This window comes from Clostridium formicaceticum (assembly GCF_001854185.1).
In the GTDB taxonomy this organism is placed as follows: Bacteria; Bacillota; Clostridia; order Peptostreptococcales; family Natronincolaceae; genus Andreesenella; species Andreesenella formicacetica.
In genome coordinates, this window is record NZ_CP017603.1 from 1,787,817 (window position 1) to 2,710,562 (window position 922,746).

Consider the following 922,746-nt stretch of genomic DNA (forward strand, 5'->3'; position numbering starts at 1 on the left):
AAAGGAAGAACAGCTTGAAAATGGTGGTTTTCATTCCTGGGGGACGGATAATCCAGAAAGTTGTGCATGGGTGATTAAAGCACTAACTTTATTTGGCATAGATCCTATGGGTCCGGAATGGACAAAACCCAGTGGAGGAAATCCGGTTACATCTATTCTCAGATTTCAACAACCGGATGGTAGTTTTAGCCATGTTTTAAATGAAGAAGATTATTTACCTGTTTACAGCAATGGCATGGCTACCGAACAATCTCTCTATGGATTGGCGGATGCCTATAATAATAAAGCTGCTTATGATATGCTTCATGAAAAATATAAACCTGCAGCTGTAGAGCATGTATTTAAGGATTTTCAACCACTGGATCAAGGATTTGAAGAAGCTTTAGCGCTTGCTTATGATTATATTATGCTGATTGATGCGAAAGGCAATTTTCATCCAACCCAACCAGTAAAGCCAGAGGAATTAGCAAGAGCTTTTTCAAGGATGCAGGTTTTAGGTTATGCTATAGAAGTAGGAGATATTTCTTCCTATAAGAATGAACTATCAGGAAAAGAGTTTGTAGAAATTCTTTCTAAAGCGACAGGCATGGAAAACACTTTAGAAAAGCTACAGGAGGAAGGACTGCTTTATGAGGGTTTTGCTATGGACAAGACGGTAACCAAAGCTGAGGCAGCTATAAGTCTTTATCGTTTGATAAAAAATATCGACCTGATGTAAAATTTCTTATAAAGGGGTGAAACTGGTTGTCAAAAAACAGAAGAAAAATATTATCTTTTCTTATGATATGTATCATTTTATTCTCTTCCCTGGGAATAGGAAATAGCGGTCCTTCATTTGCAGAAGAATTAGGAGATTCTCCAAAGAGGACAGTCATAAAATCAGTTTACGAAAAAGACATACTACAAGAAACAGCTATAATCGCTTTAGAAGAAAATCCTTTGAATATAAGGGATAGACTAGAAACAGCATTACCAGATACGGTGGATTTTGTTCTTCAAGATGCCTATAGTATGGATTGGGTGGTTTCAGGACTTGCAAGGTTAGAGAATTATAGACATAAGATACCTCTTGACTATGTAGAAAGTAGAGTACCCATCGTTCAAAATCTAGCGCAGCAGCAGGATGCAGGAAATAGGAACTTTAAAATAACAGATTTTCAGAGAATGACGCTAGGCATTGTTGCGGCAGGGGGGGGCCCAAGGGATGTTGGAGGTATTGATTTAATAGAAAGAATTTATAACCCGATAAGCAAAACAAACAGTATTGAATATATCACCAGACAGGGGATAAATGCTGTAATTTTTGCATTAATTGCGGTAGATACAAGAGACTATGAAATACCACAGGATGCTATATGGACAAGAGAAAGAATGATTCAAGAAATTTTGTCCAACGAAATCACAGCTGCCAATGGAACCGTAGGCGGGTGGGCATTATATGGAAGCGTGCCTGATCCAGATATCACAGGTATGGCAATGATTGCTCTGGGGCCTTATCGTGACAGCAATCCTCAAGTAAGGGCAGCAGTAGAGCGGGGGGCAAATGTATTATCATCTCTACAAATTGACGAAGGAGAATTTGCAGGAGGCTATCATTCATGGGGAACAGTAAATGTGGAATCCTGTGTTCAGGTGGTGATGGGACTAACTGCCAACAATATTGATCCCTTTTCAGAGAAGTTTGTAAAAAATGGGAAAACCATAGCAGATGCAATTTTAAAGTTTAAAGTAACAGGAGGATTTGCCCATTCCTTTGAAGCTTCACCGGGTTCAACGCCAGGACAAGCAAATGGTATGGCAAGTGAACAGGCTTTATATGGTATAGCACAATTGTTTTATTATATGGATGGAAACCAAGGAAGTATCTTTAGATGGGGAAACGAAACTCCCCCAATAAATAAAACACGATTGGAAGAAAAGTTAGCAGAAGCGAAAGCAATAGAAAAAGACAATTATACAGAAGCAAGTTACGAAAATTTACAAAGGGCTATAGCACAGGCAGAAGCAATTCTGATAAAAGCAGATGTAACACAGGAGGAAGTAAATCAGGAAACACAATTTCTTATAGAAGCAATGAAAACTTTGGTATATTTAGTACATAAGATAACTGCAGTTCCTGACAACGAAGGCAAAATTATCTTTACTGAAGAGGAAATAAAACATGCTTTAGTAGAAATTGTGGTTCCTGAAAATGCTGTGTTTTTACAAGTTTCAATCCCCAAAGACAACGAAAGTACAAAAATTATACTTCATAACAAAGTACTTCCCTTCATGAAAACTGAGAGGAGAGATGAGGCAGGAAATTTAATAAGTTTTACTGTTGAGCAAGGAACCGAAATTACAAACGGAATCTATACCATGGAATTGCTTAAAATAATAAAAAAAGCAGAAATATTAAAAATTGTAGAAGAGGACATAAATCAGCTGTTTCAAGGGACTTCAAAAAAAGTAAAGACTATCAGTGATTATATTGTAATAGGGTCAGCAGAACAAAGTGTAACCCTGGATCAACATGCTTCAATCAGTATTGAAACAAATGATAAAAAGCAGGCAGCTTATAGGGATCATTTGGGGAACATAAGCATCCTTCCTGATGTAGTCAATGAAGAAGAAGGAGAAGCAAAACAGTTAAATGCCTACACCTATTTCAATGAAAGTGCTATGGTAATTAGAAGCAATGATTTATCAAGTTTTGTGCTATTTGATGTTGAAGGAACAACCGATGATAGTACAGATCCAAAGCCACCTACAGAAGAGTATGATAAGATGATTACTGCCAGTATTCGAATAGAAGGCTATGATCAGACCGTTGTACCTATGCGAAGCATAAGTACAAAAGTATTTGACCTCAATGAGTACCTGGGTCCTGCATCAGGAAGCTCCGCTACCCCTTCCAGTGGGTGGGGTAAAGAAAGGTTTCCTAATGGAGCAACAGTAGCCCATGCAACAGTAGAAGCACTAGAGCAGGCAGGTGCCTATTATGATTTTCAAGATTATGGTTGGGCACTCTATATTGCCATGATTAATGGAGATAGAGAATTTGACTATAGATCCACTTCTGGATGGATGTATAGAGTGAATGGAGTTTTACCTAATTTTGGAAGTCAGGAGTATGTTCTATCTGATGGAGATGTTATTGAATGGTATTTTGGTGCCTATGGCTTTGAAACATTATTTACAGCAATGGAGGCAGATAAAATAAGTGCAAAAACCGGAGAAGAAGTCACTGTAACTTTAATAGGAGAAAAAACAGATTTAAGCGGCGGCAGTGGTGTCGGTGCAACGATTAGATCTAAAGTGGCAAATGCACAAATTTATGTGAACGGAGAGCCCTATAAAGAAAATGAAGCAGATGTTTATACGGATTCAGAAGGAAAGGCTACGCTGAAATTTTTAAGCGCCGGTAATTACACAATAAGTGCTGAAAGAACAAATAAAGAGGGATTAAAGGATATTGTGCGCCCTATAGGTGTGGTGGTGAATATTACAGGAGAAACAATAGCTTCAACTATCATAACCATAGAAAACAATAAATATAAAGAAGAATTTGACATAATAGTAAATAGTCAATCAACAGAAGAATCTATACGAAAGGCACTGGAAAGCGCATATGAAAAGCTTTTAGAAGCTGCAAAGGAAATGTGGGCAGATGAAGATGCATTGCAGGTAGCTTCTGAGATAAAAGATGTGTTGAATCTTATGAAGCTTGCGGTTGATAGAATAGCAAAAGAAGAAAGTATAAGCTTTTTTATTGAACTACAAGTGAAGATAATGGAAATTTTAATAGAAAGTTTAGAAAAAGCAACCGAAGAGGAAACCATAGAAAAAATCATCTCTATGGTTGAAGAGGAAGCACTGGATTTGATAAAAAAAGTTATAGAAAAGGCTGATGATTTAGAGAAGACAATACAGCTTTTTGTAAGCATAGCCAATACCTGGAATCAGATCAGGTCCGTTGTTGGAAGCTTAGATAGGGAAGAGACCCATAAAAAAATAATGGAGCTTTCTAGACAAGTGATAAAAGAGTTAACGGTGCTTTATCTTGAAGAAGGAGATATAGAAATAGGTGAAGGAATTTCTAAAAAGAGATTGAATGAAGAACAGATTATGAGTAGAGCTAAACAATTTAAAAATCATCTAGGAGACATCAACAAGGCTATGATGAAAATTGATGCGAAAGATTTCAAAAGAAAAATAATGAATTATCTAGTGATCAACTTGCCGATGGAAGAAGGAGAAGTATCAGAAATAGAAATAAGCAGGCAATTATTGAGAGAAATACAAGAGGAGATCTTTGCTTTAAAGATAGTAGATCAAAAGGCAACGATGGAAATAAAAACAGATGCTTTTGCGGGAGGTAAGGATGCAGATCATGAAATTACAATAAGGATTGTAAAGACAGGGGAGACAATAAAAATAACCAGCAGTGAGGAATTGCAACAACCTATCAAGGTGACGATTCCCTATGATTTAAAAGAAAATAAAGGTGATAACACAGCTGTAATGATCGTTACAGATGACGGGGAAAACATCAATGTAGGCGGTAAATATGATGAAGATCATAAGACGATAACTTTTTTAACAAATAAGGTAGGAAAAATAGATATAGAAGTTGTGAAAAAACAGTTTCAAGATTTAAATGGTTTTGAATGGGCTCAAAAGGATATTGAAAAAATGGCCTCCAAAGGGATGATTAGTGGAAAAAGCAGTACAAGCTTTGATCCATCTGGTAATCTTACCCGAGCAGAATTTGCTGCACTGATGTTTAAAATCTTAAGATATCAAGCAAGTGTTGGTGGCGATGTGGAATTCTCTGACGTTTTGGAAGAGGATTGGTATTATACAACAGTTGTAACAGTAGTTGATCAGGGTTTAATGAGCGGTAAAAGCAAAACAAGTTTTGACCCTAATGGGTATATAACCAATCAAGAACTTGCTGTTGTTCTTTCAAAAATATTATTATCTCATGGTTTTATCCAAGGGAATACAAAAGTATTAGAGGAATTTAAAGATGCAGAAAAAATTGATCAATGGGCAGTAGATGATGTAGGGATTTTAGTAGAAAATAGGATACTTCTTGAAAAAGAAAATTTCAACTCACAAACACCCGTCAACAGAGCAGAAGCGATTTATATGGTCAGTAGATTGTACGATGTAATAATGTACTAGAAAATAAAAAATTTTCTAGTTTGAAGGAATGATGAAATTTCTAAAAGCAAGGATAAGAAGAACATATAAAAAAGCCAAAGTATCTTCAAAAGTTACTTTGGCTTTTTATCGTGTAGGTACTAGAATAAAAGCTAACGAACCTCCTGCCAATGAATTATAGCTTCAGATAGGGGACTTCTTGCTTAGAAAAATTAAAGAAGCATTGAAAAATAGTTTTGATAATAAATAGAAAAACTCATTTTATTTCTTTAAGCCTACCTGTAATTGGTGAACTGCAGGTTCATAGGTAAATCAGCAGCTTTTAAAGCCTGAATCACCGCTTGAAGGTCATCTCTATTTTTACCTGATACGCGAACAACATCCCCCTGTACAGAGGCTTGTACTTTGATTTTTAATCCTTTTATTAATGTAGTAATTTTTTTTGCTTCCTCTTGACTGATTCCTTGCTTGACCTTGATGACCTGCTTCATTCTTCCGCCCAAAGAACTCTCAGGCTTTTGATAATCTAAAGCCTTAAGGGACACATTTCTTTTAGCAAGCTTACTTTGAAAGATATCTACTACGTTTCTAAGTTTAAAGTCATCAGAGGTAACAATAGTAACTTCATCATTATTTTTTTCAACAGTGGTATTGCTGCCTTTAAAGTCAAATCTTTGAGCAATCTCTTTTTCTGTCTGGGTGATGGCATTTGTAACCTCCTGCATATCAACTTCAGAAACAATATCGAAGGAACTATCCTTTGCTGCCATATTTATCACTCCTTTTCAACAACTTTTACCAATATTATAGCCATATTACCATAAAAAAACAAGTAGCGTCTATTTGAAGTCATTGTTTAAAGCGGATTTACTCCAGTAAAAAACAAAAAATCAATGATGTTTCTTATGAAAGTATACATATTGTTTCGGTGAAAAGAAAAAAATATCTAAGAAAAACCAAGGTAAACCATATGAATAGAAATGAGCACTTCTCACAAAATAACCATATAGCAAAAATATAAAGAATGGAGTGATTGTTATAAAAGCTATTATAATGGCGGGGGGAAAAGGAACAAGATTGAAGCCGCTTACTTGTAGTATTCCAAAACCAATGGTTCCTATTTTAAATAAACCTACTATGGAATATACAATTCAACTATTGAGACAATATGAAATCAACGATATAGCTGTTACAATTGCACATCTTCCTACCGTTATAACCGATTATTTTGGTACAGGCGAAAAATGGGGAGTGCAGTTAGAATATTTCACTGAAGATGTTCCTTTGGGGACGGGAGGTAGTGTTAAAAATGCTGAAGGGTTTATTGATGATACCTTCATTGTGCTAAGTGGTGATTCACTCACCGATATCAATATTAAAAAAGCATTGGCTTTTCATGAACAAAAAAAATCTAAGGCAACCCTCATCTTAAAAAATGAGCCTGTGCCAATAGAATATGGTGTTGTTATTACCGATCATGACGGAAAAATTACTAGATTTCTTGAAAAACCCAGTTGGGGAGAGGTTTTTAGCAATACTATTAATACAGGTATGTATATTTTAGAACCCGAGGTCCTGCAGTATTATCAAAAAGGTGATAACTTTGACTTTAGTAAGGATCTTTTTCCAAAACTATTGGCGGATGGTATACCTATGTACGGCTATGTTACTGAAGAATATTGGTCAGACGTAGGGGCTTTACATTCCTATATGCAGACCCATTTTGACATATTAGAGGGTAAAGTGAATATTGAAATAGAGGGACACCAGATAGAAAAAGGAATATGGGTTGGAGAGGGGGTACAACTAAATCATCAAGTAGTCCTAAATCCTCCGGTATATATAGGAAAAAACTGTATTGTTGGGGAAGGTAGTAAATTAGATGCTTATACGGTGTTAGGAGATTATTCTACCATCAGCAAAGAGGTATCCTTAAAACGAAGTATCACTTGGAGCCATGTAAGCATCGGTAAAAATAGCCATTGTAGTGGTGCGGTTATATGCAATAATGTTGAAATAAAAAACCATGCTGAAATCTATGAAAATGCTGTTATCGGAGAAGGTAGTAGTCTAGAAGCAAGGGTGATGATAAAACCTGATATTAAACTTTGGCCCCATAAAAAAATTGATGAAAATACCATTGTTCATCAAAATCTTGTATGGGGCACGAAGGCTTCTAAAACAATTTTTGGCTACAAGGATGTTTCGGGACAGATTAATATTGAAATAAGTCCTGAGTTTGCCTCAAGATTAGGAACGGCCTTTGCTTCCTCTTTGAAAGAAGAAGGCACTATCATCGTAAGCAGTGACTTCTTTCATGCAAGTCATCTTATCAAGAATGCTTTAATAGCAGGGATCAGTTCAACTGGGATAAGTGTGATGGATATAGGAAATATGGTGATGCCTGCAAATCGCTTTGCTGTGAAATATTTTAAAGGCAATGGTGGCATCCATGTAAGAATGGATTATACAGATCACAATTTAGTACACATCGAATTCATAGATAAAAATGGTGCCAATATTCAGCGATCAAGGGAGAGAGAAATAGAGAATTTATTTAATAGAGAAGATTTCAAACGATGTAATGCAGATCAAATTAAATCTGTGATTCGCATAGAGAATTTCAAAGACCTTTATATAAGTGAGGGGATGAAGTTACTTAAAAATATCGCCGCTATTAAAAGAAAACCTCCTACCCTTCTGATAAGCTGTAAATCAGAAGCAGTACAAGGCTTGACATCAGAGTTTTTACGACACATTGGCTGCCAAGTGCAGGAGGATTATAGAATAAAGGAATTTATTGAAGCAAAGGACTATTTAGCTGCTATGAAGCAACAGGTGATAGCAAGAAATATAGATTTAGCGGCAATGATTACTGAAGATGGGGAAAAACTCATTTTAATAGATAAAAAGGGAAGAATTATTCAGCAGGAGAGGTACGATGCTTTGATTGCAATGATGCTGTTGAGAGAAGGCAGTGCAGAAAAGCTTGTTTTGTCCTATACATCTCCTTATATGATTGAAAAAATGGCGAAGGATCATCATGTAGAGGTGGTACGTGTAAAATCTCATCCAGCAAGCATTATGAATGCAATGCTAAATATCCAACAGGATAAAGGATTATCACAATATCTATTAAGTTATAACGCTACCTGGGCAATCGGGATGATTGTTGATTTTCTAGTAACAAAAGACATAAAATTAGAAAACTTAGTAGAGGAAATGCCTGATTTGTACTATATCAAGGAAAGGATACCCTGTGATTGGCAGGATAAGGGAAGGGTAATCCGTCAGCTGGTGGAAGATAACGAAGATCAAAATATTGAGCTGTTTGAAGGCGTAAAAATAAATGATGAGAGGGGATGGGCCCTGATCCTACCAGATAGTGAAAAACCTCTGTTTAATATTTATACAGAGGGGTTTTCTGAGGAATATGCACAGGAGCTTTCCTTATTCTTTCGTGAAAAGGTGAAGGAACTACTGAAAAATCAAGGGCAGTAATGCCTTTGATTTTGTTGAAAATAAAGGAGATGAAATACATATGTTTCTTAATAAACACAATGGAAAAGGTGAAGATCATAAAGTTGTAGATCTAAAGGATATACTATTAACGCCAGAAGAACTAGAAAATCATGCGAAAAAAATTGCAAAAAATCATACTGTATTTCATGAGAGCAGGTCCTTAAAACATTTATTGAAGCGATTAGACCAAAATTTTGAAAGGATTACATTTATCTATAAAAGCTTTAATGAAGCTTTGAAACATAAACAAGACCTATCGCCTGCCTCTGAGTGGCTTCTTGATAACTTTTATAAAGTAGAGGAGCAGGTAAAGGAAGTAAGACAAAATTTATCGGAAGAAAAGTTTTTAAAGCTAGATACCTTAAATACTGGGTTTTTAGAGGGCTATCCAAGGGCCTATGCTATTGCTCTAGAATTGCTTTCCCATACGGAGGGGAAGCTGGAGGAAAGGACATTAATAAGTTTTATTGAATCCTATCAATCACAAAGGGTGTTAAAAATCGCCGAGATTTGGGCGATTTCCCTTATGATTCGATGTGCTTTGATGGAAAATATCAGAAGAATTTCTGAAAAAATATATACCCACCATATAGCATGGAGAAAAGCTGAAGAAGTTGCAGGATTATCAGAAGAGGAAATCTTGGTTGCGGTGAAGGAAAATATTCAGATGGATGAAAGAGTAAATGCTCCTTATGTCGAGCATTTACTAAGGGTGTTAAGAAGAGAAGGCGTGGAGGCGGGAGCAGTCATCACCTATTTAGAAAAGAAGTTAAAGGACTATAACACCTCTGTTAAAAGTTTGATTGAAGAAGAACATAGGGAACAGGCAGCAAAAAAAGTAGCCATAGGAAACTCCATTACCAGTCTAAATATTGTTGCAACCATAGATTGGAATGATATTTTTGAAAGCTTAAGTGTTGTAGAAAAAATTTTAAAGGAAGATGCTGCTGGGGTTTACCGCCAACTTGACTTTGACTCAAGGGATTATTATAGGAATCAGGTTGAAAAAATAGCAAAAAAGTTGAAGGAGCCGGAAACAAGAGTAGCTAGAAAGGCAGTGGAGTGTAGTCATGATGCTGATGAAACCTATGAGGGAGGTAAAAGAAAGCATGTTGGCTTTTATTTATTAGATAAAGGAAGAAAAACTTTATTCGAAAGCTTAGGTCATGCAGCAGTAAAGGATTCCTTTAAAAATAAGGAGCTTTCTACCTACTTACTACCCATAGCATTGATTACAATTTGCATTCTTTTAGGTACCATCCTGTATGGAAGACAATTTACTGCAGGGATAGGTTTAAGTATTTTGATAGGACTTATTGTTCTTATCCCTGCCAGTGATATTGCTGTTACTTTTACAAATTGGCTGTTAACCCATATGTTTCCTCCTACTTTTTTGCCTAGAATTGAATATAGAGAAGGAATCACAAAGGAAAATGCTACCCTTGTGGTGGTACCTACCCTTCTTCCTAATAAGGAAAGAGTAGAAGAGATCATGAAACAGATGGAGGTATTTTATCTTGCCAACAAAGAAAACTATCTTTACTTTGCTTTAGCAGGGGATTACAAAGATAGTGATAGAATGGATTTACCAGAAGATCAAGCAATTATTGATGCTGGTACCAAAGCAGCTGAAAAACTAAACCAAAAATATGGCAAAAATATTTTTTATTTTTTTCATAGGCAAAGACAATTTTGTGAAAAACAAAAAAAATGGATGGGATGGGAAAGAAAAAGAGGTGCTCTTGTTGAACTCAATGAACTGATTAAGGATTCAAAGGAGACTTCCTATAAGTTTATCTCAGGAAATATAGGAAACTTAAAGGACATCAAATATGTGATTACTATTGATGCAGATACCCAGTTACCTATAGACGCAGCAAAAAAACTTATTGGCATCGCCAGTCATCCTTTACATAAGCCCATCATTGATGAGGAAAAAGGCAGGGTTGTAGAAGGCTATGGCCTTGTACAGCCTAGAATAGGTGTTAATATCGAAAGTACAAATACATCTTTTTTTACTAAAATATTTGCAGGGCGGGGAGGAATAGATGTCTATACTGTGGCTAATTCTGATGTTTATCAGGATTTATTCGGAAGGGGAATTTTCACAGGTAAAGGGATTTATCATATTGATGTTTTCCATAAAGTTTTAGGGGAAGCCATCCCAGACCATACGATATTAAGTCATGATCTTTTAGAGGGGAGCTATGTGGGGACAGGTTTGGCTACTGATTTTGAGTTGATTGATAATTACCCATCCAAATATAATGCTTATGCCATGCGATTGCATCGATGGGTGCGGGGAGATTGGCAACTGATACGATGGTTATTTTCTAAGGTGAAAAATCGAAGAGGCGTAATTGTGAAAAACCCTCTTACCGCTTTGGCTAAATGGCAGATTTTAGATAACATGAGGAGAAGTCTTGTGCCGATAGCCTTAGTGCTGCTATTTGTTTTGGGCATGACGCTATTTCCTGGATCCCCAATTTTTTGGATAGGTCTGGGGTTGGTGACGATTGGCTTTCCTTTGGTGCTGAGTCTTTTTGATTATTTAAGGGAGCGACACTATAAAGCCATCAATGAGCGATTAGATGCTGACATCATCGTTGGACTAAGAGCCAGTGGGTACCAAGCTCTGCTAACATTTATCTTTTTGCCTTACCAAGCTTATATGATGGGGGATGCTATTCTTCGCACCCTATATCGTGTTTATATTTCTAAGGAAAACCTACTGGAATGGGTTACAGCGGCTGATGTAGAAAAAAATCTCCAAAAGGATCAGAGAAGTTTTATAAAAAGGATGCAAAGTGCTATCGTTATAGCAGTAATCGTTTTTTTTGCTATTCTATATCGTCAACCTTTGCATTTAATCTATGGGTTTCCTATAGTGATTCTATGGGGGATGGGACCCTGGATTGCTTTTCACATTAGTAAAGAAATAGAAAAAAAGGAAGAAATCCTAGAAGAAAAGGAGATACAGCAGTTGCGTAGGGTTGCAAGAAAAACCTGGGCTTACTACGAAGATTTTGCAGGAGAAGAAAATAATTATCTCCCTCCTGATAATTATCAGGTCTTTCCCCCAAATGAATTGGCCTATAGAACCTCTCCAACCAATATTGGCTTCCTCTTGATGGCTATCTTAGCTGCAAGAGATTTTGGTTATTTATCCACTGGGAAGATGATGGATAGTATTGAAAAAACCATCACTACTGTAGAAAAAATGGATACCTGGCGGGGGCATCTTTATAATTGGTATGATACAAGGACATTAGAAGTTTTAAGACCCTATTATATCTCTACTGTGGATAGTGGAAATTTCATCAGCTACTTAATTACAGTGAAGGAGGGGATAAAGGAATATTTAGAAAAGCCCTTGATCGATAAAAATATGCTGCAGGGTTTAGCGGATACACTTACTTTGATGGAAGATGAAACAACGATAGATCCATCTCTATTGAAGGAATTGCTAAAAAATGAAGAGATGAATTTAAGTGAATTTATAGACAAGATTGAAAATCTCCATCAAACCCAAGAAATAGGAGAATGCGGTTGGAAGCGAAGATTTGATGATATGGTGAATGATTTTAGCAAAGAATTAACCATGTTTTTTCCCTCTAAAGATTTATTAAATAGCAGACGAAGGCTATCAAATTTAGAGAATCTGTCCCTCTTAGGCTTAAAGGAGAACTATGAAAAAATTTTATCGAAAATAAAGAATAAGAAAGAAGATGAAGTTGTAAAAGAATTGATGGAAAAACTGCACTATGTAGACAGAAAAATTAACAAAGCCAATGCTTTAATAGAAAGAATTTCCAGCATGGTGACGGCAGCAGAATTTGTACATTTATATGACTTTAAGCGACATCTGTTCTCTATCGGCTATAATGTTGATGAAGAGAGACTTACCAACGCTTATTATGACTTATTAGCCTCAGAGGTGAGGACAACCAGCTATTTGGCCATAGCTAGAAGAGAAGTACCTAAAAAGCATTGGTTTAAGTTGGGAAGAGCTATGTCTATTATTGAAGGCTATAGAGGTCTGGTATCTTGGACAGGTACTATGTTTGAGTATTTTATGCCCTATTTGGTGATGAAAAACTATGAGAATACCCTGATGGAGGAGAGTTATGCCACTGCTATAAAAGCACAAAAACGCTATTGCCAGCAGAGAAAAGTTCCCTGGGGAATTTCAGAATCTGGTTACTATGCCTTTGATATGGCACTCAATTATCAGTATAAAGCCTTTGGTGTACCGGATTTAGGGTTAAAGCGAGGACTGTCAAAGGATATGGTCATCTCCCCCTACTCTACCTTTTTAGCACTGCCCTTTGCATCTAAGGAGGCGATGAAAAATATCCATGAGCTAACAAAAGAGGGATTAGAAGCAGAATATGGCTTTTATGAAGCGATGGACTATACCCCAAGAAAAGTAGCAGAGAATAAAGTCGGGGAGATTGTAAAAAGCTTTATGGCCCATCATCAAGGGATGATTTTTGCTTCTTTAGATAATTTTCTCAATAAAAATATTATGCAGGCAAGATTTCATCGAGATCCTGTTGTTCGAGCTGGAGAAATCCTATTACAGGAACGCATTCCTCTAAGAATGATTATTACGAAACAGTACAAAGAAGCGGTAGAGCCTTTGAAAAAGGAAGAGGGAAGCTATGAAAGAATGGTGGCAACTTATGGTATGCCAGAGAATGCTTTACCAAAATGCCACCTTCTCTCCAATGGTAGATACGCTGTGATGCTTACCAACATTGGAACAGGCTATAGTAAAATGGAAAAATTACAAATTACCAGATGGCGTGAAGATGCAATCCATGGAAAGGATGGCACACATATTTTTATCCGTCACCTGAACAGCGATAAAATATGGACCACAGCCATGGCACCTATTTCACAGGAACCAGATGCCTATAAGGTAAAATTTCTTCAAGATAAGGTAACATTTCTTCGTACGGATGAAGATATAGATACCTTTACAGAAATCGTTGTGTCCCCAGAGGATGATGTGGAAATTAGGAGAGTGACATTAACGAACCATGGAAATGAAACGGCTAATATAGAGGTTACCAGCTACTTTGAAACAGTAATGACTTATCAGGCAGCGGATGTTGCCCATCCTGCCTTTAGTAATCTTTTTGTTAGAACGGAAGTGTTGTCTGAACATGACACTTTAATCGCTTCTAGAAGACCTAGAGAACATGGACAAGAAACCAAATGGATTTTCCACACCATCACTGTTGATGGAGAAACCATGGGAGGGCTTGAATATGAGAGCAATAGAGGGGCTTTTATTGGCAGAGGTAGAAACGTTAGCAATGCTATTGGACTAAGACAACCTTTGAGCGGCACAGCAGGCATTGTTCTTGATCCTATTATGAGTCTAAGAAAAACCATAAAAGTACCAGCAGGGAAGGCAGTGACTATTTCCTTTAGCACTGGCATCCATGATACAAGAGAGGAAGTTATCAAACTAGCAAAAAAATATCGGGAGCATTCTTCCCAACAACGTTCTTTCCAATTAGCCATTACTAGAAGCCAAGTAGAAGCTAGTTATTCGAACTTAAAACCAGCGGAGATGAGGATTTATCAAGAAATGATTTCCTCCATCCTGTATCTGAATCCTATAAGAAGAAAATATGAAGATATTCTCAAGCGAAATACCAAAGCCCAATCTAGCCTCTGGGCCTATGGTATATCAGGGGATTTGCCGATTGTATTGGTATCGATAAAAAGTACAGAGGATATTGACGTTGTGGGGCAAGTGCTAAAAGCCCATGAATACTGGAGAATGAAGGGATTAAGTGTTGATCTTGTGGTCTTGAATGAAGATGAAAGCAACTACTTGCAGCCTTTACAACAACAAATTCACGATAGGGTTGCTGCAAGTCAAGGAAGGTATTTATTAGATCAGCCAGGAGGCATTTTTATAAGGAGTGCTGACATCATCCCAGAAGAAGACCAAGTCCTTCTCTATACAGTGGCAAGAGTCGTTATCAAGGCGGAAGCTGGTCCGCTGCATACACAGTTAGACAGTATAAAAGAGGAAAGTACAGAAAAAGCAATGAAAATCTTTACCAAAGAAAAACAACAATATTTAAGTAAGGAGGAGGTTTTAGACCTAGACTACTACAATGGCTATGGAGGCTTTAGTAAGGATGGAAGAGAGTATATAATTCGTCTCAAAGAAAACCTCTATACGCCGGCACCATGGATTAATGTTGTGGCCAATAAAAATTTTGGTTTTATTGTTTCTGAAAGAGGTTCTAGTTTTACCTGGGCAGAAAATAGTAGGGAAAATAAACTAACCCCTTGGTCCAATGATCCTGTAACAGATCCTTCGGGAGAAATTGTCTACCTTAGAGATGAGGAGACGGGAGAAGTTTGGTCAATAACGGCTTCTCCTATTAGGGAAAAGGAAAGCTATACCATCTCCCATGGCTTAGGTTATTCCACCTTCCGACATCATAGTCAAGGGATTTTACAGGAATTAACGATGTTTGTTCCGAAGGAAGACGCAATAAAAATCAATTTGATAAAATTAAAGAATAGCAGCAATAGCAATAGAAAGCTGACTTTAACCTATTATTTAAGGCCCGTGATGGGGGTCAGTGATCAAGTTACCCAACAGCACATTATTACAGAAAAAGGTGAAAACATAGATGCAATGTTGATACAAAACCCTTATAATTCTGATTTTCCTGGTAGGATAGCCTTTGCTGCTGCTTCGGAGAAAATAGATTCTTATACCTGTGATCGACAAGAATTTATAGGCTTTGAGGGAAGTTTAATCCATCCGGTTGCCCTTAAGCGGGAAGGCTTATCGAACAAAGCCGGTGCAGGCTATGATCCCTGTGTAGCCCTTCAGATAACAATCAATCTTTTGGCAAATACAGAAAGGGAAATCGTATTTTTATTTGGTCAAAGTGAAAATATTGAAAAAGTTAATCATATGGTTAAACAATATAAAAGTATCAACAATAGCAAGCAGGCCCTTGAGGAAGTAAAAGCCTACTGGTTACAATTGGTGGATACAATTCAGGTAAAAACCCCGGATCTATCTATGAATCTCATGTTAAACCAATGGCTATTGTATCAAACCATATCCTGCAGAATCTGGGCAAGGTCAGCATTTTATCAATCAGGAGGAGCCTATGGCTTTAGAGATCAGCTTCAGGATGCGATGAACATGGTATATCCTCTAGCAGAGGCCACCAGAGAGCAGATTTTACTCCACTGTGCCCATCAATTTGTGGAGGGAGATGTACAACACTGGTGGCATCCTGGGGCAGGTGATAAGGGCATACGAACACGCTTTTCTGATGATTTATTGTGGCTGCCCTTTGCCGTGGTAGAATATCTGCATAATACAGGAGACTACAGTATTTTGGAGGAAGAGGTACAATTTTTAGAAGAAGAACCTTTAAGAGAGCATGAGGATGAAAGATACGGAATTCCAAGAATTTCTGAAGAAAAAGCTCCTGTGTATGAACACTGTATCAGAGCTATTGAAAGAGGATTGCAGTTTGGAGAAAATGGTATACCTTTGATGGGTTCTGGTGATTGGAACGATGGCATGAATACAGTAGGAAACAAAGGAAAAGGTGAAAGCGTGTGGCTAGGCTGGTTTTTATATACCATCTTAAATGGATTTTCTGAAGTATGCAATAAGATGCAGGAGGAAGGAAGAAGTAAAAGATATAAAGATTTTGCCAAACAGATTGCTGAAGCGATAGAAAAAAATGCCTGGGACGGGGCATGGTATATTCGCGCCTTTTATGATGATGGAAGTCCGCTGGGTTCCTCACAAAATAGTGAATGTAAAATTGACTCGTTGGCGCAATCCTGGTCTATCATTTCTGAGGGGGGCAGAGAAGATCGAAGTAAAAGGGCCATGGAGGCTGTAGAACAGTACTTGATTAAACGGAACGAAGGATTAATCCTTCTTTTCACCCCGCCTTTCGATAAAAGTGAACAAAACCCTGGTTATATCAAAGGGTATGTTCCAGGAGTAAGGGAAAATGGCGGGCAATATACCCATGCAGCCACCTGGGTCATCAAAGCCTTTGCTATGGCTGGTGAAGGTGATAAGGCTTGGGAGCTTTTTAATCTCATTAATCCTATCAATCATACTAGAACTCACCTTGAGTGTGCTACTTATAAACTGGAGCCTTATGTCATGGCGGCAGATGTATATGCCGTCAGCCCTCATACAGGAAGAGGTGGATGGAGCTGGTACACAGGTGTTTCAGGATGGATGTATAAGGTGGGGGTAGAATCTATACTAGGTCTAAAAAAGAATGAAGATAAGCTTTTTATCGACCCTTGTATACCAAAGGATTGGCAGCAATATGAGATGCGTTACAGGTATAAAAGCACCTATTATCATATCATCGTAAAAAATCCTAACGCTGCAAATCATCAGGTGAAGAAAATGCAGCTAGATGGAACAGAAGTACAAGAAGGATATATTTCTCTGGTAGACGATCAAAAAACACATGAAGTCCAGGTAATACTATAAGTTAAAATGACCAAGATAGTTATCTTGGTCATTTTCTATGAGCATAGTTTCACAAGAAACAGATTTTATGCGAATTTTTTCTTTTAGGATTAAGACCCTCACCTCTAAGCGTTAGCGTAGGTGGGCTTTTCAAATCAGGTGGAGTTCACTCTACTTATATCTTATAATGCAGTACCATGAAGATATTACCACGGACTTCTCTAACTAATATAAAATGCTCAAACATTCCTTTGAGGGTAGTAATCATTTCGCCTTTTGAAAGCTTTAATTGAATTTCTCTTGGGATTTCATAAACATCTACATTTGCTTTATTCCAGTGCAGGTTTTGCAACTTAGAGGCTTGTATGTCATTAAGCAGTGCGAAGGGTATGGTTGCAAAAATATTGCCGCCAGAAACTTCATGAGCCTGCCAGAATTTATTGTGAAGGTCAAACACACCACTAAATTTTAAATCAGAAGTTCGCATCATAGCGAACCTTTCAAGGTAATCACCATCATAATAATTTTTTGTGGTAACAGGTTTATATAAAAAAACTTCCTCTGCGATTTTTTCAATGTTGATATTAATATGGTTGGTTATTGAGGAACTTTCCTTACGGCTCTTCATAGTTAATAAATATTTTTTGTAAGCTTCAGTTGCCTCTACTAATTCCTCTAATAAGCCTATTTCTGTGTCGGTATATGCATTTTCATCTAAAGTCTTTGCGATACTTTTAATTTTATAAAGTTCACTATGCAAATCAGCCACCATCCCTGACAATAATAAATTCATAATTCTATTATAGTATAGATTTAACAATAAAAAAATAAATTCTATGTCACAAATAAACATATTTTTTCATAATAGGATCATATGCGACATTTTTTCAAAAGAAAAAAGGGAGGGTTCATCATCCTATGAACGCATCCCTAACTTTTAAGAGAATTTTTATTAAATTCGGCTATGATTCAGGGAGAGTAAAAACTCCCCTGAATGAAGTTTCATCTTATCTACGGCGTATCTAATTGATTGAGATAGGCCCTTAAGGCATCAGAAGCAGGTATGGCTTGGGAGATGTATTCCATGTGATGGGCGTAACCTGAAGTGTTTTTAATGTAGAAGCCAACCCAGAGGGTTTCATCTCTTCCTGTTTCCTCTAAGTAGCTGCTGAGATTCAATAACTCTTCTATCACTTGAGGATCCTTTATCTCTACCCTTTTAGTACCTGAGGTTTCTCCTCTTTTTTCTAAAACAATGTAGTCTATATCCTCTGGCAAAAGCATGACACTTTGGTAGATACCTTCATCCTTCAGCCACTGAATGACAGAAGTGTAACTATTTCTAATGGCATAACCTATACGTCTTTCTTTATTATCTGTAATAAGGATTGTTGGAGCACCCTCTTTAGAGAAGGTTAATTCTTCAAAGGTAGATTTTTGTATCTCCCCTTGAAGAAGACCAACCAGTTCTTGTATCTTGACAGAGTCTGCCAGAATAACGGATTGCTTTGGAGAACGATGGTCTACAACCTCCATCAGTTTGATAGCATCGGGATTTTGCACAACAATAGGAAATCTCCTTTGTTTATATTCCACAGATTCATAAATAGGTTTCAGTAAGGAGGCATATTCTTTTTCATTCAATATATACTCTCGCACTAAATGTTTATCATTTTTCAAAGTATAAACGATATATTGAGATCTACCAGATATAGGACGGGGAGATTGTGCCAATGCTTCGTGAAGCTTCATAACATTTTCTATATTTTCCTCCTCCACAAAAAAGTAATTGTTAAAATACAAGGAATCCTCTATATCGGCTTCTTCTTCAAAGCGATTCCAACTATAGATGTAATTATTAAAATAGACTTTTTCAACTTCTTCGATATCTGGTATACGACCTACATAGCCGATAACATCCATTTTAAGTCCTGTAAGCATCAGCAATAACAGAAATGCATAGGCTAAATAGCCTCTATAGGCAGACCAGACTCTAAAGGATTTTTGTAAAAGCATTTCGGCAATGATATAACCCAAAAGAGAGCTAAATAGGTATCCAAAGACAATGGTAGCGAAGGAATCTCCTAAGATACTTGAAAAATAAATTCCTCCCAATAACATGCTGCATACAGTTACACCATATTTGAAGATAGGCTGTATTGGTGTGAAGGCGATGACATCACTTGCTACTTCTATGTTTCTTATTTTATATACACAGTATGCAGCGATGAAAAATACCACCATCAGGACGGTATAGCTTAACAGCAGGTTTGTCGGCAGAAGGCCATCATCTATTCTGTTATTTAATAATGTAAGCATAGGGAGGTGATCTAAGGCAGATTCATAAAGTCTAGTATATGTATAACCATGAAGTAATTGTTCCATATTGTAGCGGTATAACATATAAATCCCTGCCGGCAGCATATGTAGAATATAGGTAAAAGCCATCTGGGCAATGGAGTTTCCTGTAAACATACCTACAAAAACTGCAATACTAAAAAATAAGCTATTGAAAAATAACGTATAGCCGAACCACCGTAAGATATCGATAAAAGAATAATATTCTCCCAAAATGGTGATAGTTTGAAGGATCATCAATATAAAAGCAATGATTACTACAGGAAGTACCATCAGCAGTAAGCCAGCGGTACTATGACTAGCATACAGGGTTTTTCTATTAAAAGGCAAACTATGAATCATGGCAGCTGCGTTGGGTTTTTGCATATATCGGAAAACTAACACAGCTAGTAACACTGGCACCACAAAGGTTAATAAAATTTGAAGACTATTTTGATGGTGAAATAGGTCAAGAGAATTTTTAATTTGATTTCTAACCCATTCATGTTCAACAGCATTTTTTAACATCATTTGTTTTAAGGGCAACATAAAAAATAATAGTAGTCCATATAGGGCGCTTGCCCACCAAAAACGTTTAAAATCACTTAAGAGTAAACCTTTTTTAAATAAGGATGTTTTGGATGTCATAGCCCATTCCTCCTAACTCATAGATAAAAATTTCCTCCAGTGTTAGTGGCAGAACGTCTAGTATAACAGGATTTTCTTTTTTTATAATAGAGAGCAATTGTTCTTTATCTCCCTTTACAATCAATAGTAGGATACTACCACTTTCTGAGCGGTGTAGCACTTGAAGTTCTTCTAAAAATCCATTAGGAACTTCTCCTGAAAAGGCTACCTGTAATTTATGAATATCTGATTTCATATTATCAAGTTCCCTTTCTACCACGATTTTTCCATGATGAAGGATACCTACATGATCACATACGTCTTCTAGTTCCCGTAAATTATGGGAGGAGACTAAAATGGTTGTTTGACGTTCTACTACATCCTGCAGCATAAGATTCCATACTTTTTTACGCATAACAGGATCTAATCCGTCTACAGGTTCGTCTAAAATCATCACTTTAGGCATAATGCATATACCCAGCCAAAAAGCCACCTGCTTTTGCATACCCTTAGATAATTTAGTAATTCTCTTTTTGACATCAATAGGAAATACCTGTTTTAAAGCTATGTAGCGTTCTTGATTCCATGTGGGATAAAGATCCCTGTAAAATCTTGCTGCTTCTTCAATACTATACTGTGAAAAAAAGTATAAGTCATCGGAGATATACACCATAGAAGACTTTATTTTGGGGTTTTCGTAGACAGGTTCCCCCCCTATTGTAACAGTTCCGCTATCTTGTCGATAGATACCGATAAGATGCTTAATTAAGGTGGTTTTTCCAGCCCCATTAGGGCCAAGTAGACCATATACCGATGCTTCCTTTACATGAATATTTAGTTCATCCAAAGCTTTAAACGTACCAAAAGATTTACTTAATTGATTAACTTCAATCATTCAATGGAACCCCCTTCTTTTTTATAAATATTATCGATGTAAAGCATGAGTTGTTTTTTAGATACATTCATATACATGAGCTCTGCAACAATTTTTTCAAGTTCTTTGGTAAGTTCCTCTTGTCGGGCAGGGTTAATGGCGTGTTCTAAAGGAGCAACGAAATTTCCTTTGCCGCGAAGGGAATAAATAAATCCTTCTGTTTCCAAATCCTTATAGGCCTTCTGTATGGTATTAGGATTAATAGTAAGATCTTGAGCCAGTTCACGGACTGAAGGTATTTTTTCATCCGCCTTTAGCACCCCTTGGATAATCAGAAGCTTGAGTTTTTCTTTAATCTGCTCATATAAAGGTCTGCGATCTCTAAAATCTAGCTGAATCATAGGCACCTCCTAACTGTATTAATACACATAATACACTTAATACAGTTATATAATATAGGATAAGGAAATGAATGTCAATATAAATTTAAGAATTAAATTAAAATATAGTTTTTCTTTAGAAGATTAAATAAAAAAGAAGCCTATGGCTAGGCTTCTCTATAAGGCTAAAATTTTAGATCATCATAGTTTTTATTTTTTTTCACTACTTCTTCTAAAGCAGGCCAAACATCTTCTTTTTCAAAATCTTTTCTCCAAGCAGCAAAGCCTGCCAATTGATATTTTTCAATAAGGGAGGCCTTAAGGGCAAGAGATCTTTGGTCCTCTAGCCAAACTTTGTAGGTTTTGTCCTCTTTTTCATATTGACTATAATATTGTCCAGCAGCAGCATCCCACTGTATAGCAGCGTTGTTTTCCTCAAGAATAGAAGTTATAGCATCCATTCCAAAGGCTCTGGAAGAGACTTTGATACTGCCATCCGGTTGTTTTTCCTCCTCCCATAGTCTTGTGTAGAAGGGGAGACCCAATAGAATTTTCTCAGGAGGTATAGACTCTAATGTTGCCTGGACCCCCTTTTCTACCCAGCCGATAGATGCCACAGAACCACTTTTAGGACTGGAACCCCAATGTTCATCGTAGGTCATGACTGCTACGTAGTCTACAATCCCTCCAAGTTTTTCTCGATCATACACCTTTGACCAATTTAAACTGGTAGAAGGTATGGTAACATCGATGGAAACCGTTAAGTTTGATTGATGAAGTTTTTCTGTCAGTTTTCTTACAAACTCAGTAAAAGCATCTTGATCTTCATAATGAATATTTTCAAAATCAATATTAATGCCATCTAAGTGATAAAGAGAGCTGTACAATACCATTTGTCGTATAAAGTTATCCTGTGCGTTTATATCGGACAAAAATTCACTGGTAAGGTTAGGATCAAAATCATTGGTAACTAATCCCCATACCTGATAGCCCTTGTTATGGGCATCTTTTACATAGGATAAAACGCTGTTGCTTTCTACGGTGCCATCGTTTTTTGATAGCTTAAACCAAGTAGGCGATACGATATCCAAGGCAGGAATTTTTTCTTCCTCCCTTCGATCACGGGTAATTTGATAAACATAATCCCACACAAGACCAATTTTGGCTGTCGGATGCGATTTTGTTTCAACAGGAGGATAGACAATAAAATCATCAGGTTCCGTAGGATGAATCACAATGCGATGATTATCGCTAAAATACTGCACCTCAAATCCCATAAGGGGAGCCATTGTCTCTATAGGTAAGTAATAGATATTCTCTACTTTCTTTAATAAGAAATTTAAGAAGATAGGCTTGTCCTTCATAAATTCATCTAATATTGGCTTCTCATAGCTGTAGCGACTTTGGGGAATTTCGAAATAAGCTCTGCTGTTTTCTTTGTCTACTAGGATAGAGGAGGCTATGTGACTTTTTATAAAATCAATGTCTAAATATAGCACATCCTTATCAACAAAGATATTCCCTTCAAATTCTTTATCAGCTATAATAATATTACTGACATTTTGATGTCGGGTATTGTCAGCAAAGCTAAAATTAATGCTGTTGGCAAAAGCAGTAATCTGTCGAAAAATACCAGAGTGATACAAGTAAAAGATTGAACCAAGAGCAATGGACAAACATAGTAGCAGAGATACTATTTTCATCTTTTTTCTTTTTTGTTTTTTTATTGCTGTTCTCAAAATCTAATCCCCCCAAATCCTGTAATGTATCTTTATTATACACGAAGGAAGGGATAGGATAAAGACAATAAAAATTTTTAAATGTTTAAAGAAGCTGCAACCAACAACATACAAGAACATTTAAATCTTGGAGGAGGAGATTATTTTTATGATGCGATAGATTATATAAATGTAAAAAAAATTTTATGATACGAGGGGGACCAGCATGATGTCGAGAAAAATCATTGCCATTTTATTTATCTACATTACACTGACTACAGTACCTATCTATGCAACAAAAGCCGAATCTGAGGCGGAATCTTCTTTACCTTATCATCAGCAGCAATATGAAGAGGCTATGGAGGAAAAGGAAAAAAGTATTCGATTTTTTGATTTGTCTCATGGGGAGGCAGAAAAAATACCTGTTTTACTGTACCATCACCTTTTAATGGAAGAGGAAAATCCTTATGAAAATAACTCAGCTGTTATATCAGTAGAGGCCTTTGAAGAACAAATGGCATACTTACATAAATATGGATTTAACACCATTACCTTAATGGAGTTAGAAAAATTTTTAGCAGGAGAAATGGAAGTACCTAAAAGATCTGTAGTGATTACTTTTGACGATGGGTATTCTAGTAATTACCATTATGCCTATCCTATATTAAAAAAGTATAATTTTGATGCCAGTATTTTTTTAATTACCCACAGTATAAAGGAAGTATCGGAGCCCTTTACTCCAGCTAAAACTACTCCTTTAGGTTGGGATCAAATTGTAGATGGCATGGATATATTTGAATATGCAAACCATACCCATGATTTGCATCGAGAAGACAAAGAAGGACGCTATTATTTATCAATACAACCCTATGAGGTGATTAAAGAGGATTTAGCTTTAAACAAAGCAATCACTAAAAGTGACTATTTCGCTTATCCTTATGGCAAATATAATGAATTAACCTTAGAAATTTTAGAAGAACTAGGCTATAAAATGGCTTTTGGTACAAGGACAGGCTATGTAAAAAGAGGAGACGATTTGATGGACTTAAGACGATTTGGGATTTATCCTACTACAAGTATGTTAAATTTTAGGAAAATTATTCATGGTATTGCCTAGTAGTTGCATGCCAGTTGATTAAATGAATATTGTGGGTAAACTGAAAATACTCTTAACGGGATAGAAAAAATTCCCATTTTGTTAAGAGTATTTTTTCGTTTAATGGGTATAAGAATCAAATAACTACAGTTCTGGGATTTTCTAGCTGTTTTAAACCGAATCTTTCTAACAATATGATTTAGGTACAACAAAATGTTTTACTGATAAAATGAAAAAAATAATAAATTGAAGGAGTTTGCATGATGATGGTCACGTCGCTTGTATAGTACATTTTGATTGGTGTGGAGGGAGGGACTATGGTTAAAAAAAGATTGACTGAAGAAAAAAGCTTAGTAAATACATATAAGTTAATTATCAAGCCTTTAATGATCACTTTAGCAGTTATTTTAGGGGTGAGCAGTGTAACCTTTTATTCCAGTAAAAATTTTTTACTACGCCAAATAAAGCAAGAGGGATTAAATCTTTCCAGACAAGCCACTAGACAAATAACAGATAATTATGCTTCTTTAGAAGTCATTAATGAAATGCTTGAAAATAAAATAGAGATAGCTGCAAAAACTGTAATGAGAAATGAAGATAGACTAAACAGTGAATTTTTAACCCAATTAGCAGAAGAGCTAGATGTAGATGAGCTGCACTGGTTTAGCAAGGAAGGAGAAATTTTGTATTCAACGATTGAAGGATACTTAGGATGGCAGCCTTTTCAAGGACACCCTTTATACGACTTTTTAACAAGTCATGAGATAGTGTTGATGGAAGATATAAGGCCAGATGCAGAGTTTGGGGTCTTTGTTAAATATGGGGCTGTAAGAAATTTAGCCGGAAATTTTGTTCAAGTAGGGATTCTAGCAGATAAGATTCAAGATCTAACAGAAAGATTTAGTTATGAAAAGCTTGTAGAAGAATTAAACCAAGAGGAAAACATTATTTATGCCCTCATGCTAGATACAGATTTACAAACTATTGCCTATAGTGGTAAAGACCCCTTTGGTATTAATACAAGCACTATAGAAAATAAAAAAATGGTATTAGAAGGAAAGACCTATGGCATAGAGCGATATGATTCCCAAGAAGGTATAATGGTTTATCATGTTATTATGCCTGTTAGGATAGGTGAAGAAATCATTGGGGCTGTTGCTTTAGGGTTTTCCATGAAGGAGGTCTATGACGCTATTTATAAAATTTTTATAACCTCTCTTATGATTGTTATGTTGATGTGCATTATATTTTTCTGGGTACAGCATACCAATATCATTAGACCAGTAAAGAAACTAAACAAGAACATCCATCAGATAAATTTGAAAAAGGATATCAGATATCGACTGCCATTAATGAAAGAAGATACATTTTGGGGCTTATCTTGTTCAATTAATAAAATACTAGATGAAATAGCCATCTATTTTGAAAGACTTAAGGAAAATGAGAGAGAATTAAAAGACATGAATGAGGAGATGTCAGCTGCTTTTCAACAATTGACTGCATCAGATGAAGAATTGAGGGCCCAATACAATGAAATACAAAACTATACAGAGAAGCTGGAAAATTTAAAGCAAAAATACGAAATTGCTATTAAGGGTACCAATAGTGCGGTGTGGGAAATAAACCTAGAAGATAAAAAGCTATATCTTTCTCATGAATTTGAAAATATTGTAGATATAGATTTTGAAAATAGAGAAAGTGCTTATGCAGTATTGGAGGAATTAGTGCTTCCAGAAGATAAGGGAACGCTACTGGAGGAGTATAATCGTTATACGAGAGGTGAAAAAGAAGGAATTTATCACCAAGTACGCATAAAAGATAAAATGGGAAAAATAAAGTGGTTATTGATCAGTGGGAAAGGAATTTCAGATGGGGAAGGAAATTTAAAGCTTATCAATGGTATTGTTTTTGATATTACAAAACTAAAAGAGCAAGAGGTGTATATAGAACATCTTGCCAGTCATGACGCTTTAACGGGGCTGCCTAATAGAAGGGCTTTTATGAAAAGGCTTAAAAGAGAAATAGACAATGGAAAACAAGGGGCTGTTATGCTTTTAGATCTCGATAATTTTAAAGAAATTAACGATACATTAGGACATGTGTATGGAGATAAGGTGTTGAAGGAAGTAGCTCTACGGTTTGAAACGCTTGAGGATATAGGGAATGAAAAAATGCTCGTATCAAGGATCGGCGGTGATGAGTTTCTTATCCTTACTAGTGATGAAAAAAAAGCAAGCACGGTTGAGGAATATGTTCAAAAAATATTAGACTTATTTAAAAAATCCTTTATCATTAAAAATGTTGAAATATCTATAAACTTTAGTATGGGTATTACCCGTTATCCTGAGGATAGCAAAAATGCCAATCAATTGATTATGAATGCAGATACAGCAATGTATAGAGTAAAGCATTCTGGAAAAAACAATTATATGTTTTTTGATACTGAGATGCTAAAAAAACTAAAGGAAAAGGTTGAAATAGAAAATGTTTTAAGGGAAGCACTGAAAACAGAAGGGTTCAAGCTCTTGTATCAACCACAAATCCATGTAAAGACAGGGTGGATGATAGGTTGTGAAGCGCTTCTTAGGCTTAAGGATTCACCTATATCTCCAGCCACATTTATACCAGTAGCGGAAGAGACAGGACTAATCATGGAAATAGGAAAATGGATAACGAAAGAGGTCATTTTACAGGTTGCAGCATGGAAGGAAAAAGGCTTGGATTTAAAGCCCATAGCCATTAATTTTTCTGCAAAACAACTAAATGATAAAGAATATCTTGCATTTCTTGAAAAAACTTTAAAAGAGAAGGGTGTAGAACCTCAATATATAGAAATAGAAATAACAGAAAGTATACTATTAGAAAGGACAGAAAGTACGATAGCTTTTTTGAATCAGCTTAAAAATATAGGGGTTAAAATTGCTTTGGATGATTTTGGAACAGGTTATTCTTCTCTTAGTTATTTAACCTTTATACCAGTAGATAAAATAAAACTAGACAAATCCTTAAATGATAAGTTTTTAGAAATAGATAATATGAAGGTCATGAACAGTTTAATTTCTCTCGCCCATAGTTTAGGCCTGGAGGTAATTGCAGAAGGCATAGAAGAAGAGGCGCAATATGTAAGGTTGAAGACTGGAGGCTGTGATTATATTCAAGGTTATCTTTTTAGCAAACCACTGACAATAGAGGAGATAGAAAAAATCTACAACCATAATTTTTTAAAAGATGTAAACAAATCATAAATGTTGCCTTTCCATTGGATAGCTAAAAAATCCCCTCCTCTTTATGCTATAAAAAAGGGGATTTTTTTAAAAAATTTTTAAGATCGAAAAATAGCAGCTAAGTTTTCTACATAGGGTGGATAAATGATACCTTTTTCAGTAATAATGGCTGTGATTAAATTGCAGTCCGTTACATCAAAAGCAGGATTATAGGTTTTTACATCTTTTGGAGCCATGGGCTTAACATACCACTTTGAGGTGACTTCTTCGTCGGGCCTCAACTCAATATGAATGTCTTCACCGGTCTTGCAGTCCATATCAATGGTGGACATAGGTGCACATACATAGAAGGGGATGCCATAATATTTTGCTAGAATAGCTACACCAGATGTACCAATTTTGTTGGCAGCATCACCATTAGCTGCTACTCTGTCGCAGCCTACTAAAACGGCTTGAATTTTTCCTTCCTGCATAACAATGGAGGCCATATTATCACAAATAAGGGTTACATCTACGCCAGCTTCTTTGAGTTCCCATGCTGTGAGCCTTGCTCCTTGAAGTAATGGTCTTGTTTCATCTGCATAAACCTTAAGGTTATAGTTTTCAGCTTCACCTAGATAGATCGGTGCCAGTGCTGTACCATACTTAGAAGTAGCAATGGTACCAGCATTGCAGTGGGTAAGAATCCCCCAATTGGGTTTTAAAAGGGATAGACCGTACTTTCCTATGGCTGCACAGACAGCCTCATCTTCTTGCCTTATTTTTTCGGCTTCATCCTTTAATGCAGTTTTTATCTCTTGTGGGGGTTTACCAACCTCTTTTTTAAACCGGTCTTCCATCCTATTTAATGCCCAAAAAAGATTTACAGCTGTGGGTCTAGAGGATGCTAGGTATTCTTTGATTTTTTTGAAATCTGTATATAAATCTTCATAAGTTTTTGCTGTGGAGGCCTTTGTGCCAAGATAAATTCCAAAAGCGGCAGCGATTCCAATAGCAGGTGCACCCCTTACTTTTAGTTCATAAATAGCCTCCCATAAATCCTTCATCTCTTTAATTTTTAGAAATTTTTTTTCAGCAGGAAGAAGGGTTTGGTCCAAAAGTACCAAAGCATCTTCATCATCTTTTAATATGACTGATTGAACAATAGCAGACTCTATGATATCCCTTTTCTTCATAAGTTTCCCTCCTATTAAGATTTTTCTTTATGTGTTTTTTAGATACTTTATTATCACTAATTACACAGATGGAATATTCATAATTATATCATATCTTTTTTATACAAAATAAAATTAATTAACCTAAGGCAATATCTAAAAACATCATTAAAACAAATCCTATCAAAAGTCCATAAGTTGCATACCTCTCATAGCCATGTTTTTGTGTTTCAGGAATAATTTCGTCACAAATCACGTACAGCATAGCACCAGCAGCAAAAGTGAGGGCATAGGGAAGAATAGGTTGTATTATATGCACCAAACCAACGCCGATCACGCCACCTATGGGTTCTACTAAGCCGGTGGCAAGGGCAATAAAAAAAGCTTTTGTGGTGCTATATTTTTCGCGGATCAACGCCAAAGCAACTGCCAGGCCTTCAGGAATATTTTGCAGACCGATGGCAATAGCAATAGCTAAGCCATTTCCAACGTTGCCGTTACCAAAACCAACTCCTACTGCTAAACCTTCGGGGAAATTATGAAGGGTTATAGCAATGACAAAAAGCCATACCCTTGTTAAATTATTCTTTTCTCCTTTTTTTCCAAGCTTTAAGACATGGCTATGGGGAGCAAAATGATCCATTAAATCCAGAAAGATTCCTCCAGCTAAGATGCCTACAACAGCTATACCGGCCCCGTGAATTCCTTCGCCGGCGTACTCTATAGCAGGAACAATTAAGCTAAAGGATGTTGCTGCTAGCATAACACCTGCAGCAAATCCCAACATGGTATCCAACGTCCTATGGGAGACATTTTTCGTAAAAAAAATTGGTAGCGCTCCTACCCCTGTACATAAGCCTGCAGCCAAGCTGGCAATTAATCCAATATAAATAATATTATACTGTGACAAATAATCAACCAAAAAAGTACACCTCCTATGATCTTTTCTAAAATATACACCTAGAATTATTTTATGAAGAAAGAATAAAATAGGTGACAGCATCTATAGAGACAATCGCCATAAAGATAGCTGGAGAAAAGATATTAACTTAAAAAGAAAAGGAGTAATGGTAATAAAACCTTTTTTAAGTAGCATATATTTCTTATGGAGATGATAACAGCTAAGTATCACCTCCATTATTTTAATAAATAAGAGGTGACCTATGAAAAAGAAATTAAAAGTCGATTATTTAGCGGTGACTTGCAGTATCATGATTGTTTTTATGGGATTATTCATTTATAGAATGGTATTAACTAGACAGATAAATAGTGATAAGGTGGAGTATGGTTCTGAAATAGTATGGAATGGGCCAACGGATCAAAAAATTGTAGCATTAACCTTCGATGATGGTCCACACCCCAGATATACGCCGAAAATTTTAGATCTATTAAAGGAATATGATATCAAGGCCACTTTTTTTGTTTTAGGGAAGCATGTAGAGAGATATCCAGAGACAGTAAAAAGAATGATAGCAGAAGGTCATGAGATCGGAAACCATACTTATAGCCACATCAATGTGAGGGAAAGCTCTAAAGAAAAAATTGAAGAAGAGTTTGAAAAAACTCAAAGGGCTGTATTTTCTCTGACTGGTGTGAAACCTCAGTTTTTTCGACCTCCCTTTGGCTTTTACAATGAGGCTACTGTAGGAATTGCCAGAGAAGCAGGCTGTAAGATTATATTATGGTCAACCCACCAAGATTCTAAGGATTGGAGCAATCCTGGTATATATAAAATTATAGAAACAGTTCTTACGAAAACCCAGAATGGAGATATCATTTTACTACATGATTATGTTGAGGGAGAAAGTCAAACCCTAGAGGCATTAAAAGAAATTTTGCCAGAATTAAAAAACAGGGGATATAGCTTTGTAACCATTTCACAAGTAATAGAGATGAATGCCTTAGAAGATATAAAAAATGACTGAAGTTAAAAATAATCTCCAGTCTTGAATAAGTACCTTATGATACCATCACTGACAGCCAAGGCAATATGTTTTTTATAGGTTTCCTGCTGCAACAGCTTCTTATCCTCAAGATTCGTGATATAGCCTATTTCTACCAATACCCCAGGGGTTTTCGTGGCTCTTAAAACATAGAAATTACCCGGTGCGATTTCTGCTTTCATAGAGGAACTATCTAAAAATTCATCATAAACAATAAAATCAACAGATTTTTTTATTTCTTCAGCAATTTTTTTGCTTTCCTCTGAATTTTTATTATAAAAAATCTTTACACCCCTGGTATTTAAATTTTTTGGCTGAGCATCAACATGAATACTAACAAATAAGCTTCCTCTACTGCCATCAATAATTTGTCTTCTAGCGTCCAAGTCCCTCGCATGTCTTGTAGATTTTAGATTGCTTTTTTCTTCTAAAGAAACATCTTTTTCCCTTGTTACAACTGCAGTGATGTCGTTGCGCTGTAAAATTTTTTGAATTTTTAGCGCTACATCAAGATTAATATCTTTTTCTAACAGCATTAAATGTTTATCGTATGTGCCTCCGTCAATTCCGCCATGACCAGCATCGATAACAACTGTGCTTTGGAGCAGTACATTCTTATTAGAAATAGAAGTAATGGTTTGATGAACAAAGGAGAAGGCTAAGCCCACAATAGCAATAGATAGTGCAAGAAATAGCCATTGAGGAAGAATAATAAAAATGATGGATTTATCTTTTTTGAAATATTTTTTTTTGGCTTTTTTTATAAAGTTTTGGATCATGATTTTCCCTCACTTTTTTATTGAATAAAGCTATCTAATGCTACTTTTGTATTTATCCTTCGATGTATTACTAAGACGCCCACTTCCAGGTGAACAAACTAAGTGACTAACATCAAACTAAGGATTTAGGTTATCTATTTATGTAAGTGGGAGATTAAGCATTATATCCTCGAAATAAATTTGGCTACAATTGAGAGGGAGTAAAAACTCCCACTGAATTAAGTTTCATTATTATATATAGTGAAGGGAATGATGAAATATTCAATAATTATGTGGGATTTTTAAATTAGGTGGAGTAGACGCTCCACCCGATTCCCCGATGTTTTAGCTTACTGTAAGGAGTTCACTGACTTTTTTTAGTCTTATCGAAGTAATTCCTGGATAAGTTAAAGAATTTTGCTACTCTAGCTACGCTGGGTTTCATAATAAAAGCAATAGATCTTATAATAAATTTTTGTGATAGTAATAAGTTAACTTTATCAAGAATAGTTCTGCTACCAGGGGATAAAGTAAATGAAGGACTTATTGTTTTCTTTTGGAAAAACTTAAAGTTCCTGAAAAAACCAGGTAGTTTCAAAAAAATTGTAAAGGGAGTAATTACAATGATTTCTATAATACTGGTCTTGATAAATTTCTTTTTATCTTTTGCTAGCTTTAAATGAACCAATAAGTCCGTTGCAAAAACGCCGCAAATCAACCAATCAATTCTGCTAACTAGTAATTCAGTTGCCTCACTAAAGGGAAAAACTAAGTCCCAAACAGATAAAAACACAATAGTTAAGGACAACAGAATCATAAAAATTTTATATAAATAAATGATAGACTTAAAAGGGGGTTTTTTTCCAAAACGCTCTACCAAAATATATACCTCCAAACTTCCTATTATGAATAGCAAAATTATAACATAGTTAAAGAAAATAGTATACGGATGAAATCATTCTATAGTTATACGCCTTTAACCCTGACAAAGCACGAAAAACATAGCTATAAATACCTTTGTTGCGTTATTGCTAAAAAATAACAAAGCAGTTGTTCTATGAAATTATCTTTGTTATACTAGTTTCTATAGAAATGTCTTATAGAAAGAATAAAACCAATGTATAGAAACCTATGGATTGAGAAATAAAAGAAATAAGATTTTATACATAAATTTAAATGAAATTTTAAGATAGAGGAGGATATAGCATTGAAATTTAATTCAAATCCTGTAAGAGGTACTTTTGATGTTTTGCCGGAAGATATGGAGCTAAGAAATTGGGTTCAGGATACCATTAAAAGAATTTATCGCCAAAGAGGCTATCTGCAGATGGAGACACCCTGCATTGAAAACCTGGAGCTTTTAAATCATAGTGAGGGTGGAGAGAATTTACGCTTGTTATTTAAAATACTAAAACGTGGAGACAAGCTTACCTTTGAAGAGCTATCTGAAAATGCTCTATGTGATTTGGGTTTAAGATTTGATCTAACGCTGCCATTGAGCAGATTTTATGCAAACAATCGTAATGAATTACCTACACCCTTTAAGGCATTCCAGATGGGTTATGTGTGGCGGGCAGAGAGACCACAAAAAGGAAGGTTTCGTCAATTTACACAGTGTGATATTGATATTATTGGTGAAAAAAGCATTTATGCTGAAATAGATTTACTGTTAACCATCCCAAAGGCTTTACATGAACTCGGCTTTAAAAATTTCACTATCAAAATCAATGATCGCCGTCTTCTAAAGGATATTGTTGTAAAGGCTGGATTTGAGGAGGAAGACTTTGATACGATATGTATTACACTGGACAAAATGGACAAGGTAGGTAAAGAGGGAGTAACCCAAGAGTTGCTAGAAAAAGCTTACGAGGAGGTAAAAATTCATAAGCTCTTGGAACTACTAAACACCCATATAGGAGATTTTGATAATGAGCATGCCAGGGAATTACAAAAAGCTGTAGATATTGTTTCAGCATATTATCCTATTGCGTTTGAACCAACTCTAGTACGTGGTATGGGTTATTACACAGGGCCTATTTTTGAAATTGTTAGCGAGGATTTTAAAGGTTCTATCGCCGGTGGAGGACGCTACGACAACTTACTAAGCAAGTTCCAGAAGGATAGCATACCTGCTGTTGGTTTTTCTATTGGTTTTGAAAGGATTATAACGATTTTAAAGGAAAGAAATTTTAAGATTCCTACAAATGAAAAGAAGGTTGCTCTTATGTTTACAGAGGAGCAGCAGTTGAAGGAAGTCATTGATCTTACAGAAAAATTAACCGCAGAAGGAAATGTTGTTACCACCTTTTTTGTGAATAGGAATAAACTGGGTAAGAAAATTAGTCAGTTGGAGGAGCAGGGCTACGAAGTGCAGGTTATAAAATAAGTCAGTGAAGGCACTGCTTATATAAAAAGCTTTACCCTTCGGTGTATTGCTAAGATGTCCACTTGCTAAAATATAGTATATATATAAAGAAAGTAGATTTTAAGTTTATATTAAAATCTACTTTCTTATAATTTTCAAAACTTTTTACACTCTTTAAAGATATGGGTGATTATATAAGCGATTAAGAGGTATATAATTTATAAGGCTAAAGGCTGCTTTTACAGATATGAGCCTGAAAACCAATCTATTATATTTTAGGGGGAATTTTATGAGTATGTTTTGTTATCAATGTCAAGAAACAGCTAAGGGGACAGGCTGTCAGATTAAAGGGGTTTGCGGTAAAAATGAAGAAGTGGCAAAGCTACAGGATTTGTTAATTTATACTTTGAAAGGAATTTCTGAAATCGTTGTAAAAGGTAAATTAGATGTCCAATCTCTTGGTGATATAAACCATGAAGTGCTCAAGAGCCTTTTTATCACGATTACAAATGCCAACTTTGATGAAGAAGCGATTGAAAATCAAATCACCAAAATGATGAAAATTAGGGATGGTCTAAAAAATAAGATTTCTGGAATGACTTTTAGCGAAGCTAGCAATTTTCAAGTTTTTTCTAGAGCGGAAATGCTTAAAAAAGCTTCAGAAGCAGGGGTTTTGTCAATGAAGGATGAAGACATTCGATCTCTAAGAGAACTTATCACCTATGGGATTAAGGGAATGGCAGCTTATACGCATCATGCTTTAAATCTTGAGAAAGAAAATTTAGAAATCTACAAATTTATATATGAAGGACTGGCAGCGACAATAAATGATGATTTAAAAGTCAATGATTTAGTTACATTAACCTTAAAGACAGGAGAACTTGGCGTTACTGCTATGGCACTTTTGGATGAAGCCAACACTTCAAAATATGGAAATCCAGAAGTAACTCAGGTCAATATCGGCGTAAGAAACAATCCAGGAATTCTTATATCAGGCCATGACTTGACGGATTTAGAACAGTTGTTAGAACAAACAAAGGGGACAGGCGTAGACGTTTATACCCACAGTGAAATGCTGCCAGCTCATTACTATCCAGCCTTTAAAAAATATGATCACTTTGTAGGAAACTATGGTAATGCATGGTGGAAGCAAGTAGGAGAATTTGAGTCATTCAATGGACCCATTCTTTTTACCACTAACTGTATCGTACCTCCTAAAAGTGAAGAAGTAAGAAACAGGATATTTACATCAGGTGCTGCAGGCTATCCGGGATGTACCCACATTGAAAAAGACAGCAACGGTAAGAAGGATTTTGGGCCAATTATAGAAATGGCTAAAAATCTTAAGGCTCCAACTGAAATCGAAACCGGCAGTATTGTTGGGGGATTTGCTCATGCACAAGTTATGACCCTTGCAGATAAAGTTGTGGATGCTGTTAAACCAGGTGCTATTAAAAAGTTCTTTGTCATGGCTGGTTGTGATGGAAGAATGAAATCAAGAGAATACTATACAGCGTTTGCCGAAAAGCTTCGAAAAAATACTGTAATCTTAACGGCAGGATGTGCTAAGTACAGATATAATAAACTTCCATTAGGAGATATAGGCGGGATTCCAAGGGTGCTTGATGCTGGACAGTGTAACGATTCTTATTCATTAGCAGTTATTGCCCTTAAGCTAAAAGAAGTTTTTGGTCTTGATGATATAAACCAGCTGCCAGTTGCTTACAATATTGCTTGGTATGAGCAGAAGGCAGTGATTGTACTTTTAGCTCTACTGCATCTAGGTGTTAAGAATATTCACCTTGGACCAACATTACCAGCATTCTTATCTCCAAATGTTGCAAAAGTCTTAGTAGATACCTTTGGCATTGCAGGAATAGATACTGTAGACTCTGATGTAGAGATGTTCATGGCTCAATAAATTAAAGATAGATCATATAAAATAAAGAGAATAGCTAGAGCTATTCTCTTTATTTTATATGATCTATGCTGTTTATTTCAAAGAGTCCAAAATTGCTAATTTCAGGACTATCTTGCGGAAAAAAGCAGGTGTGATGGAATTAATTGACATAAAACTGGTAACAATATAGAATATAAATATAAGTAGCGTTTATATGCAAAATGATGAAACATAGATAAAACTTTAAATATTATGTAAAAGGAGAGGATAGCATGAGTCATATTCATATGCCAGATGGAATTATTTCAGCCCCTTGGTGGGTATCGGGCTATTTTTTAACCTTGATGACCATGCTCTGGATTTTGAAGAGTATGGATAAGGAAGAAGTCAGAAAAAAAATTCCCTTTACCGGTATAGCTGCAGCGATTATGCTGCTGGGCATGTCAGTGCCTTTGGTGATCGTGCCAGTACATTTAAGTCTTGCGGTGTTGACAGGAATTTTGATAGGACCTAAGCTAGGCTTTCTCGCAGTATTTGTTGTGAATATCATATTAGCCTTTTTTGGTCATGGAGGGATAACCATTGTTGGTTTAAATACCTTAATCATTGGCTCGGAAGTATTTATAGGATTTTATTTGTTTAAATACTTTACCCAGAGATTACATAAGGTGATGGGAACAGTGATCGCTACCGTCATAGCTCTGTTGGTTTCTACTACTTTAATGGTAGGGGTAGTGGGCATGACAGCAGGTTTAACAGAAGCCCTGCCCCACCACCATGGAGAAGAGCATCATCAAGAGGAGCACTATGTAGAAGAAGAGTATGATGAGCACCATCATGGAGAACTTCAGGAGGAAGTGACAAAGATAAAATATTTAGTTTTTACAGGATGGCGAGCTGTTTTTCTTATTTTATCAGCAGGCATACTTTTAGAATCATTAGGAACAGCGCTTATCATAAGATACTTCTTAAAGGTTAGACCAGATCTTATTCTGCCGCCACAAGACATAGACATATAAAAGGAAGGTAAACAACATGCATCTAGCTGACATTGATCAAATATCTAATAATGGAGATAGTCTTCTGCATCGAGCAGGAACTGTATCCAAAATTGCTTTAACCTTCTTCTTGTTATCCAGCTTTATCATTTCTAATGATTTTGTGAGATTAGGATGCCTTATGGTCATCCTTTTTCTCCTCTTTATTTTGGGGCGTATCCCTCTCAAACAGGTTATGCACTTAGCAATTTATCCTGCTTTCTTTAGTACTATTTTTGCATTCATAAGTGCGCAGCAGTCATGGAAGTTAGGCGTTATAGTAATCATGAAGGCGGTGGGATCAGCCTTTACGATGCTTTTATTAATTACAACCACGCCTTATATAGATATATTCGCATTCTTATCTTTATTTATGTCGAGCTTATTGGTGGACATCTTTATGTTTACTTATCGCTCTTTTTTCATATTGATTCATAAGATCCAAAATTCAATGAAAAGCATAAGACTAAGGGGTGGCTATAGACCCTTTAATCTATGGATGAACCTTAAAAGTGCTGCAGGTATCTTAGGGGTTTTGGTCATTCATTCCTTTGAAATGAGTGAAAGAATGTATAAAATATATGCTCTTCGAGGATATAAAGGAGGAATTCCTTTGAATACGGAGATATTTCCTCTAAAAGCTATTGATGTTGGTATTATTATTTTTGGTATAGTCATTTTAGTTGGGACGGTGATTCCATGGAAAATATAATAAGGGTGCAGTGTTTAAAACACGTTTATCCTGATAAAACTGAAGTAAATTTATGCGGATTGGACTTTCTTGTAAATCAGGGGGAAAGAGTTGTTATTCTAGGGCCTAATGGGGCAGGTAAAACTACTTTGCTATCCCACATACTAGGATTGCTTTCTCCTGTAGAGGGAAAAGTGGAGGTAATGGGTCTAGCTCCCTATAAGAACTTTAATACCATCAGAAAAAATATAGGTGTTGTATTTCAAAATGTAGATGAACAAATTATCGGTCCTAGGGTTTATGATGATATCGCTTTTACGCCTCGCAATGAAGGTTTATCCAAGGAGGAAACACACAAAAAGGTAATGGCAGTTGCAAAAACATTGAAAATTGAAGAATTATTGAATAAAATCCCTCATTATCTTAGTGGAGGTCAAAAAAAGAAAGTTGCTTTAGCTGGAGCCATGGTGATGATGCCGAAAATACTGATTATGGATGAGCCCTTTGATTCTCTAGATCCAAAATCCAAAGGAGAAATGGTATCTATTATTAATCAGCTTAATAAGAAGCATGGTGTAACGTTGGTGGTTACCACACATGATATCAATGTGGTGCCTGCTTTAGCAGATGCTATTTATATTTTGAAGGACGGAAAGATCCTTGTGAGAGGTACACCTCAAGAAGTTTTTGTACAAGTAGATGTTCTAAAGGAGGCAAATTTAGAGCCTCCAATTCTTTTGGAGCTATTTACTCGCCTCAGAAGAAAAGGATATAATATGAATATACCTAACAACTTAGACGAAGCAGAAGAAGAATTGCTCTCGATGTTAAAGGGTAATGCTAAAATAGTGAACTCTCCCAGCTAAAGTGAGAAAGTCAGGGATTGTACGATTTTTATCTACTTCAAGACCTGCTATAGAAATGGGAGTTTCTGACTCGGTAAAATATTTGGTAAAAAAAAAAGGGGGGGATTTTACGTGGGGGAGAAGATGATTTCCTTAAGGGAAGAATTAAAAGAAAAAACTGCTAGTTTAGGGGCAGATTTATTTGGTATAGCTGACCTTACTGGGGCCCAGTCCTATATGGAGAAAAATTATGATAAAGCCTTTTCGGTTTTTCCTAGGGCAGTTTCCATGGGGATATTTCTACCAGCAAAGATCATAGCGTTACTAGAACAAGGGCCACAGCAAATATATTCCCATTATTACAGTGTAGTAAATAGTAAGCTCGATGAGTTAGGACTATTTGTCTGCAACTTCCTCTATAAAGCTGGTTATGAGGCTATGCCTATACCTGCTTCCCAACAGCTTTTAAAGGATCCATGTAAGAGTGCCTTTTCACATAGGCTTGCTGCATCGTTGGCAGGGTTAGGTTGGATTGGAAAATCCTGTTGCTTAGTAAATGAGAAGGTTGGACCTAGACTGAGGTTGGTTACGGTGTTAACAGATGCACCTTTAGAATGTAATGAACCCGTCAGCAATCGATGCGGAAATTGTACTGCTTGCCAGGATGCCTGCCCACCAAAGGCCATCAAAGGTAAGAAGTTTCATCAGGAAAATCCTTTAAGTGTTATGCTGAATCCAGAAGCGTGTAATGCTTATTTTCAACAGGTGAAGAAAGAACATGGCGTTGGAAATTGCGGAAAATGTCTTGCTGCTTGTCCGTGGGGAAAGGGCAAGCCCTCTTGATGTATATCTATGGTCATGAAATAGATAAAGGAGAAAACGTGTATCCTATAGAGCAAATAAAGTAATCCAAGCTATGAGGTTCACGGTTTGTAAGAATATTGTATACTTTTGCAAATGAAATTGACGCAATAGGAACAATGCAATATAATGAATTTAAATGAAAAGCTAGTAAAAGTCGTAAAGACTTTAAAAAAGTTATAAAGACTACTTACTTGGGGGAGTAGTCTTTATAACTTTTTTGCCCTATCTTAGAAAACGTAGTGCTATAGGAGATAAGAAAGAAGCAATTACAATAGTCGTAACAACCCATATGAAGATTTCTGTTTTTTTACTGACAGAAGAATTTGCCAAACGGTAATGAGAGATCAATAGGGAAATCACAGCGAAAACTTTAAAATAGCTTTGATAAGGTAAAAGAAAGGAGATATAAGATAAACCGATGCCGCTTAACCCGAGCGACATTAATAAAATAGGGGCTGTTCAGCACAAACTAGAAAGAATAGCACTTATAACAGCACCTACACCTAATAATCGATTTTTTACTTCCTTCATTTCAACACCTTCCTTTATAGATATGCCTGTATACCTGAATTTCAATTTAGAGCAGACTCTTCATCTGAGCCCCTGATGTTTCAACTTGCTGAAACAAGTTGACCCCTTAAAGTAAGTATACTGGTAATGTTCTAAATATATCATAAAATATTTATATTTTCAAAAAATATTTTTCATAATAAATACGATAAAAAATCTGATAAAGGATTGACAGATGGTATAAAATAGAATATAATAATGATAATAATTATCATTATCGTTATCGTTTAAGGAAGCGAAGTTATGTGAAGGAGGTAAGCAAATGACAGCTTTATTGATTGGAGCAGATCGACTTGGAAATATTCCAAATACCTTGATGGAGTATGGAATAAGAGATTACATACATTGGACGGGGAGAAAAAAAGGCATGAGAAACTTTGAGATTCCCACAGAAACAGATATGATTATTGTTTTTTATGATTTCATTGAACATAATATCACCAAAATTGTGAAGGAAAAAGCAAAACAAAATAATATTCCCTGCGTTTTCTCTAGAAGAGCATGTAGCGACCTTGTAAAACAATTAAATAATTGCAGTGGATGCAAATTATGTAGTCTGCAAAGTTAAGAAGCAGAAAAAAATTTCCACTTTAATTGAAAATGATAATCATTATATTGAAACGATTTATTTCACAAACATTCGTTTTGTTACATAAAATGCAATAGGATCAAAAATTTTTATCAGAATAAGTGGGGTGATAGGATGGAAACCAACAAAAGCCACTGTTATTGTTTGAATAAAACCAATCAAGATACTTTTATGAAATGGATTGTAGAATTGCTGGCACCAGTATTGCTGGGGGCAAAACCATCAGAAATTATGAGTTTTCCTGAAAATGATAAGATGGGTATAGAGAGAAGAGAAAAAATAAAAAAGGTATTTGATAACAGCTCTAAAGTTTACTATAGGGAGTTTCAGACAGATAAAGGCTGTAAAAAGATATTGTTTTATAATCTTGAAGTACTGGACAGTACACTGAAGGAATTTAAGAACATTAAATTTTTAAAGGAACAGGGCTACCCCTATGAATATAATATAAATACCTATTTGGACTGCTTAATAAAGAAAATGGAAAATGGAGTAATGCCTCATGAAATTGGTGTTTTCTTAGGTTATCCACTAAAAGATGTAATAGGTTTTATAGGCCATCCCTCCTTAAAGTTAACAAAAGTAAAGGGGTGGAGGATTTATGGAGATCCTAGATTATCTGATGAAAAGTATATGAAAATATTAGCTGCAAAGGAAAAAGTTAAAAGACTACTTGAAATAAATCATCCACAGGAAATTATACAGTCTGCTTAAGTTTTAAAGGTCTCTACGAACTATAAAAGTATAGGATGTGCTTATGCTAGAGGTTATTTAAGTAGTAGCAAGAATCAAATAGATAGGTTTATTCTATCTTTTTATCTAAAACAATGAAGACTTGATTACGTCAATTTTCAAATGATAAAGTTTGTTTATATAATATAAGGAGGAGAGATTATCATGAAAAAAGTTACAATTATCTACTGGAGTGCAACAGGAAATACAGAAATGATGGCTGAGGCAATTGCTGAGGGAGCAAAGGCTGATGGGGTAGAAGTAAAACTGACGGAAGTTGGTAAAGCCACGGTAGAGGATGTTTTCAGTGCAGATGTTGTTGCTTTAGGATGCCCTTCAATGGGAGCAGAAGTTCTAGAGGAGACAGAAATGGAACCTTTTGTTGCCTCTTTGGAAAAGCCAGAGATTCAAGGCAAACCTATGGGACTTTTTGGCTCCTATGATTGGGGCGATGGTGAGTGGATGCAAGACTGGGAAGTGAGAATGAAACAATATGGTGCCAATCTTCTAGCGCCAGGATTAATCGTGAATTTAACCCCTGGAGACGAAGAACTGGAAAAATGCAGGGAGTTTGGAAGAAATTTAGTGAAAGAATAATAATAAGTCTTATTTCATGATAGAAAAGGAAACAGAGGAGGAAACAAAAAAGACTATTGAAGTTTTTGCTTCAATAGTCTTTTATCTTTTTTTGAAGAATCTTATTACAATAATCTAAAAATTAACAAAAAAATTGACAAATTTTTCATATAGCGTTAAAATTATATAAAGATAATGAAAATCAATATCATTGAATTTCGACATAGCATTATCAAATTTATAAGAATTAAGAAAAAGAGGTGAGTTGAGTGGGATGCCATGATACCAACGGCAGTTTAGTGTATTCAGCAACAGAAGAGGAATTAAAGATTTTGTTGATGGGAAACCCTAATGTAGGAAAAAGTGTCATTTTTTCTAAATTAACCGGTATGCAGGTGATGACGGCTAATTATGCAGGAACTACTGTTGATTATGCGCAGGGTAAAATAAACCATCAAGGGAAGAAAGGAATTTTGATAGATGTACCAGGAACTTATTCCCTTGAGGCCATGTCTCCTGCTGAGAAGGTTGCAGTGAGGATGCTGAAGGAAGGAGGAGCACAGGTTGTTATTTGTGTATTAGATGCCACCTATTTAGAACGAAGCATTCATTTTGCTTATCAAGTGATGGAATATGAAGTTCCAGTTGTGTTTGTATTAAACCTATTGGACATTGCTGAAACCAAAAGTATTTTCATCGATATTAAGGCTTTGGAGAAGGAATTAAATGCACCAGTTATATCTACAATTGCTACTAGAAACATTGGATTAAAGGAGGTTTTAAATAAAACCTGGGAGATTGCTCATCAAGAAAAAAATATAAAACCTTATAAAGCCCTTACGCCAGAAGAAGGGTGGGAAAAAGCCTGCAGTATTGCTGAAAAAGTGCAGGTAAGCTCGGATAAGGCAGCACCTTCTCTATTGGATAAATTTAGTGATTTATCTTTGAATTTTTTCCCTGGACTTCCAATTGCGGTTCTTGTTTTATTTACTTGTTTAGCGATTGTGGTAGGAGGAGGTAAGGCTTTAAGAGCCCTGATTCTACTGCCTGTTTTAAACAATTGGTATGTTCCTTTTATTTCAACGGTGGTGTCAAGAATACTTCCGGAAGGAATCCTTCTAAATGTGTTAATTGGAGAGTATGGTATGCTAATTAAAGGAATTGAATGGCCCTTTGCTTTGATTTTACCCTATGTAGTATTATTTTATGGAATTTTATCGGTTTTAGAGGATAGTGGATACCTACCACATTTAGGGGTAATTGTAGATGGCTTATTAAGCCGTATCGGTATTCAAGGGAGTAGTATTGTACCCTTTATCATGGGATATGGTTGTGCTATACCAGCTATATTAGGTTCAAGAGCAGCTACCTCTCATAAGGAACGATTAATTATTTCAACCCTTGTAACACTGGCGGTTCCCTGCATTGCGCAAACCGGTGCATTTATTGCTCTTTTAGGAAATCATTCAATGCTGGCTATTGTGTTGGTTTATTTTATTTCCTTTGGCTTTATTCTTTTAGGGGGCGTCCTTTTAAACAAAACCTTAGAAGGAGAAGTAAGTCCCATGCTATTGGAAATACCTAGCTTACTCATGCCAAATGAACAAGCATTATTTAAAAAAATTTGGCTTAGGGTGCGTAGTTTCATGGTGGAGGCAGAACTTCCAATGATCTTAGCTGTAGGATTAGCTGCTGTTATCGTGGAAACAGGTATGCTAAATTCCATTGGCAAACTGGTTCAACCCTTGGTTGTTGGATGGTTGGGGTTGCCTCCTGAAGCTAGTATAGCCTTAATTCTAGGGATCATTAGAAGAGAGTTAGCGGTGCTTCCTTTGCTGGAGTTGAACTTAAGTACATTACAGATGGTGGTTGGTGCCGTGGTAGCTTTGTTTTACCTTCCTTGTCTATCTGTGTTTGGTGTTTTAGTAAAGGAATTTCATTTGAAAGTTGCAATGCTGATTAGTTTTCTCACCATTTTCACGGCAATTTTTGTAGGTGGATTGATTTATCAGAGTGTAAATCTCATACTATCTTTACTTTAAAAATAGGACTGTCAATAAAGGAGTGTACAAATCTATGATGAAAAACTTAAAACTAAGAAATAAAATATTAGTAGTTTTTGTTGTTGTAAGCTTTTTTCCCTTGCTACTGATAGGTTTCCTTTCTTATAAAAATGTCAGCAATCTTAAAGAAATTATATTTAGTATTATAGGATTATTTCCTTTGTATGGAATTGTTAGCGGCTTATATCTGTCAAAAGAAATAACCAATGGCTTAGAAGCTACAACGATACATGCAAAGCTAATTGCCAGTGGAGACTTCAGTATAGATGTGCCAGAGGAGTACTTGAGCATGAAGGATGAAATAGGGGACATGTCTAGAGGGATTGACGCAATGCAACAATCTATGAGAAATATATTTGTAAAAATTGTACAAGCAAGTGAAGAACTAGAGATTTCTTCTGAAGAATTATCAAAGAGCTCTGAGGAAACAAGCCAATTGGTGAATAAAGTGACAACAGCTATTGAAGAAGTTGCTTCTGGATCAGATCATCAATTAGAGAAAACCAAAGAAAGTTCCAGTAATTTAGAAGAGATGGTAAGGGGAATTAAACAGGTAGCTGATACTTCATCAACTGTTCTAGCGTCTTCTAATCGTATGACAGAAAAGGCAGAGGAAGGAAATAGAGCGGTACATAGTGCTATTGAACAAATCAGCAATATTCATGCCAGTACCACTACAACAGCTGAAGCCATTCAAGCCTTGCAAAAGGATTCAGAGAAAATTAGAGATATTCTTCAGATCATATCCAATATATCAGATCAGACCAACCTACTGGCTTTAAATGCTGCTATTGAAGCAGCGAGGGCAGGGGAAGCGGGAAAAGGCTTTGCTGTAGTGGCGGATGAAATAAGGAAACTTTCGGAACAGACATTAAGAGCTACAGAAAAAATCAGTCAATTGGTAGGAAACATTGGTAAAAATACACAAGGAGCTGTTCAATCCATCAACACCAGTAAAGAGCGGGTAGAAATAGGAAAAAATGTAATAGAGGATGTGAATAAAGTGTTTATTGATATTCTAACTTCTGTAAAGGGTGTAACAAAGGAAATAAAAGATTTAGCCAGTGTGTCGGATGAAATGTCTATGGGGGCAAAGGAAGTCAGTAGTTCTGTAAATCAGCTGGAAACCATTGCTAAAGAATTGTCCTATAGCATGCAAAATATAGCTACATCTGCTCAAGATGAATTGAAACATATAAAGGGAATCAAAACTTCTTCAGAAAATCTAGCCCATATGGCAGAAGAGTTACAACAAATTGTACCGAAGTTTAAAGTATAAGCAAGGAGGCCTGGCCACAGCACCCCTTGCAGTGCTAAGAAAAATAAAGAGGAATAGGATATATGTGTAATATATCCTATTCCTCTTATTATTGTACCTTATAGCAGTTTGTATTAATTATTTTGCTGAAGTAATATAATTACAAATTGCTTCTGTAATTGCTTCTGTTGTAGCAGTACCGCCAATATCTTGCGTAGTAGCTTTTCCTTCCTTTATGACAGCAGCTACAGCTTCACGAACAAGGGTTGCGGCGCTGGTTTCTCCAATATAATCCAGCATCATAGCTGCAGATAGGATACAGGCAGTAGGGTTAGCAATGTTTTTACCTGCAATTGTTGGCGCACTGCCGTGAACTGCTTCAAAGATGGCGATATCTTCACCGATATTTGCTCCTGGTACTAAACCTAGTCCACCTACTAGTCCAGCTGCTAAGTCTGAGACAATATCTCCATAAAGGTTGGGTAAAACCAATACATCATAGTTTTCAGGATACATCACTAGTTGCATACACATGTTGTCTACGATTACTTCTTCGTATTCTATTTCTGGATATTTTTCAGCTACTTTTCTGATGGATTCTAAGAATAACCCATCAGATATTTTCATAATATTGGCCTTATGAACAGCTGTGACTTTCTTTCTATTGTATTTTTTAGCATATTCAAAGGCATATTCTCCGATTTTTGTAGAAGCTTTTTCAGTGATTACTTTAATAGCCTCTGCAACCCCGTCTGTCACTAAATGCTCTATACCTTTATATAAATCCTCAGAATTCTCACGAACAATGACTAAATCTACATTTTCAAAGGGGGTTTTAATCCCTGGGATTGTCTTAACAGGTCTTACGTTGGCATAGGTATTGTATTTCTGTCTTAACGTAACATTAATACTTTTAAATCCTGTACCGATAGGTGTGGTGATGGGCCCTTTGAAGGCAATTTTATTTTTAGAGATGCTTTCTAAAAGTGCATCAGGAATAAATTTTCCAGTAGCTTTATAAGCTTCTTCTCCACCGTTGACAATTTCCCAATCGATAGCTACTTTTGTTGCAGCGATAACCTTTTGTACCGCTGATGTTACTTCTAATCCAATACCGTCTCCTGGTATGAGTGTAATTGTGTGCTTCATCTTTTATTCCCCCAAGTTCATCTTAATATAGTTTAAATAGCCTCCAAGTAATAGAATATCTATATCTCGTTGAGATCCTACAAACTTTGCTTTTATTGTGAGGTTTTTGGTTTTATTGTTAATTTCAATGATATCCTTGCTGATTAAAGCTGTTTTTACATCCTTGATTTCTAATTCGTCCATTTCTCCTATAGATGCATAATCATTGGCATCAACAAACTCTAAAGGAATAATGCCGCTGTTGATGAGGTTAGCCTTATGAATTCTAGCAAAGGATTTAGCTAAAATCGCCTTAATGCCTAGATAAAGGGGAACCAAGGCAGCGTGCTCTCTACTGGAACCTTGCCCATAGTTATCGCCACCAATAATAAAACCACCGCCATAAAGTTCACATTTCTCCCATAGCTTTTCATCTAACGCATGGAAGCAAAACTTTGAAAGGTGCGGAATATTAGAACGATAAGGCAATAATTTGGCATTAGAAGGCATAATATCGTCGGTGGTAATATTATCTCCAGTTTTTAATACTACTTTACCTTCTAAACCATCCGTTAAGGCTTCCTTTGTAGGGAAGGGTTTGATATTTGGTCCCATCACTACAGTAGCATCTATGTTTTTCCCTCTGACAAAGTAATTGTCACTGATATCATAAGTAGTAGGTTCTTCTATGATAATATCTTCTCCTAAAGTGACAGGATCTTCAAAATATCCCTTTACAGCAGAGATAGCGGCAGTCTCAGGGCTGACTAAATAAACATCTGCGCTTTTTGTGCCACTTCTACCACAAAAGTTTCTATTAAAGGTTCTTAAAGAAACACTATCTGTCTTAGGAGACTGCCCCATGCCAATACAGGGTCCACAGCTGCATTCCAATATTCTAGCTCCGGCTGCAATAAAGGTGGATAGGGCACCATTGTCCGCCAGCATTTTTAGGATGGTGCTGGAGCCAGGAGAAATACCTAAACTTACATCAGGGTGTACTTTTTTGCCCTTTAAAATAGCTGCTGCCTTCATTAAGTCCTTATAGGAGGAGTTGGTACAGCTACCAATTAAAACTTGATCTATTTTTAATCCCTTCACGGCGTCTACAGCATCTACATTATCAGGACTATGAGGCTTTGCTGTCAAGGTAGGGATGTTAGAAAGATCAATTTCTATGATTTCATCATAAGTAGCATCTTCATCAGCTGCTAGAGGTTTCCAACTCTCTTCTCTACCATTGGCCTTTAAAAATGCTCGGGTAATTTCGTCACTAGGGAAGATAGAAGTGGTTGCTCCCAGCTCTGCTCCCATGTTGGTAATGGTGGCACGATCTGTTAAAGAAAGAGATTTTACACCTTCACCAGAGTATTCGATAACCTTGCCAACGCCGCCCTTTACGGTTAGTTTTTTCAGTACATAGAGAATAACATCTTTAGCAGAAACCCAAGGATTCAGACTTCCTTTCAATTGGATATTGACTACCTTAGGAGCTTTTAAATAATATTTACCGCTGGCCATTCCAGCAGCTACATCTAAGCCTCCTGTACCAATAGCCAGCACCCCCATACCTCCACTGGTGGGGGTGTGACTATCTGAACCAATAAGTGTTTTGCCAGGAACAGAAAAGTTTTCTAAATGCAGCTGATGACAAATACCATTTCCTGGTTTAGAGAAAATAACACCATACTTCTCAGCAACAGTTTTTATAAATTCATGATCATCGGCATTTTCAAAACCAGTTTGCAAAGTATTATGATCAATATAGGCTACAGATAACTCTGTTTTGATTTCCTTGATACCCATAGCCTCTAGTTGAAGGTAGACCATTGTACCTGTAGAATCCTGTGTTAAGGTTTGATCTACTTTGATTGCTATTTCTTCTCCTGGGGTCAACGTTCCAGAAATTAAATGATCTTCTAGTATTTTATAAGTTAAATTTTTTCCCATTGTAATCACCTCGTTAATTTTGTCATCTAAGCTTCTTGCGCTAGTTTATCTTCCCTTACTGTTTCTTCATATAAGCTGAAAAGTTCTTGATCTGTCAACGGTCTCTTGAAAGCAGTGGCTGTATTTCTGACTTTTTCTAATAAACAATAAGCCGTAAAGTCATCTATATGAATGTTTTCTGCCGATAGCTTATGCTTAATCGCAGCAGTACCAGAATGCTTTCCAATAACGATTTTTCTTTCTAAGCCTAGTTCATCGGGGCAGATGATTTCATAAGTCAAAGGATTTTTAAGGGCACCATCAGCGTGGATACCAGACTCATGATAAAATATTTTTTCTCCTACGACGGCCTTCCAAGCAGGAATTTCTCTATTAGAGGCTTTCGCCACATAAGTACATAAATCCTTTAATTTTCCCATGTTGTAATTCGCAACGTCCCCATTGATTCCATGTTTTAAAGCAAGCATTACTTCTTCTAGGGAAGCATTACCCGCTCTCTCTCCTAAACCGTTAACGGTAACGCCTAAATAACTAGCTCCTGCCATAGCTCCAGCAATAGCATTAGCAGTTGCCATACCTAAGTCGTTATGGGTATGCATTTCTATATCAATATCCACTGTTTCCTTAAGGTTTTTGATAATATTGTAGGTGCTAATAGGATTTAAAATTCCTACAGTATCACAAAATCTTACTCTGTCCGCTCCTGCCTCTTTGGCAGCTTTAAAAAAGCTTGTTAGGAAAACTTCATCCGTACGGGAAGCATCTTCGGCATTAACAGATACATACAGGCCGTTTGCCTTTGCAAATTCTGCTGCCTTTACCATTTGTTCTAGCACCTTACTTCTAGTGGAGTGCAGCTTATGTTTAATATGAATATCAGAAGTAGAAATAGATATAGCAACAGCATCAACACCACAGTCGATAGAAGCTTCGATATCTTTAATGACAGCTCTATTCCACCCCATAATACTAGCCTTTAAGTTGCTTTTTACAATTTTTTTGATGACTGACTTTTCTTCTTCTCCCATCACAGGAATTCCGGCCTCTATTTGATCTACACCAATTTCATCTAGCATTTTGGCGATAAATACCTTTTCTTCATTAGCAAATACTACTTCAGCAGTTTGCTCTCCATCTCTTAAGGTTGTATCTAATAATTTAAACTTTTTTTCCATGCAAATAACCCCCTTCAAAATTCCACATGATTAACTTTATATACTATTATATATGCAACTTTTGAAAAATTCAATTACATTTTTCGAAAAAATGAAATTTTTTTTTAAAACATTGCATAATATCTTCTTAATAACCAGATAAATTATGAATAGTGCAGTTAAAATGCAATATGTAAAATTATTATTAGCACAAAACCATTTTGGAATAATATAGAAATTTGCTCGAAGGGTCTAATAAAGCTAAATAACTACATCCCAAGAAAGACGAATATAGCTTTAAAAAAGGATTGGTTTTGTAAAAAAGGGAAAAAATAAAGGGTTTTTTTGATAAGCACTTAATAAAGATAAGACTCATTAAAATGAATTATGCAAGAGATACAAAATCCAATTCACAATTTAATTTATGCCCTTGATTTTTTTGAAAAATCATTGAGAAACCAACAATTTATGGTATAATTTGTATAAAAGGGGGAGGGAAGCTAGTCATGGCAGAAAGACAATACGTTATTTTTAAATTATGTGGTGAAGAATATGGTGTAGCCATCCAGCACGTACAGGAAATCACAGAGTATAAACAAGCTACAAGCGTTCCAAATGTACCTGATTTTATTGAAGGTATTATTAATTTAAGAGGTAATATAACACCAATCGTTAGTTTGAAAAAGAAGTTTAACTTGCAAGAGAAGGAAATAAAGGAAAGCAATAGAATTATTATCATCAACTTAATGGACAAGCAAGTAGGATTTATTGTAGATGATGCTTCGCAGGTATTAACGATGGATGAAAAACAAATAGAAAACCCTCCAGAGCTCTTGACGGGTATTGAGAGACAGTATATTATTGGTATAGGTAAGGTGGATGAAAAAATCATTATCTTATTGGACTTAGAAAAAATATTGACAGAAAAGGAAAAACAGGAAATACAAGCTATGTAACATGATAAAAAAGACACAAGAAAACCTCGGTTGTGTATTTTGGAGGGGTGATTGTGTCTTTGATTTTTGAATTGTAACATACTAGAAAGAAGGATGAAAGGATGAAAATACTTCACACTGCTGATTGGCATATAGGAAAAATCGTAAATAATGTACATATGACGAAGGAGCAAGAATATGTTTTAAACCAATTCGTGGATCTAGTTTCTCGCGAGAAACCAGATGTAGTGATCATTGCGGGAGATATTTATGATAGAAGTGTCCCCCCCGTGGAAGCTGTAGAATTGTTGGACAATGTATTTAATAAAATACTTTTAGAGTGCAAAACGCCTATCATCGCGATAGCGGGAAATCATGATAGTGGAGATCGGGTGGGTTTTGCAAGAAAAATTCTTAGAGATCATGGATTGCATATTGCAGGGAGATTAAAAAAAGAGATCGAAAAATTAACTTTGGAGGATGCGTTTGGGCCGGTAAATTTCTATGTTATTCCCTATGCAGATCCTGCTGAAGTAAGAGAGATTTTTAATCAAGAAGAAATCAAGACCCACGATGAGGCTACAAAGGTGATTATAAAAGAGATCAATAAGACAATAAACCTAAGAGAAAGAAACATTGCTGTTTTTCATGGATTTGTTGTTGGAGGCCAAGCGCCAGAAGAAAGTACCTCAGAAAGACCTTTATCCATTGGAGGGACTGAGTATATTACTTATGAACATTTTAAAAATTTTCATTATACTGCTTTAGGGCATTTGCATGGTCCTCAAAAATCAGGAGAAGAGCACATCCGTTACGCTGGCTCATTACTGAAATATTCTTTCTCGGAGGTAAAGCATAGAAAGGGAGTGAAGCTGGTTGAACTGGGGGAAAAAGGAGAAGTTACGATAACTTTTAAGTCCTTAATACCTCGCAGGGATATGAGGATTATTAAGGGAGAATTAAACAAATTGTTAGATATAGAAGTATATAAGGATACCAATACAGAAGATTATCTCCATGTAATCTTAACTGATGAAGGGGAACTTATAGACCCTATTAATAAACTTAGAAGTGTATATCCCAACATACTATCTATAGAAAGAGAAGTAAAGACCACGAAAAATAGATCATCAAAAACTTCTGCTGGGGCAGGGTATAAAAGTAAAAGTAAACTGACGCTTTTTCAAGATTTTTATGTCAATATTACTGGGAGAAAATTTGAGGAAGAAAAAGAAAAAGTGATGTTGGAAGTGATAAAAGAAGTAGAAAAAATGGAAAAGGGTGAGTGAGATGAGGCCTATTCAACTTACGATGTCAGCCTTTGGCCCTTATGCTGATATTGAAACCATAGATTTTAAGAAATTAAATGATAGAAATATTTTCCTTATAACGGGACCTACAGGCGCTGGAAAAACTACAATATTTGATGGTATTGCTTATGCTATTTATGGTAAAACCAGTGGCTCTGATAGAGATCAAGAGCACATCCGCAGTGACTTCGCCAAAGAGGATATTCTAACCTATGTAGAATTGACCTTTCAACTTCATGGTAAAGAATACTATATAAAACGAATTCCAAAGCAATATAAGAAGAAAACTAGAGGTGAGGGATATACAGAACAAAAATCAGATGCAGAACTAAAGATAATAGGAGAGAATAAAATCTATACAGGGGTTTTGGAGGTAGATCATAAAATAAAAGAAGTTATTGGCCTGACTTATGAGCAGTTTAGACAAATTGTTATGATCCCTCAAGGAGAATTTAGAGAGTTACTGTTGGCGGGAAGTAAAGAAAGACAGGAGATTTTTAGGAAAATTTTTGGTACCAGTGTATTCAAAGAGATTCAGAATCAGCTTTATGAAATGTCCAAAAAGGTCACTTCAGAGATCACTCGGTTAATAGAAGAGAGAAAAACCAATATAAAAAATATATATGTCGGGGAGAATGAAGCGTTAAGTCAAATGATTGTTAGTGAGACAACCAATATGCATGCCTTTGAAGAAGCATTGCAAAATCAAGTGCAACAGGATAAAGAAGAAGAAAAAGTATTAGCAAGAAAAGTGAAAATATTGGAGGAAGTCTGCAATAGACTACGCAAGGATATTAATGAAGCGACAGAGAATAATCAAAAGTTTCAGAAAAAATCGGAGATCGAAGAGGAGAAAAAACAGTTAGAAGAAAAAAAAGAAGAGATTCACCTATACCAGGAGAAGGTAAATAAGAGTAGAAAAACCTTAAGTCTAAAGGGCTTAGAAGATAATTATTTAGGTAATATAGAAAAGACAGAAAGAAAGAAAAAGGAAATAGAAAGTCTACATAAAACGCTGCACGAGGTTGAAGAGGCTTTGAAGGATGCTGAAAAAAAATTATTGGATGAAGAAAATAAACAAGGAGAAAGGCAAGCCTTGATGAATACAACCGTTATCTATAAAGGCTACATAGATAAGGTGAAGAGCTATGAAGATAAAAAGAATCATTATGATGGATTACAAAATACTTTGAAGAAAATGGTTGCAAGTGTTGCCGCTAAAAAGCGTGATGTAGAAACAGTAAAAAATAACATAAAGTCATTGCATCTTCAGTTAGAAGAAGTTAGAAAGGCGTCAAAGACCTCTGTCGTTTTAGTAAGGGATCTAGAAAAAAAAGAGACTTTATATAAAAAATTGAATCAATTCCAACCACTGCTGGAGGAACTAGATACCATCAGAAAACAGTGCAAAGAGCAAATGAAGCAAAAAACTAAAAATCAACAGCAATACCAAGAACAGAAAGTGAAACTTCAGGAAATGCAACAAAACTTTTATAAAGGTTATGCAGGATTCTTGGCTAAGGAATTAAAGAAAGCACATCCTTGTCCTGTATGCGGATCCCAGCATCACCCCAACCCTGCTAAGATGATAGAAAATGTACCTACACAAGAGGTTTTGCAGAAGGAGGAAGAAGTTCTAAGGCTTCTGGATGAGAACTATCGAAAAAGCTATGAAATGTTGGAGCAGTTGATGGCAAAAGGTGCTGCACAAAAACACCGAGTAGATGGCATGAAGATGGAAATACAAGAAATTATTGAGTCAGACATAAGTGGACTTGAAAAGGAAGCTCTGACAAGTTTTATAAAGGACAAGCTAAAGGCATTGGGAGAAGAAATCCTCCTCCTAAGGCAACAGTGCAAGGTTTTAGAGGAGCAGCAGAAAAGAGAAGAAGTCTTAACCCTAGAGTTGGCGCAGAAGAACGAATTATTAGAAGAAGAAGAAAAACAGTTGGAAATCATTAGCGAAAATCATACGAAGCTCTATGGAGAGGTACAAAAGGAAATTAGCATCATTGAAACCATAGAAAAGGAATTACCAGAAGATATTAGAACACATCGAAAACTACAGGATAAGATAGCAGCTGTGGTAAATAAATATGAACTGATGGAAAAGGCATTTCAAGATGCAAAGGAAGGTTTTCAACAGTGTAAGGAGAAAAAGACAAGTTTGTTAAAAGAAAAGTCTATCAAGGAAGATGATCTTAAGGAAATGACGATAGAATGCAGTGAGCTCCAGAAAAAACTTGAAGAAGAAATCATAGCACTAGGTTTTAAGGATCAAGAGGATTATTTTTCTGCTAAACTTACAGAGGGTGAAATAGAAGCGTTGGATAAGAAAATTAAAGAATATAATGAAAGCGTAAAGTCTAATGAAGATCGGTATAGAGAGATTATTGAAGCACTTAAGGGTTCAGAAGTGGTAGACATAAAAGAAATTGAAAATACTCTGAAAGAAAAAGAAGAGGAGAAAAATAATCTAAACACAAAAAGAACTGAAGTTTTCGCTCGAATAAAACATAATGCTGATATCACTAGGAATATTCAAAGGATTAATGATGCTATAGGAAAGCAAGAAAAACACTATAGCGTGATTGGAGACTTGGCAAAGGTTGCAAGGGGAGACAATCGTGAAAAAATTACCTTTGAAAGCTATGTGTTAGCAGCATATTTTGACGATATTATTGAGGCAGCCAACTTAAGGTTGGGGAAAATGACAGGTAATAGGTATGAAATGAGTAGAATAAAAGAAAAAGGCAAGGGCAATGCCCAAAGCGGATTAGAGATAGAAGTTTTTGATAACTATACAGGCAAGGCAAGGCATATCAAATCCCTTTCAGGTGGAGAGAAATTTGAAGCCTCACTTTCCTTAGCACTAGGGTTAGCAGATGTAGTACAGTCCTATGCTGGGGGTATCAGTCTTGAAACGATGTTTATTGATGAAGGGTTTGGAACACTGGACACAAAATCTCTAGATAGTGCGATAGAATGCCTTTTGGAACTCCAAAATTCTGGTCGGTTGGTGGGAATTATTTCCCATGTTCAAGAGTTGAAGGATAGAATCCCTACACGACTGGAGATTGAGCAAGGGGTAGGAGGAAGTAAGACAAGGTTTATTGTGTAAGAGAGGCCGAAAAAATATTTCTATAATTAAATTAAATATTGTTTTTAAAACATAAAGTAGTTGGGTAGATATAAAAACATAATAAATTTAAATTATTAGAAATAAAGAGGAGGCCAAAAAAGATGAAGTTTACAAATTTAGTAGAAGAAATGAAAACAGTAAGAGACTTTAAAAAAGAAGCTGTGGACAAAAGCTTGATTCAAAAAGTTATAGAGGCTGGCAATAGGATAAAGGGTATTGTAGAAGATGCCAAAGTATCTATAATGTTTATTGAGAATGGTAAAGAAGCTTATAAGATGCTGTCTGGAAAAGCAGGGTATTATGGTAAAATGATGGAGGCACCACACTATATGGCGATAGTAACAGAAGCATATCCTTATGCTGTGGAAAATAGCGGATACATCATGGAGTGGATGCGCTTAAAGGCTTGGGAGCTGGGGTTGGGGACTTGTTGGCTGAATGTGGAAGATGGAGAAGATGTCAAAAAGACTTTAGGGATTAAGGAAGCAGGTGTAATTACTTCTTTTATTGCAATAGGTGTTCCTTATACGGGTATTTTTAAAAAGGATACATCTCAAAAACCTAGCAGAATGAGCATTAAGGACTTAGTATACCTTGAAGAATGGGGAAATCCTTGCAGCATTGAGTACTTAGATACCCGTGCTATGACCAATATATTTTATTATACAAAGCTAGCACCATCTTGGGGAAACAAGCAACCATGGCGTTTTATTATAGATAGAGATCGAGTACTACTCATCATGAGCAAAGAACAACAGCAAAGTATGAGAATTGATTCAGGGATTGTGATGCTCTATTTCCAAAAAGCAGCTGAAGAAGAAGGAATTACAGGTAAGTGGGAGTTGGCAGCAGGAGAAGTGATGGAAAGGAAATATAATATTCCACAGGAATATGTGCTAATCGGATATTATGGTATATAGTCGCTAAAATCCACCCTCAATCATAAAAGCAAAGCACTTCTATAGATGTTATAGAGGTGTTTTGCTTTTATAAAAAGTTTTATTTACACATTAAATCTAAATAAAATAACATCTCCATCCTGCACTACATATTCCTTACCCTCTAGTCGAACAAGACCCTTTTCCTTTGCAGCGGTATAGGTACCACAGCTTACAAGGGCGTCGAAGGCAACAACTTCAGCGCGAATGAAACCTCTTTCGAAGTCAGAGTGAATTTTCCCAGCCGCCTGTGGAGCTTTTGTGCCTTTTTTAATAGTCCAAGCCCTTACTTCCTTTGGCCCGGCTGTCAGATAACTGATGAGTCCTAGGAGTGAGTAAGAAGCCTGTACTAAACGGTCAAGGCCAGACTGATTTAGCCCCAATTCTTCTAAGAACATAGCTTTTTCCTCTTCCTCCAACTCTGAAATTTCCGCTTCGATTTTTGCACAGATCACAACAACTTCTGCACCTTCTGTTTTAGCAAACGCTTTTAATTGCTGAACATAAGGATTGTCAGCACCTTCATTAGCCACTTCATTCTCTGCTACATTGGCGATATAAATAATAGGTTTCATAGACAAAAGATTAAAGGTTTTTAAGATTTCTAGCTCTTTTTCATCATATTCTAAGCTACGGGCAGATAAACCTTCTTCAAGCGCGCTATGAATTCTTTTAAGTAAATCTACTTCGGCTAATAAGCTTTTATCTCCTTTAGCTAGTTTTTCAGACTTTTGAAGTCTTTTTTCTACCATTTCAAGGTCTGAGAAAATTAATTCTAAATTGATGGTTTCGATGTCTCTTAGGGGATTAACGCTTCCCTCTACATGGGTAATATTGGAATCTTCAAAGCATCGAACTACTTGAAGAATAGATGCTACCTCACGAATGTGAGAGAGAAATTTATTACCCAAACCTTCTCCCTTACTTGCGCCCCGTACCAATCCTGCAATATCATAAAACTCAATTGCTGCTGGAATTGTCTTTTCAGATTGATATAAATCTGTTAAAAATTTCAGTCTATCATCAGGAACCGCAACTACCCCTACATTAGGCTCTATCGTACAAAAGGGATAGTTAGCAGACTCTGCTCCTGCTTGAGTAATTGCATTAAACAATGTACTTTTTCCAACATTAGGTAGACCCACAATGCCTAGTTTCATGTAAATCTTCCTTTCTATATAAAATTCAAATGTTTATCAGTATAGATGTGCGCCCCTAAATTTTAATATACTAAGGGCTACATTTGTAGCCCACGGTTTTGGGGCGAAACCGTAGACCGTGTATATTAAAATTTAACTTTAGAAGCGCGCATCTATATACACATAGGTAAAATTATACCCTATTGAAGATGCCTTAGCAATATTTAATGCAGCTATAATTTGTTGATCATACTAGCCATATAGCCAGCGCCAAAACCATTATCGATATTGACCACGGCAGTACCACTGGAGCAGCTATTTAACATAGACAGAAGGGCTGCTAAACCGCCGAAATTTGCGCCATAGCCTATGCTAGTAGGCACAGCAATCACTGGTTTGTCAACAAGTCCGCCAACAACACTGGCTAAAGCTCCCTCCATGCCGGCTACAGCAATGACAACCTTAGCTTCCCTAATGATATCTAATTTAGAAAATAACCGATGAATTCCAGCTACACCTACGTCATAAATTCGTTCCACTTTGTTGCCAAAAACTTCTGCGGTCATAGCAGCTTCCTCTGCAATAGGAATATCAGAAGTACCTCCAGTAGCAACCACAATATAACTATCACTTATTTGAATTTTTTTTTGCAAAAGAGTAATGATTTTAGCCATTTTATTATATTCCACCATGGGAAATTTTTCTTTTACAGCTAAATACATTTCTTCAGTGGCTCTTGTACCTAAAATATTGCTGCCTTTATGAAACATCACACCTACAATGTCTACAACCTGTTCAACGGTTTTACCACTGCAGTAAATTACCTCTGGATAACCTTGACGCAACTCTCTATGATGATCTATTTTTGCAAAACCTAAGTCTTGATAGGGTAATTGTTTCAATATGGAAAGAGCTTCTTCCACTGGAAGTTTATTTTCTTTCACATCTAATAATAAATTTTCTATCGTTTTTGCATTCATTTATGATAACACCTCATTTTGACTTCCTGTTCTATAACCCTCTAAATCAACAGTAACATATTGAAAGCCCATGGCTTTAAAATCTACAGAAATTTTCTTCATTTGCTTTTCTTCTAATAAATCCTTTAGTCGATCAGGAGCTACCTCAATCCTTGCCAATTGGTCATGGAGCCGAACTCTTGCTACAGGAAAGCCTAAATCGATTAGGTACTTTTCTGCTTTCTCCACCTTTCTTAAATCCTCCTCTATAATTTTTTGGCCATACTGAATTCTTGTTAAGATACATGCATAAGCAGGTTTGTCCCATGTAGGAAGGCTTAATATTTTAGACATCTGTCGGATTTCATCCTTAGTAAAACCTACTTCTAAAAGAGGACTAACCACATTTAGCTCTTTTAGCGCCTTCATACCTGGACGGTAATCCTTCGTATCATCGAAATTTGTACCATCCGCTACATAAAGAAAGTTGTTTTCTTTAGCAAAATCTAAAATTCCTTGAAAAACCTTTTTCTTACAAAGATAGCACCGGTCGCTGGGATTGTACTGAATCTCATCGGGAATTTCCTTGTGCTCTATAATAACATGAGAAATACCCAGCTGTGTTGTTAATTCTTTGGTCTCTTCGATTTCCCACTGTAGATGAAAGGGCGCTTTGATGGTAAGAGCCATTGCTTGATCTCCTAGGGCCTCCTTAGCTGCCTGTAATAAAAAGGTACTATCCACGCCTCCAGAAAAAGCAATCACAACACTTTCTAAAGACTTTATGTATTCTAGTAGTTTCTTATATTTATCATGTAGCGTCAATTTTATGCCCCCTTAATAAGTAAAATTTTTTTGCAGTTATCTCCTATGTGCAACTTAGTTACTATATAATTTTTCTACCAGCTCATATACCGCTTTTAATGGTATATGATGAGATGCTGCAATTTTCTTGCAGTCTTCATATTCAGCCTTCCATTTTACTACTTTGTTCTTATAAAGGGCTAATTTTATTCTAACAGCGCCATAGGGTGTATCTACCGTGACAATTTCTCTACCCATCATGCTTTTATCCACATCATAACTGCGGGTGCCTAGGGTTGTGGTCTCCTCATATAGGATAGAAATCATCTTATCAACGATTTGAGGACTACACAAAACACTAAGCTTCATAGCTGGTCTGCTTTTTTTCATAGTAATAGGGGTAAGGTAAACATCCATGGCACCTTCAGCTAGGAGTTTCTCCATCACATATTGGTAAAGTTCGGGGTTCATATCGTCAATATTACACTCTATTATTTTTGCTTTTTCTTCCAGATGATCATCTGCTTCTCCTAAAAATACCCGTAGTACATTGGGAATAGCATTGTCTCTGTGGCCTATACCATAACCTACTTTTGTAATAGAGAAATTTTTATTAGAAGTATATTTATCCCCCAATATCTTGGCGATTACAGCTCCTGTAGGGGTAGTCATCTCTTTTTGAATTTCTCCTGAGACAATGGGGATTCCTTTTAAAATTTCTGTGGTAGCTGGCGCTGGAACAGGGAATATGCCATGGGCACAATTTACAAATCCGCCTCCTACCGTGATAGGGGAGAAGATCACCTTATCTACTTTTAAAAGATTGTAGCAAATAGCGGCGCCTACGATATCTACGATAGAATCTACTGCACCTACCTCATGGAAATGCACTTCTTCTATGGGTTTACCGTGGATTTTTGCCTCTGCAACTGCTACATCTCTAAACATCTCTAAACTGAGTTCCTTTACAGTAGGGTGTAAATCACTATGGTGAATAATAGCCTCGATGTCGTGAAGATTTCTATGGTGATGATGATGTTTTTTTTCATGGTGATGTGCATGGTTGTCATGACAGTGGTGCTCATGGTGATGTGCATGATTATGAGAACAAGAGGTTTCGTCATGATGATGGTCTTCAGGCAAATGATGCAACAATTTGACATCTACTTTTGTACCTGTAATTCCTTTTCTTTCATCCCTGGTAACGACCAATTCATACTCATTTAGGTGAAGCTTTTCTAGTTCTCTCCTTAAAATAGCTTCATCTACACCAAGATCAATCATTGCACCTAAATTCATATCTCCGCTGATACCGGAGAAGCAATCGTAGTATAGTATTTTCATAGCATTCCTCCTGAGATTTTAAAAACTAGTTTTTGAAAATATAAGCTTTTTATAGTATTTCCTTATTATACTATAACAAACAAAGATAAAAAAATAGTATAATTTATTTTAAAATCAAAAAAAGCATTTACCAACACTGTTCTTGTTAAGTGTAATGGGGTACATTTAATAGTAGGCAGTTTATAGAATCTTTAATTTTTTAGTAGTGAAAAACTAGATTTTTAAATATTGTTAGTATACTACCAAAAAAATACAATAAACTTTTTAAAATTTCTTGTTGACTTTCAAAAATAAATCCTATATAATCATATCAAAATAATATGAATTGATTGTTAATTCTTATCCAGAGAGGTGGAGGGATAGGCCCGATGAAACCCAGCAACCGGCACAGAAGTGCAAGGTGCTAATTCCTACAGCCAACTGTGGTTTACAGTGGAGCTGAAAGATGAGAGATGGTATAGGCGCGCATGCCCTCTCTTATCGAGAGGGTTTTTTTATTACCTAAGAAAACTGTACGTACAAACAAAACTACAAAGGATAACTCTTATCCAGAGAGGTGGAGGGATAGGCCCGATGAAACCCAGCAACCGGTACACAAGTGCAAGGTGCTAATTCCTACAGCCAACTGTGGTTTACAGTAGAGCTGAGAGATGAGAGAGAGCTAGATACCTAACCTCTCTTGTCGAGAGGTTTTTTTAATTAATACTAATGTTTTTAAAAAAATAATTAAAGAAAAGAGGAGAGTTTATGAAACACAGAGTAAAGGTATTGTTTTTAGTTGTAGCAATTTTAGCAGTGATATTTACAGGATGTCAAAAGGTAGATAGTGCAGAAGTGAGTGAAAAGTTGGTTATCGGTGTAGCTCCAGGGCCCTATGGTGATATGTTTAAAAGAGCGATTCAACCACAGTTAGAAGAAAGAGGTTATGTTGTAGAAGTAAAAGAGTTTAGTGACTATGTACTACCAAATCAGGCACTTGCAAATAAAGAGATTACTGCCAACATGTTTCAGCATGCTGTATACTTAGAAAAATTTTCTCAGGATCATAATTTGGAATTGTCATCAGTAATCAATATTCCTACAGCAGCAGTAGGCTTGTATTCTAATAGAATAAAATCTTTAGATGACTTAGAGGAAGGCAGTGTTGTAACGATTGCTAATGATCCCACCAACTTAGCCCGAGCCTTGAGACTTTTAGAGGCAGCAGGTTTAGTAACCATCAGTGAGAATATGGACCCCACAACTGCCTCTGAAAAAGATATCGTTGAAAACCCAAAGAACTTACAGATTACTCCAGTAGAGGCGGCACAATTACCTAGAACCTTAGAGAGCTCAGATTTAGCTGCCATCAATGGTAACTTTGCAATTGCTGCAGGAATCGACCTTTCCACCGCGATTGTTATGGAAACATTGGAGGAACCTTACAAAAACTTAATTGCTGTAAGAACAGAAGATTTAGATAAAGAATTTGTAAAGGATATGAAAGAAATTGTACAATCAGAAGCCTTCAGAGAGGCCATTAATAATCCAAACGATATATTTAATAGTTTTCAAAAACCTGATTGGTTTGAATAGGGGGAATTGACTTGATCAGTCTTGAGAATATTTCGGTGACATTTAAAGCAGCAAATCAAGTAGTTGGCGCTGTAAGAGAAGCTTCTCTCACGATAGAAAAAGGAGAAATCTTTGGGATTGTTGGTTCTAGTGGAGCAGGTAAAAGTACACTGCTCCGTACCATCAACCTCCTAGAAAAACCAACCTCCGGTGCTGTGGTGATAGATGGGACAGATATTACGGATTTCACAGGGGAAGAGCTTAGAAAAACAAGGTTAAAAATAGGTATGATTTTTCAACATTTCAATTTAATCCGTGGTAAAACAGTGTTTGATAATATTGCCTTTGCTATGAAGGCGGCTGAAAAGTCAAAAGAAGAAATAAAAGATAGAGTAGAGAAGCTTTTGAAGATCGTAGGCTTATCTGATAAAAGAGATGTTTACCCTTCTAAGCTAAGTGGAGGACAAAAACAAAGAGTTGGCATTGCTAGAGCTCTTGCCAATGAACCACAAATTCTTTTATGTGATGAACCTACATCTGCACTGGATTTGGAAACAACAAAGTCTATCCTGCAATTGCTCAAGGAAATCAACAGAAATTTAGGTATTACCATCGTACTTATTACCCATGAGATGGATGTGGTGAAAAATATCTGTGATCGTGTTGCTGTGATGAGAAAGGGTGAAGTGGTGGAGATAGGTAGTGTTTATGATGTGTTTGCCACACCAAAACATGCGTTTACTAAAAAACTGGTGGAACATACCTTTAACTTAGAATTACCACGGGAAATCTTTAAAGCGCTAAAGGGGAAGATCATGAAAATTGTCTACAGAGGCAATTCTGCACTAGAACCTATTCTTTCTCAAGCAGCAAAGAAATTTGATTTAGATTTAAATATTCTCCACGGAAAAATTGAGTATATAGGAAATCAATCTATAGGCGTTTTGGTAGTAGCCTTTAATGGTGCAGCAGGAGATATAGAGCAAGGACTAGATTATATAAGAGAAAATACAGATGTAACGGAGGTGTCCTATGCAAGCTAGTATAGTTACAGAATTGGTATCTAATTTAACAAAAGCAATGGGAGAAACCTTCGAGATGGTGGGAATTTCTCTATTTGCCGCTATTATTCTAGGGGTTCCTCTGGGACTCTTTATCTATATTACTTCTCAAGGATTGTTTTTTGAAAGTAAAACCTTAAACTTCGTTGGAGGAATTCTTGTGAATGTTATTCGGTCAGTGCCTTTTGTCATTCTTCTGGTATTGTTACTACCATTGACGAAGTTAATTACAGGAACCACCATTGGGGCAAAGGCTGCTTCTGTTCCTCTTTCTGTGGCGGCAGTAGCATTTTATGCCCGATTGGTGGAGGCTTCCTTTCGTGAAGTAGATAGGGGTGTCATTGAAGCAGCCATTGCCATAGGGGCAAAACCCTTTATGATTATTCGACATGTGCTGTTGACGGAGGCTTTACCCTCCCTAATCAATGGGGTGACAGTCACCGCCATCAGCCTCATCGGTTACTCTGCCATGGCGGGAATCGTAGGCGGGGGCGGTATAGGAGACCTTGCTATACGATTTGGCTATTATCGTTATGAGACAGATGTTATGTTGGTAACTGTAGTTGTTTTAGTAGTATTGGTGCAGGTTTTACAATTTTTAGGGGATCATTTCTCTAAAATAGTGGACAAAAGATAGCAACAGTGCCGAAGGCTGCAAATGTAGTTTTAGTATATTAAAATTCCCAGGCAATATCTAAATAGAAGACTTTAATAAAGGAGGCAATATAATGGGTTACAGACAATTTTGGAACAAAGAAATCGAAACACTTTCTAGAGAAGAGTTAGAGGCTTATCAAGTAGATCAGCTTTCTCAACATCTACTACTGGCCTATAACCAATCTGCATATTATAAAGAAGCTTTTGATCAGGCTGGGGTAAAACCCTCGGATTTTAAAGAGCTTTCGGATATTAGAAAATTTCCTTTTACCAATAAACAAATAGAGCGGGAACGACAAGGTTTAAAACCTTTTCTAGGGGATATGACGGCAGTAGAGGAGGAGGAGGTTGTGTTTGTTTCTGCCTCCAGTGGCTCTACGGGAGTGCCTACGCTAAGCCCTTTTACCCGTCAGGATTTTGAGGAGTTTCAGGATGTGCAGAGCAGATTGTTTTGGGCAGCAGGCATGCGACCAACTGATAGATACGTTCACGCATTAAACTTTACTTTGTTTGTAGGCGGGCCAGATGTCATTGGGGCACAAAACCTTGGGGCATTGTGTTTATGGGCAGGGGCGATTCCCTCTGATCGTCTGCTATTTATCCTAAAAGAGTTTCAACCTACCATGATTTGGACTACACCCTCCTATGCATGGTATTTAGGAGAAACCGCCCGTAAGCAGGGGATTGACCCTGCCAAAGACCTTGCTATCAAAAGAATTATTGTGGCAGGTGAAGCAGGAGGGTCGATTGATGCTACAAGAACTGCTATTGAAGAATTATGGGGCGCGGAGGTTTATGATTTTTACGGAATCTCAGATATATTTGGTGCATGTGCCGGTGCTTGTGAAGCAAGAGACGGTCTGCACATTGCCGAGGACCATATCTTGGTGGAGGTATTAAATCCCGAAACCTTAGAGCCTGTAGAGGAGGGTGAAAGAGGAGAGTTGGTTTTGACTACCCTGCGTAAGACAGCAAGACCTATGATAAGATTCCGCACAGGAGATATTGTCACCTATACAAAAGAACCTTGTACATGCGGCAGAACCCACGGGAGAGTCAATATTACGGGACGATTAGATGATATGTTTATTGTCTCCGGGGTGAATGTATTTCCTAGTGACGTTGAATTTGTGATAAGAAATATTCCAGAGCTTACTGGGGAATATCGTATTACTGTATTTACAGAGAACTTTACAACCAAGTATAAGGTGGAGGTAGAGAAATTAGCTACTTCAGATATAGATGAAGCAGCTTTGATTGCAAAGGTACAGGACAGCATAAAAACCCGATTGGGTGTTAGACCTAAGGAGGTTGTTCTTTTAAAAGAAGGGGAACTACCAAGAGCTACCCATAAGGCAAAGCGATTAATTGATTTGAGAAATAACTAATAATATAAATTTTCAGGGAGAGGAAGATGTTTATGCCAGAAATAAGTAGTCGATTAGCGGGGTTTACAGAATCAATCATTAGACGTATGACAAGAATTGCCAACCAATACGGTGCGGTGAATTTATCTCAGGGATTTCCTGATTTTGAGCCGCCTGTAGAGATACAAGAAGCTCTGGAGAAAGTGGCCAAGGAAGGACCGCATCAATATGCCGTTACCTGGGGGGCACCAAACTTCAGAGAAGCCTTGGCGAAGAAACAGTCAAAGTATATGGGAATTCCTATTGATCCAAATTCAGAGATCGTCGTTACCTGTGGTAGTACAGAAGCCATGATGGTAGCCATGATGACGGTTTGTAATCCAGGAGATAAGGTGATTGTATTTTCTCCTTTTTATGAGAATTATGGGGCAGATACTATTTTATGCGGTGCAGAGCCTATCTATGTACCACTATATCCTCCAACCTTTCACTTTGATATAGAAGAATTGAGAAGGGCTTTTCAACAAAAACCAAAGGCATTAATTCTTTGTAATCCCTCTAATCCTACCGGGAAAGTATTTACCCTAGAGGAGCTACAGGTGATTGCCCAGTTGGCGGAGGAGTATGATACCTTTGTGATCACGGATGAAGTTTATGAGCATATAGTATTTGAACCCTATAAGCACATTTACTTTGCTTCCCTGCCAGGTATGTTTAAACGTACGATTTCTTGTAGTTCTTTATCTAAGACCTACTCTATCACTGGATGGCGACTGGGTTATGTGATTGCTCCAGCGGAGATTATTGACCCTGCCCGTAAGGTACATGACTTTCTAACAGTGGGGGCTGCAGCACCATTACAGGAGGCAGCTGTTGTAGGTTTGGAGTTTAATGATTTATATTACGAGGAGCTACAGGAAACCTATAGAAAAAAACGTGATCTCTTCCTCAAGGGATTAGATGAAATTGGACTTATTTATACTGTTCCCCAAGGAGCTTATTATGTATTAGTAGATATTTCAGAGTTTGAGGCTCCCAATGATGTAGAATTCTGTGAGTGGCTGGCAAAGGAAGTAGGGGTGGCGGCTGTACCGGGTTCCAGTTTCTTTAGAGAAGATGTGAATCATTTGATACGCTTCCATTTTGCAAAGCAAGAAGAAACTTTAAAAGAGGCATTAAAACGCCTAGCAAAACTTCGTGAAAAAGTGGAGGAGGGAGTTACATGGTAGAAGTGAGATGGCACGGCAGAGGTGGTCAGGGAAGCTTTACTGTATCGAGAATACTAGGGGCTGCAGCAACTTTATATGGAAATAAATATGCATTGGCCTTCCCCTCCTTTGGTCCCGAGAGAAGAGGAGCACCAGTTTTAGCTTTTACGAAAATTGATGAGGAGAAAATCATAGATCGTACTGAGGTAAAATCCTGTGATTATGCTGTTGTATTGGATGAGACCCTTGTAAACAAACAGATTTTAGCAACGATAAAACCCAATGGTAAAGTGATTATCAACACCAACCATCCAGAAAGGTATGCTGATTGGCAAGGGGTGGAAGTAGTAACGATAGACGCTACATCTCTTGCCCTGGAGATATTGGGGAAACCCATTACCAATACAGCTATGTTGGGAGCGCTTTTAGGGGCAACAGAAATCATCTCTTTAGAGGCTGCCATCAAAGGTGTGGAGACAGGGTTACCTGTCAAAATTGTCAATAAAAATGTTGTATTACTAAAGAAAGCCTATGAAGCAGTGAAAGGGGTGTCCTATGAGTAGACCTGTTGTTCGGCCTTATAAGAAACCAGTGCATATTAAAGAGTATCCAAAGGGTACATGTTTTACAGCCGGTTATTTAGTGACAGAAAATGCAGATTGGAGAACAGAAAAACCTGTGATCAATAATCAAAGCTGTAATGGATGTTTCTATTGTTATTTGTGTTGTCCTGAGGGAGTTATCTTTAAAAAAGAAAATAAAGTAGACATTGATTATAAATTTTGTAAAGGTTGTGGCATTTGCGCTAAGGCTTGTAAAGCTAAGGCTATCACAATGATTAGGGAGGAGTAGGGTAATGGAAAAAGTATTTATTTCTGGGAATGAAGCTGTAGCAGTAGGAACGAAATTATCTAGACCTCATGTTATTTCGGCATATCCTATCACTCCACAGACCATCGTAGTAGAGCGTCTTTCTGAGATGGTGGAGGAAGGAAGTATCAAGGCAGAGTTTATGCATGTAGAATCAGAACATTCAGCGTTATCTGCTGCCATGGGGGCTAGTGCTATAGGTGCTAGAACTTTTACAGCCAGTTCTTCTCAGGGACTTTTATATATGGCAGAATGTATGCATTATGCCAGCGGCGGTAGGTTTCCTATTGTCATGATGAACGCCAATCGTTCCTTGGCTTTACCTTGGAGTATCTATGGGGACCAAAGAGATTCGTTATCTCTTTTGGATTCTGGATGGCTGCAGGTCTATGTAGAAGATGCACAGGAAAGTTTAGACATGGTGATACAGTCCTATGCCATTGCGGAGCATCCTGATGTGTTGACCCCTACTATACTGAACTTGGATGGATTTATTCTAACCCACACCTATGAATTAGTGGAGATACCCAAGCAAGAAGAGGTGGATGATTTTTTACCACCCTACAAAACCACCAACAAGTTTGATCTAGATAATCCTACGAATATGTGCTTTAGCTCTTCACCGGCAGATAATATGGCTTTTAAGTATCAACAGCACAAGGCGGCATTAGACGCTGCAAAGGTGATTAAAGAAGTAAATGAAAATTTTGCAAAGCGATTCCATAGGGATTATGGAGGACTGATCCAAGCTTATCGCTGTGAGGATGCGGAGGTTGTCTTAATTGCTCTAGGCAGTGTTTGCGGCACTTGTCGTACTGTGGTGGATGCCTTAAGACAACAAGGACAAAAAGTAGGTTTGCTGAAGATTCGTTTTATGCGTCCTTTCCCAGAGAAGGAAATTCTTGAGGTATTAAAGGATGTAAAGGCGGTAGGGGTAATTGATAAGGATATTTCTTTTGGTTATGAAGGTACTGTCTATACTAATGTTAACTCTGCCTTAGCAAAAGGAGCTCAAGGCATACAGAGCCTAAACTTTATTGCAGGGTTGGGTGGTAGAGATATTTCGAAGGAAGATATTCAAGGGATGTTTGAAAAGCTACAGAAAGCTGTAGGAACAAAGGTAGAGGAACATATACACTTTATTAATCTGGGGGTGGAGATCGATGAGTAGGGAAAAAAACATAAATGCCCGTAGCATTACAGATGAAGAATACTTTTATGGTCATAAGGCTTGCGCAGGTTGTGGAGGAAGTTTAGCAGTTCGACTGGTTTTAAAGGTATTGGGACAGAGAACCTTTACAGTGCTTCCTGCCGGTTGTATGTCGGCGGTAGGATTTAATTATCCTCAGTTATGTTTTACCACCAATGCCATGATTTCCACCTTTGCAGGAACAGCTTCTATGATCTCAGGCGTAGCAGCGGGAGCAAGAGCATTAGGTATTAAGGATTTCCATTCTGTAGGTATTGCTGGAGATGGAGGTACTGCGGATATCGGTATTCAAGCTCTTTCTGGTGCCATAGACCGTAGAGAAAAAATTATTTATATCTGCTATGACAACGAGGCTTACATGAACACAGGGATTCAAAAGAGTGGTTTGACCCCCTATGGTACTCGTACCACCACGACACCAGCAGGAGAAAACATTCGAGGAACCATCACAACCAAGAAAAATATGTTTGAAATTGTCGCTGCCCATGGCATTGACTATGCAGCCACTGCCAGTATCGGTTATATACAGGATTTTTTAAATAAGATTAACAAGGCAAAACAAGTAGATGGCACCTCCTACATCCATGTATACGCTCCTTGTCCTACTGGATGGGGAACTTCCGCTGACTCTGCTATAGAATTAGGCAAAGAAGTAGTAGATTGTGGCTTATGGTATCTAGCAGAATATGAAAACGGGGAATTTCTTCTAAATAAAAATCCTAAGGAGTTTGCATCTGCTGAAGACTATCTAAAAAATCAAGGTCGATTTAAACACTTATTAAAGGAAGATATAGAGAAGATCATCAAAGATCGTGATGGGAAGTGGGAAAAGATTAGAAAAAGTTGGGTAAAATCCTAGATGAAAAATTACAAAAAAGCTTTAACTGCTAAAGTAAGGAAATGAATAAATTCATTTCCTTACTTTGCATGCAATGCTATAGGTATATGTATTTAGGCCTAATACCAGCAACCATGTCGTGTACTGAAAAGTAATTGTAAATATATGTAAATTCATTAAACCATTGCCACACTTCGCAAAATGTAGCGATGGTTTATATTAGGGGGAATGAAAACGATCCGTGTAAAAACTGCAATAGAAAATACTGAGTATGTTAACTTCTTCAATTAGAGGCTAGTATCAGTAAAGCCAGACTTAAAGTTTCTAGTAACAATTGTTTTCATTAGTTCTTTCCTTCCCAATCTTTTTTCAACCTATAAAATGTATTTCTTTTCAAGTTAAGTATTTCCATAGCTTTAGCCCATGTTATTTCTCTGGTCATATATTTGCTATAAACATCTTCCCAATTCTTAGGGAAGTCTATTTTTTTACACCCTTTATATTGCCTTTCGGATTTGGCTAAAGTAATTCCTTCTTTCTGCCTTTCTAAAAGACACTCTCTTTCAAATTCAGCTATGGCTCCTATCGTGGTAAGCATAAACTTTCCAGTAGGCGTTGTAGTATCTAAATATAGCCTAATTTCATGTGATCCTCCATCTCGAATTGTTTATAAGAAAATTATATGAATTTTATTTGTTTGAAATCAAGATATCTTAAAATAGATGTTTAAAAATAACAAAATTAACTTTAAGCAAACAGTATTTTTATATTTTTCCATTTTTTTGTTTAAACTATAGCCCATTTAAATATAATTCCGATGAATTGAATAGGGTGATATTATAAAATATAGAAAATTTTACAAAATATAACTATTTTTTAAAAATTTTACTCCTACACATCCTTTTTCATCAACATTAGCAAAATTCGTCGAAACAAGACAAATTACACCGGTTTACAAATTCCATCCTAAATTCGCTTGGTGTTAATAGACGCTGATAATTTTTTAACAAAAGGAGGATTTGTATGGAATTATATGACTTACTAAAAAAGGCTAAGGACAATGATAAGGATGCGGCCTATGAAATCATAAAAGATTTTGATGGTGCCTTAAAAAAGCTAAGTAAGAGTTTGCACCATGAAGAAGCAGAAACGGATTTAATCATTGAACTTCTGGAACTAATAAAGACCATTGATATGGAAATATTTAAGCATTCAACTCATAAGCAGATTGCTAAATATATACATATGCATTTGAAAAAGAGAACCGTAGATTTGTTTAGAGCACATAAAAATAAGATCAAGGAACACGTGGAAATAAACTACGATCTAATACCAGATGAAACTGTGGGAGGCATTGAGAATGATACTGCAACATCTATATTGATTCAATCCTTAGTGAAGCAGCAAAGAGATATTATTATTTTAGAATTTATACAGGGCTTTTCAGAAAAAGATATCTCTAAAATACTAGGAATCAGTAGACAAGCTGTTAATAGAGCTCTAAATAATCTAAGAAAATTATACCTAGGGGATGGGGGTGAAACAATTGGAAGAAAAGATGATAGAACTAGCCTCCAGCCAAGGTATATGGACCGTACTTACTGTAATTCTTATATTCTATATTCTCAAAAACCAAGAGAAGAGAGATCTTCGCCAGGAAGAAAGGGAGCTTAAGTATCAAAATATCATATCGAATCTAACGGAAAAGTTAAATCTAGTAGAAGAGATTAAAGAAGATGTATTGGAAATCAAAAACTTTGTTTTCAAAAAAGAAGTCTAAAACCTTGAATTTATCACATTTCATATTTGAAGACATAAAAAAATAAAAAAATTTTTTATGTAGGGGGTTTACATTTTCCCCCTAAAATACGCTTGTATATAGTGAGAAGGAAATAACCGGTTAAAAATTCTCAAGATATAAATCTAAGGTGTGTGGTCAGGATGAACATGATAGAAAGAATCTTAACATTTGAAAGCGTTCTTTAAAAAATGAATACGTATTTTATGATCGTCCTTCATCATGCTGCACATCCTAGTGGGACTGTAGATGACATACATAGGTGGCATAAACAGAATGGATGGAGTGGATTTGGCTATCACTTTCTTATTAGATAGCGATCGTAACTTTGATACAAGTGTAGGGCGAAATGAACTGACCAGAAAGTAGAAGTCTAGCAAAATATAAATAAAAAAGAAAAGGAGAGATTCATTATGGGAGGATATAGTTGTACAAGAAAAATTAAAGAAACAATTAAAGGAAAAGAGGCTTATGGAATGGTTACAATTCCTTCTTATTATGCAGGGATTTGCCCCGGTGATTCTGACCCGAATCAGATTCCTAAGAATGTTGTACCTGAAATATTTTTTGGGTTTTATTGCCCAAACGGTATTGATATTGGTATAAGAGTCGCTGGAGGCGGAGGCTGGAGACCTTTTTGTTACGGTAATCCTGGTATTTGCACTGGTAATGATGGTGCGATTTTCTCTACCACTGCAGTAAAACCAGGAACCGTGCTTTATATGAGAGCATGGATTGAAAAAGTAGGAACTTCATATTATGCTAAACTAAATGTTTCAAAAACAGGATATAGTGGAACAGACTTAATGAGCACTCCATTATCCACTAAATTAAGTAACAGTTTCGGTGAAAAGGCTTTATCTTCGGAGTCTGGTTCGGGTTGTGATGTTAATAGAGAAATCGTAATTGCAGCCAATCCCACTAGTTATGAGACCAGTGGGGCATACGAAATAAATGCTAAGTGGGGTGTTTGTGGGGTAGTTTCACCTACTAATCTGACTTATGTTTGGACAGATGCAAATAGTTATGAATTCCCATCTGGGACAAGCGGAAGAACACAAGGGGCTAGCGGAAAGTACGTTCTGCAACTTAGAAAAGACGGTGGAGATTATAGTCCAAGTAGAATTAAGGTTGGTTCTGTTACAAATACAACTAGCGGTGCAACGGAAACAGTAAGTATTGATTTCAGAAGTACTCCTCAGATTTAAATAAAAATAAAAGGGTGAAAACCCTTTTATTTTTATTTAAAGTAAAATAATTATCCACCCGTAGACACTTATACGGTGCAAGTAAGAATATAAATCTTGAGACATAGAAATTAAGGTGGGTTCTATTTTTCGTTTAAGCAACTTTGCAAATGCCTAAAAATATTTTGACTTATATATTTTAACATGAGATTGTATTACTAGGGGGTCACTTTTGTCTGTACAAGGGGGGTCACTTTTAATTGTAAATCATCATTTTGTATCTGTATTGTTTTTGTATCTTGATTCCAAACTATCTTGGCACCTATATTATCTGAAAGAAATCTAACAGGGACAAAAGTTCTTCCATTTATTAATTTTGGGGGAACGTCTAATAAAATTGTTTCTGCTTTCTTTCCGTCATCAAAAATATCTACAGAGGCTTCATTTAATCCAATTTGCAAGCAAATAATTTTTTCGCTATTTTGTAAAGTAATAGATTGATTTGTATTATCCCACTCAACGGCATACCCTAGAGCCTCTGATATAGTTCTAAAAGGAGCTAAGGTTCGTCCATTCTCTATAATTGGCTCTTGATCTAAATACAACCATCTATCATTAATGTAAACGTTAATTTCTCTTTGATCAATTAATGGATTTTTTAAAGTTACTTCTGTATTATTACTTTGTAATATTGCTCTAAAATATCCATTTTTGCTAAAATCCATACTACTATACTTACAAGGAATTACTAAATTGCCTTTCTGATCTATACAACCATACCCGGCAGCACTTTTCACAACAGCAAGTCCTTCATTAAACTCGTAGATTTCGTCATATTTCTCTAAATCTGTAAAAATACTTCCATTCACATCGACTATAGCATGTTTCACAAAATCCGTCAAAAAATTTCCATTTATATCGACTATGGCAATTTTACCACTTTGATCTAGTAAACCATAGCCATTTGTAAAATCACCTACACCATCGTACTTACATTCAAACAATATTTTTCCGTCAAATCTTATATATCCATACTTATAAGAACTTCCTTCTTTCTTCGAAACCATAAATACATTGCTTTGCTCTGAATAACATTGAATGTTATCATACTCAGCAGGTATAACTACTGTCCCGTCTCCTTTAATAGCCCCCCAATAACCATTCTTATTAACTAAAAATACTCCACCTTTTCCAGTGCTTCTTCCATTTACCATGTATATACCATCATAAAAATAATCTGTAACTAAATTTCCTTTAGAGTCAATCAATGCTGATTTTATTGGCAAAGACGGATTATTCGAAGGAACACTAACAATTCCATATCTGCCATTATAAAAATCCACTGTTCCCAATTCTTTTTTAAACTTTAATATTTCTCCCTTAGTGTCAATAGCACTATATTCTCTGCTATTTTCATCTTCGGTATATACTATTCCCACCCCATTATTAAAATTACCTGCACCATCATAAATAAATGGTGTTAATGGATTTCCTTCGTTATCCACATATCCCAGTAATCCATTAGAATTCATTGCAGTACGAAAACCGTCATATGATTTTCCAAGAATTTCATATTGATTTAAGTTATCTGTTGCATAACATAGATTAGTAGAAGTTAATAACAATAACATTGCTAAAATTAATATACTCATGTTTTTTTTCATAAACACTTGCCAGGAAACCACGATCCCTTTAGGGTCGTGGAGGAATGTCCTTGACGTTCCCTAACCTGACGTCCTCCTTTCCCATAGTAAAGTTTTTCTTGTTTCTAACAACGCAATTTTCTTACAATTTAAACTACCCTTGTTTACCTTTGTACCATCTAGTTTTCTGATGTCAAAAAAACCACTACTACGTCTACCAAATACAAAATATTCTTTCCCATGGTATTTTACTTTATCGAACAACCTAAAGCCTTTAACCTCAAATGGTGCTTGGTTAGGATTTTTGATATAGGTAATATCTTTTGAATTTCTGCTACAATTCTAAAATGAGATTGTATTTTATGCTCAATACTAGGTGCTAACCATCCTTTTTTCTTTCTTTTAACGCTATTATTAAACCTTACTTTCCTATACCTTAACCTATTTCTCCTAGTACGCCTGTTTTGTCTTCTAGTAGAAAGTAAGTCTACTATGTCAGTCCTTAATTCAACTTCTGCTGAAAACAGTTCTTCTTTTTCTGTAGTAGAGCACTTATACCTATATGTTTGCTGCCTGCATCTACACCTAAGGCTATTTCTTGTGTATATCCAGAACTACCAAATAGCAACTGGATTGTAAATGGTGTTCTTTTAACTACTTTTGCTTTGCCTTGTTTTAATAGTTTTCTTGCTTTTCTTGGTTTGCATGGCATTAATGGTTTGCCATGTTTGTTAATTACATAGACTAGCATTTAGTCCATCTCCTTTCAGAGTGAGTAGCCATAGACAATGTTATAAAGGCTTGTTAGGTATAGCACACTATTCCTACCCATCAGAATTGTTTAATACTATACGATAGTGCTACAGACTTGGCTAAATATCCGTAGGTATCATGACCCAAATAACGTAGTTCTCGAAGAACTTAGTCTAATCAATAAGAGCTTTTACAAGCTCCGAACCTTTAGGTTCGTGGTTTATTGACATTTACAATCCCTTCCTTTCACTTATTTAGAACAGCCTGCACATTCCATAATATGTAAATTATATCACAATATTCACATTTATAGGTTACATATACATTACATTTTGTATGTCTCTTTTCAACTAATCCCTAAATACCGTTTTACTATAGTTAAGACGAATTTTGGGATTAGTTGAGGTTGTGCAACATGTAAGGTTTTTGTGATAATGAAATTTCATGACACAAAACTACTGTTTTCATATTTTGAGATGTTACAAAAGTATAGCTAGTCTTTTTGAGATAGATTTATGGCTGTTTATTTCATTAGTCGTTGCCGTATACCATTAACATTTCATGAAAATCTGTACTTACTTATTTGTTCGTGTAAATATGCTATAATTATGTGAATATTTGAAAAAGGAGGGGTTTCATTGAAGAGAAACTGGGAACGCACCCCTTAGTATATTAAAATTGATAGGCTTGTATCTTATATATAATGTATATTTTTTTACAAATAGGTCAAAATTCATACAAGTAGATAAAAGCCAATTTGCTTGACTTTTATAGAGAACTAATTATATAATGTATTTTAAAGGTTTACCAAAACCTTTAAAGATGAATATAAACAAATATTTTCATAAATAATTGCTATGAAGAGGACAGTAGTAAAGAGTTAGCGTTTACAGAGAGATAATCATGTGGTGAGAGATTATTACGGAGCTTTTTATGAAAATCACCTTGGAGCAGAGGGCCTGAAACAGTAGTAAGGTCTTCCGTAGACATACGTTATCATGTGTTAGAGTGACAAGGTGAAGGGACACTTACCTTGTAAGAAGGGTGGTACCGCGGTTTATTCGCCCCTAGAGTATTCTAGGGGCTTTTTTATATTTTTGGCGCAATTTTGAATGTAGCTTAGAAAGGATGGGAAAACAATGAAAGGATTTAAATCTTTATCTAATGTTCCTGTAGCTGAAAGAGAAAAGGCTGTAGCTGAATTATGGGATAAAAACGAAATTCTCGATAAAAGTATTACAAATCGTGAGGGAGCAAAGTCTTTTGTGTTTTTTGAAGGACCGCCAACAGCCAATGGTAGACCGGGAATTCATCACGTTATTTCAAGAACATTAAAAGATTCAGTATGTAGATACCATACAATGGTAGGAGAACAAGTAAAGAGAAAGGCTGGGTGGGATACCCATGGTTTGCCGGTAGAAATTGAAGTAGAAAAGCAGTTGAAGCTTTCTAGTAAGGTAGAAATCGAAAACTATGGTATTGCAGCTTTTAATGAAAAATGTAGAGAGTCTGTTTTTTCCTATGAGAAACAGTGGAGGGAAATGACCAGAAGAATGGGTTATTCCATTGACTTAGACAATCCCTATATTACTTTAGACAATAACTATATCGAATCTGTATGGTGGATTTTAGATAAGTTCTTTAAAGAAGGCTATATTTATGAAGGACATAAAATTCTACCTTATTGTCCGAGATGTGGAACAGGTTTGGCTTCTCATGAGGTTTCTCAAGGATATAAAGAAATTAAATCCAATACAGTCATTGTTCCTATGAAAAGAAAAGATGCTGAAGAGTATTTCTTAGTATGGACAACTACCCCTTGGACATTGGCTTCTAACGTAGCTTTAGCAGTGCATCCTGAAGTAACCTATGTAAAGGTAAAGCACAATGATAAGGTATATATTGTAGCAAAAGCTTTGGCTTCTAAGGTCATCGGTGATGAATATGAAGTCATAGAAGAAGTAAAGGGTCAAGATTTAGAATATATAGAGTACGAACAACTGATGCCTTTTGTCAAGCCAGATAAAAAAGCTTTCTTTGTTACTGTAGCTGATTATGTAACAACAGAAGACGGTACTGGAATTGTTCACATTGCACCTGCCTTTGGTGAAGATGACTACCAGGTAGGTAGAAGATATGATCTTCCTGTATTACAGCCCGTAAGTGAAGAAGGAAAATACACCACCACGCCTTGGGAGGGTCAATTTGTTATTGATGCTGATGTTGACATTATCAAATGGCTTCACGGAGAAGGAAAGCTATTTAAAAAGGAAAAGATGGATCATAATTATCCTCACTGCTGGCGTTGTTCAACACCACTGCTTTACTATGGAAAGCCAAGCTGGTACATTGAAATGACCAAGCTAAAGGATCAATTGATCGAAAACAACAATAGTGTCAACTGGTATCCCGATTATGTGGGGGAAAAGCGTTTTGGTAACTGGCTAGAAAACTTGAATGATTGGGCATTATCTAGAAATCGTTATTGGGGAACACCATTAAACATTTGGCGTTGTGAATGTGGCAGCACTACCTCTGTAGGTTCAAGAAAAGAACTAATAGAAAGAGCCATTGAAAATCTTGACGAAACAGTAGAACTTCATAGACCTCATGTAGATGATATCCACTTAAAGTGTCAGGATTGTGGTGGTACGATGACGAGGGTAACGGAAGTAATAGACTGTTGGTTTGACAGCGGAGCCATGCCTTTTGCACAACATCACTATCCTTTTGAAAACAAAGAAAACTTTGATACACTATTCCCAGCAGACTTTATCTGTGAAGGAATCGACCAAACAAGAGGATGGTTCTATTCGTTACTGGCAATTTCTACCTTTGTTATGGGAAGAGCACCTTATAAAAATGTATTGGTAAATGATTTGATCTTAGATAAAAATGGTCAAAAAATGTCAAAATCTAAGGGAAATACGGTAGACCCCTTTGATTTATTTGATAAGTATGGTGCAGATGCTCTAAGATGGTATTTATTGCATGTATCACCGGCTTGGACACCTACACGATTTGACATTGAAGGGTTAAAAGAAGTACAAAGTAAGTTCTTTACTACTATTGAAAATGTATATGCCTTTTTTACTTTGTATGCCAATACAGATGAGATTAATCCTAAGGATTTCTTTATTGCGTATAAAGAACGTCCAGAGTTGGATCGATGGATTTTATCAAAATACAACAGTCTTGTAAAGGAAGTAAGGGCTGATATGGAGGCATATGACCTGACAAAGGCTGTGAGAAAGATTCAGGAGTTTGTGAATGAAGACCTTTCAAATTGGTACATTAGAAGAGCTAGAAGACGTTTCTGGGCTACAGAGCTAACCAATGATAAAAAGGCAGTTTATAATACAACTTTTGAAATTCTTGTAGGAGTGTCTAAGTTAGTGGCACCTTTTGCTCCCTTCTTATCAGATGAAATGCATGAGAAGTTGACAGGAGAGTTATCTGTTCACCTTGCAGACTATCCTGTAGCAGACGCTGCGCTGATCGACAAAGAAGTAGAGGAAAAGATGGACCTGGTAAGGGACTTAGTAGGATTAGGCAGAGCTGCAAGAGCACAGTCTAAGATGAAAGTACGTCAACCGCTGCAAAAAATATTGGTGGATGGTAAGTATGAGACCTTAATTGCTGACCTTGTACCATTAATCCAAGAAGAATTAAATGTCAAGGAAGTTCACTTTGAAAAGAATTTAAAGGATTTTATGGACTTTAGTCTAAAGCCAAACTTTAGAGTAGCAGGGCCTGAATTAGGAAGTAAAATCAAAGCCTTCGGTAAAGCTCTTGGAAATCTAGATGCATCTGTTGTTGTACCGAAATTAGAAGCAGGTGAGAAGGTAGACTTAGAGCTTGAGGGAGAAAATTTTGAGGTTGGTAAGGATTATGTAATGATCAACATTTCTGCGAAGGAAGGTTTTACAGTGGAAATGGAAAATAATCTATTTGTTATTTTAGACACCACCTTAACTCAAGAACTCATTGATGAAGGTTTTGCCCGTGAGTTCGTTTCTAAAGTGCAGCAGATGAGAAAAAATAGCGGCTTCGAAGTAGCGGACAATATCAAAATCTACTTTAATGGAGATGACGAAATCACCAAGGCAGTGGAGCTTTACAAGTCTTATATCATGCAGGAAACCTTAGCAGTAACCATTGACAGTGTTGAAGATAATGACTTAGAAAAACAAAACTTAAATGATCATGATACTGGCATAAAAATTGAAAAGGTAGAAGCTTAAATACACCTTAACATCTCCAGATAATTATTATCTGGAGATGTTTTTATATAATCTTAGAGAGAAATTTCTACACCAATGAAATAAGTATAAATAAAAGTGGGTATGTTAAAAGCAGGAGGTGTATTATAATGAAGAAACTTTTTCTATGGGTGCTGTGTTTATGCATAGGTATAGGCATGATAGGCTGCCAGCCTGAAGAGGAACAAACCCCACCACCACAGCAGCAGGAGGATCCAGTTGAAACCCCTGAGGAGGACCCAAATGTACATAGGGATATTAAGGAAGATCTACGGGATAGAATGCGAATTGTAGAGGAAGATACTGTCCCTTCGGCTGTTAAAGAATGGTTTCAGCAATTTGGCAATGAAGAGGGTGCTTATGTTTATCAACATCCAGATGCTACCTATATAAGAATTAATGCTGGAGAAAGACCTACAGGAGGCTATGGTATCATTGTAGAAGATTATCTAGAAGAAGAGTATCCAAGAGTAATCTTAGTAGATATGATGATGCCGGATGATGAGGATGTGGTTACCCAAGCCATTGCTTATCCTTCTATCACCCTACAAATTGATACAGATATGGTATCTGAATATGAAGTTAGAACAATGGATGGTGAAACCTTTCCTACAGAAAGCAAATTGGTTCATGCCGTACTAGAGCTGCCAGAAGAAGGGGAAGAAATTAATAACCCTGTGGAAATAAGAGGAAGGATTATTGCCTTTGAAGGAAGTTTTATTGTGCGTATCTTGGATGATGAGGATGAATTAATTCATGAAGAACATTTACAAGCGGACGCAGGAGGACCCTATTGGGGAAATTTCAGAGACGAAGTGAGATACCCTGTTACTGACGCAGAAAAAGGAAGGGTAGAGATTGGAGAATACAGCGCCAAAGATGGGGAATATATAATGCGAGAACAGGTGTCTGTAAGATTTAAGAATAATGAAGAGTAAAAAAGATGGCCTCTGTCAAAAGGCCATCTTTTTTTTAAATAAACAATTGCATGTCCGATGCCAAAGCATCCTCTAAGTAAGTTTTTGCATCTACGATTTCTAATTCAGGAATTAACTCTTCCTTTTTTAATCCCATAATTTCTACAGATAGCTTGCAGCCATAAAAACGCACTCCTTTTTTTATAGCACCATTTAAAAAATCTATTAATCGTGGGGCTTTGTCATCCTCCATCATTTCCAGTAACATTTGCTTACCAATCCCACTGAAATTCATTTTAGAGAGGGGAAGTTCTTCGGGCCCTTTAGGCGTCATCATACTAAACATTTTTTCGTAGGTGGTTTTATCCTCTAAGGTCATCTTTTCAGGGTCCCGTAACAAGAATAGCCCCCAAAAAGCAAAAAATAACGTTACTTCAACCTCCATCTCCCGTGCAGCATTAGCGATGATTAACGCTGATAAAGCTTTATCGTATTCTCCACTGAACATGAGCAAATTTATCTTTTTGTTTTCCAAATAAAGCACCTGCCTTTCTATATAATTTCACAAACCCTAAGATCCTCCGACTCCGCTTTGCTCCCCTCAGGATGACAAATTATGGCTTAAGTCAACGCTAATGATATGCTATTTTAGTGTAACCACTTTTCCTTATCAAAAACCTTATCCATAGAAAAAACCATGTAATGAATACCACATGGTTTTAGAAGGATAAATGCCTATACTTGGATAGATAGGCTTTTTTATTTTTTGAAATTTTAGAAAGGAGTTTAATCAATTGATCTATTTCATCGAAGGAATTATACAATCCAAAGCTTATTCGAACAACGCCAGGATGAGGCAGGGAAGGATCTTCTATGCGGTTTTTAATTTCTTCAGCGGATATGTTTAATAATCTTTGAATGTAAGGTTGCGCACAAAAACAACCATTTCTTACAGCAATAGCACCTTCTTGAGCAAGAATAGTGGCTACCATACTATGAGACATATTATGAATATTAAAGGGAATAATGCTAACACGATCTTTGCTATTAAAGGCGTCTCCATAAAAAATAAGATCATCGATATCCTTAAGCCTACTTAAAGCGTACTCCATTAATTTTCTTTCATAAATTTCTATGTCTTCCATTCCTAACTTTTTTAAAGTTTTTATAGCAGTGACTATAGCTAATACCCCCATCACATTAGGTGTTCCGGCTTCTTCCTTTAGGGGAGGATCATTCCACTTTATAGTATCATGTGTCACAATTTCTACTGTACCACCTCCTGAATAATCTGGGGCACCCTTCTCAAAAAACTTCTTGGGGCCAATTAAAACTCCTGTACCAAAAGGAGCATACATTTTATGACCAGAAAAAACAAGAAAATCGATATGTTGAGAATTATCAGGAGATTTCATATTTATTGATGCATGAGGCACTAACTGCGCTCCATCTATTAGAATTTTAGCTCCATAACGATGGGCTAATTCAGCAATCTGATCTATAGGATTGATATAACCTGTTACATTAGAGGCTCCAGTCACCGCTACTAGCTTTACTTTTCCTTTATAATAGAGGAGTTTTGATTCTAAGTCCCCTAGAGATAACTTTCCTTCTTGGTCAATATCAATATAGTCTACTGTATATTTATTCCTCCAGGGCAAGTCGTTAGAATGATGCTCCATAAATGTGGATAAAATAACACCATCTTTATAAGTATCCAGCAGTCTATTGGATAGTTTATTGATAGCTTCTGTGGTATTTTTAAGAAAGATAATTGTGTCATGTTTTAAATCTGCTCCTACAAAATCAGCAATCGTGCTGCGGGCATTTTCGTAGAAGTTAGAAGAAACTTGAGATTTATAACCAGTACCACGATGTACTGAAGCATACCAAGGTGAAAAGTTCATAATTTCCTCCAGCACAGGTAGAAAGGGAGGGGTGGTGGCGGCGTTGTCAAAATTGATAACAGTGGTGTACTTTCCGTTGGGAAGAGATATTTTTGTATCAATGCCGGCGATCAACTTTCTGGCTTCTGCAAAGGGATGTATGTAGCTCATTTTTATCACCCACCTAAATAGTATTCTTCTTAAACATTCTATGCATTAAAGGAAGAAAGGGTGATTACAGAAAATGGATTCAACAAAAACACTTTTTATTGAAAAAATATTGTAAAGAATCTTGCAAAGGATATTAAGATTTTATATAATAGTTCTAATTATTATTTATTAAGGTGGGTTAATAAATATTCAATTATTTAGTATAAAATTAGTAGAAGGAGATGGGAATCTAATGGGTGTAGAAAAGTTTAAGAGAGTATTAGTGGCAAACCGTGGCGAAATTGCTATTAGAATTTTCCGCGCTTGTCATGAACTAGGAATTCGGACAGTAGCCATTTATTCTAATGAAGATCAATGTGCTTTATTTAGAACAAAAGCCGACGAATCTTATTTAATAGGGAAAAATAAAGGGCCGGTGGAAGCCTACTTAAATATTGAAGAAATTATTAGTATCGCACTTAAAAAAGGTGTAGACGCTATCCACCCAGGATATGGATTTTTGTCAGAAAACGCCGAATTTTCTAAAAAGTGCAAAGAAGCAGGTATTGTCTTTATTGGTCCCTCTCATGAAATGATTGAACAATTAGGAGATAAAATTCAATCAAAGCTAGTAGCTAAAAAAGCGGAAGTACCAACGATTCCAGGGGTAGAAAAACCTATTGCTTCTGATGAGGAGGCGAAGGAGTTTGCTGCCTACTGTGGCTATCCGGTAATGATTAAGGCAGCAGCTGGCGGTGGCGGTAGAGGGATGAGAATTGTTACCAAGGAAGAAGAGCTGTTGGATGCTTTCCATAGCGCAAAAAGTGAAGCAAAAAAAGCTTTTGGTAATGATGATATCTTTATTGAGAAATTTCTGGAAAAACCAAAGCATATCGAAGTACAGGTGTTAGGCGATGAATATGGTAATATGGTGCATCTTTTTGAAAGAGATTGTTCTATTCAAAGACGTCATCAAAAAGTAGTTGAATTTACACCAGCGCTAACTTTAACCCTGGAACAAAGGGAAGCGATTTGCAATGATGCTTTAAAAATTGCAAAAGCAGTAAATTATAAAAGTGCTGGAACTGTGGAGTTTCTCGTAGATGTTCATGGGAATCACTATTTTATCGAGATGAACCCGAGAATTCAGGTAGAACATACTGTTACAGAAATGGTAACAGGCATTGATATTGTACAAAGTCAAATATTGATTGCCCAAGGTTATACTTTAGATTCACCAGAAGTAGGGATCGGTAGTCAGGAAATGATTAAACCAAGAGGATATTCTATACAATGTAGGGTAACCTGCGAAGATCCTGCCAATCAATTTGCCCCAGATACAGGAAGAATTGATGTGTATAGAACTGGTTCTGGTTTTGGCGTCCGTTTAGATGGTGGTAATGGGTACACAGGAGCAGAAATCAGTCCTTATTATGATAGCTTATTGGTGAAGGTTACCTCATGGTCTAGAACCTTTGAAGATGCTGTAAGAAAATCTATCCGCTCCATCAGAGAGTTAAAGGTATCTGGGGTAAAGACCAACGCCGACTTTTTAATCAATGTATTAAATCATGAGGCATTTTTAAAGGGAGAATGCGACACTGGATTTATTGCCAATAATCCGAAGCTTTTAGATATCAAGCCTAAGAATGATAAAGAATTAAAACTATTGAGGTATATTGGAGAAAAAGTGGTTAATGAAACAAAGGGTATTAGCAAAGAGTTTGATGTTCCAGTAGTTCCGCAGGTAGAAAGGCCTCAGGATCTAAGGGGAACAAAACAAATTCTAGATGAGCAAGGACCGGAAGGATTAGTAAAATGGATCAAACAGCAACAAAAGCTATTGCTGACAGATACTACTATGAGGGATGCACATCAGTCTTTGATGGCAACAAGAGTAAGAACAAGAGATATGCTGAAAATAGGAAAAGCTACCTCTGTGCTAGCAAAAGATTTATTTTCTTTAGAAATGTGGGGGGGAGCTACCTATGATGTAGCCTATAGATTTTTACATGAATCTCCTTGGATACGCTTAGAAGAGCTTCGTAAACGAATCCCTAATATATTATTCCAAATGCTTTTAAGAGGAAGCAATGGGGTAGGATATAAAAACTATCCTGATAATGTAATTAGAGAATTTATCAAGGAGGCTGCTGCTACAGGTATTGATGTTTTTAGAATCTTTGATTCTTTAAACTGGTTAAAGGGAATGGAAGTAGCTATTGATGAAGTTTTAAAAACTGGCAAAGTGGCAGAGGCTTGTGTATGTTACACTGGTGACATATTAGATACCAGTAAAGACAAATACAGCCTGCAGTACTATGTAAATATGGCAAAAGAGTTAGAAAAGATGGGAGCACATATTTTAGCGATTAAGGATATGTCTGCTTTATTAAAGCCTTATGCAGCTCGAAAATTGATTAAGGCACTAAAAGATGAAATTTCTATTCCTATTCATCTTCATACCCATGATACCAGTGGTAATGGTATTGCTACTGTATTGATGGCAGCAGAAGCAGGTGTAGATATTATAGATACTGCTATTAATAGTATGTCAGGACTTACCAGCCAGCCACCATTAAACTCTGTAGTGGCAGCACTAGAAAATACTGACAGACATACTGGCATGAACGTAGATGATCTGGAAAAAATTTCTCATTATTGGAGTGCGGTACGACCAGTTTATAGCCAATTTGAGTCTGATTTAAAATCCGGGACAGCTGAAATTTATAAATATGAAATCCCTGGCGGTCAGTATTCCAACTTAAAACCACAGGTAGAGAGCTTTGGCTTAGGTCACCGATTTGACGAAGTAAAGGAAATGTATAAAACCGTTAATGAAATGGTAGGAGATATTGTAAAGGTAACACCTTCTTCAAAAATGGTGGGGGATTTAGCGATATTTATGGTACAAAACGATTTAACGCCTAAAAACATCTATGAAAAGGCAAAAGATATGCCTTTCCCTGATTCTGCTGTAGCCTACTTTAAGGGAATGATGGGACAGCCAGCAGGAGGTTTTCCTGAAAAACTACAGAATTTAGTACTAAAGGGAGAGGAAGCTATTACCTGTAGACCCGGAGAGCTATTACCACCAGAGGACTTTGATGCAATTGAAGCCCATCTGAAGGAAAACTATAATATGAAGCCTAATATGAAAAATCTATTGAGTTATGCCCTATATCCTAAGGTATATGAAGACTATCTAAACTATATTTCTGAATATGGAGACTTAAGTAGGATGGGTAGCGACATATTTTTCCATGGTTTAGCAGAGGGAGAAACCAGTGAAATAGAAATTGCAGAAGGAAAGGTATTAATTGTGAAGCTTCAAGATATCGGGAAACTGGATAATACAGGACACCGTTCTGTAGTCTTTGAAGTAAATGGCAATCGTAGAGAAATAAAAGTATTTGACAAAGCCAGCGGTATTACCAATAAACAGCAACTTATTCAGATGGCAGATCCTAATAATAAGTTTGAGGTGGGTGCTAGTATTCCTGGAACAGTTCTGAAGGTACTAGTAAAAGCTGGAGAAGAGGTTAAGGAGAATCAAAGCATTATCTTAGTAGAAGCTATGAAGATGGAGACCAATATTGTTGCTCCTGTAGCAGGTATTGTAGATACCGTTTTTGTAGAAGAATTGCAGCAGGTAAAAGCTGGAGAACTATTGGTGAGAATAAGAGAAGCATAAACTTTAAAAAAATTGCCTAGGAAATAGGCAGTTTTTTTGTGGAAAAAACTAGAAAGGAGCAAAAAAAAATATATAGGAACCCCGTTTCAAAAAAAATTGCCAAAGCATGGATACTGTCGACATTGCTTACCTTACTTCGACAGAAGAAATAAGATATAGTAAACAAAGTATAAGAGAAGACAAGTATAATAAGGATATGGGGTGGAGAGATAGGTGGCTCATGATCTGTTTAAAAAGCGCTATAATACAATGGGTTTTAGAGGTAAAGCTGTTTTAATGTTAGTGGCATTCATACCATTGTTGATTTATTTAATTTTTAATACTATTTCTATTTCTAGGACTTTTTTGCATATGAGAGAAAATGAAGTGAAGGAAGCATTAAGTCATGCAGAAAAGATTTTTGCGTTTAAGGGAGAAGTCTTAGCTACAGTGATAAAACCTTTTGCATCTTGTGAAACTGCCTATGAAAAAATAATAGAAGGTGATAAGCGTTGGTTTCAACAAAATTATGGGTATAACTTATATCAAAAATTTCAAGTGGATTTTGTTATAGTATTAGATAGGGATGGACAAGTCTTTTATCAATATGATTTGTTTTTAGGAAATGATGACCCTTTAGGGCAAACAGATAAAGTGGAGAACTTTACCACTTCTTTATTGAGTACAGATAAAAATAATACTTATGGTTTGCTTAAGCATAGAGAAGGGATATATATTGTAGCAGCGGCTCCCATTAAACCAACAGATAGTGATGTAAAAGCGAAGGATATGTTGATTATGGGAAGAAAGGTTACACCCCAGTTATTAAGATATATTGAAAAAGAGTATGGGTACAAAACCTTTGTTTCTTTTAATGACAAGATTATTACTCCTTATAACCATGCAAAAGCAGAAGAGGAGATGAGAAAAAAAGTTGAAAAATATATCAAAGGTTTTGGTTTAGGAGAAAGCAAGGTCATAGAGAATAACGAAGTGATGGCAAAAACAGTACTTAAAGATATATTCGATAAACCTATAGGAGATTTGATTTTAATCCAATCTTGGGACTTTTATTTAGCTACACTGTCTTTAGTTTATAAAAATGCTTTTAAAGTATTTGTTATATCTATCATTGCTACTATACTATTATCTACCTGGTTGAATAAATTTACTATGAGACCATTGGAGAAGATTAGAAATAGTATTCATGAAATGAGCACGTCTCAAACGTTGAATTATATAGAAATAGAAGGACCTAATGAAATCATAGATTTGGCTCAGGTTTTCAACACAATGGTAGAAAATATACAGAATGAAAAAAGGCTAAATGAAGATTTGCGTGAAAAATTAGAATATGATAATCTGAAGAGTGAGTTTTTGGCGAATGTTTCTCACGAACTGAGAACGCCTTTAAATGTTATTCTAGGCAGTTTACAGCTTTGGGAGCTGGAAAACAAATACAATCAAGAACAAATTAAGAGTAACAAACATCTAAAGGTAATGAAACAAAATTGTTATAGATTATTAAGACTAGCAAATAATTTAATAGATATGACGAAAATTGACTCGGGTTTTCTAGAATTAAGACGAAATAATTATAATATTGTTGCAGTAGTAGAGGATATTACTATGTCGGTATCAGAGTATATAGAAAGCCATCAAATAGACTTGATATTTGATACGGAGATAGAAGAAAAATTTATCTTTTGCGATCCTGATAAAATTGAAAGAATTATTTTAAACCTTTTATCCAATGCTGTTAAATGCACAAAGCCTGGTGGGAAAATAGAAGTAAACTTGAAGGATCAAGGAGGAACAATTTTAGTTTTTGTTAAAGATACCGGGATAGGAATACAAGAAGAAAAACAGAAGGTTATCTTTGAAAGATTTCGGCAGGTGGAAGATCTTCTTACAAGGCAGCATGAGGGCAGTGGTCTAGGCCTAACTTTGACAAAATCTTTGGTGGAGATGCATGAAGGGACAATTACGCTAGAAAGTAAATATGGAGAAGGAACTACATTTATTATAGAACTTCCTGCGAAGGTAGTAAGTGATAGAGAGCAAGTTATATTTAATAAAGAGGATGGATTAGGGCCCAGTCAATTGGAAAGAATTAGCATTGAGTTTTCAGACATCTACTGTAGTTAAAACATTTGTAATTAAAACATTACTAGTAATAAATTCAGTTACAATTCAGTGAGGGTATAATTCCCCTGAATGAAGGCTCATTTTATTTTTGTTCTTATGAAATTGCTAGCATATATGCATTTTACTTGTTTTTAGCGTCAGATAAGTAGTGTTTTCCTTTGACAAAACATGTTATAATATCTTCATAAGCTATATGCTTATAAATTCTAGAAAAAAATAAACTTTTTCTAAAATTTATAAAAAAAGATATTTTTATTAAGAGGAATTTAAGTAATTTTTAGAGAAATAAACAATAATAATATATAAATCGATAGTAATTTGTCAAAAGATAAAATGATGTAAGCATAAGGAGTGAGAAGCTAATGAAATTTAATATAAAGGACGTAGCAAAAAAGGCAGGTGTATCTATTTCGACTGTATCAAGGGTGGTAAACAATAGTAAAGCAGTACGACCTAAAACCCGGGATAAAGTCATGAATGCAATAGAAGAATTGGGCTATAAACCAAATGCTATTGCTAGGAGTCTTAAAGTGAAAAATACTAAAACTATTGGCATTATGATTCCAGACATATCTAACCAGTTCTTTCCAGAAGTGGTTAGAGGGGTAGAAGATGTTGCTAATATGTACGAATATAACATTTTTTTATGCAATACAGACTTAGATCAGGAAAAGGAAATACAGTACTTTGATGTTTTAGAGGAGAAGCAGGTAGACGGTATTATTTTTATGGGGAATATTATTGCAGAAGAGTTGGGAAAGAGATTCAAAACCTGCGATATCCCTATTGTATTAATTGGTACTGACTACGAGGACATTCCTTCTGTTACCATTGATAATATACAGGCCAGTAAAGATGTAGTAAAATATTTGGTGAAAAGGGGTCATGAAAAAATTGCCATGATTACTGGTAAGGCTTATGATTCTGGAAACGGTATGGCTAGAAAAAAAGGATATATAGAGGGATTACAACAAGCTGGCTTAGAATATGATGAGGCTTTTGTGGTTGAGGGTGGATATCGTTTCAAAAGTGGCTACGAAGGAGCAAAAAAGCTATTAAAGCTCAAAAATAGGCCTACAGCTATTTTTGTAGCCAGTGATGAAATGGCCATCGGGGCTATGCGTGCAGCTCTTGAAGAGGATATCGTGATTCCAGATGAATTAGCAATTGTAGGTTTTGATAATATTGATATGGCAGGAAAGGTATACCCTTCTTTATCTACGATAGCACAGCCTATGTATGAGATGGGGGCTATAGGGATGAGGGTGCTAACCAAAATATTGCATGACGAGATATTAGATAACAAGAAAGTCGTGCTAAATTATAGCTTTGTTGAAAGAGAGAGCAGCTAAGTTTTTTAGTAGAGTAAAAAATTCTTTTTTAAAATAAAAGAAAACTTCGAAATAAATGAAAAAATAATTAAAAATGTAGAATAAAAAAAGGTTAATTATGTTGACAATAATAATTAAATTAGATAGTATTAAAATGGTAAGTAAATTAGTATGTTTTAAACATCCAATGAATGATTATGGATGTTTTTTTTAACATAATAACTTTTGATTTCAACCAATTTACTTAATATTTGTTCTTAAAACTGAATAACATAATAACATAATGGTATAAATGATAATATATCCTAAAATTAAATACAGAGGAGGACCATCAATGAGTTCAGAAATAATCAAAAGAGAAGATAATAAGGTAACGCTGAAGGTTGCGGTAGGTGCTGAGAAGTTTGAAGAAGGAATTAACAAAGCCTATAATAAGATGAGATCAAGATTTAATATTCCAGGTTTTAGAAAGGGAAAAGCTCCAAGAAGAATTATTGAGCTAAATTATGGAGCTGAAGTTTTCTATGAGGAAGCTATCAATATTACTTTTCCTGAAGCCTATGATGAAGCTATAGAAGAGCATAAAATTCATCCAGTAGATCGTCCCTCAATAGATGACATTGAAGAAATTGAAAAAGGTAAGGACGTAGTACTTACAGTAAGTGTTGAAGTGATGCCAGAGGTAGTCGTAGAAAATTATAAAGGTATAGAAGTAGAGAAAAAAGAGTATAATGTACAGGAAGAGGATCTTGAGAAAGAAATAGATGCTTTGGTTGAAAAAAATGCTAGAATGGTTACAGTAGAAAATCGTCCTGTTAAGGAAGGTGACATGGTAATCATTGATTATAAAGGCATGATGGATGGCGTGGCTTTTGAAGGAGGAACTGCAGAAAAACAAAACCTGACAATTGGTTCTGGACAATTTATTCAAGGTTTTGAAGAACAACTTATAGGTGCAAATATAGGTGATGAGGTAGAAGTGAAGGTTACTTTTCCAGAGGAATATCACAGTAAAGAGTTGGCAGGAAAAGACGCGGTATTTGAAGTGAAAATCCATGAAATTAAAGAAAAAGAACTTCCTAAAGTAGATGATGAGTTTGCTAAAGATGTATCTGAATTTGATACATTAGAGGAATTAAAAGCGGATACGAAGAAAAAACTAGAAGAACAAGCAAAAAATAGAACAGAGCAGGAATTGAGAAATAGTGTAGTAGAAGCTGTTGTTGAGAAAGTAGAAATTAATCTACCAGGTGCAGTTGTAGTAAGACAAGTTGCTTCTATGCTAAGAGATTTTGAATATTCTTTAAGTTATCAAGGATTAGACCTTGAATACTACTACAATATTACAGGTACAACAGAAGAAGACTTAAAGAATCAAATGAAGGCAGATGCAGAGAAAAGAGTAAAGACACAAGTAGTACTGGACAAAATCAGTCAACTTGAAGGTATTGAGGCTACAGAAGACGAGGTAAATCAAGAAATTGAAAAGATGGCAGAACAATACAAACAAGAAGTTGATAAAGTAAAAGAAAGATTAAGAGAAGAAGACATAGCAAGTATCAAAGATAATATCGTAGTAAGAAAAACTATCGACTTCTTAGTAGAGAATGCTAAAGTAGCATAAAGATAAATTTTGGGAGGAGATAGCTTATGGCATTAGTACCAGTTGTTGTTGAGCAAACAAATCGAGGAGAAAGGTCTTATGATATTTATTCAAGACTTTTAAAAGATAGAATTATTCTATTAAATGATGAAGTAAATGATGTAACAGCAGGATTGATTGTAGCACAATTAATCTTTTTGGAAGCTGAAGATCCAGATAAAGATATTCAATTATATATCAATAGCCCAGGAGGGTCTATTACAGCAGGAATGGCTATATATGATACGATGAACTATATTAAACCAGATGTTTCTACCATCTGTATTGGTATGGCTGCCAGTATGGGAGCTTTTCTACTAACAGCTGGAAAACAAGGCAAAAGATATGCACTACCCAATGCAGAAATTATGATTCATCAACCCCTAGGAGGAACCCGCGGTCAGGCAGAGGACATTCGTATTCATGCGGAAAGAATTCTGAAGACAAGAGATACTATAAATGATATATTAGCGGAAAGAACAGGACAGCCATTAGATCGTATTAAAAAAGATACCGATAGAGACTTCTTTATGTCTGCCTCTGAGGCGAAGGAGTATGGTATTATTGATGAAGTGATTACCGCAAGAAAATAATTGCGGATTAAGCGAGGTGTAAAGATGTCTAGATTTGAGGATAAAAAGCAATTAAAATGCTCCTTTTGTGGTAAGTCTCAGGATCAAGTAAGGAGGCTGATTGCTGGTCCTAATGTATATATTTGTGATGAATGTATAGAGTTATGCCAGGAAATTATACAAGAAGAATTTGACGAAAATCTTGACGTTGACTTAGTGGATTTACCTAAGCCACAAGAGATTAAGGCTATATTAGATCAATACGTCATAGGCCAGGAAAAAGCTAAAAAGGCTTTAGCGGTAGCTGTATATAATCATTACAAAAGAGTCAATATGGATGTTAAAAGCGAAGATGTTGAGCTGCAAAAAAGTAACATTGTTATGTTAGGACCTACAGGTTCCGGAAAGACATTATTAGCTCAAACCTTAGCAAAGCTTTTAAATGTTCCTTTTGCTATTGCAGATGCTACTTCTTTAACAGAAGCTGGATATGTAGGAGAAGATGTAGAAAATATTTTATTAAAACTGATCCAATCAGCTGATTATGATATAGAAAAAGCAGAAAAGGGTATCATCTATATTGATGAAGTAGATAAGATAGCCAAAAAATCAGAAAATCCTTCTATCACCCGTGATGTAAGCGGAGAAGGTGTACAACAGGCTTTATTGAAGATATTAGAGGGAACAGTAGCAAGCGTACCACCTCAAGGGGGAAGAAAACATCCTCATCAAGAATTTATACAAATAGATACAACGAATATTTTATTTATTTGTGGTGGAGCATTTGACGGTATAGATAAAATTATCCAAAAACGTACTGGAAAAAACTCTATGGGGTTTGGTGCAGAGATTGCGAGTAAACAGAAAATTGATATAGGTGCTTTACTACAACAGATTCAACCTGAGGACTTATTAAAGTATGGTCTGATTCCCGAATTCGTAGGTAGATTACCAGTAGTAGTTACCTTAGACCAATTGGATGAAGCTGCTTTAATTCAAATTTTAACAGAGCCTAAAAACGCCTTAGTAAAACAGTATAAGCGATTATTTGAAATCGAAGATGTTAATCTAGATTTTGAAACAGATGCTTTAGAACTTATTGCTAAGAGAGCTATTGAAAGAAAAACTGGTGCTAGAGGACTTCGAGGTATTATGGAAGGTCTTATGATGGATATTATGTATGATATCCCTTCCAGAGATGATATTGATAAAATTGTTATCACAAAGGATACAGTAACGAAGGGTGAAGACCCAACGATTATGTTAAAAAGTCCTAATGCAACAAAGGGAAAAAAGAAACCAAAGGAATCAGCATCCTAAGATAAAAAACTAAGTCATCATGATGACTTAGTTTTTTTTTACAGAGAATAAAAAACAATTCCTAGTACACCTGATAATAGAATAACGCCTATGGGATGTAGTTTAGATTTGTATAAAATCATAAAGACAATCAAAGAAATCACAAAGCTTCGAAAATCAATAATAGAAGTTTGAAAAAGAGCTACGCAGGCGGCGGCAATTAAGCCGATAACGGCAGGACGTATTCCGCCAAAAATTCCTTCAACAAAAGGAGAACCTTTGTACTGAATGATTAGACGAGCCAATATAGTGACAAGAAAAAAAGATACTAAAACAACCCCTAGTGTAGCAAGTACAGCTCCCTTAACGTCAAATAGTCTAAAGCCTATAAAGGTAGCAGTATTAATAGATATAGGCCCAGGGGACATTTCAGAAATAGCAATGATATCTACAAATTCTGTTGATGTAAGCCATCCATGGATATTGACTACCTCCTTTTCAATCAAAGGAAGCATGGCATAGCCACCACCGAAACTAAAAGCACCGATTTTTAAAAAAGTGATAAATAATCTAATGAGTTCCACGCTTTCCCTCCTTTTTTTTATGTAATAGCCCTGCAGCAGCACAAGAAATAATAACGAAAATAGGATGGATTTTCAACAGAACAATACCCATAAAAGAAAATACCATTATTATGATATTAAAGTTCGTTTTAGAAACAGACTTAGATAATTTTAGTGCTGCCATAAGGATTAAAGCTACAATAGCTGGACGGACACCTTGAAAAAACAATTGTATAGTATTGATGTGTTTAATCTTATCATAAAAAATAGCTAATACGATGATGACTGTTAAGGAAGGTAGTACTGTGCCAATCAATGTAAATATTGCTCCTAAAAAACCTTTTACTTTGTAACCCACAAAAACTGCAGTATTTACAGCAATGGGTCCTGGTAAACTTTGAGCAACTGCGATAATATCCAAAAACTCATCTTCTCTAATAAGATTGTGTTTTTCTACAATTTCTTTTTCCATAATGGGGAGCATAGCATAGCCACCGCCAAAGGTAAAGGCACCAATGCGAAAAAAGATAGAAAATAACTGCAAATAATCTTTCATACTAGTGTGCACCTCCATGTAAAAATTTAAAAAGAGTATAATTGAATAAAATATAAAAGGATACTTCTTTTAGTATAACATAAATTAGAAAATTCATTGAAATAAATTACCTATTGTTGCTTATAATAACAGTTTTTCCTAAAGGATAATTACGATTCCTATGTACATACTAAAGCTATAAGATAATGAAAGGAGGTCATCTTTTGTCTAACATCTTTTTTTTAGTGCAGTTCTTTTTTGCCATTGTGATTGGACTTTACTTTTTAGGACTTTTAAAAAATCAGCAAGGTAATAAGTCTGCCATAGAAAAGGAATCAAAAAAAGAAATGGAAAAACTTAGGGAGTTGAGAGAAAGTGCATTAACAGTACCCCTAGCAGAACATACAAGACCTTCTTGTTTTCATGATATTATTGGTCAAGAAGATGGATTAAAAGCACTAAAGGCAGCTTTATGCAGTCCTAATCCCCAACATGTTATTATTTACGGTCCTCCAGGAGTAGGAAAGACAGCAGCTGCTAGAGTGATTTTAGAAGAAGCTAAAAAGACCGAACTGTCACCCTTTAACGAAAAATCTAAGTTTGTGGAAATGGACGCCACTACCTTGCGTTTCGATGATAGAGGAATTGCAGATCCCTTAATGGGCTCAGTTCATGACCCCATATATCAAGGTGCAGGACCATTAGGTCAGGCTGGTATCCCACAGCCAAAACCTGGTGCTGTTACGAAAGCCCATGGAGGGATTTTGTTTTTAGATGAAATTGGAGAGTTACACCCAGTACAAATGAATAAACTTTTAAAGGTTTTAGAGGATAGAAAAGTTCATTTAGAAAGTGCATATTACCATGCTGAGGATGAAAATGTTCCCAAGCATATTCACGAAATTTTTCAAAATGGGCTACCAGCAGACTTTAGATTAGTAGGAGCTACAACAAAGGCTCCCGGAGATTTACCGCCAGCCCTAAGATCTAGGTGTGTAGAAATCTATTTCTGTCCCTTAACGCCAGAACAAATAGGAATCATCGTAAAAAATGCCTGTAAAAAAAGTAAATTTGAAATAGAAGAAAGAGCCATCGAAGAAATAAAAAAATATGCCAACAATGGTAGAGAGGCTGTTAATATTATTCAAATCACAGGAGGTTTGGCCCTCACAGAGGGAAGAAAAAAAATAACCCTTCAAGATATTCAGTGGGTAGTAGAAAGTGGTCATTATAGTCCAAGGCCATCTAAAAAAATAGGAAAAGAGCCTGTAGTAGGATTTGTGAATGGATTAGCTGTGTATGGACCTAATATAGGTATGGTGATAGAAATCGAGGTGTCTGCCATCAAACTACCGACAAAAGGTCAGGGCCGACTCATTGTTACGGGTATCATTGATAGAGAAGAAACAAATGCCCCAGGACGAAGTTTACACAGAAGGAGTACTGCTTCAGATTCTGTAGATAATGTATTGACAGTAATTAAGAAATTTTTCAAAGTAGACCCTAAAGATTATGACATTCATGTAAACTTTCCAGGAGGGATTCCTATAGATGGTCCCTCTGCAGGGATTACCATGGTAACTGCTATCTATTCTGCCATCAGCAATCAGCCGGTAGATAATTATTTAGCTATGACAGGAGAAATATCTATAAGAGGAGCAGTTAAGGCAGTAGGTGGAATTACAACAAAAATAGAAGCAGCTAAAGAAGCAGGATGTACGCGGGTACTTATTCCAAAGGATAATTATCAAGAACGATTTAAGGAATTAAGTATAGAAGTGATTCCTGTAGAGCATATCGAAGAAGTAATTGCCTTTGCTATGAAAGTAAAAGATTTTAGAGAGAAAACATCTTCACCTGCTGAGACAATAGATTTTGCCGCTGCATTAGGCAACAAAGATAAAAAGTAGTCTTAGACTACTTTTTTCACGCTATGTTTGATATAATAGTGGAAATTAGGGTAAAATATTGAAAAAAGTAGCATGAAGATATATAATAATAATCAACTGTGCCATTATAATAAAAGGAGTAGATAATATGGTAGAAAAAGAAACCTCTATTTCAACGCGTACAATTCCTTTGATTCCTTTGAGGGGATTAAACGTCTTCCCATATATGGTGATACACTTCGATGTAGGTAGAGAGCGATCTATTAATGCATTAGAGGAAGCCATGGTAAATGACCAATTAGTTTTTCTAGTTGCTCAGAAGGAAGCTGAAGTTAATGCCCCTACTCTTGAGGACCTCTATGAAGTCGGTACGATTGCAAAAATCAAGCAAATGTTAAAATTACCTGGGGATACCATAAGAGTACTGGTGGAGGGAATTTCTAGAGGAAAGATTGTTGATGTACTACAAGAAACACCGTATTTTCAAGTAGAAATAGAAGAGAAAACCTATAAAAGTGAAATGAAAGTAGATAGTGAGACAGAAGCGTTGATGCGTAGTGTGGTAGACTCCTTTGAGGAGTATGTAGAAGTGAGCAATAAAATTTCTTCAGAAATTCTTATTACCATAGCAGAAATAGAAATGCCTGGAAGACTGGCGGATACCATTGCCTCAAATATTTTTATTAAGCCAGCACAAAAACAAGAAATCCTAGAAGCATTTGACCCTCTTGAAAGACTAGAGACTCTTTATAAGATTTTGCTAGAAGAAATTGAAATCTTAGAGATAGAGAAAAAGATCAATAATCGTGTGAAAAAACAAATTAATAAGGTACAAAAAGAATACTACCTGCGAGAGCAGCTAAAGGCAATACAAAAAGAGCTGGGAGAAGATGAGGGGATTGTAGAGGAAGTAGCTGAATATAAGGAGAAACTTAATAAATTAAAGTTTCCTAAAGATATTCATGAAAAAATTGATAGAGAAATTGATCGACTGTTAAAATTATCACCTGCTTCAGCAGAGACAGGAGTAATTCGCAATTACATAGACTGGGCTTTAAATCTTCCTTGGACAAAGGAAACCAAAGATAAGTTGGAACTCAAGAAGTCAGCTGAAATTTTAGATGAAGACCACTATGGTTTGACAAAAGTAAAGGAAAGAATTTTAGAATATTTAGCGATACGTCAACTGGCAAAATCCATGAAGGGACCTGTTTTATGTTTAGTAGGTCCTCCAGGCGTAGGAAAAACATCTATTGCAAAGTCTATTGCTCGATCTCTTAACAGAAAGTTTGTCAGAATGTCTTTAGGGGGAGTAAGGGATGAAGCAGAAATAAGAGGACATAGAAGAACCTATGTAGGTGCTATTCCTGGTAGAATTATTTCTTCTATTCGTCAAGCAGGAACAAAGAATCCGCTATTTTTATTAGATGAAATTGATAAGCTAGCCAGTGATTTTAGGGGAGACCCTGCATCCGCTCTTTTAGAGGTGTTGGATCCAGAGCAAAATCATGATTTTACAGATCATTTTATGGAGATGCCCTTTAATCTTTCAAAAGTGATGTTTATAACAACTGCAAATACTTTAGATACCATACCAAGACCATTATTGGATCGTATGGAGGTCATTAGAATTGCAGGTTATACAGAGGAAGAAAAGTTAAATATTGCTTCTAGATATTTATTGCCTAAACAAATCAAGGAGCACGGTTTGAAATCAGAAATGCTGAAGGTGTCTGAAAAAGCTTTAAGGGACATTATTAATTATTATACGAGAGAAGCTGGAGTAAGAAATTTAGAAAGACAAATAGCCAATTTATGTCGAAAAGTAGCAAAAAGAGTGGTAGAAGAGAAATTAAAGATGATTCGTATTTCACCTGCTAATCTAGCAAAATATTTAGGGAAGCCAATTTATCGCTATGAAATGGCTAATCAAAAAGACGAGGTGGGAATGGTAAGAGGCTTGGCGTGGACAATGGTAGGTGGAGATACATTATCTATTGAAGTAACACCTATGAAGGGCAATGGTAAATTAGTATTAACAGGCCAATTGGGAGATGTCATGAAGGAATCTGCTAGAGCAGGTATTAGTTATATTCGATCAAGGGAAGAAGCATTGAAGATCGATCCAGAATTTCATAATAATTTGGATATTCATATTCATATTCCTGAAGGAGCTACACCGAAGGATGGCCCTTCTGCCGGTATTACTATGGCTACTGCGGTAATTTCTGCCCTGACAAATACACCAGTCTATAAAGATGTTGCTATGACAGGAGAAATTACCCTAAGAGGTCGGGTGCTGCCAGTAGGAGGTATTAAAGAAAAGGTATTAGCTGCCAATAGAGCAGGTATCAGGAAAGTGTTGTTACCTGTGGAGAACAAAAGAGATTTAGAGGAAATTCCAGAAAATGTAAAGAAAAAAATGGAATTTGTCTTTGTAGATCATATGGATGAAGTACTGGAGCATGCTTTAAAAAGGAGCGTAAAAAATGAAGATTAAAACCTCTGACTTTGTTACCAGTGCGGTGGCTCCCAGTCAGTATCCTGAAGGCTTATTACCGGAAATTGCATTGGTAGGTAGATCTAATGTTGGAAAATCCTCCACCATTAATACCATGTTAGGGAGAAAAAAATTGGCCAGGATAAGTGCTACACCAGGAAAAACACGAACCATCAATTTTTTTATGATTAATCAGGAATTTTACCTAGTAGATTTGCCGGGATATGGTTATGCAAAAGTATCAAAAACAGAAAAAGCATCTTGGGGCAAAACCATGGAGACTTACTTAGCCAATAGACAGAACCTTCAAGAAGTAATTTTGTTAGTAGATATAAGGCATGAGCCTACCAATGATGACAAAATGATGTATGATTGGTTAAAGCACTTTGGTTATGGCAGCATAGTAATTGCCACTAAACTTGATAAAATTTCTAAGTCCCAGCTGCAAAAACATCTTAAAATTATTCGACAAAAACTACAAATGGAGAAGGAAGATCATATTTTGCCGATATCTTCTTTGAAAAAGCAAGGCGTGGAGGAAGTTTGGAATCGTATTGAGACGTTATTTATAGAAAGGCAGTTACCTATTACGATAGAAGAAGCTCCAAAGTAATAAATTACTTTGGAGCTTCTAATTCTCTTGTCCTCACCGCAGTGTAAGTATGTTGTTTTTTATAAACATAATAGCTAGTTATGATGAAGGAAAGAACACCTAATCCTACAATGATTTCAATCATTTTGTTGGGAAAGCTTTTGTTGTTATTAGGCGAATAAATTCTATAGATTGTAGAATCATCAATAAATTCTTCTGATGTTACTTTTAATCTATAGGTGCCAGAGGGTAAGGCGTTAGGGATCGTTAATGACAACCTAGATACATTTTTATCAATTTTTCCTGATACCATGATAGAAGGATTGAAAGAAGATCCATATTGTGTTACAAGTTCTACTGTAATAGGTGTGGCCTCCTTAGCACCAGAAGTATTGATTTTTACCACTAAACGCTGCAAACTATTTGTTATATCAAGGTCATTCAAAACTGTGATGTTTTTAATTTTGATGTTATCTACATCTTCATCAACAGTAATAGCATCGACGGTATCAACAGTTTCTGAAGAAGTTACTTCTGTGTGGTCGGTGTTCCTATAGTCAGGATGCTCCTCCAGACCATCAACAGATTCTGCAGATAAAGAGGGGGCTGTATTATTTTGGGTTTGCGATGAACTATTCAAAGTGTTTGCAGGTTTGAGTTGATGATCCTCTGTTTTCACTGGATTTACGCCTAAGTCTATATCCGGTGAATTCTCTAGAGTATTACTGTCCTCCACTATTGTATTTTCTACATAAGGTGACTCCAAAATGACAGGTTCTTCTAAAGGGATTTTGTTAACAGATTGTTGTTCATATAAATGTAGCGTTGTAGAACCTATCAACTTGCTTAGAGGATTTACATGGCTGAATTCATTGATAATTATAGTAGATAGACTCACCTTATAGAGGGTTAAGGGGTCTATCTCTAAATCAGCATTGTTATCAATAGCTTCTGCTTCCTCCACAAGGATTTCGGGTGCATCTGCCTCCAGGTCATCTGTATTTACGATACTTTCTCCATAGATGATAGGTGTGAATAGTATCATGTAGATTACCATAAGGATAGTGAAAAAAGTTACCGTATAATTTTTCATAGGTTTTTATTCCTACCTCCTTTTCTTTTGTAATAAAGTTATCGTATCACAGATTACAAAAAAAAAATGTAAGTTATTGTAGCATACAACAACTTACATTTTTTAACAAATTTTACTCTTCTGGTTCGAACATATCCTTACCAACCCCACAGATAGGACAAACCCAATCATCAGGAATATCCTCGAAGGCTGTTCCAGCTGCAACACCTGAATCTGGATCTCCTACCTCAGGATCATAAACATAACCACATGGTGTACATACGTATTTTTTCATATTTGTATATCTCCTCTCTTAATGTTTTTCAAAATAATATATTTTATGTATTTACAATAGCATTATACCCGTTTTAAAAAATATTAAACAAAAAAATAAATATAAAATGAGACTTAATTCAAGGGGGCTACGCCACTGAATTTTAACTGAATTTACTTTGAAGATGTAGTGTTTGATCGTCCACTCTAAGAAGCGGGTGTCTTAGCAATACATCAAAGATAAAAATAATCTAGATATTTCCTTAGGGAGAGCGTTGACATCCTGAGAAATTTTATATATAATCATTTATAAATTATAACAAAGTCATTGGATGGATAAAATTTCACTTCATAGATATAATATAGATAAATGCTAAGAAGGAGCATAGTAAAAGGGTGATGTTTTATAGAGAGTAGGATATTGGTGGAAGTCCTATAAACTAACCTTTTGAACCCTCTCCGGAGCTTATGATGATAAAGTCATTACGGTGGTGATCACGTTACGATTGCAGAAAGTGAGCTAGTTCAGCTAATTAGGGTGGTACCGCGGGTAAACTCTCGTCCCTTTCAGGGAATGAGGGTTTTTTTTTATTGTCAAAATACTTTCAAAGGAGTGGTAAGATCATGAATTTCGTTGAACAATGTAAAACATTAAAAAAAGCAGCTCAGGTTTTAGTCAGTATAGATACAAAGTCAAAAAATGAAGCGTTACGACAAGTGGCCATCAGCTTAAATCAACATACAGATTATATTTTACAGGAAAATGCTAAAGACATCGAAAATGCCAAAAAGAATGGGATGAAGGAAAGTCTTATTGACCGTTTGCGGCTAACCAAAGATAGAATACAAGGAATGGTGGACAGTATTGCTACCATCATTGATTTGAAGGATCCAGTATGGAAAAGTAACGATGTATGGACTTTGGAAAATGGTTTAACCATTAGTAAAATGACAGTGCCTATAGGGGTAATTGGTATCATTTATGAATCAAGACCTAATGTAACAGTAGATGCTTTTTCTTTAACTTTGAAGAGTGGAAATTGTATTCTGCTAAGGGGAAGTTCTACTTCTATTCATTCCAATAGAGCATTAGTATATGCTATTAAAGAAGGATTAAAAAACAGTGATGTATCTCAAGAGGTGATCGGGTTTGTTGATGATACAGATCGAGGCATTGTCAAGGAAATGTTAACCTTAAATGAATATATTGACTTAATTATTCCTAGAGGTGGTAAGGATTTAATTGATTTTGTCGTAAAAAATGCTACGGTACCTACGATAGAGACGGGTGTAGGAAATTGCCATATCTTTGTAGACGAAGATACTGACTTAGAAAAAGCTATCGATATTATCGAAAATGCTAAAGTACAGCGTCCAGGGGTTTGTAATGCTTGTGAAACCTTATTGGTGCATGAAAAAGTTGCTGAGGTGTTGTTACCTAAGTTATATGACCGTATAGGAAGCAAGGTAGAAATTCGTGGCTGTGCAGCAGTACAAAAATGGATAGATGTAAAGAAGGCAACGGATGAAGACTGGGCAGAAGAATATTTAGATTATATTTTAGCAGTAAAATTGGTAAAAGATATAGATGAGGCTATTGAACATATTAACCAGTATGGCACGAAACATTCAGAGGCAATTTTGACAGAAAATTTTACTCATGCCAACACCTTCTTAAGACAAGTGGATGCTGCTGCGGTCTACGTCAACGCTTCTACTAGATTTACAGACGGAGGAGAATTTGGTTTTGGAGGAGAAATGGGTATTAGCACCCAGAAAATGCATGCTAGAGGGCCTATGGGATTAAATGAGCTGGTAACAGTAAAGTATACCATTGTGGGTAATGGACAAATTAGAGGATAGAGGGATGAAAAATGATGAAGGAGCTTATCAATAACAGCAAAAAAATTGTTATTAAAATTGGCAGTAATACATTAGCAAATCAAGATGGTACAATATGCAAATCTTTTTTACAAAATCTAAGTAAACAGGTAAGTTGCTTAAAGGAAGAAGGGAAACAAGTTGTCATCGTATCTTCAGGAGCAAGAATTGCTGGTGTAGCAACCTTAGCAAAATGGATGCGAAAAGAAGATATCCATTATAAGCAGGCATTATGTGCTATCGGACAGGTGGAGTTGATGGATGCCTACAGAAGAGTTTTTGAAGAAGAGCATATTCATATTGGACAGATGCTGTTAACAAGAGATGACTTTTTAGATCCACATCGAACGCTAAATATAAGAAATACGCTTTTTACTTTAGTAGATGAGGGTGTAGTTCCTATTATCAATGAAAATGATACTGTAAGTGTGGAAGAAATAAAAATTGGAGATAATGATACCTTAGCGGCTTTGACAACAAACCTTTGGAATGCAGATCTTCTTATTCTTTTTAGTGATATTGACGGTATTTATAATAAGAATCCGAAAACCTATGCAAATGCTGAACTTATAGAGGAAGTCACTGATATTGATGAACTGTTAAAAACCATTGAAATTGGAACAGTAAATGATTTTGGTACAGGGGGGATTGCTACAAAAATAGAAGCTGCTAAGAAGGTAAATACCTATGGGATACCTATGATTCTGGCGAATGGAAAAAAGGAAAATATTTTATTAAGATTATTAGATGGTACGGAAAAAGCAACAGTATTTTTGGTGAATAATTAAAGAGGTGATTCATTTGCAACAAAAAATTGGATTTATTGGCACCGGCAACATGGCGGGAGCGATGATAAAGGGATTAACCAACAAGTTCTCTGAGATTTATAAGCATGTTTATGTTACAGATAAAAACCTAAAAAAAGCTGAAGACATGTGCAAAGAACTTCATATTAACTTATGTGAAAACAATATAGAGATTATAAAAAAGGCTAAAATCTTGATTATAGCAGTAAAGCCTAATGTATATGGAGATGTACTGCAGGAAATAAAAGATGTTATTACCAAGGAACATATTATTGTTTCTATTGCTGCTGGTATATCTATAAAATATATAGAAGGATTCTTTTCACAACCTATAAAAATTATTAGAACAATGCCAAATACCCCTGCTTTTGTAGGAGAGGGTATGACAGCGATAACACCGAATAAAGAAGTGACTGATGAAGAATTAGACACTGTTTTGTCTATATTTGAAAGCATAGGCAAGACAGACGTCATAGATGAAAAGTTAATGGACACGGTGACAGCCATTAGTGGTAGTAGTCCTGCCTATGTCTATTTGTTTATAGAAGCTTTGGCTGATGGGGGGGTGCTTCAAGGTTTATCACGGGAAAAGGCCTATACCTATGCTGCTCAAGCTGTATTGGGGGCTGCCAAGATGGTGCTGGAAACAGGTAAGCATCCAGGAGAACTAAAGGACAATGTCTGTTCTCCTGGAGGAACCACGATAGAGGCGGTATACACACTAGAAAAAAATCATTTTAGAGGAACGATTATAGAGGCTATGGAGGCTTGTACAGAAAAAGCACGGAAAATGGCAAATAATAAATAAAAAAAAGCGCTATAGGCGCTTTTTTTATAGACGATATTCAGTTAGTTCTTCGCAATAATTACATTTATATTGAATTTTGCCATTAGGTACTAAAGTAAACTCTGGCTCAGCATAATCGTCTATACAAGTAATACATCGTGGATTTTTACATTTAAATAAACCTGAAACTTTTTTTGGTATTTCAATCGCCTTTTTCTCTATTGTTCTATCATTTTCAATAATATTAATGGTAATATTAGGGTCGATTAAGCCCAATATGGTTAGATCAATGTCAATATAATCTTGTATTTTGATAATGTCTTTTTTACCCAGCTTCTTGCTGGGCACCTTCATCAACAAAACCACTGGTGTATCGATTTTATCTAAACTAAGTTTTTCAAAGATTTTTAAACCCTTACCAGAGCTGATATGATCAATCACAATACCTTTTTGAATACTGGTTACCTTTAACATGATTCAACCACCCCCAAAAGTAGTGCCATTAAGGCCATTCTTGCATATACCCCTAATTTTGCTTGTTCAAAATATTTACCTCTAGGGTCAATATCAACATCATAACTGATTTCGTTTACTCGTGGCAATGGGTGAAGCACCAAAAGGTCTTCTTTTGCATGTTCTAATTTATCTTTATTTAAAATATAACTATCCTTTAACTTGATATAATCTTCTTCATTAAAGAATCTTTCTCTTTGAATCCTTGTCATGTAAAGAATGTCTATTTCATGCATATGGGTTTCAAGACAGTGGGTTTCTATAATTTCAACATCATGGTTTTGCAAAATATCATTTTTAAGATGATAGGGAATTTTTAACTCAGGAGGAGAAATCAATACAAAGCTTATATTAGGATATCTACTCAAGGTCTTTAAAAGAGAATGAACAGTACGACCAAATAATAGGTCACCACAAAAAGCTACTTTTAGATTTTTGATTTCGCCCTTGTAGTGTTGAATGGTAATAAGATCTGTTAAAGTTTGGGTAGGATGCTGATGTCCGCCATCACCGCCATTGATCATGGGTACAGTAGCATATTGAGAAGCTAATTTAGGCGCACCTTCTCTTGGATGGCGCATTACTAAAATATCTGCATAATCATCTAGGACGCGGATGGTATCTGCGATACTTTCACCTTTTTGTACAGAACTGGTGGCTGCATCAGAAAAACCTAAAACATTACCACCCATTCTCAGCATAGCAGATTCAAAGCTTAAACGGGTGCGGGTACTAGCCTCATAAAATAAAGTACCTAATATTTTTCCTTTGCATATTTCTGCGTATTGCGCTGGATGATGATAAATATTTAATCCTAGATCAATAATTCGTTGAATTTCTTCTAGTGTTAAATCATTAGGGTCAATCAAGTGTCTACCTTGCAAACTCATTTTTATGCCTCCCTGTTTTAAATTTGGGAGTTTTCCACTCCCTTTTTAGTCTCCCCGGACTAAATTAAAGGTATAACATAAATAAAACCCTTGCAGTCAGACTGAAGGGCATACCAAACAAAGCAACCATTTGAAAAACCTGGCAACTTCCCTTTTCAGTCTCACAGGACAGAGTTAAAGGTCTTATTTATTTTCTTAAATATATCATTAAGAAAATTAAAAGTCAATAGATATAGATTCAACATAATAGAAGGAAATAGGTAAATTATGTAGAATACTTCTTCAAGGAAATAATTTATAAGAGGTGTCGATAGATGTACGGATTATCTTTAGAAGAGCTTTACAATTTTTTAGTAGAAGAGGCAGATATGCCTCCTTTTATGGAATATAACGAAAATATTAACTTAGTTCCTGCGTCAAATGTCGAATATAGAGACAAAATTCGTGGTGCCTTAGTGAGTTTGGCCATAGGCGATGTGTATGGCAGTTATTTAGAGGGCCAGCTTTCAAGGGAAGTAGAATATATTAACAATTTTTTAAAGGGCGATCGCTATGCTGTTTCACTAAATATTACGGATGATACAGAGATGACCATTATGTTAGCAGAATCCCTTATTATCCATCAAGGTTTTTACCCAGAAGATATGGCCAACAGATTTGTAAGACAATCCATTACCCAGATGGGTAATACCATTAAAGAGTTTATTTATAATTATCGTGATAGAAAAACCCCCTGGTACAAAAGCGGTGTAGAGTCCGCTGGAAACGGTGCTGTTATGCGCTGCGCTCCTATAGCTTTGATTAACTATGGGGATTTTATCTCTTTGAAAATAATGGCAGGTATTCAATCCGCTATCACCCACATGGACCAAATGGCCATTGCCTCTAGTATTGCCCATGGTACGGCGATTGCTTACTTAATGAACTTACCTCCCTTCAGCTTAAAGGAAAAGGAAGACTTATGTAAGTTTATAGCTACATGCGGGAAAAGTATTAAAGGTATAGAAACAAATGTTTATCGTACTAGGGAGAATAATCAAATTGCTAATTTATATACAAGACTGAATATAGAATTAATGGAGGCGGTTCAAAAAGATTTAGACGTGGATGAGACAAGAGAGCGATGGGGGAGTGGTGCTTATGTGCTGGAATCTCTGCCCTATGGGTTATTGGTCTTTTTAAATAGCCCCAATGACTATGAAAAAATATTGAAACAATGCCTAATGGCAAGAGATACAGATACAGTAGCCAGTTTAGCGCTGACACTAGCAGGTGCTTATTTAGGTTTTAATCATATCCCTAAAGGCTATATTAATAAATTGAAAAACCTTGAAGAAATATTGGCCTTAGCGGATCGCCTATTTGAGTTATCTTTAAAAAACAGAAGCAATAATCCCTATAGGCGAATGAGAGAAAATATTAGTGAATCAAAATCTCAGGATGAAATCGATAAATTGATGTGGAAGGGTATTAAATACAACAAGCAAGAACATTATCAACAATCTGTAAAATACTTTGAAGACTTAATTGTACAGCACCCAGAGGCAAAGAAAAATGAGAGAATAAAGCTTCACATTATTGAAGCTTATGAAGGCTTAGGCACAAAACTTTTAAAAGAAGAGGCCTATGAAGAAGCTTTGAAATATTTTAAAAAAGCATTGGCCTATGACTTAAATCATCCTATCATTTTGTGTGATTTAGCTATTACCTATTTAAACCTAGATGATTTAAATAAGGCAGAAAAATATGCACGACGTTCTGTGGAGATAGCACCAGAGTATGAGATAGGCAGGGAAGTACTTGAGGCAATTACCAGCATTAAAAGAAAGAGTTAAACAACACAATAAAGATAATTAAAAGGTAGAGGAGAACCTATGAAGATTGATTTTATTGTATGTGAAGATAATCCAAAAACCAGAAAAACCATCTGCGATTGGCTAGAAACTTATATTGACCATAAAGACATTAAATTATTAGTGGCTACATCTCAGCCGGAGGAGGTTCTGTCCTTTGTTACAGAAGATGAAGCCACTAAAATTTGTCTTTTAGATATCAATTTAAATGAAAAAATCAATGGTGTAGCATTGGCTGAGAAGATAAGAAATATCAATATAAATACAAAGATTATATTTATCACTGCTTATGCGGAGTGGGCTGTGGAAAGCCTCAACAGAAATATAGAACCTTTTGCTTATCTGACAAAACCCTTAGACAGACAAACCTTTGACTGGCATATGAAGAGACTGCTGAAGAAAATTAAAGAGCTTCAGGATTTGCAGCTGCATCCCAATGTAGGCTTGATAAAGCTAGAAGCCTATGGTAGAACCCACTACAAGAAGGCAGAGGTGATTACCCACATAGAGACCCATCATAAGGAGGGCTATCTTACAGTACATACAATCCAGGGAGAAAAAATAATCCATAGAAGTAGATTAAATGATATGCTGCAGCTGCTTAATAAAATACAGCCCAGTATTTTTGTGCAATGCTATAAGTCTACACTGGTAAATCCTTATTATATCGAGAGTACCGATAAGAAGCAAGGGGAAATTGTACTGAAAAATGGCATACGGCTATTTATGTCCAGAAGCAGAGAAGTACAAGAGGAAATAGATAAAAGGGTGATGGGGGAAAATTCATGATGACGATAGATAACCTTTGCAGTGTTATAGTGATCGCCATGGAAGTTTTAATCTATATGAATTTTTTAAGATTGTTTTTAAAAATAGCTAAGAAACAATACTTAAAACTCTATTTTTTTCTTTTTGTTTCTAGTGTTATCATAGTAACCACCCACAGCAAAATCCAATATTCCCATAACTTAAAAACAGCGATAGTGCTTACAATTCATGGGTTGATGATCATGGCTGTATTAAAGACCACTGTGTTTAAAACAGTTTTTCTGTCATTGATCTATGCAGTTGTGACGTTCTTGGGAAGTGTTTTTGCTATTTTTATTATGCAGAATACATTAGGGACTGCATTAGTAGAGATATTAAATGAACCGAGGCTATTTTTTGCTGCAAATATAGTATCCTTTTCAGTGGTAGGTTTGCTGTTATATATAATAAAATATATTTTGTTATATAGAACCTATGGGAAGATGGTGCAGAGCAAAGCTAAAAACATCATTCTTTATATTTTGACGGTATTTTCCATGCTCTTTATCAATTATTATACCTTCATCTATCATGTAAGTAAAATGAATATATGGGTATCTGTCTTGCATTTTATACTGGTGGCGGTCTATATTATGATTTCTCTAGATTATACTTTTTTGGAAAAGGATTTTTATTATCAGAAAATCCTCTATCAAAATCAACAGGAATATTTGACAAGGACGGAAAATTTGCTCAATGACTATCGGGAATTAAAGCATGGATGGAAGGATTATCTGGCAGGGTTTTCTGGTTTTGTTTATGGGGAAGAGAAGGACTGGGAGGCTTTGGTAGCCTACTATGAATCGGTGGTGGAAAAGACCAAAGACTTAATCAAGGATTCCTTGTCTTGAATTTGAGGATACATTGGCTGCAATGGCTAAAAAATAAAGATCTGCAAGCATACAAATACAAAAAAAGAAAGTGAGAAGGGAAATGGAAAAAGAATTATGATGACAATAGACAATTTTCCCAGTGCGATAGTAATTGCCATGGAAGTTTTAATTTATATTAATGTTTTGAGACTATTTTTAAAAATACCTAAGAATAAATATATAAAATTGTACTTTTTGCTTTTCATTTCTACTGCTATAACAGTAATGATTCACAGCGAAATGCAATATCTTTATAACTTTAAAACAGCTATAGTGCTTACAACCTATGGATTGACTACAACTGCTTTATTAAAAACAACGATTCTTAAAACCATCTTCCTGGTATTTATCTATGCGGTTGTAGCACTATTGGGAAATGTTTTTGCTATTTTTATTATGGTGAGCACCTTAGGGGTCACAATGATAGAGATACAAAATGACACAAAGCTATTTTTTACTGCAAATCTGATATCCTTTGCGACGATTGCATTGTTGTTATATATACTAAAATATATATTATTATATAAAACCTATGGCAAGACAGTACAGGTGAAAAGTAAGAATATTGTGTTATATATTATAACCGTGTTTTCTATGCTGTTTATTAACTTTTATACCTTCCTCTACTATGCAAATGAAATGAATGTTTTGGTTTCTATCGTGCATATTATTCTGGTGATTGCCTATATTACCATCTCCTTAAACTATACCTTCTTAGAAAATGATTTTTACTATCAGAAAATCCTCTATCAAAATCAACAGGAATATTTGACGGTGATAGAAAACCTTCTCAATGGTTATCGGGAGTTGAAGCATGGGTGGAAAAACTATCTGACGGGGTTTTCCGGCTTTATCTACGGAGAAGAGCGGGATTGGGAGGCCTTGGTGGAATATTATGAATCGGTGGTGAAAAAAACCAAGCACTTAACCAAGGATTCTTTAACGGTGATGACCAAAATCAAGGACTATATCCTATTGGGGATGTTTATTGAGAGAATTAATGAAGCGGAGGCAAAAGAAATCAATATCAATATCAATATCAACGGTGAGGAAGTGAAGCTGGGGAAAGATTATGATTTTCAAATGGATTTAAACTTTATGCTGGGAAATTTTCTGGACAATGCCATCAGACATGCTGAAGAGGCAGAGATCCCTATCCTGTGGATTGAGATAGCCTGTGAAGAGGAGTATACCAATTTTGTCATTAAAAATACCTTCAAAAAGGAATCCATGGAGGAAAAACAACGCTTTGACGGGGGGCATGGCTTAAGGCTGGTGACAGAAAAGGTAAAAAAATATCCCTTTATTGTCCACAGCACCATTATTGATGGAGATCTTTTTATTCAAGAATTGATTATAGAAAAACAGTCAATAGGTAGTTTGACGTAAAAGCAACAGGTGTCTACATTAGACACCTGTTGCTTTTATGTTTGAATAGTGTGCTATAGGATTATTCTTCAATCATAGATTCTGGCATTTTAGCCTCCCTCAGTCCCCATGTTCCGCATCCATGTTGAATGGTGAAGATAAAGGCAAAAACACTTAGTAGACTAGCTAATGCAGTAAGTAAATTAGTTTTTTTCATTGGTTTCTCCTCCTTTTAATTGAAATAGCTTATACATCAAGGGAGTGGTAAAAAGGCTCTCCCCCAAAACCGACAGTGTAATCAGTGTCCCATAGGGATTTTTTGCATTGATGAAAGCAGCGATAAATAGCAGTGATGTTATAATCAATAGTTTTTTTCTCAATTTTTTTCTTAAAGTCATACTCCTTAAAGGTCGGGCTTCTGTAGCAGCTGGAGCATAGCGATAGAGAAGCCCTATACTTATGCCCCAAAGCAGCAACAGTACAACAAGGGGGAGGGGATAAAAAACCCCCATTAAGGTAATACCAAACAATACAATAAAACTACCAAATAAACAACCTAAGTCTGTTTTAAGATGCATGCCCCAGGCGTAAGCTCGAACCAAAGCATAGCTAACCTGAACGATTGCAAAGTAAATAATGAAATTGTCTATATAAAAACTTAAAAATACAGCTATAGAAAATAATACAACAAGTTTAGGAAAAGCAATAAAAAACGAAGCAAGTCCATATTCAATCCTGTCTAATTCTTTTTGCTCTTTATCTGGCAAATTTTCTTTTATAAAGGAATAAGTTAAATGCTGTGCTAATTTTTCAGGAAACGCCATAATGATTCACCTTCTAACAAAATATTTTAAAAAACCTCTAAATTCCCTATGACTAAATTTTAAGACAAAATGAATAAAGAGGAAAGGATTTATAGGTGAACTATCAAAAATTATCGGTGTAGCATCAAAACATAACAGTTTACCGAAATATTTTACAGATTACCGAAGTAGTAGTATGGCAGGAAAGAAACTCGTCTATAATGAAAGGAATGAAAGGGTATCAACTACGATGAAGGGTTACTTTGATGATTAGCAGTGTAAAGTATAAGGAGTGGCTTAAAATGGAGGAAAAATTTTTATTAAAGGAAGTAAGGAAAGAAGTAAAGAAAAAGACGGATAACAGATTTGTCATGAATAAAAAAGAAAAGAAACCTTTTTTAAAGGAGGAAAAAACTGAAGAAGACTTTTACAGTAAAAAGAAACGCGTTGCAAACGTAATATTACCCGATATAGAAGGATAGATTGAAAAACCTTAGACGGGGGGTAGTGAGATTGATATTAACAAAAGAAATGCTTGATGACAATAAAAAAATGTTTTTTGACTTACAAAGCAAAGAGAACAAAAGTATTTTGTCCTTCTTAAATACGATGGAAGAATTTGTGATTATTATTGATCCTGATAGCCATGAAATCGTTTTTGCTAACGATTATGCAAAAAAAGAAGTGCTTTTTTTAGAGACTTATCCTTGCTGGGAGACATTAGGCTATGACAAGCCCTGCTGCCAACATAAGGATTGTCTCACTGAAAAATCTTTTGAAATTAAAAAAAGTGACGGAACATGGAAACAGCATAGAATTACAAAAATTACACTCTCTAATAGAACATTTTTAATGGAGTCTATCATAGATATAACAGACAAAAAAGCGAAAGAAAAAGAAAAAAAACTAAAGTATAATCTTTTATCCATGGTGTCGCATGAGCTAAGAACACTGCTAAACATTATTTTATCTACAATACAGTTTCTAGAGGTCTATGACAAAAATTGGAAAAATTCAGAAAACTCAAAGCATACACAACGCATAAAAAAGGCAACAAAGCAAATCAATAAATTGCTGAAAGATATATTATTGGTTGAAAAAGTGGAAGCTGAGCGCGTAAAATTCAATCCAAAACCTATTGATGTTGTTAAACTCACAAAAGCCATCTTAGAGCCGATTCGAGAGAGCATATCTTTATCTTCCAATATTATTTTTATCAGTGAAAAAGAAACTTTTTTTACCAATGCGGATGAATTTCTTCTTAGTACGATTTTGACAAATCTACTAACCAATGCAGTGAAGTACTCTAGAAATAATGAAGATGTAATCATAAAGATTGAATTTGAGGAAGAAAATATCCTTTTTAAAATCATAGATCAAGGGATAGGTATACCAAAAGCAGAACAAAAAAATCTTTTTTGTAGTTTTTATCGTGCTTCCAATGTCGGAGATGTTTCAGGAACGGGATTGGGGTTAACGATTGTACAGGACTTTGTAGATATTCACCAGGGAAGCATTAGCTTTAAAAGTGAGCTAGATAAAGGTACTACCTTTGTAGTAAAAATCCCCATTAGAAAGTAAATAAAAAAAGTTAACTTGAATAAAGTTAGCTTTTTTTTATACTTTGCATAATAGGCAGTTGTAATAAGGCTACAATGATGATACTTAAAATACCATAGGTAATCCAAGGAATAGGAGATGCTACAATACCATAGAGATCTACTAATCTTCCGCTGACAAAACTTCCTAATGCACCCCCAATTCCCGATGCAAAGTTGGCCACAGCAAAATAGGCCCCTAGTAGACTAGGGTCTGCTATTAACTTTGTTACATTGTCAAAGGTAGGCATCATAAACATTTGTCCAAAGATAAATAGGATGGAGAAAATCATTAAAAAGGTAAAGTTGGTAGACCATCCAATCAAAGTAATGGCAAGTCCTAATAAAATTGTTCCTACACTTAGGGAAAGGACAGGGGCATGTTTTTCTAGAAATTTCCTAGAAATGATGGGTTGAATAATAATAACAATAATACTGGTGACTGTCCAAATAACACCTATTTTATTCACATTACCCAGGACTACTTCCCCCCGTAGAGGAAGAAGTAGTCCTAACTGTGTATAGATTGCCCACATTAAAGCAGAGATAAGACTAAAGACAATAAATACCTTATCTTTAAAAATATTTATATAATCCTTCAGGGGGATTGCAGGACAGGGTTGACTTCCGCATCCCACTGGTAAAAAAATCCAGGATATAATGATTAAGCCAGCATAAACGCCTCCTGCTACATAAAAATTAGAATTGGTGGCGAAAAACAATACAAAAATACCTGCTATACTAGTACCTATGTTGGCTGCTACTGCCCTTAAGGAAAAAGCTGTGGTTGCTTCTTCTTGGGAGGCTAGATAAGAGATAGCAGCCTTTGTTGTAGGTATATAGATACCTGTGCCCATACCATTTAACCCAGAAAAGAGGGTTAAGGGGACCACAGAGGTAGATAAGCCTAAGCCAAAGAGGGCGATAAATTGAATAGCATTTCCAATCACCACAGTAAACTTATTTCCTATGCGATCCGAGAGGATACCTGCAATAATGCTGCCTAATTGAATAAATAAGGAACCAGCCCCGATGACTAAACCCACTTCAGAAGGATTTAGTTTTTTTTCTGTTTTTAAGAGAATAGGAAAAATAGGAACAATTAAATAAGCAGCTATATGAATGATTAATATAGAGGACAATAATACCCAAATTTCTTTTTTAAAATTTATATGAGGAGGAATACCAAACATAATAACAACTCCTAGGTTTTATCGTTTAAATCAAGTTATCTATGGATAGCGTCTATACATAGATAAATACATAGGTCTAGTATGAGCAAAAAATAGGTTTTTTAAAAGCATATTAAAAGCTCTTTTAGGAGATGATGATAGTATTAAAAGGAAGATTGAAGGATGTGATGATTTGGTGGAGCTGATGGTAATTGTTACCTGGCTGTTATTTTTGGCAGTCGTTTATTATAACATTTTTGTAATTATACCGGAGGCAGTTATTCTTGGCGTTTATCCCTATGTTTTGGGCATTACTGCTATTTTGGCTATAGGACTACTAATCCTGAGATTTCTAGAAAACCCTTCCTTTATAAGAATTGTCTATGTCGTATTGGGTATAAGTTGTATATTTATTGGGTTTACCTTGATACAAATTTGGAGGAATGCAAATTTGTTGAATCATTATCAAGAAAACAGGAGTCATTATATAGATCACCTTATGCGTATCACTAGAGAAAGAGAGTATGAAAGTACACAACTAGAACCTGAAGAAGAAGGGATAGCGACTTTGATTCAAGCCAATACCGGTATCCCTTTAACCAGCTATAATCGGGCTACATTAATCAGCGAGAGTAAGAAGATTTTTGATGAAATGATAGAAGCAATAGATCAAGCAGAAAAAAGTATACATATAGGTTTTTTTATTGTTAGAGATGATCATATTGGGGGGAAATTTAAAGAGATATTGAAGAAGAAGGCTGAAGATGGTTTAGAGGTACGATTGATTTATGATGGCAAGGGAAGTCATCGGTTAAGCAAGAGGTTTATCACAGACTTAAAAAAGGCTGGGGTAGAAGTTTTTGCCTATGATTCTATAGGGACTTCTATTTTAAAAGGTAAGTTAAATCATAGCAATCATAGAAAAATGGTGATTATTGATGGTAAAGTAGCTTTTACTGGAGGGATAAATTTAGGAGACGAATATTTAGGAAGAGATAAGGCCATAGGTAACTGGGAAGATATTTGCATCAGGGTTGAAGGGGAAGGGGCTCATTGGATTCAAAAAGTATTTCTAGCAGATTGGTATTATGCTACTGAAGAAAAATTGTTGGATGAAGTTTACTTCTCGCCAATACAGGTAGAAGAGGTTTTGCCTATGCAAGTAGTTACTAGTGGTTACGATACCCATTGGAACGAAATCAGCCAGGTGTACTTCTCTATGATTACTGCAGCCAAGGAAAGCGTCTATATTGCTACACCTTATCTTATTCTTAGTGATAGTATGTTGAAGGCGCTTGAAACCACTGCCTTAAGAGGGGTGGAGGTAAACATTGTTTTACCTAAGAAGCCAGACTTTTTTATTGTAGGATGGGCAAATGCTTCTTTTTTTGAAAAGTTGCTAAAGAGCAAGGCAAAGGTTTATCAGTACGATGATGGTTTTTTGCATGCAAAAGCAGTTTTAGTAGATGATAAAATCTTATCTGTAGGATCAGCTAATCTCAATACAAGAAGTTTGCATCTTGATTATGAATTAAATGTAATGATTTATGATGAAATATTGTGTAAGAAAATGAAAGAGGAGTTTAAAATCTATATGCAAAATAGTGTAGAGGTGACACTGGAGGACTATAAAAATCCTCCAATAGCTCAAAGGGTGAAGGAATTAATAGGTCGTCTCATTATCCCTTTGACATAGGGGTATAGTATTTAATCGTTTTGTACATAATATACAGATGTTGAAGGGAGGTATTATATGGCACTAAAAATCGGTATACCAAGAGGCCTTTGGTTTTATGATTACTATCCTCTATGGAAAACCTTTTATGAAGAGTTAGGAGCGGACGTGATTTTATCTAGTCCCACCAATAAAAACACATTGGATGCAGGTGTAAAGAATACCGTAGACGAAGCTTGTCTTCCAGTAAAAATATTTCATGGACATGTACTGGATTTAAAAGATCAGGTAGATTTTATCTTTTTACCAAAATTAATGAGTGCTTATAAAAACGAATACATTTGTCCAAAATTTTGTGGTTTGCCAGAGATGGTTACGCATTCTATCAAAGACTTACCGCCTATTATTGATACAGAAATAAACTTTAATCATTCAAGAAAAAATCTAATGAAGACAGTCTACCGTTTTGGAAGTTATGTTACTCAAAATCCTGTAGCAATTAAACATGCCTATAATAAGGCGATAGATGTGTACCATGATTATAAATCAAAAATCAAGGAAGGTAACTATCCAATCAATGGAGAGTTTTATAGCAACAACCTCAGAAGTGAAAAGACGCCTGTAACCATTGCTGTAATGGGACATTCTTATAATATTTACGATAAGTATGGGTCCATGGGTCTGATTGATAAATTACATGAGCAAGGTATCAAGGTAATAACACCTGAGATGATGGATTATAGCAGGATTAATGAATATGCTGACACCCTTGAGAAAAAAATGTTTTGGAGTTATGGAAGAAAATTATTGGGGACAGCGATGTATTTTGCTGATGTTAAAAATATAGATGGCATTGTTTACTTATCCTCCTTTGGCTGCGGCATTGATTCCATTATCGAGGAATTGGTGGAAAGAAAGACAAGGAAGGATGGAAAGATGCCTTTTTTATTGATTACTATAGATGAGCATACAGGAGAAGCCGGTGTCAATACACGTTTAGAAGCATTTATTGATATGATTGAATGGAGGAAAAGAAATGAAACTAACCTTTCCACACATGGGTAATCAATATGTTGCAGCAAAGATACTGTTAGAGGAATTGGGTTTAGATGTGATCATTCCTCCTCAATGCAGTCAAGAAACCTTAGAGATAGGAACAAAGTATTCTCCAGAGTCTATTTGTTTACCCCTTAAGGTAAATATAGGAAATCTTGTGGAGAGTGCTAAGGCAGGGGCGGATACTGTTGTTTTTTCTGGTAGCTGCGGTCCTTGTAGGTTTGGTTACTATTCTATTTTAGAAAAAGAAATATTGAAGGAATTGGGCTATGAAATGGAGTTCATCTTATTTGATCCTCCGCAAGGAGATTACAAAACCTTTATCAATAGGATTTTTAAATTGGCTCAGACATCGAATCCTTATAAGATTATGAGGGCTTTAAGAAAAGCTGTACAGATATTATATCAAGTAGATGCACTGGATGCAGCAGCCCATTACAAAAGACCTAGGCAGAAAGAAATGGGCAAAGTAGATGCTTATTATGATACATTTCACCAAGACATAAGAAATATTCACGGCTATAAAAAAGTATCACAGTTAATAGAAGGGACAAAACAGTCCATTATGGCAATAGAAGAAGAACCAGATAGGGAAATTTTAAAAATAGGGATCGTGGGAGAAATTTACACCATTATAGAACCTTTTGTAAATTTAAATATTGAAAGAAAATTAGGGGAGATGGGAATAGAAATTGAAAAATCTTTAAAAATAAGCAGTTGGCTTACAGAACATTTATTTTTAAGTCCCCTAAAATTGACCAGTGAAGGTAAAATTCATAAAGCAGCAAAACCCTATTTAAAAACCATGATAGGAGGGCATGCTAGAGAAACCATAGGATATACTGTTGAATATGCCAAAAGAAATTTTGACGGCGTAATACAGATCTATCCTTTAACCTGCATGCCGGAAATTGTTGCACAAAGTATTTTACCCACAGTAGAAAAAGATTACGACATCCCTTATTTATGTCTCATTGTAGATGAAATGACTGGAGAGGCAGGGTATAGCACTAGATTAGAGGCCTTTGTAGATCTTCTAAGACGAAGAAAGGAGAGACAGGAAAGTGGAGAACTGTTACTTAGGTATTGATGTTGGATCAGTTAGTACAAACATTGTATTGATGGATGAAAAAAAAGAAATTCTCGGTAAGGTATACACAAAAACCCAAGGGAAGCCTATAGATGCTATCCAGAGGGGTTTAAAAGAGATAAAGTCTAAAGTAAAAGAAGATATCAAAGTAAAGGGTGTGGGTGCTACCGGCAGTGGTAGGCACTTAGCCTCTATGATTGTAGGAGGAGATATTGTAAAAAACGAGATCACTGCCCACGGAATAGCAGCATTAAACTTTGTAGATGGTGTAAAAACCATTATAGAGATAGGTGGACAGGATTCCAAGATCATTTTGCTAAGAGACGGTATTATTAGCGATTTTGCTATGAATACCGTATGTGCGGCTGGAACCGGTTCTTTCCTGGATCGTCAAGCAGCTAGGATGGGGATTGAGATAGAAAACTTTGGGCAGTTAGCCCTCCAATCTAAAAATCCAGTAAGGATTGCTGGAAGATGTGCTGTTTTTGCGGAGTCTGATATGATTCATAAACAGCAGTTGGGTCACAATCAAGAAGATATTATTAAGGGACTTTGTGATGCATTGGTAAGAAATTTCTTAAACAATCTTGCTAAGGGCAAAGAAGTCATGGGACCAGTTGTTTTTCAAGGTGGCGTAGCTGCTAATGTAGGGATTAAAAAATCCTTCGAGGAGGCTATAGGTTTAGAGGTTTTTGTACCTCCACACCATGAAGTGATGGGAGCCATAGGCTGTTGCTTATTGGCAAAAGAAAATGCCGCAAAAAATCCAAAAACGAATTTCAAGGGTTTCGATATTATTCATTCAGGATACAATGTAAAGGGCATTGAATGTCAGGATTGTTCTAACTTATGTGAAGTGATAGAGATTTTGCGAGATGGTACAGTGATGGCCCGTTGGGGCGATAAATGTGGTAAGTGGAACAATGCATTAAAAAGTGATATAGAGAAATTAGCATAAAAAATATGCAGTATGTTAAGAAGCATAGTTATGATTTTTTATGTAAATATACAGGTGTATTGATTATTATCAATGCACCTGTCTTTAAGGTTTCCTATGATTTTTAAGGGACGATATCAACAAACTTTTTTTGCATATTCCATAAACTACATAGATTCAAAGAATATATCGTATAAAAAATGCTTCTATTGATCTATAAAAATACTGTAGCGATTACAGCGATTACTAAAAGCACGATTGTTGCGCCGCCAAGTAGTTTACCAATAGGATTACCTATATTTATGGTCCAACCTATGCCATAGCGCTTTTCTATCCATAGGCTTGGATCTTGAGGGTTATAATAAAGGGATCCAAGTAACCAATACTTATCGTCGTCTCGATAAATGAGTTTCTCATTAACTTCTTCTTCTAAATTTACTGAAATTTTACTTCCGCTTTGACCTGTAGTAACTGCAATGATCACTAGTGCAGCTAGGGGTGCGAAAACAACTAAAATATTCATAAGATAATAGGTTACACTTGTAACTTTTATTATTTGCAATAGAGTTAACTGAAGATAGGAAAAATGAATATTTATAATTGTTGAGGTAAATATCATAAAACCTATCCATCTTTTATTGGAAACAATATTTTGCTGCTCTGAAGTTTTAGGTTTTGATGGGTTAATTGTGATTTTACTTCTTCCTATTGCCTTCGAGAGGTAATAAAACATCACTAGCATTCCCAACTGTGTAAGGGGCATGCCGAAAACAGATAGAAAGCTTTTACTAGAATACTTTACAATATCACCGTTAAAATTTAGTTTGCTAGGAATTTCATTAGGAAGTTGAGGATACATTATCATAGTAAATATCCACGTAAAAGCAAAGATAAAAACGGGAATCAGGTACCATTTCATAGAAAGCAACTTTTGTGTCTTATTCCTTGAGGTACTTACCATGACCACTTGCTTTTTCTTCATCAACCAGCCTTCTTTTTCCTTTAACTTCTTTGTCTTCAAATGAATGTATATATAGTTAACAGAAAACAAAAGAATAAAAATTAAAATTCCCATATTAAGTAATCTGGTACTTTCATACTTAAAAGCAAAATAGATGATAACAAGTTTACTTATTGCAAAAGATACACTATGGATTATTCTATATTCTTGTTTTAATCTTATAACTTTCTCATCTTTTGCTACCTCTTCAGGTATATTCACGCCAAAAACTAAAGTATTTTTGCTGTAATTAGGCATGAATAAGCCCATCAAAAACAAAGGCAGATATACGGTAAAAAAGTTTAGTAGAAATATAAATAAAAACATATTATTTCCCCCTTTTTCCTATAAAGTTTGAAAACTTATTGTTGATAATTTTTTGAAAGTCCTTGCTTGAAAGTCCTCTAAGATATGCTTCAGCTGCTATGATTTCAAGATTTTCCTCTAAAGTTTCCATATATTCCTCCGTTAATTCAGTCTTGAACTCAGGATTAACCATGACACCACTTTTTCTATGAATCACCACCCAGCCCTCTTGTTTTAATAGGGTATATCCTTTATTTACTGTATGAAAATTTATGCCTATATCTGCTGCCAATTGTCTTACAGAAGGTAAATCTTCACCAGGGGATAATTCTCCAGTGGCTATTCCTTTAATTACTTGATTTTTAATTTGTTGATAAATTGGGATTTCTGATTCAAAGTCAATTTTTAAAAGCATAAGAACCTCCTTGTTATATCTGTTATACATATTATATAACAGATGACAAAAAAGTCAAGTAAGGTTTTATTAATATATTAAGATACTAATCTCTTATCTTTTATTTTTTGAAAAATTAACATAATGAAGAGGAATTTTCATGATAAGTTAGAAGTATATATTGATAAGGCTTTTTTGCAGAGAACTTGGAAGGATCAGCTGTTAATCTTTAGCTTGTGGGGAGCAGTCAGAAAGTAAAAAACAGCAGAAGGTTTTAAAAAGGAGGAGTACTAAATGATTTGTTCGAGATGTCAAGAACTAATCCTAAAGGGAGAGGAAATGGACTACTGGGGGGAGATTTTGTGCGAAGACTGTTATGTTGATGTTATCAGCGTTCCAAAGACTTGTGATGTTGCTGCAGTATACAGTGCTAAATCCGCAAGAAAGCAGGTGGGGCATACAGGTACTGAGGGGCTAACCGATTTGCAGAAAGAAGTATATGAATATGTAAAAGCTAATGATGGTAAAGTTCCTTTTGAGACGCTAATGAAAAAATTTCAATTATCAGATACCGAAATGCGCAGAATATTTGCTCCTATGCGTCATTGCGAATTATTAAAAGGCACTATGATTGATGGGGTTCCATATTGCTTAATTATGGAGGGAGGACCCGGATCTATTGGCATAGAATAATAGAGATATCTTTATTAGCCTTAATCAAGCTGCTGTTATTTATATTATGACAGCAGCTCTCTGCTCTTTTTCTTATCTAAAATATTTCACAGGATAGAACAGGTGCCGTTCTGAAGATATTTTAATTCTCCTCCCACAAAAGTAGCCAATACCGATATGTTTTTAATTTCATCAGGAGGAACCTTAAAAATATCATCAGATAATACAACAAGATCAGCTAGCTTTCCAACCTCTATTGATCCTTTCATCTTCTCATCAAAGGAAGCATAGGCAGCCCCCAGTGTGAAACCATGAATTGCTTCCATTAGACTTAATTTTTGATCGGGAAGCCAGCCGGAATCAGGGTATCCACTTAGGTCTTTTCTAGTAACTGCTGTATATATACCCAATAAAACATTAAATTGATCTACAGGTGAACCTGTAGCAAAAGGACAGTCAGAACCACAGGCCACTGATATGCCTTTGTTATAAATATTTTTCCAGTTATAGCTTGATTTTTCCCGAGTGTTTCCAAGCCTCTGCTCAACCATATGCAAGTCGGAGTCAATAAAGATGGGTTGGATATAGGCAATAATATCTAAGTCTTTACATTTATGCAACAAACCTTCATCTGTAACTTGACAGTGAACAATGCCATGTCTAGGATGATTTCGAGGATTTTGTTTTTGTGCTTTTTCGATGCTTTGTAGAGCCATATACATGGTTTTATCACCTATGCAGTGAACAGCAGTCTGCATATCACCATTATGGGCGGCTATAATTAAGGCATCCAGTTCTTCTTGCATGAAGACAGGTAATCCACTTGTCCAGGGTGCATCAGCATAAGGTTCACGTAAATAAGCAGTTCTTGCACCTAAGGAACCATCTGCCCGTAACTTCAAAGGACCAATTTTATACATAGAGTCTCCATAGCCAGTAGAATAGCCTAACTGTAGAAAGTGTTTCAACTTTTTTAGGGTGGGCAATAGGCACTGTTGGTAAACTCTTAGTGGAAGTTTCTTACTATCTTTTAAATCAGTATAAGCAGAGATGACTTTTTGGAAATTATGACCAGGAAGTGCATCAAAATCATCGGATTGTACGGAAGTAATGCCTTGTTTCACAATACGATTTGATGCTGATAAAATCATCTTCTTTATTTCATCTAGACTAGGTTCTGTTAGTTGGTTATATAATAAATTCATTGCGGTTTCTCTAAATATTCCTAAAGGATTACCTTCTTCATCTAAATCAAAAAAACCGCCTTCTACTTGTAGGGTACTCTTTGAAATACCTGCCAGTTTAAGGGCTTTACTGTTTCCAACCATAATATGACCACAAGCCCTAACAATACAAATGGGATGGTTCTTTGATATTTTGTCTAAATCATATCGAGTAGGAAACTTCTTTGTAGTAAAGTCATCTTGATTCCAGCCTCGTCCAATGATCCACTTGTCTTTTTGGATATACTGATCTTTTATAAATGAAATCATCTTTTCAATGACATCATCAATAGAGGTTAAACCATTTAAATCAACGTGTTGTAAGCTATAGCCATAATTTACAAGATGAATATGACTATCAATAAATCCTGGCAAAAGGGTTCTTCCTTTCAAATCAATGATTTCCGTAGAATTCTTTTTAAAAGAAAGAACGTCTTCTTTACTTCCTACAGTAGTAAATAGACCATCTTTTATGGCCAATGCTTCTGCCTTAGGATATGAAGGGTTCATTGTAATAATGTTACCGTTTATTAAGATTAAATCCATAAATAGCCCTCCTTATGAATGCGGAATTAAGTACAAAGATATATAAAGTTTTTGCTCACGGGCTATAGAATATTCCTACTATAAAAGCGAAAGACAGGTGTATTGATTATTATCAATGTACCTGTCTTTAAGGTTTCCTATGATTTTTAAGGGACGATATCAACAAACTTTATATAACAGATGATAAAAAAGTCAAGTAAGATTTTATTAATATATATTAGTATACTAAAGAATCATTTTGAATCTCTTGACACAGCATAAAAAAAAGAATAATATATGATTATAAATGAATATAGTAAATTATGAAGGTGATGCAATGAGTTTGGTAGAGGTTTTTAAGGCGCTAGGAGATGAGACCAGAGCTAGAATGGTTAATTTACTGCTTATGGGGGAGCTATGTGTTTGTGAAATCGAAGTAATATTAGAGATTACACAGTCCAATGCTTCAAGGCACCTGAATAAATTAAAAAGTGTAGGCATAATCACCTATGAAAAAAAAGCGCAGTGGGTATATTATAAAATACAAGAAACTTTTCTTCATGACCACCCGTTGCTTTGTCAGTTTTTGCAGCAAGCGCTAAAGGAACAATATCCTGAAGATCTTATAAGGTTGTCAACGCATAAAAAAGCTGCCTTAAGCTGTGAAACATTAAATAGAAATAAAGATGAATACCTTAAGAGAATTACATAGTTCATTTAAGTAATAAATAAGAGGAGGATATGATCAATGAAGGTAGAATTTTTTGACCCCCCAATGTGTTGTCCCACAGGAATATGCGGGCCCAGTGTAGATGAAAGATTGGTAAAGGTAAGCGAGAATATTGATAGCTTAAAGAAAAAAGGTATCCAAGTGGAAAGATATATGATTTCTCAGCAACCTTTAAAATTCAGAGAAAATGAAGAAGTATTTAGGTTAGTACAGGAAAAAGGCAAAGAAGCCCTTCCTATTACCGCAGTAAATGGTAAGGTGATAAAATATGGAGACTATCCAACTTTAGAGGAAATAGAACAAGTACTGGGAGCTGAATAAAATGGAAACAAAATTTATATTGTTTTCTGGAAAGGGTGGCGTAGGAAAGACCTCTATGGCATCTACTACAGCCGTATATTATGCGGATCAAGGAAAAAAGACCTTGATTGTAACGACTGATCCTGCTGCCAACCTCTCAGACGTATTTGAACAGGAAATAGGTCATAACATTACTAAAATTAACGGTATAGAAAACCTATATGCAATGGAAATTGATTCAGATAAGGCTACAATGGAATATAAGGAAAGATCTTTAGCACCCATGAGGGAATTATTTGGTGAAGAGCTTATTCAAGTAGCTGAAGAACAATTAAGCGGCCCTTGTACAGAAGAAATGGCGGCCTTTGATAAATTTATTGATTTCATGGATGCGGATGATTACGAAATCGTCATCTTTGATACAGCGCCAACAGGACACACGATTCGTCTTTTAGAATTACCAGTGGATTGGAGTAAGCATATCGAAGAAAGTGCTAAAGGTAGTGGACAAACCTGTATGGGACCTGTAGCTTTAATCCAAGATAGTAAGAAAAAGTATGATGATGCTATAGCAAAATTAAGGGATCTTCATAAAACTGATTTTATTTTTGTGATGCAGCCGGAGCAAACCTCTTTAGAAGAGACGATAAGATCTTCTGAGGACTTACAGGAAATTGGTATTAAAACCACCAGAATCATTATCAATGGCATTCTTCCAAAGGAGGAGGCCATCCATCCCTTCTTTAAAAAGAAATATGAAAGGCAACAGATGTATGTTGAAAAGGCGAGGGAGGTTTTTGAGAATATACCCATACAGACAATGACGTTGTTTGACTCAGAATTAAAGGGAATAGATATGTTTAGGAAAAGTGGCAGTAAATTATTCAAGGGAAGTGGTCACCATGAGTAAATTGCAAAGTAGCATTTATCCAAAGACAGGGGGAAGGAAAAACATTTTTTTCTCTGGCAAGGGTGGGGTAGGAAAAACCTCTATGGCTTGTATTACGGCTGTTGAGACTGCACAAAAAGGCTATAAAACCCTACTAATGACAACAGACCCGGCTTCTCATATCGGAAGCGTATTGGATAAACCAGTTACTGATGAAATTACACAAATTAATGATATAGAAAATTTGTATGCAGTACAAATCGATCAAAAAAAAGCTATAGAGGCTTATAAAAAACGTATACTTCAGGATGCAGAGGGTAAGTTTGATGCCAATACAATTATGGCCATGAAAGAAGAGTTGGATTCTCCTTGTACAGAGGAAATGGCAGCTTTTCAAAAATTCATTGAGTTTGCCAGCCGTGAAGATTTTGAAGTGATTGTATTTGATACGGCACCTACTGGACATACATTAAGATTACTAGAGCTACCTATGGATTGGAGCAAACAGATTCAGTTGAAGGCAGGTATATCTACTGAAATTAGTGAAGAGGATAAAAAACAAAAAGAAAGATTCGATAGGGTTTTTGATCGGATGAAGGATGAAAATATAACGACTTTTTCCTTTGTCATGTATCCCGAAAAAACTCCGATGGTGGAGGCCTATAGAGCTTCTAAGGAATTAGAGGCTTTGGGTATTAAGACGCAGCTGGTGATAGCCAATTTAATCATTCCAGAAGAACAGGCTATTACGCCCTTTTTTCAAAAACGAAGGGATATGCAATTAAAGTACATAAAAGAAATTCAAGAAACCTTCAAGGATGCAGAACTGTTAAAAGTACCTATGTTTGAAGATGAAATTAAAGGCTTAGCTATGTTAAAAACGATAGGAGAAAAAATATTCAATGGAGGATTACAGCATGAGTGATAAAATAAAGCTGGAGGTATCAATCATACAAAGATTTATCTAACTTTCAAAAAAATGATGGAATAGTAAACGCTTTCCAGCAAGCTGAAACATCGAGGAATCAGGTGGAGAGCCTACTCCACCTGATTTAAAAATCCTACCTAAATCAAATGATACTTTTTCATTTTTCTATACATAGTTGATCTGCTGATTTTCAGCATACTAGATGCTTTAGAAACATTTCCCTTCGTTTGTGTCAACGCCTGTATGATTGCGTTACGTTCTGGACTATTTTGCTGAAGATCAATGGGTCTAGGGGAGGGGCTTTCAATCTCTGGGAAAAATTTTTTAAATTCATGCGGCAGATGATCTTCTATAAGTAAATCTTCATTTGAAAGTGCTATCATACTTTCAATACAGTTTTCCAGTTGTCGAATATTTCCTGGCCAAGAGAATGATAGAAAATATTTATATATCTGTGAACTTATGTTGATAGGTGGTTTATTAAATAAATTGCAGTATTTTTTAATAAAAAATGGGACTAAATCCCACAGGTCTTCTAATCGCTCTCTTAAAGGAGGCACATTTATCATAATTACTTTTAACCGATAGTATAGATCAAGGCGGAATGTTTTTTGTTCTACAAGTTTTTCCAAGTTACTGTTTGTGGCTGCAATAATTCTTACGTTTATTTTTCTGCTTGTACTTTCACCAATACGATAGACTTCTTTGTCTTGAATTATTCTAAGGAGGGCAGCTTGAGCACTACGTGACATATCACCAATTTCGTCCAAAAATATGGTTCCATTGTTTGCCTCTTCGAATTTTCCCAACTGACCTCCTCTTTTTGCCCCCGTAAAAGCCCCAGCAGAGTAGCCAAAAAGTTCACTTTCAATGAGGTTGTCTGGTATGGCAGCACAATTCAGCGGTATAAAGGGTCCCTTTGAGTAAGGGCTATTGTCGTGAATAAACCTTGCTACCACTTCTTTTCCTGTACCGCTTTCACCCTCAATAAGTACATTAGAATTTATTAATGCGGCTTTTGAAGCGGTTTTAAATACCTCACTAATTTTCTGGCTTCGACCGCACCATTGATTTTGCTCACTTTTGCTTAAATTTTCTTGTTTCACTATCAAATCAGACTTATTAGATGTGAACCGGCTTTTATTCCAAGGAAGAAAATCTATTAATTGCACATTTTCATCTTCGCAAGTAGTTTTACTTTTCATTTTGGTAATATATTTATCACGGTAAAAGGTGGACTTGGTGGTAGAATGATCAATGGTGTTGGTAGAAGGATGTGATTTCTGTATTAATGCCTGAATTTTTATTTTATTAAAGTAAAAATCACGTTCTAACTCAATCATGCTTAAAATCTGTTCAATCATTGTTGCTCCTTCTTGAACAAGGCTAAACATTTCTATAGAATGGTTAAATATTCGTATGGAGTGAGATCCTGTCTCTTTTACGATATAGAGTAGACCTATAACACTTTTATCTGAACTAAGGATTGGGGAAGCCCAACAACTTAAAAAAGCACCTGGTTTTTTATAATAGTCCTTAAATATTGAATGGGCCCAATAGGTTGTATAACCCATGGGTCTTGCATATTGCTCAAAGCCTAAAATTAATGATGTGGCTTTATGGTTAGGAGATAATTTTTCTTTGAAGTTTTTATTCAAAAAAACAGGTTCACCAAGAATATCTAAAATATAGCCCTCTTTATCACTGATCATAATAATGCAATTCTCATTTTTTACAAGTTGATAAATATAAGGTAAAACATTTTTACTTACTCTTTCAAAAAGTTCATTTTTTTCTAGTTCTAACACTTCTTCTAATACATATTTTGAAGCATTCATCTCTTTGTTTTCTATAAAGCCTTTTAGAAAACCCATAACGATTTTCCTCCTATAGAAATAGTTTAAAATCAAAACATATGAAACACTTTTATTTAATTATGCTACAAGTGTATCAACACTGGCACATTATTCTCATTTTGGTGAGGTTTTTTGTTAGATATATGCATGTTGGATTATGTAGGTTTAAATTTTATTTTATAATAAGATACAGTTGGTGTAAGGAAAAAATTTACATTAGACTACTACTATTTTATCAAAAAAATGTTGAAATCTAAAGACTTTATTTAAATTTTATGAATAGATAAAGAATACACTGTTTTGTATGGATTGATAGAGCTATGCATCATAAAATTGCTTTGTTATGTTAAAAAGAGATTTTATTGGTATGAATTTTGCATTTAATATCAGTTGTGTCAAGAAGAAACAGCAGTAGATTATATGAAAGAAAGGCAGGGAAAAATGTTGGACTTAGTAATGAAACGAACAAAAAGGTATGTATGGATAGGCTTAATGGTATTAGCCTTAGTGAGTGCATTGGTAGGGTGCAATAGTACAGAGCCTGTAAATGTACAGGAAGATTTGGTATCTGTTAAAGTACAGAAGATTACAAGAGGAGATGTCAGAAAGATAGAAACCTATTCTGGAAAAATAAAACCTAAAAATCAAGTAAATGTAATGGCGAAATCTTTTGGTGAAGTAGGGGAAGTTTTTTTTGATGTAGGGGATCAGGTACAACAGGGAGATGTTTTGTTTATGGTGGATAAAAAGAATGCTGAAAATAATATTGCCCATCTAAACCATCAGATAAAATCAGCAGAAATTACCATTGATAATGCTTCTTTAGGATTAGCTATGGCAGAGGGGAGTCGGAAGGAAAATCAAAAAAATCAATCAGAAGATACAATCAATCTTTTGAAAATAGCCTATGATGATGCCAAAAAAAACTACGAGGATATAGGTAAACTCTATGATGCAGGAGCTGTTTCCAAACAACAGTATGATCAGGTGAAATTAATCTATGAACAGACAAAATTAAACTATGAAGCAGGCATGAGAAATCATGAGCTTTTAGTAGGAACAATGTTAAAAGAAGATATCGAAAGCACAAGAAATCAATTGCAACAAGCCATCACTGCCAGAGATGCATTATTGATTCAATTGAAAAATGCAAAAGAAGCGCTGGAGGATTTAACTGTCACCAGTCCCATAAAGGGTGTTGTGGCATCACGAAATGTTGAAAAGGGAGAACTTACAGGTACCACCACACCCTCATTTATCCTTGTAAATATGGATACGGTACTTTTAGATATCCATGTACCAGAAGGTCTTATCAATAAAATACAAGCAGGCAAGGAGATAGAAATACACATTGCAGCAGCAGGGGGTGAAGGATTTAAGGGTAATGTCACCCATATTAGCCCTGTAGCAGATTCCTCAACCTTTACCTATCCTGTCAGCATTGAAATAGAAAATAAAGACGGAAATATCAAGGCAGGCATGTTTGCAGAAGCTGTTATTGCTATAGAAGAAAGTGAAGATGTTGTGATTCTTCCGAGAAAACATTTAAAAATAGATAAGGGACAATATTTTGCTTATATCGTAGAAGAGAATATTGCCAGAATTGTTCCGGTAACGATTGGTATTGATAATGGGGAATATGTAGAGATCAAAGAGGGTTTAAAGGAAGGACAGCAGTTGATTATCAAAGGAAAAGAATACATAGTAGATAATGAAGAAGTAGGAATCGTGGAATAGAAAATCATAATAGAGGGGAGTGAAATTGATGGAGGATAAAAAAAATAGCGATATTCCAGAACTTCTGCAAAAAAGAAACTTTCTGGGAAGATGGTCTGCCTTTTTTATCAATAGACACAGGGTTACTTACTTATTGATTATTATCATTTTTTTTTGGGGAATAACGCAATATTCAGGCTTGCAGAGGGAAGCACAGCCAAAGGTAACAATTCCCTTTGCTATTGTACAAACCACCTATGTAGGAGCATCGCCAGAAGAAGTAGAAGCACTGGTAACAGATCCTATAGAGAAAAAACTTGAAGAACTAACGGATGTTAGAAGAATGACATCAGAGTCAATCTTTGGTCAATCAACGATATTTGTAGAGTTCGATTCAGGCAGTGATATACAGGAAAAGATCAGAGAAACAAGAGAAAAGATTTTAGATATCAGTGATATATTACCAGGGGACGTGGAAACACCAAGGGTAAAAGATATGAAAACAGGAGAGAGCCCGGTATTGGTATTTACCCTGGGGGGAAATCAGGAGATACTGGAAATACAAGAAAGTGCTAAGAAAATAAAAGATCTTATTGAATCAGTGGAGGGTGTTACTGAGGTGGCACTGATCGGGGATATAAAAAGAGAAATAAACGTGATTGCAGATCCACAAAAACTCTCAGTATATGCTATTTCGCTACAGGATATTAAAAATGCCCTGATACAATCCAATGTGAATCTTCCTGGCGGTGATATAAAACTAAATGAAATTCATTATAATGTTCGAACCATAGGAAGGTTTGAAAAGGTAGAAGAGTTAAATCATGTCATCATTAGAGATGAGGGAAATGGGAAAATTTATTTAAAAGATATTGCTACGATTGAGGATGGCTATGAGGACACAAAAAAATTTGTAAGAAAATCTGTAGAATCAGGAGAAAATCCTTCTGTTGAAAATGCGATTGCAATTTCTGTTCATAAAAAGGAGTCTGCTGATGATATTACGGTTAGAAATAATATATTAGAAAAGTTAGAGGCTCATCAAGAAGACTTATATCCTGATGATATGAAATTGGAAATCGTATCTGACAAGGCTCACTATGTGGAAAGTCAACTGGGTTCTGTCACTGATAATGCAAAGTCAGGACTGTTGCTGGTGATTGTAGTGCTATTTCTTTTCATAGGTTTTAAAGAAGCTTTGATTGTAGCCTTTGTTATTCCTCTTTCTATTTTTGCAGCTTTTGGCTTGATGAAGGGATGGGGACTAACTTTAAATGAAATCACGATGTTTTCCCTTGTTTTAGCAGTAGGTATGCTGGTGGACAATGCTATTGTGGTGATGGAAAATATAGATCGTTTGAGATTTAAAGGTTTATCTTCAAAGCTGGCGGCAGAAGCAGGCACCAATCAAGTAGCTCCTGCTATTATGGCATCTACCTTGACAACTTTAGCAGCCTTTTTTCCACTGGCATTAACACCAGGAATTACTGGTGATTATATACGTTCCATGCCACTAACGGTGATCTTTGCTTTGAGTGCCTCCTTCTTTATGGCAGTTACAATATCGCCTTCAATCTGTGCCGGTATGATAAAAAATCATAGGAGTAAGGAAAGAAAATTGGAGAATCCTCAAAAACAGAAATACATGAAAATGATTTCTGTAGTATTTGTTTTTATTCTATCTATGATTGCCTTTAAAGACTGGGGTCAAGAGGGTATAAAACAATACGGAATACTGTCGATAATCATGGCTGTATTATTTGCCTTTGTTATGTTCTTAAAGCAATTCAAGTTTAAAGGCAGTCATGAAGATAGTGTCGTGCTTCATTACTATCAAAAATGTTTAGGATGGATTGTTACATCTACCAAAAGAAAATGGCTGCTTATAGTACTGATCTTTCTACTATTCTTATCAAGTGTAGGTTTAATTCCACTAGGTATACTGAAGGTAGAGATGTTTGGCGATGAAGATATGCCTAGCTTCTATGTAGAAATTAATACGCCACAAGGAAGCAATTTAGAAGATACGCTGGAAATTGTAAAACAAGTGGAAACGCATTTGTTTCGTATAGATGAGATAAAGCATTTTGTATCCTATGTGGGGGATGAAGGTACAGATATGTGGTCCCTTTATACGGTAGAAAACCCTGATGTTCCCAACAAAGGAAGAATCATTGTAGAATTACAAGAAGAAATGGATAGAGAAAGAAGCAGTGTAGAAATTGCAAACGAAATTAGAAATCAAGCAAAAAAGATTCCAGGTGCTGAAATAAAGATAGTTGAATTAGCAATGGGAGCGCCAACTGGTTCGCCTATTCACTTAAGGGTAAAGGGTGAAAATTTAGAGGATTTAGAGAAGACAGCAAAGGATTTTGCTGAAATTTTAAAAGCAATGGAGGGAACCAGAGATGTGGAGACCAGTATAGGTGAAGGTGTACCAGAGCTACAGGTGCGGGTAGACAAGGTAAGAGCATCTATGCTGGGATTAGATAATATGTCTATAGCCCTTTCTATGAGGAATGTAATACATGGTATAGAAGCTACAACCTTTAGGGAAAACCAAGATGAAATAGACGTCATGATTCGAACTTCAAAAGATCGGCTTAGAACTGTTCATGATATAGAAAAAATCTTTTTCTATACCCCTAGAGGAGAAGCTATACCCTTTTTGCAGGTGGCAGAAGTTGTTGAAACGGAAAGTATCATGAATATAACCCATGAAGATAGTAAAAGGAGAGTCGCTGTTTTGGGAGAGATTGATGCTGAAAGAGTAACTGCTGTTGAAATAATCAATAAATTTAAGGAAGAAATCAAAGATTATGCCATGCCAGAGGGGGTTGTTTTAGAACTTGGGGGAGAAATGGAAGAAATGGAGGAATCCTTTGAGAATATGATGAATAACATGATCCTTGCAGCGATCTTGGTATACATTATCTTAGCGATTCAATTTAATTCCTTAACGCAGCCTTTGATTATTTTGTTTGCTGTACCTATGGCATTAATAGGTGTTATGCCGGGGCTGGTGATTACCGGCAATAAGTTTGGTTTTGTAGCCTTTGTAGGTGTGGTGGCGCTGGTGGGCATTGCAGTAAATGACGCGATTGTTTTGGTAGATTATATTAATTATCTTAGAGGTACTGGCCATAACCTAAAGGATGCTATTCTTGAAACAGGAAAAACAAGGTTTTTGCCAGTTTTGGCAACAACCATTACAACAGCAGGAGGTATTTTACCCATTACGTTAAAGGAAGCATTTTACGCGCCTTTAGGGATTGCTTTGATTTGTGGATTGTGTATGTCCACGCTGTTGACTTTGGTGATTGTCCCTACAATGTATTCGATTCTTGAGGAACATAAACAAAAGAGATTAAATAAAAAAATAAAAGAGATAGATAACGTCATTTAAAATAAACAAAACCAACTGTTTAGGATCAATAAAATTCAAAAATTTTTTCAAAAATCAACCTATTTACCTTCTGCTTATCCCTAGGATTTTATTTATCACTAGTGTATAATCAAGTTAATATAGGATTCATCGAAGGATAAAGGCGTATTGAAGGGGGAATTTTTGATGGGGATTTATTTAGATAATGCAGCTACTTCCTTTCCAAAACCACCGCAAGTAGCTAAGGCAATCTATGATTTTATAGAAAATATAGGAGCAACTGCCGGTAGAGGTGCTTATCAAAAAGCACTACAGGCAGATCGAATGATTTATGAAAGCAGAAAAATCGTAGCAAAGTTATTTGGCTATCCTGATGCTAGTCGTGTTGTTTTTACATCTAATGTTACCGAGTCTTTAAATCTTGCTATCAGCGGTATCGTAAAAGAAGGAGATCATATTATCACCAGTAGTTTAGAACATAATGCTGTGTGGCGATGTATAAAAACCTTAGAAAGAGATAGAGGAATCACCATTTCTACAGTTCCCTGTACAGAGGGAGGCTATACCAAACCTGAGGACGTAGAAAATCTAATTCAAGCCAATACCTCTTTAGTTATTTTTAACCATGCTTCTAATGTAATAGGAACCCTGCAGCCTATAAGAGAAATAGGGGCTATTGCAAGAAGGTACAACGTTCCTTTTTTAGTAGATGCTGCTCAAACAGCAGGGATATATCCTATAAACATAGAGCAGGATAACATTGATTTGTTGGCCTTTACAGGGCATAAAAGTCTTTTAGGACCTATGGGTACAGGAGGATTGATTGTTAATTGGGAGGGAAGGATTCTTCCTCTTAAATCTGGGGGTACTGGAGGAGATTCTGCTTATGAATATCAACCAGATTATTTTCCTAATTGCTTAGAGACGGGAACCCCCAATGTTGCTGGAATTATAGGATTAAAGGAGGGCATAAAATTTATTCTAGAAGAAGGCGTAGAGAGGATTTATCAAAAAGAAAAGAAAATCATAGCTTATGCCCTAGATAGATTGCAGGAGATAGAAGGTATTACCATCTATGGTCCAAAGGATGCTGACAAAATTATCGGGGTGATTTCCTTTAATTTAAAAAACATATCACCAGAAGAGGTTGCCTATGGGTTAGATCAAGGATACGGGATTATGGTAAGATCAGGGCTCCACTGTGCGCCTACGGCACATGAGATTATGGGAACAAAAGAAGGTGGTACCGTAAGAATTGGTATAGGCTACTACAATGAAAAAAAAGACATTGATGCACTCATAGAAGCTTTGAAGGAAATCAATTCCTTAAGCTAATGGAAGATTGTAATATGCCCATCTAAAAGCGAAGGTTTTAACCTCGTAAAGTATTTGATAAAAAATCCCCTGGAATTTTCAAAATACTGGAAAAGTATCATTCTTAGGATACTATTGCAGGCTTGAAGATTTTCCAGGGGATTTTTAACAATATAGGTTTGCTTAGATACCTAATTCCTTACGTTTCTTTTCAATATGATCTACATAAATTTGAATAGTTTTTTCAGCGTCTAATTCTACCATAAGCTTACCTAAACCAAGGGTTTCTGTTGTCTCTGTCAGGGTTTTTACCACCACATCACTGCCGGTGACAGAAGGAACTGGTGCTACATGGACTAACCATCCTAAAGCGATGGCTGTACAAGCATCCGCCACAGCTTTTTGTTCTAAATATTCAGGTGCTCCAATAACTAAAGGTAACTTATTGGTATCTACCCCAAGGGCATCTGCCAGCTCCATCGCTGTATGGGTCATTTTGCCGATGTCCACGCAAGCACCATAGGATAATACTGGAGGAATGCCTAATTGCTTGCACACTGCCTTTAAACCTTCGCCTGCTTCGTCAGCAGCGGAAGGATGAGCTAAACCTGTGTATTCCATTACTGCGGAGGTACATCCACCAGAAAGAACCAAGATGTTATTTTCGATTAAACCCTTTGTAATTTTGAAAATGTTGCTGCCACCTTGGCCGTATCTAGCGGTGGTACAGCCAACGATGGTAGCAATACCACGGATATTACCATTGGCAATTTGATCAATCAATGGTTTGAAGCTGCCGCCAAGGGCATCACGGACGGATTCAGTACTAAAGCCCACCATACATTCAGAAGTATAAGGAGGTATATACACCTTTCTATTTTCTCCTTTTCTCTTCTGGAAGGCTTCTAGGGCCATATTCAATACCTTTTCTGCCTGTTCCTGCATCTTCTCTGGTACAAAATCTAAGGTTTCTGTACCCTGTAGCTTAATTACCGGATGGGTACTTACAAGTTTGGTTCCAAAACGTTTAGCATAAACCGGCAGAGTAGGAACGGTGCAATTGTAATCAAACATAAATAAATCTACCACACCAGTAGCCAGCAAGTATTCTTCTGATAACCATTCTCCCTCTTGTCCACCATAGGCTCTCATGCTTTGGGTGCCGCTGTAGTTTAAGAGCTGTTGACCTTCACAAACGTGACCAAATATTTGGATACCATTGGCACCTACTTGTCTAGCTTTTTCCTGCCATTCATCGGTAGAAGCCATTTCTATTGCTACGTGGGCTAATAAAGGCATATGGCCATTGGTAATAATGTTAATCATATCAGGGCTTAAAAGTCCCATGTTTTGTTTTTGTGTAGTAATTTTCTGAGTACCCATTAAGATTTCCTGTAAGATATCTAGTGCAAATAACCCCTGATACTCATTGGCTACCCCTAATCGTACACAATTTAATAGGAAGTCTATAGGGTCAGAAGTAAAGTTGGTCATACACTTGGTTTGAGAATAGGCTACTTCGCTGTAACCTCCCCCAGGGTAAAGTCCAAGATTTTTCCATAATTCTTTGCGTTTTGTAGGAGCAAAAGCTTCTACAAGTTTAGAGGGTTCATGATAAGGACGGTGCATATCGTCCATCACCCACTGACCAAACTGTACTGCTAACTTCTCAACAGGATCATTAGGATTAAAACCTGCCATTTCTGCATATTTCTTTAACTTTTCAGCATCTCTTATTTTTAGACCGCTTTCTGGATGTTCTCCAGCAGCCTTTAAGGTGCGGGCTGCTTGATGCGCATGAAATATATTGGCAGAGGTGCCTATGGTTACATGACGATAAGTGAAATTGCGGGCTACCATGGTGTGGGCATCTACACCACAAACGCCGCGGGGTGCTTTTGGATGTATTCTGCAGGGGCCATTAGCACATAATTGACAGGATAAGCCCTCTACACAAAAACGACATTGGGGCTGTTGTTCTGAAAACCTGTCAAAAACATTGGTCAGAGTAGCATTATGTACGACTTGATACATTTCACGCATAGCTGGATCTACAATAACATTTAAAGGGTAGCCTTCAGGACTTTGATCATCTACTTTGATGTGATCCCTTTGCCATTGATAAACTTCTTCAGGTGTTGGAGATTTTGTTATATTTTCATAGTTAATTTCTACTTTACTATGAATGTCTTCATGATAGGTTGGATCATTGGTACCACTGATGCCAGTAGCATCTGCCTTCAATCCTACCTTGCCTTGCCCAATGGTATTGGTACTGTTTTCTAAATTTTCTTTGTTGTAGTCTGACATGATTTCACCCTCCATTTACAAGTTATTTCAATTACTATTTTTTCAATAAAATGAAAAACTATGTATTGAAAATAGAATCGGTTATAATATAATTAAAGATTTTTAAAAAGTAATAATAATTTTAAATAAAAATTGGGAATAAAGGGGTATAAAGATAAAAATACTATGAAAATAAATTAGGAGGGATAGCGTTGGGATTTTATGAAGAGTTTAGTAAGTATTATGATATCGTTTTTCCTACTGGACAAGCACAGTTGAAATTTATTCAAGAGGCCAGCAAGAATACTGATGATAAAGTACTAGATATTGCTTGCGGCACGGGGAATTACGCCATTGCTTTAGCGGAAAGAGGGTTTCAAGTATCCGCTATTGATTTAGATGAGGCAATGATGAAGACCGTGGAAGAAAAGGCGAGGGCAAAAGGGGTTCAACTGACGACTTATGTGGGAGATATGAGAGAATTAGGTACATATCTTCAGCAAAGAAGTTTTGATTTGGCATTTTGTATAGGAAACTCACTGGTACATCTAACGAAACTAGAAGAAATACAAAATGCTTTACATCAAATGCATAATATATTAGGAAATGAAGGAAAGCTTATATTACAGATTATTAATTATGATAGAATTATGAAATATAGCATAGATGGTCTTCCTACAATAGAAGACAGAGAAGCTGGTGTAAAGTTTGTTAGAAAATATAACTATGATGAAAGTAAACGTCTTATTTACTTTAATACAGAGTTAATTGTTACCAAGAATGGTGAAACAAGAACCTTTACCAATTCAGTTCCTCTTTATCCATTACTGAGCCATCAGCTAATAGCAATGCTTCAAATAGCAGGATTTAAAGATGTAAAGCTATATGGGAATTTTATGGAGGAGAATTATAAAGAGGAAAGTTACGCTACCGTTATCATAGCAGAAAAGTAAAGCTTAAAGGGGGAAAAAAATGAAAAATATTGCAATAGATGCTTTGAAAAAAATACCAGCTTTTTCTCAGTTAGAGGAAAAAAATATTGAAAGCATTAGTAAAATAACTATTGAAAGAAATTTTAAAAAGGGTGCAATTATATTTATGGAAGGAGATGACGGAGAGGCTTTTTATTTTATAAAATCCGGTAAGGTAAAAATTTATAAAACTACACCAGATGGAAGGGAACATATTTTTACCATACTATCAGAGGGGGGAGTCTTTGCTGAGGTGACACTGTTTAATGATATACCTTATCCTGCCTCTGCTGAAATACTGGAGGATGCTGAAATTGGCATGATCAAAAACAAGGATTTGGAGAAATTAATTCGTAACAACGCAGAGATTGCTCTTGAAATAATAAAGGTCTTAAGCAAAAAACTGTTCCATTCTCAGCAGAAGGTAAAGGAGCTGGCGCTTGGAGATACTTACATGAGAATTGCAAGAACTTTATTAACCTTTGCTAAGGAGCATGGCGTAAAAACACCTAATGGGGTTGAAATTAGATTAAATATTTCAAGGCAAGAACTAGCCAATATGATAGGCACTGCTAGAGAAACAGTCAGTCGTGCATTAAGCCAATTTAAAAAGGAGGGATCTGTTGGTATCGAGGGAAGGAAAATTACCATCAAGGATATAGAAAAATTAAAAGGGTGGATTCAGTAGCCTATTGACCTTTTACAAAAAAAGATGTATCATATACTTATACCACCCCTATAGGGAGGGGGTAAGAAAGGGGATATGTATATGAAAAAATCAATTATGTCATGGTCATGGATTTTTATGGTGATGTTTTTTACTTTAGCCATCGTAGATATACGATTTGGTATTTTAGGGCTATTATGTATGGGAACGCCTATTTATTTAGCAGTTCGCGGTGGTGGCAGAGTGCACTGTGCAAAATACTGTCCTAGAGGTTCTATGTTTGGTGTATTTATAGATAAAATAAGTTTCAAGAGAAATCTTCCAAAATCCTTCAAAACCAAAACGGTAAAAAATATTATGCTAATTTGGATGATTGGTATGTTTACGATTTCTCTAATTATGGCGGGAGGAGACTTCACCAAAACAGCCTTTGCTATTGTCAGGATGATGACGGTTTCTACGGTAGTAGGGGTTATGATGGGGGTAATCTTTCAGCCTAGAAGCTGGTGTGTGGTATGCCCTATGGGTTACGCTACTAGTTTGATTCAGGAAGGCCAAAAGAAACATAAGAAAGCAGCGTAGTATGGTTGATTATGAGAAAATAAAAACTCTCTATAATTAAATTTACAGAGATTGAATAGGAAGTGAAAAGTTGGAACAACAACAGATTAGAAAAGATATTTTGAATAGACTGAAGACAATTAAAGGACACATTCAAGGAATTGAAAAGATGATTGAAGAAGAAAAGTCTTGCGAAGATATTTTGCTGCAAATTGCTGCAGTAAAGTCTTCGGTGGAAAAGGTAGGCTCCATTATTATCGAAGGTCATGCTAAAGATTGTTTATTAAAAGAAAATATCACATCAGAAGAAGTGGAAAGAATCTTAAAAACTGTTATGAAATTTGCAAAGTAAAGCCTTATCTTAAAAAAGATAAGGTTTTTTCTGTAATTTTATTCTAAGTTCCTAAATCATAATAAACATATTGACATGAATCTATATATTTATTATGATAAACATATAACATATAGATGAATGCAAGTGTATTAATGCAATCTTTTAAGGAAAAATCCTTATTTTTATGGAGCATTGAAAGCATATCTCTTTTAAAATAAAGGATGAATTAAGTGAGGTGAAAGAGTGAAAGAGTATATAGATGTTTTTAAGGCTTTATCAGATGAAAACCGTTTAAAAATACTAAAAATTCTTACCTGTGGAGAACTATGTGCTTGCGATATACAGGATCATTTAGGGCTAACCCAGCCTACAATTTCCCACCATATGAAGGTGTTGCAACATGCAGATTTGGTGAATATAGATAAAAGGGGAAAATGGATGTTTTATTCTATAAATTCTATAAAAGCACAAGAACTTTGCAGTTTTGTAAAGGAAATCACTACCCATTGCGAAGGAAACCCCTATGGCATTACGCCACGCAAGTGTGATGATTAGAGGGCTGTGTTATAGAAAAAAATCAGCTCCTATAACCAAATACTTCTATAGCCAAATAAATTTTTCACCAAAGGAATTCTTCATATTATTCTTCACCTATAGAAGGTAATAGTTATAGATGGCTGACTTTATATAAATTATTAAAAACGAAGGGGTGTTTATGGATGTCAAAAAATCAAGAAAAGAAAGGCGGGGGCCTAGGTTTTTTTGAAACCTACCTTACTGTATGGGTTGCTCTATGTATTGTTATAGGAGTAGCTATTGGACAATTCTTGCCAATTGTTCCGGAGGTTTTAAGCCAATTTGAATATGCGCAGGTATCCATTCCTGTGGCGATATTGATTTGGTTGATGATTTATCCTATGATGTTAAAGATTGATTTTACCAGTATTGTAGAGGCTACTAAAAAGCCTAAAGGACTTATTGTAACTTGCGTAACCAATTGGTTAATCAAACCTTTTACCATGTATTTAATTGCAGCCTTCTTCTTAAAAGTTGTATTCCAAAATTTGATTCCTGAAGCTTTGGCAAATGATTATTTAGCTGGTGCAGTATTGCTAGGGGCAGCTCCTTGTACTGCTATGGTATTTGTATGGAGTCATTTGACGAAGGGAGATCCTGCCTATACACTGGTACAGGTGGCAGTGAATGATCTTATTCTATTAATTGCCTTCACTCCAATTGTTGCACTATTATTGGGAATTACCAATGTAACTGTACCTTATGATACTTTGCTTTTATCTGTTGTTTTATTTATTGTTATTCCTTTAGCAGGGGGATACTTTTCAAGAAAATACATTGTAAAAAATCACGGTATAGAATACTTTGAAAATGTATTTTTAAAGAAGTTTGATAATGTTACGATTATCGGCTTGTTATTAACGCTGATTATCATTTTTACCTTCCAGGGTGATGTTATCTTAAGGAATCCTTTACACATTTTACTGATTGCAATTCCCCTAACAATTCAAACCTTTTTTATTTTTACGCTGGCTTATGGTTGGGCAAAGGCTTGGAAATTGCCTCATAATGTAGCATCACCTGCTGCGATGATCGGCGCCAGTAACTTCTTTGAACTAGCGGTGGCGGTGGCAATATCTTTATTTGGGTTAGAGTCAGGAGCTACACTGGCAACTGTAGTAGGAGTATTGGTAGAAGTACCGGTTATGCTGGCTTTAGTTAGAATAGCTAATAATACAAGGCATTGGTTCAGCGAAACAAAATTGAGCAGATAGTATCGTTTAAAAAGTCACTGATAACCTTAAGCATATATATTTTAAAAATTAAAGGAGGAATTTTAATGGCTATCATAGAAATAACAGTGATCCCTTTAGGAACAGCTACTACCAGTGTTAGCAAATATGTTGCTGCTTGCCATAAGGTGCTAAAGGAAGAGAAGGATATCAAGTATCAATTAACTCCTATGTCTACAGTATTAGAGGGAGACTTAGATAGAGTGCTGGAAGTGGCAAAAAAGCTTCATCAGGTACCCTTCCAAGAAGGTGCTCAGAGGGTGGCTACTACCATGAAGATTGATGATCGTAGAGATAAAACCAACACCATGGAAGGGAAAATTGCTTCTGTAAAAAGCAAGCTTTAATAGAAGGGAAGTTTTAGTATTCAACAAGAACCCTCCCTATTGTCCACTATTGTCAAAAAAAATCACTGGTTATCAGTGATTTTTTTATGGGCATTTCACAGGTTGATACTTTTTACCAAGCATAGGGATATTTCGATAATAAAATTTGGTAAAAGGTATCAAAATTTTATTAAAAGAAGTTGTAAAACATTGAAATATTTATCGTAGTAAAGTTGGCATAAATTTTGCTAATATATTTTATATAAGGAGGCGAAAGCTTTGGGAAAAGAATTTTATAATAGTATTCAGGATAGTCCTATTGTGGCAGCGGTAAATGCTGTAAAGGACTTAGAGATGGCAATAAAATCTGACTGTGAAATAATTTTTTTACTGACTGGAAATATCTTCAATTTAAGGGATATGGTAGAAAAGATCAAGTGCAATAACAAATTAGTTTATTTACATATAGATTTGCTAGAAGGTTTCTCTAGAGATTTGATTGCGTTAAAATATATTTACGAAAACATGAAACCTGATGGTATTATCACCACCAAGAGTAGTTTGATTAAAAAAGCAAAAGAGATGAACATTTTTGCTATACAGAGGTTGTTTATATTAGATTCTCTATCCTTAGAAACTGGTATAAAATCTATCCAAAATATAAAACCCGATGCTATAGAAATTCTTCCTGGCATTATGCCGAAAATCATCAAGAAAATTAGTGATGAAACAAAGCTTCCTCTTATAGCTGGGGGATTGATTGAAGATAAAGAAGATGTTATTGAGAGCTTAAAGGCTGGAGCTATAGGGGTTTCTTCCAGCAATAAAAAAATTTGGCAGTTATAGGATGGCCATCCATTAACGAATAAAAAAATTTACTTGATTTAGGAAAACGTTACAAAAAGGAGGGAAGTCAATAGATAAGGTTTATGTAGGATATACAGTGGTTGTGATTTTATAAAAAAATTTATGTTGTAAAAATGGGGGGAGAAATTAATGATGAAAAAGAATCTAAAGGGAGAGCTTATATCAGAATTTATAGGAGCTTTTATCCTATTATTCTTTGGATCAGGATCTGTAGCAACGCTAGTATTGAAGGGGGCTGATTACAATCTGTGGGATATTTCTTTGCTTTGGGGACTTGGCGTAACGATGGCAATCTATGTTACAGGAGCAGTATCTGGTACCCATATCAACCCGGCGGTAACGATTGCTTTAGCTGTATTCAAAGGATTTCCATGGAAGAAAGTTGTACCTTATACAATAGCTCAAGTTGCAGGTACTTTTACGGGTGCTGCTATGGTATTTGGCTTATATAGTAGATCTTTTGCAGAATTTGAAGCATCTGCTGGTATAATTAGAGGTAGTATAGATAGTATGACGACAGCAGGAGTATTTTCAACCTATCCTCATTCCTATTTATCAAATATCCATGCCCTCATTGTTGAAATCGTTATTACTGCCATCTTGGTATTAGTTATCTTTGCACTAGGGGATGAAAAAAATATAAATGCACCTAAGGGCAAGTATGCTCCCTTTGCAGCAATTCTAATAGGAATTACTATTGCTATTATAGGAGGTACCTTTGGTTCATTAACAGGATTTGCGATGAACCCTGCAAGAGACTTTGGCCCAAAATTATTTACTTCCTTAGCAGGTTGGGGTAGAATTGGTTTACCAGCGCCGAATAATTATTTTTGGGTACCCATTCTAGGCCCTATTATAGGAGCACTGATAGGCGGTTATTTATATCAGCATGCTGTTAGTAAGTATATCTTAGTACAGAAGGAAATAGAGAAAGTAAAAGAAGTGCAAGAAAAAGCTGCATAAACTAGAGAGATAAAAAATAAGCAGTGAAGATGACAAAGGAGGGTTTATTTTGAAAAAATATATCATGGCGTTAGATCAGGGAACAACCAGCTCTAGAGCTATACTATTTGATCATAATGGAAAAATTATAGGGGTGTCACAAAAGGAATTTACACAATTTTATCCGAAGGCTGGATGGGTAGAGCATGATCCAATGGAAATATGGGGGACGCAAAGTGGTGTAGCGAGAGAGGTTTTGGAGAAAACAGGAATAGACCCTCATGAAATAGCAGCTATCGGTATTACCAATCAAAGAGAGACAACTATTGTATGGGATAAAGCTACAGGAAAACCTATTCATCATGCTATTGTATGGCAATGTAGGAGAACCGCAAACCTATGTGATGAATTAAAGAAAAAAGGCATGGAAGAATATATTAGAAATCATACAGGCCTAGTTGTAGATGCTTATTTTTCGGGAACGAAAATTAAATGGATTTTAGATCATGTAGAAGGGGCTAGAGAAAAAGCCGAAAAAGGCGAACTGTTATTTGGGACTGTTGATACTTGGTTGATATGGAATTTAACCAGGGGCAAAGTACATGTAACAGATTATTCCAATGCTTCTCGAACAATGCTATATAATATAAAAGAGCTGAAGTGGGATGAAAAAATATTAAAGGAATTAAACATTCCTGCATCTATGTTGCCAGAGGTAAAACCCTCCAGCATAGTATATGGTTATACTGATCACCAGACCTTTGGTGGTGCAGATATTCCAATTGCTGGCGCAGCAGGAGATCAGCAGGCAGCACTATTTGGGCAGGCATGTTTTCAACCTGGTATGGCAAAAAACACCTATGGTACAGGATGTTTTATGCTAATGAATACAGGAGAAAAATTTGTTCCCTCCAATAACGGGTTATTGACCACCTTAGCATGGGGGGTAGAGGGGAAAGTAGAATATGCTTTAGAAGGAAGTATATTTGTGGCAGGAGCATCCGTACAGTGGCTAAGGGATGAGTTAAGACTCATCCGAGATGCTGAAGATACTGAGTACCTGGCCACAAAAGTAAAAAATTCTAATGGAGTATATGTAGTACCAGCCTTTACAGGCATGGGTGCTCCCTATTGGGATATGTATGCCAGAGGGACAATTGTTGGGTTAACAAGGGGTGCTAAAGCAGAACATATTATAAGAGCTACATTAGAAGCTATTGCTTACCAAACAAGGGATGTTTTAGAGGCAATGCAGGAGGATTCAGGAATTCAGTTACAAACCTTAAAGGTGGATGGGGGTGCTGTTGGTAACAATTTCTTAATGCAGTTTCAGTCGGATCTATTGGGTGTAGAAGTAGAACGACCAGAAGTAACGGAAACAACAGCCTTGGGAGCAGCTTACCTTGCGGGTTTAGCGGTAGGGTTTTGGAAAGATAAAGAAGAAATTGCCTACAAGTGGAAGGTTAACAATACTTTTTGTCCTTCTATGGGGGAAATGGAAAAAGAAAAAATGTATAAAGGTTGGAAAAGAGCTGTAAATCGTGCTTTAAAGTGGGCTTTAGAAGAAGAGGAAGAAGCTGAAATAGAAGGAACAGTATAAAAAGTTATTATAAAATTCAGTAAACTAACTTTACTAGAGATGAAAATCATGATATGATAATGATAAAACAAATAATAAAAAAGGCCGAGAATTGGAGAGCCGTGTAAGTTAACCTATTTAGATGATATAGGTTGATTTTATGCGGCTTTTTTGCGTTTTTTATACGGAAGGAGAGAATAAAATGTATGATATAGCCATTATAGGGGCAGGGGTAATAGGAACATTTATTGCAAGAGAACTATCAAAATACGATTTGAAAATAATACTACTTGAAAAGGAAAATGATGTAGCAAACGGTACAACCAAGGCCAACAGTGCTATCGTGCATGGAGGCTATGATCCTGAACCAGGAACACTAAAGGCAAAGCTGAATGCAAGAGGAAATGCTATGTTTGATGAAGTTTGTAGAGATTTAAGTGTGCCCTTTAAAAGAATCGGTTCTTTGGTGGTAGCTTTTAATGAGGAAGAAATGGCAGTAGTTCATGGTTTATATGAGAGAGGCATTCAAAATGGTATTTCTCACATAGAGGTGATTGATAGGGAGAGACTTTTGGCGATGGAGCCAAATCTTAGGGATGAAGCTGTTGGAGCCCTCTACGCACCAACAGGTGGAATTATAGGACCTTGGGAATTAACAATTGCTTTAGCAGAAAATGCAGCAGAAAACGGGGTAGAAGTAAGCCTGAATAGCGAAGTAACTAGCATAGATAAAACTAAAGAGGGTTATAACATTGTTCTTGAAGATGAAAAAATTCAAGCGAAGCATATTATTAATGCAGCTGGCCTATTTGCTGATAAGATTCATAATATGGTAAGTGCTCCAACCTTTGAGATTATTCCCAATAGAGGACAATACTATCTTTTTGATAAAAGCATAGGAAAATATGCAAAAACTGTGCTGTTTCAATGTCCTACATCTGAGGGTAAGGGAGTTGTGGTCTTACCAACAGTTCATGGAAATCTGTTGGTTGGGCCAACTGCACAGACAGCTAAAACAAAAGAAGATTTACAGACAGATGCAAATGCATTCTCTTTGTTAAGGAAGCATGTAGAAAAAACAATAAAAGACCTACCTTTTCATCAAGTAATTACTGCTTTTGCAGGGCTAAGGGCAAAAACTGCTACAGGGGATTTTATTATTGAAGAATCTAAAGAAGCACCAGGTTTTATCAATGTGGCTGGAATTGACTCTCCAGGTTTATCGGCGGCCCCGGCTATTGCTGAATATGTGGTGGAAATAGTAAAAAGCATCAGGGGTATGCTAGAGAGGAAAAAGGACTTTAACCCTGTAAGGAAACCTTTTAAGCCCTTTATCGAATTATCTGATGAAGAAAAGAGAGAATTCATTTGTAAAGATGCTAGATATGGTAGAGTTATCTGTCGATGTGAAAATATAACGGAGGGAGAAATTGTAGATATTATTCATAGAAAGATAGGTGCCACTACTGTTGATGGCGTAAAGAAAAGGGCAAGAGCTGGAATGGGCAGATGTCAAGGCGGATTTTGTACCCCTAGAGTTATGGAGATCATAGCTAGAGAACTCAAAATCGATATGACAGAAGTTGTTAAGGATAAAAAAACAGCTTATCTATTAACAGGGGTAACAAAAGAAAAAAAGGTTTATGATATTACTGACAAACTGTCAGCCCAGTCTAAAACAACAGAAGCAGGGGGGGAATATTATGCTAAAATATGATATTGTCGTAATTGGTGGAGGCCCTGCGGGGCTGGCAGCGGCAATCGAGGCGAAGAAGAATAATGTAGAGAATATATTAGTGATTGAAAGGGATCGGGAGTTGGGTGGTATATTGCAACAATGTATTCATAATGGCTTTGGTCTACATGTCTTCAAAGAAGAACTGACAGGACCAGAATATGCTGAAAGATTCATTCAGGAGCTTAAAGCAATGGGTATCGAGTATAAACTGGATACAATGGTATTAACCATTGACAAAGATAAATCCTTATCAGCGATGAATACGGTGGATGGGTTGATGAGAATTGAGGCGAAGGCCATTATTATGGCTATGGGGTGTAGAGAGAGAACAAGAGGTGCTATTCAAATTCCTGGTGAAAGACCTGCCGGCATATTTACTGCTGGAACAGCTCAAAGGTTTGTAAATATGGAGGGTTATATGGTAGGGAAAAAGGTGGTTATTTTGGGTTCTGGAGATATAGGATTAATTATGGCAAGAAGGATGACCCTAGAGGGAGCTGAAGTAAAAGCAGTTATTGAGTTAATGCCCTATTCAGGAGGATTAAGTCGTAATATTGTTCAATGTTTAGAAGACTTTGGTATACCTCTTTTACTAAGCCATACAGTAGTTGATATAGCAGGGAAGGATAGATTGAAGGGGATTACTATTGCTAAAGTAGATGAAAACAGGAAAGTTATTGAAGGTACTCAAGAAGCTATAGACTGTGATACATTGTTATTATCAGTAGGCCTAATTCCTGAAAATGAATTGTCAAAAAACATAGGTATAGCTTTAAGTGATGTCACTGGGGGGCCTATTGTAAATGAATCAATGGAGACTTCTGTTGAGGGAATCTTTGCCTGTGGTAATGTTGTTCATGTTCATGATCTGGTAGACTGGGTAACGGAAGAAAGCAGAAGAGCAGGAAAAAGTGCTGCTAAATATGTGAAAAAACAACTAAAGCAGGATGGGAACTGTTTTAGAACCATACCTGCATCAGGCATTCGCTATATTGTGCCTCATCAGGTAAGGGTAGAAAATATTGAAGAATCGCTGGAATTATATATGAGGGTAGATAATGTATACAAAGACGTTAAAATGATTGTTAAAGCTGATGGAATTGAAATAAAAAAAGTGAAAAAAAACCACTTAACACCTGGAGAGATGGAGTCTATCAAGTTGTCACTAAAGGATCTAATAGAAAGAAGAATAAAAGAAATCACGGTGGAGTTGCAAAGGGAGGGAGCATAAGTGGAAATAAAAAATATGACTTGTATAGTTTGTCCTTTTGGCTGTAAATTACAAGTGAGACCTCTGGATGTTGATGGAATGGAATTTGATATAAAAGGAAATAAGTGTCCCAAAGGGTTAGATTATGCGGTGAAAGAATTAAGAAACCCCACAAGAGTTATCACTTCAACTGTAAAAATTAAATATGCCCATTTAAATAGATTGCCGGTAAGAACAAGTGAGGCTATAGCTAAAAACTTGATGTTTAAGTGTATGAAAAAATTAGATTTTGTAGAAGTAAAAAGCCCAGTGAAAGCAGGAGATGTGATTATACGAGATATACTAGGTACAGGCATAAATATTATAGCAACCAGAAGTATGTAAGGAGAATTGAAAAGGGGGGAGAATAAGGATGAAGACAGCAACTGTTACGAATATTCATAAAAATATAAAAAACAAAGGTACATTGCCTATAGACTTTCATTATGAGGATGTATTGGAGTATATGTCGGAGGGTGTTTTAGTTATTGATGCCTCAGGCAAGGTAGTTTATTCAAATTCTGCTTACTCAAAAATATTTGGCATTAACAACATTGCTATTTTAGGAAAAAGTATTTTCTGTGTTAAACACGATGACGCATTAATAAAATCTTTTAAAGAACAAAAGAGTATTGAAGGCAGCATCGTTTTTCCTAATGTAAAAATCTATACCTCCCCTCTATATTTTGATAATAAATACAAAGGCATTATGGCTATCTATAGAGAAGAAAAAACCACGAATGATAAAGAAAAAGTTGTTCAATTGGAAACCTCCAACACAAAAAAGATCGTCTTAAATGACTGTTTTAAAAGAATCATCGCTAAAAGTAATGGTATGAAGAAGGTGTTGTGGACTGCTCAGAAGGCATCCAAGGTTTCCTCAACTGTATTAATTAGAGGCGAAAGCGGTACGGGAAAGGAATTGGTAGCAAAGGCAATTCACGATTCCAGCAGTAGGAAAGACAAACCCTTTATTAAAGTAAATTGTGGTGCTATTCCCTCTAACCTTTTAGAATCAGAACTATTTGGCCATGAGCAGGGGGCTTTTACAGGAGCTATTAAGAGAAAAATAGGAAAGTTTGAACAGGCTGATGGTGGTACCATTTTTTTAGATGAAATAGGAGATATGCCTTTGGAAATGCAGGTGAAGCTGTTACGGGTCATTCAAGAAAAAGAGTTGGAGAGAGTAGGAGGAATAGAAACAATAAGCTGCGATGTGAGAATTCTTTCCGCTACCCATCACAATTTGGAAAGACGGATAGAACAGCAGCAGTTTAGAAAAGATCTATACTATAGATTAAACGTTATTTCTATAAACTTACCACCCTTAAGGGAACGTAGAGAAGATATAACGCTATTGTGCAGTTATTTAACTGATAAAATAAACAAAAAAAACGGTGGTCATATTGTCAAACTATCTAAAGATGTAGAAAAAGCCTTTTATCATTATGACTGGCCTGGCAATGTAAGAGAATTAGAGAATTTAATAGAAGGCTTGGTTGCATTAGCAGAAGAAGAAGTGATTGATTTAGAAGAAATTCCTTCGCATATCTCAAATGTTTATCAAAGAATATATTCTTGTGAGGAAAGTTCATTGATTCATATAACTGAAGAAAATAAAATCCCCACCTTAGAAGAATATGAGAGAGAAATCATAAAAATGGCACTTGAAAGGTTTGGCAGCTTTAACGCTGCGGGTAAAGCATTAGGCGTTACCCATAAGACTATTGCTGCTAAAGCTAGAAAATATAATATCATAGATTAACCTTTGAAGGATATTCGTCCTTCTTTTTTGTATAGATTATCAATAAGTGTATCAAAATAATAGGTAGTAAATATATACGCGAGGTGATGATATGGAAGAAAAGAGGGAGGTTGTTTCCTTTATACAAGAATTAGACCAACGAAAGGGATTTTTTAGTAATATAGGGGAAATTAACAAGTATAATATGACAGCAATTGTAGAACTAATACAGTATAACAATATGAAAGAATATGGAGACCCTTTATATACAAGAGAAGAAATTCGTAGAGGAATAAAAAAATATTTGACAAAATAAAGAAAGACGGGGAAAATATATAAATAGAAGTGTATTATTTTTTTCTATGAAACAACATAATCTACTAAGGAATCCTCATTAGTATCAGTATTTATTGTTTCACTGAAGGACTATTGGGTATTGACAAAGTATAAAGATAATTTTAAGGAGGCGTTAAAATGTCAAAAGAAGTAGTAGTTTTTACAAGTAATACATGACCTCATTGTGGTACAGTGAAGGAGTTTCTTTCACAAAAAGGTGTAAGTTATACAGAACGGAATGTTCAAAACGACCCAGAAGCCAGAAAAGAACTGATGAAGAAGGGTATTATGGCGGTGCCGGTTGTTATGATTGACGGAGAAACTGTCGTAGGTTTCGATCAAAATAAAATTGAAGAGTTGCTGGGTTAGATGAAAAGATAAGGCGAAGATAAAAATCTTCGCCTTTGGTTCTTTTATATACTATACTTTTGTAACTCTTTTCTAAAGTTTTGTGTCAGTGCTTCTAGTAAAGCAATATTTTCTGATAACTCCTTTACCTTTTCAGAATATTGGGTGACGTTGGCGCTCATTTCTTCCGAGGCAGCAGAATTTTCTTCAGAGATGGCTGCAAGGGAATGGATGTTTTGTATCACTTCTGTTAAATGATTGGTTTCTGTGGACATCTCATCAATTAATTTTACAATCACATTAGATACCCCAACAATTTGATGGGTAGAGGCTTGGTTATCAATGGTGACCTTCTCTAAGGTAGTGTTACTGGATTCCAATTGAGTGTATTGGGTTTCAATAGCTTGAACAAAGCCTTCAATTTGTTGAATGAAAAAAATCAAGTTGGCATTGATATCCTTCACGGCACTTTTGGAATTTTCCGCCAGTTTTCGTATTTCTTGAGCAACGACAGTAAATCCTCTTCCTGCTTCTCCTGCGCTGGCGGCTTCAATAGCAGCATTAAGAGCTAGGAGATTGGTTTGGTCTGCAATAGATTCAACGGTAGAGCTAATTTCCATAATTTTTGTAGCTTGTGAGGATAATTCTTTTCCTTGATGGTTGACGGTGGAAAAATTATCCTTTACTTCATTGATCATGGCGGTGACATTTTTTACATCATTAAAGGATAATTCTAAATGTTTTACTGCATCCTCCAGTTGATCTTTTCCTTCTGTTTCTTCTTCTACAATTCTGTTGAGTGTGGTAATATATTGATCTAAGACATTGACAGCTTCCTCTGTTTCTTCAGCTTGATTGGTAGCACTAAGGGCAACTTCATGAACCACCCCAGCAATGGAATCTGACAGGTCCTTCATATTTTCTGCTATGATAGAAAACTCATGAACAAAGTTATTCATGTCATCTGTACCCCCCTTAAGAAAGAGGAAATCCTTCTTTATGGTACTTTTAGCATTGTTAAAAAGATGAAAGGTATCTTCTAAAGAATCCTTGGTCTTCACAACAGTTTTGCTGGAAAAATCGTATTGTCCTATTTTATCTATTTCTTTGGTAAATAAATCCATAGGTTTCATTACGATAGAGGACACAATATAGCTTGTCCCTAAAGTGATCAATGAGATAATGCTATTAGCTAATAAACTGTCTATACCTTGTATTATCATAGAAGAAAAGAAGACGATGATACCAGTGAACAAACTGATTTTTAAAGGGATACTCTTTAAAAAACCTAGTCCTAAAACTTTTGATAAAGTAGCATCCACAATTTTATCTGGGGATTTTTCTAATCGAATATTTACCGTCATATATTTTTTACCATCTTCTGTGATGCCAGATTGGAGGATATCATATTCTAGTTTTTCGTTAAAATAAGCTGCACTACCCTCCAAAAGACCTAAAAAGTAATCAAACAATCCACGTTTTGACTGATAAGTAATTTCAATTTCTTTCTCGCTAATTTCTCTGGCAAGAAGCCGCGGAGGATTAGCGCCTTTAATCATTTTTGTTAGTTGCGCATGGACATCGTCCATCATCATAAGGAAACCTTTTAAACTATATCTTTCGAAGTAAGAAGGAAACCACCTTTGAAAAGCTTTAATGTTCTGTTTTCCTACTTCCCGCCAAATAACATCTACTGATTGATTCGTTTGCTGAGAAATATGTTGAAAGACAGAAAAAATTTCATCATCGGCAATATCCTCCAGTGGCGTAATAATTCGATTGTTTTCCCAGCCCACTGATTTTACTGCATGGCTGACAATATCCTCACCAAAAATACTTCGAAGACTGATTAACCAAGTGGAGACAACAGTACCCTTCATAAATTCACCCCTTTAAAAGTTATGTATAGATAGCATAGGCGTTAAGTTAACGCTAATGATATGAATATTTAAGTATAATAGCAAAAACTATGACTATATTTTAAAATGCGACCTAAGCTTATGTATAAAATAAGAAAAAACAAGTTATTACAATTATATCAAAAAATTACCTTATTAAACAGATAAGGTAAAAAAACAAGAAAATAATACAAAGAAAAATATAAATCTCTTTGGAGAATGTGCTATAATAGCTTTTATAAAGTAAAAGAGTTAGGGTGATATAAATGGGACTTCTGTTGTATCAGTTCTTTAGTTTAATTTTAATTATTGTATTGTTTACAGTACCTATTGTTGTGGCTGTTTTATTGATTAGACATGTGGGTAAGTCAAAGTCTTCTATTGAAGTAGACACAGAAACGTATCTTATTGAAAAGATTATAGATTTAGAAAGACGTATTCAGGAATTAGAAAGTCAACTGTCAACCAACATAGATGAAGAATGATTTGATGAGGAAGTTTTTATGATATAGTAAATATATTTATTCATATTGGATAAAATATACCTATTTATTTTACAAGAGAAAAATTTTTTATATAGAATAGGGAAGGTGAAAATAATGACAGATAAGAAAGAAAAAGTAATTTTTAGTGGAGCACAGCCTACTGGTAGTTTAACCTTAGGCAATTATATTGGTGCTATTCAAAATTGGAAGGCATTAGAAAATGATTATCAATGTGTGTATTCCATCGTAGATTTACATTCATTGACAATACGCCATGATCCAAAGGTTTTTAAAGCCTCTTGCTTATCCTTTTTAGCACAATATTTAGCATGTGGCTTAGATCCTGAAAAAAATATTATCTTTTTTCAATCTCATGTCATACAGCATGCAGAATTAAACTGGATTTTAAATTGTGTTACTTACATGGGTGAACTTAATAGAATGACACAATTTAAGGAAAAATCTGAAAGACATAAGGATAATATTAATGCTGGTCTATTTACTTATCCAGTACTGCAGGCAGCAGATATTTTATTATATCAAACTGATTTAGTGCCTGTAGGGGAAGACCAAAGGCAACATTTAGAATTAGCTAGAGATATTGCTATTCGATTTAATAACGCCTATGGGGAGACTTTTGCATTACCAGAGATACATCTATCAAAAGTAGGCGCTAGAATAATGAGTCTCCAAGAGCCGGAGAAAAAAATGTCAAAGTCAGATGATAATGTAAATGGAACCATCTTTCTACTGGACAGCAATGATGTTATTCTTAAAAAAATGAAAAGAGCTGTTACAGACAATGAAAACAGTGTTACATACCGAGATGAACAACCTGGTATAAAAAACCTTATAACCATTTACTCTAAGTTAGCCAATTGCAGTGTTCAAGAGGTAGAAGAAAAATATGCGGGGAAAGGTTATGGTGTCTTTAAATCAGATGCGGCAGAATTAGTGGTAGAAAGTTTAAAACCTTTTAAAGAAAAGTATGAAGAGTATATGAAGCATCCTGATTATATTACCAATGTTTATAAACAAGGGGCAGCTAGAGCCACTGAAATTGCAGAAAAAACCATGAAGGATGTAAAGGAAAAGATAGGATTAGTATAAAATCATATCAAAGTCTCTATACTAAGTATAGAGGTGATAGAGATGAAGAAAACAAAAAATCCAGTTATTCCTGAAGCTAGGCAAGCCTTAAATTCTTTTAAAGCAGAAGTTGCTAGGGAATTAGGACTTCAAAATAATACCTCTGCAGGGTACGTTGGAGGTAACATGGTCAAAAAAATGGTAGAAGAAGCAGAAAAGTCATTAACTCATTTAGGAAGGTCTTAAGACCTTCCTAAATTTATTGACTATTTCTATAGGAACAGGTATTATTTTAGTAAGAAGGATTATATAGACTTCTATTTAAAAGAACCGGACTTGTGTAATTTTTCAGCTGATTCTGAGGAAGAGATTGAAGGATTGCACAATTCAAGTAAAGGAAGTGAGATATTGAAGAAAAGCAATATTTCTTTTATTTTATTTTTAGCTTTTGCCATATCAGGAATCATTATAGGTATCCATATAGATGCTCTTGGCGATATCCAAAACGAAATTTCTTTGCCCTTTAGTGGTGAAATAGAAGTCCAGGAAGTAGTAGATCTAAGAAAAGCCAATGAGGATATGAAAATAAAAATTAAAGAGTTAAAAGCACAGGTGGAAGAATATGAAGAAGAAAAAGCTACAGAAAATATCGTGCTAAAAAATCTAAGATCTAGAATCAATGAATATAGAATTTTAGCAGGATATGAGGCGTTAGCAGGTCCTGGCATCAAAATCACATTAGAAAGCAATTTGGAAGAAAATATAGCGATGACTGTAGAACAAAAAAAATATCTCATCAACCTAGTAAACGAGTTAAAGGCAGCTGGAGCTGAGGTAATATCTATTAATAATCACAGAGTTGCTTCTAGAAGTGAAGTGACTTTGGCTGGAAATCATATAAATATTAATATGACAGCCATCGCGCCACCGTATGTTATTAGGGCTATAGGAGATGTGGAAGGTTTTCATCGATATGCTAGCTACAGAACTTTGTTATTTGAGCTTATGGAAGGAGACGGTATCAATACTACCATAGAGTTTGAGGAAGATATTAAAGTGCCTGCTCTATCTAAAGAAAAACCGATGGAATTTTATACAATTGTAGAAGAGGCGAATCCACAATAAAAAAACAACAGAATTTATTGAATTCTGTTGTTTTTTTATTGTGGATGTTTTTTGGCCTGTTAGCAAATTACTTTAAGGGTAATTTCAGGCTTAAAAGAATTAATGGTATCTTCTATTGTCAATACTTTTGTCCCCTCTGTCTTATAAGTATTGATTTCCTGGATATTTACTATCGTTAAGCTTAAAGCAATCAAAGCGACTACGAATACTTTTTTCATGACATTCCCTCCTAATTCAGTGAAATAAATCTATATACAAAAATGAATTATGGTTATATTATGTTTTGTATACTTTATTTTTTGCAAAAATACAGAAATTATATAGGAAGTTAAAGGAAAATTTTTCATAAATATACAGAAACCAATAAGCTTTATAGAATGATATTGCTGTATTGTATAATAATAAATACAATAGTTATTCTCTATAAGTACAGAGATGATGGCTGTTTGATAGAATGAGAGGAAGAAAAAATGAAGAGGAAGGAATACGAAAAAAATATTTTTTTAAATGAAATTTACCCATTGAATACTGCAACTGGCAATTTGATGATAGAAATTCATTTAGAACAATATATTTATCTATTTAACGAATGGGATAATGCTTCATTTAAAAGAAGGGACTTAGACCCTGATTTGATTTATTTCTTAGAGGAATGTTCCCAGGAAATACCTTTGAAATATGATATTGAGTTAAATATAAGTATTACAGAAGAAGAAAGAGATTTACAAAAAGAAAAAAATATTATAAAAGGGTTTAGAACGCAATATATCCATTACCTTCGTGTGGAAAGAAGAAATCTGAAAGAATTATCTATGCGGGCGGTGTTGTATGTAGTAACGGCTTTTGCTCTAATATTCACTGCATCTATGCTTGAAAGCACCTTATCTGCACATCCTATATCTACAACTTTGTTAGAGGGATTTTATGTAGGTGGCTGGGTTTTTGCTTGGGAGGCCATATCGAGTTTTTCTTTTCACAGAGGAGGTATCACCAGAAAAATAAAAGAATATCAAAGGTTTTTAAGGGCCCCTATTCAGTTCATCTATAGCAGCAAAGATCAGTGAAATAAAACAAGAAAAATTGGGCATTGTAAAAGCTATAAGACTATTATAAAATTTAAATTTAAGCAATCGAGAGGAGGAGTAGATGGATGAAATACCGACTACCTTGGGGAGAAATTTATACTGACAAAATAGATGAAGCTGATATCATTGTTTTAGGTATTCCTTTTGATAGTGCCGTCAGTAACAGGAAAGGTGCAGCGGAAGCCCCTGATAAGCTAAGGGAACTTTCAAGAATTTTACCTCCTGTTACAGAAGAAGGATTATTGCTAAGAAACTTTAAAGTATATGACCATGAAAATGTAGAAATCACCTTAGATTGGGAAAAATATTTTAAACAGGTGGAAGAGACAGCCTTTTCCCTAATGAAGACAGGAAAAACCTGTTTGTTTATTGGTGGAGACCATGCAGTTACCATACCGTTAGAAACAGCTTTTGCTAAAATACATAAAGAAGAAAAAATAGGAATTATACATTTTGATTCTCATCCAGATATTATTGATACCTATGATGGACATCCCTGGTCTCATGCCTGCACGCAGCGGAGAGCATTGGAAATAAAAAACATAGCGCCAGAAGATTTAACTTTTGTTGGGTTGCGGTCTTACATGGAGGAGGAACTAGCGTATTTCGAGAAACATCCGGAAATTAAGATTATTGGAGCTAGAGAGGTATATCGTAAAGGAATAGATTATGTAATAGAGGTTTTGAAGGAAAAGTACAAGGATTACACAAAATTATACATTACGCTAGATATTGATGTGTTAGATCCAGCCTTTGCTCCAGGAACTGGAACACCAGAGGCAGGAGGTCTTAGCACCCGTGAGCTTATGGAAGTGGTCAGAGAAATCATCTTGACTTTACCTGTAGCAGTGGTAGATGTTGTAGAAGTTGCTCCTCCCTTAGACACCTCAGACATTACCAGCTGGGCGGCGTTAAAGATTATTTATGAAATTTTTGGTGCTGTCTATAAAAAGAAGATGAACAAAGAATAATTTCCAAAAGTGAGAAGCATATTATATACATATTTCTATGAATATGATATAATTGACCTGTTTTGAAATACTTATGAAAACAATAGCAAAGGAGGAAAAAAATTGCCAATTATTTTAAATGAGAAACATTCCACAGGACTGTCTATGAATTGGACAGTAGACAAGGTTTTATATCATCAAAAGTCAGACTTCCAAGAGGTGGCTATACTAGAATTACAGGAATTGGGGAGGGCTTTGGCGTTAGATGGTGCGATTCAAGTAACTGTTAAGGATGAATTTGTTTATAATGAAATGATCACCCACGTACCTTTATTTACCCATCCTAATCCTGAAAAAGTATTAATTATTGGTGGTGGAGATGGTGGTGCGGCTAGAGAAGCTGCAAAGCATCCTAAAGTAAAGCAAGTGGACATGTGTGAGATTGATCCTGTAGTTATTGAAGCTTGTAGAGAATATCTACCTGAAATGAGTGTTTCTTATGATAATCCTAAAGTAAACGTCATTACTAAGGATGGTATTGCTTTCATAAAAAATAATCCTAATACCTATGATGTAATTATTATAGATTCCTCAGATCCAGTAGGACCTGCTGTAGAACTATTCCAGAAGCAGTTTTATACCGATGTCCGTGGGGCATTGAAGGAAGATGGATTATTTGTATGTCAAAGTGAATCCTTATTTTTACATATGCAATTAATCAAAGATGTTTATGCCAGCATAAGCAGTTTATTCCCTATTGCAAGGGTATACACATCTACCAATGCTACCTATCCAGGCTTCTTATGGAGCTATACAATGGGTTCAAAAAGATATGATCCATTAGCAAAAGAAGAACTCGAGCCACAAACTTTCCAAACAAAATACTATAATCATGATTTGTTTAAGGCTTCTTTTGCATTACCTAACTTTTTGAAGGAAGAATTAGGACAAAAATAATTCACAATAAAAAATAGAACTGAGGGCCTCAGTTCTATTTTAATGTAAAAAGAAAACCAATGGTTAGCTATTAATACAGTTAGAAGGTCAGGTTCATATGGTAATTAGTAGCATTCTTGTCGGTTGGGAAATTGCAACAGAATTTGATGCTTTAGACCAAGGACCAATAGGTTTTACAGTACTTATATTTCTAGTGAACTTGCCTCAGCAAGCTGCAAGCAGTTCACTCCGATCGTTCTAATGATATCTTTTAAATTTTCATTTTTTAACTACCGGTTAAGCCATTACATAAGATAAGGATTTTTTTGTGTCATTAGATCTAACTTGAGGGAATGTTTAAAAGTTATGGGGAAACTATAGTAAATTCTTTGACATTTTGATAAAATAGCGGTAAGATAATCGGGTAAAAAGCAGAATGATTAAACAGTATTTTGTTGAATATTTTATACATTGCAATATCGCACGACCTTTTGATAAAATGAATTAGCTATCTGCTGGCTAACTATGGAGGGAAGAGATTCTATGGATTTTCAAGATGTTCGTTGGATGCAAAGATTTAGCAATTATAAGAAAGCATTAAAGCAACTTGAAGAAGCAGTAGAATTAATGGAAAAAAGAGAACTTACAAACCTTGAGAAACAAGGGGTTATACAAGGGTTCGAATACACCCATGAATTGGCTTGGAAGACGATAAAAGATTTTTTTGAAAATCGAGGCAATACAAATATATATGGTTCAAAGGATGCTACAAAAGAAGCCTTTGCCCTGGGCTTAATAGAAAATGGAGAAGTTTGGATGCAGATGATAAAGAGTCGTAATCTCACAAGTCATACATATGATGAAGGTATAGCAGATGAGATTATCCGAATAGTAAAAGATTCATACTTTCAGGCTTTTGAAGGCTTAAGAAAGAAGATGGATCAATTTCAAAGAGAAGAGAGTAGAGAACAGTGAAATATGGTTTAAAAGAAAGTACATTGGAAAGAATTCTAGAGATTTTTTCTAGGTATGATAAAATTGAAAAAGTAGTGCTTTATGGTTCGCGGGCAAAAGGAAACTATAAAAACGGATCAGATATAGACTTAGCTTTGATTGGTAAAAATATAAATCTAGAAGATGTTAATAAGCTGCATTTAGAATTGGATGAGCTATATTTACCTTATGGTTTTGATTTATCCATATTCCAAAAGATAGAAAACACAGACTTAATCAATCATATAGATAGGGTAGGAATTGTAATATATGAAAAGACTTAAAAAAACTTAAACTTCGATGTCAGGGCACTTAAATTGTTGGTCCTTAAAAATTCATGAAAAAACCGATATCTAAGAGATCTGGATAATTATAGAAAATTATATTTTTTGTTAAAATTAAATTAGAGGTTAATTTTAACAAAGGTATTTGAAAGTGTTAATACTAAAAAATATTAAGCTAAAAACCATGAAGGTTGATGTAAGACTAAAGTCTTGAACCTGAGTGGTTTATTTTTTATTATCTTTTATAAAGGCAAACATGGACTTGTAATTTGGTGTCAATCTTCTTAATAGCCACATTACTTCTATATTTGTTTGAGTTACCTTTTCTAGTATTGTAGATGAATTACAGCATGTTATATCAAGATTAACTTAAGTAATTTTTGGACTTTTTACGTAGTTTGCCGTCCCTTTGCTTCGGAGTCATGGGGACGGTTCATCTGGCACGTGTCCCCGTGGCATAGCGGATGTAACATATTTACTACAACTTATATAGCTACATTACTTCTATATTTGTTTGAGTTACTTTTTCTATTATTATAGATGAATTACAGCATGTTATATCAAGATTGACTTAAGTAATTGTTGGATTTTTTACGTAGTTTGCCGTCCCTTTGCTTCTAACGATGACTTGTAGATTTGGATTTTTCAACAACCAGTTATGCCATTTTAACGACCACTTATGCCAGAAGGGTTGTTTAGGTAATAATGTTATGTTATTATTTAGGTAAATTATGGAAAATTATTTTGAAAAATTAAAGGCTTTATAAAAAAGTTCTTAAATAACGCAAAGGAGGTAAGTTTTTATGGATAAGATTTCTCGAGATTCTGCTAAAAGTAGTAACTAAAAAGATATTTATAACAGTCCTTGGAAAGTTTAAACAGATGGTGTTTTAAAGTGCCAAAATCTAAAGTTAAATGAAATATTAATTATGCATGAAATAATATAAAGAAAAAAGGAGGATTATTTATGAGAGTGAAAAAAAGTAGATTAGTGATAAGCGTTACTATGATGCTAGTAATGTCACTTGTCATGGTATATGCTAGCGATGTATATATAATATTTTCAGATGGATGGATTGAAGCTTACGGATATGGGGCTGATTTCTATGCAGATGCAGCGTCAGCTACTAGCGATACTACAGGTGTTAAAGTAAGATATAGAGTTTATAGAGATGGTATAAGAGTTCTAGATTCATCTGTATCAGACACTACTGCACCCTATGAGGCAGTGAAAGAAGGCACAGTTTCAAGCACAAAATACTCAAATAATTGGAAATTAGACGTTACACCCTATGGAAGATATTCGGGTAGTCCTGAGTGGATAGTATTTGGTACTGCGAGTTATACAGATCGCAATTAATGGAAGGAGGAAAACAAAAATGTTAAAAAAACAAAAAAGTATTATTCTTTTTGCTTTGTGCTTTATTTTAATGATAGGAAGTTTAGCTGTGATTAATGCTAATAGTGAGAAGGATGAGAATATAGGGCTTAAAACAGAAATGCTATTAGAACATGCTAGAAATGATATTATGATAAGCTTTGGCTTAGATAAAACATCAGAGACAAGAGAAATATCAGCAGCAGGAGCAAAGTCAGCAAATTATAAAGAAATAAGATTTGACGAGATCGGAGATTGGGGTTGGGAAATTGCAACAGAATTTGATGCTTTAGACCAAGGGCCAATAGGTTCTACAGTACCTATATTTTTAATAAAAGAAGATAGTTCTGAACTTGTAGTACTTTACAAGGAGGCAGATGGAACAAATGTTATGCAGTCCTCTAAAAAAATAAATGAAAAGTGGGAAAGAGAAAAATTAGAGGTGAAGGGAGAACCTATACTAGATATAGATACTATAGAAATTGAATAGCAAAAGCATCAGAAGCTAGAAAAGAGAGTAATCTTGAAGAAGGAGCCTCTCTTTTCATTATGTGTCCAATACGGGCGATGATTTGATGGTGAAGACAATCAATGTTTTAATCAAAAATATTCTTTATTTAACAAAGCTATTAGGTTTTATTCCTATCTTTCTAATGATGTTTTTTGAATTTTCTTTTCCAACTACCACTTATGTCAAAAACATTGTTAAAATAATAACATTATGATGCTTTTAACTTAAATTATAACAATAATAAATATGGAAAAATTAGGAATGAAATCCGAGTTGTTTATAAAATGTACAAGTTGCAATAAAACTTTTACAACTCAGTGTGAGGTAGCGGAGTCATGGGGACGGTTTCGTCTGGCACGTATGTTTTTTTATGTGCCTGAGGAACTGTCCCCGTGGCGTAGCGGGTGCAAGTACTAAGTAAAGGGAACGAGGTGAATAGATGTGAAACTAAATATAGCAATCTGTGATGATAATATTAATCATTTAAACGTGATTGTGGGATATTTGGAAGATTTTAATAAAGACTATGATATTCATCTTATTAAAGCAAGTAGTGGTGAAGAATTATTAGAAAAAATTGAAAATCAATATGTTGATATTGCTTTTCTTGATATAAAAATGCAAGGATTAAATGGAATTCAAGTGGGAAATGAGATAAGGGTCAAGTTTCCTAACACAATTATTGTATTTATCACTGGATTTAAAAATTATGCTTTGGAAGCCTTTGAAATACAAGCGTTTCAATATATAATCAAACCAATCACATCTAAAAAATTCTTTTCTTTAATGGAAAAAATATGTATGCGCTTAAAGGAAAGATCTGCTTATGAAGAAAAAATTAATCTCTTTTCAGTCAAAACCAAACAACAAGTTTTAAGAATTAAATATGATAAAATCTATTATTTTGAAAGACAAGGTAAAAAAATAGTAGTTGCGACTAATAGAGAATCCTTTGAATTTTTAGATGCATTACAAAACATTATGAAGGGTTTAAAAGGAGACACCTTTATACGTTGTCATCATGGCTTTATTGTGAATACTGACAAAATACTCAATATTGAAAATGATTTTATTGTATTTAGGAAAATTAGTAAAAAAATTCCAATAAGTAGAAGATATAAGAGGCAAGTAGCCAATGCTTTATCAAAAAATCCTTTCAAAGATTAGTACATTAAGTAATGTGGTTAATTTTATAACAAATACTATTAATGTATGTCTTTTGTATTATTATTTTATAATTAAAGTATTTTAAGGAAGAAACTATTTTAAAATATACCCCCAAAAGATAAAGAGCATTATAGTTTTGGTCTAAAAAGGATAAAAAGGGCTGTTGAAGAGTACGAGGGTATTTTAAATTTGCGGGATTGTGGAGATGTTTTTAAAGTAAATATGGCGTTACCAGTAAAAGGTGGTGTAAAATATGTTAGCTAAAAAGAGTATAAAAGCTACAACCGTGATTTTTGCTGTTATAACAATAATAGTCTTCGGTTTTATAAAAACAAACACATCTTTAGTACAGATCGGTGATAGGATAGCTTATAACGCATCTAAACAATTAAATGAATCTAAAATAGAATATATTAAAGTTAGCCGTAAGGAGGGTTACAGTGAAGAGTACTATCGTGATATGAAAAACCTCAAAGAAAGGTCCGATATAAAGGATGAAAATGGTAACTTGGTAAACAGAATTCTAGTACTAGAAGAAGGAAAAAGGATTATAAACATCGGAAATGAGAATGGAAAAGTCGAGGTACATACTTGGCTGCTTCCTGATGAAATTGCAAAGGCTAACAAAGAAATTCTTTCAAAATCAATACAAGAGAATATAAAAAATAGTCTAAAAAATCAAAAGTGGACATTAGAGGGCAATATTGAACTTAGCAATGGGAAAAAAGCAAAAAAAATATCTTCATTAATAGATGGCTTTTGTGAAGTGGTATATGTAGATGAAGAGACTGATTTTCCTATAAAGCGAGAAATATATGAAGTGCAGGAAGATGGGGGAAAAAAACTTAAACTTATAGAAGAAAGAGCCGAAGAATATAAAAAAATAGATGATGATTCCAATCAATTGTTTGAATATGAGCAGTATGAATTAGAAGAGATTCCAGCACCAGTGGAAGGTAACGAAGTCGGGAAGGGGTAGCGATGTCTAGGCTAAGTACCTACTATACTTAAGATTTCTTAGAAAGCTGATAATATCGAACCTGTCAAAAGAAAATAATTAAGGGATAAACGGATATAACTGAAGAATAAAGTGAAAATAAGATGAAATTAAAAGCAATATAGGCTATCAACCTGTATTGTTTTTAATTTCATCTTATTCTAAGCAGGACATTAGTAGCATAGAAAAGAAGTAAACAAAAAAACTATAAGTTATTTTAGATAAAAAACTGTAGTGTAAGGATGGAGATAAGGGGTGTGTGAAAAATTGTACTATATTGGCATTTAGGTGAAAGATTACATGAAATGACGGGTCTAAAGGTCTACGTAGAAAATGATGCCACAGTAGCTGCCGTAGGAGAATACACTAAAGGATTCACCAGAATCAAAGAACCGTCCTTGGAATTTTCTTTCCCTGGCCGTATATATTTGGTTATATTATTGGTAAATTTGTCTATAATACACATAAGGTAAATTTATTAAACTAAATATTCAAGGTATAGGGGAAAGTCCTTTAGTCGGGTGCTTTCCTCTATTCTTTTTTATACTCTAAGCCAATACCCCCATTAAAAGCGAAAATTATTCTATATCAAAAACAGTTTTCAAGTCAATTTCAAGGTCTTTGAAAATTGAAATTGTTATCGTATCTTCATCTGAGTATATTTCAGGTCTTCCATATCTGCTGTTTGGCTGTAATAAAAATACACTTACAAGTTTTTGGTCAGGTTCTACAATCCAGTATTCCTTTACCCCAGCTTTTTCATACTTATTAAACTTTATAAGTTTATCGGTTTTGCCTGTAGATGGAGACAATATTTCAACTATCATATCAGGAGAACCTTTGCAACCCCTATCATCAAGCTTAGATCCATCACAAACAATAGTTATATCAGGCTCTACTACATTTTTTATATCATTATCATTCTTTTCAATGTCGAGTCTTACGCAAAATGGTGCAGCAAAAACACGGCATGTTTTACCCTTGAGATAAGTATGAAACTGTGTAGCTAATTCCATTGATATTTCTTGATGTATTCTTGTGGGTGCTGCCTGCATATATGGAACACCGTCAAAAATTTCCCATCTTTCGTTTTCATTCCAGGTTAAGTAATCAGCATATGAATATTTCTGTTCTGGTTTTGGTAATGGCATTTTCAACACTCCCATTCATCACTTTTTATATTTAAGGATTTTAAAGAATCTAATGTGGTTATATTCTTTTTATCAAAACTATAATGCCCATATAAATTTATATGTTCCCAATTTAAAGGAGAAACATATGCTAAAAATTCGTCATTAAGTTCATTTCTTTCCCTCAAATAATCTACTGCCTTGCTTAAATAAACAGTAATACTTACCATCCCTATGGTATTTAGTGTCACAACCAATGCTTCTAAATTACAGCCGTATTGCATAGTGGATGTTATATTTTCAGGAAAGATCCCTGCAATAACTTTATTGTTTTGATTAGAGCATGAAAAAGCTAGCGTCTGATGTAAGATTACTTTGGTATCTACAACAATATCTACTTCGTATCTTTTACCAGCAATACCACAAGATGTACAGTTGCTAAAGTTAGCACATCCGTTGCACTTAGATGGTATATGATTAATTACTTCATCTGTTGTTTGAATAAAATCTGATGTAATATCATAACTCAAATCTGCCACATCCCTTCTAATCAATATACTTTAAGTATAAGGCTTATGGGAGAATAATGCCAGTTGATAACTAAATTTTTATGTGGAAATATGGCTACAAAAATAGCTGAAAAGCTAGATTATCCACAAGTAACATAATTTTTCAGCAGTATGACTGAACATTTACGCTAATTTATCGTAAATGAAACTAAAAACAATACAGGTTATCAATCTGTATTGTTTTTAGTTTTTTGTATAAAGAAGATCAAAAAGCATGATTCTTTTTGCTTTGAGTTTTATATTACACTATTTTTCAATTAAATTATATTTTTTCATTTTTCTGTACATAGTTACCCTGCTTATGCCTAATATATTAGAAGCTTTGGTAACGTTTCCTTTTGTTTGCGCCAATACCTGTGATAGGGTATTGTATTCTGCGTCATTATGCTGGAGGTTGAGAAGTGTGTTTGATTTTTTTTCGATTTCAGGAAAATATTCTTTAAACTCATCAGGAAAGTCATTTTCGGTAAGTAAATTTCCATCACAAAGAGCAATCATACTTTCAATATAGTTTTCTAATTGTCTTATATTTCCTGGCCAGTCATAAGATAAAAAATATTTGTATACCTGCTGGCTTATGTTTACAAATGGTTTATTAAGTAATTTACAATATTTTTCAACAAAGAAAGGGATCAAATCCCATAAATCTTCCAACCTTTCTCTTAAAGGAGGCACTTTTATGGAAATAACATTTAACCTGTAATATAAATCAAGTCTAAACTTTTTTTCTGCTACAAGTTCTTTTAAGTTACTATTGGTTGCTGCAATGATTCTTATGTTTATTTTCCTGTATTTGCTTTCACCAATCCTACAGATCTCTTTATTTTGGAGTATTCTAAGAAGCGTAGTTTGAGCATTGAGAGGCATATCTCCGATTTCATCTAAAAATATCGTTCCATTGTTAGCTTCTTCAAATTTCCCTAGCTGTCCTCCGCGTTTTGCTCCTGTAAAAGCTCCATCGGAATAGCCAAAGAGCTCACTTTCAATAAGATTATTGGGTATGGCGGCACAATTTAATGGAATAAAGGGTCCGTTTGAACAAGAACTTTTATTATGAATAAATCTTGCTACTATTTCTTTACCCGTACCACTTTCACCCTGTATAAGAATATTAGAATTTGTTAAAGCAGCTTTTGTAGCAGTTTTAAACACTTGATGAATTTTTTCACTTCTTCCGCACCATGTTTTTTCCTCACAGATATTTTTGTTTTCTTGTATATTTATTGAGTCTACTTTATTGAATATAAGCCATTTCCTGTTCCAAAGAAGGAAGTCTGTCAGTTGATTATACTCAATTTTAGACAGGTTTTCATTTTTAACAATAAGTTTATTAAGAAGAGAAATATTATCATTAGAATATGTATTAAGCTTGTTGGCAGAATCATGTAATTTCTGTGCTATGGCTTCAAATTTCAATCTATCAAAATAAAAATTACTTTCTAGTTCAATAATTTTTAAAATTTGTTCTATCATTTTTGCACCTTTTTGTGCAATGCTTATTAGGGTTTTGTTAGGTGCTTCTGCAACTCCAGAAATATTCAAGACGCCTGCAAAATTTCCATCTGCATTAAATATTGGTGCAGCCCAACAGTTTAAAAAGTGAACAGGTTTTGCATAATGTTCCCAACCCAATACTGTCAATGGCGTTTGTTCAACGATTATAGTACCTACTGTATTCGTTCCTCTAAATTCCTCACGCCAATTTGCACCGGGAGATAGAGAGATTTTTTGAACTTTATTCATGAAAGGGAGATCTCCAATCATATCTAAAATATAGCCATCTTTGTTACTAATTAAAACAATGTAATTCTTGTTATTTAAGTATTTGTAAATATAGTGCAAAACCTTTTTTCCAACAGTCACCATAATTTCTTCCTTTTCTTGCAATTCTTTTAGTTTATAGGCAGGAAGTATATCGTTGTTAGATACTTTTATGTGATTTACATTATTATGTTTACAGCGTTTCCATGAATTTAGAATAGCGGTAGGAACTTGACTTAAAGTTCTACTATCTTCATTTACCACAAAATCTTTCCAAACATTGCTCATTGCTCATCTTCCCCCTTAAGAAAGTATTTAAAATAAATACATGATATAGCAATAAAAGTAAGTTGAAGTTTTAGCGGTTTGTTATTATGTAGAGATATGTTACGCTTTCTAAGAAATATTACACACTGTAACAAATTTATTACAAAACTTTAGTTTCATTACCATTAAAAAGCAACCTTTTTATGTTCTTATTTAAATACGTATTTAAGATAAGGATAGCAGTGCATAGTATATTTACCCTCATTTTATCAGATTCTTCGTTAAATTCAAATAATAATACTTGATTTTTTTGATGGTTGGCACGTCATTTGCATTATATATTGATGCAGACAAAAGGTTTAAAAAATAAAAGGGGGAAAAATAATGATGAAATTATTTAGAACACCAAAAGACATCGTATTTGGTAGTGGAGCACTGGAATACTTGAAGCAAATTAAGGGAAAAAAAGCTTTTATCGTTTCTGACAAAACCATGGAAGATATAGGCTTTGTCAAGAAAATAGCAGATTATTTAAAGCTTGCAGGGCTTGAAACTCAAGCTTTCTGCGAAGTTACTCCCGATCCTACCCGAGAAATTTCAGAAAAAGGTGCTGCTCAAATGCAAGTATTTTCTCCTGATTGGATCGTGGCTTTGGGAGGAGGATCTTCTATAGATGCAGCAAAAGCAATGTGGGTATTATATGAATATCCTGATATTACATGGGAAACAGTTTTTACTGCTACTCCAGAACTGAGAAAAAAAGCTAAAATGATTGCAATTGCAACGACAAGTGGCACTGGCTCTGAAGCTACCTGTGCAGCGGTTATTACAAATAGCAACGTAGAGCCTCATTTCAAGGAGGTAATTGCAAGTCCAGAAGTTCTACCGGATATTGCCATTGCAGATCCTGATCTTGCAGCTAAAATGCCTCCAAAGGTGACGGCTGCAACTGGTATGGATGTTTTAACACATGCTATAGAGAGCTATACATCAATTGCGGCGACTGTAATAGATAAATCTCTTGCAATGAGTGCCATTAAGATGGTTTTTGAAAGCTTACCGAAGGCTTATGCTGATGGGCGTAATATTGCAGCCAGAGAAGAAATGCATACGGCTTCCTTAATGGCTGGAATGGCTTTTACAAATTCATTTTTGGGTATCGTGCATTCGTTGGCGCACCAACTAGGTTCAGTATTTGGAATACCCCATGGTGCAGCAAATTCACTGATGCTGCCCTATGTTATTAAATTTAACTCAATTGCAGTAAGTGATTTATATGCCGAAATAGCAAAGGCTATCGATATTAGTTTTACAGATAAAAAAGATGCTGTAAATAAACTTGTTGACGCTATTTTTGAGCTTCAAACAGATATAGAGTTAGCTAGTACGATTAAAGAATATGGTATTGATGAAAAACAATTTAATGATACATTAGATGCATTAGCAAAAAATGCCTATAATGATATTTGTGTTTATTGCAATCCTAGAGTTCCAAGTATACAAGATATGAAAAATCTTTATATTGAAGCGTTCTATGGCAATAAGTAGCCTAAGAATGGGAGATCAAGCACTATATCCTTGAAATAAATTCGGTTACAATTCAGGGAGAGTAAAAACTCTTCTGAATTGTAGCCGAATTTTATTCTAAGCAGGACTTTAGTAACATAAAGAAGAAGTAAATAAAAAAACTACAGGTTATTTTAGGTAAAAAATTTTACTGAATAAGGGCAGAGATAAGGGGTGTATGAAAAATTGTATTATATTGGTGTTGATCTAGGAGGAACTTCCATTAAGGTAGGTATCGTATCGGAAAAGGGGGATATCATTGCAAAGACCAGCAGTACTACACCAGTGGAGAAAGGTTTTGAAGGTGTTGCGGCAAAGATCAAGGAATTAATCAACAAGGTTATGGTAGAAAGTAAGATAGATAAGGAAAATATTGCAGCAATAGGAATTGGCATTCCAGGGGCTTGTAGCAAAGAGGGTTTTGTGTATTTTGCCACAAACCTATTTTGGAAAGATGTAGCTTTAGGGGAAAAGTTGCAAGTGCTGACAGGCTTAAAGGTCTATGTAGAAAATGATGCGACAGTAGCGGCGGTGGCGGAGTATATCAAAGGTGTCACCAAGGGAAAGAAGAATTCTATTTTTTTAACACTGGGTACCGGCTTAGGGGGCGGATTTATTATTAATCATGAAATCTACAGTGGAAGCCATGGTATAGGCACAGAGATAGGACATGTGGTGATTGGTGAAAATTTCTATGATTGTAACTGTGGTAATAATGGTTGCTTCGAAACCTTTGTATCTGCTACTGCTATTATAAAATATTGTAAAAAGCTATTAGCAGAGGAAAAGGATAAGGGTTTAATTTATAATCGGATCAATGGAAATTTAGATAATCTCAATGCCAAAATAATCTTTGATTGTGCTAAAGAAGGCGATCATTTAGCCCTAAAGGTTGTAGACAGGATGGTACATTATTTAGCTATTGGATTAGCAAATCTGATCAATCTCTTTGACCCAGATATTATTGCTATTGGTGGCGGGGTTGCTGAGGCAGGAGATGTTTTCCTGAAAAAATTAAAAGCAGAGGTAAAGAAGTATATCTATGTGAAGTGTATGAATGTTACTGAGATTGCATTGGCGACACTAAAAAATGATGCAGGAATGATAGGAAGTGGCATGTATGCCAAACTCAATCTAGAAAAGGAATAAATATAAGAAAGGAAGCAAGGGAAAGGAAGTAAAAAGAAGCAAGGGGACGGTAGGATGCGCTAAAAGTCCAATAATTGGATAAGGCAATCTTGATATTATATGCATAAAACCACCTATACTAGTAGTAAGGAGGAAGAATTTCAAGCAAAGCCAGAGGAGTCAAGAAATGTAACTCATGTGATTGAACTTACTTTGGAAAGCAGTAGCAAAAAAGGACACTTTCTTTTAAGTAGCATCATTGAAAAAACACTTGCATTGTATGATGTGACCCCAATAAGTTAGACTTTATTGCGTAGTAGTTTTTAACTGCTACGCAATTATTTTATGCAGCCAAGAGACTGAGCCTGTATTCTACGAGCCTGTAGAAAATTTTGTGTAAACAGATTAAGTATACTCTTTCTAGACAATAATTGAGGTAATGATAAAATACCAAAATTTTCTAGGAGGAGTATTTTTATGTCGAATATACCAAAGGAAGTATTGAAAAATTACATCAAGGAACAAAATTTTAGTAATCCAAATGAAGTATTAGCAGCCATGAAAGAAATGTTCAGGGATGTATTACAGGAAGCTTTAGAAGCAGAGATGGATGAGCAACTAGGATATGATCGATATGATATGTCCGATAAAGAAACCCCGAATAGACGAAATGGATATTCTAAGAAAACCATAAAATCAGAATTAGGACCTGTTGATCTAAATATACCAAGGGATAGACATGGGGATTATGATCCCAAAATAATACCTAAATATCAAAGGAATGTAACTGGTATAGAAGAAAAAGTAATGGCACTTTATGCTGCAGGCATGACCACTAGAGATATATCAGAGCAAATAAAAAACTTGTATGATGTGGATATTTCAGCTGATATGGTCTCTAACATAACCAACAGAATTTTACTCCTAGTCTCTGAATGGCAAAACAGACCATTAGAAAAGAGATATTCCTTCGTATTCATGGATGCAATACACTACAAAGTAAGAGAAGATAAACAAGTAGTAGTTAAAGCAGCCTACGTGGTGCTGGGTGTAAATATGGATGGAGTAAAAGAAGTCCTTGGTATTTGGATAGGAGCAAATGAGAGTAGCAAGTTCTGGCTCTCAGTCCTTAATGATCTCAAAAATAGAGGAGTACAAGAAGTCTTAATATTCTGTGTAGATGGTTTAAGTGGCTTTAAAGAAGCCATTGGAGCAGTGTATCCTTTTGCCCAAATACAGCGATGTATTATTCACCAGCTTAGGGCGAGTATGCGATATATACCCTACAAAGACAAGAAAGCATTCGTAGCAGATCTAAAGGCTGTTTATACCTCAGTGAATGAAGAAATGGCATTAGAAAATCTACTTCATGCTAAGGAAAAATGGTGCAATAAATACCCGAATGCGATTAAAAGCTGGGAAGATAATTGGGATAATATTTCAACCTTTCTAATGTTTCCAGACTATATAAGGAGGATTATGTACACTACCAATGCCATAGAAAGTCTAAACAGCCAGTTTAGAAAAGTAACTAAAACAAAACTGATATTCCCTACTGATGAAAGTCTTATGAAAATGCTATATCTAGCTACTGAAAGAGTTAGTAAGAAGTGGACTAGGGGCTATGGAGATTGGGATAGGGTACTAAGCCAACTAAATATATTATTCAAAAAAGAGGATGTTGTTTAACTTGGGGACGCTGTCCCCAAACCCCTGAGGTTTAACGCTTTTGTTCCCCCAGGAACGAAGAAAACGGGAAGTCCACTAGACTACCCGTTCCTGTAAAGAATCCTAATAACCCCTCAGGTTGCTCCTCAGCATAGCCCTACCCTGTTATTAGGAAAAACAATGTATATTCTTAGCTTTAAATGGGTAATTTATACAGCAGAACTAATTTGACAAATTACTCATCGACAAAAATCAGCATTTAAATCAAATCTTAAAGTTACTTAAGTTATTGTACTTAGAAAGAGAATACACAAAATTATTTACACTGCCTATTCTTTTCTACAGGACTCATCCATCCTAGTTTTTCTTTAATTCGTTTTTCGTTATAATACTTTATGTATTTATCTATTGTCTCTTTCAGTTCTTCATAGCTATAATAAACCACACCATAATACATCTCTTGTTTCATAATTCCAAAGAAGTTTTCCATTACTGAATTATCATGGCAGTTTCCTTTCCTGGACATACTTTGGAAGATTTTATTTTCTTTCAGTTTGTAACTATAAGCCTTCATCTGGTAAGCCCACCCTTGATCTGAATGAAATGTTCGCCTGTATTTACAATCGCTTGTAATTTTTATGGCTTCATTTAAAGCATTCATTATGTTTTCAGCAGATGGTCGTTGTGAAATACCATAACTAATTATTTCTCTATTGCACATATCCATAAATGGATCTAAATATAGTTTCTTGATGATCATTCGTCCTTTGTCATCTATATCATAATATTTAAATTCAGAGGTATCTGTTGTAATCTTTTGGTGTGGAATATGAGTTTCAAACCTCCTGTGAATTCTATTAGGAGCAACCTTACCCACCTTGCCTTTATAAGAACGGTATTTACGACTTTTTCTGGTAAACGAAGAAACTTGAAGACCAAGCTTCTGAACAATTCGTTGAACACGTTTCTTGTTTACAATGAGTCCCTGTTTTCTTAATTCTCCATAAATCCTACGATAGCCGAAATCTTTGTTTTCTTTTCTAATTTCCAGGATGCTTTGCTCAAGACCCTCATTTGGATTTTCTCTATCAAAGCGTTTTTGCCAGTACATATATGTTGCTTTAGGAAAACCTGTATATGCGAGAATATCTTTTAGTTTGAAGTCTCCTCGGAGGCTGTGGATGATTCTCGCGGTCTTTTCAGAAGAGTTTCCCCCTCTAAACGCAGCCTCCTCAGTTCTTTTAAATAGGCATTCTCTATTCTTAACTTGAGATTTTCATCTTCAAGTTGTTTTAAATACTCTGAATTATTGCTTGTAGTAGTTTCGATATTTGTAGATTTGCTTTCCTTTAGCTTAGACACTTTGGAACGTCGCCCCTTTCGTTTGGGTCGTAGAGCATCAGGACCAGCAATTCTAAAATCATTTACCCACTTAGTAATTAATGGTGGATTGTTTATGCCAACTGATAGAGCCAACTCCTGATAAGAGACCTCTGTTGATAAATATAACTCTACCACATGAAGTTTAAATTCGAAAGTATATGTTTCGTTTTTTCTGGAACGCATTAAGCCTTCATCACCAAACGATTTAAAAGCATTTACCCATTTCATGATATCTCGAGAAGATTTTACACCATACTTATTGGCTAAAAACTGTTTTCCTCCTTCACCATTCATGTATGCATTTACAACTTTTTTCTTAAATTCATAATCATATTTTGCCACAAAAAACCGACCTCCAATTGTTAGATTTTTAGGTCTAACTTTTGGGGGTCGGTTCAGTATGCAGATGTTTTTTGTTTTACAAAAGAAAAAATTACAAAATATATACAAAAAATGTAAAAAATAGAAGGATTTTTCATATTTACATCGAATCTAAAAATAAAGTTTGATAATGATAATTTAAAGTTGTTCTGAGTCCAACGGCCTAAAGTTTACGACAATGGTTTTTGGACCGATAGGGTGAAACTGGAAACGGTTTTGCCTCCCATTGTGGAAAGGAACCTCTCGAAAAAAGTTTTTGCCGGGAATGGTAAGTTACCACATCTCGGTTTTTTTTATTTCAAATTTAAGCTTGGAGGTGAAATAGTGAGTAGTAAGCTTGAAAACTATTAAAATTGAAAGAGGAGGATTATTTATGCAGCTAAAAAAATCTGTAAAAGTTTCATTGTCGCTATTCTTAACGGTTTGTTTTATAGTATCATTAAGCTGCCAGCCTGTAAAAGCTAGTAGCGAACATCTTGATTTAAATGAATTAACTTTAAATTTTCAAGCATCAAAAAATAAAAGTGTCCAAGAAGATGAATTAGAAAGTATAAAAAGGGAAAAGGTTACAGACAGTGTTTATTCAGATTACAGATTCTTGCAAGAAACAGACGACTTTATTACCGACAGATTCATTGTTAAGTATAAAGACAGTAAAGAAAGAAATCAATTTGTTGCTACATTAAAAAATGATATTCAGGAAATAAAGAAGACCAAAAACAAGAACTTTGAAGTCATTACTACGAAAGATAAATTAAAGACAAAAGACTTTTTAGAAATAATAAAAAAGAAAAAAGCTGACTTTTCTATAGAATATATCCAACCTGACTACCAGCTGACTACCGCCTCAGAAGGCACTCTTGAAAGTGAAGAAAATCCAACTTTCACAGAACCGTTGGATCAGATCGATGAAAACCCTCTACAAATACCGGAAGCTGACGGCACATCTCCTATTTTAGATTATCAAGCAGCTAATTACACAAGGACATATGAAATCAACGATCCATACCTTGATCGGCAATGGGGACTTTTTCAAAAACCAAAAACAGAAGTAGAACTACAAAGACTATCTATTAAAACCGGAAGGCCTTTTGAAGAGTTAAGCAATCAATTTGCAGATAATTATCCAGTTCATGCAAATGTTTTTGAAGCATGGAAACAGTCAAAAGGAGAGGAAATTATTGTAGCGGTATTGGATACAGGGATAGATATTACTCATGAAGATCTTGCAGACAACATTTGGATAAATATAGAGGAAACCGCTAGTAGAATGGATGATGACGAAAACGGATACATTGACGATATTTACGGATGGAACTTTAGTGATAATAATAATCAAGTACATAGCAAAGACTTAGCTTTTGATGAATGGCATGGAACTCATATTGCTGGCATTATCGCCGCTGTAGGAGGAAATGAAAATGGCATTGTTGGTGTAGCACCAAAAGCTAAAATTATGCCTCTGAAAGTATTCAAAAACGGCTCAGCATATACTAGTGATATTATTAATGCTATTGAGTATGCTGAAGCAATGGGGGCGAAAATAGTCAACTGCAGCTGGGGATCTACCAAGGAAAATATAGCCTTAAAAGAAGTAATGGAGAAGTCAAATATACTTTTTGTTGTTGCTGCTGGTAACAGTAGTATAGATTTAGATAATACCCCTGTATATCCTGCTTCTTTTCAAATGCCCAACATCATTACTGTAGCATCTATTAACAAGAATGGTCACCTTTCGCCTTTTTCAAATTATGGAAAGAATACCGTTCATGTAACTGCACCAGGGGAAGAAATTTTCAGTACCAAACCCAATAATGATTATGCTGATAGCAGCGGCACATCTATGGCAGCAGCATTTGTTTCTGGAAAAGCGGCACTTATTTATGCTAATAACAACAGCTTAAGTCCCATTGAAGTAAAAGAAACAATCATTCGTTCATCAGATAAAATAACTGGTCTGTATGAAAAAATCATTGGCGGAAATAAAATAAATTGTGGTTATGCGTTATTTGATAATAGGCATCATAATAGCACATTAATAGATATTATAGATATTCAAATGGATGAAGACATAACTTTCCTGCAAGAATCTCAAGGATATAGCTTGTTTGCTACAGACCAGTGGAAAAGAAAAACCAATATGCCTACAGCGAGGACAAACCTGGGAGTTGCAGCTGTAAATGGGAAAATTTATGCTATCGGTGGGCTAGGAGGAATAAACAAGGTTGAAGAATACGATCCAGAGACAGATCGATGGACAACAAAGGCAAATATGCCTACAGGCAGATATGGCTTAGACGTAGCGGTTGTTAATGGAAAGATTTATGCCATTGGTGGCTATAACGGAGGTTATATAAATAAAGTAGAAGAATATAACCCAGTCACTAACACCTGGACGACAAAAGCCAATATGCCTACTGCCAGAAGTCATCTGGGAGTAGCTGTTGTCAATGGTAAAATTTACGCCGTTGGAGGATCGAATAGTAGTGGCTATTTAAATAAAGTTGAAGAATACAACCCAGTCACAAATACATGGACCACTAAAGCTAGTATGCCTACAGCAAGAGATGGAATAGCTCTGGTAGCAGCAAATGAGTCAATTTATGCTGTCGGAGGTTATACTTATACAGGTCCAATTAAGACAGTGGAAGAATTCAATCCTAGAACCAACACATGGGCAACAAAAGCCAGTAAAAAAACAGCTGGAGGAAGTCCGGCAGGAACGGAAGTAAATGGAAAGATATATGTTGCAGGCGGATATTGGAACATAGACAATTCTAATTTAGTTGAAGAGTATGATCCTATTCTAAACAGCTGGGCATGGAAGCCAAGCTTATCACTTCCAAGAGCAGGGCTTGGATTAGCGACAGTAGGAAGCAAGATCTATGCAATGGGAGGAGATATAGATGGTGACCGATTTGGTATAGTAGAAGAACTAGATTTAGGATGGACAACCAAAACAGGCATGCCAACAGCACGGAATGGTCTAGGGGTCGCAGCGGTAAATGGAAAAATTTATGCTATTGGAGGAATGGATGAAAGTAATGGTTATACATTTTTAAACAAAGTAGAGGAATATGACCCTGTAACAGACACATGGACTACAAAAGCAAATATGCCAACGGCTCGGGGATTTTTTGGTATAGGGGTTGTAAATGAAAAAATATATGTTATTGGAGGAAGGAATAGTAGTGGGTATTTAAACATCGTAGAAGAATACAACCCTGCTAACAATAGTTGGACTAGTAAGCCTTCTATGCCGACAAGAAGAAGTTATCTAGCTGCTACTGTAGCAAACAATCGGATTTATGCCATGGGCGGTCAAAATAGCAGTGTCAATTATTTAAATGTAGTTGAAGAGTTCAATCCCCAAACGAATATCTGGACTACGAAAAAGCCCATGCCGACAGGAAGATATGGCCTGGGGGCAGCAGTATCAAATGGAAAAGTCTATGCTATTGGTGGATGTAACGGTGATGCTTTAAATATAGTCCAAGAATATAACCCACTTTCAGATTCTTGGATAAATAGAGCTAATATGCCTACGAGAAGATATTTGTTTGGGATAACTGAAGCCAACGGAAAAATCTATACAATTGGTGGAGATGGTCTTAATTTTGGCGATAACAAAATGGAAGAATATGATCCTTCAACAGATTCATGGACAGGAAAAGCCAATATGCCAACAAAAAGATTTAGCATTAGTGCGGTAACCGTTGATAACAAGATATATGCAATTGGAGGATGTAATGTAGATAATGACTATAATAAAGTCGAAGAATACAGTATTGCAACAAATCCATGGTCTTTTAAAGCCAGCATGCCTACTGGGCGGAGTCATTTAGGTGTTGCAGCAGCAGGTAATCTAATATATGCAATTGGAGGTCATAATCCTTACGATATGAATTATTACAATAAAGTTGAAGTATATGATACTAGAACAAATACCTGGTCAGTGAAAGCCAATATGCCAACTGCACGGGGACATCTTGGCGTTGCTCAGGCAAATGGAAAAATCTATGCTATTGGTGGATACAACAACAGCGGTTATTCTAACAAGGTGGAAGAGTATGATCCTATTACAAATCTATGGACGACCAAAGCCAGTATGCCAACTGCACGAAGGGACTTAGCTGTTATTCGGATAGATGGGAAAATCTATGCTATTGGTGGAAAAAATAGTTCAGGGGATCTTTCTACAGTAGAGGTGTATGATCCTGCAAAAAATTCATGGTCTCAAAAAGCCAGTATGCCAACTGCAAGATCAGCCTTGGGTGTTGAAGCAACAAACAACAAAATCTATGCAATTGGTGGAATGACTAGTAGTAGTCTCAGAAATACAGTTGAAGAATATGATCCTATAAGCGATACATGGAGACCTAGAACAAACATGATAAGACCAAGAGCTTATGCAGGAGCTGCTTCCAACGGGAAAATATATGTTGCAGGAGGTATACACTCTGGAGATATTTATTATGGCGAAGCGGATTCATTTGAAGAGTATGATCCTGTTCAAGATTTATGGATAAAGAAACCTAGCATGCAAATTGCCCGAATTGCACCAGGGGTAGCAATGGTGGACAATAAGATTTATGTTATAGGAGGACAACAAGGAGATAACTATAATTTTCTTGATACAGTGGAATGCTATACCCTTTACCAAAAGAATACTTTTATTAAATATGAATACAATGATTCAAGTCTTCTCAAGTATATAAGGTTTGAATCAGGTGAAGAAATTTATTTTGAGTATGATGATAAGGGGAATTTAATAAGACGTAATAAATACTAAAATTTTGCTAATGTATATAAGTTGCTTGCAAAGGAATAATTAGAACATTTAGATAGAGGGGGATTATTTTGAAAAACAAATATTTAGTGCTGACTTTAATTTTCACATTATTATTTAACACAGTAACTTTTTCTGTTTGCTCTACAAGAAGTTATGCGTTATCAGACAGCATAATTAATCAACATTTAACTAATGGAAAATTACAAGTTTTTTTAAACGAGGAAATAGATGAAAATAGTAATTCCAAAATAAAAAAATTTTTTAATGATATGATAGATGAAACTGTGAATCCATTGTATGAAGACCATAATTTTAGCTTTCCCAGTTTTGTAAATGAAAAAAGCAAACTGAAAATAGGTGTTACGGATACAGTCTACGGTTCATTCCATGAAGAATTTTCAAAACCAACCGTTATTGAAGCAGTTTATGGTATAGATAAAGGAGATATACAAAAATTACTTGATGAGATTGTTTATTTTACTGAAATCACAGAAGAAGAAAAGGCTAAGCTATGTGAAGTATTCAATATTGCAGAAGAAATATTTCTTAATTATGCTGGAAAGGGATATACCATATTTGAAACCATAATAATCCTAGATATTGCATCAAAATACAATTTTACAGAAGCAGAAATCCAAAACCTCTTTGTCCTTCATAACAAAGAGATTAATAAAGTGTATGGAGCGATAGCATTCTATATGCTTATAATTGAATTGGATAAACCTACGATTGAAGAACAAAGTAGTATTAAACATCTTATTTTACACGGATATGAAGGTGAGGTAATTAGACCAGCTTTTATAATAGCCAGCGCTCTAGGTACTAATATAGAATCCTTTATAAAAGAAATAAATAGCAAAAAGCTAGAGGATATGATATCACTATTATCTGAAGATTATACTCAAGAAGAAATAGAAATGCTTAAAAACATATTTCAAATATATGATATTGATGCAGAAAAGTTCTTAAATTACGTACAGAAAAACAATTTAGATTTAGCTCAAGTTTATGAAATTATCAGAAGTTATCTCATTAATAAAAATATTAAAAGTGATATAGAAGAAGATTTGGACAGTTTTGCAACTTTATCAATAGGAGAAACTTCAGAAGAAAGAGATTTCGACAAATATTTTAATAGTCCGTTTGATTTTTCAGTAAATGGTAACGAAAATATTCAAGAAAACACAGGAGCTTTAAAATACGAGAATTCTCTTTTAAGTATCCCTGGTAGAAATGGATTAGATTTAAATTTAATTCTACGTTATAATTCTTCAAAAGCAAGTTTAAATAAAGCAATTTATGAGGAAAAAAGTGAAGATGTCTATGTATATGCTGCTTATGCAAATAAATATGTATATCAGAGTTATGGAGATTGGGGATGTTATTTTTGGAATGGATCAGAATATATTGGTACCTTTAATACTTCTGACGATGCATATTGGGCGATTCGACGAAAAGAGTGGGATACCATGTTCAATGAATCTAAGAAACTCCCTTATTATAGCGGTGGATATGTTGTGCCACATTATGTAAATACAAACTATTACTATGTCAACAACCTACAAAGCAATACTTATTCAGAATTAAGAAATAATGTGGGCGCAGGTTGGAATTTTGGTTTTTCCTCTATTGAGATTGAAAGAAAAGGGGGAGAAACAATTCTCGTAAATGCTGATGATTTTAATGGTACAAAATATCTTCACCTAAGTAATGGAGAAACCTACAAAATTCAAATTACTACTAATAATACTGAAGATTCAAATCTAGAAAACTATAAGCTTAAGGATCTGAAGTTAGAAGAAGATAGTGGAAATTTTAATAATGGACAGAAAAGCTCTGCTTATGTTTTGATACATAAAGATGGGTTAAAAGAGTATTTTGCTGATGATGGAAGACTGCTAGGTATTGTTGACAGATATAATAATACTATCAAATTTCAACATACAATACTTAATAATTATCCTGTAATCACTAAAATCATAGACTCAGTAGGAAGAACCATAAATATTACTTATTCTGCTGATATAGGTGACAGTAGAACGGTAATTATAACAACACCTGATAGCAGTACTGTAGAATTACATTTAGAGAATTTACCAGGACACACAAATAAATATTTTTTAAAGAAAATAATAGATCAAGAGAAGAGAGAAACAGTATTTAATTATGAGATTGTTGAAGGAGACTTTACAATAAACAGTGACACCAGTAAAAGTACAAATTATCTGGCTAGTATGACATCCATAAAATATCCTACGGGTGCAGAAAGTAAATATACATATGAAAATGCAACTGGCAATTATGGGTATCGTGGATATTTTACCTATCGTAGAGTAAAAGAACGTATAAATATAGACAAAGGAAGAAGTTTTGATAAACAGGCCTATACCTACACTGGAAATTATACAGGCTATCCGACTCATCAAGAACCTAATAATTTACCATCGGAATTTACATACACTACAATGATACAAGACGAAAACAATTGTCAGAGGGTATTTACTTTCAATAATAAAGGATTGAAGATATCAGAAGAACTTAAAGAAATTGGAAAAAATACAATTAAGAAAGTAACTAATGAATATAATGCTAACAAACTAAAAATAAAAGAAAATACAATCTCCTATGATCCTTCAGGTACTTCATCTAGTCTTCAAATGAACTGGAATTACAATGACTATGGAGATGTATTAGAATTTTATGATTCAGCTGGAAACAGAAGTAGTTTTACTTATGAAAACAATCATCATCAATTGACAAGTGAAAGTAAAAAAATTAATGATAACTTGCAGCTTAAAAATGAATATCAAGTAGATTCCAGTACAGGAAATGTTCTCTGGAAAAAACAAGTTCATTACGAAAACGGTCAAAATAAATCTATAATGGCTTACTACAATTATGATCAATATGGAAATATCAAGGAAATAAAAACAAGCAACAATGATGGCAGCATGATAATAGAGAATTATGAATACAGTTCTCAGTATGGCAATGCCTACTTAACAAAATACTCAATAAATGTAACAGACTATGCAGGAAACAAGCAAGTTATTGAAGAAAAGTACACTTATGATTTTAGCACAGGTAGAAAGCTTTCAACAACAGATGGAAGAAATAATATCACAAGGAATAGATATGATGCTGTTGGAAGATTGATTGAATTTGTTAATCCAGATAACTCTAAAAAAACAATTAGCTACAATGATAATAACAACACCGTAACACTAACACTTGAAAACAATCATCAGATCAGAAACACCTATGATGGACTCGGAAGACTGACAAAACAAGAAGAACTGAAAAATGGTATTTGGATAACTGTTAAAGAAAATTATTACAACAAACTAGGGCAGCTTGAGCATTTTAAAGATGCAAATAATCATACAACTTATCAGGAATACGATAAGCTCAACAGAATAATTAAAATAACAAATCCAGATGGAGGCTATAAACAGATAAAGTATTTTGATGGACAGAGAATGAAAATAGAGATCAATGAAGATAATGATGAACATATTTTATATTACGATGCACTAGGCAATGTCATAAAAGAAGAAGTAAAGCCAAGGTCAGGTGTCGTCTACACTAAGACATATAGATTTGATTATCTTGGGAATACGGTATATGAAAAAGATCCCAAAGGAAATGAGACAAGGTATGATTATGACGACTTAGGTAGGCTAATACAAGTGACCAATGCAAAAAATGAAAAGACCAAATATGCTTATAACAATCGAGGGCAATTGATAAGAATCATGATGTATGAGTATGATGCAAGTGGTCGTCAAACAAAAGAAATCATATCAACAAAGGAGTATGATGAATTAGGAAGGATTATTAAAGCTACTGATCCACTAGGCAAATATGAAGTAATGCTTTATGATAAGTCTGGCAACATAATAAAGAAGATTGACAAAGAACAACAGGAATCAACATTTGTCTATGACAATATGAATCGAATGACTAGAAAACAGTCCAAGAATGCTGCTGGCATTATAGACATTAATGTTTCATATGATTATAGCAAATATTATTCACAAAATATTATTACAATAGCTGATAAAAGAGGTACAACAACTCTTGAATACTATCCAGACGGAAAATTAAAGCGTGATACTCAACCAAATGGCAAGTATACCCATTATGAGTATGACAGTAATGGAAATAAAAGAAAAGTCACTGATCCATTGGGACTAATGACTGAGTATACCTATGATTCTAATAATAGAATGCATAAAATTATCATAGGAGGCAGCAAAACATTTACTTATGAATATTATAATGATGGAACAATTAAATCCTTAAAATATCCAAATGCAAGTATTAAAACAGAATTTAGTTATGATAAGATGAATAGGTTAACAGCCATTGAAAATACAATTGGATCGACAGGTAAAAGCTTTAACTATGATTATGATGGAAATAGCAATGTTATTTCCATCATTGAGGGCAGTAAAAAAGATGTATATGGATATGATCAATTAAACAGGCTGACGTCTATAAGAAATAGTAATAATGGAGAAATAAACTATGAAAGGATATTTGAGTATGATGCTAGAGGCAATAGAACAAAAGTTGATGGAGATTTAACAAAATTATCCAATTTCATTCCTGGAGAATTTAAATACGACTCGTTGAATCAGCTCACTCAGTTTATAACAAATGGTCATTCTTATAACTACACCTATGATTATAGAGGACTAAGAGTAAAGAAAAACGGACCGCAAGTTTCAACAGAATATTATTACGATAATAACAAAAAGGTCATAGCAGAAGTAGATAGTATTGAAAATGCTTCTATTCACGTCATTTGGGGACACAAGCCGCTGGCTAGAAAAGTTAACAACAACTACTACTATTATATCTACAATGGGCATGGTGATGTAATCTATGTAGTAGATGATGGCGGCAATATCAAAAACAGCTATGAATACGATGAATGGGGGAATATAACTAATCAGCAGGAACAAATAAAGAATCCAATTAAATACTGTGGTGAATATTTTGACGAAGAAAGTGGTCTATATTACCTAAGAGCAAGATATTATGACCCTACCACGGGTAGATTTATTACAAAGGACAGCTACGAAGGAGAGATTACCAACCCCCTTAGTATGAACCAATACATCTATTGTATGAATAACCCCCTTATCTACGAGGACCCTAGTGGACATTTTATTGCTACAATAATTGGAGGCTTGAGTGGAGCTATTATAGGTGGAATTAGTGCAGTATTACAGAAAAAGGATATAGGAACTGGTATCATCTCAGGATTTGCTAGTGGTGCTATTGCAGGAGCAGGAATAGATCTCACTTATGTAACCTTTGGTGCCGCTGCCCCATTAGGTGCATTAATGGTAGGTGGTGCAGCTTTTGGGGGTTTTGGGGGATATGCAGGCAATACAATAGACCAAATAGGAAATAGATGGAAGTGGGGACAAGGTGAGAGTTTATCCACAATCAGTAGAACATTAGATACAAGAAGTATGTGGATTAGTGCTGGGGTAGGTGTGGCAGCAGGTGGCTTATCAGGGACTACCGGATACGGACTAACTCAAATTACAACAAAATATGCTGAAAATTCATTTGCGCTTTCTGCAACGAACTCACTTGTGTATGGGAATAACCAAGGTGTATACAACACTATGAACGGCATTTTCAATTCTTCTATGAGAATTGCAAATTCACAATTGAGAGCAGATACATTTTTTACTACATTTTATAACACAAGCTCTGCTATTGGCGATTACTATATAAATAGATCTTATAATAGTATAAGTAATTACTCTAATAATTATTTTAATAATACCTTTAACAATTATTATCAACCTTACTTTAGAAATCCTTACTCTTATTACTATTACTAAATCTATAGATGTTTGTATGGATTAAAGGAGGGAGAAATTGAAAAAATATAATAGTGTGACACCTGGTACGATAATAGCAGGAGTAGCTTATATGATTTTGACGTTAATTATACTGTTGTCATTTATATTTTTAGTAGGTATGGATATCTTAGCGGTACTAATATTATTACTCTGGTTGTATTGGTGTAGCATCATGATATTTAATGGTTTCTTAAGAAAAATCCACATAGACGATGAAGGGATTAAATCTATTACACCATTTAAGACTATATTCATATCCTGGAGTGATATAGAAGAAATAAATGTTTCAAGAGCCTACATGGGTTTAAGAGGCGGAGCAACCTTTATATATTTCTCTACAAAATATGGTGCTTCTCCTCGGGATAAAGATGCAACAATAATAAGTATGAGATATCGTAAAAGTGTCCTTGATGAGATTAAAAAATACTGGTCAGGTAGAATCAGTGAGCGGCGGATGTAGAACATAACCAAACATAAACAAGGACAAAATATCAGTGAAAAACTGATTTTTTGTCCTTGGGTTTTAGAAATTCTCAAAGAAAAAAGGGGTGTGCTGTGGTAATTTGGTTTTTATAATAATTAAGAACAATTCATTGCGAGGTTATTAAAGGAATAGAAGGAGTGACATAACGACAGTTAGCAAGGATTTTAGGAATTTCACCTAATTTGGTATTTAAAGCATAGAATAGAAAGGAAGCAAAAGAACCTTTCCTTTGATTCTATTTGCTTTTACCTTTTGTAATTCTAAGCTGCATTCACGAAACAGTGTTGGAAAAACCGAGAACTTCTCATATGAATGACTCCTGCTAAATCAGACATGAAAATAAACCCGGAGGTGTAAAATGATAAAAATTAAGAGTGTTAAACATATTGTAATATTCCTATTTATTTTCACCTATATGTCTTGATATAGTTTTGCAGCAACATACGTGTACGATGATGCAAACAGGTTAATAGAAGTAACTTACAATGAATATAAGATAAACTATATCTACGATGATAATGGGAATATGATTAGAACAACTAGTGCTGATTTAGATACAGAAGGACCTACAGCAGACAGCATAACCAACAGCGGAAGTCCAACTACAGGAAGTGCCTTTAAGGTATATGCAAACAACGTAGTAGATGCAGGAAGTGCGATAGATAAAGTTGTATTTCCGACATGGACAGTAAAAAATGGTCAAAATGATTTAATATGGCACGAAGGAACATACCTAGGAAATGGAAAATGGGGAGTAACTATCAATATAGGTGATCATAATAACGAAACAGGAGAATATATAGTTCATATATATGGATATGATAAAGCAGGGAATAACAGAGCTTTAGGAAGTACAAAAGTAGTAGTTCTATAATGAAAGATGGGGAAACTGAGGTATTCTCGGTTTTTCAAGGGAAGCAAAGGGAAGCAAAGGGACGTCAGACCTCGCAAAAATGGATCATTATTCCATAGCACTTTTTATGCTTTTCATACTAAATCAACTAATATTTTCAAGGAATATAGTATATTTGTAAAACCGGAGGCTAACAAATACTTTTTTGCCTGTTATCCTCTTGATTATTTCCTTTACTCCTAATATATTTATTGCTCGTTTCATATTATAGGCTAAAAAAGCAAAAGAAATCTCCGCTTTTACTGACTGTATACCTTTTGTCAGAAAATACGTCATACCTAATCCCCTCTTTATCGTTCCAAAGGGATGTTCTACGATCATTTGCCTTTGTCTATAAAGCTCTTTATTTTCTGCTGTTCTTTGGTCTACCCTATCTAAAAAGTCTTGACCTATAGGCCTCCTTACCCGTCTACCTCTTTTATCCTTTGTACATTTATCCTTAAAGTCACATTTCCCACATACCTCAAAGTTTCGGTATACTATTTCTTTTGTATTTTCATCAATAGGCTTTTGTTTTCTAGAATAAAGTTTTTCTCCTTTAGGACAAATATAAACATTCTCTTCTTTATCATATTGAAATTTGTCTGGATAAAAATCGGCTTCTCCTGCGGAGTTTGGAAAGACTTGTTTTGAAACATAAGCTATGATATCTTTTTCTTCGCATTTTTTCAAGTCCGTTGCATTGTAATAACCTTTATCAGCCAGAGCCTTCAGTTCTTCTACATCAAATATTTCTTTTGCATTGCCAGCCATTTTACTTAACATACCATGATCTGTTGGATTATTTATGACATTACAGTCTACCACTAACTTATGCTTGCTATCCACCACAGTTTGAACATTGTAACATACATCAATACCATTGTTGTTTACTGCCATTAATCTTGATTCAGGATCTGTTGTTGATATTTCTTTTATATCGCTTTTTTCTATTTCTTCTTTATATCCTTCATACTTCTTTTTTCGTTCTTTCAATTCTTTAATCTTTGCTTGAATTTCTTCCTTAGTTGGTTTATGGGTCTTCAATTGATTTTTATCATTTTCTTCCATTTCTTCCATATATTTTTGTATTTTTTCTTCTAGGTACTTGATCTTGCGATTTAAGGTTTTAGTATTAAAATTATTTTTCTTGGAGTTACAGGCCCTAAACTTAGAACCGTCTACAGCTACTACTTCCTTACCGAAAAGATCCCATTCATTTAATAAAGATACGAAGTGTTTAAACATTTGATTTATGGCATTTTTATTGTTTTTTCTAAACTCGCATATGGACCTGTCATCGGGTGTTAATCTTCTTAAGAGCCACATTAGCTCTATATTCGTTTGGGCCTGTTTTTCTAATTTTCTTGATGAAGTAATTTTGTTCATATAGCCATAAAGATACAGTTTCAGCAGGTCTTTGGGATTATATCCAGGTCTCCCTTTCTTTTTGGGCACTGCATTTTTAAATCCTATTTCACCTATATCTAATGTTTCAACGAAAGCATCTATGATCCTTACGGGGTTATCTTCTGTAATGTAGTCATCTATATATTCTGGAAAGGCAATTTTGCTTTTCCTATGAATACCTTCTATATATCTCATAATATCACCATCCTTACTACTATTATAGGCGATTTTATGCATACATTATCAAAATTGCCTTATCCAATTATTGGACTTTTAGCGCAGCCTGCCGTCCCTGTGCTTCTAAAAATCACTTTATTACTTATAAAAGGAATGTTTTGTTTTACAAATGAGAAAATTACAATATTATGAAAATAATAGAAAAAATAGAAGGATTTTACATATTAATATCGAATATAAAATATCGAATCTAAAATAAAGAGGGGAAATTTTTTGTTCAGAACAGAATCAGTTTTAAAATGCGTCCTAAATTGCATTGCACATAAGTAATAAACTTCAAAAATATTAAGGCTATACGAGGCGGATTATTTATGCAGCTAAAAAAATCTGTAAAAATTTTATTATCGCTATTTTTAGCGGACTGAGCTGTATCCATAATTTTATAATAAATAATATAGACAAGATGATAAATAAAATTTACTTCAATAACTAGGAGGAATGCTTAAGAGATATTTATAAGGTAGTATATAGTTTTAGAAATATTAAATTTAGGGAGGAATTAACTTGAAAGGAAAAAAAGTTATTATATTAAATGTACATGCATGTTCATATTAAGTTGGTTGCTGTTATTTTCATTCTTTAATACTTCTATTGTAAAAGCTGTGATATATCCTGGTTCAGGTTCAATAATTGCTACACCAGGACAACGGGATTGGGATAAAACAGACGTTACAGTTAATCTTATCTACCATGGAGATAAAATCGGCCATCTATTAACTCTTCAATATGCATGGAGTAAAAGTGCAGGTGAAGCAATTGAATGGGAACTCCAAACAGAGAGTAACAGTACAAGTGAATCAATTGTATGGCAACCCTATACAGGAGCGGTAACACAGAGCAATGATGGAATTTGGTATTTACACTATAAAGCAGTGAACACATTCAAAGGAGAAATAAAGGGCTATTATGGACCATATAAAATCAATGAAATAACCACCTATCTTTATGAATATAATGAACTAGGACAATTAGTCAAGATTAAACTCCCTACAGGAGAGACTTTGTATTCCTATGAATATGATAATAACGGAAACTTAATAACAAAGACAAAAAACTGAATAAAGTCCTGTATTATTAGTTCTTTAGAGCTTAATAAAATTTATTAATACGATTAAAATAATTGAAAATAAGAAAGCAACAAACGATGGGAAAACACTATTTAGAAGGGGGATTCAACTTGAAAAATAAATATAAACCCATATTAATACTGATATGTATTATAAACCTGTTTCTTTTAACAGCCTTTGGACAAAACATCACAAAAGCTATCGGCAAACAGTCAACTGTAACAGAATCTGTATATAATCAAGAAAAACCTAAATTACCTATAGGAAAAAATCAACACTTAACCGTAACACAATCAGTATATGGGATTCATGAAGAAACCATTCTTCACCTTATCACTACAGTAGACAAGTTCTCTTCCCTAACAGAAGAAGAACAGCTACTGATCCTAACCTATTACCAAGTAGAACAGGAAACCATGATTTTACTAGAAGAAAAAGGCTTCGGACTTCTTGAATCAATAGAAATCGTTGTTCTAGTAAAAGAACTGGATTTTACAATAGAACAAGCAACAAGGCTTATAACTAAATATCCTAAGAATCAAGAGATAGAACTAGTGAAACTGCTACAAGGCTTTAAAACATTTTTTGAAGAAGAACAATCAACAGAAGAAAAATTCCAAAATATAAAAGACCTTTTTACAAAGGGATACGGAGTAGGGGAAATAAGAAATGCCTATATTATGTCAGAAACAGTTGATGCCAATCCAAGTGAACTAGTTGAAGATATTGAAAATAGAAAAAGTGATATAGATAAGAAACTACTTTTTTATACGATAATAGAGGATTGTAACGAAATTGAGATGTATCTAGTAGAGGAAATGCAGCGCTGGTATCCAGTTGACCTTGAAAAACTGGTTGAAAATAAAGAAAAGAAAAACTTAACATGGCAGGAGATTTACGAAAAGTTTGAACAAGAAAAGAAGCAAAGAATAAAACCAGCGGAAACCATCTTATCTAGCACTAACCTGGAAGGCTCACTTAACCCTAATGAAGAAGGAAACCACATCCAAAGCATGATGACTACCTTTTCAACAGATTCACGGGGGCAGCAGTACTATCCAAAGTATATCAATCCAGCATACAATTATAGACAATATAACAACGAATTCATTAATACTTCCACAGGCAGTGTAGAATTTGAAACACAGCTTTTCAAATTACCAGGTAGAAACGGGCTGGATGTAAATATTAACTTAAATTATAATTCCAATACTGCTAGCATTTATGAAATGAATCAGTATATATCCATCTAGACACCTGAATGGCTTCAAAGGATGGGCTATAGACCTGAGCATCCAATCTATTATCAACTACTCAATAAATATGAGGGCTATAGAAATTATGTTTCTTCAGATACATACATAGAAAAACAGTTCAATCTTGGGGTTGGATGGTCACTTAATCTCCCCTCCATAGAACAATACATAACCACAAGGTACCTCCCCCACACAGATGAATATGGAGATATTATTATACATGAAGAATTAATGGACGTTATGCTTTTACACCTAGGAAATGGCAGGGTTTACCGAGCATTTGACTATAGTGAATATAACTTAGGTTATGATTACTACATCCCACGATATCTCTTAAAGGGCTTAGAACTAAGGAAAAACCCTGGAACCTTTTCAAATGGACAATCAAGCTCGACCCATGCGCTAATTTACAAAGATGGAAAAAAAGTGTATTTTAATTCAAGCGGCAAAGCCATTGGAGAAGAAGATAGATATGGAAATAGAATCTATTATTATTATACCAATAACCTTTTAACAAAGATTAAAGATACACTAGATAGAGAAATCAATATTACCTACTATCAAAATGGAGGTGAAAAAAAAGTAACCTTCAAAGGACCAGATAATTTAAATATAGAACTAACTTTTGAATACTTACCTCAGTATACCTTAAACGACGAAAATGAATTTGTCCTAAAGAAAATTAAAGATCAAATGAACAGAGAAACTATATTTGACTATACAATTGCTTCAGGTAAATTCAACTTTTCAACAGATCCTGATTTTCTTTGGTCAGAAAAAACCAATTACTTTGCAAACCTAACCAAGGTGACTTATCCTACAGGAGCCACCAGCAGCTATATTTATGAAAAGAATAGCAACGGCAAAATTGGTTCTGCAAGAACAAAGCTAGAATACTATCGAATTAAAACAAGGGAAGACAAACAAAATGGTCTTACCTACAACCAGGAAACCTATACTTATGAAGGAGATTATACACAGTATGAGGATTACCATACCACAGTGAAAAATACAGAAAACAAAGAAACAAGATACACCTTCAATAGTGAAAATTTAAATACACATCGGACTATAAGAAAAAATAATATCTTGCTAGAAGATGAAAGTTACAGTTACTTCAAAAATACTCTACTAAGCAGCCAAATCACAAAGCTTTACGATGCCGACGGCACATCCCTAACAAAACAGAAAACCTGGCAGTATAATGATCATGGAGACCTGCTGCGGCACACCAACGAAAGAGGACAAATAACCAATTATCAATATGAGAACAAATTCCATCAGCTAACGTCACAAGAGATCCAAATCGACAGTACTAGATGGAGAAAAACAGAATATAATATTAATTCCTCAAACGGAAATGTTAATTGGACTAAGCAGCATAATATAGATAATGGGGTTGATAAGTCAATTACCACCTACTTTACTTATGATCAGTATGGAAACCCTATTACTAAAAAAATCCAAAAACCCGATGGAACTTTTATTGAAGAAAGCTATGAATACAGCTCTATATACCGATCCGGCTATCTAACAAAAAAGACATCTAAATACAAGGACTATCAAGGAAATCAACAAACTGCTGTAGAAAATATGACTTATGACTTTAATACAGGAAGATTGTTGACACTGACAGACGGAAACTTAAACACAACAGCTTTTCAATATGACAATATTGGAAGGGTTACTCAGGTTAGTAATCCCGACAACAGTAAGATCCTAATAGCCTTTGATGACATTCAAAACATAGTTACAGCCACCTTGGAAAATAATCATCAAGTTCGAAATCTTTATGATGGATTAGGCAGACTTATAAAGAAACAGGAGACGAAAAACGGACAGTGGCTGACACTTGAAGAAAATCACTATGATACATTAAGTCGTATAGATTGGACAAAAGATGCCAAAGGGAATATGACAAAATTTGAATACGATCTTTTCAACCGAGTAACAAAAATCATCAATCCTGATATAAGCAAGAAACAGATACAGTACAAAGATAAAGAAAACAAGAGGATAGAGATCAATGAAGAAGGTGCCCAGCATTTATTTCAATACGACAATGTAGGCAATCTGATTATGGAAGAAGTAAAGCCCAATAGCAATACCATATATAGAAACCATTATGAATATGATTTAACAGGTAACCTGAAAAGTCGAAAGGACCCGAAGGGAAATGTAACCAGATTTACTTATGATACCTTAGGTAGGCTTATAAAAGTAACCAACCCTAAGAATGAAGAAGTAAGCTATCAATATGATAACCTTAATAATTTAATTAAGATCTTAGTCCTAGAATATGACAATACAGGACAATTAAATAGACAAATTATCACGCAAAAAGAGTATGATGATCTGGGAAGACTAATAAAAACAATAGATCCTTTAGGAAAGACGGAATATTATACCTATGATAAAGTTGGAAATCTTCTGCAAAAAATAGACAAAATGGGGCAAAAACTTGTCAACACCTATGATAAAAGAAACAGACCTCTAACACAAACATGTTATAAGAAAGATAGTAGTGTAGAAAGTCAAAAAACTTTTAATTACAGCCAACTTTATACACAGAACAAATTAACTGCTACTGACGCAAGAGGAACCACTGTATATGAATATTACCCCAACAGCGCTTTGAAGAAAGAAACACAACCAGACAATAAATATGTTACCTATGAATACGACAATAATGGAAATAGAAGCAAGCTCATTGATCCATATGGACTAACCATTACCTATACCTATGATTCCAGAAATCGATTGGATCTATTAACAATCAATGGCAGCAAGACTTTTGACTATGACTATTACCAAGATGGAATGATTAAGTCTTTAAAATATCCCAATGCCATAGGAAATAGCACCTTTACATACGATGATACAAACAGGTTAACATCCCTATCCAATGCAGCCGGAAGTGGGACAAATCATTACAGCTACCAATATGATGGCAATAGCAATATCCAGTCTGTTACAGCCAATGGTCAAACAAAACTTTATCAATACGATACATTAAATCGGCTGGAAATGGCAGGAACTGACCAAGTAACCCACTATGCATATGATGCCCGAGGGAATAGAACCCAACTAAGCGGTTATGTACCAGAATTTTATTATAATGATCTACAGGGAAATAACAAGCATGATTTTCAATACAATGTACTCAACCAACTGACTCAAATAAAGATTGACGGCACAACTATTTTAGGCACCTATAAATATAATCTGGATGGGCTAAGGGCAGAAAAAACAACATCTCAGGGAACAACCAAATATTATTATGATAATATGGGAAGAACCCTATCCGAAGCAAATAGCAGCAGCAGTGTAACAGCACAGGTTGTCTGGGGCCACAAACCACTTGCCAGAATAATCAATAACCAGTACTATTATTATATCTACAACGGTCATGGGGATGTAGTGCAGGTTATAAATCAAAATGGAGTAGTAGTAAATTCCTATGAATATGACGAGTGGGGTAATATCATCCAAAAACAGGAACAAATCAATAACCCTATAAGATATGCCGGAGAATACTACGATGATGAAAGTGGACTTTATTATCTAAGAGCAAGATACTACGACCCATTTATAGGCAGATTTATTACAAAGGATAGTTATGAGGGACAGCTGACGAATCCCATGAGTATGAATCAGTATGTTTATTGCTTGAATAATCCACTGATATTCATAGATAAAAGCGGGAATGAACCTATATCAATTATATTAGAATATGCACCAGAAGCCTTGGATTCATTACAAAATTTAGTATCTACCTATGGACCTGAACTAGCACAGGGATTACAAGAAGCAGGGAACTGGATTGTTCAGCATGGACCTCAAGTTGTTGAAGGAGTAAAGAATACTGCTAAAAATGTTACAGAAAAGCTTAAAGACTTAGTAGGTAGTGATGGAGGAGGAAGCTCTAATCTAGATCCTAATAAGTTTGATAAGGGGGGGAGTAATTCTAGATTACCAGATAACAGGAGCATAGATAGCAAAGTAACGAAAGAATTGAAAAGAATGGGGCTTGATAAAAAATTTCAAAATGCTATGGACAAAGGCTTAGCTCCAAGAAGAGAAGGAACTTCAGGTATAATTGAATTAACTAAAAATGAAATGATTACTAAAAACGGAATTGAGTATACTTATAAGATCAAAGTACCAACAGCAGGTGGTCATACTAGGGTTTATGGGTACATAAATGATGCTGGTGAGCTAATATTTGATCTATTAATGAAAAAGTAGGTGAGCATGAGTATGATGAGTATGAAAGATATACAAGATGCTTTTAATACAAACTATGGTTTTGATAACTTAAAAGAAAAATCTCGAGAGTATATTAAAAACATAGTGGCTGATAGTGAGAACAATTTTTTAGCAGAAGTTTTCGAAGATTCCTCAAAAAGACATGAGTTAAATAACTTTGTTATTGAATACAGTAAAACATATTTAATAATAAATAAATGCTTAGGAGAAAACCCATCATTTAGGATAGTATTTGATTTTATTAATCCTGATAGTGGTTATTCAGAGTATGCTTATGAGATAGAATACAATATATTAGGCGAATTTTTAGATGAGTTTTTTCTAAAAGTATAGCTATTAATTCTATACGTAATTGTAGAGAATGGACTTTTGATTTAGAAAAAAACATTGTACTTACGTCCAGTAAGGTCGCTAAAGCCTGCTAAAATTCTATTGCATAAAAATTTAACAAACAATTACCGCTATCGAAGTAACTTCTAAGAACCATAAAATATTATAACCTTTTAACGTGTTTAAAGCGCCGTATAACAAGCTTTTTACAGGTTAGTGGGGTAATAATATACTAAGGTAAGCTCTGCACAATATATGAAAAAATAATAAGCCCCATCAAGTCAACTCTATTTCTATGTTTGTATGTATATATAGCTATATAGTATATTTTAAAACTAAGAAGATTTGATTTTGATGGGGCGGTTTTTTACCTTCCTCAAGCATGGTTGAAGTCCTGTGTTCCAGTTACTTTGCAATCACTTCTTTAATTAATGGGAACAGTAAAAGTGTATATACTATATATTTTGCCACCCTTGGTATGGAATATTTTTCATACAGGGGTGGCTTTTTTTTGCGAATTCATTAATGATGCATCCAATAAGTCCTCTAGTATCCGATTTTATGTTAACTGGTTTTAAAAGCGAGGAAAAGTTTAGTATTCTAGTAGGAATAGTCTGATATAATTCTTTAAACTATGACTAAAAAATTTTAGGATAGTTAGCACATAAATACAGCTAAAAAATTCCTGTTTGCAAGCTGTTATATCTTTTTATCTTTAACTTTTTATTACTTCCTAATGCTTTATGCTTTAATCGTTTTAAAAAAATAAATGGTAAAAACTTCTTTAAATATTTTTATTGTTTACTATAGTTTTTGAACCACTTTTTTGTATATAAACCAGAAGGCAATCAATTAGTTCAAATTTGTGGAAAGGAAGTGATGAAATGTATAGCACAGGTTAAATAATTTTAGAAAGATTTTTGTAGCGGAGGTGTCTTGCTTTATAGTGATGAAAAGCTTTAGCAGTTTTTAGTTTTGATGAAAGATGGCCATCTTCATTTTTCTTAATTTTTTTCTTAATTTTTTTCTTAAGTATTTATTATTTGTGTACTAAAGTAAGCATTACCCTATAGCTAAGGATAGCACTAGCTATACATGAAAATAGCATTCCTATATGCAGAACTAAACAGTACGCACATGTAATTTTTTACATGTGACTAGTGTTTACTTGACCAGTATGCATATGTAGTTTTTTACATGTGACCAGTAACTATTAAAACAGTAGGTACATTTGTAAATTATATTAAGGGAGGATTCAAAAATGTCAGAGTGTAAAGAAAATAAAACAAGTTCAAGAAATTGGCAAAAAGCAATGAGACAGATTACGGAGTTAGGGGGGGCAGTGTTCAGCAACAAAGCACTAAGGAAATACTTCAGAGATAACTGCTGCAAAAGTCATACTAACAAAACCTATAGTGATATGGCAGATGTTTATGGACAAATTGTATCTTCAGGCTGCTACTATGAAAGCATCAATAAACTACAAAATGACGGCTCTTTTTATATTAGTTCAAAATGTATTGCTGAGGAAATTAGTCTGCCAGTAAGAAGGGTTAGAGACATCGTAACAATGCTATGTGAACATGAGTTGATAGAGAAAAAGAAAATAACAGGTGAGGCAAATAGGTACAAAGTAAATCCAGAGAAGTTCGAAGAACTTGTAAAGGACGTAAAATTCAAATGTAGAGGCAATGAGATACAAGATGAATAGGAGCAGGTGCACATAATTGTTTACCTTTATAAACGGCTGAAAATGCTATTGTTTTCGGGTATATAAAACCCTCAAATCAACTTTTCAAACGTTGGCATTTTCAGGTCGACCTTTGTAAGCGGTCAATCATATAATATACTTAAAGATCAGGTATAGGTAGGTGAATGATATGCAAACAAAGGCTTTTGGCTATGTCAGGGTAAGCAGTAAAGACCAGAACGTAGATAGACAGGTTAATGAAATGCTGGCTATAAGTATTAATGAACGAGACATATTTATAGACAAACAATCAGGCAAGGATTTTGAAAGACCTATGTATCAAGCCCTTAAAAGCTATTTAAGACAAGGAGACAAGCTCTATATCAAAGCTTTAGACCGCTTCGGCAGAAATAAAGAGCAGATATTAGAGGAATGGAGAAATATCACAAAAGAAATAGGTGCTGACATTATCGTAATGGATATGCCCCTACTAGACACTACCAAATATAAAAATGTCTCCGGCTTAGAAAATCTTATTACAGACATTGTATTACAGCTATTAAGCTACTTTGCAGAAGAAGAAAGGTCACGTATAAAAACAAGACAAGCAGAGGGAATATTGATAGCAAAAAGAAAAGGAGTAAAATTCGGTCGCCCTGCAATAGAATACCCACCAGAATGGGACTATTACTACAGCATATGGAAACAGGGAAAAGCAACAGCAGTAGAAACATTTAGAAAGCTTAATTTGAAAAAAGCCACCTTCTATAAGCTGGTAAAAAAGTACGAAGGTAGGGAGTAATAACAGAAAATATGGCAAAGAAAGATAGTATTTTTTAGAACTTAGATTACCCCACAAGGAGGAAAAATCCATGAAAGTAAGATTATTAACCGTATTTAGTGTAACCGCCAATGATAGTGAAGTACCCCAAATCAGATTACAAGGAAAATGGTTAGAAAAACTGGGGTTTCGGTACGGTAAAAAAATTATTGTAGAAGAAAAAGCAGGTCAGCTATTAATAAAGCTTGTTGCCATAGAAGGAGAGTAAAAAAATACTGATATTGCTAATGTTTAGCACACTATAACCTTTAGAATATTTTAAAATTATTAAATATATATGGACTAATAACCTACATACCATGAGAAGAATGAATTAGCTGTCGCCCCCTTGCAGAGTTTTCTAATAGAGAACTTATTGCTTGAAACTGAGGATGCTGTATTCTTACATTGGTTGTAGAAAGATAGGAGTGAAGTTTTTATGCATAAGAAACAAAATTATATTTATATAGGTGTAGATACACATAAACACAGCCATACAGCAGTTATTATTAATTGCTGGGAAGATATTTTAGAGGAAATAACCTTTGAAGCAAGACCTTCTATTTATCCTGATGTACTAAAAAAAGTAAAAAAGCATTGTAAAGGCTTGACTCCTGTTTTTGGCTTAGAAGATGTTAAAGGCTATGGTCGATCCTTAGCTGTCTACCTATTAGAAAACAAACAAATAGTAAAAGAAGTTAATTCCGCTTTATCTTATGCAGAAAGAAAGAGTGCCCCCACAACACAGAAAAATGATAACTATGATGCATTTTGCGTTGCCAGTGTACTATTAAGAAGATTAGATAGATTACCAGATGCAAACCCCCAAGACATTTATTGGACAATAGGACAGCTTGTAAACAGACGTTCAGCCTTAGTAAAAGCAATGACAAGTCTAGCCAATCAGTTACATGAACAATTAAGCTGTCATTACCCCAGCTACAAGAAATTATTTGCAGTAGTAGATGGAAAAACAGCATTAGAGTTCTGGGAGCAGTACCCAGCTCCATATTTATTAGATAATATTACACCAGAAGATTTAGCAGAATTTCTTAGAAAACATAGTCATAATGCCTGCTCCACCAATAAAGCACAAAAGATACTAGATACAGTAAAAGCAGACGGAGATACAAAGAGAGGTTATCAAGATTCTAGAAATGTAATTGTCAGAAGCATAGTAAGAGATATTAAGTTTAAAAAACAGGAAATACAGGCTATAGAAAAGGAACTAAAGGAAATATTAAAGGTGCTGGACTACAAGCTAGAGAGTATGCCAGGAATAAATACTGTAACAGCCTCCTCATTAATTGCACAAATAGGAGATATTCATAGATTCACCAGTCCCGACAAACTCGCCAGATATGCAGGCATAGCCCCTGTTAAATTTAGTTCAGCAGGAAAAGGTAAGGAACAAAGTAGCAAGCAAGGAGATAGGACATTATTTGGCTTGTTCTACGTTTTAGCATGGCAACATATACAAACAGCAAAAGGAAGTGGAAAACCTAGAAATCCTGTATCCTATGCATATTATCAAAAGAAGCTGAAAGAAGGAAAAACAAAGGTACAGGCATTGGTATGTTTAATGAGAGTATTAGTAGTTGTGATATATGGCATGATGAAGAACAAAACAGAATATAACCCTCCTGCACTTCCAGAAAATATTGCAGTATGATAAAATGGTGTTAATTGTTAACGGTTACCACCACTATTTTTATCCTTATTAGGTTTACACCTAAAGGGGGGGGAGTAATACATTTAAGAATCAAGAATTACTTGATTCGCATTTTGGAAAGCATGGTGCAGAAATACAAAAAGCGTTAGGTGAGAGTTCATACACAACTAGTAATTATTTAAATGATGCAAACTTTATCATTAAAAACGGTACTTATGTACCAGAGCTAAATGGCTATGTAAGATTTATAGATGGACAAAAATATGGATTTGTGGGATTAGACCGTGCTACTGGAGACATTACAACATTCCATATAAAAACAGTTTCAGAATTAATCAAAAAAGCTCCAAGTTTAGGTCTTGGTAAATAGGGAGGTAAGCAATGTTTATTAAATCTGTGAACTGGATTGACGAAGAATCACAAGAGGCAGAAGTAGTAGTATCTGACAATTCTTTTGAATTGCTGTGTTTTTCTCACCCTTTTAGAAATAAACTAGGTGAAGAATTAATTGAACCCATTTATTGCTTTGATGTTTCTAATGTTGTGTTAGCATTTGAACAAATTCCATATGCGAAGAAGAACAAAAATTCTTATGGATACTCAATAAGAGGTTTATTTATAAATAAAGACGATAAAATAGTGCTTATTGGTAACATTAAATTATGTTTAGAAGATGGAAAAATACCAAGTGACATATCTGAAGGGGAATACATTGAGTTTGATGTATCTAGATTAGATGTGTATTGATTTATATTTTTAAGAGTTAGAAAAGTCCGGTTTAATCGGGCTTTTCTGTTGGTGTGCCCAGCATGGCGATAACTTGGCGGTGAGAGTCAATACTCAGAAGCAGACTAGTGGAAATACTGAGGGGGGGAGTAAACCAGCACCAGAAGGAGATACGGTCACATCGAATAAAGGTAATACTTATGATAATAAGCCTTCTGATAATCATTCTACAACAACAGGTAATCCGATGAAGGGTGAGCCGAATTCTTCTGTTGACATATTGGATAAAAATGGAAATGTGGTAAGGCGACGCTGGTTTGGCCCAGATGGAAATCAGATTAGGGATTTAGATTATACTAATCATGGTAATTCTAAAACGCACCCTGAATGGCCACATGAACATGGTCCTAGAATACCTTAGTTTGAGAGGAGTAGCGAGGAAAATGAGCTGGAAAGTAATTGAGTCAAAATCCGACGTTGATTATTTAAATGACATATTTGGTAATTTTCATGACAGTTATTTGAAAGAAATGTGTTTTTCTTCGGGTAGTTATATCCGAGAAGATTTATCTATGTATGAGTGTAATAGTCCAGTAGCAAGATTTTTATTTCAACGACAATGGGAAAACCCTGCGGTTATTGAAATAGAATTTAGAGACGTTATTCAGATAAACATTAAACCAGAAGAAAAAGATCAATTCACAGATATAGTTACTGCTCATCTCTATTTTGATAATAATGTCTTTTTCTGGAGCACAAGAGACTATGAAATTCATGAAGATGGAAAAGATAATCACACATGGATTGCTGCAAAATTTGTACAATGGAGAGTTCGTGATGAGTTTTTAGGAAGTGGTATGGTTTATATGAAAGATTAAACTTTACAAAGGGAAGCAAAGAAGCAAGGGAAAGTAAGCAAGGGGACGGTTCTTTTGTTTCCAATTAATTTATTTGTGTGGTAAAATGTAAACAAAAAGAATGATGGTGATGAATATGCCAAGAGAAGCAAGAGAAAAAAGTGAGACTAGGATATATCATATCATAATAAGAGGTGCTAACAGGCAAGAGATCTTCCATGATGATGAAGATAGAATAAGATTTCTTGAGACATTTGAAAAATATAAGAACAACACCAAAATGAAGGTGCATGGGTGGTGCTTGATGGGCAACCATGCACATCTACTTTTAGAAGAAGGTAGTGAAGAATTATCAGTAACTATGAAGAGAATTGGAGTAAGTTATGTATGGTATTATAATTGGAAATATAAAACCACAGGACATTTATTTCAAGATAGATTTAAAAGTGAGAAAGTAGAGAAAGATGATTATTTATTAACAGTGATAAGATATATACATCAAAATCCTTTTCCTGCATTAAGTTCTTTTAGCTTCCTTAATAATCTAAGGAACATTTAATTTGACTTTTTTGGCCTAATTTAAACTGAAATAAAGTGCCGTATAACAATTAATGTAAGCGCGAGAACTTTCGATTAATAATAATTATGACTGGAGAAAACAAAAAAGTGTTATTCTTTACTGTAGTAAAGATATTTAAATGTATTCCTTTGGGGTATAAAATCCTTCGACTCCGCTTTGATGTATTCAGGGCGACAAATTATGAATTAAATTAACGCTAATGTATAAAGAAAACCAATAGATAAGCTATTGGTTTTCTTTATACATTAAAGGGATAAAAGGGCTACATTCTCGAAGCACCCCCTACAATTTAGGGAGAATAAAAACTCCCCTTGAACTAAGTTTCGTTTTTATGATATCTTTAGAATTTTCTTTTTCAACTACCAGTTATGCCATTTTAACAACCACTTATGCCAAAAGGGTTGTTTGGGTAATAATGTTATGTCTATAATAGTGCATTTTTGCTTCAAAAATTTTACAGTTAAATAAGCAAATAAATTCCTAGGCTATTTTTAGCTCCTCAAAAATTTTTTCAATAGGTTTACCTTGGGTTGCAGCAGAGTAAATCCAAATAACCTGAGATTTTTTCAAATCCTTTTGAGCTAGCTTTAGACCAGTATTAAAGTGAAAGATTTCTTTAGAGTAAAGTTTACAGTAAGTATACGCTAAGAGCATTACTACAAGATACCTATTAATACTTCTTTGGCTTCTAACTTGATAGCTATCTAGTCCTAAGTAATTTTTACAGTCTCTAAAAAACGGCTCAATGACCCATCTATCCGTATATTGAGTTAAAATATCCAAAGGCTTTAAAGATATGTCTAGGGATATAAATGCTTTCAAAGCACCTTCTTTATGAAGGGACTTTTCTGGATAACTTAATGTTATGGACACCTTTTTCATATCATTTAAGTTGCCAATATAGTTGTAAATATAGTATTTTTCACCTTTAACTGTGACGAGGTCAAAGGAATCTTTATCTAAGCCAGCAGCAAACTTATGTAGTTTAGCCCCTAATCTCTCATGACCTTTTGGGTAGATGACTCTGTTGGTTTTAAGTGCTCCAATGTAACTATATCCGACTTTAAGGGATGCTGTAAAAATAGCTTTACAGCTATACCAGCTATCACATAGCACATAGCCTTTGTTAATGGGTTTTGGTAAAGAGGAAATGAAGTCTATAGCAATATCTATTTTGCTCATTTTCTCCTTATCGTAAATTTTTATAGCATAGGGTAAGACTAAACCATCACAGGAAAGCAAAGCTACCACTAATTGATGTCCATATACAGTTTTTCTTTTTAAATGAGAATTATGAAAAGAGCATTTTTCAATAATATTTTTAGCCTTTGACGAGGGCTTAGTTTTTTCAGAAACTGTATCATCAATAATCATGTATACGGGTTTATTTGTTTCCTTTGACTTGCTCCAAATAAGCTCTATAACTGCCAATTTTAAAGAGTTCATTAATAGTTCCTCTTTCCATTTACTCTGAGAAAAAAACCTTGAAATACTAGTTCTATGCTTTGGAGAAGTAAGCATAGCTATATCAGATGTTTTCCCGTTGTATCCTTTTAAAACCATAGCATTCATGGTGTTTTCTAGGTGTTTGAGTTGAGGCTTAGTCAGGTATAAATCAAATTTTAATTTTTTAAAAAAATTGTATATGGATAGCTCATTTGATATAATTGAGTTCTGAAACATTTATGCATATCTCCTTGTTATGTTTTGTGTGAGAACTTAATTATAACAGGATTTTGCATAAATGTTTTTTCATTTTATTCAACTGTAAAATTTTTGAAGCTTTTTTGCACTATCATAGGTTATGTTATAATTTAGGTAAATTATGGAAAATGTTTTTAAAAACTAAGATTTTATAAAAAAGTTCTTAAATAACGCAAAGGAGGAGTTTTTATGAACAAGACTTCTCGAGATTCTCCTAAAAATGGTGACTAAAAAATATTTATAACAGCCCTTGGAAAGTTTAAAAAAGAAGCGAAGGGACGGCAGGTTGCGCTAAAAGTCCAATAATTGGATAAGGCAATTTTGATATTGTATGCATAAAATCGCCTATAATAGTAGTAAGGATGGTGATATTATGAGATATATAGAAGGTATTCATAGGAAAAGCAAAATTGCCTTTCCAGAATATATAGATGACTACATTACAGAAGATAACCCCGTAAGGATCATAGATGCTTTCGTTGAAACATTAGATATAGGTGAAATAGGATTTAAAAATGCAGTGCCCAAAAAGAAAGGGAGACCTGGATATAATCCCAAAGACCTGCTGAAACTGTATCTTTATGGCTATATGAACAAAATTACTTCATCAAGAAAATTAGAAAAACAGGCCCAAACGAATATAGAGTTAATGTGGCTCTTAAGAAGATTAACACCCGATGACAGGTCCATATGCGAGTTTAGAAAAAACAATAAAAATGCTATAAATCAAGTATTTAAACACTTCGTATCTTTATTAAATGAATGGGATCTTTTCGGTAAGGAAGTAGTAGCTGTAGACGGTTCTAAGTTTAGGGCCTGTAACTCCAAGAAAAATAATTTTAATACTAAAACCTTAAATCGTAAGATCAAGTACCTAGAAGAAAAAATACAAAAATATATGGAAGAAATGGAAGAAAATGATAGAAATGAATTGAAGACCCATAAACCAACTAAGGAAGAAATTCAAGCAAGGATTAAAGAATTGAAAGAACGAAAAAAGAAGTATGAAGAATATAAAGAAGAAATAGAAAAAAGCGATATAAAAGAAATATCAACAACAGATCCTGAATCAAGATTAATGGCAGTAAACAACAATGGTATTGATGTATGTTACAATGTTCAAACTGTGGTGGATAGCAAGCATAAGTTAGTAGTAGACTGTGATGTCATAAATAATCCAACAGATCATGGTATGTTAAGTAAAATGGCTGGCAATGCAAAAGAAATATTTGATGTAGAAGACTGAAGGCTCTGGCTGATAAAAGTTATTACAACGCAACGGACTTGAAAAAATGCGAAGAAAAAGATATCATAGCTTATGTTTCAAAACAAGTCTTTCCAAACTCCACAGGAGAAGTCGACTTTTATCTAGACAAATTTCAATATGATAAAGAAGAGAATGTTTATATTTGTCCTAAAGGAGAAAAACTTTATTCTAGAAGCCAAAAGCCTATTGATGAAAATACAAAAGCAATAGTATACCGAAACTTTAAGGTATGCAATCAGTAAGAGTGGAGATTTCTTTTGTTTTTTTAGCCTATAATATGAAACGAGCAATAAATATATTAGGAGTAAAGGAAATAATCAAGAGGCTAACAAGCAAAAAAGTATTTGTTAGTCTCCGGTTTTACAAATATACTATATTCCTTGAAAATATTAGTTAATTTAGTATGAAAAGCATAAAAAGCGCTATGGAATAATGATCCATTTTTGCGAGGTCTGGTGGCTCTGTGTGTCGCCGGCTGTAAATGATTTTAAATTTTTGTATCTATTTGTCCTCATTCTATCCTTTTAAGACATAAGTGAGATGAAACGATCTTTCTTGACACTTACTATAGCAGATTGAGAATGAGAGAGGGTGATTCCAATGGGCTAGGAAAAATAAAGCAATCATATGATTGCTAATTTCAATACAGCAACGAACAAACTTGAATTACGAAAGATGGAATGAGCATGATTGTAATGTAAGAACTGCAAAAGACAGCATAGGCAGTTAAAGCTTACAAAGGAAAGTGTTTTAGGCGAAACTGGTTTTAACTACTGCATTTCTGCCAGTAAAGCCATGAATCGATTCTTTTTGTTGAATGGTGGATGAGTAATCAGTACCATGAAGTAATCACGATTTTTTAACAATAAAATACTAAAGGAGCTGAAATTACATGAAAAGAAACAATCGTGTTTTGAACGTATTCTTAGCCCTGGTAATGGTGGTATCCCTCACTTCCGGCATGACAATGACCGCATTTGCTGAAGAGGATCAGGCTAGTTCAAACGTAAACACAGAAACCGTAACTCCAAGCACAGATACGCTTTTTAAAGTTGATAAGATTGTTGGTACAAGTGCATCATCAATCGATTCTTTGTTCGACGAAAATCAAATGGCAAGCCGAGAGGTTGGCCCCAGATTATCAAGTGTGACATTAGCATATAAGGATGGAAAACTTGTACTCCGGGGTATCTTAACATATGATAGTGAAGTTATTGACTTAGTGTCGTCTGGCGACCTTTATAAAAACGAAAAAACTGATAATGCGGCAACATATGGAAATTTGATTTTGGGTGACATGAGCGATTTCGACAACATTCACTTTGTCCAATTAAGAATCGACAAAGACAAATCATGCATCCGTATCATCCTGCAAACGAAAGATACTAAAGAGTTAATGCAATTCGAAGCGCCGATTGACAACAGTATATTTGATGCACTATACCACTCGCAAAAAAACAAGTTGAGAGGCACGGCTCTTGAGGAAAAGATAATTGAATTGTATAGTGTAGCCGGTAACTTAATTGACAAGGACTCTTCGACTGGCGAAGATGAGTCGATTTCGCCGGCTGTTTCAACAAGTGGTATTCAGCCTGTAGCGGCATCATACAATGGGTGGACTAAGCTTATTGCTGACCTAAATAAAAATGGTAGTGCCACTCTTGGCAATTATAGCAACATTGATACATCCATGTTTAAAGGTAACGGCTGGAAACACGACAATACATGGGGAAACACACCTTATTCTTTTGTATCGTATAGTAAACCTAACGGTACCGGCGAATACTTAACTCAATTTGCATTGGTAGACATCGTAACACAAAGTTATGCTGGAACTGGTGATAAGTGGAATGCAAGCATGTAAGCCTTATATAACGATGGAATGATCGTCTCATATGACTCGTATTCAGATACACTATCTGTATTGTATTATGGTTTTGGGATCGAATTTAAAAACTATGCTGTTGGTATTAATGGACTGACAGATAAGGCTATTTTTATTGACAGATCTGTCAATAGAGCCTACAAAGCCAGCGGAAGTATAGTTCGTGCGGCAATCTCGGTTTTTGGTCCAGCCGATACGATATATAGTGTTTTCGAGAATTTGTTTCCATACACAGATCAAAGTATAAACAATAAAGTATACTTTGATAGCACATATAATGCACAGTATGAAAGGTATGACGGCAAAATTATCCGAGGCGTTGTGGCAACTACTGAGAATAATTATCTCAGTAGTTCTGGACATTTTATTAATGTTGCTGGTACTATTCGTTACAGCACGAGCACAGGTACAAGCTGGTTTTTTGGATATCAATATGATTGCTACCATAACCTATAAATAGTACATACTAACTGACTTTTTTCTATGCAGTCGGCATCTGAAAACGCCGACTGCGTAGAAGAATATGCAAAATGAACGAGTTCAAGAAAACGGCTTAGAATAGCTATTTTTTTTGAAGTCCAGCGGCGGTTACCGTGAAATAAACCGCAAAGCACGCGGTTTGTTCAGCAGGCTATAAGATGGGTGGGGATTGTTATGAAAAAACGATTACCGTTTATTGCACTTGCAATCATATGCTTTACATCAATATCTATAAATGTTTTATCGGCTGTAAATTGTAATAATGCAAAAAAGTCATTTTTATTCGACACTTACAGTCATTTGGCGAATATTTCAAAGATTTTAGATAATATTGCATATTCTATATCAAATGATGATGTAATGATAAGTTATGACTTATCTACTTTGGAGAGAGTGTGTATTCAACTCGATAACTCAATTCGTGGATTAATTGCGCTTTCTCCATATAATCTAACATCTTATAAATTCGAGGACTTTAATGAAATGATCTCAAGTGCTATAACGGCAAATTATAATTATCCTGAAAAAGTAATAAATGATATTACTCAGCATAAAGAGACAATACAAGAACTGATTGGAAAATTATCTCCCAAAGGAGAACTTGGTGACAATGGATATGGTGATCTCTCATTAACTCCTAATTATTCGTTGAGTATTAAGCAGATTATCAATTCAATCAATGACACATTAGCAAATATGGCCCAAGCTAATTAGGGCTTAATTCAGGGCATGACTCCCCTTCCCCACTTAAGAGACTTTTTCATAATTAGTATTCAGTTGAAAAATGGTTATGGTAATGCCTCTGGTAATAAAGTACTCACTCCCAGCAGTTTGCCTTTTTTGCATAGGGGACATAGGGTTACATCCTTACCTACAAGAATGCAAAGGATATCAATCGTTTTAAGTCCTTCGAATTTGGGTTTGTATAAAGGACTATGAGCAAGCTTTCTACACAATGTAAGCTTTGTTTTTTTATTGCGGCTAACTAATATACCAAAGTATCTAATTTTAACAAATCCCTTTGGAAGGATATGCATTAGAAACCGACGGATGAATTCTACTCCTATTAAAGTTACTGTCTTTGTCTGATTGTTATTTTTGTAGTCTTTAATGACTATAGTAATAGTGTCTTGATCCATGCAAATAATCCTGTTGTTGGATATAGCTATACGATGGGTGTAGCGGCCTAAGTATTGAACCACAGCTAAAGGACTGGAAAAAGTGGGTTTTGTATAGGAGTACCAATCTTGAGAATAGCACTGGTTAAGTAACCATCAGTTCATAATGTCATTGGCAGCTTTGATTGACGCTTAATTCCCATTAATTTATTAGTGACTTGATAGAGAAACCCCGGATTCTTCCGGGGTTATCATTACATGCATCACTACTCTTCTTTTTTCTGATAACATATGCTACTATTTTATTCGCTTAAACGTTAATCCTTCATAAACCCTTATAGGATTGCCACGTTCCAATAATTCGTGTTGAATCCACATAACTTGTTTAGCTAGTATCTGGGCATCTAAATTTTGTTTGCTGATCATCTCACTTAGGCGGTTTAATGCTAGTTTTTTGTTTAAGTGCTGGGTGCGAGCTTCTGTGCAAACAACAGTGAGACCTGTAGGTGTATGAATTGCTCTAGCCCCTGTTTCAACTTTATTAACATTTTGTCCGCCGTTTCCTCCACATCGAAAGGTTTCAAAGCGAACAACCTTATCAGAAAAATCAATTTTCACCTGTTCTTTGAACATACTTACATCAATAAACCAGTTCTTGCGTTTATGCTTTGGTCTAAAAGGGCTTTGGGCAACCCATTTTATAGTACCCTCTAAATCACTAACATCCTCTTCAACGGATAACACTAGGGATTTATAACAATCCACATATTGTCCTTTTACTTCTTGGACTATTTTTATATCTTTCATTTCTTTCATGAGAATTTTTAAAAATTTCCCTACTGCCAACTCACATTCAGCTGGGCCTTTTCCTGAGCTAATTTGCATTAACATTCAATCACCCCTTATAGGTAAGTACTGGCTTAAGTGTTGCGATAACTTTAATTAATCCAAACTCCAAAAGACTATCAATAACAGTGTCAATATTTTTATATGCTTCTGGAGCCTCTTGAAAAAGCAAATCCGTATCGTGACAAACAATGCGGCTTTTCAGCTTTGTTTCTCTTATAGTATCTTTGTTATACTTTTCACGGATGCGAGATTTACACATGCTTCTGTTCCATTTCCTGCCAGCTCCATGAGATAGAGAGTATGCCGATTCCTCTATCTTGTTCGTCGGCCTAACAATATAAGTAAGAGATCCTCTAGAGCCTGGTATAACTACAGCTCCCACTTCTGCTGAAACTGTCCCCTTACGATGAATAAATAAAATGCCTTTTTGCTCTAGAAAATTATGTTTACAGTCAATCACAGCTTTAGCTTGAGGTGCATATCCTAGATAATCAATCAACTTGTTTGCCACTATGCTGCGGTTACGTTCTGCCCATAATAATGCATTTTCATGCTTTGTAATATAATTTCTTGCTTCAATGCTATTAGCCGAATATCCATGAGGATCACTATAATCCATGAGTATGCTCTGTCCATACCCTCTCGAACCACTATGGACTAACAGTAATAAATCATCCTTAGTAATATTAAGTTTTTCAAATTCACTCTTTTCAAAGACTTCCTCTAAAATCTGAAACTCCGCAAAATGGTTACCAGAGCCAATGGTACCTAGATCATATATAGGACTTGGCTCTTCATAGGGGTTAATTGCTTCAATATCAGCCAATTCCGAAATATGGTTAAGCTTTGTTACCCAACGCTCCATTCTAAACTTCTTCTTTTTAATACCTGTATTAAACAAACCCATGCCACAGCCAATATCATTTCCAATGATATATGGGTAAATTATTCCTTCTGTTATTATTGCAACACCAATTGGTGATTTGCCAGCATGTAGATCAGGCAACCCAACAGCTTTAATCACACCACTTAGATCTGCTAATGCATATAATTGTGTTATTGCAATATGTTCTATCCAATTTTTTGTATTTGTTATTAAAACCGTTTTACTCATTTTAGTCTCCTTTTCTTCTAAAAAAGTACATAAAAAGACCGTGGACCAACAACCCACGGATCATCTCACCCTAAAAATGGCAACAAAAAAACACGATAACCAAAATCGTGCCCTCCGAAACATATTAGGCTTATGGTTGTCTCAAAATTAAAAATTCAATTATTCTCCACCTCGAAATTAGTTACCAACATATGAAACACTCCCTTCACCTAATCATACTTATATTTTTACTACTATTTTATGAATTTCTTGAAGATTTGTCAATGAAATTAATTAAATTGTAATTATTATGTAATGTATTCAACTTCCCTCAAAGTATCAAAAGAGGAGCAAGAGAAAAAAGTAAGACTGGGCATCTAATTAAAGAATAAAAAGCAATTAACCATGTACCCTTGGAAAAAGAGCCCTATTCACATGCCTATCACTCCGTGTCTATACACGTTTAAAATAATTTGACTGAATAATTTGAAAAAAGGCATTGAATTTTATACTTTTACATGGTATAATCTTTCACAAGCAAGAAAAGAGGTGGTATAATGACCAAAGGCCAAGCTGAGGCGAAAATAAGCGAGGCTATAAGTAAATTTGAGATAGAATTTATGGGTAGAGGACCAAAGCAAATAAAGACATTGATTATTCAAGATCTAATCATCATTAGGCTCCAGGGCTTCCTAAGTCAATCTGAACATAAATTGGCAGAGAGCAGTCAAGGAGTTGAGCTGATTAAGAAGATGAGAACAACCCTTTTTGAAAGCGGAAGGTGCTATTTAGAAACTCTCATTAGAAAGGTTGTCGACATAAATATTATAAGTGTACACTCCGATGTTAGCACCAAAACTGGTGAAAAAATCATAGTGATAACGCTTGAAGATAACTTAGAAAAAAGATTTTAAAAACATTAAGTATATAAATAGGGAAGACCAAGCGAAGGGTTGAAAAACCAGGCGTAGTGTAATCCAATAATTATTAACTTTTTATAAGCTGATAATTATTGGATTTTTTTGTTGTATTTAATTTATAAATTAACAGCGGGATATGCTGAAAATATCTATGTTTTAACCATAACCTATGGAGTGATCATCGGTGCAGGGGTGGGAAGCGTTTATGGTCCTCCTATGACGGTAGTAGCTAAATGGTTCCCAGAAAAAAAGGTTTCATTGCAGGTTTTGTGCTGATAGGATTTGGTTTATCACCACTTATAACAGCATCAGCTGCAAGTTATTTAATAGAAAACTATGGATTTATGCCATCGTAATAAGAGGATCATATCAAGCACTTTCTAGGTTGTTTGTTTTGATAAAATTAGCATTCCTAGAGCTCAGATAGCTATTAAATACTAGGATAAAAGTGGAAGGAGGTTTCCGAGAAAGTAACAAAATTTTATCTAAGAACCATCTAATTTCAATGGATTTGTATAAAACAATAGGGGGAGTTACTTATGTCTATGAATTTATATCGTGTACAGGCGGGACCAGAAGGCTATCTTCCACCAGCAGCTGCCTGTATGGGGATAGAACTACCGGAAAAAGGAGAGGCCTTGGTAGAAGGAAACGTAGTTTTAGAAGAGGAAGCAATGCAGAAAATAGTTGAAAAAATCTTATCAGCTAAGAATCCTGTTTTTTTTCCTGGCCCCCTTATTTTGTGGGCTTGGAAGGAAGGTGTGATTGAGAAAGCTGAAGCGGTAAAGGAATTAGCAGAATCGGCAGGAGCAAGAATCATCCCGATGCCTGATTACCGTCCTAAATATCCTATGATCGATGCCGAAGTAGAAATTAATCCCAATCACCCCAACTTAACCATTTGGCACAATAAAATAGATCTTTGTGTTTTTGTAGGGGTTCACTGTCATTACGCTAATTTGGCTTTGAAGATCATTCGAGGAGGAACTGATTGCTATACGATTGCCCTATGTGGAGAGATGGGGCATGAGGATGCTATGATTTCACTGCGGGATGTAGATCTCTTAAAAATAAAAAAACTTAATGAAATCATTAAAATAGCTAAGGGGGGACTTAAATGAAGAACCAGAGGGTTGTCGAACCTGAATACCTATTTTTTAATACCGAAAGAAAGAAAAAGTTTATTACTGGCAGCGAGGCTGTTAAAGAAGCTATTAAGAGGGCCAATGTGGATATGGCTGTCTCTTATCCTATCACCCCACAATCAGAAAGTATGCATCTGGTAGGAGATATCTATGCAGAAGGATACCTTAAGGATTATTTCCGCGGCGAAAACGAATTTGCTGTAATGTCGTCAGTCACTGGTGCCGCCATGGGAGGTGTACGGGTTTTTACTGCCACAGGAGGACCAGGCACATTGCGGGCTTTTGAAATGTTTCCAACATGGGCTGGCGCTAGATTACCCGTGGTCTGTGCTTTTCTCACCAGGGGCGTGAATTCTCCCCTCACGATCCAGCCGGATACAATTGAAATGTCCTTCGTGCTAGATACAGGAATGATTATGCTGCATGCTGAAACAGCCCAGGATCTCTATGATATGGTTCTGAAGGCCTTTGTTATTGCTGAGAAAACCGATGTGCATATCCCTGTAGGAGTTTTTGCTGATGGTTTCTTTGTGACGCATACCAGAGACAGTGTAGAGATAGCACCTGAAGATATTAAACTTCCTCCTTATGATACCTACAGTGCACCAGTACCAGTAATGGACATGGAAAACGCCCCCATAAGACAGATGCGTGATCCCTTTGTGATGAAGAGTAACTTTATCAGCTATGCTGCCCATGCCTCTTGGCAGCAGGAAACAATGGCAGCTATGGAAAGGTCTCGAAAATATATTTATAACTATTTAGGTGGGCTTGTGGAAGTTGAAAATCAAGAGGCTGATATTCTTATTGTTACTTCTGGAACCGCTGTTTCCCAGAGTCGAGAAGCCATAGCCATAGCTCGTGAAGAAGGCTTAGATGTTGGCTTGATAAAAATAAAGAGTATCCGACCCTTTCCGACTGAAGAAATAAGACAATTAACACAAAAGGCAAAGGCCGTCATCGTTCCTGAATTTAACCGAATAGGTTGGTTATCTAGAGAAATCAAGTCTGTAGTCACTGATTCTAGTAAGGTACAAGGAGCTCCTAGAGTGTTCGGAGGAATGACTATGCCTATTGAACTAATTCTCGACGAAATTAGGAGGTGTTCACTATGAACAAAAATTTGATCAAGATTTCTCCCTGTTTTGAAGATATCATGCCCCAGGAATATAAGGAACTAGTGGAGCGAGGTCCCTTCGGTGAAAGCGTTGGCGTTTCTGATTTGGGAACTTTTAAAGAATTGATAGAAGAGCATCCACTTTGTGCCGGTTGCGGATTGGCCCTTTCCCTGCGACTCATTCTGGCTTCGCTGCCTAACCCTGAGGATACCATCATAGTAGGTTCTACTGGATGCAGCGCATTAGCATTTTCGCAGGTAGCAGTACACAATATTCATTCGGTATTTGGTAATCAGAATGCTGTAGCTTCTGGCTTAAAACGAGCATTAAAGCTTAGATTTCCTGATAAGATAAAGGATGTAGTTGTCATAGCTGGCGATGGAGCAACAGCTGATATTGGCTTAGATATGGTGATGCATTCCTGGTTCCGTAAAGAAAATATCACGACAATTATGCTGGATAATGAAGCTTATGCTAATACAGGAGGGCAGGAGAGCGGTATGTCTGTAGAAGGAGCTGTTTTAAACATGGCTCCCAAAGGGAAAAACTTTCCTAAAATAGCTTTAACAGAAATTGCTAAAAAGTCTGGTTGTGGCTATGTGGCTACTTGCTCCCCTGCCAAACCTAAACAATTTGAGAAGATGGTACGTCGAGCTATTTTAGCAGCTAGAGAAACGGCTCCTAGTTATATGCAAATTTTTTGTCCTTGTCCTACTAATTACAAGATTAAACCTCATGATGTTTTAGAAACAATTAAAGTTCGAGAAAAGGACGGAACCTATGTTACTAGTGAATTTTTATCGCCAGAGGTAGAGGAATTATTAAAAGGGTTGGAGGGGGAACAAAATAATGAGTAATAAAATTTCTATCAGAATGTCTGGTTTAGGTGGGCAAGGTGTAGTTACTGCTGCCCATATCCTAGGCTCAGCTGCAACCCAAGACGGAAAATATAGTACGGTTAACCCCTTCTTTGGTGCTGAAAAAAGACTGGCCCCAGCCGAAAGTTACGTACGTATATCCTCAAAACAGATTTATGAGAGGGGAGAAATTCTTTCTCCCAATATTATTATGATTTTTCACCCACATGTAATTACTATGGGTAAATCTTATACTATGCCCTTCTTTGATGGTCTACAGTCAGGAGGCAAAGTGCTGATCAATGCAGATACCCCACTGGAATTTAGTCAGGAAGAAGGAGAGAAACTGGCTGAACTAGATGCCCAGATCTTCTTTGTTCCTGCTACACAAATTGCTACGAACATAGGAGGAACTGAGCTTTCCACCAATATGGCTATGCTGGGTGGATTAATGGGCATTGCCGACTTGGTTACCTATGAATCCCTTAATGTATCTATACAAGAGAGATTCGGCGGCGGCAACTTTGTTGCCTCTGGAACTACCGCAGCCCTAGATGACGTATTAAAGAGCAAATATACAAAAACTGCTCAATTGGTAGAAAAAAATATGAAGGTAATGGAAAACGCTGCTGCTGCTGTTAAGCAATACGTCATTAAAAACGGTCTAAGTGCAAAAGGGGGAATATAATAATGTATGTTTCAGCTAAGGTAAGTAAAGAGAAATGCACTGGGTGTAAGCTATGCATATTTGCCTGCCCCGAACCAAATGTCTTTATATATGTTAAAGAAGATAAAAAAGTAAAAGTAAATGAAAGCCGCTGTAAAGGCTGTGGGTTGTGCGTAACTGTATGTCGTAAAGAGGCTTTGGAGATTCGTGCATAAAAAGGTTTAATTTAGAAAACAGCGTGACCCTAGAGGGTCACGCTGTTTTTATGATGCATGGATCATCAGCTTACCATTGCCTGAATTTTAAAGAATTCTTTCTCCAAAGAATAATTAAACTGTGCTAAAATAAAATAAATATATATTTAAAGAGATAATGAAGGTACTTATAAATTACGACGAAACTAAAAAAACAAAAAATGAAGAGGTGAAAGCATGAAGGCAGAAATTATAGCGGTAGGAACAGAGCTGTTATTGGGGGACATTGTAAATACCAATGCCCAATATATAGCAAGACGATTAGCGGACATAGGCATCTTTGTTTACCATCAAACGGTGGTTGGAGATAATCCTGATAGGGTAAAAAAGGCTTATGAAATTGCCTTTAATAGGGCAGATATTGTTATCACAACTGGCGGTTTAGGACCTACAAAAGATGATTTGACAAAGGAAATAGCAGCAGAATATTTTCAAAAAAAACTTCAATTAGATGAAGCTTCCTTAGAAGCCATGAAGGAATACCTTTTAAGGCGCAATCATCCAATTACAGAAGGCAATAAAAAGCAGGCCTATTTTCCAGAGGGAGCGATCATTGTGAAAAATGATAATGGCACTGCTCCTGGGTGTATTATAGAGGAAGATAAAAAAACAATGATTCTTTTACCAGGACCTCCTAGAGAGATGATTCCTATGCTAGAGAGTCAAGTATTGCCTTATTTGAGTCAATATCAAGAAGGTACGTTGGTATCAAAGGTTTTAAGAATTTGTGGTATTGGTGAAAGCGCTATGGAGGAACTGATTGAAGATATTATGGAAAAACAAAGTAATCCTACCATAGCCCCCTATGCAAAAGAGGGAGAAGTGATTTTAAGAATTACAGCCAAAGCGCAAGATGAGGATGAAGCTGAAAAACTGATTTTTCCAGTAGAAGAACAACTGCGCAGCAGGTTGCAAAATTATATTTATGGAGAAGGAGAAGTTTCTCTTGAGGAAGTGGTAGGAAAAATGCTTATTGATCACAAACTAACCATAGCTACTGCAGAATCCTGTAGTGGAGGGTTGTTAGCAGCAAAAATCATCAACTATCCAGGGATATCTTCTGTGTTTATGGAGGGTGTGATTACTTATAGCAATGAAGCCAAGATACAACGTTTGGGGGTAAAACCAGAGACATTACAGACCTATGGTGCTGTCAGCAGAGAAACTGCTGGTGAGATGGCAGCAGGGGTTGCTAAAATGGGAAATACGGACATAGGCATATCTATTACTGGTATTGCTGGACCAACAGGAGGAACAGCAGAAAAACCAGTAGGTTTGATTTATGCAGGATTATCTATCAAAGGCAAATTGCACACCAAAGAATTGTTTTTTAAAGGAGATCGACAAAAATTACGAAACTTTGCTGCTACGCAAACCTTGTGCTGGCTAAGACAGATGTTAATAGAAGAAGGATATGATAGGCAGATAAAATAGGAAAGTAGTGAAGAGTCAGTAAGATGAATAAACTTAGCGCTAGAAGGGTTGCGCAAAACATATGTTCCTATTATAATAATCATAGGCAACGGATAAAGGAGGGAGCGTATGTTAGGAAGAACCCACATAGCCCTAGGTTTAACCACAGCATTATTCACAGCAACCTTTATAGGCATTTCTGCCATTGGAGGTAGTTTGGACACTATGGCATTAGGAATGATTGTTATCGCGGCACTTTTGCCGGATTTAGATATGGGGACTTCTTCGCTGGGAGGAAAGTTTGGTATATTAAAGGCCCATCATATAAAGAAACTCTGGCTATTGGTTTTAATAGTATTAGGGGTTTTCACAGTTGTTTACTTGCAGGAAACACCTATTTTTTACGGTATTTTGTTTGTTCTTTTATTAGGCAGTATATTTGCTAAGGATTTTGCACAAAAAGGATATCATGTATTAAGAAATTTTACACAAGGAATGGTAGGAATAGGCTTTATAGCAGCAGCTTATTTCTATCAGCAGCCTCCTTTAGTGGGAATAGGAATCATTCTTTTGATACTACTTCTTAGTAAACACAGAGGATTGTCTCATTCTATCGTTTTTGTGCTACTGAATTATATCATTGTGAAAAGTATCACTACTTTTTATGATTATAAAGACTATAGCCTATTATTTACCATGAGTATGGCTTCTCACATTGTAGGAGACATGTTTACAAGGGCAGGGGTGATGTTATTTTATCCCTTCAGTCAAAAAAAAATAAAGTTTCCCTTTACGATAAAAACAGGGGGAAAACTAGAAAACCTATTGTTTTTTGCTACTTGTTTGTTAGCTTTTAAACTTATAAAGTCTTTATAGATATGTGACTATAAAATTTAACAAAACACACGTTCATGCGGTTTCGAACATGAAGAATGCTATAGCTTACTCTAAGAAAAAATACGATCCCCTGCAAGCTCGCTTTGCTCAGGACTTAACGTATTTTTTCTTTACTATAAGCTAAGAATCGTCCTTTAACACGATGAAAAATTGTTTTATCTACGTTTATTGTATATAATGAAAGCATATACGATAAATGTAAAACAAAGAAACAGAAGGGAGAATCCTATGTTAAAAACAATATTATTTGACTTAGATGGAACATTACTGCCATTTAAAATGGAGGATTTTATAAAAAAGTATTTTGAAGAATTGGGAAAAAAGTTTCAAAATTATTTTACCTTTAAGGAACTACAAAACCTTCTATGGGAATCAACAGAATACATGATAAGGAATATGGAAGTAGATAAGACCAACGCCGACGCTTTCTTTGAAGACTTCTATAGTAAGACAACCCATTCTCCTGATAGGTTAATGCCTTTATTTGAAGATTTTTATACCAATGATTTTCCTAAGATCAAAGAAGTTACAAAACAAAGTGAGTATATCGTTAAGGCTATCTCTTTGCTAAAAGAAAAAAAATATGAATTAATTGTAGCTACAAATCCATTGTTTCCCAAACAGGCGATATTACATAGAATTGAATGGGCGGGGCTAAATAAAGATGACTTTGCTTTTATTACAAACTTTGAAGAAATGCACTTCTGTAAACCTCATTTGCATTTTTATCAAGAACTTTTAGAAAAAATTAATAGACAGCCACAGGAATGTATGATGGTTGGAAACGATGTGGAAGAAGATATGATAGCAAAAAAATTGGGTTGTATAACTTATCTTATAGAGGATTATAAAATACAGCGATCAGAAAATGCAGATACAATAGACTATAGGGGAAAGTACGAGGATTTCTATGAATTTGTAAAAGCCCTACCGCTTATTAAATAAAATCGGACTCCATTCATGAGTATGTGGAAAAAATCTGCATTTTAGCTTTTGTGGCAGTTATTTAATTTGTTCACCTAGAAGTGGGGGTTTTAGCAACACACCGAAGGATAAATTCTATGAAAAAATAGTATAATAGAGAATAAGACAGCGCGTATAAAGGATGTGAAAGATGTATGGCGGCATGTGGCGGATGTAATAAGAAAAGCAACACACAAAAAAAGAAATGTCCTTTATGTAAAAAGCTCAGCGGCAGTATACATTATATGGCGATAAGACCAGTAGTAAAGGAGGATTTAGAAAAGTTCGTACAAAAAGATAATTATTATATCTGCAATAACGCAGATTGTGATGTGGTATTCTTTAATGAAGGGGAGGACATCATCTTCCTGACTAGAGATATCAATATGGCGGCAAATTTTCAAGAAGTATCAAAAAACCATACCAAATGTAACAAAGGATGTGAAGATTGTAAAGGGGGATGATGGGCTATGAAGGAGAAGGGAATATCAGCGGTGATATTGGCTGGTGGAGGAAGTACTAGAATGGGAAGAAATAAAGCTTTACTACAACTAGGGGAGAAGACCATGATTGAAATAGTCGTAGATACTTTGCGTCCGGTCTTTGATGAAATTATTTTGGTGACAAACCACCCTGAAGAATATTCTAAGTTAAAGGATATACTATTTGTAAAGGATAAGATGATTACCAAGGAAAAAAATTCTTTGGTAGGTATTTATACAGGGTTAGCTATAGCTAAAAATCCTTATACCTTTGTTGTACCCTGCGATATGCCCTTTATCGATCAAGACTTAATTGATTATATGACGAGACAATTAGAGGATGAAGATGTAATAATCCCTTTTGTAGAAGGCCATTATCAGCCGCTGCATGCAATCTATGGAAAACGATGCAAAGATCCTATAAAAAAAATGCTAGAGGCAGAACAATATAAAATCATCAACTTTTTTCACGAGGTTTCCGTAAAAACGATTGATGATGAGACCGTAAAAAAGTTTTCTAAAGACATGAAGTGTTTTTTGAATATCAATACCTATGATGCTTACTTAAAAGTGCGGCAACAGTGGAAATGAAATTATAAATGAGAGGTGAAGAATATGTCAAAGGATCCGATGGAAATTATAGGTCAACAGGGAAAAATCAAAATTGCCCATGATATTCTCATGACAATAGCACGACATACTGCTGAAGAGGTGGAAGGTATTGTATCAATAAAAGGAGGACTTCCGGGAGGCATTATTGAACTTTTCAGTAAGAAGAGCAGCACGAAAAAAGGCGTGAAAATACAAAATCAAGAAGCGCAAGTGGTGATTAATCTCTCGGTTGTGGTAAATTATGGGGCGGTTATTCCTGAAATTGTAAGAAAAGTTCAGGAAAAAGTAAAAAGTTCTGTAGAATCCATGACAGATATTCAAGTCTCCAAGGTAAATGTCTTTGTTCAAGATGTAAATATTCCATGATAGATAGAAGCAATAAAAAAAGATAAAATCAGGTGAAAGATTTACCCGATTTTATCTTTTTTTATTTCAATAAACTAACAATCGTGACGATCATGACGATCATGACGATCATGACGATCATCATAATGATGTTCATAATACATCATTTTATGTTTATAGGCCTCTGCTTTATGCATATAGGCCATGTGCATATGCATATAATACATTTTTTTCATATGTTCGTAATCGTGAGGATGCATAGGCATATCCGGCATCATTGGAGGACATATCGGCATGGGTAGAGGCATAGCCGGCATGTGTCCTGGCATGCCTGGCATAGGCATGGCTGGCATATGTCCGGGTATACCTGGCATAGGCATAGCTGGCATATGTCCTGGCGGCATAGGCATAGTAGGATAAGGCATACAATCATCCGTTGAAGGATAATTCATATTTTCTTTTATTGTTTCCACAAAAAAACCCCCTAGTATATAGATTTGTATGAGTTCTTTACTCCTTTAGTTATAGGATATGACACACTTAGCTTTTGGAAACTTGGCCAAGAAAAAAATGTTGTATAAAATGAATGAATGATAAAAAACCACCTGTTATTGTACAATAACAAGTGGTTTTTTATAAAAAGCCTTTATTTGTTTTTTTCAACGTATTCAACAATATCTCCAATGTTTTTAAAGCCTTCTGCTTCTTCATCGGGAATTTCTACTCCGAATTCATCTTCGATAGCCATAATAATTTCTACTGCATCTAATGAGTCAGCATCTAAATCGTTAATCAGCGAAGTAGCTGGTGTAATAGATTCAACATCACTAACCCCTAATTGTTCTGCAATAATTTCTTTGATTTTTTCAAATAACATAAGATCTCCTGATTTCGTATGTAAGATTACGTCTCAGGATTTCACCTCCTTAAATAGTTATTATTTTTAATGATTTACTATGGAATAAACCAATACCTATATATTATAGGCAAAAGTTTATAATTAGAATACCATAAAAACTAAAATTTGTGTATATTTTGTTTAGTAAAATTCATTGTAAAAATCACTTGCGAAGAGCAGCCATAAGTTAGTTTTTTAAAAAGCCTTAAAAGATAAGTATAGTAAATTTCAATTGATAATAAAATTTACTACAAATCTATAAAAAATATTATAAATTATGGGGTTTACAAATATAATTATAGTGAATATAATGATTGTATAATTTCATTTGATAATTAGGAGGCATGGTTGATGAAGTTAGATTCAAATAATTCTTTTTTTATGAACAAAGTTAATCATATTATATTTATTACGATTATTATGAATGTGTTTTTAGTTTTAATGAAATTGGGGGCTGGATATTTTTCAGGAAGCAAAGCTTTAATTGCAGATGGATTACATTCTGCTTCTGATATCGTTACTTCTATTGGTGTGATTATTGGTATAGCCATAGCAAAAAAACCTAGAGATGATCATCACCAATATGGGCATGAAAAAGTGGAGACGATAGCGGCTTTTCTCTTAGCGATAGCACTAATTTATACTGGTGTAAAAATTGGATTAGGTTCCGCCATGTCCATCCTTCATGAGGATATGACCGTACCAGGAAAATTTGCCATATATGCAGCACTTATTTCAATTTTTGTAAAGGAGTTACAGTACCAAATCACATTTAAAATAGGGAAAAAAGTGAACAGCAGTGCCTTGATGGCAGATGCATGGCATCATCGTTCAGATGCCCTTTCCTCGATAGCAGCATTTATTGGCGTAATGGGGGGGCGTTTAGGGTTTCCCATATTAGACCCTTTAGCGGGTGTGATTGTTTCAATCGTTGTGATGAAGGTAGGTGGTGAAATATTTATAGATTGTTTCCAGCAGTTGATAGATGTATCTATCCAGCTAAAAGAATTAGAAAGTGTAAAACAATCTATATTGAAAGAGAGTAGAGTGCAGTGCATTAATGACATTCGAACGAGGAAGCATGGCTCTAAAGTCTTTGTAGACATAAGGGTTTGTGTGGATGCTACAATGGACATCTATGATGGGCATTGCGTAGCTGAAGAAGTGGAACATATTATTAAAACAGAGGTAAATAATGTAAAAGATGTTATTGTTCATTTAGATCCATTTCCTGATTATGATGAAGAAAAAGAAGTTTTTTAACTTCTTTTTGTTTTTTTGTAGGAATTTGTAGCAATGTATAATGGTATTTGGTATAATAGCACACGGGAAATATGTTAAATTACTATTAAATCCCTGTTAAGAAACTTAACACAAATTTAACACTGATTTAACATTGATTTAATAGGAATAGTATATTATTTTATAATGTGCGTAAAACATAAGGTAAAGAATTTTCTTAACCAAAGAAAAAAAGGGAGGATCTTCATGGAAATCTTATTTGGCGTGTTGGGTGGACTGGGTTTATTCTTATATGGTATGAATGTTATGAGTAATGGCCTACAAAAAGCTGCTGGTGACAAATTAAAATCTATCATTGGCTTGCTGACCACCAACAGAATTATGGCGGTTACAGTGGGGGCGGTTGTTACCGCTATTGTGCAAAGTAGTAGTGCCTCTACTGTTATGGTGGTAGGTTTTGTAAATGCTGGTATGATGAAATTAACTCAGGCAGTGGGGGTAATTATGGGAGCCAATATTGGTACCACCATTACAGCTCAAATTATTACTTTTAAGATTGAAAAATATGCCCCTATCATTGTAGGGATTGCGGTAGCCGTATGGTTGTTTAGTAAGAACAGAAAAGTAAAGCAGCTGGCAGAAGCCTTTATTGGTTTTGGCATCCTCTTTATAGGTATGAAACTTATGGGAGATGCTTTAAGACCTTTAAGAGAATATGAGCCTTTTAGGGAGATGCTAATCAACTTTGGAGAACATCCTTTTTTAGCGATATTAGCAGGTTTTGCTATTACCGTTGCAGTACAGAGCAGTACCGCTTCTACCGGTATTTTGCTGGCTTTAGCTATGGAGGGACTGATTCCTATTAAGTCAGGGTTACCTATATTATTTGGGATCAATATGGGTACGACAATTACTGCTATTCTTTCTAGTATAGGTGCCAGCAACACAGCAAAACGAGCAGCAGCTTTTCACTTTTTATTTAATCTTATAGGTACCCTTATATTCATCTCTTTCCTACAGGGACCAACCTATAGGATTATCACCTATTTAACGCCGAATGATATACCAAGACAAATTGCCAATGCCCATACATTGTTTAATATAACCACTACTTTACTTTTACTTCCTTTCTCAGGCTTACTAGTAAGAGCGGCAAAGAAAATTGTTCCAGGAGAAGAGGAAACTACCCGTGGCATAAAATATATAGATAATCGTATTTTAGAAACCCCTTCAATTGCTACGGCAAGTGCTATTAAAGAAACCCTGCACATGGGAAATGTAGCAAAGGAATCCCTAGAAAATGCCTTGGATGCCTTCGCAAAAAATGACCAGAAGAAGCTTAATGAAACCTTAAGCTTGGAAAAGGTAGTGAATGAACTAGAACGAGAATTATCTGCTTACTTGGTAAAACTATCTAATACCAACATCTCTCAAGATAATCGTGAGACTGTCACCGGCTTATTTAATACCATCAATGATATTGAAAGAGTAGGGGACCATGCAGAAAATATAGCGGAATTAGCACAATATAAAATAGACAATCAGTTGATTTTTTCTGATAAGGCATTAGAAGAATTAGACAAAATTGCTGGATTAGCTTTAAGGGCATATGTCAATTCTTTAACTGCTATGAGAAACCTAGATGCTAGTTTAGCCATGAAGGTAATAGAAAATGAAGGACAAGTAGATTTCATGGAGAAAAACTTAAGAGCAAGTCATATTGAGAGATTAAATAAACAACAGTGTATGCCAACCTCTGGCGTGATTTATCTTGATGTATTAAGTAATTTAGAAAGAATTGCGGATCACTCTTCTAATATTGCTATGGCAGTATTAGATAAAGTAAAGGCACAAAAATAAAAAGCGTATTATTTATAAGGGAAGGAAGTTCAATACATTGAGCTTCCTTCCCTTTATTTATTGTGGAAAATATAGAAAAAATAATAAATTTGAATATTTAGAAGCTTAAGGGATAAAATAAAAATAGTTTAATTGGAAGGGGTTCACTATGGAAAAAGAAGAAAATATACGTTTAATTATTATCGGTGGTGGAGAAGATAAACGCACTGACAAAGAAATATTAAAAAAAGTTGTTGCTTTATCTGGTGGGGATCAAGCAAACATAGCAGTGATAACAACAGCTACCAACTATCCACTAGAGGTGGGAGAAGAATATAAAAGAATTTTTTATGACTTAGGTGTCAATAAAGTCGATACCATTAATATAGCCAGTAGAAAAGAAGCAAATCAAAGACAAGTCATTCGAAGTCTACAGAACACAAACTGTATTTTTTTTGTGGGTGGAGATCAATTAAGGATTTCTAGCATATTAGGAGGCACAGAGTTTCACAGCTTTATAAAGAGCAGATTAGAAGAAGGCTTAATTGTAGCTGGTACCAGTGCAGGGGCTTCGATGATGAGCGAGGTTATGGTGGTGGAGGGAGATGAAGAGGATGCTCCGAGAAAATGTACTGTGAAAATGGCTCCAGGCATGGGGTTTCTAAAAGGGGTTATTATAGATCAACACTTTAATCAGCGTGGAAGAATAGGAAGGTTACTGGGAGCAGTGGCCCAAAATCCCTATGCTCTTGGTATAGGAATCGATGAAGATACAGCCATCATCATTAATGATAAAAACGAATTAAAGGTAATAGGCTCAGGGGTGATCACCATTGTAGATGGAAAAAATATCAACTACACTAATATCTCTGAGCAGTATCCAGACGAACCTTTAGCCATTACAAATGTAAATGTTCATATTCTACCTACAAGGTATAAATATAGTTTAGTAAATAGAAGTGCTATTGTCTACGAACCGCAGACAAAGGAAGAGGAGGACAATAAATGAAGTTGTTGAGGACTAAGGTATATTATGGAAGAAATATCTACGCCCATTTTCCTGTGATCAGAGTAGATATAGACCTAAAAAATTATGTAAATATACCTACATGTGATATAGAAGGATTTAATGAAGGTCTTTTGGCTGTTTTACCTGGTTTAAAAGAACATAAATGTAGTATTGGTACCACTGGAGGATTTGTGAAAAGACTAAACCGAGGTACTTATTTAGCCCATGTTATGGAGCACATGACACTAGAAATTCAAAATCTATTGGGTTATGATCTGAAGTTTGGAAAAGCAAGATATCTAGAGAACGATTCTGTTTACTATATTGTTTTTTCCTATGAAAATCCAACTGCTGGCGAAGAAGCAGCCCTATTAGCTTTTGATATCATACAGTCTCTTTTGCACAAAAAAAGCATCAATTTTGAAAAGAGGTTGCAGCAAATCAAACAAAAAATTACTTCAAATACATTAGGACCTAGTACCGCTTCTATTGTAGAAGAAGCTAAAAAAAGAAATATACCTGTTATGAGAATTGGAGGAGAAAGTTTAATACAATTAGGTTATGGAAAATATGCTAAAAAGATTCAAGCAACCATCACAGAAAATACTAACTGTATAGCGGTTGATATTGCCTGCGATAAAGAACTTACCAAGAATATATTGCGTACCTATGGTATTCCGGTGCCAGATGGAGGGGTTGTGGAGAGTTATGAAGCCTCTAAAAGTATTATAAAGGAAATTGGCTTTCCTGTGGTTGTAAAGCCTTATAATGGCAACCAAGGCAAAGGCGTATCTTTGAATCTCAACTCCATGAAGGAAGTAAAAAAAGCTTTTAGTATAGCTAAAAAATATAGCAATAAAGTGTTAATAGAAAAGTATATCTTAGGAAGACATTATCGTGCAACGGTGGTAGGAGAAAAGGTAATCGCAGTTTCAGAACGGATTGCAGCCCATGTTATAGGCAATGGTATCAATACCATTAAAGAGTTAATTGAGATAGAAAACCTAAACCCATTAAGAGGAGAAGGACATGAAAAGCCATTAACAAAAATTACAATAGATGATGTTATGTTGTTACTACTAAAAAAAACAGGTAAAACTTTAGAGGAAATTCCTCAAAAAGGAGAAATCATCTACTTAAGAGAAAACGACAATTTGAGTACTGGAGGCATTGCTATAGATGTCACAGAAAACATTCATCCTGATAATGTTAAGCTAGCTATCAATGCCACTAGAGCTATCGGCTTAGATGTAGCCGGCATAGATATAACTGTTAAAGATATAGGTGCACCTATAGTAGAAGAGGGAGGAGCCGTTATTGAAGTCAATGCTTGTCCCGGCATAAGAATGCACCATTATCCATCTCAAGGCAAAAGTAGGAATGTAGCAAAGTCAATCCTAGATACTTTGTTTCCAGAAAAACAACCTTGTGCTATACCTATTGTGTCTGTAACTGGAACCAATGGTAAAACCACCACCACTAGAATGTTGGCGAAGATTTTTAAAGAAAGTGGCTTATTGGTGGGTATGACCAGCACTGGCGGGGTTTTTGTGCAGGAGAAACAAATCATCCAAGGAGATACAACTGGACCTAAAAGTGCTCAAGCAGTACTGATGGATAAAAGAGTAGAGTTGGCAGTTTTAGAAACTGCAAGAGGTGGTATTGTAAATAAGGGTCTTGGCTATGATTTAGCAGATATTGGTGTTATCACAAATATAGGTGATGATCATCTAGGGATAGATGGTATCAACACACTAGAAGAAATGGCTGATGTCAAGTCCCTCGTTGTAGAAGCTGTAAAAAAGGATGGTTATGCAGTATTAAATGCTGAAGATAACTATACAAATAGAGTGCTTGAAAGAGTAAAATGTAATATTATTTATTTTGCGAAAGATCCGTCAAATGAATGCCTTCAAACCCATATGAAAAATGGAGGAAAGGCAGTCTATTTAAAGGATAAGACAATCTATATTTTTGATGGGAAAAAAGAAATGGAAGTAATTGAGGTTGAAAAGATTCCTGCCACTTTTGGAGGTGTGTTAGAACACAATATAGAGAATGGTATGGCAGCTATAGCAGCAGCACATGCTTATAATATAGATATAAAAATTATCAATGTCGCTTTAAGTCAGTTTTATACAGATACGATTAATAATCCTGGTAGATTTAATGTATTTGATGTAAAGAATTTTAAAGTAATTATTGATTATGGTCATAATATAGATGGGTACAATAAAGTATTAGAGGCATTAAACAAAATAAAATCAACACGTTTAATAGGCGTAGTGGGTGTACCGGGAGATAGGACGGATATAAACATCTTAAAGGTAGGGGAAGTTTCAGGAAAATACTTTGATTATGCTTATATTAAAGAAGATAAAAACTTGAGAGGAAGAAAAGCTGGAGAAGTAGCGGGACTCTTGAAAAAAGGTTGTAATCTCGGAGGCCTTAATGAATATAGTATGGAAATTGAACTATGTGAAATCAAGGCCTTAGAAAAGGCAATGGAAAAGGCAGAAGCGGGAGATATGATCGTGGTGTTTTATGAAGAGTATGCGCCACTGGTGGAAGCCATTGAGCGGTTTGAAAATAAAATTGATACAATGAATCCAGCAGTTTCAGACTTAAAGATTGTAAAAGTCGGCCCCTAAACCTAGGGGCTTTACTTTTGTTTTTTAAAATACCAATATGGAATTCTATTTGTAATTATAGATAATATTGTATATTATAGAAGTAAAATCTATATAAATAATACTAAGTATGCTACAGTCCTAAACGAAGTAACGTGATAAAATAGTAAGATTAAAAGCTAGTTTTCAGTGTATATATCTATATATAAATCATCAGAGAGAAGGGATAACAATGAAAAGTATTGCTGCTTTTTTTGATGTAGACGGCACCCTCTATAGAGATTCTTTAATGGTAGAACATTTTAAGCGATTGATTCGATATGAAATTATTGATCCTTCCATTTGGCACAATGTAGCCAAGAAAACCTTTCATGACTGGGATAAACGACAGGGAAATTATGAAGATTATCTTTTAGAGGTAGCAGAAATTTATCTAAATTCCATGAAGGGACAAAATAGGCACCACATAGAGTTTATAACAAATCAGGTCATTAATACAAAGGGGGACCGCGTATACTGTTTTACAAGGGATCGAATTGTATGGCATAAGGAACAGGGACATAAAGTGATTTTTATTTCTGGCAGCCCTGACTATTTGGTAGAAAAGATGGCAGAAAAATATGATATTACTGATTATAGGGGAACACGCTATGAAGTGGATGAAAATCATCGTTTTACAGGAGAAATCATACAAATGTGGGACTCCGAGAATAAGCATAGTGCCATCTTGGAATTTGTTGATAAATACGATATTGACTTAAAGAAAAGCTATTCTTACGGAGATACAAATGGAGATTTTTCCATGTTAAAATTGGTGGGAAATCCTATAGCCATTAATCCAGCGAAAGAATTATTATTGAGAATTAAAGAAGATAAAGAATTAAGGGAAAAAATTACAATAATTATTGAGAGAAAAGATGTAATTTACAAATTAAATGCGGATGTAGAATTGCTTTAGATAAAAGAAAAGCCGTAGAGGAGAATTGTTTTCCTGCTACGGTTTTATAAATTGCTTAATTAGCTAATGTAAAAGATGTGTCTAATAATTCTATTTCATTACTTATACCAGAGGTAGTATAGACTTTTTTATCTTTCGTGACTAAGATTCCCTCCACATCAGGAAGGGTTTCTAAAGTTTCTAATCCTTCTTCCAGTCCCATAATGAAGATAGCAGTAGACCATACATCACCTTCTATAGAGGTATTAGATATAATAGTGACACTGGTTAATTCATTATCAGTGGGATAGCCAGTTTCAGGATCAAGGATGTGATGGTATCGTTGATTGGTTTCTTCGTCAATGAAATATCTTTGATAATCGCCAGAGGTTACAATAGAACGGTTGGCTAATTCAATTTTTATAATTACATTGGTTGCACCTAGCTCTGGGTTTTGTACCCCCATTTTCCAAAGGGTACCATCCGGCTTTGGTCCAAGGACATAAATGTCTCCCCCTAGATTTACAAAACCACTTTCGACCCCAGCTTCTTTTAAAACCCTGACAGCTTCATCTACAGCATAGCCTTTGGCAATGCCCCCTAAATCTATAGTCATACCCGAATCCTTAATAAAAACTTGTCCATTATTAATTTCTAACTGTTGCAGATCAATATGTGCTTTTGCTAATTGGATTTCTTCTTCCGAAGGGGGCTTCGTAGTAGGGGCGACAGCAGATTCTATACTAATGCCCCATAAGTCAATTAATCGACCAAGACCTATATTAAAAGCGCCTTCAGTCATTTGATAATACTCTAGTCCCTCCTGAATAACCCCCAGCGTTTCTTGAGAAATTTCAACAGGTTCAATGCCTGCTTTCTTATTAATACGATCTACATCGCTGCCTTCGATAGCAACGCTCATCTTATTTTCTATTTCGTGAATACGTTGGTAAGCCATTGTCAATGTTTCATTACCCTTTTTTGTAGAGGTACTATAGGCTTGAATTTGGCCGAAGGTACCTAAAACAAACTGGTTTTCTCTTACCAACTCTGGGGTTCTTTCTTTGCAGGAAGTGAGGAACAAAGACAAAATCAACAGTATCAGTAACAACTTAAATTTATTTATAGAAAACTTAGTGATGGAAAACACCTCCCTTATGGTATCAATATATTATAACAATTGAATTTTTAAAAGTAAAGGGTATAGAACTAGGAAAGTACTTATAGGTATGTCGTTATAAGTTTTGTAAATAAAAAACGTGTCGTAAAATGTTGTAATAATAAGAAAATAATGGTAATATTATAATGTTAGTATTATTATGAAAATTTTATAAATTTTTTATTTATCTTCCGACCTGTATTTGCTACGGCAGAGGCTATGCGGTGCAGGCGTCAGGGTATGATTGGAAACGATTATGCCTTCCAGTGTGAAAAGGAAGCGATAAGTGTGATAAAAGTAGACACTGCTTCTTTGTTTTGAAGCAGTGCTTTTTTTATCCACAAAACATAAGTTGATTTTAAAAATGATAGGGGGAATGCTATGGGGTTTTACTGAGATGTAAAAAGGACTAAGAAAATTTAGAAAGGGAAAAGGAGGTTGGAGGGATTGCAGTTTTTTTTAAAACCCTACAGAAAAAAATTTGCGTCATTGCTGGCTGTATTTTTAATGGTTTGCGTCATGTTCTTATCCTATCAACAGGAGATGGCTGCTTTTGCAGAGCAGAAAGATGGATTTATGGTGAGCATAGATAATGCATTAGAAGATGCAATGGAGGGATCACCTGTTGAGGGTAGCATCAGTAGCAAAAGTGTCCAAACAGTTGTTTATGAAACAAACCAAGGTATAGAAACTATAGATATTTCTGAAGAACAGCAGAATATAGCTATACCCACGATAAATAGTGAAGCAGATTATGTACCGGGTCAGTTGATCGTCAAGTATAAACCCGGTATGAAAAGTGTACAAGCAGCTGTTTATGAAGTAAAAGGAACCGTGATGAAATCCTTCACATCGGATGTGCAGCTGATTCAAGTTCCTACAACAGAAGATGTATTGCAGACAGCGGAAAGACTAACGGAAAATCCTGCTGTGGAATATGCAGAGCCCAACTACATTGTACGGGCCTTTGATGTTGCGGGTGAAGGTGGTGTAAATGATACTTACTTTTCACAACAATGGGGCTTAGGGGCCATTCATGTAGCGGATGCCTGGACCGAAATCAGTGACAGTGGCTCTGTAACTGTAGCGGTAATTGATACCGGTGTAGATAGGGAACATCCTGATTTAAAAGGTAGGGTGTTGAAGGGACGTAATTTTATTGCGCAAAATAGCAGTGGAAAACTATATAACAGTGAAGATGCTACGGATGATCATGGACATGGTACCCATGTATCAGGAATTATAGCTGCTGTTACCAACAATCAATTAGGTATAGCGGGGGTTGCGGGCCCAGGAAATGTACAAATACTTCCAGTCAAAATGCTTAATGATTCTGGTAGCGGCACATCCTTTGATTTAGCACAAGCCATTCGGTATGCAGGTGATCAAGGAGCAAAAATTATCAATCTTAGCTTAGGGTCTAGCTATCCAGCAAGCATAGAACGGGATGCTATTGCTTATGTTCAGGACTTAGGCTGCTTAGTGATCGCTGCTGCTGGAAATGAGAGCAGTCGCGTGGAATATACTTATCCTGCCTCTTATCCAGGGGTGATATCTGTAGCAGCTGTAGATAGCATGAAGGAAGCCGCTTGGTTTTCTAATTATGGCGCTGCATTAGATGTAGCGGCTCCTGGTGTAGATATTTTAAGTACGGTGCCTACTTGGCTAGGTGAACAAAATAAGAAAAAGGGTGAAGTAGTGTATGGTGATCTCCAAAACGGCTACTATCAAGCATGGAGTGGTACATCTATGGCAGCACCTCATGTGGCAGGAGTAGCTGCTCTTTATAAGTTACTTTATCCAGAAGCCAGTTCCTTGGAAATATCCGAGATGTTGGCAGCTACAGCAGAGGATATTGGGGAAATTGGTCGTGATATAAAAACAGGTTTTGGTTTGGTAGATGCTAAGGCTATGTTGAGCAGAGAACGTGAAGTACGCTCTCTAGCATTTATAAATCCAAAAGAAGGAGCACAGGTCTATGGAAATGTAAACATTAGTTTCCAACTTGGTATGCCCAGTGAGACGATAGCGGTGGATCTCTTTCTTGATGAAGTAACGGAAGACAATAAGTTGACAACCATTGCTTGTACTGGAGATAAAATGGGTTATTCCTGGAGCTGGGATACCCGCAAAGGACCTATGGGTGAGGAATTAGCTGATGGAGAGTATAGAATTTTGGGTATAGCGCGGGATGTAGATGGACAACCGGTGGGCAGCCCCAGCGAGGTTTCATTAAAGGTCATTGTGAAAAATCAAATTACCAATGGTTTAGGGTTAGAAATTAAAGCACCAGATGGTCAACCTGCCACCAGTGCCCAAGCTTATGTTTTTACAAAAGGAAGTGAAGGGGACGGAGGCTATACACTTTTAGGTCGTTACTATGCCAATGATAACGGCTACATACGTACACCACAGTATCATCAAGTAGAAGGTGGTTATGATGTTTTTGTTTTAGGAGAGTTCCAGCAGGAAGAAGCTATAGAAACCTTTTTATACCACCGTCATTATGATGCCCCTGGATCCTATATGATTGATGCTTCTAAGGCAGTGAAAACCACATTGAAAATGCAGGGACAAATGGGGGATTTGAAGGACCCGTTATTTTGTATTGTACCCTTAGACGTTATGGAAAATCATATCGGCGTGATAGGTCCGCTAAAGGGTGAAACATATACAGGAATATACTTAGATCAAGGGGAGTATAACTTTTATGGTTACTGGAACCCTGAAAACACTAAGATGTATACCGTCAATCACCAAGAAGAAGCTACTTATTTCCTTACGAAGCGACAAATCATCAATGATAGGACAGAAAGTATTACAATTACAACAGAAAATGCTGGGAAAATTTTAGCATTGCCTTATGACAATCAGGATCAGACGATACTTTATTTAAAAAATAACCATGCAGGAGAGGTTTGGGGAATTCCCTTTATAGAACGTTCTTTAACAGGCAATGTATTGATCGTAACAGCAGATCAATATGAGTTAAAGGCCTATGTTGAGAAAAAAGATGGAGAGAATATTTGGGGATACTATTTGAAGAAAGAAGATTTGGTAACGATTCCATCGGATTTAAATCAACCAGTGGAGGTTGCCTTTGGTGGCAGTTTGCATATTGCTAAGTTTGAACCTCAAGGTGGAGGAAGCTTAAGCAAAGGTGATACTTTAAGGACTGTAAATCAATTTGCAGATGCAGCAGGTAACAGCCTCACACAAATTTATGGACCTTCCTCTTACTCCTTAGTGGATAGTGCATCCTTGTTTATGCTACAACAGCAAGAAACAGGAGAAGAAGAGGTTTATAGCTGCCAGCAGGAAGATGGTTTTCAGAAGATAGAAGTTCAAAACAGTAGATATATTTATCCTACTTTCTCTGTTTATGATCATGATATGAAATTACTTTATGAATATGCAACCTGGTCTTATTTTACAGAGAGCCGCTGGAATTCCGCTAAGGATTATCCCGGTGAATTGCCACCTCAGGCGGGTACCTATAGGGCAAAGTTGTCGCTGAGAACAGGACCTCTAGCTGAAGATGGAGATATAACAGAGGAATTTTTCGACTTTGAATTGACTGTTCCAGGTGGACAGGAAACCGTGGATATTGTCGTCAAAGATCGCAATGGCAATCTTCCTGCAGCATATGCCAGAGTAGATATTTATAAATGGGGTGCAACAGAAGGCGGGTGGCAAATGGTACAATCCTATACTGCCGATAATAATGGGGTGGTACGTCTTTCACAGCATATGGATTTGAATCCAGAAGGCAAGAATTTTGTTGTTGTTAGGACCCAGCGATCCTGTACCTTTAAGGATTTTACAAATTTAGGTGAATTAAACAACCTTAGTTTCTCAGATACGGAAATGGTGGATTTACGTATCTATGATAAGGATGGCAATAAACAGGTAGAATCTGTAAAAATACCAATTTATCATATGGATACACTTGTGACGGAGGTTTCATTGCGTATCGATCAGTACAATTCTCATGTATATCTAAAAGCTGGTGTATATCCCTATATTTATACACAGTTTAACAAAGGGATGAGTGCTTATCTTATAGGGGAAAAAGATTTTGTTGTGAAAAATACTTCAATAGCAGATCCTTTAACACTTGTATTTGATGGTGGTAATACAGCCCATGTGCAGGCTGCAGCTACAGCGGAATTTACAGCACCAGTGATTAAGCTGGCGTTGACAAAAGGAGCACAGTTTGCGCTGCCAGAGGTAAATACCCAATATTTTAGCCAGCTTTACCTTACACCAGATGAATATGTGACGGATATCCAAATAAAGTGTATTTCTTCGGAGAAGCTATATGATTTTAGTGTAGGTACGGAGAATCATGTTCATTTAGAATCAGGGGAGAAATACCAATGGAAATTTGGAGAGCCAGCGACCATTGCTCTTGTCCTTGATAAAAATGATCTCGTTGAAAATGAACACTTAACAGGCAAAATTTATATGAAAGATGTGCAGGGTAACAGAATCAAAACAATTACCAAAGAAGCTACTGCCATCACACCTACTTTGCGGATTTATCAACAGCAGGATGATGGAGAAGAAATGCTTCTTAAAGAAAGCAGTCTTGAAACAGACTGGTGTTCATTAGATATTTCTTTGCCAGAGAATATAGCCTATGGTACTTATCGGGTGGAACTAAGCTATGATACGCTGCTAAAGACGCCTGAAGAAACCGGCTATTTATTCACTGTTAACTCCAAGAGCACTGGTACAAAATCCCCTTGCTATCAGTTAAATCCCATAGTGAATGCTGCTTATATAATAGGGACTACAGTAGATGGCATTCCCATGATGACAGTGAAGGAGGGGGTTGCAGGTCTTACACACTTTACTGTAGATATTACTGCTATTAAAGAGCATGAGGGAGAGGAGACACTGGTATTTGTGCATTTAAGAGAGGGTGTACAGATAGGAATAAACAGCATTTCTGCAGATTTTGATAAAAGGTCTGTGGAACAGTGGGGTTTTGATGTCCTTGCTGGAGATGTGGTGAAGGTTTATATGGTAGATCATTTAAGTAGTAGACTTGATGTAAATCCTATTATTCTTCACTAGGTTTTATGTGTAATAAGAGATAGAATCTCGATGTACAAGTTATACTTTTAGGCAGGAAAAGAGATATAAAGAGAAAAGTATAGGCTAAAAACTTGAAATAAGGGGGACGAAAGAAGATGAAACGCAGATTTTCTGGTTTGCTAATTCTGTGTTTGATTGTGCTGACACTCTATGGAGCATTACCATCTTGGGCACAGGATATGAAGCAGGAAGTTGTTTTAAATGATCTTCAAATGGAAGAAAAAATTCCAGAAGAGATAAAGGAGCAAATGGGGAGCTTACAAATGCCTTTCATCAAAAATGAAGGGCAGGTGAAGGACGAAAAGGTTCAATTTTATGCAGAAACATTTGCTGGCTTAGTGATGGTGAAGGAGGAAGGCATTGTCTATCTACTACCATCAGAAGAAGATAAAAAACCTCAGCTACTTGTAGAGAAGTTTGTTGATGGTGAATCCAAGATAATTGAAGGCCAGGATGAAGCTGTTACAAGAGTTAATTATTTTAAAGGGCAAGATCCAGACCAGTGGCAACAGAATTTGTCAACCTACAATCGTGTCAGTCTAGGAGAAGTATATGATAATATCGAGGTAAATTTAAAGGCCTATGGTGACAATGTGGAAAAGATTTTTATTGTAGCACCGGGGGCAGACCCCACACAAATTGCCATACAGCTTGATGGGGCAAAAAAGATAGCTGTTGATGAAGATGGGCAATTGGTCATCCAAACCCCTGGTGGTGCACTGGCGATGACTGCTCCCATAGCCTATCAGGAAAAAGAAGGACAACAGATAGATATATCTGTATCCTACTGGGTAGAGGACAACCAGTATGGCTTTCGTTTAGGAAAATATGATGTTACGAAGGAGCTCATTATTGATCCTATGCTGGCTTCTAGTCTTTTGGGAGGAAAAGATAAGGATTATTTAACCAGTATGGCGGTTGATGCCATGGGAAATGTTTATATAACGGGCTATACTTATTCAATGGATATGTTGCAAAATGCCAGTAGACCCTATACAGGAGGAAATTACTTTGAATGGGACCCATGGACATATATGCCACCAGACCCCAGTGATGTGGTGAATCCCCAAGATATCTTTGTTGCCAAGTTAGATGGAAATTTACAAAGTTTATTAGCTGCTACTTTTATCGGTGGAAGTGAAAGTGATGTAGCTGAGACGATGATGTTAGGGCCAGATGGTGCAGTTTATATTGCAGGAAGAACTTACTCGTCTGGTATTAGAACCTATAGAGATTATTTAGATTATGAGGACTTCGAGTATGATCCCTGGGAATGGTATGACGATGAAATTGTATTTGAGCTTAAACCACCTACAGCTTTTCCTACTACCAGTGGTACTTACCAAGAAAGGTTCCCAGGAACAAGTGAAACAACCACATATATTGACTCAAGACAAAATAGTTTTTTTATCACACGATTAAATAGTAATCTTAATCACATTGAAGCATCTACCTTTATTGGGAGGGGAACAAGCGGTACACAAGGGATTTATGGCATTGCATTTGATGGCGGTGGAAATATCTTTGTTACGGGAACAACCAATTCAGATGCATACCCTACAACTTCTGGAGCTTATGATACTACCTTTAATGATGATGGTGCGAATGCCTTTGTTTCTAAATTGAACAAAGACTTAACGACTTTACAAGCTTCTACCTTCTTAGGAGGTGGCGGTGGTTTATATAATGGTACTGCTTTAAGATTAGATGGTACAGAGGCAAAGGACATTGTGGTAGATACAGCAGGAAGCGTCTATATCACTGGTTCCACTACGGATAAAAACTTTCCTATTATAGGGGGATATCAAAGTCAATTTAACAATGGAAGAAGTGATACATCAAAGGACGCTTTTGTGGCTAAATTAAGCAACAACCTTCAGAACCTGCAGGCGTCTACCTATCTGGGAGGGCAAAGTTATGATGTAGGCGTTGCTTTAGCTGTGGATGCAGGGGGCAGGATATTTGTTACTGGACAAACAATGTCACAGGATTTTCCTGTTTCTCAAGATGCCTATCAAGACACAATTATTGGCCAGTATCATGACATATTTGTGACGAAATTAGATCAAAACCTCAACCAAATGTTAGCGTCAACATTACTGGGGGGTAGCATGAGGGAAGATGTTTATGCTATTGCTTTGGATACAGATAATGTTTATGTGGTAGGCTCCACATCATCATCGAACTATCCTACTACCGATGGTTCACAGGATGGTATGGGTGAAAACATCTTGATTAGTAAGTTAGACAAAGAGTTAAGAAATCTTCGAGCTTCAACCCTCATCGGTGGGGCAGGATTGTATGATAGTGGCAATGATACGGGAAAAGGCATCGTGGTGCAAAATGGTAAGGTTTATATTGCTGGACAAACCTCTTCCCGTAACTATCCAGTGACAGAAGGTGCTTATATTCGTTTGCCTCAGACCAGTAGAATGGGGGACACAGATGTTTTTGTTACTATATTAAAGGATACTTTAACACATGCCCGTGTTACTGAGGTGACAACGAATCTTTTTAATCAAACCTTTGGCATAGGTGAAGAGATCCCTATCAAAATTAAATTTAATGCAAATGTCTATGTTCAAGGAGAAGGTAAACCAGAACTAAAGCTTAATGCTGGCGATGAGGCTGTAGCCACCTACATCAGCGGCTCAGGAAGTAACACCTTGGAGTTCTTGTATACAGTACAGGCAGGAGATCAAGCAGAAGTATTAAACTATGTTGCTACAGATTCTCTGCAGCTGGAGGATTGTTTCCTCGAGGATGCCGGTGGAGATCTTATAGAAGCAGTTCTTCCAGATCCTAATTCTCGAGAAGCTTTAGCTTCTAGAAGCATAAAGATCAATACAGTTGCTCCTAGCATAGTAAAGGTTACTTCTCCTAAAGCAGATGGTACCTATGGTGCAGATAATGAGATTCCGATTGAAATTATCTTTAGCGAAGCTGTAAAAGTTACAGGCGTACCTGAGTTAATACTCAATACAGAACCTGAGAGGGTGGCTACTTATACAAGTGGCTCAGGCACCAGTACACTAACTTTTACTTATTTAGTTCAAGAAGAAGATAGTGTAGAAAACTTGAATTATAAAGCAACAGATTCTCTGCAGTTAGAAGAAGGAAGTATCACTGATTTAATGAACAATGCAGCTAATTTGACACTTCCAGATCCTCTTTCAGAGGAATCTTTAGGTGGTAATAAAAGTATTATGATCGACAATTATGCTCCTCGTGCTACAGTGGTAACATCTTCATTAGAGGATGGAAGCTATGGTGTGGGAGGGGTGATTCCTATTCAAATCACCTTTAGCGAAGCTGTAAATGTTGCGGGAACCCCTCGATTGGCTTTGAATACAGTACCACAGCGTTATGCCAATTATAGTAGTGGTTCTGGAACAACGGTGTTGACCTTTGAATATACGATTCAAAGTGGTGATAATACCATCATCGCCGAAAATAACCCTCAGAAAATAGCATTGAACTACAAGACAGTAGAAGATTTGATTTTGAACTATGGCACGGAAATAGGTACAATCACTGGCGTTGATAAAGACAATCATGTTATTTTAACGCTGCCAAAGCCTGATAGTGCTGCTGCATTAGCCGGTAGCAAAAGTATTATCGTCGATAACAAGGCACCACAATACAAAAGCTTGACCACAGATGAAAAAACATATACCACCTATGGTGCTGGTACAACCCTTCACATCAATATAACCTTTGATGAAGCGGTTTATGTGACAGGAACACCTTTCCTAGAACTGAATACAACCCCAGACCGCAGTGCAGTTTATGCATCTGGTAGTGGTACAGATACCTTGAAGTTTATCTATACCATTCAAGAGGGTGACGCAGCAGCAGGTGAGCTAGATTACCTTACTACAGATTCATTAAAGCTAGGGGTAGAAGGCAGTATTAAAGATGCTGTAGGACATGATGCTGATTTAAGACTTCCCTGGAGTAGTAGCTTGATATCTGGCGGAGACTTAAAAAGAAGATATATAAAAATAGATGCTATAGTACCTACTTGGGGTGAAGACAGCTGGTTGGAAGCAACCAACATCGGAGAGACCAGCCTCACATTAAACTGGAGTAAAACAGCAAGTGACAATATTAAGGTTGAAGCCTATAATCTTTACCAAGATACTAACTTGATCGCTACGATAAAAGGTACTGCATTTACCAGCCCTGCCACTACTTATAATGTAATGGATTTAACACCGGCAAAAGAATATACCTTCCATGTGGAGGCTGTAGATGCGGCAGGAAATGAAAGCAGCAATGGTCCTAGTACTGTTGCGGTCACAGATGGAGGGACATCGGGAGAAGACAAGGAAGCACCAATTTGGGTAGACAACAGTGGATTGACCGTTTCTGAAGTAGGTGTACGCAGTTTAACTTTACACTGGGATAAAGAGGATGTAACCGATAATGTGATGGTAACTGGATTTAATATTTACCAGGATGACCAACAGATACCGGTAGCCACAGTCGATTCCAACACAACGAGTTATAAAGTTATGGGCTTAAAGTCATATACAGAATATACTTTCCGTGTGGAAGCCATAGATGCGGCAGGAAATGAGAGTACTAACGGTCCACGTATAACACGGAAGACAGAGATTCCTGATCTGACTGTTAGAGGAGGCAAGGTAAAAACAGAGCAAGAGTATTTGCTGGCAGATTTATTGAAATTGGATATTGATGAAAACTTTCCATCTCAATCTGTATCAGCGCCTATTCTATGGCAAAAATATTCTACAGTAAATGATTTTGGCACCAGCAGACGCTATGCTGCTGAAGGGGTAAGAATATCTTATTTACTTGAAGCGGCAGGGGTTGAACCAGGTTATGGTAAGGTAACTTTCTATTCCACGGATGCTAGTCCATTATCATTGACAGAAGAACAGATTAACGCAGAAAAATATTATTTTCCTGCCTCAGGAGAAGCTATATTAGTAGAACCGATGCTGGCTTATCTATCTACAGATACATCAGGTGCAGTGGAGCCAAACTTTGCCAATATGATGCCCCATACATTGCGTTTGTTCTTCGGACAGAATAATGCTGGGGAAGTTCTAAACAGTTATTATAAGAAAAATATTTACCTTATCGTTGTTGGTGACGCAGAAGGAACAACAGAAGATGATGAGGCGCCAACTTGGCCTACAGGCAGCAAACTGACAGCTTCTAATATCACTGATACCAGTGTAGACTTGAGCTGGACACTTGCAGAAGATAATGTAGAGGTAACAGATTACAAGATATTCAAAGGCGCTGAATTAATGACAACTGTCACAGGTTCAGTGTATGCCTATAATGTAACTGGCCTAACTGCAGGCACTGATTATACCTTTAAGGTAGAAGCAGGGGATGCGGCAGGTAACTGGAGTAGTGATGGCCCTAGTATTTCAGTAAAAACAGCAGCAGCACCTCCAACAGCAGACAAAGAAGTACCAACTTGGCCTTCAGGCAACTTAACTGCTTCTAATGTAACACAAACTGGATTGACATTAACTTGGAGTGGAGCACAGGATAATGTAGGGGTGACAAATTACAAAATATTTAAAGGTGCTGAATTAATGGCAACTGTCACAGGTTCAGTATATGTCTATGATTTAACCGGTTTAACTGCAGGCACTGACTATACCTTTAAGGTAGAAGCAGGGGATGCGGCAGGTAACTGGAGCAGTGATGGTCCTAGTGTTACTGTTACCACAGTTCCTACAACTTCTAATGTTACTCTAGTCTTAAGTACAGATAGTGCGGTTGTAGGAGAAAACGTAACCGCCTCTGGCACAGCTGATCCAGATATCTGGATCACCATAAAAATAATTGACGCTGCTGAAAACATTCTCTATTTTGATGCAGTAAAATCCGACGCTAATGGAAACTACAGTAATACCTTTAAGGTACCCATTACTATACCGGGAAGATTGACAGTTGTGGCAGGTTATGGAAGCAATGTCGCCAATGCAAGCTTAATGATAAGGGAAACAACACCATCCGACCATGAAGCACCAACTTGGCCTTCAGGCAATTTAACCGTTTCTAATGTGACACAAACTGGATTGACATTAACTTGGAATGGCGCACAGGATAATGTAGACATAACAAATTACAGGATATTCAAAGATGCTGAATTAATTGCAACTGTTACAGGCTCAGTATACGCTTATAATGTAACTGGTTTAACAGCAGGCACAGATTATACCTTTAAGGTAGAAGCAGGGGATGCGGCAGGTAACTGGAGTAGTGATGGCCCTAGTATTTCAGTAAAAACAGCAGCAGCACCTCCAACAGCAGACAAAGAAGCACCGACTTGGCCTTTAGGCAACTTAACTGCTTCTAATGTAACACAAACTGGATTGACATTAACCTGGAATGCTGCAAATGATAATATAGATGTGATTGCTTATAAAATATATCAAAACGGTTCTTTTATAGCTACAGTAGATGGTATCACTACTACATACACCGTCAGTGGGCTTAGCAGTGGTACAAACTATACCTTTAAAGTAGAAGCAGGGGATGCAGCCGGCAATTGGAGTACCGATGGCCCTAGCGTTACTGTAAAAACAACAACTGCTTCCAGTGGTGGCAGTGGTGGAGGTGGCGGCGGTTCTAGCACGCCTAAAGAACCTATCTCCACATCTACTTCTACAAACACAGAAGTATCCGTAAATCCTGCCAAGGGAGCTACAATAAATTTAACAGAAAACATTCATATTGTGATACCTGCAAATGCTTTAAAGGAAACGAATCCTGTTAGCGTTAGCATCAAGAAGGTAGAAATACCTCCAAAGGCTTCTAGCGATGCTACATTAATCAGTGATGTATATGAGTTTACAGTGGGAGGCAAAAAATCCTATATTTTTGCCAGCAATGTGAAGATAACATTGACATTTGATCCAAGTGCTATAGGAACTGATGAAGAACCAGCTATGTTCTATTATGATGAAGCTCAACAAAAATGGATCAATATAGGTGGAGAGGTATCGGAGTCCACAATCACTGCAGAAGTAGACCATTTTACTAAGTTTGCTGTATTTGCAGTAGAAAAAGAAGGTAGCTTAGCGGTAGTAGCACCTCAGTTAGAGACACTAAAAGATATCACTGGACACTGGGGAGAGGATAATATCAAAAAGTTAGTTGATTTACAAGTAATCAACGGTTATCCAGATGGTAGCTTTAAACCTGATGGTACTATCACTAGGGCAGAATTTGCTACCATGTTGGTGAAAGCGTTTGAATTTGATAGTAATGATGAAAAAGTATTTAAAGATACAGCTAACCATTGGGCAAAAGACTATGTATCTAAAGCAGCCACATTTGGTATTGTCAGTGGTTATGATGCTGACAGTTTTGGGCCGGACGACTTGATTACCCGTGAGCAAATGACGGTAATGATTGTTAAGGCAGCTAAACTGGCCGTAGTAAAAGAAGAAAGTACTTTTGCAGACGAGAGAAATATTTCTCAGTGGGCGAAGGAGGCTGTTACTACAGCTGTAAAGCATGACATTATGAAGGGATATCCTGATCATACTGTCAAACCTCAAGGCAGTGCTACTAGAGCTGAAGCTGTTACAGTTATTATCAAGGCTCTAAAGTTGTAAAGTAATTGATTGTATGCATGAAGAGGAAGAAGACAAAATAATATCAAAGTCAACTGATTTTAGAAAGCGGATATCCTAAAAGTAAAAACATAATACATGTAAACTTAATCGTTTTAAAAAAGAACTTAGAACTCCTTCACTTTGTTGAAGGAGTTCTTTTATCTAAATAAAAGAATTATAAGATCTTTATAAACAATAAAATTTATCTTATAGTAAAAAATATTTACAAATAATATATAAAAAATAACATTGCAAATCGTTTTCGTTTGTTATATAATTAACTTGTAAAGACGAATGTCACATTTTAAAGGACAAATATCCTACATAAAAGGGGGAAAATTTTATGAAAAAAGTATTAATATTTCTGTTAGCTATGCTAATGGTAGTAAGTTTAATTGGATGTTCAAGTCAGACAGCTGCAGATCCAGACCCAGTTGAGGATCCAGTAGTAGGGGAAGGAACAACAAATAAGTATAATGATGGTACGTATGAAGCTTATGATGATGCTGCTGCAAAGAGCTTCTACAAGGCAGTTGTTACAGTAAAAGATGATAAAATTGTAGATTTAGATTTAATTGGTTTTAGAAACACAGGAGAGTTAAAGGATGCAGATTATCCATATGCGCCTTTTCATGAAGCACAAGCAACTTTAACAGAAGCGTTTTTAGCGGCGAATGGAACAGAAGGTGTAGAGATTGTTACTGGTGCCACAGGATCTTCTGAAGGTTGGGCAATTGCAATCAATAGAGCATTAGAAAAAGCTTTAGTTGAGCCTGTAAGTGATGCAGCTTACTTTGACGGTACTTTCCAAGGCGTTACTGAATTAGGTGAAAGAGGACGTAAAATGACTCGTGTAACTATTGAAAATGATAAAATTGTAGATGTTGTAGTAGAAGAAACAAGATTTGTAGATGGTGCAGAAGTTTTAAAAGATGAAGAGTATGAGTATGAAGCATTCCATCAAGCTGCAGAAGAAATGCCAGCTAGATTTATAGAAGCAAATGGTACTGATGTTGAAATCTTTACAGGAGCTACAAGCTCAAGTACTGGATGGATCGAAGCAGTTGAAGATGCTTTAGCAAAAGCAAAAAGATAATAACAAAAAAACTCCTAATTTCCAAATTAGGAGTTTTTTTGTGAAAGAAAAAGTTAAAGATATTACTGGTTTACCTAAAAATAGTCTTTTGAATAGACAAAGGATTTATGGCCGGTCTTTAGATGGTTTTTTACCTCTACAAGAAGATTAAAGCCGTGCTTTCTATAGACATTTCTTCCGGCTAGGTTTTCTTGATCGATAACGATAAAAGCTCTCCTTAAAGGGTAGTTTAGTTTTTTATAATAATTTTCAATATCCTCTACGCAATATTTTAACATAAGACTGCCGTAACCTTTTCCACGATTTTTTTCACTATGTATGAACATTTGGAAAATTTCTACTAAGCCTGAAGAAATCCCTTCTTTGATGGACCATGTGATAGCGCCAATTGTTTCATGATCATTATAAAACATTAAGCTTCTGTGGACCTCGATGCAAGCTATTGCATACTTTTCTGCTAATTCCTGAACATCACCATAGTGCTTTAAATAATTATCTACAAAATATTGCTGATCATTCTTAGAAGCGACGCGGCACTTCATTATACATCTTCCTTCCAATTAATTTTCTAATCCTATTCTATACTAGTTTTTAAAAATTTTATAGTATCTATTACAACATAAATTTACCGCTATTGTCAACTTCATAAAGGAATTACGTATTATAGAGTAAGGAGGTATGTGTATGAGAATAGCTAGTAGATATTTAAGATTGTTAGATCCTTATATGGAAGGCCCAGATGTGATGCATGTACAAGAAAGATTAACTACACTAGGTTTTTATGAAGGGGTCGTAGATGGAATTTATGATGATGAGGTTTTTGAAGCTGTCAGAAGCTTTCAAACTGACTATGGATTAAACCCTGACGGCATAGTGGGACCAGATACATGGAATGCAATAGGGCTAGATCCTGCAGTGCAGTTTCCAGTGCCACCGGAGGGGTACAGAATAGAGGTGGACCTGGAAAGAAAAATCCTGACGCTAAAACAGTTTAGTGAAATCATTAATACTTATCCAGTGGCAGTAGGAAAACCTTCTACTCCTACACCTACAGGTGATTGGCAGATTATTCAAAAAACTAGAAATCCTGGGGGCCCATTTGGTACCCGTTGGATGCGCATCAATGTTCCCTGGGGTGGGTATGGTATCCACGGTACAGATGCACCGGAATCCATAGGTACCGCTGCTAGTCATGGGTGTATAAGGATGTTTAATGAAGACGTCAATGCCCTTTATGATATTGTTCCTTTAGGTACACCTGTAAAAATAACAGGAGAAGTGTTTTCAGGTAGAGTGCTGGAGATTGGTGTAGAGCCAGGGCCTGATGTGTTTGAAGTAAAGGCTATTTTAACAGAATTAGGCTACTATAGAGACGAAATAGACGGCATCTACGATGAAGCAGCAGCAGAGGCAGTAAGAAGTTTTCAAAGAGATTTCAATATCATAGCAGATGGTATTGTAGGGGTAGATACCTATAATGAACTTCAACTGGCAAGAGATCAATATTTGGAGGATAGAGAACCATAGAATAGGTGCATTTATCCTTGGATGTATTGCTAAGATCCCCACTTTTGCAAGTGGGAGATCAAGCACTACATCCTCTGAATCGTAGCCGAATTTTATAGATAAAAGTTTTTATCTTCAGGGTTGAGACCTCTACTTCTAAGCATTAGCGTAGGTGGGGCTTTATAATCAGGTGGGGTAGACTCCCCATCTGATTCCCCAATGTTTCAGCTTGTTGAAACAAGTTCACTCAGGGAATCTTCATCAAGATTTTTCACGATATTCAGGGCGACCCAACTAAAAGGTACTTGATGATCTTAATTCCATAGAAGAATTATTGTAAAAATATAATGAAATTAGCGACAGAATATTGTATATTGGATAGAAAAAGATGTATAATGAGAAACTAAGAGGGAGTTACAATTTATAGTATAAATGAATTGTTTTCTCCCCAAAACTGTATTTTCAACCAAAATAGCAGCAAGCATGCTGCTATTACTATATATTACAATCAGAGGCAAAGAACAGCGTCATAGGCATGTTTGGAAAAATTTTCAATATTAGCAATTCAGTGAAGAAATAGAGCTGACCCTGTGGCGTAGTAATAAATAGATGATGTGGGAGGTAAAATTTTTGGAAAAATCACACTTAAAGAAAATGTTGAGGGAAAAGGTTTTGATGTTTGATGGAGCTATGGGAACAATGTTGCAGAAAATGGGGCTAAAGACCAGTCAATGTCCTGAGATATACAACTTAGAAAATAAAGAAGTTATTAAAAGTATACATAAAGGCTATATAGAAGCTGGATGCGATATTATTCAGACCAATACCTTTGGGGGTAATAGAATCAAACTTTCTCAATATGGTTTTGGTGATAAAGTAGAAGAAATTAATAGACAAGCCGTTGCTCTTGCTAAAGAAACAGCTAAAGAGGGAAATTTGGTGGCAGGAGATATTGGTCCCATAGGAAAACTACTATATCCTTTAGGGGAATTGACCTTTGAAGAGGCATATGAAATATTCTTTCAGCAGGCGAAGGCTTTAATAGAAGCAGGGGCAGACTTAATCAATATTGAAACCATGTCAGACATAAAAGAAGCCAAGGCGGCGGTTATGGCGGTAAAGGACATAGCAGATATTCCTATTGTTTGTTCTATGACCTTTCAAGAGAATATGCGAACTTTAACAGGCTCTGACCCTAAAACAGTTGTTACTGTCTTAGAGGCTCTAGGCGTAGATGTGATAGGTGCCAACTGTGGCTTTGGCCCGGATATGATGATAAAAATACTTAAAGAAATGTGTGACGTAAGCGATCGCCCATTGATTGTTCAACCTAATGCTGGGTTACCTAAATTGGTAGAAGGAACGTCTATTTATGACTTGTCTCCAGAAAAAATGGCCAACTATGTAGAGGATTTAGTTTTATCTGGTGCGAATATTGTTGGAGGATGCTGTGGTACCACTCCGGAACACTTGAAGCTTATGGTGGAGGCTGCAAGCTCTATAAAACCCTTACAAAAGAAAAAAATATCCTTTTCTAAATTAGCCAGTAGGACGACAACCTTCCTTATAGGAGAAGAATTTCCTACTGCTGTTATAGGAGGATATATTAACCCTACAGGGAAGAAACAGTTAATGAAGGCGATTAGAGAAGGAAATACATCAGTGCTTTGTGAAGAAGCTGTAAAGCAAGTAAATGCAGGAGCACATATTATAGATGTTAATCTAGGCTTGAGTGCAGAAGAAGAAAAAAATTTCATAACAAGGGCGCTTACATCAATACAGCGGGTGATTCATCAGCCTCTTTCCATAGATACTGTAAACTATGATGCTATGGAGGAGGGGCTAAAGGTTTATGATGGAAAACCCTTGCTGAATTCTACTAATGGGGAAGATGAGACTTTACAAAGAGTAATAAAGTTAGCTAAAAAATATGGTGCTGCAGTAGTAGGCTTAACATTGGAGGATAAGGGGATTCCTGAAAAGGCCGAAGATCGGTTTAAAATAGCTGAAAAAATTGTAACAACAGCTGTTAATGAAGGTATAAGAAGAGAAGATATATATATTGATACCTTAGTATTAACAGCAGGAGCACAACAATCTTTAGCTATGGAATGTTTAAAGGCCATAAGGCTTGTAAAAAAAGAATTAGGTGTAAAGACTTTGTTAGGTGTTGAAAATATTTCCCATGGTCTGCCGAATAGAAGGCACTTGAACGACACTTTTTTAGCTATGGCGCTAGAGGCAGGATTGGATATTCCTATCCTTAACCCTTACCATTCGAGTAATTGGCCGATTATTAGAAGTTCTGATGTTTTAATGAATAAAGATAAAAATGCTCAGTTTTTTATTCAATGGGCTGATAAAGTACCAGAAGCGAAGTCAGTGGCAAAAACTGAAGAAGCTAAAAGGGTAGATGAAGTAACGCAACTTATAGAAATTATTTTAGAAGGAGATCAAGAAACTGTCATTCCTCAAGTGGAAGTCCTTTTAACGAATAGCATCAGCCCAGAAGAAATCATAAACCGTTGTGTTACACCAGCCTTGGAAGAAGCGGGAGAAAACTATGAGAAACAGATTTACTTTTTACCGCAGCTGTTGATGGCAGCGGAAACAGCTCAAAAGGTTTTTCAGCACCTAAAGCCTTTATTGCAGCAAAAGGAAGTGGATCATATAGGCACCTTCGTTATTGCTACTGTAAAGGGAGATATCCATGATATAGGGAAGAACATTGTTTCTATTATGCTTCAAAATCACGGATATCGTGTGATTGATTTGGGCAAAGATGTTGAGGCTGAAGTGATTATCGAGACTGCTATAAAAGAGAAGGCAGATATTATAGGTCTAAGTGCTTTGATGACTACAACAATGCAGGAAATGAAAAGTGTTATGGAAATATTGAAGGCAAGAAATTTATCCATACCTGTCATGGTGGGAGGAGCAGTTGTAACGCAGCACTATGCAGAAATGATTGATGCACATTATGCAGAAGATGCTATTCAAGCAGTTCGTTTGGCAAGAAAGTTAACTAAAACTTTAAGTTAAAATACTGGGAATTAGGTGGGAGATCAAGCACTACATCCTCGAATTTTATAAAAAGGTGATAAAAGATAGTGTACTTCTAAAAGTAGAAGTACACTATCTTTGTATTTAAAGAATTATGACGAAAAGTTTTTACATATAAAGGGGAAATTTTTCCTTTTAATTTAAAATATAGAAGGATTTTCCTAAAAACAAGTGGAATAATATAAGAAGATATCAAATTGGTAACGTTTTATTTTATAATCAACATGCTCTTTACGAGAAAGCGAGGGTATCGGTAGTGGAGTATAAGCTATGGCATGATTTTACGCAAAAAGGTATTTTATCCTTAGAAGTTGAGGAAAATATTTCCAGGAGTTGGAAAACTTCAAGAATTTATAATGTTCCATGTGAAGCACTTTACAAAGAACAGGAACTGAGTGCTTTCTTACTGGAAAAATTACTTCATCGACATAAGCAGCATTTAACATTTACAAAAGAATACCTTAATGGAATTGCTCAAGGCTTCAGGGAAAATATTCAGAAAGCAGATTATGGTATATTTTTACTCAACAATGAAGGATATTTGCTTCAAACGATAAACAATTTTTCTGACAAAGAGGAAAAACTATTGGGATTAAGTGTGGGGGTAAATTGGGGAGTAAACATGAAGGGTACAACAGCCATAGGACTTACACTGGAACATAATAGACATGAGGTTGTAAAAAACTATCAACACTATCAACAGAGATATCATCCCTACATAACAGAGGCTATACCAATAAAAAATCCTCAAGGAGATATGATCTATATATTAGGACTATTAAGTTCTACACTTCAACATAGTAAATTGTTGAGTACTTTAGGTAGAATGACAGTAAGGGCAATAGAGAATGAAATGGTTGCTATAAGATATAAAAGTGAAGTAAAAGAGTTAACAGAGAAGGTTAGAAAACAAAATAAGCGATATGAAACCCAGACAAATTTATTAAACTACATATTGGATAATACCAGAGAAATGATTTTTATCATGAATGAAGAAGGAAAATATATTCTATTAAATAAAGCTTCTTGGAAATTTATGAAGGAAAATCAGGTGTATAACTTAAGAGATATTTATGAAAAGCTACAAGTATATAATTTAGAGGGAAAAAGAATGACAAAGGAAGAGGATACCAGCCTGTCGATTTTTACAGGAAAACCAATATATACGTGTAAAACCATGATAAGAAACCTTAAGGGAGAAGAAGCTTATTATCATATTCACGCAATACCTTATTGTGATGATCTTGACAGAAAACTGGCTATTGGCATTGTAGAAGATATTACCGATTATGTTAAGTTGCAGGAAGTGAAGAATAGTTTTAAAAGTAAGGCAGAACAGCTGGAGATGATTATCAATACTATTTCTGATGGGGTGGCTATTTTAAGTCCTGAAGGGGAGTATATTATGATGAACCCTGCATGTCTTAAAATACTGCCTTGTTTAGGGCGGAGTAAGAAAGGTCATTATAAGATTTATGATGAAGTAGTTGAAGAAAAAGCATGTAGCATCATAGATAAAAAATCTTTTGGAGTGGTACCTTGTTTAAAGATAAAAAAACAGAATGATGATAAGGTTTATACTGAAATGGCCAAAGAAAAGATATGCAATATTAGCATGATAGATAAAAAAGGTAATGTTATTGGGGTAGAAGACTATCCCCTATTAAAGGTACTGAAGGGTAAAAAGATAAAAAATCAAGTTTTTATTATAAATAGAAATAGAAAGATCACATACATCCAATTAAGTGGCAGCCCTGTATTTGATGTAGATGGTAAGGTGGCATATGCTGTAATTAGTGTAAATGATATTACAAAAATAAAAAAACAAGAGATGAAGATAAAGCAACAAAAAGAGTTTATCAACAATGTTATGAATGCGGTTGGAGCACCCATGGCAGTTATTACTTATCCCGATTATGTTCACAAGTATTTAAATCATGTTTATTTAGAAATTATCTCTAGGATTGCAGGCAAAAATCTAACCTATGAAGATATAATAGGCAAGACGATCTATGAAATTTTACCTCCAGCATATTCTCGATTTATGAAGCACAGGAAAGAAACGCTAATAAGTGAAGAAATAACAGAAAGAGCAAAGATGCTCTCTGTTAAAACACCTCAGGGGGATGGACAGTATTATCAAGTGGTATATACGATGCTCCCTAATGGAGGAGATGGACAAAAACAAATGGTGGTAGTGGGAATGGACGTAACACCGCAGGTAAAATTGCAAAAAGAAACAGAAAGATTAACAAAATCTAGAGAAGAATATTTTGCAACAATTTCTCATGAACTTCGTTCTCCTATTACCATCATACATTCTGTTGTACAAATGCTGAAAAGCGAGTATTATACAAGGCATCTTACAGATGGAACAAAAAGACTTGTGTCTAAAGTAGAAAAAAATACCCTTCGTTTACTGAGACTTGTTAACAACTTTTTAGATATTACTAGAGCAGAAGCGGGATTTATGAAACTAACCCTTACCAACACCAATTTAGTAACCTATACTGACTTTATCGTAGAATCTATTTTGCCCATAGGAGAGAAGAAAAATATTGAAATTGATTTTTCTTATGATTGTAGCACAGCTACGATTGCTTTAGATGTGGAAAAGTACGAACGGATTTTATTGAACTTATTATCTAATGCCTTTAAATTTACAGAAAGCAATGGCAAAATTCAAGTATATATTCAAGAAGATGAGGAGTATATGAAAGTGGGGGTAAAGGACAGTGGGATAGGAATAGCACAAGAGGAAGTAGATAAGATTTTTAACCGTTTTTATATTGCAGAGCATATCAATAAGGGAGAGCATCGGGGAACGGGCATTGGACTTTCTTTGGTAAAAAAACTTATGGAATTTATGGGGGGAAAAATAGAGGTTTATAGCCAAAAAGGCAACGGTAGTGAATTTATTTTGTTTTTTCCCAAGAAGCTAGAAGCCAATAGCCTGAATACAAAAATAGATAAACAGCAGTTAACAGAAAATGCTTACCTAGAACTAGAAAATATTCCCTAGCTTCTAAAAACGTCAAGGTAAAAAAGAGAATCTCTTTTGCAGAGATTCTCTTTTTTATAATAATTAGATATTAGACATATTAGGAATAGACTTTGGTTGAAAATCAGCGTAACTTTCGATACCGTGTTCTTCGATATCTAGGCCTTTTAATTCTTCCTCTGCTGGTACACGAAGTCCAATTGTCTTTTGTATTACCTTAAATAGAAGGAATGTAGTTGAACAAGTCCATAGAGCTACTGCTGCTACGCCAGTCAATTGGGTTAATAATAGGCTTATACCGCCTCCGTAAAATAAACCACCTTCTACAGCAAATAATCCTACAGCAATGGTTCCAATAGAACCACAAACGCCATGAACACCCACAGCTCCAACAGGGTCATCAATTTTTAATACTTTATCTACAAATTCAACCCCATAGACAATCGCTACACCAGCAATGATACCAATGGCAACAGCACCCATAGGGCTAACAACATCAGTACCGGCAGTGATTCCCACTAGACCTGCTAAAGACCCATTGAGCGTCATACTAACATCAGGTTTTCCATAACGAACCCAAGTGATTAGCATAGCTACAATTGTAGATGTCGCTGCAGCTAAATTGGTAGTAATAAAAATATGAGATATACCGTTGTAGTCCATGCCAGATAAACTAGAACCAGGATTGAAACCAAACCATCCTAACCATAGAATAAAGACACCTAAAGCTCCTAAAGTTAAACTATGACCGGGAATAGCTTGTGGTTGACCTTTACTATTATATTTGCCAATTCGAGGGCCAATTACCCAAGCCCCTACTAAAGCTGACCAACCGCCAACAGAGTGAACAACAGTAGATCCTGCGAAATCCATAAAACCTAATTCACTTAACCAGCCACCGCCCCAAATCCAATGACCTACCACAGGATAAACAATCAAGCTTATAAAGAAACTATAAACTAAATAGGAGCTAAACTTTGTTCTTTCTGCCATTGCCCCTGATACAATGGTTGCAGCAGTAGCACAAAAAACTGTTTGGAAAATCAAAAAAGCTTCTTTGGGAATGGTTAACTCCAAATGACCTATATTCATCGTAGAAAAAAAGCTAATTTCTCCGATAAAACCACCATGACTTAAGCCAAACATAATACTAAAACCAACACACCAATAAACGAGAGAACCTATACAAAAGTCCATAAGATTTTTCATAATAATATTTCCTGCATTTTTTGCTCTCGTAAAACCTGTCTCTACCATAGCAAAACCAGCTTGCATAAAAAACACTAGAGCAGAGGCAACTAACACCCATATCGTATCTATAGCAAAAATAAATTCATTATTCATATCTAATCAACCCCTTTGTCGTGATAATTTAATTGAATATTGCGAAAAATCTAAAAATGTTGTTTTACAATGCCTGATCTGCTTCTTCGCCTGTTCGAATACGTACTACTTTGTCGACAGGTAAAACAAAAATCTTACCATCTCCAATGTCACCAGTACTACAAACCTTTTTTGCCGACTCAATGACTAAATCTGCTAGCGCTTCACCAGCAACCACTTCAACTTTTACTTTAGGTAATAAGTCCACGCTATACTCTGTACCTCTATAAAATTCTGTTTTTCCTTTCTGCAAGCCAAATCCTAATACCTGTGTTACTGTCATACCTGAAATTCCGATATTGTTTAAAGCCTGTTTTAGTTCCTCAAATTTGCTTTGACGTGTAATGATCTCGATTTTTACAATTTTACTCATTCACTTCACCTCCCTATGAATTGTAGCAATAAAAAAAGCGCCCGCTACAAAAGAAATAGATTTTTATTGCCTTTGTAGAGGACGCCCTTGCCCCTAAAAAATATTAATTTGTTTATAATAATACATTATACAATATATTTTGAAAATAGCAATACTTTTTTCAAAAAAATTTTCAAAATTTTTAAAAAATATTAATTTCCTAGCATGATGCTGATATCTAAAAGCTCTCTTTGCAACTCCAGTAGTTTGTTTTTTAGCTGATCATAATCCTTTTTTAGCACATCATCATCAATAAAACGATTTGTTTTTGCCACAAGACTTTCAAATTGATCATAGACCAGTTGAAGTTCTTTCTTAATATTTTCTCTTCTTTGAATAGGTTCTAATATTTCTCCTGAATAGGTTTTTAATACATCATCTTCTATTTGGAAGCTATAACCCACATTGGGAATGGTGGTGGGAATAGCATACTTATTTTTGATTTTTTGGGAAAGGGCTGCTGAAGCCTCTTCCTCACCATGTATAAGGAAAATCCTTTTAGGTTTCTTTTTAAAAGCGCCAAGCCAGTTTAATAAATCGGCCTGATCTCCATGACCGGAAAACCCTTCTATACTATGAATTTCTGCTAAAACAGCGATTTCTTCTCCCAGTAGTTTTACTTTTTTCACGCCATCCTTTAGAATTCTTCCAAGTGTACCACTAGCTTGATAACCAACAAAAACAACACTATTTTTTTTCTTCCATAGATGATGTTTTAAATGATGGCGGACCCTACCAGCAGTACACATGCCACTGGCGGAAATAATCACTTTAGGATAATTGGCATCATTTAGTCGCATAGATTCATTGTGATCCCGCACAAAGTAAAGGTTATCAAAGTCTAAGGGATTATCACCACTTAATATTAATTTTTTTGCTTCCTCATCGAAACAATAGGCATTTTTTTTGAAAATTTCTGTAGCAGAAGTAGCCATGGGGCTATCAATATAAATAGGTACCCTGAGGAAGGTCTCTAAATCATTGGTATATTCATAGTATTTATTTAATTCATAGATAAGCTCCTGTGTTCTACCTACAGCAAAAGAAGGAATAATTACAGTGCCCCCCCGTAATACTGTAGTGTTAATGATATCCATAAGTTTTTCCATGCGCTTGTCGATATTCTCATGGAGACGATTACCATAGGTAGATTCTAAAATAAGATAATCCGCACTTTCGATGAAGTCAGGGTCACGAATCAAAGGTTTATTTTTCATACCAATATCTCCTGAATAAACAATTTTTACAGTATCATGCTTTTCAGTGATCCACAGTTCTATAATAGAGGAGCCTAAAATGTGACCAGCATCTTGAAATCGTACGGTAATACTGTCATTTAGCGTAATTTTTTGATGATAGAGTGCTGCTTCGAAATAACGAAGACTATTAGAGGCATCTTCTGCTGTATATAATGCTTCGACAGGAGGTTTTCCGGCTCGTTTTGCTTTTCTATTTTCCCATTCTACATCAGATTCTTGAATATGACCACTGTCTACCAGCATAATTTCTGCTAGGTCTTTTGTAGCTTTTGTACAAACAATTTTTCCACGGAAACCTTCTTTCACTAATTTGGGAATCCTGCCACTATGATCAATGTGAGCATGACTTAACAAAAGATAATCAATTTCAGCTGGATTAAATTGAAAGTTTTCATAATTTAATGCCTCCAAATCTTTTGTACCTTGAAATAAGCCACAATCCAACAAAATTTTATATTTTCCTGTAGAAATTAAAATATTGGAGCCTGTAACTACTTTAGCAGCACCTAAGAACTGTATTTCCATAAAAATCCTCCCCCAGTCAATTTTTTTAGTTTTAAAGTATATACCCAATTTTATAATATATTCTCAAATATTCTTGCGTAATGAAATGTATCCTCCAAGTAAATTCAGCTACAATTTAGTGAGGGTAAAAATTCCCTCTAGATAAACAAACTAAGCGACTGCCACAAAAGTTAAAATGCAAGCTTTTAGCCATCTACTTATGAATTAAGTCTCATTTTATTGATGAAATATGTGATAATATTTATTGAGGGTACTCATTTCTTGTTATTATGCTATAATTAGAGAAAAATATAGTAATATATCAAATAAGAAAAATATAAGATAGTTAAGTGAAGAAAAATATTTACTATAAAATGAAATAATGGTGGTGAATAAATGATTTCAAATATGGATTTAATTTTTAGGCTGCTTTTAGCTACGGTTTTAGGAGGATTTATAGGTTTTGAGAGAGAAGTAAACAATAGACCAGCAGGTTTCCGAACCCATATCCTTGTAACAGTAGGATCTTGTCTAATCATGGTACTATCTATTTATGCCTTTATGGGATTTGGACCTGAAGGCAGAGGTGGAGAACCAGCTAGATTAGCAGCGCAAGTAGTAAGTGGCATAGGATTTCTAGGTGCTGGAACAATTATGCGAGAGGGTACAAACGTAAGGGGACTTACTACCGCCGCCAGCATCTGGATCAGTGGAGGCATTGGATTAGCTGTGGGGACAGGGTTTTACTTAGGAGCCGTCGTAACAACTGCCATAGCTTTGTTCTCTTTAAGTAGTTTGAGAATTTTAGAAAGACGAATAGCTCAGATGAAACGATACTCGGAGGTGAAGATCAAAGGAATTGGGCGCCCAGGGTTTATAGGAGAAATTGGTACAGTTTTTGGGAGATTTCACATTAGTATAAAAAACATTGTGATAGAAAATGAATTTGTTCAAGAGGATCAGGACTATCAGGATTATGAATACAACATTCAACTTACTTTTTTTATCAAAATACCTGCAAAGTTAAATCGTATGGAGTTGTATTGTCACTTAAAACAAGTTCAGGGCATAGAAAGTGTTGTATGGGATAATATTCAGGTGATTTTTAATAATAAAATTCTATGAGATTATTTCACAAAAGAGGGGGATTGCCTGGAATGGAGAAGATATATTTATCGGAAATTGAGAATGGAACGCCTATAGCGTATGATTTGTGTAATGACAAAGGAACTGTTCTTGTAAAAAAGGGGACACAGATAACAGAAGCATTAAAAAAAAAGCTTCAAAAAAATAATATCATTTTTTTAATGAAAGATACTTCTCCTTTTGATAATTTAGAGAATAGTATGGAGCATTTAGATGAAACTGTTATAAACCAGATACAAGAAACGAAGAAAGTATATAAGCAGACCTTTGCTCAGTTAAGTAGAGAGTTTGAAACTTTTAAAAGCAGCGATAGACTAGATAAAAAAATGGTTGCAGATATTGCTAAAAACTTAGTGGTGAGTATATCAAATAATCAACAGGTTTATATGAGTATTCAAGGTATTAGGAATAAGGATGTTTATACCTATCTACACTCTATAGATGTATCTATTTTTATGATATTATTCGGAAAAAGTTTGCAGCTAGAAGCTTCAGAAATGGTAGATGCCGCCATAGCTGGAATGTTGCACGATATAGGAAAAATGAAAATTCCAGATCGTATTTTATTAAAACCAAAAAAATTATTACCTGAAGAAATGGAAATCATGAAGAAACATACGATTTATGGCTATGACATTCTAAAAAACCATCTAGGTTATAGTGAAATCATTGCTAGAGTAGCGAAGGAGCATCATGAAAGAATGGATAAAGGGGGATATCCTAATGCAGTGGGATGGGAGAAGTTGCATTTGTTTTCAAAAATGGTGGCAATATGTGATATCTATGATGCAATAACAGCACAAAGAATTTATAAAAAACCAATGTTACCTCATAAAGCTATTGAATATTTAATGACAGTTGCAGGAATACATTTGGAGCGGGAATTGGTCAGGAAATTTATCTATAACATAGCCGTTTATCCGTTGGGAACAAAAGTTTTATTAAATACAGGAGAAAAAGGGATCGTGATTAATATCAATAAAGGCTTTCCATTGCGTCCAATGGTTAAAACTACCGATACCAATAAAATTAGGAATTTACTAATAGAGTTAACCGTATTTATTAAAGAAGTATTAGAGTAAACCGATTTCAACAAAGGAAAATATAAGGGCATCAACGGCTACCCCATCTGATTGAAAAGCCCACCTAACTCATGCTAGAGGTGGAGTTTTATACCCTAAAATTATGACAAAAACTTCACAGCTTAAGAGATAAAAGTTAAACGATAATAAAATATATAAAGCATAATAAGGTTGGGATATAAATGAGTCTTGGAAAAGCATTGATAATACATACAAAGAAAGATAATCGTTGTGATATAAAAAAAATACTAAGAAGACATGGACATGAAGTGATAGAAGAAGAAATAAGTTCTAATACCATCCTACAGGTGTTAAATCTTATGCCACATATCATACTTATTGATATGGATGGCGAGGAAAGTGTATATTTAGAGCTGTGTCAAAGGTTAAAAAAAGAAGAAAGAAGCTGTCACATTCCTCTTATTGCTGTTTGGGGAGAAGAGGATTCAAGCAAAAAATTTCAATGGATTGAATTTGGTATTGATGATTATATACAAAAACCTTTTGATGAAAGAGAACTTATGTTAAGGGTAAAAAATAGCTTAAAGTTAGCAAAACTACAACAAAATTACAGCAAGACGAAAAAGGCATTAAAAGAAAGTTTAATCACCATAAACAAGCAAAAAATTGAGTTGGAAAACAATCTAAATATGGCCTCAAAAATTCAGGAAGCCCTTATTCCAAAGTCTCTTGGCAACATCCCGAACTGTTCTTTTTTCTGGCAGTTTCAGCCTTCCGGCAAGGTAGGAGGAGATATATTTGATGTCTTTATGTTGGATGAAGATCATATGGGATTATATGCTATAGATGTAATGGGGCATGGTGTAGCTTCCTCTATGTTGGCGGTAGCTTTATCAGAATTTCTTATTTTAGATGTAGATAGGGGATCGCCTTTAAAGAAAAAAATTAGCCGATCTCCTTACTATGAAATTATTTCACCCCTGGAGGTTATAAACTATTTGAACAAAAGATTCCCTTTTACCAAATACAACCATTACTTTACAATTTTCTACATGGTTTTAAATGTAAAAACCGGGGTATTAAAATATGTTAGGGCAGCCCATCCCTCTCCTATTTTAATTAGGGATAATGGTGATATCATGGAATTAGATGGATATGGGACACCAGTAGGATTTGAGTTTACAGAGGGTTATGAAGAAAAAACTGTTTACCTAGAGTCAGGAGATCATTTAATTATCTATACAGATGGATTATTGGAACTGAAAACAGAAACTGGAACTGCATTAGAATATGATGGCCTGGTGGAATATTTAGAAAAAGAGATACAATCTAGTTACCACAATCATTACTTAACCTATAACTTAAATAAATTAGCAAAAACGCAAGAAAAATTAAAGGACGATTTATCTGTGTTAGAGATGAAATGGGTAAAATTTCTATAAATATTTGAAGGGAAGGTAAGGAAGAATGTTAGAAAAAAAGATAACAATAAAAAATGAAACAGGATTAAGTCCTCGTGCTGCTAGTTTTCTAGTAAGAGAAGCTACAAAGTTTAAGGCTGAAAGCTATATTATAAAAAACGGTAATGAATATAACTGCAAGAGTATTATGAATATCATGAGTATGTTGGTACGACAGGATGAGGAAATCCTGCTAAAAGTAGAAGGTTCTGATGAAGAAAAAGCATTTGATGCTTTAGTTGATTTAATAGAAAACTTGAAAGAACAGTAAGACTGTCTACGATACCAATGAAATATTCGTTCAACATGAGAAAGTAGGAAAGGGAAGTGTAGAAATGAAGGAAACAGTACAATCCGTAGATAGGGCGCTATCTATTTTAGAAGTATTATCGGATTATGAAGAAGGCGTAGGAATTACAGAAATCAGTTCAAAAATAGACCTCCATAAAAGTACTGTCCATAGACTTTTAGTAACTTTGATTTGTAAAGGATATGTAGAGCAAAATCCAAGTACAAATAAATATAAATTAACACTGAAGCTTTTGGAATTAGGCAATAAACTAATAGATAAAATGGATATTTTGTCTGTAGCAAAACCTTATTTGCAGCAGTTAACGGAGATTACCAACGAAGTTGTACATTTAGTTGTAAGGGAAGGTATAGAAATCGTCTATATAGATAAAGTAGAATCAGATAATAAGATAAGGATGCACTCTCGTATAGGAAGCAGAAGTCCCATGTACTGCACATCTGTAGGAAAAGCAATGATGGCCTATCTACCGGAGGAAGAAGTGGAAAAAATTTGGGAGGCTAGTGAAATTAAAAAGTTTACACAATATACGATTACAGAGCTGCAGGAAATGAAGGAAACTTTGAAGAAGGTGCGAGAAGTAGGCTATGCTTTAGATGAAGAAGAAAATGAACTGGGTATTCGGTGCATTGGTAGTCCTATTTTTAATCATAATGGAGAAGTATGTGGTGCTATAAGTGTATCAGGGCCTACGATGCGGGTAACAAAGGAAACGATAGAAAACTTTAAAAATTATATATTGGAATATAGCAGTAAAATTTCTAAAGAACTGGGTTACAAAGTATCAATGTAGCCCAGTTTCTTTTAATCATGAAAAAAGATACTGCTTTAGTAAAATTTTAGGATTTCTATATAAAAAAAAGGAAGAATGAAATAAAAGAAGATAATCCATAATAAATAAGAGAAATGGCAGTTCATGTGTTTTGATAGCATAAGATGAATTTCGTATAATGAAACTATAGTTTGCATTATGAAACATGATAAAGCGTAAGGAGGGTAATAGATGATACCTAAAATAGAAACATTAAACAGGATTACAGAGGCAGGTATTGTTGCTGTTGTTAGAGCAGAAACCGGTGAAATAGCAGAGAAAATTGCTAAGGCTTGTATAGAAGGAGGTATTCCTGCTATAGAAGTTACTTTCACTGTGCCATCAGCAGAAAAGGTAATAGCAGCCTTGAAGGAAAAGTTTACAAAAGATGAATTGATCGTAGGTGCAGGGACAGTATTAGATAGTGAGACCGCTAGAGTTGCTATCTTGGCTGGAGCGGAGTATATCGTTAGCCCGGCTTTTGATCTAGAAACAGCAAAACTTTGCAATCGCTATCAAGTACCCTATATGCCAGGTTGTATGACCATTACAGAGATTATCAAGGCTATGGAGGCAGGAGCTGATGTAATTAAGGTGTTCCCTGGAAGTGTATACGGTCCTAGCGTAATTAAAGCAATCAAAGGGCCACTACCACAGTCAGTGTTGATGCCTACTGGTGGCGTAAGTTTAGACAATGTAGCTGAATGGATCAAAAATGGTTGTGTAGCAGTAGGCGTAGGTGGAGAGTTGACAGGTGGCGCTAAAACTGGAGATTTTCAACAAATCACTGAGGTTGCTAAACAATTTGTAGAAAAAATAAAAGAAGCTAGAGGAAAATAGGAGGAATCATGATGAAAAAAGTAGTGACGCTTGGAGAAATCATGTTAAGACTATCTACCCCAGGCTATGAAAGATTTGTACAATCTGATAGTTTTGATGTAAATTATGGCGGTGGAGAAGCAAATGTTTGTGTATCTTTAGCGAATTATGGTTTAGATGCTAAATTTGTAACAAAAGTACCTAAGCATGAAATCGGACAAAGTGCTATCAATGCATTGAGAAGATATGGTGTGGATACCAGCTATATTGCAAGAGGTGGAGATCGACTGGGCATTTATTTCTTAGAAACTGGTGCTTCTCAAAGACCTTCTAAGGTAATCTATGACCGAGCACATGCTGCTATAGCTGAAGCGGATGTATCTGATTTTAATTGGAAAGAAATTTTTAATGGTGTAGATTGGTTCCACTTTACAGGTATAACACCTGCTTTAAGTGATAAGGCTGCTGCAATTACATTAGAAGCTTGCAAGGCAGCGAAAGAAATGGGCGTAACTGTTTCTGTTGACTTAAACTTTAGAAAAAAACTCTGGACACCGGCAAAAGCAAATGAAGTAATGTCTGGTTTAATGCAATATGTTGATGTATGTATTGGTAACGAAGAAGATGCAGAAATGGTATTTGGTATAAAAGCTGCCCATACAGATATTACAAAGGGCGAGATTAATCATACAGCTTATGAAGAAGTGGCAAAACAGTTAATCGAAAGATTTGGTTTTAAATATGTTGCTTCTACCTTAAGAGAGAGTTATTCTGCTTCTGATAATGGTTGGTCTGCATTATTATATGATGGCGAAAAATCTTACTTATCTAGAAAATACGATGTAAGAATTGTAGATAGAGTTGGAGGAGGAGACTCCTTTGCAAGTGGGTTAATCTATGGATTAATTACAGAAATGCCATTGCAAGAAGCATTGGAATTTGCGGTTGCTGCATCCGCATTAAAACATACAATTCCTGGAGATTTCAACCTGGTTGCTAAAGATGAAGTAGAAACATTAGCAAAAGGTGATGCATCAGGAAGGGTTCAAAGATAGTATGGAAATTGTAACCTTTGGAGAATCCATGGTTCTATTTAACCCTGATACGACTGGACCTTTAAGATATGTACATCATTTCAATAAGTCTATAGCAGGAGCAGAGTCTAATGTGGCTATTGCCCTTGCTAGACTTGGTCATGATGTAGGATGGTTTTCTAAGATAGGCGATGATGAGTTTGGAAGATATATAAAAGCCATCATTCGTGGTGAAGGTGTAGATGTTTCTAGAGTTGTTACTGATCCCCATAACAATACAGGACTGCTCTTTAAAGAGAGATTTGCTCATGTTAACCCGAATGTCTATTATTATAGAAAAAACTCAGCTGCCAGTAATATAACGGTAGAAGACTTGGACTTCGACTATATTAAATCCTCTAAAATTCTGCATGTTACAGGTATTACCTTGGCATTATCCCCAAGTGCTAGGGAAACAGTTTTTAAAGCAGTAGAATTTGCTAAGGCGAATAATGTGTTGGTGTCCTTTGATCCAAATATTCGATTAAAGTTATGGCGTATAGAAGAGGCCAGACCTACTCTACTAGAAGTGGCAAAAAAAGCAGACATCCTTTTTCCAGGACAAGATGAAGGAAAGTTACTGTTAGGGACAGAAGATCCTAAAGAAATTGCCAAAGGATTTTTAGGGATGGGCTGCAAAATTGTAGCTGTCAAACTAGGAAAAGAAGGCTGCTATATTGCAAAAAAAGAAGAAGATGAATTTGTTACAGGCTATATTGTTGAAAAACCTGAAGATACCGTAGGGGCAGGAGATGGTTTTGCTGCCGGCTTTTTATCAGGCATATTACAGAATTTTAGCTTAAGGGAATGTGGACAATTAGCCAATGCTGTGGGTGCCATGGCAACCCTGGTTAGAGGGGATATGGAAGGATTTCCAACGCTTCAGCAGGTACAGAGATTTATGGGCACCGAAGAACATATAGATAGGTAAAAAAACTAAAACAAATAAACCCAAAACAAATAAACCCTATATTTACCCTCCCCTTTTAAATATAGAGGAAGCACAACAGCTTATTTACAATACTTGTAAATAAGCTGTTGTAGTATGTATATTCATTAAAAAACAAAAAAAGGAGAAGGATACTATGTTAACATTAGAGCATGTTGGAATTTGTGCAGAGAATACAGAAGCTTTGAAGGATTGGTATATCGAGCTATTTGGTTTTAAGATCGTTTATGATAACAAAAAAGAAAGACCCACTTACTTTTTATTGATGGAAGATAAAAGTATGTTAGAGATTTATCCAGCAGACCATACTACTGAAGCAGCAAGCAATAAAAATCAAGGAATTAGACATTTATCTTTTGGAACAGATAACATAGAGAAGGAATATGAAAATCTTCTAAAGCACAATGTAGAAATTATTGAAGAGCTAAAAGTAAGCCCAAAGGGAATTAAGACAGCGTTTTTTAAAGATATTGAAGGAAACATCATCCACTTTATTCAAAGACCTGAAAGTCTATACTAATATAGATAAATCTATTTTGCCAAAGAATCAATTTGATTACTTTGGCAAAAAATATATTATCATTGTTAACGTGTGCATAATATGTTATTATAGTATTAAGATAATATTATAAATATTTAGGAAAACATGTGCTAAGTATTACCTCAGTTTGTTTGACTAGAATTTTACTGTTTTAGCTTTTATCAATTATAGAGATATATACTTAGAAATTTCAATATACAAAAGTTTGAGTTAAAATCTTTTACTATACTTTTTAATTAAAAGTAAAACCATAGGTGGTGTATAGTAGCATTCAAATTTAAAAGTATATATCTATAAACAGCGAAGAGGAGGAAAATATTATGCAATTAAACAAAACAACTTATAAGGAGTACAAAGAATATCCAGAAAAAATACTACAATTCGGAGAGGGAAACTTTTTAAGAGCCTTTGTTGACTGGAAGATTGACAAAATGAACAAGGAAGCAAATTTTAATAGTGGTGTAGTGGTTGTTCAACCGATAGACAAAGGCTTGGTGGATATGCTCAATGCACAGGATGGGCTGTATACCCTATATTTAAATGGAATAAAAGAAGAAAAAGTGGTAAGTGAGCACACAGTAGTTAACTGTATCACTAGGGGAATCAATACCTACACGAATTATGATGAATATCTAAAAGTAGGGGAAAATCCAGACCTAAGATTTGTGATTTCCAATACTACAGAAGCAGGAATTGCTTTTGATGAAGGGGATCAGTTACAGGATACGCCACAAAAAAGTTTTCCTGGTAAATTAACGGCATTGCTTTATCATAGGTATAAAACCTTTGATGGCGATAAAAATAAAGGGCTTATTTTTATTCCATGTGAATTAATTGATAGAAACGGCGATAAGCTGAAAGAAACGATACTAAGATTGATTGAACTTTGGAAGCTGGAAGAAGGGTTTAAGCAGTGGATTGAAGAGGCAAATACCTTTTGTAACAGTTTGGTAGATAGAATTGTACCAGGTTATCCTAGAGAAAGAATACAGGAAATTTACCAAGAGTTAGGTTATGAAGATCAGTTAGTAGTAGAAGCAGAACATTTTCATCTTTGGGTTATCGAAGGACCTGCTTGGGTACAAAAAGAGTTTCCAGCAAATGAAATAGGACTAAATGTATTATTTGTTGAGGATATGACCCCCTATAGAACGAGAAAAGTAAGAATATTAAATGGTGCCCATACAAGTATGGTGCCAGTGGCGTATCTATATGGTATAGATACAGTAAAAGAGTCGGTAGAAGATGAGGTTGTTGGAAGGTTTGTAAAAGAAACAATCTTTCAAGAAATTATTCCAACCCTTGATTTACCTAAAGAAGAATTAGAGAGCTTTGCTGATGCAGTATTAGATCGTTTTAGAAATCCTTTTATTAAACATGAATTAATAAGCATAGCCCTAAATTCGATGTCAAAATTTGAAACAAGAGTACTTCTCTCCATTTTAGAATACAAAGCTAGAAAAGAAATTTTACCACAAAAGTTAATCTTCTCATTAGCAGCATTGATTGTCTTCTATAAAGGAGAGAGAGATGGGCAAGCTATTCCTTTAGCTGATGATGCAGATATTTTAAACCAATCCAGGGAACTTTGGAAGGGTTATGACGGTTCAGAAGGTTATTTGGAGCATATTGTAACCACAATTTTAGCCAATGAAAAAATTTGGAAAAAGGATTTAAATCAGGTAGAGGGTTTAACAAAATTAGTAACCAAGTATGCATTTGCAATCGAGAAGCAAGGAATGAAGGCGGCTCTACAAGAGGTGATGAAATAACATGAAACGGTTTATTAAAATCAATGTTATAGATAATGTGATGGTTGCTTTAACAGACTTAGTGAAGGGTGAGAGGATCTCTGTTGGAGATTTGGAAATTCAGTTAAAAGAAGATATAAAAAGAGGACATAAAGTTGCTATAAAAGATATACAAGAAGGAGAAAATATCTTTAAATATGGTGCGCCAATAGGGCATGCTACTAGGGCAATTGCAACTGGAGAATGGATTCATTCCCACAATGTGAAAACCAACTTATCTGGAGTTAGTGAATATGCGTTTCATCAGGCATTAAATGAAATCATAAAAGAAAATAGAGATTTAACTTTTGATGGTTATATTAGAAAAAATGGCGATGTAGGAATTCGAAACGAGCTATGGATTGTACCTACCGTTGGCTGTGTTAATGGTATCGCTGAAATGATGATTAAAAAGTTTAAAGAGGAAGTAGATGTTGAAGGTATAGATGTCATTGAAGTCTTTAAGCATAATTATGGATGTTCTCAATTAGGAGACGACCATGAGAATACTAGAACCATACTATCCAATGTTGTGAAGCATCCCAATGCTGGTGGGGTCTTAGTATTAGGGTTAGGTTGTGAGAACAATTATGTGTCTGCCTTTAAAGAAACTTTAGGAGACTATGATGAAGAAAGAGTAAAATTTCTTATTACCCAAGAAATTTCTGATGAAGTGCAAGAGGGAGTAAAACTGCTGAAGGAACTTTATGATGGTATAAAAAAGGACAGAAGAGAAGCCGTTTCTATTTCTGAATTGAAAATTGGCTTGAAATGTGGAGGATCTGATGGATTATCGGGGATTACAGCTAATCCATTGGTGGGGGTTTTCTCTGATTTTCTAATTTCTCAGGGAGGAACAACCATATTGACAGAGGTACCAGAAATGTTTGGGGCAGAAACCATACTGATGAATCGTGCAGAAAGTGAAGAGGTCTTCAATAAAACGGTGAAGCTTGTAAATGATTTTAAACAATATTTCATAGAGCATAAACAACCTATTTATGAAAATCCTTCTCCAGGCAATAAGGAGGGTGGTATTACAACGCTTGAAGAAAAGTCCCTTGGATGTACACAAAAAGGTGGTAAAGCTACTGTGGTAGATGTTCTTAAATATGGTGAAATTCTAAAGAAAAAGGGACTAAACCTGCTAAATGCCCCGGGAAATGACTTAGTGGCAGCAACAGCTTTAGCTTCATCTGGATGTCAGATGGTGTTGTTTACAACCGGTAGAGGAACCCCTTTTGGAAGCTTTGTTCCAACCATGAAGATTTCTACCAATACTGCACTCTATCAGTTAAAGCCCCATTGGATTGATTTCAATGCAGGAACATTGGTGGAGGATGAAACCATGGAGGAAGTACTGGAAAGATTTATCCAATATATTATTGAAGTAGCCAGTGGAAAATTAGTGAATAATGAGAAAAATGATTTTAGGGAAATTGCTATTTTTAAGACAGGGGTTACGCTATAGTTATACCCGATATTAAAGATTAGATTTGCAGCCCTTGGCTATGTCTTTTAGCCAAGGGTAAAACCCTAAAGGTTAGCGTTGGTTATTTATGCAAGTTATATAAAAAAATATAAGAAAAATAAGGTGATGAAAAATGAAAAAGTTTATGGATGAAAATTTTTTATTAAACAATTCAGTGGCAGAGGAATTGTATCACAATTATGCTAAAGAAATGCCTATTTATGATTACCATTGTCACTTAAGCCCAGAAGAGATTTATCATAATAAGAGCTATAAGAATATCACAGAAGTTTGGCTAGGTGGAGATCACTATAAATGGAGGGCAATGAGAAGTAATGGTATTGAAGAAAAATATATTACAGGGGATGCTGATGATTTTGAAAAGTTTATGGCTTGGGCAAAAACAGTTTCTATATGTATTGGCAACCCCCTGTACCATTGGACGCATTTAGAACTTCAAAGATATTTTGGCATTTATGATGTATTAAATGAATCTACAGCTGAAGTTATATGGAATAAATGTAATGAACTTTTAGCAAAAGAAGATTTTACTGCAAAAGAATTGATAAAAAGATCAAATGTAAAAGTGGTATGCACAACAGATGATCCAACCGATAGTTTAGAATATCATATAAAAATAAAAGAAGATAAAGACTTTCATGTGAAGGTACTTCCAACCTTTAGACCTGACAAGGCATTAAACATAGAAAAAGAAGGTTTTTTCGACTGGCTAGAAAATCTTATGACGATATCTAATATAAAAGTGGAAAGCTATACTTCTTATTTAGAGGCATTAAATAATAGGGTTGATCATTTCCACAAGGTTGGCTGTAGGGTATCTGATCACGCATTAGATAGAGTATTTTATGCCGAGACAAACCTCCAAGAAGTGGAAACTATCTTTAGAAAGGTTTTAGCAAAGGAAAGTTTAACCTTAGAAGAAATACATAAGTTTAAAACCTATACTTTACAGCACTTTGCTAAAAAATACAATGAGCATGGGTGGGCAATGCAGCTTCACATTGGAGCATTAAGAAACAATAATACAAGAATGTTCCATAGATTAGGACCAGACACAGGTTATGATTCTATCAATGATGAAACAATTGCTATCCCTCTATCAAGATTTTTAGATGGTCTTTCCAAAGAAGATGAACTTCCAAAAACAATATTATATTGTTTGAATCCTAATGATAATTATATTTTAGCAACCATGATTGGAAATTTCCAGGGGGGAGGAATCGCTGGGAAAATTCAATTTGGCTCTGGATGGTGGTTTAATGACCAAAAAGAGGGTATGCTTAGTCAAATGACTGCATTAGCAAACCTAGGATTATTAAGTAGATTTGTTGGTATGCTTACGGATTCAAGAAGTTTTCTATCTTATCCAAGACATGAGTATTTTAGAAGGATTCTATGTAACCTAATAGGACAATGGGTAGAAGAAGGAGAGTTTCCTTATGATATGGAGAACTTAGGATCAATTGTTAAAGATATTTGTTATAATAATGCAAAAAAATATTTTGATATTGTATTAGAAGATTAATTTTAAAATGCTCTTTTTAGAGGGAAAAAATAATAGGAAAAAATCTTGTCCTAAAGGGCAAGTTTTTTTCTATAAAAGTATAGAAAAAAGTGTATATATCATTATATAGCCCAATTATATTGAGAGAATGAGAGGATATTGCATGAGACAATTAAGATTGAGAAATAAAAAGTCTATTAAAACAAGAGTGATAAGTATTTTTTTGCTCATCAATTTCATCATGTTAATGTCCTTTTTGATATCCTTTTCTATGCAAAATACAATAACAAAAGAATATGATAGAACAATGAAAATCAATATACAATTAAGTCAACTAGCTATAGAAATAAATAAAAGCATGAATTCCTTCGATCAGTATATAAAAAATAGAGATTCGGAAGACCTTCAGCATCATTACACTTCAGTAGAGAAGATAGGAAATATATTGAAGACCATAGAAACTGAAGTAAGGAGAGACAAGGACAGCGGTATCTTTTTTAGAAACCTAGAAAATATGTTTGATTATCAAAAACAATTAACAGATACGATTCTTGTTGATGGAGGTTTAAATGTTTATAGTTATCGTAAGTTTAATGAACTCAGGACTTTATCAGCATACATGAATAATCATGCTCAAATGCTAATTACTTCTTATTTAGACTATACGAATCAGCATTATTCAAATACTTTGCAGAGTTATAAGGAAACAGAAAGAAGTATTGCTGTTACGATTCTATTTTTTAGTTTTATTAGCTTTGTTTTTGCCATATTTCTATCAAATAATACACTAGAAATGATTACTGCTTTGGCAGCATCTGCTGAACAATTGGCAAAGGGCAACTGGGAAGTAGAAGATATTAAAGAAAATGCGTATCAAGAATTTAGCATGATGGCTCAAGCCTTTAATCACATGAAAAATAATATAAAATATTTTGTAGAAGAACTTAGAAGGAAAAGTGAGGTAGAAATTAATTTAAACAAAGAAAAACTGATTAGCTTGGAAAAGGATAAGCTACTGAAGGAATCTCAGTTAATGACACTGCAAAATCAAATGGATCCGCACTTTTTATTTAACACGCTAAATATTATTGCTAGGATAGCTATGTTTGAAGGAGGAAATAATACAGTAAGATTAATACAAGCTACAGCAAAAATATTAAGATATAACTTAAGCAATAAAAACAAATTGGTGAAGCTAGAAGAAGAAATTAGCACGCTAAAAGCTTATATTTTTATACAAGAAACTAGATTTCAGGACCAAATAACTTTTGAACTACAGATTAAGGGAAATATAGATGATGTAGAGATACTTCCCATGACACTTCAACCGATTGTAGAAAATGCAATTATTCATGGTTTACAGGATCAAGAGGAGGGCAAGATAGAGATATTGATTCTAAGGGAAAAAAACTATGTAAAGGTGCAAATAAAGGACAATGGCAGAGGGATCTCGGAGGAGAAGCTAAAACATATTTTTAAAGAAAATAGTGAAAAAAATAAAAAAGGACACACTACCGGATTGGGTTTATCGAATGTAAAGAAAAGACTAGAACTGCACTTTGGTATGGAAAACTTAATTTTTATTGATAGTCAGGTAGATCAAGGAACTAGCATAGACATTTTTATTCCTTTAAAGGATGGTGAACCCCATGCTACAACTGATGATTATTGAAGATGAAGCAATAGAAAGAAAGGCCTTGAAATTTCTCATTGATAAATATTATAAGAATAAAATTTGTGTTTGTGGAGAAGCCAGTAATGGTAGCCAGGCAATAGAAAAAGCTGTAGCATTACATCCTGACATTATTATAGCTGACATAAGAATGCCAGGAACCAATGGTTTAGAGGCTTGCCAATTAATAAAAAAACGTTTGCCTCATACAGAAATTGTCGTTTTGACAGCTTATGATGATTTTCCCTATGCTAAAAAAGCTATTCATATAGGTGTTCATGATTATTTATTGAAGCCTGTTTCTGATGAAGAATTTTGTAATGCCATGGATAAAGTACTAGAAAAGATCAATAACTTGAAAAAAAACATAGAAAAAGAGAAAACCCTCAGAAAACAAATGAATGAATTTATGCCTTTATTGGAAAAAGAAATGATCTTGAAACTCATTTTAGGAGAAGATTTATTACAAAGCCAATTAGAAGAATATAAAAATGTTTTTAATATAAAAAGCAACACATTTGTCTGCATTACTTTTCTCAGCAGTGAAGAAGATGAAGGTGAAGAAAAAATCCTTAAAACGATAAAAAACAAACTTAAGTTTGTAAGTAGAGAGACCTTAGGAAGTATTTATTTGAAAAATATGGTTTTTTTATTATTTCACCGTGAACTTGATAGATTAATAAATAATAAAGATCTGATAGCCTCTATAAAGGAAATTCGCTATCAAGTGGAAGAAAAATTCCACACAAAGTTGTATTTTGGTATAGGGGGGATTTGCCGGGAAGCTTCACAACTATATCATTCCTATAGGGCAGCAAAGTCTGCTATGGAAAAACAAGTACAGAAATTACAACATGATAAAAATCAAGAGTTGCATAAGGATCTTCTTAATGCTGTTTATGAAAAGGAAATGATTGTTTTTGAAAAACTTCTTAATGAAGATTTAACAGGAGCTACGAGAGCTTTTGAAGATATATTAAGTTATGTATTAAGGGATAGGGAAAATCACCAGCATTTATCCATTGAGAAGTATATGCAACAATTTTGTTTGGTGATTAATCGGAATATTATTCAATTTTTCGGTAATGCACTGATTACTTCGAGAATACAAAAGATGGAGGAAGAAGTACAAACTTTAAAGGAAACAAGAGAAATAAAAGAGTACATGGAGAATCTATTTAAAGAAGTGGTTTTTGCCATAGCTCAGTACAAGAAGGATAGTAACATACGAGCTATAGAATCAGTGAAGGCGTATGTCCGTGAAAATTATAAAAATGATATTTCTTTGAACGATGTGGCAGATTATATTGCTTTGAGTCCATATTATCTAAGTAGACTTTTCAAGAAAGTGGAAGGTGAAAACTTTAAAGATTATTTAATAAAAATAAGAATGGAAAAAGCAAAGCAATTGTTAAGAGAAGAAAAAAAATCTATCAAAGAAACGGCATTGGAGGTAGGATATTATGACCCCAATTATTTCAGCAGAGCCTTTAAAAAGTACGCAGGTGTACCGGCTACAGAGTATACAAAACTATAATTTTATAAGCTCTTTCTAGGGCTTTATTTTTTTTAAAAGTGTAAGAAATAGGTAGAAAATAATGCATAGGACAATAAATGTAAGGTAAAGACAAATTAGTCCATGGAAAAACGTTTTCCATAATAGTACACTTTATATAAAGAAAAAAACGATTATATCATAAAGTTAAGGAGGAGTAAAAAATGAGAAAAAGAAAATTAGCCACAATGCTTATGTGTACAGTTCTAGTCATTGGATTGTTATCAGGATGTACATCGAATAATCAAAGTAACACAGGAAATTCAACTGACAATGCTGGAGGACAAGCAGGCAGCACAGATCAAATTGTTTTAAGATTAGCTGATACCCACAATGAGGGTTATGTAACAGTAAGAGCTGACAGAGAATTTGCTAGACTGGTAGAAGAAAAGACAAATGGTAGAGTAAAGGTTGAAGTATATCCAGGCGCACAATTAGGAGATGAAAAAGCTACTATTGAACAAGCGCAATTTGGCGCTATAGACTTTGTGCGTACAAGTATTTCACCATTAAGTGAATTTAATAAAGATTTAGGGATACTTATGCTTCCTTACCTATATAGAGATGTAGACCATATGTTTAGTGTGCTGGATGGTGAGATAGGAGAAAACTTCCTTGCGTCTTTACAGGAAAACAATCTTCTTGGTTTAACTTGGTTTGATGGAGGAGCAAGGAACTTTTATAATACAAAACAAGAAATAAAAACAGTGGATGACTTAAAAGGAATGAAAATCAGGGTACAAGAAAGTAAGTTAATGATGGACTTAGTGACTGCTCTAGGCGCAATACCTACCCCAATGCCATTTGGTGATGTATATAGTGGATTACAAACTGGTGTTATTGATGGTGCAGAAAACAACTGGCCAAGTTACTTTTCAACAAGTCACTATGAGGTTGCTAAGTATTATACAGTAGATGAGCATACAAGAGCACCTGAGGTGATTTTAATAAGCAAAATGACTTTTGATAAATTATCCTCTGAAGATCAAGAAGCTATCAAAGAAGCTGCTAAGGAAGCCTCCTTATTCCAGAGAGAAGAATGGGCTAAAGAAGAAGCAGCGGCAGAAGCAGAAGTAGTTGCTAAAGGTAGTGTTATTACAAGGTTAGAAAGTAATCAAGAATTCCAAGATGCTGTACAATCAATTTATGCAGAATTTGGTGCAGGCTACGAAGAGTTGATTCAAAGAATTATAGACACAAAATAGTATTTATAAGCAGACCTAGAGGGTGAAGAATAAGAGAAAGGTGTATTCTTCACCTTTTATAAAGGAGATGAAGAAAAATGAAGGCTATCAAAAAGATATTAAACTTATCTAGTAAAGTTTTAGAATATGTGGGAATAACTTTTTTGGTGGCGATGACTTTGATTGTATCCTATCAAGTATTTTCCCGACAGCTTTTAAACACCTCACCGCCATGGGTGGAGGAAGTTTCTCTTATTCTTATGGTATGGTTTGGGTTTATAGGAATTGCCCTAGGGGTGAAGAAGGGAATTCATCTTAGTATAGAATACTTTGTAAGTTTATTGCCACCATCACTACAAAAAAATATTATAAAAATAGATCAACTATTTGTTTGTGGTTTTGGACTTTTTTGTGCTGTTTATGGTACAAGGCTTGTAAAGGCTACAGGAGGTTCCACCTTGCCAGCTACACAGTGGCCGGCCTCCATTAGTTATATGATGGTACCGGTTTGTGGTGTGATGATGATCTGCTATTCACTGGCGCAACTATTTGGAATAGAAGAAGATACTGATGAAACAACGATGAAAGAGGAGGTAGAACTATGATAAATGCACCTGCTATAACGCTATTACTGGTATCATTTTTAGTCTTATTAATTATAAAAGTTCCTATTGCCTTCTCATTAGGATTATCAACGATGGCTACAGCTTTGTATCTAGGAATACCTCCTATGGTGATAGGACAACAGATGGTAAAAGGATTGAATTCTTTTTCTCTAATAGCGATCCCCTTCTTTATTATTGCTGGAGAAATTATGGGTGAAGGTGGGATATCAGAGCGGTTAATTAAGTTTTCAAATGTTATTATTGGGAGGCTGCGGGGAGGATTGGCCATGGTAAATGTTTTGGCCAGCATGTTTTTTGGTGGGATATCTGGATCTTCTGTTGCAGATACCTCTTCTATTGGTGCCATCCTGATTCCTATGATGGAGAAACAAGGATATGACAAAGATTATTCTGTAAATGTAACGATTACCTCCTCTACGCAAGGGGTTATTATTCCCCCTAGCCATAATGTTATTATTTATTCATTAGCGGCAGGAGGTCTTTCAGTAGGCAGGCTGTTCTTAGGAGGTTTTCTTCCTGGGGTATTATTAGGAATAGCATTGATGGTGCTAAGTTATATTATCGCCGTTAAAAGAAACTACCCAAAGGGAGAAAAGTTTTCCTTCAAAGAAGGTTTAAAGATTACGTTGGAAAGTATCCTCGGACTATTAACAGCTGTTATTGTTATTGGTGGGGTTACAACAGGTATATTCACAGCTACTGAGTCAGCAGCGATAGCAGCGGTATACGCCTTTATTATAACCTTTTTTGTTTATAAAGATATTCCTATAAAAAGAATGGTAAAAATTTTAAACAATTCTTTAAAAACATTGGCGATGGTTTTAGCAGTTATTGCCACCTCCAGTGCCTTTGGCTACATGATGGCTTACCTAAGAATCCCATCATTGGTAACAGAAACATTAATATCTATTTCTGATAATAAATACGTTATTCTTTTAATTGTAAATATGATTTTATTAGCATTAGGTATGATTATGGATATGGCGCCGCTGATTCTAATTACTACACCAATTTTGCTGCCTGTAGTAACAAGCGTAGGTATGGATCCTGTACAATTTGGTATTGTAATGATGCTAAACCTGGGTATCGGGCTAATAACACCACCAGTAGGCTCTACGTTGTTTGTAGGTTGTTCCATTGCAGGTTGTAAGATTGAAGATGTGCTTAAATCCTTGATGCCTTTTTATGCCGTTATGTTTATTATGCTGTTACTTTTAACCTTTGTGCCACAATTAACTTTATTTATACCAAATCTTATCATGGGACAATAATAACTGAATAGTTTGAAGAAGAGGATTCTTTAAATGAAATACTCCCTTTATGGTAGACAAACAATATAAACTGTTACCATGAAGGGAGTATTTCTTATGATCTTAAAAGAGATAGCACTTTTCATATCTTAAAAAACAAACTATAATAAAATAAAAAAACTTGTAACAATGAAAACTTGCGAAAAAAATTTAAATTGACTTAAAAAATTTTACAAAATTGTTATAAAGTATTGTTAACGTGTGCGTGATATGGTATTATAAATGTATTGAGGTGATGAAATGGGTGTCACAATAAAAGATATAGCAAAACTTGCTAATGTGTCTCACACAACTGTGTCGAGAGCCTTGAATAATAGTACATTAATTAATTCAGAAACAAAAGAAAAAATTAAAAAATTAGCTATGGAGTTAAACTATATCCCAAACTATAGCGCTAAAAGTTTGGTATTGCACAAGTCGTATCATATTGGTTTGTTTTTCTCCACAATAGATAAAGATCGAGGAACTTCTTCTAGCTTTTTCTATGAGGTGGTAAGAGGTGTAAATAGTATTATAAAAGATCAGTACAATTTAGTTGTTAAAGGCATAAGTGATTATAAAAGTTTGAGTTTGATTGATACAAATAATTTTGATGGTATTATATTAATGAGTCAAAGTGCTGAAGATGGTGCTTTTATTTACCATGTATTGGATAAGAAAATTCCGCTTGTTGTATTAAACAGGGAAATAGAGCATAGGGGACTGATTAACATTTTGTCTGATGACAAAAAAGGTGCCTATAATGCAACAAAGTATTTGGTAAAGTGTGGACATGAAAAAATTGCAATTATTGAAGGAAAAGCAGGGTTTAAATCTGCTCAAGAAAGAAAAGAAGGATTTTTGGATGCTTTAATTGATCATAACGTTCCTGTAAATAAAAATTATATGATCAAGGGGAATTACGACTTTGAAAGTGGTTATGAAGGTATGAAGCAATTATTAGAAAATGAAAACAAGCCCACCGCTGTATTTTGTTCTAATGATGATATGGCCATAGGTGCAATGAAGGCTATATTTGAAAACAAGATGAAAATACCAGAGGATATTTCCATTGTTGGATTTGATAATAACACTTTTACACCATTTTTAACGCCAGCTTTAACAACTGTAAAAAGGCCTATCATGGAAATTAGTCAAGATGGTGCTAAAAAACTTATAAGTTTAATTGAAAAAGAGGAAGTTGAAAAAGAAAGAGTCTACGTTAATACTGAATTAATTATTAGAGATTCTGTAAAAAACTTAAAGTAGGTTTATTCTTCAGTGTATTGTTAAAACTTCCACTGCTAATTGAAATTTTTTTAAAAAACGACGCACACGTTAACACATAGCTTTATGGAAAGTCAATATTACTTTAACTAGGGATGCATTAAAAAAACAGCTTTTCCATAGGAATTCTTAGGAAGTAGGCAAAACAAAAGGTTGACATAATGTAAAAACCTACTACAATCTAACCTATGAAAACGTTGCATATCGATAGATCATTTGTTATGATTGAAAATTTTTAAATAAACTTATGAATTATTTATCCTTCGGTGTATTGCTAAGATTCCCGCTTCTAGGTGAAGAAACTAAGTGTGAGGTCAAGCACTACATCCTCGAAGTAAATTCTAAGTCTCATTTTATAAAACAGAATTTGCTACAAAAAGTTGTTGTGATCAAATGTAGAGGAAGGAGAGAGGATATGGCTGAGGTAGTATTAAAAAAGGTTGAAAAAGTATATCCTAATGGGTTTAAGGCGGTGCATGGCATTGATTTACACATCAAAGATGGAGAGTTCATGGTTTTTGTAGGTCCTTCTGGATGTGCTAAGTCTACTACCCTTAGGATGGTTGCTGGGCTTGAAGAGATTACTGGTGGGGAAATATGGATTGGAGATAAGTGTGTAAATGAACTTCCTCCGAAGGATAGAGGTATTGCTATGGTGTTTCAAAACTATGCTTTATATCCACATATGACTGTCTATGATAACATGGCTTTTGGTTTGAAACTACAAAAAACGCCAAAAGATGAGATAGACAGAAGAGTAAGAGATGCTGCTGAAAAATTAGAAATAACAGACCTCTTAGATAGAAAGCCAAAGGAAATGTCAGGTGGACAAAGACAGAGGGTTGCGGTTGGACGAGCCATTGTTAGGGATCCAGATGTATTTTTATTCGATGAGCCTTTATCCAATCTAGATGCTAAATTAAGGGTTTCTATGAGGGTGAGGATTTCTCAACTGCATCAACAGTTAAAAAAGGAAGGTAAAAACCCAACAACCATTTATGTAACCCATGACCAGGTAGAAGCTATGACAATGGGTGATAGAATATGCGTTTTAAACTATGGAAAGATTATGCAGGTAGATACACCGATTAATCTTTACGCAAAACCTGCGAATAAATTCGTAGCTGGATTTATAGGAGCTCCTGCTATGAATATTCATGAAGCGGAATTAATCATGGATAAAGATAAGATTGCTGTTAAAGTAGCAGGACTAGTTCTCCACCTGCCTGAAGCTAAAGCACAAAAAGTAAAAAGATATGTTGGGAAAAAAGTATGGTTTGGTATAAGACCAGAACATATTAAATCTAGTGAAACGAATCCAAATAAAGAAGAATATGTAACAGGAAAAATCACTGTAGTAGAACAATTGGGTAATGAAGAATTTGTTTACTTTCATGTAAGCGGAACTGAATATATTTCAAGACTAGACCCTATGAAGGTTCAAGGGGTAGCTAGAGAGAAAAAATATGATTTTTGGTTTGACTTAGATAAATGTCATCTATTTGATTTTGAAAGTGAGGAAAACATTTCCTTATAAAAAAGCTTCGAAAATGGGAGGTTGTCATGAAAATAGTAGAGTTTATTGATTTCCATATAAATCATTTTAAAAAGTATAAAGAAAAATGGAATTATGAAGATGGATGTGTTTTGAAGGGTGCTCTAGATTTATATCATAGTACAGGAGAAAAAAAATATCTAGATTTTGTTCAAAGGTATTTAACAGAGACAATCACAGAGGATGGTAAAATAGCAGTTTACGAAATGGAAGAATTTAATATCGACAATATCAATTCTGGTAAGGTGTTATTTGACTTCTACGAGATTACAAAAGAAGAGAAATATAGGAAGGCTATAGAGGTTCTTTACCAGCAATTAGAAAATCATCCAAGGACCCAAGAGGGCAGCTTCTGGCATAAAAAGATTTATCCAAATCAAGTATGGTTAGATGGTTTATATATGGCGATGCCTTTTTATGCTAAATATGAAAAGCTTTTCAACGCTTCAAAAGGTTTTGGAGATATCTATCAGCAATTTATGACTGTAGAAAGAAGAATAAAGGACGCTGAAACAGGACTTTACTACCATGGGTATGATGAGAGCAGGAAAGAAAGATGGAGTAACCCTGATACCGGTTTATCACTGCACTTTTGGGGACGCGCTATGGGATGGTTTGTGATGGCATTAGTGGACACCCTAGAAATAATTGAAGCAGATTTTTCTAATGCTGAAGAAATAAAAAAGATTTTTGTAGAAACAATAGATGCTCTTTTGAAGTACCAAGACAAGGCGTCATCTATGTGGTACCAAGTAGTTGATCAAGGCACTAGAGAAGGCAATTATTTAGAAACATCAGGAACACTTATGATTGCCTACGGTATTTTGAAGGGTGTTAGATTAGGATATCTTCCAGAAAACTACAGGACCTTTGGGCAAAAAGCATTTGATGGAACGGTAGAAAAATATCTAGATACAGAAAACCAGCAATTGAAGGGAATTTGCGGTGTAGCTGGTCTGGGAAATGTTCCTTATAGAGATGGAAGTTATGAATATTATATCAGTGAAGCAATCACGCCTAATGATTATAAGGGTTTAGGTGCTTTCTTAATGGCCTATAGCGAAACGCTGGCATACAATAAAGATAATGACAATTCTGCAGACGTTAGCAAATAGGTAGGCACTATACCTTTTAAAAGCATAAAACACCTATAATTTCAAATATAGGAAATAAATTGCTCGAAACGCACACGTTAACAAAACTAATGGTTTCTAATGTGCAATAAAGTTTGCCGTTAAATAAAGATATAACAAGGGAGGATGTAAAATGAAAAAAATATCAAAGGTTCTAGCGATCATGCTTGTATTATCCATGTTTCTTACAGCATGTGCTGGTAGTACTGGTAGCTCAAGCAATGATTCAGGAGATATCATACTAAGATTTTCTTGGTGGGGTGGAGATGAAAGACACGAAAAAACATTAGAAGCAATAGCTTTATTTGAAGAGCAAAATCCAGGAATCAAAATTGAACCAGAGTATTCAGGTTGGCAGGGACATTTAGAGAAAATTACTACTCAAATTGTTGGAAATACTGCAGCAGATATCATGCAAATCAACTGGAACTGGATTTACTCCTTCTCTAGAGATGGAAACGGTTTCTATGATCTAAGCACTTTAGATGCCATTGATCTTAGCAATTATGAAGACTTTTTATTAGAACAAACAACAGTAGATGGTAAAGTAAATGCACTTCCTGTAGGAATTGGAGGAAAAGTATTCTACTACAACCAAACCACTTACGATAAAGCAGGTGTTGAGATTCCTCAAACCTTTGAAGATTTATTTGTAGCAGCACCGATATTTAAAGAAAAACTTGGTAACGATTACTATCCAATCGATTTAGATCAATATGGTGCCTTCTTAATGGTACTTTACTATCTAGAACAAAAAACAGGAAAACCTTTCATTGTTGACAATGAAGTTGCTTATACACAAGCAGAGTTAGAAGATGGCTATAACTTCTATATGGAAATGGTTGACAAGGGTGTAACACCTTCAATGCAAGTAAGAGCAGGGGCTGGTGATGTTGCTGTAGACCAAACACCTAGCTGGATTCAAGGTAAATACGGTGGAACTTATGAGTGGGATAGTGCAGTAAATAAATTCTTAGCAGCACTAGAAGGAGATCAAACGATGGTTACTGGTGAGTTTTTAAATGATATTGGACCTCACCAATCTGCTTTAAATAAGGTTTCAATGACTTTTGCTATCAATAAGAATACAAAATACCCAGAGGCAGCTGCAAAGTTCTTAAACTTCTTAGTATCAGATCCAGAAGCAACAAGAATCCTGGGAACTTCAAGAGGTATCCCAGCCAATAAAGCAGCAGAAGAAGTACTTCTAGAAGAAGGATTACTTTCAGGTCTTAATTATGAAGGAAATGTAAAAGTACAAGAATTTGCTGGTAAAGGTATTAGCCCATACTTTGAAGCAGATGAGCTTAACAGTTTCTTTAGAGCTGTTGTAGAAGAATTAGGATTTGGAATCATTGATGCATCAACAGCAGCAGCGAAAACCATTAGTGAAACAAATAGATTATTAGCAGAATTAGCACAATAGACTTGAGGGGGCTTGCCCCCTCAAACTATAATTGAAGGAGGCAATTATGAAGCTATTAAAAAAGTATGAAGGATTATTATATATATTGCCATGGATGATAGGAATTATAGTATTTACCGCGTTTCCTTTTATTACTTCACTTGTATTAAGTTTTACAAACTATAACCTTATATCTTCCCCACAATTTGTTGGGTTTGAAAATTATATAAGAATGTTTCAAAATGATGATTTTTGGAAGGCTTTATGGATTACCTTTAGGTATGTTTTTGTAACAGTACCTTTAAAATTAGCCTTTGCATTGTTTATTGCTTACATTTTGAATTTTAAGCTTAAGGGAGTAAACTTTTTTAGAACAGCTTACTATCTGCCTTCTATCCTTGGGGGAAGTGTAGCCATCGCTGTATTGTGGCGATTTATTTTTGCAGATACAGGATTGATTAATATTTTCATGGGTTTTGTGGGTTTAGATCCTATCAGTTGGTTAGGGGATCCTAGGTATGCTCTTTTTACTTTGAGCCTTTTAAGGGTGTGGCAGTTTGGATCTCCAATGGTTATCTTCTTAGCAGCATTGAAAAACATACCAGAGTCTTTATATGAGGCAGCAAAAATTGATGGAGCAAGTAAAGTAAGTATGTTTTTCAAAATCACTCTTCCGATGATAACACCTGTTGTGTTTTTTAACTTTATTATGCAGCTAATTCAAGCATTCCAGGAGTTTAATGCTCCTTATATTATCACCGGTGGAGGACCACTAAAATCTACCTATCTACTTCCGCTTATGATTTACGATAACTCTTTTAAGTATTTTAGAATGGGTTACGGAAGTGCTATGTCATGGTTCTTGTTTATCGTTATTATGATATTTACTGCAATTGCCTTCAGATCCGAAAAGTATTGGGTACACTACTCTGATGGAGGGGATGAATAATGGGAGCAAAAACAATTGTTAGAGAAGAAGAACTCATTAAAAAAGATGAGGCCCGTAGAATTAGAAGAAAAAGAAAAGAGCAAATGGGAAAAGTCCTTAGATATACTGTGCTTTGTATTGTAGGTTTGTTCATGCTATATCCGCTGATTTGGTTAGTAGGAGCTTCTTTTAAAACCAATGCAGAAATATTTACTTCTATTGGATTTTTACCAAGTGAATTTGATTTTTCAGGTTATGCTAGAGGTTGGAATACGTCTACTCAGTATACTTTCGCAACTTATTTTGCAAATACATTTAAAATCGTCATACCCAAAATGATTTTAACTGTAATATCAACGGTATTAACTGCCTATGGCTTTGCAAGATTTAAGATACCAGGAAAAAAATATCTGTTTTCAATTTTAATAGCAACGCTTTTACTGCCAAATGTAGTTTTAAGAATCCCTCAATACCTTATGTTTAGAGAGTTTAACTGGTTAAATAGCTATAAACCTTTGGTAGTACCAGCTGCCTTTGCGGTGGATGCTTTCTTTGTATTCATGTTGATTCAGTTTATTCGAGGGTTACCGAAGGATTTAGAGGAGGCGGCAGTAATTGATGGTTGTAACTCATTCCAAGTACTGATTTATGTACTAATACCAATGTTAAAGCCAGCGATTATTTCTGTAGCACTGTTCCAGTTCATGTGGACAATGAATGACTTCCTAGGACCATTGATTTATCTTTCAAGTGTAGAAAAATATCCGGTCTCTATTGCTCTGAAGATGTCTATGGATGCCAGTGCTTTAGTGCAGTGGAATCAGATTATTGCTATGTCAGTAATTGCATTACTTCCTTCATTGATTGTATTCTTCCTTGCGCAAAAACACTTTGTGGATGGTATATCTACTTCTGGTTTAAAAGGGTAAAAATTAGGAATACTATAATGAGATTGCTACAAGAAAAAATTCTGTTTACAGCAGTGTGTATTGAGGAGGCAATATGAAGTTTGAAATTATATCAATCACAGCACGGACAATTACCATAGAAATAGTAAATAAAGAATGCGTTTTTTCAAAAAATGAATTTGAAATTTATATCAATGGAGACTTAAAAACCTTATCCAATAGAAATGTTACAACGTTATTGGGATTAGAACCCAATAAAGAGTATGAAATTTATTTGAAGGATACTAAAACCCTTGAAAATAGTAATATTAAGCTTTTCAAAACCTTAAATGAATATGTAACCTTAAATGTAAGAGATTTTGGTGCATCGGGGACAGGGGACCAGTACGATACTGCTGCATTGCAGGCAGCAATTATGGTTTGTCCCTCTAATGGAAGAGTGGTGGTGCCAGAAGGAATTTATCTAACTGCACCACTTTTTTTGAAAAGCAATATTACTTTGGAAATTCAAAGAGGGGCTGTGCTTTTAGGAAGTGATATTAGAGAAGACTATCCTATCTTACCGGGACTAACAAAGACCACCGATGAGAGAGATGAGTTTTATCTAGGATCATGGGAGGGAGATCCTTTCGATTGTTTTGCCAGTTTAATTACTGGCATAGGTGTAAATAATGTAAAAATTATCGGGGAAGGTATTCTTGATGGCAATGCATCCTTTGATAATTGGTGGAAGGATGCTAAAAAGAAAAGAACCGCCTGGAGGCCTCGAACAATATTTTTCAAGGATTGCAAAGATATTTTAGTAGAGGGGATCACTGTTCAAAATTCTCCTTCATGGACGATTCACCCAATGTTCTCGGAAAACTTAAGTTTTATTAACTTAAAGGTCATCAACCCTAAAGACTCTCCAAATACAGACGGCATTAACCCTGAATCTTGTAAAGATGTAAGATTAGTAGGTGTTGATTTTTCTGTAGGCGATGACTGCATTGCCATCAAGTCTGGAAAATTATATATGGGAAAAAGGTTGAAAACTTCTTCAGAAAATATCGTCATTAGAAACTGTCATATGAAGTTTGGTCATGGTGGTATTGTCATTGGCAGTGAAATGGCAGGAGGTGTAAAAAACATCTATGCCATTCGATGCATCTTTGAAGAAACCGACCGGGGTATTAGAATTAAGACCCGAAGAGGAAGAGGGGAAGACGGTGTAATAAATGGCATCAATGCAGAAAATATTATCATGAAAAAAGTATTGACACCTTTTGTTATCAATTGCTTTTATTTCTGTGATCCCGATGGGAAAACAGAATATGTATGGAGTAAAGAAAAACTTCCGGTTGATGAAAGAACACCTTCTGTAAGAAATATCTATCTGAAGAATATTATTTGCGAAGATTGTGAGGTTGCAGCAGGCTTTATTTATGGACTACCTGAAAGAAAGATAGAAAACATTTTCTTAGAAAATATAAAGATTAGTTTTTTAGAAGATGCTAGGCCAGGATATCCTGCGATGATGAGCTTTTTGGAAGAACAGGTACGGGCAGGATTTTTTATTGGCAATGCTAGGAATGTTCAGATCAAGAATTTAACAACTGAAAATGTGATAGGAGAATCTTTTGTTCTATCTGAAGTAGAAAATTTATTTCATAATCAATAGGAGGGCGTTATCTTCTATTGATTATGAAAATCTATTGTACTTTATAGCTTAATGAAAAATATATAAAAAAATAGGAGGAAGAATAATGTTAGAAGTAAGATATGCTTCAAGTAATAAAGACGCTAAGGGTTATGATACACAAAGACTGAGAGAAGAGTTTCATATTGGAGGTCTTTTTCAAAGGGATGAAATAAAACTGGTTTATTCTCATATTGATAGAATTATTGCTGGTTCTGTAGCTCCTGTGGAAAAAGAACTAAAGCTAGAGGCAGGAAAAGAAATTGGTGCAGAATATTTCTTAGAAAGAAGAGAATTAGGGATTATTAATATAGGTGAAAAAGGGATTGTCATCCTTGATGGAGAAGAATTTGAACTTGACAAAAGAGATGGACTTTATGTAGGGATGGGCATCAAAGATGTGGTGTTTAAGTCAGTGGATAAAGAAAATCCTGCTAAATTTTACATAAACTCAGCACCAGCCCATACTTCTTATCCAACAGTGAAAATTAATATTAAAGATGCTAATCCAGTAAATTTGGGTTCTGAAAAAGAGTTGAATAAAAGAACGATTTATCAATATGTACACCCAAATGTATGTAAATCCTGTCAATTGTTAATGGGAATGACTTTGTTAGAGGAAGGGTCTGTATGGAATACAATGCCTGCCCACACCCATGACAGAAGAATGGAAGTATACTTTTATTTTGATATGGATGAAGACGCAATGGTTTTCCACATGATGGGAGAACCTAAAGAGACAAGACATATTATTATGAGAAATGAAGAAGCGGTGATTTCTCCATCATGGTCTATTCATTCAGGGGTAGGAACGAAAAAATATACCTTTATTTGGGGAATGGTTGGGGAAAATCAAACATTTACTGATATGGATCACATTGATAACAAAGATTTGTTATAAGTTCGTAGAACAATTAGCTTTATAGGAGGGATGACTATGGATTATCTATTAGAAAACTTTGGTTTATCTGGTAAAGTAGCTATGGTAACTGGAGGGAACAGTGGCATAGGATGGGCAATTGCTCAAGGGTTAGCAAAGGCGGGGGCAGATCTTTTTCTTTATACACATTCAGCGAGAAATATTGAAGAGGTTACAAAGGAAATCGAAGCTATCGGTAGAAAAGTAAAGTTTGCCCATGGCGATCTTGATAGAGAAGATGATGCCATGGCAGCGGTTGAAAAGTGCATAGAAGCCTATGGGAAAATTGATATTTTAGTAAATAATGCAGGCATGATTCATAGAGCCCCTTTACTAGAAGGTGACAATGAGGGATGGAAGAAGGTTATTGACTTAAATCTTAGTGCTGTATATTATTTATCTAAAGTAGCAGGAAGACATATGACCCAGCAGGGAAGTGGCAAAATTATCAATATTGCATCGATGTTATCCTTCCAAGGTGGAAAATTTGTACCTTCCTACACTGCTTCAAAGCACGGTGTAGCAGGACTGACCAAAGCATTTGCCAATGAATTAGCTGAAAGCAATGTACAAATTAATGCAATAGCACCGGGCTATATTGAAACTGCTAATACAGCACCAATTAGAGCTGATGAAAAAAGAAATGCTGAGATTTTAGGAAGAATCCCTGCAGGTAGATGGGGAAAAACAGAGGATTTAGCAGCAGCAGCGGTGTTTTTAGCTTCAAAAGCCTCTGACTACATGAATGGCCATGTTTTATGCGTAGATGGTGGATGGCTGGTAAGATAGCATAAAAATTGATACAAAAAACAAAGCAACTTATTTTGGAAAAATCTACAGGATAAGTTGCTTTGTTTTTGTATTAATGTACATTTTTTCAAGAACTTTACTTTTAAATATGCATGTGTTTTCAAAATAATTGATTTGTATAATGCTTAAAGTGGGATACGGAAATTAGATTTTTTATAAAAAAAGTCTTTTAAAAGATAATTTAATATGCTATATTAAATTATTAAATAAGGTTTTAGAAAGGATATAAACAATTGAGTACTATAAGTGATGAAATCTATACAAATATAAAAAACCAAATCATAGAGGGAAAATTAAAACCAGGTGATAAACTTCCTACTGAAAATGAAATGTGTAGGATATGGAGTACCAGTAGAGTATCGGTAAGAGAGGCAATGGAAAGGTTAGTAGCTTTAGGTATTCTGAAAAAGGTACAAGGAGGGGGAACCTATGTAAATGAACCTGATTCATCTATTTTTCTGGATCCTCTTTTACCTTTTGTGATATTTCGAGAAGAAAAGATTGTAGATATTCTTAAATTTAGAAGTATCATCGAAATTGGTAGTGCTAAACTTTGCGCTAAAAATAGAGATGAAGAAAATTTGAAGAATTTAAGAAAATATCTTGATAGCATGGAGGAAAATACAGATTCTAAGAGTAAGTTTGTTGAAGCTGATCTGGAATTTCATATGGAAATTGCACGAGGTAGTAAGAATCCTATTAATGTAAAAATTAATGAGATGTTGCGTCATGTTATGAGGAAACATCAGATAACTTTGAACAATATCTTAGGTGTATCCACCAGTATTAAGGAACATAAAAGTATTTATATAGCAATTGAGGAACAAAATAGTGAGCTTGCTGAACATTTTATCGAAAAACATATTTTAAGAGCAATTGATGATATAGGAAGGCTGGACTGCTAAAGTTTTATCAATAATATATAGAAATTAAGAGTGGTTTGCTATGAATATAGTTGCAAACCACTTTTTTATTTTTTAATATTTGTATTACAAATATTAAAGAGTGTTGAAAACAATAATAACAAATTAACGAAAAAACAATGAATATCCGCTATAAAAATCTGTTGACATAAAAAAAAGCATGCCTTATAATAAAAACAACAAATATTTGTATTACAAATTTTGAAAATCAATTTATTTTCATACTAATCTATGCATAGAATGCGTAGTATCGATTATACAACTTTTAGTAGAATTCTATTTTCATCACAAAACAAAACGAAGAAAACGTTAACCATTTTGTTGAATCTAAAAAAACCAACAATATACAAAGGGGGAGTTTCGAAATGAAAGCAGCTAAAGTAATTTCGCCAAGAAACTTAGAAATATGTGATGTGCCCGTTCCTAAAATTACAAATGAAAATGAAGTTTTAATAAGAGTTAAGGCTGCTGGAATATGTGGCTCAGACATTCATATTTATCACGGAACCTCTCCGGTAGCAACCTATCCAAGGGTTATAGGGCATGAGGTTGTAGGGGAAGTGGTAGAAGTTGGAACAAAAGTAACAAAAGTCTGTGTAGAGGATCATGTTATTATGGATCCTGTAGTTGGATGTGGAGAGTGTTACCCATGCTCTATTGGAAGACCAAATGTATGCTCTTACCTGAAGGTACGAGGTGTCCATGTAGATGGAGGATACCAGGAATATATTGTATTACCTGAAAGTGGCGTTCATAAGATTTCAAAGGAGTTGAGTTGGGAAGAGGCTATTCTTATTGAGCCTTTTACGATTGCAGCTCAAATTGCTTCCCGTGGAGAAATCACTAAAAGAGATACTGTGTTTATCATGGGAGCAGGTCCTGCTGGACTTTGTGCAGCACAGGTTATAAAAAGAATAGGTGCAAAATGTATTATTTCGGATTTGGTTGATGCTAGGCTTGAACTGGCGCAAAAAATGGGCGTAGATATGACAATTAATCCGTCTAAACAAGATGTGGATAAAGTTATCATGGATGAAACCAATGGCTTAGGGGTACCTGTTATTATCGATGCTGTATGTATTCCACAAACCTTTGAACAAGCAGTAAAACTTGCAGCCTCAGCTGGAAGAGTCATTCTTCTAGGCTTTACAGACACACCGTCTCAAATAGCTCAACTAGAAATAACAAAAAAGGAATTAGATGTAAAGGGGTCGAGACTTCACAGTAATAAGTTTCCAGAAGTAATTGAGTGGTTCAATAAAAAAGAAATCGATCCTAAAATACTTATATCCAATGTCTATAATTTCTCAGACATTATGAAGGCGATTGAGCAAGTAGAGAATAATCCTATTGAGACCTACAAAGTTATTTTGAAATTTGATTAATATTTATTATAAATAGAAAATCCAAATATATAGCAGATAAAAACATAATGTATAGAAAAAATTAAAAGCTGTTAACAGACTGAATAAATTTTTCTCTGGATAATCATTACAATGTTAACAACAGAATGGAGGTTAAAATGGGTGTTGTAAGTGAATTGTTGAAGGATGTTAAACTACCTAAAATGGTAAAAATAAGACAAGTTTTTCCTAGAGAAAAAATTGAGAATATACCGGAAGTTTTAAAATCTGAACTTTTAAAAGAGCAAATTAAAAGCAGCATAAAGCCTGGTATGCAAATTGCTATAACTGGAGGTAGTAGAGGGGTTGCGAATATCGCTCTTATCTTGAAGGAGATAGCTGCATTTGTAAAAGAACAGGGAGCGCATCCCTTTATCATACCAGCTATGGGAAGTCACGGTGGTGCTACTGCTGAAGGACAGGTAGAGGTTCTTGAAAGTTTTGGCATTACAGAAGAATTTTGTGGTTGTCCTATTAAAGCGACTATGGAAACGAAGCAAATAGGATTTACCGATGAAACACAATTTCCACAGCAATATCCAGTATTTATTGATAAATATGCTGCAGAAGCAGATGGAATTATTGTTGTAAATCGTATTAAGACACATCCTGCTTTCCGTGGTACCTATGAATCTGGTTTAATGAAAATGATGACCATCGGTCTTGGTAAGCAAAAAGGAGCAGAAACTTGCCACGAAGTGGGAGTCAAACACTTAGCTGCATTGGTACCGCTTTTTGGAAATGCCATTTTAAAAAATTCAAATATTCTCTTTGGTGTAGGTATGATAGAAAATCCTTTTGACGAAACATGTAAAATTATTGCTTTAACAAAGGAAGAAATACCTGAAAAAGAACCAGCTCTATTATTAGAGTCTAAAGCTTTAATGCCCAAAATATTGATAGAGGAAACCGATATATTAATTGTTGATAAAATCGGTAAGAACTTCTCTGGTGATGGTATGGATCCTAATATTACAGGAAAATTTCCTACGCCTTATGCTTCTGGTGGTATTAAATCGCAACGCGTTGTTTTGCTGGACTTAAGTGATGAGACTCATGGCAATGCTAATGGACTAGGGATGGCACATATGGTTACACGTCGACTTTTTGAAAAGGCAGACTTAGAAAAAACTTATCCGAACTCTTTGACAGCTAAAATTGTAGAAAATATCAAAATACCAATGATATTAGAAAATGATAAAGAAGCGATTAAAGCGGCTATCAAAACATGTGTAGAGATTGACAAGGATGCTCCAGCAATTATTCGAATCCCAAATTCCTTGCACATAGAATATATCCATATTTCTGAATCTTTATTAGAAAAAGCAAAGACTATACCAGGTATTGAAATCCTTGAAGAACCAAAAGAATTTCTATTTGATGAAAACGGTAACTTGTGGTAGTCACAAATAACCACTTGAGTTTAAGGTAGTTCTATGGTTAAATAGACAGACGAATATAAGAGAAAAGGGGGAATCGGAATGAGTGTTAATGTAATTTGGCTTACAGTCGCACTACTTCTAACAGTAATATTGATAGTATTCATGCTCAAAACAGATTTTGCTGGAAAACTACAATTGTTTTCTCTGGTAGGCTGGATTACCTTTTTATGTTATTATATGGCTATAGGATTGCCTCGATGGACGCTACATCTTTATGCTTTAATTTGTGTATCAACTGCAATGTTGTATCGACTTAAATATATAAGAAAAAGAAAATTGGTAAGCAAGACAGCAAAACAATTATAAATTATTAAAAATTTTTAATATCTGAAGAAGTTTTGTTATTTGTGGTTTGAAAATTTAGCGTACAAAATGAGTATTAAAATAAGCATTTAAGCTTTTAATTTAAAAAAATCAATGAAAAAATGAGGAGGTATTTAAAATGAAAAAAAAGATTACGATTTTATTATCCATTTTATTGCTTATGAGTTTAACGCTTGCAGCTTGTAGTTCTAGTCCGGCAGGGACATCTGCTGGAGGTTCCGTTGAGTTTAATGTAGGTCATTCAGCTTCTGAGACTAGTCCTGTTGGACAAGGGTTAGTTAAATTTAAAGAACTTGTTGAAGAAAAAACCGATGGGCGTTATCAAATACAGATTTTCCATAACGGACAACTTGGAGCTGAACGTGACTTGGTTGAAGGTGCTCAACTTGGGTCAATTGATATGGCAATTGCTAATCAAGGGCCAATGACGAACTTTGCACCAAGCCTTGCTGCGGTAGACTTGCCATATCTAATCAGAAGCTATGAGCACGCGGATAATATATTCTTAGGGGAAATAGGTAAGGCTTTTATGGAAGAAATAGATGCTGCTGGACTTAAGACACTTGGATTTTGGGAATCAGGCTTCCGTAACTTAACAAACAGCAAACAGCCAGTTAATAGCGTTGCAGATGTAAAGGGACTTAAAATCAGAACTATGGAAAATCAGGCACATCAAGGACTATGGAGAGCATTAGGTGCTGACCCTGTTCCAATGTCATGGGGTGAGGCGTATACTGGAATGCAGCAAGGAGCTCTTGATGGACAAGAGAACCCATTATCTGTAATATTACAAATGAATGTAGCTGAAGTTAATAAGCATCTTGCCATGACTGAACACGTATACGCATCTGTTGTATTCATCATGAGCCCTAATGCATGGAACAGTTTATCAGCAGAAGATCAAGCGATATTTGGAGAAGCGGCTTATGAAGCTGGGCTATACCAACGTCAAGTACAACGTGATATGAATAATTCTGCCTTAGAAGAACTTGAAAAACTAGGTATGCAGGTTACCTATCCAGACAAGCAAGAATTTATCGATGCTTCAGAGAACTTCAAAAGAGAGTTTGGTCAAAGATATGAGGATATTATTAATAAAATCAATGAACTTGAAGACTAAAACTTGATAGGAAAGAAAAAGAAATAGCCAAAAGGGTAAAAAGCTTCCACTTACAACGAATGTTTAGAAGTGGAAGCTTATACTTAAAGAGAAAATCTAGATAAAGATACAAACATGTTAGCGAGATTTCTAAGAAATGGGTGAAAAAGATGAAAAAAAATGCATTGCTTGGGTTTTATGAAAAGATTCAAAATGGGATACACACACTCATAACGATAATCTTAGGACTGATGATGGTTGTTATTCTATTGCAAACAGTGACAAGGTATGTTTTCTTCTACAGTCTGCCGTGGTCAGAGGAACTTTCAAGATACTTATTTGTATGGATGATTATGCTTGGGATTAATATAGGAATACGGGATGACATGCAGGTTAGAATTGATATTATAGATAAAGTATTCAAAGGTCGAGGAAAAATAGTTCTAGCTGTTTTCCAACAGCTTGTGTCGTTAATCGTTAGTGCGGTGTTCTTCTATAGTTCCTTTAACTTTATAGCCATAGGTGCAAGGCAGCTTAGTCCTGCTATGCAAATTCCAATGAGATATATTTATTTATGTCTTCCAGTTGGTCTTGGAATCGCCATGTTAGAAATATTGAGAAAACTTGTTTCTGCTGCAAAAGGTGAACTAGATGAGGTATAAAGCCCTGCGTTGTAGCAGAAGGCAGGAGAAGTATATAAAATTATATTTTGATGATGGAGGTGCTATATACTAATGGGTACTGCAGAAACCGTATTAATTGTTACGTTGCTTATTACAATGCTTGCTGGTGTACCAATCACATGGTCACTTGGATTGGCTAGTATGCTATCCATTGCTGTGAATAGTAGATTGCCAATCACAGTTATTTCGCAACGTCTCTTTACAGGAAGTGATTCATTTTCAATGTTAGCTATTCCGGCCTTTATCCTTGCTGGCGATATTATGTCAAAGGGTGGTCTGTCTAAACGGCTTGTTAACTTTGCAAATTCGCTGGTGGGATGGATTGCTGGAGGTGTGTCATTGGTATCGCTTGTAGCTTGTACCTTCTTTGCAGCTATTTCGGGTTCATCCGTTGCTACAACAGCCGCAATTGGTGGGTTGATGTATCCAGAAATGGTAGATAGAGGTTATCCGAAAGATTATTCCTCTGCAGTTCAGGCTATAGGAGGAACCTTAGGTATCGTTATTCCACCCAGTATTGTTTTGGTTATTTATGGAAACATAACAGGTGTATCAGTAGCTGATTTATTGATGGCCGGAATTATTCCAGGTATTATTTGTGGTATAGCCTTATGTGTAATGGCTTACTTTATTGCAAAAAAACAAAATTTTCCAAAAGAGGCAAAGTTCGTTCCAAAGAATTTAGCTGTTACCTTTAAGGATGCTATATGGGCATTGATCATGCCAGTTATTATTTTAGGAGGTATTTATTCTGGGGTTTTTACACCTACAGAATCCGCAGCAGTAGCTGTATTTTACGGTATTATAGTATGCGTTTTTATTTACAAGGAGTTAACCTTTAAAGATTTATGGCCAATTATGAAGGAAACCGCAAAATCCAGTGCTAATTTGATGATGTTGGTGGTTACAGCACAGTTGTTTGGTTGGTTGATAACCTACTATAAAATACCTATTTATGTAACTGAGGTATTTATGACGGTTGCAAGTAATAAGTATATATTTTTAATTCTTGTAAATTTACTGCTTATTATAGCGGGTATGTTTATGGAGGTAGGTGCAACAAATCTTATTCTAGCACCGATTTTAGCACCGATTGCTGTTGCTTTTGGCGTAGATCCTGTACAGTTTGGGATGGTATTTGTATTTCTTCTAGCTATGGGTCAGGCAACCCCACCTTTTGGTACCACGATGTTTGTAGCTTCTGGTATAAGTAAAGAACCGGTGAGTCGTGTAGCAAAGCAAATTCTACCTTTCACTGCAGTTCAAATCGCTTGCGCATTGTTGTTCTCCTTTGTACCAATTCTTTCTACACTTTTACCTTCGCTTCTTAACAAATAATAGGATTTATTATAGGCATACGTCTTTAAACTTAAATTTTAATATCTAGGGCCTATGGTTTCGCTAGTTAAAAAACCGTAACCCTTAGCATATTAAAATTCATAGGTGCATGTCTATCGTAAGTAGACAAGCAAAGGTAAGAAAATACCGCATGTATTAAACTTTACAGGTAAAGGTTTTGTATGTTTAAAAATTTGCGGATTTATAAAGTTGAATTTTCATACGATTTTCCGACAAAACAATTTGTTTATGTTAGTAAAATATATTAATTTGAAAGTGGTGAAATAAATTATGAAAATGACATTAAGATGGTTCGGCAGCAAACATGATAGTATAACTTTAAAACAAATTAGACAAATACCAGGCTGTGTAGGTGTAATAACAACGCTTTATGATACGAAGCCTGGAGAAGTTTGGCCTCCTGAAGCAATAAGAGCTATGAAGGAAGAAATAGAGGCAGCGGGACTTGAACTTAGTGGTATTGAAAGTGTTAATATCCATGATGATATTAAAATTGGCCTACCAACAAGAGACAAGTATATCAACAACTATATCCAAACCCTTGAAAATTTAGGTAAGGAAGGAATCGACCTTGTATGCTATAACTTCATGCCTGTATTTGACTGGACAAGATCTGATCTTGCTAAGGTAAGACCTGATGGCGCGACAGTTCTTTCCTATGATCAAGCCTTGATTGATCAAATTGATCCAGCTAAGATGTTTGATCAGATGGAGTCCAGTTCCAATGGTTTTGCGTTGCCAGGATGGGAACCAGAAAGACTTGCAAGGGTTAAGGAACTGTTTGAAATGTATGAAGATGTGAATGAAGAAAAGTTATTTGAAAATCTTGTATATTTTTTAAAGGCAATTATGCCTACTTGCCAAAAATATGGCATTAAGATGGCGATTCATCAAGATGATCCAGCTTGGCCTGTATTTGGATTACCGAGAATCGTTAATAACAAAGAAAGTATCCAAAGGATTCTTGATGCGGTTCCTGTTATGAATAACGGATTAACATTATGTACGGGATCTCTCGGTTCTAACCCTGACAATGATATTCCAGATATGATAAGAAGTTTCAAGGGGAGAGTTCATTTCGGTCATGTTAGAAATGTGATCCATCTTGCTCCTGGTAAATTTGACGAAGCAGCTCACCTTTCTTCCGACGGTTCATTGGATATGTATGAAATCATGAAAGCCTTTTATGAAATTGGCATGGAAGGGCCTATAAGACCAGACCATGGAAGAGCGATTTGGGATGAAGTTTCAATGCCTGGCTATGGACTGTATGATAGGGCTTTAGGAGCAACTTATTTAAATGGTATTTGGGAAGCTCTTGAGAAATCATCTAAATAAGTTAGGGAAGGATGATGAAGATGAAGTTGAATATAAATAGCTTAAAAAATACGAAGGTTTGGGAAGATAAAGGATATAGACTTCCTAAGTTCAACTATGAAGAGGTAAAAGCAAATACAATGAAAAATCCCAACTGGATTCATTTTGGTGCTGGAAACATCTTTAAGGCATTTTTAGCGAATGTACAGCAAAATATTTTAGATGCAGGAAAAAGTGACAGAGGAATTGTTGTTGCAGAGGGTTTTGATTATGAAATTATCGAGAAAATGAACAAACCTCATGATGATTTAACGCTTCTTGTTACGCTAAAGTCAAATGGGAGCATCGAAAAAACTGTAGTTTCAAGCATAGTAGAGTCACTTATAGTAGATGCGGAAAACGAAGGAAATTGGAATAGACTGAAAGAGATTTTTGCAAATCCAAGTTTGCAAATGGTGAGTTTCACAATAACTGAAAAGGGATACAGCTTAAAAGATGCTAAAGGTGAAGTTCTTCCTGCGGTTTCAGAAGATTTTAAAAGAGGGCCGAAGGCACCAGTTAGTTATATAGGAAAAGTAGCATCTCTTGTATATGAGAGATATATAAACGGGAAAACACCTCTTGCTCTTGTAAGTATGGACAATTGCTCTCATAATGGTACGAAACTTCATAATGCAGTTAGGGCTTTTGCAAAGGCTTGGGTAACAAATGGACTGGTAGCGGATGGATTTGAAAAATATGTGAATGATCCTAATTTTATTTCCTTCCCATGGTCCATGATTGATAAAATAACCCCTAGACCTGATGCAAGCGTAAAAGAAATGCTAAAAAGTGATGGGTTTGAAGATATTGAAGATGTTATTACAGCAAAGAATACTTATGTAGCTCCTTTTGTAAATGCAGAAGAGCCTGAGTATCTTGTGATTGAGGACGTTTTTCCAAATGGAAGACCGAATCTTGAAGAGGGTGGCGTGATTTTTTCACAGAGAGAGACGGTTGATAAAGTGGAAAAGATGAAGGTGTGTACTTGTCTTAATCCACTACATACCGCCCTTGCTATATACGGCTGTCTTTTAGATTATACTTTAATTTCCAAAGAAATGGAGGACCCTGAACTTAAAGCATTGGTGGAGAAAATTGGCTATGTAGAAGGTTTGCCTGTAGTTGTAAACCCTGGAATCATTGATCCAAAAGAATTTATTGATGAAGTGCTTAATGTAAGGTTCCCAAATCCATTTATGCCTGATGCTCCTCAAAGGATTGCCACAGATACTTCTCAAAAACTTGGAATAAGATTTGGAGAGACCATCAAAGCCTATATGGAAAGAGAAAATCTTAATGTGAAAGATTTAAAATATATTCCTCTAGTTTTAGCAGGATGGTGCAGATATCTCATGGGAATTGATGATAAGGGAAATAAAATGCAGTTAAGTCCTGATCCAATGTTGGAAGAATTAACGCCTTATGTTTCAGAGATTAAGCTTGGCGATCAAGGACCTTTTACTGAAAATTTAAAACTGATTTTATCAAATGCATCGATTTTTGGTGTAGATCTATATGAGATTGGGTTAGGTAAAATCATAGAAGACTATTTTGGTGAATTAGTAGCATCTGAAGGTGCAGTAAGAGAAACATTGAAGAAGTATTTGGGTTAAATGATTAAAATAAACATAGGTAAACAAGTTCACCTAAAAGTAGGATGCTAAAATCTTAAAAAATGTGTTTGGAAGAAATAAAAAGTTTTTTTACGTAAGCGATGAATGATGTGTCATATCGATAGTCATTTATCGCTTTTTTATTTTTTACTTCCTGGGACACCCTATATTCTATAAAATATAAGTTAAATAAAATGGCAGAAAAGGTATGACAAGTAAACGCTAAAATATATAGAAAACTATAGAAAAAGAATATTGTATACAACTTATAATACAAGTTGAAGATTCAAAAAAATAAAAAAATACCTAAAAACCTTAAAATTCAAGGGTTGTAAAGGGAAATATCATAAAAAAAGTACAAAAAAAGTTATTGACAAGGGTAAAGGTCTTATATATAATCAAATTAAATTATATGTTGTCTGACAAGTGATGGAGGAAGTGAAGAAGTTGGAAAAGAAAAAAGTAAATACCAGCGAAATCGTTTACAGAGCTATTGAAGAAAAGCTATTTAATAAAGAATGGACCAGCGGCATGAAAATCGCCTCAGAGAACCAACTCTCTCAAGAATTAGGGGTTAGTAGAATGTCTGTACGGGAAGCAATTGAAAAAATGGTGGCTCTAAATGTTCTCACCAAGAGACAAGGGGAAGGAACCTTTGTCAATGAATTATCGCCTTCCATTTATCTAAACAGTCTTGTGCCAATGCTTCTTCTTGATAAGGATAACTTATTAGATGTATTGGAGTTTAGAGAAGTGATAGAAGCAGACAGTGCTAGATTTTGTGCAGAAAGATGTGACGATAGCACGATTAAAATATTGGAAGAATGTTACCAAGTTATGTATGACAACAATGATACATCCGAAGCTTTTGCAAACGCTGACTACCAGTTTCATATGGAGATTGCAAAAGCCAGCAAAAACTCTTTAATTATAAAAGTAAATAGTATTTTAACCGATATTTGGAAGTTTCAGCAAAATGAAATTAATCGATATCTAGGTCCGGAACGAGGTGTAAAAGAGCATAAAAAAATATTGGATGCTATTAAAGAAAGAGATCCTGAGCTAGCTGCACTTTTTATGAAACGTCACGTAGCAAGAACGAAAAACGACATCTTAAGTATTAAAGAGAAAGAAAAAAAATAAAGACATTAAATATATTATTTAAGAGGTGAGGATATGAAAAGTGTAACAGTGAAGTTTCCAAACTATGCCATTCAGGAAAACGTTCTATTTTCAGTAGGAAATGTATTAAAAGATTACGGAAAGCGTGTATTGGTGGTAGGAGGAAAAACAGCATTACAAAAAACCACAGAGCAGTTAAGGAAATCCTTTGCAAATAGCAATATACATGTTATCGATTTCCTGTGGTATGGTGGGGAATGTACCTTTCATAACATTGACAGTATTGCTGAAAGGGCAAAGGCAGAAAAAGCAGATATGATTGTGGGCGTAGGTGGAGGAAAAGCAATTGATACAGCAAAAGGTGCTGCAGAAAAAGCAGGCCTTTTATCCTTCACCATACCAACGATTGCTGCAACTTGTGCTGCCACCACGCCTTTATCGATTGTATATACAGAGAAAGGTGACTTTGAAGCTTTGTTTCATCTAAGCCAACCGCCAGTACATATTTTTATGGATAGTGGGGTAATTGCAGATGCCCCTGCTAAGTATCTATGGGCCGGTATTGGGGATACAATAGCAAAATATTATGAAGTAGGTATTACTACAAGAGGGAAAACCTTGTCCCATAGTGCAATGATGGGAAAAGAAATCAGTATTATGTGTGTAGAACCATTGATTCAGTATGGAAAAAAAGCATTGTTGGATAGTGAAAATAAAGTAGCATCCTATGAACTAGAACAAATTATTCTAAATAATATTATCAGCACAGGAATTGTAGCCATGCTGGTGGGGGATGAGAATAATGGTGCTATTGCCCATGGTTTGTTTTATGGACTCACCTTATTAGAGGAGATAGAAAAACATCATCTTCATGGAGAGGTTGTGGCTTATGGAGTTTTAGTGTTGTTGGCAGTAGATCATCAGGAAGAGGAATTAGATAAGCTGATTTCCTTCTATAAAGAAGTAAAATTACCTACCTCTTTAGGAGATATTGATGTGAAAAATGATAGAAACTATCTAGAGGCTGTCTTGGAAAAGGCGATAGATGCTCCTGACATGAAAAAAACGCCTTATCCAGTAAGCAAAGATATGTTGTTTGAGGCCATACAAAGATTAGAAGGAAAAAAAGCTTAAAGGTTCAGTATGAATGATTCTTTATACTATAGCGCTAAAAATAGTATAAAGTCATTATAAAACAAACAAATAAGGGGGAAAATTTCATGAAAAAAATGAAAAAGTTAGTTGTAGTGATGCTGGTCTTATCATTGATAGTAGCCATGGTAGGATGCAGCAGTGCTCCATCAAATGGTGAGCAAGGAGAAGCTGGCAGTGTAGAACAAGAAAAGTATGTCATCCGCGCAGGAATTGGTCTTAACGATCAGCATCCACAGTACAAGGGCTTAGAAATATTTAAAGAGTACATTGAAAGAGAAAGTGATGGAAGAGTTGAAGTTCAATTATTCCACAGTAGTCAATTAGGGGACGATATTCAAATGATGGAGGCATTACAGCTAGGAAGCCAAGAAGTTACATGTCCTTCCTCTGCACCTATTACTTCTATCGATAAAAGATTTATGATCTTCGATCTACCATTCTTATTCCCAACAGAAGAAGTAGCTTCAGATTTTGTTGATGGACCTCTTGGACAAGAATTATTAGATGGATTAGAAGAACATGGATTAGTAGGTTTAGCTTATTGGGAAAATGGATACCGTCATTTAACCAATAACGTAAGAGAAGTAAAAACACCTGAAGATATGAAGGGCTTGAAAATTAGAACAATGGAAAATCAAGTACATTTAGACTTCTTTAGAGCGCTAGGTGCAAACCCAACACCAATGCCTTTTGGTGAATTATTTACAGCAATGCAGCAAGGTGTTGTAGATGGACAAGAGAATCCAGTACCAACAATTTATCTACAAAATTATCCTGAAGTACAAAAATATACAACATTAACAGGTCATGTTTATAGTCCCTTCGTATTATTGATGAGTAAAGTATTCTGGGATGGTCTTCCAGCAGATTTACAAGAGATTGTACAAGAAGCTGCCTTCATAGCTAGAGACGAAGAAAGAAGAATCAGCCGTGAGTACACAGAAGAATTAGCTGATGGATTAAGGGAAGCAGGAATGACTGTAACAGAATTGACACCAGAACAACAACAAATGTTCCAAGAAGCTACAAGTTCTACTGTTGAAAAGTTTAAAAATGAAATTGGAGCAGATTATGTAGAGCAAGTATTAGCAGAAATTGAACGTTTATCAAATAGATAATCTAAAGAATCACGGTGATATAGGCGCAACAACTGTATAGAAAACTAAAAAGGAGTTTAAATAAATTATTTAAGCTCCTTTTTCATAGAAAAAAAAGGACAATTCCCTAGGGAAATCATAAAAATGATTGTTTAAAGTACAAAGGAGGCAAAGAGTAATGGAAATATTAAAGCATATTCCAAAGGGCTTATCGACAGTGAATAGATACATCAGTTATTTGTTTAAAATAATGATTGCCCTAGGACTAACTGTAATGGTGGGGATCGTTTTTTACTCTGTCATTAGTCGTAACTATCTCAACGCATCTATTGCATGGTCAGAGGAATTATCTAGAATTATGTTTGTTTGGATGGTTTTTAATGGTGCAGTTTTAGGTTTATATTATAAAGAACATTTAGGATTAGATATTGTTATTAATAAGTTGAAGCCTCATCAACAACTGATCTTTGAAATTGTTTCATGGATTTTAATTATATTTGTAACCAGAGCCATGATTTTAGGGGGGCACAGAATTGTAGCCACCATCAAAAATGCTCGAACACCTGCGTTGGGTTTGCCAACCTACATCAAATATCTACCGGTAGTGGTGGCAGGATATGCCATGATTTTAATTGCTATAGAAAACTTATTTAACAGTATCATCGGGTTAATAGAGCATTTTACTAAGAAAAAAGTAGGGGAGGAATAAACAATGGATATGCTCATTATCTTTTTAGCAGCACTTTTTGGTTTTTTATTGATTGGTGTTCCTGTGGCTTTTTGTTTAGGCTTAGCAGCATTGGTCATGATGGGAATCCAAAATTTTGGCTATGATATTTTGGTGCAAAAAATGGTAGGTGGTATAGACAGTTTTCCTCTACTGGCGGTGCCTTTTTTCATGCTTGCCGGAGAGATTATGAACTCTGGTGGCATTGCAAAACGAATTATTAATTTATCAAATTCTTTAGTGGGTCACATAACAGGTGGTCTAGGATTAGTAAACATTGTAGCCAGCATGTTTTTTGGAGGTATTTCTGGTTCTTCTGTAGCGGATACAGCTGCTATCGGTGGTCTTTTGATTCCAGCTATGAAGGAAGACGGTTATGATGCAGATTTTTCTGCTGCTGTAACAGCTTCTTCAGCTACGATGGGCATTGTTATTCCTCCTAGCATTCCTATGATTTTATTTGGTCTAATTGGCGGCACCTCTGTAGTAAGAATGTTTTTGGGGGGAATTATTCCTGGTATTTTGATAGGGTTTTCTCTATTGGCTTTGACCTATATCATATCAAAAAAGAGAAACTATCCTAAAGGGGATAAATTCTCCATTACAAGAGTATTTAAAGCGTTAAAAGAGTCGATTTGGGCAGTTTTTTTGCCAGTAATTATTATAGGTGGTATCATTTCTGGATACTTTACCCCTACTGAAGCGGCTGTTGTATCGGTAGTATATGCACTTATTGTTTCTCTTTTTATCTACAAGGAGATGTGTATCAAAGATCTGCCGAGGATTTTAATTGATACGGGAAAAACAACTGGGATTGTTATGTTGGTAGCAGGAACAGCCATGGTGGTTGCTTGGTTATTAACGGTTGTAAGAATACCACAAAGTATTGCCGCCACAATTCTATCTATTTCAGACAATCCATTGATTGTGCTATTGATTATCAACTTCTTCTTGCTTTTGGTAGGAAGTGTTATGGACTTAACACCGGCCTTATTGATTTTAACACCAGTTTTACTGCCGGTAGCTACTGCGGTAGGCATCGATCCAGTATTCTTTGGCGTAATGATGGTTATTAACCTAGGAATCGGATTAGTAACACCACCAGTAGGTACGATATTATATATTTCCTGTGGTATTGCTAAGATTTCATTAGAAAGGATTACGAAGGCGATGCTTCCTTTTCTAGCAACACAAGTAGCGATTTTATTACTGATTATCCTATTCCCTCAGTTGGTTTTATGGATACCAAATGCACTAAGGTAATAGGCTGATTTTGAAAAATACCGATGCATAGAAGTGTTTAATCTATGTGATAGGAGGATTATAGATGCTAAAAAGTCAGAAGATGAGAAGTATTGCAGTAGAAATGGATGCCCTCAAAATGGGAATGGGTTGGACTGCTGATGACTTGGAAAAGCCACAGGTTTTTCTTCAAAGCACTTGGGGAGACAGCCATCCAGGGAGCGTCCATTTAAATAAGTTGATTTTTGCTGCAGAGAAAAAGTTAAATTTATTGGGGGCAAAGGCTGCGAAATATACAACAACAGATATTTGTGACGGCATTGCTCAAGGTCACGATGGCATGAATTATTCATTGCTTTCGAGAGAAGTGATCGCTAATATGATCGAAGTACAGGCTACTGCCACCCCTTTTGACGGAGGACTATTTATATGTAGTTGTGATAAAGGGGTACCTGCCCACTTAAAGGCAGTGGCACGTATTAATATGCCTTCAATCGTTGTACCTGGTGGGGTAATGAAGGCAGGCCCGAACATGCTGACACTAGAGCAAATAGGAACCTATAGCGCTTTATTGAAACGGGGAGAAATCACAGAAGAGGATTTCAAAGAAAAGCAGCATACAGCTTGTCCCACCTGTGGTGCATGTGCCTTCATGGGAACCGCTGCCACGATGCAAGTAATGGCTGAAGCATTAGGTTTGGCTTTACCTGGTAGTGCTTTGATGCCGGCTACAGTGGAAGAAATGCAGGAAGTTGCTAAGGAGGCAGCTGCCCAGTTACTGGAGATTATAAAGCAGGATATAAAACCATCTGATATTTTAACCACCAAAGCCTTTGAGAATGCTATCATGGTGCATGCAGCTATTGCTGGATCTACAAATACCCTGCTTCATCTGCCAACAGTAGCGCATGAGGTAAATATGGATTTGGATCCAATGTTATTTGATGCTATTCATAGAAAAATTCCTTATCTAGTGAATATTCGTCCCAGTGGTACTTTCCCAGCGGAATATTTCTGGTATGCGGGAGGATTACCTGCAGTGATGGAGGAAATTAAAGAATTTTTACACTTAGATGTGATGACGATAACAGGCAAAACATTAGGAGAAAATCTACAGAATTTAAGGAAAAGCGGCTTCTTTGAAAGAAGTGAAAAGTACTTAGAGGGTCTCGGTTTAAAAAGGCAAGAGATTATTAGATCTATAGATAATCCAATCCAAAAAGAGGGTGCTGTGGCAGTATTAAAAGGAAACTTAGCCCCTGAAGGAGCAGTAGTAAAGCATTCAGCCGTAGCAAAGGAAATGCTAGAGGCGACATTGATTGCTAGGCCCTTTGATTGCGAGGAGAAGGCCTTTGAAGCGGTGGTAAACAAGACGATTAAACCTGGTGATGCAGTTTTTATTCGATATGAAGGGCCTAAGGGTTCTGGCATGCCAGAAATGTTTTATACTACGGAAGCTATTGCATCAGATCCTGAGTTGGTTTCTTCTGTTGCCTTGATCACCGATGGTAGATATTCTGGCGCTACCAGAGGGCCTGCTATTGGACATGTTTCTCCAGAAGCTGTTGAAGGAGGACCTATAGCATTTGTGGAGGAGGGGGATTTAATAAAAATTGATATTCCTAATAGAGTATTAGAAATTGTTGGGGTGCAGGGAGAAGAAAAAAGCAAAGAAGAGATAAAAGCAATACTGGCTGAAAGAAAAAAACATTGGAAAAAGCCAATGATGAAGAAAAAAACCGGAATATTAGGAATTTATAGTAAGTTAGCTGTTTCTCCAATGAAGGGAGCATATATGGAATAACCGATGAGTAGTTTAACTTGTATGACTACTCTCTATATAGATTAAGGAGGATTTATAATGAAGATAACAAAGTTTGAGTTGTTTCAAGTCCCACCAAGATGGCTGTTTCTAAAAATAGAAACAGATGAAGGGATCATCGGTTGGGGTGAGCCTGTTGTAGAAGGTAGAGCCCATACAGTAAAGGCTGCGGTGGAGGAACTAAGTGAGTACCTTATAGGTAAGGACCCTCTAAAAATAGAGGACCATTGGCAGGTTTTATATAGAGCCGGTTTTTATAGAGGCGGTCCTATCTTGATGAGTGCCATCTCTGGTATTGATCAAGCCCTATGGGATATAAAAGGAAAATTTTATAATGCCCCTGTTTACGATTTGCTGGGAGGCGCTTGTAGGGATAAGATTAAAGTTTATTCTTGGATCGGTGGAGATCGACCTAGCGATGTGGCTCAAGCTGCTCTTGAAAAAAAACAGCAAGGTTTTACTGCTATTAAAATGAATGGCACGGAAGAACTCCAGTATATTGATTCTTACGATAAAATAGATGCCGTTGTGGAGAGAGTGGCTGCCATTAGAAAAGTAGTAGGTAAAAATTTTGGTATTGGTGTAGATTTTCATGGGAGGGTTCATAAACCGATGGCAAAGGTATTGGCTAAGGCATTAGAGCCTTATCAACTGATGTTTATTGAAGAGCCAGTACTATCGGAAAACCTGGAGGCATTAAAAGAAATAGCCATGCATACTTCTACCCCTATCGCTACTGGAGAGAGGATGTTTAGTCGTTGGGACTTTAAACATATCTTATCCGAAGGGTATGTAGATATTATACAGCCGGATCTTTCTCATGCAGGTGGTATTACGGAATGTAGAAAAATAGCTACAATGGCAGAGGCCTATGATGTTGCTTTAGCGCCCCATTGTCCATTAGGGCCTATCGCCTTAGCTTCATGTCTTCAAGTAGATGCCTGCAGTTATAATGCTTTTATTCAAGAACAGAGTTTAGGTATTCATTATAATCAAGGAAATGATATACTAGACTACTTGAAGGATAAAACTGTATTTAAATATGAGAAGGGTTATGTAGAGATGCCAAAGGGGCCGGGGTTAGGTATAGAAATTGATGAAGCAAAGGTGAGGCAAGCAGCTAAGGAAGGCCATAACTGGAAAAATCCTGTTTGGAGACACGAAGACGGCAGTGTTGCCGAGTGGTAATCCAATCAAGTTACTAGGAGGAGGAATATGGGTAATTTAATACAACAAAAACTAACCCAAGGGCAGTCTGTAGTGGGACCCTTTATGAAGCTGCCAAGTACAGCGGTGGTGGAAATCATGGGACTAGCTGGTTTTGACTATATTATAATCGATTGTGAGCATGGACCTTTAAATATTCTTCAGGCGGAGGAAATGGTTAGAGCTGCCGAGCTGACGGGCATATCATCAGTGATCAGGGTTGCTGATAAAGATCCAGTGATGATCTCAAGAGCTTTAGATATAGGGGCAACAGCTGTACAGGTTCCTCAAATATGCTGCAAAAAGGATGCAGAGGATGTAGTAAAGGCGGCAAAGTTTGCCCCCTTAGGAGAAAGAGGGGTTTGTCGATATGTAAGGGCAGCAAAATATACCGCTATAGATAAACAAGAATACTTTAAAAAGGCAAATAAAGAGACAATGGTAATTATTCATATTGAGGGGGAAGAAGGGGTAAATAATATCGATGAAATTTTAAGTGTAGAAGGCATCGATGTTATCTTTTTGGGACCCTACGATTTATCACAATCTCTAGGGGTGCCAGGTGAAGTAGAAAATCTTAAAGTAATTGAAAAAATGAAGGAAGTAGCTAAAAAGGCCAAGGAAAAAAATGTAGCTGTGGGAACTTTTGTTGATCATGCAGATGCGGCGGCTAAATGGATGGCATTAGGGGTTCAGTATATCTCTTATTCTGTAGATGTAGGTATTCTTTATGAAAAGTGCAGAGAGGTAGTAAAGCAGATTAAGATAGAATAAAACAGTAAAAAACCTAACTTATGTTAGGTTTTTTTATTTATTAAAAAAAAATAATAAAGACTAATAAATTTTTGTATTGATGATTATCCTTTACAGGTGTATAATTCTTGTATGTTAAATACTTTTAATAAAAAGGAGATGCATGATTAATCGTGAAAGCTCATGATTTTAAGAAGTACCTTACAAAAAGCGTTATGAATTTAGAAGTGATTTTAGCACTAGGTTTAACAATTGGTATTGTTATTGGCTTGGTAGATATCGTGAAGTATATAGCCTATATAATGCACACGGATATTGGTCATACTTACGAAGTCTTTAAAAAGTTTCTTGGTTTTACACTACTGTTGGTGGTAGGTATAGAACTGGTACTCATGTTATTATCCCATTCTACAAGCGCTATTCTAGAACTGATTTTATTTGCTATCGCAAGAAAAATGTTAATCTATAGTGAAACGATGTTGGATTTAGTCTTAGGAACAGTTGCTATAGCAGGGGTATTTGCGATACGAAAGTACTTGATGACAAACAAACAATTTGTGAATGAAGAAGGACGAGTGATTTCAGCTGGTGAATACATTCATGATATTAACTTTGATACAGGCCTTCGTATACCTGAAAACAAAGGAAATACCATCGGTGGCTTAGTATGCAACCTATCGGAGGAAAGCGCAACACCGGTTGAAGAGGGAGCAGAATATGAAACCGGCAATATTAAAATAAAGATTGTAAAGATGAAGGATGGCCTAATAGAAAAAGTGCTATTAAAAGAAACCAAGAAGGACAAGGAAGACAAGGAATTAGAAAAACATCGAGGATAAAACCAGCAAGGACTTAGTTTACTAAGTCCTTTTTCAATTGCAGATAAGATGATACAATATAGATATCTATCTTTAGATAAGCTATTTTGTATTTCAGGCTAGAGTAATTTATAGAGAAAAAGGCAACGATATATACAGAGTATCCTGTAAAGATTTTTTAAAGTGCAGCAGCACTAAAGGGTGCCTTTGGAAGACATATACATAAAAATGCATAAATATAGAAAGCATCGCTAAGCTTAAACGTTAACATACAGGGTCTATGGTTTTGTTTTTGAAAAAACAGCTAAGTACGATAAATGTAGTCTCTAGTATATATGGATTTATAGATAAGTATCTATATATAGATGTGCGCCCTTAACTTTAGAAGCGTGCATCTATATTGATGGGGCTGGTGAAATTTTTATTTACAAATTCACCCCTATAATGTATACTAAAATTTAAATATTGTTTTTAGAATTCGCTACGGAACGAACTAAAGTACAAATTCTATCAAAAATATTCGACTAAAAGGAGGAGATATGATGATGCAGAAGAAAGTAGAAGAACTACTAGAACAAACAATCATTTATTCATTACCTAGCTGGACACATAATAAAGAAGTTCTAACAAAGGTTTTAGAGGCTCATCCTAATATTCAGTTTGTATCTGTGGTGGCAGTAGACCTGGGAGGAAATGATACTGATGAAAAAATTCCCGTTTCTTTGTTCTTAGAAGATATGGAAGAGTTTTTGAGTGTAGGTGTTCAAACAGATGGTTCCAGTGTTATGCTTCAAGGAATTGCTACCCTAAATAATGCTAAAGTTGATTTGATTCCTGACCTGGATGTAAATTGGTTTGTAGATTACAACTACGATCACTTATATGAAGGTAATGGGCTGCCTATTGGTACTTTAAGAATACCAGCATTTTTAGAACATGATGATAAGCGAGTAGATTCTAGATCTGTGTTAAAGAGAACTGCAGACTATTTTACCCTACAAATACAGGAACTCTTAAAGAAACATCCTCATTTATTGGAGGAGTTAAATATTGCTTCCTATGATGAAGTAGCGGAGGTGGTTTTAACCACAGCGACAGAGTTAGAGTTTTGGGTAAAAACCCCTGAAGACTATGCAGATGAAGAAAAGCTTTCTACTTCTCAAATGCTAAAGGAACAGTACTGGAAAAGAACTAAAGGGAGTGTAAGAACAGCTTTGGAAGAAACCATTATGTTGATGGACAAGTATGGTTTTGCACCAGAGATGGGTCATAAAGAAGTAGGCGGGATTACAGCAAAGATCGGTGTTACTGGAAAATTAAATCACGTTATGGAACAGCTAGAGATAGATTGGAAGTATAGTACAGCGCTGCAATGTGCTGACAATGAGCTTTTTATTAGAGAATTGATTGAGGAAATATTTGAAAATCATGGTTTAGAAGTAACCTTTTTAGCCAAGCCTATCGAAGGGGTGGCGGGAAGTGGCAAACATACCCATATGGGAGCAGGATTGAAACTGAAGAATGGTAAATATATTAACTTATTTGCACCTAAAAATATGCAGCATAGTTATGTTAACACAGTAGGCTGGGGAGCCTTAATGGGATTATTAAAAAATTATGAAGTAGTGAACCCATTTGTAACCTCTACCAATGATGCTTTCAACCGATTAAAGCCTGGCTTTGAAGCACCTGTATGTATTGTAGGTTCTGTAGGACATACCCCAGAGGTACCATCTAGAAATCGTACGGTATTAGTAGGTTTGGTAAGAGATATCAATAACCCTCTGGCTACGCGATTTGAATTAAGAGCACCTAATCCAACAACCAATGCATACTTATGTATAGCAGCTTCCTATCAAGTGATGTTAGATGGGATTCGGGCTGCGGTAGAAAGTAAAATGGATGATAAACAGTTAGAAGCAGAGTTTTCTAAAAAGGCTGGAGAGGAAAAGTTGTATTTAGAAAAGGATAGAGCTTATCGTAGCGAAGAAGATGTTTTTGAAGATTTTACAGAGGAAGAAAGAAATCACTTGTTTGCTAAGCCACCAGCTACTGTATGGGAAAACCTAAAGGGGCTTGAAAATTATCCAGATAAAAAGAAAGTGTTGTTTTATGGAGAAGTATTTAGCGAAGCTATTGTTAATTCCTATAAAATATCTATGTTAGACCAATGGGTGAAGGAGTTAACAGGAAGAATTATTGTTGATAATATGGCTTTAGTAAGAAATTGTAAAAAACTTCATGGTGCTGATAATGTTACCGATCTAGATGTGGTAAATTGGGAGAAGATGAATGCTATTAGAAATTACCTGATGAAGGACAGTCTAGAAAAAAAATCCCTGTTTACTCAAATTAGAGAGGCAGTTGAAGCTAAAGATTTTGATCTGGTATCAACATTGCAGTTGGAGATGATGGAAAAAGTCAGCTGTCTAAAACAACTATATGTTATCTATAGAAGAAATCTTTTAGAAGAAGTAAATGGATATCACGAGCAGTACAGAATATAATAAAAAAGTCTTGTCTTAGGACAAGACTTTTTTATTACTAAAAACACTGTTTTTCAATGTTCTTTTAGGGTATAATGAAAATAATATCCAAATTTATGTAATTTAACTATATAAAGGAGTGAATAATATGAACTTAAAAAATGCACAAAAGAAAGTAAAAGAGTTAAGATTACTTCTAGATCCTAAAGCAGCAGCTAAGGCAAAAAAAGAAGAAAGAAAAAGAGTGATGAAAAAGGGGCTGGCATTGGGGACATTTTTTGGAGGACTAGCTGGCATATTCTTGGCACCAGATAGTGGAGAAAATACTAGAAGAAAGACCAAGGAAGAACTAGAAAAAATAAAGGAAAACCTGCAGACCAATATTACAGAAGGAAAAGAAAAGCTAGGAGTGAACTTTGAGGAGGGCAAAGAAAAAATCGTTGAACTTTATGAAGATAAAAAAGAAGTAATTAGTCAAACATTTTCCACATTGAAGGAAAAAATAAAACCTCATATTGAACCTAATATAGTGGAGGAAGAAGAACTAGACATAGAGGAAGAAGATGAGCTAGCAAAAGAAGAAGCATAATAGCTATAGAGAAAATACAAAAACAAGGTGGGAAGTAAAATGGATTCAGCCATTACGATTACTTTAGGGCAGCTATTTAACTTTTTGTTTGCTTTACTGGGCATTGCATTATTTGTTATTCTTTTTGTTTTGCTTTATAAGGTGTATGAAACCCTAAAGCAAGTAAAAGAAATTTTAACAAAAAACGAAGAAAATATTGAAGAAACCTTAGAACGGATACCAAAGGTTCTGTATCATATAGAAGAAATCAGTGGTGTTGTGAACGAAGAGGTAAAGAATGTTCAGGGAGTTGTGAGAAACATAGAAGAAACAGTGGAGTATACAGCTTCTGCAGCACAAGGTATTCATGAAGATATATTAGAGCCCATTCGAGATATTTTTCATATTATCTCTTTTATAGCAGAAATATTTCCTAAAAAAAAGAAAAAAAGCTGGTTTAAATAACAGCATGAAAACGTAGGTCAAAAATGACTTGCGTTTTTTTCGAAAAAATCTAAAAAACGATTGAATATTTATAAAAAGTTATGTATAATTAATGAAATGAATAAATATTCCTTGATTATTATAAATATAATTATATAAATACAAAGATAAGAGGGTGACAGTATGATTAAGGTTGGAATTTTAGGGGCAACTGGATACGTTGGAGCTGAATTGACTAGGTTGCTTTCACAACATTCAGAGGTAGAGGTCATGTTTCTAGATTCTAGAAGCTATGCTTCTATGGCCTATAGTAAGGTTTATAGTAATTTCAAGAATATCGTAGAAGACCAGTGTACTTCTGTCAATTTAGAAGAGGATTTAGAGAATATAGATGTATTATTTTGTGCATTACCTCACGGATTGAGTCAAAAAGCAGTAAAAAAAATTATGGAGAAGGGAAAAAAGGTTGTAGATCTTTCAGCAGATTTTCGAATAAAAAGCGTTGCAACCTATGAAAAGTGGTACGGGGTAGAACATGAAGCAGTAGAGGCGCTGGAAAAAGCGGTATACGGATTAAGTGAAGTATATGGTCATGAAATTGCTGAAGCCGATTTGGTGGCAAACCCAGGATGTTATCCTACCAGTGTTTTACTTCCTTTATATCCTCTGCTAAAGGAAAAAATAATTTCTCCAGATGCTGTCATCATCGACGCAAAGTCTGGTGTTTCAGGAGCAGGTCGGACGCCTGGAGATGGGAATCTGTTTGCACAATGCAACGAAAACTTAAAGGCTTATGGTATAGGTACCCATCGTCATACTCCTGAAATAGAACAAGAGTTATCTATAGCGGCGGGTGAAGAGATTACAGTACAATTTACACCTCATCTGATTCCTATGACCAGGGGAATTTTAAGTACGATTTATGCACCAAATAAAAAGGCAGTGAACCAACAAGAAATAAAAGAGGTCTACAAAGCTTATTATCATCACCAGCCTTTTATAAGGTTACTAGAGGATAATGAATATCCTCAAACAAAAGGTGTTTATGCTTCTAACTATTGTGATATTGGTTTGAAAATAGATCCTAGAACCAATAATATCATTATTGTAAGCGCAATAGATAATTTAGTAAAAGGAGCTGCCGGGCAAGCGGTTCAAAATATGAATCTCATGTTTGGATTACCGCAGGAAAAAGGATTGCAACAGCCGCCTATATGGCCATAAGAGAAATGGAGGAGATGACAGTGAAAAAATTTGAAGTATTCAATGGAGATATTACTTCACCGAAGGGCTTTCAAGCTAGTGGAGTGCATATAGGGATTAAGAAGAAAAAAAAGGATATGACACTAATTGCTAGTGATGTTTTAGCAGAAGCAGCAGGTGTTTTTACCACCAATAAAGTTTGTGCAGCACCAGTATTGGTTTCAAAGGAAAATATAAAATCGGGAAAAATACAAGCAATTATTGTAAACAGCGGTAATGCCAACGCTTGTACCGGGGAAGAAGGCTATCAAAATGCCTTGAAAATCACAAAGGTTACAGCAGAAGCACTGCATATAGACCCTGCGGATGTTGTAGTCGCTTCTACTGGAATTATTGGTGTTCCTTTGCCAATGGATATAGTAGTATCAGGGATTAAGAAGGCAGCAAAAGCTTTAAGTCCTAAGGGAGGAGAAGCAGCGGCAGAGGCAATCCTTACTACGGATACGATAGAAAAGAAGATCGCAGTAGAGGTGGAAATAGACAGTAAAAAAGTGACAATAGGTGGTATTGCTAAGGGCTCAGGCATGATTCATCCTAATATGGCGACCATGCTATCCTTTATAACCACAGATGCAAAAATAAAAGGAGACTTTTTACAACAGCTTCTGAAAACAACATCAGACAAGACCTATAATATGATTACAGTAGATGGTGATACCAGCACAAATGATATGGTTTGTGTCATGGCTAATGGGATGGCAAACAATGAAGCATTAAGTCAGGAGCATCCTGAGGTAGAAAAGTTTATAGAAGCTTTTCATTATGTAAATGAGTACTTAGCAAAAAAGATTGTGCAGGATGGAGAAGGTGCTACAAAGTTTATAGAAGTGGAAGTTATTAACAGTAGATCCTTTAAGGAAGCTCAGACAGTGGCAAAGAGCATTTTAAGCTCCAACCTAGTAAAAACCGCTTTCTTCGGTGAAGATGGTAACTGGGGAAGAATTTTATGCAGTATAGGTTACTCAGGTGTAGAATTTGAAGTAGATGAGATAGAGGTTTTCCTAGGGAATAAAGAAAAAATGATAAAAATTGTAGAAAACGGACAAGGAACCGGCTTTAGTGAAGAAGCAATGGAAAAGCTTTTAAAGAGCAAAAAGTTAAAAATTATGGTTGATCTAAAAACAGGAAAAGAAAATGCAAAGGGCTGGGGCTGTGATTTATCCTACGACTATGTAAAGATCAACGGAGCTTATAGAACTTAGGGGGAAAAGGAAATGAAGTTATCGCCATGTCAGAAAGCAGATATTTTAATAGAGAGCTTACCATATATTAAAGCCTTTCATAATCAAACAGTTGTTATAAAATACGGTGGCAATGCCATGATTAACAATGAATTAAAACAAACAGTAATAAAGGATATAGTACTAATGAAATATGTAGGTATGAATCCGGTAGTTGTTCACGGGGGCGGTCCTGAAATTACTGAGATGATGCAAAAACTTGGAAAAGAACCTCAGTTTATAGAGGGTCTTAGGGTAACAGACCAAGAGACGATGGATATTACGGAAATGATCCTATTAGGAAAGATTAATCGCCAGATTGTCTCTTTAATTAATGGTCATGGTGTAAAGGCCATAGGTATCAGTGGAAAAGATGGAAACATGATTTTATCTAAACAAAAAGATCCTAAACTAGGTTTGGTGGGAGAAATAGAAGAAATTGATACCAGTTTAATACACACAATAACAGATAATGGTTACGTCCCTGTAATTTCCCCGATAGGCTGTGGAAGTCAAGGAGAAACCTATAATATTAATGCTGATGAGGTGGCGGGGAGGTTAGCAGCGGCCCTAGGGGCAAAAAAGCTAATACTAATTACGGATGTAAAAGGGGTAATGAGAGATCAGAATGATTCCTCCTCCATCATATCCCATATCAAAACAAAGGAAATAAGAAGATACATTGAAAGTGAAATTATAAGCGGCGGCATGATACCAAAGGTGCAATGTTGTTTTGATGCAGTAACCCATGGTGTAGAAAGAGCACATATCATCGATGGAAGAAAACCTCATTCTATTTTATTGGAGATATTTACAAACGAGGGAATTGGAACGATGATTACAAACTAAAGGGAGGAATAATGATGATAGAAACAATTGTTCAAGAGGGAAATCAATATATAATGAATACCTATAAGCGTGTACCAGTAGCCTTTGTGGAGGGAAAGGATTGTTATTTAACAGATACACAAGGACAAAAATATTTAGATATGATCGGTGGACTAGGCGCCTGCGGCCTAGGCCACAACCACCCTGTAGTGACAAAGGCAATTCAGAAACAGGCAGAAAAACTGATCCATGTATCGAATATTTACTGGATTGAGGAACAAGTAGAACTAGCAAAGCTTCTAGTAGAAAATTCCTTTGGCGATAAGGCATTTTTCTGCAACAGTGGTGCAGAGGCCAATGAAGCTGCTATTAAACTAGCTAGAAAATATGCCTATAAGAAATATGGAGAAAATAGAAACGAGATTATCGCCATGACATCTTCTTTTCATGGAAGAACCCTTGGAACATTAAGTGTTACCCATAATAAAAAATACCAAGAGGGTTATGGACCGATACCAACGGGTTTTAAATTTGCAAACTTTAACGATATAAATTCTCTGAAAAGTATGATTAATGAAAATACTTGTGGCGTTATCATGGAACCTATTCAGGGTGAGGGTGGTGTTACTGCTGCTGAGATGGCTTTTATCAAGGAAGTAAAGGCATTATGCCAGGAAAAAGACATTGTATTAATCTTTGATGAAGTGCAGTGTGGCATAGCAAGAACCGGAAAATTATTTGCCCATGAAAACTATGGGGTTGAACCGGACATTATGACTTTAGCAAAAGCTTTAGGCAGCGGTGTTCCTATTGGAGCAATCATAGCAAAGGATAAGCTGGCAGAAGCCTTTAGCCCAGGAGATCATGGTACTACTTTTGGAGGAAATCCTTTGGCCAGTGCAGTTGCTTTAGCAACCATGAAGTTCATGATAGAAGAAAAACTTTGGGAAAAGGTAGAAGCTAAAGGAAAGTATTTTGCTGAAAAACTAGAGGAATTTGTAGCAAAATACCCTTGGGCAAAGAAAGTAAAAGGTAAGGGCCTTATGGTAGGATTAGAATTAGAAATAGAAGGGGCGCCTATTGTAGAGAAGGCTTTTAAAGAAGGGCTTTTAATGAACTGTACTGCCGGCAAGGTTTTACGTTTCCTTCCGCCGCTTATTGTAGGAGAGCAGGAGATTCAAAAAACTGTAGATATATTAGGTAAGATTTTCCATGAAGTGGGGGAAGAGCAATGAAAGGATATTTGGTCTTAGAAGACGGCATGGTATTTGAAGGTGAAGTTTTCGGAAGTACTCAAGAAGAAACAGGAGAAGTGGTTTTTAATACTTCGATGGCGGGCTACCAAGAAATTTTCACTGATAATTCCTACAATGGACAAATACTGGTGATGACTTATCCTATGATTGGCAATTATGGCATCAATAGTGAAGATATAGAGTCAAGCAAGCCGACCATCAAAGGCCTGGTTGTTAGAGAATTGTGTAAAAACCCTAGCAATTGGAAGAGTGAGAATTGCCTAGATGACTACTTAAAATACCATAATATTATGGGCATTGAAGGGGTAGATACACGAAAATTAGTAAAGCATTTAAGGGAAAAAGGGACGATGAAGGGGATTATTACAATAAGTTTAGATCATGAGCAAGAGCTAATAGAAAAGATGCAGGAAGTGGATATTACAACTAAGAATTATACGATAGATGTATCCACTGAAAAGCCCTATGTGTTGGCGGGTAAAGGTCCTAAAATAGCTTTATTGGATTTTGGTGTAAAACTAAATATTCTTAGAATCTTAAAGTCCTATGACTGCCATATTACTGTATTGCCTTATCAAACAAAGGCAGAGGAGATTATGAAACTAGGAGCAGATGGTATCTTTTTATCTAATGGCCCGGGAAATCCTCAAACTTTGATGCCGGTAGTAGAGAATATTAAAAAGCTTCTTCACCATAAGCCGATATTTGGTATATGTATGGGACATCAGCTGCTATCACTGGCTTTTGGAGCAGACACGTATAAATTAAAATACGGTCATAGGGGAGGTAATCATCCTGTTAAGGATTTGATGACGAATAAGGTTTATATCACTTCTCAAAACCATGGCTATGTTGTAGATGAAAAAACTGTGAATCAAAAAGAATTAATCATTACCCATAGAAATCTAAATGATGGTACGGTAGAGGGCATTCAGCATAAATACTTGCCAGTATTCAGTGTGCAATATCACCCTGAGGCTTCACCAGGGCCTATGGAATCTAAATATTTATTTCAACAGTTTGTATACAATGTCCAACATAGCAAGAAAGCAGTATAGGAGGGTTGACGATGACAAAGCACAAGAACATTAGCAAGGTAATGGTGATTGGATCTGGCCCTATCATTATTGGGCAGGCAGCAGAATTTGATTATGCCGGAACACAGGCTTGTAAGTCTTTGAAGGAAGAGGGCATAGAGGTTGTATTGGTCAATAGTAATCCAGCCACCATCATGACAGATGAGAATATAGCGGATATCGTCTATATAGAGCCTCTAAATGTAAAGGCATTAGAACGAATCATCGATCAAGAAAGACCGGATGGCATACTGCCTACACTGGGGGGACAGACGGGGCTTAATCTAGCGGTGGAGCTTTATGAGCAAGGTGTGCTTTATAAGTATAATGTCAAGCTCTTAGGCACCTCCATAGAAGCCATAAGAAGAGCAGAGGATAGACAACTCTTTAAGGAGACCATGGAGAAACTAGGGCAGCCCATTCCTGCCAGCACGATTGCTAAAACCATTGAAGAAGTTTTGGCCTTTGGTGAAGCAGTGGGCTATCCACTGATTATTCGACCTGCTTATACATTGGGAGGAACCGGCGGAGGTATAGCAAATAATCGTGAGGAGTTATTGGAAATTGGCACAAAGGGATTACGCCTTAGTCTGGTAGGGCAAGTCTTGATTGAAAGAAGTGTCGCCAACTGGAAGGAAATTGAGTATGAGGTTATCCGAGATAAAAATGATAATTGTATCACTGTTTGTAATATGGAAAACTTTGATCCAGTGGGCATTCATACAGGGGACAGTATTGTAGTGGCACCATCCCAAACCTTAAGAAACGAAGAATATCAGCTGCTTAGAACTGCATCAATAGATATTATAAGAGAGCTGAAGATTGAAGGAGGCTGTAATATTCAATTTGCTCTAAATCCAGACAGCACAGAATATGTGGTAATTGAAGTAAATCCAAGGGTAAGCCGATCCAGTGCTTTAGCTTCAAAGGCAACAGGCTATGCTATCGCTAAAATTGCTGCTAAGATTGCTGTTGGTCTAACTTTAGATGAAATCAAGAATCCTGTAACAGGGAAAACCACAGCATGTTTCGAACCAGCACTAGACTATGTAGTAGTAAAAATTCCCCAATGGCCTTTTGACAAGTTTCATACCGCTAACCGCCAGCTGGGTACCCAAATGAAGGCTACCGGAGAGGTAATGGCTATCGATAGAACTTTTGAAGCGGCTCTTTTAAAAGCAATTCGTAGCTTAGAGGGTAGTTACAAAAAACTGTTTTATCTAGGCATTGAGGAATTATTAGCGCCAAATTCTAGCAGAAAAGATTTTACAGAAAAACTTCGAATTCCCAATGATCAAAGGCTATTTACCATCTTTCATGCCTTTAGAAACGGGTATACTGTAGAAGAAATTCATGTACTAACAAAAATTGATGTATGGTTTCTGACAAAAATACAAAATATTATAACCATGGAAAAAACATTAAAACAAGCAGGTATGCAGAATGAGATGATAAAAAAGGCAAAACAAATGGGTATGAGTGATGCGCATATTGCAAAAGTGTTGGAAACAACAGAAGAAGCTGTTATGCAGTACCGAAAAGGGAAAGGCCTGATCCCAGTATATAAACTGGTAGATACTTGTGCAGGAGAATTTGAGTCCTCAACCCCCTATTATTATTCTACTTATGAAGAAGAATGTGAAGCGATAATAAATGATAAAAAGAAGGTCATGGTACTAGGATCTGGGCCAATTAGAATTGGGCAAGGCATTGAATTTGACTACTGCTGTGTACATGGCGCTTGGGCTTTGAGGGATTTAGGGTTGGAAACCATCATTGTCAATAATAATCCTGAAACGGTTAGTACAGATTTTGATACATCGGATAAGCTATATTTTGAGCCATTGACGACAGAAGATATCCTGCACATAGCAGAAAAAGAAGGTATAGAAGGGGTGGTTGTGCAGTTTGGCGGTCAGACGGCTATCAATTTAGTAGAACCTTTATATAAAAGAGGAATAAAAATTATCGGCACCAATCCAGAAGCGATAGATATAGCAGAGGATCGTGAAAAGTTCTCTCGTCTTTTGCAGCAGTTAAATATTCCACAGGCCAAGGGTTATACAGCTAAGAACTTAGAAGCGGCATTAAGCATTGGTGAAGATTTAGGGTTTCCTCTTATGGTTAGACCTTCTTATGTCATCGGAGGCCAATCAATGAAAATTGTTAGAAACCAAGAAGAGTTGATAAACTATGTTACTATGATCAAGGGCATAGAAAAGGAGCTTGCAATTTTTATTGATCAGTATATCGAAGGCAAGGAAGTAGAAATTGATGGTATTAGTGATGGTGAGGAGATCTTTATCCCTGCTATTATGGAGCATATAGAGAAGGCAGGGGTACATTCAGGAGACAGTATGAGTGTATATCCAGCACAAAATTTAAGTGATAAAGTAATCAAAGATATCGTAGATTATACGATGGCTATTGCTAAAGCTTTAAAGGTGAAGGGATTAATCAACATTCAGTATGTAGTCAAAGACGAGAAAGTATTGGTATTAGAAGCCAATCCAAGGGCCTCTAGAACGATACCTATTGTATCCAAAGTAACCAAAGTTCCTATGGTGGCCCTTGCTGTTGGAACGATGATGGGAAAAACCTTAAAGGAATTGGGCTACAGTTCCGGCGTAGGAGAAAATCCTCCCTATGTTGTGGTAAAGGCACCAGTGTTTTGTTTAGAAAAATTAGCCGATGTAGATATATCTTTAGGACCAGAAATGAAATCTACTGGTGAAGTTATGGGAATAGGTAAAACCTATGAAGAAGCCATACTAAAAGCTTTTGAAGCAACTGGAATGAACCTTGCTATGGAGGGAAATGTATTACTATCTGTAGCAGACCGTGATAAAGAAGCATCCTTACCTTTAGTAGGAAAACTGGCAGCAATGGGTTTTGGTATCTTTGCTACAGAAAAAACTGCAGTCTTCTATCAAGAAAATAAGATTCCAGTACTCAAAGTTTTGAAATCTTATGAGGAAATGATGCAATCCTTTAAATCAGGTGAAATTGTGATGACGATTAATACGCCTACAGAAGGAACGGATATGGAGGGAGAGGGTTTTAAACTAAGAAGAAGATCCATAGAACATAATCTTCCTTCCTTTACTTCTTTAGATACTGCACAACAGTTTGTTGATGCTTTGGCATATTATAAGAAATATTTGTACAATGTTATAAGAATTGCTTAGTGAACTCGTACAGCTAAAGCTGAACATCGGGGAATCCGATGGAGACTCTATTCCACCTGATTCAAAGCCCACTTATATAAGTGGGGGTCTTAACGCAGTAAAGTATTTGATAATAAGATAAAAAAGTTATCCATATTGTTAATCATAGTGAATCCTTTTTTAGGGATGCTTCCTTGGGATTGGATTGAATAATTAAGAGAAGAGATGAAAAAAGAGCACTAGTACATAAATTGATACTAGTGTTCTTTTAAAATTTTTTGGAAGCATTATGGCTATTATCACTATAGATATTTCTGAGGATTTTTAGGTTGGTGTTTTAGAAACAGAAGTCGTTTCACATCCTCTAGGATAGAAGCTTTATCGACTTGAATCATTAACCAAAGTGTGCCATTGAAGGGTTTAGCAGCTTTTATCACGCCCAAAACATCAGGCTCAAATTCCTTTGTCATGGCTTCAATTACGGGTAGTAATTCCAATGTTATCACTACTAAAGCAACAAAACCTTCTTTTTCAGGATATAGTGTACAAAGGGATTTACCTAATTTTTTATATTTTATATTCCAACCTGGCTTGCCAGAGCATTTGCTATAGCTTATTCTAGGCGAAGATTTGTAGTTAAGTTGAATAAATGAATTCATATCCTGCCACAAAAGTCTTGCAGACTTATTCATGTAAGCAGATATTTCATCATAGGTGGGGGTGTGCAGGCCATCTAAAATCAAATCCTTTGTCATACTATAAAACATCCTTTCTATATAAGCATACCTTCAACGTACCTTATTGAATGAAGCCATTGATACTAAACTATAAATTTTAGCTGTATGCTTCTTATTTTAATGGAAGCACAATTTTAGTCAGAAGTTCGCTTTCTGCCACATCCATAGGAGAATTATAATAGAATTCATAGGCTGTACCTGTAGGGGTATAGCTATTCTTGCTGATCCACGCCATCATGGCAGTGTAAACTGGTTCCATCTGATGATAGGGGCCTTTATATAAATAAGACACCTGCTTCCCTGCAGGAATTTCGCTAGCTTGGATTTCTCCTTTTCCTGCAAGTGGCTTTGCAACAGAGAAACCCATCTCTACATCCAAATCCTGCATATCCATATTGTAGTACGCAGCAAAGGCAACTTCTTCTGATGGTTTTTCTCCTATTTCATTAAGATACTGAATGATAATACCATAGGCCTTTCCTAGTTCCTGTGGTAGGTTTTCAACAGCGGTTTTAGTCCGCATAGAAAGTACAGGCTGCGCTGGTTTTTCTGCTAATTCAAACTTATAATCCATAAAAGCATCCTCCTTTGTTTTTTTTTAATTCTACCACCCTAAACATGACAGCTGTAGGTCATGTTTAGGAATATTTTTTATGAATTCTCGCTGCTGTTTCGGCAAGGATTTTTCGAATATGAGGAGGGTTTATAACTTCTACAGCTGTTCCAAAGCTTAGCAAAAAACCATAAAGCCATTGATTTTCAGGTAAGCACACCTTTACCATCAACCCATGATCACTATATTCTATCGTTTCTCCATCAAACCATTCTTGGAGAATACTCTTCAAGCTTTCATCAAAAACCAATTCCAGCGCTATGCTATGATCTGGCTGATGCCAATCCCTATCCCAGGGGAGTTCATCTAAGGATATTTCTTTAGGTACAAAAACCCTAGTGGATATTTTTATGTTTTTCATTCTTAAAAGCTTAAAAAGACGAAATGCTTCTCTTTTAAGACACCATCCATACAAATACCATCTCTGTCCTTTGAAAATAAGGGAATAAGGTTCCACCTTACGGTTTGTTTTTATTCCCTTAGCATCAATATAGGTAAAAGTAATTTCGCTGCACTGCTCTATTGCCTGATGGAGAATATAGTTTTTTTGTTTTAATTCTTCGTTATCTCCCCAAGGAGACATATCAATAAAAATTTGGTTTGTTTTATGATTTAAAAGTTTTTGTTGAGAAGCTGACAAGGTATTTTTAAATTTTTCTACCAATACTTCATGCTTTGTACTGGAAAAAGAAGTGGCCAAGCCTTTTAAAGCTGTAACAATAGTAATCATCTCATCACCAGTAAGGATATTTTTATCTAAACGATACCCTTCTGCAATCCCTATGCCACCATTTATACCCTGATAAGTAACAATAGGTATTCCTGCTAGGTTTAATGCGTTTATATCTCTCAGGATTGTTCTAACAGAAACCTCAAACATTTCAGCCAATTCTTTTGCCTGAACTCGTTCTTTTCTAAGCAGTAGGATCAAAATGGCCATGAGCCTGTCGATTTTCAAGTCAATCACCACCATTAAATTTAGATAAGTTAGGATGAACTGCATTTATCCATATTATACCATATTTCTCAAGTAGTTAAAGAAAATATCTTTCTTGTAAAAGCATGCCAAACACCCTCAGCATTCTATAAAAAGGAGAAAGCACCTATTTAAGGTGGAAGAGAATCGTTAACTCAAAATTAATGAAAAAGCAACCAAAAGTTAATGAGGAAATAACCGAAGCTTAATGGGCTAATAACTAAATTCTAACAATGTTTCTTTAAAATGGTAACTGCAAATAAGAAAAAAACATCATCTTTGAGTATTTCATTATTGCATGTATTGGCAGAAAGGAGGGTTGAAGCTTCATTAGTAGTAAGGGAAATTTATAAATATTTTGGGGGTGTAAAACATGTATACAATGAAAAACAAAAAAAGGTCAATTTTTTCAGTGGTTGCCATTTTGCTGGTTTTATCAGTAGTTCTATCTGGTTTCTTACCAACAGATATTTTCTCACAGTCTTTTGCCGAAACAAACAACACTTTTAACGGTGAAGCTCCTAAGTATATATTCTTATTTATTGGTGATGGTATGAGTTTTCCACAGATCAGTGCTGCTGAAATGTATCTAGGGGCACAAAAACATACAGCAACGCCAGAAATCAAAGCCTTAGATTTTACTAATTTTCCCGCTACAGGTGTGGCGGCTACCTATGATAGTGATTCCTTCATTCCAGATTCTGCTTCAACAGGTACCTCCATAGCCTCTGGAATTAAGACTGGAAATGGTATTATCAACATGGACCCGCAAAAGAAAGCAAATGTTGATCCAATCACAAGAGATTTAAAGGATATGGGTTATAAAATTGGTGTTGTATCTAATGTACCTATCAACCATGCTACACCGGCTGTTTTCTATGCGAATCAAGAAAGTAGAAACAACTACTATGAAATTGCTTTACAGTTGGCAGAAAGCGACTTTGATTACTTTGCTGGTGGAGGAATCAATGATGCTGAAGGTAAAAATTCAAAAATAACAAATTCTGAAAATGTTATTGATATAGCTAAGAAAAATGGATTTAAGGTGGTAAGTACAAAGGAAGAAATTTTAGCCCTTAATAATACCTCTGGCAAAGTTCTTGCGACAAGCCCAAGGCTGCAAGATTCCAATGCCATGCCTTATGAAATGGATCGTAAAGCAGGGGAACTTAGTCTTTCTGATTTTGTAAGAAAAGGGATTGATGTATTAGATAACCCAAAGGGTTATTTTATGATGGTGGAGTCTGGAAAAATTGACTGGGCCAATCACGCAAATGATGCTGCTGCTTCTATTCATGATACCATAGAGTTCAATAACGCCATTATGGAGGCCTACAAAGTATATGAAAAGTATCCAAACGATACATTGATTATCGTAACTGGAGATCATGAATGTGGAGGACTAACCATTGGTTTTGCTGGTACTGCCTATGATACCTTCTTTAATAAGCTAGAAAAACAAACAATGTCTTATGTAGAGTTTGACAATATTTTAAGTGAATATAAAAAAGTAACAGCTCCAGAAAAAGAAACTTTAGAAGATATTCTTCCTAAAATCAAAAGTGCTTTTGGATTAATGACTGCAACAGATGAAGATGCTAAAAAAATGCCGGAATTGGTTTTAACTGCAGCAGAAGAAGCTCGCTTAAGAGATGCTCTAAAACGTAGTATGCAAAAGAAAGAGGATAGAGATTTCTCTGATCAAGAAAAAATTCTCTATGGTACCTATGAACCCTTAAGCGTTACATTAACACATATACTAAACAATAAAGCAGGACTGGCATTTACTACTTATTCTCATACAGGCTTACCAGTACCCGTATATGCAGTAGGCGTAGGCCAAGAATTATTTATTGGTTCTTATGATAACACAGATATTTATAAAAAAATGGCTTCTATCATGAATATCCAATAGTGTTGAGGAATCACTTCTACTTAGAAATTCATAGTAAAGAATATAATTTGCGGTAAAGATTTTACATGGTAGAGGTTGGTCTCTGTGCCAACCCTGTCAGGTATGGAAACTTGGCCCTACAGAAAACATGTAACCTATATAAAACAATATATAAATATTGTTTTATATGATGCTGGATAGAGGTCAATCTTTCCTTTAGACCTCTATCTATTCTCTTTTTTAGAAAGGAAGAATATGCTATGGGTAAATTTACCTTAAGTCCCGATACAATTTCTGTTATTATTGTTGTTTGCATCATAGTTGTATTAGTCCTCATACCAACAGGTTTTCCCACAAACCAATATTCAGATAGCGTTAGAGCTGCTGCGTTGGTTGTGGATACAGAGGATGCTGGTTTGTATAGTACAGGGATCATTCGTCAAGGGGATCAGGTATGTAGACTTAAAATTTTGAATGGACCCTTTAAAGGTAAAGAAGTGAAGGGTATCAATCGTATGATGGGTAAGCTGGAGTTTGATAAAATATTTGTTAAAGGAGATAAAGCTTTTGTAGTTATGGATATAGATGGTGATGAGATTCGGTTTGTAAATATAATCGATCATTATCGTATTAACCTTGAAGCCATTCTTTTTGGAGGTTTTGTGATTTTATTAATTGCATATGCTGGCTGGACGGGAGCAAAGGCACTTCTCTCTTTTTTATTAACAATTTTTGTGATTTGGAAAATTTTAGTTACCTCCTTATTAAAGGGATGGCATCCAATACCTGTTTCTTTGGGTGTGGTTATCTTGTTGACATTTATCACAATTTTACTTGTGGGAGGATTGAATCGCAAATCCTTTGTAGCAATTACAGGTTCCCTTACAGGTAGTATACTTACCTGTGTTTTGGCTATAATTTTTGGTGGTAAATTTAAAATTCATGGAGCTATTATGCCTTTTTCAGAAAGCTTACTATATTCAGGCTATGATTATTTAAATTTAACAGATATTTTTATCTCAGCAATTTTTATTGCTTCCTCTGGTGCCTTGATGGATTTGGCTATGGATATTTCTGCTGCTGTCCATGAAATTGTTCAAAATAATCCTAAAATTTCTACCAAAGAAGCCATTAAGTCAGGATTTAACATCGGCAGAGCTGTAATCGGAACCATGACAACAACACTGCTACTGGCCTATTCTGGTGGTTATATAGCCCTTTTAATGGTATTCATGGCACAGGGAACACCAGTAATGAATATTGTTAATCTAAAATATGTTTCTGCTGAAATTCTTCATACCCTTGTGGGAAGCTTAGGCCTAGTAACTGTGGCCCCACTCACTGCATTTATTGCAGGTTTTGTATTTACCCAACCTTCTTTTGTAAAACAGTTTAGTCTACATAAAACAACGCAAAGTACAGCACCAGAATCCCAAGTATAGCTGGGATTCTGGTATTTTTATTTGGCTCCACTCGAACATACGTTTGACAATTCTCACTTCTTAAGATAAAATAAAATTAGAAAATATTTGAAATGTTTCTAGCTCAAACATTCATTGATAATGGAGTGTGGAAAGAAGTGGATTTATTAGAAAAGTTAGAAATTCTAGCGGATGCAGCAAAATATGATGTCTCCTGTTCCTCCAGCGGCAGCAATAGAAAAAATACAGGGAAGGGACTAGGAAACGGACATATGGCTGGAATTTGTCATAGTTGGGCTGATGATGGACGATGTATATCGCTATTGAAGATACTTTTAACCAATGAATGTATCTACAATTGTGCGTATTGTGTTAATAGAAGCAGCAATGATGTTCCAAGAGCCACCTTTACTGCTGAAGAGGTGGCAGAACTTACGGTTAATTTTTATCGAAGAAATTACATAGAAGGCTTGTTCTTATCGGCAGCAGTACACAAAAGTCCTGATTATACGATGGAACTGATGGTAAAGACTGCTAGACTGCTTCGCAAAGAACATCGCTTTTATGGATATATTCATATGAAGGCCATACCTGGGGCAGATATGGCTTTAATCCATGAAGCGGGGCAACTGGTGGATAGAATGAGTGTCAATATAGAACTCCCTTCTAATGAGGGCTTAAAACTACTGGCCCCACAGAAGAAGAAGGAGGCCATCATCAAACCAATGGGGTTTATTTCCTCAAAAATCACTCAAAAAGTGGAGGAAAAGAAGTTTTATAAAAAGGCGGGGTCGTTTGTGCCAGCAGGGCAAAGCACCCAGTTGATTATAGGAGCTACACCGGATGCAGACTTAAATATCTTAAGACTGTCAGAGGGATTATACAATACCTTTGGATTAAAGAGGGTCTATTATTCCGCTTATGTGCCAGTATCCAGTGACCCCAAGCTACCGGTGATTGCTAATCCCCCATTATTACGGGAGCACCGATTATATCAAGCCGACTGGCTTTTACGATTTTATGGATTTACTTCAAAGGAATTGTTGCAGGAGGAGGCGCCCAATTTTGATGTATTTTTAGATCCAAAATGCAATTGGGCTTTGAAAAATCTTCATTTGTTCCCTATGGAAATTAATCGAGCTCCCTATGAAATGCTGCTAAGAATACCTGGTATAGGGGTAAAATCTGCTATGCGTATTGCTGCTGCCAGAAGAATGCATTCTCTTAGCTACGATCATTTAAAGAAAATAGGTGTAGTATTGAAAAGAGCTAAGTATTTTATCACCTGCAATGGAAAGTATCATGGAGCGTTTGACTTCAAGGAAAATCTATTGCGACAAGCACTTATAGGAGATTTACCAAAAAATCTTCAACATACAAAGGAGGAAGGGCAACAATTATCTCTATTTTCTATACTGCCAGAGATAAAGCCTGAGAAAATAGTAACGGAGGTTAACAACAGTTAAGTATAAGTTATAAGAAATTATAAAATTTGTTGTATTTTTACAATACTATATGCGATGATTTTCTTAGAGGTGATGTAATTGAAATATTATACCATACATGAATTTTCAAAACTAATTGGAAGAACTACACAAACACTAAGAAATTGGGATAAGCGTGGGAAATTAAAATCTCACCATACTAGCTCAAATGGATACAGATATTATTCAAATGAACAATTAAAACAAGTTTTAAATATAAGTGATGATAAAAACAGAAAAGTTATAGGTTATTGCAGGGTTTCTTCAAATAAGCAAAAAGATGATTTAGAAAGACAAGTAGAAAACATGCAAACATATCTTATTGCTGGGGGAGAGCCATTTGAAATAATAACTGATATAGGCAGTGGAATGAATGATAATAAAAAAGGATTAAAGCAGTTAGTGCAAAAAATAATTAATAATGAAGTTAGAAAGATTGTAGTGTTATATAAAGACCGACTATTAAGATTTGGATTTGAATTGGTGGAATATATAGCCTACTTAAATAACTGCGAAATAGAAATAATTGATTCTACTGAAAAAACAGAGCAACAAGAACTTATGGAAGATTTGGTTCAGATAATAACTGCATTTAGTTGTAGGTTACAGGGAAAAAGAGCCAATAAGGCAAGAAAAATGGTGAAGGAGTTAATAGAAGAAGATGATTAAAGGAATTAAAGTAATGCTTATCCCAAACAACAAGCAAAATACTAAATTATTTCAATATGCAGGTGCTAGCAGATTTGCTTATAACTGGACATTAGAAAAACAACAACAAAATTATAAAAGTGGTGGCAAATTTATAGATGATGGCGAATTAAGAAAAGAATTTACACAATTAAAGAAGCAGGAAGGCTATGAATGGTTAAATAGCATAAGCAACAATGTGACAAAACAAGCTATTAAAGACGCATGTAATGCCTATAAAAGATTTTTTAAAGGAGAAAGTAAATTTCCTAGATTCAAAAACAAAAAGAAAGCAGCTCTTAAGTTTTATCAAGATGTTGAGAAAATACAATTCAATGGTACGCATGTAAAATTTGAGGGTTTTAGTGCTAGTAAAAAGAAAAATAAACAAAAGTTAAATTGGGTTCGATTAGCTGAACATAACAGGATTCCTTTTGGTGAAAATGTGAAATACGCTAATCCTAGAGTGTCTTTTGATGGCTTGAACTGGTGGATTAGCGTAGGTATTGAAGATGAAGATGAAGTTAAACAACCAGCAAATGAGGGAATAGGGATTGATTTAGGTATCAAAGATTTAGCAATATGTTCAGACATAGATAAACCATACAAAAACATAAACAAGACCTCAAAAGTAAAGAAAATCAAAAAGAAATTGCGTAGATTGCAACGCAAAATATCGAAAAAATATGAAATGAACAAGGAGGGGAGTTGTTATAAGAAAACCTGCAATATTATAAAATTAGAAAATAAACTTAAAAGAGTACATCATCAATTAAAAGGTATTCGTCATAATTACTTGCATCAAACAACTTCTGAAATAGTAAGCAGAGAACCAATGTTTATTGTTTTAGAGGATTTAGCAGTAAGTAACATGATGAAAAATAAACACTTAGCAAAATCTATTCAAGAACAATGTTTTTGTGAATTTTATAGACAGTTAGAGTACAAATCGTTATGGAACAATGTAAAATTCATCCTTGCAGATAGATTTTATCCATCATCTAAAATGTGTTCAGTATGTGGGACTATAGATAAAAATTTAAAACTATCTGATAGGACTTATATATGTGAATGTGGCAATAAGATGGATAGAGACAAAAATGCTAGTGTTAATCTTAAAAAAGTTGGTGAATTAGCAATTTAATCACTTTAAAGATATTGCTAATATGTACTCATACGTTAGTGAGGAATTTAAGCCTTTGGAAAAGCAGAGAACCAAAAGCTTTGCTTTTGAGTGAATCGCTTTGTTGGTTCACCCAGTGTTATATCAAACGAAAGTAGCTTTGGCAAAATCGGACACGATGAACAAGGAAAGAAACGCAAAAGTTTATTTTATAACTTTTTATAAGTTTTCTGTAACGGAATTCTAAGATGCATTATTTTGTTTATGATGGAAGTTTTGAAGGTATGCTGACGGCCATCTACGAGGCTTATTATCGATCTGAAAAACCTGAAAGAATTGTGAGGGAGGATACACTACAAGAGAATCTTTTTGTTTCTTTAATACCTATTGTTACTGATGAAGAAAAGGCAGGAAAGGTTTACAATGCTATTAAAGATAAGATATCTTCTAGGGCTTTAAGAAACGTATTTTATGCTTTTTTATCGGAGGAAGCGGAAACCGCTACAACGGTATATCAGTATTTAAGGTTAGGGTGGAGGATCGGTGCGAGAATAGATGATTGCCATGGGGATGACCGTGTTTTAAGTCTCCATAAGCTAAGCCAGAAGGTCAGCAAGGAAGCCCATCGAATGACAGGACTCTTAAGATTCCAAAAGTTAGAAACAGATATCTATTATGCTGAGATAGAACCGGATCATAACATCACCGCCCTATTAGCACCTCATTTTGCAAGAAGGATGGCGGATCAAAATTGGATCATCCATGATGTTAAGAGGGATTTAGCAGCTCTATACGACAAGGAAAAATGGGTGATGACGGAGGGAAAGCTACAGGGGGAGATCGTTTTAGATGAGGAAGAAATGCAGTATCAGGGTTTATGGAGGAAGTATTTTAAAGCTATAGCCATTAAAAACAGAAAAAATCCTAGACTGCAAAAAGCCTATATGCCAAAGCGTTACTGGAAACACTTAATAGAATTAAAAGAAAAATAAAATTCGGCTACAATTCAGGGAGAGTTTTTACTCCCCCTGAATTGTAGCCGAATTTATTTCAAGATAACATATATTATTTTGAGATAAAAAATTATTGTTTATCGATAAAAATATATTGAATTATGGGAAACAACATGCTATTATAGGATTGTGATGATATTATAGATATATGCACATGGATTTTCATATAGGAAGGACTGCATTTGTAGTACTGAGTTACATCTCTTAGTCAAGCGGTACACCGTAGAGGCTGGAGGTTAAAATGCAGCTATAAAAGTGTATATCTATAAACCAGCGTATAAGGAGGTTAAATCATGGAGTATTATGGAAAAAAATCTTTATCAAGTTTTCTTAAAATAGTATTAGATGTTTTGCTATTAATAGGAATCCTTTTATTTGTATCTATTTCTAAAAATACATTGTTTACAGGTGCATTTAAAGAAGCCACATCAATCATGACTTTCGTCTATGTCCTATTTCTCATTGGCAGTACATCATTGATTGCTATTGTCTACAATTTGAGGAAAATAACAAAGACACTTGTAACCCGAGATCCTTTTGTTTGGGAGAATGTGAAGAGTTTAAAGAATATATGGATAGGAAGCTTCATTATAGCTGTCTGTTACTTTATAAATTTCTTTATTAATCCTAATTACAAAGAGCTTCAGATTATCTACATAGATGCAAAGGGGATTCATACAGATTTTGAGTTTTTTATATTCTTTTTTGCGGGATTGTTTATTTTAGTATTGGAAAAAGTTTTTAAAATGGCGGTTCAATATAAGGAAGAAAACGACTTAACAATATAAGGGTGAATGCTATGGGTATAATTGTAAATTTAGATGTTATGATGGCAAAGAGAAAAATTTCATTGCAGGAACTAGCAGAGAGGGTTGGTATAACAAATGCAAATCTTTCAATATTGAAAAATAATAAGGCAAAGGCCATACGATTTAATACCTTAGAAGCGATATGTAGGGAATTAAATTGTCAGCCGGGAGACATATTGGAATATGTCTCCGATGAAGATTAATTTTGTTTAAAGGAGTAAGGGTGATGGCTAAAAAAGTTCAGGGAATTATTGTGAAAAATGATAAGATTCTAACAGTAGAGGGAATGAATCAAGCTGGTAGGATAGAACACTTTTTTATTTGGGGGGAGGTTAAAGATGGCGAGAGTGAAGCAGAGGCTATGCAAAGGGTTTTGGAGGAACAATTAGACCTAAAGCAGGAGATCACTTTTCAATTTGAAGAAGAAATAGATAAAAGGGTTAAAACATTTTTCGTTGATCTGCAGGGGGAAGAAGTAGACATAGAAAATTCTCTAGAAAAGGTAGATTGTTTTAGAAATTATTTTAAAGCGATGTCTTTAAAATGGATTCAGCTAAATGATATATGGTCTTTTAGAGAACTTGAAACAAACTATATAAAACTGCTACTAAAAGAAGCGATTAAAAAGGAATATCAAGCCCCATGGATAGAGGTGATTAAACAGACTTATTTTAATCATCCAAGGGAGAAAGCATATCTAAAAAAACTGCATGTAGAAAATAAAAGAAATAAGGTTGATGCTGAAGAAAGCATCCGTAATAAAGGAATGATTATGTTGATGGCACTGGGACTAGGTGTTCTATTTGATTATTTCTTTGTAGGTGTTCCTATAGGAATATCAGGATTTATTTTTAATATGATCATCCTTATTGCCTCAGTATATGGAATGCACCATCGTGTTCAGTTAAATAAAAAACTAGGGTTTATCTTTTTAGTACCCACGATTCTTTTATCCTTAAGCTTTAGTATATATAATAATTATGTGCTTAAAAGCATCAATGTAATATTTATTCCTTTTTTAATAGCAAGCTACTTAATAACCATAAGATATGAAAATATAAAAAAAATAGATATCTATTTTGTGGGAAGTGTTTTGAAGAGAGTTTTTGTTAAAGCATACAGTATTCTTCCAAGATTCTTCACTTTTAGTAAAGAGATAAAAAGAGATAGAAAAAAATTAAAGGAAAACCCGACTCAGAAAAATATCATAACAGGACTTTTGATTTCTATACCACTATTGGTGATTATTCTCTTATTATTAACATCTGCTGATATGATGTTTAAATACTATGTTGACAACATCGGCAGTCTGTTCAGGAAACTGAATACCATGCGTATATTAGGACACACTTTTGTGATAATTGCTAGCACACTATATCTATTTGGATTTTTATGGAGCTTTAAATATGATGAAATAGCCTATGAAGGCAAAAATGCAGATTTAATAAAGACTTCATGGGAGCCGGTAACTATAATAACAATCATATTTGTTATCAATATTGCTTATCTACTGTTTACAATCATACAATTTTCCTATTTATATGGAGGAGGATTACATGCTTTACCAGAGGGTTTTTCTTATGCTGAATATGCTAGAAAGGGATTTTTCGAGCTTGTTTTAGTTACGCTTATCAACTTTAGCATATTGTTATTAAGTATAAATCTAACAAAGAAGAGTCATAAAAAGGTAAACACAATAGCTAACTTGTCCTATAGTCTTTTAATTTTATTTACCGTAAATATGGTAGTCTCTGCAAACTACAAAATGTATTTATATGAAAGGGCCTTTGGTTTTACTAGGCTAAGAATATTTGTTCAGGCATTTATGCTTTTAATTGGTACTTTACTGATTATTCTATTGCTGGGAATATGGATCAATAAAATCCCTATCTTTCAATATGCAGTTATCGCTACATTGGTAGTCTATATAGGATTAAATTTTATTAACGTAGATGGACTTATAGCAAAGGGAAATATATTGAGATATCAGGAAACCGGAATAATAGATATGAATTATATGAAACAATTGTCCTATGATGCGATACCACAGATGACAAGACTTCTAGAGGCAAAAGACCCAAATATTAGAAACGCCATGAAAGAACATATACAATATCAAAAAGAAATACTAGATAAAGAGGATGATCGTTGGTATGGACTCAATTATTATAAAAGCAAGTTATTAAACAGTCATTTCTAATCAAATTTTAATCTTTTCCTAAGGATCCTCTAATCTTGATCTTCTATAATAAAGGTAGAAAAAGAATAATGGAGGGATAAAATATGAGTATTGATTTAGAAACCATTGATTTATTAAGAAAAAGGGCAAATGTTAGCTATGAGGAAGCAAAAAAAGCATTAGAGGAAAGTAATAATGATTTAGTGGAAGCTTTGATTTTTTTAGAGAGGGCAAACAAAACGAAACCTGAAAAAAACCACGAAGCGGAAACCATGCTTAAAGGTATCAGTAACTTTGCAAAAAATACGATAAAAAAAGGTAACAATACAAGACTGATTATTTGTAAGGAGGATAACAATATTTTAAACCTGTCTATGACAGTAACAGTAATTGCCAGCGTTATTGCTCCTGTCATTCCGCTGGCGGGTATACCTTTAGCATTTCTTACAAATCATAAAATAAGGATAAAGAAGAAAGATGGAGAAGATATGAAAGTCAATGTGGTTCTTGACAAAGTATCCTCCACTGTAAACGCTATGGTAAATCAGACAACGAAGGAAGCTGTAGAAAAGGAAAAAATTTAGCATATAGCCTACATCTTAGCATGTAGGCTATATTTTATCTTATCAATATCATATATAATGAAGAGAGAAGGGAAAGTAAAAACTCCCCCTAGACAAAGAAACTAAGTCTCATTTTATTTCTTTAAAGAGTAGGTGAAGGCAAATGCAAAAGATATTGATTATTGAAGACGAAGTGAAAATCGCACGTTTTCTTGAGTTAGAATTAAAGCACGAGGGGTATGAGGTGCTGCAAGCCCATGACGGAAGGAAAGGGTTAGAAAAAGCCTTAGAGGAAAAAGTAGATTTAATTTTATTGGATATTATGCTGCCGGGTTTGAATGGCATGGAGGTTTGCCGCAGAATACGCATGACATCAGATGTTCCTGTGATCATGTTAACAGCGAAGGACCAAGTCATGGATAAGGTCATGGGACTTGATTTTGGAGCAGATGATTACATCACAAAACCCTTTGCCATTGAAGAATTATTGGCACGTATTCGGGCTGTGTTAAAAAGAAATAGGATAACTACCGAGTCTTTTGAGCATTTAAAGGCAGGTAAGCTTCAACTGGATAGAGAACAGCATTTAGTTACCTATGATGGTCATATTATTGAACTAACCAAGAGGGAGTTTGACTTGTTGCTTTATCTAATGGAAAATCAAACCATCGTATTAACCAGGGAAAAAATATTACAGAAGGTTTGGGGATATGATTATCTAGGCGATACAAATATCGTAGACGTCTATATACGGTATCTAAGGGGAAAAATCGATGAGAAATATCATAGCAAACTTATTCACACCATAAGAGGGGTGGGATATCTTTTAAAAAATGAATAAACTTCAACGGACTTTAACAATCATAAAGAAAATTTTCTCACTGATTTTTCAAATGATAAAGTTATTGTTTAAAGGAATTGGCTATGGTTTTAAAAGGATTAAAAAATTATTTCACTTTTCAATTACCTTTAAGATCACTGTGGTATATGCCTTTATTTTTTCCTTATTACTTTTCTTTATTAGTGCAAGTGTTTTAGGAATTTCCAGTTATTTTCTAAGACAACAAGCAAACAGGGAATTGGAAAGGCGTCTAGAAAACATTCTGCAAATTTTGGAAAACCAAGGCACTTTTTATGAGAAGGATTTACAGAAGATAGGTGAAAGAGAAGACATCAGTATCATAGTCTTCGATAACAAAGGGAAACAGACATTTTCTACTGGTGAGACTATCATGCTAGAAAATATGGCTTTTTTTTCACGACCCTTGGTGGCAAATGGGTCAGTCATCGTGGCAAATGAAGAATACCTTATAAGGATGATAAAATATTTAAAAACAGAAGATATGTATATGAAGGTCCTATTCATTACGCTTTTTATTATGCAGGGAATTGCTATTCTTATCACCCTTGTTTTTGGTTCCAAGGCTAGCAGAAGAATGCTAAAACCTATTGAAAAAATGACGAAAACAGTAAAGCATATCTCCATCCACCAACTAGATACGAGATTGGATGTTGGTGACTCCCAGGATGAGCTAAAGGATTTAGCAGAAACTTTTAATGAGATGTTGGATCGTATTGAAGCCTCCTATCAGCAGCAAAATCAATTTGTCTCTGACGCTTCTCATGAACTGAGAACCCCTATTTCTGTGCTTCAAGGCTATGCAAATTTGTTAGATAGATGGGGCAAGGAGGATAAGGAGGTACTACAAGAATCTATCGAAGCGATAAAAAGTGAATCGGAAAATATGAAGGATTTGATTGAAAAATTACTATTTTTAGCCAGAACGGACAAAAATCTTCAAGCGTTGGAAAAAGTGGAGTTTCAGATAAAGGCGTTAATTCTTGAGGTAGTGAAGGATGCGAAATTGATTGATGCAAAGCATGCGTTTCAGTTGGATGTAAAGGAAGATTGTGTTTTTTTTGGAGATAGAAAGTCCATCAAGCAGTTACTGAGAATATTAATAGATAACAGTATAAAATTTACGCCAGAGGGAGGAAGGATTTTTATTCGTCAAAGAAGATGGAAAAAATTTATTGTTATCGAGGTGGAGGATACTGGTATAGGTATAGCTAAAGAGGATCTTCCCCACATATTTGAACGATTTTACTGCGGAGATAAGTCTAGAACGAGATCCCATGGAGGGCAGGGCTTAGGTCTATCCATTGCAAAGTGGATTGTAGACAGCCATGATGGAAAAATCCAGGTGAAAAGCAGCCTGGGGGTTGGTACAAAATTTGTGATTATGCTACCCTGTGCAGGGTAGCATAGACCATATTATAGAATATTAGGAAAGAAACTTCTTAAAAAAATGGACGTTTAATAAAGTTTCAAACTATTAAAAAAATATTGCATATATATAGAAAACGTGATAAAATACATTTTAAAAATATTTTAAATATTTTTAAATAAAAAATGTTTTAAGATCTTCTTTGGGAGAAGCTTTCTTAAAAGAGTCTTAATCACTTATGAAAAATAGTTATATATTAATGATTGCAAAATTTTCAAAATATTTTTAAAATAACAATATGGTGTAATTGAAGGTGTAGTATCAGAAGGAGAGGAGAATATAATGAAGGAATATGGATTTCCTATAAAGCAGGGTTTATACGATCCTGCAATGGAAAAAGATAGTTGTGGTGTGGGATTTATTGCTAATGCTAAAGGAAAAAAGAGCAATGATATTTTAGTAAAGGGTTTAGAGATTTTAAAGAAGCTAAAGCACCGGGGGGCAGTAGGAGCAGATCCCAGTACTGGGGATGGAGCAGGCATATTAATACAGATACCCCATGCCTTCTTGAAGAAAGAAACGGATCAATTAGGGATACAGCTGCCTAAACCTGGGGATTATGCAGTAGGTATGGTATTTTTGCCAAGGGAACCCAATGCTAGGCTTTTTTGTGAAGGTCTTTGCGAAAAGATTTTAAGAGAAGAAGGTCAAAAACTTATCGGATGGCGAGAGGTACCCGTTAACGAAAAAGAGTGTGGAGAGTCTGCCAGAGCAACACGTCCTGTGGTAAGTCAGATTATGATTGCCAGGGGGGAACAAACCCTAGAGGTGTTTAAAAGAAAGTTATTAGTTGTCCGTAAATGTATACAGAATACAATAAACGCAATGAAACGACCCTATACGGATGCTTTTTATATTTGTAGTCTTTCACCTGAAACGATTGTGTATAAGGGACAAATTCTAGGATATAAACTAGAGGATTTTTATATTGATTTACAAAGCAAACTAGTAGAAACAGCGATTGCTGTGGTACATGAACGTTATAGTACAAATACTTTTCCTTCCTGGAAACTTGCACATCCCTATAGATATATTGCCCACAATGGCGAGATCAACACGATACGGGGGAATATCAATTGGATGCATGCAAGAGAAGGTGTTATGCGTTCTCAGGTATTTGGAGAAGATTTTAAAAAGATTCTGCCAGTCATTGAAGCTGAAGGCAGTGATTCATCAAGTTTGGATAATACTGTTGAGATGTTTGTTGCCAATGGACACCCTATAGAGCATGTAATGATGATGCTAATACCAGAGGCGTGGCAGAGAGATGCCAAAATGGATAAAGACAAAAGAGGATTTTATGAATATCATGCTAGAATTATGGAATCTTGGGATGGACCAGCAGCCCTTGTTTTTACAGATGGCCATAAAATAGGTGCAACGGTAGATAGAAATGGGTTACGACCTATCCGTTACACCATTACAAAGAATGATTTGGTCATTATGGCTTCAGAAACTGGGGTAATAGAAATAGAAGCTGATAATGTTGTAAAAAAAGGCAGTCTGCAGCCTAGTGAAATGATTGTGATTGATACCAAGAAAAGATGCATTCTTTTAGATGAGGAAATTAAAAGGGAAATATCTACACAAAAGAACTATTGTAAATGGATAGAGAAAAACAAATTAACATTAGAAGATTTCGAACCTTCTAATGAAGTAAGAAAAATGAATAAGGAAGTACTATTACAAAATCAAAAAATATTTGGCTATACGGAAGAGGAGCTTAAAGATGTCATTCGTTCTATGGCTAGAAACAAGGAGGAACCAATAAGTGCTATGGGTGTAGATATGCCTTTAGCAATTTTATCGAAGCGTCCACAGCTTTTATTTAACTATTTTAAACAAAAATTTGCTCAAGTTACGAATCCACCTATTGATCCAATTAGAGAGAAAATGGTGATGTCTCTTCTTCAATATATTGGGCAACATGGACAGTTAATAGACGAAATAGAGGTGGAAAAGAAACAACCTTTCATAGAACTAAAACAACCAATTTTAACAAATGAGGAATTAGAAAAACTGCGCCACGTATATACAGAAGATTTTAAAGCGATTACCTTACCTATGACCTTCCCGATAGACGGTGGAGAACTAGGCTTAAAAACAGCATTAGATAACTTATGTAAAAGAGCTGTTGAAAATATAAAACGGGGATATAATATTTTAATTTTAAGCGATACCAATTTAGATTTATACAATGCACCGATCCCTAGTTTATTGGCACTAGGAGCGGTACATCATCATTTAATACGAGAAAAATTACGGACACAGGCAGATATTATTATTGAGTGTGGCGATGCAAGGGATGTAATGCATATGGCGTTATTAGTAGGTTATGGAGCGAAAGCCATTAATCCTTATTTAGTCTTTGAATCTATACGAGATATGATCAAAAACAAGCAGAGCTTGAAGGATATTGAAGTGGAAGAGGGCTATGAGAATTATCGTTATGCTGTTGCTCAAGGACTGTTAAAAGTTATTTCTAAAATGGGCATCTCAACTTTGCAGAGTTATCATGGTGCACAAATTTTTGAGGTGCTAGGCCTGCATCAAGATGTAGTAGAGGAATACTTTACAGGAACCCCTTCAAAGCTTTCAGGTTTAAATTTAGAGGGGATAGCACAGGAAGTTATCACACGGCATACAGCCGCAAATGATATGTTTCAAACAGGAGATAGAAAGTTGGATGAGGGTGGAGAATTTGTGTGGAGACCTGAAGGGGAATACCATATGTTTACCCCAAAAAGGGTGAAACAATTGCAAATGGCCTGTAAAAATAACAATTATGAGATGTATAAAGAATATGCTGAGAGTATCAACAATAGCAAAGAAGCTACCGCCACTTTAAGAGGACTATTAAAGTTCAAAAAGAGAAAAAGCATAGGCATTGAAGAGGTGGAGCCTATTGAGAGTATTGTAAAGCGTTTTACCACTGGCGCTATATCCTTTGGGTCCATCAGTAAGGAGTGCCATGAAACTTTAGCCATCGCTATGAATGCAATCGGAGCAAAAAGTAATAGTGGTGAGGGAGGAGAAGATGCAAAGCGTTATTTTTCTGACATCAACGGAAATATTAGAAAAAGTGCAGTAAAGCAAATTGCATCTGGAAGATTTGGTGTAACCATAGATTACCTAGTAAACTGCGATGAAATTCAAATTAAAATGGCTCAGGGTGCAAAACCTGGAGAAGGAGGACATCTACCTGGTAATAAAGTGACGGATGAAATTGCCAAAGTACGACATTCCCTTCCAGGCATTGATTTGATTTCTCCGCCACCTCATCATGATATTTACTCAATAGAGGACTTGGCACAGTTAATTTATGACTTAAAAAATGCTAACCCAAAGGCTCGTATTAATATAAAATTAGCGGCTAGTACAGGAATTGGAACTGTTGCGGCAGGAGTAGCTAAAGGACACGGAGAAATCATTACCATCAGCGGGCATGATGGAGGCACAGGAGCAGCACCTATTAGTTCTATGAAATATGTAGGACTTCCTTGGGAATTAGGTCTAGCAGAAACACAGCAAACTTTACTTTTAAATAATCTTAGGAGTCGTGTTAGTCTGCAGGTAGATGGAAAAATGAGTACTGGAAGAGATGTGGTAGTTGCAGTCTTGTTAGGGGCAGAAGAATATGGGTTTTCAACAGCAGCGTTAATTGTAAATGGCTGTATTATGTGTAGGCGTTGTAATCTTAATCAATGCCCTGTAGGTATTGCTACGCAAGAAGAAAAATTAAGAGAGAAATTTAAAGGAAATCCTCAATTTATTATCAACTACTTTACTTTTATTGCGCAGGAAATAAGAGAGATTATGGCAGAGCTAGGCTTTAAAACCATTGATGATATGGTGGGTAGGGTGGACATATTAGAAGCAAAGGAACTTAAAGACAGCAAAATAAAAAATCTAGACCTTGCATCTATTTTGTATAAACCAGAATTACCCTCTAGAATTATTGGAAGATGTACAGTACCTCAAGAGCATAAAATAGAAGATGTGCTGGACCGACAACTTATAAAGATAGCCACACAAGCCTTGGATCATCAGAAAAAGGTACAAAAAAACTTCAAGATTACAAATACAGATCGAACTGTTGGTGCTATGTTAAGTGGTGTTGTTGCGAAGCAATTTGGTGAAAAAGGATTACCAGAAGATACGATACAATATACCTTTAAGGGTTCGGCTGGCCAAAGCTTTGGTGCTTTTTGTGCAAAGGGGTTAACCCTGCGGTTGGAAGGAGATGCAAATGATTATCTTGGCAAAGGATTATCAGGAGGAAAAATCATTGTAACACCGCCTAAAGAAACTACCTTTGATACTAGTGAAAATATCATAGCTGGTAACACACTGCTTTACGGGGCCACATCTGGAGAAGTATATATTAATGGTACTGTTGGCGGACGATTTGCTGTTAGAAATAGTGGTGCTATAGCAGTTGTAGAGGGGATTGGAAATCACGGATGTCAGTACATGACGGGGGGCGTAGTTATTGTATTAGGCAACATTGGAAGGAATTTTGGTGCAGGAATGAGCGGAGGCATTGCCTATATATGGGATCATGATCTTGAGGAAAAAGTAAATCAAGAAATTGTTGATATAGAGCCATTGAAAGCTGTTGAAGATATAGCTTTTGTTAAAAGGATGATAGAGAACCATTTGAATTATACCAATAGCTTTAGAGCAAAAGAAATATTGGATAACTGGGATGCATCTATTGAAAAAATTGTAAAAGTAAGTGCACCTCTGTATAGAAATATTTTAGAAAAAGAAGAGCATACTTTTCTAAAAGCAACCGTAGTATAATTAAAACGAAAAGCTGAAGGCAGCCTTCTTTGTAGTGAATGAAGGCTGCTTTTATGCAAAAAAATGTTTTATATAAAACAGTAGGGGTATATAGATAACCGTAAATAGTATGAAACTTTTTATAGGTATAAATTCTTTTTCCAGGCTTAAAAACTAGCTTGGGGTTGCAAATATAGCTGTTAGCACATTAAAATTCATAGGTATATATCTATAGTGAAAGTGAACTGGTCAGGCTACAGCTGAACATCGGAAAATAAGGTAGAGACGCTTTTTGACTGCTTCAAAGCTCACTTATAAAAGCGGAAGAGGTCTTAACCGGTGAAATATCTGATAAAGTCATAAGTGCTGTGTTAACTCTATTAATCAGAGGTAGGTTTATCTTTGAATAAGACAGCTTAATGTATGCTTTAATGTATGATTGAAGCGTTTTGTTGTAGTAAATTATAGGCTATGGAGGGAAAAGTATGGGAATGGATATTAATTTTGAGAGTCTAGTCAAAGAAATTGCAAAATGTTGCTTAGGGGAAGAACAATGCGGAACCTGCGAAAAAGAAAGCTGTTTAATTGGTTATTGTAAAAGAAGCCTCACAACTTCTTTAAAACAGCAAAGCGAATTTATAGATGGTGGCATGGAGGAAATACCCTATAACGATACAAAAATCTATGATGATGAGATGATTGTAGAGACCATTGGTTTTCTTCTAAATCAGTGTAAGAATTGTAACCTTTATCATGACGAGGAGTGCATTATCAATATCGTAAGAAGTGCTTTAGAAATTATATTACTAGGGGAGGCGCAGGATTATAAGGGAAGTACATTATTTTATCTAGGAGATATTAAAGCTGTTAACGAAGGAGTAGCAGATAGAATTTTTCAGGCTTTTCAGTCTAAAAAAAACGCTTCATAAATTTTTTATATAATTAAAATAAATAACGCGATTTGTGTAATTTTCTTAGCACTACACTGAAGGATAAATTATATTTCTAAGCATATGCTTTTGATACGGTTTGTTTATTGTATACTGTATATTATAAAATATAAAAATATAGGAGGAGAAAACATGGATAAAAAAGATTTAGTAGTGGAAAGTGTAATTGGTGAGACAAAAGGAACAGAGCTAGAAAGAATTGTAAAGCAAAACTTTACCGGTGAAACCAGTGAAGTAGGGATTTATCTTGCTATGGCCAGGTTAGCGCAGCGTCAAGGATATCCTGAAATTGCAGAGGTTTTGAAGACAATTGCTTGGGAAGAAGCAGAACATGCAGCAAGATTTGCTGAATTTAATGGTATGATTCAGGAGGATTTATTTGATAATATCAGACAGATGTTGGAAGGAGAAACCTTTGCTAATGAGGGTAAAAAGCAAGCTGCTGATAAGGCTGCTGCATTAGGATTAGATACAGCAAGAGATTATTTCAATGAGTCTGCAAAGGACGAAGGACGACATGCTAGAATGCTGGAGGGAATTTTAAATCGTTACAATAAATAGATTACCAATGTACTGTGAATAAAAAAGACTTCCTTTGTAAAAAAAGGAGTCTTTTTTATTCTTTGCTAATTAGTTATATGCCGCTTATAAAAATATTTTCACTGTAGATGTTGTGTATTATATAAAGTTATAACTAATTGCTTAATATCTTTTTTATGTCCTCTACGGATAATACTTTACCAGCGGATACTGCTTTTTCATTAAGTACTAGACCTGGCGTTCTCATAACGCCATATCCAAGAATAAGTTCCATATCGGTAACCTTTTCTACACTCGCTTGTAAGCCTAGTTCTTTGACAGCAGCCTTTACGTTTTCCTCTAGCTTTATACAGTTCTTGCATCCTGAACCTAAAATCTTAATAGTCATCGCATCATCCCCTAGATATGAAATATAATAAAAACATTATTATATATTTATAATAAAAATTTATAATTAGTTTGTCAAGGAGTTTTTGGAAAATGCTTTTGTTTAATTTATTATCAAATACTTTACTGGGTTAAGACCCCCACTTCTATAAGTGGGCTTTGAATTAGGTGGAGTAGAGTCGCCATCTGATTCCCCGATGTTCAGCTTTAGCTGGACGAGTTCACTGAATCTTTTGTCAAAATAGTAAAACAGTTGAACAAGTTTAGCACGCTACTTAAAGGGAATAATATAGAAAAAGCTAACGACTTATTGAATTATCCCTTTACCTAGATAGAACTTCTGTGATAGAATAGTAGCAATATACTTATATAAGAGAGAGGGAACATACTATGTCACTAATCGAAAAATTTGAAAAAAAAGGAACTTGGATAACCTATCGACCTGATATTAAGGTTTTGGACTGTACCATTAGAGATGGGGGGCTGATTAATAATTATAAATTTGAAGAAGACTTTGTACGTGCTGTTTATGATACATGTGTAGAAATTGGTGTAGACTACATGGAAATAGGAAAAATTGCATCACCAAAAGTGATGTCTACGGAAGAATTTGGTCCTTGGAACTTTTGTAAAGAGGAAGATATTCGAAAGGTTGTAGGAAATAATGAAACATCACTTAAACTAGCAGTAATGGCAGACATAGGAAGAACCTTTAAAGAAAATATTCGCCCTAAAGAAGATAGTGTGATAGATATGATCCGTGTTGCTGCCTATATACATCAGATACCTGCTGCTATTGAATTGATAGAAGATGCACATAGTAAAGGATATGAGACTACCATCAATTTAATGGCTATTTCTAAAGTGTCAGAAACAGATTTAGATGAAGCCCTCAATATTTTTGCAAACACTAATGTAGATGTAATCTATTTGGTAGACAGTTTTGGTACCTACTATTCAGAACAAATCCATAGATTAGCACGGAAATATTTGAATATAGCTGAACAGGTAGGCAAAAAGGTAGGAATCCATGCCCATAACAATCAGCAATTAGCCTATGCAAATACTATTGAATCTTTGATTATGGGGACAAGCTATCTGGATGCTACAGTGTATGGCTTAGGTAGAGGGGCTGGAAATTGTCCGCTGGAATTATTAATGGGATTTTTAAAAAATCCAAAGTATAACATTGTACCGTTGCTGAAGTTAATCGAAGAATACGTAAAACCCCTTCACTCAGAGATTAACTGGGGATATGATATTCCCTATATGCTTGTAGGCCAATTAAATGAACATCCTAGAACAGCAATAGAGTTTATAAAAAATGATGAAAAAGATTTTGTAAAATTACACAATACTTTATTAGACATGCAGGCTTGAAGAGCATTAAGAGAAAAGTATGATAGAAGGTTATCGATAGGTATTTCTACACTAAAAAGTCCAACAAGAAACACGCCATCTTAGTGTTTCTTGTTGGATTTTTTTAGTATAGGAAAAGGGGTCACTGTCGTCCTTTTAAAAATTTGCTCTCCAACCATACGATTAGTTGGTACATCAAAGCTGTGGCAATAGCTAAGACAATTACCCCTGCCATGACAATGTCTAATCGAAACACTTGACCACCGTAAACAATTAAGTAACCTAATCCAGCCTTAGAAACCAAAAATTCTCCCACGATGACCCCTACCCAAGACATACCAATATTGATTTTCATTGTGTTAATCATGGTAGGAATGCTGGCGGGGAAAATGACCTTTTGCAATATTTGCAGCTTTGTGGCACCAAAGGTCATTAACATTCTAATTTTTTCTTCATCTACTTCTTTAAAGCCATTATAAGTAGCTAAAATTGTTACAACAAGAGAAATAGCTAAGGCAGTTACAATAATCCCTCGCATTCCAGCGCCAGCCCATATGATGATAATAGGTCCTAGAGCAATTTTAGGCAGGGCATTTAAAACCACAAGATAAGGGTCCAATACCTTTGCTATAAAATCTGACCACCAAAGCAAGATAGCAGCAATGGTTCCTAAAATTGTGCCTATAATAAACCCTATAAGGGCTTCAAAAACAGAGATAGCCGTATGTTTAAAAAGAGAACCATCCCGAAGTAAAGTAACAATTAATTTAAAAACCTCCGAAGGTTTACTGGTAAAGAAAGGATCTATCCACTTTAGGGTAGCTGCGATTTCCCATAACAATAAAAAACTTATTAGCACACACACTTGAGATAATTTGATTTTTAACTGATGTCGCTGAAGACTTTTAAGGTATGCTATATGGCTGGAGGAGTGCAAGGTATTTTCAGGAGATTTATTATTTAACATAGATATCTAACTCCTTCCATATTTGATTAAAATAATGTCTAAACTCAGGGGCTTCGCGACATTTTAAAGGTGTACGTTCATTACTGCAGGTTAATTTGATTTCGTGTACATTTTTTATACTAGCAGGCCGGTTGGAAAGTACTAGGACCCTATTAGCCATAGAAATGGCTTCGGCTATGTCATGCGTAACCATAATAGCAGTTTTTTGTTCTCGTTTTAAAATTCCTGCTATATCATCGCTGACTGCTAGACGACTTTGATAATCTAAAGCAGAAAACGGTTCGTCTAACAGGAGCAGCTCTGGTTCAATAGCAAGGGTGCGGATAAGAGCAACCCTTTGACGCATTCCTCCGGACAATTGATTGGGGTAATGGTTTTTGAAGTCTTTTAAACCATAGGTATCTAGTAACCTAGTTACTCTCTCAATGCTTTCTTGATTTACCTTATTCTGTACTTCTAGTCCAATCAATACGTTTTCCATAATCGTGCGCCATTGAAATAAATGATCACCTTGAAACATGTATCCGATACTTCTGTTGGGACCCTCTGTTTGTTGACCATTAATAAAAACTTTCCCGGAACTGGGTTTAACTAATCCTGCAATAATGGATAGTATAGTGGATTTGCCACAGCCGCTAGGCCCTACAATTGTAACAATTTCCCCTCTATGCACGTCAAAAGAAAGGTTTTCTAGAGCTGTTGTTTCTCCATCCAACGTATGATAAGTCTTAGAAATATTTTTTATTTCCACGAATTTCGTCTCTTCCACAACCATCCCCCCTCTGAAAACAAATGATGATAATAAACTATATGTTATATACTATGAAAAAGAGAAAATTATGTTACTAGAGAGGAAACAAACCACTCTTTTCCTTAGTAGGGAGATATTTTACAAAAAATGTTGAAAAAATAGTATATGATAAAAAACGTTGCTATTTTATTTAACCTAAGTCTTTAGCTAATTTTGTAAAGCTTGGACCTTCTTTAGAAAAATACACACTAAGTGGAGTTTATAGGACCGTATGTAAAATTTTTCTTGAAGGAAATAAAATTATTTGATACAATAATTATGATAGAGGAAAATAGATTCACAAAAAAATAAAATACTGAATAATATTTTAGGTGTTTTAGAAGAAGCTTAAATGGGAAAGCGGTGTAAATCCGCTACAGCCCCCGCTACTGTAAGTGAGGATGAAATCGGCAACGGCCACTGAAAAATTTTCGGGAAGGTGTCGAGAGTAAGGTGATTCACAAGTCAGGAGACCAGCCTAAAGAATACAACAACCTTCGGAGGGAAGGAATGTTTGTATTGTTATGATGATAGTGAGAAACTATTTAGTACTTACAAATTCCACTCCTGAGGAGTGGAATTTTTGTGGTTTTAGGCGTTGGTCAGTTTTATATTACTCAGTTGCCAAAAGTGCAAGGGCAGCTGTAAATCATATAAGCTTTAATTTTAATATTCCATTTATGAGGAGGTAGGAAAATGAAAAAAGAGAATGTATTTTCTGCAATGACTTTAGCAGGTCTGTTTACACTTATACCAACACCTGTATTTGCAATGCACATTATGGAGGGGTTTCTTCCTGTAAAGTGGACAGTGATATGGTGGCTTGTGTCTCTTCCCTTTTTAGTGCTAAGCTATAAGAAAATGAAGGAAGTTTTGAATGAAAGATCAGATGGAAAAATGATGCTGGCTCTTTGTGGTGCCTTTATATTTGTATTATCCGCCTTAAAGTTACCATCTGTAACGGGAAGTTCTTCTCATCCAACTGGGGTGGGTTTGGGGGCTATATTGTTTGGTCCCTATGCAATGGTGTTGCTTTCCTTTGTTGTATTGGTATTCCAATCACTTTTGTTGGCACATGGTGGTATCACCACCTTGGGGGCAAATACTTTTTCGATGGGTATTGTAGGCCCTATTGTAGCCTATGGAAGCTATAAATTATTAAAAATGATGAAAGCTCCTGTATGGCTGGCAGTAATGGTGGCGGCTGCACTAGGCAATCTTGCTACCTATATCGTCACAGCATTACAATTAGCCATTGTATATCAAGACCCTGTAGGAGGGTTTTCTGCAGCTTTAATGAAATTTATGGGAATTTTTGCGGTTACACAAATTCCTTTAGCGATTACAGAGGGATTATTAACTGTTGCAATCCTAAATCTTGTTTGGAAGTACAACAAAGAAGGATTACAGGAGCTAGATTTTATGAGGGGAGAGATATAATATGAATAACAATAGAAAAAATCCTTTTCCCAGTATAATAGTAATGCTGCTATTGGTAGGAATATTAGTTGTAACACCTTTATTACTTCATAAAGGCGGAGAATTTGAAGGGGCCGATGATTTAGCTGGAGAAGCGATTGAAGAATTAGCTCCTGAATATGAAGCATGGTTTGAACCTATTTTTGAACCCTCTACGGATGTAATGGAGAAGATATTATTTACTCTTCAAGCAGTCTGTGGAGGCGGAGTCATCCTATATACACTACAAAGCATGAAAAAAACGCCTAAAAGGGAAGGGATTTAATGTATTTCATTGATCATCTTGCTTATAGTAGTTCTTTGCGAAAAGTAGAACCAAATCAAAAATTTATATTTTCTCTAAGCACAATGTTAGTCGTATTATTGGCAAAAAATTATATAGTACCTATTGCTGTTATCCTGTTTATGGGGATAATCATTATGAAAAAAGGGGGAACTTCTGCCCAGAATTTCGTGAAGGCCCTTTTTCTTCCTTTTTTCTTTCTGGTGATGGGGGTTTTGCCTGTTATGCTTCAAGTAGAAATACAGGAAGGCTTTAAAATATATGGTACTTGGAAGGGTTTTTATGATGCGTTGTTTTTGGTCGTAAGAGCTTTGGCTGCAGTCACTTGTTTATACTTTTTTATTTTAACAACCCCGATGGTAGATACATTGCAACTATTAAAAAAGTATAAGTGCCCTATATTAATCAGAGAATTGATGTTTTTGATGTATAGGTTCATTATGCTTCTAACAGAAATAACAACTAAAATCTTTTTTGCACAGAAATCTAGAGGTGGTTATTATAATACTACCAATAGTCGTCAAGCACTATCTCAATTAGTAGCTAGTTTGTTCTTGGGTTTACATCAAAGAAGTAAGGAAAGTTATCAAGGACTAATCGCTAGAGGCTATCAAGGGGAAATAGATCTTCTTATTGTTGAATACGAAAATTCCCCCAAAAACTGGTGCTTTATCATGATAACACAAGTGGTCTTAGTTTTTTTATTAATGATTTAAGAAGGGTGATTTATGGAACAACAATGGATACTTCACTTAAAAGATATAACCTATACCTATCCTGACGGTACACTGGCGCTAGACAAGCTTCATGTAAAAATACCAAAGGGGAAGAAAACGGTATTTTTAGGACCTAATGGTTCAGGAAAATCTACTACTTTTCTCCACATGAACGGTTTGTTAAAACCGCAAAAAGGAGAGATTTATTATGAAGGGCAAAACCTCTCTCACAAAGCGCGTAAAAATCTGTGGAAAAAAGTTGGAATTGTTTTTCAAGATGCTGATACCCAATTATTTTCCACCAACGTATATCAAGAAATATCCTTTGGCCCCAAAAATTTAGGTTTTTCCAATGAAGAAACAAAAAAGAGGGTAGAGGAGGCCATGAAAGCTACCAATGTTTTCAACCTACAGCATAAACCAGTACATTTTTTAAGTGGTGGAGAAAAAAAGAGAGTATCTATTGCTGATATTCTAGCTATGGATACAGAGGTAGTTCTGCTAGATGAACCTACTATGTCCTTAGATCCCAAACATACGGCAGAATTAATGGAGATACTGGAGAAGCTGCACCAAAAAGGTAAAACGCTAGTTCTTTCCACCCATGATGTAAATTTAGCCTATAGTTGGGGAGATTATTTTTATATTATGAAAAAAGAAAGGGTTTTATTAGAGGGGACGCATGAAGATGTATTTAGCCAAAGGGAACTTTTAGAAGAAGCGAATCTAGAGGTGCCATTAATTTTAGAGATTTATCAGCATTTATTAGAGCGGGGAAAAGTCAAAGCTTTACATCCCCCTAGAAATAAAGAGGAATTATTGAAATATTTATAATGTTTTAGAAAAACAGCCCTGTGGTATAGAGGGCTGTTTATATCCTTTTTTCAATGTGATAGTGAATATAATGTTATATAGTATTATTTTTACAATATGTATAGGTTTCAATTTTCTTACTTAGTTCGATATCAAAAATTTGTAGTAACAAGCTGCTTTCTTCACAAATTCTAGCTTGTTTAACTTCGTTTATTTTTCTTTTTAGCTCTTGTATCTCTCTTATTTCTTTTAAGACTTCTTTTTCTAGGTTATTTTGTACTAGACTCAGCACCATTTTAATTCCCCCTCATAACAAATTAAAAAGAAAATATTAAAAAAGCAGTATAGTACTTAAGTACTATGTTTTTACATTATACCTCTTTTTTTGACAAATTTGTACATTTTTTTGAAGATTCTTTTATAATTAAATAAGATATTCCTTTTTCGTTTTTTTAAAAATCTACACTATATCCAATTTTAAAAGTAGGAGCTTTATTGAAGAAAGTAGTGATTCATGATATCATTTTAAATAGTAGCTAGTTTATGGATGGTCAACTTCATAGGCATATAGCTATAATAATTTTAGGAATACAGCTATTGGTTTAAGGAAGATAAAATTATAAATAAGGTAGGTTATATGAATGGGTAGTAGCTATATTCAGGAGTTTGATATTCACGAAATATTTAGTGTTACTGACATGCAAAAAATTCTCATTGGTGCCTCAAAAAAAAACAAAGATGAATTTGTTGTAATTAATATAATGAATGATAAAAGGTTTCTAGGGGAGGAAACGAAAAGACAATTACAATGTTTAGATAATTTGGTTTTCTTTGAGGAACTTGATGAAGCTATTGTTCTTGTTACTAAATTTAATAAAGCATCCTATTTAACAGAGTATATAGAGCAAAATATGCTGAACACACAAGAGCGATTAAGTTTGGCTCATCAATATTTAGAAAAGATAGTTGCTTATGATAATTTCTCAGATGATATTAAAAGAATATTGGTAGAAGAATCCCAAGTCATTGTGAAAGATGGCAGTATCCTGCTTAATGATTTATTAATTGTGGGAAAAAATGTAATAGATAAAGACGATAGTTTTAAGCGGGTAAGTAGGGGTGTAGGAAGTGTGCTTAACACAATTCTTTTCTCAAATATATCTTTGGGTGATAAGAAGCTGAGTGAATTAAATAAATTACTGGAACTGGTAAATAATTTGCAGTATGGTACCCATCAATACACAAGTTTAAATGAAATATTGAAGGCTTACAACCAGTTGTACCCTGATGTAGCTAACCATAATGATGGAAAAACGGAGGAGATTTTACAGGAAGAGCATAAGCAGCTTCGTCATACTACCTTTAAGAAAGCAATTATAGGTATCGTACTGACTGGAGTCATTGCTGCTTTATTGGTGATGGGAATAGGTGGTAGGTTTAAAAATACTGATGGTGTAATCGAAATACAGTATAGCTGGGAGGAGAGTAATGAAGCTACTGTAGCGGATGGAGATCAAGAAAACGATAGGTATGGAAATGAAACTGATAAAACTGCGTCAGAGGGACTTGAAAAGTATGAAATTTCTAATTTAAATCCCGATTTTATCAAAAAAGATAGAAGTATATTTCGAAATGGAGAATATGCATTGAAGTTTATGGGTACTACAGATAACGCATCCAATAGTATTTATTTGAATAATGTTACTACATATAAAAATTCTACGCTTTCTTTATGGGTTAGGACAGATGCTATAGAAGAAATTCCAATGAATTTTAAAGGATATAACCATGACCATCTAGTATGGGAAAATTTTATTTATTATAAACCTAAAGTAGCAGGAACATGGGAAATGATACACTTTGATTTGCCTAATAAGGAAAGCAATAGGATAAAGTTATCTTTATTTAATGCTAATACTACAGTTTGGATTGATGATATAAAAATCAGTTCTTATAAATAAATTTGAAAAACTTCTTGACAGGGCATCATTTTCTTATTATGATATTAATAATTAATAAAAGTAAAACGTTGAGTAAGAGGAGTAGTTGTGCTAGAGAATCACAGAGAGTCGGCGTTGGTGAGAGTTCGGCATTGGAAAGCATAATGAATGGGCTTACGAGTGGGATCTGAAGATTTAGTAGGTGACCCGGGTTTCTCCCGTTATAGAGATAGGATATCGGTGATTGTACCTGTATCTGAAAAAGTGGGTTAGATTTATGACCAATTGAGGTGGCACCGCGATCATTCGTCCTCTATACATTTTATAAAATGTATAGAGGACTTTTAATTTGCAACGATTTCTATAAAATACAAATAATGATGAAAAATAAAAGGAGGAAATTTAAAATGGAAAAGACAAATGGATATTTCGGTGAATTTGGTGGAGCATTTGTTCCTGAAGCACTACAAAATGTTTTAGCAGAGGTAGCAGAAAATTTTTATCAATATATTGAAGATCCAGAATTTCTTCAGGAACTACAATACTATCAAAAACAATATATAGGGAGAGAAAATCCTCTTTATTATGCGGAGGGCCTAACACAAAGGATAGGTGGCGCTAAGATATACTTAAAGCGAGAAGATTTAAACCATACAGGCGCACATAAAATTAATAATGCCATCGGACAGGCATTATTGGCAAAAAAAATGAACAAAAAAAGAATTATTGCAGAGACAGGAGCTGGGCAGCATGGTGTAGCCACAGCTACAGTATGTGCTTTGATGGGATTGGATTGTACCATATATATGGGGGAAATTGACACAAAAAGACAGGAGTTAAATGTTTTTAGAATGGAGATGTTAGGTGCAAAAGTTGTGCCAGTAACCAGTGGTACAGCTACTTTGAAGGATGCTGTTGATGCAGCTTTAGAAGATTTTGTCACTAATGCTGAGGATACTTTCTATTTATTGGGATCAGCGGTAGGCCCTCATCCTTATCCTACTATGGTGCGAGAATTCCAAAGTATTATTGGCATAGAAGCCAGGAGGCAAATACTGGAGGCAGAGGGAAGACTTCCAGATTATTTAGTAGCTTGTGTTGGGGGAGGCAGTAACGCTATAGGTTTATTTCATCCATTTGTAAAGGATGAAGAAGTAAAAATCATTGGTGTAGAGCCTGCCGGTAAAGGGTTAGAGACAGAAGAGCATGCTGCTTCTATTTCAAAAGGAACAGTTGGTGTAATTCACGGATTTAAGTGCTATACATTACAGGATGAAAATGGTGAGCCTCTACCAGTTCACTCTATAGCAGCAGGTTTAGATTATCCAGGTGTTGGCCCTGAACACAGCTATTATAAATCAGTGGGCAGAGGGGAATATGTTGCTGTTACAGATGACGAGGCTTTAGATGCCTTTTTCCTGTTATCTAAGACTGAGGGAATTATTCCAGCTATTGAAAGCGCTCATGCTGTCGCTTATGCAACGAAGCTGGCAAAGGAATTATCATCAGATCAAATTATTATTGTCAACTTATCAGGAAGAGGAGATAAGGATGTTAAGCAGGTAAAAGAAATGATAGAAGACAAATAAGCTTAGCTCATAGATGAAAAAGAAACCTAAATTGAAGTGCCCTCCAAATATTAGGTAGGAATCTAATACTTGGAGGTGCAGCTTATTAACTTTAACGAGCCTGTAGAAAATTTTGTGTAAACAGATTAAGTATACTCTTTCTAGACAATAATTGAGGTAATGATAAAATACCAAAATTTTCTAGGAGGAGTATTTTTATGTCGAATATACCAAAGGAAGTATTGAAAAATTACATCAAGGAACAAAATTTTAGTAATCCAAATGAAGTATTAGCAGCCATGAAAGAAATGTTCAGGGATGTATTACAGGAAGCTTTAGAAGCAGAGATGGATGAGCAACTAGGATATGATCGATATGATATGTCCGATAAAGAAACCCCGAATAGACGAAATGGATATTCTAAGAAAACCATAAAATCAGAATTAGGACCTGTTGATCTAAATATACCAAGGGATAGACATGGGGATTATGATCCCAAAATAATACCTAAATATCAAAGGAATGTAACTGGTATAGAAGAAAAAGTAATGGCACTTTATGCTGCAGGCATGACCACTAGAGATATATCAGAGCAAATAAAAAACTTGTATGATGTGGATATTTCAGCTGATATGGTCTCTAACATAACCAACAGAATTTTACCCCTAGTCTCTGAATGGCAAAACAGACCATTAGAAAAGAGATATTCCTTCGTATTCATGGATGCAATACACTACAAAGTAAGAGAAGATAAACAAGTAGTAGTTAAAGCAGCCTACGTGGTGCTGGGTGTAAATATGGATGGAGTAAAAGAAGTCCTTGGTATTTGGATAGGAGCAAATGAGAGTAGCAAGTTCTGGCTCTCAGTCCTTAATGATCTCAAAAATAGAGGAGTACAAGAAGTCTTAATATTCTGTGTAGATGGTTTAAGTGGCTTTAAAGAAGCCATTGGAGCAGTGTATCCTTTTGCCCAAATACAGCGATGTATTATTCACCAGCTTAGGGCGAGTATGCGATATATACCCTACAAAGACAAGAAAGCATTCGTAGCAGATCTAAAGGCTGTTTATACCTCAGTGAATGAAGAAATGGCATTAGAAAATCTACTTCATGCTAAGGAAAAATGGTGCAATAAATACCCGAATGCGATTAAAAGCTGGGAAGATAATTGGGATAATATTTCAACCTTTCTAATGTTTCCAGACTATATAAGGAGGATTATGTACACTACCAATGCCATAGAAAGTCTAAACAGCCAGTTTAGAAAAGTAACTAAAACAAAACTGATATTCCCTACTGATGAAAGTCTTATGAAAATGCTATATCTAGCTACTGAAAGAGTTAGTAAGAAGTGGACTAGGGGCTATGGAGATTGGGATAGGGTACTAAGCCAACTAAATATATTATTCAAAAAAGAGGATGTTGTTTAACTTGGGGACGCTGTCCCCAAACCCCTGAGGTTTAACGCTTTTGTTCCCCCAGGAACGAAGAAAACGGGAAGTCCACTAGACTACCCGTTCCTGTAAAGAATCCTAATAACCCCTCAGGTTGCTCCTCAGCATAGCCCTACCCTGTTATTAGGAAAAACAATGTATATTCTTAGCTTTAAATGGGTAATTTATACAGCAGAACTAATTTGACAAATTACTCATCGACAAAAATCAGCATTTAAATCAAATCTTAAAGTTACTTAAGTTATTGTACTTAGAAAGAGAATACACAAAATTATTTACACTGCCACTTTAACTCTCGGCTTCAGCCTCCTGAGGCTTTAAATCATCTTCTTCAACATCCACATAGTTTTCTTTTTTCTCTTTAGAAATAAAATCTGCTTGGGGTGTAGTTTGCTTTTTTAATAGATATTCCGGCAATTGAAGTCCTGCACTGTTAAATACATCCTCAAGAGGTGGAAGGGATTGCATCATACCGGATAAAAAATTGGCGGTGGCGGTTTTTCCGCCTTCTTTTCCTCCAGTGTTATCCCACACAGTAACTTTGTCGATGTTGATGCCTTTGATGGCTTCTACTTGAATTTTAATTAGTTCTGGTAGTTTATCGGCAATCATCAACATCACTGCTTTATCTGTATCTCCTCCTGCCGCTTCCACGATTTTACTGAAACCTTCCGCTTGTTTTACAAGCATTTCCTTAGTACCTCTAGCCTCTGCATCCATTTTGGCAAAGATAGCATCAGCTTCGCCTTTAGCTTTTCTTCTAAATTCCTCTGCTTGGGCTTCTGCTTCGATCTCAAGCTTTTGTTTTTCAATCTCTGCACGAACAATAACATCCGCTTCTTTTGTAGCCTTTTCTCTTTTTGCCCTGGCTTTTTCAGCCTCTTCCTCTGCAAAATAAGCCTCTTCTAAGGCTCTTGCAGATTGAATTTTCTCGGCAGCTGTAGCTTTTCTTTCTGCCTCCGCTGCTTTTTCCCTTCTTTCCGCTTCAGAGTTGGCAATGGTAATTTTAGATCGGTTTTCTCCCTCTACAGCAGTAGCATTGGCCTCAGCAACCTGTACTCTCTGATCTCTATGGGCTTTAGCTTCACCAATAGCACCATCTCTATCCTTCTCAGCAACACTCTTTTTAGCATCATTGACAGCCTTTGCAGCCGCCTCTTTACCTAATGCATCGATATAGCCAGACTCATCATTAATATCTGTGACATTTACGTTGATTAGTCTTAAACCAATCTTTTTTAATTCAGTTTCTACATTACTGGATACAGCTTCTAAAAACTTATCTCTATCGGTATTAATTTCTTCGATGTCCATTGTAGCTATAACCAGCCTTAACTGGCCAAATATAATATCTTTGGCCAATTCCTGTATCTCTGCTAACTTTAATCCCAACAATCTTTCTGCTGCATTCTGCATAACCCCTGGTTCTGTAGAAACACCAACGGTAAACCTTGAAGGAACATCTACCCTGATGTTTTGTTTACTAAGGGCTTTTTGAAGGTTGACCTCTATTGATATGGGTGTGAGGTCTAGAAACTCATAATGCTGGATGACGGGCCATATAAAAGCGGCGCCTCCATGAATACACTTGGAAGAATTATTTCCAACTTCTCCTTGACCTACTTTACCGTATACAACTAAAACTTTATCTGATGGACATTTTTTGTATCGAGCAAACAAGGCTGCAACAGTACCAAAAATAATAACAACAATAACAGTTACAAGTATTACACCATAAGGCTGACCCATTTGTTAATCCCCTCCAGTTATTTTTTCAACCAATAAAATTCTATTGCTTAATATATCCTTCACTTGAACGACAGTACCTGTTGGAATAGCATTCTCATCATCTGTCATAGCTTCCAATTCTCTAAAAGCGTCTTGAAAAGTAATATTTACCTTTCCTATACCACTTCTTTTAGCAGGAATACGTATATATACCTGACAAGTAGCTCCTTTAGCATATTCTATTTGCATATTTCCATTATGTGTTAATTTCATTGTGAAGTAAAAAAGAACCGATACGATCAACATCATGATGATGCCTAGTAGCGTAGAGAGTAGTAAAGTAGCAGATGTGCCCATTCCTGCATTTAAAAAAGTAATTCCTGCCCATCCAAAAACAGTAAAAAAGGTGATGAAATTTCTAAGCGTGAATAAATTCAATGATGATTCAAATTCAAAGTCATTATCCAAATCTAACCCTTCTTCAATACCCTCCATCCCATCCCCATCACCTAGACCTAAAAAGGTAGCTATTAACTGTATAATAAATAAGACTGTAAAAGGAATGGCTAGATACCAGTAAATTCGTTCCAAAACAAGTGCTTCTGAAAGCCAAGCTATCAACTGGTTTACCCCCTTTCTTAAATATTTTTTTCCTAACCAACTTCGACATCCTCTACTAAAAACCTTTTTAAATTAACATATTTATTGTAAATTTTTTTAAAAGGATAGAAAATACTACTGTCAAAGCTCAGTATTAGGTAATTTTGAATTATATTTTTATCCTTCGGTGTATTGCTAAGGCTTCCCTGAATTAAGTCTCGCTTTATTTTTATGCAGCGAAACAAGGATAGTTGCTAAATATAAAGAAAAAAGTAGAAACGCCAACAACCAGAAAAGACTGAGTGGTGCATAAGAAGGAATATAAATTTCACAATTTCCCATAATTCTTTGATACTGATGCCATACTTTTAGTTCATAATATTAATGGAAAGGTACTTAAATAAAAAACAAATGGGAAGGAGAATTTTTATGGATTGGAAAAAGAAAATCATACCTGCTACATTAGCTCTAACACTTTTGGTACCAGTAGGGGTGTTTGCCAACAATAGTGCAAATACTGAAGAAAACACAAAGGATAGGGGCAAATTTCCAACAGCTATTACGAAATCAATAGGGCTTGGAGAAGAAGGTTTTGGCAAAAACATAGAGCTTTCAGAGGAAATCAGGGAAAAATGTCAAGAACTTAGGGAAAAGTTTGAAAAGGGGGAAATTACCAAAGAAGCATTGCAAGAAGAAATGAAGGAACTGATGCCAGAAGGATTTCAAATGAAAGTAAGAGGTCTTGGGAATCAAGAGGAGCTTTCAGAAGAAGTAAAGGAAAAGTTGCAAGAGCTTAGAGAAAAATTACAAAGTGGAGAAATTACCAAAGAAGCATTGCAAGAAGAAATGAAGGAACTGATACCAGAAGGATTTCAAATGAAAGTAAGGGGTTTTGGGAATCAAGAGGAGCTTTCAGAAGAAGTAAAGGAAAAGTTGCAAGAGCTTAGAGAAAAATTACAAAGTGGAGAAATTACCAAAGAAGCATTGCAAGAAGAAATGAAGGAACTGATGCCAAAAGAGCTTCAGCTTAGAAGAGAAAAACTTGGCAATGAAGAAGCCAAACAGTTAAAGCTAGAGAGTTTTTCATTATAGAAATTAAATAAGCTAACTATTTAGCTTTCTGCAAACATGAAAATACAGTTCTAAAGACGTGTTAAGGCACGTCTTTTTTGATATACTTAAGAGGAGGAGGTATAGCATATGTCATTTCGAATCTATTTAGTAGAGGATGATCCAAATTTAAACTTGGTTTTAACCTCTTACCTGCAGAAGGAAGGTTGGCAGATTTCTTCCTTTTTGGCAGGGGTGGAAGCAAGGCAGGCTATTCATAATACGCCTGATTTATGGATATTGGATATTATGCTTCCTGATATAGATGGTTATCAACTTATTAGAGAAATTAAGGCAAATAGCTTGCAAACACCTGTTATCTTTATCTCTGCAAGAGATGCTGATATAGATAGAGTGGTTGGTTTAGAATTGGGGAGTGATGATTATCTACCTAAGCCATTTCTTCCCAGAGAGTTAGTAATCCGTACTAGAAGGCTACTGGAGAGAGTATATCATACTAATACTACATTTCAAACAATTCCTCCCTATAGTATATATGAAGCAAGTAGAACGGTTAAGTTACAGGAAACCATCATTGACTTAACCTCTAAGGAATTTGATCTTCTTATTCTTTTTACAAAAAATCAAGGACGCGCTCTTTCAAGAGAGCAAATTCTTATGCATATTTGGGGGGATAACTATTTTGGAAGTGATCGTGTAGTAGATGATCTCGTTAGACGATTAAGAAAAAAGATGTCGTTTTTATCTATAGAGACGATGTATGGTTATGGATATAGGATGGTAAGGTCATGAAAAATCTTCCTTTATCCTTACAAATTTGGTTGGTTTTTGCTGCTATTATGTTAGCTATTTCTATTTTATTAACAGGATTATTTCCTTGGACACTGAGGGACTTTTTTACCAGAGAAATTTATGCAACCATTGAAAGTGGCCAAAATTTGATATTGAATCGCTTTCATAACGAATCTCCTGAAGAAGCCTGGGAAGATAACCTTTTGCCTAGAGAACGACATGCCTTACAAGATATACGTACTGTTAATCACTTTATTATATTAAGTGAAACGCAAGAAATCATTGCCCAAAGGCTTCCTATAGAATTTCTAAATAAGGTAAGATTAGAGGCGAGTCAACAAGTGGAAGATAGTCAACGCTATAGCGGACAAGTTGATGATAGAAAGGTTTTTTATGTGATTAATAAAGGTGAGATGCGGGGCCATGAATTTTTTCTTGTATCTTATATGTGGGATGCTTATCGTGAAGATTTGGTTCAAACTCTTTTTAGAAGATTGCTATTGATTATGAGCTTGGTTTTTTTACTTAGTTGGATACCCTCTCTTTTGCTGGCAAGATACTTGTCGAATCCATTGGTAGCCTTGGAAAAACGTGTTAAAAAGCTTACAAATCGAGACTGGAATGAAACGATTCAGTTGCAACGGAAGGATGAGATTGGCAAATTGGGAGAGTCTATAGAGCAGCTAAGGACCCAATTAGTTCGTCAGGACGAGGCACAACAGTCTTTTTTACAGCATACGTCCCATGAGTTGAAGACACCAGTAATGATTATCCGTAGTTATGTCCAAGCAATTGGAGATGGGATTTACCCTAAAGGAGATCTAACAAACAGCTTACAAGTTATCGAGGAAGAAGCTGAGCGCTTAGAAAAGCGCATATATAGTCTTCTCTATCTGACAAAACTCGACTATTTAGCTACCCACAAACCTTTTTGGGAAACTGTAAACATGCATAACTTAATTATCGATGTGGTAGAAAGATTCCGTTGGAATCAGAGGCAATTAGATTGGTCCCTTGATTTATCGGATATAGAAATTAAGGGGGATATTGAACAATGGTGTGTTGTGCTAGAAAATTTGCTAGATAACCAAATACGGTATGCTCAGCACCAAATTCTTATTTCACTGAAGAAGTCAGAGGAGTCTACGGAAAAGACAGCGCTTCTTCGTATTTGGAATGATGGACCCAATATTGAAGAAGAAACAATAGATATTCTTTTTAATAAATTCCGCAAAGGGAGTAAGGGGGAATTCGGCCTTGGTTTAGCCATTAGTCATCGCATTGTTTCCTTGCATGGTGGAAGAATTTGGGTAAAAAATGAAGAAGAAGGGGTATCCTTTTATCTAGCGTTTCCTTTTGTATAAATATGAAATGGTCGCACCTCAAAATCTTCTGTTTTTAAAAATAAGAAGATTTTGAGATTTTATAAATCTTTAAATTTCTTAACTTTTTCTTCCTCCAAGCTGCAGGTTTTATGAAAATCTCTCCAATTAATGTGACTTCTTCTATGACCTTGCCATTTATAGAGGTCTATATAATCCTTAATGAAGTGAATACAGCCTCCAGTATAGTATCTAGATATAAAAACCAACTCCCCAGCCTCTACATCGGTGCCTATAACTGAAATTCTTATTAAAATACTTTCTTTTTTAAGAAGGGCTGCCTTCAAGTAGCTTAGAAGCTGGCGATTTTTTTCTTCTTGCAAATCAATATCCCAATATAAGAGCTTCTCAAAATAATAATACTCTTGAGATAAATGGAGTTTTCTTTTTCTAACATTATTTTCATAAATAAAGACTTCTAGTACTCTATTGACATTTACTAAAGCTCTACCTTTATTACCCACTCTTACAGATAAATAAAATTTATCCTCATCCTCTTGATATTTTAGATAAACTCTATTGGTAATAATAATATTTTTGGGTCTTTTGACTAAATAAAACAAAAACATACCGGTAAAAATAGAATTGATTAGAACGCCTGAAAACCCTTGAAGTACTGTAAGAAATTTCCCCATTTGATCGACAGCTGTAATATCTCCATAGCCAATAGTTAAGTAGGTAATGCCGCTGAAATAAATAGCATCACTAAAAGGCGATTTTTTGTAATCTGAAGAATGAGTAATCATACCATTTGTATCAATAAGGGAATCATGTTTTATATACAGATAAGCAAAGGACAATATATTTAAAGTAACAATCATTACATAGATGATTAACAGAACAAGCACTCTTTTTAATATATCCATTTTCCTACTCCTCAATTGCAATACAAAGATTATGCTAAGTTTTGAATGAAAACTAGTATTAGAATTCCCAAACCTATAAATTTTATTGCCGCAGGGAAGAACTTCTACAAAAGATTTCATTATAAAATGTAGAAGATTCCATAAAATAAGCATGATAAGCAAAGTATCGTCAAAGATATAAAGGATGTGAGGGTATTTGGATATGCATAATATAGGGCAAGCATTGATACTATTGATACTATTGATTTTATCTGCTTTTTTTTCAACCTCTGAAACAGCATTAATGGCACTAAGTAGAATTAGAGTCCGACATATGGTAGAGGAAAAAGTTAAAGGGGCGGATCTAATCGATAAATATATAGGGGAGCCGAATAAGCTTTTAGGTACAATTTTGGTAGGAAACAACATCGTAAATATAGGTGCTTCTGCCTTGGCAACGGCGCTGGCTATTGATTTTTATGGGGATCAAGGCGTGGTGATTGCTACAATCGTCATGACAATTCTAGTGTTGGTATTTGCAGAAATAACTCCTAAGTCTTTTGCTGCCCAAAATGCTGAAAAAATATCCTTAAAAATCATAAAACCTATAGCTCTTGTTATTGTTTTACTTTATCCTATCGTAACAATATTTACTTTTATTACAAGTGGATTTATGAGAATATTAGGGAGTAATACAAACAAAGTACGTCCCTTCATTACTGAGGATGAACTGAGAACAGTTGTCAATGTTAGTCAAGAGGAAGGTGTTTTAGAAGTCCATGAGAAGGAAATGATTTATAATGTTTTTGAATTTGGCGATCAACAGATCAGAGATGTGATGATTCAAAGAACAGATATTATTGCTATAGACATAGAAGATACTTACGAAGAAATTATTGAAGTCATAAGAACTGAGAAGTATTCTCGGTATCCTATTTATGCAGAAGGAATTGACAACATTGTAGGGATATTAAATGTAAGAGACTTATTTTTTATAGATAATTTACAGGAAAACTTTAATATCAATGAGTACGTCAGAAAGCCTTATTACACCTTTGAGTATAAAAAAATTGCTGATTTGTTTAAAGAAATGAAAAAAAACAAAGTGCATATTGCTATTGTATTGGACGAATACGGAGGAACTGCTGGCATTGTTACCTTAGAGGATTTAATTGAAGAAATTGTTGGCGATATTCAGGATGAGTATGATGAATATGAAAAAGAAATAGAGGTTATTCGGCAAAATGAGTATCGTGTCAAAGGAAATACCAAGATTGAACTGGTGAATGAAATGATTGGTACCAATATAGAATCTGAAGATTTTGACTCAATAGGAGGGTTTATTATAGGTGAATTAGGAAGATTTCCTAAACTAGGAGAAACCATTAATCACAATCATATGAAGTTTGTAGTGGAGGATATCGAAGGAAATAAAATTAAAAAAATAAGGATTTTCACTTGAAAATCCTTAAGTTTATAGTGCTTCCTCTAACCGTTTCATCAGTATGCTTTTTCTTTCTCTAATCATATTCATATAAAATGCCTCTGTTTCTTGTACCACAGATGTAGACAATTGGTTATCTTGAAGCTCAGTTTCCATCTCTTTTAAAAGTTCTTGTAATGTAGCCTTCATAGATTCCTCTAACATATTAGCCGCTTGAAGATATTTCCTAACCACCAGTGCTTGACTTAGTTGACCTTGTGATTTTTCTGCCATATATTCTTCATAGGCTTTTTTATAAAGGCTATTGGCTCTTTCTACTACTAAAGCTTCTAGTTTTTCAAATTTAGTATGATACTTATTTAATATCGTTTCTACTGTAGGAGTTTGTGTTGTTTCGGATTGCAGCGTATCATTATTCTTGCTTTTATCGACCAACGAACCCTGCTCTAAGTCCTTTTTCAGGTCATTTTCTAAAACATTTGATGAGCCACTTTCTGCATGATCTTCTAAAACATAAAAGTCTAAATCTCCAAAATCAAAAAAATTTTCACTAAACTCCTCCTGCAATTGTGATCTTAGTGTATTATCTACACCAAAGAAATAACGATAACCCCAAAAACTAATTCCTGCAAGAATTACTAGGAAAGAAATGAAAAAAATCAATAAATTTTTTTTCATAGAAGTCACTCCTTGTCTAAATACCTAGCAAGCTTCATTTATACTATATCATTATCTTCCATTATATCATTATCTTCCTTAGTTCAATAGTAATTTTTCCTTGCCAAATTATGCAATAATCTTTCTTCAATAGCGTAAGTCCTTCAAGTCATTATCAAAAAAAGAAAACCACCAAAAGGTGGTTTATCCTCGAAATAAGTTGGGCTGCAATTCAGAGGAGTAAAAACTCCCCCTGAATTAAGTCTCGTTTTATCTATAAATACGATTGATTTCAGCTTCATCGAGAGCGCTAGGGGGACCGTCAAAAACAATATTTCCTCCATTCAACCCTATAATTCTCTTGGAAAAAACTTTAGCTAACTCTACTGAATGAAGATTAATGATCATAGTGATTTTTTCCTTTTCGTTAATTTCTTTTAACAATAGCATGACTTCCTTAGCAGTAACAGGATCTAAGCTAGATACTGGTTCATCTCCTAAAATAATTTTAGGCTCTTGAATAAGTGCTCTAGCAATCCCTACCCTCTGTTGCTGGCCGCCGCTTAAAGTTTTTATGGGCCTTTCAACGAAGGAGGATAAGCCGACCTTCTTTAAAGCTTCCTTAGCTTTTAATAAATCTTCTTGAGGAAATTTCTTAAAAAGAATTTGTAAGGGAGATAAATAACCAAATCTACCCACCAACACATTTGTTAACACTTTCATTCTAGGGATAAGATTGTAATGCTGAAAAATCATCGCTAGATTTCGCCTATAAAGTCTTAAAGCTTCTCCCTTTAACTTTGTTATCTCCTGTCCTTCAAAATATATTTTCCCTTCTGTAGGATCGATTAATCTATTGATACAACGAATAAAAGTAGACTTACCAGAACCACTTAGTCCTAATATACTGATAAACTCCCCTTGATGAATGTCAAGGTTTATATTATTTAAAGCAAAGGTTTCTTTTTTATCATAGTGCTTTTTAAGATTTTCGATTATAAGCTGCATATTTATATCACCTTTCTTCTGAGAAGACCACCAACATAATCAATGATGATTACCATAGTCATAATAACGAGACAGTCTACTGCAACTTTATTGTATTGAAACATTTTAAAGTGGATACTTAAAAGTTGGCCTACGCCGCCAGCTCCTACTAAACCCAACACAAGAGATGCCCGAACACTTACTTCTAAACGGTAAAAAGCATTGGATAATATATGGGGGATAACCTGAGGAACAATGCCGTATAATACCATTATCTGTTTTTTAGCTCCTGTTGCTGTTACAGCCTCCTGCGGACCTATATCGGCGGACTCGATAATTTCTGAGAAAAGCTTTCCCATTACCCCTATATTGTGAAGGGCCAAAGCCAGTACCCCTGCAAAAGCTCCAAGGCTTACGGTAGGGACAAAAATCAATGCAAATACGATTTCAGGAATAGAGCGTAAAAAGCTTAAAAAGCTCCTTATCAGGCTATAAATAGTCCAATGAGGTGAAGTATTCTTTGCACCTAAGAAACCAACGGGAACAGCAAAGAGAAATGCTATTGCAGTCCCAATAATAGCTATTTGGATGGTAATAACAGACTCCTTCATAGCCAAAGGTAAAACACTCCAGTCGGGATTAAGAAAGCTGCGATTAATAAAATCTAAGGTATTATTAAAATCTTTAAATAATAGCGGGTTAAATTTCGTACCGTGGGCACTCCAAAGAAACAGCGCAAGAAGGCCTATCCATAGATAGACCTTCTTTGTTTGTGGGGTAGGAGGAAATTTTAGGTTTTTATTACTTTTTACTGTGATTTCCTTTAACATAATATATTACAACCTTCCGTCAGCTTTTGCCGCTTGTCTTACCGGCTCATAGTCTTTATCGTCGGCTAATGCAAATCCACTGGCTCCGAATACATCTAATATTTCTTGATCTTTTACGGTTAAGAAGGCATTTCTTAAAGCTTCTTTTAGAGAATCAGGCGTTCCCTTCTTTACTGCCCACGGATATTGAAATAATGGTTCTGATTGCCATATGATTTTAAATTGTTCGCCATCAATTATACCGTTTTTCTTCATTACTTCAAAGATAGCGCTATCAACAGCCCCTACTTCTACTTTTTTTTCCTGTACTGCTAAAGCAGCTGCATCATGTCCTCCTGTGTAGAAAATTTCTTTAAAGTCTGTATCCATCTGATCTCTAAAAATTCCTTTTTCCTTTAGAGCTAAGGTAGGAATAAGAGAACCTGATGTAGAGTTAACATCCCCAAAAGCAAATTGTAGATTTGCTGCATTCTCTACAACATCTTCTAAGTTATTAAGAGGAGAATCGATATGAGCAATCATATAGGAATAATAATAAGGCTCTCCATTTACTAATAAAGTCATGATGGCTTCTGCTCCACCAGTTTCATTAGCGATAATATAGGTTAAAGGACCAAAATAAGCCATATCCACTTGACCATAATTCATAGCCTCTACTACGCCGTTATAATCAGGGTAAACCTCTATTTCAACTTCTGTCTCCAATTCTGCAGATAAGTGCTCACCTAATTTATCCATAGCTTTCTTCATGTCTCCTTGGTTTTGCGTAGGGATAGCGCCGATAATTATTTTTTCTGGAATAAAATTCTCTGTTTGATTATTAGGATCAATAGGTGCATCACCTTCAGTACTACCACTACAACCTACTAAGGAAAATATAAGTAATCCTGCTAGAATAAGTAAAAATATTTTTTTCATTTTGTGGCTCCTCTCTAAATCGTATTTATTCGTTATAAGATTATTAAATAAATAAGAGATATTTTTACTAGAAATATCTCTTAAATACAAAACTTATTTTATAGAATTATAATGAAAAAAACAACTAAATTATGCTTATATTTCAATGTTTAATGAGAATGCTTAAACCTATAGAAATCTTAAATATGAAATATTATGAGGTATTGAAAGTCATACATTGAATTAAATCATTTTTTTCTTGTGAAGAATATAGATAAGTATGAGTCCAATAATAACGAAAACAAATGTAAAAACTGCCTGTATCCATAATTTCATTTCATTTACCTCCTTGCATCATTCTATGTGATACGTTTCATACTATTAGTATAAATACGAAAACTCAATTTATACTGGGAGGTTTAAATATGAAGGTTGTTGTCGAAATTGTACTACAAACAGTTTTAGCTTTTTTCTCTATACTATTTATTACTCGCATCTTAGGTAGACAACAGGTATCTCAATTAACAATGCAGGAGTATGTCAATGGTATTACCTTTGGCTCTATTGCGGCTACCTTAGCTACCGATATTAATCAGAGAACATGGCATCATTTAATTGGTTTATTTTTGTTTGGTATCTTAACCTTTCTTGTTTCCTATATTAGCGTTAAAAGTATTGCTATAGCTAGGATGATCCAGGGAGAGCCAGTGATTGTTATAAAAGAAGGAAAGATATTAGAGAAAAACTTAGCTAAGTTTCACTATACAGTAGATGATTTAAACCATTTATTGCGAAAAAAAGATATATTTAATATTAATGAAGTAAAGTTTGGTATTCTAGAAAATACAGGAGAAATTAGTGTGATAAAAACAGCACAAAATGAAAATGTCAAGGTGCAGGACTTAGGTATTTTAGGAAAGCAAGAAGAGCTTCTTATAGAAGTGATTGTAACAGGAAATGTGATTTATGAAAATTTAAAGCAGCAAAACTTAACAATGAAATGGCTTATTGACCAGTTAAAGATGCAAGGAATCAAAGACTTAAAGGAGATCGTTTATGCAACGATTGATCAAAACAATCAACTCTACATAGATAGAATAGAAGATCATTTACAGCTAAAATAAAAAAGCACTTATTTGTAAAAAACAAGTGCTCCTTAAACAAGGGCATTTTATTCTTTTATACCTAATTTACTATTTAAGACCCCTTGTTTTTCTAAAGCATATAAATCATCACAGCCTCCAATAAATTCTCCATGAATAAAAATCTGAGGTACAGTGTCCCAACCAGTTTTTGCTTGAATTTCTTTAAATGTTGTTTCATCATGTGTGACATCAATTTCGTTAAAGGCTACATTCTTACTCTGTAAAAGTGCTACAGCTCTTTTGCAATAAGGGCAGTAGTCTTTTGTATAAAGTGTAACATCCATCCTTGTAAACCACCTTTCTTTTTTATATAACTATCTTACCCAATTTATGTAGAAATAAAAAGAAAGCCATTAATGAAGTGCAATGGCTTTCTTTATTAATTACACAAACGCGTGATAGATTGCTTCTACAGACTTTTCAAAATCATCATTTTCAACACCAACGATAATATTAATTTCGCTGGAGCCTTGATCAATCATACGAACATTAATGCCTTCATTTGACAGGGCAGTAAAAAGTTTAGCAGAAATACCAGGGGTGTAGGCCATACCATGACCCACAGTTGCAATAAGCGCCATATTGGGATAAACCTCTATCAAATCAGGGTCACACTGCTGTTGAATTTCGTTTAATAGTTTATCTAATTTATTTTCTAGTTGACAGTCGGTAACCACTACAGACACTGTATCAATACCGCTAGGTAGGTGTTCAAAAGAAATATTATTATTTTCAAATACAGTAAGGAGTTTTCTAACAAAGCCCACTTCTGCATTCATACGGTTTTTTTCTAAAGCAATAACAGTAAAATCTTTTTTCCCTGCGATTCCTGTAATTTCACCGATATGCGTTATAGGATCTGCATAGCTGACAATCATTGTACCGGGACATTCAGGTGCATTCGTGTTTCTAATATTGATAGGAATGCCAGCATCCAATACTGGAAAGATGGTTTCCTCGTGTAAAACCGAAGCCCCCATATAAGAAAGCTCTCTTAATTCACGATAAGTAATCTCTTGAATGGGTTTTGGGTCCCTTACGATGTTAGGATCTGTCATGAGTAATCCTGATACATCTGTCCAGTTTTCATAAACACAGGCATTAACAGCTCTTGCCACCAAGGCTCCAGTGATATCTGAACCACCCCTAGAGAAAATTTTGACTTCTCCATTAGGAAGAGCACCATAAAAACCTGGAATAACAGCTCTTTCAATACTAGATAAATATTCTTGCATCTTTTTTTCTGTTAACTCTAAGTTTAAAGTGTGATCTTTATCGAAAAAAATAACTTCCTTAGCATCAATGAATACATAACCCAGCAGATTCGATAAGATAATACCATTGAGATATTCCCCACGACTAGCTATATAATCTAAAGAAGCACCTTTTTCAATTGTATTTTTTATGTCTATAAGATAAGGCATCAAATCCAACGAAAGGTCTAGATCTTTAACAATTTCTAAGTAACGATCACATATCTTATGGAAAGTATCATCAAAACTTACCTTATGCTGAAGTTGTGTATGACACAAGTAAAGAAGATCTGTGACTTTTGTATCCTCCTTATACCGTTTTCCAGGTGCTGAAGGTATCACATATCTCCTGTGTTCATCACTCTCAATGATACTTTGTACTTTTCGAAATTGGCCAGCATCCGCCAGTGAAGTTCCTCCGAACTTAGCTACTTTTATATCCATATTCTTTACCCCCTTAAAAACTATGAAGTTTTTTAATTTTGAACTTTTGTCGTTCACTGACATTTTATGTCATATTCGTAATATTTTTAAAAGCTATTTTATCATTATAAGCATATGGTGGACAAATGTCAATCATAGAAAGACAAAAATAACATAGAATGGGTGGAAGATCAAGCACTACATCCTGGAATAAAATTGTACGTTAAAAAAGTAGCTCTTAGTATATGAAAATTTAGGGGTGTATGTCTATAAAACGTCTAATGAACTATAGCAAAACATATAATTTACTGTATATAATTTTCTATTAAGGAGGTTGAGAAATTGAAGGAAGTAAAATTTGAAGAAGTAGCCTTGTTTGAGCACCGATTCTGGCTACAGGTGCTAGGAGATCACGCACGATTTATATTTGATAATTTGTCTCCAAAGGAAACGAAGGAAATAGAGCAGGCAAATCGCTTTATTTGTATTTTTGATAAACTATTGGAAGAAGCTAAAAAACCCTTAAAGGATACAGAATTAATGACGCTTACAAATCAAGCCTATCACTATGCCCACGAAATTCGACTGTTTAAGTTAGATTTAATACGTCAACATTTAGTTGGCAACATAGAAATAGGTTTACCCCCTACTTTTATTAATCATATGGTGAATGAAGTAGAAGAATATTTGAGAGTATTGGCCTATCTAATGATAAATCAAATACCTATTTCTACCGCTATTCATAATCATCTTATATGGCTTTTGGATGCGGCTGGTCATGCTGCCGGTATTGCTGGTGATTTAGATATGGTAGAAAAAAGGTTGACGGAACAAAGTCAACTCTTTACCCAACGTTTTGAAGAATTTTACATAAAAGCTGTAGAAATGGCAGGATATATGCGGACTTGCCTTGAGATATTTCCTGCTTTAGATCGATTTAATCTACAGGTAGAAGGAGAAATACAACTATTTAAAGTATTTTTAAGGGAACTAGAGGAGCTGGAATTAAACAATAAACTGTTAGGCACTTTAGCTCCCTTGATGTTGGACCATATGGCTAGAGAGGAATGCTACTACCTTATAAAATTGGCTGAAGTATCTAATGTGAAGATGCCTGACTGCGATCCTACTAAGCCAAGGACAGAAGGATAAAGCCTCTGGGAGGCTTCAAAAATCAATTTCTTTTAGAAACTCCCCTAATAATGTATTATATTCCTGTCGATTGTGCCAATAGGCTTTGACATGACCAGCATTAGGAGCTAAATAAAGTTTTTTAGCTCCTTTTTTTATGTTATACATAGTCACTGTCATGCTACTGGGAATGTAGCTGTCTTCAAGACCGTGAATGAAAAAAATAGGTGTAACCACTTTTTTTAGAGCACTTCTAGGAGAAACATCATAAAAAGAACTTTTTGTTTTTAACTTATAAAAAAAGTTAGCAATTTGTAAAAAAGGAAAAGATGGTAAATGGTATTCTTTTTTTAGGCGATATTTTAAAATATCAAAGAGGGTATCATAGGGACAATCTGCAACATAAAAAGATGCTCTAGCATCAATTTCAGCATGTTGCAATGCTATCGCTGCACCCATAGACTCACCATGAATACCTATTTTACACTGATGATTATGTTTTTGAAAAATCCAATCAGTCCATGCCTTTAAATCATATTTTTCATAAAAACCATAAGTAGTGGTATTTCCTCCGCTTTTTCCATGATTTCTGTGATCGTAGAGTAAGATATTAAAGCCTCTTTTTAAATAAAGATCCATATACTTAACACATCCAAAAAGAGTATAGGTAATGCCGTGGCATAGGATGATGGTGTTTTTAGCTTCTTTTGTGGGAAAATAGAGACCATGAAGGCTATAACCATAGGGAGATTTTATCGTTATTTCTTCCTTATATAAATTCTCAAATAAAGTCTTGTTTATTCTAGCTGCCTCTATCTCTAAGTGATAGGTTTCTTCACGGGAGAGGGTTTTTGGATAGATGACGATATTTGATAAATAAAAACCAATAGCAACAATAAGTAGTAAAAGTATGCTTAAAATAAATAGTAAAAGCATCAATAATAAAACCTCCTTAGTATATTGATAAATATAGATAAGCAACTGCAAAGCTTGACAAAATGCAGACCTTGATGTATTAACCATAGGTCTATAGTTATGCTAGATTTCTATAAATAAAATGTTATAATAAAAAGATAAAAATAACAACTGATAATGATAGATTTCTGTTAGGAGTGAGAGCAATGCCCTATACTTATATACTACAATGCGTTGATGAAACCTTTTATATAGGATGGACTACAGATTTACATAATCGATTGAAGGTTCACAATGAAGGAAAAGGTGCTCGTTATACTAGAGGAAGGCTTCCAGTAAAATTAGTATACTGGGAGCTGCACAGCAACCGTAGCGATGCACAGAAAAGAGAAGTTGACTTGAGACGTCTTAAGCGAAGGGAGAAAGAAGATTTAGTGAAATCTTTTCAACAGGTTAAAACATTGGATTTACCTTAATAGGATAAAATTTTCAAAAAAACTTTTAGGAATTTATTCCCAAAAACCTATAAATATGTTACAATGAAAATACGAACATACGTTTTGTACGTAATTATAGAATTGAAGGGAATAGGTGCATGAATAACAATAAAATTGAGTTAGAGGTATTAAGAAAACAATTAAATGATGCTCTTGCAGAAAATGGCGGAAAGGTTACAAAGGACATTATAAAAACAAGTCAACAATTGGATAGGATAATTGAGACCTATTTATGTAGTCAGAAAGAAAGTGACACGTAAAAACCACTAGGTATCCTTAGAAAAAAATCCTCATTTTGAGGATTTTTTTCTAAGGAACTTTTAGTTTCTATTGTTCACCAGCTGGGGGCGTAAAGGTTCTTTGTGCTAGCTCGGTATCCAACATATAGATGGCATGGCTGTTTTCACCAATTCTTTTAAGTTTATTAATGATAGCAGTCATGGTGGCTTCCTCTTCAACTTGTTCATCAATAAACCAATTTAAAAAGCTAACACAAGCATAATTTTTTTCCTGTACAGCTAAATCCATTAAATGATTAATTCTACTGGTGACAAATTTTTCGTGTTTTAAAGCATCAGTAAATACCTCTTCTAGAGAAGTAAAGTCATTTTTAGGATCTTCGAAACCATAAACTAAAGTACGTCCTCCTAACTCATTGATGAAATTAAAGAACTTCATAGCGTGAAATCTTTCTTCTTCAGCCTGCACAATAAAGAAATTAGCAAATCCATCTAAATCTAGGTCTTTGCAATAGGCCGCCATAGCTAAATAATAGCTGGCTGAAGCAAATTCATATTTTAGCTGTAGATTAAATTCTTTTACTAAGTTTTCTGAAATCATAAATCACCCTCCTAAATTTTAAAAAATTTATTATCCTTAAAAATATTATTTTAAGTGCAACGTTATTTATAATATATACCATTTTTGTCGCAAGGACACTATAAAGGACCTATTTATTATTTACACCAAATTACATAAACTAAACACTAATTTTATTTTTTATTTAGTTTTTTAAATTGTACTTATGCTTAATACATCAGGTGGTATATAAAGATGACGGTTTTTTTCCCAGTTCAAAAAAGATATAATAAGGACAAGAACTTTTAAGGGGGTTAAAATAATGACTTATAAATTATTGGCAACAGACATGGACGGTACCTTACTGATGGATAACAAAGTTTTATCCAAGGAGAATATAGAAGCTTTAAAAAAGGCAAAGGAAATAGGGATAGAAATAGTGATTTGTACTGGAAGGCCCTATGTTACGGTCAAACCCTATTTAGAAAAATTGGGCTTTGATTGCTGGGTTGTTACAAACAATGGAGCTGTAATTAGAAATAAAGAAGGTAAGATTATTTCTGTAATTTATATGAGGTCAGAGGCTTTAGAGGAAACCATTAAGCTATTAGAAGAGGAAACCGTATACTATCATGTATCAGACGAAAAATATACTTTTATAAAAAGTATTAGAGAACGAATCCGATTTATTAAACAATTTATATTACAAACAGAGGTTTCCTATTGGAGGGCAATTTTATTAGCACCATGGATTGTTCTGTGTCGAGGAAACCATAAAAAAGTTGATTTTTCCTCCTTCGTACGCCAGGGTGGTAGAGCTGCCAGTATTTTTATTCTTTCTGAAGAAAAGGAACAGCTTCAAAAAATAAAAAAGAAAATAGAAAAAGTTAGAAATATAGATATCACCAGCTCTGGTTTCAATAATATAGAAGTATTAGATGCAGAAGCTACAAAAGGAAAGGCTTTGGAAAAAATTTCTAATTTAATCAATGTAAAAAAAGAGGAAATCATAGCAGTAGGAGATAACTTGAACGACCTTTCTATGATTCAATATGCTGGTTTAGGCGTAGCGATGAAAAACGGAGAAAAAGAGGTAATAGAAGCTGCAAATTGGGTTACAACAACCAACCAAGAACATGGTATAGCCCATCTAATAGAGTATATTATGGCGCAGGAAAAAGAGGACATAATAGTATCATGATAAAAAAATTTCCTTTCCTACAAACTTTATAGATACAATTATTTAAAACACACCTAAAGTTAGATAATTGTATCTATAAAAAACAAATTGTATCTATAATGATTTTATTGTATAATGATGATAAGGTTATTATGATCATTACTTTTATCTTTATTGTAGGAGGGAAATTGTGGTGGAAGAAAAAGTGTTTGCAGACAAAAAGAAGAAAAACATAGTAAGGGAAAACAGTAAAACCAAGGATTTGGTGCTTACGGGATTATTAGTGGCATTAGTATTTGTAGCAACAAGATTTATCAATATTAGATTACCTATTCAAAGCAACGGAGGCTTAATTCATTTAGGTAATACCATGCTGTTTATGATTGCTATTGTTTTTGGCAGCAAGAAGGCTGCTGTTGCAGGGGCTTTTGGCATGGGACTATTCGATGTTTTGTCAGGATGGGCAGTTTGGGCTCCCTTTACCTTTATTATTAGAGGTGTGATGGGTTACTTAATAGGTACAATTTCTCAAGCAGGTGGGAAAAAAGGGAACAGCTTTACAAGGAACTTAATTGCCATCACTGTGGGTGGAATTTGGATGCTGCTAGGTTACTATATAGCGGAAGTAATCCTTTATGGCAACTGGATTGTACCCTTTGGCTCAATACCAGGAGATATTGTTCAAGTTGTGCTAGGGGCGATGATTGGATTACCAATGGCAGCTGCTTTGAAAAAGTCTAAAGTAGTATAAATTTAACATGGATAGAGAGGATGGAAGAATATGAAGGTGCCTTTGATCATGACACCAGGGCCTACTTACATAAGTGAGAGGGTGAGGAGGGCATTATCTAGAGAAATAACAAATCCTGATTTAGACGCAGCTTTTTATGAATTTTATCAAGAAACCTGTAATCAATTTAAAAAATTGTTGCATACAAAAAATGATGTGCTGATATTAAGTGGGGAAGGGATATTGGGATTAGAAGCCGCATGCGCCTCTCTCATTGAACCAGGGGATAAGGTATTGGTGATAGACAATGGTATTTTTGGTAAGGGATTTGGAGATTTTGCAAGCATGTATGGCGGGGAAGTACAATTTTTTCAATCGGATTATGAGAGCGCTGTGGAGGTTGATAAGTTACAAAAGTTTTTAGAGACAAATCATGACTTTAAGCTAGCAACCTTGGTACATTGTGAGACGCCCTCAGGTATTACAAATCCGATAGATATCATCTGCCCTATGTTGAAAAAGTATGGTATCCTTACTGTGGTGGATGCAGTTTCTTCTATTGGTGGAGAAGTGTTAAATACAGATGCATGGAAGATAGATATCGTGTTAGGGGGATCACAAAAGGTTTTATCAGCACCTCCAGGACTAACTTTTCTAAGTATCAGCGAAGAAGCTTGGAAAACAATATTAAACCGAAAAACTCCTATTATAGGCTATTACTGTAATCTTTCTATTTGGAAAAACTGGTATGAAGATCAATGGTTTCCATATACGCAGCCTATTAGTGATATCTATGCTCTAAGAGCAGCAGTAGATATACTGCTGGAGGATAAAAAGGCATTAGAAAGACATGCAAAAATTGCCCAAGCCCTTAGAAGAAGCTTAATAGAGGCAGGCATACAATTGTATCCCAAAGATGGTTTTTCTAATACTGTGACTACCTTTATGGTGCCAGAGGGGGTGTCATTTCGACGTATTTATGAAGATATGATGAAAGAGCATGGTATTATGATTGCCGGAGCCTTTGATTTTTTAAAGGATAAGGTAATCAGAATCGGTCATATGGGAGAAAATTGTTATGAAGAAAAAATATATAGTACATTAAAGGCACTGGACCAAGTCTTGAAGAGTCACGGCATTTTATTAAAGGGAGAACTACATAAGTTATTTGTAGCGTACGTATAGTTGCTAAATATACTTATGGGATTTTTTGTTGTTCTCACCACTACATTAAACAATTGTACTATACAGTTAATGAATGCACTATTTTTTAAAACCCAGTAGGCTTTTGTATCTTTGTATACTTTGCCTTGACTGGGTTTTCTTGACTTTTTATAATATTTCGGTTATTTTGTATAATAGGACCCAAGAAGAAGAGGAGGGGTTTAGCGGTGGTAAATTTTCGGGATATCTTAGGGGCGAGGGAACGTATTAAGAAGCACATATGGAAAACACCACTGGATTTTTCCATGAATTTAAGCACAAAAGAGAGAAATGTTTTTCTAAAACTAGAGTGTCAACAAAAACTAAAGAGCTTTAAAATAAGAGGTGCTTTAAGCAAACTAACTAGTTTAACAGAGGAAGAAAAGCAAAGGGGCGTTATGACGGTTTCCTCTGGGAACCATGGAGCAGGGATAAGCTATGGCACCAGTTTGTTAAAGGGTATAAAGGCTACAGTATTTGTACCTGCCAACACACCAGAAGCTAAAGTAGAAAAAATTAAATATTATGGTGCAGCGATTCAGCTACAGGGAAAAAATTATGATGAAACCTATAAAATTGCTATGAATTATGCAAAAGAAAGGCAGCTAAACTTTATTGATTCTTCTTCTGATGCAGAGGTGATTGCAGGACAAGGTACAATTGCTATGGAAATTTTAGAGGTAAATCCAAGTATAGATACGATACTTGTCCCCATAGGAGGAGGAGGGATGATTACTGGTATAGGTGTAGCTGCTAAAGCCATCAAGCCTTCTATTAAAGTGATTGGGGTGCAAACCGCTGCTTGTCCTGCTATGGTACAATCCCTAAAACATAAGGTATGTTATACGGAATTTCCTACGGAAAACTCTATATGCGAAGCATTGGTAGGCGGTGTTGGAGAAGTTCCTTATCATATGGCCGGTAAGTGTATTGATGATATTCTCCTAGTAGAGGAAGTGTGGATTAAAAAAGCAGTATTAGATTTACTATATAAAGAAAGAGTGGTGGCGGAACCTTCAGGAGCCATTGGCTATGCTGCCTATATGATGAAACAGCATCTATTTAAAAGTAAAAATACCGCTATTATCATATCAGGTGGAAATTTGAATTTTCAATTAGTAGAAGATGCATTTACAGAGTCTTGGATGAAGGTATTGTAAACTTCAGCAAAGAAAGAATTTTTCAAAAGATGTTGACATAATAAGCAATATACATTATAATTAATAAAAATCGAAAGCACATAAATTTGAAAAAGGCAATGAAGAGAAGAGTAGGTAGAGGAAGTAATGATAGCGAGTTGATGATGGTGGAAGATCAACATGAAGCCTGTATTGAAGAACATCTCTGAGTCCCTAATCGAAATACATTTGTAGAGTAGGCTTAGGCGGAACCAAACCGTTATCTATTGGGCAGTATCGAATTTTTTATTCCGTACTGAGAAGAGAGCTATGCTATTTAGCTAATTAAGGTGGTACCGCGGAGACAATTATGTCCTTCGTCCTTTATATGAGGATGAAGGACTTTTTATTTTGAAAAAATTAATTTTTTAGGGGGGGTTTTTATGAAGGATTTACAGGAGTTATTAATCATACCTAGAGGATATAAGTCTAGTTTAAGTATTCGTGAGACAGCGGTTGCTATTAAAAAAATTAAAGATTATTTTGAAACGAGGTTAGCAGAAGAATTAAACCTGACAAGGGTATCAGCACCTCTATTTGTTCGACCTGAAACTGGTTTAAACGATAATCTAAATGGCGTTGAACGCCCTGTTGCTTTTGATGTAAAGGGTATTGATGGTAAAGCAGTAGAAATTGTTCACTCCTTAGCAAAGTGGAAGCGAATGGCTTTATATAAGTATGATTTTAGTGCAGGAGAAGGTTTATATACTGATATGAATGCTATTCGTCGTGATGAGGATCTAGATAATCTACACTCTGTTTATGTAGATCAGTGGGATTGGGAAAAAATCATTGCTAAAGAAGATAGAAATATTGATATACTGAAGGCGGTTGTGAAAAGTATTTATAGGGTATTTAAGGATACAGAAAAATATTTAGCTACTTGTTACCCAGATTTTGAAACTTTTCTTCCAGAAGAAATTACTTTTATTACAACACAGCAACTAGAAGATATGTATCCAGATTTTACTGCAAAGGAAAGAGAAAATGCTATTGCAAAAGAAAAGGGAGCAGTTTTTATCATGGAAATTGGTGATACTTTAAAGTCAGGCATGAAGCATGACGGACGTTCTCCTGACTATGATGATTGGCATTTAAACGGAGATATTCTATTTTGGTATCCTGTATTAGAAATGGCTTTAGAGTTGTCTTCAATGGGTATTCGTGTGGATGAGGAGGCTTTAGAAAGACAGTTGAAGCTAGCAGGGTGTGAAGAGCGAAAACAATTGAATTATCATCAGTTAATTTTAAATAAAGAGCTTCCCTACACGATTGGTGGAGGCATAGGACAATCAAGAATATGCATGTTTTTCCTAAGAAAAGCACATATTGGAGAAGTACAGGCAGCGATATGGGCTGAAGATATGATAGCAGCTTGCGAAGCTGCAAATATTCATCTATTATAAAATAAAAAAATCTCATTCTTTTGAATGGGATTTTTTTATTTTATAGGAAAAATATCTTAACATATTTTCCTATAAATAAGGGATAATATTAAAGGATAAAGTTAAAAACATTCCAAATAAAAATTAGGAAGGAGAAAATTTAATGGCTCAATTAACACAAATGGAACTGCAGGATTTAAGACATCTTATCAGCAATCACCAAATGATGGTATCAAAACTTAATACATATGCACAACAATGCCAAGATCAACAGGTGAAACAAATGTTTCAGCAGGGAGCACAGTCAGCTCAAAGTAATGCACAAAAATTAATGACATTCCTATAAAAATAATTATTTAAAAGGAGGTATAGTGATGCAAGAAAAAGATATGGTAAATGATATACTAAGCATGACGAAGGCTGGTATGACAGAATATACAAGAGCTATAGGGGAAGCATCTGATCAAGGTTTAAGACAAACTTTACAACAAATGAGAAATGGCGATGAGCAATTTCAATATAGCTTATATCAAATAGCTGAGCAAAAAGGTTATTATCAATCAGCTCAATCAGCAAGTCAGCAGGAGTTACAACAAGTAAAATCACAGTTAACTCAAGGGATGAATAATATGCAGTAAAAAATAGGACCTAGTTTTAGGTCCTATTTCTATAGACAATTGAAAGTCTCTCCTCTTCTTTGTCGCTTGAAAAACGCAGCATCCTTATAAATGTTTGTTTCAATCATCTTAAAGTGCTATTGGTTTTGATTTCTACGTTGTGTTCTTTCACGGATTAACTTATCTAAAATTCTCTTGCGTAGACGTATGCTTTTTGGTGTTACTTCTACTAACTCATCATCTGCAATAAACTCCAATGCCTGTTCAAGAGAAAAAATTACTGGAGGCACAAGTTTAAGAGCATCATCAGCGCCAGAAGATCGAATATTAGTTAACTGCTTTCTTTTACAAACATTTACTGCAATATCCTCTAAACGGGAGCTTTCTCCTACAATCATACCTTCATAAACCTCTGTACCAGGATGAATGAAGATTTTTCCTCTTTCTTGAGCATGATAAATGCCATAAGAAACCGCAGTACCGCTTTCAAAAGCAATAAGAGAACCTCTGGTTCGTACTCGGATATCTCCCCTATGATGATCATAACCATCAAATAAATGATGAAAAGTACCATAACCCTTCGTATCTGTTAAAAACTCTGAACGATAACCAATCAAGCCACGGGCAGGAACTCTAAACTCTAGCTTCATCATGCCTGTTCCTGTTGGAACCATATTTAACATTTCTCCTTTTCTCTGCCCAATTTTTTCAATTACTGCGCTGGCACTTTCTTCAGGTGTTTCTACATAAAGTATTTCCATGGGTTCCATAAGGCCTTCTTCAGTTTTTTTGATGATAACCTGAGGCTTAGAAACAGCAAACTCATAACCTTCTCGACGCATGGTTTCAATAAGAATGGAAAGATGTAGCTCTCCTCTTCCCAATACTTTAAAAGATTCTGCTGATATTTCCTCCATACGCATAGCTACATTCGATAGCATCTCTCTTTCAAGACGGTCTTTAAGATGTCTACTGGTTACAAAGTTTCCTTCACGGCCAGCAAAGGGGCTATCACTCACCATAAAATTCATAGAAATGGTAGGATCGTCGATTTTCATAAAGGGTAGAGGCTCTACTTCATCTACAGAACAAATCGTATCACCAATATTGATATCAGCTATTCCTGATACCGCTACAAGTTCCCCTACAGTTGCAGTTTCAAGCTCTACACGTTTCAACCCCTGGAAGTCATAGAGATTGCTGATCTTAACATTCACAAGGTTTCCATCTGTGGCTGCAAGAACAGCAGTTTGACCTTTGGCAATTTTACCACGGACAATTTTTCCAATACCGATCCTGCCTATATATTTATCATAGTCAATAGAAGAAATCAGCAGCTGAAGACCCTCCTCAGCATCACCTTCGGGACAGGGAATATATTCTAGTATGGCTTCAAATAAAGGCGCTAAATTAACCCCTTTTTCATCTAAAGATACATGGGCATAGCCGTCTCTAGCAGAAGCATAAATAACAGGAAAGTCTAGTTGATCATCATTAGCCCCTAAATCAATAAATAAATCTAAAACTTCGTCAATAACTTCTTCAGCTCTAGCCTCAGGACGATCAATTTTATTAACAACAACGATGGGCGTCAAACCTTCTTTTAAAGCTTTTTGAAGAACAAAACGAGTTTGTGGCATGGGTCCTTCAAAGGCATCCACCAATAATAATACACCATCTACCATTTTCATGATTCGTTCTACTTCTCCACCAAAATCTGCATGTCCAGGGGTATCAATGATGTTAATTTTTACTGAATTATAAGAAACTGCAGTGTTTTTAGATAGAATAGTGATGCCTCTTTCTCTTTCTAAAGAGTTGGAATCCATCACTCTTTCCTCTACGACTTCATTTGACCGAAAAGTACCACTTTGTTTTAACATTTGATCTACCAAAGTTGTTTTTCCATGGTCAACGTGGGCGATTATTGCAACATTTCTAATATCTTGTCTTTGCATGTGTTTTTCTCATCTTCTTTCCTTGAAATTTGTTTATAAACTATAGATGTGCACTTCTAAAGTTAAATTTTAATATACACGGTCTACGGTTTCGCCCCAAAACCGTGGGCTGCAAATGTAGTCCTTAGTATATTAAAATTTAGGGGCGCACATCTATATAGAAAAGTTATCTATATAAATTAAAATAAATAAATTACGTAATCTGTCTGGCGTTATGAAAGGATATTTGATCTTTCCTTTAGAATAAAAAAGTCCTTGAATACCAGTTAAAGAAAGGTTAGGCTTTATTTATCAAATAATTTTGCTGCAATTTATTTATTATATTATACATTATCCATTTTAGGGCTGGACATAAAGCCACAAAGAAAATTTTATCATAAACAACGGGTTCCTACAATTGTTATATGTTAAATACATGATTTTTTTATAACATTTAGGCTTTATCCTTCAATATATTGCTAAGACGTCCATTTCTAGGTGAAGCAACTAAGTGGCGAACACCAAATCAAAGATTTGGGTTATTTACTTATTTATAGCTATACTATGTTTTTTGACAAAATTAACGGTCATTATTACAGTGGATGAAAAAAGTTTTTTCAAGCTAAAACATCATATAGAAAAGATGGTCTATGTTTACTATAATTTACCGTTAAATAAATATCAATCATAAACATGTTTTAAAATTAAACAAATTAAATAAAATGTATTATTTGTAATTTATGTAATATTTTGAAAAATCAAACGATGAATTTTTCGAAATTCTTCATTAAGTCTAAAAAAAAACAAAAAAATTTAAGTGAATATAAAATAAATTCTTGAATTTAAAGAAAAACATGATATAATAGTAACAATTGAAAAAAACGCCGAAAAATTTAAGCTTTTGCAAGAAATAGGAAAACGTTAAAATTTTAACAATCCAATTTTAAGAGATTTACTTCATGTCGTAAATGTTGTAAAATTTGTAGAGGGGTTAGTTTTATTAAAGACAAAAGAGTAGTTATTCTAATCAGATAGAAAGGAGTGTAGGTAAATGGGATGTTGTGGAGGTAGTCAACCTATTGAAACAAGCTTTGAAAATACCCAATTTGACTTTCAAGATCTTCAGTCAATCGTTAAAAAATATAAAGGGGTGGAGGGTAGTTTAATTAGTATACTTCAGGAAGTACAGGAGGTGTACAACTACCTACCAGTGGAGGCGTTAAACTATATTGCCCAGGAAACTGGTATTAAACCTACTAAAATTCATGGCGTAGCTACATTCTATACCCAGTTTCGATTAAAACCGATAGGGAAATACCTGATTATGCTGTGTCAGGGTACTGCCTGTCATGTAAATGGCTCAAAATTAATAGAGCAGGCTATTTGTGAAGAATTAAACATTAAAGAAGGAGAAACAACTGAGGATAATCTATTTACATTAAACAATGTGGCATGTCTTGGCTGTTGTAGTTTATCTCCTGTAATGATGATTAATGGAGAAACTTATGGGAAGCTTACACCTGAAATGACAAAAAACATTTTGAGAGACATCAAGAATAACGCAGAGAAAGGAGCTTAGTGAATGAAAATTATTGTGGGACAAGGGAGCTGTGGTATTGCTGCTGGGGCAAACAAGGTTTATGCAGCAATAGAAGGCGAACTTAAAAAAAGAAATTTAGAAGTACAGCTAACACTAACCGGTTGTATAGGTATGTGTTATTTAGAGCCTATCATTGATGTAATCGATGATGGGGGAAAAAAGACCACCTATGTTATGGTAACACCAGAAATGGTAGAAGAAATTATTGAAGCTGCTACAACGAATAGTACAGTAGAAAAATATAGTATTTCAGAAAATGATCAGCGTATTTTGGAAAAACAGCACAGAATTGCTCTGAGAAACTGCGGGATGATGAATCCGGAAAACATAGATGAGTATATTGATAGAGGTGGTTATAAGGCTGCAGAGGTATGTATTACAAGTAAAACCCCTCAGGAGGTTATTGAAGAAATAAAGATTTCAGGGCTTAGAGGTAGAGGTGGTGCAGGATTCCCCACATGGTTTAAATGGAACGCTGCACAGCAATCACCAGGAAACACGAAGTACATTATTTGTAATGCAGATGAGGGAGATCCTGGTGCATTTATGGATAGAAGTATTCTTGAGGGAGATCCACATAGTGTCATCGAGGGGATGTTAATAGGTGGTTATGCAATAGGAGCTACTGAAGGGGTTATCTATGTAAGAGCTGAGTACCCACTTGCCATCGTACGTCTTAAAAAAGCGATAGAGCAGGCAAGAGAAAGAGGTTATTTAGGTAAAAATCTCTTTGGTGAAAAACGTTTTCAGTTTGATATGAGAATTAAAGCAGGGGCGGGTGCCTTTGTATGCGGTGAAGAAACAGCTTTAATTGCTTCCCTAGAAGGTGAAAGAGGAATGCCAAGATTAAAACCACCCTTCCCTGCGCAAAAAGGTTACTGGCAAAAACCGTCTAATATCAATAATGTAGAAACTTTGGCCAATGTACCTTGGATCTTAGCCAATGGAGGAAAAGCCTTTGCTGCTATGGGAACAGAACAAAGTAAAGGAACAAAGGTTTTTGCTTTAACAGGTAAAATCAATAAAGGTGGCTTAGTAGAGGTACCAATGGGTATTCCCTTAAAGGAAGTTATCTTTGATATAGGTGGAGGGATTGCTAACGATAAAACTTTTAAGGCAGTACAAATGGGAGGACCTTCCGGAGGATGTATTCCTCATTACCTTTTAGATACACCGGTAGATTATGATTCTATCATGAAAACAGGAGCAATCATGGGTTCTGGTGGTATGGTAGTTATGGATGAAACTACCTGTATGGTAGACATGGCACGATTCTTTTTAGACTTTACCCGTAAAGAATCCTGTGGAAAATGTATTCATTGTAGAATTGGAACAAAGAGGATGCTAGAAATACTAACCCGTCTTTGTGAAGGAGAAGGAAAAGACGGAGATATAGAACTTTTAGAGGAGTTAGGTACAAAGATTAAAGAGGGCTCCTTATGTGGATTAGGTCAGACGGCGCCAAATCCTGTTTTAAGTACGATTCAATACTTTAGAGATGAATATGAGAAACACATTTATGATAAAAAGTGTCCTGCGAAGCAATGTTCTAACCTACTGACTTTTACGATATTAGAAAATTGTATTGGATGTGGACTTTGTGCAAGAAACTGTCCTGCTGATGCAATTGTTGGAGAAAGAAAAGAAGTGCATAGTATTCTTCAAGAGAAGTGTGTTAAGTGCGGTAAGTGTGAAGAAGTCTGCAAATTTGGTGCAGTAGAAATACAGTAGCAGGATAGGGGGGAAAATATATGACAAAATTAAGACTTAACATAAATGGAAAAGAAGTGATTGGATACAAAGGTCAAACAGTTTTAGAAATAGCTAAGGCAAATGGAATTGACATTCCTACCCTTTGTCATGATGAAAGAGTAAAGGCCTATGGTTCCTGTGGACTTTGTGTTGTTGAAGTAGCAGGTGTTCCAAAATTACTAAGATCTTGCGCTACTGAAGCTAGTGATGGTATGGTGGTTCAGACCAACACACCAAAAATAAAAGGTTCTAGAAAAATGGCGCTAGAGCTTCTATTATCTGACCATGTAGGGGATTGTCGTCCTCCTTGTGTGACAGCCTGTCCAGCTAAAACCGATTGTCAAGGTTATGTAGGTTTAATCGCCAATGGTCAATATAAGGAAGCAGTAAAATTAATCAAAGAACAATTACCATTACCAGCCAGTGTTGGTAGAGTATGCCCTCATCCTTGTGAGGACGCATGTAGAAGAAAATTGGTGGATGAACCTGTATCGATTATGTGGTTAAAGAGATTTGTAGCAGATATTGATCTTAGAGATGAAGAAGAGTTTATACCAGAAATCAAGCCAGCTACCGGGAAAAGAATTGCTGTAGTAGGAGGCGGTCCTAGTGGTCTTACTGCCGCTTATTATCTAGCTAAGGAAGGACACAAAGTTGTTATTTATGAGGCTATGCCAGAACTAGGGGGGATGTTGCGTTATGGAATCCCTCAATATCGCCTTCCAAAAGAAGTGCTAAACAAAGAAATTGCTATTATTGAAAAAATGGGCGTAAAAATGCTGACAGGTATAAAGATTGGTACTGATGTAAAATTAGACCATCTTAGAGAAACCTTTGATGCAGTATACCTTTCCATAGGCGCATGGCAAAGTACGAAGCTAAACTGTCCTGGAGAAGATTTAGAAGGTGTTATTGGAGGTATTGAATTTTTAACGAAGTTTGCCATCAATGAGCCTATTAAAACAGGAAATAGAATTGCCGTAGTAGGTGGAGGAAATACCGCTATGGATGCTTGTAGAACAGCTATGAGGTTAGGTGCTAAAGAGGTATATGCTATCTACCGTAGAACAAAAGTAGAAATGCCAGCAGAGGATGTAGAGGTAGAAGAAGCAGAAGAAGAAGGCATCACCTTCAAGTTTCTTGTGAATCCAATTGAAATTATTGGAGAAAACGGAAAGGTATCGAAAATAAGGCTTCAAAAGATGCAATTAGGAGAGCCCGATGCAAAGGGCAGAAGAAGACCTGTACCTATTGAAGGGGAAGAAGAAATCATTGAGGTAGATTCTGTTATTGCTTCCATAGGACAGGCAGTAGATATTCAAGGATTTGAAGATGTACAACTGACAAATTGGGGTACCATTTATGCTGATGAAAACAGCTTCCTTACAAACTTACCAGGAGTATTTGCTGGGGGAGATGGAACAAACAATGGACCATCCATAGCCATAGAAGCAATCGCTGACGGTAAAAAGGCTGCAGGCGTAATATGTAGATATTTAGAGGGTGAAATCGTACCTTATAAAGAGCCTTACTATGTAACTAATGAAGGATTAACAGAAGTTGATTTTGAAGATAGAGTGAAAGAGCATAGACCTTTTATGCCACATCTTTCTCCAGAGTTTAGAAAAACAAACTTTGAGGAGATTGTAGCGGGATATACGGAAGAAGATGCTAAGAGAGATGCAAACCGTTGTCTTGAGTGTGGATGTCATGATGTATTTGAATGTAAATTGATTCAATACGCAAACCAATATGAGGTAGCGCCAGACAGAGTAGCTGGTGAAGTACACCATCGACAAGAAGAGGATGACCATCCATTCATCCTAAGAAACCCTGATAAGTGTATTTTATGTGGACTTTGTGCTAGGGTTTGTGATGAAGTGATAGGGGTTTCTGCTATAGGCTTGATGAACAGAGGCTTTGATACCATTGTTGAACCAGCCTTTGAATTGCCTCTAAAGAAAACCGGCTGTATATCCTGTGGCCAGTGTGTCAGTGTATGCCCAACCGGGGCGTTACAGGAGAGATTAAGTATTGAGAAATCTGTGCCAGTTCAAACACAGACTACCCATACAATTTGTTCTCATTGTAGTGTGGGATGTAATATTGACCTTAACATCAAGGGAGATATGTTGGTTAGATCTTTACCAAATAGGGAAAATGATGTTACTGATGGCTTATTGTGTGTGAAGGGTAGATTTGGTTTTGACATTGCACAAAAAGGCAAGCGATTAACAAAGCCACTGATCAGAAAAGAAGGAGAGCTGCAAGAAGTATCTTGGGAAGAGGCCTTTATTTTCACTGCTAAAAAAGCACAGGCACTAACGCTATTACACGGTAGTCATTCTTTAGCACTTTCTGTTTCTGATCGATACACCAATGAAGAAATTTATTTAATTTCTAAGTTTGGAAAAGAAGTATTAAAAACAGATCATTTATTTAGTTTCAATAAAGTCCACGGTGGTATCGAAAATGTACTGGGTTATGATGCTTCTACCAATGCCTTTGATGAACTGCTTTCAACAGAAACCATTTTATTGATAGGTTCAGACATTATGAAAAACCACACAATTGCTGGACTTAAAGTGAAAAAGGCAGTTGAAAATGGAGCAAAGCTAGTTGTAATCAATCCTTTTGAATCTCAGGCAGATGAATGGGCACAGATGAAAGTAAATCCTTCCAACACCCTTGGATTCTTAAAGGAAATCATAAAAGCCTTAATTGAAAAGGGAAGTGTGACAAAAGAGCAACAAGTAGCAGGCTTTGAAGAATTAAAGAAGGATTTAGAAGACATCGTGGTTAGCGAAGCCGCAAGAGAAATAGCAGATGTATATGGAAATGCTAAACAAGCTATGATTGTATTTGAACAAAATCAAATCACGGCAGATGCAGCAAAACTTCTAGCAAATATGGCAGTTGTTTCAGGACACATTGGTAAAGCTAGAAGCGGAATCATTCAGCTTAAACCAAACAGTAATAGCCAAGGCCTTAGTGATATGGGTATTCATAAGAATGCTGCGGAGATTGTAAAAGGTATTGAAGCTAAAGAAATCAAAGGGCTACTGGTATTTGGAGAAGATGTACCTCATGTAGATCTGAAAGAACTGGACTTCTTAATGGTACAGGACACACATCTAACAGAAACCGCTAAAAAAGCGGATGTGGTATTACCAGGAGTAAGTTTTGTAGAATCAAAAGGAACCTTTACAAATTCTGAAAGAAGAATACAAAGATTAAATCAAGGGATTCCTTCCATTGCAGGGTATGAAAACTGGGAGATTATTATTAAATTAGCTAATACCTTAAGCCAAAACCTTGAATACAGTCATCCTAATGAAATTTTACAAGAAATTTCTAAAAATAAAGCAGAGTACTTTGGTATCCATAAAGCATTAGAAAAAACCAGTAGCTTGTGGCCCGTAAATCAAAGTCCTATTCTTTACACTGATGGATTTAACTTTGAAGATAAAAAGGCTAAATTGCAAGTTGTTGGAGATGGATTATTGTTTGAAGAAAGTGTCAATACAAATAATCTCACCAATGCATTTATCGCTTTACTGGAAGAACAAGAAGTTCTTTAAGAATCTAAAAAAAGATGAAGTTTCTTTGAAAAAAACAAACTATTCATACGGAAAACACCATGCTTATATGCATGGTGTTTTTTTATCGAATAGGACATGATAATGACCGAATATGCAAAATGGATTGTTTTGGAAAAAGGAAGATGATACATTTAATTTAAGAAATACAAACCAAATTTAATTCTAAATCATATATATGATTATTAAATAAAGAGAATCAAATGGCACCTAAACTTTTTTGTTCCCATAAACTCCCTTTTCGTTCCCATAAACTCCCATTTTGTTCCATATATATTTAAAAATGGAAATCATCTGATATAATAAGGATGTACTTACTAATACAAGATAGATTTTTAAATTGAAAAAGGCAGAAATTAAAAATTAGATGCAAGGAGATGAGATGTTATAAAACTGAAACAAGTACAAAAAGCATAAAAGGGGTTGATAGAAATATATTTAAAAAAATAAAACAAGTCGAACATCTTGAATTAATTAGCACTTATGTATTTGAATTTTCCAGTGTTGATGAGGTAGATAAAGAAGTAGATGTATTTAACGCTTATGTAGAAGTTGTTTATGCTGAAGCAAATTATTTGAAAAGTCAAAATTAGATTAAATTTCATTCTGGGTTTTTAGTTTAATCTATTATTGGTTATAAATTTAACTCTAAATCATACAAAATAATACAAATGAAAGGGTGATTCTATGCTTGATGTGGGTCCACCAATTTAGATAGGCTTTTGTGTCGCCTAATACTTGCTTAGCATTAGGATGTACAAAAGCCAATAGGAAGAAGATTTACTGATCAAAGTGTAGTATTAATTGTAAGATAATAAATAAGATGAGAAGGTGACGAGAATTGAAAAAATTTAATCTCTTTATAGTAACTTTTCTTATAGCCCTTATTTTTTCAGCAAGTATCACAGCAGTTTTTGCAACTGTGGCAGAAGGGGAAAAAAAGGATTTAACAGTGAATGGTACATCTTATTGGAACCAATCGTACATTCAACTTTGGGGATCTAAAATAGTTGCACGGTCTAAAGTGTCGTTAAAGAGTGGATCTAGCTTGCCTGTAGGTTATTTAGGGGTTTTATCACGAATGTATAAAGACGATGGTGTTCTTAAAACTGCTAATGCAGAGTGGGAATATAATAGTTCTCCTGCTTTCAGTTATGATGTGCCGACTACCTATATTTCTGATTCAGGTACTTATTATAGTTATGGACTAACTAGGATTTTTAACGGAAGTGGTTATACTCAACATACTACGAACAGAAGTCCAAGTTTAAAACTTGATTAAGGATAGGAGGTGTAAATATTCTATGAAAAAATTACAAATTACTATTATAGTTGCTGTTGCTCTCATTATTGGCACTATGGTCGGTTCTTTTAGCATTAATTATGCTATGACTAATAATTTGTTTTATCAAAAGAATTATGATATAAATGAAGAAGGTCAACTTTATTCTGTCCACAATAATGAAATAATAACTGAAGAAAACTTTGATTCTTCCTTAGTTTACAAGGTTAATGAAAATGGGCAGACATACGGATCCTCTCTTTATGCAGTTTCTTTTGAAACCGAGCCTGACTTAATTCTTGCGGAAGGTATTGATGGTACTACAGGGTATGTCTATGCTGCCGACTTATATGGAAAAGCACCAAAAAATCCTCAGGAAGCTATTGCAATGCAAAAAGCAAACACTGATCAAGAGCGGTTTATTCCACTTTACGCATCCGATGGAAAAACAGTAATAGGAGAGTTTAGAATGTCTTCTGTAATAGAAGAAGATATTACTATAACCACAGTAGAAGACGTTAATTTAAATGATACTCCTTAAATACATTTAAATAACATTGTGATGAAGATAATGAATCACCAGTAGTGTACTGCCCTCCAGATGTTAAACAATAAAATCAGTTCAACCACAAATTTTGTGAAACAATAATATTTCCATAAATTTCATTACCATGGTGTTTATTAAATCAAGCAAGTAGCAAGTATGTTGAATTAATTAGCCTTCAATGGTAGAATGTAGTTATTCTATCATTGAAGGTTTTGTTTTGACCAAGATAAGAAGGTATAGCTTTGACGATAAGCAAGATAGATTACAAGTTGTTGGAGATGGATTATTGTTTGAAGAAAGTGTCAATACAAATAATCTCACCAATGCATTTATCGCTTTACTGGAAGAACAAGAAGTTCTTTAAGAATCTAAAAAAAGATGAAGTTTCTTTGAAAAAAACAAACTATTCATACGGAAAACACCATGCTTATATGCATGGTGTTTTTTTCACTTCGTAGTAAATGATACATATTAACTTAGTCCAATTATTTCTAAAATTCTCTTGAAGTGTCATTTTGAACAGTGTTTAAGAATCTTAGACCCCAAAATAATACATTTAAAACTACTCCTACAATTTAGTTTAGTGGCAACTTAAGAAAAGTTTTGAAAATTATTAACCTATTAAAATATTGAATAAGATTATATAATAAACATGTTTACAAATTTAAAGAGCTATGATAGAATATTAACAAAGGCAATCATAGTTCCTCGGAATCATAGTAAAGTATGAAATTTTAGCCGTAGAAGATGAAACACTACATACCGAGGTAATTTTTTATTGAATAGTAAGGAAAACGATGTAAAAGGGGGTGAAAAAATGTTAGCAGTAGATAAAGATACTTTTCAAACAGAAGTGTTAGAGGCGCAAGGGTATGTTCTTGTAGATTATTGGAGTGAGAGCTGCGAACCTTGTAAAGCATTAATGCCGTCTGTGATGGAACTGTCTGAAAAATATAATAATAGTATAAAATTTTGCAAATTAGACACTACTAAAGCGAGAAGGTTAGCGATTAAAGAAAAAGTATTGGGCCTTCCTACAATAGCTGTTTATAAAGATGGTAAAAAAATAGATGAGGTTACAAAAGAAGATGCTACAATAGAAAACATTGAGACGATGATCAAAAAGTATGCATAATACTATTTACATAAGGTGATGCTTCCCCTATAATAATCACACTTTGTAGAACACATAAATCGTAAATATATTATGTATAAACTTAGGTCAAGTAATCAGTGGTGAAATCTGTTGCATAGTATTTTTCCATAAAAAGCATGAATATAATTAAGAAAAGAAAGGATGTTGAAAATGGGTTTTTATGATGGTAAAAAAGTTATCATTGTTGGCGACCGTGATGGTATTCCTGGTCCAGCCATCGAAGAGTGCCTAAAGGGTACAGGCGCAGAAGTAGTATTCTCATCTACTGAATGCTTTGTCTGAACCGCTGCAGGAGCAATGGACTTAGAAAATCAACAAAGAGTAAAGGATTTAACTGAAAAGCACGGTGCAGAAAATATGGTAGTGCTTTTAGGAGCTGCGGAAGCAGAAGCAGCAGGTCTTGCTGCTGAAACTGTAACAGCAGGTGATCCAACCTTTGCGGGTCCATTGGCAGGAGTCCAGTTAGGGCTTAGAGTATTTCATGTAGTTGAGCCACAATTCAAAGACGAAGTAGATGCTGGTGTCTATGATGAGCAAGTTGGTATGATGGAAATGGTATTAAATGTTGATGAAATCATAGAAGAAATGTCGTCTATTAGAGAACAATTTTGTAAATTTAACTAAAAGTCAAAATATAAAACTATAGATGGGTGTATAGATTACACCCATCTATTTGAATATATTCGCTCTAAAAAATACCACGGAGGTGCAAACAAATGTCCTATGCAGTAGTAAAAGGATCATCCTATGTTTTAATGCATACACCAGATATGATTATGCACAATGGAACAACCCAAACAACAGAAAAACAATCTAACCCTAATTCCGAGTACCTACAAAAACTACCTAATCATCTAAGAAGCTATGAAGCGGTAGTAAGCTACCCACCAAACCAAGTATATATTGGAAAACTAAAACCAGAAGAGCTAAGAAATTATGATATGCCATGGTATGACAAGGAAGTAGAAGGGGCAGATCGTTACGGGAAGTTCGGTGAAATTATGCCACAGGCAGAATTTATTGGCTTATTAAAAATCGTAGATGCCTTTGACTTAGTCATGCTAGAAAAAAGCTTTACATCCAAAGTAAAAGAAGAACTAAAAAAACACCCCCTTATGAAGGAAAGCCTAGTAGCGAAGCTAAAAGAAGGGGATGACATAGAAGAAATCAACAAAGCTATTAAAGAATTTCATGCAGAAGCCATCTACCATGACAATGAATTAGTAGGCTGCGTAAAAAGAGCCCATGAAATAGACAGCAACTTAAACGCCCACATTATGTATGAAAACCTAGTAGTAAAGGCATCCGGAGTACTAGCCTTCCTACATCTATTAGACAAAAACAACATCGAAGCAAGTGCAATTGATTATGTCATAGAGTGTTCAGAAGAAGCCTGCGGTGACATGAACCAAAGAGGCGGCGGAAACTTTGCAAAATCCATAGCAGAAATGGCAGAAGCAGTAAACGCTACAGGATCAGATACAAGAGGTTTCTGTGCAGCACCAACACATGCTCTCATCGAAGCAGCAGCCTTAGTAAAGGCAGGCGTATATGAAAATGTCGTGATCGTAGCCGGTGGAGCAACAGCAAAACTAGGCATGAACGGAAAAGACCATGTAAAAAAAGACATGCCGATCCTAGAGGATATCATAGGAGGCTTTGCCGTACTAGTAAGTAAAAACGATGGCATCAACCCAGTTTTAAGAACAGACCTATTAGGAAGACATACGGTAGGCACAGGCTCATCACCACAAGCTGTAATTACCTCATTAATCACAGCACCATTAGATCGTGGGGGCTTAAAAATTACAGATATCGATAAATACTCCGTAGAAATGCAAAACCCAGACGTCACCAAACCAGCAGGAGCAGGGGACGTACCAGAAGCCAACTACAAAATGATTGCAGCTTTAGGAGTAAAACGTGGGGATTTAGACAGAAAAGACGTAGCAACCTTTGGAGAAAAACACGGTATGCCAGGTTGGGCACCAACCCAAGGGCATATTCCAAGCGGTGTACCTTATATCGGTCATGCTAGAGAAGCCTTTTTAAACAAAGAAATCAATCGAGCCATGATCGTAGGAAAAGGCAGCTTATTCCTAGGAAGAATGACCAACCAATTTGACGGTGTTTCCATTGTGATGGAACAAAACAACGGACAAGGTGAGGCGACAGTAGGTATATCAGAAGGCGATGTAAAAAATATGATAGCAGAAGCCATGAGAAACTTTGCCACACACTTATTAGAAGAATAAGGAGTGAATACAATGTCAGAAAACAAAGCAGTAAAACAAATGATCGGCAAAGTATTCAACAACATAGCCGATGCCATAGAAACCGGCGAATTTGGTAAAAAAACAAGAATAGGCCTAACCACCTTAGGCAGCGAGCATGGGGTAGAAAACCTCGTAAAAGCAGCACAAATGGCAGCAAAGTCCTCAGCAGGTTATCAGATAGTTTTAATAGGCCCTAAAGTAGAAAGCGATCTAGTACAATATGAAGCCAATACAGAAGAAGAAGCCCACAAAAAAATGGAAGAACTACTGGACAGTGGAGAAATAGACGGATGCGTTACCATGCACTACAGCTTCCCTATTGGTGTATCTACCGTAGGAAAAGTCATCACTCCTGGTAAAGGAAAAGAAATGTTTATTGCCACCACCACCGGTACATCTTCACCCCATAGAACAGAAGCGATGGTAAAAAATGCCCTTTACGGCATCATAGCAGCCAAAGCCAATGGTATTAAAAATCCAACCGTAGGAATCTTAAACGTAGACGGGGCAAGACAAGTAGAAAAGGCCTTAAAAGAACTAAAAGCTAACGGTTATGCTATCAACCTGACAGAATCTATGCGAAGTGACGGCGGCTGTATCATGAGGGGAAATGACCTTTTGGCAGGAACACCAGACATTATGGTACAGGACACCTTAAGCGGTAACGTATTAATGAAGGTATTCTCTGCCTTTACAACAGGAGGAGATTACGAATCCATCGGTTATGGCTATGGCCCAGGGATAGGAGAAGGACAAGAAAGAACCATCTTGATTTTATCAAGAGCCTCCGGTGTCCCAGTGGTAGCCAATGCCCTTCAATATGCAGCAGAACTAGTAAAGGGTAACCTGAAGGAAGTAGCCAAAGAAGAATTCCAGGCCGCAAAAAAAGCAAACCTGGATGAAATATTAAAGAGCCTAACAAAAGACAACAAAAAAGCAAAAGAAGCTGATGAAGAGATAACAGCACCACCAAAGGAAGTGGTGACAGGCTCTATATCAGGGATTGATATTATGGATCTAGAGGATGCTGTAAAAGCCCTATGGAAAAAGGGTATTTATGCAGAAAGCGGTATGGGTTGTACAGGACCGATCCTGATGGTGAATGAAGCAAAGGTAAAGGATGCACTAATGCTGCTACAGGAAGCAGGATTTGTGGCAGGAGAGAAAAGCGATTGCTAATTCTAACAAAACATCATACTCAGGAGTATGGTGTTTTGCGTTTATTTAATAGGGAAAGTTTCATATCTGATGGGCTTTTTAGAGGAAGAATATAATTAATAAAAAGCATTAAAAAATAAATAGAATTATAGAATAAACATGATTGTAAAATATACTCATTAATGATATAATGATTATAGTTAGTAAATTAACAAAGAAAAACGTTTTCGATGTTATAGCTAGCCGCATAAATATAGAAGTTTTTTTAAACAATATATAATAACCTGAAGGGAGTGTGTAAATTTATGAAATTAGAGATTGGGAATTTTTATGTAAAAGATGTCATCTTTGGTGATCAAACAGCTTATGCTAATGGAACACTAACCATTAATAAGGAAGAGGCATTAGCAGTTGTTAGAGAAGATGAGCATATTACAGAAGCAGATATCATCATTACAAAGCCTGGAGACAAAGTAAGAATCGTACCAGTAAAAGAAGCCATTGAGCCAAGACACAGAGTAGGTGGAGGTCCAGTATTCCCTGGAGTAACAGGGGACTTAATGCAGTCAGGAGATGGAAAAACCCTTGCATTAAAAAATTGTAGTGTATTAGTAGTAGGAAAGCATTGGGGTGGATTCCAAGATGGACTCATTGATATGAGTGGAGAAGGAGCAAAATATACACTTTTTTCTCAATTACAAAACATCTGTCTTGTAGCTGATACTGACGAAGAGTTCGAAAAACGTGAACAGCAGAAGAAAAACCGTGCTTTAAGATGGGCAGGTATGAGATTAGCAGAATATATAGGCAGCTGTGTTGCTGAATTACAACCAGAAGAAGTGGAAACCTATGAATTAGCACCAATCACAAAGCGTTCTGAAGAAGTACAGGCCTTACCAAGTGTTGCATTAGTATTACAACCTCAATCTCAAATGGAGGAAATGGGTTACAATGACTTAGTATATGGATGGGACTGCAACCATATGGTGCCAACCTTTATGCATCCTAATGAAGTATTAGACGGTGCTATGATTTCAGGATCTTTTATGCCTTGTTCTTCAAAATGGTCTACTTATGATTTTCAAAACTATCCAATGATTAAGCGTTTATATCAAGAACATGGAAAAACCATTAACTTCTTAGGTGTGATTATGTCTAACTTAAATGTTGCCCTAGAGCAAAAAGAAAGAGCAGCGCAATTTGTAGCACAAATGGCGAAATCTTTAGGTGCTGATGCAGCAGTTGTGGCAGAAGAAGGTTATGGCAATCCAGATGCAGACTTTATTGCATGTATCGTAGCATTAGAAAATGCAGGAGTTAAGACAATTGGTCTTACAAATGAATGTACTGGTAGAGATGGAGCTTCTCAACCACTAGTAACCTTAGATGAAAAAGCAGATGCTATTGTTTCTTGTGGAAACGTTTCAGAGTTAATAGAGCTTCCTCCAATGGAAACAGTTATTGGTGAACTACAAGCATTAGCTAGAGATGGTTTATCTGGAGGCTGGGCAGACGATGAAATCTTAGGATCATCTGTTAGAGAAGATGGATCAATTATTATGGAAAACAATGCAATGTTCTGTGGAGACCGTGTAGCAGGATGGTCTACAAAAACAATGGTAGAATATTAAGGAGGTGCTAAAGATGAAAAAGAAAGCAATCTTATATTTAAATCAATTCTTTGGACAAATTGGTGGAGAAGAACTAGCGGATCATGCTCCTGAGATAAGGGAAGGATTAGTAGGACCTGCAATGGAACTAGATAAACAATTAGGTGATGTTGCAGAAGTAACCCATACTATCATCTGTGGAGACAACTTTATGGGTTCTAGACAGGAAGAGGCGGTTGAAACCATATTAGGGTTTTTAGCAGACAAGGAATTCGATATATTCTTTTCAGGACCAGCTTTTAGAGCAGGAAGATATGGAAGTGCATGCGGCCACATTTCTAAAGCTGTTAAGGAAAAATTCGGCGTACCAGTAGTTAGCTCTATGAATGATGAGAACCCTGGTGTGGAAATGTTTAAAAAAGAAATGTATATCTTTAAGGGTGGTGCCAGTGCGGCAGCCATGAGAAAAGATGTAAAAGCAATGGCTGATTTTGGTAAGAAGATTTTAACTGGAGAAGAACTTTTATCTGCTGAAGAAGAAGGTTATTATGGCAGAGAAAAAAGACACCAAAAATGGTTAAATCCTGCAGTGCCAGCTACTGAAAGAGTTATAGATATGTTGCTTAAAAAGATTAAGGGAGAAGCTTTCCAAACAGAGCTGCCAATTCCTCCATCTGATTTAGTAGCTATTGCAGAACCTATTAAAGACCTAAAAAATGCTAAAATCGCTTTAGCTACAACCGGTGGTATTGTACCAGTAGAGAACCCTGATAGAATTCAATCAGCTTCTGCTACAAGATGGGGTAAATATGATGTCACTGGTATGGACAGATTAGAAGCAGGGGTATTTAAAACTATCCATGCTGGATTTGACCCTGCAGCAGCAGATGCAGATCCTAATGTAATCGTTCCATTAGATGCATTAAGAGCTTATGAAAAAGAAGGAAAAATTGGTTCTGTTCATAACTATTTCTATACAACCGTTGGAACAGGAACAACCCAAGGGGAAGCAGCAAGAATGGGTAGAGAAATTGTAGAGGATCTTAAGGCAGCTGGCGTGGACGCTGTTATCATGACCTCCACATGAGGTACCTGTACACGTTGCGGTGCAACGATGGTAAAAGAAATTGAAAAAGCAGGTATCACCATTGTACAAATGGCAAATCTAATTCCAGTTGCTAAAACTGTTGGATCTAATAGAATGGTGCCAACCATCTCTATTCCATATCCTTTAGGTCACCCAGAAACAACAAAAGAAGAGCAATGGAAACTACGTTATCATAGAGTAGGGGTTGCTTTAGAATCACTAGAAACCGATATTCAAGAACAAACAGTATTTAAAGTAAAAATCTAAAAAACTATCTAAAAAACTATGTAAAAAACTAAATATATTCTATAACAAAAGGGGCTAAACCATATGCAAGAAATGAAAAAAAATAATAAGGTGTTTCATATCTCGCTGGTGGTTGTGTTTGCTATTGTTTTCTGGGGAATATTTTCCCCAGAAAACTTTGAAAACACAGCAAATGGATTTTATGAGTTTGTTGTTGGAAACTTTAGCTGGATGTACTTGTTATCAATGTTATCATTCGTAGCCTTTGCTGGATTTTTAGCATTCAGTAAGTATGGAAAAATTAAGCTAGGTTCAGATGATTCTGTACCAGAATACAGCAACACCTCATGGTTTGCCATGTTATTTGGAGCAGGTATGGGAATTGGTCTGGTATTCTGGGGTGTGGCGGAGCCATTAAATCACTTTGTCAACCCACCCTTCGGTTTAGAGGGAGGAACAGCTGGAGCAGCAAATTTCGCCATGAAGACTTCCTTCTTACATTGGGGTTTTCATCCATGGGCTAACTATAGTATCTTTGGTCTTGCACTAGCTTATTTTCAATTTAGAAAAAACAAACCGGGTTTAATTAGTAGTGTATTTATTCCACTATTAGGAGAAGAAAGAATCAATGGACCAATAGGGAAAACGATTGATATTTTAGCTATATTTGCAACCATTGCAGGAGTAGCTACGTCACTGGGCTTAGGGACGCTGCAAATTAATGGTGGTTTAAACTTCTTATTCGGCATACCAAATACTACCTTAGTGAATATTATCATTATTGCTGTTGTGACATTTATCTATATATGGACAGCGGTAACAGGAATTGAAAAAGGAATTAAGCTCTTATCAGATATTAATTTAATCGCAGCCATTGCTATATTAGGTCTATCTATTATCGTAGGGCCCACTGTTAAAATGATCAATATATTCCTTAACGGAACAGGGTTGTATCTTACAGATTTTATCCGAGATAGTTTTCGTATCGAAGCCTTCGGAGACAACAGCTGGACTGGAGGCTGGACGGTATTCTATTGGGCTTGGTGGATTGCCTGGGCACCATTTGTAGGGACATTTATAGCCCGTATTTCAAAGGGAAGAAGCATTAGAGAGTTCGTTATAGGTGTAATTGTAGCACCATCCTTAGCTTCCTTTGTATGGTTTGCTACCTTTGGAACCTTAGGCATGAACTTGGGAATGGATGTAGCAACAGAAGCAATACAAACCACAGAGACAGCTCTGTTTCTAGTGATGAGGAATTATCCACTTGGAAGCATTATTTCTTTTGTTGCGGTATTCCTGCTATGTACCTTCTTTATTACATCAGCAAACTCAGCAACCTTTGTATTAGGCATGATGTCTTCTAATGGAGATTTGAATCCAAGTAATTCAAAGAAAATTATTTGGGGATTGGTACAGTCCTTATTAGCGGTATCTTTACTGCTTGCTGGGGGTCTTACGACATTACAGATAGGTTCTATTGCAGCGGCATTCCCCTTTGTGATCGTAATGATTCTTTCTATGGTTTCTTTGATGAAGGCATTGAAAAGTGATGAAAAGTTTGATTAATTAGGTTTTAAAACATAAAATAAGCATCCTGTCTAAAAGACAGGATGCTTATTTTATGGGTCCTTCATAGGCTTCAATTGTTTTCTTAATATACAGCAGCGTTCTATCCACGGCTTCATCAACACTATAGTCTACTTGGTTTTTAAGAACTCTAGTAAACATACCTTGATAAATAACTAAAGTCATTTCATTCACCTCGTCTAAGTACTCATCTTGAAGGAAACCATCTTTAGCACAAGTTTTTAGTAAGGGCAAATTTCTCTCAGGGATATTCTGCTTTAGGAGCATAGGAAGGAGCTCTTCAGGTTGTTCTCCTAGCTCTTCAGGAAAAATATTGTAGTATTCCCTAATGGAATCTTTTAAAGAATCACAAAACTTTTCAAAGAAAATCAATTGATAGATTTTAGGATTACCGTAAGAGTGGGTGCAGAAACATTTCCAAATACGTAGGTACTTATCCAGTGAATCCTCAGCACCCCTAAGATATTCAGGTAACGCAACAGCATATTCCTTTAAATACTTCATAGAAGTAAAAAAAATCAAATGATCTAGATTTTCAAAGTAATTATACATCGTAGCACTATTATACCCTGCTAGATCTGCTACTTTTCTAACCGTAATAGCTTCTATACCTTCCTCTTCTATAATCTTATTGGTTGCTTCAATAAAATAACTCATAATTCGTCTTTTTTGTATTTCTTTTTTATCCATCATTTATCATCTACCCCATATCTTTTAGTCTCTATATAACTTCCCCCTGTAAAACTATTATAACACAAAAAAAGGAAAAGTGTTAAATTTTAAACGTGTATAGAAAAATACAATAGAAAATAGGTTATCAATAAAATTCTATATAGAGGATAGCAAATAAAATAAAAAATAAAGGAATTTAGAAAATTTTGGAGAATATTAAATGCATACTCAACATTATATAAATGAAGGTGAAAAAATAATGAAGACAAAAATAAGAAATTTAATGGAGATGCCCCCGGAAATAAAATACAATTACTTAAAGACTTTGCTTACGATGGCCAATATAGATGAAAAAATAAATTCGTTAGAAGCAGCACAGTTTTATAGGTTTATGGCTAAGGTACAGCTGGGAAAGGAAGAAAGAAAGTTATTTTTAAAACAAATGGATAAGTTAGAGATTGATATGGATTCTTTATGCAAAAGGCTATACAGGGAGCTTAATGAACAAGAGAAAAATATTGTTCGTTTTTCTTTAATAAAAGATTTAATGATAATGATGAAGTGTGATTATTATGAGGCACCAGAAGAAGTAGAACTTTTTAACGAAATCAAGATAATTTTAGGTATAACAGAGGAACATATGGTTTTCTTTATTGAGGAAGATGAAAGAGAAAAAAACTTTTTTAGGGATATCCCTAGTGGTTATTTAAGATATGAAGGTTTAGAGGAAGTTGCTTTAACAACTACTGCAATAGGTGCATCTTTAACTACCTTCTTTTTTAGTGATAGTTTCAAGAAAAGTCGTTATTCACTTAAGAAATCTTCTCATAAAGAAAAGTTCATTTTTGATTTGTTAAGGGCGATGGTAATGGGAGCAACTTCTTATACGTCCTTAAAATGGTTGCTGAAAAGAAGAAAAAACAAAGCTCTAATTTTGGAAAAGCATCTCATTCAGGAATGTGAAAAGCTTCAGGAGCGGACGAAACGTTACTTAACTTTTGATATCCAATATCTTCAAGAGAGTCTTAAGTGGGCGGAGGAAAACTTTATAGAAATGGAGTCTCAAAGAGAGATGATTGACTTACTTAAAAAAAGCCTAGCTGTTCTTAATAATACAAAACCTCAATTACTATAACAATTGGACTCCTACTTGGTTGGAGTCTTTTTATGCATCTTATACAAAGACATACGCCTGTGAATTTTAATGTACTAAGGGCTGCATTTGCAGTCCTTGGCTACGTTTTTTAGCTAAGGCGAAACCGTAGACCGTGTATATTAAAATTTAACTTTAGAAGTGCGCATCTATAAGAAAAGATTTTTATAAAATTCATAGTAATCGGGAGAGGAAAAAAGGTTTTTGTGTGGAATATAACGTATATAAAAAAATTACCTATTCTAACTTACCTCAGCGAAAGCAAAGATGTAAGTGGATTGATGACATAATCTTACTTTTTTAAATGTATATTGTGTATATAGATGTTACTAGGATTGTTTTGATAAAAATTTAACAGCGAAGTAAATCAATAGAAAATGACTGGAGGTAAAAGCTGTGAAAATAGGAATTCCCCAGAGTCTGCTTTATGCTTATTACTATCCTTTTTGGAAGACTTATTTTGAAGAACTAGGTTTAGAAGTGGTGACGACTTCTCCCACGACAAAGGATATTATTGATCAAGGTGTAAAGGCCTCTGTACCAGAAATCTGTGTACCTATCAAGGTATATATTGGGCATGTGTTAATGTTGCTGGAGAAAGAAGTGGATTACATTTTTATACCAAGATTTGTTTCTATAAAAAAGGGTCAATTTTTCTGTCCCAAATTTATGGGACTACCAGATATGATTAGACATTCTATAGAGGGTATAGAAGAAAAGCTCATCATGCCCTCGATTGATACGAAAAATGATAATATAGCCAGTGCTTTTAAGCATAGTATCTTTGGAAATAAGCTTGCTATAAGTCCTACGCAAAATAAACATGCATTAGAAAAGGCAGAAAAAGTATGGATTAATTTTAGGGAATATAGCAAAAAAGGTTATTCTGCTATGGAGGCTTGTGATTTTGTGCTGGAAAAAAGGCATGGAGAACAGGTGAACCTAATAAGCAAAGAGAAAACTGATGTAACAATAGGGTTATTAGGTTATGTATACAACATATATGATCCTTTTATTAGCATGGATATATTAGGGAAGTTGAGAGAAATGGGGGTTAGGGTTAGGACCTTTGAGATGTTAGAGGAGAAGGAGATAGAAGCGCAACTGAAGTCCATGTCAAAAACTCTGTTTTGGACCTTTAGTGATAAACTTTTAGCAGCAGGCTATCATTTCTATAAGGATGAAGAAGTAGATGGATTAATTCATGTAACTGCCTTCGGCTGTGGTCCAGATTCTTTGCTGGGCAAATTATTGGAGCTTGATTCTTCTCTTTATAAAAAGCCCTTTATGACAGTAAGGGTTGATGAACATTCAGGTGAGAATCATCTTCAAACAAGAATAGAAGCTTTTGTAGATATGATCAAACGGAAAAAATTCAAAGTACAAAGAGGTGCGTGAAGATGAAGGTATCTTTTCCCTATATGGGAACAACAGTGGTATATAAAAAACTCTTAGAGCTATTAGGCCACGAAGTAATCATGCCTCCAAAACCCAGTCAAAAAACCATTAATTTAGGCGTAAAATACAGTCCAGAGTTTGCATGTTTCCCTTTAAAGGTTATCATGGGCAGTTACATGGAGGCGATAGAAAAGGGAGCAGAGGTGATTATTACCTCAGGAGGACATGGCCCTTGTAGAGCTGGATTTTATGAAAAGGTACATAGCCGTATTTTGGAAGAAGAAAATTATCCGGTAGAGTTTATTGTGTTTGACTCTATGTTTAGAGACTATAAAATGTTTTTTCGAAATCTTATAAGAGTAAAGGGAAAAAGCTCATGGTATAGACTAAGTCGATCTCTTTTACTGGTCTATGACATGATTAAGAAACTAGATATATTAGAAAAAAAGGTACAACAAATTAGAGCCTATGAATTAAAAAAAGGAGAAACTACTAAAGTATGGGAAAATATTCAACAGCTCTTCGATCAAGCCTATACGAAGAAAGCAATAAAAGAAGCTTTTGAAAAAGGGAAGCTGATGCTGGAAGAAATAAAGCAAGTGCCGGTAAAGGAAGAAAATAAAATAAGAATAGGAATTGTAGGAGAGATTTATGTGGTGATGGAGGCTTCGATTAATATGAAGCTTGAGGAATTATTAGGCTCATTAGGAGCAGAAGTAGAACGTTCTCAATATTTATCCCAATGGATTAATTACAATGCTTTACCTCAATTTATAAATCACACACATGAAACTGAAATTTTAAAAAAGGGAGAACAATATATTCCTATTGCAATAGGAGGACATGCACAACAAACCGTAGGACATATTGTAGACTATAGTGAGAGAGGTTTTGATGGTGTTGTTCATTTGATGCCCTTTGGTTGTTTACCAGAATTAGTTTCACAAAGTATTATTCCTAAAATTACAGCGGAACGAAATATTCCAGTATTAACCCTTTCTATTGATGAACAAACTGGCACAGCCAATAATTTAACAAGAATTGAAGCATTTCTTGATCTAATAAAGGGAAAAAGAAGAAAAAAAATATCATAGGGAGATGAATGGTGTGCAGGAAATATACTTAGGAATAGATGTAGGCTCAGTTAGTACAAATATCGTTGTTATTAATAAAGATTATGAAGTATTATATAGTCAATATGTTCGAACAAATGGACAGCCTTTAGATTCTGTACAGAAGGGAATGGTAGAATTAAGAAAAAGCCTACCTCAAAACATTCAAGTATGTGGTGTTGGAACAACTGGTAGTGGACGGCAGTTGGTAGGGGTAATGCTGGGGGCAGATGTTGTGAAGAACGAAATAACTGCCCATGCTACTGCTACAGCACAAGTAGTGCCTGATGTAAAAACAATTTTTGAAATAGGTGGGCAGGATTCTAAAATTATTATTATAGAAAATCAAATGGTTGTGGATTTTGCTATGAACACGGTTTGTGCAGCTGGAACAGGTTCTTTTTTAGATCATCAGGCAGAAAGACTGGGAATTCCTATAGAGCAGTTTGGCGATATGGCTTTGGCGGCAGAAAGAGATGTAAGAATTGCTGGAAGGTGCACAGTTTTTGCGGAGTCTGATATGATTGCAAAACAACAGTTTGGATTTTCAAAAGCAGAAATTATAAAAGGTCTTTGTGAAGCCTTAGTAAGAAATTATATCAATAATTTAGGCAGAGGTAAGAAGTTAGAACCTCCCTATGTATTCCAAGGGGGAGTAGCAGCAAATAAAGGTATTAAAACAGCCTTTGAAAAAGAAATTGGTCATGAGGTAATTATCCCTAAATACTTTAATATTATGGGGGCCTTAGGATCAGCTATTTTAGCTAAGGAATATATTCAGGAAACAGAAGGACCTAGTAACTTTAGAGGATTTGAAGCAGCAGAATTAGATTTCAAACCTTCTACCTTCGAATGTGGAGATTGTTCAAATCATTGTGAAGTCATTAAAGTAGAATTAGATAGAAAAGTGGTGGCTATGTGGGGAGACCGATGTGGCAAATGGACTAATAGTCTATAATATTATAAAAAAGCCACTTTTGGTGGCCAGGGAAAAAGCGTGATTTTGTTTAGCGTAGGTGGGACTTTCAATCAGGTGGAGTAGGCTCTCCACCTGATTTCCCGATGTTCAGCTTTAGCTGGAGGAGTTCACTGTTTGTTACAAACTGCTAACATAGGCTTCTAAATCCTCTAGTAAAGTGATATATTTTTTTTCAGTATTTACACTATCTAATCTTTCTTTGGCATTCTCAAATAATGTATCTATTTCTTGATGCATAGCATCATCAAAACTCTTTTCAGCAAAAGTAAAGATGGCAGTATCTTCTTTGTCAATATGACGATACAATAAATCCATATAAGCTGTAGCATTGGCTACGATGTCTAATTTTGCTTCTTCAGACTCTTCTTGTGCCTTTTTTAAGGCCTCCTCTAAGTTTTGTACAAATAATCTTCCTAAATCATGTTCTGCCAACATACCATAAATGGGACCTTGTTTGATAGCTGTACCTAATTCTGAGGACATTTTTTCAAACAAAATATCTTCCTCTTTACCATGATGGAATTTATCAGCATAATTTCTGATAAAATCAATAGCATCATAATAACCTTTATAGTAGACTTCTTTTGTATCAAAGGTCTGTAAACATAATTTTCTTATTACCTTTAACATTCTAAGAATATTTTGATGTTCATCCATCAATGTTTTTACTGCCTTCATTGATTTTCCCTCCTCTAAGTATAAGTTGAAACAATATTTATCCTATTGAAATATGAAGTGTTTAAATGTATCTTTAAAGAGATAAAAGACTACTTCTATATTTAGTATAACCATATATCTCTATTAAGACTGTGAGTTGCATCAAAATTTACGAAAATCTTTTGAAAAAAATATTTCTAGGCTATAATATAGGTAGGTATTTTATTTGTGTAGTTTTTTTGTTATTTCCGACACGTCATTAAATAATTATACAACGCAAATTTGTTGTAGAGGTTGATTTAGATTGGAGAAAAAAGATGAAAATAGGTGGATACGCCCATAGTAATGGAATTACTTTTTTTTGTGATGTATTAAAGATCCAAACAATAAAAGTAAAAGAAGAGATCAAATATGAAATTGCTTGGATATTACCCCCCAAGTGGCTAAGAAAATTGGAAGGAAAGTTTTTGTTCACTAGTTTTTTGGTAGTTTATTACCAATGGAGGATAATGAGCAGGAAGTATAAGGGGTTACTGATAGGTTTCTTACTACTTACTATTTTAGAGGAAATTTTCAAAATCCCTGTTTTAGACAAGCTGCCTTACTTATCTATAAATAAATGGCGAATTTATGGTGTTTTAATCCTTTGTCTTTTATGGCATCTTAAAAAAATCATTAGGCTTTTTCAGTACCATGGAGCAGAACATAAGGTGATTAATTGCTATATTAAATATGGTTATGTAAATCATTACTTAGTAAAAAATTCTTCTCGATTTAATAAGAGGTGTGGTTCTAATTTAGTTTTAATTATGATCATATTATACGGTGTTTTATGGATATTTTCTATAGAATCCCTAATAGCTTTTTTTCTACTCTTTTTAGTTTCTATTCAAATACTAAAAAAAGTTGTTTCCAAGAATAGAAGGTGGGATAAGTACATGAACTTATTACAGTGGCTTACAGTTTTAGAACCAAAAGAAGAAGATATTGACTTAGCTATTTACGGTTTTAAAGCTTTACAGCAAGCTTATCATGTCTATTGTAGAGAAGCATCAGCTTGACTTAAATAATATTGAAGGGAGAGGTAGTTACCTCTCCCTTCAATATTATTTAAGTTTATTTTGATTGGTTTTATTTAGTTGTTGATTTAGTTGCTGCTGATTTTTTTGCTGTTGCTGCATGCCCAAAGATTGTTGTAAATATTGAGGCTCTTCACTATTTACAAAATCTACTCTTCCTTGAAGCATTTGAATCGTAGTATCAAGATTTGTTGACAATTGATTGAACATTTGCTGAGCTTGTTGATCCTCTGTATCCATAGAGAAAGTTTTTAAATCAGTTTGTAAACTTTTTGCACTGTTTAAAGCTTGCTGAAGCTTATTAATAGTTGTCATAAGTGTAATACCTCCATATAAGTTTTTTTAGTTTACGAATAAAATATTGTCAAGAGAAAAACTGTTTTGCAAGAAAATTTTCTCTTTCCTTCTTATATTATTAACAAAAGTTCTGCTAACTTGCATTGTAAAAACAGGCAAAAAACCAAAGAACTACAAAAGTTCTTTGGTTTAAAAGTGAATTAAGTCTTATTTTAATACGATACGATGTATAGGCGCCTGTGAAGGATTTCCTCCATCGACAATATAAGTGTAATTAGGATTGGCGTGTTCTATAAATGATTGAATCCAAGTGAAACGCAAATCATACATAATAGATGTATCCATAGATACATGCTCCCAATAGGGTTTATGCAGACAATTGGTTATTTGCCACTGCACTTCCTTCTCCTGTGCATCGAGAATGTTGTTTGCATTATCGCAAGGCATGCCTTCTAATAAGTAATTATTTAGTTCCTTGTATAGAGAAGTTGCGTCGGAGGGTTTTGCTAGTTTAGATACTTCTAAACCAAGCTGTTTACCCTGTTCTCTATAAACATTTTTTATAGTTTTTAAAGCCTCTTTCCCAAATTCATCGGATAAAGCTTTAATCACAGCCGCATGTCGTGTTTCAACAATAGAAATTTGTTTTTGCAACCAACCATGAATATTATCAGTATCAATTAACGCTTCTAAGGGTTTTTGTGGAATAAAGTGACCATATTTTTCTTGCAATGTATTGCTTAACTGATCTATAAATTTTTTGGAATCTTCACCTGACAAAGCTGTTAGGATATTTTTTTCTAGTTCTTCAAATAACACAATTTTTTTAAATAGCCAATGATGAATGGGGCCTAAAAAAGCACTCATAAAATTGCCTCCTTTAAGAATAATAATATTTAGTTGCTATCTATAGCATATCCATATAGGGAAATTTTTAAAATGATCTATGTCACAAGTAAAATAAAATTTTTAAAAATCCTCTAGTAACTATCACATCTTTTTATACATTACATAATATAGAATAAGAACATGATTTATTATAATTATAATATGAAGGAGTGAATAGAATGAGTGAACTTAATCAAAATGATGTATTTAGCAATTTTTTTGGAGGAATTTTTAAAGGGAAATCTAACATATTGATTATACTAGTGCTATGTTTATTGTTAACTCAAAGCAAATGTGGATTTTGGGGAAAATTTGATGAAAACTTAATTTTAGTATTTGTAGTAATCATATGTTTATTTGGTGGATCTTTTAGATTCTAAGGAAGGTTTACAGAACATATTCGAAAATAGGTACTTACATAGTGCCTATTTTTTGATCCAAGTTGTTCCAGTACATTAAAATTTTAGGATGTATGTTATATATTACAATGATTAAAACCTTTTATAATACAGATAATAGTATTGTAGTTATACACTACAAATTACATTCAAGGAAGGAGGAAGACATAATGGCAACTAATAACCAAACAGGTAGAAACCAAATCGTAGTTCCAGAAGCACGTCAAGCGTTAAATCAAATGAAAACAGAAATAGCTAGTGAATTAGGTCTAACAAACTATGAAGCAACTGATAAGGGTAATTTAACAGCTAGACAAAATGGTTATGTTGGTGGATATATGGTTAAAAGATTAATCGAGCAAGCTGAAAGAACAATGAGTGGTAGATAGTAAATTTCATATTTACTGTATAATAGAATAAAAAAACAAAAGCGAAGCAGAAGCTTCGCTTTTGTTTTTTTAAAAAGATAAAAATAAGGTTGAAAAAAAATAAGCCTTAGAGTAAACTAATTATGTAATACAATATGTAAACTTATAGAATTAGGGGGCAAGGCATTCTTGAAACTAGAAAATAAATTAATCAAAAAAATTAATTTTAGCTTAATTATTGTTGTCTTAATGATATGTATTATAGGTATTATTATGATTGCCAGTGCCACCCATAGTTTAGGATATGAGAGATATATTCGAACACAAATATCCTCTGTTGCTATGGGCTTCGTAGCAATTATTATTATTTTATTTGTTGACTATAGTGTATTGGCTAGATTATATATGCCAATATATGTTTTTTCTAACTTATTATTAATGTCAGTATTGTTATTTGGAGCAGGTGCGGATAGTTGGGGAGCGAATAGGTGGATTCGAATAGGAGGCTTTCAATTTCAGCCGTCAGACTTTGCTAAAATTGGTATTATTATTTGTCTTGCTAAGATGATAGATGATCATAAGGATTCCATTTACAAATTATCTACAATAGCAAAAATACTTTTATTTGCAGGTTTGCCGATGGGTTTGATTGCTCGTCAGCCAGATTTGGGGACAACGATGGCTTTTGGTTTCTTTACTTTGGGGATGATTTTTATAGCAGGACTAAAATACAAGCATATTTTTATTACAGCCATAATTGGTATGTTTAGCGTTCCTCTTGCATGGCTTACCTTTTTGAAGCCTTATCAGAAGGATAGAATATTGACCTTTTTAAATCCTGATTTAGACCCTATGGGTAAGGGATATCATGCGATACAATCTAGAATGGCAGTAGGAAATGGTATGATTTTTGGTAAGGGCTTATTTCGTGGTACGCAAAGTCAGTTTGGCTTTCTCCCGGAAAAACATACGGACTTTATTTTTTCTGTACTGGCAGAAGAGTTAGGATTTTTAGGGGTATCGGTGCTAATCATACTATATATCATTATGTTGATAAAATGTGTTAATATAGCAAGAGATGCCAAAGATGACTTTGGTGCATATATTGTTACTGGGGTTACTTTTATGTTGGCATTTCATATTTTTTCTAATATAGGGATGACGATAGGTCTTATGCCGGTTACGGGTAAGCCACTGCCCTTTGTCAGCTATGGTGGAACCTTTATGCTTTCTAATATGATGGCGTTGGGACTGGTATTAAATGTAAATATGCGAAGGGATAAAATTAATTTTTAAACATATATTTTTATATATAATTTAAGGAATAATAGATAAGGAGGTGGTGGAAATGGATTCTATTCCCGATGGGAGTCAGAAACCTTTAGCAAGGAGTAAAAAGACAGAGATTAGAGAAGGGTTTTCCACCACCTTAGGTGCAAAAACTTCTCTAAAATAGGAGAGGTGAAAAAATGCATGAAAAAATTTTAGAATTAATTGAACGAAAAAAGTTTGCTGTACTTAAAGAAGAGTTAAAAGAGATGAGGGCTGTTGATGTAGCAGAAATTTTTGATGAAATAGATAAAAAAAATAGTGTAATTTTGTTCCGTTTATTAACAAAAGATGATGCTGCAGAAATTTTTTCCTATTTATCCACACAGCAGAGGAAAGATATTGTCAGTGCTATTCATGAAACACAGTTGAAAGAAATCATTGAGGAACTATACTTCGACGATATGATTGACTTCTTAGAAGAAATGCCTGCAAACTTTATAAAAAGGATTTTAACTTCTGCTACAGAGGAAGAGAGAAAGTTAATCAATCAGTTTTTAAGGTATCCTGAAAATTCTGCAGGTAGCTTAATGACGATTGAATATGTTGATTTAAAAAAAGAAATGACAGTAAAGGAAGCTTTAGGACATATTAAAAAAACAGGTGTAGATAAGGAAACAATTTATACTTGTTATGTGCTTAATGAAAAAAGAAAGCTAGAGGGAATTGTATCCTTAAGAAAACTAGTGCTTTTAGAAGATGATTTATTGATTGCTGATGTGATGAATGAAGATTTTATTTCTACAAAAACCTTAGACGATCAAGAAGAGATTGCTGTTCTTTTTAAGAAATATGATTTATTAACTTTACCAGTTGTGGATAAAGAAAACAGGCTAGTAGGAATTATAACCATAGATGATATTATGGATGTTATTGATCAGGAAAATACAGAAGACTTTCAAAAAATGGCGGCGATGGAACCCACTGAAGAAGAATATCTAGATGCGGGGGTTTTTTCCTTAGCCCGTAGAAGAATTTTTTGGCTGCTTTTATTAATGGTTTCAGCCACCTTTACAGAAGGAATTATCGGCCGTTTTGAAGATGTATTGCAGGCAGTAGCCATTTTGGCAGCTTCCATTCCAATGTTAATGGATACAGCAGGTAATGCTGGTTCTCAGTCTTCTACCTTAATTATTAGGGGAATGGCCCTAGGAGAAATAGAGCTAGGAGATTATCTCAAGGTCTTTTGGAGAGAATTTCGAGTAAGTTTAGTGGTAGGCGTGTTTTTGGGAACCTTCAATTTTGTAAGGATGTTACTGCTTGTAAAAGCAGGTTTAAATATTGCTATTACTGTATCAAGTACATTGGTATTAACGATTATGATGGCTAAAATTGTTGGAGGAACGCTACCTATATTAGCAAAGAAAATGAAGCTAGACCCTGCTATTATGGCTGGCCCTATGATTACCACGATTGTAGATGCTCTAGCATTGATTGTATACTTTAATATAGCTACGCTATTGTTAGGTTTATAAATACGGTCTTTAGACTGTTGAAAATCTTATATCTTCTTTATAGTTAAAGAAACCAGCACCCTTACGTATTTTTCTATACGCTACGGTGACTGGTTTTTTTGCGTCTTGAATTTAGAAGCCTCTAAGCGGCTTTTATTTTTTTTGGATAATTTAAGATACTTCAGATAAAAATAATAGTACTTTAATGAAAATAGTAAAGGAGGTAAAAAATGAAAAGGAAAATAGTAATTCCTTTATTGCTTACGTTGTCTATTCTATGCATGATTACATTGTTATTTGAAGAAACTTATGCACAAAACTTATACTGGGGTTCGAGTGGAAATGAAGTTACAGAACTACAAAATCGGTTAACAAGGTGGGGATATTATGATGGTCCTATCAGCGGTACCTATGGACCTCAGACCTATGAAGCAGTTCGCTTGTTTCAACAGCGTAATGGATTGGTGGTTGATGGGGTTGTAGGGCCTCAAACAAGGGCGGCGCTTGGTATGCCTACTCAAGCCGCGGCACCCACCACACCAGTCAGTAGGGGTGTATCTAGAAGTGATGATGTACATCTACTAGCTAGAACCATTCATGCAGAATCTAAAGGAGAGCCCTATGAAGGACAGGTAGCCGTAGGAGCAGTTATACTAAATCGCGTGAGAAGTGCTGATTTTCCGAATACACTTGCTGGCGTTGTTTATCAACCCTGCGCTTTTGAGCCGGTAAAACGAGGAACCATTAATGAGGCACCAAATGATTCAGCTTATAGGGCAGCAAGAGATGCCTTAAATGGTTGGGACCCAACAGGAGGGGCATTATACTTTTGGAATCCAGGTACAGCCACTAGCCCATGGATATGGACAAGAACCATTACCTTAAGGATTGGAAGACATGTATTTGGCAATTAAAAAGGAGTGATAGAATGAGAAGATATATACTTCCCAGCATATTGGCAGTAGCTTTAGTAGCCACTGGAATTTGGGGCTATTATCAATATAATGAAAGAAATGATTATCATACATACTTAGATATACAGTTTCAAAGACAGTTTTATGATTTAATAGGCCATGTAGAAAATGCTCAAGTAGACTTAGCAAAGGCTATGGTATCAGGAGGAAGCAAAGATATTGTTAAACACTTAAATGATACTGTTTTTCAATCCTACATGGCGCAAGAAAAACTAACGCAATTGCCTTTGGACCATGGAGCGATTCGTAGAACAGAAAATTTTTTAAATCAACTAGGAGATTATTGTACTGCAATGGTCAACAAAAGCTTAGAGGGGATTATTCTAGATGAAGAAGAAGTAAATACCCTTACAGAACTTCATAGCTATGCCAATTTGTTGTCGCAGCAATTGATAGAATTACAGCAGAATATCGCAGCAGGTGGTATAAACTTTGGCGATTTAAGAAGAGAAGGAAATCGAGATTTAGCTCAATTAAGCGATAGAATGGAAAAATTTCAGTTAATTAATTTTGAAGAAAGAATGCAGGATTATCCAGAACTTATTTATGATGGACCCTTCTCAGAACACTTGAAGGATGTACAGCCTCGTATGAAGGGTGAAACCATTGATGAAAATCAAGCCATACAAGTTGTACAGGAGAGTTTTAGAGAAGAGAGTGTAAGAGATATAGAAGTAACAGGAGAAATTGAAAACACCTCTATTCCAGCTTATTACTTAAGGGGTACGAGAAACGGCAATAATGGTCAAGATGTTTCAGTAGCTGTAAGTAAAACAGGAGGAAAAGTGCTTTGGTACTTAAATCCTAGAGAAATTGGAGAAAGTACCTTAGATAGAGAAGAGGCAATGAAAAGGGCAGAAGAGTTTTTAGTCAATAAAGGCTATGAAAATATGGTAGCTACTTATACTACAAACTATGAAGGTCAAAGTGTTATGAATTTTGCCTACAAGCAGGATGATGTAATTGTTTATACAGATTTAATCAAGGTAAAAGTTGCACTAGATGATGGAGAGATTATAGGCTTAGAAACCGAAGGTTTCCTAATCAATCATCATGAGAGAGACATAGAAGAGCCTGAGATATCAGAGGAAGAAGCAAGGGAAAGACTATCCAGTGGTGTTGAAATAGAAAATACAAGATTAGCCATTATTCCTACTGCTGGAAAAAAAGAAATTTTATGCTATGAATTTAAAGTAAGATTTGGCGAAGATCACTATCTAGTGTATATTGATGCGAATAAAGGTGAACAAAGGCAGGTACTATTAATGATTGAACAAGAGGATGGTACATTAGTCATGTAAAAAGTTTTGCTAGATTGCACTTGAATTTTAAATATAACTTGTGTAAAATAAAATAAATTAATTTAAACTTAAAGTTAAACTTAAAGTTAAACTTTAATAAAATAGTGACTTCAAGTAGAATTCAATTAAGGGGGAAAAAAATGCATTTTATAACTTATGTAAGAGAAGGTATTGAAGAAATAGGATTATTTAGTGAGGATAGAAATAAAGTTATTGCCTTAAGGGATGTTTTAGGAAAAGATATTCCTGCCAATATGATAGACTTTATTAGCTATTGCAATGAGAATATTATAGGAGAAATAAAAGGGAACTTAGAAAACAAAAATAACAAAGAAGAACTTTTTGTAGATGTAAAAGATGTAAAAATTTGTGCGCCAATTCCCTATCCAAGAAGAAATGTAATATGTCTTGGACTGAATTATAAAGACCATGCAGATGAATTAAAGGATAGTATGGCAGCAAAAATACCAGAAGTTCCTGTTTATTTTGGGAAAATGGCTTCTTACATTATTGGTCCAGAGGATGAAGTAAATAGTCATCCTGGTGTTACAGAGGCAATTGACTATGAAGTGGAGTTAGCGGTGATTATAGGCAAAGAAGGTAGTAATATATCTCCCGAAGATGTAGAGGAATATATATTTGGTTATAGCATTTTAAATGACTTTTCTGCAAGAGATTTGCAACAAAAGCATACGCAATGGATAAAAGGCAAGAGCTTAGATACTTTTACAGCTATGGGACCTTGTATTTTACATAAAAGTTTAGCGCCATTGCCTATTGAACTAAATCTTTCCTGCAAGGTAAATGGTGAACTAAGACAGAATTCTAATACACGTAACCTAATATTCGATATTCCTTATATTATTAGTGATTTATCTAAGGGGATGACCTTAAAACCTGGAGATATTATTGCTACAGGAACGCCTGCTGGTGTAGGAATGGGTTTTCAGCCTCCTAAACTTATAAAATCTGGAGATGTTGTAACTTGTAGTATTGAAAAAATAGGGGAATTAACCAATAGATTAAAGTAAAAAGGCGGCCTAGGCCGCTTTTTTTGTGCAATTTAAATTTCAAATAAAATAAAAAAATGACGCCTAATTTGCGTTTTTTTGTTCAAAAAGTTATACTAATATATAAGGTGTATAAAAAATTGTAAAAATCACACTATTATATAATAGAATAAGAGGAGGTTTGAGAATGGACAATGAAAAAAGACAGATTTCTTTGCAAAGAGCAGCTGAACTAAAAAGCAGGATTGATGATTACTTAGAAGAAAGAAAAAAAATTCCTAAGGGATTAGAACTGGCGGATACATTAGAAGCCAGAAAGAAAAAAATACTTCAAGTTTTAGGTGGCAGTGAAGAAGAATGGCAGGATTATCAGTGGCAGTTGAAAAATAGAATTTCTGACGTAGATACTTTAAATAAAATTATCGATTTAACGGAAGAAGAGAGGGAACAAATCCAAGAGGTGGCTACGAAGTTTAGATGGGCTATTTCTCCTTACTATCTAAGCTTGATTAATCCACAGGATAAGTTTGATCCTATCAGATTAATGGCTATTCCTGCTTATAAAGAATTAGAAGATAATTGCAATGAATTTGACCCTATGGGAGAGGAATATACAAACCCTGCAGGTAGTATAACAAGACGATACCCCGATAGATTGATTATTAATGTTACCAATGAGTGTGCAATGTATTGCAGACATTGTCAAAGAAGGAGAAATATTGGAGAAGAGGATATCGGCACGCCTAGATCTGTGATTCAAGAATCCATAGAGTATATAAGAGCAAATGAAGAAATAAGAGATGTTTTGGTAACAGGGGGGGACGCCTTATGCCTTACTGATGAAACCTTAGAATGGATTTTACGCCAGCTAAAGGAAATTCCCCATGTAGAATATATAAGACTAGGCAGTAGAACGATGGTGACCATGCCTCAGAGGGTAACAGATAAGTTTTGTGAAATGATTAAGAAATATCATCCAATTTATATCAATACTCATTTTAATCACCCAATCGAAATTACCCATGAATCAAAAGCAGCTTGCGAAAAATTAGCAAATGCTGGCGTGCCACTTGGTAATCAAGCAGTTTTATTAAATGGTGTAAACAACAATAAATATATCATGAGAGTTCTAAATCATGAGTTATTAAAATGTCGGGTAAGACCCTATTATATTTTTCACGCTAAACATGTAGCAGGAACAACTCATTTCAATACCTCTGTTGATGACGGTCTTGAAATTATGGAGTATCTAAGAGGATACACTTCAGGTATGGCAATTCCCACCTTCATTCTAAATGCCCCTAAGGGCCTAGGAAAAACACCTTTATTCCCAAATTATATGATTTCAAGAGGCAAAGATTATGTAACCATCAGAACCTGGGAAGGTGAAGTCATAGAGTATGAAAATCACCAGACACAAGATATTAGAGAATTACTAGACTAATTGACTAAAGTAATGTAGAGACTACAGTTGCTTTATTTATCATATCGTTTGCAAAAGTGCAAACTAAAAAAATCCTCCATTAGGAGGATTTTTTTAGCAAATAAATAAAAGTAAAACTTTAACATAAGGGAAAAAAGGTAGGAAAGAAGCTAAAAATAACTTAAAGTAAAAGCTTTACTTTAAGTGACCATTATGAGATTTCTGAATAAAAATATATAAAGGAGAATAGAAAGGAGAGGTGATGATTTTGATAGATAAGTTATCGGAAGCCGTTTACCAATCTATGCATCAGATAGGAAAAAAAACATCAGAGATTTTAGAGGTAAATAAGTTAAACTTAAGCGTTAATAAAAGAAAAAGAGAAATTGAGGAACTTTATGAAGAATTGGGAGCATATGTCTATCAATATTTGAGGCAGTATGAGCGCCTGACAAGAGAAGATGTCGATCAGTATGTGAATAAGATAGCATATTTACAAAAAGATATTGAAAGTTTAGAAAAACTGATACTAAGTGTACAAAATATCCAGCATTGTGCAAACTGTAAAGTTGAATTTGATGAAGAAATTTCCTACTGCCCTCTCTGCGGAAGATATATTAAGAAATAGTCAACTTTTAGCTTATTTAAACATTGTATTCATTTCCTGCAAATGTAATCCCTTAGTCTTTTTATCTTATTATCAAATACTTTACTGGGTTAAGACCCCCACTTCTATAAGTGGGCTTTGAATCAGGTGGAGTAGAGTCTCCATCTGATTCCCCGATGTTCAGCTTTAGCTGGACGAGTTCACTTAGTGTGTATCTATGATGTGATACAATTCACTAGATTTTGTGAGAAGTGTCACATATTATTCCCCCAGCCTATAGTAAAATAAACTTAAGAAAAAAAGCAAAGGAGAGGATTAGCATGGCAGTTAGAAAAATTATCGAAATCAATGAAGAAAAATGTGATGGCTGTGGATTATGCGTACCAAATTGTGCTGAAGGTGCGATTCAAATTATAGATGGTAAGGCGAAGTTGGTAAGTGATATTTATTGTGACGGGTTAGGGGCTTGTTTAGGCCATTGTCCACAAGATGCTTTAAAAATCATTGAAAGAGAAGCACCGGATTTTGACGAAGAAGCAGTGGAGGAATTATTGAAGCAACAAGGAAAAAGTTTACCGCAACCACAACCACATCATCATCATCATGGTGGAGGATGTCCTGGAAGTAGAGCAATGAAGTTTGATGAAGAAAATGCTGATGCTGAAGCAGTGGTAAGTAGTGGAGATATTGAAATAAAAATTAAATCACAATTAAAACAGTGGCCAGTACAGCTAAAACTAGTACCGGTAAATGCTCCTTATTTTGAGAATGCAGACTTATTAGTAACAGCTGATTGTGTACCATTTGCCTATCCAAACTATCATTTAGATTTATTAAAAGGAAAAGCAGTAGTAGTAGGCTGTCCTAAACTAGATGACATTGAATTCTACACAGAAAAATTAACACAGATTATTGCATTGAATCATATAAAATCCATCACAGTAGCTTATATGGAGGTTCCTTGTTGTCAGGGAATTGTTAGGGCGGTGGATGTGGCCGTGGCTCAAGCCAACAAAAATATAAAGGTAAATAAAGTTCAAATAGGTCTACAAGGGAAAAAATTATAACATTTTTAAAATCCTACATTTATGTAGGATTTTTTTGACTTTTTGTTATAATAATATTAAGATATGAATTAATTAACATTTTTTAGGAGGTCTTTTGGTGGAAAAAATTAGGTTTGATTATTCAAAGGCATTGGACTATATTGGCAGACATGAATTAGCTTCACTAGAACCCATGATTAATGTTGCACACAAAATGTTACATGAAAAAACTGGTGCAGGAAGTGAATTTGTAGGCTGGGTAGATTTACCTATAACATATGATAAAGAAGAATTTAGTAAGATAAAAGTTGTAGCAAAAAACATTCAGGAAAGTTCTGACGTATTAATTGTGATAGGAATTGGTGGGTCTTATTTAGGTGCTAGAGCTGCAATAGAAATGTTAAACCATAGTTTTCATAATATGTTATCAAAAAATAAAAGAAAAACCCCGGAAATATATTTTGTTGGTCATAATATGAGCAGTAAGTACTTAAAAGACCTATTAGATGTTATTGAAGGGAAAGATGTTGCTTTAAACGTTATTTCTAAGTCTGGTACGACAACAGAACCAGCCATTGCTTTTAGAATACTAAAAGAATATCTAGAAAAAAAGTATGGTAAAGATGCTGCAAAAAATAGAATTTACGCCACGACAGATCAAGAAAAGGGAGCACTAAAAACAATGGCCGATAACGAAGGTTACGAAACCTTTGTTATTCCTGATGATGTAGGAGGTAGATATTCTGTTCTGACAGCAGTAGGTTTATTACCTATCGCAGTTGCTGGAATAGATATTGATGAAATGATGAAGGGGGCTGCAAAAGCTTATAAAGATTTAGAAGAGCCCCTTTTCCTAGGAAATGATTGTTATCAATATGCTGCAGTAAGAAATATTTTGTATAATAAGGGAAAAGATGTAGAGATCCTAGTGAATTACGAGCCAGCACTCTTTTTTATAGGAGAGTGGTGGAAACAATTGTTTGGAGAAAGCGAGGGAAAGGACTATAAAGGTATTTTTCCAGCTGCTGTAAATTTCTCAACAGATTTACATTCTATGGGGCAGTATATTCAGGAAGGTAGAAGGAATATTTTTGAAACAGTTTTATATATTGAAAATACAAAGCAAGAAGTTGTTATTCAGTCACAGGAAAAAGATTTAGATGGATTAAACTACTTAGCAGATAAAACAGTAGAAGATATAAACAAAAGTATTTTTCAGGCCACCTTATTAGCACATAATGATGGTGGCGTGCCTAACCTAATTATCAGTATTCCAGAAATGTCCCCCTACTATTTTGGTTACTTAGTTTATTTCTTTGAAAAGGCCTGTGGTATAAGCGGGTATTTACTAGGCGTAAATCCTTTTAATCAACCAGGCGTGGAGACCTATAAAAAGAATATGTTTGCGCTGCTAGGCAAGGAAGGCTATGAAGAAGAGAGAGAAAAAATGCTACAAAGACTAGAAAAATAAATTTTATTCTTCGCTGTATTGCTAAGACCCTCACTTTCGAAAGTGGGGGATCAAGTACTGTATTCTTGAAATAAATTTGGCTATAGTTCAGGGGGAGCGAAAACTCCCCTGAAGGAAGGCTCATTTTATTCTACATATTTATTGAAAGGAAATGAGGTAGGTGATGACAATCGTGGAATCTAAAGAGGATTTGGCTATAGGTGTGTTTGACTCAGGTGTTGGAGGTATTAGTGTTTTAGCTCAGTTAATTTGTTGCTTGCCGAAAGAAAAGTATGTCTATTATGGTGATTCTAAAAATGCTCCTTATGGCGTAAGGTCTACAGAAGAAGTAAAAGAGCTGTCTTTTCAGGTAGTGAATCAGCTGCTGAAAAAGGGAATTAAGGGTCTCGTAGTTGCCTGTAATACCGCCACCAGTGGAGCCATTGAAGATTTGAGGAGTAAACTAAATATGCCAATTGTGGGGATGGAACCAGCTTTGAAACCCGCTATGGCTTTAAATAAAAGAGGAAAAATTGTTGTAATGGCTACTTCTGTTACGTTAAGGGAAAAAAAATTTAATCGTTTAATCGAAGCGTTACATAATGAAGAGGAGGTTATCAAGCTGCCTTGTCCAGGATTAGTAGAAATCATTGAAAGGACAGGCGGGAAGGGAAAAGAAATTCAGCAATATCTAAAGGAACTTTACGCGCCTCTCAATATGAAAGAAATAGCTGCTATTGTTTTAGGTTGTACACACTATATTTTTATAAAAGAAGAGATCGCTAAGCTTATAGAAGAGCCAATAAGTATTATTGATGGCAATAAGGGAACTGCTAATCAGCTAAAAAGGCTATTGATGGAACATCAGCTGCTAAAGAAAGAGGAGATGAATGACTTTACTGAAGTTGTACTAATGAATTCCAATCATGCCGGTGAAATAAATACTTTAAGCAAGAAATTATTAGAGGAACAATTGAGTTACTTAGGATGGGAAGGCCAGTTAAAATATGGTAATTGGTAGATGCAAATAAAAAAAGTATGCTATAATAGGATATAGAATAACTATAGATATACGTTTTGACACTTGAATTTTAATGTACAATTTTTTCTAGTATATTAAAATTCATAAACGTATATCCATATGTAAAGGTAGGTGAAATAAATGATTTTCGTAATAGCTGAAATGGTGTTGGCACTATTCAATAAACTAGGTGTTATTATTATTTTAGCTTTTATCCTGTCCAAAATAGAAGGATTTAGAAAACTAATCATTAAGAAAAAGATGACCTTTATAGACAAAGTTATTTTATCTATGTTATTTGGATGTATTGGCATTATGGGAACGTATTCAAATATACCTATTCATGGTTCATTTGCTAATTTAACAACGATTGGGGTTGTAGTGGGAGCAATATTAGGGGGGCCAGTGGTAGGTTTATTTGCAGGCTCCATTGCCGCGATGCATCGTTATTTGATTGATATGAATGGATTTACAGCAGTGGCCAGCAGTATTTCTATTATAATAGGGGCGGTTGCAGCGGCTTATGTATATTATTTTATTAAAAATAAATTATCTCATTGGAAAACTGTCTTTATTACTGTTGTTATTACGGAAATTGCTCAAACCCTTCTGCTATTAGCTTTATCACGTCCTTCTTTTGAAGGTTTAGAATTAGCAAAAGTCACTTTATTGCCTATGATGTTTGTTAATGCCTTAGGCATAACTATATTTATAGGAATCATCGAAAATATTTATTCTGAATATGACTGTATAGCTGCGGGACAAGCTCAAAAAGCTTTAAAAATTGCTAATTTAACCCTGCCTTATTTTAGGCAAGGACTAAACTATGATGTAGCGCAAAAAGTTGTAGATATTATCTACGATGCTGTAGATGTGGAAGCAGTAACCATCACTAACTGTAAAGAAATATTGGCCCATAAAGGTATTGGAGAGGACCATCATATAGCTGGACACAGCTTTCAAACCCAAACTACAAGGGAAGTAATAGAAACCGGTAAGTACAAGGTAATCAACACGAAGGAAAGTATTCGATGTAATCAACATTATTGTCAATTGAAGTCTGGGATCGTGGTTCCTTTAAAAGAGCGAGACCGGATTGTAGGCACTTTAAAGCTTTATAAAACAGAGGAAAATAGTATTACTTCTATGGATATAGAGCTAGGACTAGGATTGGCGCAGCTATTTTCTACGCAAATAGAATTGAGCAAATTAGATCATCAAAAGAAGCTTATTACCGAGGCGGAGCTTAAGTCACTACAAGCTCAAATTAATCCTCATTTTTTATTTAACGCAATTAATACAATCGTTTCCTTTATACAGTTTGATACGATAAAGGCCAGACATTTACTCATTTCTTTGGCAAATCTTTTTAGAAAAAGTTTAAGTCACCATCAAGATATGGTGGATATAGAGGTTGAATTAGAACATGTGGCTTCTTATCTAGAAATTGAAAAAGCTAGATTTGGTGATAAATTACAGGTAAAGTATGATTTACAGACCAATATATTTTGCAAACTCCCACCTTTAATTTTACAGCCTATTGTAGAAAATGCTATTTTGCATGGTATTCTTCCTAAAAAACAGGGGGGCTGTATTACCATAAAATCAAAAAAAGATAAGAAGGATATTTTGCTAGAGGTCATTGATGATGGTGTTGGCATAAAACCAGATAAGCTAATGATTCTGTTAAAAGAGGAAAGCTATACAAGATCAGTAGGGTTAAGCAATGTAAATAAGCGTTTAATCAATTTGTATGGGGAAGACCACAAGCTGCAAATTACCAGCAGATTCAACGAAGGAACCTGTGTCTTAATAAGAATCCCCTATATAGAAGAACAACATACTTCTGAAATGGAGGGAGTAGTAGCATGATTTATACAGTGGTTGTTGTAGATGATGAGTTACCTGCTAGACGAAATATTACAAGCTTATTAAACCCATATTCTGATTTTCAGGTTATTGGTGAAGCCTGTGACGGCGAGGATGGCATTCAATTAATAAAGGAAAAAATGCCTGATATTGTTTTTTTAGATATACAGCTACAGGATATGACGGGTTTTGATATTGCTGCTGAACTGATAAATTCGGTAAAAGTACCCAAAATTGTTTTTGCGACTGCCTTTAATCACTATGCAATCGATGCCTTTGAATATGCGGCTATTGATTATTTATTAAAACCAGTGGATGAAGAACGATTTTTTAAAACAATACAAAAGCTTAGAAATGATCTGAAAAATTCAACAGAAATTGCTTTAAAGCAGGTACAGTGTTTGATCGAGCGACATTTGTCGATGGAGGCGAAAAGTCAAAAGATAACTTTGGAAAAAGATGATAAGCTCTATGTTTTATCTTTAAATGATATTATATTTGTTGAAACGGAAGAAAGGAATACAAAGGTAGTAAGTAAAAGGGGGGAGTTTACTACTACTTTTTCCATGGCAGAATGGGAAGATCGTTTAAGTAAGCATGGGTTCTTTAGGCCTCATAGGAGTTTTTTGATTAATCTTGATGAAATTGATCAAGTGGTTTTATGGTTTAACAATAGCTTCCAAGTAAAAATGCGGGGTTCTAGAGATAAAACCATACCTATTAGCAGAAATAAAGTAAAAGAATTTAAAGAATTGGTTGGTCTTGAGGCTTAATTAAAAATTTTTCGCTAAAAAAGTGGATAAAGAAAGTTAGAACTTTCCATACTATTATTGTTGAAAAAATCATAACAAGGAGTGTTAAGGATGATTCATGCAGAAGTTTCTCTATATCCACTTAAAACACAAAATGCAGGAGATGTAATTAATAATTCTATCAACGCATTAAGACAAGAAGGTGTAGCATATAATGTAGGCTCTATGGCTACACATCTTCATGGTAACGAAGAACAAGTGTGGAGCAGTCTAAAAAAGTTATTTGATGAAGCACAACATTCTGGAGAAGTGAGCATGGTAGTCACCATCACCAATGCAGCAGATCATTAAAAAAAGGAATGTGGATATTTTTCCACATTCCTTTTTTATGAGCTTTATAACAGATTGACATAAAAAACAATAAAAGATACAATAGCATCATAGGAAGAAAGAAAGCAGGTGGTGACCATTGTAAGTGTGCTGTTTTTATTTATAGTTTTGGCCGGTATTGTACTAGTTGTCCTATTAGGGGGAGGGGTTGTGGTGACAAAAAATTTCAACTTAAAAAGTCTTTATCTTTATTTAGTATGCCTTGTTACATTAGTTATATTTATTACTGGTACAATTTTTACGATTCATAGAACAGTAGACTTAGTGGTAAAGGATGCCTATTATTATCAAACCCTAGAAGATTTTCAACAAAGGTATTTTGTATATGGCCCTGAAGGTAAAAGAGAAGAGTCACAGCTATCTCAAGAGGAAATCACTCAACGCTATGAAACCTATCTGGAACAAGAAAATACAAGGAGACAAGCACAAAATATAAGAAATCTAGCTTATAGTTTTTCCGCCATGCTGGTAGGTGGAATATTTTGGTTCTATCATTGGCAAAAAATTAAAGAAGATTAAATTCCTTCACATAATGTTACTCCCCACTGGAATATACTTAAAATAAAATGAGGCTTAATTCAGTGGAAGTTTTTACTCCCACTGAATTGTAGCCGAATTTACTTCGAAGATGTATTGCTTGATCTCCTGCTTTAGGAAGCGGGAGATCAAGCAATACACTGAAGGATAAAATATTTCGTTGTAGGGGAGTATATTTATGTCCAATAGCAAATTTATTAAGGGGGCATTCATACTGGGTATAGCAGGATTAACTGCAAAGTTTTTAGGGATATTTTTTAAAATTCCGCTGCAAAGGTTAATTCACGATGAAGGTATGGGGTTATTTGGTTTGCCCTATCCTATTTATACCATGATGTTGTCTGTATCTATCATAGGTTTGCCAGCTGCTGTATCTAAGTTAATATCTGAGAAAATCGCCGTTAAAGATTATGCAGGTGTTAGGAAAGTGTTTCATGTTTCTTTTTTTATGATTTTTTTTATAGGTATTTTTTCATCATGTTTTTTATATTTTGGTGCTCCTTTTATGATCACAATATTAGAATGGCCCCAAGAAACCTATTACGCAATTATAGGGCTATCTCTCGCTCCTTTTTTTGTATCTATTATGTCTTCTTTTAGGGGATATTTCCAAGGTATGCAAATAATGATACCAACAGCTTTATCACAAATTATTGAACAAATTGGCAGGGTAGTGATTGGCGTTGGTTTAGCCTATATGTATATCGATAAAGGAATAGGCTATGCTGCAGGGGCGGCTTCCTTTGGAGCTACAGCAGGGGCATTTTTTGGTGCACTATTGTTATTGTTTTATTATCTAAAAAAAAGAAAAAGCTTAATTAACTATAACCTTCATGCAACGGAAAGCAGCAAAGAGAAAACAATCGTTATTGTTAAACGGCTGGTTTGGTTGGCTATTCCTATCACCATAGGAGCAGTATTAAGTTCTGTTATGGGTTTAATGGACTCCATTATTGTACCAGGAAGGCTGTTACAGGGGGGATACACATCAGAAGGAGCCACTATTCTCTACGGAAGACTAACGGGGAAGGCAGTAACCCTGATGAATGTTCCTTTAACTTTTAGTATGGCAATGGCAGCTAGTTTAGTACCAGCAATTTCTGAAGCCAATAGTAAAAAAAATAGGGTAGAATTAAAGGAAAAGACCGAGACTGGTATTAAAGTTACTTTAATGATTGCTCTACCAGCTACTATTGGTTTGGCTTTGCTGGCGTCTCCTATTATTCATCTGCTTTGGGGAAGGTCAGAAGCTGGTGGAGATATACTGAAGGTACTATCTTTAAATGTTTTATTCATTTCTATAGCACAAACGCTAACAAGTATTTTACAAGGCATGAATAAGGTATTTATTCCTGTAAGAAATTTGTTCATCGGAGTGATTATAAAGGTTATTGTTAGTTATATTCTTTTAGTAGGTCACTTAAATATTATAGGGGCGGTGATTGGTTCTCTTTGTGGCTATGGGACCTTGATGATTTTAAACTATTATGAGATTAAAAAAACTATATCCTTCAAGTTATCCATCAAAGAAGTGATCATTAAGCCACTGCTTTGTACTACCTTCATGGCAATTGTAGTCATCATTGTTTTTGATTATAGCTACTTATTATTTCAAAATGAAGCTATTGCAACTTTGGTAGCTATATTTTGGGGCATAATTTTTTATGGACTTATGATGCTGTTAACAAATACAGTAGGGCCCAATAAAAAAGATTTCTCTTTGAACAAATGATTAAAGTTAACCCTCTATTTGTGAAAATTTGCGAATAGAGGGTTAATTTTTGCACAAACTACTTATAAATACTTGTAATAAAAAATTTTTAAAAGAGGTGATTTTGATGAAGAATAAAATTTTTATTTTATTTATTGTGATTGCTATGGTTATTTTCACAGCTGTAGCTTGTACTCGGGAAGAAGCTCCACCTGCTCCAACTGAGATACCGGAAGAAACACCTGTCCCAGAGGAAACACCACAAGAAACACCAGAGGCAAGAGAAATCGAGTACGAAGATGGTACCTATACGGGAGAGCTAGAAGTCAATGAAAAAGGTTGGACAAGCGTCGTAGAAATTGTTGTAGAGGATGGAAAAATTACAGAAGTAGATTATGATGAGCTTGATGAAGATGGCAATAGAAAGTCAGAGGATGAAGAGTACAACGAAAGATGGGAAGCTGCAGCTGGTATAAGTGCACCAGAAGCTTATCCACAGTTGGAACAATCACTCATAGAAACACAAGATATTGATGCTGTAGATGCGGTATCTGGTGCAACGGCAACAACAAGAGACTTCAAAGACGTAGTACAACAAGCACTGGACCAGCAAAACCAATAAAAGTCATGGAATAAGAGAAAAAACCCATTAACCTTGAGTAAATAATAGGTAAATGGTTTTTTTTCTACTAGGGCTACAATATAGGATTTGAGGAATACTACAATTAAGTATATAATAGAGGAGGCTTATGAATGAGACATAAATATATGATATATACTGAAGAAGGTGTTTTAGAGAATAGTATAACAAGAGATGAAGCTATTGAAAAAGTAAAACAGTATCATGAACAAGGCATAGATGCTTATATCGTATCTCAAACAGAAGGAGAGCGGATGAAGCAAAAGGGAGAAACCTTCTACCCACCTAAGTGGGAGTAAAAGAAAGGGTGTGCTACACACCCTTTCTTGATGCGCAAGTAAAGTACAATAAAAAACACTAAAATTTGTGAGACTACAGATAAAGAAGAATAATGAGGTATTATGTAGAAATCTTGATGAAAAACCTATATTTGTGTCTAGAGGTCTATTGAAAAAAGTAGGCATAATCATGTAATATATACAATATGTAGTATAAGAAGAAAAAATTTAATACAATAGGAGGTAACCATGGGAGTTACAAAAGTTCAAAAAAGAAATAGTGAAATTGTTGATTTTGATTATAATAAAATAAAAAATGCTATTTTTGCAGCTGCGAAATCTGTAGGAGGAAAGGACGAAATGAAGGCCGCTAAATTAACAAAAATGGTGGTTGAAATTTTGAACGAAACCTATAGAGCTAGTATTCCTTCTGTAGAAGATATACAGGACATTGTAGAAAAAGTATTGATTGAGGAAGGACACGCTAAAACTGCTAAAGCATATATATTATATAGAAAAAAACATGAAGAAATACGAGAAGTAAAAAATCTATTTATGGATGCAGAGGAAATGATTGAAGAATATGTAAACCTAGAGGATTGGCGGGTAAATGAAAATGCCAATATGGGTTTTTCTCTACAGGGTTTAAATAATCACATTGTTGAAAGTATTACAACAAAATATTGGTTAAATAAGATCTATCATAAAGAATTAAGGGATGCCCACATTCGAGGAGATTTACATATACATGATTTAGGATTGTTAGCTCCTTATTGCTGTGGATGGGATCTAGAGGCATTTTTAAGAAAAGGCTTTAAAGGAGCTAAAGGAAAAATCGAGTCAAAACCTCCTAAGCACTTTGAATCTGCTTTAGGTCAGTTGGTAAATTTACTATACACGCTTCAAGGAGAGGCGGCTGGAGCCCAAGCAGTTTCCAGTCTTGATACTTACTTAGCTCCATTTATTTATTATGATGGATTAGATTATGAGCAGATTAAAAAAGCCCTACAGAGGTTTGTGTTTAATCTAAATGTACCAACGAGAGTTGGATTTCAAACGCCCTTTACCAATGTAACCTTAGATATAACGCCTCATCCATTATTGAGAAAGCAGCCAGTAATTGTTGGGGGCAAAAATATGGATAAGACTTATGGAGAATTTCAAGAAGAGATGAACTTATTCAATAAGGCTTTCTGTGAAGTAATGATGGAGGGAGATGGAGCAGGCCGAGCTTTTAGTTTTCCAATTCCTACAATAAATATTACAGAAGACTTCCCTTGGGATACTGAAGTAGTGAACTGCATTATGGAAATGACAAGAAAGTTTGGCACCCCTTATTTTGCCAACTTTTTAAATTCTGATTTATCACCAGAGGATGTTCGATCTATGTGTTGTAGATTACGTTTGGACAATAGGGAGCTTAGAAAACGTGGGGGAGGACTTTTTGGTGCGAATCCGCTAACAGGCTCCATCAATGTTGTTACGTTAAACATGGCTAGAATAGGCTATACAGCTGAGACGATGGAAGCCTTTAAAAAGAGAGTAAGAGAGCTGATGGAGTTGGCAAAGGAAATATGCGAGTCCAAGCGACTTGTATTAGAAAAATATATGGATGCTGGATTATACCCTTACTCTAGACACTATTTGCAAGGGGTAAAGGATGCTACTGGTGAATATTTTAAGAATCATTTTTCAACAATAGGCTTGAACGGCATGAATGAAGCTTGTAAGAATCTTTTAGGCCAAGATATTACTACAGAAGAAGGAAATGAATTTGCAGTAGAAATCATGGAATTTATGAACCGTGTTATTCAGATATTTCAAGAAGAAACAGGAAGTCTGTGGAACTTAGAAGCTTCTCCTGCAGAAGGTGCTACCTATAGATTTGCTAGGCTAGATAAAAAGATTTATCCAAAGATTTATACGCAAGGAGAGGAAGAACCTTATTATACAAACTCAACACAATTGCCTGTAGGCTATACAGAAGATATTTTTGAAGCGCTTGAGCTACAAGAAAAACTACAGACCTTATATACTGGTGGAACTGTATTTCATGGGTTTATAGGGGAAGCGATTGAAGATGTAGAAACCTGTAAAACCCTAATTAAAAAAGTAATGGAAAATAGCAGTATTCCCTATATTACCATTACACCTACATTTTCTATATGTGCTGACCATGGCTATTTAACAGGGGAGCAAGTTGAATGCCCAGAATGTGGAAGGGAAACCGAGATTTGGACGAGGGTTGTTGGATTCCACAGGCCAGTACAAGCGTGGAATAAAGGAAAGCAGGAAGAGTATAAGGAGCGTCAAGAATATTCCTGTGAAGCTTCATTAAAGTTGGATACTGAAAAAGAGGTTAAATACTGTGAGGCAGTAATTTCCTAAAAAGCGTGAAAGAGAATATATGTATAAAATAGAAGGAATACTTTATATAGATATATAGATTTTAGTAAAATTTAATAACAATGCATCTTTTGAGCTAGCTAGATAATTTTTTATTAAGCTAGCTCTTTATAATATGTTTGCAAGCATACGAAATCGGTAATATATTTATAGAAGGGGCGTTGATAGAATGCTTACGGATAGCTCTTTAGAAGCGTATAACTTGAATATACAATAAAGGCCACATATAATAAGTAATAAAGCCTTGCAGAAGAAATAATAATTTTATCCTTTTATAATGATCAGAAAATGTGGCCTAAAATAGAACAGGGGGTGTTTAATGGAAGCTTCAGTCAAGAATTTTATTGAAAATTTAGGTTTGTTCGAAGATTTAAGTCAAGAATGTATTGAAATTTTATCATCATCCTCTTTTAAAACGAAGCTTAAAAAAGGTGAAATGCTCTTCTATGAAAAAGATATAGTCAATAATATATATATAGTGCTTAAGGGAAAGCTAACGATATTTAGACATTCTGAAATAGGTCAAAAAAGAGTTATATATATATTGGATAAGGGGCAAATATTAAACGAAGTGATATTAGATAATATTCCAGCATCTGCAAGCTGTGAAGCCTTCGAAGATAGTTGGGTTTTAGGAATTCATAAAGAAGCTTTTCTTAAGACGATGTCTATGGATTTCAGACTTGTTCAAAGAGTGATGAATTCTATGAATAAGAAAATTAGAAGGCTTTATAGACAGCTTAAAAATACGATTCCTATAAAGATTGATAAAAAATTGGCAGCAAAACTTTGGAAATTAAGTAAAGATTATGGTATAGAAATAGAAGAAGGGGTACTAATAGACTTAGATATAAGTGTTACTTATTTAGCAGATATGTTGGGTAGCACTAGGGAAACTGTTTCCAGATGTCTTAAAACTTTAAAGCGAGAGGGATTTATCAAATATAAAAATAAAAGAATCGTGGTAACAGATAGAAAACAATTATCTGTATACTTTAAAGGGCTGTGATGATCATCACGGTCATTTTTCTTTTTTCGTGTTAGTTTATAAACAAAGTATTATAAGGGGGCATATTCGTATGTACGGTCAAGAAATTAACAAAATAGCTTCAGGAGCTGCAAAAAAGAAAGCGTTGTTTCAGGATAGCAAAGGAAAATATTTATTATCCTCCATGTTAGGAGGAATCTATGTAGGATTTGGGATACTTTTAATTTTCACTATTGGAGGTCAGTTGCAAGAAACGAATCCATCGATAATAAAACTTGTCATGGGCGTATCATTTGGTGTGGCATTAAGTTTAGTTCTTTTAGCAGGTTCAGATTTGTTTACAGGAAATACTTTAATTATGACAATAGGCGCACTGGAGAAAAAAGTATCATGGAAAGATAGTTTAAATATATGGTTATTTAGCTTTATTGGTAACTTCTTAGGAAGTATACTTCTCTCTATATTATATGTATATTCCGGCCTCTCTACAGGGAGCATAGGAGAATTTATAATTACTAGTTCTCAAGCTAAAACATCTGCTGCATTTGTAGAACTTTTTATAAGAGGAATACTTTGCAATATGCTAGTCTGTCTAGCAGTCTGGTGTTTCTTTAAATTGAAGGAGGAAACAGCAAAATTAATCATGATATTTTGGTGTTTATTTGCTTTTATTACTATGGGCTTGGAACATAGTGTTGCAAACATGACGCTACTTACTACTGCATTCATGCTACCTCAAGAGGGAACTATTTCTCTAGTAAACCTTTTAAGTAATTTAATTCCTGTAACCTTAGGAAATTTTATAGGAGGTGGGTTTTTAATAGCATGGGTTTATTGGCATATAGCTAGTATAAAAGCAAAAAATAAAGAGGAAATAAAGAATGAGGTTTTTTCTAGAACTGTATTAACTCAAGGCGCGGAAAAATAATGTGTTGGAGATGATATGATGAAAATCTCTTTGAAAATGCTCGTGGGTATAGGATTTGTTACCCTTTTTCTGATACTGAGTACAGTAGGAAGCTATAACAGCTTGGTAGCAAAAACAGAGCTTATGGAAATGACCCTAAACCAAATTGACAATCAACTGGAAAAACGAAAAAGTCTGATTTTTGATTTAGTTGAAATCATAGAAGAGTATACAACACATGAAGAAGAAATCTCAGTGGACCTAGAAGAAATCTCTGAAAAATTAATGAAAGAAGAAACGACTGAGGAGCAGGTGAAAGGGGACACAATTGTCAGCATTGTACTGCCTAGGGTTTGGGCTATTGTCGAGGATTATCCTAACTTAAAAATCAACGAAAATTTTATTCAACTTCAAGAGGAATTAGCAAGTATTGAAAATAGGATTTTAACAACAAAAAGAGCTTATAATGAAGCATCAAGGGAGTATAATATATCGGTTAGACGCTTTCCAACCAATATTTACGCAAGTATCCTTGGTTTTAAAGAAGTAGATTATTTTGGGACAATAGATGAAGTGGGCAATCGTCTTAAAATTAAGGAAAAATTTTGGGATGGGCAGGAATTTACTGCAGAAAACTCTAAAATAGGTGTTTTGCGAGAGAATCTTTTAACAGCAGATATCATTATAGTAGAGGTGGGAAAGCAGCATTCTGTTGCTGAGATTATTGCTTTTATGGTATTAATATTTGTTTTGGTTGTTGTGGTTTTTGCGTTTACTAAACAGGGTTCAAAACAGGCTTCAAAAGAATATGATAGAATGTTCTTTGTAGAATTTTCAACGCAAAAAGAGTCAACAATTACCTTTGATAATATTGCAGGAAATGAAGAAGCGAAGGAAAATGTCATGGAACTAGTAGATTTTTTGAAAACGCCTGAAAAGTATCAACGTTATGGTGCTAGGATACCTAAGGGTGTGATTTTATATGGTCCTCCTGGCACAGGTAAGACTTTGATGGCAAAGGCCTTAGCAAGTGAAGCTGGTGTTGATTTTTTAGCTGTTTCAGGTTCTGACTTTGTGCAGGTTTATGCAGGTCTTGGGGCTGGAAGAATTAGAAATCTTTTTAAAAGTGCTAGAGAAAAGGAAAAGTGTGTTATCTTCATTGATGAGATAGATGCTATAGGAAGAAAACGAGATCGTGGTGGTCTAGGGGGAAGCGATGAATCTGATAGAACTTTGAATGCTTTGCTAACAGAAATGTCGGGCTTTAAAGGAAGTGAAGGGATTATTATTATGGCTGCTACTAACCGATTAGATATTTTAGACGAGGCGCTTCTAAGGCCCGGGCGTTTTGACAGACAAATAGAAGTAGGATTACCGGATTTAAAGGCAAGACAGGATATTCTAAAGCTATATATGCAAAACAGACCTATAGCAAATACGATTAATTTTGAAAGCATTGCACAGCAAACTGTTTACTTTAGTGGAGCAAAGCTGGAGAATTTAGTGAATGAGGCAGCGATTTATGCAGCTAGAGAAAATGCAAGCTTTATCTCAGAAAAGCATATTGATAAGGCTTTTTATGCAGTGATTGCTGGCGAGGAGAAAAAAGATAGAAGTAATATCAAAGACGGAGAACGAAGGATCACAGCCTATCATGAAGCAGGTCATACGATTGCTACAAAATTGTTGTGTCCTGAAAATAAGGTAACAAAGGTAACCATTATACCAAGCACCAAGGGGGCAGGGGGATTTAGCATGAATGTTCCCCCTGACAGCATGTATCATAGGAAAAAAGATATGCTTCACAACATTAAAGTTGCTCTTGCTGGTCGTGTGGTAGAAGAAATTGTCTTTGGAGAAGAAAATATAACTACAGGGGCAAGTAATGATATTCAAAAAGCTACGGAGATATTAGTAGCTATGATAAAGCAATTTGGTATGAACGAAGAAGTAGGTATGATTAATTATGATATTCTGCTGGGACAATCCGGAGGGGTTGACCAAAGGTTAGCAAAGATATGCAATAAAGAAATGAAAAAATTATATGTAGAAACAAAAGGGCTTATAAAAGAAAATATCCATTTGGTGCATGCCATTGCAGGAGCACTGATGGAAAGAGAGACATTGAAGGAGGATGAAATCAATAAGATCATCAATAGTCTTTTGAGGTAGCTTAGGCTACCTTTTTTATTCTGGTGGGTCCAGCAAAGCTGGGTCATTGAGGTAAAGGATAAAAAGAATGCTGAAGGTGATTTAAAATATGCGATAAATATTATCATTCAAGGGCGTTTAACAATTGACAATGGAAGTATATAGGAATATAATATAATTGAGAATAATAATTATTGATTTTTATATTAATGATAATGATTCTTGATATTAATACACATTAAAGGAGGAGCATGCAATGACATTAGATAAAATTGTGAGGGGACAAAAACTAGAAATTGTTAAAATTCCTGATGCAAACATTCGGGCTCAAGCTATACGTTTGGGGATATGTGAGGGAGCAAAGCTAATCTGTTCGGAAAAGTTACCTGCTGGGCCCATCGTTCTTCAAAACAGGATGCAAGAAATTGCTATTGGACGTAATTTAGCTGAGACGATAGAGGTAAGAGCAATATAAGTAATTAAAAGTAATATAATCGGTAGGAGGATAAATATGGATTGTCATGGTGTAGCTTCCGTTATTGAGATTCCAGAAGGAAGTAAGAAAATTGTTTTAGTAGGGAACCCTAATGTAGGGAAATCAGTTTTTTTTAATGCTTTTACAGGAATGTATGTGGATGTATCAAACTTTCCCGGGACAACTGTAGATATTAGTCATGGGAAGTATAAGGATGATGTTGTAATAGATACGCCAGGTGTATACGGAGTATCTTCCTTTAACGACGAGGAACGGGTTGCAAGAGATGTAATTCTTTATGGAGATATAATAGTAAATGTAGTAGATGCGGTGCATCTAGAGAGGGACTTGTTTTTAACGCAACAAATCATTGACATGGGAAAGCCTGTAGTAGTTGCCCTAAATATGATGGATGATGTGAAACGAAATGGTCTGAAAATAGATGTTAAAAAGTTGTCTAAACAGTTAGGAGTAGAGGTTATTTCTACCACTGCTACGAAAGGGGAGGGAATCCAAGAAGTAAAAGAAGCGATTCACCGCGCCAAAAAAGGCAATAGATTACAAGTTGTTGAGGACAATATTCTAAAAGTTTTAGGAGATGTGGATGAAGAGTCTGAAGCTGTTTTATTGTTAGAAGAAGATGAACATATGTTAGAAAGGCATAAACTAGTATTAAAATATCCCTTAAGAGAAAGTATTTACATGGAACGAAGAAGAAGGGTGGATGAAATTGTAAACCAAGTAGTCGCAGAAAGTAATCAAGGAGCCTCCTTTAAGACGAAGCTGGGTAGGTGGATGATTCAACCTTTAACTGGAATTCCAATTCTACTGTTTACTTTATATCTAATGTATCAAGCTATCGGTGTGTTTGTAGCTCAAACTGTGGTAGAGATTACAGAAGAAATCATTATGGGAACCTATTATAATGACTTTATTGTGGGCATTTTCACTAGGTTCGTTGAAGAAGGAAATTTTGTAGGGGATCTGCTCATAGGAGAGTTTGGCTTGTTTACGATGGCTCCGATTTATTTATTGGGTCTTCTACTACCTTTGGTAGTTGGATTTTATTTGTGCTTATCAGTATTAGAGGATTCAGGATATTTGCCTAGAATAGCTACTTTGGTCGACAGATTATTGACCTATTTAGGGTTAAATGGTAGAGCAGTTATACCAATGATATTAGGTTTTGGTTGTGTTACCATGGCTACTATTACCACAAGATTATTAGGTTCTAAAAGGGAACGGTTTATTGCTACAATGTTATTAGGACTGGCTATTCCTTGCTCTGCACAGTTGGGGGTGATTGCAGGTCTCATTGCTCCTTTAGGGTTTAAGTACTTATTAATTTACTTAGTAACGATTTTTACAGTATTTGTATTGACAGGAACTGCTCTGAATAAGGTAATGCCAGGAAAATCTACAGATTTATTAATTGATCTTCCACCTCTTCGGTTGCCTCAATTTAATAATGTATTGCGTAAAACCTATATAAAGACCTTAATGTTTATGAAGGAAGCAGGACCTTTATTTGCTGTTGGTGCAGTGACGATTACAATCATGCAGTATACTGGAATTTTAGAAGGCGTTACAGCTTTCTTTGCGCCTATTACCCAAGGGTTCTTAAAATTACCTCCTCAAGTAGCACAAGCCTTCATCATGGGAATTATAAGAAGGGATTTCGGTGCCGCTGGATTAGATTCTTTAGCTAGTGCTGGTATTTTATCTGGGGCTCAAGTGGTAGTATCTTTGGTGGCGATTACATTATTTGTACCTTGTATTGCAGCAATTATGGTGATTTTTAAAGAAAGAAGCTGGCAAGAGTCTGCTGCTATTTGGATCGGAAGTTTTATATTATCTTTCTTGACAGCAGGCGTACTAGCTCAATTAATTTTATAAAGAAGGTGTGGATATGGCTGTGGTTTGTCCTAAATGCAAGATGACCATAGAAGATTCTAGTTTACAGAGATGTCCAAGGTGTTATACAATTATTGTTCTTCCGGCAAAGTGCGAGGATTGTAAAGGATGCTCTTTGTTAAAATCCTGTAAGAAATAAAAAAACGCTATGCTGATCAAAAATTATCAGCATGGCATTTTTTTATGCTCTTCTAGTAAATAATTGTCGTAGGCATAATAACGGTTTTCTACATTTGTATTATGGGAGGTAAAGAGAGATGATTTAAACGAAGTTTCAAAATTAATATTAATAATGCACACGGACCAGTCGAAATTTTATCCCTTTATTACTCCAGCCTAAATCCCAGGGAACTCTATAGCGATCTGAATTATGAGAGTTTACTAAAGCATAGCCTTTAGAATCTATACCTGTCACAACAGATATATGGGTAACTTTTCCTTTTTTTTCATAAGCTACATAGTCCCCAGGCAAGAGTTTGTGGGAGGCGGCTAGAACTTTTTCGTAGGTACCACTGGCAATGAGCGAGGCTCTTCCGCTGTATAGCATATAATTATTGAAGGCATTCGCATTAATCCAGGCTTTACTTCCTGCGCCTCGCTCATAGTTCCATGTAGAATTTTTTCTAAAATTTCCTCCTTCATAAAGCATTTGGGAAGCAAAGTTAGCACAATCTCCCCCCTGGGGGTTATAGTTCCTGTATTTAGGGTTATATTGAAAGCTATACTCAGGAAGGCTGGCTGCTCCACAGTATTGGTCAGCATAGGCTACTGCTTTTACTCTTCTTTCATTTAGGTCGGATAAATTCTTAGGTTCTCCCGATAAAATTTGCTGTTGGATCTCTTGGCTTTTGAGTTCGTCTAGATCCAAAGAATCAGCAAAAGGATCTGTATACCATTCCCTAGTAATGCACCATCTTTTGTCATCCGGCATTAAGTCTAATACATGATAAGTGCCAAGCCTAAAGGAATTGTATGTTTTAACAGCATCTTCATAGACATACTGATATTCAGTGGAAACCAAAAGGCTTAGGGAAAATCCCTCTTGCTTATTTTTGGCGCTTCTTACGATAACCTGCGAATTAATTTCTTTAAATACTATAGATTGTTTATCTGACCAATTATGTAAATAGTTCATCTTTTTAAGCTCATGTTCATAGGCCCATAAGCCATATCTTACTTCTGTAGCATACAGATTTGCCAACATATCGGTATCTTTTTCTAGTAAAGCTTGGTTTCTAAGATCAAATAGCTGTTGTACTTCTATCGTTAACATTCCTTTTAAATCCTCATCGATGAATGCAGCAGAAGTTTTTGTAGATAGATGCAAAAAATAGATGCCCAATCCGCCAAATGATAAAAAGACCATTGCCAGCAGAAAAACTGTTACTCTCTTGAATCGAATAAAAATAACCATCTTTTCCCCTCCAAAATCTATTCATAGGAGTATATGTATAAAGTTTAAGCCCTATTCCATAAGACGTGCCTATCTGAATAGTTTCTCCGAAGGGGTTTTATATCAGCTATATGTCTACCAATTTTAATGCACTAAAGATGATAAATACAAACTTTGCATGCTGAAATTCACGATTAAAGCCTATATCTATATTACTTTTTACAGACTGCTACCATCAAATAATACTTTTGATCTTCTTTGGGAAGCTCAATTGTTGAATCAATTTGATGATACATGGCTATCTGTTGAAAGGGTTTTAACACTTCTAAAAACTCTTCTTCCGTATACTGAAAAACATGGAAAGGACAACTACAGGGGTGATCTTTACCACGACCAAAAGGTGTAGAAATAATAAGTGTACCATTAGGTTTTAATAGGTTATAGAGATTTTGAACAAAAATTTCATCTCCTTCAAAGTGTTCAATGGTCTCAAAGCTTATAATGGTATCAAAGGTACCATAGATCGTATGAAGGTCCTTATTTAAAGCATTATCTGTATAGTAAGAAGTTTGTGGAAAGGAGTAATGTTGCTTGGCATAGGCAATGGACTCCGTGGAGATATCTATACCAACCAACTTTGTAATTTTATCGTTATCAGTTAATAAAATTTCACTACCATAACCACTGCCACAGGCTATGTCCAATACACGCCCTTTACAAAATTCATTAGCAAATGCATAGCGAGCTATATGTTCAATCACCAATCCGTTTTTAGGATTCATTAATTTAGGTATGATTCTTTCACCAGTATATTCCATAATATTCCTCCTGTTTCTCATTGCTTTTTCAAGTATAGACACTTATATATTATGTTATTATATCAAACAAAAGAAACAAAAGAAATTTACATAGAATTTGATAAAACCCCTTCTACTGTAGGGTTGATGCTACAGCAGAAGGGGTTTGCTATTGACAATATATCTTTGTAACACCTGTGTCATCTACTTGTTCTACACAATGGGAAGATCCATAAGAATGAAATACCGATTGATAGGTTTTAAGACCACCGTCTAAATTTTTAACTTGATAACCATGTTGTTTTAAAATTCTGGCTGCTATATAACCTCTTAGCCCTACTTGGCAGTAAAGATAGATGGTTTTATCTTTGGGAAGCTCAGAGAGGCGATTTCTAAGCTCTCCTAAGGGAATATGAATAGACCCATGAATAAATCCAACTTTACGTTCTGCCTTTTCTCTGATGTCTACCAGTAAGCCATGATTTTTAAGGATATCATCCACGTCATACCACTGGATAGTATCTACTAGGTCTTCCATTAAGTTGCTGGCCACAAACCCCAGCATATTCACTGGATCCTTCGCTGAAGAGAAGGGGGGAGCATAGGATAACTCTAAATTCTTTAAATCTGGAGCTTTAAGTCCTGCCATGATGGCAGTAGCCAGTACATCCATGCGTTTTTCAACTCCCTTATAGCCTACAGCTTGAGCACCAAATATTTGTCCTGTATTTAAATCAAATAACAGCTTCATAGCAATAGGGGAAGCACCAGGGTAATATCCTGCATGAGAGCCTGGATGAATATGAAGAGCCTTATACGCAATACCAAGTTTCTTTAAAACCTTCTCATTACTTCCTGTGGAGGCTACTATTATATCGAATACTTTAGCAACGGCAGTTCCTAGTGTACCTTGATATTTTTCTTTTTTGCCGCAAATGTTATTCGCTACAATTCTACCTTGTTTATTAGCAGGTCCAGCTAGGGGAATAATCGTTGATGTGCCATGAATAAAATCAGCGACTTCTATAGCATCTCCTATGGCGTAGATGTGGGGGTCGGAGGTTTGAAGATACTGGTTCACTTGAATCCCCCCCCTAGTACCTAGTTGCAATCCTGCTGTTTTTGCTAGATGATTTTCAGGAGAAACCCCAATAGAGAAAATGATTAGATCCGTTTTAATTTCTCTACCGCTTTGCAATATAATCTTTTGCCCTTGCTCCTCAAAGGACTTTACCCCGTCCTTTAGGATTAGGTCAACGCCTTGACTGATAATATGACTGTGTAAAATACAAGCCATTTCATAATCAATAGGTCCCATCACTTGATCAGCTGCTTCAATAAGAGTAACGCTTATGCCTTTTTCATGAAGGTTTTCCGCCATCTCCACACCAATAAATCCCCCACCGATAACAACAGCCGATTGAGGTTGTTGTTTTTCAATAAAAGACTTGATTGCATCTGTATCTGGAATATTTCTTAAGGTAAAGAGATTTTTTGCACCTTCTATCCCGGTGATGGGGGGCTTGATTGGATTAGCTCCTGGTGAGAGCACAAGAAAATCATAGGATTCATCATAAGTATCATCGGTTGTTAGGTTTCTTATAGTAACAAATTTTTTATCAGTATCAATCTTTATTACCTCGCTCAGGTTACGAATATCCATATTGAATCTTTTGGACATTCCTGCTACCGTTTGTACCAATAAAGCACTTCTTTCCTCGATAACCCCGCTGATATGATAAGGAAGACCGCAATTTGCAAAGGAAATGTGTTCTCCTCTTTCAATCATAATAATTTCTGCATTTTCATCCAATCTTCTCAACCTTGCAGCAGCAGAAGCACCCCCAGCAACGCCACCCACAATAATCACTTTCTTTTTCATGCTATTGACCCTCCTAATTCTTTTTACACCCCCTCCCATAGGGGGTGTGTATATATCTATATAATACATTTCTTTTTGTCAAAAGTCAATAGGTTTTGGCATGATCACTGTTTCTTTATCTATTAAATAAGCTTCAAAGGAGCTTCATTAATAAGAAAAAGTAATAGCAGGGTATTTATTAGATGACTAATAAAAGGTTATACTTATCTTTTGAAAGAAATGGTTAATAATTATATACCAATATTTTCATATAGTTAACATATTATTGAAGTACCTTTTTTTGAAGGCTGCAGTTAGGAGAAAAAACTGATACAATAAAAGGATGAAAAAAATCAAGGAACAAGAATCAACTATAGATCATCAACTACAAAGTTTAACAAAATGCATACCGTGTGCATTTTGTTAAGTTATAAAATTGGTTATCTGTAATAAAAAATATAAAATAAGTAAGGTGAAAGAATGATGAAAATATTAGGCATGGAAAAATCCTCTTTTATTGATTATCCTAATAAAGTTTCTACTGTATGCTTTACTGCAGGATGTAATTTTAGATGTGGATACTGTCACAATAGCCACATGGTAAAAGAGGAGGGCAAAGAGATTAACCAAGAAGAAATTTTTGCTTTCTTACGAAAAAGAAAAAAATTTATTGATGCAGTGTGTATTTCAGGCGGAGAACCCACCCTGCAAAAAGGATTATATGATTTTATTTTTAAGATAAAACAAGAAGGGTTTTTTATAAAATTAGATACCAATGGCACAAACCCTGATATGCTGGAGCTGTTGTTGAAGAATACGTTATTAGATTATATTGCTATGGATATAAAAGCTCCTTTTGATCGATATGAGTTTGTTGCAGGAAAAAAAGTAGAGATAGAAATGATTAAAAGAAGTGTTGATATTATAAAAAACTCAAATGTAGATTATGAATTTAGAACAACTGTATGTAAGGAGCTGCATAGTAAAGAAGATATTTTAGAAATTGCAGCGTATTTAAAGGGAAGTAGAGCCTACGTTATACAGAATTTTAGGGATGGAGAGACGGTTTTAATAGGAAAAAAACAACTTCATCCACAAGAAACAGAAATTTTGGAAGAAGTTAAAAAAGAAGTAGCGAGTTATTTTGAAAGTTTTAAAATTCGAAAGTAATTTTTTAAAGATTTTTTGTAATAATATATTTATGCATCTATTATTGAGGTGAGCATAGTGACCAACTTTCTAATTATGTCCTATAGTACCATTGCTATTCTTGTGGGTTTTATAGTTTTCAGTTATTTACTATGGAGAATAGTTAAGGAAAAAAGATGATAAAAACAAAAGTATCCACCTAATAAAATTTAGGTGGATACAATGAATTTTTTTACTTGATATTTTTCATTGCTTCCTCAGCAAAATTGGTGACAACAATCTCATCATAGTTTACCTTTGTATTTAATTCTTCAGCTTCCATCATAACATCTTGAAGTCGGTTTAACCCTTCTTCAGTCAGGACTGGGTTAGGTGCCCATGCCCCAATGGAACGATATCTTTCTACTACATTAACCAGAATGTCTAAGTCTGCGTCAACGAAATGGGGTTGTAAAGATTTTGCTACTTCTTCAGCGCTATGATTCTCCACCCATAACATTCCCCTATAAACAGCATTTGTAAATTTTTGGATAATTTCAGGATTTTCTTCTAAATAGCTTTTTTTAGCACAGTAAGCAGTATAAGGGATATAACCACTTTCCGCTCCCACAGAGGCTACAACAAAGCCTTTTCCTTCTTTTTCAATGAGAGATGCAGTAGGTTCAAATAGTGTTGTATAGTCTCCTTCACCACCGGCAAAGGCTCCTGCCATAACACCAAACTGAATATCAGTTCGTACATTTAAATCCACACCTGGCACAAGACCATTGCCCTTAAGTACGTATTCAAGTGTCATATTAGGCATCCCGCCTTTACGACCGCCTAGAAGTTCTTTTCCACGTAGTTCCTCAAAAGTGAAATTTGGATTAGGCTCCCGTGCAACAATAAAGGAACCATCTCTTTGGGTTAATTGAGCAAAATTGACGGCATAATCATCTTTGCCTTGGTTGAATACATAAATAGAAGCCTCCGGACCCATAAAGCCAATTTGTACTTGGTCACTTAGCAGGGATGCCATAACCTTATCAGCACCTTTACCGTCAATCAATTCCACTTCTAGTCCTTCCTCTTCAAAGAAGCCTTCTGTAATGGCGATATATTGGGGAGCATAAAATACAGAATGGGTTACCTCCATGACAGAAATCTTTGTTAATTCTGGTGACTTTGTACTGCTACAACCTGATAGACTCACAGCAGTTATCATAAGAATAATAAGAAATACACTGGTGATTTTTAAATATTTCACTTAAAATCCCTCCATTTATATTTAAAACTACTATCTATACCCAGTATATTCTGTAGGCGTAAAAGTGTGTTACTGTTAACAAAATAAGTATAGGATACCAAAAGTTCACATAAAATTTAGATATAGGGATAATGGAGGGATGAGTATGTCTTTAAATATCAAAATTTGTACTAGTAAAAACAGATATGGATACGTTCGGGGAGAAATTGATCATTTTTATTGGTATGCTCTAGTACATCGTGATGAAGTAGATTTTGGTATTAACCCTGGCAACTTGACAGCAGGTAATGGTAGAGTGTCCAGGTTATGTGTTTATAAAGATATTCCAATGTATAACTATACCAAACGACTCATTTATGCAAATTATAAAAGGGAATGGGAAGTGTTTAATAGCAGTTATGAAGAAATGATAAGAATTTTGGTAGAATATTTGGACAGGAGATATTCTATTAGACTAGTGAAGTAAGTGGAAGAAAGTTTTCGGCGATAAAATCTAGAACAGAGGGCATACATAATGATTGATAATAAAAAAGTCCCTTGACAAATCTGATGAATTGGTTATAATAAAACTGAATTTCTAAATAATTTGTTAGATATTGTTAAATTAAATAGAGAAAATGCTGTGACAAAGAGGAGTAAATAGTTAACTCTAAAGAGAGAAAAACCCTTAGGCTGCAAGGTTTTTTAGAGCGATAATTATTGAAGGTAGCTTTGGAGCTTCTGCATCGAAATCATAGTAGGTGCAGACGGTTGAATACCGTTATACGAAAGAGAGCGTCTATTTTCCTATGGTAAAATAGAAATTAAGGTGGTACCGCGAAAGAAAACCTTCGTCCTTATTTTCAGGATGAAGGCTTTTTTATTTGCTCCACATTGGAGGAATGAGGATGTTTCAGCTGGGTTTGTTTTTATTATTAATAGGAACTGTTTTGGTGTATGCTACAGGTATGATTTGTAAAGTTTTAAAAATTACTACGATAAAAGGCATTTTGTTTGTAAAGGTTGGTGGACTGGTTCTTGCTGCGCTAGGAGCAATTTTATTGTTTTTAGACGAAATTCCTGATAAGCTACAATTTTTACAGATCATCAGATTCTAAGGAGGAAATACAAATGATAAACAATTTACCTAAAAACTACGATCCCAAGGAATTCGAGGATCGCATTTATCAGTATTGGATGGAAAAAGACTATTTTAAAGCACAGGCAAATCCTGAAAAAGATCCCTATTGCATTGTACTGCCGCCACCAAATATTACAGGACAACTGCATTTAGGGCATGCACTAGACCATACCCTTCAAGATGTATTGATTCGATTTAAAAGAATGCAGGGTTTTGAAACCCTATGGCAGCCAGGTACGGATCACGCCAGTATTGCAACAGAAGTAAAGGTAGTAGAAAAAATTAAAGCAGAAGAAGGTTTAACAAAGCAAGAGCTGGGCAGAGAAGAATTTCTTAAAAGAGCATGGCAGTGGAGAGATGAATATGGCAGAGTAATTGTAGAACAAATGAAAAGATTAGGTAACTCTTGTGATTGGTCTAGAGAAAGATTTACTATGGATCAAGGCTGCAGCGATGCTGTCACAGAGGTCTTTATTCAATTATACGAAAAAGGTTTGATTTATCGTGGCAATAGGATTATTAACTGGTGCCCGGAATGTAAAACCTCTCTTTCAGATGCAGAAGTTGAACATGAGGACAAGGAAGGACATTTTTGGCATATCAAGTATCCTATCAAAGATAGCGATGAATTTTTAGAAATTGCCACCACAAGACCAGAAACAATGCTAGGAGATACTGCTATAGCTGTAAATCCAGAAGACGACCGTTATAAGCATTTAATCGGAAAAACTGCCATACTACCATTGGTGAATAGGGAGCTACCTATTATAGCAGATGATTATGTAGATCCTGAATTTGGAACTGGCGCTGTAAAAATCACCCCTGCACATGACCCTAATGATTTTGAGATTGGGTTAAGACATGATCTTCCTCAAATTGTTGTGATGAAGGAAGATGCTACCATCAACGCTAAGGGTGGTAAATACGAGGGAATGGGCAGATATGAAGCAAGAAAGCAGATTGTAAAGGACTTAGAAGATTTAGGTTTGCTTGTCCATGTCAAAGAGAGAAGCCATAGTGTTGGGCAATGCTATCGTTGTGATACTGTGGTGGAGCCCATGACTTCAGACCAATGGTTTGTAAAGATGGGACCTTTAGCAGCACCCGCTATTGAAGCAGTAAAGAATAGCAAAATTAAGTTTATTCCGCAACGTTTTGATAAAATCTATCTCCACTGGTTAGAAAATATTAAAGATTGGTGTATTTCAAGACAATTGTGGTGGGGACATCGTATACCTGCTTATTATTGTGAAGATTGTGGAGAAATGATGGTATCAAAAGAAGTACCAACAAGCTGTAAAAAATGTGAGGGTAGCAGCATAAAACAGGATGAAGATGTACTAGATACATGGTTTAGTTCAGCCCTATGGCCTTTTTCTACCTTGGGATGGCCGGAAAAAACAAAAGAGCTGGAATACTTCTATCCAACAGACGTATTAGTAACTGGCTACGATATTATTTTCTTCTGGGTTGTGCGTATGGCCTTCTCAGGCATTGAATTTATGAAGGAAGTGCCTTTTAAGCATGTATTTGTGCATGGTTTGGTAAGAGATGCTCAGGGAAGAAAAATGAGCAAATCATTGGGAAATGGCGTAGACCCACTGGAGATTATAGATCAGTATGGAGCAGATGCCCTTAGATATACCTTGGTTACCGGTAATTCCCCAGGAAATGACATTCGTTTTCATATGGAAAGATTAGAGGCCAGTAGAAACTTTGCTAATAAACTATGGAATGCTACAAGATTTGTATTGATGAACTTAGATGAAGAAGAAATATCCCTTCAGCAAGTAGAAGATCATTTAAATATAGCAGATCAATGGATTATGTCTCGATTAAATGAAGTTACTAGAGAAGTAACAGAGAACATGGAGAAATTTGAGCTAGGATTGGCCCTGCAAAAAACCTATGATTTTATTTGGAGTGAATATTGTGATTGGTATATTGAGCTAGCAAAAAATAGATTATATGGTGATGAGGCTAATAAAAAGAAGGCTGCACAGTATACCCTTACCTATGTATTAGAAAGTATATTAAAGTTGTTACATCCATTTATGCCTTTTATCACAGAAGAAATATGGCAAAGTATACCTAACTTTAAAGATAGTGTCATTGTAGCCCCTTGGCCAAAATATAAAGAAGAGGCAAAAAATTATCAAGCAGAAGAAAAAATGAATTTAATCATGGAGGCCATTAAAAACATTAGAAACTTAAGGGCAGAGATGAATGTAGTTCCTTCAAGAAAAGCAAAGCTGATGGTGTGGACGTCGAAAGAAGAAGTAAAAACTGTCATTCAAGAGGGAGAACAATACTTTGTAGCATTGGCAGGAATATCAGAAATCCAATTTGTAAGCAACAAAGAAGAAGTTCCTTCCGATGCTGTTTCGACTGTAGTACAGGGGGGAGAACTATTTTTACCTTTAGAAGACTTAATTGATGTTGCAAAAGAAATAGAAAGGCTTCAAAAAGAGAAGACGAAGTTAGAGGGAGAAATCAAAAGGGTTAAGGGGAAACTTTCAAATGAAGGCTTTACTAAAAAAGCCCCTGCCCACTTAATTGAAGAAGAACGGCAAAAAGGAGCAAAGTACGAAGAAATGCTGCATACAGTATTGGAAAGAATAGAAACATTAAGCAAAAAGAAGTAAAGATAAAGCAATAAATGTAAAAGTGAAAGTCCCGCCTACACTAACCTTAGGGGTGGGGCCTTCCTATCCTAAAAATAAAAGCGTGATAAAAATTAGAATAATTATGTTAAAATAATAACTAAGTTGTTGACACCAATGGTTTTTCTGCTATGATGAAATTATGTAGGTTCGCATAAGAAATATACTTTAAAGAATGGAGTGGGGAGATGAATTATCAAGAGGCAATAGAGTATATCCATGGCACGTATAAATTTGGCAGCAAATTAGGATTAGAGAATATCAAGTATCTATTAAATTTATTAGGAAACCCTCAGAAGGAGTTAAAGGTGATTCATGTGGCAGGAACCAATGGCAAAGGTTCAACTTCCTCTTTTATCAATGGTGTCCTAAAGACTTCAGGCTATAAGGTAGGGTTATATACCTCTCCCTACATAGAAGAGTTTACAGAGAGAATGCAAATTAATGGGGAGAAGATTGACAAACAGCGCTTAGCAGAGGTTACTACAATTGTTAAAGCAAAAATAGAGCAGATGCTGTCAGAGGGAAAAAACCATCCTACAGAGTTTGAAGTTGGGACAGCCATTGCATTAGTTTATTTTGCAGAAGAAAAGGTGGATTTTACCATATTAGAAGTAGGTATGGGAGGGCGTCTAGATGCTACAAATATTATAGAAAATCCTCTGCTTTCCATCATAACCCCTATAGACTATGATCATATGGAGCATTTAGGAGATACGCTTGAAAAAATAGCTTTTGAAAAGGCAGGAATTATCAAAGAAAACAATTTTGTTGTTTCTTATCCTCAACGAGAAGAGGCAAAGGAGGTTGTAAAAAAAGTCTCTAGAGAAAAAAATAGCCAACTATTTGTTGTGAATTATGATCATCTTAAAGTACATCGCAGTACCATTGAAGAACAACAGTTTTCTGTAGAAGTATTAGGAAAAAAATATGAAGATGTTATCATCACATTGGCAGGACCACATCAGGTGTATAATTGCTGTACAGCGCTAACAGCGATAGAGGTGTTAAAAAACCATAGAAATATTCTGATTAGCGATGAAGCAATTTATCAAGGATTAAAAACGACGAAATGGATAGGAAGATTAGAGGTATTAGCTAAGAATCCTTTAACCATCATAGATGGTGCCCACAATCTTCAGGGAGCTACAGCTTTAAAGCATAGTGTTGAAACCTTGCTACAAGGAAAAAAAGTTACTTTAGTGGTGGCAATGTTAGGAGATAAAGATGTCCAAGGGGTATTAAGCAATCTAATTCCTCTTATGGATAAAATCGTCGTGACTAAACCAAACAACCCTAGAGCAATGGCAGCAGATGATTTAGCTAAGGAATTAGTCTGTTATGGAAAAGATATGTATATATGTAACACCATTAAAGAGGCAGTAAAAAAAGCCTATGAAGTGACAGAGGCTTCAGATGTCATTCTTTTTGCCGGATCTTTATATATGATCGGGGAAGCTAGAACGATATTAACAAATAAATAATATGAAAAATTCACAAAAGATCTATTGACAATTGAATGAATAATATGATATTATTTATTTAGACACAGGTCAAAAACACTTCCAAAATAAATCATGAAGGTTTATTACACAATCATGAAACCTATGTAAATCAACTAAATTTTGAAATATAAATACGTTAAGAAGACAAGGTCATGAAGGTCTATATTTGGAAGGAACCAAATATTCCTTATGACCTTTTTCATCGTCAGCATATCCCCTTAATTCAACATATTTTTTTTAAAAAAAGTTGTTATCCCCTAATAAAAATAGGATTAAGGGGCTTTTTTTATTTACAAGGAAAGTAATTTTATAATTTCATTGTAAAGGGCCTTAGGATTTCTTTTCCAATTGATACATATGTTTTTTGCCTCTTCTTCTTCTGATAGATTTAGTTTTAGGTCAATAACAGGGGTGTTGTCTTCTGTCATTGTGAGCCTAATAACATACTTTTTTTCTTCTCCAAGTTGGTGATAATCCCCTCGAATCTCTATATTTGCCTGTAGGTTTTCTTTTTGCATATGGATAAAAGTGTTGATTTCCTCTTTTTGATTTTTAGGAATTCGATTAACAAAGTAATTCAGCGTATTTTTTCCTTTATGGGTGATGGAAAATAACTGACTATGATTTTTCTCTTCTTCAGCGATAAAGTCTGCTTCTTTGAGTTCTGATAAAAATTGCTGCAACATAAAGTAATTCATAATATCGTTTTCTAAAATGAACTGAGTAATTTGAGAATTCGTTAAAGAGCCTTCTGCTTGATCTAATATATAAAGTAAAAGCAGTTTTTTTTCTGCCAATTGTTCTGGTGTATTCACAAACATTTCTATTTACCTCCTTAAAAAGTTTCCTAATATTATATTACTGCATTTATCAAAATTTTAAAAGAAGAAATCCAAAGCAAAAAAATATTTTTCAGATGTATGAAGAGAGACTTTTTAGAAGAAAATAGATATATAACAGATATTCACAGGAGGTTATTGCCATGACAGTTGGTTCACAAGTAAAGCAGACTTTGGCTACACTAAAGGGGACACAAGGCACGTTGAGGACTTATTCACTACAGTGCCACCATGAAGAAGAAAAAAAAGTTTATGAAGAAGCGCTAAAGACAAGCAATGAGATTATAAAGGATTTAGAAAATAGACTAAAAACATTAGAGTTTGAAGAATCTCAATTTAAAGGTTATTAGATGGGGTGGATCATATGAGAGATTGGGTGGAAATACTATTAAGATCACTAGGATTATTTTTTTTGACTTTTTTATTTATAAGAATTATGGGAAAACGGCATCCAGGAAAAATGACAGCATTTCAACTTGTAAATTACATAATCATTGCCACAATAGCTGCGCTTACTTCCGCAAAAGTAATTACAAATATCAGATTAGGATTGGTTGCACTGGGGGTTTGGATTGTATTGCCCATCTTACTTGACTTCATGGCGGTAAAGAGCAAAGTAATACATGATTTTATTTATGGTAAGCAAACCATCCTTATAAAAAAGGGAAAAGTCATGGAGGAGAATTTAAAAAAAGCAAAATTGACAGGAGAAGAATTAATAAGAGAGCTGCGAGCAAAAAATGCCTTTAGTTTAGCAGATGTTGAGTTTGCGGTTTTAGAAACAACCGGTGAGGTAAATGTTGTAATGAAGTCTGATAAAAAGCCCATTACTGCTCATGATTTAGAGAGAAAAGTAGCACCACAAACCGAACCACAAACTATTATCTTAGATGGAAACATTTTATATGATGCTCTAAATGAGTTTGGGTTAAATGAGGGTTGGCTTAAAACGCAACTAAAGGGCATGGGTGTAGATTTGACCAATGTATTTATTGGTCAAGTAGATAGTAGTGGTGATTTATATGTAGATTTATTTGATGATATGATTCAATTACCTCAGCCAAGCGTTAAAGAGATGCTGTATGCTGGTATAGAAAAGAGTCAGGCAGATTTTACGAAATATGCTTTAGAAACAAAAGACGAAAAAGCCAAGCAAATGTATAGTGAACATGCAAAAAATTTACAAGAGCTGATGAAAAAATTGCAGCCCTATTTATTACGTTAGAAGGTGATGAAAAGTGTCTAGACAAAAATATAAGAAGTTAACACCTACCCAGCAACAGTACCAGATCTTTGCTAAAGATCGAGAGCCAAAGCGTCCTGCTTTCATAAATTCTATAAAAGCATTTTTTGTGGGTGGGATCATATGCACCATAGGTCAAGCTCTTCAAATGATGTTTATAAAGTATTTTAATTTTACAGAAATTACTGCGGGTAATCCTACAGTAGCCACGTTAATTATTATTTCTGTTTTGTTGACAGGCTTAGGCGTATATGATCATATGGCTCAATGGGCTGGGGCAGGAACAGCAGTACCTGTTACAGGTTTTGCTAACACTGTAACTTCTGCCGCTATTGAACATCGCAGCGAAGGTTTTGTACTGGGTGTAGGCGGAAATATGTTTAAGATTGCAGGGCCAGTTATCACATATGGTGTATTTTCCGCATTTGTAGTGGCTCTGATAAAAATTATTATAAAGGAATTAGGTGGGATATAAATGCTTAAAGGACACCAATCTTGGGTTTTTGAATCAAAACCTTTTATTAAGGCATCAGCCGCCGTGGGAGGTCCCTTTGAAGCACAGGGAGCTATGCCAGAGGATTTTGACACCCTGCATGCTGATATATGGCTGGGGCAGGATAGTTTTGAGAAGGCAGAAAAAAAGTTGCTGGAGGAAGCTTGTCAAAAAGCCATCGATAAGGCAGGGATGAAAAAAGAAGATATTCAGTTTTTTTTAAGTGGCGACTTAATGAATCAAATTATTTCTAGTAGTTTTGCTGCTAGAACCTTAGGTGTGCCTTATTTAGGGGTTTTTGGTGCTTGTTCAAGTTCTATGGAGGGATTAGCTCTTGCCAGCATGATAGTAGATAGTAGATTTGCTAAAAATGCCCTGGCTGCTGCTTCCAGTCATAATGCAGCGGCAGAAAAGCAATTTCGGTATCCAACAGAATACGGTGCGCAAAAACCACCAACTGCCCAATGGACTGTTACAGGAGCAGGAGCTGCAGTTGTAGCATCAGAGGGGGAAGAAGGACCTAGGGTTGTGGCGGCTACTATAGGAAGGGTGATTGATATGGGAATATCCGATCCTTTTAATATGGGGGCAGCTATGGCACCAGCAGCAGTAGATACCATTGAAGCACATTTTAGAGATTTAAACATCGATCCTTCTCACTATGATCTTATTGCTACTGGTGACCTGGGAGCAGTAGGACATCGTATAGCAGGAGATTTACTTATTGAACATGGGATGAAAATACCAAAAGAGATTTTTACTGATTGCGGGTTATTAATTTATAGACAGGAACAACCTATTTTTGCAGGAGGCAGCGGATGTGGCTGTTCTGCTACTGTAACTTACGGACATTTTATGAATCGTATGAGAAAAGGAGAGTTAAGAAAAATTTTGGTTGTTGCTACCGGTGCTTTGATGTCACCTATGTCCTATCAGCAAAAAGAAAGTATTCCTTGTATAGCTCATGCGGTAGCTATTGAAATATAAGGAGGTGAAGTTTTTTGGAAAAGTTTATTTGGGCTTTTGTCGTAGGTGGAGGAATCTGTGTCATAGGACAAATTGCCATGGATGTTTTTAAGCTAACTCCAGCCCATACCATGAGTGGTTTGGTGGTGACAGGAGCTATACTGGGAGGCTTAGGATTGTATGAACCTTTGATAAAATTTGCTGGCGCTGGAGCCACAATACCTATTAGTAGTTTTGGGAACTCTCTTTTTAAGGGTGCCATGATGGAGTATGAAAGAAATGGCATTGTAGGGGTATTGACAGGAATTTTTGAAGTCACCAGTGCCGGAATCTCCGCAGCTATTATTTTTGGATTTATTGCAGCATTAATTTTTAAACCAAAAGGTTGATAGAAGTATATTTATAAATTTTAATATGCAGGAACTATGTTTTTGTATTTCGGGCTAAAAGGCCAGTAGCAGCTTGTAAATGTGGTGCTTGCGATATTAAAACTTCGGTATAAAGAATAAGGCTTATCCTCCATGCCTTCATTAAAATACTGAAGGGAGGTGAAAATGATGACAGTAGGTACACAAATGCAACAAGCAATTGCAGGTATTCAAAGTGCAGCTGCTACAATGAAGACATTTTCTTTAGAAACACAAGACCAAAATGCAAAAAAAGAGTTTCAACAAATAGCACAAGATCTTGAGAATGCGTTACAAACCTTAGAAAATAGAAGAAAATATATTGAAAAGCAAGAACCACAGTTTAAACAACAATAATTTATATAGACCTCACCTTATTTTAGGATTGGTGGGGTTTATTTAAAATAAAAAAGGAAAGACCAAACAAAGTTTGGTCTTTCCTTTTTTATTTTTTTACTATTTTCCACTCATGTTTCTTTCAGCTTGCTCGATTAATCTTTTCACCATATATCCGCCAACATAACCATTTTGTCGAGAAGTTAAATTACCTTTATCTGTTGCTTCATAGTTTGCTAATCCTAATTCACTAGCAATCTCAGTTTTCATCTGATTTAGAGCTTGACGTGCTTCTGGTACAACAATTCTGTTATTATTTCTTGAAGCCATAAATTTCTCCTCCTCATATGATTTTATTTTACAACATCTTTTGATGTTGTATTTATAATTTAACCAATTCTCTTTAGGAATATGTTAGTAGGTTTTTGAAGGGATATATAATTATGGAAGGAATTTTTTTGTGTTTTTAAAAGTTTATTTTGTTATAATGATTGAAAGGAGAGGATAATTTGGATAAGCAACAGCAACTAACAACAATGATTTTCAATCTGGGAGCTGCAAAAGTGGGTTATGGACAACTGGAAGATGTATTACCAGAAGAATTTAAACATCTTATAAGTGGCATTTCTATAGCGATTCGATTGTCAGATCAAGTAATCAGTGATATCGATCCACAAAACGGTCCTACCCACACTTATTTTCATCACTATAGAACGGTAAATGCATTTATCGATCAAATGACCTTCAAAATCACAAATCAACTACAGCAGTGGGGATACTTGGCTATGGCTATTCCTGCTTCTCAATCTATTAATCTTGAGGGTTGGAACTATAGAGGATTATTTCAACATAGGACTGCTGCTACTAAAGCTGGGATAGGATGGATTGGAAAGAACAATTGTCTTGTAACAGAAGAATTTGGTCCTCGTGTTCGTTTAGGTACAGTTTTAACCAATATGGTATTTGATTATAATGAAGCAATAACCATGTCTCAGTGTGGGGAATGCAATCTTTGTGTAAAGCTCTGTCCTGCTAATGCTCTAAAGGGCAAAACTTGGAAGCCAGAAGTATTGCGGGAAGAAATGATGTGTCCTGACACTTGTAGCAATCATATGAAAAATAAGTATAAACACATAGGCAGAGGAGCGGTTTGCGGTATTTGTATAAAAGCATGTAAAAAAGGAAAGCAAATATTGAAGACATAGGGTAGAAGAAACTACCCTATGTCAACTTCCTTTTCATGGGTGTTTTTACATCTTTTCTGAAACCATGATCATGCATGCTTTGCAGCTGTGCTTTTTGAGACTTTGCTTCTCTATGAAAGTGACGTTCTTCATATTTGTAAGTCCTTGCACTATACTCCTGCATATCACCTTTAATATTGGTCCATTGGCTTTTTCTTATTGACATAAAATCACCTCATAGTTAGTTTGAGTTTTTTCTTAAAAATAATGAGGAAAATTATTTTCCAATATATGAAAAAATTGATAAACTATTGACAATGTTATCCAGATTTTATATACTTTAAGTAATAAAGACAATAAATGTATAAGGATATAAAAATATAAGAAAATAGCTGAATAAATTAGTCATGAAGACTTTTTTTGGCCATGAAGGCTAGTGCGTATCTCACTAGTTTTCGTGGCTTTATTTTACTGGATATAAGAAATAAACATAAATTATTTATTTTTTTAAGGAGATGAAAAAAATGGATGAAGCACTATGGAAAAAATGTGTAGAATTTCATGGACATGAGTGTCCAGGACTGGCCATTGGATACAAGGCCAGTGAAGCCGCTATGAAGAAGTTAGGTGTTGATTTTTCTAAGGATGAAGATGTAGTTTGTGTTACAGAGAATGATGCCTGTGGCGTGGATGCTATACAACTGCTTTTAGGCTGCAGCTTTGGCAAGGGAAATTTAATCTATAGAGGAACAGGGAAGCAAGCCTTTAGCTTTTTTAATCGTACCACCAACCAAAGTATCCGTATGGTTTTAAAACCTTTTCAAGAAAAAATGGAACGAGATGAAAGACAAGCCTACTTATTAAATGCACCGATAGAAGAAATCTTTGAATTTAAAATCCCTAATTTTGAACTGCCAGAAAGGGCTAGAATTTTTACAACCATTGTTTGTGAAAGCTGTGGAGAAGGAGCTCCTGAACATAAAATTCGTTTGATGGAAGGGCAGAAGGTTTGCTTAGATTGTTTTAAAGATTATTCTAGAGAATTATAGAATTCGTAAAAGAATCTAATGATACAATTGGAAAACTAAAGTTTTTTTATATCAACCATGAAGGTAAAGAAAAGAATAAAGCATTCTTAGTTTTCCTTCATGGTTTTTATTTTAACTGAAAATGGATAAAAAGGAGCGAACCGTATGGCACAACTAGAATTAAAGGATTGGATAGAAGCTTGGCAGCCTAGTGAGCAAAATGCATCAGCCTGTACTTCCTTTTGGGATAATAGGGCAAAAACCTATAATGAAGGTGTATCTCTTGGAGAGGCAAATCATGTGATGGATTTGTTAAGAAGCAAAGGAATACTACAAAAAAATAATACAGTATTGGATATAGGCTGTGGTCCTGGAAGGTATACCATACCTATGGCAAAGGAATGCAAAGAAGTTTTTGCTATAGATATTTCACAGGAAATGCTGCAGTATGCAAAAGATCATGCTACAGGTGCAGGGTTAAACAATATTATCTATGATCAAAAGAACTGGGAAGATATTCATATAAAGGAATATGGCTGGGAAAAGAAGTTTGATCTTGTTCTGGCATCTATGACACCAGGGGTCTATAATTTTTCTACCTTCAAAAAGATGCTGGAGGTCAGCAAAGGCTATTGTTATTTAAGTGGTTTTATTCAACGCAGTAATCAACTTTGGGACCCATTACAGAAAGAAATCCTAGGAGAAAATAGTAAAAAGAAACAAAAGGAAGATAAGATTTATTATGCCTTTAATATATTATGGAAATTAGGGTATCACCCAGAGATTTTTTATCAGGAAAAAATATGGGAGCAGGAATGGGATTTAGAAGAAATTCAACAATTGTACAGACAAAGATTTGAAATTAATCATCATATTCAGCAGGAGGATATAGAAAAGATAGAAAAATTCCTTGATGTCCATCAAAAAAATGGAAAAGTCATAGAAAAAACAGAAGCTAAAACAGCTGCATTGATTTGGAGGGTTTAAAACTAGGGGGGATTATTTTGAGGACAAGAGATAAAAAAATAAAATTGGGAATTATTTTTATTTGGATAGTAATGTTTTTGGTGACAGCCTGTAGTTCATCCAACTTAAGTGCTGGTGAAGAAAATCAAGAAGTTTCAGTGGAAGTAGAGGAAGAAAAAAGTGATGAAATAGCGTTGATTCGTTTAGAAGGTGGAGATTGGGGTTATCCCTCTCCTTATCTGCACTACTCCAGAGGGCCTGGAGGTTACAAAATGCAATTGGTTTTTGATGGTTTGCTTGAGAGGGATGAGAAGGGACTGATTCCTTGGATTGCTAAGGAATGGGAGGTTTCAGAGGATGGTCTGAACTATATTTTTACAATCCATGAAGGGATTCAATGGCATGATGGTGAGCCCCTCAAACTTGAAGATATTCAATTTTCCTTTGAATATTTAAAAAAACATCCTCCAGTTTGGAATCCAGTTGCAATAGAGGGAAAACCTTTTGTGAAGGATATTGAAGTTTTAGAGGACAATAAAATCAAGTTTACCTTAGCAGAAGAAAATGCAACGATTCTTGAAAAAATAGGTGATGTGCGGATTATTCCAAAGCATATTTGGGAGAATGTAGAGGACCCTGAGAAGTTTGAAGACGAAAAGGCTGTGATAGGATGCGGACCTTATACATTAACAGGCTATAGTAAAGAGCATGGCACCTATGAGTTTACAGCCTTTGAAGACTATTGGGGACCAAAGCAAAGGGTAGAAAAAATTCAATTTGTGCCTGTAAGTGATGGTGTTTTGGCCTTTGAAAATAACGAAATTGATTTAGTTGGTGTAGGTACTGACTTGTTGGATCGTTATCAAAATGATCCTGAATTTAAGGTATCAGAAGCTCCAGGCTTTTGGGGATATCGTTTGCTTTTCAATATGGAGAAAAATCCTATCTTTAAAGAAAAGGAAATACGACAGGCCATTGCTTATGGTATTGATCAGGAGGAGATGGTAGCGAAGGTAGCAAGAGGGGCTGCCATTCCAGGAAGTGCTGGTTATTTACCAGAACATCATATTTGGTACAATCCAAAGGTAAGAAAATATCCCTTTGATGAAGAAAAGGCTAAGGAATTACTAGGAGATAAAAAAGTATCCCTTCAATTGTTAACAGCAAACAGCAATGCAGAAATAAGAATTGCAGAATTGATGAAAATTAGCTTAAATAAAATAGGTATAGAAGTGAATATAGAAAGTGTGGATTCCAAAGCAAGAGATCATGCTGTAACAACTGGTGATTATGAAGTAGTATTGACTGGTCATGGAGGATGGGGCGGCGATGCCGATGGTTTACGGGAAAGATATGCCTCAGAGGTCAGGGTCAGTGGCTCCCCCTCTGCTAATATTATTCGCGGTTATGAAAATCAACAAATTAAAGCATTGGCAGAGGAACAGTTAAGAGAAATGGATACCAACAAGCGAAAAGAAATCATCTTTGCTCTACAGGAGGTTATTGCAGAAGAGATTCCTATGATTCCTATTTATAATACTACTGGTTATAGTGTTTATCGGCCAGCTACCTATGATGGATGGATGTATATGTATGACCATCATAGTCTTGAACACAGCAAATTATCTTATTTAACAAGAAAGTAGATGTTTTTTATGATGCAGGTAAAAACTATAAAATTTAAACAATATATGATTACCTTTCTATGTATTATCACCCTAAATTTTTTTATCCCCAGACTGATGCCTGGGGACCCTTTTACATTTTTATCGGCGGAGGAAGGGCAGGTGAATACAATCTTTTCTTATGAAGAGATTGAAAGGTATAAGGCTTATTATGGTTTAGATCAACCTTTAAGTAGACAATATATCAGCTATATGAGGAATATGTTGAAGGGAGATTTAGGCTATAGTATTTTTTACAAGGAAAAAGTGTTAACCATTATTATGAATCGTATTTTGTGGACTTTATCTTTAGTGATGGTAGCTATTTTTTTAAGTTCCTTAATAGGGATAATCTTGGGTAGTTTATCCGCTTATTTAAAAAATAGTTTTCTCGATAAATCCTTGTATTTTTTCTTTGTTACTTTATCAGAAATTCCTTCTTTTTTAATAGCATTATTGCTCTTATTTTGTTTTTCAGCTCATTTTAAACTTTTTCCCCTATCAGGAGGCATCAGTCATTTTACTGAGTTTTCTACTGTGAGGGAAAAAGCTTATGATATGATTCATCATGCTGTATTACCAATCCTTTCTTTAACCGTCACAAGAACAGGGGTCTTTTACCTGCTAACGCGAAACAGTATGATTTATATCTTAGAGAAGGATTATATACGAACTGCTAAGGGGAAAGGTTTAAAAAAAGCAAGAATTCTTTTTTTGCATGGGTTAAAAAATGCTATACCCCCCGTGATTACTAGAATTTTTTTAAGCTTGGGTTCTATCCTGGGAGGAGCAGTTTTGGTGGAGAATGTATTTAAATATCCTGGAATTGGAAGTCTTATGAGACAAGCGGTGTTTTTTCGGGATTATACTTTGATACAAGGGATATTTTTAGTAATGACAGTACTGGTTTTAACCATGAACTATATAGCGGAAGTTGTTTATAAAAAGCTAGATCCTAGGGTGAATTAAATGAAAAAGATAGTTAAGAAAATAAAATGTTTTTCCTTTATAGGAAAAGTATCTGTAGGCATTATTGTATTTTTTATAGCTTTGGCTATTTTGGGATCATTACTATCTCCTCATCCTTATAATATTCCCTCTGGTGGACCCTTAGAGCCTCCTTCTAAAACCCACTGGATGGGTACGGATGATTTAGGTATAGATCTTTGGGCACAAATTTGCTTTGGTGCTAGGATTAGTTTGATTGTAGGTTTTTCAACAGCTTTTCTTGCGGTGGGTGCAGGTGGACTACTGGGAGTTTTGGCAGGCTACTATGGAGGCAAAGTAGATGGATGGATTATGGGAATAACAGATCTGATGATTGTTATTCCTGAACTACCGATGATGATTGTCTTAGGAGCTTTCTTTGGACCAAGTCTCAGAAATATCATTCTTGTCCTTAGTGTATTTTCTTGGACCACACCTGCTAGAATTGTAAGGTCTAAAATTCTAACGATTAAAGAGGAAAAATATATAAAAATAGCAGAAGGCTATGGGGCAGGATTTTTTTATATAACGATAAAACATTTTTTGCCTCAAATTTTGTCATTAATGACGGTAAGTTTTATTAAGCTAGTCAGTAGAGCTATTGTAGCAGAAGCAGGTCTTGCTTTTTTAGGTCTTGGCGATCCAACTTCTAAAAGTTGGGGATTGATGCTAAACCATGCCATGGCTTTTCGGGGGATTTACTTCACGGATTTTTGGAAATGGTGGGTACTGTTTCCTCTTATTTGTACTATGACAGTGGTATTGGCAGTCTCCTTTATAGGCAAAGAAATAGAAAGAAAAAGGGTGGATGATTATGGAAAAGAAACTACTGCAGGTTGAAGATTTATCTATTTGTTATCGGCAGGGAGGGATTCCTGCTGTAAAAAAGGTTTCGTTTTCTGTTGAACAGGGGAGTACATTAGGGATTATCGGAGAATCTGGCAGTGGTAAGACAACGATAGCGATGGGAATTATGGGACTATTGGAAAAAAACACAGTTATTGAAGGAAAAGTTTATTATAATGAGATAGATCTTCATGCCTTATCAGAAAAAGAAAGAAATAAGTACCGTTGGAAAAACATTTCCATTGTCTATCAAAATCATCTGGATATATTAAATCCTGTCTTAAATATTTATGAACAAATTGCTGAGGGTCTTAGGCAGCATACCGTTTTTATTGAAAAGGAAATAGAAAAAAAGATAAAGGATTTGTGTTTAATGGTGGGCTTGGAGGAGAGATGGTTAACACATTATCCTCATCAGCTTTCCGGGGGTATGCGGCAGAAGGTTTTAATAGTTATGGCACTATGCTGCGATCCAGACTTATTGATTGTAGATGAACCAACAACTGCTTTGGATGCCGCTGCTAGAGAAGAAATCATAGATCTGCTCTATAAGCTACAAAAACAAAAAAAAATTACCATGATCGTCATATCCCATGACATGTATGTGATGAAAAGATTAAGTCATAAAGCTTTGGTAATGTACAGCGGTAAAGTTTTGGAGGAGGGTCTTACAAAGGATATATTAGAAAATCCTATGCATACCTATACAAGAGGATTATTAAATGCTTCATTAGATATCAATCCCTATCAGGATTTATGGGGAATACCAGGAGAGGATGTCAATGATAAGATAGAAGGATGCGTTTTCTATCATAGATGCATACAAAAATCCGACAGCTGTCAATTTACTTCTCCAATCTTAGAATATACTTCTTTAGAAAGAAAAGTAGCTTGCAATCGTGGTGGAATCATCACCCTTCTAGAGGGGAAAAATATCAGCAAAACCTATGTCTATAAAAAGCAAGTTACGGCTGCTTGTAAAAGCTGTCATATTAAAATTCGCTCTGGAGAAATTGTAACTTTGATTGGGCAATCGGGATCTGGAAAAACTACACTAGCTTCCATCCTAAGTGGATTGTTAAAGGGCGATACAGGTGAAATCTATTTTGAAGGAAAGGCTGTAAAAGGAAATAATTTTACAAAAATAACAAATGGTGTACAGATGGTCTTTCAAGACCCATTTTCAGCTACCAATGAAAGTTTTACCATAGAAGAAATTGTCAGAGAACCTTTGGATATTTTAAAGCTAGGCAAAAAGGAAGAAAGGAAAGCAAAGGTAAAAAAAGCTTTAGAGGAAGTACAATTACCTACATCAGAAGAGTTCTTGCAAAGGCAGTGCAGTACCTTAAGCGGAGGACAAAGACAACGCCTGGCTATTGCTCGAAGTTTGATCATGGAGCCTAAACTATTAATTGCTGATGAAATCAGTTCTATGCTAGACCCCTCCACAAAGGCCAATGTACTAAGGCTTCTAAAAGGCTTACAAAATACTAAAGGTTTTGCTATGCTTTACATTACCCATGATTTAATGTTAGCTAGAAAAATTGCCGATGAAGTTTATATTATGTGGCAAGGGGAAATTATTGAAAAAGGCAATGCATTAAAAGTCTTTCATCAGCCTGAAAGTAGTTATGGAAAAATGTTGATTGAAAAAGAATTACATACAAATGTAGCTTTTCTATAAGCTTTTTTAGAACGCTTCTTGAATTATCATACTGAGCATAGGGAAGGATCTTAAATCAATAGGGTGTAATATATTACACCCTATTGATTAAAATCTATACTACAAAAAAATCCTATAGATGCGCGCTTCTAAAGTTAAATTTTAATATACACGGTCTACGGTTTCGCCCCAAAACCGTGGGCTGCAAATGTAGCCTTTAGTATATTAAAATTTAGGGGCGCACATCTATATAGTTTAGAGATAACTAAAAATTATAAAAAGCATCTAACTCTTCTGCACCGATATCAAAATGAATATCATGAGGTGCTAATTTTTCCTTCATCATAAAATCTGGTAAACGGTCATGCTCTTTTGTAAATCCAGCCTGTATATTAAAATCTCTTTCTACCTTTAACGTCCTTTGACCCAGCATAAGCGCATCTTCTACACTTAAGTTCCAGCCAAAGCGAGTGTTTAGCAATTCAACAATCGTTGGCATAGCATCTTCATTGTCTAAGATAGCAAAGGCGATAAACAAGCAAAAACCAGTTGAGTCTATCAAGGTGCTGGCTATTTGTAGATTTCTAGAAAGATCCACCTGCCCCTCGCGTTTTAGAGGATCTACTACGCCTCCTACTTTTAATATATTTGCTGTAATACAATAACCAGCAGTATGGTCAGCTCCCATAGGGGTGGTGGCATAAGTAACACCGATTCCCTTGATGCTCCTTGGATCGTATGCCGGCATATGTTGTCCTTTAACTGCTGCTATTTTTGTGACGCCAAAGGCCTGTCCAGCAAAAACGGAACCCTGACCGATAATTCTTCCCAGTGGACTACCTTTGCCTACTTCTGCCAATGCCTCTAAGGCTTTTTTGCCATCCCCCCAAGGAATGACACCCGCCTCCATGAGGACCCCTAAAGTACCCCCTGCTTCTATGGTATCCAGGCCTAGATCGTTGGCTAACCAGTTTAATTCACCAATGTCATCTAAACTAGAAATTTCACAATGGGCTCCAAAGGCCCAAGCAGTTTCATATTCTATTGGAGAAATGGTTTTTCCTGAAGGTAAAGGATATTCATTGGAGCAGCCTATAACACACCCTGGCATGCACCTGTGGGTAGCTGAACCACCACGTTGTTCTGCTATCTCAGCTAATGTTTCTCCACCAATAGCGTTAGCGTGTTCAAATCTTCCTTTAGCGAAGTTTTTGGTAGGCAATCCCCCTGCTTCATTGATGATGTTCATCAAAATATTGGTTCCATACTTTGTTAAACCTTCTCCTGTTACAGGATGATTTTGCAGCATTGTTGTCAATTTTTTAGCTGCTTTTTTAAAGTTTTCTTCATCGTGGATTTCAGTGGAACGTTTTTTACTTGTTTCAATTACAACTGCTTTCAAACCCTTTGAACCCATGACTGCACCTAATCCACCACGGGCTGCAAAACGACTAGCATTTCCTTCTGCATCAGAAGTAGCAATACCAGCATTTGTCATGAGCATTTCTCCCGCTGGACCGATACAACAGACAGCTGCCTTTTCACCATACTGTTGTCGTAAAATATCTGTGGTTTCGTAACAACCTTTTCCCTTTAGTTCAGGGCTAGCTTGTAATTTTATACCTTCATCATTTACGATTAAAACATGCAGGTCTGCTTCTAAAGGTAGTCCCTCTAGAACGATTGCTCGGATACCTAAATTGGCCATTTTTTGCCCGGCTATTCCTCCAGCATTCGCCTCCTTTATTCCTTTTGTTAAAGGACTTTTGCCGCCGATAGAAAGTCTACCAGAAGAGGGGGCCATTGTTCCTGTTAACAGGCCTGGAGAAAATATCAACTTATTTTCTTCACCTAAGGGATTGCAAGTAGGCCGTACTTCCTCGTAGACAATTTGCGAGGTAAGACCTCTCCCGCCTAAATGGGTAAATCTTTCGTCAAGGTCTTTGACGGTAATTTCTTTTGTTTCCATATTTACACGAATAATTTTATCTGCCATAACTTCACCACCTATTTTTACTTTAATCTATTTTATTTTTTGTAAAGATTAGAAATATATGTATCTTATTCTTTGATAATTTTATTAGATAATTTTACAAAAATTGAAATGAATGGAATGAAAATGATGGTAGAAAAAATATTAAATAGGCTGTGGGCATGGGCAATTTGTCTAGCGGCATTGGCAGGTGCCATGATCTGAGAAATAGCACATAAAATCTCCATAAAAGGGAAGACCATTAAGACGCCTAGAACATTGAAGAGAAGGTGAATAAAGGCAGCTCTTTTTCCTACAGCACTAAGGTGGATGCTAGATAGCAGTGTAGTGACACAAGTGCCTATATTTTGTCCAAGTAAAATAGCAACAGCAGCTGATAAGGGAAGTAGTTTATTAGAAGCTAAAGACTGTAATATAGCCACACCAGTACTGCTACTTTGAAGAATAGCCGTTGTACAAAATCCTATAACTACTCCTAAAGTTGGACGTTTTCCAAATTCCAAGAGAATTTCTTGAAACCTTATAAGGTGTTGGAGGGGGCTAATAGCTTTACTCAGTAAATCCATTCCTATAAAAATTAGACTAAAGCCTAATAAAGTTTCTCCCCAAAAAAGCAAATTTTTATTGGTTTTATGAAAAGAAAGAATTAGACCTATTAATAAAGGCAGAAAAATGTATTTGTTTGGATGAAAAGCAATAAGTTGTGCTGTAACAGTAGTGCCGATATTGGCCCCCATAATGATGGAGGCAGCCTGATGAAGTGTTAGTAGCTGAGCCTCTACTAGTCCCACTACAATAATGGTAGTGCCACTACTAGACTGCAAAAGGGCTGTAGCAATTATACCAACCAAAACCCCTAGAATAGGATGAAATCCTAGGTTTTTTATGGTGTTTTTTAAACGACTGGAGGTAATCTGACGAAGACCCTTCGTTAAAAACCTCATCCCTAACAAGAATAAGCCAAAACCAGTAGAAACACCTGATAAAACCGTAAACAAATAAATCACCTCCAGCTTTGTATACCTTTTTCATAGAGGATAACTTAAATCAATTATTTTCAGAATTCCTCTTAAGTCCTAGTCTCTAAATCAGACTGTAAAAGGGCTGCTAAATGAAAAATAATGGATTTAGTTATTACGAATAATATCTTATTAAAAAGTATATAAAGCTGGCAGGTTTTTAGAAGACAAAATTGTACTTTCTTAGTTAAAAGATTTACTGCACTGCTATAATTTTGCCAATACGTTGGTTTAGTTTGACTGCCAATGGTGTAGCGATAAGCACCTTAAGCAAATCCCCAGGAATAAAGAGTAGAGCACCTACATGAAAGGCTTGTATCAACCCTGTACCGGTAACAATACTTAGCCAAGTTATACCAAATCCATAAATGACAATAATTCCACCTAAAAGATTAGCGGCTGCTAAACGTAACCAATGGGTGCCACTTCCTTTTACTAGTGTAATCACGGCAATAGCAAAGGGATAGCTGATAATATAACCACCAGTAGCACCTACTAAAACATTTATACCAGCTCTGCCGCCAGCAAAAACAGGAGCACCTGCAGCACCTATAAGCATATAAACAATCCCACTTAAAAATCCTTGCTTTGTAGTGAGGATGCTACCCGCCAGCATTACCACTAGTGTTTGTGCTGTAATAGGTACTTCAGAAAAAGGCGTAGGAATAGAAATATAACTGGATATACCAATGAGGGCTGCAAAAAGAGCAGCGTAAGTGAGATCCTTAATTGTAATTTTTTGTTTTAGCATAGAAAGCCTCCTAAAAGATAATTTTTATATTAAGTAATAAATATGAAACTATTATAATAACCTACAGAACAAAAGTCAACTAAAATTTAGTAAATGGTTAACTATAAATGCATAATATTTCAGCATAAATGCATTTATAAAGAATAAACTTTAAATAGAATACTTTATCATAGGGGGATTGGGATGAAGATCTATATTTTAAGGAAAAAATCTATTGCCATCATTTTAGTAGGCATACTCGTTGTATTAGTGGTTATTGGAATGATAACCAGTTTTTGGGGAGGTACAATTGGAGGAATAGCAGCAGTATTTTCCCCTCAAAAAAAGCTGCCCATCTATAGCGTAGAGACGGAAGAAAAAAAGATTGCTATTAGCTTTGATGCTGCTTGGGGGGATGAATTCACCGATGATATTTTAGATACATTAGATAAATATAATGTAAAAACTACCTTCTTTTTGGTTGGCTTCTGGGTAGACAAATATCCAGATATGGTTAAACAAATTCACGAAAGAGGGCATGAAATAGGAAATCATTCTTCTACACATCCACATATGTCTAAGTTGACAAAAGAACAAATTATCAAGGAATTAAAGACGACAGAGGAGAAGATAGAAGCTATTACTGGTGTAAAGTCTACTGTTTTTAGACCTCCTTTTGGAGATTATAACGATTTATTGATTGAAACAGCAAGGGAAATAGGCTATCATACCATTCAATGGGATGTTGACTCTCTAGATTGGAAGGAAATGGGTGTAAATCCTGTGGTAGACAGAGTTACTAGAAATGTAAAAAAAGGCTCGATTGTACTATTTCATAATAACGCTAAATACGTAGCAGAATATCTGCCATTGGTATTGGAAAAACTACAAGAACAGGGTTATACAATTGTTCCTATATCAGAATTAATCATAAAAGATAACTATATGATGGATTCTACTGGCAGACAAAAGAGGGTGAACTAACCACCATTGTCTAATACATAATTTGCTCATCAACTACAAAATATATGACTAGTATAAACAAATGCAGCAGAGGAGATGAGTGAATGATTATTGACAACATTGAGGTGAAGGGCGTTACTTGTGATTCACGAAAAGTAAAAAAAGGATATGCATTTGTAGCTATAAAGGGAGAAACAAAAGATGGGAATGATTTTATTGATAAGGCTATAGAAAAAGGAGCATCTATTATTTTTACTGAAAAAGATCTCAATATACAGGGTGTAATCGTAAAAAAAGTTGAAAATGCAAGAAAAACCCTAGGTGATTTGTGTAACGCTTTTTATGACTATCCTACAGAAAAACTAAAAGTTATTGGGGTAACGGGAACGAATGGCAAAACGACAACAACTCATTTGATCTATCATATGTTAAAAGAACAGGGTATTGCCGCTGGCCTTATAGGCACTTTAGATGTAAGAATTAAAGATAAACAGTATAAAACAAAGTTGACAACGCCAGATGCGGAGGTTACATATGCTTATCTTCATAAAATGGTAAAAGAAAAAGTAGAAGTGGTAGTGATGGAGGTATCTTCCCACGGATTAAAAAATGAACGGGTGCAGGGGATCAAATTTGATATTGCAGTACACACCAATATTGAAAGAGATCACCTGAATTTTCATAAGACGGTGGAGGATTATATTGCATCTAAAAAAAAGTTGTTTGATCAACTACCTCAGGGGAAATTTGCTGTCATTAATTTAGATGATCACAATGCCTTAAAACTTTTAGAGAATAATCGCCATATTCTTGTCGTTACCTATGGATTAAACGCCAAAGCCACCATTACTGCCTCTACCATTGATACAGATTTTAGCACCTCCTTTAACTATTGCCTTCAAAGGGGATTGACTACTTTGTCTGGAATAGAAGTTGAAGCTTTTGAATACCCAATTACTATTAACCTATTAGGAAAACATAATATTTATAATACGCTGGCTGCAGTAACCTGTGGTTTGTTATTGGACATCCCTATAAATCATATGGCTAAGGCCTTAAAGAAAATAACTTTTATACCTAGAAGGATGGAGATTATCTATAGGGGTGAGTATATGGTTATTGACGATTTCTGCCACAACCCTGCCAGCTATGAGACGGTATTTGAAAGCCTACAGGGCATGCAGTATAAAAATTTGCATATTATTAATGCCATTAGAGGAAGCAGAGGATTAGAGATAAATTATGAAATAGCAGAAGTACTGAAGCAATGGTACACGATTTTAAAAGTTAAAAACATGATGATTACCTCCAGTAGTGATTATACGCAATCATTGGATGTAGTGACTAAACTAGAAAGAGATATTTATATAGAAACTTTAAGCAGAGGAAATATTTCTTTTCAGTACGAAGAGAAACTGAGAACCAGTATAAGCAAAGCTCTATGTATGCTAGAAAAAGGTGACATATTGCTGCTATTAGGTGCTCAAGGAATGGAGGAAGGAGCTAAAATTTTTATCAATATGCTTCAGACAAAACACAAATGGGATGAGACAGAGAACTTCAAGTATCAACAAAGGGATATTACACCGAGGCATTAGCAAAGAAAAAATATTGAAAATTTAGATAAAAATATTTTGATATAAGACATAATTCATTCTCCTTTTGAATAATAATGTTTATAGATTCGTCCAAAAATAAACATAAGAATAGAAGGGGGAGTTAGGTTTTATGTCAGAGCATTTAATAAACAGTAACATGGTTACATTAGTGGGTAAAATTTTGGGAGAGAAAGAATTTAGTCATGAAATTTATGGAGAAGGTTTTTATTTATACACAATAGAAATTCCTCGTCTTAGTGACTCCTGCGACTATTTGCCTTTAACTGTTTCAGAAAGACTATTAGTAGATATAGATTTACAAGCAGGAGCTGTAATCAAGGTTGAGGGACAATTAAGGTCTTATAACAAGTTTGTAAGTGGCAATAACAAGTTAATTTTAACAATATTTGCTCGAGATATTGTTATGACAGATAATGAAGAAGAAATAAAAAATCCCAATCAGATCTATTTAGATGGATACATTTGTAAACAACCAATCTATAGGGAAACACCCTTTGGCAGAGAAATCACGGATTTACTTGTAGCTGTCAACAGATCATACAATAAGTCCGATTACATCCCCTGTATTGCTTGGGGAAGAAACGCTAGATTTTCATCTAAATTAGAGGTGGGAGACCGCGTTAGGACTTGGGGACGAATCCAAAGCCGGCAGTATCAAAAAAAATTACAGGACGGAGCAGTTTTAAACAAGGTTGCTTATGAGGTTTCTATCTCCAAAATGGAAAGTGTGGAGGAGGAATAAAGTTTAAAGAAAAAAGAAAAAGAATCATACTTTTCCTGTTAAGCGCCTACGTCAGAGAAAGTATGATTCTTTTTCTAATACTTTTTGATTCAATCATTTTTTAAAAGTAGATATGTATTAAGGGTCAAGTGAAAAATTAACTAGAAGATACAGCAAGAGAATGCATAACTTCTGCAAATTTTTTATCTGATTGACTAATATGATTTGCTAACCATTCCACTACCAATATTTTCAAGTTATCTAGCGTTTCCTCTTCTATTTTTTCTTGTTTTATTTCAGTTGCAAGCTTAAAAAATTCAGTAAGAAAATAAGTATGCTGTTGACTATGACTTTCAAAATCTTCATAGTTCATTTTCACCATTGCACTTTCTTCGTCACGGAAATGTTCTATAACATAATTGCTTAAAAAATCAAAGGTTTCATGAATGGTCTTAGTATCACTGGTGGCATTTAGAGAAAGAATTTCACCAGTTTTTTCAAATATTTTTTTATGCTGTTCATCAACCGTCAAAATACCTGTAGCTAACGTTTCTGTCCACCATAGCATGGATAGCAGCCTCCTTTTTAAAATAAAGTTTAAAATTTCTTTCTATACTACAAATATAGATGTGCGCCCCTAAATTTTAATATACTAAGGGCTACATTTGCAGCCCACGGTTTTGGGGCGAAACCGTAGACCGTGTATATTAAAATTTAACTTTAGAAGCGTGCATCTATATTATACTATAATCATAAAATCATAGAAAGAAAAGAAAGAACTTTAAAAGGATTTAGATAACTTCTGAATCTATTCTCTGGGCTTCGTCTGTGCTATAATAGATTTGGAAGCAAATGCAGTGATCATCAAAAACTGCATAAACATTTCAGCATCAGGACAAGGAAGGATGAAGAAGGATGTTTGTAAACGCTATAAAGACAGGCTGCAAAAAAGGAATAGAAACTACATGGATGCTGGCAAAGGTTATTATACCTGTGTATTTTGTTGTAACCTTTCTACAGCATACACCTGTCATTGAATGGATTGCTCATGTGTTTAAACCGCTTATGTCAATTTTCAACTTATCGGGGGAAGCGGCAGTTGTGTTGGTTTTAGGAAATTTTTTGAATTTATACGCTGCTATTGGTGCTATCAAAGCTATTGCTTTAGAACCCATGGAAATCACTGTTATTGCAGTGATGCTTTCTTTTTCTCATTCACTTTTGATAGAGACAGCTGTTACTAAAAAAATGGGTATAAGTGTTGGAAAAGTCATTGCTATTAGAGTAGGATTAGCAGTGGTTTCTGGAATCATTATAGGAAGGATTGGTATGATACTATGATACAAATTTTAAAAGAAGCTTTTTTAGGCAGTATAAATTCGGTATATTCAATAGCTATTATTGTAATTCCTATTATGGTTGTTTTACAGCTACTACGTGATTATAAAATATTAGATAAGATGATAAAGCCCTTTGAGTTTTTAGCTAATGTTTTCAAAGTTTCTAAGGAATCAGTGCTACCTTTGCTGGTAGGTATTATTTTTGGTCTTTCCTATGGAGCAGGAGTGATTATTCAAACCTCTAAAGAAGGCAATGTCTCCAAAAGGGATCTATTTCTGATTACGGTGTTTTTGGCATCCTGTCACGCTGTTTTTGAAGATACCCTTATTTTTATGGCGGTAGGAGCTAGTGGATGGCTTCTATTGGGAACTAGACTGGTAGCTGCTTTTATACTAACCTTTATTTTATCTAGGCGTATTTCTCTAGAGAATGTGCAAACTTTGGAAGAACTTAAGGCTAGAAGGGTATAAAATACTAAAATCTTAAAAAATCTTAAAGCCCTTGTTTTGAAGGACGCACATGGGAGAAATAGGGAGTAAACCTACATAAGTGATAAACGATTGTAAATCTAATGGATTTAATCTTATGAGAGGGATGTTCACAAGGAATGAGGAGGAATGGAGCAGACATATGGAAATTGCAGCATAAGTAAATATATGGTAAACTCTTACAAAAGGACTGGAACCCTCCAGTCTTTTTTCAATAAAAAATAGGAGTTGGTTTTGTTTTGAGTAATTTAAACAGTGATGATGTCAAACGGATAGTAAGAGAGGAAAATGTGCGCTTCATTAGACTACAATTTACTGATGTTTTTGGCAAACTAAAAAATGTGGCCATCACACCTAATCAATTGGATACTGCATTAAACAATGAAATTATGTTTGATGGTTCCTCTATTGATGGGTTTGTAAGAATAGAGGAGTCGGATATGTATTTAGCGCCAGATCCTTCAACGTTCACCATATTTCCGTGGAAATCAAATGGTTATGGGAAGATAGCGAGAATGATTTGTGATGTCTACAACCCTGATGGAACGCCATTTGAAGGATGCCCTCGTAATGTTTTGAAGAAAAAAATTAACCAATTAAGAGAGTATGGATTCGAATTTTATGTAGGTCCAGAAGTAGAGTTTTTTTTATTTGAAGCTGACGAAAAGGGAAGACCTACCACGGAGGTTCAGGATTATGCTGGATACTTTGACTTAGGTCCTACAGATTTAGGAGAAGAGGCAAGACGAGATATATGCCTGACATTAGAAGAGATGGGCTTTGAAATAGAAGCTTCTCATCACGAAGTAGCCCCAGGACAGCACGAAATTGATTTTAAATATGATGACGCCCTTAAAACTGCTGATAACGTTTCGACATTTAAACTGGTAGTAAAAAGCATTGCAAAAAAACATGGCTTGCATGCTACTTTTATGCCTAAACCAATTACTGGCAAGCATGGAACCTGTATGCATCTTAATCAATCCCTCTATAAAAATGGAGAGAATGCTTTTTATTGTAGTGATGATTCATTAGGCTTAAGTAAAGAAGCTTATTATTATATAGGAGGACTTATAAAGCATGCTAGAGAGTTTGCTGCTATTACCAATGCTACAGTGAATTCATATAAGCGATTTGTACCTGGTTTTGAAGCTCCTACGGACATCGCATGGGCCACTGCTAATCGAAGTCCTCTAATAAGAATTCCAGCAAAGAGGGGAGCAGCTACTAGAGTTGAATTAAGAAACCCAGATCCTACAGCAAATCACTACCTAGCTTTTGCTGCTGTACTTGCTGCAGGTTTTGAAGGAATAAAAAACAAGGTTGAGCCACCCTCTTGCTGTAATGAAAATATTTATGATATTGATAGTAAAGATAAAAAAAGCCGAGGGATACAACAGTTCCCAGAGAGTTTGAAGGAAGCTGTATTAGAGCTGGAAACCAGCCAGCTAATGAAGGAAACCTTAGGTGAACATATACATGCAACTTATATAGAAGCTAAGAAGAAGGAGTGGTTGGAATATAGTCAGGAAGTGCATAATTGGGAGCTCCAAAAGTATTTAGCTGAGTACTAAAAAAAATCAAATTATTTAATTTACTGTGGAATAATTATGTAATATTACATGTATTTTCTTTGAAATTATGTTTTGCTAGTATTTTTAACAATACAAGCAATTATTTACTAACTATATTAAGGAGAATTCTGCAGATAATATATGTGTAAGCTTAGCTTATAAATATATATCTGGAGGGATTTATAATGAATAATTCTACAGGAAAAACTCCTAATTTAAAGAATACAAAAAATATTAGTCAACAAGAAATCCAAAATGCTCGCCAAGAAATGAATGGTATGCAAAGTGGTATGCAAAACGGAACACAAGGAACAACAGGAAATACAATGACCAGCAATATCCCAAATTTAGAGAATTCTACTTCTATTAGTCAACAAGAAGTACAAAATACAAAACAAAAAGCTAATCAAAGTGGGAGTAAAAACGCAAAAAGTAATAAATTAATGTAATAATTAAAAACTTCTGAGGGTTTTAAAACCCTCAGAAGTTTTTAATTATTACATTAAGCTACGTCGGAAGATAGAGCACTAAACTGTGCCTTATATAACCGTGTATAAATACCATTCTTTTCTAATAAGGTTTTGTGGTTTCCTTCCTCCACAATGCCTTCATCAGTTAATACCATAATTCTATTTGCTTCTTTAATCGTAGCTAAACGATGAGCTATAATAAGGGTTGTTCTGTTCTCTGAAAGCTGGTGTAAAGATTCTTGAATGACTTTCTCTGTTTCATTATCTAAAGCAGATGTAGCTTCATCTAGGATAAGGATAGGTGGATTTTTTAGAAAAATCCTAGCGATAGATAACCTTTGTTTTTGGCCTCCAGATAATTTAACGCCTCTTTCACCAATATAGGTATCATATCCTTTTTCTAGATTCATAATGAAGTCATGAGCATTTGCTTTTTTAGCAGCTTCTATAATTTCTTTATCTGTAGCATCGATTTTGCCATAAACAATATTTTCTCTTACTGTACCAGAAAAAAGAAAAACATCCTGTTGAACAATGCCAATATTTTGACGTAGAGATTTTTGTGTTATACTTTGAATATTTTTATCGTCAACTTCAATGACCCCTTCATCGGCTTCATAGAATCTGGGAATGAGGCTGCAAAGGGTTGTTTTACCCCCCCCAGAAGGTCCCACAATAGCCACTGTTTCCCCTGGTTGTACGGTAAAGCTAATATCTTTTAGCACATTAGCCTTATTGTTATAACTAAAGGTTACATGTCTAAAGGCAATTTTTCCTTGAACTTTATTGATATCTTCTGCATTAGGCATATCAACAATTTCAGGTTCTAACTGTAGCGTTTCATAAAAACGATGAAAACCCGCCATGCCTTTTTGATAATTCTCCACTAAAATGGTAAGTTTTCGCATAGGTTGTAAAAACATAGATACATACAATAAAAATCCCATAAGCTGTCCCGTAGTCATAGTTTCTTGATAAATAAACATACCTCCAAAGATTAGTACTACTAAATGAATAAAGTTAGAAAAGAAGGTGATACCAGAAAAAAACTCTGCCATTACTTTGAAGGCAACTTCCTTAGAATCTTTAAAATTTTTATTTCCTACAGCAAATTTTGTTTCTTCATAGACTTCATTCGTAAAAGATTTTACTACCCGAACCCCGGAGATGCTATCTTCTACTTGGGCATTAATATCAGCCAATTTTAATCGCATATTCCTAAAGGCTTGCTGCATCTTTTTATTTTTAACAATTGCAAAGAATAGGACAATTGGAATGATAGAAAAGGTAATGAGTGTTAAATGAACATGGATAGAGATCATAATAAAAAAGGATCCTATCAGTGTCACTGCCGCAATAAAAAGGTCTTCTGGTCCGTGATGAGCCAATTCGGATATTTCATTTAAGTCATTTACCAATCTAGACATAATGTGGCCTGTTTTTGTGTTGTCGAAATAATTAAAAGAAAGTTTATGTAAGTGATGGAATAAGTCCTTACGCATATCCTGTTCCATCCTTACGCCTAGTACATGTCCCCAATAGTCTACGATATATTGTAAAATACTTCTGAGGATATAGAGAGCCAGCATACCAATTCCTATCCACAAAACAGTTTGTAGGTTTCTACTGGGGAAGACATCATCAACCATTTTTCCTACAACAAAAGGAAATACTAAGTCCATCCCTGCCATTATAAAGGCACAGCTAAAGTCCATAAAAAAAAGAGGCAAGTGAGGCCTATAGTATTGGATAAATTTTTTTAACATAATACATCATCCTTTACTTGATATTAAAGTTTTATTCTTGGATGTATTGCTAAGACGCCCACTCCTAGGTGAACAAACTAAGTGACTAACACCAAATCAAAGATTTGAGTTATCTGCTTATGTAAGTGGGAGATCAAGCACTACATCCTCGAAATAAATTCGGTTGTAATTCAGTGGGCGTAAAAACTCCCCTTAAATTAAGTCTTATTTTATCAATGCCTCATAAGGGCTAGATAAGCAATTAAGTATTTGCAAAATCATACTTTATATGGGATCATGAGAATGTATGATAAACTACTTTAACTATTATAACACAATTCTCAGGGTTTGCATCCATCCACTGGCGTATTCTTAATGCTATGGTGTCAAGCTACAGGTAAAGAGGTCTCTTTAAAAAAGGTATAGAGTATCAATTTTTTTGTCTCTCTCATAAAATAGTACCAAAAAGTTAAGATATCTAATAAGAGGGCTTGGTACTTGGAGGGAGTGTAGAGATGAATGAAAATATGGCTGTATGTAAAATAGAAGATTTAATAAATAGGTTTAGAAATGTTCCATTTATCCACAATGGACGTTCTTTAGAGAAGGGTATAGATTGTTTAGGACTTGTGATTCTTGTTTATAGAGAATTTGGAATAAACCTTCCCAGTGATGATGGAATGGTTATAGAAAAGAATTGGTATAAAAAAGATCCAGAGAGACTTATAAGAGGAATAAGGGGATTAGGAGGAATAGATGTTGATATAAATGAGCTACAGCTACTGGACCTAGTCTATTTTGCAATCAATCGTGATGTTATAACGCACACTGGTGTGATGATAAATCGTAAAGAATTTATTCATATACGTCCTATCATAGGATTTTCAAAAGACAATTTAGAAGGGAGATGGAAAAGGCGTTTTAAGGGAGCTATAAGATTAAGACAATAAAAAAATGCAACCCCTAGTTCTTCCTAGAAATCACATTTTCAAACAGATATAATGGAGCTGATGATGGGACTTGAACCCACGAACCTCTTCCTTACCAAGGAAGTGCTCTACCTGCTGAGCTACATCAGCATATATAATTTTAAGAACTTGATTAGAACCACGAATTACATTATATAGGATATTTTCATAAATGTAAAGGGTAATTTATAAATTTTTTTCAAAAAGATAAAAAAAGTTTTCCCCTGATCTAATAAAAAATTTCAAGATATTCTATTAGATCAGGGGAAAACAGAGAGAAGTTTAAAGAAGGTTTTAATTCAAATGAAATATTAACGTGAATATATTTCATCATTTTAAAGAATAATTAAAATATTACAAAAACAAAATGCACATAAAAATACATCATACCTCGGTATGTTAGTGGAATCAAGACTATGTTTAAAGAAAAAACAATGTATATTCTGTTAGATTTAAATTTATGAATTGTATATTATATACAATTCATAAATTTAAAATTTCAATTATTGTCAATGAATTAACGAAAATTAGTAGTAAAATTGCAAAACCTATGCTATAATCATTACAAGAAGTAAAAATTTTTTAATAAAGAATAGTAAATTTTAAGGTAGAAGGGGGGGATTCTGGCTTAAAGTGAATGTAAAGATGCTATGAAACCATCGATCCAGTAGTTTGAAACCTGTAGAGATTGGTACCCTTTACATACTTTGTGTAGTTTAAAAAGCCAGAGGATAAAAATGATAAGACAATTAATAAGAAGTAATAAAGAGCTAAAGAAAGAAAAAAAGAAAATGATGTATTTTATTGTAGAAGATAGGAAAACAGGTGCTATTTGGACAGATACAAGATGCTTCAATGAGATGATGTCTATGTATAATCCTGCTGGATGGACCTATGAAGACGTAAAGGGAGTCAACGGTCTGATTCTATTTGAAACGATATCGAAGTCAGAATTTAATGTAAAATTACAAGAATTAACGAAGTGCCCTCTTGGATGTAATGTTAAAAGAAATGTTAAAAATGCTTTGGAAATGGTTGCTAAGGCAAAAAATAAAACTCTTATGGACATAGCAACGGAAGCTCTAGAAGAATACATAGAAAAAAATCAGCAATAACATATAAAAACAACGACGCTCTATCTAAATAAAAGTTAAAGTTTGTTTTTTAAAAAATCTATAAAAGCAAATGCTACTTCGATTGAAATTTTAAGTAGCATTTGCTTTTTAGTATAGGTTATACTTAAAGGTATAAGAGGATAAAGATATTTTGTTATTTCTTTTGGCATACTAGTTTATAGAAATTTTTATCCTTCGCTGTATTGCTAAGGCGACCGTTTCTAGCTGAAGAAGCTAAGTGACTGGCACCAGATCAAAGATTTGGGTTATCTACTTATGCAAGTGGGAGATCAAGCACTACATCCTGGAAGTAAATTCGACTACAATTCAGTAGGGGTAAAAACTCCTCCTGAATTATGCCTTATTTTATTTAGGAGATGGAGAATATATTTATGGGTAAATATGAATACGTAATTTTATTTTTTATTTATGGTTTAGCTTTTTTCTCGATGGGTATATCTGCTCTTCAGCAAAAAGAGATGAAGATCAGCAATTTTCAGTTACTAAAATCAATTAGATATTTAGGGATTTTCGGAGTAACTCATGGTATCACTGAGTGGGTGATTATGCTAAGGATTATTGGAATTTATGCTGAATTTGATTTTAGACTATTTCTCATACAGATATCTTTAAATACACTTTCTTTTGCATTTTTACTAATTTTTGGAATGAGGCTGCTTAAGGGTACAAATCAGCTAACAAAAACCAGTTATATACCGATGGTCTTATTTTTGATATGGACCGCTGCGGTTGTCTACTCTATGTACTTGCATGATGATTATAAGTTTTGGTTTCCTTTCTATAGTGCCTTAGGCAGATATTTCTTAGGATTCCCTGCCACATTGATTACTGCCTTCGCTCTTTTGAAAGAGTCTAAAACAATGAATTCATTAAAATTAAAAAAGATAGCTTTAAACTATAAAGGAATGGCTTTTTGTTTTATTATTTATGGTGTTTTAGCGGGAATATTAGTAGGAGAAAAAAATTTTTTTCCAGCGAATGTTATTAATAAAGAGCTGTTCTACAGAATTTTTGGATTTCCTGTTGAATTAGGTAGAGGCATTACAGCTGTGATCGTCACCCTTTTATTTATACAAGCAATTGATATTTTTAGATGGGAGGCGAATGAAAAGATCATACAACTCACTAAAATGCAACTTATTAATAATGAAAGAAGAAAACTAGCTAGGGAGATACATGATGGTATTATACAAAATCTTTTTGCTACAGGTCTTCAGGTAGAAAACTTACTGGAAATAGAAAGTAATCTAGAACATGAAAAAAAATTAGTAGAAATCAAATCTAACCTTAATGATACGATCGATCAAATTCGTAATTTTATGGCTAAAATGGTGACAAAAAGAATAGAGATAGAAGATTTAAAGGCAAGTTTATTAGAATTGATTCATCAGTTTAGGAAGATTAGCGATTTGGATATTACCTTTCACTATAATATTCCGGCCGTTGTACTAGGCTATCTTTCTCCCGATAAATCAACGCATATTTATTACATTGTTCAAGAGGCTCTTTATAATGTATGTAAACATGCAGAAGCTACGAAAGTAAAAGTTAAACTGGCCTCTGATTTAAATACAGTTATCGTTTCCGTACAAGATAATGGAAAAGGATTTAAAACAGATGCGGTTTACAATGGAAAAAATTATGGTATTATATCTATGAAGGAAAGGGCTGCGATGATTCATGGTAGCGTAACTATTGACAGCACTAGTAGAGGTGTTAAGGTTTTGTTAACAGTACCTTGGGAGGAGGAAGATAATGAAAAAGAAAATTAATGTGCTATTGGTGGATGACCATTCAATTGTTAGATGTGGCATTCGGTCTCTTATAGAAAGAAGTGAGAAGTTGACGGTTTGTGGTGAAGCCGAAACGCTTGCTGAAGCTATTGAACTAGTTGAAGCCTTTGTTCCTGATGTAGTGCTGTTGGATGTAAGGTTACCAGATGGAGATGGTGTAATCGGATGCAAGCGCATCAAAAACCTTTCTCCAAAATGTAAGGTCTTAATATTAACAGCTTATGCTGAAGATCAGATTGTTATAGAGGCAATCAAGGCTGGTGCAGATGGCTATATATTAAAAAACATTGAGAGTAAAAAAATTCTCCAAGCTATTTTTAGTGTTTATGAAGGGTCTGGCTTTCTAGATCCTTGTCTTACGGAGAGTGTATTGAATCAAATAAAAAGTAACAAGCAAAGGAATAATCTGCTCCTAACTACGAGGGAAGAGGAAATTTTAGATTTGCTTTGTTTGGGGAAAAGTAATAAAGAAATTGCACATGAGTTAGAGATTGCTGAAAAAACCGTTAGAAATTATGTCAGTAAAATTATGGATAAAATTAATGTCTCCAATCGCACCGAAGCTGCCCTGTTTTGGTCAAGGTTCAAGTCTCACCGAAGTTAGGCCTCTCGTTAAAGATGCGTTCCTCAAAGCGCAGCTATAAGCTAATTCTAGTATACTGAGTTCAAGGATATACTTTTTTCTATTGAAAACCTCCATTTATGTTAAGATACTTACAGATAAAATTCTATATTAAGAAATGCCATAGAATAAAAAGTCATGCTTCAAGGGACATATGCCCCTAAAGGTGGGACGTTTTATATATTTCCATTATTTTTATTTATGGTATTCTTTTAGTAAGTACTTAATAAAAAGTTATTTATTTAACAAAATTTAAGGGGGAATGAAAATGTGGAAAAATAAGAGGTTGTTAATGCTAGGTATATTTATCCTATCAGTTACTTTGTTAGTTGGTTGCGCTAAGGAACCGGTAACAAGCAGTGAACCAGCACCAGGGACAACAGAAGTCAGTGACATTGAAACGGATGTATTGGTTATTGGCGGCGGTGGTGCGGGTCTAGTATCAGCTATTACAGCAGCGGAAAACGGTGCCAAAGTTGTCTTGGTAGAAAAAATGCCAATGGTAGGTGGAAATACTATGATTTCTGCAACAGGATTCACAGCTTCAGATACAGTCTTACACGAAGAAGCAGGAATTCCTTTTACTGTTGAAGATCATATCAACAGAACCATGGAGATGGGAAAAGACTTACCTGATGAAGAATTAGTAACACTTTTAGCAGAAGAAAGTAATAGCGTTTATGAATGGCTAACTTCTCTAGGATTAAGCTATAAGCTTAATGAAGATGAACCTTGGTGGATTATTCCTACTGAAGGACACTATGGATCACAGTTAGTTGCAGCTTTTCAACAAGAAGCAGCAAAGCACAGTGATTTAGAAATTAAGTTAAACAATAAAGCTACTGAGTTAATTGTAGAAGATGGCAGCGTTGTAGGAGCTAGCGTTGAAGATAAGGATGGAAACGTTTATACAATCAAAGCAAATGCTGTAATACTAGCTACAGGTGGTTTTGGTAATGCACCAGACCTAATCGGCGAATACAATCCTAAATTTGCAGGTGCCCATAGTGTAATGAGTACTGCAGGCCCTACTGGAGATGGCTTTAGAATGGCTACTGCTATTGGCGCGGCAACAAGAGATATGGAATATCATCAAATGAGACCATTAGCAACACCTGGATACTGGATTAGAGAGTCAGTTATCAGTCAAGAAGGTTTAGGTGGTATTTTAGTAAATAAAGATGGTGTAAGATTTGCAAACGAGACTTTAAAGCCACTGGACCTAGTACCAGAAGTACTTGCACAAAAAGATGCAGTAGCTTATGTGATCTTTGATGCTGATATCTATGAAACAAGTAATGGTAAAAATGCAGTAGAGAAGGGTAAGATGATTGAAGCAGATACAATCGAGGAATTAGTTGAAAAATTTGGCTTAGATGCTGAAGTTGTAGCAGCTACAGTAGCAACATACAATGAAGGTCAAGATGAATTTGGCAGAGAAACAATGGGTAAAGTAACGGTTGCTCCTTTCTACGGAGTAGAAGTGGCACCATCTTCTCACTATACAATGGCTGGATTGGCTTTTAATAAAAATGCTGAAATTCTTGACGAAAACGGTAACCCAATCCCAGGTTTATATGGTGCAGGAGAAATCCTTGGTGGACTCTATGGCTCTGGCCGTCTAGCTGGAAACAACACATTAGACGATGTTGTATTTGGTAAAATTGCTGGAAAAGCTGCTGCAGGTTTAAAATAGTAAAACTATAGTCAGAGGTATTTTGCTGGATGAGGTATCCTTTAAAACAGATGGGGTTGCTTGAGCACGCCAACTGTTTTAAAGGTTTTTAAGAAAAGTAACATTCGCTAGTAAAAATTTTTATAAATAGGAGGAAGAACATTGAAAAAATTATCTATTTTATTGATAATAGTGACGATCTTTGCCTTGGTTGGATGTAGCAGTTCCCCCGCTGTTACCGAAACTGAGAGCAAATGGAATGATGGAAGTTATGTAGGAACTGGAAAAGGCTATCAGTCTGATATTGAAGTAGAAGTAGTAATAGAAGATGGAAAAATAACCAAAGTGGAAATTATTTCTGCAGGCGATACCCCAGGTATTTCTGATGCTGCCATCAATGCACTTCCAGAGGCTGTATTGGAAGCTCAATCTTTAGAAATAGATGCAGTTAGTAATGCAACAAGAACAAGTGAAGGCATTATTCAAGCGGTAAAAGCGGCTTTAAAAAATGCTGAAAAATAAAAAAACAAACTGGTTTTAGTTTTGCTGAAACCAGTTTGTTTTTTTATTTTTCTGTGTATTTAAGATTTTCACTTCTGTACTAGGACATAAGTCCTACACTTTGAAATGAATTGAGTCTCGCTTTATTTATATAGTTCCATAAAGGTAGGGGCAACTTTACAAGGTGTAACTTCAATTTTTTGCCACACATTTCCTACCACATAGGGCTCTATCTTTAAATATGCATCAAGCTCATCTCTTGAGGGAAAATCCACTACAAGGAATGAACCAATCATTTTCTCATTTTCATCAAGCAAAGCAGCACCATATAGATGTTTTTTTTCATAAGCCATTTTTTTAACAAGTGCCAAATGATCCTCGCGGACAGCCAATCTTCTCTCAAGAGCCTTTTCATCAGTTCCATCATATCCTGTAATCAAAAATTGCATAAAAATTCCTCCTTGATATGTAAAAGTTTGTTGCCTTTATAGTATACCTATTATTATTTCCACAAATGAACAGAATTTCCTTCATAAAGTTTAGTGAATTTATATTGCTTTTTTAAAAGTTAACTTTTTATAGATGCGTGCTTCTAAAGTTAAATTTTAATATACATGGGCTACGGTTTCGCCCCAAAACCATGGGCTGCAAATGTAGCCCTTAGTATATTAAAATTTAAGGACGCACATCTATATGCAAGTTGAATTCACAAATAGGAAATAAGCTTAAAAATAATATTTTGCAAAATGCAATATATATGCAGGATATTGTCTAAAAAGATAGAAATATGTCTATAAAATACAAAATAATAAGGATGCATTGTTTAACAATTCAAAAAATTAAAAATATATTTTAGAATAATGGTAAATGATCAAATATTTTATGCTGAAACAGTTTTAGGGGTTGTTGATTTATCCAACTTGTGGTAACGTTTTTAATGAATAGGAGATTGTATGTTTTTAAAAATAGCAGATAAGTCATAAATTCTGCTATTGGTTTTAAAAAGGTCGACCTTAAAATCTTTCAAAGGAAGACTTTTTCGTTGTGTTGAAAACCAAAATAGGGGGTGTTTATGAAACATAATTCCTGTACAAAGTCTAAAAAAATGAAAATCATAATTAAAGTTTTATTAAAATCTACTATAGGGGGAAGAACACATGAAGCTTAGAAGCAAATTATCTATTACCTTCACTGCAGTATTTGTAATCATTCTTATAGCTAACTCCTTTATTGGTTATTATGATGCTAAAAAAAATGTAGAGGATCATATATCTACTTATTTAAATGCTGAAGTTGAAACGACTTCTCTATATATTGATCAGTGGTTAGAGAAAAAACTTTTATCAGTAGAAACGGTAGCAAAGATTGTTGAAAAGGAAGATATGTGGGAAGCTTTATTTTCCTTTCAAAATAACAATCCTTTTTTAATGCCTACAGGATTTGATGGAAATATGAATCACTTTTATCTAGCACTGGAGGATAGTCGGTTTACAACGGGAAGCAGCTTTGTGCCTACGTCAGATTATATTGCAAAAGAAAGAGATTGGTATCGTGTAGGAATAAAGGCACAACAAGCAACTTTTACAGAAACCTATGTAGATGCAAATACTGGGAATATTTCTGTGGGAGCCACCGCTCCTTTAAAAAACATAAAGGGAGAAGCGGTAGGTGTTGTAGCAACAGATATATATTTAGAAGCTTTAACAGAATTGGTTAAAACCATGACCTTTGAGGGATTGGGTTATGCTTTTTTATTAGGTGAAGATGGCACGGTGTTGGCACATCCTCAAGATGAAATAGTAAATACAAAGCTGCAAGAACATGAAAACTATCAAGAGGTTTTTCGTATCATGCAGGGGCAACAGGATCGTTTTGAAGAATATTTAATGGATGGTGCAGAAAAGCTTATGATGTATAATAGGATTCCCACCACCAATTGGATCTTCGGCATTGTTTTTGATAAATCTCTAGCCTATGCACCCTTAAATAGTTTAGTGCAGAAGTATATTATAATGATATTGATAGGAACACTACTTATCACAATTATTTCAGTAATGGTTTCTACAAAAGTAGTGAACCCAATTATTGCTTTAGCGAAGGTAATCAACAGACTATCACATTATGATTTGACCTTTGATGAAGAGCATGAAGTGGTAAAATATATAAATAGAAAAGATGAAATAGGAAGCATTACCAATGAATTGATGAGGATGCAAAACAACTTTGTGGATTTAATAAAGAGTACTGCGGATATATCTCAAAAAGTAGCCTCATCTTCTCAACAATTAACCGCCACTAGCCAGCAATCTGCTATGGCCGCGGATGAAGTAGCTAGGACTATTGAAGAAATTGCTAAAAGTGCTAATCAGCAGGCAAAGGATACAGAGGATGGTGTATTAAAAACAGATGAATTAAGTAAAATCATAGAAGAAGATTTGAAGGATATAGATCATATGAGTCAAGTGATGAAGCAACTGACAGACTTAAAAGATGAAGGTATGGCAATAATAAAGGCGCTTACGGATAAAACAAATGATAGTGATAGTGCAATAAAAACTATCTATAAAAGCACGATAGATACTAATGAAAGTGCAACAAAGATTAGTGAAGCCAGTAAAATTATCGAAGGTATTGCAGAACAGACGAATTTATTAGCACTGAATGCAGCTATTGAAGCTGCAAGGGCAGGAGAAGCTGGTAAGGGATTCGCTGTAGTGGCTGAAGAAGTTCGGAAGTTGGCGGAGCAATCTACATATTCAGTAAAGGAAATAGATGGGATGTTAAAAACTTTACAGGGAGATTCTCAAAAAGCTGTTCATCTTATGCAAGAGGTTCTATCCATCATTAAAGAACAGGTGGAAAGTGTGGAGATGACAGAAAGTAAATTTACCGGTATTGCTGAGCAGGTGGAAGCCGTCAAGGTCATTATAAATAAATCGATGACTTCTGTAAAAATAATGGGTAAAAGAAAGAATGAAATGGGAGATATTATGCAAAGCTTAGCAGGGATAGCTGAAGAAAATGCAGCTGGCACTGAAGAAGCCTCTGCTTCTGTAGAAGAACAGACTGCTGCTATGGAGGAAATAGCTAGCAGCAGTGAATCCTTAGCACAATTAGCAGGAGATATGCAGGAGAGTATTGGTAAGTTTAAGTATTAATTAAGATGTGTTCTCTTTTTCAGATCTAGCAAAACTATATTCTTTACCCTTTGGTGTATCGCTAAGACGCCCACCTCTTTATACAGGGAGATTTAGAAAAAAAGAGGGGCATAGATAAAAAACACAACTTTTAAAAGTTGTGTTTTTTATCTATATAAATGGAGCTGATGATGGGACTTGAACCCACGAACCTCTTCCTTACCAAGGAAGTGCTCTACCTACTGAGCTACATCAGCATATGCAATTGATTGAATCCCGTAAAAAATATTATACCTGAAACTTAGTATTATGTAAAGGGAAATATTAAAAATTATTTTTTAATAGTCTTTCTTAATACCTATAGAATATTAAGGAAAAATGTCCATATATTTATTGATTTTGGTTTTATCTTATGCTATAATAATAAAAAATCAAATATTGCATTTAACAAGTTTTCTTTATAAGTTTTTATGTTTTATAAGGAAATCGAAAGGGAAGTTTGGTGAAAATCCAACGCGGTCCCGCCACTGTAAGGGTGAGTTTTTTTATATTGATGCCACTGGATAAAATAATTTGGGAAGGCGTAAAAAGACGATGAGCCTGAGCCAGGATACCTGCTTGTTTGATGCTAATAAATTTCGAATTCACGGTGTATGGATTTGGGAAATGAATAGATCGCTATCTAGAAATAGGTAATAGATTATTTTATTCTTGTTTGCCAAAACCTCCATGTGAAAGTGTAGGTTTTTTTTAATGAAAAATTAGTGCCCCTTTTCAGCAAAGCTAAGTCAAGTCTAGCCATTTGACTCCCCCTTAGCGAAGCTGGATAATATATAAACTTTGAGTGTTTGGATTGCACTTAAAGTTTTTTCTTTTTTACTTTTTTTATAATTAATTTGGATTGTGATATAATAAAATATGTACCTATTTAAAGTTGTATATCTATATAAATTTAAAGAAACATTTCGATAGCTTACTTAGGTTAAAGCTTATAGAGGGGGCTAACACGAAAGAAGAATCAGGATCAAGAAGAATAGAGGTTTTTTATGGACATGATACAACGAGTAAGACGTTGGACAGGACTTATGTTCAACCGACCTTATATACCAGTGGGGTTAAAAGAGGCTACAGGCCCTTTATTGTTACATATCAGTGATACACCACAGGAAATTTACAGCTATATTTTTAGATTAGTAAAACTATTGCAGCCTTCTTATATCATACACACAGGGGATTTGGTAGATGATATAAAACTGCAGTTGCACCCAAATGAAATAGAAATCTACAAGATTTCCTTAAGAAAGTTTATTCTGAATCTAGAAGCTTTTACAGATGCATTTATTTACTATGTGGTGGGAAACCATGATAAGTATGAAGAAATAGAAAAAATTACTTCTAAAGCTATTGTTATGGAAGAGGGATACATAGTAATAGAAGAAAAAAGTTTTTATGCAAATCACTATCCTTCAAGAAATGTCCATAATACGGATTATTACTTATATGGCCATAGTTTTCACCCATCTAGCTATAAAGATCAACAGCATATAGGCTTAAATGGACTTGAAAAAATTCACATTATTGATTTAGCTACAGAAAAAATTTATCACTTACCTTATCCTTTTGGCACCAATCAGTTTAGAAAAATGGAGCAGAGGAGAATTAGTCTGTAGAGGGGGAAAAATCATGCTGTTTTTGAGAATGGGACCAAGATTACTTTTTGTTCGAACAGATGCTATTGAAGCTGTAAAAAACTTTTTACTTGAGGATTTGATGGGGAAAGAGACAGAGTTTTTGCTAGGAATGGAGGAGGCAACAGAAGATAGTTGTCTCATCTTTCTAACAGATATATACTCAACAAAAACTGCTGTAACAGATGCAAAGACAACTGTTCTTGTCAATGAACCTGCCTCCATATGCCTTGCTACTATGATTAATAGCCATATTGCCCACTTAGTGGAGAAGGTGGATATGGGACCTTCTTCTATCGTCATGAGAACTGCTGGAGATAAGCAACGGGCAATAGAGGGAATTTTACGGCAATATGGTGGGAAAGCATTACCTTTGGAAGAGGCAGTAGATGAAGGGGAGATGGGAGATACAATTTTATTTTTAACCCATAAGCAAATCTCTCGAAGGCTTTTAAGGGCTGATATGTTTGAAACACCTCTCCTTTTGCCTCATCCTGCCTCTCAAATTTTTAAAAAGCTACGATGTGAAGGTATCTTATTTATCACACAAAGTCTGCAGGATAAAAAATGGTATGAATTAAGAATCAATATCTATGATGCTCAAGGGAAGTACCAGGAGCACTATAATCGATTGAACTATATCTTAACGCAGCTAGAGATAGGAATGGTATTAGAAGAGGGATGGACTAGAGATCATGCTTTAATGCTATTTTCTGTATTAGCCTATCAAATAAGATTGTTTACGCTTTACAAGCCAGAGGAAATGAAGCGAATTTTATTGGGTCTAGAATATGATGCTAGAGGAAATCGATGGGTGGATTTAGACTTATACTATAGAAATAAAAAAATTTCTTGGGTAGACATTGACAAGAAAAAAGGAAAGCGCAACAAAATACAGGAATGTTTAGTGCGTAGGGAGAATATTTTAGAAAAATTGTCTGAGCAAGAAAAAAATCATTTGTTTTATTTAGAAAGTAAGGTTCTTGAATAATAGAGGAAGAATAAATTTTGCTAAATAAATTTTAAGTGAAAACATACGGGATAACTTAGCGGTGAAAGTCTGCTGTGGTCTCAGTAGTGGGAAACACTAAAGCGTACTATGCTTAGAAGAAACAAATTTGATTTACTTCGTTGGAAGATATTATTACTAAAAGTGTTCGAATGAAAAAATAGATTTAAGTAGCAATGATTTATGAAGATCAGGTAGTGTAAAATAATCGTAAGTGCCAAAAAATTGACGTATAGAAATCCAATTGAATAGCTGATACAATAAATCCAGTAGAAGTTAGGTATGTTACTAACTCTACTGGATTTTATATTTTTACTTAGCTTGAACTTTTAAATCTTCAGGTAGATCCTTTGAAAAAGGTAGTAGTTTTAATAAGCTTTCCTTGTCTTGAGGGTCTACATTTGAGAAGTGGTTCATTAAGTAAAGTAAATATTTTTCAACAACTAAATTATTATTCCTAGCCGTTTCAATGATGCTATAGATTAATGCACTGGACTCTGCACCTTTGGTAGAAGCCGAGAAAAGCCAATTGCTACGACCCACCACAAATGGCCTTATAGATCGTTCTGCAGCGTTATTGTCTATTTCTAAAGAACCATCTTCTAAAAGCACCTTAAGACTTGGAAGAAGAGGTTTTGCATAAGCCAAAGCTTTACCAAGGGCACTTTTAGGAACAGCTTCCTCTATTTCTCTATCTACATAAGCTATAAATTCTTCTATTATTGGCTTGGATGCCTCAAGTCGCTTTTTATAACGTCTCTCATAGAAATCTTCTTTTCCACTATGCTGTTCTTTTAGGTCTTTTTCAATCTTATAAAGCTGAGCACAATAATTAAACCCTATTAATGCTCTTGAAGACTTTAGGGCTTCTTCATCTAGGTTTACTATTATTTCGTGGAACTTTCTTCTTATATGGGCTAGGCAATAAAGTCTTTTGACATTTTCAACTTTATTATACCCAGCATATCCATCTGTTTGAATATATTTTGAAAATCCACTTAAAAAACCCTTAGGACAAGAACCAGATCTTGTCTTTTGGTAGTCGTAGATGATAATAGGTTGATCTTTATCTGGGGATTTATAGAGCCACATATACTTTTGTTTATTGGACTCCTTGCCCCTATCATCTAAAACTTTAAGTACTGTTTCATCAGCCTGGATATAGTCTCTTTTAAGGAGTTTTTCCTTCATAAGCTGATAGATTGGCTCTAGTTCATGGGCTGCACCAATAACCCAGTTGGCAAGGGTTTGCCTAGAAAGATTTGCCCCCATCATCTTGAAGTAGGATTCTTGTCTATTTAAAGGCAGTGCATGCTGGTATTTTAAATTTATGACATGACTAAGAAGCTCGTTAGATGCCATACTCTTATGTAGCAAGGTCTTTGGAGCCTTTGTTGTAGTAATATTTGCTTTATCATTACTTTCTTCACATGATCTGCAGGCGTAGCTGTAGGTTACATGTTCTTCTACATATAACTTTGCAGGTATGTACTTAAGGATTTCTTTAGATTTCTTACCGATAACCACTAAATCACTGGAACAGTCACTGCAGGACTGCTGATTTTCATCTAGTTTATGCTCAATTACTACTTTTTCTAGGTTTGCTAAGTTATCTTTTTTTCCAGTGTTTTTAGAAGATTTACTTCTTGTATAAGTAATCTCCTCGATAGTAGGATCTGCTACTTTTAAGTTGCTCTCTTTTTCAGCTTCATCAAAAAAGGATACTTGCATAGAACTAGTCTGTTCACTGGAGGAACCAAATATTTTTCTATTTTTATTGAGAACTTGGCCTTTGAGATATGCTAACTCATTTTTCAAATCTGCTATTTCTTTATCCTTAGATTTTATTTCATTATCTCTAGCTTCAAGTTCTTCTTCCATTTTTAAAATCAGTTCTTTCGTCTTTTCGTCCAGTTGGTTTTGTAAATTTACCTTCGTCATTTTCATCCCCGTTTTCATTTTATTTACAAAACAATTATACCATAAAATCCTTGTAATTTGAATGCATACAAAGGTTTTATGGTATCTTTTTCAGAAGTGATTTCTTTCTTTAACGGGCTTGAATTTTGATATAGTTCTTACTTCATACCCCTTAAGCAGCCATCGTAGTTCTTCAATGGAAACCTTTAAAGCTTCTTCCTTTGACATAGGCCATTTAAATTTATTTCTCTCTAGTCGATGATAGTATAGCCAAAACCCATCATCAAAATGGAGTATTTTTAGTTTATTCATCTGCCTATTACAAAAGACAAATAGTGCCTTTTCAAAAGGATCCAGATTAAACTGCGTTTGTACAATCATACTTAATCCATCTATATTTTTTCTAAGATCCGTTACCCCGCAAGCTAAATATACCTTATCCACTTTATCTATATTTAGCATGATGCTATAATTTCCTTAAAAACATTAGATAGAGATACCTTGTCATTGCTTGGTATATATATCTTAGCTTTGCCTATTTCGATTTTTATAGTTGCCGTTGGGGAAGGATTAGATGGGGTATTTTCTTGATTTACAGCCTCATCAGCTTCCGTATCTTTAAAGCTAACAGCATGAAATACAGGAGTATTATTGTTTTCTAGCTTTTTTCTCCGATAATACAGCTGATGAATACCTATATTATTCTCTTCACAAAAGGCTTTGATGGTCCCTTCACGAGAAGAGAATTTATCTAAAATATCTTCCCAATCAATGTCTAGTGCTTCATTCGTCATAACAGATACCTCCTATTGCTTATTATCTGTTATTCTAGCAAAACTTCTTGGTACAATACTAGGCGGAAATTCTTTGGCGCTTACAAATAATCTGTGCTTAAGTGAAAAAAAAGAAGCTCCTTTCTGGCAATAATTAGAAAACAATTCCAAGTCAGAAAGGAGTATTTTTATGAGTATGTTACCAAGAGAAGTATTAAAAGTATTAATCGCTTACATATCACCCTATTATTTTGGCAACTATAGAAGTAAATTTATACATATAGTTAATTCTTCTTAGCAATATTTCTTGTCAGAATGGAATCATTCTTTTCCTTAAAGCACCAAGTTATTTACACCCTCGAAGATCATTGCTACCTTTAAGCATCTTACTCCAATAACTTTGGAAAGAACCTCTTTGACGGTTACAATTATTACTTGAATTTATGGTAATTATTTGAAAAGTGCAAAACTATAGTAAATCAGGTGGAGCTGAATACATATTTTGATTTTATTCAAAAAGACTATTTGTATTTATTTTCACTTGCATAGTTACATTTTTGTAATTGGAGGGACAGCAATGTCAGTCTTTTTATTCTTTCCTATTCCTACAATCGACAGCACTATTAGAATAATTTCACTTGTAATATAACTTAAAATAAAGGTTCCTATCAATGCTCCAAAGAATTTTGTATGTATTGATACTGATAGATTAACCATATAATACTGTATTAGAACTGTATATACCATATGCACCATGTAAATGGTGTAGGAGTTTGCGGCCAGTCTTCCCCAAGTTTTTGAAGGCTTGTTCAGATATCTTTTAAAAACAGTCAGTAGTGTTATAAACATGATAAAGCAGAAAAAAGAATATATGATTGCATTAAAGAATTGTACATCTATTCTTGCAGTATTTTCATAGTAAAATGGAATTTTAAAAGCTAAAAATCCCAGAATTGAAATTATACTAGCCAGTATGAGAAGTGGGAGTTTTTGTGTCAAATTTTTTGGAATCTCAACTTTTTTTACAAAGCAAATAATTCCAAAAATAAAATATAAAATATAATTGGTCCATCTTGTAGGCTGGAAAATAATAAACTTTCCGAAAGCAACCCAATTTAAATCGGAAATGAAAAGTCCTGTAGCAAAGAATACTACAATTCCTATTATAAAAAATCTCAGTAAAAACAAAATCATGGTTTTAGGGCTTACTGATTTATTTGACGACTCATTATATACTCTTTTAAATTTTTCCTTGCTCATGCTGTAAATCATTACAAATACCATATAGAAAAAGAATAGAGAGGATAGAAACCAAAAATGTTTTGTATCTATAAAACTACTAAAATATTCATAGAGCCAGTAACTAGTATAAGAAGAACTGGTTGTGCCATATGTTAAAGCCTCTATATAGCAAATTATAGGCACTAGCATGGTTATACCTATGAAAAATGGGATGGCAATCCGGGTAATTTTATTTACAACAAAGGACCTTATGCTGTTTTTTCTTATGGAAGGAAATGAAAAATAACCTGCAATAAAAAACAGTGTTGGCATCATAAAAACGTCAAGAACTATGCACCACATTGTATAAAAAAGTGTTTTTGCCTCATCATTGATGATCCAATCGTAGCCAATAACATAAGGTAATAAGGAATGAAACACGATAACTTGAACAACAATAAATGCTCGTAAATAATCCAGATAATATATTCTTTTTGAGGAAATTAAAGTTGCATTGCTCATTTTTTTTACCTCCTTAAATAATAGTCAGACATTAATCAAACATTAATTTTAATATTTTATATAGTTTGTTGAATAATTAAGTTTTGTCAACTCAAAGATTTTATGACTTAGGTTTTTATATTGGCAATTTTAACCATTTAACAATTTATTATAATATTATTATTCATTGGTTCTTTTGTCAATATTAAAAAAACTATAATTTATCGAAAAATTATTCATAAAATTATAGTTTAATTTCTAATATTCACTAATTTTAATGAAAAAATAGAGACTGTAGACTATTGTAATTAGAAAAAATTTTTTAAAATAACAAAACAGTTCAATAGTAAAAAAGAATTTTTCTTGTGATAGTGCCAAATATAGCTAGTGGAAAAAAATTATCATAAAGAGGTTATGAAGGATGATATGTATCAAAAGAAAAAATGAGAACTAACTCACTATGTTCTAAGATCAATTGAAAAATATATTAAAGGTGAAAACTCAGTAGGCGTATATATAAAGAATAGGTTGAAGGATTTGATTGATAATAATTAAAAGATTGCCAAACTTACAAAAGACAAAATACCACAAAATACCACAAAATTCCACAAAATACCACAAAATCAAATTATTGACATACTCATCTGCATTAAGTTATACTATATATTAACTATTAAAAGGCTGGTCATAATATTAACAAACTACATTAAGATAAGTTTTAAAAGAAATTAAAAAAGATTTATTCATTTAAGATGTTAAAAAGTAAAACCCCATAAATCATTCAACTTCTTGGCGGAAACAGATGATTTATGGGGAGGCAACATAACAATACAGTAGTATGCTATTGCTATACTATATTATATTATTTTTGTGCTATTTATTATTATATCACAAAATATTTATAGTAAACATACTTTAATAAATACTAGTTTTTTTAATCTTTGGGAAACCAATCGAAGCTGCGGCACGTTGGTGGAAAGGAGATAATATACGGCAAAGTATCATGTAGTGCATAAAAATTTATGCGTGAAAGGGCGAAGCTGTGTTAAATCGTAATTGTATTTTATTAATAAAAATAGCCTAAATACCTAAGTTTTGCGCAAACAACTAAAGCTATGTTTAGAAAATCATAAAGACTTGGAAGACTTAATTGAACATACTTATGCTGTAATTGCTTGAATGAGCTGATTTGTTAGTTCTGGTAAATTAGGTAAAACAATTTCACTAGGATTTTTCAGTTAATTGCTTTCAATACGTTGAAAGTAATTATTTGTTTTCAGGTCAAGTTAAACGAAAAAAATGAGGCTCCATAGCACTGGAGTACCTAAGAAAGTAATAGCAAGAAGTTTAAAGATGTCAAAGAATACAGTAAAGCATTTGATAAAGCAAAAAAAATCTCCAAAGTATAAAAGGGAGCATTATTCAACTAAGATAGATCATTACAAAGACAAGATAAGGGAGTGGTATCTAAGTCCTCAATATGATTTTATCGGCACTAGAATATATAGAGAGTTAAGACAAATAGGCTATGAAGGAAGCATCAATCCCATATAAGGAAGTTATTAAGGAAAAATATCTAGAAATCATTTCACATAATCATCAAGTAGATTCCCCTGAAAACGCAGTAGTAGATAGTATTGCTAAAGCTACGGAAATGGAAGGATTAATAAGAGATATAGCATATTATGAAGAGGGTCAAAATTGAATGTATTTAAAGAAGGGATTCTCATAGACAATAATCATATTGAGAGTCTCCTAAAGAAATTTAAACTGCTGGATATGCGAGAAAAATTTGAAGAAGAAATTCAGTTGGCTATTGATAAAAAACTAAGCTACAGATTTTTTCAACTTATCCGTCAAAGATATGAAAAAAGCTCCCTTACCATCACAACAAATCTCCCATTAGGTTTATGGGATGAAATATTTACAAGCAAACTAGCAGCTACTGCAATATTAGATAGGCTAGTTCACCATTGTCACATCATTAGTATAACAGGTGATAGTTATCGATCGAGTAAAGGAAAAAAATTAAAGGGGCACGACCTTGGAAAAAACAGTGAAAGTATCGATGTTGATTTTGATTAACTAGTGAAGATATTTAATGAAGAAAGTACAAACCAGGTAATTATTAACCTTAAAAAACTAGAAGCTAACGGCTATAAGGTGGTGATAAACTAATCTGAATTTCCATTTTTGATATGGAAAAGGGGTCAGCTTTAGGCAGCTTTACTTGATAATCTACAACAGAACTTTTTTAAAAACTTCTATAAAAGGTGGTATTTATGGAGAATACATTAGTATTTATGTTTTCAGGTCAAGGATCACAATATTATCAAATGGGAAAAGCGTTATTTGTACAACATCCAGTTTTTCAGAAATGGATGCTTAAACTAGATAAAACTATGCAAGAGATTAGCGGCAACTCAATAATAGATCAATTGTATAATGAGAAAAACTCAGTCGCTGAAGAATTTAATGATATCTTATATACTTATCCTGCGACTTTTATGGTTGAGTATGCATTAGCTCAGGTTATGTTAGAAAGTGGAATAGAACCAGATTATGTTCTGGGTACGAGTATGGGAGAGTTTGCATCAGCAGCTGTAGCCGGTGTTATAGAGGTTGAAGAAATAATGGAATTAGTTATTAAACAAGCACAATCTATTGAGTACCACTGTTCACAGGGGGGGATGCTTGCTATTATTCACGATTATAGTTTATTTCAGGAAAATTCCTTAATTTATAATAATAGTGAATTAGCCTCGGTTAATTTTGATACACATTTTGTTGTTTCAGGAAGAATGGATAAACTAAAGATGATAGAAGGATTTCTAAAAAACTCAGGTATAATCTATCAGATGTTATCTGTATCTTATGGTTTTCATTCATCTTTAATTGATCCTGCTGCAAGTAGTTATCTAAGTTATTTGAAGAATAAATTTTATCAAAAACCTCAAATTCCTTTGGTTTCCTGCGCGAATGGAACCATATTGACACAACTTCCAAATGAATATTTTTGGGAAATTGTTAGAAAACCCATCAAGTTTCCAGAAGCTATTAGAGAACTTGAAAAAGAAAAGGGAGAGAAGCTTATTTATTTAGACCTTGGCCCTGGAGGTACTCTTGCTAATTTTGCTAAACGTAACATAGATATTAATTCACAGTCAAAACCTTATACAATTATGACACCTTTTGGCAAGGATATCAAAAACTTTGAGGTCATATTAAAAACGGTAAAAAACAAAGCTTATAATTCAAAGCTTTGAGATTTTTAATATATTAGAAAATTAGCTGGGGTGTTTTATCGTTATTTAGATGATACATGAAATAAATGATAGAAATCTGCTATAAAAAAAGGAATATTGCTGTAATAAAGTAAAATAATCTTTAAAAATGAAGAATATTATATAAAAATGTGAAATATGAGTTGTCAGTAGAGTAAGCACAAATCGAATTTTACAGGAGATTGAACTACTTATGAAGACTACATATCAAATTTATCCACTGAAAGTGGGTTTTTTTAATTTCAAGAATTATACTTATATTATTGTGGATAAAGAAACCAGAAGCGCTGCAATAGTTGATCCATCGTGGGAAGTAGAAATCATTGTGAATGTATTGAGTAAATTAGAAGTTGAATTATCAACTATTTTGCTTACCCATTCACACTATGATCATGTAAATATGGTAGACGCTTTGATAATGAAGTATAACCCTATGGTGTATATGTCATATATTGAAGCAAATTATTATAGATTCAAATGTAAGAATCTTATTACTATTGATGATATGGATTTGGTAAGTGTTGGACAAACGGAAATTCGTTGTCTTGCAACACCTGGGCATACGGCTGGAGGAAGTTGTTACCTTTTAAAAGGTAGTTTATTTACTGGGGATACAATATTCATAGAAGGCTGTGGTATCTGTACAGGGAAAGGTGCAAGTGCTGAAGATATGTTTGAAAGCATACAGAAGATAAAATCAATTGTACGTCCTGATGTACGTATATATCCCGGACACTCGTACGGAAAGAAGCCGGGATATTCTATGGAGTATTTGATGAAAGAGAATATATATTTACATATAAATGATAAAAAACACTTCATTGAATTCAGGAATAGGAAAAATCAGAAAAATTTATTTATCTTCAAATAAGAGAAGTGTTCAAATAAACAATAATATATAAGGCTACTTATAATCAAGATTTAAAGAATTTGGAACAAGTAAAAAAAGCATTATATTGAGAATGTTAATTTTATGTAAGAAAGGGTGGAGAGAAAATGATAGCATATGTGTTTCCCGGCCAAGGATCGCAGTATAAAGGAATGGGGGGGAATATTTTCAATGAATTTAATGATTTAACTGCAAAAGCGGATGAAATTCTTGGGTTTTCCATAAAAGAACTTTGTATGGAAGACTCTGGAGATAAATTAGGGTTAACTCAATATACGCAGCCAGCTTTATATATTGTAAATGCTTTAAGCTATCTGAAAAGAATAAAAGACACAGGTGTGAAACCTGATTATGTTGCTGGACACAGTCTGGGAGAATACAACGCATTGTTTGCCGCTGGCGCGTATGATTTTGAGACAGGTTTGAAGCTTGTCAAGAAAAGAGGAGAGTTAATGAGTCAGGCAACCAAAGGAGGAATGGCTGCGGTTATAGGACTTAGTGAGGAAAAGGTAAAGGAAGTTCTTGAAAAGAACAATTTGCAGAGTATAGATATAGCAAACTACAACACACCTTCACAAATCGTAATTTCAGGTCATAAGGAAGATATAGAAAAGGCAAGATTATTTTTCGAAGCTGCTGAAGCGATGAGTTATGTTGTATTGAAAGTGAGTGGAGCATTCCATTCCCGTTACATGGCAGAAGCCAGTAAAAAGTTCGAAGAATATCTTGACAGTTTTACCTTCTCAGACTTAAAAATCCCTGTAATTTCAAATGTATATGCAAGACCATACAAGAATAACCAAATAAAGAAGAACTTAGTTGAACAGATCAAAAATTCAGTAAAATGGACAGATACCATTAGGTATTTAATGGGTAAAGGGGAGATTGAACAGATAGGACCGGGCATGGTTTTAACCAGTATGATTAAAAGCATAGAAAGAGAAGCACATCCGCTCATAGTATCAGATGAGGACTGGGATAAGGAAGAAGAAGGTGTAAGTTCTTTTTATTTTAATGCTGAGACGAGTAACTGTATAAAAGATGAAAAAAACTGATTATGAAACTAATAAATTAGAAGATGCATTGAAATTCACTCCTGAAAAGCTGGGATGTTCGGAATTTAAAAAGGACTATAACCTGAAATTTGCCTATCTCACAGGTGGCATGTATAAAGGTATTGCCTCCAAAGAAATGGTAGTAAAGATGGGAAAAGCGGGTATGATGGGTTTTTTTGGGACAGGTGGTTTGGAACTGTCGCAAATTAAAGAGGCAATTGAGTATTTTCAAAAGGAACTTTCGCCAGAACAAACTTACGGATTAAATTTTCTACATAACATGAATAATCCCGAAGGTGAAGAAAAAATGATTGATTTATTTTTGTCATATGGAGTTAAAAATATTGAAGCAGCCGCATTTATAAGTATTACGCCTGCTTTGGTAAAATATCGTGCTAAAGGTTTAAAAAGGGATTCTCAGGGAAATGTTATTGGCGTAAACAGAATTATAGCTAAGGTATCTCGAGGGGAGGTAGCAGAAGTATTTTTAAATTCGGCTCCAGAAAGGATTCTCAATAAACTATTGGCTGAAAAAAAGATTACATGGGAAGAAGCTGATTTGTTGAAGGTAATCCCTATGGCGGATGATATTTGTGTAGAAGCGGATTCGGCTGGTCATACGGATGGTGGAGTGGCGTACACTTTGATGTCATCTATAATTAAATTACGAGATGAAATAATGGAAAAGTATAAGTACCATAAAAAAGTTCGAATTGGAGCAGCTGGTGGGATTGGAACTCCAGCGGCGGTGGCAGCATCTTTTGTAATGGGTGCTGATTTTATTACTACTGGCTCCATCAACCAGTGCACGGTGGAAGCTGCTACCAGCAATTCAGTAAAAAACTTATTGCAAAAAATTAATGTGCAGGATACTGAATATGCACCAGCAGGTGATATGTTTGAAATCGGTGCTAAGGTTCAAGTTGTTAAAAAAGGAATATTCTTTCCAGCCAGAGCTAATAAATTATATGAATTATATCGCAAACATAACTCTTTAGATGAAATTGATGAAAAGATAAAAGATCAAATTCAAGAAAAATTCTTTAAAAGAAGTTTTGAAGAAGTCTATGAAGAAATCAAATCCTTTTATCCTCTTCAAGAGATTGAAAAGGCAGAACGAAACCCGAAACATAAAATGGCATTAATCTTTAGATGGTATTTTGGATATACTACTGGGCTTGCTCTAAATGGAACTGAGGAATGTAAAGTTGATTATCAGGTTCATTGTGGACCAGCTTTAGGGGCGTTTAACCAGTGGGTAAAAGGAACAAGCTTAGAAAACTGGCAAGAACGACATGTTGACGAGATTGCTGTGAAATTGATGAATGGAGCGGCGACGTTATTAAATCAATATTATAAGGATTACATATAGACTTACCATTAATCTACTGAAATGGAGGAAAGATTTGTGAGTGAAGGAAAGTATTTGAAAAGAACAGCTGAGGGGATTATGCCCATTAAAGATTTTATAATAAAATCTTTAACTTCTATTCTTGGTAAAACAGTAGTTGATGATCTTACTTTAGAGCGACCATTAATGGAAATTGGCTTAAATTCAGCAAATTTATTAGAACTGAATGAACTAATTTATTCTGAATATAAAATCCAATTTGAACCTACTTTCTTCTTAGAGTGCAATACAGGAGCACGTATTATCTCTTGCTTACAGGAACAAATAGATTTACGTGAAGAGAATAGCTCAGTAAAAACTGAAAAAATTATTGATTCAAAACAAAATGTTCATAAAGAAAATGATAAAAAACATGTTGCTGAATCTGTGATTAATAATGCTCCCATATATCAGGAGGACATAGCAATTATCGGAATGGCCTGTCGCTTTCCTGGATCTCAAAATTATGAAGAGTTTTGGGAGAATCTTAAGCTGGGACGTTCAAACATTCAGGAAATTCCTCCAGAGCGTTGGGATTGGAAAGCGTACTGGGGGGATCCTCAAAATGAAATAAATAAAAGTAATAGTAAGTGGGGGGGGTTTATTAAGGATATTGATGCTTTTGACTCAGGTTTTTTTAGTATTTCTCCAAGGGAAGCAGAAGCAATGGATCCTCAGCAACGAATTATGCTGGAACTCTCTTGGTCTTGTTTTGAAGATGCTGGTATTTGCCCTTCTCATTTGTCAGGAGAAAAAATTGGCGTTTTTACAGGAGTTTTTAACTTTGATTATAAAGAATTGCAAGAAAAAGCGTTTCGTACAATTGAAACTTATCATTCTACAGGAACTGCTTCTGCAGTAATAGCTAACCGTATTTCTCATTTTTTCAACTTTAAGGGACCGAGTTTTCCCATAGATACTGCTTGCTCAAGCTCTCTTAATGCCATTCATTTAGCCATTCAGTCTTTACATCTAGGGGAAAGCAGCATGGCATTAGCGGGTGGAATTTGCCTCTTACTGACTCCTACGCGACATATTTCCTTTTCTAAAACTGGTATGTTATCTCCTACGGGTTCTTGTAAAACCTTTGATGAAAGTGCAGACGGCTATGTACGCAGTGAAGGCGCAGGTCTGGTTTTACTTAAACCTTTGAGAAAAGCCATAGAGGATGGAGATTCTATTTACGGTATTCTAAAGGGAAGTGCTGTTAATCATAATGGCAAGACCCATACTTTAACTTATCCCAATCTTGAAACACAGGCAGAGGTAATTATTGATGCCTGCAAGAAAGCAGGTGTAGCACCTGAAAGTATCAGCTGTATTGAGGCTCATGGAACTGGAACGCCAAAAGGAGACCCTATGGAATTTCAAGGACTTCTTAAGGCATTTCAATTTTTAGCTTTGCAAGCCGACCAAGCGTTAAAGAAAAACTATTGTGCTTTAGGATCTGTTAAAACTAACATTGGTCATTTAGAATCTGCAGCTGGAATCGCAGGCGTGATTAAAGTATTATTGTCCATGAAATATAAACAGTTACCAGGACTGCAAAATTTTAAACAGTTAAATCATCGTATTTCCATCCAGGATAGTCCCTTTTACATTGTTAATCAGCTGCAAGAATGGAAGCCTCTGGAAGGAGAGAATAACCAAGCTCTTCCCAGACGAGCAGGAGTAAGTTCTTTTGGATTTGGAGGTACCAATGCACATGTAGTGCTTGAAGAAGCTCCGATTATTACAAGACAAGTTAACAAAAAACTACCATGCTACTTAATTTGTCTATCCGCCAAAACAGAAGAAGCACTGCGGCAAAAAGAACAGGATTTAAGGCTTTGGCTGGAAAAAGAGGGGCAAAAAAATAATCTTGCTGATATTAGTGCCACTTTGCTTTTGGGCAGGGAACACTTCGATATAAGAGCAGCATATGTAGTCGGAAATCTTCAGGAATTTCAGGAAAAACTTAAGGAAGCTATGGATAAGGGACAGACAGAAGGCTACTTTAGAGAAAATAATACAAAAAAAGAAAAACAAGAACAGCACCTTTTTCAACAGTTGAGTCAGATGATTCTCAATGAGATGCGATTAAAAAAGAAAATGGATAAAAGTGAATACGTTAATAAGTTAATGACTTTGGCAGCACTGTATGTAAAGGGATATGATCTGGATTGGAAGGTGCTTTTTCCAGATAGAAAATTTCAACGCATTAGTCTACCCACTTATCCTTTTGCCAGAGAACGTTATTGGGTAACTGAGATTGATACTAAATCTGACTGTGGTACAAAAGCAACCTCAATAATTACAGCATCCATTCACCCACTGTTGCATCAAAACACTTCTGATTTTTACCAGCAGCGTTTCACCTCTAACTTTACGGGACAGGAGTTTTTCCTGGCGGATCATATGGTAAAGGGTCAGCGGGTTTTACCGGGAGTTGCCTATCTTGAAATGGTTCGGGTTGCAGTGGAACAGTCAATGGGAGCTTTGGATGAAGAGCAAATCAGAATACTGTTAAAAAATATAGTTTGGATCCAGCCCATGATTGTAGAGGAACAATCAGTTAAGCTACATATGGGGCTATCCCTTGAAGATACTGGAGAGATTGCCTTTGAGATATATACCGAGTCGGAAACGGCGGCTGGTGTTGAGTCTGTAGTGCACAGTCGGGGTAGTGCAATGCTTAGCCCTGCTGTAGAAGCACTGACTTTGGATTTATCCGCTTTACAAGCTCAGTGCAGCCAAAATACCCTTTCATCCAGTCAATGCTACGAGACCTTTAGGATGATAGGTTTGGAATATGGTCCGGGACACCAAGGAATTGAGGAAATTTATGTTGGCTCTGATCAGGCATTAGCGAAATTATCTCTGCCTTCTTCCGTTTCCGATACGAAAGAGCAGTTTGTTTTGCATCCAAGTTTGATGGATGCAGCGGTGCAGGCATCATTAATCTTAATCATGAGGACTGATGATACTAGCGACAAAGCCACCTTTGGGCCAATCTTGCCATTTGCTCTGCAGGAGCTTGAAATTCTCGGTAACTGTACCGATACTATGTGGACACTAATCCGATATAGTGATGGCAGCAAAGCAAGGGACAAGGTGCAGAAACTGGATATTGATATGTGCGATGAGCAAGGTCGAATTTGTGTTCGAATGAAAGGATTTTCAACACGAGGGCTGGAAGGTGAAGTGGATACGGTAGGATCTTCAATAACCACTGGAACTTTAATGTTACACCCTTACTGGAAAGAGCAAACTGTTTCTAAAGAAGTCCAAATCCTTGATTATGCAGAGCATCTTGTGATGCTCTGTGAGCCAGTTGAGGTTACCCGAGAAAGTATCGAAAACCACATAGGAGGGGTGAGATGCTTGACCCTGCAATCCGAAGAGGTAGGCATAGAGGAGCGCTTTCAGACCTATACGATTGAGGCATTTGAAGAAATCCAAAGTATTCTTAAAAATAAACCAACAGGCAAGGTGTTAGTGCAGATTGTTATTTCCACACAAGAGGAACAACAGCTTTTTTCTGGACTCTGTGGACTTTTAAAAACAGCCCAATTAGAGAATCCAAAACTCATCGGACAGTTGATTGAAATAGAACCGGATGAAGATTTGGAAGGAATCATAGAAAAACTGCAAGAGAACAGCCGTAACCCCATGAATAATCATGTCCGATACCAGGAGGGCAAACGACATGTGACAGACTGGAGAAAAATGAAAATTTCCCAGGAAATAGTAGATATCCCATGGAAAGACGGGGGTGTCTACCTGATCACCGGAGGTGCCGGAGGTTTGGGATTGATATTTGCCGAAGAAATTCTACAAAAAGTGAAGGATGTGACCCTGATCCTTACGGGAAGATCTCCTCTTAAGGAAGATAAACAAGCCAGAATAAAGAAATTAGAAAGATTGGGAGTCAGGATTGAGTATAAGCAAGTAGACGTAACTCAAAAGAAAGCAGTTATCAGCTTAATACAAAGTATCCAGGAGGACTTTGGCAGCCTCCACGGCATCATTCATAGTGCTGGTGTCATTCGAGATAACTTTATCATCAAAAAGACGAAAGATGAACTACAGGAAGTTTTGTTACCCAAGGTTACAGGACTGGTGAATCTTGACCAGTCAAGCAAGGATTTAAGTTTAGACTTCTTTATTCTCTTCTCCTCTACAACAGGAAGTTTAGGCAATTCAGGCCAAGCCGACTATGCAGCTGCTAATGCCTTTATGGATGCCTATGCAAAGTATCGTAATGCGCTGGTAGCATCGAAACAACGTCAGGGACAGACCCTGTCTATCAACTGGTCTCTGTGGAAAGAGGGTGGAATGCATATTGATGCAGAAACTGAAAAAATGATGCAGCAAAACACAGGTATGATTGCTATGCAGACTCAAACAGGCATCAGAGCCTTGTATCAAGGGCTGGAGTCCGGCAAGGAGCAGGTAATGGTGATGGAAGGCGATCTTAAGCGGCTTGATGCAACATTTATGGAGCAATCGTTAGGAGAAGAAACCGTAAAAGCACTTTCAAGTAGAGAAGAAAACAAAGCAACTTTAGGCATTGCGCAGGATTTATTTCATGAAAAAGCTATAAATTACTTTAAAAATTTGCTTTCCGCAGTTATCAAGCTGCCGAAACATCGAATAGAAGCGGATGCTCCTATGGAAAAGTATGGGATAGATTCGATCATGGTCATGCAACTGACCAATCAATTAGAAAAGACGTTTGGCTCACTATCGAAAACGTTGTTTTTTGAATACCACAACATTAAAGATTTAACTGAATATTTTTTAGAAAACTATAGAAAGCAACTGACAGAATTACTGGGGATCGAAGGGAGCATAGAAACAACTACGAATAATATCAAAAATTCTACAGATGAGATAGAGTTTATAAGATTGACCCGTAGTAGCCGCAGGTCTCCTCGGTTTGCATCTATTCCTATAGAACTTAACGAGAAAAAAGTAGAAGAGAACTTAGATATTGCCATCATAGGTGTTTCTGGACGCTACCCAGAAGCAAGAAATGTCCAAGAATTTTGGCAAAACTTACAAGATGGCAAAGATTGTATTACCGAAATTCCCAAGGAACGCTGGGATAACAGTTTGTATTTTGATGAAAATAAGAACAAGCCTGGAAAAAACTATAGCAAGTGGGGAGGTTTTCTTGATGATGTGGATCAATTTGATCCGCTATTCTTTAATATTTCACCACGGGAAGCAGCAATTATTGATCCTATGGACCGACTTTTTCTGGAGACAGTTTGGAATTTGCTGGAAAGCACAGGATATACACGTGAAACTCTTCAAACTCAATACCAATCCAAGGTTGGAGTTTATGTTGGTGCGATGTATCAGCAATATAAACTATTTGAGTCAGATAATATTAGTAGTTTGGAGAACGCAATATCTTCCTATAGCTCTATTGCAAATCGCGTTTCTTACTATTTTAATTTTCAAGGTCCTAGTGTGGCCGTCGACACCATGTGTTCTTCTTCTGCTATTGCTATCCATATGGCATGTGAAAGTTTGATAAAAGGAGAAAGTCAGTTAGCAATAGCAGGAGGCGTAAATCTTTCGATTCATCCAAAAAAATATCTTGGATTAGCTCTAATTCAAATGCTTGGTAGCCATATTAATAGTAGAAGTTTTAGTGATGGAGATGGATATCTCCCGGCAGAAGGTGTTGGTGCCGTATTATTGAAACCGCTTTTTAAAGCAATCAAAGATGGGGATTCTATTTTAGCTGTTATTAAATCCACGGCAATCAACCATGGGGGACACACCAACGGTTTTTTCGTCCCCAATCCAAATGCACAAGCACAATTGGTTGAAGATAACTTTATAAAATCCAGGATTGATCCAAGAACTATCAGTTATGTTGAAGCTGCTGCTAATGGATCTTCCTTAGGAGATCCTATTGAGATTAGTGCATTGACTAAAGCTTTTCATAAATTTACTCAAGACAAACGATTTTGTGCGATTGGATCCGTAAAATCAAATATTGGACATGCAGAAGCTGCTTCTGGAATTTCTCAACTAACTAAGGTAATTTTACAGTTACAGCATCAACAACTAGTTCCATCAATCAAGGCAAATCCACTAAATCCTAATATCAATTTTAATAATACTCCATTTTATTTACAACAAAAACTCCAAGCGTGGAAACGTCCTATATTAAGGATCAATGGAGAAGAACGAGAGTTTCCGAGACGTGCAACGCTAAGTTCGTTTGGAGCAGGAGGATCTAATGCTCATATGATTATTGAAGAGTATATATCCCCACAAGAAAATAATATTGCAATTTCCAACGTTGCTGAAATGAAGGAAGGCGGTGAATCCAAAAATGATTTCCAATGAAAATAATATTTCTACTCAAGATATTACTGCAATTCAACCTCAAATAGCTGTCTTTTCAGCTCGAAATCCCAGCAGATTGCAGGCAGTTGTTCGGCAAATGCTTGAATTTATAGAAGCTCAAAATGAACTTTCTTTATCTAATCTTGTCTATACGCTGCAAGTAGGGCGTGAAGCAATGGAATTTCGCCTAGCAATGGTTGTAAGTAACCAAGAAGAGCTGATTCATGGGATGAAACAATATCTGAAATCTTTACAAGAGAACAAAGAATTTGAATTCTCAATACCCATTTATACAGGAGATATGCAAGGGGAGCATGCAGAGATAAGAAGCCTCTTATCTGGAAAAGCAGGGGATACATTATTGCAAATGTTTCTTGCAGAAAGAAATCTAGATAAACTTGCACTCTATTGGGCAAAAGGAGGAAAAATTCCCTGGAAATTACTCCATGAAGAGCAAAATGTTAAATTGATACCTCTGCCTACTTACCCATTTGCAAAAAAGCGTTACTGGATATCTGAAGTGGATGAACAGCATCCTATAGAGATAAAAACTTCTATCAATCAAGTTAATGATCAACTAAACACAGATAGTATAACTAATCGTCTTAAAAAAAGAATTAGCGAACTTTTAGGCATACCAATTGAGGAATTACCTACTGGGAAATCTCTAAATAGTTTAGGTTTTAATTCATTACAAGCTGTTAATTTAAGATATTGGCTTGAACAGGATTTATGCACTGAAATCCCGATTACTGTTGTCAACGAACATAAAAGCATTGAAAATATAGATAGCAATTTGCATGAAGTAGTCAAGCTAAAATATACTGAACACCAACCTAAGGTAAATTTACTAGTTAATGAAGATAATGAAAACCTTAAAAGTCAAATTTTATCTGATACATCAGAAATTTTGCCTAAAATTGTTTCTAATATTGTTGAACGATATCAACCTTTTGCACTGAATGATATTCAAGAATCTTTCCTTACCGGGCGCAAGCTTCGTTTTGGCGGTGATTGGGTAGGTTGTCATATTTACTTCGAAATAGAAGTAAATGATCTTGATATTTACCGTTTAAATGATGCTTGGGAAAGACTGATTGATTATCATGAAATGCTTCGTTCTGTAATTTTATCTGATGGTCAGCAAAAAATTCTACAGAAAGCTCCGCCATATAAATTCAAAATAGTTGATATACGAAGAAAAAACAGTTATGAGGGATCCGAACATCTTAAAAATGTTCGAAAAGATATGTCACATAAACTATACGAACCCAACAAGTGGCCTTTTTTTGAAATTCGTATAAGTGTATGTCCGGATAGTAAATATGTTATACACTTTAGCATTGATGAGTTTATAGTGGACGCTAGTGGAATAAACATGTTATTGCAGCAATGGCAACAGCTATATGAAAAGCCCGATTGGAAATTACCAGAGTTAAACGTATCATTTCGGGACTACATATTAGCGGTTAAAAAATTCGAAGATTCAAAACGGTACAAGAAAGATTTAACGTACTGGATAGACAAGTTAGAAAAAATGCCGCAAGGACCAGTTTTATCTTTACGACAAAAAACAAATAAGACAGTTAGTAAAGCTACTTACTATCGTACCAGGCTTAATGGGACACTTGAGAAAAAAAACTGGGACTCTCTCAAAGAGAAAGCCAAGAAGTTAGGTGTATCTACAACGGCTTTACTTCTTAGTATTTTTACTGAAGTTCTTCGCTTTTGGAGTAGTCATGAAACATTTTCTCTAATCTTAACTTACTTTAATCGTCTCCCATTACATCCACAATTAAATCAAGTACTTGGTCCGTTTATTTCGACAAACATATTTGTTGTAGAGGCGAAAAGTGGACGTAGTTTTGAAGATTTAATTAAATATAATCAAGAACTTTTGTGGAATGATATGGATCATATTAGTGCAAGTGGGATCAGAGTATTGAGAGAACTCAAAGCAAGACGCAAAATATCGAATTTCATGTATCTACCCGTAGTCTTCACATCTTTATTAAATAATTTTAAAGTTGAAAGTACAGCCGATAAAGAAAACTTTTTTAACCAGATTTCATTTATGGTAACTCAAACACCTCAAGTTTATTTAGATCATCAAGTATTCGAACAGAATGGAAAACTAAAGTTTAGCTGGGATGTTGCAGAAGAATATTTCCAATCCAGTGTAATTAGAGATATGTTTGATGATTATTGCCGAGTGCTTCATATGCTTTCATTGGAAAAAAATCAGTGGGAGTTAGAAATATTGTATTCAGAAATAAAAGGAAAAAAGTTTCTCAACAGCCATTTAGGAGTTGAAGAAAAAGATAACATCCATGATATCGCAACAATAAGCCAAAGTGTAGAAGTTTTACAGACAGGACTTCAATTAGAGGTTTTATCAAACGATAGCTTTAAGCCATTTCCATTGACAGATTTGCAACAGGCATATGCTTTTGGTAGATATTTGCCAGGCGCTAAAAACAGCTGTCAAGTATATCTGGAGATTGAAGCTGAGGAACTTGATATTAAGCGACTTGAAAAAGCATGGCAAAAATTGATAAAAGTTCATGAGATGCTGATCACAGTGATTCATCCAAATGGCAGCCAAAGTATTTTGGATGAGGTTCCTGACTTTAATATAAAGGTAACGAACTTGACAGGCAAAAATGAAGAAGAGATTAAGACAGAATTAAGTACGACGAAACGTTTTATGCTTGAGCATGTGTTTAATCTTGATGAGTGGCCATATTTTGATTTGCGCATATTGGTTTTAGATAGTGTTAAATCACGAATACATTTTAGTGTGGATATGCTCATAGCAGATGTAAATAGTATTCAGCTTCTGTTAAAACAACTCTTTTATTTTTATGAGAATTCAGCTGAAGAACCGAAAAAAGTTGATATTTCATTCCGAGACTATGTTTTGTCATTACAAAATTATAAGAAAACAGAAGATCATCAAAGGAGTATCGAATATTGGGAGCATAAGTTTAAAGAAATTCCACCTGGACCACAATTACCAATGAAAAATAGTAATAAAAATTCTACCTTCGCTGGACATCAGCAACTTAGGAGTATTCTCTTAAAATGGGATACGCTAAAAAAGAAAGCTAACAAATTATCTGTATCACCAAGTATGGTTTTGCTGACAGCTTATGCAGAAGTTTTGGCTGCATGGTCTGGATATAACCCCTTTTCTATTGTAATTCCGTGTTGGGATAGGATTCCATTTCATCCTGAGATCGATGAGGTAGTAGGTGACTTTACAGCTATGAGTTGGGTTATGTTCAAAAGAAAAAAAGAACCCTTTGAGGTGAAAGTGCAATTGAATCATATGGCTGTACAAGAAGATTTATCACACATGGCTGTGAGTGGATTGAAGGTATTAAGGAAGGTTGTAATGAGAGGTGATAACAAAGGAATGTTAATATTCCCGATAGTTTTCACTAATATGACGACTCATTCTAGCGTTGAGGCTCCTAAAGGTTTTAAAATCCTGGAGATGTCCAGCAAAGCGCCACAGGTCTTTCTAGATAATATAAGCGAAGAGCGTGACGGAAAACTTTATTTTCATTGGGATGTGCTGAAGGGAGTTTATCCCGAAGGCATGATTGAAGAAATGTTTTCAGGATATGAGCGAGTATTGGAGGCTTTGATTGCAGATTCCGAAAATTGGGAGAAAATAGATTTTAATACATTAATCAATGCACAGCCTGAAAAATATAAAAATTATAGTGTTGGGAGGGAGTTTTAATATGGAAGATGGCGTGTTTTTATCAAAGACTGAAGAAGATGAAACACTAATGAGGTGGAATAATACTTATAAAGAATATCCTTTAAATAAATGCTTGCATGAGCTAATCGAAGAGCAGGTCAGTCAAAATCCTAATAATTCTGCTGTCCGTTTTAAAGATAAGCAGATTAGCTTTACTGAACTGAACGAGGCTTCTAACCGATGTGCGCGATATTTAAGAAGTGTGGGTATAGGGGCTAATAGTATCGTAGGGGTCTTAATGGAGAGATCTATTGAAATGGTAGTAGCTCTTTTAGGAATTATAAAGGCTGGTGGCGCCTACTTACCTTTAGATCCCATTTACCCTGATGAACGACTAATGTTTATGCTGGAGGATGCTGGGGTTTCAATAGTTTTTACTCAGGAAAGATATAATAACCTCATTAGAGGGTTTGTAGGTACAAAGTTTTGTCTAGATAGCGAGTGGGATTATCTTTCCAAAGAATCTGGCAGCAATCTTGAAAGGGTAACGAGCCCCGAAAACATAGCGTATGTAATTTATACCTCTGGTTCTACTGGGAAACCCAAAGGTTGTATGTTGCCACATAAAGCAATATGCAATCGATTACTCTGGATGCAGGATAAATACCAGCTAACTAGCCAAGACAAGGTGTTACAAAAAACACCTTTTACATTTGATGTGTCGGTATGGGAATTTTTTTGGCCATTACTATCAGGTGCATGTCTTGTGATGGCAAAACCTGAAGGGCATAAGGATAGCAACTATCTAGTAGACATAATTAACAAAGAAAATATTACAACCTGTCACTTCGTGCCATCAATGTTCAGACATTTTGTTAGTAATCCTAGCGTTAGTAAATGTCATACATTGCGTCAGGTTTTTACTAGCGGGGAAGCTCTTTCTTATGACTTGATGATAGATTTTAAGAAAAAGCTGACGGCAAAGCTTCATAATTTATATGGTCCAACGGAAGCAGCAGTAGACGTGACTTACTGGGAGTGTGAAGAGCGGAGGGATAAAAAAGTTCCAATTGGTAGGCCAATCTCAAATATTCAGATATATATTTTAGATGCTGAACTGAAGCAAGTTCCCATTGGTCATGAAGGAGAATTGCACATTGGTGGTATTGGTTTGGCTAAGGGATATCTTAATCGACCAGAATTGACTGCGGAAAAATTTATCGATAATCCCTATAGTACTGAAGTTGGCGCAAAGTTGTATAAGACTGGAGATAAAGCAAGATATTTACCAGATGGAAATATTGAGTATCTTGGGCGAATAGATTTTCAAGTTAAATTACGAGGAAATCGAATTGAGCTGGGAGAAATAGAAATGGTACTTAAGGATCATGAGTCAATTGAAGAAGCAGTTGTACTGGTAAAAGATGAAGAGAGTGGAGATCCAAAACTAGTAGCTTATATTATCGTAGATGGCAAACTTCCTGCCTCGAAAGAGATACGGGAATTTGTAAAAAGCAAATTACCTAGTTATATGGTGCCCAATATTATCGTGCCATTGGATTCCCTTCCTGTTACACAGCATGGTAAATTAGATCGCAAAGTATTACCATGGCCTGTCAAAGAGAGAGTTTGGGAAGGTGAAAGAATCAACAAAATTAAATCAGAAACAAGGGTTCGCACAAATATCTCTAATGAACTGATAGAATATTTTGAAAGGGTCTTAGATACTACTGGACTGACATTTGAGGATGACTTGTTTGATTTAGGAGCTACTTCTTTAACCATGGTTCAAATGGTTGAAAAGGTACAAGAACAATATGGTATTTCAATCCCTATAGAAGTGTTTTTAAGTGATCCGACTATCAAGAATGTAGTTGATTATGTGTATAGTGAACTCGAAGATAAAGGTGATGAACTAAGAATTGAGGATAAAAGTATAGATTATAGTGATAATTTAAAAAACAAATCAGCAACAAGTGTTCCCGCAAATATCTCTAATGAACTGATAGAGTATTTTGAAAGGGTCTTAGATACTACTGGACTGACATTTGAGGATGACTTGTTTGATTTAGGAGCCACTTCTTTAACCATGGTTCAAATGGTTGAAAAGGTACAAGAACAATATGGTATTTCAATCCCTATAGAAGTGTTTTTAAGTGATCCGACTATCAAGAACGTAGTTGACTATGTGTATAGTGAACTTGAAGATAAAGGTGATGAACTAAGAATTGAGGATAAAAGTATAGATTATAATGCTAATTTAGTATTTAATATAGATCAGTTAACCACAAGAAAAACAACAGTAGACAATAAATCAATCAATAGAGATATGATTGATAACGATACCAGCAAAACCCAAGATAATCAATATGACTTACAAACTAGCGCAAAACAGATAGAGACCTACAGTCACACAGCCGATGCAGGAACTGTAATTAAACTTAACAAAGTTAGTTTTAAAGAGTCCTCATATACAAAAGGAGCTATTGTAAGAAATTATACTAAAAAAGAGATATCATTCGATTTGTTTAGCAGGTTTTTATCACTATTGAAGCAAGCAACTATTAATGAGGAAGCAAGATATCTTTATCCAAGTGCTGGTGGATTAAATGCAATTCAGACGTATATATACATAAAAGATCATGCAATAGAAGGGATAAATAGAGGCATTTATTACTATTGTATTTGTCAATCCAAAATTCCTCTATATACTAATTGAAATTTCCCCTAGGGGAGTAAAAAAATTATTGTTCCTCAAGCCATCGTTTGGTTTCTTTTAATCTGTAAGAATTACCATTCATATTTACTATATAAGATTTATGGGTTAATCTATCTATCATAGCTGCTGTCATAACTGGATCTTTAAATATTTCATCCCACCTTTCAAAGGAAAGATTGGTTGTGATAATGGTTGATTTTCTACCCGCTCTCAAAGATAAGTATGTGAAAAGTAGCTCGGAAGCCTCCTTATCAAAGGAGATATATCCTAATTCATCGGCTATGATTAAATCATACTTTTCAAACCTTTTTTCAAAGGCACGAAGGTTTTTTTCTGACCTACTTTCCTTTAATTCATTCACCAATAGGGGAATGGTAGTGAATAGGACTTTATAGCCTACATTACAGGCTTTTATGCCCAAACCAATAGCCATATGGGTCTTCCCCGTGCCTGGGTTACCTGCAAGGATAATATTTTGACCCGTTTCAATAAATTCAAGGGTTGAAAACACCTTCACTTTATTTCTTGCATCTTCTGGCAAATCTTCTATGATTAAATCTTCAAGGTATTTTTTATATGGAAATCTTGCACTTCTAATCCTGCTCTTCCTCCCATTGTCTTTTCTAAGGTCATATTCTTTTTCTAAAAGATCGTAAAGGAAAGTGTCATAGGTTTTAGAGTCTTTATTGGCTTCGGTAAGTTCTTCTTTAAAATGCCTTAGAATATATGGCAGCTTAAGTTCTTTAGAAAACAATGCTATTTTTTCATAGATGTCTTTATGGTTCATATGATTTTCGCCTCCTTCTTAAAGGCTACACAGGAACCTTTAAGAAGATTACCATAATGGCTTAATATTAATTTAGATTGTTCTTCTATTTGAGTAGTCCTTTCGCGATTAATGACTTTTCCTTCGTCTTCATTTCTGTTACAAAGCATTTTTATCTTCTCTGTATTAACTCCTATGGGACTGAGCTTTTCCAAATCTTTAATGATATTCTCAACTTTTTCTAATCCTTTTTGACCAATTAATTCAAGAAGGTCTATGAAATCCTTAGGATTTTCGGTATAATATTTATTGTATATGGTTTGAAGCGTGGGGTTCATTTGTCGCATGGCTGTGCTGGAATGAAGTGACCCAGGCTTCTTTTTTATGGTTTTTATGTAATGCTCTATCTTAATATTCCAAGTGTGAACACCATAGTTTCTGTTATGCTGAGCTATGAGCTTATTTTGATGGTAGACAAAGATTGTTTCTGGATATATTTTTACAAAGACGAACTTACCTACTAGATCATCGGGAACAGAGTATTTGTTTTCATCAATGCTTATGACAGAATATTTATTGACTCTAAGCTCTGCCGTTCTAGCGGTATCATAACTAGGCATTAATTCAAGAAGATATGGTTTCTCTTCCTCAAGGACATCTCTAGGACTTTTACCATCGTTGTACTCTGTTATGCGGTTATTCAGTTTAACTAATACTTCTTGAAGATATTCATTGGCTTCATCAAGGTTTTTAAAGGTATCTCTTTTGCCAAAAACCTTTCTCCTTATGTACTCGATACTTCTTTCCACATGACCTTTTTCATTGCCGCTACAGGTATTGCAAAATCTATATCTAAACCCGTAATACAAGGATAACTTCAAAAGATCTTCTGTAGGTTCCTTTTCTGTTTTACTGACAAACCTTTTTACAGCTACCTTCATATTGTCATAAACTACTGTTTGATAAACCCCTTCAATTTGGTTAAAAAACTTCACATGGACATCTAGAAAGTGCTCCATCCTTTGGTTATGATACAACCTAGCATAACGATAGTTGCCTTTAGCACTGGTGAAGGCTGCCATTTGCAGAGTCTTAGGCTTGCCATCTATGATAAGATTCACATAACCCCAATCAAATTCACATATTTCCCCTAGATGATACTCTTGTCTTATGTAGGCTTCTTTGGTTTGCTTACAATTCTCCCTGATGTAGGTACATACTGTTGGATAGCTTATATCATAACCTTCTTCAATTAGAGCTTCATAAATATCAATCTTTTTCTTCTGTTGTTTACTCCTTCCTGTAGCTTTCTTTATCTCATTTTCCTTGAGGAAAAAGTGAATCCTCTCTATTATCTCATCTGTTAGCTTTCTTCTAATCCTATTGCTGCTATCATACTTTGGTGCTGAGATAATATCTGTTATTAGTTCCTTATCTTCCTCCTGAGAGTTGAGTAAATCTCTTTTTTTCTTTTCATACTCCCTAATATATTTTCTTATGGTTTTTCTATCAATTCCAGTTCTCCTATGAATCTCCCACTGGGACTTTCCCTCCCTGAAATGTGATAGAATTATTTCTTGTTTTTCCACTAAACTGATCATCCCCTTAGCCCCCCTATGAAGTATCATAGGGTTATTTTATATTTCCTCTAGGGGAATTTTCAACTATTCTATTAGGGTATTTTTAGATTATCATAAACATACTATCATCCTATTGAACATACATTATATCTTATGAATGACCATGCAGTAATAGATAGGAGTATTTTTTTCGAATATGATCATAATGTTTTTGACAATGCTGGTTTTGGCGTGTTTTTTATTGCTCAACTTGACTCAATTAAACCAATCTATCAACTATTAAGTTCTAGTTTAGTAACATTGGATGCTGGATATATGGGGCAATTATTGCTAAACAGACAGGCGGAATTCAATTTGGGGTTATGCCCTGTAGGAGGCATTGATTTCGATAGAATAAGTGATTTTTTTGAATTAGATGAAAACCATAGATTCATCCATTGTATGCTAGTTGGAGTTCCAGCTAATTATACTGACACTCATAATAAGATTAAATTAGATAACGGAATCATGAACTATTTACAAAAAGCCGATAAGAGCATAACAAAGCATATTGATAATTATAGCAATGATAAAACCTTTGCTTCGTTCATAGATTTCGATTGGAAAAAATCTATGAAGAATATGAAACATTTAAGTAAGGAAGAACATGAAGATTTCCATGCAAAACAGCCTAACATAAGACGTTTTTCAAAGAGAGCATTGGCAATACCCTTAAATAATCATAATTTTCAGGAAAGTGATTATCTACTGAGATCCACCAAAAGAGATTTTATAAATAAAACTATTCCTTTTGAAAAATTCAGTAAATTTCTGGCACTATTAAAACAAACAAATATTGAAGGAAAACCTTTTTACTTATATACATCAGCATCCGAGACCTATGGGGTTAAAGCTTATCTCTATATTAAAGAAAACAGTGTCGAAGGGCTAGCTGAAGGAATTTATTGTTATCATCCTGTGGAACATGAGTTAGTTCTTGTCACGTCGGAACTATCTAAAAGTATTAAACCTAGTTATACACCTTTTAATCGAAAGTATTTTCAGAAGGCAGGATTTTGTCTTTTTTTAGTAGGTCAAATGAATACCATGAAACCAATTTATAAAGATGAAAGTTTGTTCTATGCCTTGTTAGAGTCAGGTTACATAGGGCAGTTGGTGATGGATAAGCAAGCTGAATTTGATATTGGAGTCTGCCCTATTGGTGGTCTGGACTTTGACAGAATTCGATCAGATTTTAAGCTTGGTAACGAGGAAGTACTACTTCATAGTTTCCTTTGTGGCAGTTTTGAACAAGAGCTTCCTGAAGACCGGGAATTTCTTGAAGTCGGCAGAGGTAAAAAAGATAAAAAGGAATCAGAGGAAAAGTTTAGGAAACCTGTTCCCTTAAAGAAAAAAAGATCAGCGTTACAACATGATATCGCTATTGTAGGTATAAGTGGGAGATATCCTGGAGCTGAAAATTTAGAAGAATATTGGGAAAATATACAAGATGGCAAAAATAGCATCAGTGAATTATCTGATAGTAGGAAGAAATTGTGGATGCGGAATTGGCCAGATGTCATCAGTCGGCAGACATCCTCAGTTCGAGGCGGTTTTTTAGATGATATCGATTGTTTCGACAGCCTGCTTTTCAACATTGCACCTTCAGAAGCTCGGACTATGGACCCTCAAGAGCGTTTGTTTGCTGAGGTGGTATGGGAATGTCTTGAGAATTCCGGTTACACTGCAAAAAACCTAATTCACTCCTCTGGTAAAATCGGTGTATTTGTAGGAGCTATGTGGAGCGACTACCAAAACCAAAGTTCCTATTCATATGATGGTATTCAGATAACACAAGCAACAGCTTTGCACTCATCAATAGCCAACAGAATATCTTATTTTTTCAATTTTAGTGGACCTAGTATTGCATTTAATACTTCATGCTCATCAGCAATGACTGCTATTCATTTTGCTTGCGAAAGTATAAAAAGAGGAGAATGTGATGCTGCACTTGTGGGTGGAGTTAATCTGTTTACTCATCCTTATCATCAAGACTTATTAACAAGTCTTGACTTATTGTCAAAAGATGGTGTATGTCGGCCGTTGGCAGCACAAGCTACAGGTTGGTTAGGTGGGGAAGGTGTCGGTGCAATTTTGATTAAATCAGTTGAAGATGCTGAAAGAGATAAGGATTATATTCATGGCATCATTAAGGGTACTGCTATCGGTCACAGTGGAAGGACAACACGATTTGGTGCGCCGAGCTCAACAATGCAGGCAGAATCTATCAAAATGGCACTTGAAAATGCGGGGGTATCTGCGGAATCCATAAATTACATTGAGTTAGCAGCGGCTGGAGCTAGTATTGCAGATGCATCAGAAATTGATGCAATAAGAAAGGTGTTTAAAGATTATTATGATACTTTGTCTCCTTGCTTTATAGGTTCTGTTAAAGCCAATATTGGGCATCTCGAATCTGCTTCTGCTATGTCTCAAATAGCAAAAGTTTTATTGCAGATGAAGCATAGACAGCTTGCACCGACAATAAATTTCAAGCCTATAAACCCATTGGTTAAACTTCAAGAATTTGAAATAATAGATAGGCTAAAACCTTGGACTAATCAAAGTAAAAAAAATGGTATAGCTGAAGACAAGATGTACAAACCTCTTCGTGCATTGATTAATGCTTTTGGAGCAACTGGTACTAGTGGGCATGTAATAATTGAAGAATATCTTCGTGAGAAAAACAAGCAGAAGGATAACTCAAAACTGACCTTGATCCCTATTTCAGCTGCTACTAAAGAGCAGCTGAATCAACAGGTATTGAGACTACATGATTTTTTGACTGGGAACGAAGTCGTATCGGTTAATATAGCTGATATAGGATATACACTTCAGCAGGGGCGCGTTGAAATGGATGAAAGGCTTGCAGTTGTTGTAGATAATATTCAGAGTTTGATAGAAAAGCTGGAAATGTTTTTAAGAGATAATGAGAAGATTACTGGTCTTTATAGGGGCAGTGTCTTTTCAGGAGATGCGTTGAAAGTAAAAGTGGATAGAAATGATTTGTTTATCATTGCTGAACAATGGATTCAGGGAGCTTCAATTGATTGGGATATTCTTAATGATGGTAATCAAAGAAGAATTCCTCTTCCTAACTACCCATTTGCAAAGGAGAAACATTGGGTCACAGAATATTTGGGGGATTTTAGGGAAAAAGCGGTTTCAACAAATGAAAAAGTTTTTAAAAATATGTCTTTGACAACTCCTAATGTGGATCTAAAAGATGATACGCTTAGTGACAATATCCTATTAACTAAAATAGAAAATTACTTAAAAACAACCTTTTCAGAAGTGTCGGGGATTCCAGTGTCACGAATTAATGCAAAAGCTGCTCTAGAAAAGTATGGAATAAACTCATTGATGATTAATTTGCTAAATACTAATCTCGAAAAGAATTTTGGAGATTTACCAAAGACCCTATTTTTTGAATACCAAACGATTTATGAACTAGCTAAATATTTTTTACAAAATCATGAAGAAAAATCAAAGACGGTGTTAGATCATTCTGAAGCGTTAGTAAATATACCATTAAATGATGGTTTTGAAATGATGGTTACACCAAAATTGGAAAAGACCCACTCATGTTCCTATAACTTTAAACAGGTGGCTAGCAGAGAATTTGATATAGCTATTATCGGATTAAGTGGAAAGTATCCAAAAGCAAAAACACTTGAAGAATATTGGGAAAATCTAAAAAATGGTATTAATTGTGTTACTGAAATACCAGTAGAAAGATGGGATCATCAAAAGTATTATGACCCTAACAAACATACACCTGGAAAAACATACTGTAAATGGGGGGGATTTATAGATGATGTAGACAAATTTGATCCTCTTTTTTTCAATATTTCGCCTAGAGAAGCTATAACAATAGATCCTCAAGAACGTTTGTTTTTAGAAACTGCTTGGCATGTATTTGAGGATGCTGGTTATACTCGTGACTCTTTGAAGGAAACTTTTGATGGGAAAGTTGGTGTCTTCGTGGGAGTTATGAACGGAGAATATCAATTGTTAGGTACTGATAAAGTGTCAATTGCTTCTTCATACTACGGTTTAATTGCAAACAGGGTCTCTTACCTATTTGATTTTCATGGACCAAGCATGGCAGTTGATACACTATGCTCTTCTTCGTTAACGGCTATCCACTTAGCAGCGGAAAGTATTAAACGAGGAGAATGTGAAGCTGCAATAGCTGGAGGCGTCAATATTTCATTAAGTCCAAATAAATATATCATACAAGCTCGTCTTTCTATGTCTTCAACTGATGGTCGTTGTCGAAGCTTTGGAGAAGGAGGAGATGGATTTGTACCAGGGGAAGGAATAGGTGCTATTTTATTAAAACCCTTACAAAGGGCTGTAGAAGATGGTGATCATATTTATGGGGTCATTAAAGGTACTTCAATCAATCATGGAGGGAAAACAAATGGTTATATGGTTCCAAATCCTATAGAACAATGCAACTTAGTATTAGATGCATGGAGAAAAGCAGAAATTGATCCAAGAACTATCAGTTACCTAGAAGCCCACGGTACTGGGACAGCGTTGGGGGATCCCATTGAAACTGCAGGATTGACACGAGCCTTTGAAAAAGATACAAAAGACAGACAGTTCTGTGCTATCGGATCGGTTAAGTCCAACATCGGTCATTGTGAAAGTGCGGCAGGGATTGCGGGTGTGACAAAAATATTGCTGCAACTGAAGCATCGCCAATTGGTACCTTCCTTGCATTCTGAGGTACTTAATCCAAACATAGATTTCAGTAATACGCCTTTTGTGGTGCAACAAGAACTTGGGGAATGGAAACGTCCGGTGATTGAAGAAAATGGAAAAATTAAAGAGTATCCGAGGATTGCTGGCATTTCATCTTTTGGTGCAGGAGGATCAAATGCCCATGTGGTGATTCAGGAATATATCCCCGAAAACTTGGAACGGCATTTGATTACAATCACGCCTCAAAATCCAGCCTTTATCGTGCTGTCCGCCAAGAATGAGGATCGTCTCCAAGAACAGGCACAACAATTGTTGGCAGCGATTCAAGAGCAGCAATTCACAGATGGCGATTTAGCTGATATGGCTTATACCCTTCAGATAGGACGGGAAGCCATGGAAGAGCGTTTGGCGATACTTGCGAGCTCAATCAAAGAACTTGAAGAAAAACTAAAGAGTTTTGTGGAAGGACAAGAGGGTATTGAGGATCTGTACCGAGGACATGTCAAACGCAATAAAGAGACTCTGGCTGTTTTTGCTGAAGATGAAGATATGATAAAAATAATTGATGTATGGATTACCAAAGGAAAGTATGCGAAACTTCTTGACCTTTGGGCCAAGGGCCTCATTATCGATTGGAACAAGTTATACAGTGATAGCAAGCTTCGACGTATTAGCTTACCTACCTATCCTTTTGCTAAAGAACGTCATTGGTTATTTGATGTGGAAACTAATGAAGACAGTATAGCGAGTTCGGCCATGGCTTCTGCTGTCTATGAAGATCACTCTGAACAGAGGATAATGTGTTTTCTACAAAAACAATGGGAGCTCTGTTTTGCTACTTCAACTAAAATTTTGAATAGGACTGTTGCCATCTTAACAACACAAGAAACTATGGAATTGGCAATTCAGCTTTCTAAATATTTTCCAAATAATCAAATACTAAATATCCATGATCTTGAATTACAACCTCGACAATTGGAACATAATTGGAAAAATTATGATGGATGTGTGGATTTGATTGGTTGTGGTAAGGAAAAAAATGAATTATTGAACTGGATTGGATGGCTTAAGCAACTGATTGAGTATGGACATAGAGAAGATTTGATGATGCTTTGTGTGTCGAAAGGCCTTGAGTCTTATCAGAATACTACTGTCAATCTATCCGGAGCCTCTCGTGTTGGATTGTATCGAATGTTGCAAAGTGAATATGGGCATCTGCGTTCACGGCATATGGATGCGGAGCCGTTTACCGATGATAAGACGTTGGCTCAGCAGATTGTTTCTGAATTCTTTATGGATTGTGAGGACACAGAAATTTGTTACCGGGATGGAAAGCGTTATCGGGCTTATCTTGAAGAATTTCAAAAATGTGATGCGAGTGATGAGACTTTAGTATTCCCTGACGAACATGTGCTGTGGATTACAGGTGGAACGCGGGGCATAGGGTATTTATGTGCCCGACACTTTGTAACAAACCATGGTGTCAGGCGTCTAGTGCTCACGGGACGGGAGACAATGCCGCCTCGGGAACAGTGGGATTTTTATAAACCGCAGAATACTTCTATTGCTCAAAAAATTCGAAATATCCAAGCCCTAGAAGCTCAGGGCGTACAAGTGCAAGTGTTGTCTGTTTCATTGACGGATGAGTATGCTATACAACAGAGCCTACAAGAGATCAAAAATACTATGGGGCCTATTGGAGGAATTATTCATTGTGCAGGAATCAGTGATATGAAAAATCCTGCATTTATTCGGAAGTCTGTCAGTGGAATTCAACAGGTGTTGGATCCCAAGGTTGCCGGACTTGATATATTGTATCAAAGCTTTAAAAATGAGGCTTTACAGTTTTTTGTCTTATTTTCATCGGTATCAGCAATTATTCCCTCTTTAGCTTCAGGACAAAGTGATTATGCTATGGCCAATGCTTATATGGATTATGTTGCTGAAGCAAACATTCATGACTTTCCAGTCGTCAGCATTCAATGGCCCAATTGGAAAGAAACGGGAATGGGAGAAGTTAAAACCAAGGCTTATCAACAAACGGGTTTGCTGAGTCTTATGAATGTAGAAGGTTTACAGCTATTGGATCAGATTCTATTTAGGAAGATAGGACCAGTAGTTCTGCCGGCAGTAGTTAATCCAAACTTATGGAATCCTCATCAATTAATACAACGTAGAATACAAGAAAGTTTTTCAACGAATATTCAGACTCTACCCCCTGTTGCTACGGAACTATCAAGAACTTCCGATAGCCTTTTGATTGCAACTCAAATGTGGTTAATTGATTTGTTTTCTCAAGAACTAAAGATAGATACCTCAAAGTTGGAGATAGATACGGCATTTCAAGACTATGGTATGGATTCTATTTTGATGGCTCAAATATTGCACTCAATTAATCAATTATTGTCATACAATTTAGATCCTTCTATTTTATATGAACATTCAACTATTGAATCATTGGCAACATGGCTTACTAATAATTATGCTTCTTCTTTATCTCAAACCTTGGATACCATGATTTCGGAACAATATAGCTCTCGAACTCAAGATACATCGCTTCATATATCTTCGATTTCTATAGAGAACGGAGGATTGAAAAGTAAGTCTCATGTTTATAAGAGCTCTAAGTCATCAGATATTGCAGTGATCGGACTTTCTTGCCGTTTTCCGGGAGCAAATAATTTAGAAGAATACTGGCACTTACTATCGGAAGGACGATCGGCGATTGGTTCCGTGCCTCAGGAGCGCTGGGGATATTCGAATAATTTTAATGCTGGGTTGATCAACAACATTACACAATTTGATCCAAAATTTTTTTTAATTCCAGAAAACGATGCTAAAGCAATGGATCCACAAGCCTTGGTGCTACTGGAAGAAAGTCTGAAACTATGGTACCATGCCGGATATTCGCATCAAGAAATAAAGGGAAAACCAGTAGGGGTTTACATTGGCGGTCGAAGTCAGCATCGTCCCGGTGAATCCAGTATTCAACAAACACAAAATCCTATTGTGGCTGTTGGACAAAACTATTTGGCGGCAAATATCTCTCAATTTTTTGACCTTCGAGGCCCCAGTATTGTTGTGGATACTGCATGTTCCTCAGCATTAGTAGGTATGAATATGGCGATTCAAGCCTTAAAAGATGGAGAAATTGAATCTGCCATCGTTGGAGGTGTGAGTCTCTTAAATACAGATGAAGCCCATCGTATATTTCAACAACGAAAAATTTTAAGCCAGGAAACATTCTTTCATATTTTTGATCAACGTGCTGATGGAGTCATTTTAGGTGAAGGTGTTGGTATGGTTTTATTAAAAACAGTAGATCAGGCACTGGAAGATGGAGACCATATTTATGCTGTAGTTAAAGCGTTAGCCGTCAATAATGATGGGCGAACTGCAGGTCCAGCCACTCCCAATTTGCATGCTCAAAAAGAAGTTTTGCAAACAGCTTTAGCCAGAAGTGGCAAGAAAAATGAAGAGATTAGCTATATTGAAGTGAATGGTTCGGGTTCTGAGGTAACTGATTTACTTGAACTTAAGGTAATCCAATCTATTTATCGGTCCTCTAATACATCTGTACTGGGATTAGGGTCGATAAAACCCAATATTGGACACCCATTATGTGCCGAAGGTATTGCAAGTTTTATTAAAGTTGTATTGATGCTGCAAAACAAACAATTTGTTCCATTTTTATCAGGAGAACAGCCTATGACGCATTATAATATAGAGTCTTCTCCCTTTTATTTTTGTCGTAAGCTTACCAAATGGACAAATACTCCCCGGATTGCTGGGATAAATTGTTTTGCTGATGGAGGTACAAATGTTCATGTGATTTTAGAAGCTTGGGAAGAGAGAGAATCATCTTCAGCTATACGACAGCCCATACCGCCTCCGAAGTTGAATCAATATGATCTTCGCTATACTGAGGTATTAAATTCATCTCCACAGACGAGTCAGAATAACAGAGATGTGTCTAAGAGTCATGATAACTGGATACAAGGCCCTTCGGCTAATGAACTTCAGCATCCATCGGATAAAGTAACTAGTATGTGGAAACAAAAAATAGTGGAGGAGAGATAAAATGTTAGATCAGTTTTTGATAGATATCAATCATCCAATTCTAAAAAATCATAAAGCCTATGGTCAGGAATTGTTACCGGGATTGGCGTATATAGATATGATATACCAATTATTTCGAGAGAATGGTTATGACTACAAGGAGTTGGAACTTCGCAATCTGTGTATATATCATCCTTTAATCGTGGGACAGGACTACAATGTTATGATCAGTATTCAGTGTTCTGAAATTAATGACGGGCAATGGCAGATTCGTGTTGAGGGACAGGAACAGTACAATGGAACCTTAGCACCAGAAAAAAAGCTCTATATTACTGCTGAAATGCATCGAACAGTTCCTATAAAATTTGAAGAAACGTTGAATTTTTGGGAAGTACAACGATCCGCAAAAAGAGTTTTAGATTTTGACGAAGCCTATGAACAATGTCGTAATCGGGAATTAATACATACTGGATTTATGAAGGCAAATGGAAAAATTTATGAGAGTGATGTAGCTTCCTTCATTGATATTTCTTTAAGTCAAAGTGCCCTCCCCAGTGCAGAAGGATTTATGTTTCATCCAGTTCTTATTGATGGGAGTGCTATAACTTTGTTAGCTTCTGCCTTAAAAGAGGAACAACGTTTATTCTTGCCTCTTTTTTATGAATCCTTTCGAGCCTCAGAGCTTTTTAAAAAACAATGTGCAACTCAGATAAAAACATCATCTATACAACGGAAAAAAGAACTGATTAATCTGACGATGGAGTTCTTTAATGAATCAGGGAAGAAGATTGGGGAGTTAAAAAATTTTGCTAACAAATTAGTACGAGCAGATGGAATGATTAATCCTAACCGAAAGAAAACATCACAGCTAATGAAAGAATCTCAGTCGCTTAAGCCTTCAATAATAGATGATTTGAATGCTGATAAATCAAAGATATTCCTTGAAGCAGAATCTTTTTTACGACAATTGATGGCAGATAGATTAAAAAAATCGGTGGATCTTATTGAAAATCAGGTAGGCTATTATGAAATGGGATTGGATTCGCCTGGGTTATTAGAGCTGGTCAGATCCATTGAAGCTAAAATTCAAACCACTTTACCCCCCACTTTGTTATTTGAATATACGACAATTGCAGAGTTATCCGTCTATCTTGCAGAGAATTATGCATCAAAATTTGCTCGGTGCAGTGAAGTGAAGCAGAGAGGTGAACAAGAGTCAGGCAATTCTACTGCTCCAGATTATTCGACTGCAGCTCAAACGTCAATTCCTGAGCTTGTGGATCATATATATCAAGGAAACATCCCTGTGGTTTCTGATATCGTAGCAATGCCTGCAATTGATGAAGATATTGCTATTATTGGGATGTCAGGTCGCTTTCCCGAAGCAAGAGACCTTCAAGAATTTTGGATTAATTTAGAAAACGGTAAAGACTGCATCAGTGAAATTCCAAAATCTCGTTGGGATTGGCGTCAGTTTGAGGGATTGTATTCACCCTCAGGAAAAAATATGTCTAAATGGGGGGGCTTTATTGATAATCCGGATTGTTTTGATCCTGAATTTTTTAGAATTTCACCCCGAGAAGCAGAAATAATGGATCCTCAAGAACGGCTATTTTTAGAAACTTGTTGGGAAGCTATAGAAGATGCAGGATATACGCCTAAGACACTAGTTTCTCCTCAAGGAACAAATAAGAGACGGCATGTGGGAGTATTTGTTGGGGTGATGCATAAAGATTATACTATAATTGGAGCCGAAGCAGTGTCCTACGAAAATGCATTTCCTTTATCATTGAGCTATGCACCAATTGCCAACAGGGTATCATTCTTTTGCAATTTCCATGGCCCAAGTATGGCTATTGATACGGTATGTTCTTCTTCACTCACTGCCGTGCATTTAGCTTTAGAGAGTATTAGACGAGGGGAATGTGAGACAGCTCTTGCAGGCGGAGTGAATTTATCCTTGCATCCTAATAAATATTTGACCTATGGGATGATGGATATGCATGCCAGCGACGGTTATTGTCATACATTCGGCAAAGGAGGCGATGGTTATGTATCGGGAGAAGCTATTGGAGCGGTTCTGTTAAAGCCATTACAGAAAGCCATTCAAGACAGAGATCATATATATGCGGTAATTAAAGGCAGTAGCACCAATCATGTGGGAACTGTGAGCGGATTTACGGTACCGAGTCCGGTAGCTCAGTCAGATATGATTGTGGCTTGTTTAGAAAAAATAGGAATTCACCCACGATCAATTAGCTATATTGAAGCTCATGGGACAGGAACATCTTTGGGTGATCCTATAGAGATTCAGGGGTTGGTGAAAGCCTATAGTCAATATACACAGGATTTACAATTTTGTTCAATTGGTTCTGTCAAGTCAAATATCGGGCATGCTGAAGCTGCTGCGGGCATTAGTGGTTTAATTAAGGTAGTTCTGCAACTTTATTATAAAACCTTAGTGCCATCACTACATTCAGAGGAATTAAACGCATATATTGATTTTAAAAAAACCCCCTTTTATGTGCAGCAGCAGGTGGAAGAATGGAAACAGCCGTTGATCGTTGAAAATGGTAATAAGGTCAGCTATCCTCGTAGGGCCGGGTTAAGTTCTTTTGGAGCCACAGGATCGAATGTTCATATCGTACTAGAGGAATATCCGACTAAAGAACTGAATAAACAAACTTCGGCAATCCTTAATACTGGAGCTAAACCTGTAATCATACCACTCTCTGCTATAAATAAAGAACGGCTGCAAGCCTATACCGTGAAGTTGCTTGAGTTTCTAAAAGAAGCAGAAGAAATAAAAATAAGCCCATACAAAAGAGCGATCAGTTTATCAGAAATTGCGTATACTCTACAAGTGGGACGTGAAGCTATGCAAGAGCGGGTAGCCTTTTTGGTAAAGGATATACCTGAGTTAATTGAAAAATTAGAAGCTTTCCAAGAAGGTAAGGAAACGATCAATAATTGTTGGCGAGGGCAAGTCAAACATAGTAAGGAAACCATTGATTTTTTAAGTACGGATCAGGACTCTCTGGAATTAATTAATAAATGGATTGAAAAAGGCAATGTTATAAAAATTGCGGAATTATGGGTTAAAGGATTTGAAATAAATTGGGAACTACTCTATGGCGACACCAAGCCCAATCGCATTAGTCTACCCACCTATCCCTTTGCCAGAGAACGCTATTGGGTACCAGAGACCAAGACTAAATCTGGTGACAGTTCAATCACCACTTCAGCCAATGTAGGCACAATCCACCCACTGTTGCATCAAAACACCTCTGACCTTTCAGAGCAGAGGTTCAGTTCCACCTTTACGGGGCAGGAGTTTTTCCTGACGGATCATGTCGTGAAGGGACAATCCATCTTACCTGGAGTAGCCTATCTTGAGATGGCTAGGGCAGCGGTGGAACAGGCATCAGGGATTTTGGAAGAAAGTCAGATCGGAATACGACTTAGAAATGTAGTATGGGCTCGCCCCATAGCCGTAGAGGATAAGTCGGTTAGGGTACATATTGGACTTTATCCTGAAGAGGGTGGCGAGATTGCTTACGAAATATATAGCCAGGCAGAAAAGAACAGTACAGAACCAATCGTATACAGCCAGGGTATTGCTCTGCTGAGTTCGGTGGTAGAGGGTCCAACTTTAGATTTATCTAATATACAAGCTCAGTGTAACCAAAACATCCTTTCATCTGACCAATGCTATGAAGCTTTTAAATCTATAGGTATTGAGTATGGGGACGGACATCGGGGAATTGAGCAGATCTATGTTGGTTCCAATCAGGTGTTGGCAAAACTGACCTTACCCTCCTGTGTAGCTGATACATTAGAAGAATATGTGCTGCATCCTAGTTTGATGGATTCAGCGTTGCAGGCCTCCATAGGTTTAATGATGATTAAAGGAGACAAAAACCCACTAAAATTATCCCTGCCCTTTGCCCTGCAAGAACTTGAAATTTTCAAAAACTGTACCAGTGAAATGTGGGCACTGATTCGTTTAAGTGACGGCAGCAAAGCAGAAGACAAGGTACAGAAATTCGATATTGCTATGTGCGATGAACAAGGCAAAATTTGTGTTCGGATAAAGGAATTTTCAACACGAGGGCTGGAAGAGAAAGTAGATACGATGGCAAGCATTGGAACTTTAATGCTGCACCCTTACTGGAAAGAACAAACTGTTTCTAAAGAAGCTCAAACCCTTGATTATAAAGAGCATGTGGTGATACTCTGCCAGTCAGCTGAGGCTACGCAAGAAAGCATCGAAAACCACATAAGCGGGGTGAGATGCCTTAGTCTGCAATTCCAAGAAGCAGGCATCGAAGAAGGCTTTCAGAGCTATGCCATTGAAATATTTGAAGAAATCCAAAGTATTCTTAAAAACAAACCAGCAGGTAAGGTGTTGGTTCAGATTGTTATTCCCGCACAAGAAGAACAGCAGCTTTTGTCTGGGCTGAGTGGACTTTTAAAAACAGCCCAGTTAGAGAATCCAAAAATCCTGGGGCAGTTAATAGAAATAGAAGCAGATGAAGATTTAGAAGGAATCATAGAAAAACTGCAAGAGAACAGCCGTAACCCCATGAATAATCATATCCGATACCAGGAGGACAAACGATATGTGACAGACTGGAAAGAAATAGAGGTTTCTCAGGAAAGCGAGAATATTCCGTGGAAAGAGGGAGGTATCTATCTGATTACCGGAGGTGCCGGAGGTTTGGGACGGATATTTGCAGAAGAAATCCTGCAAAAAGTCAAGGATGTGACCCTGATCCTTACAGGAAGATCTCCTCTTAAGGAAGAAAAAGAAGCTAGGTTAAAAGAATTAGAGACATTAGGAGGAAAAATTGAGTACAAGCAAGTAGATGTAACACAAAAGAAAGCAGTCATCAGCTTAATACAAAGTATCCAGGAGGACTTTGGCAGTCTTGATGGTATCATTCATAGTGCTGGTGTGATTCGAGATAACTTTATCATCAAAAAGACAAAAGATGAACTGGAGGAAGTTTTGGCACCAAAGGTTACAGGACTGGTGAATCTTGACGAGGCCAGCAAAGATTTAAGCCTGGACTTTTTCATATTCTTTTCCTCCGCAGCGGGAGCTTTTGGCAATGCAGGTCAGGCAGACTATGCAACTGCCAATGCCTTTATGGATGCCTATGCAAAGTATCGTAATGCACTGGTGGTGTCAAAACAACGTCAGGGACAGACCCTGTCTATCAACTGGCCTTTGTGGAAAGAAGGGGGGATGCAGATTGATGCAGAAACCGAGAAAATGATGCAACAAAGCACGGGTATAGTTGCCATGCAGACAACCACTGGTATCCGAGCCTTGTATCAAGGTCTAGCTTCTAGAAAGGAGCAGGTAATAGTGATAGAAGGCGATCTTAAACGGCTCCATGCAATATTTATGGAACAAGCGTCAGCAAAAGAAAACAAAAAACTACCTTCTAACAGAGAAGAAAACAAAGCAGCACCAGTCATTGGACAAGACTTACTTCAGGAAAAAGCCATCAACTACTTTAAAAAGTTGTTATCTTCAATCATCAAACTACCTATACATCGAATAGAAGCAGATGCTTCCATGGAACAGTATGGGATTGACTCCATCATGGTTATGCAGTTAACCAATCAATTAGAAAAAACATTGGGATCTCTGCCAAAAACGTTATTCTTTGAATATCAAAATATTAAAGATTTAACTGGATACTTCGTTAAAAATTATCGAAATCAACTACTAAAACTACTGGAAATCCAGGAAAAAGCAGTGGCAACCACAGAGAATACAAAAGATTTTACAGCTGTGACAGAAGCTGAAAAATTAACCTTCAACAGTCGCAGAACTTCACGTTTTGCATATCAATTCACAGAATCATTGAAAGAAAAAGAAAATGTAGATATTGCTATTATTGGTGTTTCCGGACGTTATCCTCAGGCTAAGAATATCCAGGAATTTTGGTATAATCTACGAAACGGTAAGGATTGTATCACGGAAATTCCTAAAGACCGCTGGAACCATAGCTTGTACTTTGATGAAGATAAAAATAAGCTCGGAAAAACCTACAGTAAGTGGGGAGGATTTATAGAAGGTGTGGATCAATTTGATCCACTATTTTTCAATATTTCCCCTCGAGAAGCAGAAATGATGGATCCTCAGGAACGTCTATTTTTAGAATGTGTCTATGAAACCTTAGAAGATGCGGGGTATACCAGAGAAACCCTTAGTTTACATCAGAGTTTTGGTTTGGAAGGTAATGTAGGGGTTTATGTAGGGGTAATGTACGAAGAGTACCAGCTCTACGGAGCTCAGGAACAGATTCAGGGTAGACCAGTTGCTCTTACTGGGAGTCAATCGTCCATAGCTAACCGAGTGTCATATTTTTGTAACTTTCATGGGCCTAGCATGGCTGTGGATACCATGTGTTCTTCCTCCCTGACAGCCATCCATCTGGCCTGCCAGAGTTTACAGCGGGGCGGATGCGAGCTTGCCATTGCAGGTGGTGTCAATGTCTCCATTCATCCTAACAAATACCTGATGCTTGGGCAAGGTAAATTTGTATCAAGCAAGGGACAGTGTGAAAGCTTTGGAGAAGGAGGAGATGGCTATGTACCAGGAGAAGGCGTAGGAGCAGTACTGCTTAAACCGCTATCTAAAGCCATCGCCGATGGGGACCACATTTATGGCATCATTAAAGGGAGCACTATTAACCATGGAGGAAAAACCAATGGATACACAGTTCCCAACCCGAATGCTCAGGCTGAAGTGATCCAACGAGCCTTTAAAGAAGCAAAGGTTGATCCTAGAACCATCAGTTACATTGAAGCCCATGGTACTGGCACTTCTCTAGGAGATCCCATTGAAATCGTAGGTTTGAGTAAAGCTTTTCAGGAATACACTAAAGAAAAACAGTTCTGTGCCATTGGATCCGCTAAGTCCAACATCGGTCACTGTGAAAGTGCGGCAGGAATTGCGGCTGTGACAAAAGTATTGCTGCAACTGAAACATCGGAAATTGGTACCTTCCTTGCATTCTGATGTACTTAATCCTAACATAGACTTCAGCAATAGTCCTTTTGTGGTACAGCAAGAACTTACAGAATGGAAACGGCCGATAATTGAAAAAAATGGAGAAAAGAGGGAATATCCAAGGATTGCTGGCATCTCTTCCTTCGGTGCGGGAGGATCAAATGCCCACATAGTGATCGAAGAATATATTCCTAAAGATGCAAAACAATATCCAATTACAATCACACCACAAAATCCAGCCATTATTGTGTTGTCTGCCAAGAATGAAGAGCGGCTTCAAGAACAGGCACAGCAATTATTAAAAGCGATTCAAGAACAACAATTCACAGATAACGACTTAGCGGATATGGCCTATACCCTTCAGATAGGGCGGGAAGCTATGGAAGAACGTTTAGCGATAATTGTAGCATCCATCAAAGAACTTGAAGAAAAACTAGATGATTTTGCGAAAGGGCAAGAGAATATTGAAGATCTGTACCGAGGACAGGTCAAACGCAACAAAGAGACGCTGGCTGTTTTTGCAATGGATGAAGAAATGCAGGAAGCAATTGAAAAATGGATTCAGCGCAGAAAATATGCCAAACTTCTAGACCTTTGGGTCAAGGGTCTAGTTTTTGATTGGAATAAGCTCTATAACGACACCAAGCCCAATCGCATTAGTCTGCCCACCTATCCCTTTGCCAGAGAACGCTATTGGGTACCAGAGACCAAGACTAAATCTGGTGACAGTTCAATCACCACTTCAGCCAATGCAGGGACAATCCATCCACTGCTGCATCAAAACACCTCTGACCTTTCAGAGCAGAGGTTCAGTTCCACCTTTACGGGGCAGGAGTTTTTCCTGACGGATCATGTCGTGAAGGGACAATCCATCTTACCTGGAGTAGCCTATCTTGAGATGGCACGGGCAGCAGTAGAACAGGCATCAGGGATTTTGGAAGAAAGTCAGATCGGAATACGGCTTAGAAATGTAGTATGGGCTCGCCCCATAGCCGTAGAGGATAAGTCGGTTAGGGTACACATCGGACTTTATCCTGAAGAGGGTGGCGAGATTGCTTACGAAATATATAGCCAGGAAGAAAAGAACAGTACAGAACCAATCGTATACAGCCAGGGTATTGCTCTGCTGAGCTCAGTAGTAGAAGCCCCAACTTTAGATTTATCTAATATACAAGCTCAGTGTAACCAAAACATCCTTTCATCTGACCAATGCTATGAAGCCTTTAAATCTATAGGTATTGAGTATGGGGATGGACATCGGGGGATTGAACAGATTCATGTTGGTTCCAATCAGGTGTTGGCAAAACTGAGGTTGCCCTCCTGTGTAGCTGATACATTAGAAGAATATATGCTGCATCCTAGTTTGATGGATTCAGCGTTGCAGGCCTCCATAGGTTTAATGATGATTAAAGGAGACAAAAACCCACTAAAATTATCCCTGCCCTTTGCCCTGCAAGAACTTGAAATTTTCAAAAACTGCACCAGAGAAATGTGGGCACTGGTTGGTTTTAGTGACGGCAGCAAAGCAAAAGACAAGGTACAGAAATTCGATATTACGATGTGCGATGAACAAGGGGAAATTTGTGTTCAGATGAAGGGATTTTCAACACGAGGGCTGGAAGGGGAAGTAGGTTCAGTAGAATCCACAGCAACGCTTGGGACTTTAATGCTGCACCCTTACTGGAAAGAACAAACTGTTTCTAAAGAAGCTCAAACCCTTGATTATGCAGAGCATGTGGTGATACTCTGCCAGTCAGCTGAGGCTACGCAAGAAAGCATCGAAAACCACATAAACGGGGTGAGATGCCTTAGTCTGCAAGCCCAAGAGGCAGGCATCGAAGCAGGCTTTCAGAGCTATGCCATTGAAATATTTGAAGAAATCCAAAGTATTCTTAAAAGCAAACCAACAGGTAAAGTGTTGGTTCAGATTGTTATTAGTCCACAAGAAGAACAGCAGCTTTTGTCTGGGCTGAGTGGACTTTTAAAAACAGCCCAATTAGAGAATCCAAAAATCCTGGGGCAGTTAATAGAAATAGAAGCAGATGAAGATTTAGAAGGAATCATAGAAAAACTGCAAGAGAACAGTAAGTCTTCAACAAATCATGTTCGATACCAAAAGGGCAAACGATATATAACCGACTGGAATGAAATAGAGGTTTCTCAGGAAAGCGAGAATATTCCGTGGAAAGAGGGAGGTATCTATCTGATTACTGGAGGTGCCGGAGGTTTGGGACGGATATTTGCAGAAGAAATCCTGCAAAAAGTCAAGGATGTGACCCTGATTCTTACAGGAAGATCTCCTCTTAAGGAAGAAAAAGAAGCTAGGTTAAAGGAATTAGAAAGATTAGGAGGGCGTATTGAGTATAAGCAAGTAGATGTAACACAAAAGAAAGCAGTTATCAGCTTAATACAAAGTATCCAGGAGGATTTTGGCAGTCTAGATGGTATCATTCATAGTGCTGGTGTGATTCGAGATAACTTTATCATCAAAAAGACAAAAGATGAACTGGAGGAAGTTTTAGCCCCAAAGGTTACAGGACTGGTAAACCTTGACGAGGCCAGCAAAGATTTAAGCCTGGACTTTTTCATATTCTTTTCCTCCGCAGCGGGAGCTTTTGGCAATGCAGGTCAGGCAGACTATGCAACTGCCAACGCCTTTATGGACGCCTATGCAAAGTATCGTAATGCACTGGTGGTGTCAAAACAACGTCAGGGACAGACCCTGTCTATCAACTGGCCTTTGTGGAAAGAAGGGGGAATGCAGATTGATGCAGAAACCGAAAAAATGATGCAACAAAGTACAGGTATAATTCCCATGCAGACAACCACTGGTATCTGGGCCTTGTATCAAGGTCTAGCTTCTAGGCAGGAGCAGGTGATGGTGATGGAAGGTAACTATACACGAATGAAAGAAAAACTGTTTTCGATGACAACTTCTGTTACTATACAATCTGAGAAACTTACTGAAGTATCTCAAAGGATTGATAAGAGAAATTTATTGGATAAAGTACAAATAGCTTTGATAAAAGCGGTGTCCAAAGCCCTCAAGGTTAAGCTTGAAGATATTGATATTGATACTGAACTGAGTGAATATGGATTTGATTCCATCACGTTGACTGAATTTGCTAATAAACTTAATGAACAATACAAACTGGAACTTACCCCCATCATATTCTTTGAGCACCCGACCATTCAGAGTTTCAGTGAATACTTGATTGAAGAATATCAGACACAGGTTGCAGTAAAATTTGTGCTACAAACTGAACCAGAGATTCCAGTAACATTCGTGAAAGGCGAAACGAAAGAAGCTCCATATGGAAAAAGAAGAGGTAGCCGTTTTGGACAAGTTATGGATCTATCTGCTGCAAAATCGAATCCAACTATCCATGAACCTATTGCAATTGTTGGAATGAGTGGTAAGTTCCCTATGTCTAAGGATATAAATGAATTCTGGAAACAATTACAAGATGGAAAAGATTGTATCACAGAAATTCCTAAAGATCGTTGGGACTGGAGAGAGTATTATGGTGATCCTTCTAAAGAAACAAATAAAACAAATGCCAAATGGGGGGGATTTATTGAAGGATTAGGCGAGTTTGATCCTATGTTCTTTGGCATTTCCCCAAGAGAAGCCAAACTTATGGATCCACAGCAGCGTTTGTTGATGATTTATATTTGGAAGGCTATTGAAGATGCCGGATATTCGCCTCAAAGCCTTTCGGGCAGCAAAACGGGAATCTTTGTAGGCACAGCATTTAGTGGTTATGGTGGACTGATTTCACGGTCAAATATAGCTATTGAAGGTTATTCTTCAACTGGAATGATATCCTCAGTAGGTCCCAATCGTATGAGCTACTTTCTTAATATTCATGGACCCAGCGAACCCATAGAAACCGCTTGTTCCAGTTCATTGGTTGCGATTCATCGGGCAGTGAATGCTATAGAGAATGGGACTTGTGAGATGGCGATTGTTGGTGGAGTTAATACAATAGTAGCTCCAGAATTACATATTAGTTTCAGTAGAGCCGGTATGCTCTGTGCAGATGGACGATGCAAAACCTTTTCCAATCAAGCCAATGGTTATGTACGAGGTGAAGGAGTAGGGATGATTTTCCTAAAAAAGCTTAAAGATGCGGAAGAAGCAGGAGACCATATTTATGGAGTAATTCGAGGCAGTGCCGAGAACCATGGGGGTCGTGCTAATTCACTAACGGCACCCAATCCAAAAGCTCAAGCTGAATTGCTAAAAACTGCCTACACTAAGGCTGGAATAGATCCAAGGACGGTTAGTTACATTGAGGCTCACGGAACAGGCACAGAATTGGGTGACCCGATTGAAATTGATGGGCTAAAGAAAGCTTTCAAAGAACTATATCAAGCAACGGGAGATCCGCAGGTTGTTGCTGCTCATTGTGGCTTGGGTTCGGTAAAGACTAATATTGGTCATTTAGAACTGGCTGCAGGGATTGCAGGTGTGATCAAAGTCCTATTGCAAATTAAACATAAAACATTAGTTAAAAGTCTTCATTGTGATGAAATTAACCCATACATCCAACTTGACGATAGTCCATTCTACATAGTTCGAGAAACCAAAAAATGGAAACCCTTGCTAGATACGAAGAGCAGAGAAATTCCTCGGCGGGCTGGGGTGAGTTCTTTTGGATTTGGAGGTGCTTATGCTCATGTTGTAATTGAAGAATATATTCCCCAGGATCATGAAGAACATTCTATTATAATTACTCCACAGAATCCAGCTATTATCGTGTTGTCAGCAAAGAATGAAGAGCGGCTTCATGAGCAGGTGCAGCAATTATTAACCGCCATCCAAGAACAGCAATTTTCTGATAGTGATCTAGCGGATATGGCCTACACACTTCAGGTAGGACGGGAAGCCATGGAAGAGCGCCTAGGTGTTATGGTAGGATCTATCAAAGAACTTGAAGAAAAACTAAAGAGTTTTGTGGAAGGCCAAGAGGGTATTGAGGATCTATACCGAGGGCAGCTCAAACGCAACAAAGAAACACTTGCTATTTTTGTTGCGGATGAAGATATGGCAAAAACAATTGATGCTTGGATTAGCAAAGGAAAACATGGGAAACTTCTAGATCTTTGGGTCAAGGGTTTGAACTTTGATTGGAACAAGCTCTATGGCGACACCAAACCCAGTCGCATTAGCCTGCCCACCTATCCCTTTGCCAGAGAACGCTACTGGGTACCAGAGACCAAGACTAAATCTGGTGACAGTTCAATCACAACTTCAGCCAGTATAGGCACAATTCATCCACTGCTGCATCAAAACACCTCTAATTTCACAGAGCAGCGGTTCAGTTCTACCTTTACGGGGCAGGAGTTTTTCCTGACGGATCATGTCGTGAAGGGACAATCCATCTTACCTGGAGTAGCCTATCTTGAGATGGCTAGGGCTGCGGTGAAACAGGCATCAGGTACATTAGAAAAATATCAGACCAAGACACGGCTCAAAAATATGGTCTGGTCCCGACCTATTACCGTAGAAGAGAAATCAACGAAAATACACATCGGACTTTATCCTGAAGAGGGTGGCGAGATTGCTTACGAAATATATAGCCAGGCAGAAAAGAACAGTACAGAACCAGTAATATACAGCCAGGGTATTGCTCTGCTGAGTTCGATGGCAGAGAGTCCAACTTTAGATTTATCTAATATACAAGCTCAATGTAACCAAAACATCCTTTCATCTCACCAATGCTATGAAGCTTTTGAATCTATAGGTATTGAGTATGGGGACGGACATCGGGGGATTGAGCAGATCTATGTTGGTTCCAATCAGGTGTTGGCAAAACTGACCTTACCATCCTGTGTAGCTGATACATTAGAAGAATATGTGCTGCATCCTAGTTTGATGGATTCGGCTTTGCAGGCCTCCATAGGTTTAATGATGGTTAGCGAAGACAAAAATCCTCTAAAATTGTCCCTGCCCTTTGCCCTGCAAGAACTTGAAATTTTCAAAAACTGTACCAGTGAAATGTGGGCACTGGTTCGATACAGTGACGGCAGAACAGAGAATGATAAGGTACAAAAACTTGATATTGATTTGTGTGATGATCAAGGGGAGGTTTGTGTTCGAATGAAGGGATTTTCATCACGAGTGCTGGAAGGCGAAGTAGGTTCGGTAGAATCCATGACAACTCTCGGGACTCTAATGCTGCACCCTTGCTGGAAAGAACAAGCCATTGCCGAAACAAGCAATGCCACTGATTATGCCCAGCATTTGGTGATGTTCTGTGAACCGTGTACAGTTTTTCAAGAAAGCATCAAAATTGAAATGGAGGGGATGCGTTGTCTCATTCTACAGTCTGAACAAGAAAGCATTGAGGAACGGTTTCAGGCTTATACAGCCAAGGCATTTGAAGAAATTCAAAGCATTCTTAAACACAAACCAGTGGGTAAGATATTAATCCAGATTGTTATTACTGTACAAGAAGAACAGCAGCTTTTGTCTGGCCTCAGTGGACTTTTAAAAACAGCCCAGTTAGAGAATCCAAAAATCCTGGGGCAGTTAATAGAAATAGAAGCAGATGAAGATTTAGAAGGAATCATAGAAAAACTGCAAGAGAACAGCCGTAACCCCATAAATAATCATGTCCGATACCAGGAGGGCAAACGATATATAACCGACTGGAGAGAAATAGAGGTTTCCAAGGAAAGCGTGGATATTCCGTGGAAAGAGGGAGGTATCTACCTGATTACCGGAGGGGCCAGAGGTTTGGGACTGATATTTGCAAAAGAAATCCTACAAAAAGTCAAGGATGTGACCCTGATTCTTACCGGAAGATCTCCTCTTAAGGAAGATAAACACGCTGGGTTAAAGGAATTAGAAAGATTAGGAGGTCGGATTGAGTACAAGCAAGTAGATGTAACACAAAAGAAAGCAGTTATCAGCTTAATACAAAGTATCCAGAAGGACTTTGGCAGTCTTGATGGTATCATTCATAGTGCTGGTGTGATTCGGGATAACTTTATCATCAAAAAGACAAAAGATGAACTGGAGGAAGTTTTGGCACCAAAGGTTACAGGGCTGGTGAATCTTGACGAGGCCAGCAAGGATTTAAGTCTAGACTTCTTTATTCTCTTCTCCTCTATAGCGGGAAGCTTAGGCAATCCGGGCCAAGCAGACTATGCAGCCGCCAACGCCTTTATGGACGCCTATGCAAAGTATCGTAATGCTCTAGTGGCGTCAAAACAACGCCAAGGACAGACCCTGTCTATCAATTGGCCTTTGTGGAAAGAGGGGGGGATGTATATTGACAGAGAAACCGAGAAGATGCTGATGCGAGATAGGAGAATGGTTGCTATGGAGACTCCAAGTGGCATTCAGGCATTGTACCAAGGACTGGCCTCTGGTAAGAGTCAAGTAATGGTGATGGAAGGCAATGTAATACAATTAAGAAACTCTATAGTAATAGGTTTAACTCCTGACGAGACAGCCAAGCCTAAAGAAGGGGTTAGTGTGTTTGATGATTCTTTAAAAATACAAACTTTAAATTATGTCAAAAAAATCCTGGCGAATGAACTTAAGTTATCACATGAAAAGCTTCAGTTAGATACTTCCTTTGAAAAGTATGGAATTGATTCTATTATGCAGATGGAGTTGATTCGAAAATTGGAAAAAGTAACTGGAGAACTTTCTAAAACTCTTTTATTTGAACATAGTAATATTCAGGAATTGGTAGAGTATTTATTGGAGAATCATTCAGATAAGCTTTTAGAATCACTTACAGTGGAAAAAGATCAAACTTCAAAGCAAGAGATTCCTATTTATCAGAATTTATCGAAATTCGTACCTGCTGGTACAAATCACCGTTTTCTGAAATCACGGGGAGAAGATCCTATCAGAACAAAGCAAGAAACAGAAGACATCGCAATTATTGGCATCAGTGGTCGCTATCCCATGTCTGATACTTTAGAAGAACTCTGGAAACATTTAAAAGCTGGAGATAATTGTATTACTGAAGCTCCTAAAAAACGATGGAGCAATTCTTTAACCCAATCATTATCTAAGGATGAATTGCAACATCTATATAAGAGATATTACGGTGGCTTTATAGATGGTATTAATCAATTTGACCATCAATTGTTTGAAATTGTTCAGGATCAAGTGTGGGAATTGTCGCCGGAAATTAGATTGTTTTTGGAAATTGTTTGGGAAACCTTTGAAGATGCAGGATATAATAGACTTGCCCTACAAGAACTGCAATCCAGTTATGAAAACGGGGTTGGTGTATTTGTGGGAACTATGTATAATCAGTATTCCTGGAGTATGCCTTCGTTGGAGAAAGCAGTGTTAAGTTCTAATGGAAGTGACTGGCAGATAGCTAATCGAACCTCTCATTTTTTTAACCTCACAGGTCCGAGTATTGCAGTCAATTCTGCTTGTTCCAGTTCGTTAACTGCTATTCATTTGGCTTGTGAGAGTCTTAAACAGAAAAATTGTTCTATAGCTATTGCTGGAGGAGTTAACCTGACTTTAGATCCTTCAAAATACGATGCATTACAGCGAGAAAAGTTTCTAGGAAGTGGCAGTCAAAGTAAAAGTTTTGGAACTGGCGATGGATATATTCCGGGAGAAGGTGTAGGTGCCGTACTATTAAAACCTCTCCCTCAGGCAATTAAAGATCATGATCGGATTCATGCAGTGATTAAAAGCAGTTTTGTCAATCATAGTGGAAATAGACAGATGTATACTGTTCCTGATCCAAAACAACAAGCTAAATTAATTGAAGAATCAATCAGGCGTTCGGGAATCAATCCGGTAACCATTTCTTATGTTGAATCAGCGGCCAATGGTTCAGAGTTAGGAGATCCCATTGAGGTGATTGCTCTTCATAATGCCTTTGGACAATATACTGATAAAAAACAATACTGTGCACTGGGTTCTGTAAAATCTAATTTAGGACATTTGGAAGCCGCTTCGGGAATTTCTCAGCTTAGCAAAGTATTCTTACAAATGAAATATCAAACTCTTGTACCATCAATTAATGCAACTCCCAGGAATCCAAACATTAAGTTAGAACGTACCGCATTTTATCTTCAAGAAGAAACTACTCCATGGAGGCAGTTCACTGATACGCAAACAGGAAAGAGTCTACCTCGCAGAAGTATGATCAATTCCTTCGGTGCAGGAGGTTCTTATGCCAATATTATTGTAGAAGAATTTATAGGAGAAACCCCTATAAAAAAATTGAGTAACTCTTACTCGGAGGAATTTCTTGTAGTTTTTTCCGCAAAAACAGAATGGAGTTTAAGTAAATATCTTGCAAAAATGCAAGCATTTTTGCATCAAAATTCTTCAGTTAATATTGATGATGTTGCATTATCATTGCAAAAAATTAATCATAACTTAGAATATAGAGCAGCGATTATAGCATCATCTGTAGCTGAACTTTTAGAAAAACTAGACCTTCTTCAAAAAACAAGAAGAACTTTGCTGGATTCAAGTATTTATATTTCTTTAGATAAAGAATCTAACCTAAATTCTTTAGACGCATCAATGATTCAGCAAGTTTTAGAAAAAAAGGATTTACGACAATTGGCACAGTATTGGGTAGTTGGAGCTACAATAGATTTTAAACAGTTTTATGAAGAATCTAAGGGTGTTTGGATTGATTTACCTAAATATGCTTTTGATCATAATATTGAGTTTGCTTTTAACAAGGATAATTCTATTGTAAATACTGGAATTATACAAGATAATAATGATTTCTATCTAGATTTAACAGAGAAAATTTCTAAAGGAGAATTATCTGAGGAACAGTTTAAAAAGTTAATTATAATGTGAAAATGAGGGATAAAATGGATAATCAGATAAGTGTTTTATACAAGCAGATAAAAGAACAAAAATTAAGTCAAGAAGATATTGTAAAGCAGATTAAAAAATTAAAAGATCAGCTAAACAACAAAGGAAGTTTTCCATTAAGTCTGAGAAATGATTACAATATTACTCCTGAGGTATATGTATATGATGAACCTTACTTGAGAGACCACACGGTATTTAATGAGCAGGTACTCATCGGAGTAACTCATGGAAGTTTAGCAATAAACGCTTTTTTTAATATCTTTCCTCAAGAAAATAGTGTTCATCTTCAGCGATTAAACTTTGTTAAACCAATTGAAGTAAAAAAGCAGCAACAAGTGGAAGTTCTTGTTGAACCAGTCCAGAAGGAAGCTATAATTGATTTTAAGGTTATGTATCGCTATGCATCATCTGAGACATGGGAGCTGACTGCTACTGGTAATTTACAGAAGGATTTCTTTCCAAGCAAGAAAATAGATATAGAAGACATAAAAGATTCTCTGGAAAAATTTGATGATTTTAATCGAATTTACACAGGTAATCCATCAGTTGGATTAGGAGATAGCTTTAAGACAATCACTGATATTTATAAGGGAAAGGATCAGGTGCTTGCAAGAATTGTTTTAAGTCAAACCTCATTAGAAGAAAAACATGATTACTTTTTGCATCCTCTTATCACCAATAGCGCTTTTTTGGCAGTGAGCTCTTTATTAGGACAAATCGATATGAAAGAAGGTTTTCTACCCTTTGGAATTAAAGATATTTATTTTCAAAAAATAGACGAATTAGAACAATGCTGGTTGTTTGTAAAATTAGTGAAAAATTCAGGGGAAATGATTGTTTTTGATGCAGATGTGATTAATGATGGGTTACAGGTTATTGCCCATTTTTCAGGTTGTTCTATGAAACGAATTCGTTCCATTGGTCAAATTTTTGCAAAAGATCATTTAACTTCTAATTTCCCAGAACCTCAACAGCAAAGTCAAGTGAACTCAAATCTATATCAACTGGAAGCTATGGAAAATGCGACCAATCTTACTAATAAAATTCAAAAATATTTGATTGAAAAACTAAGTAGAAGTATACCTGATTCTACAAAGCTTCAGAACTTAAAGATTAACTTGATGGATTTGGGGTTAGAGTCTTCTAAGCTGGTTGAAATTGCTAATGAAATTCAACAGGAGACAAACATTGAATTATATCCAACGTTATTTTTTGAATACCCTAGCATTGAAGAAGTTGCAGAGTATTTTTCCAAAGAGTATCAAGAGTCTTTTATTCGGTTACTAGGAATTAATACAAAGCAATCCATGGTTTCTGATGCCACCTATCAAAGGGAAGAGATGGTTCCACAAAAAACTACACAAGATGTTTTAGAACTTAAGCATGCAGTAACGCAATCATCAGTGTCGCCAATTACAAATACATTTAAAGAGATTATAAATAACGATATTGCTGTAATTGGGATGCATGGTTTGTTTGCAGAAGCCTCTAATCTAAATCAGTTTTGGCATAATTTATGTAACAAAAAGGATTTAATTAAAGAAGTTCCTATTGATCACTGGGATTACGGACCATGGTATGATGAGAACCCGAAGGCAAAAAATAAAACCTATTGTAAATGGGGGAGCTTTATTGATGATGTAGATAAATTTGATGCTGCATTTTTTAATATTTCCCGCCGTGAAGCAGAGTGGATGGATCCCCAGATTCGATTATTACTACAAAGTATTTACGCCACAGGAGAGGATGCGGGTTATATTAACCAATTGCGAGGAACAAATACAGGCGTATTTGTGGGAGTTTGTTTTCACGATTATATGGATAAAATTGCTGCCATGAATCTTCCTGTGGATCCCTATAGTGGAACCGGTAATGTACAGGCTGTGGTTGCTAATCGAGTTTCATTCTTATTTGACTTTACAGGTCCTAGTATTTCGGTAGATACTGCTTGTTCTTCTTCGTTATATGCCCTACATTATGCTTGTCAGGCTTTGCGAAATAAAGAATGTAATATGGCTTTCGTAGGAGGATCAAATTTGCTTTTGTCTTCTCTTCATTATCGTTATTTTTGTAGTATTAGTGCCTTATCACCTACAGGACGTTGTCATACTTTTGATGAAGCTGCAGATGGTTATGTTCCAGGAGAATGCATAGCTAGTATCTTGCTGAAGCCATTACAACAGGCAAAAAGAGATGGCGATCGTATTCATGCAGTTATTAAAGGTTCAGCAGCCTTGCATGGAGGATATACTCCTTCTTTAACCGCACCGAGCGTTGAGGGTGAAGAAAATGTCATTTTAAAAGCATGGGAAGATGCTGGAATTGATCCCGAAACCATCACCTATATAGAAGCTCATGGCACAGGCACAAAATTAGGCGATCCAATCGAGATCAACAGTGTAAAAAAAGCATTTAAAAGATTTACCACAAAAGAGCAGTTCTGTGCAATAGGATCAGCTAAGGCCCATATTGGTCATACTGAAGGATCAGCAGGAATTGCAGGGGTTTTGAAAGTCATTATGCAGATGAAACAAAAGCAAATTCCAGCTATGCCGAAATTTAATAAATTAAATCCTTACATTCAGTTGAATAAATCGGCTCTTTATATTAATCAGGAGCTTGAAGAATGGAGAAGTTTACCTGGAATACCAAGGCGGGCTGGGGTGAGTTCTTTTGGGTTTTCAGGTGCGTATGCTCATGTTGTAATTGAAGAATATATTCCACAGGATCATGATGAAGGACATTCTATTATAATTACTCCACAGAATCCAGCCATTATCGTGTTGTCCGCAAAGAATGAAGAGCGGCTTCAAGAACAGGCACAGCAATTATTAAAAGCGATTCAAGAACAACAATTCAAAGATAACGACTTAGCAGATATGGCCTATACCCTTCAGATAGGGCGGGAAGCTATGGAAGAACGTTTAGCGATAATTGTAGCATCCATCAAAGAACTTGAAGAAAAACTAGATGATTTTGCGAAAGGGCAAGAGAATATTGAAGATCTGTACCGAGGACAGGTCAAACGCAACAAAGAGACGCTGGCTGTTTTTGCAATGGACGAAGAAATGCAGGAAGCAATTGAAAAATGGATTCAGCGCAGAAAATATGCCAAACTTCTAGACCTTTGGGTCAAGGGTCTAGTTTTTGATTGGAACAAGCTCTATGGCGATGTCAAACCCAATCGCATTAGCTTGCCCACCTATCCCTTTGTCAGAGAACGCTACTGGATACCAGAGACCAAGACTAAATCTGGTGACAGTTCAATCACCACTTCAGCCAATGCAGGGACAATCCATCCACTGCTGCATCAAAACACCTCTGACCTTTCAGAGCAGCGGTTCAGTTCCACCTTTACAGGACAGGAGTTTTTCCTGGCGGATCATAGGGTGAAGGGTCAGCGGGTTTTACCGGGGGTAGCCTACCTTGAGATGGCACGGGCAGCAGTAGAACAGGCATCAGGGATATTGGAAAAATATCAGACCAGGATACAGCTCAAAAATATGGTCTGGTCCCGACCTATTACCGTAGAAGAAACAGCGAAAATCCACATCGGACTTTATCCTGAAGAGGGTGGCGAGATTGCTTACGAAATATATAGCCAGGAAGAAAAGAACAGTACAGAACCAGTAATATACAGCCAGGGTATTGCTCTGCTGAGTTCGGTAGTAGAAGCCCCAACTTTAGATTTATCTAATATACAAGCTCAGTGTAACCAAAACATCCTTTCATCCCACCAATGCTATGAAGCCTTTAAATCTATAGGCATTGAGTATGGGGATGGACATCGGGGGATTGAACAGATTCATGTTGGTTCCAATCAGGTGTTGGCAAAACTGAGGTTGCCCTCCTGTGTAGCTGATACATTAGAAGAATATATGCTGCATCCTAGTTTGCTGGATTCGGCGTTGCAGGCCTCCATAGGTTTAATAATGCTTAGAGAAGATAAAAATCCACTAAAACTGTCCCTGCCCTTTGCCCTGCAAGAACTTGAAATTTTCAAAAACTGCACCAGAGAAATGTGGGCACTGGTTGGTTTTAGTGACGGCAGCAAAGCAAAAGACAAGGTACAGAAATTCGATATTACGATGTGCGATGAACAAGGGGAAATTTGTGTTCAGATGAAGGGATTTTCAACACGAGGGCTGGAAGGGGAAGTAGGTTCAGTAGAATCCACAGCAACGCTTGGGACTTTAATGCTGCACCCTTACTGGAAAGAACAAACTGTTTCTAAAGAAGCTCAAACCCTTGATTATGCAGAGCATGTGGTGATACTCTGCCAGTCAGCTGAGGCTACGCAAGAAAGCATCGAAAACCACATAAACGGGGTGAGATGCCTTAGTCTGCAAGCCCAAGAGGCAGGCATCGAAGCAGGCTTTCAGAGCTATGCCATTGAAATATTTGAAGAAATCCAAAGTATTCTTAAAAGCAAACCAACAGGTAAAGTGTTGGTTCAGATTGTTATTAGTCCACAAGAAGAACAGCAGCTTTTGTCTGGGCTGAGTGGACTTTTAAAAACAGCCCAATTAGAGAATCCAAAAATCCTGGGGCAGTTAATAGAAATAGAAGCAGATGAAGATTTAGAAGGAATCATAGAAAAACTGCAAGAGAACAGTAAGTCTTCAACAAATCATGTTCGATACCAAAAGGGCAAACGATATATAACCGACTGGAATGAAATAGAGGTTTCTCAGGAAAGCGAGAATATTCCGTGGAAAGAGGGAGGTATCTATCTGATTACTGGAGGTGCCGGAGGTTTGGGACGGATATTTGCAGAAGAAATCCTGCAAAAAGTCAAGGATGTAACCCTGATTCTTACAGGAAGATCTCCTCTTAAGGAAGATAAACACGCCAGGTTAAAGGAATTAGAAAGATTAGGAGGGCGTATTGAGTATAAGCAAGTAGATGTAACACAAAAGAAAGCAGTTATCAGCTTAATACAAAGTATCCAGGAGGACTTTGGCAGTCTAGATGGTATCATTCATAGTGCTGGTGTGATTCGAGATAACTTTATCATCAAAAAGACAAAAGATGAACTGGAGGAAGTTTTAGCCCCAAAGGTTACAGGACTGGTAAACCTTGACGAAGCCAGCAAAGATTTAAACCTGGACTTTTTCATATTCTTTTCCTCTGCGGCGGGGGCTTTTGGCAATGCAGGTCAGGCAGACTATGCAACTGCCAACGCCTTTATGGATGCCTATGCAAAGTATCGTAATGCACTGGTGGCGTCAAAACAACGTCAGGGACAGACCCTGTCTATCAACTGGCCTTTGTGGAAAGAAGGGGGAATGCAGATTGATGCAGAAACCGAAAAAATGATGCAACAAAGTACAGGTATAATTCCCATGCAGACAACCACTGGTATCTGGGCCTTGTATCAAGGTCTAGCTTCTAGGCAGGAGCAGGTGATGGTGATGGAAGGTAATACTGAACAATTTAGACACACTATAAAATTCGATTCAATAGAATTTAAGCACTTTGATGATTATATGCTATATGATGAAACAGCAAAAGTAAATGAAGTAAATGATGCGTTTTATCGAAGCCTTTTAGAAAAAATATCCAAAGGCGAATTGTCTAAGGAACAATTTAAAGCCTTAATTAGCATAGAAAGGATCGAGAATAATGGATAAACAACTGGACACTATATATGACCAAATAAAAGAAAGAAAAATAAGCCAGGAAAATGCTCTGAAAAAAATTGAAAAATATAGAATTAAGTATAATCAGAAAGTCAACAACTCATCCAATATTAGAGAAGAAAACAAAGCAGCACCAGTCATTGAAGAAGACTTGCTTCAGGAAAAAGCCGTCAATTACTTTAAAAAGTTGTTATCTTCAATCATCAAACTACCTGTACATCGAATAGAAGCAGATGCTTCCATGGAACAGTATGGGATTGACTCCATCATGGTTATGCAGTTAACCAATCAATTAGAAAAAACATTGGGATCTCTGCCAAAAACGTTATTCTTTGAATATCAAAATATTAAAGATTTAACTGGATACTTCGTTAAAAATTATCGAAATCAACTACTAAAACTACTGGAAATCCAGGAAAAAGCAGTGGCAACCACAGAGAATACAAAAGATTTTACAGCTGTGACAGAAGCTGAAAAATTAACCTTCAACAGTCGCAGAACTTCACGTTTTGCATATCAATTCACAGAATCATTGAAAGAAAAAGAAAATGTAGATATTGCTATTATTGGGGTTTCCGGACGTTATCCTCAGGCTAAGAATATCCAGGAATTTTGGTATAATCTACGAAACGGTAAGGATTGTATCACGGAAATTCCTAAAGACCGCTGGAACCATAGCTTGTACTTTGATGAAGATAAAAATAAGCTCGGAAAAACCTACAGTAAGTGGGGAGGATTTATAGAAGGTGTGGATCAATTTGATCCACTATTTTTCAATATTTCCCCTCGAGAAGCAGAAATGATGGATCCTCAGGAACGTCTATTTTTAGAATGTGTCTATGAAACCTTAGAAGATGCGGGGTATACCAGAGAAACCCTTAGTTTACATCAGAGTTTTGGTTTGGAAGGTAATGTAGGGGTTTATGTAGGGGTAATGTACGAAGAGTACCAGCTCTACGGAGCTCAGGAACAGATTCAGGGTAGACCAGTTGCTCTTACTGGGAGTCAATCGTCCATAGCTAACCGAGTGTCATATTTTTGTAACTTTCATGGGCCTAGCATGGCTGTGGATACCATGTGTTCTTCCTCCCTGACAGCCATCCATCTGGCCTGCCAGAGTTTACAGCGGGGCGGATGCGAGCTTGCCATTGCAGGTGGTGTCAATGTCTCCATTCATCCTAACAAATACCTGATGCTTGGGCAAGGTAAATTTGTATCAAGCAAGGGACAGTGTGAAAGCTTTGGAGAAGGAGGAGATGGCTATGTACCAGGAGAAGGCGTAGGAGCAGTACTGCTTAAACCGCTATCTAAAGCCATCGCCGATGGGGACCACATTTATGGCATCATTAAAGGGAGCACTATTAACCATGGAGGAAAAACCAATGGATACACAGTTCCCAACCCGAATGCTCAGGCTGAAGTGATCCAACGAGCCTTTAAAGAAGCAAAGGTTGATCCTAGAACCATCAGTTACATTGAAGCCCATGGCACCGGCACTTCTCTAGGAGATCCCATTGAAATCGTAGGTTTGAGTAAAGCTTTTCAGGAATACACTAAAGAAAAACAGTTCTGTGCCATTGGATCCGCTAAGTCCAACATCGGTCACTGTGAAAGTGCGGCAGGAATTGCGGCTGTGACAAAAGTATTGCTGCAACTGAAACATCGGAAATTGGTACCTTCCTTGCATTCTGATGTACTTAATCCTAACATAGACTTCAGCAATAGTCCTTTTGTGGTACAGCAAGAACTTACAGAATGGAAACGGCCGATAATTGAAAAAAATGGAGAAAAGAGGGAATATCCAAGGATTGCTGGCATCTCTTCCTTCGGTGCGGGAGGATCAAATGCCCACATAGTGATCGAAGAATATATTCCTAAAGATGCAAAACAATATCCAATTACAATCACACCACAAAATCCAGCCATTATTGTGTTGTCTGCCAAGAATGAAGAGCGGCTTCAAGAACAGGCACAGCAATTATTAAAAGCGATTCAAGAACAACAATTCACAGATAACGACTTAGCGGATATGGCCTATACCCTTCAGATAGGGCGGGAAGCTATGGAAGAACGTTTAGCGATAATTGTAGCATCCATCAAAGAACTTGAAGAAAAACTAGATGATTTTGCGAAAGGGCAAGAGAATATTGAAGATCTGTACCGAGGACAGGTCAAACGCAACAAAGAGACGCTGGCTGTTTTTGCAATGGATGAAGAAATGCAGGAAGCAATTGAAAAATGGATTCAGCGCAGAAAATATGCCAAACTTCTAGACCTTTGGGTCAAGGGTCTAGTTTTTGATTGGAATAAGCTCTATAACGACACCAAGCCCAATCGCATTAGTCTGCCCACCTATCCCTTTGCCAGAGAACGCTATTGGGTACCAGAGACCAAGACTAAATCTGGTGACAGTTCAATCACCACTTCAGCCAATGCAGGGACAATCCATCCACTGCTGCATCAAAACACCTCTGACCTTTCAGAGCAGAGGTTCAGTTCCACCTTTACGGGGCAGGAGTTTTTCCTGACGGATCATGTCGTGAAGGGACAATCCATCTTACCTGGAGTAGCCTATCTTGAGATGGCACGGGCAGCAGTAGAACAGGCATCAGGGATTTTGGAAGAAAGTCAGATCGGAATACGGCTTAGAAATGTAGTATGGGCTCGCCCCATAGCCGTAGAGGATAAGTCGGTTAGGGTACACATCGGACTTTATCCTGAAGAGGGTGGCGAGATTGCTTACGAAATATATAGCCAGGAAGAAAAGAACAGTACAGAACCAATCGTATACAGCCAGGGTATTGCTCTGCTGAGCTCAGTAGTAGAAGCCCCAACTTTAGATTTATCTAATATACAAGCTCAGTGTAACCAAAACATCCTTTCATCTGACCAATGCTATGAAGCCTTTAAATCTATAGGTATTGAGTATGGGGATGGACATCGGGGGATTGAACAGATTCATGTTGGTTCCAATCAGGTGTTGGCAAAACTGAGGTTGCCCTCCTGTGTAGCTGATACATTAGAAGAATATATGCTGCATCCTAGTTTGATGGATTCAGCGTTGCAGGCCTCCATAGGTTTAATGATGATTAAAGGAGACAAAAACCCACTAAAATTATCCCTGCCCTTTGCCCTGCAAGAACTTGAAATTTTCAAAAACTGCACCAGAGAAATGTGGGCACTGGTTGGTTTTAGTGACGGCAGCAAAGCAAAAGACAAGGTACAGAAATTCGATATTACGATGTGCGATGAACAAGGGGAAATTTGTGTTCAGATGAAGGGATTTTCAACACGAGGGCTGGAAGGGGAAGTAGGTTCAGTAGAATCCACAGCAACGCTTGGGACTTTAATGCTGCACCCTTACTGGAAAGAACAAACTGTTTCTAAAGAAGCTCAAACCCTTGATTATGCAGAGCATGTGGTGATACTCTGCCAGTCAGCTGAGGCTACGCAAGAAAGCATCGAAAACCACATAAACGGGGTGAGATGCCTTAGTCTGCAAGCCCAAGAGGCAGGCATCGAAGCAGGCTTTCAGAGCTATGCCATTGAAATATTTGAAGAAATCCAAAGTATTCTTAAAAGCAAACCAACAGGTAAAGTGTTGGTTCAGATTGTTATTAGTCCACAAGAAGAACAGCAGCTTTTGTCTGGGCTGAGTGGACTTTTAAAAACAGCCCAATTAGAGAATCCAAAAATCCTGGGGCAGTTAATAGAAATAGAAGCAGATGAAGATTTAGAAGGAATCATAGAAAAACTGCAAGAGAACAGTAAGTCTTCAACAAATCATGTTCGATACCAAAAGGGCAAACGATATATAACCGACTGGAATGAAATAGAGGTTTCTCAGGAAAGCGAGAATATTCCGTGGAAAGAGGGAGGTATCTATCTGATTACTGGAGGTGCCGGAGGTTTGGGACGGATATTTGCAGAAGAAATCCTGCAAAAATTCAAGGATGTGACCCTGATTCTTACAGGAAGATCTCCTCTTAAGGAAGATAAACACGCCAGGTTAAAGGAATTAGAAAGATTAGGAGGGCGTATTGAGTATAAGCAAGTAGATGTAACACAAAAGAAAGCAGTTATCAGCTTAATACAAAGTATCCAGGAGGATTTTGGCAGTCTAGATGGTATCATTCATAGTGCTGGTGTGATTCGAGATAACTTTATCATCAAAAAGACAAAAGATGAACTGGAGGAAGTTTTAGCCCCAAAGGTTACAGGACTGGTAAACCTTGACGAGGCCAGCAAAGATTTAAGCCTGGACTTTTTCATATTCTTTTCCTCCGCAGCGGGGGCTTTTGGCAATGCAGGTCAGGCAGACTATGCAACTGCCAACGCCTTTATGGACGCCTATGCAAAGTATCGTAATGCACTGGTGGTGTCAAAACAACGTCAGGGACAGACCCTGTCTATCAACTGGCCTTTGTGGAAAGAAGGGGGAATGCAGATTGATGCAGAAACCGAAAAAATGATGCAACAAAGTACAGGTATAATTCCCATGCAGACAACCACTGGTATCTGGGCCTTGTATCAAGGTCTAGCTTCTAGGCAGGAGCAGGTGATGGTGATGGAAGGTAACCTTCCACAGATGCGAGTACGTTTATTGCAAAATTCATTAGAAGTTGATACAAGTTTTGCCGAAACACCTACTCCACAAATGGATATAGCGCTAGTTCATGAGAAAACTTTATACCAGCTAAAACGCTTATTCGGAGAAGTCACTAAATTGAGCCTTGATAGGATTGATCCTCAAGAACCATTAGAGAGTTATGGAATAGATTCCATTATGATTACTCAGCTTAATCAAAAACTTGTCAGTGTTTTTGGTGAATTGTCAAAAACCTTGTTTTATGAGTATCAGACCTTAGATGCTTTAACAGAATATTTTATAGCAGATTATCCAGAGAAGTGTTTTCAGTGGACTGGGCTGGTAACTCAGAGGGAATCAGTACCGGAAGTATCTTCAACAGGATCGAATTTTGATGGCGTAAATTCTATGTTAAGCTCATTGAAAACAGAAAAGAAGACAGCACGTAACTTAACTATGACTCTAAGCAGTAAAAAAGTTAGAGAACCCATCGCCATTATTGGCATAAGCGGACGTTATCCACAGGCAAAAAATTTAGAGGAATTTTGGAAGAACTTATGTGAAGGTAAAGATTGTATTAGCGAGATTCCAAAAGAACGTTGGTCAATAGAAGGATTCTATCATCCAAACCCACAAGAAGCTGTGGCACAAGGAAAAAGCTATAGCAAATGGGGTGGTTTTATAGACGAATTTGCAGATTTTGATCCTCTTTTCTTCAACATATCCCCGCGAGAAGCATTTAATATGGATCCCCAAGAACGATTGATTATTGAATCTTGTTGGCAAGTGTTAGAGGATGCGGGATATACCAGAGAGCAACTAACATCACTATATAAGCAGCGAGTCGGTGTTTTTACGGGAATTACAAAAACAGGCTTTGCTTTATATGGTCCTGATTTATGGAAACAGGGGGAACAGATCTATCCAACCACTTCATTTGCATCAGTGGCAAATAGAGTTTCCTACCTTTTAAATTTAAAAGGTCCCAGCATGCCAATAGATACGATGTGCTCTGCTTCGCTGACAGCGATTCACGAAGCGTGCGAACATCTTTATCATGACGAATGTGAGATAGCTATTGCTGCTGGAGTTAACCTATACCTTCATCCTATGAGTTATATTCAACTTAGTACACTTAAAATGCTTGCGGCGGATGGAAAATGCAAGAGCTTTGGACAAGGTGGCAGTGGATTTGTGCCTGGAGAAGGAGTGGGTGCTGTTTTATTGAAACCCTTATCTCAGGCTATTTCAGATCAGGATCATATTTATGCTGTTATCCGAGGAAGTAGTATTAACCATGGAGGAAAAACGAATGGATATACAGTCCCCAATCCAAGCGCTCAAGGAGAGCTTATTCGTGCAGCCTTAGATAAAGCTGAAACAGATGCTCGAGCAGTCAGCTACATTGAAGCCCATGGTACAGGGACAGAACTTGGCGATCCGATTGAAATCACAGGATTAAGTGGAGCGTTCCGAAAAGATACCCAAGATACAGGATTTTGTGCCATTGGTTCTGTAAAGTCAAATATCGGTCACCTAGAAGCTGCAGCAGGGATTGCAGGATTAACTAAAATCATATTGCAAATGAAAAATCAGAAGATTGTTCCAAGCTTGCATGCTAAAGCGTTGAACCCTAATATTAATTTTACAAAGACTCCTTTTGTGGTACAGCAAGAACTTACAGAATGGAAACGGCCGATGATTGAAAAAAATGGAGAAAAGAGGGAATATCCAAGGATTGCTGGCATCTCTTCCTTCGGTGCGGGAGGATCAAATGCCCACATAGTGATCGAAGAATATATTCCTAAAGACGCAAAACAATATCCAATTACAATCACACCACAAAATCCAGCCATTATTGTGTTGTCTGCCAAGAATGAAGAGCGGCTTCAAGAACAGGCACAGCAATTATTAAAAGCGATTCAAGAACAACAATTCACAGATAACGACTTAGCGGATATGGCCTATACCCTTCAGATAGGGCGGGAAGCTATGGAAGAACGTTTAGCGATAATTGTAGCATCCATCAAAGAACTTGAAGAAAAACTAGAGAGTTTTGTCAAAGGCCAAGAGAATATTGAAGATCTGTACCGAGGACAGGTCAAACGCAACAAAGAGACGCTGGCTGTTTTTGCAATGGATGAAGAAATGCAGGAAACAATTGAAAAATGGATTCAGCGCAGAAAATATGCCAAACTTCTAGACCTTTGGGTCAAGGGTCTAGTTTTTGATTGGAACAAGCTCTATAACGACACCAAGCCCAGTCGCATTAGTCTACCCACCTATCCCTTTGCTAGAGAACGCTACTGGATACCAGAGACCAAGACTAAATCTGGTGACAGTTCAATCACCACTTCAGCCAATGCAGGGACAATCCATCCACTGTTGCATCAAAACACCTCTGACCTTTCAGAGCAGCGGTTCAGTTCCACCTTTACAGGACAGGAGTTTTTTCTAGCGGATCATAGGGTGAAGGGTCAGGGGGTTTTGCCTAGGGTAGCCTATCTTGAGATGGCTCGGGCTGCGGTGGAGCAGGGGACAGGAATTTTGAAAGAAAGTCAGGTGGGAATACGGCTTAAAAATATAGTATGGTCGTCTGCCATAACCGTAGAGGATAAGCCATTTAAGGTAAATGTCGGACTTTATCCCGAGGATAGTGGAGAGATTGCTTACGAAATATATAGCCAGGAAGAAAAGAACAGTACAGAATCAATCGTATACAGTCAGGGTATTGCTCTGCTGAGTTCAGTAGTAGAAGCCCCAACTTTAGATTTGTCTAATATACAAGCTGCGTGTAACCAAAACATCCTTTCATCTGACCAATGCTATGAAGCCTTTAAATCTATAGGTATTGAGTATGGGGACGGACATCGGGGGATAGAAAAAATCTATGTTGGTTCCAATCAAGTCTTGGCAAAACTGACCTTACCCTCCTGTGTAGTTGATACATTAGAAGAATATATGCTGCATCCTAGTTTGATGGATTCAGCGTTGCAGGCCTCCATAGGTTTAATGATGGTTAAAGGAGACAAAAACCCACTAAAATTGTCCCTGCCCTTTGCACTGCAAGAACTTGAAATTTTCAAAAAATGCACCAGAGAAATGTGGGTACTGCTTGGTTTTAGTGACGGCAGCAAAGCAAAAGACAAGGTACAGAAATTTGATATTGCTATGTGCGATGAACAAGGGAAAATTTGTGTTCGGATGAAGGGATTGGAAACAAAAGAGAGTACAAAGGATATGCTTAATATCTTAGAAACAAAAGAGTCAAGTGTTTCGGAGACTTTGGTTTCCCAAAATCAAGAACCTTTTGAATTGATGACCTTTGAAGAAATTTGGCAAGAGCAAGCTCAAGTGGATGCTTCTTTAGTCGACATTAAAACCATGGTTTGTTTTCTATCCAATCCCCAAAATCAACAGACTATTGTTGAATCAATAAAGATGCTAGATCCGCAGATTAAAATTATTTTTATCTCACAAAATAAAATTTATCAAAAACAATCTTCACAAGCATATCAAATCTTAAAAACTGAACAAACAAACTATGTAGAAACTTTCCAAAGCATCTTGAAAGATTATGGCAAGGTGGATACTGTACTCTATTTGTGGGCACTTGAAGATTCCGACTGTATTCAAGATTACTCAAGTATTGTCTATATATTACAAGCAATTAACAGTGCTAAGTTAAAACCCAAACGACTTATACTAGCGGCTGAATTCAATAATGCTCTGGAACGGTGCTATTTAGAATCTTGGATTGGGTTTGAACGATCCTTAGGATTTATTTTGCCTAACACACAAGTTACTGGAATTTATAAAGAGACTTGTAAGCAGAATCCAGAAACAGTTATAAAAGATTGGTTACAGAAAATTTGGATAGAACTACAAGCACATAAAGCTCAAAGTGTCTTATATCAAGAGGGAAAACGGCACATATGCCAGATTCATCCAACAACTATAGCATCAGGCAAAAACATATTAAGAAAAGGCGGAACCTATCTCATAACAGGTGGGTGTGGTGGACTTGGACTCTTATTTGCAGAGCATCTTGCAAAAGTTCAACCTGTGAATCTAATTCTGACTGGTAGATCTGCAATTGATGACGAGAAACAGGCTAAAATTAAAGCATTAGAAGACTTAGGTTGTCAAGTCATGTATGTGCAAGCCGACATTTGTAATGAAATTCGTATGAAAGAAGAATTAATTCGAGCCAAAGAACATTTCGGCGTCATTCATGGAGTTATTCATGCTGCAGGAATCGAGAGTACTCAAAACATTTTTGAAAAAGAAATTGAAAGCTTTGCAAAAGTATTAGATCCCAAAATTAGAGGTACGATGCTGCTTGATGATTTACTTCAGGCAGAAGCTCTTGATTTTATCTGTTACTTTTCTTCGTCATCGGCAATCTTAGGGGACTTTGGTTCCTGCGACTACGCTATTGGTAACCGATTTCAAATGGCCTATGCCCATAATCAAAACCAACAACGCCACGGCAAGGTAATTGCTATTAACTGGCCGCTATGGAAAGATGGTGGCATGGGTTCTACTGAGGATGAACGTATTAAAATGTACTTAAAATCTAGTGGGCAACGTTTCTTAGAAGTAGAAGAAGGGCTGGCTGTGTTCGATCGTATCCTATCACAAGATAAAAGTCAGCATTTGATATTGGTGGGACAACGCAGTCGAGTGCAGCGTTTTTTAGGTTTGAGTGAAGAACAATCTACTTCGTCAAGTCTTGTTAATTCAGATTTATTAGGCAAAGGACGACGTCCAGAAATGAAGGGATTAAGTATAGAACAGTGCCTACAGTGGGATTTAAAAGAATTTATTAGCAAATTGCTTAAAATCCCTAGAGATAAGCTAGATGAAGAAGGAAACTTGGTGGATTTTGGCTTTGATTCCATCAGTTTAACCGAGTTTGCAAATTTACTAACTAATCATTATAAAATAGAAATAACTCCCGCCCTATTTTTTGGATATTCTACATTGGAAAAATTAGCTCAATACTTTGCAACCGAACATCAAAAAGCTATACAGATGTTTTACAAAGAAGATATAGAAGAATTGGCTGTTCCACAAAATCCACAAATTGCAATCAGTACACCTAAACAACAGATATCTCAGAAATCTAGATTTATAGTACGGAGCATTCCTCAAGATATTCCCGAACCCATTGCTATTGTCGGTATGAGTGGGCGATTTCCAAATGCTTATAATATTGATGAAATGTGGAGGATTCTTTCTCAAGGGCAGGAGGTCATACAAGAAATTTCAGAAGATAGATTTCCTGGATATGGTTCCAAGTGGAAATGTGGCTTACTTCCAGGGGTAGATGAATTTGATCCTTTGTTTTTTGAGATTTCACCCAAAGAAGCAGAAATTATGGATCCTAGACAACGGCTTTTAATGCAAGAATGCTGGAAAGCTTTAGAAGATGCTGGATACGGAGTAGCAAGGATTAAAACAAATAAAATTGGGATGTTTGTAGGAGCTGAAGAGGGTGATTACAGGCTATTGGTAAAAGAAAAGAATAGCATTACCTCCAGCCATAATGGTATTTTAGCCGCACGATTTTCATATTTTTTAAATCTCAATGGACCTAATATGGCGATTAATACAGCTTGTTCTTCTGGTTTAGTTGCTGTACATCAAGCGTGCTTGAGCTTACGTAACCATGAATGTGATACTGCGATTGCTGCAGGAGTAAATTTAATACTCACACCTGAGATGTTTGAAGTTATGAAACAATCCGGAATGTTGTCTGAGAGTGGTCGATGTTTTGCATTTGATAATCGAGCTGATGGCATGGTTCCTGGAGAAGCCGTAGCTGTAGTGGTACTCAAACCATTGTCCCAAGCCAAAGTAGATGGAGATCAGATTTATGCTGTTATCAAAGGAAGTGGCATAAACAGTGACGGTAAAACTAATGGGATTACTGCACCAAACGGAAGTTCTCAAACCGAACTTCTCAAATCAGTCTACCAACAATATCATGTGAATCCAGAAGAGATTGAATATATTGTTACTCATGGTACTGGAACTAAACTAGGTGATCCAGTAGAAATTAACGCTTTGTATGATGCATTTAAAAATTATACTGAAAAGGAGAATTATTGTGCTATTACTTCAACCAAGACGAACTTGGGTCATACCCTTGCAGCATCTGGATTGGTAAGTTTAATCAGCTTGGTACAAGCATTGCGCTATGAAACAATACCAGCTAGCTTGCACTGTGAGCAGGAAAATGAATATATTAATTGGAGAGAAAGTCCATTTTACGTCAATAAAACAAATAAACACTGGTCACAGACAGGTACAAGAAATCGAACTGGAGCTGTCAGTGCATTTGGCATGAGTGGAACCAATGTTCATATGGTCGTTCAAAGTTATTTCATAGAAGAAACTGAAGATTTTTCAGAACAAGCTCCTTACTTTCTATTAGTTCTTTCTGCCAAGACTCCAGAGGCTTTGCAGAAAAAAATTGATGATATGATCATCCTACTGCAAAAAAAAGATTGCCCTGAACAAAACTTAGCACAGATTAGTTATACTTTACTGGAAGGGCGCCAGCATTTTAAATATCGTTGTGCTATTGTAGTTCAGGATTGCGATGATGCAATGTATATATGGAAACAAGTAGGTAGCAAAGAAAAACCGCTTAACCTGTTTCAAGGAAAGGTTTCCCGTGACCTTAAAAGTCAAAAGATAATGAAAGAGTATGCACAAGATTTGATAAAACAAAGTTGTTCTCTGAAAAAAAACAAGAATAGATACCAAGAAATACTTTATGTCTTAGCGGATTTTTATTGCCAAGGTTATGAGCTTTCTTGGAGTCAGCTATTCGGCGATACTAAACCTCGCCATATTAGCCTGCCCACCTATCCCTTTGCCAGAGAACGCTACTGGGTACCAGAGACCAAGACTAAATCTGGTGACAGTTCAATCACCACTTCAGCCAATGCAGGGACAATCCATCCACTGCTGCATCAAAACACCTCTGACCTTTCAGAGCAGCGGTTCAGTTCCACCTTTACGGGGCAGGAGTTTTTCCTGACGGATCATGTCGTGAAGGGACAATCCATCTTACCTGGAGTAGCCTATCTTGAGATGGCACGGGCAGCAGTGGAACAGGCATCAGGGATTTTGGAAGAAAGTCAGATCGGAATACGGCTTAGAAATGTAGTATGGGCTCGCCCCATAGCCGTAGAGGATAAGTCGGTTAGAGTACATATTGGACTTTATCCTGAAGAGGGTGGCGAGATTGCTTACGAAATATATAGCCAGGAAGAAAAGAACAGTACAGAACCAGTAATATACAGCCAGGGTATTGCTCTGCTGAGTTCGGTAGTAGAAGCCCCAACTTTAGATTTATCTAATATACAAGCTCAGTGTAACCAAAACATCCTTTCATCTCATCAATGCTATGAAGCCTTTAAATCTATAGGTATTGAGTATGGGGACGGACATCGGGGGATAGAAAAAATCTATGTTGGTTCCAATCAAGTCTTGGCAAAACTGACCTTACCCTCCTGTGTAGCTGATACATTAGAAGAATATATGCTGCATCCTAGTTTGATGGATTCGGCGTTGCAGGCCTCCATAGGTTTAATAATGCTTAGAGAAGATAAAAATCCACTAAAACTGTCCCTGCCCTTTGCCCTGCAAGAACTTGAAATTTTCAAAAACTGCACCAGAGAAATGTGGGCACTGGTTGGTTTTAGTGACGGCAGCAAAGCAAAAGACAAGGTACAGAAATTCGATATTACGATGTGCGATGAACAAGGGGAAATTTGTGTTCAGATGAAGGGATTTTCAACACGAGGGCTGGAAGGGGAAGTAGGTTCAGTAGAATCCACAGCAACGCTTGGGACTTTAATGCTGCACCCTTACTGGAAAGAACAAACTGTTTCTAAAGAAGCTCAAACCCTTGATTATGCAGAGCATGTGGTGATACTCTGCCAGTCAGCTGAGGCTACGCAAGAAAGCATCGAAAACCACATAAACGAGGTGAGATGCCTTAGTCTGCAAGCCCAAGAGGCAGGCATCGAAGCAGGCTTTCAGAGCTATGCCATTGAAATATTTGAAGAAATCCAAAGTATTCTTAAAAGCAAACCAACAGGTAAAGTGTTGGTTCAGATTGTTATTAGTCCACAAGAAGAACAGCAGCTTTTGTCTGGGCTGAGTGGACTTTTAAAAACAGCCCAATTAGAGAATCCAAAAATCCTGGGGCAGTTAATAGAAATAGAAGCAGATGAAGATTTAGAAGGAATCATAGAAAAACTGCAAGAGAACAGTAAGTCTTCAACAAATCATGTTCGATACCAAAAGGGCAAACGATATATAACCGACTGGAATGAAATAGAGGTTTCTCAGGAAAGCGAGAATATTCCGTGGAAAGAGGGAGGTATCTATCTGATTACTGGAGGTGCCGGAGGTTTGGGACGGATATTTGCAGAAGAAATCCTGCAAAAATTCAAGGATGTGACCCTGATTCTTACAGGAAGATCTCCTCTTAAGGAAGAAAAAGAAGCTAGGTTAAAAGAATTAGAAAGATTAGGAGGGCGTATTGAGTATAAGCAAGTAGATGTAACACAAAAGAAAGCAGTTATCAGCTTAATACAAAGTATCCAGGAGGATTTTGGCAGTCTAGATGGTATCATTCATAGTGCTGGTGTGATTCGAGATAACTTTATCATCAAAAAGACAAAAGATGAACTGGAGGAAGTTTTAGCCCCAAAGGTTACAGGACTGGTAAACCTTGACGAGGCCAGCAAAGATTTAAGCCTGGACTTTTTCATATTCTTTTCCTCTGCGGCGGGAGCTTTTGGCAATGCAGGTCAGGCAGACTATGCAACTGCCAACGCCTTTATGGACGCCTATGCAAAGTATCGTAATGCACTGGTGGCGTCAAAACAACGTCAGGGACAGACCCTGTCTATCAACTGGCCTTTGTGGAAAGAAGGGGGGATGCAGATTGATGCAGAAACCGAAAAAATGATGCAACAAAGTACAGGTATAATTCCCATGCAGACAACCACTGGTATCCGGGCCTTGTATCAAGGTCTAGCTTCTAGGCAGGAGCAGGTGATGGTGATGGAAGGTAATATTGAACAATTTAGACACACCATAAAATTGGATTCAATCGAATACAAGCACCCTGATGATAGATTTTATCGAAGTCTTTTAGAAAAAATATTAAAAGACGAATTGGCTCTAGACGAATTTGAAATCTTAATTAATATGGAAAGGATCAAGAATAATGAATAAACAGTTAAAGATTTTATATGACCAAATAAAAGAAAAAAAGATAAGCCTTGAAGACGCTTTGGAAAAAATTCAAGAATATAGAGTTCAGTATAATAAGAAAGCTACTAATATATCGAACTTTGAAAAAGAGTATAGTATAGGCATCAAAACTAGAAAAGAACACAAAGCAGAACCAGGCATTATACAGGATATAGCGCTAGTTCATGAGAAAACTTTATACCAGCTAAAATGCTTATTCGGAGAAGTTACTAAATTGAGCCTTGATAGGATTGATCCTCAAGAACCATTAGAGAGTTATGGAATAGATTCCATTATGATTACTCAGCTTAATCAAAAACTTGTCAGTGTTTTTGGTGAATTGTCAAAAACCTTGTTTTATGAGTATCAGACCTTAGATGCTTTAACAGAATATTTTATAGCAGATTATCCAGAGAAGTGTTTTCAGTGGACTGGGCTGGTAACTCAGAGGGAATCAGTACCGGAAGTATCTTCAACAGGATCGAATTTTGATGGCGTAAATTCTATGTTAAGCTCATTGAAAACAGAAAAGAAGACAGCACGTAACTTAACTATGACTCTAAGCAGTAAAAAAGTTAGAGAACCCATCGCCATTATTGGTATAAGCGGACGTTATCCACAGGCAAAAAATTTAGAGGAATTTTGGAAGAACTTATGTGAAGGTAAAGATTGTATTAGCGAGATTCCAAAAGAACGTTGGTCAATAGAAGGATTCTATCATCCAAACCCACAAGAAGCTGTGGCACAAGGAAAAAGCTATAGCAAATGGGGTGGTTTTGTAGACGAATTTGCAGATTTTGATCCTCTTTTCTTCAACATATCCCCGCGAGAAGCATTTAATATGGATCCCCAAGAACGATTGATTATTGAATCTTGTTGGCAAGTGTTAGAGGATGCGGGATATACCAGAGAGCAACTAACATCACTATATAAGCAGCGAGTCGGTGTTTTTACGGGAATTACAAAAACAGGCTTTGCTTTATATGGTCCTGATTTATGGAAACAGGGGGAACAGATCTATCCAACCACTTCATTTGCATCAGTGGCAAATAGAGTTTCCTACCTTTTAAATTTAAAAGGTCCCAGCATGCCAATAGATACGATGTGCTCTGCTTCGCTGACAGCGATTCACGAAGCGTGCGAACATCTTTATCATGACGAATGTGAGATAGCTATTGCTGCTGGAGTTAACCTATACCTTCATCCTATGAGTTATATTCAACTTAGTACACTTAAAATGCTTGCGGCGGATGGAAAATGCAAGAGCTTTGGACAAGGTGGCAGTGGATTTGTGCCTGGAGAAGGAGTGGGTGCTGTTTTATTGAAACCCTTATCTCAGGCTATTTCAGATCAGGATCATATTTATGCTGTTATCCGAGGAAGTAGTATTAACCATGGAGGAAAAACGAATGGATATACAGTCCCCAATCCAAGCGCTCAAGGAGAGCTTATTCGTGCAGCCTTAGATAAAGCTGAAACAGATGCTCGAGCAGTCAGCTACATTGAAGCCCATGGTACAGGGACAGAACTTGGCGATCCGATTGAAATCACAGGATTAAGTGGAGCGTTCCGAAAAGATACCCAAGATACAGGATTTTGTGCCATTGGTTCTGTAAAGTCAAATATCGGTCACCTAGAAGCTGCAGCAGGGATTGCAGGATTAACTAAAATCATATTGCAAATGAAAAATCAGAAGATTGTTCCAAGCTTGCATGCTAAAGCGTTGAACCCTAATATTAATTTTACAAAGACTCCTTTTGTGGTACAGCAAGAACTTACAGAATGGAAACGGCCGATGATTGAAAAAAATGGAGAAAAGAGGGAATATCCAAGGATTGCTGGCATCTCTTCCTTCGGTGCGGGAGGATCAAATGCCCACATAGTGATCGAAGAATATATTCCTAAAGACGCAAAACAATATCCAATTACAATCACACCACAAAATCCAGCCATTATTGTGTTGTCTGCCAAGAATGAAGAGCGGCTTCAAGAACAGGCACAGCAATTATTAAAAGCGATTCAAGAACAACAATTCACAGATAACGACTTAGCGGATATGGCCTATACCCTTCAGATAGGGCGGGAAGCTATGGAAGAACGTTTAGCGATAATTGTAGCATCCATCAAAGAACTTGAAGAAAAACTAGAGAGTTTTGTCAAAGGCCAAGAGAATATTGAAGATCTGTACCGAGGACAGGTCAAACGCAACAAAGAGACGCTGGCTGTTTTTGCAATGGATGAAGAAATGCAGGAAACAATTGAAAAATGGATTCAGCGCAGAAAATATGCCAAACTTCTAGACCTTTGGGTCAAGGGTCTAGTTTTTGATTGGAACAAGCTCTATAACGACACCAAGCCCAGTCGCATTAGTCTACCCACCTATCCCTTTGCTAGAGAACGCTACTGGATACCAGAGACCAAGACTAAATCTGGTGACAGTTCAATCACCACTTCAGCCAATGCAGGGACAATCCATCCACTGTTGCATCAAAACACCTCTGACCTTTCAGAGCAGCGGTTCAGTTCCACCTTTACAGGACAGGAGTTTTTCCTGGCGGATCATAGGGTGAAGGGTCAGGGGGTTTTGCCTAGGGTAGCCTATCTTGAGATGGCTCGGGCTGCGGTGGAGCAGGGGACAGGAATTTTGAAAGAAAGTCAGGTGGGAATACGGCTTAAAAATATAGTATGGTCGTCTTCCATAACCGTAGAGGATAAGCCATTTAAGGTAAATGTCGGACTTTATCCCGAGGATAGTGGAGAGATTGTGTATGAAATATATAGTCAACCGGAAGAGATTAGTACAGATGCGGCAATATACAGTCAGGGCAGTGCTATGCTTAGTTTGGTTGAAAAAATTCCTACTATGGATCTGTCAGCCTTGCAGATTCAGTGCAGCGAAGGTACTCTTTCTTCAGACCAATGCTATGACATCTTTAGGACAATGGGACTGAACTATGGGTTGGGATATCAGGGGATTGAACAGATTTATATTGGTTCAGGTCAAGTGTTAGCGAAGCTTTCCATGCCTTCTTCCGTTTCCAATACGCAAAATCAATTTGTCCTGCATCCGAGTCTGCTGGATGCCTCCTTACAAGCATCAATAGGTTTAAGGATGGGAGCAGATGATATGCGTAATAGAATCTCCATCAGTCCTGTTTTTCCGGTTGCTCTGCAAGAACTTGAAATTTTGGGAAGCTGCACCTCTGAGATGTGGACATTGGTCCGATACAGTGGTGGCAGTACAGCGGAGGATAAGGTACAGAGACTCGATATTGATTTGTGCGATGATCAAGGGAATATTTATGTTAGGTTAAAGGGATTGGAAATCCAAGAGGACACAGAGACAATGTTTGCTTTTCAAGAAACAAAACCTCAAAGTCTTCCGACTTCTAGAATACAAGAAGACTTTGAAATGATGACCTTTGAAGAAGTCTGGAAAGAGCAGATTTTGCCGGATATTTCCTCAGTCAAGATTAAAACTATGATTTGTTTTCTTTCAAATTCGGAAAATCAACAAGCAATTGTGGAGGAAATGCAAGCCCTCCATCAGCAGACCAAGATTATTTTCATTTCACAAAATACAACGGATCAAAAACAATTTCAACAAGAATATCACATTTCCCGCAACGATAGAAACAGTTATCAAGAGGTTTTCCAGAGCATAGGGGAAGAGTATGGGGAAATAGATGCTATACTATATCTATGGGCTTTTGAAGATTCAAGTTGTATTAAGGATTATGCGAGTATTGTCTATATTTTACAGGCTATTGCAACTACCAAACTAAACATTAAACGATTCTTATTGGCGGCTCAATTTGCAGATGGACTGGAACGTTGCTATCTGGAATCTTGGATTGGCTTTGAACGCTCATTAGGACTTCTTATGCCAAATACTCAAGTGACGGTAATTCTTCAAGAAATAGAAAAGGAAAAGCCGGAAGCGGTAATGAAAAACTGGTTACGGAAACTTTGGGCAGAACTACAAGTTCACAGTGCTCAAAGTGTCTTGTATCAAGAGGGGAAACGGCATGTATACAAGGTACAGCCAACAATAATTCAAACAGGTGATGGTCTATTACGGTCAGGAGGAACATACCTCATTACAGGTGGCTGTGGTGGACTTGGCTTCCTTTTTGCAGAATACTTTGCCAAGAAACATCCTGTAAATCTCATTTTAACGGGTCGATCTCCAATCAGTGCAGAAAAACAATCAAAAATAAAAACATTAGAGGATTTAGGCAGTCGGGTTATGTATATACAAGCTAATGTTTGTGATCCAATCCATATGAAACAAGGATTAGAGCAGGCTAAGGAAAGTTTTGGAGGGATTCATGGCGTTATCCATGCAGCAGGAGTGGAGGGAAATCAAAGCGTTTTAGAAAAAGACATTCAAAGATTTGAACAAGTGTTAGAACCAAAAATAAAAGGGACCCTTGTGTTGGATGAATTGCTCTATGGAGAGGAACTTGATTTTATATGTTATTTTTCTTCATCTTCAGCGATTCTTGGGGACTTTGGGTCTTGTGACTATGCCATCGGCAACCGTTTTCTAATGGCCTATGCTCATTACCGAAATCAAGAGAAACGTAATGGCAAAACGTTTTCTATCAACTGGCCTCTATGGAAAGATGGTGGCATGGGCTTTGGTAATAATGAAAATAGCAAAATGTATCTGAAATCCAGTGGTCAACGTTTTTTAGAAGCCGAAGAAGGCATGAACATGTTTGAACGCATCTTGTCTCAAAATAACATACAACATTTGATATTGGTAGGACAACCCAGTCGAGTACACCGCTTTTTAGGTTTGATTGAAAAGCAATCTATTTTGTTAAATTCAAACATTTCAAATAGTTCAGGTAAAGGACGACCAGCTAAAATGAAGGGATTGAGCTTAAAGAAATGTCTGGAGCGAGATTTGAAAGAACATGTTAGTAATTTACTTAAAATTTCCCAAAATAATTTAGATAGAGAAACAAACTTAGCTGATTTTGGCTTTGATTCCATTAGTTTAACAGAATTTTCTATCCTGTTAACCAATTATTATGGAATAGAAATAACTCCCGCTTTGTTTTTTGGATATCCCACTTTAGAAAAATTAACTCAATATTTTTTAACCGAACATCAAGAAATTATTCAGGTATTTTATGCAGAATACGCTGTAGAAAAGAAATCCCCCCAAAGTCTGCAGGTAACAGCAACTACAAGCAAGCGACAGGGGCAAAAAAAATCCAGATTTAAAGTATGGAATACTACCCAAGGTGTTCCAGAACCCATTGCCATCATCGGCATGAGCGGACGGTTTCCTCAGGCAAATACTATTGTTGAATTATGGAAGAACTTAAAATACGGTAAAAATTGTATTACAGAAATTCCAACAGACCGCTGGGATTGGAGGGAGTATTATGAAAAGGGAAAAATCAAATCCAAATGGGGTGGTTTTTTAGCTGATATAGATCAATTTGATCCTCTGTTTTTTGAAATTTCTCCAAGAGAAGCAAAACTTATGGATCCGAAACAGCGGTTGTTCTTAGAGGAAGCATGGCATGCTTTAGAGGATGCAGGATATATGGAAGAAAGAATCAAAGGAAAGTCTTGCGGAGTTTATGTTGGTGTGGAAGAGGGTGAATATGGATTTTTAGTTGGTGATAAAGGTCAGATTAATAACAATCAAAATGCAACATTATCTGCTCGGATTGCTTATAAATTAGATTTAAAAGGTCCTAATCTAGCGTTAACAGCGGCGTGTTCCTCTGGACTTGTGGCCTTACATCAGGGATGCCAAGCTCTACGCCAAGGGGATTGCGAAATGGCTTTAGTCGGCGGTATTAATTTAATGATTTCTCCCATGATGTATATAGGGATGAGCAATATGGATATGCTTTCTTTAGATGGAAAATCTTATGTATTTGATCAGCGTGCTAATGGTTTAGTGCCTAGCGAAGCGGTTGCCGTTGTTTTGCTTAAGCCGTTATCAAAGGCAATTTTGGATAAAGATCATATATATGGGTGTATTAAAGCAAGTGGGGTAAATTACAATGGTAAATCCAACGGCTTAGCAGTACCCAATCCTTTAAGCCAAGCTGAATTAATGAATAACATATATAATAAATATAATATTAATCCGGCTAATATTCAGTATGTTTTGTCACATAGTGTAGGATCAAAATTAGGAGATCCAATAGAGGTTCAAGCATTGTCAAACGCATTTAATAAATATACTGACAAAAAACAATATTGCAATTTAGGATCAATTAAACCTTTAATTGGTCATACATTTGCAGCTTCAGGTGTGGTAAGTTTAATCAGCATGTTGATGGCAATGAAAGAACAAACTATTCCAGCTCTGTATAATTATCAATCAAGTAATGAGTATATAAATTTTAAAGAAGGTCCGTTTTTCTTGAATCTAGAGAATCAAACTTGGACAACTGAAAATAATCAGCCTAGAATGGGTGCTATTAGTACAACAGGGATTAGTGGAACTAATGCTCATGCAGTGATTGAGGAATATCTTCCTCGCCAGAAAAAAGCTGTTCATATTCCTTCTAAAGTCTCTCCTCAGATTGTAGTCTTTTCAGCTAAAAGCTCTGAACGGCTGCAGGCTGCCGCACAACAAGTTTTTGACTTCATAGAACTTGAAAAGGAACTATCTTTATCTAATCTTGCTTTTACTCTTCAAATAGGGCGTGAAGCATTTTCATCTCGGCTAGCAATAGTAGCTAGCGACCGAGAAGAGTTGCTTCAAGCCCTCGAAGAGTATCTGAAATCAGCCAGAGAAGGTAAAGAAATACAGACCGCCGTACCCATTTTTATTGGAAATCTGGAAGAGGATCATTCGGGAATTAAAAACCTGCTTTCCGATAAAATAGGGGAGACCGTCCTTCAGGTGTTACTAGCAGAAAAAGATCTTGAAAAAATTGCACTTTATTGGACACAGGGAGGTAAGATTTCTTGGGAAATACTTCATGAAGGGGAAGAAGTCTGTATTATATCTTTACCTACTTATCCTTTTGCCAAGGAACGCTATTGGTTTTCCTCACAGCAAGAAACAAATCACTTTATCATCGAAGGAGAACAAAAAATAAATAAATTTTCACATGAAGAAAAAGATGTAAATTATAATAATTCTGAAGATGTTTTGGGAATTGTAACAAAGTTTATTAAGGAAATTTTGGGACTATCATCTAGTTTTATAATTAATTCTAAAAAACAATTAAAAGACTATGGAATGGATTCGATATCGGGGATCCAATTACTAGAAACATTAATGCGGGAACTGAAAATTAAATTGGATACCAGACAATTTTTTGCGGAGTTCACATTACAGGAAATCATAAGACAAATAGAATTAATTAATCGTCCATTACCTTCAGTGTCTAATCCAGAAGTAATATCAATCTTACAATGGGAAAAGGATAAAAAGTTACCGGAGGATTTTAATTTGAATAGGAAGGATATATCTATCAAACATACTTCTTCACCAGCAAAAGTATTTTTGACTGGAGCAACTGGATTATTAGGAGGGTTTTTATGTGATGAAATTTTACAACAAACTTCTGCAACTGTGTATTGTCTTGTTCGTGATGAATCAGAATCTTCGGCCTTGAAACGAATTAAAAATAATTTTAAAAAATATAATCTATGGAAAGATGATTATGAAGATCGGATTATCCCAGTATTGGGAGACTTAACAAAGCCAGAATTAGGAATTGAAGAGAAGCTATATAATGAATTAAGCCAATCTATTGAAAGGATTTATCATTGTGCGGCATTAGTAAATCATTTACTAAATTATCACGCTATGAAAGCTCATAATGTGGACGGCACCCTATCTATTATAAAGTTTGCTGGAAACATACAAGTGAAACCAATACACTTTATTTCTTCTACTGCAGTTTGTTCTCAAGGAAAATTGCCAGCCCACCAATTAGAAACAGTATTAGAACATGGTAAAAATTTAGAAAGTGGTTATGCACAGACAAAATGGGTTTCGGAACATCATCTTATACAAGCTCAGGAAAAAGGTATTCCAATTACAATTTTTCGCTGTGGACAAATTACCGGTTCTAGTCAAACAGCTGATGGAACTGCACAAGATACATTTCATAACCTTTTAAAGATATTTAGTCAAGTTGAATTTGTACCTCAGTGGGATGAAAATGTTATGGATATTGCTCCTATTGATTATGTCAGTCGAGCTATTTTAGCAATAAGCCAGCAAAATAATTGTTATGGAAAAATTTATCATTTAAGCAATCCAAATCCGATACCGGTGCAAACATTTTTTGCGTGTTTACTGAAAAAAAATCCGACCATATTAAAAAAAGTATCTTTTGAAGAATGGGCTGATAGTTGTTTGCGATATATTAATAATTTACCTAATGATTCAATAAAAACGCTCTTAAGGTTATTTTTCTTAAAGGATGATTTTGGTAACCGAGTATTTAAAGATTATTTTTGTACTATGAATCTTAGTAATAGTAACACTCGAGAAGCATTACAAAATACTTCTGTTCAATTTCCAGAAATAGATGAAAAATGGTGGTACAAATGTTTGGATCAACTTGAGCTATTTGATACTATAGGACGGTGTCATTAAAGCGATAAATCAAAAAATCTACTCCAAAGAGTTTATTTAATCACCGGCGGCATTAGCTATTTTTGTAATAAAAGTGATTGGGCTAGAGAAAAACAGAGGTTCCCACTTGCACAGCGTTTAAAATCCCAAAAACGGTTGCAGATTTCTTAAAAAGATCTGCAATCGCTTAAAGTAATTACAAAATTTAAAAATCTTCAATAATCTTCAATAATCGCAAATCTTCTAAGGTGAGTAGGCCTAATAATTATTGAGTAAACAAGGAGGTAATAGTTTGAAGATGAAAGAAAGTAATATGTTTATTGATAAATTGAGTCTAATTAGATTGGATAATACATTTAAAGCAACTTTATGTTGCTGTTTTTTTTCCTATGTAACAGAGTATGAAGAGATAATTCAGCATTTGCATCCACAAGAACGTAACTATTACTATACATTGAAGTATGAAAAACGAAGTAGTAGTTATCTTTTGGGGCGCTTTGTTGCTAAACAAGCGGTAGCTGCTATAACTGGTGAAAAATATTTAACAAATATTTGTATTCAATCAGGTGTTTTTAATCAGCCAATTGCAGTGCATAACAAGCAAAATATTCAGGTTAGTATTACTCACTGTGGTGGTTTTGGAGCAGCACTTGCTTTTTCGGAAGCTCATCCTATGGGGATTGATGTTGAACAAATTAAATTGAATAAAAGAGATGTTTTTGAAAAACAATCAACAAACCTTGAAAAATTGGAACTTAACAGTATACCGATTTCGTATGATATGGGGCTTACTCTCTTATGGACTGTCAAAGAAGCATTATCCAAGGTTCTAAAAACAGGTTTAACAGTTCCATTGAATCTTTTTGAGATCTCTAAAATTGAGCTTTCTAATTATTATATAGTGAGTTACTATAAAAATTTTACTCAATATAAAGCAATTTCTTTTACTATTGGAAATTATATGTGCTCTATAGTACTTCCTTTAAAAACTAAATTATCTTTTAATATTCAGTCTTTAAAATCAAGTTTTTCGTTTGTTGAATCTTTTAACGATGTAACATTATTAAATAACTTTAGTAAGTAAGTAAAAATGACTATATTAATAATTAGTGGAACAATTTCTTTCAAATAATATATTTTATCTACTCAAATTTTGCACTTTTATAGAAAAAATTGCTTTTTAGCGATTTGCAATAAGAAATAAAAAGCAGTACTTTCAATATATCAACGGGAAAGTACAAAACTATAGTTAATCAACTAGTGAATGTTGAATAGTATGAGATATTTATATTAATATATTTTGAATATAATTCAAAATAAGTAAAATATTTACTTTTAACTAATGTTAATGTATAATAAAATTCAAGTTTTATACACTATTTCAAAAGTACTTGTAAACTGTAAGAAGGGGGTATATTAAATGGAATGGTATGCTTTATTTGTTAAAACAAATAAAGAAGAAGAAGTGCAAAAATGGCTTGAGTTTTACTTTGATAAAAAAACATTACATTCATGTGTGCCTAAAAGAAAAATTAAAGAAAAAAAGGCAGGAAAATTTTATTGTGTTTTAAAGACCTTATTTCCAGGATATGTTTTTATTTGTACAATTATGGATTTGGACAAGTATAGGATAATAACCACCATACCAAATCTTATACGTATTTTAAATAAAGGTTCATATTATTCTCGAATTGAAGAAAAGGAAATGTCAATAATTCTGAAGCTTGTAGGAGATAATTCAATTATTGATTATTCTAAGATTTTTATCAAAAATTGCAAGGTATTAGTTAAAGATGGACCTCTATATGGAATGGAAGGTATAATTAAAAAAGTTAATAAACATACAAATAGAGCTAAAGTTCAGGTAAGTTTTATGGGATCGCCTAGATTAATTGATGTAGGTATTGAAATATTATATAACCTTGATTGAATTTATATTTTTATATCAAAAACGTTAGGTCGCATGTTTTTTATTATCAAAATTATTGTTTTTTAAGGTTGCTAGAGATGTTTTTATATGCGAAGTTTTAGTAAGTAAATTTTAAACAAAAGCATGGAAGATAAAAGGGAACCTTTTTTCATGCTTTTCGTCTAAATAGATAAGGAAGATTTTACTATTTAGGAGGGATTGTATGATAAAAAGAACTGTTTCGATTGGCATCACCATTTTACTCATCATTACTATGTTTCAGGGTGTAGTTTTTGCGGCTGAAACTTCTATTTATACCAAAACAGAAATGGAAGCGCTGCTAAGAAAAAAACTCCATATAGATGATGATATGAAATTAAGTCAAGTGAATTTATTTACTAGAGATTTACAACGAAAGCAGATGTGGAATTTGGAGTTCGAGAAAGAAAAGGAGCGGATTTTTGTTACTGCTGCTGCCGATACTGGGGAGATTATAAATTACCATCAATGGAAAGACAGCAACTATGGAAAAGCTATTGCAGTATTACCTGATGAAGCTAGAGGAAAGGCTGTTGCCTTTATCCAATCTTTAGAAGCAGAAAGATTCAAAGAAACAGAAGAGATAACGGTAGAGGCACCTTCTATGATTGTCTATAATATGGAAAGGGGTTTTTATCAAGGAGAAAATTACCATTTTCTTTTTATACGGAAACTGGAGGAAGAATTTTTTCCTAATAACTACTTTAGGGTACAAGTATCAGGCATTGATGGAAGTATTACTGATTATGAAATGAAATGGGACGATGCCACCTATAACAATAAAAAAAATCTAATAGCCAAGGAAAAGGCGAGGAAGGCTTTTGAAGAAGAAGATCGTTTTATTTTAAAGTATGTAGCACTATATAGCAATAATAAAGATGAAAGAAGCAAACCGTTTTTGACGCCGGTATATTTGTATGTACCAAAGGAGTCTGATCTAATCCATGCGGTAGATGGAAGGCTTTTAAAAATAGAAGAAATCTATTCACAGGGTTATGGGCTCAGAACTGGCATAAGTATGGATTCGGCTATGAAGGAGATGGGTGCTGCCTACGGCCAACCTGAGGTTATTCCAGAAGAAGGTGTCATATCAAAGGAAAAAGCAGAAAAAATAGTATCAGAAACTCTGGGAAAAGAATTGGATATGAAGGAATTAAAGGTACAAAGCAGCTATTATTCCCAATATCATTATGGACGCAAGGGCAAATTTTGGGAGATCTATTGGTTAGATGAAAAGACAGATAGGAGACTACATGCCACCCTTGATGGAGAAAAGGGAGAGGTTGTTTCTATCAGCTATAGTGAATATCCTGAAAAAGTTCAGCCTTTTCAAAGTGAAGAGCTAGAGATGATGAAGGAAAATAGCATAGATGAGGTAAAAATAAAAGAAAAAGTTCATGAGAAAATCAAAGTATTGTTCCCTCATATTCAAGCAGAGGAACTTCAACTTGAAGCAAAAAAATTAGATGAGGATTCTTTGATATCCATTACTTCTTCAAGATATATTGATGGTATTCCTTATGAAGAAAACTATTTAAAAATTACTTATGATGGGAACAAAAATAAAATTGTGGAATTAGACTATCGTTGGTATGAGGTGGAAGTCCAATCCTTTTCTAAAGTACTAGATAAAGAGATGATAAGTAAAAAGTTTTATGATGCAGTGGGTTTTGAAAAGTATTTGATTCAGTTAAAGGACGAAGCAGCTTATAAAAAAGATAGATTAGACCTGCCTTTGAAAGAACTGGCACCTATCTATACTTTAAAAACTTTTCACTTTATGTACATAGATGCATTAAATGGTAAATTTTTAAACTATAATGGGGAAGAGTATGTAAAAGAAGAGTCTTTGCTGGCTGATTTTAAAGATATAGAAAATCATTCTTATGGAAATCAAATTATACTCTTGAATAGAATGGGCATTTTAAAAGAAGCTAGCGAGTTCTTCCGACCAAATGATGAATTGCTTCGTAAAGATGCTATAAAATGGATTGTTGAAATGACTGGTAGGAATAGGGTTTACCCTGATGCAAAGGTAATTGCTTTTAAAGATGTAGACAAAGAAGATCCCTATTACTCTTATATTCAAGCAGCTATAGCAAATGAAATTATAGAAAAAAATGACGACTATTTTAGACCTGATGAAACAGTGACCAAAATAGAAGTTACTCAGTGGATTTTAAATGCCTTGGAACAAAAAGAACTGGCACAGTTTACAGAAATCTTCCAAATTCCTTATACTGATACTGAAGAAATTGATATAGAGGATACGGGATATGTAGCTTTAGCTAAATACTATAATATTTTTGGAGATAAGGAAACTACAGGAGCATTCAATCCTAATAAGGTATTTTCAAGGGGAGAGTTTGCTAGTATCATATATCACTTAATAAAAAACAAATGGTAATAAGTAGATAAAGCGAAGAAGGGTACCCTTCTTCGCTTTATCATTAAAAGGCAATATATTTACAATAAAAGCATATTTTGATACGTTTATAAAACTATTTATCCTTAAGTTTTACAGCAGTACCATAAACCATGATTTCTGCTGCCCCTTGCATAACTGCTGAGGTTGTAAATCTGATGTTAACCACAGCATCAGCCCCTAGTTTTTGTGCTTCTTTAATCATCAAGTCAATGGCTGTATCTCTTGCCTCGTCTAGCATTTGCGTATACTCTTTTAACTCACCGCCAACGATTTGTCTTAATCCCGACATAATATCTTTGCCGATATGCTTTGCTTTAATAGTACTACCTTTAACAAGACCTAGTATTTCAGTAATTTCTTTGTTGGGCACTTCGGGTGTATTACAAATAAGCATAGAATCACTCCTTTTCTTATTATGCTACCCAAAATCTATGCGGTTAATATATTTTTTAAAGTCGATAGCTTAATAATAATATTTGCGGGGAATGACTAGCGCAGCGATAATATAGCCTAATACACCAGAGCCCCAGGCTAATGAGAATATGACCCATCCTAATCGTACTAGAGTAGAGTCGATAGCAAAGTATTCGGCGATACCGCCACATACTCCAGCTAATTTTTTATCGGTTTCTGATAGATATAACTTTCTTGCCATAAGCATCACCTTCCATAATTGCGATATATATTTTATCATAGCATAAAATAATTGTATTTACATCAATTAAGAGAATAAAATAAGATTTAATTCAGGGGGGCCTTTACGCCACTGAATTGTAGTCGAATTTACTTCGAGGATGTGATGCCTGATCTCCCACTTGTGGAAGTGGAGGTCTTAGCATTACATCAAAGGATAAAGCTTTATAATATTTTATGCTATTAATGAAGCAATTGTTTTAAAATTTTATATCGTTTAAATATTGACAAAGTAAGACCTATGGATTACACTATAGGTAAATAATGTAATTCTAAAACTAAATGTCTCCGAGTCTATATTTCCTTCAAGTTTTCTACTTATGGCGTATAGACCCGTAGGGTATAGCTAGAAATAGTTATGCCTCCCATTGTGGAAAGGAGCCATGGCAAAAAATAATAAATTTTAACAGCCATACGCCTTTTTAAGGCGTTTTGTTTTTTTATCAAAAAAACAAATCTTTTTCCATAAAGAAGGAGGTGTTTTTGTGTTCCTGGATAACTTAAAAAAATATCAAAGAGGAACTAAGGTAATATCACTAGTTACTCAAAATTATCCATTTATATAAGGGACTGCATGTAAAAAATAAAACAAAAGGGGGATTTTAAATGATTGGAAAACAAAAAATATGTGTTTTTTTGATTGTTACGATGTTGCTGTTTATCATAACTGGTTGTTCTGCTCCTGCTGATCCTGACGTGGAAATTTCTATAGAAAAAGATGCAATGTTAGAAGAACATATTACTATTACAGGTATCAAAGATGAGGGCTTGGTAATTACAGTGGAAGAAATACAAGCACTTAATGCTGTCAAAAAAGAGGTTACTTCTGTAAATTCCAGTGGCGAAGAAAAAACCTTTTCAGTAACTGGTGCATTGTTGGAGGAAATATTGGTGAAACAAGGGACAAGCCAAAAAGATTTAACGGGCATAAGACTTGTGGCGGGAGATGGTTATTCCATAGAGGTACCTAAGGAAATATTAGATAAACGAGATATTCTGTTGGTCTATGAAGTTGACGACGCACCTTTAGGCCCTAAAGAAAAGCCCATAAGAATTATCATACCTGAGGAAAGAGCTATGTATTGGGTGAGTAATTTAGCAACGATTGAGATACTAGAAACTATTGAACAAGCAGAAACCAATAAAATTATCTTTCTTGAGACAGTGAAGGAAACGATAAGCTTAGAAGATTATCCTTATTATGATAGTACCGACAAAGCTATAAAAACACAGGCTTTGTTAGAGCAGCTAGAAGGAGACACTTCATCACAAAGTATCTATATAAAAGCGGTGGATGGCTTAGAAAAAAATGAAACCTTCCCCATCTTTAAAGAGGCTTACATTAAAGTAACAGGCGCTGATGCACCAGCTTTTTTATCACCAGATATGCCGAAGGGAATGCATGTAAAGGATATATTGTATTTTTCCCACGCTTCAACAGCCTGGGTTTCCTATGATCAGACAAAGGAAATGATAGAAATAAAAGTTTTAAATGGTCATGAGGGTATCTTGATAGAGGAAATTTTAAAAGAAATTGGAGTAAAAAAAGAAGGTACCTATATATTAACCGCTATAGATGGCTATACCATTGAAGTAAATGGAAGTGACCTTAAAAACGGCATTTTATATGAAGGTGAAGAAGGACAGTTAAGTACCTTTTTTGAAGGATTACCTAAGAATACAGGCATAAAAGGTCTACTCTCTATAGAGGCAAAAACTAACTAAAGAAAAACTATGATCGATGGAGGCAAAATAATGGTGACAGCTAAAAAAAGATTGTTAAAGGAATTTTCTGTATTTGATTTGGTTGTTATGGCGATGATGGCTTCACTAGGGATTGCCATCAAGCCTGTAATTGTTCCTTTAGCCCATATTATTACAGGACCTCTTTATATACCAGGGGGAGTAATAGCCGGGGGATTTTACATGTTATGGTTGGTATTGGGGGTAGGGCTTGTGGGGAAAAGAGGGACAGCCACCCTTATTGCTCTGGTACAGGCGATTATGGTGATAGCAATAGGGGTATTTGGCACCCATGGCATTGTAAGTTTTATTACCTATTTACTACCAGGCATGGCTGTGGATTTATTATTTTTTCTTCTTGGCCATAAAGGCTGTTGTGCAATATGTTGTTTTTTAGGTGGAATTGCTGCCAATATCAGTGGTACTTTCCTAGTCAATGTAGTGTTCTTTCAATTGCCTTTGATTCCTTTAATGCTGAGTTTAAGTGCCGCTGCCTTATCAGGAGGGTTAGGGGGACTGGTAGCCTATGCTATCATAAAGCAGTTTAAAAACTTTCATCTATTGAATCCAGAAATATAAAAGGAGGGACAAAATGAAAGAAAATCTAGCAAAGTACAGTAAACTGTTGTTGGTAATTCTTTTTATCAATAATCTGATGATGGGGTGCAGCACAACAACATCTGGAATGAAAAGTGATGGATATATACCTTCTTTTAAGATTATAGGAGATGTTGAAGAGGTTTTGACCGTTAGAAGCATGGAGGATTTCTCTTTGGAAGAAGTAGAGATTGACGGGGAGAAAAAACAGGTTTTGAAACTAGAAGAATTGTTATATAAAGCAAAGCCCGTTACAGAAAGTATAGAAATTTTGTTAGTAGGTCAGGATGGTTTAATGGCCAAAATTGATGGAGAGAGAATTGAAACTTGTTACATCAATCTATCGGCAGAAAATGCCTGGGAATTTATTAATCCTAGCCATCCTATTAGCAGCAATATAAAAAAAGTAAAGGAAGTTGTAGTAATAGCCAAAGAAGAGGATTGGGATTATGGTTTTAATCTTATCACTAGCGAAGAAAATATCATGAACATTACTGCAGGACAAATGTATACCATGCCTAGAACTGTTTTTCCTTATTTTCAGGGAACCTCTTCTATAGATACAGAAGGACATACCTATGAGACCACGATTTACACAGAAGAAAAAATAATAAAGCTGAAGGATCTAATAGACCTAACAGAAAATGATAGGTTGTTGGCTATGGGGGATCTAGGACAATATAAATTTGTAGATGGAGATAGCTATCTTAAAATGGTAGACAATAGAATTGATTTGTTAGAAAAAGAAGGTAAAGACAAAATAACTGATGCTAGAGGAGTCATCATCAATCCTCCTCAGATCAGCATTATGGATACTTATTATGATGCCAGTCATTTTCTGGCACAGGATGAAAAGGTACTTATTTTATTTCTAGATGGTTTTGGTTATCATCAATATTTGCATGCTATAGAGAAGGGTTATGCTCCTTTTTTAAAGGAATTAGCATTAGCAGAGAAGGCGACAAGTGTCTATCAGTCTGTAACCAACGCTGGGTTTGCCGCCATGATAACAGGAAAATCTCCCTATGAAAATGGTGTTTATTCAAGAAGTCAAAGAGACTTAAAAGTTCCCAGTATATTTGCAGTAGCCAAAGACTTAAATAAAAAGAGCGTGTTGATTGAGGGAGATATCAAAATTCTTAATACTGAAATCGAACCCTTATTAAATAGAGATGAAAATAATAATGGCATTACCTGTGATGAAGTCTTTGAAACTGCATTAGAGCATATTGATACAGATTATGATCTTATGTTTATCCATTTTCACGGCATTGATGATATGGGACATAGTTACGGTGATTTTCATGAAACTACCATGAAAATGATCAAAGAGACGGATAATTATGCAAGAGAATTAGTAGAGAACTGGGAAGGAAAGGTAATTATTACCTCAGACCATGGAATGCATAGTACACCTGAAGCACTTCGTGGGGGAAATCATGGTTCCTTTCGTTATCAAGATATGATTGTACCTTATATTGTTACAGAGGGGAGAGGGAGAAATTGAAAAAGTTCATTCCTATTGCTATCGCTGTATTAATCATAATTGTAGGGATTAGTGCTTATCTCAACAGAGGATATGTAAAAGATAAACAAACTATGGTGGAAAATGCTTCTATAGTATTGAAGGAAGATGATGAAGAAATAGATGTAGTGGACTTAGCATGGATAGAAGATCTACAGCCTATAGAATTTAAAGCAAATCTAAAAAGTAGTGGTAAAGATCCAGTCGAACATAGCTATAAGGGAGTAGCCTTAAGAAAAGTTTTGGAATCAAAAAACTTATCGCTAGAAGATAAACAGCAGATAAATATTCGTTCTATAGACGGTTATACAGTGGCATTAGGAGTACAAGAGGTATTGGAGGAAGATAATGTTTATATTGCCTATGAAAGAAATGGAGAACCTTTAGGAAGAAAAGAAGAGGGAGGCAGTGGACCCTATCAAATCATTCTCCGAAAAGATCCCTTTAGTCAGCGTTGGGCGAAATTTGTAGTCGAGGTTGAGCTGCAATGATGTATCCTATAGAAGTAAAGGATCTCTATTATCAGTATGCTGGTAAAGAAGAAAATATATTGAGGGGCATAAATCTACAGATCAAAAAAGGAGAAGTAGTGGGGATCGTAGGACTAAGTGGCAATGGAAAAAGCACCCTTTGCTACTGCATGTGTGGTATTATCCCTCATGTTTTTAAAGGTAAGTTAAAGGGAGAGGTATTGCTGTTTGGTAAGCCTGTAAAAGATATGGATTTAGCTTCTGTAGCCACAAAGGTGGGCATCGTCTTTCAAGACCCTGATACGCAACTTTTTTCTCCTACCATTGAAGATGAAGTTGCTTTTGGTCCGGAAAACCTCTGTTTGAATAGAGAGGAAATAGGGGAACGAATCTCAGAAGCTATAGATGTAGTAGGTATGGAAAAGTATAGATATAGCAATCCCCACTGTCTATCGGGAGGACAAAAACAATTAATTGCCTTAGCCAGTATATTGAGTTTAAAACCAGAGATGCTTATCTTTGATGAAGTAATGGCTCAAATTGACACAGAGGGGAGAAAACTCATTAAAGAGAAGATTGTGGCATTAAAAAATGCAGGAAAAACGATTCTCATGATAGAACATGATTTTTCTAATTTAGATATAGCTGATAGGACTTTGGTGCTAAAAAGCGGCAAGCTAGAAGTGTTTAAAGGTAAATTGTAGAGAAAGGAAGGTTATCATTGAGCTATTTAACTTTAGAGAATATAAATTTTGCTTACGGAAAAAATGATTTCATTATAAAAAATATTTCTCTACAATTATGGCAAGAAGATTTTACTGCTGTTGTAGGACCGAATGGTAGTGGTAAGACGACATTAGGAAAACTGATGGCAGGGCTTTTAAAACCTCAAAGCGGTACTGTGGCGATTGATGGTACAGATAGTAGTAGTATGTCTTTAGGTGCTATTGGAAAGAAAGTAGGTTATCTATTTCAAAACCCCGAAAAACAGATTTTTGCTCCAACAGTCTATGAGGAATTAACTTTTCCCTTGGAGATCAAAGGGATAGAAAAAAAAGTCATAGAAAAAAAGGCAAAAGAAGCTATGGAGATTTTTCAAATAAGCCATCTATCAAAAGCCTTTCCCTTTACGCTAAGTCAAGGAGAAAAGCAAAGATTGGCTTTAGCCGCCATCTTCCTTCATGAACCAGGGTTTTTCATATTGGATGAACCTACTACGGGATTAGATAGAGAACGAAAGAAGGTTCTTTCAAGCATATTAAAAAGCTTACAAAAAGAAGGTGTAGGTATGGCGGTGATTAGCCATGATGAAGCCTTTGTAGAAGAGCATGCTACCCGTGTTATAAAAATGATAGGGGGTGAAATCATTGGAGATGCCAGAAAAAGCGCTAGATCCTAGGGCTAAGCTTATGATTGTACTTAGCCTTTCCTCTCTAGCTGTACTGATAAGGAATATTTATATACTCGTAGGTATCCTACTGGTTTCTGTTTTGCTATCTATTGTTTTCCATAGTCCTATCTTATCAATATTTAAAAAGTTCAAAAGAGTTTTGTGGATTTTTGTCTTTTTGATTTTTATACAAAGCCTTTTCCACTCTCATGGTACCAGTATCATGAATGTGGGCAGTATCACACTTATTACTACAGAGGGGATGCTTAAAGGGATTCAACTGGTTTTGAGAATGTTGATTATCATTTCATCTGCTACAATTATGGCCACCAATAGCTCTAGAGAGGTGATTCAAGGCTTGGTGCAGTGGAAGATTCCCTATGAAATTGCTTTTATGGTGTCTATAGCTATAAGGTTTTTGCCTACCTTTACAGAGGAAATAAAGGATGTGGTGACAGCTATTCAGTTAAGAGGTATAGAATTAGATAAAATTCCGTTGAAAAAGCGAATAAAAATATATTCTTATGTGTTAATGCCTATTGTAGCTAACTCCTTGATTAAGGCTAGAAAATTATCAACAGCCATGGAAATGAAAGGTTTCGGGATTTATAGTAAGAGAACAAGTTATCATCTATTAAAAATGCAGTGGACGGATTATGCTGTTATGTTTGTTACCATAACAACTTTTACACTAATCATAGGACTAAATTATTTTTAGGGGGGGATGAGGATGAAGATTTTTTCTGTTAGAGGGATTACACAGTCTGGGAAGACAACCACCATTGAAAACATCATTAAGGAACTTAAAAAAAGAAGATATTCTGTCGGAAGCGTAAAAGATATTCACTTCGAAAAATTTGCTATAGATCAAGAAGGTAGCAATACCCATCGTCATCGTATGTCAGGGTCAGAATTAGTAACTGCTAGAGGTCATTATGAAACTGACATATTATTTACCAAAAGACAACCCATTGAAGAAATTTTAAGGTTTTATCATCACGACTTTGTTGTATTAGAGGGGGTGGAGGATACCAATGCACCGAAAATCATTACCGCCCATGATACAAAAGAGATCGAAGAAAGATTAGATGGCACTGTGTTTGCGATATCTGGCAGAATATCTAATGTGTTAAAAGAATATAAGGGTATTCCTGTAATCAATGCAATGCAGGATATAGAAAAGCTAGTGGATTTGATTGAAAAGAAGGTCTATGAAAAGCTTCCTGAATTTCCAGCAGAATGTTGCTGTGCTTGCGGTTATAGTTGTAGAGAATTAGGTATCAAGATCTTAAAAGGTGAAGCTAAGAGGGAGGATTGTATTCTTAGTGAGGGAAATATTAAACTCTCCATCAACCATCAGGAGATTTCAATGGTACCTTTCGTTCAAAAAATTCTTTACAATGCTATCATAGGGGTTGTATCAGAGCTAGAGGGTTATCATAAGGGGGCAAATATACAGATAAAGGTTGGAGAAAGATGATCTTATGGGATAATAACCGCCAGGATATCTGTGATATTGCTAAAATAGAAAACAGCCAGTCAGTAGAAAGGTTTTGTAGTAAAAAAAATGAAGTTTATAAAGTCCCATATTTTCATGAAAAGATGCAGCAGCTAAAATTTGTAGTAATAAAAAAATATATTCAGCCGAAGGAAAAAATGAAGAAGGAAATTGATTTCCTTCTTTGCTTGAAGCAAGAAGGCCTTGCAGTACCTAAAGTTTATCAACAAGGAAATAACTATGTTATTATGGAATATATTGAGGGAAAAACTTTCCTGGAGACGATAGAGGAAAGGGAAAGAGAGAATACTTTGGAGAAGAGTAAACCTTGCCGATCAAACCTTAGTCTTATAGAGAATTTGATAGAATGGATGGAAAAATTCTATAAGGTTAGGAAGCGCATCAATAAACCTAACATCACTTTAGGAGATGTCAATCTAAGGAATTTTATTGTAGGAGAAGGTGAAAAAATATATGGTATTGACTTCGAAGACTGTAGAAAGGGAAAAATTCAAACGGATGGAGCAAAATTATGTGCTTATACACTAACCTATAGCCCTTCTTTTACGCCTTGGAAAATGCGATTTGTAGAAGAACTGATTGATTTATTTACGAGAAGATTTTCTATTAGTCGAGAAATATTCATAAAAGAAGTGGAAAAAGAAATCAATTCTATTAAGCTCAAAAGAGGAAGAGCTATAAAATGATTTCTCCTTCCACGAACTGTCGTGTAAGTTTATTTTTAGAAGAAAGAATAACATCTTCAGTTTTTCCATATTCAAGGATTGTGCCTCTATGCATAAAAGCTACGTCATGACAAAGCCTTTTGGCTTGTTGTAGGTTGTGGGTAACAATAACAATAGTCGCTTTTGTTTTTTCATAAAAGTTTTTAATGGTTTTTTCTAGTGCTAGCGTGGAAGCAGGGTCAATATTAGCGGTTGGTTCATCTAAAATCAATAGAGAAGGCTGAAAGATGATGGCACGGGCTAGTGCCACTTTTTGTGCCTCTCCACCGGAGAGGGTCCAAGCATTTTGTTCTTTTATATGTTGTATATCCATTTCGTCCATTAAATCATTTATCTGCTGGTGAATTTTATTTTTATTTACTTTTCTAATTTTTAAAGGGTAGGCAATATTGTTGAAGACGGAGGTCCTCAATAAATAAGGCTTTTGAAAAACCATGGTCATTTTTTTGTAGATACTTGTATTTATAGAAATTCCATCATACTTAAGTACACCAGAGGTTGGTGCATCAAGTCCTGCTAAAATTTTTACCAAAGTACTTTTACCAGCACCATTAGGGCCGATAATGCCTAAAAAAGCACCGCTTTCTATATGAAGTGCATCTATATCTAAAACCTTTTTTTCTTTATAGGACTTTGTCAAATCCTTGATTGTAAGATTCATTTTTATTTTATTCTCCCTGTTGAAAGTGATATAACGTAGAATTAATAATAAAAGATAAAAATAGTAGGACTAAACCAATGGCAATCGCTGTAGCGTAGTCCCCTTGGTTTCTTAGCATAGCAATGGTAGTCGTCATCACTCGTGTATGCCCCTTGATGTTTCCTCCCACAACCATAACAGCTCCTACTTCTGAAATCGCTCTACCATATCCTGAAACGATTCCAGTAAAAATATTAATCCTTAACTCTTTGATTAAAAGAATCAAAGTGGTTCTTCTATTAGCTCCTAAGGTTTTGGCTAACTTTTTTATTTCTTCGCCTTTTTCCTTTGTGCCATTATATACGATGCCAGTAATAATAGGAGCCACTAAGAAAATCTGAGCCACAATCATAGCGGTAGGGGTAAAGACAATCCCTAAATACCCTAAAGGACCTCGCCTTGATATAAATAAAAAAACCACTAAACCAACGATGACAGGAGGCAAGCTCATCATCGTATAGATAAAACGAACCACTAATCTTTTAAAAGGAAAGTCCTTGGCACCAATGACGATGCCAAAGGGTACAGCTATGATGGTAGAGACAAAAGTGGAGGCGAAAGAGACATAGATTGATAATAGAATGATTTCGTATATTTCGTTATCCAGTGAAAGCAATAGTTCTACAGCTTTTCTAAAACCCTCGATGATTTCTCCCACCTTGTTTTCCCCCTTAATTACTTAGCATTTGGTATAAACAATGATTGACCAAACTCAGCTTTGCCAAATTCTCCGATGAGTTGTTGGCCTTTATCAGATAACATCCAGTTAATAAAGATTTCTGCTGCTTCAAAATTAATTTTATCATTTTTTTCTGGATTTACAGCAATAATGCCATATTGATTAAAGAGCTTTGTATCTCCTTCAGTTACAACCTGTAATTCTAAGTCATTTTTCATAGATAAATAAGTTGCTCTATCAGTAAGGGTATAGCCCAACATTTCATCTGTCATTTGAATAACAGCTCCCATACCTTGTCCAGCTTCTACATACCAGTTACCAGAAGGCTCAAGACCTAATTCCTTCCAAAGTTCTAATTCCATCTTATGAGTACCAGAATCATCGCCTCTAGAGACAAAAGGAGCTTGATTATCATAGATTAATTGAAAGGCTTCTAATATATCGTCAGGAGCATTAGCTAAAACCCCAGCTGGGTCACTGTCAGGGCCAAGCAGTACAAAATCATTATACATTACCTCAAATCTTTCCACACCATGACCTTCTGCAACAAACTCCTCTTCTGAAGCTTTGGCATGTACTAATAATACATCTGCTTCACCATCTTTACCCATTTGAAGGGCTTGACCAGTTCCTACAGCTACTACCTTTACTTCAATACCTGTGTCTTCCGTAAATACAGGTAAGATAGCATCTAATAAACCACTGTTTTCGGTGCTGGTGGTGGTAGATAAAAGGAGGCTAGTGTTTTCAACTTCCGGTGTTGTAGCACCCTCTTCAGGTGTAGACACCTCTGGTGACTTTGTACAACCAACAAATATCATCATTAATACTAACATAAAACTCAAAATTAAAAAAGACCTACTTTTCTTTTGCTTCATTAGTTATCCCCCATTTCTAAGTTGTTTTCTTGCTTAAAAGCTAATGAAATTAATAAATAAACCAATGATCCCTCCCCTTTTTGTTAATAAATTAAAATAACTCCTTCTCTAGGGAAGGAGTTATGATTTTTAAATGATTATCATCATAAAACAGTCTTTTAAAAGACGTAATTGTTGAAAAACGAAAAACAATCGTTTTCAACAAGGCTCCTTTCCACAATGGGAGGTAAAACTGTTTCCAGTGATACCCTAGCGGTCTATTCCCCTTGAAGAAAAAACTTTTTAGGTAAAATAGACTCGGAGATATTTAATTTATATTATATAGTTTAGTAGATTTTATACAGCTTGTCAATGAATTAACACATTTTTTGAAAATTTCACAGAATACTGTCGATTAGTAAACGTTAGAAGAACAAAGAATATATCCTATTAAGATAAAATTGAGAGGATAAGTAAAGAAAGAAAATTTTAAAAATTCTATTTATATTAGTATAGTAAATATGATAAAGTGAGACTGAAAAAAGTTACAAAAAATTTAAAAGCTCCAAACCTATAAGACCTGAGGCTATCAGCTATGGATTATAGGCGTTAGGGTTATGTTGGAAACGACATAGTCTCCCATTGTGGAAAGGAGAGTTGCTTACTATTGACTTTGGATGGTTTTCACTTGTCGAACTCTACTTTAATGGGGTTCGACATTTTTTATTTTTGTTGTAACCGGTGAAAACGTTACAGAGGTCAATAGGAGGATACATAGAAAAGGGAGGGAATCAAATGAAATTTTCGAAAAAGTTTTTAAGCTGGACCTTAGTTATGTACAATGATTTTATTATTACTTATGGGATGTGGTGATAGGACACAAAACTCCTCTAATGAATCTACTCCAGCTTCAGTGGCTGATGAAACCCAGTCCATTAAGGAAACAACTATCACATTAGTGGATCATTTAGGCAGGACTGTAGAATTGCCGACGCCTGCCCAACGGGTGGCTGGTACTCACAATCCCAGTATGAACATGATTGTGGTCTTAGATGGAAATGGATCACGATTTGCAGGCTTTGGAAATAAGGACATGGCTTATGGTTTGTATGATCTGGTTGCCCCAGAAATTAACGATGTAACGCAAATAGGTAAAGGCAAAAATATCAATATGGAGACGGTGATGACGGTTAAACCAGATCTTATAGTGATGCCGGTTCGTTTTAAGGATATGATTGATCAGTTTACTGAAATCGGTGTCCCATCTATTGCTCTGGATGTTGAAAAGTTTGACTCCATCAAGGATGCACTAACCCTAGTAGGGAAGGCAATTGGTCGAGATGAACGTGCAGCACAGTTGGTGACATTCTTTGATGAGAAGATCGGTGAAATCAGTGCAGTAGCAGAAAAGGCCACCGGGAAGCCGACGGTATTGATGCTATCAGGAAGCTCCAAAACATCGGTGAGTACAGATAAAATGCTGCAAAATCTTATGGTTGACACCGCTGGAGGTATCAATGTAACCGCTGGTTTTCAGGCAGAGGAACTATGGACGGAAGTGAATATTGAGCAGATTATTGCTTGGAATCCTGAAGTGATCTACATCCCTGCTTATGCTGACTATACGGTGGAAGATATCTTAAGCGATCCCCAATGGACTAATGTTTCAGCGGTACAAAACAAAAAGGTTTTTCAATTTCCATCTAAACTAGAACCATGGGATTATCCTGTTGCAGCCTCACTATTGGGCCTATGTTGGACATGCTATAACCTACATCCTGAACTCTATTCCTTTGAGGAATTGATGAAAGATGTAAATCAATTTTATCAACTTGTATACGGACAGACCTTTACTGCTGAGCAGCTTGGAATTTCAAAATAATGGAGAATGTACGGAATAAGCAGTATCATATACTTCTAGCAGGGCTGATGTGGGCTTTGCTTGATGGCATTGAGCCTAGGACGATACAGTATGAATCCCGTAGATGTTATACGAGTAGTGGTGGAAAAACTAACAAATTCGTCCCCCACTGATGCAGCAATGCATGATGTATTGTTTGTTATTCGTATTCCCCGTATAATCGCAGCCATACTGGTGGGTGGAGCTCTTTCTCTTTCAGGGGCGGTTTACCAAGGGGTTTTTAAAAATCTTTTGGTTTCTCCTGATCTACTAGGGGTATCCTCAGGGGCCTGCGTTGGAGCAGCAACATCAGTGGAAATTCCTCTGGGCATCCTTACAGGGTTGATTGGAGCACCATTTTATGCATGGCTACTATGGAAACAAAGGACGGGTGTAGGATGAATATTGCAGTACGGAACTTAGGGTTTTCCTATCCTAATGGAAAAGAGGTGTTTAGAGAACTGAATTTTGATATTACACAGGGACGGATTCTCTCGATTTTAGGACCAAATGGAGCAGGTAATTCTACGTTGCTTGGCTGTATAGCAGGACTTTATACACCCAAAACAGGTGATATACTCTTGGAGGGGAAAAGTTATCGCAGAATGTCACAACGAGAAATTGCTTGTGCAATTGGATTTGTACCGCAAAATATTATCCCCTCCTTCAACTACAGTGTACTGGATTATATTGTCACCGGCTGTGCACCCCATATGGGAGTGTTTCAGAAGCCAAAGGCAGCGGAATACGAGAGGGCATGGAAAGCAATCCAAGCAATGGGATTAGAACATATCGCAGAGCAATCTTTCATGAAAATCAGTGGTGGGGAACGTCAGCAGGTGGCAATTGCCCGGGTGATGGTACAAAAACCCTCCATCATCCTGTTGGATGAACCTACCTCCCATCTAGATTTTGGTAATCAGATGAAGGTGTTGGAGATGGTGCAGCGGCTGAGGGCTGAGGGATATGGTATAGTGATGACCACTCACAATCCTGATCATGTTCTTTTGCTTGATGATCAGGTAACGGTATTAGATCGAAATGGAAAGCTCACTTTTGGAATGAGTCAAGAGATCCTTGACGAAGCATTTTTATTTAATCTGTATGGTAGGAAATTGCGCTTGTTTCAAATTGATGAACTGGGACGCAGGGTATGTGTTCCACAGGGCATCAGCTAAAAGGGAGGAATTTTTATGTTGATAGAATCAGTTTTAAGGATAGCACAACCCTATTTGCAGGGTAGAAAAGTGCGAGATTTGGTGGTGGGTGTCTCTTTGATGGCAGTAGAATTGGACAATGGTGACATAGGCATATCTTATGTTCTTAGAGATGAATTGCAGGCAGGTTGTTCTATCTTTCCCTTTGGACAGCAGGTGATTGGAGAAGAGGCTGCTGATATTGCCCAATGGGTGGTGACAGGCGGCGACAGTCTGCAAAAGGCTATTGGGGTGGCGGTACTGGTGGCAGCGTCAAGACAGCAGAAGCTGGAGGATGCTGAAACACTGGATAGACCCTTTGGTGTTACTGTAAAGGATACGGATACGGTTGGTATGATTGGTTTTATACCACCTGTGGCTAAGATGATAGGTGCTCGGGCAAAGGAACTGTACGTTTTTGATAAAGGTATATCTCAGTGTGGTGGAAAAAAAGGCAGTGTGCTACCGATGAAGGAGCAGTCTCGCTTGCTTCCCACCTGCGATATTGTAGCCCTCAGTGGAACAACTATGATTAATGGTTCTATTGATGGAATCTTAAAAATGTGTGAACATGCACGGGAGATTATTATGATTGGTGCATCGACGCCAATGTTTCCTGCAGCCTTTGCAAATAGAAAAATTACAGTGATTGCAGGCTCATGGTGGGATAGCCAGCATAAGAATAGTATTTTCAAAAAGATTTCATTAGCTTGTGGCATTTCTGAGCTTAGTTCATATGCTATCAAAAAGTCTGTAAGAGTATCCCCATAGAATAAAACTTTTAATTTATCATGAAATGCTAAATTTTGTGCCCCAGTTGTTTTAAATATATGAACGTATACAGGGTTCAAAAATAGAGAAATCCTAAAAGCAAAGAAGGATTTCTCTATTTTGAAACCAGCATAATAAAAATCAATAGTTATACTACCAAGTAGCGATATTGGATGATAAAAATTTTGCGGATTAATTGTGACCATATGTTTCTTTAAAGGCTTCAAACTTTTCTTTCACAGAAGGATCACTGTGGAAAAATCTATTCAACAGATGAATATATTTGAGAACATCAACATTAACACCATGTTCTATCACTTCAGTATTGGCCAAGATACGGTCTTCTACCCCAAGAAGTTTTAAAAACTCCAGGATAATATTATGACGATGTAAAAGAAAATTCCCTATTTCCTTTCCTCGATCTGTTAAGTGAACCAGACCATATTTTTGATAATGTAATAACCCTAATCTGGCTAGCTTTTGTACCATTTTTGTGGCGGAGGAAACTTGGACATTTAATTGTTCAGCTAACACATTCATTCTTATATAACCATCCTTCATAGCATTACGATAAATCATTTCCATATAATCCTCCATGCTATGGGTCAACTGTTCTTTATCTCTCTTCAATAGCTCATATCCTCTAACAGTACGATACTTTTCTTTATTATTCATATGAAATCACACCTTTTTATTAAATATTTATATGTTTTTAACATTATATTCGTAACACTTTTCTTTTATTTTCATATATTGGAGGTAGGAATGTTTTTTTCCTACAACCAACTTTATTCTCATAGGAGGTTTGTATATGAAAGACCAATTGATTCCATTAAACTTATTACCAATAGGTGGATTTGCAAAGGTAAAGGAACTTATATCTGAGGGAAGTGCTAGAAGGCGGATGTTGGACTTAGGATTGATTAGCGATACAAGGGTAGAGTCTTTAAGAAGAAGTCCTTCCGGAGATCCTATCGCCTATGAAATTAGAGGGACTGTTATTGCTCTGCGATCGGAAGAAGCATCAAAGATTCTAGTGGAAGCAATTGAAAGATAAGTAGGAGGGAGCTATTGTGGGACTTACGCATCAATCAATGGGAAAAGGTGTTTTGGATGAAATGTTTAATGTACAACTAAATTCTCCTGACGAAGTGGTGGTTGCCTTAGCTGGCAACCCTAATACAGGAAAAAGTACAGTATTTAATAGCTTAACAGGGCTTAATCAACACACAGGAAATTGGCCAGGAAAAACCGTCACCAATGCACAAGGAAGGTATGGCCATAGGGATAAAAAGTTTGTATTAGTGGATTTGCCAGGAACCTATTCTTTGCTGGCAAATTCTGTAGAGGAAGAAGTGGCAAGGGATTTTATATGTTTTGGAAAGCCGCAGGCAACGGTTGTAGTGACAGATGCTACATCTTTAGAGAGAAATTTAATTTTAGTGTTACAGATCTTAGAGATAACAGATAAAGTAGTACTTTGTGTGAATCTCATGGATGAGGCCAAAAGGAAGGGAATAGAAGTAGATTTAAAAAAGTTATCTGAAGGCCTGGGTGTTCCGGTGGTGGGAACCAATGCTAGAGATGGTGTAGGATTAGAGGCGTTGAAGGATACGGTTTATCAAGTAGCTTTAGGAGAAGTTGCGTCAAGGACTACTAAGATACAGTATGGAAAAGAGATTGAGGAAATATTACAAAACGTTGAAAGCAAAGTTCAAGAAATGGTGGGAGGCAAATTGAATAGCCGATGGGTGGCCCTCCAACTTCTCAATGGAGATATTAGTATTTTACAATCAGTGAATACCTTTTTACAGGAAGATACATTAGATTCAGAGGGATTAGATAGGTGCGTAAAAGAACTGGCAGAATTCCTTAAAAAACAAAATATGAAACAGGAAGAAATTCAAGATAAAATTGTTATTGCTATTGTAAAAACTTCAGAAAAAATTCATAGAAGGGTTGTTCATGTAAAAAATGAAAAATACAATGAAATGGATAGAAAAATCGATAATATACTAACCTCTAGAATGTTTGGCATTCCTATTATGATCGCATTATTAGGGATGGTTTTTTGGGTGACAATACAAGGTGCCAACTATCCTTCAGAAGCTTTGGCAAGTCTATTTTTTACCATAGAGGAACATTTAAGCAATCTTCTTTTAGGTAGTGGTGTCCCTGGATGGGTTCATGGGGTTCTTGTTTTAGGAATTTATAGAACCTTAGCATGGGTTATATCTGTTATGTTACCTCCCATGGCAATTTTCTTTCCATTGTTTACTTTAATGGAAGACCTGGGTTATTTACCTCGGGTGGCATTTAATTTAGATAATTTTTTTAAAAAAGCTTGTGCACATGGTAAACAGGCGTTAACCATGTGTATGGGATTTGGGTGTAATGCGGCAGGTGTTATTGCCTGTAGAATTATTGATTCTCCTAGGGAAAGGCTAATCGCCATTATTACGAATAACTTTGTACCCTGTAATGGTAGGTTTCCAATTTTAATTTCCATGGCGGTTATTTTTATAGGTGGGGCTGCTGCTGGAATTACTCAATCTATTTTAGGCACCATTGCAGTACTAGGGGTAATTATTTTGGGTGTAGTGATTACTTTAATTGTATCGAAGATTCTATCTAAAACAATCTTAAAAGGTCTACCCTCTTCTTTTACATTAGAGTTGCCTCCCTATAGAAAGCCACAGGTAGGAAGAATTTTAGTTCGATCCATTTTAGATAGAACCTTGTTCGTATTAGGTAGAGCTGTGATGGTAGCGGCTCCTGCGGGGGTTGTTATTTGGATGATGGCAAATATCATGATTGGCGATGTAAGTATACTAGATCATTGTGCTACTTTTTTAGAGCCTTTTGGTCGCCTAATTGGCATGGATGGTTATATTATTATGGCTTTTATATTAGGTCTTCCTGCTAATGAAATTGTTATACCCATTATCGTCATGAGTTACTTATCCACTGGTGCTATGTTAGAACTTGATAGTTTAGAAGCCTTAAGAGAACTGCTTGTAAATAATGGTTGGACTTGGTTAACAGCGGTATGTGTTATGATTTTTACATTATTACATTTTCCCTGTGGTACTACACTACTGACCATAAGGAAGGAAACCCAAAGCAAAAAATGGACTTTTGCTTCCTTCGCCATACCAACTGCAACAGGCATAATCGTTTGCTTTGTTTTAGCGCAAACTGCTAGGTTGCTGGGATTCGTATAATAATTAACCTCCTCAAAATTTGAGGAGGTTAATTTTATGTGTAGGTTCCATGTAATATAAAGATTGGTTTTCATATAAAAGTGCATTAGAAGAAATGGTACGTATGGCATTGTCAAATAGACAATTTTGAAATTTTCGAAAAAATAGTATTGCAAATTTTAAGAAAAGCCTTTATAATTAACACAAAAGAACAATAAAATACATAAATGAACAACAATAAAACTTTTTATGTTAGTTTTAAACAAATGGGAGGTTTTAAGCAATGCTGCCTGCTGAAAGAAGAAAAATAATAACAGATTACTTAAAAGAGCATGGTAAGGTTGTGGTGGAGGATCTGGCGGAAGTACTAAAGGTGTCAACCATGACCATAAGAAGAGATTTACAGCTTTTAGAGGAGGAAGATCTCGTTACGAGAACCCATGGGGGAGCCGTATTAAAGGAGCAATTGATAAAAGAAGTGCCTTATAAGGATAAGGCAGCTATCAATATAAAGATAAAAAGAAAATTAGCTCTTTTTGCCGCTGGTTTAGTTCAGGAGGGATACACGGTGATCTTAGATGCTGGTACCACCAACATGGAAATAGCAAAACACTTGGTGAATAAGAAGGATGTCAAAGTTATTACCAACGATGTAATGATTGCAGCTTTTTTGTATCCTTATGAGAATATAGAGGTGTACTGTTGTGGTGGGCTTATTCAAAAAACTACAGGTGCTATTACTGGTTCCAATGCAAAGGATTTTTTTGAAGATGTGCTAACAGATGTTATTTTTATAGGGGCTAATGCTGTTGATTTGCGAAGTGGCATCACTACACCTACCTTAGATAAAGCAAAATTAAAGAGACAAATGCTTGAGGCAGCTGAAGAAAAAATTTTGGTGTGTGATAGTTCTAAGTTTGGAAAAAAAAGTTTTGCGAAAGTCTGTTCTCTAGAGGAATTAGACTTAATTATTACAGATACCGGCATTGCTTTAGAAACACTAGATATACTGAAGGAGAAAAATATTGCTGTTGAAAAGGTATAAACATAAGTAAACTGCAAATGGGGGAGTATAGATGTCTAAAATAATAGTAATAGCTGATGATTTGACAGGAGCCAATGCTACAGGGGTTCTGTTGGCAAGGAGAGGATTTAAGTCTGCTACTTATTTAAATTTAAAGAACTTTTCAGAAGAAAATAATTTTGATGCCATTTCTATAAGTACTGATAGTAGGGGTGTTGATAGAGCGTTAGCCTATAGAAGGGTAACAGAAGTATTAAAAGTCTTTAAGGATAAAAATATTAGGATGTTCAGTAAAAGAATTGATAGTACTTTAAGGGGAAATATAGGGGCAGAAATAGATGCAGTTCTGGATACCTTAGACAACGAAGAAATAGCTATTGTAGTAGCATCTTTCCCTTCTTCAGGGAGAATAGCAGTGGGAGGCTATTTAATGGTCAATGCTATTCCCTTAGAAAAAACAGATGTGGCAAAAGACCCCAAAACTCCTGTGGATACCTCTTGTATTATAGAGCTAATTAGTAAGCAAACAAAATATAAGGTTGGATTTATTCCCTTAAAAGAGGTCCTAAAAGGTATAGGGAGTTTAAAAGAGCGTATTCTACAAGAAAAGCAAAATGGCAAGAGAGTAGTGATCGTTGATGCTACTACAGATGAGGAAATAGAAATAATTGCTAGAGCTGTAGCTGCTGCGGAGCTACCAGCTGTTGCGGCAGATCCAGGACCTTTTACCGCTGCTTTAGCGAAAAACTTAGTAGGTCAATCCAGTGTAGTACCGGGGAAAAAGGTGATGTTTGCAGTAGGCAGTGTTACAAATAATACGAAGAGACAATTAGATGAATTGAAATTAAAATATACGCCATTAATTATAAAGGCAGATCCTGAAGCGCTCATTCATTCTGAAAAGATGGAGGAAGAGATTCATAGGGTAGCATCAACACTTCTATCTCGAATGAATCAGTATGAGGTGCTGGGGGTTACGACTAATGGTAGTAAAATATTGAATCTAAAAGAGATTAGCAGAAAGTTAAATATATCGGAAGATGACGTGAGTCAGAGAATTGCCGATGGCTTAGCAAAGATAACAGAAAATACAATGCGGTTAAGTAAAGGATTGATAGGTGCCTTATACACCAGTGGAGGAGATATTACAGTGGCAGTATGCAAGGAGCTGAAGTCCTCTGGCATAGAAGTAAAGGATGAAGTGTTGCCACTGGCGGCTTATGGAAGAATCATTGATGGCGCATATAACAATACACCTATTATAACCAAAGGAGGATTAGTAGGAGGCGATAGCGCTATGACTGATTGTATTGAATATCTACGTACGAAGGTATCGAATGAATATCATATAAACTTAGATTAATCCTTTGGTGTATCACTAAGACCTACACTTCTTAAAGTGAGAGATCGAGCGTTACATTCTCCAGATAAATTCAATTACAATTCAGTGGGGGTAAAAACTCCTCTAGATAAATAAACTAAGTGACTGCCACAAAAGTTAAAGTACAAACTTGCACTCTGTATAAGTGACTGACACAAAATCATAGATTTTGGTCATCTACTTATGAATGAAGTCTTATTTTATAAAGAAAGGGGTTATTAAATATGAAAGTACCAGTGATAGGCATACCAATGGGAGATCCTGCAGGAATAGGACCAGAAATTGTAGTAAAGGCATTGGCTGTAGAAGAAATTCATAAATTATGTAAGGTAGTGGTGATAGGAGATAAAGCTACATTGCTACAGGCAATGGATATTTGTAATGTCAATTTAGAAATAAAAGTGATCTCTCAAGTGGAAGAAGGAGATTACAAGGAAGGTATTTTAAATCTAATAGACTTACAAAATGTTGCTATAGAAAAGTTAAAGTTTGGAGAAGTGCAAGCCATGGCGGGAAAGGCAGCTTTTGATTATATTAAAAAATCTGTAGATTTAGCAAAAGCAGGAAATATAGATGTGCTTGCTACTACACCTATAAATAAAGAGGCTTTGAAGGCAGCAAAGATTGATTATATTGGTCATACTGAGATATTGGCGGATTTGACCAATACGAATGATCCACTGACTATGTTTGAAGTAGATCAACTTAGAGTATTTTTCCTATCTCGTCATGTATCTTTAAGAGAAGCCTGCGATTTAGTAAAAAAAGAAAGGGTTTTGGATTATATAGAAAGGTCTTATGCAGCACTAGAGCGATTAGGTATTGATGGAGCAAAGCTAGCTGTAGCTGGATTAAATCCCCATAGTGGAGAAAATGGCCTTTTTGGTAGAGAAGAGGTGGATGAAATTAATTTTGCTATTGAAGTAGCCCGTCAAAAAGGTATTGATGTAGTAGGACCGGTACCAGCTGACTCTGTATTTCATTTTGGCTTAAAGGGAAGCTTTGATGCAGTATTATCTCTATATCATGATCAGGGTCATATTGCTACAAAAATGGTGGATTTCGAAAGAACCATATCTTTGACAAATAATATGCCATTTTTAAGGACTTCTGTAGATCATGGAACCGCCTTTGATATAGCAGGTACAGGGAAAGCCAGCGCTGTTAGCATGATCGAAGCGATTAAAGTAGGGGCTAAATATGGACCATATTTTAAAAGGTAAACTTTTTCAGTTTGTACTAGGCATCAAATAAACAGCTATGGATTCTCTTCTAAAACTTTGGCATGATATCATGCTAAAGTTTTAGAAGATGACAAGGGAAAACGTTTTGTTTTAGGAGGTTGTAAAAGACATCTATGTTTTAGCGGTGAAGGAGGAAATTTATAATATATTATCAAGGGGGAGATAAAAAATGGAATTAGCAGTTTCAGGAGGTCAAATGGTTTTAGGATTAGTACTGGGTATCATTTTATTATTAACCTTAATTCTTAAAACAAAAGTGCACGCATTCTTAGCATTAATTATTTCGGCTTCTGTAACAGGTTTAGTTGGTGGCATGCCAGCGAATGGAGTTACTGGCTCCATTACAAGAGGTTTTGGTAACACTTTAGGTAGTATTGGTATTATTATAGGCTTTGGTGTTATGATGGGACAGTTATTTGAGGCATCAGGTGCTGCTGAAAGGATGGCAAGAACTTTTATTAAAGTTCTTGGAAAGAAGAGAGAAGAATTGGCAATGGCTATCACAGGATTTATCGTATCTATTCCAATTTTCTGTGACTCTGGATTTGTTATTTTATCACCTTTAGTAAAAGCAATTTCTAGAAGAACAAAAAAATCTGTTGTTTCTTTGGGGATCTCTTTAGCATTGGGTTTAGTGATCACTCACTCATTAGTACCTCCTACGCCAGGTCCAGTTGGTGTTGCTGGAATATTTGAAGTAAGTGTAGGTAGTTTATTGCTTTGGGGAATCATATTGGCGATTCCTATGACCTTAGCAGGTATGTTATACGGTAAGTGGATAGGAAAGCAAATTTATCAATTACCAGGAGAAGGAGACACATGGATTCGTCCAAATTACCAAGATCCCATTTATGAGGAAATAGCTGTAACCGAAGAAAAAGTACAATTACCATCTGCTTTTATGGCGTTTGCACCCATTTTGATACCTGTAATTCTGATTCTATTATCTAATTTATCAAGCTTATTAAGCTGGGGAGGTAATGTAGCCGGTATCATTGCTTTTGTAGGTTCTCCCGTAATCGCTGTAGGTATAGGATTATTGGTAGCTATTTTAGGTTTAACGAAGAACTTAACTCGACAAGAAACGATAGAGAAAATGGAACAGGGTATTCGTTCCGCTGGTATTATTATGTTAGTAACTGGAGGTGGTGGTGCTTTAGGTACTGTGTTAAGGGACAGCGGTGCTGGGGACTACTTAGCGCAGCTAATTGCTGCATCTCCGCTACCAGCTATACTGGTTCCTTTTATTGTAGCCTCTGCTGTACGTTTGATTCAAGGAAGTGGCACTGTTGCTATGATTACTGCTGCTTCTATTACAGCACCAATGCTTGCTAATCTACAGATAAACCCTGTATTTGCAGCATTAGCGGCTTGTGTAGGTTCTTTGATTTTTTCTTACTTTAATGATAGTTACTTCTGGGTTGTAAATCGTATGCTAGGTATTAAAGAGGTGAAGGAACAAATTAGAGTATGGTCTGTTACTACTACCATAGCATGGGGAGTAGGATTAGTTGGATTATTAATATTAAATGCTTTATTTGGTTAAGCTAGAGGAGTGAGATTAAAGAAGTGACATAAACAAAATAGAGAAAAAAGTTTTTTTCCTCTATTTTTTCATGTCTTTCATCCTTCCATGTATTGCTAAGATGTCCATTTCTTAAAGTGGGAGATTAAGCACTACATCCTCGAAGTAAATTTGGCTGCAATTCGATGGGGGTAAAAACGTCTACTGAATTGCAGCCAAATTTTATTTGAGCCTCTTAAAAATATTCTGCTAATTTGTACGCATCAATTTTGTAAACCAAGTACCTTTTTCTTGCTTTTCAATTTTGTGGACTTCATCAATCTCAATATGGTGTTTTTTACATAGAGTTAATACAACTTCTTTATCTTTACAAGAAAACTCAGCGGCTATACCACAGCTGGAACTAACCTGTCTTGGAACAGGCATGAGCTTTACAGGAATATTTTTTTCCTTTAAAACTTTTTCAGTATTTAGTGCATGATGGGTGTTGTGAAAGGTTAGTACACAGTAAAAATTCTTCAAATTTATCACCTATTTTCTTATATGTAAAGTATATTCCTCATTACCTTCTGATACGTCCACTTGAAAACCTTGGTTTTTAGCAAAGCGCTTAATATTTTCTACTGCCACCATACTATCCACTAAGACCCGTAGCGTTTCCTCGGTAAAGTTTTCAATAGCTTGTTTTGTCATGACAACAGGTTCTGGACAAGACCTGCCCCTTGCATCAACAATATTAGACATTTGTTCCAATACCTCCTTTTGTTTTCAATGATTCTCTTTGAAGTGTTACAGATTTTACAACGCCATAGCCGATAGCTAAAACTACTATAAGGCCGATAATAACAGCTACTTTACCATTGAAACCAACTCCCTGAGGACTTGCTGCTAAAGAAAAATTATGGGCAAAGGCGGCGCCTGCAATAAGACCTAAAATGGTTACTGCAGCATCTGTATCTCCTTCTCCAGCTAAAATAGATTGTCTTAAAGGACATCCTCCCAATAAAACAGCAGCAATTCCAGCTAAAGTCATACCAAGGAAGTTCCATAGATGATCGTTGTGGGCAATGGGTTGATCCTGAAAACCTATTTTAAAAGTATCAAAGTTAAAGATAAGGTTACCTAAAAGTGCAAATACAAATATACCGATAAGTCCCCACAAATAATGATAATCTCTAATTAATATAATATCTCGAATCCCTCCAGCTGTACAAAGACGTGTTCTTTGTAAAATAGCACCAACAATCAGTCCTGCTGCCAGTGCCAAAGTAATAGGTGCCGTCATAGATCCAGGCCCACTTTCACTAAAGAAAATAAAGGCTGGCGCCATCAAAAGAAAAATTAATAAAATAACAGAAAAAACCGGTAGGGTATAGCCGGAAATCGTGGCTTGCTTTGTACTCTTGCCCAGCGTAAAGCCTTGTTTTAAAAACTGAATCCCTATCCAAATACCAGCAACATAACCGAACAAACCTAATAATGCATTAAGGTCACCATTAGCAAGGCGTAAAATCATTCTTAAAGGGCAACCTAAGAAGACCAAGGCACCAATCATCAGGAAAAAACCCAGTATAAACCGCAGCAATGGTGTAGAACCACCCCTAGGTTTAAATTCTCCTTTAACCTGTGCCATACCAAAAGCCCCTAAAATAAAACCTGGGATTTCTGGTCTTAAATATTGTACTGCAGCGGCTCTATGCAATCCTAATCCTCCTGCGATGTCTCTAAAAAAACAGGCTACGCATATTCCCATGTTTACGGGATTTCCAAACTTCACCAATAAGGCTGCGAATAGGCCTACTAGGCCTCCAGATGCAATGATTTTGCTTTTACCTTCCCTCATATTTACACACCTCCATTGTTAATTTATTCCAACTATATTATATTAAAGTATAAGGGAAGTTAAAAATAAAAGTTTGTAATGTAGTTATCTGGAAAAATAGAAAAATTCTATAGAAGGAATTGTATCGTAATTTCTTTTGTATAGGGTGAATCCATCTGCTTTATACTATAATGAGGATATACTACTTTAGCATTAAAAATTCTTTAACATTAGGGGGAAGAGAAATGAAGAAATTAACGAAAGCCTTTTACCATCGACCTACCTTAGAGGTATCCAAGGATTTATTGGGAAAATTTTTAGTGCATCAGATAGGCGTAGATCGGTATGTCGGCAAGATTGTAGAGGTAGAGGCCTATATAGGAGAAATTGATAAGGCTTGTCATGCTTATAATAATAAAGTTACCAATAGAACAAAAGTATTATATGACCCTCCAGGTACTGCTTATGTTTATTTAATTTATGGCATGTATTATTGCTTCAATGTTGTCACAGAAGAGGCAGGCAAGGCGGCGGCTGTGCTGATTAGAGCTGTAGAACCGATAGAAGGTTTAGAGAAGATGGTGGAAAACAGATATAAAAAAAAGATAAATGAAATAACAAAAAAACAGCTTATTAATTTAACCAATGGTCCAGGTAAGCTTTGTATGGCGATGAATATAACAAAAAACAACAATGGGATGGATCTCTTTAATGATGAATTATATATAATAGAAGATAAAGAAACTTCCTCTTTTGATACAATGACTACTACAAGAATTAACATAGATTATGCAGAAGAGGCCATAGATTTTCCCTGGAGGTTTTATATAAAGGATAGCTCTTATGTATCAAAAAAATAGAAAAGCCCCTAGAATATAGTCAAAAGGTACTAAAAAAGTTCATCTTTATGATATCATTAGGATTTGTTATTCTGAAGATAAGTGAAGAATCTTGAAGATTCTTCACTATTACTCAGGATGACAAAAACACTTTTTTAGTAGGATTGAGTGGTCTTTAGGAACTTTGTAAATTATCTTTAATAATTTCATATACCTTAACGATTAAATCACTGGAAGTATCCTTAGAAGCATCATTGTAATAAATAGGAGGGGCAATGGTTAGTACTACTTTTGCTGCGGTAAGATTTCTATCGTTATTGGCTTCTAATATTTTATAAGTATTTTGAATCGCAATAGGAATAATAGGTACATTTGCTTTTTGAGCTGGTTTTAAGCTGCCGGGCTTAAAGGGACTAAGTTCGCTACTCTTACTTCTTGTTCCTTCTGGGAAGATCACCATAGACTGACCAGACTTAAGATTTTCAGTAGTTTGTTTAATCGCTGCCAGGGACTGACGTATATCATTGCGATCTATGAAAACTCCCTCAATACAATCCAACCATTTATTGATGATAGGCCAACTTTTTAACTCAATTTTTGCTAAAAAACCCAGGGATTTTGGTAAATAAAGCAGCAAAACAGGTATATCAAAATAACCTTGATGGTTACTTACAAATAATACGGGTCCTTCTTTGGGGATGTTTTCCAAACCTTTTACCTCTACAGTACTTCCGGTGGCACCTATCAATATTTCACACCAGCGTTTACCAACTCTATCTGTTAAATTTCTTTTTTCCTGAATACGACCTTCTTTTTGTAATTTTTTTACTTTTGGAATAACAAAAATGGTAACATAAATAGCATAGAATAAGAAATGAATTACGCCTAAAAATTTTCTCATAGGGGACATTTCCTCCTGTTCAATAGATAATTACTGCGATGTAAATATATTACCATAAAGTAGAATAGTTTAAAAGGAAACTTTTAGGTTTATTACAAACTAGTGCAAAGTAGCGTCCCCGTGGGGTAGCGTGGAGACTATATTAACTATATTAAAGGAGTGAATGAAAAATGCGTAAGTTTAAAGTGGCAGTTTGTCAGATGCTTGTTACAGAAAACAAGGAAGAAAACTTGATCAAAGCTGAAGAAATGATTCGAGAGGCAAAATCTCAAGAGGCAAAAATCGTCGTATTGCCAGAGATATTTAATTGTCCCTATAATAGTCAGTCAATGCTCGAAATGGCAGAGACTTATCCGGGAGAAACCACCAGTAGGTTGTCTAATCTAGCAAAGGAACTGTCATTATATATTATAGGAGGGTCAATAGCAGAAAAATCTAAGAATAAAGTTTACAATACATCCTTTATCTTTGGACCTCAGGGGGAACTTTTGGGCAGGCATAGGAAAATGCATTTATTCGATATCGATATTAAAGGGAAAATTACCTTTAAGGAATCTGATGTATTTGAAGCAGGGGATGAGGTAACGGTAGTAGATACAGGGTTTTGCAAAATAGGTGTAGCTATATGTTTTGATATGAGATTTCCAGAATTGATGAGGTTAATGGTCTTGAAAGGGGCAGAGGTTATTATCGTACCAGCGGCCTTTAATACTACTACGGGGCCTGCCCATTGGCATGAAACCATTAAGGTGAGGGCTGTAGATAATCAAGTATATTTTGTGGCGGCATCTCCTGCCCGCAACCTACAATCCAGTTATCATGCCTATGGATTCTCTACGATTATGAATCCTTTTGGAGAAGTAGTGGGTGCTGCCGAAGAAGGAGAAACCATAGTTTATGGTGAGATTGATTTAAATTATGTAGAAAAGGTGAGACAGGAGCTTCCTTTATTGAAGAATAGAAGAAAGGACTTATATACATTAACAGAAGTATAAAAAAACAGGATGTTTTTAGCAACCTATAATTTTGAAAATATTGGAACATGTCCACAGTTGCAGTTTTTAAAGGGGTCTCCCCTTTTCCAAAACTTACAACCCTTGAAACCATATACACCCCTTTTGATTTATGCTAAAATTTTTGGGAGTCTAGCAGAAAGGTTGGTGTATATGAAGATACAATCGAACAAGTGGTGGATTGGTATAATGTCCATCACACTTATCGTTGTAGTGATTGCTTCAGTACAAATAGCAAATGCACCTAATACAGAGATAAAAGGTAGTGCTACTGAGGTAGAGGAGTACTTAGAAGAGGAAGCGGAAGAATGGGTTTATGAGAGTGCTACAGAGGAAGAAACAGAAGAAGATGTAAAGACAAATGATTTTTTAACAGGGAAAGTTAAAAAAGATTTGCAAACAGCCGCATCTAGTATCACATCAGAAGAAGTTGTAACTGTTGAAGCGTCAAGAAGTACTAGCAATACGGTTGATATGTCTCCTATTACTTCAGACAGGTATACTGTAAAAAGTGGAGATACGTTATTTTTAGTTGCTCAAAGGGCAAATCTTTCTTTACAGGAGTTAAAGTCAATGAACAACATAAGTACTGATACAATTTATGTTGGACAAGTACTTGAAACAAAAAAAATTACTCAGTCAGTAAATGTTGCACAAGCGTCATCTAATACAGTGGTTACGAGAGGTTCTCAAAGGGATGATGATATTTATTGGTTAAGTAGAATTATTCATGCCGAAGCTCAAGGTGAGCCTTATCAAGGGAAGGTAGCAGTAGGAAATGTTGTATTAAACAGAGTTCGAAGTGGAAATTTTCCTAACAGTATTTATGGGGTTATTTTCGACAGACAAGATGGTTATGTGCAGTTTTCCCCAGTGATTGATGGTACTATCCATAATACCCCTGATAGAGATAGTATTCAGGCAGCAACAGATGCACTTAATGGGGTAAGGCCTGTAGGAGAAGCTTTGTATTTCTTAAATCCAAGAAAAGCAACAAATTTTTGGATTGTTGCCAACAGAAGATTTATGAAAACCATTGGAGATCATGATTTTTACTATTGATAGAACCCCACTTAAAAAGAGCAGGAGAAAAATTTCTCTTGCTCTTTTTTAAAAACTGCTTCTTTTAAATAAAAGAGATTGATGAATAAGCAAAACATTTTAAAAAACATAGAAAATTTTGAAAAATAGATAAAAAAGAGGGAATTTCCAAATACAGTTGACAGTATCCTGTAAAGTATGTTACACTACCTACAATATGAAAAAAAGACTTTTTTATAGGATTTATAGTAATTAAATATACAATTAATAAGTAGAGGTGCATTGAAGAAGAGTATATAGCAGGTGTTAAGAGGGAAACCCTCAATATTGCTATAGAAAGGCTGACGTGCCGAAGTCGTTAAATGGTTTTCAATTTAACGGTTGGGGGTTTAGTGAATAACTAAACAACTGTCATGGAAATACTAATCCATGGGGCGCTATTTGTTAATTGCAACAATATTATAGAGGATGTAATCGCAATTTATTTTTTGATGAATATTTTTTGTGGGTTGCTGCTATATCTATATTTTGTCGCATTAACAACTCCTAGGATTAACCTAGGAGATTTTTAATATACTTTTATGAAGGTCAAATCTAACTTAATAATCAAATTATGGAAGGGGAATAAATATGGGTCTATCTATTGGTGTAGTAGGAGCAACGGGAGCGGTCGGACGTAAAATGATTGAAATTTTAAAGGAAAGAAATTTGCCTGTTGATTCTTTAAGAGCTTTTGCATCTCAAAGGTCAGCTGGAGAGAAGCTAGATTTTAAAGGCCAGGAAATTACAGTAGAGCTTCTAACAGAAGAGGTTATGAAGGATAAATTTGATTATCTATTGTTTTCAGCAGGTGGTGGGGTATCAGAGAAGTATGCACCAATTGCAGCTGCAGCGGGAAATATTGTTATAGATAACTCTTCACAATGGAGAATGACCGAAGGTATTCCTTTGGTAGTGCCAGAAGTAAACCCCCACACGTTAAAGGGTTACAAGGGCATTATAGCAAACCCTAATTGTTCAACAATACAAATGATGGTGGCTTTAGCACCGTTGCATAGACGATATGGTATTAAAAAAATTGTTGTAGCTACTTACCAAGCTGTATCTGGAAGTGGGCATAAAGCTATTGTAGAATTAGAAAGTCAATTGAAGGATGAAGCTTATCCTAATCAAGTTTACCCAAAAAGAATTGCTGGTAACTGTATCCCTCATATTGATGTATTTAATGAAAATGGATTCACAAAAGAAGAATTAAAAATGGTGTACGAGACACAAAAAATACTAGAAGATAATACTATAGTAGTAAACGCTACTACTGTTAGAATTCCTGTAGTTTATGGACATAGTGAGTCTATCTATTTAGAATTCAAAGAGGCGCCTCAAGTAGCAGAAGTAAAGCAAATTTTAGAAAATGCACCAGGGGTTGTTGTAGTAGATGCTCCAGAAACCAACGGATATCCTACACCATTAGAAATAGCTAACACAGATGATACTTATGTAGGAAGAATAAGGAAAGATTTGTTTGATCCAACTGCATTATCTCTTTGGGTGGTAGCAGACAATTTAAGAAAAGGAGCTGCTACCAACGCTGTTCAAATTATAGAGGTAATGGAAGGTATGAAATAAGAACACATTTCCTATAAAATAAATGAGGAGGAAAAAATATGTTTAAAGGCGCAGGTGTTGCCATTATTACCCCTTTCAAAGATGACCAGATTGACCTACCAGCTTTTGAAAGACTTATTGACTTTCAAATACAAAACGATATACAGGCCTTAATTGTATTAGGTACTACTGGGGAAGCATCAACACAAACATGGGAAGAAAGGGAGACCGTAATAAAAGCTGCCGTAGCAAAAACAAATAAAAAAGTTCCTGTGATTGTTGGAACAGGTTCTAATAACACAGAAGTAGCTATCAAATATACAAAGCAGGCAGAAGCTTTAGGAGCTGACGGTGTTTTAGTGGTAACTCCTTATTACAACAAGTGTACACAAAAAGGTTTGATACAGCATTATACAGAAATCGCAAGAGCAACATCTCTGCCAGTAATTCTTTATAATGTTCCTTCGAGAACTGGTGTAAATATTGAGCCACAAACAGTGGTGGAACTTGCTAAAGTACAAAATATTATTGGCGTAAAGGAAGCCAGTGCAAATATGGGTCAGATACTTGAAATTAAAAGATTAGTACCAGAAAGTTTTAAAATTTGGTCTGGTAATGATGATAATATCCTACCGATCTATTCCTGTGGTGGTGATGGGGTAATTTCTGTATTGGCCAATGTTGTACCAAAGGAAACCCAAGCTATGTGCAAAGCTTTTGAAGAGGGAAATATAAAAGAAGCCATTAGACTTCAAGTTTATTATAAAAAACTAATCAACCTGTTGTTTGTAGAGGTAAATCCAATTCCTACGAAGGCAGCTTTAAGCGCAATGGGGTATGCTGAAAATCAACTAAGACTTCCCTTAACTCCTATGGAGGAAGAAAACATGAAGAAATTAGTGGAGGAAATGAAGTATCTACAAATCATATAGGGGAAGGGAGGGGTTTTATGAATTTATTAATAGCTGGTATTAGCGGAATAATGGGACAGAAGATTTATAAATTAGCAACGGAGGACAATTACTGGAGTAAAGTAGAGGGTGTAGATGAAAAAAATCCCTTTGATACAGTTCAGGAAGTGCCAAGTGTAGTCATTGACTTTTCTCATCCAACTGCACTGCAGGGAGTTTTAAAATATTGTGTAGATAATAAGGTGCCTTTAGTTATTGGGACTACTGGATTTGAAGCTGAAGAACAGCAACTCATTGAGAAGGCTTCAAAAACCATCCCTATCTTACAGGCAACCAATATGTCTTTAGGCATGAACATCATGTTTTCTTTAGTAGAGCAGGTAGCATCTATTTTAAAGGATAAGGTTGATATTGAAGTGGTAGAAGCCCATCATAATAGAAAGAAGGATGCACCGTCAGGCAGTGCTACCACCATTATAGAATCTATAGAAAAAGGGTTAGGAGAAACAAGAAAACATGTCCATGGTAGAGAAGGTCAGTGTCCTCGGGAGAAAGGGGAAATTGGCGTTCATGCTATCCGTGGAGGAAACATTGTAGGGTTACATGAAGCAAGTTTTATCCACGATTTAGAGACTATAAAAATTACCCATGAAGCTTATGATCGTTCAGTATTTGCACAAGGAGCGCTAGAGGCTGCTAAGTTTTTAATTGGTAAGGAAAATAGGATTTATAATATGAAGGATGTTTTAGGTCTAAAATAATAGCAAGAAAACTTAGGCTGCCTTTCAAAAGAAGGCAGCTTGGTATTATAGATATACATCTTTAAATTAGAATTTTAATATACACAGTCTGCGATTTTGTCTTGGCTAAAAAGCGTAGTCAAGGACTGAAAATGCAGCTTTTAGTATTAGTATATTAAAATCCATAGGCGTAGGACTATAGATATCTGTAGAGAATATAATAAAACCTGATGATTTATGGAAACATAAGAAAAAATGCAATACAAAAAACGACTACTAGGAGGAAGATAGAACATGGATGCAAGAGAAATTATACAATACATTAAGGACAGCGAGAAAAAAACACCAGTAAAGGTATACCTGAAGGGTCAGTTGGGTCAAATAGAATGGAGTAAGTGGGAAGTAAAGGACTTTATTCAAGGAGACAGCGGTGTAATCTTTGGAGAGTGGAAAAATGTTTCTGTATTACTGAAAGAAAATGAAGATAAGATTGTAGATTATGTATTAGAAAATGATAGAAGAAACTCAGGGGTTCCATTATTGGATATGAAGGACATTCCAGCAAGAATTGAGCCAGGAGTTACGATTCGTGAAAAAGTAGAAATTCATAAAAATGCTGTTATTATGATGGGTGCTGTTATTAATATAGGTGCAATTATTGGTGAAGGCACGATGATCGATATGAATGTAGTTGTTGGCGGCAGAGGAATCATTGGGAAAAATTGTCACATAGGAGCAGGGGCTGTTGTGGCAGGTGTGGTGGAACCACCTTCAGCAAAGCCTGTTGTTATTGAAGATGATGTAGTTGTAGGAGCAAATGCAGTTATATTAGAAGGCGTAAAAATAGGCAAAGGTTCTGTGGTTGCAGCAGGAGCTGTTGTAACAGCAGATGTGCCAGAAAATGTAGTAGTGGCAGGAACACCTGCTAAAATTATTAAAGAAATTGACGATAAAACAAAATCTAAAACAGAGATTGTACAAGAACTTCGAGATTTGATGGGGGCGTAATAAAAAATGGAGATTGTGGTACAAAAATACGGGGGCTCATCTTTAGCTACAGTAGAAAAAATAAAAGAAGTAGCTAATAAAGTCATTAAAAAAAAAGAAGAAGGGTACCATGTAGTAGTGATTGTTTCTGCTATGGGTAAAACAACGGATGAACTAATTTCCTTAGCAAAAGGTATAACAGATCATCCAGTACCACGGGAAATGGACATGCTTTTGACCACTGGAGAACAAATTTCTATAGCTTTATTGTCTATGGCTTTAAATGCTAAGGGATACTCAGCTGTGTCCTTCACAGGATCACAGCTTAATATTCAAACTACCTCCATTCATCAAAAAGCTAGAATTAAGGATATCGAAACCACGAAATTAATCGAAGCTTTAGAAGAAAATAAAATCGTAGTAGTAGCAGGATTCCAAGGAGTTACAAAAGACAATGAATATACAACATTGGGACGCGGAGGCAGCGATACCTCAGCTGTTGCCCTGGCTGCTAAGCTAGGAGGGAGATGTGAGATCTATACAGATGTAGATGGTATTTACACAATGGACCCAAGAAAGCTAAAAAGAGCAAGAAAAATAGAAAAAATCAATTATGAAGAGATGATGGAGATGGCTAGCTTAGGTGCTGGTGTGATGCACTATCGCGCTGTTGAACTGGGTCATAAGTATAAAATTCCAATTTATGTTGCATCTACATTTTCTGAAGAAAGAGGAACAATGATAACAAATGGAGGAGATACTTCAATGGAGGAAATCTTAATTACTGGCATGGCTTCAAGTTTAGATGACATACAGGTTACACTATTAAATATTCCTTCTTCTACCAGTAGTTTATATAGATTGTTTGGAGAGTTAGCAGAGGAAGAAGTAAATGTGGATATGATTTCACAAATGCTTACTGAAGACAATAAAATGAATGTCAGCTTTACAATTCCTAAAACAGACCTACACGTTGCAGAAGAAATTGTAGAGAAGTGGAGAGAAGAAGACAGTGCTATTCAGTGGGAGGTTAATACTGACATTGCTAAGATCTCTGTTGTGGGGTTAGGTATGCGTTCTCACTCTGGTGTAGCTGGAAAAGTATTTGAGCTGATGGCAAAAAACAATATTGAAATTAAGATGGTAACAACCTCAGAAATCAAAATAACCTGGGTAGTTGATCAAAAGGATGAGCTAAGAGCCGTTGAAGTAATCGGCAGCGGATTTGGATTGGAGATGGCAGAATGAAAAGAGATTGGATGATGTTGGATGAAAAATATATTCTTCCCACCTATGGTAGAATGCCTATCGTTGTAAAAAAAGGGGAAGGTATGTATATTACTGATGAAGAGGATAATACTTATTTAGATCTATTTTCTGGTTTGGCAGTAAATGTGCTGGGACATTGTCATCCTCAGCTTTTAGATGAATTGAGGGATCAAAGTAGTCAATTTGGGCATATCTCTAACTTTTTTTATAACAAACCTGCTATAGCACTGGCAGAACAATTAGTAGAAGCAACTCTTCCCGGAAAAATCTACTTTTCTAATTCTGGCGCTGAAAGCACAGAGGCAGCTATAAAGTATATTCATAAATATGGACAAGAAAACAACCGTCAGGGGGTTGTTGTGTTCAAAAACAGTTTCCATGGCAGAACTTTGGGGGCCTTGAAGTTAACGAGAATGGAAAAGGTGCAGCAGGATTTTCCTACCCCTGGTTTTCCAGTATATGAGCTTGCAAAGGAAGATTTGCAACAATTAGAAGAAGTATTTCAACAGCATAAACCAGCAGCCTTATTATTTGAGCCTGTTTTTGGCTCAGGAGGACTGCAGGTGATTTCTGTGGCCTTTATTGAAGGTGCAAGAGCCTTGTGTGATCAATATAATGTCTTATTATGCATGGATGAAATCCAGACAGGTATGGGAAGAACAGGTGAACTATTTGCTTACCAATATTCCAACGTTACCCCCGATATTTTATTGTTTGCAAAAGGTGTGGGTGGTGGATTGCCTCTTGGGGGAATCCTAGTAGCAGAAAAGATTGCTCATTATTTTAAAAATGGGGATCATGGTACCACCTTTGCCCCAAGTCCAATTGCTTCAGCTTTAGGCAAGAAAACAATGGAAATTTTACAAGCAGGATTGCTACTTCAATCAAAAGAGGTAGGAGGCTACTTAAAAGAAGAACTACAGAGATTAAAAAACCAGTATCCTGAAATCATAGGAGAAATCCGTGGTAAAGGACTGATGCTGGGGGCTGTTATCTTAAAGAATCATGAGATGCTTAAAGAAAAGTTCGTAGAAAAAAATATTTTAGTCAATATGACAAATGTAAATATTCTAAGATTACTTCCATCATTGATTATTGAAAAGCAGCATGTGGATATTTTCATTAAAAGTTTTGAAGAAATTATTAAAGAGTGGTAGTACTATAATGGAGGGGACCAGTTGGTCCCTTTTGTTTAAAATGTTAAATTTTATACATAGGCGTTAACTTAACCCTATTATTTCCAAAATTCCCTCGCCAATTGTCATCCTGAGCATAGCGAAGGATCTTGAAATAACGAAGAATTTTCTTAATTCTAAGATCCTTCGACTCCGCTTTGCTCTGCTGAGGATGACAAATTATGGATTAAGTTAACGCTAATGAAATTTTATAAGAGACAAAAAATGATTGACAAGAGGGAAAAGTATTTGTTATAATAGAACAAGTATGGGGGATTAGCTCAGCTGGTTAGAGTGCTTGCTTGACATGCAAGAGGTCGGTGGTTCGAGTCCACTATTTCCCACCAAATTTTCGAAAGACAGCCTAAAAAGAGATTTTTAGGCTGTCTTTTTTCTAATAGATAACAAACATGCCGTTTAGGGTGGAAGTCCACCTTTATCGGTATTTTTTTATGCAAGGAGATATAAACAGATAAAAAAACAAAATACTTTTAAATATTAAAAAATTATTGACATATGCCGTAAATTCGGTATAATAAAGTTAAAAATGGCATATGTCAAAAACTAGAGGGGGTGAGGAAGTTATGGCTAGACCGAGAAAGTGGAGAAAAGTATGTTGCTTGCCGGAAAGTGATAGATTTGGACCGCTTAATGCTTCGATGAATGAGACGTGCTTTGTTACGATGACGATTGATGAGTATGAAACCATAAGACTGATCGACTTAAAGAATTTTACGCAGGAAGAATGTGCCAACAAAATGAATATTGCACGAACGACTGTTCAGGGGATCTATAATGATGCAAGAAAAAAACTTGCAGAATCACTGGTGAACGGAAAAGTGTTGAGGATTGAAGGTGGCGATTATAAGCTTTGTGAAGGCTTAGAAAAATCCTGCAGCTGCGGCGGATGTCGTGGGCTTAGATGCGGTGAAGAGTTTATGGAGGACTGTTTTGAATAAATATATTTTGATTATTGATCACATAAAAAATTTATCAAAAGAAGAAAAGTTAAAAACAGGACAAAAATTACCTTCTATAAGATCCCTTGCCGATGAATTTCAATGTAGCACTTTAACGGTGGTTAGAGCTTATAGGGAATTAGAGCAAGAGCATTTTATATATTCTGTTCCCAAAAGTGGTTATTACTTAGTATCAAAACATAAAAAAGGAGAAGTTTTAGACAAATCCTGCATATATTTTTCCACAGTGCTTCCCGATATAAGCATATTTTCTTATGATGAAATTCATCACTGTGTACATCAAGCTATGGAAAGGGATCGAATGCAATTATACTCTTATGGGGAAGTCCAAGGGTTACCCTCATTACTTCAGACCCTTAGAAAACATCTTCAGGATTATCAAATTTTTTGCAAACCCAGTCAAATTGTAGTTACTTCAGGGGTGCAACAAGCAGTGAGTATACTAGCCAATTTGCAATTTCCCAATGGAAAAAATACTATTTTATTGGAAAATCCTACATATGATAGAATGATCAAAAACCTGCAACTATACTCAGTGAAAACGATTGGAATAGATAGAAATTTTAGCGGCATAGATTTAGATAGATTAGAAGAGATTTTCCAAAAAGAAGACATTAAGTTTTTCTATATGGTACCGAGATTTCACGATCCAACAGGCAGCACTTATTCAATGGACCAAAAAAAAGAAATTTTAAATCTGGCTCAAAAGTACGACGTGTATATTGTAGAGGATGATTATTTTCCAGATTTAGATACCAATTCACGTAATGATCCCCTCTACTCATTAGATAATACAGATAGAGTAATTTATCTCAAAACATTTTCCAAAATTTTATTACCTGATCTAAGAATTGCAGCAGTAGTCTTACCAGAAATACTGGTATCGCAATTTCTGAAGTACAAACAATGTACTGATATTCGCACCTCTATTCTTCGACAAGGGGCTTTAGATATTTATATTAGTAATGGTATGTTTAAACGATCAGTGACACACTTAAGAAATATCTATAAAGATCGCATGGACTATTTAAAAAATATTTGTAGTGGATTTAATAGTGAAGTTTTAGATGTAAATATTCCCCATACCGGATTTTTTCTTTCCATGAAATCATCTAAGCCTATAGACTATGACCTTATGCTATCTAAATTTAAAAAAGACAATATTATTATTAAAGACCTTCGGGAAAGTTATTTGGAAAAAAGTCAAGAAGTAGATTTGCTAAAGATTAGTATTTGCAAGACGGACAATAATCAAATTAAAGATGGTATCTTAAAAATATATAATTACTTTCTAAATCAAAGAATTCCTCCAGCTAAAAGAAACAAAGACTATGTTACCTAACTTCAAGCTCACTTATTAATAGGGGGAGCGAGATAACATAGTCTAATATGAATAAAAGACAAACCTAGCTGCTTAAATCTAGTACTAGCTATATTTAGTGCTAGGTTTGTTTTTTACCTAAATTTTTCTTCTAGGGTATAAGACCCTATATGTGTTTCAAAGCTCCAACGAGCTAAAAGAAGTTCACTTGGTTTATGCTTCTGCTTCTGCCAGTGATAAGCCCAAGGCTTCACGTTTTTCTTCTATTCTTTCAATCATTTGCTGCGCTGCTTTACGAGGATCAGGTTCAACATAAAACTTAGCGCCTACGATGTCTTCGGCTTTATTGGTTAGTAGATCAACAACTGTGGCACTACCAGTTACTGGAGGGACCACGCCAAGCCAAGTATCAATACCTGATGTAACGACATAGGTTCCTATTGAAACAGCTTTTTCTGACATCCACTCTGGCGCTGCACCAACTACTGGTAAGGCACTCATATCTACTTGTAATAGCTGAGCAAGCTCAGACACTAATAGAAGAATACGGCTGATATCAACACAAGAACCCATATGAAGTACTGGTGGTATGTCTACCAGTTCACATACCCTTTCAAGGCCTTTCCCAGCAAATTTTCTTGCTTCTTTGCTCATAAGTCCAGCTTTTGCTGCTGCTTGTGCTGCACAACCTGTAGTTACTATGATGATATCATTTTTGATTAATTCCTTCATAAGCTCGATATGTCCATAATCGTGTTTGATTTTAGGATTATTACATCCAACAATTCCTGCTGCCCCTCTTAGAACGCCAGAAACGATACAGTCAGCTAGCGGTTTTAATGTTCCGATCTCATCTATATTAGAATTTACAACTCTGTCCAGTTGATTTTTTATAGCTTCAACGCTATAGCCTACCATTGCAGGAGATTTAGCTTGAGGTATAAAAACTTTCTCTTTATTTCTATTTTTAAAGTTTAAAATTGCTTCTTTAACGATTTGCTTAGCAGATGCTAAGGCTTTTTCTTCCTCAAACTCTATGTGGGTTGCACCAGTAATTTTAGCTTTTGGAGAGGTAGTGATAAATTTCGTATGATAACATTTTGCAAGCGGCGCAAGAGCTGGGAATATGCATTGAACATCAACAATGACAGCCTCTACGGCTCCAGTAATTATAGCAAGCTCTTGTTGTGCGAAGTTTCCGGCTATTTTTATGCCATGTCTCATGGTAACTTCATTAGACGTACAGCACATCCCAGCTAAATTGATTCCCTTTGCACCAACCTCTTTTGCAAGTTGTAGCAATTCTGGGTCTTCTACTGCTAAAACAATCATTTCTGATAGGGAAGGCTCATGTCCATGGACGATAATATTTACTTGATCTTCTTCTAAAACCCCTAAATTTGCTTCTGTTTCTCTTGGCACGGGAACACCAAACAATATGTCACTAAGTTCTGTGCCGATCATAGAGCCTCCCCATCCATCAGCAAGTGAACCTTTCATTCCCTTGTAGATTAAATCCTCTGCATTAGCACAACATCCTATATGTGTAGAGTGCATAATGGTTACGATTTCTTTATCGATGGCACCAGGGATGATTTGGTTCTTTTCCCATACTTGTTTTCTTTGTTCAGGTGCTCTTTCAAGGAGTTTTAAAGCGCCAAATGGTTTTCCAAATTCATTAAGGGCAACCTCTGCTACTTCATGGGCTATGTCATAAATATCTCTATTTTCTGTCTGGATTTTCCACTCCGCAGCTAAATTTAAAAGTTTTTTCTCATCTGTTATTTTATAGTTTCCATCTCTACTAGCCATATGCAAAACATGTGCTATATCTCTTCCGTGGTCAGAGTGGGTGGCTAGCCCACCAGCAATCATTCTAGCTAAGTTTCTAGCAACAATAACATCTGCTGTTGCTCCACAAATACCTCTTTGTGCACCTTTACCTTCTGTAGGACTTATTCTACAGGGTCCCATGGCACATATTCTACAACAAAGTCCTTGCTCTCCAAATCCACAGGGTGTTTTCATCGCTTTTTTTCTATCCCATAGGGTTTCGACACCTTCTTTTTCAGCTTTTCTAGCAAGTTCCTCCGTTACAGGATCAATTGAATAATTTTTTTCTTCCATACAGCATCCCCCTTCAGCATTTTTTAATCTTATAATATCCCCTTAAAGTTTTTCTTAGAGTGATAAACTCTTATTCACACAATACATGTGAAATTATTGTTACTTTTAGTATAATTATAAATGAAACCTATAATCAAGGAGAAAAAAACACATGTGTATTAATACAGATGAACCATAGTGTATTGTTAAAATGACCTCTTCTAGGTGAACAAATTAAGTCACTAACATCAAATCAAAGATTTGGGTTATCTACTTATGCAAGTGGGAGATTAAGCACTACATCCTTGGAGAGTAGCCTATATCAGAAATTGTCCAATAAAAGACTTTAAATTTACAGAATTAAGTGATAAAATAGATTTTAATATTTAGTATATGGATAGAAGAACTACATATTGATGTAGAGCATTTACAGAGTTCAACTAGGACAAGGGGGGAAAGATATTGTTAGATCAAAAAAATGTTTCACTTCTTTTAAGTGAATTAAAAGAAGCGAATAAAAATATGGCTAATGTCGTAAAAAGTATCGAACAAATAACATCACAGACAAAGCTATTGTCTTTAAATTCTGCTATAGAGGCTGCTAGGGCAGGAGAAGGGGGCAGGGGATTTTCTGTAGTAGCACAGGAGATACAAAAACTTGCTGATAGAAGTTCGGAGGCTAATAAAAAGAGTAATATGTTGATAGGTGATATACAGGAAAAGGCCAATGAGGTTATTGCTGTAAGAACAGCTGATTTAGCTTTTGATATTATAGATAAAATAGACAGAAACTTGTTTGAAAGAAACTGTGATGTACAAGCTTGGGCGACTTTCCATTTTATAAAAAACGCTTTGATAGAGAAAAGTCGTGAAAATGCTGATGGTGCAATCAATCTAATCAATCGTATTCTTGATATTTATGAGGTTTACTACGATTTATTCTTAGTAGATATTAATGGTGAAGTAATAGCTACTGGTAGAAATAAGAGTCTAATAGGTACCAACAAAGGCCATACCGAGTGGTTTAAGAGCACATTGGAAAAAAATGATGTCTATGTAACGGATATGTATTATTCAGAAGATATGAAAGGATATACCATCTCTTATTCCTGTCCTGTAAGAGATGGGGGGGGCAAAACATTGGGTGTATTTTCTACACGGTTTGACTGGAGGTTTATCTATGATATTATAGATAATGCAAAAATTAGTGAAAAAGGGAATATCTATGTCATCAACAAAGAAGGCGTAGTTATAGCTTCTAATGATCGGACACGAATTTTAAAGGAGAAGCTTACCCACTTGAAGGCTGTGCAGGCAGTATTAAAGGGAGATGAATACGGTTATACCTTAGAGAAGGATAAGCGTGGTAGAATGCAGTTAATTGGTTATGCTCATACCAAAGGATATAATGCTTATAAAGGAAAAGATTGGTCCGTCATAGTGAGTGAACCAATGGAATAAAAATGATATTTTGCATCTAAAAAAGCATCTATCTAAGTAAATTGATAGATGCTTTTTCTTTTAGGAAATCCAGTCTAGTCTCTTACAATCTATAGGATGCATGTGTTATAATATGGATATATCTTCTTATATTTGGATTTTAATAACTATGTAAATGGGTTACCCTTACTTTAAAAATTAGATAAAATTGTAAAGGTAACCCTCAGTGTATTAAAATCCATAGGAATATACCCATAACATTAGGAAAAATACATAACTTGTTATAAACTTTATAAAAGGGCCAAGGGAAAAACGAAAGAAAAAGATATAGAATTAAAGGAGTGGAGATTTTGAGGGAGAAAACGGGTGACAAGATAGAGGAAGTACTGTTACAAACCATGTGTGAGATGCAAAAAGGTATGGCAAAGCAACAAGTAAAAAGAGACAATACTTTATGGAAGAAGATAAGCGTTCCATATACCTATAAAGAGATGCTGACGTCTCTTGCGAAAAATGAATTAACAGAAATTAGGCAAAATTTAAGGCTTCAGGGGATAAGCAAACTAAAAAAACAACCGTTAATAGAAGTATTAAATGAAAAAATGCTTCAAAATCTTCCTATAATATTATCGAAGATGGATACTGGACGATATCAACTAATAAAAGAAATTGTAAATAATGAAGGGGTTCTTTATAAATTTCACTTAAAAAGACATGAAATAGAGTACTATCGTAGCAGAGGATTAATATTTACAGGGATTGTAGAGGAGAAAAAGGTAATAACAGCTCCTGAGGAATTTGTAAAGGTTTTGAGGGATATGGCAGATCATCAGGAATTGCTTGATAAATTAGAGCGGAATGAAAAATGGCTTAGATTAACCTATGGACTTTTATATTATTATGGTTTTTTAAATATAAATACCTTGGTAAATATGGTAGAAAAACTACTAAGTTCTTCGATAAATTTGACGGAATATTTGGAAGTGATAGAGGATTCAATGAACTATTATAGACAAATAACAAAAGTCCAGGAAGGATATTCCCACAAAAAGGTTTCTGATGTAAAAAAACTAAAAGAACAATTAAAAGAGAGAACAGATTTAAGCTACTACCCTTTTTCCTATGATGAAATATATGAAGCAGGGGGAATCGGTTTTATTGATAAAAACGATGGATACGAGAGAATGGCAAAACTTATCAAGGATCACTATAATATCATGCCTAAAGAGGCTGGAAGTTTGGTGGAAGAGTGTGTTTATGCTATTCGCACGGGAGAATCCATTAATAATATCGTACAGTTTATTCAGCGTCACCTAGAAATACCTAGTTTTGAAATGATGAAAAAATTTACAGAGGAAATTATTTACCTTAATAATAATACAAGACAGTGGATGATTAAAGGTTATACGCCAGAAGAACTATCACAAAGAGATAAATCACAACTTAAGCAAATAAAAACCTCAGATACTGGTGAAGTTATCAGCATGAAGACCAAAAAGAAAATAGGAAGAAACGACCCCTGTCCCTGTGGAAGCGGTAAAAAATTTAAGAAGTGTTGCGGACAGTAAGGGAAATGCAAATCAATTTAGAAAATATACGTAGAAGCTTTGTATATTTTAAGATATATCTATGGTAAAAGTTAATACTGTGAAAAGAATTTTATTTTAAGTTAGGGCTGACTCTGTAGGGAAATTAAGGGTTTAAAATTTATTCTAGGAGGAAGGAATATGTTAGAAATTCAGCAGGGGTTTAGCAGTAATCCAGATATGGCCAGTGCCATCAAAGAAGTAGTTCACCAAATCCAACAGGATGAGGTGAAATTTGTTATATTTTTTTCTAGTACGAAGTATGACTTTCAACAGGTTTCAAAGGAAATAAATGCAGCATTTGAAGGTGCAGAAGTAATAGGAAGTACTTCTGCTGGGGAAATAGGCAAGCATGGCTTTTCTAATCATTCTCTTGTTGCTATGAGTATTTCATCGAAGGACTGGATCGCCTCTACAGTGATTATTGAAAATATTCATTCGAAACCTATGTTATACAGAAAAAATGTCATACAAGCCTTCGAAAAAACCGGTTTAAATCGAAATGATCCTGCTTTACACCAAAAATCTTTTGGTATTTTGTTGGTAGATGGTCTTCAGGCTGCGGAAGAAATGGTTTTATCTGTCATTCACTCTATTTTTGAAACAGATCAGTTTCCCTTAGTTGGAGGAAGTGCAGGAGATGATCTGAAGTTTGCTGAGACCTATGTAAGTGCCAATGGAAAAGTGTACAATGATGCTGCTGTACTTACCTTTGTGAAAACCAGCCATCCTTTTTGCACCTACCGAGAGAATATCTTTGAGCCTACAGAACATACTTTACTTATTACAAAGGCAGATATCCGAGGAAGAATTGTGTACGAGATGAATGGTATGCCTGCAGCTGAAGCCTATGCTTCAAAATTAGGCATACCGACAGCAAATTTAGCAGAAAAAATGGAAACATACCCTATTGGACGTATGTATGCTAAAAAAGTTTGGATATCTACCCCTTTTAAAATATTGGACAAGGGTGCTATCCAATTTTATAGTCAAATTTTTCCTAATACGATGGTCTCTATATTAAAGCCCATTGATCCTGTTTTAGTAGCTAGAGAGACAGTGAAAAATATTAAAGCACAATTACCAGGCGTGAAGGGTGTCATTGGTTTTAATTGTATTGTAAGGCTCCTTCAGTTTCAGAAAGAAAAAGCCTGTGAAAAGGTTTATCAGGAACTATCTGATTTAGGAGAAGTAGTAGGCTTTACTACCTATGGAGAGCAGTATGGGAAAGTGCATATTAATCAAACCCTTACTATGCTTGCAATTGGAGAATAGTATGGTTGATAACAATGCTAAAACTTGTATATTTGAGGAGGGCAGATCTAGTGAAATGGAAATTTTTTAATAAGACAACAAAAGAAAAGTCAGGGCATAACAACATAAAACCTATGGATGTGCAGGAAGTGCTAGATACCAAGAAAGATCAAAGCCACCAACAGGAGCTACTGGAGGTTGTTGAAGATATTACCCAGCTTATTAGAAAAACAATTGAAAAAACCAGCGAAACGAATGGATTCATTGCTCAACAAAATAATATCATGGTACAGAATGTTATGCAGGAAAGTGCAGCACTTCAAGAGGCAGATGCCAACGTAAATGAAGTGGTGACGCATATTGAAAACATATCTCATGTCACTGGAGATGTGGCTAAAGCAACCAACGAAGCCTTTAATCTAGCGACACAAGGCAATGATATCGTTGCTTCCTTAGGGGAACAAATGCAGGTAATTGATACAACCTTTAAGCAATTTCTTGGCATCATAGATTTATTAAAAAATAATTCAAAAGAGATCGAAGGCTTTACCAATACCATACAAACCATTTCATCACAGACAAATTTACTTTCGTTGAATGCTTCTATTGAAGCTGCCCGTGCTGGAGAACATGGCAGGGGGTTTGCGGTGGTAGCAAATGAAGTTAAAAAACTTTCAGAGGAAACAGTACAGGCCTCTAGTGAAATTAATCAAAAAATACAGAACATGACCAGAACCATGGAGGAAACCTACAGCAAAATTGAGAAGAGTGTAGAAGAAATCGCTAAAGGGATGGAAATAACCAATCTTACAGAGAGCATTTTTGATCGGATGTTGAAGTTCCAAACACAAATAAATGATAAAATGAATGAAATTTGGAGTACTACAGAAGTAAACTCTAATAAGATTGCTATGATCGCAGAAATATGGCATCAAATTTCTAAGCATGCTATGGAAAATGCAGCTAGTATGGAGCAGTTAGCGGATAAAAATGAAGAACAAACCGTTCATTTTATAGATTTACTATCCTTTGTTTATCAAATGGAGGATATTTTACAGGATTTAAAGAAGGAAATTTATGAAGGCGTGAAAAAAGACCAGAGCAATTAAAAGTAAATTGCTTAGAAAAGAGTCAGTCTCCGATCATGATGGGGCTGACTTTTTAAAGTTTTTTATGGGACTTATGCGAAAACATAGATGAAAATTGGTATAATAAATAGCGTATAGGAGGAGAAGCTATGGAGAGAGTAAATGCAATTCTAAATCACCCTCAGTATGGTGTATATTTGCAAAAAAACATGGAAGCTGAAAAGGATCGTATCTTTTGTCGGCATAATCTACAACATTTTTTAGATGTAGCAAGAGTAGGTTACATTATTGCTCTTGAAAAAAAGTTTAATGTATCAAAGGAAATAATTTATACAGCTGCATTGCTACATGATATTGGTCGATGGAGGCAATATGCTGATGGGACAGACCATGCTGCTATGAGTGCAATGCTATCGAAGGATATATTAAAAGACTGTAATTTTTCTGAAGATGAAATACAACTTGTATTAACAGCTATAGAAAAGCATAGAAAAGGAAAAAATTTAGTATCAGAATTAGACTTTGTTTTATATGAAGGAGACAAAAAATCTCGTCCCTGTGTGGCGTGCAAAACAATAGAAGGCTGTAACCGATTTAAAAAGGATGAAAAACCAGAGATACAATATTAGTGATATGTGGAAGGAAGGATCTTGGTAGAAAAATAAATTGTTAAAAATTTATCTTTTTTATTTTTTCTTGTTTTTATGGATATAGTTTAGTTTTTTCAATAGATGTAGGAGATTGTTATGAGAAAAACTCTTTTTTGAAATACATTTTTTCGACGATATTCCTAGAATTTCGTTTGACGATAAAGCTTGAAAGCGTGTATAATTTAGTTGTAAAAAAAATTTCAAAATTTTGTTTTATTATTTGTAGCTATTTTATAGATAGCACTCTAAAACTAAAGGGGTGAAGGGCTTGATATTAATGATTGACAATTATGACTCGTTTACCTATAATTTGACACAGTATTTATCTAGTTTAAAAGAGAAGGTAGTAGTATATCGTAACGATTGCATTACAATAGAAGATATCGAGAAATTGAATCCAGATATTATTGTGCTGTCCCCGGGTCCATGTACGCCAAATGAGGCAGGTATATGTATGGATGTAGTCAACAGATTCAAAGGAGAAATTCCTATACTAGGTATATGTTTAGGACATCAAACCATCGGACAAGTATTTGGTGGTAATGTTATCAAGGCTATGGAACCTGTCCATGGCAAAGTACATCCAATATATCATACCGATGAAGGTGTGTTTAAGGGATTGAATAACCCTTTAAACGTTACCAGATATCATTCTCTCGTAGTGGATAGGGAATCACTGCCAGAGTGCTTTGAAATTACTGCAGAGACCTCCGAGGGAGAAATTATGGGTATTAGGCATAAGCAGTATAAGATTGAAGGTGTACAGTTTCATCCTGAAGCAATTTTAACAGAAATGGGTATGGAACTTTTAAATAATTTTTTAGTGACAGCGAAACAGCGGGAATTGGTATCAGCAAGCTAAAAAACCCCACCTACAACAAAGTAGGTGGGAGGTATACTCTATAAGAAAAATCAGAATAAAAGCGGGTGAAAAAATGTACATAAAAGAAATCAATACTTCACTAGATAGTTTTCAGTTATACACAATTTTTAAAGAGGATTCCTATAGCTTTTTTCTAGATAGTGGTATGACGGATGGGAAGCTAGGAAAATATTCTTTTATTGGCTCTAACCCCCTTCTCGTATTTAAAAGTAAAGATAGAGAAATCACCATACTAGAAAATAAAATGCAAGAAACCTTTGAAGGTAACCCTTTTGAAAAGCTAAGGGAAGTGTATACAAAATATAAAAGGAGTTATAAAAGCGAGTTTCCCTTTGTAGGAGGTTTTGTAGGTTATTTATCCTATGATTTATGTCATCACATAGAGAAGCTGCCGAGAACAGCTATTGACGATGTAAAAATCCCCGATTGTTATTTAGGATTATATGATGGTGTTATCATTATTGATCATCATACTAACCGTACCTATATTGCAGCTTTGGGAATAAAGGATAACAAGGAAAATATTGTTAATAAACTATCAAAAAGAATATATGAAGAAGAAACAAAAGGTGTTAAAATAAATATAAGCAAAACGAATCAATCTGTGGAGTTAAAGTCTAACTTTACAAAGGAGGCATATATTGAAGCTGTTAACAAAGTAAGAGAGTATATTAAAGCAGGGGACATTTATCAAGCAAACTTAACGCAACGTTTTGAATGCGTTATAAAGGAAAGCCCCTATGAGCTCTATGCTAAGCTTAGAAGCATTAATCCTGCTCCCTTTGCAAGCTTTATTGATTTTGGAGAAGGATATATTGTAAGTAGTTCACCTGAACGATTTATACAGATAAAGGGTAATAGGATAGAAACACGACCTATCAAAGGTACTAAGCCTAGGGGGAATACACCAGAGGAGGATCTGGCCAACAAAGAGGATTTACTAAACAGTGAAAAGGATAAAGCAGAGTTACTGATGATCGTGGATTTGGAGAGAAATGATTTGGGCAGGGTGGCAAAAACCGGAACAGTGAAGGTAACAGAGTTATTTCATTTAGAAGAGTACGCAACAGTATATCATTTGGTTTCCACAATACAGGCGGAGATGAGGGAGGACTGTGATGTTATTGACTGCATTACAGCTACTTTTCCTGGAGGTTCTATAACTGGTGCTCCTAAAATTCGTTCTATGGAGATCATTGATGAATTAGAACCTACCCAAAGAAATATTTATACTGGTTCTATTGGTTATATAGGTTTAAATGGTGATGTGGATTTAAATATAGTCATCAGAACGATTGTATGCAAAGATAATAAAGCCTATTTCCAAGCAGGCGGTGGGCTAGTATGGGATTCAGAACCCTATTCGGAGTATGAGGAAACGTTGCACAAATCAAGGGCAATGATGGAAGCCCTAAATGGTTAAAAAATAGGATGCTAAGGTGAGAAAAATGTATATTTCTATAAATGGGCACCTAACTTCTCAGGAAGAAGCAAGGATAACACCTTTGAGTGAAGGTCTTTCCTACGGTTATGGTGTATTTGAAACAATAAAATTTCAGGGTGAGACAATCTATTTTTTAAGGGAACATGTAGAGAGACTTAAAGACGGTTGTAGAAAAATAAATTTGCTACTAGATATTGAAGTAGGGGCGATAAAAAAACATTGTAGTGAGCTTGTGCAAAAAAATCATTTAGTAACAGGTGCATTAAAAATTTCTTGTATAAAAAATGGAGAAGAAAAATATATCATTTTATCTACAAGAGAAAATAAATATACTAGCAAAGATTATAAAAAAGGTTTCAAGCTGTGCTTTACTGATATAAAAAGAAATCCTTATTCAGTTCTGACTTATATCAAGTCTAACAACTATATGGAAAATTTCTTAGCAAGACAACAGGCATTGAATAATGATTATGATGAAGTGATTTTTACGAATTTTCATGGAGAAATTTGTGAAGGCGCTTTGTCGAATATCTTTTTTGTCAAAAAGGGTATATTGCATACACCTTCTATAGATTGTGGTATCTTGCCAGGAATCATGCGGCAAAAAATTATTGATATTACGGGGGATATCAAACTACCAATTGTTATTGGAAAGTATACGATAGAAGATATTATGATGGCAGAAGAGATATTTATCACCAATTCTCTTTTGGAAATTATGCCGATATGCCAAATACAAGATAAAAAAATAGATTTACAAAAAAATATTATTACTCAAACACTGATGAGACACTATAACCAGTATATAGCTACATTAGACTAAAAAAGGAAGAGGGAGAAATATGGATAAACCAAAAATAGAACGTGCAATAAGAGATATATTAGAAGCTATAGGGGAAGATCCCGATAGAGAAGGATTAAAGGATACACCAAAGCGTATTGCTAGAATGTATGAAGAGATATTTCTAGGATTAGAGGCTGATCCCAAAGAACATTTGGACATATACTTTCAAGATGAAAAACATGAGGAGCTAGTTTTAGTAAAGGACATATCTTTTTATTCCTCATGTGAACATCATTTAGTTCCTTTTTATGGAAAAGCCCATGTAGGATATATTCCTAAAGATGGAAAACTAACTGGTTTAAGTAAACTGGCTAGAGTTGTGGATACAATAGCAAAAAGACCTCAACTTCAAGAACGACTAACTTCTATGATTGCTGATACGATTGTTGAAAAGCTACAACCTCATGGGGTGATTGTTGTAGTAGAAGCAGAGCATATGTGTATGACCATGAGGGGGGTAAAAAAGCCTGGTGCCAAAACCTTAACCTCTGTAGTAAGAGGGGTATTTCAAAAAGATGCGAAGGCAAGGGCAGAGGCTATGGCATTAATTGACTTTGGTAGGTAAATTGGAGGTTAATGATATGCAAAACATTCAGTATTATCCAAATAGAAAAATAGAGTTAAAATGCGGAGATTACACCTTGGCACTAGGTTCTAAAACTTATGTTATGGGGATTTTAAATGTAACACCAGATTCTTTTTCTGATGGTGGTAATTACTCTGATATTGAAAAAGCTGTAACGCATGCACAAAAGATGGTACTTGAAGGTGCTGATATTATAGACATAGGTGGAGAGTCTACTAGACCAGGGGCAGGAGAGGTTCCTGCTGATGTAGAACTTAGCAGGGTCTTACCAGTACTAGAAAGACTGGTAAGAGAGGTAAAGGTGCCTATATCTGTAGATACCTATAAGGCGCAAGTAGCAGAAAAAGTACTAGAGGCAGGAGCCCATATCATAAATGATGTATGGGGCTTACAGAGAGATCTAGATATGGCAGGTGTTATCGCTAAATATGATGTTCCTGTGATTGTTATGCACAACCAGCTAGGAACAGAGTATGACAAAGATATTGTGGAATCTATAAGCGACTTTTTTAAGAAATCCATTCATATGGCTTTAGAAGCAGGAGTAAAGAAAGAAAAAATTATTTTAGATCCTGGAATAGGATTTGGGAAAACGCCCCAACAGAATATGGAGATTATGGCGAGATTAGGAGAATTTAATGCGTTGGGACATTCTATTCTTTTAGGAACATCGAGAAAATCTATGATAGGAAAGATTCTAGACCTGCCTCCAGAGCAGAGGGTTGAAGGGACTTTAGCTACATCTGTCATGGGAATTGTACAGGGTGTTGATATTATTCGCGTCCATGATATCGTAGAAAATGTAAGAACTGTTAAAGTCACTGATGCCATTGTGAGGTTACAACAGCATGGATAAAATACTTTTAAAAAACTTAGGATTTTATGGTTACCATGGTGTATTGCCAGAGGAAAATGTATTGGGACAAAAATTTTTTCTGGACATTGAGCTTTATGTAGATTTAAAAACAGCAGGCATCAGCGATAATGTTGAAGATACTGTCAATTACGCTGAAGTCTACAACATTGCAAAGGATATTGTTGAAAACAAAAGGTTTCAGCTCATAGAGGCTTTGGGAGAAAGCATAGCAAGTACTGTTTTAGGACAGTTTCCTGTGGTGAAAGAGATTGTAATTACCATAAGAAAACCTGAAGCACCTGTAAGAGGGATTTATGATTATTTTGGTGTGGAAATAAGGAGAAGATCAAATGGCTAAAGGGTATTTAGGCTTGGGAAGTAATATGGGGGATAAGAAAGAATATTTGGATCAAGCGATTGAACAAATCAATCAGCATCCATCAATTACTGTCAAAAAGGTATCTTCTTACTATGAAACAGATCCTATAGGTTACACAGAACAAGATGTGTTTTTAAATGTAGTTGTAGAAATCGATACAAGTTTATCTCCTTATGAATTGCTGGCCTATTGCAATGAGATTGAAGAACTGTTAAAACGAAAAAGAATCATAAGGTGGGGGCCAAGAACAATTGATGTAGACGTCTTACTCTATGAAAACTATACTTCTGACGATGAAAAGTTAACTGTACCTCATCCTCGTATGTGGAAAAGAGCTTTTGTAATGATTCCTCTGTATGAGATTGCAAAAGATATTACCAACAACGGTGAGCATATAGGAGAGATAATAAAAAACCTTTGCAAAGAAGGAATTAGGAAGGTTGACTATGACGGATAAAAAAATTTTAACCGGTAAAAAGAAAATAATAGAGGTAGGAAATATAAAACTTGGTGGTCATTATTCTCCAGTATATATAGCAGGACCCTGTGCTGTGGAATCAAAACAGCAAATTATGGAAACTGCACTTTCATTAAAAGAAATAGGTGTAGATATTTTAAGAGGAGGCGTTTTTAAGCCTCGTACAAGTCCCTATGCTTTTCAAGGTTTGGGTAGAGAAGGCTTAGAATATTTGAAAGAGGCTGGTGAGACTGCTGGTTTGCCTATTATAACAGAACTTATGGATGAAGGTCATATGGAAATTGTAGCAGAATATGCTGACATCATTCAGGTAGGATCAAGAAATATGTTTAATTATTCTTTATTAAAGGCACTAGGTAGCGTGAAAAAACCTATTCTTCTAAAAAGAGGAATGTGTGCCACCATAAATGAGTGGATGTTGGCGGCTGAGTATATTGCTGTTCACGGCAATCAAGATATTATTTTATGCGAAAGAGGTATTAGGGGTTTTGATAATTATACTAGGAATACATTAGATTTAGCTGCGGTGCCTATTATGCAGAAAGAGACAGGTCTGCCGGTAATTGTAGATCCTAGTCATGCTACAGGTATTAAGGATTTAGTAACACCTATGTCAAGAGCCGCTTTAGCCTGCGGTGCCAATGGTTTAATGATAGAAGTTCATCCTAATCCTTCCTGCGCTTTGAGTGATGGACAACAGTCATTGAATTTTCAGGAGTACAGACAGTTACGACAAGATATATAGCTTAACTCTCCAAAAGCCATGTGTAAACATATGGCTTTTTTTTATTCTTCTGAACTATCTCAATATAAGGGTGCAATAGGAGCTGTCATGATAGGAAGTTGAGAAGAAAAAACAGTGGCTTCAAGGTATGATGGTGACAAAAGAATGAAAAGTTTTCGTAACACTCTTCTTTCAACTGAATACTATACTAAGTATAGAGACCTTTCGGGGAGTCGGGGATAAAAATAATAGAGAGGTGATGGGTTGGATGATTCAAGAAGAGGGTAAAGGGCAAATACTCAAGAGAAAGTTAATAAGACATAGAGTAAGTCTAACTTATCCAGAAATAGTAGATTTAGAGAATAAAGAAGTGGAGAAGACAATAAACGACCTTATTCAAGAAGAAATCTATAAAATGATTGTAGAACAGGGGTATGAGGAGGATTATACAAAAGAATTTTGGGGTGAATACAAAGTAAAGCTTAAGGAAAACAATATTTTAAGCATGTTGATCTATATTAATTCTTACTCTAAGGGGGCGGCTCATGGACTAACTGCTGTCAAAGCAATTAATGTAGATTTGATAAGTGGAAAAACTTATGAATTACAGGATTTATTTGTAAAAAACGGTGTCTATATTGAAAAAATTAACGAAATCATAAAGGAAGAAATTGTTGAAAAGGACATACCACTTTTGGTAGAGTTCGAAACCATTGATAAAAAACAAGATTTTTATCTAACAGAGGATGCTGTAATTATTTTTTTCCAATTATATGAATATACTCCTTATGCTTATGGTATACCAGAGTTTTCAATTCCTTATGCAGTTTTAGCAGATTTGATCGACGAAAGTAGTCCTATGAAAGTTTTGATTGCCTAAGCTAGCCTTTAATAGAACATGGGGATAAAAATACTGTCTCCATGTTTCATGTTTTTCAAAAGCGTCATAAAGGTCATTCATAGAACTTATGGGGAATCAAAGAAGGAAAGTATACAATCAATATAGGATAGATACAATAATGAATATAGGATGATTAAAAATTCATTGAATCAATCCTACTTATACAATTTTTTAGTGATTTAAAAAATCAACGATGTAAAGAAAAAGTATTTAAAGCATATATTTAATTTTCACTATTACGTTAAACTATCGCACAATTTAAGTGATTAATCAAAGGAAGGTATGGCTATGGGTAAATCAAAACAAGAAACAAAGGTAATTATCGGCATGTCAGGAGGAGTAGATTCCTCAGTAGCAGCTTTATTATTAAAAGAAGAAGGATATCATGTTATTGGAATATTTATGAAGAATTGGGAGGAAACCGATGAATTTGGATATTGCACAGCCTCAGAAGATTATGAAGATGTAAGACGGGTATGCAATTATATAGATATTCCTTATTATACTGTAAATTTTGAAAAAGAATATTGGGACAAAGTTTTTACTTATTTTTTAGAAGAATATAAAAAAGGACGAACACCGAATCCAGATGTGATGTGCAATAAAGAAATAAAGTTTAAAGAATTTCTTCAACATGCTTTAAAGCTTGGAGCAGATTACCTTGCAACAGGACATTATGCACAGATTGCCTACAGTGAAGGAGAGTATAAACTTTTACGGGGAATTGACACAAATAAAGATCAAACTTATTTTCTAAATGCATTAGGACAATATCAACTCTCTAAAGCGATGTTTCCTATAGGAAATCTAACGAAAAAAGAGGTAAGAGATATTGCAGAGCAAAAAGGATTACCTACTGCTAAAAAGAAGGATAGCACAGGGATTTGTTTTATTGGTGAAAGAAACTTTAAAGAATTTTTAAGCAGGTATTTACCAGCTCAACCGGGAGAAATAAGAAGCTTATCCGGCGAGATAAAAGGTCGTCATGATGGTCTTATGTACTATACACTTGGTCAGAGAAAAGGTCTAGGTATAGGAGGAAGCGGTTCAGGAGAACCGTGGTTTGTAGCAGATAAAGACTTGAAAAATAATATATTATATGTTGTTCAAGGAGAAGAACATTCTGCCTTATATACTTATGGACTACTGGCAAGCGATCTACATTGGATAAGTGGAAAAGAAAAACCCCAAATCATAGAATGCACGGCAAAGTTTCGATATAGACAACAAGACCAAAGGGTTACGGTACATAGCACAGAGAATAATAGCTGTAAAGTAATTTTTCAAGAACCTCAAAAAGCTGTAACCCCTGGACAAGCAGTTGTTTTCTATGATGGCGAAGTTTGCTTAGGTGGAGCAATTATTGATAAGACATTACAAAAGCATGAAATAGAATGATAATTCTTTTGTTTTGCATCGTATAGTTTGGTAAAATAATACATATAGACAAGGGGGGGTATTATGAAGGTTCTTAAGAATGAAGAAATGAGAAAATTAGATGAAATTGCCATAAACACCTATAAAATTCCGGGAATAATTTTAATGGAGAATGCTGGTATCTCTGTAGTAGAAGAAATAGAAAAATCTTTAGCCTCAAAGGAAAATAAGAAAATCGCTGTTATCAGTGGTTTAGGAAACAATGGCGGAGATGGATTTGTGATAACAAGGCACTTGATGAATAAAGGCATACAAGTGATAACTTATATTGTAGGGGATACTTCTATGATCAAGGGAGATGCCAAAATTAATTTTGACATATTAGAGAAAATGAAGGCATTTATTGTGAAGTTAGAAAGCAGTGAAGATATTATACAGTTCCAAGAGGATTTACAGCAGTATAGCATTCTCGTGGATGCATTATTAGGAACTGGCTTACAGAGGACTGTAGAGGGAATAATGAGGGAAGTTATTCTAAAAATGAATGCTAGTAAAAAAGAAATTATAGCGGTTGATATACCCTCCGGTATCAATGGTAATGATGGAAAGGTACAGGGGGTAGCTGTTGAAGCAAAGAAAACAATAACCTTTCAGTTACCCAAAATAGGAAATATACTTTTTCCAGGAAGCTATTATGGGGGAGCGTTATTGGTAAAAAATATTGGTATTCCTAAAGAAGCAGTCAGCCTAATTCAATCTAAGATTCATTTGATTACAGAAGAAGTAGCTGCATCTGTTTTATCGAAAAGATATGGGGATACCCATAAGGGGAGTTACGGAAGAGCTTTTATCATAGCTGGGTCTGTTGGCATGTCTGGAGCAGCAATTTTGGCTTCAAAAACTGCCTTGAGGTGTGGTGCAGGACTTTTAAGAACAGCAGTACCGGAAAGTTTAATCCCTATCTTAGAAAATCAACTGATAGAAGGAATAACCGTTCCTGTAAAAGAGATGCTAGATAAAGGTATTATAAACTATTTAAAAGAAGAAAACGTTGTCGCAATAGGACCTGGTTGTGGTAGAAGCCAAGAATTTGAAGAAATATTACATACTGTAATAACAAGCGCAAGGCTTCCTTTAGTGATCGATGCAGATGGTTTAAATCTACTGGCAAATAACATTCACTTACTGAAGGATTTAAAGGCGCCTTGCATTATAACGCCTCATCCAGGAGAGATGTCCAGGTTAACAGGTTTATCTATTCAGGAAGTAAACGATCATAGGTTAGAGGTAGCAAAAAACTTCTCAGAAAAGTGGGGTGTTATCACACTATTAAAAGGAGCAAGAACGGTCATAACAGATCCACAAGGGCAGATTTTTATCAACAGAACAGGAAATCCTGGTATGGCTACCGCTGGTAGCGGAGATGTCCTTACGGGGATGATTACAGGACTTCTTTCTCAAGGCGTGGAGCCGCTGCAAGCTGCCATTGTCTCAGCCTACCTGCATGGCAAGGCAGGAGATAGAGCAGCAGAGGAATTGGGAGAGTATAGCATGTTGGCAGGAGATATCATAGATCAAGTACCCTTTGTGATTCAAGAAATTATAAGGGCGTAAATAGTAATTTTAAAACAGAGGAAAAATAAAAGCCTCTGTTTTTTTGTTTAACTTCTAAATATATGTATGAAAAAATAATTTATTATAATTAAAACACCAAAATCATATGGGTGGAATAGTATAGTATTACAGGAAATTTACTGTTTAAAATTAAAGAGGAGGAGATATCTTATGATGTATACACCTTACCCTGGCATATACCCCATTCCCTTTATGCCTATGTATGCAATGTTAGCTCATGCTTATGTACCGTATCAAACCTATGTGAATGCTTTTCCTTTAACAGAAGCTTTAATGAAGGGCACACTTTTTCCAGAACTATATCAACCTTATATTGAAAAGGATAAACGTTGGGAGGGAAGAAAATAATGAAGGAAAGAATGGTTTTGATGCGACAAATTCAGGATGTAGAATTTGCTTTAACTGAATTGCAGTTATATCTAGATACCCATCCCTTTGATCAGAAGGCTTTAATGGACTTCAACTGCTATAGTCAGCAGTTATTGATGTTAAAGCAACAATATGAAATGTCTTATGGCCCTTTATTAAACTATGGATTCTCACCCAGTCCGTATCCATGGAAGTGGTTAGATAGTCCATGGCCATGGGAAGAACAATTTTAATTTCGGAAGCATAAGGAGGAAAGTATATGTGGATTTATGAAAAAAAATTGCAATATCCAGTTAAAGTAACTTGTGGACCTAATCCTAAGTTAGCACAATACTTATTTACCCAGTATGGGGGGCCCGATGGAGAATTATCAGCAGCCTTAAGATATTTGAATCAAAGATATACCATTCCAACCAATGAGGCTAAGGGATTATTAACAGATATAGGTACCGAAGAACTAGCGCATGTTGAGGTAATTACAACTTTAATCTATCAGTTGACGAAGGATGCAACTGTTGAGGATTTTAAGGCTGTAGATATGGGCTCCTTTTATGCGATTCGTGACGGGGCATTATTCTATTCAGATTCTAATGGTGTCCCTTGGACAGCGTCCTATATTCAAGCGCATGCAGATCCCATTACAGACCTACATGAAGATATGGCAGCAGAACAAAAAGCTCGTGCTGTATATGAGCACTTACTGAATCTTACTGACGATCCTGGCGTGAAAGATGCTTTAAGATTTTTAAGAGAAAGAGAAGTTGTGCATTTCCAAAGATTTGGCGAAGCATTGAGAATTGTGCAAGAGTATATGCAGACGAAAAAAATTTTTTAAAAAATCATGATAGAATAAGGGTGTCAAAGGACTTGGCGTCCTTATTTTGTATTTAGAGGAAGAAAGTATTTGGATAGATGATTTATTTTATAAAATACTATAAATAAGACCCTATAGAATCTAGGAAGGAGAAAATCATGGTCACAAGATTATTTGTTATTGCAATTACGCCTAGTATTGCCATTGCCATAGCTTTATATCTGACAGATAGATATGACAGAGAACCTTTACCTTTACTTACAAAAGTGTTTGTACTAGGAGCTTTATCTGTTATTCCTGTTTTAATTGTGCAAAGACTTTTATTAAGTGTAAATATATTTACTGGTTTGTTGGGAATTGCTTTTGTTTCCTTTATTGTAGCTGGTTTAACGGAGGAATATTTCAAAAGAGCAGTAGTTTTATATAGTGCCTATCGCAGTAGGCATTTTAATGAAAAATTAGATGGTATCGTTTATTGCGCTTTTTCAGCTCTTGGCTTTGCTACTGTTGAAAACATTATGTATGTAGTTTTTAGGTTTAGTAGTAACTATTATGTAGGGATTATGCGGGGAATCTTATCGGTTCCAGCCCACATACTTTTTGCTGTAACAATGGGCTATTATCTTTCTTTAGCAAAGTATACAAAAGAGGAAGAAGTAAGAAGAAGGTATTTTGCAAAATCCTTAGTTACACCAACAATATTTCATGGGTTATTTAATTTTATTTTGATGGCACAGATTCCTATATTAATGATTTTATTTATTCCTTATGTTATTTATTTATGGAGATTAAATCTAATACGACTAAACAAATATACAAAGTACAGTAGAGATGAATTCAATCGAATTATAGAAGACGAGGAATAGTATAGAAAAAAACGACACAACGTCGTTTTTTTCTATCTATCACCAGCAATAATTCTGACAATATCTTTTAGGTCAGCATTTGCAGAAATGGTAAAGGTACCAGACTTTAACTTTAATAACAAATCTAATTCTTCAGCAGTTTTAATAAAATCATTGGTGTTTTCAATTAAGCCATTATCTAATAGGATTGTTGCAATTCCTGATGCAGGTGTCCCAGATGGAACAGTAATGACTTTATCTTCTGTTACTGTTACTTCTACCAAATCTTTTTCATCTGCGGCATCTTCTTCATTAGCTTCCGTATTCGCTTCCTCAGAAAATTTCTCGGCAAGTTCTTGTTGATGAACTTCTAAAAGAGGATCGATAGCTATAGCAGTGCTATTGGTGTTAAACCAGTCTCCTAAGCTGAAAACTACTACGCCAAACATAAGAGAAGCAATAATACCAGCTATAAAAACATCGCTAAAATCATGAAGCAAATCTTTAAGTTTTTCCATTATGTGTACCACCTTTAATTAAGTAATTATATACTAAGCATATCACAACTAAGATAAACTTTTCAATAAAAGTATGAATGTAAATATTAACACAATTATTTTAAAAGTGTTGAAATAAATTACATAATATTTGCTTTAGCAGTTATAATATGACTAAACTGATAATATACAATTAATAAAATCAACAAAAAAACAGTTAAGAACTATTTTAGGGGAGGGTAAATCATGTCAAGGCGCATTAAAAAAATTACAACAGTAGAGGATTTAGATAAAATAATAAAAAAGTCTAAGAAAAAGCCCGTTTTTATCTTCAAACACGATATTACTTTATCTGAGAGTGAAGAGGCGTATCAAGAATACATTGAGTTCATAGAAGAAAATGAAGAAGATATTCTATTTACTATGGTAGATGTTAGAGAATATGTGGAGGTTTCTGAGGCGATAGAGGAGATGTTGGAGATTAATCATGAGGCACCACAGCTTATATTGGTTATGGAGGAAGAAGTTGTATGGGATGATCAACAAAATAATATCACGCTAGATAATTTAATTGAGGTAGTAAACGAATTTATTTCTATATAAAGTAAATTTATTTAGTTGCTTTAAAAATTCCACAGTGTTAAAATAATTAAAGGGATTCGTTGCAAAGTAGAACAGGGGGACAAAGGATGAAAAAAGAAATTATCGAATGGATTAAAACCATTGTGTTATCATTAGTGATTGCATTAATTATAACAACCTTTATTAAACCAACCATCGTAAAAAACTATTCTATGGTACCAACATTAGATGAAAATAACTTCTTGATAGTGAATCGCTTGTTATATAAACAAGGAACACCCAAACGTGGAGATATTATCGTATTTAGATCTCCACTAAAAACAGCTGCTGGGAAGGACAAATTGTTGATTAAAAGAATTATTGCGCTACCAGGAGAGGAAATTGTTATAAGAGATGGCAATGTGTTTATTGATGGAGAATACCTTGAAGAACCTTATTTAGTAGAAGATTCTTATACGGAGGGTACAGTAGATTTGGTCATTCCAGAAGGAAAAATATTTGCAATGGGTGATAATCGTGAAAACAGTTTAGATAGCAGGGATGACATATTAGGACTCGTTGATATGGAGGACGTTATTGGAAAAGCTTTCTTGCGATTATATCCATTAAATAGAATGGGTTTTTTAACTACTTATGTGCCTGCTAAAAGCAATGCAATAACTGCATTAAATTAGCAAACATTTATAGAGATTTAGGCTTATAAAAATCTCCTAAACTGCAAAACATATAGTTACAAAAGTTAAGGAGGTTGTATAAAATGAAGGTAAGAGATATTATGACAAGTCATGTTTCAGCATCAAATGCAAATGCCAGCATTGATGAAATAGCAAGAAAGATGAAGGAATTAAATGTAGGTTCTATTCCTATATGTGATAATCAAAATCACGTTATAGGTATTGTTACTGATAGAGATATCGTCGTAAGAGGTATCGTAGATGGATTTAGAGTTTCTGATAATATAGAAAAAGTAATGTCAAAGGAACTGATTTTTGTTTCACCTGATACTCATACCCACGAAGCAGCAAGAATCATGGCTCAAAATCAAATTAGAAGATTGCCGGTTGTTGAGAATGGAAAGTTAGTAGGGCTTGTAGCTATAGGTGATTTAGCAGTTAGAAATATTTATGTGGATGATGCCGGTAAAGCTTTAAGCGATATTTCTTTACCCAGCCGTCCAATGATGTAATTCGATATTTTCTAAGATGTTCCCAGTACAGATACTGGGAATATTTTTTTTTGAATGATTTTATTGTCTTTTATGTTTATGAAAAAATTCCACAGGGTAAGAATATACTTAAGGTTTTTCTAAAATCTGTTTCTAAAAACAGAATTGTTTTTAATCATGTATTTTTTGCAGCATTAAAATAAAAAATAGGAGAAAGTAAATTTACCCAATTTAAATAGTTTGTAGAAATATTCATAGAAGTAAAAAGTCCTATGATAAAGATGAAAAAGGAGAGAGACTTATGTTAGAGAAACTAATGACGATAAAAAATAAAACTGGAATCCATGCTAGGCCTGCAGGCAAGTTAGTAAAGGAAGCTTCTAAATTTCAATCGGACATTGTTATCATAAAAAGTGATAGTGAATTTAATGCGAAAAGCATTATGAATGTGATGAGCATGGGAGCAAGAATGGGAGAAAAAGTAACTGTAAGAGTATCAGGTGAGGATGAAAAGGAAGCTTTTGATGCTATTGTAGATTTAATTGAAAGAGGTTTTGATGAATAATAATCTTTAATTTTATTAATAAAAAAGGTATATAATAGATTATAGAGAATAATATGAATAGGTCTAAAAAATTTCTATAGGGGGACACTTTCCATGGGAAGCAAAAAGCTGCAGAACCACATATCAATCATGATAAACGATCAAGGTCCATATAAATACGAAAGAGGTATTTCATTAGAAGAGATTGCAAGAGATTTTCAGCAAAATATGAAATACTTAATTGTTGCTGCTCTTGTGGATAATGAACTAAAAGAGCTAAAGAATACATTAGATGAAGATTGTGAAGTGAAGTTTATTCACCTATGCTCTTCTATTGGTTCTAGAATTTATCAAAGAAGTTTAACCTTTGTATTTATTAGAGCATGTGTGGAAATTTTTTCAAGCTGCAAGGTTTCTGTAGAACATTCTATCAGCAAAGGATTGTATTGTGAGGTTCATTATAAAAGACCAATAAATGAAGAAGATGCAAAACGAATTCAGCAACGAATGCAAGAAATTATTTGGGAAGATGTTGTCTTTGAAAAAAATAGGGTTCCGGTAGATGAAGCAAAGGATATTTTTAGGGATTATGAGCAAATGGGTAAGGTAAGATTGCTAAAGTATAGAGAAAAACCCTATATTAATATTTATCAATGTGGATGGTTGAAAAATTATTTTTATGGTTATATGGTTCCCTCTACAGGATATTTAAAAGATTTTAAATTACAGTACTATGCCCCTGGTATTGTTTTACAGTTCCCGAGGTTTGAAGATCAAGGAAAAATCCCAGATTTTCAAGAGCATCCGAAGTTATTTAAGGTATTTAGAGAATCAGAAAAATGGGGAGAAATTTTAGAAATTGACTATGTTGCATCTTTAAATGATCTTATTGTAACCCAAAGAGAGGGAGAGTTTATTAGAATTGCTGAAGCGCTACATGAAAAGAAAATTGCAGAATTAGCTGACAGTATTGCAGAAAATATTGAAGAAAAACGTGTTGTTTTGATTGCAGGGCCCTCCTCCTCGGGTAAAACAACCTTTGCGCAACGTTTGATGATTCAACTAAAGGTAAATGGTATTAAGCCCATGGCTATTTCTCTGGATGACTATTTTGTGGATCGTGAAAGCACGCCTTTGGATGAGGCTGGCAACTATGATTTTGAATCCCTTTATGCAATTGATTTAAAGCTTTTTAATAGAGACTTAGAAAGAATACTAAAAGGGGAAGAGGTGGAAATGCCTACCTTTAATTTTCATACAGGCAAAAGAGAATATCGTGGCCATAAAATCCAAATTAACGAAAATCAGCCTATAATATTAGAGGGAATTCATGCTTTAAATGATCAGTTAACTTCCTCTATTCCCAAAAATAATAAGTTCAAAATATATATCAGTGCTTTAACACAACTAAATATAGATGAACATAATAGAATTCCCACTACAGACACCAGGTTAATAAGACGAATTGTTAGGGATAGCAAGTTTCGATCGAATGATGCAGAAACTACTTTGGGCATGTGGCAATCTGTTAGACGGGGAGAAGAGAAAAATATTTTTCCTTTTCAAGAAGAGGCGGATGCCATGTTTAACTCTGCACTGTTTTATGAACTAAGCATACTAAAGAAATATGCGGAGCCTTTACTAAGACAGGTACATAATACCAGTATCTATTATTCAGAAGCAAAGAGATTATTAAAGTTTTTAAATTATTTTGTTGCGTTAGAGAATGAAGAAGACATACCTAAGACCTCTATTTTAAGGGAATTTATAGGAGGCAGTAGTTTTCATAAAGAAGAGAAAAAAGACGATTAAAAAGATGATTGGATAAAGATAGAGAAAAGTTTTCTCTATCTTTAAACTTTTTTTGATGAAAGCGTCTCATAGGAAAAATTTGTTCTAAATAGTGAGGTGAATAGAGTAAATAATAGTAAAATAGTTAGAGGGTTTTTGATGATTTACTAGAACTATAATAAGTATAGGTGATGAAAAAATGGAAAATGCATTAATCATAATTAGTTTTGCGCTTATTCTATTAGGTATTCTTGGAATTTTTATACCGGTTCTTCCAGGTCCCATTTTCGTATTGTTAGGGATTGTAGTGTATGGGTTTGTTACAGATTTTACTGTAATCTCTTTATATTGGATCGTATTATTTTCGATTCTAACTTTTGTTACTATCGTAATTGATTACTTAGCTTCTTTTTTAACAGCCAAAAGGTTTAATGTATCCTCTTGGGGCATGATTGGCATGTTTATCGGAGGTTTCTCAGGACTTGTTATTTTCAATGTGATAGGTTTGATTATTGGGCAAGTAGTTGGTCTAACAATGGGAGAACTTTTGTCTGGAAGAGCGTGGAAAGAGTCTATGAAGGCTGGAGGAGCTGGTGTCTTTGCTTATTTTGTTAGTCTCATAGTAAAGTTATTCGTAACGAGTATTATAGTAGGAATATTTATTTATCTTATACGATAAGGAGGAAAATTGTTGGCAAATAAGAAAGATTTATATAGAATCCATTTGATGCTATGCATAGCAGTAATTGGGGTTTCTTTTTCTGCCATCCTTATTAGGAGTACCACAGCCCCTTCTAATATTATCGCTATGTACAGGATGATGATTACCTTCCTTCTATTTCTTCCGGCTAGTTTGACTAAAGGAAGAAAAGAAATAAAGGAAATTTGCGGAAAACAGCTTTTGCTTTGTTGCTTCAGTGGAATATTCTTAGCACTTCATTTTATTACTTGGATGACTTCGTTGAAGTATACAACAGTAGCTTCATCCACTATACTAGTGGGATTACAGCCTATCTTCACGGCAGTTATCGGGTATTTTTTATATAAAGAAAAGCTAAGCAAAAAAGGATTTTTAGGGATGTTACTAACCATCAGTGGAAGTAGCATGATAGGATTTTTTAGTTTTCATGCAGGGGAAGGACATTTCTATGGGAATATTTTAGCTTTGTTAGGTGGTCTTTTTGGCGCACTATATATTATTATAGGTAGGGGAATAAGAAAAAAAATATCTACCTTAATTTATGGGTTTATTGTTTATGGTACTTGTACAGTGCTTTTAGTCATAATAAACCTAATGCTAAAGTTACCCTTTGTAGGTTATACCCATAAAGATTATATTTTGTTTTTAGCAATGGCAGTTTTATGCACAATTGGTGGACACACAATCTTTAATTGGTCTCTAAAATATATTGAAGCAAACAAGGTTTCCATTACTATGCTGGGAGAACCAGTAGGGGCTACGATTTTAGCAGTCTTGTTTTTAAAAGAGATCCCGAGCTTTTGGCAAGTTTTAAGTGGTATTTTAATACTAATAGGTTTATATATCTTTATGGGTATAGGTGAAGATAAGACAGTATCCTTAACTACATATAATGAAGGTTAACCATACGTAAATAACCTCTATGAATTTTATAGACGAAAAGCTAGATCTGGATTTTGGCTATTGAAGTTAAAGTATGAAGGGATATAGCTATAACTTTGTTAGCAAGAATGGTTTAGGAAGTGATAAAATGAAAAAAATCAATTCTTACGACTATAACTTACTAAAAAAAATAATCATTATATTAGGACTTTTTTTTATCATGAATACCTTTGTGCTTAGTATAGCTAATGTAGAAGGGGAGTCTATGTATCCCACTTTAAATCCAGCAGATCGGATTGTTTTTATAAAACTCCCTTATTTCCGTAAAAATATAAAAAGAGGAGATGTCGTGATATTTACACCTCCTGAAGAATTGGGTAGGGAAGGCGAGTTGTTTGTTAAAAGAGTAGCAGCCGTGGGAGAAGATATGTTTATGATAGAAGGTGGGATACTACAGATTAACAGTATAGAAGTCATGGAAGATTATATTTGTGAAGAAGATTATATTAACAAAGACTATTGTCATATAAAAGGTATTGTTCCACAAAATAAATTCTTTGTTTTAGGAGATAATAGAAATAACAGCAATGACAGTAGAAGGTTTTCCTGTATAGGAAAGCACCATATCAAAGGCAGAGTTGTGTTAAAAATATGGCCTTTACATGAAATAACAACCTTTAAAAACCCCCACCATTAAGAGATAAAATGAGACTTAAGGATAAATCCCCAGCATTTTGGCTGGGGTTTCTTGCGCGATAATGTAAATAAGCCAGAAAGGAATGAACTGGAATGAAGCTCAAAGAAGAAATTAAAAGCTATGGGAAATCTATTGGGGTAGACTTAATAGGTTTCACAAGTGCAGAACCCTTTGAAGATATGAGAAATATTTTAGAGAAAAGAAAAAAACGAAATCATCTTTCTGGATTTGAAGAACAGAATATAGAACTTCGTATTCATCCTAAAAAAACAATGGCAGATGCTAAATCTATTATTGTTATAGGGGTATCTTATTATAAAAGACATATCAAACAAGGAGAGATGAATAAACCACCATTTTCTGGCGTATTAGCCAGGACAGCATGGGGAAGGGACTATCACTATGTTTTGAAGGAAAAACTAGAAAAAATTGCTGCTTTTATTCAGGAAAGGATCGATGATTTTCGCTACAAAATTTTTGTAGATACAGGCCCTTTAGTAGACCGTCATGTGGCCTATAGAGCTGGACTGGGTTGGTATGGTTACAACGCTCTCCTTATTAATGAAAAATACGGTTCTTGGTTTTTTATAGGTTATATGATGAACAATGTAGCGTTTGAAGAAGATAAACCTTTAGAAAACAAAGCCTGTGAAGGATGCAACTTATGTATAAAAAATTGTCCTAAAGGTGCTCTTGAAGGTCCTTATGAATTTAATGCAAAAAAGTGCCTGTCTAATTTATTGCAACAAAAAGAGGAAATTTATGAGGAGGATAGGGGCATACTAGGAAAAAATCTCTATGGCTGTGATATTTGCCAAGATGTCTGTCCTCATAATAATAAAGCAACGGAAATGTCAGAAGACCATTTTTCTCCCCAAGCGGTTTCATCTGCACCGGATTTAATAGAGCTGCTTCATATGTCTAATAAGGCCTTTAAAAAAACCTATGGGTCAACTTCAGCAGGGTGGAGGGGGAAAAAAGTACTTCAGAGAAATGCCATCATTGCTATAGTGAATCATGGGGATAAAAAGGCACTACCTTATCTAATACCTTTATTAAAAGACAATAGACCAGAAATAAGAAGCTGTAGCATATGGGGAATATTTCAATTAGATCCTTTTTTAGCAAGAGAGATTTCCGAGGAAATGAAAAAGAAAGAGGAGGATCAAAAAGTGTTAGATACGATAGTCAGCTGCCTTAATAAAGCTTTTCCTTTTGAAAATTAGTCATCCCTCCCTAGGCGGTCGAAAAGATTTTCTTTCTTAATAGTAGAATATAACCTTCTTTTTGAATAGTATGTTAGTGAAGGTGATTCGCTGTAAAGGAGGACGTATATGAAAAAATACCCTGAGTTATCCTATAAACATGTAAAAAAATATTGCGTTATTGATAACTTTACATTTCAAACAACAGAAGAGGTAGATCCCTTAAAAGGAATTATAGGACAAAAAAAGGGAGAAGTCGCCATGACCTTTGGATTAGAAATAGATCATCCCAGCTATAATATTTATATTGGCGGTAATAAAGGAACGGGTAGAACCACTTATACAAGAGAAATTGTTGGAAAAGTCGCTAAATCAAAACCTCAGCCTGATGATTGGTGTTATGTGCATAGTTTTGAAAGTAAGGGTAAGGCTGTGGCGTTGAATTTGCCAGCGGGTAGAGGAGAAGCGTTTCAAAAAGATATAGATGAATTGATAGAAGATTTATTGATACAAGTACCACAGGCCTTCAACAGTGAAGATTATGATCAAAGAAAGAATGAAATTATTAGAGACTATCAAGATCAAAAAAATAAGCTATTGTTGCATTTAACAGAATTTGCAGAGAATAAAGGGTTTAGTATAAAGAGTACCAGCACTGGATTTGCGTTTGTTCCTATAAAAGATGGAGAAGAAATAAGTGATGAGGCATTGAAACAATTTGATAAAGAGGAGACGAAAAAACTAGAGGAGCAGCTTCAAGAAATCCAGAAAACTGCTATAGATATTCTTGTAAAACTAAAAAACCTAGAGCGTATTGCTAAAAAGAAATTATTACAACTGGAAATGAAGGTAGGACTATTTGTTGTAAAACCGCTAATTCATGAATTAGTAGAAAAATATCGCCAATGTCAGAAAATAGTGGATCATTTTTATAAGGTCGAAAAGGATTTAGTAGAAAATATTAGAGAATTTGTTAAGGAAGAAGAAGAGGAAGAAGTTGTCATAGCTGATAAAAAGGAAGTAGAAGCCTTTGTAAAAAAGTATAAGGTAAATCTATTAGTAAATAACAGCAAAACAGAAGGCGCACCTGTGGTGATTGAATTTAATCCTACAGTCAATAAATTGATTGGCAAAGTAGAGTACGAAAACATCAGTGGGGTGCTAAAAACTGATTTTCTTCATATTAAGCCAGGGGCAATCCACTTGGCTAATGGAGGTTATCTTATATTAGAGGCAAAGCAGCTGCTAAATCATCCTTATGCATGGGAAACTTTAAAGAGAATTCTTCACACAAAGGAAATCACCATAGAGAGCATGGGAAATCAGTTAGTAGATGTCACATCTTTAAAATTAGAACCTATCCCGATTGATTTAAAAATTGTTTTGATTGGCAGCGAAGAGTTATACCATTTATTGTATCGCTATGACGAAGACTTTCAAAAATATTTTAAAGTTTTTGTGGATTTCGATAGCGAGATGCAAAGAACTCCTGAGCATGAAAAAGAGATGGCGGCTTTTGTAAGTTCCTATGTAAGGTGTGCAGATATAAAGCATTTTGACGCCTCAGGGGTAGCTAGATTAATAGAATATAGCTCAAGGCTAACAGGAAACCAAAATAAGTTAACAACCAGATTTAATAAGATCATAGAAGTCATTATAGAAGCAAACCAATGGGCAAAGTTGGATAACAGTCTGCTGGTAACAGATAAACATGTGGATAAAGCTATTCATGAAAAGTGGCATCGGCTCAGTAAGTATCAAAATAAAGTTGAAGAAATGTTTGAAGCGGAGAAAATTTTAATTGATATTGAAGGAAAAAAAATTGGTGTCATTAACGGATTATCTGTCATCAGTTTAGGAGAATATACCTTCGGTAAGCCCAGTGTCATTACTGCTACTACTGCTGTGGGCAAAGAAGGGATTATTAATATTGAGAGGGAAGTAAATTTAAGTGGTGATATCTACGACAAAGGTGTAATGATTTTAACAGGATTTTTAATGCAGAATTTTGCTCAGGATACTGGTTTAAGTATATCATCACGTATTTGTTTTGAACAATCCTATGGAGGCGTAGATGGAGATAGTGCCTCTAGTGGAGAACTATATGCTTTGTTATCTAGTCTTGCTGGTATTCCAATAAAACAGCATATTGCTGTAACTGGTTCTATAAACCAAAGAGGATATATCCAACCGGTAGGAGGCGTTACAGAAAAAGTAGAAGGTTTTTACCGTTTATGTAAAAAGAGAGGACTTACAAAAACCCAAGGTGTAATCATTCCTTATCAAAATATTGAAAATTTAATGCTTTCCGATGAGGTAGTAGTGGCTATAAAAAAAGGTGATTTTCATATTTATGCGATAAAACATATCAACGAAGGAATAGAAATTATGACAGATGAAACCTATGAAAAAGTATATGAAGGAGTAAGAAAAAAATTAAAGTATTTTAATCAAGTGATTGCTATGGACTAACGTAAGCATTTTAAATAAGATAAATTAAGCTGATGCCTTCAACAACTTTCTGCCTCAAATTTTTGAGGATTTTTTTTAGAGAAAAAAATTATAAATTTTAAGGAGTAGGGAAAAATGAAAGTATTATAATTTTTTTCACAAAACAGAGATAAAGGTTATAGATATATGTCTTTATGCTGCAAATGCAAAGGAAGATGCATGGGTGTATATTTATACGGACATTAATTTATTGGAAATCGATCATTAGGAGGCGCTGTAATGTCAAATGTACATGAATTGAACTTTCTTAAAGAAAAAATTCAAGAGCTTAAAAATGATGGTGTGCATAGAAAACTTCCTATTTTAGAGGGGGCCAATGAGGCAGAAGTAATTTTAAATGGCAAAAAAGTCATCAATTTATCCTCTAATAATTACTTAGGGTTTGCCAATCACCCAAAACTAAAAAAAGCTTCTGTAGAAGCGATAGAAAAATATGGGGTTGGAGCTGGGGCAGTAAGAACCATTATAGGAAATATGGATATTCATGAGGAATTGGAGGATTTATTGGCACAGTTTAAAAGAGAAGAAGCTGTTATGGTATTTCAATCAGGTTTCAACTGTAATGCTGGCACGATTCAAGCAGTTACAGAAAAAGGTGATTTGATTGTTTCCGATGAATTAAATCATGCTAGCATTATCGACGGTGCAAGACTAACCAAAGCAGATAAAACTGTTTTTAAACATGCAGATATGAATCACTTGGAAGCGGTTTTAAAAGAAAATAGAGATAAATATAGAAATATCCTCATTATTACCGATGGTGTATTTAGCATGGATGGTGACATTGCTCCTTTACCAGAAATTGTTGCGTTAGCAGAAAAGTACAGTGCAATGACTTATGTTGATGATGCCCATGGTTCTGGCGTATTAGGTGAAAGTGGAAGAGGTACAATTGATCACTTTGGACTTCATGGAAGAGTAGATTTTACTATTGGTACTCTATCAAAGGCTATTGGTGTTATAGGAGGTTATGTAGCTGGTAGTCATACAATGAAGGATTGGTTAAGTCATCGAGGAAGACCTTTATTATTTAGTACTTCTCTGCCTCCAGCAGCAGTAGGAGCAATTATAGAAGCTGTAAAACTATTGATGAGCACAACTGAATATACCGATAGACTTTGGGAGAATGCAAAATACTTTAAACAAAAGATCAGTCAACTGGGCTTTAATATCGGCAAAAGTGCTACGCCTATTACACCAGTAATTATCGGAGAAGAAGGTTTAACGATGGAATTTAGCAAAAAATTGTTTGAAAATGGTGTTTTTGTATCAGGCATTGTATTTCCAACAGTGCCAAAGGGAACTGGTAGAACCCGGTGTATGGTGACAGCAGGTCATACAAAAGAACAATTAGATCGAGCTGTAGAAATTTTTAAAAAGGTTGGAGAAGAAATGAAAGTATTATAGAAAAGCTATAGATAAAACTCCAAGAAATTGCACATATTAAATTGGTAACAATTTATGATGGTGTAATTCTTTGGAGGTTTTTTTATGGGTAAAAGGTTTTTCAAAATGGTGATTTTCTTACAAATATTATGTATAGGTTTAATGGGATGCAGTCAGTTAGCAAAAAATCAAGAGGAAAGAAGGGTAGCAGTTGAAGTAACTACAGTTAAAAAAAGTAGTATAGCTGAAGAAATAACATTAGGTTCTAAACTTTTGCCAATAAACAATGTGATGATTTTCCCTAAAACTCCCGGGCTAGAAGTAACGGAATTAGCTGTTAATGTTGGGGATACAGTAAAAAAGGGTGATTTTTTATTTGAATTGGATAAAACCCCTGTTAGGCAACAAATTGAAATAGCCAGAAGATCCTATGAACAGGCGCAAAAAAATTATCGTAGTGTAAAACAACAGGTGGAAACATCACAGCAATCTATGTTTCCTGATATACCTGTAGGAATGCTTAAAGGTTATCAAAATTCTGCAATGATGTCTTCAGCTATGCTAGAAAATTCTTTGTTGACGGCAGAGGCACAATTAGAACAGGCTAGAACAGTATACGCCACCACCTTGGAAGGATTACAGGAAATGGAGTATTATGCGCCGATAGAAGGAACAGTTACACAAAATAATCTTCAAAAAAATCAAATGCTTCTTAATGCACAACCGGCATTAGTTATCAGCGATACAAGACAATTGAAAATTGATTTGTATGTATCTCAAAACTTATACCATAGTTTTTATACAGGTAAAGAAGTTCTACTCCAAATAGGAGATAATGAAGCTACAGGTAGGGTAGCAATTGTTAATGAAGTGGCAGATTTAAGAAGCAATCTGCATTATATACAAATCATTGTAGATAATCTAGCAGAACAGCTATTAGCAGGCTCTTTTTGTAAAATAAGTCTTCAGCGACAAAAAAAAGATAGTGTATCAGTTATTCCTAAAAAAGCAGTCTTTTTTGAAGAAAACGAACCCAAGGTTTATGTCATCACAGATCAGCAGGCTGTGAAAAAAGAAGTGCAATTAGGCATTGATGCAGGAGACTTAGTAGAGGTGATAAGTGGTGTAGAAGAGGGAGATGAAATTATTGTAAAGGGGCAACATTACATTGACGAAAATACTTTATTAATAATTGTAAGGGGTGATGAGGATGAAGATAGCTAAATGGGCTGTTACAAAACCCATATCCGTATTAATGGTTATAGCTATGATCCTCTTATTAGGTGCAGTATCCCTTGTAAAGCTTCCTATGGATTTATTGCCTAAGATGAATATTCCTATAGCAGTAATCAATACGCAGTATGTTGGTGCTGGACCCTATGAAATAGAAAACCTTGTTACAAAACCCATTGAAGAGGCAGTTGCTGCTGTTCATAATGTAAAAAACATTCATTCAAATTCTATGGAAGGCACCTCTATTGTAACGGTAGAACTTAATCAGGGGACAGATATGGATCTAGCAACCTTAGAGATTCGAGAAAAAATTGACCTAATTAAGGGCTATCTGCCAGAGGATGCCACACAACCCATTGTGCTTAAAATTGACCCCAACGCTTTACCTATTATGGTTTTTAGTGTAACAGGAGATCATTTAGAAAAACTACAGGAGGTAGTGGAATATAGAATTAAACCTCGATTAGAAAGATTGGAGGGAGTAGCTTCTGTAGGTGTAACAGGAGGAAGACAGAAGGTAGTAACGATAAAGGTTGATCCTATGCAATTGACGATGCAGGGTATAACGCAACAACAATTAGGTGCTTTGATAAGAGGAGAAAATATTAATCTTCCAGGTGGAGAAATTATAGAGGACACAAAAAGTTTAACAGTAAGGACAGTAGCAGAGTTTCAAACAATTGAAGAAATAAAGGCATTGCCTATTCCTTTACCGATAGGCACGACAATGAAACTAGAAGATTTGGCGGAGGTTACTTTTCAAGAGGAAAAGATAACACAAATCGCTAAAATCAATGGTATTCCTAGTATTCGCATTGCTTTACAAAAACAGCCTACATTTAACACCATCCAAGTAACCAATATGCTGCATGAAGAAGTGAAAAAACTACAAGATGAGCTAGAAAATATTGAACTTGTAACGGTGACGGATCAATCTTTATTTATTAGAAGGTCCATAAGTAATGTAGCAAAAACAGCAGCTTTTGGAGGATTGCTGGCGGTTTTAATATTATATTTATTTATGAAAAGTTTAAAAAACACCTTAGTGATTGCCCTGTCTATCCCTATCTCTATTATAGCCACCTTTACACTGATGTATTTTACTGGTCTTACCCTAAACCTACTATCTCTAGGCGGCTTTGCGCTGGGAATTGGAATGTTGGTGGATAATGGTATTGTTGTATTAGAAAATATTTATCGTTTTAGAGAAGAAGGATATTCTGCTGTAGAAGCTTCAATTCATGGTGCCCAGGAGGTGGCTATGGCGGTAGCTGCTTCCACCCTTACAACAATAGCTGTTTTTTTGCCTATTGTTTTTGTAGAGGGAATGACAGGAGAAATTTTCAAAGAATTGGCTTTAACAGTAACTTTTTCCTTATTAGCTTCTTTAGGCGTATCATTAACCCTTGTACCAATGTTGGCTTCTAAAATCGTCAAATCCAAGCCTTCTTCTTCCTATAAAATTTTTGATAGAATAGAAGAAATGTTTCAGAAAGTCAATGCTTTTTATAGCAATCTTCTAAAGTGGAGTCTATCCTATAGGAGGCTTATTTTAAGTATTACGATCTTTATTTTTTTGATTTCTATGATCTCCATCGCATGGGTAGGTGCTGAATATTTCCCAGAGTTTGATGAGGGAACCTTTATGATTCATATTACCCTACCTGAGGGCAGTAGCTTAAAAGAATCTGAAGCCATGGCAAATAAAGTAGAAAAAATTCTTGAGACTTATGAAGATATAGAAATAATTTTTACAAGTATAGGCGGTGGTGATAGTTATTTTGGCTACCAAAGTAGGAAAACAAACCGGGTGTCTATTGATGTAAGATTAAAATCTTTTAGAGAACGTCAAGAAAAAACACTTTATATAATCGATAAAGTTCGGAAAGATTTGGGTCAAATTGCTGGTGCAAACATAACTGTATCTAATCTTTCTTTTGTAGGCATGGGGTTTGGAGACGAGGCAGTGGAGGTAGAAATTCAGGGAGATAGTATAGAAATTCTTAGAGAAATATCTCAAGATTTTATTGAAATGATTAAAAAAGTTGAAGGAACAAGAGAAGTAACGTCAAACTTTACTGAAGGCAGGCCTCAGTTAGAACTTTATATCAATAGAGAAATAGCTGTTCCCTATGGGTTACAAACATTACAGATAGCCAATACAATACGGAACTTCGTGCATGGTATGATCGTAACAAGATTTAGAGTAAACGGTGAAGAACATGATGTGGTGATTCAAGGTAAAGATTACCTAAGAGAAGGGACTGGGAATTTTATGCAACTGCCAGTTCAAACGATGACAGGGGAAGTATTACCTTTAGAACACGTTACAAGCTACAGTATTTCTCAAGGACCTAATGCCATAAGGCGCTCTAATCAAGTACGGTCTATTACTATAAAAGCTGCTATTATGGACAGAGATTTAAATAGCATTATTAGGGATATTGAAAGTCAATTAAAGGGATATCCCCTAGCGGCAGGTTATAGCTATCAGTTTAGAGGACAAAAAGAAGCCCTGGAAGAAGCCTATTCAAGCCTTGCTTTAGCTGTGATTTTGGCTGTTTTACTGGTCTATATGGTATTGGCCATACAGTTTCAATCTTTACTTCACCCCTTGATCATTATGCTATCCGTTCCCTTAGCTTTTTCAGGAGGGGCATTAGGCTTGCTACTTCGAGGCATACCACTAAGTGTTCCAGCTATTATCGGTGTCATTGTTTTGTCAGGTATTGTCGTAAATAATGGCATTGTTTTGATTGACTATATCAACATTTTAAGAGAAAATAAAAAGGAAACGGAGGAAGCGATCTTGATAGCTGGTACCACTAGACTAAGACCTATCATGATGACGACTTTGACCACCATCTTGGGCTTGTTGCCATTAGCATTGGGGGTCAGTGAAGGGTCAGAAGTACAAATGCCTCTGGCAACTACCGTTATAGGCGGATTAGTACTATCTACCCCGCTTACTTTGATTGTATTACCAGTAATATATGCTATACTTGACGATCTTGGCATTGGTAAATTTCATCATAGGCAGGGATGACCTATGTATAAAACATTATACCTTACCGTATATATTTAAAAAAGAGATGAATAAACTAATCGTAGGGGACGTGAGAAAATGCTAGTAGGGGTTTGTTCAATAAAGGTTTTTATGTATGGAGTAAGCTCTTTGAAGGGAAAACGACAAATCATTAAAAGTATCATAGAAAGAGTAAAAGGAAAGTTTAATGTATCTATTGCAGAAGTTGGTGATCAAGATAAGTGGCAGATTGCTGAAATAGGTTTTTGTTGTATAACCAATAGCAGAAAGCATGCCGATGCAATGTTGAACAATGTCATACATTTTATAGAAATGGACGGAAGATTAGATATTACAGAATGTCAGGTAGAGATCCTATGATAAATAAAATACCAATGAGAAAACAGCAGGGAGGATAAGGATGAATAAAAGGACAAAAGAGATCATAGAAGCACTAAAAGAAGAATATCCTGATGCAAAATGTGAATTAAATTATGCTACACCATTTCAATTACTAGTGGCTACAATTATGTCAGCACAGACTACGGATGTAAAGGTCAATGAAATCACCAAAACCCTCTTTAAAGAATACCCAGATTTAGATAGTTTTCTCAGTTTATCTCAAAGTGAGTTAGAAAATAAGATAAAAAAGATAGGGTTGTATAGAAACAAAGCAAAAAATATTCTTACGATGTGTCATCAGTTAAAGGAGCATTTTGACGGAGAAGTGCCTACAACCTTAGAGGCATTAATATCTTTAGCAGGTGTGGGTAGAAAAACTGCAAATGTTGTTTTAAGCAATGCTTTTCATGTTCCTGCAATTGCGGTGGACACGCATGTTTTCAGGGTTTCTAATAGAATAGGCTTGGCTAAGGCGAAGGATGTACTGGAAACAGAAAAACAACTGCAAAGTATAGCTAATAAAGAGGATTGGAATTTGCTACATCATTTATTGATTTTTCACGGTAGAAGATGCTGTAATGCTAGAAAACCCAATTGTGCTCATTGTAAAATTCAGCAACACTGTAACTTTTATAAAGAATGAATGAAAAGTTTGATAAGCTGCCTAATTTTTTAGGTGGTTTTTTATTGGATAAAATAAATTTCGACATCTTTCTTTTTTATAAGAGGAAAATTGACCTCGGAGAGAGAATAAATCATTATATAAAGATAAGGATAGGTAGAAAGGATGTCGTACTATGGTATTTGTTCTAGATATTGGTACAAGAAGTATCGTGGGGCTTTTGGGGACATTGCAAGAGGAGAAGATCATCATACACCATGGCGTTATTGAGTTTCATAAAAAAAGAGTGATGTATGATGGTCAAATCCATGATATTGAGGGTGTAACAGAAGTGGTGCAAAGAGTAAAGGAAAAACTGGAGGAGGAAGCAGGCTTTTCTTTAAAAGAAGTTTCTGTAGCAGCTGCTGGTAGGGCATTGAAAACCTTTCAAACTACAGTAGAAAAGGAGTTAGACGAATATAAAGAAATTGATAGACATTTCATAAATAGTATTGAGATAGAAGGTATACAGAAAGCACAGAAGGGGTTAGAAGAACAAACTAAGGAATTAGTAAACTATTTTTGCGTGGGACATACCACCATAAATTATTATTTAAACGATGGAATCATCACCAATCCAGTAGGACATAGAGGAAAAAAACTTAAAGTAGATCTATTAGCCACCTTTCTACCAAGAATTGTTGTAGACAGTTTACATACCGTTATGAACAGGGTGGGATTAGAGGTGGCTTACCTTACCTTGGAACCAATTGCTGCGATTGAAGTAGCGGTTCCACAAAATCTACGTTTACTAAACATTGCACTAGTAGATATTGGCGCTGGCACTTCAGATATAGCTATTACAAAGGATGGTACAGTAACTGCCTATGGTATGACTTCTACTGCTGGGGATGAAATCACAGAAGAAATCGTAAAGACCTTTTTATTGGACTTTGATACTGCTGAAAACCTAAAATGCAACCTTTGTAAAGAAGAAATACAGAGATTTACTGATATTGTTGGTATTTCTTATGAAGTTAGTACAGAGGAAATATTAGGAAGGATTCAACCGGCGATTAAATTGGTAGCCAAGGAGATTGCAGACAATATACTTTTACAAAATGGGAAATCACCTAGTGTTATATTCTTAATAGGAGGAGGTAGCCAATTACCTGGTTTAAGTAAATTGATTGCTGAATATTTAGAGATGCCTCAGGAAAGAGTGGTTGTTAGAGGGATAGATATGATACAGAATTTACAGTGGGATACTGTCAGCATTACTGGACCTGAAGGTATTACCCCTATAGGAATATTAGCAAAGGCAATAAAAAGTAAGTCGACAGATTTTATAGAGGTGAAAATAAATAGCAAAAAAATTAGATTGTTTAAAACAGATAATTTAAAAGTAAGTGATGCATTGGCGGTGGTGAATTTTAATCCAAGAGGCCTTATACCCCAAAAAGGTGGAAACATGAAAATTTTAGTGAATAATCAAGAAAAAATCATATTTGGAGAGTACGGGGAACCAGCAAAAATTTTAGTAAACAATCGTCAGGCTCACTTAGATACAAATATAGAGGATCGTGACGAGATTGTTATTCATCCTGCTACTGAGGGAAGAAAAGCCTCTAGCCAGTTGAAGGAGCTCATAAATCTTCAAGAAAATTTCCTTGTTAATTCTGAAACGGTTTATCGATATCAAGAGGTGAAAGTTAACGGTAAACCATCTTCACCAGAATATTATCTAGAAGAAGGAGATCAGTTAGTTTATCATGTAATAAAGAATATAAGGGATCTATGTAACTTTATGGCTATTGATTTTGCAGAACATGATATCTATATAGAAGGCAAAAAAGTGGAGGAATATAGTGAAATAGATAATGAAAAGCAGGTGATCATAGACAGAAAGAAAAACAATCAAGAGAAGAAGGACATGGAGATTATATATAATGGTGAGCCTTTGAGGATTCCTGCAACGCAAAAGGATTTAATTTTTGTAGATATATTCAACTATATTGACTTCGATCGAAGCGTGGTGCAAGGAAAACTAATACTAAAGCATAATGGAAAAGATGCTAATTATACAGACCCACTACAAGAGGGAGATAATATTTCAATCTATTGGGAGAACCTACAATAATAGTGAATATTTAAACTTTCCTCCTAATAAGATTAAAATATATTTCACATTTTTAAAGATTTACTAAAATTTATAAAATCATATTGTGCGTTATCAATTAGTAAAGTATAATTGCATCAGGGAGTGATATTATGGAGCCAGCTGTTGTACAATCTAAAAAGAAAAAAATCATATTATGGGTAATAGGGATGTTGTTTGTGACAAGCTTCATAGCGCTGTTCACCTTAGCTTTTTTTATCTTAAATAAAAATACGATTTATCCTCAAGTACTTATCGAAAGTGTTGATGTAAGCAATTTAACAAAACAAGAAGCACAGAGAAAAATACAAAATATGTATGAAAAGCAGCTAGAGGATTTTAAAGTAGATTTAGTCTATGAAAACTATAGCCGACAGTTGGCCTATAGGGATTTAGGTTATACCTATCTATATGAAGAAGCACTGGAGGAAGCCTATGGGTTAGGCAGAGAAGGCAATTTATTTAAAAGAATAAAGGAAATTTATTATTTAAGACAACAGCCAGTGATCATACCTTTAAAATTTACTTATGATGTAGAAGGTTTAGAAGATGTTCTCTTAACTGTCGAAGGTCACATAAACCAAGAAGTAAAGGATGCCACCATTAAACGTCAGAATGGGGCATTCCATACGACAAAAGAAGTAATCGGTATAAAAGTAGATAGAGAAGCATTAAAAGAAAAAATTATGGAGGGTATTGAAAGCCTTAACCAAGAAACTATTGTTATTCCTACAGAATACGTTACACCAAGGATTGTTGAAGAAAAACTGAAGAATATACGAGAAGTAATAGGAGAATTCAGTACCACCTTTAATCGTCAGCAGCAGGGAAGAAGTGAAAATATTTCTATAGCTTCCACTAGTATTAATGGAACGTTGTTGATGCCAACAGAGGAATTTTCTTTCAACCAAAAAACTGGACCGAGAGGTGTATCAGAAGGATATCAAGAAGCTCCTGTCATCGTAAACGGACAATTGGTGCCAGGTGTTGGCGGAGGCATTTGTCAGGTATCTACAACTTTATATAATGCTGTAGTACGGGCGAATTTGCAAGTAACCAATAGAAGAAATCATAGTTTACCGGTTGCCTATGTGCCACTGGGTCAGGATGCAACAGTATCCTATAACCATATAGACTTTAAGTTTGCTAATAATATGGAAAATCCCATTTATATAGAAAGTGCGATAACGGGAAGTAAAGTATTTGTAAAAATCTATGGAAAAAAAGAAGAAAATATGGTCATTACTTTAGCTTCAGAAGTGACAGAAAAAATAGAGCCAAAAACAGAGATTAAGCAAGATACCAATATGTATCTTGGAGAGAAAAAAGTTGAGAGAGAGTCTAAAAAAGGTTATAGAGTAACTACTTATAAAGTATATTCTCAAAATGGAAAAGAAATAAAAAGAGAAGTGATTTCTAGGGATTACTATACACCAGTCAATGGGGTTATTATCGAAGGAACAAAGCCTAAATCTGAAACAGAAAAAGTTTCACAAGAAAAATCATCGAAACAAGAGACACCACCTAAACAGGAAAACCCTCCTAAACAGGAGACACCACCTAAACAAGAAATACCGCCTGTGCAAGAGGATGTCATTACGATAGATGATAATCAACCAATTTAATAAATTGTTAAAAACCCTATCTCTTGATGGGGTTTTAGCATTTAAAATCCATAGATGTACATCCATATGTTATAATAATTGAAGAAGTAACTACATAGTGGAGGGGAATAATGGAACATTTACTTTATGACAAAAACGCCAGCTGTCCATGCTGCAGAAGACCATTTACTACAAAAAAAGTAAGGACGAGAGCATTAAAAATCTTGGCGAGAGATACAGATTTCTATGTACAATATAAGGATATTAATCCTATTCATTATCATATATGGATCTGCCCTAACTGCGGATTTAGTGCTACTGAAAGTGAATTTACAGAATTAAGCAAAGAGCAAAGAACCATATTACAGGATAATATTATGAAAAAATGGAAGTACAGGGATTATGGAGGTGTAAGAACGATAGAAGAAGCAGAAGGAACCTATAAGCTAGCAATTTTTGTTGCGCAGCTGTTAAAAAAGCCTAAAGGATATATAGGAACCCTATGCTTAAGATTGGCATGGCTTTATCGTGGGTGTGGTGATGAACGGGAAATACAGTTCCTACAACACGCTTTAAAATCTTTAGAGGTGTCTTATCAACAGGAATCTCTTCCTATAGGAGGGTTAGATGAAATATCGGCACTCTATTTGATCGGAGAATTATATAGAAAGCTAGGAAATCCTCAAGAAGCTATTCAATGGTATGCTAAGACACTAGAACATCCTGATATAAAGACAAAGCGACAAATTCAATTAATAGCTAGGGAGCAGTGGCGTATAGCAAGAGAAGCATATCAAGTAGAGAAAGAAGGGAATGCCAATGGATAATCTTTATTATTGTAATAGAAAAATTTTAGATTACTCTCTCTACATAGCATCTAGTGAAAAAGGCGTGCTGGCTATCGCCTTTGAAGAATTAGAAGAGGACTTTTTAAAAAGCCTTAAAAAGGACTTCTCTAGTTTTTCTATTATTTATGATGAAGATGCTAATCAGTTACCACTACAACAATTAGAAGAATACTTTCAAGGAGAGAGAGAGGTTTTCACCGTTTCTTTAGATTTAGTAGGAACAAATTTTCAAAAACAAGTATGGAGGGAGCTTCTTCGTATCCCTTATGGCAAAGTAGTTACTTATCAGGATATAGCGATAAAAATTGGAAACCCCAAGGCTGTAAGAGCTGTAGGGATGGCAAATAAAAAAAATAAAATTGCTATTATGGTACCATGCCATAGGGTGATTGGCTCCAATAAAAAACTGGTGGGTTACGATGGGGGATTGGATATAAAGGAAAAATTATTGACTTTAGAAGGTTTTCAGGTCATAGAAGAAAAAGTGATAAGAAAGTAAATAATTATTTTTGTGTTTTTCTCCTACAACAATGCATAAATTTATATTAAAGCTGTATTCTATGAAAGGTAGGAGGAGATAATATTGCAAGATTCATCTAATAATCCTATTATTTTTATTCCAGGACTTATGGGTTGCATGGGAAATGATATCATTGCTGGAACAGGTGATTGGAGCTTTGGGGTAGCACGCTGGGTTTATGATCCCTTTATAAAACAATTAGAAGAACTGAACTATCATATCAATGAAAACTTGTTTGTTTGTTACTACGATTGGCGACAAAAGAACACGAAAACAGTAGAAGTATACTTAAAACCTTTGTTAAAACAAGTAAAAGAGAAACATCCTAATAAAAAGATAGATTTTATCTGCCATAGCATGGGAGGAATTGTTGCAAGAACCTATATACAAAACAGGAGTTTTCAGTATGATGTAGATAAGTTAATTATGATAGCTACCCCCAACAGAGGTGCTATAGAGGCCTATTACTTATGGTCTACTGGTAACCTAATACCTAATAAAAAGAAAAGTCATTTTTATAATTTTCTTACAAAAGGTTATATATGGATGATATTAAGGTTAATGAATGTTTCTTTAGGCTTAGAAAATCTCGAAACAATTCATAGAACTTTTCCGGCGATTGAAGAGTTGATACCTTCCCTAGATTATGGAGAAATTTTATGCTATGAAGAGGGAAACGGAGAATGGAAGACAGTACCTAGATATTATATGAAATATAGGAATGATTTATTAGATCAGTTGAATGCAGATCTATATCTATTATCTCATAGAGTAAGAAAAACTTATTGGATTGCTGGATATAATTATTCTACTGCTGAATATTTAATGATTGACAGGAAGAAGTTGAGAGAATATGAAGAAAGTATTTTAGATGTAGTAGAGACACTGGATGGTGATGGTACAGTAGCAGTGAAAAGTGTAGAGCTAGAGGAATATGAACATTGTTATTTAGAAGCCAGCCATCGTAATATTGTAGCAAGCGCCTATCCTTATATAAATAAAATCTACACAAATCAAAGTATTGATTTGCCTAGAAGGGTTAGGACAGTAAAAGAAACTACATTACATATTTTGTTTACAGGAAAGTTAAATGTAATCGTAAAAAAAGAAGAAAAGATGATTATGTGTCTTCAAGAAGGTAATGTATCTACCCCCTATGTGCATATTTATGAAAAATATCCAGAAAACTATCAGTGGATTATATTAAAGGATGTACCTAAAGGAATGTACCAAATACAGGTAGATAATTATGAGGCAAAAGATATGCATATCATGGTAATGGGAGAAGGTTTGAAAGAAATAGAAAACGAAAAAGAAATAAAAGCGCATCAACGAGATTACCAATTCAACTTCCAAATCGATTAAAGCAATTCTGAAAACAACCTTCCAACATAGGAGAAAACTTAACATAATATCCTATAACAAAGCAACCTCTATGATGTTAAGGAGAAAAACGCAAAGGAGGCTTTGAAAATGAAAGCCGTAAAAAAAATGATCGTTTTGCTCTTTATCCTGTGGTTAATATTTATCGGGATAAAGCTCAAGGTGTCACAATTTTATAGTGAGGCTTCTAAGCTTCATTGGGACCATAGTGGTTTAGTCTTTAAACTAGAAAATGCAGAAAAGGGAATAAGTGAAAGGGTTGAAAGCTTGATTCATTCCTTTAATGAAGACAGGTGGAAGAAGGATAAGACTTTAGAAGCCTTTGAAGAGAAGACATTTACACTTTTAGATATAAAAATTGGTGATTCAGTTGAAACAGTAATAGAAATACTAGGACAGCCGGCAAGACAAGATGTTAGCCAGTATGGTTTTCAATGGTACATATATAATGAAGATTATACAAAGTATGTTCAAGTAGGAATTCAGCAGGGAAAGGTAGTGGGGCTGTATACAAATTCTTCTCTGTGGCAGTCTAACGAAAATCTTCAAATAGGAACAGATAGAAAAAGTGTGGAAACTCTCTTAGGGGAGCCTTTAGCGTATATCAAAAAAGGCAATGTGATTTACTATTTAACTGACCAAGAAGAAAGCCACACTTATTTAATAAACGATTATTATGCAACTATTTTTTATGATAGGCATCATGAGGATAAAGTAACCGCTATACAATTAATAGAAAAGTCTACAGAAGAGAGTTTACAAGGACTTTATGGAGAGGTTAATGAAGAACTAAGGGAAGTCTTTGAAAGACAGGTTTTTGACCTTGCTAACGCTGCTAGGGCAAGGTTTGGTTTGTCCCTCCTTCAGTGGGAAGAAAAGGCTGCTATGGCTGCAAGAAAGCATAGTAAGGATATGGCTGTGAACAATTATTTTGCTCATGAAAGTCCTCATGGCAGCGGGCCTTCTGATCGGATAGAAAGAGAAGGTGTTTCTTGGAGAAAATCAGGAGAAAATATTGCTGCTGGACAAACCTCTGCTATTTTCGCCCATGAAAATTGGATGAATTCCCTAGGACATAGAGAAAATATCTTAGGAGATTTTGAAAAGTTAGGGGTGGGGGTTTATTTTGGAGGAGAATATCATATTTATTATACACAGGAGTTTTATACACCTAGATAAAATGAGACCTAATTCAGGGGGAGTTTTTACTCTCTCTGAATTAAGTCTTATTTTATATATTATATGTTTAAAGTTTAACAAGATACCAAAAACAAGTTGCGACTTTAATCATATTTTGTTATCATAAAATTAACAAAATATTTCTAAAGCCTATGCTTGGTGCTTTGTAAGCTTAATAGGGAAAGTGGTGAAAGTCCACTACAGCCCCCGCTACTGTAAGTGAGGATGAAAACAGTAAATACCACTGGATTGTTCTGGGAAGGTACTGTGAGTAAAAGGAATCACGAGTCAGGAGACCTGCCAAATTTTGTAACAAACCTTCGGTGGGAGGGGTGCGTTAAATCAATAAAATTTTGATTTTTAGCCCTTATACGATGGTAAGGGCTTTTATTTATTCTATTAAAGAGGTGGCTACATGGAGAAAAATCTACTAACTTTAGTAACTGGTGGAGCAAGGAGCGGCAAAAGTAGTTTTGGAGAATCTATTCTTAAGGACATAGATGGACAAATATTGTATATTGCTACAGCTCAAGCTTTTGACGATGAAATGAAGGACCGGATAAAAAAGCATAGAGAAAGCCGTCCAAAAAATTGGGTTACATTGGAAGGATATAAAAATCTAGCTGAAGAAGTTCAGAGCTACAAAGGTAAGATAGCTGGGATTTTTTTAGACTGTATCACTATTATGGTCACTAATCTTATGTTTGAAGAGCCTATTGACTGGGATATCGTTTCAATGGATGAAGTGAATAGGGCAGAAAAAAATATTCTTGAAGAAATAAAGAATCTCACTTTGACTTTAAAAAATTTTCATGTGCCGGTGGTTTTTATTACCAATGAAATAGGACTAGGCATTGTACCAGAGAACAAGATCGCTAGAATCTTTAGAGATATAGCAGGAAGGGTAAATCAGTATATAGGAAAAGAAGTGAGCAATGTGTATTTTGTAACCTGTGGCATAGCAAATAAGATAAAATAGAAGGTGAGAGAGATGGTAGAGAAAAGGCTTGAAAAAGGATTAATACATATTTACACAGGAAATGGGAAAGGCAAAACAACGGCTGCTATAGGTCAAGGGGTTAGAACAGCCGGAGGAGGTTTTAAGGTATTGATGGTGCAGTTTCTAAAGGGAGATGATACGGGAGAGCTGCATAGTATTAAAAAGTTATCGCCTAACTTTGAATTAATACGGTTTGCTGCTACGAATAAGTTCTACTTCCGCTTAACGGAAGAGGAAAAAGTAGAAGTAAAAAAAAGCGTGTTGCAGGGTTTAGAAATGATTAAGAGATGCCTAAAGGCAGAAAGCTACAATTTAATTATTATGGATGAGATTATGGCGGTGATCTATAACAATGTTATAGATTTAGAGGAGGTACGAGAAATTCTCCTAAGTAAACCCCACTATATTGAAATGATTTTGACAGGAAGAAAAGCACCTGAACCTTTAATAGACTTAGCAGATTATGTGACTGAAATGACGATGATGAAGCACCCTTTTGAAAAAGGAATCGGTGCTAGGAAGGGAATCGAAAGCTAATGCAAAGATTTATACTGATTTTACAGTTTTTAACTAGAATAACGATTGCCAAAGATCTATCCTATGATGAGGATTTTAAAAAGGGAATTATCTATTTTCCACTGGTAGGTTTGGTGTTAGGAGGAATTTTAGCCGTTGCTTATAAAGGACTTTCATATGGCTTAAACGCCACTGTGGCAAGCATATTAGTGATCGCTCTATACGTTGCACTGACAGGAGGCCTGCACCTAGATGGACTAGGAGATACCTTTGATGGATTTTATAGCAGTCGTCCACGGGAAAGAATTTTAGAAATTATGAAGGATAGTCGATTAGGTACCAATGGTGTTATTGTAATTGTATTTGGTCTACTAATCAAAATATTTGGTTTAGCCGAAGTTTTACCGTCAAGGGGCTTAACAGCACTGATTTTGATGCCTGTTATGGGGAGACTAGCCATTGTGTATGGCTCTTATAATATAAGCTATGCTCGTAAAGAGGGTTTAGGCAATATATTTATCGATAAAATCACAAAGCAAGAGATTGCTGTAGCTACGTTGCTAACGGTGTTGTGTGCATTATTAGATAAAAACGCTTTATTCTTTATCCCTATTTTATGGTTGTTTTCTTATTTGTTTAAAAAATATAGTAAGCAGATTATTGGCGGCATGACGGGGGATACTTCAGGAGCCCTGTGTGAATTAACAGAAATCCTGTATATACTTTATCTATTGGTATTAACAAATATAAAACTATAGATATGTGTCTAGGAATTTTAATATACTAAGGTTTATATTTGCAGTCTTCGGCTACGTTTTTTAGCTAAGGCGAAACATAGAACGTGTATATTAAAATTCAAATTTAAAAGTGTGTACCTATATAGCATATTAAGTGTAGAGGTGAAGCCTATGACGGAATTATACTTAGTAAGGCATGGAGAAACAGAAGAAAATCGTAATAGCAGGTTTTGCGGTTGGACAGACGCGCCCCTAAATGAAGAGGGAAAACTACAGGCTCAGAAATTAATAGATGTCTTCAAAAACATAAGGATCGATGTTATCTATACCAGCGGTTTAAAACGGGCAGTAGAGACAGCTTCTTACACCAAGAAGGAGTGTCCTGTGTATCATTTGGAGGCTCTAAGGGAGTTAAACTTTGGTAAGGCTGAAGGACTAACCATAGAGGAAATCAAAGAAAGACATCCTAAGGTGTATGAGGGTTTAGAAAAGGATTATATCAAGGTGAAGTTTCCTTGTGGAGAAAGTTTGGAGGAAATGCACCATAGGGTGGCAGCTGCTGTTGATGAAATTTTAGATAAGGATAGAAATAAGAAAATCCTCTTGGTAGCGCATTCAGGTGTAATTCGTAGTGCTATCAGTCATTTGATTACAGGTGATATAAAGTATCACTGGAATTTTAAAGTAGGTCACTGTAGCATCAATAAGATTGAAAAGCATGGAGATTTTTGTGTGTTGACCTCTTTAAATGATACTTGTCATTTTAAATAACAAGGAGATAAAATGAGACTTAATTCATAAGGAGATGGTCAAAAGTTTGCACCTTAACTTTTGTGGCAGTCACTTAGTTTGTTTATCTAGAGGGAGTTTTTCCTCCCATGAGTTGTAGTGGAATTTCCTTCGAGGATGTAGTGCTTGATTTCTCACTTGTAGAAATGGGTGCCTTAGCAATACGTCGAAGGATAAAAGTATAGTAAACGGGATGATAGAAGTGGTTAATAGGAGAACAGAATTTAAAAAACTTAAGAGGTGAAAAGGATGAAAACAGGAAAAAGTATTATGCTACAAGGAACAGCATCTTCAGTAGGAAAAAGTTTATTAACAGCCGCCTTATGTAGAATTTTTCATCAAGAGGGATATCGGGTAGCTCCCTTTAAGTCGCAGAACATGGCTTTAAATTCCTTTATTACAGAGGAAGGCTTAGAGATGGGAAGAGCGCAGGTGTTTCAAGCAGAAGCAGCAGGTATTAAGCCATCAGCATCTATGAATCCTATATTGCTAAAACCCACAGGAGATCGACATGCTCAAGTAATTATTAAGGGAAAAGTATTTAAAAATATGACGGCTGTAGAGTATCATGAGTTTAAACCAGAATTAAGAGATATGATTCAAGAGGTATATCAGGAGCTTATTACAGCTAATGACATTGTTGTGATTGAAGGAGCAGGTAGTCCAGCTGAGATTAATTTACGGGACAAAGATATTGTCAATATGGGTATGGCAGAAATTGCTGATTGCCCTGTAATTCTTATCGGAGATATCGATAGGGGTGGTGTATTTGCATCTCTTTATGGAACCATTATGCTATTGACAGAAGAAGAACGAAAACGTGTAAAGGGTATATTTATTAACAAATTCAGAGGAGATACAAAAATTTTAGAACCTGGTCTAAAAATGCTCGAGGAACTTACAGGGGTACCTGTATTGGGGGTCATACCTTATGGAGATTTGAATATAGAAGATGAGGATAGCGTAACCGAACGTTTTAAGAAGGATATCAACAAAGAAGGCAAAGTGATGATAGAAGTTATTCAACTTCCTCATATCTCAAACTTTACAGACTTTCATGTTTTTGAGATTTTACCAGATGTTAACTTACGTTATGTAACAAGGGGCGAAACTGTAGGCAATCCAGATATACTTATCATACCTGGTTCAAAGAATACGATTGCTGATTTAAAATATTTAAGAGAAAGTGGTTTAGAAAAAGAAATTTTAAAAGCCCATAAAGAAGGAAGCTACATCATAGGTGTATGCGGTGGATATCAAATTTTAGGAGAGAAAATAGTAGATCCCCATGGTGTTGAAAGTAATCTTAAGGAAATAAAGGGCTTGGGATTATTGGAGGTAGAAACCACTTTTGAAGGTGAAAAAGTAACTACCCAAATTGAAGGAGAAATCGCTTTCGAAGACGATGATATTCTGTATAACTGCAAATCCACTGTCATCAAAGGCTATGAAATACACATGGGAAGAACAAAGTTAGAGGAAAATGTAAGACATCTGTTACAGATAACAAAAAAGTTAGGTCAAGAGGTTTCTTATCCAGATGGTGCTGTAAGCAAAGATGGAAAAGTGTTCGGTACATATATTCATGGTATTTTTGATGAAGTGAGCTTTACCCAGAAAATGATTGCAAATCTATTAGAGAAGAAAGGTTTTACATCTGCAATGAATGAAGAAAAAACCTTCCAAGACTTTAAAGAGCAGGAGTATGACAAATTAGCGGAATTAGTAAAACAAAGTATAGACTTAGAAAAAATTTATAAGATCATGGAGGGATAAAGGGTGAAACTCCTATTAAGTGCATACATATTGGATTTAATACTAGGAGACCCTCAAGGGTTTCCTCATCCTGTCCGTTATATTGGTAATCTTATTGCTTACTTAGAAAAAAAACTATTGAACTTAAAAAAGAGTACCCAACATCAATTCATCATGGGTATGTTCCTTAGTATTATTGTTATCGCAACTACCTATATCCTCACCTTAGTAATCATCACATTCGCTTATTCTTTACATGCTTATGTTGGTATTATTGTATCGGTCTTATTAGGATATACTGTATTGGCTACCAAAAGTTTAGATGTTGAGACGAGAAAGGTGTATAAAAAATTAGAAGGTGGAAGCATAGAAGATGCTCGTGTAGCTTTATCTTATATTGTTGGTAGGGATACGGAAGATTTGGATGAAAAAGAAATTACAAGAGCTACGATTGAGACCATTGGTGAAAATATTTCTGATGGCATCATTGCACCTATGTTTTATTTTTTTATAGGGGGGGTTCCTTTAGCGATGGCTTATAAAGCTGCTAATACTTTGGATTCTATGGTGGGCTATAAAAATGATAAGTATTTATATTTTGGTAGATTTTCTGCAAGATTTGATGATGTTGTGAACTATATTCCAGCAAGATTGACGGCACTCTTTATCATCATTGCTTCTCTTCTAAAGGGAAAAAACTATAGCCAATCCATAAAGACAGTTTTAAAGGATAGCGATAAACACAATAGTCCAAATGCAGGCTATCCTGAAGCGGCGGTAGCAGGAGCTCTAGAAATACAGCTTGGAGGAACCAATAAATATTTTGGTAAAGAGGTTTACAAGCCTACAATAGGCAATGCCGTAGATATATTAAATAAAAGCCATATCATTAAAACCATTGACTTGATGTATTGGACCTCTGCGGTAGCAATCCTATTTTTTACAATACTAAAACTAATAGTGGGGGGGTGGTCCTATGGCCCATGGTGGTAATATATTTGAAATACAGAGAAATTGCAATATTCATAAAGACGATCTTTTAGATTATAGTGCCAATATCAATCCTTTAGGGCTTCCGGGATCTTTGAAAGCAATGATTCTTCATAGTATAGAGGATCTTCAGCATTACCCTGATATTCATTATGAGGAATTAAAAACAGCTATTTCACAGTATTACTGCATTGATAAGAAGGATATTTTTGTGGGGAATGGTGCTGCCCAAATTATTTTTGATACCATTAACGCGCTAAACCCTAAAAAAACCATGATCTTGGCCCCTACTTTTAGCGAATATGAAAGAGCACTAAAGGTTTCTGGAAGTGTTATTATAGAACATCTATTAAAAGAAGAAGAAAACTTTGCTGTCAATGTTGAAGAGCTATTGAAAGTCATGGATGAGTCGATAGATTTGATGGTATTATGTAATCCCAATAATCCCACCAGTAGCTTGTTAAAAGCAGAAGAAATAAGAATGATATTAGAAAAAGCTGTAGAAAAAAATATCTGCTTAATGATGGATGAGGCTTTTATGGACTTTGTAGATGAAGAGCAACAATATAGCATGCTGCAGTATTATAAAGAATATGATAACCTAGTAATTGTTAGAGCCTTTACAAAATTTTATGGAATTCCAGGATTACGATTGGGGTTTGGCTTATGCAGCAACAAAAATTTAAAGGAAAAGATTTCCAAAAGGACAATTCCCTGGAGTTTGAATACATTTGCAGGATATTTTGGAAAAGTGCTATTAACAGAAAATAGTTATGTTGAAAAAACACATACATGGTTGAAGAATGAAAAAGAAAGATTTGTGGAAAAATTAAAAGAAATAGATGGATTAAAAATTTTTCCTCCCTCTGTTAATTTTATTCTTATAAAAATTTTGAAACCAGGCTTTGATGTTTTGCAGTTACAGGAAAAGTTGTTAGAAAAAAATGTTTTGATCAGAAACTGTAGTAATTTTGGCAACCTAGATAAAAGTTTTTTCAGAATTGCTATAAAAAATTCAGTGGATAATGATAAGTTTCTCGAGGCCTTAAGGGAGGCAATGAACAAATAAAAAACACTTGAACTTTCAAGTGTTTAAGAAGGCGTGCAGAAAGGACAGATACCATAAAAACAAAGGTGTTGATTCATGATTTGATAATTGGTTAAGCTTTCTACCCTCTTGGACAAATGCTTAAAGAATTCATTATCTAAGTCTTCTACTTTTTGACAATTGGTACACACAACATGGGGGTGACTTGCAGTATTTGAATCATATCTAAAGCTATTTTCCCCTATGTTAATCACTTGAATTAGTCCCAAACCTGAAAATAGCTCTAATGATTTATAGACAGTGGCTAGACTAATGGTTGGGTATGTAGGAGCAAGCTTTTTATAAATGGTCTCAGCATTAGGATGTTCATCGCTGTCTTTTACAGCCTGGTATATTGCAATACGCTGTGGCGTGATTTTACAGTTATTATCTTTTAATAACTTTACTAAAGTATCCATAACCCAATTCCCCCTAAAAATAAATACAAATTATTATTTAGTATCTTGTTTCCATTATAGAATAATGTTAATATTTTGTCAATCGAAAACCTAGTATTTTCTAAGTTTTAACCTAAAAACCGAGAAGTCTCCCTCCTCTTAGCTTTCCTTACTCACGCAGTGAGAGCGTAGGAGGGAGACTTCTCGGTTGTTTTTGCCTTGTAAGAGTGATATACTATAATCAGTAGTATAAAACTAAAGGTGGTAAAAACAATGAAGTTAGACAATAATAATCATTCAGTATTCTTGATGTATTATCATCTGGTATTGGTCATAAAATATAGGCGAAAAGCATTTGACGATGTAATATCGGAACGTGCAAAAGAAATATTCGAATACATCGCACCAAAATACAATATAGCGCTAATGGAATGGAATCATGATGAAGATCATGTTCATATACTGTTCAAAGCTCATCCAAACAGCGAATTGTCCAAGTTCATAAACACCTATAAAAGTGCAAGCTCAAGATTGCTAAAAAAAGAATACCCAGGGGTTCGTAAGAAACTCTGGAAAGAATATTTTTGGTCGAGAAGCTACTGTTTGTTGACGACAGGTGGTGCGCCAATTGAAGTCATTAAGAAATATATCGAAAGTCAAGGTGAGAAGCATTGAATAAAGCATTCAAATTTAGAATATATCCAACTAAAGAGCAAGAAGAATTATTATCCAAAACCTTTGGTTGTGTTCGTTTTGTCTATAATAAAATGCTTTCAGATCGGATTTCGCACTATAATGAGACAGGTGAAAGTTTGAACAACACGCCTGCTCAGTACAAAAAGGAATTTGAGTGGCTAAAAGAAGTAGACAGTTTAGCACTTGCTAATGCACAGCTCAATCTAAACAAAGCCTATAAAAATTTTTTTCGTGATAAATCCATTGGATTTCCGAAATTCAAATCAAGAAAAAACAATCATCGAAGCTATACAACCAATTGTGTAAATGGAAACATAAAGTTAGATGATGGTTATCTTACACTTCCAAAGCTTAAAGCAGTTAAAATCAAACAACACAGAATGGTGCCCGATGATTATAAACTAAAATCAGTAACGATTAGTAAAACACCGACAGGGAAATACTTTGCAAGCATTTTGTATGAATATGAAAAGCATATAGAACTTGCAAAACCTGAAAAGTTTGTAGGAATGGATTACTCTATGAAAGAGCTATTCATAACATCAGATGGCATATCGGCAGAATATCCACGTTACTACAGGTTATCACTTGAAAAACTGAAAAAAGAGCAAAGGAAACTATCAAAATGTGAAAAAGGCAGTAATAACAGAAACAAGCAACGACTTAAAGTTGCAAAATTTCATGAAAAAGTAGCTAATCAGCGAAAGGATTTCTTACACAAGACATCTAAGCAGATAACCAATGCATTTGATGGTGTGTGTATTGAAGACCTAAGCATGAAAGGTATGTCCCAAGCGCTAAACTTTGGTAAAAGTGTTTCGGATAACTCGTTTGGGACATTTGTGTCTATGCTTGATTACAAGCTTAAAGAGCAGGGGAAGCAACTTGTAAAGATTGATAAATGGTTCCCAAGCTCAAAGATGTGCAGTGCATGTGGTCAAATAAAGGATGCCTTATCACTTTCAGACCGTACATATCATTGTGAGCACTGTGGCTTAAGTCTTGATAGAGACTATAACGCAAGTATAAACATTAGAAACGAAGGTATGCGTATCTTATCAGCATAAATTATGAAAGAACCGTGGGGCACACGGGGATAGCTCACTTATGCTGTAGCCGTTAGGCTACTCGAACGAGAAGCCCCCACTTCTTCAAGTGGTGGGAGTATGTCACAGAAGTGCAGATATTAGTTCAAATCAAATATTTTTTAAAAATTATTTTGAAAAGTCATTCACAACCTAGAAAGGCTTTCGTGTGGATATTTTCTGTGATTTTTTGACTTCCTTATATGCTTATTAGGGTGGAAAAGTTATAGATAAAGTTAGTGCTAATGATACTGAAGTATGTATAGGAGCATCAAAACCAAAAATAAGGAGCTAAAAATGAAATGAAATATAAACTAGTTGTTTTAGATATGGATGGAACCTTGCTAAACAGCAAGCACCAAATAACCCAAGAAAATAAAAAGGCTTTAAAAGAAGCTATGGACCAGGGAATAAGTGTGGCCATTGCAACCGGCAGAATTTATACTTCTGCTGGGTTCTATGCAAGGCTCTTAGGAATTTCCACGCCAATTATTGCTTGCAATGGCGCACTGATAAAAGAAAGTTTAAAAGAAGAGGCTATTTATAGCAATCCTATCAAAAAAGAAGATGTATTGAAAGTAATTGATCTATGCAAGAAAAATAATATCTATTTTCAATTTTATGATGAAGAAAACTTCTATGTGGAGACCTTGAAGCATAGTGCACTAAAATATCAAGATTGGAATAAAGAACAAAAGGAAGAAGATCGGATAAAGATTCTACAGCTTGAAGATGCAATTACATATTTAAAGAGAAAAGATATAAAGGTATTGAAGATATCCATCATGGACGATGATCTTGAAAAACTAGAAAAAGTTAAAAACGCCATTAGTAAGATGAATACGATAGAAATTAACAAGTCATGGTATGATAATATAGAGGTAATGAACAAAGGGGTATCGAAAGGAAAAGCAATTGAAGCACTAGGAGGAATTTTAAATGTTTCTAGAGAAGAAATTATAGCCTTCGGAGATAATTATAATGATCTTTCTATGAAAGATTATGTTAAAACTTTTGTCGCTATGGGAAATGGAGAAACTTATGTAAAACAACAGGCAGATTATATCACTGCCAGCAATGATGAAAGTGGTATAGCTAAGGGAATTTACAATGTTGTTTTAGGGAAGATGGATTATTAGAAGGATGTGGTTTGTTTGGAAAAGAAAGTGGTATCCCTTGTTCGGTGTAGTGGGTATGATGACAAAATTCTTAAAGAAGCAATAGAAAAAACATTTTATCATTTGGGGGGCATAGAGAATTTTATCAATAAAGGCGATAAGGTCCTATTAAAGCTAAATTTATTAATGAAAAAAAAGCCTGAGGATGCCACCACAACCCACCCAATATTTGTAAAAGCATTGACTCAAGTATTAATAGCGTATGGCGCAGAGGTGGTGATTGGAGATAGTCCAGGGGGCCCTTTTAACACATCATTACTTAAAGGTGTATATAAAGCCTGTGGTATTGAGGAAGTAGCGACTAAAGTAGGCGCTAAATTAAATTACAATACCAATATATCGGAGATACAAAATGAAAAAGGGTTAATTTTGAAAAAGATAACAGCTATCGAAGTTTTGCAGAAAGTGGATAAGGTTATATCGGTTTCAAAATTAAAAACCCATGGCATGATGATGTTTACAGGGGCTGTGAAAAATATGTTTGGTGTGGTTGCGGGACTTGAAAAGGCGGAGTATCATGTAAGAATGCCTAACAACGATGATTTTTCCAATGCGCTAGTAGATATATGCTTAGCGGCTAACCCTATACTATCTTTTATGGACGGCATTATAGGCATGGAGGGGGCTGGACCTAGTGCAGGAAATCCTAGGGAGATAGGAGCTGTCCTTGCCTCCACCAGTCCATATCATTTGGATGTAGTAGCAACATCGATGATAGGAATAACACCTACAAAGGTACCGACGATTCAAAGATCTGTCGAAAGAGGACTATGTAAAGGGAGCTTTGAAGATATAGATTTGAAGGGTGAAAGCATCGAAAATTTTATTCTTAAAGATTTTGTTGTACCTGAAATAAGGAGTTTAGATCTGTTAGAAGGTAAGTTACCAAAATTTCTAAGAGATATACTGAATCATGCCCTACAGCCAAAGCCAGTTTTTATGCATAATATATGTGTAGGATGTAGAGATTGTGCTGAAAATTGTCCACCTAAAGTAATTGATATGATGAATAATAAACCTAATGTAAAGTTAGATGAATGTATAAGATGTTTTTGCTGTCAGGAATTATGTCCTGTTAAAGCGGTAAACATACAAAGGCCACTACTTATGAAGTTGTTAGCGAAATTATAAATTACGTAAATTCTCCACGTGCTTCGTTTTTCTAAGCTAGTTCTATGTATTAAGATAACAACTAGTGGGAACAAATATAATAAAAAACTAGTTGGAGGCAAAAATGAAAAATAGAAGAATTAATGAACCTATTGTCAGTATAACCCATAATCAATTGGAACAATTATCTATAGTAGAAGCCATAAATTTATTACCAATAGATGAAATCATAAAACAAGGAGACCGGGTGGTGATTACACCTAATTGGGTAAAGGCAAAACCTCCTTATACCGCTACTGTTGTAGGACCCCAAACTTTGCAAAAACTTATTCAGTATATAAAAACCAAGAATCCTGCAAGTATTATTGTAGCTACTGGTTCTGGTGGAGATGACACATTAAAAGTCTTTCAAGCAGTAGGCTACGATAAAATCATCCAAGAAGAAAATATAGAATTTGTTGATTTGAATTATGGTCCCTATATCGAACTGGAACTAGAACATGATATTATTAAAACCACAAAAATGAATAAGCTATTACAGGAAATAGATGTACTTATAAGTTTTACACAATTAAAACAACATGAAGAAGCCACAGTAAGTGCTTCTATAAAAAATATTGCACTAGGGTGGCCTCCTGCTGAAATCCATGGTTTTCCTAAAAAGAAACTAGGCATTCACGAAGATTTACACGGATTTATTGCAGCCATCACCAAAAAAATCCCTGTAGACTTAGCGATCGTGAGTTTAGATAAAACCATGATAGGGACAGGCCCTTCCAATGGCAAAGCAGTAAATACAGAAGGTTTGATGATAGCAGCTACAGATGCATTAGCAGCAGATGCTATAGGAGCTAGGTTATTAGGTTTTTTACCTCAAGCTGTCCAATACATCTATAAACTATACAAAGAAGGCGTAGGAGAAGTGGACCCTAAAAAAATGACAATAAAGGGACTTACTTTAGAAGAAGCAGAGAAACTATTTTCTAAAGCAGCCTATGGTCAAGAAATTGTTTTAGATCAAAATAATGTCATAAAAAATATTCATGGCACACAGTGAAGGATTATCTAATATTGTACATAAGACCAATGGTTTTTGGTCCACAGTGGCTGGAGATAACACATCCAGCTTCTAAAGTTATGATCTCTTGAACTTCTAAGACTTTTAGAAGTTCTTTTTTAAAATAAAGTAAATCCTCATAGGCAAGAGAATGAATAATAACAATTCTACTCACATCCACTTTATCTTTATCTTTTAAGAGTTCACTTAATAAGGTATGTAAAGTTTTTTCTCTTTTTCCTCTTGTTTTTTGATCAAGAAGAATTTTTCCTTCCACTACCTTAAGAATCGGTCTAATTTTTAGCATACTTCCAATAAAGCTTTGGATAGAGGAGCATCTACCACCTTTTTGTAAATACTGTAGTGTATCAATAGCAAAATATGTTCTCATCTTAGGAACCATTTCTCTAATTTTAGCTGCAATTTCTTGATGATCTAAGCCTTCCTCAACATAGTCTGAAGCTTTTAAAACCAATAAGCCTATGCCAGCTGACAGATTCAGAGAGTCTATAATCTCGATTTTCCCTTCGGGAAATTCTGAAGCAGCTATTTTGGCATTTTGTATGGTTGAAGACAGTTGAGAAGATAAACCAATATAGATAATACTTTTTCCTTTATCTATGTAAGGTTTAAAGATATTGTGAAAGTCTGCAGGTGTAGGAGCAGATGTCTTAGGAAGATCGCCAGTTTCATTAACTTTTTTATATAAATCCTCTGTTGAAATCTCCACACCGTCTTTATAGGTATCTTTTTCTCCAAAAACAACATATAAGGGTACAATAGCAATCTCTTTTTCTTTAAGAAGTTCTATAGGAAGATCGCTTGTACTATCAGTAATAATTTGTACAGGATGCATTTTTTTTCCTCCTAAACAAGTGGAATATATTCTATTATTATAACAAGAAGTGCAAATAAAAATAATAGCCATATTTGAATATATTTTTTTCTAATCAGATTATAGCATATTATCTAGGTAATGAGAATTGATAAAAGGAATCACTAAATGAAATAGAGGAATATAATGAAAAAGAGAAGGAGGTTGGTAGGATGGGAGAATGATTATTTTAGATCCTGGTCATGGTGGTGATGATAGAGGCAATCGAGGACCAACGGGCTATATAGAGGCTGATGGGGTTTTAGATATCGGTCTTAGGCTTAGAGATGGATTAATTCAAGAAGGCTATGATGTGAGAATGACGAGAGAAAAGGATGAAACAGTGACACTTTATGATAGGACAAAAATGGCTAACAGCTGGCAGGGAAGTTTGCTGCTAAGTCTTCATACGAATGCGGGGCCGGAAGGTGCAGATGGTATCGAAATCTTCTACACCTTAAATAATGAATGGCAAAATCAGCAACATCATCAAGAAGCAAAAAGAGCGGCAGAAGTTATTCAGAGAAGTCTAGTGGAAGCTACGGGATTAAGAGATAGAGGCGTTAAAACAAGGTTAGTAGACAATACTTCCTCTCCTATCTATGGAAGAGACTACTATGCGGTTATTAGAAGAAGCAATATGCCGGCATTAATTATAGAGATGGGTTTTCACTCTAATCCAAGGGAAGAAGCATTGTTAAAGACACCAGAATTCAGACAAAAATTAGCTGATGCTATAGTAAAAGGAATGAAGGAGGCATATCCTATGGGAGATTTACCAGCGTCAGAAAAGGTCCAAGCAGAAAAAAGAAAGATAGCACTAACAGTGCATAATAACACTGTAGAAGTAAATGGATTATTTTATGAAAACAGGAACTATGTACCGATAAAGTTTTTTGAGGAATTTGGTTATGAAGTAACTTGGGATGAAGTAAATAGTATAGTGAAAATTCGTTATAAAAAGTAGCAAAACAACTGGGATAACCCAGTTGTTTTTCAGTGATGATATATTGACAAGGCAGCTTATTCTATGTTTTAATTATATTTGCGATTCTTGTCATACCAATGTTTTTCTTATAGTGTGGGATAACAAGAATTACTAAGGTCAGTTCGTAACCATCCTGACCATAAAATGAGACTTAATTCAGGGGGAGTTTTTACCCTCCCTGAATTGTAGCCGAATTTACTTCGAAGATGTAGTGCTTGATCTCTCACTTCTTAAAGTGGGAATCTTAGCAATACACCGAAGGATAAACAAAACTATGGATTTGGAGGTAAGTGAATGAAAAAAACTAGGTTTATAACCCAAGCTGCTATGATTGCAGCCATCTATGTAGTGCTGGTGGAAGTTTTTAAGCCCTTTTCCTATGGTATGATTCAGGTTAGGGTAGCAGAAGCCTTGACAGTGCTGCCTTTCTTTACACCAGCGGCTATACCCGGACTAACGGTGGGTGTAATTGTATCTAATATTATTGGCCCTTATGGTTTACTGGACATTGTACTTGGAAGCTTAGCCACTTTAATTGCTGCATATCTTTCCTACAAAATGCCTAAAAAGCTATTGGTGCCTTTACCACCTATTTTGGTAAACGCAGTAATAATAGGTGCTATGCTATACTATATTTTCCTAGGGACACCGGATGAAGTGCCTTTGTTGGCAATCATGGGATGGGTTGGGCTAGGTCAATTGATCGCCTGCTATGGGTTAGGATATCCTTTGATAAAGATATTAGAAAAATATAAGGAAAAAGTATTTTAATAAGCTAAAAAACTACCTTCCTCAAATAATAGGGCGGTAGTTTTTTTATAGAGAGATTTTTATGAAATTTTTTACTATGCTAAGATTCCTGGCTTCTATATAAGTGGGTTTTGAATTAGGAGGAATAGCGTCTACGCCTAATTTCTAGACCTTTCGATCTGCTGAAGGGATTTGGCTACGGTGTGGTGTTTGACTTGTTTTTTTGTATATTCATCGTCATGAGAACACATCTTATAGTAACTGCCAAAAGTACAACTGTGCCACCTATAAAAGCCCATTTGTCTGGTTTTTCACCAATTAATAGTAAAACCCAAAGGGGATTCATGATGGGTTCGATTACCGTGATAAGAACAGCCTCCATAGCACTGACTTGTTTAATAGCAGCTACATATAATAGATAAGATAAACCCAGCTGAACAATGCCTAAAAATAGGATGCCACTAAAATCTTTTATAACCAGGGTAGAACGAAGCATAAAGGGAAGACCAGCAATTGCAGTAAAAATATTTCCTATAAGTAAGGATTCAAAGGGAGATTCATCCTTCTGTTTTCTTAGGAATAACACCATAGCAGCAAGACTCATACCACTGGCAATCGCTAATAGATTTCCTACAACATTTTGTGGTTGTAGATCATCAATAAAAAATAAGGCCATACCACTAAAAACAAAAAAAACTGTTATCCAATCCAAACGTGTAATTTTTTCTTTTAGAAACATGAAACTAAATAAAGCTACGTAGATAGGCGCAGTATACTGTAATAATATAGCATTTGCAGCAGTAGTCCATTTGTTGGCAGTTACAAAGAAAAGCATCATTCCCGCATAGGCTAATCCTCCTAAAATTTGCGCTTTGGACCAATTGAACTTAGGTTTTTCAATCATCAGCCAAACAAAGATAGCAGCAATACTACTTCTAAAGCCAGCAAGAGCAAAGGGATGCAAATGTATTGACTTGATAAATACACCACCTAAGCTTAGCAGAAAAGCACTAATCAGTAAATACACAACAGCTGTTCTTTGTGTACACTTACTTATCAAAAAATTCATCATGTATTCTCACCTTATTCTTATCATATTTTTTTAAGGTATTTACCAAGATTCATTAATTCTATTGTATATTTGAAAGCATAACATAGCAATCATTACTTTTACAAATTTTTCTTTATGGGATTATTATGAGATTATAAAGTTAGAAGTTATGATATAATAGATAAAAAACAAGTTTATTTATTGTTTTTAAATGGAGGGAAATAAAATGCCAAACTACGGAAACTATATTGTGGCTGGGGCTATTTTATTGATCATTTTAATATCTATACAATATTCAATCAATAAAGTTATTGTTTTATTAAAAGAAATTAAAGAGATTTTATTAACGATACAAAATAACCGTTATAAATAATTATAGCCTAACAGGGGAATAAATAGTTTGACATGGGAGTTTGTTTCCATTAGAATATTGAATAACATTATATTATTACAGCAAAACAATGGAGGGTAGTCAATGGACATAGATAAGAAAGTATGGGAAATCCTTTGCTCAGAGGAAGATATAAAAAAAAGGTTAAAAGAGCTAGGACAACAGCTATCCAATGATTATAGAGATAAAAAATTATATGTGGTGTCTCTATTGAAGGGGAGCTTTATTTTTACAGCAGACTTAGTGAGGGAAATAAATATTCCAGTTAAAATAAACTTTATAACTACTTCTAGTTATGGTCATGATTTAGAAACTAGCGGCTCTGTAGAGATTGTATCAGATATAACAGAAGACTTAACTGGTTATGATGTCTTAGTAGTAGATGATATTACGGATTCCGCTTTAACGATGAATTATGTTGTGGAACATTTGAAAAAGAAAAATCCCGCCAGTATTAAGAGTTGTGTATTGCTGGATAAGCCTGAAAGAAGAAAAGTTGAATTAGTACCAGATTATGTAGGCTTTACCATTCCCGATAAATTTGTTGTAGGTTATGGATTGAATTATGGAGACTACTATCGGAATATTCCTTATGTATTTATTGTAACTGAAAAAGATCGTTAAAAGCGCCTCCTTTTATGAGGCGCTTCTTTATCCTCTTAAACCCTCTAATAATTTTACCTTGTCAGCGGTTTTGGCATCTTTGGTTTTAATAATCTTTGCTGGCGTTCCAGCAACCACTGTATTCGGCGGCACATCCTTAGTTACAACAGAACCAGCAGCAACTACAGCGCCTTTACCAACTTTTACACCTTCTAGCACCACCGCATTTGCTCCAATAAACACTTCATCTTCTATAATGACAGGATCTTTGCTAGGAGGTTCTAAAACGCCAGCAATGACTGTTCCCGCTCCTATATGAACATTTTTACCAATCAAGCCTCGAGCACCGATGACGCAGTTCATATCAACCATACTATTTTCTCCAATTTTAGCACCAACATTTAGCACCGCTCCCATCATAATGACTGCATTTTTACCTATTTCAACCCCTTCTCTTATTAGGGCACCAGGTTCAATTCTTGCCTGAAGATGAAGAATTTCCATTAGTGGAATGGCAGAGTTTCTTCTATCATGTTCTAAGTAATAGTCTTGGATACTTTTTTTATTTTCGTCTAAAATCACAGCGATTTCTTCGTACTCGCCAATTAAGATCCAAAAATTTTCTTGTCCAAAAGCCTTGACCTTTTTTGATTCAATAGATTGAAGTTTGCCCTGAATATAAACCTTAACTGGGGTAGATTTTTTTGATTCTTTTATAAATTTTGCTATTGCTTCTGCCTCTGTCAAGTCAAAAGAACATTGTAGCTTTTCAACTTTATTACTCATTTGTAACCATTCCTTTCCTAGATTACATTTTCTCCCTTCAACAACAATATTTATCCTTCGGTATATTACTAAGACGCCTATTTTTTTCTAATGCCTTATAAGATACTTGATATTATTGAAAATCCTGTATTCTTTTATTATGTATATTAGTAGTTTCATTAAAAAATAACTGTCTTTAATATACTATGAAAAAATAAAAAAAGTGTGCTAAAATAACAAAATATAACATAAGACCAATGAAATAAGTTGTTTTAAAGAAAGAAAAACTATAAAATAGAATAGATAAACTAATTAGAGGAGGAAAAAACTTGGAATTATCTACAGAGATTAAAGAAATATTAGAAGAATTAAAGAATATTCGGAGGGATTTACATAAAATTCCTGAGTTAGGTCTAGAAGAGTACAAAACCTCTCAATATATCAAAGAATATTTACAGCAACTAAACATAAAGTATGAAGAAAATGTCTTGGAAACAGGCATCATTGCTTATTTTGAAGGCAGAGAACCAAAAAAAACCTATTGTTTTCGTGCTGATATAGATGCTTTAGGCATGCAAGAACAAAATCAACTTGAATATCAGTCAGTACATGTTGGAAAAATGCATGCATGTGGACATGATGGACACATCGCTATTGTTTTAGGTCTTGCTAAATTATTAACAAAGAATAAAGATAAATTAAAGGATAATATTGTTTTACTATTTCAACCGGCGGAGGAAGGTCCTGGTGGTGCATTACCTATCTTAGAGGGAGGATTCTTAAAAAAATATGGGGTTGAAGAAATCTATGGACTTCATCTTTTTCCAGGATTACAAGAAGGACAAATAGGACTTCGGCCGGGGGCAATGATGTCACAAAACGGGGAGTTTGATATCCTTATTAAAGGACAAAGTGCCCATGGGGCTATGCCCCATGTTGGTATAGATAGTGTTGTTGTTGCCAGTGAAATGGCTTTAGGCATGCAGTCTATTGTAAGTCGCAGCATAAACCCTATTGAACCGGCTGTTATTACCATAGGAAGAGTAGAAGCAGGGGAAAAACGCAATATCATAGCCGAAGAAGCTGTGTTAGAAGGAACTATACGAACCTTCAATCAAGAAACCTATGATTTAATTAAGAAAAGAATGATGGATTTTAAAAAAGGTCTTGAAGTGAATTATCAATGTAAAATTGATATAGTAATTCGGGATATGTATCCAGCGGTATATAATGATTCTCATCTAACAGAAATTTTTATTGAAGCTCAAAAGAAGTGTGGCATAGATGTAGAAATCATTGATCCAATTATGCTGGCAGAGGATTTTTCCTTCTACCAAAGAGAAATCCCGGGGCTTTTCTTTTTCTTAGGTACTAAAAACAAAGAAAAGGGCTTTACCTATCCACTGCATAATGGAAAGTTTAACTTTGATGAAAAAGTATTAGGTGATGGGCTACAAATTTTTGTTAATTTGCTAAAACATCGTGATATATTATAATTAAAGGATGTGGATACATGTTAGAAGAGAAGAAACTAAAATTAGCAGATGCCAATATTTTATACCTCATTGGAGCTATTCTTTTCTTTACTATGGGATTTTATTTTCAACACTTAAGTCTCAAGTGGGGGCTAATTATAACCCAATATGTCTTAGTACTGCTACCTCCTATCCTATACTTAAAAGTGAAGAGAATACCTATCAAAAAGACAATGCGTTTCAATAAAATTAGTGTAAAGCATGGGTTTTTGGTAATATTCATAACATTATTTATGTACCCTACTGCTGTTTTGGCAAATGCTATTTTTATGATGTTAATGAGTTTATTGGGTAATCTAAATATACCAGAATTACCTACAGCTACGAATCCAACAGAATATATCGTTTTATTATTTATTATTTCTATCTCAGCTGGGATTTGTGAAGAAGTGTTTTTTAGAGGATTTATACTTCCTGGCTATGAAAACTTAGGATCAAAAAAAGCTATTGTTATTTCTTCTATTTTATTTGGAATATTTCATTTCAATCTTTATAATCTATTTGGACCGATGGTATTAGGGCTGGTATTTTCCTATCTAGTAATTTTAACAGATTCTATCTATGCAGGGATGATTGGACATATTGTTAATAATGGTTTTGCTGTCACATTAGGTTATATCTTAAATAAGTTTGCTGGATTTTTAGAACAGGGTCAAGAAACATCTGTTGAAATTTCAACAACACTAGCTTTGTTAATGAATATAGCTGTTTTTGGTATTATTGCTATTGTTACTGGATTTTTTGCCTTTCGTTTAATAAAAATTATAAAAAAGGATAGGGAGAAACAAAAAATGTTTCTAGAAGAGAATAACTTACAGGAAGAAGACAAAAAATATATAATAACAAAGTACCCTGTATCCTTAAAGGATTTTATACCTTTGCTATTCGTATTGCCTTTATTTTTATTGATAGCTATAATACAAATAAGGGAAATTATTCGTTTAGGATAGAAAAAATTGTATATTTTTCCTATTTTTATAGCATAATAAAAATAGGGAGGGATACCGATGACGAAAAATCAGCCAAAGAAAGAATTTACCCCTGATCTAATGATGAAATATGAGATCGCTGAAGAGTTAGGTCTCATAGACAAAGTAAAAAAGCTAGGCTGGGGAGGTTTGACTGCTAAGGAGACTGGACGAATTGGTGGTCTTATGACAGTACGAAAAAAACAGTTGAAAAAAGTAGCTGAAGAGTAGTAAAATCAGTGCATAGGATAGAGGTAAACGTTAAAAAATAGTTGACAGTGATATTTCCCTATGTTAAACTGATAGTGAATGGGGATACATAGTGTCTTTGTTTAATTTAAATTAAGTTTTAGGAGGAATTTTTAAATGGAAAAAGGTACAGTTAAGTGGTTTAACGCTGAAAAAGGTTATGGATTTATCTCAAGAGAAAACGGTGACGATGTATTCGTACACTTTTCAGCAATTACAATGGATGGATTCAAAACATTAGAAGAAGGTCAAACAGTTGAGTTTGAGATCGTTCAAGGAGATAAAGGACCTCAAGCTACAAACGTAACTAGAGCATAATAATACAATATGTAGGTTAATCTTGTAGTCAAATCCCTCAGGGATTAAATATATAAGAATTTACCATGGATTTAAAACAGGTTGGTGCGCCAACTTGTTTTTTTTCATGTAATAAAAATTTTTTGAAGGATTAGTGAATCAACAAAAATATGGCATAATAAATAGTGTACAAAATAATGAAGAAAGAGGTGTGTTTATGAAAAACTGTGTTATTCGTGCTACTGCTGCCAATAATAATATTAGAGCTTTTATTGCTAATACAACCAATATGGTGGAGAAGGCTAGAAAAATTCATGAAGCATCTTCAGTAGCTATAGCTGCCCTTGGAAGGACAATGACAGCTACCTCTATGATGGGGTTAATGTTGAAAAGTGAAAATCATCAACTTACTGTAAAAATCAATGGTGGTGGAGAACTGGGAAGCATTGTAGTAGTAGGAGGTAGCCAAGGTAATGTAAAAGGGTATGTGGCTAACCCACAGATACAGAGTAGTTATATAAAGCCTGGAAAGTTAGATGTGGGAAAAGCTGTGGGGGTAAAAGGAGACATTACTGTTATTAAAGATTTAGGACTGAAGGACCCTTACATAGGAACTTCCGCTTTAGTATCGGGAGAAATAGCAGAGGATTTTGCCTCTTATTTTTTACATTCTGAGCAACAACCTTCTGCAGTAGCATTGGGGGTTTTGGTAGAAAGAGATTATACTGTAAAAGCAGCTGGTGGATTCATTATACAGGTACTGCCGAATATAGAAGAAGAAGTATTAGAAAAATTAGAAGAAAAACTTCTTTCTTTAGAGCCAATTACTGTTTTGATGGACCGGGGTATGAAAGAAGAGGATATTTTACAGCATGTTTTAGGAGGCCTATCACCGGAAATCGTAGAAAAATATGAAGTTGACTTTATTTGTGATTGTAATAAAAGTAGGTTTGAAAGAGCCTTAATCAGTATTGGCAAAAAAGAATTAACAGAAATTATAGAAGAAGATGAAGGAGCAGAGTTGGTTTGTCATTTTTGTAACGAAAAACATTATTTTAATAAAGAAGAATTAGAAAAATTGTTGGAAGAACTATAAAAATGCTTAAAAAATGAAGCTATTGCACCCTAAAGAGATATAAATAGTCATAATCTCCATAAATCATGGGAAATCACCTTTGAAATAATAAATGGGATAATGTATACTAAGTCTTGTCACTGTTGAGGGCGCATAGCTCAGCTGGGAGAGCACCTGCCTTACAAGCAGGGGGTCACAGGTTCAAGTCCTGTTGCGCCCACCAGCCCAGATAGCTCAGTCGGTAGAGCAGGGGACTGAAAATCCCCGTGTCGGTGGTTCGATTCCGCCTCTGGGCACCAATATAAAATTAAATAGGATAGATGCGGAAGTGGCTCAGTGGTAGAGCATCGCCTTGCCAAGGCGAGGGTCGCGGGTTCGAGTCCCGTCTTCCGCTCCAATATTAATTTTGGCGGCATAGCCAAGTGGTAAGGCAGAGGTCTGCAAAACCTTTATTCCCCAGTTCAAATCTGGGTGCCGCCTCCAATAAAAGATAAGATGGATGAGATGAAAATGAATTTTTAAAAGTTCATTTTTTTTTTATTTTATTGATAAGTTTAGTAAAAACTTCTCTTGAATTAAGTCTCATATAAAAAAGATTATTTTGAAATTTTTATAAAATTTCTAAAAATCTCTTGACAATACTTTGGTATATTGTTAGAATACAATACATAAATTAAATTCAAAATTGAATAACAATACTTATAAATGCAATGAAGGAGAACGGTATTTTGCTTGTAGCAGTTTCAGAGAGTCGGTGGTAGCTGCGAACCGATACTGTCGTGAAATACAAATCCCTCCTAAGCAGTTCCTCTGAAACCAGATTCAATAACTCCAGTAAGAGGTAAACGGTAAGCTCCGTTATAGGCAAGGGTTTGATAGAACCTAGTGAGTGGTCTCTACTGTGAGGTAGATTCAATTTAGGGTGGTAACGCGTGGAATAATTCCTCGTCCCTGTATAATTCAATTAATAATTATGCAGAGACGGGGATTTTTTATTAGATAAAGTTTTCAAAATTTTAGAAGAGTTAAAAGTTTTCCATGTAAATTAATTATTTATTAAAAAACTCTTGCATTATTGATTAAAATAGCTTACAATGATTTAAAAAATTTAAGTTATAATTAAAAGGAGGGTACACCATGGATAAACATGTGCTTTCCGTATTGGTGGAAAACCAACCGGGTGTATTAAGTAGAGTAGCGGGATTGTTCAGTAGAAGAGGATACAACATCGATAGTTTTACAGCAGGCGGTACAGAAGATGAAAGATTAACAAGAATGACGATTGTATTGCATGGAGATCACCAAGCTCTAGAGCAAATAAAAAAACAGTTAAGTAAGCTGATCGATGTAGTGAAAATTACAGAATTAAAACCCCAAGAAGCAGTTTACAGGGAATTGGCTTTAGTCAAGGTAACTGCAGATGAATCTACTAGAGCATCTATTTTAGAAGTGGTAGATATTTTTAGAGGAAAAGTAATTGATGTAGCCAGTGAGCACCTGACAGTTGAAATGACAGGAGATCATGATAAAGTTTTAGCTTTTATTGATATGATGAAGGGTTATGGCATCAAAGAAATTGTCCGTACAGGTATGACAGCCTTAGGACGATGGAGTAACTAAATAAAACAATATTAAATTATAAATTTGAGGAGGAATATAAAATGGCAAAATTGTATTATGAAAATGATTGTAACTTGGAATTATTAAAGGGAAAGACTGTAGCAATAATTGGATATGGTAGTCAAGGGCATGCCCATGCTTTAAATTTACATGAATCTGGTGTAAAAGTAATTGTAGGCTTATATACAGGTAGTAAATCTTGGCAGTTAGCAGAAGAAGCTGGATTAAAGGTTGCTGTAGCAGCTGAAGCAGCAGCACAAGCTGATGTGATTATGATTTTAATTAATGATGAAAAACAAGCTAAATTATATAAAGAAAGCATTGAGCCAAATTTAACAGCAGGAAAATACTTAGTTTTTGCTCACGGCTTCAATATTCACTATGGTCAAATTGTACCACCAGAAGATGTGAATGTATTTATGGTGGCACCTAAGGGACCAGGGCATACAGTAAGAATTCAATACCAAGAAGGTAAAGGTGTACCTTGCTTATTTGCTGTTTACCAAGATGTTACTGGTGATACGAAGGATATCGCACTAGCCTATGCAGCAGGTCTTGGTGGCGCTAGAGCTGGTATTCTTGAAACCACCTTCCAAGAAGAAACAGAAACTGATTTGTTTGGAGAGCAAGCAGTATTATGTGGTGGTGTATCAGAATTAATTAAAGCAGGTTTTGACACCTTAGTAGAAGCGGGATATCAACCAGAGGTAGCATATTTTGAGTGTCTTCACGAGATGAAACTTATTGTAGATATGATTAACCAAGGTGGATTAAGCTACATGAGATATTCTGTTAGTGATACAGCAGAATACGGTGATTATGTTGCAGGAAAGCGTGTTGTCACTGAAGATACAAGAAAAGAAATGAAGAAGATTTTAGGAGAAATTCAAGAAGGAATTTTTGCAAAGAACTGGATTCTAGAAAACCAAGCAAATCGTCCTGCTTTTAGTGCTAGAAGAAGGATGGAGCAAAACGGTCTAATCGAAGTAGTAGGTAAAGAATTGAGAAAGATGATGACTTGGTTAAAAAAATAAATTTGAAAAGGCTGGAGGGATGTAAATGGCAAAGCATATAAAAATATTTGATACAACTTTAAGAGATGGAGAACAATCACCGGGTTGTAGTATGAATCTCCAAGAAAAACTTGAGCTAGCTAAGCAGCTGGAAAGATTAAAAGTGGATGTGATCGAAGCAGGTTTTGCTATTGCATCCCCAGGAGATTTTGCTGCAGTAAAGGCAGTTGCACAAGCTATTAAAGATTGTAAGGTAGCTAGCTTAGCAAGAGCACTACCGGCGGATATAGAAAAAGCCTATGAAGCTGTAAAGTATGCTGAAGCCCCTAGGATACATACCTTCATAGCAACTTCCCCCATTCATATGAAATATAAACTAAAAGCTAGTGAAGAGGAAGTATTAGAACGTTCTAGAGCAATGGTGAAATATGCGAAAACACTTTGTAGCGACGTAGAGTTTTCTGCAGAAGATGCTTCAAGAACAGAAATAACTTTTCTTTACAAGGTTCTTGAGGCGGTGATTGAAGCAGGGGCAACGGTGGTGAATATTCCTGATACTGTAGGTTATACGACACCGGATGAATATTATACCCTCATACAAAATATTAGAAACAATGTAAAAAATATAGATAAGGCAGAGATCTCTGTGCATTGCCATAATGACCTAGGCTTAGCTGTAGCCAATACACTGGCTGCTGCTAGAGCTGGTGCTACTCAGTTGGAATGTACCATTAATGGTATTGGAGAAAGAGCTGGAAATGCAGCTTTAGAAGAAATCGCTATGGCACTAAATACAAGAAAAGATCTATATGACTTAACTACGAATATAGAAACCACAGAAATTTATCCTACCAGCCGTTTGGTAAGTAAGCTAACTGGTATGAAAATACAGCATAACAAGGCTATTGTAGGAGACAACGCCTTTGCCCATGAGTCGGGAATACATCAACATGGTATGCTAGCCCATAAAAACACTTATGAAATTATGACCCCTGAATCTATAGGGCTTACCAATAATAAGTTGGTTTTAGGAAAACATTCAGGACGCCATGCATTTGAAGAAAGATTGAATGTATTAGGCTATCACTTGGCAAAGGATCAGGTAAATAAGCTATTCCAGGAGTTTAAGGTTCTAGCAGATAAAAAGAAAATGATTTATGATAAAGACTTAGAAGCATTAGTAGAAGAAAAATCCGTAAGAATCAAAGAGTTTTGTAGATTAGGCCAATTTGTTATCAATAGTGGAAATACCATTACGCCGACAGCAACCGTTAGGCTGATAAGAAATGACGAAGAGATAGAAGAAGTTGCAACCGGTCACGGGCCTGTAGATGCTGCATTTAAAGCAATTGATAAGATCGTAGGAAATGGATTTTCACTAGAGGATTATGCTTTAAACTCTGTGACAGAAGGAGAAGATGCACAGGGAGAAGCATCTGTAAAAATAAAGATGCATGAGGAAATTTATCACGGAAGAGGTATTAGCACTGACGTAGTAGAAGCCAGTATCAAGGCTTATATCAACGCTATAAACAAAATGTTGAGTGAGCTAGAATGTCAAGAGGAGTGAAATTAAATGAACAATAAAATAGAAGTATTTGATTCCACTTTAAGAGACGGAGCTCAAGCTGAAGGTATTTCTTTTTCGGTAGAAGATAAGATAAAAATAGTAAAGGCATTAGATGCTTTGGGGATCAGCTACATTGAAGCTGGTAACCCCAGCTCTAATCCTAAAGACTTGGAGTTTTTTACCCACATGAAGAAGGAAAAGATTAAACATGCTAAGTTGACCGCCTTCGGCAGTACAAGAAGGGCTAATGTGACTGTGAAAGAGGATAGTAATGTTCAATCACTACTAGATGCTGATACGCCTGCAGTTGCAATATTTGGAAAAAGTTGGGATTTTCATGTTACGGATATTATCAAAACCACTTTAGAAGAAAACCTAGCCATGATTCAGGATACGATTGCCTTTTTAAAAGAAAAGGGAAAAGAAGTCATCTTTGACGCCGAACACTTTTTCGATGGCTATAAGGCAAATCCCACTTATGCTATGGCAGCCTTAGAGGCAGCGGTAAAAGGGGGAGCTGATTGGCTAGCTCTTTGTGAAACCAACGGGGGTGCTTTTCCCGATGAGATATATAAGATTACTAAGGAAGTTGTTGAAAGATTTCCTGTAAAGGTAGGGATTCATTGTCACAATGACGGTGGCATGGCGGTAGCCAACAGTATTATGGCAGTAGAAGCAGGAGCTACACAGGTGCAGGGAACTTATATTGGTTTTGGAGAACGATGTGGTAATGTAAACTTAAGTACTGTTATTGCTAACCTTCAGCTGAAGAGGGGAAAACACTGTATTCATGAAGATCAAATGACAAATCTTACCTCTACTGCTCGCTTGGTAGCGGAGGTTTCCAATGTAGCCATGAATGAAAGAGAGCCTTATATAGGTAACAGCGCCTTTGCACATAAAGGTGGCATGCACATTGACGGTGTCAATAAAGCTTCTAAATCCTTCGAACACATTGACCCTAGGAAGGTGGGCAATGAAAGACGTGTTTTGATGTCAGAGGTTTCTGGAAAAAGTACAGTACTCTCTAAAATACAAAAAATCAATCCTAATATAAAGAAAAACTCCCCAGAAACACAAAAGCTCATTGATCGTTTAAAGGAATTAGAGCATGAAGGCTACCAATTTGAGGGGGCAGAAAGTACTTTTGATCTAGTAATTCGAAAACATTTAGGGAAATACAAACCCTTTTTTGAACTGATCAACTATAAAATTATTGGTGAAAATCAGCCGGGTGGAGAAAATATAGCTTCAGCATTGGTGAAAATTAATGTGGAAGGCAAAGTGGAAATGACGGTGGCGGAAGGTGTTGGGCCAGTCCATGCTTTAGATAAAGCCCTTAGAAAAGCACTAGAGACCTTTTATCCACAACTAAAGGAAGTACACTTGACAGATTATAAAGTGAGGGTATTGGACACAACCATCGCTACTGCATCTAAAGTTCGAGTATTGATCGAGTCTACTGATGGTTATAACCTATGGACAACGGTGGGGGTTTCATCGGATATCATCGAAGCCAGTTGGATTGCTTTAGTAGATTCCATTGAATATAAATTAATTAAAGATATCGAAGATAAAATAAGGGCGTATATTTGATTTAGTAAAAAGGTGAACCGAGTTTACTAACAGGAGGATGAATAAATATGGGAATGACGATGACACAAAAAATATTAGCAGCTCATGCGGGACTAGAAGTCGTAAAAGCTGGTCAATTGATACAAGCAGATTTAGATTTGGTTTTAGGGAATGACGTTACAACGCCTGTAGCAGTAAAAGAATTTAAAAAAATTGGCGTAGAGGGTGTTTTTGATAAGAAGAAAGTAGCCATTGTGCCAGATCATTTTACCCCTAATAAGGATATTAAAAGTGCTGAACAGTGTAAAATGATTCGAGAATTTGCCTATGAAAAAGAAATTGAAAATTATTTTGAAATCGGAGAAATGGGTATTGAACATGGTTTGATTCCAGAAAAAGGATTAGTGGTACCTGGAGACGTGGTGATTGGTGCTGACTCCCATACATGTACCTACGGCGCTTTAGGGGCCTTCTCAACAGGTATTGGTAGTACAGATATGGCGGCTGGAATGGCTACAGGAAAATGTTGGTTCAAGGTACCATCAGCGATCAAGTTTGTCTTAAAAGGTAAGCTTTCTGAATGGGTAAGCGGTAAAGATGTTATTTTACACATTATAGGCATGATTGGGGTAGACGGTGCTCTTTATAAGTCTATGGAATTTGTAGGAGAAGGTGTTCAAAACCTATCTATGGATGATCGTTTTGCTATGGCAAACATGGCCATTGAAGCAGGTGGAAAAAATGGGATTTTTCCAGTAGACGATAAAACTTTGGCTTATGTAAAGGAACATTCAGCAAAGAACTATACGATTTATACTGCTGATGGAGATGCAGAGTACGATGCGGTATATGAGATTGACTTAAGTGCTATCCGACCTACTGTTGCATTCCCACATTTACCTGACAACACCCGTACCATTGATGAAGTTGGTGATGTGAAAATTGATCAAGTTGTGATTGGCTCTTGTACCAATGGCAGAATAGAGGATATGAGGGTAGCTGCCGGTATCCTAAAGGGTAAAAAGGTGGCAAAGGGTGTAAGAGTGATTGTATTCCCTGTTACACAGAAGGTTTATCTGCAAGCACTACGTGAAGGTTTAATTGAAGATCTTATTGAAGCAGGGGCAGTAGTAAGTACACCTACCTGTGGACCATGCCTTGGAGGACATATGGGGATTCTTGCAAAAGGTGAAAGAGCCATTGCTACGACAAATCGTAACTTTGTAGGAAGAATGGGTCATCCTGAGTCTGAGGTATACTTAGCAAGTCCAGCTGTAGCAGCAGCTTCAGCCTTAACAGGAAAAATTTCAAATCCAGAGGATATAGCTTAAAGGGGGCAAAAAGCATGAAGGCAAAGGGAAGTGTTTTTAAATACGGCAGTAATGTAGATACAGATGTTATTATTCCTGCAAGATATCTGAATACCTCTGATCCAGCGGAGTTAGCCAAATATTGTATGGAAGATATAGATGAAAATTTTGCTAAGAAAGTAAAGCAGGGAGACTTAATCGTAGCGGACAAAAACTTTGGTTGTGGGTCATCAAGAGAGCATGCACCTATTGCAATAAAAGCTTCAGGGGTATCTTGTGTCATCGCTACTACTTTTGCGAGGATTTTTTATAGAAATGCCATCAATATTGGTTTGCCAATTCTTGAATGTAAAGAAGCAGTAGAGAATATTGAAAATGGCGATGAAGTAGAAGTAGATTTCAATACAGGAATTATTTATAACCTAACAAAAAAACAATCTTACCAAGGCGAAGCTTTTCCAGAATTTATGCAAAATATTATGGCAGCTGACGGACTTATTCAATATATTAAAGGTAACTTAAAGAAATAAAGGACATGGAGGAATCAATATGAAGTTTAATATAGCAACTATTCCAGGGGATGGGATCGGACCAGAGGTAATAGAAGAAACAATATTCGTATTAAATAAAGTTGCAGAAATGCACGGTCATGAATTTTCCTTCCAGGAGGTATTAGCGGGAGGAATAGCTATCGACAAAACTGGAAAACCTCTTCCAGAGGAAACCGTGGAGATTTGCAAAAACAGTGATGCAGTTTTACTAGGGGCAGTGGGAGGCCCTAAGTGGGATACCCTTCCAGGAGATCAAAGACCAGAAAAGGCATTATTAGGATTAAGGGAAGTACTAGGTTTATATGCCAACCTTCGTCCAGCGGTTTTATATACTGCTCTTAAGGAAGCGTCGCCTTTAAGAAGTGATATTGTTGAAAAAGGTATCGATATATGCGTAGTAAGGGAATTGACCGGAGGAATTTACTTTGGTGAAAGAGGAAGAAAAAAAGAAGGCAAAATGGGTGAGGCGGCTTACGATACAGAAGCTTATAGCGTTGGAGAAGTAGAAAGAATTGCCCGAACTGCCTTTGAAATAGCTATGAAAAGAGATAAAAGGGTAACCAGTGTAGATAAAGCCAATATTCTAGAAAGTTCTAGATTGTGGCGCTCTGTAGTCATAGAGGTAGCAAAGGACTATCCAGAGGTTACTTTAGATCATATGTATGTAGACAATGCAGCTATGCAGCTAGTAAGATATCCTCAGCAATTTGATGTAATAGTTACCAGCAATATGTTTGGAGATATACTATCTGATGAAGCTAGTATGTTGACAGGGTCTATAGGCATGTTACCTTCAGCATCTCTTGCAGAGGGGAACCTAGGCATGTACGAACCTATCCATGGCTCAGCACCAGATATTGCAGGAGAAAACAAAGCAAATCCGATAGCAACCATTTTATCTGCTGCTATGATGCTTCGTCACTCTTTTCAACTAGATAAAGAGGCTCAAATAATAGAAGAGGCGGTAGTAAAGGTACTAGAGAAAAATTATCGTACAGCAGATATTATGAGTAAAGGTATGACCTTAGTAGGAACAAAAGAAATGGGAAAACTAATTGTAGAAGAATTAAAGTAAGCTAACAGGCTTTAAAAAAATAAATGACGATTGAAGTAATAAAGGAGGCGGAAATAGGATGCAACTAACAGGTGCGGAAATTTTAATAGAATGCTTAAAGGAACAGGATGTAGACACTATTTTTGGCTATCCTGGGGGGGCAGTAATAAATATTTACGACGCTCTTTATAAACACCAAGATGAGATTCGACACATCTTAACTTCCCATGAACAAGGGGCATCTCATGCAGCTGATGGCTATGCTAGAGCAACAGGAAAAGTAGGGGTTTGCTTAGCGACTTCTGGTCCAGGAGCTACCAACTTAGTTACTGGAATTGCTACAGCTTATATGGACTCTGTTCCCATGGTAGCGATTACAGGGAATGTTCCATTAGCACTATTGGGAAAAGATAGTTTTCAAGAGGTGGATATAACAGGAATTACAATGCCTATAACAAAACATAACTTTATTGTGAAGAATGTTAAAGACTTAGCATCTACTGTTCGAAGAGCTTTCTATATTGCACAAGAAGGTAGACCTGGTCCTGTGTTGGTAGATATACCAAAGGACATAACAGCACAAATCACAGAATATATCAAAGAAGAGCCTATCGCAATAGAAAAGGTCACAGAATACATTACTGAAGAAGATATTAACAACGCTTTAGAACTTTTGCAAAATTCACAACAGCCTCTCATTTATGTGGGGGGAGGCGTAATCTGTGCGGATGCTAATGGTGATCTAGTAGCCTTTGCTGAAAAAGTTAAAGCACCTGTATGTTGCACCCTAATGGGTCTAGGAGGGTTTCCAGCTACCCATGAACTTTTTACTGGCATGATAGGTATGCATGGAACAAAATCTTCTAATTTAGCGGCTACAAAATGTGATCTGCTTATAGCCATAGGAGCGCGATTCAGTGATCGGGTGATTAGTAAAGTGGAGGCCTTTGCCCCTAATGCCCAAGTGCTTCATATTGATATTGATCCAGCTGAAATCAATAAAAACATTAGAAGTCATTATCATATTATTGGCGATGTGAAGGAAGTACTAAAACGATTAAACAAAAAATTAGCACCTCAAGAAAATCAACCTTGGATGGAGCAAGTAAAAACATGGAAAGAAAAGTATCCTTTGGGTTATAAAAAAGATGGAAGACTAAAACCTCAATATGTCATAGAAAAAATCTATGAAATGACAAAGGGAGAAGCCATTATCACAACAGAAGTAGGTCAAAATCAAATGTGGACAGCCCAGTATTATAAGTTTACAAAATCAAGAACCTTTATTTCTTCAGGGGGATTGGGGACGATGGGCTATGGCTTAGGCGCCTGTATAGGAGCAAAAATTGGAAACCCTGAAAAACTAGTCATCAATGTGGCTGGAGATGGCAGTTTTCAGATGAATTCCATTGAATTAGCTACAGCTATAAAATATAATTTGCCGATTATTGTGGTTATTTTAAATAATGGTGTTTTAGGTATGGTGAGACAATGGCAAGATTTATTCTATGATAAACGCTATGCTGAAACTGATTTGGATAGAGGCACAGATTTGATAAAACTAGTAGAGGCTTATGGAGCAAAGGGTTATCAGATTACTGAAGAAAGTCAGTTCGAAGAGGCCTTCCATAAGGCTTTAGAAAGCAATGTGCCAGTAGTACTTAATTGTATCATTGATAAAACAGAAAATGTATATCCTATGGTGCCTGCTGGTGCGCCGATAGAGAATGTAATTACTGAAGGATAACAAAAAAATCAACTAGAAAAAGTATTCTAGTTGATTTTTTAATTTAGCTGTAGGATAGGTTGACGTCATGGTATAGAGACATAGGCCTGTGATAAATATCACAGGCCTATGTCATTGACATTTAAGTATTAAAGTACTAAAATATTATTATAGACATAATTACCAATTACAAGAAATTTTAAAAAGATAAATGGAGGGATGAAGAATGAGTATGTTTTGTTTTCAATGTCAGGAGGCAGCCAAGGGATCAGGCTGTACTGCAAGAGGGGTATGTGGTAAAACCGATGAGGTTGCTAATTTACAAGATTTATTAATCTATGTATTGAAAGGCATCTCAATTTACAATCTAGAGGCTAAAAACTTAGAAATTAAGAATGAGGAAGTAGATAAATTCATAATGGAAAGTTTATTTGCTACGATTACAAACGCAAACTTTGATAAAAGTGTGTTTGTAGAAAGAATTAGAAAAGCGCTAGCTTTAAGGGAAGAAGTGAAGGCACAAGTACTTCAAGCTGGAGGAAAGATTGAAGAAAATCTTCATGATGCCGCTACTTGGTCTGCTGAAACAGTAGAAGACTTTGAAAAAAAGGCTAAAACTGTAGGTGTATTGTCTACTGAAAATGAAGATGTGAGGTCCTTAAGAGAACTTATTATTTACGGTATAAAAGGTATGGCTGCTTATGCTAAACATGCTTATGTATTAGGTTATAAGGAAGAAGCAATCTTTGAATTTATACAAAAAGCTTTAGTGGCCACAACGGATGATAGCCTAAGTGCTGATGCATTGGTGGCATTAACGATGGAAACTGGAAAGTTTGGCGTAGATGTTATGGCATTGTTAGATAAAGCGAATACAACTACTTATGGAAATCCTGAGATTACAAAGGTAAATATAGGTGTAAGAAACAATCCAGGAATATTGATCAGTGGTCATGATTTGAAAGATATGGAAGAACTGTTAAAACAAACTGAAGGAACTGGCGTTGATGTATATACCCATAGTGAGATGTTGCCAGCCAATTACTATCCAGCCTTTAAAAAGTATGATCATTTTGTAGGAAACTATGGAAATGCTTGGTGGAAACAAGATAAAGAGTTTGAATCCTTTAATGGACCAATTCTTATGACCACCAATTGTTTAATACCACCAAAAGATACTTATAAGGATAGAGTATATACAACAAGTGTTGTAGGGTTTGAAGGATTAAAGCATATTGAGGTGGAAAATGGAAAGAAAGATTTCTCAGAAATCATTGAACATGCTAAAAAGTGTCAGCCACCTGTTGAGATAGAAAGAGGAGAAATCGTAGGAGGCTTTGCTCACAATGCTGTTTTAGGTGTTGCTGATAAAGTGGTTGAAGCAGTCAAGGCTGGAGCAATCAAGAAGTTCTTTGTTATGGCTGGCTGCGATGGCAGAATGAAATCTAGAGATTACTATACCGAGTTTGCTAAAGAGTTACCGAAGGATACAGTGATTTTAACAGCTGGATGTGCTAAATATAGATATAACAAGCTTGACTTAGGTGATATTGGCGGTATCCCAAGGGTATTGGATGCAGGACAATGTAATGATTCTTATTCACTGGCTGTGGTAGCTTTAAAACTAAAGGAAGTATTCCAATTAGAAGATATCAACGAATTACCTATCGCCTACAATATTGCATGGTATGAACAAAAGGCAGTGATTGTATTACTAGCTCTATTATATCTAGGTGTTAAAAATATTCATTTAGGACCAACGTTACCGGCCTTTTTATCACCAAATGTTGCAAAGGTATTAGTAGAAACCTTTGGCATCGGCGGTATCACTGATGTAGAAAATGACATCAATAGCTTCATGGCATAATAAAAAAAGCCCCCAACCCCAATTCATATATAGAGATATTAAGCGACCCTTAGTCCAGAGCGGCTAAGGCGTCGCTTAATTTTTGTTTTTTTAGATATTGAATAAATTCTTCATTTAATTTTTGTGGTAGACCTCCAAAGATACAAAACTTAAAGGAGCAAAGTTGACAATTCGTAGGACATTGGCTTGTTACTAAAGGTCCTTCTATCACCTCATAAATGTCTAGAAAAGTAATTTCTTCCGGAGGTTTTGAGAGGGTAAAGCCTCCTTTAGGGCCTCGGACAGAACGGATATAATTGGCTTTTACAAGACGTTGTAACACCTTAGATAAATGGGCCTCTGAAGAACCCAGTATTTTGGCTATCTCTTTTACATTCAATAGACCTTTATCTTTATGGGCAATAACCACCATACTATGTAAAGCAAGAGAAAGCATTTCAGATATACGTATTATCGCAGACAAATAGGCTCACCTCCTAGGATAAAATTTTAGTATTAGCAAGGTGAAAAGTCAACAAAAACTTTAAAAATCTTATCATGATTGGTTTCTTTACAAGTATTTAACTGTTGGCTTTTTTTTATTCAAAGTTTAAATTAAGATATTTTTATTAAGGAAATACTATTATAAAGGAGATGCCTATGGAAGAAAAATATATTGAAACACCTCATTTGCCTAAAAATACGATAAAGTGTGCATTAGTGGATTATAGAATAGGTGAAAAAACCGTTAAAGTGCTAGAGGATCAGGGTATAAGTCTAATAAAAACTGTGGCATGCGCTGAATTGTATCAGGCTATTGAAGGACACCCTGATATGGTAATACAGCATTTAGGCGGCAGAGATATCCTTATTGCTCCAAATGTTATCCAATACTATCAACCAAAATTTGAAGCTTTAGGTTTTCGTGTCCTTGAAGGAAAGACTTATTTAAAGGGTAACTACCCACATGATATTGCATATAATATTTGTAGGATAGGTAGCCATGTGATACACAATTTCAAACATACAGATAAAGCATTATTAGATGATTTGCAAAAGCGTAATTTGGTGAAAATACATGTTTCCCAGGGGTATTCAAAATGTTCTGTTGCAGTGGTGGATAAAAAAGCCATGATTACTTCAGACTCTGGGATACATAAGGAAGTAATAAAGTTTGGTATAGACTCTTTACTAATTGCGAAGGGAGGTATCTTGTTACCAGGAGTCAACCATGGCTTTATAGGAGGTGCCTGTGGCTATTTAGACCAGGAAACCTTGGGCTTTTATGGAGATATTACCTCACATGAAAGTTTTGAAAAAATTGCATTTTTTTTGAGAAAATACAATAAAAAAATAAAGTGTTTAAATAATAAAAAACTACAAGATTATGGAACGCTGATTCCTTTATTAGAAATGGGTTAATTTCAATTATATGTATAGAATATGATAAAAAATTAAACATATACTACTAATACAGCAGGAAGGAGTGATACAGATGAATTTGCTGTCTATTATTGTTGAGAAAAATGTAGAAGAGTTACAAAGGCAATTAAGCAAACAGATTGAATCTTTTAAAAACGAAGAGATTGAAATAGATGAAAATGTTACTTATCATGAATCCTTCTATACTTTAGAGTATAGTGTGAAGATAGAAAGTGTAAAAAATTATCCTATTAGTGATTTTATCAATATATTTAAATATTGTGCAGCCAATGGCTTGTTTGAATATATAAAGTTATATGAAGAACCTCCATTGATTCAGAAGCTTATTGATTATGACTATTATTATTTTAGTGCAAAAGAACGAATAGAGATTCAAAATATTATTAAGGCAGATTTAAAAAGTCAAAGCGATAGAATGAAGGATGCAAATGATGAAGTGCATCATAGAAAGTTTGCAACGATTCAAAAAATGATGGAGCATTTTAAAACAAGTTCGCAAATTAATCTTAAAGGTTTTATTACTTTTAGGTTAAAGGATTATATTTTAGAGCTACAAGAAATGATAGAAAGAGCAGTAGAAGACTTTCTTATGAATAAAGAATATAATGAGTTTATCAAACTATTGAAATACTTTGTAGATATTCAAGAAGCAAAGATTGATACTGTGCATATCTTATTCGAAGAAGATAGCAAATATAAGCTATATGATCAATATGGAAACTTAGTAAATAATGAGTACCTAAGACTAGTGGCTACTGAAATGGTAGATAAAGACATCAATTATGAGGATTTGTTGATCAGTTCTTTAATCACCATCGCACCTAATCAAGTTTTTATTCATAAGATATCTAATCTTAATAATGTAGAAATCATCAAGACCATATCACGGGTGTTTGTAAATAAAGTAAAAGTGTGTGATAGCTGTGATTGGTGCAAAGTAAAGGTAAAAGTAAATGTAGAGAAAGAGTAAATTGGCTCCTTGAAGAAAGGAGCTTTTTCTTTTTTATAGAGAATTTATAAATAAATATCTACTTGCAATAGAAAAATAACATGGTATAATCATTTATGGGATTTTATGAAAAACTTTAAGAAGAAGGTGAAACAATGAACTTTTTAACAATAATCTTACTAGCTTCTATTGGTGCTGTGATTGGTTGGGTAACAAATCTTTTGGCAGTAAAATTATTATTCAGGCCTTTTGAACCCATAGAGATACCTTTATTGAAGCTAAAACTGCAGGGACTCATCCCTAAAAGAAGAAGTGAAATTGCAGTCAGTATTGGAAAAACGATAGAAACAGATTTGTTGTCTGCTGAGGATATTATATCGAAGCTGGTGAATGGTGACAATAAAGAAGAAATTTTTTTAGTAATCAAAAACAAAATTAGTAAAATTATCAATGAACGTTTACCAGGGATTATTCCCTCCAGCTTTAAGGGAATGATACAAAGTTACATAGATGATATTATTAATAAAGAAGGAGAAAAACTTGTTGCGGAGATTGTAGAAAGTATTATTGAAAAGAGTGCTTCAAGTATACAGATAGCAGAAATGATTGAAGAAAAAATTAATGATTTTCCTATGGACAGATTAGAGGAAATTGTTTTAAATATTGCTAAAAATGAGCTAAAGCATATTGAAATATTGGGGGGGATTTTAGGTTTTGCTATTGGACTACTTCAAGGTCTTATCATTATTTTAATACAATAAAAAACAGTTGCTTGTATATTTTTTTATCAATTTGAAAAAATAATTTAGAATACCTTGACAAAAACTTTTTTCATCAATATAATAATCTAAAATAATATATTCAAGCTATGAAAAGGAAGAGTAGGTTAACTCCAGTACTTAGAGAGAAAACATCTTAGGCTGCAAGTGTTTTTGTATAGGACTAACTGAAGACTACCCTTGAGCTGTTTCTGATTAGCATCAAGATGTGAAAAGAATACCGGTGACAACGTTAGAGTCAATGATTGAGGTGGATTTTATCAAGTTAGGTGGAACCGCGGGAAGCTAAGTCTCTCGTCCTAGTAATTTTAGGATGAGGGGCTTTTTTATTTTTATATAGACATAAGTCTATGAATTTGAATGAATCTAGGGCGAAACCGTAGACCGTGTATATTAAAATTTAACTTTAGAAGCGCGCATCTATAATATAACAAGAAGGAGGAAGAAAAATGCAAAAGGTAAAAATAACATTAAAAGATGGTACTGTAAAGGAAGTGAACCAAGGAACATCTATATATGATATTGCTAAAGAAATCAGTGAAGGTTTGGCGAGAGTAGCTATAGGTGCTGAAGTAAATGATGTGTCAGTAGATTTAAGTTATAAAGTAGAAGAAGATTGTAATGTCAATATTTTGCGTTTTGAAGATGAAGAAGGAAAAGACTTTTTAAGACATACAAGTGCTCATATTTTGGCACAAGCAGTAAAACGACTGTATCCTAACACAAAATTAGCCATTGGTCCTGCCATAGACAATGGATTTTACTATGATTTTGATTCAGAACACAAATTTACTCCTGAGGATTTGGAAAAAATAGAAGCAGAAATGAAAAAAATTGTGAAGGAAAAATTAGATTTAGAGAGGTTTGAGCTTTCAAGGGAAGAAGCCTTAAAACTTATGGAGGAAAAAAATGAAAGCTATAAAGTAGAGCTCATTAATGACTTACCAGAAGATGAAAAGATTTCTTTTTATAAGCAAGGTGAATTTGTAGATCTCTGTGCTGGGCCTCATGTCTTATCTACAGATAAGGTAAAGGCTTTTAAGCTGTTAAGTATTGCCGGTGCCTATTGGCGTGGTGATGAAAAAAACAAAATGCTTCAAAGAATTTATGGAACTTCCTTTGAAAAGAAAAAAGATCTAGAAGAATATTTGCATCGACTAGAGGAGGCTAAAAAGAGGGATCATCGAAAAATAGGAAAAGAACTAGACCTCTTTAGTTTACAAGAAGAAGGTCCAGGTTTTCCTTTCTTTCATCCAAAAGGAATGGTTTTAAGAAATCAACTAGAAAACTTTTGGAGAAGGGAACATACCAAAAGAGGTTATGAAGAAATAAGGACACCGATTATATTGAATGAAGCTTTATGGCATCAATCAGGTCATTGGGACCATTATAAAGAAAACATGTATTTTACCAAAATAGATGAGGGTGATTATGCAGTAAAGCCAATGAATTGTCCAGGGTCTATCTTAATGTATAAAAGAAAAATGCATAGCTATAGAGACCTTCCTATTAGAATGGGGGAGCTTGGATTAGTACATCGACATGAATTATCAGGTGCATTGCATGGTTTAATGCGGGTAAGATGTTTTACACAGGATGATGCGCATATTTTCATGTTACCAGAACAAATCAAGGATGAAATCATAGGTGTTATTGATTTTGTAGATTATTTTTATAATATTTTCGGATTTAAGTATCATATTGAGCTATCCACTAGACCAGAGAATTCCATGGGAACAGATGAGGAGTGGGATTTAGCTATCAATGCTTTGAAGGAGGCATTGGATGAAAAACAATTAAAGTATAAAATCAATGAAGGTGACGGCGCCTTCTATGGTCCTAAAATAGATTTTCACTTAGAAGATTGCATTGGAAGAACATGGCAGTGTGGCACAATACAACTGGACTTCCAAATGCCACAAAGATTTGATATTCACTATGTAGGTGCTGATGGAGAAAAACATCGTCCTATTATGATTCATAGAGTAATTTTTGGCAGCATTGAAAGATTTATTGGCATTCTGATTGAGCATTATGCTGGTAAGTTTCCAGCATGGTTAGCACCAGTACAAATAAAAATACTACCTATTACAGATCAACATCATGAGTACGCATTGAAACTTAAGGAGGAGATGGCCGAGAAAGGATTAAGAGTTGAAGTAGATACTAGAAATGAAAAAATTGGTTATAAGATTAGAGAAGCGCAACTTTCTAGAGTACCTTACATGCTGGTAATAGGAGACAAAGAAGTAGAGACACAATCGGTGGCAGTAAGATCTAGAGATAAAGGAGAACTTGGAACCGTCGAGGTGGCTTCCTTTATTCAAAGCCTATTGGAGGAAATAAAGAACAAAATTATAGGATAAATAGGATGAAGGAGCAGAAATATTTCTGCTCCTTATACAGCTTCTAGTTTTTCTTTTTTCTCTTTTATTTCTTCTGTTTCTTTTGGTGCCTCCATGAAATTGCCTAGCAGCTCATTGAGTTCATCATAGTTTAAAGTTTCACGTTCCATTAATGCAGAAGAAATTTTCTCTAGCTCTGCCTTATAGGTTTTTAAATGTTGCTGTGTTACTGTATAACAATCATCAATGATCTTGTTCATTTCTTTGTTAATTTGTCGTCCTAGAACCTGCATCATGGTAGAATTGTTGGACATATAACCTAAATCACTCATACCATATTCACAAACCATTTGCATAGCGATATCGGTGACCTTTTTTAAATCATCCTTTGCACCGGTAGAGAGATGACCAAAGATGAGCTCTTCAGCGGCTCTACCTCCCAACATTACCATAATCTTATTACATAGTTCTTCTCTTGTCATAATGTACCGATCATCCTGCGGCATATGAAGAACATAACCTAAGGCTTGCCCTCTTGGAATAATTGACACTTTTTGTACAATATCGGTACCAAGGATCTTACCAATTAAAGCATGGCCAGCTTCATGGTAAGAAACAATTTGTTTCTCCTTCAACAATACAGTTGGGTTTTTGACCTGTAGGCCTGCAATGACTCTTTCAATGGCCTGCTCAAAGTGCTTTATAGAAATTGTTGTTTGGTTTTCTCTCACAGCAATAATAGCGGCTTCATTAGCAATATTCGATAAATGAGCACCACTCATACCATGGGTTTTTTTAGCTAAGTCTTGAATTTTAATACTTTCGTCTAAAGGTTTATCTTTTGTATGCACCTTTAGGATCTCTTCCCTTGCCCTTACGTTAGGATTACCAATAAACATGTGGCGATCAAAACGACCAGGTCGAAGTAAAGCTTCATCTAATAAATCCAGACGATTGGTAGCTGCAATAACAACAACTGTTTGGTCTGTATTAAAACCGTCTAGTTCTATTAAAAGTTGGTTTAGGGTTTGATCTTTTTCATTATTACTATCTAAATGTCTTTTTGCACCAATAGCATCAATTTCATCAATAAAGATAACACTAGGCGCTTCTTTTTTTGCTTTTTCAAATAAAGTACGCACTCTCTTAGCACCAACACCTACATATTTTTCGACAAACTCAGAACCGCTTGCTGTAAAAAAGGTTGACTTCGTTTCTCCAGCTACAGCGGAAGCTAGGAGGGTTTTGCCAGTACCAGGAGGACCATAAAATAAAATCCCTTTAGGAATTTTTGCCCCCATTTTCTGATACTTTTCTGTTTGATTAATGAAATCAATAACCTCAACTAGTTCTTCCTTTACCTCATCTAAGCCTGCTACATCCTCGAAGGTTACCTTTGGTTTTGTGAAGACCTCCTTGTTATTTTCACAATTTTTTTTCTCGTCGTTTATCATTGCATGTGCATATTGGAAGGGTTTATCCAATTTTATATAATAAACAAACAAGCAAGCTGTTACAATAATAAGTAATAGGCGATCTTTGCCTCCAAAACCAACGCTTAATTCATTTCCTGAAGAGGATGAAAAGCTAGAAATAAAGGTCAGACCGAGAAAAGTTAAGAAAAGCATAAGTATTATTTTTTTCTTCATTGAACCACCACCTTGTCATGTCTTTAAAAGTAGCATACCCAAAACTATAAATAAACATGATAGGTATATAGAAGAAAAGCGAAGGTAAATATATGAAGAAAAATTGTTGTATAAAATTTTTTTATTAAATAGCTTGACAAATCACCAATAGATTGGTATCCTATTAAAGAAAACAAAGCAGAAGATACCGCTTCTCACCTTACAGCAAAAGTGTTGTGAAGGTTCATAACTGATTATGTTGATTGAAATAGATTAGCGATGATTGTTATGTTATTAATTGGAAGCGGATAGTAAAGACTATTCGTTTTTTTATTGGAAACTTTTATTGGGAGGTGTCAAATTATTAGAGATATTAACGAGCTTCAAATTAATGAAGAAATTAGGGATAAGGAAATTAGATTAATTGATTCCAATGGAGATCAGCTGGGGATCATATCGGCTAAGGAAGCACAAAAATTAGCTAACAGTAAAAACCTAGATTTAGTAAAAATTGCACCCCAGGCAAAACCCCCTGTGTGCAAAATTATGGACTATGGTAAGTACAAGTATGAGCTAGCTAAAAAGGAAAAAGAAGCTAAAAAAAATCAAAAGGTAATCACCATTAAGGAAGTAAGACTTAGCCCTAACATTGAAAAACATGATTTGCAAGTGAAAGCAACACAAGCAATAAAGTTCTTGAAAAATGGAGATAAAGTGAAAGTAACTTTGCGTTTCAGAGGTAGAGAGCTTAGTAATGTAAGTATAGGTAGAAAAGTTATTGATGATTTTAGGGATTTATTAGCAGAAATCAGTCAAGTTGAAAAAGAAGCAAAACTAGAAGGGAAACAAATGATTATGGTTTTGACTCCCAAGAATTCATAGATTAGAAGGAGGAAATAATAATGCCAAAAATGAAAAGCCATAGAGGAGCTTCAAAAAGATTTAAGAAGACAAAAACAGGTAAAATCAAAAGAATGAAGGCTTTCAAAAGCCACATCTTAACGAAAAAGACAGCGAAGAGAAAGAGAAATCTACGTAAAGCTGCATTAGTATTTAAAGGTGAAGCCAAAAAATTAGCACAAATTATAGCAAAATAGATATCGTTAAAGGAGGTTGTAAACAATGGCTAGAGTAAAAAAAGCGGTTAACGCTAAGAAAAAACATAAAAAAATACTTAAACTGGCGAAAGGTTTTAGAGGTGCTAGAAGCAAATTATTTAAACCTGCAAACCAGTTTGTAATGAAGGCTTTAAAGCATGCTTATGTTGGTAGAAAATTAAGAAAAAGAGACTTTAGAAAGTTATGGATTACAAGAATCAATGCTGCTACTAGAGCAAATGGATTATCCTATTCAAGATTTATGAACGGATTAAAAATCGCAGGTATTGAAATGAATAGAAAAGTATTAGCTGAAATGGCTATTTATGATAAAGAAGGTTTTGCTCAATTAGTAAATGTAGCAAAAGAAAAGTTAAACGCATAATTAGTAGAGTCCTTATATGAGGGCTCTTTAAATTATTTTTTTGAACCAGCAAAAAATATGTCTAAGAAGATGAATTTAGGCGGTGTTACATGATGAAGGAAAAGTTAGGTCAATTACATTTTGAACCAACACAAATTTTAGTAATGGGTTTTGCGGTAGTAATCTTGATTGGGGCTATATTACTAAATCTACCTATTGCTTCTCAAGATGGAAGTAGTGTGGGATTTATTAATGCTCTTTTTACTGCGACATCAGCTGTATGTGTTACAGGACTAATTGTAGTAGATACAGGAACCTATTGGACTGTTTTTGGAAAGACTGTAATTGTGATACTGATTCAGGTGGGTGGACTAGGTTTTATGACGATGGCCACCATGTTTGCCATTTTATTAGGCAAAAAGATTTCCTTAAAAGAAAGATTGATTATGCAGGAGGCGCTAAATCAATATTCACTAGAAGGGATTGTAAGGTTTACAAAATACATTATTATAGGCACTTTTATGATAGAAGGCTTGGGAGCTTTTTTTCTCTCCTTTAGGTTTGTACCAGAATATGGGTGGGTGAAAGGAATAGCCTATTCTATCTTTCATGCGATTTCTGCTTTTTGTAATGCTGGTTTTGATCTTATTGGAGAAGGGAAAGGTCTTACTCCCTATGTTGCTGACCCTATTGTAAATCTTACCATTGGCTTTTTAGTTATTGTAGGTGGTATAGGCTTTTCTGTTATGGTAGACTTGATGAACAATAAAAATTTAAAACGTCTTTCATTGCATACAAAGATGGTTTTATTTATCACAATCTTATTATTATTGATCGGATTTGGAGGATTCTTAGTTTTAGAATGGAATAATCCAGAGACATTAGGAGAATTAAGTGTTGGTGGTAAGCTCCTAGGAGGTTTCTTTCAATCTATGACCACAAGAACAGCAGGATTTAACACCATAGCATTAGACGCAATGACCAATGCATCTAAGTTACTTACAATTGCATTGATGTATATCGGGGGTTCTCCTGCCTCTACAGCCGGGGGAATTAAAACTGCTACATTAGGTGTTATTCTGTTTACGGTTATTTCTGTAATAAGAGGTAAAGAAGATACAGAGCTATTCCACAGGAGAATCCCTAGGGATATTGTAAACAGAGCTATTACGGTGGCGGTCATAGGAATCACTTTGATTATTATCATTACGATGGTTCTAACCATAACAGAAACCGGTGCTTCATTTTTAGATGTATTATTTGAGGCAACTTCTGCCTTTGGTACTGTAGGATTGTCATTAGGTATTACGTCAGAGTTAACCACTTTAGGAAGAATGGTCATTATATTTATGATGTTTGCTGGCAGGGTGGGTCCATTGACCATTGCCTATGCATTAGCAAGACAACAGAGAAAAAATAAGGGGATAATAAAATATCCTGAAGGAAAAATAATAGTAGGGTAGGAAGGTGAAAACATGAAGCAGTATGTGATCATTGGCTGTGGACGATTTGGTAGAAGTGTTGCAGAAAATCTTTATAAACTGGGACATGATGTATTAGCAATAGATGAAAATGAAGAAACCATGCAAAATATTTCTGATAAGGTAACCCATGCGGTTCAAGCGGATGCTACAGATGAAAATGCTTTGCGATCTTTAGGCTTAAGAAATTTTGATGTCGCCGTAATCACAATAGGCTCTGATATTCAGTCTTCTATCATGGCTACTTTGATTGTAAAGGATCTTGGCGTGAAATATGTGGTGGCAAAAGCTCAGAGTGAAATCCATGCCAAGGTATTATATAAAATTGGTGCGGATAGGGTTGTTTTTCCTGAAAGAGATATGGGAATGCGGGTTGCCCATAATCTTGTCTCTACCAATATATTAGATTATATAGAATTAGCACCAGAATACAGTATTATGGAGATTACTGCACTAGATGAGTGGGATGGAAAGACGTTGCTGGAATTAAATATTCGTTCTAAGTTTGGTATCAACATTATGGCAGTAAAACATGGCAGCCATATTAATGTATCACCAACTGCTAATGATGTTGTTCATAGAGGAGACGTTTTGGTAGTGATAGGCCATAACAATGATTTAAAAAAATTGCAGAAATAATACCTCTGAATTTAGGTGAAAATAATGGAAAAACAAGTAATAAGCAGCCAACAAAATAAGTTTATTAAACATATCAAAGCACTACAAAATAAAAAAAACAGAAAAATCCATGGACAGTTTGTGATAGAAGGTATTCGCATTATAGAAGAATGTTTTTTGCATGGTGTGCCTGTCGACTACATCCTCTATACAGAGGAAGTAGAAAATCTTCAAGGGGGAAGTAGAGTATTAAAACAAGCTGTTGAAAACTACAAAAGTTATGAGGTAGCTAAAAGTCTATTTGATAGCTTATCTGATACTGAAACGCCTCAAGGCATTATGGCAGTGGTAAATATACAAGGCCATAGCCTGGAGATATTAAATATGAAAGAAGATACTTTCTTTATTGTATTAGATAGAATCCAAGACCCAGGTAATATGGGTACAATTATAAGGACAGCAGAAGCTGCTGGTGCAGATGCAATTATTTTAACAAAAGGTTGTGTGGATCCCTATAGCGGCAAGGTGATAAGAGCTACAATGGGAGCTTTGTTTCATATACCAATTATTGAGGTAAAGGAAAATGAAGTATGGATTGAAATGCTTAAAAGAAATGATGTCAAGCTGATAGCTAGTGATTTAAATACCGGTTACGAATATACGAAGGTAGATTATACTGGCAAAATTGCTATTATTATAGGTAATGAAGCAAATGGGATAGATCAAAACTTGCTGCCTTATGTAGATTTATCTATAAAAATACCTATATTAGGAAAAATAGAATCTTTAAATGCTTCTACTGCTGCTGCAATCCTGATCTACAAAGCAGTAGAGCACAAGCTATAAATCTTTAGAAATTTCAAAAAATTTACAGTTATTTCGTTGCTTTCCCTTGTTTTCCATTGCTGACCTGTGCTATAATAGACCTACGATGATTGGCTAAGGGGAAGGAGTGTGGTTCGATGAAAATTGCAAACACATTTTGGAGAATTTTTGAACTAACTGGCTCCATAACGGCCTATATGATGTACAAGAAATTAATGATAAATCAAAACATATATAATGGTAATAGCTAAGAAGGAGAAAAGTATGCTATAGACTGTTTTACAGAGAGAAGTTGCCAGCAGGCTGAAAGCACTTCAAATAAGTATAGCAGAAGTTCACTCTGGAGCTGTAGAGCTGAAAATTACATTCTAGTAGGCTTTATCGGAAAGACACCGTTATTGTCTTAGAGAGGCATAGTAAGATTGTGCTATTAGGGTGGTACCGCGGATTAAACCTTCGTCCCTTTCTGGGATGAGGGTTTTTTGTTGTATAAAAGGAAAAAACTGTTATTTTATGTAGACGAGAAGGGAGTTTTTTTATGGAAAATAAATTAAAAGCGCTTCAAGAAGATGCTAAAAAAGAGATTACGCTGGCTGATTCTATGGAGGCTATAGAAAAAGCTAGAGTCAAATACTTAGGAAAAAAAGGTGCATTAACAGAAGTGCTAAGAGGAATGGGAAGCTTATCTCCAGAAGAAAGGCCTGTAGTAGGTAAAATAGCTAATGAAGTAAGGGAAGCCATAGAGACCCTTTTAGAAGTATCAAAAAAAACCATGAAAAATAAAGCACTACAGCAACAGTTAGAAGCTGAAGCAATTGATATTACTATGCCGGGTAAGCAAATAACATTAGGAAAAAAACATCCATTAACAAAGGGGCTTGATGAATTAAAAAATATTTTTATAGGCATGGGCTTTAAGATTGCTGAAGGACCTGAAGTAGAGACGGTTTATTATAATTTTGATGCTTTAAATGCTCCAGCCAATCACCCTTCTAGAGACATGACGGATACCTTCTATTTTAATAAAGATGTTATTTTAAGAACGCAAACATCCCCTGTGCAAGTGAGGGTGATGGAGAGAACAAAACCGCCTATTCGCATCATTTCTCCAGGGAGATGTTTTAGAAATGATACTCCAGATGCCACCCATTCTCCAATGTTTCATCAACTAGAGGGCTTGGTAGTGGACAAAGGCATTACATTAGGAGATTTAAAGGGTACACTGGAGGTTTTTGCTAAAGAATTTTTAGGTAGCAATACAGAAATTAAGTTTAGACCTCATTACTTCCCCTTCACTGAACCTAGTGCAGAAATCGACGCCTCTTGTTTTAAATGTGGTGGAGATGGTTGTAGCTTTTGTAAAGGCAGTGGTTGGATTGAGTTGTTGGGTGCAGGAATGGTACATCCAAATGTACTTAGAAATTGTGGTATTGATCCTGAGGTATATAGTGGTTTTGCCTTTGGGATGGGAATAGATCGTTTGGCCATGTTAAAATACGGAGTAGATGATATTCGATTATTTTTTGAAAATGATATGCGCTTTTTAAACCAGTTTTAAGGATAGCTTTAGTAAAAACGTAGAGGAGGATTTCATAGATGTTAGTACCTGTAAAATGGTTAAAAAATTATGTTGCTATAGATATGGAGACAAAAGAATTATGCGATAAAATGACAATGTCAGGATCTAAAGTTGAAACAGTAGAAAAAACTGGTCTTGATATTGAGGGGGTTGTCATTGGAAAAATTGAGGAAATTAAGTGCCATCCCAATGCAGATAAATTAGTGATTGTTACAGTAAATATCGGAGAAGAACGATTGCAAATTGTTACAGGAGCCACAAATATTGCTGTAGGAGACTATATACCTGTTGCTGTAGATGGAGCAAAGTTGCCTGGGGGAGTAAAAATAAAAAAAGGAAAACTTAGAGGTGAAGTTTCACAGGGGATGCTCTGCTCTCAAGAAGAACTTGCTATACCTAAATCCGTCATACCAGAGGATCAAAAGGATGGTATTTGGATATTGAAAGAAGCTTATCCTTTGGGTAAAAACTTGTTAGAAGCAATCGACCTTCAAGATGAAGTGATAGAATTTGAAATTACCTCCAATCGACCAGACTGTTTGAGCATGATTGGAATAGCGAGAGAAGTTGCGGCTACGATAGGATCAACATTAAAATATCCTGATATTAAAGTAAAGGAAGCGGAAAAAAACAGTTGTGATAAGGCAAGAGTAGTTATAGAAGATACTGAAGGTTGCAAAAGGTATGTTGCTAGAGTAATCGAAGATGTTACCATTCAACCTTCACCCCAATGGATGCAACAAAGACTAGCAAAAGCAGGGGTTAGGCCGATTAATAATATTGTAGATATAACAAACTACGTGATGTTAGAGTATGGGCAACCGCTACATGCCTTTGACCTGGGTCACGTTGAAGGTCGTACAATTATTGTGAAAAAAGGTGAACGAGGGCAAGTCTTTAAAACCTTAGATGGCGTAGAAAGAAAAATAAAGGATTACATGACGATGATTTATGATATAAATAAGCCTTTAGCTATAGCCGGGGTAATGGGTGGAGAAGAATCTGAAGTTACCTCTAAAACAAAAAATATTTTGCTAGAATCAGCTTATTTTCATCCAGAAGGGGTTCGATTAACTTCAAAACAATTGGGATTGAGAACAGAAGCCTCATCAAGATTTGAGAAAGGATTGGACCCTAATATTGCCAGAATAGCAGCAGATAGAGCTTGTCAATTGATAGAAGAGTTAGGAGCAGGGAAGGTACTAAAGGGAGCTGTAGATGTTTACCCTCAGAAACGTGAAGCTCAACCACAAAACATCCGGCCACATCGAATCAATTCATTATTAGGTACAGCTTTAACCAATGAAGAGATGATTGAAATTTTAAAGAAGCTAGAAATAGAGGTAAAGGATCAGGGAGATGTTTTAGAAGTAACTGTTCCTACCTATCGTATTGACTTAGGACAGGAAGCAGATTTTGTTGAGGAAATAGGTAGAATTTACGGCTATGATCGGATCACTGCTACAATGGCGAGGGGGAACATTGTTGTTGGCGGGAAAAACCAAGGACAAATTATCGAGGATATTACAAAAGAAGCTTTAAATGCTATGGGATTACATGAGATACTTACTTATTCTTTTGTTAGCCCTAAAGGTGTTGATAAAATTAGAGTAGGGGAAGGCAGTATTAAAAGAAATTTCATTAAACTTTTAAATCCTCTTGGTGATGAAACCAGTGTGATGAGGACAACGCAGTTACCTAATTTGCTGGAAGTAATGGCAAGAAACTTTAACAGAAAGGTAGAAAACTTTAGAGCCTTTGAATTAGGAAGAATTTTTCTTCCTAAAGTAGATAAGTCTGACCCTCTACCTTATGAAGTGATGAACTTAGTTCTCGGTGTATATGGTGAAGAGGATTTCTTTACCTTAAAAGGGGTATTAGATAGCTTGCTGGAAAGATTAGGTATAAAAGATTATGAGTATGTAGTAGAAAAACATCATCCTACTTTTCACCCTGGAAGATGCGGAAATATTATCTATGGGCATCATACGATAGGAACATTAGGGGAAATTCACCCTGAGGTGATGGAAAACTATGGTATTCATAAAAAGTGCTATTGCGCAGAATTAGACTTTGATTTATTATTAAAATTAACAAGTTTAGATGCGGTATATCAGCCCCTGCCTAAATATCCATCTATTTCTAGAGATTTTGCAGTAGTAGTGAAGGAAACTACCCTAGTAAAGGAAATAGAAAATATTATTGTAGCAGAAGGTGGAGAAATGCTAGAAAGTTATAGCTTGTTTGATGTATATAGAGGGAACCAAATTAACGAAGGTTATAAGAGTGTGGCTTATACACTAACCTATAGACATAAGGATCGTACACTGAAGGAAGAAGAAGTAAATAAGGTGCAAGAAAAAATTCTGCAAAGGATTAAGGAAGTTTTAGGAGGTCTTTTACGAGAATAAAAGAAAAATTTTTTTTAGAATAACTTTTTTAGCAGGAGATTGACCATTTATAAAGAAATCATATATGAACAAAAGAAATCCTATAAGTCAGGTAAGGGGTTGATCTACTATGGAAACTAAAAATAAAGTAATAGTAAGAATAAATGGCCAAGACTATCCTATTATAGGAATAGAATCTAAGGAGTATTTACTAAAAATAGGAAATTATGTCGATGAACAAATGGATGCAGTTGCCAAAAATAACAGTAAGCTTAGTATTTCTATGATTGCAGTATTGACCTGTATTAATATAGCAGATCAGTTTTTTAAGTTACAAAAACAGCTTGAGACAGTGACCAAAGAGCAAGTAGACCCCCTAAATAAACTAGAGAACATAAGAGAGCAATACAATATTGTATTAAAAGAGCTAGAAGAGAAAAGAGAAAGTCTTCAGCTTTTACAAAAACAGGTTGAAGAATTGATGACTTATAAACAAGAAGTCCAAGAGGAAAATATCCAGTTAAAAGAAAAGCTGCAGAGTAAGGACCAGGACTTAATCAATGCAGAAAATATTATCAATGATTTGCAAAATAAACTTTTTGAAAATCGAATAGCACTGGTTCAACTTGAAAAGCAGTTGGAAGAGCAGCAAAATGATAAAGAAATAAATAAAAGTGAGTGAAAATTTTTTAAAAAGTAGTGATATAATAATATTGCTACTTTTTATTTATATATATAAGAAAGGTTGTTAAAATCCATGAAAAAGGTAGAATTATTGGCACCGGCAGGTTCCTATGAAGCTTTGATGGCAGCTATTCAAAATGGAGCTGATGCAGTTTATTTAGGGGGACATGCCTTCAGTGCTAGGGCCTATGCCTTTAACTTCGATAAAGAAACGATGGAAAAAGCCATAGACTATGCCCATATAAGAGGCGTGAAGATTTATGTTACAATAAATACCTTAATAAAAGATGCTGAAATTTCAGCCCTGATGGCCTATGTTTCTGAACTGTACTGTATGGGTGTAGATGCTGTCATTGTACAGGATTTGGGGGTAGTCAGAATGATTAGAAGTTTATTTTCAGACCTTGAAATCCACTGTAGTACCCAAATGACTCTCCATAATAGTGTAGGGATTCAATTATTAAAAGAAATGGGAATTCGACGGGTGGTTGTTGCTAGAGAACTAAGTTTGGAGGCTATAAAAACGATTCATGAAAATACAGACATGGAATTAGAAGTATTTGTTCATGGGGCCCTTTGCTATGCTTATTCAGGACAATGCTTGATGAGCAGTATTATAGGAGGCCGAAGTGGAAATCGTGGCAGATGTGCACAACCCTGTAGAAAACAGTATGAAGTGGTATCTTTATATAGGGAAGAAACGAGAGGTAAAAAAACTTCTTCCTTTTATCTAAGTACCCGAGATTTGAATACCTTAGAAAGTATTGGAGAGATTATAGAAAGTGGAGCTACTTCCTTTAAGATAGAAGGAAGAATGAAAAAACCTCAATATGTAGCTTCAATTGTAAGAGCCTATCGCAAAGCAATAGATGATTACTTAGAGAACAGAAAAGGATTCAATGATACCTCCACCTTGAAGGAAATAACACAAATGTTTAACCGAAAATTTACTAAGGGTTATATCTTGGGCAGCGCATCAAAGGAAATCTTAAATATCCAAAAGCCTAATAATCGTGGATTACCTTTAGGTAAAGTAGATTTTTATGATGAGGGGAAAAAAAGACTAAAGATGAAGCTTATAGAAGACCTTCAGCAAGGGGATGGTATTGAAATCTATAAAAGAAATAGCATTGGAGGCATTGTCAATAAAATGTACTTGCAGAATAAGTTGGTACATAAGGCAAAGGCAGGAGAAGTAGTAGAAATACAGATAGAGGGAAGCATTAAAAAAGGGGATATGGTTTATAAGACGCTGGATCTACAGTTATCAAAAGATCTAGAAAAAACCTATGGTTCTACTGTAGAAAATAAAAAGGTTAGTCTGTGGGGAGAGCTAAAGGTACAACTAGCTAAACCTCTAAAGCTGTACATATGGGATGATGAGGGAAATACTGTATATAAAGAAAGTAAAGAAATTGTTGAAGTTGCTGAAAAAGTGGTGTTAACAAAGGAAAAAATTATAGAAAGTTTAAGTAAATTGGGGAATACACCTTTTCAACTACAGGAAATAAAAGTGGAGGTGGAAGAAAATACAGCGATATCTATTTCTACGATTAATAAACTTAGAAGAGATAGTATAGAAGATTTAATGAATATTAGAAAAAATAAGTATAAAAGACCTCAGCAGCCAATCAATTATTCTTTGGTTCCAAGCCTAACATTAGCGGAAACTGTAGAAAAAGCTACTTTGCCTAAATTGGCAGTAAAAGTGGATACTTTAGAGCAATTACAATATGTATTACAAGAAAAGGTTGACAGAGTGTACTATGGTAACCTGCAGGATTTACAAGAAGCTATAAAAGTATGTTATGCTAAAAATGTGGAGATTTTTTTCAGAAGCCCTTCCATCATTAAAGATGAGGAGAATAAAGTCCTGCAGACAAAGTTAAAAAAATATAATTTCAATGGTATTTTAGCCGGGGAATTAGGTATGATAGATTTTGCAAAAAACACGTTGCAACTCCCTATTATTGCAGATACTACACTAAATATTATGAATAGCAGCACAATAGCTTTTTTACAGGAAAGAGGTCTTCAAGGGGTAACCCTTTCCAGTGAACTAGATTTAAAAAGTATTAAGGCGTTGAAGGTAAACCAAAAACTAGAAGTAGAGGCATTGATTTATGGAAAACTAGTTATTATGACCACAAAAACTTGTCCTCTTGCCGGCGACCATCAATGTCAAGATATGTGTAGTACTTGTAGAAAGAAACCCTTCGATTATCATTGGGGACTGAAGGACGATAAACAGGCGGTTTTTCCTTTCACGAAGGATGAGTGGGGGAGAAGTATTATTATCAACAATCACCCTCTATACATGATAGATAAATTAAGAAGTTTTATAGCGTTGGGAATGACATCCTTAAGATTAGAGTTTACCAATGAAAGTCCCGAAGAAATGATTAGCATCATAAAAGAATTTCGACGAAACCTGCAAAGTTTTATGAATCATGAAAAAATCATGGCAGATGAAACAAATAAAAATAGTTTTACTAGAGGACATTATTATCGTGGTGTTGAATAATTTTTTGCAGATGCCTTGACAGAAGTGCAGGAATATAATATTATAGTTGAAAAATAATAGTTATAAACGATGAAAGAGAAGAGTAACGCTTTATGGTTACAATGTAGAGAGTAGACTGGAGGGTGAAAAGTCTATAGTACATAAAGTCGTGAATTACACTTGGGAGTTTCAATGGGAAATCATTGCGGAGGTCAGCCGATATATTGACAAAGAGGCATCTATAGCATAGATGCAAATTAAGGTGGTACCACGGGTCTTACTCGTCCTTAGCATAAGGATGAAATAAGGTCCTTTTTCTTTTGCACATAAAAACTAGGAGGGAAAAAAATGCAAAATATCTTTGATGTATTAGAAGGAAGAGGGTATATAGAACAAGTAACCCACCAGGAGGAATTAAGAGAATTATTAGGTAAGGAATCTATGACCTTTTATATAGGCTTTGATGCAACTGCTGACAGTTTAACTCTTGGACATTTTTTGCAGATTATGGTAATGATGCATATGCAAAGAGCTGGTCACAAACCGATTGTTTTATTAGGTGGAGGAACTACGATGGTAGGGGATCCTTCCGGTAGAAGTGATATGAGACAGATGTTGACAAAAGAAGCGATTGCTAAGAATGCTGAAAGATTTAAAGACCAAATTTCTAAGTTCTTGGATTTTGAAGATGGCAAAGCCATTATAGAAAACAATGCAGATTGGTTATTAAAATTAAATTATGTTGATTTTTTAAGGGAAGTAGGAAGACATTTTTCTGTAAATAGGATGCTTGCAGCAGAATGCTATAAAAGTAGATTAGAAGATGGTTTAACATTTTTCGAATTTAATTATATGTTAATGCAATCCTACGACTTTTTAGAGCTATACCGAAGACACAATTGTAAAATACAACTAGGAGGCAACGATCAATGGTCGAATATTTTAGGAGGCTACGAACTGGTTCGTAGAGTAGATGGCGCTTCCGTGTATGCCATGACCTTCAAGCTGCTTACCACCAGCGAAGGGAAAAAGATGGGAAAAACACAAGCTGGTACCATATGGCTAGATGCGGATAAAACTTCTCCTTATGAATTTTATCAGTACCTAAGAAATATTGATGATAAAGATGTAGAAAAAACTTTAGCGCTACTAACCTTTTTGCCTATGGAGGAAGTAAGAAGACTTGGTGCATTAGAAGGTGCTGAGATTAATAGAGCAAAAGAAGTCTTAGCTTACGAGGTGACCAAAATAGTCCATGGAGAAGAAGAGGCTAAAAAAGCTGAAGAGGCAGCTAAGTCTTTATTTGGCAGTGGAGCTGTGGCTGAAGCAATGCCTACTACAGAGGTGGACAAGGCTAGATTCGAAGAAGGCGTAGACATTCTAACGCTATTAGCAGAAACTGGCTTAGCTGCATCAAAGTCTGAAGGAAGACGTCTTGTACAACAGGGGGGAATCAGTGTAGAGGACCATAAAATAGAAGATATTAATCATATCCTTACCACAAAGGATTTTAAAGAAGATAAAATGATGATAAAAAAAGGCAAAAAAGTATATCATCAAGTAAAACTAGTATAAAATCCCCTTAAAGAGGGACCTAAACTTAAAATATCAAGTTGTTTTAACGATTTAAGCTTATCCGCATTTTGGGTAAGCTTAAATTTTATGGTATAATAAATATTTAGAATAATACTTTTACATATAGGTATAGATGTGCGCCCTTAAATTTTAATATACTAAGGACTACATTTGCAGCTTTAATAAATTTTTTATAGAGGTGAGGATATGTTGAAAACGGAGTTAGATGTATCTCTTTTAGATTTAACATTAACCATATCAAATGCTATTGATTTAATAAGTCCAGTTTTGAACAATCATCATAAGCAAGTAGCCTATATTGCCTATAATATAGGGAAGGAATTAGAACTTTCTAATAAAAACTGTAATGAACTATTAATAGCTAGTTTGTTACATGATATTGGCTGCTTAAATTTAGGAGATAGAATCAGTGCATTACAATTTGAAAATGAAAACGCTTATCAACATGCGGTGACCGGATATTTTTTGTTGAAGGATGTTGAGGAGCTTGAAAGTGTAGGAAAAATAATAAAGTATCATCACTTGTATTGGATGAATGGTGCCGGAAGATATTATAAGGGAGAGCCAGTACCTATAGAAAGTCACATTATACATCTAGCAGACCGTATTTCAGTGTCCATTCTTCAGCAAAACGAAATTATAGCTCAAGTAGATAGGATAAGTAAGGTTATTGAAAAAAGCAGAAATACGATGTTTCATCCAGAGCTAATCGATATTTTTAATAAGTTAAAAGCAAAGGAAAGCTTTTGGTTTGATATCATTTCTCCATCTATCGATAGAAAATTTAAAAAAATGTGGGGGGATTGTGGCCAACAATTAGATTTAGAAAAACTAGATCAGATTACAAAGATCTTTGCTCGGATTATAGACTTCCGAAGTACATTTACCTCTATCCATAGTAGTGGTGTGGCGGCGATAGCTGAAGCTTTAGCCAAAAAGCTTAACTGGTCTGAGGAAGGGTGTAAAAAAATAAAAATCGCTGGTTATTTACATGACTTGGGAAAACTGGCTATATCCAATGAAATTTTAGAGAAACCAAGTAGACTAACGGTTGAGGAATACAACACCATTAAGTCTCATACTTACCATGGTTATTATTTACTAGAAGAGATTAATGGGCTACAGGAGATTAATACCTATGCCTCTTACCATCATGAGCGTTTAGACGGTACCGGCTACCCTTTTCACATTGGGGAAGATGCTTTGGGAGAGGGTGCTAGAATTATGGCAGTGGCAGATGTGTTTACTGCGATAACAGAGGATAGGCCCTATAGAAAGGGAATGTTGCCTTACAGAGTGATAGAAGTTCTTGAAAATATGGCGAAGTCTTTTGCTTTAGATGAAAAAATAGTAGAGATCATTAAGATACACTTTGAAGAAATGAGTACTATAAGAGCTGCAGCACAAAAGCAGGCATATATAGCGTATAAGGACTTTTCAGAAGCGGTCGCTAGAGCAGGAGGGAAATATTATGAATAAAAAATTTTTTCTCCTGATTTTCTTATTGTGGAGTGGATTTTATTTAGTAGGTTGTGAAGAAAGCACCACAATTTTAGCAGAATCTCCTATTGAAGCGGTATCCAACGAAAACAATGCTTTGCCTGATGAGAAGCTTTCCTACATAGAAGCATATCTAAAGACCATGACCCTTGAAGAAAAAGTAGGACAAGTATTCATGCAGGCTTTTCGATATGATACTGATAATAAGCGTCTTACCTCTTTGGATGAAAATACCAAAAATAAAATTTTAAAATATCATTTAGGAGGCGTTATATTTTTTTCAGAGAATATAGATACAATAGACCAAACCCAAAGGTTGATTGAAGCTATGCAACAAGTAAGCAGAATACCTTTATTTATATCCGTTGATGAAGAAGGAGGAATTGTCAGCAGGCTTAATAGCAGTCCTAATATGCCTGCAACAAAACTTCCGGGTAATAAGGTGTTAGGGGATACGGAGAATGTAGCATTTGCTTATAAAGTTGGTAGATTGTTAGGAAAAGAACTGACTTCTTTAGGATTCAATATGAATTTAGCGCCTGTGGCAGATGTCAACACAAATCCTCAAAATCCTGTTATTGGAGAACGTTCTTTTGGCAGTGACCCCCATAAAACAGGAGAGATGGTGGCACAAATGGTAAAAGGAATACAAGATGAAAATATCAGTGCTGTAGTTAAGCATTTCCCGGGACATGGAGATACTTCATTAGATACTCATAAAGAGGCTGTTACGCTTCCTCATGGTATAGAAAGATTAAAAGCTGTTGAATTTCTTCCTTTTAAGAAAGGAATTGAAGCAGGGGTAGATGGCGTTATGTTGGGACATTTACTAGTACCCTCAATCACTTCAGATTCTTTACCAGCTACTTTCTCATGGAAAGTAGTAGATTTATTAAGAAATCATTTGAAGTATGAAAAATTGATTATCACTGATGCGCTGGAAATGAAGGCTATTACAAAATACTGGACCCCGGAAGAAGCAGCTGTTTTAGCCTTTGCAGCAGGGGCAGATATCTTATTAATGCCATCCTCTCTTGAGAAAGCCTATGAAGGCTTGTTGAAGGCTGTTAAAGAAGGAAGGATAACGGAGGAGAGATTAAACGAATCTGTAAGAAGGATTTTAAATGTTAAATACGATAGAGGTATTTTGATGGAACAAGAAAATCTGCTGAACCCTCAGGAAGTTTTAGGGTCTGATGCGCATTTGCAGATTGTTAAAGATATATTGGAATATCACGACCGTTAATTTAAACTAATTGTTGCGGGAAATCATCTCAATGGTATTTTATAAGTTGTATATTAAAATTTTAGAATACATGCTTTATTAAGAAGATATAAATAGTTTGTTTTCTATTGCATACAACTGTTAAGCGTGATATAATCTTATTAAATGAAAACAAAGTATCTTTAATTCAGTCCGGTGAGGCTGGTAAGATAGTTATATATAATTGTAGTAATAAATTATAGGATAATTATGACTTCTTGCCGGCGGCAGGAAGTTTTTTATGTTTTGGAAATACCTTTAATTCAGCCCAGTGAGGTTGAAAAGGGAGAAAAATCCTTTTCTCCTTTAGTACAAAATCAAAGGAGGTTATTATGATGACAGAAAACACATTTACAAAAACAAATCTTCAGGTGAAAGAAAATGCTACAACATTGGATTCTGCTAAAAAATTAGTTTTAGGCTTACAACATTTAATTGCTATGTTCGGAGCAACTGTATTAGTACCAATGTTAACGGGATTAGATCCTTCCATTGCTTTAATATCAGCAGGTATAGGAACATTATTATTTCATCTTGTTACCTACGGTAAGGTTCCAGTATTTTTAGGTTCATCCTTTGCATTTATACCAGTGATTATAACTGTAAGCAATTTATATAACGGAGACTTAGCCTACGCACAGGGCGGAATTATGGTGGCAGGACTGATCTATGTATTGATGTCCTTTGTTATTCAAAAAATAGGCGTAGATAAAATCAAACAATACTTACCTTCACAGGTGGTAGGGCCGATGATTATCGTAATTGGTTTAAATTTAGTGCCAGTTGCTTATGATATGGCATCAAGTCACTTTGTTATTGCTGCTATTACGCTTTTTACAGCTTTAGGCATTACTTTAGTAGGAAGAGGTTTTGCAAAGCAGCTTTCTATTTTAATAGCAGTGGTGGTGGGATACCTTATCTCGCTTAATGTAGGACTTGTAAATACAGAAGTTATAAGAGAAGCACAATTCTTTGCAGTGCCAAATTTTTCTCTTCCAAAGTTCGAATTAGGCGCTATAGCTATCATCGCTCCAGTGGTATTGGCTGTTTTTATGGAGCATATCGGAGATATAACAACAAATGGTCAAGTGGTAGGTAAAAACTTTATAGAAGATCCAGGTTTAAATCGTACTTTGCTGGGAGATGGATTGGCAACATTGGTTGCTGGATTTTTAGGAGGACCTGCTAATACTACCTATGGTGAAAATACTGGGGTATTAGCCATCACAAAAAACTATGATCCTTCCATTTTAAGAATCGCTGCAGTACTTGCTATTATTTTAGGGTTTGTGGCTAAGGTTGGAGGTTTTCTAAGTAGTATTCCTGTAGCTGTTATGGGTGGGATCAGTATGATGTTGTTTAGCATGATTGCTTTAATCGGAGTAAGAACGATAAAAGACAATGATGTAATCTTCAATGGCAAAAATATAGTAGTCATGGCGTCTATCTTAATTCTTGGATTAGGATCAAACTTTGGCATCTCCATTGGTATTCCTATAACAGAGACAGTACAAATAAGTGGTTTAAGTTTTGCAGCTATTGTTGGTGTGATACTGAATGCCGCATTAAATAGATAAAGCAGCAGCATAATATTATTAAAAAACGATAAGAGCAAAGCTCCTATTTAGGATTTGAGAAAAATCAATCTCAATCATCTTAAATGGGAGTTTTTTTATTGTATGTATGATATTTTAAAAAGGTTAAATAATAAGATTTGACAAGCGAAATACTATTCTTAACAGGAAGTTATTTTACATATGCAAAGGAGGAAGCTTATGGCTAAGAAAATGAAAACAATGGATGGCAATGAAGCTGCTGCTTATGTGTCCTATGCTTTTACCGAAGTAGCGGCAATCTATCCCATTACACCTTCCTCACCAATGGCGGAAGGTGTGGACGAATGGTCTGCTCATGGAATGAAAAACATATTTGGGCAACCGGTAAAAGTAGTAGAAATGCAGTCGGAAGCAGGTGCTGCTGGGACTGTGCATGGTTCCTTACAGGGAGGAGCACTGACCACAACCTACACAGCTTCTCAAGGATTGCTACTAATGATTCCTAATATGTATAAAATGGTAGGTGAATTATTACCTGCAGTATTCCATGTGAGTGCTAGAGCTATAGCAGCCCACGCATTATCTATATTTGGAGATCATCAAGATGTTATGGCAGTTCGACAAACTGGTTTTGCTCTTTTGGCTTCCAGCAGCGTTCAAGAAGTAATTGACTTAGGTGGTATAGCGCATTTAGCTGCCATTAAATCCAGAGTACCTTTTTTACACTTCTTTGATGGTTTTAGAACATCTCACGAATATCAAAAGGTAGAGTTGATTGATTATGAAGATTTAAGCAATCTATTGGATCATGAAGCAGTAAAAGCGTTTCGAAACAGAGCTTTAAGTCCTGAACATCCAGTGGCAAGGGGGACAGCTCAAAACCCAGATATATATTTCCAAGGTAGAGAAGTAGCCAATCCTTTTATTGATGCAGTACCTGACATTGTTGAAAATTATATGCAAGAAATTACTAAAATAACTGGAAGAGAGTATCATCCTTTTAATTATTATGGCGCTGAAGATGCAGATAGGATTATTGTAGCTATGGGTTCTGGATGTGATACCATTGAAGAAACAGTAGATTATTTAATAGCTAAAGGAGAAAAGGTAGGGGTAATTAAAGTAAGGCTATATCGACCCTTCTCACCAAAATACTTTTTTAATGTATTTCCAAAAACTGTGAAGAAAATAGCCGTATTAGATAGAACGAAAGAACCAGGAGCTTTCGGAGAACCTCTTTATGAAGACGTAAGAAGTATATTTTATGATAGAGAAGAAAGTCCTATTATTGTTGGTGGAAGATATGGACTAGGCTCTAAGGATACGAGACCTTCTCAAATTGTAGCGGTTTTTGATAACTTAAAGCAAACCAATCCCAAAGATCATTTTACAATAGGGATTGTGGATGATGTTAGTTATACTTCTTTGCCAGAGGAAAGTATTGTAGAAACTACTCCTGAGGGTACGATTCGATGTAAGTTCTGGGGCCTAGGTTCTGACGGAACAGTGGGGGCTAATAAAACAGCTATAAAAATTATAGGAGATAAAACTAACTTATACGCACAAGGGTATTTTTCTTATGATAGTAAAAAGTCAGGTGGAACAACAGTTTCACATCTGAGATTTGGCAAAAAACCTATAAAATCTCCTTATCTCGTTTATACTGCTGACTTTATTGCATGTCATAACAAAGCATATTTACATCATTATGACTTATTAAAAGGTTTGAAGGAAAATGGTACCTTTGTATTAAATTGTCCATGGACACAAGAAGAACTGGAGGATAAGATTCCTGCAACAATAAAAAAATATATTGTAGAAAAAAGTGTTAACTTTTATATCATTGATGCGGTAAAAATTGCACATGAAATAGGTTTGGGTGGAAGAATTAACATGATTATGCAGGCGGCTTTCTTTAAACTGGTTAATGTTATTCCTATAGAGGATGCTGTTAAATACTTAAAAGAAGCCATTCAAGATACCTATGGAAAAAAAGGTGAGGAAATTGTAAAGATGAATCATGAGGCTGTAGACCAAGGGATACAAGGATTATTGAAGGTCGACGTTCCAGCTAGCTGGAGTCAAGCTAAAGAAGATACGTTGCCAGTAAAAGAAGAACCAGACTTTGTAAAGAATATACAACGGCCTATGGCAAGATTGGAAGGAGATGAGCTGCCAGTAAGCGCCTTTAAAGGTATGGAAGATGGGACTTTTCCTCTTGGCACAACCTCTTATGAAAAACGAGGTATTGCTGTTAGAATTCCTCAGTGGCAGACAGATAAGTGTATTCAATGTAACCAGTGTGCTTACATCTGTCCTCATGCAGTTATCAGACCTTTACTTCTTAATGATGAAGAAATGCAAGCTAAACCAGATACTCTTGAAACTAAAAAAGCTGTTGGCAAAGGACTGGAAGGGCTGGAATATCGTATTCAAATAAGCCCACTGGACTGTACTGGATGTGCAAACTGTGCTGATATTTGTCCTGCACCAGGAAAAGCTTTGGTAATGGTAGATGCGGAAAAGGAAATAGTAAGACAGGAAGAAAATTGGGAATATGCTTTGTCTGTTAAAGAAAAAGATGCGTTAATGGATAAGAAAAGCGTAAAAGGTAGTCAATTTGCACGCCCCTTATTAGAATTTCATGGTGCTTGTGCAGGATGTGGAGAAACTGCCTATGTTAAATTACTAACACAGCTTTACGGAGATAGGATGATGATTGCCAACGCAACGGGTTGCTCTTCTATCTGGGGTGCTAGTGCACCATCCATCGGCTATAGCACTACTGCTGATGGAAAAGGGCCAGCGTGGTCAAATTCATTATTTGAAGACAATGCTGAATATGGTTTCGGTATGTACTTAGCTGCTAAACAAATTAGAGAACGACTAGCAGACTTAATGATACAGGTATTAAACAGCGATTTAGATAGTAATTGTAAAGATGCTTGTAAGCGGTGGTTAGAAGCAATGGATGATGGTGAAAAATCAAAAGAGGCTTCAGAAGCGTTGTTAAACCTCATAAGAAATCATCAATACCAGGGTAATCCTATTATCAGAGAAATTTTAGAAAAGAAAGATTATTTGATTAAAAGATCTGTATGGATTATTGGTGGAGATGGTTGGGCATATGACATAGGTTATGGCGGTGTAGACCATGTCATAGCTTCTGGGGAGGATGTTAATCTTCTTGTAATGGATACAGAGATTTACTCTAACACAGGTGGACAATCCTCAAAAGCTACACCCACAGCTGCCGTAGCAAAATTTGCAGCTTCTGGTAAAAAAGTGCGCAAAAAGGACTTAGGTTTAATGGCAACTAACTATGGTTATGTCTATGTAGCGCAAATAGCCATGGGTGCCAATATGAATCATACCATAAAAGCCATCGCTGAAGCAGAAGCTTATAAGGGACCTTCTTTAATCATCTGTTACGCTCCTTGTGTAAGTCATGGTATTAAAACTGGTATGGGTACAACTGTAGCACAGGAGAAGAAGGCGGTAGAAGCAGGTTATTGGCATTTATATCGCTTCAATCCAGATTTGAAGGAGGAAGGAAAAAATCCATTTATTTTAGATTCTAAAGAACCTAAAGCATCCTTTAGAGACTTTATTGAAGGAGAAATAAGATATTCACAAATTATGAATGTATTTCCTGATATTGCTGAAGAGTTGTTTGAAGCTGCAGAAAAAAATGCTAGAGATAAATATGATACCTATAGACGATTAGCAGAAATGCAGTATTAAATCAAGATAAAAAAGGGACTAAGATTAGTCCCTTTTTTAAAAACATTTAAGTTATGACAAGTAAGTCTTTACTACTTTTCATTTGTATCTACGTACTCCTTAGCGTTCTTTACCTCTATTTCATCAGGAATAGGTACTCTAGATACTGGCTTAAGGTCTTTCATATTAGCCCATGAAGCAGTTTGATGGTTTTCAATTGTTCGGCCTAAGTGTTTTTCTTTAAATTTGTTATCAGACATAAGATCCCTCCTTGCTATTATTATTTTCATAGATATTTTAATCTATAACCTTTTTTATCATGTAAAATTAACCTGAAGGATAAAACCTTGTTGTGGGTCTGTACCTATAAAACTAAAGAGGAAATCCAATGGAGTAGACATTTTAATTGACCATTATTAAACTTTGCATTAAGATTAAATAAGATTCGATACTTTATAGATATACATCTATGAAATTTAATATATTAAGAGCTACATTTGCAGCCCACGGTTTTGGGGAGAAACCGTAGACCGTGTATATTAAAATTTAACTTTAGAAGCACGCATCTATAAAATAAAGTGGAGGTAAAAATGAACCTGATGATTAAAGGAATAATTTTAGGCTGTATAATTGTATTACCAGGTATGAGTGGTGGAACGGTTTTTTTAATTTTTGGTATTTATGAAAATATGTTGAAAGATTTAGCTAAGTTGAATATAAAGCCTTATTTACCCTTGTTAGCGGGAAGTATTATAGGTATTTTTATTAGTGGGATGTTATTTGCGCTGTTTTTTGAATCCTTTAGAGATGAAACAGCTGTTTTTCTCATGGGTTGTCTAATTGCTTCTATTAGACCTGTTTTAAAACCCTGCGAAAAGTTAAATCTACAGGGAATTCTGTTTTTTCTAGGAGGATTAGTCATTGGTTACTATATGGGAGGAGAGCCCATAGGACTTATGGTAGAGATAGAAGAAATTAGCTGGATATTACTAATGATAGGCGGTATATTATCTAGCGCCGCTATGATTATTCCAGGAATTCCAGGCAGCTCCGTGTTGATTGTCTTGGGAATTTACGATAGTATTTTATACTCTATAAAAGAGCTGGAATTATTCAACTTGATTATCTTTGGCATAGGAAGCATTATTGGAATTTTTCTTTTAATAAATATTCTAAACAATATCTATGAAAAGTATAGAAGTGTTATTTCTTACTTTTTTGCTGGTCTCATCTTGGGATCTTCCCGAGCCCTTTTACCTTATTCCTTTAAACCCTATATCCTACTTATATTTGCTGTTGGATTTATTCTAGTATGGATATGGAGTGGTAAGCAAAATGCTCCAGCAGATGAACTGCAGAAGAAAGACGAAAATTAAAAATTTTGAAAAATATAAATTTCATCTTTACAACGAACAAATGTTCGTATATAATAGAATTATAAAAAACGTATAAAAAATATAATATGCATCATATTTTTGCAAAAATAAAAATAGAATGTAATAGAAATAAATAGTTTGCAGCATATTATGTGGAGGTGTATATATGAAAGTGTTTGTTTTTTCAGGAAAGGTAAAAGAATTAAGAAAATATTTAAAAGAATGGCGAATAGAAGCGCCCAAATCATAAATTTTTTAATAATTATTAGCCTCCTTCCGATAAGAAAGAGGTTTTGTTTTTTGATTAAAAATGGCAAATAAAAAGGAACTATGGTACTATAATACTAATATATACCCTGTAAATATATGTGTTTGCCAACAGAGAAAATCTATAGATAGGAATGTAATCTATAGATTTTGGGAAAAATTCAATAAAAAGCTTTATACTCAGCTATGCTGAAGGAGTTTATTAATTAAACAGGAAGGAGCAGTTTGTTTATGATGTTTTCGATAGGACAAAGCTATAATGGCTTTAAACTTACACAAGAAAAAGAAATAAAGGAAATGAAGGCTATAGGAAGAGTGTTTAAGCACGAAAAGAGCGGGGCACAGTTACTTTACATACAAAATGATGATGATAATAAGGTGTTTTCCATTACTTTTAGGACGCCTCCTACGGATAGTACGGGATTACCTCATATATTAGAACATGCGGTTTTATGCGGTTCTAAAAACTTTCCAGCAAAAGATCCTTTTGTTGAGCTGGCGAAAGGGTCTTTAAACACCTTCTTAAATGCCATGACTTTTTCTGATAAGACAATGTACCCTATTGCCAGCAGAAACGATAAAGATTTTTTAAACCTAATGCATGTTTATTTGGATGCAGTTTTTTATCCAAATATCTATAATAAACCTGAAATATTAATGCAGGAGGGCTGGCATTATGAATTAGAAAATATAGAAGATGAAGTAACTTATAAGGGTGTCGTTTACAACGAAATGAAAGGAGCATTTTCTTCTCCTGAGCAGGTGTTATTTAGAAAAATGCAGGAATCTTTATTTCCTGATACTACATACAGATATGATTCTGGTGGAGATCCTGAAGTAATTCCAAACTTAACACAAGAAGACTTTTTGAACTTTCACAGTAAGTTATATCACCCTTCTAACAGTTACATTTATTTATATGGTGATGGGGATATTATGGAGCATTTAAAGTTTATCAATGAATCCTATTTAAAAGACTTTGATAAAATACAGATAGATTCTAAAATTAATTTGCAAACCCCTTATGAAGAACCTAAAACCTCTATTGTAGAGTATTCAATATCTGCCAATGAAAAAGAAGAGAACAAAACCTTTTTAAGTCTAAATTTTGTTGTGGGTAAGTCTACAAACCCAGAATTACACTTAGCTTTTGATATTTTAACTTACTTATTGTTGGAAACACCAGCAGCACCACTAAAAAAAGCTTTACTAGAAGCAAATTTAGGGAAAGATGTTTTTGGCTCCTATGACCACAGTATTTTTCAGCCGGTACTAAGTGTTGTTGTGAAAAACGCTAATGAAGAGGATCAAGATAAGTTTGAGCAACTTGTATTTGACACATTAAAACAATTAGTAGAGAAAGGTATTGATAAAAAACTTATCGAAGCGGCAATAAACATTTATGAATTTAAGTTAAGAGAAGGAGATTATGGAAGATATCCTAAAGGACTAATCTACTGCATGAAGAGTATGGAAAGCTGGCTTTATGATGCGGACCCAATGCTGCACTTAGGCTATGAAGATGTATTGAAAAAAATTAAAACAGCTTTAACTACAGACTATTTTGAAAGACTTATAGAAGCGCATATTTTAAATAATTCTCATAGGTCTTTGTTGATGGTAAAGCCTAAAAAAGGTCTAGCACAGGAAAAAGAAGAGGAAGTAAAACAAAAACTAGCAGCATATAAAGCTAGATTAACGAAAGATGAAATGCATCAACTGGTAGAAAATACATTAATATTAAAAAAATATCAAGAGGCACCTAATGATGTGAAAGATTTAGAAAAAATTCCGCTACTTTCTCTAAAAGATATAGAGCCGAAAGTAGATAAGCTGCCCTTGGTGGAAAAGGCAGAGCAGGGTATACCTATTTTGCTCCATCCAATGTTCACCAATGAGATAGCTTATGTAAATTTATTATTTGATACTACAACTGTTCCACAACAGCTGATCCCTTATGCTAGCCTATTAAGCTTTATATTAGGCAAAGTAAGCACAGAAAAGTATAATTACGAAGATTTATCTAATGAAATCAATATTTATACTGGCGGGATAGATTTTAACATAGAAGCTTATTCTTTAAAAAATGACGATGGGGAATACTTTCCTAAACTGATGGTGAGATCCAGTGCCTTAGTAAAACAACTACCTAAATTATTCGAGATTTTAGGAGAACTTATCGAAAATACAAAGTTTAGTGAAGTAAAGCGATTGAAGGAGATTATTAGTGAAGTAAAATCTAGGTTAGAAATGAATATTTTACAGGATGGGCATATTGTTGCTGCTAGAAGGGTTACCTCTTATTTTTCACCAATTGGAAAGTATAAGGAATTGTGCACCGGTATAGACTTTTATCAGTTTATTGCCGAGTTGGAAGGGGCTTTTGACAACAAAGCGCAAGAAATTGAAAGCAACTTAGCAAAGGTAGCTAAAATAATTTTTAATAAAGAAAATCTACTTGTTAGCTTAACAATAGAAGAAAAAGATTACAAAAGCTTTCAAGAACCCTTTGCTTCCTTAGTAAAACATATAGGTGAGGAAAAGTTAGAAAAACAACAGTATCAATTTGACTATTCTGCAAAAAATGAGGGATTACTAACCTCAAGTAAAGTACAGTACGTAGCGAAGGCCTATAATTTTCAAAAGCTAGGTCATGGCTATACAGGACATTTACAAGTATTAAAAACAATCATTAGCTTGAACTATTTATGGAATAAGGTAAGGGTTTTAGGGGGGGCTTATGGAGCTATGGCAGGCTTCAGCAGAAACGGTAACCTATATTTTACTTCCTATAGAGATCCTAATTTAGATAAAACGCTAAAGATATACGATGAAGCTTATAAATACTTAGATGAATTCTCTGCAGATGAAAGAGAGATGACAAAATATGTAATTGGCACCATTAGTAAGATGGATGCCCCTTTGACTCCCTCGATGAAGGGTCAAGAGGCAACAGCCTATTATATTAGTCAGATTACAGAAGATGATTTACAAAGAGAAAGAGATGAAGTGTTGAGAATAAAATCAGAGGATATAAAAAAATTAAGTAAATTAATTAAAGAAGTAATGGAACAAAATTATTTTTGCGTACTAGGGAATGAAGGAAAAATTAAAGAAAGGAAAGAAGTCTTCGGCAACTTGATAGATGTATTTAATTAATTCTTCACTATCTAAATAGAAATTGTGTATAGAAATAATAAAAGCGCTTTATGCGCTTTTATTATTTGCAGAAAATTGTCTTAATATATTGAGCAACAAGGGATTGATAAATTAAAAACAAAAACTATTTACATATTATGAAAAATATGGTATAATTCATAATACACATAACGCATAATGAATTTATTAAAACCATGAAGGTTTATGCCTAAATTGAAAAAAATAGGTCTATATGCTTCATGCTTTTTATTTTTTGTTCCATCTAATCAGAAAGAGTACAAGAATTATGTCGTTATTTGACAATATAGTATATTAGACTATGACAATAATTCAAGCGATTTAAGCCTAGAAAGTTCCTCAAGGTTTGACTTAGCATGTGTTTTTTTTGGAAAAAAATAAAATTATTCATTGCAAACAAAATAAAAGTATGATACACTTAAGACAAGTAAAAAGCTACAAGATGTTAACTGAAAATTAACATTTTTTTTACTGGTATTTGATATTTTATTAACAATATAGCAAATGATTTTTTTAAAAAACATTGTTACATAATTAACAATAAAAACGCTTACATAATTAAAAGCATTATTGAAAAATTTGTAACCATTTCACGAAATTAAGTCTAACCAACTTGTCAAATGCAATACACAATTGTTTACATCTTACTACATTTAGTTTAGTTTGCTTTAATGATTGTAATCTTGTTTTAAATTCATAAAAATCTGATTAAAATTTACTATATTAAAACCTATTATCTATATAGAAATATAAAAAAATAATACTTTTTTTAGTTTTGATAAAACACATAAGAAATGAAGTCTTATAAAAAAGCATGAAGCTTTGATTTTTGATACAATTTTTTATGTGTTCAATAAAATATATTTTTATTAGGGGGAGTTAAAAATGAGTGAAGAAAAAATGGTGTCTCTTGATATTATCGATGAGCAATTAATTAAAAAAGCAGAGCAAGAGGGCATAGAAACAATGTGGGACAGAAAAAAAGCTATGAAAACACCTTGCGGTTTTGGTGAGCAGGGTGTCTGTTGTAGAATTTGTGCTATGGGTCCCTGTAGAGTAAGCCCAGTTGAAGGAAAAGGTGCGCAAAGAGGTATTTGTGGTGCTACAGCTGACACAATTGTAGCTAGAAACTTTGCGAGAATGGTAGCAGCAGGAACTTCAGCCCACTCTGACCATGCTAGAGATATAGCACATGTTATGCATATGGCTAGTAGAGATGGAAGCTATACTATTAAAGACGAGAAAAAATTATTAGTATTAGCTGAAGAGTGGGAAGTAAAAACAGAAGGTAGAGATATCTATGATATCGCTCACGAAGTTGCTGAAGTAGCGCTAAATGAATTTGGTAAGCCTTTTGGTACATTAAGATTCCCAGAAAGAGCACCAGAGCCAAGAAAGAAAATTTGGAAGGAACTAGGAATTGAGCCTAGAGCAATAGATAGAGAAATTGCAACCATTATGCATTCCACCAGCATAGGATGTACTAGTGATGCTGAAAGTTTACTAAAGATGTCTATGAGAACATCTCTTTCAAATGGCTGGGGTGGTTCTATGATGGGATCAGAATTTACTGATATTATATTTGGAACCCCAACCCCAACAGTAACAGAAGCTAACTTAGGGGTTTTAGAGGAAAAACAAGTAAATATTCTACTTCATGGTCATGATCCAAGTTTATCTGAAATGATTGTTATGGCAGCGAATGATCCAGAAATGCTTAAATTAGCTCAAGAAGTAGGAGCTGAAGGTATCAACTTAGCAGGTATTTGTTGTACAGGTAACGAAGTAACTATGAGACATGGTGTGAAACTAGCTGGAACTTTCTATCAACAAGAGTTAGCAGTATTAACTGGAGTAATTGAAGCTGTTATTGTGGATGTTCAATGTATCTTCCCATCACTTACACCAGTGACAGATTGCTACCATACTAAGTTTATCACTACATCTCCAAAAGCTAAGGTTACAGGTGCAACACATATAGAATTCAACGAAGCAGTAGCTTTAGAGTCTGCTAAGGCTATTGTAAAGGCAGCAGTAGAGAACTATGCTAACAGAAAGCAAGATAAGATTTTTATACCAAAGTCAAAAGCGCAAGCAATTACAGGGTACTCTGTAGAAGCTGTTGTTAAGCAATTAGATAGAGTTGTAAACTCTCATATAGATTCTCAAGGAACAGTGAAGCCATTGGCAGATGTTCTTAAAGCTGGAGTATTAAGAGGAGCTGCTGGTATTGTTGGTTGTAACAATCCAAAAGTAAGGCATGAATACAGCCACATAGAAATTATGAAAAAATTAATTGCAAATGACGTTATCGTTGTAACTACTGGTTGTGCCGCTCAAGCTGCTGCAAAAGCAGGATTGTTAAGCAAAGATGCTGCTAAATTAGCTGGCAAAGGCCTACAAGCTGTATGTGAGCTAGTAGATATCCCACCAGTAATCCACTTAGGATCTTGTGTAGATAATACACGTATCTTAAAGCTAGTTAGTGCAGTAGCGAAATTTATGGATGTAGATAACAGTGATTTACCAGTAGTAGGTGTAGCGCCAGAGTGGATGTCAGAAAAAGCTGTTGCTATTGGAACTTATGTTGTATCAAGTGGTATTGATGTATTCTTAGGGGTAGTGCCTCCGGTAACTGGTTCTAAGGAAGTTATGGATATATTAACGAATAAAATTGAAGATATGACAGGAGCTAAGTTCTTTGTTGATACAGATCCACATGCATTAACTGATGTGATGTTAGCAAGAATCGAAGAAAAACGTGAAAAGTTAGAACAAAAACTTGCAGCAAGGGCTGAAGAAAAAGAATGTGCTGCAGAACTTGCTTAGGACTTGCAAAATATTTAGAATAGTTTTAAAATAGATTTAGAGTGATAAAACTGAGACAATTGTTCTGGAAGACCAGGACAATTGTCTCCAATAAAATAATTAAACGCTGAGATAATAGAATAGATATTATAGAAAAAACATCTCAGATGACTATAGATAATAACCTAAAAAACTAGGAATATAGGTGATATAGATGAAGATAGCTATAACAGGTAAAGGCGGCGTAGGTAAAACAACATTTGCAGCAATGATTAGTAGACTATTAGCAGAACAAGGCTATAGTGTTTTAGGTGTAGATGCAGATCCTGATGCTAACTTAGCACTGGCACTAGGATTTCCAAAACAATTGATTGATGAAATTGTTCCAATTTCCGAAATGAAAAATCTAGTAGCTGAGAGAACAGCCTCTACTCCTGGTACCTTTGGTACAATGTTTAAGATGAATCCACAGGTAAGTGATATTCCTGAAAAGTATTGCAAGGAATATAACGGTGTGAAGGTTTTGACCATGGGAACAGTAGATACTGGCGGTTCAGGTTGCGTGTGTCCTGAACACGTTCTATTAAAAACGTTAACATCTCATCTAATATTAGGCAATAAAGATGTAGTAGTGATGGATATGGAGGCAGGCATAGAACACTTAGGTAGAGGAACAGCAAAATTTGTAGATGCCTTTATTGTTGTAGTAGAACCAGGGGAAAGAAGTCTACAGACCTATAGAAAAGTAAAGACACTGGCACAAGATATTGGGGTCCAAAAAATATTTGTCGTAGCTAATAAAGTAAGAAATGAGAAAGATGAGAAGTTTATACTAGAAAACGTAGAAGCAGATAAATGTTTAGGCTTTATACACTATAACCCTAATATTGTAGACTCTGACAGAAGTGATCTGTCACCCTTTGATTCAAACAATCAAATTAAGGAAGAAGTACTAGTGATTTCTAATAAATTAAAGGAAGTTTTATAGGCGCTGACAGCAATAATCTGTCATCCTTTGATTGAAACAACCGAATTAAGTAGGGATTACTAGTAATTTCTAAATAGATTAAAGGGGGTTTTATAATGAGTTTTAAAAGTGATATTGAAATTGCACAAGAGGCTACACCACAAGACATCAGAGAGATAGCTGCAAAATTAAACCTAACAGAGGATGACATCGAGCTTTATGGTAAGTACAAAGCTAAGGTAGACTACAATCTACTTAAAAAAGACAATGGCGGTAAGAAAGCAAAATTAATCTTAACTACTGCTATTAACCCAACACCTGCAGGTGAAGGTAAAACAACTACTACAATAGGTGTATCTGATGCCTTAAGTAGACTTGGCAAGAAAACTATCGTTGCTTTAAGAGAACCATCTCTTGGACCAGTATTTGGTGTTAAAGGTGGAGCAGCTGGTGGTGGATATGCTCAAGTAATACCAATGGAAGATATCAACCTACACTTTACAGGTGACTTCCATGCTATAGGTGCAGCAAACAACTTATTAGCAGCTATGCTTGATAACCACATCAATCATGGTAACCAATTAGGAATCGACAGCAGAAAGATTACATGGCGTAGAGCTGTGGACATGAATGATAGACAACTTAGAAATATGGTAAATGGATTAGGTGGCAAAGGTAATGGTATTCCAAGAGAAGATGGTTTTGACATTACTGTTGCTTCTGAAGTAATGGCAGCTTTCTGTCTAGCTAGTGATATCGTAGACTTAAAGGCAAGATTAGCAAGAATTATCGTAGCTTACACAAGAGATGATAAGCCAGTTACAGCAGGAGAATTAAATGCTCATGGAGCTATGGCTGCATTATTGAAGGATGCTTTAAAGCCTAACTTAGTACAAACATTAGAAGGAACACCAGCTTTTGTACATGGTGGACCATTCGCAAATATCGCTCATGGTTGTAACTCAGTAATTGCTACAAAAATGGCAATGCATTTTGCAGATTATGTAGTAACAGAAGCAGGATTTGGCGCTGACCTTGGAGCAGAAAAATTCTTAGATATCAAGTGTAGAATGGCTGACCTTAAGCCTGATGCAGTAATCATCGTTGCAACTGTAAGAGCATTAAAATACAACGGTGGCGTAGCGAAACAAGATTTAAATCAAGAAAATCTTGAAGCATTAGAAAAGGGTCTACCAAACTTATTAAAGCACGTAGAAAATATAACAAAAGTATTCAAGTTGCCAGCAGTAGTAGCTATTAATCAATTCCCACTTGACACAGAAGCAGAGTTAAACCTTGTAAAAACTAAGTGTAAAGAACTAGGCGTAAACGTAGCTTTATCAGCAGTATGGGCAAAAGGTGGAGAAGGTGGAGAAGAATTAGCTAACGAAGTATTAAGATTAACTGAGCAACCAAGTACATTAGAATATACATATGACTTGGAGATGCCAATTGTAGACAAAATCAAAGCGATTGCTCAAAAAATCTATGGTGCTGACAATGCAGACTTTACACCAGCAGCTTTAAAAGAAATAGAAAGATTGACAAAGCTTGGCTTTGACAAGTTACCAATTTGTATGGCAAAAACCCAATACTCTTTAACAGATAACCAAAACTTATTGGGAAGACCTACAGGATTTAATATCACCGTAAGACAAGTTAAAGTATCTGCAGGTGCTGGATTCCTTGTAGCTCTTACTGGAGAAATCATGACAATGCCAGGATTACCAAAGGTTCCTTCAGCTGAAAAAATCGATGTTGATGAATCAGGTGTAATCACAGGATTGTTCTAAAAATATACTTTAGGAGGAAGGACAATGAAGTTAGTAGATAAAAGCAGTGTTGAATTTACTAATGTCCTTGCCTCTAAAGCTGCTGTCCCCGGAGGCGGGGGCGCAGCAGCTTTAGTAGGGGCATTGGGAACTGCCTTAGCAGGTATGGTATGTAATTTAACCATTGGAAAGAAAAAGTATGCACAGTATGAAGAACAAGTAAAGGCAATTTTAGCAAAATCAGAAGAAGTTCAAAATTGTTTTTTAAAAATGGTGGATGAAGATGCTGAAGAGTTTTTACCGTTATCAAAGGCTTATGGAATGCCAGCAAATACTGAAGAAGAAAAAGTAGAAAAAGATAGAGTATTGCAAGAAGCATTGAAAAATGCTTGTAGTGTACCAATTAAAATTGTAAGAACCTCTTATGAGGCAATAAAACTACATGAAGATTTAGTAGACAAGGGTTCTACCTTAGCTATTAGCGATGTAGGCGTAGGGGTTCAATGTCTTAGAGCAGCTTTGATCAGTGGACAACTTAATGTAATCATTAATATAGGAATGATCAAAGATCAAGAATATGTAAGTGCTGTTAAAGAAGAAACAGATAGATTGGTTGCAGAGGGAGTGAAAATTGCAGACGAAGTCTATAAAAAAGTAGAAAAGGCACTTCTTAAATAATTAGATAATGACAATATTAGGTAAAATTAAAACACCTGTTAACATATAAACTTGAGTGATTAAGGCTATTAACAAATAGCAAGATGTTTTAAATATATAAAAAATTAATAGGGGGTTTTGAAAATGGGTCAAGTAATAAAGGGGAAACCAGTTGCTGATAAGATCAGTGAAGACTTGGTAAAAGAGATTGAGGTATTGAAAGGAAAAGGATTTCAACCTAAGTTAGCTATTGTACGTGTTGGTGCTAGATCAGACGATTTAGCTTATGAAAAAGGTGCTCTTAGTAAATGTAAAAAAGTAGGGGTTGAAACAGAGGTTAAAGAATTACCAGAAGATATTACACAAGATGACTTTATAAAAGAATTAAAAAAATTAAATGAAGATAAGGCTGTTAATGGAATACTAATTTTTAGACCATTGCCAAAGCAGTTGGATGAGAGTGTTATCAAGTATGTAATTGCTCCTGAGAAAGACGTAGACTGCTTTAGTCCAGTGAACGTTGGAAAAATGACAGAAGGGGATAAAACTGGATTCCCACCATGCACACCAACAGCAGTAATGGAAATTCTAAAGTTCTATGAAGTAGAGTTACAGGGCAAAGATTGTGCTGTTATCGGGGCTTCTATGGTTGTTGGTAAACCTACAGCCTTATTGTTATTAAATGAAAATGCTACGATTTCAGTATGCCACATCTTTACAAAAGATTCAGCGAAGGTAGCTAGCCAAGCAGAAGTTGTAGTTGTAGGGGTAGGGGTACCAAGATTAGTAAAAGAAAACTGGATTGCCAATGGAGCAGTAGTAATTGATGTTGGTATCAATGTGGATGCAGAAGGTAATATGTGTGGAGACGTAGATTTCGATAATGTTCAAGAAAAAGCAGCTATGATTACACCAGTACCAGGTGGGGTAGGTTCAGTTACTACATCTATTTTAGCAAAGCATGTAGTAAAAGCCTGCAAACAACAAAACAATTTATAGTACTTAATTAACTTATTGTACCAGTTCTAAGAAAAAGTTGCTTTTAGCTGGTGCGATAAGTTAATAGGTAACTTTGTTTAACTAAGGGGGAATAAAAAATGATTATTTCACAAAAAAAACCTTTTGAAGAAGTTCTAAAGTTCCTAAAGGATAGTAAAAAGGTAGTTTTGACAGGCTGTTCTGAATGTGCTACTGTCTGTAAGGTTGGGGGCGAAGAGGAACTACAAGCCATGAAGGAATTGTTAGAAGTAGAAGGCAAAGAAGTATTAGCTTCAATTGTTCTTGAACCAGCCTGTAACCTGTTAAATACAAAGAAAGCGTTTAAATCATTAAAAGAAGAACTTGGTCAAGCGGATGCAGTACTTTCATTAGCCTGTGGTGATGGCACACAAACAGTTGCAAAAATTGTTAAAAATGCAGTATATCCTGCTAACGATACTATGTTTATCGGTGAGATAGAAAGAATCGGACAATTTGAAGAAGCCTGTAAAGCCTGTGGTGAGTGTGAACTTGGCTGGACAGCATCTATTTGTCCTATAACAAAGTGTGCTAAAGGTCTTGTTAATGGCCCATGTGGTGGTGCAAAGAACAAAAAATGTGAAGTTAGCAGTGACAATGACTGTGCATGGCTTTTAATTTATGAAAAATTAAAAGAAGCTGGACAGTTAGCAAACATGATGGAATTAAGAGCACCTAAAGACTTTGCAAAGGCAAATAGTCCAAGAAGAATTAATTTAAAAGATCAAAGCAAAGAAACTGCTGAAGCTTAGATTGATAAAGGGGGTATTATAATGAGCTTATTAAGAAATGCAATTGAAAAGGGAGAATTTGCAGTTACAGCGGAAATGGCTCCTCCTAAAGGAACGGATTTTCATCATTTAATGGAATGTGCAAGAGCTATTAAAGGAAGAGTTCATGGTGTTAATGTAACAGATTTTCAGTCAGCCGTTATGAGGGCTACATCTTTAGCTACTTGTAAATTATTAAAAGATGAAGGTTTAGAACCAGTATTGCAAATGACCGGTAGAGACAGAAATAGAATTGCTATTCAAGGAGAATTTTTATCTGCTGCTGTATTTGGAATTCCAAATGTACTAGCTCTTACAGGAGACCATACAGTAGTAGGAGATCATCCACAGGCAAAACCTGTATATGACTTAGATAGCGTTGGTATTTTACAAGCTGCAACAACTTTAATGGGCGGAAAAGATATGGTAGGTAATGATATAGAGGGCGGATTAGACTTCTTATTAGGAGCTTGTGTAACACCAAGATTCGATCCTGTAGAAGCGCAAATTCTTAAAATGGAAAAGAAAGTAAAGGCAGGAGCAAGATTCTTCCAAACCCAAGCTGTATTTGATTTAGATACAATGAGAGAATTTAGAGAAAAAACTAAGCATATCAATGCAAAAGTATTAGCAGGTATTATTCCTCTAAAATCTGCTCCAATGGCAAAATTCATGAACAATAATGTACCTGGAATTTATGTACCAGATGAACTTATTGAAAGAATGAAAAATACTGAAAAAGATTTAAGAGTACAAGAAGGTATTAAAATAGCTGGAGAATTTATTAGACAGCTAAGAGAAGAAAACCTATGTGATGGGGTACACATCATGGCTATTGGTGCCGAAGAAAACGTACCTGCAATTCTAGATGCAGCTGGATTATAGTTTGCAAAAGGGGGTTTGAACAGTGAAGGTAGTTGTAATTGGAGGAGGTCCAGGGGGATACGTAGCAGCGATTAAGGCAGCAATGCTGGGAGCGGATGTAACCATAGTTGAAAAAAAGAGAGTTGGAGGAACCTGCCTTAATGTAGGATGCATACCAACCAAGGCTTTGCTAGCTTCATCTGACATGCTTGAAGCTGTAAGAGAAGCAAAAGACTATGGCGTAAATGTTAATGGTGACATTGAAGCAGATTTCCAATATATGATGAAAAGAAAAGATAAAATAGTAGATCAACTAGTAAAAGGAATAGAGTTTTTATTTGAGAAAAAAGGCGCTAAATTGGTTAGTGGCTTTGGAAAATTAATTGATAAAAACAAAGTAGAAGTTGAGAAGGAAGATGGTTCTAAAGAAGTAATAGAAGCAGATAAGATTATTTTAGCTACTGGTTCAGTTCCAATTGTTCCTCCAATTTTCCCTTATGATGGTAAGAAAGTTATTACTAGTGATGAAGCGCTTTATTTAGAAGAAGCACCTAAATCTTTATTGATTTTAGGTGGGGGTGTTATTGGCTGTGAGTTTGGGCAGTTTTTTAGTAAAATAGGCACAAAAGTAACCATTGTTGAAATGGCTGATCAATTGCTACCTTTTGAGGATAAAGATGTAGCAAAACAGTTGGAAAGATCTTTCAAAAAAGATAAAATTAAAATGATGACTGGACAAAAAATTGAGAAGTGTGAAGTTCAGGGAGACAAAGTTGTTGCCTATTTAGAAGGTGGCAAAGAAGTAGAGGCAGATGTAATGTTGGTATCAGTGGGTAGAAAGCCATACTTGGACAACCTAGGTCTTGATACTGTTGGTGTTAACATGGAAAGAGGAAAAATTGTTGTAAATGAAAAAATGGAGACAAATGTTGAAGGTATCTATGCTATAGGCGATATCGTTGACACACCTTTCCTAGCCCATGTTGCATCTAAAGAAGGTATGGTGGCAGCAGAAAATGCTCTAGGTAAAGATAAAACTGTTAGTTATAGAGCAGTGCCTAGATGTATCTATACTTCACCTGAAGTAGCAGCTGTTGGTATCACTGAAAAAGATGCAGATGCTAAAGGAATAGCGTACCATGTAGGTAAGTTTGACTTTAGAGGACTTGGAAAAGCCCAAGCTATTGGTCATTTCCAAGGATTTATAAAGGTGTTAGCTGATGATAATGATAAGATTATTGGGGCATCTATTGTAGGTCCTCATGCTACTGACCTTTTAGCTGAGCTGAGTCTAGCTGTTGAATTAGGTTTGACAGCTGAACAAGTTGGAGATGTTATTCATCCACATCCAACATTATCTGAGGGCATTATGGAAGCATTACATGATGTGCATAAAGCCTGTGTTCACTCTGTATAAAGGATAGGGTTCTATTAAAAAGCCCTGTCCATTAGGCGAAGCTTTTGTCAACAACAAACAGGAGGTAGATACTATGGGATATACAATAGCTGTAGCAGGTAAAGGTGGTACTGGAAAAACATCACTGACAGGGCTTTTAATAGACTATTTAGTAAAAAATGGAGAAAAGCCTATCTTAGCTGTAGATGCTGATGCTAATTCAAACTTAAATGAAGTATTAGGTGAAGAAGTAGAATTTACTATAGGTGAAATAAGAGAAGAAGTTAGCAAAAGAGAAAATACTGGAAATAGTTTTCCAGGCGGAATGACAAAGGCACAGTATCTAAAGTATCGATTGAATGGGGCACTTGTTGAAGGTAGAGGATATGACCTTCTAGTCATGGGTAGGTCAGAAGGTCAAGGATGCTATTGTTATGTAAATGGCATGTTAAGAGAACAAATTGATTCTTTATCCGATAGTTATAAGTATTTAGTGATTGACAATGAAGCAGGCATGGAACATTTGAGCAGAAAAACAACCAAACATATTGACACCCTATTTTTAGTAAGTGATTCATCAAGAAGAGGGATTCAAGCAGTTGGAAGAATCAATCAACTGGTAAAAGAACTTGGACTCAGTGTACAAAATATTCACCTTATCGTGAATAGAGTAGCAAATGGTATATTGCAGGAAGATACAAAAACAGAAATTGAAAAGCAGGGATTAAACTTGCTTGGTGTAGTACCTTTAGATCAGCAAGTTTATGAATATGATGCCCAAGGAATTCCATTGGTAAAATTACCAGAGGATTCTATCTCCAAAACGGCATTAAAAAATATTTTATCAAAAATCCAGTTTTAACAGTAATTTTATTTAAGGGGGCGATTTTAGTGGCATTTAAAATGTCAGTACAGGATTATAAGGGAAAGATTAATGAAGTAGAAGTAGGAAAAGGCGATAAGGCATTCAAAATTGGGGGAGAAGCTGCAGTTGCGTTTTATGAATTTGACGGTGCAACTGGTCAAGCACCTAAAGCAGGAATTGAGATTTTAGACATTTATCCAGAAGAATGGATACCAGCATTACAAGAATTATATAAAGATGTAGCAAACAACCCTGTTGAATGGGCAAAGTTTGTTGAAAAAGAACTAAATCCTGATTTCATTTGTTTAAGATTTTTAGGTGCTGATCCTAATGGATTAGATAAGTCTCCTGAGGAATGTGCTGAAGTTGCAAAAGCTGTTGCAGAAGCTATTACTTTACCATTAGTTATTGCTGGAACAGGCAACCATGATAAGGATAGCAAATTGTTTGAAAAAGTAGCTGCTGCTGTTGAAGGCAAGAACGTTCTTGTTTTAGCTGCTACAGAAGAAAACTATAAAGGTGTTGGAGCTGCTGCTGGTTTAGCTTACGGTCATAAAGTAGGTGCAGAATCTTCAGTAGACATTAACCTTGCAAAACAATTAAATGTACTTTTAGGCCAACTTGGCGTTAAGGCTGAAGACGTCGTTATGAATATTGGATGTTCTGCTGTAGGATATGGATTTGAATACCTTATTTCAACAGTAGATAGAATTAGATTAGCAGCATTAGGTCAAAACGATAAGACTTTACAAATGCCTATTATTACACCAGTATCCTTTGAAACATGGAATGTTAAAGAAGCAGTTGCAGATGAAGAAGATGCTCCAGACTGGGGGTCTAAAGAAGAACGTGGTATTACTATGGAAGTATCAACAGCTACAAGTATTATTACTGTAGGTGCTGATGCAGTAATTCTTCGTCATCCAAAATCACTAGAAACAGTGAAAAAGTTTGTAGCAGCATTAGCATAAATAAAAAAAATATCAACATATTTTATAAATATACTTTGTAAAATGATTTTCTAAGGGGGAAAGAAAAAATGGCTTTAACAGGATTAGATATATTTAAATTAACACCTAAAAAGAACTGTAAAGATTGTGGGTTTCCAACTTGTTTAGCATTTTGTATGAAGGTTGCAGCTGGAGCTGTTGAGATAGAAAAATGTCCTCATATGAGTCCAGAGGCTTTAGAAAAATTATCTGAGGCTACAGCGCCACCAATGAAGGCTGTTAAAATTGGTACAGGTGATAATGAATATACATTGGGTGGAGAAACTGTACTTTTCCGTCATGAAAAAACTTTTGTAAGTAGAAATAGATTTGCAGTAGCATTTAATGATGCAATGACTGCAGAAGAAGTAGACGCAAAGTTAGCTAACATTAAAAAGGTTAATTATGTAAGAATTGGTGAAGAAATGAAGGTTGAAGTAGCTGCATTGAAATATACAGCGAACAAAGATAATTACATTAACCTTGTTAAAAAAGTGAAAGATAGCGATGCTAAATTAGTTTATATGTTAGTCTGTGAAGACGTTGAAGTTCTTAAAGAAGCTTTAGAGTTAGTTAAAGATGAAAAACCTGTTGTATATGGTGCTACAAAAGACAACTATGAAGCTATGGTAAATCTAGTGAAGGATGCAAAACTTCCTTTAGGCTTAAAGGCTGCTAATCTAGATGAATTATATGATTTAGTTGATAAGGTTCAAGGATTAGATTATAAGGAACTATTATTAGCAGTAGAAGATCCTTCAGTAAAAGAAACCTTTAAAAATGTAGTTCAAATTAGAAGAACTGCATTAAAAGAGCAAGATAGAAAATTTGGTTATCCTTCAGTTGTATTTGCTAATGACTTATCAGGTGGAGACAAGTACATGGAAGTTGCTTTAGCATCATTATTCACATTAAAATATGGTTCTATTGTTGTATTAGATGACATAGATTATGCAAAGGCATTACCACTATTTGCATTAAGACAAAATGTGTACACTGATCCTCAAAGACCAATGAGGGTTGAGCCAGACGTTTATCCTATAAATGGTGCAGATGACAATGCTCCAGTACTAGTAACTGTTGACTTTGCATTAACTTACTTTATTGCAGCTGGTGAGATCGAAAGATCTAAAGTGCCAGTATGGTTAGCTGTTCCAGATGCTGGTGGTTACTCTGTACTTACTGCTTGGGCTGCAGGTAAATTTGGTGCAGCTAACATCAGTAAATTTATCAAAGAAAGCGGTATCGCTGACAAAACTAAGTCAAGAAAATTAGTAATCCCAGGACTTGTAGCTGTACTTAAAGGAGAAATTGAAGATGAGTTACCAGGTTGGGAAATTGTTGTAGGACCAGAAGAAGCTATGCATATTCCAAAATTCTTAAAAGAATTACAAGCAAGTGAAGCATCTGCATAGATAATTATAAAAATCAATAGTATTAAAATTAAGGAAAGGGTAATACCTTTCCTTAATATAAAAATAAGAAATAGGGGGTTACATACATGGAAAAGTTCCTTGTAATTGGAGAGAGAATTCATTGTATTTCACCAGTAATTAGAAAGGCATTAGCTGAAAGAAATCCTGAGCCAATCTTACAGAGAGCCAAGGAGCAAATTGAGGCTGGAGCAGATTACGTAGATGTAAACATAGGACCAGCAGCAAAAGATGGAGAAGAATTAATGACTTGGGCTGTTCAGTTAATTCAAAAAGAGTTTGACAATGTTCCTTTAGCTTTAGATACTATAAACAGAGCAGCTATGGTAGCTGGATTAAAAGCATATAATAATTCAAAAGGCAAAGCGATTATTAACTCAGCAGATGCTGGCCCAAGAATTGATTTATTTGATTTAGCGGCAGAGCATGATGCAATGATTATTGGTTTATGTGCTAAAGAAGGTATTCCTAGAGATACAGAAGAACGTATCGCTTATTGTACAGAAATGTTAGAAAAAGCTATGGGATTAGGTATGGACCCAAGTGACATATTATTCGACCCACTTTTCCTAGTTGTTAAAGGAATGCAGGAAAAACAATCAGACGTTTTAGAAGCCATCAAACAAATCACTGAGATGGGTCTTAAAACTACTGGTGGATTAAGTAATATTTCTAATGGAGCTCCAAAGCATGTAAGACCAATCATGGATGCAGTTTTTGCAGCTATGGCAATGCAATGTGGACTTTCCTCCGCTATTATTAATCCATGCGACAAAGAATTAATGGATACAATCAAAACTTGTGATGTTATTAAAAACAACATTCTATATGCTGATTCATACTTAGACTTATAAGAGATTTGTAATAAATATAAAAAGGGGGTAACAACTTATGAATTTGTTTAATACCATTTACACTGGTTCAAACCAAGCTTTAGCAGCAGCTGAAGGGTTGCTTAAAAAAGCAATTGAAGAAAAAGGAATAGACCATAAAGTGGCTTTTCCAGAAACAGCTTATTCGCTTCCTATCATCTATGCAGCAACTGGACAAAAAATGAACACATTGCAAGACTTAGAAGGTGCTATCGGTGTTGTTAAAAGCTTAATCGATGAACAGCCTCGACTAGAGCCAGCTTTAAACGCAGGTCTAGCTACAGCAGTTTCAGCAGAAATTATTGAAGCTGTTAAGTATGCTTTAAATGAAACACCTTATGAAGCACCTTGTGCAGGTCATATCAGTGATGCTATCATCCGTTCACTTGGTGTACCGCTTGTAACTGGAGATATTCCAGGGGTTGCTGTTGTTTTAGGGGAATGCCCTGATAGTGAAACAGCTGCTAAGGTTATAAAAGATTACCAATCAAAAGGTTTACTTACTTTCCTAGTTGGAAAGGTTATTGATCAAGCTATAGAAGCAAATGTTAAAATGGGACTTGAGTTAAGGGTTATTCCATTGGGATATGATGTAACTTCTGTTATCCATGTTGTATCTGTAGCGATCAGAGCAAGTCTTATCTTTGGTGGTATTGAACCAGGAAAACTTGCTGAACATATGGAGTATACTAAAAATAGAGTACCAGCTTTTGTTAATGCTTTTGGTCCATTGAGTGAATTAGTAGTTTCTGCTGGAGCAGGCGCTATTGCCCTTGGATTCCCAGTAATTACTGACCAAGTAGTGCCAGAAGTACCAACATTATTATTAACACAAAAAGATTATGATAAAGTTCCTGCTACTTCATTAGAAGCTAGAGGTATCAAAATTAAAATCACAGAAATTGCAATTCCAGTTGGTTTTGCTGCTGCCTTCGAAGGTGAGAGAGTTAGAAAAGACGATCTTAACGTAGAATTTGGTGGAAACAAAACAGAATGTTGGGAAGTTGTTAGAGCTAGAGAACTAGGAGAAATAGAAGATCATAAAATAGAAGTTATTGGACCAGATATTGATGAGATAGAAGGAGCACCTAAGCGACTTCCACTTGCTATCATCGTTGAAGTAGCTGGTAAGAGCATGCAGGACGATTTTGAACCTGTATTAGAAAGACGTATTCACTACTTCATGAACTACACAGAAGGTGTTATGCACGTAGGACAAAGAGATACTTCTTGGATCAGAATTAACCATGATACTTTTAATGCTGGATTTAGATTAAAGCATTTTGGTGAAGTTCTATATGCAAAAATGAAAGATGAATTTGACTCTGTTGTTGATAAGTGTCAAATAACCATCGTTACTGATGCTGAAAAGGTAGCTGCTATGAAGGAAACACATGCTATTCCTAAGTATACAGCGAGAGATGAAAGACTTGCATCTTTAACAGATGAAAGTGTAGATACTTTCTACTCTTGTTTACTATGTCAGTCCTTTGCTCCAGCGCATGTTTGTATTGTTACACCTGAAAGACTAGGACTTTGTGGTGCGGTAAGTTGGTTAGATGCTAAGGCTACTAAGGAACTAGACCCAACTGGCCCATGTCAACCAGTGCTTAAAGAAGGCGTTCAAGATGAAGAAAAAGGTATCTGGGATGCAGTTAATGAGCACGTTGCTGAAAAATCACAGGGTGCTGTAGAAAGAATCACGCTTTACAGTTTGATGGAAGATCCTATGACTTCCTGTGGTTGTTTTGAATGTATCGCTGGAATCATGCCAGAAGCTAACGGTGTAGTTATTGTTAATAGAGAGTTTAGCGGAGTATCACCTGTAGGTATGACTTTTGGTGAACTTGCTTCTATGAGTGGTGGTGGAGTTCAAACACCAGGATTTATGGGACATGGAAGATTCTTTATCTCTTCTAGAAAGTTTGCTGCTTACGAAGGTGGTCCAAAGAGAATTGTATGGATGCCTAAAGAATTAAAGGATTATGTAAGCGAAAAATTAAATCAAACTGCTAAAGAAATGTATGGAATAGATAACTTTACTGATATGATTTGTGATGAAACGATTGCTGTTGATCCAGAAGAAGTATTGAATTTCCTTACTGAAAAAGGACATCCTGCTTTAGAAATGGATCCATTAATGTAGTAGATAACATTAATGTAGTAGATAACATTAATGTAGTAAATAATATATATAAGGCTCCTGCTTTCAGTGGGAGTCTTATACAAAATTTAAGGAGGGTTTTAAATATGTATCCAGAAAACTTAAAATATCATAAAGAACATACTTGGGTAAAGGTAGAGGGAGATACTGCTTTAATTGGTATTACAGACTATGCACAACAGCAATTAGGTGAAGTGCTATTTGTTGAAATGCCAGAAGTAGGAGATGAAATGAAAGCTGGAGAAGAGTTCGGAGTAGTTGAATCTTCTAAAGTAGCATCTGACTTAATAGCACCTATATCTGGAGAAGTTTTAGAAATCAATGAAAAGTTAGATGATGAAGCTGAATACATCAATGAAGCACCTTATGACGCATGGATTGTTAAGATTAAATTAGCTGATGCAGCTGAGGTAGATGCTTTATTAAACGCTGAAGATTATCAAGGAGTATTAGAATAATTTTTTGCTTGCTTAAATGAAAAATTGATTTCTGCAAGATAGCATGCTAACATAGATATACGCCTATGCATTTTAATATACGAAGGACTACATTATAGTTTTGGACTAAGTTTTTTAGTCAAGGAAAACCTGTTGGAGCGTATGTATATTAAAATTAAAGTATAAAGGCGTATATCTATGTGATAAAGTGAAGTTGTATCTTGCAGAAATTGTTTGTTTTTTTCATGATCCTATTGCCTCGCTTTATCCTGGCAAGTATTATTGGAGGGGTATTTAGATGATAAATGTAAAGTTTATACCAGCAGGAATCGAAATCAAGGCAAGAATAGGTGAAAATTTACTGGAAATTGCTAGAAGGGAAAATATCTTTATTGATGCTCCTTGTAATGGTAGTCTTTCCTGTGGAAAATGTAAAGTAAAAATTATACAAGGAAATGTGGAGACAGAGGCAAATCGCCATATTAAAGAAGAAGAACTGCAGGCAGGATATGTACTAGCCTGTGGTACAAAAGTAATAGAAGATATAGTGGTTGAAGTTGTTGAAGGTAAATCCTCTTATCTAGCAGGGATGAAAATAGAAGATTTATCGGGACCAAAGGATAAAGAAATTTTTGAAAGAGCAAAGGCTCAAATTTTAGATAATGGCATGAAATTCTCTTCCTATGTAAAAAAAGATTATATTATGATAGAAGCACCTACCCTTGATGATAACATTTCGGACTGGGATAGGATGAAAAGATATTTAAGAAATCAATTAGGATACTCAAAAGTATTCTGCAGATTACCTATATTAAGAAAAATACCTTCTATACTAAGGGAAAGTGACTTTGAGGTTACTATTACCCATATACCTAGAGGAAAAAATAGAACAATGATTGTGAATATAGAAGCTGGAGATACCACAGATAGGCTTTATGGGATAGCGCTGGATATTGGAACCACTTCAGTAGCTGCATGCCTTGTGGATCTTTATAAAGGTGAGCTTTTAGCGAAAGCTTCAGCTGGAAATGCTCAAATGAAGTATGGGGCTGATGTCATTCATAGAATTATTTATGCAACAAAAAATAAGGGCTTAGAACAGTTAAGCCACGCTGTCATACATGAAACCATCAATCCATTGTTAGTGAAGATGTATCATGATGCAGGCATAGATAAAGAAGAAGTTATTGCTTTTGTTGCAGCAGGGAATACCACGATGTCTCATTTATTACTGGGGATTTATCCTGATTATTTGAGACTAGAACCCTATATCCCTACTTTTTCAAATGCACCCTTTATTAAAGCTTCTGAATTAGAATTAGAAATGAACTCTGAAACCTTCTTGTATATAACACCTTCCATAGCTAGTTATGTAGGTGGCGATATTACTGCAGGGGTTTTAGCTTCAGGAATATGGACTTCAGACGAAAATGTATTATTGATTGATTTAGGAACCAATGGTGAGATTGTTTTTGGTAATAAGGATTATATGGTTACCTGTGCCTGCTCAGCTGGTCCAGCCTTTGAAGGAGGCGAAATCAGCTCTGGAATGCGAGCTGCAGGCGGTGCTATTGAAAGAGTAGAAATAGAAGCAGGTACCTTCAAACCAAAACTTACAATCATTAACAATGAAAAACCAAAGGGGATATGTGGATCGGGAATTATAGATCTTATTGCAGAAATGTTAAAAACGGGTTTGGTTGATAGAAGAGGAAAGCTTAATAGAAACCTTGATAGCAATAGGGTACGATTTGATGACTACAACATTGGAGAGTATGTGCTAGCCTTTAAAGAAGAGTGGGATATCCATGAGGATATTACCATCACGGAGATTGATATTGATAATTTTATTAAGGCAAAAGGTGCGGTATATTCTGGGGTTTCTACATTAATTACTAGTCTAGGGATGGATATATCTATTATTGATAAAATCTATATTGCTGGTGGAATCGGTAATAGTCTTTCTATTGATAGAGCAATAGAAATAGGGCTGTTCCCTGATATAGAAAAAGAAAAGTTTGTATATATAGGAAATAGTTCTTTGATGGGATGCTATCTTACACTAATGAGTGAAGATGCAAGAAAAAAACTTGAGGAAATTTCAAATCAAATGACCTATATAGAATTAAGTGTGTATCCAACTTATATGGATGAATTTATTTCTGCTTGTTTTTTACCTCACACGGATATTGAACGCTTTCCTACTGTTGAAAAAATCCTAAAAAATAATAAAATTTGCTAAGGTGCTATAAAAATATTTTAATACTGAAAGATTTCTTTAAAGCTGCTGAAATGCTTTAAGGAAATCTTTTTTTATGAAAATATGATATACTTAAGATAAGCTTATAGACCGTAGGCTTAGGTAAAACCTAGCCAATGGCTACAAATGAAGTCCTTAGTATATTAAATATATAGATGTATATCTACAAATATGTTTGAAGCGATTAAGGGGGATAAAAAGTGAAGGATAACTATGAATTAACCTTATCAGAACATGCCTGTAAAGATTGTTATAAATGTATTAGGACTTGTCCAGTAAAGGCAATTTATTTAAAAGAAAATACAACAGAAATATCTCCAACCCGGTGTATTGCCTGTGGTAAATGTTTTACTGTATGTCCACAAAATAATAAAGAGATGGCAAATAGTTTTATGCGAGTAAAATCTTTTATTTCAAATGATAGAGTTTTAGTAGCAACGATTGATCCTACTTTTGTCGCTTATTTTGGTGAAAATTATAAAAAGCTAATAACTGTGTTAAGAAAAATTGGATTTCACTATATAGAAGAAACTTCTGTAGCGACAGATATACTTTTAAAGAAATACAATGAAATTTGGCGTAAAAATCAACAGAAATATTATATTACGTCTAACTGTTCTACTGTGAACTTGATGATTCAAAAGTATTACCCTGAACTGATAGATTATATGTTGCCTATACTTCCATCTATGATGATTCATGCTGCTTTACTTAAGAAAAAATACGGCGCAGAAAGTAAAATAGTATTTTTTGGTCCCTGTATTGGGGCTAGGGTTGAAGCGAATGATGAATATTTTCAAGACCTTCAGCTGTTGGATACTGTTGTGAGCTTTAAAGAATTAAAGGAATGGTTGACTTCAGAAGGAATTACTTTAGAAAATTTAGAAGAAGGGCGTTTTGATGATGAGGGCTCGAGACAGAGTAAAATTTATTCAGCTTTAGGGCTCTCAATCGTAGAAGAAGGGTTGAAGGGTGATAAAGATTTTATTAAAGTTCATGGGGAAGAAAATACCAAAGAGGTTTTGGACAGTATGAGGGAAGGAGAATTAGATCCTGCTATTGTGGAAATTAATTTTTGTTTAAATGGATGTATTGGTGGATCAACTTTTCATGAGTCTTCAGAGAGTTTTTTCTCAAGAATAAAACAAATCAAACGTTATGCAAAAATCACAGGCAGTTCTTCCTATGAAGAAAGTGACGAATTATTAGAAGATTACCATAGAAAGTTCTTTGATAAGAGGGTAAGGAATATATTACCTAGCAATTTAGAGTTAAGAAAAATTTTAAAGCAAATGGGTAAATTTAAAAAAGATGACGAGTTGAATTGTGGTACATGTGGCTATGATACATGTCGTGAAAAAGCCATCGCTGTTTATAATGGTATGGATAAAACGGATATGTGTTTGCCCTATATACGTAATAAATGTGAAACAATATCGAATGTGTTGTTCGAACATTCGCCAAACTTTATTTTTCTAGTAAATAGAAACTTAAAAATTTTGAGCATTAATCCAGCAGCTATAAAATACTTAAATATAGAAAAGAACCAAAATAATCAGCTGCATTTAGCTAGTGCTTTGGACTACGTGGACTATTTAAAGGTTTTTGAAACAAAAGAAAATATCACTGGCAAAAAAGTCTATCTAGAGATGCAAAACTTAACAGTGATTCAAAACTTGGTTTATATCGAAGAGCAGAATGCTGTTTTAGCAGTTCTTAACAACATAACAAAAGAAGAACAAAGAGAAAAAGAATTGATAAAGGTGAGGCAGAATACTGCTGAGATGGTACAAAAAGTAATAACAAAACAAATGACAATTGCACAGGAAATTTGTAGCGTTTTGGGGGAAACAACCGCTGAGACAAAGGTAATTTTAAAGAGATTTTTAGACTTAACAATGGAAAAGTCAGGTGATTAGTAGATGAACTACTATATAGAAGTAGGCTATGATTTATTGAACAAGCATAATGAGGAATTATGTGGTGATCAAGTGGAGGTTGTTAGGACTGAGGATGCTATTATTGCTGTTTTGTCCGATGGTCTTGGAACAGGTGTTAAAGCCAATATATTATCAACACTTACAGCAAAAATTGCTACTACTATGTTAAAACACGGTTCCAGTCTATCAGAAGTTATAGATACAGTTACAAGTACGCTGCCAATATGTAAGGTTAGAGACATAGCATATTCTACCTTTTCTATTCTATACATTAAAAACAATGGAGAGGCTTATATTGCGATATTTGATAATCCATTACCTTTTTACTACGCAAAAGAAAAAAATGCTATAGCTAGGATGGAAGGGAAGACTTGCACGATAAATGGTAAAAAAATCACAGAATTTCAATATCAACTACAAGGAGGAGATTGTATTACTATGGTCTCTGATGGTATCATCCATGCAGGGGTAGGTGAAATATTGAATTACGGTTGGGAATGGGAACATGTGGCGCAATATCTAGAATCTATATGTCCCAGTAGAAATGCCTTGATGATCTGCAAATCTTTGACCTCTATCTGCAATGACTTATATGAAGAAAAGCCTGGAGATGATGCCAGTGTATTGACGATAAAATTAAAAAAACCAGAATTTATTAGCATATTTACTGGCCCGCCGATATTGAGGGAAAGAGATGCTATTTTAGTAGATAATTTTATGAAAAGTTTAGGCAGAAAAATTATATGCGGGGGAACAGCTGCCAATATTGTAGGCAGGGAGATAGGAAAAGAATTAACGGTTGACATAGAGACGCTCACAGCGAAGATACCACCAATTTCTTATATGGAGGGAATCGACTTAATCACTGAGGGGGTTTTAACGATGGAACAAGCCCTAAAGCTTTTGAAAGATATTTTAAACAAACCTATATCAGTGGAAAGCATGAAAGAGTTGCAGCAATACAATGGAGCGGCCATGTTAGCCAGAAGACTACTGCATCAGTCAACCCATGTAAATTTTTTTCTGGGTCATTCTTTAAATCTAGCCCACAAAGAAAACGATATTTCTTCAAAATTAGGGAAAAAATTTAAAATAGTTGGAGAAATGATAAATACTTTAAGAAAGCTAGGCAAAACAGTAAGTGTCTATTACTTTTAAAGAAAGCTATATAGATTTAAAATTAAGCTAGGGGGAATAGGTATGGATATACAAGCGGTAAAAGAAGATCGCCAAGGAAAAGTTCCTTATGAGTATATTAGAAATATTTATAAAGATTGTGATCCAGTAGAGATGGCAGAACTGTCTGGAACTTTATACCAGAAAGATAAAAAATTTTTTACAGTAAAAATGATGGAAAAGAATTATCTTGTAACATATCCTGCTGGAGAAGTCATTGTGGAGGAAAGTAATGAGAAAGTTGGTTCCTATGCAATAAAAACTATTTTTCTACGATATCTTGTAAATGCTAAAGGGATACCTCCCACCAATAAAAGTATCACTTATAAAGAGATTCCTGGCGGACATGTTTATTATAGCAATTTTTATAATAGAACCATACTAAAATTGGCAAAAATATACGGAAATGATATCGAAGCCTTTCACACTGCTGCTGAAAAAATAGGTGCTGAGAGGATAAATATAGGCGATGGGGGATATCGATTTAGGTTCTTAAATAATGTATATGTTACTTTTATTCTATGGCAAGGGGATGAAGAAGTTTCTGCCTCAGCAAACATTTTATTTGATTTAAATGCATCCTACTATTTTGATGCAGAGGACTTAGCCGTGGTGGGGGAAGCAGCAGTTGATACCTTTAAAGGACATGGTGTCTTGCCATCCTGGAAGGGGTTATATGAAAAACAACCATTTCATGGTCAGTATAAGTAAAAAAACATATGTAGGGAGATCCCTACATATGTTTTTTCGCTTCTATCAGCATTTCATTTGCTTTTTCCATAAATTCTACTGCTTTTTGAATATGAACTGCAACTTCTTCTTTTTCCATATTTTTAGCCTTATCCACCCATTCTAAAAAGCTATCTTGATGGGTTCTGTTATGGTTAATCCAGTGAACCAATAATACTCTTAAAGTCTTTTCATCTTGACTTAAGTGACTGTCATCTGAGCAGCATCCATCATGATGATGGTGATGATCATGGTCGTGGTGATGGTCATGAGAATGGGTATGTGTATGCTCATGATGATGTTCGTGTGTGTGGTTGTTATCGTTACAACACATAATATAGCCTCCCGTAATTTTATTTAATATTAAACTCTTTTTTTAAGCGTTTAATAGCATCCTTAATTAAAAGCATTAAAGGTTTATTTTCTAAACCTACTAACTCAAAATTTTCTGGCACAATTGGAAGTAGTATCTTAAAGGCATCAGCATCAGCAATGGCGGTTGCTATTTTATCGGTAACTTCTCCCATCATAGAATTAGGAATAACGATGGAAAGAGGTCCAATAATAACATTAGCTTTTCTGGTAGATATCAAAATAGCACTTTCACCAGTAGCACCTTTGTTAGCATGGTTTTTCAACATAAGAGAAGTAGCTGTAGCGTTTGTCCCTAACCCATAAATCTCAAAATGAGAAGGAAGTTCTTGTCTCAAATGGTTGACAATTTGACCGCCAATTCCTCCCCCCATACCGTCTATTACCGCAATAATCATCTTTTAATCCCCCGACGTTGAATATTTTACTTCTCTGCGATGATAATTTTATGTTCGATTAATTTGATCTCTTTTACAATACCCTCTACGATCTTTTGTTCCCCTAGAAGATCTGCTAAATATACTTTGCCATTCTCAGGTTTCATATAGACAACATTTTCCATTATTTTTTGTTCGCCCTTATCGGTAATTAAATAAGCAGCTGATTCACACATTTTACAATCCTCCATTTCTTTTGAAAACTTGTGAAGATGCTATGTATCCTTGTTAAAATCATATCATAATTAAGGAGATAGCGTCAATGGAAGTTTTCCACTAAATAGGTTAAAATATTGACAAAACATTAAAAAAAAGATAAGTTATTAGTAGATACGTTAAAGTGTTAGGGGGAAAAACAATGTATTTAGATGATATTACTATTACTTATATACAATCTTGTGTTGCCGATAGTTCTAAAGTCAGGTTCAAAGCAAAGTTTAGCAGAGATATTGGAGAAATATTTCCTTACATAAACGGTGCCTTAAAGGATGTTATCTATAATAAAAATATACCTAGCCTAACTTTAAGAAAAGAATTTAGAATTATCACTTTATATAGAGATAAACTAGCAGTAGCTAAAGCGGTTAATGAGACAGATGCTTACGAGATTATCGACTATATTAAAGACATCATCAATGAGACACATGAAAAAAAAGACCAAATAGAGCCTTTAGATGAAATGCGCTCAAAGCCTACTGCCATTGAAATCTATAGCTATTTACCAAAGCTAAACTGTAGGCGATGTGGAGAAGTCACCTGTATCGCTTTTGCATCTAAATTACTCAGTGGTCAGCAAAATGCAAAAAAATGTCTGCCTTTATATGAAGGTAATTATAAGGAAAAATTAGAAGTTATTGAAGATTTTGTCCAAATGATGGGGTATTCATCCTAAAAATTACAAAAAAACGTTTTCTTTTAGATGTACGCCTATACTAAGAGCTACATTTGCAACCGGCGGTTTTGGAGGAAGTATATATGAAAATTTGATTTTTAAAGCATATGTCTATGAATTTTAATACCTACGGGCTACGGTTTCGTTTTTGGATAAAAAACGTAGCGAAACTACATAAATAAGGGGAGAGGGACAAGGTGAAGAAGGTTTTAGTGATGAACTTAGGCCGAATAAGATATGGTGAGGCTTATGAGTTACAAAAGGAGTTATTAAACTATGTCCTTGATAACGAAGCCTTAATAGGTGTTTTTTTGCTGGTGGAACATCCTCCTGTATTTACAATTGGAAAAAGTGGCACTTATAAGGACTTTTTATATTCTACTGAAGAGATTAGAGAAAGGGGCATAGAGATTTACGAAAGCGATCGTGGAGGAAAAATCACCTATCATGGTTTAGGACAAGTTGTGGGATATCCAATACTAGACTTAAAGGCCTTTAAAAAAGACCTGCATTGGTATGTGCATCAAATAGAGGAAACCATTATCGATTCTTTAAAAACCTTTGGGATATCCGCTGGTAGAAAAGACAAGTATATAGGCGTATGGGTAGAGAATGAAAAAATTTGTGCGATTGGTATTCGATTAAAAAAATGGGTTGCAATGCATGGTTTTGCTTTAAATCACCATACCAATCTAGAAGATTTTCATCTCATCAATCCCTGCGGTATCAGAGAGTTTGGCGTAACTTCTATTAACAAGATAAATCAGAAGGTGAAATATACTGAGGTTATAGAGGAAGTGAAAAAGAGTTTTGAGAAAATTTTTGATGTAGAACTGGTGGAGACAACATTAAATGAAGTGAGGGATTGTTATGGTAAATAAAAAACCCGAGTGGCTCATACGAAAGCTTCCAGAAAAGCAGAGCTTAAACAAAATGGAAGAAATGTTAGTATCTTTATCTTTAAATACCGTCTGTCAAGAAGCAAAGTGTCCTAATATTGGCGAATGTTTTAAAAATAAAACTGCAACCTTTATGATTTTAGGAGATGTATGTACAAGACAGTGCAAGTTTTGTGCTGTTACAAAAGGTGAGCCCAGTAGCCCAGACCCAGAGGAGCCAAAAAACGTTGCTAAAGCTATAAAAAAACTAGGGTTAAAGCATGCAGTAATTACTTCTGTAACAAGGGATGACTTAGAGGACGGTGGAGCAGGACATTTTGTAAATACGATTAAAGAAGTACGAAACTATAATCCTAAAGTTAGCATCGAAGTATTGGTTCCAGACTTTACTGGAAAAGAAGCTTCCATACAAAAAATAATAGATGCTAAGCCAGAAATTATCAATCACAATTTAGAGACTGTAGCCCCTTTATATAGTGTGGTGAGACCACAAGCTCAATATCATCGTTCCCTGGAACTTTTGCAAAGGGTAAAAGCAAAGGATACATCTATTCTTACAAAGACAGGTATTATGTTAGGACTCGGAGAAAAAGATGAAGAGGTTATGGAACTTGTAGAGGATTTAGTCAACATTCAATGTGATATATTGACTTTTGGTCAATATTTACGACCTACGAGAGAACATCTTCCTGTGCAGGAGTATGTTACACCAGAAAAGTTTCAATATTATAAAGAAGAAGCTGAAAAAAGAGGAATAAAGTTTGTAGAAAGTGGACCTTTTGTAAGAAGTTCTTATAATGCTGCAAAGGGCTTTGATACGCTACAACAAAAAGAAAACCTATGAGATTAGTCATAGGTTTTTATATTGGAAAGAACATGCATTGCAAATCTCATAGCTTTGCTTTCAATATCTTCAACCTTTAATATAGCTTTTGGATCATTTGCAGTTTCTATCATGGCGAAATTGGGAGGAAGCCTAAAACCCTTATTGATGGTGAGGGCATCAATCAATTGCTCCGCTACAACATCGCCGCCAGAATTTCCTGATACAATGATAGCAAAGATGGTTTTATCATAAAAGCTTATTTTTCTATAGAGGGCTGTAAGCCGATTAACGACCGCCATGAGATTTGCTGAAATTGCATCGTTATAATTAGGGCAGATCCATAGGATGGCATCAGATTTTTCAATGGCAGGAAGAATTTCTTTAATCATAATTCCTCCGTAAAAACAGCTGCTATTTAGCCCAAAGTGCATACAGGTATTATAGGGGCAGCCAACGCAGTCTAGAACAGTACCATTTTCTACATGGAACTCTTCAATCTCACAGTCGGTTAAATGTTCTTTTACCATATGCCATAGCATTAAGGTATTGGAGGTGCTCTTAGAGCTGGCATGAAGCGCTAAGATTTTAGGTTTTTTAATGAGGGTGGGCTTATAGTTGATAAGCCTTTGACCTAAAGTAAAAGATAGTTCTAAAGCAATGGTCTCTAGGGATTTTTTAAGGCTCTTTTGCCATGTAAGAAAATTATTTAAGGTTGCGGTGGCCTCCACCAATGGATGACCCATAAAACTACAACCTAATTGGTTGGTTTTAAAAACAATAGACTTTGCAATATTTTTTGTATATAGTTCAGTAGCACTATGAACCAGCAAAGCGGCTGAGGTATTTGCTAAAGCATCACACCCACGATGATGAAGGGAAGAAAGTATCTTAAATAGAGGTATATTGATACCTGATTTATCTAACTCAACGGCAAAGAGGATTTTTTTCTTTGCTAGGTTAGGTAAGTCTTGGTGTTCTCTAATTAATTTCACTTGCATCCCTTTTGTGGCAGCCTCCGCCATATTTGATAACTGTTCAGAAACCTCACCGGGTATGATTAAGTAAATCATAGGACGTTCCTCAGGTTATCATAAGTGTTTTTCAGTCTATTGAACAACAAATCTGGCAGAGATAATCTCTCTATTTCCACGCCAGAGGAATTTAAACGATTTCTTGAGCCCATATAAACACCTCCTATATAGGTAGCACTATAATGCCAATCACCTTTAATTGTGGCTAAAATAGACAGACTACCAGAAGATAAGGCAGGGGCAATATAAGGTTTAAAGCCTAGGTCTCTTATTTCTAGGTTGGCAGTTTTAGCCTTATTGGTTAGGTAAAGGGAAAGGCTTTCATTATAGTTTTCAATGCTATCAGCGATGATAAGATCCTCTCCATGGGGTCCAAAAGCTCTTCCTTCCTCCATAAAATGGGAGGTTTTGGGATTTTCTTTTGCAAAATAAAGAGCACGGGCATACATCACTCCGAGGCCATAGCCTCTGATTTGTTCAGGAGCTAGACCTTGAAAATCATAGTTCTCCAATTCGTCTGTATTGCTAGCATCAAGTACTACTTTACAGAGGAGATCCACGGGGTCAGAAACAACAGCAAAAATCCCCTTAAAACCAGCAGTTCGAGCCCTTTTAGCAAAGGTTCTTATGATCTTTGCATTTTCTTCAAATTGAATCATACGAACATCTTTTGCTTCTTCACCAATAGGGGGAACAGCTTTAGCAATGCAGAATACAAACATATCACAGCGAAACATCTCATCCTCTGTAATAGCATCTATCTCGGGAAAACAATGATTTCCTGAGGAATATACCTGATTGACCTCATAGCACCAACGCTTTAATTTATCCGATGCTTTATCGTAAATACCGATGGCATCAATGTAAGCACCTCCTAATAGCCGAAGACCAGTAAGCAGTGTTCCCCCCACATCTCCTAATCCTGCAATATGTATTCTCCACTTTTGAGGAGGTTGATGATGAAGCATTACCCGCCAGTTGGGAAAGGCAGTGTTTATTCCCATCACTTTTCTTTCCTCTATTTTTTTAAGTAACCAGCTGGGAAGGGCTTCTTCCTGCTGTTGATGAAATTGTAGCAGATGGAGCCCTTCTTCTTTTAAATAAAGCAGAGAAGCATCGGAAATAGAGAAGGACTTTCTAGTGGTGAAGGGGTCCATGGCGTATAGATAGTAGAGGATTCCAGGATACTGCTTCACTTCGCTTTCATCTGCTGGTTGAAGTGTCGTATATTCATGAGATGACAACAATAATTTATCTAAGCACTTGTAATAATACAATAGATCATCTCCCTTTATAGGATGTAGTGAAACTGTATTCTAAACGCTTTAATAATTCTAAATCTTTTTCAAGGTGTACAGAAGGATGCACATTAAAATCATAACACCTGTTTTTTCCTAAATCAGGAGAGCGAGGATATAAAAATACTTCTCCTAATAGAGATAGGGTTAACTTTCTTTCGTTTATTTTTTGATAAGTATTCTCCAGTACCCTTAATATATCAAGAGCGTTATTGATGCATGCTAAAGAAAAATTGTAAAGGCTTGTGTCACTGACATCCTTTATAAAAGTAAGGGAGGTATAGGGCAAAATAAAATTAATAGAGGGGAGTAAGTTCTTTTTGGGATAGACACCTCTCCATAAAGTATCTCCGCCTATAAAGGGGTAGAACAGTGCCTCATTAAACCACAATCGCAATTTAGGAATAAAATAGGGGCTATCGACACTTCTATTTTGGATTTCCATTAACTCTTTCCCTTGGCCTGACAGCATGCCTACAATAATTTTCTTAACATGGATATTTTCTTTTTTTAATATTGGATCTAATACCTTCATGCGATAACCTTTATTAAGCAGGTCATCTACAAGAATCACCGGTCTTTTAAAGGAATGTATCATTCTAGCTTGTTTCACTAGATCTAAGTAATAGGGGAAGGGACCGATGGTAAATTTTTTCATATCAGGATTAAACATCTTTTCTGTATGAAGAGTTTTCGTCACAGTATTTGGTACAATGGCTCTATTCAATATATTACCAAAAGGAACACACATAGAAGGACCTAGGCTTCTTGGATAAAGGGGTACCGGAGGTACTTCATTTTCACGACATATTTTTTTCACAAGGGCTTCCTCTACTAGATCCCTGTCAAGAGAAAGTACCAAGTGGCCTGGATAAAGATTTACAAGAGCTTCTTGCAGCCTTTTACGGGTAGAAGCAATAATAGCCTTTACGTTTTCATTGCTTCTGAAGGGCTCTTTAATCATGGTTTGAATATCAAAACTTAAGGTGCAGGGATTTGTCATATTTACAGCTAAAACTGGTTGACTTCCTTGAGAAAAGGGAAGCTCTTGAAATCCACTGCGTTTTAAAACCTCAAGCAACTCAGGGGAAGTAGGGGTTTCTATCTTATTGGCAAAAATACCATAGCCATAATCATTCTTTAGGCAATAGGCCATTGTTTCAGATAAAATAATTTGATATAAGTTATTTTGTTTGCTATCTTGCCGGACAAAAATCCCATCGATTCGTATAATTCTTCCGGTATAATTTTCACGAATACATTGTGAGATATGGCTATCCTTAAATTCCTGATAAATTAAATCAGAGGGAACCCAGTGAAACAAAGAATAACCTAGAATTTTTCCGTTTTCTTTTACATCACGAATTAAAACAATATGCGCATTGAATTCTTGACTTATTTTCTCAATACTGCTAAAAGCCTGGTGATAGTTTCCGTGAAAACTAGAGGCAAGGGTATTGATTAATTCATAGTTGAAGTTATGTCTAACATCAATGTCGATGGAAACAGTTTGTATCAGCGATTTATATTGTGGTTCTCTTCTGTATAAATTGTTCCTATAGATATATTTTTGTGAAAGTGGATCAATTAAGTTGGAGATATCTCTATTTTCGTCAATATAATTTCTAATTTGCGTGGAACTAATATCCTCATACTGTGGAGGTAAATTTAATTTAATTACTGGTTGCTGTATATTTTCCAAAGCCTTTTCTAGGTCTAAAACCTTTTCATCTTGAAAATCCTCACTTCGTCTCTCGAAAACAATATGGGGAAAAGTAACAACACTGTTTTCAACTTTAGCATGCTTATAGGCAGAAGCGTTTAGGATAACATCACTGCCTACAACAATATACACTTCAGAAGGGTAGAAGTTACTTCTTAAGTGATATAAGTCTTCTGGATTTGCAAGATTAACAGGAAAATCCTCTGGATAAATATATACATTCATTTCATCTGCAATAGACATGTGAATAATATTTTTTCTTATCATACTAGGCTGTGTACGTTTTGACCATGAAAATTCATCTACGGAAAGATAAACTTCAAAGCCCAAATCTCTTATGGCCTTCGCAACTTCTTTGTGACCTAAAGTGAAGGGGTCGAAGGAGCCAGGGAAGAAAGCTACTTTAGCACCAGTTTTTACCTCGATGTCTTTATATAAAAACCTATAGTCTGAAATAAAACGATAAATATGATTTAAACCTGCTGAATTTGTAAGAAATAGCAGCTCACTTTCTTCAGCATCTGTTAACAGCGTTAGGATTTTCTTTGCCACCAGCTGAAATATATGGTGTTTTTCTTCTAAGGTTAAAGAATCTGCACCAAAAACATCTTTACCAATAACACTAAAGGAAACTTGTTTGATTTGAAGATTGTGATGCACTAAACCATTTAACAAAATTCCTAACAATTTTGCTAATCGTTTATTATAGACTTCTTTGTTTTCTTTGAAAATTTCCTTGTATTTTGGATAATTGGCAATAAAAACACCAATAGTTTTTAATAATAGAGAGTTGATCTGTGTATCTGCATGTTTAATTTTTTCAATGACATCTTCGATGATTTCATCTAATTCCATAGGCTTGAGATAAATAATAATTTGTCCTAAAAAATTGGGTATATATTTAGTAAATCGGGCACCTTCAATCTCAAGAGTACGAAGCAATTCGATGGCAATATCATTTCTCTGCTCGATAGGAAGGTGATGGAAAATCTTCACCACTGCTTCACCTGCTTGGCATCTTACAGTTTCCATAGCACTTACCTTCAATAGATTACAAAAGTGCATAGCAATATAGAGCTTATCAATGATGGCATCCTTAAGGGTATATTCTGTCAAGAGTTCAACATGAAACTTTTTTATCATCCAGTCGGTTTCAGTTTTTAAGTTGTTTAAAAACATATCGGAGATTTTGCTGATATCCTGATGATAAAAATCATAGATATTTTCTATAATGTTGTCATCTAAAGAGAGGTTTTTTGCTAACTTATAATACAAGAAATTTTCTGCTGGAAGAGAAGCATATTTCACTTCAGATAAAAATTTCTCTATCATCCTATAGGTTTCTGATTCTTTGGTGATATATTGAAGCAGGTGATTTAAGGTATCCAAAGCTGAAACTCTTATGCTCTTATGTTTACTTTTGAGAATCTGCATTACATAGTCTATTGCAGTGGTTAAAGCAGAAGAATCAGGCGATAAAGGAACATATTTCAACGCTTCCATTAAAACAATTTCTATCTCATCCTCGAGGCTGGCGATGTTTTCATAGTATTTCAACAGTACTTTTCTATAGTCTTCAACTTGATGATAGGAAGATTTGTTGAATAGAGAAGTTAATAAAGTACTTATGCTGTATCTGATCCAGCTGCGGTGCAAAGGAATAACCTTGTGATCAGGGTATAAAAAGAGCTTTATATATTGATGTAAAATCTCGCTGCTGGTTATTTCAGGCTCTACGATAGACAGCCCCTCAGGAATTTCTTTACGATAGCTTTCATCAAAGATAGCAATCATAGCACCTATAATGTAAGCGCATTGTTTACGGATATCTTCTTCAGGATGCACTAGATTTTCGTATAAAAATTTCATGGCAATGATTTTCTGTTTTTGAGTCAAATAGGTAGAATATTCTTGAAATATGTCCAAATATTCCCTAATAATTTTAGCATCCTGTTCAGCCCTGGCAATTTCTATAATCTCATTTAGAGAGGTTTCATCACGCAACTTATACATTAGATTGATATTATGACGAATCGCAATATATTTTAAGTGGTTGGTGATTTTCTTTCCTTGCATAATGGCATAATACTTCTTTTCCTCCTGCAGATTATTTTTTATTTCTGCAGCAGGATCAATATGGATTCCCATGTCAACTAAAGCATCTTCAAAATCTTTTAATTTCATATAAACGCGACGATATCTTTTTTCTTTGCTTTCATCCACATTATCTAGTTTCTCCAATATGGTTTCGAAGGCATCCTTCAAAGAAATCATCTTCATTTCTTGACTGCCACTTTCAGTAGTGATATTTTTTACTCTGAAGTCACTATAGATTAAAAGAAGTGATTCTATAGATAAATTTTCCAGTTCCAAGTCCCATACAGAGTGGTTTAAAGCAATATGTCCAATATAGGGTATGTTATGACGCTTAAACCATTGATCCGTATAATAATAATGAAGGTAGGCTACACGCTTGGATTCAAGGCTTCTACAGCCAAACTTTCCAATATCATGTCCCGCCGCCGCACCGGATACTCTGCCTAAATCTAAAGGTGTACCTTTTTCAAGCAACTGTTTAGCAATAAATACAGCAAGATAGTGAACACCACATATATGAGCCAATGTGTTGTGACCAACAACTTCATAGTTTAGTTTCATCATTTCATAAATATATTCATTGTAAAAAGCATGAAGAAAAGACCTGTACTCCTGAAGATTCATCAGTGGATGCTCTTCTTCTTCAGTCAACAGATTAAGGGGAAAATCACTTTCAAAGGTGCCTTTATGAAACAATTTTTCGTATTGCGAAATAACCCTCAATGCTTTAAGATATAAGTAGCAGCCTAAGTCCAGCTCTGGATTTAACTGAATTTCTACAGAGTCAGGGAAGGAAAGGCTGAGGGAAAATTGATAAAGATAGTGAAGGGGATTGGTAGGCATGCTTTTTTCCCATAAAGCCTCCAGCATATCTTTACATAGCGTAAATACTGCGGTACAGCTATAGTCGCCTTCCTCTAATATTTCATGAAGATGATGAAAAAAATAAGTGCTTTCAAGGTGTTTTTTTATGGTGTTTTTTTTCAATGGGTGTTCTTCTAAAAAGCTTTTTTCTAAGAGAATCATATGTAACTCGCTATATACTTTTTGAGCTTCTAGTGTATTCATAGACTTCCTCCCATAAACAGGATATTTATTAATAATTATATCCCATTCTCCTGGTGAATAAAGACAAATTTAAGTTTTTTGTCAAAAATACAACTTGTCTAAAAAACTAGGAATAAAAGAATTAAAGCTGCAATAAAAATGAAAGGTAGGGAGGTGAAAAACATGTTAGCGGAAATTTTATCACTATGTATTGCCACCACCATGTTGGCCCCGGCAGTCACCGCAGAAAATTATGCTATAGAAATGGAGGAGGATATCGTCATCCAAGAGGAATATGACCTTATACCGGCAGAAGAAATACTAGAAGAAATGCTAGAAGTAACAGAAGAAAAGGCAGAAGAGCCGGTAGAGTCAGTGGAAGTAGAAGTGCCAGAAGAGATAGAAATAGAAGAAAAAGAAGAAATAGAAGAAGCAGAAGTAGAAAAAATAGATTATCCAGTAGCCCTTAAAGAAATGGGTTATTACAAAGAAGATTATGCTGACAAAGAAATCAATATGAGAAATGCGGTTTTGCGTTTTCAAAGTGAACATAATCTGATGGTAGATGGGAAATTTGGTGAAATATCCTATAGAGCTTTAGAAAAAAGGCTTCAAGATGCAGACTACCAATATGCAGATGTCATCACAAGTCCTCCTACTGAACAGGAGTGGATAGCTATTAATAAAACCAAGAGAATCCTGACCTTCTATAAAGGTACACAAGTGATTAAAAAATATCCCATCGCCCAAGGAAAGGACCCCTCTTACACCCCTGAAGGAAAATATACGATTGTAAATAGAATAAAAAATCCAAGATGGGGAGGTGCTGGAATAGCTGCACCTGTAGCAGGAGGCTCTCCTAAAAATCCTTTAGGTTATCGATGGATGGGACTCAGCCTAAAGGGTGGAGGCTCCTATGGCATACATGGCAATAATCAGCCAAAGTCCATCGGCACAGATGCTTCCATGGGGTGTGTTCGAATGATTAATTCTGATGTAGAAGAATTATTCGAGCTGGTGAAACTCAATACCCCTGTATGGATAGGTACCCATGAGAAGTTGAAGGAGTGGGGGGTACATAATAAGAGTTACTTGAATTAGTAGTGTGTAAATAGTATGATGATAAGGATACGATGAAGCATCGTATCTTTATTTGGGTTTTACTAAATGATATAGGATATATGACCTCTTGTATAATTCACTAAAAAGTATATATAATATATTAATAAGGAAGGCTTAAGGCAGAGTGCACTTAAACATTGTTTCAAGGTCTAGTATGGTTTCTAAATTCATATTAACTATAACATAGGATGTATTTAAATTTGATTAATGTCAAAATTATTTTTAACTTTAACCACAACATAGGATGTATTAGTAAAAGGCTAAAAATTTTATATTTTAGTCTTTACTAGCGAAAGGATGTAAATTCATTGATAAATGTTAAAATTATTCATACTAATTATTGACATTTTATTACAATAGCATTATAATTTATACATATGGAATTATTTTACAACATATTTCGGCAAGGAGGTGAAAAAGTGAAAGTATATGAATTGAGGTTAAAAATCTTTTTACTGAAAAGTATAGATAAAAAAGAAGCCTTAGAGCGAATAGGAGAAATGATAGATAAATGTTTGACTGCTACAGATGAATTTCGAAATTTTCATAATAGCAACACATTCAAAAATTATACCTTTAATTCTCTATATAAGTTAGAGAGAGACGGTATCTACAAAGTAGGTAATATTTATTCTATAAAGATTCGAACTGTAGATGAGATGTTAGCGAAATACTTTAAAAAGAATCTTGCTAATGAATACACAGAACATATGAAAGGGTTGACCTTAGAGTGTAATATATTAAGAAAAAAGCCTATAGAAAAAATATACAGCATAACACCTGTCATTATAAAGACAGATGAGGGTTATTGGAAGGGACGTCTGTCCTTAGAATCATTTGAAAAGAGATTAAGAGAAAATATTATCAAAAAATATAATGATTATTTTGATACGGAAATTAGCGAAGATTTTGAACTGTTCAGTAGAATAGAGTTCAATAATCAAAAACCTATTGCTTCTTCCTATAAAAATGTAAATTTTTTAGGAGACAAGCTAACATTGTATATTGCTGAAAATGAAATTGCTCAAAATCTAGCGTACTTAGCATTAGGTACGGGGGTTGGAGAGATTAATGGGCGCGGCTATGGCTTTATGAACTACCAGTCTTTTAAGTAGGGGGTGAAAAATTGTTATCCGATGTAATACAAATTTTTAAAAAAAAGTATAAAGACCAAGGAGATCAAATTATAACCGATGCATATACGCCTGCTGATGGAGAATACATCATTATTGATACAAACCAAGATAAATTCCATATCTTAGATAAAGTATATATTAAACAGGATAAAAAAACAAGGGAAGTAGACAGTTCTAATCCACACTTTGACTTTATTTGCAAGGCAGATTATATGAGTAGGTACTTAGAATCCAATAAAGCTATAAGTGATAAAAATATACATAGCAATAATTACTTAACCTTCTTCGTGAAAAAGGAAAATATTCATAATGGTAAAATCACCAATGAAGTTATAGAAAAATACTATGACATTTTGAAGAATCCTCTAATTAAATATACTAAGTCAAAATCAAAAAAACTATATGAGTCTCTTGAAAAAAAATATGGAAAACCTAATAAAGCTCAAGTAGAAAGAATTGAAGATTGGATTAAAAATAATATTTTCAACTTAATAGATCCTGATAGTAAGGATAAATCTTATCTAAAAATTTTTTTCAAATTTGATCTAGCGATTTATAAAAATGAAAGTGAACGTTATATATTAGCCAATATCTATAACAGTACTGATTATAATGAGACGATAGATAACAAAATTTATGGCTTACCCAATGATAATATGGGACTAAATAGCAAAAAACCCTATCTAGAAAATAAAAGTAGGAAAGCTACAGTCCCCTATTTAATTTCTGAGGAAGAAGTATTAATACAAAAAAAATTTTTTGATTATTTAGCCAATCAGGCAGCACTGAATAAAACGAATATTTATATAGGAGCAAATCAAATAGAATCTTATAAAAATGATGAAACACCAGAAGAAGATTTTTGTGGCTATTATTTAAGAATAAAAAAAGGAAAAGAAATTGAAATCCATGACTTTGACACTATAGGCCTTTACGAAGCCCAGATTTCTCCATTAAGTCTAGAAAATACTTTGCAGCTTGAAAAGCCAAAACTAGAGTACAGTACGATACATAAATTGTCCACATTAAAAAATATCATTAATGATGTTTTTTTCAATAAATGCTTAACAACTAATTACTTTACAGATGCAAAGGATATAAGGATTCATGATAGTGCTTTAAAAAGAAACCTACTGATATCTAGAACTACTTTATTTACTTGGTTTTATAAAGGCAATGACAGCAATGCGTGGAAAATTCTTAAGCAAAGTAGTTTAGATTTAATAAAAGGTTCTATATATAAGGGATACTTGACGAAAGCTGGTGAGCAATTTAATTTAAGATGTGGACTAAAAAAATACTTTGAAGGGGGAGATAATATGGCTGATATTTTGGTAGATGTTAAAGATACATTAAGAGCTAAAATTACTAATAAAAGCGGAACTGAAACAATAGCAAGTGATACAGAGTATTATTTCGCAGTAGGACAACTAACTAGCTATTTTATTTCATTAAGCAAAACCAAAACAAAGATGCATTCCCTGGCAAACCCTATGATTAATGCAAAAACTAATGAAAAAATAAAAGAAGAATTGAGAAAGCTTTATAAAAAATATAATTATACAATTAATACTGCTACAAATAGATTTAATAATCTATTTGCTATGGTCTCTTCCTATGTACCAGAGGGAAAGATTATGGAGGATTTAATTATAGCTGGATATTTACATAGTAACTTACTCTATGAAAAATCCGATAAGGGAGGAAAGTGAAAATGAATAAAAGAGTTTATGGGGTTTTAGGGATTGTTTCAAGGATGAGTAATTGGAATGCTGATTTTACAGGCTATCCAAAAACAACTTCCAGTGGAGATGTATTTGGTAGTGATAAAGCATTTAAATATCCTTTAAAAAAAATGTGGGAGCAACAAGGGGAAAAGGTTTTATATATAAAGTCTCTTCGATTATCTGAAAATAAAAAAGGTGAAACGGAGCTTATACCAAGGTCTTTGAAGGAAAGATATGAATTTTTATTTGACACTAAAGACTTAAAGGAAGAAATCGATAATGGTAAAATATTGAAAAACTTATTTTGTTGCATTGATGTAAAAAACTATGGCGCTACGTTTACACCATCGAACTCTGATAAAAATATATCTATAACTGGAGCGGTTCAGGTTGGACAAGGTTTTAATAAATATGATGGAAGCCAAGCGGAAGAACAACAAATACTGTCTCCTTTTAGAGATGATAAGAAAAAAGAAATTAACAGTGGTGCAAAAAAGGAAGAAGACCAAGAAGAAGCCAAAGCATCTACTTTAGGAACCAAAATCGTTAGTAATGAAGCTCATTATTTTTACCCCTTTACTATTAATCCAGCTGCATATGATGAATTTAAAGTACTAGGAGTAACCGATGGGTATACAGAAGAAGACTATAAAAAATTTAAAAAGGCTTCTCTAGTGGCAGCTACATCCTTTAGTACAAATGCTAAAATAGGATGTGAAAATGAATTTGCTCTATTTGTAGAAACAGAAAGGGATTTATACCTTCCAGACCTGTCTCAATATGTAGGTTTTGAAAAAGGAGAGGAAAAAAATACAATAATCTTAAAATGTGATGAACTTCTCAATGAACTACAAGACAAAATTAATAATATAGAAATTTATTATAATCCTTATACTACTCAACTAGAAGAAAAGATAGAAGGAGCTAAAAAATTCAATATTTTTACCCAAAAAGAGGTGTAAGGATGAGAGCTTTAAAATTTACTCTAAGTGGAAAAACGGCTTTTTTTAAGAAACCAGATGTAAATACCTATTACTACTTTACTTATGGCAATATTCACAAAGTTGCTTTATTAGGCATACTAGGGGCTATTCTTGGTTACAAAGGATATAATCAGCAGAAACATGAGGAAAAGTCAGTATACCCTGAATTTTATGAAAAACTTAAAGCAATTAAGATAGGGGTAGTTCCTAGAAATAATAAAGGGTATATTCAAAAAAAAATTCAGTCTTTTAATAATTCTGTAGGATATGCTTCAAGGGAGCAGGGGGGGAATCTCATTGTAAAAGAACAATGGCTGGAGGAGCCCAAATGGGATATATATATTCTTATTGAAGAAGAAGTGGAAAATGAGTTAGCAGATAGGATCATGAAGAGGAGATTTCAATACATACCCTATTTAGGAAAAAATGATCATATAGCCAATATTACTGATGTACAAATTATTGACAATATTGAGCTTATAACAAATACCAATAAGATAGATAGTCTATTTCTAAAAGACTTTTTTGAACTTCAACCCTTTGAAGACGACCCTTTTGACACAGATACTGTATATGTTCCCATCTATAAATATGAAGAAATGTTGCCAGTAATGTTAGAAGAAACTACTAATAAATATGAAGTGCAATCATTCATATACACGAATTCACCGTTAGTACCTATTAAAAATTCCTTAGTTTATGAGTGTGATGGTAATATAATATTTTTCTTTTAAAAACAGGAGGGGCAACCCTCCTATTCTTTAATCATAAGGAGGTAGTTATGTATTTTAATGATGTGGAAAAATTTCAATTGGAAGAATTAATTGTGAATAATGAAAAAATATATGCCCATGTGATGAAGGAAAGAAAAGAAATATTAAAGGAACATGTCGAATTAGCCATTAAGTATTTGTATAAAATTATTGAGGTAAAACAACTTCACTCAGTTTTATTAAATTTTGAAAAAAATATATGTAAAGAGATGAGCACACAAGGAAAATTGCTATATAGAGAGATGCTATTTAATACAATATATATGCATGATCTAGGTAAGATTAACTGCAATTTTCAATACAACAGGATGAATAATAAAGAATTTAAAGGAAAAAAAGGACTAGATTTCAACAATTCTAATCACTCGATGCTTTCCTCCATAATATATCTAAATCACTACTTTAACAGGATTAAAGAACAAGAAAATAAAGATGATAGAAGTATATTGGCTATAGTAATGTTATTGAACGCTTACGCCATATCAAAACATCACGGAGGTTTTGATAGTTTTGGTGAATTTAAATCTAAATTATTAGAAAAAGATGGAGAAGGCTGGAGATTATATACAGAAGAACTTTCCATGTTTAATGAAATTTATCAAGTGCCTATAATATTTAATCATAACAAGAATCTACTAAATAGAATTTTTTCTAATGTCGAAAAAAGCTTGAAGGATAAAGAAAAGAAACAAAGAGGAATATCCATATATTTCTACATATATCAAAGATTCGTAGCATCTTTACTACTGGCTTGTGATTATTATGCTACGTCTGAATTTAAAAATCAAAGAGAAATTAAAGATTTTGGAGAAATAGAGAATATAAATCATTTCTATCAGGTTTATAAGAACACAGAAATATGTAAAGGCATACGTACATATGAGAAAGAAAGTTATGGCAAAACGAATGATTTTAATGGTATACAGGACATTAATATATTGAGAAATGAATTGTTTCTTGAGGCAGAGAAAAACTTGCTGAAAAATATTGAAAAAAACATATTTTATTTGGAAGCTCCTACGGGAAGCGGTAAAAGCAATGTTGGGTTTAATTTAAGCTTTAAGCTTATAGAAAACCTTTCAGATATAAATAAAATTTTTTATGTATATCCTTTTAATACTCTTGTTGAACAAAATATGAATACATTAAAGAAAACTTTTGAAGACAGTGCTGCGATGAAAGATATAGCTATTATCAACTCTGTAGTGCCTATAAAAACCAAGAATAGAACAGAAAATGAAGATAGTGACGTAATGAAGGATGACTATGAAATATCTTTTTTAGATAGGCAATTTTTACATTATCCTATGATTTTAACTACTCATATTAGTATATTTAATTATTTGTTTGGAACTTCAAAAGACAATTTATTCCCCTTATATCAGTTGGCAAATAGCATTATTATTTTAGATGAGATACAAAGCTATAAAAACAGGATTTGGAAAGAGATTATTACATTTCTTAAATACTATTCGGAGGCACTAAATATAAAATTTATCATCATGTCGGCCACACTACCAGATTTAAACAAACTTATTGATGAAGAGACAGAAACCATTAATTTAGTTGAGAATAGAGATAAGTACTTTAGTAATTCAATATTCAAAGATAGAGTGAAATTAGATTTTTCTTTATTAGAACTTCAAGAAAATACGATGGAAGGACTTCTAAAACATGTGCTGGAAACTGGGAAAAAAACAGAAGGTAACATTTTGATAGAATTCATAACAAAGAAAAGTGCCATGAAATTTTTCAAGAAATTGAAAGAGGAAAATGAGCTATCAGAAGATGCAGACAAAAAAGAAATAGAACTTATTACAGGTGATGACAACAGCATAGACAGAAATGCCATTATAGCAAAAGTTAAGGCTAATAAAAATATTATCCTAGTAGCTACCCAAGTGATAGAAGCAGGTGTAGATATTGATATGGATGTGGGGTACAAGGACATATCTATGTTGGATGCTGAAGAACAATTTTTAGGAAGGATTAATCGTTCCTGTATGAAGAAAAATTGCAAAGTATATTTTTTTGATTTAGATGATGCCTCTAAAATTTATAAAAATGATGTTAGGAAAGAGAAAAGTATTAACTTAACCGCTGAGAAGATAAGAAACATATTAATTGATAAAAACTTCGGAGTCTTTTATAAAGATGTATTACAAAAACTAGAAAAAGAAGCAAATAAATTAAATGATAATAATTTTTATAGCTTTATTGAGGACAACATAAAGGGACTAAACTTTAAAAAAATTGAGGAAAGAATGAAACTCATAGATGAGCATTATCGATATAGTGTATTCTTAAGCAGGAGGATTGAATTAGAAAATAATAAAATTTTAAATGGAGAAGAGGTTTGGAAGGAGTATATTACTCTATTAAAGAATAATGATTTAGAGTATGCGGAGAAAAAAATCAAGCTATCTAGAGTAACGGCCAGTCTAAATCATTTTATATATAAAGTACAAAAAAATGATTTTACTTACCAGGAAAGAATTGGAGATCTTTATTATATTACTGATGGTGAAAGATATTTCGTAGATGGTAAATTTGATAGAGAAAATTTTGATAAGGGTATTGGGGATTTTATATAGGAGGAACTATGAGAGTAAATGGTACGTTGGTGAATTATTATTTTCATTGTAAAAGGCAGTGTTGGCTACATGGAAATAGAATTAACTTGGAGGATAACAGTGAGGATGTAAGGATCGGCAAAGCTATTCATGAAATAAAAAAAGAAAAAAATAAGTCTACAGAGATAAGCATTGACAATATAAAAATAGACAAGCTTACGCAAGAGTATCTAACGGAAGTAAAAAAGTCTGATGCTGACATAGAGGCTACTAAGTGGCAAACATTATTTTATTTAAAGATATTGAGAGAAAAGGGGATAGAGAGAAAAGGAAAATTAGAGTTTACTGAAAAAAACAAGAGTAAAAGCATCGTTATTGTAGAATTAGATGACAAAAAATTAGCGGAATTAGAGGAGATAACAAAGAATATTCAAAAGCTATTGATCGAGGAAGAAGCACCACAGGTAATTAATAAACCAAAATGCAAGAAGTGTTCATACTTTGAATACTGTTATATATAGGAGGGGACTATGGGAAGTACGAGATATATAACGTCTATGGGAGAATTAACAAGAAAGGATAATTCCTTATGCTTTAGGAAGGATAATAAAAATGTCTATATACCTGTAGAAAATACAAAGGAAATTTACTGTATGTCAGAAGTGAGCATCAATAGTAAGTTATTGGATTTTCTTTCCCAAAACAATGTAGTAATTCACTTTTTTAATTACTATGAGGGATATAGTGGTACCTTTTATCCAAAACAACAGTACAATAGTGGAAAAATTCTTATAAAACAAGTAGAAGCTTATCATACGAAAAGATTAATTATAGCAAAGAGCATTGTGAAGGCTATTGGGGACAACATGTATGAGGTTCTATATCATTATTATAAACACAATAAAAAAGAGGTAAAAGGGACTATTGATTGGATAAGAAAAGATATGCAAGGAAATTTGGAAAAATCTAAAAATATTCAACAGATTATGCAGGTAGAAGGAGAGCTATGGCAAAGATTCTATGGAGAATTCAAACATATACTTTTAGAAGATTTTGTTATGAGTAGAAGAGTAAAAAGACCTCCAGATAATCCAATCAATGCTTTGGTGTCCTTTGGAAACTCATTACTATATACAAAAACAATAACAGCTATATACAATACTCATTTAGACCAAAGAATCAGTTTTTTACATGCACCTTCGGAGGGTAGATTTTCTCTTAGTTTAGATATAAGTGAAACTTTCAAACCGGTACTGGTCTTTAAAACCATTTTTGATCTGGTAAATAATAAGAAAATACAAGTAAGCAAGCATTTTGATAAAAAGGTTAACTACTGCTTATTAAATGAAGAAGGGAGAAAAATATTTATCACTGCTTTTGAGGAAAGACTGGAGAGTGTATTTCTTCATCAGAAGCTTAAAAGGAAAGTAAGTTATAAGACAGCGATAAAGTTAGATTGTTATAAGCTTATAAAGTTTATACTGGAGGATGTAGAGTTTAAACCTTTTGATATAAAGGAGAAAATGTAAATGAAAAAAAATTATAATTACAATTATGCTTTTCTTTTTTATGATGTCAATGTTAAGCGAGTCAATAAAGTATTTAAAGTATGTAAAAAATATTTATCTCACTTTCAAAAATCTGTTTTCAGAGGGGATATAACACCATCGAAGTTGATGTTATTGAAAGAGGAACTGAATAGAGTAATAGATGAATCTGAGGATTTTGTATGTATCATAAAGTTGATGAATAACAATGTATATGGAGAAGAAATATTAGGCAACAAGCAAAATGATACAGGGGAAGATCTCATATTATAAGAAATTTCAAAAAAATGGTATTTGTACTTTTACCAGGCAACATTTTTATTTCATAGCATTTAATTCACTGTTTTAAATCGTTATAGATGTATTTGTATAAAATTCATATTCTTAATAAATTGACTTGGTAAAAAATTTATTATACTATTGATTTAGCTTGATTATGACGAAAAATCAAAAGATTGGAATGAGTTGCTTGCAATGATTGAACCTCAACATAGGATGTATTTAAATGAAGAACAAAACCTTTTCTTTCTAGTTCTTCCCATATTGAACCTCAACATAGGATGTATTTAAATTAATAAAAAATCTCCAATATAGAAAAATCCAATATATTGAACCTCAACATAGGATGTATTTAAATGATGGCACACGCCACTGACGAAATTAAGGATATGTAATTGAACCTCAACATAGGATGTATTTAAATTGATTTAGCCACCTGTATAAAGTGCTTAAAGGAATAATTGAACCTCAACATAGGATGTATTTAAATTATAATCTTCTAGCATTTCTAAGATTTCATCAAAATATTGAACCTCAACATAGGATGTATTTAAATATATAGGATTGACTAGCTACAATTACAAGGAAGCAGGATTGAACCTCAACATAGGATGTATTTAAATAACTAAAAGAAAATTTTATTACTATTCCCACGATCAAAATTGAACCTCAACATAGGATGTATTTAAATTAATCAAGTTGCAGCATAACAGATCCACAGCTGCTGATTGAACCTCAACATAGGATGTATTTAAATAGAGGAATTGGGGAAAAAAGTTGGTGTATCTAGGCATTGAACCTCAACATAGGATGTATTTAAATCCATATTTTTTTCTGTAAAAAAACATTTCTGAATCAATTGAACCTCAACATAGGATGTATTTAAATTGCAATTTTTTCATTTTAAAACTCCTCCTTTTCATAATTGAACCTCAACATAGGATGTATTTAAATTGCAATTTTTTCATTTTAAAACTCCTCCTTTTCATAATTGAACCTCAACATAGGATGTATTTAAATATACTTTTGGTACAATTTTATACCAAATTACATTACATTGAACCTCAACATAGGATGTATTTAAATCAATTTTAATGATTATGTTAATGTTAACTTTAACTTATTGAACCTCAACATAGGATGTATTTAAATCAGTTTCTTCACGAAGAAGGCTTTAAGCATCATGCAATTAAACCTCAACATAAGATGTATTTAAATATCCTTGTTTTTCTAGAACTTCTAATGAAATTTGATTGAACCTCAACATAAGATGTATTATTTATGATAATAGAAATTTTACATTCTTTTTAGTATTAGTTGAAAGGCATAATTTTCCTCACTATGTAAAACACGAATAGTGGATTTTAGGGTTTTAAATTAATTTTATAATCTGATACAATAGAAAAGTATATAATATAATTATCGGAAATAAGCAAATAAAAAGATGCTTCAAGAGGTGAAGACAAATGAACGAAAAAAGCTTAAGAGTATTAGAATATACAAAAATCATTGAAAAATTGGTTGAGGGGTGTACATCCTCATTGGGTAAGGATTTAGTAAAAAACTTAAAACCCTTCAATCAACTTGAAAAAATACAACAACTACAGAAGGAGACCAGCGAGGCTCAAAGTATATTGATAAAAAGAGGAAATGTTCCACTTGGGGGTATCCATGATATTCTTCATCTTGTTCGTAGAACAGAGATTGGTTCTTATCTGGACCCAGGGCAGCTTTTATATCTAAGAGATACATTAGCTGTTGCTCGAAAACTAAAGCAATTTTTAAAAGAAGATGATAGACAAGAGGTAGAATACCCTATCATTCAAGGCTTAATACAAAGCCTGAATACTGTCAGAGAAATAGAAGAAAAAATTGAAGTATGTGTGCTAAGTGAAACTGAGATATCTGATCATGCTTCTTCAGAATTAAGAAATATTCGAAGAATGATCGCTTCCAAAAACGATGCTATTAGAAATAAATTAAATAGTATTATTAATTCTGCTTCCTATCAAAAGTATCTGCAGGATGCTATTGTCACCATTAGACAAGATAGATTTGTGGTGCCTGTAAAACAGGAATATAGAAGTCACTTTCCTGGGCTAGTGCACGATCAATCCTCCAGTGGTGCCACAGTGTTTATTGAACCTATGGCTGTGGTAGAGTTAAACAATCAGCTTAAGGAATTAAAAATCAAAGAAAAGAAAGAAATCGAAAGAATTTTGATGGAAATTTCTGCGATGATTGCTGAAAGAGGAGAAGAAATAAAGGGCAACCAAAGCGTATTACAGGAACTGGATTTTATTTTTGCAAAAGGGAAGTTATCTTTATCCATGAAGGCCATCGAACCTGTTTTAAATCAAGAGGGTAAAGTAATCATCAAAAATGGCAGACATCCATTACTAAATCCTAGTGAAGTCGTTCCAACAAATATCTGGCTGGGAGAAGAATTTCATCTATTGGTGATCACTGGTCCAAACACAGGCGGCAAGACAGTGACATTGAAAACAGTAGGACTTCTAAGCATGATGGCTCAGAGTGGATTGCATGTGCCAGCGGACTATGGAACAAAATTAGCAGTTTATGATCATATCTATGCGGATATAGGCGATGAACAAAGCATCGAGCAGAGCTTAAGTACTTTTTCCTCCCACATGACCAATATTGTAAAGATCTTGGAAGAAGTTACACCCAATTCTTTAGTGCTATTGGACGAGCTGGGAGCAGGCACCGATCCAACAGAAGGTGCTGCCTTAGCAATGGCAGTTTTAAATTATTTAAAAAGCCTAAGGACTTCTGTGATAGCCACCACCCACTATAGCGAACTTAAACAATATGCATTGTTGAAGGATCAGGTGGAAAATGCATCAGTAGAATTTGATGTAGAGACACTAAGACCTACCTATAAGCTATTAATAGGTGTTCCTGGAAAGTCAAATGCCTTTGAGATTTCTAAGAAACTTGGCTTATCCTCTCAGCTAATCGAAGAGGCAAAGACCCTGTTAACCAAGGAAAATATTGAGTTTGAGGATTTGCTGCAAAATATTGAGAAAAATAGGGTAGAAGCAGAAAAGGAAAGAAACATTGCTGCAAGCCTAAGGCTACAGGCAGAAGCCACATTAGATAATTATTTAGAAAAGAAAGATAAACTAGAACAACAACGGGAAAAAATTCTTAAAGAGGCAAAAAAAGAAGCCTATAAAATTGTTAAAGAAGCAAAGCAGGAAGCAGAAGAAGTTGTAGAAAATCTAAGAAAGCTAAAAGCGGAGCTAGAAGAAAAAGAAATCAATAGAAAAATCCAAGAAGCAAAAGCTCATATGGACAACCAGTTAGGTAATTTATCTGAAGGCTTTGAAGAAAAACTCTTTACAAAAACCAGCAGAAAACCTCCTGAAAATCTGAAGGCAGGAGATCCAGTAAAGGTGCTATCTTTAAATCAGGTGGGTCATGTGATTGAACCAGCCAACGAAAATGGAGAGGTTTTTATCCAAATAGGTATTATGAAAATGAATATCCACGTTTCTAACCTAGAGAGTGTAAATGATAAAAAACAATCAAAAACCAGTGGATTAGGTAAAATCGTAAAGAGTAAGGCTACTAATGCTAAAAGTGAGTTAGATATTCGGGGAAAAAACTTAGAAGAATCCTTTGTGGAAGTAGATAAATATTTAGATGATGTGTATCTAGCAGGATTGACAGAAGTAACAATTATTCATGGGATAGGTACAGGAGTATTAAAGGCTGGTATTAAGCAAATGCTGAAAAAGCATAAGCATGTAAAAAGTCAGCGAGACGGGAAATATGGAGAAGGTGGTGCAGGTGTCACCATTGTAGAATTAAAGTAGAAAAGTAGGTAGGTGAGAATATGATTTTGGTAAGTGCTTGTCTTTTAGGTGTAAATTGTAGATATGATGGTACAAACAATAAAAACTTAGAACTTATTAAACTTCTAAGTGAAAAAAACATTTTTCCAGTTTGCCCTGAAGAGCTGGGAGAGCTAACCACTCCAAGACCACCGGCAGAAATTCAAGGGCGGGAGGTACTGGAAAAGAAGGGTAGAGTAATGAATACTGATGGGCAAGATGTTACAGAGGCTTTTATAAAAGGTGCTGAAGAGACACTAAAATTAGCTGAAGAAAATGGAGTAACTACTGCTATCTTAAAGGCAAGAAGTCCCTCTTGTGGCAGTGGTAAGATTTATGATGGTTCCTTTACTGGAACATTAACAGAAGGTGATGGGGTGACAGCTGCTCTTTTGAAAAGAAAAAATATCAAGGTGTATACGGAAGAAAATTTTTTAGAGAGTATTACAGAGATAGAAAACCTAGATAACTAATCTATTAAAAATGGCGGATATAGTTTAAGCGCTTATATCCGCCATTTTTATTTTGATTTTTATTGTAAGATTACGGATTGTTTTTAGGTATGCTAAAAAATAGAGTAGCTCCTTCATTGATTTTTCCAGTAATCCAAGCTTTTCCACCATGCCTTTTGACAATTCTTTGAATGATAGAAAGGCCAACGCCAGATCCTTCAAATTCTTCTTGAGAATGGAGCCTCTGGAATACATCAAAGAGTTGGTTTACATAGGTCATATCAAAGCCTTTCCCATTATCTTTTGTAGCAATAATATACGCACTAGTTTCCTCAGAGCAACTAACTTCAACTTTTCCAACTTCTTGATAGCAAGTAAACTTCAGTGCGTTGGATAAAATGTTTAAGATCAATAACCGAAGCAGGATGGGATCACCATCAATAATAGGTAAAGGCTTCACATGAAACACTACATTTCTATTTGGTTGCAATCTTATTAATTCCTGATAGATTTTATGAAATACTTGGGTCAGATCTACTTTTTCTTTATTCATTTCTATTTTGGACATCCTAGAAAATTCTAACAAGCGATCTATCATGTTAACCACTTCTGTAGATTTTTTACTGATATGATCAATCAGTTCATTTTTTTCATTATCTAAGTTATCACCATAGTCACTGATAAAATGTTCAATCAACTTACCAATTGTCTGTAAAGGTGCCTTTAAATCATGAGAAACAGAATGACAAAACTGATCTAATTCTTGATAAGCTTCTTGCAAAGCTTGAGTCTGAAATTTTAGTTTTAAATGTGTATGAATTCGTGCCAATAATTCAGAGACGTTAAAGGGTTTCACCACATAATCTTGTGCTTTTAGTTCAAATCCCTTTTTTATACTTTCTTCATCATTACTAGCAGTGATAAAAATGATTGGGATATGACCAAGTGCAGGATTGTTTTTAATGTTTTTACATAGTTCAAAACCATCCATTTCAGGCATATAAACATCTAACAGGATCAGATCGGGATGATGTTGTTTTAATAGCTCTAAGGCAGTATGACCATTGGTGGCAATTCTGACTTTAAAATTTTCATCATGAAGAATAGAAGCTAAAAGTTCAATATGTTCTGGTGTGTCATCTACAACCATAATTTCTGCCTTTGTCAGATGCATTTTTATCATCCCTCTCATTTGTTGTTTGATATTGATGGAATTTTGTGATAAATTTATTATATTTCAAATCTTATAGCAAGACAAGAATCATTGTTTAAAAAATATTTTACATTAATCTTTGGATATGATATGATTTTCATTATTTAAATTATTTGAATAGAGTGAAAAGTGAAAAAATAATAGTCAGACACGGATGTGACATGGGGGGGGATCATATGATTTTAAAATCAGGAATTAAACAATCAACGATAACAAAGATTTCATTAACATTGTTTTTTTTCATTGTAGCATTAATCTTAGGTAGTATTTATTATATGGATAGTAATATTAAAGCAGAGCAGATGGCAGAAATGAGAAAAAGTCAATTTAAACAGTTAGGACTTGATCTTGCCAATGCATCAGATTATTTGACAGATGAAGCAAGGAAATTTGCAGTGGTGAAGGATATCATTCATCTTAATCAATATTGGGAAGAGATTAATGTGAAAAAGACCAGAGATCATGTGATTTCCCAACTCCAGGAATTGAATTCACCGCAAGAAGAGGCGGAGCTTTTAGCTAAAGCAAAAAGAAATTCTGATGCATTGGTGGAAACAGAAAGAAGATCTATGCGATTAGTCTTAGAAGCTTTAGGCGTTTCTGAAAAAGATATGGTTTTTGAAGTGGCTACTTTTCAATTAAGTGAAGAAGATAAAAATCTTACCTCAGAAGAAAAATTTGAAAAGGCCAGAGATATTATGTTTGATGAAAAATATGCTGAAGACAAGAAATTAATCATGGAACCTATTGATAATTTTCAAGTATTAATGAATACAAGATTAGATGCTGAATTACAAATAGCTCGACAGTTTACAAAACGAGCTGTTATTTTGCAGATCATTTTGGCACTGACCAGTTTTTTTGCCTTAGGGATTTTACTAACTATATTTCATAAGCAATATAATTTACCTATCAAGCATTATACCCAGGATTTAAAAAAGTTTAGCTTTGAAAACAAAGATTTTGGGCTAATGCCTAAAGGAACGCAAGAACTGAGAATGTTTGTAGCAACCTTTAATCAATTATACCAATCCTTTCAAGAAGAACTATTAAAGCGCAAACAAGCGGAAGAAACCATGAAAGTGGCCAAAGAAGAAGCAGAAAAAGCCAATAGGGCAAAAAGTGAGTTTTTGGCTAGTATGAGCCATGAGATTAGAACACCACTCAATGCCATTATAGGCTATGAATATCTGTTAGAAAGTACAGATCTTAGCGTAAAACAACAAGAATATATTAGCAAGATCGGCATATCCGCTAAGAACTTATTGGCCCTTATTAACGATATTCTTGACTTTTCAAAAATCGAAGCTGGAAGATTAACCATGGAGATGATATCTTTTGATTTATATGACCTCATCCAGGATGTTTGTCAATTGATGTCTATTGAAGTTCAACAAAAAGGATTAAAGCTTAACAAGGAAATAGAAAAGGAAGTACCTCGGTATATTAAGGGAGATCCCACCCGGCTTAAGCAGGTACTGGTTAATCTGCTCTCTAATGGCATCAAATTTACAGAAGAAGGATATCTTCATATCGGAGTAAAAGTAAAAAAACAAAAAAGAGATAAAGTTTATTTATTATTTTCCATAGCTGATACGGGAATAGGTATATCAGAAGAACAAAAAAGATATCTTTTTGAAAGCTTTACCCAAGGAGATGCTTCTACTTCTAGAAAATATGGGGGAACCGGCTTGGGATTGGCTATTAGTAGAAAAATGGTAGAGATGATGAAAGGTAAAATGGAAGTGGAAAGCATCCTTGGGGAAGGTTCTATATTTTATTTTACAGCTCAATTTCAAGTAACAGATGAAATAATAGAAGAAAATAAAACACAAGAAAAACCAAGATGGATGGATTCATTTATGAATAAAAAAATATTAGTAGTAGAAGATCATAAGATCAATCGGCAAATGATAAAGGAAGTATTAAGTCATCTAGGATTTGATACGGATACGGCTTCTGGAGGAGGACAAGCAGTTGAAATGGTTCGTAACAATAGGTATGATCTTGTCTTGATGGATGTTCGTATGCCAGAAATGGATGGATATGAAGCTACAAAAAGAATTAGGGCATTTGTGGATGCAGATACGTTACCGATTATTGCATTAACTGCAGATGCAGTGGAGGAAGTAGCAACAGCAGTAAAGGAAGCAGGGATGAACCATTATATGACAAAACCCTTAAATCCTGAAAAACTCAGGAATGTTTTAAGGAAATATGCAAAAGTAAATGAGATAAAACAAAAAGAAAAAGATTCTGTTTTCCCTCAACCTAAAGGTTTAATTTCCTATGAAGAGGTGATCCAAAATCTTGGAGGTAAAAAGAAAATTTATCAAAACATTCTTCAGCAGTTTATAGAGGAGCATAAGAAGGATGGAGAAAAAGTAAAGAATTTATTAACGTCAGAAGGATATGAAAAAGCAAGATTTATGCTTCATACCCTAAAGGGTATAGCAGGAAATATTGGAGCTATGAAATTAAAAGAAACCGTTGAAGATATGGAAAAAGCAATAAAGGAATCAAATCTAAAACAAATAGAATCTACTTTTCTTTTATTTCATCGTTGTTTAAAAGAAACCATGATGGATGCAGAAAAAATCATTCAATCAATATCCCAAGAAGAGGATACAAATAAGGAAAAAGCTGAATATTTGGAAGAAAAACAAAAGATCAAAAAACTCCTTTATTTACTGCAAGGAGGAGAGGCAAAAGCGAAAGAATTTTTTACATTATACGAAGAAGATTTTATTGTAATATGGGGCCTTGTTACTTATCAAGAACTAAAGAAGTTCATTGTTCGATATGAATTCGAAAAAGCAGCAGCTTATTTAATAAAAAAGATTGGATTGGAGGGGGAAAAAAATGTATGAAGTTTTGATAGTAGATGATGATGCGGCAATTCGATATTTATTAAAGCGATATAAAAAATGGGAAATATATAATTTTCAAATAAAAGAAGAGGCCCGGCATGGAAAAGAAGCATTGGAGAAATTAAAGGAATTTTCTTTCGACTTGATTATAACAGACATTAAAATGCCAGGAATGGATGGCCTTACTTTATTACATGAGTTAAAAAACAAACAATTTCAAGGAGCAGTGATTTTATTAAGCACCCATCAGGAGTTTCTATATGCTCAAGAAGGGATGCGCTTGGGGGCACTGGATTATGTGGTGAAGCCTGTGGATGATATGACACTGGATACTGCCTTAGAAAGGGCAAAGATATACCTGGATGAAAAAAGCAGGCAATGGGAAAAAGAGAAAAGTTTATATGATCCTCATCATGGAGTAAAAAAGATGGAAGAATTATTAATGACAGCTAATGAGGAACTTTTAAAAGAAGCAGAAAAGACAATAGAAGAGATATGGAGATTTTTTGAAAAAGACTTGCTAAAAACAGGGAGAATACTAGAAGATATATTACTTAAGCTATGGGAAGAATTCGTTGCTTCTTACCCATGGATTCAAAAAGTCGAAGGGATGGACCTGGAAGGAAGATTCATGGGTACAAAGTCTTTTCCTCAGATGAAAATAAAATTCTTATCTTATATTGAAAGTATGTTGCATCTAGTAGAAAAATACGAATTACATCAAAAAGAGAGTATTATTCATCGGACCTGTACCTATATTCTTGGTCATGTTGAAGAAGAACTCCATCTGAACCAAATTGCAGAAGAAGTTCATGTTAGTAAAGATTATTTAGGCAAGATCTTTAAACAGAAAATAGGATATAAATTTAATGATTATGTTACAAAGATTAAGATGGAGCATGGAAAGTATTTATTAAATACCAGTTCCTATAAAGTATATGAAGTCAGCGAAAAGTTAGGATATCAAAATCCAGATTATTTCTGCCGCTTATTTAAAGAGTATACAGGATACACGCCTACACAATATAGAAAAATTTTGTAAAGAAATTTTCAGATTGTTCTGTTTTTTATAGGAAAATAACTGATTTGTCATGTTTTATTCCTAGAAGTTCTATTATAAGATATATATAATAAATTGATTCAATCAATGAGTCAATGCTACTAGCAAAGGCGCTAAAAAATGTTGAAATCCAGATAGGATGAATACATTTTTTAGCGCCTTTTGTGTACTCCAAACCTTCATGGCCATGAAATGTAAAGGAGATTAAAATTTGATAAATTCACAAGGGGTGGAGAAATATGAATGTAAAAAAGAAAACTATGATAAGATTCATAGCAATGATGATGGTAGCATTTTTATTAATGGCATGTTCTAGCCAACAGAGTGTATCTGAAGTTGAAAATAATGATAGTGAAACTGGCGTATCTGATACAGATACCATTAAAGTAGGGATTTTACATTCCTTAAGTGGAACAATGGCAATTAGTGAACAATCTTTACGTGATGCTGAAATGATGGCGATTGAGGAAATCAATGCAGCAGGTGGTGTACTAGGAAAACAAATTCAACCAATTATAGAAGACGGAGCATCCGATTGGCCTACCTTTGCAGAAAAAGCACAAAAACTTTTACAACAAGATCAAGTAGCAACGGTTTTTGGATGTTGGACATCCGCCAGTAGAAAAGCAGTGCTTCCAGTATTTGAAGAAAACAATGGATTGTTATGGTATCCTGTTCAATATGAAGGCATGGAATCTTCTCCCAATATTTTTTATACTGGAGCAGCACCAAATCAACAAATTGTACCAGCGGTAGAATGGTTGTTGGAGAACAAAGGAAAAAAATTCTTTTTACTAGGATCAGATTATGTGTTCCCTAGAACCGCCAATGCCATTATCAAAGAACAGTTAAAAGCCATGGGTGGTGAATTGATCGAAGAGGAATATACGCCACTAGGACATACAGACTACAGTACTATTATTAATAAGATTCAAGCATCAGGAGCTGATGTGGTATTTAATACACTGAATGGAGACAGCAATGTTGCTTTCTTTAAACAGTTAAGGGATGCAGGAATTACTTCAAAGGATCTTACTACATTGTCAGTGAGTGTAGCAGAGGAAGAAATTAGAGGAATCGGTGCAGAAAATATGACAGGTCACTTTGTATCATGGAATTATTATCAAACAACAGATACTCCAGAAAATGAAGCCTTTGTTGCTAACTACAAGGAAAAGTATGGAGCTTCTAGAGTGACAGGAGACCCAATAGAGGCAGCCTATATTCAAGTGTATTTGTGGGCGAAAGCAGTGGAAAAAGCAGGTTCCACAGATGTAGATCAAGTAAAGGAAGCAGCAAAAGGTTTGGAATTCCAAGCACCAGGTGGATTAGTAAGGATTGAAGAAGAAAATCAACATTTATGGAAAACAGTAAGGATTGGAGAAGTAAGGGAAGACGGTCTTATTGAAGAGATTTGGAGTACAGAAGGAGCAGTTCGACCAGATCCTTATCTTAGAACTTATGATTGGGCAGCAACATTAAATCAATAAAACTTGTTGTGCCTGGTCTATGCAATGAAGGAAAGAACATTGCATAGACCAGCACCATAGTTGGATTCAATAAAAAGACAAAAGTAGGTGGTAGCATGAACACATATATTTTACAAATTTTTAATGGCATTAGTGTCAGCTCGATTTTGATGCTTGCAGCACTGGGTTTAGCCATTACCTTTGGTTTAATGAAAGTAATTAATATGGCTCATGGAGAATTTATTATGATTGGAGCCTATATAACCTACGTGATTCAAAATATTTTTATCTCATTTGTGAATCCCAGGTACTTTAATTATTATTTTGTGATTGCAATCATAGGGGCTTTTATGATTACAGCTTTGATTGGATATCTTTTAGAAATTGCCATTATCAAGCATTTATATGGAAGACCTTTAGATAGTTTATTGGCAACATGGGGATTAAGTCTATTTTTTCAACAACTGGCGAGGAGCATTTTTGGCTCTCCTAATGTTCATGTGAAAAGCCCTACATGGTTAGATGGTGGCATTTTAATCAGTACAGGACTGCAATTTCCTTATAAAAGACTTTTTATTTTATTGATGGCGTTTACTTGTATGGTAGGAACTTATTACTTCTTATATCAGACAAAAAGAGGATTAAAAGTTCGTGCGGTGATGCAAAACAGAAGTATGGCAGAAAGTCTTGGGATTAATACCAGAAAAGTAGACGGGATGACCTTTGCATTAGGTTCTGGTTTAGCTGGCATTGCAGGGTGCGGTCTTACTTTGCTGGGATCTATTGGACCTACTTTAGGAAGTAATTATATTATAGATACCTTCATGGTGGTGGTTTTAGGTGGGGTAGGACGAATGGTAGGGGTAATCGCAGGGGCTACTGTGATTGGTGTAGGCAATACTACTTTTGAATTTTTTACCAATGCTTCTATGGGAAAAGTGTTAATATTTTGCATCGTGATTCTATTTTTACAGTGGAAACCAAAGGGTTTATTCACCATAAAGAGTCGTGCATTAGATGAATGATAGGAGGTGAGACCATGACTTGTAGCATTGGGAAGCTTAGGAAGCGTTACTTTAAAAATAACTGGATGGTTTTACTAGTATTTATTCTTTTAGGTATAGCACCCTTATTTCTATCAGACTTTCGTGTCAATATGTTAGGAAAATTTGTTGCTTATGCGATTCTTGCTTTAGGAATTGATTTAATTTGGGGCTATACAGGAATATTGAGTCTCGGGCATGGGGTATATTTTGGGCTAGGTGCTTACTGTATGGCCATGTATTTAAAATTAGCTGCCAGTGGAGGAGGACTTCCGGATTTTATGACTTGGAGCGGGCAGACAGTATTACCTTGGTTTTGGAAACCCTTTGAATCTATTTATTTTGCAGTTTTTATGGCAATTTTAATTCCTGTTCTCTTAGCAGCACTAGTAGGGTTTCTAACCTTTAAAAATCGTATACAAGGGGTATATTTTTCAATTTTAACCCAAGCCCTTTCGATGATTTTCGTTGTGCTTTTTATAGGGCAACAAAAATATACAGGTGGAACCAATGGTATTACAAATTTCAAAACCATATTAGGCTTTTCAATAACTTCTCCTGAGACACGATTCTATTTATATTACATTTCAGTACTGCTTCTTTTACTTTCTTATTTGTTCTGCAAATTTATTATTGGACGGCGAATAGGAAAAATCCTCATTGCTATCCGAGATGGGGAAAATAGGACCAGGTTTTCAGGATATAATCCTACGACTTACAAAGTGTTTGTATACTGCATTTCAGCAGCATTAGCGGGATTAGCAGGAGCCATATTTGTTCCACAGGTTGGAATCATTTCCCCGGAAAACATGGGGGTTGTACCCTCTGTTGAAATGGTGATCTGGGTTGCTATTGGAGGTCGGGGAACCCTTGTAGGAGGAGTTCTTGGAGCAATTTTAGTGAATATAATAAAAAGCTTGCTGAGTGAAAACTTTCCTGCCATATGGTCCTATTTTATCGGAATTACTTTTGTAGTGGTGGTGATTTTCTTACCAGCAGGTCTAATGGGAACATTTAAGCAAATAAAAGAAAAGGCTAGAGAAATGAAGGTTACAATGAAAACAAAGCCAACAGGATCAAAGGTATAAGAAGGGAGTGGATCATATGGAGGCAGTACTTAATATTAAAGACTTAACAGTGAGTTTTGATGGCTTTAAAGCAGTAAACAATCTAAATACGTCAGTGAAAAACCAGGATATTCATTTTTTTATTGGCCCTAATGGTGCAGGAAAGACTACATTGTTAGATGTAATATGTGGTCGTGTAAAGCCTTTTGTAGGTAACATTTTATTCGAAGATCAAAAAGATCTTACAAAATTATCAGAACATGAAATCGTAGAATTAGGGATTGGTCGTAAATTTCAAGCTCCATCTGTTTTTACAGGGATTACTATTTTAGAAAATATGGAATTAGCAGTGGTTAAAAAAAGAAGTCTTTTTGCTTCTTTATTTTCTAAACTTACCAAGGAACAAACAGAATATATCCTGCATATTCTTCAGACCATTGGGTTGTATGAAAAAAGATATGAGACCCCTATTTCCCTATCCCATGGAGAAAAACAATGGTTAGAAATCGGTATGCTTTTGGCACAGCAGCCAAAATTAATGCTGTTAGATGAACCAGTGGCAGGCATGGGAAGGAAAGAAACAGAAAAAACAGGGGCATTGTTAAAAGAAATTGCAAAGGAACGTTCTGTGGTGGTGGTTGAACATGATATGGAATTTGTTAGAGAATGTGCCAGTACGGTGACGGTTCTTCATGAAGGGGCTCTTCTAGATCAAGGAAAGATGGAGGAGGTTCAGAACAATCCTAAAGTCATTGAAGTATATTTAGGAAGAGGAGGGGAGTAATTATGCTGAATATAAGTGAACTTGAGGCATATTACGGTGGCAGCAGAATCCTCAATCAAATTAATATGAAGGTGAAAAAAGGGCAAGTTGCTTGTATATTAGGAAGAAATGGGGTAGGAAAAACAACCCTTCTAAAGAGTATTATGGGTCTTGTGAAAACACCTCGAGGAAGCATTTTGCTGGAAGAAAAAGAAATGATGAAAGTACCCACCTATCATAGAGCTATGGAGGGGATTGGCTATGTTCCCCAAGGAAGAGAGATCTTTCCTCAATTAACGATACATGAAAATTTATTATTAGGTTTGGAACGAAGTAAAAATAAAGGTGAATTAGAAGAAGATGTGTATGAACTTTTTCCTGTCTTAAAATCCATGCTAAAGAGAAAAGGCGGAGATTTAAGTGGTGGCCAGCAGCAACAACTTGCAATTGCCAGAGCCCTTATATCAAAGCCAAAAATTCTTTTGTTAGATGAGCCTACAGAGGGAATTCAACCCTCCATTATTCAGGACATAGGAAAAGTCATTCAACAGCTAAAAAAGCAAGGAAATATGACCATTATCATTGTAGAGCAATATTTAGAATTTGTATTAGGTATTGCAGATTATTTCTTTGTAATGGATAAAGGAAAAATTGTTATGGAGGGTAATATTAAAGAGGCTGATCCAAAGGAGATACAAAGTAAAATGATGATTTAAGATGGAAGGGCTAAAAGATATAAAGGAGATGATGATATGTATCTATTACCAAGAGATATGGAAAAGCTCATGTTGCACTACGCAGGGGAGTTAGCAAAAAAGAGAAAAGCCAGGGGATTAAAACTAAATTATCCTGAAGCAGTTGCCCTCATTAGTGCAGAGATTATGGAAGGAGCTAGGGATGGAAAGACAGTAAAGGAGCTTGTGGAATTTGGAAGCACATTGTTATCCTCGGAGGATGTCATGGAGGGCATTGATACGATGATTGATGAAGTACAAGTGGAGGCCACCTTTCCTGATGGAACAAAACTAGTCAGTGTTCATCAACCTATAAAAAGAAAGGGAGAAAAATAATGATTCTTGGGGAAATTATTATAAAAAATGAAGAAATTCAATGCAACAAGGGAAAAAAAGTTTTAAAAATAACTGTTTTCAATGATTCAGAGCGACCTGTACAGGTTGGATCTCACTTTCATTTTTTTGAAGTCAATAGAGCTTTAGCATTTGATAGAAGAAAGACCTTTGGCATGCGATTAAACATCCCTGCTGGAACTGGATTAAGGTTTGAGCCTGGAGAAAAGAAGGAAATTCAGTTGGTTGAAATTGGTGGAGAAAAAATAGGCTATGGATTGAATGGTCTCACCAGTGGATCTTTTAACGACGAAAAAATTAAAGAAGAAGCATTACAAAAAGCAAAGGAGAAGAATTTTATAAAGGGGGAAGAGGATCATGAGTCTTAAAATATCTGGAAAAGAATATGTCAGTATGTTTGGTCCTACCACAGGAGATAAGATTCGTTTGGCAGATACGGATCTTTTTATAGAAATTGAAAAGGATTATACTACTTATGGAGAAGAATGTAAGTTTGGAGGTGGAAAGTCCATTCGAGATGGTATGGGGCAATCCCCCTGTGCATCAGCAAAGGAAGGCGTGCTGGATATGGTGATTACCAATGCTGTGATTATGGATTACTGGGGTATTGTCAAAGGGGACATTGGTATTAAAGATGGAAAGATTGTAAGCGTTGGTAAAGCTGGAAATCCCCATATGATGGATGGGGTTAATCAAGACCTGGTTATTGGTGCAGGAACAGAAGTTGTTGCAGGGGAAGGGCTTATTGTTACAGCCGGTGGCGTTGATCCTCATGTTCACTATATTTCTCCCCAACAAATTGAAACTGCTTTATATAGCGGCATTACTACCATGATTGGAGGAGGAACAGGACCAGCTGTTGGAAGTTTTGCTACTACTTGTACTCCAGGGGTTTTTAATATTCATCGCATGCTAGAAGCTGCAGAAGATTTTCCTATGAATTTAGGTTTTTTTGGAAAAGGAAATGCAACCTTTGAAGAGCCTTTGATTGAACAGGTAAAGGCTGGTGTCATTGGGTTTAAACTTCATGAAGATTGGGGAACAACGCCAGCTGCCATCAATAATTGCTTAAATATTGCTGATTTGTATGACCTACAGGTAACGATTCATACAGATTCCATTAATGAAGCTGGATTCGTAGAAGATACCATTGAGGCTATTAATGGCAGGACAATTCATACTTATCACTGTGAAGGGGCTGGGGGAGGTCATGCACCTGATGTTGTAAGAGTCGTCTCTATTCCAAATGTTTTACCTTCTTCAACAACGCCAACCATGCCCTATACAATAAACACCATAGATGAGCATTTAGATATGTTAATGGTATGCCACCATCTGGACCCTAATGTACCAGAAGATGTGTCCTTTGCCAGTTCAAGAATTCGAGCGAAAACCATCGCAGCGGAGGATATTTTACACGATATGGGAGCCATTAGTATGATGACATCGGATTCTCAGGCAATGGGTCGGGTAGGAGAAGTGATTATTCGAACCTGGCAGACCGCCGATAAGATGAAAAAACAATTTGGTCGACTAGAAGAAAAAGGAGATCATGATAATTTTAGAGCCAAACGATATATTGCTAAATATACCATTAATCCTGCTATTGCCCATGGTGTGGCTGGATATGTAGGATCTATTGAAAAAGGAAAAGTGGCGGACTTGGTTCTTTGGCATCCAGCTTACTTTGGTGTAAAGCCTGAAACCATTATAAAGGGTGGGTTTATTGTGGCAGCGAAAATGGGAGATGCCAATGCCTCCATCCCTACACCACAGCCTGTTATGTATAAAAATATGTTTGGGGCTTATGGAAAGGCAAAAACAACCACCAGCATTACCTTTGTTTCTCAAGAAGCTTTAAATCAAGGAATTGTACAAAAATTAAATTTAAAGAAAAAAGTTCTTCCTGTTCAGAACTGTAGAAATATTGGCAAAAAAGATATGATCTTAAATGATGCTACCCCACAGGTTGAAGTGGATACTAAAAATTATGAAGTAAGAATTAATGGCAAGGTCATTGATTGTGAACCATTACAAGAAGTAGCGCTTGCCCAAAGATATTTTTTATTTTAAAAAAGATGAAGTCTAGGCTTCATCTTTTTTGGTGTTTTAAAGTATCTAATAGCGTATAAATTCATTGATTATTGTAAAAATATATGATATATTTATTAGCGAAGTAAAATCAATAAAACAATGTACCTGTGATGAGGAGAGTAGATATAAGGATTTGTTTCAGCGAGTCAGAGTTGGTGGGAGTCTGGCACAGAGTTATATCGAAGCGCACCTTGGAGGTTCTGTCCGAAGCTTATAGTAGGACAAGGCGGTTTTCCACCGTTATCAGGAATAAAAGTGGGCATAGATTTTTGCCAATAAGAGTGGTAACACGGGATTATACTCTCGTCTCTAAGTTTTAGGGATGAGGGTTTTTTTGTTATAATATATTATTTAGGAGGTAAAGGAATGTTTGATTTTAAACAAGAAGTAGCTGAGATATTAAAGCAGCATGTACCAGATTTAGAAGTAGAAGAAATTGCTTCCATGCTGGAAGTACCACCAAATCCAAATATGGGGGATTATGCTTTTCCTTGCTTTAAGCTGGCAAAAACCTTTAGAAAAGCCCCACCATTAATTGCCGAGGAAATTGTTGGTGCTGTTAAAATAAATGATTATTTTGAAAAGGTACAACAGGCAGGAGGATATGTAAATTTCTTTATACATAAAGCTTTTTTTATCAAGGAAACCATCAAAGAAGTATTGGATCAAAAAGAACTTTATGGCAGCAGTGATTTAGGCAAAGGAAAAAATGTCATCGTTGAGTTTTCTTCTCCTAATATTGCAAAGCCTTTTCATATCGGACATATTCGTAGTACTGTGATCGGTAATTCTATCAATAGAATCTATAAGTTTTTAGGCTTTAATACCATTGCTATTAATCACTTGGGAGACTATGGAACACAGTTTGGAAAATTGATTGTGGCCTTTAAAAGATGGGGCAATGAAGAAGAAGTAAAGGAAAGTCCTATACCAACTTTGCTTAAATTGTATGTTCAATTTCATGATGAAGCAGAGAAGGACCCTAATTTAGAAGAAGAAGGAAGAATGTGGTTTAAGAAGCTAGAAGATGGGGATGAAGAAGCACTAAAGCTATGGCAGTGGTTTAGAGAGGTAAGCTTAGAAGAGTTTAATCGCGTGTATAAAATGCTGGACGTTTCCTTCGACTCCTTAGCAGGAGAAAGCTTTTATTCCGATAAAATGCCCAGGGTCTTACAAATGATGGAGGACAAAGGTGTGCTAGAAAAGTCACAGGGGGCAGATATTGTAAACCTAGAAGCCCATGGTTTACCTCCTGCATTGATCAGAAAAAAGGATGGTTCCACCCTCTATATCACCCGAGACCTTACAGCTGCCATCTATAGAAAAGAAACCTATGACTTTTATAAAAACATCTATGTTGTAGCTTCTCAACAAAACCTACACTTTGAGCAATGGATAAAAATCCTTGAAGTGATGGGATTCCAGTGGGCTGAAGATTGTATCCATGTTCCCTTTGGTTTGGTTAGGTTAGAGGAAGGAACTATTGCCACAAGAAAGGGAAGAGTGGTATTTTTAGAGGATGTGCTGAAAAAGGCAATAGAAAAAACTAGAGAAATCATTATAGAAAAAAATCCAAATATCGAAAACCTAGATCAAGTAGTAGAAGCGGTAGGGGTAGGAGCTATCGTATTCCAAGAGTTATCTAACAATCGAATCAAGGACTACACTTTTTCATGGGAAAAAGTATTGAACTTCGAAGGAGAAACCGGACCCTATGTTCAATATACTCATGCCAGGGCCAGCAGTGTTTTGAGAAGAGCCAATACACAAGTAGATGGGGAAGTAAATACAACACTATTAACGGATGATATCACCATGGAAGTGATGAAAAAGATACAGCAATTCCCTGATGTTGTTCAAGATGCTCAAAGAAAAAATGAACCTTCCATTATTACAAGACATATTATTGATTTAGCTCAAGCATTTAATCGATTTTATCATGATCATCCTGTATTAGTAGAGGATGAAGAATTAAAAAAGGCACGATTAGCCATTGTATTTACTGCTAGACAAGTAATCGCGACAGGTTTAAATCTATTGGGAATCAAGGCACCGGAAAAAATGTAATATATAGACATACGCTTTTAAAGCTAAATTTTAATATACACGGTCTACGGTTTCGCCCAAAACCGTGGGCTGCAAATGTAGCCCTTAGTATATTAAAATTTAGGAGCGTATGTCTATAAAAGATACAGCTGAAGGGCTGTATTTTTTATATTATAAAAATAAATCTATGTTAGAGAAAGTGTTTTTGTAGAAAAACACTGTTTATACTATAATAAAAGAGACAATCCAATGGGAGGAGGAAAAATCTTTGGGAATGGAAAACAAAATAATACATGCTCTTTTGTGGATGGTTTATGGTGATGCTTTAGGCTTTCTTAATGAAAACATAGAAGTCAAAACAGAGAAGTTGGAAAGCTTCTTATATAGATACAATGAAAATCTAGCTATGGAAAAACAAAAGGGACAGTACAGTTACATTACTGAACTGATCTTAATCATGATAAAGTCTTTCATGGACCAAGATACGGATCTAAAAGTTGCGGTAGATTACCGTCGTTTTTATGAGGAGCTAAAACTATGGCAATATTACCGCCACGGAAATCCTGGTAATCTTATTGGAAAGCTACAAGATGGTAAAAACTATTATGAAAGTCAGTTTTACTGGCAAGACAAAAGGGGCCATGGTATTCTTCGTGTTTTTCCAATTTTGTTGGCAAATAAGAACTACGCTGCTGCTGAGGAGGAGGCCTATAGAAGCATTATTTATTTAAATAGGCATCCACAAGTGATTCTAACGGGTTTACTATTGATCAGGACAGGCTATATACTTTTAACAAAGGGTTTTATGGAGAAAGAAGACCTGGTGCAAGAACTGAAAAATTATTTAATTCATCTGCAATTTCAGCAATTAAATGAAAATATTAGAACAAAGTTGTCTGCAAACTACAAGATACAGTTTGAAAAAGAAAAAATAGCGTATATCTTAGACTTAGATCGGTTTTTACATAGGGCTATAGAAGGTTGTCCTTGGGATAGTAAAGTTGTTTTTTTAAAGGGCCTACAAAACGCATATCATCTTCAAGAAGGGACAAAAATAGATTTTAAAGGATTGCCACAAGATGAGTGCAAAGAGGCAATAGCTATTGCCTATGGGCTTTGGGGAATCAATAGGCCACAGCAGGAGGAAAAATTACTGAAAGACCAGCAGTTTATTGAGGATATGGGGAAGTACTTATATAAGTTAAGAAATTTTGAAGTAAAAAGAAAGTCTTATGACAATAAAGAAAAAAGGATAGACTTGTTTCAGCAGAAAAAAGATGACATCATAAGACATCCTCTATTAAACCTTGTGAAAATTAAAGAAAGATCGGAAACTCTCCACTATATCAAGTTATTGGTTGAAACAAAGTCAGGGACTTATACTTTTATTAAAGAAAAAACAAGGCAGTGATTAAAGGATTCTGCCTTGTTTCCTATTTTCAACAGTTTTTTTCTAAGTAGTGAATAAATTCTTCTTCACTGGTATTGGCTAGAGAACTCAATTGCTTTACAATCGCATCCTTCAATTCAATAAAGGACGCTATCTTAGTATTTTCACCTGTATATTCAAGGGCTTTAATGATCATCAGCATATCACGTTTTGAAACTTCTTCTACCGATATTTTAGAAAATTCATCCATACTACTTCCTTTCCCTCCTCTATAAACTGACAAAATTTAATAAGTTACTATTTCTACATGAATAGAGAAAAACCTTCAAACTTTTACAACAATTTTACGATAAAAGAAAAAAGCACTTATTCTTGAAGTGCTTTAAACAAAAAAGATGCATTTTCTTTAAGCTGTTAACCTTAAGCAGCTCTAGTGTTTTTACCATTGATTTTATTATGATAAATGATATAGAAAGCCACAGCAGTAGATGCTTGAAGAGAGCTTTCTAGGTCGTTGAGATAGCTTTCTTTTTTTAGTGTATAGATTTCATGTAGACGGTCTATAAGGGATTGTATGGAGTCAGTAGTGGTATTATCTATATTAAAAAAAGAATTAGAAACCTCTATTTTCTTACTATAGGTTTTATACTGTTGGTGCAGGTTATTTTCGTAAGCAAGGTGCTCAAGAAAATGATTTTTGTAGGTTTTTCTGTCGTTATGAGGTACGCAAAAATAGTCGGAAATGAAATGTGTAACAATACCTATTTCAGTGGATAGTAATTTGATATGCTGCTTGTTATGATGCAATGTATACTGAGACAATTGTTGTATTTCCCTACAAATATAATCAAAGGATTGAGGCTTAAAGTGACGTAATCCTTTTAAGTGGAAGGGGATATCTGGTTTAACACTACCATAAATCAAGCTGCCCCTATCCAAAGATACATTGAACTTCTCCTTGATGCTTTTATGAAGGTGTTTCGCAATAATAACATGACTTTGAGGTAACAAAAAAGTACCACCCTTTCTTGTAAATGATCTTACTAAATAGTATTATATTGAATAAATGTCAATAATACAATAGGGTTTACATTTAATTTACAATTATGCGTTATTTTTCACTGGAGCATAAATAGATAAGCCTCATAAGGAATCTATCTATTTTTTGCCCATGAAAAACTATGCTATAATGTACATAGGTTTCAAGAAAAATACAATAGAGAAAAGAGGCTATTGAAAGCATGAAGGTATTATTAGCAGCAGTAAATGCCAAGTACATACACACCAATCTAGCTGTTAGGTACTTGAAAAAAACTACAGAGGATTTGGTGGATTGTGTAGAGATCGTTGAGTTCACGATCAACCATAGTCAACATTACATATTGAATGAAATCTATAAAATGCAGCCAGATATTGTTTGTTTTTCCTGCTACATTTGGAATATAGAAATGATTCACCAGATAAGCAGATTACTAAAAAAAGTTATGCCGCAGGTTATGATTATTGTAGGAGGCCCAGAGGTTTCCTTTGAGACGGCAAAAATCATGGAGGAAAATGATGCTATAGATATCGCTGTAATTGGGGAGGGGGAAAAAACCTTCAGACAGTTGATGGTGGCGATGCAGGAGAACCAAGACTATTCAGAGATTTTATCCATAGCCTTTAGAGCAAGGGGACAGGTCTTCATAAATGAGGTAGATGCATTGCCTCTATGTATGGAAGAAGTTCCCTTTGCTTATCATGAAGAGGCCTTAGATCCAGATAAAATTGTATATTATGAAAGTTCACGGGGTTGTCCTTTTAATTGTCAGTATTGTTTATCATCATCCTTTGCAGGAGTAAGGTTTAGGCCTATTGAAATCGTCAAAAAGGAGCTGAAGTTTTTTATCGATCAAGAAGTAAAGCAAGTAAAGTTTGTAGATCGAACCTTCAATGCGAAAAAAAGCTATGCGATGGAAATTATGCAGTATATTATTGAGCATAACAAAGGAAAAACTAATTTTCATTTTGAAGTAACTGCTGATTTGATGGAAGAGGATATGCTAGCCTTTCTGCATAAGATTCCTGTGGGACTGTTTCAGTTTGAGATAGGGGTTCAGTCCACCAATCCAGAAACCTTAGAAGCTATTCAAAGAAAAATGAACTTTCCAAGACTAAGGGAAGTTGTGAAGGTAGTATCTCGTGGAAAAAATATTCATCAGCATCTAGATCTGATTGTAGGTTTGCCGCAGGAGGACTACTTTAGTTTTAGAAAGTCCTTTGATGATGTCTTTTCCTTAAGGCCTGAAAAATTACAGGTGGGTTTTTTAAAGTTATTAAAGGGTTCTGGGCTTAGAAGAGATGCTGCCCAATATGGCTATATTTATGATGATCAACCTCCTTATGAGGTGTTGGAAAATGATAGTATATCCTATGGAGAGATTATGAACTTAAAGGGTATAGAAGAAATGGTAGAAACCTATTGGAATACGAGAATGTTTTCTGCTGCTATTGAAGCAATCGTCAGTAGTTTTTATACCAGTTCCTTTAGATTTTTTGAAGATTTATGGAGGTATTGGGAGGTCAGAGGTTATCATCATCAAGCCCATAGTAGGAACAAACTCTATGAAATTTTAATAGATTTTTATGACGATCAAGGTTTTGTAAATATAGAGGTTTTTAAAGACTTATTGAAATTTGATTATATCAAGCATAACAAAACTTCTACCATACCAAAGTTTTTTCCTATGATAGAGGAGACAGGTTTTAAAGACAGCTGTCATAAGTTTTTACAGCAAGCAGAAAACCTACAGAGATATTTACCTCAATATATTGATTTACCAGCAAAACAGATCGTTAAAAAAGTGCATTTTCAACAATTTGATTATAATGTGATGAGATTAGAAGAAAATCCAGAAGAACTAAAGCATATGACAAAAGAAAGGGTAGTTTTGCTATTTGATTATGACATAGATAACAAGGCAATAGATCACTGTAGATATTTTCTTCTAGATACTATTGAAACTTAAGGAGAGGACATTATATAATAGAATACTATAGAGAGGTGAGAAAAAAATGGAAATTCTTAAAGACATTTTTTATACCAATAGAAAAATTGGAAAAACCGCATTATCCAGTACGTTAAAAAATTGGCCCATCATTTTTACCGGATTATTCTATTCTTTAGCAAGCTTTATACTGATGATGCTATTGCCTTTTTTCTGGATACTGGGTGGATTAGTAGGTATTATTTTTATGAGTGCAATACTTTCCAACTATCTGTACTTAATTTATTGTATTATCAAAAAAGATAGATTTACTTTGCAGGATTTCAAAGATGGATTTACAGTGTACTTAAGAAAAGTATGGGGCGTGTCCTTTATAGGTTGGGTAGCAATGCTAATTATCAATACTTTTTTAATGCCTGGATTTAGGCGAGGTTTTCAGCCTATGGGCTTAGGGGTGATGATTAATTTTTTAGCATTTGCACTATTTAATGCTTTGCCTGAGGTAGTCTATCAAAAACACTATAATCCTTGGGAGTCTATAACCTATGCTTTAGAATTTGTAAGGGATAATTGGATAGAATGGTTTGCTCCTAATTTAGTTTTAATAGGAGTGCTATACCTCTTTACCGGCACTTTGTTAACGGGAATTTTTAACTATCATTTGCCTCTTAGCTTGATTTTTTCTCCTAGAGGTATTGTGCTATACCTATTGGGGCAAGTATGGTTTTCTTTTATCATGATTTATCGGGGATATCTCTTTGAATTACTAAGCACCAGCAATAGAAGAAAGAGATTATTTATGAGAGAATTTTAACACTAAATTAATTATAGGTATGGGCCTTTAGCTTATATCTCCAATATTAAGTGGAATAGATTAAAGCCCATGGGTGTAAGTCTATATAGAGATATGGAGGGAAGAAATGAAATTTTTAATAGATGCGTATTTATTGAAAAAAACAGAAGAACTATCTTTTGTTCATCTAAAGCATGATGCAGCTTTAAAGATAAAAGCCTATCATTTACCTAGTGCAGGACTAGACGTACCGATATTGACGACGGAGTTAGCAGAAAATATTAAGAAGAAAAAAGAAAGCGAAGTTATAACCATTGGTAGTATCATAAGGGGAATGGTTTATTTGCTAGGGATAGATCCTGAATTTAAATATAAAGAGGAGTATATTAAGTTTTTGTATGCTGCAAATCCACAAGTAGAGGAATATGTGCTTGTAGAGGGGCTAAAGTACTTAAACAGCTACAAATTGTTGGAGGGTATTATCTTTTTTAAGGCTTTAGTTTTCTTAAACCCTAACAGTGTAGAAGGTTTACTAAATTATGCACTAGCTTTATTAGACTACAGGGACCAAGAGCTTGTAGATAAGAAAAAAAATTATAAACTTTTTACAAAGGAAGCCCAAGAGAAATTAGAAACATTGTTGAACTTAGACCCTCAACAACCTTTGGCCTACTATTATCTGGGATTTATATATAAAGATCAAAAAGCCTTCAATAAAGCAAAGTTTCATTGGGAAAAAGCAATGCTATTAGATTTAGATGAAGGAATCAAGGAGCAAATAAAAGAATGCTTGTTCCAACTGGAGGATATGGCTCAGTATGAGAGGGGATACGAGACCATCTTAGCAGGAAAGCCAGAGGAAGGATTACCCCTGCTGGAGGGACTTTATGAGAAATATCAAGGATGGTGGAACTTGGTATTTTTTGTAGGTTTAGGGCATCGACAGCTGGGTAACTTTCATGAGGCCATTCAATATTTTAAAAGAGTTTTAGAATTAAACAAAGACCAGTTGGATGCGATGGTGGAATTAGGCCTGTGTTATGGAGGTCTTGGGGAGTTACAGAAGGCTATAGAGTACTTTCATAGGGCGATAGAAATAGGTGGGGAAGATAGTGAGATACTATGTAATTTAGCGATGATGTATATGGAAATCGGAGATCTTCAGAAGGCTGGAGAATCTATCAGCGCTTCTTTAAGACTAAATCCAGAGGATGAGATTACGCTGGCATGTAAAAACAAGCTGGAGGCTATGAAGTAAAAAGCTTTATTTGGAACATAAAAACCATTTTAGATTTTAATAATCTAAAATGGTTTTTTGTGTTTTCGAAAGAAAAAGATTTGTCTAAAAATGTTTGGACTTTAAAGAAAAAATGCTCGAAATTTGGACTGCTTAAAGAAAAAAATGCTCAAAAATTGGACAAAAATTTATTTACACATAAAGAATGGTAGTTATAGCAAAGGATTTTAGCGTTGGCATAGGAATTGCAATATAAATAGCAAAACCTTTTGTTAAGGATTGTTAAGGAAAAATTTATTAGGAATGGGTAGCAGAAGGGCGTATAGGTTCATGTAGTAAGAATGTAAGCTTCAAGAAGTAAATTGCTCAAAAAATGGACACACTCCAAAACAACATGTACAAAAATTGGACAAATATCATTTTTAAAAATCTAAGAATCTAGTATTTTCAGTCCCTTTAGAGTTTGGCATGAAGTTTGCTTTATATAATAAAAAAGAAACTTCTAAATAAATATACTAACGTTGTTGAAAACGTTATTGAAAAAACTCTGGAAAGGGGAATGGAAATTGAAACTTGTTTCTGTTAAAGACGCAGTGGGGATGGTGCTGGCTCATGATATGACCCAAATTATTCCTGGAAAGTCAAAAGACGCAGCCTTTAGAAAGGGTCACATCATCACATCAAAAGATGTCCCGCAGCTTTTAAGTATGGGAAAAGATCATATCTATATTTTTGAATTAAAATCAAATCATCTCCATGAAAACGATGCAGCTATGAGAATGGCAACAGCAGCAGGAAATGGCATTGTTCTTTCTGAGCCGAAGGAAGGCAAAGTAGACTTATTGTCATCCTATGATGGTTTAGTGAAGGTGAATCATAGAGCTTTGCATGCTATTAATGAAGAAATAGAAGTGATGTTTGCCACCATCCATACCAACCAAGCAGTGGTGGCAGGAAAAATGATTGGAGGAACAAGAATCATTCCTTTGACCATCCCGGAATCAAGAATTGAAAAGGTTGAAAAAATTTGCAAAGAAAATTATCCCTTAATAGAGGTAAAACCCTTCAAGTCTATGAAGGCAGGAATCATTATTACAGGTACAGAGGTATATGAAGGAAGAATACAGGATGGTTTTGGTCCAGTGCTTTCTAAGAAGTTTACGGAAGCCAACTGTGCTTCTATGAAACCCATTTTTGTAAGAGATGATGCAGAAATGATCGCAGAAAGTATACAAGTTCTGTTACATGAAGGTGCTGAGATTATCGTAATAAGTGGAGGGATGTCGGTAGATCCTGATGATGTCACACCAGTAGGTATCAAAAAAGCGGGAGCATCCATTGTTTCTTATGGTGCACCCATACTGCCTGGGGCAATGTTTCTCTTATCCTATATAGAAGATGTTCCGGTGTTGGGTTTGCCGGGATGTGTCATGTACAATAAAAGGTCCATTTTTGATTTGGTTTTTCAGAGAATTTTAGCGGGAGAGAAACTTACCCGTCAAGATATTACCAGTTTAGGTCATGGTGGAATATGTTTAAGGTGCGAAAATTGTATATTTCCTAACTGTAGCTTTGGAAAAGGAGGACTTTATTAACAAACAAAACTCATGATGGCAACACTAAAATTTATATAAATGAAAGGGGAAAAAAGTATGAGTAAAATGCTACACAAGAAACTGCTAGTAAATGGAATTACTAGAACAATTATCACAAGTCCAGAAGAAACTTTAGCTAATGTTTTAAGAAGCCAGCTAGGCTTAACTGGAACAAAGGTAGGTTGTGGCACTGGAGAATGTGGGGCTTGTACAGTAATCTTAGATGGTAAGGTGGTAAGATCCTGTGTCGTCAGAATGAAGAGGGTACGTGATGAAGCAGATGTACTGACCATCGAAGGTGTAGGTACAGCGGATAATTTACATCCTCTACAATTAGCATGGGTAATTCATGGGGCTGCACAATGTGGTTTTTGTTCTCCGGGATTCATTGTTTCTGCTAAAGCATTATTAGATGCAAACGCTAACCCAACCCGTCAGGAAGTTAGGGATTGGTTCCAAAAAAATAGAAATGTTTGTAGATGTACAGGATATAAACCTTTAGTAGATGCTGTAATGGAGGCAGCACGATTAATTCGTGGTGAAGTGAAAAAAGAAGATTTATGGTTTAAGTTGAAAGATGGAGATAGTATCTATGGAAGTAATATTCCAAGACCAAGTGCAGTAGCAAAGGTTACAGGTACTTGTGATTATGGCGCAGACCTAGGATTAAAGCTTCCAAAGGAAACATTACATATTAAATTGGTACAGGCTAAGGTTTCTCATGCCAATATTTTATCTATCGATACTTCAGAAGCAGAAAAAATGCCAGGTGTATATAAAGTATTGACTTATAAGGATGTAAAAGGTAAAAACCGTATTACTGGATTAATTACCTTCCCGACCAATAAGGGGGACGGATGGGATCGTCCTATCTTAAATGATAAAAAAGTATTCCAGTATGGCGATGCCATCGCGATGGTATTGGCTGATACAGCATGTAATGCTGAAAAAGCTGCTGAGAAGGTAAAAGTAGAGTTGGAAGAACTACCTGCATACATGAGTGCACCAGCGGCAATGGCAGAAGATACTATCGAAATTCATCCAGGAACACCAAATATTTACTATACAATTCCTGTCATCAAAGGTGAGGATACGAAGCCTTTAATGGAAAAATTGCCTTATGTAATAGAGGATGATTTCTATGTAGGAAGACAACCACATCTACCTATCGAGCCGGATGTAGGGTTTGCCTATATGGATGAAAGTGATAACTTGATTATTCACTCTAAGAGTATTGGTCTTCACCTTCATGCAGCAATGATTGCTCCTGGTTTGGGTATAGACGATTCTAAGTTATTCCTTGTTCAGAATCCTACAGGAGGAACTTTTGGTTATAAATTCAGTCCTACCATTGAAGCATTACTAGGGGTTGCTGCTATGGCTACAGGAAAACCTGTTTACCTTGAATTTGATTATTATCAACAAATCACCTATACAGGTAAGCGATCTCCTTTCTTTATCAACTTAAAATTTGGTGCAGATGAAAATGGAAAAATCGTAGCTATGGAAAGTGACTTTTCAGTAGACCATGGTCCTTATTCAGAATTTGGTGATCTATTAACCATGAGGGGTGCTCAGTTTATAGGTGCAGGATATGATATTCCAAATATAAGAGGAGAAGGACGTACTGTTTGTACCAATCATGCATGGGGTTCAGCCTTCCGTGGTTATGGTTCACCACAAAGTATGTTCGCTTCTGAGTGCTTAGCAGACATGTTGGCGGAAAAAATCGGTATGGATCCACTTGAATTTAGATATAAAAATGTTTATAGAGAAGGTGCAACTAATCCTAGCGGACAGGAGCCAGAGGTTATTGCCTATCCACAAATGATTGATACATTGCGTCCAAAATATCAGGAAGCATTAAAAAATGCAAAAAACAACTCTACAAAAGATAAAAAATGCGGTGTAGGTATTGCACTAATGTGTTATGGCTGCGGTCTTGATGGGCCAGATTCTGGTGAGGCTTGGGTAGAATTAACATCTACAGGAATCACTGTAGGAAACTCTTGGGAAGATCATGGTCAAGGTGCTGATACTGGGTCTCAGATTTTTGCGCATGAAGCTTTAAGAAGACATGGTTATCATATTAAACCAGAAAACATTAAACTGATCTTAAACGATATGAGATTTACCCCTAATAGCGGACCTGCTGGAGGAAGTAGATCAAATGTAATGGTAGGAAATGGTATCAAGGATGCCTGCGACCAGTTGATGGCGGCAATGAAAAAAACTGATGGAACCTTTAGAACCTATGATGAAATGATTGCAGAAAATATTCCAGTGAGATATCTTGGAAAAATTACTGTTCCTGGTGTTGAGTGTAGTATGGAAACAGCGCAAGGAATTCCATTCGTAGTTTATATGTATGGCGTTCTAATGACAGAAGTAACTGTAGATATGAATACAGGAAAAACTGTAGTAGACAAAATGACGCTTGTATCTGACTGCGGAACCATTACCAGCAAATTAGCGTTAGAAGGGCAGCTTTATGGTGGCCTTGTACAGGGAATTGGTTTAGCTCTTAGTGAGGACTTTGAAGATCTAAATTATCATACTACAATGACCAAGTGTGGTATTCCTACCATCAAGGATGCCCCAGATAATATAGAAATCATTCATCAAGAAACCCCAAGACCTCACGGGCCTTTTGGAGCGGCGGGAGCAGGAGAAATGCCTTTATCTGCACCACATGCTGCGATTATCAATGCTATCTATAACGCTAGCGGTGTTCGTATTAAGAGATTACCAGCTCTACCAGAGGTTGTTTTAGAAAAGATTAAAGAATTAGATGGCGGTAAATGCTGTTGCTAAACTTCTATTAAAAATTGTTTTAGAAGAAGCTAAAACATTAGGAAAGTAATCATTTTTTAAAATAAAATTTGCAGGGAATCTATGGCATGATGCCGGATTCCCTTTGCCTGTTGAATTTTGAAGGGAAGGGAGGTTTCAAGGAAAAGATGGATTTAGAAAAATTGCTAAGTCATGAAAATTGGTGCATTCAGGACAATGCTCCCTCTTGTGTGGCACAATGTCCTCTACATGTTGATGTAAAAACATTTGTTATGCAAGCTGCTAAAAAGGATTGGAAGGCTGCTTATAAAACGATGCAAAAAAAGATGCCTTTCCCCAAAATTATCGCAAGGATTTGTGATCATCCCTGTGAAAATAAATGTGTCCGTAATAAAATCGGAGGTCCTATTCAGATATCTTTTCTTGAAAAAGTAATAGTGCAAGAGGGTTCTGCCAAAGTATCTGTTCCTGCATTTTTGCCAAAAAAGGACAAAAAAGCAGTAGTAATAGGCGGGGGAATCAGCGGTTTGACTACTGCTCTTGATCTAAGGAAAAAGGGCTATTATGTAGCAATTCTAGAGAAAAGCCATCGACTTGGAGGAAGACTATGGGACCATCCTGAAAAAGTCCTGCCAAAAGTCATTATTGAAGAAGAACTTAGCATCATCCCTAAAATGGGTATTGAAGTGCAGCTTAATACTTTTGTGGATCAAGAAAAATTGGAAAAATTGATGAAGGAGTATGATGCTTTGTACCTAGGAACAGGTACTTGGCCAGGTGGATTGGAAATTAACCCTATTACTTTTGAAACCCAACATCCAGCAGTGTTTGCAGGGGGGTGTTTAGTGGAAGAAAATAAAAAGTCCATCATTGAATCCTTTGCTACAGGAAGAAGAAGTGCTGTTTCTATAGATAGATACTTGAGCAAAGTTTCATTAAAGGCTTCTAGGGATGGTGAAGGCGCCTATGAAACGGAACTGATTGTGAATATAGAAGGAGTAAAGTCAGTTCCTATTGTAGCTATGGCAGATCCTGCAGGGTATTCGGCAGAGGAAGGGGCTTTAGAGGCACAAAGGTGTATTCAGTGTGCCTGTTTGGAATGTACAAAAGGTTGTGTATTCCTTGAGAAATTTGGAAGCTATCCTAAAAAATATATTCGTCAGATCTATAATAACGAAGCCCTTGTTATGGGTAAAAGAGCAGCAAACACTTTGATTAATTCATGTAGTCTGTGTGGATTATGTGGAGAGGTATGTCCTACGGATTTAAATATGAGGGAGCTATTTAGAGAAACAAGAGTTCGCATGATGGAAAAAGATAGGATGCCTCCATCTGCTCATGAATTTGCTTTAAGAGATTTTGCCTTTAACACCAGCGAAAAGTTTACTCTTCTGAAGCATCAACCGGGTAAAACTAGCAGTAAGTACCTTTATTTTCCTGGCTGTCAGCTAAGCGCATCTGCTCCTGAATATGTTGAAAAAACCTATCAGTATTTAATAGAGAAGTTTACTGATGGGGTAGGGTTGATGTTGGATTGCTGCGGGGCGCCTGCAGAGTGGGCGGGGCGAGAGGATTTATTTAAAAAAACCTTAGAAGAGATAAAAGAAAAATGGATCTCTATGGGAAAACCTACAATGATTGTTGCCTGTTCTACATGTAATTTTATGATGAAAAATTATTTGCCAGAAATCAAGATCCTATCTCTATGGGAAGTAATGAACAAAGAAGGTTTACCTACCTCAACGTCGCAGCAACAGGATAAAAACTTATCTTTTGCTATTCATGATGCCTGCACTACGCGAGATAATGCAGCGCTTCACAAAAGCGTACGGGAACTGATAGAAAAACTTGGATATAAGGTAGAGGAACTAAAATATAGCAAGGAAAAGACAAAATGCTGTGGTTATGGAGGCCTTACGTATTTTGCCAATAGAGAAATTGCGGAGGCTGTTATAGAAGGTCGTATTGCTGAAAGCTCCAAGGATTATATAGCCTATTGTTCTATGTGCAGGGACTTATTTTCAAGCAAAGGTAAACGTATCTTACACTTATTAGATTTGATTTATGGTGATGACCTAAACCTTCTCGTTTCAAAAAAAGGACCAACACTTTCGGAAAGACATGCCAATCGCACCTATCTAAAAATAAAATTATTAAAGGAATTGTGGGGTGAAGAAATAACGATGGATGAGGATTTTACGATGAAAATTTGTTTGACCCCAGAAGCCAAGGAAAAAATGGAAAAACGTCTTATTTTGATGAAGGATATACAACAGGTGATACAGGAGGCGGAGAGCACAGACTGTAAGTTTATCCATGCAGAAAACGGTCATTTTCTTGCATCAAAACGGTTTATTAATGTTACCTATTGGGTGGAATATGAAATAAATGCAGAGGACTATATCGTTCATAATGCCTATAGTCACAGGATGGAGATAATGGAGGAAAAGGAATGAAAACACAGGAAAACACTGCTGAAAACAAGTGGTTATGCAAATGTGGGGGAAAAATGGAATTGTCTAAGGTAAAAATCACCTACCTCAATGGGAAATATGACGTGGAATTATTGAAGTGTAGCTGTTGTGATAAAGTTTTGATTTCGGAAGATTTAGCCACTGGGAAGATGTTGGAGGTTGAAAAAATTCTAGAGGATAAGTGATAGGAGAGATGTAAAAATGACTACTTTGGGTGGCCAGAAGGTTTACGAAAGCACTGCCATAAGACAAGTGGCTGGAGATGTCATAAGGCCAGGGGGACTGGATTTGACAGATAAAGCTGCGAAGTATTGCGCTTTTTCAAAAGAAAGTCCTATCTTAGACATTGGTTGTGGCATAGGAACAACAGTTGCCTACTTGAAGGAAAAGTATGGATTTGATGCAATGGGGATTGATCCTTCTGAACTGTTGCTAAGTGAGGGAAGGTTGAAGCATCCAAATATAACGCTATTAAAGGGAAGAGGAGAGAAACTTCCTTTTTCTGATGAGATGATGGAGGGCGTCTTTAATGAGTGTACCCTTTCGTTGATGGAGGACTTAGAGGGAGCAGTGGCAGAAGTTTATAGGGTGCTAAAATCAAAGGGACTATGGGTGATTTCTGATGTGTATGCACAGGAAGCAAAGTGGGTAACGGCATTACAAAAAACAAAATTACAAAGCTGTATACGGGGAATGTTTGATCTCCCAATGCTGAAGGAGACATTAAAAAAATTTGGTTTTAAAGAAGTCTTCTTTGAAGATCATACAGCATCTTTAAAGCAGATGATGGTCAATATGGTGCTTACCTATGGAACCATGGAAATGTTTTGGAAAAAAGCTACAGCATGTTGCGGTACAGACTTATCCATGGTACATGAGACTGTGAAGAAATGTAAACCCGGATATTTCTTAATGATTCTACAAAAAAATTAATCTTTAACACTTAGATATAGTAAAGGAGGAATCAAAAAGATGGAAATGAATAATGAAGCCTTTGAGATTTTTCAGTTATCTGCACAGGGATTTTGTTGTAGTCAGATTTTTGTTATTTTGGCTTTAAGAAAAGAAGGTAAAGAAAACCCCGATTTGGTTAGGGCAATGAATAGTATGTGTGGTGGCGTAGGGCTATCTGGAAAGTCTTGCGGCATTTTACTAGGCGGTCTTTCTGTTTTGGGCCTTTATGGAGGTAAAGGAAAGGACACAGAATATAGAAATGAAAGTTTTACTAAAATGGTTAAGGAGTTTGTAGCATGGTTTGAAGAAGAATTTAAAAGCACAGATTGTATTGATATTGTAGGTTATCAAGTGATTAGCGACGAAACAGGTGAAGAAAGCTATCCAGTAAAATGCGGTAAAAGTCTTCTTCAAAGCTATTATAAGGTAATGGAAATACTAGAACAATTTGGTTTTGAACTGGGTGATAGAGACGATGAATAAAATAGATAAAATAGCAGATACAGAAAGTCTATGTCCCATCTGTTTTAAAAAGATTCCAGCCCAAAAAGTAATGTACACCCGAGATGAGCCCCAAGTTTTTTTAGAAAAATCTTGCCCGAAACATGGGAAATTTAAAACCCTGATTTGGAAGGGAAAGCCAGATATAAGACAGTGGATGCGAAAAAAAACCTCTAGAATGCCTGATCTACATGATAATTTGGTTGAAAAAGGTTGTCCCTATGATTGTGGCTTATGTATGCATCATCGTCAGGAAACCTGTACAGCTTTAATTGAAGTTACGAATAGATGCAATTTAAGCTGCAGCTATTGTTTTGCACAGGCGGAGATAGAAGAAGCAGAAGATCCTGATATAAAAATGATTGAGGAAAGGTTTGATAGATTATTAAGTAGAGGGATACGCTGCAATCTTCAGCTATCAGGGGGAGAACCTACTTTACGAGAAGATTTAGCAGAGATCATAAAAATGGGACGTTCTAAAAACTTGTTTTTGATTCAAGTGAATACCAATGGTATTCGGATTGCACAGGATGAAGCCTATCTTAAAAAGTTAAAAGAGGCAGGTTTAGATTCTATTTATCTACAGTTTGATAGTACATGTGATCAGGTGTATACAAGACTTCGAGGAAGAAAGTTATTTGATCTAAAAAAACAAGCAATAGAAAATTGCCAAAAACATCAAGTTGGGGTAGTTTTGGTGCCGACGCTGGTACCAGAAATAAATACGCATCATATAGGGGAAATGATTAAATTTGCTTTGGCATATACCCCTACCGTCCGAGGTATTCATTTTCAGCCGGTTAGTTATTTTGGCAAAATTCCCAGCGATGGGGCTGTATCAAATAGATTGACGATACCAGAGGTGATACGGGAGATTGAAAAACAGACGGATGGACTGATAAAGGCAGACAGTTTCAAACCGCCAGGATGTGAAAATTCTTTTTGCTCCTTTCATGGCAATTATATTTATCGACCTGATCAGAAGATTATTACGCTAACGCAGAACACTTCTTCTTGCTGTAGCAAAACAATCAAGGCTGAAGAAGGAGCAAGAAAAGCAAAGGAAGCTGTTTTAAGAACTTGGTCTTCACCAACAGCAGAATTACCTGAAAAAGTGGAAGAGTCTTCTGGTTGGGATGAAATGCTTACAGACCTTAGACGACACTCCTTTACGATTTCGGGCATGACTTTTCAGGATGTATGGAATTTAGATTTGGAAAGAGTAAGGGATTGTTGCATTCATGTGGTTACTGCTAAGGGACAGCTTGTTCCTTTCTGTATTTACTATTTAACGAATAGTCATGGAAAATCATTTTATTAAGAGATGGGGAGGACGAGATGAAAAAAACGTCTTTGGAATCTTGGTTATTTAGAAAAATGGATTATGAAGGAACGCCTGAAGGAGCAAAAAAATATATTGAGGCTTATCAATTGGAAAAGCTTCGAGAAACCATCCAACTTGCTCAGCAAAACAGTATATTTTATAGAAAACACTTATCAAAGGTTTCTTTAAAAAGCATGGATTCTTTTGAAGATTTTCAAAGTATACCTTTTACTACTGCAGGGGATCTTCAAGAGAATCCCCTAAACTTTCTTTGTGTATCTCAAGATGAAATACAGCGGATTGTTACCCTAAATACTTCAGGAACATCAGGAGCATCGAAACGTATTTATTTTACTCAAAATGATCAGAAGCTTATCGTGGACTTTTTTGCTGTTGGTATGTCTAATCTTGTTAAGGGAGGAGATCGGGTTTTGATTTTGCTTCCTGGTCAGCAGCCAGGAAGTGTGGGGGATTTATTAAAAAAAGCATTGGAAGGAATTCATGTAAAGGCTTATATCTATGGATTTGTAGATGATCCTGAAAGAATATTTACCTTGATAGAAGAAAAAAAAATTAACTGTCTCGTAGGACTCCCTGTACAGGTTTTGATGCTTGCTAGATGTCGAAATAAGCTTTCCACGATGCGAAAATGCCTGTTAACTGCGGATTATGTTCCCGAAGTGACAAAAAAAGTCCTGCAGGAGAATTGGAGATGTAAGGTTTTTACCCACTATGGTATGACGGAAATGGGTTTAGGGGGTGGGGTAGAATGCGAAGCATTAGACGGTTATCACCTTAGGGAAGCTGATTTATACTTCGAGGTAATAGATCCTTATACGGGAAAGGTCGTTGCTGATGGAGAATGGGGAGAAGTTGTTTTTACCACCTTAACCAGAGAAGGAATGCCTCTAATACGGTATCGGACGGGGGATATTGCACGCTTTATTCAGGAACCCTGTCCCTGCGGCAGTATACTAAAAAGACTCGATAAGGTGATGGGCAGATGGGATGATTTAGTAGAGATTCAAGATGGGCGGTTTTTGGATATTGGTCAGTTGGATGAGGTAATTTTTGGATTTGATGAAGTGCTGGATTATGATGTTTTTGTGGATAATGATAATGAAGATATGATTGAATTGCATATTCATATAAAAACAAAAACAGATCATTTTGATGTTCTTCAAAGAGACGTGAAAGAAGCCTTAAGAAAAATTCCTGTTATCCAGAAAGGAATTACTAGTAATAAAATGAAGTTCCCAAGTATTAGCAAGCGGGATACGTATATGAAGGATGGAAGAGCTAAAAGAAAAATAAAGCAGCACACAAAGGAGGGGTTAAGTATATGATGGAAATTTTAAACCAATTGATGCAAATGGTAGATGAGAGAGAAAATTTTGTGTTGGCTACGATTGTTGATATGGATGGTTCTACCCCTAGAGGAAAAGGTAGTAAAATGGTAATACGGAGAGATGGATCCATTTTTGGAACAGTGGGGGGAGGAAAAATTGAGGCATTAACTATTCAATTGGCAAAGGAAACTTTTCAAGATAAAAAAACTACATTACATGACTTTAGTTTATCCAGCAAAGATGCGTCTTCTATCGGCATGGTTTGTGGCGGACATGTGAAGATGCTGATAGAATTTATAGACTTATCCAATGAAGCTGTTTTTCAAATTTTTCTTCAAGCTATTAAACTAGTAAAAGAACAGAAGAATTTTACAATTTTAACAAAACTAGCAGATGATAGTGCAGGGTCTACATCTGAAAAGTGGATTTATATCCAAAAGGAGGCTTGCTATGAAGGGTGGGGTATTCCAAAAGAGGTTACACAAGCTTCTTGTGGCGAAGATATAAAAATTATAGAACATAATAAGGATATCTATATCGTCGAACCTTTTTGTAGTCATGAAAAGGTGATAATCCTTGGGGCAGGACATGTAGGAAAAGCAGTGGCAGAAGTAACGAAAATGCTGGATTTTAGGACGATTGTTGTAGATGATCGTGAAGAATTTGCTAATAAAAAGAGGTTTCCTACAGCTGATGAAGTTTGTGTCGTGGACTCCTTGAATAATATATTAGATACGATTGAAATTGACAATCGCAGTTATGCTATAATAGTAACAAGAGGACATTTATATGATAAGGTTGTATTGGCTCAGCTGCTGAAAACAAATGCCAAGTATATTGGGATGATTGGAAGTCGCACCAAAACCAATATTATTCTTAAAGAACTGTTGGAGGAAGGTTATGCAAGTTCCGATATCGAAAGAGTTTATGCTCCAATCGGAATAAAAATTTTTGCTGAAACCCCTGAAGAAATTGCTGTAAGCATTGCTGCAGAGCTTATTAAAGTAAGAAGGCAGCCTCATGATGCGTAATCAAATAGGTGCTATTATAATTGCAGCAGGGCTTTCCTCACGCATGAAAATCTTTAAACCTCTATTAAAGATCGGGAAAAAAACAGCAGTAGAAATGGCTGTCACCAGTATGCAGCAAGCTGGCATTCAAGAAATACTTGTGGTCACTGGCTATCAATGGGAAAGAATAGCAGATACCCTAGATACTACCTCAATTCAGTTGTTGGTGAATGAACAGTATATGAAAGGGATGTATTCTTCTATCGTAAAAGGAGTCACTAACTTAAGTGAAAAAATAAAGGCTTTCTTTCTTTTACCGGTAGATATACCCCTCATTAAATCAAGAACGCTCCAGGAGATAATGACATGCTATGATGAAACACAGGCAGGAATCGTTTATCCTGTATTTAACGATATCAAAGGACATCCTCCTTTGATTTCTACGAAATATAAAGAAGCCATTATAGCCAATAATTTACCTGGAGGGTTAAGAAGTCTTCTTGAAAATTACGAAAGGGATACAGCGAAAATAGAAGTGGTTGATGCAGGCATTACCATGGATATGGATACACAGGATGACTATGTAAATCTGCTGGAATATTATTTAGCTAGGAGTATACCCAATGAAGCGGAATGTAGAGCAATTTTAAAAAAATTTGGTACACCAATGCATATTTTGCAGCATGGAGAAAAAGTAGCTATGCTTGCCTGCAGTATAGGTAAAGCATTAAATGAAAAAGGTTATAACTTCAATAGAGATTTGCTAAGGGCCTCTGGTATGCTGCATGATATCGCTAAAGGAAGACCCTGCCATGCCGAGGCTGGAGGAGAAATTCTAATGAATTTAGGTTATCCTCAGGTGGCTAAGGTCATTGCTGCTCATATGGAAATAGAGACAAAGGACTGTGAAAATATAACAGAAGAAGAAATTATTTATTTAGCTGATAAAATGGTGAATAAGTGTAACATCGTTTCTCTAGAAGACAGGTTGCGTTTATCTTATGAAAAGTATTGTCATCAACCACAGGCTTTTAAACATATAGAGAGAAGACTCAAGGAAGCTGGACATATTCTAAATAAGATTATAAAAATAACGGGATTATCGGAAGAAAGAATAATTGCTTTTGATCAGCAAGGTGAAAGTAAATGAAGCATAAAAACATTTACCTGATTCGACACGGAGATATTGGATTGCAAGGAAGGAAATGTTATATTGGTACAACAAACTTGCCTTTGAGCAAACAGGGCGTCCAACAAGCCCAGCAGTTAGGTCTGTTTTTCGACGAGATTCAATTAGAAAAAGTGTATTGCAGCGATTTAGATCGTTGTCAAAACACTGCTAAAATTATTCTTAAAAATAAAAAAGAAGAAGTCACAAGGGTTATAGAAAAGGGCCTGCGGGAGATTCATATGGGACGGTGGGAAAACAAAAGCTTTGATGAGATCCAAAAACTATACCCAGAACAGTTTAAAAAAAGGGGTAAAGATCTTGTTCATTTTCGACCTCCAGAAGGGGAAAGCTTTTGGGACCTTAACTTAAGGGTGATGAAGACATTTCAAGAAATTCTCCATAACATGCAAGGAAATATACTCATTGTAGCACATGCAGGAGTAAATCGCATCATATTATGTAATCTATTAAATGCATGTCTAAAAAATCTTTTTAAAATTAAGCAGGACTATGGTTGTCTAAACGAAATTATTGTTGGAAAAAATCATAAGCTTCATATAAAAAAAATGAATTATGTTTGTCATGGTGGTCCATAGAGAAAATATTGATTGAGGGGGACAACTTATGTTGGATAAAAATACTTTAAAACCTATTATCGAGAGATCCCATGCGAGATGTAAAAAATTAGGTGTTGATATAAATCAGGTTGCTAGTAAGACGGTGATTAGCGGTTTTGAATTACAAAATAAACTAAGTTATAACAAAGATTTAATATTAACGGCTAAGCCCTACATGGAACAATTGAATGAATTTGTTAAAGGTTCAAGCTTTTTTGCCCTTCTAACAGATGGGGAAGGATGCATATTAAATGCCTTAGGAGATGATGAGATTCTTTCTGAGGCATTTGAAATGAAAATGATTCCGGGGGCTTATATGAATGAAGAAAATATTGGAACCAATGCAATGGCCATTATCATAAAAGAAAAAGTGCCTATACAGATGTCAGGTAAAGAACATTACATTAAGGCATACCATAAGTGGACATGCTCTGCAGCACCTATAAAAGATATTTATGGGAACGTAATTGGCATTCTCAATTTAACTGGATATATGGAAGATGCACATTTACATACACTAGGTATGGTGATTGCAGCCTCCAATGCTATTGAAGAAATGTTAAAAGTGAAACAGTATAGCAAGACCAGTTGTATGACCCAAAGACAAATGAAGTTGGTATTTGATTCAATTCCGGTAGGAATTATTACCACAGATGTGAATGGTAAAGTCTTATCTGCCAATAAAAAAGCTGTTGAGATGTTTGGCTATATAGAATACGAACTAAAACGAAAAAGTTTAAAAGATCTTGTTGAAAATTGGGAAAAGATTAAAAAAGCGATTTATTCAGGAAAAAGTTACTGTGAAAAAGACCAACTTATCTATGGTTTGAACAATAAAATTTTATTTGATATTACAGCTCATCCAGCCTATAATTCTGACGAAAATATCATGGAGATTACTTTTATTTTCCAAGAGGTAAAAAAACCTAGAAAGCTTGCTAATAAGTTGGAGGAAGGAAGGGCGATTTATACCTTTGATAAAATTGTAACTGAAAATCAAGACTTTAGGAATATTATTCAATATGCAAAGAAAATTTCTGATAGCAAGTCTACCATACTGATTACAGGGGAAAGTGGTACAGGAAAAGAGTTATTTGCCCAATCTATTCACAATTATAGTAGAAGAATGGATGAACCTTTTGTGGCGCTAAATTGTGGTGCTATTCCAAAAGAGCTAATTGAGGCGGAGTTATTTGGCTATGAAGAAGGTTCTTTTACTGGAGCAAAAAAAGGTGGGAGTAATGGAAAATTTGAAATAGCTAATGGCGGAACTATATTTTTAGATGAAATTGGTGAAATGCCTCTTGAAATGCAGACAAAGCTTTTAAGAGTGATTCAAGAGGGGATGATTACTCGTATTGGAAGCTCTAAATCAATGTACGTAGATGTTCGTGTTATTGCAGCTACCAATAAAAATCTTAGACGAGAGGTGGAGGAAAATAGATTCAGAAAAGATCTTTATTATAGATTAAATGTTTTGCCATTGAATTTGCCCCCTTTAAGAAAACGTATAGAGGATATTGTTCCTCTAACAAGATACTTTATGAAATCCCTATCGAAAAGCCTGAATAAAAAAGAAGTAGAAATTCCTGATGAATATATTCAACATCTAATTAACTATAATTGGCCAGGAAATGTTCGTGAACTTGAAAATGTAGTAGAACTTATTATTAATACAGAAAATTTTCCTGTTATGACTTCTTCTCAACATAATGAGATGCAGGTTGATCAAAATTGGCTAAGTCAGACAAGCAGCGAAAGTTTAAAGTTAGAGGAGATAGAAAAAGACCACCTAATTAAGGTACTTAACATTTGCAAAGGAAACGTCTCTCAGGCTGCAAAAACCTTAGGAATTCGAAGAAATACCCTATATAATAAGATAAATAAATATAATTTAAATTAAATGGTTTATAGTTCATTAAGAAACATGTAGTAACAAAGTTTGAAAGATAATATTTTAAAATTAAAGTGGAAGACTAAAGATAATTAGAATTAGTTATCCTGTTTATAAAAAGTTTGTGTTTTGGTTGGTTTCGTATTTATATCAACTTGATTTTCCAAAACAACTTTTTAGAATTGCAGTTAGAATTGCAGCAGGAAAATAAAAATAGATATAGAATCACTTAATAATTACTAAAATCTAAAAAACATAGACAAAATGAATATAAATGGGGTGATTCCATGATTAAGAACTTAAATGACATCGTAAAAGCTGCCCAAAAACAGTCAAAAATGAGGTTGGTGGTAGCGGCTGCTGAAGATAAAGATGTACTTCAGGCAGTAGCAGAAGCACAAAGCAAGAAGATTATAGAAGCAATTTTAATTGGCGATCAAAATAAAATAACAGCTATGGCCAAAGCTTTAGAGGTAGATTTAAGTTCATTTACAGTGATTCATATGCCTGACTTGATGGAAGCGGCTTTAGAAGCAGTGAAAATGGTGTCTACTGGCAAAGCTGACTTTGTTATGAAGGGGATACTGGACACATCTATTCTTTTAAAAGCGGTATTAGATAAGGAAGTAGGATTAAGAACAGAAAACCTATTAAGTCATGTTATGGTGTACGAAGTGCCGACGTATCATAAACTACTTTTTTTAACTGACGGTGGGATGAATATTACACCTACATTAGAAGAAAAAAAGAGCATTTTAAAGAATGCTATTGTCTCAGCGAAAGCAACAGGTGTACAGAAGATAAAAGTCGCTTGTTTAGCCGCTAAAGAAAAGGTAAGTAACAAAATGCAAGCTACAGTAGATGCAGAGGCGCTGAAGGAACTAGCTAAGAAGGATTACTTCGGAAAAGGTGCTATAGTGGAGGGGCCTATCTCCTTTGACCTAGCTGTTTCTAAAGATGCTGCTAAAATAAAAGGTTTTAGTAGTCCAGTGGCAGGAGATGCGGATATATTATTGGTTCCTACTATCGAAGTAGGAAATGGTATTGGAAAAGCACTGACCTATATGGCAAAGGCTAAATCAGCAGGAATTATTATGGGGGCTAAGGCACCGGTGGTTTTGGTTTCTAGAGCTGATGATGCTGAAACAAAACTATATTCTATTGCTTTGGGAAGTGTTATTGCAGCTTCTAATAAATAGGTTTTGATATTTTATATTTTTATGTGATGTATACAAACAAAGAAAAGTTGCCATACTATATTTTAGTGAGTAAATATAGTGACAAATTCTAATTTGTCACTATAAGATACTATGATTACTGCTATTAGCGCATGCATAGCGATTGCTTTTAAGATAAAAAGAGCAAAAAAAAAACATAAAATAATCTATTGACATATGTAAATGATTTTGGTATAGTGATAAAGGTCGTTGCAGTAAAGGGCAACGAGAAAGAAGAAAGTTCGACACAGATGAAAAAGAAATTTTTTAAAAAAGTGTTGACATAAGATAGCGAAGTATGATATAGTAGTTAAGTCGCCAAACGAGGGCGGCAGAAAAAAAGGTCTTTGAAAATTAAACAGTATAGATATTAAGCCAGCAACCTGAAAGATTCTGATGAATTTTTAGAAGGTAAGAAATTAAGGAAGTTATAAATTTTATGTTTCCTTTAGTGATAAAAAACCAAAGGAAACGAAACATAAAATTTCTAACAAAGTAGCTAACACAAAATCAAAGATTTTGGTTACAATACTTTTATTAAGAGTTTGATCCTGGCTCAGGATGAACGCTGGCGGCGTGCCTAACACATGCAAGTCGAGCGAACCGATTTATCGGAAGCCTTCGGGTGGAAGATGATGAGGTTAGCGGCGGACGGGTGAGTAACGCGTGGGTAACCTACCTTGTACAGGGGGATAACAGTCGGAAACGATTGCTAATACCGCATAAAGCTATTTTAAGGCATCTTAGAATAGCCAAAGATTTATTGGTACAAGATGGGCCCGCGTCTGATTAGCTAGTTGGTGGGGTAAAGGCCTACCAAGGCGACGATCAGTAGCCGACCTGAGAGGGTGACCGGCCACACTGGAACTGAGACACGGTCCAGACTCCTACGGGAGGCAGCAGTGGGGGATATTGCACAATGGGGGAAACCCTGATGCAGCGACGCCGCGTGAGCGAAGAAGGCCTTCGGGTCGTAAAGCTCTGTTTCGAGGGAAGAAAAATGACGGTACCTCGGGAGGAAGCCCCGGCTAACTACGTGCCAGCAGCCGCGGTAATACGTAGGGGGCAAGCGTTATCCGGAATCACTGGGCGTAAAGGGTGCGTAGGCGGCCAATAAAGTCTAGGGTGAAAGGCTACGGCTCAACCGTAGTAAGCCTTGGAAACTTATTGGCTTGAGTGCAGGAGAGGAGAGTGGAATTCCTAGTGTAGCGGTGAAATGCGTAGATATTAGGAGGAACACCAGTGGCGAAGGCGACTCTCTGGACTGTAACTGACGCTGAGGCACGAAAGCGTGGGGAGCGAACAGGATTAGATACCCTGGTAGTCCACGCCGTAAACGATGAGTGCTAGGTGTTGGGGGTCAAACCTCAGTGCCGCAGCTAACGCATTAAGCACTCCGCCTGGGGAGTACGCACGCAAGTGTGAAACTCAAAGGAATTGACGGGGACCCGCACAAGCAGCGGAGCATGTGGTTTAATTCGAAGCAACGCGAAGAACCTTACCTGGACTTGACATCCTTATGACCGCTTTTTAACAGAAGCTTTCCCTTCGGGGACAGAAGTGACAGGTGGTGCATGGTTGTCGTCAGCTCGTGTCGTGAGATGTTGGGTTAAGTCCCGCAACGAGCGCAACCCTTGTCTTTAGTTGCCAGCATTTCGGATGGGCACTCTAGAGAGACTGCCGGGGACAACTCGGAGGAAGGTGGGGATGACGTCAAATCATCATGCCCCTTATGTTCAGGGCTACACACGTGCTACAATGGCCGATACAAAGGGCAGCGAAGGAGTAATCTGGAGCGAATCTCATAAAGTCGGTCTCAGTTCGGATTGTGGGCTGAAACTCGCCCACATGAAGTTGGAGTTGCTAGTAATCGCGAATCAGAATGTCGCGGTGAATGCGTTCCCGGGTCTTGTACACACCGCCCGTCACACCATGGGAGTCGGAAGCGCCCGAAGCCAGCTACTTTAACCGAAAGGAGAGAGCTGTCGAAGGTGAAGCCGATGACTGGGGTGAAGTCGTAACAAGGTAGCCGTATCGGAAGGTGCGGCTGGATCACCTCCTTTCTAAGGAGAAAGGCTTTTACTATACTGTTTAATTTTGAGGGACTTTTGTTTCTCAATAAGCAGACAACCAAAATCTTAGATTTTGTGTTAGTCGCTTAGTTAAAAATTCTGTAATTCACGACAATGGTTTTAAACCAACAAAAAATGAATGGAAGAATTTTTAACATCCTTTACAAACAAAGTGGGGGCGTAGCTCAGTTGGGAGAGCACCTGCCTTGCAAGCAGGGGGTCAGGAGTTCGACTCTCCTCGTCTCCACCAAAGAACATGGTAGAAAGTACCATGTTAAAAAGATTGACAAAAGGAAAAGAATTTGATAGAATAATATTCTTGACGATTCTTAAATTGTTCTAAATTGTTCTTTGAAAACTAAACAATGTTATGAGAATGTTATGAGAAAGAAAAAAGCTGAAGTAATTCACTAAAGGTCAAGTTATTAAGGGCAAAGGGTGGATGCCTTGGCACTAGGAGCCGAAGAAGGACGTGGTAAGCTGCGAAAAGCCACGGGGAACCGCAAGCAGGTTTTGATCCGTGGATGTCCGAATGGGGAAACCCACTTGGGGTAATGTCCAAGTATCTATTACTGAATTCATAGGTAATAGAAGGTAGACCGGGGGAACTGAAACATCTAAGTACCCCGAGGAAGAGAAAGAAAAATCGATTCCCTCAGTAGCGGCGAGCGAAAGGGGAAGAGCCCAAACCAAAGACTTAAGTTTTTGGGGTTGCGGACATCTTTATAGAGGGCGAATAAAAGTAGTTGAAGAGAGTTGGAAAACTCCACCATAGAGGGTAAAAGTCCCGTAAGCGAAACTTTGAAGGTCTTTGAGGATGATCCAGAGTACCACGGGACACGTGAAACCCTGTGGGAAGCAGGGGGGACCACCCCCCAAGGCTAAATACTACCTAGTGACCGATAGCGCATAGTACCGTGAGGGAAAGGTGAAAAGAACCCCGGGAGGGGAGTGAAAAAGAACCTGAAACCTTTTGCCTACAAGCTGTGGAAGCACTTTATATGTGTGACCGCGTACTTTTTGTAGAACGGGCCAACGAGTTATGGTATGTAGCAAGGTTAAGTACTGAAGGTACGGAGCCGAAGGGAAACCGAGTCTTAATAGGGCGACAAGTTACATGCTATAGACCCGAAACCGTGCGATCTACCCATGGGCAGGATGAAGCGGAAGTAAAATTTCGTGGAGGTCCGAACCAGTTGACGTTGAAAAGTCATTGGATGACCTGTGGGTAGCGGAGAAATTCCAATCGAGCTCGGAGATAGCTGGTTCTCGCCGAAATAGCTTTAGGGCTAGCCTTGAAATGAGAGTGACGGAGGTAGAGCACTGAATGGTCTAGGGGCCTTCACCGGTTACCAAAACCTATCAAACTCCGAATGCCGTTAACTTATTTTCAGGAGTCAGACTACGAGTGATAAGATCCGTGGTCAAGAGGGAAAGAGCCCAGACCATCAGCTAAGGTCCCAAAGTATACGTTAAGTGGGAAAGGATGTGGAGTTGCACAGACAACCAGGATGTTGGCTTAGAAGCAGCCACTCATTTAAAGAGTGCGTAATAGCTCACTGGTCGAGTGATTCTGCGCCGAAAATGTCCGGGGCTCAAACGTATCACCGAAGCTATGGATGCTGACGTAATCATTAGTACTTTTATAGAAGAGAAATTAAAGGACATTAAGCCAAAACTAACCGATAGGTTAGAATAAAGTTTTGGCCAAATACCTTAAGCTCAAACGTATCTATGAAGGTAGCAATGATTACGTCAGCGTGGTAGGCGAGCATTCTATGTGGGTTGAAGCTATACCGAAAGGAGTAGTGGACTGCATAGAAGAGAGAATGTTGGCATGAGTAACGAGAGGTAGGTGAGAATCCTACCCGTCGAAAACCTAAGGTTTCCTGAGGAAGGTTCGTCCGCTCAGGGTTAGTCGGGACCTAAGCCGAGGCAGAAATGCGTAGGCGATGGACAACAGGTTGAGATTCCTGTACCACCTAGAATCGTTTGAGAGATGGGGTGACACAGAAGGATAGGTTGAGCCCACCGTTGGTTGAGTGGGTCTAAGCCAGTAGGGAGCTAAGACAGGCAAATCCGTTTTAGCATAATCCTGAGAGGTGATGGGGAGCGAAAAACAAGTAGCGAAGCAACTGATTCCACACTGTCGAGAAAAGCCTCTATTGAGAAACTAGGTGCCCGTACCGCAAACCGACACAGGTAGGTGAGGAGAGAATCCTAAGACGAGCGGGAGAACCATTGTTAAGGAACTCGGCAAAATGACCCCGTAACTTCGGGAGAAGGGGTGCCGAAGGGTGTGAAGGCTTTTGCGCTGTAAGCACACTTCGGTCGCAGAGAACAGGCCCAAGCGACTGTTTAGCAAAAACATAGGTCTCTGCAAAGTCGAAAGACGACGTATAGGGGCTGACGCCTGCCCGGTGCTGGAAGGTTAAGGGGAAGTGTTAGGGTAACCGAAGCACAGAACTTAAGCCCCAGTAAACGGCGGCCGTAACTATAACGGTCCTAAGGTAGCGAAATTCCTTGTCGGGTAAGTTCCGACCCGCACGAAAGGCGTAACGATTTGGGCGCTGTCTCAACAATGGACCCGGTGAAATTGTAATACCAGTGAAGATGCTGGTTACCTGCGACAGGACGGAAAGACCCCGTGGAGCTTTACTGCAGCTTGACATTGGATTTTGGTACTAGATGTACAGGATAGGTGGGAGACTTAGAACCTAGGACGCCAGTCTTGGGGGAGTCGACGTTGGGATACCACTCTTGTAGTACTGAAGTTCTAACCATGAACCGTAAGCCGGTTTTGGGACACTGTCAGGCGGGCAGTTTGACTGGGGCGGTCGCCTCCTAAAAAGTAACGGAGGCGCTCAAAGGTTCCCTCAGCACGGTCGGAAATCGTGCAAAGAGTGCAAAGGCATAAGGGAGCTTGATTGCGAGACCAACAAGTCGAGCAAGGACGAAAGTCGGACTTAGTGATCCGGTGGTACCGAGTGGAAGGGCCATCGCTCAACGGATAAAAGCTACCCCGGGGATAACAGGCTTATCTCCCCCAAGAGTCCACATCGACGGGGAGGTTTGGCACCTCGATGTCGGCTCATCACATCCTGGGGCTGAAGTAGGTCCCAAGGGTTGGGCTGTTCGCCCATTAAAGTGGTACGCGAGCTGGGTTCAGAACGTCGTGAGACAGTTCGGTCCCTATCCGTCGCAGGCGTAGGAAATTTGAGAGGAGCTGTCCTTAGTACGAGAGGACCGGGATGGACGTACCGCTGGTGTACCAGTTGTCTTGCCAAAGGCACCGCTGGGTAGCTATGTACGGAAGGGATAAGTGCTGAAGGCATCTAAGCACGAAGCCCCCCTCAAGATAAGATTTCCCATCCGAAAGGAGTAAGACCCCAGAAAGACTATCTGGTAGATAGGTCGGAGGTGTAAGTGCAGTAATGTATTAAGCTGACCGATACTAATAGGTCGAGGACTTGACCAATAACTCATACATTGTTTAGTTTTGAGGGAATAATACCTCAAATTAAATAAGACATAGGTCATAAGCTGATGTTAGCTTATTCCCAACGGATTTTCATTAAGAAAACCCAATGAAATTCGTCGTGAAACGCTAACTAAGTGACCAACAAAGGATGTTAGAAAGTCTCATGATTCCTTCTGATGAAAAGAAGGAAAGGAATCAATCGATTTCTAACTAAGTGACTGACACAAAATTAAAGATTTTGGTCATCTACTTAATATCGTGACAATAGCGAAGGGGTCACACCTGTTCCCATACCGAACACAGTAGTTAAGCCCTTCAGCGCTGATGGTACTTGGCGGGAAGCTGCCTGGGAGAGTAGGTCGTTGCGATATAGAAGTTCCAGAGTAGCTCAATGGTGGAGCACCCGGCTGTTAACCGGTAGGTTGGAGGTTCGAGTCCTCTCTCTGGAGCCAAAAAAAGCCGAAGTGGCGGAACTGGCAGACGCACAGGACTTAAAATCCTGCGGTCCTTCAAGATCGTACCGGTTCGATTCCGGTCTTCGGCACCAAATAACGCGGGGTAGAGCAGTTGGTAGCTCGTCGGGCTCATAACCCGGAGGCCGCAGGTTCAAGTCCTGTCCCCGCAACCAAATTTGGCGGCATAGCTCAGCTGGCTAGAGCGTTCGGTTCATACCCGAAAGGTCACAGGTTCGATTCCTGTTGCCGCTACCACATTTTGGCCCCTTGGTCAAGCGGTTAAGACACCGCCCTTTCACGGCGGTAACAGGGGTTCGATTCCCCTAGGGGTCACCAAAAAAATGGGCGCATAGCTCAGCTGGGAGAGCACCTGCCTTACAAGCAGGGGGTCACAGGTTCAAGTCCTGTTGCGCCCACCATGAAAATACGCGGCCTGGTAGTTCAGTTGGTTAGAATGCCAGCCTGTCACGCTGGAGGTCGAGGGTTCGAGTCCCTTCCAGGTCGCCATAAGTAGACAACCAAAATCTTTGATTTTGTGTTGATCACTTACTTAGCGTTTCGAAACACATTTCAATGGTTCAACTTAAGTAAAATGTGTTGCGAAAAAGCTAAGAACATTATTAATAAACTTGCTGGTGTAGCTCAATTGGCAGAGCAGCTGATTTGTAATCAGCAGGTTGCGGGTTCGAGTCCCATCACCAGCTCCAACTGGAGGGATTCCCGAGTGGCCAAAGGGGGCAGACTGTAAATCTGTTGTCGACGACTTCGAAGGTTCGAATCCTTCTCCCTCCACCATAATATATATAACACACATGCGGGTGTGGCGGAATTGGCAGACGCACTAGACTTAGGATCTAGCGGGCGACCGTGGGGGTTCAAGTCCCTCCACCCGCACCAATTAAACTATATAGAAATTATTATGCGGAAGTGGCTCAGTGGTAGAGCATCGCCTTGCCAAGGCGAGGGTCGCGGGTTCGAGTCCCGTCTTCCGCTCCATTTTTATGTATATGGTGGATGTAGTCAAGCGGTTAAGACACAGGATTGTGGCTCCTGCATGCGTGGGTTCGAATCCCATCATCCACCCCACTAGAAAATTCATACAAATGATGGGATATAGCCAAGTCGGTAAGGCAACGGACTTTGACTCCGTCATTCGCAGGTTCGAGTCCTGCTATCCCAGCCAAAACGAGATCCATTAGCTCAGTCGGTAGAGCACCTGACTTTTAATCAGGGTGTCCCGCGTTCGAGTCGCGGATGGATCACCAAAATAGGTGGCGGCATAGCCAAGTGGTAAGGCAGAGGTCTGCAAAACCTTTATTCCCCAGTTCAAATCTGGGTGTCGCCTCCAAAAAAATATGCGCTCATAGCTCAGCTGGATAGAGTGTCTGACTACGAATCAGAAGGTCGGGAGTTCGAATCTCTCTGGGCGCACCAAAAAAACAAAACCTGCTAATAGTTGGAATCAGCAGGTTTTGTTTTTTTATTTTCGAAAAAAATATATTTTTTAGCGTTTTTCAGGGTATAAAAGTATCACTATAGACGGAGGTTTTAACCTTTTAATCTGTTTAGTTTTTTTAACTTAATGCGCGAAATTCTCCTATCCTCCATAGGGGGAGATGGATAGCACTTGCTGATAGACAACAAATAAGTTACAATAAAATTAAGTTCCTTGACAACTGGACTATGGGGTTTCCACAAGTGATGGTTTGTGGAGTAAAATATCCAACCTACTCACCCTTGTTTAGAGGGCGAAAACCAAGCTTTGACCTACACGGATACCGTCATATAATCGTCTAGTATAGAAAATTTCTAAAGGATATTGAGAAGTTGATAGAATATAAAGTGAATGGATATACTTATGAAACCTTAAAGTGAGGACTGGAATTAGCTTCCCTTTAAGAAAATATAAGTTTTAATAGAGTGTATATTTGCCCTAAGTTATGGTATCTAGGGCTTTTATTTTTCGAAGAAAGGTTGATTATTATTTGGATACTATGAGGTAATACTTATGTTATCTTTATGTAAACTATTCAAATTTATATTGACAAGGAAATAAAAAATAAATAAAATTACATATAGATATATTTAAATGTATTTATATGTAAAGACAATTGTAATACAGGGCAAAACGTAAATACTATGACTTAGTAGATAAGATAGACTACTTATTTCAAAAGTACTCTTCTGAGGAAAATTATGTTTCAGTAATATTTATGGAGAGATTAGTCCTAATCCAAACGACCATTTTCTATCATGTGAAAATTCTATAGTTTTACAGAAATTCATCTATGATCTAAATTTTCTAAAGAAAAATGTATTTGTAACGATATTATTAAGGACTATAAAAATGCAATGGTAGTCAAATTAAAGGGTAGGTGGACGATTTGTGAAAGTTATTATAGATTTATTATAGATAAAGAAGCTATTCAATATATCTTGGAAAATGGCGGATTTGCTATGATAAGGTACAGTAAAAAGGGGTGATGTCGTTCTCGTAAAGTAGGCGTACCTGTAATACACCTAGGTAAGCCCCAAAGTAGTCTGGAGGACTACAAAACATATCATTTAGCGAAAGTAGTACTATACTACTCTAAGGAGCTGAAAGAAGAGCGAGAAGAAATTATTATTTCTGTTTCAAAGTTATTTAAGTGGAAAAAATTGATCCTGGAGGGTTATTCATAAAATGCTACGAGGAGGAATTAAAATGAAGAAGAAGGTTGCATTTGTATGTGTTCATAATTCTTGTCGTTCACAAATGGCAGAGGGATGGGCTAAGAAATTAGGAAGTCATGTGTTGGAGGTATATTCCGCTGGAACAGAACACTATCCTGAAGTGAAGCCAGGAGCAGTTGAAGTTATGGAGGAAGCAGGTATTGATATGAGCCTACATTATCCTAAGCTACTAACAGATATTCCAGAGGAAGTAGATATCCTCATTACCATGGGTTGTAACGTAGTGTGTCCTTTTGTGCCATGTAGCCATAGCGAAGATTGGGGGCTAGAGGATCCATCTGGAGGACCAATGGAAGGCTTTAGAAATACAAGAGATATCATTAAGAGTAAGGTGGAGGATTTAATTAAGAGAGTGGAAAATAGGGAATTGTAAACGATAGAAAAGTCTTTCGAAATAGACTTTTTCAAAAGTTATTTTAACTTAATATACAGCGCTGGTGTAATCAAGGAGGCAGAAAGAAAGTTAATTGTCAAGTAAATGAGGGCTTCTAACCGCCTTGAACTCATCCAAAGACTAAATCCTATAATAAATGGCTGGGATAACTATTATAGGTGGATTAAAGCTAGCAAAGCTTTTAATCATTTAGATAGTTATGTTTGGTATAAGCTATGGAAATGGGCAAAGGGAAACTCGTACGTATGGTTCAATGAAAGGGGTAGGGGGATCTATCTCTATTCTACTACCACTACTATCTTAAGTGAAAAAGGAAGCTCCTTTCTGGCAAGGCTTATATTATTCTAACAAGCAGTATTTTATCCCCATAGCGAATACGTACTTCTTTAAAAACCAGTATAATAAGTCGTACCCAAGCGATCAAGTCAGTCGTAATATAAAGGCAACCGCATTTCCACCAGATCGAATTGCTGCATCAGCACCATCCATCAAACATAAAGTCCCATGTCCAATAAGAAGCATCATACGAAGATCAGCGTGTTTATCTGTTGGGATGCAATCTTTCCAATCTTTTTTCTCATAGAAACGTTGCTTTATAACCCACAGTGTATGAATCATCAGCTCATTCACAAGAATAGGAATGGTCATTGCAGCACCAAAGCGAGCATCATAACCATTCTGGAACACTTGTGTCATAACAGTAGCAAGGGTCTGACGATGCTGTTCAACTAGCAATTCACCAAAGTTACATAACAGAAATAGCTGCATAAAAGGAATGGGTACACCAGAGCCACGACCTGTTGCTTGGCCTCGTCCTCCAGAACTGCCTGCCATACCGGACATGATGTGGCCAATCCAGTTGCAGAAACCGCAAAATATTTTTGCTGGAAAATTATCACCATATAAGTTATAAGTTTAAGTTTTTCAGACATTTCTCTTGTCTCAGTAGCAACAGTTTTTACTTTGACGTAGATTTTAAATAGATTGTTTGTTTCAATTTTTACTTTTTTTTGTTTCTTCTTCTGCTTTTTCAGCAATTTTTTTGTTTTTGCTATCGGCTAGTAGGCCACCACCTACCAAAGCTGCCCCTCCTATGGTCTAACCGACAGGACCTGCCAATGCAAGTAAAGCCTTTCTTGCACTATGCCGCCACTAACTTTATTAGCCTGCTTGCTTTCAAGTTCTAGTCTATGGACTTCAGCTTCAAATTTCTGACGATTGACTTTAATATCAATAATGGTCTTTTCATAATCTTTTGGGGTGTTTGCTAAAGAATTTATGAACTTCTCGACATCTTTTATTACTTTCGCTGCATCAATTCTTTTGTCATGCAAACTAACAATTTCATCCATAGTGTTATTATAGGTTTGCTGGTAGTGATTGGAGGCCTGCCCCAATCTTGCAATGGCTTCTTTTTTGTATTCTGAGTTTAACATATATATACCCCCTGACTAATTATTAAGTAGCTTACTTGTGTTTTTTGTCTAACTTTCCAACAGCTTTAATTCCCTTACTTTTGTTCAGTTTCTAATGAAACACAGCAAATGTATATAACTATCTATTTATTATTTAGTAATTATATGTTTCCACAAATATCTTCTAAATCCTTCTCATTAATTACCTAAGCCATGTCCTGAAATTTTTCCTAGATGCTACAGTCTCTAGAGGGAGCGGTAATATGGGCCCAAAGAAAACAATCTTCCGAAGGGATGAAAGGAACAAATACTTCTGCAGGGTTTTGTGTAGAAGATTATGTGACCGGAGAATCGCACGGCGCCAATTGTTTTTGTGTGTAATTTAGGTATTCCGCTAATCAACGAATCATTCAAAACACATATTGAAAAATTCTCTTATATGATTTTCCAAATGCCTCAAGTATGGCTGGATTTTCAAACTTATGAAAGTGAAGAGGGGCTTATGCTAACGTGGGATACAGTTGATGAGTTGTTTCCGGAGCAAATGATTGAGGATATGTTTACTAGCTTTGAAAAATTACTGGCAAGGCTTGAGCATGAAGACTGGGATCAGGTATTTGACCTGTTGCCAGAAAACCAAGTGGATTTCTTAGAAAATCAAATGAATATTGGAGAGCTAGAAAATCCACAGTGCTTGCACACTGCTTTTTTTAGAGCAAGTTAAAAAGAAGTCCAGCAATATCGCTGTAATAGATGCAGGGAAAGTGGAGTATAATAAATGGTTTCCTTTTGAAACTTGCAAGGAGAATACTTTCTGTATCCTTCGCTTGGTTTCATAATATTGTTGCTCACTTAGAGTAATTCCCAGAACATTAACCTGATACTGTTTAGCTGCCCTCATAATTAGCCACCCTCTACAGCTTTTCGGATACCAACAAGAGAAGAAATATTGAATACTGATCGTTTTAATAGGCTTAAATACAAAGATATGGGAAGGATTATATTTCGAGGGTAAAGGTCGTAACATGAAGTGAATTCTGCCGTATCGTCAAAAAGACCTCTGGTTACAGAGGTGAAAAAGGGAAGTCGCGCCGCAAGTTTCAGTATTTGTATTATTTATCTATAAATTATATTAAAAATTTGATTTTGCTATAATCTAGTGAATTAAAGATACTGATGGAATCAATCATTAGACTATCGATAAAATACTGATCTATTTTCAACATTCTTGGCATTAACCCATTTATAATTGTCACAATTTCTTGAATAGGAAGATCTATTATCCCTTCAAAATAATTAAGAAATAATTCTCGTCTAGCACCGAAATTCATGAATACATATGACTTTAATAATTCATCTGTAATGATGATATTATTATCTTCTATGTACTTCTTATAAATTTTAAGTGCGTACTTATCTAGAATACTATAGTTTGACTTGTTTTTTAAAATCTCATAGTATACTCTTCGATTATTTTCATTATTTAGGATGATATCATAATAAATTCTACTGCTAACTGTATGAGATAAAATACTGTTTTTAAAAATTTCAGGTTTTTGTTGATATAAAAAAAAGTCGACATTATTTACGAAATCATAATAAATAGATTTGACAATAGATTCTTTTTTTTCAAAATAATAATGAACAAGACTTACAGGTACATCACTAGCGATGGCAATTTTTTTAATTGTAGTATTGGTATAGCCAACTTCATATAAAAGTTTTTTAGCATTCATATATATAATTTCTTTTTTGTTCTGTCCTTTTTTGTACAATTTTTTACCCCGTTCTAAAATTTGATTTTCACTTATATTAACATAAAAGAGCTTGCTAGACAATACACAATAGAGAAAATACAAAGAGGTTTGACATGAATCTCAAAAATCATCTTTAAGGTATTGTCATAGAAAATATGAATTAAAAACAAGGGTTCTATACTGAGATATTAATTATTTATACAATTAATCAATTTTAAAACTCAAATAAATTGAATATATGAATATATTTTAATTAAAAAGTTGACTTTTTTTATAAAAAATCAATTTTTTAAATTGACAAATGTAATTTTGCTCATTATAATATAAATTATAAAAATAATATAATTTACAAAGGAGGAATGGAGTTGAAACATGTTGAGAGCAACAATGCAAAGTGGTTTTATCTAGTGTTGATGGTATTAAGTTTTACTGTGACCTTCATGACAAGATTTATATGGCCTCCGCTTATCTCAACTGTAGCACCAATACTGAACTTGAGCGCTGCTCAATCAGGGGCATATATGTCTGCATTTTATATTGGTTATGTCATTACTCAAATACCAGGCGGCGTGTGGGCGGATAAGTTTGGTGTAAAATTTACGCTATCATTAAGTTTATTGGTGGGGGGATTAGCCACTGTAGGTATGTCATTAATATCTGTATATTCAGTAGGATTTGCACTTCGATTAATGACTGGTCTTGGAGCTGGAAGTGTTATGGCTTGTTGCACACGGTTAATTGCAGACAATTTTGATCAAAGTGAAAGTGGTGTTGCCTTCGGTATTCTTCTTACAGGCCCTACGTTAGGACTACTGATTGCAAATCAATTAGGTGCAGCATTGTTAAATTCTATTGGTTGGCAAGGAGCGTTTAGGGTTGTAGGTATTATTACCATAATTATAGCAGTTATAGTATTTGTATTAGTAAAGCCTCAGGAAAAGGAAACTACATCTCAAAAGAAAATTACATTTTTTAGCGGTATCAAGACATTCTTCACAACAAGGAATTTAATTGGGATAGGTCTTTCAGGATTCTTTTACATGTTTGTAGCTCTCGGAACAGCAACATGGGCAAATGCACATTTAGCTAATTTAGGATTTGCTGGAGGAGAAGCTGCTAGTGTAATGACCCTTTACAGTGTAGGGGGAATAATTGGATCTATAATAACTGGCTTGATTGTTAAGAAGTTTAATTTGGATCAGCGTAATTTTTTAATTGCAGTATATGTAATCATTGCAGGGGTAGCAATAACTTTTGGAAATCAGTCACAACTAGGTGCATTAAGAGGTATAGGGTTCTTGTTTGGATTGTGTAGTTATCTGCCTAACGCACATCTTAACTCTCTAGTTTTAAAATTTGTAAATAAAGAGCTAGCTGCATCTGTAATGGGTGTACAAAACTTCATGTTTCAACTTGCCTCAATAATTGCACCAGCTATTTTAGGATGGACAATTGATATTACAGGCAACTTTAACACAGTATGGTATTCTCTAGGAGCAAGTCCTATTATCGGAATTTTCTTTTTATTGATTATAAAACAATCAAAACAACAACATACGAATCTAAATTTATAATATATTATTTTAAAGGAGGACAAAATGAAATTAACAGCAGAACAACGCACTGAGATGGTTAAAAAAGCTATTATGTGTCAACAACCTGAAAGAGTTCCCATTATTAGTAAAGCAGAACCTTCGTATGCCATAGAATATGCAGGATATGACTTGAAAACTGCATTATGGGATCCAGAGCTTATTGTAAAAGCTACGGATAAGATGTATACGGATATTTATTGTGATGCAGGTGGAAATATGCCGAGATTCCCATTAATATACAAGACAAATGGTTCTAGGGCATATGTACCTAGGGAACTGGATGATTTTGTGCAACATCCTGAGGTCTCTGGATTATTAGTAGAAGAGTATGATGAATATATTACTGACCCATTTAAATGTATTGTAAGTAAAGTTGTTCCCCGTCTTTACCCTAAACTAGCCGCAGATGGATTTGAAGGAAGTTTAAATTATTTACGAGCTATGATCTCTGAAAATCAAGTCAAAAGCAAGTACCTTGCTGGATGTGCAGCAGTAGAAAAAAAACATGGCGTAATCAATATCCGTCGAGGAGCTATAGAAGCACCTTTCGATTTTGTTGCTGATTTACTAAGAGGATTTACTGGTGTTTCCATGGATATAAGAAGAAATCAAGAGAAGCTCTTAGAGGCTGTTGAAGCAACTACACCTTTAATGTACAGATTAGCTAAAATTTTAAATCCAAACCCCGCTACAATTCCATCCTTGTTTATGCCGCTACATATGCCATCCTATATGAGAACAAAGGATTTTGAAAAGTTATACTGGCCATCGTTTAAGAAGCTTGTTTGTGATCTTGTTAATGACGGATATACTATTCAGATTTTCTTTGAAAAGAATTGGTCAAGATACTATGATTATTTACAGGAGTTACCTACAGGTGTCATTGCATATTTCGAAGAAGATGATTTAGGGGTTGTTAAGGAAAAGATCGGCAAGAAACTTTGCATTATGGGAAACTTCCCTATAACAATGCTTAGATTAAATACAAAACAAGAATGTATTGACAAAGCTAAAGAAATTCTAGATAAAGCTGCACCTGGAGGAGGATATTTATTCTGTATGGATAAATCTATTCTAAGTTTATCAGATGCAAAACCAGAAAACTTAATTGCTGTAAGTGAATTTGTTCATGAATATGGTGTATATAAATAGGAGGTTATTATGGAGATTAAAAGTGAAATATTAAAGTATTGGGATGATGAACCTGTTGAAAATTATAAGAAAGAAGAAGAAAATATTGTGAAGAACCCACTTAACAATGTTGAAGATGCATTATTTGCCTTTATCATGGGTTTGATGTACTAACTTTAAATTAAGCTTTATTTAAATTGATTTGAGAAATAAAGTTAAAAGATAAAAAACTACAATCGTGATGGTGACTACTTTCTGTCAAGTAAACAGTGGAAATAATAAAAAAGTAGATGCCAACAAAGCTAGAAACAAGGTTAAGCAAGTTTTATGAACTAAGCCCCTCAAATTGGGCAGGGGAAAGACACTTAGGAGAGGAATATATTCTATTTATGTTGTAATATAACTTAAAATTTTTGAAGATTTTCTTACTGAGCTTGTTCAGGTGTTTGGAAGTTATAAGCCTGAATAAGCTCTCTTTTTATTGTTCTGTAAATTATATAGGTGCATAGAATTAGAAATCTCTTGATACTTAAATGAAATGATTAGCTAAAGGCAGGAAAAGATCTAATTTATAATAAAGTAATAGGATGGTTTAGGCTATCCTTTTTTATGTGGTTTTATATTAGGCAAGTCATAATCTTCATAATTTCTTCAAAATCCTCCTTTAAAATAAAAGTGAGAAAAAGAATTTGCTTAGAAAATTTAAGAATTAAAAAAGGAGGAAAAAATTATGAAAAGAAAAGTATTATTAATGGTAAGTGTAGCAATGATTACAGCAGTATCTGTAGGGGGATATGTCTTCGCTCAAGGAACAAGCGGTGAGAGATTGAGTAACGAACAAGAAAAGATTGTAATTGAAGAATCAGTACCTAGAAGAAATAATAGTCATTGCAGCAACAATGAAGAAATGCTCCAAATCATGAAGGAAAATGGTTTTGAAGATATGGCTAAGAGAATGGAAGAGGGTGACTTTCAATCAATGAATAAATTTATGAGGAATCTCTCAGATGAAGATTATGAGAAAATGCTTACATTAATGCAGGAAAATGGCTATGGTAATATGTCCAGGATGATGGAATCCATAGGAAGAGAAGAAATGATAAATATGCATAATGCTATGATGGGAGGCAATGGTTTTAAGTCTAATAGGATGGGAAATACGATGCATCGTTTTTAATAATAAAAATAGGGTAAAATAATAATTATATCCAGTATTGAAAGATACTGGATATAATTATTATAGGAAAATAAATTTTAGACGAAAGTGGAAGGGGGAGAGTCCATGGATTATCCAGAGAAAAATATTCTCGTTGTAGATGATGAGGAGAGTATTGTCAGTGTAGTAAAGGCCTATTTAGAGAAGGAAGGTTATCGCGTTTTCACCGCTTATAATGGAAATGCAGCTATAGATAGATTCCATCATGAGATGATTCACTTTATAATCTTGGATTTAATGCTGCCTGATTTATCGGGGGAAGAGGTTTGCAAAAAAATTAGATTAGAATCCCAAGTTCCTATATTGATGTTAACCGCAAAAGTCGAAGAGTCCGATAGAATTTATGGCTTAGATATTGGCGCTGATGATTATTTGACAAAACCCTTTAGTCCCAAGGAGCTAGTAGCAAGGGTAAGGGCTATATTGAGAAGAACAGGAACTGAAAAAATAAAGGCAAATATATTAGATTTTTATAATGGGGATTTAACCATAGATTTGAATAAAATGGAAGCCAAAAAGCAAAGAAAATTAGTAGACTTAACGAATACTGAATATAAAATATTAAGTATTATGGCACAAAATATAGGTAAGGTATTTACTCGGGAAGAACTCGTTGTTAAGGTATTGGGATATGACTACGAAGGTTATGATCGAACAATTGATACTCATATTAAAAATGTTAGACACAAGATCGAAGATAAAAATAAGAAGTACATTTTAACTGTATATGGCGTAGGGTACAAGTTTATGGGGGAATAAGCATGTTTAATAAACTAAGAAGCAGATTCATTTTGATGATTTTGGGAGGGGCTATTTTCTCTATTGTTTTAGTAAGTATAATTACCAATATTACTTTGTTTCGTAAATTTGATTTATATATGCGAGATGAACAGGGCAAGAGACTAGAGGAAGTAGTTCAATTGGTAGAACAATCCTATGCCTTCCATAATGGTTGGACAGAGGGGGCTTTGGAGAACATTCGTCTATCTCCTCTTATCGATAACTTCGATATTAATATTAGAGATGCAGAAGATCATCTTATATTTACTCATTATATGGAAAGCACAATGATTCAAATGCATAATGAGATGATGGGGAAAATGGGTCAAGGAATGATGGGAAGGAACCATTTTGGCATGATGAGGAATAACTCACGGGGTGAAAATTATACGATAGATCAACATGATTTGTTATTTAATAATGAAAGTATTGGAAAAATAAGCATTGGATTTATCGGTCCTTTTCTAGTATCAGAGAGAGAGATAGTTTTTGCGCGAGGAATAAATATCTCCATATTTTATGGAGCAATTATTTCAGTTGTTGCTGCAATATTTTTAGGAATGTATTCATCAAAAGTTTTTTCAAGACCAATCTTACAAATTACTGAAGCAGCAAATCATATAAGACAAGGTAAGTTAGATACTAAGATTGAAATACCCAATAATGTACTAGAACTTCAAGAACTCTCTAGATCAATCAACCACCTAGCCAAATCCCTAGGAGACCAAGAAGGATTAAGAAAGAGATTAACCTCTGATATATCTCATGAATTAAGAACGCCATTAACTGTATTGCAAAGTCATATTGAAGCTATGAGTGATGGTATATGGGAACCTACCAAAGATAAATTAGACATATGTAAAAACGAAGTTATCAGGTTAATTAAACTTGTGGAGGAGCTGAAATATTTAACGGACATAGAAAGCCATAAGCTAACCCTAGAAATGAAGCAGTACTGCCTATCAAAGGATTTAAATGAAATTATAGAGAGTTTTCGATATCAATTTCAAAACAAAGGGATTATCATTCATCATGCCATTGATCAAGACATCTATATTTATGCAGATAAGAATAAAATAAAACAAGTATTCATGAACCTTCTATCAAATGCTCTTAAATTTACAAATAGCGGAGGATCAGTAAATGTAGGTATGGTAGAGCAAAGAGGAGAAATCGAGATTACAGTTGAAGATACGGGGAGTGGCATAGAGCATGAGGATCTTCCTTATATTTTTGAAAGATTTTATAGAGGCGATATATCAAGGAATCGTAAAACAGGTGGAACTGGAATTGGACTAACCATTACAAAAAATTTGATTGAGTCTCATGGGGGGAGGATTAGCGTAGAAAGTAAAAAGGGAAAAGGAACAAAATTTACTATTTTATTACCAAGCAAAGGATAAATTAGAACAGAGCATAATCATACACAGTAGAAAAACCCTTGAAAATCAATAGGTATACTTCTTTTGCTCAATGGGAAAAACGTAAGATTGAAAAACAGTAATTTGTTGCATGGCAGTCAGCCCCTAGTGGGGTTGTTTTTTTTTGGCATGAATATTGCTATATATAGAAGGAGCTAGATATTGTTATGGACTTTAAAAAAAATGAAGAAGGAGCTAGGAGAGGAGATAAGAAGATGAAGCTATTATTTAATGTTGGAGGGTTTTCGATTCATTTATTTGGAGTAACCATTGCATTAGGAATCTTAGTAGGTTTTTTTATAATGCTATCAGAGGCAAAAAGAAAGGGATTAGATAAGGAAAAACTGATAGACCTAGCCTTATATACAGTGATATTTGGCGTTATAGGAGCTCGACTAAATTATATATTGGCTTTTAATCCAGCCTATTATATCCGAAATCTAAAGGAAATTCTCATGCTGCAGCAGGGAGGTTTATCTATTCAAGGCTCTTTGATTATTGGGACAGCATTTGGTTTTTGGTATATGAAAAAGAAAAGTATTCCTATATGGAAAACTGCTGATGCCTTTGCACCAGCCATTATTATGGGACAGGCAATAGGCCGGGTGGGCTGTGATGTGTTTGGGATTCCTATGAGTAGAAGTTGGTTTTGGGGATAGAGATTGGAGGGCAACTACTACACCCTGCTCAAATTTATGAGGCAATATTGAATTATATTCTATTTCTCATTTTGTGGAATAAAAGAAAAAATACAGAATATGACGGACAAATATTCTTCACCTATATTATTGGATTTTCAATCAATCGATTTATCGTTGAATTCTTTAGAACCAATCCGATGATTCTGGGGCCTATATCCATTGCACATCTATTTAGTCTGGGAATTATTTTAATTGCTGTTGTAGCAATGATGATATTAAAGAAAAAGTATCATAACCTACAATCAAGTGTGGGAAGTAACGCAATTGTTAATAGACAATTGGATTGGGGGAGCTTTGCTATTATTTTAGGAGCTATAATTATATCCGTAGCTTTCTACTATTTTATTCATAGTTTTTAATCTATAAAATTAATTAGAGGAGAAGAGATGAGCATAATGAAATCAAAGTATTGGATAATTTACACGACGATTGGAGTACTGTTATCTATTGTTACTCTGTTGACCAGTATCCAGATGATAGCCTTTAATATGGGTCATTATAGAAACTCCTTTGAGAAATATGATATCTCTAATGAAACAGGAATGGATCAGGAGAATCTTGAGTATGTTATGAGGGATTTGTTGAACTACCTACAGGATGAGAAAGATGTGCTAGATACTAGGGCAATTGTCAAAGGAGAAGAAAGAGAAGTTTTTGGGGAGCGGGAAAGACTTCATATGATTGATGTAAAAGAACTATTTATAAAGGGAGAAGCTGTTAGAAATATTGGTCTAATTTTTATGGGATTATTCGTTATACTTTTAGTGATGAAGGATAAATGGTGGAAACAAAATCTATCGAAGACGTTATTTTATACAGGTATAGGAAATATTTTGTTGTTGGGACTTTTTTTACTACTAATGTATTTTGATTTTAATAAGTACTTTACCTACTTTCATGTAATTTTCTTTGATAATGACCTCTGGATTTTAGATCCTAAGACAGAAATATTGATACAAATGGTTCCAGAGGCTTTTTTCTATGATACAGCTGTTAAAATAATTGGCTTATTTGTAAGTAGTATAATAGCTATTGCAGCTTTAGGCTACACTTTTTATCGAAGCCAGACTATATGGAAAGCTAAGTAATAAGGGAAGAAATAATATATTTGAGAAACGCAAGTTGTTTTTAGATATTATGAAAAAACTAGAGAAACCAAAAGGAGGGATGTTTATGGAAAAGATAGGATTGATAAAGTCTCTAGAAGGAGATAAGGCTATTGTTGAAATTCGCAGGGCTAGTGCTTGTGGAGAAAATTGTGCTTCTTGTAAAGGAGGATGTACTCCTACGGCGGTATATGTAACAGCAAAAAACCATGCTAATGCGTCAGTAGGGCAGTATGTAAAGTTAAAGTTAGAGAGTAAAAAGGTAATCAAGGCTGCTTTTTTAGTGTATTTGATTCCCTTATTAGGAATGTTTTTTGGCATTGCGGCAGGCCTACTAGGTGCAGAATACTTAGGATATGGGAACATAAAGGAGTTAATTGCTGCTGGGGCTGGTTTTTTAATGCTCGCATTAGCCTATGTATTCATAAGCTATAAAGATAAAAAAATTAAAGAGGGAAAAGAGATGGAAATAGTCATAAGTCACATTATGAGTTAACTATATCACTTATTAAGGATTTTAGCAGATTCTAACTAACGAATTGAGAAAGGACGACTATGCCATGGATATTCAAACAGATAAAATACGAAAAAGATATAATCGTATTGCAAAGGTGTATGATTTATTAGAATGTCCTATGGAAAAAATGGCTTTAGAGAAATGGAGAAAATCAATTTTTGAGGGATCACAGGGTAAAGTATTAGAGATAGGGGTAGGAACTGGTAAGAACATTGAATATTACCATGATAACATTGAAGTGACTGCCATTGACTTCAGCGCTAATATGTTAAAAAAAGCTAGAGAAAAGGCTCAAAAGTTAGGTAAACAAGTAGAATTAAGGGAGATGGATGCACAAAAAATGGATTTTCCTAATAATAGTTTTGATTATATTGTTGCTACCTGCGTTTTTTGCTCTGTACCAGATCCAATTAAAGGTTTTCAAGAGGTAAGAAGGGTATTGAAGCCTGGAGGGAAAGTGGTTTTGATAGAACACGTAAGAAGCGAAAAAAAGGTAGTAGGATTATTCATGGATCTTATGAATCCTGTTACGGTAAATCTCTATGGAGCTAATATCAATAGACGCACGGAGGAAAACATAGGTTTAGCAGGATTTAAAAATGTAGAGGTGATTAATTTATGGAAGGATATAGTAAAGAAAATAGAAATAACAAAATAAAGCAACTGTACTATTTTGTTAAAACGAATAGCCAAGGAGGACCAATAGATGAATTTTAGAGGCAAAACAATTTTAGAGGCAAAACAATGAAAAATCAAAGTGGGAATGTGGTATAGTGGTAAAAGTGTCGCTAAGTGGGAATGGTGGGAAAGCAGAAAAATAGACATAGGTAAAAAATTTTTAAAAAGTGTTGACATAAGATAGCAAAGTGTGCTATAGTAGTTAAGTCGCCAAACGAGGGCGGCAGAAAAAAAGATCTTTGAAAATTAAACAGTATAGATATTAAGCCAGCAACCTGAAAGATTCTGATGAATTTTTAGAAGGTAAGAAATTAAGGAAGTTATAAATTTTATGTTTCCTTTAGTGATAAAAAACCAAAGGAAACGAAACATAAAATTTCTAACAAAGTAGCTAACACAAAATCAAAGATTTTGGTTACAATACTTTTATTAAGAGTTTGATCCTGGCTCAGGATGAACGCTGGTGGCGTGCCTAACACATGCAAGTCGAGCGAACCGATTTATCAGAAGCCTTCGGGTGGAAGATGATGAGGTTAGCGGCGGACGGGTGAGTAACGCGTGGGTAACCTACCTTGTACAGGGGGATAACAGTCGGAAACGATTGCTAATACCGCATAAAGCTATTTTAAGGCATCTTAGAATAGCCAAAGATTTATTGGTACAAGATGGGCCCGCGTCTGATTAGCTAGTTGGTGGGGTAAAGGCCTACCAAGGCGACGATCAGTAGCCGACCTGAGAGGGTGACCGGCCACACTGGAACTGAGACACGGTCCAGACTCCTACGGGAGGCAGCAGTGGGGGATATTGCACAATGGGGGAAACCCTGATGCAGCGACGCCGCGTGAGCGAAGAAGGCCTTCGGGTCGTAAAGCTCTGTTTCGAGGGAAGAAAAATGACGGTACCTCGGGAGGAAGCCCCGGCTAACTACGTGCCAGCAGCCGCGGTAATACGTAGGGGGCAAGCGTTATCCGGAATCACTGGGCGTAAAGGGTGCGTAGGCGGCCAATAAAGTCTAGGGTGAAAGGCTACGGCTCAACCGTAGTAAGCCTTGGAAACTTATTGGCTTGAGTGCAGGAGAGGAGAGTGGAATTCCTAGTGTAGCGGTGAAATGCGTAGATATTAGGAGGAACACCAGTGGCGAAGGCGACTCTCTGGACTGTAACTGACGCTGAGGCACGAAAGCGTGGGGAGCGAACAGGATTAGATACCCTGGTAGTCCACGCCGTAAACGATGAGTGCTAGGTGTTGGGGGTCAAACCTCAGTGCCGCAGCTAACGCATTAAGCACTCCGCCTGGGGAGTACGCACGCAAGTGTGAAACTCAAAGGAATTGACGGGGACCCGCACAAGCAGCGGAGCATGTGGTTTAATTCGAAGCAACGCGAAGAACCTTACCTGGACTTGACATCCTTATGACCGCTTTTTAACAGAAGCTTTCCCTTCGGGGACAGAAGTGACAGGTGGTGCATGGTTGTCGTCAGCTCGTGTCGTGAGATGTTGGGTTAAGTCCCGCAACGAGCGCAACCCTTGTCTTTAGTTGCCAGCATTTCGGATGGGCACTCTAGAGAGACTGCCGGGGACAACTCGGAGGAAGGTGGGGATGACGTCAAATCATCATGCCCCTTATGTTCAGGGCTACACACGTGCTACAATGGCCGATACAAAGGGCAGCGAAGGAGTAATCTGGAGCGAATCTCATAAAGTCGGTCTCAGTTCGGATTGTGGGCTGAAACTCGCCCACATGAAGTTGGAGTTGCTAGTAATCGCGAATCAGAATGTCGCGGTGAATGCGTTCCCGGGTCTTGTACACACCGCCCGTCACACCATGGGAGTCGGAAGCGCCCGAAGCCAGCTACTTTAACCGAAAGGAGAGAGCTGTCGAAGGTGAAGCCGATGACTGGGGTGAAGTCGTAACAAGGTAGCCGTATCGGAAGGTGCGGCTGGATTACCTCCTTTCTAAGGAGAAAGGCTTTTACTATACTGTTTAATTTTGAGGGACTTTTGTTTCTCAATAAGCAGACAACCAAAATCTTAGATTTTGTGTTAGTCGCTTAGTTAAAAATTCTGTAATTCACGACAATGGTTTTAAACCAACAAAAAATGAATGGAAGAATTTTTAACATCCTTTACAAACAAAGTGGGGGCGTAGCTCAGTTGGGAGAGCACCTGCCTTGCAAGCAGGGGGTCAGGAGTTCGACTCTCCTCGTCTCCACCAAAGAACATGGTAGAAAGTACCATGTTAAAAAGATTGACAAAAGGAAAAGAATTTGATAGAATAATATTCTTGACGATTCTTAAATTGTTCTAAATTGTTCTTTGAAAACTAAACAATGTTATGAGAATGTTATGAGAAAGAAAAAAGCTGAAGTAATTCACTAAAGGTCAAGTTATTAAGGGCAAAGGGTGGATGCCTTGGCACTAGGAGCCGAAGAAGGACGTGGTAAGCTGCGAAAAGCCACGGGGAACCGCAAGCAGGTTTTGATCCGTGGATGTCCGAATGGGGAAACCCACTTGGGGTAATGTCCAAGTATCTATTACTGAATTCATAGGTAATAGAAGGTAGACCGGGGGAACTGAAACATCTAAGTACCCCGAGGAAGAGAAAGAAAAATCGATTCCCTCAGTAGCGGCGAGCGAAAGGGGAAGAGCCCAAACCAAAGACTTAAGTTTTTGGGGTTGCGGACATCTTTATAGAGGGCGAATAAAAGTAGTTGAAGAGAGTTGGAAAACTCCACCATAGAGGGTAAAAGTCCCGTAAGCGAAACTTTGAAGGTCTTTGAGGATGATCCAGAGTACCACGGGACACGTGAAACCCTGTGGGAAGCAGGGGGGACCACCCCCAAGGCTAAATACTACCTAGTGACCGATAGCGCATAGTACCGTGAGGGAAAGGTGAAAAGAACCCCGGGAGGGGAGTGAAAAAGAACCTGAAACCTTTTGCCTACAAGCTGTGGAAGCACTTTATATGTGTGACCGCGTACTTTTTGTAGAACGGGCCAACGAGTTATGGTATGTAGCAAGGTTAAGTACTGAAGGTACGGAGCCGAAGGGAAACCGAGTCTTAATAGGGCGACAAGTTACATGCTATAGACCCGAAACCGTGCGATCTACCCATGGGCAGGATGAAGCGGAAGTAAAATTTCGTGGAGGTCCGAACCAGTTGACGTTGAAAAGTCATTGGATGACCTGTGGGTAGCGGAGAAATTCCAATCGAGCTCGGAGATAGCTGGTTCTCGCCGAAATAGCTTTAGGGCTAGCCTTGAAATGAGAGTGACGGAGGTAGAGCACTGAATGGTCTAGGGGCCTTCACCGGTTACCAAAACCTATCAAACTCCGAATGCCGTTAACTTATTTTCAGGAGTCAGACTACGAGTGATAAGATCCGTGGTCAAGAGGGAAAGAGCCCAGACCATCAGCTAAGGTCCCAAAGTATACGTTAAGTGGGAAAGGATGTGGAGTTGCACAGACAACCAGGATGTTGGCTTAGAAGCAGCCACTCATTTAAAGAGTGCGTAATAGCTCACTGGTCGAGTGATTCTGCGCCGAAAATGTCCGGGGCTCAAACGTATCACCGAAGCTATGGATGCTGACGTAATCATTAGTACTTTTATAGAAGAGAAATTAAAGGACATTAAGCCAAAACTAACCGATAGGTTAGAATAAAGTTTTGGCCAAATACCTTAAGCTCAAACGTATCTATGAAGGTAGCAATGATTACGTCAGCGTGGTAGGCGAGCATTCTATGTGGGTTGAAGCTATACCGAAAGGAGTGGTGGACTGCATAGAAGAGAGAATGTTGGCATGAGTAACGAGAGGTAGGTGAGAATCCTACCCGTCGAAAACCTAAGGTTTCCTGAGGAAGGTTCGTCCGCTCAGGGTTAGTCGGGACCTAAGCCGAGGCAGAAATGCGTAGGCGATGGACAACAGGTTGAGATTCCTGTACCACCTAGAATCGTTTGAGAGATGGGGTGACACAGAAGGATAGGTTGAGCCCACCGTTGGTTGAGTGGGTCTAAGCCAGTAGGGAGCTAAGACAGGCAAATCCGTTTTAGCAACATCCTGAGAGGTGATGGGGAGCGAAAAACAAGTAGCGAAGCAACTGATTCCACACTGTCGAGAAAAGCCTCTATTGAGAAACTAGGTGCCCGTACCGCAAACCGACACAGGTAGGTGAGGAGAGAATCCTAAGACGAGCGGGAGAACCATTGTTAAGGAACTCGGCAAAATGACCCCGTAACTTCGGGAGAAGGGGTGCCGAAGGGTGTGAAGGCTTTTGCGCTGTAAGCACACTTCGGTCGCAGAGAACAGGCCCAAGCGACTGTTTAGCAAAAACATAGGTCTCTGCAAAGTCGAAAGACGACGTATAGGGGCTGACGCCTGCCCGGTGCTGGAAGGTTAAGGGGAAGTGTTAGGGCAACCGAAGCACAGAACTTAAGCCCCAGTAAACGGCGGCCGTAACTATAACGGTCCTAAGGTAGCGAAATTCCTTGTCGGGTAAGTTCCGACCCGCACGAAAGGCGTAACGATTTGGGCGCTGTCTCAACAATGGACCCGGTGAAATTGTAATACCAGTGAAGATGCTGGTTACCTGCGACAGGACGGAAAGACCCCGTGGAGCTTTACTGCAGCTTGACATTGGATTTTGGTACTAGATGTACAGGATAGGTGGGAGACTTAGAACCTAGGACGCCAGTCTTGGGGGAGTCGACGTTGGGATACCACTCTTGTAGTACTGAAGTTCTAACCATGAACCGTAAGCCGGTTTTGGGACACTGTCAGGCGGGCAGTTTGACTGGGGCGGTCGCCTCCTAAAAAGTAACGGAGGCGCTCAAAGGTTCCCTCAGCACGGTCGGAAATCGTGCAAAGAGTGCAAAGGCATAAGGGAGCTTGATTGCGAGACCAACAAGTCGAGCAAGGACGAAAGTCGGACTTAGTGATCCGGTGGTACCGAGTGGAAGGGCCATCGCTCAACGGATAAAAGCTACCCCGGGGATAACAGGCTTATCTCCCCCAAGAGTCCACATCGACGGGGAGGTTTGGCACCTCGATGTCGGCTCATCACATCCTGGGGCTGAAGTAGGTCCCAAGGGTTGGGCTGTTCGCCCATTAAAGTGGTACGCGAGCTGGGTTCAGAACGTCGTGAGACAGTTCGGTCCCTATCCGTCGCAGGCGTAGGAAATTTGAGAGGAGCTGTCCTTAGTACGAGAGGACCGGGATGGACGTACCGCTGGTGTACCAGTTGTCTTGCCAAAGGCACCGCTGGGTAGCTATGTACGGAAGGGATAAGTGCTGAAGGCATCTAAGCACGAAGCCCCCCTCAAGATAAGATTTCCCATCCGAAAGGAGTAAGACCCCAGAAAGACTATCTGGTAGATAGGTCGGAGGTGTAAGTGCAGTAATGTATTAAGCTGACCGATACTAATAGGTCGAGGACTTGACCAATATACTCATACATTGTTTAGTTTTGAGGGAATAATACCTCAAATTAAATAAGACATAGGTCATAAGCTTGTGTTAGCTTATTCCCAACGGAATTTTCATTAGAAAAAACCCAATGAAATTCGTCGTGAAACGCTAACTAAGTGACCAACAAAGGATGTTAGAAAGTCTCATGATTCCTTCTGATGAAAAGAAGGAAAGGAATCAATCGATTTCTAACTAAGTGACTGACACAAAATTAAAGATTTTGGTCATCTACTTAATATCGTGACAATAGCGAAGGGGTCACACCTGTTCCCATACCGAACACAGTAGTTAAGCCCTTCAGCGCTGATGGTACTTGGCGGGAAGCTGCCTGGGAGAGTAGGTCGTTGCGATATGATGCGGGTGTAGTTCAGTGGTAGAACTTCAGCCTTCCAAGCTGACCGCGAGGGTTCGATTCCCTTCACCCGCTCCAATTAAATATGTACCCATAGCTCAGCAGGATAGAGCAACGGCCTTCTAAGCCGTGTGTCCGGGGTTCGAATCCCTGTGGGTACGCCATAAAGATCCATTAGCTCAGTCGGTAGAGCACCTGACTTTTAATCAGGGTGTCCCGCGTTCGAGTCGCGGATGGATCACCAAATGGAGAGGTGTCCGAGTGGTTTAAGGAGCTGGTCTTGAAAACCAGTGACTCCGAAAGGGGCCGTGGGTTCGAATCCCACCCTCTCCGCCAATGTAACAATCGTAAATTACTAGGAGAAGTACTCAAGTAGGCTGAAGAGGACGGTTTGCTAAACCGTTAGGTCGTGTAAGCGGCGCGCGGGTTCGAATCCCGCCTTCTCCGCCATTTTCCGGGTGTAGCGCAGTTTGGTAGCGCACATGGTTTGGGACCATGGGGTCGGGAGTTCGAATCTCTCCACCCGGACCATTCAATATAATTGGGCTCATAGCTCAGCAGGTTAGAGCGCACGCCTGATAAGCGTGAGGTCGGTGGTTCGAGTCCACTTGAGCCCACCAATAAATTTGCCCAGATAGCTCAGTCGGTAGAGCAGGGGACTGAAAATCCCCGTGTCGGTGGTTCGATTCCGCCTCTGGGCACCATTTTAATTTTAAATGCGTATGAAACACGGCGGCATAGCTCAGCTGGCTAGAGCGTTCGGTTCATACCCGAAAGGTCACAGGTTCGATTCCTGTTGCCGCTACCAGGGCCCGGTAGTTCAGTTGGTTAGAATGCCAGCCTGTCACGCTGGAGGTCGAGGGTTCGAGTCCCTTCCGGGTCGCCATTTACAAAAATGGCTTTTTTTTATTTAAGGAGTTATAATTCTCCTTCTTTCTTCTAAGAGATAGATCACCATAGATTGTCAGTGATTTAGCCCCGTAAAAAGTTCTTAATTATATATTATCTTAATTATATATTATCTTAATCCTAGTAATTTTCTCGGGCATGTTTTCATTATTTTTTTAAAAACCACTTGACAAGAGCAGAAAAGTTTGATATAGTAGTAAAAGTCGCCGCCAGCAAGGGGTGACAGGAAAGAAGAAAGTTCGACACAGATGAAAAAGAATTTTTTTAAAAAAGTGTTGACATAAGATAGCAAAGTGTGCTATAGTAGTTAAGTCGCCAAACGAGGGCGGCAGAAAAAAAGGTCTTTGAAAATTAAACAGTATAGATATTAAGCCAGCAACCTGAAAGATTCTGATGAATTTTTAGAAGGTAAGAAATTAAGGAAGTTGTAAATTTTATGTTTCCTTTAGTGATAAAAAACCAAAGGAAACGAAACATAAAATTTCTAACAAAGTAGCTAACACAAAATCAAAGATTTTGGTTACAATACTTTTATTAAGAGTTTGATCCTGGCTCAGGATGAACGCTGGCGGCGTGCCTAACACATGCAAGTCGAGCGAACCGATTTATCAGAAGCCTTCGGGTGGAAGATGATGAGGTTAGCGGCGGACGGGTGAGTAACGCGTGGGTAACCTACCTTGTACAGGGGGATAACAGTCGGAAACGATTGCTAATACCGCATAAAGCTATTTTAAGGCATCTTAGAATAGCCAAAGATTTATTGGTACAAGATGGGCCCGCGTCTGATTAGCTAGTTGGTGGGGTAAAGGCCTACCAAGGCGACGATCAGTAGCCGACCTGAGAGGGTGACCGGCCACACTGGAACTGAGACACGGTCCAGACTCCTACGGGAGGCAGCAGTGGGGGATATTGCACAATGGGGGAAACCCTGATGCAGCGACGCCGCGTGAGCGAAGAAGGCCTTCGGGTCGTAAAGCTCTGTTTCGAGGGAAGAAAAATGACGGTACCTCGGGAGGAAGCCCCGGCTAACTACGTGCCAGCAGCCGCGGTAATACGTAGGGGGCAAGCGTTATCCGGAATCACTGGGCGTAAAGGGTGCGTAGGCGGCCAATAAAGTCTAGGGTGAAAGGCTACGGCTCAACCGTAGTAAGCCTTGGAAACTTATTGGCTTGAGTGCAGGAGAGGAGAGTGGAATTCCTAGTGTAGCGGTGAAATGCGTAGATATTAGGAGGAACACCAGTGGCGAAGGCGACTCTCTGGACTGTAACTGACGCTGAGGCACGAAAGCGTGGGGAGCGAACAGGATTAGATACCCTGGTAGTCCACGCCGTAAACGATGAGTGCTAGGTGTTGGGGGTCAAACCTCAGTGCCGCAGCTAACGCATTAAGCACTCCGCCTGGGGAGTACGCACGCAAGTGTGAAACTCAAAGGAATTGACGGGGACCCGCACAAGCAGCGGAGCATGTGGTTTAATTCGAAGCAACGCGAAGAACCTTACCTGGACTTGACATCCTTATGACCGCTTTTTAACAGAAGCTTTCCCTTCGGGGACAGAAGTGACAGGTGGTGCATGGTTGTCGTCAGCTCGTGTCGTGAGATGTTGGGTTAAGTCCCGCAACGAGCGCAACCCTTGTCTTTAGTTGCCAGCATTTCGGATGGGCACTCTAGAGAGACTGCCGGGGACAACTCGGAGGAAGGTGGGGATGACGTCAAATCATCATGCCCCTTATGTTCAGGGCTACACACGTGCTACAATGGCCGATACAAAGGGCAGCGAAGGAGTAATCTGGAGCGAATCTCATAAAGTCGGTCTCAGTTCGGATTGTGGGCTGAAACTCGCCCACATGAAGTTGGAGTTGCTAGTAATCGCGAATCAGAATGTCGCGGTGAATGCGTTCCCGGGTCTTGTACACACCGCCCGTCACACCATGGGAGTCGGAAGCGCCCGAAGCCAGCTACTTTAACCGAAAGGAGAGAGCTGTCGAAGGTGAAGCCGATGACTGGGGTGAAGTCGTAACAAGGTAGCCGTATCGGAAGGTGCGGCTGGATCACCTCCTTTCTAAGGAGAAAGGCTTTTACTATACTGTTTAATTTTGAGGGACTTTTGTTTCTCAATAAGCAGACAACCAAAATCTTAGATTTTGTGTTAGTCGCTTAGTTAAAAATTCTGTAATCCACGACAATGGTTTTAAACCAACAAAAAATGAATGGAAGAATTTTTAACATCCTTTACAAACAAAGTGGGGGCGTAGCTCAGTTGGGAGAGCACCTGCCTTGCAAGCAGGGGGTCAGGAGTTCGACTCTCCTCGTCTCCACCAAAGAACATGGTAGAAAGTACCATGTTAAAAAGATTGACAAAAGGAAAAGAATTTGATAGAATAATATTCTTGACGATTCTTAAATTGTTCTAAATTGTTCTTTGAAAACTAAACAATGATATGAGAAAGAAAAAAAGCTGAAGTAATTCACTAAAGGTCAAGTTATTAAGGGCAAAGGGTGGATGCCTTGGCACTAGGAGCCGAAGAAGGACGTGGTAAGCTGCGAAAAGCCACGGGGAACCGCAAGCAGGTTTTGATCCGTGGATGTCCGAATGGGGAAACCCACTTGGGGTAATGTCCAAGTATCTATTACTGAATTCATAGGTAATAGAAGGTAGACCGGGGGAACTGAAACATCTAAGTACCCCGAGGAAGAGAAAGAAAAATCGATTCCCTCAGTAGCGGCGAGCGAAAGGGGAAGAGCCCAAACCAAAGACTTAAGTTTTTGGGGTTGCGGACATCTTTATAGAGGGCGAATAAAAGTAGTTGAAGAGAGTTGGAAAACTCCACCATAGAGGGTAAAAGTCCCGTAAGCGAAACTTTGAAGGTCTTTGAGGATGATCCAGAGTACCACGGGACACGTGAAACCCTGTGGGAAGCAGGGGGGACCACCCCCAAGGCTAAATACTACCTAGTGACCGATAGCGCATAGTACCGTGAGGGAAAGGTGAAAAGAACCCCGGGAGGGGAGTGAAAAAGAACCTGAAACCTTTTGCCTACAAGCTGTGGAAGCACTTTATATGTGTGACCGCGTACTTTTTGTAGAACGGGCCAACGAGTTATGGTATGTAGCAAGGTTAAGTACTGAAGGTACGGAGCCGAAGGGAAACCGAGTCTTAATAGGGCGACAAGTTACATGCTATAGACCCGAAACCGTGCGATCTACCCATGGGCAGGATGAAGCGGAAGTAAAATTTCGTGGAGGTCCGAACCAGTTGACGTTGAAAAGTCATTGGATGACCTGTGGGTAGCGGAGAAATTCCAATCGAGCTCGGAGATAGCTGGTTCTCGCCGAAATAGCTTTAGGGCTAGCCTTGAAATGAGAGTGACGGAGGTAGAGCACTGAATGGTCTAGGGGCCTTCACCGGTTACCAAAACCTATCAAACTCCGAATGCCGTTAACTTATTTTCAGGAGTCAGACTACGAGTGATAAGATCCGTGGTCAAGAGGGAAAGAGCCCAGACCATCAGCTAAGGTCCCAAAGTATACGTTAAGTGGGAAAGGATGTGGAGTTGCACAGACAACCAGGATGTTGGCTTAGAAGCAGCCACTCATTTAAAGAGTGCGTAATAGCTCACTGGTCGAGTGATTCTGCGCCGAAAATGTCCGGGGCTCAAACGTATCACCGAAGCTATGGATGCTGACGTAATCATTAGTACTTTTATAGAAGAGAAATTAAAGGACATTAAGCCAAAACTAACCGATAGGTTAGAATAAAGTTTTGGCCAAATACCTTAAGCTCAAACGTATCTATGAAGGTAGCAATGATTACGTCAGCGTGGTAGGCGAGCATTCTATGTGGGTTGAAGCTATACCGAAAGGAGTAGTGGACTGCATAGAAGAGAGAATGTTGGCATGAGTAACGAGAGGTAGGTGAGAATCCTACCCGTCGAAAACCTAAGGTTTCCTGAGGAAGGTTCGTCCGCTCAGGGTTAGTCGGGACCTAAGCCGAGGCAGAAATGCGTAGGCGATGGACAACAGGTTGAGATTCCTGTACCACCTAGAATCGTTTGAGAGATGGGGTGACACAGAAGGATAGGTTGAGCCCACCGTTGGTTGAGTGGGTCTAAGCCAGTAGGGAGCTAAGACAGGCAAATCCGTTTTAGCATAATCCTGAGAGGTGATGGGGAGCGAAAAACAAGTAGCGAAGCAACTGATTCCACACTGTCGAGAAAAGCCTCTATTGAGAAACTAGGTGCCCGTACCGCAAACCGACACAGGTAGGTGAGGAGAGAATCCTAAGACGAGCGGGAGAACCATTGTTAAGGAACTCGGCAAAATGACCCCGTAACTTCGGGAGAAGGGGTGCCGAAGGGTGTGAAGGCTTTTGCGCTGTAAGCACACTTCGGTCGCAGAGAACAGGCCCAAGCGACTGTTTAGCAAAAACATAGGTCTCTGCAAAGTCGAAAGACGACGTATAGGGGCTGACGCCTGCCCGGTGCTGGAAGGTTAAGGGGAAGTGTTAGGGTAACCGAAGCACAGAACTTAAGCCCCAGTAAACGGCGGCCGTAACTATAACGGTCCTAAGGTAGCGAAATTCCTTGTCGGGTAAGTTCCGACCCGCACGAAAGGCGTAACGATTTGGGCGCTGTCTCAACAATGGACCCGGTGAAATTGTAATACCAGTGAAGATGCTGGTTACCTGCGACAGGACGGAAAGACCCCGTGGAGCTTTACTGCAGCTTGACATTGGATTTTGGTACTAGATGTACAGGATAGGTGGGAGACTTAGAACCTAGGACGCCAGTCTTGGGGGAGTCGACGTTGGGATACCACTCTTGTAGTACTGAAGTTCTAACCATGAACCGTAAGCCGGTTTTGGGACACTGTCAGGCGGGCAGTTTGACTGGGGCGGTCGCCTCCTAAAAAGTAACGGAGGCGCTCAAAGGTTCCCTCAGCACGGTCGGAAATCGTGCAAAGAGTGCAAAGGCATAAGGGAGCTTGATTGCGAGACCAACAAGTCGAGCAAGGACGAAAGTCGGACTTAGTGATCCGGTGGTACCGAGTGGAAGGGCCATCGCTCAACGGATAAAAGCTACCCCGGGGATAACAGGCTTATCTCCCCCAAGAGTCCACATCGACGGGGAGGTTTGGCACCTCGATGTCGGCTCATCACATCCTGGGGCTGAAGTAGGTCCCAAGGGTTGGGCTGTTCGCCCATTAAAGTGGTACGCGAGCTGGGTTCAGAACGTCGTGAGACAGTTCGGTCCCTATCCGTCGCAGGCGTAGGAAATTTGAGAGGAGCTGTCCTTAGTACGAGAGGACCGGGATGGACGTACCGCTGGTGTACCAGTTGTCTTGCCAAAGGCACCGCTGGGTAGCTATGTACGGAAGGGATAAGTGCTGAAGGCATCTAAGCACGAAGCCCCCCTCAAGATAAGATTTCCCATCCGAAAGGAGTAAGACCCCAGAAAGACTATCTGGTAGATAGGTCGGAGGTGTAAGTGCAGTAATGTATTAAGCTGACCGATACTAATAGGTCGAGGACTTGACCAATAACTCATACATTGTTTAGTTTTGAGGGAATAATACCTCAAATTAAATAAGACATAGGTCATAAGCTGATGTTAGCTTATTCCCAACGGATTTTCATTAAGAAAACCCAATGAAATTCGTCGTGAAACGCTAACTAAGTGACCAACAAAGGATGTTAGAAAGTCTCATGATTCCTTCTGATGAAAAGAAGGAAAGGAATCAATCGATTTCTAACTAAGTGACTGACACAAAATTAAAGATTTTGGTCATCTACTTAATATCGTGACAATAGCGAAGGGGTCACACCTGTTCCCATACCGAACACAGTAGTTAAGCCCTTCAGCGCTGATGGTACTTGGCGGGAAGCTGCCTGGGAGAGTAGGTCGTTGCGATATAGAAGTTCCAGAGTAGCTCAATGGTGGAGCACCCGGCTGTTAACCGGTAGGTTGGAGGTTCGAGTCCTCTCTCTGGAGCCAAAAAAAGCCGAAGTGGCGGAACTGGCAGACGCACAGGACTTAAAATCCTGCGGTCCTTCAAGATCGTACCGGTTCGATTCCGGTCTTCGGCACCAAATAACGCGGGGTAGAGCAGTTGGTAGCTCGTCGGGCTCATAACCCGGAGGCCGCAGGTTCAAGTCCTGTCCCCGCAACCATTTTGGCCCCTTGGTCAAGCGGTTAAGACACCGCCCTTTCACGGCGGTAACAGGGGTTCGATTCCCCTAGGGGTCACCAAAAAATGGGCGCATAGCTCAGCTGGGAGAGCACCTGCCTTACAAGCAGGGGGTCACAGGTTCAAGTCCTGTTGCGCCCACCATGAAAATACGCGGCCTGGTAGTTCAGTTGGTTAGAATGCCAGCCTGTCACGCTGGAGGTCGAGGGTTCGAGTCCCTTCCAGGTCGCCATAAGTAGACAACCAAAATCTTTGATTTTGTGTTGGTCACTTACTTAGCGTTTCGAAACACATTTCAATGGTTCAACTTAAGTAAAATGTGTTGCGAAAAAGCTAAGAACATTATTAATAAACTTGCTGGTGTAGCTCAATTGGCAGAGCAGCTGATTTGTAATCAGCAGGTTGCGGGTTCGAGTCCCATCACCAGCTCCAACTGGAGGGATTCCCGAGTGGCCAAAGGGGGCAGACTGTAAATCTGTTGTCGACGACTTCGAAGGTTCGAATCCTTCTCCCTCCACCATAATATATATAACACACATGCGGGTGTGGCGGAATTGGCAGACGCACTAGACTTAGGATCTAGCGGGCGACCGTGGGGGTTCAAGTCCCTCCACCCGCACCAATTAAACTATATAGAAATTATTATGCGGAAGTGGCTCAGTGGTAGAGCATCGCCTTGCCAAGGCGAGGGTCGCGGGTTCGAGTCCCGTCTTCCGCTCCATTTTTATGTATATGGTGGATGTAGTCAAGCGGTTAAGACACAGGATTGTGGCTCCTGCATGCGTGGGTTCGAATCCCATCATCCACCCCACTAGAAAATTCATACAAATGATGGGATATAGCCAAGTCGGTAAGGCAACGGACTTTGACTCCGTCATTCGCAGGTTCGAGTCCTGCTATCCCAGCCAAAACGAGATCCATTAGCTCAGTCGGTAGAGCACCTGACTTTTAATCAGGGTGTCCCGCGTTCGAGTCGCGGATGGATCACCAAAATAGGTGGCGGCATAGCCAAGTGGTAAGGCAGAGGTCTGCAAAACCTTTATTCCCCAGTTCAAATCTGGGTGTCGCCTCCAAAAAAATATGCGCTCATAGCTCAGCTGGATAGAGTGTCTGACTACGAATCAGAAGGTCGGGAGTTCGAATCTCTCTGGGCGCACCAGATGAAGCTCTGTAATCATAATGATTAGAGAGTTTTTTTATGTTTTTTGATATGCAAACTATTATCATTGTGGTAGCTTAATTTTGATAAAAGTCTCAATTTTAGACAGAAGAGAAGAAGGATTCATTTCATCTAGTGCAAAGTAGATTGCAATTAACTGCAATCTACTTTGTCTTCTGTTTGGGGTAACTTAGAGTAATGAAAAAATATTTGGAGATGATATAGTAAGATTTTTTAAATCTTCAATAAAAGCTTCAACAGCATCTTCTTTTGTAGCCCAGGAGGTTACAAGGCGGATTGAGGAGTTATCATGATCAATTTTTGACCATACGTAGAATGCATATTTTTTTTCAAGTTCTTCAATGATTCGATTCGGAAGAATTGGGAATATTTGATTTGATGGTGAGTGAATCAAAAATTTGTACCCCATGGAGCTAATTTCCTTACTGAGTAGGTTGGCCATTTTGTTGGCATGTCTCGCAAGGTTAAAATAAAGGTCGTCTTTAAAGAGTTCAAGAAATTGCATACTGAGGATTCTCCCTTTAGCCATTAGTGCCCCTTTCTGTTTTATATGGAATCTAAAATCTTCCTTTAACCTGTCTTTGCAGATCACCAACGCTTCCCCCATCAATGCTCCATTCTTTGTTCCGCCGATATAAAAAGCATCAGATAATTTGGCTAAGTCTGCGAGCTCGAGATCATTTTCATCTGAGCACAAAGCAGATCCCAGTCTTGCGCCGTCGATAAACAGGATTAGATTGTTTTCTCTACAGAAACTACTTATCTGCTCAAGCTCAGCTTTTGTATATATTGAACCCACTTCTGTTGGGTTTGATATGTAAACAAGCTTAGGTTTTACCATGTGCTCATCGGTATGGGCATCGAGGGAAGATTTTATATGGTGAGAATTAAGCTTCCCATCATTTACTTCAATAGAGATTACTTTGTGACCTGTAGCCTCGATGGCTCCTGTTTCATGTACAAGGATATGTGCTGTATTTGCTGCAATTACAGCTTCATGAGGTTTTAAAAAAGCTGAAATTGAAGTAAGATTGGTCTGGGTACCGCCTGAGAAAAAATGAATATCAATATTGCTGTATTTAATCTTGTGTTTTAAAAGTTCAATTGCTTGTATGGTGTAACGGTCTTTTCCATAACCCTCAGTTTGTTCTAGGTTAGACGCTATCAGTGCATTTAATATTCTGGGATGAGTTCCTTCGCTATAATCATTTTTAAAACTGTACATATGTTTTTCCTCCTAATAATAGTACTTTTTTTTACTAAATTACAAAGTATAGCATATTCTAAAAAAAGAGATGTAACAAAATAGAGATAAGATTTTTTTATCCTTCGGTGTATTGCTAAGATGTCCTCTTCTAGGTGAACAAACTAAGTGACGAACACCAAATCAAAGATTTGGGTTATCTACTTATACAAGTGGGGGATTAAGCACTACATCATCGAAATAAATCCAGCTATAGTTCAAGGTGTAAATACTTCTCTGAATGAAGTCTCATTTTATACTCTATGTGGAATTATATATAATAAAGGATGTTTTTTCAAGCTTTTTACCGCTCCAAGTAAGTGGTTTTCTCTCTGAACTTATGACGCAGCGGCAGGAGATTTATCGGATGCTTATAAGTATTTAAAGTATTAGAAAAAGCGGCGGTTTTATCGAAAAAAGGTTACCTAATTAATTTTAAATTTAAGGAAGGTATTATATAGTCTTATGTAGAATTTTATAAATATTCAAAAAAAGGGGGGGAGGGAAAAGCAGATGCAGATGAATCAAATACCACCAGATGTTTTAGAAGAACTAAAAAAGTATGAATATAGCTATAACAAAAATATTGCATGTACCAATTGTCAATACACAGGAATAATGGGTTTAAAAAAGAAAGTTCCTATTTGCAAACCTATAACAGTTTGGATTACTACAATGATTGGAGCCCTTATTATCATTTCTTTTTTACCTACTTTCATAGGTATTATTGTTTGTTGTGCATTCGGATTAATGCTTGGAGGAATGTCATCGTGCTTTACAAAGTTTCATGTAATCTGTCCAAAATGTAACGCTGAACAGGTGGTTAATGCTAAATAGATAGGTAATATAAAAAGCAAATATGTAAAAATAAGGGAATGGATAAAGATTATATCCATTCTTTTTCATATCTAAAGCGTACAATAATGTACCTCTTTACAGAAAAATTCAGTGAAAGTACGACTATAGGAATAAAACGCATTGATAAGTTTTTTCTACTAGATTTTACTGTCAAAAGGGTGGAGTGAATACTTTGGAAAGGGTTTTGATGTTGGATGTAGAAGATGAAAGTGACAAGTTTGATGAATGAGATCATATATTAGTATCTAAAACAAAAGGCTAGTTTTTTTAGATGAATATAAGAAATTGATCAAAGATAAGAGGGAGGTATTTTTATGAAAAAGAAGGTAATGACTCTAATTTCAATATTTATGTTATCAATAATATTAACTGCTTGTTCAGTTGATGAAGAAGTAAATAAGGAATACGTTAATGATTATATTGCTTTAAATTATCCAACGGACTGGAGTATACAGGTCAACGAGCCCGGCAATAACACAATGATTTTGCTTGGGAAAGAATTTAATTTTCAATTTATAATTGACATGCAAATAACGGAAAATGAGGATGAAACAAAAAAAGAGATTGAAAAAAGTTTGCATGAAGGATATATTAAGATAGTTGAAGAAATGGTATCAGCTGAAATAATTTCATATCAAGAGACTACCATAGACGGAGAAAAGGCAAAAGAACTAAAACTAGAAATTAAGTTGCTGGATAGTACAATTGAACAACTTTACTATACTTTAAATGAAGAATTATCTTCTTATAATGAAGTAAAAACATATTTAAGGGAATATGAAGAAGTAGAGATTTTTATTAATGAAATAAAATATAATCCTGAAAAGTTAGAAGAACTTGAAATCATATTACTTCAACTAGAGGCGGAAAACGAGGAAAGAAAACCCTCAATGATGGCAGCTAATGCTTTTATCGGTAATATTCACCATTTCATAAAAAAAGAAGAAGATATATTATTAAAGCAAAATGTCATCATGTCCTATAAAGAAAACATTAAATTAAATATATTTTTTCAAAGTGATGAAAAAGAATATGAAAATAATATAGAAACTGTTCAAAAGGTCATTGACTCTATAACGTTTATTCATTAATATTATTTATGAATTAGTTGTATTTAAACTTTTTCTACAGAAAAATGCCCACGCCGATGAATATAAAAGTATGCTTGGTGCTAGGAACTGTCTTATGGATCAGCAAATTTTTAGAGATCCAGTAAGAAAGTAGTTAAGGACAGAGGATTCTTTGAAGATTTGTTTCTCCCAAATAGGAAAATTGTTTATCCTGCTAATGAAAGAAAAGGGTGATCTTGTGGAACTATCTAGTTATGTTGGGCTAAAAGAAAAAGATATTGTATCCGTTGTAGGAGCAGGGGGAAAAACATCTCTTCTATTTCAATTAGCACAAGATATTAAAAATAATAATGGTAAAACCTTATTGACAACCACAACAAAAATTTATCTTCCACAAAAAGAAGTATATGATTTTTTATGTATAGGTGAAAATGAATTTTCTAAATATGCAAAGATAAATGAAAAAGTGGTTCATGTTTACGGGGCAGGAGTAAACGCAGAAAATAAACTACTTGGACTGAAAGAAAGACAATTAGATAAGCTAGTAATGTATTTTGATTATGTATTAATAGAAGCAGATGGCGCTAAAGAAAAGCAAATCAAAGGATGGGACAACCATGAACCTGTTGTATATGGGAGAACTACAAAAACAATAGGTGTTGTAGATATTCAAACACTTGGCATGAGAATATGTAAAAATAATGTTCATAGGAGTGAGAGGTTTTGTGAAATTACCCATTCACGAGAAGGAGAAAGTATAACACTTGAGCATTTATTTAATGTTATTATTCATCCGCAGGGGTTATTTAAGGGCGCCAAAGGTGAAAAAATATTATTTATTAATAAAGCTGAAGATGTATATTATTTAGATAAAGCAGTACAATTAAAAAATAAGATAGATAGGTGTTGTCCAAAGGCTTTAGATAGAATTATTATTGGAAGTATTAAAAATAATTTATACTATGTGTAAATGTATGGATATATGCTTCTATACGTGAATTTTAATATCCACGGTCTACGGTTTCTCCCCTGTCTAAAAATCGCAGGTAAAGACTGCAAATGTAGTCTTCGTCATATTAAAATTCATAATCGCATATCTATATAAAAGGAGTAGATGGGGTATGATGATTAGTGCTATTATAATGGCATCAGGTTACTCGAGACGAATGAAGAGGGACAAACTCTTTCTAGAGTATAAAGGAGAAACACTGATTCAACAAACAATTGATAAGGTTTTACAGTGCGATTTTTCACAGATCATTTTAGTGGCTAGAGAAAGAGAAATTTTACAACTGGGGAGAAAAAGTGGAATAAGCGTAGTGGAAAATAAAAATGCAGATAGAGGGATGAGTGAATCGATTAAGTTAGGCGTAGCCTATGCTGATGATTGTGATGGTTATATGTTTTTCACAGTAGATCAACCTTTATTAAATACCAGCATAATTCATAAGCTATTGCAATTCTTTTGGCAAGACAAAACTTATATTGTTGTTCCACATTATGAAGGAAGAAGAGGTAGCCCTGTTATATTTCCTAAAAAGTTTAAGCAAGAGCTTATGGCGTTAGAAGGGGATGTAGGTGGTAAAGTCATTATAAATAAATATTTAGATGAGGCACGTTTTGTAGAAATTGATGATGAAAAAAGCTTATTTGATGTTGATACACAGGAAGACTATGAAAAAATATTACAAGCAGGTGGCATAGGATATGATGTTTGATGAAATTGTTATTGTGCGGGGTGGTGGAGATTTAGCTACTGGTACAATCCATAAGCTCCACAGATGTGGATTTAAAGTACTGGTTTTAGAAGTATCAAAACCTACATCTATTAGAAGAAAAGTTTCATTTAGTGAAGCTATTTATGATGGTAAAATACAAATCGAGGGTATTACAGCAGTTCATGTAAATTGTTTGGATGAAATTACACAGGCATGGCATAACAAAAATATACCAGTTGTTGTAGATCCCTCGGGGATGTATATACAAATACTAAAGGTAAGGATTGTAGTTGACGCTATTCTAGCCAAAAAGAATTTAGGAACAACCAAGGCTATGGCAGATATAACAATAGCCCTTGGCCCAGGATTTACCGCAGGGTTAGATGTAGATGTGGTAATTGAAACCTCTAGAGGACATGATTTAGGTAGATTGATTTTTGAAGGAGAAGCAGAGAAAAATACTGGTACGCCAGGTGTGGTTGAAGGCTATTCACAAGAAAGGGTTATTTATTCTCCTGATGATGGAACGATAGAAAATGTAAAGGATATAGGGGAAATTGTAGAGAAGGATGACGTGATTGCTTATGTAGGGAATATGCCTATAAAAGCAGAAATTTATGGATTATTGAGAGGCATTATTAGAAATGGCAGTGAGGTAAAGGTAGGACTAAAAATAGCAGATATAGATCCTAGGATTTCAGAGAAGGCTAATTGTTATACCATTTCTGATAAATCTAGAAGTATCGCGGGTGGCGTAGTAGAAGCAATATTTTATATGAGAGAGGTAAAAAAGATATGATTTTAAATAAAATCGAGGACTGTGGTATGAAAAAAATACCGGTACAAGATGCAATTGGTTCAATTTTATGTCATGATATTACACAAATCATTCCAGGTGTTATTAAAGATAGGGCATTTAAAAAAGGACATATTATTTCAGAAGAAGATATACCTATGCTGCTTTCTTTAGGAAAAGATCATATTTATGTATGGGAGAAAAGAGAAGGTCTTTTACATGAAGACGAAGCAGCTCAGCGACTAAGAAAATTAGCTACTGGAGAAGGACTCATATTTAGTGAAGTAAAAGAAGGGAAAATTAATTTTATTGCAGAGGGTGACGGCCTTTTAAAAATCAACAGGGCATTGCTTTATAAACTCAACTTGATAGAAGAAATTATTTTGGCTACACTTCACAATAATCACCCCGTTAAGAAGGGGCAAAAAGTGGGTGGTGTAAGAATCATTCCTCTTTTAATAGAGGAAGAAAAAATAAAAAAAGCAGAAGAACTCATTGGAAAAGAAAAGATTATGAAAGTTGCCCCTTTCATACCAATAAAGGTAGGAATTATTACTACAGGAAATGAAGTTTATTACGGGAGAATCAAAGATGCTTTTGGACCTGTGATTCGAAAAAAGGTGGAAGCCTATGACTGTGAAGTACTTGGACAAATGATTGTGCCTGACGATCCAGAAAAAATAAGAAGTGGTATCGAAAGATGGATTGATGAAGGCGCTGAGATGGTCATTTGTACTGGAGGAATGTCTGTAGATCCAGATGATGTTACGCCAACAGCTATTAAGAAAGCAGGAGCAGCCATTGTAACCTATGGTGTGCCGGTACTGCCAGGGGCTATGTTTTTATTGGCATACAAAGGGAATATACCTGTCTTGGGATTGCCAGCTTGCGCTATGTATTCAAAAATAACGGTATTTGACTTAATGCTTCCTAGAATATTAATAAAGGATAAAATTACCTATGAAGATATTGTTGCATATGGTCATGGGGGATTTTGTATGGAGTGTGAAGAATGTAGATTTCCAGACTGCACTTTTGGAAAAGGTGTATAGTGCATCTTATTTCTGCTAGCACTTAGAGGCAGGAGATATTGTGTCATAATAGAAGGTTGGGGTAAATATTCAATAAAAGAGGGCATAGAACGATTGATAGGATATTGAGAAGATTAAAAAAATTCCCGAACGATAAATATTATTTTAATTAAAATGTACGAAAAGGGTTGACTAATTGTCTATGTTTGTCGTAAAATGTATTTAAAAGAAAAACATATGGTTCATATAATCGCAGAAATATGGTCTGCAAGTTTCTACGAGGCTACCGTAAATGGTCTCACTATGAGCAAAGGTGTATCTAAGAAATGATCTTAGCTATACCGTTTTAACCTACACAATAGGGAATAGTCTAGGCGTGTTAGGTTTTACTCTTTGCTCGAGTAGAACCTAACACGTTTATTTTTTTATTAAGAATCTATTGGTGGATGACAAGGGGGTCATAGTATGTTTACGGTAAAAGAATTCCTACAACCAAAAACAATTGAAGAAGCTTATAACACACTTGTAAGCAACAGGAATAATACAGTAATAGGCGGCAGCGCCTTTTTAAGAATGGGTTCAAAGAAAATTGGTACAGCAATAGATTTATCTAAGCTGGAACTAAACGTTATAAAAGATCAGGGTGACTATATTGAGATTGGAACATATACAACCTTCAGAGAACTTGAAACCAATCCATTGTTAATGAATCATTTTAATGGTACACTTTCTAAATCAGTAAGGAACATTATTGGTGTTCAATTTAGAAACATTGTTACAGTGGGTGCTTCGGTTTTTTCAAAATATGGGTTTTCAGATTTAATAACAATATTATTAGCTTTAGATACAGAGGTGGAATTATATAAAGCCGGAAGAATGTCCTTATATGATTTTTTACAAAGATCTTACGAGAAGGATATCTTAACCAGCTTATTTATAAAGAAAAATCAAAGACAGGCCTCCTACCAGGATTTAAGAAATTCCGTAAGTGATTATCCTATATTAAATGTGGCGGTTTCAAGACTTGATCATCAGTGGAGGATTGCAGTGGGGGCAAGACCACAAAAAGCTACTATTGCTAGAAGGGCTTCAGAAGAGCTTTCCAACGCTTTGAATCTTGATGATCTGGAACATTATGCAAACATGACTGCTGAAGAATTAACTTTTGGAACCAATGAGAGGGGTACAGCGAAATATCGGCAAGCAATGTGTAAGGTATTGGTTAAGAGGGGAATTATGGAGGTATTACAATGCAAATAGAGATCATCTTAAACGATAAAAGAGTAGCTTTAGATGTGAAAAGTGATGAATTCTTAGCAGATACTTTAAGAAACCATGGTATTTTTAGCATAAGAAAAGGCTGCGATACCACATGTTGTGGACTTTGTACTGTATGGATTGAAGAAAAACCTGTGTTATCTTGTGCAACACTTTCCATCAGAACCAATGGTAAAAACATCACTACGATGGAGGGACTTCAAAAGGAAGCAGAAGAATTTGCACAGGTGCTTGTGGCAGAAGGTGCAGACCAGTGTGGCTTCTGTAGTCCAGGCTTTGTTATGACGGTACTGGCAATGAAGAGGGAACTTAAAAATCCTACAGAGGAAGAAATTGTTCACTATTTAACTGGAAATTTGTGTAGATGTACAGGCTATTTGGGGCAACTTAGAGCAATAAAAAAATATTTGGAGGTGGTCTAGCATGAACTTTGTGGGTAAGAGCATACCTAAAATAGATGGAATGGCCATTGCTACAGGCAAACCTGTTTATACAGAAGATATGGTACCTCCAAATGCGTTAGTTGTAAAGCTGCTTAGAAGCCCCCATGCTTTTGCTAGAATTAAGTCTATAGACACCTCAAAAGCTGAAAATCTAGAGGGTGTAGCATGTATCCTCACCTATAAGGATGTACCTGGTGATAGATTTACTCTAGCAGGACAGTCTTACCCAGAACCGTCTCCCCATGACCGATTAATTTTAGAGGAAATAGTAAGGTACGTGGGAGATGAAGTGGCAATTATTGCAGCCGTAGATGAAGAAACAGCTAAAAAAGCGATGAAATTAATAAAGGTTGATTACGAAGTGTTTGAACCTGTTTTAGATTTTGAGAAAGCCATAGACCATCCTTCCATCGTACATCCAGAAACAGACTTGTACTGTAATTTCGATATAGGTATGCAGAAGGAAAGGAATATCGCCTCTTCCCAAAAGGTAGAGGTTGGCGATGTTGAAAAAGAACTGCAAAAATGTGATGTAGTAGTGGAAGAGACCTGCTACACACAAGCTCAAGCCCACGGTATGATGGAGACCTATCGGGCTTTTAGTTACCTTGATCATACAAACAGACTTGTGGTTGTTAGTTCAACTCAGATTCCTTTTCATGTGAGAAGACAATTATCGAAGGCTTTAAAGATGCCTGCCAGCAAAATCAGGGTAATCAAACCCAGAATAGGTGGAGGCTTTGGAGGTAAACAGACAGGGGCAGTAGAGGTCTTTGCAGCAATAGTTACACAAACTACTGGAAAGCCAGCTAAAATTATTTATGATAGAAAAGAAACTTTTATTGCAACGAATAGTCGCCATGCAATGAGGCTAAAGGTAAGGCTGGGAGCCGATCGAGAAGGTTATATTAAGGTAGTGGATATTCAGAGTTTGTCGGATACAGGGGCTTATGGGGAACATGCTTCTACCACCTTTGGGGTTGTAGGTCAGAAAACCCTCCCTCTTTATAACAAGACAAAGGCTGTTCGATTTATGGGAAACGTAGTTTATACCAATAAGATGTCAGCAGGAGCCTTTAGAGGCTATGGAGCTACCCAAGGAACCTTCGCCTTGGAAACAGCTGTCAACAAGCTGGCCGAAGCATTAAAGATGGATCCTACGGAGATTCGATTAAAGAATCTAATTAAAGAAGGTGAGACCTCCTTAGTATCTGACGGAGTAAAACTGGGGAGTTCAACCCTGCATAAATGTATAGCAAGAGGTAGGGAAATGATCGGCTGGAAGGATAAGTACCCGAGACAAAAAATTGGGGACAATAAGGTGAGAGCTTTAGGAATGGCAGTAACGATGCAGGGGTCAGGGATTGCTAATATAGATACAGCATCGGCTGAGATTCGATTAAATGATGATGGAAACTATACCCTTCTAATAGGGTCCACGGATATGGGAACAGGCAGCGATACCATATTAACTCAAATGGCTGCAGAGGTACTAGAAACATCCATAGATAAGATTATTGTAAATGCCGCAGATACGGATATCTCTCCCTATGATCCAGGCTCCTACGCTTCTAGCACGACTTACGTGACGGGGATGGCGGTTGTAAAAGCTGCTGAAGATTTAAAAAAGCAGATTATCGAAAGTGGAGCAGGGATATTAGAGGTTTCGACAGATAAAGTGGAGTTTGACGGACAAAAAATAGTGACATTTGATGGAGATAAAGAAGTCAGTTTAGAAAAAATTGCAGAACTTCAGGTTTTAGGTTTTGGCGGTAAGCGGCAGCTGGTGGGTAATGCAACCTACGGCAGCTCAGTATCTCCCCCACCCTTCGTAGCTGGATTTGCAGAGGTGGAAGTTGACAAAGAAACAGGTAAGGTCAAATTAATAGATTATGTAGCTGTCATCGACTGTGGTACAGTAATTAATCCGAATCTAGCAACAATGCAGGCTGAAGGTGGACTTGTTCAAGGGATTGGCTTAGCGATGTATGAAGACGTAAGGTATGACGAAAATGGTAGAATGACGACAAACAGCTTTATGCAATATAAAATTCCAACCAGAAAAGATATTGGAAATATCCGGATAGCCTTTGAAGAAAGCTTTGAACCAACAGGACCCTTTGGTGCAAAATCAATAGGCGAGGTTGTTATCAATACACCAGCACCGGCAATTATTGATGCGGTTTATAACGCAGTAGGGGTGAGGTTAACGAATCTTCCAATAACGCCTGAAAAAGTATTTTTAGCAATGGAGGAAAATTAAATTTATATAGTATTAAAACGATAACTAGAAAATGGAGGCAACTAAAATGTTAAATAGTAAGGATAACAATCCAAATCTTGATGCAAAGTATGATGTAGACGGTAAGCCACCTTTAAAAGAAGCGATTCCTCTTGGCTTACAACACGTATTGGCTATGTTTGCTGGTAATGTTACTGTGCCATTAATCATAGCAGGTGCTCTTGGGTTAACAATGGGGGAAAGAACCTTCTTAATTCAGTGTGCCATGCTGGTAGCAGGGATTACTACCCTTATTCAGGCGAATCGTATCGGCCCGGTAGGTGCTAATCTACCGATTGTTATGGGCACCAGCTTTGGCTTTGTTCCCACTTCTATAGCAATTGGCAATCAGTTTGGTTTATCAGGCATATTAGGTGCCGCTTTTGTGGGTGGATTTTTCGAAGCGATCTTAGGTTTTTTTCTAAAGCCTTTACGTAAGTATTTTCCACCGATTGTTACTGGTACTGTATTGCTTACGATTGGTTTATCGTTATTACCTACAGGAATTAACTATTTTGCTGGTGGCGTTGGAGCGCCAGACTTTGGTTCTTTGCAAAATTTAGCACTAGGAAGTTTAGTATTGGTGACAATTATATTCTTTAACCAATATTTTAAAGGAATTTTGAGAATGGCAGCCATTTTAATAGGTATCATAGTAGGTTATGTAGCCGCTATTTTCATGGGTAAAGTTGACTTTGCTTCTGTGGCTGAGGCTGCTTGGTTTTCTATTCCAACACCTATGGCTTATGGAATGACCTTTCACGGATCAGCGATTATCGCAATGCTTATTTTATATGTAGTAACAACGGTTGAAACAGTAGGTGATATTTCAGGTATTACAGTTGGCGGTGCTGGAAGAGAAGCTACAGACCAGGAGCTTTCAGGTGGGGTGATTGCTGATGGATTAGCCAGTAGTTTTGCAGCTCTCTTTAATGCATTTCCTAATACTTCTTTTAGTCAGAATGTTGGTATTGTATCCTTAACTGGAATTATGAGCAGATATGTAGTTAGTGTAGGTGCTATTTTCTTAATTTTGGCAGGGTTAGTTCCTAAATTAGGCGCTATACTTGCGGTGATGCCTCAAAGTGTTTTAGGAGGAGCAGCTGTTGTAATGTTTGCTATGATTGCAACCTCTGGAATTGTACTGGTGGCAAAAGATGATTTAAGTCAGAGAAATTTATTAATTGTTGCTGTTGCTTTAGGTTTGGGTTTGGGGTTAGGATCAGTTCCTGAAGCATTACAACATTTTCCAGAATCAGTAAGTCTTATTTTCTCAGGTTCTGGTATGGTGGTTTCTTGTATCATAGCTTTAGTTTTAAATATTATTCTGCCTAAAGAGAAGCAGAGCGCTGTTCAAAAGGCTGCTGCTAAAAATGGCAGAGTAATTACAAAGAGTGAAGCAACCAGTGCATAAATAGATAACCCAAATCTTTGATTTGGTGTTCGTCACTTAGTTCGTTCGCCTAGAAGTGGGCGTCTTAGTAATACACAGAAGGATAAAAAAACTAGCAAAGGAGCCCTGAATTCAGGACTCCTTTGCTAGTGTCAAACCTATTTTACTTTTGCTGTTTTAGAATATGCCTTAATATAAGTAAGCCTTGCATCATTCTAGGAAATCCACATGTGGGCGCCACCAAGAGTATAGCGTGTTCTATCTCTTCCTTAGTGCAGCCAGCTTTTAAAGCTTTAAGAATATGGGTTCTTAAAGCATATTCATATTGAGAGTTAGTAGACAGAGCTACTTTAATAAGCCAACGCGTTTTTTCATCTAAAGGACCACCCTCTACATGAATTAGTTTTCCAAACCTTTCATAAGCAGCATAGATTTCACCATGATTTTCAGTGAAGTATTTAAGATTCTTTTCAATAATGTCTAGGTTATCAAAATAATCATTCATCATATCTCCGCCTTATATTTTAATAGGATTGGTTATATTTTGTCCCAAAAGTTTCCTTAGTAAACCATACAGTTAGAATTTTAAGTATTTAGCAAAGAAGGCATTTCAATAAGTAAGGAAAGGGAACAAGGAAGACCTAAGGTGGAAATAAACTAGGAGTTTGAATCAGAGCTTGTCTTTAGTAAAAAAATGGAGGGACGATTGTTCCAAAAACTACAAAGCTAGTAGGTATTATCTAGGACTACTTTTATGGGCGGTTTAAGAAATATGAGAATAAGTGAACACCTTTTTTTCTAATAGAACACCTATACTAATTCCTATCGTATATGAAAGTAAGTCAGTCCATAAAAAACCAAAGCCTAAAACTAATCCACCAATTTTTGTATGTCTTATAGCATTGATCCATGTTGCTTGGTACAATTGACTAAACTCCACTAAAAAGGCAATAGAAACGGCAGTCACTGCCACCCAGTAGGTATTTTTTTCTTTAAACACAAGCCCAACAATAAAGAAAAGCATAAGGGCCCATAAAACATCGCCTACATAAAGATGTATCCATTTTGGCCCAAAACCTGACCTTGAACCTAAGCCCAAAATAATTACTAGTACAATTAAAATTAAATATATACACCTATTACGTTTCATAGCCGTTGTTAAACTCTCCTTTCTAGAGCTATGAATAAACCTATTTAAAAAGCTATTCATATAAATATAATTTGAGATCTTTATTAATTCCACATAAAAATATCTTTTCCTTTTAAACAATTTTAATAAAGAAACATATTAAGTGCACCTCCATATATAAAGTCATTCAAAATCATTTCTAAATATGCTTAATAGACATGCTGCATCTAATTATTTCCTTGGAAATGCTGTATAGTATCATGACGAAGCTGATGTTATGTAGATATGTCTCAAATAGAATTCAGTGAACTCGTTTCAACAAGCTGAAACATGGGGGAATCAGGTGGAGAGTCTACTTCATCTGATTTAAAAATCCCACCCACGCTAACGCTCAGAGGTGGGGTCTTTACTCTAAAAACAAAATCAAGATAAAACTGTTTGGAGGTGTGAAAAAATTTTGGATGTGTTATTACTTAGAAGAAAATAAATAAATAAACTGGCTTAGCACCATGAGGGTAGTTTTAACTAGAAAAGTTAAAAGGGATTTACACCCTGTGCATAGAATACTATAACTGTAGGCAATACATGATTACTTCTAACACCATTGTTTTTGTTTTGTGTTAAAAACGAATACAAAGCAAATGCTTTATACCAACTTTTTTTTCTGTTTTTGAGGGTGATGCTGATAAATTATGTATTTTGGCATAGATAGGGGGGATACAACTAAATTTGTTGAGGTAAGTGTTTTTATAATAGTAGACTTATAGGAAAAAGGAGTGTTTAATAGATGTTTTTACCAAGAATGTTTTTAACAAAACTATTTATTTTGTTGCTGATTCTTTTTATTGTTTTTCACCTAATTGAAAAAGCACTGAGGAAATTCTTTGGTATAGGGAAGCGAAATGGTATATTGTATAAATATGTAAATAAGTTTCATAAAATAGGAGAAAGAAGCATCATGCTTGTTTTCTTTATTAGCTTTACTTTTGTATCTTTCGCATTGCCCACCTTACATTCTATTCAACCTACAAACATAATGGTCATTTACTTTGGGACTTTATTTAGTTTTCGAACATTCATAGAATGGAAATATGCTAGGAAGTCCAAAGAATATATTATAAGTGGTGCAGCTACAGTTATGTATATTGTATCAATTTTGATATTTAACAAATTTAACATTCCTATAGTTAATTTTTTACGCAGTTAATGTAGATAAGAGAATATTTTTAAAACGATTAAAATTCACATAGACTGAAGAAGATAAAAAACATTATTATGGAGGCTAATCGAGATGTTGACAAAAAAGCAGCGTAGTTTGATACTAATTTTTTCAATGGTTTTTATGTTATTGGTTGGATGTGGTGGAATAGACGAAGGGAACAACCTACAAGAGACAATACAGTCACAAACGACTCAGGAAATTGCTGTTTTTCAGAGGGAAGATGGTAAGAATTTAGAAGTGCATTTTATTGATGTAGGCCAGGGAAATGCTACTTTTATAGTAGGACCAGAAGGTCAGACGATGCTTTATGACGCTGGAGGTGATGGAGATGTAGGGAGTATTATTGTTGATTACATAAAGGGTCTAGGTTATGAGAAAATTAATGTAGCCGTATTTACTCATCCCCATGCAGATCACATCAATGGGGCACCTACTGTTTTTAGAGAATTAGAAGTAGGGGCAGTATATTATCCTAAAGTAACCCATACCACAAAAACTTTTGAGAACTTTGTAGAGGCAGTTGAGGAAGCCGGATTGAAGTTTAAAACAGCTAAGGCAGGGGTGGAGATTCCCTTCGGGAATGTTGATGCAGTACTGGTGGCCCCTGCATCGGATACCTATGAGAACCTTAATGATTACAGTGCCGTTGTTAAGATAACATGGGGTAATACTTCTTTGCTGTTAACAGGAGATGTGGAAAGAATTTCAGAAGAAGAGATGGTGGTGAGTAAAGAGGATTTAAAGGTAGATGTATTATTAATTCCCCATCATGGATCCAATTCCTCCAGCACGCAGGAGTTTCTGGATAAGACTAGTCCTCAGTATGGGATTATTTCTTCAGGAAAGGAAAATAAGTATGGCCATCCCCATAAGGAATTATTAGAGAGGCTTGAAGAAAACAACATAGCTTTTTATAATACTGCAGAAACTGGAACAATTGTTGTGATTTTAGATGGTGAGGAAGTAGGGATTTATCTAGCAGATGGTACGCCAATAGGGGGCATATTGGCAGAAAAAAAGGTGGATCATAAAGAGAAAAAAGTAGACGAGGAAGAAGTTGTAGCAGACAATCTTCAGGAGACGATAGAAAACTTGGAGGTGAAGGCTTCTATAGATAATGCAACACCAAGTCAAAACACCACAGTAACTGTGACAGTGGAGGTGACATCCAAGGGCCAGCCGGTATCTGGAACAGAGGTAAAATTATTGAACTATTTTAAATCTACCGCTACCCCTTATGAAGGAGTAACAGATGAACAAGGCATAGCTGAAATATCCTATAGTATTGGCAGAGCCAGCATTGGTTATGAGGTAAAGGTAGAGGTCACCGCAAAGAAGGATGCTATAGAAGCTACGACAGAAACCTCATTTACACCACAATAGAGGAGGAGAAGCATATGATGATATTGGATCGTTTTGAGGGAGACTATGGGGTAATTGAAATGGATGGAAAAATGGTGGAGGTAAAAAAAGAGTTGATAGATTCAAAAGTAAAAGAAGGGGATGTTTTGCTTATAAAAGAAGGAATTTACTATAGGTATGATGAAGCCACTAAGAAGAGGAAAAAGGAGATAGGGGATAGGTTTCGGGATATGTGGGAGGATTAAACTATTTTTAAAAACTATGTAAATGTATACAAAATTTATAAATGCACTTGCAGGAGATTTTATTGATTTTTATAAAAGATGACCGAAAACCTCCGTTGTTTATCTCGGAGGATGAAAGGGCATAAAATCAAGGTGATTCGATGCCACCTTGATTTTATACTACACGAACTTCTGATTCTGAATATACTCTTGAATTATTTCAGCACTTACAGTTCCAGCAGTACCGATATAATATCCCCTGCTCCATAATCCACTACCCCATAACAATAACATATCACCTTAAAGCATTTTGACAACTGGTATTCTAGTTGGTCTTTAAAAATATTGTGTCGATACTTGAGACAGAAAATGATAGGGTAATTGATATTCTATTTACTGTGACTTGTCGTCTTGGTTTTTGTGTTTTTCAATGATATACTTCATACCTTCTTCGATTAAGTCATTAGCATTTGTTTTTAATTTGATAGCCAATATTTTAATTTCAGTATATAAATCTTCGTCTATTGTGGTATTAATATTTTTTCTTGCCACTTTTAACACCTCCTACAAGCTAATTTTAACACATAGCTGACTATGTATCGATAACATGTTAAAATAAACACATAGATAACAATGTTAAGGAGGTGAGAAAATGATTAATTCTTTAAGAAGATATAGAAATAACTATGTTAATGATTATCTTCATAAAACAAGTAAAAATATTATTGATAAAGCAATAGAACATAAAGTAAAGAAAATAGTTATAGGTAAAATTAAAGGCATTAAGCAAGATATGAATTACAATAAGTCCTTTGTTCAAATACCTATACAAAGACTTACTGAATTAATAAAATACAAGGCTGAACTACAAGGCATTGAAGTTAAATTTAAAGAAGAAAGCTATACAAGTGGTTGTAGTGCCTTCGATTTAGAGTCAATAGATAAAAACCACTATAATAAGAGGCGCAGAGTAGTTAGAGGGTTATTCAAATCAAGCTTTGGCTTAGTCAATAGTGATGTGAATGGCTCGTTAAATATATTAAGAAAAGAAGAAAAATGTATTCCTGAAATAGTGCAAGCTATGAGGGATAAAGGGAGTGCGTCCTCCCCGTTGAGAGTAAGGGTTGCCTGTTGAGGTGGAAACTTAAATATCAAACCTCTCACGAAGCCACCCGTTGCTTGTCTCGGTGGTAGTTCACTTTGATTATTAGCTATGTTAGTATAATGCATATAAAAAAACATTATCAAAATCAAGCGGGAATGCAAATTTACAGATCCTAGAAGGCCGTATTTAGTGATAGTTTTTTAGTATAGCAAGCGTCAAGATTAGTGCAAAAACACGTAGAAGTGGTATTGATCCATATTACTTGACAAAGTCAATTATAATGGTTGACTTTGTCAAGTAATATGCTTATAATGAAATAAATGGTAAATTTTATCATTAGGTGTATTGCTAAGACACCTATTTCTTAAAGTGGGAGATCAAGCACTACATCCTTGGAGTAACTTCGGTTACAATTCAGGGAGAGTAAAAACTCTCCCTGGGTTAAGTCTTATTTTAGGAGGTATCCTTATGAATTCAGCCCATAAGTCTTTGATTCATACCATTCGTAGGTTTAATCGATTTTATACTAATATTCTTGGACTTTTAGATCATCACATGCTGGATAGTGAATTTTCTCTATCGGAAGCTCGCGTGCTATATGAAATTGCACATATAGAAAACTGTACTTCTAAAAAGCTAATTGAGAAGCTAAGTATTGATCCTGGCTATCTAAGTAGAATTATAAAGCGCTTTGAAAAATCTGGGATGACCTACAGGGTGCAATCCACAGAAGATGGGCGATTATATTATCTTTATTTAACAGATAGGGGAAAAGAAACACTTTTACGTTTGGATGAATTGTCGGATAGACAAATTTTTCAGATGATTTTTCGATTACAGGAGGAAAAACAAAAGAAGTTGGTGGAGGGTATGGAGGTGATTGAAAACTTACTATCAGCAAAACCTATACTTACTGAAGAAAATACTGAAGCAAAGGTGAATATCCGTTGTGATCTGAAGCCAGGAGATGTAGGATATCTTATTCATTTACATGGCTGGATATATGCTAAAGAATGTGGTTACAACCATATATTTGAAGGGTATGTCTGCAAGACCTTCTATGATTTTTTTGAAAATTATCATCCAGAAAAGGACAAGTTTTGGTTTGCTGAAGTAAAGGGAAATATGATTGGTGCCATTGCAATTGTCGGACATTCAGCTAAAAAAGCTCAGTTACGGTGGTTCATCCTACATCCGAAGTTTAGAGGAATGAGTATTGGTAATAGACTGTTGAATGAAGCCATACAGTACTGTAGGGAAAAAGGATATCAAAGTGTATTTTTAGAGACTACTGAAGAGCAAAAAACAGCTATTAGGATGTACGAGAAGGTGGGGTTTAGAAAGGTGGCAGAGCGTGAAAATCATGGATGGGGCAAGAATTTGCTTGAGCAAACCTTTGAATTAAATTTGCTATAACTATTTGGGCAAGAAGGCTTATAAAATGAGTGACTAGAAAATAATACTTCTCTAATGAAAATAAGTTTATAGAACATATTATATGGAGGAATTATATTATGAAATACTTAATATTGGGAACAGGCGGGACAGGAGGATGTATCGGAGGATATTTAGCTAACAGCGGAAAAGATGTCACATTTATTGCAAGAGGCACTCACCTAAAAGCTATGAAAGAAAAAGGACTCATTGTTTATTCATCACGAAAAGGTGAAATAAAGCTAAAAAATGTAAAGGTATTCAGTAATGATGAAATACTCGAAAAGTTTGATGTAATTTTCGTATGTGTTAAAGGGTACTCGTTATATGAGGCTATTTCTATGGTAAAAAAAGCTTCTCATGAGAAAACGGTAATAATTCCAATTTTAAATGCATTAAATATAGGAGAAAAATTAGAGGAAGCTTTGCCGGAAGTAACCGTCTTGGATGGTTGTGTTTATGTGAGTGCATATATATCAGCCCCTGGTGAAATTACACAGGGTATCAAAATTTTTCGCGTTGTTTTTGGGGCTAGAGAGAACAAAAAGGTTTCCATGGAGGTATTACATAAAATACAAGCAGACCTCGTAGAATCAGGAATAGAAGGGATTGTTTCAAACAATATAAAACGTGATATATTTAGAAAATTTTCCTTTACATCTGCTTATGCAGCTACTGGTGCATATTTTGGTGTTGTAGCTGGTGAGTTACAGAAGGAGGGGAGTTGCAGAGAGATGTTCATAGCTCTCCTTAAGGAACTAGAAAGTGTTGCACATGCATTAGGCATAGGGCTCGGCACCGATCTAGTGGAGGAAAATTTGGATATTTTAGCTGGACTTACTTCAGATACTACAGCTTCAATGCAAAAGGATATACAGGCAGGTAAAAGTAGTGAAAAAGATGAACTTATATTTGATGTTGTACGCATTGGAAAAAAATATGGTGTTGATCTCCCCAACTATAAAAAAATAGCAGATCATTTTGGTTATATAGAAATCGTATAAAATATTACTGTTTGCCAATTAAATTTAACCTAAGCAGCAGAAAAAGAACCAAAAATTAGCTGGAATTCGTAGTAAATAAATTAGCTAATAGAAAATAGCAAAGTTCCTCTTCTTAAGATTAAAAAATTTGTAATATCATGTAGAAAATGATAGAAAATTATATAAAAATTAGGTATAATTAGCACAGAAATGAAGTTATGATAAGGGCTGATAGCTATTATTTTTTTCTTTATATGATCTAAAATATATAATGAATACGACTTATCCTAACCAGTTCTACAAATTGTTGGAGAGGAGATATTTTAGTTGAAAATTAAAATCGGAACTAAGGTTATTTCAGGATTTTTGGTTATTGTCTTGTTAATGTTAGGCTTAGGAATTTATTCACTTTTTGGACAACAACAGATTAGTAGTATAAACGGTGAAATTGTAGATATGCAAATACCTGCTATTCTTGCTGCTAAGAACCTTGAGATTTCTGTAATGGACAAAGTCGCAGTCCTTAGAGGCTATATCATTACTGGTGATGTAGAACAAATAAGTCAATTTACATATTATAAGACTCGAGCGCAGGATTATGCTGAAGCAAGCTTAAATCTTTCTTTAACGGAGGAAGGAAGACAAGAAAATCAACAGGTAATCAATATATTAAAAGAATATGATGACATTGCCGAAAAAGTAATAGAGTTAAGAAAATTAGGGAATTATGAAGCTGCTGTAGAAATGAATTATAGAGCTATGCCAAAGGTACAGGAAATCAAACAACTAACCGAAGCTATAATTACTACAAGAGAACAACATATAGATGCTAAAACGGTGGAGATAAGAAGGATCAACGATAGTATTCACTTTATTACTATGCTTATTCTAGGTATAGCCCTTGCTATTAGCATAGTTGTAGGAATTATTTTAACAAGAAGCATTACTAAACCAATAAAGCAATTGGTTGAAGTCTCAAAAAATGTGGCGGAGGGTGATTTAACAAAAGAAATAAGTATTCAAACCCGAGATGAAGTTAGTTTGCTGGTTGAATCCTTTAATAAAATGATACTCAGTTTAAGACAAATAATAATGCAAACGGCAGAGGTATCAGAACAGGTTGCAGCAACTAGCCAACAATTGTCTGCCTCTTCGCAGGAAACTTCAGCAACATCAGAAGAAGTATCAACAATGGTCAGCGAAGTAGCCAATGCAGCCAGTGAGCAAGCTTGTGCTATTGAACAGTCTAATAAACTGATTGCGAATGTTTCAACAAACATTCAGCAGGTATCCCTCAATGTTGATAGTATTAGCGCCTCATCAAATGAAACATTACATTCGGCTGAAAGTGGAATAAAAGCTTCTCAAGAAGTAGTGCAAAAGATGAAGAATATTAAAAGTTCAACAGAAGAAACCTCTAAAGTCGTTTTACGATTAAATGACAGTTCGAAAGAAATTGAAAAAATAGTAGATGCTATTGGAGCAATCGCAGGGCAAACAAATCTTTTAGCATTAAATGCAGCGATTGAAGCTGCTAGAGCTGGAGATGCAGGAAGAGGTTTTGCTGTTGTTGCAGAAGAGATTCGTAAGTTAGCTGAGGAATCATCACAATCTAGCAATCAGATAGCACAATTAATCCTAGACATACAAGAACAGGTAAATAATGTAGTAGATTCTATGAGAATAAATAGTGACGAAGTGGAAGCAGGCGTGGAAATTGTAAATTATTCAAATCTAGCCTTTAAAGAAATACATCAATCGATTATGAATGTAGTGAAACAAGTTAATGAAGTCAGCGACCTAGCAAAAGATGTAACGAAAGATGCAGTTGAGATAACTTCAAGCTTCCAGTCAATGTCTGCAATTTCTCAGCAAACGGCTGCCTCTGCACAAGAAGTGTCAGCAGGTGCTGAAGAACAAACAGCGGCAATGGAAGAAATAGCAAACTCAGCAACAAACCTTTCATCAATGGCTGAGGAATTAAGTAACGCTATTTCTATATTTAGATATTAAATAGTGTATAAAGCAATGAAACTCAACGCTATATAGTATTTTCACATTTTGTGAATTATTGACAAATTTTTCACTTTAAACTATAATAGCTTTAAACAGAATATCTCCGAGTCTGTAATTCCTGCCAGAGAAAATCTAATGGAATACAGAACGATAGGGTATTATTAGAAATAATAGTGCCTCCCATTTGGAAAGGAGACTGATGATATGCTTAGTAATTTTAAGTATTACGTCTTCTTTGAAGGCGTTTTTTTATTTTAGAGAAATTTGTTCTATGAATATAATAGAAAAATTCCTAAGAAAAAAATGCTGGGTTGAAAATCAGGTTTGTATAAGGAGGTAAACTGATTATAAAATTAAATGACATGAGGAGGTAGGAAATGAAAAAAGTATTATTTGTATTCTTATGCTGTTTTATGCTGATGACTTTAAATGTACAGGCTCAGCAACCTGTAGAAGTAGTAGTAGATAATCATCCAGTTGTATTCACCGGACAGGAAGCTATTTATGATGATACACAAAATGTTGTATTCATTCCTTTGCATGCTGTCTGTGAAAGTCTTGGTGCAGAAGTGAAATGGGATGATGTTGCGGAAAAGGCGATTGTAAAATTAATGAATAAGACCGTTGAAGTTCCTATCAAAGATACGCAAATTACCGTTAATAGTAAAAAAGTAGATTTGGAAAATAATATCGTTGTTATGAATCAACGTATGATGGTACCTATGGAATTTATTAATAAGGTTTTAGGAAGTAAAGTAGATTGGAATAAAAGTGAAGGTTTGGTATCTATTTTTGATCGAAACAGTAAAATAAAAATGGCTAGTACAATCGGCCCAATTGATGCAGGAATTGTAGGAACCCTAGCGCAAAAATTTGAAGAAAAAACCGATGTAAATGTGGAATATTTAGGAGCAGGAACAGGAAAAGCTTTGGAAATGTCTAAAACCGGAGACTTTGATCTAGTGATGGTACATGCTAAGGCCTTAGAGGAACAATTTATCGCAGATGGTTATGGGGAAGAGCGAATTGCTGTTATGTACAATGATTTTGTCATTATAGGTCCTGCTAATGATCCTGCAGAGATTAAAGGAAGGACTGTGGCTGATGCTTTAAAGAAAATCATGGAAAATGAAATTAAGTTAGTTAGTAGGGGGGATAACTCTGGTACCCATGTAAAAGAAATGGAATTATGGGAGGAGGCGGGCCTAAGTCCTGAAGGAGATTGGTACATAGTATGGGAGGGCGGGTCACAAGGTAATTCTGCTACTTTGAAATATACTAACGAGCAGCAAGCCTATACTATGATTGACAGAGCAACCTATTTAGCTTTAAAAAATGAGATCACAATCATTCCTCTTGTGGAAGGAGAAGAGGCTCTGCTTAACTTTATTTCGGTAATACCTGTAAACCCTGAAAGATTTTCTCAAGTAAATCATTCACTAGCAATGGCATTTATTGAATTTATGACCTCCGAAGAAGGACAAACCATTATTCGTGATTTTAAGAAAGATATCTATGGGGAGCCAATGTTTTTCCCAGATTCTACAGAATGGAAAAATCTATCCAGGTAGTAAATAATAATAAAAGGTGTAGAATTAAAAAACTATCTGGCATTTAAGTATCAAATAATTTACCTAGAGAAGGGATGATAAGCATTGGAAAAAAATATATGTCCACGATGTGGTAAGGAAATAAATAATAGTAGTAATGTTTTGTATAGATGTATCAAGTGTCTTACTAAGTATTGTAAAGCGTGTGAGGAGAGCAATGAGGGTAAAAATTGTCCTCAATGTCAGTTGAGCCACCGAATGGTTCTTTCACAAGAATAAGTAAAAGTGCAAACTAAAGAATAGTGTATATATTTTAGAGGATACAATAAATATAGATATACACACAAAACGTGCTAGATTTTGGTGTTAAGGTTAATGAACAAAAGCAGTTTTCTATTTCGGAAAGCTGCTTTTGTATGTATTCAGGCCATGATATCCGTATTATAAAGGAAGCAAATAGCATTGTAAAAGTTTCTACTGATAGCTAATTAAAAAAGTCTTAAAATTCTAATAATTAATGATTAAATAATAATAATAGTTATTTAAAATGATTATTTAACTAAAAGTAGGGTAGTTATATACAAAGAAATTGTAACAGCGTATAGATTTACCTCTATGAATTTTAATATACTAAAGATAAAATTATGGGAAGGTATATTAAAGTTCAAGGTAAGAGGTGGCATCTGTGTCCTTGAAGTTAATTTTAGGCGTGCTATTGAAAGGAGGAAAACTGATGGATATTATGGATATTAATGAACTGATGGTAATGTCTCTTGAAGGATTGAAGCAAACGGCTATGAAGAAAATTAAAGACTTAGGGAAAGAGACAGCGCAGGATGATTTAGAAAGAATCAAAGACATGTTTGAGGAGTTGGTTTTCTTTTGGTCATTAGATGAAAGCTTAATAGATGAATATGATGAAATGATTAGAGTGGAAGTGCAGAATAATAAAGTAGCATAAATGTTCAATGATTACATATAGAAGATTGCTGACAACTGTAATGAATGTATTGGTTTGATAAGAACTCCTGGAACTGAGCAATCAGTTCCTTTTTTATGTTAAAATTCATGGATAAAGTAACATGAAGTATTGTAATTCTATTAAAAATGGGGACAGTAAGTGTTGGTTCCAATCTACTGATTTTGGGGCATCGGAAAGAAGATAAGTTAAAAGCCACAGAGTATTAACAGCGTAGACTAAATCATTTTACTATAAAAAAACTGGAATAACATTTATTTATTCCAGTTTTTTTTAATAACAGAGGGATTCACTATACTATAGGGTGACCCTGTGTTTTTTCACTTTTATATCTAGAATACTGCAGTACTGCCGGAATAACAAGTAATGCTAGACCTGCAAAGTCAATGATCATATTTGGATGAATCAAAAACAAAGCAGCTAATAGGAACATAATTCGTTCATGAAATTTTGTAAAGGTTAAGAAGTATCCTTGTACACCACTGGCAAAGGCAACAACACCTAAGCATGCTGTAATGGTGGCAACAATCGCTTGTACTATAGTTACGTCGATCAACAGAAGTGCTGGACTCATTGCAAATATATAAGGAATGATAAAACCAGCAGATCCTAATTTTAAAGCTTGTATACCTGTCTTAAACGAGTCACCGCCAGCTATTCCTGCTCCAGCATAGGCTGCTAATGCAACCGGTGGTGTTACGTCAGCGATTACACCAAAATACAGAATAAATAAATGTGCTGCAATAACTGGTACGCCTAATTCAGTCAAAGCAGGTGCTGCCATTGTTGCAAGGACAATATACTTTGCTGTAGTAGGAAGGCCCATACCTAATATAATGGAGGCCACCATAGTTAGGAATAACGTAGGCAGAAGCATGCCTCCAGCTAAGTTTATGATGAGATTTGCAAAGGTAAGTCCTAAACCAGTCAAAGTAACAATTCCTACGATAATCCCAGCGCAAGCGCAGGCGGCAGCAACACTAACAGCTTTTTTAGCACCATCTTCTAAAGCAATAAAAAGATCTTTTGGCTTGATTCTAGTATGGGATCGAATAAGACTGACGCCTAAAGCTACGATAATACTCAAAAGAGCAGCTTTTAAAGGGGAGTATCTAATCAGAAATAAAACAACCCCTACCAACGGAAGCAAAAGGTGAAAGCCCATCTTAAATGTCTTTTTAAAATCTGGAAGTTCTTCCTTAGGCATACCTTGAAGATTTTGCTTAGATGCTTGAAGATGTACCATAACAATTACACCTAAATAATATAATAGCGCTGGAATAAAGGCACTAACAACAATTGTAATATAGGGTATATTGGTAAATTCCGACATAATAAATGCAGCAGCCCCCATAACAGGTGGTAAAATTTGACCTCCAGTGGAAGCAGCAGCTTCTACTGCACCAGCAAAGTTAGGTTTATACCCCACCTTCTTCATAAGAGGTATGGTAAAGGCTCCTGTGGTAACAGTATTGGCAATAGAGCTACCGGAGATAGAACCCATAAACCCACTGGCTACCACCGCCGCTTTAGCAGGCCCACCTTTTCTATGCCCTGCCATAGCAAAGGCCACATCTATAAAGAATTGTCCCACGCCAGTCACCTCTAGAAAGGACCCAAACAATATAAACATAAATACAAAGGTTGAAGATACACCTAATGGCGTACCAAATATACCTTCAGTAGTCATATAAAGCTGATTTACAATTCTAGCTATATTATAACCTCTATGACCCAGGGCACCAGGCAAATATGGTCCTACGAATACATAAGCAATAGCTATGACAGCAATAATGGGAAGCTCTGGACCGATACTACGACGAGTTACTTCTAGCACAAGGAATATGGCAAGAATACCCATAAAAAGGTCTAGACTAGTGGGTCTTCCACCACGTCTCACTAAATCTTCATAAAAGAAAAGGATGTAGGAAGTAACCATCACACCGCCTGCTGTGAATATCCAATCATAAAAAGGAACCTTTGTTTTGCTTGAATTTTTATGAATAGGATACAATACAAAACCTAAAACGAACACAAACAGTAAATGGAGAGATCGTTGCTTCATTGCTAAAAGTGTTCCAAAGCCTGCTGTATATAGATGAAAAATAGACATGACGATTGCAATAATTGCAATGATTTTCCCCAATAATCCCTTCAAGTTACGGATATTAGAGGATGTATCAAACTCAGCTAATTTTTCATCAACATTGATTTTTTCTTCTACACTGTCTTGAATGTTTCTTTGTTTTTTCTTCACTGCTAATCCTCCTTTTGAATAAAGAAAGCCTGGAATCTTGTCGTCTTTACAGGTTTTATGATAACCAAACTGCCACCTTCTGCATAGTCTTTTAAATATATATGTCTTCCGTCCTCTAAGACTAGACTATGATTTGCTATTCTTCCAACCCGTAGAGAAATATTTGATAGTTCTTGATTGATCCCACTGTTGATAAAAATACCATCGACAACTTTAAATTCACCGAAATTGTCTGTAGGTAATCCTGCTCCAAAGGAGCTATACTCTGTTCGGATCAATAAAAAATGATGATTTCTTCCTATTTCAAAAACATCTCTTACAGATGTTTTTTCAACCGAGTGGGTGTAATCTATATAGATTTCACTGTCACAAGGTATAATAAATGTCTTTAATGCCACATGATTAGTGGAAATTTCAATGCCATAGACGGGCCAAGCTAGATAAGTCAATAGTAAACTTAATATGAAACCAGAAAAAATCAAAAGGGTCGGGTATCGAAATCTTCGATACCCGTTCCCAACTTGATTAGTTAATAACTTCATCAAAGTAACGCTGTGCTCCTGGATGAATCTCTAAAGACATACCATCTAAAGCTGTGTCTAAGTTTACATCTCCACCTCTAGCATGAGCTGCTGATAAAGTATCTAAGTTTTCAAACAATGCTTTTGTGATATCATATACCAAATCCTCAGATAAATCAGCTCTTACTGCTAACATTGCCATAACCGCAACTGCATGAACATCTTCATCTTGATTTCGATAAGTACCTGCAGGGATAACAACTTCTGCATAATATGGGTAGTCAGCAATCAGTGTTTGTGCTATATCTGAAGAAACAGAGACCAAGTTGATATTATGAGTTGTAGCTAAGTCAGTAATCGCCGCCGTTGGTGTACCAGCAGTAACAAAGGCTGCTTGAACATGTCCATCTTTTAGGTTATCCGCAGCTTCACCAAAGGATAAATAGTCAGCTTGAATGTCGTCATAAGTAAGCCCATAAGCTGCCAAGATTTGACGAGCATTGGCTTCAGTACCGCTTCCTGGAGCCCCTACTGCAACGCGTTTGCCCCTTAAGTCTTCAACACTATTAATACCAGCAGAAGCATCAGCTACGATTTGAATTGTTTCTGGATAAAGGGTTGCTAAACCTCTAAGGTTATCCATTGGTTCTTGATCATCGAACATTTCGATGCCATTGAAAGCATAATAGGAGATATCGTTTTGAACTAAGGCAAAGTCTACATTCCCAAAGTTTAATAGGTTAACATTTTCAACAGATGCTCCAGTAGATTCTGCATTAGCAGATGCACCATCAACATTTTCACTAATAATACTAGCAAAAGCTCCCCCTAATGGATAGTAAACACCTGTTGTACCACCAGTAGCAACAGCTAAACGAGATGGCGCGTCACCTTCTCCACCTGTAGCATTATCACTACCACACCCTACTACCAATACGGTTACTAGTAATAAACAAACTAGTAACATAGAAATAGATTTAAATTTTTTCATTTTTTTTCCCCCTTTTTATTTATAAAAAGCTATTTTTATTAAAAATAACTTTTCTAAAAACATTGTATTTATTCATTTGCAAAATGAAAAGAATATTAAAATAAAATGAATAAAAATTAAAAATGCAATTGATGTTATAAAGTAAAAAATGCGAAATGTAGAAAAAAGCACATGTGAAAACCTTGAAAAACGGTGAAGTGTAATGATAACATGAGTACATTATACTATATTTTTTGCTGCTTGACCACCTAAAAAATAATAAAATATAAAAGAAATACGAAAAGAACAAACAATTGGCAGAAAATTTTATTATTTTTATACGCTTTTATCAGCATAATTATTTTTATTTTTACATAAATATGCAAATGAATTTTGTCTAATTGTGAAGGGAAATTGACTTTATGATAGAATCTTATTTAGAAGGATGAATTTACAACAGAAAAGGGGAGATCAGATTATGAATGCTGCTGAAGTAGCAAGAGAAAGAATTAGAAAGGGCTTGTGGAAGGGGCCAACCCCCGGCTTTGCTGCAGGATATACACAGGCCAACATTGTTATTTTGCCTAAACAATACGCATTTGATTTCTTTTTGTTTTGTCAGAGAAATCCAAAGCCTTGCCCAATATTAGATGTTTGTGAAGCCGGTCAGTATAGACCTTTATTGACAGCACCCAGTGGCGACATAAGAACAGATATACCTAAATATCGAATTTATAGAGAAGGGATACTGCAAGAGGAAGTAGAAGATATACTTGATTTTTGGTCTGAAGACATGGTAACATTTTTGTTAGGATGTAGTTTTACATTTGAAAACCCGCTAATCAAAGCAGGTATTGCTATAAGGCACATTGATGAAGGAAAGAATGTGCCGATGTTTATAACAAATATTGAGTGTAAACCAGCTGGCGTTTTTAGTGGACCTATGGTAGTCAGCATGAGACCAATTCCTTCCCAGTTGGTGGATCAAGCTATTGAAATAACCGCTCGATACCCGAAGGTACACGGGGCACCAGTGCATGTAGGTAATCCTGAGGAAATTGGTATCGTTGACGTTAATCGTCCTGATTTTGGGGATACAGTAACAATTAATCCAGGGGAAGTACCGGTATTTTGGGCATGTGGTGTAACACCTCAAGCGGCTGTTATGCGCACTAAGCCTGAAATTGTTATTACCCATGCCCCGGGACATATGTTTATTACAGATATACAGGATGAGGAGCTGAAGGGACTGTGAAGCAAACATATATAGATGCTATTGAAGCGATTATTGGAGCAGATATGGGCTGCAGAGGGCTAGGCGCAGATGTTAAGACGGGAGATTTATGGCCAGCTTTAAAAGAACTAAGCCAAGCTAAAAGAATTATCCTTCTAACAGGATTTTGTATTAAAGATACGATGACTGGGGAAACCGATGGACCTATAGGCGCTGTATCTCTTGCTGCTGCACTAATAGAGCTAGGAAAAGAGGTTCTTATTATTACGGATGACTACTCTTATAACTTAGTAACTGCTTGCTGTCAAGCTATGAACATTCAAGTTAATATAAGTCTAGCACCGCTTCAAGAGACTGCCTCCTATTGCAAAAAAACGATGAAGGACTATGCTCCTGATTTAGTGGTGGCGATTGAACGCCCTGGAAGGGCTGAGGACGGGGGATGTTATTCTATGCGAGGGGAAGATTTGAGTAGTTTTGTACCCAATACAGACCCGTTATTTTCTATAGCAAAGGAAAGTGGCATTAAAACCATCGCTATTGGAGATGGGGGTAATGAAATAGGCATGGGGAAGATTGCCCAACATATAAAACAAAATATAAAGCTTGGTGAGAAAATCTGTGCTGTTAGCGCATCTGATTATCTTATTATAGCAGGTGTTTCAAACTGGGGAGGACATGGAATGGTTGCTGGTTTGTCTATTATGAACGCTAAAATGCTGCTGCATGATGTAGATAAGGAAATAGCTATGTTAGAAGGAATGATTCGTGAAGGTGGCGTAGATGGATGCAGCAAAAATCCTGTTTGTACAGTAGATGGATTGAGTTTAGAGATTAATTTAAGTATCCTAGAAAAGCTTAGGGAAACTGTATTAGAGGCGTTGCTAGACCAACCTGTGTTGGCAATAGGCTAGTGATTGATGAAATAGAGGAGAGAAGAAAATGGTTACTGTCGATTTAAACTGTGATATGGGAGAAAGTTTTGGGGCTTATCAAATTGGGCATGATGAGGCCCTATTAAATTATGTTACTTCTGTCAATATTGCATGTGGTTTTCATGCTGGAGACCCTATTATTATGGGAAAGACAGTTGCTCTAGCAGTTGAAAAAGGTATTACCATTGGAGCACATCCAGGATTTCCGGATTTATCAGGTTTTGGCAGGAGAAATATGCAGGTATCCTTAGAGGAAGCGAAGGCTTATATGATCTATCAAATTGGCGCATTGCAGGGGTTTATTAAGGTGCATGGTGGGAAACTACACCATGTAAAACCTCATGGCGCCCTCTATAATATGGCTGCCAAAGACTATTCGTTGGCAAAAGCGTTAGCGGAAGCTGTTAAAGCGGTTGATAATGAACTAATTTTTGTTGGATTGGCTAATTCTATGATGATAAAGGCTGCTGAGGAAGTAGGGATAAAGAGTGCCCAAGAGGTTTTTGCAGACCGAAATTATCAAGAGGATGGTTCTCTAGTACCTAGAAGCTTACCAAATGCTATGATTCATGATGATCAAATATGTGTTGATAGAGTAATCAAAATGGTGAAAGAAGAAAGTGTAATGACGGTGAACCAAGAAAAAATCAATATAAAGGCTGATACCATTTGTCTTCATGGGGACCATCCATCAGCACTTTTATTTGCTAAGAAACTCCATAGAGCATTATTAGAAGAAAATATAAAGTTGAATTCTGTTACTTAAGGGGAATATGAATGAAATGAAAAAAATGTTGAATAGTTATCCAGCTGGTGATAATGGTTTAATTATTGAGTTTGGCAACTGTATATGTGAAGAAATAAATCGAGAAATTAGAAGTTTTTTATATTATTTAGAAGTCCACGCAAAAGATTTCGATGAAGTGATTGAAATAGTTCCTACTTATACGACTTTATTTATTCTTTACGATCCTTTAGAGGCTACCTATCAAGAACTAGCGGATAAGCTGAGTCGTGTGAGAAGGGAAATCTCTCAAATAGAAATTCCAGAGCCTAATACCCTCCATATTCCTGTGTTATATGGTGGTGATCATGGTCCGGATCTGCCTGCAGTAGCTCAGCATAATGGCTTATCAATAGAAGAGGTAATAAACATCCATCGTAGTGGACATTACTTAATCTACATGATTGGCTTTACACCAGGCTTTCCATACTTGGGGGGAATGTCGGAAAAAATTGCAACGCCTCGTCATAAGGTGCCTAGACAAAAAATTTCTTCGGGGTCTGTGGGGATAGCAGGCAATCAAACAGGCATTTACCCCATTGACAGTCCAGGGGGGTGGCAGGTCATAGGAAGAACGCCCATCAAGCTATTTGATCCTTCGAGGGAACCAGCAGTGTTACTTAAGGTAGGAGATTATTTAGTTTTTGACGTCATTGACGATACAACTTACGGAGAAATAAAGCAGTTGGTAGAACGTGATCAATACCAAGTTAAAATAACGAAATATAGGAGTGGGAGTAATGTCTAAAATCTCAATTGTAAAGCCTGGGCTTATGACTACAATTCAAGATCAAGGCAGGATAGGATATCAACATTTTGGGATGCCTGTAGCGGGAGCAATGGATGTATACTCTCTACAATTGGCCAATCTGTTAGTAGGAAACCACCGATTTGAAGCGGCTCTTGAAATTACGCTAATGGGTCCAGAAATTTCTTTTCATGATACAAGAGCAGTCGCCATTACTGGTGGGGAAATCAGTGCTACCATCAATGATAGGCCAGTGTCAATGTATGAAACACTTTATTTGCAAAAAGGGGATACGCTAAAACTGGGCAATATATCTGTAGGTTGTCGTTCCTATTTAGCAATTTCTGAGGGATTTCATCTAGAAAAGGTGATGGGGAGTTATGCTACTTACACTAGAGGGAACATAGGCGGTTTTTATGGAAGGAAGTTAATGGCAGGAGATGAAATACCATTAAATCAAAAGCAGTATGAGGGCCATGTCGGTACTCGAAGAATCCCTAAATCTTTGACGCCAGATCTTCATAAAAGTTGTATTCGAGTCATCATGGGACCAGAGGATCAGGCCTTTACTGAAGAGGGGAAAGCTGTATTCCAAAAAAGCCAATACCGGATTTCCAACCAGTCTGATCGCATGGGATATCGTTTAGAGGGGCCAAAGATACAGCATGTTTCCACAGCAGATATCATTTCAGGAGGAATTAATCTAGGTGCGATTCAAGTGCCGGGTGAAGGTGTACCTATTATTATGATGGCTGACCGTCAAACAACAGGGGGCTATACGAAAATAGCCAATGTGATTTCTATAGATATTCCCTTAGTGGCTCAAAAAAAACCTGGTGATATTATAAAGTTTACTGCTATTAAAGTTGAGGAGGCACAACTGCTATTCAGAGAACGAGAAGAAACAATTAGAACCTTAGAAAAGCAGTTTCAATTAATTTCTTCGAAAATTCATTCTGTAAGGGAATATTGCATTAAGGTTAGGGGTAGAAGTTATCATGTAAGGGTAGAAGAATTAAAGGATGAGAGGGGCAATGAAAAACCCTAAGGTTTGCAAACCTACTGCCTTCAAATTACATAGTGCGTGCCTTATTAAGGAGATAGAAAGCCCTGAAATTTCAAAGATTACAGGGCTCTTTTTCTTTTTTATCATGTAGGTTTATAGAAGACCATCAATTCTAAATGCTAGGTAGTTCAACAATGAAAGTAGTGCTTTCATTTAAGCTGCTCTTAGCGTAGATTTTTCCTCCATGTTGTTGAAGAATTGTTTTAGCAATGGCTAGCCCAAGACCATGCCCCCCACTTTTTCTTGATCGAGACTTATCGATACGATAAAATCTATGGAATATTTTATTCATATATTCTTGTGGTATTCCTTCACAACTGTTAGTTACAGATAAATGTAGGGTATTGTAATGCCTTTTCAAAGAAATATTTATCATACGTTTACTATCTGTATATTTTATAGCATTATCTAAAAGGATCATTACTACCTGTTGAAGCTGTTCACAGTTACCATGTGTAAACAGATTAGGTTCGATGCTGTAGTCGAGGGATATATTGTTTTCAAAAACAACAGCTTCCATTGTTAAAATAATGTTTTCAACCGCTTCACTTAGATTAAAGTCTGTAAAGACTAGCTTGATATCTGAATAGTCTACTTGGGTTAAATACAAAAGATCCTTAATCAAACTTGTCATTCTCTCGGCTTCTGATTTAATATAATGAAGCCACTTTGACTGATTCTTTACATCTTCTTCCCCACTGGATAAGAGTACATCAAGATTTGTAGTGATGACAGCAAGTGGTGTTTTTAATTCATGGGAAGCATCTGCAATAAACTGTTTTTGTTGTTCAAAGGCTTTTTTAATAGGCTGTATAGACTTATTTGCAAAAAATCTGCTGATAAAGAAAATAACAACCAGCATAATACAGCCGACAATGAAGAAAGTATAAATAAGATTTGCAAGAAAATCCTGCTGTGGCGTAATATCTAAGAACACTATTTTATAATCATCAAAATGAGGCTTTACCACAAATCTCCAATACTTACCCTCCAGTTTGAGACTTCCTGTATTGCTGCTTTGCGACAATGCAGCGTTTTTTGCAGCTTCGTAAAATGTTTCCTCCATGGTAAAGATAGAGGAAGTGTCTAATAGCGTACCTTCATTGTCGGTGATTAGAACAAAAGAAACAGAAGGTTCCGGAGGCGGTTCTCCAGGATCGAAGTCAGAGGATACTCTGCCACCATCAAAGTTACGTGGCCCTTGAGGAGGTTTGTCATTTGCTTTACGGTTAAATTCTGATATCCTATGGAGTTCCATCTGAATATTTCTGTAGACATTATTATGGGTGATGAAGTAGATAGAGCTAAAAGCGAGAATCATCATAATTGAAATAATGACTAAATTGAGAATAAGAAATTTATTTCTCAGCTGTTGAAACACTTAACTTTTCACCTCCAGGATATAACCTACACCTCGGAGGGTATTGATGGCGACTTCTGAATGAAGAAACAGAAGTTTTTTTCTTAAAAAAGAAATATAAACCTCTACATGATTATGTTCCACTTCAGAATCAAACCCCCAGAGTTTTTCTATAATTAATTCCTTAGAAGAAGCAAGATTTTTTCGTAAAATCAGAAATGCCAACAAATCACTTTCCTTTAAGGTAAGTTTTACTTCTTTATTTCCGCTAGATAGTTTAAGGGTTGCAGTATTTAGTTCAATATCTCCATATTTTAAGGTGTTATCGGGAAGGATTTCTCCTTTTCTTCTGGATATAGCTCTTATCCTTGCCAATAACTCGTCTGTAGCAAAGGGCTTGGCTACATAATCATCAGCACCGCTGTCTAGGCCTGCTACTTTATCAGAAACTTCTCCTTTTGCAGTAAGAAGGATGACCGGCGTGGTGATCCCTTCTTGGCGAATGCTTTTAAGAATGCTGATGCCATCCATTTTAGGCAGCATGATGTCCAAAAGGATGACATCGTAAATATTGCTTAAGGCGTAATCTAATCCAGATTCTCCATCATGAAAAATATCCACCGTGTAATTATTTTTCTTTAATATTTGTGCCAAAGCTTCTGCTAGATGGATTTCGTCTTCTATAATTAATATTCGCATAATATACCTCCCTTTTCCTTTTTTATATTATAGCATACCCATCCTTAAACCAACCTTAAATCAAAGGATTTACCAATGGTTAAAGCTATGTAAAATTTTAAGGTTTTTTTAAGGTTCAACTTATAAAATGAAATCAATCCAAGAAAATCAATAAAAGAAAGGAGGAGTAAAATGGCAAAAGAAGTCTTTAATAGATATGAAAACAAGTTTTTAGTTCATTATGCTACCTATCAAAAACTTCAAGACCAATTACTCTGCTATATGGAGGTGGATGAGTTCAATAAGTCTCAGGAATTTTACACCATATGCAATATCTACTACGACACAAAAGATGACTATTTAATAAGAAACTCCTTGGCAAAACCCAAATATAAGGAAAAGCTTCGGCTGAGGGCATATGGTATTCCTAGAGAGGATGAGGAAGTATACTTGGAGGTTAAAAAGAAGGTGTACGGTTTGGTAAATAAAAGAAGAACAAAACTAAAACTAAAGGAAGCCTATGCTTTTGCAGCTACAGGTATAAAACCTGAAGTAAAACCCTATATGAACCCACAGGTGTTGAAGGAACTGGAGTATGTTTTCAAAATATATGGTCTTGAACCAAGACTTTACTTAGCATACGATAGAAAAGCCTTTTTTAGTAAAGAAGATAAAGACTTAAGAATTACTTTTGATACAAATATAAGAACACGAAGGTATGATTTAAAGCTTGAAGCTGGTGACTATGGGGAAAATTTATTGGAAGCTGATCAATGGCTCATGGAGATTAAAGCTGAAAAAAGTATCCCCGTATGGCTGTCTAAAATACTCTCTGAAAATAAGGTATATAAAACAAGTTTTTCAAAGTATGGCGCAGAATATCAAAAAATGTTATTCAATCACCAACAAGGGAAAGGAGAAATAAAATTATGCTTGAATCAATATTTAACACAACTTCAATTTATACCTCGATACCTTTAGGAACAGCAATGTTGACAATTGTTATCTCTTTTATATTAGGAGGATTTGTAAGTTTTACCTATAGGAAAACATGTGAAAAAAGCACCTATTCTCGAAACTTTTTTTTAACACTGGTGTTAATCCCTATGGTCATTGCAATCATCATTTTGTTAATTGGAAGCAATGTTGCAAGAGCCTTTAGTTTAGCTGGAGCATTTTCTATTATTAGGTTTAGAAGTGCCCCTGGGGATCCTAAGGATATAGCCTATGTTCTTTTTACCATGGCGGCAGGGTTAGCTTGCGGAGTAGGAGTTTATGGCTACGCGGTTATGTTTACAACAGTTCTTTGCATTCTTATGTTGCTATTAAATTTTTTCAACATTGGTGAGGAAAATTTCTCTCAAAAATTGATAAAAATAACCATACCTGAAGATTTGGACTTTGAGGGTGTATTTGATGAAGTGTTTGAAAAGTTTACAGATAGTTATCAACTTATAAAAGTCAGAACCATCGATTTAGGCACCCTTTATCAGTTGGATTATACAGTAACAATGAATCATAAAGCAAATCAAAAAGAATTTTTAGATGCACTGCGTTGTAGAAACGGAAACTTAAATATTACATTAGCTTTGTCTGCTAATGGAAGAGAATGATCTTTATAAATGGAGGGATTGATAATGAATAAATTGAATATGCTAAAAACCATAACAGCAGTAGGATTAAGCGGCATACTACTGTTTGTGTCCATCACTGTTTTTGAAACACATGCTACAGACTTATCAACACTAACTCAGCTATTATTTGCAACGGAATTGGAAACTGCTGCAGATTATGAGGCAATATTTAATAAGGATGGTATTGTTGATATTCATGTAGAAATTACAGAAGAGGATTGGGCTAGTATCCTTGCAGAGCCGATGGCAGAGGAGTATAAAACTGCAAAGGTGACAGTGGATGGAATCACCTCAGAGAATATAGGTTTTCGAACAAAGGGAAATTCCTCTTTAAAATCTGTTGCAAGAAGTGACTCTGAGCGTTACAGCTTCAAAATTAATATAAATAAATATATTAAGACACAAACGCTTCTTGGACTGGACGAATTTGTTGTAAACAATAACTTTTCTGATCCTTCTTATCTTAGAGAATATTTAAGCTATGAAGCCTTACGAGAACTTGGTGCAGATGTGCCCCTCACTACCTTTGCAAATGTTTATATCAATGGTGAATTGTATGGTTTTTATCTTATGGTGGAATCTATTGAGGATAGTTTTTTAATGAGGAACTTTGGTGATGACAGGGGTAGTTTATATAAAGCAGACCAAGGCAGTAACCTCAAGTATGTAGAAGGTAGCGACTATGATACTTTAGAATTAAAATCAGGAAGTGATAAAAGTAAAACAGATCTTAAAAATTTTATAAAGATTTTAAATGACATGCCAGAAGGAGAAAAAGGGGAGATTGAAAATGTATTGGATGTAGACAGCGCACTAAGGTATTTTGCAGTGAATACGGTTTTAGGTAATTATGATAGCTATCACGGTAATAAGTCACATAACTATTACTTATATGGTCAGGATGGAAAATTTACTGTCCTGCCATGGGATTATAATATGTCTATTGCAGGATTTGGTGAGGGTGACCTTACAACCATTCCAATTGATGAGCCTGTCATGAGGGAAGATATAAAAAATTTTCCCTTGATCAATAATCTATTGGCGGTGAAGGAGTACAAAGAAAGATATCATAAGTATATAGAAGAACTCCTCGATTATTTGGAAGATTTTGAAGACAGGGTGACAAAGCTAGGAGATAAGATAAGACCTTATGTTGAGGCAGATCCTACAAAGTTTTATACCTTGGAGCAGTTTGAAGCAAGTATAGCCTATTCTGAGACAAATGAGGCCATACCAATGCCATTCCAAAATACAAGAACACAATCGGAAGGCGAAATGCAAAGACAGATGCCTCAGGGAGAGCGCCCAGAAATGCCACAAGAGTTTATGTATGAAAATGTACCAGAAAGACCTCAAGGGGATCAAAATGGAGATCGACCTGAAAGGCCTGAGTTTATGGATGGAAATCCACCTGAAATGCAACAAGGAGATATGAGAGGAGACCGCCCCGAAAGACCACAAGGAGATATGGGGGGCGGAGGTATGATGGGAACTTCAACTTCTATTGTGAATTTTATAAAGGCTAGGGTAGAAAATATCAAACAACAACTAGCTGGTGAATTGCCTACCACAGGAAATACAAGCATGGTGAATATAGATGAAAGAAGCAAAATTAACTAAAAAGCCTAGTAGACTATTATAAATCTAGCTGTTAGTACTCCCTTTTGACTTGAATTGCTGGGTCAATCCTTGTCAAAAGGGGGCTTTTATTTGAATATTAGGCAATGTAAGATTTTGTAATAAAATCTATAAATGTTTTGGCTGCGTTTGATAAGTACTTTTCCTTTTTCCAAACAAGCCCGATGGGTATACTAATGACTTCGTTTAATGGTTTGCCTACGATTCTGTTATCATTTTCTATAATTTCCTTAAGTAATAAAGAAATTCCTATACCGTTAGAAACAACACTTTTTATAGTATCTAACTGGCTAGAGGATAAGATGGTATTAGGCGCAACACCATGTTTATTAAAAAATGCCATAATCTTTTCTCTATGATAAAATCCTTCCTTCAACATGACAATAGGCTCATTCTTTATATCTTCTAGTGTAAGCTTTTCTTTAACGTTTAGGGGGTGGTGTTTACTTAAGCAAACAAGCATTTCACTTTCTAATATTAAAAGAGAATTTAATAAAGCAGAGGACTGAGCAACGATAACAATAGCCAAATCAAGCTCTTCGTTTTCAATCATTTTTGTCGTTGCAATAGAACCTTTTTCCATAATATGAAGTTCTATTTGTGGATATAGATTTTTGAAATGAACAAATATTTTAGGGAATAGAAAGGTACCAATCATAGGAGGTACCCCTATTCTTAATATCCCCTTCTTTAGTTGTCGATAATCCTGCATCTCTGAAACAGCATCTTCTACTTTGCTTAGAATATCATTTACTCTTGTCAAAAAAACCTTTCCCTCTGGTGTAAGGCGTAATTGCTTTTTATTTCTATCAAAAAGATGAATACCTAGTTCGCCTTCAAGATTTTTAATGGCATTGGTAATAGAAGGCTGAGATACATGAAGTCTTTCAGCAGCCTTTGTAATTGTATCTAATTGACAAACCATTTGAAAGTATTGTAATTGACGTAATTCCATAAGTTACACCCCTATTATAGTTTTAAACTATTATATCATAGCTATATTATAATGTTAAATTATAATATAATCTGATACTATATATTTAATAATAATTAATAAAAAATAATCATTTTAAACTGGGAGGGTAAACTGATGAAGGATTATCAAAACTTAGCACTTGCCATGCATAAAGAAAAGAAGGGAAAACTAGCTGTAGTAAGTAAGGTAAAGTTGGAAAACAAAGACGATTTAAGTATAGCCTATACCCCTGGGGTGGCGGAACCCTGTAGAGAAATTTACAAAGATAAGGAAAACGTATACCAGTATACTTCTAAAGGAAATTTAGTAGCAGTGGTGACAGATGGTACGGCAGTATTGGGACTGGGAGATATAGGCCCTGAAGCTGGAATGCCTGTTATGGAGGGAAAAGCGGTTTTATTTAAATCCTTTGCAGACGTAGATGCTTTTCCTATTTGCTTAGATACAAAGAACGTGGATGAAATTGTTGAAACAGTAAAAAGAATTGCCCCTACCTTTGGAGGAATTAACTTAGAAGATATCTCTGCACCACGATGTATTGAAATTGAAGAAAGACTAAAAAAAGAATTAGACATTCCTGTATTTCATGATGACCAACACGGCACAGCCATTGTTGTATCAGCGGGATTGATAAATGCACTGAAATTAACAGATAAAAAAATCAATCATGTCCGTATTGTTGTAAATGGTGCAGGAGCCGCAGGAAGTGCTATTGTAAAGATGTTAATTGCTTTAGGGGCTGAAGATATTATTGTTTGTGATAGGGAAGGAATTTTATATAAGGAGGCCGACACAAATACTAATTGGCTAAAAAAGGAGTTGGCTGAGATTACGAATAAAAAAGGTGAAAAAGGCACACTAAGAGATGCTATGGAGGGTGCGGATGTATTTATTGGGGTATCTGCTGCAAATGTTGTAGATGAAGCAATGATTAAAAGCATGAACCCAAATGGAATTGTTTTTGCTATGGCAAATCCTACTCCTGAAATCATGCCGGATTTGGCGGTAAAGGCCGGAGCTAGGGTTGTAGGTACTGGTAGATCCGATTTCCCTAATCAGATTAATAACGTATTAGCTTTTCCAGGGATATTTAGAGGCGCTTTAGATGTAAGAGCTACTGATATAAATGAAGAAATGAAGGTTGCATCAGCTTATGCTATTGCAAGTATTATTGATGAAGCGGAATTAAAAGAGGATTATGTCATTCCTAATGCATTAGATAAAAGAGTGGCAGAAAAGGTGGCAAAAGCAGTGGCGGAAGCAGCAAAAAAATCAGGGGTTGCAAGGTCATAAATACAGCAGAAAAATTTTTTCTGCTGTACCTACAAAAATATATTGATGGAGGAGCTATTGCTATTATTTTGGTTATAAAATGAGTTTCTTATTGCGTAGATTGTTCAAGTGATTGAGATATGGTATAATTTATCTTACAAAAAGCAGAAGCATCAACAAAAAGAAAAGCATGAAAAAATTATATAAACAAGCAAGTCAGTGCTCAAAGTAGAGAACTCTTTTATTTTTTAGAAATAGAAGGGTTTTTTGTATAATCTTAAGAAGGTTTATCTTTCAATAAAGGGGGAGGAAATTTGGTTAAATTATCAGCTATTCAACAGGAGGTTCAAAAAATTTCTGAAGCTATAGCAAGTGTAATAAATATGGATGTCATCATTTCTGACAATGCCTTTAACAAAATTGGAGATACCAAAAGACATTTCGACGAGGATGTAAAATATATTAAAGATACCTATGTCATTGGTAAAGTTATACAAACAGGTAAAGCCTTGGTAATAAGTGAAAAAGAGGAAGGTGAAAACTGTAGTGTATGTAAGGAAAAAGAAAAATGCAACCTCCAAGCCATGATATGTATACCCATTAAATATGAAAAAAAGACACTAGGGGCTATAGGGATTATTGCTATCACTGAGACCTATAGAAAAACTTTGCTAGAAAATCAAGCAAACCTCATAGAGTTTTTAGAAAGGATGGCAGATTTAATTATTAGTAAAGGCCTAGAGCAGGAAGCTACAAATAAACTTCAGATTGTAAAAAATCAGATGGTGTCAATTATTAGTTCAATTGATGAAGGGATTATTGCAATCGATGAAAGTGGCCATATTATTTATACCAATACTGTGATTAATCATGCACTTAATATTATGCCTGAGGAATTAAAAGAAAAAACAATCTATGACATCTTATCTCAGTCTTATATTGAAAAGCTAATTAATGAAAAAGTACAATTCAGTGATATTGAGGTATTGATAAACAGAAATCGACGAGAATTTCATGCTCTAGTATCAAGTAAACCGGTGGAGCTTGGTGGAAAGAGTACAGGATTTATTTTGATCTTCAGGAAAATGGAGGATATTTACAAAGTGGTTAACAAGATTTCGCTAAGCAATTTATCCACTACTTTCGAAGATATCATTGGGACAAGTTCTGAAATTGAACAAACAAAAGAAAAAGCACGAAGGGTTGCCAATAGTGATTCTACCATGTTGATACTGGGGGAAAGTGGAACCGGGAAGGAGTTATTTGCTAGAGCTATCCACTATAGCAGCAACAGAAAAAACAAGCCCTTCATAGCATTTAATTGTGCAGCAATACCTGAGAGCCTTCTAGAAAGTGAGCTGTTTGGTTATGAGGAAGGGGCTTTTACTGGAGCAGTCAAGGGAGGAAGGTTGGGGAAATTTCAATTGGCTCAAGGGGGCACGATATTTTTAGATGAGATTGGAGATGTACCTATTCATCTTCAGACAAAACTGCTGAGAGTCCTGCAAGAAAAAAGATTCGAAAAGATAGGGGGGCAGAAAAGTATTGCCCTTGATGTAAGAATCATAGCAGCCACCAATAAACATTTGGAGGGGATGGTAGAAAATGGAGAATTTAGAGAAGACCTGTACTATCGACTTAGTGTAATTCCTATCCATATCCCACCTTTAAGAGAACGACTAGGAGATATAAAAATATTGCTGGAGTTTTTTTTGAAGCAACATAATCAAAAACTTAATAAAAATATTAAAGGATTTTCACCAGAAGTAGAGGCTGTTCTTTTGAATAATAAGTGGAAAGGGAATGTAAGAGAGTTGGAAAACGTTGTAGAATATGCAATCAATATGGAGACAACCTCGTATATTACAATGAATAGTATTCCTCTGAAAATTAAAAATCTTCAAGGGGAAAAATTCAGTCCTAAAAAGATAATACCTATTGAAAAGATGGAAAAAGAACTTATTAAGGAAGCTTTGATGCTATATGGTAACAGTGTTACAGGCAAAAATATGTCAGCTGATGCGCTGGGAATCGGTATGGCGACACTATATCGAAAGATTAAGAAATACAAACTAGAATGAAGGCTCAATCTAAAAGTGAACAAACCAAGTGACTAACACCAAATAAAGATTTGAGTTATCTATTTATGCAAGTGAAGACCAAACACTGCATTCCCGAATTTTATGGTGTGAGTTTCCTGCATAATAGTTATCATATTGAGAAGGGAGAAACTTATAGAAAATAAGGCTTTGAAGAAATACAAAAGAAAAAGTATCAAAATGAGACATAAAACAAAGGTCTACAGGAGGATATTTATCAATATGATAAATATCCTCCTGTAGACCTTTGTAATTTTTTGAAATTATTTATCTAAAATTGCTAAATAACAGTGTCTGAAAAAAAGAAACATCAGAATAGAAAGTTGGCATGATATTTGCTTTAAAGGATAGATGAAAGGAAAATATTTTTAACAGCAAACGTATAAGGGGGAGGTGGTAGGCGGATGAATTATAGATGTGGGCCCTTAACTTTAGAAGCGTGCATCTATAGGAGTAGTAAAAATGAGGTGGAGCAAGGAAAAATTGGGTTGAGGGGGTATAAAGATGAATGCAGCACTGGAGAAGAGAGCATCAAAAGGTAAGTTGGTTTTATCAAGCATGATTGTTTTAGTGATAACTTTGCTGATTGGATATTTCACAATATATAGAAGTATCATCGGTGAAAGTGAAATTGGTGCAGCTGAAGCTTTTATGTTAATGCTGGCAGCTTTAGCTATTGGAGAAGTAGTGTCTATCAAAAGCAAAGCTTCGATTCCTTCTATTTTTGTAACAGCCACGCTATTTATTCTTGGTTTTTGGACACTATTTCCTAAAGATATTTTACAAATAGGAGGCATTGGTCCTTCGTTGCCTGGTTTATTTGTAATGATTATGGTGACACATTTAGGAACTATGTTAGACAAAGATGAGCTGATTGCTCAATGGAAAACTGTTGTTGTTACAATTGCAGGGATGCTGGGGATTTGCTTAACGGTTATGACCATCGGAAAAATCATTGTAGGAACTGAAATAGCTGCTACGGCAACCCCGCCTTTGACGGGAGGATTAGTGTCAGCCATCATCATGCAAAGTGTGGTGCAAAGCAATGAATACTTAGTGATTCTTGCTATGGCTATGTATGTTCTTCAAGGTTTTGTAGGATTCCCTTTAATGAATTTATGTTTGAAAATAGAAGGTAGAAACGTATTAACCAAATTTAGAGCAGGGGAAATTGATTTAAATCATTTTAGTGCAAATAAAGAGCAAAATGATGAAAAAACTTCTAAATATAGGATTTTTCCAGAGATGAACAAAGCATATCAAACAGATTACATTATTTTATTAAAGACATTAGTGCTTGTGATTATATCCGGGTATTTAGAGAGATTAACCAACGGGGCAGTGTCAAAATTTGTATTTGCTTTGTTGATTGGTGTGTTAGCTGCAGAGATAGGATTTATTGAAAAAAAGCCATTAGAAGTATCAAGAAGTTTTGGTCTGTTTATAACGATTATTATGATGTACGTATTTTCAGGTTTAAACAGTGTTACCATCCCAGTATTAAAATCTATTATTATAGATTTTGCAATATTAATAGCATTAGCCACAATAGGAATAGCCCTATTATCTATTCCAATTGGACGTAAGATTGGCTTAAGTACAGCCATGTCTTTTGCAATAGGTTTGGGAAGTATTGCTGGAGGATTTCCCGCCAGTTATGTTTTGAGTAATGAAGCTGCAAAACTGCTTTCAGAAAATGAAGAAGAATATAAGCTTTTATTAGAGCATTTATTACCTAAGACATTGGTATCAGGGTTTGTGAGTGCAACTTCAGGCTCAGTAATTATTGCAGGAATTTTTGCCAAAATGTTTTTTTAAATAAAATAACTTAAAAATAAAAGGAGGATGTACTATGTGTACTTTAAATCAACCAAAAAATACAGACAATGAGGTAATCAACAAACTAAGAAATGCAATCATCCATAGAGGCTTATGGATGGGATTAATTTTAAAGGAAGCAAAAGAAAGAGGCTTGGATTGGGAAGCAATAGGAAGAGCAGCGATATTTGAAACAGGATGTATGCATGGAGATGGAATAAAAAATGGAATGGATGTTGAAGGTAGCTTAGTATCCTTTGGAAATACTTTCTTTACAGAAGATATCAGAAAAATATTTGAAATAGAGGTTAAGGAAATAAATGAAGACGCATTAAAACTAGAATATGGTCATTGTCCTTTAGTTACAGCATGGCAGTCAGTAGGCATTGAAGGCGAGTTTTTAGAAAAACTTTGTGATATTGCTATGTGTGGAGATCGGGGAATTGAAAGTAAATTTGAAGAATTTCAGTTTGAATTGGGAAAGACCATTGCTGAGGGTCACAAGGTCTGTGAAGTTAGTTTTTATAGAAAAAAATAAAAACGATAATTTATACACTAAAGGGAGGCAATAAAACATCATGAGAGATATATTAGAGAGAGAAATTCTCCCAGCACTAGGCTGTACAGAACCTATTGCTGTAGCCTATGCAGCAGCTACGGCATACAAAGAAATAGAAGGAAATATTCATTCTGTAGAATGTTATGCTAGTGGTAACATAATAAAGAATGTCACTTCCGTTATTATTCCTGGTACAAATGGACTTTGTGGTATGAAAGCAGCGGTGGCTGCAGGAATTGCAGCAAAAACACCAGAACTGAAAATGGAGGTTTTGTCTTCACTGGATGATACAAAGCTTACTGTATTAAGAAAACTTCTAAATGAAGATAAAATAACTGTTAGACCTTCAAAAAGTGATAAAGGCTTGTATATAGAGGTAAAAGTAATTACAGATCATGGTTATGCTTTGGTTTTGATTGAGGATGCTCATGATAACATTGTTTACATTGAAAAAAATAGTGAAGTTATTTATGAAGTTATTTGCAAAGATAAAAGAGTAGAAGAGTACAGTGACGGTGTTTGTGAAGACTTATCCTTGGAAAAAATTCTTCAATATATAGAAAATGCTTCTTTGGAAAATTTAGACGTAGTTAAAAAGTCCATTTTATTGAATAAAAAAATCTGTGATGAAGGGTTAAAAAACAATTATGGTTTAGCTATGGGAAAATATTTAAAAGATTTAAATTTATCAGGAGAAATTTCTAATAATGGCTTACAACAGATTATAAGTACAACGGTTGCTGGAACTGATGCCAGAATGGCGGGTTGTAGTCTTCCTGCCATGAGTAACTCTGGAAGTGGTAATCAGGGTATAGCCACAACAATGCCGGTAGTAAGCTACGGAGAACATATAAATGCAAGCGAAGAAAAAATTATAAGAGCTGCGGCATTAAGTAATTTAGTAACTATATCTATAAAAAATAAACTAGGAAGATTATCTTCTTTATGTGGTGTTGTTTTAGCATCAGCAGGAGCAAGCTGTGGGATCATTTATTTGCTTGATGGAAATATAGAAGAGATGGAAAAATCTATCAATAATGTTATGGGCAATATTGCAGGGATGTTTTGTGATGGTGCAAAAGCTGGATGCAGCCTGAAGGTAGCAACGGGAATATTCGTTGCAATTATAAGTGCCCACAAAGCATTAGAAGGAAACAGCATAAAAGGTACCGATGGTATCGTAGAAAATAGCGTAGAAAAAACGATAGATAATTATTCTAGGGTATCAGAAAATATTTTTAAATCTTTAGATTATGTATTATTGGATATTATGTTGCAAAAATAGAGGAGGAGCAAGATGAATAAAAAAGAAATTACTACAGATAAGGCGCCTGCTGCCATTGGACCTTATTCTCAAGCGGTTCAAGGAGGAAACTTACTATTTGTATCAGGGCAACTTCCAATTGAGAAAATATCAGGAGAGATGCCAGAAGGTATAGAAGCGCAAACAAGACAATCTCTCGAAAATATTAAAGCAATTATTGAAGCCGCAGGGGGGACTTTAGAAGATGTTTTAAAGTGCACGATTTTCCTTAAGGACATGAATCACTTTGCTGAGATGAATAAAATATATGCAGAGTATTTCACAGAAAAATTTCCTGCAAGAGCAGCTGTGGAAGTTTCAAGACTTCCTAAAGATGCAGATGTTGAAATTGAAGCGATTGCACTCATTGGATCAAATTAGAAACAAATAATAATCCCTTCGGGCGAAGATTGATTTATCAATTATAGTCTGAAGGGATTTTAACTTATGGAAGGAATTAGAATAATTTTTGCAAAATTTTTTGAAAAATCTCATATAAAAATATTGACAATACAATCACAGTATGATAAATTCTAAAAAAGAAAATCTGTATTTCCGATAGGAATAGTAAAGATTGAACTTGGGGGGCTAGAAATGAAAATTAAAATGAATGGTGAAGAAAAACAACTGGAAAAAGAAATGAATATATTGGAATTCTTAGCAGTTCAACAGGTAGAGATGCCGGAGATGGTTTCAGTAGAATTAAATGGAGAGATAATAGATCGGGATGATTTTGAAAATACCTTCATCAAAGAAGATGATGTGATAGAGCTTTTATACTTTATGGGGGGTGGAGGCTTTGGATTTTAACGATCAACAGATAGAAAGGTATTCAAGACATATCATTTTATCGGAAGTAGGTGTGGAAGGTCAGCAAAAACTGTTGGATGGGAAGGTACTTGTGATAGGAACTGGAGGCTTAGGGGCTCCCGCCGCTATGTTTTTAGCAGCAGCAGGGATCGGTACCATAGGTTTAGTAGATGCTGATCGAGTAGACCTATCCAACTTGCAAAGACAAATTATCCATCAAACAAAAGATGTTGGTAAATTAAAGGTGGTATCCGGCAAGGAAACGATTAATGAAATGAATCCAGATGTAAAGGTCATTACTTATGATACTTTTGCAAACACTTCAAACATCTTGGATATTATCAACGACCAAGATTACGACTTTATCATTGATGGGACGGATAATTTTGCCGCTAAATTTTTAATAAACGATGCCTGTGTTCTTGCAAAAAAGCCTTTTTCCCATGCTGGCATTATAAGATTTAGCGGACAGTTGACCACCTATATTCCAGACAACAATACCCCTTGTTATCGATGTATATTTAAAGAACCGCCACCAGAAGGTGCTGTCCCTACCTGTAGCCAAGCTGGCGTGCTAGGGGTGATGGGAGGGGTGATTGGTACACTTCAGGCGACAGAAGCTATTAAATACATCTTAGGAATTGGAGAAAATTTAGCTGGATATCTATTAACCTACGATGCTGTCACAATGGAATTTAGAAAGATAAAAATAAGACATAATGCTAAATGTGGGGTATGTGGTAGCACACCTACAATAAAAGAGTTGACAGATACACATTATAAACCACCTGTTTGTGGAATATAAATTAGCGGTGATATAGGGACAGTTGGAATGTTTCTAGCGGAAGACCGAAGGGAAAACGATGGAACTGTCCCCGTGGCGTAGCAGGTCTAAACAGCTTAAAGAGGTGATAGCTAGTGATCATAAAAATATCGAAAGAAGATTACAACAAAATGATAAAACAAGCAGAAAAAGAATTTCCACTAGAATGTTGTGGACTCTTGGCAGGCATAAAAACAGAGGATGAAATTTTTATAAAAAAAATCTATCCACTTACCAATATAGATCAAAGCAGTGAGCACTTTACTATGGACCCTAAGGAACAGTTTGCTGCTATAAAACAGATGAGGACAGATGGCTATATATTGGTGGGAAATTATCACTCTCATCCCTATACACCTTCTAGACCATCAGAGGAAGATAAACGCTTGGCTTATGATGGTAATATACTTTATGGCATACTATCTTTGCAAGACCAAGAGCCGGTACTTAATTTCTTTAAAATTATAGAGAATGCATTGGTAAAAAAACTTAAATGGCAGTTTGCTTAAACGATTAAAAGGGGGAAGTACGATGATAAAAATACCTCAGCAAGTCATAGAGGAAGAAAAAAGTTATAGAAATAAAGTAGAAGATTTGAAAAAAGGCATCATCGAGGCGGAGAGGTTTAAACCCTATAGAGTTTCTATGGGAATCTATGAACAAAGGGATAATGACACCTATATGATTAGAACAAGAATTCCATCAGGTGTAATCACGCTAGAACAGTTTAAAAAAATCAGCGAATTGGCCAAAAAGTATTCCCATGGATTTATTCATTTTACAACGAGACAGGATATTCAATTTCATAAGGTTACATTAGATGATACAGTAGACATCATGGAGGGGCTTTTAGAAGCAGACATTGTTACTAGAGGAACAGGAGGAAATACCGCAAGAAATGTAGGTTGTTCTCCCTTGTCTGGTGTATCTCAAGAAGATGTATTTGATGTTACTCCCTATGCCTTAGCTACAACTGAATATGCCCTTAAGGACCCTACTATGCTGAACCTTCCTAGAAAATATAAGATGGCTTATTCAAGCTCTCCAGAGGATACAGGGAATGCAACCATTGCTGACTTAGGTTTTATTGCAAAAATAAAAGACGGTGAAAAAGGCTTTGAGGTATATGGTGCAGGTGGGCTAGGAGGTAGTCCTAATGTGGCTATCAAGTTAGAGGATTTTATTCCTGCTTCAGAAGTACTATACCATGTGCAAGCTATGAAGGAACTTTTTGAAAATGAAGGCGATCGAACCAATAAGCATAAGGCCCGTATAAGATATATACTGAAGCGATTAGGAGAAGAAGGATTTAAAGCGAAATATCAGGAGGTACTACAAAAAATTAAAAAAGAGAGAAGCATAGAGGTCTTTTTTAATACGCAAATTCCGACTAAACAGATAGGTAAACGCGAAGAGATTTCTCACCCTCTGCTACTTGAGCAAAAGAATAAGGGATACTACGCCTTATATGTACATGCTGAAAACGGCAATCTAAGGGCCGAGGATCTGGATAAAGTGATTAACTTTATACATGGTCTAAATTACGAAGCTTCCATAAGACTAACCACCACACAAGGTTTTTTTGTAAGAGATTTAACAGGAGATGATGCAAAAAAACTATTGGATATTATAAGCAGCTTTACTTCTCCTTTTCCTATTGATAATTCTGTTGCCTGTGCTGGTGCTGCCACTTGTAAGTTAGGTTTATGTTTATCACAAAATCTTTTATCAGTCATCAAAAACAGATTTTTGAAGGCTGATGAAACGATAAAAATACAACTTCCAAGAATTTTTATTTCAGGTTGTCAAAATTCCTGTGGACAACATCAAAAAGGAGAAATCGGTTTATACGGTAAAGCCAAAAGGGTAGCTGACGGATTAGTGCCTATGTATGCTGTGTTGTTTGGCGGGGCTGTGGGTGTAGGAAAAGCTGTTTTAGGTAAGGGTTATGGTATGATACCAGCCCAAAAGATTCCAGATTTTTTATATGAATTAGCTAACCTAAAGAAAGAATCCGGGATAGAAGAGATTACAGTCTTTGTAAAAAAAGAAAAAGAGGCAGTAGATAAACTGATAGAAGATTTTTCTAGCATAGAGCCTGAAGCTGAAAATTCTAAACTATATTATGACTTTGGCGCAGAGGAAAAGTTCTCTCTTAAGGGTAGAGGACCAGGAGAGTGCAGTGCGGGGGTTTTAGATGTGATTCAGCTAGATATTTCCAATGCGGAAGGATCTATCAAAGAATTTGAAAAGACAAAGGCATCTATCAAATTGTATGATGCCAGTGTTTCAGCAGCGAGGGCTCTTTTGATATTGAAGGGCATAGATACCACCAAAGACAGACTGATTCTTAAAGAATTCTCTGCTCATTTTATAGATGGAGGCTATGTAAAAGAAAGTATAAAAAATCTTATCGAGGACCTTTTAGACTATAAACTTGGGGATTTAGACAGTTTAGAGAAGCATTATGAAGAAGTGAAGTATTTACTCCATAGGGTTAGCCAAATGTATGCATCCCTAAATCCAAAGTTAGAAATTACGTTGGCTAAGGAACAGGAAATTGAAGACGCAGAAGACGAAATCAAGGTGACAGAGGATAGCTCTTTAAAGATTATAGACTTAAAAGGTGTAAAGTGCCCCATAAATTTTGTGAAGGCAAAGGTAGAGATAGCGAAAATTTCATCCAACGAAATTATAGGATTTTATTTAGATAATGGGGAGCCTATAGCAAATGTTCCTAAAAGCCTTGCTGGGGAAGGACATGAAATTATAAAAATTGATGATAAGTACGAAGGGTATAATCTGCTTATTGTCAAGAAAAAGTAGAGGAGATTTTTAAAATGCTTTATGATAATATTCTTCAAACCATAGGAAATACACCCATAGTGAAGTTGAATAACATGGCAGAGGATGGTGCTGCAGCGGTTTATTTAAAGTTGGAAATGTTTAACCCTGGAGGCTCTGTAAAAGATAGGATCGCCTTGAACATGATTGAAGATGCTGAAGAAAAGGGCTTGTTAAAATCAGGCGACACGATTATAGAGCCTACCAGCGGTAATACGGGTATAGGTCTTGCACTTACAGCTGCCACCAAGGGATATCATTTGATTCTTACGATGCCAGAATCTATGTCATTAGAAAGAAGAAAATTATTGCAGGCATACGGAGCAGAAATTATATTAACAAAAGCACCTTTAGGGATGAAGGGAGCGATTGAAAAGGCCATGGAATTGGTGGAAGAGAAGGGTTATCTTATGCTGCAGCAGTTTGAAAATCCAGCCAACCCAGAGGCCCATAGAAAAACAACTTCTCAGGAAATATTGAAGGATTTTGGTCAGAACTTACATGCATTTGTAGCAGGGATTGGTACTGGTGGTACGATAACAGGTGTAGGAGAAATTCTTAAGGAAAACATTAACGATTTAAGAATCATTGGTGTTGAGCCAGAGGACTCAGCTGTACTATCAGGTGGGAAAGCAGGTCCCCATATGCTTCAGGGGATTGGTGCTGGATTTATCCCCAAAACTTTAAATGTGAAAGTGTATGATGAAATCGTAAAAGTCAGCAACCAAGCAGCCTTTGAAACTGCTAAAAAACTTGGTAAAAAAGAAGGTATTTTGGCTGGTATTTCCGCAGGAGCCAACCTCTATGCTGCCCTTCAGGTAGCAAAAGAATTAGGAAAGGGGAAAAAAGTACTAACGGTTATTCCAGATACTGGAGAACGTTATTTGTCTACTACATTATTTCATGATTAAGCATGAAGCTAAAAGTAAAATTGATCCATGGATTGCTCATGGACTGCTGAGGTAAGGAGGAAGATGATGCACCCAATACATGTAGCGGAAAATACTTCTATAGAAGCAATACTGAGCTTTATTGAGGAAGAGACTGCAAAGTATCAAACAAAGTATATCGTCCTATCTTTTCACGAGGATGTAAGGGATATAGAAGGAAAAAGGATTGTTGAAATGATAAAGAAGCACTTCGATATCTTTGTCATATTAAGATCAGCTATACCTAACCATCAACAGAATATAGAAGAATATTTTTCTTATGGGGTGCATGGCATCTATTTTGATAAACCTCTAGGGAGTTATTCCAAAGAAGATATTGAACAAATGGTTTTTGCCACAGAACTATTTCCTAGAGGGTGGGTTTTTGCTAATGTACAAAACGATAAAACTAAGATAGAAGAACTGCTAGAGTTTAGTATCGTACCTGTACCCCTAAAGGAGGATGTTGAATGCGTGGAATTTATTAAATCTCATGAGAAGTTTAGTAGGATCTCAAGAAACTTAATCAAGTCAATACCTTTACTAGATCAAAGGTGGGCTGAATATTCTCTAGCAGATAAAATAAAAATGAAAATGCTTTTAGAAACCTTAAACTTAAGGCAAAAACTTATGATTAAGAGTATAGATGCGTCTTTTAATTCCAGTGGACTGTAGGAGGAAGTATTGGTGAAGACCAGAACAAAGAGCAACTTTTATATAGATAGAAGACCACTAATCACACTATTTTTAATAGAATACAAAAATGCAATTTTATTATTATTTTCCTTTATTGTATTTTTTATATTTATTTCAAATCATAACATTCCTCAGGACATGTCCATCCAGGCATACCAGGCATTGGTGATATTTTTACTTGCAAACTTTTTATGGATAACAAACGTTATTCCCCTTGCTATTACAAGTCTCATGGTTATGGGACTTTTAGCTACATTTAATGTATTGCCGAATGAACAAATATATTCTTTTTTTGGTAATAAGGCATTATTTTTTATTATAGGTGCATTTATTATATCTGCGGGAATTTCTACTTCTGGGTTGAATAAAAGAATTGCCTATTATTTTCTATCGAAGTTTGGAGACCAACCTCATAGGCTAACACTTTCAATTTTTCTATTGTCTGGTTTTTTAGCTCATGTGATGCCGGCGCATGCAGTAGCAGCTATGCTTTTCCCTATATTGATGTCTATAAGTAAAAAATTAGAATTAGATAGCAATTCTATATTAGGAAAATACATGTTTTTTGCATTGGCTTGGGGTAGTGTTTTAGGTGGTGTTGTCACTTTTTTAGGTGGTGCAAGGAATCCTCTTGCCATAGGTATCTTGGAGGAAGCTACCGGAGAAACAATCGGCTTTTTAGAATGGATGATTGCAGTGGCACCACCCATTTACTTAATGATGATCATCGTTTCTATCTATCTTACAAAGAAAGTAAGTGCCTCAACAAGAGATACGGAAATTTTAAAAGATTTTTTCTCAGAAGCTGGAGAAAGAATGAGTAAAGTTCAACTAAAAGAGATCAAAGCATTAATCATATTAGTAGGGACAATTTATATGTGGATTTTTCAGAGTAAAAGATTTGAAATTGCTAATGTAGCCCTTATTAGCGCAGCCCTATTCTTTGTACTCAATGTCATTGATTGGGAGGATGCAAAAAAAGAAATCAATTGGGGTGCAATCTTTATGTATGGTGGAGCAATTGCACTAGGAAAAGCCTTAGAAGAAACCGGACTACTAGAGTATATCAACCAAAACTATATTTCTACGATGAATTTTTCTACTTTAGGGTTTATACTGATTGTTTTTTCTATAAGTGTATTTCTCACTGAAGGGGTTTCCAATGCAGCTGTTGTAGTAATTTTACTTCCAGTAGTGATAAAAACAACAACAGCACTAGGTCTTCCTGCTACTTTAGCAGTGTATTTAGTGGCAGTGCCTTCAGGATTAGCTTTTATGTTTCCTATGAGTTCACCACCTAATGCGATAGCATTTTCCTCTGGATATATAAAATCCAGTGATACTCTTAAAATAGGTTTTGCTCTAAATATCCTATCTATAGCAGTGGTTACTGTATTTGCTTTAACTTACTGGCGTATAATTGGCGTTTATTAGGAGGTTACAATGATGCGTAATAATATTGTTTGGCACCATACCAATAAAAAAAAAGAAGACCGTGAGACTTTGCTAAAGCAAAAAGGTGCGGTACTTTGGTTTACTGGCTTATCTGGTTCAGGCAAATCTACAGTAGCCAATGCTGTAGAGAAAAAATTGTTTGAAGCTGGTAGAGCTACTTATTTGCTAGATGGTGATAATGTAAGGCATGGCTTAAACAAGGATTTAGGTTTCGATACAAAAGATCGTATCGAAAATATTAGAAGAATTGCAGAGGTAAGTAAACTCTTTGTAGATGCCGGGATCATTACCCTTACTGCCTTCATTTCTCCCTTTATAGAGGATCGAAATCAGGTCAGAAGTCTACTGGGAGATAGATTTATAGAGATATTTGTTGATTGTTCCCTAGAAACCTGTGAAGGAAGAGATCCCAAGGGACTTTATAAAAAGGCTAGGGCTGGAGAAATAAAAGATTTTACTGGGATAGACTCTCCCTATCAGAAACCCATTCATCCTGAAATTATTGTCGCTACAGATGTTGAAACAGTAGAGGAATGTAGGGATAAGATTATTAGATACCTAATTGTCAATGGTTTGATAAGGAGTGATGATCTTGAAGTTTGATGTTGAAACCTTAGAAACCGATGTGCTGATCATCGGTGGGGGAACCGCTGGGTGTTTCAGTGCACTCACCCTCAGTGAAAATTCTAATTTAAAAGTTCTCATTGTAGATAAGGCCAATATAAAGAGAAGTGGATGTTTAGCAGCAGGCGTCAATGCTATTAACGCCTATATTGGTGAAGGTGAGACGCCAGAATCCTTTGTAGACTATGTAAAGAGAGATGCAGAAGGTATTATACGAGAAGATTTGGTCTACAGCATAGCAAAGGGTTTAAATAACGCAACAAAACGACTTGAAGATTTAGGGTTACCTATCTTAAAAGATGAGAATGGTCAGTATATACAAAGAGGAAAAAGAAGTATAAAGATTAACGGTGAAAACATAAAGCCCCTTCTTGCAGCAGCGGTGACAAATCAAGAAAACATTACTGTTTTAAACAACGTGAATATTGTAGATTACTTGCTTAAAGATGATGCCGTTATTGGAGCCATAGGCTTTTCCTTAAAAGAAAACAAAATTTACGCAATCTACGCCACAAAGACCCTATGTGCAACAGGAGGAGCTTCAGGTCTATACAAACCAAACAATCCTATCTTTTCTAGGCATAAGATGTGGTACAGTCCATTTAATACGGGAGCTGGATATGCTATGGGGATTAGAGCAGGCGCTGAAATGACCTCCTTCGAAATGAGATTTATCGCTTTACGATGTAAAGATACGATAGCCCCTACCGGCACCATTGCTCAAGGAATAAAAACGATACAGATCAACGGCAAAGGTGAAGAATATGTAGAGAAGTATGGAAAGCCTACAACCCCTATGAGGCTTTATGCTACGGTTATGGAGAACCTTAAAGGCAATGGTCCTTGTTTTTTAAAAACAAAGGGGATTTCAAAAAACCAGCAGGAAGAATTATTTAAGGCTTATTTAAATATGGCGCCAGCTCAGACATTGAAATGGCTAGAGAGCAATACTGGGCCATTTTATGAAAATGTTGAAATAGAAGGGACAGAACCCTATATTGTAGGAGGTCATACCGCCAGTGGTTATTGGGTAGATACTGATAGAAAAACTACTTTAAAGAATCTCTATGCAGTGGGGGATGTAGCTGGAGGAAGTCCTAAAAAATATGTAAGTGGGTGTCTTGTGGAAGGTGAAATAGCTGCAAACTCCATCATAAAGACAATAGAAACCGAGAAAATTCTTAAGTTAGATCATCAAGACTTAAAGCAAAAAGTCCAATCTATCTCTTGCTATTTTGATAACGTTTCATCTCAGCATAATATTGAAGAAATTGAAGTAGCTATGCAAAAAATCATGGATGAGTATGCTGGAGGGATATCTAAGGCCTATATGTATAACAAAGCAAAATTAGAGATCGCCGCCAAAGGTATTGAGGAGCTCTTGGATAGGATAAATACACTAAAGGCCAACAGTTTATATGATTTATTAGCTATATTTGAAATAATAGACCGCTTATATATATGTAAAGTTCTGATCAAACACTTGGAAGCTAGAAAAGAAACCAGGTGGAGATGCTACCAAGAAAATACGGACTTTCCTAAGAAGGATGATGAAAACTGGATGAAGTATGTGAATTCAGTCTATAAAGATGGTGAGATAAAGATTCTATTTAGACAGTTAGTAGGGAGGGACAAAACTTATGAGCATACGAATTGATAAAAAGAAATGTATCTCATGTGGTAAGTGTTGTGATGTTTGTCCTGGAAACTTAATTGATAAAGATGAGAAAAATAAGGCGTTTATAAAATATCCACAGGAATGTTGGGGGTGTACTGCTTGTCTAAAAGAGTGTTCCACAGAAGCCATTCACTATTATTTAGCAGCAGATATAGGTGGTAAAGGCGGTTATCTATACAGCAAAAACCATACTGGTGTCATGGCTTGGTATATCGTAAGCGCTGATGATAAAAAGTATCACATAAAAATCAATAAGAAAGATGCTAATGCGTATTAAGGGGGATGAAAATGGATCATTTAACGAAACTGGAAAACAAGTCTATCCATATTTTAAGAGAAGCCTATGCAAACTTTAAAGATTTAGGCATGTTGTGGTCTATAGGGAAAGATAGTACTGTGCTTTTACATCTTGCAAGAAAGGCTTTCTTTGGCCATGTTCCATTTCCATTAGTTCATATAGATACCCACTACAAGATTCCAGAGATGATTGCCTATAGGGATAATTATGCAAAGGAATGGAAGCTTGATATGATTTATGGACAAAACATCGAAGCGCTAAAGGAAAAAAAGACCTTTCCTGATGGAAATTGTTCAAGATTAGAATGCTGTAAATTGTTAAAAACAGAAGCACTAAGGGATACCCTAAATGGTACTGGCCCAAGATTTCGATTAAATCATGAAACTGGTGAATATGAAGCAGAAAAAAATCCTACAGCTTTTACAGGTGTTATTGTTGGTGTACGGTCAGATGAAGAGGGATCAAGGTCCAAAGAACGCTATTTTTCTCCTAGAAATCAAACAAATGATTGGAATATTGGGGAACAGCCTCCTGAGTTTTGGAATCAATATAAAACAGATTTTGCACCCGGCACCCATGTAAGGATACATCCTCTTCTTGATTGGACAGAATTAGATCTTTGGGAATATATTCAGCGGGAAAAGATCCCGATGGTTTCCTTATACTTTGATCAGGGAGAAGGAAAGCGGTATAGGTCTCTAGGATGTGGTCCATGTACGCAACCGGTGGAATCAACTGCCAGCACAGTAGAAGAAATCGTAGAGGAGTTAAGAACTGGTAAATTTTCTAATATTGCCGAGAGAAGCGGCAGAGCGCAGGATAAGGAAGACGGCGGTGGGTTAGAAGAATTAAGAAAAGCTGGCTATATGTAAACTAAAGCCAAGCAAGCGAAGCCATGGGGACGGCAGACTGCGTAAAAACTAACCTTATTCGTGTTTTTGTCATTCTGAAGGTAGTGAAGAATCTTGTATTTTAAACCTTTAAGATCCATTCGCTACCCTCAGGGTGACAATTCTCACGCAGTCTGACGATTCGTGCACTTCCGCAGCGCAGTGGAAATAATAGTAAATACTAGCAAGGGATGGGATTGATAATGAACAATAACCTGAACAGAAATCAATTGTCAGTGGTAAAATCTCAACAACCAAACATAAAGGAAAATATGAATATTGTTATCGTAGGACATGTAGATCATGGGAAAAGCACCATTATTGGACGACTTCTAGCGGATACCAATTCGTTACCACAAGGGAAATTAGAGCAGGTAAAGGAGACCTGTAGAAGAAACGCAAAACCATTTGAGTATGCTTTTTTATTAGATGCTTTAAAGGATGAACAGGCACAAGGGATTACAATAGATGCTGCTAGAGTGTTTTTTAAAACACAAAAAAGAAAGTATATTATTATAGATGCTCCTGGACATATCGAATTTCTCAAGAATATGGTTACAGGAGCAGCAAGGGCAGAAGCTGCTTTGTTGGTAATCGATGCAAAGGAAGGAGTAAGGGAAAACTCTAAAAGACATGGCTACTTACTATCAATGTTGGGGATTAAACAAGTTGTTGTTTTGATCAATAAAATGGATCTTGTGGATTATAAGCAGGAAAGATATGAAGAAATCGTAGAAGAATATCAAGCTTTTCTTGCAGAAATTGGTGTAGAAGCAGAGTCCTTTATTCCCATTAGCGGCTTTATGGGAGAAAATATTGCATCACCTTCTGATAAAATGCCATGGTATCAAGGAAGTACAGTATTAGAAAAATTAGATGCCTTAGAAAATAAAGAAGATATTGAAAATCAAGTATTTAGAATGCCGGTACAGGGCATTTACAAGTTCACAGCTAATGGAGACGATAGAAGGATTGTAGCAGGTACTATTGATACAGGAAAAGTGAAGATAGGCGATGAAATCACTTTTTATCCTAGCGGAAAAAAATCTAAAGTAAAATCTATAGAGAGATTTCATGCTTCCAGTATGAAAGAGGGTCTGGCCGGCAGTGCCACTGGATTTACCCTTGAAGAGCAGATTTATATCACTAGGGGAGAATTAGCCTGCATAACAGGAGAAACTAAGCCAGAGGTTTCCACCAAGATAAAGACAAAACTATTTTGGCTGGGAAAAGAGGATTTAAATGGCGAAAGGGATTATTATTTAAAGATAGGAACGCAAAAGGTGAAAGCGAAACTTGAAGAAGTTGTAACAGTTCTTGATGCCTCCACTTTAGCTAAGACAGAAAGGCAGTACGTACAAAGACATGAAGTAGCAGAGGTGATTTTGAAGTTAGAAAAAGCGATTGCCTTCGATAAGGCCCAAAATTCAACAGAGACCTCAAGATTTGTTCTTATTGACAACTACGAAATATCCGGCGGTGGCATTATTGTAGATAGCTTAGAGAACCAAGAAGATTGGTTAAATGAAAAAGTGCATCAGGAAAAGGTAATTTGGAGAGAAACTGCTGTTACAAGGAAAGAAAGAGCTAGTCGATTTGTACAAAGACCTACAATGGTTTTGATCTCTGGTGGAGAAGACATAAACAAGAAGGGTATGGCGGCCTATATTGAAAGAGGGCTTTTTACAGAGGGAAGAAATGTTTATTATTTTGATACTGAAATAGAAGAAGAACATGCTGAAAAGAATAGAGAAGAAAAGTTTCAAGAGTTTGCAAAAACATCTAAGTTTCTTCTGGATGCAGGGAATATTGTCATCACAGTGGCAAATAACTTAACGGAAAATCATATCCATACCATAAATACCATAGTGGACGCTGAAAACATAAAGCTAGTGTGGATAGGGGTTGTGAAGGAGGATCACCTTCCAATAGATCTCCATATAGAAGACGGGGAAAAGAAGGAAATAGCCTATCAAAAAGTTAAAAAGCTGTTAATCGATATGAAAGTCATCTTTCAGCCAGAGGGATGATAAAAAACAAGCAGAAGGGAAAATTCCCTCCTGCTTGTTTTTATTTTTGTTCTTCTTAAGGAATAGATATTTTAGCATAACTTCTCTGATACAGATATTATATTCCTATTTAAGCAGGAATAGCAATGGGAAAATAAAAATTTTGCTGGAAGATCATTTCTAAAACGCTGGTACAACAAATATGAAAATATTTGGGTTTTGTAGATTATCATGGTTTATACTTGACAAAAAAATGGTTTAAATTTACAATTAGTACATGTATAATACTTTAAATATTTTGCAGGTCTTAACATACCATCTAACTCAATTGCTACAAATCACTTCTCTTGATGGATAAATTACAGCATATGTAAAAAAGCATCCTAGTGATCTACTAGAGGAAATGCTATGGGTACCAATACTGATAAAATTATTCCTGTAATGGATGGATTTATCTCCTTGGATTGAATCATTCAGTAGAACTGGATATAGACTGAAATAAACAGTTATGCCGCATTTGTTTCAGTCCTAGTAGGAACTCTATTTGTTGTGTCTTAAAATAAAAAATCCTGCTATTACATGCTATTAGTAGGATGGTTCTGCCATATAATTTGTAAATCTCTATCTAGCTTGTAAAGTATTATGCTACTATCTACTTAAAACATGTATATATTTGTTTGCACGGTATTTTTGTTTTGGAAAATATCAGTTATATTGATAAACGAGATAAAAATACTGAGAAGGATTTCTTTTTACCATTGTTTAAAAGCAAGTTTAGCTGATAGAAGGGCAAAACAAATAGGGGGGATGATGATGTCAAAAGCAAGTATAATGTTTATTGTGTCAATTTTATTACTGAACAGCTTTTTGTTTGGTTGCAGTAGTAAATCATTGGAAACTCAGGCAGAGCAGGAAAATGTTTTTGCTGTAGAGGTAATGAAAGCTTCACTAGGGGATATATCCCAAAACATTACCTTGAGTGGGCAGCTTCAAGCGATTGATACTGTTACTGTTATCCCAGAAATTCAAGGACTACTGGAAGTGAAAAACTTAGCAGTTAGCCTTGGAGATTCTGTTAGGAAGGGAGACATATTATTTGTATTGGATACAGAATCCATTAAAGATCAAGTGAATAGTAGAAGACTTGCCTACGAAACCAGTTTGGCAAACTATGAATTTCAAAAAAAATCACTAGATGAGCAAATAGAATATACTAGACTTGCCTATGAAAATGCTAAAAAAAATTATGAAAATGCTCAGATAGAATTTGAAAGAATTGAAAAGTTATTTGAAGCAGGAGGGGTGTCTCTTCAGACCTATGAACAGGCAAAATTATTGGCCTCAGATATTCCCTATCAGCAGGCAAAGCTAAATTATGAAAACAAAAAAGCCTCTGAAGAACAGCTTCAGTTGCTTAGGGCACAATTAGAAGAAGTAAAGTTTTCTTATGACAACAGTTTAAAAGATTTAAACAATACCGTTATTACTTCACCTATTGATGGTGTTGTTTCCTCCATCGATATACAAGAAAAGGGATTGATTTCTGCTCAACCAACTTTAACCATCACAGATGTTTCCACCCTGGAGGTTGTTATTAAAGTGACAGAGGCAAGTATTAATAAAATTATGGTTGCAGGTAATGTACAGCTTGTAATTCCCTCTATTTCTGATGAAATAATCATAGGTTCTATTAAAGCGGTAAATCCTGTTCCTGATTCTATATCACAGCTTTATACGGTAAAGATAGCAGTTAAAAACCCTGAAGGTAGCATCAAGCCAGGCATGTTTGCTCAAGTACATATTCAAATCAGTGAAAAAAATGATGTAGTGCTCTTACCTAGTGCAGCAGTTCTTCAAGAAAGTGAAGAATTTTATGTATTTTTAGCTAAAGAGGAAAGGGCAGAAAGAAAAATTGTTGAGGTTGGTTTAGACAACGGAGAATTGGTGGAGGTGACATCTGGATTAACACCAGAGGATGTTGTGATTATTAAGGGACAGGATTTTCTAAAGGATGGTTTTAAAATCAATGTTGTGAGAGGTGAATTCTAATGAAGCTTTCTCACATAGCAGTAAAACGACCTGTTACTACCGTCATGGTGATCTTCATCATTCTACTATTAGGCTTTGTTTCCTTAACCAAGCTTTCTGTTGATTTATTACCTCAGATTAATGTTCCAATCGCTATGGTCACCAGCCAATATAGTGGCGTGGGTCCCTATGAAATGGAGTCTTTGGTCACAAGACCTCTTGAAGAAGTACTTGCCACTGTTAGTAATGTAAAAAGCATCAGTTCCACCTCCAAAGAAGGCAGCTCCTTAATTGTGGTTGAGTTTGAAGATGGAACGGATATGGATTTAGCTGCATTGGATATGCGGGAAAAAGTGGATATGATACAGGATTTTCTACCTAAGGATGCCACCACACCTATGGTAAGCAAAATTGATCCTAATGCTTTTCCAATTATACAAATGGCTGTTACTGGTGATAAAGGTTTATCAGAAACCCAGCGAATAGCGGAAGATAGAATCAAAAGCAGAATTGAACGATTACCTGGTGTCGCTTCTGTTATTGTAGGAGGTGGCTATGAAAATGAAGTAAAAATCACAGTAGATCCTGTAAAATTAGATATGTACGGGATATCTATTGATCATTTAGCTAATGTTTTAATGGGAGAAAACCTTAATCTTCCTGGGGGATTGGTAGAAAAAGGAAATAGGGAGTTGTTAGTGAGAACCTTAGGAGAGTTTAACAATGTAGAGGAAATGCGAAACCTTCCTATTCTATTAAGTAACGGTGATAGTATTTACTTAAAGGATATAGCAGAGATTACCTTAGGGCCTAAGGATCTTGATCGAATCTCCCGGACCGATGGCATTCCCAGTATTTATTTAGTGGTCAACAAACAATCTACTGCTAATACGGTTCAAGTTGCTAATCGGGTAAATAAAGAGTTGGATAAATTGAGCAGTGAGTTAGATGGGATCGCATTTCATATTATCGTGGATTTATCCGACTATATTAATGATTCTATTAGCAATGTTGCTAAGAATGCTGCTATTGGAGGTGTTTTTGCGATATTGATTTTATTCCTTTTCTTAAGGAATATTCGAACCACTTTTATTATTGGTATTGCCATTCCTATCTCTGTTATTGCCACCTTCGCTCTCATGTATTTTTCAGGAGTCACCATTAATTTAATGACCTTAGGTGGCTTGGCTTTAGGTATGGGGATGCTGGTGGATAACTCTATTGTAGTGTTGGAAAACATTTATCGTTTCCGTCAGCAGGGTCACTCTCGAATGGAAGCAGCGAAGGAAGGGGCAGGAGAGGTGGGTATGGCGGTTACAGCCTCTACCATTACTACTGTAGCAGTATTTTTACCAATTGTTTTTGTTGAAGGGATTACCTCTATGCTGTTTAAGGAGTTAGCTATGACGGTGACCTTTTCCCTACTGGCATCCTTGTTTGTATCCCTTACAATTGTGCCCATGCTATCTTCTAAAATATTAAAGCTGTCTCATGAGATTACAAGAAGAACCACCTTATCCAAGAGAATATTGGACGGATTCCAGATCTTTTTTAATAAAACAGAAACAACCTATAAAAGAATATTAAGTTGGTCATTAAATCATAAAAAGATTACTATAGCATTCGTTTTCGTTATTTTTGTGATTTCCATAGGACTTGTAGCTACAGTAGGAGCAGAGTTTTTCCCGAAAGCAGATGAAGGATATGTAATTGTTGATGTTGAACTTCCTACAGGCAGCAATCTACAGGAAACGGATAAAATTGCAACGCGTATTGAAAATATTATTGAAGAAATTCCTGAAGCAGAATCCCTTTTTATAATACTAGGGGGGATAGGAGATGGGTATGTAGATACTGGTGGTGTAAGTCATATAGCAGCAATCTATTTGAAGCTAAAACCTTTGAATCAGAGAAAAAGAAGTAGTGTAGAAATTGCTGACGAGATTAGAGGATACACCGCTGAAATTGCAGGAGCCCTTATCTCAGTTCAGGCTATGGAAAGTGGTATGGGTGGAGCCAGTAGTGCACCTATCTCTATCTCAATTCAAGGAGATGATATTGAAGTTTTAAAGGAAATATCCACTGATATTCTGGGCTTCGTTGAAAGGGTGGAAGGAACAAGAGAAGCAAAGACCAGCTTTGAAGAAGCAAAACCTGAAATACAAGTTGCTGTTAACAGAGATGTTGCTTCAAAATATAGATTATCCGCTGCTCAAATTGCTCAATCCCTTCGAAATAATATTCAAGGAACAGTAGCTACCAAATATAAATTTGATGGTACTGAAATAGATGTAGTTCTTCGAAGTGAAAGCTATGTAAAAGAAAATATCTCTAACTTTAGTCAAATTCAAATAGCTACCCCCATGGGAATAACAGTACCTTTGGAGCAGGTGGCAAATATAAGTATTCGTCAGGGCCCTACGCAGATATCAAGGAAAGATCAGGTAAGAACCATCAATGTTACTGCGGATATATTAGGCAGGGATGTAAGAAGTATTAATAATGATATCATAAGCCAGTTGGAGAATTATCCAATGCCAGAAGGTTACTCCTATAAAATTGGAGGAGAAATGGAAGACCTTATAGAATCCTTTAAAAGCTTGGGTTTAGCCCTCATTTTGGCTATACTCTTGGTATATATGGTGTTGGCCTCCCAGTTTGAGTCTTTACTCCATCCCTTTACCATTATGTTTACTGTACCGATATCCTTTGCAGGGGGGGCTTTGGGACTGTTTATCACCCAAAGAACTGTTAGTGTACCTGCAGTTATTGGTTTGCTTATATTATCGGGTATCGTTGTAAACAATGGCATTGTACTAGTAGATTATATCAATATTCTGCGGGATAAAGGTCTAAATATGGAAGAAGCCATATTAGAGGCTGGTCCTACGAGATTGAGGCCTATACTTATGACAGCTTTAACAACGATATTGGGCTTAGCCCCTTTAGCATTGGGTATAGGTGAAGGTGCTGAAACACAAGCCCCTCTTGCAACAGTGGTTATTGGAGGATTACTGCTAGCTACCCTTTTGACCTTAGTCTTTATTCCAGTGATGTATATACTTTTTGATAGAATAAGCAACTATCTCAAGTCAAAAGTCTCCAAAAGAAAGAAAACTTCAATTGAAGTTTAATTAAGGAAAACAATAAAAAAACAATAAGCAAAAACTAACCCCTTCTAGAATCTATTTGTTTCAGGAGGGGTTAGCTTTTTATTAAGGAGGATATTGATCCCCAATATATTATTTTATAGCTGATGTTTCGTAGGACAAAAGCATTATACAAGTAAATCTTAATTCGTAATGTCGAGGGGATGAGGAAGTTGACAGATTATGCACCGAAAAACCATTATCTCAAAAGCTTAAGGTGAAATAGAGCTATGGGTCTATTATCTACCCATGATTTTGAATTGGCAGATATTGAAAAAGAAAGGTCCCATTGTTGTTGCTCATTAGAATTGACACAATATGGAAATTATTCTATGATTTAAATAAAACTAGATTTCATGTTTTTATGAATTGATTTATATAAATAATTTTAAGTTTAGGTAATTAGAAAACTAGAGGGTATAGCGTTAAAAGGGAGGTGTTTGTTTATATTGGAAGATAAGGTTATGGTTAATAATACAGAAGATTTTTATAGAATTTTTTTTGATGTTTTTACACTTTATAAAGAAAATATTTCGAATGATTGGAATGTGTGGTGTAGCTGGAAAGAATATAGGTATGAGGTTACAAATGAATGTGGCAGCGGATATATACATAAGATTACTCTAAGAAATGGAATAGAAATCCGTATGGGAGATATGTACTTAAAAAGGGGGATTAGGATTTACCATAAAACAAAAGATCCAGTATTTGAAGTAATATATTGTATGGTCGGTAGTATTAATCATTTTGAGGAAGGGGTAGGAACATTTTCGTTAAATGAAGGTTGTTTTGGCATTTTCATGAAGAACAAAGCTAAAGACTGGATAGAATATCCAAAGGATACTGTAATAAAATATATATCAGTAACAGTAAACTTTCCTTTTATGATACAACCGATTTCCTATGCATATAAAGCACTAATGTATTTTAAACTTTTTAAGCATTCATACGCCTCTTTTATAGAGTCGTTTTCGTGTGCACATAAACAAAAAAGTAATAATTATTATACAGGAATGAGTAATGAAAAAATTGAAAATTTAATCATGAAGCCACAGCAAATACCTCCTGCTTTGAAAAGCTCCTTTGAACAGATAAGAAGCTGCAAATATCTTTGTATAACCAAACTAATATACATGGAATGCAAAGCGATGGAGATTATTTCTATTGCCCTTGAAAAAGAAGTCCGCAAAGCGATGGAGATTATTTCTATTACACTTAAGAAAGAAGTTCTTGAGCATAACAATATAAATAAAAAAGTAATAATAAAATCAAGTGATAAACATAGAATTCATTTAGCTGAAAAAATAATTATTAATAATATAGCAGAACCCATATCTATTAAAGAACTATCAAAGAAAACCGGATTAAATACATATAAGCTAAAGGTAGGATTCAAGGAGTTATACGGGACTACAATTTTTAGATATTTGAAAGATGTTAGATTAGAAAAAGCACGAGATTTATTGCTTAATAATGATGAAATGAATGTTACTGAAATTGCAAATGAAGTTGGATACTCCAATCTTAGTCATTTTGCAAGAGCTTTTAGAAATAAATATGGTGCGAATCCAAGAGATTTTCGTGTTAGGTCTTAAAAAATACCTCTAAGAGTAAAAATAAATCAAAATATTCTTTACACCTTTATGTAACACCAAGGTGATTGTTTTTTTACATTTTTTATTCTAAAAAAAAATAACCCTGTCAAGTTAGGGTTATTTTATATATTATCTTTACAAAATGATTATGATTGTTTCAAAAACTCCAAAACCTTCTTATTCACAACATCAGCTTGTACCCATAGTAAATCATGACCAGCATTGGAAATAATTTCTGTTTTTATTCTAGGGGATATAGTATTAAGACGTTGCACTGCTTTTTGAGTCGAATAAATCCTCTCATTTTCGCCTACTAAATAAAGCGTTGGTGTTTTGATGTTTTTTAATTCATTATCGTTTAGAACCGTTGGATTAGGCAGACGTTTATACTTAAAACATTTTAAAGCTAAAAATAAGAAATTGATCTCTTGTTCTGCTGCTTCTTTATCTTTTTTTACTAAATCTTTATAAAGCCAGTATATTAGATTTTTAGCAAAATAGCGTCCAGGCAATAATAATAAAAGCGTACGCATAACCCACCCTGCACTTATGGGCAACACCGTAGCAGCTGGAGCTAGTAATATAATTTTATTGAGTTTATTTGGAAAGCGAAGAGCATATTGGCTTGTCTGCCAGCCTCCATAAGACATGCCCATAAGATGAATATTATTTTCAAGCTCTAGGCTGTCAAATAGTTCATCAAGCCATTTTATAAAATCATTCGAGTCATTAATAGTTTGAGTATATATGCTTCGCCCACATCCATAAATATCATCTATTGCATAAATTCTGTAATCCTTAGATAATGCTTCAATATTTGAAAGCCACATAAGTGAACTGGCCCCCGCTCCAGGTAATAGAACTAATGCAGGGGCATCTAATGGTCCGCTAATACGTACGAATGTTTTACCATATGAAGTATCTATCATCTTGGTCTCTAAAGAAACTGGCCATAACAATGCAGTTTTATCGTAGAATTTCAAATATTCTTTTTTTGATTCAACTGATTTAAAAGGATGATATTCCGATATTTTCATGATTTCATCTCCTTTAATAGAATAATTATTATCACCATTATAAGGGTTGTTTTGATTTGCTTCTACTCTCAGAGGTATTTTTTAAGACCTAAAACGAAAATCTCTTGGATTTGCACCATATTTATTTTTAAAGGCTTTTGTAAAATGAATAGGATTGGAATATCCCTAAATTGTAGTCCCATAAAGGAGGAATAAATTTATGGATTCATGCTTATTAAAAAATTTGTTGGGTGAAATGCCTATGCCTGCATCGGAGACTGTAGATGCATATATGGGTGACCAGATGGCTGTTGTAATACCTAAAACGGATGTTTATACTGAAGGCCTCCATATTCATGGAGGTTATCAGTTTATGATGCCTTTTACAACATCTTGTCTCTTCAAGGTGGAAAAAAGAACCATTATTATCGAACCTAATAAATTTTTTCCCTTTAATCCCGAACAAACTCATTGGATAGCTGACAAATCTACGAACCTGCGTACTTTATCTATGTTCATAGATAAAGAATACCTGCATGAAACCTCTGATTCGGTTTACGATCGAAAAAATATTTTTTTTGAAAATTACAATGCTAAACTCGATGCAAATACACAAAATCTAATTCGAATGTTTGTAGAGGAAGCCCGTAACCGTCAGACTGGATACAACTTTATATTAGAAAGCCTGAGTACAAACATTACCATCAACCTTTTGCGTCAAATGAAAAGTAATCTCTTATCAGTAACCAATCGCCAGTTTATAGAGAGAGAAAGTATCAAGAAAGCTATTGATTTCCTATGGGATAATTATAAAGAATCCTTTTCCCTGCAGGATGTGACGAAGGTGGCAAATCTTAGTGCCAGTCAGCTGATTCGCTCTTTTAAATATGAAACCGGTAAAACTCCCTTTGACTACTTATTGGATATCAAAATAGAAAGATCTAAAGAAATGTTGAGACTTAAACAACATACCGTTACAGAAGTATGTTTTACCTGCGGGTTTAATAGTCTTAGTCATTTTTCAACCATATTCAAAAAAAAAGTTGGTGTTACTCCATCCACGTACCGTCAGTTATTTTTGAAAACATGATCATTAAAGTAAAATTAATGATAATGAAACGAAAGACATATAGCGTAAAATGTTTTATGATTAAATGACATATTACCAGATAAAATAATTTTGATGGAGGAAATGTTATGGAAAAAAACAAAGTCAGCCGTACTGCACTGCTTATGGCCTACTGTCGTGGCTATCATGCTGTGCATGATGACTCTAAAATCTTTGATGACTTTCTAGCCTATCGCTTACTTCCAGAGGAGGATCGAGTATCCTTCCACCAGGAATTTACGTTAACCAGCCAACAAATTAAGTCTATTGACCCAGCAAGTGCTGCATTGTGCTATGACGAGGCGGCTGCCTTGGCGTGGAACATGAGGAGCTTGGCCCCTTTACCCCTCGCTGTAAGTCGTGCACGATATTCTGAAGACAGCCTTAAAAAAGCTGAGAGTATACAACAGTATGTGATTCTCGGAGCAGGGTTGGATACCTTTGCTTTTCGACACCCGGAGATGGTAGAAAAACTTCAGGTCTTCGAAGTCGATCATATCTCGACTCAATCCTTTAAGCACCGCCGCTTAGCTGAAATGAATTGGAAAATTCCAGCGAATCTCCACTTTGTTCCAATAGATTTCACCCAGGAAAGTCTTACGGCAGTACTTATGAGTTCTTCGTATAATCCCCAGCTTCCCAGCTTTTTCAGCTGGATGGGTGTTACTTATTATCTAACTCGTGATGAGGTGTTGGCCATACTACTTTCTATTGCCAATATTGCCCCTCCAGGCAGCATGATCATTTTTGATTACATGGATACCGATGCATTTGACCCTGAGAGAGCATCTAATCGTGTACAAGCTGCAATAGAGTATACTCGGCAGCAAGGTGAGCCAATGAAAACAGGCTTTGACCCATCAACATTCGCTGCAGACCTGGCACCTCTAGGCTTACGTCTCTATGAAAACTTGAGCCCCGCTGACATTGAAGAATTATACTTCCACAAAACCATGAATGGCTATCATGCGTACGAACACATGAACTTTGCATGTGTAATTGTAGAATAGTAGAGTGCTCCATCAGGTTCTTAAGTATTCAAAAAGAACATCGTAACTTTACTATGCAAAATCTTTGATTGTCGGAGAAGCGTTCCCTGCCATTTATTTAAGGAGTGAAAATAATGAAACAGATCAATCTTTATGAAACAATCTTCAAGCGAAAGTCAATGAGAAGATACGATTTAACTCCTCTTAATAAAAATACACTTGCAGAAATTTCAGCGTATATGAGAACTTTAAAACCTATAGATGATAACATCACGACTGAAATGAAGATTTTATCACAAAAAGATGTTAAGAATTTGCCAACATTAAAAGCACCACATTATATTGCAGTATTTTCAGAAAATAAAGAAGGATATTTAACAAATGCCGGTTTTATGCTGCAACAGATGGATTTATTTTTTTCAGCTAATGATATTGGTAGTTGTTGGATAGGAATGACAAAGCCAACAGAAAAAACATTAAGTACTTCAAAACTTGAATTTGTGATTTTATTGGCTTTTGGAAAGCCTATAGAAATAGAATCATTATATAGAGAAAGTACATCAGAATTTAATAGAAAGTCTCTTGAACAAATAAGTAATATTACCAACGCCAATGAGTTGTTGGAACCTGCTGGTCTTGCACCATCTAGTGGAAATAATCAACCGTGGTTTTTTACCGGGGGTGACGGCATAATTCATGCATATTGTGTTAAGTCAATTACAATTATGTATAAAAGGATGCATATGATTGACATGGGTATTGCTATGTGCCATTTGTGGATAGCAGCAAAGCATTTTGGTAAAAAAGTTGAATTTATAAATGATATAGCGGCACAAAATAATCCACCAGAAGGATATTATTATATTGTTTCTTTAAACGTTAAATAGTGTCAAGGCTAGCTAGTAGAAATCATTGGAACTCTTGTTTCAATCATAATCTTCGTTTCATTCTCTGACTTTATTTATAAAGACTACCGCCACAAATAATCGAGGTTTTTAGATTGTAGCAAAAAATGAAGGTATAGAAGAAGATGTAGAGCCTAACCTTTCTGGTTAGGCTTTATTTATTGATCATTAGTAAACTTTTAAAATAAATTAAGTTGACAATACAAAAATATCCAGATATACTATTGTTAGTCAAATTAATACATAAAGATTAATGATTAGAAATTAAAACAATAAAAACGACTTTTACTTTTTGCAAGATCAATCCTATTGTCAATAGGAGTATGGAGTCGTGAAAAAGATAGTAAGATTTTAAGAGACAAATATAAAGAAGTAGGGGGAGATTTTATGCATCACTATATAGCAGAATTGGGTGAAAGAATTTTAAACGGAGGGCAAATCAATTATCAGGAGGCTTTAGCTCTAGAGGAGATTCAGGGGGCTGATCTTTACTTTCTTTCTGCCTACGCTTCGAAGATTAGAGAAGTATATCAAGGAGATCGGGTTGATCTTTGCTCCATTGTTAGTGCCCGTACAGGAGGATGTAAAGAAAACTGTGCCTTTTGCTCTCAATCTGCACACCATGAAACAGGCACAAAAGAGGAAATCAATCTAGATAAAAACGAAATTTTACGAAGGGCTAAAGCTATGGAAGCAGCAGGTATACACCGATTTGATATTGTAACCAGCGGTAAGGGCTACAAGTTGAATGACCCTGAGTTTGCTATCCTTTTAGATATTTTTCGAAAGCTAAAGGAGGAGACAAAATTACAATTATGTGCTTGTTTGGGGGTTATTGGAGAAGAGGAAGCTCGAGCCATTAAAGATGCAGGGGTTACGAGATACAATCATAACCTAGAAACTGCTGAGAGCTTCTTTTCTCAAATTGTTTCCACCCACAGCTATAAGGAGAGAGAAAAAACTCTGATGGCGGTTAAAAAAGTTGGCATGGAGGTTTGCTGTGGAGGGATCATCGGTATGGGAGAGGCTTTTGCCCAAAGGGTTGAGTTTGCTTTTGCACTTAGGAATTTGGCAGTTGATTCCGTACCTCTAAATGTATTGAATCCTATTGCTGGTACACCGCTGGAAAATAAGGAACCTCTTTCTCCCTTGGAAGTAATAAAGACTATGGGGATGTTCAGGTTTGTTTTGCCTAAAACCAATATAAGATTTGCCGGTGGCCGAGAAGTAAACCTACGGAGTCTTCAAGCTTTAGGGTTTGTTTCGGGGATCAATGGCATGCTTACAGGAAATTATCTTACAACAAAGGGGCAAGGAATTTCAGAGGACTTAGCAATGATTGAAGACTTAGGCTTGAGGTATTAATCCATGACTGAAAGGAAAGTAGGAGAAATGATATGCGTAAAACAAAAGAGATGACATTGATAAGTTTATTAGCAATAATAATCACAATCTCAGGGTCTTTTAAAATCCCTGGCCCATTGCCGGGAACAGAATTTCAACTGTCTGCACCTATAGCAGTGGCTATAGCAGCATCTTTTGGGTTTAAGAGATACATAACAGCAGGCATGATAGCCAGTGCCATTGCGCTAGCTCTTGGAACCCATACGGTTATTCATGTAATCATTGCTATTATATTCAGAGTGGTGGCTGGGGGAATCCTTCACTTTTTTAAACCTAGATTTATAACTATTACTGTTGCGGGGCCTTTAGGATCTATGGTGGCAAGGATTGCACTGGGATTTTTATTAAAGATGCCTATTGGGGTGATGCTTATAGCAAGTTTGCCAGGAATGTTATATACTGCTATAACCGCTTGGCCGTTAAGCAAACTGATGATTAAGATAAAATATTATACTCCTTTTAGAGAGGTGTCCTATGAAGGAAAATCTATATAGCGTCAAAATGAGGGCTGCCAGAAAAGGAGAACATATTTCTGGTGGGGAGAAAGTGATCTTAGAACAAGAGATAGAAAGCGTAGTGCAACAGCTAACAAAAAGAGCCTTAGAACATAGTAAAGGCAAGCCAGATTTTATAAATATAGCCATACAGAATATAATGAAGGAGACTATAGAGTATATTGCCCCTTTAGACATAACAACAGTTGTGGTGGATGATTATATCCAGGGGAGAGAATGTGCAGTGAAAGTATTACAAAAAATTGGCTTATCCTATAAGGCTTCTCAAATAGCACTCAATATATTAAAGGCTTGCAATCCTATGAGGGGGGCAGTACTTTTGGATATTCATTCTTTGGAAAGGCTTGAACAAGATAAAGATAGGGGAGTGAGGGCCACCAACATTGATTGGAGTTTTAGATTAAGGGAGGACTTAGATAAAGTATTAGAAAAAGAAGGCTTGAATAACAATCATGTGAAGGAGGCTGTTGCATTGGCAAGCAAGGTTTCCAATGCTCCTGGCATCATCGCTGAGCTATGTTGGTCTGATGATCCAGATTATGTTGCTGGCTACGTAGCATCTCAAGACACGGGCTATGTTAGAATCACCAAGCTAAAGTCACTAGGTGATGCTGCTGGTGGAAGAATATTTTGCTTTGATGCATCAAAGGCATCTATAGAAGCATGTATAGAATATTTGCAAGAGAAAGTGACACTGATCAATGAGCTTCCTGTGGTAAAGGATAGTATTTGCTATAGGGATTTTTTGGAGGAGGCGTAAATGAGGTTTATAGATGAATGTTTAAAGGATATAAAAGATAGAGGTCTATATAGGGAGTTTAAGTTTTTAAGTGGTCCTCAAAGTAAATATACGCTAATAGGGAATAAAAGAGTGTTATTAATGACTTCCAATAATTATTTGGATCTATGTAATGATGTTAGATTAAAGGATGCAGCAGAAGCAGCAATTCGTACATACGGAGTAGGGGCAGGGGGATCTAGGCTAACGACAGGAAGCTATGAACTTCACGATCAACTAGAAAAGAAGATAGCTGATTTCAAGAATACAGAGGCAGCCATTCTTTTCAATACAGGATATATGGCGAATATAGGTGTCGTAACAGCGATAGCAGATAAGGAATGGATTTTATTTAGTGATGCATTAAATCATGCAAGCATTATTGATGGATGTCGGCTAAGTGGGGCTAAGATTGTTGTCTATAAGCATTGTGATATGGAGGACTTGAGAAAGAAGATAAAGGCTTATGAAGGCAAGAAGAGATGTATCGTGACAGATGGCGTATTTAGCATGGACGGTGATATCGCACCATTAGATAAAATAGTAGAGCTAGCGAAAGCAAATAACCTCTTAACAGTGGTTGATGATGCCCATGGCACAGGAGTTTTAGGAAATCGTGGTACAGGTTGTGTAGAGTATTTCAACTTAAAAGGGCAGGTGGATATACAGATAGGAACCCTTAGCAAGGCCCTTGCTAGTGAAGGAGGATTTGTGGCTGGCAGTAAAAGTCTAGTGACCTATTTAAGACATAAGGCTAGAAGTTTCATTTATTCAACTGCGTTATCTCCAGCTACGATTGCAGTTTCATTGTGCTCTTTAGATATTGTAAAAAGTGAGAAAGACAGAAGGGATAGACTTCTTGAGAACACAAAATGGTTTCAAGAGGAACTAAAAAAACTTGGATTTCATGTTTTGGAAAGCAACACAGCAATTATCCCACTTATTATAGGAAGTGCAGAAAAAGCTACAAAATTAAGTGAAAAACTGTTTGAAAAAGATATTTTTATCTCAGCAATTAGGCCGCCTACTGTGCCAGACCATACCAGTCGATTGAGAATTACACTGATGGCTACCCATAGTAGAGAAGAACTTAAATATGTTTTGAATGGTTTAAAAGAAGCAGGAATGGAATTAGGTATGATTTAGGTGCAACAAGATCCTTCGCTATGCTCAAGATGACAAATTGAGAGAGTTTTGAAAATAATTAGCTTAAATTAACGCCTATGATAAAAGTATTGAAGGAGGCATTTATTTGGGAAAAGGACTGTTTATCGTAGGAACGGATACGGATGTAGGAAAGACCTTTGTTACAGCAGGTATGACTTATCTTTTAAGAAAAGACAGTTTTAAGGCAATCAGTTTTAAGCCAGTACAAAGTGGAGGGATTCTTAAAAATGAGAAGTTAGTACCTACAGATGTGGCCTTCGTAAGGGAGATAGCTGCAATCAATGAAGAAGATGTTGTTATGAATAGCTACTGTCTAAGGGAGGCAGTATCCCCTCATATAGCTGCCGAAAAAGAGAATGTGAAGATTGATATTCAGAAAATCATTGATGATTATGAGAAGTTGAAAGCAGTCTATGATTATGTTCTGGTAGAAGGGGCAGGTGGGGTTGTTGTACCATTAATTAGAGATGGATACTACATCTATGACCTGATCAGGGAGTTGGATATTCCTGCTGTAATTGTTGCAAGGGCTGGTGTGGGTACGATTAACCATACTGCGTTAACGGCTGATTTTCTTAGAAGATTGGGAGTAGAGGTAAGGGGATTCATTATCAATCAGTATCATGGAAGCTATTACGAAAAAGATAACATAGAAGTGATTAAGAAGATTACAGGATTAAATGCTGTAGCTATTATTCATAAAATTGATTTAAAAGAAGAGCGGGAAGCTGTGATCAATGTAAGAGAAACCTTTGAAAGAAGCTTAACAGTAGAAGGGGTTTTGGATTTATTTGATTAAGTATTGAATTTAAAATCAATGAACAAAGTCGTAGATATCAACTTAAGCTAATTATTTCAAAAAATCCTCTCAAGTTGTCATCCCGAGCATAGCGAAGGATCTTGCAATAAGGAAGAAGCTTGTTGCTTTAGATCAGGCCATGGAAAGATTTTTAAATGACAAATTATGGTTTAGATTAACGCTAATGTAGATAAAGAGTTATATAAGGAGAAGATAGAATGAGTGAGATGAGGAATTTTCAAAAGAAGGATTTAAAGTATATTTGGCATCCCTGTTCACAAATGAAGGATTATGAAACCTTCCCTCCCATTGTCATCAGGCGGGGAGAGGGGGTATTTCTTGAAGATATGGATGGAAAAAAGTACTTAGATGCGGTATCATCATGGTGGGTAAATTTGTTTGGTCATGCGAATCAACGCATAAACGATGCATTATATAACCAGGCTAACAAATTAGAACATGTTATTTTTTCAAACTTTTCTCATGAGCCTGCTATAGCTTTAGCAGAGAAAATCATTGGAGTTTCACCGAAGGGTTTAAGCAAAGTGTTTTTTGGTGATAATGGCTCTTCAGCCGTAGAAATTGCCTTAAAGATTAGCTTTCAATATCATCAGCAAATTGGCAAAACCAAGAAAACAAAATTTGTAGCCCTAACAGAGGCCTACCATGGAGAGACCATAGGGGCGCTTTCTGTAGGAGGAGTGGATTTATATAACAAAATTTATAAGCCACTGCTGCTAGATGTTATTAGAGTGCAGGGACCGGACTGTTTCAGATGCGCATATGGAAGGAATAGAAATGATTGTAGCGCCCAGTGCTTTCAGCATATGGAAAAGACATTGGAAAAACAACACGAAGAAATCACCGCTATTATTATAGAACCAATGGTGCAGGCAGCTGCTGGAATGAAAATATATGCTGCAGAATATCTTAAAAAGCTAAGAAAATTATGCGATCAATATGATATAAACCTTATTGCCGATGAAATAGCGGTTGGATTTGGAAGAACGGGAGAAATGTTTGCATGTAATCATGCTAGTATTTCCCCGGACATTATGTGTGTATCTAAAGGATTAACAGCAGGCTACCTACCTCTATCCTTAACCATCATGTCAGATAAAATCTATGATGCCTTTTATGATGATTATTCTACCATGAAGGCCTTTTTGCATAGTCATAGCTATTCAGGAAATCCCCTTGGGTGTGCTGTTGCTGTAGAAACCTTAAAGATATTTGAAGAAGAAAATATCATAGAGAAAAATAAAATAAAATCTAAATTTCTAAAAGAAAAAGTTGAGGAAACGATAAGGGATATTCCTTATGTAGGAGAATTTAGACAGATTGGAATGATTGGAGCGATTGAGCTGGTAAAGGATCAAAGCACTAAGGAAGGTTTTGATTGGAGACAGCGTGTAGGTTATGAAATCTATAAAATAGCTGTTCAGAAAGGTGTTTTATTAAGACCATTAGGAAACATCATTTATTTTATGCCACCTTATATAATAAATAACGATGAGATTGAGTTTATGGTTAAAACTGCGAGAGATGCTATTTTAGCGTATTTTAGAAATAATATTTAGTTTAGTGAGTTGCTTGCCAAATAGTCTTAACACCGAATTCTATAAGAACTTAAGAAAAAACAGCAAATAATAAATTAGAAGAAACCCTTAAGCGTATAAGTTCTTAAGGGTTTTTTAAGCTATGTCCATAAAATAGTGTCTGAAAAACTAGGAGTAGCTCTGTGAACTCCTCCATCTAAAGTTGAAGATTGGGAAATCAGATAGGAGGGCTACTACCAGATCAAAAGCCTAGTTAATGAAAGTGGTGGTCTTAGTCCAGTAAAATATTTGATAAATAATTTCATAACTTATGTGTAGTAAAAAGGAATATGTTATAATAACCTATTAGCATATAATTCTATAAAAATCCCGTTAATGAATACAATCAGTTAGTCGGTGATTATTAATATAACTAAGGAGGTATGTTATGGAGCAAGAAAACTCTTTAAGAATCATTAAAGCCATTTTACATATTCTAGATAACAATGTACAAATTCCCATTATTTCATCAAAGGAAATAGAAATCACAGAAGAGATATTTGATTTTCTTGGAAAGCATATTTTAAAAGTTATTCATAGCGATAAAATAAAAAATGGTGTTTTTAATGATGAGTATAATACTGTTTATAACCTTTGCAAAAAAATAACATCAAATATAGAAGAATTCGTAACTATTAGTACTGAATTAGCGAACGACTTGTTTGACATCATGAAGAAAAACCCGAATATACCCCCAGGAGACATGGTGTTTTGCATTTTTGAAATGAACCATCATAGTTATTTAGCCATAATGAAATTTAACTATATATCTACCTATATCCACTATGTAACAAGTACAGAAGAGGGTAATGTAAATAATCTAATTCGTCAAACCACTACATTGCCAAACACATCACAGAAATTAGAGGAATGTATCATCATTAATCTAGTAGACTATGAAATAAAATTACTAGAAAAAGAGTATGAGATGAATGGGAGCAAAGATTTTTATTTATCCAAGCTATTTTTAAGATGTAGTTTTGATTTATCAGATAGTGACAAATTTAAAATTCTTAATAAGGTGACTAAAAAGTTAAATAAAAAATTTTTTGATGATGACTTTACAAAAACAGCAAAACTGCAGACGGTTTTAGCTGAAAGTCTTGAAGAAACAGATGAAATTAAGGTAGATAGAATTGCAGATGAGGTTTTCGAAGGGAATCATGAAATAAAAGAAGAATATATGGAAGAGATAAAAAAAGAAGGCTTAAGTGAAAATGCTGTGAAGATAGAACAATCAAATACTATAACAAAAAAACTCAGGACCCATAAATTAAAGACGGATAGTGGTATTGAAATCAACCTGCCATTAAACTATTATAACAACAAAGACATCATTGAATTTATCAATAATCCAGATGGAACGATATCTATACTGTTAAAAAACATTACAAAAATTCTCAATAAATAAAGTAGATTTGTAAAATTAAGACATACGTACTTAACTTAAACTGTAGATTAGTAAACTCGTTCCAGCAAGCTGAAACATCGGGGATCAGGTGGAGAGTCTACTCCACCTGATTTTAAAATTTCACCTACGTTAACGCTTAGAGGTAGGGGTCTTTACCCTAAAAACAAAATCGAGATAAGCATTGATAAGAGGCGGGAACATAAGCGCAAATATAGTGAAAGTGGATATACTTCTAAGTAGATTATATGGAGAAGTTTATAAAACTGAAAATAGAATATTAAAAGCTGTAAAAAAAGGGTTAGGGAAATCCTACATAGTTAGAGATTTGATAGTGGATAAACTAGAAACGTATTAGTGACTATTAAAGTCACTTTTTAGATTAGAAAACAATGAAGCTTCAATAAAAGATCGAGCGTAAGAGACAAACTTCTCTTATACTTGATCTTTTATTATTCAAAATACTTTAGGAAACTTCTGATTGTCTATTTTGAAAAGATTTTATCGGTTTTTTTTATAAAAAAATTGATCTTTAAAGAATAAATAGAAAAATTTTTTTGAAAAGAAGGATATTTCAAAAAAGTGTGGAATAGATATTACATATAGATGTATAGACAACTATACAAATAAAACTATGATAAGGGGGATTTGTATGCGAGAAAGGCTTAAAGAAAAACCTAATGAGGTTGTATGCAGAAACATTTTTGAACCAGCTATGCGAGACGATAGTGAGCGATCCTTTAAGAACATGATGAGGGTAAATATAGCTCATGTGCTAATGCTGCATAAACAAGAAATCATAGATAGACACACTGCCAAGTGTTTAGTGTCTATGTTAGAAGAACTGCAGGAAGAGGGTGTAAGTGTATTAGAGCTAAATCCCGAATATGAGGATTTATACTTTAATATAGAAAAATACATTATTTGTAAAGGAGGGATAGAGATAGGTGGCAAGATGCATACGGGAAGAAGTCGAAATGATTTGAATGCTACTGTAACTAGAATGAATGCAAGAGATAGAATACTTGAAATGTGCGAACTTTTTTTAGAGACGATGAAAACCATAACACAGCTTGCAGAAAACAATATTGAAGCGGTAATGAGTGGATATACCCATATGCAGCCAGCACAGCCAATAACCTTAGCACATTATATATTGAGTGTAGCTAGCGCGCTTCAAAGAGATTTTGAAAGATTGTTAAGTAGCTATAAAAGGTTGAATATATGTCCTTTAGGAGGTGGTGCTTTTGCGGGAACTAGCTTTAATATTGATAGGATGTATGCAGCAAATTTATTAGGATTTGATAGTGTAGTAGAAAATTCTATAGATGCTGTTGCATCGAGAGATTACTTACTAGAGATAGTAGCTGATTTAGCCATATGTTGTTCTACAATCAGTAGGTTTGCACATGATTTATATATATGGAGTTCTGATGAATTTAAATATATAGAAGTAGATAGTTCAATAGCTGCATGTAGTAGTATCATGCCACAAAAAAAGAACCCTATTACTATAGAACATATAAAAGCTAAAGCAGCTTACTTAATTGGATCTTTTGTAGGAATATTTGGTTGTTTAAAGAATATTCCCTACTCTCACTGTAGGGATTCTGGAAGTGAGTCTCCTAGAGAATTTTGGATAGCCATGGATCAAGCGAAGAGTATTTTTGAATTGCTGAATGTAACGATGAAAAATTTAACAATAAACCACGAGAATATGAGAAAAAAGGTAAATAAAAACTTTAGTACTGTCACCGAGTTAGCAGATGAACTTGTGAGAAAAGAAAAACTATCCTTCAGAAAAGCACACGAAATAGTTGGAAGTATCGTAGCTGATTGCATATCTAAAGGAATAGAAGCAGATGAGATAAGCGTTGAAATGGTAAATAAAAAATGTGAAGAATTTGGGGAAAAAAATATAAATTGGTCTGAAGAGGAATTAGCAAAGATATTAAGTGCTAAGGAGGCAATAAAGCGAAGAACTAGTTTAGGAGGACCTTCACCAACTCAATCTAGAGAAACTATCGATAAGTTAAAAGATCAATTTGAAAGGAATAGAAGGGTTTGTGAAGAGCTTAAATCAAATGTTATAAAATCTAATGAACTTATGGTATACTTAATGAAAAATATTTAACATACAGTGAAAGGGAAGTGTGCCATGAATATCATGAAGGATGAAAAAGGAGTAACTTTATATTATAAAATTAAACAATACATTGAAGAAAAAATTGATTCCGGAGAATTAAAGCCAGGGGATCAAATACCTACTGAAATAGAATTATCTAAACTGTTTTGTGTAAGTAGAGCAACAGTGAGGCAAGCGATTAGTGAATTGGTTCAAGATAAAAAAATTGTAAAAAAAAGAGGACAGGGAACTTTTGTTGCTGAACAAACGCTAGAACTTGAATTCATCAAACTTTATTTTCCAGAAGAACTAGGAGATTTTCATGAGTTGATGAGTTATTCCTATGAAAAACCTTCTAATTCATTAAGTGAGATTTTAAATTTAGCGTCAGATGAAAAAGTAATCAAAATATATAGAATCAGATACTTTAATGACAAACCCACAGTTTTGGAAAAGTCTTTTTTAAGACAAGATAAATTCGCAGAAATAGAAAAGCAGGATTTAAGCCAGAGAATTTACAAGATAATAGAAGATGTTTATAAAATAAAACTGATTTCTTCTAAAACCACCATAGAACCAGTGATAATAACAGCTGAGGAGGCAGAACTACTTAAAACAACGAAGGGGTTGCCAGCGTTGTTGTTGTCAAGGACAATTTATACATATAATAATGAGCCAATAATATATACCAAGAGTTTATTAAAGGGTGACACATGTAAATTATTATTTTGTGATTAAGCATGTATATTAGATACGAGGAGGAAAATTAGATGAAAAAAGCAGTGAGTACATTAATCATATCTTTATTGGTGATTAGTTTAGTGGCTTGTGGAGGTACACAGACCTCATCAGATGATAATGGAATAAGCCCAGAGGGTAAGGGTATTACCAGGCTATTGCTAGGAACATCCAGTGTAGGTGGAACATACTATGCTTTAGGTGGTGGTTGGGCTGGAATAATGAATGATAAAATGTCTGGTATTGACATTAGTGTAGAAGTTACTGGTGGCCCAACTACCAATATACAACTTATTGAAGATAAGCAAATGGAATTAGGGCTTGCAACAACCTGGTTAGCAGGAGAAGGATTTAATGGGGAAGGCTGGAGTGAAAATCAAAAGTATGATTCAATAAGGGCACTATTCCCAGTTTATAAAAGTATCTTATATGCATATTCTTTAGAGGGTAAGGGAATCGATGCAATAGGAGATTTTAATGAAAAAAATGTAAGTGTTGGAGCACCTGGCGCCACAAGTGATGCAGCTGGAAGGGCTGTACTAGAAATATTAGAAATAGATGCTAAAAAAATAGATAGTTTACCTACAAATACAGCCATTAATGGCATAAAAGACGGAATAGTAGATGGAGGTTTCTTGGTTTCTGGGGTTCCAGCACCAGCTTTATTAGACTTAGAAACAACTCATCAAATTAAGCATTTAGGTTTGACACAAGAGGAAATCAACAAAATTTTAAATAGTTATCCTTACTGGGCGCAAGATATAATTAAAAAAGGTACATATAAGGATTTAAATGAAGATATCAATGTAATTTCATTTTGGAACATAGCTATTGGAGACAAAGAATTATCAGAAGATTTAGTATATGATATAGTAAAAACTACTTTCGAGAATTATGATGCTTTAGTGGCAGTTGATCCGTCAGCAGCTGATTGTATTCCTGACAATATTAAATATAGTAGTATACCTCTGCACAAAGGAGCAATAAGGTACTACGAAGAAATAGGAATAGAAATACCAAGCAATTTACTACCACCTGAAGCAAAGTAGGCAGTTTATACTATCTATAATAAAAAGGAAGTGATACAATGCCTAAACCTCTAAATACAAAGACAGATCCTAAAATTAAAGAAGAAGAGGAATCTCCTAAAAGAGAATTGACTGGTATTTATAAAAGAACTATTGCTACAATAGCGACAGTGATGTCAATTTTTCATATCTATTATGTAGGAATTAGACCCTTGTCTCCTTGGATTTTATATAGTACACACCTATGTTTTGCAGCAGTGCTGATTTTTGCATTATATCCTATGACGAAGAAATCAGCTCAGGATAGAATCCCTTGGTATGATATGATCTTTATTGCTGTAAATATACTATCTACAGGCTATATCATCATGAATATGAACCAGTTGATATATAGAATCGGCATCTCACCCACTACATTGGACATTATAGTTGGACTTATAATGATTTTCTCAGTATTAGAAATAACCAGAAGAACTACAGGTTTTATTCTTCCTGCAATAGGCGTATTGTTTATACTCTATGCAAGTTTCGGCAAGCACATTCCAGGTATTTTGGGCCATAGGGGATATAGTTGGCCTAAAATTATTAGTTACATGACAGGATTGGATGCAATTTATAGTACACCGATAGGAGCATCAGCTACATTTGTATTCTTGTTTATAGTATTTAGTGCCTTTTTACATGCTTCAGGCGCAGGCAAATTTTTTATCGATTTCGCATTAGGACTTACAGGTTCAACAAGGGGTGGGCCGGCAAAAACAGCTGTAGTGGCTAGTTCTTTATTTGGTACAGTATCTGGTAATTCTACTGCAAACGTTGTATCTACAGGAGCATTTACAATACCTCTTATGAAATCTATAGGATATGAATCGAAGTTTGCAGGAGCAGTAGAAGCTGTAGCCTCTACTGGCGGACAAATAATGCCACCAATACTAGGCTCAGCAGCTTTTATACTAGCTCAGTTAGTTGGTGTGCCTTATCTAAGAGTTGTAACTGCAGCTGTAATACCATCTTTACTATACTTTTTAACCATATTTATCATGATAGATTTGGAGGCTATAAAATTAAATTTAACAGGTATACCTAAAAAGGAGCTTCCTTCTTTGAAGGAAGTAATACTTAAGCGTGGGCACCTGATGATCCCCGTATTTGTTTTAATGTATGTACTTGTTATTATGAAAGCAAGCCCCATCAAAGCTGCCTTATGGGCAATCATATCTACCATTATAATAGCTGCTGTTAATAAAGAAACAAGATTTAGTTTACCTAAGATACTTATTTCTCTAGAGAAAGGAGCATTATATTCATTAGGAATGATTTCTGCCTGCGCAACAGCAGGAATCGTTATAGGTGTATTAAATCTAACAGGGTCTGGCTTAAAATTTGCGTCAGCAGTATTAGCGCTTTCTAGAGGCATACCTATATTAGCATTAGTATTTACTATGGTAGCTACATTAATATTAGGAATGGGACTACCTACAACAGCAGCGTATATGATTTGTGCAGCAGTTGTAGCACCTGCACTGGTACAAATGGGTTTTTCACCTATAAGTTCGCATATGTTTGCCTTCTATTTTGCATGTATATCCGCCATCACACCCCCTGTTGCTTTAGCTGCATTTGCCGCCGCGGGAGTAGCTAAGGCAAAGCCAATGGAAGTAGCGATAACATCATGCAAATTAGGCATAGCTGCTTTTATCGTTCCTTATATGTTTATATATGGCCCAGCTTTATTATGGGAAGGTAATAGTTTGACAATTATTAATGCTGGTGTTTCTGCTACTATAGGCTCGGTAGCATTGGCTTGTGGATTACAGGGGTTTTTATTTAAACTAAGGCTTACTATGGTTAAAAGAATACTGTTAATTTCTGCATCCCTGGTGTTAATAAAACCAGGAATGCAAACTGATATGATAGGATTAGTCGTAATATTGATAGTGGGAGTGACTGCCTATATAAAAAACAGAAAAACTAACCTAGAAGCTGCTTGATACGCATAAATTTTTTGACACACTTTTAGTGCTTAGCGTGACAGGTATCCCTCCAAATAGGTGAGAAGTTGTGTCCTTCTCAGAGTACCGATAAAAGATTAACAGTAGGATTACCTTACTGTGCTGGTGAAGAAGCCATAATTCCTATTTTATTGTTTCCCACTGATTTTTAGTGTGCGTGTCAAGGGAATGGGATTATTGACAACACCTCCTAAACTATGGAAATCTAGTTTAGGAGGTGTTTTATGTGATGTGAAAAGCAAGAATAGAAACCGACCAAACGTAGGATTTAAGAAGTTTATCGGTATTTTGTGCGATTGTATAGAAGACAGTAGTCTCTTTGAGAAGGACATAAAATACAGTTTTTTGTATATAAGGAAAAATATTGATATAACTTCGTATTTATGGAAGATATGTGTTGAAGTGTGTTGAAATATTTATTTAGAGTGTTTAACTATGTAGCATCAATGCAATATTAAATTTTTTTAGGCAAAGCTTCTTATAGAACTTTTTCTTTACAAAGAAGGGAAATTCAATGGAACTGTTTTGAAAATTTGATCATTAAAGTAAAATTAGTGATAATGAAACGAAAGACATATAGAGTAAAATGTTCTATGATTAAATGACATATTACCAGATAAAATAATTTTGATGGAGGAAATGTTATGGAAAAAAACAAAGTCAGCCGTACCGCGCTGCTTATGGCCTACTGTCGTGGCTATCATGCTGTGCATGATGACGCTAAAATCTTTGATGACTTTCTAGCCTATTGCTTACTTCCAGAGGAGGATCGAGTATCCTTCCAACAGCAATTTACGTTAACCACCCAACAAATTAAGTCTATTGACTCAGAAAGTGCTGCATTGTGCTATGATGAGGCGGTTGCTTTGGCGTGGGGCATGAGAAGCTTGGCCCCTTTACCCCTCGCTGTAAGTCGTGCACGATATTCTGAAGACGGCCTTAAAAAAGCTGAGAGTATACAACAGTATGTTATTCTCGGAGCAGGGCTGGATACCTTTGCTTTTCGACACTCGGAGATAGTAGAAAAACTTCAGGTCTTCGAAGTCGATCATATCTCGACTCAATCCTTTAAGCACCGTCGTTTAGCCGAAATGAATTAGAAAATTCCAGCGAATCTCCACTTCCTTCCAATAGATTTCACCCAGGAAAGCCTGACAGCAGCACTTATGCGCTCTTCGTATAATCCTCAGCTCCCAAGCTTTTTCAGCTGGCCCTGAAAAAGCATCCGATCGTGTACAAGCTGCAATAGAGTATACTCGGCAGCAAGGTGAGCCATTGAAAACAGGCTTTGACCCATCAACACTCGCTGCAGACCTGGCACCTCTAGGCTTACGTCTCTATGAAAACTTGAGCTCCGCTGACATCGAAGAATTATACTTCCACAAAAACACGAATGGCTATCATGCGTACGAACACATGAACTTTGCATGTGCAATTGTAGAATAGTTATGAAGTGCTCCATCAGGTTCTTAAGTATTCAAAAAGAACATCGTAACTTTACTATGCAAAATCTTTGATTGTCGGAGAAGCGTTCCCTGCCATTTATTTAAGGAGTGAAAATAATGAAACAGATCAATCTTTATAAAACAATATTCATTTGTGGATAGCAGTAAAGCATTTTGATAAAAAAGTTGAATTTATAAATGATATAGCGGCACAAAATAATCCACCAGAAGGATAATACTATGTTGTTTCTTTAAATGTTAAATAGTGTCAAGACCAACTAGTAGAAATCATTGAAATTCTTGCTACAATTATAATGTTCGTTTCATTCTCCAACTTTATCTATAAAACTACCGATACAACAATACGGTGAACTGTATTACAAATAATCGAGATTTTTAGGTTGTAGTAAAAAATGAGGATATAGAAGGGGACATAGAGTCTAATCAGAGAGGTTAGGTTTTACTTATTGATTATTAGTAAACTTTTAAAACGAATTAAGTTTACAATCGAGAAATATCCAAATATACTATTGTTAACAAAATTAACATAAATTCATGACTCTTTTAGATATTTTTCAAAAACTAACGAAGGAGACGAAACTCCAGAGAGCTTCTTTCCTCAAATTGTTTCTACCCACAGCTATAAGGAGAGGGAGAAAACCCTTATGGCGGTTAAAAAAGTTGGTATGGAGGTCTGTTCTGGAGGAATCATCGGCATGGGGGAGACCTTTGCCCAAAGGGTTGAGTTTGCCTTTGCACTTAGAGATTTAGGGGTTGATTCCATACCTTTAAATGTGTTGAATCCTATCCCAGGGATACCGTTAGAAAGTAAGAAACCACTTTCTCCCTTGGAAGTACTGAAAACCATAGGGATGTTCAGGTTTGTTTTGCCTAAAACCAATATAAGATTTGCCGGTGGCCGAGAAGTAAACCTACGGAGTCTTCAAGCTTTAGGGCTTGTTTCGGGGATCAATGGTATGCTTACAGGAAATTACCTTACCACAAAAGGTCAGGGAATCTCAGAGGACTTAGCAATGATTGAAGACTTGGGACTTAAGTATTAACTTACGGACTAAATGTGGACTAAATGCTGTAGCTGTTATTCATAAAATGGATTTGAGAGAAGAGCAGGAAGCTGTGATTAATATAAGGGAAGCTTTTGAAACAAGTCTGAAAGTAGAAAGGATTTCAGCCTTGTTTGCGATGTTTTCACAAGAATTTTAAAGTCGTATTTATATGTAGATTAAAGAAATCAAAAACAAAAATTAAAACAGAAATTAGATCAATTTCATTATTTTTCTAATTTTCTAAAAAAGCTCAAGGGTTTACACTCTTGGGCTTTTTGTCAATATTGCAAATTTTAGTGTTTATGCTATGGTAAATTTGTCGAAATTTATTAAAAACAGCGTGGTACAATAGAAGAAATGAACATGCAAAGGAGTAAACTACGGATGATGATCAATGAAAAAATCACAAGACCTATCACAGAAGCAAAATATCTCTCCACAGAAAATACCTGGCGATATCGTAGTATATTAAGGGTTTTTTATACACAATATGAAAAAATTAGATATTGGATGTACAAGGAAGAGGTAACGCAGGAATTAAAGGAACTTCCTCTTTTTCAGGACTATACCATCGATCAGTGCAAGCAGGATTTAGATACTTTGGTGGAGTGGGGAAATTTAATTCCCCTTCAGGATACAAAAAAAGCCGCCACCATAGAGGAATTTAAAAACAAACAATTTCGTTATCAGCTATCGGAATATGCTGTTGAAATAGAACGGATGACCATTAAACTAGAAAACCTTTTTGTAGAGGGAGGCTCTCTGGAACCCTCTTTATTAGAAAGAATAAAAAATCATCTTTTACAGCTGCCTAATATGATTACAGCAGAAGATAAGAAGGTGGATTTATGGTGGCAGGATTTAAATGCTGATTTTAAACGTTTGAATCAAAATTATCAGGACTATATCAGAGATTTACACAGCATAAAAGCGGAGGAAATGATGCAAACCAAGGAATTTTTGGTTTTTAAAGATAAATTCATTGCCTATTTAAGGGATTTTATCAAGGGCCTGCAGGAACATTCCTATGCCATTGAAGAGATTTTAAAAAACTTAGAACCCCATGCTATTGATAAGGTATTAAAGAAAGTATGCACCTATCAGCAGTCTATTCCTAGAATAGAACTGGAAATTTCCCAGCAGGATATATGGCAGAACATTGAAGGGCGATGGAGGAATTTAAATCATTGGTTTTTAGGTACTGCCGGTAAGGAAAGTGAAGCTTTAAAGCTGTTTGATATGACCAATGAAATTATCCGTAAGATCACCCGCTATGCCTCTCAGATTGTTGAAAGCCGCAATAGTGCAGCCAATCGAAAGGAAGAATACAAAAAGCTATGTCAAATGTTTTTAAACTATGAAACATGGAGGGATATGGAAAGCAATGAATGGCTGGATCTGGAGCAGGATCGAGGTCGGATTCGCAGGCATCGTGTCTATCGCCGCCTGATGATGGCTCCCGTTGTTTATCAGGAGGGTCTGGAGGATGCGGATTATCTATATATTAAAAACTACCGAAATATGCTGCAAAATGATTTTGAAAAGCAATTTAATGCAGCCCTTCATCTCCAAAAAAATGCAGCACTACTCCTCATGGAGGGAAATAAAAACTACAAGGATACCTTTCCAAGCCAAAAAAGCATTTCAGATATTGTTTTGTTTATCAATCGAGGAATCGTAGAAGCAGTAAAGTCTGGAGAGCTTTCAAGAAGAGAAAATGACACCATCCCTCTCTCCATCCCTGCCTTTGAAACATTAAAGGTATTAAGAGGGATGGACCAAAACCTATCGAGAAATGTCTACCGATAAGCTGTGTGATGAAGTGATGAACTATATGGAGGATTTTCAAATGCTACAGATAGAGGAAAATAGCAACACAGTCCTCCTCATGCCTTTGGTAGGAAAGATGATTGGAGATTATCCAAAGGACTTTTTAGAAAAGATTTCTCAAGAGAAGGAGGAAGCCTATGGAAAATAGATGGATGATGCATCGCATAGGATTGATTAATTTCTGGTATTATGACAAATTACCGTTTTAGTGGTGGAGAAAAGGCCATGGCCATGTATGTTCCCCTATTTTCATCGGTGTATGCCAGATATCAGGGGGCCAATAGGGATTGTCCAAGAATCATATCCCTTGATGAAGCCTTTGCAGGGGTGGATGAAAATAATATTCGAGATATGTTTAAACTGCTGGAGGAATTAAATCTTAACTTTATTATGAACTCTCAAATATTGTGGGGAGATTATGATACAGTAAAATCCCTTTCTATCTGTGAGCTGATTCGGCCCAACAATGCTGACTTTGTGACGGTGATTCGTTATCACTGGGATGGAAAGGTAAAGGAATTAGTCATAGATGAGGTGGAGGAAGATGAAGGAGTCAGCATTGCTTAGTCAATGCATTACGTATTTTAAAGAGAACAAAGGATTCAAAAGACCCCTTGAAAAGATCAGGGAAAAATATAAATCCTTAGGTGCTTTAGGGGGAACAATCCTACTAGATAAGCTAACACCATAGGAAAAGGAAGCCTTAAGCGGCTTCCTGAAAAAAAGCTACTATCAACAGAAAAGTGCCACCATTAAGGTGGAAGCCTTTGAGAGAGGATTGCTGGATACAAAGTTTGAAGATTTGAAGCTTATAGATATTCTAGAAGCCTATTTTCAGGAAAAATTGATTTCCAAGAAAGAAGAAAAGAATCTCTACGAGTGGGAGAAGGAGGCGTTTTTTCATCAGATTCTGAAGGAAAATCAAGGGACAGCCTTCGGTAGTTGGTTGCAGAAGGCTTTAGAGACAAAGGAATTTGGTTATCGAAGCCTATCACTGGATTATGATGCTGACAGAGAAGCCTTAGAAAAGAACCTATTATTAACCGCAAAGGCTGTAAAATCACTACCCTATTATGAAAACCACAAGGAACGGTTAGCTTTTTTCTCCTCTCGTATCAGCAAAAACCCCCATACCTTCGATGAAGGAAGTCCCTGTCATAAGCTGCTATTATATCATCTGATGTTTTTATTTCAAAAGAACTACCCTCAAAATGCAGAGGAAAGGGCGGAGATATACTATCAGGCAGGAATTATTAAGGATGATATATCCAACTACACCACCTGCTTTGGCCTATTAGCTTACGATAAACAGCAGATCCATACTGGCTGGGAGGGTTTTTATAAAAGAAAAGAGCCTATGCAGGTAAGCCTTTGGAATTTATCTGAAGTGGAGAGAATCACAAGCCCCTTTAAAAAGGTATTTGTCGTAGAAAACCCAACGGTTTTTAGTGGTATCATTGACGCCATACAAAATCTAAAGGTTTCCTTAGTATGCACAAATGGACAGGTGAAGCTGGCATCACTGATTCTATTGGATAAGCTGGTAGAAGAAGGCTTTCATATCTATTATTCTGGTGATTTTGATCCAGAGGGGCTGATGATTGCTGATAAGCTTAAAAGAAGATATAAAGAAAATTTAACCCTATGGCGCTATACAAAAGAAGACTATAAAAGAGCTTTATCTCATGAAGGAATAGCTAAAAGTCGTATGGAGAAAACCAACAAATTACAGGATGCTACTCTTATAGATATATCTTTAGAGATGCAAAAGTTAAAAGTAGCTGGTTATCAGGAACTGCTGATGACGTGTTTTAAAGAGGATGTTATGAGATTATCCGTCTAATGATATCAATCATGATAAGTATTTTTAGAAAAATTTTGTATTTTTGGAAGGTATATGTTAAAATGTGTTGAAATATTTATTTAAAGTGTTGAACTATGTAGTATCAATGCAGACAATGCAATATTAAATTTTTTCTTTTAGGTAAAGATTATGGAACTATTTCTTTACAAAGGCAGGAAGCAAGTGGAATTGTTTTATGGTTTTTTATCGAAATCTATTTACGAGGAGGAAGGTATATGAAAACAAAAACCAAAGTCATTTTATATGTCATTCTAGGAGGAATCCTGGTCTTAAACTGCTGGTACATGGTAAAAACAGGAGAAAAAGCTTTGGTAGTAAGATTTGGAGAAAACATAAAAGTAGAAACTACAACAGGGATAAAATTTAAAATGCCTTTTATAGATCGTATTATCAAGTATAACACAGAGGAATTGCATCAATTAGAATATGGATTTATATCACACCAAGAAGAAAATCGTGGAAATGATGAATCCATTAAATTACAGTATACTGACAATGAAGCAGAATCCTTACTACTAACAAAAGGAAGTTATATTGTAAATGGAGAACTCATTTTACAATATAAAATTGGAAATGTTTATGATTATCACTACAAAGTTAGTGATCAAATAGGAACTTTGCAGCTTGCCCTAGAAAGTGTCATCAGACGTAATGTTCAAAACAAGACTTTAGATGATGCTCTTCTTAACAAAGAAGTAATATCTGCAGAGATTTTGCCAGAGATTAGAAAGAAAGTCAACGAATATGGTTTAGGAATAGAAGTGGTAAACGTAGAAATCCAAAACATCAGTGTGCCAAGTGAAGTCAAAGCAGCATATGACGATGTAAATAATGCTAAAAATGAAAAAAGTGGTAGACTAGAGGAAGCCAATAAATATAAAAATTCTATTATCCCTGAAGCAAGAGCGGAGGCATATAAATTGGTTGAAGAAGCCAAAGGGTATAAATCAGAAAAACTAGGGCAGGCAAAAGGGGATGTTGCAAGTTTTCTTCAAGTTTATGAACAGTACAAAGCAGCTCCCAGTGGAACAAAGAAAAGATTGTATTTGGAGACGATGGAAAAAGTTTTGCAAAAGGCAAAAAACAAATATATTGTTGATATACAGGATGGCGCTATAAAATATATTCCATTAGGAAATTAGGGGGAGATTTTGTGTTAAATGGAAAGGAATCTAATTTTAAATTGTCAAAATTTATTCCAAAATATTTGCTTCCATTGTTTATTTTAGGAATAATATTTTTCGGATTTAGCCAATCTTTGATAATATCAATACTTGTATTACTAATACACAACAAAAAAGAAGTCAAAAAAGTATTTTTCAAAACAGCTAACAGTTCAACGCATCAATCAGATGAACAGCTAGCAAGCACACTTAATT

General features: G+C 35.8%; 739 protein-coding genes, 51 tRNA genes, 9 rRNA genes, 5 pseudogenes, 1 CRISPR repeat array, 13 riboswitches and 9 other annotated features (2 of these 827 running past the window's edge). Of the genes and pseudogenes, 660 read left to right on the forward strand and 144 right to left on the reverse strand.

What is annotated here, in order from left to right; all coding sequences use genetic code 11:
* On the forward strand, positions 1-718 hold the end of the coding sequence (locus BJL90_RS08235) for a prenyltransferase/squalene oxidase repeat-containing protein (protein WP_070966415.1). The gene continues 752 nt to the left of window position 1, outside the view; the window shows 718 of its 1,470 coding nt (coding positions 753-1,470); its start codon lies off the left edge, out of view; its stop codon occupies positions 716-718.
* Between the two features lie 26 nt (positions 719-744).
* Complete coding sequence (locus tag BJL90_RS08240; protein WP_070966418.1) at positions 745-5,169, forward strand: S-layer homology domain-containing protein; 4,425 nt, start codon at positions 745-747, stop codon at positions 5,167-5,169.
* Positions 5,170-5,423: 254 nt separating this feature from the next.
* On the opposite strand, the gene BJL90_RS08245 is transcribed toward BJL90_RS08240, so the two are convergent.
* Positions 5,424-5,918 carry a YajQ family cyclic di-GMP-binding protein gene (locus BJL90_RS08245; RefSeq protein WP_070966420.1) on the reverse strand — a complete coding sequence of 165 codons (495 nt, stop codon included), beginning with the start codon at positions 5,916-5,918 and terminating at the stop codon, positions 5,424-5,426.
* Between the two features lie 283 nt (positions 5,919-6,201).
* Here BJL90_RS08245 and BJL90_RS08250 point away from each other — a divergent pair, with 283 nt between their 5' ends.
* Together BJL90_RS08250 and BJL90_RS08255 are read left to right on the forward strand one after the other, a co-directional pair.
* A complete protein-coding gene (locus BJL90_RS08250; protein WP_236905048.1) occupies positions 6,202-8,649 on the forward strand; it encodes a sugar phosphate nucleotidyltransferase in 2,448 nt (815 codons plus the stop codon).
* Between the two features lie 40 nt (positions 8,650-8,689).
* Complete coding sequence (locus tag BJL90_RS08255) at positions 8,690-17,197, forward strand: glycoside hydrolase family 94 protein (RefSeq protein WP_070966423.1); 8,508 nt, start codon at positions 8,690-8,692, stop codon at positions 17,195-17,197.
* A 154-nt stretch (positions 17,198-17,351) separates the two neighbouring features.
* Here the strand turns inward: BJL90_RS08255 and BJL90_RS08260 are convergent, their stop codons facing one another.
* The 5 genes from BJL90_RS08260 to BJL90_RS08280 form a co-directional block, all read right to left on the reverse strand.
* Positions 17,352-17,969, reverse strand: coding sequence for a hypothetical protein (locus BJL90_RS08260; protein WP_156778743.1), 618 nt, complete (start codon positions 17,967-17,969; stop codon positions 17,352-17,354).
* A 218-nt stretch (positions 17,970-18,187) separates the two neighbouring features.
* The gene (locus BJL90_RS08265) at positions 18,188-20,161 is read right to left on the reverse strand and encodes a DUF6449 domain-containing protein (protein ID WP_070966426.1); all 1,974 of its coding nucleotides are present in this window, start codon (positions 20,159-20,161) and stop codon (positions 18,188-18,190) included.
* Positions 20,136-21,035 carry an ABC transporter ATP-binding protein gene (locus BJL90_RS08270; RefSeq protein WP_070966429.1) on the reverse strand — a complete coding sequence of 300 codons (900 nt, stop codon included), beginning with the start codon at positions 21,033-21,035 and terminating at the stop codon, positions 20,136-20,138. The genes BJL90_RS08265 and BJL90_RS08270 overlap by 26 nt, the downstream gene beginning before the upstream one ends.
* Positions 21,032-21,415 carry a GntR family transcriptional regulator gene (locus BJL90_RS08275; protein WP_070966432.1) on the reverse strand — a complete coding sequence of 128 codons (384 nt, stop codon included), beginning with the start codon at positions 21,413-21,415 and terminating at the stop codon, positions 21,032-21,034. The genes BJL90_RS08270 and BJL90_RS08275 overlap by 4 nt, the downstream gene beginning before the upstream one ends.
* 164 nt (positions 21,416-21,579) lie before the next feature.
* Positions 21,580-23,133: a glycosyl hydrolase family 18 protein gene (locus BJL90_RS08280; RefSeq protein ID WP_070966434.1), complete on the reverse strand. Its 1,554-nt coding sequence runs from the start codon at positions 23,131-23,133 to the stop codon at positions 21,580-21,582.
* Positions 23,134-23,338: 205 nt separating this feature from the next.
* Between BJL90_RS08280 and BJL90_RS08285 the strand changes: the two genes are divergently transcribed.
* Positions 23,339-24,229: a polysaccharide deacetylase family protein gene (locus BJL90_RS08285; protein WP_070966437.1), complete on the forward strand. Its 891-nt coding sequence runs from the start codon at positions 23,339-23,341 to the stop codon at positions 24,227-24,229.
* A gap of 296 nt (positions 24,230-24,525) precedes the next feature.
* Positions 24,526-27,453 carry a bifunctional diguanylate cyclase/phosphodiesterase gene (locus BJL90_RS22750; RefSeq protein WP_070966440.1) on the forward strand — a complete coding sequence of 976 codons (2,928 nt, stop codon included), beginning with the start codon at positions 24,526-24,528 and terminating at the stop codon, positions 27,451-27,453.
* 77 nt (positions 27,454-27,530) lie between these two features.
* On the opposite strand, the gene mtnA is transcribed toward BJL90_RS22750, so the two are convergent.
* Positions 27,531-28,607, reverse strand: a complete 1,077-nt coding sequence (mtnA, locus tag BJL90_RS08295; protein WP_070966444.1) for an S-methyl-5-thioribose-1-phosphate isomerase — start codon at positions 28,605-28,607, stop codon at positions 27,531-27,533.
* Positions 28,608-28,725: 118 nt separating this feature from the next.
* On the reverse strand, positions 28,726-29,508 hold the full coding sequence (locus BJL90_RS08300) for a ZIP family metal transporter (protein ID WP_070966447.1): 783 nt from the start codon (positions 29,506-29,508) through the stop codon (positions 28,726-28,728).
* Between the two features lie 241 nt (positions 29,509-29,749).
* Between BJL90_RS08300 and BJL90_RS08305 the strand changes: the two genes are divergently transcribed.
* Complete coding sequence (locus tag BJL90_RS08305; protein ID WP_070966455.1) at positions 29,750-30,511, forward strand: polysaccharide deacetylase family protein; 762 nt, start codon at positions 29,750-29,752, stop codon at positions 30,509-30,511.
* A gap of 2 nt (positions 30,512-30,513) precedes the next feature.
* Here the strand turns inward: BJL90_RS08305 and BJL90_RS08310 are convergent, their stop codons facing one another.
* Both BJL90_RS08310 and BJL90_RS08315 read right to left on the reverse strand, forming a co-directional pair.
* Entirely contained in the window at positions 30,514-31,308 is a 795-nt protein-coding gene (locus BJL90_RS08310) for an N-acetylmuramoyl-L-alanine amidase family protein (RefSeq protein WP_070966457.1), read from the reverse strand.
* A gap of 343 nt (positions 31,309-31,651) precedes the next feature.
* Positions 31,652-32,167, reverse strand: a complete 516-nt coding sequence (locus BJL90_RS08315) for a hypothetical protein (protein ID WP_070966459.1) — start codon at positions 32,165-32,167, stop codon at positions 31,652-31,654.
* Between the two features lie 327 nt (positions 32,168-32,494).
* Between BJL90_RS08315 and hisS the strand changes: the two genes are divergently transcribed.
* From hisS to BJL90_RS08370, 11 genes are all read left to right on the forward strand, one after another.
* Entirely contained in the window at positions 32,495-33,673 is a 1,179-nt protein-coding gene (gene hisS, locus BJL90_RS08320) for a histidine--tRNA ligase (protein ID WP_335617831.1), read from the forward strand.
* Positions 33,674-33,941: 268 nt separating this feature from the next.
* Entirely contained in the window at positions 33,942-35,573 is a 1,632-nt protein-coding gene (gene hcp, locus BJL90_RS08325) for a hydroxylamine reductase (protein ID WP_070966470.1), read from the forward strand.
* Between the two features lie 251 nt (positions 35,574-35,824).
* Positions 35,825-36,571, forward strand: a complete 747-nt coding sequence (locus tag BJL90_RS08330; protein WP_070966472.1) for an energy-coupling factor ABC transporter permease — start codon at positions 35,825-35,827, stop codon at positions 36,569-36,571.
* A 16-nt stretch (positions 36,572-36,587) separates the two neighbouring features.
* A complete protein-coding gene (locus tag BJL90_RS08335) occupies positions 36,588-37,301 on the forward strand; it encodes an energy-coupling factor transporter transmembrane component T family protein (protein WP_070966474.1) in 714 nt (237 codons plus the stop codon).
* Entirely contained in the window at positions 37,289-38,146 is an 858-nt protein-coding gene (locus BJL90_RS08340) for an energy-coupling factor ABC transporter ATP-binding protein (protein ID WP_070966477.1), read from the forward strand. The genes BJL90_RS08335 and BJL90_RS08340 overlap by 13 nt, the downstream gene beginning before the upstream one ends.
* 111 nt (positions 38,147-38,257) lie before the next feature.
* Entirely contained in the window at positions 38,258-38,968 is a 711-nt protein-coding gene (locus BJL90_RS08345; RefSeq protein ID WP_081561904.1) for an epoxyqueuosine reductase, read from the forward strand.
* Positions 38,969-39,821: 853 nt separating this feature from the next.
* On the forward strand, positions 39,822-40,127 hold the full coding sequence (locus BJL90_RS08350; RefSeq protein ID WP_070966481.1) for a DUF2325 domain-containing protein: 306 nt from the start codon (positions 39,822-39,824) through the stop codon (positions 40,125-40,127).
* A gap of 135 nt (positions 40,128-40,262) precedes the next feature.
* Positions 40,263-40,862, forward strand: a complete 600-nt coding sequence (locus tag BJL90_RS08355) for a DUF3793 family protein (protein ID WP_070966484.1) — start codon at positions 40,263-40,265, stop codon at positions 40,860-40,862.
* Between the two features lie 183 nt (positions 40,863-41,045).
* Positions 41,046-41,477: a flavodoxin gene (locus tag BJL90_RS08360; RefSeq protein ID WP_070966487.1), complete on the forward strand. Its 432-nt coding sequence runs from the start codon at positions 41,046-41,048 to the stop codon at positions 41,475-41,477.
* A gap of 248 nt (positions 41,478-41,725) precedes the next feature.
* Positions 41,726-43,498: a ferrous iron transporter B gene (locus tag BJL90_RS08365; RefSeq protein WP_070966490.1), complete on the forward strand. Its 1,773-nt coding sequence runs from the start codon at positions 41,726-41,728 to the stop codon at positions 43,496-43,498.
* Between the two features lie 34 nt (positions 43,499-43,532).
* The gene (locus BJL90_RS08370) at positions 43,533-44,798 is read left to right on the forward strand and encodes a methyl-accepting chemotaxis protein (protein WP_070966493.1); all 1,266 of its coding nucleotides are present in this window, start codon (positions 43,533-43,535) and stop codon (positions 44,796-44,798) included.
* A 117-nt stretch (positions 44,799-44,915) separates the two neighbouring features.
* Here BJL90_RS08370 and BJL90_RS08375 read toward each other — a convergent pair whose 3' ends face one another.
* Genes BJL90_RS08375 through nifV form a run of 3 tightly spaced genes read right to left on the reverse strand, consistent with a single transcriptional unit; the run spans position 44,916 to position 49,030 of the window.
* The gene (locus tag BJL90_RS08375) at positions 44,916-45,926 is read right to left on the reverse strand and encodes an isocitrate dehydrogenase (NAD(+)) (RefSeq protein WP_070966498.1); all 1,011 of its coding nucleotides are present in this window, start codon (positions 45,924-45,926) and stop codon (positions 44,916-44,918) included.
* A 3-nt stretch (positions 45,927-45,929) separates the two neighbouring features.
* Positions 45,930-47,855: an aconitate hydratase gene (locus tag BJL90_RS08380; RefSeq protein ID WP_070966500.1), complete on the reverse strand. Its 1,926-nt coding sequence runs from the start codon at positions 47,853-47,855 to the stop codon at positions 45,930-45,932.
* Between the two features lie 26 nt (positions 47,856-47,881).
* On the reverse strand, positions 47,882-49,030 hold the full coding sequence (nifV, locus tag BJL90_RS08385; protein WP_070966502.1) for a homocitrate synthase: 1,149 nt from the start codon (positions 49,028-49,030) through the stop codon (positions 47,882-47,884).
* 485 nt (positions 49,031-49,515) lie between these two features.
* Between nifV and BJL90_RS08390 the strand changes: the two genes are divergently transcribed.
* The 4 genes from BJL90_RS08390 (at position 49,516) to BJL90_RS08405 (ending at position 55,316) form a co-directional block, all read left to right on the forward strand.
* Positions 49,516-49,965: a chemotaxis protein CheW gene (locus BJL90_RS08390; protein WP_070966503.1), complete on the forward strand. Its 450-nt coding sequence runs from the start codon at positions 49,516-49,518 to the stop codon at positions 49,963-49,965.
* Positions 49,966-50,066: 101 nt separating this feature from the next.
* Entirely contained in the window at positions 50,067-51,233 is a 1,167-nt protein-coding gene (locus BJL90_RS08395; RefSeq protein WP_070966506.1) for an exonuclease SbcCD subunit D, read from the forward strand.
* Between the two features lies 1 nt (position 51,234).
* Positions 51,235-54,375 (forward strand): SbcC/MukB-like Walker B domain-containing protein, encoded by a 3,141-nt coding sequence (locus BJL90_RS08400; protein ID WP_070966508.1) that lies wholly within the window; start codon positions 51,235-51,237, stop codon positions 54,373-54,375.
* A gap of 122 nt (positions 54,376-54,497) precedes the next feature.
* Complete coding sequence (locus BJL90_RS08405; protein WP_070966510.1) at positions 54,498-55,316, forward strand: nitroreductase family protein; 819 nt, start codon at positions 54,498-54,500, stop codon at positions 55,314-55,316.
* A gap of 83 nt (positions 55,317-55,399) precedes the next feature.
* Here BJL90_RS08405 and ychF read toward each other — a convergent pair whose 3' ends face one another.
* The 4 genes from ychF to larC form a co-directional block, all read right to left on the reverse strand.
* Positions 55,400-56,494, reverse strand: coding sequence for a redox-regulated ATPase YchF (ychF, locus tag BJL90_RS08410; protein WP_070966513.1), 1,095 nt, complete (start codon positions 56,492-56,494; stop codon positions 55,400-55,402).
* A gap of 212 nt (positions 56,495-56,706) precedes the next feature.
* The gene (gene larB, locus BJL90_RS08415) at positions 56,707-57,453 is read right to left on the reverse strand and encodes a nickel pincer cofactor biosynthesis protein LarB (protein WP_070966516.1); all 747 of its coding nucleotides are present in this window, start codon (positions 57,451-57,453) and stop codon (positions 56,707-56,709) included.
* Positions 57,454-58,257 carry an ATP-dependent sacrificial sulfur transferase LarE gene (gene larE / locus BJL90_RS08420; RefSeq protein ID WP_070966519.1) on the reverse strand — a complete coding sequence of 268 codons (804 nt, stop codon included), beginning with the start codon at positions 58,255-58,257 and terminating at the stop codon, positions 57,454-57,456.
* A 54-nt stretch (positions 58,258-58,311) separates the two neighbouring features.
* Complete coding sequence (larC, locus tag BJL90_RS08425; RefSeq protein ID WP_070966521.1) at positions 58,312-59,580, reverse strand: nickel pincer cofactor biosynthesis protein LarC; 1,269 nt, start codon at positions 59,578-59,580, stop codon at positions 58,312-58,314.
* Positions 59,581-59,916: 336 nt separating this feature from the next.
* Positions 59,917-60,032: riboswitch (SAM riboswitch) on the forward strand.
* A gap of 89 nt (positions 60,033-60,121) precedes the next feature.
* A riboswitch (SAM riboswitch) is annotated at positions 60,122-60,237 on the forward strand.
* 90 nt (positions 60,238-60,327) lie between these two features.
* Between larC and BJL90_RS08430 the strand changes: the two genes are divergently transcribed.
* The 9 genes from BJL90_RS08430 (at position 60,328) to BJL90_RS08470 (ending at position 68,366) form a co-directional block, all read left to right on the forward strand.
* Positions 60,328-61,155: a MetQ/NlpA family ABC transporter substrate-binding protein gene (locus BJL90_RS08430; protein WP_070966524.1), complete on the forward strand. Its 828-nt coding sequence runs from the start codon at positions 60,328-60,330 to the stop codon at positions 61,153-61,155.
* Positions 61,156-61,166: 11 nt separating this feature from the next.
* Entirely contained in the window at positions 61,167-62,177 is a 1,011-nt protein-coding gene (locus BJL90_RS08435) for a methionine ABC transporter ATP-binding protein (RefSeq protein WP_070966527.1), read from the forward strand.
* Positions 62,167-62,832, forward strand: coding sequence for a methionine ABC transporter permease (locus BJL90_RS08440; protein ID WP_070966530.1), 666 nt, complete (start codon positions 62,167-62,169; stop codon positions 62,830-62,832). The genes BJL90_RS08435 and BJL90_RS08440 overlap by 11 nt, the downstream gene beginning before the upstream one ends.
* 91 nt (positions 62,833-62,923) lie before the next feature.
* Positions 62,924-64,240 carry a phenylacetate--CoA ligase family protein gene (locus tag BJL90_RS08445; protein ID WP_070966532.1) on the forward strand — a complete coding sequence of 439 codons (1,317 nt, stop codon included), beginning with the start codon at positions 62,924-62,926 and terminating at the stop codon, positions 64,238-64,240.
* A gap of 32 nt (positions 64,241-64,272) precedes the next feature.
* A complete protein-coding gene (locus tag BJL90_RS08450; RefSeq protein ID WP_070973101.1) occupies positions 64,273-65,448 on the forward strand; it encodes a pyridoxal phosphate-dependent aminotransferase in 1,176 nt (391 codons plus the stop codon).
* Complete coding sequence (locus tag BJL90_RS08455) at positions 65,442-65,990, forward strand: 2-oxoacid:acceptor oxidoreductase family protein (RefSeq protein ID WP_070966535.1); 549 nt, start codon at positions 65,442-65,444, stop codon at positions 65,988-65,990. The genes BJL90_RS08450 and BJL90_RS08455 overlap by 7 nt, the downstream gene beginning before the upstream one ends.
* Positions 65,983-66,279: a 4Fe-4S dicluster domain-containing protein gene (locus tag BJL90_RS08460; RefSeq protein WP_070966536.1), complete on the forward strand. Its 297-nt coding sequence runs from the start codon at positions 65,983-65,985 to the stop codon at positions 66,277-66,279. Before BJL90_RS08455 ends, BJL90_RS08460 begins: the two co-directional genes overlap by 8 nt.
* Positions 66,280-66,283: 4 nt before the next feature.
* Positions 66,284-67,468, forward strand: a complete 1,185-nt coding sequence (locus BJL90_RS08465) for a transketolase C-terminal domain-containing protein (protein WP_070966538.1) — start codon at positions 66,284-66,286, stop codon at positions 67,466-67,468.
* Positions 67,461-68,366 (forward strand): thiamine pyrophosphate-dependent enzyme, encoded by a 906-nt coding sequence (locus tag BJL90_RS08470; protein ID WP_070966541.1) that lies wholly within the window; start codon positions 67,461-67,463, stop codon positions 68,364-68,366. The genes BJL90_RS08465 and BJL90_RS08470 overlap by 8 nt, the downstream gene beginning before the upstream one ends.
* Before the next feature lie 322 nt (positions 68,367-68,688).
* On the opposite strand, the gene BJL90_RS08475 is transcribed toward BJL90_RS08470, so the two are convergent.
* Positions 68,689-69,009: a recombinase family protein gene (locus tag BJL90_RS08475; protein ID WP_335617847.1), complete on the reverse strand. Its 321-nt coding sequence runs from the start codon at positions 69,007-69,009 to the stop codon at positions 68,689-68,691.
* Between the two features lie 359 nt (positions 69,010-69,368).
* On the opposite strand from BJL90_RS08475, the gene BJL90_RS22755 reads away from it, so the two are divergent.
* The 3 genes from BJL90_RS22755 (at position 69,369) to BJL90_RS08485 (ending at position 71,351) form a co-directional block, all read left to right on the forward strand.
* Entirely contained in the window at positions 69,369-70,019 is a 651-nt protein-coding gene (locus BJL90_RS22755) for an RNA polymerase sigma factor (RefSeq protein ID WP_070966547.1), read from the forward strand.
* Positions 69,952-70,125, forward strand: coding sequence for a BhlA/UviB family holin-like peptide (locus BJL90_RS21420; protein WP_236905078.1), 174 nt, complete (start codon positions 69,952-69,954; stop codon positions 70,123-70,125). The genes BJL90_RS22755 and BJL90_RS21420 overlap by 68 nt, the downstream gene beginning before the upstream one ends.
* A 431-nt stretch (positions 70,126-70,556) precedes the next feature.
* Positions 70,557-71,351: a hypothetical protein gene (locus BJL90_RS08485; protein WP_070966549.1), complete on the forward strand. Its 795-nt coding sequence runs from the start codon at positions 70,557-70,559 to the stop codon at positions 71,349-71,351.
* Positions 71,352-71,548: 197 nt separating this feature from the next.
* Here the strand turns inward: BJL90_RS08485 and BJL90_RS08490 are convergent, their stop codons facing one another.
* Complete coding sequence (locus BJL90_RS08490; protein WP_070966552.1) at positions 71,549-72,994, reverse strand: stalk domain-containing protein; 1,446 nt, start codon at positions 72,992-72,994, stop codon at positions 71,549-71,551.
* A gap of 227 nt (positions 72,995-73,221) precedes the next feature.
* Positions 73,222-73,724: pseudogene (gene iscB / locus BJL90_RS22760) on the reverse strand (RNA-guided endonuclease IscB).
* An 850-nt stretch (positions 73,725-74,574) separates the two neighbouring features.
* Positions 74,575-74,798 (forward strand) — a binding site (T-box leader).
* A 67-nt stretch (positions 74,799-74,865) separates the two neighbouring features.
* Between iscB and ileS the strand changes: the two are divergent.
* Both ileS and BJL90_RS08505 read left to right on the forward strand, forming a co-directional pair.
* Positions 74,866-77,970 carry an isoleucine--tRNA ligase gene (gene ileS / locus BJL90_RS08500; protein WP_070966558.1) on the forward strand — a complete coding sequence of 1,035 codons (3,105 nt, stop codon included), beginning with the start codon at positions 74,866-74,868 and terminating at the stop codon, positions 77,968-77,970.
* A 128-nt stretch (positions 77,971-78,098) separates the two neighbouring features.
* A complete protein-coding gene (locus BJL90_RS08505) occupies positions 78,099-78,926 on the forward strand; it encodes a Gmad2 immunoglobulin-like domain-containing protein (protein ID WP_070966560.1) in 828 nt (275 codons plus the stop codon).
* A 34-nt stretch (positions 78,927-78,960) separates the two neighbouring features.
* Here BJL90_RS08505 and BJL90_RS08510 read toward each other — a convergent pair whose 3' ends face one another.
* Complete coding sequence (locus BJL90_RS08510) at positions 78,961-79,440, reverse strand: DsrE/DsrF/DrsH-like family protein (protein WP_081561906.1); 480 nt, start codon at positions 79,438-79,440, stop codon at positions 78,961-78,963.
* Between the two features lie 184 nt (positions 79,441-79,624).
* Positions 79,625-80,962: an aminotransferase class V-fold PLP-dependent enzyme gene (locus BJL90_RS08515; RefSeq protein ID WP_070966563.1), complete on the reverse strand. Its 1,338-nt coding sequence runs from the start codon at positions 80,960-80,962 to the stop codon at positions 79,625-79,627.
* A 232-nt stretch (positions 80,963-81,194) separates the two neighbouring features.
* Between BJL90_RS08515 and BJL90_RS08520 the strand changes: the two genes are divergently transcribed.
* From BJL90_RS08520 to clpX, 6 genes are all read left to right on the forward strand, one after another.
* Positions 81,195-84,635 (forward strand): pyruvate carboxylase, encoded by a 3,441-nt coding sequence (locus BJL90_RS08520; protein ID WP_070966566.1) that lies wholly within the window; start codon positions 81,195-81,197, stop codon positions 84,633-84,635.
* 249 nt (positions 84,636-84,884) lie between these two features.
* Positions 84,885-86,762, forward strand: a complete 1,878-nt coding sequence (locus tag BJL90_RS08525; protein ID WP_169824204.1) for a sensor histidine kinase — start codon at positions 84,885-84,887, stop codon at positions 86,760-86,762.
* A 362-nt stretch (positions 86,763-87,124) separates the two neighbouring features.
* Complete coding sequence (locus BJL90_RS08530; protein WP_070966573.1) at positions 87,125-88,114, forward strand: LacI family DNA-binding transcriptional regulator; 990 nt, start codon at positions 87,125-87,127, stop codon at positions 88,112-88,114.
* A gap of 313 nt (positions 88,115-88,427) precedes the next feature.
* Positions 88,428-89,717 (forward strand): trigger factor, encoded by a 1,290-nt coding sequence (gene tig, locus BJL90_RS08535; RefSeq protein WP_070966576.1) that lies wholly within the window; start codon positions 88,428-88,430, stop codon positions 89,715-89,717.
* A 26-nt stretch (positions 89,718-89,743) separates the two neighbouring features.
* On the forward strand, positions 89,744-90,328 hold the full coding sequence (gene clpP / locus BJL90_RS08540) for an ATP-dependent Clp endopeptidase proteolytic subunit ClpP (RefSeq protein ID WP_070966579.1): 585 nt from the start codon (positions 89,744-89,746) through the stop codon (positions 90,326-90,328).
* Positions 90,329-90,352: 24 nt separating this feature from the next.
* Positions 90,353-91,627, forward strand: coding sequence for an ATP-dependent Clp protease ATP-binding subunit ClpX (clpX, locus tag BJL90_RS08545; protein WP_070966581.1), 1,275 nt, complete (start codon positions 90,353-90,355; stop codon positions 91,625-91,627).
* A 38-nt stretch (positions 91,628-91,665) separates the two neighbouring features.
* Here the strand turns inward: clpX and BJL90_RS08550 are convergent, their stop codons facing one another.
* Positions 91,666-92,190 (reverse strand): chromate transporter, encoded by a 525-nt coding sequence (locus BJL90_RS08550; RefSeq protein ID WP_070966584.1) that lies wholly within the window; start codon positions 92,188-92,190, stop codon positions 91,666-91,668.
* Complete coding sequence (locus BJL90_RS08555; RefSeq protein ID WP_070966587.1) at positions 92,177-92,725, reverse strand: chromate transporter; 549 nt, start codon at positions 92,723-92,725, stop codon at positions 92,177-92,179. The genes BJL90_RS08550 and BJL90_RS08555 overlap by 14 nt, the downstream gene beginning before the upstream one ends.
* 203 nt (positions 92,726-92,928) lie before the next feature.
* Between BJL90_RS08555 and lonB the strand changes: the two genes are divergently transcribed.
* The 3 genes from lonB to yihA all read left to right on the forward strand — a co-directional run bounded on the left by lonB (position 92,929) and on the right by yihA (position 97,706).
* Positions 92,929-94,614, forward strand: a complete 1,686-nt coding sequence (gene lonB, locus BJL90_RS08560) for an ATP-dependent protease LonB (RefSeq protein ID WP_070966589.1) — start codon at positions 92,929-92,931, stop codon at positions 94,612-94,614.
* A 127-nt stretch (positions 94,615-94,741) separates the two neighbouring features.
* Positions 94,742-97,093, forward strand: a complete 2,352-nt coding sequence (gene lon / locus BJL90_RS08565) for an endopeptidase La (RefSeq protein WP_070966592.1) — start codon at positions 94,742-94,744, stop codon at positions 97,091-97,093.
* Positions 97,083-97,706, forward strand: a complete 624-nt coding sequence (gene yihA / locus BJL90_RS08570) for a ribosome biogenesis GTP-binding protein YihA/YsxC (protein ID WP_070966594.1) — start codon at positions 97,083-97,085, stop codon at positions 97,704-97,706. Before lon ends, yihA begins: the two co-directional genes overlap by 11 nt.
* A 4-nt stretch (positions 97,707-97,710) precedes the next feature.
* Here the strand turns inward: yihA and BJL90_RS08575 are convergent, their stop codons facing one another.
* Positions 97,711-98,778: a hypothetical protein gene (locus BJL90_RS08575; protein WP_070966597.1), complete on the reverse strand. Its 1,068-nt coding sequence runs from the start codon at positions 98,776-98,778 to the stop codon at positions 97,711-97,713.
* 112 nt (positions 98,779-98,890) lie between these two features.
* Positions 98,891-99,052, reverse strand: coding sequence for a rubredoxin (gene rd, locus BJL90_RS08580; RefSeq protein WP_070966599.1), 162 nt, complete (start codon positions 99,050-99,052; stop codon positions 98,891-98,893).
* A 344-nt stretch (positions 99,053-99,396) separates the two neighbouring features.
* Positions 99,397-99,599, forward strand: a binding site (T-box leader).
* A 55-nt stretch (positions 99,600-99,654) separates the two neighbouring features.
* Here rd and BJL90_RS08585 point away from each other — a divergent pair.
* Genes BJL90_RS08585 through proC form a run of 3 tightly spaced genes read left to right on the forward strand, consistent with a single transcriptional unit; the run spans position 99,655 to position 102,525 of the window.
* On the forward strand, positions 99,655-100,893 hold the full coding sequence (locus BJL90_RS08585; RefSeq protein ID WP_070966602.1) for a glutamate-5-semialdehyde dehydrogenase: 1,239 nt from the start codon (positions 99,655-99,657) through the stop codon (positions 100,891-100,893).
* 11 nt (positions 100,894-100,904) lie between these two features.
* A complete protein-coding gene (gene proB / locus BJL90_RS08590; protein ID WP_070966605.1) occupies positions 100,905-101,699 on the forward strand; it encodes a glutamate 5-kinase in 795 nt (264 codons plus the stop codon).
* Between the two features lie 13 nt (positions 101,700-101,712).
* Positions 101,713-102,525, forward strand: a complete 813-nt coding sequence (gene proC, locus BJL90_RS08595; protein WP_070966609.1) for a pyrroline-5-carboxylate reductase — start codon at positions 101,713-101,715, stop codon at positions 102,523-102,525.
* A gap of 24 nt (positions 102,526-102,549) precedes the next feature.
* Here proC and BJL90_RS08600 read toward each other — a convergent pair whose 3' ends face one another.
* The gene (locus BJL90_RS08600) at positions 102,550-102,978 is read right to left on the reverse strand and encodes an aspartate carbamoyltransferase regulatory subunit (RefSeq protein ID WP_070966612.1); all 429 of its coding nucleotides are present in this window, start codon (positions 102,976-102,978) and stop codon (positions 102,550-102,552) included.
* A complete protein-coding gene (gene pyrB, locus BJL90_RS08605; protein ID WP_070966615.1) occupies positions 102,972-103,907 on the reverse strand; it encodes an aspartate carbamoyltransferase in 936 nt (311 codons plus the stop codon). Before pyrB ends, BJL90_RS08600 begins: the two co-directional genes overlap by 7 nt.
* A gap of 314 nt (positions 103,908-104,221) precedes the next feature.
* Here pyrB and BJL90_RS08610 point away from each other — a divergent pair, with 314 nt between their 5' ends.
* The 4 genes from BJL90_RS08610 to BJL90_RS08625 all read left to right on the forward strand — a co-directional run bounded on the left by BJL90_RS08610 (position 104,222) and on the right by BJL90_RS08625 (position 108,828).
* Complete coding sequence (locus BJL90_RS08610) at positions 104,222-105,742, forward strand: ADP-ribosylglycohydrolase family protein (protein WP_070966618.1); 1,521 nt, start codon at positions 104,222-104,224, stop codon at positions 105,740-105,742.
* A 39-nt stretch (positions 105,743-105,781) separates the two neighbouring features.
* Positions 105,782-106,549 carry a LytR/AlgR family response regulator transcription factor gene (locus tag BJL90_RS08615; protein WP_070966620.1) on the forward strand — a complete coding sequence of 256 codons (768 nt, stop codon included), beginning with the start codon at positions 105,782-105,784 and terminating at the stop codon, positions 106,547-106,549.
* Entirely contained in the window at positions 106,546-107,418 is an 873-nt protein-coding gene (locus BJL90_RS08620) for a hypothetical protein (RefSeq protein WP_070966623.1), read from the forward strand. Before BJL90_RS08615 ends, BJL90_RS08620 begins: the two co-directional genes overlap by 4 nt.
* Before the next feature lie 96 nt (positions 107,419-107,514).
* Complete coding sequence (locus BJL90_RS08625; RefSeq protein WP_070966626.1) at positions 107,515-108,828, forward strand: GHKL domain-containing protein; 1,314 nt, start codon at positions 107,515-107,517, stop codon at positions 108,826-108,828.
* 61 nt (positions 108,829-108,889) lie between these two features.
* On the opposite strand, the gene BJL90_RS23055 is transcribed toward BJL90_RS08625, so the two are convergent.
* Positions 108,890-109,024: a hypothetical protein gene (locus BJL90_RS23055; RefSeq protein ID WP_257786405.1), complete on the reverse strand. Its 135-nt coding sequence runs from the start codon at positions 109,022-109,024 to the stop codon at positions 108,890-108,892.
* Positions 109,011-109,631 carry an accessory gene regulator ArgB-like protein gene (locus BJL90_RS08630; RefSeq protein ID WP_070966629.1) on the reverse strand — a complete coding sequence of 207 codons (621 nt, stop codon included), beginning with the start codon at positions 109,629-109,631 and terminating at the stop codon, positions 109,011-109,013. The genes BJL90_RS23055 and BJL90_RS08630 overlap by 14 nt, the downstream gene beginning before the upstream one ends.
* Before the next feature lie 281 nt (positions 109,632-109,912).
* Here BJL90_RS08630 and BJL90_RS08635 point away from each other — a divergent pair, with 281 nt between their 5' ends.
* A complete protein-coding gene (locus tag BJL90_RS08635) occupies positions 109,913-110,092 on the forward strand; it encodes a hypothetical protein (RefSeq protein WP_070966632.1) in 180 nt (59 codons plus the stop codon).
* 31 nt (positions 110,093-110,123) lie between these two features.
* A complete protein-coding gene (locus BJL90_RS08640; protein WP_070966635.1) occupies positions 110,124-111,191 on the forward strand; it encodes a sensor histidine kinase in 1,068 nt (355 codons plus the stop codon).
* A 25-nt stretch (positions 111,192-111,216) separates the two neighbouring features.
* On the opposite strand, the gene BJL90_RS08645 is transcribed toward BJL90_RS08640, so the two are convergent.
* Positions 111,217-112,401 (reverse strand): MFS transporter, encoded by a 1,185-nt coding sequence (locus BJL90_RS08645; RefSeq protein ID WP_070966638.1) that lies wholly within the window; start codon positions 112,399-112,401, stop codon positions 111,217-111,219.
* A gap of 184 nt (positions 112,402-112,585) precedes the next feature.
* Between BJL90_RS08645 and cls the strand changes: the two genes are divergently transcribed.
* The 4 genes from cls to BJL90_RS08665 are packed head-to-tail and all read left to right on the forward strand — an operon-like array spanning position 112,586 to position 117,159.
* Positions 112,586-114,076 carry a cardiolipin synthase gene (cls, locus tag BJL90_RS08650; protein ID WP_236905080.1) on the forward strand — a complete coding sequence of 497 codons (1,491 nt, stop codon included), beginning with the start codon at positions 112,586-112,588 and terminating at the stop codon, positions 114,074-114,076.
* A 57-nt stretch (positions 114,077-114,133) separates the two neighbouring features.
* Entirely contained in the window at positions 114,134-115,120 is a 987-nt protein-coding gene (locus BJL90_RS08655) for an acyl-CoA dehydratase activase-related protein (protein ID WP_070966644.1), read from the forward strand.
* Positions 115,092-116,201 carry a CoA protein activase gene (locus tag BJL90_RS08660; RefSeq protein WP_070966647.1) on the forward strand — a complete coding sequence of 370 codons (1,110 nt, stop codon included), beginning with the start codon at positions 115,092-115,094 and terminating at the stop codon, positions 116,199-116,201. The genes BJL90_RS08655 and BJL90_RS08660 overlap by 29 nt, the downstream gene beginning before the upstream one ends.
* Positions 116,176-117,159: an acyl-CoA dehydratase activase gene (locus tag BJL90_RS08665; RefSeq protein WP_070966650.1), complete on the forward strand. Its 984-nt coding sequence runs from the start codon at positions 116,176-116,178 to the stop codon at positions 117,157-117,159. The genes BJL90_RS08660 and BJL90_RS08665 overlap by 26 nt, the downstream gene beginning before the upstream one ends.
* Before the next feature lie 193 nt (positions 117,160-117,352).
* On the opposite strand, the gene BJL90_RS08670 is transcribed toward BJL90_RS08665, so the two are convergent.
* Complete coding sequence (locus BJL90_RS08670; RefSeq protein WP_070966654.1) at positions 117,353-118,465, reverse strand: DUF1648 domain-containing protein; 1,113 nt, start codon at positions 118,463-118,465, stop codon at positions 117,353-117,355.
* Position 118,466: 1 nt separating this feature from the next.
* A complete protein-coding gene (locus tag BJL90_RS08675; protein ID WP_070966657.1) occupies positions 118,467-118,859 on the reverse strand; it encodes a GntR family transcriptional regulator in 393 nt (130 codons plus the stop codon).
* Between the two features lie 273 nt (positions 118,860-119,132).
* Between BJL90_RS08675 and BJL90_RS08680 the strand changes: the two genes are divergently transcribed.
* Positions 119,133-119,531, forward strand: coding sequence for a hypothetical protein (locus BJL90_RS08680; protein WP_070966660.1), 399 nt, complete (start codon positions 119,133-119,135; stop codon positions 119,529-119,531).
* Positions 119,532-119,617: 86 nt separating this feature from the next.
* On the opposite strand, the gene BJL90_RS08685 is transcribed toward BJL90_RS08680, so the two are convergent.
* Entirely contained in the window at positions 119,618-121,279 is a 1,662-nt protein-coding gene (locus tag BJL90_RS08685) for an amidohydrolase (RefSeq protein ID WP_070966663.1), read from the reverse strand.
* Between the two features lie 286 nt (positions 121,280-121,565).
* Here BJL90_RS08685 and BJL90_RS08690 point away from each other — a divergent pair, with 286 nt between their 5' ends.
* Genes BJL90_RS08690 through BJL90_RS08705 form a run of 4 tightly spaced genes read left to right on the forward strand, consistent with a single transcriptional unit; the run spans position 121,566 to position 124,102 of the window.
* The gene (locus BJL90_RS08690) at positions 121,566-121,970 is read left to right on the forward strand and encodes an ArsR/SmtB family transcription factor (protein ID WP_236905049.1); all 405 of its coding nucleotides are present in this window, start codon (positions 121,566-121,568) and stop codon (positions 121,968-121,970) included.
* A gap of 36 nt (positions 121,971-122,006) precedes the next feature.
* The gene (gene arsD, locus BJL90_RS08695; protein ID WP_070966670.1) at positions 122,007-122,309 is read left to right on the forward strand and encodes an arsenite efflux transporter metallochaperone ArsD; all 303 of its coding nucleotides are present in this window, start codon (positions 122,007-122,009) and stop codon (positions 122,307-122,309) included.
* A 1-nt stretch (position 122,310) separates the two neighbouring features.
* Entirely contained in the window at positions 122,311-123,198 is an 888-nt protein-coding gene (locus BJL90_RS08700) for an ArsA family ATPase (RefSeq protein WP_070966673.1), read from the forward strand.
* On the forward strand, positions 123,191-124,102 hold the full coding sequence (locus BJL90_RS08705; RefSeq protein ID WP_070966676.1) for an ArsA family ATPase: 912 nt from the start codon (positions 123,191-123,193) through the stop codon (positions 124,100-124,102). The genes BJL90_RS08700 and BJL90_RS08705 overlap by 8 nt, the downstream gene beginning before the upstream one ends.
* A gap of 140 nt (positions 124,103-124,242) precedes the next feature.
* Here BJL90_RS08705 and BJL90_RS08710 read toward each other — a convergent pair whose 3' ends face one another.
* Positions 124,243-125,979, reverse strand: coding sequence for a sigma-54 interaction domain-containing protein (locus tag BJL90_RS08710; RefSeq protein WP_070966678.1), 1,737 nt, complete (start codon positions 125,977-125,979; stop codon positions 124,243-124,245).
* 372 nt (positions 125,980-126,351) lie between these two features.
* Here BJL90_RS08710 and BJL90_RS08715 point away from each other — a divergent pair, with 372 nt between their 5' ends.
* From BJL90_RS08715 to BJL90_RS08725, 3 genes are all read left to right on the forward strand, one after another.
* The gene (locus BJL90_RS08715; protein ID WP_070966681.1) at positions 126,352-127,698 is read left to right on the forward strand and encodes an efflux RND transporter periplasmic adaptor subunit; all 1,347 of its coding nucleotides are present in this window, start codon (positions 126,352-126,354) and stop codon (positions 127,696-127,698) included.
* A gap of 28 nt (positions 127,699-127,726) precedes the next feature.
* Complete coding sequence (locus BJL90_RS08720) at positions 127,727-131,083, forward strand: efflux RND transporter permease subunit (RefSeq protein WP_070966684.1); 3,357 nt, start codon at positions 127,727-127,729, stop codon at positions 131,081-131,083.
* Positions 131,084-131,248: 165 nt separating this feature from the next.
* Positions 131,249-132,397 (forward strand): aminotransferase class V-fold PLP-dependent enzyme, encoded by a 1,149-nt coding sequence (locus tag BJL90_RS08725; RefSeq protein WP_070966686.1) that lies wholly within the window; start codon positions 131,249-131,251, stop codon positions 132,395-132,397.
* Positions 132,398-132,559: 162 nt separating this feature from the next.
* On the opposite strand, the gene cooS (BJL90_RS08730) is transcribed toward BJL90_RS08725, so the two are convergent.
* Positions 132,560-134,686 (reverse strand): anaerobic carbon-monoxide dehydrogenase catalytic subunit, encoded by a 2,127-nt coding sequence (gene cooS / locus BJL90_RS08730; protein WP_070966689.1) that lies wholly within the window; start codon positions 134,684-134,686, stop codon positions 132,560-132,562.
* A gap of 191 nt (positions 134,687-134,877) precedes the next feature.
* Here cooS (BJL90_RS08730) and BJL90_RS08735 point away from each other — a divergent pair, with 191 nt between their 5' ends.
* The 16 genes from BJL90_RS08735 (at position 134,878) to BJL90_RS08810 (ending at position 148,156) form a co-directional block, all read left to right on the forward strand.
* Positions 134,878-135,618 (forward strand): class I SAM-dependent methyltransferase, encoded by a 741-nt coding sequence (locus tag BJL90_RS08735; protein ID WP_070966691.1) that lies wholly within the window; start codon positions 134,878-134,880, stop codon positions 135,616-135,618.
* Positions 135,619-135,637: 19 nt separating this feature from the next.
* Positions 135,638-136,324: a Crp/Fnr family transcriptional regulator gene (locus BJL90_RS08740; RefSeq protein WP_070966694.1), complete on the forward strand. Its 687-nt coding sequence runs from the start codon at positions 135,638-135,640 to the stop codon at positions 136,322-136,324.
* A gap of 81 nt (positions 136,325-136,405) precedes the next feature.
* Positions 136,406-136,885 carry a 4Fe-4S binding protein gene (locus BJL90_RS08745; RefSeq protein WP_070966697.1) on the forward strand — a complete coding sequence of 160 codons (480 nt, stop codon included), beginning with the start codon at positions 136,406-136,408 and terminating at the stop codon, positions 136,883-136,885.
* A gap of 70 nt (positions 136,886-136,955) precedes the next feature.
* Positions 136,956-137,216: a metal-sensitive transcriptional regulator gene (locus BJL90_RS08750; protein WP_070966700.1), complete on the forward strand. Its 261-nt coding sequence runs from the start codon at positions 136,956-136,958 to the stop codon at positions 137,214-137,216.
* Between the two features lie 225 nt (positions 137,217-137,441).
* Complete coding sequence (locus tag BJL90_RS08755) at positions 137,442-137,753, forward strand: ArsR/SmtB family transcription factor (protein ID WP_070966703.1); 312 nt, start codon at positions 137,442-137,444, stop codon at positions 137,751-137,753.
* Between the two features lie 164 nt (positions 137,754-137,917).
* Positions 137,918-138,988: an ACR3 family arsenite efflux transporter gene (gene arsB / locus BJL90_RS08760; RefSeq protein WP_070966704.1), complete on the forward strand. Its 1,071-nt coding sequence runs from the start codon at positions 137,918-137,920 to the stop codon at positions 138,986-138,988.
* A gap of 65 nt (positions 138,989-139,053) precedes the next feature.
* The gene (locus tag BJL90_RS08765; RefSeq protein ID WP_070966706.1) at positions 139,054-139,353 is read left to right on the forward strand and encodes an MTH1187 family thiamine-binding protein; all 300 of its coding nucleotides are present in this window, start codon (positions 139,054-139,056) and stop codon (positions 139,351-139,353) included.
* A 258-nt stretch (positions 139,354-139,611) separates the two neighbouring features.
* Entirely contained in the window at positions 139,612-140,178 is a 567-nt protein-coding gene (locus tag BJL90_RS08770) for a glycerol-3-phosphate responsive antiterminator (RefSeq protein ID WP_070966709.1), read from the forward strand.
* 150 nt (positions 140,179-140,328) lie between these two features.
* On the forward strand, positions 140,329-141,162 hold the full coding sequence (locus BJL90_RS08775; protein ID WP_070966711.1) for an MIP/aquaporin family protein: 834 nt from the start codon (positions 140,329-140,331) through the stop codon (positions 141,160-141,162).
* 49 nt (positions 141,163-141,211) lie between these two features.
* Complete coding sequence (gene glpK, locus BJL90_RS08780) at positions 141,212-142,741, forward strand: glycerol kinase GlpK (protein WP_070966714.1); 1,530 nt, start codon at positions 141,212-141,214, stop codon at positions 142,739-142,741.
* A 181-nt stretch (positions 142,742-142,922) separates the two neighbouring features.
* Positions 142,923-144,437 carry an NAD(P)/FAD-dependent oxidoreductase gene (locus BJL90_RS08785; protein WP_070966717.1) on the forward strand — a complete coding sequence of 505 codons (1,515 nt, stop codon included), beginning with the start codon at positions 142,923-142,925 and terminating at the stop codon, positions 144,435-144,437.
* On the forward strand, positions 144,424-145,689 hold the full coding sequence (locus BJL90_RS08790; RefSeq protein ID WP_070966719.1) for an NAD(P)/FAD-dependent oxidoreductase: 1,266 nt from the start codon (positions 144,424-144,426) through the stop codon (positions 145,687-145,689). The genes BJL90_RS08785 and BJL90_RS08790 overlap by 14 nt, the downstream gene beginning before the upstream one ends.
* Complete coding sequence (locus BJL90_RS08795; protein WP_236905050.1) at positions 145,690-146,052, forward strand: DUF1667 domain-containing protein; 363 nt, start codon at positions 145,690-145,692, stop codon at positions 146,050-146,052.
* Positions 146,053-146,080: 28 nt separating this feature from the next.
* Positions 146,081-147,472, forward strand: coding sequence for a sigma-54 interaction domain-containing protein (locus BJL90_RS08800; RefSeq protein WP_081561912.1), 1,392 nt, complete (start codon positions 146,081-146,083; stop codon positions 147,470-147,472).
* Positions 147,473-147,563: 91 nt separating this feature from the next.
* Positions 147,564-147,767 (forward strand): hypothetical protein, encoded by a 204-nt coding sequence (locus BJL90_RS08805; RefSeq protein ID WP_070966721.1) that lies wholly within the window; start codon positions 147,564-147,566, stop codon positions 147,765-147,767.
* 158 nt (positions 147,768-147,925) lie between these two features.
* Positions 147,926-148,156: a glutaredoxin family protein gene (locus tag BJL90_RS08810; protein ID WP_081561913.1), complete on the forward strand. Its 231-nt coding sequence runs from the start codon at positions 147,926-147,928 to the stop codon at positions 148,154-148,156.
* A gap of 44 nt (positions 148,157-148,200) precedes the next feature.
* Here BJL90_RS08810 and BJL90_RS08815 read toward each other — a convergent pair whose 3' ends face one another.
* Positions 148,201-150,015 (reverse strand): heme NO-binding domain-containing protein, encoded by a 1,815-nt coding sequence (locus BJL90_RS08815; RefSeq protein WP_070966724.1) that lies wholly within the window; start codon positions 150,013-150,015, stop codon positions 148,201-148,203.
* A gap of 284 nt (positions 150,016-150,299) precedes the next feature.
* Here BJL90_RS08815 and BJL90_RS08820 point away from each other — a divergent pair, with 284 nt between their 5' ends.
* The 4 genes from BJL90_RS08820 to BJL90_RS08835 all read left to right on the forward strand — a co-directional run bounded on the left by BJL90_RS08820 (position 150,300) and on the right by BJL90_RS08835 (position 152,732).
* Positions 150,300-150,518, forward strand: coding sequence for a hypothetical protein (locus tag BJL90_RS08820; RefSeq protein WP_070966727.1), 219 nt, complete (start codon positions 150,300-150,302; stop codon positions 150,516-150,518).
* A gap of 114 nt (positions 150,519-150,632) precedes the next feature.
* On the forward strand, positions 150,633-151,628 hold the full coding sequence (trpS, locus tag BJL90_RS08825; RefSeq protein WP_070973109.1) for a tryptophan--tRNA ligase: 996 nt from the start codon (positions 150,633-150,635) through the stop codon (positions 151,626-151,628).
* A 42-nt stretch (positions 151,629-151,670) separates the two neighbouring features.
* Positions 151,671-151,853 carry an alpha/beta-type small acid-soluble spore protein gene (locus tag BJL90_RS08830; RefSeq protein WP_070966730.1) on the forward strand — a complete coding sequence of 61 codons (183 nt, stop codon included), beginning with the start codon at positions 151,671-151,673 and terminating at the stop codon, positions 151,851-151,853.
* A 90-nt stretch (positions 151,854-151,943) separates the two neighbouring features.
* Complete coding sequence (locus BJL90_RS08835; RefSeq protein ID WP_156778746.1) at positions 151,944-152,732, forward strand: DUF881 domain-containing protein; 789 nt, start codon at positions 151,944-151,946, stop codon at positions 152,730-152,732.
* A 59-nt stretch (positions 152,733-152,791) separates the two neighbouring features.
* Here the strand turns inward: BJL90_RS08835 and BJL90_RS21865 are convergent, their stop codons facing one another.
* A complete protein-coding gene (locus BJL90_RS21865) occupies positions 152,792-152,950 on the reverse strand; it encodes a hypothetical protein (protein ID WP_156778747.1) in 159 nt (52 codons plus the stop codon).
* Positions 152,951-153,202: 252 nt separating this feature from the next.
* On the opposite strand from BJL90_RS21865, the gene BJL90_RS08840 reads away from it, so the two are divergent.
* The 10 genes from BJL90_RS08840 (at position 153,203) to BJL90_RS08880 (ending at position 161,015) form a co-directional block, all read left to right on the forward strand.
* Positions 153,203-153,796: a hypothetical protein gene (locus tag BJL90_RS08840; protein ID WP_070966735.1), complete on the forward strand. Its 594-nt coding sequence runs from the start codon at positions 153,203-153,205 to the stop codon at positions 153,794-153,796.
* A gap of 86 nt (positions 153,797-153,882) precedes the next feature.
* Positions 153,883-154,788, forward strand: a complete 906-nt coding sequence (gene speB / locus BJL90_RS08845; protein WP_070966738.1) for an agmatinase — start codon at positions 153,883-153,885, stop codon at positions 154,786-154,788.
* 102 nt (positions 154,789-154,890) lie between these two features.
* Entirely contained in the window at positions 154,891-155,724 is an 834-nt protein-coding gene (speE, locus tag BJL90_RS08850) for a polyamine aminopropyltransferase (protein WP_081561914.1), read from the forward strand.
* Between the two features lie 522 nt (positions 155,725-156,246).
* Positions 156,247-156,678 (forward strand): nucleotidyltransferase substrate binding protein, encoded by a 432-nt coding sequence (locus tag BJL90_RS08855; protein WP_070966740.1) that lies wholly within the window; start codon positions 156,247-156,249, stop codon positions 156,676-156,678.
* Complete coding sequence (locus BJL90_RS08860) at positions 156,675-156,980, forward strand: nucleotidyltransferase domain-containing protein (protein ID WP_070966742.1); 306 nt, start codon at positions 156,675-156,677, stop codon at positions 156,978-156,980. The genes BJL90_RS08855 and BJL90_RS08860 overlap by 4 nt, the downstream gene beginning before the upstream one ends.
* A gap of 967 nt (positions 156,981-157,947) precedes the next feature.
* A complete protein-coding gene (locus tag BJL90_RS08865; RefSeq protein ID WP_070966745.1) occupies positions 157,948-158,340 on the forward strand; it encodes a hypothetical protein in 393 nt (130 codons plus the stop codon).
* Positions 158,341-158,359: 19 nt separating this feature from the next.
* Positions 158,360-158,848 carry a hypothetical protein gene (locus BJL90_RS08870; protein WP_070966747.1) on the forward strand — a complete coding sequence of 163 codons (489 nt, stop codon included), beginning with the start codon at positions 158,360-158,362 and terminating at the stop codon, positions 158,846-158,848.
* 61 nt (positions 158,849-158,909) lie between these two features.
* On the forward strand, positions 158,910-159,083 hold the full coding sequence (locus tag BJL90_RS22530) for a hypothetical protein (protein ID WP_205684283.1): 174 nt from the start codon (positions 158,910-158,912) through the stop codon (positions 159,081-159,083).
* 227 nt (positions 159,084-159,310) lie between these two features.
* The gene (locus BJL90_RS08875; protein ID WP_070966749.1) at positions 159,311-160,036 is read left to right on the forward strand and encodes a LytR/AlgR family response regulator transcription factor; all 726 of its coding nucleotides are present in this window, start codon (positions 159,311-159,313) and stop codon (positions 160,034-160,036) included.
* 253 nt (positions 160,037-160,289) lie between these two features.
* Entirely contained in the window at positions 160,290-161,015 is a 726-nt protein-coding gene (locus BJL90_RS08880) for a hypothetical protein (RefSeq protein WP_070966752.1), read from the forward strand.
* Between the two features lie 596 nt (positions 161,016-161,611).
* Here the strand turns inward: BJL90_RS08880 and BJL90_RS08885 are convergent.
* The 3 genes from BJL90_RS08885 to BJL90_RS08895 form a co-directional block, all read right to left on the reverse strand.
* A complete protein-coding gene (locus BJL90_RS08885) occupies positions 161,612-162,184 on the reverse strand; it encodes a Uma2 family endonuclease (RefSeq protein WP_070966754.1) in 573 nt (190 codons plus the stop codon).
* Positions 162,185-162,186: 2 nt separating this feature from the next.
* Positions 162,187-162,693 carry a Tn3 family transposase gene (locus BJL90_RS08890; protein ID WP_070966757.1) on the reverse strand — a complete coding sequence of 169 codons (507 nt, stop codon included), beginning with the start codon at positions 162,691-162,693 and terminating at the stop codon, positions 162,187-162,189.
* 285 nt (positions 162,694-162,978) lie between these two features.
* Entirely contained in the window at positions 162,979-164,781 is a 1,803-nt protein-coding gene (locus BJL90_RS08895) for a sigma-54-dependent Fis family transcriptional regulator (protein WP_070966760.1), read from the reverse strand.
* Between the two features lie 363 nt (positions 164,782-165,144).
* Between BJL90_RS08895 and BJL90_RS08900 the strand changes: the two genes are divergently transcribed.
* The 4 genes from BJL90_RS08900 (at position 165,145) to BJL90_RS08915 (ending at position 169,143) form a co-directional block, all read left to right on the forward strand.
* Positions 165,145-166,308 (forward strand): iron-containing alcohol dehydrogenase, encoded by a 1,164-nt coding sequence (locus tag BJL90_RS08900; protein WP_236905051.1) that lies wholly within the window; start codon positions 165,145-165,147, stop codon positions 166,306-166,308.
* 204 nt (positions 166,309-166,512) lie between these two features.
* Entirely contained in the window at positions 166,513-167,475 is a 963-nt protein-coding gene (locus tag BJL90_RS08905; RefSeq protein WP_070966763.1) for an ROK family protein, read from the forward strand.
* Positions 167,476-167,574: 99 nt separating this feature from the next.
* Positions 167,575-167,757, forward strand: a complete 183-nt coding sequence (locus BJL90_RS08910; RefSeq protein WP_070966766.1) for a hypothetical protein — start codon at positions 167,575-167,577, stop codon at positions 167,755-167,757.
* A gap of 174 nt (positions 167,758-167,931) precedes the next feature.
* Complete coding sequence (locus tag BJL90_RS08915; protein ID WP_070966768.1) at positions 167,932-169,143, forward strand: IS256 family transposase; 1,212 nt, start codon at positions 167,932-167,934, stop codon at positions 169,141-169,143.
* Positions 169,144-169,438: 295 nt separating this feature from the next.
* Here BJL90_RS08915 and BJL90_RS23265 read toward each other — a convergent pair whose 3' ends face one another.
* A complete protein-coding gene (locus BJL90_RS23265; protein ID WP_418219428.1) occupies positions 169,439-170,308 on the reverse strand; it encodes an IS3 family transposase in 870 nt (289 codons plus the stop codon).
* Positions 170,275-170,847: a helix-turn-helix domain-containing protein gene (locus BJL90_RS23270; RefSeq protein WP_070966774.1), complete on the reverse strand. Its 573-nt coding sequence runs from the start codon at positions 170,845-170,847 to the stop codon at positions 170,275-170,277. The genes BJL90_RS23265 and BJL90_RS23270 overlap by 34 nt, the downstream gene beginning before the upstream one ends.
* 174 nt (positions 170,848-171,021) lie before the next feature.
* A riboswitch (molybdenum cofactor riboswitch) is annotated at positions 171,022-171,141 on the forward strand.
* Positions 171,142-171,259: 118 nt separating this feature from the next.
* Between BJL90_RS23270 and BJL90_RS08930 the strand changes: the two genes are divergently transcribed.
* From BJL90_RS08930 to BJL90_RS08945, 4 genes are all read left to right on the forward strand, one after another.
* Positions 171,260-175,678: a Kelch repeat-containing protein gene (locus tag BJL90_RS08930; protein WP_070966782.1), complete on the forward strand. Its 4,419-nt coding sequence runs from the start codon at positions 171,260-171,262 to the stop codon at positions 175,676-175,678.
* Positions 175,679-175,746: 68 nt separating this feature from the next.
* Positions 175,747-181,545, forward strand: a complete 5,799-nt coding sequence (locus tag BJL90_RS08935; RefSeq protein WP_070966785.1) for an RHS repeat domain-containing protein — start codon at positions 175,747-175,749, stop codon at positions 181,543-181,545.
* Between the two features lie 37 nt (positions 181,546-181,582).
* Positions 181,583-182,026 (forward strand): hypothetical protein, encoded by a 444-nt coding sequence (locus BJL90_RS08940; protein WP_070966788.1) that lies wholly within the window; start codon positions 181,583-181,585, stop codon positions 182,024-182,026.
* Between the two features lie 469 nt (positions 182,027-182,495).
* Entirely contained in the window at positions 182,496-182,924 is a 429-nt protein-coding gene (locus BJL90_RS08945; RefSeq protein ID WP_070966791.1) for a GBS Bsp-like repeat-containing protein, read from the forward strand.
* Positions 182,925-183,047: 123 nt separating this feature from the next.
* On the opposite strand, the gene BJL90_RS08950 is transcribed toward BJL90_RS08945, so the two are convergent.
* On the reverse strand, positions 183,048-184,547 hold the full coding sequence (locus BJL90_RS08950; protein WP_070966794.1) for an IS1182 family transposase: 1,500 nt from the start codon (positions 184,545-184,547) through the stop codon (positions 183,048-183,050).
* Positions 184,548-185,131: 584 nt separating this feature from the next.
* Between BJL90_RS08950 and BJL90_RS08955 the strand changes: the two genes are divergently transcribed.
* From BJL90_RS08955 to BJL90_RS09005, 12 genes are all read left to right on the forward strand, one after another.
* Positions 185,132-185,647 carry an RHS repeat domain-containing protein gene (locus tag BJL90_RS08955; protein WP_070966797.1) on the forward strand — a complete coding sequence of 172 codons (516 nt, stop codon included), beginning with the start codon at positions 185,132-185,134 and terminating at the stop codon, positions 185,645-185,647.
* Positions 185,648-185,766: 119 nt separating this feature from the next.
* The gene (locus BJL90_RS08960; RefSeq protein ID WP_070966801.1) at positions 185,767-186,909 is read left to right on the forward strand and encodes a hypothetical protein; all 1,143 of its coding nucleotides are present in this window, start codon (positions 185,767-185,769) and stop codon (positions 186,907-186,909) included.
* Between the two features lie 21 nt (positions 186,910-186,930).
* On the forward strand, positions 186,931-191,160 hold the full coding sequence (locus BJL90_RS08965) for an RHS repeat-associated core domain-containing protein (protein ID WP_070966804.1): 4,230 nt from the start codon (positions 186,931-186,933) through the stop codon (positions 191,158-191,160).
* Between the two features lie 12 nt (positions 191,161-191,172).
* Positions 191,173-191,514: a hypothetical protein gene (locus tag BJL90_RS08970; RefSeq protein WP_070966807.1), complete on the forward strand. Its 342-nt coding sequence runs from the start codon at positions 191,173-191,175 to the stop codon at positions 191,512-191,514.
* Positions 191,515-192,772: 1,258 nt separating this feature from the next.
* Positions 192,773-193,222: a hypothetical protein gene (locus tag BJL90_RS22320; RefSeq protein ID WP_070966809.1), complete on the forward strand. Its 450-nt coding sequence runs from the start codon at positions 192,773-192,775 to the stop codon at positions 193,220-193,222.
* A gap of 169 nt (positions 193,223-193,391) precedes the next feature.
* Positions 193,392-194,003 (forward strand): recombinase family protein, encoded by a 612-nt coding sequence (locus tag BJL90_RS08980; RefSeq protein ID WP_070966812.1) that lies wholly within the window; start codon positions 193,392-193,394, stop codon positions 194,001-194,003.
* Positions 194,004-194,073: 70 nt separating this feature from the next.
* Positions 194,074-194,250 carry a SymE family type I addiction module toxin gene (locus BJL90_RS21435; protein WP_081561916.1) on the forward strand — a complete coding sequence of 59 codons (177 nt, stop codon included), beginning with the start codon at positions 194,074-194,076 and terminating at the stop codon, positions 194,248-194,250.
* A gap of 210 nt (positions 194,251-194,460) precedes the next feature.
* A complete protein-coding gene (locus BJL90_RS08985) occupies positions 194,461-195,693 on the forward strand; it encodes an IS110 family RNA-guided transposase (RefSeq protein ID WP_070966815.1) in 1,233 nt (410 codons plus the stop codon).
* A 381-nt stretch (positions 195,694-196,074) separates the two neighbouring features.
* Positions 196,075-196,440: a hypothetical protein gene (locus BJL90_RS08990; protein ID WP_070966818.1), complete on the forward strand. Its 366-nt coding sequence runs from the start codon at positions 196,075-196,077 to the stop codon at positions 196,438-196,440.
* A 73-nt stretch (positions 196,441-196,513) separates the two neighbouring features.
* Positions 196,514-196,840 carry a hypothetical protein gene (locus tag BJL90_RS08995; RefSeq protein ID WP_070966821.1) on the forward strand — a complete coding sequence of 109 codons (327 nt, stop codon included), beginning with the start codon at positions 196,514-196,516 and terminating at the stop codon, positions 196,838-196,840.
* A 22-nt stretch (positions 196,841-196,862) separates the two neighbouring features.
* Positions 196,863-197,297, forward strand: coding sequence for a hypothetical protein (locus BJL90_RS09000; protein ID WP_070966823.1), 435 nt, complete (start codon positions 196,863-196,865; stop codon positions 197,295-197,297).
* A gap of 109 nt (positions 197,298-197,406) precedes the next feature.
* Positions 197,407-197,835, forward strand: coding sequence for a transposase (locus tag BJL90_RS09005; protein ID WP_236905052.1), 429 nt, complete (start codon positions 197,407-197,409; stop codon positions 197,833-197,835).
* A 501-nt stretch (positions 197,836-198,336) separates the two neighbouring features.
* Here BJL90_RS09005 and BJL90_RS09010 read toward each other — a convergent pair.
* Positions 198,337-199,539 carry an IS701 family transposase gene (locus tag BJL90_RS09010; RefSeq protein WP_070966826.1) on the reverse strand — a complete coding sequence of 401 codons (1,203 nt, stop codon included), beginning with the start codon at positions 199,537-199,539 and terminating at the stop codon, positions 198,337-198,339.
* Positions 199,540-199,933: 394 nt separating this feature from the next.
* On the opposite strand from BJL90_RS09010, the gene BJL90_RS09015 reads away from it, so the two are divergent.
* From BJL90_RS09015 to BJL90_RS09035, 5 genes are all read left to right on the forward strand, one after another.
* On the forward strand, positions 199,934-200,806 hold the full coding sequence (locus tag BJL90_RS09015; RefSeq protein WP_070966829.1) for a transposase: 873 nt from the start codon (positions 199,934-199,936) through the stop codon (positions 200,804-200,806).
* 38 nt (positions 200,807-200,844) lie between these two features.
* Positions 200,845-201,069, forward strand: coding sequence for a hypothetical protein (locus BJL90_RS09020; protein WP_070966831.1), 225 nt, complete (start codon positions 200,845-200,847; stop codon positions 201,067-201,069).
* 650 nt (positions 201,070-201,719) lie between these two features.
* Complete coding sequence (locus tag BJL90_RS09025) at positions 201,720-202,691, forward strand: hypothetical protein (protein ID WP_070966834.1); 972 nt, start codon at positions 201,720-201,722, stop codon at positions 202,689-202,691.
* 18 nt (positions 202,692-202,709) lie between these two features.
* Complete coding sequence (locus BJL90_RS09030; protein ID WP_070966837.1) at positions 202,710-203,168, forward strand: hypothetical protein; 459 nt, start codon at positions 202,710-202,712, stop codon at positions 203,166-203,168.
* 198 nt (positions 203,169-203,366) lie between these two features.
* Positions 203,367-203,906 carry a hypothetical protein gene (locus BJL90_RS09035; protein WP_070966840.1) on the forward strand — a complete coding sequence of 180 codons (540 nt, stop codon included), beginning with the start codon at positions 203,367-203,369 and terminating at the stop codon, positions 203,904-203,906.
* A 74-nt stretch (positions 203,907-203,980) separates the two neighbouring features.
* Here BJL90_RS09035 and BJL90_RS09040 read toward each other — a convergent pair.
* The 3 genes and pseudogenes from BJL90_RS09040 to BJL90_RS09050 all read right to left on the reverse strand — a co-directional run.
* A pseudogene (locus tag BJL90_RS09040) lies at positions 203,981-204,451 on the reverse strand (IS91 family transposase); the annotation flags it as partial.
* 156 nt (positions 204,452-204,607) lie between these two features.
* Entirely contained in the window at positions 204,608-205,201 is a 594-nt protein-coding gene (gene prfH, locus BJL90_RS09045) for a peptide chain release factor H (RefSeq protein ID WP_070966843.1), read from the reverse strand.
* A 4-nt stretch (positions 205,202-205,205) separates the two neighbouring features.
* Entirely contained in the window at positions 205,206-206,273 is a 1,068-nt protein-coding gene (locus BJL90_RS09050) for an RNA ligase RtcB family protein (RefSeq protein ID WP_070966846.1), read from the reverse strand.
* A gap of 536 nt (positions 206,274-206,809) precedes the next feature.
* On the opposite strand from BJL90_RS09050, the gene BJL90_RS09055 reads away from it, so the two are divergent.
* The 13 genes from BJL90_RS09055 to BJL90_RS09110 all read left to right on the forward strand — a co-directional run bounded on the left by BJL90_RS09055 (position 206,810) and on the right by BJL90_RS09110 (position 215,946).
* The gene (locus tag BJL90_RS09055; protein ID WP_070966849.1) at positions 206,810-207,166 is read left to right on the forward strand and encodes a Na-translocating system protein MpsC family protein; all 357 of its coding nucleotides are present in this window, start codon (positions 206,810-206,812) and stop codon (positions 207,164-207,166) included.
* A gap of 111 nt (positions 207,167-207,277) precedes the next feature.
* Positions 207,278-207,448 carry a hypothetical protein gene (locus tag BJL90_RS21880; RefSeq protein ID WP_205684284.1) on the forward strand — a complete coding sequence of 57 codons (171 nt, stop codon included), beginning with the start codon at positions 207,278-207,280 and terminating at the stop codon, positions 207,446-207,448.
* A gap of 263 nt (positions 207,449-207,711) precedes the next feature.
* Positions 207,712-208,293 carry a carbon monoxide dehydrogenase beta subunit family protein gene (locus BJL90_RS09060; RefSeq protein WP_070966853.1) on the forward strand — a complete coding sequence of 194 codons (582 nt, stop codon included), beginning with the start codon at positions 207,712-207,714 and terminating at the stop codon, positions 208,291-208,293.
* Positions 208,290-209,432, forward strand: coding sequence for a transketolase C-terminal domain-containing protein (locus BJL90_RS09065; RefSeq protein ID WP_070966856.1), 1,143 nt, complete (start codon positions 208,290-208,292; stop codon positions 209,430-209,432). The genes BJL90_RS09060 and BJL90_RS09065 overlap by 4 nt, the downstream gene beginning before the upstream one ends.
* Positions 209,429-210,292 (forward strand): thiamine pyrophosphate-dependent enzyme, encoded by an 864-nt coding sequence (locus tag BJL90_RS09070; RefSeq protein ID WP_070966859.1) that lies wholly within the window; start codon positions 209,429-209,431, stop codon positions 210,290-210,292. The genes BJL90_RS09065 and BJL90_RS09070 overlap by 4 nt, the downstream gene beginning before the upstream one ends.
* Positions 210,285-210,980, forward strand: coding sequence for a 2-oxoacid:acceptor oxidoreductase family protein (locus BJL90_RS09075; RefSeq protein ID WP_070966861.1), 696 nt, complete (start codon positions 210,285-210,287; stop codon positions 210,978-210,980). The genes BJL90_RS09070 and BJL90_RS09075 overlap by 8 nt, the downstream gene beginning before the upstream one ends.
* A gap of 2 nt (positions 210,981-210,982) precedes the next feature.
* Entirely contained in the window at positions 210,983-211,174 is a 192-nt protein-coding gene (locus BJL90_RS09080; RefSeq protein ID WP_070966863.1) for a 4Fe-4S binding protein, read from the forward strand.
* 216 nt (positions 211,175-211,390) lie between these two features.
* Positions 211,391-212,647 carry a competence/damage-inducible protein A gene (locus BJL90_RS09085; RefSeq protein ID WP_070966865.1) on the forward strand — a complete coding sequence of 419 codons (1,257 nt, stop codon included), beginning with the start codon at positions 211,391-211,393 and terminating at the stop codon, positions 212,645-212,647.
* Positions 212,648-212,755: 108 nt separating this feature from the next.
* Positions 212,756-213,502 carry a metal-dependent hydrolase gene (locus BJL90_RS09090; protein WP_070966869.1) on the forward strand — a complete coding sequence of 249 codons (747 nt, stop codon included), beginning with the start codon at positions 212,756-212,758 and terminating at the stop codon, positions 213,500-213,502.
* Positions 213,503-213,751: 249 nt separating this feature from the next.
* Positions 213,752-214,468 carry an HAD family hydrolase gene (locus tag BJL90_RS09095; RefSeq protein ID WP_070966872.1) on the forward strand — a complete coding sequence of 239 codons (717 nt, stop codon included), beginning with the start codon at positions 213,752-213,754 and terminating at the stop codon, positions 214,466-214,468.
* A 173-nt stretch (positions 214,469-214,641) separates the two neighbouring features.
* Positions 214,642-214,950, forward strand: a complete 309-nt coding sequence (locus BJL90_RS09100) for a hypothetical protein (RefSeq protein WP_070966875.1) — start codon at positions 214,642-214,644, stop codon at positions 214,948-214,950.
* A gap of 6 nt (positions 214,951-214,956) precedes the next feature.
* A complete protein-coding gene (mobA, locus tag BJL90_RS09105) occupies positions 214,957-215,559 on the forward strand; it encodes a molybdenum cofactor guanylyltransferase (RefSeq protein ID WP_070966878.1) in 603 nt (200 codons plus the stop codon).
* A 24-nt stretch (positions 215,560-215,583) separates the two neighbouring features.
* Positions 215,584-215,946, forward strand: coding sequence for an Asp23/Gls24 family envelope stress response protein (locus BJL90_RS09110; protein WP_070966879.1), 363 nt, complete (start codon positions 215,584-215,586; stop codon positions 215,944-215,946).
* Positions 215,947-216,020: 74 nt separating this feature from the next.
* On the opposite strand, the gene BJL90_RS22535 is transcribed toward BJL90_RS09110, so the two are convergent.
* Positions 216,021-216,398 carry a hypothetical protein gene (locus BJL90_RS22535; RefSeq protein ID WP_070966882.1) on the reverse strand — a complete coding sequence of 126 codons (378 nt, stop codon included), beginning with the start codon at positions 216,396-216,398 and terminating at the stop codon, positions 216,021-216,023.
* Positions 216,399-216,571: 173 nt separating this feature from the next.
* Entirely contained in the window at positions 216,572-216,802 is a 231-nt protein-coding gene (gene acpP / locus BJL90_RS09120; RefSeq protein ID WP_070966884.1) for an acyl carrier protein, read from the reverse strand.
* 372 nt (positions 216,803-217,174) lie between these two features.
* Here acpP and BJL90_RS09125 point away from each other — a divergent pair, with 372 nt between their 5' ends.
* The 5 genes from BJL90_RS09125 (at position 217,175) to BJL90_RS09145 (ending at position 224,501) form a co-directional block, all read left to right on the forward strand.
* Complete coding sequence (locus BJL90_RS09125) at positions 217,175-218,086, forward strand: cation diffusion facilitator family transporter (protein WP_081561919.1); 912 nt, start codon at positions 217,175-217,177, stop codon at positions 218,084-218,086.
* 225 nt (positions 218,087-218,311) lie between these two features.
* On the forward strand, positions 218,312-219,925 hold the full coding sequence (locus tag BJL90_RS09130) for a Na/Pi cotransporter family protein (protein ID WP_070966887.1): 1,614 nt from the start codon (positions 218,312-218,314) through the stop codon (positions 219,923-219,925).
* Positions 219,926-220,073: 148 nt separating this feature from the next.
* Complete coding sequence (locus tag BJL90_RS09135) at positions 220,074-220,913, forward strand: cyanophycinase (RefSeq protein ID WP_070966889.1); 840 nt, start codon at positions 220,074-220,076, stop codon at positions 220,911-220,913.
* Entirely contained in the window at positions 220,910-223,564 is a 2,655-nt protein-coding gene (cphA, locus tag BJL90_RS09140; RefSeq protein WP_070966891.1) for a cyanophycin synthetase, read from the forward strand. The genes BJL90_RS09135 and cphA overlap by 4 nt, the downstream gene beginning before the upstream one ends.
* Before the next feature lie 211 nt (positions 223,565-223,775).
* Positions 223,776-224,501, forward strand: a complete 726-nt coding sequence (locus BJL90_RS09145; RefSeq protein ID WP_070966892.1) for an HAD-IB family hydrolase — start codon at positions 223,776-223,778, stop codon at positions 224,499-224,501.
* 55 nt (positions 224,502-224,556) lie between these two features.
* On the opposite strand, the gene BJL90_RS09150 is transcribed toward BJL90_RS09145, so the two are convergent.
* Complete coding sequence (locus BJL90_RS09150) at positions 224,557-225,591, reverse strand: FAD:protein FMN transferase (RefSeq protein WP_236905054.1); 1,035 nt, start codon at positions 225,589-225,591, stop codon at positions 224,557-224,559.
* 225 nt (positions 225,592-225,816) lie between these two features.
* Positions 225,817-225,934: riboswitch (molybdenum cofactor riboswitch) on the forward strand.
* Positions 225,935-226,086: 152 nt separating this feature from the next.
* Between BJL90_RS09150 and BJL90_RS09155 the strand changes: the two genes are divergently transcribed.
* The 3 genes from BJL90_RS09155 to BJL90_RS09165 all read left to right on the forward strand — a co-directional run bounded on the left by BJL90_RS09155 (position 226,087) and on the right by BJL90_RS09165 (position 239,451).
* Positions 226,087-230,721 carry a S8 family peptidase gene (locus tag BJL90_RS09155; protein WP_070966895.1) on the forward strand — a complete coding sequence of 1,545 codons (4,635 nt, stop codon included), beginning with the start codon at positions 226,087-226,089 and terminating at the stop codon, positions 230,719-230,721.
* Between the two features lie 116 nt (positions 230,722-230,837).
* Positions 230,838-238,355, forward strand: coding sequence for a fibronectin type III domain-containing protein (locus tag BJL90_RS09160; RefSeq protein ID WP_070966898.1), 7,518 nt, complete (start codon positions 230,838-230,840; stop codon positions 238,353-238,355).
* Positions 238,356-238,698: 343 nt separating this feature from the next.
* Positions 238,699-239,451 carry an FMN-binding protein gene (locus BJL90_RS09165; RefSeq protein ID WP_070966901.1) on the forward strand — a complete coding sequence of 251 codons (753 nt, stop codon included), beginning with the start codon at positions 238,699-238,701 and terminating at the stop codon, positions 239,449-239,451.
* A 74-nt stretch (positions 239,452-239,525) separates the two neighbouring features.
* On the opposite strand, the gene BJL90_RS09170 is transcribed toward BJL90_RS09165, so the two are convergent.
* Positions 239,526-239,993, reverse strand: a complete 468-nt coding sequence (locus tag BJL90_RS09170; protein ID WP_070966904.1) for a GNAT family N-acetyltransferase — start codon at positions 239,991-239,993, stop codon at positions 239,526-239,528.
* Positions 239,994-240,135: 142 nt separating this feature from the next.
* Here BJL90_RS09170 and BJL90_RS09175 point away from each other — a divergent pair, with 142 nt between their 5' ends.
* From BJL90_RS09175 to BJL90_RS09185, 3 genes are all read left to right on the forward strand, one after another.
* Complete coding sequence (locus BJL90_RS09175) at positions 240,136-240,978, forward strand: L,D-transpeptidase family protein (RefSeq protein ID WP_070966908.1); 843 nt, start codon at positions 240,136-240,138, stop codon at positions 240,976-240,978.
* Positions 240,979-241,587: 609 nt separating this feature from the next.
* Complete coding sequence (locus tag BJL90_RS09180; protein ID WP_205684285.1) at positions 241,588-243,999, forward strand: homocysteine S-methyltransferase family protein; 2,412 nt, start codon at positions 241,588-241,590, stop codon at positions 243,997-243,999.
* A gap of 277 nt (positions 244,000-244,276) precedes the next feature.
* Positions 244,277-247,042 (forward strand): ATP-binding protein, encoded by a 2,766-nt coding sequence (locus tag BJL90_RS09185; protein WP_070966911.1) that lies wholly within the window; start codon positions 244,277-244,279, stop codon positions 247,040-247,042.
* A 63-nt stretch (positions 247,043-247,105) separates the two neighbouring features.
* Here BJL90_RS09185 and BJL90_RS09190 read toward each other — a convergent pair whose 3' ends face one another.
* The 3 genes from BJL90_RS09190 to BJL90_RS09200 all read right to left on the reverse strand — a co-directional run bounded on the left by BJL90_RS09190 (position 247,106) and on the right by BJL90_RS09200 (position 250,600).
* A complete protein-coding gene (locus BJL90_RS09190) occupies positions 247,106-248,365 on the reverse strand; it encodes an ammonium transporter (protein ID WP_070966914.1) in 1,260 nt (419 codons plus the stop codon).
* Positions 248,366-248,429: 64 nt separating this feature from the next.
* Positions 248,430-248,777 carry a P-II family nitrogen regulator gene (locus BJL90_RS09195; protein WP_070966918.1) on the reverse strand — a complete coding sequence of 116 codons (348 nt, stop codon included), beginning with the start codon at positions 248,775-248,777 and terminating at the stop codon, positions 248,430-248,432.
* 191 nt (positions 248,778-248,968) lie between these two features.
* A complete protein-coding gene (locus BJL90_RS09200; protein ID WP_070966921.1) occupies positions 248,969-250,600 on the reverse strand; it encodes an MBL fold metallo-hydrolase RNA specificity domain-containing protein in 1,632 nt (543 codons plus the stop codon).
* A gap of 375 nt (positions 250,601-250,975) precedes the next feature.
* Here BJL90_RS09200 and BJL90_RS09205 point away from each other — a divergent pair, with 375 nt between their 5' ends.
* The 53 genes from BJL90_RS09205 (at position 250,976) to carB (ending at position 312,942) form a co-directional block, all read left to right on the forward strand.
* Complete coding sequence (locus BJL90_RS09205) at positions 250,976-251,704, forward strand: MgtC/SapB family protein (protein WP_070966923.1); 729 nt, start codon at positions 250,976-250,978, stop codon at positions 251,702-251,704.
* A 32-nt stretch (positions 251,705-251,736) separates the two neighbouring features.
* On the forward strand, positions 251,737-252,807 hold the full coding sequence (locus tag BJL90_RS09210) for an HD-GYP domain-containing protein (protein WP_070966926.1): 1,071 nt from the start codon (positions 251,737-251,739) through the stop codon (positions 252,805-252,807).
* A gap of 182 nt (positions 252,808-252,989) precedes the next feature.
* Positions 252,990-254,210 (forward strand): SpoIIE family protein phosphatase, encoded by a 1,221-nt coding sequence (locus BJL90_RS09215; protein WP_070966929.1) that lies wholly within the window; start codon positions 252,990-252,992, stop codon positions 254,208-254,210.
* A 25-nt stretch (positions 254,211-254,235) separates the two neighbouring features.
* Complete coding sequence (locus BJL90_RS09220) at positions 254,236-254,499, forward strand: HPr family phosphocarrier protein (RefSeq protein ID WP_070966932.1); 264 nt, start codon at positions 254,236-254,238, stop codon at positions 254,497-254,499.
* A 64-nt stretch (positions 254,500-254,563) separates the two neighbouring features.
* Positions 254,564-255,331 (forward strand): IclR family transcriptional regulator, encoded by a 768-nt coding sequence (locus BJL90_RS09225; RefSeq protein WP_070966934.1) that lies wholly within the window; start codon positions 254,564-254,566, stop codon positions 255,329-255,331.
* Positions 255,332-255,541: 210 nt separating this feature from the next.
* Positions 255,542-256,189 carry a bifunctional 2-keto-4-hydroxyglutarate aldolase/2-keto-3-deoxy-6-phosphogluconate aldolase gene (locus BJL90_RS09230; protein WP_070966937.1) on the forward strand — a complete coding sequence of 216 codons (648 nt, stop codon included), beginning with the start codon at positions 255,542-255,544 and terminating at the stop codon, positions 256,187-256,189.
* Between the two features lie 11 nt (positions 256,190-256,200).
* Positions 256,201-257,223 (forward strand): sugar kinase, encoded by a 1,023-nt coding sequence (locus BJL90_RS09235; RefSeq protein ID WP_335617832.1) that lies wholly within the window; start codon positions 256,201-256,203, stop codon positions 257,221-257,223.
* Positions 257,198-258,172 (forward strand): sugar kinase, encoded by a 975-nt coding sequence (locus tag BJL90_RS09240; protein ID WP_335617851.1) that lies wholly within the window; start codon positions 257,198-257,200, stop codon positions 258,170-258,172. Before BJL90_RS09235 ends, BJL90_RS09240 begins: the two co-directional genes overlap by 26 nt.
* 154 nt (positions 258,173-258,326) lie before the next feature.
* The gene (locus BJL90_RS09245; RefSeq protein ID WP_070966946.1) at positions 258,327-258,710 is read left to right on the forward strand and encodes a VOC family protein; all 384 of its coding nucleotides are present in this window, start codon (positions 258,327-258,329) and stop codon (positions 258,708-258,710) included.
* A gap of 341 nt (positions 258,711-259,051) precedes the next feature.
* Positions 259,052-260,503: a tagaturonate reductase gene (locus BJL90_RS09250; protein ID WP_070966950.1), complete on the forward strand. Its 1,452-nt coding sequence runs from the start codon at positions 259,052-259,054 to the stop codon at positions 260,501-260,503.
* Between the two features lies 1 nt (position 260,504).
* Entirely contained in the window at positions 260,505-261,992 is a 1,488-nt protein-coding gene (locus tag BJL90_RS09255; protein WP_070966953.1) for a UxaA family hydrolase, read from the forward strand.
* 133 nt (positions 261,993-262,125) lie between these two features.
* Entirely contained in the window at positions 262,126-263,538 is a 1,413-nt protein-coding gene (gene uxaC, locus BJL90_RS09260) for a glucuronate isomerase (RefSeq protein ID WP_070966956.1), read from the forward strand.
* Positions 263,539-263,788: 250 nt separating this feature from the next.
* Entirely contained in the window at positions 263,789-265,189 is a 1,401-nt protein-coding gene (locus BJL90_RS09265) for a sensor histidine kinase (RefSeq protein WP_169824206.1), read from the forward strand.
* The gene (locus BJL90_RS09270) at positions 265,167-266,726 is read left to right on the forward strand and encodes a response regulator (RefSeq protein ID WP_070966960.1); all 1,560 of its coding nucleotides are present in this window, start codon (positions 265,167-265,169) and stop codon (positions 266,724-266,726) included. The genes BJL90_RS09265 and BJL90_RS09270 overlap by 23 nt, the downstream gene beginning before the upstream one ends.
* Positions 266,727-266,908: 182 nt before the next feature.
* Complete coding sequence (locus tag BJL90_RS09275; protein WP_070966963.1) at positions 266,909-267,949, forward strand: TRAP transporter substrate-binding protein; 1,041 nt, start codon at positions 266,909-266,911, stop codon at positions 267,947-267,949.
* A 77-nt stretch (positions 267,950-268,026) separates the two neighbouring features.
* Positions 268,027-268,533: a TRAP transporter small permease gene (locus BJL90_RS09280; RefSeq protein WP_070966964.1), complete on the forward strand. Its 507-nt coding sequence runs from the start codon at positions 268,027-268,029 to the stop codon at positions 268,531-268,533.
* Positions 268,530-269,825 (forward strand): TRAP transporter large permease, encoded by a 1,296-nt coding sequence (locus tag BJL90_RS09285; protein ID WP_070966967.1) that lies wholly within the window; start codon positions 268,530-268,532, stop codon positions 269,823-269,825. Before BJL90_RS09280 ends, BJL90_RS09285 begins: the two co-directional genes overlap by 4 nt.
* Before the next feature lie 279 nt (positions 269,826-270,104).
* Entirely contained in the window at positions 270,105-271,112 is a 1,008-nt protein-coding gene (locus tag BJL90_RS09290; RefSeq protein ID WP_070966971.1) for a LacI family DNA-binding transcriptional regulator, read from the forward strand.
* Positions 271,113-271,545: 433 nt separating this feature from the next.
* Positions 271,546-272,667 (forward strand): ABC transporter ATP-binding protein, encoded by a 1,122-nt coding sequence (locus BJL90_RS09295; RefSeq protein WP_070966974.1) that lies wholly within the window; start codon positions 271,546-271,548, stop codon positions 272,665-272,667.
* A 26-nt stretch (positions 272,668-272,693) separates the two neighbouring features.
* The gene (locus BJL90_RS09300) at positions 272,694-273,800 is read left to right on the forward strand and encodes a glycoside hydrolase family 88/105 protein (RefSeq protein ID WP_070966977.1); all 1,107 of its coding nucleotides are present in this window, start codon (positions 272,694-272,696) and stop codon (positions 273,798-273,800) included.
* A 151-nt stretch (positions 273,801-273,951) separates the two neighbouring features.
* Complete coding sequence (locus tag BJL90_RS09305; RefSeq protein WP_070966980.1) at positions 273,952-275,244, forward strand: ABC transporter substrate-binding protein; 1,293 nt, start codon at positions 273,952-273,954, stop codon at positions 275,242-275,244.
* Between the two features lie 46 nt (positions 275,245-275,290).
* Entirely contained in the window at positions 275,291-276,172 is an 882-nt protein-coding gene (locus BJL90_RS09310; protein ID WP_070966983.1) for a carbohydrate ABC transporter permease, read from the forward strand.
* Complete coding sequence (locus tag BJL90_RS09315; protein WP_070966986.1) at positions 276,172-277,080, forward strand: carbohydrate ABC transporter permease; 909 nt, start codon at positions 276,172-276,174, stop codon at positions 277,078-277,080. The genes BJL90_RS09310 and BJL90_RS09315 overlap by 1 nt, the downstream gene beginning before the upstream one ends.
* Before the next feature lie 73 nt (positions 277,081-277,153).
* Positions 277,154-278,719, forward strand: a complete 1,566-nt coding sequence (locus BJL90_RS09320) for a glycoside hydrolase family 28 protein (RefSeq protein ID WP_070966989.1) — start codon at positions 277,154-277,156, stop codon at positions 278,717-278,719.
* Positions 278,720-278,804: 85 nt separating this feature from the next.
* Positions 278,805-279,638 (forward strand): 5-dehydro-4-deoxy-D-glucuronate isomerase, encoded by an 834-nt coding sequence (gene kduI / locus BJL90_RS09325; protein WP_070966992.1) that lies wholly within the window; start codon positions 278,805-278,807, stop codon positions 279,636-279,638.
* 36 nt (positions 279,639-279,674) lie between these two features.
* Positions 279,675-280,445: a 2-dehydro-3-deoxy-D-gluconate 5-dehydrogenase KduD gene (gene kduD / locus BJL90_RS09330; protein WP_070966995.1), complete on the forward strand. Its 771-nt coding sequence runs from the start codon at positions 279,675-279,677 to the stop codon at positions 280,443-280,445.
* Positions 280,446-280,699: 254 nt separating this feature from the next.
* Positions 280,700-281,371, forward strand: coding sequence for a FadR/GntR family transcriptional regulator (locus tag BJL90_RS09335; RefSeq protein ID WP_070966998.1), 672 nt, complete (start codon positions 280,700-280,702; stop codon positions 281,369-281,371).
* A gap of 383 nt (positions 281,372-281,754) precedes the next feature.
* Entirely contained in the window at positions 281,755-282,774 is a 1,020-nt protein-coding gene (locus tag BJL90_RS09340; protein WP_070967000.1) for a zinc-binding alcohol dehydrogenase family protein, read from the forward strand.
* A gap of 137 nt (positions 282,775-282,911) precedes the next feature.
* Positions 282,912-284,195, forward strand: a complete 1,284-nt coding sequence (locus BJL90_RS09345) for a nickel pincer cofactor-dependent isomerase, group 22 (RefSeq protein ID WP_156778752.1) — start codon at positions 282,912-282,914, stop codon at positions 284,193-284,195.
* Between the two features lie 78 nt (positions 284,196-284,273).
* Positions 284,274-284,540: a hypothetical protein gene (locus tag BJL90_RS09350; RefSeq protein ID WP_070967006.1), complete on the forward strand. Its 267-nt coding sequence runs from the start codon at positions 284,274-284,276 to the stop codon at positions 284,538-284,540.
* 136 nt (positions 284,541-284,676) lie between these two features.
* Positions 284,677-285,678 (forward strand): TRAP transporter substrate-binding protein, encoded by a 1,002-nt coding sequence (locus BJL90_RS09355; RefSeq protein ID WP_070967007.1) that lies wholly within the window; start codon positions 284,677-284,679, stop codon positions 285,676-285,678.
* Between the two features lie 149 nt (positions 285,679-285,827).
* Complete coding sequence (locus BJL90_RS09360; RefSeq protein WP_070967010.1) at positions 285,828-286,319, forward strand: TRAP transporter small permease; 492 nt, start codon at positions 285,828-285,830, stop codon at positions 286,317-286,319.
* A 72-nt stretch (positions 286,320-286,391) separates the two neighbouring features.
* On the forward strand, positions 286,392-287,678 hold the full coding sequence (locus tag BJL90_RS09365; RefSeq protein ID WP_070967014.1) for a TRAP transporter large permease: 1,287 nt from the start codon (positions 286,392-286,394) through the stop codon (positions 287,676-287,678).
* Positions 287,679-287,969: 291 nt separating this feature from the next.
* Positions 287,970-289,037, forward strand: a complete 1,068-nt coding sequence (gene uxuA, locus BJL90_RS09370; protein WP_070967017.1) for a mannonate dehydratase — start codon at positions 287,970-287,972, stop codon at positions 289,035-289,037.
* Positions 289,038-289,048: 11 nt separating this feature from the next.
* Positions 289,049-290,671 (forward strand): mannitol dehydrogenase family protein, encoded by a 1,623-nt coding sequence (locus tag BJL90_RS09375; protein ID WP_472235395.1) that lies wholly within the window; start codon positions 289,049-289,051, stop codon positions 290,669-290,671.
* A gap of 447 nt (positions 290,672-291,118) precedes the next feature.
* Positions 291,119-291,814: a FadR/GntR family transcriptional regulator gene (locus BJL90_RS09380; protein ID WP_156778753.1), complete on the forward strand. Its 696-nt coding sequence runs from the start codon at positions 291,119-291,121 to the stop codon at positions 291,812-291,814.
* 33 nt (positions 291,815-291,847) lie between these two features.
* Complete coding sequence (locus BJL90_RS09385) at positions 291,848-292,927, forward strand: iron-containing alcohol dehydrogenase family protein (protein WP_070967022.1); 1,080 nt, start codon at positions 291,848-291,850, stop codon at positions 292,925-292,927.
* An 86-nt stretch (positions 292,928-293,013) separates the two neighbouring features.
* Complete coding sequence (locus BJL90_RS09390) at positions 293,014-294,066, forward strand: TRAP transporter substrate-binding protein (protein ID WP_070967025.1); 1,053 nt, start codon at positions 293,014-293,016, stop codon at positions 294,064-294,066.
* A 157-nt stretch (positions 294,067-294,223) separates the two neighbouring features.
* On the forward strand, positions 294,224-294,754 hold the full coding sequence (locus BJL90_RS09395; RefSeq protein WP_070967027.1) for a TRAP transporter small permease: 531 nt from the start codon (positions 294,224-294,226) through the stop codon (positions 294,752-294,754).
* Between the two features lie 3 nt (positions 294,755-294,757).
* Positions 294,758-296,035 (forward strand): TRAP transporter large permease, encoded by a 1,278-nt coding sequence (locus BJL90_RS09400; RefSeq protein WP_236905055.1) that lies wholly within the window; start codon positions 294,758-294,760, stop codon positions 296,033-296,035.
* Positions 296,036-296,099: 64 nt separating this feature from the next.
* Positions 296,100-297,818, forward strand: a complete 1,719-nt coding sequence (ilvD, locus tag BJL90_RS09405) for a dihydroxy-acid dehydratase (protein WP_070967030.1) — start codon at positions 296,100-296,102, stop codon at positions 297,816-297,818.
* A gap of 57 nt (positions 297,819-297,875) precedes the next feature.
* Positions 297,876-299,024 carry a galactonate dehydratase gene (gene dgoD, locus BJL90_RS09410; RefSeq protein WP_070967034.1) on the forward strand — a complete coding sequence of 383 codons (1,149 nt, stop codon included), beginning with the start codon at positions 297,876-297,878 and terminating at the stop codon, positions 299,022-299,024.
* A 27-nt stretch (positions 299,025-299,051) separates the two neighbouring features.
* Entirely contained in the window at positions 299,052-299,816 is a 765-nt protein-coding gene (locus BJL90_RS09415; RefSeq protein WP_070967037.1) for an HpcH/HpaI aldolase family protein, read from the forward strand.
* A 152-nt stretch (positions 299,817-299,968) separates the two neighbouring features.
* A complete protein-coding gene (locus BJL90_RS09420; protein ID WP_081561923.1) occupies positions 299,969-300,634 on the forward strand; it encodes a transporter associated domain-containing protein in 666 nt (221 codons plus the stop codon).
* A 524-nt stretch (positions 300,635-301,158) separates the two neighbouring features.
* Complete coding sequence (locus tag BJL90_RS09425; protein ID WP_070973126.1) at positions 301,159-303,120, forward strand: type I glutamate--ammonia ligase; 1,962 nt, start codon at positions 301,159-301,161, stop codon at positions 303,118-303,120.
* Positions 303,121-303,247: 127 nt separating this feature from the next.
* Complete coding sequence (locus tag BJL90_RS09430; protein WP_070967040.1) at positions 303,248-303,688, forward strand: YtxH domain-containing protein; 441 nt, start codon at positions 303,248-303,250, stop codon at positions 303,686-303,688.
* Between the two features lie 39 nt (positions 303,689-303,727).
* Positions 303,728-304,132 carry a hypothetical protein gene (locus BJL90_RS09435; RefSeq protein ID WP_070967043.1) on the forward strand — a complete coding sequence of 135 codons (405 nt, stop codon included), beginning with the start codon at positions 303,728-303,730 and terminating at the stop codon, positions 304,130-304,132.
* 162 nt (positions 304,133-304,294) lie between these two features.
* Positions 304,295-305,335 carry an N-acetyl-gamma-glutamyl-phosphate reductase gene (argC, locus tag BJL90_RS09440; protein ID WP_070967046.1) on the forward strand — a complete coding sequence of 347 codons (1,041 nt, stop codon included), beginning with the start codon at positions 304,295-304,297 and terminating at the stop codon, positions 305,333-305,335.
* A gap of 14 nt (positions 305,336-305,349) precedes the next feature.
* Positions 305,350-306,576, forward strand: coding sequence for a bifunctional glutamate N-acetyltransferase/amino-acid acetyltransferase ArgJ (gene argJ / locus BJL90_RS09445; protein ID WP_269466261.1), 1,227 nt, complete (start codon positions 305,350-305,352; stop codon positions 306,574-306,576).
* A 12-nt stretch (positions 306,577-306,588) separates the two neighbouring features.
* Positions 306,589-307,443, forward strand: a complete 855-nt coding sequence (gene argB, locus BJL90_RS09450) for an acetylglutamate kinase (RefSeq protein ID WP_070967053.1) — start codon at positions 306,589-306,591, stop codon at positions 307,441-307,443.
* Between the two features lie 14 nt (positions 307,444-307,457).
* Positions 307,458-308,657: an aspartate aminotransferase family protein gene (locus BJL90_RS09455; RefSeq protein ID WP_335617835.1), complete on the forward strand. Its 1,200-nt coding sequence runs from the start codon at positions 307,458-307,460 to the stop codon at positions 308,655-308,657.
* On the forward strand, positions 308,654-309,736 hold the full coding sequence (carA, locus tag BJL90_RS09460; RefSeq protein ID WP_070967058.1) for a glutamine-hydrolyzing carbamoyl-phosphate synthase small subunit: 1,083 nt from the start codon (positions 308,654-308,656) through the stop codon (positions 309,734-309,736). Before BJL90_RS09455 ends, carA begins: the two co-directional genes overlap by 4 nt.
* An 11-nt stretch (positions 309,737-309,747) precedes the next feature.
* Positions 309,748-312,942 (forward strand): carbamoyl-phosphate synthase large subunit, encoded by a 3,195-nt coding sequence (gene carB / locus BJL90_RS09465; RefSeq protein WP_070967060.1) that lies wholly within the window; start codon positions 309,748-309,750, stop codon positions 312,940-312,942.
* A gap of 281 nt (positions 312,943-313,223) precedes the next feature.
* Here carB and BJL90_RS09470 read toward each other — a convergent pair whose 3' ends face one another.
* The 3 genes from BJL90_RS09470 to BJL90_RS09480 form a co-directional block, all read right to left on the reverse strand.
* Positions 313,224-313,676: a DUF3788 domain-containing protein gene (locus BJL90_RS09470; protein WP_070967062.1), complete on the reverse strand. Its 453-nt coding sequence runs from the start codon at positions 313,674-313,676 to the stop codon at positions 313,224-313,226.
* Between the two features lie 94 nt (positions 313,677-313,770).
* Entirely contained in the window at positions 313,771-314,232 is a 462-nt protein-coding gene (locus tag BJL90_RS09475) for a GyrI-like domain-containing protein (RefSeq protein WP_070967064.1), read from the reverse strand.
* A gap of 64 nt (positions 314,233-314,296) precedes the next feature.
* A complete protein-coding gene (locus tag BJL90_RS09480; RefSeq protein ID WP_236905056.1) occupies positions 314,297-315,211 on the reverse strand; it encodes a helix-turn-helix transcriptional regulator in 915 nt (304 codons plus the stop codon).
* Between the two features lie 409 nt (positions 315,212-315,620).
* Here BJL90_RS09480 and BJL90_RS09485 point away from each other — a divergent pair, with 409 nt between their 5' ends.
* From BJL90_RS09485 to BJL90_RS09555, 15 genes are all read left to right on the forward strand, one after another.
* A complete protein-coding gene (locus tag BJL90_RS09485) occupies positions 315,621-317,162 on the forward strand; it encodes an alkaline phosphatase (RefSeq protein WP_236905057.1) in 1,542 nt (513 codons plus the stop codon).
* Between the two features lie 239 nt (positions 317,163-317,401).
* Entirely contained in the window at positions 317,402-318,583 is a 1,182-nt protein-coding gene (locus BJL90_RS09490; RefSeq protein ID WP_070967070.1) for a YibE/F family protein, read from the forward strand.
* Between the two features lie 137 nt (positions 318,584-318,720).
* Entirely contained in the window at positions 318,721-320,028 is a 1,308-nt protein-coding gene (locus BJL90_RS09495) for a putative DNA modification/repair radical SAM protein (protein ID WP_070973130.1), read from the forward strand.
* Between the two features lie 78 nt (positions 320,029-320,106).
* The gene (locus BJL90_RS09500; RefSeq protein ID WP_070967072.1) at positions 320,107-320,715 is read left to right on the forward strand and encodes an IS607 family transposase; all 609 of its coding nucleotides are present in this window, start codon (positions 320,107-320,109) and stop codon (positions 320,713-320,715) included.
* Entirely contained in the window at positions 320,708-321,877 is a 1,170-nt protein-coding gene (locus BJL90_RS09505) for an RNA-guided endonuclease InsQ/TnpB family protein (RefSeq protein WP_070967074.1), read from the forward strand. The genes BJL90_RS09500 and BJL90_RS09505 overlap by 8 nt, the downstream gene beginning before the upstream one ends.
* A gap of 227 nt (positions 321,878-322,104) precedes the next feature.
* Positions 322,105-322,848 carry a TIGR03915 family putative DNA repair protein gene (locus BJL90_RS09510; protein ID WP_070967075.1) on the forward strand — a complete coding sequence of 248 codons (744 nt, stop codon included), beginning with the start codon at positions 322,105-322,107 and terminating at the stop codon, positions 322,846-322,848.
* A 314-nt stretch (positions 322,849-323,162) separates the two neighbouring features.
* Positions 323,163-323,657, forward strand: a complete 495-nt coding sequence (locus tag BJL90_RS09515) for a DUF2975 domain-containing protein (RefSeq protein WP_070967077.1) — start codon at positions 323,163-323,165, stop codon at positions 323,655-323,657.
* Between the two features lie 11 nt (positions 323,658-323,668).
* Positions 323,669-323,881: a helix-turn-helix domain-containing protein gene (locus BJL90_RS09520; protein ID WP_044822981.1), complete on the forward strand. Its 213-nt coding sequence runs from the start codon at positions 323,669-323,671 to the stop codon at positions 323,879-323,881.
* Between the two features lie 23 nt (positions 323,882-323,904).
* Positions 323,905-325,878 (forward strand): DUF4153 domain-containing protein, encoded by a 1,974-nt coding sequence (locus BJL90_RS09525; RefSeq protein WP_070967081.1) that lies wholly within the window; start codon positions 323,905-323,907, stop codon positions 325,876-325,878.
* 83 nt (positions 325,879-325,961) lie between these two features.
* Entirely contained in the window at positions 325,962-326,441 is a 480-nt protein-coding gene (locus BJL90_RS09530) for a DUF4342 domain-containing protein (protein ID WP_070967083.1), read from the forward strand.
* A gap of 142 nt (positions 326,442-326,583) precedes the next feature.
* On the forward strand, positions 326,584-327,261 hold the full coding sequence (locus BJL90_RS09535; protein WP_070967086.1) for a response regulator transcription factor: 678 nt from the start codon (positions 326,584-326,586) through the stop codon (positions 327,259-327,261).
* On the forward strand, positions 327,254-328,684 hold the full coding sequence (locus BJL90_RS09540) for a sensor histidine kinase (protein WP_070967089.1): 1,431 nt from the start codon (positions 327,254-327,256) through the stop codon (positions 328,682-328,684). Before BJL90_RS09535 ends, BJL90_RS09540 begins: the two co-directional genes overlap by 8 nt.
* A 306-nt stretch (positions 328,685-328,990) precedes the next feature.
* The gene (gltB, locus tag BJL90_RS09545) at positions 328,991-333,514 is read left to right on the forward strand and encodes a glutamate synthase large subunit (protein WP_070967092.1); all 4,524 of its coding nucleotides are present in this window, start codon (positions 328,991-328,993) and stop codon (positions 333,512-333,514) included.
* A gap of 464 nt (positions 333,515-333,978) precedes the next feature.
* On the forward strand, positions 333,979-334,422 hold the full coding sequence (locus BJL90_RS09550) for a hypothetical protein (protein ID WP_070967095.1): 444 nt from the start codon (positions 333,979-333,981) through the stop codon (positions 334,420-334,422).
* Between the two features lie 153 nt (positions 334,423-334,575).
* Positions 334,576-335,004, forward strand: a complete 429-nt coding sequence (locus BJL90_RS09555; protein WP_070967098.1) for a ferritin-like domain-containing protein — start codon at positions 334,576-334,578, stop codon at positions 335,002-335,004.
* Between the two features lie 133 nt (positions 335,005-335,137).
* Here BJL90_RS09555 and BJL90_RS09560 read toward each other — a convergent pair whose 3' ends face one another.
* Positions 335,138-335,371 carry a thioredoxin family protein gene (locus BJL90_RS09560; protein WP_070967101.1) on the reverse strand — a complete coding sequence of 78 codons (234 nt, stop codon included), beginning with the start codon at positions 335,369-335,371 and terminating at the stop codon, positions 335,138-335,140.
* A gap of 389 nt (positions 335,372-335,760) precedes the next feature.
* On the opposite strand from BJL90_RS09560, the gene BJL90_RS09565 reads away from it, so the two are divergent.
* Positions 335,761-336,750 (forward strand): aldolase catalytic domain-containing protein, encoded by a 990-nt coding sequence (locus BJL90_RS09565; protein WP_070967104.1) that lies wholly within the window; start codon positions 335,761-335,763, stop codon positions 336,748-336,750.
* A gap of 121 nt (positions 336,751-336,871) precedes the next feature.
* On the opposite strand, the gene BJL90_RS09570 is transcribed toward BJL90_RS09565, so the two are convergent.
* Complete coding sequence (locus tag BJL90_RS09570; RefSeq protein ID WP_070967107.1) at positions 336,872-337,696, reverse strand: ABC transporter permease; 825 nt, start codon at positions 337,694-337,696, stop codon at positions 336,872-336,874.
* Positions 337,686-338,465: an ABC transporter ATP-binding protein gene (locus BJL90_RS09575; protein WP_236905058.1), complete on the reverse strand. Its 780-nt coding sequence runs from the start codon at positions 338,463-338,465 to the stop codon at positions 337,686-337,688. Before BJL90_RS09575 ends, BJL90_RS09570 begins: the two co-directional genes overlap by 11 nt.
* A 334-nt stretch (positions 338,466-338,799) precedes the next feature.
* A riboswitch (cobalamin riboswitch) is annotated at positions 338,800-338,982 on the forward strand.
* A 200-nt stretch (positions 338,983-339,182) separates the two neighbouring features.
* Here BJL90_RS09575 and BJL90_RS09580 point away from each other — a divergent pair.
* Genes BJL90_RS09580 through BJL90_RS09595 form a run of 4 tightly spaced genes read left to right on the forward strand, consistent with a single transcriptional unit; the run spans position 339,183 to position 341,798 of the window.
* The gene (locus BJL90_RS09580) at positions 339,183-339,926 is read left to right on the forward strand and encodes an energy-coupling factor ABC transporter permease (RefSeq protein ID WP_070967112.1); all 744 of its coding nucleotides are present in this window, start codon (positions 339,183-339,185) and stop codon (positions 339,924-339,926) included.
* 1 nt (position 339,927) lies between these two features.
* Complete coding sequence (locus BJL90_RS09585) at positions 339,928-340,230, forward strand: energy-coupling factor ABC transporter substrate-binding protein (protein WP_070967114.1); 303 nt, start codon at positions 339,928-339,930, stop codon at positions 340,228-340,230.
* Positions 340,230-340,964: a cobalt ECF transporter T component CbiQ gene (gene cbiQ / locus BJL90_RS09590; protein ID WP_070967117.1), complete on the forward strand. Its 735-nt coding sequence runs from the start codon at positions 340,230-340,232 to the stop codon at positions 340,962-340,964. The genes BJL90_RS09585 and cbiQ overlap by 1 nt, the downstream gene beginning before the upstream one ends.
* Before the next feature lie 12 nt (positions 340,965-340,976).
* The gene (locus BJL90_RS09595) at positions 340,977-341,798 is read left to right on the forward strand and encodes an energy-coupling factor ABC transporter ATP-binding protein (RefSeq protein WP_070967120.1); all 822 of its coding nucleotides are present in this window, start codon (positions 340,977-340,979) and stop codon (positions 341,796-341,798) included.
* 73 nt (positions 341,799-341,871) lie between these two features.
* Here BJL90_RS09595 and BJL90_RS09600 read toward each other — a convergent pair whose 3' ends face one another.
* Positions 341,872-342,072, reverse strand: a complete 201-nt coding sequence (locus tag BJL90_RS09600) for a hypothetical protein (RefSeq protein WP_070967122.1) — start codon at positions 342,070-342,072, stop codon at positions 341,872-341,874.
* 346 nt (positions 342,073-342,418) lie between these two features.
* On the opposite strand from BJL90_RS09600, the gene BJL90_RS09605 reads away from it, so the two are divergent.
* The 3 genes from BJL90_RS09605 to BJL90_RS09615 all read left to right on the forward strand — a co-directional run bounded on the left by BJL90_RS09605 (position 342,419) and on the right by BJL90_RS09615 (position 346,715).
* The gene (locus BJL90_RS09605) at positions 342,419-343,738 is read left to right on the forward strand and encodes a hypothetical protein (RefSeq protein ID WP_070967125.1); all 1,320 of its coding nucleotides are present in this window, start codon (positions 342,419-342,421) and stop codon (positions 343,736-343,738) included.
* 59 nt (positions 343,739-343,797) lie between these two features.
* Positions 343,798-344,034: a binding site (T-box leader), on the forward strand.
* 90 nt (positions 344,035-344,124) lie between these two features.
* A complete protein-coding gene (gene trpB / locus BJL90_RS09610) occupies positions 344,125-345,306 on the forward strand; it encodes a tryptophan synthase subunit beta (RefSeq protein WP_070967128.1) in 1,182 nt (393 codons plus the stop codon).
* Positions 345,307-345,503: 197 nt separating this feature from the next.
* Complete coding sequence (locus BJL90_RS09615; RefSeq protein ID WP_070967132.1) at positions 345,504-346,715, forward strand: IS256 family transposase; 1,212 nt, start codon at positions 345,504-345,506, stop codon at positions 346,713-346,715.
* Positions 346,716-347,027: 312 nt separating this feature from the next.
* Here BJL90_RS09615 and BJL90_RS09620 read toward each other — a convergent pair whose 3' ends face one another.
* Positions 347,028-348,488 carry a flotillin family protein gene (locus tag BJL90_RS09620; RefSeq protein WP_070967135.1) on the reverse strand — a complete coding sequence of 487 codons (1,461 nt, stop codon included), beginning with the start codon at positions 348,486-348,488 and terminating at the stop codon, positions 347,028-347,030.
* Positions 348,489-348,491: 3 nt separating this feature from the next.
* On the reverse strand, positions 348,492-349,088 hold the full coding sequence (locus tag BJL90_RS09625) for a hypothetical protein (RefSeq protein ID WP_070967138.1): 597 nt from the start codon (positions 349,086-349,088) through the stop codon (positions 348,492-348,494).
* A gap of 408 nt (positions 349,089-349,496) precedes the next feature.
* Here BJL90_RS09625 and BJL90_RS09630 point away from each other — a divergent pair, with 408 nt between their 5' ends.
* The 3 genes from BJL90_RS09630 (at position 349,497) to BJL90_RS09640 (ending at position 352,294) form a co-directional block, all read left to right on the forward strand.
* Positions 349,497-350,159 (forward strand): hypothetical protein, encoded by a 663-nt coding sequence (locus BJL90_RS09630; RefSeq protein WP_070967141.1) that lies wholly within the window; start codon positions 349,497-349,499, stop codon positions 350,157-350,159.
* Between the two features lie 108 nt (positions 350,160-350,267).
* On the forward strand, positions 350,268-350,930 hold the full coding sequence (locus BJL90_RS09635) for a response regulator transcription factor (protein ID WP_070967144.1): 663 nt from the start codon (positions 350,268-350,270) through the stop codon (positions 350,928-350,930).
* Positions 350,927-352,294, forward strand: coding sequence for a sensor histidine kinase (locus BJL90_RS09640; protein ID WP_070967147.1), 1,368 nt, complete (start codon positions 350,927-350,929; stop codon positions 352,292-352,294). The genes BJL90_RS09635 and BJL90_RS09640 overlap by 4 nt, the downstream gene beginning before the upstream one ends.
* Positions 352,295-352,353: 59 nt before the next feature.
* Here the strand turns inward: BJL90_RS09640 and BJL90_RS09645 are convergent, their stop codons facing one another.
* Positions 352,354-353,178: a potassium channel family protein gene (locus BJL90_RS09645; protein ID WP_070967149.1), complete on the reverse strand. Its 825-nt coding sequence runs from the start codon at positions 353,176-353,178 to the stop codon at positions 352,354-352,356.
* A gap of 202 nt (positions 353,179-353,380) precedes the next feature.
* Here BJL90_RS09645 and BJL90_RS09650 point away from each other — a divergent pair, with 202 nt between their 5' ends.
* On the forward strand, positions 353,381-354,619 hold the full coding sequence (locus BJL90_RS09650; protein WP_156778895.1) for an HlyC/CorC family transporter: 1,239 nt from the start codon (positions 353,381-353,383) through the stop codon (positions 354,617-354,619).
* 12 nt (positions 354,620-354,631) lie between these two features.
* On the opposite strand, the gene BJL90_RS09655 is transcribed toward BJL90_RS09650, so the two are convergent.
* The 4 genes from BJL90_RS09655 to phnD all read right to left on the reverse strand — a co-directional run bounded on the left by BJL90_RS09655 (position 354,632) and on the right by phnD (position 357,993).
* Positions 354,632-355,279: a hypothetical protein gene (locus tag BJL90_RS09655; RefSeq protein WP_070967155.1), complete on the reverse strand. Its 648-nt coding sequence runs from the start codon at positions 355,277-355,279 to the stop codon at positions 354,632-354,634.
* Positions 355,280-355,528: 249 nt separating this feature from the next.
* Positions 355,529-356,266, reverse strand: coding sequence for a phosphonate ABC transporter ATP-binding protein (gene phnC, locus BJL90_RS09660; protein WP_070967159.1), 738 nt, complete (start codon positions 356,264-356,266; stop codon positions 355,529-355,531).
* Between the two features lie 2 nt (positions 356,267-356,268).
* Positions 356,269-357,075, reverse strand: a complete 807-nt coding sequence (gene phnE / locus BJL90_RS09665) for a phosphonate ABC transporter, permease protein PhnE (RefSeq protein WP_081561926.1) — start codon at positions 357,073-357,075, stop codon at positions 356,269-356,271.
* Between the two features lie 6 nt (positions 357,076-357,081).
* Positions 357,082-357,993 (reverse strand): phosphate/phosphite/phosphonate ABC transporter substrate-binding protein, encoded by a 912-nt coding sequence (phnD, locus tag BJL90_RS09670; protein WP_070967161.1) that lies wholly within the window; start codon positions 357,991-357,993, stop codon positions 357,082-357,084.
* Between the two features lie 404 nt (positions 357,994-358,397).
* Here phnD and BJL90_RS09675 point away from each other — a divergent pair, with 404 nt between their 5' ends.
* Positions 358,398-359,096: a YetF domain-containing protein gene (locus BJL90_RS09675; protein WP_070967164.1), complete on the forward strand. Its 699-nt coding sequence runs from the start codon at positions 358,398-358,400 to the stop codon at positions 359,094-359,096.
* 47 nt (positions 359,097-359,143) lie between these two features.
* On the opposite strand, the gene grxC is transcribed toward BJL90_RS09675, so the two are convergent.
* Together grxC and BJL90_RS09685 are read right to left on the reverse strand one after the other, a co-directional pair.
* The gene (gene grxC / locus BJL90_RS09680; protein WP_070967166.1) at positions 359,144-359,401 is read right to left on the reverse strand and encodes a glutaredoxin 3; all 258 of its coding nucleotides are present in this window, start codon (positions 359,399-359,401) and stop codon (positions 359,144-359,146) included.
* A gap of 99 nt (positions 359,402-359,500) precedes the next feature.
* A complete protein-coding gene (locus BJL90_RS09685) occupies positions 359,501-360,814 on the reverse strand; it encodes an aspartate kinase (RefSeq protein WP_070967169.1) in 1,314 nt (437 codons plus the stop codon).
* Between the two features lie 321 nt (positions 360,815-361,135).
* Here BJL90_RS09685 and BJL90_RS09690 point away from each other — a divergent pair, with 321 nt between their 5' ends.
* A complete protein-coding gene (locus BJL90_RS09690; RefSeq protein WP_070967172.1) occupies positions 361,136-361,945 on the forward strand; it encodes a DUF2935 domain-containing protein in 810 nt (269 codons plus the stop codon).
* A 15-nt stretch (positions 361,946-361,960) separates the two neighbouring features.
* Here BJL90_RS09690 and BJL90_RS09695 read toward each other — a convergent pair whose 3' ends face one another.
* Positions 361,961-362,860, reverse strand: a complete 900-nt coding sequence (locus BJL90_RS09695) for an alpha/beta hydrolase (protein WP_070973134.1) — start codon at positions 362,858-362,860, stop codon at positions 361,961-361,963.
* 185 nt (positions 362,861-363,045) lie between these two features.
* Here BJL90_RS09695 and BJL90_RS09700 point away from each other — a divergent pair, with 185 nt between their 5' ends.
* Complete coding sequence (locus BJL90_RS09700) at positions 363,046-363,315, forward strand: GIY-YIG nuclease family protein (protein ID WP_070967175.1); 270 nt, start codon at positions 363,046-363,048, stop codon at positions 363,313-363,315.
* A 119-nt stretch (positions 363,316-363,434) separates the two neighbouring features.
* Positions 363,435-363,596 (forward strand): Spo0E family sporulation regulatory protein-aspartic acid phosphatase, encoded by a 162-nt coding sequence (locus BJL90_RS21440; RefSeq protein ID WP_081561928.1) that lies wholly within the window; start codon positions 363,435-363,437, stop codon positions 363,594-363,596.
* A 67-nt stretch (positions 363,597-363,663) separates the two neighbouring features.
* On the opposite strand, the gene BJL90_RS09705 is transcribed toward BJL90_RS21440, so the two are convergent.
* Positions 363,664-364,176, reverse strand: a complete 513-nt coding sequence (locus tag BJL90_RS09705; protein ID WP_070967177.1) for a ferritin — start codon at positions 364,174-364,176, stop codon at positions 363,664-363,666.
* A 280-nt stretch (positions 364,177-364,456) separates the two neighbouring features.
* Here BJL90_RS09705 and BJL90_RS09710 point away from each other — a divergent pair, with 280 nt between their 5' ends.
* The 7 genes from BJL90_RS09710 (at position 364,457) to BJL90_RS09740 (ending at position 370,448) form a co-directional block, all read left to right on the forward strand.
* Positions 364,457-365,335, forward strand: a complete 879-nt coding sequence (locus BJL90_RS09710; RefSeq protein ID WP_070967180.1) for a Cof-type HAD-IIB family hydrolase — start codon at positions 364,457-364,459, stop codon at positions 365,333-365,335.
* A gap of 172 nt (positions 365,336-365,507) precedes the next feature.
* Complete coding sequence (locus BJL90_RS09715; protein ID WP_236905059.1) at positions 365,508-366,065, forward strand: ECF transporter S component; 558 nt, start codon at positions 365,508-365,510, stop codon at positions 366,063-366,065.
* Between the two features lie 30 nt (positions 366,066-366,095).
* Positions 366,096-367,229, forward strand: a complete 1,134-nt coding sequence (locus tag BJL90_RS09720; protein WP_070967183.1) for a pyridoxal-phosphate-dependent aminotransferase family protein — start codon at positions 366,096-366,098, stop codon at positions 367,227-367,229.
* A 206-nt stretch (positions 367,230-367,435) separates the two neighbouring features.
* Positions 367,436-368,407: a threonine ammonia-lyase gene (locus BJL90_RS09725; protein ID WP_070967185.1), complete on the forward strand. Its 972-nt coding sequence runs from the start codon at positions 367,436-367,438 to the stop codon at positions 368,405-368,407.
* An 89-nt stretch (positions 368,408-368,496) separates the two neighbouring features.
* Positions 368,497-368,753: a binding site (T-box leader), on the forward strand.
* A gap of 55 nt (positions 368,754-368,808) precedes the next feature.
* Complete coding sequence (gene asnA, locus BJL90_RS09730) at positions 368,809-369,831, forward strand: aspartate--ammonia ligase (RefSeq protein WP_070967188.1); 1,023 nt, start codon at positions 368,809-368,811, stop codon at positions 369,829-369,831.
* A gap of 142 nt (positions 369,832-369,973) precedes the next feature.
* Positions 369,974-370,156, forward strand: a complete 183-nt coding sequence (locus BJL90_RS09735; protein WP_070967191.1) for a hypothetical protein — start codon at positions 369,974-369,976, stop codon at positions 370,154-370,156.
* 28 nt (positions 370,157-370,184) lie between these two features.
* Entirely contained in the window at positions 370,185-370,448 is a 264-nt protein-coding gene (locus tag BJL90_RS09740; protein WP_070967193.1) for a spore coat protein, read from the forward strand.
* Between the two features lie 116 nt (positions 370,449-370,564).
* Here the strand turns inward: BJL90_RS09740 and typA are convergent, their stop codons facing one another.
* Positions 370,565-372,385 (reverse strand): translational GTPase TypA, encoded by a 1,821-nt coding sequence (gene typA, locus BJL90_RS09745; protein WP_070967196.1) that lies wholly within the window; start codon positions 372,383-372,385, stop codon positions 370,565-370,567.
* Between the two features lie 1,030 nt (positions 372,386-373,415).
* Between typA and nuoE the strand changes: the two genes are divergently transcribed.
* From nuoE to BJL90_RS09820, 14 genes are all read left to right on the forward strand, one after another.
* Entirely contained in the window at positions 373,416-373,943 is a 528-nt protein-coding gene (gene nuoE / locus BJL90_RS09750) for an NADH-quinone oxidoreductase subunit NuoE (protein ID WP_070967199.1), read from the forward strand.
* A 3-nt stretch (positions 373,944-373,946) separates the two neighbouring features.
* Positions 373,947-375,695, forward strand: a complete 1,749-nt coding sequence (locus tag BJL90_RS09755; RefSeq protein WP_070967202.1) for an NADH-quinone oxidoreductase subunit NuoF — start codon at positions 373,947-373,949, stop codon at positions 375,693-375,695.
* A gap of 20 nt (positions 375,696-375,715) precedes the next feature.
* On the forward strand, positions 375,716-379,297 hold the full coding sequence (locus BJL90_RS09760; protein WP_070967205.1) for an NAD(P)-binding protein: 3,582 nt from the start codon (positions 375,716-375,718) through the stop codon (positions 379,295-379,297).
* A 395-nt stretch (positions 379,298-379,692) separates the two neighbouring features.
* Positions 379,693-379,908 (forward strand): hypothetical protein, encoded by a 216-nt coding sequence (locus BJL90_RS09765; RefSeq protein WP_070967207.1) that lies wholly within the window; start codon positions 379,693-379,695, stop codon positions 379,906-379,908.
* A gap of 248 nt (positions 379,909-380,156) precedes the next feature.
* Complete coding sequence (locus BJL90_RS09770; RefSeq protein ID WP_070967210.1) at positions 380,157-380,597, forward strand: hypothetical protein; 441 nt, start codon at positions 380,157-380,159, stop codon at positions 380,595-380,597.
* A 22-nt stretch (positions 380,598-380,619) separates the two neighbouring features.
* Complete coding sequence (locus BJL90_RS09775) at positions 380,620-381,138, forward strand: hypothetical protein (RefSeq protein ID WP_070967212.1); 519 nt, start codon at positions 380,620-380,622, stop codon at positions 381,136-381,138.
* 184 nt (positions 381,139-381,322) lie between these two features.
* Positions 381,323-381,508 (forward strand): hypothetical protein, encoded by a 186-nt coding sequence (locus BJL90_RS21890; protein ID WP_156778754.1) that lies wholly within the window; start codon positions 381,323-381,325, stop codon positions 381,506-381,508.
* 453 nt (positions 381,509-381,961) lie between these two features.
* Complete coding sequence (gene trxA, locus BJL90_RS09780) at positions 381,962-382,279, forward strand: thioredoxin TrxA (RefSeq protein WP_070967215.1); 318 nt, start codon at positions 381,962-381,964, stop codon at positions 382,277-382,279.
* Positions 382,280-382,450: 171 nt separating this feature from the next.
* The gene (grdA, locus tag BJL90_RS09790; protein WP_081561929.1) at positions 382,451-382,924 is read left to right on the forward strand and encodes a glycine/sarcosine/betaine reductase complex selenoprotein A; all 474 of its coding nucleotides are present in this window, start codon (positions 382,451-382,453) and stop codon (positions 382,922-382,924) included.
* Positions 382,925-383,016: 92 nt separating this feature from the next.
* Positions 383,017-384,555 (forward strand): glycine/sarcosine/betaine reductase complex component C subunit beta, encoded by a 1,539-nt coding sequence (grdC, locus tag BJL90_RS09795; RefSeq protein ID WP_070967222.1) that lies wholly within the window; start codon positions 383,017-383,019, stop codon positions 384,553-384,555.
* Positions 384,556-384,567: 12 nt separating this feature from the next.
* The gene (grdD, locus tag BJL90_RS09800; protein ID WP_070967225.1) at positions 384,568-385,755 is read left to right on the forward strand and encodes a glycine/sarcosine/betaine reductase complex component C subunit alpha; all 1,188 of its coding nucleotides are present in this window, start codon (positions 384,568-384,570) and stop codon (positions 385,753-385,755) included.
* Between the two features lie 284 nt (positions 385,756-386,039).
* Complete coding sequence (locus BJL90_RS09805; RefSeq protein ID WP_070967228.1) at positions 386,040-387,365, forward strand: glycine/sarcosine/betaine reductase component B subunit; 1,326 nt, start codon at positions 386,040-386,042, stop codon at positions 387,363-387,365.
* 13 nt (positions 387,366-387,378) lie between these two features.
* Positions 387,379-388,698, forward strand: coding sequence for a betaine reductase selenoprotein B (gene grdH / locus BJL90_RS09810; RefSeq protein ID WP_081561931.1), 1,320 nt, complete (start codon positions 387,379-387,381; stop codon positions 388,696-388,698).
* Between the two features lie 63 nt (positions 388,699-388,761).
* The gene (locus BJL90_RS09820; protein WP_335617837.1) at positions 388,762-390,246 is read left to right on the forward strand and encodes a glycine betaine uptake BCCT transporter; all 1,485 of its coding nucleotides are present in this window, start codon (positions 388,762-388,764) and stop codon (positions 390,244-390,246) included.
* A 48-nt stretch (positions 390,247-390,294) separates the two neighbouring features.
* On the opposite strand, the gene BJL90_RS09825 is transcribed toward BJL90_RS09820, so the two are convergent.
* The gene (locus BJL90_RS09825) at positions 390,295-390,960 is read right to left on the reverse strand and encodes a TetR/AcrR family transcriptional regulator (protein WP_236905060.1); all 666 of its coding nucleotides are present in this window, start codon (positions 390,958-390,960) and stop codon (positions 390,295-390,297) included.
* 238 nt (positions 390,961-391,198) lie between these two features.
* Here BJL90_RS09825 and BJL90_RS09830 point away from each other — a divergent pair, with 238 nt between their 5' ends.
* The 4 genes from BJL90_RS09830 to BJL90_RS09845 all read left to right on the forward strand — a co-directional run bounded on the left by BJL90_RS09830 (position 391,199) and on the right by BJL90_RS09845 (position 395,560).
* Entirely contained in the window at positions 391,199-392,074 is an 876-nt protein-coding gene (locus BJL90_RS09830; RefSeq protein WP_156778755.1) for a hypothetical protein, read from the forward strand.
* 414 nt (positions 392,075-392,488) lie between these two features.
* Positions 392,489-393,490: an acyl-CoA dehydratase activase-related protein gene (locus BJL90_RS09835; protein ID WP_070967241.1), complete on the forward strand. Its 1,002-nt coding sequence runs from the start codon at positions 392,489-392,491 to the stop codon at positions 393,488-393,490.
* Between the two features lie 2 nt (positions 393,491-393,492).
* A complete protein-coding gene (locus BJL90_RS09840; RefSeq protein ID WP_070967244.1) occupies positions 393,493-394,584 on the forward strand; it encodes an acyl-CoA dehydratase activase-related protein in 1,092 nt (363 codons plus the stop codon).
* Positions 394,585-394,597: 13 nt separating this feature from the next.
* A complete protein-coding gene (locus BJL90_RS09845) occupies positions 394,598-395,560 on the forward strand; it encodes an acyl-CoA dehydratase activase (protein WP_070967247.1) in 963 nt (320 codons plus the stop codon).
* A gap of 138 nt (positions 395,561-395,698) precedes the next feature.
* On the opposite strand, the gene BJL90_RS09850 is transcribed toward BJL90_RS09845, so the two are convergent.
* Entirely contained in the window at positions 395,699-396,259 is a 561-nt protein-coding gene (locus tag BJL90_RS09850) for a hemerythrin domain-containing protein (protein ID WP_070967250.1), read from the reverse strand.
* Positions 396,260-396,555: 296 nt separating this feature from the next.
* On the opposite strand from BJL90_RS09850, the gene BJL90_RS09855 reads away from it, so the two are divergent.
* Positions 396,556-397,299, forward strand: coding sequence for a DUF1385 domain-containing protein (locus tag BJL90_RS09855; protein ID WP_070967253.1), 744 nt, complete (start codon positions 396,556-396,558; stop codon positions 397,297-397,299).
* A gap of 45 nt (positions 397,300-397,344) precedes the next feature.
* Here BJL90_RS09855 and BJL90_RS09860 read toward each other — a convergent pair whose 3' ends face one another.
* Complete coding sequence (locus tag BJL90_RS09860) at positions 397,345-397,632, reverse strand: DUF1657 domain-containing protein (RefSeq protein WP_070967256.1); 288 nt, start codon at positions 397,630-397,632, stop codon at positions 397,345-397,347.
* A 189-nt stretch (positions 397,633-397,821) separates the two neighbouring features.
* A complete protein-coding gene (locus BJL90_RS09865; protein ID WP_070967259.1) occupies positions 397,822-398,481 on the reverse strand; it encodes a hypothetical protein in 660 nt (219 codons plus the stop codon).
* 200 nt (positions 398,482-398,681) lie between these two features.
* On the opposite strand from BJL90_RS09865, the gene BJL90_RS09870 reads away from it, so the two are divergent.
* The 25 genes from BJL90_RS09870 to feoB (BJL90_RS09990) all read left to right on the forward strand — a co-directional run bounded on the left by BJL90_RS09870 (position 398,682) and on the right by feoB (BJL90_RS09990) (position 425,883).
* On the forward strand, positions 398,682-398,882 hold the full coding sequence (locus BJL90_RS09870) for a hypothetical protein (protein WP_070967262.1): 201 nt from the start codon (positions 398,682-398,684) through the stop codon (positions 398,880-398,882).
* A 188-nt stretch (positions 398,883-399,070) separates the two neighbouring features.
* Positions 399,071-399,289: an alpha/beta-type small acid-soluble spore protein gene (locus tag BJL90_RS09875; protein ID WP_070967265.1), complete on the forward strand. Its 219-nt coding sequence runs from the start codon at positions 399,071-399,073 to the stop codon at positions 399,287-399,289.
* A 168-nt stretch (positions 399,290-399,457) separates the two neighbouring features.
* A complete protein-coding gene (gene rodA, locus BJL90_RS09880) occupies positions 399,458-400,564 on the forward strand; it encodes a rod shape-determining protein RodA (protein WP_070967268.1) in 1,107 nt (368 codons plus the stop codon).
* Between the two features lie 173 nt (positions 400,565-400,737).
* A complete protein-coding gene (gene mgtE / locus BJL90_RS09885) occupies positions 400,738-402,072 on the forward strand; it encodes a magnesium transporter (RefSeq protein WP_070967270.1) in 1,335 nt (444 codons plus the stop codon).
* Between the two features lie 209 nt (positions 402,073-402,281).
* The gene (gene sleB, locus BJL90_RS09890) at positions 402,282-402,965 is read left to right on the forward strand and encodes a spore cortex-lytic enzyme (RefSeq protein ID WP_070967273.1); all 684 of its coding nucleotides are present in this window, start codon (positions 402,282-402,284) and stop codon (positions 402,963-402,965) included.
* A 14-nt stretch (positions 402,966-402,979) separates the two neighbouring features.
* Positions 402,980-404,326, forward strand: coding sequence for a germination protein YpeB (ypeB, locus tag BJL90_RS09895; protein ID WP_070967277.1), 1,347 nt, complete (start codon positions 402,980-402,982; stop codon positions 404,324-404,326).
* Between the two features lie 140 nt (positions 404,327-404,466).
* A complete protein-coding gene (locus tag BJL90_RS09900) occupies positions 404,467-405,357 on the forward strand; it encodes a fumarylacetoacetate hydrolase family protein (protein ID WP_070967280.1) in 891 nt (296 codons plus the stop codon).
* A 166-nt stretch (positions 405,358-405,523) separates the two neighbouring features.
* On the forward strand, positions 405,524-406,780 hold the full coding sequence (gene eam / locus BJL90_RS09905) for a glutamate 2,3-aminomutase (protein ID WP_070967284.1): 1,257 nt from the start codon (positions 405,524-405,526) through the stop codon (positions 406,778-406,780).
* 241 nt (positions 406,781-407,021) lie between these two features.
* Positions 407,022-407,387, forward strand: a complete 366-nt coding sequence (locus BJL90_RS09910; protein WP_070967287.1) for a hypothetical protein — start codon at positions 407,022-407,024, stop codon at positions 407,385-407,387.
* A gap of 299 nt (positions 407,388-407,686) precedes the next feature.
* Entirely contained in the window at positions 407,687-408,433 is a 747-nt protein-coding gene (locus BJL90_RS09915; RefSeq protein WP_070967291.1) for an ATP-binding protein, read from the forward strand.
* 97 nt (positions 408,434-408,530) lie between these two features.
* Entirely contained in the window at positions 408,531-409,883 is a 1,353-nt protein-coding gene (locus BJL90_RS09920; RefSeq protein ID WP_070967294.1) for a glucose-6-phosphate isomerase, read from the forward strand.
* A 163-nt stretch (positions 409,884-410,046) separates the two neighbouring features.
* Positions 410,047-410,883 (forward strand): glutamate racemase, encoded by an 837-nt coding sequence (murI, locus tag BJL90_RS09925; protein ID WP_070973142.1) that lies wholly within the window; start codon positions 410,047-410,049, stop codon positions 410,881-410,883.
* A 141-nt stretch (positions 410,884-411,024) separates the two neighbouring features.
* Positions 411,025-412,755 carry a LytS/YhcK type 5TM receptor domain-containing protein gene (locus tag BJL90_RS09930; protein WP_081561932.1) on the forward strand — a complete coding sequence of 577 codons (1,731 nt, stop codon included), beginning with the start codon at positions 411,025-411,027 and terminating at the stop codon, positions 412,753-412,755.
* Entirely contained in the window at positions 412,752-413,525 is a 774-nt protein-coding gene (locus BJL90_RS09935; protein ID WP_070967296.1) for a LytR/AlgR family response regulator transcription factor, read from the forward strand. The genes BJL90_RS09930 and BJL90_RS09935 overlap by 4 nt, the downstream gene beginning before the upstream one ends.
* 90 nt (positions 413,526-413,615) lie before the next feature.
* Complete coding sequence (locus BJL90_RS09940; protein ID WP_070967299.1) at positions 413,616-413,855, forward strand: YkoF family thiamine/hydroxymethylpyrimidine-binding protein; 240 nt, start codon at positions 413,616-413,618, stop codon at positions 413,853-413,855.
* Between the two features lie 189 nt (positions 413,856-414,044).
* A complete protein-coding gene (locus BJL90_RS09945; RefSeq protein ID WP_156778756.1) occupies positions 414,045-414,413 on the forward strand; it encodes a hypothetical protein in 369 nt (122 codons plus the stop codon).
* Positions 414,414-414,609: 196 nt separating this feature from the next.
* Positions 414,610-416,163 (forward strand): putative polysaccharide biosynthesis protein, encoded by a 1,554-nt coding sequence (locus BJL90_RS09950; protein ID WP_070967304.1) that lies wholly within the window; start codon positions 414,610-414,612, stop codon positions 416,161-416,163.
* Between the two features lie 106 nt (positions 416,164-416,269).
* Entirely contained in the window at positions 416,270-416,764 is a 495-nt protein-coding gene (locus BJL90_RS09955; RefSeq protein WP_070967307.1) for an FMN-binding protein, read from the forward strand.
* Positions 416,765-416,895: 131 nt separating this feature from the next.
* Complete coding sequence (locus BJL90_RS09960) at positions 416,896-417,081, forward strand: hypothetical protein (protein ID WP_070967310.1); 186 nt, start codon at positions 416,896-416,898, stop codon at positions 417,079-417,081.
* A gap of 228 nt (positions 417,082-417,309) precedes the next feature.
* Positions 417,310-419,448: a ribonucleoside triphosphate reductase gene (locus tag BJL90_RS09965; protein WP_070967313.1), complete on the forward strand. Its 2,139-nt coding sequence runs from the start codon at positions 417,310-417,312 to the stop codon at positions 419,446-419,448.
* 337 nt (positions 419,449-419,785) lie between these two features.
* Complete coding sequence (locus tag BJL90_RS09970) at positions 419,786-420,475, forward strand: Crp/Fnr family transcriptional regulator (RefSeq protein WP_070967316.1); 690 nt, start codon at positions 419,786-419,788, stop codon at positions 420,473-420,475.
* Between the two features lie 70 nt (positions 420,476-420,545).
* Positions 420,546-421,382, forward strand: coding sequence for a formate/nitrite transporter family protein (locus BJL90_RS09975; protein WP_070967320.1), 837 nt, complete (start codon positions 420,546-420,548; stop codon positions 421,380-421,382).
* A gap of 18 nt (positions 421,383-421,400) precedes the next feature.
* Positions 421,401-423,533 (forward strand): AAA family ATPase, encoded by a 2,133-nt coding sequence (locus BJL90_RS09980; protein WP_236905061.1) that lies wholly within the window; start codon positions 421,401-421,403, stop codon positions 423,531-423,533.
* 235 nt (positions 423,534-423,768) lie between these two features.
* The gene (locus BJL90_RS09985; protein ID WP_070967323.1) at positions 423,769-423,987 is read left to right on the forward strand and encodes a FeoA family protein; all 219 of its coding nucleotides are present in this window, start codon (positions 423,769-423,771) and stop codon (positions 423,985-423,987) included.
* 36 nt (positions 423,988-424,023) lie between these two features.
* The gene (gene feoB, locus BJL90_RS09990; protein WP_070967325.1) at positions 424,024-425,883 is read left to right on the forward strand and encodes a ferrous iron transport protein B; all 1,860 of its coding nucleotides are present in this window, start codon (positions 424,024-424,026) and stop codon (positions 425,881-425,883) included.
* A 304-nt stretch (positions 425,884-426,187) separates the two neighbouring features.
* On the opposite strand, the gene BJL90_RS09995 is transcribed toward feoB (BJL90_RS09990), so the two are convergent.
* The 3 genes from BJL90_RS09995 to BJL90_RS10005 form a co-directional block, all read right to left on the reverse strand.
* Positions 426,188-427,315, reverse strand: coding sequence for an amidase domain-containing protein (locus BJL90_RS09995; protein ID WP_081561934.1), 1,128 nt, complete (start codon positions 427,313-427,315; stop codon positions 426,188-426,190).
* Positions 427,316-427,506: 191 nt separating this feature from the next.
* The gene (locus tag BJL90_RS10000) at positions 427,507-428,112 is read right to left on the reverse strand and encodes a class I SAM-dependent methyltransferase (RefSeq protein ID WP_081561935.1); all 606 of its coding nucleotides are present in this window, start codon (positions 428,110-428,112) and stop codon (positions 427,507-427,509) included.
* Positions 428,113-428,260: 148 nt separating this feature from the next.
* Complete coding sequence (locus tag BJL90_RS10005) at positions 428,261-429,973, reverse strand: FAD-dependent oxidoreductase (protein WP_070967328.1); 1,713 nt, start codon at positions 429,971-429,973, stop codon at positions 428,261-428,263.
* A gap of 462 nt (positions 429,974-430,435) precedes the next feature.
* On the opposite strand from BJL90_RS10005, the gene BJL90_RS10010 reads away from it, so the two are divergent.
* A complete protein-coding gene (locus BJL90_RS10010; RefSeq protein ID WP_070967330.1) occupies positions 430,436-431,122 on the forward strand; it encodes an anaerobic ribonucleoside-triphosphate reductase activating protein in 687 nt (228 codons plus the stop codon).
* Positions 431,123-431,333: 211 nt separating this feature from the next.
* Here BJL90_RS10010 and BJL90_RS10015 read toward each other — a convergent pair whose 3' ends face one another.
* On the reverse strand, positions 431,334-432,347 hold the full coding sequence (locus BJL90_RS10015; RefSeq protein WP_070967333.1) for an ABC transporter substrate-binding protein: 1,014 nt from the start codon (positions 432,345-432,347) through the stop codon (positions 431,334-431,336).
* 145 nt (positions 432,348-432,492) lie between these two features.
* Here BJL90_RS10015 and BJL90_RS10020 point away from each other — a divergent pair, with 145 nt between their 5' ends.
* The 4 genes from BJL90_RS10020 (at position 432,493) to BJL90_RS10035 (ending at position 437,614) form a co-directional block, all read left to right on the forward strand.
* Positions 432,493-432,813, forward strand: coding sequence for a hypothetical protein (locus tag BJL90_RS10020; RefSeq protein WP_070967336.1), 321 nt, complete (start codon positions 432,493-432,495; stop codon positions 432,811-432,813).
* Between the two features lie 147 nt (positions 432,814-432,960).
* Positions 432,961-433,188: a binding site (T-box leader), on the forward strand.
* Positions 433,189-433,234: 46 nt separating this feature from the next.
* Complete coding sequence (locus tag BJL90_RS10025; protein ID WP_070967339.1) at positions 433,235-433,444, forward strand: hypothetical protein; 210 nt, start codon at positions 433,235-433,237, stop codon at positions 433,442-433,444.
* A 13-nt stretch (positions 433,445-433,457) separates the two neighbouring features.
* Entirely contained in the window at positions 433,458-436,112 is a 2,655-nt protein-coding gene (locus tag BJL90_RS10030; protein WP_156778757.1) for a valine--tRNA ligase, read from the forward strand.
* 206 nt (positions 436,113-436,318) lie between these two features.
* Positions 436,319-437,614: a bifunctional folylpolyglutamate synthase/dihydrofolate synthase gene (locus BJL90_RS10035; protein ID WP_070967341.1), complete on the forward strand. Its 1,296-nt coding sequence runs from the start codon at positions 436,319-436,321 to the stop codon at positions 437,612-437,614.
* Positions 437,615-437,925: 311 nt separating this feature from the next.
* On the opposite strand, the gene BJL90_RS10040 is transcribed toward BJL90_RS10035, so the two are convergent.
* Positions 437,926-438,456 (reverse strand): DUF4364 family protein, encoded by a 531-nt coding sequence (locus BJL90_RS10040; RefSeq protein WP_070967344.1) that lies wholly within the window; start codon positions 438,454-438,456, stop codon positions 437,926-437,928.
* Between the two features lie 161 nt (positions 438,457-438,617).
* Here BJL90_RS10040 and BJL90_RS10045 point away from each other — a divergent pair, with 161 nt between their 5' ends.
* From BJL90_RS10045 to BJL90_RS10070, 6 genes are all read left to right on the forward strand, one after another.
* The gene (locus tag BJL90_RS10045) at positions 438,618-438,824 is read left to right on the forward strand and encodes a DUF1657 domain-containing protein (RefSeq protein ID WP_070967346.1); all 207 of its coding nucleotides are present in this window, start codon (positions 438,618-438,620) and stop codon (positions 438,822-438,824) included.
* A 14-nt stretch (positions 438,825-438,838) separates the two neighbouring features.
* A complete protein-coding gene (locus BJL90_RS10050) occupies positions 438,839-439,699 on the forward strand; it encodes a DUF421 domain-containing protein (RefSeq protein ID WP_070967348.1) in 861 nt (286 codons plus the stop codon).
* A 13-nt stretch (positions 439,700-439,712) separates the two neighbouring features.
* On the forward strand, positions 439,713-440,192 hold the full coding sequence (spoVAC, locus tag BJL90_RS10055) for a stage V sporulation protein AC (protein WP_070967352.1): 480 nt from the start codon (positions 439,713-439,715) through the stop codon (positions 440,190-440,192).
* A complete protein-coding gene (spoVAD, locus tag BJL90_RS10060) occupies positions 440,193-441,197 on the forward strand; it encodes a stage V sporulation protein AD (RefSeq protein ID WP_070967355.1) in 1,005 nt (334 codons plus the stop codon). It begins immediately after the preceding gene.
* Between the two features lie 14 nt (positions 441,198-441,211).
* Positions 441,212-441,565 (forward strand): stage V sporulation protein AE, encoded by a 354-nt coding sequence (gene spoVAE, locus BJL90_RS10065; protein ID WP_070967358.1) that lies wholly within the window; start codon positions 441,212-441,214, stop codon positions 441,563-441,565.
* A gap of 168 nt (positions 441,566-441,733) precedes the next feature.
* Positions 441,734-441,940 carry a DUF1657 domain-containing protein gene (locus BJL90_RS10070; protein WP_070967361.1) on the forward strand — a complete coding sequence of 69 codons (207 nt, stop codon included), beginning with the start codon at positions 441,734-441,736 and terminating at the stop codon, positions 441,938-441,940.
* A gap of 99 nt (positions 441,941-442,039) precedes the next feature.
* Here BJL90_RS10070 and BJL90_RS10075 read toward each other — a convergent pair whose 3' ends face one another.
* Complete coding sequence (locus BJL90_RS10075; protein ID WP_070967365.1) at positions 442,040-442,249, reverse strand: alpha/beta-type small acid-soluble spore protein; 210 nt, start codon at positions 442,247-442,249, stop codon at positions 442,040-442,042.
* A gap of 179 nt (positions 442,250-442,428) precedes the next feature.
* Between BJL90_RS10075 and BJL90_RS10080 the strand changes: the two genes are divergently transcribed.
* Positions 442,429-443,124, forward strand: coding sequence for an epoxyqueuosine reductase (locus BJL90_RS10080; RefSeq protein WP_070967368.1), 696 nt, complete (start codon positions 442,429-442,431; stop codon positions 443,122-443,124).
* Between the two features lie 16 nt (positions 443,125-443,140).
* Here BJL90_RS10080 and BJL90_RS10085 read toward each other — a convergent pair whose 3' ends face one another.
* Positions 443,141-443,329 carry a hypothetical protein gene (locus BJL90_RS10085; RefSeq protein WP_070967371.1) on the reverse strand — a complete coding sequence of 63 codons (189 nt, stop codon included), beginning with the start codon at positions 443,327-443,329 and terminating at the stop codon, positions 443,141-443,143.
* A gap of 298 nt (positions 443,330-443,627) precedes the next feature.
* Between BJL90_RS10085 and BJL90_RS10090 the strand changes: the two genes are divergently transcribed.
* The 6 genes from BJL90_RS10090 to BJL90_RS10115 all read left to right on the forward strand — a co-directional run bounded on the left by BJL90_RS10090 (position 443,628) and on the right by BJL90_RS10115 (position 450,278).
* Positions 443,628-444,152, forward strand: coding sequence for an FmdE family protein (locus tag BJL90_RS10090; protein ID WP_070967374.1), 525 nt, complete (start codon positions 443,628-443,630; stop codon positions 444,150-444,152).
* A 144-nt stretch (positions 444,153-444,296) separates the two neighbouring features.
* The gene (locus tag BJL90_RS10095; RefSeq protein ID WP_070967377.1) at positions 444,297-445,118 is read left to right on the forward strand and encodes a class I SAM-dependent methyltransferase; all 822 of its coding nucleotides are present in this window, start codon (positions 444,297-444,299) and stop codon (positions 445,116-445,118) included.
* A 17-nt stretch (positions 445,119-445,135) separates the two neighbouring features.
* On the forward strand, positions 445,136-446,743 hold the full coding sequence (locus BJL90_RS10100; RefSeq protein WP_070967380.1) for an ABC transporter substrate-binding protein: 1,608 nt from the start codon (positions 445,136-445,138) through the stop codon (positions 446,741-446,743).
* Between the two features lie 141 nt (positions 446,744-446,884).
* Positions 446,885-447,730, forward strand: coding sequence for an ABC transporter permease (locus BJL90_RS10105; RefSeq protein WP_472235433.1), 846 nt, complete (start codon positions 446,885-446,887; stop codon positions 447,728-447,730).
* Entirely contained in the window at positions 447,731-448,588 is an 858-nt protein-coding gene (locus BJL90_RS10110; protein WP_070967383.1) for an ABC transporter permease, read from the forward strand.
* Positions 448,563-450,278 carry an ABC transporter ATP-binding protein gene (locus BJL90_RS10115; RefSeq protein WP_070967386.1) on the forward strand — a complete coding sequence of 572 codons (1,716 nt, stop codon included), beginning with the start codon at positions 448,563-448,565 and terminating at the stop codon, positions 450,276-450,278. Before BJL90_RS10110 ends, BJL90_RS10115 begins: the two co-directional genes overlap by 26 nt.
* Before the next feature lie 244 nt (positions 450,279-450,522).
* Here the strand turns inward: BJL90_RS10115 and BJL90_RS10120 are convergent, their stop codons facing one another.
* The 3 genes from BJL90_RS10120 to BJL90_RS10130 all read right to left on the reverse strand — a co-directional run bounded on the left by BJL90_RS10120 (position 450,523) and on the right by BJL90_RS10130 (position 454,020).
* Positions 450,523-452,253 carry an aldehyde ferredoxin oxidoreductase family protein gene (locus tag BJL90_RS10120; protein ID WP_070967388.1) on the reverse strand — a complete coding sequence of 577 codons (1,731 nt, stop codon included), beginning with the start codon at positions 452,251-452,253 and terminating at the stop codon, positions 450,523-450,525.
* Between the two features lie 65 nt (positions 452,254-452,318).
* Positions 452,319-453,248 (reverse strand): Na/Pi cotransporter family protein, encoded by a 930-nt coding sequence (locus tag BJL90_RS10125; protein ID WP_070967391.1) that lies wholly within the window; start codon positions 453,246-453,248, stop codon positions 452,319-452,321.
* Between the two features lie 217 nt (positions 453,249-453,465).
* Positions 453,466-454,020: a biotin transporter BioY gene (locus BJL90_RS10130; RefSeq protein ID WP_070967394.1), complete on the reverse strand. Its 555-nt coding sequence runs from the start codon at positions 454,018-454,020 to the stop codon at positions 453,466-453,468.
* A 183-nt stretch (positions 454,021-454,203) separates the two neighbouring features.
* Here BJL90_RS10130 and pdaB point away from each other — a divergent pair, with 183 nt between their 5' ends.
* The 3 genes from pdaB to BJL90_RS10145 all read left to right on the forward strand — a co-directional run bounded on the left by pdaB (position 454,204) and on the right by BJL90_RS10145 (position 457,323).
* Positions 454,204-454,983, forward strand: a complete 780-nt coding sequence (gene pdaB, locus BJL90_RS10135) for a polysaccharide deacetylase family sporulation protein PdaB (protein ID WP_070967397.1) — start codon at positions 454,204-454,206, stop codon at positions 454,981-454,983.
* Positions 454,984-455,066: 83 nt separating this feature from the next.
* Positions 455,067-456,560, forward strand: coding sequence for a Mur ligase family protein (locus BJL90_RS10140; protein WP_070967399.1), 1,494 nt, complete (start codon positions 455,067-455,069; stop codon positions 456,558-456,560).
* A gap of 130 nt (positions 456,561-456,690) precedes the next feature.
* On the forward strand, positions 456,691-457,323 hold the full coding sequence (locus BJL90_RS10145; protein WP_070967403.1) for a single-stranded DNA-binding protein: 633 nt from the start codon (positions 456,691-456,693) through the stop codon (positions 457,321-457,323).
* Between the two features lie 136 nt (positions 457,324-457,459).
* On the opposite strand, the gene BJL90_RS10150 is transcribed toward BJL90_RS10145, so the two are convergent.
* Positions 457,460-457,870 (reverse strand): bacteriohemerythrin, encoded by a 411-nt coding sequence (locus BJL90_RS10150; RefSeq protein ID WP_070967406.1) that lies wholly within the window; start codon positions 457,868-457,870, stop codon positions 457,460-457,462.
* Between the two features lie 347 nt (positions 457,871-458,217).
* Between BJL90_RS10150 and BJL90_RS10155 the strand changes: the two genes are divergently transcribed.
* The 4 genes from BJL90_RS10155 to BJL90_RS10170 all read left to right on the forward strand — a co-directional run bounded on the left by BJL90_RS10155 (position 458,218) and on the right by BJL90_RS10170 (position 461,154).
* Positions 458,218-458,643 (forward strand): nucleoside recognition domain-containing protein, encoded by a 426-nt coding sequence (locus tag BJL90_RS10155; RefSeq protein WP_070967408.1) that lies wholly within the window; start codon positions 458,218-458,220, stop codon positions 458,641-458,643.
* Positions 458,640-459,113 (forward strand): nucleoside recognition domain-containing protein, encoded by a 474-nt coding sequence (locus tag BJL90_RS10160; RefSeq protein ID WP_070967410.1) that lies wholly within the window; start codon positions 458,640-458,642, stop codon positions 459,111-459,113. The genes BJL90_RS10155 and BJL90_RS10160 overlap by 4 nt, the downstream gene beginning before the upstream one ends.
* Before the next feature lie 257 nt (positions 459,114-459,370).
* Positions 459,371-460,705 (forward strand): type I glutamate--ammonia ligase, encoded by a 1,335-nt coding sequence (gene glnA, locus BJL90_RS10165; RefSeq protein ID WP_070967413.1) that lies wholly within the window; start codon positions 459,371-459,373, stop codon positions 460,703-460,705.
* A 185-nt stretch (positions 460,706-460,890) separates the two neighbouring features.
* Positions 460,891-461,154 (forward strand): hypothetical protein, encoded by a 264-nt coding sequence (locus BJL90_RS10170; RefSeq protein WP_070967416.1) that lies wholly within the window; start codon positions 460,891-460,893, stop codon positions 461,152-461,154.
* Positions 461,155-461,207: 53 nt separating this feature from the next.
* Here the strand turns inward: BJL90_RS10170 and BJL90_RS10175 are convergent, their stop codons facing one another.
* The gene (locus BJL90_RS10175; RefSeq protein ID WP_070967419.1) at positions 461,208-462,941 is read right to left on the reverse strand and encodes an ABC transporter ATP-binding protein; all 1,734 of its coding nucleotides are present in this window, start codon (positions 462,939-462,941) and stop codon (positions 461,208-461,210) included.
* A 494-nt stretch (positions 462,942-463,435) separates the two neighbouring features.
* Here BJL90_RS10175 and BJL90_RS10180 point away from each other — a divergent pair, with 494 nt between their 5' ends.
* Positions 463,436-463,870 carry a C40 family peptidase gene (locus BJL90_RS10180; RefSeq protein WP_070967422.1) on the forward strand — a complete coding sequence of 145 codons (435 nt, stop codon included), beginning with the start codon at positions 463,436-463,438 and terminating at the stop codon, positions 463,868-463,870.
* Between the two features lie 52 nt (positions 463,871-463,922).
* On the opposite strand, the gene BJL90_RS10185 is transcribed toward BJL90_RS10180, so the two are convergent.
* Positions 463,923-463,999 (reverse strand) — tRNA-Thr (locus BJL90_RS10185).
* Between the two features lie 626 nt (positions 464,000-464,625).
* Between BJL90_RS10185 and BJL90_RS10190 the strand changes: the two genes are divergently transcribed.
* The 5 genes from BJL90_RS10190 (at position 464,626) to BJL90_RS10210 (ending at position 469,636) form a co-directional block, all read left to right on the forward strand.
* Positions 464,626-465,003, forward strand: coding sequence for a hypothetical protein (locus BJL90_RS10190; protein WP_070967424.1), 378 nt, complete (start codon positions 464,626-464,628; stop codon positions 465,001-465,003).
* Between the two features lie 392 nt (positions 465,004-465,395).
* Positions 465,396-466,796 (forward strand): sensor histidine kinase, encoded by a 1,401-nt coding sequence (locus BJL90_RS10195; protein WP_070967428.1) that lies wholly within the window; start codon positions 465,396-465,398, stop codon positions 466,794-466,796.
* Positions 466,780-467,421, forward strand: coding sequence for a response regulator (locus tag BJL90_RS10200; RefSeq protein WP_070967431.1), 642 nt, complete (start codon positions 466,780-466,782; stop codon positions 467,419-467,421). Before BJL90_RS10195 ends, BJL90_RS10200 begins: the two co-directional genes overlap by 17 nt.
* Before the next feature lie 286 nt (positions 467,422-467,707).
* Positions 467,708-469,135: an FAD-dependent oxidoreductase gene (locus tag BJL90_RS10205; protein ID WP_070967433.1), complete on the forward strand. Its 1,428-nt coding sequence runs from the start codon at positions 467,708-467,710 to the stop codon at positions 469,133-469,135.
* Positions 469,136-469,276: 141 nt separating this feature from the next.
* Positions 469,277-469,636 (forward strand): FMN-binding protein, encoded by a 360-nt coding sequence (locus tag BJL90_RS10210; protein WP_070967436.1) that lies wholly within the window; start codon positions 469,277-469,279, stop codon positions 469,634-469,636.
* A gap of 122 nt (positions 469,637-469,758) precedes the next feature.
* Here BJL90_RS10210 and BJL90_RS10215 read toward each other — a convergent pair whose 3' ends face one another.
* Positions 469,759-470,064: a YciI family protein gene (locus BJL90_RS10215; RefSeq protein ID WP_070967439.1), complete on the reverse strand. Its 306-nt coding sequence runs from the start codon at positions 470,062-470,064 to the stop codon at positions 469,759-469,761.
* Between the two features lie 708 nt (positions 470,065-470,772).
* Between BJL90_RS10215 and BJL90_RS10220 the strand changes: the two genes are divergently transcribed.
* Positions 470,773-472,773, forward strand: a complete 2,001-nt coding sequence (locus tag BJL90_RS10220; RefSeq protein ID WP_070967441.1) for a methyl-accepting chemotaxis protein — start codon at positions 470,773-470,775, stop codon at positions 472,771-472,773.
* 159 nt (positions 472,774-472,932) lie between these two features.
* On the opposite strand, the gene BJL90_RS10225 is transcribed toward BJL90_RS10220, so the two are convergent.
* Positions 472,933-473,009 (reverse strand) — tRNA-Thr (locus BJL90_RS10225).
* A 176-nt stretch (positions 473,010-473,185) separates the two neighbouring features.
* Positions 473,186-473,388: riboswitch (cobalamin riboswitch) on the forward strand.
* Between the two features lie 410 nt (positions 473,389-473,798).
* Between BJL90_RS10225 and BJL90_RS10230 the strand changes: the two genes are divergently transcribed.
* Complete coding sequence (locus tag BJL90_RS10230; protein WP_070967443.1) at positions 473,799-474,422, forward strand: metallophosphoesterase; 624 nt, start codon at positions 473,799-473,801, stop codon at positions 474,420-474,422.
* Positions 474,423-474,435: 13 nt separating this feature from the next.
* On the forward strand, positions 474,436-475,431 hold the full coding sequence (locus BJL90_RS10235; protein WP_070967446.1) for a hypothetical protein: 996 nt from the start codon (positions 474,436-474,438) through the stop codon (positions 475,429-475,431).
* A 330-nt stretch (positions 475,432-475,761) separates the two neighbouring features.
* On the opposite strand, the gene tnpC is transcribed toward BJL90_RS10235, so the two are convergent.
* From tnpC to BJL90_RS10255, 4 genes are all read right to left on the reverse strand, one after another.
* Positions 475,762-477,408, reverse strand: coding sequence for an IS66 family transposase (gene tnpC, locus BJL90_RS10240; RefSeq protein WP_081561940.1), 1,647 nt, complete (start codon positions 477,406-477,408; stop codon positions 475,762-475,764).
* Positions 477,409-477,480: 72 nt separating this feature from the next.
* Positions 477,481-477,831 (reverse strand): IS66 family insertion sequence element accessory protein TnpB, encoded by a 351-nt coding sequence (tnpB, locus tag BJL90_RS10245; RefSeq protein ID WP_070967449.1) that lies wholly within the window; start codon positions 477,829-477,831, stop codon positions 477,481-477,483.
* Positions 477,825-478,163, reverse strand: a complete 339-nt coding sequence (gene tnpA, locus BJL90_RS10250) for an IS66 family insertion sequence element accessory protein TnpA (RefSeq protein ID WP_070964102.1) — start codon at positions 478,161-478,163, stop codon at positions 477,825-477,827. The genes tnpB and tnpA (BJL90_RS10250) overlap by 7 nt, the downstream gene beginning before the upstream one ends.
* Positions 478,164-478,691: 528 nt before the next feature.
* Complete coding sequence (locus BJL90_RS10255; RefSeq protein WP_070967452.1) at positions 478,692-479,885, reverse strand: acyltransferase family protein; 1,194 nt, start codon at positions 479,883-479,885, stop codon at positions 478,692-478,694.
* A 1,332-nt stretch (positions 479,886-481,217) separates the two neighbouring features.
* Here BJL90_RS10255 and BJL90_RS10260 point away from each other — a divergent pair.
* The 10 genes from BJL90_RS10260 (at position 481,218) to BJL90_RS10295 (ending at position 499,264) form a co-directional block, all read left to right on the forward strand.
* The gene (locus BJL90_RS10260; RefSeq protein WP_070967454.1) at positions 481,218-481,418 is read left to right on the forward strand and encodes a hypothetical protein; all 201 of its coding nucleotides are present in this window, start codon (positions 481,218-481,220) and stop codon (positions 481,416-481,418) included.
* On the forward strand, positions 481,393-481,569 hold the full coding sequence (locus BJL90_RS21895; protein WP_156778758.1) for a hypothetical protein: 177 nt from the start codon (positions 481,393-481,395) through the stop codon (positions 481,567-481,569). Before BJL90_RS10260 ends, BJL90_RS21895 begins: the two co-directional genes overlap by 26 nt.
* Positions 481,566-481,949, forward strand: coding sequence for an ATP-binding protein (locus BJL90_RS21900; RefSeq protein ID WP_070967457.1), 384 nt, complete (start codon positions 481,566-481,568; stop codon positions 481,947-481,949). Before BJL90_RS21895 ends, BJL90_RS21900 begins: the two co-directional genes overlap by 4 nt.
* A 197-nt stretch (positions 481,950-482,146) precedes the next feature.
* Positions 482,147-483,130, forward strand: a complete 984-nt coding sequence (locus BJL90_RS10270; RefSeq protein WP_070967459.1) for an acyltransferase domain-containing protein — start codon at positions 482,147-482,149, stop codon at positions 483,128-483,130.
* Between the two features lie 283 nt (positions 483,131-483,413).
* On the forward strand, positions 483,414-484,019 hold the full coding sequence (locus BJL90_RS10275) for an MBL fold metallo-hydrolase (protein WP_236905062.1): 606 nt from the start codon (positions 483,414-483,416) through the stop codon (positions 484,017-484,019).
* A gap of 125 nt (positions 484,020-484,144) precedes the next feature.
* Positions 484,145-485,092 carry an ACP S-malonyltransferase gene (gene fabD / locus BJL90_RS21445; RefSeq protein WP_081561941.1) on the forward strand — a complete coding sequence of 316 codons (948 nt, stop codon included), beginning with the start codon at positions 484,145-484,147 and terminating at the stop codon, positions 485,090-485,092.
* Positions 485,079-486,464 (forward strand): PfaD family polyunsaturated fatty acid/polyketide biosynthesis protein, encoded by a 1,386-nt coding sequence (locus tag BJL90_RS21450; RefSeq protein ID WP_081561942.1) that lies wholly within the window; start codon positions 485,079-485,081, stop codon positions 486,462-486,464. The genes fabD and BJL90_RS21450 overlap by 14 nt, the downstream gene beginning before the upstream one ends.
* Before the next feature lie 36 nt (positions 486,465-486,500).
* Positions 486,501-492,833 (forward strand): type I polyketide synthase, encoded by a 6,333-nt coding sequence (locus tag BJL90_RS10285; RefSeq protein WP_070967464.1) that lies wholly within the window; start codon positions 486,501-486,503, stop codon positions 492,831-492,833.
* Entirely contained in the window at positions 492,808-496,584 is a 3,777-nt protein-coding gene (locus BJL90_RS10290; RefSeq protein WP_156778759.1) for a condensation domain-containing protein, read from the forward strand. Before BJL90_RS10285 ends, BJL90_RS10290 begins: the two co-directional genes overlap by 26 nt.
* A 1-nt stretch (position 496,585) precedes the next feature.
* Positions 496,586-499,264, forward strand: coding sequence for an amino acid adenylation domain-containing protein (locus BJL90_RS10295; protein WP_070967472.1), 2,679 nt, complete (start codon positions 496,586-496,588; stop codon positions 499,262-499,264).
* 25 nt (positions 499,265-499,289) lie between these two features.
* Here BJL90_RS10295 and istB read toward each other — a convergent pair whose 3' ends face one another.
* Both istB and istA read right to left on the reverse strand, forming a co-directional pair.
* Positions 499,290-500,051: an IS21-like element helper ATPase IstB gene (istB, locus tag BJL90_RS10300; protein ID WP_070963417.1), complete on the reverse strand. Its 762-nt coding sequence runs from the start codon at positions 500,049-500,051 to the stop codon at positions 499,290-499,292.
* On the reverse strand, positions 500,048-501,631 hold the full coding sequence (istA, locus tag BJL90_RS10305) for an IS21 family transposase (protein ID WP_070963420.1): 1,584 nt from the start codon (positions 501,629-501,631) through the stop codon (positions 500,048-500,050). The genes istB and istA overlap by 4 nt, the downstream gene beginning before the upstream one ends.
* 132 nt (positions 501,632-501,763) lie before the next feature.
* Here istA and BJL90_RS10310 point away from each other — a divergent pair, with 132 nt between their 5' ends.
* The 8 genes from BJL90_RS10310 (at position 501,764) to BJL90_RS10345 (ending at position 559,733) form a co-directional block, all read left to right on the forward strand.
* On the forward strand, positions 501,764-510,442 hold the full coding sequence (locus BJL90_RS10310; protein ID WP_081561945.1) for a beta-ketoacyl synthase N-terminal-like domain-containing protein: 8,679 nt from the start codon (positions 501,764-501,766) through the stop codon (positions 510,440-510,442).
* A 1-nt stretch (position 510,443) separates the two neighbouring features.
* A complete protein-coding gene (locus tag BJL90_RS22540; RefSeq protein ID WP_070967478.1) occupies positions 510,444-527,267 on the forward strand; it encodes an SDR family NAD(P)-dependent oxidoreductase in 16,824 nt (5,607 codons plus the stop codon).
* A 14-nt stretch (positions 527,268-527,281) separates the two neighbouring features.
* Positions 527,282-532,918, forward strand: a complete 5,637-nt coding sequence (locus tag BJL90_RS10320) for an SDR family NAD(P)-dependent oxidoreductase (RefSeq protein ID WP_070967481.1) — start codon at positions 527,282-527,284, stop codon at positions 532,916-532,918.
* Entirely contained in the window at positions 532,911-546,782 is a 13,872-nt protein-coding gene (locus BJL90_RS22545) for an SDR family NAD(P)-dependent oxidoreductase (RefSeq protein WP_070967484.1), read from the forward strand. Before BJL90_RS10320 ends, BJL90_RS22545 begins: the two co-directional genes overlap by 8 nt.
* The gene (locus BJL90_RS10330; protein ID WP_070967486.1) at positions 546,775-555,399 is read left to right on the forward strand and encodes a thioester reductase domain-containing protein; all 8,625 of its coding nucleotides are present in this window, start codon (positions 546,775-546,777) and stop codon (positions 555,397-555,399) included. Before BJL90_RS22545 ends, BJL90_RS10330 begins: the two co-directional genes overlap by 8 nt.
* A 277-nt stretch (positions 555,400-555,676) precedes the next feature.
* Positions 555,677-556,462: a 4'-phosphopantetheinyl transferase family protein gene (locus BJL90_RS10335; protein WP_070973155.1), complete on the forward strand. Its 786-nt coding sequence runs from the start codon at positions 555,677-555,679 to the stop codon at positions 556,460-556,462.
* A 336-nt stretch (positions 556,463-556,798) separates the two neighbouring features.
* Positions 556,799-557,308 carry an antiterminator LoaP gene (gene loaP / locus BJL90_RS10340; RefSeq protein WP_070967489.1) on the forward strand — a complete coding sequence of 170 codons (510 nt, stop codon included), beginning with the start codon at positions 556,799-556,801 and terminating at the stop codon, positions 557,306-557,308.
* A 202-nt stretch (positions 557,309-557,510) separates the two neighbouring features.
* Entirely contained in the window at positions 557,511-559,733 is a 2,223-nt protein-coding gene (locus BJL90_RS10345) for an S-layer homology domain-containing protein (RefSeq protein WP_070967492.1), read from the forward strand.
* Between the two features lie 94 nt (positions 559,734-559,827).
* Here the strand turns inward: BJL90_RS10345 and BJL90_RS10350 are convergent, their stop codons facing one another.
* Both BJL90_RS10350 and BJL90_RS10355 read right to left on the reverse strand, forming a co-directional pair.
* Positions 559,828-560,148, reverse strand: a complete 321-nt coding sequence (locus BJL90_RS10350; protein ID WP_070967494.1) for a YbjQ family protein — start codon at positions 560,146-560,148, stop codon at positions 559,828-559,830.
* Between the two features lie 69 nt (positions 560,149-560,217).
* Entirely contained in the window at positions 560,218-560,409 is a 192-nt protein-coding gene (locus BJL90_RS10355) for a PspC domain-containing protein (protein ID WP_070967496.1), read from the reverse strand.
* Positions 560,410-560,721: 312 nt separating this feature from the next.
* Positions 560,722-560,844, forward strand: a riboswitch (molybdenum cofactor riboswitch).
* 209 nt (positions 560,845-561,053) lie between these two features.
* On the opposite strand from BJL90_RS10355, the gene BJL90_RS10360 reads away from it, so the two are divergent.
* Genes BJL90_RS10360 through BJL90_RS10400 form a run of 9 tightly spaced genes read left to right on the forward strand, consistent with a single transcriptional unit; the run spans position 561,054 to position 568,377 of the window.
* On the forward strand, positions 561,054-562,172 hold the full coding sequence (locus tag BJL90_RS10360; RefSeq protein WP_070967499.1) for a molybdopterin-dependent oxidoreductase: 1,119 nt from the start codon (positions 561,054-561,056) through the stop codon (positions 562,170-562,172).
* Between the two features lie 30 nt (positions 562,173-562,202).
* Positions 562,203-562,769 (forward strand): ECF transporter S component, encoded by a 567-nt coding sequence (locus tag BJL90_RS10365; RefSeq protein ID WP_070967502.1) that lies wholly within the window; start codon positions 562,203-562,205, stop codon positions 562,767-562,769.
* Between the two features lie 13 nt (positions 562,770-562,782).
* Positions 562,783-564,294 carry an alkaline phosphatase family protein gene (locus BJL90_RS10370; protein ID WP_070967505.1) on the forward strand — a complete coding sequence of 504 codons (1,512 nt, stop codon included), beginning with the start codon at positions 562,783-562,785 and terminating at the stop codon, positions 564,292-564,294.
* Positions 564,291-564,803, forward strand: coding sequence for a molybdopterin-dependent oxidoreductase (locus tag BJL90_RS10375; RefSeq protein WP_070967507.1), 513 nt, complete (start codon positions 564,291-564,293; stop codon positions 564,801-564,803). The genes BJL90_RS10370 and BJL90_RS10375 overlap by 4 nt, the downstream gene beginning before the upstream one ends.
* On the forward strand, positions 564,800-565,486 hold the full coding sequence (locus BJL90_RS10380; RefSeq protein ID WP_070967510.1) for an energy-coupling factor ABC transporter ATP-binding protein: 687 nt from the start codon (positions 564,800-564,802) through the stop codon (positions 565,484-565,486). The genes BJL90_RS10375 and BJL90_RS10380 overlap by 4 nt, the downstream gene beginning before the upstream one ends.
* A 17-nt stretch (positions 565,487-565,503) precedes the next feature.
* Positions 565,504-566,181: an energy-coupling factor ABC transporter ATP-binding protein gene (locus BJL90_RS10385; protein ID WP_070967513.1), complete on the forward strand. Its 678-nt coding sequence runs from the start codon at positions 565,504-565,506 to the stop codon at positions 566,179-566,181.
* Positions 566,156-566,890, forward strand: coding sequence for an energy-coupling factor transporter transmembrane component T family protein (locus BJL90_RS10390; protein ID WP_070973157.1), 735 nt, complete (start codon positions 566,156-566,158; stop codon positions 566,888-566,890). The genes BJL90_RS10385 and BJL90_RS10390 overlap by 26 nt, the downstream gene beginning before the upstream one ends.
* 12 nt (positions 566,891-566,902) lie before the next feature.
* Entirely contained in the window at positions 566,903-567,652 is a 750-nt protein-coding gene (gene mobB / locus BJL90_RS10395) for a molybdopterin-guanine dinucleotide biosynthesis protein B (RefSeq protein WP_070967516.1), read from the forward strand.
* Positions 567,649-568,377: an RIO1 family regulatory kinase/ATPase domain-containing protein gene (locus BJL90_RS10400; protein WP_070967519.1), complete on the forward strand. Its 729-nt coding sequence runs from the start codon at positions 567,649-567,651 to the stop codon at positions 568,375-568,377. Before mobB ends, BJL90_RS10400 begins: the two co-directional genes overlap by 4 nt.
* Here BJL90_RS10400 and BJL90_RS10405 read toward each other — a convergent pair.
* Genes BJL90_RS10405 through BJL90_RS10415 form a run of 3 tightly spaced genes read right to left on the reverse strand, consistent with a single transcriptional unit; the run spans position 568,367 to position 570,673 of the window.
* Complete coding sequence (locus BJL90_RS10405) at positions 568,367-569,077, reverse strand: ABC transporter ATP-binding protein (RefSeq protein ID WP_070967521.1); 711 nt, start codon at positions 569,075-569,077, stop codon at positions 568,367-568,369. The two genes, BJL90_RS10400 and BJL90_RS10405, sit on opposite strands and share 11 nt — an antisense overlap.
* Positions 569,078-569,084: 7 nt before the next feature.
* Positions 569,085-569,774 (reverse strand): ABC transporter permease, encoded by a 690-nt coding sequence (locus BJL90_RS10410; protein ID WP_205684234.1) that lies wholly within the window; start codon positions 569,772-569,774, stop codon positions 569,085-569,087.
* A 17-nt stretch (positions 569,775-569,791) separates the two neighbouring features.
* Entirely contained in the window at positions 569,792-570,673 is an 882-nt protein-coding gene (locus tag BJL90_RS10415; RefSeq protein WP_070967524.1) for an ABC transporter substrate-binding protein, read from the reverse strand.
* Positions 570,674-570,864: 191 nt separating this feature from the next.
* A riboswitch (molybdenum cofactor riboswitch) is annotated at positions 570,865-570,986 on the reverse strand.
* 217 nt (positions 570,987-571,203) lie between these two features.
* A riboswitch (molybdenum cofactor riboswitch) is annotated at positions 571,204-571,321 on the forward strand.
* A 172-nt stretch (positions 571,322-571,493) separates the two neighbouring features.
* On the opposite strand from BJL90_RS10415, the gene BJL90_RS10420 reads away from it, so the two are divergent.
* The 4 genes from BJL90_RS10420 to BJL90_RS10435 all read left to right on the forward strand — a co-directional run bounded on the left by BJL90_RS10420 (position 571,494) and on the right by BJL90_RS10435 (position 574,519).
* The gene (locus BJL90_RS10420; RefSeq protein WP_070967527.1) at positions 571,494-572,534 is read left to right on the forward strand and encodes an ABC transporter substrate-binding protein; all 1,041 of its coding nucleotides are present in this window, start codon (positions 571,494-571,496) and stop codon (positions 572,532-572,534) included.
* A gap of 63 nt (positions 572,535-572,597) precedes the next feature.
* Positions 572,598-572,954, forward strand: coding sequence for an iron chelate uptake ABC transporter family permease subunit (locus tag BJL90_RS10425; RefSeq protein ID WP_081561951.1), 357 nt, complete (start codon positions 572,598-572,600; stop codon positions 572,952-572,954).
* On the forward strand, positions 572,927-573,730 hold the full coding sequence (locus BJL90_RS10430; RefSeq protein ID WP_236904894.1) for an ABC transporter ATP-binding protein: 804 nt from the start codon (positions 572,927-572,929) through the stop codon (positions 573,728-573,730). The genes BJL90_RS10425 and BJL90_RS10430 overlap by 28 nt, the downstream gene beginning before the upstream one ends.
* 15 nt (positions 573,731-573,745) lie before the next feature.
* Positions 573,746-574,519 (forward strand): Rossmann-like domain-containing protein, encoded by a 774-nt coding sequence (locus tag BJL90_RS10435; RefSeq protein ID WP_070967537.1) that lies wholly within the window; start codon positions 573,746-573,748, stop codon positions 574,517-574,519.
* A gap of 192 nt (positions 574,520-574,711) precedes the next feature.
* Here BJL90_RS10435 and BJL90_RS10440 read toward each other — a convergent pair whose 3' ends face one another.
* Entirely contained in the window at positions 574,712-575,194 is a 483-nt protein-coding gene (locus BJL90_RS10440; RefSeq protein WP_070967540.1) for an iron dependent repressor, metal binding and dimerization domain protein, read from the reverse strand.
* 136 nt (positions 575,195-575,330) lie between these two features.
* Here BJL90_RS10440 and BJL90_RS10445 point away from each other — a divergent pair, with 136 nt between their 5' ends.
* The 6 genes from BJL90_RS10445 (at position 575,331) to BJL90_RS10470 (ending at position 582,917) form a co-directional block, all read left to right on the forward strand.
* On the forward strand, positions 575,331-575,576 hold the full coding sequence (locus BJL90_RS10445; protein ID WP_070967543.1) for a FeoA family protein: 246 nt from the start codon (positions 575,331-575,333) through the stop codon (positions 575,574-575,576).
* Positions 575,577-575,592: 16 nt separating this feature from the next.
* Positions 575,593-577,743 (forward strand): ferrous iron transport protein B, encoded by a 2,151-nt coding sequence (gene feoB / locus BJL90_RS10450; RefSeq protein ID WP_070967546.1) that lies wholly within the window; start codon positions 575,593-575,595, stop codon positions 577,741-577,743.
* Positions 577,744-578,005: 262 nt separating this feature from the next.
* Positions 578,006-578,767, forward strand: a complete 762-nt coding sequence (locus tag BJL90_RS10455) for a DeoR/GlpR family DNA-binding transcription regulator (RefSeq protein ID WP_070967549.1) — start codon at positions 578,006-578,008, stop codon at positions 578,765-578,767.
* A 31-nt stretch (positions 578,768-578,798) separates the two neighbouring features.
* Positions 578,799-580,109, forward strand: a complete 1,311-nt coding sequence (locus BJL90_RS10460; RefSeq protein WP_070967552.1) for a four-carbon acid sugar kinase family protein — start codon at positions 578,799-578,801, stop codon at positions 580,107-580,109.
* 242 nt (positions 580,110-580,351) lie between these two features.
* A complete protein-coding gene (gene pdxA / locus BJL90_RS10465; RefSeq protein ID WP_070967555.1) occupies positions 580,352-581,350 on the forward strand; it encodes a 4-hydroxythreonine-4-phosphate dehydrogenase PdxA in 999 nt (332 codons plus the stop codon).
* 190 nt (positions 581,351-581,540) lie between these two features.
* Positions 581,541-582,917: a GntP family permease gene (locus BJL90_RS10470; protein ID WP_070967558.1), complete on the forward strand. Its 1,377-nt coding sequence runs from the start codon at positions 581,541-581,543 to the stop codon at positions 582,915-582,917.
* A 228-nt stretch (positions 582,918-583,145) separates the two neighbouring features.
* Here the strand turns inward: BJL90_RS10470 and BJL90_RS10475 are convergent, their stop codons facing one another.
* From BJL90_RS10475 to yedE, 3 genes are read right to left on the reverse strand one after another with little or no spacing between them, the layout of a single operon-like run.
* Positions 583,146-583,427 (reverse strand): putative Se/S carrier protein, encoded by a 282-nt coding sequence (locus BJL90_RS10475; RefSeq protein ID WP_081561952.1) that lies wholly within the window; start codon positions 583,425-583,427, stop codon positions 583,146-583,148.
* On the reverse strand, positions 583,428-583,640 hold the full coding sequence (locus BJL90_RS10480) for a sulfurtransferase TusA family protein (protein WP_070967564.1): 213 nt from the start codon (positions 583,638-583,640) through the stop codon (positions 583,428-583,430). It lies immediately after the preceding gene.
* Positions 583,633-584,739, reverse strand: a complete 1,107-nt coding sequence (gene yedE / locus BJL90_RS10485) for a YedE family putative selenium transporter (RefSeq protein WP_070967567.1) — start codon at positions 584,737-584,739, stop codon at positions 583,633-583,635. The genes BJL90_RS10480 and yedE overlap by 8 nt, the downstream gene beginning before the upstream one ends.
* A 224-nt stretch (positions 584,740-584,963) precedes the next feature.
* On the opposite strand from yedE, the gene BJL90_RS10490 reads away from it, so the two are divergent.
* Complete coding sequence (locus BJL90_RS10490) at positions 584,964-585,578, forward strand: DNA-3-methyladenine glycosylase (protein WP_070967570.1); 615 nt, start codon at positions 584,964-584,966, stop codon at positions 585,576-585,578.
* A gap of 154 nt (positions 585,579-585,732) precedes the next feature.
* On the opposite strand, the gene BJL90_RS10495 is transcribed toward BJL90_RS10490, so the two are convergent.
* Positions 585,733-586,458: a lysophospholipid acyltransferase family protein gene (locus tag BJL90_RS10495; RefSeq protein ID WP_070967573.1), complete on the reverse strand. Its 726-nt coding sequence runs from the start codon at positions 586,456-586,458 to the stop codon at positions 585,733-585,735.
* 170 nt (positions 586,459-586,628) lie between these two features.
* Between BJL90_RS10495 and BJL90_RS10500 the strand changes: the two genes are divergently transcribed.
* The 11 genes from BJL90_RS10500 to BJL90_RS10550 all read left to right on the forward strand — a co-directional run bounded on the left by BJL90_RS10500 (position 586,629) and on the right by BJL90_RS10550 (position 597,521).
* On the forward strand, positions 586,629-587,453 hold the full coding sequence (locus tag BJL90_RS10500; RefSeq protein ID WP_070967575.1) for a carbon-nitrogen hydrolase family protein: 825 nt from the start codon (positions 586,629-586,631) through the stop codon (positions 587,451-587,453).
* Positions 587,454-587,624: 171 nt separating this feature from the next.
* On the forward strand, positions 587,625-588,533 hold the full coding sequence (locus BJL90_RS22550) for a cell wall hydrolase (protein ID WP_205684235.1): 909 nt from the start codon (positions 587,625-587,627) through the stop codon (positions 588,531-588,533).
* Positions 588,534-588,776: 243 nt separating this feature from the next.
* A riboswitch (Lysine riboswitch) is annotated at positions 588,777-588,960 on the forward strand.
* Between the two features lie 182 nt (positions 588,961-589,142).
* Positions 589,143-590,138 carry an aspartate-semialdehyde dehydrogenase gene (locus BJL90_RS10510; protein ID WP_070967582.1) on the forward strand — a complete coding sequence of 332 codons (996 nt, stop codon included), beginning with the start codon at positions 589,143-589,145 and terminating at the stop codon, positions 590,136-590,138.
* Between the two features lie 38 nt (positions 590,139-590,176).
* Entirely contained in the window at positions 590,177-591,049 is an 873-nt protein-coding gene (gene dapA, locus BJL90_RS10515) for a 4-hydroxy-tetrahydrodipicolinate synthase (RefSeq protein ID WP_070967584.1), read from the forward strand.
* Positions 591,050-591,066: 17 nt separating this feature from the next.
* Complete coding sequence (gene dapB, locus BJL90_RS10520) at positions 591,067-591,789, forward strand: 4-hydroxy-tetrahydrodipicolinate reductase (protein ID WP_070967587.1); 723 nt, start codon at positions 591,067-591,069, stop codon at positions 591,787-591,789.
* 273 nt (positions 591,790-592,062) lie between these two features.
* Positions 592,063-592,776, forward strand: a complete 714-nt coding sequence (dapD, locus tag BJL90_RS10525; RefSeq protein ID WP_070967590.1) for a 2,3,4,5-tetrahydropyridine-2,6-dicarboxylate N-acetyltransferase — start codon at positions 592,063-592,065, stop codon at positions 592,774-592,776.
* Between the two features lie 6 nt (positions 592,777-592,782).
* Positions 592,783-594,003, forward strand: a complete 1,221-nt coding sequence (locus BJL90_RS10530) for an aspartate kinase (RefSeq protein ID WP_070967593.1) — start codon at positions 592,783-592,785, stop codon at positions 594,001-594,003.
* Complete coding sequence (locus tag BJL90_RS10535) at positions 594,000-595,181, forward strand: aspartate aminotransferase family protein (protein ID WP_070967596.1); 1,182 nt, start codon at positions 594,000-594,002, stop codon at positions 595,179-595,181. Before BJL90_RS10530 ends, BJL90_RS10535 begins: the two co-directional genes overlap by 4 nt.
* Positions 595,182-595,469: 288 nt before the next feature.
* A tRNA-Val gene (locus tag BJL90_RS10540) sits at positions 595,470-595,546 on the forward strand.
* Positions 595,547-595,783: 237 nt separating this feature from the next.
* The gene (locus BJL90_RS10545) at positions 595,784-596,158 is read left to right on the forward strand and encodes a DUF134 domain-containing protein (RefSeq protein ID WP_070967598.1); all 375 of its coding nucleotides are present in this window, start codon (positions 595,784-595,786) and stop codon (positions 596,156-596,158) included.
* On the forward strand, positions 596,151-597,521 hold the full coding sequence (locus tag BJL90_RS10550; protein WP_070967601.1) for an aminotransferase-like domain-containing protein: 1,371 nt from the start codon (positions 596,151-596,153) through the stop codon (positions 597,519-597,521). The genes BJL90_RS10545 and BJL90_RS10550 overlap by 8 nt, the downstream gene beginning before the upstream one ends.
* 192 nt (positions 597,522-597,713) lie before the next feature.
* Here BJL90_RS10550 and cooS (BJL90_RS10555) read toward each other — a convergent pair whose 3' ends face one another.
* On the reverse strand, positions 597,714-599,627 hold the full coding sequence (gene cooS, locus BJL90_RS10555) for an anaerobic carbon-monoxide dehydrogenase catalytic subunit (RefSeq protein WP_070967604.1): 1,914 nt from the start codon (positions 599,625-599,627) through the stop codon (positions 597,714-597,716).
* 441 nt (positions 599,628-600,068) lie between these two features.
* On the opposite strand from cooS (BJL90_RS10555), the gene BJL90_RS10560 reads away from it, so the two are divergent.
* The 20 genes from BJL90_RS10560 to BJL90_RS10655 all read left to right on the forward strand — a co-directional run bounded on the left by BJL90_RS10560 (position 600,069) and on the right by BJL90_RS10655 (position 617,780).
* Positions 600,069-601,067 carry a methyl-accepting chemotaxis protein gene (locus BJL90_RS10560; RefSeq protein WP_236904895.1) on the forward strand — a complete coding sequence of 333 codons (999 nt, stop codon included), beginning with the start codon at positions 600,069-600,071 and terminating at the stop codon, positions 601,065-601,067.
* A gap of 329 nt (positions 601,068-601,396) precedes the next feature.
* Positions 601,397-602,614, forward strand: coding sequence for an SEC-C metal-binding domain-containing protein (locus BJL90_RS10565; protein ID WP_070967609.1), 1,218 nt, complete (start codon positions 601,397-601,399; stop codon positions 602,612-602,614).
* Positions 602,615-602,773: 159 nt separating this feature from the next.
* Positions 602,774-603,907, forward strand: a complete 1,134-nt coding sequence (locus BJL90_RS10570; protein ID WP_070967612.1) for an FIST signal transduction protein — start codon at positions 602,774-602,776, stop codon at positions 603,905-603,907.
* Between the two features lie 50 nt (positions 603,908-603,957).
* A complete protein-coding gene (locus BJL90_RS10575; protein ID WP_070967615.1) occupies positions 603,958-604,995 on the forward strand; it encodes a methyl-accepting chemotaxis protein in 1,038 nt (345 codons plus the stop codon).
* A 128-nt stretch (positions 604,996-605,123) separates the two neighbouring features.
* A complete protein-coding gene (locus BJL90_RS10580) occupies positions 605,124-605,603 on the forward strand; it encodes an HD domain-containing protein (RefSeq protein ID WP_070967619.1) in 480 nt (159 codons plus the stop codon).
* 289 nt (positions 605,604-605,892) lie between these two features.
* A complete protein-coding gene (locus tag BJL90_RS10585; RefSeq protein WP_070967622.1) occupies positions 605,893-606,486 on the forward strand; it encodes an anthranilate synthase component II in 594 nt (197 codons plus the stop codon).
* A gap of 73 nt (positions 606,487-606,559) precedes the next feature.
* A complete protein-coding gene (gene pabB, locus BJL90_RS10590) occupies positions 606,560-607,930 on the forward strand; it encodes an aminodeoxychorismate synthase component I (protein WP_070967625.1) in 1,371 nt (456 codons plus the stop codon).
* Between the two features lie 25 nt (positions 607,931-607,955).
* Positions 607,956-608,774 carry an aminotransferase class IV gene (locus tag BJL90_RS10595; RefSeq protein ID WP_070967626.1) on the forward strand — a complete coding sequence of 273 codons (819 nt, stop codon included), beginning with the start codon at positions 607,956-607,958 and terminating at the stop codon, positions 608,772-608,774.
* 19 nt (positions 608,775-608,793) lie between these two features.
* The gene (folE, locus tag BJL90_RS10600; RefSeq protein ID WP_070967630.1) at positions 608,794-609,360 is read left to right on the forward strand and encodes a GTP cyclohydrolase I FolE; all 567 of its coding nucleotides are present in this window, start codon (positions 608,794-608,796) and stop codon (positions 609,358-609,360) included.
* A gap of 16 nt (positions 609,361-609,376) precedes the next feature.
* Positions 609,377-610,237 carry a dihydropteroate synthase gene (folP, locus tag BJL90_RS10605; RefSeq protein ID WP_081561954.1) on the forward strand — a complete coding sequence of 287 codons (861 nt, stop codon included), beginning with the start codon at positions 609,377-609,379 and terminating at the stop codon, positions 610,235-610,237.
* Positions 610,230-610,595, forward strand: a complete 366-nt coding sequence (gene folB / locus BJL90_RS10610) for a dihydroneopterin aldolase (protein ID WP_070967633.1) — start codon at positions 610,230-610,232, stop codon at positions 610,593-610,595. The genes folP and folB overlap by 8 nt, the downstream gene beginning before the upstream one ends.
* Positions 610,588-611,073, forward strand: a complete 486-nt coding sequence (folK, locus tag BJL90_RS10615; protein ID WP_070967636.1) for a 2-amino-4-hydroxy-6-hydroxymethyldihydropteridine diphosphokinase — start codon at positions 610,588-610,590, stop codon at positions 611,071-611,073. Before folB ends, folK begins: the two co-directional genes overlap by 8 nt.
* Positions 611,063-611,839: a 3-deoxy-7-phosphoheptulonate synthase gene (gene aroF, locus BJL90_RS10620; protein WP_070967638.1), complete on the forward strand. Its 777-nt coding sequence runs from the start codon at positions 611,063-611,065 to the stop codon at positions 611,837-611,839. The genes folK and aroF overlap by 11 nt, the downstream gene beginning before the upstream one ends.
* A gap of 247 nt (positions 611,840-612,086) precedes the next feature.
* Entirely contained in the window at positions 612,087-612,698 is a 612-nt protein-coding gene (locus BJL90_RS10625; RefSeq protein WP_169824208.1) for a DUF3298 and DUF4163 domain-containing protein, read from the forward strand.
* Between the two features lie 309 nt (positions 612,699-613,007).
* Complete coding sequence (gene mnmA, locus BJL90_RS10630) at positions 613,008-614,117, forward strand: tRNA 2-thiouridine(34) synthase MnmA (RefSeq protein WP_070967644.1); 1,110 nt, start codon at positions 613,008-613,010, stop codon at positions 614,115-614,117.
* Positions 614,118-614,180: 63 nt separating this feature from the next.
* Positions 614,181-615,710: a bifunctional ADP-dependent NAD(P)H-hydrate dehydratase/NAD(P)H-hydrate epimerase gene (locus BJL90_RS10635; protein ID WP_070967648.1), complete on the forward strand. Its 1,530-nt coding sequence runs from the start codon at positions 614,181-614,183 to the stop codon at positions 615,708-615,710.
* Positions 615,711-615,881: 171 nt separating this feature from the next.
* The gene (locus tag BJL90_RS10640; protein WP_081561955.1) at positions 615,882-616,079 is read left to right on the forward strand and encodes a spore coat associated protein CotJA; all 198 of its coding nucleotides are present in this window, start codon (positions 615,882-615,884) and stop codon (positions 616,077-616,079) included.
* The gene (locus BJL90_RS10645; protein ID WP_070967650.1) at positions 616,079-616,333 is read left to right on the forward strand and encodes a spore coat protein CotJB; all 255 of its coding nucleotides are present in this window, start codon (positions 616,079-616,081) and stop codon (positions 616,331-616,333) included. The genes BJL90_RS10640 and BJL90_RS10645 overlap by 1 nt, the downstream gene beginning before the upstream one ends.
* A 26-nt stretch (positions 616,334-616,359) precedes the next feature.
* Positions 616,360-616,935, forward strand: coding sequence for a manganese catalase family protein (locus tag BJL90_RS10650; RefSeq protein ID WP_070967653.1), 576 nt, complete (start codon positions 616,360-616,362; stop codon positions 616,933-616,935).
* Positions 616,936-617,072: 137 nt separating this feature from the next.
* Positions 617,073-617,780, forward strand: a complete 708-nt coding sequence (locus BJL90_RS10655) for a PrsW family intramembrane metalloprotease (RefSeq protein WP_070967656.1) — start codon at positions 617,073-617,075, stop codon at positions 617,778-617,780.
* A 32-nt stretch (positions 617,781-617,812) separates the two neighbouring features.
* On the opposite strand, the gene BJL90_RS10660 is transcribed toward BJL90_RS10655, so the two are convergent.
* Positions 617,813-618,277 carry a hypothetical protein gene (locus BJL90_RS10660; protein WP_070967659.1) on the reverse strand — a complete coding sequence of 155 codons (465 nt, stop codon included), beginning with the start codon at positions 618,275-618,277 and terminating at the stop codon, positions 617,813-617,815.
* Between the two features lie 225 nt (positions 618,278-618,502).
* On the opposite strand from BJL90_RS10660, the gene ytxJ reads away from it, so the two are divergent.
* The 28 genes from ytxJ to cobD all read left to right on the forward strand — a co-directional run bounded on the left by ytxJ (position 618,503) and on the right by cobD (position 649,528).
* A complete protein-coding gene (gene ytxJ, locus BJL90_RS10665) occupies positions 618,503-618,859 on the forward strand; it encodes a bacillithiol system redox-active protein YtxJ (RefSeq protein ID WP_070967661.1) in 357 nt (118 codons plus the stop codon).
* Between the two features lie 86 nt (positions 618,860-618,945).
* Positions 618,946-619,512 carry a signal peptidase I gene (gene lepB / locus BJL90_RS10670; RefSeq protein WP_070967664.1) on the forward strand — a complete coding sequence of 189 codons (567 nt, stop codon included), beginning with the start codon at positions 618,946-618,948 and terminating at the stop codon, positions 619,510-619,512.
* Positions 619,513-619,595: 83 nt separating this feature from the next.
* Positions 619,596-620,024, forward strand: coding sequence for a CBS domain-containing protein (locus BJL90_RS10675; RefSeq protein WP_070967666.1), 429 nt, complete (start codon positions 619,596-619,598; stop codon positions 620,022-620,024).
* A 280-nt stretch (positions 620,025-620,304) separates the two neighbouring features.
* On the forward strand, positions 620,305-620,568 hold the full coding sequence (locus BJL90_RS10680; protein ID WP_070967668.1) for an HPr family phosphocarrier protein: 264 nt from the start codon (positions 620,305-620,307) through the stop codon (positions 620,566-620,568).
* Positions 620,569-620,661: 93 nt separating this feature from the next.
* Positions 620,662-622,359 carry a nucleoside kinase gene (locus BJL90_RS10685; RefSeq protein WP_070967671.1) on the forward strand — a complete coding sequence of 566 codons (1,698 nt, stop codon included), beginning with the start codon at positions 620,662-620,664 and terminating at the stop codon, positions 622,357-622,359.
* 178 nt (positions 622,360-622,537) lie between these two features.
* Positions 622,538-623,017: a DUF456 domain-containing protein gene (locus BJL90_RS10690; protein WP_070967674.1), complete on the forward strand. Its 480-nt coding sequence runs from the start codon at positions 622,538-622,540 to the stop codon at positions 623,015-623,017.
* A gap of 12 nt (positions 623,018-623,029) precedes the next feature.
* Complete coding sequence (locus BJL90_RS10695) at positions 623,030-623,941, forward strand: DMT family transporter (RefSeq protein WP_081561956.1); 912 nt, start codon at positions 623,030-623,032, stop codon at positions 623,939-623,941.
* 127 nt (positions 623,942-624,068) lie between these two features.
* The gene (lepB, locus tag BJL90_RS10700) at positions 624,069-624,617 is read left to right on the forward strand and encodes a signal peptidase I (protein ID WP_070967677.1); all 549 of its coding nucleotides are present in this window, start codon (positions 624,069-624,071) and stop codon (positions 624,615-624,617) included.
* A gap of 92 nt (positions 624,618-624,709) precedes the next feature.
* Positions 624,710-625,843, forward strand: coding sequence for a tRNA epoxyqueuosine(34) reductase QueG (gene queG / locus BJL90_RS10705; RefSeq protein ID WP_070967679.1), 1,134 nt, complete (start codon positions 624,710-624,712; stop codon positions 625,841-625,843).
* 108 nt (positions 625,844-625,951) lie between these two features.
* Positions 625,952-628,294 (forward strand): Lon protease family protein, encoded by a 2,343-nt coding sequence (locus BJL90_RS10710; protein WP_070967682.1) that lies wholly within the window; start codon positions 625,952-625,954, stop codon positions 628,292-628,294.
* 258 nt (positions 628,295-628,552) lie between these two features.
* Positions 628,553-629,740, forward strand: coding sequence for a glycine C-acetyltransferase (locus BJL90_RS10715; RefSeq protein ID WP_070967685.1), 1,188 nt, complete (start codon positions 628,553-628,555; stop codon positions 629,738-629,740).
* Between the two features lie 84 nt (positions 629,741-629,824).
* Positions 629,825-630,943, forward strand: a complete 1,119-nt coding sequence (locus BJL90_RS10720; RefSeq protein WP_070967688.1) for an efflux RND transporter periplasmic adaptor subunit — start codon at positions 629,825-629,827, stop codon at positions 630,941-630,943.
* Positions 630,930-633,998 carry an efflux RND transporter permease subunit gene (locus BJL90_RS10725; RefSeq protein ID WP_070967690.1) on the forward strand — a complete coding sequence of 1,023 codons (3,069 nt, stop codon included), beginning with the start codon at positions 630,930-630,932 and terminating at the stop codon, positions 633,996-633,998. The genes BJL90_RS10720 and BJL90_RS10725 overlap by 14 nt, the downstream gene beginning before the upstream one ends.
* A gap of 78 nt (positions 633,999-634,076) precedes the next feature.
* A complete protein-coding gene (locus BJL90_RS10730) occupies positions 634,077-634,358 on the forward strand; it encodes a DUF503 domain-containing protein (protein ID WP_070967692.1) in 282 nt (93 codons plus the stop codon).
* Positions 634,359-634,398: 40 nt separating this feature from the next.
* Positions 634,399-635,022 carry an endonuclease III gene (gene nth / locus BJL90_RS10735; RefSeq protein ID WP_070967695.1) on the forward strand — a complete coding sequence of 208 codons (624 nt, stop codon included), beginning with the start codon at positions 634,399-634,401 and terminating at the stop codon, positions 635,020-635,022.
* A 154-nt stretch (positions 635,023-635,176) separates the two neighbouring features.
* On the forward strand, positions 635,177-637,120 hold the full coding sequence (locus BJL90_RS10740; RefSeq protein ID WP_070967697.1) for a cell division protein FtsA: 1,944 nt from the start codon (positions 635,177-635,179) through the stop codon (positions 637,118-637,120).
* A gap of 131 nt (positions 637,121-637,251) precedes the next feature.
* The gene (locus BJL90_RS10745; RefSeq protein ID WP_070967700.1) at positions 637,252-638,763 is read left to right on the forward strand and encodes a VanW family protein; all 1,512 of its coding nucleotides are present in this window, start codon (positions 637,252-637,254) and stop codon (positions 638,761-638,763) included.
* Positions 638,764-638,873: 110 nt separating this feature from the next.
* On the forward strand, positions 638,874-639,569 hold the full coding sequence (locus BJL90_RS10750) for a DUF2225 domain-containing protein (RefSeq protein ID WP_070967702.1): 696 nt from the start codon (positions 638,874-638,876) through the stop codon (positions 639,567-639,569).
* A complete protein-coding gene (locus BJL90_RS10755; protein WP_205684236.1) occupies positions 639,562-640,089 on the forward strand; it encodes a methylated-DNA--[protein]-cysteine S-methyltransferase in 528 nt (175 codons plus the stop codon). The genes BJL90_RS10750 and BJL90_RS10755 overlap by 8 nt, the downstream gene beginning before the upstream one ends.
* A gap of 84 nt (positions 640,090-640,173) precedes the next feature.
* A complete protein-coding gene (locus BJL90_RS10760) occupies positions 640,174-641,475 on the forward strand; it encodes an esterase/lipase family protein (RefSeq protein ID WP_070967707.1) in 1,302 nt (433 codons plus the stop codon).
* Between the two features lie 108 nt (positions 641,476-641,583).
* Positions 641,584-642,672, forward strand: coding sequence for a CAP domain-containing protein (locus tag BJL90_RS10765; RefSeq protein ID WP_070967710.1), 1,089 nt, complete (start codon positions 641,584-641,586; stop codon positions 642,670-642,672).
* A 140-nt stretch (positions 642,673-642,812) separates the two neighbouring features.
* A riboswitch (cobalamin riboswitch) is annotated at positions 642,813-642,991 on the forward strand.
* A 96-nt stretch (positions 642,992-643,087) separates the two neighbouring features.
* Positions 643,088-643,651, forward strand: a complete 564-nt coding sequence (gene cobU / locus BJL90_RS10770) for a bifunctional adenosylcobinamide kinase/adenosylcobinamide-phosphate guanylyltransferase (protein ID WP_070967713.1) — start codon at positions 643,088-643,090, stop codon at positions 643,649-643,651.
* 12 nt (positions 643,652-643,663) lie between these two features.
* The gene (locus tag BJL90_RS10775; RefSeq protein WP_070967716.1) at positions 643,664-644,209 is read left to right on the forward strand and encodes a cob(I)yrinic acid a,c-diamide adenosyltransferase; all 546 of its coding nucleotides are present in this window, start codon (positions 643,664-643,666) and stop codon (positions 644,207-644,209) included.
* Positions 644,209-644,946, forward strand: coding sequence for an adenosylcobinamide-GDP ribazoletransferase (gene cobS / locus BJL90_RS10780; protein WP_070967719.1), 738 nt, complete (start codon positions 644,209-644,211; stop codon positions 644,944-644,946). The genes BJL90_RS10775 and cobS overlap by 1 nt, the downstream gene beginning before the upstream one ends.
* A gap of 150 nt (positions 644,947-645,096) precedes the next feature.
* Entirely contained in the window at positions 645,097-645,696 is a 600-nt protein-coding gene (locus BJL90_RS10785; RefSeq protein WP_070967722.1) for a histidine phosphatase family protein, read from the forward strand.
* A 267-nt stretch (positions 645,697-645,963) separates the two neighbouring features.
* Positions 645,964-647,490 (forward strand): cobyric acid synthase, encoded by a 1,527-nt coding sequence (locus BJL90_RS10790; protein WP_070967725.1) that lies wholly within the window; start codon positions 645,964-645,966, stop codon positions 647,488-647,490.
* 3 nt (positions 647,491-647,493) lie between these two features.
* Positions 647,494-648,462 carry an adenosylcobinamide-phosphate synthase CbiB gene (cbiB, locus tag BJL90_RS10795; protein ID WP_070967728.1) on the forward strand — a complete coding sequence of 323 codons (969 nt, stop codon included), beginning with the start codon at positions 647,494-647,496 and terminating at the stop codon, positions 648,460-648,462.
* Positions 648,446-649,528, forward strand: coding sequence for a threonine-phosphate decarboxylase CobD (gene cobD, locus BJL90_RS10800; RefSeq protein ID WP_070967737.1), 1,083 nt, complete (start codon positions 648,446-648,448; stop codon positions 649,526-649,528). The genes cbiB and cobD overlap by 17 nt, the downstream gene beginning before the upstream one ends.
* A gap of 23 nt (positions 649,529-649,551) precedes the next feature.
* On the opposite strand, the gene perR is transcribed toward cobD, so the two are convergent.
* Positions 649,552-649,965, reverse strand: coding sequence for a transcriptional regulator PerR (gene perR / locus BJL90_RS10805; RefSeq protein WP_070967740.1), 414 nt, complete (start codon positions 649,963-649,965; stop codon positions 649,552-649,554).
* A gap of 252 nt (positions 649,966-650,217) precedes the next feature.
* Here perR and tnpA (BJL90_RS10810) point away from each other — a divergent pair, with 252 nt between their 5' ends.
* The 5 genes from tnpA (BJL90_RS10810) (at position 650,218) to BJL90_RS10830 (ending at position 655,070) form a co-directional block, all read left to right on the forward strand.
* Entirely contained in the window at positions 650,218-650,619 is a 402-nt protein-coding gene (gene tnpA, locus BJL90_RS10810; protein ID WP_070967743.1) for an IS200/IS605 family transposase, read from the forward strand.
* A complete protein-coding gene (locus tag BJL90_RS10815; protein WP_070967746.1) occupies positions 650,616-651,707 on the forward strand; it encodes an RNA-guided endonuclease TnpB family protein in 1,092 nt (363 codons plus the stop codon). Before tnpA (BJL90_RS10810) ends, BJL90_RS10815 begins: the two co-directional genes overlap by 4 nt.
* Positions 651,708-652,027: 320 nt before the next feature.
* Positions 652,028-652,864: a Cof-type HAD-IIB family hydrolase gene (locus BJL90_RS10820; protein ID WP_070967748.1), complete on the forward strand. Its 837-nt coding sequence runs from the start codon at positions 652,028-652,030 to the stop codon at positions 652,862-652,864.
* Positions 652,865-652,870: 6 nt separating this feature from the next.
* Complete coding sequence (locus BJL90_RS10825; RefSeq protein WP_156778763.1) at positions 652,871-654,034, forward strand: DUF362 domain-containing protein; 1,164 nt, start codon at positions 652,871-652,873, stop codon at positions 654,032-654,034.
* 103 nt (positions 654,035-654,137) lie between these two features.
* Positions 654,138-655,070, forward strand: a complete 933-nt coding sequence (locus BJL90_RS10830; RefSeq protein ID WP_070967754.1) for a DUF362 domain-containing protein — start codon at positions 654,138-654,140, stop codon at positions 655,068-655,070.
* 4 nt (positions 655,071-655,074) lie between these two features.
* Here BJL90_RS10830 and BJL90_RS10835 read toward each other — a convergent pair whose 3' ends face one another.
* Entirely contained in the window at positions 655,075-655,926 is an 852-nt protein-coding gene (locus BJL90_RS10835) for a DegV family protein (protein ID WP_070967757.1), read from the reverse strand.
* A gap of 199 nt (positions 655,927-656,125) precedes the next feature.
* Between BJL90_RS10835 and BJL90_RS10840 the strand changes: the two genes are divergently transcribed.
* Both BJL90_RS10840 and BJL90_RS10845 read left to right on the forward strand, forming a co-directional pair.
* A complete protein-coding gene (locus BJL90_RS10840) occupies positions 656,126-656,911 on the forward strand; it encodes an N-acetylmuramoyl-L-alanine amidase (protein WP_070967760.1) in 786 nt (261 codons plus the stop codon).
* Between the two features lie 315 nt (positions 656,912-657,226).
* Positions 657,227-657,703 (forward strand): QueT transporter family protein, encoded by a 477-nt coding sequence (locus BJL90_RS10845; protein ID WP_070967763.1) that lies wholly within the window; start codon positions 657,227-657,229, stop codon positions 657,701-657,703.
* Positions 657,704-657,878: 175 nt separating this feature from the next.
* Here the strand turns inward: BJL90_RS10845 and BJL90_RS10850 are convergent, their stop codons facing one another.
* On the reverse strand, positions 657,879-658,751 hold the full coding sequence (locus BJL90_RS10850) for a DMT family transporter (RefSeq protein WP_236904897.1): 873 nt from the start codon (positions 658,749-658,751) through the stop codon (positions 657,879-657,881).
* A gap of 208 nt (positions 658,752-658,959) precedes the next feature.
* Between BJL90_RS10850 and BJL90_RS22385 the strand changes: the two genes are divergently transcribed.
* On the forward strand, positions 658,960-659,106 hold the full coding sequence (locus tag BJL90_RS22385) for a hypothetical protein (RefSeq protein WP_169824209.1): 147 nt from the start codon (positions 658,960-658,962) through the stop codon (positions 659,104-659,106).
* 102 nt (positions 659,107-659,208) lie between these two features.
* Entirely contained in the window at positions 659,209-659,748 is a 540-nt protein-coding gene (gene hpt / locus BJL90_RS10855) for a hypoxanthine phosphoribosyltransferase (protein ID WP_070967769.1), read from the forward strand.
* 27 nt (positions 659,749-659,775) lie between these two features.
* Here the strand turns inward: hpt and dapD (BJL90_RS10860) are convergent, their stop codons facing one another.
* Positions 659,776-660,513 carry a 2,3,4,5-tetrahydropyridine-2,6-dicarboxylate N-acetyltransferase gene (dapD, locus tag BJL90_RS10860; RefSeq protein WP_070967771.1) on the reverse strand — a complete coding sequence of 246 codons (738 nt, stop codon included), beginning with the start codon at positions 660,511-660,513 and terminating at the stop codon, positions 659,776-659,778.
* Positions 660,514-660,821: 308 nt separating this feature from the next.
* On the opposite strand from dapD (BJL90_RS10860), the gene BJL90_RS10865 reads away from it, so the two are divergent.
* From BJL90_RS10865 to hcp (BJL90_RS10950), 18 genes are all read left to right on the forward strand, one after another.
* On the forward strand, positions 660,822-661,988 hold the full coding sequence (locus BJL90_RS10865; protein ID WP_070967774.1) for a M20 metallopeptidase family protein: 1,167 nt from the start codon (positions 660,822-660,824) through the stop codon (positions 661,986-661,988).
* A 17-nt stretch (positions 661,989-662,005) separates the two neighbouring features.
* Positions 662,006-662,977, forward strand: a complete 972-nt coding sequence (locus tag BJL90_RS10870; protein WP_070967776.1) for a type II CAAX endopeptidase family protein — start codon at positions 662,006-662,008, stop codon at positions 662,975-662,977.
* Positions 662,978-663,034: 57 nt separating this feature from the next.
* A complete protein-coding gene (locus tag BJL90_RS10875; RefSeq protein WP_070967779.1) occupies positions 663,035-663,226 on the forward strand; it encodes a small, acid-soluble spore protein, alpha/beta type in 192 nt (63 codons plus the stop codon).
* A gap of 135 nt (positions 663,227-663,361) precedes the next feature.
* Positions 663,362-663,562 (forward strand): cold-shock protein, encoded by a 201-nt coding sequence (locus BJL90_RS10880; protein WP_070967781.1) that lies wholly within the window; start codon positions 663,362-663,364, stop codon positions 663,560-663,562.
* A 196-nt stretch (positions 663,563-663,758) separates the two neighbouring features.
* Complete coding sequence (hslO, locus tag BJL90_RS10885; RefSeq protein WP_070967785.1) at positions 663,759-664,637, forward strand: Hsp33 family molecular chaperone HslO; 879 nt, start codon at positions 663,759-663,761, stop codon at positions 664,635-664,637.
* Between the two features lie 126 nt (positions 664,638-664,763).
* Positions 664,764-664,839 (forward strand) — tRNA-Val (locus BJL90_RS10890).
* Positions 664,840-664,915: transfer RNA gene (locus BJL90_RS10895), tRNA-Phe, on the forward strand.
* Positions 664,916-664,938: 23 nt separating this feature from the next.
* Positions 664,939-665,013: transfer RNA gene (locus BJL90_RS10900), tRNA-Gly, on the forward strand.
* Positions 665,014-665,024: 11 nt separating this feature from the next.
* Positions 665,025-665,099 (forward strand) — tRNA-Cys (locus tag BJL90_RS10905).
* A gap of 218 nt (positions 665,100-665,317) precedes the next feature.
* Positions 665,318-665,572, forward strand: a binding site (T-box leader).
* 181 nt (positions 665,573-665,753) lie between these two features.
* Complete coding sequence (gene ilvN / locus BJL90_RS10910) at positions 665,754-666,236, forward strand: acetolactate synthase small subunit (RefSeq protein ID WP_070967788.1); 483 nt, start codon at positions 665,754-665,756, stop codon at positions 666,234-666,236.
* A gap of 41 nt (positions 666,237-666,277) precedes the next feature.
* The gene (gene ilvC / locus BJL90_RS10915) at positions 666,278-667,270 is read left to right on the forward strand and encodes a ketol-acid reductoisomerase (protein WP_070967791.1); all 993 of its coding nucleotides are present in this window, start codon (positions 666,278-666,280) and stop codon (positions 667,268-667,270) included.
* Positions 667,271-667,295: 25 nt separating this feature from the next.
* A complete protein-coding gene (locus tag BJL90_RS10920) occupies positions 667,296-668,819 on the forward strand; it encodes a 2-isopropylmalate synthase (RefSeq protein ID WP_070967793.1) in 1,524 nt (507 codons plus the stop codon).
* Between the two features lie 6 nt (positions 668,820-668,825).
* Positions 668,826-670,415 carry a citramalate synthase gene (gene cimA / locus BJL90_RS10925; RefSeq protein WP_070967797.1) on the forward strand — a complete coding sequence of 530 codons (1,590 nt, stop codon included), beginning with the start codon at positions 668,826-668,828 and terminating at the stop codon, positions 670,413-670,415.
* 47 nt (positions 670,416-670,462) lie between these two features.
* Positions 670,463-671,725 carry a 3-isopropylmalate dehydratase large subunit gene (gene leuC / locus BJL90_RS10930; RefSeq protein WP_070967800.1) on the forward strand — a complete coding sequence of 421 codons (1,263 nt, stop codon included), beginning with the start codon at positions 670,463-670,465 and terminating at the stop codon, positions 671,723-671,725.
* 14 nt (positions 671,726-671,739) lie between these two features.
* Positions 671,740-672,234, forward strand: coding sequence for a 3-isopropylmalate dehydratase small subunit (leuD, locus tag BJL90_RS10935; RefSeq protein ID WP_070967802.1), 495 nt, complete (start codon positions 671,740-671,742; stop codon positions 672,232-672,234).
* Positions 672,235-672,253: 19 nt separating this feature from the next.
* A complete protein-coding gene (gene leuB / locus BJL90_RS10940) occupies positions 672,254-673,330 on the forward strand; it encodes a 3-isopropylmalate dehydrogenase (RefSeq protein WP_070967804.1) in 1,077 nt (358 codons plus the stop codon).
* 58 nt (positions 673,331-673,388) lie between these two features.
* Entirely contained in the window at positions 673,389-675,056 is a 1,668-nt protein-coding gene (gene ilvB, locus BJL90_RS10945; RefSeq protein ID WP_070967807.1) for a biosynthetic-type acetolactate synthase large subunit, read from the forward strand.
* A gap of 205 nt (positions 675,057-675,261) precedes the next feature.
* On the forward strand, positions 675,262-676,902 hold the full coding sequence (gene hcp / locus BJL90_RS10950; RefSeq protein WP_070967809.1) for a hydroxylamine reductase: 1,641 nt from the start codon (positions 675,262-675,264) through the stop codon (positions 676,900-676,902).
* 49 nt (positions 676,903-676,951) lie between these two features.
* Here hcp (BJL90_RS10950) and BJL90_RS10955 read toward each other — a convergent pair whose 3' ends face one another.
* Positions 676,952-677,365 (reverse strand): RrF2 family transcriptional regulator, encoded by a 414-nt coding sequence (locus BJL90_RS10955; protein ID WP_070967812.1) that lies wholly within the window; start codon positions 677,363-677,365, stop codon positions 676,952-676,954.
* A gap of 176 nt (positions 677,366-677,541) precedes the next feature.
* On the opposite strand from BJL90_RS10955, the gene BJL90_RS10960 reads away from it, so the two are divergent.
* The 4 genes from BJL90_RS10960 (at position 677,542) to thrS (ending at position 682,418) form a co-directional block, all read left to right on the forward strand.
* A complete protein-coding gene (locus BJL90_RS10960; RefSeq protein ID WP_070967814.1) occupies positions 677,542-678,303 on the forward strand; it encodes a DUF6873 family GME fold protein in 762 nt (253 codons plus the stop codon).
* 73 nt (positions 678,304-678,376) lie between these two features.
* A complete protein-coding gene (ytxC, locus tag BJL90_RS10965; RefSeq protein WP_070967817.1) occupies positions 678,377-679,294 on the forward strand; it encodes a putative sporulation protein YtxC in 918 nt (305 codons plus the stop codon).
* A gap of 134 nt (positions 679,295-679,428) precedes the next feature.
* Positions 679,429-680,034, forward strand: coding sequence for a DUF445 domain-containing protein (locus tag BJL90_RS10970; protein WP_070967820.1), 606 nt, complete (start codon positions 679,429-679,431; stop codon positions 680,032-680,034).
* 467 nt (positions 680,035-680,501) lie between these two features.
* Entirely contained in the window at positions 680,502-682,418 is a 1,917-nt protein-coding gene (thrS, locus tag BJL90_RS10975) for a threonine--tRNA ligase (protein ID WP_070967822.1), read from the forward strand.
* Positions 682,419-682,450: 32 nt separating this feature from the next.
* Here thrS and BJL90_RS10980 read toward each other — a convergent pair whose 3' ends face one another.
* Positions 682,451-684,046: an ATP-dependent metallopeptidase FtsH/Yme1/Tma family protein gene (locus tag BJL90_RS10980; protein WP_070967825.1), complete on the reverse strand. Its 1,596-nt coding sequence runs from the start codon at positions 684,044-684,046 to the stop codon at positions 682,451-682,453.
* A gap of 312 nt (positions 684,047-684,358) precedes the next feature.
* On the opposite strand from BJL90_RS10980, the gene infC reads away from it, so the two are divergent.
* The 16 genes from infC to nifJ all read left to right on the forward strand — a co-directional run bounded on the left by infC (position 684,359) and on the right by nifJ (position 705,226).
* The gene (gene infC, locus BJL90_RS10985) at positions 684,359-684,907 is read left to right on the forward strand and encodes a translation initiation factor IF-3 (RefSeq protein WP_070967828.1); all 549 of its coding nucleotides are present in this window, start codon (positions 684,359-684,361) and stop codon (positions 684,905-684,907) included.
* Positions 684,908-684,927: 20 nt separating this feature from the next.
* Positions 684,928-685,122 (forward strand): 50S ribosomal protein L35, encoded by a 195-nt coding sequence (gene rpmI, locus BJL90_RS10990; protein WP_070967831.1) that lies wholly within the window; start codon positions 684,928-684,930, stop codon positions 685,120-685,122.
* 25 nt (positions 685,123-685,147) lie between these two features.
* Complete coding sequence (gene rplT, locus BJL90_RS10995) at positions 685,148-685,507, forward strand: 50S ribosomal protein L20 (protein WP_070967834.1); 360 nt, start codon at positions 685,148-685,150, stop codon at positions 685,505-685,507.
* A 92-nt stretch (positions 685,508-685,599) separates the two neighbouring features.
* On the forward strand, positions 685,600-686,949 hold the full coding sequence (locus tag BJL90_RS11000) for a TrkH family potassium uptake protein (RefSeq protein ID WP_070973167.1): 1,350 nt from the start codon (positions 685,600-685,602) through the stop codon (positions 686,947-686,949).
* Positions 686,950-686,961: 12 nt separating this feature from the next.
* Positions 686,962-687,606: a potassium channel family protein gene (locus BJL90_RS11005; protein WP_070967836.1), complete on the forward strand. Its 645-nt coding sequence runs from the start codon at positions 686,962-686,964 to the stop codon at positions 687,604-687,606.
* A gap of 24 nt (positions 687,607-687,630) precedes the next feature.
* Positions 687,631-688,431, forward strand: a complete 801-nt coding sequence (locus tag BJL90_RS11010) for a TrmH family RNA methyltransferase (protein WP_070967839.1) — start codon at positions 687,631-687,633, stop codon at positions 688,429-688,431.
* A 116-nt stretch (positions 688,432-688,547) separates the two neighbouring features.
* Positions 688,548-688,661, forward strand: coding sequence for a YqzL family protein (locus tag BJL90_RS21910; protein ID WP_144414723.1), 114 nt, complete (start codon positions 688,548-688,550; stop codon positions 688,659-688,661).
* Positions 688,651-688,877: a binding site (T-box leader), on the forward strand. It overlaps the preceding gene by 11 nt.
* Before the next feature lie 71 nt (positions 688,878-688,948).
* A complete protein-coding gene (gene pheS / locus BJL90_RS11015; protein WP_070967842.1) occupies positions 688,949-689,968 on the forward strand; it encodes a phenylalanine--tRNA ligase subunit alpha in 1,020 nt (339 codons plus the stop codon).
* 38 nt (positions 689,969-690,006) lie between these two features.
* Positions 690,007-692,400, forward strand: coding sequence for a phenylalanine--tRNA ligase subunit beta (pheT, locus tag BJL90_RS11020; RefSeq protein ID WP_070967845.1), 2,394 nt, complete (start codon positions 690,007-690,009; stop codon positions 692,398-692,400).
* Positions 692,401-692,509: 109 nt separating this feature from the next.
* Entirely contained in the window at positions 692,510-693,061 is a 552-nt protein-coding gene (locus BJL90_RS11025) for a cell division protein ZapA (protein WP_070967847.1), read from the forward strand.
* A gap of 75 nt (positions 693,062-693,136) precedes the next feature.
* Positions 693,137-695,587, forward strand: coding sequence for a U32 family peptidase (locus BJL90_RS11030; RefSeq protein ID WP_070967850.1), 2,451 nt, complete (start codon positions 693,137-693,139; stop codon positions 695,585-695,587).
* Between the two features lie 60 nt (positions 695,588-695,647).
* Positions 695,648-695,858: a binding site (T-box leader), on the forward strand.
* Positions 695,859-695,914: 56 nt separating this feature from the next.
* Positions 695,915-697,141, forward strand: coding sequence for a tyrosine--tRNA ligase (gene tyrS / locus BJL90_RS11035; RefSeq protein ID WP_070967852.1), 1,227 nt, complete (start codon positions 695,915-695,917; stop codon positions 697,139-697,141).
* 207 nt (positions 697,142-697,348) lie between these two features.
* Positions 697,349-698,641 (forward strand): HD-GYP domain-containing protein, encoded by a 1,293-nt coding sequence (locus BJL90_RS11040; protein ID WP_070967855.1) that lies wholly within the window; start codon positions 697,349-697,351, stop codon positions 698,639-698,641.
* Positions 698,634-699,908, forward strand: coding sequence for a glycoside hydrolase family 3 protein (locus tag BJL90_RS11045; protein ID WP_070967858.1), 1,275 nt, complete (start codon positions 698,634-698,636; stop codon positions 699,906-699,908). The genes BJL90_RS11040 and BJL90_RS11045 overlap by 8 nt, the downstream gene beginning before the upstream one ends.
* Before the next feature lie 353 nt (positions 699,909-700,261).
* Entirely contained in the window at positions 700,262-701,503 is a 1,242-nt protein-coding gene (locus BJL90_RS11050) for a uracil-xanthine permease family protein (protein WP_070967862.1), read from the forward strand.
* A gap of 198 nt (positions 701,504-701,701) precedes the next feature.
* Positions 701,702-705,226, forward strand: a complete 3,525-nt coding sequence (nifJ, locus tag BJL90_RS11055; protein ID WP_070967865.1) for a pyruvate:ferredoxin (flavodoxin) oxidoreductase — start codon at positions 701,702-701,704, stop codon at positions 705,224-705,226.
* Between the two features lie 71 nt (positions 705,227-705,297).
* On the opposite strand, the gene BJL90_RS11060 is transcribed toward nifJ, so the two are convergent.
* Positions 705,298-705,465, reverse strand: coding sequence for a CDIF630_02480 family spore surface protein (locus BJL90_RS11060; protein WP_070967868.1), 168 nt, complete (start codon positions 705,463-705,465; stop codon positions 705,298-705,300).
* A gap of 330 nt (positions 705,466-705,795) precedes the next feature.
* Between BJL90_RS11060 and BJL90_RS11065 the strand changes: the two genes are divergently transcribed.
* The 20 genes from BJL90_RS11065 to BJL90_RS11160 all read left to right on the forward strand — a co-directional run bounded on the left by BJL90_RS11065 (position 705,796) and on the right by BJL90_RS11160 (position 733,123).
* Positions 705,796-706,581 carry an undecaprenyl phosphate translocase family protein gene (locus BJL90_RS11065; protein ID WP_070967871.1) on the forward strand — a complete coding sequence of 262 codons (786 nt, stop codon included), beginning with the start codon at positions 705,796-705,798 and terminating at the stop codon, positions 706,579-706,581.
* A 498-nt stretch (positions 706,582-707,079) separates the two neighbouring features.
* Entirely contained in the window at positions 707,080-710,007 is a 2,928-nt protein-coding gene (locus tag BJL90_RS11070; protein ID WP_070967874.1) for an insulinase family protein, read from the forward strand.
* 903 nt (positions 710,008-710,910) lie between these two features.
* Positions 710,911-712,854 carry an anaerobic carbon-monoxide dehydrogenase catalytic subunit gene (gene cooS, locus BJL90_RS11075; protein WP_070967877.1) on the forward strand — a complete coding sequence of 648 codons (1,944 nt, stop codon included), beginning with the start codon at positions 710,911-710,913 and terminating at the stop codon, positions 712,852-712,854.
* Between the two features lie 193 nt (positions 712,855-713,047).
* Entirely contained in the window at positions 713,048-713,821 is a 774-nt protein-coding gene (locus tag BJL90_RS11080) for an ATP-binding protein (RefSeq protein ID WP_070967880.1), read from the forward strand.
* A gap of 95 nt (positions 713,822-713,916) precedes the next feature.
* On the forward strand, positions 713,917-715,593 hold the full coding sequence (locus BJL90_RS11085) for a formate--tetrahydrofolate ligase (RefSeq protein ID WP_070967884.1): 1,677 nt from the start codon (positions 713,917-713,919) through the stop codon (positions 715,591-715,593).
* A gap of 24 nt (positions 715,594-715,617) precedes the next feature.
* Positions 715,618-716,250: a cyclodeaminase/cyclohydrolase family protein gene (locus BJL90_RS11090; protein WP_070967887.1), complete on the forward strand. Its 633-nt coding sequence runs from the start codon at positions 715,618-715,620 to the stop codon at positions 716,248-716,250.
* Between the two features lie 123 nt (positions 716,251-716,373).
* Entirely contained in the window at positions 716,374-717,228 is an 855-nt protein-coding gene (locus BJL90_RS11095; protein WP_070967890.1) for a bifunctional 5,10-methylenetetrahydrofolate dehydrogenase/5,10-methenyltetrahydrofolate cyclohydrolase, read from the forward strand.
* Between the two features lie 98 nt (positions 717,229-717,326).
* On the forward strand, positions 717,327-717,998 hold the full coding sequence (locus BJL90_RS11100; RefSeq protein WP_070967893.1) for a methylenetetrahydrofolate reductase C-terminal domain-containing protein: 672 nt from the start codon (positions 717,327-717,329) through the stop codon (positions 717,996-717,998).
* A gap of 21 nt (positions 717,999-718,019) precedes the next feature.
* Positions 718,020-718,901, forward strand: coding sequence for a methylenetetrahydrofolate reductase (locus BJL90_RS11105; protein WP_070967896.1), 882 nt, complete (start codon positions 718,020-718,022; stop codon positions 718,899-718,901).
* 22 nt (positions 718,902-718,923) lie between these two features.
* Positions 718,924-720,297 carry a dihydrolipoyl dehydrogenase gene (gene lpdA, locus BJL90_RS11110; RefSeq protein ID WP_070967899.1) on the forward strand — a complete coding sequence of 458 codons (1,374 nt, stop codon included), beginning with the start codon at positions 718,924-718,926 and terminating at the stop codon, positions 720,295-720,297.
* Between the two features lie 73 nt (positions 720,298-720,370).
* On the forward strand, positions 720,371-721,138 hold the full coding sequence (locus BJL90_RS11115; RefSeq protein ID WP_070967901.1) for an ATP-binding protein: 768 nt from the start codon (positions 720,371-720,373) through the stop codon (positions 721,136-721,138).
* Between the two features lie 29 nt (positions 721,139-721,167).
* Positions 721,168-722,112 (forward strand): acetyl-CoA decarbonylase/synthase complex subunit delta, encoded by a 945-nt coding sequence (gene acsD / locus BJL90_RS11120; protein WP_156778764.1) that lies wholly within the window; start codon positions 721,168-721,170, stop codon positions 722,110-722,112.
* Between the two features lie 68 nt (positions 722,113-722,180).
* Entirely contained in the window at positions 722,181-723,545 is a 1,365-nt protein-coding gene (acsC, locus tag BJL90_RS11125; protein WP_070967904.1) for an acetyl-CoA decarbonylase/synthase complex subunit gamma, read from the forward strand.
* 86 nt (positions 723,546-723,631) lie between these two features.
* Positions 723,632-724,417 carry a carbon monoxide dehydrogenase/acetyl-CoA synthase methytransferase subunit gene (gene acsE, locus BJL90_RS11130; protein WP_070967907.1) on the forward strand — a complete coding sequence of 262 codons (786 nt, stop codon included), beginning with the start codon at positions 723,632-723,634 and terminating at the stop codon, positions 724,415-724,417.
* 37 nt (positions 724,418-724,454) lie between these two features.
* Positions 724,455-726,581, forward strand: coding sequence for an acetyl-CoA decarbonylase/synthase complex subunit alpha/beta (gene acsB, locus BJL90_RS11135; protein ID WP_070967910.1), 2,127 nt, complete (start codon positions 724,455-724,457; stop codon positions 726,579-726,581).
* 104 nt (positions 726,582-726,685) lie between these two features.
* Positions 726,686-727,057: a glycine cleavage system protein GcvH gene (gene gcvH / locus BJL90_RS11140; RefSeq protein ID WP_070967913.1), complete on the forward strand. Its 372-nt coding sequence runs from the start codon at positions 726,686-726,688 to the stop codon at positions 727,055-727,057.
* A 277-nt stretch (positions 727,058-727,334) separates the two neighbouring features.
* Positions 727,335-729,278 (forward strand): corrinoid activation/regeneration protein AcsV, encoded by a 1,944-nt coding sequence (gene acsV / locus BJL90_RS11145; protein ID WP_070967916.1) that lies wholly within the window; start codon positions 727,335-727,337, stop codon positions 729,276-729,278.
* 218 nt (positions 729,279-729,496) lie between these two features.
* A complete protein-coding gene (locus BJL90_RS11150; RefSeq protein WP_070967919.1) occupies positions 729,497-731,215 on the forward strand; it encodes a [Fe-Fe] hydrogenase large subunit C-terminal domain-containing protein in 1,719 nt (572 codons plus the stop codon).
* Between the two features lie 3 nt (positions 731,216-731,218).
* The gene (locus tag BJL90_RS11155; RefSeq protein WP_070967922.1) at positions 731,219-732,394 is read left to right on the forward strand and encodes a SpoIIE family protein phosphatase; all 1,176 of its coding nucleotides are present in this window, start codon (positions 731,219-731,221) and stop codon (positions 732,392-732,394) included.
* Positions 732,395-732,436: 42 nt separating this feature from the next.
* Positions 732,437-733,123, forward strand: coding sequence for a DUF3786 domain-containing protein (locus tag BJL90_RS11160; RefSeq protein ID WP_070967925.1), 687 nt, complete (start codon positions 732,437-732,439; stop codon positions 733,121-733,123).
* Positions 733,124-733,145: 22 nt separating this feature from the next.
* Here BJL90_RS11160 and BJL90_RS11165 read toward each other — a convergent pair whose 3' ends face one another.
* Genes BJL90_RS11165 through BJL90_RS11175 form a run of 3 tightly spaced genes read right to left on the reverse strand, consistent with a single transcriptional unit; the run spans position 733,146 to position 734,126 of the window.
* Positions 733,146-733,475, reverse strand: coding sequence for a DUF8180 domain-containing protein (locus BJL90_RS11165; RefSeq protein ID WP_070967928.1), 330 nt, complete (start codon positions 733,473-733,475; stop codon positions 733,146-733,148).
* Between the two features lie 19 nt (positions 733,476-733,494).
* Positions 733,495-733,911: a DUF3842 family protein gene (locus tag BJL90_RS11170; RefSeq protein ID WP_070967930.1), complete on the reverse strand. Its 417-nt coding sequence runs from the start codon at positions 733,909-733,911 to the stop codon at positions 733,495-733,497.
* 26 nt (positions 733,912-733,937) lie between these two features.
* The gene (locus tag BJL90_RS11175; RefSeq protein ID WP_070967933.1) at positions 733,938-734,126 is read right to left on the reverse strand and encodes a CooT family nickel-binding protein; all 189 of its coding nucleotides are present in this window, start codon (positions 734,124-734,126) and stop codon (positions 733,938-733,940) included.
* A 182-nt stretch (positions 734,127-734,308) separates the two neighbouring features.
* Between BJL90_RS11175 and BJL90_RS11180 the strand changes: the two genes are divergently transcribed.
* From BJL90_RS11180 to lipA, 3 genes are all read left to right on the forward strand, one after another.
* Complete coding sequence (locus BJL90_RS11180; protein WP_070967936.1) at positions 734,309-734,842, forward strand: (Fe-S)-binding protein; 534 nt, start codon at positions 734,309-734,311, stop codon at positions 734,840-734,842.
* Between the two features lie 197 nt (positions 734,843-735,039).
* Positions 735,040-735,723, forward strand: a complete 684-nt coding sequence (gene lipB / locus BJL90_RS11185; protein ID WP_070967937.1) for a lipoyl(octanoyl) transferase LipB — start codon at positions 735,040-735,042, stop codon at positions 735,721-735,723.
* Positions 735,713-736,585, forward strand: coding sequence for a lipoyl synthase (lipA, locus tag BJL90_RS11190; RefSeq protein ID WP_070967940.1), 873 nt, complete (start codon positions 735,713-735,715; stop codon positions 736,583-736,585). Before lipB ends, lipA begins: the two co-directional genes overlap by 11 nt.
* A gap of 2 nt (positions 736,586-736,587) precedes the next feature.
* Here lipA and BJL90_RS11195 read toward each other — a convergent pair whose 3' ends face one another.
* The 3 genes from BJL90_RS11195 to BJL90_RS11205 are packed head-to-tail and all read right to left on the reverse strand — an operon-like array spanning position 736,588 to position 743,784.
* Positions 736,588-737,637, reverse strand: coding sequence for an NAD(P)H-dependent oxidoreductase (locus tag BJL90_RS11195; RefSeq protein ID WP_070967944.1), 1,050 nt, complete (start codon positions 737,635-737,637; stop codon positions 736,588-736,590).
* Positions 737,634-738,875, reverse strand: a complete 1,242-nt coding sequence (locus BJL90_RS11200; protein WP_081561959.1) for a lactate/malate family dehydrogenase — start codon at positions 738,873-738,875, stop codon at positions 737,634-737,636. Before BJL90_RS11200 ends, BJL90_RS11195 begins: the two co-directional genes overlap by 4 nt.
* A 4-nt stretch (positions 738,876-738,879) precedes the next feature.
* A complete protein-coding gene (locus BJL90_RS11205; protein WP_070967949.1) occupies positions 738,880-743,784 on the reverse strand; it encodes a nicotinate-nicotinamide nucleotide adenylyltransferase in 4,905 nt (1,634 codons plus the stop codon).
* A gap of 162 nt (positions 743,785-743,946) precedes the next feature.
* Here BJL90_RS11205 and BJL90_RS11210 point away from each other — a divergent pair, with 162 nt between their 5' ends.
* The 11 genes from BJL90_RS11210 to BJL90_RS11260 all read left to right on the forward strand — a co-directional run bounded on the left by BJL90_RS11210 (position 743,947) and on the right by BJL90_RS11260 (position 758,236).
* Positions 743,947-744,864 (forward strand): L,D-transpeptidase family protein, encoded by a 918-nt coding sequence (locus tag BJL90_RS11210; protein WP_156778765.1) that lies wholly within the window; start codon positions 743,947-743,949, stop codon positions 744,862-744,864.
* A gap of 440 nt (positions 744,865-745,304) precedes the next feature.
* A complete protein-coding gene (cas6, locus tag BJL90_RS11215; RefSeq protein ID WP_070967952.1) occupies positions 745,305-746,000 on the forward strand; it encodes a CRISPR-associated endoribonuclease Cas6 in 696 nt (231 codons plus the stop codon).
* Between the two features lie 11 nt (positions 746,001-746,011).
* Positions 746,012-747,733: a type I-B CRISPR-associated protein Cas8b/Csh1 gene (cas8b, locus tag BJL90_RS11220; protein WP_070967955.1), complete on the forward strand. Its 1,722-nt coding sequence runs from the start codon at positions 746,012-746,014 to the stop codon at positions 747,731-747,733.
* 2 nt (positions 747,734-747,735) lie between these two features.
* On the forward strand, positions 747,736-748,710 hold the full coding sequence (locus BJL90_RS11225) for a type I CRISPR-associated protein Cas7 (RefSeq protein ID WP_070967958.1): 975 nt from the start codon (positions 747,736-747,738) through the stop codon (positions 748,708-748,710).
* 2 nt (positions 748,711-748,712) lie between these two features.
* Entirely contained in the window at positions 748,713-749,465 is a 753-nt protein-coding gene (gene cas5b / locus BJL90_RS11230) for a type I-B CRISPR-associated protein Cas5b (protein ID WP_070967961.1), read from the forward strand.
* A gap of 47 nt (positions 749,466-749,512) precedes the next feature.
* A complete protein-coding gene (locus BJL90_RS11235) occupies positions 749,513-752,098 on the forward strand; it encodes a CRISPR-associated helicase/endonuclease Cas3 (protein WP_070967963.1) in 2,586 nt (861 codons plus the stop codon).
* Positions 752,099-752,106: 8 nt separating this feature from the next.
* Positions 752,107-752,598 (forward strand): CRISPR-associated protein Cas4, encoded by a 492-nt coding sequence (gene cas4, locus BJL90_RS11240; protein WP_070967966.1) that lies wholly within the window; start codon positions 752,107-752,109, stop codon positions 752,596-752,598.
* Positions 752,599-752,607: 9 nt separating this feature from the next.
* Complete coding sequence (gene cas1b, locus BJL90_RS11245; RefSeq protein WP_070967969.1) at positions 752,608-753,606, forward strand: type I-B CRISPR-associated endonuclease Cas1b; 999 nt, start codon at positions 752,608-752,610, stop codon at positions 753,604-753,606.
* Positions 753,607-753,897: a CRISPR-associated endonuclease Cas2 gene (cas2, locus tag BJL90_RS11250; RefSeq protein ID WP_070967972.1), complete on the forward strand. Its 291-nt coding sequence runs from the start codon at positions 753,607-753,609 to the stop codon at positions 753,895-753,897.
* 204 nt (positions 753,898-754,101) lie between these two features.
* A CRISPR array of direct repeats spans positions 754,102-755,185; the repeat unit is 30 nt; unit sequence ATTGAACCTCAACATAGGATGTATTTAAAT.
* A 184-nt stretch (positions 755,186-755,369) separates the two neighbouring features.
* Positions 755,370-757,745, forward strand: coding sequence for an endonuclease MutS2 (locus BJL90_RS11255; protein WP_070967974.1), 2,376 nt, complete (start codon positions 755,370-755,372; stop codon positions 757,743-757,745).
* Positions 757,746-757,765: 20 nt separating this feature from the next.
* On the forward strand, positions 757,766-758,236 hold the full coding sequence (locus BJL90_RS11260) for a 2-thiouracil desulfurase family protein (protein ID WP_070967977.1): 471 nt from the start codon (positions 757,766-757,768) through the stop codon (positions 758,234-758,236).
* A 70-nt stretch (positions 758,237-758,306) separates the two neighbouring features.
* On the opposite strand, the gene BJL90_RS11265 is transcribed toward BJL90_RS11260, so the two are convergent.
* Positions 758,307-759,389, reverse strand: coding sequence for a response regulator (locus BJL90_RS11265; RefSeq protein WP_236904898.1), 1,083 nt, complete (start codon positions 759,387-759,389; stop codon positions 758,307-758,309).
* A 215-nt stretch (positions 759,390-759,604) separates the two neighbouring features.
* Here BJL90_RS11265 and BJL90_RS11270 point away from each other — a divergent pair, with 215 nt between their 5' ends.
* The 12 genes from BJL90_RS11270 (at position 759,605) to BJL90_RS11325 (ending at position 774,339) form a co-directional block, all read left to right on the forward strand.
* A complete protein-coding gene (locus BJL90_RS11270) occupies positions 759,605-762,298 on the forward strand; it encodes a response regulator (protein WP_081561961.1) in 2,694 nt (897 codons plus the stop codon).
* Positions 762,291-763,340, forward strand: a complete 1,050-nt coding sequence (locus BJL90_RS11275) for a response regulator transcription factor (protein WP_070967982.1) — start codon at positions 762,291-762,293, stop codon at positions 763,338-763,340. Before BJL90_RS11270 ends, BJL90_RS11275 begins: the two co-directional genes overlap by 8 nt.
* Positions 763,341-763,597: 257 nt before the next feature.
* Positions 763,598-764,848, forward strand: a complete 1,251-nt coding sequence (gene urtA / locus BJL90_RS11280; protein WP_070967985.1) for an urea ABC transporter substrate-binding protein — start codon at positions 763,598-763,600, stop codon at positions 764,846-764,848.
* 95 nt (positions 764,849-764,943) lie between these two features.
* A complete protein-coding gene (urtB, locus tag BJL90_RS11285) occupies positions 764,944-765,852 on the forward strand; it encodes an urea ABC transporter permease subunit UrtB (RefSeq protein ID WP_070967988.1) in 909 nt (302 codons plus the stop codon).
* A 14-nt stretch (positions 765,853-765,866) separates the two neighbouring features.
* The gene (urtC, locus tag BJL90_RS11290) at positions 765,867-766,958 is read left to right on the forward strand and encodes an urea ABC transporter permease subunit UrtC (protein ID WP_070967990.1); all 1,092 of its coding nucleotides are present in this window, start codon (positions 765,867-765,869) and stop codon (positions 766,956-766,958) included.
* Between the two features lie 16 nt (positions 766,959-766,974).
* On the forward strand, positions 766,975-767,721 hold the full coding sequence (gene urtD / locus BJL90_RS11295) for an urea ABC transporter ATP-binding protein UrtD (RefSeq protein ID WP_205684237.1): 747 nt from the start codon (positions 766,975-766,977) through the stop codon (positions 767,719-767,721).
* Positions 767,722-767,723: 2 nt separating this feature from the next.
* The gene (gene urtE, locus BJL90_RS11300; RefSeq protein WP_070967996.1) at positions 767,724-768,416 is read left to right on the forward strand and encodes an urea ABC transporter ATP-binding subunit UrtE; all 693 of its coding nucleotides are present in this window, start codon (positions 767,724-767,726) and stop codon (positions 768,414-768,416) included.
* Positions 768,417-768,452: 36 nt separating this feature from the next.
* Positions 768,453-768,770 (forward strand): urease subunit gamma, encoded by a 318-nt coding sequence (gene ureA, locus BJL90_RS11305; protein WP_070967998.1) that lies wholly within the window; start codon positions 768,453-768,455, stop codon positions 768,768-768,770.
* Positions 768,770-769,156: an urease subunit beta gene (ureB, locus tag BJL90_RS11310; protein ID WP_070968001.1), complete on the forward strand. Its 387-nt coding sequence runs from the start codon at positions 768,770-768,772 to the stop codon at positions 769,154-769,156. The genes ureA and ureB overlap by 1 nt, the downstream gene beginning before the upstream one ends.
* Positions 769,146-770,861 (forward strand): urease subunit alpha, encoded by a 1,716-nt coding sequence (ureC, locus tag BJL90_RS11315; RefSeq protein ID WP_070968005.1) that lies wholly within the window; start codon positions 769,146-769,148, stop codon positions 770,859-770,861. The genes ureB and ureC overlap by 11 nt, the downstream gene beginning before the upstream one ends.
* 119 nt (positions 770,862-770,980) lie before the next feature.
* Positions 770,981-771,196, forward strand: a binding site (T-box leader).
* Between the two features lie 52 nt (positions 771,197-771,248).
* Positions 771,249-772,949, forward strand: coding sequence for an arginine--tRNA ligase (argS, locus tag BJL90_RS11320; protein WP_070968008.1), 1,701 nt, complete (start codon positions 771,249-771,251; stop codon positions 772,947-772,949).
* A gap of 247 nt (positions 772,950-773,196) precedes the next feature.
* Positions 773,197-774,339, forward strand: a complete 1,143-nt coding sequence (locus BJL90_RS11325) for an ADP-ribosylglycohydrolase family protein (protein ID WP_070968011.1) — start codon at positions 773,197-773,199, stop codon at positions 774,337-774,339.
* Between the two features lie 28 nt (positions 774,340-774,367).
* Here the strand turns inward: BJL90_RS11325 and BJL90_RS11330 are convergent, their stop codons facing one another.
* Both BJL90_RS11330 and BJL90_RS11335 read right to left on the reverse strand, forming a co-directional pair.
* Entirely contained in the window at positions 774,368-774,568 is a 201-nt protein-coding gene (locus BJL90_RS11330; protein WP_070968014.1) for a hypothetical protein, read from the reverse strand.
* Positions 774,569-774,738: 170 nt separating this feature from the next.
* Positions 774,739-775,329 (reverse strand): zinc dependent phospholipase C family protein, encoded by a 591-nt coding sequence (locus tag BJL90_RS11335; RefSeq protein ID WP_070968018.1) that lies wholly within the window; start codon positions 775,327-775,329, stop codon positions 774,739-774,741.
* 230 nt (positions 775,330-775,559) lie between these two features.
* On the opposite strand from BJL90_RS11335, the gene BJL90_RS11340 reads away from it, so the two are divergent.
* The 38 genes from BJL90_RS11340 (at position 775,560) to BJL90_RS23275 (ending at position 805,717) form a co-directional block, all read left to right on the forward strand.
* The gene (locus tag BJL90_RS11340) at positions 775,560-777,326 is read left to right on the forward strand and encodes a B12-binding domain-containing radical SAM protein (RefSeq protein WP_070968021.1); all 1,767 of its coding nucleotides are present in this window, start codon (positions 775,560-775,562) and stop codon (positions 777,324-777,326) included.
* A 46-nt stretch (positions 777,327-777,372) separates the two neighbouring features.
* Positions 777,373-778,119, forward strand: a complete 747-nt coding sequence (locus BJL90_RS11345; protein WP_070968024.1) for a hypothetical protein — start codon at positions 777,373-777,375, stop codon at positions 778,117-778,119.
* Between the two features lie 106 nt (positions 778,120-778,225).
* Entirely contained in the window at positions 778,226-779,356 is a 1,131-nt protein-coding gene (locus tag BJL90_RS11350; RefSeq protein ID WP_070968026.1) for a tetratricopeptide repeat protein, read from the forward strand.
* Positions 779,357-779,901: 545 nt separating this feature from the next.
* Positions 779,902-780,930: a molybdopterin-binding protein gene (locus BJL90_RS11355; RefSeq protein ID WP_070968029.1), complete on the forward strand. Its 1,029-nt coding sequence runs from the start codon at positions 779,902-779,904 to the stop codon at positions 780,928-780,930.
* Positions 780,931-780,987: 57 nt separating this feature from the next.
* Entirely contained in the window at positions 780,988-783,744 is a 2,757-nt protein-coding gene (locus BJL90_RS11360; RefSeq protein WP_472234722.1) for a molybdopterin-dependent aldehyde oxidoreductase, read from the forward strand.
* A gap of 146 nt (positions 783,745-783,890) precedes the next feature.
* Entirely contained in the window at positions 783,891-786,179 is a 2,289-nt protein-coding gene (locus BJL90_RS11365) for a pyridine nucleotide-disulfide oxidoreductase/dicluster-binding protein (protein ID WP_070973177.1), read from the forward strand.
* Complete coding sequence (locus tag BJL90_RS11370; protein ID WP_070968032.1) at positions 786,176-786,382, forward strand: DVU_1557 family redox protein; 207 nt, start codon at positions 786,176-786,178, stop codon at positions 786,380-786,382. The genes BJL90_RS11365 and BJL90_RS11370 overlap by 4 nt, the downstream gene beginning before the upstream one ends.
* A gap of 16 nt (positions 786,383-786,398) precedes the next feature.
* Complete coding sequence (trsM, locus tag BJL90_RS11375) at positions 786,399-787,130, forward strand: DVU_1556 family methyltransferase (protein ID WP_070968034.1); 732 nt, start codon at positions 786,399-786,401, stop codon at positions 787,128-787,130.
* A 39-nt stretch (positions 787,131-787,169) separates the two neighbouring features.
* Entirely contained in the window at positions 787,170-787,634 is a 465-nt protein-coding gene (locus BJL90_RS11380) for a DVU_1555 family C-GCAxxG-C-C protein (RefSeq protein WP_236904899.1), read from the forward strand.
* Complete coding sequence (trsS, locus tag BJL90_RS11385; protein WP_070968036.1) at positions 787,627-788,973, forward strand: radical SAM (seleno)protein TrsS; 1,347 nt, start codon at positions 787,627-787,629, stop codon at positions 788,971-788,973. Before BJL90_RS11380 ends, trsS begins: the two co-directional genes overlap by 8 nt.
* Before the next feature lie 17 nt (positions 788,974-788,990).
* Complete coding sequence (locus BJL90_RS11390; protein ID WP_070968038.1) at positions 788,991-790,322, forward strand: DVU_1553 family AMP-dependent CoA ligase; 1,332 nt, start codon at positions 788,991-788,993, stop codon at positions 790,320-790,322.
* Positions 790,319-791,356, forward strand: coding sequence for an XdhC family aldehyde oxidoreductase maturation factor (locus BJL90_RS11395; protein WP_070968040.1), 1,038 nt, complete (start codon positions 790,319-790,321; stop codon positions 791,354-791,356). Before BJL90_RS11390 ends, BJL90_RS11395 begins: the two co-directional genes overlap by 4 nt.
* On the forward strand, positions 791,346-792,485 hold the full coding sequence (locus BJL90_RS11400) for a DVU_1551 family NTP transferase (protein ID WP_070968043.1): 1,140 nt from the start codon (positions 791,346-791,348) through the stop codon (positions 792,483-792,485). The genes BJL90_RS11395 and BJL90_RS11400 overlap by 11 nt, the downstream gene beginning before the upstream one ends.
* Positions 792,482-793,102: an alpha-ribazole phosphatase gene (cobC, locus tag BJL90_RS11405; protein WP_070968046.1), complete on the forward strand. Its 621-nt coding sequence runs from the start codon at positions 792,482-792,484 to the stop codon at positions 793,100-793,102. Before BJL90_RS11400 ends, cobC begins: the two co-directional genes overlap by 4 nt.
* Before the next feature lie 28 nt (positions 793,103-793,130).
* Positions 793,131-795,026 (forward strand): sigma-54-dependent Fis family transcriptional regulator, encoded by a 1,896-nt coding sequence (locus tag BJL90_RS11410; RefSeq protein WP_070968049.1) that lies wholly within the window; start codon positions 793,131-793,133, stop codon positions 795,024-795,026.
* 278 nt (positions 795,027-795,304) lie between these two features.
* Complete coding sequence (locus BJL90_RS11415; protein WP_070968052.1) at positions 795,305-796,216, forward strand: bifunctional enoyl-CoA hydratase/phosphate acetyltransferase; 912 nt, start codon at positions 795,305-795,307, stop codon at positions 796,214-796,216.
* Positions 796,217-796,767: 551 nt separating this feature from the next.
* A 16S ribosomal RNA gene (locus tag BJL90_RS11420) occupies positions 796,768-798,297 on the forward strand.
* Between the two features lie 183 nt (positions 798,298-798,480).
* Positions 798,481-798,556 (forward strand) — tRNA-Ala (locus BJL90_RS11425).
* 165 nt (positions 798,557-798,721) lie between these two features.
* Positions 798,722-801,784, forward strand: a 23S ribosomal RNA gene (locus tag BJL90_RS11430).
* 257 nt (positions 801,785-802,041) lie between these two features.
* A 5S ribosomal RNA gene (gene rrf, locus BJL90_RS11435) occupies positions 802,042-802,158 on the forward strand.
* The 16S, 23S and 5S rRNA genes sit together here with 17 tRNA genes alongside, the layout of an rRNA operon.
* Before the next feature lie 6 nt (positions 802,159-802,164).
* Positions 802,165-802,239, forward strand: a tRNA-Asn gene (locus BJL90_RS11440).
* Positions 802,240-802,245: 6 nt separating this feature from the next.
* Positions 802,246-802,334 (forward strand) — tRNA-Leu (locus BJL90_RS11445).
* 5 nt (positions 802,335-802,339) lie between these two features.
* Positions 802,340-802,415: transfer RNA gene (locus tag BJL90_RS11450), tRNA-Met, on the forward strand.
* 5 nt (positions 802,416-802,420) lie between these two features.
* Positions 802,421-802,497 (forward strand) — tRNA-Met (locus BJL90_RS11455).
* 6 nt (positions 802,498-802,503) lie between these two features.
* A tRNA-Glu gene (locus BJL90_RS11460) sits at positions 802,504-802,578 on the forward strand.
* 7 nt (positions 802,579-802,585) lie between these two features.
* Positions 802,586-802,661: transfer RNA gene (locus tag BJL90_RS11465), tRNA-Val, on the forward strand.
* Between the two features lie 11 nt (positions 802,662-802,672).
* A tRNA-Asp gene (locus tag BJL90_RS11470) sits at positions 802,673-802,749 on the forward strand.
* A gap of 124 nt (positions 802,750-802,873) precedes the next feature.
* A tRNA-Thr gene (locus tag BJL90_RS11475) sits at positions 802,874-802,949 on the forward strand.
* Positions 802,950-802,952: 3 nt separating this feature from the next.
* Positions 802,953-803,037 (forward strand) — tRNA-Tyr (locus BJL90_RS11480).
* Positions 803,038-803,056: 19 nt separating this feature from the next.
* Positions 803,057-803,139 (forward strand) — tRNA-Leu (locus tag BJL90_RS11485).
* 24 nt (positions 803,140-803,163) lie between these two features.
* Positions 803,164-803,238: transfer RNA gene (locus BJL90_RS11490), tRNA-Gly, on the forward strand.
* A 14-nt stretch (positions 803,239-803,252) separates the two neighbouring features.
* A tRNA-His gene (locus BJL90_RS11495) sits at positions 803,253-803,328 on the forward strand.
* 21 nt (positions 803,329-803,349) lie between these two features.
* A tRNA-Gln gene (locus BJL90_RS11500) sits at positions 803,350-803,425 on the forward strand.
* Positions 803,426-803,431: 6 nt separating this feature from the next.
* Positions 803,432-803,507: transfer RNA gene (locus BJL90_RS11505), tRNA-Lys, on the forward strand.
* 8 nt (positions 803,508-803,515) lie between these two features.
* A tRNA-Cys gene (locus BJL90_RS11510) sits at positions 803,516-803,590 on the forward strand.
* Positions 803,591-803,599: 9 nt separating this feature from the next.
* Positions 803,600-803,676: transfer RNA gene (locus BJL90_RS11515), tRNA-Arg, on the forward strand.
* A 1,270-nt stretch (positions 803,677-804,946) separates the two neighbouring features.
* Positions 804,947-805,348, forward strand: coding sequence for an arsenate reductase ArsC (locus tag BJL90_RS11520; RefSeq protein ID WP_070968056.1), 402 nt, complete (start codon positions 804,947-804,949; stop codon positions 805,346-805,348).
* A gap of 105 nt (positions 805,349-805,453) precedes the next feature.
* Complete coding sequence (locus tag BJL90_RS23275; protein WP_070968059.1) at positions 805,454-805,717, forward strand: group II intron maturase-specific domain-containing protein; 264 nt, start codon at positions 805,454-805,456, stop codon at positions 805,715-805,717.
* Between the two features lie 72 nt (positions 805,718-805,789).
* Here the strand turns inward: BJL90_RS23275 and BJL90_RS11530 are convergent, their stop codons facing one another.
* Together BJL90_RS11530 and BJL90_RS21915 are read right to left on the reverse strand one after the other, a co-directional pair.
* Positions 805,790-806,212, reverse strand: coding sequence for a hypothetical protein (locus BJL90_RS11530; protein ID WP_070968061.1), 423 nt, complete (start codon positions 806,210-806,212; stop codon positions 805,790-805,792).
* A 248-nt stretch (positions 806,213-806,460) separates the two neighbouring features.
* On the reverse strand, positions 806,461-806,805 hold the full coding sequence (locus BJL90_RS21915) for a hypothetical protein (protein ID WP_070968065.1): 345 nt from the start codon (positions 806,803-806,805) through the stop codon (positions 806,461-806,463).
* 352 nt (positions 806,806-807,157) lie between these two features.
* Between BJL90_RS21915 and BJL90_RS11540 the strand changes: the two genes are divergently transcribed.
* Complete coding sequence (locus tag BJL90_RS11540) at positions 807,158-807,508, forward strand: hypothetical protein (protein ID WP_070968068.1); 351 nt, start codon at positions 807,158-807,160, stop codon at positions 807,506-807,508.
* Here the strand turns inward: BJL90_RS11540 and BJL90_RS23185 are convergent.
* Both BJL90_RS23185 and BJL90_RS11545 read right to left on the reverse strand, forming a co-directional pair.
* Positions 807,461-807,811, reverse strand: a complete 351-nt coding sequence (locus BJL90_RS23185) for a class I SAM-dependent methyltransferase (protein WP_156778766.1) — start codon at positions 807,809-807,811, stop codon at positions 807,461-807,463. The genes BJL90_RS11540 and BJL90_RS23185 overlap by 48 nt on opposite strands.
* A 100-nt stretch (positions 807,812-807,911) precedes the next feature.
* A complete protein-coding gene (locus tag BJL90_RS11545; RefSeq protein ID WP_070968070.1) occupies positions 807,912-808,559 on the reverse strand; it encodes a TetR/AcrR family transcriptional regulator in 648 nt (215 codons plus the stop codon).
* A gap of 347 nt (positions 808,560-808,906) precedes the next feature.
* Between BJL90_RS11545 and BJL90_RS11550 the strand changes: the two genes are divergently transcribed.
* The 44 genes from BJL90_RS11550 (at position 808,907) to BJL90_RS11755 (ending at position 831,755) form a co-directional block, all read left to right on the forward strand.
* Entirely contained in the window at positions 808,907-810,115 is a 1,209-nt protein-coding gene (locus BJL90_RS11550; protein ID WP_236904901.1) for an MFS transporter, read from the forward strand.
* Between the two features lie 24 nt (positions 810,116-810,139).
* Positions 810,140-811,288 carry a uroporphyrinogen decarboxylase family protein gene (locus BJL90_RS11555; RefSeq protein WP_070968075.1) on the forward strand — a complete coding sequence of 383 codons (1,149 nt, stop codon included), beginning with the start codon at positions 810,140-810,142 and terminating at the stop codon, positions 811,286-811,288.
* Between the two features lie 9 nt (positions 811,289-811,297).
* Entirely contained in the window at positions 811,298-811,441 is a 144-nt protein-coding gene (locus BJL90_RS21925) for a hypothetical protein (RefSeq protein ID WP_156778767.1), read from the forward strand.
* A 556-nt stretch (positions 811,442-811,997) separates the two neighbouring features.
* Entirely contained in the window at positions 811,998-812,444 is a 447-nt protein-coding gene (locus BJL90_RS11560; protein WP_070968078.1) for a hypothetical protein, read from the forward strand.
* Between the two features lie 105 nt (positions 812,445-812,549).
* Positions 812,550-813,242: a response regulator transcription factor gene (locus BJL90_RS11565; RefSeq protein ID WP_070968080.1), complete on the forward strand. Its 693-nt coding sequence runs from the start codon at positions 812,550-812,552 to the stop codon at positions 813,240-813,242.
* A gap of 2 nt (positions 813,243-813,244) precedes the next feature.
* Positions 813,245-814,666 (forward strand): sensor histidine kinase, encoded by a 1,422-nt coding sequence (locus BJL90_RS11570; RefSeq protein ID WP_070968083.1) that lies wholly within the window; start codon positions 813,245-813,247, stop codon positions 814,664-814,666.
* Positions 814,667-814,851: 185 nt separating this feature from the next.
* Complete coding sequence (locus BJL90_RS22955) at positions 814,852-815,343, forward strand: prolipoprotein diacylglyceryl transferase (RefSeq protein WP_250637584.1); 492 nt, start codon at positions 814,852-814,854, stop codon at positions 815,341-815,343.
* The gene (locus BJL90_RS22960; RefSeq protein WP_250637585.1) at positions 815,328-815,744 is read left to right on the forward strand and encodes a prolipoprotein diacylglyceryl transferase family protein; all 417 of its coding nucleotides are present in this window, start codon (positions 815,328-815,330) and stop codon (positions 815,742-815,744) included. Before BJL90_RS22955 ends, BJL90_RS22960 begins: the two co-directional genes overlap by 16 nt.
* A gap of 27 nt (positions 815,745-815,771) precedes the next feature.
* Positions 815,772-816,473 (forward strand): TIGR01906 family membrane protein, encoded by a 702-nt coding sequence (locus tag BJL90_RS11580; RefSeq protein ID WP_236904902.1) that lies wholly within the window; start codon positions 815,772-815,774, stop codon positions 816,471-816,473.
* An 85-nt stretch (positions 816,474-816,558) separates the two neighbouring features.
* Positions 816,559-816,987, forward strand: a complete 429-nt coding sequence (locus BJL90_RS11585; protein WP_070968086.1) for a SoxR reducing system RseC family protein — start codon at positions 816,559-816,561, stop codon at positions 816,985-816,987.
* 64 nt (positions 816,988-817,051) lie between these two features.
* Positions 817,052-817,666 (forward strand): class I SAM-dependent methyltransferase, encoded by a 615-nt coding sequence (locus BJL90_RS11590; RefSeq protein ID WP_070968089.1) that lies wholly within the window; start codon positions 817,052-817,054, stop codon positions 817,664-817,666.
* Between the two features lie 445 nt (positions 817,667-818,111).
* Positions 818,112-819,641: ribosomal RNA gene (locus BJL90_RS11595) — 16S ribosomal RNA — on the forward strand.
* Positions 819,642-819,824: 183 nt separating this feature from the next.
* Positions 819,825-819,900 (forward strand) — tRNA-Ala (locus BJL90_RS11600).
* Positions 819,901-820,065: 165 nt separating this feature from the next.
* Positions 820,066-823,127, forward strand: a 23S ribosomal RNA gene (locus BJL90_RS11605).
* A gap of 260 nt (positions 823,128-823,387) precedes the next feature.
* Positions 823,388-823,504: ribosomal RNA gene (gene rrf / locus BJL90_RS11610) — 5S ribosomal RNA — on the forward strand.
* Positions 823,505-823,507: 3 nt separating this feature from the next.
* Positions 823,508-823,581 (forward strand) — tRNA-Gly (locus BJL90_RS11615).
* Positions 823,582-823,590: 9 nt separating this feature from the next.
* Positions 823,591-823,667: transfer RNA gene (locus BJL90_RS11620), tRNA-Arg, on the forward strand.
* A 4-nt stretch (positions 823,668-823,671) separates the two neighbouring features.
* Positions 823,672-823,747, forward strand: a tRNA-Lys gene (locus BJL90_RS11625).
* Between the two features lie 3 nt (positions 823,748-823,750).
* A tRNA-Ser gene (locus BJL90_RS11630) sits at positions 823,751-823,839 on the forward strand.
* A gap of 22 nt (positions 823,840-823,861) precedes the next feature.
* Positions 823,862-823,953 (forward strand) — tRNA-Ser (locus tag BJL90_RS11635).
* Between the two features lie 4 nt (positions 823,954-823,957).
* Positions 823,958-824,034, forward strand: a tRNA-Pro gene (locus BJL90_RS11640).
* Between the two features lie 12 nt (positions 824,035-824,046).
* Positions 824,047-824,123: transfer RNA gene (locus BJL90_RS11645), tRNA-Ile, on the forward strand.
* Between the two features lie 8 nt (positions 824,124-824,131).
* Positions 824,132-824,207, forward strand: a tRNA-Phe gene (locus BJL90_RS11650).
* A gap of 27 nt (positions 824,208-824,234) precedes the next feature.
* Positions 824,235-824,311 (forward strand) — tRNA-Met (locus BJL90_RS11655).
* Between the two features lies 1 nt (position 824,312).
* Positions 824,313-824,389 (forward strand) — tRNA-Asp (locus BJL90_RS11660).
* Between the two features lie 553 nt (positions 824,390-824,942).
* Positions 824,943-826,472: ribosomal RNA gene (locus BJL90_RS11665) — 16S ribosomal RNA — on the forward strand.
* A 183-nt stretch (positions 826,473-826,655) separates the two neighbouring features.
* Positions 826,656-826,731 (forward strand) — tRNA-Ala (locus BJL90_RS11670).
* Positions 826,732-826,886: 155 nt separating this feature from the next.
* Positions 826,887-829,948, forward strand: a 23S ribosomal RNA gene (locus BJL90_RS11675).
* A 257-nt stretch (positions 829,949-830,205) separates the two neighbouring features.
* Positions 830,206-830,322, forward strand: a 5S ribosomal RNA gene (gene rrf / locus BJL90_RS11680).
* Positions 830,323-830,328: 6 nt separating this feature from the next.
* Positions 830,329-830,403 (forward strand) — tRNA-Asn (locus BJL90_RS11685).
* Positions 830,404-830,409: 6 nt separating this feature from the next.
* Positions 830,410-830,498 (forward strand) — tRNA-Leu (locus BJL90_RS11690).
* Positions 830,499-830,503: 5 nt separating this feature from the next.
* Positions 830,504-830,579 (forward strand) — tRNA-Met (locus BJL90_RS11695).
* A gap of 4 nt (positions 830,580-830,583) precedes the next feature.
* Positions 830,584-830,658: transfer RNA gene (locus tag BJL90_RS11700), tRNA-Glu, on the forward strand.
* Positions 830,659-830,664: 6 nt separating this feature from the next.
* Positions 830,665-830,740: transfer RNA gene (locus tag BJL90_RS11705), tRNA-Val, on the forward strand.
* A gap of 11 nt (positions 830,741-830,751) precedes the next feature.
* A tRNA-Asp gene (locus tag BJL90_RS11710) sits at positions 830,752-830,828 on the forward strand.
* A 124-nt stretch (positions 830,829-830,952) separates the two neighbouring features.
* A tRNA-Thr gene (locus tag BJL90_RS11715) sits at positions 830,953-831,028 on the forward strand.
* A gap of 3 nt (positions 831,029-831,031) precedes the next feature.
* Positions 831,032-831,116: transfer RNA gene (locus BJL90_RS11720), tRNA-Tyr, on the forward strand.
* A 19-nt stretch (positions 831,117-831,135) separates the two neighbouring features.
* A tRNA-Leu gene (locus BJL90_RS11725) sits at positions 831,136-831,218 on the forward strand.
* 24 nt (positions 831,219-831,242) lie between these two features.
* Positions 831,243-831,317, forward strand: a tRNA-Gly gene (locus BJL90_RS11730).
* Between the two features lie 14 nt (positions 831,318-831,331).
* A tRNA-His gene (locus BJL90_RS11735) sits at positions 831,332-831,407 on the forward strand.
* 21 nt (positions 831,408-831,428) lie between these two features.
* Positions 831,429-831,504: transfer RNA gene (locus BJL90_RS11740), tRNA-Gln, on the forward strand.
* 6 nt (positions 831,505-831,510) lie between these two features.
* Positions 831,511-831,586, forward strand: a tRNA-Lys gene (locus tag BJL90_RS11745).
* A gap of 8 nt (positions 831,587-831,594) precedes the next feature.
* Positions 831,595-831,669, forward strand: a tRNA-Cys gene (locus tag BJL90_RS11750).
* Positions 831,670-831,678: 9 nt separating this feature from the next.
* Positions 831,679-831,755 (forward strand) — tRNA-Arg (locus BJL90_RS11755).
* Between the two features lie 190 nt (positions 831,756-831,945).
* On the opposite strand, the gene BJL90_RS11760 is transcribed toward BJL90_RS11755, so the two are convergent.
* Positions 831,946-833,001: a threonine aldolase family protein gene (locus tag BJL90_RS11760; RefSeq protein ID WP_070968093.1), complete on the reverse strand. Its 1,056-nt coding sequence runs from the start codon at positions 832,999-833,001 to the stop codon at positions 831,946-831,948.
* Between the two features lie 531 nt (positions 833,002-833,532).
* On the opposite strand from BJL90_RS11760, the gene BJL90_RS11765 reads away from it, so the two are divergent.
* From BJL90_RS11765 to BJL90_RS11810, 10 genes are all read left to right on the forward strand, one after another.
* A complete protein-coding gene (locus BJL90_RS11765) occupies positions 833,533-833,856 on the forward strand; it encodes a hypothetical protein (RefSeq protein WP_070968096.1) in 324 nt (107 codons plus the stop codon).
* A gap of 335 nt (positions 833,857-834,191) precedes the next feature.
* On the forward strand, positions 834,192-834,968 hold the full coding sequence (locus BJL90_RS11770) for a hypothetical protein (protein WP_070968098.1): 777 nt from the start codon (positions 834,192-834,194) through the stop codon (positions 834,966-834,968).
* A 196-nt stretch (positions 834,969-835,164) separates the two neighbouring features.
* Complete coding sequence (yqeC, locus tag BJL90_RS11775) at positions 835,165-835,917, forward strand: selenium cofactor biosynthesis protein YqeC (RefSeq protein ID WP_070968100.1); 753 nt, start codon at positions 835,165-835,167, stop codon at positions 835,915-835,917.
* A 151-nt stretch (positions 835,918-836,068) separates the two neighbouring features.
* Positions 836,069-836,665: a molybdenum cofactor cytidylyltransferase gene (gene mocA / locus BJL90_RS11780; RefSeq protein ID WP_236904903.1), complete on the forward strand. Its 597-nt coding sequence runs from the start codon at positions 836,069-836,071 to the stop codon at positions 836,663-836,665.
* Positions 836,655-837,464 carry a selenium-dependent molybdenum cofactor biosynthesis protein YqeB gene (gene yqeB / locus BJL90_RS11785; protein ID WP_070968103.1) on the forward strand — a complete coding sequence of 270 codons (810 nt, stop codon included), beginning with the start codon at positions 836,655-836,657 and terminating at the stop codon, positions 837,462-837,464. Before mocA ends, yqeB begins: the two co-directional genes overlap by 11 nt.
* Before the next feature lie 26 nt (positions 837,465-837,490).
* A complete protein-coding gene (locus BJL90_RS11790; protein WP_070973185.1) occupies positions 837,491-838,513 on the forward strand; it encodes a molybdopterin-binding protein in 1,023 nt (340 codons plus the stop codon).
* 201 nt (positions 838,514-838,714) lie between these two features.
* Positions 838,715-838,816: riboswitch (purine riboswitch) on the forward strand.
* A gap of 141 nt (positions 838,817-838,957) precedes the next feature.
* A complete protein-coding gene (locus BJL90_RS11795; RefSeq protein WP_070968106.1) occupies positions 838,958-839,752 on the forward strand; it encodes an FAD binding domain-containing protein in 795 nt (264 codons plus the stop codon).
* A complete protein-coding gene (locus BJL90_RS11800) occupies positions 839,743-840,192 on the forward strand; it encodes a (2Fe-2S)-binding protein (protein WP_070968109.1) in 450 nt (149 codons plus the stop codon). Before BJL90_RS11795 ends, BJL90_RS11800 begins: the two co-directional genes overlap by 10 nt.
* A gap of 1 nt (position 840,193) precedes the next feature.
* Positions 840,194-842,476 carry a xanthine dehydrogenase family protein molybdopterin-binding subunit gene (locus BJL90_RS11805; protein WP_070968111.1) on the forward strand — a complete coding sequence of 761 codons (2,283 nt, stop codon included), beginning with the start codon at positions 840,194-840,196 and terminating at the stop codon, positions 842,474-842,476.
* Positions 842,477-842,522: 46 nt separating this feature from the next.
* The gene (locus tag BJL90_RS11810) at positions 842,523-843,908 is read left to right on the forward strand and encodes a uracil-xanthine permease family protein (protein ID WP_070968114.1); all 1,386 of its coding nucleotides are present in this window, start codon (positions 842,523-842,525) and stop codon (positions 843,906-843,908) included.
* A gap of 142 nt (positions 843,909-844,050) precedes the next feature.
* On the opposite strand, the gene BJL90_RS11815 is transcribed toward BJL90_RS11810, so the two are convergent.
* Entirely contained in the window at positions 844,051-844,392 is a 342-nt protein-coding gene (locus BJL90_RS11815; protein ID WP_070968117.1) for a carboxymuconolactone decarboxylase family protein, read from the reverse strand.
* A 258-nt stretch (positions 844,393-844,650) separates the two neighbouring features.
* Positions 844,651-845,097 carry a ribosomal maturation YjgA family protein gene (locus BJL90_RS11820; protein ID WP_236904904.1) on the reverse strand — a complete coding sequence of 149 codons (447 nt, stop codon included), beginning with the start codon at positions 845,095-845,097 and terminating at the stop codon, positions 844,651-844,653.
* Between the two features lie 721 nt (positions 845,098-845,818).
* Between BJL90_RS11820 and BJL90_RS23280 the strand changes: the two genes are divergently transcribed.
* The 3 genes from BJL90_RS23280 (at position 845,819) to BJL90_RS11835 (ending at position 847,845) form a co-directional block, all read left to right on the forward strand.
* Positions 845,819-846,223: a DUF4181 domain-containing protein gene (locus BJL90_RS23280; protein WP_418219430.1), complete on the forward strand. Its 405-nt coding sequence runs from the start codon at positions 845,819-845,821 to the stop codon at positions 846,221-846,223.
* Positions 846,224-846,307: 84 nt separating this feature from the next.
* On the forward strand, positions 846,308-847,621 hold the full coding sequence (locus BJL90_RS11830; RefSeq protein WP_070968121.1) for a ComEC/Rec2 family competence protein: 1,314 nt from the start codon (positions 846,308-846,310) through the stop codon (positions 847,619-847,621).
* Positions 847,622-847,635: 14 nt separating this feature from the next.
* Positions 847,636-847,845 (forward strand): DUF3006 domain-containing protein, encoded by a 210-nt coding sequence (locus BJL90_RS11835; RefSeq protein ID WP_070968123.1) that lies wholly within the window; start codon positions 847,636-847,638, stop codon positions 847,843-847,845.
* Positions 847,846-848,004: 159 nt separating this feature from the next.
* On the opposite strand, the gene BJL90_RS22775 is transcribed toward BJL90_RS11835, so the two are convergent.
* The 3 genes and pseudogenes from BJL90_RS22775 to BJL90_RS22390 all read right to left on the reverse strand — a co-directional run bounded on the left by BJL90_RS22775 (position 848,005) and on the right by BJL90_RS22390 (position 848,376).
* Positions 848,005-848,112 (reverse strand): transposase, encoded by a 108-nt coding sequence (locus BJL90_RS22775; protein ID WP_236904905.1) that lies wholly within the window; start codon positions 848,110-848,112, stop codon positions 848,005-848,007.
* 41 nt (positions 848,113-848,153) lie between these two features.
* Positions 848,154-848,210, reverse strand: a pseudogene (locus BJL90_RS23285) (hypothetical protein); the annotation flags it as partial.
* Positions 848,211-848,217: 7 nt separating this feature from the next.
* Positions 848,218-848,376: a hypothetical protein gene (locus tag BJL90_RS22390; RefSeq protein ID WP_169824211.1), complete on the reverse strand. Its 159-nt coding sequence runs from the start codon at positions 848,374-848,376 to the stop codon at positions 848,218-848,220.
* Between the two features lie 100 nt (positions 848,377-848,476).
* Between BJL90_RS22390 and BJL90_RS11840 the strand changes: the two genes are divergently transcribed.
* The 6 genes from BJL90_RS11840 to BJL90_RS11865 all read left to right on the forward strand — a co-directional run bounded on the left by BJL90_RS11840 (position 848,477) and on the right by BJL90_RS11865 (position 855,873).
* Positions 848,477-848,959: an IS200/IS605 family accessory protein TnpB-related protein gene (locus BJL90_RS11840; protein ID WP_236904906.1), complete on the forward strand. Its 483-nt coding sequence runs from the start codon at positions 848,477-848,479 to the stop codon at positions 848,957-848,959.
* A gap of 438 nt (positions 848,960-849,397) precedes the next feature.
* Positions 849,398-850,345: a bifunctional helix-turn-helix transcriptional regulator/GNAT family N-acetyltransferase gene (locus BJL90_RS11845; RefSeq protein WP_070968126.1), complete on the forward strand. Its 948-nt coding sequence runs from the start codon at positions 849,398-849,400 to the stop codon at positions 850,343-850,345.
* A gap of 98 nt (positions 850,346-850,443) precedes the next feature.
* Entirely contained in the window at positions 850,444-851,367 is a 924-nt protein-coding gene (locus BJL90_RS11850) for a ketopantoate reductase family protein (RefSeq protein ID WP_070968129.1), read from the forward strand.
* A 306-nt stretch (positions 851,368-851,673) separates the two neighbouring features.
* A complete protein-coding gene (locus BJL90_RS11855; RefSeq protein WP_070968131.1) occupies positions 851,674-853,359 on the forward strand; it encodes a methyl-accepting chemotaxis protein in 1,686 nt (561 codons plus the stop codon).
* 92 nt (positions 853,360-853,451) lie between these two features.
* Positions 853,452-853,573, forward strand: a riboswitch (molybdenum cofactor riboswitch).
* 166 nt (positions 853,574-853,739) lie between these two features.
* On the forward strand, positions 853,740-854,933 hold the full coding sequence (locus tag BJL90_RS11860; protein ID WP_156778768.1) for a substrate-binding domain-containing protein: 1,194 nt from the start codon (positions 853,740-853,742) through the stop codon (positions 854,931-854,933).
* A 664-nt stretch (positions 854,934-855,597) separates the two neighbouring features.
* Entirely contained in the window at positions 855,598-855,873 is a 276-nt protein-coding gene (locus tag BJL90_RS11865) for a hypothetical protein (protein ID WP_070968134.1), read from the forward strand.
* A 310-nt stretch (positions 855,874-856,183) separates the two neighbouring features.
* Here BJL90_RS11865 and BJL90_RS11870 read toward each other — a convergent pair whose 3' ends face one another.
* From BJL90_RS11870 to BJL90_RS11880, 3 genes are read right to left on the reverse strand one after another with little or no spacing between them, the layout of a single operon-like run.
* A complete protein-coding gene (locus tag BJL90_RS11870) occupies positions 856,184-858,148 on the reverse strand; it encodes a TRAP transporter permease (protein WP_070968137.1) in 1,965 nt (654 codons plus the stop codon).
* Between the two features lie 2 nt (positions 858,149-858,150).
* Entirely contained in the window at positions 858,151-858,690 is a 540-nt protein-coding gene (locus tag BJL90_RS11875) for a DUF1850 domain-containing protein (protein ID WP_070968139.1), read from the reverse strand.
* Complete coding sequence (locus tag BJL90_RS11880; RefSeq protein ID WP_070968141.1) at positions 858,674-859,660, reverse strand: TAXI family TRAP transporter solute-binding subunit; 987 nt, start codon at positions 859,658-859,660, stop codon at positions 858,674-858,676. The genes BJL90_RS11875 and BJL90_RS11880 overlap by 17 nt, the downstream gene beginning before the upstream one ends.
* 424 nt (positions 859,661-860,084) lie before the next feature.
* Here BJL90_RS11880 and BJL90_RS11885 point away from each other — a divergent pair, with 424 nt between their 5' ends.
* The 5 genes from BJL90_RS11885 to BJL90_RS11905 are packed head-to-tail and all read left to right on the forward strand — an operon-like array spanning position 860,085 to position 864,388.
* Entirely contained in the window at positions 860,085-860,894 is an 810-nt protein-coding gene (locus BJL90_RS11885; protein WP_418219414.1) for a putative hydro-lyase, read from the forward strand.
* Positions 860,891-861,787 (forward strand): DUF4392 domain-containing protein, encoded by an 897-nt coding sequence (locus tag BJL90_RS11890; protein WP_070968147.1) that lies wholly within the window; start codon positions 860,891-860,893, stop codon positions 861,785-861,787. Before BJL90_RS11885 ends, BJL90_RS11890 begins: the two co-directional genes overlap by 4 nt.
* 28 nt (positions 861,788-861,815) lie before the next feature.
* Entirely contained in the window at positions 861,816-862,574 is a 759-nt protein-coding gene (locus BJL90_RS11895) for a LamB/YcsF family protein (RefSeq protein ID WP_070968150.1), read from the forward strand.
* Between the two features lie 16 nt (positions 862,575-862,590).
* Positions 862,591-863,340, forward strand: a complete 750-nt coding sequence (gene pxpB, locus BJL90_RS11900) for a 5-oxoprolinase subunit PxpB (RefSeq protein ID WP_070968152.1) — start codon at positions 862,591-862,593, stop codon at positions 863,338-863,340.
* Positions 863,333-864,388 (forward strand): 5-oxoprolinase subunit C family protein, encoded by a 1,056-nt coding sequence (locus BJL90_RS11905; protein WP_070968155.1) that lies wholly within the window; start codon positions 863,333-863,335, stop codon positions 864,386-864,388. The genes pxpB and BJL90_RS11905 overlap by 8 nt, the downstream gene beginning before the upstream one ends.
* Before the next feature lie 130 nt (positions 864,389-864,518).
* On the opposite strand, the gene BJL90_RS11910 is transcribed toward BJL90_RS11905, so the two are convergent.
* Both BJL90_RS11910 and BJL90_RS11915 read right to left on the reverse strand, forming a co-directional pair.
* Entirely contained in the window at positions 864,519-865,787 is a 1,269-nt protein-coding gene (locus BJL90_RS11910) for a sensor histidine kinase (protein WP_070968157.1), read from the reverse strand.
* Positions 865,788-866,465 carry a response regulator transcription factor gene (locus tag BJL90_RS11915; protein WP_070968159.1) on the reverse strand — a complete coding sequence of 226 codons (678 nt, stop codon included), beginning with the start codon at positions 866,463-866,465 and terminating at the stop codon, positions 865,788-865,790.
* 171 nt (positions 866,466-866,636) lie between these two features.
* On the opposite strand from BJL90_RS11915, the gene BJL90_RS11920 reads away from it, so the two are divergent.
* Genes BJL90_RS11920 through BJL90_RS11930 form a run of 3 tightly spaced genes read left to right on the forward strand, consistent with a single transcriptional unit; the run spans position 866,637 to position 869,698 of the window.
* The gene (locus tag BJL90_RS11920; protein ID WP_070968162.1) at positions 866,637-867,425 is read left to right on the forward strand and encodes a polyphosphate polymerase domain-containing protein; all 789 of its coding nucleotides are present in this window, start codon (positions 866,637-866,639) and stop codon (positions 867,423-867,425) included.
* Positions 867,374-868,057, forward strand: a complete 684-nt coding sequence (locus tag BJL90_RS11925; RefSeq protein ID WP_070968165.1) for a DUF4956 domain-containing protein — start codon at positions 867,374-867,376, stop codon at positions 868,055-868,057. The genes BJL90_RS11920 and BJL90_RS11925 overlap by 52 nt, the downstream gene beginning before the upstream one ends.
* A 24-nt stretch (positions 868,058-868,081) precedes the next feature.
* Positions 868,082-869,698: a CotH kinase family protein gene (locus BJL90_RS11930; RefSeq protein ID WP_070968168.1), complete on the forward strand. Its 1,617-nt coding sequence runs from the start codon at positions 868,082-868,084 to the stop codon at positions 869,696-869,698.
* Between the two features lie 97 nt (positions 869,699-869,795).
* On the opposite strand, the gene BJL90_RS11935 is transcribed toward BJL90_RS11930, so the two are convergent.
* On the reverse strand, positions 869,796-870,671 hold the full coding sequence (locus BJL90_RS11935; protein WP_070968171.1) for a LysR family transcriptional regulator: 876 nt from the start codon (positions 870,669-870,671) through the stop codon (positions 869,796-869,798).
* Positions 870,672-870,806: 135 nt separating this feature from the next.
* Here BJL90_RS11935 and BJL90_RS11940 point away from each other — a divergent pair, with 135 nt between their 5' ends.
* The 22 genes from BJL90_RS11940 to BJL90_RS12040 all read left to right on the forward strand — a co-directional run bounded on the left by BJL90_RS11940 (position 870,807) and on the right by BJL90_RS12040 (position 897,571).
* The gene (locus tag BJL90_RS11940; protein WP_070968174.1) at positions 870,807-871,985 is read left to right on the forward strand and encodes an NAD(P)-dependent malic enzyme; all 1,179 of its coding nucleotides are present in this window, start codon (positions 870,807-870,809) and stop codon (positions 871,983-871,985) included.
* Between the two features lie 293 nt (positions 871,986-872,278).
* A complete protein-coding gene (locus BJL90_RS11945; RefSeq protein WP_070968177.1) occupies positions 872,279-874,045 on the forward strand; it encodes a sigma 54-interacting transcriptional regulator in 1,767 nt (588 codons plus the stop codon).
* Between the two features lie 422 nt (positions 874,046-874,467).
* Positions 874,468-874,605: a hypothetical protein gene (locus BJL90_RS21930; protein WP_156778769.1), complete on the forward strand. Its 138-nt coding sequence runs from the start codon at positions 874,468-874,470 to the stop codon at positions 874,603-874,605.
* Entirely contained in the window at positions 874,568-875,881 is a 1,314-nt protein-coding gene (locus BJL90_RS11950; RefSeq protein ID WP_236904907.1) for a hypothetical protein, read from the forward strand. The genes BJL90_RS21930 and BJL90_RS11950 overlap by 38 nt, the downstream gene beginning before the upstream one ends.
* A gap of 34 nt (positions 875,882-875,915) precedes the next feature.
* The gene (locus BJL90_RS11955; protein WP_070968179.1) at positions 875,916-876,419 is read left to right on the forward strand and encodes an L-2-amino-thiazoline-4-carboxylic acid hydrolase; all 504 of its coding nucleotides are present in this window, start codon (positions 875,916-875,918) and stop codon (positions 876,417-876,419) included.
* A 40-nt stretch (positions 876,420-876,459) separates the two neighbouring features.
* Positions 876,460-877,725 (forward strand): L-cysteine desulfidase family protein, encoded by a 1,266-nt coding sequence (locus BJL90_RS11960; RefSeq protein ID WP_070968182.1) that lies wholly within the window; start codon positions 876,460-876,462, stop codon positions 877,723-877,725.
* Positions 877,726-877,737: 12 nt separating this feature from the next.
* A complete protein-coding gene (locus BJL90_RS11965) occupies positions 877,738-878,124 on the forward strand; it encodes a RidA family protein (RefSeq protein ID WP_070968185.1) in 387 nt (128 codons plus the stop codon).
* A gap of 213 nt (positions 878,125-878,337) precedes the next feature.
* Positions 878,338-878,553, forward strand: coding sequence for a sulfur carrier protein ThiS (gene thiS / locus BJL90_RS11970; protein ID WP_070968188.1), 216 nt, complete (start codon positions 878,338-878,340; stop codon positions 878,551-878,553).
* Positions 878,534-879,358 (forward strand): HesA/MoeB/ThiF family protein, encoded by an 825-nt coding sequence (locus BJL90_RS11975; RefSeq protein WP_472234723.1) that lies wholly within the window; start codon positions 878,534-878,536, stop codon positions 879,356-879,358. Before thiS ends, BJL90_RS11975 begins: the two co-directional genes overlap by 20 nt.
* A gap of 113 nt (positions 879,359-879,471) precedes the next feature.
* Positions 879,472-879,885, forward strand: coding sequence for a M67 family metallopeptidase (locus BJL90_RS11980; protein WP_472234724.1), 414 nt, complete (start codon positions 879,472-879,474; stop codon positions 879,883-879,885).
* Between the two features lie 22 nt (positions 879,886-879,907).
* Entirely contained in the window at positions 879,908-882,202 is a 2,295-nt protein-coding gene (locus BJL90_RS11985; RefSeq protein WP_070968193.1) for a sulfurtransferase TusA family protein, read from the forward strand.
* A 14-nt stretch (positions 882,203-882,216) separates the two neighbouring features.
* Positions 882,217-883,131, forward strand: coding sequence for a cysteine synthase A (cysK, locus tag BJL90_RS11990; protein WP_070968196.1), 915 nt, complete (start codon positions 882,217-882,219; stop codon positions 883,129-883,131).
* 66 nt (positions 883,132-883,197) lie between these two features.
* Entirely contained in the window at positions 883,198-883,824 is a 627-nt protein-coding gene (locus BJL90_RS11995) for a glycosyltransferase family protein (RefSeq protein ID WP_070968200.1), read from the forward strand.
* 12 nt (positions 883,825-883,836) lie between these two features.
* Positions 883,837-885,279, forward strand: coding sequence for an SLC13 family permease (locus BJL90_RS12000; RefSeq protein WP_070968205.1), 1,443 nt, complete (start codon positions 883,837-883,839; stop codon positions 885,277-885,279).
* A gap of 12 nt (positions 885,280-885,291) precedes the next feature.
* Positions 885,292-885,903, forward strand: a complete 612-nt coding sequence (gene cysC, locus BJL90_RS12005) for an adenylyl-sulfate kinase (RefSeq protein WP_070968208.1) — start codon at positions 885,292-885,294, stop codon at positions 885,901-885,903.
* Positions 885,893-887,581, forward strand: a complete 1,689-nt coding sequence (locus BJL90_RS12010) for an adenylyl-sulfate reductase subunit alpha (RefSeq protein ID WP_156778771.1) — start codon at positions 885,893-885,895, stop codon at positions 887,579-887,581. The genes cysC and BJL90_RS12010 overlap by 11 nt, the downstream gene beginning before the upstream one ends.
* Positions 887,565-887,879, forward strand: a complete 315-nt coding sequence (locus BJL90_RS12015) for a 4Fe-4S dicluster domain-containing protein (protein WP_070968212.1) — start codon at positions 887,565-887,567, stop codon at positions 887,877-887,879. Before BJL90_RS12010 ends, BJL90_RS12015 begins: the two co-directional genes overlap by 17 nt.
* Positions 887,880-887,890: 11 nt before the next feature.
* A complete protein-coding gene (cysD, locus tag BJL90_RS12020) occupies positions 887,891-888,772 on the forward strand; it encodes a sulfate adenylyltransferase subunit CysD (protein WP_070968215.1) in 882 nt (293 codons plus the stop codon).
* Between the two features lie 221 nt (positions 888,773-888,993).
* A complete protein-coding gene (locus tag BJL90_RS12025; protein ID WP_070968218.1) occupies positions 888,994-890,820 on the forward strand; it encodes a GTP-binding protein in 1,827 nt (608 codons plus the stop codon).
* Positions 890,821-891,612: 792 nt separating this feature from the next.
* Positions 891,613-892,848 carry an efflux RND transporter periplasmic adaptor subunit gene (locus tag BJL90_RS12030; protein ID WP_070968221.1) on the forward strand — a complete coding sequence of 412 codons (1,236 nt, stop codon included), beginning with the start codon at positions 891,613-891,615 and terminating at the stop codon, positions 892,846-892,848.
* Complete coding sequence (locus tag BJL90_RS12035) at positions 892,848-895,961, forward strand: efflux RND transporter permease subunit (RefSeq protein ID WP_070968224.1); 3,114 nt, start codon at positions 892,848-892,850, stop codon at positions 895,959-895,961. The genes BJL90_RS12030 and BJL90_RS12035 overlap by 1 nt, the downstream gene beginning before the upstream one ends.
* A gap of 464 nt (positions 895,962-896,425) precedes the next feature.
* Positions 896,426-897,571 (forward strand): helix-turn-helix transcriptional regulator, encoded by a 1,146-nt coding sequence (locus BJL90_RS12040; RefSeq protein WP_070968228.1) that lies wholly within the window; start codon positions 896,426-896,428, stop codon positions 897,569-897,571.
* A gap of 146 nt (positions 897,572-897,717) precedes the next feature.
* Here BJL90_RS12040 and BJL90_RS12045 read toward each other — a convergent pair whose 3' ends face one another.
* Positions 897,718-898,608, reverse strand: a complete 891-nt coding sequence (locus BJL90_RS12045; protein ID WP_070968230.1) for an alpha/beta fold hydrolase — start codon at positions 898,606-898,608, stop codon at positions 897,718-897,720.
* Positions 898,609-898,807: 199 nt separating this feature from the next.
* Here BJL90_RS12045 and BJL90_RS12050 point away from each other — a divergent pair, with 199 nt between their 5' ends.
* The 24 genes and pseudogenes from BJL90_RS12050 to hflC all read left to right on the forward strand — a co-directional run.
* Complete coding sequence (locus tag BJL90_RS12050) at positions 898,808-899,677, forward strand: helix-turn-helix domain-containing protein (RefSeq protein WP_070968233.1); 870 nt, start codon at positions 898,808-898,810, stop codon at positions 899,675-899,677.
* A 107-nt stretch (positions 899,678-899,784) separates the two neighbouring features.
* Complete coding sequence (locus tag BJL90_RS12055; RefSeq protein ID WP_070968236.1) at positions 899,785-900,705, forward strand: class I SAM-dependent methyltransferase; 921 nt, start codon at positions 899,785-899,787, stop codon at positions 900,703-900,705.
* Positions 900,706-900,818: 113 nt separating this feature from the next.
* Complete coding sequence (locus BJL90_RS12060; RefSeq protein ID WP_070968238.1) at positions 900,819-901,571, forward strand: nitroreductase family protein; 753 nt, start codon at positions 900,819-900,821, stop codon at positions 901,569-901,571.
* Between the two features lie 405 nt (positions 901,572-901,976).
* Positions 901,977-902,954, forward strand: a complete 978-nt coding sequence (gene bioB / locus BJL90_RS12065) for a biotin synthase BioB (RefSeq protein WP_070968241.1) — start codon at positions 901,977-901,979, stop codon at positions 902,952-902,954.
* Between the two features lie 32 nt (positions 902,955-902,986).
* Entirely contained in the window at positions 902,987-903,487 is a 501-nt protein-coding gene (locus BJL90_RS12070) for a hypothetical protein (RefSeq protein WP_070968244.1), read from the forward strand.
* Complete coding sequence (locus BJL90_RS12075) at positions 903,468-904,268, forward strand: 6-carboxyhexanoate--CoA ligase (protein ID WP_070968246.1); 801 nt, start codon at positions 903,468-903,470, stop codon at positions 904,266-904,268. The genes BJL90_RS12070 and BJL90_RS12075 overlap by 20 nt, the downstream gene beginning before the upstream one ends.
* Positions 904,269-905,432, forward strand: coding sequence for an 8-amino-7-oxononanoate synthase (bioF, locus tag BJL90_RS12080; protein ID WP_070968249.1), 1,164 nt, complete (start codon positions 904,269-904,271; stop codon positions 905,430-905,432). It begins immediately after the preceding gene.
* 106 nt (positions 905,433-905,538) lie between these two features.
* A complete protein-coding gene (gene bioD, locus BJL90_RS12085) occupies positions 905,539-906,252 on the forward strand; it encodes a dethiobiotin synthase (RefSeq protein ID WP_070968252.1) in 714 nt (237 codons plus the stop codon).
* 218 nt (positions 906,253-906,470) lie between these two features.
* The gene (bioA, locus tag BJL90_RS12090; protein WP_472234725.1) at positions 906,471-907,832 is read left to right on the forward strand and encodes an adenosylmethionine--8-amino-7-oxononanoate transaminase; all 1,362 of its coding nucleotides are present in this window, start codon (positions 906,471-906,473) and stop codon (positions 907,830-907,832) included.
* A 406-nt stretch (positions 907,833-908,238) separates the two neighbouring features.
* Positions 908,239-909,261: a nucleoid-associated protein gene (locus tag BJL90_RS12095; RefSeq protein WP_070968255.1), complete on the forward strand. Its 1,023-nt coding sequence runs from the start codon at positions 908,239-908,241 to the stop codon at positions 909,259-909,261.
* 649 nt (positions 909,262-909,910) lie between these two features.
* Complete coding sequence (gene argH, locus BJL90_RS12100; protein WP_070968259.1) at positions 909,911-911,392, forward strand: argininosuccinate lyase; 1,482 nt, start codon at positions 909,911-909,913, stop codon at positions 911,390-911,392.
* Positions 911,393-911,425: 33 nt separating this feature from the next.
* Positions 911,426-912,121, forward strand: coding sequence for a GntR family transcriptional regulator (locus BJL90_RS12105; protein ID WP_169824212.1), 696 nt, complete (start codon positions 911,426-911,428; stop codon positions 912,119-912,121).
* A 32-nt stretch (positions 912,122-912,153) separates the two neighbouring features.
* Positions 912,154-913,170 (forward strand): TAXI family TRAP transporter solute-binding subunit, encoded by a 1,017-nt coding sequence (locus BJL90_RS12110; protein ID WP_070968264.1) that lies wholly within the window; start codon positions 912,154-912,156, stop codon positions 913,168-913,170.
* 38 nt (positions 913,171-913,208) lie between these two features.
* Positions 913,209-915,140, forward strand: a complete 1,932-nt coding sequence (locus BJL90_RS12115) for a TRAP transporter permease (RefSeq protein ID WP_070968266.1) — start codon at positions 913,209-913,211, stop codon at positions 915,138-915,140.
* A gap of 701 nt (positions 915,141-915,841) precedes the next feature.
* Positions 915,842-916,378, forward strand: a pseudogene (locus BJL90_RS22555) (class I SAM-dependent methyltransferase).
* Positions 916,379-917,271: 893 nt separating this feature from the next.
* Positions 917,272-917,670, forward strand: coding sequence for a biotin synthase BioB (locus BJL90_RS12125; RefSeq protein ID WP_070968268.1), 399 nt, complete (start codon positions 917,272-917,274; stop codon positions 917,668-917,670).
* Entirely contained in the window at positions 917,645-917,830 is a 186-nt protein-coding gene (locus BJL90_RS22395; protein WP_070968271.1) for a hypothetical protein, read from the forward strand. The genes BJL90_RS12125 and BJL90_RS22395 overlap by 26 nt, the downstream gene beginning before the upstream one ends.
* A gap of 227 nt (positions 917,831-918,057) precedes the next feature.
* On the forward strand, positions 918,058-919,482 hold the full coding sequence (locus BJL90_RS12135; RefSeq protein WP_070968274.1) for a TIGR02677 family protein: 1,425 nt from the start codon (positions 918,058-918,060) through the stop codon (positions 919,480-919,482).
* Positions 919,469-919,651 (forward strand): hypothetical protein, encoded by a 183-nt coding sequence (locus tag BJL90_RS22965; RefSeq protein WP_070968276.1) that lies wholly within the window; start codon positions 919,469-919,471, stop codon positions 919,649-919,651. Before BJL90_RS12135 ends, BJL90_RS22965 begins: the two co-directional genes overlap by 14 nt.
* Positions 919,652-919,692: 41 nt before the next feature.
* Positions 919,693-920,070, forward strand: a complete 378-nt coding sequence (locus tag BJL90_RS12145; protein ID WP_081561969.1) for an SbcC/MukB-like Walker B domain-containing protein — start codon at positions 919,693-919,695, stop codon at positions 920,068-920,070.
* The gene (locus tag BJL90_RS21935) at positions 920,048-920,194 is read left to right on the forward strand and encodes a hypothetical protein (RefSeq protein ID WP_156778772.1); all 147 of its coding nucleotides are present in this window, start codon (positions 920,048-920,050) and stop codon (positions 920,192-920,194) included. The genes BJL90_RS12145 and BJL90_RS21935 overlap by 23 nt, the downstream gene beginning before the upstream one ends.
* Positions 920,195-920,206: 12 nt before the next feature.
* Positions 920,207-921,346 (forward strand): annotated as a pseudogene (locus BJL90_RS12150) (TIGR02679 family protein); the annotation flags it as partial.
* 236 nt (positions 921,347-921,582) lie between these two features.
* A complete protein-coding gene (gene hflK, locus BJL90_RS12155; protein ID WP_070968280.1) occupies positions 921,583-922,509 on the forward strand; it encodes an FtsH protease activity modulator HflK in 927 nt (308 codons plus the stop codon).
* 11 nt (positions 922,510-922,520) lie between these two features.
* Positions 922,521-922,746, forward strand: the start of a protein-coding gene (hflC, locus tag BJL90_RS12160) for a protease modulator HflC (protein ID WP_070968283.1). The gene runs 1,043 nt beyond the window's last position; the window shows 226 of its 1,269 coding nt (coding positions 1-226); the start codon lies at positions 922,521-922,523; its stop codon lies off the right edge, out of view.

Excerpts from the sequence above, each read along its gene's own strand:
- BJL90_RS11275 (WP_070967982.1), top strand. The coding sequence starts at position 762,291 with ATGTATGAAGTTTTGATAGTAGATGATGATGCGGCAATTCGATATTTA.
- BJL90_RS09200 (WP_070966921.1), bottom strand. The coding sequence starts at position 250,600 with ATGGAAATACAGTTCTTAGGTGCTGCTAAAGTAGTTACAGGCTCCAAT.
- mobA (WP_070966878.1), top strand. The coding sequence starts at position 214,957 with ATGAAGGAGAAGGGAATATCAGCGGTGATATTGGCTGGTGGAGGAAGT.
- nifJ (WP_070967865.1), top strand. The coding sequence starts at position 701,702 with ATGGCTAAGAAAATGAAAACAATGGATGGCAATGAAGCTGCTGCTTAT.
- BJL90_RS11350 (WP_070968026.1), top strand. The coding sequence starts at position 778,226 with ATGAAATTTTTAATAGATGCGTATTTATTGAAAAAAACAGAAGAACTA.
- carB (WP_070967060.1), top strand. The coding sequence starts at position 309,748 with ATGACAAAGCACAAGAACATTAGCAAGGTAATGGTGATTGGATCTGGC.
- BJL90_RS10660 (WP_070967659.1), bottom strand. The coding sequence starts at position 618,277 with ATGGAAAAACTTAAAGATTTGCTTCATGATTTTAGCGATGTTTTTATA.
- BJL90_RS08895 (WP_070966760.1), bottom strand. The coding sequence starts at position 164,781 with ATGAGCAATGTTTGGAAAGATTTTGTGGTAAATGAAGATAGTAGAACT.
- BJL90_RS09735 (WP_070967191.1), top strand. The coding sequence starts at position 369,974 with ATGGCTCAATTAACACAAATGGAACTGCAGGATTTAAGACATCTTATC.
- BJL90_RS09630 (WP_070967141.1), top strand. The coding sequence starts at position 349,497 with ATGGATTGGAAAAAGAAAATCATACCTGCTACATTAGCTCTAACACTT.
- BJL90_RS10750 (WP_070967702.1), top strand. The coding sequence starts at position 638,874 with ATGGAACATTTACTTTATGACAAAAACGCCAGCTGTCCATGCTGCAGA.
- BJL90_RS10025 (WP_070967339.1), top strand. The coding sequence starts at position 433,235 with ATGTTTCAGCTGGGTTTGTTTTTATTATTAATAGGAACTGTTTTGGTG.
- trsM (WP_070968034.1), top strand. The coding sequence starts at position 786,399 with ATGACTACTTTGGGTGGCCAGAAGGTTTACGAAAGCACTGCCATAAGA.
- BJL90_RS09065 (WP_070966856.1), top strand. The coding sequence starts at position 208,290 with ATGAAGAACCAGAGGGTTGTCGAACCTGAATACCTATTTTTTAATACC.
- BJL90_RS09110 (WP_070966879.1), top strand. The coding sequence starts at position 215,584 with ATGTCAAAGGATCCGATGGAAATTATAGGTCAACAGGGAAAAATCAAA.
- BJL90_RS09015 (WP_070966829.1), top strand. The coding sequence starts at position 199,934 with ATGAGATATATAGAAGGTATTCATAGGAAAAGCAAAATTGCCTTTCCA.
- BJL90_RS08350 (WP_070966481.1), top strand. The coding sequence starts at position 39,822 with ATGACAGCTTTATTGATTGGAGCAGATCGACTTGGAAATATTCCAAAT.
- BJL90_RS09285 (WP_070966967.1), top strand. The coding sequence starts at position 268,530 with ATGATAAATGCACCTGCTATAACGCTATTACTGGTATCATTTTTAGTC.
- BJL90_RS21935 (WP_156778772.1), top strand. The coding sequence starts at position 920,048 with ATGAAGGAGTCAGCATTGCTTAGTCAATGCATTACGTATTTTAAAGAG.
- BJL90_RS11340 (WP_070968021.1), top strand. The coding sequence starts at position 775,560 with ATGAAGGTATTATTAGCAGCAGTAAATGCCAAGTACATACACACCAAT.
- nth (WP_070967695.1), top strand. The coding sequence starts at position 634,399 with ATGAATAAAAGGACAAAAGAGATCATAGAAGCACTAAAAGAAGAATAT.
- BJL90_RS08245 (WP_070966420.1), bottom strand. The coding sequence starts at position 5,918 with ATGGCAGCAAAGGATAGTTCCTTCGATATTGTTTCTGAAGTTGATATG.
- spoVAD (WP_070967355.1), top strand. The coding sequence starts at position 440,193 with ATGCTTAAAGGACACCAATCTTGGGTTTTTGAATCAAAACCTTTTATT.
- BJL90_RS10595 (WP_070967626.1), top strand. The coding sequence starts at position 607,956 with ATGTATATTTCTATAAATGGGCACCTAACTTCTCAGGAAGAAGCAAGG.
- cooS (WP_070967604.1), bottom strand. The coding sequence starts at position 599,627 with ATGGAAGAAAAAAATTATTCAATTGATCCTGTAACGGAGGAACTTGCT.
- BJL90_RS09765 (WP_070967207.1), top strand. The coding sequence starts at position 379,693 with ATGAGATGTTATAAAACTGAAACAAGTACAAAAAGCATAAAAGGGGTT.
- BJL90_RS11180 (WP_070967936.1), top strand. The coding sequence starts at position 734,309 with ATGTATTTAGATGATATTACTATTACTTATATACAATCTTGTGTTGCC.
- BJL90_RS09600 (WP_070967122.1), bottom strand. The coding sequence starts at position 342,072 with ATGGTGCTGAGTCTAGTACAAAATAACCTAGAAAAAGAAGTCTTAAAA.
- BJL90_RS10960 (WP_070967814.1), top strand. The coding sequence starts at position 677,542 with ATGGAAGAAAAATATATTGAAACACCTCATTTGCCTAAAAATACGATA.
- feoB (WP_070967325.1), top strand. The coding sequence starts at position 424,024 with ATGGATTGTCATGGTGTAGCTTCCGTTATTGAGATTCCAGAAGGAAGT.
- BJL90_RS10120 (WP_070967388.1), bottom strand. The coding sequence starts at position 452,253 with ATGGCAGATAAAATTATTCGTGTAAATATGGAAACAAAAGAAATTACC.
- BJL90_RS08400 (WP_070966508.1), top strand. The coding sequence starts at position 51,235 with ATGAGGCCTATTCAACTTACGATGTCAGCCTTTGGCCCTTATGCTGAT.
- BJL90_RS09055 (WP_070966849.1), top strand. The coding sequence starts at position 206,810 with ATGACCAAAGGCCAAGCTGAGGCGAAAATAAGCGAGGCTATAAGTAAA.
- BJL90_RS08655 (WP_070966644.1), top strand. The coding sequence starts at position 114,134 with ATGGCACTAAAAATCGGTATACCAAGAGGCCTTTGGTTTTATGATTAC.
- BJL90_RS08395 (WP_070966506.1), top strand. The coding sequence starts at position 50,067 with ATGAAAATACTTCACACTGCTGATTGGCATATAGGAAAAATCGTAAAT.
- BJL90_RS21450 (WP_081561942.1), top strand. The coding sequence starts at position 485,079 with ATGAAAAAAACTGATTATGAAACTAATAAATTAGAAGATGCATTGAAA.
- BJL90_RS11260 (WP_070967977.1), top strand. The coding sequence starts at position 757,766 with ATGATTTTGGTAAGTGCTTGTCTTTTAGGTGTAAATTGTAGATATGAT.
- argJ (WP_269466261.1), top strand. The coding sequence starts at position 305,350 with ATGACAGTGAAAAAATTTGAAGTATTCAATGGAGATATTACTTCACCG.
- BJL90_RS09280 (WP_070966964.1), top strand. The coding sequence starts at position 268,027 with ATGAAGGCTATCAAAAAGATATTAAACTTATCTAGTAAAGTTTTAGAA.
- BJL90_RS08955 (WP_070966797.1), top strand. The coding sequence starts at position 185,132 with ATGTTCATATTAAGTTGGTTGCTGTTATTTTCATTCTTTAATACTTCT.
- BJL90_RS10195 (WP_070967428.1), top strand. The coding sequence starts at position 465,396 with ATGGGTAAATATGAATACGTAATTTTATTTTTTATTTATGGTTTAGCT.
- BJL90_RS11885 (WP_418219414.1), top strand. The coding sequence starts at position 860,085 with ATGAATTTACAACAGAAAAGGGGAGATCAGATTATGAATGCTGCTGAA.
- BJL90_RS09470 (WP_070967062.1), bottom strand. The coding sequence starts at position 313,676 with ATGACAAAGGATTTGATTTTAGATGGCCTGCACACCCCCACCTATGAT.
- BJL90_RS11195 (WP_070967944.1), bottom strand. The coding sequence starts at position 737,637 with ATGATTTACTTAATCATACCCGGTGAGGTTTCTGAACAGTTATCAAAT.
- BJL90_RS12075 (WP_070968246.1), top strand. The coding sequence starts at position 903,468 with ATGAAGGAAAATCTATATAGCGTCAAAATGAGGGCTGCCAGAAAAGGA.
- acsE (WP_070967907.1), top strand. The coding sequence starts at position 723,632 with ATGGAAAAGTTCCTTGTAATTGGAGAGAGAATTCATTGTATTTCACCA.
- BJL90_RS12050 (WP_070968233.1), top strand. The coding sequence starts at position 898,808 with ATGGATTCATGCTTATTAAAAAATTTGTTGGGTGAAATGCCTATGCCT.
- BJL90_RS10110 (WP_070967383.1), top strand. The coding sequence starts at position 447,731 with ATGAAAAAGATAGTTAAGAAAATAAAATGTTTTTCCTTTATAGGAAAA.
- BJL90_RS12070 (WP_070968244.1), top strand. The coding sequence starts at position 902,987 with ATGCGTAAAACAAAAGAGATGACATTGATAAGTTTATTAGCAATAATA.
- urtE (WP_070967996.1), top strand. The coding sequence starts at position 767,724 with ATGCTGAATATAAGTGAACTTGAGGCATATTACGGTGGCAGCAGAATC.
- BJL90_RS08840 (WP_070966735.1), top strand. The coding sequence starts at position 153,203 with ATGAAGAGGAAGGAATACGAAAAAAATATTTTTTTAAATGAAATTTAC.
- BJL90_RS10690 (WP_070967674.1), top strand. The coding sequence starts at position 622,538 with ATGGAAAATGCATTAATCATAATTAGTTTTGCGCTTATTCTATTAGGT.
- BJL90_RS09225 (WP_070966934.1), top strand. The coding sequence starts at position 254,564 with ATGAAGGAAACAGTACAATCCGTAGATAGGGCGCTATCTATTTTAGAA.
- BJL90_RS10740 (WP_070967697.1), top strand. The coding sequence starts at position 635,177 with ATGGTATTTGTTCTAGATATTGGTACAAGAAGTATCGTGGGGCTTTTG.
- BJL90_RS08575 (WP_070966597.1), bottom strand. The coding sequence starts at position 98,778 with ATGAAAAATTATACGGTAACTTTTTTCACTATCCTTATGGTAATCTAC.
- BJL90_RS10850 (WP_236904897.1), bottom strand. The coding sequence starts at position 658,751 with ATGAATTTTTTGATAAGTAAGTGTACACAAAGAACAGCTGTTGTGTAT.
- BJL90_RS10005 (WP_070967328.1), bottom strand. The coding sequence starts at position 429,973 with ATGAAAAAGAAAGTGATTATTGTGGGTGGCGTTGCTGGGGGTGCTTCT.
- argH (WP_070968259.1), top strand. The coding sequence starts at position 909,911 with ATGCGAGAAAGGCTTAAAGAAAAACCTAATGAGGTTGTATGCAGAAAC.
- BJL90_RS09265 (WP_169824206.1), top strand. The coding sequence starts at position 263,789 with ATGCAAAATACAATAACAAAAGAATATGATAGAACAATGAAAATCAAT.
- BJL90_RS11390 (WP_070968038.1), top strand. The coding sequence starts at position 788,991 with ATGAAAAAAACGTCTTTGGAATCTTGGTTATTTAGAAAAATGGATTAT.
- BJL90_RS10330 (WP_070967486.1), top strand. The coding sequence starts at position 546,775 with ATGAATAAACAGTTAAAGATTTTATATGACCAAATAAAAGAAAAAAAG.
- BJL90_RS10090 (WP_070967374.1), top strand. The coding sequence starts at position 443,628 with ATGGATGAAGCACTATGGAAAAAATGTGTAGAATTTCATGGACATGAG.
- uxaC (WP_070966956.1), top strand. The coding sequence starts at position 262,126 with ATGAAAAAGTTTATGGATGAAAATTTTTTATTAAACAATTCAGTGGCA.
- BJL90_RS09215 (WP_070966929.1), top strand. The coding sequence starts at position 252,990 with ATGAGTCTTGGAAAAGCATTGATAATACATACAAAGAAAGATAATCGT.
- BJL90_RS09805 (WP_070967228.1), top strand. The coding sequence starts at position 386,040 with ATGAAATTAGAGATTGGGAATTTTTATGTAAAAGATGTCATCTTTGGT.
- asnA (WP_070967188.1), top strand. The coding sequence starts at position 368,809 with ATGAAGGATTTACAGGAGTTATTAATCATACCTAGAGGATATAAGTCT.
- leuB (WP_070967804.1), top strand. The coding sequence starts at position 672,254 with ATGAAGTTTAATATAGCAACTATTCCAGGGGATGGGATCGGACCAGAG.
- BJL90_RS12035 (WP_070968224.1), top strand. The coding sequence starts at position 892,848 with ATGAAGCTTTCTCACATAGCAGTAAAACGACCTGTTACTACCGTCATG.
- BJL90_RS10260 (WP_070967454.1), top strand. The coding sequence starts at position 481,218 with ATGTCAAAGAATACAGTAAAGCATTTGATAAAGCAAAAAAAATCTCCA.
- yedE (WP_070967567.1), bottom strand. The coding sequence starts at position 584,739 with ATGAGGGAAGGTAAAAGCAAAATCATTGCATCTGGAGGCCTAGTAGGC.
- BJL90_RS09980 (WP_236905061.1), top strand. The coding sequence starts at position 421,401 with ATGAAAATCTCTTTGAAAATGCTCGTGGGTATAGGATTTGTTACCCTT.
- BJL90_RS10635 (WP_070967648.1), top strand. The coding sequence starts at position 614,181 with ATGAAGGTTCTTAAGAATGAAGAAATGAGAAAATTAGATGAAATTGCC.
- BJL90_RS08705 (WP_070966676.1), top strand. The coding sequence starts at position 123,191 with ATGAGTAAATTGCAAAGTAGCATTTATCCAAAGACAGGGGGAAGGAAA.
- BJL90_RS10010 (WP_070967330.1), top strand. The coding sequence starts at position 430,436 with ATGAAAATATTAGGCATGGAAAAATCCTCTTTTATTGATTATCCTAAT.
- BJL90_RS11040 (WP_070967855.1), top strand. The coding sequence starts at position 697,349 with ATGTTGAAAACGGAGTTAGATGTATCTCTTTTAGATTTAACATTAACC.
- BJL90_RS08710 (WP_070966678.1), bottom strand. The coding sequence starts at position 125,979 with ATGGGTTTTCTAAAAGGCTTTATAGAAAACAAAGAGATGAATGCTTCA.
- BJL90_RS10425 (WP_081561951.1), top strand. The coding sequence starts at position 572,598 with ATGGCATTGAGCCTAGGACGATACAGTATGAATCCCGTAGATGTTATA.
- BJL90_RS11590 (WP_070968089.1), top strand. The coding sequence starts at position 817,052 with ATGGATATTCAAACAGATAAAATACGAAAAAGATATAATCGTATTGCA.
- mtnA (WP_070966444.1), bottom strand. The coding sequence starts at position 28,607 with ATGAAGAAAAGGGATATCATAGAGTCTGCTATTGTTCAATCAGTCATA.
- BJL90_RS09695 (WP_070973134.1), bottom strand. The coding sequence starts at position 362,860 with ATGCTTTTACTATTTATTTTAAGCATACTTTTACTACTTATTGTTGCT.
- BJL90_RS09395 (WP_070967027.1), top strand. The coding sequence starts at position 294,224 with ATGGAAATATTAAAGCATATTCCAAAGGGCTTATCGACAGTGAATAGA.
- BJL90_RS08260 (WP_156778743.1), bottom strand. The coding sequence starts at position 17,969 with ATGAATTTATTATTGTCAGGGATGGTGGCTGATTTGCATAGTGAACTT.
- BJL90_RS08700 (WP_070966673.1), top strand. The coding sequence starts at position 122,311 with ATGGAAACAAAATTTATATTGTTTTCTGGAAAGGGTGGCGTAGGAAAG.
- BJL90_RS09290 (WP_070966971.1), top strand. The coding sequence starts at position 270,105 with ATGGGTGTCACAATAAAAGATATAGCAAAACTTGCTAATGTGTCTCAC.
- tyrS (WP_070967852.1), top strand. The coding sequence starts at position 695,915 with ATGCAAAATATCTTTGATGTATTAGAAGGAAGAGGGTATATAGAACAA.
- BJL90_RS08790 (WP_070966719.1), top strand. The coding sequence starts at position 144,424 with ATGCTAAAATATGATATTGTCGTAATTGGTGGAGGCCCTGCGGGGCTG.
- BJL90_RS10310 (WP_081561945.1), top strand. The coding sequence starts at position 501,764 with ATGAATGACCATGCAGTAATAGATAGGAGTATTTTTTTCGAATATGAT.
- BJL90_RS10415 (WP_070967524.1), bottom strand. The coding sequence starts at position 570,673 with ATGAAGCAAAAGAAAAGTAGGTCTTTTTTAATTTTGAGTTTTATGTTA.
- folP (WP_081561954.1), top strand. The coding sequence starts at position 609,377 with ATGCAAAACATTCAGTATTATCCAAATAGAAAAATAGAGTTAAAATGC.
- BJL90_RS10880 (WP_070967781.1), top strand. The coding sequence starts at position 663,362 with ATGGAAAAAGGTACAGTTAAGTGGTTTAACGCTGAAAAAGGTTATGGA.
- folK (WP_070967636.1), top strand. The coding sequence starts at position 610,588 with ATGGCTAAAGGGTATTTAGGCTTGGGAAGTAATATGGGGGATAAGAAA.
- tnpA (WP_070964102.1), bottom strand. The coding sequence starts at position 478,163 with ATGACGAATGAAGCACTAGACATTGATTGGGAAGATATTTTAGATAAA.
- BJL90_RS11115 (WP_070967901.1), top strand. The coding sequence starts at position 720,371 with ATGGGATATACAATAGCTGTAGCAGGTAAAGGTGGTACTGGAAAAACA.
- BJL90_RS10530 (WP_070967593.1), top strand. The coding sequence starts at position 592,783 with ATGGAGATTGTGGTACAAAAATACGGGGGCTCATCTTTAGCTACAGTA.
- pdaB (WP_070967397.1), top strand. The coding sequence starts at position 454,204 with ATGAAGATCTATATTTTAAGGAAAAAATCTATTGCCATCATTTTAGTA.
- BJL90_RS10845 (WP_070967763.1), top strand. The coding sequence starts at position 657,227 with ATGAAAAAAACTAGGTTTATAACCCAAGCTGCTATGATTGCAGCCATC.
- mobB (WP_070967516.1), top strand. The coding sequence starts at position 566,903 with ATGAAGATTTTTTCTGTTAGAGGGATTACACAGTCTGGGAAGACAACC.
- BJL90_RS09030 (WP_070966837.1), top strand. The coding sequence starts at position 202,710 with ATGATCGTCTCATATGACTCGTATTCAGATACACTATCTGTATTGTAT.
- BJL90_RS09870 (WP_070967262.1), top strand. The coding sequence starts at position 398,682 with ATGAGTGAACTTAATCAAAATGATGTATTTAGCAATTTTTTTGGAGGA.
- bioB (WP_070968241.1), top strand. The coding sequence starts at position 901,977 with ATGCATCACTATATAGCAGAATTGGGTGAAAGAATTTTAAACGGAGGG.
- cooS (WP_070966689.1), bottom strand. The coding sequence starts at position 134,686 with ATGTCAGACTACAACAAAGAAAATTTAGAAAACAGTACCAATACCATT.
- BJL90_RS09275 (WP_070966963.1), top strand. The coding sequence starts at position 266,909 with ATGAGAAAAAGAAAATTAGCCACAATGCTTATGTGTACAGTTCTAGTC.
- BJL90_RS09475 (WP_070967064.1), bottom strand. The coding sequence starts at position 314,232 with ATGGATTATAAGTTTGAATTAGCAGAAAAACCAGCGCAGCCTGTACTT.
- BJL90_RS08680 (WP_070966660.1), top strand. The coding sequence starts at position 119,133 with ATGATTTGTTCGAGATGTCAAGAACTAATCCTAAAGGGAGAGGAAATG.
- hpt (WP_070967769.1), top strand. The coding sequence starts at position 659,209 with ATGGACATAGATAAGAAAGTATGGGAAATCCTTTGCTCAGAGGAAGAT.
- BJL90_RS09535 (WP_070967086.1), top strand. The coding sequence starts at position 326,584 with ATGCAAAAGATATTGATTATTGAAGACGAAGTGAAAATCGCACGTTTT.
- BJL90_RS10730 (WP_070967692.1), top strand. The coding sequence starts at position 634,077 with ATGCTAGTAGGGGTTTGTTCAATAAAGGTTTTTATGTATGGAGTAAGC.
- BJL90_RS11920 (WP_070968162.1), top strand. The coding sequence starts at position 866,637 with ATGGCAAAAGAAGTCTTTAATAGATATGAAAACAAGTTTTTAGTTCAT.
- BJL90_RS09415 (WP_070967037.1), top strand. The coding sequence starts at position 299,052 with ATGGGTAATTTAATACAACAAAAACTAACCCAAGGGCAGTCTGTAGTG.
- BJL90_RS11835 (WP_070968123.1), top strand. The coding sequence starts at position 847,636 with ATGATGATATTGGATCGTTTTGAGGGAGACTATGGGGTAATTGAAATG.
- cobS (WP_070967719.1), top strand. The coding sequence starts at position 644,209 with ATGCAAAGATTTATACTGATTTTACAGTTTTTAACTAGAATAACGATT.
- cooS (WP_070967877.1), top strand. The coding sequence starts at position 710,911 with ATGAGTGAAGAAAAAATGGTGTCTCTTGATATTATCGATGAGCAATTA.
- istB (WP_070963417.1), bottom strand. The coding sequence starts at position 500,051 with ATGAACCATAAAGACATCTATGAAAAAATAGCATTGTTTTCTAAAGAA.
- BJL90_RS10745 (WP_070967700.1), top strand. The coding sequence starts at position 637,252 with ATGGAGCCAGCTGTTGTACAATCTAAAAAGAAAAAAATCATATTATGG.
- BJL90_RS08460 (WP_070966536.1), top strand. The coding sequence starts at position 65,983 with ATGAGTAGACCTGTTGTTCGGCCTTATAAGAAACCAGTGCATATTAAA.
- BJL90_RS09085 (WP_070966865.1), top strand. The coding sequence starts at position 211,391 with ATGAAGGCAGAAATTATAGCGGTAGGAACAGAGCTGTTATTGGGGGAC.
- BJL90_RS08610 (WP_070966618.1), top strand. The coding sequence starts at position 104,222 with ATGTACGGATTATCTTTAGAAGAGCTTTACAATTTTTTAGTAGAAGAG.
- argS (WP_070968008.1), top strand. The coding sequence starts at position 771,249 with ATGTTTGATTTTAAACAAGAAGTAGCTGAGATATTAAAGCAGCATGTA.
- BJL90_RS08515 (WP_070966563.1), bottom strand. The coding sequence starts at position 80,962 with ATGAGCTACATACATCCCTTTGCAGAAGCCAGAAAGTTGATCGCCGGC.
- BJL90_RS10140 (WP_070967399.1), top strand. The coding sequence starts at position 455,067 with ATGATTATTGACAACATTGAGGTGAAGGGCGTTACTTGTGATTCACGA.
- BJL90_RS08690 (WP_236905049.1), top strand. The coding sequence starts at position 121,566 with ATGAATATAGTAAATTATGAAGGTGATGCAATGAGTTTGGTAGAGGTT.
- BJL90_RS09250 (WP_070966950.1), top strand. The coding sequence starts at position 259,052 with ATGCAATTAAACAAAACAACTTATAAGGAGTACAAAGAATATCCAGAA.
- BJL90_RS09125 (WP_081561919.1), top strand. The coding sequence starts at position 217,175 with ATGAAGTTAGATTCAAATAATTCTTTTTTTATGAACAAAGTTAATCAT.
- BJL90_RS08855 (WP_070966740.1), top strand. The coding sequence starts at position 156,247 with ATGGATTTTCAAGATGTTCGTTGGATGCAAAGATTTAGCAATTATAAG.
- BJL90_RS09005 (WP_236905052.1), top strand. The coding sequence starts at position 197,407 with ATGAATATGCCAAGAGAAGCAAGAGAAAAAAGTGAGACTAGGATATAT.
- BJL90_RS11255 (WP_070967974.1), top strand. The coding sequence starts at position 755,370 with ATGAACGAAAAAAGCTTAAGAGTATTAGAATATACAAAAATCATTGAA.
- BJL90_RS10430 (WP_236904894.1), top strand. The coding sequence starts at position 572,927 with ATGGAAACAAAGGACGGGTGTAGGATGAATATTGCAGTACGGAACTTA.
- dapD (WP_070967590.1), top strand. The coding sequence starts at position 592,063 with ATGGATGCAAGAGAAATTATACAATACATTAAGGACAGCGAGAAAAAA.
- BJL90_RS10390 (WP_070973157.1), top strand. The coding sequence starts at position 566,156 with ATGCCAGAAAAAGCGCTAGATCCTAGGGCTAAGCTTATGATTGTACTT.
- BJL90_RS21440 (WP_081561928.1), top strand. The coding sequence starts at position 363,435 with ATGAATAACAATAAAATTGAGTTAGAGGTATTAAGAAAACAATTAAAT.
- phnC (WP_070967159.1), bottom strand. The coding sequence starts at position 356,266 with ATGCAGCTTATAATCGAAAATCTTAAAAAGCACTATGATAAAAAAGAA.
- BJL90_RS09205 (WP_070966923.1), top strand. The coding sequence starts at position 250,976 with ATGATTTCAAATATGGATTTAATTTTTAGGCTGCTTTTAGCTACGGTT.
- BJL90_RS11370 (WP_070968032.1), top strand. The coding sequence starts at position 786,176 with ATGAAAACACAGGAAAACACTGCTGAAAACAAGTGGTTATGCAAATGT.
- cobU (WP_070967713.1), top strand. The coding sequence starts at position 643,088 with ATGGAGAAAAATCTACTAACTTTAGTAACTGGTGGAGCAAGGAGCGGC.
- BJL90_RS08930 (WP_070966782.1), top strand. The coding sequence starts at position 171,260 with ATGCAGCTAAAAAAATCTGTAAAAGTTTCATTGTCGCTATTCTTAACG.
- cas2 (WP_070967972.1), top strand. The coding sequence starts at position 753,607 with ATGAAAAAAAATTATAATTACAATTATGCTTTTCTTTTTTATGATGTC.
- BJL90_RS10840 (WP_070967760.1), top strand. The coding sequence starts at position 656,126 with ATGATTATTTTAGATCCTGGTCATGGTGGTGATGATAGAGGCAATCGA.
- ilvB (WP_070967807.1), top strand. The coding sequence starts at position 673,389 with ATGCAACTAACAGGTGCGGAAATTTTAATAGAATGCTTAAAGGAACAG.
- nifV (WP_070966502.1), bottom strand. The coding sequence starts at position 49,030 with ATGGAAAAAAAGTTTAAATTATTAGATACAACCTTAAGAGATGGAGAG.
- BJL90_RS09060 (WP_070966853.1), top strand. The coding sequence starts at position 207,712 with ATGTCTATGAATTTATATCGTGTACAGGCGGGACCAGAAGGCTATCTT.
- BJL90_RS11925 (WP_070968165.1), top strand. The coding sequence starts at position 867,374 with ATGCTTGAATCAATATTTAACACAACTTCAATTTATACCTCGATACCT.
- thrS (WP_070967822.1), top strand. The coding sequence starts at position 680,502 with ATGCAAAAGGTAAAAATAACATTAAAAGATGGTACTGTAAAGGAAGTG.
- BJL90_RS09565 (WP_070967104.1), top strand. The coding sequence starts at position 335,761 with ATGTCACTAATCGAAAAATTTGAAAAAAAAGGAACTTGGATAACCTAT.
- BJL90_RS09555 (WP_070967098.1), top strand. The coding sequence starts at position 334,576 with ATGGATAAAAAAGATTTAGTAGTGGAAAGTGTAATTGGTGAGACAAAA.
- speB (WP_070966738.1), top strand. The coding sequence starts at position 153,883 with ATGAAATACCGACTACCTTGGGGAGAAATTTATACTGACAAAATAGAT.
- cysD (WP_070968215.1), top strand. The coding sequence starts at position 887,891 with ATGGATCATTTAACGAAACTGGAAAACAAGTCTATCCATATTTTAAGA.
- BJL90_RS10470 (WP_070967558.1), top strand. The coding sequence starts at position 581,541 with ATGGAATTAGCAGTTTCAGGAGGTCAAATGGTTTTAGGATTAGTACTG.
- BJL90_RS09385 (WP_070967022.1), top strand. The coding sequence starts at position 291,848 with ATGAAAAGTGTAACAGTGAAGTTTCCAAACTATGCCATTCAGGAAAAC.
- BJL90_RS08720 (WP_070966684.1), top strand. The coding sequence starts at position 127,727 with ATGGAGGATAAAAAAAATAGCGATATTCCAGAACTTCTGCAAAAAAGA.
- pheT (WP_070967845.1), top strand. The coding sequence starts at position 690,007 with ATGTTAGTACCTGTAAAATGGTTAAAAAATTATGTTGCTATAGATATG.
- BJL90_RS21915 (WP_070968065.1), bottom strand. The coding sequence starts at position 806,805 with ATGTTAAACTCAGAATACAAAAAAGAAGCCATTGCAAGATTGGGGCAG.
- BJL90_RS23275 (WP_070968059.1), top strand. The coding sequence starts at position 805,454 with ATGAGGGCTTCTAACCGCCTTGAACTCATCCAAAGACTAAATCCTATA.
- BJL90_RS09825 (WP_236905060.1), bottom strand. The coding sequence starts at position 390,960 with ATGATGGATAAAAAAGAAATACAAAAAAGACGAATTATGAGTTATTTT.
- ureA (WP_070967998.1), top strand. The coding sequence starts at position 768,453 with ATGTATCTATTACCAAGAGATATGGAAAAGCTCATGTTGCACTACGCA.
- BJL90_RS09075 (WP_070966861.1), top strand. The coding sequence starts at position 210,285 with ATGAGTAATAAAATTTCTATCAGAATGTCTGGTTTAGGTGGGCAAGGT.
- clpX (WP_070966581.1), top strand. The coding sequence starts at position 90,353 with ATGTCTAGATTTGAGGATAAAAAGCAATTAAAATGCTCCTTTTGTGGT.
- BJL90_RS10095 (WP_070967377.1), top strand. The coding sequence starts at position 444,297 with ATGGCACAACTAGAATTAAAGGATTGGATAGAAGCTTGGCAGCCTAGT.
- BJL90_RS11585 (WP_070968086.1), top strand. The coding sequence starts at position 816,559 with ATGGAAAAGATAGGATTGATAAAGTCTCTAGAAGGAGATAAGGCTATT.
- cysK (WP_070968196.1), top strand. The coding sequence starts at position 882,217 with ATGCTTTATGATAATATTCTTCAAACCATAGGAAATACACCCATAGTG.
- BJL90_RS10155 (WP_070967408.1), top strand. The coding sequence starts at position 458,218 with ATGTTTGTAAACGCTATAAAGACAGGCTGCAAAAAAGGAATAGAAACT.
- urtD (WP_205684237.1), top strand. The coding sequence starts at position 766,975 with ATGGAGGCAGTACTTAATATTAAAGACTTAACAGTGAGTTTTGATGGC.
- hslO (WP_070967785.1), top strand. The coding sequence starts at position 663,759 with ATGAAAAACTGTGTTATTCGTGCTACTGCTGCCAATAATAATATTAGA.
- BJL90_RS09505 (WP_070967074.1), top strand. The coding sequence starts at position 320,708 with ATGATTAAAGGAATTAAAGTAATGCTTATCCCAAACAACAAGCAAAAT.
- folB (WP_070967633.1), top strand. The coding sequence starts at position 610,230 with ATGGATAAAATACTTTTAAAAAACTTAGGATTTTATGGTTACCATGGT.
- BJL90_RS10335 (WP_070973155.1), top strand. The coding sequence starts at position 555,677 with ATGAAAGAAAGTAATATGTTTATTGATAAATTGAGTCTAATTAGATTG.
- BJL90_RS11270 (WP_081561961.1), top strand. The coding sequence starts at position 759,605 with ATGATTTTAAAATCAGGAATTAAACAATCAACGATAACAAAGATTTCA.
- BJL90_RS08950 (WP_070966794.1), bottom strand. The coding sequence starts at position 184,547 with ATGAGATATATAGAAGGTATTCATAGGAAAAGCAAAATTGCCTTTCCA.
- prfH (WP_070966843.1), bottom strand. The coding sequence starts at position 205,201 with ATGTTAATGCAAATTAGCTCAGGAAAAGGCCCAGCTGAATGTGAGTTG.
- BJL90_RS11580 (WP_236904902.1), top strand. The coding sequence starts at position 815,772 with ATGAGCATAATGAAATCAAAGTATTGGATAATTTACACGACGATTGGA.
- BJL90_RS09615 (WP_070967132.1), top strand. The coding sequence starts at position 345,504 with ATGTCGAATATACCAAAGGAAGTATTGAAAAATTACATCAAGGAACAA.
- BJL90_RS08725 (WP_070966686.1), top strand. The coding sequence starts at position 131,249 with ATGGGGATTTATTTAGATAATGCAGCTACTTCCTTTCCAAAACCACCG.
- BJL90_RS10205 (WP_070967433.1), top strand. The coding sequence starts at position 467,708 with ATGTGGAAAAATAAGAGGTTGTTAATGCTAGGTATATTTATCCTATCA.
- mocA (WP_236904903.1), top strand. The coding sequence starts at position 836,069 with ATGATGATTAGTGCTATTATAATGGCATCAGGTTACTCGAGACGAATG.
- BJL90_RS09675 (WP_070967164.1), top strand. The coding sequence starts at position 358,398 with ATGAAGGTTGTTGTCGAAATTGTACTACAAACAGTTTTAGCTTTTTTC.
- BJL90_RS10835 (WP_070967757.1), bottom strand. The coding sequence starts at position 655,926 with ATGCATCCTGTACAAATTATTACTGATAGTACAAGCGATCTTCCTATA.
- thiS (WP_070968188.1), top strand. The coding sequence starts at position 878,338 with ATGAAAATTAAAATGAATGGTGAAGAAAAACAACTGGAAAAAGAAATG.
- BJL90_RS09130 (WP_070966887.1), top strand. The coding sequence starts at position 218,312 with ATGGAAATCTTATTTGGCGTGTTGGGTGGACTGGGTTTATTCTTATAT.
- BJL90_RS08765 (WP_070966706.1), top strand. The coding sequence starts at position 139,054 with ATGGCTATCATAGAAATAACAGTGATCCCTTTAGGAACAGCTACTACC.
- BJL90_RS08250 (WP_236905048.1), top strand. The coding sequence starts at position 6,202 with ATGGCGGGGGGAAAAGGAACAAGATTGAAGCCGCTTACTTGTAGTATT.
- BJL90_RS10370 (WP_070967505.1), top strand. The coding sequence starts at position 562,783 with ATGAAAGAAAATCTAGCAAAGTACAGTAAACTGTTGTTGGTAATTCTT.
- BJL90_RS08270 (WP_070966429.1), bottom strand. The coding sequence starts at position 21,035 with ATGATTGAAGTTAATCAATTAAGTAAATCTTTTGGTACGTTTAAAGCT.
- BJL90_RS11520 (WP_070968056.1), top strand. The coding sequence starts at position 804,947 with ATGAAGAAGAAGGTTGCATTTGTATGTGTTCATAATTCTTGTCGTTCA.
- BJL90_RS09705 (WP_070967177.1), bottom strand. The coding sequence starts at position 364,176 with ATGATTTCAGAAAACTTAGTAAAAGAATTTAATCTACAGCTAAAATAT.
- BJL90_RS09245 (WP_070966946.1), top strand. The coding sequence starts at position 258,327 with ATGTTAACATTAGAGCATGTTGGAATTTGTGCAGAGAATACAGAAGCT.
- argB (WP_070967053.1), top strand. The coding sequence starts at position 306,589 with ATGAAGTTATCGCCATGTCAGAAAGCAGATATTTTAATAGAGAGCTTA.
- phnE (WP_081561926.1), bottom strand. The coding sequence starts at position 357,075 with ATGTTAAAGGAAATCACAGTAAAAAGTAATAAAAACCTAAAATTTCCT.
- BJL90_RS08530 (WP_070966573.1), top strand. The coding sequence starts at position 87,125 with ATGAAATTTAATATAAAGGACGTAGCAAAAAAGGCAGGTGTATCTATT.
- BJL90_RS09510 (WP_070967075.1), top strand. The coding sequence starts at position 322,105 with ATGCATTATTTTGTTTATGATGGAAGTTTTGAAGGTATGCTGACGGCC.
- BJL90_RS08885 (WP_070966754.1), bottom strand. The coding sequence starts at position 162,184 with ATGCCATTACCAAAACCAGAACAGAAATATTCATATGCTGATTACTTA.
- BJL90_RS09305 (WP_070966980.1), top strand. The coding sequence starts at position 273,952 with ATGAAAAAAATATCAAAGGTTCTAGCGATCATGCTTGTATTATCCATG.
- arsB (WP_070966704.1), top strand. The coding sequence starts at position 137,918 with ATGTCAAAAAATCAAGAAAAGAAAGGCGGGGGCCTAGGTTTTTTTGAA.
- tnpB (WP_070967449.1), bottom strand. The coding sequence starts at position 477,831 with ATGCTAAATATAGATAAAGTGGATAAGGTATATTTAGCTTGCGGGGTA.
- BJL90_RS09270 (WP_070966960.1), top strand. The coding sequence starts at position 265,167 with ATGCTACAACTGATGATTATTGAAGATGAAGCAATAGAAAGAAAGGCC.
- BJL90_RS11025 (WP_070967847.1), top strand. The coding sequence starts at position 692,510 with ATGGAAACTAAAAATAAAGTAATAGTAAGAATAAATGGCCAAGACTAT.
- BJL90_RS08880 (WP_070966752.1), top strand. The coding sequence starts at position 160,290 with ATGTTAGCTAAAAAGAGTATAAAAGCTACAACCGTGATTTTTGCTGTT.
- BJL90_RS09090 (WP_070966869.1), top strand. The coding sequence starts at position 212,756 with ATGTTAGGAAGAACCCACATAGCCCTAGGTTTAACCACAGCATTATTC.
- BJL90_RS08670 (WP_070966654.1), bottom strand. The coding sequence starts at position 118,465 with ATGTTTTTATTTATATTTCTACTAAACTTTTTTACCGTATATCTGCCT.
- BJL90_RS10170 (WP_070967416.1), top strand. The coding sequence starts at position 460,891 with ATGAATAATTCTACAGGAAAAACTCCTAATTTAAAGAATACAAAAAAT.
- BJL90_RS11010 (WP_070967839.1), top strand. The coding sequence starts at position 687,631 with ATGGAAAAACAAGTAATAAGCAGCCAACAAAATAAGTTTATTAAACAT.
- BJL90_RS09585 (WP_070967114.1), top strand. The coding sequence starts at position 339,928 with ATGAATAACAATAGAAAAAATCCTTTTCCCAGTATAATAGTAATGCTG.
- BJL90_RS08800 (WP_081561912.1), top strand. The coding sequence starts at position 146,081 with ATGAAGACAGCAACTGTTACGAATATTCATAAAAATATAAAAAACAAA.
- BJL90_RS08980 (WP_070966812.1), top strand. The coding sequence starts at position 193,392 with ATGCAAACAAAGGCTTTTGGCTATGTCAGGGTAAGCAGTAAAGACCAG.
- BJL90_RS09490 (WP_070967070.1), top strand. The coding sequence starts at position 317,402 with ATGGGTAAATTTACCTTAAGTCCCGATACAATTTCTGTTATTATTGTT.
- BJL90_RS09645 (WP_070967149.1), bottom strand. The coding sequence starts at position 353,178 with ATGGATATATTAAAAAGAGTGCTTGTTCTGTTAATCATCTATGTAATG.
- pheS (WP_070967842.1), top strand. The coding sequence starts at position 688,949 with ATGGAAAATAAATTAAAAGCGCTTCAAGAAGATGCTAAAAAAGAGATT.
- bioA (WP_472234725.1), top strand. The coding sequence starts at position 906,471 with ATGAGTGAGATGAGGAATTTTCAAAAGAAGGATTTAAAGTATATTTGG.
- BJL90_RS09595 (WP_070967120.1), top strand. The coding sequence starts at position 340,977 with ATGGAACAACAATGGATACTTCACTTAAAAGATATAACCTATACCTAT.
- ytxC (WP_070967817.1), top strand. The coding sequence starts at position 678,377 with ATGAATTTGCTGTCTATTATTGTTGAGAAAAATGTAGAAGAGTTACAA.
- BJL90_RS11070 (WP_070967874.1), top strand. The coding sequence starts at position 707,080 with ATGATGTTTTCGATAGGACAAAGCTATAATGGCTTTAAACTTACACAA.
- BJL90_RS10035 (WP_070967341.1), top strand. The coding sequence starts at position 436,319 with ATGAATTATCAAGAGGCAATAGAGTATATCCATGGCACGTATAAATTT.
- BJL90_RS10490 (WP_070967570.1), top strand. The coding sequence starts at position 584,964 with ATGAAGAAATTAACGAAAGCCTTTTACCATCGACCTACCTTAGAGGTA.
- BJL90_RS11560 (WP_070968078.1), top strand. The coding sequence starts at position 811,998 with ATGAAAAGAAAAGTATTATTAATGGTAAGTGTAGCAATGATTACAGCA.
- acsB (WP_070967910.1), top strand. The coding sequence starts at position 724,455 with ATGAATTTGTTTAATACCATTTACACTGGTTCAAACCAAGCTTTAGCA.
- BJL90_RS10715 (WP_070967685.1), top strand. The coding sequence starts at position 628,553 with ATGTCAAATGTACATGAATTGAACTTTCTTAAAGAAAAAATTCAAGAG.
- BJL90_RS08440 (WP_070966530.1), top strand. The coding sequence starts at position 62,167 with ATGCAAGCTAGTATAGTTACAGAATTGGTATCTAATTTAACAAAAGCA.
- BJL90_RS09640 (WP_070967147.1), top strand. The coding sequence starts at position 350,927 with ATGAAAAATCTTCCTTTATCCTTACAAATTTGGTTGGTTTTTGCTGCT.
- larB (WP_070966516.1), bottom strand. The coding sequence starts at position 57,453 with ATGAATGCAAAAACGATAGAAAATTTATTATTAGATGTGAAAGAAAAT.
- BJL90_RS11860 (WP_156778768.1), top strand. The coding sequence starts at position 853,740 with ATGAAAAAAGTATTATTTGTATTCTTATGCTGTTTTATGCTGATGACT.
- rpmI (WP_070967831.1), top strand. The coding sequence starts at position 684,928 with ATGCCAAAAATGAAAAGCCATAGAGGAGCTTCAAAAAGATTTAAGAAG.
- lepB (WP_070967664.1), top strand. The coding sequence starts at position 618,946 with ATGAAAAAAGAAATTATCGAATGGATTAAAACCATTGTGTTATCATTA.
- BJL90_RS10720 (WP_070967688.1), top strand. The coding sequence starts at position 629,825 with ATGGGTAAAAGGTTTTTCAAAATGGTGATTTTCTTACAAATATTATGT.
- dapD (WP_070967771.1), bottom strand. The coding sequence starts at position 660,513 with ATGAGTAATAAAGTTGAAAAGCTACAATGTTCTTTTGACTTGACAGAG.
- trxA (WP_070967215.1), top strand. The coding sequence starts at position 381,962 with ATGTTAGCAGTAGATAAAGATACTTTTCAAACAGAAGTGTTAGAGGCG.
- BJL90_RS08485 (WP_070966549.1), top strand. The coding sequence starts at position 70,557 with ATGGGAGGATATAGTTGTACAAGAAAAATTAAAGAAACAATTAAAGGA.
- BJL90_RS11995 (WP_070968200.1), top strand. The coding sequence starts at position 883,198 with ATGCACCCAATACATGTAGCGGAAAATACTTCTATAGAAGCAATACTG.
- trsS (WP_070968036.1), top strand. The coding sequence starts at position 787,627 with ATGAATAAAATAGATAAAATAGCAGATACAGAAAGTCTATGTCCCATC.
- BJL90_RS09010 (WP_070966826.1), bottom strand. The coding sequence starts at position 199,539 with ATGTTTCAGAACTCAATTATATCAAATGAGCTATCCATATACAATTTT.
- BJL90_RS08275 (WP_070966432.1), bottom strand. The coding sequence starts at position 21,415 with ATGATTCAGCTAGATTTTAGAGATCGCAGACCTTTATATGAGCAGATT.
- mnmA (WP_070967644.1), top strand. The coding sequence starts at position 613,008 with ATGGGTAAATCAAAACAAGAAACAAAGGTAATTATCGGCATGTCAGGA.
- BJL90_RS08375 (WP_070966498.1), bottom strand. The coding sequence starts at position 45,926 with ATGAAGCACACAATTACACTCATACCAGGAGACGGTATTGGATTAGAA.
- BJL90_RS21435 (WP_081561916.1), top strand. The coding sequence starts at position 194,074 with ATGAAAGTAAGATTATTAACCGTATTTAGTGTAACCGCCAATGATAGT.
- BJL90_RS11380 (WP_236904899.1), top strand. The coding sequence starts at position 787,170 with ATGGAAATGAATAATGAAGCCTTTGAGATTTTTCAGTTATCTGCACAG.
- dapB (WP_070967587.1), top strand. The coding sequence starts at position 591,067 with ATGAATTTATTAATAGCTGGTATTAGCGGAATAATGGGACAGAAGATT.
- BJL90_RS11080 (WP_070967880.1), top strand. The coding sequence starts at position 713,048 with ATGAAGATAGCTATAACAGGTAAAGGCGGCGTAGGTAAAACAACATTT.
- BJL90_RS12115 (WP_070968266.1), top strand. The coding sequence starts at position 913,209 with ATGCCTAAACCTCTAAATACAAAGACAGATCCTAAAATTAAAGAAGAA.
- kduI (WP_070966992.1), top strand. The coding sequence starts at position 278,805 with ATGTTAGAAGTAAGATATGCTTCAAGTAATAAAGACGCTAAGGGTTAT.
- BJL90_RS09820 (WP_335617837.1), top strand. The coding sequence starts at position 388,762 with ATGCAAGAAATGAAAAAAAATAATAAGGTGTTTCATATCTCGCTGGTG.
- pabB (WP_070967625.1), top strand. The coding sequence starts at position 606,560 with ATGTACATAAAAGAAATCAATACTTCACTAGATAGTTTTCAGTTATAC.
- BJL90_RS09000 (WP_070966823.1), top strand. The coding sequence starts at position 196,863 with ATGAGCTGGAAAGTAATTGAGTCAAAATCCGACGTTGATTATTTAAAT.
- sleB (WP_070967273.1), top strand. The coding sequence starts at position 402,282 with ATGAAAAGGAAAATAGTAATTCCTTTATTGCTTACGTTGTCTATTCTA.
- BJL90_RS10775 (WP_070967716.1), top strand. The coding sequence starts at position 643,664 with ATGGTAGAGAAAAGGCTTGAAAAAGGATTAATACATATTTACACAGGA.
- BJL90_RS21925 (WP_156778767.1), top strand. The coding sequence starts at position 811,298 with ATGGAGATTAAAAGTGAAATATTAAAGTATTGGGATGATGAACCTGTT.
- BJL90_RS10970 (WP_070967820.1), top strand. The coding sequence starts at position 679,429 with ATGAACTTTTTAACAATAATCTTACTAGCTTCTATTGGTGCTGTGATT.
- BJL90_RS11005 (WP_070967836.1), top strand. The coding sequence starts at position 686,962 with ATGAAGCAGTATGTGATCATTGGCTGTGGACGATTTGGTAGAAGTGTT.
- BJL90_RS22385 (WP_169824209.1), top strand. The coding sequence starts at position 658,960 with ATGCCAAACTACGGAAACTATATTGTGGCTGGGGCTATTTTATTGATC.
- BJL90_RS10625 (WP_169824208.1), top strand. The coding sequence starts at position 612,087 with ATGATTCAAGAAGAGGGTAAAGGGCAAATACTCAAGAGAAAGTTAATA.
- BJL90_RS09350 (WP_070967006.1), top strand. The coding sequence starts at position 284,274 with ATGAGTGTTAATGTAATTTGGCTTACAGTCGCACTACTTCTAACAGTA.
- BJL90_RS11770 (WP_070968098.1), top strand. The coding sequence starts at position 834,192 with ATGAAAAAGAAGGTAATGACTCTAATTTCAATATTTATGTTATCAATA.
- argC (WP_070967046.1), top strand. The coding sequence starts at position 304,295 with ATGATTAAGGTTGGAATTTTAGGGGCAACTGGATACGTTGGAGCTGAA.
- ilvD (WP_070967030.1), top strand. The coding sequence starts at position 296,100 with ATGCTAAAAAGTCAGAAGATGAGAAGTATTGCAGTAGAAATGGATGCC.
- BJL90_RS10150 (WP_070967406.1), bottom strand. The coding sequence starts at position 457,870 with ATGCTATGGTGGACAGAAACGTTAGCTACAGGTATTTTGACGGTTGAT.
- BJL90_RS11360 (WP_472234722.1), top strand. The coding sequence starts at position 780,988 with ATGAGTAAAATGCTACACAAGAAACTGCTAGTAAATGGAATTACTAGA.
- BJL90_RS11815 (WP_070968117.1), bottom strand. The coding sequence starts at position 844,392 with ATGAATGATTATTTTGATAACCTAGACATTATTGAAAAGAATCTTAAA.
- BJL90_RS11955 (WP_070968179.1), top strand. The coding sequence starts at position 875,916 with ATGTGTACTTTAAATCAACCAAAAAATACAGACAATGAGGTAATCAAC.
- BJL90_RS11880 (WP_070968141.1), bottom strand. The coding sequence starts at position 859,660 with ATGAAAAAATTTAAATCTATTTCTATGTTACTAGTTTGTTTATTACTA.
- BJL90_RS09635 (WP_070967144.1), top strand. The coding sequence starts at position 350,268 with ATGTCATTTCGAATCTATTTAGTAGAGGATGATCCAAATTTAAACTTG.
- BJL90_RS11415 (WP_070968052.1), top strand. The coding sequence starts at position 795,305 with ATGATTAAGAACTTAAATGACATCGTAAAAGCTGCCCAAAAACAGTCA.
- BJL90_RS09390 (WP_070967025.1), top strand. The coding sequence starts at position 293,014 with ATGAAAAAAATGAAAAAGTTAGTTGTAGTGATGCTGGTCTTATCATTG.
- typA (WP_070967196.1), bottom strand. The coding sequence starts at position 372,385 with ATGCAAAGACAAGATATTAGAAATGTTGCAATAATCGCCCACGTTGAC.
- BJL90_RS10445 (WP_070967543.1), top strand. The coding sequence starts at position 575,331 with ATGAAAGACCAATTGATTCCATTAAACTTATTACCAATAGGTGGATTT.
- BJL90_RS12030 (WP_070968221.1), top strand. The coding sequence starts at position 891,613 with ATGTCAAAAGCAAGTATAATGTTTATTGTGTCAATTTTATTACTGAAC.
- BJL90_RS11915 (WP_070968159.1), bottom strand. The coding sequence starts at position 866,465 with ATGCGAATATTAATTATAGAAGACGAAATCCATCTAGCAGAAGCTTTG.
- BJL90_RS08870 (WP_070966747.1), top strand. The coding sequence starts at position 158,360 with ATGTTAAAAAAACAAAAAAGTATTATTCTTTTTGCTTTGTGCTTTATT.
- BJL90_RS21895 (WP_156778758.1), top strand. The coding sequence starts at position 481,393 with ATGAAGGAAGCATCAATCCCATATAAGGAAGTTATTAAGGAAAAATAT.
- BJL90_RS11905 (WP_070968155.1), top strand. The coding sequence starts at position 863,333 with ATGTCTAAAATCTCAATTGTAAAGCCTGGGCTTATGACTACAATTCAA.
- ureB (WP_070968001.1), top strand. The coding sequence starts at position 768,770 with ATGATTCTTGGGGAAATTATTATAAAAAATGAAGAAATTCAATGCAAC.
- BJL90_RS11960 (WP_070968182.1), top strand. The coding sequence starts at position 876,460 with ATGAGAGATATATTAGAGAGAGAAATTCTCCCAGCACTAGGCTGTACA.
- BJL90_RS11160 (WP_070967925.1), top strand. The coding sequence starts at position 732,437 with ATGGATATACAAGCGGTAAAAGAAGATCGCCAAGGAAAAGTTCCTTAT.
- BJL90_RS09560 (WP_070967101.1), bottom strand. The coding sequence starts at position 335,371 with ATGACTATTAAGATTTTAGGTTCAGGATGCAAGAACTGTATAAAGCTA.
- BJL90_RS22755 (WP_070966547.1), top strand. The coding sequence starts at position 69,369 with ATGGAATTATATGACTTACTAAAAAAGGCTAAGGACAATGATAAGGAT.
- BJL90_RS10435 (WP_070967537.1), top strand. The coding sequence starts at position 573,746 with ATGTTGATAGAATCAGTTTTAAGGATAGCACAACCCTATTTGCAGGGT.
- BJL90_RS10270 (WP_070967459.1), top strand. The coding sequence starts at position 482,147 with ATGGAGAATACATTAGTATTTATGTTTTCAGGTCAAGGATCACAATAT.
- BJL90_RS09170 (WP_070966904.1), bottom strand. The coding sequence starts at position 239,993 with ATGAAGTGCCGCGTCGCTTCTAAGAATGATCAGCAATATTTTGTAGAT.
- BJL90_RS10220 (WP_070967441.1), top strand. The coding sequence starts at position 470,773 with ATGAAGCTTAGAAGCAAATTATCTATTACCTTCACTGCAGTATTTGTA.
- BJL90_RS10875 (WP_070967779.1), top strand. The coding sequence starts at position 663,035 with ATGACGAAAAATCAGCCAAAGAAAGAATTTACCCCTGATCTAATGATG.
- lepB (WP_070967677.1), top strand. The coding sequence starts at position 624,069 with ATGAAAAAAATCAATTCTTACGACTATAACTTACTAAAAAAAATAATC.
- BJL90_RS08965 (WP_070966804.1), top strand. The coding sequence starts at position 186,931 with ATGGGCTATAGACCTGAGCATCCAATCTATTATCAACTACTCAATAAA.
- tnpC (WP_081561940.1), bottom strand. The coding sequence starts at position 477,408 with ATGAAAACGGGGATGAAAATGACGAAGGTAAATTTACAAAACCAACTG.
- BJL90_RS09650 (WP_156778895.1), top strand. The coding sequence starts at position 353,381 with ATGCATAATATAGGGCAAGCATTGATACTATTGATACTATTGATTTTA.
- BJL90_RS10085 (WP_070967371.1), bottom strand. The coding sequence starts at position 443,329 with ATGTCAATAAGAAAAAGCCAATGGACCAATATTAAAGGTGATATGCAG.
- BJL90_RS09160 (WP_070966898.1), top strand. The coding sequence starts at position 230,838 with ATGAAACGCAGATTTTCTGGTTTGCTAATTCTGTGTTTGATTGTGCTG.
- BJL90_RS09340 (WP_070967000.1), top strand. The coding sequence starts at position 281,755 with ATGAAAGCAGCTAAAGTAATTTCGCCAAGAAACTTAGAAATATGTGAT.
- BJL90_RS10500 (WP_070967575.1), top strand. The coding sequence starts at position 586,629 with ATGCGTAAGTTTAAAGTGGCAGTTTGTCAGATGCTTGTTACAGAAAAC.
- BJL90_RS09375 (WP_472235395.1), top strand. The coding sequence starts at position 289,049 with ATGATGAAGATGAAGTTGAATATAAATAGCTTAAAAAATACGAAGGTT.
- BJL90_RS11205 (WP_070967949.1), bottom strand. The coding sequence starts at position 743,784 with ATGAATACACTAGAAGCTCAAAAAGTATATAGCGAGTTACATATGATT.
- BJL90_RS09190 (WP_070966914.1), bottom strand. The coding sequence starts at position 248,365 with ATGAATAATGAATTTATTTTTGCTATAGATACGATATGGGTGTTAGTT.
- BJL90_RS10320 (WP_070967481.1), top strand. The coding sequence starts at position 527,282 with ATGGATAATCAGATAAGTGTTTTATACAAGCAGATAAAAGAACAAAAA.
- BJL90_RS10295 (WP_070967472.1), top strand. The coding sequence starts at position 496,586 with ATGGAAGATGGCGTGTTTTTATCAAAGACTGAAGAAGATGAAACACTA.
- BJL90_RS08465 (WP_070966538.1), top strand. The coding sequence starts at position 66,284 with ATGGAAAAAGTATTTATTTCTGGGAATGAAGCTGTAGCAGTAGGAACG.
- BJL90_RS09570 (WP_070967107.1), bottom strand. The coding sequence starts at position 337,696 with ATGTTAAATAATAAATCTCCTGAAAATACCTTGCACTCCTCCAGCCAT.
- BJL90_RS08335 (WP_070966474.1), top strand. The coding sequence starts at position 36,588 with ATGCATCTAGCTGACATTGATCAAATATCTAATAATGGAGATAGTCTT.
- cimA (WP_070967797.1), top strand. The coding sequence starts at position 668,826 with ATGAACAATAAAATAGAAGTATTTGATTCCACTTTAAGAGACGGAGCT.
- trpB (WP_070967128.1), top strand. The coding sequence starts at position 344,125 with ATGGAAAAGACAAATGGATATTTCGGTGAATTTGGTGGAGCATTTGTT.
- BJL90_RS10175 (WP_070967419.1), bottom strand. The coding sequence starts at position 462,941 with ATGTTAAAAAAATTTATCCAATACTATAGGCCTCACTTGCCTCTTTTT.
- BJL90_RS12145 (WP_081561969.1), top strand. The coding sequence starts at position 919,693 with ATGACAAATTACCGTTTTAGTGGTGGAGAAAAGGCCATGGCCATGTAT.
- BJL90_RS08380 (WP_070966500.1), bottom strand. The coding sequence starts at position 47,855 with ATGGGAAAAAATTTAACTTATAAAATACTAGAAGATCATTTAATTTCT.
- BJL90_RS11895 (WP_070968150.1), top strand. The coding sequence starts at position 861,816 with ATGGTTACTGTCGATTTAAACTGTGATATGGGAGAAAGTTTTGGGGCT.
- BJL90_RS09210 (WP_070966926.1), top strand. The coding sequence starts at position 251,737 with ATGGAGAAGATATATTTATCGGAAATTGAGAATGGAACGCCTATAGCG.
- BJL90_RS12125 (WP_070968268.1), top strand. The coding sequence starts at position 917,272 with ATGGCGGTTAAAAAAGTTGGTATGGAGGTCTGTTCTGGAGGAATCATC.
- proB (WP_070966605.1), top strand. The coding sequence starts at position 100,905 with ATGATGAAGGAGCTTATCAATAACAGCAAAAAAATTGTTATTAAAATT.
- BJL90_RS11365 (WP_070973177.1), top strand. The coding sequence starts at position 783,891 with ATGGATTTAGAAAAATTGCTAAGTCATGAAAATTGGTGCATTCAGGAC.
- BJL90_RS21865 (WP_156778747.1), bottom strand. The coding sequence starts at position 152,950 with ATGAAAAAAGTATTCGTAGTCGCTTTGATTGCTTTAAGCTTAACGATA.
- cas1b (WP_070967969.1), top strand. The coding sequence starts at position 752,608 with ATGGGAAGTACGAGATATATAACGTCTATGGGAGAATTAACAAGAAAG.
- BJL90_RS09525 (WP_070967081.1), top strand. The coding sequence starts at position 323,905 with ATGGCTAAAAAAGTTCAGGGAATTATTGTGAAAAATGATAAGATTCTA.
- BJL90_RS09235 (WP_335617832.1), top strand. The coding sequence starts at position 256,201 with ATGAAAAAAGTAGTGACGCTTGGAGAAATCATGTTAAGACTATCTACC.
- BJL90_RS11330 (WP_070968014.1), bottom strand. The coding sequence starts at position 774,568 with ATGGATGAATTTTCTAAAATATCGGTAGAAGAAGTTTCAAAACGTGAT.
- cas5b (WP_070967961.1), top strand. The coding sequence starts at position 748,713 with ATGAGAGCTTTAAAATTTACTCTAAGTGGAAAAACGGCTTTTTTTAAG.
- eam (WP_070967284.1), top strand. The coding sequence starts at position 405,524 with ATGGACAATGAAAAAAGACAGATTTCTTTGCAAAGAGCAGCTGAACTA.
- BJL90_RS11570 (WP_070968083.1), top strand. The coding sequence starts at position 813,245 with ATGTTTAATAAACTAAGAAGCAGATTCATTTTGATGATTTTGGGAGGG.
- BJL90_RS10790 (WP_070967725.1), top strand. The coding sequence starts at position 645,964 with ATGAAAACAGGAAAAAGTATTATGCTACAAGGAACAGCATCTTCAGTA.
- trpS (WP_070973109.1), top strand. The coding sequence starts at position 150,633 with ATGACAGATAAGAAAGAAAAAGTAATTTTTAGTGGAGCACAGCCTACT.
- BJL90_RS09910 (WP_070967287.1), top strand. The coding sequence starts at position 407,022 with ATGATTTTGATAGATAAGTTATCGGAAGCCGTTTACCAATCTATGCAT.
- BJL90_RS21910 (WP_144414723.1), top strand. The coding sequence starts at position 688,548 with ATGAAAATTGCAAACACATTTTGGAGAATTTTTGAACTAACTGGCTCC.
- BJL90_RS22550 (WP_205684235.1), top strand. The coding sequence starts at position 587,625 with ATGAAGATACAATCGAACAAGTGGTGGATTGGTATAATGTCCATCACA.
- BJL90_RS10350 (WP_070967494.1), bottom strand. The coding sequence starts at position 560,148 with ATGCTTATTTGTAATACACCCGAAGTGCCCAACAAAGAAATTACTGAA.
- BJL90_RS11400 (WP_070968043.1), top strand. The coding sequence starts at position 791,346 with ATGATGCGTAATCAAATAGGTGCTATTATAATTGCAGCAGGGCTTTCC.
- BJL90_RS09930 (WP_081561932.1), top strand. The coding sequence starts at position 411,025 with ATGATTTTCGTAATAGCTGAAATGGTGTTGGCACTATTCAATAAACTA.
- BJL90_RS09875 (WP_070967265.1), top strand. The coding sequence starts at position 399,071 with ATGGCAACTAATAACCAAACAGGTAGAAACCAAATCGTAGTTCCAGAA.
- BJL90_RS09955 (WP_070967307.1), top strand. The coding sequence starts at position 416,270 with ATGAAGAATAAAATTTTTATTTTATTTATTGTGATTGCTATGGTTATT.
- BJL90_RS10215 (WP_070967439.1), bottom strand. The coding sequence starts at position 470,064 with ATGCAATTTTTGATTACAGGATATGATGGAACTGATGAAAAGGCTCTT.
- BJL90_RS11840 (WP_236904906.1), top strand. The coding sequence starts at position 848,477 with ATGATTAATTCTTTAAGAAGATATAGAAATAACTATGTTAATGATTAT.
- BJL90_RS08455 (WP_070966535.1), top strand. The coding sequence starts at position 65,442 with ATGGTAGAAGTGAGATGGCACGGCAGAGGTGGTCAGGGAAGCTTTACT.
- BJL90_RS10355 (WP_070967496.1), bottom strand. The coding sequence starts at position 560,409 with ATGGCAAGAAAGTTATATCTATCAGAAACCGATAAAAAATTAGCTGGA.
- cls (WP_236905080.1), top strand. The coding sequence starts at position 112,586 with ATGGTAATTGTTACCTGGCTGTTATTTTTGGCAGTCGTTTATTATAAC.
- BJL90_RS09175 (WP_070966908.1), top strand. The coding sequence starts at position 240,136 with ATGAGAATAGCTAGTAGATATTTAAGATTGTTAGATCCTTATATGGAA.
- BJL90_RS09425 (WP_070973126.1), top strand. The coding sequence starts at position 301,159 with ATGCAGAAGAAAGTAGAAGAACTACTAGAACAAACAATCATTTATTCA.
- BJL90_RS09830 (WP_156778755.1), top strand. The coding sequence starts at position 391,199 with ATGAAGACAAAAATAAGAAATTTAATGGAGATGCCCCCGGAAATAAAA.
- BJL90_RS12095 (WP_070968255.1), top strand. The coding sequence starts at position 908,239 with ATGGAGCAAGAAAACTCTTTAAGAATCATTAAAGCCATTTTACATATT.
- BJL90_RS11100 (WP_070967893.1), top strand. The coding sequence starts at position 717,327 with ATGATTATTTCACAAAAAAAACCTTTTGAAGAAGTTCTAAAGTTCCTA.
- BJL90_RS09605 (WP_070967125.1), top strand. The coding sequence starts at position 342,419 with ATGGGTAGTAGCTATATTCAGGAGTTTGATATTCACGAAATATTTAGT.
- BJL90_RS11765 (WP_070968096.1), top strand. The coding sequence starts at position 833,533 with ATGCAGATGAATCAAATACCACCAGATGTTTTAGAAGAACTAAAAAAG.
- acsV (WP_070967916.1), top strand. The coding sequence starts at position 727,335 with ATGATAAATGTAAAGTTTATACCAGCAGGAATCGAAATCAAGGCAAGA.
- larC (WP_070966521.1), bottom strand. The coding sequence starts at position 59,580 with ATGAAAATACTATACTACGATTGCTTCTCCGGTATCAGCGGAGATATG.
- BJL90_RS09840 (WP_070967244.1), top strand. The coding sequence starts at position 393,493 with ATGAAGGTATCTTTTCCCTATATGGGAACAACAGTGGTATATAAAAAA.
- BJL90_RS08990 (WP_070966818.1), top strand. The coding sequence starts at position 196,075 with ATGTTTATTAAATCTGTGAACTGGATTGACGAAGAATCACAAGAGGCA.
- BJL90_RS11045 (WP_070967858.1), top strand. The coding sequence starts at position 698,634 with ATGAATAAAAAATTTTTTCTCCTGATTTTCTTATTGTGGAGTGGATTT.
- BJL90_RS10360 (WP_070967499.1), top strand. The coding sequence starts at position 561,054 with ATGATTGGAAAACAAAAAATATGTGTTTTTTTGATTGTTACGATGTTG.
- grxC (WP_070967166.1), bottom strand. The coding sequence starts at position 359,401 with ATGGATGTTACACTTTATACAAAAGACTACTGCCCTTATTGCAAAAGA.
- BJL90_RS09970 (WP_070967316.1), top strand. The coding sequence starts at position 419,786 with ATGGAAGCTTCAGTCAAGAATTTTATTGAAAATTTAGGTTTGTTCGAA.
- BJL90_RS09095 (WP_070966872.1), top strand. The coding sequence starts at position 213,752 with ATGTTAAAAACAATATTATTTGACTTAGATGGAACATTACTGCCATTT.
- BJL90_RS10455 (WP_070967549.1), top strand. The coding sequence starts at position 578,006 with ATGCTGCCTGCTGAAAGAAGAAAAATAATAACAGATTACTTAAAAGAG.
- BJL90_RS11410 (WP_070968049.1), top strand. The coding sequence starts at position 793,131 with ATGTTGGATAAAAATACTTTAAAACCTATTATCGAGAGATCCCATGCG.
- BJL90_RS09240 (WP_335617851.1), top strand. The coding sequence starts at position 257,198 with ATGCATCAGGAAGGGTTCAAAGATAGTATGGAAATTGTAACCTTTGGA.
- BJL90_RS11795 (WP_070968106.1), top strand. The coding sequence starts at position 838,958 with ATGTTTACGGTAAAAGAATTCCTACAACCAAAAACAATTGAAGAAGCT.
- BJL90_RS08865 (WP_070966745.1), top strand. The coding sequence starts at position 157,948 with ATGAGAGTGAAAAAAAGTAGATTAGTGATAAGCGTTACTATGATGCTA.
- BJL90_RS09080 (WP_070966863.1), top strand. The coding sequence starts at position 210,983 with ATGTATGTTTCAGCTAAGGTAAGTAAAGAGAAATGCACTGGGTGTAAG.
- BJL90_RS09965 (WP_070967313.1), top strand. The coding sequence starts at position 417,310 with ATGGGAGTTACAAAAGTTCAAAAAAGAAATAGTGAAATTGTTGATTTT.
- BJL90_RS10480 (WP_070967564.1), bottom strand. The coding sequence starts at position 583,640 with ATGTCTAATATTGTTGATGCAAGGGGCAGGTCTTGTCCAGAACCTGTT.
- BJL90_RS10075 (WP_070967365.1), bottom strand. The coding sequence starts at position 442,249 with ATGGCTTCAAGAAATAATAACAGAATTGTTGTACCAGAAGCACGTCAA.
- BJL90_RS10980 (WP_070967825.1), bottom strand. The coding sequence starts at position 684,046 with ATGAAGAAAAAAATAATACTTATGCTTTTCTTAACTTTTCTCGGTCTG.
- pxpB (WP_070968152.1), top strand. The coding sequence starts at position 862,591 with ATGAAAAAAATGTTGAATAGTTATCCAGCTGGTGATAATGGTTTAATT.
- BJL90_RS08370 (WP_070966493.1), top strand. The coding sequence starts at position 43,533 with ATGATGAAAAACTTAAAACTAAGAAATAAAATATTAGTAGTTTTTGTT.
- BJL90_RS10200 (WP_070967431.1), top strand. The coding sequence starts at position 466,780 with ATGAAAAAGAAAATTAATGTGCTATTGGTGGATGACCATTCAATTGTT.
- BJL90_RS08630 (WP_070966629.1), bottom strand. The coding sequence starts at position 109,631 with ATGGCGTTTCCTGAAAAATTAGCACAGCATTTAACTTATTCCTTTATA.
- BJL90_RS21930 (WP_156778769.1), top strand. The coding sequence starts at position 874,468 with ATGAATTATAGATGTGGGCCCTTAACTTTAGAAGCGTGCATCTATAGG.
- hcp (WP_070966470.1), top strand. The coding sequence starts at position 33,942 with ATGAGTATGTTTTGTTATCAATGTCAAGAAACAGCTAAGGGGACAGGC.
- dapA (WP_070967584.1), top strand. The coding sequence starts at position 590,177 with ATGTTTAAAGGCGCAGGTGTTGCCATTATTACCCCTTTCAAAGATGAC.
- BJL90_RS11830 (WP_070968121.1), top strand. The coding sequence starts at position 846,308 with ATGTTGACAAAAAAGCAGCGTAGTTTGATACTAATTTTTTCAATGGTT.
- carA (WP_070967058.1), top strand. The coding sequence starts at position 308,654 with ATGAAAGGATATTTGGTCTTAGAAGACGGCATGGTATTTGAAGGTGAA.
- BJL90_RS09520 (WP_044822981.1), top strand. The coding sequence starts at position 323,669 with ATGGGTATAATTGTAAATTTAGATGTTATGATGGCAAAGAGAAAAATT.
- BJL90_RS10685 (WP_070967671.1), top strand. The coding sequence starts at position 620,662 with ATGGGAAGCAAAAAGCTGCAGAACCACATATCAATCATGATAAACGAT.
- tnpA (WP_070967743.1), top strand. The coding sequence starts at position 650,218 with ATGAAGTTAGACAATAATAATCATTCAGTATTCTTGATGTATTATCAT.
- folE (WP_070967630.1), top strand. The coding sequence starts at position 608,794 with ATGGATAAACCAAAAATAGAACGTGCAATAAGAGATATATTAGAAGCT.
- BJL90_RS09355 (WP_070967007.1), top strand. The coding sequence starts at position 284,677 with ATGAAAAAAAAGATTACGATTTTATTATCCATTTTATTGCTTATGAGT.
- urtC (WP_070967990.1), top strand. The coding sequence starts at position 765,867 with ATGACTTGTAGCATTGGGAAGCTTAGGAAGCGTTACTTTAAAAATAAC.
- BJL90_RS08985 (WP_070966815.1), top strand. The coding sequence starts at position 194,461 with ATGCATAAGAAACAAAATTATATTTATATAGGTGTAGATACACATAAA.
- BJL90_RS12055 (WP_070968236.1), top strand. The coding sequence starts at position 899,785 with ATGGAAAAAAACAAAGTCAGCCGTACTGCACTGCTTATGGCCTACTGT.
- BJL90_RS10535 (WP_070967596.1), top strand. The coding sequence starts at position 594,000 with ATGAAAAGAGATTGGATGATGTTGGATGAAAAATATATTCTTCCCACC.
- ilvN (WP_070967788.1), top strand. The coding sequence starts at position 665,754 with ATGGATAAACATGTGCTTTCCGTATTGGTGGAAAACCAACCGGGTGTA.
- BJL90_RS09530 (WP_070967083.1), top strand. The coding sequence starts at position 325,962 with ATGAGTATTGATTTAGAAACCATTGATTTATTAAGAAAAAGGGCAAAT.
- cobC (WP_070968046.1), top strand. The coding sequence starts at position 792,482 with ATGAAGCATAAAAACATTTACCTGATTCGACACGGAGATATTGGATTG.
- BJL90_RS12025 (WP_070968218.1), top strand. The coding sequence starts at position 888,994 with ATGAACAATAACCTGAACAGAAATCAATTGTCAGTGGTAAAATCTCAA.
- BJL90_RS10640 (WP_081561955.1), top strand. The coding sequence starts at position 615,882 with ATGATGTATACACCTTACCCTGGCATATACCCCATTCCCTTTATGCCT.
- BJL90_RS12110 (WP_070968264.1), top strand. The coding sequence starts at position 912,154 with ATGAAAAAAGCAGTGAGTACATTAATCATATCTTTATTGGTGATTAGT.
- BJL90_RS10510 (WP_070967582.1), top strand. The coding sequence starts at position 589,143 with ATGGGTCTATCTATTGGTGTAGTAGGAGCAACGGGAGCGGTCGGACGT.
- bioF (WP_070968249.1), top strand. The coding sequence starts at position 904,269 with ATGAGGTTTATAGATGAATGTTTAAAGGATATAAAAGATAGAGGTCTA.
- BJL90_RS11105 (WP_070967896.1), top strand. The coding sequence starts at position 718,020 with ATGAGCTTATTAAGAAATGCAATTGAAAAGGGAGAATTTGCAGTTACA.
- BJL90_RS12015 (WP_070968212.1), top strand. The coding sequence starts at position 887,565 with ATGAGCATACGAATTGATAAAAAGAAATGTATCTCATGTGGTAAGTGT.
- clpP (WP_070966579.1), top strand. The coding sequence starts at position 89,744 with ATGGCATTAGTACCAGTTGTTGTTGAGCAAACAAATCGAGGAGAAAGG.
- murI (WP_070973142.1), top strand. The coding sequence starts at position 410,047 with ATGACAATCGTGGAATCTAAAGAGGATTTGGCTATAGGTGTGTTTGAC.
- BJL90_RS09220 (WP_070966932.1), top strand. The coding sequence starts at position 254,236 with ATGTTAGAAAAAAAGATAACAATAAAAAATGAAACAGGATTAAGTCCT.
- BJL90_RS09915 (WP_070967291.1), top strand. The coding sequence starts at position 407,687 with ATGGCAGTTAGAAAAATTATCGAAATCAATGAAGAAAAATGTGATGGC.
- BJL90_RS11065 (WP_070967871.1), top strand. The coding sequence starts at position 705,796 with ATGAACCTGATGATTAAAGGAATAATTTTAGGCTGTATAATTGTATTA.
- BJL90_RS08820 (WP_070966727.1), top strand. The coding sequence starts at position 150,300 with ATGGGACTTCTGTTGTATCAGTTCTTTAGTTTAATTTTAATTATTGTA.
- BJL90_RS11235 (WP_070967963.1), top strand. The coding sequence starts at position 749,513 with ATGTATTTTAATGATGTGGAAAAATTTCAATTGGAAGAATTAATTGTG.
- BJL90_RS09855 (WP_070967253.1), top strand. The coding sequence starts at position 396,556 with ATGAAAATAGGTGGATACGCCCATAGTAATGGAATTACTTTTTTTTGT.
- BJL90_RS10130 (WP_070967394.1), bottom strand. The coding sequence starts at position 454,020 with ATGCTAAAACAAAAAATTACAATTAAGGATCTCACTTACGCTGCTCTT.
- BJL90_RS09480 (WP_236905056.1), bottom strand. The coding sequence starts at position 315,211 with ATGGCCATTTTGATCCTACTGCTTAGAAAAGAACGAGTTCAGGCAAAA.
- BJL90_RS09860 (WP_070967256.1), bottom strand. The coding sequence starts at position 397,632 with ATGACAACTATTAATAAGCTTCAGCAAGCTTTAAACAGTGCAAAAAGT.
- BJL90_RS10830 (WP_070967754.1), top strand. The coding sequence starts at position 654,138 with ATGAAAAATAGAAGAATTAATGAACCTATTGTCAGTATAACCCATAAT.
- yqeC (WP_070968100.1), top strand. The coding sequence starts at position 835,165 with ATGAAAGAAAAGGGTGATCTTGTGGAACTATCTAGTTATGTTGGGCTA.
- BJL90_RS09985 (WP_070967323.1), top strand. The coding sequence starts at position 423,769 with ATGACATTAGATAAAATTGTGAGGGGACAAAAACTAGAAATTGTTAAA.
- BJL90_RS08785 (WP_070966717.1), top strand. The coding sequence starts at position 142,923 with ATGTATGATATAGCCATTATAGGGGCAGGGGTAATAGGAACATTTATT.
- hflK (WP_070968280.1), top strand. The coding sequence starts at position 921,583 with ATGAAAACAAAAACCAAAGTCATTTTATATGTCATTCTAGGAGGAATC.
- BJL90_RS09700 (WP_070967175.1), top strand. The coding sequence starts at position 363,046 with ATGCCCTATACTTATATACTACAATGCGTTGATGAAACCTTTTATATA.
- BJL90_RS09755 (WP_070967202.1), top strand. The coding sequence starts at position 373,947 with ATGAAAATTATTGTGGGACAAGGGAGCTGTGGTATTGCTGCTGGGGCA.
- BJL90_RS09315 (WP_070966986.1), top strand. The coding sequence starts at position 276,172 with ATGGGAGCAAAAACAATTGTTAGAGAAGAAGAACTCATTAAAAAAGAT.
- BJL90_RS08555 (WP_070966587.1), bottom strand. The coding sequence starts at position 92,725 with ATGAAAGATTATTTGCAGTTATTTTCTATCTTTTTTCGCATTGGTGCC.
- cbiQ (WP_070967117.1), top strand. The coding sequence starts at position 340,230 with ATGTATTTCATTGATCATCTTGCTTATAGTAGTTCTTTGCGAAAAGTA.
- BJL90_RS11935 (WP_070968171.1), bottom strand. The coding sequence starts at position 870,671 with ATGGAATTACGTCAATTACAATACTTTCAAATGGTTTGTCAATTAGAT.
- BJL90_RS09685 (WP_070967169.1), bottom strand. The coding sequence starts at position 360,814 with ATGGATATAAAAGTAGCTAAGTTCGGAGGAACTTCACTGGCGGATGCT.
- BJL90_RS09550 (WP_070967095.1), top strand. The coding sequence starts at position 333,979 with ATGGGAATGGATATTAATTTTGAGAGTCTAGTCAAAGAAATTGCAAAA.
- kduD (WP_070966995.1), top strand. The coding sequence starts at position 279,675 with ATGGATTATCTATTAGAAAACTTTGGTTTATCTGGTAAAGTAGCTATG.
- BJL90_RS08615 (WP_070966620.1), top strand. The coding sequence starts at position 105,782 with ATGAAGATTGATTTTATTGTATGTGAAGATAATCCAAAAACCAGAAAA.
- BJL90_RS09070 (WP_070966859.1), top strand. The coding sequence starts at position 209,429 with ATGAACAAAAATTTGATCAAGATTTCTCCCTGTTTTGAAGATATCATG.
- BJL90_RS10405 (WP_070967521.1), bottom strand. The coding sequence starts at position 569,077 with ATGAATCTTACAATCAAGGATTTGACAAAGTCCTATAAAGAAAAAAAG.
- BJL90_RS08450 (WP_070973101.1), top strand. The coding sequence starts at position 64,273 with ATGCCAGAAATAAGTAGTCGATTAGCGGGGTTTACAGAATCAATCATT.
- BJL90_RS09950 (WP_070967304.1), top strand. The coding sequence starts at position 414,610 with ATGTCCAATAGCAAATTTATTAAGGGGGCATTCATACTGGGTATAGCA.
- BJL90_RS08815 (WP_070966724.1), bottom strand. The coding sequence starts at position 150,015 with ATGAAGGGTACTGTTGTCTCCACTTGGTTAATCAGTCTTCGAAGTATT.
- BJL90_RS22955 (WP_250637584.1), top strand. The coding sequence starts at position 814,852 with ATGGACTTTAAAAAAAATGAAGAAGGAGCTAGGAGAGGAGATAAGAAG.
- BJL90_RS10045 (WP_070967346.1), top strand. The coding sequence starts at position 438,618 with ATGACAGTTGGTTCACAAGTAAAGCAGACTTTGGCTACACTAAAGGGG.
- BJL90_RS10040 (WP_070967344.1), bottom strand. The coding sequence starts at position 438,456 with ATGTTTGTGAATACACCAGAACAATTGGCAGAAAAAAAACTGCTTTTA.
- BJL90_RS11950 (WP_236904907.1), top strand. The coding sequence starts at position 874,568 with ATGAATGCAGCACTGGAGAAGAGAGCATCAAAAGGTAAGTTGGTTTTA.
- BJL90_RS11170 (WP_070967930.1), bottom strand. The coding sequence starts at position 733,911 with ATGATTATTGCGGTAATAGACGGTATGGGGGGAGGAATTGGCGGTCAA.
- BJL90_RS08490 (WP_070966552.1), bottom strand. The coding sequence starts at position 72,994 with ATGAAAAAAAACATGAGTATATTAATTTTAGCAATGTTATTGTTATTA.
- BJL90_RS08635 (WP_070966632.1), top strand. The coding sequence starts at position 109,913 with ATGGAGGAAAAATTTTTATTAAAGGAAGTAAGGAAAGAAGTAAAGAAA.
- BJL90_RS09900 (WP_070967280.1), top strand. The coding sequence starts at position 404,467 with ATGCATTTTATAACTTATGTAAGAGAAGGTATTGAAGAAATAGGATTA.
- BJL90_RS11085 (WP_070967884.1), top strand. The coding sequence starts at position 713,917 with ATGAGTTTTAAAAGTGATATTGAAATTGCACAAGAGGCTACACCACAA.
- aroF (WP_070967638.1), top strand. The coding sequence starts at position 611,063 with ATGACGGATAAAAAAATTTTAACCGGTAAAAAGAAAATAATAGAGGTA.
- BJL90_RS11565 (WP_070968080.1), top strand. The coding sequence starts at position 812,550 with ATGGATTATCCAGAGAAAAATATTCTCGTTGTAGATGATGAGGAGAGT.
- BJL90_RS22750 (WP_070966440.1), top strand. The coding sequence starts at position 24,526 with ATGGTTAAAAAAAGATTGACTGAAGAAAAAAGCTTAGTAAATACATAT.
- BJL90_RS08915 (WP_070966768.1), top strand. The coding sequence starts at position 167,932 with ATGTCGAATATACCAAAGGAAGTATTGAAAAATTACATCAAGGAACAA.
- BJL90_RS11930 (WP_070968168.1), top strand. The coding sequence starts at position 868,082 with ATGAATAAATTGAATATGCTAAAAACCATAACAGCAGTAGGATTAAGC.
- lon (WP_070966592.1), top strand. The coding sequence starts at position 94,742 with ATGGTAGAAAAAGAAACCTCTATTTCAACGCGTACAATTCCTTTGATT.
- BJL90_RS08620 (WP_070966623.1), top strand. The coding sequence starts at position 106,546 with ATGATGACGATAGATAACCTTTGCAGTGTTATAGTGATCGCCATGGAA.
- BJL90_RS12135 (WP_070968274.1), top strand. The coding sequence starts at position 918,058 with ATGATGATCAATGAAAAAATCACAAGACCTATCACAGAAGCAAAATAT.
- BJL90_RS11060 (WP_070967868.1), bottom strand. The coding sequence starts at position 705,465 with ATGTCTGATAACAAATTTAAAGAAAAACACTTAGGCCGAACAATTGAA.
- leuC (WP_070967800.1), top strand. The coding sequence starts at position 670,463 with ATGGGAATGACGATGACACAAAAAATATTAGCAGCTCATGCGGGACTA.
- BJL90_RS10645 (WP_070967650.1), top strand. The coding sequence starts at position 616,079 with ATGAAGGAAAGAATGGTTTTGATGCGACAAATTCAGGATGTAGAATTT.
- BJL90_RS22320 (WP_070966809.1), top strand. The coding sequence starts at position 192,773 with ATGTCAGAGTGTAAAGAAAATAAAACAAGTTCAAGAAATTGGCAAAAA.
- BJL90_RS11850 (WP_070968129.1), top strand. The coding sequence starts at position 850,444 with ATGAAATACTTAATATTGGGAACAGGCGGGACAGGAGGATGTATCGGA.
- BJL90_RS10650 (WP_070967653.1), top strand. The coding sequence starts at position 616,360 with ATGTGGATTTATGAAAAAAAATTGCAATATCCAGTTAAAGTAACTTGT.
- BJL90_RS11940 (WP_070968174.1), top strand. The coding sequence starts at position 870,807 with ATGAAGGATTATCAAAACTTAGCACTTGCCATGCATAAAGAAAAGAAG.
- fabD (WP_081561941.1), top strand. The coding sequence starts at position 484,145 with ATGATAGCATATGTGTTTCCCGGCCAAGGATCGCAGTATAAAGGAATG.
- BJL90_RS09165 (WP_070966901.1), top strand. The coding sequence starts at position 238,699 with ATGAAAAAAGTATTAATATTTCTGTTAGCTATGCTAATGGTAGTAAGT.
- BJL90_RS08585 (WP_070966602.1), top strand. The coding sequence starts at position 99,655 with ATGAATTTCGTTGAACAATGTAAAACATTAAAAAAAGCAGCTCAGGTT.
- BJL90_RS09940 (WP_070967299.1), top strand. The coding sequence starts at position 413,616 with ATGATTCATGCAGAAGTTTCTCTATATCCACTTAAAACACAAAATGCA.
- BJL90_RS11555 (WP_070968075.1), top strand. The coding sequence starts at position 810,140 with ATGAAATTAACAGCAGAACAACGCACTGAGATGGTTAAAAAAGCTATT.
- BJL90_RS12045 (WP_070968230.1), bottom strand. The coding sequence starts at position 898,608 with ATGAAAATATCGGAATATCATCCTTTTAAATCAGTTGAATCAAAAAAA.
- BJL90_RS12060 (WP_070968238.1), top strand. The coding sequence starts at position 900,819 with ATGAAACAGATCAATCTTTATGAAACAATCTTCAAGCGAAAGTCAATG.
- BJL90_RS09775 (WP_070967212.1), top strand. The coding sequence starts at position 380,620 with ATGAAAAAATTACAAATTACTATTATAGTTGCTGTTGCTCTCATTATT.
- BJL90_RS10030 (WP_156778757.1), top strand. The coding sequence starts at position 433,458 with ATGATAAACAATTTACCTAAAAACTACGATCCCAAGGAATTCGAGGAT.
- BJL90_RS09710 (WP_070967180.1), top strand. The coding sequence starts at position 364,457 with ATGACTTATAAATTATTGGCAACAGACATGGACGGTACCTTACTGATG.
- ureC (WP_070968005.1), top strand. The coding sequence starts at position 769,146 with ATGAGTCTTAAAATATCTGGAAAAGAATATGTCAGTATGTTTGGTCCT.
- hcp (WP_070967809.1), top strand. The coding sequence starts at position 675,262 with ATGAGTATGTTTTGTTTTCAATGTCAGGAGGCAGCCAAGGGATCAGGC.
- BJL90_RS08600 (WP_070966612.1), bottom strand. The coding sequence starts at position 102,978 with ATGTTAAAGGTAACCAGTATTCAAAAAGGTATTGTGATTGATCATATC.
- BJL90_RS11530 (WP_070968061.1), bottom strand. The coding sequence starts at position 806,212 with ATGTCCGGTATGGCAGGCAGTTCTGGAGGACGAGGCCAAGCAACAGGT.
- BJL90_RS09975 (WP_070967320.1), top strand. The coding sequence starts at position 420,546 with ATGTACGGTCAAGAAATTAACAAAATAGCTTCAGGAGCTGCAAAAAAG.
- cobD (WP_070967737.1), top strand. The coding sequence starts at position 648,446 with ATGGCCCATGGTGGTAATATATTTGAAATACAGAGAAATTGCAATATT.
- BJL90_RS10160 (WP_070967410.1), top strand. The coding sequence starts at position 458,640 with ATGATACAAATTTTAAAAGAAGCTTTTTTAGGCAGTATAAATTCGGTA.
- BJL90_RS10755 (WP_205684236.1), top strand. The coding sequence starts at position 639,562 with ATGGATAATCTTTATTATTGTAATAGAAAAATTTTAGATTACTCTCTC.
- BJL90_RS09430 (WP_070967040.1), top strand. The coding sequence starts at position 303,248 with ATGAACTTAAAAAATGCACAAAAGAAAGTAAAAGAGTTAAGATTACTT.
- BJL90_RS10580 (WP_070967619.1), top strand. The coding sequence starts at position 605,124 with ATGGAGAGAGTAAATGCAATTCTAAATCACCCTCAGTATGGTGTATAT.
- BJL90_RS08445 (WP_070966532.1), top strand. The coding sequence starts at position 62,924 with ATGGGTTACAGACAATTTTGGAACAAAGAAATCGAAACACTTTCTAGA.
- BJL90_RS09035 (WP_070966840.1), top strand. The coding sequence starts at position 203,367 with ATGAAAAAACGATTACCGTTTATTGCACTTGCAATCATATGCTTTACA.
- BJL90_RS10680 (WP_070967668.1), top strand. The coding sequence starts at position 620,305 with ATGTTAGAGAAACTAATGACGATAAAAAATAAAACTGGAATCCATGCT.
- BJL90_RS08645 (WP_070966638.1), bottom strand. The coding sequence starts at position 112,401 with ATGTTTGGTATTCCTCCTCATATAAATTTTAAAAAAGAAATTTGGGTA.
- rplT (WP_070967834.1), top strand. The coding sequence starts at position 685,148 with ATGGCTAGAGTAAAAAAAGCGGTTAACGCTAAGAAAAAACATAAAAAA.
- BJL90_RS23055 (WP_257786405.1), bottom strand. The coding sequence starts at position 109,024 with ATGAAAAAAACTAATTTACTTACTGCATTAGCTAGTCTACTAAGTGTT.
- BJL90_RS08340 (WP_070966477.1), top strand. The coding sequence starts at position 37,289 with ATGGAAAATATAATAAGGGTGCAGTGTTTAAAACACGTTTATCCTGAT.
- BJL90_RS08310 (WP_070966457.1), bottom strand. The coding sequence starts at position 31,308 with ATGATCCAAAACTTTATAAAAAAAGCCAAAAAAAAATATTTCAAAAAA.
- cas4 (WP_070967966.1), top strand. The coding sequence starts at position 752,107 with ATGAGAGTAAATGGTACGTTGGTGAATTATTATTTTCATTGTAAAAGG.
- BJL90_RS11985 (WP_070968193.1), top strand. The coding sequence starts at position 879,908 with ATGATAAAAATACCTCAGCAAGTCATAGAGGAAGAAAAAAGTTATAGA.
- BJL90_RS11030 (WP_070967850.1), top strand. The coding sequence starts at position 693,137 with ATGAAAAAGGTAGAATTATTGGCACCGGCAGGTTCCTATGAAGCTTTG.
- BJL90_RS08330 (WP_070966472.1), top strand. The coding sequence starts at position 35,825 with ATGAGTCATATTCATATGCCAGATGGAATTATTTCAGCCCCTTGGTGG.
- BJL90_RS11165 (WP_070967928.1), bottom strand. The coding sequence starts at position 733,475 with ATGTGTTGTAACGATAACAACCACACACACGAACATCATCATGAGCAT.
- BJL90_RS11225 (WP_070967958.1), top strand. The coding sequence starts at position 747,736 with ATGAATAAAAGAGTTTATGGGGTTTTAGGGATTGTTTCAAGGATGAGT.
- BJL90_RS11810 (WP_070968114.1), top strand. The coding sequence starts at position 842,523 with ATGTTAAATAGTAAGGATAACAATCCAAATCTTGATGCAAAGTATGAT.
- BJL90_RS09740 (WP_070967193.1), top strand. The coding sequence starts at position 370,185 with ATGCAAGAAAAAGATATGGTAAATGATATACTAAGCATGACGAAGGCT.
- leuD (WP_070967802.1), top strand. The coding sequence starts at position 671,740 with ATGAAGGCAAAGGGAAGTGTTTTTAAATACGGCAGTAATGTAGATACA.
- tig (WP_070966576.1), top strand. The coding sequence starts at position 88,428 with ATGAGTTCAGAAATAATCAAAAGAGAAGATAATAAGGTAACGCTGAAG.
- BJL90_RS11345 (WP_070968024.1), top strand. The coding sequence starts at position 777,373 with ATGGAAATTCTTAAAGACATTTTTTATACCAATAGAAAAATTGGAAAA.
- BJL90_RS09145 (WP_070966892.1), top strand. The coding sequence starts at position 223,776 with ATGAAAAGTATTGCTGCTTTTTTTGATGTAGACGGCACCCTCTATAGA.
- BJL90_RS09540 (WP_070967089.1), top strand. The coding sequence starts at position 327,254 with ATGAATAAACTTCAACGGACTTTAACAATCATAAAGAAAATTTTCTCA.
- BJL90_RS10820 (WP_070967748.1), top strand. The coding sequence starts at position 652,028 with ATGAAATATAAACTAGTTGTTTTAGATATGGATGGAACCTTGCTAAAC.
- BJL90_RS08775 (WP_070966711.1), top strand. The coding sequence starts at position 140,329 with ATGATGAAAAAGAATCTAAAGGGAGAGCTTATATCAGAATTTATAGGA.
- BJL90_RS08745 (WP_070966697.1), top strand. The coding sequence starts at position 136,406 with ATGAAAAAATCAATTATGTCATGGTCATGGATTTTTATGGTGATGTTT.
- BJL90_RS11965 (WP_070968185.1), top strand. The coding sequence starts at position 877,738 with ATGAATAAAAAAGAAATTACTACAGATAAGGCGCCTGCTGCCATTGGA.
- BJL90_RS10765 (WP_070967710.1), top strand. The coding sequence starts at position 641,584 with ATGAAAGCCGTAAAAAAAATGATCGTTTTGCTCTTTATCCTGTGGTTA.
- BJL90_RS11760 (WP_070968093.1), bottom strand. The coding sequence starts at position 833,001 with ATGTACAGTTTTAAAAATGATTATAGCGAAGGAACTCATCCCAGAATA.
- BJL90_RS11090 (WP_070967887.1), top strand. The coding sequence starts at position 715,618 with ATGAAGTTAGTAGATAAAAGCAGTGTTGAATTTACTAATGTCCTTGCC.
- BJL90_RS10710 (WP_070967682.1), top strand. The coding sequence starts at position 625,952 with ATGAAAAAATACCCTGAGTTATCCTATAAACATGTAAAAAAATATTGC.
- BJL90_RS09360 (WP_070967010.1), top strand. The coding sequence starts at position 285,828 with ATGAAAAAAAATGCATTGCTTGGGTTTTATGAAAAGATTCAAAATGGG.
- phnD (WP_070967161.1), bottom strand. The coding sequence starts at position 357,993 with ATGAAAAAAATATTTTTACTTATTCTAGCAGGATTACTTATATTTTCC.
- istA (WP_070963420.1), bottom strand. The coding sequence starts at position 501,631 with ATGATCAGTTTAGTGGAAAAACAAGAAATAATTCTATCACATTTCAGG.
- BJL90_RS11175 (WP_070967933.1), bottom strand. The coding sequence starts at position 734,126 with ATGTGTGAATCAGCTGCTTATTTAATTACCGATAAGGGCGAACAAAAA.
- BJL90_RS11050 (WP_070967862.1), top strand. The coding sequence starts at position 700,262 with ATGACAGAAAACACATTTACAAAAACAAATCTTCAGGTGAAAGAAAAT.
- BJL90_RS08910 (WP_070966766.1), top strand. The coding sequence starts at position 167,575 with ATGCATAAAACCACCTATACTAGTAGTAAGGAGGAAGAATTTCAAGCA.
- BJL90_RS09320 (WP_070966989.1), top strand. The coding sequence starts at position 277,154 with ATGAAGTTTGAAATTATATCAATCACAGCACGGACAATTACCATAGAA.
- BJL90_RS08970 (WP_070966807.1), top strand. The coding sequence starts at position 191,173 with ATGATGAGTATGAAAGATATACAAGATGCTTTTAATACAAACTATGGT.
- grdC (WP_070967222.1), top strand. The coding sequence starts at position 383,017 with ATGTCCTATGCAGTAGTAAAAGGATCATCCTATGTTTTAATGCATACA.
- grdD (WP_070967225.1), top strand. The coding sequence starts at position 384,568 with ATGTCAGAAAACAAAGCAGTAAAACAAATGATCGGCAAAGTATTCAAC.
- BJL90_RS09100 (WP_070966875.1), top strand. The coding sequence starts at position 214,642 with ATGGCGGCATGTGGCGGATGTAATAAGAAAAGCAACACACAAAAAAAG.
- BJL90_RS08675 (WP_070966657.1), bottom strand. The coding sequence starts at position 118,859 with ATGCTTTTAAAAATTGACTTTGAATCAGAAATCCCAATTTATCAACAA.
- BJL90_RS09365 (WP_070967014.1), top strand. The coding sequence starts at position 286,392 with ATGGGTACTGCAGAAACCGTATTAATTGTTACGTTGCTTATTACAATG.
- BJL90_RS22965 (WP_070968276.1), top strand. The coding sequence starts at position 919,469 with ATGTCTACCGATAAGCTGTGTGATGAAGTGATGAACTATATGGAGGAT.
- BJL90_RS10545 (WP_070967598.1), top strand. The coding sequence starts at position 595,784 with ATGGCTAGACCGAGAAAGTGGAGAAAAGTATGTTGCTTGCCGGAAAGT.
- BJL90_RS23280 (WP_418219430.1), top strand. The coding sequence starts at position 845,819 with ATGTTTTTAACAAAACTATTTATTTTGTTGCTGATTCTTTTTATTGTT.
- BJL90_RS10380 (WP_070967510.1), top strand. The coding sequence starts at position 564,800 with ATGATGTATCCTATAGAAGTAAAGGATCTCTATTATCAGTATGCTGGT.
- acpP (WP_070966884.1), bottom strand. The coding sequence starts at position 216,802 with ATGTTATTTGAAAAAATCAAAGAAATTATTGCAGAACAATTAGGGGTT.
- BJL90_RS09580 (WP_070967112.1), top strand. The coding sequence starts at position 339,183 with ATGAAAAAAGAGAATGTATTTTCTGCAATGACTTTAGCAGGTCTGTTT.
- rd (WP_070966599.1), bottom strand. The coding sequence starts at position 99,052 with ATGAAAAAATACGTATGTACACCATGTGGTTATGTTTATGATCCTGAG.
- BJL90_RS08685 (WP_070966663.1), bottom strand. The coding sequence starts at position 121,279 with ATGGATTTAATCTTAATAAACGGTAACATTATTACAATGAACCCTTCA.
- BJL90_RS09455 (WP_335617835.1), top strand. The coding sequence starts at position 307,458 with ATGATAGAAACAATTGTTCAAGAGGGAAATCAATATATAATGAATACC.
- BJL90_RS08525 (WP_169824204.1), top strand. The coding sequence starts at position 84,885 with ATGGGTTTTAGAGGTAAAGCTGTTTTAATGTTAGTGGCATTCATACCA.
- BJL90_RS08900 (WP_236905051.1), top strand. The coding sequence starts at position 165,145 with ATGATGAAATTATTTAGAACACCAAAAGACATCGTATTTGGTAGTGGA.
- cphA (WP_070966891.1), top strand. The coding sequence starts at position 220,910 with ATGAAGTTGTTGAGGACTAAGGTATATTATGGAAGAAATATCTACGCC.
- BJL90_RS10495 (WP_070967573.1), bottom strand. The coding sequence starts at position 586,458 with ATGAGAAAATTTTTAGGCGTAATTCATTTCTTATTCTATGCTATTTAT.
- BJL90_RS12105 (WP_169824212.1), top strand. The coding sequence starts at position 911,426 with ATGAAGGATGAAAAAGGAGTAACTTTATATTATAAAATTAAACAATAC.
- BJL90_RS09050 (WP_070966846.1), bottom strand. The coding sequence starts at position 206,273 with ATGAGTAAAACGGTTTTAATAACAAATACAAAAAATTGGATAGAACAT.
- queG (WP_070967679.1), top strand. The coding sequence starts at position 624,710 with ATGAAGCTCAAAGAAGAAATTAAAAGCTATGGGAAATCTATTGGGGTA.
- BJL90_RS09195 (WP_070966918.1), bottom strand. The coding sequence starts at position 248,777 with ATGAGTAAAATTGTAAAAATCGAGATCATTACACGTCAAAGCAAATTT.
- BJL90_RS11095 (WP_070967890.1), top strand. The coding sequence starts at position 716,374 with ATGGGTCAAGTAATAAAGGGGAAACCAGTTGCTGATAAGATCAGTGAA.
- BJL90_RS09995 (WP_081561934.1), bottom strand. The coding sequence starts at position 427,315 with ATGGTTATTTTTATTCGATTCAAGAGAGTAACAGTTTTTCTGCTGGCA.
- BJL90_RS09300 (WP_070966977.1), top strand. The coding sequence starts at position 272,694 with ATGAAAATAGTAGAGTTTATTGATTTCCATATAAATCATTTTAAAAAG.
- BJL90_RS09345 (WP_156778752.1), top strand. The coding sequence starts at position 282,912 with ATGGGTGTTGTAAGTGAATTGTTGAAGGATGTTAAACTACCTAAAATG.
- BJL90_RS11800 (WP_070968109.1), top strand. The coding sequence starts at position 839,743 with ATGCAAATAGAGATCATCTTAAACGATAAAAGAGTAGCTTTAGATGTG.
- BJL90_RS08285 (WP_070966437.1), top strand. The coding sequence starts at position 23,339 with ATGATGTCGAGAAAAATCATTGCCATTTTATTTATCTACATTACACTG.
- BJL90_RS08830 (WP_070966730.1), top strand. The coding sequence starts at position 151,671 with ATGAAGAAAACAAAAAATCCAGTTATTCCTGAAGCTAGGCAAGCCTTA.
- BJL90_RS10345 (WP_070967492.1), top strand. The coding sequence starts at position 557,511 with ATGATAAAAAGAACTGTTTCGATTGGCATCACCATTTTACTCATCATT.
- BJL90_RS09935 (WP_070967296.1), top strand. The coding sequence starts at position 412,752 with ATGATTTATACAGTGGTTGTTGTAGATGATGAGTTACCTGCTAGACGA.
- BJL90_RS11790 (WP_070973185.1), top strand. The coding sequence starts at position 837,491 with ATGAAAAAAATACCGGTACAAGATGCAATTGGTTCAATTTTATGTCAT.
- yqeB (WP_070968103.1), top strand. The coding sequence starts at position 836,655 with ATGATGTTTGATGAAATTGTTATTGTGCGGGGTGGTGGAGATTTAGCT.
- BJL90_RS11820 (WP_236904904.1), bottom strand. The coding sequence starts at position 845,097 with ATGAATAGCTTTTTAAATAGGTTTATTCATAGCTCTAGAAAGGAGAGT.
- BJL90_RS11395 (WP_070968040.1), top strand. The coding sequence starts at position 790,319 with ATGATGGAAATTTTAAACCAATTGATGCAAATGGTAGATGAGAGAGAA.
- BJL90_RS08355 (WP_070966484.1), top strand. The coding sequence starts at position 40,263 with ATGGAAACCAACAAAAGCCACTGTTATTGTTTGAATAAAACCAATCAA.
- BJL90_RS10255 (WP_070967452.1), bottom strand. The coding sequence starts at position 479,885 with ATGAGCAATGCAACTTTAATTTCCTCAAAAAGAATATATTATCTGGAT.
- BJL90_RS09620 (WP_070967135.1), bottom strand. The coding sequence starts at position 348,488 with ATGGGTCAGCCTTATGGTGTAATACTTGTAACTGTTATTGTTGTTATT.
- BJL90_RS08255 (WP_070966423.1), top strand. The coding sequence starts at position 8,690 with ATGTTTCTTAATAAACACAATGGAAAAGGTGAAGATCATAAAGTTGTA.
- mgtE (WP_070967270.1), top strand. The coding sequence starts at position 400,738 with ATGCATGAAAAAATTTTAGAATTAATTGAACGAAAAAAGTTTGCTGTA.
- arsD (WP_070966670.1), top strand. The coding sequence starts at position 122,007 with ATGAAGGTAGAATTTTTTGACCCCCCAATGTGTTGTCCCACAGGAATA.
- BJL90_RS10190 (WP_070967424.1), top strand. The coding sequence starts at position 464,626 with ATGATAAGACAATTAATAAGAAGTAATAAAGAGCTAAAGAAAGAAAAA.
- BJL90_RS08405 (WP_070966510.1), top strand. The coding sequence starts at position 54,498 with ATGAAGTTTACAAATTTAGTAGAAGAAATGAAAACAGTAAGAGACTTT.
- ychF (WP_070966513.1), bottom strand. The coding sequence starts at position 56,494 with ATGAAACTAGGCATTGTGGGTCTACCTAATGTTGGAAAAAGTACATTG.
- BJL90_RS10070 (WP_070967361.1), top strand. The coding sequence starts at position 441,734 with ATGACAGTAGGTACACAAATGCAACAAGCAATTGCAGGTATTCAAAGT.
- BJL90_RS11210 (WP_156778765.1), top strand. The coding sequence starts at position 743,947 with ATGTTAGCGGAAATTTTATCACTATGTATTGCCACCACCATGTTGGCC.
- BJL90_RS10655 (WP_070967656.1), top strand. The coding sequence starts at position 617,073 with ATGGTCACAAGATTATTTGTTATTGCAATTACGCCTAGTATTGCCATT.
- BJL90_RS11845 (WP_070968126.1), top strand. The coding sequence starts at position 849,398 with ATGAATTCAGCCCATAAGTCTTTGATTCATACCATTCGTAGGTTTAAT.
- BJL90_RS10440 (WP_070967540.1), bottom strand. The coding sequence starts at position 575,194 with ATGAATAATAAAGAAAAGTATCGTACTGTTAGAGGATATGAGCTATTG.
- gltB (WP_070967092.1), top strand. The coding sequence starts at position 328,991 with ATGAAGGAATATGGATTTCCTATAAAGCAGGGTTTATACGATCCTGCA.
- loaP (WP_070967489.1), top strand. The coding sequence starts at position 556,799 with ATGGAATGGTATGCTTTATTTGTTAAAACAAATAAAGAAGAAGAAGTG.
- BJL90_RS10020 (WP_070967336.1), top strand. The coding sequence starts at position 432,493 with ATGTCTTTAAATATCAAAATTTGTACTAGTAAAAACAGATATGGATAC.
- urtA (WP_070967985.1), top strand. The coding sequence starts at position 763,598 with ATGAATGTAAAAAAGAAAACTATGATAAGATTCATAGCAATGATGATG.
- BJL90_RS09435 (WP_070967043.1), top strand. The coding sequence starts at position 303,728 with ATGGATTCAGCCATTACGATTACTTTAGGGCAGCTATTTAACTTTTTG.
- BJL90_RS10920 (WP_070967793.1), top strand. The coding sequence starts at position 667,296 with ATGGCAAAGCATATAAAAATATTTGATACAACTTTAAGAGATGGAGAA.
- BJL90_RS08740 (WP_070966694.1), top strand. The coding sequence starts at position 135,638 with ATGAAAAATATTGCAATAGATGCTTTGAAAAAAATACCAGCTTTTTCT.
- BJL90_RS10230 (WP_070967443.1), top strand. The coding sequence starts at position 473,799 with ATGGACATGATACAACGAGTAAGACGTTGGACAGGACTTATGTTCAAC.
- BJL90_RS22545 (WP_070967484.1), top strand. The coding sequence starts at position 532,911 with ATGGATAAACAACTGGACACTATATATGACCAAATAAAAGAAAGAAAA.
- BJL90_RS10145 (WP_070967403.1), top strand. The coding sequence starts at position 456,691 with ATGTCAGAGCATTTAATAAACAGTAACATGGTTACATTAGTGGGTAAA.
- BJL90_RS10870 (WP_070967776.1), top strand. The coding sequence starts at position 662,006 with ATGTTAGAAGAGAAGAAACTAAAATTAGCAGATGCCAATATTTTATAC.
- cysC (WP_070968208.1), top strand. The coding sequence starts at position 885,292 with ATGCGTAATAATATTGTTTGGCACCATACCAATAAAAAAAAAGAAGAC.
- ypeB (WP_070967277.1), top strand. The coding sequence starts at position 402,980 with ATGAGAAGATATATACTTCCCAGCATATTGGCAGTAGCTTTAGTAGCC.
- BJL90_RS10115 (WP_070967386.1), top strand. The coding sequence starts at position 448,563 with ATGGAAAAGAAACTACTGCAGGTTGAAGATTTATCTATTTGTTATCGG.
- BJL90_RS10050 (WP_070967348.1), top strand. The coding sequence starts at position 438,839 with ATGAGAGATTGGGTGGAAATACTATTAAGATCACTAGGATTATTTTTT.
- BJL90_RS08520 (WP_070966566.1), top strand. The coding sequence starts at position 81,195 with ATGGGTGTAGAAAAGTTTAAGAGAGTATTAGTGGCAAACCGTGGCGAA.
- BJL90_RS09720 (WP_070967183.1), top strand. The coding sequence starts at position 366,096 with ATGAAGGTGCCTTTGATCATGACACCAGGGCCTACTTACATAAGTGAG.
- BJL90_RS10400 (WP_070967519.1), top strand. The coding sequence starts at position 567,649 with ATGATCTTATGGGATAATAACCGCCAGGATATCTGTGATATTGCTAAA.
- uxuA (WP_070967017.1), top strand. The coding sequence starts at position 287,970 with ATGAAAATGACATTAAGATGGTTCGGCAGCAAACATGATAGTATAACT.
- pyrB (WP_070966615.1), bottom strand. The coding sequence starts at position 103,907 with ATGAGTTTGCAAGGTAGACACTTGATTGACCCTAATGATTTAACACTA.
- BJL90_RS08265 (WP_070966426.1), bottom strand. The coding sequence starts at position 20,161 with ATGACATCCAAAACATCCTTATTTAAAAAAGGTTTACTCTTAAGTGAT.
- BJL90_RS10365 (WP_070967502.1), top strand. The coding sequence starts at position 562,203 with ATGGTGACAGCTAAAAAAAGATTGTTAAAGGAATTTTCTGTATTTGAT.
- yihA (WP_070966594.1), top strand. The coding sequence starts at position 97,083 with ATGAAGATTAAAACCTCTGACTTTGTTACCAGTGCGGTGGCTCCCAGT.
- BJL90_RS10570 (WP_070967612.1), top strand. The coding sequence starts at position 602,774 with ATGTTAGAAATTCAGCAGGGGTTTAGCAGTAATCCAGATATGGCCAGT.
- BJL90_RS08305 (WP_070966455.1), top strand. The coding sequence starts at position 29,750 with ATGAAAAAGAAATTAAAAGTCGATTATTTAGCGGTGACTTGCAGTATC.
- lipA (WP_070967940.1), top strand. The coding sequence starts at position 735,713 with ATGGTAAATAAAAAACCCGAGTGGCTCATACGAAAGCTTCCAGAAAAG.
- acsC (WP_070967904.1), top strand. The coding sequence starts at position 722,181 with ATGGCTTTAACAGGATTAGATATATTTAAATTAACACCTAAAAAGAAC.
- ilvC (WP_070967791.1), top strand. The coding sequence starts at position 666,278 with ATGGCAAAATTGTATTATGAAAATGATTGTAACTTGGAATTATTAAAG.
- BJL90_RS08390 (WP_070966503.1), top strand. The coding sequence starts at position 49,516 with ATGGCAGAAAGACAATACGTTATTTTTAAATTATGTGGTGAAGAATAT.
- BJL90_RS11875 (WP_070968139.1), bottom strand. The coding sequence starts at position 858,690 with ATGAAGTTATTAACTAATCAAGTTGGGAACGGGTATCGAAGATTTCGA.
- gcvH (WP_070967913.1), top strand. The coding sequence starts at position 726,686 with ATGTATCCAGAAAACTTAAAATATCATAAAGAACATACTTGGGTAAAG.
- BJL90_RS09960 (WP_070967310.1), top strand. The coding sequence starts at position 416,896 with ATGAGACATAAATATATGATATATACTGAAGAAGGTGTTTTAGAGAAT.
- BJL90_RS10725 (WP_070967690.1), top strand. The coding sequence starts at position 630,930 with ATGAAGATAGCTAAATGGGCTGTTACAAAACCCATATCCGTATTAATG.
- BJL90_RS09310 (WP_070966983.1), top strand. The coding sequence starts at position 275,291 with ATGAAGCTATTAAAAAAGTATGAAGGATTATTATATATATTGCCATGG.
- BJL90_RS09400 (WP_236905055.1), top strand. The coding sequence starts at position 294,758 with ATGGATATGCTCATTATCTTTTTAGCAGCACTTTTTGGTTTTTTATTG.
- BJL90_RS10675 (WP_070967666.1), top strand. The coding sequence starts at position 619,596 with ATGAAGGTAAGAGATATTATGACAAGTCATGTTTCAGCATCAAATGCA.
- BJL90_RS11000 (WP_070973167.1), top strand. The coding sequence starts at position 685,600 with ATGAAGGAAAAGTTAGGTCAATTACATTTTGAACCAACACAAATTTTA.
- BJL90_RS10235 (WP_070967446.1), top strand. The coding sequence starts at position 474,436 with ATGCTGTTTTTGAGAATGGGACCAAGATTACTTTTTGTTCGAACAGAT.
- BJL90_RS09485 (WP_236905057.1), top strand. The coding sequence starts at position 315,621 with ATGTATACAATGAAAAACAAAAAAAGGTCAATTTTTTCAGTGGTTGCC.
- BJL90_RS09025 (WP_070966834.1), top strand. The coding sequence starts at position 201,720 with ATGAAAAGAAACAATCGTGTTTTGAACGTATTCTTAGCCCTGGTAATG.
- BJL90_RS08430 (WP_070966524.1), top strand. The coding sequence starts at position 60,328 with ATGAAACACAGAGTAAAGGTATTGTTTTTAGTTGTAGCAATTTTAGCA.
- nuoE (WP_070967199.1), top strand. The coding sequence starts at position 373,416 with ATGGGATGTTGTGGAGGTAGTCAACCTATTGAAACAAGCTTTGAAAAT.
- BJL90_RS09760 (WP_070967205.1), top strand. The coding sequence starts at position 375,716 with ATGACAAAATTAAGACTTAACATAAATGGAAAAGAAGTGATTGGATAC.
- dgoD (WP_070967034.1), top strand. The coding sequence starts at position 297,876 with ATGAAGATAACAAAGTTTGAGTTGTTTCAAGTCCCACCAAGATGGCTG.
- ytxJ (WP_070967661.1), top strand. The coding sequence starts at position 618,503 with ATGTCAAGGCGCATTAAAAAAATTACAACAGTAGAGGATTTAGATAAA.
- BJL90_RS10420 (WP_070967527.1), top strand. The coding sequence starts at position 571,494 with ATGATTTTATTATTACTTATGGGATGTGGTGATAGGACACAAAACTCC.
- BJL90_RS10180 (WP_070967422.1), top strand. The coding sequence starts at position 463,436 with ATGAATGAAAATATGGCTGTATGTAAAATAGAAGATTTAATAAATAGG.
- BJL90_RS09850 (WP_070967250.1), bottom strand. The coding sequence starts at position 396,259 with ATGAAGGCAGTAAAAACATTGATGGATGAACATCAAAATATTCTTAGA.
- BJL90_RS11155 (WP_070967922.1), top strand. The coding sequence starts at position 731,219 with ATGAACTACTATATAGAAGTAGGCTATGATTTATTGAACAAGCATAAT.
- BJL90_RS22540 (WP_070967478.1), top strand. The coding sequence starts at position 510,444 with ATGTTAGATCAGTTTTTGATAGATATCAATCATCCAATTCTAAAAAAT.
- BJL90_RS08505 (WP_070966560.1), top strand. The coding sequence starts at position 78,099 with ATGAAGAAACTTTTTCTATGGGTGCTGTGTTTATGCATAGGTATAGGC.
- BJL90_RS11265 (WP_236904898.1), bottom strand. The coding sequence starts at position 759,389 with ATGCATCTGACAAAGGCAGAAATTATGGTTGTAGATGACACACCAGAA.
- BJL90_RS09655 (WP_070967155.1), bottom strand. The coding sequence starts at position 355,279 with ATGAAAAAAAATTTATTGATTTTTTTCATTTCTTTCCTAGTAATTCTT.
- BJL90_RS09230 (WP_070966937.1), top strand. The coding sequence starts at position 255,542 with ATGATACCTAAAATAGAAACATTAAACAGGATTACAGAGGCAGGTATT.
- BJL90_RS09515 (WP_070967077.1), top strand. The coding sequence starts at position 323,163 with ATGGAGTATTATGGAAAAAAATCTTTATCAAGTTTTCTTAAAATAGTA.
- BJL90_RS08360 (WP_070966487.1), top strand. The coding sequence starts at position 41,046 with ATGAAAAAAGTTACAATTATCTACTGGAGTGCAACAGGAAATACAGAA.
- BJL90_RS10785 (WP_070967722.1), top strand. The coding sequence starts at position 645,097 with ATGACGGAATTATACTTAGTAAGGCATGGAGAAACAGAAGAAAATCGT.
- pdxA (WP_070967555.1), top strand. The coding sequence starts at position 580,352 with ATGAAAGTACCAGTGATAGGCATACCAATGGGAGATCCTGCAGGAATA.
- BJL90_RS11805 (WP_070968111.1), top strand. The coding sequence starts at position 840,194 with ATGAACTTTGTGGGTAAGAGCATACCTAAAATAGATGGAATGGCCATT.
- BJL90_RS08470 (WP_070966541.1), top strand. The coding sequence starts at position 67,461 with ATGAGTAGGGAAAAAAACATAAATGCCCGTAGCATTACAGATGAAGAA.
- ileS (WP_070966558.1), top strand. The coding sequence starts at position 74,866 with ATGAAAGGATTTAAATCTTTATCTAATGTTCCTGTAGCTGAAAGAGAA.
- BJL90_RS08660 (WP_070966647.1), top strand. The coding sequence starts at position 115,092 with ATGAAACTAACCTTTCCACACATGGGTAATCAATATGTTGCAGCAAAG.
- BJL90_RS08805 (WP_070966721.1), top strand. The coding sequence starts at position 147,564 with ATGGAAGAAAAGAGGGAGGTTGTTTCCTTTATACAAGAATTAGACCAA.
- BJL90_RS09295 (WP_070966974.1), top strand. The coding sequence starts at position 271,546 with ATGGCTGAGGTAGTATTAAAAAAGGTTGAAAAAGTATATCCTAATGGG.
- BJL90_RS10000 (WP_081561935.1), bottom strand. The coding sequence starts at position 428,112 with ATGGAATATACTGGTGAAAGAATCATACCTAAATTAATGAATCCTAAA.
- BJL90_RS09255 (WP_070966953.1), top strand. The coding sequence starts at position 260,505 with ATGAAACGGTTTATTAAAATCAATGTTATAGATAATGTGATGGTTGCT.
- BJL90_RS09135 (WP_070966889.1), top strand. The coding sequence starts at position 220,074 with ATGGAAAAAGAAGAAAATATACGTTTAATTATTATCGGTGGTGGAGAA.
- BJL90_RS21890 (WP_156778754.1), top strand. The coding sequence starts at position 381,323 with ATGGTAGAATGTAGTTATTCTATCATTGAAGGTTTTGTTTTGACCAAG.
- BJL90_RS23185 (WP_156778766.1), bottom strand. The coding sequence starts at position 807,811 with ATGTTACGACCTTTACCCTCGAAATATAATCCTTCCCATATCTTTGTA.
- perR (WP_070967740.1), bottom strand. The coding sequence starts at position 649,965 with ATGGATACTTTAGTAAAGTTATTAAAAGATAATAACTGTAAAATCACG.
- urtB (WP_070967988.1), top strand. The coding sequence starts at position 764,944 with ATGAACACATATATTTTACAAATTTTTAATGGCATTAGTGTCAGCTCG.
- BJL90_RS10460 (WP_070967552.1), top strand. The coding sequence starts at position 578,799 with ATGTCTAAAATAATAGTAATAGCTGATGATTTGACAGGAGCCAATGCT.
- BJL90_RS09865 (WP_070967259.1), bottom strand. The coding sequence starts at position 398,481 with ATGAGTGCTTTTTTAGGCCCCATTCATCATTGGCTATTTAAAAAAATT.
- BJL90_RS08625 (WP_070966626.1), top strand. The coding sequence starts at position 107,515 with ATGATGACAATAGACAATTTTCCCAGTGCGATAGTAATTGCCATGGAA.